General features: G+C 71.0%; 835 protein-coding genes, 12 tRNA genes, 3 rRNA genes, 1 other RNA gene, 28 pseudogenes and 3 riboswitches (2 of these 882 only partly in view). Of the genes and pseudogenes, 332 read left to right on the top strand and 547 right to left on the bottom strand.

Translation table 11 applies throughout. The features are described from left to right. Positions 1-455, top strand: partial view of a glycosyltransferase family 61 protein gene (locus C0R66_RS09490; protein WP_158647977.1) — the final stretch only. It extends 586 nt beyond the left edge of the window; the window shows 455 of its 1,041 coding nt (coding positions 587-1,041); its start codon lies off the left edge, out of view; the stop codon is at positions 453-455. Positions 456-499: 44 nt separating this feature from the next. Here C0R66_RS09490 and C0R66_RS09495 read toward each other — a convergent pair whose 3' ends face one another. Beyond that, positions 500-1,426: a universal stress protein gene (locus tag C0R66_RS09495; RefSeq protein ID WP_101524485.1), complete on the bottom strand. Its 927-nt coding sequence runs from the start codon at positions 1,424-1,426 to the stop codon at positions 500-502. A 109-nt stretch (positions 1,427-1,535) separates the two neighbouring features. On the opposite strand from C0R66_RS09495, the gene C0R66_RS09500 reads away from it, so the two are divergent. Further along, complete coding sequence (locus C0R66_RS09500) at positions 1,536-2,444, top strand: universal stress protein (RefSeq protein WP_158647979.1); 909 nt, start codon at positions 1,536-1,538, stop codon at positions 2,442-2,444. 4 nt (positions 2,445-2,448) lie between these two features. Here C0R66_RS09500 and C0R66_RS09505 read toward each other — a convergent pair whose 3' ends face one another. From C0R66_RS09505 to selD, 7 genes and pseudogenes are all read right to left on the bottom strand, one after another. Further along, entirely contained in the window at positions 2,449-3,939 is a 1,491-nt protein-coding gene (locus tag C0R66_RS09505) for a DUF4389 domain-containing protein (protein ID WP_101524487.1), read from the bottom strand. 142 nt (positions 3,940-4,081) lie between these two features. Then, positions 4,082-5,395 (bottom strand): L-lactate MFS transporter, encoded by a 1,314-nt coding sequence (locus tag C0R66_RS09510; protein ID WP_101524488.1) that lies wholly within the window; start codon positions 5,393-5,395, stop codon positions 4,082-4,084. Between the two features lie 9 nt (positions 5,396-5,404). After that, a complete protein-coding gene (gene nrfD, locus C0R66_RS09515; protein WP_206747643.1) occupies positions 5,405-6,475 on the bottom strand; it encodes an NrfD/PsrC family molybdoenzyme membrane anchor subunit in 1,071 nt (356 codons plus the stop codon). Beyond that, on the bottom strand, positions 6,472-7,449 hold the full coding sequence (locus C0R66_RS09520; RefSeq protein WP_101524489.1) for a 4Fe-4S dicluster domain-containing protein: 978 nt from the start codon (positions 7,447-7,449) through the stop codon (positions 6,472-6,474). Before C0R66_RS09520 ends, nrfD begins: the two co-directional genes overlap by 4 nt. Next, positions 7,446-10,211 (bottom strand): annotated as a pseudogene (gene fdh / locus C0R66_RS09525) (formate dehydrogenase); the annotation flags it as partial. The pseudogene fdh and the gene C0R66_RS09520, both read right to left, overlap by 4 nt. Before the next feature lie 12 nt (positions 10,212-10,223). Next, positions 10,224-10,787 carry a molybdopterin-binding domain-containing protein gene (locus tag C0R66_RS20415; RefSeq protein ID WP_101526166.1) on the bottom strand — a complete coding sequence of 188 codons (564 nt, stop codon included), beginning with the start codon at positions 10,785-10,787 and terminating at the stop codon, positions 10,224-10,226. A gap of 45 nt (positions 10,788-10,832) precedes the next feature. After that, positions 10,833-11,846 carry a selenide, water dikinase SelD gene (gene selD / locus C0R66_RS09535; RefSeq protein WP_101524491.1) on the bottom strand — a complete coding sequence of 338 codons (1,014 nt, stop codon included), beginning with the start codon at positions 11,844-11,846 and terminating at the stop codon, positions 10,833-10,835. Positions 11,847-11,904: 58 nt separating this feature from the next. Between selD and C0R66_RS18675 the strand changes: the two genes are divergently transcribed. The 3 genes from C0R66_RS18675 (at position 11,905) to selB (ending at position 15,165) form a co-directional block, all read left to right on the top strand. Continuing rightward, positions 11,905-11,999: transfer RNA gene (locus C0R66_RS18675), tRNA-Sec, on the top strand. 34 nt (positions 12,000-12,033) lie between these two features. After that, positions 12,034-13,386, top strand: a complete 1,353-nt coding sequence (gene selA / locus C0R66_RS09540; RefSeq protein ID WP_101524492.1) for an L-seryl-tRNA(Sec) selenium transferase — start codon at positions 12,034-12,036, stop codon at positions 13,384-13,386. Between the two features lie 3 nt (positions 13,387-13,389). Continuing rightward, complete coding sequence (gene selB / locus C0R66_RS09545) at positions 13,390-15,165, top strand: selenocysteine-specific translation elongation factor (RefSeq protein WP_101524493.1); 1,776 nt, start codon at positions 13,390-13,392, stop codon at positions 15,163-15,165. Positions 15,166-15,172: 7 nt separating this feature from the next. On the opposite strand, the gene C0R66_RS09550 is transcribed toward selB, so the two are convergent. Continuing rightward, the gene (locus C0R66_RS09550; RefSeq protein WP_101524494.1) at positions 15,173-16,480 is read right to left on the bottom strand and encodes a PP2C family protein-serine/threonine phosphatase; all 1,308 of its coding nucleotides are present in this window, start codon (positions 16,478-16,480) and stop codon (positions 15,173-15,175) included. Positions 16,481-16,520: 40 nt separating this feature from the next. Here C0R66_RS09550 and C0R66_RS20275 point away from each other — a divergent pair. Together C0R66_RS20275 and C0R66_RS09560 are read left to right on the top strand one after the other, a co-directional pair. Next, positions 16,521-16,670 (top strand): annotated as a pseudogene (locus C0R66_RS20275) (cold-shock protein); the annotation flags it as partial. A gap of 43 nt (positions 16,671-16,713) precedes the next feature. Continuing rightward, positions 16,714-17,001, top strand: coding sequence for a DUF1294 domain-containing protein (locus C0R66_RS09560; RefSeq protein WP_199286623.1), 288 nt, complete (start codon positions 16,714-16,716; stop codon positions 16,999-17,001). Here C0R66_RS09560 and C0R66_RS09565 read toward each other — a convergent pair. After that, positions 16,979-17,821 (bottom strand): DMT family transporter, encoded by an 843-nt coding sequence (locus C0R66_RS09565; protein ID WP_241901407.1) that lies wholly within the window; start codon positions 17,819-17,821, stop codon positions 16,979-16,981. The genes C0R66_RS09560 and C0R66_RS09565 overlap by 23 nt on opposite strands. Positions 17,822-17,879: 58 nt before the next feature. Here C0R66_RS09565 and C0R66_RS09570 point away from each other — a divergent pair, with 58 nt between their 5' ends. From C0R66_RS09570 to C0R66_RS09585, 4 genes are all read left to right on the top strand, one after another. Beyond that, entirely contained in the window at positions 17,880-19,319 is a 1,440-nt protein-coding gene (locus tag C0R66_RS09570) for an aminotransferase-like domain-containing protein (protein WP_101524497.1), read from the top strand. 89 nt (positions 19,320-19,408) lie between these two features. Then, positions 19,409-19,879, top strand: a complete 471-nt coding sequence (locus C0R66_RS09575; protein WP_101524498.1) for a PPOX class F420-dependent oxidoreductase — start codon at positions 19,409-19,411, stop codon at positions 19,877-19,879. Positions 19,880-19,919: 40 nt separating this feature from the next. After that, on the top strand, positions 19,920-20,489 hold the full coding sequence (locus tag C0R66_RS09580) for a hypothetical protein (RefSeq protein ID WP_199286624.1): 570 nt from the start codon (positions 19,920-19,922) through the stop codon (positions 20,487-20,489). Then, entirely contained in the window at positions 20,486-21,076 is a 591-nt protein-coding gene (locus C0R66_RS09585) for a class I SAM-dependent methyltransferase (RefSeq protein ID WP_101524499.1), read from the top strand. The genes C0R66_RS09580 and C0R66_RS09585 overlap by 4 nt, the downstream gene beginning before the upstream one ends. A gap of 3 nt (positions 21,077-21,079) precedes the next feature. Here C0R66_RS09585 and C0R66_RS09590 read toward each other — a convergent pair whose 3' ends face one another. Genes C0R66_RS09590 through C0R66_RS09605 form a run of 4 tightly spaced genes read right to left on the bottom strand, consistent with a single transcriptional unit; the run spans position 21,080 to position 24,579 of the window. Then, complete coding sequence (locus C0R66_RS09590) at positions 21,080-21,820, bottom strand: ABC transporter permease subunit (RefSeq protein ID WP_101524500.1); 741 nt, start codon at positions 21,818-21,820, stop codon at positions 21,080-21,082. Next, entirely contained in the window at positions 21,817-22,764 is a 948-nt protein-coding gene (locus C0R66_RS09595) for an ABC transporter ATP-binding protein (protein WP_101524501.1), read from the bottom strand. Before C0R66_RS09595 ends, C0R66_RS09590 begins: the two co-directional genes overlap by 4 nt. Further along, complete coding sequence (locus C0R66_RS09600; RefSeq protein WP_199286625.1) at positions 22,761-23,672, bottom strand: ABC transporter permease; 912 nt, start codon at positions 23,670-23,672, stop codon at positions 22,761-22,763. Before C0R66_RS09600 ends, C0R66_RS09595 begins: the two co-directional genes overlap by 4 nt. After that, positions 23,656-24,579, bottom strand: coding sequence for an ABC transporter ATP-binding protein (locus C0R66_RS09605; protein ID WP_101524502.1), 924 nt, complete (start codon positions 24,577-24,579; stop codon positions 23,656-23,658). The genes C0R66_RS09600 and C0R66_RS09605 overlap by 17 nt, the downstream gene beginning before the upstream one ends. Before the next feature lie 148 nt (positions 24,580-24,727). Between C0R66_RS09605 and C0R66_RS09610 the strand changes: the two genes are divergently transcribed. Then, positions 24,728-25,303 carry a LysR substrate-binding domain-containing protein gene (locus C0R66_RS09610; protein ID WP_101526168.1) on the top strand — a complete coding sequence of 192 codons (576 nt, stop codon included), beginning with the start codon at positions 24,728-24,730 and terminating at the stop codon, positions 25,301-25,303. Positions 25,304-25,321: 18 nt separating this feature from the next. On the opposite strand, the gene C0R66_RS09615 is transcribed toward C0R66_RS09610, so the two are convergent. The 3 genes from C0R66_RS09615 to C0R66_RS09625 are packed head-to-tail and all read right to left on the bottom strand — an operon-like array spanning position 25,322 to position 28,016. After that, complete coding sequence (locus C0R66_RS09615; protein ID WP_101524503.1) at positions 25,322-26,008, bottom strand: sulfotransferase; 687 nt, start codon at positions 26,006-26,008, stop codon at positions 25,322-25,324. An 11-nt stretch (positions 26,009-26,019) separates the two neighbouring features. Then, a complete protein-coding gene (locus C0R66_RS09620; protein ID WP_101524504.1) occupies positions 26,020-26,583 on the bottom strand; it encodes a nucleosidase in 564 nt (187 codons plus the stop codon). After that, positions 26,580-28,016, bottom strand: a complete 1,437-nt coding sequence (locus tag C0R66_RS09625; RefSeq protein ID WP_199286627.1) for a GuaB1 family IMP dehydrogenase-related protein — start codon at positions 28,014-28,016, stop codon at positions 26,580-26,582. Before C0R66_RS09625 ends, C0R66_RS09620 begins: the two co-directional genes overlap by 4 nt. Before the next feature lie 46 nt (positions 28,017-28,062). Here C0R66_RS09625 and C0R66_RS09630 point away from each other — a divergent pair, with 46 nt between their 5' ends. Beyond that, positions 28,063-29,136 (top strand): galactokinase, encoded by a 1,074-nt coding sequence (locus tag C0R66_RS09630; RefSeq protein ID WP_158647980.1) that lies wholly within the window; start codon positions 28,063-28,065, stop codon positions 29,134-29,136. Here the strand turns inward: C0R66_RS09630 and C0R66_RS09635 are convergent. Together C0R66_RS09635 and C0R66_RS09640 are read right to left on the bottom strand one after the other, a co-directional pair. Then, positions 29,105-30,562, bottom strand: a complete 1,458-nt coding sequence (locus C0R66_RS09635; RefSeq protein WP_199286628.1) for a pyridoxal phosphate-dependent decarboxylase family protein — start codon at positions 30,560-30,562, stop codon at positions 29,105-29,107. The genes C0R66_RS09630 and C0R66_RS09635 overlap by 32 nt on opposite strands. A 27-nt stretch (positions 30,563-30,589) precedes the next feature. Continuing rightward, complete coding sequence (locus C0R66_RS09640; RefSeq protein WP_101524508.1) at positions 30,590-31,207, bottom strand: hypothetical protein; 618 nt, start codon at positions 31,205-31,207, stop codon at positions 30,590-30,592. 127 nt (positions 31,208-31,334) lie between these two features. On the opposite strand from C0R66_RS09640, the gene C0R66_RS09645 reads away from it, so the two are divergent. Beyond that, the gene (locus C0R66_RS09645; protein ID WP_101524509.1) at positions 31,335-31,622 is read left to right on the top strand and encodes a YiaA/YiaB family inner membrane protein; all 288 of its coding nucleotides are present in this window, start codon (positions 31,335-31,337) and stop codon (positions 31,620-31,622) included. Between the two features lie 56 nt (positions 31,623-31,678). Here C0R66_RS09645 and C0R66_RS09650 read toward each other — a convergent pair whose 3' ends face one another. Together C0R66_RS09650 and C0R66_RS09655 are read right to left on the bottom strand one after the other, a co-directional pair. Beyond that, positions 31,679-32,890, bottom strand: a complete 1,212-nt coding sequence (locus C0R66_RS09650) for an acyl-CoA dehydrogenase family protein (RefSeq protein ID WP_101524510.1) — start codon at positions 32,888-32,890, stop codon at positions 31,679-31,681. Positions 32,891-32,906: 16 nt separating this feature from the next. Further along, complete coding sequence (locus tag C0R66_RS09655; protein WP_101524511.1) at positions 32,907-34,259, bottom strand: acyl-CoA dehydrogenase family protein; 1,353 nt, start codon at positions 34,257-34,259, stop codon at positions 32,907-32,909. 87 nt (positions 34,260-34,346) lie between these two features. Here C0R66_RS09655 and def point away from each other — a divergent pair, with 87 nt between their 5' ends. Together def and C0R66_RS09665 are read left to right on the top strand one after the other, a co-directional pair. Then, positions 34,347-34,946, top strand: a complete 600-nt coding sequence (gene def / locus C0R66_RS09660; protein WP_101524512.1) for a peptide deformylase — start codon at positions 34,347-34,349, stop codon at positions 34,944-34,946. A 62-nt stretch (positions 34,947-35,008) separates the two neighbouring features. Then, the gene (locus C0R66_RS09665) at positions 35,009-36,349 is read left to right on the top strand and encodes an HTTM domain-containing protein (protein ID WP_158647981.1); all 1,341 of its coding nucleotides are present in this window, start codon (positions 35,009-35,011) and stop codon (positions 36,347-36,349) included. A 9-nt stretch (positions 36,350-36,358) separates the two neighbouring features. On the opposite strand, the gene C0R66_RS09670 is transcribed toward C0R66_RS09665, so the two are convergent. Both C0R66_RS09670 and cobA read right to left on the bottom strand, forming a co-directional pair. Then, a complete protein-coding gene (locus tag C0R66_RS09670) occupies positions 36,359-37,177 on the bottom strand; it encodes a TrmH family RNA methyltransferase (protein WP_101524514.1) in 819 nt (272 codons plus the stop codon). Between the two features lie 5 nt (positions 37,178-37,182). Further along, complete coding sequence (gene cobA, locus C0R66_RS09675) at positions 37,183-38,409, bottom strand: uroporphyrinogen-III C-methyltransferase (RefSeq protein ID WP_101524515.1); 1,227 nt, start codon at positions 38,407-38,409, stop codon at positions 37,183-37,185. Between the two features lie 54 nt (positions 38,410-38,463). Between cobA and C0R66_RS09680 the strand changes: the two are divergent. After that, positions 38,464-38,984, top strand: a pseudogene (locus C0R66_RS09680) (YbhB/YbcL family Raf kinase inhibitor-like protein). A 19-nt stretch (positions 38,985-39,003) separates the two neighbouring features. On the opposite strand, the gene C0R66_RS09685 reads toward C0R66_RS09680, so the two are convergent. Together C0R66_RS09685 and C0R66_RS09690 are read right to left on the bottom strand one after the other, a co-directional pair. Continuing rightward, the gene (locus C0R66_RS09685; RefSeq protein ID WP_101524516.1) at positions 39,004-39,621 is read right to left on the bottom strand and encodes an FMN reductase; all 618 of its coding nucleotides are present in this window, start codon (positions 39,619-39,621) and stop codon (positions 39,004-39,006) included. Next, complete coding sequence (locus C0R66_RS09690; protein ID WP_101524517.1) at positions 39,618-40,715, bottom strand: LLM class flavin-dependent oxidoreductase; 1,098 nt, start codon at positions 40,713-40,715, stop codon at positions 39,618-39,620. The genes C0R66_RS09685 and C0R66_RS09690 overlap by 4 nt, the downstream gene beginning before the upstream one ends. A gap of 135 nt (positions 40,716-40,850) precedes the next feature. Here C0R66_RS09690 and C0R66_RS09695 point away from each other — a divergent pair, with 135 nt between their 5' ends. After that, the gene (locus C0R66_RS09695; RefSeq protein WP_101524518.1) at positions 40,851-41,810 is read left to right on the top strand and encodes an alpha/beta hydrolase; all 960 of its coding nucleotides are present in this window, start codon (positions 40,851-40,853) and stop codon (positions 41,808-41,810) included. Positions 41,811-41,837: 27 nt separating this feature from the next. On the opposite strand, the gene C0R66_RS09700 is transcribed toward C0R66_RS09695, so the two are convergent. The 4 genes from C0R66_RS09700 to C0R66_RS09715 form a co-directional block, all read right to left on the bottom strand. Beyond that, on the bottom strand, positions 41,838-42,599 hold the full coding sequence (locus tag C0R66_RS09700) for a sulfite exporter TauE/SafE family protein (RefSeq protein ID WP_101526169.1): 762 nt from the start codon (positions 42,597-42,599) through the stop codon (positions 41,838-41,840). Further along, positions 42,599-43,687, bottom strand: coding sequence for an SPFH domain-containing protein (locus C0R66_RS09705; protein ID WP_101524519.1), 1,089 nt, complete (start codon positions 43,685-43,687; stop codon positions 42,599-42,601). The genes C0R66_RS09700 and C0R66_RS09705 overlap by 1 nt, the downstream gene beginning before the upstream one ends. 31 nt (positions 43,688-43,718) lie before the next feature. Beyond that, complete coding sequence (locus C0R66_RS09710; RefSeq protein ID WP_101524520.1) at positions 43,719-44,180, bottom strand: NfeD family protein; 462 nt, start codon at positions 44,178-44,180, stop codon at positions 43,719-43,721. 82 nt (positions 44,181-44,262) lie between these two features. Further along, entirely contained in the window at positions 44,263-45,063 is an 801-nt protein-coding gene (locus tag C0R66_RS09715; protein ID WP_101524521.1) for an ABC transporter ATP-binding protein, read from the bottom strand. Between the two features lie 52 nt (positions 45,064-45,115). On the opposite strand from C0R66_RS09715, the gene C0R66_RS09720 reads away from it, so the two are divergent. Both C0R66_RS09720 and serB read left to right on the top strand, forming a co-directional pair. After that, entirely contained in the window at positions 45,116-45,859 is a 744-nt protein-coding gene (locus tag C0R66_RS09720) for a hypothetical protein (RefSeq protein ID WP_101524522.1), read from the top strand. Between the two features lie 47 nt (positions 45,860-45,906). Then, positions 45,907-47,121: a phosphoserine phosphatase SerB gene (serB, locus tag C0R66_RS09725; protein WP_101524523.1), complete on the top strand. Its 1,215-nt coding sequence runs from the start codon at positions 45,907-45,909 to the stop codon at positions 47,119-47,121. Positions 47,122-47,134: 13 nt separating this feature from the next. On the opposite strand, the gene C0R66_RS09730 is transcribed toward serB, so the two are convergent. Together C0R66_RS09730 and C0R66_RS09735 are read right to left on the bottom strand one after the other, a co-directional pair. Continuing rightward, positions 47,135-47,926 (bottom strand): putative protein N(5)-glutamine methyltransferase, encoded by a 792-nt coding sequence (locus tag C0R66_RS09730; RefSeq protein WP_101524524.1) that lies wholly within the window; start codon positions 47,924-47,926, stop codon positions 47,135-47,137. After that, on the bottom strand, positions 47,910-48,425 hold the full coding sequence (locus tag C0R66_RS09735) for a SixA phosphatase family protein (protein ID WP_240311703.1): 516 nt from the start codon (positions 48,423-48,425) through the stop codon (positions 47,910-47,912). The genes C0R66_RS09730 and C0R66_RS09735 overlap by 17 nt, the downstream gene beginning before the upstream one ends. Before the next feature lie 33 nt (positions 48,426-48,458). Here C0R66_RS09735 and C0R66_RS09740 point away from each other — a divergent pair, with 33 nt between their 5' ends. Both C0R66_RS09740 and cphA read left to right on the top strand, forming a co-directional pair. Further along, positions 48,459-49,529 (top strand): cyanophycinase, encoded by a 1,071-nt coding sequence (locus C0R66_RS09740; RefSeq protein ID WP_101524526.1) that lies wholly within the window; start codon positions 48,459-48,461, stop codon positions 49,527-49,529. Then, a complete protein-coding gene (gene cphA, locus C0R66_RS09745; RefSeq protein ID WP_101524527.1) occupies positions 49,526-52,309 on the top strand; it encodes a cyanophycin synthetase in 2,784 nt (927 codons plus the stop codon). Before C0R66_RS09740 ends, cphA begins: the two co-directional genes overlap by 4 nt. 38 nt (positions 52,310-52,347) lie before the next feature. On the opposite strand, the gene C0R66_RS09750 is transcribed toward cphA, so the two are convergent. From C0R66_RS09750 to C0R66_RS09765, 4 genes are read right to left on the bottom strand one after another with little or no spacing between them, the layout of a single operon-like run. Further along, positions 52,348-54,030, bottom strand: coding sequence for a Mur ligase family protein (locus tag C0R66_RS09750; protein WP_101524528.1), 1,683 nt, complete (start codon positions 54,028-54,030; stop codon positions 52,348-52,350). Between the two features lie 47 nt (positions 54,031-54,077). Beyond that, complete coding sequence (gene fabI / locus C0R66_RS09755) at positions 54,078-54,848, bottom strand: enoyl-ACP reductase FabI (RefSeq protein ID WP_101524529.1); 771 nt, start codon at positions 54,846-54,848, stop codon at positions 54,078-54,080. An 11-nt stretch (positions 54,849-54,859) separates the two neighbouring features. Further along, on the bottom strand, positions 54,860-55,600 hold the full coding sequence (fabG, locus tag C0R66_RS09760; protein WP_101524530.1) for a 3-oxoacyl-ACP reductase FabG: 741 nt from the start codon (positions 55,598-55,600) through the stop codon (positions 54,860-54,862). 50 nt (positions 55,601-55,650) lie between these two features. Continuing rightward, positions 55,651-55,863, bottom strand: a complete 213-nt coding sequence (locus tag C0R66_RS09765) for a dodecin (protein WP_101524531.1) — start codon at positions 55,861-55,863, stop codon at positions 55,651-55,653. Between the two features lie 43 nt (positions 55,864-55,906). On the opposite strand from C0R66_RS09765, the gene C0R66_RS09770 reads away from it, so the two are divergent. Beyond that, positions 55,907-56,233 (top strand): DUF3099 domain-containing protein, encoded by a 327-nt coding sequence (locus C0R66_RS09770; RefSeq protein ID WP_101524532.1) that lies wholly within the window; start codon positions 55,907-55,909, stop codon positions 56,231-56,233. Beyond that, complete coding sequence (locus tag C0R66_RS09775; RefSeq protein ID WP_240311702.1) at positions 56,230-56,460, top strand: acetone carboxylase; 231 nt, start codon at positions 56,230-56,232, stop codon at positions 56,458-56,460. Before C0R66_RS09770 ends, C0R66_RS09775 begins: the two co-directional genes overlap by 4 nt. Here the strand turns inward: C0R66_RS09775 and moaA are convergent. After that, positions 56,443-57,435: a GTP 3',8-cyclase MoaA gene (gene moaA, locus C0R66_RS09780; protein WP_101524533.1), complete on the bottom strand. Its 993-nt coding sequence runs from the start codon at positions 57,433-57,435 to the stop codon at positions 56,443-56,445. The genes C0R66_RS09775 and moaA overlap by 18 nt on opposite strands. A 57-nt stretch (positions 57,436-57,492) precedes the next feature. Between moaA and C0R66_RS09785 the strand changes: the two genes are divergently transcribed. After that, complete coding sequence (locus C0R66_RS09785; protein WP_101524534.1) at positions 57,493-58,341, top strand: SURF1 family cytochrome oxidase biogenesis protein; 849 nt, start codon at positions 57,493-57,495, stop codon at positions 58,339-58,341. A gap of 89 nt (positions 58,342-58,430) precedes the next feature. Here C0R66_RS09785 and C0R66_RS09790 read toward each other — a convergent pair whose 3' ends face one another. The 3 genes from C0R66_RS09790 to abc-f are packed head-to-tail and all read right to left on the bottom strand — an operon-like array spanning position 58,431 to position 62,786. Continuing rightward, on the bottom strand, positions 58,431-60,317 hold the full coding sequence (locus C0R66_RS09790; RefSeq protein ID WP_101524535.1) for an ABC transporter ATP-binding protein: 1,887 nt from the start codon (positions 60,315-60,317) through the stop codon (positions 58,431-58,433). A 34-nt stretch (positions 60,318-60,351) separates the two neighbouring features. Then, on the bottom strand, positions 60,352-61,146 hold the full coding sequence (locus C0R66_RS09795; protein WP_101524536.1) for an enoyl-CoA hydratase/isomerase family protein: 795 nt from the start codon (positions 61,144-61,146) through the stop codon (positions 60,352-60,354). A gap of 41 nt (positions 61,147-61,187) precedes the next feature. Next, positions 61,188-62,786, bottom strand: coding sequence for a ribosomal protection-like ABC-F family protein (gene abc-f / locus C0R66_RS09800; protein WP_101524537.1), 1,599 nt, complete (start codon positions 62,784-62,786; stop codon positions 61,188-61,190). A gap of 69 nt (positions 62,787-62,855) precedes the next feature. Between abc-f and ypfJ the strand changes: the two genes are divergently transcribed. Then, positions 62,856-63,803, top strand: a complete 948-nt coding sequence (gene ypfJ / locus C0R66_RS09805; RefSeq protein ID WP_101524538.1) for a KPN_02809 family neutral zinc metallopeptidase — start codon at positions 62,856-62,858, stop codon at positions 63,801-63,803. Here ypfJ and C0R66_RS09810 read toward each other — a convergent pair whose 3' ends face one another. The 11 genes and pseudogenes from C0R66_RS09810 to C0R66_RS09860 form a co-directional block, all read right to left on the bottom strand. After that, on the bottom strand, positions 63,804-64,706 hold the full coding sequence (locus C0R66_RS09810; RefSeq protein ID WP_101524539.1) for a phosphotransferase: 903 nt from the start codon (positions 64,704-64,706) through the stop codon (positions 63,804-63,806). Positions 64,707-64,735: 29 nt separating this feature from the next. After that, positions 64,736-65,338, bottom strand: coding sequence for an acVLRF1 family peptidyl-tRNA hydrolase (locus tag C0R66_RS09815; RefSeq protein WP_101524540.1), 603 nt, complete (start codon positions 65,336-65,338; stop codon positions 64,736-64,738). Positions 65,339-65,349: 11 nt separating this feature from the next. Next, positions 65,350-65,736: an ASCH domain-containing protein gene (locus C0R66_RS09820; protein ID WP_101524541.1), complete on the bottom strand. Its 387-nt coding sequence runs from the start codon at positions 65,734-65,736 to the stop codon at positions 65,350-65,352. Between the two features lie 7 nt (positions 65,737-65,743). Beyond that, positions 65,744-66,121 (bottom strand): metal-sulfur cluster assembly factor, encoded by a 378-nt coding sequence (locus C0R66_RS09825; protein ID WP_101524542.1) that lies wholly within the window; start codon positions 66,119-66,121, stop codon positions 65,744-65,746. Next, positions 66,118-66,582: a Fe-S cluster assembly sulfur transfer protein SufU gene (sufU, locus tag C0R66_RS09830; RefSeq protein WP_101524543.1), complete on the bottom strand. Its 465-nt coding sequence runs from the start codon at positions 66,580-66,582 to the stop codon at positions 66,118-66,120. The genes C0R66_RS09825 and sufU overlap by 4 nt, the downstream gene beginning before the upstream one ends. Positions 66,583-66,587: 5 nt before the next feature. Next, the gene (locus C0R66_RS09835; RefSeq protein WP_101524544.1) at positions 66,588-67,850 is read right to left on the bottom strand and encodes a cysteine desulfurase; all 1,263 of its coding nucleotides are present in this window, start codon (positions 67,848-67,850) and stop codon (positions 66,588-66,590) included. A gap of 1 nt (position 67,851) precedes the next feature. Next, positions 67,852-68,609, bottom strand: a pseudogene (sufC, locus tag C0R66_RS09840) (Fe-S cluster assembly ATPase SufC). Between the two features lie 12 nt (positions 68,610-68,621). Beyond that, the gene (locus C0R66_RS09845) at positions 68,622-68,987 is read right to left on the bottom strand and encodes a non-heme iron oxygenase ferredoxin subunit (RefSeq protein ID WP_101524545.1); all 366 of its coding nucleotides are present in this window, start codon (positions 68,985-68,987) and stop codon (positions 68,622-68,624) included. Beyond that, entirely contained in the window at positions 68,987-70,180 is a 1,194-nt protein-coding gene (gene sufD, locus C0R66_RS09850) for a Fe-S cluster assembly protein SufD (protein ID WP_241901408.1), read from the bottom strand. Before sufD ends, C0R66_RS09845 begins: the two co-directional genes overlap by 1 nt. A 46-nt stretch (positions 70,181-70,226) precedes the next feature. Beyond that, positions 70,227-71,645: a Fe-S cluster assembly protein SufB gene (gene sufB / locus C0R66_RS09855; RefSeq protein ID WP_199286629.1), complete on the bottom strand. Its 1,419-nt coding sequence runs from the start codon at positions 71,643-71,645 to the stop codon at positions 70,227-70,229. 2 nt (positions 71,646-71,647) lie between these two features. Then, on the bottom strand, positions 71,648-72,325 hold the full coding sequence (locus tag C0R66_RS09860; RefSeq protein ID WP_101524546.1) for a helix-turn-helix transcriptional regulator: 678 nt from the start codon (positions 72,323-72,325) through the stop codon (positions 71,648-71,650). Positions 72,326-72,627: 302 nt separating this feature from the next. On the opposite strand from C0R66_RS09860, the gene C0R66_RS09865 reads away from it, so the two are divergent. From C0R66_RS09865 to C0R66_RS09885, 5 genes are read left to right on the top strand one after another with little or no spacing between them, the layout of a single operon-like run. Next, complete coding sequence (locus tag C0R66_RS09865; RefSeq protein ID WP_241901409.1) at positions 72,628-73,329, top strand: phosphatase PAP2 family protein; 702 nt, start codon at positions 72,628-72,630, stop codon at positions 73,327-73,329. Continuing rightward, positions 73,326-74,006: a glycerophosphodiester phosphodiesterase gene (locus C0R66_RS09870; RefSeq protein ID WP_101524548.1), complete on the top strand. Its 681-nt coding sequence runs from the start codon at positions 73,326-73,328 to the stop codon at positions 74,004-74,006. Before C0R66_RS09865 ends, C0R66_RS09870 begins: the two co-directional genes overlap by 4 nt. A 10-nt stretch (positions 74,007-74,016) precedes the next feature. After that, complete coding sequence (locus tag C0R66_RS09875) at positions 74,017-74,952, top strand: ABC transporter ATP-binding protein (protein WP_101524549.1); 936 nt, start codon at positions 74,017-74,019, stop codon at positions 74,950-74,952. Continuing rightward, positions 74,949-75,722: an ABC transporter permease gene (locus C0R66_RS09880; protein ID WP_101524550.1), complete on the top strand. Its 774-nt coding sequence runs from the start codon at positions 74,949-74,951 to the stop codon at positions 75,720-75,722. Before C0R66_RS09875 ends, C0R66_RS09880 begins: the two co-directional genes overlap by 4 nt. A 5-nt stretch (positions 75,723-75,727) precedes the next feature. Beyond that, positions 75,728-76,660, top strand: a complete 933-nt coding sequence (locus tag C0R66_RS09885; RefSeq protein WP_101524551.1) for a COX15/CtaA family protein — start codon at positions 75,728-75,730, stop codon at positions 76,658-76,660. Here C0R66_RS09885 and C0R66_RS09890 read toward each other — a convergent pair. Next, complete coding sequence (locus tag C0R66_RS09890; RefSeq protein ID WP_101524552.1) at positions 76,609-77,580, bottom strand: heme o synthase; 972 nt, start codon at positions 77,578-77,580, stop codon at positions 76,609-76,611. The genes C0R66_RS09885 and C0R66_RS09890 overlap by 52 nt on opposite strands. A 190-nt stretch (positions 77,581-77,770) precedes the next feature. Here C0R66_RS09890 and tkt point away from each other — a divergent pair, with 190 nt between their 5' ends. From tkt to C0R66_RS09925, 8 genes are all read left to right on the top strand, one after another. Further along, positions 77,771-79,822, top strand: coding sequence for a transketolase (gene tkt / locus C0R66_RS09895; protein ID WP_241901658.1), 2,052 nt, complete (start codon positions 77,771-77,773; stop codon positions 79,820-79,822). A 68-nt stretch (positions 79,823-79,890) separates the two neighbouring features. Continuing rightward, on the top strand, positions 79,891-80,997 hold the full coding sequence (tal, locus tag C0R66_RS09900) for a transaldolase (RefSeq protein ID WP_101524554.1): 1,107 nt from the start codon (positions 79,891-79,893) through the stop codon (positions 80,995-80,997). Then, on the top strand, positions 80,994-82,628 hold the full coding sequence (locus C0R66_RS09905) for a glucose-6-phosphate isomerase (protein ID WP_101524555.1): 1,635 nt from the start codon (positions 80,994-80,996) through the stop codon (positions 82,626-82,628). Before tal ends, C0R66_RS09905 begins: the two co-directional genes overlap by 4 nt. Next, entirely contained in the window at positions 82,625-84,154 is a 1,530-nt protein-coding gene (gene zwf / locus C0R66_RS09910; RefSeq protein ID WP_101524556.1) for a glucose-6-phosphate dehydrogenase, read from the top strand. Before C0R66_RS09905 ends, zwf begins: the two co-directional genes overlap by 4 nt. Next, positions 84,151-85,080: a glucose-6-phosphate dehydrogenase assembly protein OpcA gene (locus tag C0R66_RS09915; RefSeq protein WP_101524557.1), complete on the top strand. Its 930-nt coding sequence runs from the start codon at positions 84,151-84,153 to the stop codon at positions 85,078-85,080. Before zwf ends, C0R66_RS09915 begins: the two co-directional genes overlap by 4 nt. Beyond that, positions 85,077-85,820 carry a 6-phosphogluconolactonase gene (gene pgl, locus C0R66_RS09920; RefSeq protein WP_101524558.1) on the top strand — a complete coding sequence of 248 codons (744 nt, stop codon included), beginning with the start codon at positions 85,077-85,079 and terminating at the stop codon, positions 85,818-85,820. The genes C0R66_RS09915 and pgl overlap by 4 nt, the downstream gene beginning before the upstream one ends. Before the next feature lie 223 nt (positions 85,821-86,043). Next, positions 86,044-86,361, top strand: coding sequence for a hypothetical protein (locus C0R66_RS18680; protein WP_158647982.1), 318 nt, complete (start codon positions 86,044-86,046; stop codon positions 86,359-86,361). Continuing rightward, on the top strand, positions 86,268-87,383 hold the full coding sequence (locus C0R66_RS09925) for an HNH endonuclease signature motif containing protein (protein ID WP_101524559.1): 1,116 nt from the start codon (positions 86,268-86,270) through the stop codon (positions 87,381-87,383). The genes C0R66_RS18680 and C0R66_RS09925 overlap by 94 nt, the downstream gene beginning before the upstream one ends. Here C0R66_RS09925 and C0R66_RS09930 read toward each other — a convergent pair. From C0R66_RS09930 to uvrA, 12 genes are all read right to left on the bottom strand, one after another. Next, positions 87,380-88,261 (bottom strand): oxygenase MpaB family protein, encoded by an 882-nt coding sequence (locus C0R66_RS09930; protein ID WP_101524560.1) that lies wholly within the window; start codon positions 88,259-88,261, stop codon positions 87,380-87,382. The genes C0R66_RS09925 and C0R66_RS09930 overlap by 4 nt on opposite strands. A gap of 38 nt (positions 88,262-88,299) precedes the next feature. Beyond that, a complete protein-coding gene (locus C0R66_RS09935) occupies positions 88,300-88,659 on the bottom strand; it encodes an RNA polymerase-binding protein RbpA (protein WP_101524561.1) in 360 nt (119 codons plus the stop codon). 42 nt (positions 88,660-88,701) lie between these two features. Next, the gene (gene secG / locus C0R66_RS09940) at positions 88,702-88,932 is read right to left on the bottom strand and encodes a preprotein translocase subunit SecG (protein WP_101524562.1); all 231 of its coding nucleotides are present in this window, start codon (positions 88,930-88,932) and stop codon (positions 88,702-88,704) included. A gap of 28 nt (positions 88,933-88,960) precedes the next feature. Then, the gene (gene tpiA, locus C0R66_RS09945) at positions 88,961-89,755 is read right to left on the bottom strand and encodes a triose-phosphate isomerase (RefSeq protein ID WP_101524563.1); all 795 of its coding nucleotides are present in this window, start codon (positions 89,753-89,755) and stop codon (positions 88,961-88,963) included. A gap of 24 nt (positions 89,756-89,779) precedes the next feature. Continuing rightward, entirely contained in the window at positions 89,780-90,979 is a 1,200-nt protein-coding gene (locus C0R66_RS09950) for a phosphoglycerate kinase (protein WP_101524564.1), read from the bottom strand. Between the two features lies 1 nt (position 90,980). Continuing rightward, positions 90,981-91,976 (bottom strand): type I glyceraldehyde-3-phosphate dehydrogenase, encoded by a 996-nt coding sequence (gap, locus tag C0R66_RS09955; protein ID WP_101524565.1) that lies wholly within the window; start codon positions 91,974-91,976, stop codon positions 90,981-90,983. A gap of 156 nt (positions 91,977-92,132) precedes the next feature. Then, positions 92,133-93,119, bottom strand: coding sequence for a DNA-binding protein WhiA (gene whiA, locus C0R66_RS09960; protein ID WP_101524566.1), 987 nt, complete (start codon positions 93,117-93,119; stop codon positions 92,133-92,135). Positions 93,120-93,140: 21 nt separating this feature from the next. Beyond that, complete coding sequence (locus tag C0R66_RS09965) at positions 93,141-94,094, bottom strand: gluconeogenesis factor YvcK family protein (protein ID WP_199286630.1); 954 nt, start codon at positions 94,092-94,094, stop codon at positions 93,141-93,143. A gap of 1 nt (position 94,095) precedes the next feature. Beyond that, positions 94,096-94,959, bottom strand: a complete 864-nt coding sequence (gene rapZ / locus C0R66_RS09970) for an RNase adapter RapZ (RefSeq protein WP_101524567.1) — start codon at positions 94,957-94,959, stop codon at positions 94,096-94,098. Next, on the bottom strand, positions 94,959-96,926 hold the full coding sequence (gene uvrC / locus C0R66_RS09975) for an excinuclease ABC subunit UvrC (RefSeq protein WP_101524568.1): 1,968 nt from the start codon (positions 96,924-96,926) through the stop codon (positions 94,959-94,961). The genes rapZ and uvrC overlap by 1 nt, the downstream gene beginning before the upstream one ends. Positions 96,927-96,997: 71 nt before the next feature. Then, positions 96,998-97,444 carry a Rieske (2Fe-2S) protein gene (locus tag C0R66_RS09980; protein ID WP_240311698.1) on the bottom strand — a complete coding sequence of 149 codons (447 nt, stop codon included), beginning with the start codon at positions 97,442-97,444 and terminating at the stop codon, positions 96,998-97,000. Beyond that, positions 97,441-100,323, bottom strand: coding sequence for an excinuclease ABC subunit UvrA (gene uvrA / locus C0R66_RS09985; protein ID WP_101524569.1), 2,883 nt, complete (start codon positions 100,321-100,323; stop codon positions 97,441-97,443). Before uvrA ends, C0R66_RS09980 begins: the two co-directional genes overlap by 4 nt. Before the next feature lie 76 nt (positions 100,324-100,399). Here uvrA and C0R66_RS09990 point away from each other — a divergent pair, with 76 nt between their 5' ends. Genes C0R66_RS09990 through C0R66_RS10005 form a run of 5 tightly spaced genes read left to right on the top strand, consistent with a single transcriptional unit; the run spans position 100,400 to position 103,163 of the window. Continuing rightward, positions 100,400-101,089, top strand: a complete 690-nt coding sequence (locus tag C0R66_RS09990) for a maleylpyruvate isomerase family mycothiol-dependent enzyme (protein WP_158647983.1) — start codon at positions 100,400-100,402, stop codon at positions 101,087-101,089. A gap of 33 nt (positions 101,090-101,122) precedes the next feature. Continuing rightward, positions 101,123-101,818, top strand: a complete 696-nt coding sequence (locus C0R66_RS09995) for an MBL fold metallo-hydrolase (RefSeq protein ID WP_240311697.1) — start codon at positions 101,123-101,125, stop codon at positions 101,816-101,818. Positions 101,819-101,849: 31 nt separating this feature from the next. After that, positions 101,850-102,146 carry a thioredoxin domain-containing protein gene (locus C0R66_RS18980; RefSeq protein ID WP_199286970.1) on the top strand — a complete coding sequence of 99 codons (297 nt, stop codon included), beginning with the start codon at positions 101,850-101,852 and terminating at the stop codon, positions 102,144-102,146. A gap of 23 nt (positions 102,147-102,169) precedes the next feature. Next, the gene (locus tag C0R66_RS18985) at positions 102,170-102,508 is read left to right on the top strand and encodes a rhodanese-like domain-containing protein (protein ID WP_199286920.1); all 339 of its coding nucleotides are present in this window, start codon (positions 102,170-102,172) and stop codon (positions 102,506-102,508) included. A 25-nt stretch (positions 102,509-102,533) separates the two neighbouring features. Next, a complete protein-coding gene (locus C0R66_RS10005; RefSeq protein ID WP_158647984.1) occupies positions 102,534-103,163 on the top strand; it encodes a sulfotransferase family 2 domain-containing protein in 630 nt (209 codons plus the stop codon). Here C0R66_RS10005 and C0R66_RS10010 read toward each other — a convergent pair. From C0R66_RS10010 to C0R66_RS10020, 3 genes are read right to left on the bottom strand one after another with little or no spacing between them, the layout of a single operon-like run. Beyond that, the gene (locus C0R66_RS10010; RefSeq protein WP_101524571.1) at positions 103,148-103,804 is read right to left on the bottom strand and encodes a flavin reductase family protein; all 657 of its coding nucleotides are present in this window, start codon (positions 103,802-103,804) and stop codon (positions 103,148-103,150) included. The two genes, C0R66_RS10005 and C0R66_RS10010, sit on opposite strands and share 16 nt — an antisense overlap. After that, complete coding sequence (locus C0R66_RS10015) at positions 103,740-105,350, bottom strand: potassium/proton antiporter (protein ID WP_101524572.1); 1,611 nt, start codon at positions 105,348-105,350, stop codon at positions 103,740-103,742. Before C0R66_RS10015 ends, C0R66_RS10010 begins: the two co-directional genes overlap by 65 nt. Positions 105,351-105,353: 3 nt before the next feature. After that, positions 105,354-105,779, bottom strand: a complete 426-nt coding sequence (locus C0R66_RS10020) for a hypothetical protein (RefSeq protein WP_158647985.1) — start codon at positions 105,777-105,779, stop codon at positions 105,354-105,356. Positions 105,780-105,882: 103 nt separating this feature from the next. On the opposite strand from C0R66_RS10020, the gene C0R66_RS10025 reads away from it, so the two are divergent. Genes C0R66_RS10025 through C0R66_RS10040 form a run of 4 tightly spaced genes read left to right on the top strand, consistent with a single transcriptional unit; the run spans position 105,883 to position 109,515 of the window. Then, entirely contained in the window at positions 105,883-106,848 is a 966-nt protein-coding gene (locus C0R66_RS10025) for a sensor histidine kinase (RefSeq protein WP_101524574.1), read from the top strand. Continuing rightward, positions 106,845-107,534 (top strand): response regulator, encoded by a 690-nt coding sequence (locus C0R66_RS10030; RefSeq protein ID WP_101524575.1) that lies wholly within the window; start codon positions 106,845-106,847, stop codon positions 107,532-107,534. Before C0R66_RS10025 ends, C0R66_RS10030 begins: the two co-directional genes overlap by 4 nt. Positions 107,535-107,556: 22 nt before the next feature. Further along, entirely contained in the window at positions 107,557-108,795 is a 1,239-nt protein-coding gene (locus tag C0R66_RS10035) for an alpha/beta hydrolase (RefSeq protein WP_101524576.1), read from the top strand. 33 nt (positions 108,796-108,828) lie between these two features. Then, the gene (locus C0R66_RS10040) at positions 108,829-109,515 is read left to right on the top strand and encodes a class I SAM-dependent methyltransferase (protein ID WP_240311696.1); all 687 of its coding nucleotides are present in this window, start codon (positions 108,829-108,831) and stop codon (positions 109,513-109,515) included. Here the strand turns inward: C0R66_RS10040 and C0R66_RS10045 are convergent. Genes C0R66_RS10045 through C0R66_RS10055 form a run of 3 tightly spaced genes read right to left on the bottom strand, consistent with a single transcriptional unit; the run spans position 109,480 to position 112,550 of the window. Next, a complete protein-coding gene (locus C0R66_RS10045; protein ID WP_101524577.1) occupies positions 109,480-110,583 on the bottom strand; it encodes a glucosidase family protein in 1,104 nt (367 codons plus the stop codon). The genes C0R66_RS10040 and C0R66_RS10045 overlap by 36 nt on opposite strands. Further along, a complete protein-coding gene (locus tag C0R66_RS10050) occupies positions 110,573-111,292 on the bottom strand; it encodes a class I SAM-dependent methyltransferase (RefSeq protein WP_101524578.1) in 720 nt (239 codons plus the stop codon). The genes C0R66_RS10045 and C0R66_RS10050 overlap by 11 nt, the downstream gene beginning before the upstream one ends. Continuing rightward, the gene (locus C0R66_RS10055) at positions 111,279-112,550 is read right to left on the bottom strand and encodes a glycosyltransferase family 4 protein (protein WP_240311695.1); all 1,272 of its coding nucleotides are present in this window, start codon (positions 112,548-112,550) and stop codon (positions 111,279-111,281) included. Before C0R66_RS10055 ends, C0R66_RS10050 begins: the two co-directional genes overlap by 14 nt. A gap of 174 nt (positions 112,551-112,724) precedes the next feature. Between C0R66_RS10055 and C0R66_RS10060 the strand changes: the two genes are divergently transcribed. The 3 genes and pseudogenes from C0R66_RS10060 (at position 112,725) to C0R66_RS10070 (ending at position 115,452) form a co-directional block, all read left to right on the top strand. Next, on the top strand, positions 112,725-113,318 hold the full coding sequence (locus C0R66_RS10060) for a TetR family transcriptional regulator (protein ID WP_101524579.1): 594 nt from the start codon (positions 112,725-112,727) through the stop codon (positions 113,316-113,318). A 152-nt stretch (positions 113,319-113,470) separates the two neighbouring features. Beyond that, entirely contained in the window at positions 113,471-114,469 is a 999-nt protein-coding gene (locus C0R66_RS10065) for an IS481 family transposase (RefSeq protein ID WP_101524580.1), read from the top strand. Between the two features lie 46 nt (positions 114,470-114,515). Continuing rightward, positions 114,516-115,452: pseudogene (locus C0R66_RS10070) on the top strand (IS5 family transposase). Between the two features lies 1 nt (position 115,453). Here C0R66_RS10070 and C0R66_RS10075 read toward each other — a convergent pair. After that, positions 115,454-115,984, bottom strand: a complete 531-nt coding sequence (locus C0R66_RS10075) for a hypothetical protein (protein WP_158647986.1) — start codon at positions 115,982-115,984, stop codon at positions 115,454-115,456. Positions 115,985-116,564: 580 nt separating this feature from the next. On the opposite strand from C0R66_RS10075, the gene C0R66_RS10080 reads away from it, so the two are divergent. Genes C0R66_RS10080 through C0R66_RS10090 form a run of 3 tightly spaced genes read left to right on the top strand, consistent with a single transcriptional unit; the run spans position 116,565 to position 119,295 of the window. Beyond that, positions 116,565-117,533: a peptidoglycan-binding domain-containing protein gene (locus C0R66_RS10080; RefSeq protein ID WP_158647987.1), complete on the top strand. Its 969-nt coding sequence runs from the start codon at positions 116,565-116,567 to the stop codon at positions 117,531-117,533. Further along, positions 117,530-118,171: an ABC transporter ATP-binding protein gene (locus C0R66_RS10085; RefSeq protein ID WP_101524583.1), complete on the top strand. Its 642-nt coding sequence runs from the start codon at positions 117,530-117,532 to the stop codon at positions 118,169-118,171. The genes C0R66_RS10080 and C0R66_RS10085 overlap by 4 nt, the downstream gene beginning before the upstream one ends. Then, positions 118,168-119,295, top strand: coding sequence for an FtsX-like permease family protein (locus tag C0R66_RS10090; protein WP_101524584.1), 1,128 nt, complete (start codon positions 118,168-118,170; stop codon positions 119,293-119,295). Before C0R66_RS10085 ends, C0R66_RS10090 begins: the two co-directional genes overlap by 4 nt. Before the next feature lie 50 nt (positions 119,296-119,345). Here the strand turns inward: C0R66_RS10090 and C0R66_RS10095 are convergent, their stop codons facing one another. Then, positions 119,346-120,317, bottom strand: coding sequence for an NAD(P)/FAD-dependent oxidoreductase (locus C0R66_RS10095; protein WP_240311694.1), 972 nt, complete (start codon positions 120,315-120,317; stop codon positions 119,346-119,348). Between the two features lie 132 nt (positions 120,318-120,449). Between C0R66_RS10095 and C0R66_RS10100 the strand changes: the two genes are divergently transcribed. Next, positions 120,450-121,118: an ion channel gene (locus C0R66_RS10100; protein ID WP_101524586.1), complete on the top strand. Its 669-nt coding sequence runs from the start codon at positions 120,450-120,452 to the stop codon at positions 121,116-121,118. 43 nt (positions 121,119-121,161) lie between these two features. On the opposite strand, the gene C0R66_RS10105 is transcribed toward C0R66_RS10100, so the two are convergent. Then, positions 121,162-121,527: an MmcQ/YjbR family DNA-binding protein gene (locus C0R66_RS10105; RefSeq protein ID WP_101524587.1), complete on the bottom strand. Its 366-nt coding sequence runs from the start codon at positions 121,525-121,527 to the stop codon at positions 121,162-121,164. A gap of 57 nt (positions 121,528-121,584) precedes the next feature. Continuing rightward, a complete protein-coding gene (gene uvrB, locus C0R66_RS10110; RefSeq protein ID WP_101524588.1) occupies positions 121,585-123,717 on the bottom strand; it encodes an excinuclease ABC subunit UvrB in 2,133 nt (710 codons plus the stop codon). A gap of 82 nt (positions 123,718-123,799) precedes the next feature. On the opposite strand from uvrB, the gene C0R66_RS10115 reads away from it, so the two are divergent. After that, positions 123,800-125,056 carry a phospholipase D-like domain-containing protein gene (locus C0R66_RS10115; RefSeq protein WP_101524589.1) on the top strand — a complete coding sequence of 419 codons (1,257 nt, stop codon included), beginning with the start codon at positions 123,800-123,802 and terminating at the stop codon, positions 125,054-125,056. A 5-nt stretch (positions 125,057-125,061) separates the two neighbouring features. On the opposite strand, the gene C0R66_RS10120 is transcribed toward C0R66_RS10115, so the two are convergent. Beyond that, positions 125,062-125,991: a DNA-3-methyladenine glycosylase family protein gene (locus C0R66_RS10120; RefSeq protein ID WP_240311693.1), complete on the bottom strand. Its 930-nt coding sequence runs from the start codon at positions 125,989-125,991 to the stop codon at positions 125,062-125,064. A 20-nt stretch (positions 125,992-126,011) separates the two neighbouring features. Beyond that, positions 126,012-127,664: an FAD-binding dehydrogenase gene (locus C0R66_RS10125; protein ID WP_101524590.1), complete on the bottom strand. Its 1,653-nt coding sequence runs from the start codon at positions 127,662-127,664 to the stop codon at positions 126,012-126,014. 75 nt (positions 127,665-127,739) lie between these two features. Between C0R66_RS10125 and C0R66_RS10130 the strand changes: the two genes are divergently transcribed. The 6 genes from C0R66_RS10130 to C0R66_RS10155 all read left to right on the top strand — a co-directional run bounded on the left by C0R66_RS10130 (position 127,740) and on the right by C0R66_RS10155 (position 134,220). Then, positions 127,740-128,948, top strand: coding sequence for a PucR family transcriptional regulator (locus tag C0R66_RS10130; protein WP_101524591.1), 1,209 nt, complete (start codon positions 127,740-127,742; stop codon positions 128,946-128,948). A gap of 40 nt (positions 128,949-128,988) precedes the next feature. Next, entirely contained in the window at positions 128,989-130,554 is a 1,566-nt protein-coding gene (locus C0R66_RS10135; RefSeq protein ID WP_101524592.1) for an ATP-dependent DNA ligase, read from the top strand. An 82-nt stretch (positions 130,555-130,636) separates the two neighbouring features. Then, positions 130,637-131,347: a TetR/AcrR family transcriptional regulator gene (locus C0R66_RS10140; RefSeq protein ID WP_101524593.1), complete on the top strand. Its 711-nt coding sequence runs from the start codon at positions 130,637-130,639 to the stop codon at positions 131,345-131,347. Positions 131,348-131,475: 128 nt separating this feature from the next. Beyond that, complete coding sequence (locus C0R66_RS10145) at positions 131,476-132,141, top strand: class I SAM-dependent methyltransferase (RefSeq protein ID WP_101524594.1); 666 nt, start codon at positions 131,476-131,478, stop codon at positions 132,139-132,141. Then, positions 132,096-132,524 (top strand): hypothetical protein, encoded by a 429-nt coding sequence (locus tag C0R66_RS10150; protein ID WP_101524595.1) that lies wholly within the window; start codon positions 132,096-132,098, stop codon positions 132,522-132,524. Before C0R66_RS10145 ends, C0R66_RS10150 begins: the two co-directional genes overlap by 46 nt. A gap of 7 nt (positions 132,525-132,531) precedes the next feature. Continuing rightward, positions 132,532-134,220: a glycosyltransferase family 2 protein gene (locus C0R66_RS10155; RefSeq protein ID WP_101524596.1), complete on the top strand. Its 1,689-nt coding sequence runs from the start codon at positions 132,532-132,534 to the stop codon at positions 134,218-134,220. Between the two features lie 69 nt (positions 134,221-134,289). On the opposite strand, the gene nusB is transcribed toward C0R66_RS10155, so the two are convergent. The 19 genes and pseudogenes from nusB to C0R66_RS10240 all read right to left on the bottom strand — a co-directional run bounded on the left by nusB (position 134,290) and on the right by C0R66_RS10240 (position 150,776). After that, positions 134,290-134,697 (bottom strand): transcription antitermination factor NusB, encoded by a 408-nt coding sequence (nusB, locus tag C0R66_RS10160; RefSeq protein WP_101524597.1) that lies wholly within the window; start codon positions 134,695-134,697, stop codon positions 134,290-134,292. Between the two features lie 27 nt (positions 134,698-134,724). Next, positions 134,725-135,288 (bottom strand): elongation factor P, encoded by a 564-nt coding sequence (efp, locus tag C0R66_RS10165; protein ID WP_101524598.1) that lies wholly within the window; start codon positions 135,286-135,288, stop codon positions 134,725-134,727. Between the two features lie 47 nt (positions 135,289-135,335). Then, entirely contained in the window at positions 135,336-135,803 is a 468-nt protein-coding gene (locus C0R66_RS10170) for a type II 3-dehydroquinate dehydratase (RefSeq protein WP_101524599.1), read from the bottom strand. Next, complete coding sequence (locus tag C0R66_RS19965; protein WP_422385592.1) at positions 135,800-136,357, bottom strand: 3-dehydroquinate synthase family protein; 558 nt, start codon at positions 136,355-136,357, stop codon at positions 135,800-135,802. Before C0R66_RS19965 ends, C0R66_RS10170 begins: the two co-directional genes overlap by 4 nt. A gap of 86 nt (positions 136,358-136,443) precedes the next feature. After that, positions 136,444-136,950 (bottom strand): annotated as a pseudogene (locus C0R66_RS19970) (3-dehydroquinate synthase); the annotation flags it as partial. After that, entirely contained in the window at positions 136,947-137,465 is a 519-nt protein-coding gene (locus C0R66_RS10180; protein WP_240311692.1) for a shikimate kinase, read from the bottom strand. The pseudogene C0R66_RS19970 and the gene C0R66_RS10180, both read right to left, overlap by 4 nt. Continuing rightward, entirely contained in the window at positions 137,462-138,640 is a 1,179-nt protein-coding gene (aroC, locus tag C0R66_RS10185; protein WP_101524600.1) for a chorismate synthase, read from the bottom strand. Before aroC ends, C0R66_RS10180 begins: the two co-directional genes overlap by 4 nt. Positions 138,641-138,675: 35 nt before the next feature. Then, a complete protein-coding gene (locus tag C0R66_RS10190) occupies positions 138,676-139,497 on the bottom strand; it encodes a prepilin peptidase (protein WP_101524601.1) in 822 nt (273 codons plus the stop codon). Then, complete coding sequence (locus C0R66_RS19480) at positions 139,494-139,961, bottom strand: hypothetical protein (protein WP_241901410.1); 468 nt, start codon at positions 139,959-139,961, stop codon at positions 139,494-139,496. Before C0R66_RS19480 ends, C0R66_RS10190 begins: the two co-directional genes overlap by 4 nt. Then, positions 139,925-140,326, bottom strand: coding sequence for a shikimate dehydrogenase family protein (locus C0R66_RS19485; protein WP_241901411.1), 402 nt, complete (start codon positions 140,324-140,326; stop codon positions 139,925-139,927). Before C0R66_RS19485 ends, C0R66_RS19480 begins: the two co-directional genes overlap by 37 nt. A 2-nt stretch (positions 140,327-140,328) precedes the next feature. Continuing rightward, positions 140,329-141,486: an endolytic transglycosylase MltG gene (gene mltG, locus C0R66_RS10200; protein ID WP_101524602.1), complete on the bottom strand. Its 1,158-nt coding sequence runs from the start codon at positions 141,484-141,486 to the stop codon at positions 140,329-140,331. Continuing rightward, positions 141,479-141,940, bottom strand: coding sequence for a Holliday junction resolvase RuvX (gene ruvX, locus C0R66_RS10205; protein ID WP_101526181.1), 462 nt, complete (start codon positions 141,938-141,940; stop codon positions 141,479-141,481). The genes mltG and ruvX overlap by 8 nt, the downstream gene beginning before the upstream one ends. Position 141,941: 1 nt before the next feature. Continuing rightward, positions 141,942-144,662, bottom strand: coding sequence for an alanine--tRNA ligase (alaS, locus tag C0R66_RS10210; RefSeq protein WP_101524603.1), 2,721 nt, complete (start codon positions 144,660-144,662; stop codon positions 141,942-141,944). Continuing rightward, entirely contained in the window at positions 144,662-144,958 is a 297-nt protein-coding gene (locus C0R66_RS10215; protein ID WP_101524604.1) for a DUF6167 family protein, read from the bottom strand. The genes alaS and C0R66_RS10215 overlap by 1 nt, the downstream gene beginning before the upstream one ends. Continuing rightward, positions 144,955-145,146: a hypothetical protein gene (locus C0R66_RS10220; protein WP_101524605.1), complete on the bottom strand. Its 192-nt coding sequence runs from the start codon at positions 145,144-145,146 to the stop codon at positions 144,955-144,957. The genes C0R66_RS10215 and C0R66_RS10220 overlap by 4 nt, the downstream gene beginning before the upstream one ends. Positions 145,147-145,447: 301 nt before the next feature. Continuing rightward, positions 145,448-146,818 carry a replication-associated recombination protein A gene (locus C0R66_RS10225; RefSeq protein WP_422385593.1) on the bottom strand — a complete coding sequence of 457 codons (1,371 nt, stop codon included), beginning with the start codon at positions 146,816-146,818 and terminating at the stop codon, positions 145,448-145,450. 36 nt (positions 146,819-146,854) lie between these two features. Beyond that, positions 146,855-148,648, bottom strand: coding sequence for an aspartate--tRNA ligase (gene aspS, locus C0R66_RS10230; RefSeq protein ID WP_101524606.1), 1,794 nt, complete (start codon positions 148,646-148,648; stop codon positions 146,855-146,857). Then, complete coding sequence (gene hisS, locus C0R66_RS10235; RefSeq protein ID WP_101524607.1) at positions 148,645-150,030, bottom strand: histidine--tRNA ligase; 1,386 nt, start codon at positions 150,028-150,030, stop codon at positions 148,645-148,647. Before hisS ends, aspS begins: the two co-directional genes overlap by 4 nt. 2 nt (positions 150,031-150,032) lie before the next feature. Then, positions 150,033-150,776 carry an MBL fold metallo-hydrolase gene (locus C0R66_RS10240; protein ID WP_420818782.1) on the bottom strand — a complete coding sequence of 248 codons (744 nt, stop codon included), beginning with the start codon at positions 150,774-150,776 and terminating at the stop codon, positions 150,033-150,035. Between the two features lie 70 nt (positions 150,777-150,846). On the opposite strand from C0R66_RS10240, the gene C0R66_RS20135 reads away from it, so the two are divergent. Together C0R66_RS20135 and C0R66_RS10245 are read left to right on the top strand one after the other, a co-directional pair. Beyond that, positions 150,847-151,095 (top strand): hypothetical protein, encoded by a 249-nt coding sequence (locus C0R66_RS20135; protein WP_338418185.1) that lies wholly within the window; start codon positions 150,847-150,849, stop codon positions 151,093-151,095. Beyond that, on the top strand, positions 151,092-152,093 hold the full coding sequence (locus tag C0R66_RS10245; RefSeq protein WP_338418186.1) for a DUF349 domain-containing protein: 1,002 nt from the start codon (positions 151,092-151,094) through the stop codon (positions 152,091-152,093). The genes C0R66_RS20135 and C0R66_RS10245 overlap by 4 nt, the downstream gene beginning before the upstream one ends. 41 nt (positions 152,094-152,134) lie before the next feature. Here the strand turns inward: C0R66_RS10245 and C0R66_RS10250 are convergent, their stop codons facing one another. The 16 genes from C0R66_RS10250 to C0R66_RS10325 all read right to left on the bottom strand — a co-directional run bounded on the left by C0R66_RS10250 (position 152,135) and on the right by C0R66_RS10325 (position 166,079). After that, a complete protein-coding gene (locus tag C0R66_RS10250; RefSeq protein WP_101526183.1) occupies positions 152,135-154,369 on the bottom strand; it encodes a RelA/SpoT family protein in 2,235 nt (744 codons plus the stop codon). 89 nt (positions 154,370-154,458) lie between these two features. Continuing rightward, positions 154,459-154,998, bottom strand: a complete 540-nt coding sequence (locus C0R66_RS10255; protein ID WP_199286923.1) for an adenine phosphoribosyltransferase — start codon at positions 154,996-154,998, stop codon at positions 154,459-154,461. Between the two features lie 20 nt (positions 154,999-155,018). Next, positions 155,019-155,336 carry a preprotein translocase subunit YajC gene (yajC, locus tag C0R66_RS10260; RefSeq protein WP_240311690.1) on the bottom strand — a complete coding sequence of 106 codons (318 nt, stop codon included), beginning with the start codon at positions 155,334-155,336 and terminating at the stop codon, positions 155,019-155,021. Positions 155,337-155,414: 78 nt separating this feature from the next. Next, positions 155,415-156,443 (bottom strand): Holliday junction branch migration DNA helicase RuvB, encoded by a 1,029-nt coding sequence (gene ruvB / locus C0R66_RS10265; RefSeq protein WP_420818787.1) that lies wholly within the window; start codon positions 156,441-156,443, stop codon positions 155,415-155,417. A gap of 43 nt (positions 156,444-156,486) precedes the next feature. Then, positions 156,487-157,086 (bottom strand): Holliday junction branch migration protein RuvA, encoded by a 600-nt coding sequence (ruvA, locus tag C0R66_RS10270; protein WP_101524611.1) that lies wholly within the window; start codon positions 157,084-157,086, stop codon positions 156,487-156,489. Then, entirely contained in the window at positions 157,083-157,628 is a 546-nt protein-coding gene (ruvC, locus tag C0R66_RS10275) for a crossover junction endodeoxyribonuclease RuvC (RefSeq protein ID WP_199286924.1), read from the bottom strand. The genes ruvA and ruvC overlap by 4 nt, the downstream gene beginning before the upstream one ends. Positions 157,629-157,728: 100 nt before the next feature. Further along, positions 157,729-158,493, bottom strand: coding sequence for a YebC/PmpR family DNA-binding transcriptional regulator (locus tag C0R66_RS10280; RefSeq protein ID WP_101524613.1), 765 nt, complete (start codon positions 158,491-158,493; stop codon positions 157,729-157,731). Positions 158,494-158,529: 36 nt separating this feature from the next. Then, positions 158,530-159,147 carry a pyridoxal 5'-phosphate synthase glutaminase subunit PdxT gene (gene pdxT, locus C0R66_RS10285; protein ID WP_101524614.1) on the bottom strand — a complete coding sequence of 206 codons (618 nt, stop codon included), beginning with the start codon at positions 159,145-159,147 and terminating at the stop codon, positions 158,530-158,532. Then, positions 159,144-159,695, bottom strand: a complete 552-nt coding sequence (locus C0R66_RS10290) for a DUF6891 domain-containing protein (protein WP_101524615.1) — start codon at positions 159,693-159,695, stop codon at positions 159,144-159,146. The genes pdxT and C0R66_RS10290 overlap by 4 nt, the downstream gene beginning before the upstream one ends. Next, the gene (gene pdxS, locus C0R66_RS10295) at positions 159,692-160,603 is read right to left on the bottom strand and encodes a pyridoxal 5'-phosphate synthase lyase subunit PdxS (protein ID WP_101524616.1); all 912 of its coding nucleotides are present in this window, start codon (positions 160,601-160,603) and stop codon (positions 159,692-159,694) included. The genes C0R66_RS10290 and pdxS overlap by 4 nt, the downstream gene beginning before the upstream one ends. A gap of 88 nt (positions 160,604-160,691) precedes the next feature. After that, positions 160,692-161,486, bottom strand: a complete 795-nt coding sequence (locus C0R66_RS10300; RefSeq protein ID WP_101524617.1) for a spermidine synthase — start codon at positions 161,484-161,486, stop codon at positions 160,692-160,694. A 3-nt stretch (positions 161,487-161,489) separates the two neighbouring features. Continuing rightward, positions 161,490-162,119, bottom strand: a complete 630-nt coding sequence (pgsA, locus tag C0R66_RS10305; protein WP_101524618.1) for a phosphatidylinositol phosphate synthase — start codon at positions 162,117-162,119, stop codon at positions 161,490-161,492. Between the two features lie 12 nt (positions 162,120-162,131). Next, positions 162,132-162,893 carry an inositol monophosphatase family protein gene (locus C0R66_RS10310; protein ID WP_101524619.1) on the bottom strand — a complete coding sequence of 254 codons (762 nt, stop codon included), beginning with the start codon at positions 162,891-162,893 and terminating at the stop codon, positions 162,132-162,134. Positions 162,894-162,900: 7 nt separating this feature from the next. Then, positions 162,901-163,452, bottom strand: coding sequence for an HIT family protein (locus tag C0R66_RS10315; RefSeq protein ID WP_101524620.1), 552 nt, complete (start codon positions 163,450-163,452; stop codon positions 162,901-162,903). Positions 163,453-163,457: 5 nt separating this feature from the next. Beyond that, entirely contained in the window at positions 163,458-165,449 is a 1,992-nt protein-coding gene (thrS, locus tag C0R66_RS10320) for a threonine--tRNA ligase (protein ID WP_101524621.1), read from the bottom strand. A gap of 63 nt (positions 165,450-165,512) precedes the next feature. Next, positions 165,513-166,079, bottom strand: coding sequence for a DUF2231 domain-containing protein (locus C0R66_RS10325; protein WP_101524622.1), 567 nt, complete (start codon positions 166,077-166,079; stop codon positions 165,513-165,515). Positions 166,080-166,177: 98 nt separating this feature from the next. Between C0R66_RS10325 and C0R66_RS10330 the strand changes: the two genes are divergently transcribed. Genes C0R66_RS10330 through C0R66_RS10345 form a run of 4 tightly spaced genes read left to right on the top strand, consistent with a single transcriptional unit; the run spans position 166,178 to position 169,593 of the window. Continuing rightward, on the top strand, positions 166,178-167,347 hold the full coding sequence (locus C0R66_RS10330; RefSeq protein ID WP_101526185.1) for an RtcB family protein: 1,170 nt from the start codon (positions 166,178-166,180) through the stop codon (positions 167,345-167,347). Positions 167,348-167,397: 50 nt separating this feature from the next. Then, entirely contained in the window at positions 167,398-168,123 is a 726-nt protein-coding gene (locus tag C0R66_RS10335) for a VOC family protein (protein WP_101524623.1), read from the top strand. A gap of 25 nt (positions 168,124-168,148) precedes the next feature. Beyond that, entirely contained in the window at positions 168,149-169,012 is an 864-nt protein-coding gene (locus C0R66_RS10340) for an MBL fold metallo-hydrolase (RefSeq protein WP_101524624.1), read from the top strand. Then, on the top strand, positions 169,009-169,593 hold the full coding sequence (locus tag C0R66_RS10345; protein ID WP_158647988.1) for a TetR/AcrR family transcriptional regulator: 585 nt from the start codon (positions 169,009-169,011) through the stop codon (positions 169,591-169,593). The genes C0R66_RS10340 and C0R66_RS10345 overlap by 4 nt, the downstream gene beginning before the upstream one ends. On the opposite strand, the gene C0R66_RS10350 is transcribed toward C0R66_RS10345, so the two are convergent. The 10 genes from C0R66_RS10350 to C0R66_RS10395 form a co-directional block, all read right to left on the bottom strand. Next, a complete protein-coding gene (locus C0R66_RS10350; RefSeq protein WP_158647989.1) occupies positions 169,577-170,848 on the bottom strand; it encodes an MFS transporter in 1,272 nt (423 codons plus the stop codon). The genes C0R66_RS10345 and C0R66_RS10350 overlap by 17 nt on opposite strands. Then, positions 170,845-171,426 carry a cysteine hydrolase family protein gene (locus C0R66_RS10355; RefSeq protein ID WP_101524626.1) on the bottom strand — a complete coding sequence of 194 codons (582 nt, stop codon included), beginning with the start codon at positions 171,424-171,426 and terminating at the stop codon, positions 170,845-170,847. The genes C0R66_RS10350 and C0R66_RS10355 overlap by 4 nt, the downstream gene beginning before the upstream one ends. Further along, complete coding sequence (locus C0R66_RS10360) at positions 171,423-172,109, bottom strand: cysteine hydrolase family protein (RefSeq protein WP_101524627.1); 687 nt, start codon at positions 172,107-172,109, stop codon at positions 171,423-171,425. Before C0R66_RS10360 ends, C0R66_RS10355 begins: the two co-directional genes overlap by 4 nt. Positions 172,110-172,185: 76 nt before the next feature. Beyond that, a complete protein-coding gene (locus tag C0R66_RS10365; RefSeq protein WP_101524628.1) occupies positions 172,186-173,181 on the bottom strand; it encodes an ABC transporter permease in 996 nt (331 codons plus the stop codon). 1 nt (position 173,182) lies between these two features. Further along, positions 173,183-174,064 carry an ABC transporter permease gene (locus C0R66_RS10370; RefSeq protein ID WP_114423154.1) on the bottom strand — a complete coding sequence of 294 codons (882 nt, stop codon included), beginning with the start codon at positions 174,062-174,064 and terminating at the stop codon, positions 173,183-173,185. Next, positions 174,048-175,754, bottom strand: coding sequence for an ATP-binding cassette domain-containing protein (locus C0R66_RS10375; RefSeq protein WP_158647990.1), 1,707 nt, complete (start codon positions 175,752-175,754; stop codon positions 174,048-174,050). The genes C0R66_RS10370 and C0R66_RS10375 overlap by 17 nt, the downstream gene beginning before the upstream one ends. A gap of 20 nt (positions 175,755-175,774) precedes the next feature. Then, positions 175,775-177,346: an ABC transporter substrate-binding protein gene (locus C0R66_RS10380; protein ID WP_101524631.1), complete on the bottom strand. Its 1,572-nt coding sequence runs from the start codon at positions 177,344-177,346 to the stop codon at positions 175,775-175,777. Positions 177,347-177,426: 80 nt separating this feature from the next. Next, positions 177,427-178,047: a cysteine hydrolase family protein gene (locus tag C0R66_RS10385; protein ID WP_101524632.1), complete on the bottom strand. Its 621-nt coding sequence runs from the start codon at positions 178,045-178,047 to the stop codon at positions 177,427-177,429. Continuing rightward, positions 178,044-179,540 carry a high affinity choline transporter 1 gene (locus tag C0R66_RS10390; RefSeq protein WP_101524633.1) on the bottom strand — a complete coding sequence of 499 codons (1,497 nt, stop codon included), beginning with the start codon at positions 179,538-179,540 and terminating at the stop codon, positions 178,044-178,046. The genes C0R66_RS10385 and C0R66_RS10390 overlap by 4 nt, the downstream gene beginning before the upstream one ends. Positions 179,541-179,649: 109 nt before the next feature. Beyond that, a complete protein-coding gene (locus tag C0R66_RS10395) occupies positions 179,650-180,363 on the bottom strand; it encodes a TetR/AcrR family transcriptional regulator (protein ID WP_101526187.1) in 714 nt (237 codons plus the stop codon). A 143-nt stretch (positions 180,364-180,506) separates the two neighbouring features. On the opposite strand from C0R66_RS10395, the gene C0R66_RS10400 reads away from it, so the two are divergent. The 8 genes from C0R66_RS10400 (at position 180,507) to C0R66_RS10435 (ending at position 192,039) form a co-directional block, all read left to right on the top strand. Next, positions 180,507-181,340: an urea amidolyase associated protein UAAP1 gene (locus C0R66_RS10400; RefSeq protein WP_101524634.1), complete on the top strand. Its 834-nt coding sequence runs from the start codon at positions 180,507-180,509 to the stop codon at positions 181,338-181,340. Beyond that, complete coding sequence (locus C0R66_RS10405) at positions 181,337-181,951, top strand: urea amidolyase associated protein UAAP2 (protein WP_240311689.1); 615 nt, start codon at positions 181,337-181,339, stop codon at positions 181,949-181,951. The genes C0R66_RS10400 and C0R66_RS10405 overlap by 4 nt, the downstream gene beginning before the upstream one ends. Beyond that, a complete protein-coding gene (gene uca, locus C0R66_RS10410) occupies positions 181,948-185,529 on the top strand; it encodes an urea carboxylase (RefSeq protein WP_101524635.1) in 3,582 nt (1,193 codons plus the stop codon). The genes C0R66_RS10405 and uca overlap by 4 nt, the downstream gene beginning before the upstream one ends. Then, on the top strand, positions 185,526-187,274 hold the full coding sequence (gene atzF / locus C0R66_RS10415; RefSeq protein ID WP_101524636.1) for an allophanate hydrolase: 1,749 nt from the start codon (positions 185,526-185,528) through the stop codon (positions 187,272-187,274). Before uca ends, atzF begins: the two co-directional genes overlap by 4 nt. 54 nt (positions 187,275-187,328) lie before the next feature. Continuing rightward, entirely contained in the window at positions 187,329-187,919 is a 591-nt protein-coding gene (locus C0R66_RS10420; RefSeq protein ID WP_101524637.1) for a TetR/AcrR family transcriptional regulator, read from the top strand. A gap of 180 nt (positions 187,920-188,099) precedes the next feature. Further along, positions 188,100-190,055, top strand: coding sequence for a primary-amine oxidase (locus C0R66_RS10425; RefSeq protein WP_101524638.1), 1,956 nt, complete (start codon positions 188,100-188,102; stop codon positions 190,053-190,055). 17 nt (positions 190,056-190,072) lie between these two features. Further along, positions 190,073-191,566, top strand: a complete 1,494-nt coding sequence (locus C0R66_RS10430) for an APC family permease (RefSeq protein WP_101524639.1) — start codon at positions 190,073-190,075, stop codon at positions 191,564-191,566. Beyond that, positions 191,563-192,039 (top strand): hypothetical protein, encoded by a 477-nt coding sequence (locus C0R66_RS10435; RefSeq protein ID WP_101524640.1) that lies wholly within the window; start codon positions 191,563-191,565, stop codon positions 192,037-192,039. Before C0R66_RS10430 ends, C0R66_RS10435 begins: the two co-directional genes overlap by 4 nt. Here C0R66_RS10435 and C0R66_RS10440 read toward each other — a convergent pair. From C0R66_RS10440 to C0R66_RS10465, 6 genes are all read right to left on the bottom strand, one after another. Continuing rightward, positions 191,928-192,482 (bottom strand): carboxymuconolactone decarboxylase family protein, encoded by a 555-nt coding sequence (locus tag C0R66_RS10440; protein WP_101524641.1) that lies wholly within the window; start codon positions 192,480-192,482, stop codon positions 191,928-191,930. The two genes, C0R66_RS10435 and C0R66_RS10440, sit on opposite strands and share 112 nt — an antisense overlap. Positions 192,483-192,898: 416 nt before the next feature. Next, positions 192,899-193,348 carry a nuclear transport factor 2 family protein gene (locus C0R66_RS10445; protein ID WP_101524642.1) on the bottom strand — a complete coding sequence of 150 codons (450 nt, stop codon included), beginning with the start codon at positions 193,346-193,348 and terminating at the stop codon, positions 192,899-192,901. After that, positions 193,345-194,091 (bottom strand): hypothetical protein, encoded by a 747-nt coding sequence (locus C0R66_RS10450; RefSeq protein WP_158647991.1) that lies wholly within the window; start codon positions 194,089-194,091, stop codon positions 193,345-193,347. Before C0R66_RS10450 ends, C0R66_RS10445 begins: the two co-directional genes overlap by 4 nt. 17 nt (positions 194,092-194,108) lie before the next feature. Continuing rightward, positions 194,109-196,097 (bottom strand): oxidoreductase, encoded by a 1,989-nt coding sequence (locus C0R66_RS10455; protein WP_199286633.1) that lies wholly within the window; start codon positions 196,095-196,097, stop codon positions 194,109-194,111. Positions 196,098-196,143: 46 nt separating this feature from the next. After that, a complete protein-coding gene (locus C0R66_RS10460) occupies positions 196,144-196,632 on the bottom strand; it encodes a hypothetical protein (protein ID WP_101524644.1) in 489 nt (162 codons plus the stop codon). After that, positions 196,593-196,901 carry a hypothetical protein gene (locus tag C0R66_RS10465; RefSeq protein WP_101524645.1) on the bottom strand — a complete coding sequence of 103 codons (309 nt, stop codon included), beginning with the start codon at positions 196,899-196,901 and terminating at the stop codon, positions 196,593-196,595. Before C0R66_RS10465 ends, C0R66_RS10460 begins: the two co-directional genes overlap by 40 nt. A gap of 230 nt (positions 196,902-197,131) precedes the next feature. Here C0R66_RS10465 and C0R66_RS10470 point away from each other — a divergent pair, with 230 nt between their 5' ends. The 6 genes from C0R66_RS10470 to C0R66_RS10495 are packed head-to-tail and all read left to right on the top strand — an operon-like array spanning position 197,132 to position 203,346. Beyond that, positions 197,132-197,974, top strand: coding sequence for an ABC transporter ATP-binding protein (locus C0R66_RS10470; protein ID WP_101524646.1), 843 nt, complete (start codon positions 197,132-197,134; stop codon positions 197,972-197,974). A gap of 1 nt (position 197,975) precedes the next feature. Further along, positions 197,976-198,875 (top strand): branched-chain amino acid ABC transporter permease, encoded by a 900-nt coding sequence (locus C0R66_RS10475; protein WP_158647992.1) that lies wholly within the window; start codon positions 197,976-197,978, stop codon positions 198,873-198,875. Further along, the gene (locus tag C0R66_RS10480) at positions 198,868-200,016 is read left to right on the top strand and encodes a branched-chain amino acid ABC transporter permease (protein ID WP_101524648.1); all 1,149 of its coding nucleotides are present in this window, start codon (positions 198,868-198,870) and stop codon (positions 200,014-200,016) included. The genes C0R66_RS10475 and C0R66_RS10480 overlap by 8 nt, the downstream gene beginning before the upstream one ends. 60 nt (positions 200,017-200,076) lie before the next feature. After that, positions 200,077-201,300: an ABC transporter substrate-binding protein gene (locus tag C0R66_RS10485; RefSeq protein ID WP_101524649.1), complete on the top strand. Its 1,224-nt coding sequence runs from the start codon at positions 200,077-200,079 to the stop codon at positions 201,298-201,300. 36 nt (positions 201,301-201,336) lie between these two features. Beyond that, positions 201,337-202,068, top strand: coding sequence for an ABC transporter ATP-binding protein (locus C0R66_RS10490; protein WP_101524650.1), 732 nt, complete (start codon positions 201,337-201,339; stop codon positions 202,066-202,068). Positions 202,069-202,116: 48 nt separating this feature from the next. After that, the gene (locus C0R66_RS10495) at positions 202,117-203,346 is read left to right on the top strand and encodes an ABC transporter substrate-binding protein (RefSeq protein WP_101524651.1); all 1,230 of its coding nucleotides are present in this window, start codon (positions 202,117-202,119) and stop codon (positions 203,344-203,346) included. Between the two features lie 102 nt (positions 203,347-203,448). Here C0R66_RS10495 and C0R66_RS10500 read toward each other — a convergent pair whose 3' ends face one another. The 5 genes from C0R66_RS10500 to C0R66_RS10520 form a co-directional block, all read right to left on the bottom strand. Beyond that, positions 203,449-204,051 (bottom strand): VanZ family protein, encoded by a 603-nt coding sequence (locus C0R66_RS10500; protein ID WP_101524652.1) that lies wholly within the window; start codon positions 204,049-204,051, stop codon positions 203,449-203,451. A 118-nt stretch (positions 204,052-204,169) separates the two neighbouring features. Then, positions 204,170-205,471 carry a TRAP transporter substrate-binding protein DctP gene (gene dctP / locus C0R66_RS10505; RefSeq protein ID WP_101524653.1) on the bottom strand — a complete coding sequence of 434 codons (1,302 nt, stop codon included), beginning with the start codon at positions 205,469-205,471 and terminating at the stop codon, positions 204,170-204,172. 123 nt (positions 205,472-205,594) lie between these two features. Next, positions 205,595-207,085: a TRAP transporter large permease gene (locus C0R66_RS10510; RefSeq protein WP_101524654.1), complete on the bottom strand. Its 1,491-nt coding sequence runs from the start codon at positions 207,083-207,085 to the stop codon at positions 205,595-205,597. Between the two features lies 1 nt (position 207,086). Further along, entirely contained in the window at positions 207,087-207,644 is a 558-nt protein-coding gene (locus C0R66_RS10515) for a TRAP transporter small permease (protein ID WP_101524655.1), read from the bottom strand. Beyond that, entirely contained in the window at positions 207,641-209,428 is a 1,788-nt protein-coding gene (locus tag C0R66_RS10520) for an AMP-dependent synthetase/ligase (RefSeq protein ID WP_101524656.1), read from the bottom strand. The genes C0R66_RS10515 and C0R66_RS10520 overlap by 4 nt, the downstream gene beginning before the upstream one ends. Before the next feature lie 219 nt (positions 209,429-209,647). Between C0R66_RS10520 and C0R66_RS10525 the strand changes: the two genes are divergently transcribed. Next, positions 209,648-210,679, top strand: coding sequence for an LLM class F420-dependent oxidoreductase (locus tag C0R66_RS10525; protein WP_101524657.1), 1,032 nt, complete (start codon positions 209,648-209,650; stop codon positions 210,677-210,679). Next, on the top strand, positions 210,676-211,443 hold the full coding sequence (locus C0R66_RS10530) for an enoyl-CoA hydratase/isomerase family protein (RefSeq protein WP_101524658.1): 768 nt from the start codon (positions 210,676-210,678) through the stop codon (positions 211,441-211,443). The genes C0R66_RS10525 and C0R66_RS10530 overlap by 4 nt, the downstream gene beginning before the upstream one ends. Here C0R66_RS10530 and C0R66_RS10535 read toward each other — a convergent pair. After that, positions 211,430-212,122 carry a nitroreductase gene (locus tag C0R66_RS10535; protein ID WP_101524659.1) on the bottom strand — a complete coding sequence of 231 codons (693 nt, stop codon included), beginning with the start codon at positions 212,120-212,122 and terminating at the stop codon, positions 211,430-211,432. The genes C0R66_RS10530 and C0R66_RS10535 overlap by 14 nt on opposite strands. Further along, positions 212,122-214,035 (bottom strand): AMP-binding protein, encoded by a 1,914-nt coding sequence (locus C0R66_RS10540; RefSeq protein WP_101524660.1) that lies wholly within the window; start codon positions 214,033-214,035, stop codon positions 212,122-212,124. Before C0R66_RS10540 ends, C0R66_RS10535 begins: the two co-directional genes overlap by 1 nt. Before the next feature lie 147 nt (positions 214,036-214,182). Here C0R66_RS10540 and C0R66_RS19975 point away from each other — a divergent pair. From C0R66_RS19975 to C0R66_RS20145, 4 genes and pseudogenes are all read left to right on the top strand, one after another. Then, positions 214,183-214,506: pseudogene (locus C0R66_RS19975) on the top strand (LLM class flavin-dependent oxidoreductase); the annotation flags it as partial. Positions 214,507-214,568: 62 nt separating this feature from the next. Further along, positions 214,569-215,201 carry an LLM class flavin-dependent oxidoreductase gene (locus tag C0R66_RS19980; RefSeq protein WP_277869184.1) on the top strand — a complete coding sequence of 211 codons (633 nt, stop codon included), beginning with the start codon at positions 214,569-214,571 and terminating at the stop codon, positions 215,199-215,201. After that, positions 215,198-216,312 (top strand): annotated as a pseudogene (locus C0R66_RS20140) (class I adenylate-forming enzyme family protein); the annotation flags it as partial. The gene C0R66_RS19980 and the pseudogene C0R66_RS20140, both read left to right, overlap by 4 nt. 165 nt (positions 216,313-216,477) lie before the next feature. Next, positions 216,478-216,795: an AMP-binding enzyme gene (locus C0R66_RS20145; protein WP_338418231.1), complete on the top strand. Its 318-nt coding sequence runs from the start codon at positions 216,478-216,480 to the stop codon at positions 216,793-216,795. A 42-nt stretch (positions 216,796-216,837) separates the two neighbouring features. Here the strand turns inward: C0R66_RS20145 and C0R66_RS10555 are convergent, their stop codons facing one another. Genes C0R66_RS10555 through C0R66_RS10565 form a run of 3 tightly spaced genes read right to left on the bottom strand, consistent with a single transcriptional unit; the run spans position 216,838 to position 219,801 of the window. After that, positions 216,838-217,257, bottom strand: a complete 420-nt coding sequence (locus C0R66_RS10555; protein ID WP_101524662.1) for a PaaI family thioesterase — start codon at positions 217,255-217,257, stop codon at positions 216,838-216,840. Beyond that, positions 217,247-218,071, bottom strand: a complete 825-nt coding sequence (locus C0R66_RS10560; protein WP_101524663.1) for an enoyl-CoA hydratase/isomerase family protein — start codon at positions 218,069-218,071, stop codon at positions 217,247-217,249. Before C0R66_RS10560 ends, C0R66_RS10555 begins: the two co-directional genes overlap by 11 nt. Before the next feature lie 2 nt (positions 218,072-218,073). Then, entirely contained in the window at positions 218,074-219,801 is a 1,728-nt protein-coding gene (locus C0R66_RS10565) for an AMP-binding protein (protein WP_101524664.1), read from the bottom strand. Between C0R66_RS10565 and C0R66_RS10570 the strand changes: the two genes are divergently transcribed. The 3 genes from C0R66_RS10570 (at position 219,698) to C0R66_RS10580 (ending at position 221,939) form a co-directional block, all read left to right on the top strand. Beyond that, entirely contained in the window at positions 219,698-220,564 is an 867-nt protein-coding gene (locus C0R66_RS10570; protein WP_199286634.1) for a 3-hydroxyacyl-CoA dehydrogenase family protein, read from the top strand. The two genes, C0R66_RS10565 and C0R66_RS10570, sit on opposite strands and share 104 nt — an antisense overlap. A gap of 158 nt (positions 220,565-220,722) precedes the next feature. Then, positions 220,723-221,514, top strand: coding sequence for an acyl-CoA thioesterase (locus tag C0R66_RS10575; RefSeq protein ID WP_158647994.1), 792 nt, complete (start codon positions 220,723-220,725; stop codon positions 221,512-221,514). 53 nt (positions 221,515-221,567) lie between these two features. Beyond that, positions 221,568-221,939 (top strand): nuclear transport factor 2 family protein, encoded by a 372-nt coding sequence (locus tag C0R66_RS10580; protein ID WP_101524666.1) that lies wholly within the window; start codon positions 221,568-221,570, stop codon positions 221,937-221,939. Between the two features lie 93 nt (positions 221,940-222,032). Here C0R66_RS10580 and C0R66_RS10585 read toward each other — a convergent pair whose 3' ends face one another. From C0R66_RS10585 to C0R66_RS10620, 8 genes are all read right to left on the bottom strand, one after another. Continuing rightward, positions 222,033-223,172 (bottom strand): acyl-CoA dehydrogenase family protein, encoded by a 1,140-nt coding sequence (locus C0R66_RS10585; protein WP_101524667.1) that lies wholly within the window; start codon positions 223,170-223,172, stop codon positions 222,033-222,035. Beyond that, complete coding sequence (locus C0R66_RS18990) at positions 223,169-223,519, bottom strand: beta-ketoacyl-[acyl-carrier-protein] synthase family protein (protein WP_338418232.1); 351 nt, start codon at positions 223,517-223,519, stop codon at positions 223,169-223,171. Before C0R66_RS18990 ends, C0R66_RS10585 begins: the two co-directional genes overlap by 4 nt. Then, positions 223,408-224,376, bottom strand: coding sequence for a thiolase family protein (locus C0R66_RS10595; RefSeq protein ID WP_101524669.1), 969 nt, complete (start codon positions 224,374-224,376; stop codon positions 223,408-223,410). Before C0R66_RS10595 ends, C0R66_RS18990 begins: the two co-directional genes overlap by 112 nt. Then, entirely contained in the window at positions 224,373-225,551 is a 1,179-nt protein-coding gene (locus C0R66_RS10600; protein WP_101524670.1) for a CaiB/BaiF CoA transferase family protein, read from the bottom strand. Before C0R66_RS10600 ends, C0R66_RS10595 begins: the two co-directional genes overlap by 4 nt. Before the next feature lie 2 nt (positions 225,552-225,553). Further along, positions 225,554-226,345, bottom strand: a complete 792-nt coding sequence (locus C0R66_RS10605; RefSeq protein WP_158647995.1) for an enoyl-CoA hydratase/isomerase family protein — start codon at positions 226,343-226,345, stop codon at positions 225,554-225,556. Between the two features lie 109 nt (positions 226,346-226,454). Then, a complete protein-coding gene (locus C0R66_RS10610; protein ID WP_101524672.1) occupies positions 226,455-227,033 on the bottom strand; it encodes a TetR/AcrR family transcriptional regulator in 579 nt (192 codons plus the stop codon). A 176-nt stretch (positions 227,034-227,209) separates the two neighbouring features. Next, on the bottom strand, positions 227,210-229,534 hold the full coding sequence (locus C0R66_RS10615) for an acyl-CoA dehydrogenase family protein (RefSeq protein WP_101524673.1): 2,325 nt from the start codon (positions 229,532-229,534) through the stop codon (positions 227,210-227,212). Next, on the bottom strand, positions 229,531-230,703 hold the full coding sequence (locus C0R66_RS10620) for a thiolase family protein (RefSeq protein WP_101524674.1): 1,173 nt from the start codon (positions 230,701-230,703) through the stop codon (positions 229,531-229,533). The genes C0R66_RS10615 and C0R66_RS10620 overlap by 4 nt, the downstream gene beginning before the upstream one ends. Positions 230,704-230,873: 170 nt before the next feature. Between C0R66_RS10620 and C0R66_RS18995 the strand changes: the two genes are divergently transcribed. Then, positions 230,874-231,026 carry a hypothetical protein gene (locus C0R66_RS18995; RefSeq protein WP_199286971.1) on the top strand — a complete coding sequence of 51 codons (153 nt, stop codon included), beginning with the start codon at positions 230,874-230,876 and terminating at the stop codon, positions 231,024-231,026. Here C0R66_RS18995 and C0R66_RS20280 read toward each other — a convergent pair. The 3 genes and pseudogenes from C0R66_RS20280 to C0R66_RS10635 form a co-directional block, all read right to left on the bottom strand. Next, a pseudogene (locus tag C0R66_RS20280) lies at positions 230,987-231,619 on the bottom strand (enoyl-CoA hydratase-related protein); the annotation flags it as partial. The gene C0R66_RS18995 and the pseudogene C0R66_RS20280 sit on opposite strands and share 40 nt — an antisense overlap. Further along, positions 231,616-233,391, bottom strand: a complete 1,776-nt coding sequence (locus tag C0R66_RS10630) for an AMP-dependent synthetase/ligase (protein WP_101524676.1) — start codon at positions 233,389-233,391, stop codon at positions 231,616-231,618. The gene C0R66_RS10630 and the pseudogene C0R66_RS20280, both read right to left, overlap by 4 nt. Positions 233,392-233,417: 26 nt before the next feature. After that, a complete protein-coding gene (locus tag C0R66_RS10635; RefSeq protein WP_101524677.1) occupies positions 233,418-234,350 on the bottom strand; it encodes an SDR family oxidoreductase in 933 nt (310 codons plus the stop codon). Between the two features lie 212 nt (positions 234,351-234,562). Between C0R66_RS10635 and C0R66_RS10640 the strand changes: the two genes are divergently transcribed. After that, positions 234,563-235,597: a hypothetical protein gene (locus C0R66_RS10640; RefSeq protein WP_101524678.1), complete on the top strand. Its 1,035-nt coding sequence runs from the start codon at positions 234,563-234,565 to the stop codon at positions 235,595-235,597. A 19-nt stretch (positions 235,598-235,616) separates the two neighbouring features. Here C0R66_RS10640 and C0R66_RS10645 read toward each other — a convergent pair whose 3' ends face one another. Together C0R66_RS10645 and C0R66_RS10650 are read right to left on the bottom strand one after the other, a co-directional pair. Beyond that, positions 235,617-236,495, bottom strand: coding sequence for a dioxygenase family protein (locus tag C0R66_RS10645; RefSeq protein WP_101524679.1), 879 nt, complete (start codon positions 236,493-236,495; stop codon positions 235,617-235,619). An 86-nt stretch (positions 236,496-236,581) separates the two neighbouring features. Beyond that, positions 236,582-237,529 (bottom strand): NADP-dependent oxidoreductase, encoded by a 948-nt coding sequence (locus C0R66_RS10650; protein ID WP_101524680.1) that lies wholly within the window; start codon positions 237,527-237,529, stop codon positions 236,582-236,584. An 80-nt stretch (positions 237,530-237,609) separates the two neighbouring features. On the opposite strand from C0R66_RS10650, the gene C0R66_RS10655 reads away from it, so the two are divergent. Together C0R66_RS10655 and C0R66_RS19985 are read left to right on the top strand one after the other, a co-directional pair. Further along, positions 237,610-238,107 (top strand): MarR family winged helix-turn-helix transcriptional regulator, encoded by a 498-nt coding sequence (locus tag C0R66_RS10655; RefSeq protein WP_101524681.1) that lies wholly within the window; start codon positions 237,610-237,612, stop codon positions 238,105-238,107. Positions 238,108-238,154: 47 nt separating this feature from the next. Further along, the gene (locus C0R66_RS19985) at positions 238,155-238,289 is read left to right on the top strand and encodes a hypothetical protein (RefSeq protein ID WP_277869125.1); all 135 of its coding nucleotides are present in this window, start codon (positions 238,155-238,157) and stop codon (positions 238,287-238,289) included. Between the two features lie 239 nt (positions 238,290-238,528). On the opposite strand, the gene C0R66_RS10665 is transcribed toward C0R66_RS19985, so the two are convergent. From C0R66_RS10665 to C0R66_RS10715, 11 genes are all read right to left on the bottom strand, one after another. Further along, a complete protein-coding gene (locus tag C0R66_RS10665) occupies positions 238,529-239,746 on the bottom strand; it encodes an amidohydrolase family protein (RefSeq protein ID WP_101524683.1) in 1,218 nt (405 codons plus the stop codon). A gap of 123 nt (positions 239,747-239,869) precedes the next feature. Beyond that, the gene (locus tag C0R66_RS10670; RefSeq protein WP_158647996.1) at positions 239,870-240,661 is read right to left on the bottom strand and encodes a VOC family protein; all 792 of its coding nucleotides are present in this window, start codon (positions 240,659-240,661) and stop codon (positions 239,870-239,872) included. A 65-nt stretch (positions 240,662-240,726) separates the two neighbouring features. After that, positions 240,727-241,332: a TetR family transcriptional regulator gene (locus C0R66_RS10675; protein ID WP_101524685.1), complete on the bottom strand. Its 606-nt coding sequence runs from the start codon at positions 241,330-241,332 to the stop codon at positions 240,727-240,729. Positions 241,333-241,438: 106 nt separating this feature from the next. Beyond that, entirely contained in the window at positions 241,439-243,667 is a 2,229-nt protein-coding gene (locus tag C0R66_RS10680) for an acyl-CoA dehydrogenase family protein (RefSeq protein ID WP_101524686.1), read from the bottom strand. A gap of 46 nt (positions 243,668-243,713) precedes the next feature. Further along, positions 243,714-244,541 carry an enoyl-CoA hydratase-related protein gene (locus C0R66_RS10685; protein ID WP_101524687.1) on the bottom strand — a complete coding sequence of 276 codons (828 nt, stop codon included), beginning with the start codon at positions 244,539-244,541 and terminating at the stop codon, positions 243,714-243,716. After that, complete coding sequence (locus C0R66_RS10690; RefSeq protein WP_101524688.1) at positions 244,541-244,975, bottom strand: hypothetical protein; 435 nt, start codon at positions 244,973-244,975, stop codon at positions 244,541-244,543. The genes C0R66_RS10685 and C0R66_RS10690 overlap by 1 nt, the downstream gene beginning before the upstream one ends. 43 nt (positions 244,976-245,018) lie before the next feature. Then, on the bottom strand, positions 245,019-245,774 hold the full coding sequence (locus C0R66_RS10695; protein WP_101524689.1) for an ABC transporter ATP-binding protein: 756 nt from the start codon (positions 245,772-245,774) through the stop codon (positions 245,019-245,021). Further along, on the bottom strand, positions 245,771-246,517 hold the full coding sequence (locus C0R66_RS10700) for an ABC transporter ATP-binding protein (RefSeq protein ID WP_101524690.1): 747 nt from the start codon (positions 246,515-246,517) through the stop codon (positions 245,771-245,773). Before C0R66_RS10700 ends, C0R66_RS10695 begins: the two co-directional genes overlap by 4 nt. Continuing rightward, positions 246,514-247,794 carry a branched-chain amino acid ABC transporter permease gene (locus C0R66_RS10705; RefSeq protein WP_101524691.1) on the bottom strand — a complete coding sequence of 427 codons (1,281 nt, stop codon included), beginning with the start codon at positions 247,792-247,794 and terminating at the stop codon, positions 246,514-246,516. Before C0R66_RS10705 ends, C0R66_RS10700 begins: the two co-directional genes overlap by 4 nt. Then, positions 247,761-248,732 carry a branched-chain amino acid ABC transporter permease gene (locus tag C0R66_RS10710; RefSeq protein ID WP_101524692.1) on the bottom strand — a complete coding sequence of 324 codons (972 nt, stop codon included), beginning with the start codon at positions 248,730-248,732 and terminating at the stop codon, positions 247,761-247,763. Before C0R66_RS10710 ends, C0R66_RS10705 begins: the two co-directional genes overlap by 34 nt. A 6-nt stretch (positions 248,733-248,738) precedes the next feature. Beyond that, positions 248,739-250,109, bottom strand: a complete 1,371-nt coding sequence (locus C0R66_RS10715; RefSeq protein WP_158647997.1) for an ABC transporter substrate-binding protein — start codon at positions 250,107-250,109, stop codon at positions 248,739-248,741. A 235-nt stretch (positions 250,110-250,344) separates the two neighbouring features. Here C0R66_RS10715 and C0R66_RS10720 point away from each other — a divergent pair, with 235 nt between their 5' ends. Both C0R66_RS10720 and C0R66_RS10725 read left to right on the top strand, forming a co-directional pair. Then, on the top strand, positions 250,345-251,520 hold the full coding sequence (locus C0R66_RS10720) for a thiolase family protein (protein ID WP_199286636.1): 1,176 nt from the start codon (positions 250,345-250,347) through the stop codon (positions 251,518-251,520). A 57-nt stretch (positions 251,521-251,577) separates the two neighbouring features. Continuing rightward, positions 251,578-251,964 (top strand): Zn-ribbon domain-containing OB-fold protein, encoded by a 387-nt coding sequence (locus tag C0R66_RS10725; protein WP_241901412.1) that lies wholly within the window; start codon positions 251,578-251,580, stop codon positions 251,962-251,964. A 288-nt stretch (positions 251,965-252,252) separates the two neighbouring features. Here the strand turns inward: C0R66_RS10725 and C0R66_RS20285 are convergent. Both C0R66_RS20285 and C0R66_RS10735 read right to left on the bottom strand, forming a co-directional pair. Continuing rightward, a pseudogene (locus tag C0R66_RS20285) lies at positions 252,253-252,480 on the bottom strand (DoxX family membrane protein); the annotation flags it as partial. A 104-nt stretch (positions 252,481-252,584) separates the two neighbouring features. Next, positions 252,585-253,448, bottom strand: a complete 864-nt coding sequence (locus tag C0R66_RS10735; RefSeq protein WP_101524696.1) for an amidohydrolase family protein — start codon at positions 253,446-253,448, stop codon at positions 252,585-252,587. Positions 253,449-253,623: 175 nt separating this feature from the next. Between C0R66_RS10735 and C0R66_RS10740 the strand changes: the two genes are divergently transcribed. From C0R66_RS10740 to C0R66_RS19010, 9 genes are all read left to right on the top strand, one after another. Continuing rightward, on the top strand, positions 253,624-254,451 hold the full coding sequence (locus tag C0R66_RS10740; protein ID WP_158647998.1) for a VOC family protein: 828 nt from the start codon (positions 253,624-253,626) through the stop codon (positions 254,449-254,451). A 10-nt stretch (positions 254,452-254,461) separates the two neighbouring features. After that, complete coding sequence (locus tag C0R66_RS10745) at positions 254,462-255,649, top strand: amidohydrolase family protein (protein WP_101524698.1); 1,188 nt, start codon at positions 254,462-254,464, stop codon at positions 255,647-255,649. A gap of 12 nt (positions 255,650-255,661) precedes the next feature. After that, positions 255,662-256,012 (top strand): hypothetical protein, encoded by a 351-nt coding sequence (locus C0R66_RS10750; RefSeq protein WP_101524699.1) that lies wholly within the window; start codon positions 255,662-255,664, stop codon positions 256,010-256,012. Positions 256,013-256,027: 15 nt separating this feature from the next. Further along, positions 256,028-257,743 (top strand): class I adenylate-forming enzyme family protein, encoded by a 1,716-nt coding sequence (locus C0R66_RS10755; RefSeq protein WP_101524700.1) that lies wholly within the window; start codon positions 256,028-256,030, stop codon positions 257,741-257,743. 104 nt (positions 257,744-257,847) lie between these two features. Beyond that, a complete protein-coding gene (locus C0R66_RS10760) occupies positions 257,848-258,597 on the top strand; it encodes an MFS transporter (protein WP_158647999.1) in 750 nt (249 codons plus the stop codon). After that, the gene (locus tag C0R66_RS10765; protein ID WP_241901662.1) at positions 258,504-259,181 is read left to right on the top strand and encodes an MFS transporter; all 678 of its coding nucleotides are present in this window, start codon (positions 258,504-258,506) and stop codon (positions 259,179-259,181) included. The genes C0R66_RS10760 and C0R66_RS10765 overlap by 94 nt, the downstream gene beginning before the upstream one ends. A gap of 10 nt (positions 259,182-259,191) precedes the next feature. Then, a complete protein-coding gene (locus C0R66_RS10770; protein ID WP_199286638.1) occupies positions 259,192-259,680 on the top strand; it encodes an FAS1-like dehydratase domain-containing protein in 489 nt (162 codons plus the stop codon). A gap of 8 nt (positions 259,681-259,688) precedes the next feature. Next, positions 259,689-260,102, top strand: a complete 414-nt coding sequence (locus tag C0R66_RS10775; protein WP_101524702.1) for a hotdog family protein — start codon at positions 259,689-259,691, stop codon at positions 260,100-260,102. 532 nt (positions 260,103-260,634) lie between these two features. Further along, positions 260,635-260,787 carry an IS3 family transposase gene (locus tag C0R66_RS19010; protein ID WP_101526192.1) on the top strand — a complete coding sequence of 51 codons (153 nt, stop codon included), beginning with the start codon at positions 260,635-260,637 and terminating at the stop codon, positions 260,785-260,787. A 145-nt stretch (positions 260,788-260,932) separates the two neighbouring features. On the opposite strand, the gene C0R66_RS10785 is transcribed toward C0R66_RS19010, so the two are convergent. Then, positions 260,933-261,472 (bottom strand): hypothetical protein, encoded by a 540-nt coding sequence (locus tag C0R66_RS10785; protein WP_158648000.1) that lies wholly within the window; start codon positions 261,470-261,472, stop codon positions 260,933-260,935. 773 nt (positions 261,473-262,245) lie between these two features. Then, entirely contained in the window at positions 262,246-265,569 is a 3,324-nt protein-coding gene (locus C0R66_RS10790; RefSeq protein ID WP_158648001.1) for a TM0106 family RecB-like putative nuclease, read from the bottom strand. A gap of 296 nt (positions 265,570-265,865) precedes the next feature. Between C0R66_RS10790 and C0R66_RS10795 the strand changes: the two genes are divergently transcribed. From C0R66_RS10795 to C0R66_RS10805, 3 genes are all read left to right on the top strand, one after another. Beyond that, positions 265,866-266,720: a hypothetical protein gene (locus tag C0R66_RS10795; protein WP_101524705.1), complete on the top strand. Its 855-nt coding sequence runs from the start codon at positions 265,866-265,868 to the stop codon at positions 266,718-266,720. A gap of 26 nt (positions 266,721-266,746) precedes the next feature. Next, positions 266,747-266,926, top strand: coding sequence for a hypothetical protein (locus C0R66_RS10800; RefSeq protein ID WP_101524706.1), 180 nt, complete (start codon positions 266,747-266,749; stop codon positions 266,924-266,926). A gap of 588 nt (positions 266,927-267,514) precedes the next feature. Continuing rightward, entirely contained in the window at positions 267,515-268,129 is a 615-nt protein-coding gene (locus C0R66_RS10805) for a ScaI family restriction endonuclease (RefSeq protein WP_101524707.1), read from the top strand. Between the two features lie 3 nt (positions 268,130-268,132). On the opposite strand, the gene C0R66_RS10810 is transcribed toward C0R66_RS10805, so the two are convergent. Both C0R66_RS10810 and C0R66_RS10820 read right to left on the bottom strand, forming a co-directional pair. Next, positions 268,133-269,101 carry a DNA-methyltransferase gene (locus tag C0R66_RS10810; protein WP_199286639.1) on the bottom strand — a complete coding sequence of 323 codons (969 nt, stop codon included), beginning with the start codon at positions 269,099-269,101 and terminating at the stop codon, positions 268,133-268,135. A 356-nt stretch (positions 269,102-269,457) separates the two neighbouring features. Next, positions 269,458-270,464, bottom strand: a pseudogene (locus tag C0R66_RS10820) (IS481 family transposase). Between the two features lie 288 nt (positions 270,465-270,752). Here C0R66_RS10820 and C0R66_RS10825 point away from each other — a divergent pair. From C0R66_RS10825 to C0R66_RS10840, 4 genes are all read left to right on the top strand, one after another. After that, complete coding sequence (locus C0R66_RS10825) at positions 270,753-271,079, top strand: nucleotide pyrophosphohydrolase (RefSeq protein WP_101524710.1); 327 nt, start codon at positions 270,753-270,755, stop codon at positions 271,077-271,079. Next, complete coding sequence (locus tag C0R66_RS10830) at positions 271,060-272,763, top strand: DUF2075 domain-containing protein (protein WP_101524711.1); 1,704 nt, start codon at positions 271,060-271,062, stop codon at positions 272,761-272,763. Before C0R66_RS10825 ends, C0R66_RS10830 begins: the two co-directional genes overlap by 20 nt. Positions 272,764-272,860: 97 nt before the next feature. Continuing rightward, on the top strand, positions 272,861-276,031 hold the full coding sequence (locus C0R66_RS10835) for a DUF3427 domain-containing protein (RefSeq protein ID WP_101524712.1): 3,171 nt from the start codon (positions 272,861-272,863) through the stop codon (positions 276,029-276,031). 563 nt (positions 276,032-276,594) lie between these two features. Beyond that, positions 276,595-278,742: a UvrD-helicase domain-containing protein gene (locus tag C0R66_RS10840; RefSeq protein ID WP_158648002.1), complete on the top strand. Its 2,148-nt coding sequence runs from the start codon at positions 276,595-276,597 to the stop codon at positions 278,740-278,742. A gap of 201 nt (positions 278,743-278,943) precedes the next feature. Here the strand turns inward: C0R66_RS10840 and C0R66_RS10845 are convergent. Continuing rightward, a tRNA-Val gene (locus tag C0R66_RS10845) sits at positions 278,944-279,015 on the bottom strand. Between the two features lie 42 nt (positions 279,016-279,057). Beyond that, complete coding sequence (locus C0R66_RS10850; RefSeq protein WP_101524714.1) at positions 279,058-279,540, bottom strand: PGPGW domain-containing protein; 483 nt, start codon at positions 279,538-279,540, stop codon at positions 279,058-279,060. A gap of 117 nt (positions 279,541-279,657) precedes the next feature. Between C0R66_RS10850 and C0R66_RS10855 the strand changes: the two genes are divergently transcribed. Continuing rightward, positions 279,658-280,092 carry an SsgA family sporulation/cell division regulator gene (locus C0R66_RS10855; RefSeq protein WP_101524715.1) on the top strand — a complete coding sequence of 145 codons (435 nt, stop codon included), beginning with the start codon at positions 279,658-279,660 and terminating at the stop codon, positions 280,090-280,092. Positions 280,093-280,129: 37 nt separating this feature from the next. Here C0R66_RS10855 and C0R66_RS10860 read toward each other — a convergent pair whose 3' ends face one another. Continuing rightward, on the bottom strand, positions 280,130-280,951 hold the full coding sequence (locus tag C0R66_RS10860) for an aminotransferase class IV (protein ID WP_101524716.1): 822 nt from the start codon (positions 280,949-280,951) through the stop codon (positions 280,130-280,132). A 136-nt stretch (positions 280,952-281,087) separates the two neighbouring features. Here C0R66_RS10860 and C0R66_RS10865 point away from each other — a divergent pair. From C0R66_RS10865 to C0R66_RS10875, 3 genes are all read left to right on the top strand, one after another. Beyond that, a tRNA-Gly gene (locus C0R66_RS10865) sits at positions 281,088-281,160 on the top strand. 46 nt (positions 281,161-281,206) lie between these two features. Further along, positions 281,207-281,280 (top strand) — tRNA-Cys (locus tag C0R66_RS10870). Positions 281,281-281,295: 15 nt separating this feature from the next. Next, a tRNA-Val gene (locus tag C0R66_RS10875) sits at positions 281,296-281,370 on the top strand. A gap of 97 nt (positions 281,371-281,467) precedes the next feature. Here C0R66_RS10875 and C0R66_RS19490 read toward each other — a convergent pair. Genes C0R66_RS19490 through C0R66_RS10890 form a run of 4 tightly spaced genes read right to left on the bottom strand, consistent with a single transcriptional unit; the run spans position 281,468 to position 285,580 of the window. Beyond that, positions 281,468-281,731 carry a hypothetical protein gene (locus C0R66_RS19490; RefSeq protein ID WP_241901413.1) on the bottom strand — a complete coding sequence of 88 codons (264 nt, stop codon included), beginning with the start codon at positions 281,729-281,731 and terminating at the stop codon, positions 281,468-281,470. Further along, entirely contained in the window at positions 281,707-282,318 is a 612-nt protein-coding gene (locus tag C0R66_RS10880; RefSeq protein WP_241901414.1) for an HAD family hydrolase, read from the bottom strand. Before C0R66_RS10880 ends, C0R66_RS19490 begins: the two co-directional genes overlap by 25 nt. Further along, positions 282,315-285,005: a phosphoribosyltransferase gene (locus C0R66_RS10885; protein WP_199286640.1), complete on the bottom strand. Its 2,691-nt coding sequence runs from the start codon at positions 285,003-285,005 to the stop codon at positions 282,315-282,317. The genes C0R66_RS10880 and C0R66_RS10885 overlap by 4 nt, the downstream gene beginning before the upstream one ends. Continuing rightward, positions 285,002-285,580: a TerD family protein gene (locus C0R66_RS10890; protein WP_101526194.1), complete on the bottom strand. Its 579-nt coding sequence runs from the start codon at positions 285,578-285,580 to the stop codon at positions 285,002-285,004. The genes C0R66_RS10885 and C0R66_RS10890 overlap by 4 nt, the downstream gene beginning before the upstream one ends. A 178-nt stretch (positions 285,581-285,758) precedes the next feature. On the opposite strand from C0R66_RS10890, the gene C0R66_RS10895 reads away from it, so the two are divergent. Further along, positions 285,759-287,003 carry a coiled-coil domain-containing protein gene (locus C0R66_RS10895; protein ID WP_101524717.1) on the top strand — a complete coding sequence of 415 codons (1,245 nt, stop codon included), beginning with the start codon at positions 285,759-285,761 and terminating at the stop codon, positions 287,001-287,003. On the opposite strand, the gene C0R66_RS10900 is transcribed toward C0R66_RS10895, so the two are convergent. The 4 genes from C0R66_RS10900 to C0R66_RS10915 form a co-directional block, all read right to left on the bottom strand. Continuing rightward, positions 286,994-288,172 carry an HpcH/HpaI aldolase/citrate lyase family protein gene (locus C0R66_RS10900; protein ID WP_101524718.1) on the bottom strand — a complete coding sequence of 393 codons (1,179 nt, stop codon included), beginning with the start codon at positions 288,170-288,172 and terminating at the stop codon, positions 286,994-286,996. The two genes, C0R66_RS10895 and C0R66_RS10900, sit on opposite strands and share 10 nt — an antisense overlap. Positions 288,173-288,201: 29 nt before the next feature. Then, positions 288,202-288,921: a TerD family protein gene (locus tag C0R66_RS10905; RefSeq protein ID WP_101524719.1), complete on the bottom strand. Its 720-nt coding sequence runs from the start codon at positions 288,919-288,921 to the stop codon at positions 288,202-288,204. Further along, positions 288,921-290,048: a DUF475 domain-containing protein gene (locus tag C0R66_RS10910; RefSeq protein WP_199286641.1), complete on the bottom strand. Its 1,128-nt coding sequence runs from the start codon at positions 290,046-290,048 to the stop codon at positions 288,921-288,923. Before C0R66_RS10910 ends, C0R66_RS10905 begins: the two co-directional genes overlap by 1 nt. 104 nt (positions 290,049-290,152) lie before the next feature. After that, positions 290,153-290,731, bottom strand: a complete 579-nt coding sequence (locus tag C0R66_RS10915; RefSeq protein ID WP_101524720.1) for a TerD family protein — start codon at positions 290,729-290,731, stop codon at positions 290,153-290,155. 344 nt (positions 290,732-291,075) lie between these two features. Here C0R66_RS10915 and C0R66_RS10920 point away from each other — a divergent pair, with 344 nt between their 5' ends. Beyond that, positions 291,076-293,547: a sensor domain-containing protein gene (locus C0R66_RS10920; protein WP_158648003.1), complete on the top strand. Its 2,472-nt coding sequence runs from the start codon at positions 291,076-291,078 to the stop codon at positions 293,545-293,547. Between the two features lie 30 nt (positions 293,548-293,577). Here C0R66_RS10920 and C0R66_RS10925 read toward each other — a convergent pair whose 3' ends face one another. The 7 genes from C0R66_RS10925 to C0R66_RS10955 form a co-directional block, all read right to left on the bottom strand. Beyond that, on the bottom strand, positions 293,578-293,757 hold the full coding sequence (locus tag C0R66_RS10925; protein WP_101524722.1) for a hypothetical protein: 180 nt from the start codon (positions 293,755-293,757) through the stop codon (positions 293,578-293,580). 82 nt (positions 293,758-293,839) lie between these two features. Next, positions 293,840-293,915, bottom strand: a riboswitch (cyclic di-GMP riboswitch). Between the two features lie 90 nt (positions 293,916-294,005). Next, positions 294,006-295,034 (bottom strand): cobalamin B12-binding domain-containing protein, encoded by a 1,029-nt coding sequence (locus C0R66_RS10930; protein ID WP_158648004.1) that lies wholly within the window; start codon positions 295,032-295,034, stop codon positions 294,006-294,008. Next, positions 295,031-295,798 carry a GGDEF domain-containing protein gene (locus tag C0R66_RS10935; RefSeq protein ID WP_101524724.1) on the bottom strand — a complete coding sequence of 256 codons (768 nt, stop codon included), beginning with the start codon at positions 295,796-295,798 and terminating at the stop codon, positions 295,031-295,033. The genes C0R66_RS10930 and C0R66_RS10935 overlap by 4 nt, the downstream gene beginning before the upstream one ends. A gap of 139 nt (positions 295,799-295,937) precedes the next feature. Beyond that, positions 295,938-297,179, bottom strand: a complete 1,242-nt coding sequence (locus C0R66_RS10940; protein ID WP_101524725.1) for a PAS domain-containing sensor histidine kinase — start codon at positions 297,177-297,179, stop codon at positions 295,938-295,940. Continuing rightward, complete coding sequence (locus C0R66_RS10945; RefSeq protein WP_101524726.1) at positions 297,179-297,712, bottom strand: hypothetical protein; 534 nt, start codon at positions 297,710-297,712, stop codon at positions 297,179-297,181. The genes C0R66_RS10940 and C0R66_RS10945 overlap by 1 nt, the downstream gene beginning before the upstream one ends. Positions 297,713-297,722: 10 nt before the next feature. Further along, positions 297,723-298,718: a peptidase gene (locus C0R66_RS10950; protein WP_101524727.1), complete on the bottom strand. Its 996-nt coding sequence runs from the start codon at positions 298,716-298,718 to the stop codon at positions 297,723-297,725. A 14-nt stretch (positions 298,719-298,732) separates the two neighbouring features. After that, positions 298,733-299,302 carry a hypothetical protein gene (locus C0R66_RS10955; RefSeq protein ID WP_101524728.1) on the bottom strand — a complete coding sequence of 190 codons (570 nt, stop codon included), beginning with the start codon at positions 299,300-299,302 and terminating at the stop codon, positions 298,733-298,735. A 98-nt stretch (positions 299,303-299,400) separates the two neighbouring features. Next, positions 299,401-299,476, bottom strand: a riboswitch (cyclic di-GMP riboswitch). Positions 299,477-299,725: 249 nt separating this feature from the next. On the opposite strand from C0R66_RS10955, the gene C0R66_RS10960 reads away from it, so the two are divergent. The 8 genes from C0R66_RS10960 to C0R66_RS10995 all read left to right on the top strand — a co-directional run bounded on the left by C0R66_RS10960 (position 299,726) and on the right by C0R66_RS10995 (position 307,150). Beyond that, a complete protein-coding gene (locus C0R66_RS10960; RefSeq protein ID WP_101524729.1) occupies positions 299,726-301,342 on the top strand; it encodes an ABC transporter substrate-binding protein in 1,617 nt (538 codons plus the stop codon). After that, positions 301,330-302,331 carry an ABC transporter permease gene (locus C0R66_RS10965; RefSeq protein WP_241901416.1) on the top strand — a complete coding sequence of 334 codons (1,002 nt, stop codon included), beginning with the start codon at positions 301,330-301,332 and terminating at the stop codon, positions 302,329-302,331. Before C0R66_RS10960 ends, C0R66_RS10965 begins: the two co-directional genes overlap by 13 nt. Next, a complete protein-coding gene (locus tag C0R66_RS10970) occupies positions 302,328-303,191 on the top strand; it encodes an ABC transporter permease (RefSeq protein WP_101524731.1) in 864 nt (287 codons plus the stop codon). The genes C0R66_RS10965 and C0R66_RS10970 overlap by 4 nt, the downstream gene beginning before the upstream one ends. Then, positions 303,188-304,015: an ATP-binding cassette domain-containing protein gene (locus C0R66_RS10975; RefSeq protein WP_241901417.1), complete on the top strand. Its 828-nt coding sequence runs from the start codon at positions 303,188-303,190 to the stop codon at positions 304,013-304,015. The genes C0R66_RS10970 and C0R66_RS10975 overlap by 4 nt, the downstream gene beginning before the upstream one ends. Beyond that, entirely contained in the window at positions 304,009-304,656 is a 648-nt protein-coding gene (locus C0R66_RS10980) for an ABC transporter ATP-binding protein (protein WP_101524732.1), read from the top strand. The genes C0R66_RS10975 and C0R66_RS10980 overlap by 7 nt, the downstream gene beginning before the upstream one ends. 75 nt (positions 304,657-304,731) lie before the next feature. Continuing rightward, entirely contained in the window at positions 304,732-305,325 is a 594-nt protein-coding gene (locus C0R66_RS10985) for a type 1 glutamine amidotransferase domain-containing protein (RefSeq protein ID WP_240311679.1), read from the top strand. 42 nt (positions 305,326-305,367) lie between these two features. Continuing rightward, positions 305,368-306,402 carry a nicotinate-nucleotide--dimethylbenzimidazole phosphoribosyltransferase gene (cobT, locus tag C0R66_RS10990; protein ID WP_101524734.1) on the top strand — a complete coding sequence of 345 codons (1,035 nt, stop codon included), beginning with the start codon at positions 305,368-305,370 and terminating at the stop codon, positions 306,400-306,402. Then, on the top strand, positions 306,395-307,150 hold the full coding sequence (locus C0R66_RS10995) for an adenosylcobinamide-GDP ribazoletransferase (RefSeq protein WP_101524735.1): 756 nt from the start codon (positions 306,395-306,397) through the stop codon (positions 307,148-307,150). The genes cobT and C0R66_RS10995 overlap by 8 nt, the downstream gene beginning before the upstream one ends. Before the next feature lie 28 nt (positions 307,151-307,178). Here the strand turns inward: C0R66_RS10995 and cobU are convergent, their stop codons facing one another. The 3 genes from cobU to C0R66_RS11010 are packed head-to-tail and all read right to left on the bottom strand — an operon-like array spanning position 307,179 to position 309,776. Next, positions 307,179-307,721, bottom strand: a complete 543-nt coding sequence (gene cobU / locus C0R66_RS11000; RefSeq protein ID WP_101524736.1) for a bifunctional adenosylcobinamide kinase/adenosylcobinamide-phosphate guanylyltransferase — start codon at positions 307,719-307,721, stop codon at positions 307,179-307,181. After that, complete coding sequence (locus C0R66_RS11005; protein WP_199286642.1) at positions 307,721-308,812, bottom strand: potassium channel family protein; 1,092 nt, start codon at positions 308,810-308,812, stop codon at positions 307,721-307,723. Before C0R66_RS11005 ends, cobU begins: the two co-directional genes overlap by 1 nt. Before the next feature lie 4 nt (positions 308,813-308,816). Further along, positions 308,817-309,776, bottom strand: coding sequence for a YihY/virulence factor BrkB family protein (locus tag C0R66_RS11010; RefSeq protein ID WP_101524737.1), 960 nt, complete (start codon positions 309,774-309,776; stop codon positions 308,817-308,819). Positions 309,777-309,793: 17 nt separating this feature from the next. On the opposite strand from C0R66_RS11010, the gene C0R66_RS20420 reads away from it, so the two are divergent. From C0R66_RS20420 to C0R66_RS11020, 3 genes are all read left to right on the top strand, one after another. Beyond that, on the top strand, positions 309,794-310,798 hold the full coding sequence (locus C0R66_RS20420) for an acyl-CoA dehydrogenase family protein (protein WP_338418187.1): 1,005 nt from the start codon (positions 309,794-309,796) through the stop codon (positions 310,796-310,798). Next, entirely contained in the window at positions 310,798-311,427 is a 630-nt protein-coding gene (locus tag C0R66_RS20425) for an acyl-CoA dehydrogenase family protein (RefSeq protein ID WP_338418188.1), read from the top strand. The genes C0R66_RS20420 and C0R66_RS20425 overlap by 1 nt, the downstream gene beginning before the upstream one ends. Before the next feature lie 141 nt (positions 311,428-311,568). Next, positions 311,569-311,913, top strand: a complete 345-nt coding sequence (locus C0R66_RS11020; RefSeq protein ID WP_101524738.1) for a hypothetical protein — start codon at positions 311,569-311,571, stop codon at positions 311,911-311,913. Positions 311,914-311,917: 4 nt separating this feature from the next. Here C0R66_RS11020 and C0R66_RS11025 read toward each other — a convergent pair whose 3' ends face one another. Beyond that, positions 311,918-313,363 carry a glycine hydroxymethyltransferase gene (locus tag C0R66_RS11025; RefSeq protein WP_101524739.1) on the bottom strand — a complete coding sequence of 482 codons (1,446 nt, stop codon included), beginning with the start codon at positions 313,361-313,363 and terminating at the stop codon, positions 311,918-311,920. 345 nt (positions 313,364-313,708) lie between these two features. On the opposite strand from C0R66_RS11025, the gene C0R66_RS11030 reads away from it, so the two are divergent. The 4 genes from C0R66_RS11030 (at position 313,709) to C0R66_RS11040 (ending at position 317,141) form a co-directional block, all read left to right on the top strand. Beyond that, complete coding sequence (locus tag C0R66_RS11030; protein WP_101524740.1) at positions 313,709-315,418, top strand: nitrite/sulfite reductase; 1,710 nt, start codon at positions 313,709-313,711, stop codon at positions 315,416-315,418. 1 nt (position 315,419) lies between these two features. After that, positions 315,420-315,584: a hypothetical protein gene (locus C0R66_RS19015; protein WP_199286643.1), complete on the top strand. Its 165-nt coding sequence runs from the start codon at positions 315,420-315,422 to the stop codon at positions 315,582-315,584. Beyond that, entirely contained in the window at positions 315,581-316,327 is a 747-nt protein-coding gene (locus C0R66_RS11035) for a phosphoadenylyl-sulfate reductase (protein ID WP_101524741.1), read from the top strand. The genes C0R66_RS19015 and C0R66_RS11035 overlap by 4 nt, the downstream gene beginning before the upstream one ends. A 70-nt stretch (positions 316,328-316,397) precedes the next feature. Beyond that, positions 316,398-317,141: a sirohydrochlorin chelatase gene (locus tag C0R66_RS11040; RefSeq protein WP_101524742.1), complete on the top strand. Its 744-nt coding sequence runs from the start codon at positions 316,398-316,400 to the stop codon at positions 317,139-317,141. A gap of 7 nt (positions 317,142-317,148) precedes the next feature. Here C0R66_RS11040 and C0R66_RS11045 read toward each other — a convergent pair whose 3' ends face one another. The 7 genes from C0R66_RS11045 to C0R66_RS11075 all read right to left on the bottom strand — a co-directional run bounded on the left by C0R66_RS11045 (position 317,149) and on the right by C0R66_RS11075 (position 322,180). After that, positions 317,149-317,529, bottom strand: a complete 381-nt coding sequence (locus tag C0R66_RS11045) for a DUF3037 domain-containing protein (protein ID WP_101524743.1) — start codon at positions 317,527-317,529, stop codon at positions 317,149-317,151. Then, positions 317,526-318,305 (bottom strand): HipA family kinase, encoded by a 780-nt coding sequence (locus C0R66_RS11050; protein ID WP_240311678.1) that lies wholly within the window; start codon positions 318,303-318,305, stop codon positions 317,526-317,528. Before C0R66_RS11050 ends, C0R66_RS11045 begins: the two co-directional genes overlap by 4 nt. Positions 318,306-318,323: 18 nt before the next feature. Continuing rightward, positions 318,324-318,911, bottom strand: a complete 588-nt coding sequence (locus C0R66_RS11055; protein ID WP_101524744.1) for a regulatory protein RecX — start codon at positions 318,909-318,911, stop codon at positions 318,324-318,326. A 17-nt stretch (positions 318,912-318,928) separates the two neighbouring features. Then, entirely contained in the window at positions 318,929-319,984 is a 1,056-nt protein-coding gene (recA, locus tag C0R66_RS11060; RefSeq protein ID WP_101524745.1) for a recombinase RecA, read from the bottom strand. 149 nt (positions 319,985-320,133) lie between these two features. Beyond that, positions 320,134-321,444, bottom strand: a complete 1,311-nt coding sequence (locus tag C0R66_RS11065; protein WP_101524746.1) for an MFS transporter — start codon at positions 321,442-321,444, stop codon at positions 320,134-320,136. Beyond that, on the bottom strand, positions 321,441-321,632 hold the full coding sequence (locus C0R66_RS11070; protein WP_101524747.1) for a DUF3046 domain-containing protein: 192 nt from the start codon (positions 321,630-321,632) through the stop codon (positions 321,441-321,443). The genes C0R66_RS11065 and C0R66_RS11070 overlap by 4 nt, the downstream gene beginning before the upstream one ends. Then, positions 321,629-322,180, bottom strand: coding sequence for a DinB family protein (locus C0R66_RS11075; protein WP_101524748.1), 552 nt, complete (start codon positions 322,178-322,180; stop codon positions 321,629-321,631). The genes C0R66_RS11070 and C0R66_RS11075 overlap by 4 nt, the downstream gene beginning before the upstream one ends. A 54-nt stretch (positions 322,181-322,234) precedes the next feature. On the opposite strand from C0R66_RS11075, the gene C0R66_RS11080 reads away from it, so the two are divergent. Continuing rightward, entirely contained in the window at positions 322,235-322,744 is a 510-nt protein-coding gene (locus C0R66_RS11080; RefSeq protein WP_101524749.1) for a GNAT family N-acetyltransferase, read from the top strand. Positions 322,745-322,756: 12 nt separating this feature from the next. On the opposite strand, the gene C0R66_RS11085 is transcribed toward C0R66_RS11080, so the two are convergent. Genes C0R66_RS11085 through C0R66_RS11095 form a run of 3 tightly spaced genes read right to left on the bottom strand, consistent with a single transcriptional unit; the run spans position 322,757 to position 325,285 of the window. Next, the gene (locus C0R66_RS11085; protein ID WP_101526199.1) at positions 322,757-323,554 is read right to left on the bottom strand and encodes an ABC transporter permease; all 798 of its coding nucleotides are present in this window, start codon (positions 323,552-323,554) and stop codon (positions 322,757-322,759) included. Between the two features lie 10 nt (positions 323,555-323,564). Next, the gene (locus C0R66_RS11090) at positions 323,565-324,359 is read right to left on the bottom strand and encodes an ABC transporter permease (RefSeq protein WP_101524750.1); all 795 of its coding nucleotides are present in this window, start codon (positions 324,357-324,359) and stop codon (positions 323,565-323,567) included. Then, positions 324,359-325,285: an ABC transporter ATP-binding protein gene (locus tag C0R66_RS11095; protein WP_476703554.1), complete on the bottom strand. Its 927-nt coding sequence runs from the start codon at positions 325,283-325,285 to the stop codon at positions 324,359-324,361. The genes C0R66_RS11090 and C0R66_RS11095 overlap by 1 nt, the downstream gene beginning before the upstream one ends. A 94-nt stretch (positions 325,286-325,379) precedes the next feature. On the opposite strand from C0R66_RS11095, the pseudogene C0R66_RS20295 reads away from it, so the two are divergent. Both C0R66_RS20295 and C0R66_RS11105 read left to right on the top strand, forming a co-directional pair. Further along, positions 325,380-329,896 (top strand): annotated as a pseudogene (locus tag C0R66_RS20295) (ATP-dependent helicase). Then, positions 329,889-330,671 carry a DNA-formamidopyrimidine glycosylase family protein gene (locus tag C0R66_RS11105; RefSeq protein ID WP_101524752.1) on the top strand — a complete coding sequence of 261 codons (783 nt, stop codon included), beginning with the start codon at positions 329,889-329,891 and terminating at the stop codon, positions 330,669-330,671. Before C0R66_RS20295 ends, C0R66_RS11105 begins: the two are co-directional and overlap by 8 nt. Before the next feature lie 43 nt (positions 330,672-330,714). Here C0R66_RS11105 and C0R66_RS11110 read toward each other — a convergent pair whose 3' ends face one another. From C0R66_RS11110 to C0R66_RS11155, 10 genes are all read right to left on the bottom strand, one after another. After that, positions 330,715-331,023: a helix-turn-helix domain-containing protein gene (locus C0R66_RS11110; protein ID WP_101524753.1), complete on the bottom strand. Its 309-nt coding sequence runs from the start codon at positions 331,021-331,023 to the stop codon at positions 330,715-330,717. A 64-nt stretch (positions 331,024-331,087) separates the two neighbouring features. Then, entirely contained in the window at positions 331,088-331,579 is a 492-nt protein-coding gene (locus C0R66_RS11115; RefSeq protein WP_101524754.1) for a CinA family protein, read from the bottom strand. Beyond that, the gene (locus C0R66_RS11120) at positions 331,576-334,482 is read right to left on the bottom strand and encodes an ExeM/NucH family extracellular endonuclease (protein WP_101524755.1); all 2,907 of its coding nucleotides are present in this window, start codon (positions 334,480-334,482) and stop codon (positions 331,576-331,578) included. The genes C0R66_RS11115 and C0R66_RS11120 overlap by 4 nt, the downstream gene beginning before the upstream one ends. Before the next feature lie 155 nt (positions 334,483-334,637). Beyond that, positions 334,638-336,953 (bottom strand): bifunctional metallophosphatase/5'-nucleotidase, encoded by a 2,316-nt coding sequence (locus C0R66_RS11125; protein WP_158648005.1) that lies wholly within the window; start codon positions 336,951-336,953, stop codon positions 334,638-334,640. Positions 336,954-337,037: 84 nt separating this feature from the next. Further along, positions 337,038-337,682, bottom strand: coding sequence for a CDP-diacylglycerol--glycerol-3-phosphate 3-phosphatidyltransferase (pgsA, locus tag C0R66_RS11130; protein ID WP_101524757.1), 645 nt, complete (start codon positions 337,680-337,682; stop codon positions 337,038-337,040). After that, positions 337,679-339,094 carry a 30S ribosomal protein S12 methylthiotransferase RimO gene (gene rimO / locus C0R66_RS11135; protein WP_199286928.1) on the bottom strand — a complete coding sequence of 472 codons (1,416 nt, stop codon included), beginning with the start codon at positions 339,092-339,094 and terminating at the stop codon, positions 337,679-337,681. The genes pgsA (C0R66_RS11130) and rimO overlap by 4 nt, the downstream gene beginning before the upstream one ends. Positions 339,095-339,222: 128 nt before the next feature. Then, positions 339,223-341,037 carry a helix-turn-helix domain-containing protein gene (locus C0R66_RS11140; protein WP_101524759.1) on the bottom strand — a complete coding sequence of 605 codons (1,815 nt, stop codon included), beginning with the start codon at positions 341,035-341,037 and terminating at the stop codon, positions 339,223-339,225. Continuing rightward, complete coding sequence (locus C0R66_RS11145) at positions 341,037-343,622, bottom strand: FtsK/SpoIIIE family DNA translocase (protein WP_101524760.1); 2,586 nt, start codon at positions 343,620-343,622, stop codon at positions 341,037-341,039. The genes C0R66_RS11140 and C0R66_RS11145 overlap by 1 nt, the downstream gene beginning before the upstream one ends. Before the next feature lie 81 nt (positions 343,623-343,703). Beyond that, positions 343,704-344,564, bottom strand: coding sequence for a M56 family metallopeptidase (locus C0R66_RS11150; RefSeq protein ID WP_101524761.1), 861 nt, complete (start codon positions 344,562-344,564; stop codon positions 343,704-343,706). 18 nt (positions 344,565-344,582) lie between these two features. Continuing rightward, positions 344,583-344,963 (bottom strand): BlaI/MecI/CopY family transcriptional regulator, encoded by a 381-nt coding sequence (locus C0R66_RS11155; RefSeq protein WP_101524762.1) that lies wholly within the window; start codon positions 344,961-344,963, stop codon positions 344,583-344,585. 129 nt (positions 344,964-345,092) lie between these two features. On the opposite strand from C0R66_RS11155, the gene C0R66_RS11160 reads away from it, so the two are divergent. The 4 genes from C0R66_RS11160 to cydC are packed head-to-tail and all read left to right on the top strand — an operon-like array spanning position 345,093 to position 351,021. Further along, complete coding sequence (locus C0R66_RS11160; RefSeq protein ID WP_101524763.1) at positions 345,093-346,538, top strand: cytochrome ubiquinol oxidase subunit I; 1,446 nt, start codon at positions 345,093-345,095, stop codon at positions 346,536-346,538. A 19-nt stretch (positions 346,539-346,557) separates the two neighbouring features. Next, entirely contained in the window at positions 346,558-347,571 is a 1,014-nt protein-coding gene (gene cydB, locus C0R66_RS11165; RefSeq protein ID WP_101524764.1) for a cytochrome d ubiquinol oxidase subunit II, read from the top strand. Positions 347,572-347,575: 4 nt separating this feature from the next. After that, positions 347,576-349,507: a thiol reductant ABC exporter subunit CydD gene (cydD, locus tag C0R66_RS11170; protein ID WP_101524765.1), complete on the top strand. Its 1,932-nt coding sequence runs from the start codon at positions 347,576-347,578 to the stop codon at positions 349,505-349,507. Beyond that, on the top strand, positions 349,507-351,021 hold the full coding sequence (cydC, locus tag C0R66_RS11175) for a thiol reductant ABC exporter subunit CydC (protein ID WP_241901663.1): 1,515 nt from the start codon (positions 349,507-349,509) through the stop codon (positions 351,019-351,021). The genes cydD and cydC overlap by 1 nt, the downstream gene beginning before the upstream one ends. Here the strand turns inward: cydC and C0R66_RS11180 are convergent. From C0R66_RS11180 to C0R66_RS11210, 7 genes are all read right to left on the bottom strand, one after another. Further along, on the bottom strand, positions 350,981-352,810 hold the full coding sequence (locus tag C0R66_RS11180; RefSeq protein WP_158648007.1) for a sensor histidine kinase: 1,830 nt from the start codon (positions 352,808-352,810) through the stop codon (positions 350,981-350,983). The genes cydC and C0R66_RS11180 overlap by 41 nt on opposite strands. Before the next feature lie 57 nt (positions 352,811-352,867). After that, positions 352,868-354,559 (bottom strand): ribonuclease J, encoded by a 1,692-nt coding sequence (locus tag C0R66_RS11185; protein ID WP_101524768.1) that lies wholly within the window; start codon positions 354,557-354,559, stop codon positions 352,868-352,870. Positions 354,560-354,570: 11 nt separating this feature from the next. Next, positions 354,571-355,467 carry a 4-hydroxy-tetrahydrodipicolinate synthase gene (gene dapA / locus C0R66_RS11190; RefSeq protein WP_101524769.1) on the bottom strand — a complete coding sequence of 299 codons (897 nt, stop codon included), beginning with the start codon at positions 355,465-355,467 and terminating at the stop codon, positions 354,571-354,573. 28 nt (positions 355,468-355,495) lie between these two features. Next, a complete protein-coding gene (locus C0R66_RS11195) occupies positions 355,496-356,422 on the bottom strand; it encodes an LLM class F420-dependent oxidoreductase (RefSeq protein ID WP_101526200.1) in 927 nt (308 codons plus the stop codon). A gap of 69 nt (positions 356,423-356,491) precedes the next feature. Continuing rightward, positions 356,492-356,878 carry an NUDIX hydrolase gene (locus C0R66_RS11200; protein WP_199286645.1) on the bottom strand — a complete coding sequence of 129 codons (387 nt, stop codon included), beginning with the start codon at positions 356,876-356,878 and terminating at the stop codon, positions 356,492-356,494. 4 nt (positions 356,879-356,882) lie between these two features. Then, the gene (locus C0R66_RS11205; RefSeq protein WP_101524770.1) at positions 356,883-357,395 is read right to left on the bottom strand and encodes a dihydrofolate reductase; all 513 of its coding nucleotides are present in this window, start codon (positions 357,393-357,395) and stop codon (positions 356,883-356,885) included. A 9-nt stretch (positions 357,396-357,404) separates the two neighbouring features. Beyond that, positions 357,405-358,328 (bottom strand): LysR family transcriptional regulator, encoded by a 924-nt coding sequence (locus tag C0R66_RS11210; protein WP_101524771.1) that lies wholly within the window; start codon positions 358,326-358,328, stop codon positions 357,405-357,407. 77 nt (positions 358,329-358,405) lie between these two features. On the opposite strand from C0R66_RS11210, the gene C0R66_RS11215 reads away from it, so the two are divergent. Next, complete coding sequence (locus tag C0R66_RS11215; protein WP_101524772.1) at positions 358,406-359,116, top strand: aspartate/glutamate racemase family protein; 711 nt, start codon at positions 358,406-358,408, stop codon at positions 359,114-359,116. Here the strand turns inward: C0R66_RS11215 and C0R66_RS11220 are convergent. Genes C0R66_RS11220 through gcvT form a run of 5 tightly spaced genes read right to left on the bottom strand, consistent with a single transcriptional unit; the run spans position 359,113 to position 362,728 of the window. Then, positions 359,113-359,922 carry a thymidylate synthase gene (locus C0R66_RS11220; protein WP_101524773.1) on the bottom strand — a complete coding sequence of 270 codons (810 nt, stop codon included), beginning with the start codon at positions 359,920-359,922 and terminating at the stop codon, positions 359,113-359,115. The two genes, C0R66_RS11215 and C0R66_RS11220, sit on opposite strands and share 4 nt — an antisense overlap. 36 nt (positions 359,923-359,958) lie before the next feature. Next, positions 359,959-360,789, bottom strand: a complete 831-nt coding sequence (locus C0R66_RS11225; protein WP_101524774.1) for a PhzF family phenazine biosynthesis protein — start codon at positions 360,787-360,789, stop codon at positions 359,959-359,961. A gap of 12 nt (positions 360,790-360,801) precedes the next feature. Then, entirely contained in the window at positions 360,802-361,305 is a 504-nt protein-coding gene (locus C0R66_RS11230; RefSeq protein ID WP_101524775.1) for a GNAT family N-acetyltransferase, read from the bottom strand. Between the two features lie 11 nt (positions 361,306-361,316). After that, on the bottom strand, positions 361,317-361,571 hold the full coding sequence (locus C0R66_RS11235; RefSeq protein ID WP_241901418.1) for a hypothetical protein: 255 nt from the start codon (positions 361,569-361,571) through the stop codon (positions 361,317-361,319). Beyond that, positions 361,571-362,728 carry a glycine cleavage system aminomethyltransferase GcvT gene (gcvT, locus tag C0R66_RS11240; RefSeq protein WP_101524776.1) on the bottom strand — a complete coding sequence of 386 codons (1,158 nt, stop codon included), beginning with the start codon at positions 362,726-362,728 and terminating at the stop codon, positions 361,571-361,573. Before gcvT ends, C0R66_RS11235 begins: the two co-directional genes overlap by 1 nt. On the opposite strand from gcvT, the pseudogene C0R66_RS19495 reads away from it, so the two are divergent. Next, a pseudogene (locus tag C0R66_RS19495) lies at positions 362,727-363,158 on the top strand (M17 family peptidase N-terminal domain-containing protein); the annotation flags it as partial. The gene gcvT and the pseudogene C0R66_RS19495 overlap by 2 nt on opposite strands. A gap of 332 nt (positions 363,159-363,490) precedes the next feature. Continuing rightward, positions 363,491-364,339 (top strand): leucyl aminopeptidase family protein, encoded by an 849-nt coding sequence (locus C0R66_RS19500; RefSeq protein WP_241901665.1) that lies wholly within the window; start codon positions 363,491-363,493, stop codon positions 364,337-364,339. On the opposite strand, the gene C0R66_RS11250 is transcribed toward C0R66_RS19500, so the two are convergent. Further along, a complete protein-coding gene (locus tag C0R66_RS11250; protein ID WP_241901419.1) occupies positions 364,336-364,662 on the bottom strand; it encodes a hypothetical protein in 327 nt (108 codons plus the stop codon). The genes C0R66_RS19500 and C0R66_RS11250 overlap by 4 nt on opposite strands. A 180-nt stretch (positions 364,663-364,842) precedes the next feature. Between C0R66_RS11250 and lpdA (C0R66_RS11255) the strand changes: the two genes are divergently transcribed. After that, on the top strand, positions 364,843-366,222 hold the full coding sequence (gene lpdA / locus C0R66_RS11255; protein WP_101524777.1) for a dihydrolipoyl dehydrogenase: 1,380 nt from the start codon (positions 364,843-364,845) through the stop codon (positions 366,220-366,222). A gap of 37 nt (positions 366,223-366,259) precedes the next feature. Then, a complete protein-coding gene (gene sucB, locus C0R66_RS11260) occupies positions 366,260-368,068 on the top strand; it encodes a 2-oxoglutarate dehydrogenase, E2 component, dihydrolipoamide succinyltransferase (protein ID WP_101524778.1) in 1,809 nt (602 codons plus the stop codon). A gap of 27 nt (positions 368,069-368,095) precedes the next feature. On the opposite strand, the gene C0R66_RS11265 is transcribed toward sucB, so the two are convergent. Then, entirely contained in the window at positions 368,096-369,136 is a 1,041-nt protein-coding gene (locus C0R66_RS11265; RefSeq protein WP_101524779.1) for an SGNH hydrolase domain-containing protein, read from the bottom strand. A gap of 43 nt (positions 369,137-369,179) precedes the next feature. Here C0R66_RS11265 and C0R66_RS20300 point away from each other — a divergent pair. After that, positions 369,180-369,545 (top strand): annotated as a pseudogene (locus C0R66_RS20300) (NAD-dependent epimerase/dehydratase family protein); the annotation flags it as partial. Between the two features lie 53 nt (positions 369,546-369,598). Beyond that, entirely contained in the window at positions 369,599-370,075 is a 477-nt protein-coding gene (locus tag C0R66_RS11275) for a DUF1731 domain-containing protein (RefSeq protein WP_101524780.1), read from the top strand. Here the strand turns inward: C0R66_RS11275 and C0R66_RS11280 are convergent. After that, positions 370,061-370,600 carry a hypothetical protein gene (locus C0R66_RS11280; RefSeq protein WP_158648008.1) on the bottom strand — a complete coding sequence of 180 codons (540 nt, stop codon included), beginning with the start codon at positions 370,598-370,600 and terminating at the stop codon, positions 370,061-370,063. The two genes, C0R66_RS11275 and C0R66_RS11280, sit on opposite strands and share 15 nt — an antisense overlap. A 79-nt stretch (positions 370,601-370,679) precedes the next feature. On the opposite strand from C0R66_RS11280, the gene lipB reads away from it, so the two are divergent. The 3 genes from lipB to C0R66_RS11295 all read left to right on the top strand — a co-directional run bounded on the left by lipB (position 370,680) and on the right by C0R66_RS11295 (position 373,214). Continuing rightward, positions 370,680-371,435 (top strand): lipoyl(octanoyl) transferase LipB, encoded by a 756-nt coding sequence (gene lipB / locus C0R66_RS11285; protein WP_101524782.1) that lies wholly within the window; start codon positions 370,680-370,682, stop codon positions 371,433-371,435. Between the two features lie 37 nt (positions 371,436-371,472). After that, positions 371,473-372,444: a lipoyl synthase gene (gene lipA / locus C0R66_RS11290; protein ID WP_101524783.1), complete on the top strand. Its 972-nt coding sequence runs from the start codon at positions 371,473-371,475 to the stop codon at positions 372,442-372,444. A gap of 62 nt (positions 372,445-372,506) precedes the next feature. Continuing rightward, positions 372,507-373,214: a DUF4191 domain-containing protein gene (locus C0R66_RS11295; RefSeq protein WP_101524784.1), complete on the top strand. Its 708-nt coding sequence runs from the start codon at positions 372,507-372,509 to the stop codon at positions 373,212-373,214. Positions 373,215-373,237: 23 nt separating this feature from the next. Here C0R66_RS11295 and C0R66_RS11300 read toward each other — a convergent pair whose 3' ends face one another. Continuing rightward, on the bottom strand, positions 373,238-374,056 hold the full coding sequence (locus C0R66_RS11300; protein WP_101524785.1) for an SCO4651 family lipoprotein: 819 nt from the start codon (positions 374,054-374,056) through the stop codon (positions 373,238-373,240). Positions 374,057-374,093: 37 nt separating this feature from the next. Next, complete coding sequence (locus C0R66_RS11305; protein ID WP_240311675.1) at positions 374,094-374,486, bottom strand: RDD family protein; 393 nt, start codon at positions 374,484-374,486, stop codon at positions 374,094-374,096. 190 nt (positions 374,487-374,676) lie between these two features. Between C0R66_RS11305 and glnA (C0R66_RS11310) the strand changes: the two are divergent. Both glnA (C0R66_RS11310) and C0R66_RS19505 read left to right on the top strand, forming a co-directional pair. Continuing rightward, positions 374,677-376,094: pseudogene (gene glnA, locus C0R66_RS11310) on the top strand (type I glutamate--ammonia ligase). Between the two features lie 244 nt (positions 376,095-376,338). Continuing rightward, positions 376,339-376,563 (top strand): helix-turn-helix domain-containing protein, encoded by a 225-nt coding sequence (locus C0R66_RS19505; RefSeq protein WP_240311674.1) that lies wholly within the window; start codon positions 376,339-376,341, stop codon positions 376,561-376,563. Between the two features lie 405 nt (positions 376,564-376,968). Here the strand turns inward: C0R66_RS19505 and C0R66_RS18690 are convergent, their stop codons facing one another. Next, a complete protein-coding gene (locus tag C0R66_RS18690; protein WP_158648009.1) occupies positions 376,969-377,145 on the bottom strand; it encodes a hypothetical protein in 177 nt (58 codons plus the stop codon). A 558-nt stretch (positions 377,146-377,703) separates the two neighbouring features. On the opposite strand from C0R66_RS18690, the gene C0R66_RS11320 reads away from it, so the two are divergent. Both C0R66_RS11320 and C0R66_RS19020 read left to right on the top strand, forming a co-directional pair. Beyond that, the gene (locus C0R66_RS11320) at positions 377,704-378,276 is read left to right on the top strand and encodes a carboxypeptidase-like regulatory domain-containing protein (protein WP_101524786.1); all 573 of its coding nucleotides are present in this window, start codon (positions 377,704-377,706) and stop codon (positions 378,274-378,276) included. After that, positions 378,273-379,397 carry a hypothetical protein gene (locus C0R66_RS19020; protein WP_199286646.1) on the top strand — a complete coding sequence of 375 codons (1,125 nt, stop codon included), beginning with the start codon at positions 378,273-378,275 and terminating at the stop codon, positions 379,395-379,397. Before C0R66_RS11320 ends, C0R66_RS19020 begins: the two co-directional genes overlap by 4 nt. A gap of 122 nt (positions 379,398-379,519) precedes the next feature. On the opposite strand, the gene C0R66_RS11330 is transcribed toward C0R66_RS19020, so the two are convergent. Then, on the bottom strand, positions 379,520-380,572 hold the full coding sequence (locus C0R66_RS11330) for an MsnO8 family LLM class oxidoreductase (protein ID WP_199286647.1): 1,053 nt from the start codon (positions 380,570-380,572) through the stop codon (positions 379,520-379,522). A gap of 330 nt (positions 380,573-380,902) precedes the next feature. Between C0R66_RS11330 and C0R66_RS18695 the strand changes: the two genes are divergently transcribed. Next, positions 380,903-386,179 (top strand): thrombospondin type 3 repeat-containing protein, encoded by a 5,277-nt coding sequence (locus tag C0R66_RS18695; protein WP_158648010.1) that lies wholly within the window; start codon positions 380,903-380,905, stop codon positions 386,177-386,179. An 88-nt stretch (positions 386,180-386,267) separates the two neighbouring features. Here the strand turns inward: C0R66_RS18695 and C0R66_RS11365 are convergent, their stop codons facing one another. Then, complete coding sequence (locus tag C0R66_RS11365) at positions 386,268-386,993, bottom strand: SDR family oxidoreductase (RefSeq protein WP_101524787.1); 726 nt, start codon at positions 386,991-386,993, stop codon at positions 386,268-386,270. Positions 386,994-387,166: 173 nt separating this feature from the next. Between C0R66_RS11365 and C0R66_RS11370 the strand changes: the two genes are divergently transcribed. Together C0R66_RS11370 and C0R66_RS11375 are read left to right on the top strand one after the other, a co-directional pair. Beyond that, complete coding sequence (locus tag C0R66_RS11370; protein ID WP_240311686.1) at positions 387,167-388,090, top strand: helix-turn-helix transcriptional regulator; 924 nt, start codon at positions 387,167-387,169, stop codon at positions 388,088-388,090. Between the two features lie 125 nt (positions 388,091-388,215). Continuing rightward, entirely contained in the window at positions 388,216-389,514 is a 1,299-nt protein-coding gene (locus C0R66_RS11375; RefSeq protein ID WP_101524789.1) for a zinc-dependent metalloprotease family protein, read from the top strand. A 47-nt stretch (positions 389,515-389,561) separates the two neighbouring features. Here C0R66_RS11375 and C0R66_RS11380 read toward each other — a convergent pair whose 3' ends face one another. Continuing rightward, positions 389,562-389,990, bottom strand: coding sequence for a PPOX class F420-dependent oxidoreductase (locus C0R66_RS11380; protein ID WP_101524790.1), 429 nt, complete (start codon positions 389,988-389,990; stop codon positions 389,562-389,564). A 123-nt stretch (positions 389,991-390,113) separates the two neighbouring features. Beyond that, complete coding sequence (locus tag C0R66_RS11385; RefSeq protein ID WP_199286648.1) at positions 390,114-391,184, bottom strand: hypothetical protein; 1,071 nt, start codon at positions 391,182-391,184, stop codon at positions 390,114-390,116. Between the two features lie 33 nt (positions 391,185-391,217). On the opposite strand from C0R66_RS11385, the gene C0R66_RS11390 reads away from it, so the two are divergent. Further along, the gene (locus C0R66_RS11390) at positions 391,218-391,676 is read left to right on the top strand and encodes a MarR family winged helix-turn-helix transcriptional regulator (protein WP_158648011.1); all 459 of its coding nucleotides are present in this window, start codon (positions 391,218-391,220) and stop codon (positions 391,674-391,676) included. An 82-nt stretch (positions 391,677-391,758) separates the two neighbouring features. Here the strand turns inward: C0R66_RS11390 and C0R66_RS11395 are convergent, their stop codons facing one another. From C0R66_RS11395 to C0R66_RS11405, 4 genes are all read right to left on the bottom strand, one after another. Then, on the bottom strand, positions 391,759-393,282 hold the full coding sequence (locus C0R66_RS11395; protein ID WP_101524793.1) for a SulP family inorganic anion transporter: 1,524 nt from the start codon (positions 393,280-393,282) through the stop codon (positions 391,759-391,761). Between the two features lie 101 nt (positions 393,283-393,383). Next, positions 393,384-393,530: a hypothetical protein gene (locus C0R66_RS18700; protein ID WP_158648012.1), complete on the bottom strand. Its 147-nt coding sequence runs from the start codon at positions 393,528-393,530 to the stop codon at positions 393,384-393,386. A gap of 10 nt (positions 393,531-393,540) precedes the next feature. Then, a complete protein-coding gene (locus C0R66_RS11400; RefSeq protein WP_199286649.1) occupies positions 393,541-396,405 on the bottom strand; it encodes an FAD/NAD(P)-binding protein in 2,865 nt (954 codons plus the stop codon). 243 nt (positions 396,406-396,648) lie between these two features. Continuing rightward, the gene (locus C0R66_RS11405) at positions 396,649-397,866 is read right to left on the bottom strand and encodes a lipase family protein (protein WP_101524795.1); all 1,218 of its coding nucleotides are present in this window, start codon (positions 397,864-397,866) and stop codon (positions 396,649-396,651) included. Between the two features lie 223 nt (positions 397,867-398,089). Between C0R66_RS11405 and C0R66_RS11410 the strand changes: the two genes are divergently transcribed. Together C0R66_RS11410 and C0R66_RS11415 are read left to right on the top strand one after the other, a co-directional pair. Further along, positions 398,090-399,295, top strand: a complete 1,206-nt coding sequence (locus C0R66_RS11410; RefSeq protein WP_101524796.1) for a TerC family protein — start codon at positions 398,090-398,092, stop codon at positions 399,293-399,295. Further along, positions 399,292-399,750 carry a DoxX family protein gene (locus C0R66_RS11415; protein WP_101524797.1) on the top strand — a complete coding sequence of 153 codons (459 nt, stop codon included), beginning with the start codon at positions 399,292-399,294 and terminating at the stop codon, positions 399,748-399,750. The genes C0R66_RS11410 and C0R66_RS11415 overlap by 4 nt, the downstream gene beginning before the upstream one ends. 29 nt (positions 399,751-399,779) lie before the next feature. Here the strand turns inward: C0R66_RS11415 and C0R66_RS11420 are convergent, their stop codons facing one another. From C0R66_RS11420 to C0R66_RS11435, 4 genes and pseudogenes are all read right to left on the bottom strand, one after another. Then, the gene (locus tag C0R66_RS11420; protein WP_101524798.1) at positions 399,780-402,752 is read right to left on the bottom strand and encodes a bifunctional [glutamine synthetase] adenylyltransferase/[glutamine synthetase]-adenylyl-L-tyrosine phosphorylase; all 2,973 of its coding nucleotides are present in this window, start codon (positions 402,750-402,752) and stop codon (positions 399,780-399,782) included. Beyond that, positions 402,742-403,551, bottom strand: a complete 810-nt coding sequence (locus tag C0R66_RS11425) for a hypothetical protein (protein WP_101524799.1) — start codon at positions 403,549-403,551, stop codon at positions 402,742-402,744. Before C0R66_RS11425 ends, C0R66_RS11420 begins: the two co-directional genes overlap by 11 nt. Position 403,552: 1 nt before the next feature. Continuing rightward, positions 403,553-404,889, bottom strand: a pseudogene (glnA, locus tag C0R66_RS11430) (type I glutamate--ammonia ligase). A gap of 115 nt (positions 404,890-405,004) precedes the next feature. Beyond that, the gene (locus tag C0R66_RS11435) at positions 405,005-407,056 is read right to left on the bottom strand and encodes an NAD(+) synthase (RefSeq protein WP_101524800.1); all 2,052 of its coding nucleotides are present in this window, start codon (positions 407,054-407,056) and stop codon (positions 405,005-405,007) included. 132 nt (positions 407,057-407,188) lie between these two features. Between C0R66_RS11435 and panB the strand changes: the two genes are divergently transcribed. Both panB and C0R66_RS11445 read left to right on the top strand, forming a co-directional pair. Continuing rightward, positions 407,189-408,055: a 3-methyl-2-oxobutanoate hydroxymethyltransferase gene (panB, locus tag C0R66_RS11440; protein ID WP_101524801.1), complete on the top strand. Its 867-nt coding sequence runs from the start codon at positions 407,189-407,191 to the stop codon at positions 408,053-408,055. A 32-nt stretch (positions 408,056-408,087) separates the two neighbouring features. Next, complete coding sequence (locus tag C0R66_RS11445; protein ID WP_101524802.1) at positions 408,088-409,296, top strand: PQQ-dependent sugar dehydrogenase; 1,209 nt, start codon at positions 408,088-408,090, stop codon at positions 409,294-409,296. A gap of 6 nt (positions 409,297-409,302) precedes the next feature. Here C0R66_RS11445 and C0R66_RS11450 read toward each other — a convergent pair whose 3' ends face one another. Then, positions 409,303-409,512 (bottom strand): hypothetical protein, encoded by a 210-nt coding sequence (locus C0R66_RS11450; protein ID WP_101524803.1) that lies wholly within the window; start codon positions 409,510-409,512, stop codon positions 409,303-409,305. On the opposite strand from C0R66_RS11450, the gene map reads away from it, so the two are divergent. Beyond that, a complete protein-coding gene (gene map / locus C0R66_RS11455; protein WP_101524804.1) occupies positions 409,511-410,386 on the top strand; it encodes a type I methionyl aminopeptidase in 876 nt (291 codons plus the stop codon). The two genes, C0R66_RS11450 and map, sit on opposite strands and share 2 nt — an antisense overlap. A gap of 1 nt (position 410,387) precedes the next feature. Here map and C0R66_RS11460 read toward each other — a convergent pair whose 3' ends face one another. After that, entirely contained in the window at positions 410,388-410,810 is a 423-nt protein-coding gene (locus tag C0R66_RS11460; RefSeq protein WP_199286650.1) for a tetratricopeptide repeat protein, read from the bottom strand. 53 nt (positions 410,811-410,863) lie between these two features. On the opposite strand from C0R66_RS11460, the gene rnpB reads away from it, so the two are divergent. Further along, an RNA gene (rnpB, locus tag C0R66_RS11465) (RNase P RNA component class A) lies at positions 410,864-411,251 on the top strand. Positions 411,252-411,315: 64 nt separating this feature from the next. Here the strand turns inward: rnpB and hrpB are convergent. After that, positions 411,316-413,880 carry an ATP-dependent helicase HrpB gene (gene hrpB / locus C0R66_RS11470; RefSeq protein ID WP_241901420.1) on the bottom strand — a complete coding sequence of 855 codons (2,565 nt, stop codon included), beginning with the start codon at positions 413,878-413,880 and terminating at the stop codon, positions 411,316-411,318. A 253-nt stretch (positions 413,881-414,133) separates the two neighbouring features. Here hrpB and C0R66_RS11475 point away from each other — a divergent pair, with 253 nt between their 5' ends. Further along, entirely contained in the window at positions 414,134-415,552 is a 1,419-nt protein-coding gene (locus tag C0R66_RS11475) for a choice-of-anchor J domain-containing protein (protein WP_101524805.1), read from the top strand. Between the two features lie 127 nt (positions 415,553-415,679). After that, positions 415,680-415,970, top strand: a complete 291-nt coding sequence (locus C0R66_RS11480) for a hypothetical protein (RefSeq protein ID WP_101524806.1) — start codon at positions 415,680-415,682, stop codon at positions 415,968-415,970. Here the strand turns inward: C0R66_RS11480 and C0R66_RS11485 are convergent. Beyond that, positions 415,967-416,977, bottom strand: a complete 1,011-nt coding sequence (locus tag C0R66_RS11485) for an MsnO8 family LLM class oxidoreductase (protein ID WP_101524807.1) — start codon at positions 416,975-416,977, stop codon at positions 415,967-415,969. The two genes, C0R66_RS11480 and C0R66_RS11485, sit on opposite strands and share 4 nt — an antisense overlap. A gap of 62 nt (positions 416,978-417,039) precedes the next feature. Between C0R66_RS11485 and C0R66_RS11490 the strand changes: the two genes are divergently transcribed. After that, positions 417,040-417,513, top strand: coding sequence for a hypothetical protein (locus C0R66_RS11490; protein ID WP_158648013.1), 474 nt, complete (start codon positions 417,040-417,042; stop codon positions 417,511-417,513). A 47-nt stretch (positions 417,514-417,560) separates the two neighbouring features. Further along, entirely contained in the window at positions 417,561-418,976 is a 1,416-nt protein-coding gene (locus C0R66_RS19510) for an MFS transporter (RefSeq protein ID WP_101524809.1), read from the top strand. Between the two features lie 119 nt (positions 418,977-419,095). Here C0R66_RS19510 and C0R66_RS11500 read toward each other — a convergent pair. Together C0R66_RS11500 and C0R66_RS11505 are read right to left on the bottom strand one after the other, a co-directional pair. Then, positions 419,096-420,100: pseudogene (locus C0R66_RS11500) on the bottom strand (DUF4082 domain-containing protein); the annotation flags it as partial. Between the two features lie 118 nt (positions 420,101-420,218). Next, on the bottom strand, positions 420,219-421,667 hold the full coding sequence (locus C0R66_RS11505; RefSeq protein ID WP_101526208.1) for an RNB domain-containing ribonuclease: 1,449 nt from the start codon (positions 421,665-421,667) through the stop codon (positions 420,219-420,221). A 55-nt stretch (positions 421,668-421,722) separates the two neighbouring features. Here C0R66_RS11505 and yaaA point away from each other — a divergent pair, with 55 nt between their 5' ends. After that, on the top strand, positions 421,723-422,502 hold the full coding sequence (gene yaaA / locus C0R66_RS11510) for a peroxide stress protein YaaA (RefSeq protein WP_101526209.1): 780 nt from the start codon (positions 421,723-421,725) through the stop codon (positions 422,500-422,502). A gap of 3 nt (positions 422,503-422,505) precedes the next feature. Here the strand turns inward: yaaA and C0R66_RS20305 are convergent, their stop codons facing one another. From C0R66_RS20305 to C0R66_RS11540, 7 genes and pseudogenes are all read right to left on the bottom strand, one after another. Further along, positions 422,506-422,715, bottom strand: a complete 210-nt coding sequence (locus C0R66_RS20305; RefSeq protein ID WP_199286931.1) for a zinc ribbon domain-containing protein — start codon at positions 422,713-422,715, stop codon at positions 422,506-422,508. 62 nt (positions 422,716-422,777) lie between these two features. Then, positions 422,778-423,326 (bottom strand): annotated as a pseudogene (locus tag C0R66_RS20310) (zinc ribbon domain-containing protein); the annotation flags it as partial. Next, positions 423,283-424,401 (bottom strand): Nif3-like dinuclear metal center hexameric protein, encoded by a 1,119-nt coding sequence (locus C0R66_RS11520; protein WP_101524811.1) that lies wholly within the window; start codon positions 424,399-424,401, stop codon positions 423,283-423,285. The gene C0R66_RS11520 and the pseudogene C0R66_RS20310, both read right to left, overlap by 44 nt. A gap of 31 nt (positions 424,402-424,432) precedes the next feature. Next, positions 424,433-424,504: transfer RNA gene (locus tag C0R66_RS11525), tRNA-Val, on the bottom strand. 229 nt (positions 424,505-424,733) lie between these two features. After that, positions 424,734-425,198, bottom strand: a complete 465-nt coding sequence (locus C0R66_RS11530) for a peroxiredoxin (protein ID WP_101524812.1) — start codon at positions 425,196-425,198, stop codon at positions 424,734-424,736. A 40-nt stretch (positions 425,199-425,238) separates the two neighbouring features. Beyond that, positions 425,239-426,768 carry an AMP-binding protein gene (locus C0R66_RS11535; protein ID WP_101526210.1) on the bottom strand — a complete coding sequence of 510 codons (1,530 nt, stop codon included), beginning with the start codon at positions 426,766-426,768 and terminating at the stop codon, positions 425,239-425,241. 96 nt (positions 426,769-426,864) lie between these two features. Further along, entirely contained in the window at positions 426,865-427,242 is a 378-nt protein-coding gene (locus C0R66_RS11540; RefSeq protein ID WP_240311672.1) for a DUF3052 domain-containing protein, read from the bottom strand. A 197-nt stretch (positions 427,243-427,439) separates the two neighbouring features. Here C0R66_RS11540 and aceE point away from each other — a divergent pair, with 197 nt between their 5' ends. After that, the gene (aceE, locus tag C0R66_RS11545) at positions 427,440-430,205 is read left to right on the top strand and encodes a pyruvate dehydrogenase (acetyl-transferring), homodimeric type (RefSeq protein ID WP_199286652.1); all 2,766 of its coding nucleotides are present in this window, start codon (positions 427,440-427,442) and stop codon (positions 430,203-430,205) included. Positions 430,206-430,210: 5 nt separating this feature from the next. On the opposite strand, the gene C0R66_RS11550 is transcribed toward aceE, so the two are convergent. Then, positions 430,211-431,197 carry an alpha/beta fold hydrolase gene (locus tag C0R66_RS11550; protein WP_101524815.1) on the bottom strand — a complete coding sequence of 329 codons (987 nt, stop codon included), beginning with the start codon at positions 431,195-431,197 and terminating at the stop codon, positions 430,211-430,213. A 124-nt stretch (positions 431,198-431,321) separates the two neighbouring features. Here C0R66_RS11550 and C0R66_RS11555 point away from each other — a divergent pair, with 124 nt between their 5' ends. The 7 genes and pseudogenes from C0R66_RS11555 (at position 431,322) to C0R66_RS11580 (ending at position 437,933) form a co-directional block, all read left to right on the top strand. Next, positions 431,322-432,518, top strand: coding sequence for a PucR family transcriptional regulator (locus C0R66_RS11555; RefSeq protein ID WP_240311671.1), 1,197 nt, complete (start codon positions 431,322-431,324; stop codon positions 432,516-432,518). Positions 432,519-432,614: 96 nt separating this feature from the next. Next, positions 432,615-433,412 (top strand): annotated as a pseudogene (locus C0R66_RS11560) (ACP S-malonyltransferase); the annotation flags it as partial. 161 nt (positions 433,413-433,573) lie between these two features. Further along, the gene (locus tag C0R66_RS19515; RefSeq protein ID WP_241901421.1) at positions 433,574-433,795 is read left to right on the top strand and encodes a biotin/lipoyl-binding protein; all 222 of its coding nucleotides are present in this window, start codon (positions 433,574-433,576) and stop codon (positions 433,793-433,795) included. 5 nt (positions 433,796-433,800) lie between these two features. Continuing rightward, entirely contained in the window at positions 433,801-434,805 is a 1,005-nt protein-coding gene (locus tag C0R66_RS11565) for a beta-ketoacyl-ACP synthase III (RefSeq protein ID WP_420818780.1), read from the top strand. A 77-nt stretch (positions 434,806-434,882) separates the two neighbouring features. After that, entirely contained in the window at positions 434,883-435,128 is a 246-nt protein-coding gene (locus C0R66_RS11570; RefSeq protein ID WP_101524817.1) for an acyl carrier protein, read from the top strand. 73 nt (positions 435,129-435,201) lie between these two features. Beyond that, positions 435,202-436,452 (top strand): beta-ketoacyl-ACP synthase II, encoded by a 1,251-nt coding sequence (fabF, locus tag C0R66_RS11575; protein WP_101524818.1) that lies wholly within the window; start codon positions 435,202-435,204, stop codon positions 436,450-436,452. A gap of 80 nt (positions 436,453-436,532) precedes the next feature. Continuing rightward, a complete protein-coding gene (locus C0R66_RS11580) occupies positions 436,533-437,933 on the top strand; it encodes an acyl-CoA carboxylase subunit beta (protein ID WP_199286653.1) in 1,401 nt (466 codons plus the stop codon). A 128-nt stretch (positions 437,934-438,061) separates the two neighbouring features. On the opposite strand, the gene C0R66_RS11585 is transcribed toward C0R66_RS11580, so the two are convergent. From C0R66_RS11585 to tyrS, 6 genes are all read right to left on the bottom strand, one after another. Beyond that, positions 438,062-438,604 (bottom strand): DUF3145 domain-containing protein, encoded by a 543-nt coding sequence (locus tag C0R66_RS11585; RefSeq protein WP_101524819.1) that lies wholly within the window; start codon positions 438,602-438,604, stop codon positions 438,062-438,064. Positions 438,605-438,759: 155 nt separating this feature from the next. Continuing rightward, the gene (locus C0R66_RS19520) at positions 438,760-439,419 is read right to left on the bottom strand and encodes a hypothetical protein (protein WP_240311670.1); all 660 of its coding nucleotides are present in this window, start codon (positions 439,417-439,419) and stop codon (positions 438,760-438,762) included. A gap of 510 nt (positions 439,420-439,929) precedes the next feature. Continuing rightward, a 5S ribosomal RNA gene (rrf, locus tag C0R66_RS11595) occupies positions 439,930-440,046 on the bottom strand. A gap of 196 nt (positions 440,047-440,242) precedes the next feature. Beyond that, a 23S ribosomal RNA gene (locus tag C0R66_RS11600) occupies positions 440,243-443,356 on the bottom strand. Positions 443,357-443,816: 460 nt separating this feature from the next. Next, a 16S ribosomal RNA gene (locus tag C0R66_RS11605) occupies positions 443,817-445,333 on the bottom strand. Together the 16S, 23S and 5S rRNA genes form the textbook arrangement of a ribosomal RNA operon. A gap of 661 nt (positions 445,334-445,994) precedes the next feature. Continuing rightward, entirely contained in the window at positions 445,995-447,260 is a 1,266-nt protein-coding gene (tyrS, locus tag C0R66_RS11610) for a tyrosine--tRNA ligase (protein ID WP_101524821.1), read from the bottom strand. 126 nt (positions 447,261-447,386) lie between these two features. Between tyrS and C0R66_RS11615 the strand changes: the two genes are divergently transcribed. Then, on the top strand, positions 447,387-448,811 hold the full coding sequence (locus C0R66_RS11615) for a serine/threonine-protein kinase (protein ID WP_241901668.1): 1,425 nt from the start codon (positions 447,387-447,389) through the stop codon (positions 448,809-448,811). Here C0R66_RS11615 and serA read toward each other — a convergent pair whose 3' ends face one another. Together serA and C0R66_RS11625 are read right to left on the bottom strand one after the other, a co-directional pair. Further along, positions 448,812-450,005 carry a phosphoglycerate dehydrogenase gene (gene serA / locus C0R66_RS11620; RefSeq protein WP_101524823.1) on the bottom strand — a complete coding sequence of 398 codons (1,194 nt, stop codon included), beginning with the start codon at positions 450,003-450,005 and terminating at the stop codon, positions 448,812-448,814. A gap of 76 nt (positions 450,006-450,081) precedes the next feature. After that, a tRNA-Ile gene (locus C0R66_RS11625) sits at positions 450,082-450,158 on the bottom strand. An 85-nt stretch (positions 450,159-450,243) separates the two neighbouring features. Between C0R66_RS11625 and C0R66_RS11630 the strand changes: the two genes are divergently transcribed. Continuing rightward, positions 450,244-450,984: a PIG-L deacetylase family protein gene (locus tag C0R66_RS11630; protein WP_101526213.1), complete on the top strand. Its 741-nt coding sequence runs from the start codon at positions 450,244-450,246 to the stop codon at positions 450,982-450,984. A 381-nt stretch (positions 450,985-451,365) separates the two neighbouring features. Here C0R66_RS11630 and C0R66_RS11635 read toward each other — a convergent pair whose 3' ends face one another. The 4 genes from C0R66_RS11635 to dnaG all read right to left on the bottom strand — a co-directional run bounded on the left by C0R66_RS11635 (position 451,366) and on the right by dnaG (position 456,282). Continuing rightward, on the bottom strand, positions 451,366-453,486 hold the full coding sequence (locus C0R66_RS11635) for an Ig-like domain-containing protein (RefSeq protein ID WP_158648015.1): 2,121 nt from the start codon (positions 453,484-453,486) through the stop codon (positions 451,366-451,368). Positions 453,487-453,695: 209 nt separating this feature from the next. Beyond that, a tRNA-Asn gene (locus C0R66_RS11640) sits at positions 453,696-453,768 on the bottom strand. 82 nt (positions 453,769-453,850) lie between these two features. Further along, positions 453,851-454,369: a hypothetical protein gene (locus C0R66_RS11645; protein WP_158648016.1), complete on the bottom strand. Its 519-nt coding sequence runs from the start codon at positions 454,367-454,369 to the stop codon at positions 453,851-453,853. Next, positions 454,366-456,282, bottom strand: coding sequence for a DNA primase (gene dnaG, locus C0R66_RS11650; RefSeq protein WP_101524826.1), 1,917 nt, complete (start codon positions 456,280-456,282; stop codon positions 454,366-454,368). Before dnaG ends, C0R66_RS11645 begins: the two co-directional genes overlap by 4 nt. 168 nt (positions 456,283-456,450) lie before the next feature. On the opposite strand from dnaG, the gene C0R66_RS11655 reads away from it, so the two are divergent. The 4 genes from C0R66_RS11655 to C0R66_RS11670 are packed head-to-tail and all read left to right on the top strand — an operon-like array spanning position 456,451 to position 458,411. After that, complete coding sequence (locus tag C0R66_RS11655; RefSeq protein WP_240311573.1) at positions 456,451-456,825, top strand: phage holin family protein; 375 nt, start codon at positions 456,451-456,453, stop codon at positions 456,823-456,825. Then, on the top strand, positions 456,818-457,021 hold the full coding sequence (locus tag C0R66_RS11660) for a DUF3618 domain-containing protein (RefSeq protein ID WP_101524828.1): 204 nt from the start codon (positions 456,818-456,820) through the stop codon (positions 457,019-457,021). The genes C0R66_RS11655 and C0R66_RS11660 overlap by 8 nt, the downstream gene beginning before the upstream one ends. Beyond that, positions 457,021-458,088, top strand: coding sequence for a YihY/virulence factor BrkB family protein (locus C0R66_RS11665; RefSeq protein ID WP_199286654.1), 1,068 nt, complete (start codon positions 457,021-457,023; stop codon positions 458,086-458,088). Before C0R66_RS11660 ends, C0R66_RS11665 begins: the two co-directional genes overlap by 1 nt. Beyond that, entirely contained in the window at positions 458,085-458,411 is a 327-nt protein-coding gene (locus C0R66_RS11670) for a YtxH domain-containing protein (RefSeq protein WP_158648017.1), read from the top strand. Before C0R66_RS11665 ends, C0R66_RS11670 begins: the two co-directional genes overlap by 4 nt. Positions 458,412-458,437: 26 nt before the next feature. Here the strand turns inward: C0R66_RS11670 and C0R66_RS11675 are convergent, their stop codons facing one another. The 5 genes from C0R66_RS11675 to C0R66_RS11700 all read right to left on the bottom strand — a co-directional run bounded on the left by C0R66_RS11675 (position 458,438) and on the right by C0R66_RS11700 (position 463,790). Further along, the gene (locus C0R66_RS11675) at positions 458,438-459,706 is read right to left on the bottom strand and encodes a deoxyguanosinetriphosphate triphosphohydrolase (protein WP_101524831.1); all 1,269 of its coding nucleotides are present in this window, start codon (positions 459,704-459,706) and stop codon (positions 458,438-458,440) included. A gap of 47 nt (positions 459,707-459,753) precedes the next feature. Beyond that, positions 459,754-460,695, bottom strand: coding sequence for a VldE C-terminal domain-containing protein (locus C0R66_RS18705; RefSeq protein ID WP_158648018.1), 942 nt, complete (start codon positions 460,693-460,695; stop codon positions 459,754-459,756). 133 nt (positions 460,696-460,828) lie between these two features. Continuing rightward, complete coding sequence (gene dusB, locus C0R66_RS11690) at positions 460,829-461,977, bottom strand: tRNA dihydrouridine synthase DusB (RefSeq protein ID WP_101524834.1); 1,149 nt, start codon at positions 461,975-461,977, stop codon at positions 460,829-460,831. Between the two features lie 44 nt (positions 461,978-462,021). After that, complete coding sequence (locus C0R66_RS11695; protein WP_101524835.1) at positions 462,022-463,419, bottom strand: glycine--tRNA ligase; 1,398 nt, start codon at positions 463,417-463,419, stop codon at positions 462,022-462,024. 50 nt (positions 463,420-463,469) lie between these two features. Beyond that, positions 463,470-463,790 carry an antibiotic biosynthesis monooxygenase family protein gene (locus C0R66_RS11700; protein ID WP_101524836.1) on the bottom strand — a complete coding sequence of 107 codons (321 nt, stop codon included), beginning with the start codon at positions 463,788-463,790 and terminating at the stop codon, positions 463,470-463,472. Positions 463,791-463,852: 62 nt separating this feature from the next. Here C0R66_RS11700 and C0R66_RS11705 point away from each other — a divergent pair, with 62 nt between their 5' ends. The 5 genes from C0R66_RS11705 to C0R66_RS11725 are packed head-to-tail and all read left to right on the top strand — an operon-like array spanning position 463,853 to position 467,841. Further along, positions 463,853-464,800, top strand: coding sequence for a metal ABC transporter substrate-binding protein (locus C0R66_RS11705; protein ID WP_101524837.1), 948 nt, complete (start codon positions 463,853-463,855; stop codon positions 464,798-464,800). Then, positions 464,794-465,636: a metal ABC transporter ATP-binding protein gene (locus C0R66_RS11710; RefSeq protein WP_101524838.1), complete on the top strand. Its 843-nt coding sequence runs from the start codon at positions 464,794-464,796 to the stop codon at positions 465,634-465,636. Before C0R66_RS11705 ends, C0R66_RS11710 begins: the two co-directional genes overlap by 7 nt. After that, positions 465,633-466,643 carry a metal ABC transporter permease gene (locus C0R66_RS11715; RefSeq protein ID WP_338418191.1) on the top strand — a complete coding sequence of 337 codons (1,011 nt, stop codon included), beginning with the start codon at positions 465,633-465,635 and terminating at the stop codon, positions 466,641-466,643. Before C0R66_RS11710 ends, C0R66_RS11715 begins: the two co-directional genes overlap by 4 nt. After that, complete coding sequence (locus tag C0R66_RS11720) at positions 466,630-467,049, top strand: Fur family transcriptional regulator (RefSeq protein WP_101524839.1); 420 nt, start codon at positions 466,630-466,632, stop codon at positions 467,047-467,049. The genes C0R66_RS11715 and C0R66_RS11720 overlap by 14 nt, the downstream gene beginning before the upstream one ends. 27 nt (positions 467,050-467,076) lie before the next feature. Beyond that, positions 467,077-467,841, top strand: a complete 765-nt coding sequence (locus tag C0R66_RS11725; protein WP_101526215.1) for an isoprenyl transferase — start codon at positions 467,077-467,079, stop codon at positions 467,839-467,841. A gap of 16 nt (positions 467,842-467,857) precedes the next feature. Here C0R66_RS11725 and recO read toward each other — a convergent pair whose 3' ends face one another. Further along, a complete protein-coding gene (gene recO, locus C0R66_RS11730) occupies positions 467,858-468,586 on the bottom strand; it encodes a DNA repair protein RecO (RefSeq protein ID WP_101524840.1) in 729 nt (242 codons plus the stop codon). Positions 468,587-468,604: 18 nt separating this feature from the next. Continuing rightward, positions 468,605-469,462: an alpha/beta fold hydrolase gene (locus C0R66_RS11735; protein WP_101524841.1), complete on the bottom strand. Its 858-nt coding sequence runs from the start codon at positions 469,460-469,462 to the stop codon at positions 468,605-468,607. Between the two features lie 80 nt (positions 469,463-469,542). Here C0R66_RS11735 and C0R66_RS11740 point away from each other — a divergent pair, with 80 nt between their 5' ends. Beyond that, positions 469,543-471,150, top strand: coding sequence for an MASE1 domain-containing protein (locus C0R66_RS11740; protein ID WP_158648019.1), 1,608 nt, complete (start codon positions 469,543-469,545; stop codon positions 471,148-471,150). Beyond that, positions 471,111-472,343, top strand: coding sequence for a sensor histidine kinase (locus C0R66_RS11745; protein WP_158648020.1), 1,233 nt, complete (start codon positions 471,111-471,113; stop codon positions 472,341-472,343). The genes C0R66_RS11740 and C0R66_RS11745 overlap by 40 nt, the downstream gene beginning before the upstream one ends. A 21-nt stretch (positions 472,344-472,364) precedes the next feature. Here C0R66_RS11745 and leuA read toward each other — a convergent pair whose 3' ends face one another. Continuing rightward, on the bottom strand, positions 472,365-474,134 hold the full coding sequence (gene leuA, locus C0R66_RS11750; protein WP_101524844.1) for a 2-isopropylmalate synthase: 1,770 nt from the start codon (positions 474,132-474,134) through the stop codon (positions 472,365-472,367). A gap of 240 nt (positions 474,135-474,374) precedes the next feature. On the opposite strand from leuA, the gene C0R66_RS11755 reads away from it, so the two are divergent. Next, a complete protein-coding gene (locus tag C0R66_RS11755; RefSeq protein WP_101524845.1) occupies positions 474,375-474,866 on the top strand; it encodes a flavodoxin family protein in 492 nt (163 codons plus the stop codon). Continuing rightward, entirely contained in the window at positions 474,863-475,687 is an 825-nt protein-coding gene (locus C0R66_RS11760) for a septum formation family protein (protein WP_101524846.1), read from the top strand. The genes C0R66_RS11755 and C0R66_RS11760 overlap by 4 nt, the downstream gene beginning before the upstream one ends. 33 nt (positions 475,688-475,720) lie before the next feature. Here the strand turns inward: C0R66_RS11760 and era are convergent, their stop codons facing one another. The 10 genes from era to C0R66_RS11810 all read right to left on the bottom strand — a co-directional run bounded on the left by era (position 475,721) and on the right by C0R66_RS11810 (position 484,973). Continuing rightward, positions 475,721-476,650 carry a GTPase Era gene (era, locus tag C0R66_RS11765; protein WP_101524847.1) on the bottom strand — a complete coding sequence of 310 codons (930 nt, stop codon included), beginning with the start codon at positions 476,648-476,650 and terminating at the stop codon, positions 475,721-475,723. Continuing rightward, positions 476,647-477,420, bottom strand: coding sequence for a siderophore-interacting protein (locus tag C0R66_RS11770; RefSeq protein ID WP_101524848.1), 774 nt, complete (start codon positions 477,418-477,420; stop codon positions 476,647-476,649). The genes era and C0R66_RS11770 overlap by 4 nt, the downstream gene beginning before the upstream one ends. Before the next feature lie 13 nt (positions 477,421-477,433). Then, positions 477,434-478,717 carry an SAM-dependent methyltransferase gene (locus C0R66_RS11775; protein WP_101524849.1) on the bottom strand — a complete coding sequence of 428 codons (1,284 nt, stop codon included), beginning with the start codon at positions 478,715-478,717 and terminating at the stop codon, positions 477,434-477,436. Next, positions 478,714-480,084: an FAD-binding oxidoreductase gene (locus C0R66_RS11780; RefSeq protein WP_241901422.1), complete on the bottom strand. Its 1,371-nt coding sequence runs from the start codon at positions 480,082-480,084 to the stop codon at positions 478,714-478,716. The genes C0R66_RS11775 and C0R66_RS11780 overlap by 4 nt, the downstream gene beginning before the upstream one ends. A 69-nt stretch (positions 480,085-480,153) precedes the next feature. Then, complete coding sequence (locus C0R66_RS11785) at positions 480,154-480,504, bottom strand: cytidine deaminase (protein ID WP_101524851.1); 351 nt, start codon at positions 480,502-480,504, stop codon at positions 480,154-480,156. Then, positions 480,497-481,831, bottom strand: a complete 1,335-nt coding sequence (locus C0R66_RS11790; RefSeq protein WP_101524852.1) for a hemolysin family protein — start codon at positions 481,829-481,831, stop codon at positions 480,497-480,499. Before C0R66_RS11790 ends, C0R66_RS11785 begins: the two co-directional genes overlap by 8 nt. Next, the gene (gene ybeY, locus C0R66_RS11795; protein WP_101524853.1) at positions 481,828-482,289 is read right to left on the bottom strand and encodes an rRNA maturation RNase YbeY; all 462 of its coding nucleotides are present in this window, start codon (positions 482,287-482,289) and stop codon (positions 481,828-481,830) included. Before ybeY ends, C0R66_RS11790 begins: the two co-directional genes overlap by 4 nt. Next, the gene (locus C0R66_RS11800; protein ID WP_101524854.1) at positions 482,286-483,314 is read right to left on the bottom strand and encodes a PhoH family protein; all 1,029 of its coding nucleotides are present in this window, start codon (positions 483,312-483,314) and stop codon (positions 482,286-482,288) included. The genes ybeY and C0R66_RS11800 overlap by 4 nt, the downstream gene beginning before the upstream one ends. 115 nt (positions 483,315-483,429) lie before the next feature. Next, entirely contained in the window at positions 483,430-484,605 is a 1,176-nt protein-coding gene (locus C0R66_RS11805) for a hypothetical protein (RefSeq protein ID WP_240311511.1), read from the bottom strand. Between the two features lie 8 nt (positions 484,606-484,613). Next, the gene (locus tag C0R66_RS11810; protein ID WP_101524856.1) at positions 484,614-484,973 is read right to left on the bottom strand and encodes a histidine triad nucleotide-binding protein; all 360 of its coding nucleotides are present in this window, start codon (positions 484,971-484,973) and stop codon (positions 484,614-484,616) included. Positions 484,974-485,088: 115 nt separating this feature from the next. Between C0R66_RS11810 and C0R66_RS11815 the strand changes: the two genes are divergently transcribed. Then, on the top strand, positions 485,089-486,087 hold the full coding sequence (locus C0R66_RS11815) for a Gmad2 immunoglobulin-like domain-containing protein (protein WP_101524857.1): 999 nt from the start codon (positions 485,089-485,091) through the stop codon (positions 486,085-486,087). Here C0R66_RS11815 and C0R66_RS11820 read toward each other — a convergent pair. The 3 genes from C0R66_RS11820 to hrcA are packed head-to-tail and all read right to left on the bottom strand — an operon-like array spanning position 486,074 to position 489,075. Continuing rightward, on the bottom strand, positions 486,074-486,829 hold the full coding sequence (locus C0R66_RS11820) for a 16S rRNA (uracil(1498)-N(3))-methyltransferase (RefSeq protein ID WP_101524858.1): 756 nt from the start codon (positions 486,827-486,829) through the stop codon (positions 486,074-486,076). The genes C0R66_RS11815 and C0R66_RS11820 overlap by 14 nt on opposite strands. A gap of 8 nt (positions 486,830-486,837) precedes the next feature. Beyond that, on the bottom strand, positions 486,838-488,013 hold the full coding sequence (gene dnaJ, locus C0R66_RS11825; RefSeq protein WP_101524859.1) for a molecular chaperone DnaJ: 1,176 nt from the start codon (positions 488,011-488,013) through the stop codon (positions 486,838-486,840). 36 nt (positions 488,014-488,049) lie between these two features. Further along, a complete protein-coding gene (hrcA, locus tag C0R66_RS11830) occupies positions 488,050-489,075 on the bottom strand; it encodes a heat-inducible transcriptional repressor HrcA (protein ID WP_101524860.1) in 1,026 nt (341 codons plus the stop codon). 132 nt (positions 489,076-489,207) lie between these two features. Between hrcA and C0R66_RS11835 the strand changes: the two genes are divergently transcribed. The 3 genes from C0R66_RS11835 to C0R66_RS11845 all read left to right on the top strand — a co-directional run bounded on the left by C0R66_RS11835 (position 489,208) and on the right by C0R66_RS11845 (position 491,187). After that, positions 489,208-489,957 (top strand): MBL fold metallo-hydrolase, encoded by a 750-nt coding sequence (locus tag C0R66_RS11835; RefSeq protein ID WP_101524861.1) that lies wholly within the window; start codon positions 489,208-489,210, stop codon positions 489,955-489,957. Between the two features lie 61 nt (positions 489,958-490,018). Next, positions 490,019-490,264 carry a hypothetical protein gene (locus C0R66_RS11840; protein ID WP_158648021.1) on the top strand — a complete coding sequence of 82 codons (246 nt, stop codon included), beginning with the start codon at positions 490,019-490,021 and terminating at the stop codon, positions 490,262-490,264. A gap of 56 nt (positions 490,265-490,320) precedes the next feature. Further along, a complete protein-coding gene (locus C0R66_RS11845; RefSeq protein WP_101524863.1) occupies positions 490,321-491,187 on the top strand; it encodes a DUF3097 domain-containing protein in 867 nt (288 codons plus the stop codon). 17 nt (positions 491,188-491,204) lie between these two features. Here C0R66_RS11845 and hemW read toward each other — a convergent pair whose 3' ends face one another. The 6 genes from hemW to lepA form a co-directional block, all read right to left on the bottom strand. Next, positions 491,205-492,425 (bottom strand): radical SAM family heme chaperone HemW, encoded by a 1,221-nt coding sequence (gene hemW, locus C0R66_RS11850; protein ID WP_101524864.1) that lies wholly within the window; start codon positions 492,423-492,425, stop codon positions 491,205-491,207. A 107-nt stretch (positions 492,426-492,532) separates the two neighbouring features. Continuing rightward, complete coding sequence (locus C0R66_RS11855; RefSeq protein WP_199286656.1) at positions 492,533-494,356, bottom strand: AMP-dependent synthetase/ligase; 1,824 nt, start codon at positions 494,354-494,356, stop codon at positions 492,533-492,535. 170 nt (positions 494,357-494,526) lie between these two features. Further along, the gene (locus C0R66_RS11860; protein WP_101524865.1) at positions 494,527-495,993 is read right to left on the bottom strand and encodes a peptide MFS transporter; all 1,467 of its coding nucleotides are present in this window, start codon (positions 495,991-495,993) and stop codon (positions 494,527-494,529) included. A gap of 44 nt (positions 495,994-496,037) precedes the next feature. Then, complete coding sequence (locus tag C0R66_RS11865; protein WP_199286657.1) at positions 496,038-496,685, bottom strand: MOSC domain-containing protein; 648 nt, start codon at positions 496,683-496,685, stop codon at positions 496,038-496,040. A gap of 12 nt (positions 496,686-496,697) precedes the next feature. Beyond that, positions 496,698-497,615: an aminoglycoside phosphotransferase family protein gene (locus tag C0R66_RS11870; RefSeq protein WP_240311512.1), complete on the bottom strand. Its 918-nt coding sequence runs from the start codon at positions 497,613-497,615 to the stop codon at positions 496,698-496,700. Positions 497,616-497,617: 2 nt separating this feature from the next. Then, a complete protein-coding gene (lepA, locus tag C0R66_RS11875; RefSeq protein ID WP_420818768.1) occupies positions 497,618-499,483 on the bottom strand; it encodes a translation elongation factor 4 in 1,866 nt (621 codons plus the stop codon). A 116-nt stretch (positions 499,484-499,599) separates the two neighbouring features. Between lepA and C0R66_RS11880 the strand changes: the two genes are divergently transcribed. Next, positions 499,600-500,556 carry a phosphotransferase gene (locus C0R66_RS11880; protein WP_101524867.1) on the top strand — a complete coding sequence of 319 codons (957 nt, stop codon included), beginning with the start codon at positions 499,600-499,602 and terminating at the stop codon, positions 500,554-500,556. Positions 500,557-500,685: 129 nt separating this feature from the next. Then, positions 500,686-500,946 carry a 30S ribosomal protein S20 gene (rpsT, locus tag C0R66_RS11885; RefSeq protein WP_101524868.1) on the top strand — a complete coding sequence of 87 codons (261 nt, stop codon included), beginning with the start codon at positions 500,686-500,688 and terminating at the stop codon, positions 500,944-500,946. A gap of 128 nt (positions 500,947-501,074) precedes the next feature. Here rpsT and holA read toward each other — a convergent pair whose 3' ends face one another. From holA to C0R66_RS11905, 5 genes are all read right to left on the bottom strand, one after another. Then, a complete protein-coding gene (holA, locus tag C0R66_RS11890) occupies positions 501,075-502,061 on the bottom strand; it encodes a DNA polymerase III subunit delta (RefSeq protein WP_101524869.1) in 987 nt (328 codons plus the stop codon). Between the two features lie 23 nt (positions 502,062-502,084). Then, positions 502,085-502,816 (bottom strand): ComEC/Rec2 family competence protein, encoded by a 732-nt coding sequence (locus tag C0R66_RS19525; RefSeq protein ID WP_338418192.1) that lies wholly within the window; start codon positions 502,814-502,816, stop codon positions 502,085-502,087. After that, positions 502,702-504,495 (bottom strand): ComEC/Rec2 family competence protein, encoded by a 1,794-nt coding sequence (locus C0R66_RS11895; RefSeq protein ID WP_241901424.1) that lies wholly within the window; start codon positions 504,493-504,495, stop codon positions 502,702-502,704. Before C0R66_RS11895 ends, C0R66_RS19525 begins: the two co-directional genes overlap by 115 nt. A gap of 8 nt (positions 504,496-504,503) precedes the next feature. After that, complete coding sequence (locus C0R66_RS11900) at positions 504,504-505,283, bottom strand: ComEA family DNA-binding protein (protein WP_199286658.1); 780 nt, start codon at positions 505,281-505,283, stop codon at positions 504,504-504,506. A gap of 484 nt (positions 505,284-505,767) precedes the next feature. Beyond that, a complete protein-coding gene (locus tag C0R66_RS11905) occupies positions 505,768-506,625 on the bottom strand; it encodes a DegV family protein (RefSeq protein WP_101524870.1) in 858 nt (285 codons plus the stop codon). Between the two features lie 109 nt (positions 506,626-506,734). Here C0R66_RS11905 and C0R66_RS11910 point away from each other — a divergent pair, with 109 nt between their 5' ends. Beyond that, complete coding sequence (locus tag C0R66_RS11910; protein ID WP_158648022.1) at positions 506,735-507,628, top strand: helix-turn-helix domain-containing protein; 894 nt, start codon at positions 506,735-506,737, stop codon at positions 507,626-507,628. Positions 507,629-507,716: 88 nt separating this feature from the next. After that, positions 507,717-509,294 (top strand): S8 family peptidase, encoded by a 1,578-nt coding sequence (locus tag C0R66_RS11915; RefSeq protein WP_241901425.1) that lies wholly within the window; start codon positions 507,717-507,719, stop codon positions 509,292-509,294. Positions 509,295-509,363: 69 nt separating this feature from the next. Here C0R66_RS11915 and leuS read toward each other — a convergent pair whose 3' ends face one another. The 16 genes from leuS to C0R66_RS11995 form a co-directional block, all read right to left on the bottom strand. Next, positions 509,364-511,853 (bottom strand): leucine--tRNA ligase, encoded by a 2,490-nt coding sequence (gene leuS / locus C0R66_RS11920; RefSeq protein ID WP_101524872.1) that lies wholly within the window; start codon positions 511,851-511,853, stop codon positions 509,364-509,366. 219 nt (positions 511,854-512,072) lie between these two features. After that, on the bottom strand, positions 512,073-512,456 hold the full coding sequence (locus C0R66_RS11925) for a DUF4870 domain-containing protein (RefSeq protein WP_199286659.1): 384 nt from the start codon (positions 512,454-512,456) through the stop codon (positions 512,073-512,075). Positions 512,457-512,679: 223 nt separating this feature from the next. Next, positions 512,680-512,752: transfer RNA gene (locus tag C0R66_RS11930), tRNA-Ala, on the bottom strand. Between the two features lie 70 nt (positions 512,753-512,822). Next, positions 512,823-513,449, bottom strand: a complete 627-nt coding sequence (locus tag C0R66_RS11935; RefSeq protein WP_101524874.1) for a histidine phosphatase family protein — start codon at positions 513,447-513,449, stop codon at positions 512,823-512,825. Then, positions 513,442-513,882, bottom strand: a complete 441-nt coding sequence (gene rsfS, locus C0R66_RS11940; RefSeq protein WP_101524875.1) for a ribosome silencing factor — start codon at positions 513,880-513,882, stop codon at positions 513,442-513,444. Before rsfS ends, C0R66_RS11935 begins: the two co-directional genes overlap by 8 nt. After that, positions 513,879-514,511 (bottom strand): nicotinate-nucleotide adenylyltransferase, encoded by a 633-nt coding sequence (gene nadD / locus C0R66_RS11945; RefSeq protein WP_277869126.1) that lies wholly within the window; start codon positions 514,509-514,511, stop codon positions 513,879-513,881. Before nadD ends, rsfS begins: the two co-directional genes overlap by 4 nt. 2 nt (positions 514,512-514,513) lie before the next feature. Then, positions 514,514-514,660 (bottom strand): hypothetical protein, encoded by a 147-nt coding sequence (locus C0R66_RS19035; protein WP_199286660.1) that lies wholly within the window; start codon positions 514,658-514,660, stop codon positions 514,514-514,516. Positions 514,661-514,706: 46 nt separating this feature from the next. Beyond that, positions 514,707-515,957: a glutamate-5-semialdehyde dehydrogenase gene (locus tag C0R66_RS11950; RefSeq protein ID WP_101524877.1), complete on the bottom strand. Its 1,251-nt coding sequence runs from the start codon at positions 515,955-515,957 to the stop codon at positions 514,707-514,709. Between the two features lie 33 nt (positions 515,958-515,990). After that, positions 515,991-518,846, bottom strand: coding sequence for a DEAD/DEAH box helicase family protein (locus tag C0R66_RS11955; RefSeq protein WP_241901426.1), 2,856 nt, complete (start codon positions 518,844-518,846; stop codon positions 515,991-515,993). Positions 518,847-518,998: 152 nt separating this feature from the next. Beyond that, the gene (locus C0R66_RS11960) at positions 518,999-519,952 is read right to left on the bottom strand and encodes an electron transfer flavoprotein subunit alpha/FixB family protein (RefSeq protein WP_101524879.1); all 954 of its coding nucleotides are present in this window, start codon (positions 519,950-519,952) and stop codon (positions 518,999-519,001) included. A 14-nt stretch (positions 519,953-519,966) separates the two neighbouring features. Then, complete coding sequence (locus C0R66_RS11965; protein WP_240311517.1) at positions 519,967-520,737, bottom strand: electron transfer flavoprotein subunit beta/FixA family protein; 771 nt, start codon at positions 520,735-520,737, stop codon at positions 519,967-519,969. A 185-nt stretch (positions 520,738-520,922) separates the two neighbouring features. Further along, positions 520,923-521,765, bottom strand: coding sequence for a hypothetical protein (locus C0R66_RS19530; protein ID WP_158648023.1), 843 nt, complete (start codon positions 521,763-521,765; stop codon positions 520,923-520,925). A gap of 303 nt (positions 521,766-522,068) precedes the next feature. Then, positions 522,069-523,004: a hypothetical protein gene (locus C0R66_RS18715; protein ID WP_114422141.1), complete on the bottom strand. Its 936-nt coding sequence runs from the start codon at positions 523,002-523,004 to the stop codon at positions 522,069-522,071. Positions 523,005-523,211: 207 nt separating this feature from the next. Continuing rightward, on the bottom strand, positions 523,212-524,102 hold the full coding sequence (locus C0R66_RS11985) for a hypothetical protein (RefSeq protein WP_101524882.1): 891 nt from the start codon (positions 524,100-524,102) through the stop codon (positions 523,212-523,214). Between the two features lie 187 nt (positions 524,103-524,289). Next, complete coding sequence (locus C0R66_RS11990) at positions 524,290-524,625, bottom strand: hypothetical protein (protein ID WP_158648024.1); 336 nt, start codon at positions 524,623-524,625, stop codon at positions 524,290-524,292. Positions 524,626-524,646: 21 nt separating this feature from the next. Next, complete coding sequence (locus C0R66_RS11995) at positions 524,647-525,426, bottom strand: enoyl-CoA hydratase/isomerase family protein (RefSeq protein WP_101524884.1); 780 nt, start codon at positions 525,424-525,426, stop codon at positions 524,647-524,649. A 62-nt stretch (positions 525,427-525,488) separates the two neighbouring features. On the opposite strand from C0R66_RS11995, the gene C0R66_RS19535 reads away from it, so the two are divergent. From C0R66_RS19535 to C0R66_RS12005, 3 genes are all read left to right on the top strand, one after another. Next, positions 525,489-526,313: a GlgX family protein gene (locus tag C0R66_RS19535; protein WP_241901427.1), complete on the top strand. Its 825-nt coding sequence runs from the start codon at positions 525,489-525,491 to the stop codon at positions 526,311-526,313. Positions 526,314-526,803: 490 nt separating this feature from the next. Then, entirely contained in the window at positions 526,804-527,640 is an 837-nt protein-coding gene (locus C0R66_RS20315) for a hypothetical protein (RefSeq protein WP_422385595.1), read from the top strand. 83 nt (positions 527,641-527,723) lie between these two features. Continuing rightward, entirely contained in the window at positions 527,724-528,248 is a 525-nt protein-coding gene (locus C0R66_RS12005) for a DoxX family protein (protein WP_101524885.1), read from the top strand. Between the two features lie 21 nt (positions 528,249-528,269). Here C0R66_RS12005 and glgP read toward each other — a convergent pair whose 3' ends face one another. Continuing rightward, positions 528,270-530,852: an alpha-glucan family phosphorylase gene (glgP, locus tag C0R66_RS12010; protein ID WP_101524886.1), complete on the bottom strand. Its 2,583-nt coding sequence runs from the start codon at positions 530,850-530,852 to the stop codon at positions 528,270-528,272. Between the two features lie 158 nt (positions 530,853-531,010). Between glgP and C0R66_RS12015 the strand changes: the two genes are divergently transcribed. From C0R66_RS12015 to ppdK, 6 genes are all read left to right on the top strand, one after another. Next, positions 531,011-532,960 carry an alpha-1,4-glucan--maltose-1-phosphate maltosyltransferase gene (locus C0R66_RS12015; protein ID WP_241901429.1) on the top strand — a complete coding sequence of 650 codons (1,950 nt, stop codon included), beginning with the start codon at positions 531,011-531,013 and terminating at the stop codon, positions 532,958-532,960. 14 nt (positions 532,961-532,974) lie between these two features. Next, positions 532,975-534,702 carry a maltose alpha-D-glucosyltransferase gene (gene treS, locus C0R66_RS12020; protein WP_241901669.1) on the top strand — a complete coding sequence of 576 codons (1,728 nt, stop codon included), beginning with the start codon at positions 532,975-532,977 and terminating at the stop codon, positions 534,700-534,702. Further along, the gene (locus C0R66_RS12025) at positions 534,699-536,105 is read left to right on the top strand and encodes a maltokinase N-terminal cap-like domain-containing protein (protein WP_101524889.1); all 1,407 of its coding nucleotides are present in this window, start codon (positions 534,699-534,701) and stop codon (positions 536,103-536,105) included. The genes treS and C0R66_RS12025 overlap by 4 nt, the downstream gene beginning before the upstream one ends. After that, positions 536,102-537,988, top strand: coding sequence for a 1,4-alpha-glucan branching protein GlgB (glgB, locus tag C0R66_RS12030; RefSeq protein ID WP_101524890.1), 1,887 nt, complete (start codon positions 536,102-536,104; stop codon positions 537,986-537,988). Before C0R66_RS12025 ends, glgB begins: the two co-directional genes overlap by 4 nt. A 69-nt stretch (positions 537,989-538,057) precedes the next feature. After that, a complete protein-coding gene (locus C0R66_RS12035; protein WP_101524891.1) occupies positions 538,058-538,810 on the top strand; it encodes an NUDIX hydrolase in 753 nt (250 codons plus the stop codon). 52 nt (positions 538,811-538,862) lie between these two features. Then, a complete protein-coding gene (ppdK, locus tag C0R66_RS12040) occupies positions 538,863-541,520 on the top strand; it encodes a pyruvate, phosphate dikinase (RefSeq protein WP_101524892.1) in 2,658 nt (885 codons plus the stop codon). Positions 541,521-541,532: 12 nt separating this feature from the next. Here the strand turns inward: ppdK and C0R66_RS12045 are convergent, their stop codons facing one another. Further along, entirely contained in the window at positions 541,533-542,468 is a 936-nt protein-coding gene (locus C0R66_RS12045) for a tetratricopeptide repeat protein (protein ID WP_101524893.1), read from the bottom strand. Positions 542,469-542,544: 76 nt separating this feature from the next. After that, positions 542,545-543,753, bottom strand: coding sequence for an acetyl-CoA hydrolase/transferase family protein (locus tag C0R66_RS12050; RefSeq protein ID WP_101524894.1), 1,209 nt, complete (start codon positions 543,751-543,753; stop codon positions 542,545-542,547). A gap of 154 nt (positions 543,754-543,907) precedes the next feature. Between C0R66_RS12050 and C0R66_RS12055 the strand changes: the two genes are divergently transcribed. After that, entirely contained in the window at positions 543,908-544,651 is a 744-nt protein-coding gene (locus C0R66_RS12055; protein WP_158648025.1) for an SDR family NAD(P)-dependent oxidoreductase, read from the top strand. Between the two features lie 16 nt (positions 544,652-544,667). On the opposite strand, the gene C0R66_RS12060 is transcribed toward C0R66_RS12055, so the two are convergent. The 5 genes from C0R66_RS12060 to C0R66_RS12080 form a co-directional block, all read right to left on the bottom strand. Then, complete coding sequence (locus C0R66_RS12060; RefSeq protein ID WP_101524896.1) at positions 544,668-545,156, bottom strand: MarR family winged helix-turn-helix transcriptional regulator; 489 nt, start codon at positions 545,154-545,156, stop codon at positions 544,668-544,670. Further along, positions 545,156-545,680 carry a PH domain-containing protein gene (locus C0R66_RS12065; RefSeq protein WP_101524897.1) on the bottom strand — a complete coding sequence of 175 codons (525 nt, stop codon included), beginning with the start codon at positions 545,678-545,680 and terminating at the stop codon, positions 545,156-545,158. Before C0R66_RS12065 ends, C0R66_RS12060 begins: the two co-directional genes overlap by 1 nt. Positions 545,681-545,714: 34 nt before the next feature. Continuing rightward, positions 545,715-545,885 (bottom strand): hypothetical protein, encoded by a 171-nt coding sequence (locus tag C0R66_RS12070; protein ID WP_158648026.1) that lies wholly within the window; start codon positions 545,883-545,885, stop codon positions 545,715-545,717. A 126-nt stretch (positions 545,886-546,011) separates the two neighbouring features. After that, entirely contained in the window at positions 546,012-547,001 is a 990-nt protein-coding gene (gene meaB, locus C0R66_RS12075; RefSeq protein ID WP_101524899.1) for a methylmalonyl Co-A mutase-associated GTPase MeaB, read from the bottom strand. Then, on the bottom strand, positions 546,998-548,191 hold the full coding sequence (locus tag C0R66_RS12080; protein WP_101524900.1) for an acetyl-CoA C-acetyltransferase: 1,194 nt from the start codon (positions 548,189-548,191) through the stop codon (positions 546,998-547,000). The genes meaB (C0R66_RS12075) and C0R66_RS12080 overlap by 4 nt, the downstream gene beginning before the upstream one ends. A 125-nt stretch (positions 548,192-548,316) precedes the next feature. On the opposite strand from C0R66_RS12080, the gene mce reads away from it, so the two are divergent. The 3 genes from mce (at position 548,317) to C0R66_RS12095 (ending at position 551,631) form a co-directional block, all read left to right on the top strand. Further along, entirely contained in the window at positions 548,317-548,769 is a 453-nt protein-coding gene (gene mce / locus C0R66_RS12085; protein WP_101526221.1) for a methylmalonyl-CoA epimerase, read from the top strand. 111 nt (positions 548,770-548,880) lie between these two features. Then, positions 548,881-550,218, top strand: coding sequence for a crotonyl-CoA carboxylase/reductase (gene ccrA / locus C0R66_RS12090; protein ID WP_101524901.1), 1,338 nt, complete (start codon positions 548,881-548,883; stop codon positions 550,216-550,218). Positions 550,219-550,374: 156 nt separating this feature from the next. Further along, positions 550,375-551,631, top strand: a complete 1,257-nt coding sequence (locus C0R66_RS12095) for a coiled-coil domain-containing protein (protein ID WP_101524902.1) — start codon at positions 550,375-550,377, stop codon at positions 551,629-551,631. A 128-nt stretch (positions 551,632-551,759) separates the two neighbouring features. Here the strand turns inward: C0R66_RS12095 and C0R66_RS12100 are convergent, their stop codons facing one another. Together C0R66_RS12100 and C0R66_RS12105 are read right to left on the bottom strand one after the other, a co-directional pair. Continuing rightward, entirely contained in the window at positions 551,760-552,539 is a 780-nt protein-coding gene (locus tag C0R66_RS12100) for an alpha/beta fold hydrolase (protein ID WP_199286661.1), read from the bottom strand. 8 nt (positions 552,540-552,547) lie between these two features. Further along, positions 552,548-553,309 (bottom strand): hypothetical protein, encoded by a 762-nt coding sequence (locus tag C0R66_RS12105; protein ID WP_101524903.1) that lies wholly within the window; start codon positions 553,307-553,309, stop codon positions 552,548-552,550. Positions 553,310-553,516: 207 nt separating this feature from the next. Between C0R66_RS12105 and C0R66_RS12110 the strand changes: the two genes are divergently transcribed. Beyond that, positions 553,517-555,943 (top strand): helix-turn-helix transcriptional regulator, encoded by a 2,427-nt coding sequence (locus tag C0R66_RS12110; RefSeq protein ID WP_158648027.1) that lies wholly within the window; start codon positions 553,517-553,519, stop codon positions 555,941-555,943. Between the two features lie 59 nt (positions 555,944-556,002). Here the strand turns inward: C0R66_RS12110 and C0R66_RS12115 are convergent, their stop codons facing one another. Beyond that, positions 556,003-557,184 carry a 3-hydroxyacyl-CoA dehydrogenase family protein gene (locus C0R66_RS12115; protein WP_101524905.1) on the bottom strand — a complete coding sequence of 394 codons (1,182 nt, stop codon included), beginning with the start codon at positions 557,182-557,184 and terminating at the stop codon, positions 556,003-556,005. Between the two features lie 112 nt (positions 557,185-557,296). Here C0R66_RS12115 and nucS point away from each other — a divergent pair, with 112 nt between their 5' ends. Further along, positions 557,297-557,980, top strand: a complete 684-nt coding sequence (gene nucS, locus C0R66_RS12120) for an endonuclease NucS (RefSeq protein WP_101524906.1) — start codon at positions 557,297-557,299, stop codon at positions 557,978-557,980. A 92-nt stretch (positions 557,981-558,072) separates the two neighbouring features. Beyond that, on the top strand, positions 558,073-558,486 hold the full coding sequence (locus C0R66_RS12125) for a VOC family protein (protein ID WP_101524907.1): 414 nt from the start codon (positions 558,073-558,075) through the stop codon (positions 558,484-558,486). Positions 558,487-558,514: 28 nt separating this feature from the next. Here the strand turns inward: C0R66_RS12125 and C0R66_RS12130 are convergent, their stop codons facing one another. Both C0R66_RS12130 and C0R66_RS12135 read right to left on the bottom strand, forming a co-directional pair. Next, entirely contained in the window at positions 558,515-560,536 is a 2,022-nt protein-coding gene (locus tag C0R66_RS12130; protein WP_101524908.1) for a protein meaA, read from the bottom strand. Positions 560,537-560,597: 61 nt separating this feature from the next. Then, entirely contained in the window at positions 560,598-560,906 is a 309-nt protein-coding gene (locus tag C0R66_RS12135; protein WP_101524909.1) for an STAS domain-containing protein, read from the bottom strand. A 296-nt stretch (positions 560,907-561,202) separates the two neighbouring features. Here C0R66_RS12135 and C0R66_RS12140 point away from each other — a divergent pair, with 296 nt between their 5' ends. Further along, positions 561,203-561,775 carry a cob(I)yrinic acid a,c-diamide adenosyltransferase gene (locus C0R66_RS12140; protein ID WP_101524910.1) on the top strand — a complete coding sequence of 191 codons (573 nt, stop codon included), beginning with the start codon at positions 561,203-561,205 and terminating at the stop codon, positions 561,773-561,775. A gap of 6 nt (positions 561,776-561,781) precedes the next feature. Here C0R66_RS12140 and C0R66_RS12145 read toward each other — a convergent pair whose 3' ends face one another. The 26 genes and pseudogenes from C0R66_RS12145 to argS form a co-directional block, all read right to left on the bottom strand. Beyond that, on the bottom strand, positions 561,782-562,252 hold the full coding sequence (locus C0R66_RS12145) for a DUF2550 domain-containing protein (protein WP_240311521.1): 471 nt from the start codon (positions 562,250-562,252) through the stop codon (positions 561,782-561,784). 77 nt (positions 562,253-562,329) lie between these two features. Beyond that, complete coding sequence (locus C0R66_RS12150) at positions 562,330-562,725, bottom strand: F0F1 ATP synthase subunit epsilon (RefSeq protein WP_101524912.1); 396 nt, start codon at positions 562,723-562,725, stop codon at positions 562,330-562,332. Continuing rightward, entirely contained in the window at positions 562,725-564,182 is a 1,458-nt protein-coding gene (atpD, locus tag C0R66_RS12155; RefSeq protein WP_101524913.1) for a F0F1 ATP synthase subunit beta, read from the bottom strand. Before atpD ends, C0R66_RS12150 begins: the two co-directional genes overlap by 1 nt. Positions 564,183-564,189: 7 nt before the next feature. After that, positions 564,190-565,122: a F0F1 ATP synthase subunit gamma gene (locus C0R66_RS12160; RefSeq protein WP_101524914.1), complete on the bottom strand. Its 933-nt coding sequence runs from the start codon at positions 565,120-565,122 to the stop codon at positions 564,190-564,192. A gap of 4 nt (positions 565,123-565,126) precedes the next feature. Further along, positions 565,127-566,767 carry a F0F1 ATP synthase subunit alpha gene (gene atpA, locus C0R66_RS12165; RefSeq protein ID WP_101524915.1) on the bottom strand — a complete coding sequence of 547 codons (1,641 nt, stop codon included), beginning with the start codon at positions 566,765-566,767 and terminating at the stop codon, positions 565,127-565,129. A 52-nt stretch (positions 566,768-566,819) separates the two neighbouring features. After that, on the bottom strand, positions 566,820-567,632 hold the full coding sequence (locus tag C0R66_RS12170; RefSeq protein ID WP_101524916.1) for a F0F1 ATP synthase subunit delta: 813 nt from the start codon (positions 567,630-567,632) through the stop codon (positions 566,820-566,822). Continuing rightward, positions 567,632-568,177: a F0F1 ATP synthase subunit B gene (locus tag C0R66_RS12175; RefSeq protein ID WP_101524917.1), complete on the bottom strand. Its 546-nt coding sequence runs from the start codon at positions 568,175-568,177 to the stop codon at positions 567,632-567,634. Before C0R66_RS12175 ends, C0R66_RS12170 begins: the two co-directional genes overlap by 1 nt. Before the next feature lie 35 nt (positions 568,178-568,212). Further along, entirely contained in the window at positions 568,213-568,416 is a 204-nt protein-coding gene (locus C0R66_RS12180) for an ATP synthase F0 subunit C (RefSeq protein ID WP_275887100.1), read from the bottom strand. A 66-nt stretch (positions 568,417-568,482) separates the two neighbouring features. Then, on the bottom strand, positions 568,483-569,190 hold the full coding sequence (gene atpB / locus C0R66_RS12185) for a F0F1 ATP synthase subunit A (protein ID WP_241901430.1): 708 nt from the start codon (positions 569,188-569,190) through the stop codon (positions 568,483-568,485). Between the two features lie 138 nt (positions 569,191-569,328). Then, a complete protein-coding gene (locus C0R66_RS12190) occupies positions 569,329-569,583 on the bottom strand; it encodes an AtpZ/AtpI family protein (RefSeq protein ID WP_101524919.1) in 255 nt (84 codons plus the stop codon). Between the two features lie 30 nt (positions 569,584-569,613). Beyond that, complete coding sequence (locus C0R66_RS12195; protein ID WP_158648028.1) at positions 569,614-570,039, bottom strand: hypothetical protein; 426 nt, start codon at positions 570,037-570,039, stop codon at positions 569,614-569,616. Between the two features lie 152 nt (positions 570,040-570,191). Further along, a complete protein-coding gene (locus tag C0R66_RS12200) occupies positions 570,192-571,337 on the bottom strand; it encodes a glycosyltransferase family 4 protein (protein ID WP_101524921.1) in 1,146 nt (381 codons plus the stop codon). Continuing rightward, the gene (locus C0R66_RS12205) at positions 571,337-572,026 is read right to left on the bottom strand and encodes an L-threonylcarbamoyladenylate synthase (protein ID WP_338039562.1); all 690 of its coding nucleotides are present in this window, start codon (positions 572,024-572,026) and stop codon (positions 571,337-571,339) included. The genes C0R66_RS12200 and C0R66_RS12205 overlap by 1 nt, the downstream gene beginning before the upstream one ends. Positions 572,027-572,031: 5 nt before the next feature. Further along, positions 572,032-572,889, bottom strand: a complete 858-nt coding sequence (gene prmC / locus C0R66_RS12210) for a peptide chain release factor N(5)-glutamine methyltransferase (protein WP_101524923.1) — start codon at positions 572,887-572,889, stop codon at positions 572,032-572,034. After that, positions 572,886-573,959 carry a peptide chain release factor 1 gene (gene prfA, locus C0R66_RS12215; RefSeq protein ID WP_101524924.1) on the bottom strand — a complete coding sequence of 358 codons (1,074 nt, stop codon included), beginning with the start codon at positions 573,957-573,959 and terminating at the stop codon, positions 572,886-572,888. The genes prmC and prfA overlap by 4 nt, the downstream gene beginning before the upstream one ends. 170 nt (positions 573,960-574,129) lie before the next feature. Further along, positions 574,130-574,345 (bottom strand): 50S ribosomal protein L31, encoded by a 216-nt coding sequence (rpmE, locus tag C0R66_RS12220; RefSeq protein ID WP_101524925.1) that lies wholly within the window; start codon positions 574,343-574,345, stop codon positions 574,130-574,132. A 94-nt stretch (positions 574,346-574,439) separates the two neighbouring features. Beyond that, entirely contained in the window at positions 574,440-575,954 is a 1,515-nt protein-coding gene (locus tag C0R66_RS12225) for a glycosyltransferase family 2 protein (protein WP_199286662.1), read from the bottom strand. Then, the gene (locus C0R66_RS12230; RefSeq protein WP_101524926.1) at positions 575,947-576,507 is read right to left on the bottom strand and encodes a HEAT repeat domain-containing protein; all 561 of its coding nucleotides are present in this window, start codon (positions 576,505-576,507) and stop codon (positions 575,947-575,949) included. Before C0R66_RS12230 ends, C0R66_RS12225 begins: the two co-directional genes overlap by 8 nt. A 499-nt stretch (positions 576,508-577,006) precedes the next feature. Continuing rightward, positions 577,007-577,378 (bottom strand): response regulator transcription factor, encoded by a 372-nt coding sequence (locus tag C0R66_RS12235; RefSeq protein WP_101524927.1) that lies wholly within the window; start codon positions 577,376-577,378, stop codon positions 577,007-577,009. 123 nt (positions 577,379-577,501) lie between these two features. Continuing rightward, positions 577,502-578,652: pseudogene (gene rho, locus C0R66_RS19545) on the bottom strand (transcription termination factor Rho). A gap of 461 nt (positions 578,653-579,113) precedes the next feature. After that, positions 579,114-579,623 (bottom strand): Rho termination factor N-terminal domain-containing protein, encoded by a 510-nt coding sequence (locus C0R66_RS19550; protein ID WP_241901431.1) that lies wholly within the window; start codon positions 579,621-579,623, stop codon positions 579,114-579,116. A gap of 267 nt (positions 579,624-579,890) precedes the next feature. After that, on the bottom strand, positions 579,891-580,790 hold the full coding sequence (thrB, locus tag C0R66_RS12245; RefSeq protein WP_101524928.1) for a homoserine kinase: 900 nt from the start codon (positions 580,788-580,790) through the stop codon (positions 579,891-579,893). A 2-nt stretch (positions 580,791-580,792) separates the two neighbouring features. Then, complete coding sequence (gene thrC, locus C0R66_RS12250; RefSeq protein ID WP_101524929.1) at positions 580,793-581,860, bottom strand: threonine synthase; 1,068 nt, start codon at positions 581,858-581,860, stop codon at positions 580,793-580,795. After that, on the bottom strand, positions 581,857-583,149 hold the full coding sequence (locus tag C0R66_RS12255) for a homoserine dehydrogenase (protein WP_101524930.1): 1,293 nt from the start codon (positions 583,147-583,149) through the stop codon (positions 581,857-581,859). Before C0R66_RS12255 ends, thrC begins: the two co-directional genes overlap by 4 nt. Then, positions 583,146-584,555: a diaminopimelate decarboxylase gene (gene lysA / locus C0R66_RS12260; protein ID WP_101524931.1), complete on the bottom strand. Its 1,410-nt coding sequence runs from the start codon at positions 584,553-584,555 to the stop codon at positions 583,146-583,148. Before lysA ends, C0R66_RS12255 begins: the two co-directional genes overlap by 4 nt. A 3-nt stretch (positions 584,556-584,558) precedes the next feature. After that, positions 584,559-586,214, bottom strand: a complete 1,656-nt coding sequence (argS, locus tag C0R66_RS12265) for an arginine--tRNA ligase (RefSeq protein WP_101524932.1) — start codon at positions 586,212-586,214, stop codon at positions 584,559-584,561. A 131-nt stretch (positions 586,215-586,345) separates the two neighbouring features. On the opposite strand from argS, the gene C0R66_RS12270 reads away from it, so the two are divergent. Continuing rightward, positions 586,346-586,417, top strand: a tRNA-Arg gene (locus C0R66_RS12270). Between the two features lie 97 nt (positions 586,418-586,514). Here the strand turns inward: C0R66_RS12270 and C0R66_RS12275 are convergent. Next, complete coding sequence (locus C0R66_RS12275; RefSeq protein ID WP_241901432.1) at positions 586,515-587,423, bottom strand: LCP family protein; 909 nt, start codon at positions 587,421-587,423, stop codon at positions 586,515-586,517. 56 nt (positions 587,424-587,479) lie between these two features. Then, a complete protein-coding gene (locus C0R66_RS12280) occupies positions 587,480-588,076 on the bottom strand; it encodes a hypothetical protein (RefSeq protein ID WP_101524934.1) in 597 nt (198 codons plus the stop codon). Positions 588,077-588,233: 157 nt separating this feature from the next. On the opposite strand from C0R66_RS12280, the pseudogene C0R66_RS12285 reads away from it, so the two are divergent. The 3 genes and pseudogenes from C0R66_RS12285 to C0R66_RS12290 all read left to right on the top strand — a co-directional run bounded on the left by C0R66_RS12285 (position 588,234) and on the right by C0R66_RS12290 (position 592,800). Continuing rightward, positions 588,234-592,024: pseudogene (locus C0R66_RS12285) on the top strand (multifunctional oxoglutarate decarboxylase/oxoglutarate dehydrogenase thiamine pyrophosphate-binding subunit/dihydrolipoyllysine-residue succinyltransferase subunit). Positions 592,025-592,037: 13 nt separating this feature from the next. Then, on the top strand, positions 592,038-592,214 hold the full coding sequence (locus tag C0R66_RS19045; RefSeq protein WP_199286663.1) for a DUF6104 family protein: 177 nt from the start codon (positions 592,038-592,040) through the stop codon (positions 592,212-592,214). A gap of 4 nt (positions 592,215-592,218) precedes the next feature. Further along, positions 592,219-592,800 (top strand): acetoacetate decarboxylase family protein, encoded by a 582-nt coding sequence (locus C0R66_RS12290; RefSeq protein WP_101524935.1) that lies wholly within the window; start codon positions 592,219-592,221, stop codon positions 592,798-592,800. A gap of 54 nt (positions 592,801-592,854) precedes the next feature. On the opposite strand, the gene gdhA is transcribed toward C0R66_RS12290, so the two are convergent. The 5 genes from gdhA to C0R66_RS12315 all read right to left on the bottom strand — a co-directional run bounded on the left by gdhA (position 592,855) and on the right by C0R66_RS12315 (position 597,595). Next, entirely contained in the window at positions 592,855-594,204 is a 1,350-nt protein-coding gene (gene gdhA, locus C0R66_RS12295; RefSeq protein WP_101524936.1) for an NADP-specific glutamate dehydrogenase, read from the bottom strand. A gap of 57 nt (positions 594,205-594,261) precedes the next feature. Next, positions 594,262-594,975: an SDR family oxidoreductase gene (locus C0R66_RS12300; RefSeq protein WP_101524937.1), complete on the bottom strand. Its 714-nt coding sequence runs from the start codon at positions 594,973-594,975 to the stop codon at positions 594,262-594,264. Continuing rightward, positions 594,972-595,949: a zinc-binding dehydrogenase gene (locus C0R66_RS12305; protein WP_101524938.1), complete on the bottom strand. Its 978-nt coding sequence runs from the start codon at positions 595,947-595,949 to the stop codon at positions 594,972-594,974. The genes C0R66_RS12300 and C0R66_RS12305 overlap by 4 nt, the downstream gene beginning before the upstream one ends. A 10-nt stretch (positions 595,950-595,959) precedes the next feature. Continuing rightward, positions 595,960-597,150 carry an NAD(P)-dependent malic enzyme gene (locus tag C0R66_RS12310; RefSeq protein WP_476703549.1) on the bottom strand — a complete coding sequence of 397 codons (1,191 nt, stop codon included), beginning with the start codon at positions 597,148-597,150 and terminating at the stop codon, positions 595,960-595,962. A gap of 70 nt (positions 597,151-597,220) precedes the next feature. Continuing rightward, the gene (locus tag C0R66_RS12315; protein ID WP_101524940.1) at positions 597,221-597,595 is read right to left on the bottom strand and encodes a S24/S26 family peptidase; all 375 of its coding nucleotides are present in this window, start codon (positions 597,593-597,595) and stop codon (positions 597,221-597,223) included. 61 nt (positions 597,596-597,656) lie between these two features. On the opposite strand from C0R66_RS12315, the gene sodN reads away from it, so the two are divergent. The 3 genes from sodN (at position 597,657) to C0R66_RS12330 (ending at position 599,368) form a co-directional block, all read left to right on the top strand. Continuing rightward, a complete protein-coding gene (gene sodN / locus C0R66_RS12320; protein WP_101524941.1) occupies positions 597,657-598,058 on the top strand; it encodes a superoxide dismutase, Ni in 402 nt (133 codons plus the stop codon). Between the two features lie 100 nt (positions 598,059-598,158). Next, positions 598,159-598,563, top strand: a complete 405-nt coding sequence (locus C0R66_RS12325) for an ATP-binding protein (protein ID WP_101524942.1) — start codon at positions 598,159-598,161, stop codon at positions 598,561-598,563. Position 598,564: 1 nt separating this feature from the next. Further along, positions 598,565-599,368: an RNA polymerase sigma factor SigF gene (locus C0R66_RS12330; protein ID WP_101524943.1), complete on the top strand. Its 804-nt coding sequence runs from the start codon at positions 598,565-598,567 to the stop codon at positions 599,366-599,368. A 31-nt stretch (positions 599,369-599,399) separates the two neighbouring features. On the opposite strand, the gene C0R66_RS12335 is transcribed toward C0R66_RS12330, so the two are convergent. Next, positions 599,400-599,780, bottom strand: coding sequence for a hypothetical protein (locus tag C0R66_RS12335; protein WP_158648029.1), 381 nt, complete (start codon positions 599,778-599,780; stop codon positions 599,400-599,402). A gap of 193 nt (positions 599,781-599,973) precedes the next feature. Between C0R66_RS12335 and C0R66_RS12340 the strand changes: the two genes are divergently transcribed. Then, positions 599,974-600,225 (top strand): WhiB family transcriptional regulator, encoded by a 252-nt coding sequence (locus C0R66_RS12340; protein WP_101524945.1) that lies wholly within the window; start codon positions 599,974-599,976, stop codon positions 600,223-600,225. 22 nt (positions 600,226-600,247) lie between these two features. Here the strand turns inward: C0R66_RS12340 and C0R66_RS12345 are convergent, their stop codons facing one another. Further along, complete coding sequence (locus C0R66_RS12345) at positions 600,248-601,750, bottom strand: PAS domain-containing sensor histidine kinase (protein ID WP_199286664.1); 1,503 nt, start codon at positions 601,748-601,750, stop codon at positions 600,248-600,250. Between the two features lie 99 nt (positions 601,751-601,849). Here C0R66_RS12345 and C0R66_RS12350 point away from each other — a divergent pair, with 99 nt between their 5' ends. From C0R66_RS12350 to C0R66_RS12365, 4 genes are read left to right on the top strand one after another with little or no spacing between them, the layout of a single operon-like run. Then, complete coding sequence (locus C0R66_RS12350) at positions 601,850-602,686, top strand: DUF2785 domain-containing protein (RefSeq protein WP_101524947.1); 837 nt, start codon at positions 601,850-601,852, stop codon at positions 602,684-602,686. A gap of 27 nt (positions 602,687-602,713) precedes the next feature. Further along, entirely contained in the window at positions 602,714-604,372 is a 1,659-nt protein-coding gene (locus C0R66_RS12355; RefSeq protein WP_101524948.1) for an acetolactate synthase, read from the top strand. A 2-nt stretch (positions 604,373-604,374) separates the two neighbouring features. After that, the gene (locus C0R66_RS12360; protein ID WP_101524949.1) at positions 604,375-604,908 is read left to right on the top strand and encodes a GNAT family N-acetyltransferase; all 534 of its coding nucleotides are present in this window, start codon (positions 604,375-604,377) and stop codon (positions 604,906-604,908) included. Between the two features lie 9 nt (positions 604,909-604,917). Next, on the top strand, positions 604,918-605,304 hold the full coding sequence (locus tag C0R66_RS12365) for a thioesterase family protein (protein WP_101524950.1): 387 nt from the start codon (positions 604,918-604,920) through the stop codon (positions 605,302-605,304). A 95-nt stretch (positions 605,305-605,399) separates the two neighbouring features. On the opposite strand, the gene C0R66_RS20320 is transcribed toward C0R66_RS12365, so the two are convergent. From C0R66_RS20320 to C0R66_RS12385, 5 genes are all read right to left on the bottom strand, one after another. Continuing rightward, entirely contained in the window at positions 605,400-605,474 is a 75-nt protein-coding gene (locus C0R66_RS20320) for a 50S ribosomal protein bL37 (RefSeq protein ID WP_369759046.1), read from the bottom strand. Between the two features lie 94 nt (positions 605,475-605,568). Continuing rightward, a complete protein-coding gene (gene rsrA / locus C0R66_RS12370) occupies positions 605,569-605,829 on the bottom strand; it encodes a mycothiol system anti-sigma-R factor (RefSeq protein ID WP_101524951.1) in 261 nt (86 codons plus the stop codon). Next, complete coding sequence (locus tag C0R66_RS12375) at positions 605,826-606,440, bottom strand: sigma-70 family RNA polymerase sigma factor (protein ID WP_101524952.1); 615 nt, start codon at positions 606,438-606,440, stop codon at positions 605,826-605,828. The genes rsrA and C0R66_RS12375 overlap by 4 nt, the downstream gene beginning before the upstream one ends. Positions 606,441-606,506: 66 nt before the next feature. After that, positions 606,507-607,154, bottom strand: a complete 648-nt coding sequence (locus tag C0R66_RS12380; protein ID WP_101524953.1) for an alpha/beta hydrolase family protein — start codon at positions 607,152-607,154, stop codon at positions 606,507-606,509. Continuing rightward, a complete protein-coding gene (locus tag C0R66_RS12385) occupies positions 607,151-607,921 on the bottom strand; it encodes an SOS response-associated peptidase (protein ID WP_101524954.1) in 771 nt (256 codons plus the stop codon). The genes C0R66_RS12380 and C0R66_RS12385 overlap by 4 nt, the downstream gene beginning before the upstream one ends. Before the next feature lie 48 nt (positions 607,922-607,969). Here C0R66_RS12385 and aroA point away from each other — a divergent pair, with 48 nt between their 5' ends. The 5 genes and pseudogenes from aroA (at position 607,970) to C0R66_RS12410 (ending at position 612,211) form a co-directional block, all read left to right on the top strand. Then, the gene (gene aroA / locus C0R66_RS12390) at positions 607,970-609,253 is read left to right on the top strand and encodes a 3-phosphoshikimate 1-carboxyvinyltransferase (protein WP_101524955.1); all 1,284 of its coding nucleotides are present in this window, start codon (positions 607,970-607,972) and stop codon (positions 609,251-609,253) included. Positions 609,254-609,269: 16 nt separating this feature from the next. Next, a complete protein-coding gene (gene rsgA / locus C0R66_RS12395; RefSeq protein WP_101524956.1) occupies positions 609,270-610,262 on the top strand; it encodes a ribosome small subunit-dependent GTPase A in 993 nt (330 codons plus the stop codon). Between the two features lie 62 nt (positions 610,263-610,324). Then, the gene (locus tag C0R66_RS12400; protein WP_101524957.1) at positions 610,325-611,209 is read left to right on the top strand and encodes an inositol monophosphatase family protein; all 885 of its coding nucleotides are present in this window, start codon (positions 610,325-610,327) and stop codon (positions 611,207-611,209) included. A gap of 100 nt (positions 611,210-611,309) precedes the next feature. Then, on the top strand, positions 611,310-611,741 hold the full coding sequence (locus C0R66_RS12405; RefSeq protein ID WP_101524958.1) for a CBS domain-containing protein: 432 nt from the start codon (positions 611,310-611,312) through the stop codon (positions 611,739-611,741). Positions 611,742-611,843: 102 nt separating this feature from the next. Continuing rightward, a pseudogene (locus C0R66_RS12410) lies at positions 611,844-612,211 on the top strand (FKBP-type peptidyl-prolyl cis-trans isomerase). Positions 612,212-612,259: 48 nt separating this feature from the next. Here the strand turns inward: C0R66_RS12410 and C0R66_RS12415 are convergent. Together C0R66_RS12415 and C0R66_RS12420 are read right to left on the bottom strand one after the other, a co-directional pair. Continuing rightward, the gene (locus tag C0R66_RS12415) at positions 612,260-612,517 is read right to left on the bottom strand and encodes an RNA-binding S4 domain-containing protein (RefSeq protein ID WP_101524959.1); all 258 of its coding nucleotides are present in this window, start codon (positions 612,515-612,517) and stop codon (positions 612,260-612,262) included. A 37-nt stretch (positions 612,518-612,554) separates the two neighbouring features. Next, entirely contained in the window at positions 612,555-613,850 is a 1,296-nt protein-coding gene (locus C0R66_RS12420; protein ID WP_101524960.1) for a DUF445 domain-containing protein, read from the bottom strand. Positions 613,851-613,886: 36 nt separating this feature from the next. Here C0R66_RS12420 and C0R66_RS12425 point away from each other — a divergent pair, with 36 nt between their 5' ends. Both C0R66_RS12425 and C0R66_RS12430 read left to right on the top strand, forming a co-directional pair. Then, entirely contained in the window at positions 613,887-614,282 is a 396-nt protein-coding gene (locus C0R66_RS12425; protein ID WP_101524961.1) for an FAD synthase family protein, read from the top strand. A 78-nt stretch (positions 614,283-614,360) separates the two neighbouring features. Continuing rightward, positions 614,361-615,872, top strand: coding sequence for an MXAN_6640 family putative metalloprotease (locus C0R66_RS12430; protein WP_101524962.1), 1,512 nt, complete (start codon positions 614,361-614,363; stop codon positions 615,870-615,872). 49 nt (positions 615,873-615,921) lie between these two features. Here C0R66_RS12430 and C0R66_RS12435 read toward each other — a convergent pair whose 3' ends face one another. From C0R66_RS12435 to C0R66_RS12475, 9 genes are all read right to left on the bottom strand, one after another. Next, positions 615,922-618,141, bottom strand: a complete 2,220-nt coding sequence (locus tag C0R66_RS12435) for a catalase (protein ID WP_101524963.1) — start codon at positions 618,139-618,141, stop codon at positions 615,922-615,924. A 91-nt stretch (positions 618,142-618,232) separates the two neighbouring features. Further along, a complete protein-coding gene (locus C0R66_RS12440; RefSeq protein ID WP_199286665.1) occupies positions 618,233-618,556 on the bottom strand; it encodes an STAS domain-containing protein in 324 nt (107 codons plus the stop codon). A 117-nt stretch (positions 618,557-618,673) separates the two neighbouring features. Continuing rightward, complete coding sequence (locus tag C0R66_RS12445) at positions 618,674-620,353, bottom strand: long-chain-fatty-acid--CoA ligase (protein WP_101524964.1); 1,680 nt, start codon at positions 620,351-620,353, stop codon at positions 618,674-618,676. A gap of 64 nt (positions 620,354-620,417) precedes the next feature. After that, positions 620,418-620,756 (bottom strand): hypothetical protein, encoded by a 339-nt coding sequence (locus C0R66_RS12450; RefSeq protein WP_158648030.1) that lies wholly within the window; start codon positions 620,754-620,756, stop codon positions 620,418-620,420. A gap of 103 nt (positions 620,757-620,859) precedes the next feature. Beyond that, positions 620,860-621,684, bottom strand: coding sequence for a resuscitation-promoting factor (locus C0R66_RS19555; protein ID WP_114422189.1), 825 nt, complete (start codon positions 621,682-621,684; stop codon positions 620,860-620,862). 363 nt (positions 621,685-622,047) lie between these two features. After that, complete coding sequence (locus C0R66_RS20180; RefSeq protein ID WP_338418233.1) at positions 622,048-623,271, bottom strand: SbcC/MukB-like Walker B domain-containing protein; 1,224 nt, start codon at positions 623,269-623,271, stop codon at positions 622,048-622,050. Between the two features lie 521 nt (positions 623,272-623,792). Further along, complete coding sequence (locus C0R66_RS19565; RefSeq protein WP_101524968.1) at positions 623,793-625,571, bottom strand: ATP-binding protein; 1,779 nt, start codon at positions 625,569-625,571, stop codon at positions 623,793-623,795. Continuing rightward, positions 625,568-626,338 carry a DUF4194 domain-containing protein gene (locus C0R66_RS12470; RefSeq protein WP_101524969.1) on the bottom strand — a complete coding sequence of 257 codons (771 nt, stop codon included), beginning with the start codon at positions 626,336-626,338 and terminating at the stop codon, positions 625,568-625,570. Before C0R66_RS12470 ends, C0R66_RS19565 begins: the two co-directional genes overlap by 4 nt. Next, entirely contained in the window at positions 626,335-627,825 is a 1,491-nt protein-coding gene (locus tag C0R66_RS12475; RefSeq protein WP_101524970.1) for a DUF3375 domain-containing protein, read from the bottom strand. Before C0R66_RS12475 ends, C0R66_RS12470 begins: the two co-directional genes overlap by 4 nt. A 147-nt stretch (positions 627,826-627,972) precedes the next feature. Between C0R66_RS12475 and C0R66_RS12480 the strand changes: the two genes are divergently transcribed. Next, positions 627,973-628,494, top strand: a complete 522-nt coding sequence (locus C0R66_RS12480) for a DUF2243 domain-containing protein (RefSeq protein ID WP_101524971.1) — start codon at positions 627,973-627,975, stop codon at positions 628,492-628,494. Here the strand turns inward: C0R66_RS12480 and C0R66_RS12485 are convergent. Continuing rightward, entirely contained in the window at positions 628,466-629,026 is a 561-nt protein-coding gene (locus C0R66_RS12485) for a hemerythrin domain-containing protein (protein ID WP_101524972.1), read from the bottom strand. The genes C0R66_RS12480 and C0R66_RS12485 overlap by 29 nt on opposite strands. A 270-nt stretch (positions 629,027-629,296) precedes the next feature. Here C0R66_RS12485 and C0R66_RS12490 point away from each other — a divergent pair, with 270 nt between their 5' ends. After that, positions 629,297-630,067, top strand: coding sequence for an SDR family oxidoreductase (locus C0R66_RS12490; RefSeq protein WP_101524973.1), 771 nt, complete (start codon positions 629,297-629,299; stop codon positions 630,065-630,067). A 41-nt stretch (positions 630,068-630,108) separates the two neighbouring features. Here the strand turns inward: C0R66_RS12490 and C0R66_RS12495 are convergent, their stop codons facing one another. Next, on the bottom strand, positions 630,109-632,322 hold the full coding sequence (locus C0R66_RS12495) for an ABC transporter permease (protein ID WP_199286666.1): 2,214 nt from the start codon (positions 632,320-632,322) through the stop codon (positions 630,109-630,111). Between the two features lie 140 nt (positions 632,323-632,462). Between C0R66_RS12495 and C0R66_RS12500 the strand changes: the two genes are divergently transcribed. After that, on the top strand, positions 632,463-633,068 hold the full coding sequence (locus C0R66_RS12500; RefSeq protein WP_101524974.1) for a TetR/AcrR family transcriptional regulator: 606 nt from the start codon (positions 632,463-632,465) through the stop codon (positions 633,066-633,068). Between the two features lie 263 nt (positions 633,069-633,331). On the opposite strand, the gene C0R66_RS12510 is transcribed toward C0R66_RS12500, so the two are convergent. The 3 genes from C0R66_RS12510 to C0R66_RS12520 all read right to left on the bottom strand — a co-directional run bounded on the left by C0R66_RS12510 (position 633,332) and on the right by C0R66_RS12520 (position 636,371). Continuing rightward, a complete protein-coding gene (locus C0R66_RS12510; protein ID WP_101524976.1) occupies positions 633,332-634,042 on the bottom strand; it encodes a hemerythrin domain-containing protein in 711 nt (236 codons plus the stop codon). A gap of 220 nt (positions 634,043-634,262) precedes the next feature. Further along, the gene (locus C0R66_RS12515) at positions 634,263-635,420 is read right to left on the bottom strand and encodes a putative manganese transporter (RefSeq protein WP_101524977.1); all 1,158 of its coding nucleotides are present in this window, start codon (positions 635,418-635,420) and stop codon (positions 634,263-634,265) included. Positions 635,421-635,510: 90 nt separating this feature from the next. Continuing rightward, positions 635,511-636,371 (bottom strand): manganese catalase, encoded by an 861-nt coding sequence (locus C0R66_RS12520; RefSeq protein WP_101524978.1) that lies wholly within the window; start codon positions 636,369-636,371, stop codon positions 635,511-635,513. 267 nt (positions 636,372-636,638) lie between these two features. On the opposite strand from C0R66_RS12520, the gene C0R66_RS12525 reads away from it, so the two are divergent. Both C0R66_RS12525 and C0R66_RS12530 read left to right on the top strand, forming a co-directional pair. Next, positions 636,639-637,427, top strand: coding sequence for an AfsR/SARP family transcriptional regulator (locus C0R66_RS12525; protein ID WP_101524979.1), 789 nt, complete (start codon positions 636,639-636,641; stop codon positions 637,425-637,427). Between the two features lie 144 nt (positions 637,428-637,571). Beyond that, positions 637,572-638,276 (top strand): GAF and ANTAR domain-containing protein, encoded by a 705-nt coding sequence (locus C0R66_RS12530; RefSeq protein WP_101524980.1) that lies wholly within the window; start codon positions 637,572-637,574, stop codon positions 638,274-638,276. A gap of 10 nt (positions 638,277-638,286) precedes the next feature. Here C0R66_RS12530 and C0R66_RS12535 read toward each other — a convergent pair whose 3' ends face one another. The 6 genes from C0R66_RS12535 to trxA form a co-directional block, all read right to left on the bottom strand. Continuing rightward, a complete protein-coding gene (locus tag C0R66_RS12535) occupies positions 638,287-639,477 on the bottom strand; it encodes a phytoene desaturase family protein (RefSeq protein ID WP_199286667.1) in 1,191 nt (396 codons plus the stop codon). Further along, positions 639,456-640,013 carry a phytoene desaturase family protein gene (locus C0R66_RS19055; protein WP_199286668.1) on the bottom strand — a complete coding sequence of 186 codons (558 nt, stop codon included), beginning with the start codon at positions 640,011-640,013 and terminating at the stop codon, positions 639,456-639,458. Before C0R66_RS19055 ends, C0R66_RS12535 begins: the two co-directional genes overlap by 22 nt. 81 nt (positions 640,014-640,094) lie before the next feature. Further along, entirely contained in the window at positions 640,095-640,754 is a 660-nt protein-coding gene (locus C0R66_RS12540) for a TetR/AcrR family transcriptional regulator (protein WP_158648031.1), read from the bottom strand. Positions 640,755-640,789: 35 nt separating this feature from the next. Then, complete coding sequence (locus tag C0R66_RS12545) at positions 640,790-641,053, bottom strand: metal-sensitive transcriptional regulator (RefSeq protein WP_101524982.1); 264 nt, start codon at positions 641,051-641,053, stop codon at positions 640,790-640,792. Further along, entirely contained in the window at positions 641,053-641,463 is a 411-nt protein-coding gene (locus C0R66_RS12550) for a DUF302 domain-containing protein (protein ID WP_101524983.1), read from the bottom strand. The genes C0R66_RS12545 and C0R66_RS12550 overlap by 1 nt, the downstream gene beginning before the upstream one ends. Further along, the gene (trxA, locus tag C0R66_RS12555; protein WP_101524984.1) at positions 641,463-641,822 is read right to left on the bottom strand and encodes a thioredoxin; all 360 of its coding nucleotides are present in this window, start codon (positions 641,820-641,822) and stop codon (positions 641,463-641,465) included. The genes C0R66_RS12550 and trxA overlap by 1 nt, the downstream gene beginning before the upstream one ends. Before the next feature lie 206 nt (positions 641,823-642,028). Here trxA and C0R66_RS12560 point away from each other — a divergent pair, with 206 nt between their 5' ends. From C0R66_RS12560 to C0R66_RS12595, 9 genes are all read left to right on the top strand, one after another. Beyond that, the gene (locus tag C0R66_RS12560) at positions 642,029-642,370 is read left to right on the top strand and encodes a rhodanese-like domain-containing protein (protein ID WP_101524985.1); all 342 of its coding nucleotides are present in this window, start codon (positions 642,029-642,031) and stop codon (positions 642,368-642,370) included. A gap of 45 nt (positions 642,371-642,415) precedes the next feature. Continuing rightward, entirely contained in the window at positions 642,416-643,783 is a 1,368-nt protein-coding gene (locus C0R66_RS12565; protein WP_101524986.1) for an MBL fold metallo-hydrolase, read from the top strand. Between the two features lie 4 nt (positions 643,784-643,787). Next, the gene (locus C0R66_RS12570; protein ID WP_101524987.1) at positions 643,788-644,612 is read left to right on the top strand and encodes a sulfite exporter TauE/SafE family protein; all 825 of its coding nucleotides are present in this window, start codon (positions 643,788-643,790) and stop codon (positions 644,610-644,612) included. Between the two features lie 93 nt (positions 644,613-644,705). After that, complete coding sequence (locus C0R66_RS12575; protein WP_101524988.1) at positions 644,706-646,913, top strand: MMPL family transporter; 2,208 nt, start codon at positions 644,706-644,708, stop codon at positions 646,911-646,913. 42 nt (positions 646,914-646,955) lie between these two features. Next, positions 646,956-647,123, top strand: a complete 168-nt coding sequence (locus C0R66_RS19060) for a hypothetical protein (protein WP_199286669.1) — start codon at positions 646,956-646,958, stop codon at positions 647,121-647,123. A 267-nt stretch (positions 647,124-647,390) separates the two neighbouring features. Then, on the top strand, positions 647,391-647,630 hold the full coding sequence (locus tag C0R66_RS12580) for a YgaP family membrane protein (RefSeq protein WP_101524989.1): 240 nt from the start codon (positions 647,391-647,393) through the stop codon (positions 647,628-647,630). A 236-nt stretch (positions 647,631-647,866) separates the two neighbouring features. Further along, the gene (locus C0R66_RS19065; RefSeq protein WP_199286670.1) at positions 647,867-648,088 is read left to right on the top strand and encodes an alcohol dehydrogenase catalytic domain-containing protein; all 222 of its coding nucleotides are present in this window, start codon (positions 647,867-647,869) and stop codon (positions 648,086-648,088) included. A gap of 414 nt (positions 648,089-648,502) precedes the next feature. Next, the gene (locus tag C0R66_RS18720) at positions 648,503-649,330 is read left to right on the top strand and encodes a hypothetical protein (protein ID WP_158648032.1); all 828 of its coding nucleotides are present in this window, start codon (positions 648,503-648,505) and stop codon (positions 649,328-649,330) included. A 453-nt stretch (positions 649,331-649,783) separates the two neighbouring features. Beyond that, positions 649,784-650,986 (top strand): IS481 family transposase, encoded by a 1,203-nt coding sequence (locus C0R66_RS12595; protein ID WP_101526226.1) that lies wholly within the window; start codon positions 649,784-649,786, stop codon positions 650,984-650,986. A gap of 39 nt (positions 650,987-651,025) precedes the next feature. On the opposite strand, the gene C0R66_RS12600 is transcribed toward C0R66_RS12595, so the two are convergent. Beyond that, positions 651,026-651,099 (bottom strand) — tRNA-Met (locus C0R66_RS12600). A 116-nt stretch (positions 651,100-651,215) separates the two neighbouring features. Here C0R66_RS12600 and C0R66_RS12605 point away from each other — a divergent pair. Continuing rightward, positions 651,216-652,190: a magnesium transporter CorA family protein gene (locus tag C0R66_RS12605; RefSeq protein WP_101524990.1), complete on the top strand. Its 975-nt coding sequence runs from the start codon at positions 651,216-651,218 to the stop codon at positions 652,188-652,190. A gap of 60 nt (positions 652,191-652,250) precedes the next feature. On the opposite strand, the gene C0R66_RS12610 is transcribed toward C0R66_RS12605, so the two are convergent. Further along, on the bottom strand, positions 652,251-652,604 hold the full coding sequence (locus C0R66_RS12610; RefSeq protein WP_199286672.1) for a lipopolysaccharide assembly protein LapA domain-containing protein: 354 nt from the start codon (positions 652,602-652,604) through the stop codon (positions 652,251-652,253). 1,040 nt (positions 652,605-653,644) lie between these two features. Continuing rightward, positions 653,645-655,153 (bottom strand): SulP family inorganic anion transporter, encoded by a 1,509-nt coding sequence (locus C0R66_RS12615; protein ID WP_101524992.1) that lies wholly within the window; start codon positions 655,151-655,153, stop codon positions 653,645-653,647. A gap of 183 nt (positions 655,154-655,336) precedes the next feature. On the opposite strand from C0R66_RS12615, the gene C0R66_RS12620 reads away from it, so the two are divergent. Then, on the top strand, positions 655,337-655,783 hold the full coding sequence (locus tag C0R66_RS12620) for a MerR family transcriptional regulator (RefSeq protein ID WP_199286673.1): 447 nt from the start codon (positions 655,337-655,339) through the stop codon (positions 655,781-655,783). A 162-nt stretch (positions 655,784-655,945) separates the two neighbouring features. On the opposite strand, the gene C0R66_RS18725 is transcribed toward C0R66_RS12620, so the two are convergent. Next, on the bottom strand, positions 655,946-656,182 hold the full coding sequence (locus C0R66_RS18725; RefSeq protein ID WP_158648033.1) for a hypothetical protein: 237 nt from the start codon (positions 656,180-656,182) through the stop codon (positions 655,946-655,948). Positions 656,183-656,748: 566 nt separating this feature from the next. Between C0R66_RS18725 and C0R66_RS12630 the strand changes: the two genes are divergently transcribed. Next, complete coding sequence (locus tag C0R66_RS12630; protein ID WP_158648034.1) at positions 656,749-657,252, top strand: hypothetical protein; 504 nt, start codon at positions 656,749-656,751, stop codon at positions 657,250-657,252. Between the two features lie 486 nt (positions 657,253-657,738). Here the strand turns inward: C0R66_RS12630 and C0R66_RS12635 are convergent, their stop codons facing one another. From C0R66_RS12635 to C0R66_RS12670, 8 genes are all read right to left on the bottom strand, one after another. Next, positions 657,739-657,999, bottom strand: coding sequence for a Txe/YoeB family addiction module toxin (locus C0R66_RS12635; protein WP_101524995.1), 261 nt, complete (start codon positions 657,997-657,999; stop codon positions 657,739-657,741). Positions 658,000-658,001: 2 nt separating this feature from the next. Further along, the gene (locus C0R66_RS12640; protein WP_241901434.1) at positions 658,002-658,262 is read right to left on the bottom strand and encodes a type II toxin-antitoxin system Phd/YefM family antitoxin; all 261 of its coding nucleotides are present in this window, start codon (positions 658,260-658,262) and stop codon (positions 658,002-658,004) included. 263 nt (positions 658,263-658,525) lie between these two features. Beyond that, positions 658,526-658,599 (bottom strand) — tRNA-Met (locus C0R66_RS12645). A gap of 77 nt (positions 658,600-658,676) precedes the next feature. Next, positions 658,677-661,583 carry a UPF0182 family membrane protein gene (locus C0R66_RS12650; protein WP_101524996.1) on the bottom strand — a complete coding sequence of 969 codons (2,907 nt, stop codon included), beginning with the start codon at positions 661,581-661,583 and terminating at the stop codon, positions 658,677-658,679. A gap of 5 nt (positions 661,584-661,588) precedes the next feature. Then, a complete protein-coding gene (locus C0R66_RS12655) occupies positions 661,589-662,149 on the bottom strand; it encodes a PPA1309 family protein (RefSeq protein ID WP_101524997.1) in 561 nt (186 codons plus the stop codon). Beyond that, positions 662,146-663,201 carry a YlbL family protein gene (locus tag C0R66_RS12660; RefSeq protein WP_101524998.1) on the bottom strand — a complete coding sequence of 352 codons (1,056 nt, stop codon included), beginning with the start codon at positions 663,199-663,201 and terminating at the stop codon, positions 662,146-662,148. The genes C0R66_RS12655 and C0R66_RS12660 overlap by 4 nt, the downstream gene beginning before the upstream one ends. A gap of 26 nt (positions 663,202-663,227) precedes the next feature. Beyond that, a complete protein-coding gene (locus C0R66_RS12665) occupies positions 663,228-663,485 on the bottom strand; it encodes a hypothetical protein (RefSeq protein WP_199286674.1) in 258 nt (85 codons plus the stop codon). A gap of 116 nt (positions 663,486-663,601) precedes the next feature. Beyond that, positions 663,602-664,033 carry a molybdenum cofactor biosynthesis protein MoaE gene (locus C0R66_RS12670; protein ID WP_241901435.1) on the bottom strand — a complete coding sequence of 144 codons (432 nt, stop codon included), beginning with the start codon at positions 664,031-664,033 and terminating at the stop codon, positions 663,602-663,604. Positions 664,034-664,097: 64 nt separating this feature from the next. Here C0R66_RS12670 and C0R66_RS12675 point away from each other — a divergent pair, with 64 nt between their 5' ends. Both C0R66_RS12675 and C0R66_RS12680 read left to right on the top strand, forming a co-directional pair. Continuing rightward, on the top strand, positions 664,098-665,414 hold the full coding sequence (locus C0R66_RS12675) for a zinc-dependent metalloprotease (protein ID WP_101525000.1): 1,317 nt from the start codon (positions 664,098-664,100) through the stop codon (positions 665,412-665,414). Continuing rightward, on the top strand, positions 665,411-666,040 hold the full coding sequence (locus C0R66_RS12680) for an NUDIX hydrolase (RefSeq protein WP_101525001.1): 630 nt from the start codon (positions 665,411-665,413) through the stop codon (positions 666,038-666,040). Before C0R66_RS12675 ends, C0R66_RS12680 begins: the two co-directional genes overlap by 4 nt. Here C0R66_RS12680 and C0R66_RS12685 read toward each other — a convergent pair. Together C0R66_RS12685 and C0R66_RS12690 are read right to left on the bottom strand one after the other, a co-directional pair. After that, positions 665,953-666,507: a M48 metallopeptidase family protein gene (locus C0R66_RS12685; protein ID WP_101525002.1), complete on the bottom strand. Its 555-nt coding sequence runs from the start codon at positions 666,505-666,507 to the stop codon at positions 665,953-665,955. The genes C0R66_RS12680 and C0R66_RS12685 overlap by 88 nt on opposite strands. Positions 666,508-666,517: 10 nt before the next feature. Then, positions 666,518-667,561, bottom strand: a complete 1,044-nt coding sequence (locus C0R66_RS12690; protein ID WP_240311528.1) for a PHP domain-containing protein — start codon at positions 667,559-667,561, stop codon at positions 666,518-666,520. A 460-nt stretch (positions 667,562-668,021) separates the two neighbouring features. Between C0R66_RS12690 and C0R66_RS19070 the strand changes: the two genes are divergently transcribed. Then, entirely contained in the window at positions 668,022-668,180 is a 159-nt protein-coding gene (locus tag C0R66_RS19070; RefSeq protein ID WP_091115022.1) for a DUF5679 domain-containing protein, read from the top strand. 165 nt (positions 668,181-668,345) lie between these two features. Beyond that, a complete protein-coding gene (locus C0R66_RS12700; RefSeq protein WP_158648035.1) occupies positions 668,346-669,161 on the top strand; it encodes a hypothetical protein in 816 nt (271 codons plus the stop codon). A 93-nt stretch (positions 669,162-669,254) separates the two neighbouring features. Here C0R66_RS12700 and C0R66_RS19075 read toward each other — a convergent pair whose 3' ends face one another. From C0R66_RS19075 to C0R66_RS12715, 4 genes are all read right to left on the bottom strand, one after another. Then, on the bottom strand, positions 669,255-669,419 hold the full coding sequence (locus C0R66_RS19075; protein WP_199286675.1) for a hypothetical protein: 165 nt from the start codon (positions 669,417-669,419) through the stop codon (positions 669,255-669,257). 84 nt (positions 669,420-669,503) lie between these two features. Then, entirely contained in the window at positions 669,504-669,788 is a 285-nt protein-coding gene (locus C0R66_RS12705) for a WhiB family transcriptional regulator (RefSeq protein ID WP_199286676.1), read from the bottom strand. Between the two features lie 108 nt (positions 669,789-669,896). Next, complete coding sequence (locus C0R66_RS12710) at positions 669,897-670,082, bottom strand: hypothetical protein (protein WP_158648036.1); 186 nt, start codon at positions 670,080-670,082, stop codon at positions 669,897-669,899. Positions 670,083-670,236: 154 nt separating this feature from the next. Next, positions 670,237-672,276, bottom strand: coding sequence for an ATP-dependent DNA helicase UvrD2 (locus C0R66_RS12715; protein ID WP_101525006.1), 2,040 nt, complete (start codon positions 672,274-672,276; stop codon positions 670,237-670,239). A 92-nt stretch (positions 672,277-672,368) separates the two neighbouring features. On the opposite strand from C0R66_RS12715, the gene C0R66_RS12720 reads away from it, so the two are divergent. Beyond that, positions 672,369-672,617: a mycoredoxin gene (locus tag C0R66_RS12720; protein WP_101525007.1), complete on the top strand. Its 249-nt coding sequence runs from the start codon at positions 672,369-672,371 to the stop codon at positions 672,615-672,617. Between the two features lie 6 nt (positions 672,618-672,623). Here the strand turns inward: C0R66_RS12720 and nudC are convergent, their stop codons facing one another. Then, positions 672,624-673,544, bottom strand: coding sequence for an NAD(+) diphosphatase (gene nudC / locus C0R66_RS12725; RefSeq protein ID WP_240311529.1), 921 nt, complete (start codon positions 673,542-673,544; stop codon positions 672,624-672,626). Positions 673,545-673,566: 22 nt separating this feature from the next. Between nudC and deoD the strand changes: the two genes are divergently transcribed. Then, a complete protein-coding gene (deoD, locus tag C0R66_RS12730; RefSeq protein WP_101525009.1) occupies positions 673,567-674,286 on the top strand; it encodes a purine-nucleoside phosphorylase in 720 nt (239 codons plus the stop codon). Here the strand turns inward: deoD and C0R66_RS12735 are convergent. From C0R66_RS12735 to moeZ, 6 genes are read right to left on the bottom strand one after another with little or no spacing between them, the layout of a single operon-like run. After that, positions 674,255-677,500: an ATP-dependent helicase gene (locus C0R66_RS12735; protein WP_241901436.1), complete on the bottom strand. Its 3,246-nt coding sequence runs from the start codon at positions 677,498-677,500 to the stop codon at positions 674,255-674,257. The genes deoD and C0R66_RS12735 overlap by 32 nt on opposite strands. After that, on the bottom strand, positions 677,497-680,751 hold the full coding sequence (locus C0R66_RS12740; protein WP_101526232.1) for an ATP-dependent helicase: 3,255 nt from the start codon (positions 680,749-680,751) through the stop codon (positions 677,497-677,499). Before C0R66_RS12740 ends, C0R66_RS12735 begins: the two co-directional genes overlap by 4 nt. A 58-nt stretch (positions 680,752-680,809) precedes the next feature. Further along, a complete protein-coding gene (locus C0R66_RS12745) occupies positions 680,810-681,136 on the bottom strand; it encodes a cupin domain-containing protein (protein ID WP_158648037.1) in 327 nt (108 codons plus the stop codon). A gap of 20 nt (positions 681,137-681,156) precedes the next feature. Further along, positions 681,157-681,825, bottom strand: a complete 669-nt coding sequence (locus C0R66_RS12750) for a lysophospholipid acyltransferase family protein (protein ID WP_101525011.1) — start codon at positions 681,823-681,825, stop codon at positions 681,157-681,159. Positions 681,826-681,844: 19 nt separating this feature from the next. Beyond that, positions 681,845-682,180: an MGMT family protein gene (locus C0R66_RS12755; RefSeq protein WP_101525012.1), complete on the bottom strand. Its 336-nt coding sequence runs from the start codon at positions 682,178-682,180 to the stop codon at positions 681,845-681,847. Positions 682,181-682,229: 49 nt separating this feature from the next. Continuing rightward, positions 682,230-683,429, bottom strand: a complete 1,200-nt coding sequence (gene moeZ / locus C0R66_RS12760) for an adenylyltransferase/sulfurtransferase MoeZ (protein ID WP_101525013.1) — start codon at positions 683,427-683,429, stop codon at positions 682,230-682,232. A gap of 219 nt (positions 683,430-683,648) precedes the next feature. Here moeZ and C0R66_RS12765 point away from each other — a divergent pair, with 219 nt between their 5' ends. Next, positions 683,649-684,296, top strand: coding sequence for a TetR/AcrR family transcriptional regulator (locus C0R66_RS12765; protein WP_240181918.1), 648 nt, complete (start codon positions 683,649-683,651; stop codon positions 684,294-684,296). Positions 684,297-684,348: 52 nt separating this feature from the next. Beyond that, entirely contained in the window at positions 684,349-684,564 is a 216-nt protein-coding gene (locus tag C0R66_RS12770) for a DUF3107 domain-containing protein (protein ID WP_101525015.1), read from the top strand. Positions 684,565-684,595: 31 nt separating this feature from the next. On the opposite strand, the gene C0R66_RS12775 is transcribed toward C0R66_RS12770, so the two are convergent. Continuing rightward, positions 684,596-685,297, bottom strand: coding sequence for a ferritin-like fold-containing protein (locus C0R66_RS12775; RefSeq protein ID WP_101525016.1), 702 nt, complete (start codon positions 685,295-685,297; stop codon positions 684,596-684,598). 155 nt (positions 685,298-685,452) lie between these two features. On the opposite strand from C0R66_RS12775, the gene C0R66_RS12780 reads away from it, so the two are divergent. Further along, positions 685,453-686,970, top strand: a complete 1,518-nt coding sequence (locus C0R66_RS12780) for a DEAD/DEAH box helicase (RefSeq protein ID WP_422385596.1) — start codon at positions 685,453-685,455, stop codon at positions 686,968-686,970. Between the two features lie 49 nt (positions 686,971-687,019). On the opposite strand, the gene C0R66_RS12785 is transcribed toward C0R66_RS12780, so the two are convergent. Continuing rightward, entirely contained in the window at positions 687,020-687,835 is an 816-nt protein-coding gene (locus C0R66_RS12785; protein ID WP_101525017.1) for a ParA family protein, read from the bottom strand. 61 nt (positions 687,836-687,896) lie between these two features. Here C0R66_RS12785 and C0R66_RS12790 point away from each other — a divergent pair, with 61 nt between their 5' ends. Next, positions 687,897-688,676, top strand: a complete 780-nt coding sequence (locus tag C0R66_RS12790) for an SDR family NAD(P)-dependent oxidoreductase (protein WP_101525018.1) — start codon at positions 687,897-687,899, stop codon at positions 688,674-688,676. 21 nt (positions 688,677-688,697) lie between these two features. On the opposite strand, the gene C0R66_RS12795 is transcribed toward C0R66_RS12790, so the two are convergent. The 15 genes from C0R66_RS12795 to C0R66_RS12860 form a co-directional block, all read right to left on the bottom strand. Continuing rightward, the gene (locus tag C0R66_RS12795) at positions 688,698-689,576 is read right to left on the bottom strand and encodes a PHP domain-containing protein (protein ID WP_101525019.1); all 879 of its coding nucleotides are present in this window, start codon (positions 689,574-689,576) and stop codon (positions 688,698-688,700) included. A gap of 28 nt (positions 689,577-689,604) precedes the next feature. Beyond that, entirely contained in the window at positions 689,605-690,639 is a 1,035-nt protein-coding gene (locus C0R66_RS12800) for a MaoC family dehydratase (RefSeq protein WP_101525020.1), read from the bottom strand. A gap of 66 nt (positions 690,640-690,705) precedes the next feature. After that, positions 690,706-690,876 (bottom strand): DUF5302 domain-containing protein, encoded by a 171-nt coding sequence (locus C0R66_RS18730; protein WP_158648038.1) that lies wholly within the window; start codon positions 690,874-690,876, stop codon positions 690,706-690,708. A 119-nt stretch (positions 690,877-690,995) separates the two neighbouring features. Continuing rightward, positions 690,996-692,201, bottom strand: coding sequence for an acyl-CoA dehydrogenase family protein (locus C0R66_RS12805; protein WP_101525021.1), 1,206 nt, complete (start codon positions 692,199-692,201; stop codon positions 690,996-690,998). Positions 692,202-692,224: 23 nt separating this feature from the next. Further along, complete coding sequence (locus C0R66_RS12810; protein ID WP_101525022.1) at positions 692,225-694,498, bottom strand: hypothetical protein; 2,274 nt, start codon at positions 694,496-694,498, stop codon at positions 692,225-692,227. After that, the gene (locus C0R66_RS12815) at positions 694,495-695,523 is read right to left on the bottom strand and encodes a glycosyltransferase family 2 protein (RefSeq protein ID WP_101526234.1); all 1,029 of its coding nucleotides are present in this window, start codon (positions 695,521-695,523) and stop codon (positions 694,495-694,497) included. Before C0R66_RS12815 ends, C0R66_RS12810 begins: the two co-directional genes overlap by 4 nt. Positions 695,524-695,549: 26 nt before the next feature. Beyond that, positions 695,550-695,750, bottom strand: coding sequence for a hypothetical protein (locus tag C0R66_RS12820; RefSeq protein WP_101525023.1), 201 nt, complete (start codon positions 695,748-695,750; stop codon positions 695,550-695,552). Then, positions 695,747-696,589, bottom strand: coding sequence for a DUF6752 domain-containing protein (locus C0R66_RS12825; RefSeq protein ID WP_101525024.1), 843 nt, complete (start codon positions 696,587-696,589; stop codon positions 695,747-695,749). The genes C0R66_RS12820 and C0R66_RS12825 overlap by 4 nt, the downstream gene beginning before the upstream one ends. Continuing rightward, entirely contained in the window at positions 696,526-697,062 is a 537-nt protein-coding gene (locus tag C0R66_RS12830; protein ID WP_101525025.1) for a hypothetical protein, read from the bottom strand. The genes C0R66_RS12825 and C0R66_RS12830 overlap by 64 nt, the downstream gene beginning before the upstream one ends. Then, positions 697,055-697,381 (bottom strand): hypothetical protein, encoded by a 327-nt coding sequence (locus tag C0R66_RS12835; RefSeq protein ID WP_158648039.1) that lies wholly within the window; start codon positions 697,379-697,381, stop codon positions 697,055-697,057. The genes C0R66_RS12830 and C0R66_RS12835 overlap by 8 nt, the downstream gene beginning before the upstream one ends. After that, positions 697,309-698,658 (bottom strand): LicD family protein, encoded by a 1,350-nt coding sequence (locus C0R66_RS12840; RefSeq protein WP_101525027.1) that lies wholly within the window; start codon positions 698,656-698,658, stop codon positions 697,309-697,311. The genes C0R66_RS12835 and C0R66_RS12840 overlap by 73 nt, the downstream gene beginning before the upstream one ends. 41 nt (positions 698,659-698,699) lie before the next feature. Further along, a complete protein-coding gene (locus tag C0R66_RS12845) occupies positions 698,700-701,744 on the bottom strand; it encodes a cutinase family protein (RefSeq protein ID WP_101525028.1) in 3,045 nt (1,014 codons plus the stop codon). A gap of 1 nt (position 701,745) precedes the next feature. Beyond that, the gene (locus tag C0R66_RS12850) at positions 701,746-703,065 is read right to left on the bottom strand and encodes a phospholipase D-like domain-containing protein (RefSeq protein ID WP_101525029.1); all 1,320 of its coding nucleotides are present in this window, start codon (positions 703,063-703,065) and stop codon (positions 701,746-701,748) included. A gap of 144 nt (positions 703,066-703,209) precedes the next feature. Then, positions 703,210-703,422 carry a hypothetical protein gene (locus tag C0R66_RS12855; protein ID WP_158648040.1) on the bottom strand — a complete coding sequence of 71 codons (213 nt, stop codon included), beginning with the start codon at positions 703,420-703,422 and terminating at the stop codon, positions 703,210-703,212. A gap of 238 nt (positions 703,423-703,660) precedes the next feature. After that, on the bottom strand, positions 703,661-704,974 hold the full coding sequence (locus C0R66_RS12860) for an endonuclease/exonuclease/phosphatase family protein (RefSeq protein ID WP_101525031.1): 1,314 nt from the start codon (positions 704,972-704,974) through the stop codon (positions 703,661-703,663). Between the two features lie 188 nt (positions 704,975-705,162). On the opposite strand from C0R66_RS12860, the gene C0R66_RS12865 reads away from it, so the two are divergent. The 4 genes and pseudogenes from C0R66_RS12865 (at position 705,163) to C0R66_RS12880 (ending at position 708,466) form a co-directional block, all read left to right on the top strand. Then, positions 705,163-706,407: a magnesium transporter MgtE N-terminal domain-containing protein gene (locus C0R66_RS12865; protein ID WP_101525032.1), complete on the top strand. Its 1,245-nt coding sequence runs from the start codon at positions 705,163-705,165 to the stop codon at positions 706,405-706,407. After that, the gene (locus tag C0R66_RS12870) at positions 706,404-706,937 is read left to right on the top strand and encodes a DUF1003 domain-containing protein (RefSeq protein WP_101525033.1); all 534 of its coding nucleotides are present in this window, start codon (positions 706,404-706,406) and stop codon (positions 706,935-706,937) included. The genes C0R66_RS12865 and C0R66_RS12870 overlap by 4 nt, the downstream gene beginning before the upstream one ends. Before the next feature lie 45 nt (positions 706,938-706,982). Further along, positions 706,983-708,145: pseudogene (locus C0R66_RS12875) on the top strand (Mrp/NBP35 family ATP-binding protein). A gap of 3 nt (positions 708,146-708,148) precedes the next feature. After that, positions 708,149-708,466, top strand: coding sequence for a sec-independent translocase (locus C0R66_RS12880; RefSeq protein ID WP_101525034.1), 318 nt, complete (start codon positions 708,149-708,151; stop codon positions 708,464-708,466). 67 nt (positions 708,467-708,533) lie between these two features. Here the strand turns inward: C0R66_RS12880 and C0R66_RS12885 are convergent, their stop codons facing one another. Next, positions 708,534-709,064, bottom strand: a complete 531-nt coding sequence (locus C0R66_RS12885; protein WP_101526235.1) for a hypothetical protein — start codon at positions 709,062-709,064, stop codon at positions 708,534-708,536. A gap of 124 nt (positions 709,065-709,188) precedes the next feature. Here C0R66_RS12885 and C0R66_RS12890 point away from each other — a divergent pair, with 124 nt between their 5' ends. Continuing rightward, positions 709,189-709,935, top strand: a complete 747-nt coding sequence (locus C0R66_RS12890) for a LysM peptidoglycan-binding domain-containing protein (RefSeq protein ID WP_101525035.1) — start codon at positions 709,189-709,191, stop codon at positions 709,933-709,935. Beyond that, the gene (locus C0R66_RS12895; protein WP_101525036.1) at positions 709,932-710,444 is read left to right on the top strand and encodes an Rv3235 family protein; all 513 of its coding nucleotides are present in this window, start codon (positions 709,932-709,934) and stop codon (positions 710,442-710,444) included. The genes C0R66_RS12890 and C0R66_RS12895 overlap by 4 nt, the downstream gene beginning before the upstream one ends. Before the next feature lie 6 nt (positions 710,445-710,450). Here C0R66_RS12895 and secA read toward each other — a convergent pair whose 3' ends face one another. The 15 genes from secA to C0R66_RS12970 form a co-directional block, all read right to left on the bottom strand. After that, positions 710,451-713,282, bottom strand: a complete 2,832-nt coding sequence (secA, locus tag C0R66_RS12900; protein ID WP_101525037.1) for a preprotein translocase subunit SecA — start codon at positions 713,280-713,282, stop codon at positions 710,451-710,453. Positions 713,283-713,376: 94 nt separating this feature from the next. Further along, the gene (locus tag C0R66_RS12905; RefSeq protein WP_101525038.1) at positions 713,377-714,561 is read right to left on the bottom strand and encodes a winged helix-turn-helix domain-containing protein; all 1,185 of its coding nucleotides are present in this window, start codon (positions 714,559-714,561) and stop codon (positions 713,377-713,379) included. Further along, positions 714,561-715,238 (bottom strand): response regulator, encoded by a 678-nt coding sequence (locus C0R66_RS12910; protein WP_241901437.1) that lies wholly within the window; start codon positions 715,236-715,238, stop codon positions 714,561-714,563. Before C0R66_RS12910 ends, C0R66_RS12905 begins: the two co-directional genes overlap by 1 nt. Before the next feature lie 99 nt (positions 715,239-715,337). Then, complete coding sequence (gene hpf, locus C0R66_RS12915; RefSeq protein ID WP_101525040.1) at positions 715,338-715,967, bottom strand: ribosome hibernation-promoting factor, HPF/YfiA family; 630 nt, start codon at positions 715,965-715,967, stop codon at positions 715,338-715,340. A 358-nt stretch (positions 715,968-716,325) separates the two neighbouring features. Beyond that, a complete protein-coding gene (locus C0R66_RS12920; protein ID WP_101525041.1) occupies positions 716,326-717,132 on the bottom strand; it encodes a ComF family protein in 807 nt (268 codons plus the stop codon). A 111-nt stretch (positions 717,133-717,243) separates the two neighbouring features. Beyond that, positions 717,244-717,726 (bottom strand): LpqB family beta-propeller domain-containing protein, encoded by a 483-nt coding sequence (locus C0R66_RS18735; protein ID WP_338418194.1) that lies wholly within the window; start codon positions 717,724-717,726, stop codon positions 717,244-717,246. Further along, positions 717,708-719,039: an LpqB family beta-propeller domain-containing protein gene (locus C0R66_RS12930; protein WP_101525042.1), complete on the bottom strand. Its 1,332-nt coding sequence runs from the start codon at positions 719,037-719,039 to the stop codon at positions 717,708-717,710. The genes C0R66_RS18735 and C0R66_RS12930 overlap by 19 nt, the downstream gene beginning before the upstream one ends. Further along, entirely contained in the window at positions 719,036-720,655 is a 1,620-nt protein-coding gene (mtrB, locus tag C0R66_RS12935) for an MtrAB system histidine kinase MtrB (protein ID WP_101525043.1), read from the bottom strand. Before mtrB ends, C0R66_RS12930 begins: the two co-directional genes overlap by 4 nt. Before the next feature lie 9 nt (positions 720,656-720,664). Next, positions 720,665-721,369, bottom strand: a complete 705-nt coding sequence (mtrA, locus tag C0R66_RS12940) for an MtrAB system response regulator MtrA (protein WP_101525044.1) — start codon at positions 721,367-721,369, stop codon at positions 720,665-720,667. Positions 721,370-721,465: 96 nt separating this feature from the next. Then, entirely contained in the window at positions 721,466-722,896 is a 1,431-nt protein-coding gene (ahcY, locus tag C0R66_RS12945) for an adenosylhomocysteinase (RefSeq protein WP_101525045.1), read from the bottom strand. 110 nt (positions 722,897-723,006) lie between these two features. Continuing rightward, on the bottom strand, positions 723,007-724,002 hold the full coding sequence (locus C0R66_RS12950) for a DUF808 domain-containing protein (protein WP_101525046.1): 996 nt from the start codon (positions 724,000-724,002) through the stop codon (positions 723,007-723,009). Between the two features lie 89 nt (positions 724,003-724,091). Then, positions 724,092-725,132, bottom strand: coding sequence for an SIS domain-containing protein (locus tag C0R66_RS12955; protein WP_101525047.1), 1,041 nt, complete (start codon positions 725,130-725,132; stop codon positions 724,092-724,094). 13 nt (positions 725,133-725,145) lie between these two features. Continuing rightward, on the bottom strand, positions 725,146-725,310 hold the full coding sequence (locus C0R66_RS12960; protein ID WP_101525048.1) for a Trm112 family protein: 165 nt from the start codon (positions 725,308-725,310) through the stop codon (positions 725,146-725,148). Next, the gene (locus C0R66_RS12965; protein WP_101525049.1) at positions 725,310-726,701 is read right to left on the bottom strand and encodes a phosphomannomutase/phosphoglucomutase; all 1,392 of its coding nucleotides are present in this window, start codon (positions 726,699-726,701) and stop codon (positions 725,310-725,312) included. Before C0R66_RS12965 ends, C0R66_RS12960 begins: the two co-directional genes overlap by 1 nt. Before the next feature lie 31 nt (positions 726,702-726,732). Beyond that, the gene (locus tag C0R66_RS12970) at positions 726,733-727,104 is read right to left on the bottom strand and encodes a DUF3499 domain-containing protein (protein ID WP_101525050.1); all 372 of its coding nucleotides are present in this window, start codon (positions 727,102-727,104) and stop codon (positions 726,733-726,735) included. 49 nt (positions 727,105-727,153) lie between these two features. On the opposite strand from C0R66_RS12970, the gene C0R66_RS12975 reads away from it, so the two are divergent. Next, positions 727,154-727,612: a metallopeptidase family protein gene (locus C0R66_RS12975; RefSeq protein WP_241901438.1), complete on the top strand. Its 459-nt coding sequence runs from the start codon at positions 727,154-727,156 to the stop codon at positions 727,610-727,612. 87 nt (positions 727,613-727,699) lie between these two features. Here the strand turns inward: C0R66_RS12975 and C0R66_RS12980 are convergent, their stop codons facing one another. The 4 genes from C0R66_RS12980 to C0R66_RS12995 are packed head-to-tail and all read right to left on the bottom strand — an operon-like array spanning position 727,700 to position 732,291. Next, positions 727,700-728,914, bottom strand: coding sequence for a DUF5719 family protein (locus C0R66_RS12980; protein ID WP_101525052.1), 1,215 nt, complete (start codon positions 728,912-728,914; stop codon positions 727,700-727,702). Next, positions 728,911-729,096 (bottom strand): hypothetical protein, encoded by a 186-nt coding sequence (locus C0R66_RS12985; RefSeq protein WP_101525053.1) that lies wholly within the window; start codon positions 729,094-729,096, stop codon positions 728,911-728,913. The genes C0R66_RS12980 and C0R66_RS12985 overlap by 4 nt, the downstream gene beginning before the upstream one ends. Then, on the bottom strand, positions 729,093-731,993 hold the full coding sequence (locus tag C0R66_RS12990) for a glycosyltransferase family 2 protein (protein ID WP_101525054.1): 2,901 nt from the start codon (positions 731,991-731,993) through the stop codon (positions 729,093-729,095). Before C0R66_RS12990 ends, C0R66_RS12985 begins: the two co-directional genes overlap by 4 nt. Positions 731,994-732,036: 43 nt before the next feature. Further along, a complete protein-coding gene (locus tag C0R66_RS12995) occupies positions 732,037-732,291 on the bottom strand; it encodes a WhiB family transcriptional regulator (protein WP_101525055.1) in 255 nt (84 codons plus the stop codon). 185 nt (positions 732,292-732,476) lie between these two features. Here C0R66_RS12995 and cofD point away from each other — a divergent pair, with 185 nt between their 5' ends. From cofD to C0R66_RS13010, 3 genes are all read left to right on the top strand, one after another. After that, a complete protein-coding gene (gene cofD, locus C0R66_RS13000; protein ID WP_101526237.1) occupies positions 732,477-733,475 on the top strand; it encodes a 2-phospho-L-lactate transferase in 999 nt (332 codons plus the stop codon). Further along, the gene (cofE, locus tag C0R66_RS13005; RefSeq protein ID WP_101525056.1) at positions 733,472-734,506 is read left to right on the top strand and encodes a coenzyme F420-0:L-glutamate ligase; all 1,035 of its coding nucleotides are present in this window, start codon (positions 733,472-733,474) and stop codon (positions 734,504-734,506) included. The genes cofD and cofE overlap by 4 nt, the downstream gene beginning before the upstream one ends. A gap of 63 nt (positions 734,507-734,569) precedes the next feature. Beyond that, the gene (locus tag C0R66_RS13010) at positions 734,570-735,304 is read left to right on the top strand and encodes a DUF3105 domain-containing protein (protein ID WP_101525057.1); all 735 of its coding nucleotides are present in this window, start codon (positions 734,570-734,572) and stop codon (positions 735,302-735,304) included. A 16-nt stretch (positions 735,305-735,320) separates the two neighbouring features. Here C0R66_RS13010 and C0R66_RS13015 read toward each other — a convergent pair whose 3' ends face one another. Continuing rightward, positions 735,321-736,400 (bottom strand): mannose-1-phosphate guanylyltransferase, encoded by a 1,080-nt coding sequence (locus C0R66_RS13015; protein WP_101525058.1) that lies wholly within the window; start codon positions 736,398-736,400, stop codon positions 735,321-735,323. Positions 736,401-736,439: 39 nt separating this feature from the next. On the opposite strand from C0R66_RS13015, the gene C0R66_RS13020 reads away from it, so the two are divergent. Continuing rightward, positions 736,440-737,168, top strand: a complete 729-nt coding sequence (locus C0R66_RS13020) for a TIGR03089 family protein (protein WP_101525059.1) — start codon at positions 736,440-736,442, stop codon at positions 737,166-737,168. Here C0R66_RS13020 and C0R66_RS13025 read toward each other — a convergent pair. The 10 genes from C0R66_RS13025 to C0R66_RS13070 all read right to left on the bottom strand — a co-directional run bounded on the left by C0R66_RS13025 (position 737,150) and on the right by C0R66_RS13070 (position 749,668). Beyond that, positions 737,150-739,969 carry an FG-GAP-like repeat-containing protein gene (locus C0R66_RS13025; protein ID WP_101525060.1) on the bottom strand — a complete coding sequence of 940 codons (2,820 nt, stop codon included), beginning with the start codon at positions 739,967-739,969 and terminating at the stop codon, positions 737,150-737,152. The genes C0R66_RS13020 and C0R66_RS13025 overlap by 19 nt on opposite strands. Positions 739,970-740,154: 185 nt before the next feature. Continuing rightward, positions 740,155-740,562: a hypothetical protein gene (locus C0R66_RS13030; protein ID WP_101525061.1), complete on the bottom strand. Its 408-nt coding sequence runs from the start codon at positions 740,560-740,562 to the stop codon at positions 740,155-740,157. A gap of 39 nt (positions 740,563-740,601) precedes the next feature. Continuing rightward, complete coding sequence (locus C0R66_RS13035) at positions 740,602-741,375, bottom strand: ABC transporter ATP-binding protein (protein ID WP_101525062.1); 774 nt, start codon at positions 741,373-741,375, stop codon at positions 740,602-740,604. Beyond that, on the bottom strand, positions 741,375-742,268 hold the full coding sequence (locus tag C0R66_RS13040; protein ID WP_101525063.1) for an ABC transporter permease: 894 nt from the start codon (positions 742,266-742,268) through the stop codon (positions 741,375-741,377). The genes C0R66_RS13035 and C0R66_RS13040 overlap by 1 nt, the downstream gene beginning before the upstream one ends. Next, positions 742,265-744,316, bottom strand: coding sequence for a glycosyltransferase (locus C0R66_RS13045; protein ID WP_101525064.1), 2,052 nt, complete (start codon positions 744,314-744,316; stop codon positions 742,265-742,267). Before C0R66_RS13045 ends, C0R66_RS13040 begins: the two co-directional genes overlap by 4 nt. Then, positions 744,313-745,518 carry a UDP-galactopyranose mutase gene (glf, locus tag C0R66_RS13050; RefSeq protein ID WP_240311534.1) on the bottom strand — a complete coding sequence of 402 codons (1,206 nt, stop codon included), beginning with the start codon at positions 745,516-745,518 and terminating at the stop codon, positions 744,313-744,315. Before glf ends, C0R66_RS13045 begins: the two co-directional genes overlap by 4 nt. 38 nt (positions 745,519-745,556) lie before the next feature. Then, a complete protein-coding gene (locus C0R66_RS13055; protein WP_101525066.1) occupies positions 745,557-746,465 on the bottom strand; it encodes a glycosyltransferase family 2 protein in 909 nt (302 codons plus the stop codon). Beyond that, positions 746,462-747,487: a glycosyltransferase family 2 protein gene (locus C0R66_RS13060; protein ID WP_101526238.1), complete on the bottom strand. Its 1,026-nt coding sequence runs from the start codon at positions 747,485-747,487 to the stop codon at positions 746,462-746,464. The genes C0R66_RS13055 and C0R66_RS13060 overlap by 4 nt, the downstream gene beginning before the upstream one ends. 36 nt (positions 747,488-747,523) lie before the next feature. After that, positions 747,524-749,017, bottom strand: coding sequence for an LCP family protein (locus tag C0R66_RS13065; protein WP_101525067.1), 1,494 nt, complete (start codon positions 749,015-749,017; stop codon positions 747,524-747,526). Between the two features lie 120 nt (positions 749,018-749,137). Then, positions 749,138-749,668, bottom strand: coding sequence for an acyl-CoA thioesterase (locus C0R66_RS13070; protein ID WP_101525068.1), 531 nt, complete (start codon positions 749,666-749,668; stop codon positions 749,138-749,140). Positions 749,669-750,289: 621 nt separating this feature from the next. Here C0R66_RS13070 and C0R66_RS19570 point away from each other — a divergent pair. Beyond that, positions 750,290-750,601 (top strand): annotated as a pseudogene (locus C0R66_RS19570) (LCP family protein); the annotation flags it as partial. Positions 750,602-750,696: 95 nt separating this feature from the next. Here C0R66_RS19570 and C0R66_RS19575 read toward each other — a convergent pair. Continuing rightward, on the bottom strand, positions 750,697-750,909 hold the full coding sequence (locus C0R66_RS19575) for a hypothetical protein (protein WP_241901439.1): 213 nt from the start codon (positions 750,907-750,909) through the stop codon (positions 750,697-750,699). Positions 750,910-750,944: 35 nt separating this feature from the next. Here C0R66_RS19575 and C0R66_RS13080 point away from each other — a divergent pair, with 35 nt between their 5' ends. The 5 genes from C0R66_RS13080 (at position 750,945) to C0R66_RS13100 (ending at position 755,966) form a co-directional block, all read left to right on the top strand. After that, entirely contained in the window at positions 750,945-751,856 is a 912-nt protein-coding gene (locus C0R66_RS13080) for a crotonase/enoyl-CoA hydratase family protein (protein WP_101525069.1), read from the top strand. 65 nt (positions 751,857-751,921) lie between these two features. Continuing rightward, on the top strand, positions 751,922-753,103 hold the full coding sequence (locus C0R66_RS13085) for a zinc-dependent alcohol dehydrogenase (protein WP_101525070.1): 1,182 nt from the start codon (positions 751,922-751,924) through the stop codon (positions 753,101-753,103). 122 nt (positions 753,104-753,225) lie between these two features. After that, on the top strand, positions 753,226-754,221 hold the full coding sequence (locus tag C0R66_RS13090; RefSeq protein ID WP_241901440.1) for a TIGR03557 family F420-dependent LLM class oxidoreductase: 996 nt from the start codon (positions 753,226-753,228) through the stop codon (positions 754,219-754,221). 25 nt (positions 754,222-754,246) lie between these two features. Further along, a complete protein-coding gene (locus tag C0R66_RS13095; RefSeq protein WP_101525072.1) occupies positions 754,247-755,260 on the top strand; it encodes an NAD-dependent epimerase/dehydratase family protein in 1,014 nt (337 codons plus the stop codon). Between the two features lie 25 nt (positions 755,261-755,285). Further along, the gene (locus tag C0R66_RS13100; protein ID WP_199286678.1) at positions 755,286-755,966 is read left to right on the top strand and encodes an HAD family hydrolase; all 681 of its coding nucleotides are present in this window, start codon (positions 755,286-755,288) and stop codon (positions 755,964-755,966) included. Between the two features lie 9 nt (positions 755,967-755,975). Here the strand turns inward: C0R66_RS13100 and C0R66_RS13105 are convergent, their stop codons facing one another. From C0R66_RS13105 to C0R66_RS13130, 6 genes are all read right to left on the bottom strand, one after another. Further along, positions 755,976-756,536 (bottom strand): hemerythrin domain-containing protein, encoded by a 561-nt coding sequence (locus C0R66_RS13105; protein WP_101525073.1) that lies wholly within the window; start codon positions 756,534-756,536, stop codon positions 755,976-755,978. 75 nt (positions 756,537-756,611) lie between these two features. After that, the gene (locus tag C0R66_RS13110) at positions 756,612-757,841 is read right to left on the bottom strand and encodes a Dyp-type peroxidase (RefSeq protein WP_101525074.1); all 1,230 of its coding nucleotides are present in this window, start codon (positions 757,839-757,841) and stop codon (positions 756,612-756,614) included. Continuing rightward, positions 757,841-758,452 (bottom strand): copper chaperone PCu(A)C, encoded by a 612-nt coding sequence (locus tag C0R66_RS13115; protein ID WP_101525075.1) that lies wholly within the window; start codon positions 758,450-758,452, stop codon positions 757,841-757,843. Before C0R66_RS13115 ends, C0R66_RS13110 begins: the two co-directional genes overlap by 1 nt. Before the next feature lie 79 nt (positions 758,453-758,531). Then, a complete protein-coding gene (locus C0R66_RS13120; protein WP_101525076.1) occupies positions 758,532-758,801 on the bottom strand; it encodes a hypothetical protein in 270 nt (89 codons plus the stop codon). Between the two features lie 17 nt (positions 758,802-758,818). Next, entirely contained in the window at positions 758,819-759,265 is a 447-nt protein-coding gene (locus C0R66_RS13125) for a hypothetical protein (RefSeq protein ID WP_101525077.1), read from the bottom strand. Positions 759,266-759,293: 28 nt separating this feature from the next. Further along, positions 759,294-759,851 carry a hemerythrin domain-containing protein gene (locus tag C0R66_RS13130; protein WP_101525078.1) on the bottom strand — a complete coding sequence of 186 codons (558 nt, stop codon included), beginning with the start codon at positions 759,849-759,851 and terminating at the stop codon, positions 759,294-759,296. A 78-nt stretch (positions 759,852-759,929) separates the two neighbouring features. Here C0R66_RS13130 and C0R66_RS13135 point away from each other — a divergent pair, with 78 nt between their 5' ends. Continuing rightward, positions 759,930-761,573, top strand: a complete 1,644-nt coding sequence (locus tag C0R66_RS13135) for an alpha/beta-hydrolase family protein (protein ID WP_101525079.1) — start codon at positions 759,930-759,932, stop codon at positions 761,571-761,573. An 18-nt stretch (positions 761,574-761,591) separates the two neighbouring features. Here C0R66_RS13135 and C0R66_RS13140 read toward each other — a convergent pair whose 3' ends face one another. Then, complete coding sequence (locus tag C0R66_RS13140; RefSeq protein WP_101525080.1) at positions 761,592-762,767, bottom strand: acyl-CoA dehydrogenase family protein; 1,176 nt, start codon at positions 762,765-762,767, stop codon at positions 761,592-761,594. A gap of 85 nt (positions 762,768-762,852) precedes the next feature. Here C0R66_RS13140 and C0R66_RS13145 point away from each other — a divergent pair, with 85 nt between their 5' ends. The 3 genes from C0R66_RS13145 (at position 762,853) to C0R66_RS13155 (ending at position 766,366) form a co-directional block, all read left to right on the top strand. Continuing rightward, complete coding sequence (locus C0R66_RS13145; RefSeq protein WP_199286679.1) at positions 762,853-763,530, top strand: TetR family transcriptional regulator; 678 nt, start codon at positions 762,853-762,855, stop codon at positions 763,528-763,530. Positions 763,531-763,666: 136 nt separating this feature from the next. Next, a complete protein-coding gene (locus C0R66_RS13150) occupies positions 763,667-765,838 on the top strand; it encodes a purple acid phosphatase family protein (RefSeq protein WP_101525082.1) in 2,172 nt (723 codons plus the stop codon). Between the two features lie 108 nt (positions 765,839-765,946). Then, a complete protein-coding gene (locus C0R66_RS13155) occupies positions 765,947-766,366 on the top strand; it encodes a CoA-binding protein (RefSeq protein ID WP_199286680.1) in 420 nt (139 codons plus the stop codon). Between the two features lie 4 nt (positions 766,367-766,370). Here C0R66_RS13155 and C0R66_RS13160 read toward each other — a convergent pair whose 3' ends face one another. The 8 genes from C0R66_RS13160 to C0R66_RS13195 all read right to left on the bottom strand — a co-directional run bounded on the left by C0R66_RS13160 (position 766,371) and on the right by C0R66_RS13195 (position 772,763). Continuing rightward, the gene (locus tag C0R66_RS13160) at positions 766,371-766,817 is read right to left on the bottom strand and encodes an SRPBCC family protein (protein WP_101525083.1); all 447 of its coding nucleotides are present in this window, start codon (positions 766,815-766,817) and stop codon (positions 766,371-766,373) included. 10 nt (positions 766,818-766,827) lie between these two features. Then, positions 766,828-768,270 carry a heparan-alpha-glucosaminide N-acetyltransferase domain-containing protein gene (locus C0R66_RS13165; RefSeq protein WP_101525084.1) on the bottom strand — a complete coding sequence of 481 codons (1,443 nt, stop codon included), beginning with the start codon at positions 768,268-768,270 and terminating at the stop codon, positions 766,828-766,830. A gap of 33 nt (positions 768,271-768,303) precedes the next feature. Continuing rightward, a complete protein-coding gene (gene purE, locus C0R66_RS13170; protein WP_101525085.1) occupies positions 768,304-768,819 on the bottom strand; it encodes a 5-(carboxyamino)imidazole ribonucleotide mutase in 516 nt (171 codons plus the stop codon). A 7-nt stretch (positions 768,820-768,826) separates the two neighbouring features. After that, positions 768,827-769,987, bottom strand: coding sequence for a 5-(carboxyamino)imidazole ribonucleotide synthase (locus tag C0R66_RS13175; RefSeq protein ID WP_101525086.1), 1,161 nt, complete (start codon positions 769,985-769,987; stop codon positions 768,827-768,829). Between the two features lie 22 nt (positions 769,988-770,009). After that, positions 770,010-770,336 carry a winged helix-turn-helix domain-containing protein gene (locus C0R66_RS13180; protein ID WP_101525087.1) on the bottom strand — a complete coding sequence of 109 codons (327 nt, stop codon included), beginning with the start codon at positions 770,334-770,336 and terminating at the stop codon, positions 770,010-770,012. Positions 770,337-770,463: 127 nt separating this feature from the next. Further along, positions 770,464-771,450 (bottom strand): adenylate/guanylate cyclase domain-containing protein, encoded by a 987-nt coding sequence (locus C0R66_RS13185; protein ID WP_199286681.1) that lies wholly within the window; start codon positions 771,448-771,450, stop codon positions 770,464-770,466. Continuing rightward, entirely contained in the window at positions 771,440-771,958 is a 519-nt protein-coding gene (locus tag C0R66_RS13190) for a PH domain-containing protein (RefSeq protein WP_101525089.1), read from the bottom strand. Before C0R66_RS13190 ends, C0R66_RS13185 begins: the two co-directional genes overlap by 11 nt. 7 nt (positions 771,959-771,965) lie before the next feature. Continuing rightward, entirely contained in the window at positions 771,966-772,763 is a 798-nt protein-coding gene (locus C0R66_RS13195; RefSeq protein ID WP_101525090.1) for a biotin--[acetyl-CoA-carboxylase] ligase, read from the bottom strand. Positions 772,764-772,831: 68 nt separating this feature from the next. Between C0R66_RS13195 and C0R66_RS13200 the strand changes: the two genes are divergently transcribed. From C0R66_RS13200 to C0R66_RS13210, 3 genes are read left to right on the top strand one after another with little or no spacing between them, the layout of a single operon-like run. Continuing rightward, positions 772,832-774,427 carry an acyl-CoA carboxylase subunit beta gene (locus tag C0R66_RS13200; protein ID WP_199286682.1) on the top strand — a complete coding sequence of 532 codons (1,596 nt, stop codon included), beginning with the start codon at positions 772,832-772,834 and terminating at the stop codon, positions 774,425-774,427. After that, positions 774,424-774,657: an acyl-CoA carboxylase subunit epsilon gene (locus tag C0R66_RS13205; RefSeq protein WP_101525091.1), complete on the top strand. Its 234-nt coding sequence runs from the start codon at positions 774,424-774,426 to the stop codon at positions 774,655-774,657. The genes C0R66_RS13200 and C0R66_RS13205 overlap by 4 nt, the downstream gene beginning before the upstream one ends. Next, on the top strand, positions 774,654-775,286 hold the full coding sequence (locus tag C0R66_RS13210) for a Maf family protein (protein WP_101525092.1): 633 nt from the start codon (positions 774,654-774,656) through the stop codon (positions 775,284-775,286). The genes C0R66_RS13205 and C0R66_RS13210 overlap by 4 nt, the downstream gene beginning before the upstream one ends. Before the next feature lie 21 nt (positions 775,287-775,307). Here the strand turns inward: C0R66_RS13210 and C0R66_RS13215 are convergent, their stop codons facing one another. After that, positions 775,308-775,763, bottom strand: coding sequence for a GtrA family protein (locus tag C0R66_RS13215; RefSeq protein WP_158648042.1), 456 nt, complete (start codon positions 775,761-775,763; stop codon positions 775,308-775,310). A 93-nt stretch (positions 775,764-775,856) separates the two neighbouring features. Continuing rightward, the gene (locus C0R66_RS13220; RefSeq protein WP_101525094.1) at positions 775,857-777,053 is read right to left on the bottom strand and encodes an acyl-CoA dehydrogenase family protein; all 1,197 of its coding nucleotides are present in this window, start codon (positions 777,051-777,053) and stop codon (positions 775,857-775,859) included. Between the two features lie 152 nt (positions 777,054-777,205). Here C0R66_RS13220 and C0R66_RS13225 point away from each other — a divergent pair, with 152 nt between their 5' ends. Further along, the gene (locus tag C0R66_RS13225) at positions 777,206-778,981 is read left to right on the top strand and encodes an acetyl/propionyl/methylcrotonyl-CoA carboxylase subunit alpha (protein WP_240311538.1); all 1,776 of its coding nucleotides are present in this window, start codon (positions 777,206-777,208) and stop codon (positions 778,979-778,981) included. Between the two features lie 99 nt (positions 778,982-779,080). Here the strand turns inward: C0R66_RS13225 and C0R66_RS13230 are convergent, their stop codons facing one another. After that, entirely contained in the window at positions 779,081-780,328 is a 1,248-nt protein-coding gene (locus C0R66_RS13230; protein WP_101525095.1) for a SpoIID/LytB domain-containing protein, read from the bottom strand. Between the two features lie 173 nt (positions 780,329-780,501). Here C0R66_RS13230 and C0R66_RS13235 point away from each other — a divergent pair, with 173 nt between their 5' ends. Next, a complete protein-coding gene (locus C0R66_RS13235) occupies positions 780,502-783,879 on the top strand; it encodes a pyruvate carboxylase (RefSeq protein WP_101525096.1) in 3,378 nt (1,125 codons plus the stop codon). 26 nt (positions 783,880-783,905) lie between these two features. Here C0R66_RS13235 and arfB read toward each other — a convergent pair whose 3' ends face one another. From arfB to lpdA (C0R66_RS13250), 3 genes are read right to left on the bottom strand one after another with little or no spacing between them, the layout of a single operon-like run. Beyond that, entirely contained in the window at positions 783,906-784,316 is a 411-nt protein-coding gene (gene arfB / locus C0R66_RS13240) for an alternative ribosome rescue aminoacyl-tRNA hydrolase ArfB (protein WP_101525097.1), read from the bottom strand. Between the two features lie 10 nt (positions 784,317-784,326). Beyond that, entirely contained in the window at positions 784,327-785,727 is a 1,401-nt protein-coding gene (locus tag C0R66_RS13245) for an NAD(P)H-quinone dehydrogenase (RefSeq protein ID WP_101525098.1), read from the bottom strand. Further along, positions 785,727-787,130, bottom strand: coding sequence for a dihydrolipoyl dehydrogenase (gene lpdA, locus C0R66_RS13250; protein ID WP_101525099.1), 1,404 nt, complete (start codon positions 787,128-787,130; stop codon positions 785,727-785,729). The genes C0R66_RS13245 and lpdA (C0R66_RS13250) overlap by 1 nt, the downstream gene beginning before the upstream one ends. Before the next feature lie 101 nt (positions 787,131-787,231). Between lpdA (C0R66_RS13250) and C0R66_RS13255 the strand changes: the two genes are divergently transcribed. Next, positions 787,232-787,684: a gamma-glutamylcyclotransferase gene (locus tag C0R66_RS13255; protein ID WP_199286683.1), complete on the top strand. Its 453-nt coding sequence runs from the start codon at positions 787,232-787,234 to the stop codon at positions 787,682-787,684. Between the two features lie 11 nt (positions 787,685-787,695). Here C0R66_RS13255 and C0R66_RS13260 read toward each other — a convergent pair whose 3' ends face one another. Together C0R66_RS13260 and C0R66_RS13265 are read right to left on the bottom strand one after the other, a co-directional pair. Then, a complete protein-coding gene (locus C0R66_RS13260) occupies positions 787,696-788,805 on the bottom strand; it encodes an FUSC family protein (RefSeq protein ID WP_158648043.1) in 1,110 nt (369 codons plus the stop codon). A 26-nt stretch (positions 788,806-788,831) separates the two neighbouring features. Beyond that, positions 788,832-789,200 carry a VOC family protein gene (locus C0R66_RS13265; RefSeq protein WP_101525102.1) on the bottom strand — a complete coding sequence of 123 codons (369 nt, stop codon included), beginning with the start codon at positions 789,198-789,200 and terminating at the stop codon, positions 788,832-788,834. Between the two features lie 61 nt (positions 789,201-789,261). Between C0R66_RS13265 and C0R66_RS13270 the strand changes: the two are divergent. From C0R66_RS13270 to C0R66_RS13305, 8 genes and pseudogenes are all read left to right on the top strand, one after another. Beyond that, positions 789,262-790,061 (top strand): annotated as a pseudogene (locus C0R66_RS13270) (purine-nucleoside phosphorylase). Then, positions 790,061-790,858, top strand: coding sequence for an NAD-dependent epimerase/dehydratase family protein (locus C0R66_RS13275; RefSeq protein WP_101525103.1), 798 nt, complete (start codon positions 790,061-790,063; stop codon positions 790,856-790,858). The pseudogene C0R66_RS13270 and the gene C0R66_RS13275 overlap by 1 nt, the downstream one beginning before the upstream one ends. A 174-nt stretch (positions 790,859-791,032) precedes the next feature. Continuing rightward, positions 791,033-791,698, top strand: a complete 666-nt coding sequence (locus C0R66_RS13280) for a biliverdin-producing heme oxygenase (RefSeq protein WP_101525104.1) — start codon at positions 791,033-791,035, stop codon at positions 791,696-791,698. A gap of 90 nt (positions 791,699-791,788) precedes the next feature. Next, complete coding sequence (gene tpx, locus C0R66_RS13285; RefSeq protein WP_101526243.1) at positions 791,789-792,286, top strand: thiol peroxidase; 498 nt, start codon at positions 791,789-791,791, stop codon at positions 792,284-792,286. Positions 792,287-792,417: 131 nt separating this feature from the next. Further along, positions 792,418-794,076 carry a phospho-sugar mutase gene (locus C0R66_RS13290; protein ID WP_101525105.1) on the top strand — a complete coding sequence of 553 codons (1,659 nt, stop codon included), beginning with the start codon at positions 792,418-792,420 and terminating at the stop codon, positions 794,074-794,076. Positions 794,077-794,186: 110 nt separating this feature from the next. Then, positions 794,187-795,191, top strand: a complete 1,005-nt coding sequence (gene deoC, locus C0R66_RS13295) for a deoxyribose-phosphate aldolase (RefSeq protein ID WP_241901441.1) — start codon at positions 794,187-794,189, stop codon at positions 795,189-795,191. Positions 795,192-795,213: 22 nt separating this feature from the next. Continuing rightward, positions 795,214-796,677, top strand: a complete 1,464-nt coding sequence (locus C0R66_RS13300) for an aldehyde dehydrogenase family protein (RefSeq protein ID WP_199286684.1) — start codon at positions 795,214-795,216, stop codon at positions 796,675-796,677. After that, positions 796,674-797,558 carry an aldehyde dehydrogenase family protein gene (locus tag C0R66_RS13305; RefSeq protein WP_101525106.1) on the top strand — a complete coding sequence of 295 codons (885 nt, stop codon included), beginning with the start codon at positions 796,674-796,676 and terminating at the stop codon, positions 797,556-797,558. The genes C0R66_RS13300 and C0R66_RS13305 overlap by 4 nt, the downstream gene beginning before the upstream one ends. A 46-nt stretch (positions 797,559-797,604) precedes the next feature. On the opposite strand, the gene C0R66_RS13310 is transcribed toward C0R66_RS13305, so the two are convergent. After that, entirely contained in the window at positions 797,605-799,224 is a 1,620-nt protein-coding gene (locus tag C0R66_RS13310; protein WP_101525107.1) for a substrate-binding domain-containing protein, read from the bottom strand. Between the two features lie 110 nt (positions 799,225-799,334). Between C0R66_RS13310 and C0R66_RS13315 the strand changes: the two genes are divergently transcribed. Beyond that, positions 799,335-799,952, top strand: a complete 618-nt coding sequence (locus C0R66_RS13315) for an ATP-binding protein (protein WP_101526246.1) — start codon at positions 799,335-799,337, stop codon at positions 799,950-799,952. Continuing rightward, a complete protein-coding gene (locus tag C0R66_RS13320; protein ID WP_101525108.1) occupies positions 799,949-800,524 on the top strand; it encodes a hypothetical protein in 576 nt (191 codons plus the stop codon). The genes C0R66_RS13315 and C0R66_RS13320 overlap by 4 nt, the downstream gene beginning before the upstream one ends. A 12-nt stretch (positions 800,525-800,536) precedes the next feature. Here C0R66_RS13320 and C0R66_RS13325 read toward each other — a convergent pair whose 3' ends face one another. After that, the gene (locus tag C0R66_RS13325) at positions 800,537-801,664 is read right to left on the bottom strand and encodes an adenosine deaminase (RefSeq protein WP_101525109.1); all 1,128 of its coding nucleotides are present in this window, start codon (positions 801,662-801,664) and stop codon (positions 800,537-800,539) included. Positions 801,665-801,750: 86 nt separating this feature from the next. On the opposite strand from C0R66_RS13325, the gene C0R66_RS13330 reads away from it, so the two are divergent. Further along, on the top strand, positions 801,751-802,203 hold the full coding sequence (locus C0R66_RS13330; protein WP_101525110.1) for a MaoC family dehydratase: 453 nt from the start codon (positions 801,751-801,753) through the stop codon (positions 802,201-802,203). A gap of 7 nt (positions 802,204-802,210) precedes the next feature. On the opposite strand, the gene C0R66_RS13335 is transcribed toward C0R66_RS13330, so the two are convergent. The 10 genes from C0R66_RS13335 to C0R66_RS13380 all read right to left on the bottom strand — a co-directional run bounded on the left by C0R66_RS13335 (position 802,211) and on the right by C0R66_RS13380 (position 815,609). After that, the gene (locus C0R66_RS13335; RefSeq protein ID WP_101525111.1) at positions 802,211-803,494 is read right to left on the bottom strand and encodes a thymidine phosphorylase; all 1,284 of its coding nucleotides are present in this window, start codon (positions 803,492-803,494) and stop codon (positions 802,211-802,213) included. Position 803,495: 1 nt separating this feature from the next. After that, positions 803,496-803,930 (bottom strand): cytidine deaminase, encoded by a 435-nt coding sequence (locus tag C0R66_RS13340; protein ID WP_101525112.1) that lies wholly within the window; start codon positions 803,928-803,930, stop codon positions 803,496-803,498. Between the two features lies 1 nt (position 803,931). After that, positions 803,932-805,233, bottom strand: a complete 1,302-nt coding sequence (locus C0R66_RS13345; RefSeq protein WP_101525113.1) for an ABC transporter permease — start codon at positions 805,231-805,233, stop codon at positions 803,932-803,934. Beyond that, the gene (locus C0R66_RS13350; protein WP_101525114.1) at positions 805,230-806,435 is read right to left on the bottom strand and encodes an ABC transporter permease; all 1,206 of its coding nucleotides are present in this window, start codon (positions 806,433-806,435) and stop codon (positions 805,230-805,232) included. Before C0R66_RS13350 ends, C0R66_RS13345 begins: the two co-directional genes overlap by 4 nt. Then, a complete protein-coding gene (locus C0R66_RS13355) occupies positions 806,432-807,952 on the bottom strand; it encodes an ABC transporter ATP-binding protein (RefSeq protein WP_101525115.1) in 1,521 nt (506 codons plus the stop codon). Before C0R66_RS13355 ends, C0R66_RS13350 begins: the two co-directional genes overlap by 4 nt. A gap of 195 nt (positions 807,953-808,147) precedes the next feature. Then, positions 808,148-809,218: a BMP family lipoprotein gene (locus tag C0R66_RS13360; protein WP_101525116.1), complete on the bottom strand. Its 1,071-nt coding sequence runs from the start codon at positions 809,216-809,218 to the stop codon at positions 808,148-808,150. Positions 809,219-809,385: 167 nt separating this feature from the next. Further along, the gene (locus tag C0R66_RS13365; protein ID WP_101525117.1) at positions 809,386-810,597 is read right to left on the bottom strand and encodes an amidohydrolase; all 1,212 of its coding nucleotides are present in this window, start codon (positions 810,595-810,597) and stop codon (positions 809,386-809,388) included. Between the two features lie 94 nt (positions 810,598-810,691). Then, positions 810,692-811,705, bottom strand: coding sequence for a methylmalonyl Co-A mutase-associated GTPase MeaB (meaB, locus tag C0R66_RS13370; protein WP_199286685.1), 1,014 nt, complete (start codon positions 811,703-811,705; stop codon positions 810,692-810,694). Next, complete coding sequence (gene scpA / locus C0R66_RS13375) at positions 811,702-813,888, bottom strand: methylmalonyl-CoA mutase (RefSeq protein WP_101525118.1); 2,187 nt, start codon at positions 813,886-813,888, stop codon at positions 811,702-811,704. The genes meaB (C0R66_RS13370) and scpA overlap by 4 nt, the downstream gene beginning before the upstream one ends. Further along, positions 813,885-815,609 carry a methylmalonyl-CoA mutase family protein gene (locus C0R66_RS13380; protein ID WP_101525119.1) on the bottom strand — a complete coding sequence of 575 codons (1,725 nt, stop codon included), beginning with the start codon at positions 815,607-815,609 and terminating at the stop codon, positions 813,885-813,887. Before C0R66_RS13380 ends, scpA begins: the two co-directional genes overlap by 4 nt. Positions 815,610-815,820: 211 nt before the next feature. On the opposite strand from C0R66_RS13380, the gene C0R66_RS13385 reads away from it, so the two are divergent. Genes C0R66_RS13385 through C0R66_RS13395 form a run of 3 tightly spaced genes read left to right on the top strand, consistent with a single transcriptional unit; the run spans position 815,821 to position 819,281 of the window. Then, positions 815,821-816,504, top strand: a complete 684-nt coding sequence (locus C0R66_RS13385) for a succinate dehydrogenase cytochrome b subunit (RefSeq protein WP_275888065.1) — start codon at positions 815,821-815,823, stop codon at positions 816,502-816,504. 15 nt (positions 816,505-816,519) lie between these two features. After that, positions 816,520-818,535: a fumarate reductase/succinate dehydrogenase flavoprotein subunit gene (locus C0R66_RS13390; RefSeq protein ID WP_101525121.1), complete on the top strand. Its 2,016-nt coding sequence runs from the start codon at positions 816,520-816,522 to the stop codon at positions 818,533-818,535. Between the two features lie 2 nt (positions 818,536-818,537). Continuing rightward, on the top strand, positions 818,538-819,281 hold the full coding sequence (locus tag C0R66_RS13395) for a succinate dehydrogenase/fumarate reductase iron-sulfur subunit (RefSeq protein ID WP_101525122.1): 744 nt from the start codon (positions 818,538-818,540) through the stop codon (positions 819,279-819,281). A gap of 117 nt (positions 819,282-819,398) precedes the next feature. Here C0R66_RS13395 and C0R66_RS13400 read toward each other — a convergent pair whose 3' ends face one another. The 6 genes and pseudogenes from C0R66_RS13400 to C0R66_RS13425 all read right to left on the bottom strand — a co-directional run bounded on the left by C0R66_RS13400 (position 819,399) and on the right by C0R66_RS13425 (position 825,373). Beyond that, positions 819,399-819,623, bottom strand: coding sequence for an SCO4848 family membrane protein (locus tag C0R66_RS13400; protein ID WP_101525123.1), 225 nt, complete (start codon positions 819,621-819,623; stop codon positions 819,399-819,401). Further along, the gene (locus C0R66_RS13405; RefSeq protein ID WP_240311540.1) at positions 819,620-820,156 is read right to left on the bottom strand and encodes a 2'-5' RNA ligase family protein; all 537 of its coding nucleotides are present in this window, start codon (positions 820,154-820,156) and stop codon (positions 819,620-819,622) included. Before C0R66_RS13405 ends, C0R66_RS13400 begins: the two co-directional genes overlap by 4 nt. Positions 820,157-820,167: 11 nt before the next feature. Beyond that, positions 820,168-821,202, bottom strand: coding sequence for a tryptophan--tRNA ligase (gene trpS, locus C0R66_RS13410; protein WP_199286686.1), 1,035 nt, complete (start codon positions 821,200-821,202; stop codon positions 820,168-820,170). 35 nt (positions 821,203-821,237) lie between these two features. Further along, positions 821,238-822,461, bottom strand: a complete 1,224-nt coding sequence (locus tag C0R66_RS13415; protein ID WP_101525125.1) for an MFS transporter — start codon at positions 822,459-822,461, stop codon at positions 821,238-821,240. Positions 822,462-822,466: 5 nt separating this feature from the next. Further along, positions 822,467-823,177: a DUF6498-containing protein gene (locus C0R66_RS13420; protein ID WP_101525126.1), complete on the bottom strand. Its 711-nt coding sequence runs from the start codon at positions 823,175-823,177 to the stop codon at positions 822,467-822,469. After that, positions 823,161-825,373: pseudogene (locus tag C0R66_RS13425) on the bottom strand (NADP-dependent isocitrate dehydrogenase). The gene C0R66_RS13420 and the pseudogene C0R66_RS13425 overlap by 17 nt, the downstream one beginning before the upstream one ends. Before the next feature lie 106 nt (positions 825,374-825,479). Between C0R66_RS13425 and C0R66_RS13430 the strand changes: the two are divergent. Beyond that, positions 825,480-826,601 (top strand): aquaporin, encoded by a 1,122-nt coding sequence (locus C0R66_RS13430; protein WP_101525127.1) that lies wholly within the window; start codon positions 825,480-825,482, stop codon positions 826,599-826,601. A 3-nt stretch (positions 826,602-826,604) separates the two neighbouring features. Here the strand turns inward: C0R66_RS13430 and C0R66_RS13435 are convergent, their stop codons facing one another. Beyond that, complete coding sequence (locus C0R66_RS13435; protein ID WP_158648044.1) at positions 826,605-827,354, bottom strand: hypothetical protein; 750 nt, start codon at positions 827,352-827,354, stop codon at positions 826,605-826,607. A 108-nt stretch (positions 827,355-827,462) separates the two neighbouring features. On the opposite strand from C0R66_RS13435, the gene C0R66_RS13440 reads away from it, so the two are divergent. After that, positions 827,463-828,455, top strand: coding sequence for a malate dehydrogenase (locus C0R66_RS13440; protein ID WP_101525129.1), 993 nt, complete (start codon positions 827,463-827,465; stop codon positions 828,453-828,455). A gap of 69 nt (positions 828,456-828,524) precedes the next feature. Here the strand turns inward: C0R66_RS13440 and C0R66_RS13445 are convergent, their stop codons facing one another. The 6 genes and pseudogenes from C0R66_RS13445 to C0R66_RS13470 all read right to left on the bottom strand — a co-directional run bounded on the left by C0R66_RS13445 (position 828,525) and on the right by C0R66_RS13470 (position 835,065). Then, entirely contained in the window at positions 828,525-830,018 is a 1,494-nt protein-coding gene (locus C0R66_RS13445; protein ID WP_158648045.1) for a glycerophosphodiester phosphodiesterase, read from the bottom strand. Between the two features lie 156 nt (positions 830,019-830,174). Then, positions 830,175-830,564 carry a DUF3017 domain-containing protein gene (locus C0R66_RS13450; RefSeq protein ID WP_101525131.1) on the bottom strand — a complete coding sequence of 130 codons (390 nt, stop codon included), beginning with the start codon at positions 830,562-830,564 and terminating at the stop codon, positions 830,175-830,177. Then, positions 830,461-831,432, bottom strand: coding sequence for a bifunctional methylenetetrahydrofolate dehydrogenase/methenyltetrahydrofolate cyclohydrolase (locus tag C0R66_RS13455; RefSeq protein WP_101525132.1), 972 nt, complete (start codon positions 831,430-831,432; stop codon positions 830,461-830,463). The genes C0R66_RS13450 and C0R66_RS13455 overlap by 104 nt, the downstream gene beginning before the upstream one ends. A 17-nt stretch (positions 831,433-831,449) precedes the next feature. Then, a pseudogene (gene purH, locus C0R66_RS13460) lies at positions 831,450-833,023 on the bottom strand (bifunctional phosphoribosylaminoimidazolecarboxamide formyltransferase/IMP cyclohydrolase). 46 nt (positions 833,024-833,069) lie between these two features. Continuing rightward, positions 833,070-833,147: riboswitch (ZMP/ZTP riboswitch) on the bottom strand. Between the two features lies 1 nt (position 833,148). After that, the gene (gene purN, locus C0R66_RS13465) at positions 833,149-833,781 is read right to left on the bottom strand and encodes a phosphoribosylglycinamide formyltransferase (protein ID WP_101525133.1); all 633 of its coding nucleotides are present in this window, start codon (positions 833,779-833,781) and stop codon (positions 833,149-833,151) included. Between the two features lie 9 nt (positions 833,782-833,790). Next, complete coding sequence (locus C0R66_RS13470; RefSeq protein ID WP_101525134.1) at positions 833,791-835,065, bottom strand: cell division protein PerM; 1,275 nt, start codon at positions 835,063-835,065, stop codon at positions 833,791-833,793. A gap of 160 nt (positions 835,066-835,225) precedes the next feature. On the opposite strand from C0R66_RS13470, the gene C0R66_RS13475 reads away from it, so the two are divergent. Continuing rightward, positions 835,226-837,094 (top strand): SigE family RNA polymerase sigma factor, encoded by a 1,869-nt coding sequence (locus C0R66_RS13475; RefSeq protein ID WP_101525135.1) that lies wholly within the window; start codon positions 835,226-835,228, stop codon positions 837,092-837,094. 69 nt (positions 837,095-837,163) lie between these two features. After that, complete coding sequence (locus tag C0R66_RS13480) at positions 837,164-838,234, top strand: tocopherol cyclase family protein (protein ID WP_199286687.1); 1,071 nt, start codon at positions 837,164-837,166, stop codon at positions 838,232-838,234. Between the two features lie 114 nt (positions 838,235-838,348). Here the strand turns inward: C0R66_RS13480 and sucD are convergent, their stop codons facing one another. After that, positions 838,349-839,230 (bottom strand): succinate--CoA ligase subunit alpha, encoded by an 882-nt coding sequence (sucD, locus tag C0R66_RS13485; protein WP_101525136.1) that lies wholly within the window; start codon positions 839,228-839,230, stop codon positions 838,349-838,351. 19 nt (positions 839,231-839,249) lie between these two features. Next, entirely contained in the window at positions 839,250-840,413 is a 1,164-nt protein-coding gene (gene sucC / locus C0R66_RS13490) for an ADP-forming succinate--CoA ligase subunit beta (RefSeq protein ID WP_101525137.1), read from the bottom strand. 209 nt (positions 840,414-840,622) lie between these two features. Between sucC and C0R66_RS13495 the strand changes: the two genes are divergently transcribed. After that, positions 840,623-842,044 carry a cryptochrome/photolyase family protein gene (locus C0R66_RS13495; protein ID WP_241901442.1) on the top strand — a complete coding sequence of 474 codons (1,422 nt, stop codon included), beginning with the start codon at positions 840,623-840,625 and terminating at the stop codon, positions 842,042-842,044. 334 nt (positions 842,045-842,378) lie between these two features. Beyond that, positions 842,379-843,449 (top strand): M23 family metallopeptidase, encoded by a 1,071-nt coding sequence (locus C0R66_RS13500; RefSeq protein ID WP_101525138.1) that lies wholly within the window; start codon positions 842,379-842,381, stop codon positions 843,447-843,449. Positions 843,450-843,543: 94 nt separating this feature from the next. Here C0R66_RS13500 and pcrA read toward each other — a convergent pair whose 3' ends face one another. From pcrA to C0R66_RS13530, 6 genes are all read right to left on the bottom strand, one after another. After that, a complete protein-coding gene (pcrA, locus tag C0R66_RS13505; protein ID WP_101525139.1) occupies positions 843,544-845,967 on the bottom strand; it encodes a DNA helicase PcrA in 2,424 nt (807 codons plus the stop codon). Between the two features lie 39 nt (positions 845,968-846,006). Continuing rightward, on the bottom strand, positions 846,007-846,363 hold the full coding sequence (locus tag C0R66_RS13510) for a hypothetical protein (RefSeq protein WP_101525140.1): 357 nt from the start codon (positions 846,361-846,363) through the stop codon (positions 846,007-846,009). Between the two features lie 43 nt (positions 846,364-846,406). Further along, entirely contained in the window at positions 846,407-846,871 is a 465-nt protein-coding gene (locus C0R66_RS13515) for a universal stress protein (protein WP_101525141.1), read from the bottom strand. Between the two features lie 3 nt (positions 846,872-846,874). Then, the gene (locus C0R66_RS13520; protein ID WP_199286688.1) at positions 846,875-848,254 is read right to left on the bottom strand and encodes an APC family permease; all 1,380 of its coding nucleotides are present in this window, start codon (positions 848,252-848,254) and stop codon (positions 846,875-846,877) included. Between the two features lie 63 nt (positions 848,255-848,317). Beyond that, a complete protein-coding gene (locus C0R66_RS13525; protein WP_101525143.1) occupies positions 848,318-849,028 on the bottom strand; it encodes a LuxR C-terminal-related transcriptional regulator in 711 nt (236 codons plus the stop codon). Position 849,029: 1 nt separating this feature from the next. Next, positions 849,030-850,316, bottom strand: coding sequence for an ATP-binding protein (locus tag C0R66_RS13530; protein ID WP_101526251.1), 1,287 nt, complete (start codon positions 850,314-850,316; stop codon positions 849,030-849,032). Positions 850,317-850,461: 145 nt separating this feature from the next. Here C0R66_RS13530 and C0R66_RS18740 point away from each other — a divergent pair, with 145 nt between their 5' ends. Then, positions 850,462-851,667, top strand: a complete 1,206-nt coding sequence (locus tag C0R66_RS18740) for a PspC domain-containing protein (RefSeq protein WP_158648046.1) — start codon at positions 850,462-850,464, stop codon at positions 851,665-851,667. Further along, entirely contained in the window at positions 851,664-851,921 is a 258-nt protein-coding gene (locus C0R66_RS13540) for a hypothetical protein (RefSeq protein WP_101525144.1), read from the top strand. Before C0R66_RS18740 ends, C0R66_RS13540 begins: the two co-directional genes overlap by 4 nt. A 53-nt stretch (positions 851,922-851,974) precedes the next feature. On the opposite strand, the gene C0R66_RS13545 is transcribed toward C0R66_RS13540, so the two are convergent. Beyond that, the gene (locus C0R66_RS13545; RefSeq protein ID WP_158648047.1) at positions 851,975-853,048 is read right to left on the bottom strand and encodes a glycerophosphodiester phosphodiesterase family protein; all 1,074 of its coding nucleotides are present in this window, start codon (positions 853,046-853,048) and stop codon (positions 851,975-851,977) included. 162 nt (positions 853,049-853,210) lie between these two features. Here C0R66_RS13545 and C0R66_RS13550 point away from each other — a divergent pair, with 162 nt between their 5' ends. Both C0R66_RS13550 and C0R66_RS13555 read left to right on the top strand, forming a co-directional pair. Then, positions 853,211-854,935 carry an ABC transporter ATP-binding protein gene (locus C0R66_RS13550; RefSeq protein ID WP_199286689.1) on the top strand — a complete coding sequence of 575 codons (1,725 nt, stop codon included), beginning with the start codon at positions 853,211-853,213 and terminating at the stop codon, positions 854,933-854,935. Further along, positions 854,932-856,689 (top strand): ABC transporter ATP-binding protein, encoded by a 1,758-nt coding sequence (locus C0R66_RS13555; RefSeq protein WP_101525147.1) that lies wholly within the window; start codon positions 854,932-854,934, stop codon positions 856,687-856,689. Before C0R66_RS13550 ends, C0R66_RS13555 begins: the two co-directional genes overlap by 4 nt. Before the next feature lie 17 nt (positions 856,690-856,706). On the opposite strand, the gene C0R66_RS13560 is transcribed toward C0R66_RS13555, so the two are convergent. Both C0R66_RS13560 and C0R66_RS13565 read right to left on the bottom strand, forming a co-directional pair. Next, positions 856,707-857,714 (bottom strand): aldo/keto reductase, encoded by a 1,008-nt coding sequence (locus C0R66_RS13560; RefSeq protein ID WP_101525148.1) that lies wholly within the window; start codon positions 857,712-857,714, stop codon positions 856,707-856,709. Positions 857,715-857,722: 8 nt separating this feature from the next. Continuing rightward, positions 857,723-858,142, bottom strand: coding sequence for a MerR family transcriptional regulator (locus C0R66_RS13565; protein ID WP_101525149.1), 420 nt, complete (start codon positions 858,140-858,142; stop codon positions 857,723-857,725). Between the two features lie 130 nt (positions 858,143-858,272). Here C0R66_RS13565 and C0R66_RS13570 point away from each other — a divergent pair, with 130 nt between their 5' ends. From C0R66_RS13570 to C0R66_RS13620, 12 genes and pseudogenes are all read left to right on the top strand, one after another. Beyond that, positions 858,273-859,109, top strand: coding sequence for a hypothetical protein (locus C0R66_RS13570; protein WP_101525150.1), 837 nt, complete (start codon positions 858,273-858,275; stop codon positions 859,107-859,109). A gap of 97 nt (positions 859,110-859,206) precedes the next feature. After that, complete coding sequence (locus tag C0R66_RS13575; protein WP_101525151.1) at positions 859,207-860,247, top strand: LLM class F420-dependent oxidoreductase; 1,041 nt, start codon at positions 859,207-859,209, stop codon at positions 860,245-860,247. After that, on the top strand, positions 860,244-861,386 hold the full coding sequence (locus C0R66_RS13580) for an acyl-CoA dehydrogenase family protein (protein WP_101525152.1): 1,143 nt from the start codon (positions 860,244-860,246) through the stop codon (positions 861,384-861,386). The genes C0R66_RS13575 and C0R66_RS13580 overlap by 4 nt, the downstream gene beginning before the upstream one ends. A gap of 86 nt (positions 861,387-861,472) precedes the next feature. Further along, positions 861,473-861,703, top strand: a complete 231-nt coding sequence (locus C0R66_RS13585) for a hypothetical protein (protein ID WP_101525153.1) — start codon at positions 861,473-861,475, stop codon at positions 861,701-861,703. 2 nt (positions 861,704-861,705) lie between these two features. Continuing rightward, positions 861,706-862,809, top strand: coding sequence for a cupin domain-containing protein (locus tag C0R66_RS13590; protein WP_101525154.1), 1,104 nt, complete (start codon positions 861,706-861,708; stop codon positions 862,807-862,809). A 1-nt stretch (position 862,810) separates the two neighbouring features. Then, positions 862,811-863,719 carry a sucrase ferredoxin gene (locus C0R66_RS13595; protein ID WP_101525155.1) on the top strand — a complete coding sequence of 303 codons (909 nt, stop codon included), beginning with the start codon at positions 862,811-862,813 and terminating at the stop codon, positions 863,717-863,719. Between the two features lie 146 nt (positions 863,720-863,865). Further along, a pseudogene (locus C0R66_RS13600) lies at positions 863,866-865,142 on the top strand (AMP-dependent synthetase/ligase); the annotation flags it as partial. After that, complete coding sequence (locus C0R66_RS20325; RefSeq protein WP_422385617.1) at positions 865,134-865,721, top strand: hypothetical protein; 588 nt, start codon at positions 865,134-865,136, stop codon at positions 865,719-865,721. The pseudogene C0R66_RS13600 and the gene C0R66_RS20325, both read left to right, overlap by 9 nt. Positions 865,722-865,853: 132 nt before the next feature. Next, on the top strand, positions 865,854-867,185 hold the full coding sequence (locus C0R66_RS13605) for a flavin-containing monooxygenase (RefSeq protein ID WP_101525156.1): 1,332 nt from the start codon (positions 865,854-865,856) through the stop codon (positions 867,183-867,185). Continuing rightward, positions 867,182-868,144, top strand: a complete 963-nt coding sequence (locus C0R66_RS13610) for a bile acid:sodium symporter family protein (RefSeq protein WP_101525157.1) — start codon at positions 867,182-867,184, stop codon at positions 868,142-868,144. The genes C0R66_RS13605 and C0R66_RS13610 overlap by 4 nt, the downstream gene beginning before the upstream one ends. Beyond that, the gene (locus C0R66_RS13615; protein ID WP_101525158.1) at positions 868,141-869,109 is read left to right on the top strand and encodes an NAD-dependent epimerase/dehydratase family protein; all 969 of its coding nucleotides are present in this window, start codon (positions 868,141-868,143) and stop codon (positions 869,107-869,109) included. Before C0R66_RS13610 ends, C0R66_RS13615 begins: the two co-directional genes overlap by 4 nt. 120 nt (positions 869,110-869,229) lie before the next feature. Then, positions 869,230-871,326 (top strand): MMPL family transporter, encoded by a 2,097-nt coding sequence (locus C0R66_RS13620; RefSeq protein ID WP_101525159.1) that lies wholly within the window; start codon positions 869,230-869,232, stop codon positions 871,324-871,326. An 11-nt stretch (positions 871,327-871,337) separates the two neighbouring features. On the opposite strand, the gene C0R66_RS13625 is transcribed toward C0R66_RS13620, so the two are convergent. From C0R66_RS13625 to C0R66_RS13635, 3 genes are read right to left on the bottom strand one after another with little or no spacing between them, the layout of a single operon-like run. Further along, positions 871,338-872,603, bottom strand: a complete 1,266-nt coding sequence (locus C0R66_RS13625; RefSeq protein ID WP_101525160.1) for a sugar ABC transporter permease — start codon at positions 872,601-872,603, stop codon at positions 871,338-871,340. Then, positions 872,587-873,399 (bottom strand): ATP-binding cassette domain-containing protein, encoded by an 813-nt coding sequence (locus C0R66_RS13630; protein ID WP_101525161.1) that lies wholly within the window; start codon positions 873,397-873,399, stop codon positions 872,587-872,589. The genes C0R66_RS13625 and C0R66_RS13630 overlap by 17 nt, the downstream gene beginning before the upstream one ends. Further along, positions 873,399-874,472: a substrate-binding domain-containing protein gene (locus C0R66_RS13635; protein WP_101525162.1), complete on the bottom strand. Its 1,074-nt coding sequence runs from the start codon at positions 874,470-874,472 to the stop codon at positions 873,399-873,401. Before C0R66_RS13635 ends, C0R66_RS13630 begins: the two co-directional genes overlap by 1 nt. 157 nt (positions 874,473-874,629) lie before the next feature. Here C0R66_RS13635 and C0R66_RS13640 point away from each other — a divergent pair, with 157 nt between their 5' ends. Beyond that, positions 874,630-875,805, top strand: a complete 1,176-nt coding sequence (locus C0R66_RS13640) for an ROK family transcriptional regulator (protein WP_101525163.1) — start codon at positions 874,630-874,632, stop codon at positions 875,803-875,805. Positions 875,806-875,824: 19 nt separating this feature from the next. Here C0R66_RS13640 and C0R66_RS13645 read toward each other — a convergent pair whose 3' ends face one another. From C0R66_RS13645 to guaB, 7 genes are all read right to left on the bottom strand, one after another. After that, complete coding sequence (locus tag C0R66_RS13645) at positions 875,825-876,880, bottom strand: substrate-binding domain-containing protein (RefSeq protein WP_101525164.1); 1,056 nt, start codon at positions 876,878-876,880, stop codon at positions 875,825-875,827. Continuing rightward, positions 876,871-878,439, bottom strand: a complete 1,569-nt coding sequence (gene guaA, locus C0R66_RS13650; RefSeq protein WP_101525165.1) for a glutamine-hydrolyzing GMP synthase — start codon at positions 878,437-878,439, stop codon at positions 876,871-876,873. The genes C0R66_RS13645 and guaA overlap by 10 nt, the downstream gene beginning before the upstream one ends. 299 nt (positions 878,440-878,738) lie before the next feature. Beyond that, entirely contained in the window at positions 878,739-880,457 is a 1,719-nt protein-coding gene (locus tag C0R66_RS13655; RefSeq protein WP_101525166.1) for a GMC oxidoreductase, read from the bottom strand. Continuing rightward, complete coding sequence (locus C0R66_RS13660; protein ID WP_101525167.1) at positions 880,457-882,085, bottom strand: succinic semialdehyde dehydrogenase; 1,629 nt, start codon at positions 882,083-882,085, stop codon at positions 880,457-880,459. The genes C0R66_RS13655 and C0R66_RS13660 overlap by 1 nt, the downstream gene beginning before the upstream one ends. A gap of 55 nt (positions 882,086-882,140) precedes the next feature. Then, a complete protein-coding gene (locus tag C0R66_RS13665; protein WP_101525168.1) occupies positions 882,141-883,850 on the bottom strand; it encodes a glycerol-3-phosphate dehydrogenase/oxidase in 1,710 nt (569 codons plus the stop codon). Next, complete coding sequence (locus tag C0R66_RS13670) at positions 883,850-884,956, bottom strand: GuaB3 family IMP dehydrogenase-related protein (RefSeq protein ID WP_101525169.1); 1,107 nt, start codon at positions 884,954-884,956, stop codon at positions 883,850-883,852. The genes C0R66_RS13665 and C0R66_RS13670 overlap by 1 nt, the downstream gene beginning before the upstream one ends. 12 nt (positions 884,957-884,968) lie before the next feature. Further along, positions 884,969-886,471 (bottom strand): IMP dehydrogenase, encoded by a 1,503-nt coding sequence (gene guaB, locus C0R66_RS13675; protein WP_240311542.1) that lies wholly within the window; start codon positions 886,469-886,471, stop codon positions 884,969-884,971. A 97-nt stretch (positions 886,472-886,568) separates the two neighbouring features. Here guaB and C0R66_RS13680 point away from each other — a divergent pair, with 97 nt between their 5' ends. Continuing rightward, positions 886,569-888,077 (top strand): hypothetical protein, encoded by a 1,509-nt coding sequence (locus C0R66_RS13680; protein ID WP_101525171.1) that lies wholly within the window; start codon positions 886,569-886,571, stop codon positions 888,075-888,077. Between the two features lie 96 nt (positions 888,078-888,173). On the opposite strand, the gene groL is transcribed toward C0R66_RS13680, so the two are convergent. After that, positions 888,174-889,799, bottom strand: a complete 1,626-nt coding sequence (gene groL / locus C0R66_RS13685) for a chaperonin GroEL (RefSeq protein WP_101525172.1) — start codon at positions 889,797-889,799, stop codon at positions 888,174-888,176. 85 nt (positions 889,800-889,884) lie between these two features. Continuing rightward, the gene (gene groES, locus C0R66_RS13690) at positions 889,885-890,181 is read right to left on the bottom strand and encodes a co-chaperone GroES (RefSeq protein ID WP_101526252.1); all 297 of its coding nucleotides are present in this window, start codon (positions 890,179-890,181) and stop codon (positions 889,885-889,887) included. Positions 890,182-890,430: 249 nt separating this feature from the next. Here groES and C0R66_RS13695 point away from each other — a divergent pair, with 249 nt between their 5' ends. Next, complete coding sequence (locus C0R66_RS13695) at positions 890,431-891,615, top strand: THUMP-like domain-containing protein (protein ID WP_101525173.1); 1,185 nt, start codon at positions 890,431-890,433, stop codon at positions 891,613-891,615. A 33-nt stretch (positions 891,616-891,648) separates the two neighbouring features. Here the strand turns inward: C0R66_RS13695 and C0R66_RS13700 are convergent, their stop codons facing one another. The 6 genes from C0R66_RS13700 to C0R66_RS13725 all read right to left on the bottom strand — a co-directional run bounded on the left by C0R66_RS13700 (position 891,649) and on the right by C0R66_RS13725 (position 896,513). Continuing rightward, complete coding sequence (locus tag C0R66_RS13700; RefSeq protein WP_158648049.1) at positions 891,649-893,004, bottom strand: glycoside hydrolase family 3 protein; 1,356 nt, start codon at positions 893,002-893,004, stop codon at positions 891,649-891,651. A gap of 29 nt (positions 893,005-893,033) precedes the next feature. After that, complete coding sequence (locus C0R66_RS13705; protein WP_101525175.1) at positions 893,034-893,270, bottom strand: hypothetical protein; 237 nt, start codon at positions 893,268-893,270, stop codon at positions 893,034-893,036. Positions 893,271-893,349: 79 nt separating this feature from the next. Next, entirely contained in the window at positions 893,350-893,970 is a 621-nt protein-coding gene (locus tag C0R66_RS13710) for a hypothetical protein (protein WP_101525176.1), read from the bottom strand. A 152-nt stretch (positions 893,971-894,122) separates the two neighbouring features. Further along, complete coding sequence (locus tag C0R66_RS13715) at positions 894,123-894,728, bottom strand: MBL fold metallo-hydrolase (protein ID WP_199286690.1); 606 nt, start codon at positions 894,726-894,728, stop codon at positions 894,123-894,125. Next, positions 894,725-895,810 carry an S-(hydroxymethyl)mycothiol dehydrogenase gene (locus C0R66_RS13720; protein ID WP_101525177.1) on the bottom strand — a complete coding sequence of 362 codons (1,086 nt, stop codon included), beginning with the start codon at positions 895,808-895,810 and terminating at the stop codon, positions 894,725-894,727. Before C0R66_RS13720 ends, C0R66_RS13715 begins: the two co-directional genes overlap by 4 nt. 82 nt (positions 895,811-895,892) lie before the next feature. After that, complete coding sequence (locus C0R66_RS13725; RefSeq protein WP_101525178.1) at positions 895,893-896,513, bottom strand: hypothetical protein; 621 nt, start codon at positions 896,511-896,513, stop codon at positions 895,893-895,895. A 159-nt stretch (positions 896,514-896,672) separates the two neighbouring features. Between C0R66_RS13725 and C0R66_RS13730 the strand changes: the two genes are divergently transcribed. Continuing rightward, positions 896,673-897,032 (top strand): hypothetical protein, encoded by a 360-nt coding sequence (locus C0R66_RS13730; protein WP_158648050.1) that lies wholly within the window; start codon positions 896,673-896,675, stop codon positions 897,030-897,032. Then, entirely contained in the window at positions 897,029-898,495 is a 1,467-nt protein-coding gene (locus C0R66_RS13735; protein WP_101525180.1) for a hypothetical protein, read from the top strand. Before C0R66_RS13730 ends, C0R66_RS13735 begins: the two co-directional genes overlap by 4 nt. 28 nt (positions 898,496-898,523) lie before the next feature. On the opposite strand, the gene tsaD is transcribed toward C0R66_RS13735, so the two are convergent. The 9 genes in view from tsaD to glmS are tightly spaced (at most 23 nt apart) and all read right to left on the bottom strand, a layout consistent with a single transcriptional unit that may run on beyond the window. Then, complete coding sequence (gene tsaD, locus C0R66_RS13740; protein ID WP_101525181.1) at positions 898,524-899,570, bottom strand: tRNA (adenosine(37)-N6)-threonylcarbamoyltransferase complex transferase subunit TsaD; 1,047 nt, start codon at positions 899,568-899,570, stop codon at positions 898,524-898,526. Then, positions 899,567-900,037 (bottom strand): ribosomal protein S18-alanine N-acetyltransferase, encoded by a 471-nt coding sequence (gene rimI, locus C0R66_RS13745; protein WP_101525182.1) that lies wholly within the window; start codon positions 900,035-900,037, stop codon positions 899,567-899,569. Before rimI ends, tsaD begins: the two co-directional genes overlap by 4 nt. Next, entirely contained in the window at positions 900,034-900,699 is a 666-nt protein-coding gene (gene tsaB, locus C0R66_RS13750; RefSeq protein WP_101525183.1) for a tRNA (adenosine(37)-N6)-threonylcarbamoyltransferase complex dimerization subunit type 1 TsaB, read from the bottom strand. Before tsaB ends, rimI begins: the two co-directional genes overlap by 4 nt. Positions 900,700-900,708: 9 nt before the next feature. Beyond that, on the bottom strand, positions 900,709-901,602 hold the full coding sequence (tsaE, locus tag C0R66_RS13755; RefSeq protein WP_240311543.1) for a tRNA (adenosine(37)-N6)-threonylcarbamoyltransferase complex ATPase subunit type 1 TsaE: 894 nt from the start codon (positions 901,600-901,602) through the stop codon (positions 900,709-900,711). Positions 901,603-901,625: 23 nt separating this feature from the next. Further along, entirely contained in the window at positions 901,626-902,684 is a 1,059-nt protein-coding gene (locus C0R66_RS13760; protein WP_241901443.1) for an alpha/beta fold hydrolase, read from the bottom strand. Further along, positions 902,681-903,820, bottom strand: a complete 1,140-nt coding sequence (alr, locus tag C0R66_RS13765; RefSeq protein WP_338418195.1) for an alanine racemase — start codon at positions 903,818-903,820, stop codon at positions 902,681-902,683. The genes C0R66_RS13760 and alr overlap by 4 nt, the downstream gene beginning before the upstream one ends. Before the next feature lie 5 nt (positions 903,821-903,825). Then, complete coding sequence (locus C0R66_RS13770; protein ID WP_101525186.1) at positions 903,826-905,226, bottom strand: NAD(P)H-hydrate dehydratase; 1,401 nt, start codon at positions 905,224-905,226, stop codon at positions 903,826-903,828. Between the two features lie 2 nt (positions 905,227-905,228). Beyond that, complete coding sequence (locus tag C0R66_RS13775; RefSeq protein WP_101525187.1) at positions 905,229-905,582, bottom strand: holo-ACP synthase; 354 nt, start codon at positions 905,580-905,582, stop codon at positions 905,229-905,231. A 10-nt stretch (positions 905,583-905,592) separates the two neighbouring features. Continuing rightward, positions 905,593-906,231, bottom strand: partial view of a glutamine--fructose-6-phosphate transaminase (isomerizing) gene (glmS, locus tag C0R66_RS13780; RefSeq protein WP_101525188.1) — the end only. Its footprint extends 1,206 nt past the window's final position; only the last 639 of its 1,845 coding nucleotides appear in the window; its start codon lies off the right edge, out of view; it ends in the stop codon at positions 905,593-905,595.

Raw genomic sequence — 906,231 nt, forward strand, 5'->3', positions numbered from 1 at the left:
CTCGCAGTGTGTGGGACACCATCGCCGGTTCGTTCCGCGGTGCCGGGCAGCAGCGCGTCTACGTCTCCCGGACCCTGCTCAACGAGCACCGGCGAGCCGTCCGATACCGACGCCCGGTCCGTTCCTCGGCCGAGCACGACCGGGCGCTGGACGAGGTGTTCGCCGCGCGCGGCTTCGACATCGTCCGTCCCGAGACGCTGGACATCGCTGAGCAGCTCGCCCGGGTCGCCTCTGCCGCCGTCATCGCCGGGCTCTCGGGCTCCGGGCTCCACCACTCCGCCTTCATCCCGCGTGGCGGCCGGGTCGTGGAGCTGGGCGACGGCCGGAACGCGACTCGTCCGGTGCGGATGCAGTGCGCCATCGACGCCGCCTCAGGCCACCAGCGGCGCTTCATCCGGGGCGACGCCCCGCCCGGGGAGGTGGATCACATCCTGGGGAGGTTGGGGCTCACCTGACGTCGTCTCCCTGACGTTGTCTCCGCGTCCGCGGTGGCACCTGATCAGGTCCGCTCGGTCGTCCCCGGGCCCGGTACGACGGCAACGAACCGAGGCGCGCGCTCGATCACGGTCTTGGGCACGTTGAGATCCATCATGCTCAGGACCGATCTCCGCTGGTGCGAGCCCACCACCACCATCTCGCTCCCAGCCGCAGCTTCCACCAGTGCCTCGTCGGGGATCCCGCGGCGCAGCTCGCACTGGACCTCCACGCCGGGATGACGGGTCCCGAAGCGCTCGGCGAGGCTCACCAGCCGGGCTCGCCGGTCCTCGTGCTCAGTGTCGTCCGCAGGGACGACGCCGGCCGGGTAGCCGTCGAAGACCGTGTGCACCAGGGTCAGCGGCAGCCCCCGCACCACGGCCTGGTGGAACGCCCAGTCGACGGCCACCTCGGAATGCCGACTCAGGTCGGTGCCGACCACCAGCCCGTCGCCGGTGTCCTCGGCGTCGTGCGGACGCCGTACCACCACGGGACAGTGTGCCTGTTGGCTCAGCGTGAGTCCCACCGAGCCGAGCACCAGGGTCTTGATCGCGCCCCGGCCCCGCGAGCCGATCACCGTCAGGTAGGCGACCTCCGAGGCATCCAGCAGCGCTGCCCGGGGATCTGCCAGCACCACCTGGGACCGGAGGTCGGGGATCACGTGGGCGGCCTCGACGCGGGCCCGCGCCTGGGAGACGAGCTCGTCGCCCTGGGCCTCCATCGCGGCCACCAGAGCCACGAGATCGACCTCCGGCGGAGCGCTCCACACCCCCGTGGCGTGGACCAGCGTCAAGGGCCGCCCCTCAAGGACCGCCTGTTCCGCTGCCCAGTCGATTGCTTGCTCGCTTGCCTGCGATCCGTCGACGCCGACCACTACGGCACCGTCGGCCTGCTCCAAGAGGTCCATACCGTTCTCCAAGGCGTCGTGTCGGCGGCACGGGCAGCGTGCCATGTGTCCCCACGCTTGCTTCCCGCGTCACCAGCGCGACAGGGGCAAACGTCAGCACGCACCGGGACTTGCGGCGGTGGTGACCACGACCGGGCCAGACCATCCTGGTGACATGACGCCCCAGGACATTCCCCCCGGCGCCGTGCTGGTCGCAGTCGACGGCTCCGACCATGCCGCCCGTGCCGTGACCTGGGGCGCCCGACACGCCCACCTCTCCCACCGGGCGCTCGTCCTGATGCACGCCACCGGAATCGGGGAGCCCCTGGAGTTTCCCCCGCTCGGAGTCAGCGTGACCGACTACCCACCGACGGCCGAGGACCCGGACCGCGACGACGGCCTGGTCCTCGAGGTGGCGGAGGAGAGGGCACGGACGGTGCTGGCGGACGGCGCGATCGTCCGCGTCTCGGTCCGTGACGACCCGCGCCGGGCGCTCGTGACTGCCTCCGCACGAGCTGAGCTCCTCGTCCTCGGATCCCGGGGTCGGGGCGTGTTCGGCAGTCTGGTCCTGGGCTCGGTCAGTGCGGCAGTCGCCAGGCACGCCGACTGTCCGGTCGCGGTGGTTCGGGGCTACGACGAGGTCGACTCGCTCACGCGTGTGGTCGTGGGCGTCGACGCGACCGCGGAGTCCAGGAGAGCGGTGGAGCACGCCTATCGGTTCGCCTCGCTCCACCGGGTCCCGATCCTGGTGGTGCACTGCTACTGGGACGTCGTCGGCATCCTGGCCGGGGGAAGCGGTGCGCCCGCGGACGACCCGGGCGCGACGCAGCTCGAGGTGGAGGTACGCGAGCTGATCGTCGGTCTGGGCGAGGACTACCCCGACGTCCAGGCTCGCGTGGTCCTGCGGCACGGCCTCGTGGACACCGTGCTCGCCGAGAATGCGTTGCTGGGTGACGTCATCGTCGTGGGACGGCACGAAGCGGGGTCCGCCGCCCAGTTCCTGGCGCGCTCGGTGTCGACCGCGGTGCTGGAGCGGGCCCGCTCGACGGTGATCGTGGTCCCGTTCGGCACCAAGGGGCACTGACGGGTCAGGGCCCGGCTGCCGGGTCGCGCTCAGCTGCCGGGACGTCGTCGTGCCGGTGCCGGCGCACCAGGCTCGCGGCCAGGATGGCCGCAGCCAGCAGTCCGGACACCAGGCCGCTGAGCAGCAGGATGCCGGCCAGGTCATCCACCACGGGTGCAGTGGCCCCGAGAGCGACCCTGGTCACCACGGGACTGGAAGCGTCGGCTTTCATCACCACCAGCGTCCAGTCGCCCTCACTCGGTGCACCGGTGATGCTCTGGGTGCCGCCGCCTTCGGACGAGGCCACCCAGAAACCGGCCTCCCCGGGAGCCATCCGCGGCGCTCCGCCCTCGACGAACCTGGTCTTCACCGAGCTGTCGTCATCAGCCACGTCCGTGACGACCGAGTGCGCGACCTGGTCCAGGTAGGCGCGGACGTCCGAGGTCCGTGCGATCCCGACGAAGACAGAGTCTCCTGGGGATCCGGTGGCCTCCACCTTGAGCTCGCCGAGCAGGTCCCGCAGGACGTCGATCAGGCCGTCGGAGTCATCCAGCTCTGCCTTCTCCGAGACGATCGCATAGCCCGGCGACTGCACCTCGACCCTTGGGGTCGTGAAGTAGCCGTCGTCGCGCAGATCCTCGTCGGCCGCTGCCAGCACTGCGGCGCTGACCAGGGCGCCGATCGCACCGAGGGCCAGCAGCGAACCCACCACGATGCCGATGATCCGTCCCACGCCCCACCGTGGGGACGGGTCCGGCGTCGGCGGAGACGAGGCCGTCCCGGGCGACGTCGGCTGAGCGTCGGCCACCCCCACCGTCTCCCCGCTGGAGGAGGGATGCATGGACCGGGTGCCAGGGTCGGTCCCGCCCTGGTCCAGCCGGAACGGCGGATACTCATCGGTCATCAGGCCCGTGTAGGCACCGACTCTGAGCATCCATCGGTTGAGCCCGATCACGAGATCGAACACACCGGAGGGATACCGGCCGGTGAACAGCAGCACGACGGCCGCGACGAACACCAGGAACCCCAGCAGTCCCACGCCGCCCGCGGTCTGGGCGCCAGCGGCATCGCCGTTGGCCGCCACCGTCCAGGCAGAGCCGGTGAAGATCGCCAGCACGAGGTAGTGCGGGATCGCGAGCAACCACCACTTCACCAGGGCCAGGCCCCTGGAGAGCCGAGCGGGGTACTCCACGTGCAGGTGGGCGGGGTAGTCGGCCCGTTCCCAGAGGCTGAAGGGTGGGTAGCGGTCCGTGCCGAGCGCGCTGTAGGCGTAGTAGGAGACTCGCCAGCTCCAGCGCATGACGCCCACGTTGAACTCGAAGATGCCCCGTGGATACCGACCGGTGATCACGATGGCGACCAGCGCCACGGCACTGAGGACGAGGTACGCCGCCCACAGGAACGCGAGCAGGAAGACGTGCGGAAGGACCAGCAGCCACTTCACCAGCCACAGCCAGCGGCTCGGCCCAGGATCGAGCACCGCGTCGACTCGCACTGGATACTGCCCTGAGTCCATGGCACGGACCTCCGGTCGCCTGATGCCGCTGCCTGCTCAACACGGTGGGCGGCAGCAGGCACACCGGCCAGGGACCAAGGTCACGAACTGGTCGGGACCCCCCTGCGACCCCGTGGAACCTGCTGGTGCGGGGCCGAGCCCGTCACCGCGGGATCGTCTCTGCGCTTCCGCTGCCCGCGTCCGGTCGCCCCTCGGGCATCTTGGTGATGAAAGTCAGCACCACGGCGGCCAGTGCCACCACCCCGATGGTGGTGTAGGCGGTGGTGTAGTTCAGGTCGTCCCCGATCAGCGCCGAGGCCACCAACGGCCCCACCACGCCACCGATGCTCCAGCCGATGAGCATCAGCCCATAGATGGCACCGGCGTTGCTGACCCCGAAGAAGTCCCCGGCCGTGGCCGGCATGGTCCCGAACGCACCGCCGTAGCAGAGGTAGATGACGGCGGCGAGGACGACGAACAGCGCGGCGTTCTCCGCGTGCGGGATGGCGATCAGGCAGATGCCGGAGAGCCCGAGCATGGCGGCGAACGACTTCATCCGGCCCAGCTTGTCCGACGCGGCCGCCCAGACGACCCGGCCGGCCCCGTTGAAGATGGCCAGGACCCCGACCACGCTGGCAGCCGCCGACGCCGAGTAGCCCGCGATGTCGGACGCGCTGGCCGCGGCCTGGGAGATCAGCGAGATGCCTGCCGCGACGTTCAGGGTGAGGAGCGCGGTGAGCAGGTACCACTGCGGGGTCCGCAGAGCCTCCCCCTGGGTGTAGTCATGGACAGCCGACCTCCCCGGCGCCTGTGCCGTCACGCTCTGGTCCCCCACCGTGTAGCCGGCGGGCGGGTTCTTGAACACCGACGCACCCAGCACCGACATCACCAGGTAGGCGATGCCCAGCGGGATGAAGGCCTTCGTCGGCACGTCGGGGTCCCGGTCGATGAGCCAGTTGGCCACCGGCGAGGTGAGCACCGCGCCGAACCCGAAGCCGCCCACCGCCAGACCCGTGATGAGGCCCCGCTTGTCCGGGAACCACTTCTGCAGCATCGCGATCGGCACGATGTAGGCCACCCCGAGCCCGAACCCACCGATCACCCCGTAGCCCAGGATGACCAGCCAGAACGTGTCGGCGTCTCGGGCGATCCCGGCGATCAGCACCCCGATGCCGTAGATGACCCCGCCCACCATCGCCACGGTGCGGGGCCCGCGCTTGTCCTGGATGCGCCCTCCGATGTAGGTCCCGATGAAGATCATCCCGATGGTGACCTCGAACGGGACCGCGGCCTGGACCGAGCTGAGGTCGAAGGCTGAGGACTCCTGCAGCGCCTTGGAGAAGACGCTCCACGCATAGACCGCGCCGATGGAGAACTGCAGGAGCAGTGCCGCGGCGACGAGCAGCCAGCGGTTGGTCGTGTAGCCCCCAGGCTGACCGGAGTCACCGGTCGGGCGCGTTCCGGCTGGACTGGTCATGGCGACACCTCACTGCTCGTAGCGGACGGGTCCCTCACGTTCGAGCCTCTCCCGTTGCGGAACGACCGTGTACTTGGGGTCGCGGGCAGAGGCCAGCCCCGCCTCGAACACCCCGAACCGGGTGCACGCGGAACCGGCCATCAGCGCGACCCCGGCCAGCCCGGCCAGCACGCGGCTGCGGCCGCCCAGGGCGGCACCGAGCCCACCCGCGACCGTCAGCAGCTTGGAGGCTCGCATCAGGCGTCCAGCCCTGCCCTCGTGCAGCGGCTCGACGGTGATCCCCATCGAGCGCTCCATCCGCTGCTCGGCGACGAGCTCCAGAAGAGCGCCGCCGACGGCGAGGCGGCGTACCGGGAGCGTCTCGGACACGGGCGCGCCGAGCAGTCCCAGGCCCGCCGAGGCCGCTGCTGCGGACCCGACGAAGACGAAGGGAAGCTCGCGGTAGGCCGCGTGCCAAGAAGGCGTCGCGGTGTCGGAGAGCAGGACCGCGGTGTACGCCGCCAGGGGCGGTCCGAACAGCGCCGCCCAGAGCCCCGCAGGGCGATCCACGAAGGCGGTGACGCGGGTGAGGCCGCCCAGCAGGCCCGGCCGGCGACTCTCGGGCAGCATGTCGAGAAGCTCCGCGACGCCGGCCAACCCAGCCCCGGGCGCGTACCCGGTGATGATCCAGGTGCCGACCGACATCGGGCTGGTCAGCTTGGCCACCCGCAGCATGTTGACGAAGCGCGACGGCTTGCCGAGGTCGTGGACCAGTGCCGCCCCGGAGAACGTCAGGGCCGCCAGAGCCCCCAGGCGACCGGTGCGTCGCAGGTGCCGACGGCCGGTGAGGTCGGCTCCCGCCGCGATCAGTGCGGAGCCCGCGGCCAGACCACCGGTGAAGAGGTACGCCGGGATGTCGGCCTCCCAGGGCGCGGGCTTGACGATGGGCCGCCCGTAGTAGGAGCTGAACTCAGCCTCAGGCACCACCGACTCCACGCCCGGACCGTGCCGTCGCCGGCCGCCGGGCCGCCGGGGCCGGCGGCTGCCTGCGGACCCGATCACTGCCGAGGTCTGCTGCTCGTCCCGCGGGTCCTCGTTCACCGGCGCCGCCCCACGAACGCCAGCGCCCCACCCGCCAGCAGCGTCACCGCGGCCGCGGTGGCACGGCGGAACATGTGGGGCAGGTCGGCGGTGGTGACCACCGGGTCGGGGGGGAAGCCGTAGACCTCCGGCTCGTCGAGCAGCAGGAACATCGAGCCGGCGCCACCCACCCCGTCATGTGGGTCGTTCCCGTAGAGGCGGGCGTCCATGATGCCGGCCTGGTGCAGCTGCGCCACCCGGGCGCTGGCCCGCTCCCTGAGCTCCTCAACGTCCCCGAACTGGATCGACTGGGTGGGGCAGGACTTCGCGCAAGCAGGCGTCTCACCGACGGTGAGACGGTCGTAGCACAGGGTGCACTTCTGGGCGATCCCGACGTTGCTGGCACCGTCGGGGCCCTTGCGGCGATCGATGACGCCGTACGGGCAGGCGGGTACGCAGTAGCCGCACCCGTTGCAGATGTCGTCCTGGACCACGACTGTCCCGAACTCGGTGCGGAACAGCGACCCGGTGGGGCAGACGTCCAGGCAGGCGGCGTGGGTGCAGTGCTTGCACACGTCGGAGGACATCAGCCAGCGGAAGTCCGGCTTCTCGCCGGGGTCCCCTGTCGGGTCCGCCTGGTCTGCCACCGCCTCGGCCGTGTCCGTGGGGCGCATGGTGGGCATCGGCAGGTCGGTGACCTCCGGGGGGCGCATCCCCGGATCCTGGGCGCCCAGCTGCTTGCGCTGCTCGATGAACGCGACGTGGCGCCACTGGTTGGCGTTGAGCGAGTGGCTGTTGTCGTACGACGTCGCCGTCATGTCGAAGTGGGTGGCCGGGACGTCGTTCCACTCCTTGCACGCGACCTCGCAGGCCTTGCAGCCGATGCAGATGCTGGTGTCGGTGAAGAAGCCCTTGCGCGCCGGATGGTCTGCGCTGTATCCGGCGTCGGCCGTGGGGTTGACCGGGCCGTAGAGGCTGTTCTTGCCGCCGATCATCGGTCGTCTCCGCTCGTTGGATCCTCCGGTGCCGACCCGTCGCCGCTGCCGCCGTCGGGGCGGGGTGTCGCGTCCCCGGAGTCCGCGCTCCCGGCTCCCGCCCCCGTGGTGACGATCGGTCTGGACAGGTCGTGGTCGACCCCGGCCCTGCGCTGGTAGTCGGCCACCAGGGCGCTCAGGTCGCGGCCGGTCGGCCGGCGTCCGGCCCGGACGTCGCAGGTTCCCACCTTGGTCTCCTGGATCAGCACGTTCGGGTCGAGCGAGATGCCGATGAGATCGTTGGCCGAGTCGCCGGTCACAATGCCTCCCTGGCCCCAGTGGTACGGCAGCCACACCTGATGAACCACCCTGTTCTCGACACGCAGCGGTGTCAACCGGTCGGTGACCATCACGCGTGCCTCGATCGCCGCCCGAGCCGTGACGATGGTCGCCCAGCCACCGTTGTCCAGGCCTCGCTCGGCGGCGAGCTCGGGTGAGACCTCCACGAACATCTCCGGCTGCAGCTCCGCCAGCCGCGCGACGTACCGGCTCATCCCGCCGGCTGTGTGGTGCTCGGTGAGCCTGCTGGTGGTGAAGACGAACGGGAAGACGTCCCCGTGCTCCTCGGGCGGGCTGGGGTTCATCCGGTTCTCGGCCCTGGCGTACTCCTTGCGTGCCGGATTGGCCTGCTGTCCGTAGATCGGGTTGGAGAACGGCGACTCGACCGGTTCGTAGTGTGTCGGCATCGGGCCCTCGAGCAACCCCACCGGCACGTAGAGCGCACCCTTCCCGTCGCCCTGCATGATGAACGGGTCGTCGCCGGAGATGCCGGCCACGCCTTCGTCGTCCGGGCCGGAACGGTAGGACGGAGGCTTGTTCTTCTCGAAGTCCGGGACGTCGTGGCCCGTCCACTCCCCTGCCTCCGCGTCCCACCAGACGTAGGCCTTCCGGTCGCTCCACGGCTTCCCGTCCGGGTCGGCGGAGGCACGGTTGTAGAGGGTGCGCCGGTTGGCCGGCCACGCCCACCCCCACTCCGGGGCGACCCACGACTGCTCCGCCCCGGGCTTGCGCCGAGCCGCCTGGTTGACCCCGTCCTTGAAGACCCCGGTGTAGATCCAGCAGCCACCGACGGTGGAGCCGTCCGTCTTCATCTCCGTGAACGTGGACAGCGGCCGTCCGGTGGCGACCTCGTATCCGTTGATCTCCTTGAGCACCGCCTCGGCGCTGGGCTCGGCGTGCTCGCCGTGGGTCGGGTAGTCCCAGGCCAAGTCCAGGATGGGACGGTCGCGCTCGTCCCCGGAGCTAGCCAGGCGCTCCCGGACCATCCTGCCCAGGTGGTAGAAGAACCACAGCTCCGAGCGACAGTCGCCGGGCGCCTCCACCGCCTTCTCCCGCCACTGCAGCATGCGCTGGGTCTGGGTGAAGGTCCCCTCCTTCTCCACGTGGGAGGCCGCGGGCATCAGGAAGACCTCGGTGCCGCACTCCTCCGGCACGATCTCGCCGGTCGCGACCTCCGGGGAGTCCTTCCAGAAGGTGGCGCTCTCGATCTCGAACAGGTCGCGCACCACCAGCCAGTCGAGGTTGGCCATGCCGAGGCGCTGCGCCTTGCCGTGCGCCGAGCCCACTGCCGGGTTCTGTCCCAGCAGGAAGTAGCCCTTCACCTTGCCGTCGATCATGTCCAAGACCGTGCGGTAGGTGCCGTGGTCGCCGGAGATCCTCGGCATGTGGTCGAAGCAGAAGTCGTTCTCCGGCGTGGCCGCGTCACCCCAGTAGGCCTTGAGCAGGCTGATCGCGTAGGCCGGTGCGTTGGCCCAGAAACCCTTGGCGCCGGGCTGTCGGACCGCGTCGACCCACTTGTCCAGGGAGGTGTGCTCCTGGGCGTTGGGCATCGGCAGGTAGCCGGGCAGCAGGTTGAACAGCGTGGGGATGTCCGTCGAGCCCTGGATGCTGGCGTGACCGCGCAGCGCCATGATGCCGCCCCCCGGGCGTCCGATGTTGCCCAGCAGCAGCTGCAGGATCGCCCCGGTGCGGATGTACTGGACCCCGACCGAGTGCTGGGTCCACCCCACGCTGTAGACCAGGGCCGTGGTCCGGTCCCGGCCCGAGTTCTCCACCCAGGCCCGACAGACCTCGAGGAAGGCCTCCTCGGAGACTCCGCAGGTGCTCGACACCATCTCCGGGGTGTAGCGGGAGTAGTGCCTCTTGAGGATCTGGTAGACGCAGTTGGGGTCCTGGAGCGTCTCGTCGCGCGGCGGGTGGCCTGAGACCTGGATGCCGTGGGTCTCGTGCTGCATCGCGCTCGCGGTCTCGCGCTGCATCGCCTCGTCGTCGTCCGCGGAGTCACCCTCCTGCGTCGCGTACTGCCACGACTGGGTGTCGTAGGTGCGCGTCTCGGGGTCGAAGCCGGAGAAGAGCCCGTCGAGGTCCTCGGTGTCGCGGAAGTCCTCGCTCACGATGGTGGCCGCGTTGGTGTAGGCGACCACGTAGTCCCGGAAGTCGAGTCCGTTGCTCAGCACGTAGTTGACGATCCCGCCCAGGAACGCGATGTCGCTCCCCACGCGCAGCGGCACGAAGGTGTCGGCCAGGGCGCTGGTCCGGGTGAACCGAGGGTCGACGTGGATGACCTTGGCGCCCCGCGCCTTGGCCTCGACGACCCACTGGAAGCCCACCGGGTGGGCCTCGGCCATGTTGGAACCCTGGATGATGATGCAGTCAGAGTTCGCGAGGTCCTGCAGGAACCCGGTGGCGCCGCCGCGCCCGAAGCTGGTCCCCAGACCGGGGACGGTGGCGGAGTGTCAAATGCGCGCCTGGTTCTCGATCTGGATGGCGCCCATCGCGGTGAAGAGCTTCTTGATGAGGTAGTTCTCCTCGTTGTCCAGCGTGGCTCCCCCCAGGCTGGCGATCCCCATCGTGCGGCGGACCCTCCGGTCCTGCTCGTCGAACTCCTGCCAGTAGTCGCGACGGGTCTTCACGACCCGGTCCGCGATCATCTCCATGGCGGTCTCGAGCTCCAGGTCCTCCCACTCGGTGCCGTAGGGGCGCCGGTAGCGGATCTTGGTCTGGCGCAGCGAGCTGGTCACGAGGTTCTTGCTCGCTGCCCCCTTGGGACAGAGCCTGCCGCGGGAGATGGGGCTGTCGGGATCACCCTCGATCTGGGTGACCTCGCCGTCCTTGGTGAACACCAGCTGACCACACCCGACCGCGCAGTAGGGACACACGCTCCGGGCGACGCTGTCGGCCGTGGTGGTGCGGGAGGTGATCTCCTCGGTGCGCTGCGAACGCACGGAACTGCCACGACCCAGCACGTCGTCGCCCCGCAGCTGCCTCAGCAGCGGCCAGTTCAGGAACGTCTTCGCCATCTCGTCACCTCCACTCAGGACGCCGACGTACCCAGTGTGCATGCTTCATGCGCGGACCACCAGCGTCGCCTCGCCCGCATCCCCGGCGCCGCGCGCCACGAACTCGCCCACCACCGGGTGCCCGGGCAGCTCGCCGGCGACCAGCAGACCGCCGGAGGTCTGGGCGTCGGCGAGCAGAACCAGCTCGTCCTCGGACACCTGGGCCTGGAGGTGGGGGCGCACCCACTCGAGGTTGCGGCGACTCCCCCCGGGCACGTAGCCCTCGGCGTACGAGGCGCGGACGCCGTCCAGGTAGGGAACCGCCGCGCTGTCGATGACCGCGGCGACCCCGCTGGCACGCGCCATCTTGTACAGGTGGCCCAGCAGGCCGAACCCGGTCACGTCGGTGGCGGCGCGCACGCCCGCCGCGAGCGCGGCCCGGGAGGCGTCCCGGTTCAGGGTGGTCATGGTCGCCACCGCCTCCTCGAACCGCTCCCCCGTGGCCTTGTGCCGGTTGTTGAGCACTCCGAGCCCCAGAGGCTTGGTCAGGGTGATCGGCGTCCCCGCCACGGCGGCGTCGTTGCGCAGCAGCCGGTCGGGATCCCCCAGGCCGCTGACCGCCAGGCCGTACTTGGGCTCCGGGTCGTCGATGCTGTGCCCGCCCGCGAGGTGGCACCCGGCCTCGACGCAGACGGCGGCGCCACCGCGCAGCACCTCCCGCGCCAGCTCGAACGGCACCTTGTCCCGGGGCCACGCCAGCAGGTTCACCGCGAGCACGGGCTCTCCCCCCATGGCATAGATGTCCGAGAGCGCGTTGGCCGCCGCGATCCGGCCCCAGTCGTAGGGGTCGTCCACCACCGGGGTGAAGAAGTCGGCGGTGGCGATGAGGGCCTGCCCGCCGGCGATCCGCACCGCCGCCCCGTCGTCGCCGTTCTCCAACCCGACCAGCAGGTCTCCGCCACTCGCCCGGCCGCCGGGCAGGTCTGCCAGCACCCGCTCCAGCTCACCGGGCGGGACCTTGCAGGCACAGCCACCGCCTGCGGCGAACTGGGTCAGACGGACGGTGGGAGCAGCGGTCATGGGACCGACCCTAGGGACCGCTGGGGGGCACCTGTCTAGAGTGATGACGACGTTGCGGGGAGGCGTTTCTCGTCTGGTGACGGGCACGGTCCTCAAAACCGTTGTGAGCGAGCATCTCGGTCAGGCGGGTTCGATTCCCGTCCGCCTCCGCCAACGTCGACGCTCCAGCCGAGCTCGGGAGGCCCAGATGGTGGATCCGCCAAGCAGCGACGTACGCCGGGCGGTGCCCCGCACCGACGTGGTGCTGGCCGATCCGCAGCTTGCCGAGGCTATCGAGCGTCTCGGCCCCGCGCTGGTCAAGCAGGCGGTCCAGCGGGCTCAGCAACGGTGCCGGACGGGCGAGGTGGCCCCGGAGTCGGTGGTGGCCGCGGCCTGCGAGGAGCTGCCCCGATCCGCGACCGCGCTGCGCCGCGTGCTCAACGCCACCGGGGTGGTGGTGCACACCAACCTCGGTCGGGCGCCGCTGTCCGCGGCCGCTGTCGAGGCGCTGGCGCTCGCTGCCGGCGCCACCGACGTGGAGCTGGACCTGGCCAGCGGCCGACGAGGACGCCGCGGCCGCTCCGCGCTGGACGCGCTCGCCGCCGCCGTGCCGGAGGCCGGCGGGGTGCACGTGGTCAACAACGGGGCCGCCGCACTGGCCCTGGTGGCCTGCGCGCTCGCCGGGCCGGGGCGACCCGACGCCCGCGACCCCGCGGCACAGCGGCGCACGGAGGTGGTGATCGCCCGGGGTGAGCTGGTCGAGATCGGCGACGGGTTCCGCATCCCCGAGCTCCTGGAGTCGGTGGGGGCCACGCTCCGCGAGGTCGGCACCACGAACCGGGTCCACCTGGCCGACTACGCCGGGGCAGTGGGTGAGCGGACCGCCTTCGTGCTCAAGGTCCATCCCTCCAACTTCGTGGTCTCCGGGTTCACCTCCTCCGTCGGTCTCGCCGAGCTCGCCACCCTGGACGCGCCGCTGGTGGCCGACATCGGCTCGGGGCTGCTCGCCCCGCACCCGCGGCTGCCCCAGGAGCCCAGCGCGGCAGCGGCGCTGCGGGCCGGCGCCGACCTGGTGACCGCCTCGGGCGACAAGCTGCTGGGCGGTCCCCAGTGTGGCTTGATGCTCGGGGACGCCGTGCTCGTCGAGCGGTTGCGACGTCACCCCTTCGCCCGTGCGCTGCGGGTCGACAAGCTCACCCTCGCCGCCCTGGAGGCGACGCTCACCGGCCCGGTGTCGCCCGTCGCGGCCGCGCTCGCCGCCTCGCGCGAGGAGCTGTGCCGCCGCGCGGAGCGGATCTGCCGCGCGGTGGCCGACGTGGTCGAGGCGACGGTGGTGACCAGCGAGGCCGCCGTCGGGGGCGGCGGGGCCCCCGGAGTCAGCCTCCCCAGCGCCGCCGTGGCGCTGCCGGTGCACCTGGCCGAGCCGCTGCGCGTCGACCCCGTGCTGCCGATCGTGGGCCGGGTGGAGCGGGGCGCCCTGCTGCTCGACCTGGTCGCCGTGGATCCCACCGAGGACGAGGCGCTCGTCGCGGCACTGCGACGCGTGGTCGCGGCGGACTGAGCGGTGTACGTCGTCGCCACCGCCGGGCACGTCGACCACGGCAAGTCCACCCTGGTCGACGCGTTGACCGGCATGCAGTCCGACCGGCTGGAGGAGGAGCGCCGCCGGGGGCTCTCCATCGAGCTGGGATTCGTCTGGACGCACCTGGGCGACGTCGGGGAGGTGGCCTTCGTCGACGTCCCCGGCCACGAGCGGTTCATCACCACCATGCTGGCCGGGGTCGGCCCGGTTCCGGCGGTGCTGTTCGTGGTGGCCGCGGACGACCCGTGGATGCCCCAGGCTGCCGAGCACCTCGCCGCCCTCGACGCGCTCGGCGTCCGGCATGCCCTGGTGGCGGTGACCCGGTGCGACCTGGCCGACCCTGCCGGGGCCGTGTCCCGTGCGTCCGCCGAGGTCGAGCGCACCTCGATGCGCGGCGCCCCCGTGGTCGCCGTCTCCGCGCGCACCGGGGCCGGCCTCGACCAGCTCCGGTCCCAGCTGACCGCCATGGTCGGTGCGCTCCCCCAACCCGACCCGGACGCCGGCGTGCGGTTCTGGGTGGACCGTCGCTTCACCGTGCGCGGCGCGGGCACCGTGGTCACCGGCACCCTCCCGGCCGGTCGGGTCGCCCGCGGTGACGAGCTTGAGCTGGGCGGTGTCCGGCTGCGGGTGCGGGGCGTTCAGTCGCTGGGGCAACCGGTCGAGGCGGCCACCGGGGTCTCCCGGGTAGCGCTCAACCTCGCCGGTGACGAGGTCGCACAGGTGGACCGGGGCAGCGTGCTGGTGACCCCGGACGCCTACCACCACACGAAGGTGCTGGACGTCCGGCTGACCGGCGGCCACCAGCGGGAGGACCGACTGCCCGGGCACCTGCAGCTGCACGTCGGGGCAACGGACGTGCAGGCGCAGGTCCGCCCCCTGGCGGCCGACCTCGACCCCGACCTGGTCCGCCTCAGCCTCGAGCGCCCGCTACCGCTGCGGGTCGGTGACCGGGCACTCCTGCGGGACCCCGGAAGCAGGACGGTCTGGGGTGTGCACGTGCTCGATCCCGCCCCTCCCCCGTTGGGGCGCCGTGGCGCCGGCCGCGCGCGGGCCCGGCAGCTGGCCGACGTGACCGGTGTCCCGGACGTGGTGTCGGAGATCGCCCGGCGAGGCCTGGTGGACGACCGCACGCTCCGCCGGATCGGCGTACCGGTGGACGGGCCGCCGTCCGGCGCGGTGCGCGCTGGCGGGTGGTGGCTCAGCGCGGAGCGTGCCGAACGGGCCGCCCGTGAAACGGCCCGGATGGTCGCCGAGCACGACGCGGCGCAGCCGCTGGACCCCGGGCTGCCGCTGACCGTGCTGGCCGATCGCCTGGGCCTGCCGTCGGCGGAGCTGGTGTCAGCCGTCGTCGCCGCGCCGTTGCGGGTGGCGGGCGGGCGGGTCCGGGCACAGGCCCCGGCCGCCTCTCTGCCGCCCGAGGTGGAGCGTGCCGTGACCGCCCTGGAGCAGGAGCTCGCCGTTTCCCCGTTCGCCGCGCCGACCGCGGAACGGCTGGCCGAGCTGGGCCTCGACGTACGCCGGGTCGCCGTCGCAGCCAAGGCCGGGCGGTTGCTGCGGGTCGCGCCCGGGATCCTGCTCCTGCCGGGCGCCGAGCAGCAGGCGGTGGACCTGCTGTCCGGCCTGCCTCAGCCCTTCACCACCAGCCAGGCGCGGCAGCGCCTGGCCACCACGCGCCGGGTCGCCCTGCCCCTGCTCGACGCCCTGGACCGGCGGGGGCTCACCCGCCGGCTGCCGGACGACCGGCGCGAGCTCTGCTGAGCAAGGCTCAGTCGAGGGCCTCGCTCGCACGCGTGGGGTCCGCCCCCGACACCACGTCCCGCGTCTCGTCGTGGCTTCCGTGCCAGTCCAGCACCAGCACCGTGGCGTCATCCTCCAACGCGTGCCCCGCTGCCACGAGGGCACTGTCCGCGAGCGCCCGCACGACCTCGCGCGGATGTAGGTCGCCGGTCTCCCGGATCGCCCCGGCGAGGTCGATCCCGGCGACGTTGCGTTCCAGCATGCCGTCGGTGACGAAGACGACCCGGTCTCCCGGCTCGAGGTTCACACTGGTGCTGCCGTAGGTGCTCTCGGTGAACAGGCCGAAGGGCAGGTCCACGCCGAGCTCCAGCGGCACGACCGCCGAGTCGCGCAGGAGGAAGGGCAGGACGTGACCGGCGTTGACCAGCTCCAGGACGCCCGTCCTGAGCTCGAGTCGGCCCATCACGCCGGTGACGAAGTCATCGCCGTCGTGACTGGCCGCGTGGACGGACAGTGCGACGTTGGTCGCGGCCGCCTGGTCCAGGAGCGAAAGTCCGCGCCGGCGCGCGCCCCTCATCCCCCCGAGGCAGACGCTCGCCGTGAGGGCGGCGTTGACTCCATGGCCCATGGCGTCGGTGAGCGAGAGCTGCAGGGAGTCGCGGGCCAAGCTGTAGTCGAAGGTGTCCCCGCCGATGCTTGCGGCCGGTTCGAGCCACCCCGCGAGGGTGAACGCTGCTGCCTCGCAGGTCCGAGCCTCGGGCAGCAGACGCTGCTGGATCTCGGCCGACAGGCTGAACTCGCGGCTGCGCTGTCCCCACTCGAACAGGTCGGTGTGCCGACGGTTGGCGATCACCACGAACGCCAGCAGGTGCGCCACCTGCGCGATCTCGGTGACGACGGCGTCGTCGGGCTCGACGGGCAGGAACATCTCCAGCAGCCCGATCGACTCACCGCGTTCGGTCACCGGTGCCAGCACCCGCCAGGTGTCGAGGACGAATGCGCCCACGCCGTCCGGCGGCACCACCCGGACCTGCTGGGTGCGCACGGTCTGCTCCTCCAGCCCGCCGTCGAACGGCACCACCGTGGCCGACTCCTCCTCGTCACGACGCTCACCCGTGACAGGCCCATCAGGCTGGGCGGCGGTGCTGGGCACCAGCGGCACGTGGGCCAGCCGGACCAGGGCCCGCCCCGACATGTCGGTGACGAGGAACGACACTGCGGACGCGCCGAAGGCGAGGCCGAGCTCGCGGGCCACCTGTTCCACTGCCTCGACCGGAGAGGCGGCCTCCGCGGCCTCCAGGAAACGTCTGACGTCCGTGAGCCTGTGACGTTCCATTCGCGGAGCATAACGGTAGGACGTGAGGCATCCTGTGGCGGTGGAGCACAACCGTGGCCGCCAGCGCGGCGCCCTGACGGACTGGAACGACGCACGTGGCTTCGGCTTCATCTCACCGAGTGCCGGGGGGCCGCGGGTGTTCGCCCACGTGAGCTGCTTCCCGACCGGCGGGCGACCGGTGACCGGTCGTGAGGTCACCTTTGTCGCCTCCCGGGACGACCGGGGCCGCCCGCGTGCCGACCAGGTGCGGTACGTCGGGGTCGGGCGGCTCGAGTCGCGGGCTGTACGGCGCCGACAAGGCGGCGGCTCAGCAGGGCAGGCGACGAACCCCGGAGTCCACACTGCACCTGATCGGGCTGGCGGGCGGATGGCCGGGCGCGCTCATCGCGCGGCAGCTCTTCCGGCACAAGACGGTCAAGCAGCCGTTCAGCACGATCTTCTGGGGCACGGTCGCCGTCAACTGCGGGGCACTCGCCTGCCTCTGGATGGTCCCGACCCTCAGCTCCTTGCTCGCTGCGTGACGGCGATGCACCCCAGGACCACCACGCCCGTCACCGGGACCGATGCCGGGAGGTGCTCGCCGAGCAGCAGGACGGCCCACACCACGGTGAACAGGGGCTGCGCCAGCTGCAGCTGGCTGGCCCGGGCGACCCCGATCAGGCCCATGCCTCGGTACCACACGACGAAGCCAAGGAACTGGGACACCGCTCCCACGTAGAGCATCCCGCCGAGTGCGGTCCCGGTGAGGTGCACGGGCTCGTGCTGCACGGCGAGCAGCGCGATCGCGGCGTTCACCGGCACCGCGAGGACCACAGCCCAGGCAATGACCTGCCAGCTCGGCAGGTGGCCCGCGAGACGTCCCCCTTCGGCGTAGCCGGCCGCACACAGCGCCAGCGCGGCGAACAGGAGCAGATCCGCACCACTCGGGGTCCCCTGGTTCTGGGACAGGGTGAACAGGACCACCGCCGCCGCCCCGGTGCCGGCCGCCCCCCAGAACACGGCCGAGTGTCGCTGTCCGGTGCGCCAGGAGGAGATGGCCGCGGTGGCGACGGGCAGGCATCCGATGACCACCGCGGAGTGCGCCGTGGTGGAGGTCTGGAGCGCCAGGGTGGTGAGCAGCGGGAAGCCCACGACGCATCCCAGCGCCACCACGACCAGGCCGGTCCAGTCCACGCGGCTCGGGCGGGATGCGCGCATCCCGACGAGTGCGCCACCCGCCAGCACCCCGGCCAGCAGGCCCCGCCCGCCGGTCGTCGTCCAGGGCCCGAGGCCGTCGAGCGCCCACACCGTGGCGGGGAAGCTGAAGGAGAAGGCCAGCACGCCCAGTCCGGCCAGCGTCACGCCCGAGAACGTGGATGGCGGCACGAGGTAACCGGCAATAGCGCTATTCTGATCCGTCATGAAACACGATAGCAGCGCGGCCGGCACCCTGGCGGAGGAGCTCGCGGCAGAGATCGAGATGCTGCCGGAGGGCCGACGCGTGCCGTCGCAGCGCGTGCTGGTGCGCCGGTTCGGCGCGAGCGCCACCACGGTCGCCCAGGCGCTGCGACTGCTGACCCAGCGCGGACTGGTCGAGACACATCCCGGCTCCGGGACGTTTCGCGCCCGGACCGAACGCCCGGTCGCGTCGGGTGACACCTCCTGGCAGGAGGCCGCCCTCGAGCTCACCGAGGGACTCCGGGAGGGCGAGGGCACCCGCAGGTTCGGCGGTCCCGGCCTGGCCGACGTACTCGACGCACACGGGCCCGACGTGATCGACCTCAACGGCGGCTACCTGCACCCCGAGCTCCAACCGTCCCAGCTGCTCCGCGCGGCACTGACCCGGGCCGCCAAGCGGGTCGAGTCCTGGGAGCGGCCACCGGCCGGCGGGATCCCGGAGCTGCGCGACTGGTTCGCCCGCGACATCGGCGGAGGGCTCGGACGCAGCGACGTCCTGGTGTGCGGCGCCGGTCAGGCTGCCCTGGCCACGACGATGCGGGCACTCGCCCAGCCGGGCGACCCGGTGGTCGTGGAGTCCCCCACGTATCCGGGCACCATGGCGGCCGCCCTCGCCGCGGGCCTGAGACCCGTCCCGGTCCCGCTCGATGCGGAGGGGATCCTCCCTCAGCACCTCGACGACGCGCTGGCCCGAGCGCGAGCGCGGGTCGTCGTCGTCCAACCCAGGTGGCACAACCCCACCGGCGTCTCGATGAGCCCGGGCCGGCGCGCCGAGGTACGCAGCATCGCCAAGGCGCATGACGCCTTCGTGATCGAGGACGACTTCGTGCGGCACCTGGACCACGCCGACGCGCCGGTGCCGAGCGCGCCGATGGTCGCCGACGACGCGGACGGCACCGTGGTCCACATCCGATCCCTGACCAAGGCCACCTCGCCCAACCTCCGCATCGGGGGAATCGCGGCCCGTGGCCCCGTCGTCGACAGGCTGCGCGCCGCCCTGCTGGTCGACACCATCCTCACCCCCGCTCCCCTGCAGCTCGCGGCGCTCGAGGTGGTGACCTCCTCGGGCTGGCGCCGGCACCTCACGACGCTGGGCGTGCAGCTGCACGAGCGCCGCGAGATCGCGGCACGGGCCGCCGTGGACACGTTCGGCGAGGGCTGTCTGCCCACCGCGCCGCGCGGCGGCTACCACCTCTGGGTCGCCCTGCCGCGGCACACCGACGGAGCGGCCCTGGCCCGCCGGGCGCTGACCCTGGGCGTCGCCGTCACTCCCGGGTCCAACTACTACCTGCCCGGCACCGAGCCCCGTCCCAACCTGCGGTTGAGCTACGTGGCCACGCCCAGCGGCGCGGACCTCGAGAGCGGCATCCGCCGCTTGCGCGACCTGCTCCCGCCCTCCTGAGGCTCCCCCTGCCCGCTCCCCGCCGACCCGGCTACGCTCGAGCAGACGCCGACCGGCCCCATCCAGATCGTTTGTGAACGGAGCACCCCATGGCACGCACGATCGCCACCAACAACCACGTCGACCTCGACGGGCTGCTCGAGTTCGTCCGCCCTCGGCACCGGATGCTGCTGATCACGCAGCGCGCGGACGGGACCCCGCAGGCATCGCCGGTGACCGGCGGCGTGGACGACGCCGGCCGCCTGGTGATCTCCAGCTATCCCGAGCGCGCCAAGACCCGCAACGCACGACGGCGTCCCCAGGTCGACGTCGTGGTCGTCTCGGACGAGTGGAACGGCCCGTGGGTGCAGGTCTCCGGCACCTGCGAGGTCCTCGACGCCACGGCAGGCGAGGAAGCCCTGGACGCCTTCGTCGAGTACTTCCGCAACATCGCCGGGGAGCACTCCGACTGGGCGGAGTACCGCCAGGCGATGCTGGACCAGGGCAAGTCGCTGCTGCGCATCACGCCCACCACGTGGGGTCCCGTGGCCACCGGCGGCTTCCCGGCGTCCTCGGCCTGAGCCGCACTCCGGGGCCACGACCGGACACCGGAGACCCGCGATGCGGATCGCGACGGCCACCAGCGCCGGCCGCGTGGGCCGGGAGAACGAGGACTTCGTCGGGGCGGTGCCCGGCGCCGCCGTGCTGGTCGATGGTGCCGGCATCCCGGGTTCCCAGCACCTGTGCCGGCACGGCGTGGCCTGGTACGCCCAGCTGCTCGGGGGCACCCTGCTCGCACAGCTGGCGTCGCCTGACCCCAGGCACGGCCGAGTCCCAGCGCGCCCGCCGGGCGGCGGGCGCCGGCATGCGGGAGCGGCGCAACCAGCCCGGCGGCTACTGGGTCGCCAAGGAGGATCCGCGCGCCGCGTCCGAGGCCGTCACCGGGAGCACGCCGGTGCACCAGCTGCGTGGGGCGGCCCTGCTCAGCAACGGCGCGAGCCGCCTGGTGGACCCCTACGGCCTGGCCCGATGGCCCGAGGCCGTGGCGCTGCTGCGACGCGCGGACGGCCCCAGACGTTCCTCGGATGGGTCCGGCGGGCCGAGTCCGAGCCGGGCGCCGCCGAGCAGCTCCCAGGAGCCGACTCCCCGGACGACGCGACCGCGGCGTACTGGGCGAGGATGGGGGCATGACCGACCGACCGCGCTGGTTCACCCACGCCGACGAGGGCCACTCCCAGTGGTACGTCGAACGCTTCCGCACCATGGCCGCCGAGGGCGCCGACCTCGAGGGGGAGGCCAGGCTGGTGGACGCCATGGTCCCGCGCGGCTCCCGGATCCTGGACGCCGGCTGCGGCCCTGGCCGCATCGCGGGGGCCCTGCACCGCCGGGGGCACCGCGTGGTGGGCGTGGACGTCGACCCCGTGCTCATCGAGGCCGCCAAGGCCGACCACCCCGGGCCGACGTACCACGTCGCGGACCTCGCCACGCTGGACCTGGCGGAGGAGCCGTTCGACCTGGTGGTCTCCGCGGGCAACGTGATGGTGTTCCTCACCCCCGGCACCGAGCCGGCCGTGCTCGCCCGGTTGCGGGACCACGTGCGGCCTGGTGGCCGCATCGTCCTGGGATTCCGCCGGGAGCCCGACATCTACTCCTACGACCAGCTGGACCGCGACGCGGCTGCGGCGGGACTGACCCTCGAGCACCGGTTCGCCACCTGGGACCTCGAGCCGTTCACCGCCGACTCCGGTTTTGCCGTCACGGTGCTGCGGGTGCCCTGAGCCTCACTCCCCCAGCCGGATGGTCCGCAGCCGCCGGGTGGCGTACCAGGTACCGCCCACCACCACGACGAGGAGCAGCACCACGGCGGTCGACAGGTCCACGGCCGACTCGATGCCGAGCCGGGTCGCCTCGTCGCCCAGCACGGACTCGGTGACCGCCAGCGCCCACTGCAGGATGCTCAGTGACTGGGCGCCAGGCACGATCTGCCCCACCAGGGACTCCCAGACCAGGGCGTAGACGAGTCCGAGCACCACCGCGTTGCGGGTCACCACCGAGAGCATCAGGAACAGCGCGCAGTAGGCCACGCCCCCCGCCAGGCTGCCGGCGCCGAAGGCGAGCGCGACCCGCCCCAGCTCACCGGTGACCACCACGGCTCCCACCAGCACCGGCAGCGCCCCCAGCACGGTGACCACCGCGACCGCGACCGCCAGCTTGGTGAGGATGATGGTGAAGCGGCTCAACGGCTTGGACAGCAGGTAGACGATCGAGCCGTCGTCGATCTCGGAGCCGATCGCGCCCGTGCCGGTGATCAGTCCCAGCAGCGGCAGCAGGACGGCCATCCCGAAGCCGGCCACCACGCCTTCGACGATCCCGGCGCGGGCGGAGGCGTCGTCGTCGAGCGAGGCGAAGACCCGCGCGAACACGCACAGGGCCAGCAGCACCCCCGGCAGCAGCACCAGGAGCAGGGCGCGCCGGCGCCCCAGCAGCGTGCGCGCGGTGAGCCTGGCGACGATGCGGTTCATCGCTCCACCAGGTAGGAGAAGACGCTCTCCAGGGACTCGTCGGAGGGACGGACCTCCAGCAGTCGCACGCCCCGCGCCGCGGCCAGCTCCGGCAGCGCGTGCACGAAGGCAGCGTGCTCGGTGACCTGCACCGCCAGCTGCGCCCCGCCCTGACCGGTGCCCCCGGCAGCGGCGCCGTCGCTGGACAGCTCCACCCCGGACACGCTGGGCTGCGTCATCAGCGCCGAGGCCAGCACCCGGTCGGAGTCGGAGCGGATCGTGTACTGGTGGGGCCGTTGCGTCATCAGCCGTCGGATCTCCCGGAAGTCGCCGGACGCCGCGTGCCGCCCCGAGACCATCACCTCGATGCGCCCCGCGATCTGCTCGACCTCCTCCAGGATGTGGGAGCTGAACAGCACCGTGCGCCCCTCGTCCCCCAGCCGGTCCAGCAGCTCCATGAGCTGGAGCCGCTGACGGGGGTCCATGCCGTTGAACGGCTCGTCGAGCAGCAGCACGGCCGGATCGTGCACCATGGCCGTGGCCATCTTGACCCGCTGCTTCATCCCCTTGGAGTAGGTGCGCATCTCCCGGTCCTGCGCCGGTGTCATCTCGACCGTCTCCAGCGCCCGCCGCGCCGCACCCTCGGGGTCGGGAAGCTTGTGCAGCTGGGCGTTCGCGAGCACGAACTCCCACCCCGTCAGCACGTCGTACATGTCCTCGCGCTCGGGCACCAGGCCCAGGTCGCGGTAGATCTGCTCGTTGCGCCACACGGGCACGTCCCCCAGCGTCACCGTTCCCGACGACGGCGCCAGGAACCCGCCCATCATGTGGATCAGGGTGGACTTGCCGGCGCCGTTGGGTCCCAGCAACCCGGTGACGCCGGGCCCGATCCGCATCGTGACGTCGTTGACCGCGACCACGTTGCCGAACCAGCGCGACACCTGGTCGAGCACCAGCGCGGTCATGAGGTCGGCACCCGGCGGTAGCGCAGCAGCAGCGCGAGGTAGGCGCCCAGCACCAGGGTGAGAGCCACGGCGGCGTAGACCAGCGTGCCGGTCAGGCCGATGGACCAGCTCCCGGAGCCGTCGATCACCGCGCCCGCCAGCCCGTCGACCAGCGCCGGCGGCGAGATCAGCCCGGAGTAGTCGGCCAGCGCCGGCTCGTCGTACTCGGTGGCGATGCCCCGGATGGCGGACTGCACGCCGGAGAGCACCAGCAGCACCGTGATCACCGCGGCGACCCCGAGTCCCCGCCGTGGAGTGAGCGCTGCGATGAGCAGGGCCAGCCCGGAGAGCAGCACCGCGTAGCCCAGGCAGACCACCAGGGCCACGAGGAAGTCGGGCAGCTCGTCGGCAAGCGGCTGCTTGAGCAGCAGGGCGCCGGTGAACAGGATCGTCACCGGGACGACGAGCAGCACCAGGACGGCGGCCACCATGGCGGCGACCTTCGCCTGCACGTACGCCGCGCGTCCCAGCGGTCGGGCGAAGTACAGCGGGACCACCCGGAAGCGCAGGTCGCGGGAGACCAGCACCGGTGCCTGGCCGGCCACGAAGATGGCCACCACGACCTGGAACTCGAACGGGTACTCGCGGTAGGTAACCGGCAGCTCGTCGGCCCGGATCATGCTGGTGACCACCACCATGACCACCGCCGGGAGGCACATCACCGCGAGCAGCAGCATCGGCATCACCTTGGACCGCGCGGACCTGCCGAGGCCGTAGGCGCCGCGCAGGCTGTCGAGGAAGAGGGATCGCTGCACGTAGCGCTCCCCCAGCCTCGGGCCGTCGTAGTGCCGGTAGCCGATGTCGTGGATGACGCCGGTGTGCTCACCGCCGTCCCCGGCGACCGACCCGGCATCAGCGCTCGGGACCACCGCTCACCTCCTCCGGGCCGGTGAACATCTCCGCCATCCGGTGCCGCCCGGGCTCCAGCCGCACGAGCCCGCACCCCAGCCCGACGGCGGCGTCCCTGATCCGGTCCAGCACCGCCTCGTCGTCCAGCCGCACCTGGAGCAGGCGGCCGTCGCGCCCCACCTCGGTGCCACCGGCACGCAGCAGGTCGGCCAGGGGTCCCGGGTCGCCGTCCACCTCGACCAGCAGCACGCCGGTGGTGGTGGTGATGTCAGCCGTGCTGGAGTAGCGCAGCAGATGACCGCCGTCGATGACCACCACGGTGTCGCACACGCGCTCCAGCTCGCCCAGCAGGTGGGAGGTCACCAGCACCGAGATGCCGAACTCGGTGCCCACCCGCCGGATCAGACCGAGCATCTCCTCCCGTCCCGCTGGGTCCAGCCCGTTGGTCGGCTCGTCCAACATCACCAGGTCGGGGTCGTGGACCAGCGCCTGCGCGAGCTTCACGCGCTGCCGCATCCCGGTGGAGTAGCCGCCCATCGGGCGGTAGCGCTCCTCGTAGAGGCCGACGTGACGCAGCGTGTCCGCTGCGCGCTCCCGGGCTGCGGTGGTGGGCAGCCCGGACATCCGGCCCATGTGCACGACGAACTCGGTCGCCGAGACGTCCGGTGGCAGGCAGTCGTGCTCGGGCATGTAGCCGACGCGCTCCCGGATGGCCATCGGCTCGGTCGCGACGTCGAGGCCGAGGACCGCAGCGGATCCCGAGGTCGGCTCCGCCAGGCCGAGGAGCATCTTGAGCAGCGTGGACTTGCCGGCACCGTTGGCGCCGACCAGGCCCACGATGCCGGGAACGATGTCGACGCTCAGGTCCTCGACGGCCGTGACCGCGCCGTACCGCTTGGTGAGTCGATCCGCGCTGATCAACGTCATCCGCCGCTGCCACCTCCGGAGCTCGGGCCCGCCAGGACAGTCTGACGTCCTGGTGCCGGACCCGCAACGGCGCCGCGGCAACGTCCTCCCGGCCACCCGCGCCTCGCCCTGGGGTCGGCGCCCTGGCACCTCGTGCGAGGCTTGGTCCGTGACCCTGCGTATCGCTTTCACCCCCGGCGCGACTCCCGACAAGTGGGCTCGCGCCTGGCGGGACCGCCGTTCGGAGTCCCTGGAGCTGCTCCCGATCGAGGAGTCCGAGCAGCGCTCGGTGCTCGACCAGGGACGTGCCGACATGGTGCTGGCCCGGCTGCCCGTCGAGGGCGACGACCTGCTCTGCATCCCGCTCTACGAGGAGCTGCCCGTCGTCGTGGTGGGGCTGGAGCACCCGCTGTCGGTCTACGACGAGGTCTCGGTAGCCGACCTGGCGGACGAGCAGTTCGTGCTGGGCGTCCCGGCCGAGGTCTCGGCCGCCTCCCCTCAGCTCGACTTCCCCCCGATGAGCACCCGGGACGCCATCGAGGTGGCCGCCAGCGGCACCGGCGTGGTCGTCGTGCCCCTGTCGGTGGCGCGGCTGCACCACCGCAAGGACGTGGTCCACAAGGTCGTCACCGACCTGCCCAGCACCCGGATCGGCCTGGTGTGGCTCAAGGACTCCGACGACGACCGCACCCAGGCCTTCGTGGGCGTGGTCCGAGGCCGCACCGCCCGCAGCTCGCGGGAGTGACTGAGCCTGGGAGTCGCCTCAGGAACGTGCCTTGACCGAGTGCCGCACCGCCAGGGTCTTGCGGATGCTCTCCTCGTCGAAGGGCTCCCCGAGCCACTCGAAGAGTCCTCGCAGCGCGCCCGGGTCGTCCTGGTAGTCGTCGTAGTGCACCCGGTACGCCGCCTCGCCGAGGTCGTCGGCCACCGCCAGCATCCGCTCCTCGATGACCTCCAGACGACCCAGGGCGTCGTCCTTGTGGCGCCAGAAGGCGCTGGCCGCGACGTCGGGGAGGTTGCGGGTGTTGACCACGAAGCGAGCGCCGGGGAACACCTGCCGCAGGAAGTCGACGTAGTTCGCGAGGTCGGTGTCGTACCAGCGGATCTCCTTGAACCCCGCCACCCTCGTGCGGCGCTGCGGCCGCAGCAGGGTCTCCAGCACCAGCCGACGGATGTCGCGCAGGGATGCCTCCTCGTCGAAGCCGTGGATGCCGAACCAGGGGTGTGTCGACTCCCGCGCGTTCTGCGGGTTGACCCGAGCCCGCTCCACCAGCCCGCTGCGGTGGAACTCGTAGAGGTGCCGCAGGGCGTGCCGGTTCTCCCCGCGGATGAGGTAGCCCGGGATGGAGTTGAGCAGCCCCATGAGCAGCGTGGACCCGGAGCGTCCGTAGGTCATCACGAAGACGAACTCGAGCTCGTCACCCGTGACCCCACGCCTCGTCCACCGCACGGGAGGAGATTCTAGCCTTCGTCGCGGAGCAGCTGGTCCAGCCACCGCCCGAGCTCTCGGGCGCTCGCCTCGACCATGGCCGGCCAGTCGTTCGCCGAGGAGTCGGCGTTGTCGGACACGTGCTTGACCAACCTGGCCGGGACCCCGAACTGCGCCGCCGTCCAGGCGACGGCATAGCCCTCCATGTCGACCAGGTGCGCGCGTCCGGCCAGGTCCGCGCGCACCACCGGGTCGTTGACGAAGACGTCGCCGGTGGCCAGCACCACCTCGCCCGCCCCCACGACCAGACGCTCCTGGGGGTCGTAGCCCAGCGCCCGGACCGCGGCGGCGTTGATGTCGTGGTTGAGGACCACGCCCGGCTCGAAGAGACCGGACAGGTCGTCGTGCAGGGCCCCCGCAGTGCCCACGTTGACCACCGTCAGGTCGCTGAGGTCGACCATCTGCGCGAGGGCCCGCGCCGTGGCGGCCGCCGCGGCGGTCTTGCCCATACCGGTGACGACCAGCGGCAGGCCCGCCGGCACGTACGCCGCCTCCGCGGCCGTGGCCGCGACGACCAGCAGTCGCTGCCGGCTCACCAGCTGCTCGTCAGCGGACGACCCTCGTGGAACCCTGCGGCGGACTGGATTCCCACCACGGCGCGTTCGTGCAGCTCCTCCACCGAGCGCGCGCCGGCATAGGTGCAGGCGGAGCGGACGCCGCTGCAGATCTCGTCGATCAGGTCCTCCACGCCCGGCCTGGCGGGATCGAGGTACATCCGCGAGGACGAGATCCCTTCCTCGTACAGCCCCTTGCGGGCCCGGTCGTACGCCGACTCCCCCGCGGTCCGGTTGGCCACCGCCCGCGCGGAGGCCATGCCGAACGACTGCTTGTAGGCCCGTCCCTCCGCGTCCTGCATCAGGTCCCCGGGGGACTCGTGCGTGCCGGCGAACCAGGAGCCGACCATGGCGGCGGATGCCCCGGCCGCCAGGGCCAGGGCCACGTCGCGGGGATGGCGGATGCCGCCGTCGGCCCAGACGTGCTTGCCCTTGGCGCGCGCTGCTGCGGCGCACTCGAGCACCGCGGAGAACTGGGGCCGGCCGACCCCGGTCATCATCCTGGTGGTGCACATCGCACCGGGCCCGACGCCCACCTTGACGATGTCGGCGCCGGCCTCGACGAGGTCTTCGGTGCCCGCGGCCGAGACCACGTTGCCGGCCACCAGCGGCACCCCAGGGTCGAGCGCGCGCACCGAGCGCAGCGCCTCCAGCATCCGCTCCTGGTGCCCGTGCGCGGTGTCGAGCACCAGGCAGTCGACGCCGGCCGCCAGCAGCTCCTTGGCACGGGGGACCACGTCGGCGCCGATGCCGACGGCGGCGGCGATCAGCAGTCCGCCGGCCCCGTCCTGCGCCGGGCTGTAGAGCGTGGCGCGCAGCGCGCCCTGCCGGGTGAGCACTCCGACCAGCTCGCCTGCCTCGTCCACGGCGACCGCGAGCGGGGCACGCGCGGCGTCGAGACGCTCGAACGCGGTGCGCGGGTCGGTGCTGGCCTCGATCAGCACCAGGTCCGTGCTCATCACGTCCTTGACCTGGGCGAAGCGGTCCACCTCGGCACAGTCGGCCTCCGCCACCAGGCCCACGGGGCGGCGGCCCTGGAGCACCACCGCGGCGCGGTGGGCCCGCTTGGGGATCAAGGAGAGCGCCTCACCGACGGTCTGGTGTGGGGCGAGCTCGATGGGGGTGTCGAAGACGTGGTGCCGGGCCTTGACCCAGCCGATCACCTCCGAGACCACGGGGATCGGGATGTCCTGCGGGAACACGGTCAGCCCACCGCGGCGAGCCACCGTCTCCGCCATCCGCCGGCCCGCGATGGCCGTCATGTTCGAGACCACCAGGGGCAGGGTGGCGCCCGTGCCGTCCGCGGTCGCGAGGTCCACGTCGTACCTGCTCGCGACGTCGGAGCGACTCGGGACCATGAAGACGTCGTCGTACGTCAGGTCGTGAGCAGGGCCCAGGTCGTTGAGGAATCGCACAGCCAGCAACCTACCCGGAGCTCGGGCGCCTCCTAGGCTGATGCCCGTGCAGCTGATCCCCGGCGAGGACCTCACCGCCCACGTGCGCGAGGCCTTCGTCGCCGTATTCGGCCACCAGCCAGCGGCCGTGGCCAAGGCGCCGGGCCGGGTGAACCTGATCGGCGAGCACACCGACTACCACGGCGGCCTCTGCCTGCCGATCGCGCTCCCGCACGCCACCTGGGCCGCCGTCCGTGGCCGTGACGACACGGCGGTGCGCCTGGTCAGCACCTGGGGCGGAGAGTGGCACGGCACCCTGGGCGAGCGCCCGGAGGGCTGGGCCTCCTACGTCCTGGGGGCACTGCGCGCCATCGGTCATCGCGGCGGTCTGGAGGTCCTGGTGGACAGCACCGTCCCGGTAGGGGCAGGTCTCTCCAGCTCCGCTGCCCTGATCTGCGCGGTGGCCCTCGCCACCTCCTCGGCGCCGGTGGAGGAGCTGGTGGCGCCCTGCGTCCGGGCCGAGTCCGAGGAGGTCGGTGCTCCCACGGGAGGTCTGGACCAGACCGTCGCCCTGCTCGGGGCTGCGGGCCACGCGCTGCTCCTGGACTTCGCCTCCGGCGCCAGGCAGCAGGTGCCCTGGGAGCCCGGGCGGGCCGGACTGGAGCTGCTGGTCGTCGACACCCGCACCCGGCACGAGCACGCGGCCGGGGGCTATGCCGACCGACGCCGGGAGAGTGAGAAGGCGCTGGCTGCGCGGGCCGACGAGCTCTCCCCGCTGCACCACCGCAGGCTGCGCCACGTGGTCTCGGAGAACGCCCGGGTCTCCGCCCTGGTGGCCGCCCTCCACGGCGGCGACTGGCCCCGGGTCGGCGCCCTGATGACCGCCTCGCACGAGAGCCTGCGCCACGACTTCGAGGTCTCCTGCGCCGAGCTCGACGTGGTGGTCGACACTGCCCTGGCCCACGGCGCGCTGGGCGCCCGGATGACCGGCGGCGGGTTCGGCGGTTGTGCGATCGTGCTCTGCCCCGTCAGCCTGCGGGACGCCGCGCTGGCCGGGATCTCCACGGCGTACGCCGGACATGGCTGGCCGCAGCCCGCCGCGCTGCTGGCTACGGCGTCGGCGGCGGCGACCCGGCTGTGACCTCGTCGGCCAGGGCCGCGATCGCCGCCCACGTGCGGTCGACGTCCTGCTGGGTGGTGCGCCAGCCGCCGACCGCCAGGCGCATCGCGGCGAGTCCCTCCACGCGGGTGTGGCTCAGGTAGGCGACGCCGCCCTGGTTGAGGGACTCCATCACGGCCACGGTCGCCTCGTCGCCGGCCCGCAGCCGGAACACCACCAGCCCCAGCACGGGCTCGGTGACCAGCTCGAACCGTTCGTCGGCGCTCACCCGGTCGGCGAACCGCCGGGCGAGCTCGACGCCGGAGCGGATGTGCTGCTGCAGCCCGGTGATGCCGTAGGTGCGCAGCACGGCCCAGAGCTTGACCGCGCGGAAGCGTCGGCCCAGCTGGGGGTGCCAGTCGCGCAGGTCGACCACCGCCCCGGAGTCGGTCGCGGGGTTGCGCAGGTACTCAGGAAGCAGCGACAGCGCCCCCAGCAGCTGGGTCCGGTCGCGCACCCAGAAGGCGCTGCAGTCGAAGGTGGTGAGCAGCCACTTGTGAGGGTTCGTGACGAAGGAGTCCGCATGCTCGGGCACTCCTGCAGTGGCGTCCCGGTGCTCGGGACACACCGCGGCCACGCCGGCCCAGGCGGCATCGACGTGCAGCCACAGGCCGTGCTCGCGGGCCACCGCGCCGATGGCCGCGACGTCGTCGAAGGCACCGGTCGAGGTGGTGCCGGCGGCGGCCTGCACGAGCACCGGCCGCAGCCCGGCAGCGACGTCGGACTCCACGGCCTCACGGAGCGCGGCGACGTCCATGGCCTGGGTGCGCGGATCGACGGGGACGAAGCGGAGCGACTGCTCCCCCAGCCCGCTCATGATCACCGCCTTGTCCAGGGAGGAGTGAGCCTGGCTGGAGGCATAGACGCGCAGGTCGCTCGTCACCCCCTCAGCACGGACCCGGCCGCCGGTGGCACGGTGCAGGGCACAGATCAGGGCGGTGAAGGTGGCGGTGGACGCGGTGTCCTGGATCACGCCACCTCCTGGTCCGCTCGAGCAGAACTCCTCCGGCAGTCCCAACGCGCGGGCGAGCCAGTCCAGCACCACCTGCTCGACCTCGGTCAGGGCCGGGCTGGTGGCCCAGAGCATCCCTTGGGCGCCCAGCCCCGAGGAGATGAGGTCACCGAGGACCGCCGCGGGAGAGCTGTTGGCCGGGAAGTAGGCGAAGAACCGTGGGTGCTGCCAGTGCGTGATCCCGGGCAGGACCACCTGGTCGAGGTCGGCCAGCAGCGCGCCGAAGGGCTCGGGGTCCTGCGGCGCCCGGTCCGGGAGCAGTGCGGCGATCTCGCCCGGCGCCACCTGGGATCGCACGGGCAGGTCGTCCAGCCGGTCCCAGTAGTCCGCGATCCAGTCGATCACCGCGTGGCCCTGCTGCCGGAACTCCTCGGGGGTCATGTGTGCGCCGGACATGGGTGACAACCTAGACGCAGCTCCCGATCAGGGGGCGGTGCGCTGGGGGGGACGCAGACCTGTGTCCCGCAGCTCCAGCTCGGCCAGCCGGCGTACCACCTCCGGCTCGTTGCGTCGCCAGGCGCCCGCCGGGTCGTCACTGATCCTGCCCAGCACGTGCATCGGCTGACGCGCCAGGGCCCGGAGCGCGAAGAGATCGAGGTCGTAGCCGGAGTCGATGAAGCGGGCCCCCGCGGTGGCCTCCCGGGCGAAGCGCCAGCGCAGCGGCAGGTAGAACGCTGCGACCACCAGGATGGGGATCGCGGCCAGGGACAGGCCCAGCCAGAAGGCCAGCCGCTCCACAGCGCTGACGGTGGACCTCCCCGCGCCGGCCAGGTCGTCCGAGGCCGCCGCGGCCCGGTCGAACGGGTCCGCCACCTCGTCCCCGACCAAGGGGATGTCGTCGAGCCGGCCGCCGGCGTCCCGGAGCCCCGAGGCGATCCCGGAGGCGGACTCGGCGGTCTGGCGGCCGGGCTCGGCCAGTGCCATGGTGCCGTCGTGGACGGCCATGCCGACCCATACCCAGGTGAGGAGCCATCCGATGACGAGCAGGTCCCCGACCAGCTGACGAGTACGACGTCCGGCGGTGTCGGCATAGATCTTCATGCGCCCATCCGACCAGTTCCCGCCGCGCCTGGCGAGCGGCACGCACCATCACTGGGCCTGGGTACTCACTCCGGATTGCGTAGCCGCCCGGATCCCGGGCCCGAGCCACCGGGAGAGTCTTGGCGGCATGAGCAATCCGACCACTGCCCGCAACACCAACGCCTTCTTCCTCCAGGCCGGCATCTCCTTCGGAGTCGCCCTCCTGACGATGATCGTCGGCATCCTCTACCTGCCGGTCGATCCCTGGGTCCGCGCCTTCCTCGGCATGGGCACCGTCTTCCTCACGACCTCCTGCTTCACGCTCGCCAAGTGCGTGCGGGACGCGCAGGAGACCCAGAGCGTGGTGAGTCGTCTCGACCAGGCTCGGGTGGAGAAGATCCTGGCCGACCACGACCCGTTCAACGCCGTCGCCTGAACCCAAGTCACCCGGCCGCTGGTGCAGCCCAGCGGCCGGGCGACAAGCGTGCGGAGCTACTTAAGCTCGGCGCTGGAGAGACCGAGCACGCGGCGGGCCACGATGAGCTGCTGGATCTGCTGGGTGCCCTCGAAGATGTCGAGGATCTTGGAGTCCCGTCCCCACTTCTCCAGCAGCTCGGTCTCGCTGTAGCCCAGCGTGCCGGCGAGCTCGACGCAGGAGAGAGTGATGTCGGAGCCCACTCGGCCCGCCTTGGCCTTGGCCATCGAGGCCTCGAGCGAGTTGGGCTTCTTGTTGTCCGCCATCCAGGCGGCCTGCAGCGCCAGCATCTGGGCGCCCTCGAGGTCGGCCTCCATCTGGAGGAACTTCGCCGCGGCCGCGCTCTGCACCAGCGCGGGCCGGTCGTAGTCGATGACCACTCCGGCCTGCTCCAACAGGTCCCGGGTCAGGTCCAGGGCCGCGCGGGCGCACCCGATGGCCATCGCGGCCACCAGAGGGCGAGTGTTGTCGAAGGTCGCCATGGCGCCTCCGAACCCGGCCTTCACGTCGATGTCCGGAGAGCCGAGCAGGTTCTCCGCGGGAACGCGACAGTCGGTGAAGGTGATCACGGCGGTGTCGGAGGCGCGGATGCCGAGCTTGTGCTCGAGCCGCTCCACCTTCATGCCGGGCGTGCCCTTCTCCACCACGAAGGACTTGATGGCGGCCCGGCCCAGGGACTTGTCCAGCGAGGCCCACACCACGACGGCGTCCGCTCGCTCCCCGGCGGTGACGAAGATCTTCTCGCCGTTGATGACGTAGTGGTCCCCGTCCAGGATGGCGGTGGTGGTCAGGGCTGCGGAGTCGGAGCCCATCCCGGGCTCGGTGATCGCCATCGCCGCCCAGGTCCCCCTGAACCGCTGCTGCTGCTCGGCGTCGGCGACCGAGGCGATCGCCGCGTTGCCCAGCCCCTGGCGGGGCATGCTCAGCAGCAGGGCGGTGTCGCCCCAGCACATCTCCGCCACCGAGAGGATCGAGGCGATGTTGGCGCCGTTGCGCACCGAGCCGTCGTCGGACTTCCGCTCCTTGATCACCGGGGCAGCACCGGCGCCCTCGGCAGTGCCGGACTCCGACAGGCCGTCGATCATCGCGGCCAGCATGTCGAGCTCCTTGGGGTAGGAGTGCTCGGCGCGGTCGTACTTGCGGGAGATGGGCCGCAGCATGTTCATCGCGACCTGATGTGCCTGGTCGACCAGCGTGCGGTGCTTCTTGGGCGTCTCGAGATTGATCATGTCGTGTGCCCCGTCCTCAGACGAGGACGCCTCCTTCCATCACGCCCAGGGCCCGGAGGTCGCGGTACCACCGCTCCACGGGGTGCTCCTTGACGAAGCCGTGTCCCCCGAGCAGCTGGACGCCGTCGAGGCCGATCTGCATGCCCTTGTCCGTGCAGAGACGGCGCGCCAGCGCCACCTCCCGGGCGAAGTCCTTGCCCTGCGCGGCTCGCGCCGCCGCCTTCCAGGTGACCAGACGCATCGCCTGGAGCTCGATCGCGATGTTGGCGACCATGAACGCCACCGACTGGCGGTGGGCCACCGGTTCGCCGAAGGCCTCCCGCTCCTTCACGTAGGGGGTGACGTAGTCGAGCACGGCTTGTCCGGTGCCGACCGCCAGGGCGCACCAGGCGAGCCGGGAGAGCCGCACGCACTCGGTGTACGACGACCCGTCGGCCTCGCCGAGCAGCTGGGCGGGGGTTTCGTCGAGAGTGAGCCGCGTCAGCCCAGCGGCCCGCACTCCCATCGAGGGATCCGCCTCGACACGCAGCCCTGCTGCGGTGGACTCCACCAGGAAGAGGGCGGGAGCGCCCTCGAGCATGGCGCCCACGACGAAGAGCTCGGCCTCGGCGCCGCGCACCACGGCCGACTTGCAGCCCGTCAGCGTGTACCCGTCCAGGGTCGGGGTGGCTGCGGTCGCCGGGGCGAGGGCGTCGTAGAGCACCGTCGGCTCGGCGAGGGCGAGGGCCGCCGCGGGAACGTCGTCGCCGGTGAAGGCCGGCAGGTAGGTCTGCTGCTGCTCGTCGTCGCCCCACAGCGAGATGGCGGTGGCGACCGCACCCGGCGCCAGGGTGGCGACAGCGAGGCCCATGTCTCCGTGGGCCAGCGCCTCTGCCACGAGCGCGCCCGCCACGGCGGAGCGCTCCTCGAAGATCCCACCGAGCGCCTCCGGGACACCCAGGGTCGGCAGACCGATCTCCAGGCTCGACCTCAGCACCTCCTCGGGGGCGGCACAGGTCTCGTTGGACTCGCCGGCGGCCGGTCGCAGCACCTCGGCAGCGAGCTCCCGCACCACGTCGACGAGCATCTCCTCGTCCTCGGTCGGGGTGAGGTCGAAGACCTCCCCCGGGCGCGCGGTCGCCACCCGGACGCCGTCCTGCTTCTTGCCCCGACGGGCGAAGGTCCGGCCCGCGGCGGCCGCGACCTGGAACCCGCTGCGGGTGGCGGTGTAGACCGCCTGCTCCGTCGTCCGGCGAAGGCCGACGCGGTCCAGCAGGTCGCTCTGGGCCAGCCGGTTGAGCGCTGCGACGGCGTATCCGATGGGGGCGCGGGTCTCCCAGGAGGCGAGCCCGTGCTTGCCCCGGGAGGTGAGGCTGGTGATGGTTGCCATGCGCCATAATGTAACTCGCAGTTACACAAACTGCCACGGTGTGGTGTGTGATGCAGGTCACATCATGCCTCTCCGTAGGATCGCGGCATGGCAGAGACCGTCCACGCGCCCTACGGCCCCCTCCCCGAGGGGGGCACCGTCCGCCCGATCACGCGCTGGGGCACGCCGGTGATGCACCGGCCCCAGCAGCGGGTCACCGAGTTCGACGCAGGCCTCCGGGCCCTCGCGGCCGACATGGTGGCCACCATGTACGCCGCTGACGGCGTGGGACTGGCCGCCTGCCAGATCGGGGAGGACGTCGCCATGTTCGTCTTCGACTGCCCCGACGAGCGCGGCGTGCGCACGGTCGGCGTGGTCTGCAACCCCGCCGTCACCCTGCCGGACCTCAAGGACCGGCACCTCGACGAGGACGACGAGGGCTGCCTCTCGTTCCCCGGTGCGTTCGTCGAGTGCGCACGGCCCGACTGGGCCCGGGTCGACGGGGTGGGGCTCGACGGTGAGCCGGTGTCGTTCGAGGGCGACGGACTGCTGGCCAGGTGCCTGCAGCACGAGACCGACCACACCCTGGGGATGGTCTTCGGGGACCGCCTCGCCAACCGCCAGCGCAAGAAGCTCAACAAGGCCCACCAGGCCGCCGCGTCCGACTACCCGCTGGAGTGGCCGGCCACCGGGAGCTCGGCGGTCTAGGAGTCCTCGCGGGATTCGGCAATACCCAGCGGGGGCGCCTCCTCGCCGCGAGCATGGGGCACGTGGATCTGCGACAGAGGGTGTTCGCGCGCCTGTGGGGTGTCGCCGCCCTGGCCCACATCGCGGGAAACCCCGCCTACGGGGGCCTGATCCCCTCCGCCGAGCCGGTCGGCGTGCTGCTGGCCCTCCTCGGCCTGGTGGCCACCGGGGTCATCCTGAGACCCGGACGCGCGGCCGTCCTGGTGCTGATGGTCCTGGTAGTGCTCAGCGCACTGGCGGAGGCCCCGGTGCTCGGCAACCACTGGCTCCTGGCGGCCCTCCTCGCCCTCGCCTACCTGCTCACCGGCGGCGCCTGGCACCGGTTCGAGCCCGCGGCCCGCGCGGGACTGCTGGTCTTCTACTCGTTCGCCGCGTTCGCCAAGCTCAACACCGGCTTCCTCGACCCGGTCACCAGCTGCGGGGTCTTCCACCTCGACCAGGCGATCGGCGCCGTGGGCCTGGCGCCGGTCGACCCGGGCTCGGTGCCGGCACTGCTCGCGGTCTGGGGTCCCGCCGTCATCGAGCTGTCGGTGCCGGTGCTGCTCCTGCTGCGACCGACCCGACGAGTCGGGGTGCTGGTGGCGGTCGGCTTCCACACCGCGCTCTCCTTCGACCCGGCACAGCACTTCTACGACTTCACCGCGGTGCTGCTGCCGCTCTTCCTGCTGTTCCTCGACGACGCGACCTTCGTGCGGATCGACCGGTGGGGCCGGGCCGGCGCGGGTCGGGCCCGGAGCTGGCTGCGGGCCGCGGTGCTCGTGGTGGGGGTGACCACCACCACGGCCAGCGTGCTGCCAGCGAGCCGAGGATCCGCGGCGTGGCTCGAGTCCGGCTCGTTCCTGTGGTGGACCGGCTACGTCGCACTGGTCTTCTTCGCCATGGTGGGACCGGGACGCGTGGCCCGGCTCTCCTGGCGCGTGGGCCCGGCCGGGGTGGCGCTGGCGGTCCTGGTGGCTGCCAACGGCCTCTCGCCGTACCTCGAGGTCAAGTCCGCCTACGGCTGGAACATGTACTCCAACCTGGTCGTGGTCGACGGGACCTCCAACCACCTGCTGGTGCCCGCCTGGCCGCTGCGCGCCGGGCACCAGGACCTGGTGCGGGTGCTGGCCACCGACGACCCCGGGCTGGCCAGCTACGTGCGCGAGGACTATCTCCTGCCCTGGCCGACCTTCCGGACCTACCTGACGAACCGACCCGACTCCTCGGTCAGCTATCGACGCGCCGCCGAGACCGTGGTGGTGGACCGGGTGGGCGACAGCGACCTCGGGGCTCCCGTCCCCTGGTGGTGGCGATGGCTGCCCCTGCGGTCGGTGCACCGCACCGCCCCGGCGACCTGCCAGGACGCGTTCCTCCCGGCCCTGTGACTGGGGCCTTCAGCGGTGCGCGCCCGGGCGGCGCGCGGCCACGTAGCACGCCACCGCCGTCGCGGCGGCCACGTTGAGGGAGTCGATGCCCTCACGCATCTCGATGATGGCTCTGCGGTCCGCGCTCGCCTGCCACCGCGCCGAGAGGCCCGGGCCCTCCGAGCCGAGCACGAGAGCCAGCCGGTCCACGTCGGCGACCGCCTGCTCGATCGGCGTCGCATCGGGCGCCAGGGTCAGCGCCACCGTGGTGAAGCCGGCTGTGGTCAAGGTGGGCAGGGCTTCGGCCCAGTCGGGCAGGCGGGTCCACGGCATCGTGAAGACCGCGCCCATGGCGACCTTGATCGACCTGCGGTACAGCGGGTCCGCGCAGCGCGGGGACAGCAGCACCGCGTCGAACCCCAGTGCGGCTCCGGACCGGAAGATGGCCCCGACGTTGGTGTGGTCCACCACGTCCTCGAGCACCAGCACGGACCGTGCCCCGGTCAGCACCTGCTCCAGCGGGGCCAGCGGCTGACGCTGCAGGGAGGCCAATGCGCCCCGGTGCACGTGGAAGCCGGTGACCTCCTCGGCCAGGTCCTCGCTCAGCACGTAGCAGGGGGCCTCGGTGGTCGCCAGCACCTCGGCGAGGCCGTCGAGCCACCGCGGCGCCATCAGGAACGAGCGAGGGGCGAAGCCGGCCTCGACCGCCCGGCGTACCACCTTCTCCCCCTCGGCGATGAACAGCCCGTGCTCGGCCTCCAGGCTCTTGCGCAGCTGCACGTCCCGGAGGTCGCGGTAGTCGCCCAGTCGGGGATCGTCGGGGTCGGAGATCTCGATCAGCTGGGCCACGAGGCTCAGTCTGCCAAGACCCGGTAGCGCTCCGGATGGGCGACCCGGACCACGTCTCCCACGACGATGATGGCCGGCGGACGTACCTGGTGGCTGGCCAGGTCCTGGGTCAGCTCGCCCAGCGTGGACAGGACGGTGCGCTCGCCGGGCATCGTGCCCTCCATGATCACCGCGACCGGGGTCTCGGCCCTCCGGCCACCCAGCAGCAGCTCCTCGGCGATGGCTGGCGCGTTCTCCACCGCCATCAGCAGCACCACGGTGCCGCGCATCCGCGCCACGGCCGACCACTCGACCAGGGAGTCGGGGTGTCCGGGCGGGAGGTGACCGGAGATCACCGTGAACTCGTGGGCCACGCCCCGATGGGTGACGGGGATCTGGGAGACGCCGGGGACGGAGATGGAGGAGGAGAGCCCCGGGATCACCGTGACCGGCACCCCGGCCTCGCGGCAGGCGAGCAGCTCCTCGTATCCCCGGCCGAACACGAAGTTGTCCCCGCCCTTGAAGCGCACCACCCGCTTGCCCTGGCGTGCCCGGTCGATCAGGAGCTGGTTGATCTGCTCCTGGAGAGCGCTGCGCCCGCGGGGCAGCTTGGCCACGTCGATGAGCTCGACGTCAGGTCCGAGCTGACCGAGCAGCGTGCGCGGTGCCAACCGGTCTGCGACCACCACGTCCGCCGAGGCCAGCGCGTGCCGCGCCGCGACGGTCACGAGCTCGGGGTCGCCGGGCCCACCGCCGACCAGCACCACACCAGGGGTGCGGTCCAGGGCACCGGCCGTCGTGAGCTGGCCGTCGCGCAGGGCGGTGATGATGTCGTCCCGCAGGGAGGCCGACTGGCGGGGCTCGCGGTTGCCGAGAACCGCCACCGTCACCGACCCGTGGCGCCCGACCGCCGGGGTCCAGGCCGTGGCGGCCGTGGCGTCATCACTGCGGACGCAGAAGATCCGCCGTTCCTCCGCAGCCTCGGAGATCTGCTCATTGGCCTCGGGGTCGTTGGTGGCGGCGACCACGTACCAGGCGCCGTCGAGGTCCGAGGGCCGAAAGCGCCGCAGCTCGAGCGTGATCTCGCCGGCCATCCCCTCGATCGCGGGCGTCACCTGGGGGGAGACCACCAGCACGTCGGCTCCGGCTGCGAGCAGGGAGGGGACGCGGCGCTGGGCGACGTGTCCGCCTCCCGCCACGACCACTCGTCGGCCGGCCAGGCGCAGTCCGGTGGGATACGGGGGGAAGTCCATCACCGCACCATTGTCCCTGCCCCCGCTGACCGACCCGTCGCTAGAGTCCGACCCATGAGCATCGAGCGACCGATCGCCCCCAACCCGTACGACTACCTACCTGCCGTGCCGAGCTTCACCCTCACCAGCGCCGACGTCACCGACGGCGCCCCCCTCCTCGACGACCAGGTGGCCCACCTGGGCAACACCTCTCCGCAGCTGAGCTGGGAGGGAGCGCCCGAGGGCACCCGGTCGTTCGTGGTCACCGCGTTCGATCCCGACGCGCCCACCCCGTCAGGCTTCTGGCACTGGTCGCTGGTCGACCTCCCGGCGTCGACGACCTCCCTGCAGCGCGGGCAGCCGCGGGCAAGCTCCCGGGCGACGCGTTCCACCTGCGCAACGACACCGGGGAGCAGGGGTTCACCGGCGCCGCGCCGCCGGAGGGCGACCACCCCCACCGCTACTTCTTCGTCGTGCACGCCGTCGGCGAGGAGAGCCTGGGCATCGACGACACCGCGACCCCGGCGGTGATGAGCTTCAACCTGGCCTTCAAGACCCTGGGTCGGGCCATCATCCACGGCACCTACCAGCGCTGACCCGACCCGGCCGACCCGGTCACGGGCGTGAGAGCAGCTCCGAGAACGGGGTCGGGTCGGCCAGCTCGTCCTCGACGCTGCGCAGGCGCGGTGCCGGACGAGGCAGCTCGGCGCCCAGCATCGCGACCAGCTCGGCAGCAGCCCGCTCGACTCGCGCGGACAGGGCCGGGTCGCCGCCGAAGTCCTCGGTCGCCGCGAAGACCGCCGTGGGCACCGTGATCGCCCGGAGGTAGGAGAACAGCGGACGCACGGCGTGCTCCAGCACCAGCGAGTGCCGGGCCGTTCCTGCGGTCGCTCCCATCAGGACCGGCTTGCCGAGCAGCGTCTCCGGCTCGAGGACGTCGAAGAAGGTCTTGAACAGTCCGGAGAACGAGGCCGAGAAGACCGGCGTGACCGCGATCAGCGCGTCGGCGGAGCGCACCCGCTCCACGGCGTCGGCGAGCTCCCCCGACGGGAAGCCCGTCAGCAGGTTGTCCGCCAGGGCGTGCGCCAGGGCACGCAGCTCGATCACGCTCACCCGGGGCGCCTCCCCGGCGTCGGAGAGCCGCCGTACGGTGGCGTCCCTCAGCTGGTCGGCCAGCAGCCGGGTCGAGGAGGGCACATGGAGCCCGGCGGTGACGACGACGAGGTTGCTCATGCCGTCACCTCCGTGCTCTGCGACGCGGCGGCGGACACCAGCGACGCGTGGGTGGGTGCCTCGGGGACGTGCGCGGGCCGCAGTGCGGCGAACTCCTTGCGCAGCACCGGCACCACCTCCTCGCCGAGCAGGTCCAGCTGCTCCAGCACCGTCTTGAGCGGCAGTCCCGCGTGGTCCATGAGCCACAGCTGGCGCTGGTAGTCGCCGGCGTACTCCCGGAAGCCGAGCGTCCGTTCGATCACCTGCTGCGGCGACCCGACGGTCAGCGGCGTGGCACTGCTGAACTCCTCCAGCGAGGGGCCGTGACCGTAGACCGGAGCGTTGTCGAAGTACGGCCGGAACTCGTTGACCGCGTCCTGGCTGTTGCGGCGCATGAACACCTGGCCCCCCAGGCCGACGATGGCCTGGTCCGCGGTGCCGTGACCGTAGTGCTCGAACCGGCGACGGTAGAGCCGGATCATCTGTGCGGTGTGGGACGCGGGCCAGAAGATGTGGTTGGAGAAGAACCCGTCGCCGTAGAACGCCGCCTGCTCGGCGATCTCCGGACTGCGGATCGACCCGTGCCAGACGAAGGGCGGCACACCGTCGAGCGGCCGAGGGGTGGAGGTGAACCCCTGGAGCGGGGTGCGGTGCTTGCCCTGCCAGCTCACCACGTCCTCGCGCCACAACCGGTGCAGCAGCGCGTAGTTCTCCACGGCGAGCTCGATGCCGTCGCGGATGTCCCGACCGAACCACGGATACACCGGACCGGTGTTGCCACGGCCCAGCATCAGGTCCATCCGGCCGTCCGCGAGGTGCTGCAGCTGGGCGTAGTCCTCCGCGATCCGCACCGGGTCCGTGGTGGTGATCAGGGTGGTCGAGGTGGACAGGATCAGCCGCTCGGTCTGAGCCGCCACGAAGGCCATGGTGGTGGTGGGCGACGACGCCGCGAAGGGAGGGTTGTGGTGCTGACCGAACGCCATCACGTCCAGGCCCACCTCTTCGGCCTTGCGGGCGATGGCGACGGTGGCCTTGATCCGCTCGTGCTCGGTGGGAGTGCGTCCCGTGGTGGGATCGGTGGTGACGTCTCCGACGGTGAAGATCCCGAACTGCATGACCGCTCCCCTTTGGTTGAAGACACAACTACACGCAGAACCCCGGCGTACGGCGTCCTATTCCTCGCCGGTACGTCGTCCACCGATCCCCCACACCTGAACGCGGCGGCCCTGGCGGCTGCGAGAATCAATGTCATGCCCATCGACGAGTCCTCCAGCGACGACGTGCTCGGAGCGCCGTACACGGCCGAGACCATCCAGCTCCCGGGCGACGAGGAGGGAGCGGTGGTCGCGACCCTGGTCCGGCGACCGACCCACGGGCCCACCAACTGCGCCGTGCTGCACGTCCACGGCTTCGCCGACTACTTCTTCCACACCGAGTACGCCGAGTGGTGGACGGAGCGGGGCTACACCTTCTACGCCCTCGACCTGCGCAAGTACGGCCGGTCCATCCGCCCGCACCAGACCCCGAACTACGTCACCGACCTGCACGAGTACTTCCCCGAGATCGACGAGGCGTGGCGTCGGATCACCGAGCGCGACGGCCACGAGGCGGTGGTGGGCAGCGCGCACTCCACGGGCGGGCTCACCCTGCCGCTCTGGGCCGACGAGAGACGCTCCCCGCTCTCCGGCCTGGTGCTCAACTCCCCCTGGTTCGAGCTGCAGGGACCGTGGTGGCTGCGCACGGTGGGGACCACGGTGCTGCAGCAGGTCGCCGCGATGGCCCCCCGGCAGGTCATCCCCCGCACGGTGCGTGGGTTCTACGGCGAGTCGCTGCACTCCGAGCTCGGTGGGGAGTGGGACTACGACCTTGCCTGGAAGCCCGTCGAGTCCTGGCCGATGCGCGCCGGCTGGATCTCCGCCATCCGCGCCGGCCATGCCGCTCTGCACCGCGGCCTCGACCTGAGCTGTCCGTCGCTGGTGCTCTCCTCGGCCCGCTCCGCCCAGCCCCACGAGATGAGCGAGGAGGTGACCAGCAGCGACATCGTCCTCGACGTGGAGCAGATCCGTCGCTGGGCGCCGGCGCTGGGCCGCCACGTCACGAGCGTGGCACTGGAGGGGGCCATCCACGACGTGGTGCTCTCCCGGGCCGAGGTGCGCCGGGAGGTCTACTCCACCCTGGACCGGTGGCTCGCCGCGTTCGTGGAGGCCTGAGGAGGCCGACGATCGGCGCCGATCAGCTCAGCGCGCGACGAAGAAGACCAGGGCGGTGAGCCCCACCACCACGATCGCCAGCCGGAGCGCCTTGTCGGGGAGCCGGCGCCCCACCCTGGCTCCCAGCAGCCCGCCGATCACCGAGCCGGTGGCGATCAGGAGCACCACCTGCCAGTCCACGTCGGCCACCACCACGAAGATGAGGCCGGAGACTCCGTTCACCAGGGCCGCCAGCACGTTCTTCACGCCGTTGAGCCGTTGCAGCGTCTCGGGGATGCCGATCCCCATGACCGCCATCAGCAGCACGCCCTGGGCGGCCCCGAAGTAGCCGCCGTACACCCCCGTGGCCGCCACGGCAGGCCAGACCCAGACCGCACCGTGCTCGGGTAGTCCGCCGAGATGGGCGTGACGTCGCGCCACGGCAGCCGAGACCCGAGGGCCGGCGACGACCAGGACGACCCCCAGGAGGATCAGCACCGGCACGATCGACTCGAAGGCCGAAGCGGGCAGCACCAGAAGCAGGGCGGCCCCCACGGTGCCACCCAGCAGCGAGGCGACCGCCAGCCGGGCGACCCGGCCGCGTTGTCCCGACAGCTCGGCGCGGTAGCCCAAGGCACCGGCGAGCGAGCCGGGCACCAGGCCGATGGTGTTGGAGACGTTCGCGGTCACCGGGGGCACTCCGAACGCCAGCAGGGTCGGGAACGTGATGAGCGTTCCCGACCCCACGATCGCGTTGATGGCTCCAGCGCCCACGCCCGCCAGCAAGACGACGGCCGCTTCCCAGAGCATCACGGGGCTGGCGTGTCCCCCCCGGTGCCGTCCGGCACCTGCGAGACCTGCTTCGCCTCGGCGATGGCCTCCTCGACGGCCTTGCTGGCCGAGGACTGGCCCATCTCGGCCGAGGACCGCGGCAGCTGCGGCTCGGAGGGGCCCATGTCCACCCGCTTGGTGGGGGTGGCGTCGCGCGGGATGCCGGCCATGTCGGTCATGGTCGAGCCCAGTCCCTCGAGGGCCTTGCCGATCTCGGACGGGACGATCCACACCTTGTTGGCGTCACCCTCGGCGATCTTGGGCATCATCTGGAGGTACTGGTAGGCCAGCAGCGACTGGTCGGGCCGGCCGTCGTGGATGGCCTGGAAGACCGTCTGGATGGCCTGGCCCTCACCCTGGGCGCGCAGGATCTGCGCCTCCCGGTCGGCCTGGGCTCGCAGGATCTGCGACTCCCGGTCGCCCTCGGCGGAGAGGATCGCGGCCTGCTTGGAGCCCTCGGCGGTGAGGATGGCCGACTGCCGCTGGCCCTCCGCGGTCAGGATGGCCGCACGCTTGTCGCGGTCGGCACGCATCTGCTTCTCCATGGAGTCCTTGATTGAGGGCGGCGGGTCGATGCCCTTGAGCTCGACCCGGTTCACCCGGATCCCCCAGCGTCCGGTCGCCTCGTCCAGCACCCCTCGCAGACCGGTGTTGATCGAGTCGCGGCTGGTCAGCGTCTCCTCCAGGTCCATCCCACCCACGATGTTGCGCAGCGTGGTCATGGTCAGCTGCTCGATGGCCTGGATGTAGTTGGCGATCTCGTAGGTGGCCGCCACCGGGTCGGTGACCTGGAAGTAGATGACGGTGTCGATGGAGACGACGAGGTTGTCCTCGGTGATCACCGGCTGCGGCGGGAAGCTCACCACCTGCTCCCGGAGGTCGATGAGGTAGCGGACCCGGTCGATGAACGGGACCACGATGTTGAGTCCGGCCGGGAGCGACTGCTTGTACTTGCCGAACCGTTCGACGATCCCGGCACGGGCCTGCGGGACGATGCGCAACGTCTTGGCCATCACGACGATGACGAAGATCAACAACAGCGCCAGCAGGACGAGGAATGCCTCCACTGCGCCTCCTTACTGATGGTGGATGGGTGAATCAGGGCTCGAGTCGCGCGACGGGGTACACGACGGCGGTGGCGCCGCGGATCTCCAGCACCTCGACCGTCTCGCCCGCGGGGATGGTGGCGGTGTCGTCGTAGGGCTGGGCGGTCCAGATCTCACCGGCCAGCTTGATCCGTCCGACCGTGAGCCCCGAGATCTCCTCGGTCACGAGTGCCTGCTTGCCGACCAGCTTGCCGTGGCCCAGCTGCAGCTCCGGGCCGGAGTGCAGACGCTTGACCATGGAGGGCCGGGCCAAGGTCAACGCGGCCAGGGAGGCGGCGGCGGCGGCGATCACCTGGACGGCGACGTGGAGGTCCAGCGCGGCCGCGACCATGCCGACCAGGGCGCCGGCTGCCAACATGGCCAGCACCAGGTCCAGGCTGAACATCTCGGCCACGCCCAGGACCACGGCGATGCCCAGCCAGGTCTCCCACGCGTGGTCACGGAACCATTCCATGCCCGGAGCCTATCCCGAAGGGGTGTGACGAACCCCGCAGGTCGCGCCCCTGCCGCGAGGTGAGGTGGTGCCGCGTGCGGGGTCAGAGCACGCGACGCGCCGGTCGGCGCCGCGCCGCGTAGCGCCCGTCGGCGACCGTGAGAGACAACGGCATCCCGAAAGTCTCCGAGAGCGCCTCCTCGGTCACCACGCGGTCCAGCGGTCCCTGGGCCACCACCCTGCCCTCGCGGAGCATCAGGGCGTGGGTGAACCCGGGCGGGATCTCCTCGACGTGGTGGGAGACCAGCACCGTTGCCGGGGAGTCTGGATCCATGGCCAGGCTGGAGAGGGTGGAGACCAGGTCCTCGCGGCCACCCAGGTCGAGACCCGCGGCCGGCTCGTCGAGCAGCAGCAGCTCCGGGTCCGTCATCAGGGCCCGGGCGATCTGGACCCGCTTGCGCTCACCCTCGCTGAGGGTGCCGAAGGTGCGCATCGCCAGGTGCTCGGCGCCGACCTCGGCGAGCAGTCCGGCGGCCCGGTCGTGGTCCAGCTCGTCGTAGGACTCACGCCAGCGGCCCACCACGCCGTACGACGCGGAGACCACGACGTCGCGGACCAGCTCGTCGCGGGGAATCCGGTCGGCGATCGCGGCGCTGGTCAGCCCGATCCGCGGCCGCAGCTCGAAGACGTCCACGGTGCCCAGCACCTCGTCCAGGATCCCCACCACACCTGAGGTGGGATGGATCTGGGCGGCCGCAACCTGCAGCAGGGTGGTCTTCCCGGCGCCGTTCGGGCCCAGCAGCACCCAGCGCTCGTCGTCGTCGACGGACCAGGACACCTCCTGCAGCAAGGTGGTCCGGCCTCGGCGCACGGTGACGTCGGCGAACTCCAGCACGGCGCTCATGCCCTCACCCTATCCAGGCCCTCATCCGGGTCCGTGGGTAGCCTCAACGAGCGTGAACAGTTCTCTGCCCGAGGCCGCGGCTCTCGCCTGGTGGGGCACCGCCTGGCTGCGCGGTGCCGTCGTGACCGACCTCGTCCTCGACGAGGTGGTGGGTCCGCAGGACGTCCACACCGTGCTGCTCGGCGGCACCCCGGCCCCGGAGCAGTCCCCCGCAGGCCTGCTCGACCTCCTGCTGGCCCTGCGGCGGGCCGGTGCCAGGTCTCTCGGGCTCGCCCTGCCGATCGAGGGGGACCCGCTGGGTCTGGGCGGCCCGGTGGACTTCAACGCCGAGGCGCTCGAGGCGGGCCAGGCCGTGGTCTCCCCCGACGCCGAGCTCGGGGCCGTCCCTCATCGGGTGGGACGCGGGGTGACCTGGGTGCTGGGGTCGGCGCGCCGACGCAGCATCCCCGACGTCGGGGAGGCGGACCGCGGGCTGCGGGCCGCGGTGCTGGACGCCGCGACAAGGCTGGCAGCCCTCGACGTGGCGAGCTGGCGGCCCGAGGCGGCCGACGCCCTGATGAACCTGCGGCACCTGCCGCACGTGCAGGCACCACCGGGGACGCCGCCGCGGTGCGTGGAGCTGGCCGCACGCGCCGTCCAGGCGCAGGAGATCGTGGCCCTGGCGACGCAGGACCACGGGGCGGCGGTCACCGCCGCCCAGATGGTCCAGCGGGAGGAGGCACTGCTGGGTCTGGAACGGGCCGCCCGCCGGGCGCTGGTGGCCTCCTGCTCCCCCGAGGTGTGGCCCGAGAGTTGATCCTGTGCGTCGCGGCCTCACCTCACCGCAGTAGCCTCAGCGGTGCCATGGACGAGACTGACCCCAAGACCCTGCTGATCACCCTCACCGGCAAGGACCGACCCGGGGTGACGGCCGCGGTCTTCTCCCGGCTCGCCGCGGCCGGCGTCGAGGTCCTCGACATCGAGCAGATCGTGCTGCGCGGCCGGCTGGTGCTGGGGGTCCTGGTCAACGCTCCCCGTGACTGGAAGCGGTTGCGCGACGCAGTCACCGAGACCGCGTCGGGGCTCGGCATGCAGGTCGACGTGGACCGGGGGGTGGGCGACAACAAGGTCCGCGCCGTCGGGCGCAGCCACGTCACGGTGATCGGATCGCCCTTGCGGGCCGCGGCCATGGCCGCCATCGCCGGCCGGATCGCCGACTGCGGCGCCAACATCGACCGGATCGAGCGGATGGCGCGCTACCCGGTCACCGCCATCGACCTGCACGTCTCCGGCGTCGCGCCGGTGGAGCTGCGCCGCGTGCTGGCCACCGAGGCCGCGGCACAGGCGGTGGACATCGCCGTCCAGCCGGCCAACCTGCTGCGGCGCGGCATGCGGCTCATCGTGATGGACGTCGACTCCACCCTGGTCCAGGGCGAGGTGATCGAGATGCTCGCCGCGCACGCAGGCGCGGAGGCGGAGGTCGCTCGGATCACCGAGGCCGCCATGCGCGGGGAGCTGGACTTCGAGCAGTCCCTGCGGCACCGGGTGGCGCTGCTCGAGGGTCTGCCGGCCAGCGCGCTGGACGAGGTGTACGACGCCCTGGTCCTGGCCCCGGGTGCGCGCACCATGGTCCGGACGCTGCGTCGCCTCGGGTACCGCTTCGCCCTCGTCTCGGGCGGGTTCAGCCAGATCACCGACCGTCTGGCGGCGGACCTGAGCATCGACTTCGCACGCGCCAACGAGCTGGAGATCATCGACGGCCGGCTCACCGGCGGCATCGTCGGGCCGGTCGTGGACCGCGCAGGCAAGGCGAGCGCCCTGCGCGAGTTCGCCGCCGCCGTGGGAGTGCCGCAGGCGGCCGTCATCGCGATCGGTGACGGCGCGAACGACCTCGACATGCTCGACGCCGCCGGGCTGGGCATCGCCTACAACGCCAAGCCGATGGTGCGCGACGCTGCGGACACTGCCGTCAACGTGCCCTACCTCGACGCGATCGTGTACCTGCTCGGCATCTCCCGTGAGGAGGTCGAGGCGGCGGACGCCGAGGTCGGCATCATCACTCCCGCTCCCCCGCTCTGAGACGAGCCGCAGGTCAGCGCACCGATCTGCGGCCCACGACGCAGGTTCCGGAGACCTCGTCGTCCGTGACGATCTCGGCCGCGAACCCGCGCCACAGCATCCGAGCAGCCGTGGCCTCTGCCTGGGTGCGGCTGGCCTCGACGACCACCACCCCCGCAGGCGCGAGCAGCCGGGTGGCCGCAGCCACCACCCGGTCCTGCATCCGGGTGCCGTCGGGTCCTCCGTCCAGGGCGATCAGCGGCTCGTGGTCGCGGGCGTCCACCGGCATCAGGTCGATCTGCCCCGACGGCACGTAGGGGGCGTTGGCGACCACGACATCCACCCTCCCCGCCAGGGCGGTCGGCAGGCCCGACTCCATGTCACCCTGGTGGACCTGACCCCCGCGGGGCTCCAGGTTCTCCCGAGCACAGGCCACCGCACGCTCGTCGATGTCCGAGGCATGCACGGTCGCGTCCGCGCGGCCCCCTGCGACAGCGGCCGCCAGGGCGCCGGCGCCGCAGCACAGCTCGACCAGGACGCCGTGCCGGGGCAGGTGCGCCAGGGCCTGCTCGAGCAGGAGGACCGAGCGACGGCGCGGCACGAAGACCCCCGGGCCCACCGCGATCCGGAGCCCGGCGAACTCCGCCCATCCCAGGATGTGCTCGAGGGGCTCGCCCGCCATCCGGTCGAGCACCGCGAGCTCGAGCTCGGGTCCGGTGAACTGCGCCAGCAGCAGATCGGCCTCCTCCTCCGCGAAGACGCAGCCCGCCGTCCGAAGCCGGTCGGTCACTGCGTCCCGATCGAGCCAGTCAGGGTCGACCGACATGGAACCCCTCCACGCGTGCCGTCCCGAGCTCCAGCTCGTCCCAGCCGCCGTCCAGCGCGAACAGGGTCAGCGACGCGGTCGGGAATCCCCCGGCCATCCGGGCCAACACGTCCGGGTCACCGGTGCCGTCTGAGAGCAGCTGGGCCAGGTAGGACACCGTCGGGTTGTGCCCGAGCACGAGCGCCGTCCGTGCGGCCGCGGGGAACTCCCTGATCAGGTCCATGGCCGATTCCGGCCCGGCGGCGTAGAGCGCCTCCTGCAGGTCGGGCCGTACCGTCCAACCGGCCGCGGCGCTGACCGCCTGCCAGGTGTCCCGGGTCCGCACCGCGGCGGAGACCAGGGCGTGGTCGGGCACGAACCCGCGCTCGGCGAGCCAGCGCCCTGCCTCGCCCGCATCCTCGCGTCCCCGCTCGGTCAGGGCGCGCTCGAGGTCACTGCTACCGACCGCCTCCGCCTTGGCGTGACGCATCACAACGAGGAGTCGGGTGTCCTTCTGCACTGGGTCACTCTGACAGGCACTAGCCTCCGTGTCATGCCAGATCACGCCGCAGGTCCCCTGATGATCATCGGCGGGGCGGAGGACAAGCTCCGCCGACGCACCATCCTCAAGGAGTTCGTGACCCGGTCCGGCGGTGCGCAGGCCAGGATCGTCGTCATCCCGGTCGCGTCCTCACTGGGTACCGAGATCGTCGAGCTGTACGACGCGGTGTTCACCAAGCTCGGCGCCGGCCAGGTGGTCGCGGCCCGTCCGAGCAGCCGGGACGAGGCCCATGACCCCGACCTGGTGGCGCTCCTGGAGGACGCCACGGGGATCTTCATGACCGGCGGGAACCAGCTGAAGCTGTCAGGCATCGTGTCCGGCACCCCGTTCGGGGACGCCATCGTCGCTGCGCATCGGCGCGGTGCCGTGGTCGCGGGGACCAGCGCCGGGGCCAGCATCCAGTCCTCACACATGGTCGCGTTCGGCGTCGGCGGCGCCACGCCCAAGCAGCGGATGACCCAGGTCGCCGCAGGGCTCGGCCTGGTCGGGTCCGCAGTGATCGACCAGCACTTCGAGCAGCGCAACCGCTACGGGCGGCTGCTGATGATCGTGTCCCAGTCCCCGCAGCTGCTCGGCATCGGCGTCGACGAGGACACGTGCGCCGTCGTCGACACCGTCGACGGCCGGCAGCGGCTGCGAGTGCTGGGCCGAGGCGCGGTGACCATCCTCGACCCGGCCCGGATGACCACGAACGCCCACGAGGCCGCGCGCTCGACCCCGTTGCTCAGCAGCGGGGTGATGCTGCACGTCCTCCCCGAGGGAGCGGTCTTCGACCTGGGCGATCGACGCCTGGTGCCGCAGGACCCCGTGCTCGACGAGGAGGAGGTCCAGGGGCTGGCCGAGGCCGAGCACGACCTGCGGACCATGGCTCGCGACATCGCTGCCTCAGACGCCTCGCCGAGTACTCTGCGACGCCGAATGGCACGCAAGCGTCCCGTCCCCGGGCTCGCCCCCGGCGGCCTGGACACCACGCCACGCAGCACCACCCAGGACAGCAGCCACGCCACCATCCACGACACCGACCACGACACCGACCACGACACCGAGGGAGACGCCCGATGAGCGAGCGACCGACGCCCGACCTGGCCATCCTCGAGACGCGGGTCTACCGCGGTGCCAACGTCTGGTCCTACGAGCGGGCCATCCACCTGGTGGTGGACCTCGGCGTGCTCGAGCAGTTCCCCACCAACACCCTGCACGGCTTCACCGAGGAGCTCCTCACCATGCTGCCGGGGCTGCGCGAGCACTCCTGCTCGCGCGGGCGCCGCGGCGGGTTCGTGGAGCGACTGACCGAGGGCACCTGGCTCGGCCACGTGGCCGAGCACGTCGCCCTGGCCCTCCAGCAGGTCGTGGGACACGACATCCGCCGCGGCAAGACACGCGGCGTCAAGGGGCAGACCGGTGTCTACAACGTCATCTACGCCTACGTCGACGAGCAGGTGGGTCTCGCGGCCGGCAAGCTCGCCGTACGCCTGGTCAACCACCTCGTGGACGCCGACCCCGAGTTCGACTGGGCACACGAGCTGGAGCAGTTCATCCTCCGTGCCGAGCGCACCGCCTTCGGTCCCTCGACCCAGGCGATCCTCGACGAGGCGGTCTCCCGCGACATCCCCTGGATCCGGCTCAACCAGCACTCCCTGGTCCAGCTCGGCCAGGGCGTCCACGCGAAGCGGATCCGCGCGACCATGACCTCGAGCACCTCCGCGATCGCCGTGGACATCGCCTCGGACAAGGACCTCACCACCAAGCTGCTGGCGGCCGCGGGACTCCCGGTGCCCAAGCAGGAGTCGGTGCGCACCGCCGACCAGGCGGTCCGGGTCGCGGAGCGCATCGGCTACCCGGTGGTCGTCAAGCCGCTGGACGGCAACCACGGTCGCGGCGTCTGCCTCGACCTGCGCGACGAGCAGGCAGTACGAGACGCCTTCGAGATCGCCCTGGGGCAGTCCCGCGGCGGCTGGGTCATCGTCGAGAGCCTGGTGCTGGGCAAGGACTACCGGTGCCTGATCATCGACGGCCGCCTCGCCGCCATCGCCGAGCGCGTCCCCGCCCACGTCGTCGGTGACGGCCGGTCCAGCGTGGAGCAGCTGGTGGACCTCACCAACGCGGACCCGCGCCGCGGCGTGGGCCACGAGAAGGTGCTGACCCGGATCAAGATCGACGCCGGTGCGGAGGAGGTGCTGGCCGCCCAGGGGCACTGCCTGACCTCGGTGCCCGAGGAGGGCGAGATGGTCAAGCTCGCCCTGACCGGCAACATGTCCACCGGTGGCATCTCGATCGACCGCACCTTCGAGGCCCACCCCGAGAACATCGAGATCGCGGAGGAAGCGGCCCGGATGATCGGGCTGGACATCGCCGGCATCGACTTCATCTGTCCCGACATCACCGAGCCGGTCCGCGAGACCGGCGGGGCGATCTGCGAGGTGAACGCCGCACCCGGGTTCCGCATGCACACCCACCCCACGATCGGGGAGCCCCAGTTCATCGCCAAGCCGGTGGTGGACATGCTCTTCCCGGCCGGGACGCAGAGCCGGATCCCGATCGTCGCGGTCACGGGCACCAACGGCAAGACGACCACCAGCCGCATGATCAGCCACATCTTCAAGGGCATGGGACGCAAGGTCGGGATGACCTCGACCGACGGCGTGGTGATCGACGAGCGCCTCCTCATCAAGGCCGACGCCTCCGGACCTCGCAGCGCCCGCATGGTGCTGCAGAACCCCCGCGTCGACTTCGCCGTCTTCGAGGTCGCTCGCGGCGGAATCCTGCGCGAGGGACTCGGCTACGAGCGCAACGACGTGGCCGTGGTCATCAACGTGCAGCCGGACCACCTCGGCCTGCGCGGCATCGACACCGTGGAGCAGCTGGCCGACGTCAAGGCGGTGCTGGTCGAGGCCGTCCCCCGCGACGGCCACGCCGTGCTCAACGCTGACGACCCGCTGGTGCGGGCCATGAAGCGCAAGTGCTCCGGGGAGGTCGTCTGGTTCTCCATGGAGGAGCCCGGCTCGGAGGTGCGCGAGATGATCGACTCGCACTGTCGCCGGGGCGGCAAGGCGCTGGTGCTGAACCCCTCCGAGCGTGGGGAGATGATCGTGGTGCGCCACGGGCGCCGCGAGATGCAGCTGGCCTGGACCCACCTGCTGCCGGCCACCTTCAGCGGCCGGGCGCGGATGAACGTGCAGAACTGCCTGGCCGCCGCGGCCGCCGCGTTCGCCGCGGGAGCCCCGCTGCACGACATCCGACAGGGGCTGCGCACCTTCTCCACCAGCTACTACCTGTCCCCTGGCCGGCTCAACGAGGTCGAGGTCAACGGCGTCAACGTCATCGTCGACTACTGCCACAACGCTCCCGGCATGCGGATGCTGGGCGACTTCGTCGACCGGCTCGGCGAGTCGATGGAGTCCTCCCACGACCTCGCCCGGCCTTCGCGCATCGGCATCATCGCCACCGCCGGGGACCGGCGCGACGAGGACATGCGCGAGCTCGGGCACGTGGCGGCCCAGCACTTCGACGTCCTCGTCGTCCGGGAGGACGACTCCCTGCGTGGCCGCGCGCGGGGCGAGGTCGCAGGCCTGGTGGCAGAGGGCGTGCGCACCGCGATGGAGGAGGGCGCCCGTTGCAAGCGCATCGAGACCGTGCTGGACGAGATCAGCGCGGTGAGGCGAGCGATGAGCCACGCGAACCGCGGCGACCTGGTGGTCGTGTGCGTGGACCAGCACGGCGCGGTGATGTCGGAGCTGGAGAACTGGTCCAACACCGCGCACGCCGGGGCTGGCGCCTCGGAGGAGAACCCGACCGCGGACCCGGACTACACCCCGCCGGTCACCGAGGCTCAGGGAGCCTGAGGCAGGCCGCCTGAGGCGGGCCGCCTGAGGCAGGTGTCTCAGGCGGCCGCCTGGACCTTCGCGTGCAACGCCTCGGGCGAGTCCGGGGTCCCGCCGTGCGCGGCGATCCAGTCGTAGCACTCCTGCCGTTCGGCGTGGCACATCAGGCCGACCACGTCACCGGGCCGCGCCTGGGCGACCAGCGCTGCCAGGCACTCGACCTCGGTGGGCCAGGACTCCAGCTCGGTGACGCCCACGCGGGCGGCGCCCTCCCTCAACAGGTCGTCGAGGTCCTCGCGCGTGCGGTCGCGCAGGTAGCGGTCCTTGTGGCCGATCGCCACGACGTCGCTGTCGCGCGCCCCGATCTCCCCCAGCATCGCGATGAGCTCGTCGGTGCGGTCACCCACGGCACCCAGGCCCAGCAGCAGTCGGGACCCCGGGGCCCGGACGCCGTTCATGATCTCGATCATCGCCTCGAGCCCGGCCTCGTTGTGTGCCAGGTCCATCACGACCGAGAAGCCGTCGATGCTGAAGAAGTTCATCCTGCCCGGGTTGTGCTCGGCGTCGGGCCGGAAGGTCCGCAGGCCCTGCGCCACGTCCTCGCGGGTGATGCCGATCGCCAGCGCGGCCGACGCTGCGGCCAGCACGTTCTCGACGTTGTACCGGGAGAGCCCCGCGAGCGTCATCGGGACGTCCACGACCGCGACCAGCGGCTCCGGATCCGCCCCCGGCTCCTGGGTGCACACCCAGCCGTCGATGACGGTGGTGGCCCGGCCACCCTCGTCGAGCACCGCCCGCAACGAGGGGGCATCGGGGTCCCGGGAGAACACCCAGGGCCGTGCCTTCAGCCCCGTTCGCATGGCGAAGACTCGCGGGTCGTCGCCGTTGAGGACCGCCCAACCGCCCTTGCGGGTGATCCCCGGCACCACGGCCTTGACCTCCGCGAGCTGGTCCACGGTGTCGATCCCTTGCAGCCCGAGGTGGTCGGCGGTCACGTTGGTGACCACCGAGACGTCGTTGTGGGTCAGGCCGATGCCCTTGAGCAGGATGCCGCCACGCGCGGTCTCGGTGACCGCGAGCTCGACCTCGGGGTGCGCCAGGATCCGGCCGGCGCCGCTCGGACCGGAGTAGTCCCCCGCCTCGATGAGCGCCCCGTCGATGTAGACGCCGTCGGTGTTGGACCATCCGACGAGCTGCCCCGCGCCGCGCGCGAGGTGGGCGATCATCCGGCTCGTCGTGGTCTTGCCGTTGGTCCCGGTGACGGCCACCACGGGGATCTTGGGGTTGATGGTGCGGGGCCGCTCACCGGGCACGGATGCTGCCACCTGGGCGGCCGCCGTACTGACCACGTGGTCGATGTCGGAGCTGGGCAGGGCGTCGAGGACCTCGGCCACCGCTCGGCCCAGGGCCTGGGCACGCTCCCGGCGACGCCACGGGAAGGCCACCACCACCTGACGGGGGTCGCTGGTGGGACGGACCCGCACCGCCAGCTTGCGGGTGCCGGCCTCGGCCGCCACCGCGCGCACCAGCCGTTCCACGGCGCGCAGCGCGAACCGTTGCCGGAACCCCGACTGCGCGCTGCCGGGCCGGGCGCTGCGGAGCCCGATGCGGGCGGCGAAGCGCAGCGCCCGCTCCTCGTCGGCGTCCGAGATGGCTCCGACGTCCAGGGTGAGCTTGATCGCGGCACGGGGGAAGTACAGATTGGGTCCTTCCAGGACCCTCAGCTCGACCAGTGAACTCATGGAGCGAACCGTAGCCAAGGGCTACGGCGCCGCTCTCGCCGCCCGGGTCAGAGGCCCATCGCGTGGAACCCGCCGTCCACGTGCACGATCTCCCCCGTGGTCGCGGGGAAGAAGTCCGAGAGCAGCGCCACCACCGCACGAGCCGTCGGCGTGTGGTCGGTCTCGTCCCAGCCGAGGGGGGCGCGTTCCTTCCAGGCCGACTCCAGGTCCTCGAACCCGGGGATCGCCTTGGCGGCCAATGTCTTGAGGGGACCGGCCGAGACGAGGTTGCAGCGGATGCCGTCCGGCCCCAGGTCTCGCGCGAGGTAGCGCGACGTCGACTCGAGGCCCGCCTTCGCCACCCCCATCCAGTCATACGCCGGCCAGGCGGTGGTGGCGTCGAAGGTGAGCCCGACCAGGGAGCCACCGGATCCCATCAGCGGGCGTGCCGCCACCGCCAGCGACTTGAGCGAGTACGCCGAGACCTGGACCGCCTGGGCGACGTCCTCCCAGGGCCCGGAGAGGAACTTGCCGCCGAGCAGGGTCGCCGGGTTGCCGTAGGCGATCGAGTGGACCACGCCGTCGAGGCCGTCGACGTGCTCACGCACCTGCTCGGCGAGGGAGTCCAGGTGAGACTGGTCGGTCACGTCGAGCTCGAGCACCGGCGGCTCGGTGGGCAGCCGCTTGGCGATGCGTCGGGTGATGCCCAACGCCCGCCCGAAGTTGGAGATGAGCACCTCGGCGCCCTGCTCCTGGGCCACTCGCGCCGTGGCGAACCCGATCGAGCTCTCCATCGTGACGCCCGCGACGAGGATCCGCTTGCCGTCCAGAATTCCCATGTCCCGCTCCCTCAATGTCCCATGCCGAGGCCGCCGTCGACCGGGATGACTGCCCCGGTGACGTAGGCCGCTCCGTCTGAGGCGAGCCAGGTGACCGCCGAGGCGACCTCGTCCGGCGTCGCGTATCGGCCCAGCGGTACCTGGGCCCTGATGGTCTCCCGCTGCTCGTCCCCGAGCACCGCGGTCATGTCGGTCTCCACGAAGCCCGGGGCGACCACGTTGGTGGTGATGCCCCGGCTGCCGAGCTCCCGGGCCAGGGAGCGCGCCATGCCGACGAGGCCCGCCTTCGAGGCGGCGTAGTTGACCTGGCCCGCTGATCCGAGCATCCCCACCACCGAGGAGATCAGGATGATGCGCCCGCGACGCATCCGCAGCATTCCCCTGGCGGCCCTCTTGGCCAGTCGGAACGATCCCGTCAGGTTGGTCTCGATCACCGAGGACCAGTCCTCCTCCGACATGCGCAGCAGCAGGGTGTCGGAGGTGATCCCGGCGTTGGCCACGAGCACCTCCACGGGTCCGTGCTGCTCCTCGATGATCGCGAAGGCGGCATCCACCGCGGCGGGATCGGTGACGTCGCAGCGCAGGTGCAGCGCACCTTCCGGTCCGCCCCCGGAGCGACTGGTGACGGCGACGCGGTCTCCCGCGGCCAGGAAGGCCTGGGCCACCGCGCGACCTATCCCGCGGTTGCCCCCGGTGACGAGGACGGACCGAGGGGCTCGGACTTCAGGCTGGGCGGGTGTCGGCTGGGTCACGCCACCAGACGCTAGTGATTACCCAGGGGTACGCGAAAAGGGCTGGACCGCTACTCGTCCTCGAGCCGGAAGCCGACCTTCATCGACACCTGGAAGTGCTCCACCTGCCCGTCCTTCGCCTGGCCCCGCACCTGCGTCACCTCGAACCAGTCGATGTGGCGCAGCGTCTTCCCGGCTCGCTCGATCCCGTTGCGGATGGCCTGGTCGACCCCCAACGGGGAAGTGCCGACGATCTCGGTGACTCGGTAGGTTCGATCTGACATGGCTCCGACTCTAGCGATTCCGGCGCCGACGTAGACTCCTCCCATGTCAAGCAGGCGCCCCTCCCCGGACGGCGACCCCGTCCGGATCACCACGGCGGCGACCAACCGCCAGGAGGAGATCTCGCACCGGCAGCGCCGATACGTCATCTCCATGACGATCCGCACCGTGTGCTTCCTGGCCGCCGTCGCCGTCGGGCCGGGTTGGCTGCGCTGGGTGCTGATCGCGGGGGCCGTGCTGCTGCCCTACGTCGCGGTGGTCCTGGCCAACGGCACCGACAACCGGTCCGACGCGTTCGCGCTGCGCGGCGCCCCCGCGGGTCACGAGCTCCCGGGTCGCTCCCCGGGCTCGCTGCCGGGGGGTCCGGAGTGACCGCCTCCGTGCCGCCGGTGGAGCCGGACACCTGCTCGGCGAAGGGCTGCACCGCGCCCGCCGTGTGGGCGCTGCTGTGGAACAACCCCAAGCTGCACACCCCGGAGCGTCGCAAGACCTGGCTGGCCTGCGAGACGCACCGGTCCTCGCTGGCGGACTTCCTGGGCGCACGAGCCTTCCTCAAGGACGTGGTCGCGCACCCGTCGGAGTCAGCCGCCGATCGCTGACATCGGCCGGTCCGGCTGGAGGAACGACGGGTCGTCGATGCCGTGGCCGGCGAGCTTGCCGCGCATGGCCACGATCCACCGGTCAGCGAGCTCCTGGTCGCTCGCTCCGGCGCGCATCGCGGTCCTCAGGTCGGACTCCTGCCGGGCGAACAGGCAGTTGCGCACCTGACCGTCGGCGGTGAGGCGCACCCGGTCGCAGTCGCCGCAGAACGGCCGGGTCACCGACGCGATGACTCCCACGGTCCCGGGACCACCATCGACCAGGAAGAGCTCCGCGGGATCGCTGCCGCGCGGCTCCACGGCCGGCGTCAGGGTGAACTCGCGGTCCAGGGCGGCGAAGATCTCCTCTGCCGTCACCATCGCCGTACGGTTCCAGGCGTGCTGGGCGTCCAACGGCATCTGCTCGATGAAGCGGAGCTCGTAGCCGCGCTCCAGGCACCAGCGCAGCAGCTCGGGCGCCTGGTCGTCGTTCACGCCCCGGAGCAGCACCGCGTTGACCTTCACCGGCCCCAGGCCGGCAGCCTTGGCCGCAGCGAGGCCGGCGACCACGTCGTGGAACCGGTCCCGGCGGGTGATCTGGGCGAACGTGTCGCTGCGCACCGTGTCCAGGCTGACGTTGACCCGATCCAGCCCTGCCTCGCGCAGGGCGACCGCGGTGCGCTGGAGTCCGAGCGCGTTCGTGGTGATCGACGTCTCCACGCCGCCCAGGTCATGGGTACGACGGATGATGTCGACCAGTCCGCGGCGTACCAGGGGCTCGCCCCCGGTGAACCGCACCTCTCGCACCCCCAGCATCCGGACGCCGATGGTCACCAGACGGACGACTTCGTCGTCGCTCAGCGTTGCCTCGTCCGGCAGCCACTCCAGCCCTTCCGCCGGCATGCAGTAGGAGCACCGGAGGTTGCACCGGTCGGTCAGCGACACGCGCAAGTCGGTCGCGACCCGACCGTAGAGGTCCTCCAGAGGCTGCACCATCTCTCGAGCATAGGTGCTGGCGCCACATCGCTACAGGGGCAGAGTTAACCTCGGGTTGTGCATCGTCTGGGGTTTCTGGTCAGCAAGCGGTGGGCCCTCTTCTTCGTGGCGGTGGTGGTCCTCTCGTACGTCGCGGTTCTGCTCGGACAGTGGCAGTTCCACCGCCTCGACGACAGGCGCGCGCGCAACGAGGTCGTCGAGCGCAACGAGAACCTGCCGCCCGCACCGGTCTCGGAGGTCCTGAAGGTGGGCGAGCCCGCCCAGGCCGCCGACGAGTGGCGCCTGGTCCAGGCCACCGGCACCTACGACGCCGACGACACCGTCGTGGTGCGCTACCGCACTCGGGACAGCAAGTCCGGCGTCCAGGCCGTGGTCCCCCTCGACCTTCCCGACGGCACCACCCTCCTGGTGGACCGTGGCTGGTGGCCCACCGCCAACCGCGGCGACGTGCCGGACGACCTCCCCGCTCCCCCGTCCGGCGAGGTCACCGTCACCGGCTGGATCCGGCTCGACGCCGAGGGCGACAGCACCCAGGTGGTGGACCACAGCACGCGTGCCATCGCCAGCGAGGCGATCGGGCAGGCATTGGACCGTGACGTGCTCGGCGGGTTCATCGCCGCCCGGACCGAGTCTCCCGAGCCGGCCACGCCGCTCTCCCCCACCGAGCTGCCAGAGCTGGACGAGGGCCCGCACTTCTTCTACGGGCTGCAGTGGTGGTTCTTCGGTGCGCTGGCCGTCTTCGGCTTCTTCTACCTGCTCTACGACGAGCTGCGGGACCGACGCGCGCCGACGCAGCAGGGGCACCGCCGCTCGGCCCGGCGAGGCGACAGGGAGCGCCCGGGCCAGCCGGCGGACGTCCCGTCCCGCGACTCCCGCGACGGAGCGCAGGACACCGCTCGGCTCTGACCCGCCCCAGCCGCGCACATGCACCCCCAGGGCGCCCCGCGCGGCCGACCCACCGCCCCGAAGGTGCATCTGCGCCTCGGGGGGCGCGGTCAGCTCAGCTGAGGCGCGGAGGGCTCGGAGAAGTACTGCTGGCGGTAGAGGTCGGCGTACAGGCCGCCGGAGGCGAGCAGCTCCTCGTGCGTGCCGGACTGCACCACCCGCCCTGCCTCGACCACCAGGATCTGGTCCGCCTGCCGCACGGTGGAGAGCCGGTGCGCGATGACCAGGGAGGTCCGGCCCTCCAGCGCCGTCTCGAGCGCTCGTTGCACCGCCGCCTCGGACTCGCTGTCCAGGTGGGCGGTGGCCTCGTCGAGGACGACGATCGAGGGCGCCTTGAGCAGCAGTCTGGCGATGGCCAGCCGCTGGCGCTCGCCGCCGGAGAGCCGGTAGCCCCGGTCCCCCACGACCGTGTCCAGGCCGTCGGGCAGGGTGCGGACCAGCCGAGCGATCTGCGCCGCCTCGAGGGCCTGCCAGATCTCCTGGTCGCTGGCGCCAGGGCGGGCGTAGACCAGGTTGGCGCGGATCGTGTCGTGGAACATGTGCGCGTCCTGGGTGACGTAGCCGACCACGGCCTCGAGGGACTCCAGGGTGACGTCCCGCACGTCGTGGCCACCCACCCGGACCGCGCCCGCGCCGACCTCGTAGAGGCGGGCGACGAGGTGGGTGATGGTGGTCTTCCCGGCACCTGAGGGCCCCACCAGCGCCACCATCTGGCCAGGCTCGGCGGTGAAGGTGACGTCGTGCAGGACCTCGCCGGACTCCCGGGACTCGGGTCGGGCCACCCCCTCCAGGGAGGCCAGCGAGATCTCGTCGGCGTGGGGGTAGCGGAAGGCGACGTGGTCGAACTCCAGCCGGGCAGCCGTCGGCGGCAGCGAGATCGCGTCGGGCTTCTCCTGGATGCTGGAGGGCAGGTCCAGCACCTCGAAGACCCGGTCGAAGGAGACCAGTGCGGTCATCACGTCGATCCGAACGTTGGACAGGCTCTGCAGCGGGCCCAGGAGCCGCAGCAGCAGGATGCCCAGCGCCAGCACGGTGCCCAGCGACAGCGAGCCGGAGATCACCATGTGACCGCCGACCCCGTACACCAGGGCCGTGGCCAGGGCCGGGACCAGCAGCATCGTGGCCATGAACACCCGGGTGATCAGCGAGATCCGAATCCCGAGGTCCCGGACCCGTCCGGCCTTGGACGCGAAGACCCGGTCCTCGACGTCGCTGCGGCCGAAGAGCTTGAGGAGCAGGGCGCCGCCGACGTTGAAGCGCTCGGTCATGGCGTTGCCCATGTCGGCGTTGCCGTCCATCTGCTCACGGGTGAGCCCGGCGAGCCGCCCGCTCACCCAGCGGGAGGCAGCGAACAGGATCGGGAACAGCAGCAGGCACAGCAGGGTCACCTGCCAACTGAGGAACAGCATCGTGACGCCCACGACCAGCGCCGACACGACGCTGGACACGGTGGTGGACAACGTCGAGGTGAACGCCCGCTGGGCGCCGATCACGTCGTTGTTCAAACGGGAGACCAGGGCGCCGGTCTGGGTGCGGGTGAAGAACGCCAGCGACTGTCGTTGCACGTGGGCGAAGACCTTGGTGCGGAGGTCGAAGATGAGACCCTCGCCGATGCGCGAGGACAGGTACCCGGCGGCGACCGTGAGCAGCGCTCCCAGCACCGCCACCAGGGCCATGCCGAGCGCGAGCCAGGTGACGAGTCGGGAGTCGGCCTGCCGGATGCCGTCGTCGATGAGCCGCTGGACCAGCAGCGGCGAGGCCACCACCAGCGCGGAGTCCACGACCGTCAGCACCAGGAAGGCGGCGATCACCTTCCGGTGCGGGCGGGCGAACTCCAGGACCCGGCGCAGGGTGTCGCGAGTCAGGTGCGACCCGTCCAGCCCCCGATCGGTGCGCATGTGCCGGAATGCCGGCCCCATCCCCATCTGCAAGGACATCGTCGTCCCTCCTCCGCGGCCTGCGCCGCTCTGCTCAGGTCCGGCTGGAGATCCTGGCGATCTCCCGGAACCTACGTACCTGGGCTTCCCGCTCGAGCCGTCGCTGCTCGTCCAGGTCGCGGTCTGCTGCGCCCTGCAGGAGCTTCTTGGTCTCCCGTACGGCGTCGGGCAGAGGTGCTGTCAGGGCCCCGGCGAGCTGGGCGACCGCGCCGTCCAGGTCACCGGCCGGAACCGACGCCTGGGCGAGCCCGATGCGCACTGCCTCCTCGGCACCGACCATCCGCGCCGTGGCACAGATCTCCAGCGCCCTGGCGTATCCAACAGCCTCGACCAGCGGTTTTGTTCCCGTGAGGTCCGGGACCAGGCCCAGTGCCGACTCCTTCATGCAGAACTGGGCATCGTCGGCGACCACCCGCAGGTCGCAGGAGAGCGCGAGCTGGAAGCCGGCGCCGACGGCGTAGCCGCGCACTGCCGCGATGGAGACGAAGCGCGGGTCCCGCAGGAAGGTGAACCCCTGCTGGTAGACCTCGATGGTGGCCGAGATCTCCTCGTCGGTCCCGGCCAGGAGGCCTGCCACGGTCTCGGTGTCCCCACCGGCCGCACGCGGGTCGAGCATCGCCTTGTCGAGCCCGGCGGAGAAGGTCTCCCCAGCACCGGTGACGACCACCACCCGCACCGACTCGGGGAGCTGCCCGCCCAGCGCTCGCAGTGCCCGCCACATGGCAGGCGTCTGGGCGTTGCGGACCTCGGGCCGGTCCAAGGTGATGGTGGCGACGGGGCCGGCAAGGTCGTAGCGCAGGCCGACGGTGGCGAGTTCCTCGGGAGTCATGGTGAGATCTTAGGTTACTCGCGAGTACGGTACGAAACGGCTCAGGCCAGCGACACCAGGTCGGCGTAGCTCTCGTTCCACAGGTCCTCGTCCCCGTCGGGGAGCAGCAGCACCCGGTCCGGCTCCAGCGCCCTCACGGCCCCCTCGTCGTGGGTCACCAGCACGATCGCTCCCTCGTAGGTGCGGATCGCGGCCAGCACCTCCTCGCGCGAGGCGGGGTCGAGGTTGTTGGTCGGCTCGTCGAGCAGCAGGACGTTGGCGCTGGAGACCACCAGGCTGGCCAGCGCCAGACGGGTCTTCTCACCGCCCGAGAGCACCTTGGCCGGCTTGTGGGCGTCATCGCCGGAGAACAGGAACGAGCCCAGCACCGAGCGCGCCTCGGTGTCGGTGAGCTGGGGCGCGGCACTCTGCATGTTCTGCAGCACCGTCCGCTCGGTGTCGAGCGTCTCGTGCTCCTGGGCGTAGTAGCCGATCTTGAGTCCGTGCCCGGGGATCACCTCACCGGTGTCGGGCTTGTCCACCCCGGCCAGGATCCGCAGCATCGTCGTCTTGCCCGCGCCGTTGAAGCCCAGGATCACCACGCGCGATCCCTTGTCGATGGCCAGGTCGACGTCGGTGAACACCTCCAGCGAGCCGTAGGACTTCGACAGCTCCTGGGCGGTGAGCGGGGTCTTGCCGCAGGCGGCCGGCGCGGGGAACTTGATCCGCGCCACCTTGTCGCTCTGCCGCTCTCCCTCGAGCCCCGACATCATCTTCTCGGCTCGCTTGAGCATGGACTGGGCTGCCGTGGCCTTGCTCGCCTTGGCACGCATCTTGTTGGCCTGGTCGGTCAGCGTCTTGGCCTTGGACTCGGCGTTGGCGCGCTCGCGCTTGCGGCGCCGCTCGTCGGTCTCCCGCTGGGTGAGGTAGGCCTTCCAGCCCATGTTGTAGACGTCGATCGTCTCGCGGTTGGCATCGAGGTGGAGGACCTTGTTGACGGTCGTCTCCAGCAGGTCGTTGTCGTGGCTGATCACGATCAGCCCGCCACGGTGGGCCTTGAGGAACTCGCGCAGCCAGATGATGGAGTCGGCGTCGAGGTGGTTGGTGGGCTCGTCGAGGAGCAGCGTCTCGGCGCCGGAGAACAGGATCCGGGCCAGCTCGACCCGACGACGCTGACCACCGCTGAGCGTCTTGAGCGGCTGGGTGAGCAGCCGGTCCGCGATGCCGAGGCTGCTGGCGATCTGTGCCGCCTCGGACTCCGCGGCGTAGCCGCCTCCGGCGTGCAGCTCGTTGTCGGCGCGCGAGTAGCGCTTCATGCCCCGCTCGGCCACCTGGGGGTCGTCGCTGCCCATGTCGCGCTCCGCCTCGCGCAGCCGCCGTACGACGTCGTCGAGCCCGCGGGCAGACAGGATCCGGTCGCGGGCCAGGGTCTCGGGGTCGCCGATGCGCGGGTCCTGGGGCAGGTAGCCCACCTCGCCGGTGGTCAGCACGGTGCCAGAGGCTGGCTGCGCCTCTCCGGCGAGGATCTTGGTGAGGGTCGTCTTCCCGGCGCCGTTGCGGCCGACCAGTCCGACCTTGTCCCCTGCTGCGACTCGAAAGCTGACGTCCTGCATGAGGAGTCGCGCTCCCGCGCGAACCTCGAGGTTCTGAGCTGTGATCATGAGGGTACTCAGTCTACGTATCCTCTGCCTGCCTCCCTCATCGGCGACGTCCCTCCGGAAGGACCCTTCATGCGCTTCAACCCCAAGGCCGACATCAGCCGCGGTCGTGTAGGCGACGCGGGCAGGGGCAGCGGAGGCATGGGCGGGGGCGGGATGCGCCTCCCGATGCCCGGGGGCGCCAAGACCGGAGGTGGCGTCGGCGGTCTCGTCATCATCGTGCTGTTCGTCGTGCTCACCCAGTGCCTGGGCGACGGGGGAACCACCGGTGCGGGAGGCGGCACCGGGCTGGACAGCGGCGGCCAGCAGGGCACTGCTGCGGGGCTGCAGGCCGACGGCGAGCGCTACGCCCACTGCCAGAAGGGCGCCGACGCCGCCGAGGACGTCGACTGCGCGCGCAAGGCGGTGGCCGTCTCGCTCGAGGACTACTGGACCTCGACCCTGCCCCAGCAGGGCGGCACCGACCTGACGCCGGCGCAGATCATCACCTTCAGCGGCTCCGTCGACACCGGCTGCGGCCAGGCGTCTTCCCAGGTCGGCCCGTTCTACTGCCCCTCCGACCAGCAGATCTACCTCGACACCACCTTCTTCAATGACGTCCTCGAAGGCCAGCTCGGCGGCGAGGGCGGCGACTTCGTGGAGCCCTACGTCCTGGGCCACGAGTACGGCCACCACATCCAGAACCTGCTCGGCACCATGGGACGGGTCCGCACCCAGCAGGGCCCGGAGTCCGACGCGGTGCGGCTGGAGCTGCAGGCAGACTGCTTCGCCGGCATGTGGACCCGCGACGCCAGTGACGGCGACGGCATCTTCCTCGACCTCGACGAGGGTGACATCAACGAGGCGCTGGACTCGGCCAAGACCGTCGGCGACGACCGCATCCAGCAGCAGTCGGGCGGTCGGGTGGACCCCGAGGGCTGGACCCACGGCTCCTCGGAGCAGCGGATGCGCTGGTTCATGACCGGCTACGACAAGGGCACGCTGAGGGCGTGCGACACCTTCTCCGCCAAGCAGCTCTGATCAGGTCAGCAGCGCCTCGATCTGGGTGAACTGGCGCTGCATCGCCAGCAGGTACGGCGCAACGCTGGGGTGGCGGAACTTGCCGGCCAGGGCGCCCTCTCCCCCGGCGACGCGGGCCAGCGCCCAGTCGGCCCGGGTCAGGACCGTGTAGACGGCGGTGACCCGAGCCGCCAGCATCACCTGTTCGGGCGAGGCGAGACCGTCGGGGAGCCCGGTGAAGTAGGCGATGAACAACGGCTCGAAGGCTTCCCGGGTCGACAGGGACAGGTAGCCGAGGTCTCCCCCCACGGGCCCGCGGCCGAGGGTGGACCAGTCGACGGCGACCACGTCGTCGCCCTGGTGCCCCAGCAGGTTGGCCGGGACGGGGTCGCCGTGCTGGGGGACCTGGGGCAACGCGGCGACCTGGCCGAGCAGCGCCTCACGACGCAGCCACAGGTGATGGGCCACGTCCGCGACCGGGGTGCGGTCCAGGGTCGCCCAACCGCCACGCCGCTCGACCTGGGACAGGCGCGCGCCGAGCTGGTCGCGCGCCAGCCACGGCAGGTCCGGCACCTCAGCCTGGGCGAACCGCCCCACGGAGCGCGCCAGGAACAGACCGGAGCTGCCTGCCTCGGGGACCCGGCGATGCACCAGCGTGATGCCCTCGGCGTCCTCGCGGACCCGCACCAGCTCTGCCTCGCGCAGTCCCGGGGTCCCGGCCACCACCCCGGACTCGGCCACCTCGGCGGCACGCCGCCAGTACGCCGGGTGCGTCGGCTGGAGGTATTCGGGCGGGTCGTGCGGGGTCGGTGCCAGGAGCCGTTTGACCACCACGTCGCCGTCGTCCTCGTGCGCGACCCACACCCCGAGCGTGGACGGGCCAGCGCCGGGTAACCGCTGCCAGCCCGGCTCGGGTCGCCACATGTCGACATCCTGACAGAGCCGGGAGCCGATCAGGCGTTGTTCACCTCGACGCGCGCCGCCTGGGCGTCCGCGATCGCCTTGTCCAGCACCGAGCGCCTCGGGTCCGGCACGGGGAGCCACTCCCCCACGACGCGCATGCCACGCAGCCGTGGGTCCGCGAGCACCTCGGCGATCGCCGTCCGGTCGCCCCCGGTGACCAGCAGCCCGGGGCGCAGGATCCGCACTGCGTGCTCGGTCGCAGCCTCGTACGCCTGTCGCGCCTGGTTGTCCCTGCGGCGGGCGAACCGCTGCTGACTCTGCCCGCCGGCCTTGGTGCGGCCCTGCACGTGGCGCTGTCCGATCTTGTGCTCCACCAGGTCCGCCCCCGAACAGCGGGCCACCGCGAACCCGCCCTTGCGCACCAGCAGCACTCCCCAGTCCTGCGGTGGCGCCAGCGCGGCCACGAACTCCGCGACGTCGGGGCCCGCGGCGTACACCCGGGACCAGGGCAGCCGCGCGCGGAAGGTCGAGCCGTCGGCGCCGACCCCGCTCAGCTCGCCCTGGCTCACCTCGAGCGTCACGCTCCCGTGCCGCAGCGAGAAGTTCTCCACCCACCGCGGCACCCGGCTCGCCGGTAGGAGCAGCGAGGACACCGGCTCGCGGCTCAGTGGCCGGCCGCGTAGAGCACGGAGAAGTGCTCCACGACGTCCCCCTGCACCACGTCCACCGCGGTGGTGGCCACCAGCGCCCGCGGCTGACCCCGACCATCCAGGACGATCCCCAGCGCTCCCACCTCCGGCAGCGGCTCCTGGGCTGCGACGTAGTCGGCCTGGGGGGTGCTGGTGGACGTGCGCGACCCGTCGAGCAGCGCGTCGAGGGTGCGGTCGGCCTCCTCGGTGGTCTCGCCGAAGGACCACACCGGGGGTCGCACCGACTCCAGGGCCGTGGGGCCGAAGTAGCCGGGCATGTGGTTGAGCTTGGCGTGGAACTTGGCCAGGTTCCAGAAGTCGTCGACCTCGGTCGACGACTCCTGGTGCGGCGGCAGGGTCACCGCCGGGTCAGACGTTGAAGCCGAGGGCGCGCAGCTGCTCCCGGCCGTCCGGGGTGATCTTGTCCGGGCCCCACGGCGGCATCCAGACCCAGTTGATCGCCACGTCACCGACCAGCCCCTCGAGCGCCGAGTTCGTCTGGTCCTGGATGACGTCGGTCAGCGGGCAGGCAGCCGAGGTCAGGGTCATGTCGATGACGCAGTTCGAGTCCGCGTCGAGGTGGACCCCGTAGACCAGGCCGAGATCGACGACGTTGATCCCCAGCTCGGGGTCGACGACGTCCTTCATCGCCTCGGTCACGTCCTCCAGCGAGACTGACGACGATCCGGAGGCCAGAGCCTCCACGTCGACCTCGGGAAGGTCGGAGTGGGTGGTGGTCTCGTTCATGCTTTCTCCTCCGGTGTTGTCGATCCGAGCACCTGCGTGCACGCGTCCTTGAACGCCATCCACGACAGCAGTGCGCACTTGACCCGTGCGGGGAACTTCGCGACGCCGGCGAAGGCGATCCCGTCCTCCAGGACCTCCTCGTCCGGCTCGACCTTGCCCTTGCCCTGCATGAGGGTCAGGAACTCCTGGTGGATCCCCATCGCCTCGTCCACGGGGCGACCGATCACCAGGTCGGCCATCACCGAGGTCGAGGCCTGGGAGATCGAGCAGCCCGCGGCGTCGTAGGACACGTCGGCGACGGTGTCACCCGCCAGCTGCACGCGCAGCGTGATCTCGTCGCCGCACGTCGGGTTGACGTGGTGCACCTCGGCGCCGAACGGGTCGCGCAGACCGGCGTGGTGGGGGTTCTTGTAGTGGTCCAGGATGATCTCCTGGTACAGCGAGTCGAGCTCCGCGGACATCGCCCTCACCCGACCTTGAAGTAGGAGCGGGTGTAGGCCAGGCCCTCGACGAGGGCATCGATCTCCGCGGGCGTGGTGTACAGGTAGGACGACATCCGGGTCGAGCTCTGCACCCCGAAGCGGGCGTGGGCGGGCTTGGCGCAGTGGTGCCCCGCCCGGACCGCGATCCCCCGGGTGTCCAGCACCTGGGCCACGTCGTGGGGGTGCACGCCGTCGATCTCGAAGGCGATGGCACCGCCGCGGGCGGCGGCGTCCAACGGACCCAGCACCCGCAGACCCGGGATCGTCCCCAGGCCCTGGAGCGCGTACGCCGTGATCGCCTGCTCGTGCGCGTGGATCGCCTCCATCCCCACGGCTGCGAGGTAGTCGACGGCGGCGCCGAGGCCCACGGCCTCCACGATCGGCGGCGTCCCGGCCTCGAACTTGTGCGGGATGTCGGCGTAGGTCGAGCGCTCCATGCTGACGGTCTGGATCATCTCGCCCCCACCGAGGAACGGCGGGAGCTGCTCCAGCACCTCGCGGCGGCCCCACAGCACACCGATGCCGGTCGGTCCGACGACCTTGTGCCCGGTGAAGGCCACGAAGTCGGCACCGGAGGCGACCACGTCGACCGGGAGCTGGGGCGCTGCCTGGGAGGCGTCGACCACCACCAGCGCGCCGACCTGGTGAGCCAGGGCGGCGATCTCGGCCACCGGGTTGATGGTGCCCAGCATGTTGGACACCCAGGTGAAGGAGACGACCTTGGTGTGCTCGTTGATCAGCTCGCCCAGGTTCGACCGCTCGAGCTGGCCGTCCTCGGTCAGGCCGATCCAGCGCAGCGTGGCACCGGTCCGCTGCGCGAGCAGCTGCCACGGCACGATGTTGGAGTGGTGCTCCATCTCGGTGATGAGGATCTCGTCGCCCTCACCGACCTGGAGCGGGCCACGAGCCCACGCCAGGGTGTTGGACACCAGGTTCAGCGCCTCGGAGGCGTTCTTGGTGAAGATCACCTCGTCGCGTGACGGCGCTCCGATGAAGTCGGCCACCTTGTCGCGGGCCGCCTCGAAGGCCTCCGTGGCCTCCGCCCCGAGCGCGTGCATCGCTCGGGAGATGTTGGCGTTGTGGTGCTCGAGGTGGTCGACCATCGCATCGATGACGCACTGCGGCTTCTGGGAGGTGTTGGCGCTGTCGAGATAGACCAGCGGCTGCCCACCCGCCACCGTGCGCTCGAGGATCGGGAAGTCCTTCCGGATGACCTCGAGCTCGGGGAGCAGACCTGGGAGGGTCATGTCAGGACGCTGCCTTGGTGTACTTGTCGTAGCCCTCGGCCTCCAGCTGGTCGGCCAGCTCGGGGCCGCCCTGCTCGGCGATCCGGCCGTCGACGAAGACGTGCACGAAGTCCGGCTTGATGTAGCGCAGGATGCGCGTGTAGTGGGTGATCAGCAGGACACCCTTGTCCTTGCCGGCAGCGAAGCGGTTCACGCCGTCGGAGACCACCTTGAGGGCGTCGATGTCCAGGCCGGAGTCGGTCTCGTCGAGCACGGCGACCTTCGGGGCCAGCAGCTCCAGCTGAGCGATCTCGTGGCGCTTCTTCTCGCCGCCCGAGAACCCCTCGTTGACCGAGCGGGTCGCGAAGCTGGGGTCGAGGTCCAGCGCCTTGAGGGAGGCGTTGACGTCCTTGACCCAGGTGCGGAGCTTGGGAGCCTCGCCGTCGATGGCGGTCTTGGCGGTGCGCAGGAAGTTCGACACCGAGACTCCGGGAACCTCCACGGGGTACTGCATGGCCAGGAACAGTCCGGCGCGGGCGCGGCCGTCGACCGACATCGCGAGCACGTCCTCGCCGTCCAGCGTCACGGTGCCCCGGTCACGGTGTACTTGGGGTGACCGGCGATCGAGTAGGCGAGGGTGGACTTGCCCGAGCCGTTCGGCCCCATGATCGCGTGGGTCTCGCCGTCGCGGATGGTGAGGGTGACGCCCTTCAGGATCTCCTTGGGACCGTCCTCGGTGTCGACCGAGACGTGCAGGTCGTTGATCTCCAGGGTGCTCATGTGTGTGTCTCTCTACTCTCTGGTGCTCGTCGAAAAGTTGTCGTCAGGACGGCTGGACGCCGTTGAGGGGGTGGCCACGTCGACGTAGACCTCGTCGCCGCGCAGCTCCACGCCGAAGGTCGAGATCGGCTCGGTCGCGGGCAGCACGGTCGGCTTCCCGGTACGCAGGTCGAAGGTGGAGGCGTGCAGCCAGCACTCGATCGCACAGTCCGCGACCCCGCCCTCGGAGAGCGCCACGTGGGCGTGGGAGCAGAGGTCCTGGACGGCGAAGATCTCCTCGCCGTCCCGGGCCACCGCGATGTCGACGCCGTCGACGTTCGCCGCGAACGCCTCGTCGGCGGGGACCTCCGCGAGCGTGCAGACGCGTTCGAACGCCATCAGAAGTGCTTTCCGGTGACGTTCTTGGCCAGCTCGGCCTCGACCGTGGCCACGAGGCGCTCCTCGATGGCGGGGACGTCGACCTTGCGGATGAGGTCGTTGAAGAAGCCGTGCACGACCAGGCGCCGTGCCTCCGCCTCCTCGATCCCCCGGGAGCGCAGGTAGAAGAGCTGGTTGTCGTCGAAGCGACCGGTGGCCGAGGCGTGCCCGGCTCCCTCGATCTCCCCGGTCTCGATCTCCAGGTTGGGCACCGAGTCTGCCTGGCAGCCGTCGGTCAGGACGAGGTTGCGGTTCTCCTCGTAGGTCTCGATGCCGACCGCGACCTTGCGGATCAGCACGTTGCCCACCCACACGGTGTGCGCCTTGTGGCCCTGGAGCGCGCCCTTGTAGACCACGTGGCTCTTGGTGTTGGGAGCGGTGTGGTCGGCGAACAGCCGGTGCTCGATGTGCTGCCCGGCGTCGGCGAAGTAGAGACCGAGCATCTCCGCGGAGCCACCCGGCCCGTCGTAGGTGACGTTGGCGTCCATCCGGACCAGGTCGCCGCCGAAGCTGATCGCCGCGTGCTTGTAGGACGCGTCGCGCCCCACCCGAGCCTGCGTGTGCGTCAGGTGCACGGCGTCGTCGGCCCAGTCCTGCACCGAGACCACGGTCACCTCGGCGCCGTCACCCACCTCGATCTCCACGACCTGGGCGATGGCAGCACTGCCGGTGTGGTTGAGCACCACCGTGGCCCGCGAGTGCCTGCCGAACCTGAGGGCGACGTGGCCGCCCTCGGTCTCGGCCGCGTCGGTCCCGGTCAGCTGGACCACCACGGGCTCGGAGACCTCGGTCTCGGCCGGGACGTCGACCAGCAGCGAGGTCTCGACCTCGGCCAGCACCCGGGCCGCGAAGCGACTGATCGGCACCAGCCCGGAGATGCCGCGCAGCGCGCGGGCCTCGTCGCCGGCGACGTCGGCCACCCGGACCCCGTCGGGGGTGTTCCACTCGTAGCGGGTCGCCCCGGCGCCGAGGACGGCGTCGGCGTGCAGCCCTCGCAGCCGCTTGAGCGGCGTGAAGCGCCAGATCTCCTCCCGGCCCTGGGGCACCGGGTGGTCGGCCACGTCGAACGACCCCTGCGGGTGGAGGTGGCTCTCCACCTTCTCCATCTCGAGGGCGGACGCGACGCTCTCGCGCGCGGCTTCGGTCACAGTCACTAAGAATTCCTTCTGGGGCGGGGAACGGGTGTCGGAGAGGGAGCGGTCAGCCGACCGCGCCCTCCATCTGCAGCTCGATCAGGCGGTTGAGCTCGAGGGCGTACTCCATGGGCAGCTCCTTGGCGATCGGCTCGACGAAGCCGCGCACGATCATCGCCATCGCCTCGTCCTGCTCCATGCCTCGCGACATGAGGTAGAAGAGCTGGTCGTCGGAGACCTTGGAGACGCTGGCCTCGTGACCCATCGAGACGTCGTCCTCACGGATGTCGACGTAGGGATAGGTGTCGGAGCGGCTGATCTGGTCGACCAGAAGCGCGTCGCAGAGCACGTTGGACTTCGAGCCGTGCGCGCCCTCGTTGACCTGGATCAGGCCCCGGTACGACGTGCGGCCACCGCCACGCGCCACCGACTTGCTGAGGATGGAGCTGGAAGTGTTGGGAGCAGCGTGCACCATCTTGGCGCCGGCGTCCTGGTGCTGGCCCTCGCCCGCGAACGCGATCGAGAGCGTCTCGCCCTTGGCGTGCTCGCCCATCAGGTAGATGGCCGGGTACTTCATGGTCACCTTGGAGCCGATGTTGCCGTCGACCCACTCCATGGTCGCGCCGGCGTCGCAGGTCGCACGCTTGGTCACCAGGTTGTAGACGTTGTTGGACCAGTTCTGGATCGTCGTGTAGCGGCACCGGCCGCCCTTCTTCACGATGATCTCCACGACCGCGGAGTGCAGCGAGTCCGAGCTGTAGATCGGCGCCGTGCAGCCCTCGACGTAGTGCACGTAGGCGTCCTCGTCAACGATGATCAGGGTGCGTTCGAACTGCCCCATGTTCTCGGTGTTGATCCGGAAGTAGGCCTGCAGCGGGATGTCGACGTGCACACCCTTCGGCACGTAGATGAACGAGCCGCCCGACCAGACGCTGGTGTTCAGCGCGGCGAACTTGTTGTCGCCGACCGGGATGACGGTGCCGAAGTACTCCCGGAAGAGCTCCTCGTGCTCGCGGAGCGCGGTGTCGGTGTCGACGAAGATGACGCCCTGCTCCTCGAGGTCCTCGCGGATCGAGTGGTAGACGACCTCGGACTCGTACTGGGCCGCGACGCCGGAGACCAGGCGCTGCTTCTCCGCCTCGGGGATGCCGAGCTTGTCGTAGGTGTTCTTGATGTCCTCGGGCAGCTCGTCCCAGCTGGTCGCCTGCTTCTCGCTGGACCGGACGAAGTACTTGATGTTGTCGAAGTCGATCGTCGACAGGTCCGAGCCCCACGTGGGCATGGGCTTGCGGTGGAAGAGCTTGAGGCCCTTCAGACGCAGGTCGAGCATCCACTGCGGCTCAGACTTCTTGCCGGAGATGTCGCGAACGACGTCTTCGTTGAGTCCACGCTTGGCGTTCGAGCCCGCAGCGTCGCTGTCGGCCCAACCGAACTCGTAGCGCCCGATGCCCTTCAGCTCCGGGTTGAGCTCTTCGATGGAGGTCATGGTCAGCCTTCCTTGCTCTTCGGGATGCAGGTGGTGCAGACACCGTCGCCGTGGGCGATGGTGGCCAGCCGCTGCACGTGCGTGCCGAGGACCTTGCCGATCGCCTCGGTCTCGGCCTCGCACAACTGGGGAAATTCGTGTGCCACGTGGGAGACGGGGCAGTGTTGCTGGCACAGCTGGTCAGCGGCACCGGCGAGGGGAAGCTCGCGCACGCTGGCGGCGTACCCCTGGGCGGAGAAGACCCGGGCCAGCGCCTCGGCCGGGCTCAGGTGCGGCTCGGCAGCCACGATCCGCTCGTAGTCGGGGGCCACGTAGGCCACCCGACGCCGGGCGAACTCCATCACCGCGTCGTCGCCGCCGGTCTCGGCCAGGAAGCGCAGGGCCTGGGCGGCCAGGTCGTCGTACTGCTGGTCGAACTGGTCGCGGCCGGCACCGGTGAGGGCGAACACCTTGGCCGGACGACCGCGTCCACGACTGCCGTAGACCTTCTGCTCGCGGCCCTCGACGACGCCCTCGGAGAGCATGTGGTCCAGGTGGCGGCGCACGGCCGCGGGAGTGAGCGCGAGGCGCTCGGCCAGCTCGGCCGCGGTGGAGGCGCCGTTCTCCAGGATCGACCGGGCAACGCGATCGCGCGTCGACGCGTCGCCCACAGGCGCCACGGTGCTCGGGTCGAATTCCACAACACGATTGTTACGTTATTAAAGGGCTGGTTTCAACGAAGGGCACCCTAAGTGGCGGGCGCCGGGTGACCAGCACCACATCCCGGTCCCTGGTGATGGCCCGGACGCATCTCCCACCAGCCCTGCCGTGGGGGCCCGGCACGACTAACCCCTCGCGCTTCCGCCTGCTCTTCGGTCAAGATGGACAGGCGCTACGAAGGGTATGCATGCACCTGCAACCGCACCGGCCCCTGCCGCTAATCGTCCCGCGCGCTCGCTCACGGTCGCGGGTCCGCTGGGGGCGCCCCCCTGCATGGTGGCTGGTGCGACAGGCAGCCGCTGTCGCGTTCGGCGTCTTCGGGTACTTCTTGGTCCGTGGCCACACCGAGGGCGCGCGCGACGTGGCACTGGCGCACGCCGCGGAGGTGGAGGGCCTGGAGCAACGGCTGGGCATCGCCCTCGAGCCGCAGCTGCAGGCCTGGGTGGCTCCCTCCGAGTCGCTGCGCACCATGGCGAACTGGGTCTACATCTGGGGTCACTGGCCGGTCATCACGATGACCATGATCTGGCTCGCCTGGCACCACCGCGAGGTCTTCCTCCGGCTGCGGGACGCGATGCTGGTCTCCGGAGCCCTGGGCCTGGTGGTCTTCGTGACCTACCCCCTGGCACCGCCACGCCTGGCGAGCCTGGGCATGGTGGACACCATCACCGACCACTCCCAGTCCTACCGGGTGCTGCAGCCTCCTGCCTTCACCAACCAGTACGCCGCCATGCCGAGCCTGCACTCGGGCTGGGACCTGCTGGTCGGCATGGCCATCGTCAGCGCCGCGTCCACGCTCACCCTCAGGGTGATCGGCTTCGTGCTGCCGGTGCTGATGGGCCTGGCCGTGGTCGCCACCGCCAACCACTACGTCCTCGACGTCGTCGCCGGGGTCACCCTTGCCCTGCTCGGCCACGCGGTCGCCCGGCGCGCCGAGCAGCACCGACGTCGACGGCGTCGCCCCACCGAGCAGGGCGAGCCGTGACGCTGCTCGCCATCGCCCACCGGGCCGGGAACTCCCTGGCCGGGCTGGAGGCCGCCAACCAGCTCGGTGTCGACGTCGTGGAGTGCGACATCCACCAGTACCGGGGCAACCTCGAGGTCCGCCACCTCAAGACCGCCGGGCCACTGCCCTTCCTGTGGGACCGGTGGCAGCTTGCCTCGGCATCTGCCCCCCGCCTGGGCCTGGCCGCACTGCTGGCCGCGGATCGCCACGGGACCACCTTCATGCTGGACCTCAAGGGCAGACGCACCGCCGCCGCTCGCGCGGTCGCACGGCTGCTGCGCGACCTCGGTCACGACGCCCCGATCCTGGTCTGCGGTCGGCACTGGCCCTCGGTGGAGTTGCTGGCCGAGGAGCCGCAGGTCCTCCCGGTGCTCTCGGCGCGGAACCGCGGCGAGCTTCGCCGGCTGCTCTCGCGCCTGGAGGACGGCTCCCGGGTGCACGGGGTCTCGGTGCACCGCGACCTGCTGGACGCCGGCACGGTGGCACGGCTCTCGGACCTGGTCGAGGTGGTGATGACGTGGTCGGTCAACGACCTGGAGTCCCTGGACCGGATGCGCGACCTCGGAGTCACCGGGATCATCAGCGACGAGCCGACGGTGCTGGCGCAGCTGCTCGCCGAGCGCCCCGACCCCGGCCCGCGAGGGTCGGGTTCCTAGACTTCGCCTCGTGCCCTCCTCCCCTGCCGTCGAGATCGAGGGACTGGTGATGCGGTACGGCGACAAGGTGGCGGTCGACGGTCTCTCGCTCACGGTCGAGCGCGGCACCATCACCGCGGTGCTCGGCCCCAACGGCGCCGGGAAGACCACGACCCTGGAGACCTGCGAGGGCTACCGACGTCCTCAGCAGGGCAGGGTGCGGGTGCTGGGCCTCGACCCGCACACGGACCGCCGGGCGCTCCTGCCCCGGATCGGCGTCATGCTCCAGTCCGGAGGTGCGTGGTCCGGGGTCCGGGCGATGGAGATGCTGCGTCACGTCGCCGCCCTGCACTCCCACCCGATGGACCCGGACCTGCTGGCCGAGCGGGTCGGACTCTCCGACTGCGGGCGGACGCCGTACCGAAGGCTCTCCGGAGGGCAGCAGCAGCGTCTCGGGCTCGCGATGGCCCTGGTGGGGCGGCCCGAGCTGGTGTTCGTCGACGAGCCCACGGCCGGGATGGACCCGGCCGCGCGCCGGAGCACCTGGGAGCTGCTGCAGGAGCTGCGGGCGAGTGGCGTGACCGTGGTGCTGACCACCCACTACATGGAGGAGGCCGAGCGCCTCTCCGACGTGATCCACATCGTCGACCGCGGCCGCCTGGTCACCTCCGGCACACCGCTGGAGCTGACCCGCGGCGGTGGGCACACCACCATCCGGCTCGTGGTCACCCGTCCGTTCCCCGACGGCGCTCCGGAGTCGCTCCGGGCCGGACTGGGCTCCGGCACCGAGGTGCGCCAGCTCGACCCGCTCAGCATGGTCATCTCCGGGCAGGCCGACTCCTCCACGTTGGCGGTGGTCTCGCACTGGTGCGAGACCAACGGCGTGCTGCCGGAGTCGCTGAGCCTGGGCCAGCGCACTCTCGAGGACGTCTTCCTCGACCTCACCGGACGAGGACTCGCCGAATGACCGACACCCTCGACCTGACTCCGGCCCCCGGGGCGGCCCCGCTGCACCGACAGGTCCTGGCGCAGTCGCGCATGGAGACCAGGCTCATCCTGCGCAACGGCGAGCAGATCCTGCTCGCCCTGGTGATCCCGGTGATCGTGCTGCTCGGCGGGGTGGCGGCCGCGGATCGGGTGGGGCTGGAGTTCGACCACCCGGTGGTCGACGTGCTGGCGCCGGGGATCCTGGCCCTGGCGGTGATGTCCACCTCCTTCACCTCGGTCGCGATCGCCACCGGCTTCGAGCGCCGCTACGGACTCATCAAGAGGCTCGGCACCTCGCCCCTGCCACGCTACGGCCTGCTGCTGGGCAAGGTCGGGGCCGTCGTGGCCGTCCAGGTCCTCCAGGTCGCGGTGCTCGCGTGCGTGGCGCTCGGCATCGGATGGCGACCTGAGGCCACCGGGTGGCCGGCCGCGGTGCTGATCCTGCTCCTGGGGACCGCTGCCTTCACCTCCCTGGGCCTGCTCATCGCGGGCACCTTGCGCGCCGAGGCCACCCTGGCCGCGGCCAACCTGGTCTACCTGCTGCTGATGGCCGGCGGAGCCGTGGTCATCCCGGCCGACTCCTACGGCGCCCTCGGCACGCTCGCCACCTGGCTGCCCTCGGGGGCGCTGGGCGAGGGGATGCGCGCCGCACTGCTCGACGGCCGACTCGACCTGTCGGCCGTGCTCGTCCTGGTCGTGTGGGCGGCGACAGCCGCTGCCGCGACCGCCCGTACCTTCAAGTGGGAGTGACTTCGATGAACCTCAGTCGTCTCGCGCCGTGGCTCTGGCCCCTGGCGATCGCGAACCTGCTGGCCAACATCGGCATCGTGGTGACCGGGGCGGCCGTCCGGCTGACCGGGTCCGGGCTCGGCTGCCCCACCTGGCCCCGGTGCACCGACGAGTCCTACGCCGCGCACGGCGAGCTCGGGCTGCACGGCGCCATCGAGTTCGGCAACCGGCTGCTCACCTTCGTGCTGGCGGCGGTCGCCGTCCTGACCTTCCTGGCCGCCCTGGGCTCCGGCCGCCGGCGCGCCATCTGGCTCGCCTTCGTCGTCGGCCTCTCCATCCCGCTGCAGGCCGTGGTGGGCGGCATCACGGTGCTGACCGACCTCAACCCGTGGATCGTCTCCGGGCACTTCCTGGTCTCGATGCTGATCATCATGTTCTGCGTGGCCCTCCTGGACGAGCTGCGCAGCCCGACTCGAGGCCTCGCACCGGTCCCGGTCCGCGCCCTGGCATGGGCCAACCTGGGGGTGGGCTGGGTCGTTCTCTACCTCGGCACCGTGGTGACCGGGGCGGGGCCGCACGCCGGTGACGAGGGCGCGGCGCGCAACGGGCTGGACCCCGCCACGATCTCCCAGGTGCACGCTGTCTCGGTCTACCTCCTGGTGGCGCTCACCGTCGCCCTCCTGGTGGTCTCACTGCGCAGCGGGTTGCAGTGGCTGGCCACGGTGACCGGGCTCGTGCTCGCCATCGAGCTGGCCCAGGGCGTCCTGGGCTGGACGCAGTACTGGCTGGACCTGCCGATCGTCCTGGTGGCCCTGCACATGCTCGGCGCCGGCCTGCTGGCCGCCGGCCTGGCGCGGCTGGCACTCGCGGTGCTGCCGCACCGGGACCTGACGGCCGCGGAGCTGGCTCAGAACAGCAGCGGGTCCAGGGCCACCGCGACGAAGAGCAGCGACAGGTAGAGGTTCGAGCTGTGGAACAACCTCATCGGTGAGATGTCGGTGAGGCTGTCCGAGCGCTTGGCCCGCCCCCACATCCGGTGCGCCTCCAGCAGGAAGACTCCTCCGAGCACGGCCGCGACCACCGGGTAGACGATCCCGGTGTCGGCCACCGGCCACAGCAGCAGCGAGGTCGCCACCATCACCCAGCTGTAGATCACGATCTGGCGGCCGACCTCGGCGGCCGGCTTGACCACCGGCAGCATCGGGACGTCGACGTTCGCGTAGTCCTCTCGGTAGCGCAGCGCCAGCGCCCAGGTGTGCGGCGGGGTCCAGAAGAAGACCACCATGAACAGCACGATCGGGGTCCAGGCCAGCTCGTCGGTGACCGCCGTCCAGCCGATCAGGGTCGGGAAGCAGCCGGCGAGGCCGCCCCAGACGATGTTCTGGGTGGTACGCCGCTTGAGCAGCATCGTGTAGACCAGCACGTAGAACGCGTTGGCCAGCAGGGACAGCCCGGCGGAGAGCCAGTTGACCCACAGCGCGAGCACCACGGTCGACAGCAGCGCCAGCACCGTGGCGAAGACCAGGGCGGACCGGGCCGTGACGATGTGCCGGGGAAGTGCCCGGCGTCGGGTGCGCCGCATCTGCTCGTCGATGTCCCGGTCGTAGACGCAGTTGAAGGCGCTGGCCGAGCCTGCGCTCAGCGCGCCTCCGATCACGGTGGCGACCACCAGCCCGAGGTCGGGGACGCCGCGGGCGGCGTAGAACATCACCGGCACCGTGGTCAGCAGCAGCAGCTCGATCACCCGCGGCTTGGTGAGACCGACGTACGCCCCCACCACGTCCCGGACCGTGGCACGTCCTCCACCGGGGGCGCCGGTGCCGTCGCTGGAAGAGCGGGACTGCTCAGCAGCCGAGGCCGAGGGGCCGACGTGCGTCACGGAGATGAACCTCGAAGAAGTGGGGTACAGGCGAGGTCGAGTCTAGCCCGCACCCTGGGTAGGCTCGTCCCTACCTCCTGCTGCCGCTCGAATCGAAGGGAAACCCGTGACCAAGCCGACCGAAGGTTCATCCACGCTTGACTGGACGGAGCTCGACCAGAAGGCCGTGGACACCGTCCGAGTGCTGGCGATGGACGCCGTGCAGAAGGTCGGCAACGGTCACCCCGGCACCGCCATGAGCCTGGCTCCCGTGGCCTACCTGCTCTTCCAGAAGGTCATGCGGCACGACCCCGCCGATCCCGACTGGATCGCTCGCGACCGGTTCATCCTCTCCTGCGGCCACACCAGCCTCACCCTCTACATCCAGCTCTACCTCGCCGGCTTCGGTCTCGAGCTCGACGACATCAAGGCGCTGCGCACCTGGGGCTCCAAGACCCCGGGCCACCCGGAGTTCGGCCACACCGCGGGCGTGGAGACCACCACGGGCCCCCTGGGCCAGGGCGTGGCGAACGCCGTCGGCATGGCCATGGCGGCTCGTCGCCAGCGCGGCCTCCTGGACCCCGACGCGCCGTCCGGGGAGTCGCTCTTCGACCACCACGTCTACTGCCTGGCCTCCGACGGCGACCTCCAGGAGGGTGTCTCCGCCGAGGCCTCCTCCATCGCGGGTCACCAGCAGCTGGGCAACCTCACCCTGATCTGGGACGACAACCAGGTCTCCATCGAGGACGACACCGACGTCGCCTTCACCGAGGACGTGGCCGCTCGCTACGAGGCCTACGGCTGGCACGTGCAGGTCGTGGACTGGGCGGGCGACCGCAGCAACCCGGACGCCTACGACGAGAACGTGCCCGCCCTGTACGACGCCCTGGCCGCGGCGCGCGCCGTGACCGACCGGCCGTCGTTCATCAAGCTGCGCACGATCATCGCCTGGCCCGCCCCCAACGCTCGGGGCACCGGCGCCTCGCACGGCTCCGCCCTGGGGGCCGAGGAGGTCGCTGCCGCCAAGGAGCTCATGGGCTTCGACCCGGCGAAGACCTTCGAGGTTCCCGACGACGTCATCGCCCACACCCGCCTCGCCCTGGAGCGCGGCAAGGCCGCCGGCCACCAGTGGGACGCTCAGTACGCGGAGTGGGCCGAGCGCAACCCCGGCGCCGCGGCACTGCTGCACCGGGTCAAGGGCCGGACCCTGCCCGACGGCTGGGACTCCAGCCTGCCCTCCTGGGAGGCCGACCCCAAGGGGGTGGCCACCCGCAAGGCGTCCGGTGAGGTGATCAACGCCGTCGCCGGCGTGCTGCCCGAGCTGTGGGGCGGCTCCGCCGACCTGGCCGAGTCCAACAACACCACGATCAAGGGCGCGGAGTCCTTCATCCCGACCGAGCACTCCACGCGGCAGTGGAAGGGCAACCCCTACGGCCGCGTGCTGCACTTCGGCATCCGCGAGCACGCCATGGGCGCGATCATGAACGGGATCACCCTGCACGGGGGGACCCGCGTCTTCGGCGGCACCTTCCTCCAGTTCTCCGACTACATGCGTCCCGCGGTGCGGCTCGCGGCGCTGATGCAGGCCCCGACCATCTACGTCTGGACCCACGACTCGATCGGTCTCGGCGAGGACGGCCCCACCCACCAGCCCATCGAGCACATCGCCGCGCTGCGCGCGATCCCCGGGCTCGACGTGGTACGTCCTGCGGACGCCAACGAGACCGCGGCGGCCTGGAAGGCGGTCCTGCAGCACACCGACCGGCCGGCCGGCCTGTGCCTGACCCGGCAGAACGTCCCGGTCTTCCCCCGCGGCGAGGACCCGGAGACGGGTCAGCGCTGGGCGGACACCACCGACGTGGAGAAGGGCGGGTACGTCCTGCTCGAGGCCGAGGGCGGTCAGCCGGACGTGGTGCTCATCGGCACCGGCTCGGAGGTGCAGCTCGCGGTCCGGGCGCGCGAGCTGCTGGCCGAGCAGGGGGTCCGGGCCCGCGTCGTGTCGATGCCCTGCGTGGAGTGGTTCAACGCCCAGACCCAGGCCTACCGCGACCAGGTCATCCCGCCGATCGTCAAGGCGCGAGTCAGCGTCGAGGCAGGCATCGCCCTGGGGTGGCGCGAGCTGGTCGGGGACGCGGGACGGATCGTCTCCATCGAGCAGTACGGCGCCAGCGCCGACTTCACCCGCATCTACACCGAGTACGGCATGACCGCCGAGGCGGTCGTCACCGCGGCGCTGGACAGCATCGCGACGGCCACCGCCTGAGACGAGGCCTCGCTGCGGACCACGGCACGGACCAGCACCACCGACCAGCACCACTGGAGGCACACACCATGTCCGATCGTCTGAAGTCACTGTCCGCAGCGGGGGTGTCCATCTGGCTGGACGACCTCTCCCGCGAGCGCATCGAGACCGGGAACCTCGCCGACCTGGTCAAGAGCGACTCGGTGGTCGGGGTCACCACGAACCCCTCCATCTTCGCCGCTGCCCTGGCCGACGGGGAGCGGTACGACGCCGCGGTGCGCGAGCTGGCGGCCTCGGGCGCGGACGTGGACGCCACCGTCTTCGCGCTCACCACGTCCGACGTACGGGATGCCTGCGACATCCTGCGCCCGGTCTGGGAGGCCACCGAGGGCGTGGACGGGCGGGTCTCGATCGAGGTCTCCCCCGCCCTGGCGGCCGACACCGAGGCCACCACGACCTCGGCGCGCGAGCTGTGGACCGAGATCGACCGGGAGAACCTGCTGATCAAGATCCCCGCGACCACCGAGGGAGCCCCCGCGATCACCACGGTGCTGGCCGAGGGGATCAGCGTCAACGTCACGCTGATCTTCGGCCTCGAGCGCTACCGCGGAGTCATGGAGGCCTACCTCTCGGGTCTGGAGCAGGCTCTGGAGAACGGGCACGACCTCAGCAAGATCCACTCCGTGGCGTCGTTCTTCGTCTCCCGGGTCGACACCGAGATCGACAAGCGTCTCGAGGCCTCCGGGGCGGACGCGTCCCTGCGCGGGCGCGCGGGCGTGGCGAACGCCCGCCTGGCCTACCAGGCCTTCGAGGAGGTCTTCTCCGGCGAGCGGTGGGAGAGGCTGGCCGCCGCGGGCGCCCGACCCCAGCGACCGCTGTGGGCCTCCACCGGGGTGAAGAACCCCGACTACCGGGACACGATGTACGTCACCGACCTGGTGGTGCCCGGCTCGGTCAACACCATGCCGGAGAAGACCTTGCAGGCCTTCGCCGACCACGGCGAGGTCAACGGCGACCAGGTCACCACGCAGTACGCCGACGCGCGCGAGACGATGGACGCCCTCGCGGCTGCCGGCATCGACTACGACGACGTCATCGAGATCCTCGAGCGTGAGGGGGTCGACAAGTTCGTCACCGCCTGGGAGGAGCTTCTGGACACGGTGCGGGGTCAGCTCGACAAGGCCCGCCAGGCATGACCACGTGGGAGGGGGCGTGGGGCGCCGGGTGGTCCCTGGCGCTCGACGTGGCCGACGGGGATTCCTACGACGCGGTCCTGGGTGACCTCGTCCGCGGCGGGGTGGCCGGCCGGCTGGCGGACCGGGACCCCACCCTGTGGGGTCCCGAGGCCGAGCAGGAGGCCGCCAAGCGGCTGGCCTGGGTGGACCTGCCGACGGCCTCCAGGCCGCTGGTGGACGAGATCCTCGCCCTGCGCCAGGACCTGCAGGCCCGGGGCCTGGACCGCGTCGTGCTGTGCGGCATGGGCGGCTCCTCGCTGGCCCCGGAGGTGATCTGCCAGGCCGCCGGCGTGCCGCTGGTGGTCCTGGACTCCACCGACCCCGACTTCGTGCGGGCCGCCCTCGAGGACGAGCTCGCCCGCACCGTCGTGGTGGTGTCGTCGAAGTCCGGCGGCACCGTGGAGACCGACAGTCAGAGACGAGCGTTCGAGAAGGCGTTCCAGGACGCCGGGATCGACCCGGCGGAGCGGATCGTCGTGGTCACCGACCCGGGATCCCCGCTGGACGAGCAGGCCTCCGCAGCCGGTTACCGGGTCTTCCGTGCCGACCCCGAGGTCGGTGGCAGGTTCTCCGCCCTGACCGCCTTCGGGCTGGTCCCCTCGGGACTGGCCGGCGTCGACATCTCCGGGCTGCTCGACGACGCCGATCGGGCGCGGGCCGACCTCGCCGTCGACTCCCCCGAGAACCCCGGCCTCCGGCTCGGTGCCCTGCTGGGGCTGGCCGCGAGCCGGAAGATCGACAAGCTGGTCCTGGCGGACGCCGGGTCACCGTTCCCGGGGTTCGGTGACTGGGCCGAGCAGCTCGTCGCGGAGTCGACGGGCAAGCAGGGCAAGGGCGTCCTCCCCGTCGTCGTCGAGGGCACGCAGGCGCCGAACTTCCACCCCGCCACCGCCGACTCGGTGCTCGTCACGTACGGCCCCGGCAAGGAGCCGGCCTCGGCCCCCTCGGGCTGGTCCGTGGCCGTCGACGCCCCCCTGGGGGCCATGATGCTGCTCTGGGAGCACGCGACCGCGGTCGCCGGCGGGGTGCTGGCGATCAACCCCTTCGACCAGCCGGACGTGGAGAGCGCCAAGGCGGCGGCCCGAGAGATGCTCGACGGCTCCGGGGACGCACCCGCGCCGCTGTTCGCCGACGGGCCGTTGACGGTCTTCGCCTCCCCCGGGTGGCTGCCCGAGGGCACCGGCACCGTCAAGGCGGCGGTGTCCGCCCTGCTGGCCCAGCTCGACGACGACCACGGCTACCTCGCCGTGCAGGCCTACCTGGACCGGCACCGGGACGCACAGCTCGCCGGCGTCCGCTCTCGGCTGGCGGAGGCGACGGGCCGCCCGGTGACCTTCGGTTGGGGACCCCGGTTCCTGCACTCCACGGGGCAGTACCACAAGGGAGGACCGGCGAGCGGGGTCTACCTGCAGCTCACCGGCCAGCCGTCCGCGGACCTGGCTGTCCCCGACCGGCCGTTCACCTTCCACGAGTTCCTCACCGCCCAGGCTGTCGGGGACGCCGCGGTGCTGGCCGACAAGGGCCGGCCGGTGCTCCGCGTCCATCTGTCCTCGCCTGCCGACCTGCAGGCGCTGATCCAGGCCCTGTCATGAGCCCCACCGAGCGCCCCAATCCGCTGCGCGACCCGCGGGACCGTCGGCTGCCCCGCATCGCCGGCCCGTGCAGCATGGTGATCTTCGGAGTCACCGGCGACCTGTCCCGCAAGAAGGTCATGCCCGCGATCTACGACTTGGCCAACCGTGGGCTGCTGCCTCCGGGCTTCAGCCTCGTCGGCTTCGCGCGCCGGGACTGGGAGGACCAGGACTTCGCCCAGATCGTGCACGACGCGGTCAAGGAGCACGCCCGTACCGAGTTCCGGCAGGAGGTGTGGGACCAGCTCGCCGAAGGGTTCCGCTTCGTGGCCGGGGCCTTCGACGACGACGACGCCTTCGACACGCTGCGGCGAACCCTCCTCGAGCTGGACGAGGTCCGCGGCACCGGCGGCAACCACGCCTTCTACCTCGCCATCCCCCCGGGCCTGTTCGGCACCGTGGCGAGCCAGCTGCAGGAGCACGGACTGGCAGAGGACCCGAACGCCTGGCGGCGTGTGGTGGTGGAGAAGCCCTTCGGCCACGACCTGGAGTCTGCCCGCGAGCTCAACGAGGTGCTCGGGGAGGTGTTCCCCTCCGGCTCGATCTTCCGGATCGACCACTACCTGGGCAAGGAGACGGTCCAGAACATCCTGGCGATGCGCTTCGCGAACGAGATGTTCGAGCCCCTGTGGAACAGCAACTACGTCGACCACGTCCAGATCAGCATGGCCGAGGACGTCGGGATCGGGGGCCGCGCGGGTTACTACGACGGCATCGGAGCGGCTCGGGACGTCATCCAGAACCACCTCCTCCAGCTGCTGGCCCTGGTCGCCATGGAGGAGCCCACCTCCTTCGACGCTGACTCGCTGAGGGTGGAGAAGGAGAAGGTGCTGGCCGCCGTCGTGCTGGCCAAGCCCCTGAACCGGACCACTGCCCGCGGCCAGTACGTCGAGGGCTGGGCCGGCGGCGAGAAGGTGCCGGGTTTCCTTCAGGAGGAGGGGATCGCCAAGGACTCCAGGACCGAGACCTTCGCCGCGATCACCGTGGAGGTGGAGAACCGCCGCTGGGCCGGGGTCCCGTTCTTCCTGCGCACCGGCAAACGACTGGCGCGCCGCGTCACCGAGGTCGCCGTGGTGTTCAAGCGGGCGCCGCACCTGCCGTTCAGCGAGCACTCCACCGAGGAGCTGACGCAGAACGCGCTGGTGGTGCGCGTGCAGCCGGACGAGGGGATGACCCTGCGATTCGGCTCGAAGGTGCCCGGGACCGCCCTGGAGATCCGGGACGTGTCCATGGACTTCGCCTACGGCGGCTCGTTCACCGAGAGCTCCCCGGAGGCCTACGAGCGGCTCATCCTCGACGTCCTGCTGGGCGACCCGCCGCTCTTCCCGCGGCACGAGGAGGTCGAGCTGTCCTGGAAGATCCTGGATCCGGTGCTCGAGCACTGGGCCAGGACGGGCAGCCCCGAGCCCTACGCCTCCGGCGCCTGGGGTCCCTCGTCCTCGGACGCGATGCTCTCCCGCCACGGTCGCACCTGGAGAAGGCCATGATCGAGCTCGTCGACACCAACGCCTCGGCCATCGCGGCCGAGTTCGTCCGCAACCGCACCCAGTCCGGAAGCCCCGTGATGGGCATGGTCCTGACGATGATCGTGGTGGTCCCCGAGGAGCACGCCGTCCGGGCGATGAAGGCGGCCCAGGAGGCCTCCCACGAGCACCCGGCGCGGGTCCTCGGGGTCATCCTGGGCGATGGCCGCGGCGCCGCCCAGGTGGACGCCCAGGTGGGGATCGGGTCGGGCTGGAGCGGGGAGACCGCGCTGATCAGGCTCAAGGGCGAGGTGGTCAAGCACGCGGAGTCGGTGGTCCTGCCCCTGCTGCTGCCGGACTCGCCGGTGGCGATCTGGTGGCCCATCGACCCCCCGGCGGACCCGGCGGCCGACCCGCTGGGGTCCTTGGCCCAGCGTCGGATCACCGACAGCGCCCTGGTCACCCACGGACACACCACGGCGTTGATGCGTCAGTGTGCGGCCTACACCAAGGGCAACACCGACCTCGCCTGGACCCGCACGACGCTGTGGCGTGCGCTCCTGGCCGCGGCCCTGGACCAGCACCCCACCAAGGTGAGCCAGGTCGTGGTGGAGGCCGAGAAGGTCAGTCCCTCTGCCGACCTGCTCTCCGCCTGGCTGGGTCACCGACTCCGCGCCGACGTGGAGCGTCGTACCTCCGACGGCCCGGGGATCACCGAGGTGGTGCTGACCGGCAAGGACGGGGACATCAGCATCCGGCGCACCGACGGCAAGCTGGCCACGGTCTCCTCCCCCGGCGCACCCGACCGGCCCATGGCCCTGGCCCGCCGTGCGGTGCCCGTGCTGCTCGCCGAGGAGCTGCGGCGTCTCGACGAGGACGACATCTACGCCGAGACCGCCGCCCAGCTGCTCAAGGCGAAGCCCAGGAAGAGCGGTGCGAAGGCCCGATGACCGCCTCGGTGAAGGTCCACGAGGACGCCGCCGAGCTGGCCAGCGAGGTTGCCAGCCGGTTGCTGGCCCGGCTGGAGGAGCTGCAGGCGCAGGGGCGGGTGCCCCAGGTGGTGCTCACCGGCGGAGGTGTGGCCGACGTGGTGCACCGCGAGGTGGCCCGCCGCGCGCAGGACTGCTCGGTGGACTGGTCGCGGGTCGCTCTCTGGTGGGGGGACGAGCGCTTCGTCCCAGCCGGCTCCGGGGACCGCAACTGCCGCCAGGCGGCCGAGGCCTGGCTGAACCACGTCGGGGTGGATCCCGCGCTGGTGCACGAGGTCCCGGCCCAGGACGAGGCGGAGAGCGCAGAGGCAGCCGCGGACGCCTATGACGAGCTGCTGGCCCGCACGGTCCTCGCCTCCGGCTCGACCGGGTTCGACCTCGTCCTGCTGGGGCTGGGGCCGGACGGCCACGTGGCCTCCCTCTTCCCGGGGAGACCCGAGGTCGAGGTCGACACCAGGTACGCCGTCGCCGTGCACGACTCCCCCAAACCGCCACCGGATCGCGTCTCCCTGACGCTCCCCGCCCTGTGCCGCACCAGCGAGGTGTGGTTCCTGGTCTCCGGGCACGAGAAGGCCGACGCCGTGGCCAGCGCGGTCGCCGGCCTCTCCCCCGGCTCGGCCGGGAGCCCCGCAGCGCGGGTGCACGGACGCGAGGCGACCATCTGGTTCCTTGACAGCTCTGCCGCCTCACGACTCGAGTAGGACCTCGGTCGGGGTCGCCCAGCGTGAAAGTACGCCGCGCGAGCCACGACGCCTGGACGACCATCCTGCGCGAACACCTCAATGCTCGCCGCGGCCACGCCGCCGAGCAGCGCAAGCACGTCGACTCCCGCAGTGCGAGCGTGACGTATCCGCACCAGGCGACATAGGACAACTGTTCGAATACAGTCCCAATACTGTCGGCGGTCGCCTCTAGATTTACCGTATGACCTGGTCCCCGACCCCCACCGCACACCCGGTGCTGGGCTGCGCCGCCACGATCATCACCGCCGTGCAGTCCGTCGCCCGGGTAGATCCGGCATACATGCGCCTCGGGGACAAGGAACAAGCCCTGCTCGATCTCGCCCGCGCCCGGGACCTCGTCGAAGTTCTCTGGCTCCGGGTCATCGACTCCGCCGCGATGTTGCCGAGGACACCGGCGCCAAGGACATGGCCGCATGGCTGGCCGCCAACACCAACCTCGACCGCGGTGTCGCCGCCGGGGCGCAACACCTCGCCCGATCCCTGGAACGGGACTGGTTGAGCACGGGCACCGCAGTCCACGTCGGAGCCGTGACGATCGCCCAAGCCAAAGTGATTACCCGCTGCCTGGACGACCTCACCGCCGTGGGCCGCGACCATCCCGACTGTGCAGTCACCCCCGAGATCCTGGCCCAGGCCGAGACCAGGCTGATCGACCTCGCAGCCAACCACACCCCGGGTGAGCTCCGCCGCCTTGGGGAGAAGATCCTCAGCGTCATCGCCCCCGACATCGCCGAAGAGACCGAACGCCGCCAACTCGAGGCCGCCGAACGACGCGCCTCGGCCGCGACCCGGCTGACCATGCGACGCCGCGGCGACGGGTCCACCGACCTCTCCGCCCGAATCCCCGACGCCCTCGCCCGCCGACTCAAGACCTACCTCGACGCCTTTACCTCACCCCGCACCGGGCAAGGGCCCCGCGCCGGCATCATCGACCCCGCGACCGGCACCAAGACCCCCTTCGACCGCCTCCAAGGCCAAGCGTTTTGCGCCCTCATCGAATGTCTACCCACCGACCTGATGCCCCTGCACGGCGGATCCGCCACGTCGGTGGTCATCACCATCGACTTCGACAAGCTCCGCACCGGCCTCGGCGAGGGCACCACCCTCGACGGCACGCGGATCACCGCCGAAAACGTCCGCCGACTGGCGTGCACCGCCAACCTGATCCCCGCGATCCTCGGCACCAAGTCCGAGATCCTGGACCTAGGCCGGTCCAGCCGGCTGTTCAGCAGAGCCCAACGCCTCAAAGAGGCCCTGAACCACCCCACCTGCCGCGCCCACGGCTGCTCCGTCCCTGCCACCTTCTGCGAAGCCCACCACTGGCGCACCCCCTGGTCCCAAGGCGGCACCACCAACGCCGACGAGCTCAAGCTCCTCTGCCCCTGGCATCACCACCGCACCCACGACACCACCTACCTCACCAAACACCACCCCGACGGGTCCGTGAGGTTCCACAAGAGGCGGTACGTCGACAAGACCCCCGGTGTCGCGTCACCCAGCCAGGACGGGTCCACTCACTAGGCGGCTGCCCTGTCGCGCGTAAGCTCCCGGGCCTTGGCGTGCCCCGACGTCAGCGCCCAGCGAACAACCCCCGTCGAGACGTGCCCTAGTCCTCGGGCCACGGTCCGGTCGAGCCAGGGCCTGTTCGCCAGACCCAAGGGCTCGCGGCTCCACTCGGGAAGCAGACCCACGGCCGCGGTGCGCAGCATGGCGTAGCCGGGGCGGGCGGCAGCGGGCAGAGCCGGGTTCCACAGCACGTCGTGCACCGCCTCGCGCGCGGCGGGGGTGCTCCGCAGCTCCGGGCGGTAGGCCTCGAGCACACCCCTGAGGGAGGCGACGTCGCGCGGCGGCTCCACCACTCCCAGACGGGCCGCCACCAGCCCCGCCTGGGCGACGTACTCGTCCTGCTCGTCCGGGTCCAGCGGACGGTCGCCGTAGGCCTGGTGGGCCACCAGGAAGCTGTCGATCTCGGCGGCGTGCACCCAGGCGAGCAGGTGCGGGTCGCTCGCGACGTACGGCGTGCCGTCCGGAGTGGTCCCACGGACGTGCTCGTGGATGCGTCGCACCAGTGCGACCGCGCTCTCCGCCTGGTCCACGGGCCCGAAGGTGGTGACCGCCAGGAACTCCGAGGTGCGGGCCAGCCGCCCCCACAGGTCACCCCGGAAGCCGGAGTGCTCCGAGACAGCCTGCATCGCGACCGGGTGCAGCGTCTGCAGGACGACCGCGCGGATGCCGCCCACGAACATCGAGGCATCCCCGTGCACCCGGGCGACGGGGCTCCCCGGAGGGAACCAGCGAGGCCCGGGCGTGCCATGGATTCGCTCGCGTCGCGAAGGTCCGTCTGGACCGGCGACCCGAGCGAAGACGAAGTCGCCGAACTGGTCACGGATGTGTCGCATCACCCGAACCTAGCCGAGTGGCGCAACCGCAGCGGCGCCTAGAAGATGATGTCGCCGGCCTTGCGCCGGCTCCTCAGCAGCTGGATGGCCTCGTCGAGGATGTTGGCGGCCTCCGCGTCGGAACGCCGTTCCTTCACGTAGGCCAGATGGGTCTTGTAGGGCTCGATCTTCGGCGCCGGGGGCGGGTTCTCCGAGTCCAGGTTGGCGGGCAGCCCGCACTTGGGGCAGTCCCAGGTCTCGGGGACCACCGCCTCGATCGCGAAGGTCACCACCGATCGGTGTGCGTGCGAGCAGTAGTAGGTCACCGCCTGACGCGGCGCCGCCTCTCCCCGCTCGGCCTCTCCCATTGGTCCAGCTCCGACCCGACTCCCTCGGATCGCATTCCCTCCACCAGCCACTTCTATCCCTCCCAGAAAAGAAATGCAGCAAACAATGAGCCCCTAGTAGGCCAGCAGCAATCCCAGAGCCACGATGCACGAGAACCAGACGACCCCGACGCCGACGGTGAAGCGGTCGAGGTTGCGCTCGGCGACCGAGGAGCCGCCCAGCGAGCTGGACACCCCTCCGCCGAACATGTCAGAGAGCCCGCCCCCGCGCCCCTTGTGGAGCAGCACGAGCAGGATCATGATCAGACTGGAGATCATGAGCAGGGTCTGAAAGAGCAGAATCACGGCTGCAGCCTACGTCACTTCTGCCGAGTCATAGCACTGGCATGTCGTGGAAACGGCAAATTCCGCCGAATTCCTCGGCCTTCAGGCTCGCGCCGCCCACCAGTGCGCCGTCCACGTCGGCCTTCTCCATGATCCCGGCCACGTTGGACGGCTTGACCGATCCGCCGTACAGCACCCGGCAGCCGTCCGCGGCGGCGTCGCCGTGGATCTGGCGGACCCGCTCGCGGATGGCGGCACAGACCTCCTGGGCGTCCTCGGGGGTGGCGACCTCACCCGTGCCGATGGCCCACACCGGCTCGTAGGCGACGACCAGGCCGGCCACCTGCTCGGCCGTGAAGCCGGCCAGCGAGCCGTCCAGCTGGGCCAGCGTGTAGTCCACGTGCTGGCCCGACTGCCGCACCTCGAGGCCCTCCCCCACGCACACGATGGGCGTCATGCCGGCGGCCAGGGCCTTGTGCGCCTTGGCGTTGACCACGGCGTCGGTCTCCGCGTGGTACTCCCGCCGCTCGGAGTGACCGACCACCACGTAGGAGCAGCCCAGCTTGGCGAGCATCTGAGCGGAGATCTCACCGGTGTAGGCGCCGCTGTCGTGGACCGACACGTCCTGCGCGCCGTACCTCACCGAGAGTCGGTCGCCGTCGACCAGCGTCTGCACCGAGCGCAGGTCGGTGAACGGCGGCACCACCACGACCTCGACCCGGTTGAAGTCGTGGCGCTTGTCGGCCAGGGTCCAGGCGAGCTTCTGCACCAGGACCACCGCCTCCTGGTGGTTCAGATTCATCTTCCAGTTGCCCGCCATCAGCGGCGTGCGGGTGGCACCCATCAGAGGTTCCTCTTCCTGAAGTGGTCAGCGTTCGAGAACGGCGATGCCGGGCAGTTCCTTGCCCTCGAGGTACTCCAGGCTGGCGCCGCCCCCGGTGGAGATGTGTCCGAAGGCCGACTCCTCGAAGCCCAGGGCGCGTACCGCGGCGGCGGAGTCGCCACCGCCGACCACCGAGAGGCCGTCGATCCCGGTCAGGGCCTGGGCCACCGCCCGGGTGCCCGCCGCGAAGGCCGGGACCTCGAAGACGCCCATGGGCCCGTTCCAGAAGACCGTGCGGGCTCCGGCCAGGGCCGCGGCGAAGGCCGCCGCGGAGTCCGGACCGATGTCGAGGCCGAGACAGTCCGCGGGGATCTCCGAGGCCGGCACCACCCTCGGGGCGGGCTCGCGCTCACCGGAGGGGAAGGCGGTGTCCACCACGATGTCGGTCGGCAGCACGATCTGCACGCCGCGCTGGGCGGCCTCGTCGAGGTAGCGGCGACACGTGTCGAGCTGGTCCTCCTCGAGCAGGCTCTTGCCGACCTCGTGGCCCTGAGCGGCGAGGAAGGTGAAGACCATCCCCCCGCCGATCAGCAGCTTGTCGGCCTTGTCCAGCAGGTTCTCGATCACGCCCAGCTTGTCCGAGACCTTGGACCCGCCGAGCACCACCACGTAGGGGCGCTCCGGCTCGACCGTCAGCCGGCGCAGCACGTCGATCTCCGCGGCGACCAGGTCTCCCATCGCGCTCGGCAGGCGCAGCGCCAGGTCGTAGACCGAGGCCTGCTTGCGGTGCACGACGCCGAAGCCGTCGGAGACGAAGGCATCGCCGAGCTGGGCGAGCTGGCCGGCGAAGGACGCCCGCACCTCGTCGTCCTTGCTCGTCTCACCCTCGTTGAACCGGACGTTCTCCAGCACCGCCACGTCGCCGTCGGCCAGCGCCGAGACCACCGAGGTGGCACTCTGGCCCACCGTGTCGTGGGCGAAGGCGACCTGGCGCCCCAGCAGCTCGCCCAAGCGGCGCGCCACCGGAGCCAGCGAGTACGCCGGGTCCGGGGTGCCCTTGGGGCGCCCCAGGTGCGCCATCACGACGACCTTCGCGCCTGCCTCCGAGAGGCGACGGATCGTGGGCACGCTGGCCCGGATCCGGCCGTCGTCGGCGATGCGGTCGCTGTCCAGCGGGACGTTCAGGTCCGACCGGACGAGGACCCGCTTGCCGCGGAGGTCACCCAGGGAGTCGATGCCCGACACGTCAGAGCGTGGTGCCGACGTGGCTGATCAGGTCGACGAGACGGTTGGAGTAGCCCCACTCGTTGTCGTACCAGCCGATGACCTTGACCATGTTGCCGTTGACCTTGGTCAGCGGCGCGTCGAAGATGCACGACGCCGGGTCGGTGACGATGTCGGTGGACACGATCGGGTCGGTCGAGTAGCGCAGGTAGCGACCGTCGGCGGCCTTCTCGATGGCGGCGTTCACCTCTTCGACGCTGGTCTCGCGGCCGGCCTCGAAGGTGAGGTCGGTGGCCGAGCCCGTGGGCACGGGCACGCGCAGGGCGAAGCCGTCGAGCTTGCCCTTGAGCTCGGGGAGCACCAGGCCGATGGCCTTCGCGGCACCGGTGGAGGTGGGGACGATGTTCAGCGCGGCGGCGCGGGCCCGACGCAGGTCCTTGTGGATGTTGTCCTGCAGGTTCTGGTCCGCGGTGTAGGCGTGGATCGTGGTCATCAGGCCCTTGACGATGGTGAACTCGTCGTGGAGCGCCTTGGCCATGGGGGCCAGGCAGTTCGTGGTGCACGAGGCGTTGGAGATCACGTTGTGCTTGGCGGGGTCGTACAGCTCGTGGTTGACGCCCATCACCACGGTGATGTCCTCGTTCTTGGCGGGCGCCGAGATGATGACCTTGCGGGCACCGCCGTCGAGGTGCGCGCGCGCCTGGGTGGCGTCGGTGAAGAAGCCGGTGGACTCGACGACGACGTCGACGCCCAGGTCACCCCACCGCAGGTCGGCCGGGTTGCGCTCGGCGAAGGCGGCGATCTCCTGGTCCCCGACGTGGATGGCAGTGTCGGTCGAGGAGACCTCGGCGTCCAGCCGGCCGAGGATCGAGTCGAACTTGAGCAGGTGGGCCAACGAGGCGTTGTCGGTCAGGTCGTTGACCCCGACGATCTCGATGTCGGCACCCGAGGCACGGACGGCTCGGAAGAAGTTGCGGCCGATACGGCCGAAGCCATTGATTCCAACACGGACAGTCACGATCACTCCTGGCTAGCGGTGGGCTGACGGCGGAGCTGAGCCTACCGCGCCCCGTCAGCGCGCCCGCAGGCGCAGTCGTGATTGGGACGACACCGTCACGGCGCGCGACGATCACGGGTGCACCAGGGGCCACACCCCGACGCGCGCCACGCCGGCTCAGGCCTCGTCGGCCAGCATCTCCGGGGTGAGCGAGGACTCGGTGTCCGGGATCCCGCGGTCCTCGGCCATCTTGTCGGCCATGGCCAGCAGCCGCCGGATCCGGCCGGCGATGGCGTCCTTGGTGAGGACCGGCTCGTGCAGCTGGCCCAGCTCCTCCAGCGATGCCTGCTTGTGCTCCAGCCGCAGGTGACCGGCCAGCTTGAGGTGGTCGGGCACCTCGTCCCCGAGGATCTCCAGGGCGCGCTCCACCCGGGCGCCCGCCGCCACGGCGGCGCGCGCCGAGCGGCGCAGGTTGGCGTCGTCGAAGTTGGCCAGACGGTTCGCCGTGGCGCGGACCTCACGGCGCATCCGCCGCTCCTCCCACGCCATCAGGGTCTCGTGAGCGCCCAGGCGGGTGAGCAGGGCGCCGATCGCGTCCCCGTCGCGGATGACGACGCGGTCCACGCCGCGCACCTCCCGCGCCTTGGCGGAGATGCCGAGGCGCCGGGCCACGCCGACCAGCGCCAGGGCCGCCTCCGGTCCGGGACACGTGACCTCCAGGGAGGAGGACCGGCCGGGCTCGGTGAGCGAGCCGTGCGCCAGGAAGGCGCCACGCCAGGCGGCGACGGCGTCGCAGCCGCCACCGGAGACCACGCCCGGGGGCAGACCGCGCACGGGACGACCACGGGCGTCCAGCAGCCCGGTCTGGCGGGCCAACGCCTCGCCGTCCTTGACCACCCGCACCAGGTAGCGGCTGCCCTTGCGGATCCCGTGCCCCTGCACCATGACGACGTCCGACTGGTGGCCGTAGACCTCGGCGACGTCCTTGCGCAGCCGACGTGCGGCCGCGCCGGTGTCCAGCTCGGCTTCCACCACGATCCGCCCACTGACGATGTGCAGGCCGCCGGCGAACCGGAGCATCGAGGCCACCTCCGCCTTGCGGCAGCAGGTCTTGGTGATCTGGGTGTTGGCGAGCTCCGCCTTCACCTGAGCCGTCATCGCCATGCGCGAATCCTGCCACGGACGTCAATCACCCGTGACCACTCCCGGCTTACTGCCCATCACGCTGTGCAGTACCTCACCCAGCTTGTCCGGATCATGGGCGCTGCTCCCGTCCCCACGGGCCACGTCGGCGACCACCAGGCTGCCGCCGAGCTCGGCCACGGCCCGGTCCAGCGCGGCACGGTCGCTCACCGACGTCGGGTCGGCGACGACGGCGTGCACCTTCAACCCCGGCGCCGTCGAGGCCAGGGCCGAGAGGTGGTCCGAGGGGGTGAAGCCCCCGGTCTCGCCGGCAGCCTCGAGGTTGAGCACCACGACCAGGCGACCGCCCCGGGACACCAGTGTCTCGCGAAGCTGAGGGACCAGCAGGTGCGGGATGACGGAGGTGAACCACGAGCCCGGTCCCAGCACCACCCAGTCGGCCTCCTGGACCGCGAGCACCGCCTCCTTGCACGCCGGAGGGTCCGGGGGGTCGAGGGCGACCGAGCGGATCCGCCCCTGGGCGGTGGCCACGCTCACCTGGCCGCGCAGCACCGTGGCCCCCTGGGGGCCCTCCACCTCGGCGGTGATGTCGAGGGGGACGGTGGACATCGGCAGCACCCGGCCCCTGGCGCCGAGGAGCCTCCCGACCATGTCGAGTCCGGCCACCGGGTCGTCGAGCAGCTCCCACAGCCCGACGATCAGCAGGTTGCCCAGAGCATGCCCCTTCAGCTCGCCGTCCCCGTCGAACCGGTGCTGGAGCACCCGCATCCAGGTCTGGCCCCACTCCTCGTCCTCGCAGAGCGCCGAGAGCGCCATCCGCAGGTCACCCGGCGGCAGCACCTCGAACTCCCGGCGCAACCGCCCCGAGGACCCGCCGTCGTCGGCGACCGTCACCACCGCGGTGATGTCGGTGACCACCCGCCGCAGGGCCGAGAGGCTGGCATGGAGTCCGTGCCCGCCGCCGAGCGCCACCACCGAGGCCTGGTGAGGCGTCATCTCACTCCCGTCCGAGGTCGCGGTGGGTGGCGCGCACGTCGTAGCCCTGGGCGAGCAGGCGGGCGGTGATCTCCTCGGTCATCGCGACGCTGCGGTGCTTGCCCCCGGTGCACCCGACCGCGACGGTCATGAACCGCTTGCCTTCCTTGAGGTAGCCCTTCGCGGCGATCTCCAGCAGCGGCAGGTAGCCGTCGAGGAACTCCTCGGCCCCGGACTGGCTCTTGACGTAGTCGGCGACCGAGGGGTCCCGGCCGTTGCGCGGGCGCAGCTCGGGGATCCAGTGCGGGTTCGGCAGGAAGCGCATGTCCGCGACGAAGTCGGCGTCGACCGGGATGCCGTACTTGAACCCGAAGCTGATCACCGTCACCTTGAGCCGACGCGCCTCCGGCGACCCGAAGTGCTCCGCGATGCGGTCGGTCAGCTGGTGCACGTTCATCGCGCTGGTGTCGATCACCAGGTCGGCACCGCCGCGGATCTCCTCCAGCGCCACCCGTTCGCGTCGCAGCCCGTCGATCAGCCGCCCGCTGCCCTGCAGCGGGTGCGGCCTGCGCACCGCCTCCTGACGCCGTACCAGGACGTCATCGATCGCCTCGAGGTAGAGCAGCGTGGTGGGCCGTCCGGTCGCCTGCTGGTGCCGGTTGGCCGCCAGGCTGGTGAAGAACGAGCCCGACCGCACGTCGACCACCACGGCGATCGGCTGGGTCACGCCCCGGCTGTCGTCGACCAGGCGCACGACGTCGCGCACCAGGGTCGGTGGGAGGTTGTCGACGACGAAGTAGCCCAGGTCCTCCAGCTCCTTGGCCGCCGTGCTGCGACCCGCGCCGGTCATGCCGGTGATGATCACCAGCTCTGCTGGCTGCTCCATCAGTCCTCCTCGATCTCGCCGGTGGCGGTGTTGATCCGGGTCCCAGTCTTCCCGCTGCCCTCCTGGACCGCGACCGCCCCCTTGATGGCGGCAGCCGTGGCCGGTCCGATCCCGGGGACCAGCGCGATCTCGTCGACCTCGGCCAGTCGCAGCTTCTTCAGCGAGCCGAAGTGCCGCAGCAGCGCCTTGCGCCGTACCTCCCCCAGCCCGGGCACGTCGTCCAGCACGCTCTCCACCATGGTCCGGGAGCGCCGGCCGCGGTGGTGGGTGATGGCGAAGCGGTGTGCCTCGTCGCGGATCCGCTGGAGCAGGTAGAGGCCCTCGCTGGTCCGCGGCAGGATCACCGGGTCCTCGTCGTCGGGGACCCAGACCTCCTCGAGCCGCTTGGCGAGACCGCACACCGGGATGTCGTCGATCCCGAGCTCGGCCAGGGCCTGCCTCGCCGCCGAGACCTGCGGCGGGCCGCCGTCGACGACGACCAGGCCCGGGGCGTAGGCGAACTTGCGGGGACGACCGGTGTCGGGGTCCACGAGCATCGGGCCGGAGTCGGTGGACACCTCGGTGGACCGGGCCTGCTCGTCCAGCAGCCTGCGGAAGCGCCGGGTGATGACCTCGTGCATGGAGGCGACGTCGTTCTGCCCGTCCACCCCGCGGATCACGAAGCGGCGGTACTCGCCCTTGCGCGGGAGGCCGTCCTCGAAGACGACCATGGAGGCCACCACCTCGGTGCCCTGAAGGTTGGAGACGTCGTAGCACTCGATGCGGAGCGGGACCTCGTCGAGGCCGAGGGCCAGCTGGATCTCCTCCAGCGCCTTGTTGCGGGTGGTGAGGTCGCTGGCGCGCTTGGTCTTGTGCAGCATCAGGGCCTGGGCGGCGTTCTTGGCCACCGTCTCCTGCAGGGACTTCTTGTCCCCCCGCTGGGGCACCCGGATGGCGACCTTCGCGCCCCGCATCCCCGACAGCAGCTGCTCCATCGTGCCGGTGTCGGGCGGCAGGGCCGGCACCAGCACCTCGCGCGGGATCGAGTCCGGCTCGCCGGCGTAGAGCTGGAGCAGGAAGTCCTCCACCAGCTGGGAGGTGTCCCCCTCGTCGGTGCGGTCGGCCACCCATCCCCGCTGGCCCCGGATCCGGCCGCCGCGCACGTAGAAGATCTGGACCGCCACCTCCAGCGGGTCCTCGGCCAGGGCGATGACGTCGGCGTCGGTGGCGTCGTTGAACACCACGGCCTGCTTCTCCAGGGACCGGTTCAGGGCGCCGAGGTCGTCGCGGAGCCGGGCCGCCTTCTCGAAGTCCATCGCCTCGGAGGCGGCGTACATCTCGCGCTCGACGCGCTTGAGGAAGGCGGCGGTGTTGCCGGCCATGAAGTCGCAGAAGTCGTCCACGATGCGCCGGTGCTCCTCGGCGCTCACCGCACCCACGCAGGGGGCCGAGCACTTGTCGATGTAGCCCAGCAGGCAGGGGCGGCCCACCTGCTGGGCGCGCTTGAAGACTCCGTTGCTGCACGAGCGCATCGGGAACACCCGGAGCAGCTGGTCGACGGTCTCCCGGATCGCCCAGGCATGGCTGTAGGGCCCGAAGTAGCGGACCCCCTTCTTCTTTGCTCCCCGGCCCACCATCACCCGCGGGAACTCCTCGCCGGTGGTCACCGCCAGCCACGGGTAGGACTTGTCGTCGCGGTACTTGACGTTGAAGCGCGGGTCGAACTCCTTGATCCAGGAGTACTCCAGCTGGAGCGCCTCGACCTCCGTGCGGACCACGGTCCACTCCACGCTGGCCCCGGTGGTCACCATCGAGGCGGTGCGCGGGTGCAGCCCGCGGACGTCGGCGAAGTACGACGACAGGCGTGAGCGCAGGTTCTTGGCCTTGCCGACGTAGATGACCCTGCCCCGGGAGTCGCGGAACCGGTACACCCCCGGCTGCGTCGGGATCGTCCCCGGCGCAGGACGGTAGGACGCCGGTACAGCCATGTCACAACCCTACGTTCGGGCGCCGACCGCGGTCGGCGCGTCCTGTCCGCCAGCGCGGTCCGCCAGCGCCCTCAGGCGCGGATGATCTTCGAGCCCGACACCGTGATCGGGACCTCGGTCAGCGCGCTGGTCGCCGGTCCCTCGAGCACCGAGCCGTCCTCGAGGGAGAAGGCGCTGCCGTGGCACCGGCACGGGATCTCCCCCTCGGAGCTCGAGCTCACCAGGCACCCCTGGTGCGTGCAGACCGCGCTGAAGCACTTGAACTCGCCCTCGGCAGGCTGGGCGACCACCAGCTTGAGATCCGGGTAGACGGCACAGGCGCCGACCCCGATGTCCGCGGTCGAGGCGATCGCCACCCCGCTGCGCGGCGCCTCGGCCGGCACGGCGGAGTGGTCCTCCGCGGTGTCGTCACCGTCACCGCCGCAGGCACTGAGCAGCGGGATGCCGATCCCTGTCAGGGCGGCCCCGGCGAGGGTGGCGCGTCGGCTCGGTCCGTCGATGCTGGTTCGGGGGTTCACTCGGTGCTCCTGGAGGCGGTGGGCGAGAGGTGCGTTCTCCCGGCGAGAATAGGGGCCAGGAACCTGCCGGTGTGGCTCTCGGGGACGGCCGCGACCTGCTCCGGCGTGCCCGTGGCCACCACGGTGCCTCCGCGCGAGCCCCCTTCGGGGCCCATGTCGATCAGCCAGTCCGCGGTCTTGATGACGTCGAGGTTGTGCTCGATCACCAGCACCGTGTTGCCCTGGTCCACCAGGCGACCCAGCACGCCCAGGAGCTTGCGGATGTCCTCGAAGTGCAGTCCGGTGGTCGGCTCGTCCAGCACGTAGACGGTGCGTCCGGTGGACCTCTTCTGCAGCTCGCTGGCCAGCTTGACGCGCTGCGCCTCGCCGCCGGACAGGGTGGTCGCCGGCTGTCCCAGCCGGACGTAGCCCAGCCCGACCTCCGTCAGCGTCTTCATGTGCCGCGCGATCGCGGGCACGGCGCTGAAGAACTCCGCGGCCTCCTCGATCGGCATGTCGAGCACCTCCGCGATGGTGCGGCCCTTGAAGCGGACCTCCAGCGTCTCGCGGTTGTACCGGGCCCCGTGGCAGACCTCGCAGGGCACGTAGACGTCGGGCAGGAAGTTCATCTCGATCTTGAGCGTGCCGTCGCCCTGGCATGCCTCGCAGCGACCGCCCTTGACGTTGAAGGAGAAGCGACCCTGGAGGTAGCCGCGCATCTTCGCCTCGGGCGTCTGCGCGAAGAGCTTGCGGACGTGGTCGAAGACGCCGGTGTACGTCGCCGGGTTGCTGCGCGGGGTCCGGCCGATGGGCGACTGGTCGACGTGGATGACCTTGTCGACCTGGTCCACCCCGGTGATGGTGCGGTGCCGACCCGGCACGGTCCGGGCCCGGTGGAGCTGCTTGGCCAGCGAGGTGTAGAGGATGTCGTTGACCAGGGTCGACTTGCCGGAGCCGGACACCCCGGTGACCGCGACCAGCATGCCGAGCGGGAACGCGACGTCGATGCCGTCGAGGTTGTTCTCCTTGGCTCCCTTGACGACGAGCTCGCGACCCTTGGTGCGCGGACGGCGCAGCTCGGGGACCGGGATCTCGCGCCGGCCGGACAGGTACTGGCCGGTGATGGAGTCGGGGTGGTCGTAGAGACCCTGGACGTCACCGGAGTGGATGACCTGGCCGCCGTGCTCGCCGGCACCGGGCCCGATGTCGACGACCCAGTCCGCCACCCGGATGGTGTCCTCGTCGTGCTCGACGACGATCAGGGTGTTGCCCAGGTCGCGCAGCCGCACCAGGGTCTCGATGAGGCGCTGGTTGTCGCGCTGGTGCAGCCCGATCGAGGGCTCGTCCAGCACGTAGAGCACGCCCACCAGTCCCGCCCCGATCTGGGTGGCGAGACGGATGCGCTGAGCCTCCCCGCCCGACAGCGACCCCGACGGGCGGTCCAGCGAGAGGTAGTCCAGGCCCACGTCGAGCAGGAAGTTGAGGCGCTCCAGGATCTCCTTGAGCACCCGCTCGGCGATCTGCTTCTCCCGCGGCGACAGCTCGATGTCGCGCAGGAACTCCGCGCACTCGTTGATCGGCAGCGCGCAGACCTCCGCGATCGAGCGGCCGCCCAGGGTCACCGCCATCGAGACGGGCTTGAGCCGGCTGCCGCCACAGGTGGGGCAGGCCACCTCGCGCATGAAGCCCTCGAACCGCTCCCTGCTGGTGTCGGTCTCGGCCTCGCGGTGGCGACGCTCGATGTAGCCGCGCACGCCCTCGAACTCGGCGTAGTAGGAGCGCTGACGCCCGTAGCGGTTCCGGGTGACCACGTGCACCTTGGTGGAGTGCCCCTCGAGCAGGGCCTTGCGAGCCTTGGCCGGGAGCTTCTCCCACGGCGTGTTCAGGTCGAAGCCGAGCTCGTCGCCCAGCGCCCCCATCAGCCGCAGGAAGTAGTCGGCGACGTGCGCTCCGGTCCAGGGCTGGATCGCACCCTCGCCAAGGGTGGCCTGCGGGTCGGGGACGACCAGCTCGGGGTCGATCTCCATCTTGGTGCCGATGCCGTGGCAGGCCGGGCAGGCGCCGAACGGGGAGTTGAAGGAGAAGGACCGGGGCTCCAGCTCGTCGTGGTCGATCGGGTGGTCGTTGGGGCACGACATCCGCTCGGAGAACCGCACCTCGCGTCCCGGGTCCTTCTCGTCGAGGTCGACGAAGTCCAGGATCACCTGACCGTCCGCCAGCGAGAGCGCGGTCTCGATCGAGTCGGTGAGCCGCCTCTTGGCGGACTCCTTGACCGAGAGCCGGTCGATCACCACCTCGATCGTGTGCTTCTTCTGCTTGTCGAGCTTCGGCGGGTCGTCCAGGGCGTGCGTCACGCCATCGGTCCGGGCCCGGCTGAAGCCCTGGGTCTGGAGCGAGCGGTACAGGTCGACGTACTCCCCCTTGCGGCCGCGGACCACCGGGGCCAGCACCTGGAACCGGCGCCCCTCCTCCATCTCGAGGACCTGGTCCACGATCTTCTGCGGGGTCTGGCGTTCGATCGGAGCCCCGCAGGTGGGGCAGTGCGGACGGCCGGCGCGGGCGTAGAGCAGTCGCAGGTAGTCGTAGACCTCGGTGATGGTGCCGACCGTGGAGCGCGGGTTCTTCGAGGTCGACTTCTGGTCGATCGAGACCGCGGGAGACAGGCCCTCGATGAAGTCGACGTCCGGCTTGTCCATCTGCCCCAGGAACTGCCGGGCGTAGGCGGACAGGGACTCCACGTAGCGGCGCTGCCCCTCGGCGAAGATGGTGTCGAACGCCAGGGAGGACTTGCCGGAGCCGGAGAGCCCGGTGAAGACGATGAGGGCGTCTCGCGGCAGGTCGAGCGAGACATCCTTGAGGTTGTGCTCCCGGGCTCCCCGGATGATGAGCTGGTCAGTCACAGATTTCCTCAACACGTTGTTCGAACACGTGTTCGCCATGGTAGCAAGCCGGGGCAAGTACGCTTCAATGGCGGTCATGGATCCACTTGACCTGCTGGCCGAGGCCACCAACGCCCTGGTGCGCAGCGTCGACGGCCTGGACGCCGACGCACTGGCGGCGCCGAGCGCCCTGCCCGGGTGGTCCCGGGGTCACGTGGTGGCTCACGTGGCCCTGAACGCCGAGGGGCTGACCAGGGCCCTCGCGGGCGTCGTCGAGGGCTCGGACGTCCCTCAGTACGACTCCAGCGCCGCCCGTGCGGCCGACATCGAGGAGCTTGCCGGGGCGCCCGAGGACGAGCTCCGCGCCAGGTTCCTGGCCAGCTGCACGCGGCTCGCGGACGCGACGGCGGCGCTGCCGGAGGGGCACCTGGACGCGACCGTGCGACGCACCGCGTCCGGCCGCCGTACTTTCAGCGCCCGCAGCGTCCCGGGACGGCGTCTGGTCGAGGTGGCGGTCCACCACGTGGACCTCGACGTCGGCCACCGCCGCACCGACTGGTCCGTGGCGACCGCCGAAGCCCTGGTCGACTCCCTGGCGCTGGACCTGGGGGCACTGGGACCGCTCACGCTCCAGGGGCTGGACGCGGAGCGCACCTGGCGCCTCGGCGGAACCGACGGTCCCCTCGTCCAGGGCACCACCGCCAATCTCGCCTGGTGGCTCACCGGGCGAGGCGCCGACGGCCTCGCCACCGACTCCCCGTCCCTTCCCGACGTGCCGGCTCGCTGAGACCGGCCCTCCCCCACCCTCCAGGAGCACGACGTGAACGAGCACGACACGAACGACGGCGTCTACACCGGGCAGGTCCGGCCCGGTGGTCCCGCCCAGACTCGCGAGCTGACGGCGCTGAGCATCACCAAGGTCGCGGTCGACGAGCAGATGAGCAACAACTGCTACCTGCTGCGCTGCCGCGAGACCGGCGCGCAGGTCCTGGTCGACGCGGCCGCCGAGGCGCCCCGTCTGCTCGAGCTGATCGGGCCGTCGGGACTGGACGCCGTCGTCACCACGCACCAGCACTGGGACCACCACCGGGCGCTCGCCGACGTCGTGGCGGAGCACGGTGCCACGGTGGTCGTCGGCGCCCCGGACGCGGACGCGGTCACCGAGCAGACCGGCGTGGCCGTCGACCGGCGGGTCGGCCAGGGCGACACTGTCACGGTGGGCTCCTGCACCCTGCAGGTGATCGCGGTGGCCGGCCACACGCCGGGCTCGATCTGCCTGCTCTACCAGGACCCCGCCGGGCAGCCGCACCTCTTCACCGGGGACAGCCTGTTCCCGGGCGGGGTGGGCAACACCTTCGGCGACGCGGACGCGTTCGCCCAGCTCATCGACGAGGTGGAGACCAAGATCTTCGCCGAGCTGCCCGACGAGACCTGGTTCTATCCCGGTCACGGGGACGACGGCCTGCTGGGCCAGGAGCGGCCGCAGCTGGCGCACTGGCGCGAGAGAGGCTGGTGAGCCGTGAGCGGGCCTGGGTTAGGTTCGAGGCATGACGACCGTTGAGCTGACCGCAGCGACCTTCGAGAGCACCGTGACCGCCCCGGGCATCGTGCTCGTGGACTTCTGGGCGGAGTGGTGCGGACCGTGCCGTCAGTTCGCCCCGATCTTCGACGCGGCCTCGACCGAGCACCCCGACATCGTGTTCGGCAAGGTCGACACCGAGTCTGAGCGGGACCTGGCCGCGATGGCCCAGATCACCTCGATCCCCACGCTGATGGCCTTCCGGGACGGCATCCTGGTGTTCTCCCAGCCTGGGGCCCTGCCCCCGCGACGCTGGCCCAGCTGATCTCCCAGCTCCGCGAGCTGGACATGGACGAGGTACGGCGCCAGCTGGACGAGGCCGACGACGGCGAGCTGGACCTCGACACCTTCGCCGCGCAGCACGCGGCAGGCGGGTTCGTGCTGGACGTCCGCGAGGACGAGGAGTATTCCGCCGGCCACGTTCCCGGCGCCCACCACGTCCCGATGTCCGAGGTGCCGAACCGCCTCGACGAGCTCCCCAGGGACCGACCCGTGCTGGTGATCTGCCAGAGCGGCAACCGCAGTCGGAACGTGGTGGAGTTCCTCACCTCCCAGGGGATCGAGGCGCTCAACGTGGCCGAGGGCACCGGCGGCTGGGCCCGTCGCGGCTGGCCCTTGGAGCGCTGAGCCCGGCCTGCTCTAACCTGCTCTGGTGCTCATCTCCGACGCTCACCGCCTGCTGTTCATCCACGTCCCCAAGACCGGCGGGGTGACCGTGGAGACCGTGGTGCGCGAAGGCGTCGACGACCTCCGCGACCTGGGGCCGCGGCGCCATCCCCGGCTGCGCTGGGTGCTGACCCAGGAGCCCGGTCTCGCCGACTACTGGACGTTCGGCTTCGTGCGCAACCCGTGGAGCCGGATGGTCTCCTGGTGGTCGATGATCGACCGCTGGAACCGACGCCTCGGCCCGGCCTCGGGCAAGCCCCAGGTGGAGCAGGACGGGCCTCGGGGCGGCAACCCCCTCTGGCGCGCGGTCGCGGAGTACGACGGCTTCGAGGAGTTCATCCTGCGCGGCACCGAGGAGCTCCCCCGCCTCGCCACCCCGCAGATCTCCTTCCTGCAGACCCGTGGCCGCAAGGCCGACTTCATCGGTCGCACCGAGCGTCTGGCCACCGACATCGCGGTGGTGCAGGAACGGCTGGGCCTGCCGGTGGCCGAACCCCCTCGTCGCAACAGCTGGTCCAAGGGGCCCTGGCAGGACTACTACGACGACCGGACCAGGCGGCGCGTCGCCGACGTGTACCAGCGAGACGTGAGCGAGTTCGGCTACACGTTCGACTGATCCGGCGACTGATCCGGGCAGCCGGTGGAGCCGTATCCGCCCCGGAAGAACAGCAGTCCCTCCCCGGCGTCGTCGGCAACCACGTGGTGCACCCGTCCGATGACGACGTCGTGGTCGCCCGCGTGGTGCACGTCCTCGATCGTGCAGTCCAGGTGCGCCAGCACCCCGGCCAGCACGGGCGACCCGGTCTGGAGGGACGGGGACCACCTGACGCGGGCGAACTTGTCGATGCCGCGCGTGGCCATGGTGTTGGAGACCTCCGCCTGGTCGGCGGCCAGCACGTTGACGCAGAACGCGCCGGAGCGGCGGATCAGCGGCCACGCGGTGGTGCTCCGCGAGGGACAGAACAGCACCAGCGGCGGGTCCAGCGAGACGCTCGTGAAGCTCTGGCAGGTCATGCCGACAGGCACGCCGTCGTTCAGCGACGTCACCACGGTGACTCCGGAGGCGAACCGACCCAGCACGTCTCGGAACTGCCTGGAGGAGAAGGCCGGAGGCTGCTCCCGGACCGCCGCGTGGTCCCCCACCTGCGCCGGGAGCCCGAACTCCCCCTCACCGAGCCAGCCCTCGATCAGGTCAGGGCTGGGCCGGGTCGTCGGCCCGTGCTGGTGCCCGGACGCGCCGCGCTGCTGGTCGGTCATCTGACCATTCTCCCCCGGGGCCGGTGCCGGGCCGAAGACCGGCGTCCCGCCGGGATGCCGGGCCCACCTGCGCGGGACCGGCGTACCAGACGGCGAGCCGGCCGTGCTCACTGATCGCCTGCAGCCGGTGCTCGGTGGCCGCCCGCACGTCCTCGGGCACCACCAGCAGCAGGTGGTCTCCCGGACGCAGCGACGTGTGCCTGTCCGGCACCGCGATGGAGCCGCCGCGGGAGACCAGGGCCAGCACGGCCCTGGCGGGCAGCCGCAGGTCGTCGGCGAACACCCCGGCCAGCCGGGATCGCGACGGCACCACGAACTGCACCAGGCTGGCGTCCAGGTCCTCCAGCGGGGCCGACTCGACCTCCACGTCGCGCCCGCGCTCCACCACCACTGACGTGCGTCTCGCCAGCCAGGGCAGCAACGGAGCCTGGATCAGCACGAACGCGGTGACCAGCAGGAAGACCACGTCGAAGATCATGGTGGCGGACGGCAGCCCCTCCGTGATCGGGATGGTGGCCAGCACGATGGGCACCGCGCCGCGCAGTCCCGCCCAGGAGATGAAGACCTGGTGACGCCAGGGCACCCGCCACCACACGGCGCACGCCATCACCGAGAGCGGTCGCGCCACGAAGGTCAGTCCGATCCCCACGATCGCGGCCGGCACCACCGCGTCGAGCAGGCGTCCCGGGCTGGCCAGCAGCCCGAGCAGCACGAAGAGCCCGATCTGGGCCAGCCACCCGAGCCCGTCGGCGAAGCCGGCGGTCGCCTGGCGGTGGGGCAGCTTGGCGTTGCCGAGCCACATCCCGGCCACGTAGATGGCCATCAGACCGCTGGCCCCGGCCAGCCCCGCCACGGCGAAGGCCAGGAACATGATCGCGAACGTGGCCAGCGGGTAGAGCCCCGCGGCCGGCAGCGCGCTGTGGGCGAGCAGCACCTGCCCGAGCTTGGCCACCGCCAGACCCACCAGCACCCCCACGACCAGCTGGTAGCCGATCAGCCCCGCGATCTGCAGACCGCTGGCGGTGTGCCAGGCGTCGCTGGCCACCACCGTCACCAGGATGATCACCGGCGGGTCGTTGAAGCCCGACTCCGCCTCCAGCGTGGCCCGGATGCGCGGGAGCACCGGCAGCCGCCGCATGATCGAGAAGGTCGCCGCCGCGTCGGTCGACCCCACGACGGCGCCGAGCAGCAGCGCGGTCCTGGGCTCGACGTCGAGCGCGAGGTAGGCGATCCCGGCCGTCACCGTCACGCTGAGGGCGACGCCGAGCGTGGCCAGCAGCCCGGACAGCCCGACCACGGGGCGGATCACGTCCCACCGGGTGCTGAAGCCGCCCTCGGCCAGGATCACCGCCAGCGCCAGGGTGCTGAGCACCATGGTCAGGTCGACGTCCTCGAACTGGATGCCGAGGCCCGCCTCACCCAGGGCGAGACCGATGGCCAGGTAGAGGAGCAGGCTCGGCAGGCCCGCGCGGGCCGAGACCCGCACCGCGGCGACGCCGGTCAGCAGCACCAGGCTGGCGGTGAGGATCCCCAGGTCGAGGTCCATCCGCTAGCTGGTCCCGCGGTCCTGCACCAGGCGGCGCAGCTCGGTGGTGACCTCGACCTCGGCGGTGGTGACGGTGACGTGCTCCACCCGTACGCCGGGGACGAGCTGCTCCTCCTCCCAGCCCAGGTCGTCGCCGAGCCCGGGCAGCGCGGGCACGGTCCGCGTGGTGACCAGTCGCCGCAGCCGGTCCTCGACCGCGTCGGCGACGGTGGCCGCCAGCGCCTCGGGGTTGCGGGTGCGTGGCCCCTGCCAGGAGTACTCCACCTGGACGTGCGCGGTCACGCCGTCCAGGGTGGTGGCGGTGACCACAGCCCACTGGTGCCGGGCACCGGTGTCGACCGCGATGCGTGGACGCATCATCGTCAACCAGGTGCCGACTGCCAGCGCGAGCGCCACGGGGACCAGCACGTACCAGATGTCAGGCTCCATGGTTCGAGCATGGCCGACCGTGCGGGCAGAGCCCATGGGGTCCTGCACCCATTCGCCGACCCTTGCGTCGACAGCGCCGACGACGTCTAGCAGGGTGGTGACCATGTCACCCACCCGCGGTCTCTCGCTCTCCTCCCGAGTGATCGCGAGCAACGGCGTCCTGTTCCTCCTGGGCACCGCGGTGCTCGCGTTCTCCCCTGCGACCGTCTCGCGCCAACCCGTGATCTCCGAGCTCGTCGTCCTCCTGGTGGGACTGGGCATCATGATCGTGGCCAACTCGCTCCTGGTCCGGGTCGCCCTCACACCGCTGGACCGGCTGGTGACGCAGCTGGACCAGGTCAGGTCCAACGAGCCGCTGGCCCGGGTCTCCGACCCCGGCGGTGGCCTGGCGCACCGCCTCTCGCTCGCGGTCAACGACCTGCTCGACCGCATCGAGGCCGGACAGCGGCAGAACGCGGTCTCCGCGCTGGCGGCCCAGGAGGCCGAACGGAGCCGGATCGCCCAGGAGCTGCACGACGGCGTCGGCCAGTCGCTCACCGCGGTGCTGCTGGAGCTCGGAGCGATCTCGGGTCCGGGTCGCGCCCCCGCCGAGCCTGCCCTGGCGCGCATCCGCGAAGGGGTGCGCGCCAGCCTCGACGAAGTTCGCTCGGTGGCGCGCCATCTCCGGCCGCACGTGCTGGAGGACCTCGGGCTGCGCAGCGCGCTCGCAGCCCTGACCAACGACCTGTTCACCACCGGCGACGTGCTGGTCCGGCGCGGCATCCTGCCGGGGCTGCCAGCTCTGCCCGACGACGTCGAGCTGGTGGTGTTCCGGGTGGCGCAGGAGGCGCTGACCAACGTCGCGCGGCACGCCCGGGCGCGCACCGTGGAGCTCGCCCTGAGCACCGTGGGCGAGCAGCTGGTCCTCGTGGTCGCCGATGACGGGCGCGGCATCCCGCCCGACGCCGCAGGGACCGGGCTGCGCGGCATGCACGAGCGGGCGGCCCTCATCGGCGCCCGACTCCACGTGGGCCGCCGCGACGGCGGCGGCACCGTCGTGGAGCTCCGCGTCCCCCTGGAGCGGCCATGAGCACGGCCACCAGCACCGGCACGGGCACGGGCACCAGTACCGGGGCCCGGGTGCTGCTGGCCGACGACCACGCGCTGGTGCGCCGCGGCGTGCGCCTGATCCTGGACAACGAGCCGGACCTGCAGGTGGTCGCCGAGGCCGCGGACGGCGCCGAGGCGGTCCAGCTGGTCCGGGACGTGGAGGTGGACCTCGCCATCCTGGACGTGGCGATGCCCCGGATGACGGGGCTGCAGGCCGCCCGGGAGATCTCCCGGCGAGCCGACCCGCCCAAGATCCTGATGCTCTCGATGCACGACAACGAGCAGTACTTCTTCGAGTCGCTGCGGGTGGGCGCGTGCGGCTACGTGCTGAAGTCGGTGGCCGACCGCGACCTGGTGGATGCCTGCCGCGCGGCACTGCGAGGGGAGTCGTTCCTCTACCCCGGAGCCGAGAGCGCGCTGGTCCGGGACTACCTGGAACGGCTCGCGCGTGGCGAGCGGCTGCCCCGCGCCGTGCTCACCCCACGCGAGGACGAGCTGGTCAAGCTGATCGCCGAAGGGTTCTCCTCCCGCGAGATCGCCAGGATGCTGACCATCAGCATCCGCACCGTCGAGCGGCACCGGGAGAACATCCTGGCCAAGCTGGGGATGCGCGACCGCACCGAGATCACCCGCTACGCGATCCGGGTGGGCCTGATCGAGCCCTGAGGCGCTGACTAGCATCGGGCCCATGAGCTTCTTCGGCCGTCAGGTCGTCATCGCAGCCCTCACGGCCAACGCGCTGCGTCCCCTGCGCAGCTTCCGCTCAGGGGTGGTCTCCTTCCTGCTCGGCTTCGTCAGCACCGAGGTGGCCCCGCAGCTGCTGGCGGCCACGGCGCTGGACGCCGCTGCCCACCTGCCGCCCCGTCGCCGCCACGTCCCGGGACTGGTGCTGGCGTGCTTCTCGATGCTCGGACTGGGCTGGGTGGTGACGCAGAGCCGCCGCTCGCGGGTGCTGCTGGAGGATGCCCTGGTCCAGGGACTGGGCGCGGAGAACGCCGAGCAGCTGGACTCCCCCACGCCGGCGGAGCGCGCCACCCGATGGCGCCGGTTCCTCAATCCCTTCGGCCTGCGCGACGCGCGGGTGTCGGTGGAGCGGGACGTCGCCTACGCCGAGGGCGGGCGCCGCGCTCGGCTCGACATCTACCGACCGGCCCAGGGCGAAGGGCTGGAGCACGCACCGGTCCTGATCCAGGTGCACGGCGGGGGCTGGACCGTGGGACAGAAGGAGCACCAGGCACTCCCGCTGATGCACTACCTCGCGGCCCAGGGCTGGGTCTGCGTCGCGGTCAACTACCGGCTCGCCCCACGACACCCGTTCCCGGCTCAGATCATCGACGTCAAGCGCGCCATCGCCTGGGTCAAGGAGCACATCGCCGAGTACGGCGGGGACCCCGGCCACGTCGTGATCACCGGCGGGTCGGCGGGGGGCCACCTGGCGGCGCTGGCCGCCCTCACCCCGGGCGACCCGGCGTACCAGCCGGGCTTCGAGGACAGCGACACCTCGGTGCAGGCGTGCGTGCCGGTGTACGGCGTCTACGACTTCGCCGGCGCGACGGGCCTGCGCAGCGCGACGCAGATGCGCGACCTGTTCCTGGCACCACGGGTGCTGCGGAAGCGGTGGCGCGACGCGCCGGAGGAGTTCGAGGCTGCCTCGCCGATCCTGCGCGTCACGCCGGAGGCGCCCGACTTCTTCGTCCTGCACGGCACCCACGACACCCTGGTCGACGTCAACCAGGCACGACTCTTCGTCGCCGAGCTGCGGCGCACCTCGCGCGCCTCCGTGGTCTACGCCGAGCTTCCGGGGACCCAGCACGCCTTCGACTTCTTCCACTCGATCCGCTCCGGGTACATGGTCTCCACGGTCGGCCGCTACCTCACCTGGCACTGGAACCGACATCGCGAGGGACTCGACGTCGAGGTCTCGTGAGCGAGGTCCGCGGCACGGACTAGGGTTCCGTCCGTGCCCGACAACCTCTCCCCCGGCCTCGACACCCAGCTGCCGGAGGACCTGACCGCCCTGATCCGGGCGACCAAGGGCTTCATGCCCGAGGACGAGGGCCTGCTGCTGCACCGGGTGGCCCGCGCCCAGCTGCCCCACGGACCGGCGCTGGAGATCGGCACCTACTGCGGCAAGTCCGCGCTCTACCTCGGCGCGGCGGCGCGTGAGGTGGGGGGCACCGTGTTCACCGTGGACCACCACCACGGCAGCGAGGAGAACCAGGCCGGGTGGGAGCACCACGACCGCGACCTCGTCGACCCGCGCACCGGCCGGATGGACACCCTGCCGTTCTTCCGGCACACCATCGAGCGTGCCGGCCTGGAGGACCAGGTGGTGGCGGTCGTGGGCACCTCGGTGACCGTCGCGCGGCACTGGCGGACCCCGCTGTCGCTGCTGTTCATCGACGGCGGCCACGCCGAGGAGCACGCGCAGAACGACTACACCGGCTGGGCGAACTGGGTCCAGGCCGGCGGTCTGCTGGCGATCCACGACGTGTTCCCGGACCCCGCCGACGGCGGGCAGCCGCCGTACCACGTGTTCCAGCGGGCGCTGGCCGGCGGAGCCTTCACCGAGGTTGAGGCCCTGGGCTCCATGCGGGTGCTGCGCAGGACCTCAGGTGACGCGGGCGCGCCCGAGGGAGTTGGCTGAGCCGCAACCGCACTCCAGGGCTATCTCGGAGAAGTCGGGCAGGCTCGTGCCGCGCATGATGTCGGAGCCGGGAGTGGCGCCGGAGAGCTGGTCCGCGGCCAGGATCACCGCGGCCGCGGTGTAGGTCGTGTGCTCCGCGGGCCAGTTGACCTCGTCGGGGTAGACGTAGCCGGTCCAGTAGCGGCCCTGGTCCGATCGGAGGTGCTGCATGTCGGCGAAGAGCCGGGTGGCCCGCTCGCGCTGCCCGATGGCGTCCAGGGCCATCACCAGCTCGCAGGTCTCCGCCCCGGTCACCCAGGGGTTGGTGGAGACGCACAGGATGCCGAGGTCGGGGACCACGAACGTGTCCCACCGGTCCTCCACCAGCCGGGCCGCCGCCGGTCCACGGACCGCACCGCCCAGGATCGGGTAGTACCAGTCCATGGAGTAGCGGGACTTGTCCAGGAAATCGTCACGGTGCTCACGCAGGGCGTGCGCGAGCCGGCCACCGGCCAGCTCCCAGCCGGGCTGCGGCTCCCCCATCAGGTCGGCGAGCGCAACTCCGGCGGCGAGCGCCTGGTGGATGCTGGAGGAGCCGGCTACGAGCGCGTCGGCGTTGACCCGTCCGGGCACGCCGTCGTGGTACTCCCTCGACCAGGCGATCCCGCCGAAGGGCAGCTGCAGGGACACGACCCAGTCGAGGGCACGCCGCACCGCGGGCCAGAACCGGCGTACGAACTGCAGGTCCTGGCGGACCAGCCAGTTGTGCCACACCCCCACTGCCAGGTAGGCGGACATGTTCGTCTCGCCGCTGGCGTCCTCGACCTCTCCGGCCACGATCTTCATCGGCCAGGAGCCGTCGGGGCGCTGCAGCTCCAGTGCCCACTCGTAGGCGCGGTCACTTGCCTCGGCCTGGCCGCCGACGAGCAGTGCCATCGCCGCCTCGACGTGGTTCCACACGTCGGTGTGCTCGCCAGTGGTCCACGGGATGGCGCCGCTGGGCTCCTGCATGGCCGCGATCGAGGCCGCGGTCGCGGCGATCTCGTGAGCGCTCAGCACCCCGGGAACGGCAGGAAGGTCAGGCAGCATCAGGCTTGGTGAAGTAGAGGACCATGCTCTTGCCGATCACCGGGTCCAGCACCTTGCCGGCGAGCTGCAGCACCTTGGGCTGCTTCATGATCTCCCACACCAGGAGCCGGTGGTAGGCCCGGGCCAGCGGGTGCTGGTCGTTGTCGACGCCCACCGCGCACTTGATCCACCAGTACGGCGAGTGCAGCCCGTGGGCGTAGGAGACACCGTCGTAGTGCATCCCCGCCTTGCTGATCTTGTCGACCAGCTCCTTGTCGGTGTAGATCCGGATGTGACCGCCAGGGGTGTTGTGGTAGTCGTCGGAGAGCTTCCAGTTGATGATCTCCGGCAGCCACCGGGGCACCGACACGGCCAGGGTGCCACCAGGACGCAGCACCCGGACCAGCTCCTGGATCGCCTGGATGTCGGCGGGGATGTGCTCCAGCACCTCGGCCGCCACCACGCGGTCGAACTCGCCGTCGCCGAAGGGAAGCGCCAGGGCGTCGCCCTCCTTGACGTCGGCCTCGGCACCGGCCGGCACCTCGCCGGCCTCAGCCATGGCGACGAAGAGGTCGCGGACCCCGGCGAGCTCCTCGGCGTCCTGGTCGAACGCGATCACGTCGCCACCACGGCGGTACATCTCGAAGGCGTGTCGACCGGCGCCGCACCCCATGTCCAGGACCCGGTCGCCGGGACGCAGTCCCAGCCTGTCGAAGTCAACGGTCAGCACGGGGCTCTCCCTTGTGCGCCTGCTCGGCACGGTAGTCGGCGATCACTTCTTCGTAGGCCTGTGCGGTGGCTGTCGCCACCGCACGCCAGCTGAACTTCTCCAGGACCCGTCGGCGACCGGCCTGGCCCATGCGCTCGCGGCGCTCGGGGTCGTCCAGGAGCGCTGCCAGGGCACTGGTGAGCTCTCCCACGTCCCCCGGCGTCACCAGCTGGGCACACTCACCGTCCGGCCCGACGACCTCGGGAATGGCTCCGGCGCGGGAGACCACCAAGGGGGTCGCGCAGGCCATCAGCTCGGCGGTGGGCAGTGAGAACCCCTCGTAGAGCGACGGCACGCAGGCCACCTCGGCCGAGCCCATCACCTCCACCAGCTCGGCGTCCGAGACGCCGCTGATGAATCGGACCGAGTCCTTGATGGCGAGCTTGTCGATGAGCTGCTCGGTGCGTCCGCCTGGCTCGGGGCGGGTCACCAGGAGCAGCTCGAGGTCACGCTCGGTGCGCAGCTTGGCGAACGCCTCGAGCAGGGTGGCGATGCCCTTCATGGGCGCGTCGGCACTGGCCATCGCCAGGATGCGTCCCGGCACCCTGGGCTTGGTCGGCGGGACGAAGACGTCGTCCACCCCGAGGAGGATGACCTGCATGCGGGCCGGGTCGACCCCGAAGTCGTGGGCGATGTCGCGCTTGGAGGACTCCGAGGGCGTGAGGATCTTGCGCGCCTGCCGGGCCACCTTGCCCTGCATCCTCAGGAACCCGTACCAACGGCGCAGCGACAGCTTCTTGCGGAGCGTGGGCGCCGCGGCCAGGTCGATCCGGCGGTCGAAGGTGATCGGGTGGTGCACCGTGGTGATCAGCGGCAGCCCCATCTTCTCGATGTCCAGCATCCCGTAGCCCAGCACCTGGTTGTCGTGCACCACGTCGAAGTCGTCCACGCGCTCGGCGAGCAGCCGGGCGACCCGGGTGCTGAACGTCTTGGGCTCGGGGAACCCCGCGGTGCACATGGTGAGGAACTCCTCCACGTCCACCAGGTCGCGGAACTCACGCAGCTTGGGCAGCCGGAACGGGTCGGGCTGCCGGTAGAGGTCCAGCGAGGGGACCTTGGTCAGCGTCACGCCCTCGTCCAGGATCGGGTAGGGCTGGGCGGAGAACACCTCCACCTCGTGGCCCTGGGCGACGAGCTCGCGGCTGAGGTGCCGGATGTAGATCCCCTGGCCGCCACAGTGCGGCTTGCTTCTGTAAGACAGCAGTGCAACTCGCAACACGCGGGCCTTCCTGAACTAGTGAAACGTGTTTCTATCACGGCACCCGATTGTTAACCTGTGCAGGACCAAGCAACAGCCGGCTGCCGAAGACTGTTCCACATCGGCGCAGTCGGAAGGGACACAGGACCCGGCCAGCGGCCCTGCGAGCACGGCCACAGGAGGGCACGGTTGAGCATGTCATCGTCACTGCCCCCACGCCCAGTGCCCGAGGCCCGGCGGCAGCGCGAGCAGCGGATCCTCGACGTCGCCACCTCGCTGGCCTCCCAGGGCGGCTTCGAGGCGGTGCAGATGCGCACGGTCGCCGACCAGGCCGACGTCGCTCTGGGCACGCTCTACCGCTACTTCCCCTCCAAGATCCACCTGCTGGTCTCGGCGCTGCGCCAGGAGCTCCATCGTGCCGAGGCCACCCTGGCGGAGTCCGCCCCGATCGGCGCCACCGCCGCCGACCGGGTGGTGCAGGTGCTGCGCACCGCCGGCCGGCGGATGCGCCACGACCAGCACCTCACCGAGGCACTGGTCCGCGCGTTCATGTTCGCCGACTCCTCCGCGGCCTCCGAGATCGTCGACGTGGAGGAGCTGCTGACCACCATGGTGGCCCGGGCCATGCACCCCGAGCAGGAGGCCCCCGGCGAGGACTCGCTCGCCGTCGCCAAGGTGATCATCGACGTGTGGCTCGCCGCTCTCATCGCGTGGGTGACCGGACGCAGCACGCTGGAGGAAGCCGGAGAGCACATGCGGCGCGCGGTGACGCTGGTGCTCCGCGACTGATCCGGCCCGCGCCGCGGGCTGGGTGGACCAGGCCTCGTTGTGATGTCCAGGGAGGTTGTCCCGCCACACGGCGGTGAGTCGGTCTGACAGGTGAAGGCCTCCGGTTGTGGAGTGGAGCTGTCTAGTTCACCGCTCCCAACCCGGAGGCCTTCGTGTCCCACGCTAACGCCGCCCTGACCCCCCGCGCCCGCTTACGCCTTGCCCGGCTCGTCGTCGAGGAGCACTGGACCTATGCCGAGGCGGCCAAGATGTTCATGGTCTCTCCTCGTACCGCGAAGAAGTGGGCCGACCGGTTCCGCCGAGAGGGCCCGACTGGAATGGTCGATCGCAGCTCCCGTCCGCACACCAGCCCCACCAAGGCCCCGCCGAACGTGGTGCGCGAGATCGTGCGGCTGCGGTGGCGTCACCGACTGGGCCCGGTCCAGATCGCCGGCCGACTTGGGATGCAGGCCTCGAGCGTGCACGCGGTGCTGGTCCGCTGCCGGATCAATCGGCTCTCCCACATCGACCGGATCACCGGAGAACCGCTCCGGCGCTACGAACACGCCTACGCCGGTTCGTTGATCCACGTCGACGTCACCAAGTTCGGCGACATCCCCGACGGCGGCGGACACAGGTTCTTGACCCGTCAGCAGAGCCGAGCCAATGGCATCGCCACCGCACAGCGCACTGGCGACCGTGGCAAGCACTACCGGCCACTGATCGGGACAGCTTTCGTACACACCGTCATCGATGACCGCTCCCGCGTCGCGTACGCCGAGATCCACGCCGACGAGAAGGCCGCTACCGCGATCGGGGTCCTCGAGCGAGCCGTGGCCTGGTTCGCCGACCACGGCGTCACCGTTGAACGTGTGCTGTCCGACAACGGCGCGGCCTACCGGTCCTACGCCTGGCGCGATGCCTGCTCCGAGCTCGGGATCACTCCGAAACGCACCCGTCCCTACCGCCCACAGACCAACGGCAAGATCGAACGCTTCCACCGCACCCTGGGCGACGGCTGGGCGTACGCCCGGCTCTACACCTCAACCGACCAACGCAACGAAGCCCTGCCCGACTGGCTGCACTTCTACAATCACCACCGCGTCCACTCAGCCATCGGGGCCCGACCACCGATCAGCCGACTGACCAACGTGCCTGGACATCACACCTAGGGCGTGTCTCCCTAGTCCAGGCGTGGCGGGTTGATTTGCTTCGGTCATGTCTCGTGAACGGGTCCTGACCGACGCTCAGTGGGAGCGGATCGCACCGCTGATGCCGTCTACGGACGGTGTGAAGTCACGACCGTTTCGCGAGCACCGGCAGGTCGTCGAGGGCGTGATCTACCGGTTCCGCACCGGCATCGCCTGGCGCGACCTGCCTTCCTCGTTCGGACCCTGGCAGACCGTGTGGAAGCGACACCACCGGTTCTCCACCGATGGCACCTGGGACAAGATCCACGCCCGTCTCCTCGCCGAGGCCGACGCCGCCGGCAAGCTGGACTGGATGGTCAGCGTCGACTCCACGATCAACCGCGCTCATCAACACGCCACCAACACCACCCGGGTCGAGCAACCCACCGGGGACTCCCGAGCAGCACGCGAGGCACGAGCCGCGGCCCGCACAGGGGGCTGAGTCGAGTTACAAGAACCCCTGGATCGAGCCACCCGATCACGCCATCGGTCGCTCTCGTGGGGGCTTGTCGACCAAGATCCACCAGCTCGTCGACGGCCGCGGGCGGCCCCTGGTCATCGCCCTGACCGCGGGCCAGGCCGGTGACTCCACGATGCTCAAGCCGCTCCTGGCCCAGCTCGCCGTCGCCCGACTCGGGCCAGGCCGGCCACGGACCCGACCCGACGCCGTGCTCGCGGACAAGGCCTACTCCTCCCGCGGCACCCGCACCATGCTCCGCGACCGCGGGATCACCGCGGTGATCCCTCAACCCTCCGATCAGGTCGCGCACCGCAAGCGGCGTGGTCCCGCGGGCGGACGACCGCCCGCCTTCGACGCCACGGCCTACAAGGGCCGCAACGTCGTAGAACGGTCCTTCAACGACCACAAGCAATGGCGCGGCATCGCCACCCGCTACGACAAACTCGCCACCGTCTACCGAGGAGCCGTCGTCCTACGCGCCATCACCATCTGGCAGGCAACTTAGGTCAGGGTTGCGGTTGCGGGCACTCCTGGTTCACTCGCTCCCACTCAGATGGGTCGTCAATTAGGTCGCTGACTTCTCCATGTGGCATCCAGTTGAGTGCTGTGTCCCAGGATTTCACCCAAGACTCCCGAGAGGGCGGCTCGCTGATTTCGTAGCCCAGTTCCTCCAGGCAGGTCGCGGTGGCGAGGTAGTCATCGAAATGAGCCCGCACCTGAGCATCGGTAAGTTCCTCGAACTTAGGATTACCGACCGCCTGTCCGCACTTCTCCATGTGCGAGTTCCATGCGTCGTACTGCTCAGGCGGTAGGTCGACAGAGTCGAAGTTACCCTGTTCTTCGTTGACCTTGACGGCGAAGCCGCCGTCCTCCATGCACCCTGCGTAGGCGTAGAGCCACTCTCTCTTGGTCCCGTCGAAGATCGGTCGCGTCTCTTCCTCCGACGACGACGAGGAAGAGGCGGGAGTCGGCGGAGGAAGAGCTTCGAGGTCAGTCTCGGTCTCCTCGCCCGCGCAGCCAGCCGTGAGCGCTGCCATAGCGACCAACATCGCTGCGAGCGATCGAGAACTGCGCTGCCACGCTCGGCGAGAACGAAGGATCATCCGCCCACGCAGCCGGTGCTGACGTACTGCAGGCCGACCTCGCCGTATGCCCACCATGAACCTCCCCCCGGGCTTCCCGCGAATGTCTTGTGCTCGACCCAGCCGGTCGAAGAGCCGAGCAACTTGTTTGCCCCGCCGGGAGGTCGCTGCTCCGCCGTGCCCTTGTGCTCTGCTTGGACCCAGCCGTAGCCGTTCGTGGGGTTGCAGGATCGATTGCCACTCTGGGACACCGCATTGGCTGGCACGGCTGCAACAGCCACTAGCCCGATTGTCGCTCCAGCAACGATGATCTTTCGTCGGTGCACGATTCCCCCGTGGATTTAGTGGAGTATGAGCATGCGTGCGGCGGGGGCGGCCGTCAAGGGTCGAGAACACGCACGGGCTTGGACGGAGATGACGCCATGGGCGGGGGCTACACGTGGGCCGAGTGAGGACGGTTGCGCTTTGGGCAGCCGGGGCCGCAGCGGTCGCCGCCCTGGGTTGGGGAGCGGGTCGAGCAACGCTTGCTCCGCCGGTGGTGGATCTGCCCGATGCCGAGCCGGTGACGTACACGGTTGACAAGGGCAGGGTGGAGCGGGGTTTTGACTTCGGCGCCACCGCCGAGTGGCAGGTGGTGCGGAGGGCGACCAACGCCGCCAGCGGAACCGTGACGGGCGTCCTCGTCAGGCCGGGGAGCAGCGTGCGGAGCGGGGACGCCCTCTATCGCGTTGACGAGCGGCCGGTGTTCGTGGCTTCAGGTGCTGTGCCGCAGTACCGGGACTTGTCCGCGGGGGACGTGGGTCAGGATGTCCGTCAGCTTCAGCAACTGCTCACCGATCGTGGGTACCTCAGCTCGACTCCGTCGGGGACGTTCGGCACGGCCACTGAGTCGGCGGTGCGAGCATGGCAACGAGCCAGCGGGGTCCGCGAGACGGGTGTGGTCCCCCGGGGCGATCTTCTCTTCGTCGAACGGCTGCCTGCCCGCGTGAGACTGGCAGGGTCGATCACCGTGGGCGCGCAACTCTCCCCGGGCGCCGAGGCGGTGCACGTGCTCGCCGCCTCGCCGCGCTTCACCATGACGCTGTCAGATGAGCAGCTGGACTCCGTGCCGCCGAACGCGCGGGTGCGTGTCAGCACCGGCGGCCAGACCTGGAAGGCCCAGGTTGCCTCGCTCCAAGCCGGTGAGCCGGGTGAAACCACCCTGGTGCTGCGAGGCGCCCGAGGAGGCGAGGTGTGCGGTGCCCAGTGCGACCGGTACATCGGCACCCACGGACCGCAGCGGTTGCGCGCGACCGTGGTGGTCGTGCCCCGCACGTCCGGTCCGATGGTTCCCGCGGCGGCGATCCAATCCGACGTGAACGGCGGGCTCTTCGTGACCGACACCTCCGGGGAGCAGCGACCCGTCGAGGTGCTGGCCGCGGACGGCGGTCAGGCAATCGTGGACGGCTTGGAGATTGGTACAGAGATCCTGCTGTTCGGGCAGGCCGAGGCGCAGAGCGGATGATCCGCGTCGAGGAGCTGAGCTTCGGGTACCGCGCTGGAGGCGATCGGGTGTTCGAGGGGCTGACGCACTCGTTCCCGTCCGGAGCGATCACGGCGGTGACCGGGCCCTCCGGCGGGGGGAAGTCGACGTTGCTCTACCTCATCGCGTTGATGCTGCGTGCCCGGGAGGGTGTCATCTTCTACGGCGACCGTGAGGTGACCCCCCTTTCCGATGCCGACCGCACCCAGGTCCGCAGCGCGAGCGTGGGATTCGTCTTCCAGGACGCGATGCTCGATCTGTCCCGGTCGGTGCTGGACAACGTCCTCGAGGGAGCCCTGTACGCCGGCATCACCCGCACGGACGCCGCCACACGGGCCTACGGACTCCTCGAGCGTCTGGAGGTCAGTCATCGCGCCGATCACCGGCCCGGCGAGATCTCCGGGGGCCAGGCACAGCGCGTCGCCGTCTGCCGGGCCCTGGTCAAGCAGCCGCCCGTCATCATCGGCGACGAGCCCACCGGCAACCTCGACGCGGACACCACCGAGGTCGTCTGGCAGGCGTTCATCGACGCTGCCGCGGAGGGCGCGACCGTCATCGTGGCCACGCACGATGAGGCGCTCGCGGAACGCGCCGACGCAAGACTGACGGTCGGCACATGAGGGGAGCCGACGTTGCACCTGGCCGGCCAGGCGTCCGCGCGCTGCTCGGGGAAGGGTGGCAGATCTTCCGTGCCCAACCCCTGGTCTCGGTCGTCACCGCATTTATCACAGCCGCGGTCTGCCTGTCGGTCTTCGTCACCGCCGGCCGTGCCGCTGCGGCCGAGGCCGCCGTGGTCAGTCAAGTCGACGGAGCCGGCGCCCGCACCATCCGGTTCTCCGACCCCTCCGGGGAGGCGGGCCTGACCGCCATGGGGGTGCAGCACGTTGCCGAGCTTCCCGGCGTCGACTGGATGCTGGCCATCGGGGACACCGTCGACGTGCGCAACAGCGCCATGCCCCAGGTCGGCCGACCCGTTCCCAGCGCAGCCCTCTTCAGCGAGCTTCCACCCTCGGTCCGGCTCACCGCCGGCCGCGCGCCTCGCCTCGAGGAAGCGATCGCAGGCACCGACGCCATGACCGCCCTCGGTCTGGCCGATCGGACCGGCGGCGTGCGCGGACAACTCTTCGACGGCCCCGTCGTCGGCACCTTCGACGCGGCTTCCCCGGTGACAGAGCTCCAGCAGAGCGTCCTGATCCGCACCGTCCCAAGCGACGACCGCCTGATGCGAGAGGTCTACGTCGTTGCCGAGACCGTCGCCGACGTACGCACCCTCGAACGGGCGATCCCCACCATGCTCCACATGACCGACCCAAGCCAGCTGCGCATCGACTCTCCCGCGGTGCTCGTCGACCTCCAGGAGGTGCTCCGCGGCGAGCTCGGCGACAGTGGCCGACAGCTCATGCTCCTGGCCCTGGCCAGCGGCCTGGTTCTCATCGCGGTCAGCCTCTACGGCGCGACCGCAGCGCGCAAACGCGACTTCGGCCGCCGCCGCGCGCTCGGAGCAACCCGCTCCGCTCTCGTCGTACTGGTGCTGCTCCCTACCGGGCTCGGCGCCCTCGCAGGCGTCACGCTAGGTACCGGGTTCGGGGTGGCCATGGTGAACGCCACCCAAGGCACCGTCCCAGGGATCGCGTTCATCCTCGGGGTCCCCACCCTGACGCTGCTCACCGCCCTCCTGGCCGCAGTCCCGCCTGCAACCATCGCCGCAGCACAAGACCCGGTACGCATCCTCCGAGTGCCATAGCCTCGGATCCACCGATCGGCTAGGTGGATCCGAGGCTTAGGAGACACGCCCTAGTCCTCGCTGGAGTGTCCCGGGAAGACGTGCGCTGCCGGGTCCACCACCACGGCCGCGTTGTTCACCGCGGTCGCGGCCTCCCCGAACCCCACCGCGATCAGCCGCACCTTGCCGGGATACTCGGTGATGTCCCCGGCCGCGAAGACCCGCTCCACGCTGGTCCGCATCGACGAGTCCACGACCACGTGCCGCTTGCTGGTCTCCAGACCCCACGTCTGCAGGGGACCGAGGTCGGCGACGAAGCCGAGCGCGGCCACCACCGCCTGACAGGGATGCGTCGTCGGCTCCTGTCCGTCCACGGTGATCTCGACCTCCTCCAACAGGGACTGCCCGCGCAGTGCGGTGACCTGGGCACGGGTGAGGATCCTGACGCTGGAGGCGCGCACCTGCTCCACGGTCCGGGCGTGGGCCCGGAAGGCGTCACGCCGGTGCACCAGGGTGACCGAGCTGGCGACGGGCTCGAGGTGGTGTGCCCAGTCGAAGGCGCTGTCGCCGCCGCCGACGATCACCACGTCCTTGTCCCGGTAGGGCTCGAACGAGGGGACGAAGAACTCCATGCCTCGACCGAGCCACTCCTCGCCCGCAGGCAGGGGCCGGGGACTGAACTTTCCGATGCCGGCGGTCACCAGCACAGCGCCAGCCCGCACCGTGGTGCCGTCATCGAGGCCCACCACGACCCGGTCGCCGTCCATCACCAGGTCCGTAGCAGTCCGCTCCAGCAGGTACGTCGGCTTCGCCGTCGCCGCCTGGGCCACCAGGCCGGAGACCAGGTCACGACCCTTGACGCCGGGGAACCCGGCCACGTCGAGGATCTGCTTCTCCGGATACATCGCGGTGATCTGGCCACCCAGCTCCGGGAGCGAGTCGACCACCGTGACCCGCAGGCCGCGGAACCCGGCGTAGTAGGTGGCGAAGAGCCCAGTGGGCCCGGCACCGATGACGAGGAGGTCGGTCTCGACGGCAGTCACGACGCTAGGTATAGCACCTGCCAGACGCCGGTGTGACGTCGGCCACTCCCGCACCGGGTCGGGCGGCGCGCTGCGCGGCACGCCATCGGGCGGGTGAGGGGCTAAGGTCTGGCGCATGGGAGAGCACCGCTGATGGCGGCCATGGTCCGCCTGATGCGCACCCACCCCTCGGGTGGACTCCTGTTGGCTCAGCTCGCTGCGGTGCTCGGCTACCCGTTCCTGGACCACACCACCTGGGGCCGCGCCGTGATCGGCGTGGTGAACATGCTCGTGGTGCTCGCCGCCGTCTACGCCGTACGTCGGACCCCGGCCTTCAGCTGGGTAACAGTGGTGGTCGGGGTCCCGGCGGTGATCTTCACCGTGCTCGAGGCCAACTTCCCCACCCATGACGGGATCGTGCTCACCTCGGCACTGCTCCATGCACCGTTCTACTTCTACGTCTCCTACGCCATGGTCCGCTACCTCTACGAGGACGACCAAGTCAGCCAGGACGAGCTGTTCGCCACCGGAGCCGCCTTCACCGTGGTGGCCTGGGGGTTCGCCTACGTCTTCGCCGCGGTCCAGGTGCTCTGGCCGGGATCCTTCATGGGTGCCGGCGGCGAGGACGAGCTCGCCTGGTTCGAGCTGCTCTTCCTCTCCTTCACCAACCTCACCAGTGTGGGCCTCTCGGACGTCCTGCCGGTGCTCGACCACGCCCGGTCGGTGGTGATGGTCCAGCAGGTCGTCGGCGTGCTGTACATCGCGCTCGTGGTGGCCCGCCTCGTCGGCCTCACCGCCGCGCGCGCCCGACGCACCCCCTGAGGACCCGGCACAGCCGCCTGCCCCCGCACAGCCGCGGCCGGCGTCAGTCGTCCCAGCCCGCGGGCCGGGCCCCGCGGGGCAGCCGGGAGACCACGAGACGGTAGGACTCGTCCACCGCGTCGAGCAGCTCCTCGTCGCTGATCGCGCCGGAGAAGTCGAGGTCGTTCCAGCCGGACCGTCCGATGTAGGCCATCGGCCGGGCCGCGTCCGGGAAACGCTGGAGCCACTCGTCCGCGGCCTCGCGGCTCAGACCACCCTTGATCCCGACGTTGTCGCTGCGCAGGAACACGAAGATCTTGGCCCGCTCCCCCTCCCCCACCTTGAAGACAGGGTGCTCGTGGGCCCACGGCTTGTCGGCCCAGGCCCCGGGCTTGGCGGCGCAGTGGGCGCGCATCGTCTCGACGTCCATGCCGTTCGACTCCCCGTGCTCAGCCCCGGCGGTCCGCTGCCTGCTGCGGCGCCGGGCTCACCTGGTGGCCTCCATCATCTGGCGCAGCTCCTTCTTGAGGTCCCCGATCTCGTCCCGCAGCCGCGCGGCCACCTCGAACTGCAGCTCCGCCGCCGCGCCCTTCATCTGGTCGGTGAGCTGCTGGATGAGCTCGGCCAGGTCGCTGGAGGGAATGCCGGCGGTGTCCGGGGCACGCTGGTGCAGCTCGGCCGTCTTCATCTTCGACAGGCCCGGCACCGGAGCCTTCTTCGACTTGTCCCCGCGCGCACCGGTGCCCTGCCAGGTCGCCAGCAGCTCGGCGGTGTTCTCGTCCTCGCGGGCGAGCATCTCGGTGATGTCGGCGATCTTCTTGCGCAGCGGCTGCGGGTCCAAGCCCCGCTCCTTGTTGTAGGCCACCTGCTTGGCGCGCCGCCGGTTGGTCTCGTCGATCGCCGACTCCATCGACCGGGTCACCTTGTCGGCATACATGTGCACCTGGCCCGAGACGTTGCGGGCCGCGCGGCCGATGGTCTGGATCAGCGACTTGTCCGAGCGCAGGAAGCCCTCCTTGTCGGCGTCCAGGATGGCGACCAGGGACACCTCGGGGAGGTCCAGGCCCTCGCGCAGCAGGTTGATGCCGACCAGCACGTCGTACTCACCCAGGCGCAGCTCGCGCAGCAGCTCGATGCGGCGCAGGGTGTCCACCTCGGAGTGCAGGTACCTGGTGCGGATGCCGGCGTCGAGGAGGTAGTCGGTCAGGTCCTCCGACATCTTCTTCGTCAGCGTGGTGACCAGGACGCGCTCGTTCTTCTCCGCGCGCAGCCGAATCTCGTGGATCAGGTCGTCGATCTGGCCCTTGGTGGGCTTCACGATGACCTCCGGGTCGATCAGGCCGGTGGGCCGGATGATCTGCTCGACGGCGTTCTCGGCGCCGCCGACCTTGTCCAGCTCGTAGTTGCCGGGGGTGGCGGAGAGGTAGACGGTCTGGCCGATCCGGTCCAGGAACTCCTCCCACTTCAGCGGCCGGTTGTCCATCGCGCTGGGCAGCCGGAAGCCGTGGTCGACCAGGTTGCGCTTGCGGGACATGTCGCCCTCGTACATGCCGCCGATCTGGGGCACCGCGACGTGTGACTCGTCCACCACGAGCACGAAGTCCTCGGGGAAGTAGTCGAGCAGGCAGTTGGGGGCGGACCCGGGAGCACGTCCGTCGATGTGCATCGAGTAGTTCTCGATGCCTGAGCACGAGCCCACCTGGCGCATCATCTCGACGTCGTAGGTGGTGCGCATCCGCAGCCGCTGCGCCTCGAGCAGCTTGCCCTGGCGCTCGAAGTTGGCCAGCTGGTCCTCCAGCTCGTGCTCGATGCCGGCGATGGCGCGCTCCATGCGCTCGGGTCCGGCGACGTAGTGGGTGGCCGGGAAGACGTAGGTCTCCTTGTCCTCGGTGATGACCTCGCCGGTGACCGGGTGCAGGGTCATCAGCCGCTCGATCTCGTCTCCGAAGAACTCCACGCGGACCGCGTGCTCCTCGTAGACCGGGAAGATCTCCAGGGTGTCGCCACGGACCCGGAAGGTGCCCCGGGTGAAGGACATGTCGTTGCGGGTGTACTGGATGTTGACCAGCTGGCGCAGCAGCTGGTCGCGGTCCCGCTCGTCGCCGACCTTGAGCCGCAGCATCCGGTCGACGTACTCCTGCGGGGTGCCCAGGCCGTAGATGCAGGAGACCGTGGAGACCACGATCACGTCGCGCCGCGTCAGCAGCGAGTTGGTCGCGGAGTGGCGCAGCCGCTCCACCTCCTCGTTGATGGAGGAGTCCTTCTCGATGTAGGTGTCGGTCTGGGGGACGTAGGCCTCGGGCTGGTAGTAGTCGTAGTAGGAGACGAAGTACTCCACGGCGTTGTCCGGGAAGAGCTGGCGCAGCTCGTTGGCGAACTGCGCGGCCAGGGTCTTGTTGGGCTGGAGCACGAGCAGGGGTCGCTGGACCTGCTCGGCCACCCAGGCCACCGTGGCGGTCTTGCCGGTGCCGGTGGCGCCCAGCAGCACCACGTCCGGCACCCCGGCCTTGATCCGACTGGTGATCTCGGCGATCGCGGCGGGCTGGTCCCCGGCCGGCTGGTAGTCGGAGACCACGTGGAACGGCGCCACCCGGCGCTCGAGATCGGTCACTGGACGCATACCACGAGCCTACGCGGCGCCACCGACAGTCCTGGGCGGCGTGCGTGCCGGGGTGCCGGAGATGCCTCGCTAGGGTGAGCGGGTGAGCAGCCCCACTTTCGCAGACCGAGTCCTTCGGCACGCGCGTGCAGCGGTGCTGACCCTGGTCGGCACCCCGTTCCTCGTGGCGATCGGCCTCACCCTCGTCGACTCCTACCGCAGGCGGGGCAAGAAGCCCAAGCCGTTCCCGCGGGCCGCGCCGAGCACGGTGACGGTTGGCGACGGCACGGTCACCACCTACACCTACGGCCAGGACCTGTACGACGCCATGCTGGCCGCGATCGACGGGGCCCGGCACCAGATCCTCTTCGAGACCTACATCTGGAAGTCCGACGAGGTGGGCGAGGCGTTCAAGCGCGCGCTGGCCGCCGCCGCGGACCGCGGGGTGGAGGTCTACTGCATCTACGACGCGTTCGCCAACCTGGTCGTCTCCCCCAGGTTCAAGCGGTTCCCCCGCAACCTCAAGGTGCTGCGCTACCCGGTCTACAACGCCGGCATCAAGTTCTGGGCGCTGAGCCGCTACGGGCGGGACCACCGCAAGATCCTGGTGGTGGACGAGGAGGTGGGCTTCGTCGGCGGCTACAACATCGGCTCCGCCTACGCCACCGAGTGGCGAGACACCCACATCCGGATCACCGGGCCGGCCGTGTGGGACCTGAAGCGGGCGTTCGCCGACTTCTGGAACCTGCACCGCCGGCACCGCCTGCGACCCAGCGAGCGGCCCCTGCTGCTGGGCACCAACTCCACCTGGGAGCCGCGGATCCGGCTCTCACGCAACATCCCCCGGCTCTGGATGTTCCCGATCCGCTCGATGTACCTCGAGGCAATCGACCGCGCCACCCGCAACATCTGGATGACGCACGCCTACTTCATCCCCGACCAGGACTTCGTCGACGCACTCAAGCGGGCCGCGCAGCGCGGCGTCGACGTCCGCATCCTGCTGCCCCTGAAGTCCAACCACATCGTGGCCGACTGGATCTCCCGCGGCTACTTCTCCCAGCTGCTCTCGGCCGGGGTCCGGATCCTGCGCTACCGGGACGCGATGGTGCACGCGAAGACCTCCACCATCGACGGCAACTGGACCACGGTGGGCACCGCCAACGTGGACCGGCTCAGCCTGACCGGCAACTACGAGATCAACGTGGAGCTGATCGACGAGGAGATGGCCCGGCTGATGGAGGAGCTCTTCGCCCTCGACGAGAGCAACTGTCTCGAGCTCACCAGCGGCGAGTGGGAGGCCCGGGACCTGCACCGCAAGTTCACCGAGTTCGTCCTCGGTCCCCTGCGCCCGCTGCTCTGAGCGGGTCAGCGCGTGACCCTGCGCGCCGGCAGGTGGGTCCGCGGCGCCATCCGGGGTCCGTGCCGGGGACGGTGGCCGCGCGAGGCCATCAGGGCCGCCACGACGCGACCGCGGTGCCCGCGCCAGGGCTCGAGGAACTCCGCCAGCTGCTCGTCGGTGAACGGGGTCCCGGTCACGGCCCAGCCGACGTCCTTGGCCACGTGGAAGTCTCCGAAGCTGACGGCGTCCGGGTCGCCCAGCACCCGCGCCCGGACCTCCGCGCTGGTCCAGACCCCGATGCCGGGCAGGGTGCGCAGCTTGCGGTCCACCACCTCGGCCGGGGAGCGGGTGAGCCGCTCGAGGGAGTCTGCGACCCGGGCGGCCTGGACCAGCGCGCGCGAGCGGGCCGGGTCGACGGGCAGCGCGAGCCAGTCCCAGGACGGGATCGCGCGCAGCACCTCGGCCGAGGGCTGCACCCACAGGTCCACCTCGGCCGGACCCGGTGCCGGCTCGCCGAAGCGGCGGACCAGTCGCCGGAAGCCGGCGAAGGCCTCCTGTCCGGTGACCTTCTGCTCGATGATCGAGGGCACCAGCGACTCCATCAGCAGCCCGGTGCGCGAGAGCCGCCAGTGCGGCCTGAGACGCAGCCCCTCGATCACCGCCGGGTGACGCGGCTCGAAGCCGCTCGGGTCGTCCTCGGCGCCCAGCAGCGCCGGCAACGCGTCCAGGGCCCACTCGGCTCCCGGTCCCCAGGCCCGCGCACGCACCTCGCCGCCGCCGTCCAGGGCGGACACGGCGAGCGTGGCCACACCGGTCGGCGCGCGCAGTGCCCGCCAGGTGGTGGTGCCGACCACCCGCAGGGTCGGGTCGCCGCCCCCGCGGCGGTGCTGACCGAGCACCGACTGCACGGGGCAGGGCCAGGCGGGGCGCCAGGTGCGCTCCAGAGCTGCGGTCACCCCTCGACGGTACGCCTGTCTCAGCTCACGGCCGCCGCGGCGGCGCGGCCGGCGGCCCGGCCGGAGAACAGGCAGCCACCGAGGAACGTGCCCTCGAGGGCGTTGTAGCCCATCATCCCGCCGCCACCGAAGCCGCTGACCTCGCCTGCGGCGTACAGCCCGGGAAGCGGCTCCCCCGTGCTGGTCAGGCACCTCCCCTGGAGGTCGGTCTCCAGACCGCCCAGCGTCTTGCGCGTGAGGATGTTGAGCCGGACGGCGATCAGCGGACCGTTCCTGGGGTCGAGGAACTTGTGCGGGGCGGCGGTGCGCACGATCTTGTCGCCGCGGTGCTGGCGGTGGGAGCGGAGGAAGGTGACCTGGGTGTCCTTACCGTAGGGGTTGTCCAGCTGACGGTCCCGCGCCTCCATCAGCCGGCGCAGGTCCGACTCGTCGATCGTGGCGTCGGTGCCGACCTTGTTCATCCCAGCGACCAGGTCGGTCAGGTTGTCGGCCACCACGAAGTCCTCGCCGTGGTCCACGAACGCCTGGACGGGGCCAGGCGCTCCCTTGCCGGTGACCCGGGAGAGCAGCAGCCGGACGTCCTTGCCGGTCAGGTCGGGGTTCTGCTCGGAGCCCGAGAGCGCGAACTCCTTCTCGATCACCTTCTGGGTCAGCACGAACCACGAGTAGTCGTAGCCGGTGGAGCGCAGGTGCGCCAAGGTGCCGAGCGTGTCGAAGCCGGGGAGGTACGGCGCGGGCAGGCGGCGTCCGGTGGCGTCGAGCCAGAGCGAGGAGGGCCCGGGCAGGATCCGGATCCCGTGGTTCTCCCAGATCGGGTCCCAGTTGCGGATGCCCTCCACGTAGTGCCACATCCGGTCGGGGTTGATCAGGTTGGCGCCGGCAGTGGTGGAGATCCCCACCATCCGGCCGTCGACGTGGGCCGGCACCCCGGCGACCATGGTGCGCGGCGGCTCGCCGAGCCGGGCCGGCCATGCCTTGCGGACCAGGTCGTGGTCGCCGCCGATCCCGCCCGAGGAGACGATGACGGCCTGCGCGGAGAGCTCGAAGTCGCCCACCTCGTCGCGGTTGGTGGCACGTCCCCGCTCCTCGGCACTCGGTGCCAGCACCCGGCCCCGGACCCCGGTCACCACCCCCTGGTCCAGCACGAGCTCGTCGACCCGGTGCCGGAAGGCGAAGGTGATGAGCCCGGTCTCGACGTGCTGCCGGACCCGGCGCTCGAAGGGCGCGACCACGCCGGGGCCGGTGCCCCAAGTCAGGTGGAAGCGCGGGACCGAGTTGCCGTGCCCGTCGGCGGTGCCGTCGCCGCGCTCCGCCCAGCCCACCACGGGGAAGACCCGGTGGCCCATCCCGCGCAGCCAGGAGCGCTTCTCCCCCGCGGCGAAGTCGACGTACGCCTCCGCCCAGGCCCGGGGCCACCGGTCCTCCTCGCGGTCGAACTGGGCGCTGCCCAGCCAGTCCGCGAGCGCGAGCTCGTGGGAGTCCTTGATGCCCATCAGTCGCTGCTCGGGGGTGTCGACCAGGAACAGGCCGCCGAGGCTCCAGTGCGCCTGTCCCCCCAGGGACTGCTCACCCTCCTGGTCGAGCACGATGACCTGCCTGCCGGCGTCGGCGGCCTCTGCGGCCGCCACGAGACCAGCCAGGCCGTGGCCCACGACGATGATGTCTGCATCCATGCCCGCGATGCTCCGATCCGGGCCGCGCGGACGTCAAGGCGTCGCTCACTCCCTGCGCGGCTAGGTTGTCACCCCATGAGTGTCCATCACCCGAGCGCCGACGCGGGGCGCCGCGAGATCCGGGACGAGCTGCTCGCCGACCTGGAGGGCGTCACGACGAGCATCGTCGAGGCGGTCACCGCCGAGATCCCGGCGTACACCGTGCTGGCGCCGGCACAGCTGGAGGAGGTCGGCGCGATCGCGGCCTGGGGCACCGCGCGGGTGCTGGACGCCTGGGTGGAGGGCACGAGCCTGGACGAGGCGGACCTGCAGCGGTTCCGCGGCATCGGGGCCGCCCGCGCCCTCGACGGGCGTCCGCTGCCGGTGGTGCTGCGGGCCTATCGGGTGGCGGGCAGCTCGGTGACCGACCTGGTGGCGGCCCGGGCCCTGGACCGGCTCTCCGTCGCCGACGCCCTCGCCCTGGCCCGGCTGTGGATGGCGAGCATCGACGCGCTCTCCGAGGCGCTGTACGCCGGGCACGCGGCCGCGACGGTCCGGATCAGCGACGACCGGGAGCTCGCCCTGGGCGACCTGCTGGCCGACCTCGTGGCAGGACGCCACGCGACCAGGTCCGCCATCGCCGACCGCAGCCGCCAGCTGGGCGTGCGGCTGCCGGAGCACCCCCTCGTCCTGGTCGCCACGGGAGGCTCGCTGGCCGAGGCGGGAGAGGCGGCGTGGGCCTCCTGCCTGGCACAGGCCTGCACCACGCAGCCGTCCTCGGCGCCCGCTCCCCCGTCCGGTCTGGGCCGACTGACCCGGGTCCAGGACGGCCTGGGCCTCGCCGTGCTGCCCCAGGTGCCGCGCGGGGCGCTGGCCGCAGCGCTGCGCGCACGCGGGTGGTCGGCGGTGGCCCTGGGCGGGCACGGGATCGACGACCTCCCACGCGCCTTCCGGCTGGCCGAGCACGCCCTGACCCACGCGCCGGCCCGTGCCTTCGAAGCCCGCGACCTGCTCGACGACGCCGACGCAGCGGCGCTCGCCCTCGCCTCGGGCCACCGCGACGCCGACGCCGCGCGGCTGCACCGTTTGGTCCTGGGACCCCTGGGCCGGCACCCGGTGCTGCTGCACAGCCTCGACGTCTACCTGGCCACCGGCTCCGCGTCCGACGCGGCCACCTCGGCCGGCTGCCATCCGCAGACGATGCGGCAGCGCCTCCGCAGGATCGGCGAGCTCACCGGACGCGACCCGCGCCGAGGCTGGGACCGCTTCGTGCTGGAGCTCGCCAGGCTGTCGCAGCGCGACTGAGCGGGCACGCGGCTTCCCCGGGCAGGCCAGAATGAGGACCGTGCTGCTGCAAGAGATCGTCGAGGCGTCCGGGGCCGTGGCCGCCACCCGCTCGCGCAAGGCCAAGGTCGAGGTGCTGGCGCGCACCCTCGGCCAGGCCCACCCCGAGCACGTGGAGGTGGTCGCCGCCTACCTGTCCGGGACGCTGCTGCAGCGACGCACCGGCCTGGGCTGGCGCTCGCTGGGCGCCCTCCCCTCCCCTGCGGTCGAGCCCACGCTGGACGTGGCCGAGGTGAACCGCGCCTTCCAAGAGATCGCCGACCTCTCCGGCCCTGGCTCGCAAGGCGCCCGGGCCGCCGCGGTGGCCCAGCTGTTCTCCCGGGCCACCGATCCTGAGCAGCAGTGGCTGCGCGCCGTGGCGCTCGGCGAGGTCCGTCAGGGCGCGCTGGACTCCCTGCTCCAGGAGGCGGTCGCCGCCGCCGCCGGACTGCCGGTCGCGGCGGTCCGCCGGGCCGCCATGCTCTCGGGATCCACCATCGCCGTGGTCGCCCTGGCGCTGCGCGACGGCCTGGCGGCCCTGGAGTCGGTCGGCCTCGCCGTGGGCTCGCCGATCCTGCCGATGCTCGCCTCCAGCGCCCCCGACGTCGCGGCCGCACTGGAGCGCATCGGCGGCCGCGTGGTGCCGGCTGCGGAAGAGGTGCCGGAGGGGGTGGTGGAGCCGGGGCGGACGCCGGTCGCGGTGGACGCCAAGCTCGACGGGATCCGCATCCAGGTGCACCGGGCCGAGGACGAGGTCAGGATCTTCACCCGGTCCCTGGAGGAGATCACCGCGCGCCTGCCGGAGGTGGTGGCAGCGGTTCGGGCGCTCCCGGCCAGCCGGCTGGTGCTGGACGGCGAGGCCCTGCTGGTCGACGGCGACGGACGACCCCGCGCCTTCCAGGAGACGGCCTCCAGGGTGGCTACGGCCGGTGGCGAGCTGCACGTGACGTCGTACTTCTTCGACCTGCTGCACCTGGACGGGGAGGATCTGCTGGACCGGCCCGCACACGTCCGGTGGGCGCGACTGGAGGCACTGGTGCCGGAGTCCCAGCGGGTCGCGCGGCTGGTCACCGGCGACCCGGCGGCCGCCGCCGGGTTCCTGGCGAGGGTGCTCGAGGCCGGCCACGAGGGCGTCGTGGTCAAGGACCTGGCCGCGGCGTACGACGCGGGGCGCCGCGGCGCCGCCTGGGTGAAGGTGAAGCCGGTGCACACCCTGGACCTGGTGGTGCTGGCGGTGGAGTGGGGCTCGGGCCGGCGCCAGGGACTGCTCTCCAACATCCACCTGGGCGCCCGGGACCCGGCCACCGGCGACTTCGTGATGCTCGGCAAGACGTTCAAGGGGATGACCGACGAGGTGCTCACCTGGCAGACCGAGCGCTTCCTGGAGCTCGAGACCCGCCGGGAGGGACACGTCGTGCACGTGCGGCCGGAGCAGGTGGTGGAGATCGCCCTCGACGGCCTCCAGCGCTCCTCGCGCTACCCGGGGGGCGTCGCTCTCCGCTTCGCCCGCGTGGTGCGCTACCGCGACGACAAGTCCGCGGCCGAGGCCGACACCCTGGAGACGGTGCTGGCGATCAGCGGCGGCTGAGGGGCCGCCCGAGCTCGGCTGGAACGGACCGTCAAACCGAGCCCGGCGCCCCGCCGAGACGATTCTGCCTAGACTGCGCCTCATGGACGACTCGCGTGCGGCGCGCCCGCGCCCCGACGGACGACGTACCGCTGCTGCGGCACGGCGTCGGGCGCGCACCCAGGAGATCCTGGCCGCGACCCGCGCGCTCTTCGACGAGCGTGGTGTCCGCGACGCCCAGATCGAGGACATCGCCAAGGCGGTGGGCATCAACCGCGCCATCGTCTACCGCCACTTCAGCGGCAAGGAGGAGCTCTTCGCCCTCACCCTGGTGGGCTACCTCGACGACCTCAGGGCCGCGCTGCAGCAGGCCGCGGACGGAGCCTTGTCCGCCCCCTCCCGGCTGGGTGCGCTGGTGGGCACGTTCGCCGACTACGGCATCGCGCACCCGGCGTTCGTCGACTGCGCCCAGTCGCTGATGCGGCGCACCGGTCCCGAGCTCCTCGACGAGGTGAGCGAGGACGCGGCGCTGCGTCTGGGCCGGGCCATCTCGGGCTGCCTGGTGCTCCTGACCGACGCCCTGGACGCCGGCGTGGCGGCGGGCGAGTTCGTGGTCGCCGAGCCCCGGGTGCTGGCCAACGCCCTGTACGCCAGCGGGCTCGGCGCCCTGCAGCTCGCGCGCGTCGGCATCCTGGTCAGCGAGGTCAGCCCCGGGACGCCGGCGATCACCGAGATCTCGGCCCAGCAGGTCAAGGACTATCTCGTCAGCTCAGCGCTCGCCCTGGTCACCCGCGGCGCTTCCGGCAGGCGCTGACACCCTCTGGAGCGCGCGGTACGGCGCCATGATCGGCGATGCTGCATGAGGTAAGGTGCCGAGCGCATGCAAGGCAGCGATCGGGGCGGGGCTCTGCGCTGGGGGCCGATAAGTAGGGACGTGTCGCAATGTCGTCGCAGGATGTAACGCCAGTCACCGGCGGGACCGCGCCGAGCGACTACGCCGAGTCCTACTACGCCCGCGTGCTGAACGGCGCCGAAGGCGAGTACACCTGGGACAACCCCTCCTGGCGCGAGCACAGCCGGAGCCTGGCCGACCGGCTCATCGCCCTCGCCAACCCCAAGACGACCCTCGACGTCGGCTGCGCCAAGGGCCTGCTGGTCCAGGCGCTGGCCGAGAAGGGGGTCGATGCCCGCGGCATCGACATCTCCGAGCACGCCCTTGCCGGCGCGCACCCCGAGGTGCGTCCCCGGCTCGACCTCTCCTCGGCCGCGCGCCCGCTGGAGGGTCGCTTCGACCTGATCACCTGCCTCGAGGTCGTGGAGCACCTGGATCCTCGCGCGGCCAGGGCCAGCATCGACGCCATGTGCGCGGCGACCGACCGGGTCCTGTTCTCCTCCACCCCACACCAGTCCCCGAGGCCACCCACGTCAACGTGCGTCCCACCTCGGAGTGGGCAGCCGCGTTCGCCGAGCGTGGGTTCTACCGACGCGCCGACGTCAACCTGGACTTCCTCACCCCATGGGCGGTGCTGTTCGAGCGCTCGGAGCTCCAACCGCGCGACATCGTGCACCGTTACGAGTCCAGCCTGGTCCACCTCGCCGGCGAGCTGAGCCAGAAGCGTCAGGGCCTGGTGGCCCTGCAGCGTGAGCTCGACGCGCTGCACCACCCCGACCCGCAGGCGCAGGAGCGGGAGGAGGCCACGGCCCAGCACGTCGCGAACCTCGAGCTGCACCTGGAGAGCGCCCGCCACGACGTGCTCACCACCCGCGACCACATCATCGGCCTGGAGGCAGAGGCGGTGCGCCTCCAGGCGACCGTGAACCGGCTCAACGTGCGCATCAAGGCCCAGCAGGAGCGCGTGCAGAAGCTGCGCGACCGGCTGCGCGGCCAGCAGAAGCGGCTGACCCGCACCGAGGAGAGGCTGAAGAGCCTCAAGGCCTCCCGTGCCTACCGCGTCGGCAGGCTGCTCACCGGCTCGAAGTCCGAGCTCTGAGGCAGGCATGACAGCCCCGCTCTTCTCGATCGTCACGCCCGTCTACGCCCCTCCGCTCGACGTCCTGGCCGACACGGTCGCCTCGGTGCTCGCCCAGGAGTGCCAGGACTGGGAGTGGATCCTGGTCGACGACTGCTCCCCCGACCCGGGGGTGCTGGCCCTGCTGCGCGAGCACGCCGGCCGCGACCCGCGGATCAAGGTGGTGGCGCGGGAGACCAACGGCCACATCGTCAAGGCCTCCAACGACGGCATCGACGTGGCCACGGGCGAGTTCGTGGTGCTGCTGGACCACGACGACCTGCTGACCCCGGACGCGCTGGCCCGCAACGCGGCCGCGATCGAGGCCGAGGACGACGTCGACTACCTGTACTCCGACGAGGACAAGGTCGCGGCTGACGGCACCTTCTACGACGCCTTCCTCAAGCCCGACTGGTCGCCCGAGCGGCTCCGTGGCCAGATGTACACCAGCCACCTGTCTGTCATCCGGACCGAGCTGCTGCGCCGGGTGGGCGGCTTCCGTGAGGGCTACGACGGCTCCCAGGACCACGACCTGGTGCTGCGGGTCACCGAGCAGGCCCGCTCCATCGTGCACATCCCCGAGATCCTGTACCACTGGCGGGTGGTGCCCGGCTCGGCCGCGGCGGACGCCCACGCCAAGCCGTACGCCTGGATCGCCGGTCGCCAGGCCGTGCAGGACCACATGGACCGCCTCGGCCTGGCCGCGGACGTGGACTTCGGCCCCCACCCGGGCATGTACCGCCTGGAGCGTCGGCTGGACCCCGCGCTCAAGGTCAGCCTGATCATCCCCACCATCGGCAAGGGCAGCATGATCTGGGGCCTGCACCAGGTCTTCGTGGTGGAGGCCGTGCGCACGGTGATGGCCAAGACCCGGCACCAGAACTTCGAGATCGTGGTGGTCTACGACCCGCCCACTCCGCAGGCCGTGCTCGACGAGCTGGCCGACCTCGCCGGCGACCGGCTCGTGCTGGTGGAGTTCGACGAGCCGTTCAACTACAGCCGCAAGATGAACATCGGCGCCCTGCGCGCCAGCGGCGACAGGTTCGTGCTGCTCAACGACGACGTCTCGATCCGCTCCGAGAGCTGGCTGGAGGACCTGGTCGGTCCCCTCGACGAGCCCGACGTGGGCATGACCGGGGCCAAGCTCTACTTCAGCAGCGACACCATCCAGCACGCCGGGCACGCCTACAACCGGGGCCACTACAAGCACCCGTACATGGGCGCGCCGGGGAGCTCGCCGGGGCACTTCGGCGATCTCGTGGTGAACCGCGAGACCAGCGGGGTCACTGCGGCCTGCGCCGCGATGCGTCGCGACACCTACTTCGAGGTCGGCGGGTTCACCGAGACCCTGCCGCTCAACTTCAACGACGTGGACCTGTGCTACAAGGTCCGCCACCACGGCCTGCGCATCGTCTGGGTCGCGACCTGCGAGCTGTTCCACTTCGAGTCCCGCACCCGCAAGCGGATCGTCGAGGCCTGGGAGAAGTCGCGCACCGTCTCACGCTGGGGTGTCCCGGCCAACGACCGCTACATGCGCGAGGCTCCGGGCCCGGCCAAGGACGGCGACGAGCAGCCGGGAACACGCGACCCTCGGTCCATGCCGGTGCACGCCGTGGCGCCCTCGACGGGCCGGCGGGTCCTGCGGCGGATCAAGCAAACCCTGACCGTCCAGGCCTGAGCAGCGGCCGCGGCCGCCGCTCACCTGCCCGGGCCGGGCGGGTCAGCCCAGCCGGTCAAGTCCAGCAGATCAGTCCAGGGTGTCCTTGTGCCGCATGATGTTGCCCAGGACGCCGTTGACGAACGTAGGCGAGTCATCGGTGGAGAGGTCGCGGACCAGCGCCAGCGACTCCGACACCGCGACGGCGTCCGGCACGTCGGAGACGTAGAGCATCTCGTAGAGCCCCAGCCGCAGCACGTTGCGGTCCACGGCCGGCATCCGGGCCAGCGTCCAGCCCTCGGAGTACGTCGACAGGATCTCGTCGATGCGGCTCCGGTGCTCCCACACCCCACGCACGAGCTCGCCGGTGTAGGCGTTGCTCGGGCCCTCGCCGTCAGCGAGCGCCCGGTCCAGGGCGTCCACCGGGCTCTCCGAGCGCATCTCGGAGGCGTAGAGGATGTCCAGTGCCCGCTTGCGGGCCTTGCTGCGCGCCGACACGGCCGCTCTCCTCGTCCTGCTCCGCCGTCAGCCCTTGACGCGGCCGAGGTAGGAGGAGTCGCGGGTGTCGACCTTGACCTTCTCGCCCGAGGTGATGAACAGGGGCACCGCGATGGTGTGCCCGGTCTCCAGGGTGGCCGGCTTGGTGCCACCGGTGGAGCGGTCGCCCTGCAGGCCCGGCTCCGTCTCGGCGATGAGCAGCTCCACCGAGGCCGGCAGCTCGATGTAGAGCACCCGGCCCTCGTTGGTCGCCACGATGGCGTCCTGGTTCTCCAGCATGAAGTTCTTGGCGTCGCCGACGACCTCCGGGGAGACCTCGAGCTGCTCGTAGGACTGGGTGTCCATGAACACGTAGGAGTTGCCGTCGTTGTAGAGGTACTGCATCGTCCGCTTGTCGACGTTCGCGGTCTCGACCTTGGTGCCGGCGTTGAAGGTCCGGTCGACGGTCTTGCCCGACTCGACGTTCTTCAGCTTGGTCCGCACGAAGGCGGGGCCCTTGCCGGGCTTGACGTGCTGGAACTCCACCACGGCCCAGAGCTGCCCGTCGATGTTGAGAACCATGCCGTTCTTCAGGTCATTCGTGGTTGCCATGCGCGCGTGTCAGCCTTCGTCGTCGAGGAGGGGAACAACCGGGGAGTCTATCGTCCGTGCCCGCTGGCGGCCGAAGTGGCGTGCTCGGCCAGCAGCTCCAGGGCGCGGCGGTAGCCCGCGACACCCAGGCCGACCACCGAGGCCATCGCGTGCGGCTCCACCAGCGAGGTGTGGCGGAACTGCTCGGGGCGCCGGGCCGGGTCGGAGATGTGCACCTCCACCAGCGGCGCCTCCAGCTGGGCGCAGGCGTCGAAGAGCGCGTAGGAGTAGTGGGTCCAGGCACCGGCGTTGAGCACCACCGGGACCCGCTCGTCGGCCGCGGCATTGAGCCAGTCGAGCATCTCGCCCTCGTGGTTGGTCTGCCGCACCTCGACGTCGAGCCCGAGCGCCGCGCCCCACTCGGCGCACAGTCCGACCAGTGCCTCGTGGCTGGTGTCGCCGTAGATCTCGGGCTGGCGGCGGCCCAGGCGTCCCAGGTTGGGCCCGTTGAGCACCAGCACCGGGTGTGCGCTCACGACTGCTGACCCTCGGCCGCCTGGAGCATCGCGTCGTAGGCGGCTCGGAGCTGGTCGTCGTCGGGTCCGGCGAGCACCCGCGGCACCGCCACGTCGTCGAGGACCAAGAAGCGCAGCTGCGAGCCGCGGGCCTTCTTGTCCACCGCCATCGCCTGCCGCAGCTCGGAGAACGGGGCGCCGTCCCAGGAGATCGGCAACCCCACCCGGGAGAAGTCCTCGCGGTGGCGCCGTACGACGTCGGCCGACAGGGTGCCCGCCAGGTGAGAGAGCTCGGCCGCGAAGACGCATCCGATGGCGACAGCCTCGCCGTGGCGCACCGTGTAGCCCGAGCACCGCTCGATCGCGTGGGCCAGCGTGTGACCGTAGTTGAGCACCTCCCGGCCGGGGTGTCCCCCGGAGCCGCCGGTCTCCTTGAGGTCGCCCACGACGACGTCGATCTTGACCGCGATGGCCCGCTCGACCAGCTCACGCAGCTCGGCCGAGTGCGGGTCAGGGCGTCCGGGTCGACCCGCTCGACGAGGTCGAGGATCGCGGGGTCGGCGATGAAGCCGCACTTGACCACCTCGCCCAGACCGGAGACCAGCTCGGCGCGGGGCAGCGTGGTGAGCAGCTCCAGGTCGCACAGCACCCCGGCGGGCTCGTGGAAGGAGCCGACCAGGTTCTTGCCGGCGCCGGTGTTGATGCCGGTCTTCCCGCCCACCGCCGCGTCCACCATGCCCAGCACGGTGGTGGGCACGTGCACCACCCGGACGCCGCGCAGCCAGGTGGCGGCCACGAACCCGCCCAGGTCGGTGGTCGCTCCGCCACCGAGGGTGACCACGGCGTCGGACCGGGTGAACCCGGCCTCGCCGAGCGCCTCCCAGCAGTCGGCGGCCACCGCCGCGGTCTTGGTCTGCTCACCGTCCGGGAGACCCAGGGCGAGCACGTCGTAGTGCGGGGCGAGCGCGTCGGCCACGGGCTGGGCGAGGGCGCCGAGCTCGCCGGCGTACAGCAGGGCGACGCGCTGCACGGAGTCGCCGAGGATCCCGGGCAGCCGCGAGGCCAGACCGTGGCCGACCACCACGTCGTACGGCGACGCCCCGCCGACGTGCAGCACGGTGTCCTCGGCGGAGGTGGGGCGGCCGGTGGGCTGGTCAGCGGTGGTCACGACAGGGCCTCTCGGATCTCGGCGGCGACGTCGTCGGCGCTCTTGTCGTCGGTGTCGACGCTCACCGTGGCGACCGACTCGTAGATGGGGGTGCGCTCGTCGAGGAGCGCCTTGATGCGTGAGCGCACGTTGCCCAGCAGCAGCGGGCGCCCGGTGCCGAGGCCCACCCGCTTCACGGTCTCGGTCAGTCCCACCCGCAGGTAGGCGACGCGGTGACCGGCCAGGGCCTCACGGGTGCGGGGGTCCAGGACCGCGCCGCCACCCAGCGCCAGCACTCCGGTGTGGCTGGCCAGCGCGTCGGCGACCGCGGAGACCTCCAGGGCACGGAAGTGCTCCTCCCCCGACTCCACGAAGATGTCGGAGATGCTGCGTCCCTCGGCCGCCTCGATGTCCCGGTCGGTGTCGCGCACGTCGACCTCCCAGTGCTGGGCCAGCAGCTCAGCCACCGTCGACTTGCCGGCTCCCATCGGGCCCACCAGGACCACGCGGGGGCCGGAGAACGGCGCCTGGCTCATCTGAACCTCAGGGTGTCGAGGTAGCTCTCGGCGTTGCGCCGGGTCTCGCGCACCGAGTCGCCGCCGAACTTCTCCAGCACCGCGTCGGCCAGCACCAGCGCCACCATCGCCTCGGCCACGATGCCGGCGGCCGGCACGGCGCACACGTCGGAGCGCTGGTGGTGGGCCACGGCCGCCTCGCCGGTGCGCACGTCCACGGTGCGCAGCGCGCGCGGCACGGTGGCGATCGGCTTCATCGCGGCCCGCACCCGGAGGATCTCGCCGGTGGACATGCCACCCTCGGTGCCGCCGGAGCGTCCCGAGGTGCGGCGCAGGCCCTCGGGGGTCTGCACGATCTCGTCGTGGGCCAAGGAGCCCGGCGTGGCGGCCAGGTCGAACCCGTCGCCCACCTCGACCCCCTTGATGGCCTGGATCCCCATCAGGGCGCCGGCGAGCCTGGCGTCCAGGCGACGGTCCCAGTGCACGTGCGAGCCCAGGCCCGGCGGCAGCCCGTGAACGACGACCTCGACGACGCCGCCGAGGGTGTCCCCGTCCTTGTGCGCTTGGTCGATGGCGGAGACCATGGCGACCGAGGCGTCGGGGTCCAGGCAGCGGACCGGGTCCTCGTCCAGGCGCGCCAGGTCTGAAGGCTGCGGGATCGAGCCCGCCGGGGCGGCCACACCGCCGAGCTCGACGACGTGGGAGAGGACCTCCACGTCGACGGCCTGGCGCAGGAAGTTCATCGCCACTCGGCCCAGGGCCACCCGGGCCGCGGTCTCGCGCGCCGAGGCGCGCTCCAGGATCGGCCGGGACTCGTCGAAGTCGTACTTCTGCATGCCCACGAGGTCGGCGTGGCCCGGGCGGGGCCGGGTCAGGGCGGCGTTGCGGGCGAGCACGTCGAGCTCGGCGGGGTCCACGGGGTCCGCGGACATCACCTTCTCCCACTTGGGCCACTCGCTGTTGCCCACCTCGATGGCCACCGGGCCGCCGAGCGTCTCACCGTGCCGGACGCCGCCGAGCACGCGCACCGCGTCAGCCTCGAACTTCATCCGGGCGCCCCGGCCATAGCCGAGACGACGACGGGCAAGGGAGTCGGCGATGTCCTCGGTAGTGACCCGCACGCGGGCGGGCATACCTTCGAGGATCGCGACCAGAGAGGGACCGTGGGACTCGCCCGCAGTGAGCCAACGCAGCATGGGCGCAGTCTTTCACGCCACCTGCGCGGTCTCGCTCACGCTCCGCCCCCGGCGAGATGGGACCAGGTCCAGGGACCGACCAGGACGCCCAGGAACGCCCCGATCACCAGGAACGGACCGAAGGGCACGCCCTTGCGGTCCGCCAGGCGCAGCAGCGCCAGCAGTGCACCCCCGATCCCGCCCACCAGGAAGGCCGAGTAGAGGCCCGCGACCAGCTCGCCCCAGCCGAGATAGCCCAGGGCGATGCCGAGGACTCCCGACAGGCGCACGTCGCCGAACCCCAGGCCGCGGGGATGGATGAACCACAGCACGAAGAAGCAGGCCAGGGCGACGAGGCCACCGAGCCCGGCGCGCAGCAGGGCGTCGAGGTCCCCGGAGAGCACGCCGGCGGCCACCGCGAGCACCCCCAGGACCCAGTACGTACGACGGATCACCCAGGTGGGCAGGAGCCGGGTGCGCCAGTCCACCACGGCGAGGGCGATCAGCACCGGCGTCAACGGCAGCCACAGCAGCAGGGACCAGTCCCAGCCGAGCACGGCGCCGACCAGGGCGCCGGCGGCCACCGAGGCCACCGGGACGCCGACGCGGATCCCCCGGCCGGCAGCGATGTCGACGTAGAGCGCCTTCGGCGCAGCCTCCGCGACCGGCGCAGCCTCGTCGGCGGTCGCAAGCACCTCGGTCGGCGTCGCGCCCTCGCCCGTCGTCGCAACCTCGAGCGGCGTCGGGTCCTCGAGCGGCGTCGGGTCCTCGAGCGGCGTCGGATCCGGGGCAGGCTCCGGTACCCGGCGCACCACGAGTGGCATCAGCAGGCCGCCCGCTCCGGCGGCCAGGGCACCCAGGACAGCGGAACCGATCACCGAGCGCCACGCTCGCTGAGCGCCCTCTCCCCCGCCGCACGCATCACCGCGAGCGGCGCCGGAAGCCCGGTGAACAGGGTGAACTGCAGCGCAGCCTGGTGGACGAGCAGGTCTAGACCGGAGACGACCACGCCCTCGGCCGCGGCCGCCAGCGGTGTGGGCCACGGGTCGTAGAGGACGTCGAACAGGCACGGGGCCGCGGCGAGCGCCGAGACCAGGGCCGCGCCCTGGGCCACGGCCGGGATGGTGGAGACCACGATGTCGGCGGCTCCCAGCGCCGGCTCCGCCAGGGACTCGACCAGGGACTCGACCCGCACCTCGGGCCGCGACGGGTGGGCTGCCAGGGCGGCTCGGGTCTCCGCGGCGCGGTCCGCTGAGCGCACGAGCAGCGTGAACGAGGTGACGCCCAGCTCGCACAGCGCCAGCCCTACCGAGGTGGCGGTGGCTCCGCCCCCGAGCACCACCGCCGCACCCAGGGGTCGGTCGGTGCGTTCGCCGATCGCGGCGACCGCCCCGGGAGGTCGGTGTTGTGACCGTGCAGCCCATCGTCGAGCACCAGCGTGTTCACCGCGCCGCTCACCGTGGCGTGCGGCGTCACGTCGTCGACCAGCGTCATCGCCTCGCGCTTGAGCGGCATGGTCAGCGACAGGCCGCGCCAGGTGGGGTCAAGGCCGGCCAGGAACTCGGGGAGCCCGCCGGCGGGCACCCGGTGGGCGTCGTAGGTCCAGTCCAGCCCCACCGCGGCGTACCCCGCCCGGTGCAGCACCGGAGAGAGCGAGTGCTCGATGGGGTCGCCGAGGACCCCGCACCGACGGGTGGGCTCGGCCATGCTCAGCAGGCGTCCGAGGTCTCGCAGTAGGCCTGGTACTCGGCCTTGAACTCCAGGAACTCGCTGTAGTCCTCCGCGAACTTGGTCTCCCCGGTCGCCAGGTCGACGGTGACGTAGTAGTACCAGGGCCCGTCCGCGGGGTTCGCTGCGGCCTTGATGGCGTCGTCGCCGGGCGCCTCGATGGGCGTCGGCGGCAGCCCCGGGTAGAGCCGGGTGTTGTAGGGCGTGTCCACTGCGAGCTCGTCCGCGCTGAGTGCGGTGGTCCCGGACTTGCCGATTCCGTAGGCGTTGGCGGCGTCGATCTGCAGCAGGCCGTTGGTGCCGCCCTTGTCGCCAGGACCGTCGAGGCGGTTGTAGATCACCCGCGCCACCTTGGCCATGTCGTCTCCGCGCCCCTCGGCCTCGACCAGGGAGGCGATGACCATCAGCTCGGCCGGGGTCCGGCCCAGCGCCGCAGCCCTGCTCTCCAGGCCGGCCTCGTCGGCCGCCTGCCGCCACCTGGCCACCATCGCGGCGAGGATGTCGGCGGGCTTGTCCTTGGGGCCCAGCTCGTACGTCGCGGGGAACAGGTAGCCCTCCGGGTTTCCCTCGGCGTAGTCGGGGAGCCCCAGCGCCGCGGTGTCCGCGAGAGCCTTCTCGTAGCGCCCCCGGTTGAACTTGGTCTTCTCCACCAGGATGTCCACGATGTCGACGACGCGCAGGCCCTCGGGGATCGTCACCGTGTTGCGGACCTGGTTGGCGGGGTCCATCAGGATGTCGAGCGCGTCGACGGCGCGCATCTCCTTGGCGAGCTCGTAGGTGCCCGCCTGGATGGTGCTGGAGTTCGGGTCCGCGGAGGCGGCGTCGATGAAGGCCTGCACCGAGGCGACGACCTTCTCCTTCTTCAGGCCGCGGCCCATCGCGGCCACCGTGTCGCCCTGCTCGACCTGGAAGGTCACCGTGCCGGTGCCCGGACCGGGATAGTCCTCCACGGAGCCGAACTGGTCGGAGACGAAATCCACGCCCTTGGTGACCGCCACGTAGAAGCCGCCCGCCAGCACCGCAAGGGCGAGGAGCACGGCCAGGCACCCGGCCGGGCCACGGCGTTTCTTGCGCGCTCCGCCCACCGATCGCGGGGCCTCGTCCTGGGGGGGCAGGACGGGGCTCTCGTCCTCATGCATCGTTGACCTCGACGATCTCTCCGGGCGCGATACCGGAGCTTCGCTCCGTGTCCAGCGCGTGTTGCAGGATGACGACGGCTGCGGCCTGGTCGACCACCGCTCGTCGGTTGCTGCCCTTGCGCCCCCGGTCACGGAGCATCGCCTCTGCCGTGACCGTGGTCAAGCGCTCGTCGCAGAGTCTCACGACCACCGGGGCGACCTTGCGCGCCAGGCCGGCCGCGAACTCCCGGGCCTTCGCAGCCGCCGGTCCCTCCGCACCGGACAGCGAGCGCGGCAGGCCGACGACGATCTCGACGGCCTCCTCCTCAGCCACGATCCGGGCGATCCGGCGCAGGTCTCCGCGTCCGCGGGGCACGGTCTCCACCGGGGTGGCCAGGAACCCTGACGGGTCGCTGCGTGCCACCCCGATGCGCGCGTCACCGGGGTCGATGCCGAGCCGTACGCCGTGCCGCACGTCAGCGGCCAGCCAGGGCGCTGGCCACGGCGCCCGGGACTGCGGCGACGGCCGCGTCCACACCGGAGGCGTCGGTGCCGCCGCCCTGGGCGAGGTCGGGCTTGCCGCCGCCCTTGCCGCCCACCAGGGGGCCGACGGCGCGGACCAGGTCGTTGGCCGAGAGGCCCTGGGCCCGCGCGGCCTCGTTGGTCGCCGCCACGACCGAGACCTTGCCGCCGTCGACGCCGATCAGCACCACGACACCGGCCCGGGCCGGGTCAAGCCGGCCGCGGACGTCGGTGGCCAGGGTGCGCACGTCGCCGGAACCGGCACCGGGCAGCGCCTGGGCGACCACCGCCACGCCGGACACGTCGGTAGCGCCCTCCGCGATCGCCGTACCGCCGGCGAGCAGCTGGCCCAGGCGGACCTTGTCCAGCTCCTTCTCGGTGCTGCGGAGCCGCTCCACCATGTCCTGGACCCGCGACACCAGGTCGTCGGGCTGGGTCTTGAGCACCCCGGTGAGCTGCTGCACCACGTCACGCTCGCGCGCCAGGTAGGCGAAGCCCTCGATCCCGGTGAACGCCTCGATCCGCCGGTTGCCCGACCCGACCGAGGACTCCCCGGTCACCACCAGGGTGCCGATCTGGGAGGAGTGGTCGACGTGGGTGCCGCCGCACAGCTCGCGGGACCACGGTCCGCCGATCTCCACGACGCGGACCAGCTCGGCGTCGTAGGTCTCGCCGAAGAGCGCAATGGCGCCCCACTCCTTGGCCTCGGCCAAGGTCATGTACTGCGCCGCGACCGCGAGGTCCTGGCGCAGGGCCTGGTTGGAGACGGTCTCGATGTCGCGCACCTGCTCGGGCGAGAGGCCGGAGCCCCAGCCGAAGTCGAGACGGAGATAGCCGGGACGGTTGTAGGAGCCGGACTGCAGCGCCGAGGGGCCGAGCACCTCGCGCAGCGCGGCGTGCACCACGTGGGTCCCGGAGTGCGCCTGCCGCGCGCCCAGGCGCCACTGCGGGTCCACCTGGGCGTGCAGCACCTTGGTCGCTGCGTCCACTTCGCCCTCGAGCACCCGCACCTGGTGCACCACCAGCCCGCGCACCGGGCGCTGCACGTCGAGAACCTCCAGCACGCCGCCGGCGTACTCGATCCGCCCGGCGTCGGCCGCCTGGCCCCCGGACTCGGCGTAGAACGGGGTGCGGTCCAGGACGATCTCGCCCACCTCGCCGGCCTCGAGCCGGTCCACGGCGCGTCCCTCACGCAGCAGGGCCAGTGGCGCGGACTCGGTCTCCAGCCGCTCGTAGGCCAACCACTGTGTCGGTCCGTGCTCGTCGAGGATGGCGCGGTAGGCCGAGGTGTCGGCGTGCTGGCCCTTCTTGGCGCGAGCATCCGCCTTGGCCCGCTCCCGCTGCTCGGCCATCAGGCCACGGAAGCCGGCCTCGTCGACCGCCAGCCCCTGCTCGGCGGCCATCTCCAGGGTGAGGTCGATGGGGAACCCGTAGGTGTCGTGCAGTGCGAAGGCCTGGTCGCCGGGGAGCACCGCGGCGCCGCTGGTCTTGACCTCGTGCGCGGCCAGGTCAAAGATCTGGGTGCCCGCCTGGAGGGTCTTGCGGAAGGCCTCCTCCTCGGCGAAGGCCACCCGGGAGATCCGCTGCCAGTCCGAGTGCAGGTCGGCGTAGGTCTCGCCCATCTTGTCCCGGCTGACCGGGAACAGCTCGGGCAGTGCGGGGTCCTCGTAGCCCAGCAGTCGCATGGAGCGCACCGCGCGCCGCAGCAGCCGGCGCAGCACGTAGCCCCGGGCCTCGTTGCCGGCGGTGACCCCGTCACCGATCAGCATCATCGAGCTGCGGATGTGGTCTGCCACCACCCGGAACCGCACGTCGTCGACCGGGTCCGCCCCGTAGCGGCGACCGGTGAGCTCCTCGGCCCGCTGGATCACCGGGAACATGACGTCGATCTCGTACATGTTCTCCTTGCCCTGGAGCAGGAAGGCGACACGCTCCAGGCCCATGCCGGTGTCGATGTTGCGCTTGGGCAGGCTGCCGGCGACGTCGAAGTCCTCCTTGGACCGCACGGCGCTCAGCTCGTCCTGCATGAAGACCAGGTTCCAGATCTCCAGGTAGCGGTCCTCGAGCTTGGTGGGCATCTCGGTGCGGGTGGTGGTGCCGAACTCACCGTCGGGGCCGTAGGCCGGGCCGCGGTCGTAGAGGATCTCCGAGCACGGACCACCGGGACCGGGGACGCCCATCGACCAGTAGTTCTCCTTGCGCCCCAGCTTGACGATGCGCTCCTCGGGCAGGCCGGTGACCTTCATCCACAGCGCGAGCGCCTCGTCGTCGCCCTGCAGGATCGAGGGCCACAGGCGGCTCTCCTCCAGGCCGAACCCGCCGTCGGCCTGGCTCTTGGTGACCAGCTCCCAGGCCAGGGAGATGGCGCCCTCCTTGAAGTAGTCGCCGAAGGAGAAGTTGCCGCACATCTCGAAGAACGTCCCGTGCCGGGTGGTCTTGCCGACGTCCTCGATGTCCGGGGTGCGCACGCACTTCTGGATGCTGGTCGCGCGGGAGTACGGCGGCGTCTCCTGGCCCAGGAAGTACGGCTTGAAGGGCACCATGCCAGCGTTGACGAAGAGCAGGTTGGGGTCGTCCAGCAGCAGCGACGCCGACGGCACCGCGGTGTGCGGGCCGTAGGAGGACCCGGCCTCGAAGTGCGCGAGGAAGCGGCGGCGGATCTCGGCGGTGTCCATCAGTCAGTGTCTTTCGTGTGGTCGGGCGGAAGGTGCAGGCTGGGTGGCGTCCCGGGGGCGGACGCGGTGAGCTGTGGCGTGGAGTCGGGCACCAGGCCGAAGCGCTCGCGCAGCTGCGTCTCGCGCTCCTGCTGGCCGGCACGGACCTCCTCGCGGAACAGCCGGGCACCGGCTCCCACTCCGCGCATCCGGTCCCGGAGGCCGTCGACGCTCAGGCTCTCGGCGGCGCGACGGACCCGGGTGACGGCGTAGGCCCCGGCCCCCGCGCCGGCCACGAACCACAGGCTCCGGCTCATGCCACGTCTCCCGGCTCGCGCGCGTAGTACTGACGCAGGGCCTCCTTGACGTCGGCCTTGCGGCGTCGCCCGGCGCGCCGGGTCTCGCGGCGCACCTCGAACCGGATCCGGTTGCGCTGCTCCGGTGCCAGCGCCCGGCGTACGCCGTGGGCCAAGGAGGCCACCTTGACCACGCCCTCGCGCAGCACGATGTCGGCGAAGAGCCGTCCCTCGATCCGGGTCGGGACCGGTGCGGGCTCGGGGGCCCGGGAGCGCCCCCGACCTCGGTGATCACGAACTCGCGAGGCTGCTCGCCGGTCGGCGCGGCCGGGTCCGAGCGCTCCAGCAGCTCCAGCCTGGCGCGCAGCTCCTGCTGCTCGCGGAGCGCGGCAGCGAGCGCCGTGCGGGTGCTGGTCCGCAGGCGCACCAGCGTCAGGACCAGCGCGCAGACGACCAGGGCCGCAGCGCCGATCACCGCAGGGACCATCGGTTCGCTCACAGAGGGGAACCCTACCTGCCCCTCGACTGGCCCCGGACGAGCCGCCGGACCCGCTCCCAGCGTTCCTTCAGGGTTGCCTCGGCCCCCAGGGCGGTGGGTCGGTAGTACTCGGCGTCCGCGACCACGTCGGGTGCGTACTGCTGCTGGGCGATGCCGAACGGCTCGTCGTGGGCGTACTTGTAGGTGACGCCGTGCCCGAGCTTCTTGGCGCCGCCGTAGTGGGCGTCGCGCAGGTGCGGCGGCACCGGGCCGATCTTGCCGGCGCGCACGTCGGCGCTGGCGCGGTCGATGGCCGAGATCACCGCGTTGGACTTCGGGGCGAGCGCCAGCGCGATGGTGGCCTGGGCGAGGTTGAGCCGCGCCTCGGGCATCCCGATCAGCTGCACCGCCTGCGCGGCCGCCACTGCGGTGGTCAGCGCGGTCGGGTCGGCCAGGCCGATGTCCTCGCTGGCCAGGATCACCAGGCGGCGGGCGATGAAGCGGGGGTCCTCCCCCGCCTCCACCATCCGGGCCAGGTAGTGCAGGGCCGCGTCCGCGTCGGAGCCCCGGACCGACTTGATGAAGGCGCTCGTCACGTCGTAGTGCTGGTCCCCCTGACGGTCGTAGCGCACCGCTGCCTGGTCCACCGCCGTCTCGGCCAGGGCGAGGGTGATGACGTGGGCGTCCTCGCCACCTACCGAGCTGGCCGCGCCCGCGGCAGCCTCGAGGTAGGTCAGCGCCCGTCGGGCGTCCCCGCCGGCCAGCCGGACCAGGTGGTCCCGGGCATCCTCGTCGAGGGTGAACCGTCCCGCCAGACCGCGCTCGTCCTCCAGCGCGGAGGTGATCACCTCACGGACGTCGTCGTCGGTCAGCGAGGTGAGCCGCAGCAGCAGGCTGCGCGAGAGCAGCGGCGAGATCACCGAGAAGAAGGGGTTCTCCGTGGTGGCGGCCACCAGGGTGACCCAGCGGTTCTCCACCCCCGGCAGCAGCGCGTCCTGCTGGGCCTTGGAGAACCGGTGCACCTCGTCGACGAAGAGCACCGTCTCGCGCCCGCCCCGGGACAGCTCCGAGCGGGCCGCGTCGATCGCCGCCCGGACCTCCTTGACGCCGGCGGACACCGCGGAGACCTCGACGAAGCGACGGTCTGTCTGGTTGCTGACGATGGCGGCGATCGTCGTCTTGCCCGTCCCCGGGGGGCCCCACAGCAGCAGCGACATCGACTGGTCGCCCTCGACCAGTCGGCGCAGCGGCGAGCCCTCGGCGCGCAGCTGCGGCTGCCCGACCAGCTCGTCCAGGGTGCGCGGACGCATCCGCACCGCGAGCGGCGCCGAGGAGTGGGTGTTGACCCCCAGCGACCCGGCGGAGGGACTCGGGGTGTCGAAGAGTCCCTCCACGTCAGTCACCGTCCCAGCCTAGGCCCAGGGCACGGGCGGGCCACCTCAGCGCTCCCCCGCGGTGTCCTCAGCTGTCGGCTTCGCGGCCGGCTTGGCGTCGACGCCGGCCTCCTTGCGCTGCTCGGGGGTGATCGGCGCCGGGGCCTCGGTCAGCGGGTCGTAGCCGCCGCCGGACTTGGGGAAGGCGATCACGTCGCGGATGGAGTCGCTGCCCGAGAGGATCGCGGCGATCCGGTCCATGCCGACCGCGATGCCGCCGTGCGGCGGGGCGCCGTACTTCAGCGCCTCGAGCAGGAAGCCGAACTTCTCCTCCGCCTCGGCCTCGTCGATCCCCATCACCGCGAAGACCCGCTTCTGCACGTCCTCGCGGTGGATACGGATGGACCCGCCGCCGAGCTCGTTGCCGTTGCACACGATGTCGTAGGCGTAGGCCAGCGCCTCGCCGGGCGCCTGCTCGAAGGAGTCGAGGAACTCCGGCTTCGGGCTGGTGAAGGCGTGGTGCACCGCGGTCCAGGCCCCGGCACCCACCGCGACGTCGCCGCTGGCGACCGCGTCGGAGGCCGGCTCGAACAGCGGCGCGTCGACCACCCAGGTGAACGCGAAGGCGGACTCGTCGATCAGTCCGCCGCGGCGGCCGATCTCCAGGCGGGCGGCTCCCAGCAGCGCCCGGCTCGGCTTGGCCTCGCCGGCAGCGAAGAAGACGCAGTCGCCGGGGTTGGCGCCCACGTGGGCGGCCAGCCCCTCCAGCTCGGTCGCCGACAGGTTCTTGGCGACCGGGCCGCCGAGGGTGCCGTCCTCGCCGACGAGCACGTAGGCCAGGCCCTTGGCGCCACGCTGCTTGGCCCACTCCTGCCAGGCGTCGAGCTGTTTGCGGGGCTGGCTGGCCCCGCCCGGCATCACCACGGCACCCACGTAGGGCGCCTGGAAGACCCGGAACGGCGTCTCGGCGAAGAACTCGGTGCACTCCACCAGCTCCAGGCCCATCCGCAGGTCCGGCTTGTCGGAGCCGAAGCGGCGCATCGCCTCGGCGTAGGTCAGCCGAGGGATGGGGCGCGGGATCTCGTGCCCGACCAGCGCCCACATCTCGGAGAGCACGTCCTCCATCAGCGAGATGACGTCCTCCTGGTCCACGAAGCTCATCTCGATGTCGAGCTGGGTGAACTCGGGCTGCCGGTCGGCGCGGAAGTCCTCGTCGCGGTAGCAGCGGGCGATCTGGTAGTACCGCTCCAGCCCGCCCACCATCAGCAGCTGCTTGAACAGCTGGGGGCTCTGCGGCAGGGCGTACCAGCTGCCGGGACGCAGTCGCGCCGGCACCACGAAGTCGCGGGCACCCTCCGGGGTGGACCGGGTCAGGGTCGGGGTCTCGACCTCGACGAAGTCGCGGCGGTCCAGCACGTCGCGGGCGGCCTTGTTGATCCGGCTGCGCAGCCGGATGGCGGCGGCCGGACCGCTGCGGCGCAGGTCCAGGTAGCGGTGCTTGAGCCGGATCTCCTCCCCCACGTCGACGTGGTCGTCGATGGGGAACGGCAGCGGCGCGGAGGTGCTGAGCACCTCGACGTCGGAGGCGATGACCTCGACCTCGCCGGTGGGGATCGCGTCGTTGGTGTTGCCCTCGGGGCGCGCGCTGACCTCACCGGTGATCTTGAGGCAGAACTCGTTGCGCAGGCTGTGGGCCACGGCCTCGTCGCGGATGACCACCTGGACGATGCCGCTGGCGTCGCGCAGATCCAGGAAGGCCACCCCACCGTGGTCGCGACGACGTGCCACCCACCCGGCGAGGGTGACGGTCTGGCCGACGTGCTCGGAGCGGAGCGCTCCGGCGTCATGGGTGCGGATCACGAGGTGGTCTCCTTGGGGTTGCGTGCGGTGTCTGTCTGGGTGCTGGGGCCGACGACCCGGACCTGCGGTCGCAGGTCCTCGGCGGGCGGCGTCCAGGTGTTCGGGTCGGCGGTGTGCTGGTCGCCGGTGCGGATGTCCTTCACGGTGTGCTCCGGATCGCCGGGGAACCAGACCCAGGGGATGCCGCGGCGCTCGGCGTAGCGGATCTGCTTGCCGAACTTGCTCGCGGTGGCGGCGACCTCGCACGGCACGCCGCTGCGGCGCAGCGCCGTGGCCACCGCGTCGGAGGCGCTGCGGGACTCCTCGTCCACGAGCGCCACCAGGACCGCGCTGGGCACGCTGCGGTCGGCGGTGAGCAGGCCCTTGTTGAGCAGCGGCACCAGCACCCGGCTCACGCCGAGGGAGATGCCCACCCCGGGGTACGTCGTACGGCCGTCGGCGGCGAGGGCGTCGTAGCGTCCACCGGAGCAGATCGAGCCCAACGACTCGTAGCCGTCCAGGCGGGTCTCGAACACGGTCCCGGTGTAGTAGTCCAGGCCCCGGGCGATCTTGAGGTCCGCCTCGAGGCGCACGGTGTCGGTGACCAGGTCGGCGCAGCCCCTCATCAGGGCGCCGAGCTCGCCGATGCCCTCCTCCAGCAGCGGGTGCTCCACCCCGAGGGCACGCACCTGCTCGGCGAAGGAGTCGTCGGGCGTGCAGATCCGGGCCAGGGCGAGGACCTTGTCGGCACGTTCGGCGTCCAGCAGCTGGTGCTCGGTGACCAGGAGGTCCCGCACCGCCTGCTCGGGCAGCTTGTCGAGCTTGTCGACCAGCCGCATCACCTCGTCGACGTCGCTCACGCCCAGGCCGGCGTAGAAGCCCTGGAGCAGCTTGCGGTTGTTGACCTGGAGGCGGAAGCCGGGCAGGAACGAGAGCCCCTTCAGCGCCTCCACCATCACCCGGGTGATCTCGACGTCGTGGTGGAACGGCAGCTCGCCGGCGCCCACGATGTCGATGTCGGCCTGGGTGAACTCCCGGAAGCGGCCGTCCTGGGGTCGCTCGCCCCGCCACACCTTCTGGATCTGGTAGCGCCGGAACGGGAACTCGAGCTTGCCGGAGTTCTCCAGCACGTAGCGGGCGAAGGGCACGGTGAGGTCGAAGTGCAGGCCGATGCCGGAGTCCCGTCCCCCAGCCTCCTCCTGCAGGCGGCGCAGGACGTAGACCTCCTTGGAGGTGTCGCCCTTGCGCAGCAGCTGGTCCATCGGCTCGACGGCACGCGTCTCGATGCCGGCGAACCCGTGCAGCTCGAAGGTGCGCGCCAGGGTGGATACCACCTCGACCTCGACGCTGCGCTGAGCCGGCAGCAGCTCGGGGAACCCGCTCAGCGGGCGTGGCTTGGACATGGCTAGAGACCTCGGGTCACTCGGCCTGCGGAGCCGCCCTCGAGCAGCTCGCGCAGATAGGGGTTGGTCGCGCGCTCGCGGCCGATGGACGTCTGCTCGCCGTGACCGGGCAGGACCACGATGTCGTCGGCGAGCGGGAGCACCTTGTCGGTCAGGCTGCGCAGCATCGTGGCGTGGTCGCCCCCCGGGAGGTCGGTGCGCCCGATGGAGCCGGCGAACAGCAGGTCCCCGGAGAACATCACCTCGGAGATGTCGCGCTGGCCCCCCGCCTCGCCGTACGGCGTGCGGAAGGTGACGGATCCCTGGGTGTGGCCCGGCGTGTGGTCGACGGTGAACCGCAGTCCGGCCACCTCGAGCTCCTGCAGGTCGCTCAGCTCGCGGACGTCCTCGGGCTCGGCCCACTCGTACGACCCGCCGAGCAGCATCTGCGTCGACTCGCGCGACATGCCGGCCATCGGGTCGGTGAGCAGGTGCCGGTCGCTGGGATGCACCCAGGCGGTCGCGTCGTAGGTGCCGGCGACGGGGGCCACGCACCACATGTGGTCGATGTGCCCGTGGGTGACCAGCACCGCGACCGGCTTGAGCTTGTTCTCCCGCACCACCTGGTCCACCCCGGCGGCGGAGTCCTTGCCCGGGTCGATGACCAGGCACTCGTTGCCCGGACCGGTGGACACGACGTAGCAGTTGGTTCCCCAGGGACCTGCGGGGAATCCGGCGATGAACACGGTGATGGACGCTCGATTCACGACTGGGTTTTTGTGGGCAGGTGAGTCAGCCTACCGAGGCCCGCGCGGCGATTGACTAGCATGGGCGACCATGAGCGCGCAGAAGCAGTCGGAGTGGGGCCGGGTGGCCGAGGACGGCACCGTCTATGTGAAGACCACGGCCGGCGAGAGGGCGGTGGGACAGTACCCAGCGGGCACGCCCGAAGAGGCCCTGGCGTTCTTCACCGAGCGCTTCGCCGCGCTGGAGTTCGAGGTCGGGCTGCTGGCCCAGCGCATCGCCGCGGGCAAGGTCTCCCCGAGGAGGCCGCGGCCGCCGTCAAGACGGTGCGGCAGCAGGTGAGCGAGGCCAACGCCGTGGGTGACCTGGACGGCCTGGCGGGCAAGCTGGACGCCCTCGGACCGGTGATCGCCATCCAGCGCGAGGCCCGCAAGGCGGAGCGGGCCCAGCGCGTCTCGGAGTCCAAGGACCGCAAGGAGAAGATCGTCGCGGAGGCCGAGCGGCTGGCCGAGGGCAACGACTGGCGCAACGGCGCCAACCGCCTGCGCGACCTGCTGGAGGAGTGGAAGGCCCTGCCTCGCCTGGAGAAGGGCGCCGACGACGTCCTGTGGCGCAGGTTCTCCACCGCCCGCACCACCTACACCCGTCACCGCAAGAGCCACTTCGCCGAGCAGCACGAGAAGCGCGACGCCGCCAAGACCATCAAGGAGCGCCTGGCCAAGGAGGCCGAGGCGCTCGCCGAGTCCACCGACTGGGGTCCGGCCTCGGGGCGTTTCCGGGACCTGATGCGTGACTGGAAGGCCGCCGGTCCCGCGCCTCGCGAGGTCGAGGAGAAGCTGTGGAAGAGGTTCCGGGGCGCCCAGGACACGTTCTTCGGCAACCGCGACTCCGCGAACGCGGCGCTGGACCAGGAGTTCGCCGCCAACGCGGAGGTCAAGGAGGCACTGCTGGTCGAGGCGGAGGCCCTGGTGGCCGACCTCGAGTCCGCCGACCTCGACGCGGTCAAGGCTGCGTTCCGTGACCTGGCCGACCGCTGGGACGCCGCTGGCAAGGTGCCGCGGGACCGGATCAAGGAGCTCGAGGGCCGGATGCGGGCCGTCGAGCAGGCCATCCGTGGCGTCGAGGAGGCGCAGTGGCGCCGCAGCGACCCGGAGAAGTCCGCGCGGGCCGACGACCTCGTCGGCAAGCTGGAGGCTGCGATCGCCGAGATCGAGGGCCGGCTGGAGAAGGCCCGCAGCGCCGGCGACGACAAGGCCGTTCGCGACCTGGAGGAGAACCTCGAGGGTCGTCGCGCCTTCCTGGAGATGGCTCGCAAGGCCGCCGAGGAGTTCTCCGGCTGAGGCCTCTCAGCGCGTCGTGACCGGCGACGCCTGCCGGGTCCCTACTGGGTGACCCGGTAGGCGTCGAAGACGCCCGGCACGCCTCGGACCGCACGCAGCACGCTGTCCAGGTGCGTGGAATCGGCCATCTCGAACGTGAACCGGCTCTTGGAGACCCGGTCCCGGGTGGTCTGCAGGGTGGCGCTGAGGATGTTCACGTGCGTGTCCGACAGCGCCATCGTGATGTCGGAGAGCAGGCGCGCCCGGTCCAGCGCCTCGACCTGGATGTTGACCAGGAACGTGGACTGGCCCGTCGGCGCCCACTCCACCCCGACCAGGCGCTCGGCCTGGCTCTGCAGGCTGGTGGCGTTGGTGCAGTCGCGGCGGTGGACCGAGACTCCGCCGCCCTTGGTCACGAAGCCCAGGATCGGGTCCGGCGGCACCGGCGTGCAGCACTTGGCGAGCTTGACCAACACGTCGCCGCTGCCCTCCACGACGACCCCGCTGTCGCCGGAGGTGGGCGTCTTGGCCCGGCTGCGGCGCCCGGTGATCGTGACGCCCTCGGCGAGGTCCTCGGCGGCCCCGTCGTCGCCTCCGTGCAGGTCGATCACCTTGCGCACGACGGCCTGCGCGGAGAGGTTGCCCTCCCCCACGGCGGCGTACAGGGCGGAGACGTCCTGGAGCCGGTAGTGGACCGCGGCCAGGGTCAGGGACTCGTGCGAGAGCAGCCGCTTCAGCGGCAGGCCCTCCTTGCGCATCAGGCGGGCGATCTGGTCCTTGCCCCGCTCGATGGCCTCCTCGCGCCGCTCCTTGGTGAACCACTGCCGGATCTTGGAGCGGGCCCGCGGTGACTTGACGAAGTTGAGCCAGTCCAGCGACGGTCCGGCGGTGGCGGCCTTGGAGGTGAAGACCTCGACCACGTCGCCGTTGTCCAACGTGGACTCCAGCGGCACCAGGCGTCCGTTGACCCGGGCCCCGATCGTGCGGTGGCCGACCTCGGTGTGCACCGCGTAGGCGAAGTCGACCGGGGTGGCCGCCGCGGGCAGGGCGATCACGTCCCCGCGCGGGGTGAAGACGTAGACCTCCGCGCGGTTCATCTCGAAGCGCAGCGACTCCAGGAACTCGCCCGGATCCTCGACGTCGCTCTGCCAGTCCATGAGCTGACGCAGCCAGGCCATGTCGTCCATGTCGCCGGCGCGGTCGGTGTCCACCCCGTTGCGGGTGTCCTCCTTGTACTTCCAGTGGGCCGCGACGCCGTACTCCGCGCGGCGGTGCATCGCGAAGGTGCGGATCTGCACCTCCACCGGCTTGCCGGCCGGGCCGATCACGGTGGTGTGCAGCGACTGGTACATGTTGAACTTCGGCATCGCCACGTAGTCCTTGAACCGCCCCAGCACCGGGTTCCAGCGCGAGTGCAGCACCCCGAGGACGGAGTAGCACTCGCGGTCCTCCTCCACCAGGACGCGGATGCCCACCAGGTCGTAGATGTCGGAGAACTCCCGGCCACCCACGATCATCTTCTGGTAGATCGAGTAGTAGTGCTTGGGCCGGCCGCTGACCTTGGCCTTGATCCGCGAGTCCTTCAGGTCGTCCTTGACCTGGTCGATGACCTGGGCCAGGAACTGGTCGCGGGACGGCGCCCGCTCGGCGACCATCCGCACGATCTCGTCGTAGATCTTGGGGTGCAGGGTGGCGAACGCCAGGTCCTCCAGCTCCCACTTGAGGGTGTTCATGCCCAGCCGGTGGGCCAGCGGCGCGTAGATGTCCAGGGTCTCGCGGGCGGTGCGCTCCTGGCTGGCCTGCGGGACGTAGCGCAGGGTGCGCATGTTGTGCAGCCGGTCGGCGAGCTTGATGACCAGCACGCGGATGTCGCGAGCCATCGCCACGATCATCTTGCGGATCGTCTCGGCCTGCGCGGCGTCGCCGTACTTGACCTTGTCGAGCTTGGTGACCCCGTCGACAAGCACCGCGACCTCGTCACCGAACTCGGCGCGCAGCTCGTCCAGCGTGTACGGCGTGTCCTCGACCGTGTCGTGCAGCAGGGCCGCGACCAGGGTCGGCTCGGTCATGCCGATGTCGGCCAGGATCGTGGCGACCGCCAGCGGGTGGGTGATGTAGGGATCACCGCTCTTGCGCATCTGGCTGCCGTGCTTCTGCTCGGCCACCAGGTAGGCCCGCTCCAGCAGCGCCAGGTCCGCCTTGGGGTGGTTGGCGCGCACCGCACGGAACAGCGGCTCCAGCACCGGGTTGCCGGGCTGGCTGGTGCGGGTGCCGATCCGAGCCAGGCGGGCCCGCATCGAGCGCGCCGATACCGGGACCTCCGAGGCGCGCTCCTGCTCGGGGGCCTGGGCGCTTTCCTCGGTCATCGCACCAGTCTAGTCACGGCTCAGATGGTCAGCAGGGCGGTGCAGGGAAGGTCGCTGACCAGGCCCCGTCCCTCCAGGAAGCCGATCTCCATGAGCACCGCCAACCCGGTCACGGTGCCACCGCAGGTCTCCACCAACCGGCGGGTGGCGGCCGCCGTGCCCCCGGTGGCCAGCACGTCGTCGACCAGCAGCACCCGGTCACCTGGCGCCACGGCGTCGTGGTGCAGCTCCAGGGTGGCCTCGCCGTACTCCAGGGCGAAGGACTCGGCGTGCGCCCCGCGGGGCAGCTTGCCCGCCTTGCGCACCGGCACGAACCCCGCGCCCAGGGCGAGCGCGACGGGGGCGGCGAGGATGAACCCCCGGGCCTCCATGCCCACGACCTTGTCGACGACCGGCCGGCCGTCCGCGTCCCGTCCGGCCTGCGCCAGGGCGGTCACGACCGCCTGGAAGGCGGCGTGGTCGGCCAGCACCGGGGTGATGTCCTTGAAGACCACGCCCGGCGTGGGGAAGTCCTGGACGTCGACGACCAGCTTGTCCAGGGCGCTACGGGCGCGCAGGATCTCCGGGGTCTCCACGGCGCTCACACCTCGGGGGTGGTCGGCTCAGTGCCGGTGTCGGCGCTGGTGCCGGTGTCGGCGCTGGTCGACTCGACCGCTGCCACCGCACCACGAGCCACCGAGACGACGACGCCGGGAGCGATCTCCGCCGAGACCCGGTCGTCCTGCACGGCACTGAGGGTGGCGAAGATGCCAGAGCTCAGCAGCACCCGGTCACCGGGCTTCAGCTGGGACTGCAGCCCGGCGATCGCCTTCTGCCGGCGCGACGCGGGACGCACGATCAGCAGCCAGAAGACCAAGGCGATCGCTGCCAGTGACAGCCACGAGACGTACTGCTCCAACGTGCTCAACCCTCTTCAAACTCAGTGTCAGGGAGGCCGACCTCCAGGCCGGCCACGAAGCACGAGTCTACGCAGGGGTCATTCGTCGAACAGCACCTCGTCCTGGCCCGCACCGGCCGGCGGGGTGAGACCGAGGTGCACCCAGGCGGCCGCGGTCGCGACCCGCCCGCGCGGGGTCCGGGCCAGGAAGCCGTTGCGCACCAGGAAGGGTTCGGCCACCTCCTCCACGGTCTCGCGCTCCTCCCCCACGGCCACAGCCAGGGTGGAGAGCCCCACCGGACCTCCGGCGAAGCGCCGGCAGAGCACGTCGATCACGGCGCGGTCCAGCCGGTCCAGGCCCAGCTCGTCGACCTCGTAGAGCTCCAGCGCCACCCGGGCCACCTCGCGCGAGAGCACCCCGTCGGCGCGGACCTGGGCGTAGTCGCGCACCCGGCGCAGCAGCCGGTTGGCGATCCGCGGGGTGCCACGGGAGCGGGACGCGATCTCCGCCGAGCCACCCTCGGTCAGGTTCACCCCGAGCAGCCCCGCGGAGCGGTGCACGATCAGGTCGAGCTCGTGCGGCTCGTAGAACTCCAGGTGGGCGGTGAACCCGAACCGGTCGCGCAGCGGCCCGGGCAGCAGCCCGGCCCGGGTGGTGGCTCCCACCAGGGTGAACGGCGGGATCTCCAGCGGGATCGCCGTCGCGCCGGGCCCCTTGCCGATGATCACGTCGACCCGGAAGTCCTCCATGGCCATGTAGAGCATCTCCTCGGCGGGCCGGGACATGCGGTGGATCTCGTCCACGAAGAGCACATCGCCCTCGTTCACCCCGCTCAGGATGGCGGCCAGGTCCCCGGCGTGGGTGATCGCCGGTCCGCTGGTGAGCCGCAGCGGTGTGGACATCTCCGCCGCGATGATCATCGCGAGCGTGGTCTTGCCCAAGCCGGGCGGTCCCGAGAGCAGCACGTGGTCGGGTGCCCGGCCCCGCTGCCGAGCCGCCTCCAGCACCAGGCCGAGCTGGTCCCGCACGCGGGTCTGCCCGACCACCTCGTCCAGGGTGCGGGGACGCAGCGCCGCCTCGATGGTCCGCTCGTCCCCCTCGGCCTCGGCGGCGGTCAGCGACTGCAGGTGCCGCTCCTCGCTGGCGGCCAGCAGCTCCTCGGGGTCCACCTCAGGCCTTGCTCAGCGTCTGGAGGGCGGCCCGCATGAGGCGTCCCACGTCGGGCTGGGCGCCGGCCTCGTCGGAGACCGCCTCGACGGCCTTGTCGGCCTCCTTGGCCGACCAGCCGAGACCGAGCAGGCCCTGGTGGACCTGGTCCCGCCAGGGCTGGGCCGCGCTGACGCCGCCGGCCGCGGCGCCGGAGCCCGTGGGCGCGCCGATGCGGTCCCGGAGCTCGAGGATGATCCGCTGCGCGCCCTTCTGACCGATTCCCGGCACCCGCGTCAGCGTCTTGACGTCGTCGGAGGAGATGGCGCGGCGCAGGTCGTCCGGGGTCAGCACCGCGAGCATGGCCTGGGCGACCTTGGGGCCCACGCCGGAGGCGGTCTGCACCAGCTCGAAGCAGCCCTTCTCGTCGTCGTCGAGGAAGCCGAACAACGTCATGGAGTCCTCGCGCACCACCATGGAGGTGGGCAGCGTGGACTCGTGGCCGGGGCGCAGGGTGGCCAGGGTGCCGGGGGTGCACATCAGCTCCAGGCCGACGCCCCCCACCTCGAGGACCGCGGACAGTGGCGTGACGGCGGCGACCCGGCCGCGGACGAAGGCGATCAACGCAGACTCCTGGAGCTCGTGGTGACGGACCGGACGCGGGCGGCCTGCCTGGCCACCGCCTCCTCGAGGCGGGACTGGGCGCCACCGCGCCAGATGTGGGTGATGGCCAGGGCCAGGGCGTCGGCGGCGTCCGCCGGCTTGGGCGGGGCGCTCAGCCGCAGGATGCGCGTCACCATGGCACCGACCTGGGCCTTGTCGGCGCGACCGCTGCCCGAGACCGCCGCCTTGACCTCGCTGGGAGTGTGGAGGGCCACCGGGAGACCCCGGCGCGCCGCGGCCACCAGCGCGATGCCGCTGGCCTGGGCGGTGCCCATGATGGTGCTGGAGTCGGAGCGGGCGAAGACCCGCTCGACGGCGACGGCGTCGGGGGCGTACTCGTCGAGCCAGGCGTCGATGCCCTTCTCGATGGTGACCAGGCGCAGCGCCACGGGCTGGTCGGCACTGGTGCGGATCACGTTGACGTCGATCAGGCTCAGCGGCCGGCCGACCTCGCCCTCGACCATGCCGATTCCGCACCGGGTCAGGCCGGGGTCAATCCCCAGGACACGCATGAGCCACCTTTTTCGTCGAACGTGTGTTCGCACGACACGCTATCCCCCGACGAGGGACCGATCCACCCGCGACACGCGCGGGGCGCAGGCCTCAGTCCTCGAGCTCGGCCAGCACCTCGTCGGGCACGTCCACGTTGGTGAACACGTTCTGCACGTCGTCGAGGTCCTCCAGCGCGTCGACCAGCTTGAAGACCTTGGGGGCAGCCTCGGCGTCCACCGGGATCTCCAGGCTGGCCACAAACTCCACGTCGGCGGAGTCGTAGTCGATGCCCGCGGCCTGGAGCGCCGTGCGCACCTGCACCACGTCGGTGGCCTCGGACTGCACCTGGAAGGACTCGTCCAGGTCGTTCACGTCCTCGGCCCCGGCGTCCAGCGTCGCCTCCAGGAGGTCGTCCTCGGTCACCTCACGGGACTCCTGGCTCTTGGGCACCGTCACCACGCCCTTGCGGGTGAACAGCCGCGACACCGAGCCGGGATCCGCCATCGTGCCGCCGTTGCGGGTGACCGCGGTGCGGACCTCCATCGCGGCGCGGTTGCGGTTGTCGGTCAGGCACTCGACCAGCAGGGCGACGCCCTGGGGGCCGTAGACCTCGTACATGATCGTGGAGTACTCAGCGCCGCCCGCCTCCGCACCGGAGCCGCGCTTGACGGCGCGGTCGATGTTGTCGTTGGGGACCGAGGACTTCTTCGCCTTCTGGACCGCGTCGTAGAGCGTGGGGTTGCCGGAGAGGTCGCCGCCGCCCATCTTCGCCGCGACCTCGATGTTCTTGATCAGCTTGGCGAACAGCTTGCCGCGCTTGGCATCGACGGCCGCCTTCTTGTGCTTGGTGGTCGCCCATTTGGAGTGGCCAGACATCAGTCCCTCTTCTGCTCGCTGCGATGGTCTGCGGGGTCAAGCCCGGCGCACCGCGTCCACGAACAATCCGTGGACGCGCCCGTCGCCACCCACCTCGGGGTGGAACGACGTGGCCAGCACCGAACCCTGCCGGACGGCCACGATCCTACCCACGGCGTCCCGGCTCGCGTCGGGGGCCGTTTGCACCCGCGCCAGCACCTCGACCGCGGGGCCTGCCTGCTCCACCCAGGGAGCCCGGATGAACACCGCGTGGACCGGGTCCTGGAGCCCCGCGAGGTCCAGGTCCTGCTCGAAGCTCTCGGCCTGGCGCCCGAAGGCGTTGCGCCGCACGGTGACGTCGAGCCCGCCGATGCTCACCTGGTCGCGGGTGCCTGCCTCGATCCGGTCGGCGAGCAGGATCATCCCCGCGCAGGTGCCGAGGACGGGCATCCCCTCCGCGATCCGCGCGCGCAGCGGCTCCATCAGGCCGAAGGTCACCGCGAGCTTCGCCATCGTCGTGGACTCCCCTCCCGGCAGCACCAGGCCGTGGCACGCCGCCAGCTCCTCGGGGCGGCGTACCCGCACCGCGCGGACGCCGAGGGACCCCAGGGTGGCCAGGTGCTCGCGCACGTCGCCCTGGAGGGCGAACACCCCGATCGTGGGCGCCGCGGTCACGGCCGCGCCTGCCAGGTCACCGAGAGCAGCAGCCGGCCGCGCTCGAAGGCCGCCGGCACCTGGTGGCGGGCCAGCACCCTCAGCACCCCGGACAGCAGGTCGTCGCCCGGCACCGCGTCGGTGAGGTCGGGGTGGCACAGGGTGACCTCGAGCACCCCGTGGTCCAGGGAGTGCCACACGTCGGGGTGGGTGAACCACAGGACGCCGCGCAGCTCACCGGGGTCGAGGTCTCGTCCCGCGGCGGCGCGGTCGGCCACCCCGGCCCGGACCGCCACCCCGCGGTTGCGCAGATCGGTCAGCGCGCTGACCAGCCGGTCGTGACCGGTGACCTCCGGCCACCGTGCTGCCTCGGCGCGCAGCGCGGCGGTCTCCGCGGCGATCCACGCCCGGGCCAGCACCTGGGGATCGGTCCCCGGGAGCTCGACCTCGATCGCCTCGACCAGCTCGGCGAGCACGGTCTCGGGTGGGTGCAGCCCGGTGCGCACCTGGAGCCGGGCCAGGTGGCGCAGGCCGTCCTCGGCGCGGCGTCTGGCGTCGGGTTCGGTCACCAGCCGCGCTCGGAGAGCCGGTGCGACTGGGGCAGCTCGTCGACGTTGATGCCCACCATCGCCTCGCCGAGGCCGCGGGAGACCTTCGCGACCACGCTGGGGTCGTCGTAGAACGTGGTGGCCTGGACGATCGCCTCCGCGCGCTGCTCGGGGTTGCCGGACTTGAAGATCCCCGACCCCACGAACACCCCCTCGGCACCCAGCTGCATCATCATCGCCGCGTCCGCCGGCGTGGCGATGCCCCCGGCGGTGAACAGCACGACCGGCAGCTTGCCGGCCTCGGCGACCTCCCGGACCAGCTCGTACGGCGCCTGCAGCTCCTTGGCCGCGACGTACAGCTCGTCGGGCGCCATCGCTCCCAGACGCCGGATCTCGGCCCTGATGGTGCGCATGTGGGTGACCGCGTTGGAGACGTCACCGGTGCCGGCCTCGCCCTTGGAGCGGATCATCGCCGCCCCCTCGGTGATCCGGCGCAGCGCCTCACCCAGGTTGGTGGCGCCGCACACGAACGGCACGGTGAAGTCCCACTTGTCGATGTGGTTGGCGTAGTCGGCGGGGGTGAGCACCTCGGACTCGTCGATGTAGTCCACCCCCAGGCTGGCCAGGACCTGTGCCTCGGCGAAGTGACCGATCCGTGCCTTGGCCATGACCGGGATGGAGACCGTCTCGATGATCGAGTCGATCATGTCCGGGTCGCTCATCCGGGAGACCCCGCCCTGGGCGCGGATGTCCGCGGGGACCCGCTCCAGCGCCATCACCGCCACGGCCCCGGCGTTCTCCGCGATCTTGGCCTGCTCCGCGGTGACGACGTCCATGATCACGCCGCCCTTCAGCATCTCCGCCATGCCGCGCTTGACGCGGGACGTGCCGGTGCTGGCCTGTGGAGCCTGGGGGGTGTTTTCGGTCATGTGTTGATCGTAGGCGCGCGGCCCGCGAGGACCCGCCACGCCCGCAGTGCGGGCAGCCCGGCGCGCACGGCCAGCCTGGGCGGCCGCCTCAGGGCGCGCCGGACGCCTCGGTGTCGGAGTCGGTGAAGGGCACTCCGCCACCGAAGAAGTCACCGACCCGGGTTCCCGCCAGCACCCGGAACCCGCTCTGGCGCCCACTCAGCCGCGCGTGCACCGTGTCGAGGGACCGCTGCCGCGTCGAGGCGAGGAGGAGGACGTTGCCGGCGCGCCGTCCCTTCAGGACCGCCGGCTCCACGTGCAGCGCGGTGGCGTCGAATACGCTGCGCCCCGCGGCCAGCGCCCGTCGGCTCCAGGCGAACGGCGCGCGGTCGACCAGGTTGAACAGCAGCAGTCCACCGTCGAGGAGCACGCCGCGCATCGTGGTGAAGGCCTCCACGGTGACCAGGTCGGCCGGCACCCGGCCGCGGTCGAACGCGTCGACGAGGATCACCTCGGCGCTGTCCGGGCGCAGCGCGCCCAGCCCGGTGCGCCCGTCCTGCGGCCGGACCTTGATGCCGCTGCGTGGCGGCAGCGGGAGGTGCGCGCGGACCTGCTCGGTGGTCTCGGTGTCGGGCTCGAGCACGATCTGGGCCGACCGGGGACGGGTGGCGGCGACGTAGCGCGGCAGGCTCATGGCCGCTCCCCCGACGTGCACCACCCGCAACGGCTCTCCCGGCGGGTCGACGGCGTCCAGCACGTCGCCGAGACGTCGTACGTAGTCGAAGGCGAGGTGCAGCGGGTCGGCCAGGTCGACGTAGGACTGGAGCTGACCGTCGGCGCGCAGCGCGAACGCGGTGCGCCGCTCGGTCGGGACGATCTCCGCTCCCCCGCCAGCGCTCGACACCGGTCAGCCCGCCTCGGCGGCCCTCGCCCTGGCGAGCGCCTGGTTGCGCACCGTCAGGATGCGCTGCACCACCGTCACCGTGCTCAGCGCCCCCAGCAGGCCCAGGCCGTAGGCGAGCACGGCGGGCTCGTCGGCGATCTCGGCGGCGAGCGCGAAGACGCCCAGCAGGACCAGCCGGTCCGCCCGCTCCATCAGCCCCACCCGGGCGGTGTAGCCCACGGACTCCGCGCGAGCCCGGGCGTAGGAGGTGGTGGCACCGGTGACCAGGCACCACAGCGCGGTCGCCTGGCCCAGGACCATGTCGCCGGGACCGGCGAAGTAGAGCAGCACGGAGCCGAAGACGACGGCGTCGGCGATCCGGTCCAGCGTGGAGTCCAGGAAGGCGCCGAAGTCGCTGGTACGCCCGCTCAGCCGGGCCATGGTGCCGTCCAGCAGGTCGAAGAGCGCGAAGACGGTGACCACGACCAGCGCGGTGATCAGGTGGCCGCGCGGGGCCCAGTAGAGCGCGGCGGCGCAGGTGAGCACCGTGCCGATGAGGGTGATCGCGTCCGGGGTGAGCCCCAGGCGCAGCAGGACTCGGGCGACGGGGGCGATGAGGGCCTTGGTGATGAAGCCTCTGAAGTGTTCCAGCATGTCGGGAGCAGGCTACCGGCCCTGGCCGGTGAGTGCCTGACAGACCTCCGCCACGGCGGTGGGGACGCCCGCGACGTACCACTCCACGCCCCCGGCCGACACCCGGCTGGTGGTGCCCCCCACGCCTCGGATGACGGCCGCGCCCGGGAGCTCGTCCCAGACCGGCACGGAGTGCTGCACCAGGACGTCGACCCGTCCCTGGGCCAGCGCCATCGCGTCCATGGAGCCCGAGCCCATCATCCGCAGGGTCGCCGCTCCCCGCACCGCGCGTCCGAACGCCTCACCGACCGGGCCGCCGTAGAAGGGCGGGTGCAGGTAGGTGGTCAGGCAGGCCTGCGCCAGGGGTACGTCGACCAGCGGGGCCAGCGCGACGCCGTTGCGGGTGGGTGCCAGGCCCGGTCCGCCCACGTAGGTGGCGTCCTCGTGCGGGTGGTGGACGGCGCCGAGGACGAGCTCGTCCCCGTCGGAGAGGGCGAGCGCCGAGCACCACCACTCCAGGCCACGGTGGAAGTTGTAGGTGCCGTCGACCGGGTCGATGACCCAGGTCCGGCCGCTGGAGCCGGTGTGGGCGGCCCCCTCCTCCCCCACGATCGAGTCGTCGGGCCGCTCGGCGCGCAGCCGTTCCAGGACCAGACGCTCCGCGGCCCGGTCGGCGGCGGTGACGACGTCGGAGACGCTCGTCTTGCGCTCGACGCTGAGCCCGGCGACGCGCATGCCGAGCGCGAGCGCCCCGGCCTCGCGGACGAGGTCGGAGGCCAGCGCGGCATCGGTCATGGCGTCGTCACTGCCACGCGTCGGCGAGCAGGGCGCGGGTGTCGGTGAGCAGCTGGGGCAGGGTCTTGGTGTGGCCGATGATCGGCATGAAGTTGGAGTCGCCGATCCAGCGGGGCACCACGTGCTGGTGCAGGTGGGCGGCGATTCCGGCACCGCCGGCGGTGCCGGCGTTCATCCCGATGTTGAAGCCCTCGGCCCGGGACACCGAGCGCAGCACCAGCATGGCCTTCCTGGTCAGCCGGCCGATCTCCACCGCCTCCTCGTCCGTGGTCTCCGTCCAGTCCGCGATGTGCCGGTAGGGGCAGACCATGAGGTGTCCCGAGGCGTACGGGTAGAGGTTGAGCACCACGAAGGCGGTCTCCCCGCGGTGCACCACCAGCCCGTCCACGTCGTCGAGCGAGGGGATCCTGCAGAACGGGCACTGCTCGCTGGAGGGGTCCGCGGGCTTGTTCTCGCCCCGGACGTAGGCCATCCGGTACGGCGTCCAGAGCCGCTCGAGGTCGTCGGGACGGCCGATCCCGTCCTGGTGCGCCTCCGGGTGCTCCTGCTCGGCGGCCATCGTGGTCAGACCTGCTCGCGGGTGGCCACCGCGGCGGCGACCCGCTCGATGGCCTCCTCCAGCGGCACCCCGTTGTCCTGGCGCCCGTCGCGGTAGCGGAAGGAGACGGCCCCGGCCTCGACGTCGTCGTCACCGGCGATCATCATGAACGGCACCTTCTGCAGCTGGGCGTTGCGGATCTTCTTCTGCATCCGGTCGTCGGAGTCGTCCACCTCGACCCGCAGGCCCAGGGGCTTCATCCGCTTGGCCACCTCGAAGAGGTAGTCGTTGTGCCGCTCGGCGATCGGGATCGCCTGCACCTGGACGGGGGCGAGCCACGGCGGGAACGCGCCGGCGTAGTGCTCGACCAGGACGCCGAGGAACCGCTCGATCGACCCGAACTTGGCCGAGTGGATCATCACCGGCTGCTGCCGCGAGCCGTCGGCGGCGACGTACTCCAGGTTGAAGCGGTCCGCGGACGGCTGGTTGAAGTCGTACTGGACGGTGCCCATCTGCCAGGTCCGGCCGATCGCGTCGCGCGCCTGGACGGAGATCTTGGGGCCGTAGTAGGCGGCGCCTCCGGGGTCGGGCACGAGCTCCAGGCCGGTCCGGGTGGCGACGTCCTCGAGCACCTGGGTCGCGGTCGCCCAGTCCTCGTCGGAGCCGATGAACTTGTCCTTGGCGGCGTCGCGGGTGGACAGCTCGAGGTAGAAGTCGTCGAGACCGAAGTCGCGCAGCACGCTGAGCATGAAGTTGAGCAGGTGCTCGACCTCCTCGGGAGCCTGCTCGGGGGTGCAGTAGGAGTGGGAGTCGTCCTGGGCGAAGCCGCGCACCCGGGTCAGGCCGTGCACGACTCCGGACTTCTCGTGCCGGTAGACGCTGCCGAACTCGAACAGGCGCAGCGGCAGCTCACGGTAGGAGCGCTGCCGGGAGCGGTAGATGAGGTTGTGCATCGGGCAGTTCATCGCCTTGAGCCGGTAGTCCATGCCGTCGACGTCGAGGGCGGGGAACATGCCCTCGCCGTAGTACGGCAGGTGGCCGGAGGTGTAGAACAGGCCCTCCTTGGCGATGTGCGGGGTGCCGACGTACTCGAAGCCCTCCTCGATGTGCCGCTGCCGGACGTAGTCCTCCATCGCCCGCTTGATCACGCCGCCCCTGGGGTGGAAGACCGGCAGCCCGGAGCCGATCTCGTCGGGGAAGCTGAACAGGTCGAGGTCGCGGCCGAGCTTGCGGTGGTCTCGGCGCTCGGCCTCCTCGATCCGGTGCAGGTGCTCCTCGAGCGCCTCCTTGGACTCCCAGGCGGTGCCGTAGATGCGCTGGAGCTGCTTGTTCTTCTCGTCGCCGCGCCAGTACGCCGCCGCCGAGCGCATCAGCTTGAACGCCGGGATGCGCTTGGTGGTCGGCAGGTGCGGACCGCGGCACAGGTCGGACCAGGCCACGTCGCCGTTGCGGCGCACGTTGTCGTAGATGGTCAGCTCGCCCGCGCCGACCTCGACGGCGGCCCCCTCGGCCGCGCCCTCGGCGTGCCCGGAGCCCTTGAGCCCGATCAGCTCGAGCTTGTAGGGCTCGTCCTGGAGCTCGCGGATGGCGTCGGCGTCGGTGGTGACGCGGCGGTCGAAGCGCTGACCCTCCTTGATGATCTTGCGCATCGCGGTCTCGATCTTGGCCAGGTCCTCGGGCACGAACGGGGTCTCGACGTCGAAGTCGTAGTAGAAGCCGTTCTCCACCGGCGGCCCGATGCCGAGCTTGGCCTCGGGCCAGATCTGCTGCACGGCCTGGGCCATCACGTGGGCGGTGGAGTGGCGCAGGATGTCGCGGCCGTCGGCGGAGTCGATCGCCACGCCCTCGACCTCGTCGCCGTCGGAGAGCTCGTGCGCCAGGTCGCGCAGCTGGCCCCCCACCCGCGCCGCGATCACCTCGGCGTCGTCGGCGAACAGCTGCCAGGCCTTGGTGCCACTCGTGGTGGTCTGCTCCTGACGCTCACCGGCGTGGATGCGGACGACCTTGATCTCGGGCACGGGGTAGCTCCTGGTTCGGCTGGGTGAGGACAGGTCGATGCTATCGGTCCCGCCGCCGGCCACTCAGACCTGTGTCGCGTCGAACGCCGGGTGGTGGCTGCCCACCTTGCGGGCCTCGGCGAGGTGACCGCCGAGGTAGGCGCCGGCGCCGGAGATCGCGTAGCCGAGCAGGCCGAGCTTGACCCCGGCGGCCTGGCGGCCCTGACGGCGGGCCCGCCAGGAGGCCGCGTAGGCGCCGATGGCGACGCCGTTGCTGACCGCGTGCACCAGCCCCACGCGCTTCTCCCTCGACGATGCCTCGGACCACTCGGCCCAGCCCGTCCAGGCGGTCGGGACCGCGGCGGCGAGCCCGGTGCCCACCAGGGCCTGGGCGGGGGCGGCCCAGCGGCCCCGCCCCAGCACGTCGAGCAGGCTGGCCGAGGTCCAGCTGCCCACGACCAGGTCGGTGAGCAGCGGGTGGAGGGCGTGACCGAGCCAGTCGCCGCGCAGCACCTGACCCTTCACCCCCGAGGCGAAGAGCGTCTGGACGTGTGGCTGGAGGGCAGCCACCGGGCGGTCGAGCACCGAGGCACCCTCCAGTCGCAGGGTCCAGCGCACGAGTGCCGGCGGTCGTTCGGATGTCGTCGTCATGGACCCACCGTGCCCGGCGAAGCGAGGAGCAAACGTGGCGGATCCGCGCCTCGGCCAGGTGCGAGAATTTCGTTTGACCGGTGCGGAAGGCTGCGGACATGGAACAGATCACCAAGCGCTTCCTCAACTGGGCGAGCATCCTCGAGGACGCGACCCGGGCGCAGGTTCAGATGACCAGCGAGATGCCCTTCATCTACCCCCACGTCGCCCTGATGCCGGACGCGCACCTGGGCAGGGGCTGCGCCGTGGGGGCCGTCCTGCCCGCCCGCGGCGCGATCATGCCCGCTGCGGTCGGAGTGGACATCGGGTGCGGGATGATCGCCGTCCGCACCCAGTACGTCGCAGCCGACCTGCCCGCCGATCGGCGGCCGCTCCGCGAAGCGGTCGAAGGTGCAGTGCCGCTGTCGGCGGGCCGGTACAACGCCGCGGTGACGCGTGAGCACACCCGGTCGCGGGTCGCGAACCTGGAGGCCCGCGCCGAGCGCGCCGGCTTCGATCCGGCTCGCTACGCCGCCAACTGGCGGCTGCAGCTCGGCACGCTCGGCTCGGGCAACCACTTCATCGAGGTCAGCCTCGACGAGGAGGACCGGGTGTGGCTGTTCCTGCACTCGGGGTCCCGCGGCGTGGGCAACAAGATCGCGACCCATCACATCAAGGTCGCGCAGCGCCTGTGCGCACAGCGCTACATCAAGCTCCCCCACCCCGACCTGGCCTACCTCGTCGAGGGCGATCCCGAGTTCTGGACCTACCTGGACCAGCTGCGGTGGGCCCAGCACTTCGCCCTGCTCAACCGGGAGGAGATGATGGATCGCCTCGCCCACTGCTTCGGCGAATGGGTCGGCGGTGCAGTCGTGGAGTCGCAGCGGATCAACTGCCACCACAACTACACCGAGCAGGAGGAGCACTTCGGCGAGACCGTGTGGCTCTCCCGCAAGGGCGCCATCGACGCCTCCCAGGGGACGTGGGGCCTGATCCCGGGCAGCATCGGCACGCGTTCCTACGTGGTGCAGGGCAAGGGCAACCGCCTCGCGCTCAACTCCTCCCCGCACGGGGCGGGGCGGGAGTACGGACGGCGGCACGCGCAGCGGACGTTCACCTACGACCAGCTGGTCGAGTCGATGGCGGGCATCGAGTGGTCGGGGTCGAGGGAGTTCATCGACGAGATCCCGAACGCCTACAAGGACATCGACGTGGTGATGAACGACGCCAAGGACCTGGTGGAGGTGCGCCACACGCTGCGCCAGATCGTGAACGTCAAGGGTGACTAGCGGACCAGAATCGGCGTGCGCCGCCAGCTCCCCCGCTCTACGGTGAGCGGATGTACCTGGAGAACGTCGTCTTCGACGCCATGGAGCCACGGCTGCTCGGGCGGTTCTGGGAGTCCGCGGTGGGCGGTGAGCGGCTGACCGACGAGCCCGCCGGTTTCGAGACGCGGCTCGCCGTCCCGGGGGGACCGACGCTCGACCTGTGCTTCCAGCCCGTCGCCGACCCGACGCTCGACCCGCCCCGGCTGCACGTCGACCTCGCGGGCGGGGAGCGCCAGGCCGAGGAGGTGAAGCGGCTCCTCGCGCTGGGTGCCCGCCGCCTGGACCTGGGACAGGGCGACGTGCCCTGGGCGGTGCTCGCCGACCCCGAGGGCATCCCCTGCTGCGTCGTGGAGGAGCGCCCGGAGTACGCCGGCAGCGGCCCGATCGCCGCGCTGCCCCTGCACTCCGCGGACCCGGGTCGGGACGCGGCGTTCTGGTCCTGGCTGACCGGTTGGCGCGAGGTCCCCGGCAGCGCGCCCCACGCACTGCGCCACGAGTCCGGGCTGGGTCCGCTGCTCGAGCTGTGCCAGGAGACGACCGGCAAGACAGCGGCCAAGAACCGGCTCCACCTCGACGTCCGACTGGAGTCCGGCGAGGACGCCGACGACGTGGAGGCGCACATCACCGAGCGGGGAGGCGCACGGCTGGAGGTCGACTGGGGCGCGCTGCCGTGGCGGTCCTACACCGATCCCTCTGGCAACGAGTTCTGTGTGCTCCCCGCGACGAAACACGCCTGAAACTGTCAAGCGATAGGTTGAGCCCATGCTGGGCTACGACACGGGTTTCCACGAGGTCGGCGACCGAATCTGGGTCGCGCGCTACGAGTGGCACGACGTCAACATCACGGTCATCGAGGGCGGCGCGGGCCTGCTCATGATCGACACCCATGCCTCCACCAGGGCGGCGGTCGGTGTCATCGACCACATCCGACGCGCCGGCCTGGGAGAGGTCACGGTCGTGGTCAACACCCACGAGCACTTCGACCACACCTTCGGCAACGCCGCCGTCCGGTCGGCCTACGGCCCGGTCCCCATCCACGCCACCCAGCACGCCACGGACCACACGCTGAGCTCGGCGGTCGCCTTCAAGGCTCGCTTCGCCGCCCAGGTGGCCGCCGGGGAGCTGGCCGACCCGCGGACCCCGGAGATCCTCCAGACGGACGTCGTCGCACCCGACCGCCCGTTCGTCGGACGGACCACCCTCGACCTCGGGGGCCGCACCGTGGAGCTCGTGCACCCCGGTCGTGGGCACACCGCCGGAGACCTGGTCACCTGGGTGCCGGACGCCAACCTGCTCCAGGCGGGCGACCTGCTGGAGGAGACCGGGCCACCGGTCTACACCGACCACAGCTACCCGCTCGACTGGCCCGCCACCATCGACGTCGTCCTGGACCTGATCGACGACCGCTCCACCGTCGTGCCGGGGCACGGCGTACCCGTGGACAAGGAATGGGTCCGGGGGCAGCGCGCCGAGATCGCGCAGGTGGCGGACACCATCCAGCAGCTGGGCTCCGAGGGCGTCCCGATCGAGCGGGCGATCGCGGCGGCGACCTGGCCGTGGCCGACCGACGACTGGCGGTTCGCAGGGGCGCTGCAGAGCGGGTACGCCCAGCTCGGGCTCGCATGAGCGCCGAACCCGTCCGCCGCGGCACCGGTCGCGCGCGCATCATCGAGGCCGCGACCGAGCTCTTCCTCTCCCAGGGTTACGCGGGCACCACCACGCGCGACATCGCCGCCAGGGCGGGCATCCGGCAGCCCTCGCTCTACGCCCACTTCAAGGTCAAGGCCGACATCCTGCTGGAGGTCCTGGCCCAACCGATCCGGGCCTCGGTGGAGACCTCGGCCGCCCTGATCGAGGACGCCGGGCTCAGTGCCGTCGAGCGTCTGGCACGGCTGGTCGAGTTCGACGTGAAGCTGCTCTGCGACGGACCGAACCTCGCTCACCTGGGCTACCTGCCCGACGTCCGGGCCGAGCAGATCGACGCCGAGCTCGACGCGCAGCACCGGGACCTGCGCCGCGCCTACCAGGTGCTGGTCGAGGGAGCGCTGAACGAAGCAGGACGGCCGGTCGAGGACGCCCGAGGCATCAGCGACGTCGTGCTGACGCTGGTCGAGGGCGTCATCCTCCGCCGCATCGTGGATCCCAGCGTCACCGGCGAGCAGCTCGCTCCGCTGCTGCGCGACGCCGTGCTCACGCTGGTGCGCTGAGCGGCGCCCCGGCCGGGTCCTGCTGTCCTCGGACGTCGCTGGTCCGGCCCTGCGCAGCGGCCCGCCCTGCGCGCTCACGTGCCTGGCGGTCGTGCCGGGTCGCCACCAGGACCCACATGGTCCCCAGCAGCACCACGACGCAGCTGATCCACAGACCGCGGGCGCCGAGCCCTCCCAGCGCCAGGCCACCGACGAGCGACGCCAAGGTCCGTCCCACGGTCCAGGTCATGGAGTAGAAGCCCTGGTACGTCGCGAGCAGACGCGGCGGCGCGATGTCGGCCACCACGGTGGCGGCGACCGGGAAGATGCCGAGCTCCCCCAGCGTCCACAGCACCGTGGCGGCGGCGTAGTGCCACCACGCGGCGGCGAACACCTGCACGACGTACCCCGCCGCGGTCAGGGCAACGGCGCAGCCGAGCACCGTGGACTTCGGCACCCGCTCCAGGAGCCGGACCAGCGGCAGCTGGAAGAGACACAGGATGACCCCGTTGACGGTGAGCAGCACGCCGTACTGCGGGACCGAGAAGCCGGCGTGGTCCATCACCACCGGGAGCGTGGTGGTGCCCTGGATGTAGACGACCATGTAGGCCGTCATGGTCACGGTGAAGACCAGGAAGACCCGGTCCCGCAGCAGCTCGCCGTACGCGGTGCGCACGGTGATCGGGGCTCCGCCGGGCGGAGGTGCCGAACCGCTCCGCAGGCTCGGGACCAGGACGACCAGGACCCCGAGCAGCAGCGCTGCCTCGAGGTAGAACACCGCGGCGAAGGACCAGCCCGCCAGCCAGCTGGCGAGGATCGGACCCACCGCCCAGCCGGCGTTCATCGCCCACACGTAGAGGCTGTAGGCGCGCTCGCGCTGGGCCGGCTCGACCCGCTCGGTCACCAGCGAGCTGAGTGCCGCGTTGCCGATGTGGCAGGCGATCCCGTACAGCAGCAGGACCCCCGCCAACGGGCCGGTGCCCAAGGGCTGGGCCAGCACCACCAGGAGCAGTGCCGAGGCCACCTGGCCGGCGACGATCAGGCCGAGCCGCCCGAGGCGGTCGGCGAGGTAGCCGCCAGCCAGGCTGGCGACCACCCCGCCCGCGCCGAAGGTCGCGGTGACCAACCCGATCGTCGTGGCCCCCAGGTCCCGCTCGCTGGCGAGCCAGGACGCCAGGAGCGGCGCGACGAACCGGCCGATCGAGAGCACCAGGACGGTGGTCCACAGCGCCCAGAAGCTGCGCGGCAGCCGACGCCCGTCCCCTGGACGGGTCACACCATCACGGGACGCGACGCCAGCCAGCCCATGACCTCCTCGGAGGTGACCAGGGCCTTGCGCTGCAGGTAGTTGATCATCTTCAGCGCGTCGTCGTGCGCCTGCTCGCTCGACCCGGCGACCACGTCGGTGACGACGTTGATGAAGAAGTCGCGCTGGTGGGCGTCGACGCTGGTGTAGAGGATGCAGATGTCGGTGAAGCCGCCGATGAGGATCAGGCTCTCCGCCCCGTAGGCCTTGAGCACGATGTCCAGCTCGGTGGCGAAGAAGCTGGAGTACCGGCGCTTCCTGATGTGGAACTCCTCGCCCACGGGGCCGAGCCCGTGCGCGATCTCGTTCTGCGGGTCGCCCTCGATGCAGTGCGGGCCCTCGGAGCCGTCGAGCTCGCGCCCGATGTCGGTCAGGTGCGGCTTGTGCACCTCCTGGATCCACACCACCGGGACGTCGCTCTCGCGGCACGCGGCGACGATGGCCTCGGCCTTGTCGCGCTGCTCGGCGGTGTAGGTGCAGAAGGGACCGGACAGGTCGCCCCCCTGGAAGTCGACGACGACGAGTGCGGTCTTGCCCTGGATGTTCATGCGATCTCCTCGAGGGTGGTGGCGGTCGGCGCGGGCAGCGCGGCGAGCCAGTCGGTCACGGCGCCGCTGGTGACGAGGGAGTCCCGCTGGAGGTACTTCATGGCGCGCAGCGCGGCCTCGTGCAGCTCCTCACCGGAACCGACGACGAGGTCGGTCACGGTGCGGAAGTGGTAGTCGTGCTGGTGGGCGTCCACCGCCGTGTAGTGGATGCACACGTCCGTCATGCCGCCGATCAGGACCACGGTCTCCGCGTGGTAGCCACGCAGCACCAGGTCCAGCTCGCTGCCGAAGAAGGCGGAGTAGCGGCGCTTGCGGATCAGGTACTCCTCGGGCCGCGGGTCCATCCCGGGGTGCAGCTCGGTCGCCTGCTCCCCCTCGATGCAGTGCGGCCCCTCGGCTCCGTCGAGCTCCCGCCCGATGTCGACCAGGGACGGCTTGTGCACCTCCTGGATGAATACCACCGGAACCCCCTTGTCCCGGAAGGCGGCGACCAGGTCCACGGCGCGGGCGTTGCGCTCGGCGCGCCCGGGCATGAAGGTCTGTTCGGGGCGGGTGGGGGTGAACGGGTTCTCCAACCCGCCGCCCTGGATGTCGACGACGACCAGGACGACGTTGCCGACGGGCTTCAGCTCGTCGCTCGGGGACCATTCCGTGACCTGCCACGGGCTCTGCACTTGGGGCATGGGACTTCCTCACTCATGTGGATGGGCTTGATGGGGGGATCGGGGACGGCGCTCCCGGTCAGTCGGGGCGCCCGGGTCAGCTGAGCCGGGCCCTGGGGTCCAGGGCGGCCAGGCCCAGGTCCACGAGCGTGTTGATCACGACGTACGTCGCGCCGAGGAGCAGGCTGACGGTGGCCACGGTGCTGGTGTCGGCGGTGTTGATGGCGCGCACCAGGTACTGGCCCAGGCCGTTCCAGGAGAAGATCGACTCCACGACGACGAGGCTGGAGAGCATCATCCCGACCTGGACGCCGAGCAGGCTGAGCGCCGGGCTGGCGGCGTTGCGCAGACCGTGCCGTCGCAGCACCTGGGACTCCGTCTCGCCCAGGGAACGAGCGGTCTGGGCGTGCTTGGAGGCCAGGTTCGTGGAGAGTCCGTCCGCGAGCACCCGGGCCAGCGCCACACCGGGACCGAGGCTGCCGGCGAGCGCGGGCAGCGCCAGGTGCTTCAGCGCGTCGAGGGAGTAGGCGAGGTTGCCGGTCAGGAGGCCGTCGAGGACGTACAGGCCGGTCAACCCCTCCGACGCGCCGTACGACGTGCGACCGGAGACGGGAAGCAGGTCGACCTGCACGGCGAGGAGGACCACGCCTGCCGTGGCGACCAGGAACGCCGGCGCGCTCGCCGCGCTGAAGAGCACGAACCGGAGCCAGCCGGCGCCCCGGCCGTCCAGGGCGTAGGCACGCGCCAGCCCGACACCGATCAGGATGGACAGCACCACCGTGGCGAGGGCGAGCTCGAGCGTCGCCGGGATCCGGGTGGCGAGCTCGGAGGACACCGAGCGTCGCGTCGACAGGCTCTGGCCCAGGTCGCCGGTCAGGATGCCGCTGACGTAGTTCCAGTACTGCACGACCAGCGGGTCGTCGAGCCCGAGGCGGGCCCGCGTGGCCTCGACCGCGTCCTGGGACGCGTTGGCCCCCAGGTAGGCGTGCACCGGGTCGCCACCGCCGAAGTGGCTGACCAGGAAGACCAGCACGCTCAGGGCGAGCAGCACCGGCACCAGGGAGGCGACCCGGAACAGGGTGAAGCGCAGCATGTCAGGCCTCCTTCGCGCGCAGCGTCGTACGGACGCTGTCGCCGACGTAGTTGAAGATCAGGGCCAGCACGCCGACGGCGATGCCGGGGACGACCGGGATCCACCAGGCCGACAGCACGTAGTCCATGCCGCCCGAGGCCATCAGTCCCAGCTCCGGGGAGGGTGCCGGCGAGCCGAGGCCGATGAAGGCCAGAGCCGCCAGCGTCATCACCACCGCGCCGATGTCGAGGCTGGCAGTGACCAGGACGGTGGGCAGCACCGTGGGCACGACGTGCCGGGTGAGCAGTCGCCACCCCGTGGTGCCACTGGTCCGCGCCGCCTCGACGTGCAGGCTGCGACTGGCGCGACGCACCTCGCCGCGCACGATCCGGGCGTAGAGCGGCCACCACACGACGCTGATGCCGATCATCGAGCTGGTCAGGCCCGGCCCCAGCCCGGCGACGATCGCCATCGCGACGATGGTCGCGGGGAAGGCCAGGAACAGGTCGGTGACCCGCATCAGCAGGCTGTCGACCCAGCCGCCGGCGTAGCCGGCGAGAGTGCCGACGACCAGGCCGACGACGGCCGCCACGCCGGTGACCACCACGGCGGCGAAGAGGCTGATCCGCATGCCGGACAGCACCCGGGTCGCCAGGTCGAGGCCGAGGTTGTCGGTGCCCAGCAGGTGGCCGGCGCTGAACGGCGCGAGGTAGGCCTCCCCCGACGGGACGTCGGTGCGGTACGGCGAGAGCCAGGGGCCGACCACCGCGGCCAGCACCAGCAGCCCGAGCAGGACGTAGGGCACCCGGACCCCGAGGCGCGGCACCCCGGCACCTCGACCGGGCGACCGGACCGCGCGCCGCCCGAGACGGCGCAGCACGAGGGCTTCAGGCGAGGACGGCATCGAGGAGCTTCCTTCCGTAGTCGCTGGTGACGGCCTGCAGCTCCGCCGCGGGTCGCTGCTCGACGATCCGTCCCTCGCTGATCACGTCGATCCGGTCGGCGACCACCCGGGCCGCGGCGACGTCGTGGGTGACGAAGAGCATCGAGAGCCCGAGGTCGTGACGCAGCAGGTTGAGCAGGTTGAGCACCGTGCAGGCCACGGACACGTCCAGGGCGCTGGTGGGCTCGTCGCACAGCAGCAGCGCCGGCGGCACCACGACGGCGCGCGCGATCGCGACCCGCTGGCGCTGGCCGCCCGAGAGCTGCCCCGCCTTGGCATCCAGCACGGCCTCGGGCAGCGCGACCCGCTCGAGCGCGAGCCGGACGCGGTCCTCCCGCTCGGTCGAGCCGAGCGCCCGCCCGGTGGCGGTGTTGGCCAGCCGCTCGAGCAGCAAGGAGCGCACCGTGAGCCACGGGGTGAGCGAGGCACCCGCGTCCTGGAAGATCACCTGGACCCCCTCGCCGCGGCGGCTGTCGACCACCACGTCTCCGGAGTCGGGCCGCTCCAGGCCGGCGGCGATCCGCAGGATCGTGGACTTGCCCGAGCCGGACTCCCCGAGCAGCGCGACGCTCTCCTGCTGTGCGACCCGCAGGTCGACTCCGTGCAGCACCGACGTGCGCCGCTTGCGGCCGAAGCCGCCGCTGGTGAAGGACTTGGTGACCAGCGCCAGCTCCAGTGCCGGCACACGTCCCGGCGAGGGCAGGTGGCGGCCGAACCCGTTCCAGCCCAGGTCACCGCTCTCCCAGTCCCGGGTGAGCACCTCGGGACTGCGCCCGGTCGCCTCGCTCATGGCCGCGACCACGGTCGGCTCGGGCAGGCCGGTCGGTCGGCTCCGGTCCGTCTCCAGCGTGAGCCGGGAGGCCACCAGCCGCCGGGTGTAGTCGTGGGTCGGCTCCCCCAGCACCCCGGCGGCCGCGCCCTGCTCGACGATCCGGCCGTGCCGCATCACCGCGACGTCGTCGCAGATCGCCCCGGCCACCCCGAGGTCGTGGGTGATGAACAAAAGGGCGAGTCCCAGGCGCTCCCGGTCCAGCAGTCGCAGCACCTGCGCCTGCACGCTGACGTCGAGCGCGGTGGTCGGCTCGTCCGCGACGAGCACGGCCGGTCGCCGGGCCAGGGCCATCGCGATCATGACCCGCTGGCGCATGCCGCCGGAGAGCTGGTGCGGATAGCTCTTCAGCACCGCCGCCGGGTGTCGGATCTCGACCTCCTCCAGCCAGCGCAGGCTCTCCTCCCGGCTGCCGGTGACCAGCCGCAGCATCCGGCCGATCGTCATGGTCGGATCGAGGGAGGACATCGGGTCCTGGAACACCGTGGTGACCAGGTCCCCCCGGACCGCACGGCACTGCCGCTCGTCCGACGGGTCGAGCCGGGTGCCCGCCACGACGATGGACCCTTCGGTCACCACACCGGGGGTGCGCGCCAGGAGTCCCTGGACCGCAGAGCCGATGGTCGACTTCCCCGAGCCGGACTCCCCCACCAGGCCCAGGCACTGCCCGGGCTCGATGGTGAACGACACCTGCTCGACCGCCGGCGCGACCGGTCCCGCCGGCCGGGCCGACCGGGCCGACCCCCGCGGGGCGTAGCGCACCGTGAGCTCCTCCACCCGCAGCGCCGCGTCGGTGGCCGGGCCCGTCGCCGGCTCCGTCACTGGCCCCGTCGCCTGCTCCGTCACGGGGTCGGCCTGACGAGCGAGAGGTCGAGCACGTCGGTGATCACCGGGTGCCACGCCTCGTCGACGCCGGCCACGTCGTCGGAGAAGACCGCGGTGCCCTTCTTGGTCGCCACGGAGTACCAGAGGCCGGACTCGCTGACCATGCGCGCAGCCTCGCCGTACGCCTGGAGGTCGTTGGTCTCGACCGCCTTGGCGAGCAGGTCTGCCAGGCCGGGCACCTCCGCACCGAACAGGTCGAGACCGCCGCCGGGGGTGTAGAACACGAAGCCCCAGGCGTCCGGGTGCGCAGTGTCGGGGAAGCCGGTGAAGAAGGTGACGTCCGGTGCGGAGGCGCCCTTGGCGAGCGCCTCGTAGTAGGCGCCCGGAGCGAAGCCGACGCTCTTGGTCTTGATGCCCGCCCCGTTCAGGACGGCGGCCAGGTTGTCGCAGAGCACCTGGGCGGCCGGCGTGCTCTCGGCGTAGCCGCACGAGATGGTCCGACCCGACAACGCGCCCGCGGCGAGGGTGTCCAGGGCGTCGGGGTCAGGCTCGATGACCTGCTTGTTGCCCTCGGCCGGCAGGAGGTTCTTGGGGAAGACCTCGTCGGTCGGCTCCGCGGTCTCGCCCAGCGCCTTCTCGGCCAGCGCGGGGAAGTCGATCCCGGACAACAGCTGCACGCGGGTCGCCTGGTCCCCCAGGGCGGCGCTCTTGGGGTTCACGAAGAGCGTCGGGGTCTGCATGCTGGGGAAGGCGTAAGCCTCCAGGTCCTGGTTCTTGGAGAGCTCGCGGAAGGAGGCGTCGTCGCTGTAGCCGATCAGTCCGTCGAGCTCGCCGTTGCCGAGCTTGAGCTGGATCGTGGACATGCTCGACATCACGTCGAAGCGGACCGCCTGGTAGCCGGCCGGCTCGCCCCAGTAGTCGGCGAACGCCTCGAGCTCGTAGGCGACGCCCGGCTGGAAGTCTCCGTAGGTGAAGGGGCCGGTGCCGGCGTCGTGGGTGTCGAACCAGTCGGTGTCGGCGCCGGCCTCGACCGGGTGCGCCTTCAGCGCCTGGGGGCTGATCATCTTGGGGCCGAACGGCGAGGCGAGAAGGTCCAGGAACGACGAGTTCGGTGCCTCGAGGGTGATCACCACCTCGCTGGGGCTCGGCGTCTCCACCTTGGTCACCCCCGCGACCATGTAGGCCGGTCCCTCGCCGACCGCCGTACGACGGTCGAACGACGCCTTCACCGCGGAGGAGTCGAACGGCGTGCCGTCGTGGAAGGTCACGTCCTCGCGCAGCGTGAAGGTGAAGACGGTGTTGTCGTCGTTGGCCTCCCACTCGGTGGCCAGCTTGCCGACCAGCTCCGCCTCGCTCTGCCCGGACTGGTAGCCCAGCAGGCCCTCGTAGGCGCTGTTGGCCAGGTTGAGCTCCGCGCCGTCGTACGCCGTGTCCGGGTCCGGGGGCGGGATGTCACCCAGGAACGCCAGGTTGAGGGTGGTGTCTGCGGCACTGGCGGTGCTGCCCCCCGGGGTGGACCCGCCCGAGCAGCCGGTCAGCGCCAGCGCGGAGACAGTGGCCAGGGCGGTGAGACGCAACAAGTTCTTCATGGTGGGCGCGCTTCCTCGAGGCGGGATGACCAGGTGCCTGAAAACTATCGATTGATAGTTTCAAGGAGCGACGACTTCTGTTAACGACCGGTTTCGGCTCCGGCGGGCACCCCCGCCAGCCAGTCGGCCACCTCCGACCGGGACACCAGCACGCCGTCCTGGAGACGCGACATGGCGCGCAGGGCAGCCCGGTGCAGCTCCTCCCCCGAGCCCAGGACGACGTCGGTGACGACCCGGACGCGGTAGCCGAGCTGGTGGGCGTCCACCGCGGTGTAGTGGATGCACACGTCGGTCATCCCGCCGACCAGGACCACCGTCTCCGCCCGGTAGCCGCGCAGCACCAGGTCGAGCTCGGTGCCGAAGAAGGCGGAGTAGCGGCGCTTGCGGATCAGGTACTCCTCGGGACGTGGGTCGAGCCCGGGGTGCAGCTCGGTCCCGCGAGCCCCTTCCAGGCAGTGCGGACCCTCCGCACCGTCCAGCTCTCGGCCGATGTCGACCAGCGAGGGCTTGTGCACCTCCTGGATGAACACCACCGGCACCCCCTTGTCCCGGAAGGCGGCGACCAGGTCCACGGCCCGGGCGTTGCGCTCGGGCCGCCCCGCCATGTAGCCCAGGCCGACGGAGTGGGTGTCCGGGTCGCCGCCACCTTGGATGTCGACGACCACCAGGACGACGTTGCCGACCGGTGCCAGCGCCATCATGCGGCCGGCTCGGGAAGGGGCTCCTCGGCGAAGCGGTCGGCGTGCCGCAGCCCGGTCTCCTCCGCGTCGTGGGAGCGGGTGGCCAGCGCGGTGAGCACGAACGCCCCGGCCCCGGCGCCGAAGGCAACGAAGGTGGCCCAGCCGTCGAAGCCGGTGCCGACGAGGTCGTTGTCGAGGAAGAACAGGGTGTTCGGCACGCCGTACAGCGTGGGGGTCAGCGCCAGCAGGATCACTCGGACGACCAGGCCGGCACCGCAGCCGACGAGGGCCGCCATCGAGGTCGATCCCTTCCAGAAGAGCCCCAGGATGAACGGGGCGATGAGGCACGCGAGCATCAGGTCGAAGGCCAGGGTCAGCAGGATCCCGGTCTCGCTCACCCTGATCGCGAAGTAGACCCCGAGCACCACCACCGGCACCATCGCCATCCGGGTCCAGCGCAGCAGCGGGTCCGCCTGGCCCTGGGCCACGACCCGCCGGACGCCCAGGACGTTGCGGACCGCGACTGCCGAGGTGGCCAGGATCGCACCCGAGGCGGTGGAGAAGGAGGCGGCCACGATGCCGGACAGGGAGAGCACCGCGATCAGCGCGGGAGCAGGACCGTCGAGCAGCTGGTACATCACGGGGCCGTCGTCGAGGCTGAGCCCGAGCGCGTCGGTCGTGCTGAGCGCGATCAGGGACCACACGACGCCGATCCCGGCGGTGATCGCGGCGCCGAGGTAGCAGGAGCGCTGCGCGATCTCGGGGGTGCGGGCGGCGAAGATCCGCTGCATGAAGTCGATGGCCACCAGGTCGCCGATGCCGAGCGAGACCAGGGTTGCCCAGTTGACCGCGGCGCCCTGGGAGGTGTCGGTGAGCTGGCCGAGGTCGAAGGGCCCCATGCCGACGGGCAGCGACAGCCCGTACTCCGTGGCCACCCAGACGAACAGCGCCGCCGTGGCCACCACGGTGATCACCGCCTGGATGACGGCGGTGTAGGCGTCGGAGAACAGGCCGCCGCCGATGGTGTAGGCGAGCACCAGCAGCACCGCCAGGACGACACCCAGCTCGTAGCCCAGCGGGGTGAAGTACTCCACCATGAAGCCCATCGCGACCAGGTTGCCGGCGAGCAGGATGGTGAAGGCGAAGATCATCAGCAGCGACGCCGTCACCTCCACCCGACGGTCGTAGCGCCGGGCGAAGAAGTCACCGAGGGTGTAGAGCCCCATCCGGTTCATCGGCTTGGCGAGGAACAGCCCGGACAGCGCGAGGCAGATCGCGAGGCCGAGGGCGAGCGAGGCGCCGGCCCAGAACCCGTACGCCGAGCTGAGGTCGGTGTTGCCGACCGTGGCGTTGCTGTCGACCGCGGCGGTGGTCAGCGCCACCGCGACCAGAGGCACGCCCAGCGAGCGGCCGGCGACGAGGTAGTTGGCACTGTCGCCGTCGACCTTGCGGGACACGGCGATGCCGACGACCAGCATGAGCACGACGGTGAGCATGACTCCGGTGATGATCATGAGAGGTCCTTTGACGGTGGCCTGCCGGGGCCCCGACCGACTTTCGATCGACCGACAGGTAGTGCCACCATTGAGACGCCGAGATGTTTCCGGCGGCGTCCCCGCAACCTCACATCTGTGTTACATCCTCCAGCGCGCGCAGCAGCTCCTCGGCCTCGGAGCGCACGGCCGCGATCCGCTCCTCGGCAACGCCCACCACCCGCAGCGCCGCGTCGGCGATCCGGGTCGCGGCGTCGGGCTCGCATCCCCCGGTACGGCGCCGCAGGATCACCGACTCCACCAGCCCGAAGACCAGCCAGGAGTCGTCCGCACTGTCCTGCTCCCTACTGTCCTGCTCCCCACTGTCCTGCTCCCCACGATCCTGCTCCTGGCCGGCCACCCCGGCGACCAGCGCGGCGTACACGTCGGCCAGCCGCTGGCGCTCGGCATGGAACTGCGCGAACCGCTCGTCGGAGAGCTCGGGGAGCAGGTAGAGCGAGCCGGTGTTCTGCTCCCCGGAGGCCAGCAGCCGCACGTCGAAGGCGCACAGCGCCCACAGCCGCACCTCCGCCGGCTCGTCGCGGCCCAGCAACGCCGTCGCCACCACGGTCGAGGGCTGCACGGTGCGCAGCAGCAGCGCGAGCAGGATGGAGTGCTTGCCGGCGAAGTAGTGGTACATCGTGGCCTGGGAGGTGCCGGCGGCCTCGGCGATGGCGTAGGTGCTCGTCGAGCCGTAGCCCACCTCGCAGAACAGCGTGGCCGAGGCGAGAAGGATGTCCTCTTCCGTGGAGAGGCCCGAGACCGAGGCCCGGGAGCGAGGTCGTCCGATACCGCGGCGGGCCATGACCGGCAACCTAGCAGCGCGACGCCCACGCGTCGGGCCGGCTCATGGGCGCGTTACACAGAGTTAACCGCGCCGGAACGACCCGGTCGTACGGGCGCCGTTGACTTTCGCTTGACCAACCGAAAGTCATCCCAGGAGCGTCGATGAGCAGCACCACCAGCACCACCGCGGGAGCCCGCGACCATGCCCGCGCCCAGGAGGGGACGGTCGTCGACGCCATGCCGACCGTGCCGGCGGCCGGGGCCGGAGCCCTGCCCGAGGGCGTCGTCGCGGACCAGGTGGTGTGGGCCGAGACGATCGCGGGCGGCGGCTACGGCCACCGGGTGCTGGCCGCCGGCACCACGGTGCGCCTCACCGACCCCACCGGAGACGCCTGCGCCGGGACCCTGCTGCACCACGCGGGCATGCCCTGGGAGCGGCTCAACGTCGCCGACACCGTCAAGGTCCAGTGGCAGGTCTACACCGCCGCCGGTCAGCTGCTCCTCAGCGACCAGGGCCGGGTGCTCGCCACGGTCCTGACCGACACCTCCGGCCACCATGACGCCGTCTACGGCGCCTCCACCCGGTCCCGCAACCAGGAGCGGTACGGCGACGGCTCACCCCAGGGCCGCTCCCCCGCCGGCCGCGAGCTCTTCCTCCTCGGCGCGGGCAAGCACGGGCTCGGCCGCCGTGACCTGCCGCCGTCGGTCTCCTTCTTCCAGGGCGTGCGCATCGACGAGGCCGGCCATCCCGTCTGGCGCGGCTCCGCCGGCCCCGGGGCGAGCCTCACCCTGCGCACCGAGCTCCCGGTGGTGCTGCTGCTGGCCAACGCTGCCCACCCGCTGGATCCCCGGCCGGAGTACACCGTGGGCCCCCTGGAGGTGCTGGCCTGGCGCGGTCGGCCCACCACGCCTGACGACCCGCTGTGGTGCGCGACGCCCGAGCGCCGACGCGCCTTCGAGAACACCGCCGACCTCCGGAAGGGACTGGGACTGTGAGCAGCCGCGAGGTGCACCGCGAGACCGTCGCGGCCTGCGCACCCTGGTCCTGGACGCTGGGTCGCGGGCAGGTGCTCACGATCGTCGACCTCGACGGCAACCAGGCCGTGGACTTCCTGGCCTACGACGCGCACGACACCTCTCGCGCCTACAGCGCCCAGACCACCCTGCAGGCCCAGGACTCGGTCTTCCTCACCACCGGAAGCGTGCTGCGCGACAACGAGTCCGACGCGCTGCTCACCGTGGTCGCCGACGAGGTGGGCCGGCACGACACCCTCGGGGGCGCCTGCTCACGGGAGTCCAACACGCTGCGCTACGGACACCACACCTGGGCCCAGCACGCGTGCGCGGAGAACTTCCTGGCCGAGCTCTCCCGCCACGGGATGGGCAAGCGCGACCACGTGGCCAACGTCAACTGGTACATGAACGTCCCCGTCGACCCCGACGGGGCCCTCGGCATCGTCGACGGCATCTCCGCACCCGGGCTCTCGCTCAGCCTGCGCGCGGAGAAGGACGTGCTCGTCGTCGTCTCCAACTGCCCCCAGGTCAACAACCCGTGCAACGGCTTCGACCCCAGCCGGGCCGAGATGATCGTGACGGAGCCGGCATGAGCGCCCCGGGGGTGCTCCTGGTCGCCAACCGCGGCGAGATCGCCTGCCGGGTGCTGCGCACCGCCCGGGCGCTGGGCTGGCGCACGGTCGCGGTCTTCTCCGACGCCGACCGCGGCGCCGCCCATGTGCACCTGGCCGACACCTCGGTCCGCCTCGGGCCCACCCCTGCCCGGGAGAGCTACCTCGACGCCGACGCGGTGCTGCGCGCGGCCGCCGAGACCGGGGCGACCGCGATCCACCCCGGCTACGGTTTCCTCTCCGAGGACGCCGACTTCGCCGAGCGGGTCGAGTCCGCCGGTCTGGCCTTCGTCGGCCCGACGCCGCACCAGCTGCGGGTCTTCGGCGCCAAGCACACCGCCCGCGAGGCCGCGGCCGCAGCCGGCGTCCCGATCTTCCCCGGCACCGGGCTGCTGCGCGACGCCGACGACGCGGTGGCCCAGGTCGAGGCGATCGGCTACCCGGTGATGCTCAAGGCCACCGGTGGGGGCGGCGGCATCGGGATGACGGTGTGCCGCACCCCTGAGGAGCTGCGCGCCGGCCACGCCTCGGTGACCCGGCTGGCCGGTGCCAGCTTCGGCTCCACCGGCGTCTTCGCCGAGCGCTACGTCGAGCGGGCCCGCCACGTGGAGGTCCAGGTCTTCGGCGACGGCACCGGGCGCGTGGTCTCCCTCGGGGACCGCGACTGCTCCCTGCAACGGCGCCACCAGAAGGTGGTCGAGGAGGCACCGGCCCCAGGACTCCCGGCCACGGTCCGCGAGCAGCTGCACACCTGCGCCCGCGCGCTCGCCGCCTCCCTGGGCTACCGCTCGGCGGGGACCGTGGAGTTCGTCTACGACGCCGAGCGCCAGGAGGCGTCCTTCCTGGAGGTCAACGCCCGGCTCCAGGTCGAGCACCCGGTCACCGAGGAGGTCACCGGAGTCGACCTGGTCGCCTGGATGCTCCGCCTGGCCACCGGCGACACCGCCATGCTGGCGGAGCACCCGACCGGCACGGTGCCGGTGGCCGGCCACGCCGTCGAGGCCCGGGTGTACGCCGAGGACCCGTCGCTCGACTTCCAGCCCAGCGCCGGCCTGCTCACCCGCGTGGAGCTGCCGGCCACCGGAGCCGGGGTCCGGGTGGACGGCTGGGTCGAGACCGGGACCGAGGTGACCACCGCCTACGACCCGCTGCTCGCGAAGGTGATCGGGACCGGTGCCACCCGCGAGGAGGCGGTCGCCGCCCTCGCCGGGGCGCTGGCCAGCACCCGGATGGACGGCATCGAGGTCAACCTCGGGATGCTCCGCGCCGTCCTGGAGCTGCCGGAGTTCACCTCCGCCCGCCACTCGACCCGGACCCTGGACGGCGCGGGCGACCCGGAGCCGCGGATCACCGTCGTGCGTCCCGGCCTGATGAGCACCGTGCAGGACGTCACCGGACGGCTGGGGCTCTGGCAGGTGGGGGTGCCGCCCAGCGGAGCCATGGACGGCCGGTCGCTGCGCCTGGGCAACCTGGCCCTGGGCAACGACGAGAACGCCGCCGGCATCGAGTGCACCGCCACGGGCCCGGCGCTGGTCTTCACCCACCGCACCCGGGTCTGCGTCACCGGCGCGGTCGCCGCGGTCACCGTCGACGGCTCCCCGGTGCCGATGTGGGAGCCGGTCGACGTGCCGGCCGGCGGCACCCTCGACATCGGCGACGCGACCGCCGGGCTGCGCACCTACGTCGCCCTGGCCGGAGGTCTCGACGTGCCGGCGTACCTGGGCAGCGCCGCGACGTTCACGTTGGGCCAGTTCGGCGGCCACGGGGGCCGCGCGCTGCGGCCCGGCGACGTGCTGCGCACCGCGACCGGGCCGAGCGGCGACGGGAGCGGTCCGGTAGACCCCCACCTCCGCCCCGACCTCGGCTCCCACTGGGAGCTCGCGGTCACCGAGGGACCACACGGCGCCCCGGAGTTCCTCACCCGGGCCGACATGGCGCAGCTCTTCGCCACGTCGTACGCCGTGCATTTCAACTCCTCGCGGACCGGCGTGCGGCTGGTGGGCCCGAAGCCCACCTGGGCACGCCAGGACGGCGGCGAGGCGGGCCTGCACCCCTCCAACATCCACGACACCGCCTACTCCGTCGGCGCGCTCGACTTCACCGGGGACACCCCGATCCTGCTCGGGCCCGACGGGCCCAGCCTGGGCGGCTTCGTCTGTCCCGTCACGGTGGTGCGGGCGGACCGGTGGAAGCTCGGCCAGCTGCGACCCGGGGACACGGTCTCCTTCGTCCCGGTACGCGGCGCCGACGCGCCATCGGCGAGGTCACTCGCCTTGGCGACCCACCGCCCAGGTGGCGACGGCGACGACGGCGTGCTGCGTCGCCGTGCCGGTGAGGTCCCGGTGACCTACCGGCGCAGCGGCGACGACAACGTCCTCGTGGAGTACGGCGACCTGGTCCTCGACCTCGGGCTGCGGGCGCGGGTGCACGCCCTGCACACCGCCCTGGCCGAGCGCTCGGTGCGCGGGATCCTCGACCTGACTCCGGGCATCCGCTCGCTGCAGGTCCACGTGGACCCCGACGTGCTGCCGGTCCCGGTCCTGCTGGACCTGCTCACCGAGATCGAGGACTCGCTGCCGGCCGTCTCCGAGCTGGTGGTGCCGTCCCGGCAGGTCCGGCTCCCGCTGAGCTGGGACGACCCCGCGTGCCGCGAGGCGGTGGAGCGCTACACCGCCGGCGTCCGCGACGACGCACCCTGGTGCCCCTCGAACATCGAGTTCATCCGCCGGGTCAACGGGCTCGCCTCGGTCGACGACGTCCACCGCACCGTGTTCGGGGCCGAGTACCTGGTGCTCGGGCTGGGCGACGTCTACCTCGGCGCACCGGTCGCCACCCCGCTCGACCCGCGGCACCGGCTGGTCACCACCAAGTACAACCCCGCGCGCACCTGGACGGCTGAGAACTCCGTCGGCATCGGCGGCGCCTACCTGTGCGTCTACGGCATGGAGGGGCCCGGCGGCTACCAGTTCGTCGGACGCACCACCCAGGTCTGGTCCCGGCACCGGTCCAGCGCGGCGTTCCCGCCCGGGTCGCCGTGGCTGCTGCGGTTCTTCGACCGGATCAGCTGGTACCCGGTGACGGCCGAGGAGCTGCTCGACCTGCGCGCCGACCTGGCCGCCGGACGCGGCACCGTCGACATCACCGAAGGCTCCTTCTCGCTGGCCGACTACCAGGAGTTCCTGGACCGCGAGGCCGCCTCGATCGCCGACTTCCGGGAGCAGCAGTCGGTGGCCTTCGCGGCCGAGCGCGCGGCGTGGGAGGCGGCGGGCGAGTTCGACCGCGCCGAGGCTGAGGCGACGCCCGTCGACGGCGCCGTCGACGTCGAGGTGCCTGAGGGCGGCTCACGGGTCGACGCGCCCTTCGTGGCCAACGTGTGGAAGGTCGAGGTCGCCGCCGGCGACGTCGTGGAGGAAGGTCAGAGGCTGGTGTCGCTGGAGGCGATGAAGATGGAGACCCACGTGTCCGCACCCGGACCGGGCCGAGTGGTGCACGTGCACGCCAGTCCCGGCACCCAGGTCGCCCCCGGCGACGCGCTCGTGGTGCTGGAGCCGGTCGCGTGACCCGGGTGCGCGCGGCGTACGCCGCGGTCGGGGCCGTCGACCGGCCCGAGGTCTGGATCAACCTGCGCCCCGAGGCCGAGGTGCAGGCCGAGCACGACGCGGCGCTGGCCGCCGGCGGACCGCTCGCCGGGCTGCTGCTGGCGGTCAAGGGCAACGTCGACGTCGCGGGCCTGCCCACCACGGCCGGCTGCCCGACGTACGCCGACGGGCCGGCCGCCGCCGACGCCGCGGCCGTGGCGCGGTTGCGCGCGGCCGGTGCCACGGTGCTGGGCGCGACCAACCTGGACCAGTTCGCCACCGGACTGGTCGGGCAGCGCAGCCCCTACGGCGGCGTGCGCGACGCCCGGCGTCCGACGTACGTCTCGGGAGGCTCGAGCTCCGGCTCGGCGGTCGCCGTGGCCCTGGGCCTGGCCGACATCGCGATCGGCACCGACACCGCCGGCTCCGGGCGGGTCCCCGCAGCCTTCCAGGGGCTGGTCGGGATCAAGCCGACCCTGGGCGTGGTCTCCACCGCCGGCGTGGTGCCGGCCTGCCGCTCCTGGGACGCGGTCACCATCTTCGCCCGCGACCTCGACACCGCCGAGACCGCGATGGGGATCATGGCCGGCGGGCCTGGCACCCGCCCCTGGCCGGCGGACGCCCCACTGGCCGCCCCGCCCGGCGCTCGTGTCGCGGTGCCCGACGACCTCGGAGGCCTCGCCCCGGGCTGGGCTGCGGCCTTCGATGCCTCCGCGGAGCGGCTGCGAGCTGCGGGCTGCACGGTCGAGACGGTCTCCTTCGCACCGTTCCTAGAGGCCGCCCGGCTGCTGTACGACGGCGCCCTGGTGGCGGAGCGGCACGCCGCGGTCGGTGCGTTCATCGACGCCCACCACGACGACCCCGACTCCGGGATCGATCCCACCGTCGGCGGGCTCATCGCCCGGGCCGGGACCCTCAGCGGGTCGGCCATGGTCCGCGACCTGGCGCGCCTGGCGGAGCTGGACGCGGTGTGCGCGGAGGTGATGAGCCGCTACGACGCCCTGCTCGTGCCCACCGCGCCGGGCCACCCGACGCAGGCGGCGGTCGCCGCCGACCCGATCGGGGTGAACTCCTGGCTGGGGACCTGGACCAACTTCTGCAACCTCCTCGACCTCTCCGGGGTCGCCGTCCCGGCCGGCACCGTGGACGAGGGGGCCGCCGGGGTCGCCCAGTTCGGGGTGACCGTGCTGACCCCGGCCTTCCACGACGGCGTCGCCGCGGACCTGGCGCGCCTGGTCGCCGTGGCGCCGGCTCCGGTCGCCGCTGCGGGGGCCGCCGCTCCGGTGACCGCGCGGCTCCCGTGGCCGGTGGCCGCGGGGGCCTCCTCGGTGCCGCTGATGGTCGTGGGCGCCCATCGCCGCGGCCAGCCCCTCGAAGGTGAGCTGACCTCGCGGTCCGCGCGGTGGGCGGGCACGGTGCGCACCTCCTCGACGTACCGTCTGCTGGCTCTGGACACGGTGCCGCCCAAGCCGGGGCTGGTCCGGGTCCCGCTCGGCGACGGCGGCGGGGTGTCGGTGACCGGCGAGCTGTGGCAGCTCCCGGTCGCGGCGCTGGGCGACTTCCTGGCCGCGCTCCCGGAGCCGATGGCGCTGGGGCGCGTGGAGCTCGCCGACGGGTCCTGGGTTCCCGGCTTCGCCTGTGCCGCTGACGCCGCGGCCGCGGGGCGCGACATCTCCGAGCACGGCGACTGGCTGCGCTACCTGGAGGCCACCGCGGTATCCGGCTGAGGGTCAGGCTGAGGGTCCGCCTCCCACGCCGATCCCGGGGCCTAGACTCTCGCCGTGCCCAAGATCGTCGACCACGACGAGCGTCGACGACAGGTGGTGGCGGCCGCCTGGCGGATCATCGCCGCCGAGGGCGTGGACGCCGTCACCATGCGGCGCCTCGCGGACGAGCTGGGACTCTCCAACGGGGCGCTGGCGCGATACTTCCCGGCGAAGGCTGACATCGTGGGCGCCGTCTTCAGTGCCGCGACCGACGCGACCCACGAGCGGTTCCTCGCCGCCGGCGGCGACGTCCTGACCGGCTCGAAGGCCCTGCGGGCGCTGCTGCACGAGATGTTCCCCTTCGACGACGTCACCCGGCGCGAGGCGCTGATCGTCATCCCGTTCTTCGACTACGCCCAGCACAACGAGCGGCTCCAGGGCATCTGGCAGGACTTCGTCGAGCTGGAGCGACCGCTGCTGGACCGCATCTTCGACGAGATGGTCCTCGAGGGCACCGCCCGCCCGGACCTGGACCGCACCACGGCGCTGGACTTCTTGTTCACCGTCGTGTCGGGCGCCCAGGCCAACCCCCTGCTGCTGCCCGAGACCGGCACCGAGGAACGGCTGCAGGCGCTGGTCGAGTCGGTCCTGCGCGCCCTCGCCTGACCCGCCCACCCCACTCTGGCCCGGCGCCCCGTACGGCGTCCTGCGGGCGTCCTGTGCGTTGGTGGACACGCAACGCATACAGGGTCTTCTTCCGCCCGAAACACATTAATCAACGATGTTGATTATGTTCCGAGGAACCGGCGCATGACCGGCGAGCATGCGGCCTCGAAAGGTGCTTCCATGACCCTGACCGACGTCTCCGTCACCACCGCCCACCCGCTCGACCCGCTCAGCGCGGCCGAGGTCGAGACGGCGGCCGGCATCGTGAAGGCCAGCCGGTATGCGAGCGAGACCCTCAAGTTCGTCACGATCGCCCTGGCCGAGCCGACCAAGCCGGCGGGCCTGGTGTTCACCGGCGACGAGGCGCGCCAGGCCTTCGTCGTGGCGTTCGAGACCGCCGAGCAGCTGATCTACGAAGGGGTCGTCGACCTGGGTGCAGCCCTCGTCGAGTCCTGGACGCCCGTGCCCGGTCGTTTCCCCTCCTACCTGGCCGAGCACTTCTTCCTCATCGAGGAGGGCGTCAAGGCAGATCCCCGCTGGCAGGAGGCGATGCGCAAGCGCGGCGTCACCGACTTCGACCTGTGCATGGTCGACCCGTGGCCCGCGGGCTACTACGGAGCCGAGGACGACCACGGGAACAGTCCCTGGATCTCGCGACCCCTCACCTTCGTGCGCACCGCGGAGGGCGAGAACGGCTACGCCCGCCCGGTGGAGGGACTGATCGTGAAGTTCGACCTCTCGACCAACGCGGTCCTCGAGGTGGAGGACCTCGAGGTGGTCCCGTTGCCGCCGCAGGCCGGCAACTACCTGGACCGCTTCATGTTCACCGAGGAGAACCGCCCGGCCCTGACCGAGCCGCGGGAGGGCATGAAGGAGATCGCCATCACCCAGCCCGACGGTGCCTCCTTCACCGTGGACGGCTACCAGGTGGAGTGGCTGAACTGGCACGTCCGCGTCGGCTTCAACCCCCGCGAGGGCCTCACCCTCCACGACGTCTCCTACACCGACCGCGGCACCCGGCGCCCGATCATGTGGCGGGCCTCGCTCTCGGAGATGGTGGTGCCCTACGGCGACGTCGCGCCCACCCAGCGCAACAAGAACGTCTTCGACATGGGCGAGGTCGGCATGGGCCTCTCGGCCAACTCCCTGGTGCTGGGCTGCGACTGCCTCGGGGAGATCTACTACTTCGACGGGGTGGTCAACGACTCCGCGGGCAACGCCGTCGTCATCCCCAACGCCATCTGCATGCACGAGGAGGACTTCGGCGTCGGCTGGAAGCACACCGACTTCCGCACCGGCGAGCTCGCCGTGCGCCGGTCCCGCCGATTGGTGATCTCGATGTTCTGCACCGTGGGGAACTACGAGTACGGCTTCTTCTGGTACCTCTACACCGACGGCTCGATCGAGTTCGAGACCAAGCTCACCGGCATCCTGACCACCAACTCGATCGCGGTCGGCGAGAGCTCCAAGTACGGCAACCTGGTGGCACCCGGGCTCTACGGTCCGCACCACCAGCACTTCTTCAACGTGCGCATGGACATGACCGTGGACGGCGAGAACAACACCGTCCACGAGGTCGACTCGGTGCCGGAGGAGGACGGGGAGCTCAACAGCTGGGGCAACGCCTGGTACACCCGGTCCACCCCCATCACCTCCGAGGCCGAGGGCGCGAGGGACTGGAAGTACGAGACCAACCGCTACTGGGTGGTCAAGTCCGACAAGCTCAACGAGCTCGGCGAGGCCACGGCGTACAAGATCGAGCCTCGTGGCGTGGTGGCGCCCTTCGTGATGCCGGGCAGCCACATCTACGACCGCGCCCGCTTCGTGCAGCATCCGCTCTGGGTCACCGCCTACGACCCCCGGGAGCTGTACGCCGCCGGCGACTACATGTACCAGTCGGGCGAGGTCCAGGGCCTTCCGGTCTACCTCGAGGACGACGCGCCCTTGGAGGACACCGACGTCGTCGTCTGGTACTCCCTGGGCACCCACCACGTGGTGCGTCCCGAGGACTGGCCCGTCATGCCGGTGGCCTACATCGGGTTCCACCTCAAGCCCGTCGGCTTCTTCGACGGCAACCCGGCGCTCGACCTGCCGAAGTCCGCCCCGACCGGTGGCCACTGCCACGCCGAGAACTAGCAGAACAGGACCACGACATGACGCAGACCGCGGAGGTCCTGACTCCGGGACCCGAAGGACAGCCCCAGAGGAACCGGCTCGGCGGCTCGCTCGGCGCCGGGGCCATCGTGTTCATGGTGGTCGCCGCCGCCGCACCCCTCACCGTCATCGGCGGCGGCTTCCCGCTGGCGGCGCTGCTCGGCAACGGCGCCGGCGCGCCAGCCATGTTCGCCATCGGCGGCGCCATCCTGCTGCTCTTCGCCGTCGGCCTCGCCACGATGAGCCGCTTCGTCTCCAAGCCCGGCGCGTTCTTCACCTACGTGGGCTACGGACTCGGCCGCCCCGCCGGGCTGGCGGCGGCCTGGATCGCGATCCTCACCTACGTCGCGGTGCAGCTGTGCGTCTACGGCTTCATCGGCCTGGCCCTGGGTGGCTGGGTCGCGGACAAGACCGGGCTCGACCTGCCCTGGTGGGTGTGGTCGCTGGTGCTGGTCGGCGTGGTGGGCGTGCTGGGCTACCGCCACATCGAGCTCAGCTCGAAGGTGCTCGGCGTGCTGCTGATCGCCGAGGTCGGCATCGTGGTGCTGCTGGCCCTGGTCATCCTGTTCCAAGGGGGTGCCGACGGCATCTCGGCCAGCTCGTTCGAGCCGGACACCGTCACCTCGGGCAGCCCTGGCCTGGCGCTGATGTTCTGCATGGCCGGCTTCATCGGCTTCGAGGCCACCGCCATCTTCCGGGACGAGGCCCGTGAGCCGGAGAAGACCATCCCCCGGGCGACGTACGGCGCGGTGCTGCTGATCTCGGTGTTCTACACCTTCTCCTCGTGGGCGATCGTGCAGGGCTGGGGCGAGGGCTTCGCCGTGGAGGTGGCCGAGGACCTCGACGGGTTCATCGTGACCACCGGTGACCGCTACCTGGGGGCGCCGGGTGCGGAGATCGTCAACATCCTGCTGATCACCTCGCTGTTCGCCTGCATCCTGTCCTTCCACAACGTCATCACCCGGTACGCCCACTCGATGTCCAACGCGGGCCTGCTCCCCCGCCAGCTCGGGTCGGTGCACGAGTCCCAGCGGTCCCCGCACGTGTCGTCGCTGATCACCTCGATCGTCGGGTTGGTCGCGGTCGCGCTCTTCGCCGCCTTCGGTCTCGACCCCTACCTGGAGGTGTTCACCTGGTTCAGCGGCATCGCGACCGTGGCCGTGGTGGTCCTGATGGCCCTGACCTGTGCGGCCGTCATCGTCTACTTCGCCCGCAACAAGGTCGAGGCGACGATCTGGCACACCGCTGTGGCACCGGTGCTCGGGTTCCTCGGGCTGGCGGTCGTCACGGTCATCCTGTTCTCCAACTTCTCCCTGCTGCTCGGCGACGTCGACGAGACGGGCGCTCCGCGGACGGGGTCGTTGACCATCACGTTCCTGGTTGCCATGGCGGCGTTCCCGGTCTTCGGGCTGGTGCAGGCGGTCTGGCTCAAGCGGAGTCGACCGGGGGTCTACGAGACCGTCATCGACACCATCTCGGAGCCGGCCCCGTGACCACCCGACGGGACAGCCAACGGGACCTGGGCAGGCTCGGCGCCGCGCTGGTGACCTCGGCCGTCGGTCTCCACCTGCTGATGCTGCACCACATGTCGGCGGGCCCGGCCGCGCTCATGGTGGTGATGGTGGCCCTCTGCGCACCCTGCGGAGTCGCGCTGTGGCGCGGCGGCTCACCGCGGGCCTGGGCCACCACCGGGGTGATGGCCGGGCTGATGCTCGGGGTGCACCACGCGTGGGCACTGCACGAGACGGCCGGCCACGGCGCGGTGCTGAGCGCACTGGCCACCGCTGTCGCCTCGGCCGAGATCGCGTTGGCTGTCATCGCCTTGGCAGTGCGCCACCGCCGACGTCCGTCGGCTCAGATCAAGGTGACGGGCGCCTGTCGCCACGGTGCCACCGTGGCATCGGGATCGGCGTACTCCTCGGGGAGGTCGTCGGTCATCGCGAGAGCAGAGTCCATCCGTCCGTAGCCGACGAACGTCCCGACCAGCAGGCACAGCTCCATCACCTCCGGCGAGGTGAAGTGCTGGTGCAGCCGGGCGAAGGTCGCGTCGTCGACCCGCAGGTGGTCGGTCGCCATCAGGTCGGCGAACGCGAGTGCGGCGCGCTCGGGTTCGGTGAGATCCTCGGCCTCCTCCGGCTTCTCGAGCGAGCAGACCAGCTCCTCGCTGACGTCGCCCGTGGAGTACCTGATCGCCATGCAGCTGCGGCACTGGTTGTGGAAGGCGACCCGGAGCCGGACCAGCTCCACCAGCCGCCCCGGGAGGATCCCCTTGGTTCGGAGTGCCGTCATCCAGGCGAGGTAGTCAGCGGTGAGGTGGGACGCCTGTGCGTGGATTCGTCGCCGCAGAGAGGGCTCCGAGCCGAAGATCGGCTCGTAGACCTCGGCCGGGGCGGGTGGGACTCGCGACATGGTTCTCCTCGATCGCCGGTGCGGGGCATAGACACTCTCCTGTGACCTGAGTCACAGAGTGAAACCACCAATCGGCTGGTTGTCAAGGCCGGGGTCTGACACGAGCACCGCGAGAAGTAGACCGGAGAGAGCGCCGCACCGGGTCAGGGTTTGCGCGCTGCCGGCACGCGGCCCTGACCCGGTCACTCGGCTCGGGCCACCGCGGCCGGATTGCCCGACATCCAGGTCCGCCTCAGCTCCCGGTGGGCGATCCGCCAACCGGCGGGAACGTGGGCGTACAGGTCCGGCGTCAGCACCTCGCGGACGAGCTCCTGGATGGCATCCAGCCCCTGTTGTTGTCGAGGACGCCCTCGTAGTCGTGCGCAGGGCGTGCTGGGGCAGGGCACGTTCCTCACCCCGGGTCGAGGACTCCAGCGTCATGTGAGGCTTTTGAGCGTGTGTGTCGGGTCGATCTCGATCCGCTTGTGGATGATCCGGAGCCCCGCAGGGGTCTCCACGTGGACGTCGCGATAGCGCCCGGTCTGGATCCGCACGGCCGACTCCGCGTGGAAGACGGCCTGGAAGTAGGCGCCGGTCTGGATCACGCCGTCCGCGGACCGGTTCGCGCGGACGTTGCTGATGAGGTGACGGCAAGGACCAGCCAGTCCTGCCAGCAGACGCTGGTAGGTCGCGATGAAGTCGTCGACGCCCTCGGCCTCCCAATCGTTCGCGGTCAGACGGACGTCGGGGATGAGCAGCCCGCGCAGGGCGTCGTAGTCCTGGTCGTCGACCGCCCACGCGTAGTCGTGGTAGAGCGCGGTCACCCGCTCCACCAGGCTGGGCGCCGGGTCCGCGCCCGGCGCATTCGTCGTGCCGGCGCTCGTCATGCCGGTGGCCTCCTGTCGTGGGCGACGCGTTCCGCGACCTCGTAGCCCACCAACCGGTCAGGTGCGAACGGCGAGTCCGTGAGGAGTCGTCGTACCGGCTGGGACCCCAGGTGCTCCCGACCCCACACCCGGTCGTCGAACCAGAGCTCGACGAACCCGAGGCGCCGGGTCGGGAGCGTCTCGTCGGTGGGGATCTGTCCGGGCTCGCGGCCCGGTGCGCTGCCACGCTCCGCGACGACCACGTTGGCCACGAGCCGGCGAGCCCCCTGCGCCTCCCGGAGGCCGGTGACGAGGCCGGCGAGCAGGGACTCGAACGCCGACGCGGCCTCGGTCGGGCCCAGGTCGTCGGGCCGGTCCAGCACCAGCAGGTACTTGGCCGCGGCCAGGGACCTGCTGCTCCGGTCGAACCGCACCGTCTCCTCGACGTCGAACCGGCGCAGGTCCCGCAGGAAGACCTGGTGGTCGTGCGCGAGCACCCGCCCCTGCGACGGGGTGAACATCGGGGCGTCGCCGGTCTCCCGCAGCACCGCGAACCGCCACTGGTCCGGCGGCTGGTCGAGGCCACCCAGCAGGTCCCACTGCCGTTCCACCAGGTTGGTCTCGTAGCTCACCAGCGACGGGGCGTCCCGGAGCGCCTGCATGGCCCAGACCGTGTGCACCTCGGAGTAGTAGCGCTCGCACTCCTCGGCGCTGCGCAGGGCGCTGGGCTGGAACTGCACGAACTTCTTCCTCGGTGCGCTCACTCCCCCCGCCTGGCCCGTCACAGCCGGGCGGCCAACGCGTAGGCCTGCCGGGTGGCGAACGAGATCCGGCGGGGAGCGTAGGCATCGCCCAGGACGTGCACCTCGATGTCGGTGTCCGCGAGCGCGTCGTACAGGCTGGAGTGGGCGTCGCCACCACAGGCGAGCACCACGTGGTCGAAGCCGGGGTAGGACTGCTCCACCCCGCTGTAGGCGTTCTTGGTCACCACCCGGTCCCCCACCACGGCGCTGACCTGCTCCATCACCTTGACCTCGACGCCGCCTGCCGAGAGCTTCGCCATCACCGCGCCGATCGAGTACTTCCCCACCAGGGGCGCGACGCTCGGCGTGGGATAGAAGATGGTGACCTTCTTGCCCTGCTCCACCAGGTGGCTGGCGATCGTGAGGGGCTGCATGTGGTCCTCCATCGCCACCACGGCAACCTGCTCGCCGACCTGCTCGGCGCCCAGCAGGACGTCGGTGCCCTGCACCACGTGCGGAGCATCGAACCCGGGCCGGTCGGGGCGTCGAGGCAGGGCGCCGGTGGCGACCACCACGACGTCGACCCCGGCGCCCCGCACGGCCTCCAGGGTCGCCTCGCGCCCGAGCTCGACCCGCACCCCGGAGGCGGCGAGCCGTCGCTCCTGGAAGGCCACGAAGTCGCCGTACGCGGCGTTCTCGGAGACCTGGCGCGCCGACCTGAGCTGCCCTCCGAGCTCGCCCGCGCGCTCCCACAGCGAGACCCGGTGGCCTCGTTCGGCCAGCAGCGCGGCCGTCTCCATCCCTGCCGGTCCGCCGCCCACCACGAGCATGGTCCGGGCCGGGTCGGCCGCGGGCAGCGGACCGTCGACCTCGTGACCCGTGCCGGGGTTGACGCTGCAGGAGAACGGGATGCCGTCGACGATCGTGCGGTGCAGGCAGTCGTTGGTCCCGATGCACGGACGTACGGCGTCGAAGTCGCCGGACCGCGTCTTGGACACGAATCGCGACTCCGCGAACATCGCCCGGGCCAGGCCCACCACGTCGGCCTGTCCCTGGGCGACGACGGCGGCCGCAGCCTGGGGCGTCGAGACCCGGCCGGTGTAGATCACCGGGAGCCCGATCGCCGCCTTGACCTGGCCGGCGAGATCGGCCCACCCGGCCACCGGATAGACGTGCGGCTGGATGTAGCTGGGCGCGCCCCAGTTGTTGCCCATCACGCAGTGGATGTAGTCCACGTGCCCTGTCCCCTCGAGCATCCGGGCGATCTCGATGCCGCCGGCGAGGTCGTAGCCACCCTCGAAGAGCTCGTCCATGTTCATCCGGACACCGACCGCCATGCCCTCGCCGATGACCGAGCGGACACCGGCCAGGATCTCCCGGATGAACCGGCTGCGTCCCTCGAGGTCACCGCCGTACTCGTCGGTGCGCTTGTTGGTGGCCGGGGAGAGGAACAGGTGCAGCAGGTCCTCGTGGTTGGCGTGCAGCTCGATGACGTCCAGGCCGGCGGCGGCGGACTCGGCCGCGGAGAAGGTGTACTCCTCGACGAACCAGGCGATCTCGGAGCGCGTCAGCACGTGCGGGACGACGTTGTTGGTGTAGTTGGCCAGCACCCCGGAAGGCGAGTGCGGGGTCGCGCCCTGGGCGATGAGCTGAATCCCGGCGTGGGCACCGCCCTCCTTGACCGCCCGCACGTACATTCCGACCCGCTCACGAAAGTGCGGCATCCGGAAGACGCCGCGGGTGACGGCGCCGACCCCGGTGGGGTCGAAGCCCGGGACGACGAGGCTGTTGTCGATGAACCCGTTGAGCCCGCAGACCAGTCCGACGCCGTCAGCGGCCCTGCTTCCCCAGTAGGCCGCGCCCCGCCTGGCTGCCCGTTCCGACGCCCACAGGGATCCCACGGAGAGGCCGTGCGGAGGCATCATGAACCGGCTGCGCAGCCTCAGGGGGCCGATGTCGATCGGCTCGAACATGTGGGCGACAGAGGTCACCGGGCTGGTCACCGGGCTGGTCACGGGGCTGGTCAAGGTGAGGGTCCTTCGCGGGGGGGAGGTCGGAGCCGGAGCCGCCGGCTCAGGCGGAGCGCTTGTCGTGCCCGGCTCGCTCCAGCACGTGGTAGCCGGCAACCCAGCCGGGGGCGAACGGAGAGGAGCGGACCGAGTCCTGCACGTCGGCACGGGCGAAGAACTCCTCGCCCCACTCCTGGTGGTCGAAGTAGATCTCCAGGTAGGAGACCCGCGAGGAGTCGCTGGCCGAGCGGGAGGTGATCCGCTGACCGGGTTCGCGCCCCTCGTCGTACTGGCTCTCGGCCAGCACCCGGTTGACCACCATCAGTCGGGCACCGTAGGCGTCCTCGAGGAGCTCGCGCAGTCGGTCCTGGACGACCTCGGCAGCCTCGTGGGCGGCCGCCTGGCCCAGACCGTCGGGCCGGTCCAGCACGATCACGTACTTCTCGCTGGTCAGCTGGCCGGAGCGCCGGTCCAGCCAGACGGACTCCTCGACGGCGAAGCCGCGGAGATGACTCAGGAAGCTCTCGTGGTCCTGGCTGAGGAAGCCCAGCATGGGGGCGGGAAGCCGGCGTGCCCTCCGGGTCGCGAGCGCATCGTGGCGAAGCGCCACTGGTCGGGCGCCTGGTGGAAGCCCCCCAGGAGGTCCCACTGACCCAGCATCAGGTTGGTGTGGTAGCTCACGATGTCGTCCATACGGCGGATCTCGCGGACCGCCCAGGGGCTGTGCACCCGGAGGTAGTGCCGCTCGCACTGCTCGAGCGGAACCAGCGAACTCGGCTGGAACGCAAGGATCCGCTTGTTCCACGGCTCGACGGTGGGCATGGCTCCCCCTGATGACACCTGATCGGGTCCCGGCTCGGGGACGTGCGTCCCACCGGATTGCTGCTCAGTGAATCCACCAAACGGATGGTTGTCAACGATCGACAGAAATTCGGTAACTAACCAACCGTATGGTGGATTAGGTGTTGCGTGCCTCACATCACGTGTGCATATGATGCCCATCATTCGCCCCGTTTGGGGACCTATCGACACGTGGCATGAGGGGTTGGCCCATGACCGTCCGTCCCGCCGAGCCGGCAACGCCGGGCACTCGAGCACAGGACCGACCCGGGGACGTCGTGCTCGACGTCGACGGCGTCACGCTGCGCTACGGCGCCGTGACCGCACTGGAGGACGTCAGCTTCACCGTGCGCGCGGGCGAAGTGGTGGCCCTGGTCGGCCCCAACGGCGCCGGTAAGACCTCGATGTTCAACTGCGTCAGCGCCTTCTCCCGGCCCACCGAGGGCTCGCTTCGCTACCGCGACATGGACCTGACCACGGCCAAGAGGCACACCATCGCCGCGGCCGGGGTCGGCCGGATGTTCCAGAACCTGTCGCTGTTCCCCGGTGCCACGGTGATGGAGAACGCCCTGGTCGGCCGGCACCCGCTGATGCGCTCCTCGATCGCCGGCAACCTGCTGCTGTGGCGGCGCTCGCGCCGCGAGGACCTCGAGCACCGCCAGGCCGTCGCCGAGGTGCTGCAGCTGCTCGACCTCTTCGAGCTGCGCAACACCGCTGTCGGCGACCTGCCCTACGGCACCCGCAAGCGGGTCGAGCTCGCCCGGGCGCTGGCCTCGGACCCGACCCTGCTGCTGATGGACGAGCCGGTGGCCGGCATGAACCCCACCGAGACCGCAGAGCTGACCCAGATCCTCGCCCGCATCCGTGCCGAGCGGGACCTGTCGATCCTGGTGGTCGAGCACGACATGGCCATGGTGATGGAGGTGGCGGACTGGATCACGGTCCTCGACTTCGGGCACGTCATCGCCGAGGGCCGCCCCGCAGACATCCAGAAGGACGCACGCGTGCGTGCCGCCTACCTCGGCAACTCAGCCCCAGCGACAACGGAGACATGACGTGCAAGAGCTGGTACAACTCATCGTCAGCGGGGCCTCGCTCGGCTGCGTCTACGCCTTGGTCGCCCTCGGGTTCGTCCTGATCTACAAGTCCACCGGGCACATCAACTTCGCCCAGGGCGACGTGATGGCCATGGGCGCCTTCCTCGTCTACTGGTTCGGGCCGGGACGCTTCGGACTGAACTTCGGCGTCGCCGCGCTGCTGGCCATCATCGGCACCGCCGCCTTCATGGTGCTGATCGAGCGCACCGTCGTACGGCGGCTCAGCCACTTCTCGCACGAGGCGGTCATGATGGGCACCCTCGGGCTGGGCATCCTGATCCGGGCGGTGCTCGCCGCCTCCTTCGGCACCGACAAGCTCGGAATCGGTGACCCGTGGGGCTCCGACAGCGTCACGGTCGCCGGGGTCGCGCTCACCACCTCCAGCATCTTCGCCATCGCCGTCACCGGGATGATCGTGGGTGCCATGGCGATCTGGTTCCGTCGCAGCCGGACCGGGATCTCGATCACCGCGATGTCCCAGGACCCGGTGGCTGCCGCGGCCCTCGGCGTCAACACCCGCCGGATGACGATCGCGGTCTGGGCCACGGCCGGGGTGCTCGCCGTGCTGGCCGGCATCTTCCTCGCCGGCTACCCCCGGGCCATCGATCCGCACATGGGGCTCATCGCCCTCGCGGCCTTCCCCGGCGCGGTCCTCGGCGGCTTCGACTCCATCAACGGCGCGGTCGTGGGCGGCGTGTTCATCGGCATCATCCAGACGCTGGTCGCCGGCTACGAGGCGCCGTTCGCCGGGGTCATCGGCCAGAACTTCCACGTCATCGTGCCGTGGCTGGTCCTGGTGCTGGTCCTGCTCGTCCGCCCCCAGGGGCTCTTCGGAACGAAAAGAGTGATCCGTGCCTGAGACGACCTCCGAGCTGCCGGCACGCGCCGGCACCACCACGACTCCGGTCAAGGCGCTGGCACCCTCCGAGCTCCGGGCCCAGGTCAACCTGCTGGGCACCCCGATGGCGCGGGTCGCCGCCGTGCTGACCCTCGTCCTCGCCGTCGGGCTGCTGGCCTCCGGCGACGCCAAGATGCTCTCGGTCGTCAACTTCGGCCTGATCGCCGCGGTCGCCGCCATCGGTCTCAACCTGGCCATGGGCACCACGGGCATCCTCTCCCTCGGGCACGCCGTCTTCGTCGGGTTCGGGGCGTTCACCGCCGCGGTGGCCGCGGACCACGGACTCCCCTACCCGGTGGCCGCGGTCCTGGCCATGCTGGTCGCCGCGATCGCCAGCCTGTCCATCGGGCCGCTGGCCCTGCGACTATCGGGCCTCTACCTGGCTGTGGGCACGATCGGGATCGCCTACGTCGGTGAGCACCTGTTCGTGAACCTCCGCTCCCTCACCGGTGGTGGCGCCGGACGCATGGTGGAGTCTCCGATGCTGTTCGGCACCAAGCTCTCGGAGTCGGCCGGCCTGGCCGGACGCCTGGTCACTGGCGACATGAAGTGGTTCGTCCTGCTCAGCCTCATCACCCTGGTGGTGGGGGCCTGTGTGGCGACCCTGGGCCGGCTCCGTTGGGGACGCGCCTTCCGGGCGGTCCGCGACAACGAGAACTCGGCGGCTGCTGCCGGGATCGCGGTCAACCGGGTCCGGGTCACCGCCTTCGCGCTCTCGGCGGCGCTCGGCGGCCTCTCGGGCGCCCTGCTGGCGGGCTACCTGCGCTACCTCAACCCGGAGACCTTCGGGCTGGAGCAGTCGATCCAGTACATCGCCATGATCATCGTCGGTGGCCTGGGCTCGGTGAGCGGCGCCGTCATCGGGGGCCTGCTGATCATCGCGCTGCCCACGATCCTCAACGAGGTGAGCTCCGCGCTGGGCCTGGTGGAACAGGCCAGCGGCACCTCGAGCAGCTTCAACACCGGCACCCTGGCGCTCATCGCCTACGGCCTCATCATCGTCGCGGTCATGTGCCTGGCTCCCAACGGCATCGCCGGGGGCCTTTCCCAGCTCGGGCGTCATCTCGGTGGAGGGCGCGCAAAACACGACAAGCAGCACTAGCCCCACCCCGGCAACACCAGCCGGACATCCATCCAGAACACCGTGAAGGGATCCACCCACATGCGAGACACACGCAAGCGAATCGCCGCCAGCCTGCTGGCGGTCGGCCTGCTCGGCACAGCCGGCTGCACCGCCGCTCCCGACGAGGGCAGCGACGCGGACGGCGGGCTCAAGACCGGCAACGGCGTCACCGACGACACCATCAGGATCCTGTCGCTGACCGACCTGTCCGGACCCGGCGCCGCCGGTGGCAAGCCGGTCCAGACCGGCCTCGACGCCTACGTCGAGCAGCTCAACGAGGACGGCGGCATCGACGGGCGCAAGATCGAGCTGGAGACGGCCGACACCCAGTACGACCCCCAGAAGGCCGTGCAGTTCTACCAGGGCGCCCGCGACGACGTCGCCGCCGTCGTCTCCTACGGCACCCCCACGACGGACGCGATCCGGTCCTTCAGCCTGGACGACGACCTGCTCGCCCTGGCCTTCAAGGGGCCCTTCCCCGAGGAGAACAGCGTCGCCCAGGGCACGGCGTTCGAGGTGGACACCGCCAACCTGCTGACCTACGTCTACGAGGAGGACCCGGACGCCAAGGTCGGCGTCCTCTACCAGGCGGACGCCGTCGGGGACGGCGTCAAGCGTGGGGTCGAGGCCGTGCTCGCCGAGACGGGCAACAAGACCGTCGCCGAGGCGAGCGTCGATGCCTCCAGCCAGGACCTCACCGCGCAGATCACCGCGATGCGCAAGGCCGGGGCCGACCACGTCCTCATGGGTCTGAGCCCGGGCACCACCATCGCCGCGGTCGGCGCCGTCTCGGCGCTCGACTACGACGCCACCCTGCTGTCGCCCGGAGTGGCGTACAGCAAGGCGCTCCTGGCCCTCCCGGTCGGTCCGACCATGGAGAAGCAGATGCTGATCACCTGCTCCTACCCCCAGTGGGACCAGGAGTCGGAGGGCAACAAGGCGTTCAAGGCCGCCCTCGGCGACACCGAGCCGAACGCGACCATCGTGCTGGGCTGGATCGCCGGACGGATGCTGCACGAGTTCCTCGAGACCGCGGTCGAGGACGGCGACCTGACGCCTGCCGGCATCATCAAGGCCGCCCAGCACAGCACCGTCCAGACGGACGGCCTGACGCCCGACATGACGTTCGGCAAGGAGATCAACGAGCGCACCCCCTTCCGGGAGTCCCAGGTCTGCTCCGTCAGCGATGACGGCGACGACGGCGTGACCGTGGTCAAGGACTGGTTCGAGAGCTCGGCCGCCACCAACGTCGAGCTGCAGTGACCCGGTTGCCCACCAGCGAAGATCAGGAGCTGAGACGTGCTTGAGGTCAACGACCTGTCCGTGACCTACCCGGGAGGGGCAGTCGCCCTTCACGGGGTCACGCTCGCGGCCGAGACCGGCAAGGTCACCACGGTGCTCGGCGCCAACGGCGCCGGCAAGACCACGCTCCTCCGGGCGCTCGGCGGGCTGCTTCCGCAGTACCGCGCGGAGCGCTCGGGGACCATCCTGTTCGGCGGGGAGCGCGTGGAGACCCGCGCCCCCTGGGACCTGGTCCGCCTCGGGGTGGCCCAGGTCCTGGAGGGGCGCCACATCTTCACCGACCTCACCGTGCACGACAACCTCGTGGTGGGCGGCCAGGGACTGGACAAGCAGGAGCTCGCCGCGGCGGTCGAGAAGGTGTACGCGGACTTCCCGGTGCTGGCCGACAAGTCCGACATGAGCGCGGGCTACCTGTCCGGCGGGGAGCAGCAGATGCTCGCCATCAGCCGCGCCACCCTCCGGCTGCCCAAGATGCTCATCCTCGACGAGCCGAGCCTCGGGCTCTCCCCGCTGATGATGGAGCGGATCGCCGAGGTCGTGGCCGGGATCGCGGCCCAGGGAGTCACGGTGCTGCTCGTGGAGCAGAACGCCTCCCTGGCGCTGTCGATCAGCGACCAGGCGGTCGTCCTGGCGTCGGGCCGCGTCGTCCTGAGCTGTCCGGCGAGCGAGCTCCTCGACGAGGAGCGGCTCTCCGCGGCCTACCTCGGCGGCCAGCAGCCGGTGGCCTGAGGACGCTTCACCGACCCAGCACCACCCGTCAACGAGCAGGAGCCCACCATGAGCAGAGCCCGTCCGACCCGCGCCGCCGTCCTCCTCGCCGTCGGGCTGTTCGCAGCCACGGCCTGCACGGCTGCCCCGGAGGGTGACGGGAGCTCCTCCGAAGGTGGTGTGAAGACGGGCAACGGGGTCACCGAGGACACGATCACGCTGCTCTCGCTCAACGACCTCTCCGGTCCCGCCGCCGCCGGTGGCAAGCCGATCCAGGCAGGGTTCGACGCCTACCTGGAGCAGGTCAACGCCGACGGCGGGATCGGTGGGCGACAGGTGGTCGTGAAGACCGTGGACACCCAGTACGACCCGCAGAAGGCCGTGCAGCTCTACCAGGGCAACCGCGACGAGATCGCTGCGCTGCTGAGCTACGGGACGCCGACCACGGACGCGATCCGGGCGTTCACCAGCGACGACCAGGTGCTGGCCCTGGGGCTCAAGGGCCCCTTCCCGGAGAAGAACAGCTTCTCGATGGCTACCGCGGTCGAGGTGGACACCGCCAACCTCCTGACCCACGTGCTCGAGGAGGATCCCGACGCCCGCATCGGCGCCATCCTGCAGGCCGACGCGATGGGCGAGGCGGTGAAGCGGGGCGTCGACGCCGTCAGCGACACCGTCGGCCTGGAACTGGTGGCCGAGACCTCCGCGGACTCCACCAGCCAGGAGCTCACGGCGCAGGTCACCGCCATGCGCAAGGCCGGAGCAGACCACATCCTGCTGGGCATGGGGCCCGGCGGCCTCCTGGCCACCGCCGGGGCCGTGTCGTCCCTGAAGTACGACGCGCAGATCCTCTCCCCCGGGGTCGCGTACACCAAGTCGCTCATGGAGCTTCCGATCGCCGCCACCTTGGAGAAGCAGCTGTTGTCCACCTGCTCCTACCCCTTGTGGGACCAGGAGAGCGAGGGCAACACCGAGTTCAAGGAAACACTCGACCCGTCGCTGCCCCCGCACGGGTCCTACGTCAACGGATGGCTGGCCGCCAAGGTGCTCCTGACCTTCGTCGAGAACGCGATCGAGCAGGGTGACGCCACTCCGGCCGGCATCATCGAGGCAGCCCAGGGCTCCACGGTCGACACCCTGGGTCTCACCCCGAACATGACCTTCGGTGAGAGCATCGACGAGCGCACGGCGTACCGGCAGACCCAGCTGTGCACGGTCAGCAACGACGCCGACGACGGCTTCACCCTGTCCGAGGGCTGGTTCGACAGCGAGGCAGGCAACGCCGTCAAGCTGCAGTGACCACCTGAGCGACGATCCGCAGCGGCTCGGAAAGGGCCGCTGCGGATCCGCCGGTGCTGAGGCCACCGCCCCAACTGCGCATGTGCGCGACGGCAGGGCGCGCTACACCCTGCTTCGGGAAGCGCCCGCTCTCCCGCGGGCCTCGCCCTGGTTCACCGCACGCGTTGACGGCCAGCTCATCCGATCGGCCAGGCGCGCCAGGATGGGCGTTCGCGTGGCCATCATGAAGATGCCGTAGCCCACTGGCGCCCCCACCGCGTTGAAGAAGAAGTCGTTGATGTCGGCGACGTGACCACCGTCGAGGAAGTGGTCGCTGAAGAACTGGGCAGTCTCGATCAGCAGACTGAGCAGCACCCCGAGACCCGCCACCCGCCACAGCGAGCGGGTTCCGGCGATCAGGGGCAGCAGGACGCCCAACGGGATGAAGACCACGACATTCTGGATCGCGTCGCTGAGCTCGTAGTCGTCGAACAGCGTCATGCTGATCGATGACGACCACGGTGGTGTGCCGCCTGGCTTGTCCAGGAAGATGGGAAAGATCGTGTTGGCCACCACGCCGGCGCCGTAGATGCAGACGCAGACGGCCACCACGACTCGGAGCGGGGACAGCGCGCCGCGCCGCTGCAGGCGCCAGAGCAGGACGCCGAGCGCCACTGCGGTGACAGGTGCCACCACCGGCAGCGCAGGAACCTCGCCGAACAACATCGTGCACACTCCCCTTCACCAGCGCCGGGCGGACTACCGCCGATTGTGCGGGTCCTGAGACGGCTCAGCCCCGCCCCGCGAGCGTGTCGCGGGACGGGGCTGAGGTTGAGAGCGGAGGTCAGGCGGGGCGGCGCTCCCCCATCGCCTCGTCGAAGAGCCTGGCGAGGAACTCGTCGAACACGTCGAGGTCCTTGTCGTTCTCCTCGTACCAGGTCACGAACTCCTCCGGCGTCATGTCCGGGTCGAAGCCCAGGTCGGTGGTGACCACGTCGCGCCACTGCTTCATGTTCTCCACGGAGCCGTCGACGAACGCCGCGGGGTCGTCCACGCCGGCGAGCTCCTTGCGGCTCTCCTCGAGCAGACCCTCGTTGGCGGTCTCCAGGGCGCTCACCACGTCGTCGTCGAAGAGGCCGAGCTCACCGTCGTACTTCTTGGTGGACTCCACCGTCTCGGTGATCGCGTTGAGGGTGGCCCCGATCTGCTCCTTGACGAACACGTCGAGGCGGTCGTGCAGCAGCTGCTGCGCGGCGAGCGGCAGGTCGCCCCACACGTCCTTGTTGATGACCATGGAGCCCACGCCGCCGGCGAACCCGGCCGACGGAGCGATCCTGGCGTTCGGCGCGATCTCGAAGATGCCGGTCAGCGCGGCGGTCAGCGGGTTGGCGACGGTGCAGTCCACCACGCCGCGCTGCAGCGCCTCGAACATCTCGGAGAGGTCGACGCTGGTGCCCTCCATGCCCAGGGCCTTGAACTGTGCCGCGTGCAGGCGGGCCCCCATCCGGCTGGTCACGCCCTTGAAGTCCGCCAGCGAGGAGCGCGGCTCCGCGCAGAAGAGAGCGTCCGGGCCCAGGGAGTAGACCGGCAGCAGGGGGTGCAGGCCGATGGCCTCGTACTCGTCGAGGATCTCCTCCGACGCGTTCGAGGTCTCCAGCGACCAGCCCAGCAGCTGCAGCACTCCGACCAGCGGCGTCTGGTCGGCGGAGATGCTGAGGTCGATCAGCGCGTTGGTCGCCGGCAGCTCGTCGGGCTGGTACGCCGGGATGGTGTAGGACATGTCGAGGCGGCCGTCTGCCACCGCGTCGCTGACCTCCACCGGCGGGGCGACGGAGTAGGCGTAGTTGGTCTCGAACTCGATCTTCCCGCCGGACCAGTCGCTCACCGCCTCCTGGTAGGCCTCGAAGTAGGCGCTGGTCACCGTCCCCTGGGCGCCGGCGGTCTGGGTGATGATGGTGATCGGGTCGATCTCCTCGAAGGCCGCCTGGTACTCCTCCTTGGAGGCGCCCGCGGCGACGCTCTCGCCTTCGGCGCCCTTGCTGTCGCTGTCACCGCCGCAGGCTGAGAGGGTGAGGGTGGCCGCGAGTGCGAGCACCCCGAGGGACTTGCGGTTCCACTTCGTGGAGCGGGTCAAGCTTCTGGACATGTGGCTTCCTGTTCTGGAGGTCGAGCGCACCCGGGAGGGGTACGCCGTGGCGGTGGATGGATCAGCTGTCGGGTCGACCCGAGTCGAGACGTTCCTGAGGGCGCACGTGCCGGAGCCGGTTCATCACCCCCCGGTGTGGTCCGGGATGTAGGTGGCGATCTCCGGGAAGACGATGAGGATCACGACGATGAAGATCGAGGCGGGCATCATCCAGGCGATGGCGACGAAGACGTCGCGCAGCGAGATGTCGGTCCCCCGGTTGACCGAGGGGTCCTTGGTGATGTTGTGGATGATGTAGGCCAGGATCCCGACCGGTGGGGTGAGGACGGCGAGCTCGCCCATGAAGACCACGAAGACGCCGAACCACAGCAGCGAGATGTCCAGGATCTCCAGGGTCGGGATCAGGATCGGCACCGTCAGCAGCATCATCGCCAGGGGGTCCAGGAACATCCCCATGATCAGATAGATGAGGGTCATCAGGAGCAGGAACTGCCAGGACGGCAGCTCCATCTCGATGATCCACTCACCGATCCCCCGGGTGACCCCGGACAGGGTGAGCATCCGCGAGAACATCGTGGCGCCGATGATGAGGAAGAAGATCGCGCCGGTGGACGCCACCGTGTTGACCGAGGCCTGTCCGATGGCGGCGAACGGCTTGTCGTTGCGCTTGTAGAACAGGGTGAGCAGCATCGCCACCAGCGCCGCCACCGCGCCCGCCTCGGTGACGGTGAGCGTGCCGCTGTAGATGCCCCCGATGATGATGCCGATGAGCACGGGGATCGACCAGGCGCCCCCGAGGCTGCGCCAGCGGTCGGCCCAGGTCGTGCGAGGCTTCGCTGCCACGTCCCCGGTGACGTTGGTCAGGCGCGGGAAGACCATGCTCATGCCGGCGATGACGCTGGCGAAGACCAGGGCGACCAGGACGCCCGGGCCGACGCCGGCCATCAGCTGGGGACCGACCGGGACCTCGGCGATCCCGGCGTAGATGACCAGCATGATGCTCGGCGGGATCAGCTGCCCCGGCAGCCCGGAGACCGCCACGGCGAGGATCGCGAGCCGCTTGTCGTAGCCGGCCTTGATCATCTCCGGGACCCCGACCCGGGCCAGGGCGTACGTCGTGGCGATGGACGAGCCGCTGACCGCGGCGAGCCCGGCCCCGGCGAAGTTGGTGCCGATGGCGAGCCCGCCCGGCAGCCAGCCCAACCAGTCGCGCCCGGTGTCGTAGACCCGCGTGGTGATGCCCGACTGCCACAGCAGCAGCCCCATGAGGACGAACATCGGGATGACGCTCAGGGTCCACGTGGCGGTGGAGTTGTAGGGGAGGTCGGTGAGCCCGCTCTTCATCGCCGGGAAGCCGCGCAGCGCCAGGGTGCCCAGGAGCCCGGGGACCATCAGCGCCACCGCGACCGGGGCCTTGACGAAGATCAGGCCGAGCATCATCACGATGGCCAGGAGCCCGACGATCTCGCGCTCGACGTCGGCGAACATGCCCACGACGGGGACCACGACGCTGACCAGGAGTGCGGCCAGGACGAGCCAGCCGCGCCGCCCGCTGGCTCCGGACGGAGCCTCCGAGGCCGGCTCGGCGCCGACCGGGGTGATCAGATCGGTCATCTCAGGACTCCTCGGGAGTGGTGCCGCTGGACGAGGGCTTGGACAGCCCCGCGCGCACGGACCGGAACAGGTCGACGGTGAGCCACACCGAGAACAGGGCGAACCCGACCGGCGCGGCGAAGGTGGCGGGCCAGATGGTGATGCCGCTGACGCCGGCGGTACGTCCCAGGTCCATGCTGTCCAGCGCCATCTCGGCGGTGTAGTAGGTCAGCGCCACGGCCAGGGCCAGGGTGAGCAGGTCAGTCCCGGCCTGGACGAAGGGCTGCGCCCGCGCGGGGATGTGGTCGAAGAGCAGGCGTGCCTCGATGTGCTCCTTGTTGCGTTGGGCGGTGACGATCCCGACGAACGCGACGATCGGCAGGTACCAGAACTGCGTGTACTCCAGCGTCCCGTGCACGGGACTGCTGCGGAACGTGCGGGACAGCGCGTTGACGGTGACGTGCAGCATCATCGCGATCGTGACGAACGCGGCGGCGCCGGCCAGGATCCGGCTGAACCAGTCCCCGGTGGGCGGCGGGTCCTCCAGGGCGTTGATCTCTGCCTCTGCGTTGACGCTCATGCGTACAACCTCTCGATGGTCTCGGAGTACTTGCGCGCGATCTCCCCGCGGCGCATCTTGGACGTGGGAGTGAGCTCGGCCGAGCCGGGCACCCACTCCACGGGGAGCACGTGGAACCTCTTGACCTGCTCGGGACGGTTGAGCCGGGCGTTGCCCGCGTCCACGCCCTCCTGCACCGCCTGCAGGAGCTCGGGAGCCTGGCTGAGGTCGGCCAAGCCCTCGAACCGGAGGCCTCGCTGCCGCGCCCAGGTGAGGGCGTGCTCGGAGTCCAGGACCACCAGGGCCACGTTGTAGGGCCGGGCGTCGCCCAGGCACATGACCTGGTTGATCAGCGGAGAGGCGCTGATGATGGCGGACTCGACGGTGACCGGTGAGATGTTCTTGCCGCTCGAGCTGATCAGGATCTCCTTCTTGCGGCCGATCACCTTGAGGTAGCCGTCCGCGTCGACCTCCCCCAGGTCGCCGGTGTGCAGCCAGCCGTCGCCGTCGATCGCCTGGGCGGTCTCGGCGGGTCGGTTGTGGTAGCCCACCATCAGCGTCGGGCCACGTAGCAGGATCTCGCCGTCGTCCGCGATGGCCAGCTCCATGTGCGGACCGGCGCGTCCCACGGTGCCGATGCGGATCGTGTCGGCCGTGGCGGCCGTGCCGCCGGCGCCGCTCTCGGTCAGGCCGTAGACCTCGCCCATGGGGATCCCGACGGCGTGGAAGAACTCCATCAGCGGACCCGGATTGGGCGCCGTGGCGACGATGGCGATCCTCAGGTCGTCCAGGCCCACCTCCTGGCGCCAGGGCTTGAACACCAGGGTCCGTGCCTCCCGGGAGGCCGCCAGCACGTCGTCGGGCACGATCCTGCCGGCCTGCTCCAGGCGCACCTGCTCCCGGCTGGCGTCCAGCCCTGCCCTGACCCGGGCCTGCTCTGCCTCGTCCAGCCCGAGCAGCCAGGTCTCGAAGGTCGCTCGGAGCTTCTCGAAGACGCGAGGCGGCCCGTAGAAGTAGCCGGGCCGGATGGCCGGAACGAGGTCCGCGACCTTGCGGGGGTCCGCGACGGTGACGGCTTCGAACCCTTGCACCACGGTCATGCAGTAGCCGCCGGTCCGCTCACCGATGTGGGCGGTGGGCAGCCACGACACGATGATGGTGCCCGCGGGCACCCGGACGCTGCGCAGCGTCGAGTCGGCGGCGTGCATCAGGTTGCGGTGCGAGATCAGCGCCCCCTTGGGCGTGCCCGTCGTGCCGCTGGTGTAGATCATCGTCAGCAGGTCGTCCGGCTCCGGCTTCGGTACGGCGTCGAGGTCGACGTCCGCGCCCGCGGCGTGCACCGCGGCCGGATCGAGCCAACCCTCACCGGGCTCCGCGTCCAGCAGCACGCGCACGGCCGGCAGGGCCACCCCCGACAGCGTGGCCACCAGACCGTGCTCGGCCACCACGGCCCGGGCGTCGGAGTCCTTGAGCGAGTAGGCGTTCTGCTCGGGCGAGGAGGAGGCGTAGAGGGAGAACGGGACCGCGCCGATCCGGACCAGGGCCAGGTCCACGGCGAAGAACTCCGGGCGGTTGCTCAGCAGCAGCGCCACCTTGTCGCCGCGGCGCACCCCGAGACCGGCGAAGCCCGCCGCCCACCGGTCCACCGCGGCGGCCAGCTCGGACCAGGTGTAGCTCAGGCGGCCGTCGTGCGAGCGCACGGCCGTGGCGTCGGGACGGGTCGCCACCGTGCGCGCCAGAGCGGCGGTCAGGGTCGGGGCGAGCTCCAACGGGACGTAGTCCTCGTGGTCGTTCGGTACAGGCATGGGTCTCCTCGTGCTGGTGGCGCCCGGACGGGCGGCAGACCGGCGCCCGACCCGCAGATGACAGCCACCGCGAATCGAGGAACATGACGCACGTCACATGATCAACCAACCGTTTGGTTCCGTCAAGGCCTGTCCAGACCCGAGTTCTCGCCCCGCCCGAACCCTTGCCAACCCAACAACCGATTGGTAGTTTCGCCGCACCCGACCCCAAGGATGTGCATGAAGCTCTCGACCGCCCTCGACTACGCCGGCGACCCCCGCGCCGCCGCCGATTCCGTCCGCGCCTTGGAGCAGGCAGGCCTGGACACCGTCTGGGTCGCGGAGGCCTACGGGTTCGACGCCCCCAGCCTGATGGGCTACCTGGCGGCCCGCACCGAGACGGTGGAGATCGGCTCCGCGATCATGAACATCTACTCCCGCACCGCCACCGCGCTGGGCCAGACCGCTGCCGGGCTGGACAACGTGAGCGGGGGCCGCACGATCCTGGGGCTCGGCGCCTCGGGTCCCCAGGTCGTCGAGGGCTGGCACGGGATCGCCTACGAGAAGCCCGTCGCGCGGATGCGCGAAGTCGTCGACATCATCCGGCGGGTGCTGCGCCGGGAGGTGATCGAGAACGACGGCCTGATCAAGCTTCCCCTCCCCCAGGGCGAGGGCACGGGTCTGGCCAAGCCGCTCAAGCTGCTCAACCGGCCCGGCCGCCCCGCCGTGCCGATCTACGTCGCGGCACTGGGTCCACGCAGCGTCGAGGGCACCGCGGAGTACGCGGACGGGTGGATCCCGACCATGTTCGTCCCGGAGCGGGCCGGCACGGTCTGGGGAGAGTCGCTGGCAGCCGGGACCGCCCGGCGTACCGAGGGGTTGGCGCCGCTCGAGGTCGTCGCCGGCGGGCTGGTGGCGATCGGCGACGACGTCAAGGGCTGCCTGGACCTGGCCCGGCCGATGTTCGCGCTCTACATCGGCGGGATGGGCGCTCGGGACAAGAACTTCTACAACGACCTGGTCAGCCAGCTCGGCTGGGCCGAGGAGGCCCGGGAGATCCAGGACCTGTATCTCGCCGGGCACAAGAAGGAGGCCGAGGCCCGAGTGCCGCTGGACCTGCTCGAGGCGACCAACCTGGTCGGCCCGCGGGACTACGTGCTCGACCGCATCGCGGCCTACCGCGAGGCGGGGGTGACGAACCTGATGATCAAGCCCGCGGGCGACGACCCGGTGACGACCGTGCGCGAGATGCGGGACCTCGTCGACCGATGACGGCGCACCCCGAGGCGGCACCCCTGGTGCTGCTCTCCGTGGCCGGCGGCGTGGCGACGGTGACCCTGAACCGTCCCGCCAGGCTCAACGCCCTGCTGCCGCAGACGTTCGCCGAGCTCCGTGCCCATCTGGCCGCGCTGACCAGCCGGAGCGACGTGACCTGCCTGGTGCTCACCGGGTCCGGACGGTCGTTCTGCGCCGGGCTCGACCTCGACGCGATCGACCCGGACGCCGAACCGGCAGGTCACGAGGCGGCCGAGACCATCGACCTGCTCGAGTCCTTCCCGTTTCCCACGATCGCCAAGATCACCGGGCACTGCCTGACCGGCGGCCTGGAGCTGGCGCTGGCCTGCGACCTGCTGGTCTGCGCCGACGACGCCTCCTTCGGCGACACCCACGGACGCTGGGGCCTGGTGCCGGCGTGGGGGCTGTCCGTCCGGCTGCCGGAGCGGGTCGGGCGCTCCCGAGCGCGCGAGCTGAGCTTCACCGGCCGCATCGTGGCCGGCAGCGCGGCCGCTGCGATCGGCCTGGCTGACCGCAGCGTCCCGCCGGGCCAGCTCGACGACGCCGTCGCGGAGCTCGCCGGCGAGATCGCCAGCGGCTCCCGGGACAGCAACCGGATCTACAAGTCCCTGTACGCCGAGCGCGGCAGCGCCGAGCGCACCCGCGCACTGGCCTTCGAGCGCAGCCTGCCCTACGGCCTGCCCGCCGACATGCGCGCCCGACTGGCACCCCGCACCCGCGAGCCGCCTACCGGGTCCTGAAGTCGACCGCGACCTCGACCGGGGCCCTGGTGGTCCGGAACGCGTTGGCGGGGTGCGAGGGGTCCTCGTAGCCGAACGAGACCGCGCACACCGTCATCCGGTCCTCGGTCAGACCCAGGTGCTCCCGCACGCCGTCGGAGTACATCGCGATCGCGGCCTGCGCCACCGAGGCCAGACCGAGCGACCTGGCAGCCAGCATCAGGTTGCCCACGTAGCCGCCGCAGTCCACGGCGCCGTACACCCCCTGGTCGCGGTCGGTGGTGATGACCGCGACGTGCGGGGCGCCGAAGAACGAGAAGTTCCGCCCCGCCTGCTCGGCCCGGGCAGCCCTGTCCTCGCGGGCGATGCCGAGGCTCTCGTAGAGCGCGAAGCCGCTCTCCTTGCGCCGCTCGTCGTACACCCCGGCGTACTTGGCGGGGATCTCGAAGTCCGAGCGCGGAGGGTGGCTCGCGGTGTAGTCCGACAGCGCCGCAGCGAACCGGGAGGTGGCCTCCCCGGAGGTGACCGTGACCTGCCAGGGCTGGGTGTTGCACCACGAGGCGGTGCGCTGGGCCAGCTCGAACAGCCGGTTCAGGGTGTCCTGGGGCACCAGGTCGGGCAGGTAGCCACGGCAGCTGTAGCGCTCGTCGAGCAGCTGGGCGAGGGCCTGCTGGGTCTGGCTGCCGGTGAGCGTCGTCATCAGTTCTGTCCCTTGATCATCGGCACGACGACCGCGGTGTCGTACCAGGTGGAGATGGACCTCAGCAGCCCGTCCTGCACTTCGATGAAGTCGGCCGCCGGGAAGGTCAGCCGGGTGCCGTCCAGCTTGACCACGGTGGCGGTGATGTCGACAGCGACCAGGTCACCCTGGACCAAGATGCGGGTCGGTCGGTCCTCGTGGCCGCCCTCCCGGTACTGCAGCAGGATGGCCTGGTAAAGCTTGACCACCTGCTCCACGCCGGAGGCGGACATCAGGTCGCCGTGCCGGATCGTGACCTCGGGGTGGAGCACGGAGGCCAGGGTGGTCCAGTCGCGGGTGTTGACCGCGTCGAAGTACCTCGTCACCAGGGCCCGGTGCCCTCCGGCGGAGGGGGCATCGGCCTGCGTGGCGGCACCGGGAGCATCCGCCACCTCCCGGCGCAGCTCGCGGCGCAGGATCTTGCCGTTGGCGCTGCGCGGCAGGGAGCCGGCACGCACCAGGATCTGGCTCGGCACCTTGTAGCCGGCGAGCTGGTCCCGCAGCCGCGACTCGATCAGCTCCGGGGTCAGCGTCTCGTCGGCGGTCACCACGAAGGCGATCGGCGTCTCGCCCCACTTCTCGTGCGGCGCACCCACGACCGAGCACTCCAGGACACCGGGAACGTCCTCCAGGACGCGCTCGATCTCTGCGGGGAAGACGTTGATGCCGCCGGTGATGATCATGTCCTTGAGGCGGTCCACGATGTAGAGGAAGCCGTCCTCGTCCTGGGTGGCGATGTCACCGGTGGCCAGCCACCCGTCGTGCAGGGTGGCGGGGTCGGGGGCACCGTTGCGCCAGTAGCCGGCCATCACCGCGGGACCGCGGAGCCAGAGCTCGCCGGACTCCCCCACCGGGCACTCGACTCCCATCGGGTCCACGACCTTGGCCTCCATCCGCATCATCGGACGGCCGATGGACCCGGGCTTGCGGTCGATGTCCTCGGGACGCAGCGCGGTCGCGACGCCGGAGGACTCGGTGAGCCCGTAGCCCTGGGAGAGCAGGATGCCGTGGCTCCGGAGCCGCCCCATCAGCTCGGGGGTGACCATCGCCCCGCCGGCCGAGACCGTGGACAGGGTGTCCACTCGGGTCTTGTCGATGTCGGGGTGGTTGACGATGGCCTGCCACAGTGCGGGGACCGACATGAAGACCGTGATGCCGTCCTCCTCGAACCTGCGCAGGGCGCGACCGGGGTCGAAGGCGGCGTCGACCACGGTCATGCCGCCGGCCACCATGGTGGCCATCCAGGAGGCGAGCAGGCCGGCGGAGAAGGCCAGGGGGTAGGGCACGTAGGTCCGCGTGTCCCGGGACCAGGCGTCATTGACGACCCGGTCGTGGGCCATCGCGTAGATGCTCTCGTGGGTGATGACGACGCCCTTGGGACGCCCTGTGGTGCCGGAGGAGTAGAGGATCACCGCGACGTCGGAGAAGTCCCGGACCGTGCGGGCCCGGACCGCGTCCGCGGCCGGGGGCGCCTGGACCTCGTCCGGGACGATGGTCTCCACCGAGCACCGCGTGCGTACGGCGGCGGCCTGCTCGACGTGGTGAGCGTCGTGCAGGAGCAGCTGGGCACCCGCGTCCACCAGCTGCTCTGCCATCTCGCGGGGGTGCAGGCGGAAGTTGATCGGCACCAGGACCGCACCCGCAGCCAGGACGGCCAGTGCCGAGACGCAGAACTGCCGGGAGTTGAGCATGAGCAGGCCGACCCGGTCGCCCGGCTGCACCCCGCGAGCGGCCAGGACGGCGGCGCCGGCCTCGGCACCGCGGACCAGCAGCGTCCAGCTGAGGTCCCCGTCGTCGTCGCGCACCGCGACGGCCTCGGGGGTGAACCTCGACCAGTAGGCCGGAGCGTCGAAGATGTCCACAGGTCCACCCATCTGTCGGGATTACGCGTGGCGACATCCTACGCCTACCAAACGGATGGTTGCCAAGCCCTGTGACGCCGGACATAATCACCCTGTGCGCACGGGGCGTCCGGCACGAACCCGGGGGTCGTACGACGACGTGGAACGAGGAGCGTAACGATGGGGCATGACCTGAAGCTGGGCCTGGGGCTGGGCTACTGGGCGAAGCAGCCCGACGACGCCACCGAGGCGGTGCTCGCCGCGGAGGAGGTGGGGTTCGACTCGGTGTGGGCCGGCGAGGCCTACGGCTCGGACGCGCTGACCCCCCTGACCTGGTACGCCGCTCGCACCACGCGGATCAAGATCGGCACCTCGATCATCCAGCTCGACGCTCGCACCCCGGCGAACGCGGCCATGGCCGCCATGACGCTGGATGCCCTGAGCCAGGGCCGGCTGATGCTCGGGCTGGGGGTGTCCGGGCCGCAGATCGTGGAGGGCTGGTACGGCCGCCCGTTCCCCAAGCCGCTGGCGCGGACCCGGGAGTACGTCGAGATCATGCGCCGGATCTGGGACCGCGAGGAGCCGTTGACGCACGAGGGCGAGTTCTTCCCCCTCCCCCATCCCGGTGGCGCCGGGCTCGGCAAGCCGCTGCGCCTGATCACCGAGCCCTTCCGCCCCGGGTCCCGGTCTACCTCGGCGCCCAGGGCCCCAAGAACGTGGCCCTCGCCGTGGAGATCGGCGACGGCTGGCTCCCGGCCTTCGTGCACGTCGACAAGTTCCAGGAGATGTACGGCGACGCGCTGGTCGACCGGCGCCCCGACCTCGACATCGTGGCGAGCGTCAACACGTTCGTCGACGACGACCTGAAGGCCGCGTTCCGACGCGCCAAGGAGCCGCTGGCCTGGTACGTCGGCGGCATGGGCGCCAAGGGTGCGAACTTCCACTACGACGCGGTCACCCGAGCCGGGTTCGGCCAGGAGGCCGAACGGATCCAGGAGCTCTTCCTGGCCGGCCGCCGGGACGAGGCGGTCGACGCGGTCCCCGACGAGCTGGTCGACGGCACCTCGCTCATCGGCTCCCCCAAACGGATCAAGGAGCGCCTGGAACGCTGGCAGCGCTCGGAGGTCGACACCGTGGTGATGATGGGTCTGCGCGACACCGCGGACATCCGCGCCCTGGCGAAGGAGATCGACCTGTGAGCACCGCCACGGACTCGGCGACGCCGTCCAGCGCCGGCCCCCGCACCGCTTCCGACCTCCGGTTCCGGCCCGGGGTCGCCGCGTGGATCACCCGGCACGCCGACCGGACGCCGGACAAGCCGGCCATCATCACCTCGGACCGCACGCTCTCCTACGCCGACCTCGAGCGACGCACGTGGCAGGTCGCCGACGCGCTCCGCCAGCTGGGCGTCTCGCGGGGGACCGGGTGGCGGTGCTGCACGAGAACCACGCGGAGTTCATGCCCGCCACGCTGGGGATCCTGCGCCTCGGCGCCGTCTTCGTGCCCCTCAACCTGCGGCTGGCCGCCCCCGAGATGGCCGCGCTGGTCGCGGACAGCGAACCGGTCGCCGTGATCACCACCAGCGGCTACCGCGACCAGGCGGCCCTCTTCGCCCGGGCGAACCCGACCCTGTCGACGTTCTTCACCGATGGCCCGCCCGAGGACTTCCCGGGCCGGGTCGCGGCATGGCCCCAGCCGGACCAGGTGGTGACGCCCTTCGCCGTCGAGGAGTTCGACGACGACTCCGCCGCGGGGCTCTTCTACACCTCCGGGACCACGGGACTGCCCAAGGGCGCGATCATCACCCACGGCAACATCCGGTCGGTGGCGACCTCCCTGGCCGTCGACATCGGGTTCACCGGACAGGACCGACCCCTGGTCTCGCTGCCCATCAGCGTCTCCGGGGCGATGCTGGCCGGGGTGCTGCCCTTCCTGCACCTCGGCTGCACCCTGCGGCTGCTGGAGCAGGGCACCCCGGAGGCGATCGCCGCAGCGATCCGCGACCACCGCCCCACCTACATGGCCAGCGTCCCCACGGTCTTCAAGTCGCTGCTGGACCACCCGTCCTTCGCGGACCTGGACCTGACCTGCTTCAACCGGGTCCTCTCGGCCGCGGCGCCGATGCCGGTCTCGCTGATCGAGCGCTTCCAGGCCCGCGGGCTGTCGGTCTTCGTGCAGGGCTACGGCCTGACCGAGTCGTGCGGCTTCTCCACCTACCTGATGCCCGAGGACGCGGTGCGCAAGGCCGGCTCGATCGGCAAGTCCCTGCTCTACAGCGACGTCCGGGTCTTCCGCGACGAGGTCGTGGCCGCCCCCGGTGAGATCGGCGAGATCCGGGTCTCCGGACCCTCCGTCATGGCCGGCTACTGGCGGCGCCCCGACGAGCGCGCCGTGGTCGACGGCTGGCTGTGCACCGGGGACCTGGGGTACGCCGACGAGGAGGGCTACCTCTACGTCACCGGCCGCCTCAAGGACATGATCGTGACCGGCGGGTTCAACGTCTACCCGGCTGAGGTGGAGAACGTCATCTACCAGCTGCCCGAGGTCGCGGAGGCCGCGGTGATCGGCGTACCGGACGACCACTGGGGCGAGCGGGTCGTCGCGGTGGTGCGCCCGCACCTCGGCACCGACCTGGACGAGGCGGCCGTGCTCGCCGCGTGTGCCCAGAGCCTGGCGGACTACAAGCGGCCCAAGGAGGTCCTGCTGGTCCGCTCGTCGTTCCCGATCAACGCCACGGGCAAGGTGATGAAGGCGCAGCTCCGGGAGTCGCTGGTGGCGGGCACGCTGGCCTGAGCGGCCAGCGGCTGCCGGCTGCCGGCTGCCGGCTGCCGGCGGTCAGCCGACCTCGATCGGCTGGTCGCGCAGCATCCAGGTGCCGGTCGCGGCGGCGCACAGCCTCCCGGTGCCGTCGAAGACCTTCACCTGCGGCACGCAGGTACGGCGTCCGCGCCGCAGGATCTCCACCTCGACCCGGAGCGGTCCACTCCGCGCCGGCGCCAGGAAGTGCACGCTCAGGTCACCGGTCGCCGAGTCCTGACCGGTCGCCCCGGTCACCGCGATCCCCGCGGCGACGTCCGCAGCGCCGGCGATCACCGCGCCCGAGACGTGCCCGTCCGGGTTCCGGTGGCAGTCCTGGACGTGCACCTCCACGAGGGCTCCGTCGGAGCGCACCTCCACGCACCGCAGGCCGAGCAGCTCACTGATCGGCAGGGCGTTGAACCAGCCGACCAGCTCGTCGGACACCTCAGTGGTCACGGAACGTCGGCGTACGGCGCTCGGAGAACGCGGTCGTCGCCTCGCGGAAGTCGTCGGTGGAGGTCATCATGATCTGGGTCCGGTTCTCGACCTCGATCATCTGCTCCAGCGAGACGCCGTCCCGCGAGAGGTTCAGCAGCGACTTCGTCATCCGGGTCGTGAACGGGGCGAGCTCGCACATCTCGGCGGCCAGCTCCAGGGCAGTCTCCATCCCGTCCCCGGGCGCCACGAGGCGACTGAGCAGGCCGAGGTCCAGCGCCTCCTCGGCATCGACGTCCCGCCCGGTCAGCAGCACCTCGGCGGCCTTCTCGAAGCCGATGATGCGCGGCAGCAGCCAGGAGGACCCCATGTCTCCTCCGGAGGCGCCCAGCTTGACGAACGCCGGGTTGAACCGGGCGCCGGGCTCGCCGATGCGGACGTCGGAGGCACAGGCGATCGACAGCCCGCCACCGACGGCCACGCCGTGCACCACCGAGATCACCGGTTGCGGGATCTTGCGGAGCTTGGTGACCAGCCGCCCCACGGCCTCCTGCAGGCCGTACATCGTCTGCACCCGTCCCACGTCCGGCACCCACTCCTCGCCGGCGGCGACCGCGTGCAGGTCCATGCCGGCACAGAAGGCGCGGCCCGCACCGGCGAGCACCACCACCCGGTGCTCGTAGTCGTAGAGCAGGTCGTCGAGGATCTCGTGGAACCGGCGGAGCAGGCCGTGGGACAGCGCGTTGAGCCGGTCGGGCCGGTTCAGCGTCAGCACGGTGACGGCGCCGTGGTGCTCCACGGTGATCGAGTCGGTGTCCACCTCAGGTGCGCTCACGGCTACTCGGCCACGTCGGAGCGGAGCTCGCGCTTGAGGATCTTGCCGCTCATCCCCCGCGGCAGCGGCTCGGCGCGCAGGATCAGGCGGCGCGGCTGCTTGTAGCGGGCCAGCTGGTCCTTGGCGAACGCGTTCAGCGAGGCGATGTCCAGGTCCGGGTTGGAGCTGACCACGCAGGCGACCGGGGTCTCCCCCCACTCCGCGTCCGGTACGCCGATCACGGCCACCTCGAGGACGTCGGGGTGCGCGGAGAGCACGGACTCGACCTCGGCCGGGTAGATGTTGATGCCCCCGGAGATGATCATGTCCTTGGAGCGGTCCACGATCCGGAAGTAGCCGTCCTCGTCGACGGTGGCGACATCCCCTGTGTGCAGCCAGCCGTCCTGGAGCGTCTTCTCGGTGGAGGCGGGATCCCGCCAGTACTCCTGCATCACGCAGGAGCCGGCCAGCAGCAGCTCGCCCGGCTCGCCGGGTGCCGCAGGGTCGCCGTTGAGGTCGACGACCTTGGCCTCCTGCCCCATCAGCGGGATGCCGACCGAGCCGAGGCGGTCGATGGCCTCGTGGGCCTGGAGCTCCAGGTTGAGGCCGGAGCCCTCGGTCAGGCCGTAGGCGTTCACCATGCCGACACCGCGGGACTGGTAGAGCCGGATGAGGTGCTCGGGCACGGCGCTGCCGCCGGACTTGACGATCCTCAGACCGCTGAGGTCCCGGTCGGCGAAGTCGGGCTCGGCCGCCAGCCGCTCCAGGACCAGCGGCACCACCCCGATGAAGGAGACGCCGTTGTTCTCGATGTCGTCGAGCACCAGGGACGGCACCAGCTCCTGCCGGATCACCACCGAGCCGCCGCAATACATCATCGGCACCGCGAAGGAGACCCCCGCACCGGTGAAGGCCAGCGGGACCGTGACGATGGCGCGGTCGCGGTAGGTGAGCCCGTCGATGGCGCTGGCGCTGACGGCCACCCCGGTCATGTTGCCCTGGGTGAGCACCGCACCGCGGGACCGGCCGGTGGTGCCGCTGGTGTAGCAGATCATGGCCGGGTCGGAGGCGACGATGTCGAGCTCCGCACGCTGGTAGCCGTGCTCCCGGAGCGCGTCCAGCGCCCTGCCCTGGTCCGGCGGGGTGCCGACGAAGAAGATGCGCGAGGCTCCGACGAGCTCCTCCAGCGGGCCGAGCACGTCGACGAACGACGGGTCGGTGACCACCGCGGCGAGCTCGGCGTCACCGGCCGCCTCCCGCAGCTCCCGTGCGGTGAGCAGCGGGTTGAGGGGCACGAAGATGACACCCAGTCGCGAGCAGGCGAGCAGCACCTCGAAGTGCTCCGGGGTGTTGCGGACCAGGCAGCCCAGGCGGTCGCCCTTGCGCAGCCCCTCCTGCAGCAGCCCCGCTGCGATCTGCGCACAGCTGTCCTCCAGCTGCCCCCAGGTCACGTCGCGACCCTCGAAGATCAACGCCGGTCGATCTGCACCGAACCGCGCCCAGTAACTGGCCCAACTACTCATCCCTGACATGTTGAGGAAACTACCAATCGGTTGGTATGTTGTAAAGACTTGACCCACCGACGAGGTGAGTTCCACCACACCGGTCCCCCGGTGCGGACCCGAATATCGAAGGGGCACAACACACATGACGATCAACAAGGTGATGGTGGTCGGCGGCGGCGGCCAGATGGGCAACGGCATCGGCCAGGTCGCGGCCGTGGCTGGGCTCGACGTGACGCTCGTCGACATCTCGCAGGAGGACCTCGACCGCGGCCTGCGCCGCATCGACAAGAGCCTGGAGCGCATGGTCCGCAAGGGCGAGCTGACCGACGCCGACGCCAAGGCGGCCCGCGAGCGCATCGGGACCAGCACCGACCTGGAGGCCACCGGCGCCGAGACCGACCACGCCATCGAGTCGATCATCGAGGACGTCGAGCTCAAGCAGGACGTGTTCCGCCGGCTCGACGCCGTCTGCCGCCCCGAGGTGATCCTGGCCTCCAACACCTCGCAGTTCGCGATCTCCAAGATCGCCAGCGCGACCAACCGCCCCGACCGAGTGATCGGCACCCACTGGTTCAACCCGCCGCCGGTGATGCGGCTCATCGAGATCGTGCGCGGCGTGGAGACCAGCGACGAGACGCTGGAGACGATCCAGCAGCTCGCCAAGCGCTTCGGCAAGGAGACGATCGTCTGCGAGAAGGACACCCAGGGGTTCCTCACCTCGCGCCTCATCATGATCCTGGTCGTCGAGGCCATGCGGATCGTCGAGGAGGGCGTCGCCACGCCCGAGGATGTCAACCGCGCCTGCCAGCTCGCCTTCAACCACGCGATGGGCCCGCTCGCCACCGCGGACATGGGCGGGCTCGACACCTTCGTCAAGGCGTCCGAGGCCATGACCCACCACTTCGGCGACCGCTTCCGCCCCACCCAGGGCCTGCGCGCGCTGGTCAACGCCGGCCACTACGGCTACAAGACCGGTCGCGGCTTCAGCGAGTACGGCGAGGCTCGCTAGTAGTGGCCGACCGCTCGAGCGCCGTCCCTGCGACGGCTCGACCGGCTGGCCAGGCGGGACCCGAGGCAACGGAGGGCCGCGCACGACAGGCGTACGACGCCGTCTGCGCGGCCCTCCGGCCCGTCCCGCAGGGTGCCTCCTCCTTCCTCGGCGCACCCATGCCGGTCCAGTGGGGGGTGCCCTTCGGGGGCCTGCTGGTCGCCCAGGCGCTGGCCGCCGCGACGGCCACCACCGCGTCGGACCTCTGGCCGCGCAGCCTGCACGCCTACTTCGTGGGGGTCGGCAGCGACGAGGAGCCGGTCGACCTCCGGGTCGGCGAGGTGGCCGACTCCAGGGCCACCGCCTGGCGTTCGGTGGACGTGTCCCAGGGTGGACGGCTGCTGCTGCGCGCCGAGGCGATGTTCTCCCGGGACCGTCCGGGTCCGGACCACGCACGGACGATGCCGCAGGTGCCCGCCCCCGATGACCTCACCAACGTCGGGGTGGACCTGGCGCCGTACCCGGGCACCTTCACGCCGTGGGGGCCCGACTCCGCATTCGACCTGCGCCACGTCGACGCGCCACCCCGGATCGCCGCCGAGGCGACCGGACCCGGCGAGGCCACCTCGCAGGTGTGGCTCAAGGCCGGGGGCGCCGATCCTGGGGACCCGCGGCTGGCGGCGGCCCTGCTGGCCTACGCCAGCGACATGTGCATGCTCGACGCCTGTCTCCGCCCCGCCGGACTCTGGTTCGGCGACGGATCGGCCAGCGGGCTCACCCTCGACCACAGCATGTGGTTCCACGCACCGGCACGGGTCGACGACTGGCTGCTGCTGGACCTGCACTCCCCCGCGATGCGCGGCGGCCGCGGTCTCGGCGTGGCCGACATCTACGCCCGTGACGGTGAGCTGCTGTGCTCCGTGGCGCAGCTGGGCTCCATCCGCCCGCAGCGACCCGCGACCCGCGGCTGAGCACACCCGACCATCCACCCACCCCCGACACGACACCATTCAGGAGACACGCGATGAGCACCCAGGACCTTCTCGACCAGTACTTCGACTCCGTCAACAACCACAAGTGGGACCAGCTGAGCGCGCTCTTCCACCCCGACGTCACCATCCAGCACGGCATGAGCCTGTCCACGACCGGGCGGGACCGGGCGGTCCGGCTGCTGACGGCCGTGGTCGGTCAGTTCGCCACCCACGAGGACATCCCGGTCCGCACGCTGGTCGACGGCAACGTCGCCGCCATCGAGATCAAGTTCGAGGGCACCAAGCCGGACGGGACCGCCCTGGAGTTCGACGCCGTCGACTTCATCGACACCGACGGCACCCACATCACCAAGGTGGTCTCCTGGTACGACACCGCCGTCGTGCTGCCGATGATCAAGGGCTGACCGCACCAGGCACCACTCACCAGGCACAGACAAGAGCCGCAGCCGGACCCTCGGGTCCGGCTGCGGCTCTTGGTCGTTCCGGGCTGCGCTCGGTCAGTACGAGCGGGGCAGGTTGAGCCCCGACACCGCGATCTGGTTGAGCGCCAGCTCCCGCGCCACCGGGGTGGACTTCAGGAGCCGGAGGTAGCCGAAACGGTCGTACATCATCGTCTCGTCGGTGAAGCCGCTGCCACCGAAGGTCTGGAGCGCCGCGTCGGCCGCCTTCAGCCCGGCGTCGCAGGCCTTGACCTTGGCCATGTTGCAGGCCAGTCCGGCGTTCTCCCCGGCCTCGTACGCCGCGGCTCCCCGCTCGATCAGGGCCCAGGCGGCCTCGAGGTCGACCAGCGCCTCGGCCAGCGGGTGCTGCACGGCCTGGTGCTCGCCGATCGGCACCCCGAAGACGACCCGCTGCCGGGCGTACTCCGAGGCCTTTGCCAGGCACCAGCGGCCGATGCCGACGGCCTGGGCAGCCACGATCAGCCGCTCGGGGTTGAGGCCGTCGAAGAGTGCCCGACCGCCCTCCCCCGGCTTGCCGATCAGCGCGTCCGCGGGCACCTCGACGTCGTCGAAGTACACCGTCCACTGGTTCTCCGGCACCCCGACCATCACGCCGACCTGCTGCAGCTGGAGCTGCTCGCACGGCAGCGCCAGCGTGAAGATGGAGAAGCCGCCGCTCTCGGAGTCACGCGCCACCACCAGCATCACGTCGGAGTCGTCCACCGCGGAGATGTAGGTCTTCTCCCCGTTGATCCGCCAGCCGTCCGCGGTGCGCGTCGCCTTGGTGGTCATGTTGGCGGCGTTGGAGCCGGCTCCCGGCTCGGTCAGGGCGAAGCAGAACCGCAGGGAGCCGTCCCCGATCGCCGGCAGCCACTCCCGCTTCTGCTCCTCGGTGCCGTGGCGCAGGATGACCGCACCGCCGATGGCCGTGGAGATGGTGAGCTTGCCCGCGGGGTAGCCGCCGGCGGCGAGCCGCTCGGCCACCAGCAACAGGTCGCTCATCCCCCCGGCGCCGCCGTACTCGGCGGGCAGGGAGATCGCGGGCAGCCCGGCCTGGCACACCTCGTCCCAGTGCTTGCGGGCGGCGTCCAGGTCGCTGAAGGCACGGTCCTGGTACTTCGCGCCGAGCGAGAACGCCAGGTCCGCCAGGGCCGCGCGCTCGTCGGTGCCGATGGACTCGTTGTCCACTGCGGTCACCTGTCCACGCCCACGCTCAGCGCCACGGCGTCGGCCTGGCCGAGACCGCCGCAGATCGAGGCCACGCCGCGACCGCCACCGCTCTCCGCGAGCCCGCGGGCCAGGGTGAGCAGGATGCGGGCACCGGAGGCGCCCGGCGGGTGACCCAGCGCGACCGCACCGCCGTTGAGGTTGAGCCGGTCCAGGATCCGCTTCTCGCGCGCCACGTCACCGTTGGCGAGCACCCGGGCCGAGGTCAGCGGTACCGCGGCGAAGGCCTCGTTGATCTCGAAGCGGTCCAGCGCCTCCAGGTCCCAGCCGGGCTGCTTGAGGGCCTTGTTGATGGCGTCAGCCGGGGCGACGGGGATCTCGCGGGGGCGCGGGCTGCGCTGCCGGCGCCCTCCAGGGTCGCCAGCGCCTCGAGGCCACGCTGCTCGACCCAGCTGCGGCGAGCCAGCACGAGGTAGCAGCCACCGGTGTCCTGGCCGGGCGCGTTGCCGGGGGTCACGATCGGGCCGCCGAAGATCGTCTTCAGCGACGCCAGGCGCTCCAGGGTGGTGTCGGCGCGGGGGCCCTCGTCGTGCTCCAGGCTGCCCTTCTCGCCGGCGTACGCCACGACCTCGCCGTCGAAGTAGCCGCGGGCCTTGGCCTCGAAGTAGTTCTGGTGGCTGCGCAGCGAGAACTCGTCGGACTCCTCACGGGTGATCCCGTGCTCGGCCGCGACCTCGCCGGCGTCCACGGCGACCGGCTTGCCGCCGATGTCCGCGCCAGGCTCGGCCATCGGGTCCTTCAGCTTGGGCCCGCCGCGCTTGATGCCCCAGCGGATGTTGGGGTTCATCAGGAACGCCGCGCGCCCCATGTTGTCGGCGCCGCCGACCAGGACCACGTCGCTCTGGCCGCTCTGGATCGCCCGCGAGCCGAGCTGCACCGCAGTCATGGAGGAGCAGCAGGCGCGGTCGATGGTGAGCGAGAGCCGGTCCTCGGGGATGCCGGCGCGCAGCATCGCCACGCGCGCCGGGATGGACCCGTCGAGGGCCTCCTCGGCGGGGATGGTGACCCCGTTGTAGACCTCGTCCACGTCCTCGGGACGGATCCCGGCCATCCGCATGGCCTCGACCATCGCGAAGGCCGCGAGGTCCACGCTGGCGACCTCCCTCAGGGCACCGCCGAACCGGCTGAACGGGGATCGGGCCCCGGCCACCAGCATCACGTCGTTCTCGGTCATCTCGACTCTTCTCCTCGGTCGTTGGTCGTGGTGGCCCAGGCGAGTGCGGAACGCCTCACCTCGGGCGGCAGGTCCAGGCCTGCCAGGACTGCTTCGGTGTCTCCGCCCACCAGCGCTGAGGCCGGGGACGGGGTGGGGAGCGGATCGCTGAGCTTGATCGGGTTGCCGACCTGCAGGACCTCGTCCTGGCCGGGGACGGGGACGAACATCCCCCGGGCCTGGAACTGCTCGTCGGCCGCGACCTCGGAGAAGTCCTGGACCGGCGACACGCAGGTCTCCAGCCCGTCGAGCAGCTTCGTCCAGTGCGCCAGCTCCTGGGTCGCGACCAGGGCCGCGACCTCCTCGATGGCGCTGGGGTCGTGCTGGCGCGCGATCAGGTCGGGGCGTTCCACCGCGGTGACGAACTGGGCCCAGAACTGGGGCTCGATCGCCGCCACGCTGAGGTAGCGGCCGTCGGCACAGCGGTAGACGCGGTAGGCCGGACCGGCGCCGGTGACGGCGGTGGACTCCGGACCGGCGGCGTCGCCACCGGCCATCCAGGAGCTGACGTGCAGCCCCAGGGCCCACAGCGCGGCGTCGGCCAGGGCCACCTCGACCCGGGTGCCCGGGGCGCCGGAGCGCACCGCCAGCAGGGCCGCGAGCAGGCCGATGCCGCCGGTGAGCCCACCGAGCAGGTCCGCGACCTGGATGCCGCCGGGCTGCGGTCCGTGCGCCTTGGTGCCGCCGAAGTGCATGGCGCCGGCGTACGACAGGTAGTTCATGTCGTGTCCCGGCTCCTGGTCGCGGGGACCGCCGGTGCCGTAGCCGTTGACGGAGCAGTAGACGAGGTTGGGGTTGAGGGCGCGCAGGTCGTCGTAGCCGACGCCCAGCCGCTCGGCGACGCCGGGCCGGAAGGACTCCAGCACCACGTCCGCCTGGGCGACGAGCGAGTGCACCACCGCGAGCCCGTGCGGGTGCTTGAGGTCCAGCGCGACGGACTTCTTGCCGCGGTCCAGGAAGGCGTGGGTCGCCGACGTGCCGGCCACGGGCGCACCGAAGGCGCGCCCCTCCTCGCCCACTCCGGGCCGCTCGACCTTGACGACGTCGGCGCCCAGGTCGGCCAGCAGCTGGCTGAGGACGCCGACGGGCAGCATCCGGCTGAGGTCGAGGACGCGGACGTCCTTGAGGGGACCCATGCTCAGCGGTGGCTGAACTGGGGGGCGCGCTTCTCCACGAATGCGGAGAAGCCCTCGCGGAAGTCCTCGGACTGCGCCACCTCGAGGAAGATCTCCCGCTCGGTGACCAGGGCGGCCGAGAGGTCCTCGTGGGTGGCCCGCTTCAGCGCCTGTACGGCGACCCGCGGGTGCCCGGCGATCTTGCGCGCCATGGCGCGAGCGTCCTCCACCACCGAGCCGGGCTCGCTGAGCCGGTTCACCAGGCCCAGCTGCTCGGCGCGGGCGGCGTCGATGACGCTGCCCAGGAACATCAGCTCCATGGCGACCTGGGCGCCGATGCGGCGCGGCAGCCGCTGGGTGCCGCCGCCGCCGGGGATCAGGCCGAGCTTGACCTCGGGGAGACCGAACTTGGCGGTGGGCTCGCTGAGGATGATGTCCGCGGTGAGCGCGATCTCCAGGCCCCCGCCGACGGCGCTCGCCTGCACGGCGGCGATGACCGGCTGCGGCAGGTCGGCCCAGGCGGCGAGCACGCCGCCGGCCCAGGCACTGTGCTTCTCCATGCCGCCGGGAGCGGCCCGGAGCTGCTCGAACTCGCTGATGTCGGCGCCGGCCATGAAGGCCTTGGTGCCACCACCGGTCAGCACGACCACCCGCACCGACTCGTCCTTGTGCAGGCGCGCGGCGACCTCGCCGAGCCCCTCCAGCACTGCCTTGCCCATCGCGTTGACGGGCGGGCTGTCGACGAGGACCACGGCGACGCCGTCCTCGATCGTGACGGACACCGGTCCGTGGTTCTCGGTCACGGCTTCGCTCACTGCTGCCTCCAGGTCCATGCGTGCCGGTTGCCGGCAACGACGTTCAAGCTATGGACCGAGGCTAGATCGGCAGATCCGCCCTGTCAACCAACCGTTTGATTAGTTAGGTTCAGGACGAGAGGGCGTCCTTGTTCGCCGGCTCCATCAGGCTGGCCATGGCGTAGTCGGACATCTTGGTGACCACGTCGTCGACCGAGAGGGAGCCGCCCGGGTGGTACCAGTAGTAGACCCAGTTGGTCATGCCGAACACGGCGCGAGCGGCGAACGCGGGCTCCACGCCGTCGCGCAGCGCGCCGGTCTCGATGGCTGCCGCGATGAGGCCCCGGAACTCGGCGTCGTAGGCCTCCTGGGTCTCGCGGATGATCTTGGCGCGATCCGGGCTCAGCGCCCGGAAGTCCCGCACGAAGACCTCCGAGAAGGTGGGGTTCCACAGCGACTCGCGCATGTGCCCCTCGATGAACGAGCGGATCGCAGCCACCGGGTCCCCGACCAGGTCACGCCACTGGGAGTTCTCCTGGGTGATGTGCTCGTGGTTGCGCTTGATGATCGCGAAGAGCAGGTCTTCCTTGGTGTCGATGTAGTGGTAGAGGCTGCCCTTGAGGATCCCGACGTCGTCGGCGATCTGCTGCAGGCTGGTCGCGTCGTAGCCGTTGCTGCGGAAGATCTCCGCGGCCGAGGCGATCACCATCTCGTACCGGTCGAACCGCCGAGGGTCCTGGCGCCGTCGCCCTTGTCGCCCTCGTCGCTGGGGCGCACTGCTCGCTTCGCCATCACACTTCTCCGTCTTCGATGCGCCGCGGCGCCAGTTCTGGGGTGTCGATCCGACCCATTATCCAGGCTGGACGGTCAGATCCCCGCAATTGTTCAGTCACGGGGCAGTCCGAGCGCCCGCTCGCCGACGAGGTTGCGCAGGATGTTGTCGGTGCCCCCGGCGATGGAGAACGCCTGGGCGGCGAGCACCCGCTTGAGCAGGTCGCCGGTCCCGGACCCGCGAGGCCAGAGCGCGGAGCCGCCCTCGAGCAGCTCCACGGCCAGCGTCGAGGCGCTGTGCATGGTGCCGGTCATCAGCAGCTTCGCGACCGCTCCCGCCTCTGCCGGGAGGCGGTGGCGGTGCTCCGCACCGGCCAGGTACTCCAGGTAGGTGCGGAGCGCGCGCTCGCGCAGCGTCTGCTCGGCCAGCCCCGCCCGGACCAGGGGATCGGTCCCCCGCCCGGCTGCCAGCTCCACCAGGTCGGCCAGGGTGACCCGGCGCACCGCGGTGGTGCCCATCGCCATCCGCTCGTGCTGGAGGACCAGTCGGGCCACCCGCCACCCGTCGTTCAGGCCGCCGAGCAGGGACTCCCTCGGGAGCCGCACCTCGTCCAGGAACACCTCGTTGAAGTCGGTCTCGCCGGTGATCTGGCGCAGCGGCCGCACCTCGACGCCGGGGGCGTCCATCGGCACCACGAACATGGACAGGCCTGCGTGCTTGGCCGCGGTCGGGTCGGTGCGCGCCAGCAGCAGGCCGAAGTCGCACAGGTGCCCGTTGGAGGTCCACACCTTCTGGCCGGTGACGAGGTAGCCGTCACCGTCCGGCACCGCCCGGGTCCTGGCCCCCGCCATGTCCGAGCCGGAGCCGGGTTCGGAGAAGAGCTCGCACCACACCTCCCCGCCCCGCAGCAGCGGGGGGAGGTAGCGGTCGCGTTGCTCGGGGGTCCCCATCGCCAGGATGGCCGGGCCGATCATGCCGATGCCGATGCGGAAGAGCTTGTCCTCCCCCGCCCCGGTCGCCCGGGTCTCCTCGAAGAAGGCGTCCTCGTACGGCGCCGGCAGCCCGGCGCCGCCGTACTCACGGGGGTAGGTGATGCCGGAGAACCCGGCCTCGTGCAGCGCGGCCTGGTGGCGCTTCCCGGCCGCCAGGCCCTCCGCGGTGGTGCTGACCGGGCCGGGCCGCACCTCGGGCGCCTCCCCCGCGGCGATCGCCGTCGTCAGCCAGGCGCGGGCCCGGACCCGGAACGCCGCGAGCTCGGGAGTCTCCAGGGGCGCCGCCATGGGTACGCCGTCCTCGATCGGGTCGGCGAGCGTCGTCAGGTCCAACAGCCGGGCCAGCCGCACCGAGCGCGCCCCCGCCACCCCCCGGCCCGCGGCGGCGCGGCGGTAGAAGAGGTGGGCGTCGTGCTCCCAGGTGAACCCGATCCCGCCGTGCAGCTGGATCCCCTCGTGCGCCATCCGGGCGAACGCGTCCTCGGTCACCAGGCCGGCCGTCAGCACGGCGGCCTCGGCCCCCGGTGAGCCGGGCTGCTCCGCGAGCAGCCGCACGGCCGCGTCCACCGCCGCGGTGGCCGCCTCGATCTCAACGAGGCGGTCGGCCAGGTTGTGCTTGACCGCCTGGAAGGAGGCGATGGTGCGGCCGAACTGCTCGCGAGCCAGGGCGTAGGCGGTGGTGATCTCGTGGAGCCGGCGGAGCGAGCCGAGGTTCTCCGCGGCCCGCAGCACCGTGGCGGTCGTCGCGACCTCCGTGAGCCGCTGGGCGGCACCGGCACCGGCACCGGCACCGGCACTGGTCAGCCGGGTGGCCGGGGTGTCCCGCAGCCGGGCCAGGCCGGTACGACGGGTGAGGTCCAGGTTGTCCACGTCCTGCCGGTGCAGCCCGTCGGCGTCGGGCCGGACCAGGAACAGCGCCACCTCGTCGCTCTGGGCAGGTGTGGCGTCCACGGTGTCCACCCGGGCCGCGACCACCAGCACGTCGGCGGAGTCCAGGTGCTCCAGCGGGCACTTGTCGCCCACCAGCCGCCAGCCGTCCGGACCTCGCCGGGCTCGCACCAACGTGGGATCCAGGCTCAGCGCCACCACGGTGCGACCGGCCGCGACCTCGCTCAGCAGACCGCTCGCGGCGCTCGGCCTGGGGTCCTGGTCGGAGCCGAGCAGGAGCAGTCCGGCCAGCCACTGCGAGAGGTACGGCCCGCCGTACAGCACCCGGCCGGCGGCCTCCGCGACCACGGAGGCCTCCCGGATGCCGGCGCCGAGCCCGCCGACCTCGGCCGGCAGCAGCAGCCGGCCGCCCTCGAGCTCCGTGCAGTAGCGCCGCCAGGTCTGCGCGTCGTAGCCGGGCCCGGCCTCGAGGTGCCCGCGAAGCGCGGACAGCGGCGCCTGCTGGTCGAAGAACGCCTGCGCGGCGGCCGCCATCTCCGGGTGCACGGTGCTCGTCACACGCGCTGGATCAGGGTCGCGGTCCCGAACCCGCCACCGCAGCACATGGTGACCAGCCCGATCTCCTTGTCCGCGCGCTCGAGCTCGTGCAGCAGCGTGGTGATGAGCCGGGCGCCGCTGGCACCGAGCGGGTGGCCCAGGGCCATTGCGCCACCGTTGACGTTGACCCGGTCGCGCTCGGGCTTCAGCTCCCGCTCCCAGGCGAGCACGATCGGGGCGAAGGCCTCGTTGACCTCGAAGAGGTCGATGTCGTCGATCGACATCGAGTTGCGCTCCAGGATGCGCTGCGTGGCGGGGATCGGGCCCTCGAGCATCAGCACCGGGTCGCAGCCGACGGTGATCGCGTCGAGGATGCGAGCCCGGGGACGCAGGCCCAGCTCGCGTGCCTTGCCGGCCTCGGCGACCAGGACGGCGGCGGCCCCGTCGGAGATCTGCGAGGAGCTGCCGGCGGTGATCCGGCCGTCCTCGCGGAACACCGGTCGCAAGCCGGCCAGCCCTTCGATCGTGGTGCTCTCCCGGATGCCCTGGTCGCGGGAGACCTCGCCGGCGGCGGTGCGGACGGTGGTGATCTCGGCGTCGAAGCGTCCCTCAGCGACGGCCCGGGCAGCAAGCCGGTGGGAGCGCTCCGCGAGCTCGTCCATCGCCTCGCGGGTGATCTGGTACTTGTCGGCCACCCGCTCGGCTGCCTCGCCCTGACCGACCAGCGCGTGGTGGGCCAGGAGCTGGTCGGTGAAGGGGTCGCCGAAGTCACGCTGGATGGCGGGGCCGGCCGAGAAGGGGATGCGTCCCATGTGCTCCACGCCGGCACCGAGCATGACGTCGGCCGCGCCGGAGGCGACTGCCGCGGCGGCCATGTTGACCGCCTGCTGGGAGGAGCCGCAGGCGCGGTCGACGGTGGTGGCCGGGGTCTCGACGGGCAGGTTCTCGTGCAGCCAGGCGTTGCGGGCTACGTTGGCCGACTGCACGCCGAAGGGCTGGCCGCAGCCCGCGGCCACGTCGTCCACGGCCGCGGGGTCGATCCCGGCGCGCTCCAGCACCGAGGAGTAGACGCGCCCGAGCAGCGCCACCGGGTGCACGTCGGCGAAGACCCCCTTCTCCAGGTTGCCCTTGCCGATGGGGGTGCGGGTGGCACCGACGATGACGGCCTCGCGGCCGGTCAGTCCTGTCATGGTCTCTTCTCCGGTCTGCTGGTGTGGATCGCCGCAGTGAGCGGCGGTGAGGGTGCGGGGGCGCCCTACGGGGCGGGTGGGATGAGCTCCACGGGGGATTCTCGCCGAGCCGGCCCTGCGGGATCGGCAGGTACTCAGGCCGGGCGTCGCGCGCCAGGGTGGCTCCGGTGGTGACGAAGTCCCTGCCGGCCAGCGAGCGGGTGGTGATCTCCTCGGCGTCGTCCAGCGCCTCCCACAGCGTCGACTCCTGGGCGCGCTGGGCCTGCCACTTGATGACGCCCATGGAGACCGCGGAGCTGTTCTCGACCAGGTTCCGGGCGTAGCGGATGGCCGCCGGCAGCAGGTCGGCCTCGTCGTGCAGCTGGTCGACCATGCCCAGGGCGTGGGCCTCCGCACCGGTGATCACGCGCGAGGTGAAGAGCAGGTCAAGCGCCCGGGGGTGGCCGACGAGACTGGACAGCAGCCAGGCCAGCCCCTGCTCGGCGACCAGCCCACGGCGCGCGAAGCCGGTGCCGAACTTGGCCTCGCGGGTGGAGAAGCGCAGGTCGCAGGCGAGCGCGAAGACCAGCCCGATGCCGGCGCAGGCGCCGTTGACGACGCCGATCACCGGCTTGGCGATGGTGCGGGCGACCAGGAACTCCCGGCCCGGCATCTCGACCTTGTCGCCGTCGCCGAGCCCGCTGAGGACCTCCAGGTCGGCGCCGGCGCAGAAGCCGCGCCCCGCCCCGGTGAGCAGGATGACCCGGATCTCGTCGTCGTCCGCGGCCTGGTGCAGCCTGGCCGGGAGGCCCTCCTGCATCGCCGGGTCCATGGCGTTGAGCCGGTCGGGACGGTTGAGGGTGATGATGCCGACGCCGTCCTCGACGGTGAGGGTGACCGCCTCGGCGGCGGCTGCGGAGAGTCGCGCGCCGGTCATGTGTAGAGCTCCTCGATGACGTCGTTGTAGAGCGAGGCGATCTGGCTGCGCCGCATCTTGGAGGTGGGGGTCAGCTCGCGGCCGGGCAGCCACTCCCCTGCCACGATGTGGAACTTCTTGATCTGCTCGGGCCGGTTGAGCCGGGCGTTGCCCGCCTCCACGCCGGCCGCCACCTGGGCGCGCACCCGCTCGTCGTCGGCCAGGGCGGCCAGGGAGGTGTCGACGATGCCCTGCTGCTTGGCCCACCCGGTGACGTACTCGGTGTCCAGGACGATCAGCGCGACGGTGTAGGGCCGGGCGTCGCCGAAGCAGCAGACCTGGCCGATGAACGGGCTGGCGGAGAGGATCGCCGACTCCACGGTCACCGGGGCGATGTTCTTGCCCGAGGAGCTGATCAGGATCTCCTTCTTGCGCCCCACCACCCGGAGGTAGCCGTCCTCGTCCAGGGTGCCGAGGTCACCGGTGTGCAGCCAGCCCTCGGGGTCGATGACGTCGGCGGTGGCCTGCGGGAGGTTCAGGTAGCCCACCATCACCGCGGGGCCCCGGAGCAGGATCTCGCCGTCCTCGGCGATCTTGAGCTCCATGTTGCGGCTCACCTGGCCGACGGTGCCGATCCGGATGCTCCCCGGGTACGACGCGGTCCCCGACGCCCCGCTCTCGCTGAGGCCGTAGGCCTCGCCCATCGGGATGCCGATGGAGTGGTAGAAGCTCATCAGCGGGCCCGGGTTGGGGGCCGTGGCCACCACCGCGACGGTCAGCTGGTCCAGTCCCACCGAGCGCTTCCACACCATGAAGAGCTCCTCGCGGGCCCGGACCGAGGCGTCCATCAGCTCCTGCGGGACGGGCTGCTGGGCCTGCTCCAGGTCCACGCGCTGCTGGCTGTCGGCCAGCGCCTTCTCGGCGTCCGCGCGCTCCGGGCCGTCCAGGCCGAGCAGCCAGGTGTCGAAGGAGGCGCGGAGCTTCTCGAAGATGCGGGGCGGGGCGAAGAAGTAGTGGGGGTGGATCTCCTGGAGGGCGGAGATCACCTGGCGGGGGTCGTCCACGGTGACGATCTCCCAGCCCTGGACGATGGCGATGACGTAGCCGCCGAGCCGCTCCCCGACGTGTGCGGACGGCAGCCAGGAGACGACCACGCTGCCCTCGGGGATCCGCTGGGCCTCGAGGGTGGCCTCGGCGGTCGCCAGGAAGTTGCGGTGGCTGATCATCACGCCCTTGGGCACGCCGGTGGTCCCGCTGGTGTAGATCAGGGTGAGCAGGTCGTCGGCCTGGGGTCGCGCGACCTCGGACACCTCGGTGCCGCGGCCGGCCTCGACCACGCTGTCGATCGAGGACCAGCCGGGGAGCAGGTCGCCCTCCAGCTGCACCCGACGCTCGGGCAGGTCGACCGTGGCGAGGGTGCCCATCAGGGCCGGCTCGGCCACCACGACGGTGGCGCCGGAGTCGGAGAGGGCGTGCGCCTGCTGCTCGGGCGAGGAGGTGGCGTAGAGGGAGAACGGGACCACGCCGAGCCGGACCAGGGCGAGGTCGATGGGGTAGAACTTGGGACGGTTGCGCAGCAGCAGGGCGGCCTTGTCGCCCCTGCGGAGGCCGAGGGCGTGGAAGCCGGCGGCCAGCTCGTCGACCTTCGCCGAGAGCTCGTTCCAGGTCCAGCTGACCCGGCCGTCGTGGCTCCGGACGGCCGTCTGGTCGCCCCGCATGCCGACCATCCGGTCGAAGGCGTCGGTCAGGGTCTCGGGCAGCGGCAGCAGCTCGAAGGCTTTCGTTTCCATCATGTGGGCTCCTGGGTTCCGGGATGAGGTCACGCGGTGGCGGGGGTGCCGAGGTCGCCGACGCCGAGGACGGTCTCGAACCCCTCGGCGACCTGCTGAGGGGTCCAGTCCACGTCGCTGCGCAGCACCCGCTCCGGGGACAGCGCCCAGGGCGAGATCTCCTGGATCTCCCCGCCCCGGACGGCGAAGACCCGGCCGGTGACGGTGGTGCTCTCGGCTGCGAGGTAGGCGACCAGGGGTGAGACGTTCTCGGGGCTGAACTCGTCCAGGGCGCCGGGGGCGACCGGGGCGCGCATCAGCTCCCCGATCGGGCCGGGGGTGGCCTCGGTCATCCGGGTCCGGGCACCGGGGGAAATGGCGTTGACGCGTACGCCGAGTCGTCCGAGCTCGGCGGCAGCGACGATCGAGAACGAGGCGATGGCGGCCTTGGCAGCGCCGTAGTTGGCCTGGCCGGGCAGCGCCAGGTAGGTGCCGGAGGCGGACGTGGTGTTGATGACCGAGGCGTTGACCGGAGTACCGGCCTTGGCCAAGGGCTGCCAGTAGGCAACGGCCTGCCGGACGAGCGCGAAGTGGCCCTTGAGGTGCACCGCGATCACCGCGTCCCACTCGGCCTCGGTCATCCGGTGCAGGAAGGCGTCGCGCAGGATGCCGGCGTTGTTGACCACCACGTGCAGGCCGCCGAAGGTCTCGACCGCCCGGGCGACCAGGCGACCGGCGCCCTCGAACGAGGAGACGTCCTCGTGGTCGGCGACCGCCGTACCGCCGGCGGCCAGGATCTCCTCGACCACCTGCTGGGCGGGGTCCTCATCGTGGCCCCCACCGTCGACGGAGCCGTCCAGGGAGCCGCCGAGGTCGTTGACCACCACCCGGGCGCCCTCTCGGGCCAGCAGCAGGGCGTGCGCCCTGCCGAGCCCTCGACCGGCTCCGGTCACGATCGCCACGCGTCCCTCGAGGGTTCCCACCGACTGCCTCCTCGCCCGCCAGGGCATTTGGATCTGCACCGCCGCGCACCGCGCCGGCGGTCGCTCGCTGCGACGCGCGTCACACTAACCAATCAACTGGTTGGTAGGCAAGAGCCTCGGCTCCCTTGCTCGGCGCTCTCGCCCGGGTGGGACGAGCGACAAGGCGCGGAGGAGCCGCGCACGGGCGGCGCATCTCGGGCAGACTGCGCGACATGTCCCTGCCCCCGGCCGCCTGCTTGGACCGTCCGACCACGACCGGCCGGTCCCGCCGCACGGTCGTGCGCGGGCCCGAGGACGTCTTCGTCTTCCCCGTCGACCCGCCGACCGGCCCCCCGGCCGTCTACCGCATCCACTCCCCCGTCGGCAGCGCCTCCTCGTCCGCCGGCACGCAAGACCGACCGACGACGAAGGCGCACGGCGTCGACCCGCGGGCCGAGACCCCGTTCCTCCTCGGGGCCGCGCACGGGGCCAACACCGAGCCCACGTCGCTGGAGTCCGCTGCGGGCGGCCCGCTCGCTCTGCGCCGTACCTACTTCCAGTCCACCGAGGTGGACCTCGCTGTCGCGACCGCAGCCGCGGACCTGGCCAAGAACCGGACCCCGTTCGTCTCCTTCAAGCTGCCCACCACCTGGGACCGGATGGCCGCAGGAGACGGCGACGCGTGGGCCCGGGACGCCGCTCGACGACTCGCGGCTATCGGCGAGCCCGGACGCGAGGTCTGGGTCGTGCTGCACCACGAGCCGGAGCGCGACCAGCCCGACATCCGCCAGTGGACCGCTCTCCAGCAGCGGCTGGCCCCGATGTTCGACCGGCCTGGCATCCGGTTCGGCATCTGCGTGACCGGCTGGAACCAGTTCCACGGCGAGCCCGAGTTCTCGTTCGAGTCGATGTATCCCTTCGGCGCCCCGATCGACTTCATCGCCCTGGACGTCTACCAGACGTACGGCGAGCTCAAGAACCCCACGAAGTGGTCGGACCTGTCCGACTACTGGCGCCGGATGGGCGCCTTCGCTGCCTCGGTCGGGGTGGACTGGGGCCTCGGCGAGTTCGGCATCACCGACGAGGGGTTCGCCGACCCGCGCGGTCGCACGTTCTTCACCGACACCGTCACCGAGATGAAGGCCCACGGTGGCTCGTTCGCGGCCTACTTCGACTCCCACCTGAACACGGGGGGCTCGTCGCTGGCGCTCAGCGGCTTGAAGCTGGTGGCGTGGGCCGCGGCGGCACGGGGTCTGCGGGAGTACTGACGGTCCAGGTCGCCGCGAGTCAGCCCACCTGGAGCGATCGGGTCGAGTTCCCCCAGATCATGCGATCGACCGCGCTCACTGCGCTGCCCGGGTCGGAGGCAGCACCGAGGGTCAGCAAGAGAGGCACGTAGTGCTCCGCGGTCGGGTGGGCGACAGCCACCCCAGGCGCCCTGCGGTAGTCGGTGAGTGCGTCGACGTCAGCCCGGGCGAGTGCGTCGACGGCCCACTCGTCGAAGGCCCGGGTATGCGCGGCGAGCCGGGGGTCGCGCATGACCGCGAAGCTGTGGGTCATGAAACCCGAGCCGATGACGAGGATCCCTTCGTCGCGCAACGTGCGGAGCCGCTCGCCCAGGGCGAGGAGGTCGACCGGGCGGAGGCTGGGCATCGAGAGCTGCACGACGGGTACGTCGGCGGCGGGGTACATCGCCATCAGGGGGATGAAGGCCCCGTGGTCGAGTCCACGACCTGCGAACTCGTGGACGGCGCCGCCCGGCGTCAGGAGGCTGCCCAGGCGGCGGGCGAGGTGCGTGGCGTCCGGCGTCGCATAGGTCAACGTCTTGTAGTGGGGATGGAAGCCGCTGAAGTCGTAGTAGAGCGGCGTGCCGGCCGCGGAACCCGAGATCGCAGCCGGGGCGTCCTCCCAGTGCGCCGAAACCACGACGATGGCTCTCGGCTTGGGGAGCGCCTGCGCCCACGCGAAGAGGTCGCCGATCCATCGCGGGTCGTCGAGCGTGAAGGGGGCGCCGTGGCTGACGAAGAGGCTGGGCAGGGGTCCGTCGCTCGGCGTCCACTCGCGTCGGGCCAGCGCCAGCGGCACGTTGCGGGCGAGGTGGTCGTCGTACGCCGCGGCCGGCCGGGTGGGCCTGGCGGTCGGGGTGGTGTCGGTGCTGGCGTTCATCGAACCGTTCCTTCTCCTCGGGTGCAGCTGGGGTGCGCAGCCCCGGTCCCCCGGTGGGCCGGGGCTGCGCAGACGACGGGGTCGAGTCAGCGGGCGAAGTCCACGACGAGCTTGCCCGGGGCCCGACCCTCGGCGAGCTCGGAGAGGCCTGCGATCGCCTCGTCCAGGCTGAGGACCTTGTACACGTCCACCAGCAGGTCGCCGCTGGCTGCGCCCTGGGCGAGCGGCTCGATGACCTCGCGCGTGGGGGAAGCGACGATGCCGCCGCCGGTGAGCCCCAGCTCGACGATGATCTCGTCGGTCGGCATCTGGGTGGTCGTGCGCACGACGCCGCCGCTGCGAATCGCACCGACGGGGACCTCCTCCAGGGCGTAGCCGGTGAGGTTGATGAGTGCGTCGACCCCCTGCGGGTAGACCGCCAGGACCTGCTTGGCCACGTCTCCCAGGGTGAAGTCGATGACCAGCTCGGCCCCCATCTCGCGGAGACGGTCTGCATCGGCCGCGGTCCCGGTCGCCACCACGGTGACGCCCTGCTGACTGAGGAGCTGAACGGCGTACCGGCCGACTCCCCCGGAGGCGCCGTTGATCAGCACGACCTGGCCGGCCTCGGACCCGATGGCGTCGACGAGCATCCGGGCCGCCCCTCCGGCCAGCGGCAGCGCGGCGGCGGTGACGTGGTCCAGGTCGGCCGGCTTGGGGGTCACCGTCCGGGACGGGACCAGGGCGTACTCGGCCAGGGTGCCCGCCTCGAACGGCGGCTCGAAGAGGATGTGCGCGATGACCTCGTCGCCGACGCGTACGTCCGTGACTCCTTCACCGACCGACTCCACGACGCCCGAGGCGTCCCGGCCGACCACCAGCGGGTAGCGGTGCTCGAACATCCCCTCCAGCCATCCCGCGGCGATGTGGTTGTCCAAGGGATTGAGCGAGGCAGCGCGGACGCGCAGGAGCACCTCGTTCGCCGACGGTGTCGGGATGGGCAGGTCCGCGAGCTGAAGCTGCTCGCCCGGTCCGGTGATGTGCACTGCGCGCATGGGGTTCTCCTGGGGTCGTGGATCACTTGTTGACGCTTCAACTTAACACAAGTTGAAACGTCAACAAGTACACTTGCCCCATGACGACACCCACGGCCGCGCCGCACTGGCTCAGCGATGACGAGCGGGCCGCCTGGCTGGCCACGGCCGCCATCATGATCTCGCTGCCTGCCGCCCTGGACTCGCGACTGCAGCGGGAGTGCGGTCTGTCGTTCTTCGAGTACATGGTCCTGGCGGCGCTCTCGGAGCGACCCGACCGCACCATGCAGATGAGCGAGATCGCCGCGGGCGTGTCGTCGTCTCTCTCGCGCCTATCCCACGTCGTCACGCGACTGGAGAAGCAGGGACTCGTGTGCCGGGCACGCGTTGCGGGCAGCGGCAGGAGGACCAACGTCACCCTGACCGACGACGGCTACGCCAAGGTGGTCGAGGCAGCACCGGACCACCTGGCCGCCGTGCGCGAGTACTACATCGACGTGCTGGAGCCCGGCGACCTGGCCGCGCTGACCCGGATCGGGGCCGCCGTCGCGCGGCGGATCAATCCAGATCGGCCGTTTGTCCATGGGGTGGCGGACTGAGCGGGGCGGCTTCGCACCACTAGTCCCCACACCTGACCACCCCGTGCGTGCCCGATCTGAGTAACCACAGCGCCGTCTTCGGCTCCACCGCCAGCCTGCTCGGCCCCTGGGACGTCGAGGCCAACACGCTGAACGTGCACCCCGATCCGGCACCGGCAGTGACAAGCACGGCGATGGGGTGAAAGTCCGGTCCCAGTTCGCGGCTAGCCGCGTATTGGTCAGGGAGCGTCTCCACCCGAAGCTCGACGGCCGACCGATCGTGGAAGTGCAGGCGGAGAGTCGTTGCACCATCCTCGGAGCTGACGCTCTCGATACGGCCCGTCCTCCCCCGCGGCAACCTGTGGAGTGACTCCCCGGAAAACCTCGGCACGCGTGTCACCGTTCCCATCACTTCCCCTTCAGATCGGCGACCGACCCGGCTCTAGACAAGCGCCGGCTCGTCCGTGGCTCGCAGGAGCGCCTGGTTGGCGCCCTCCGGAAGCTGGAGCAGGGGCTGCTTGATCTCCTCCACCGTCGGGCCGTACTGCTCGGCGAGAGGCGCGAGCGCGTTCAGGTCGAAGTCGTAGAGCTTTGCGGCATTCCCACCCAGAATCATGCGAAGCTCCTCCTCCGGTGTGTCGTGGAAGACCAGACGCAGGTGCTCGCGGGTAAAGGGGCCAGTGCCCTCGTCGTGGGGATAGTCGCTGCCCCACATGAATCTGTCAGGGCGCATCGACTTGCGCGCCTCCGCGTCGGCGATCGACGGGAAGCTCGAACCCACCCAGACGTTCTGGTCGAAGTAGTCGGATGCGTTGCGCGGCAGGCTTGCCTCGGAGGCGTACTTGAGCTCACCGATCGAGCCGCTGCGGATCATCTCCATGTTGGTGTCCAGCTGCCTCAGCAACGGACCGAAGGCCGCCGCGGAGCTCTCCGTCACCGCGAACTTCAGCCTGGGGAAGCGTTCGAACACCCCGGACAGGATGAGGTGCACGAAGGCCCGCATCCCGTAGAAGCCGACCTCGCTGATCATGATCGACGGCGTAGCCGGGAAGTTCCCGTAGTTCGGGGAGCCGGTGCCCGAGTGCAGGTTGACGGGGATGTCGAGGTCTTGAAGTGCCGCCCAGAGGCGGTCGTACTCAGGGTGGTAGAGCGGCTTGACCCAGGTCACGTCCGGGGCGACCGTCGGGAGAAGTACTCCGCCGCGAAGCCCTTGCTCCTTGATCCGGGTCGCGTCACCGATGGCGTCGTCGATGTCGTTGAGGAAGAACTGGCCGATTCCGGCGCGCTGGGCAGGCTTCCGCGCGCAGAAGTCGGCCATCCAGCGATTGTGCGCCTGAATGCCCGCGCGACGTCGTGCGTAATCCTCCGCCTTGGGGGGACCTGCGAACAGCACGAACCCCGGGTAGAACGGCGGGACCGTGTTGGGAAAGATCACCTCGCCCACGACGCCGTCCGCGAGCTGGTCGGCGTCGCGCCGCTCATCGTCCCAGTTCCGCACTCGGAGCTCGGTGTCGCGCAGGTCCTTCCACGGGTTCTTGTACCGCCCCCGCCAGGCGTCGAACTCGTCGCGCCACTCGGGGTCGAGGTACTCGCGGTACTGCTCATGACTACCGCCGGCGTGGGTGTCCGCCGAGATGATGGTGTAGCGGTTCGAGTTCATGTCTGAGTCCTCTCGCAGTCGCGCGCCAGGCGGTGCACTACTAGGACAGTAACAAGAATCGAAGCCCAATTCTAGTCTAGTTGCGCCGTCGTTGCTCGCTGACCGCCGTCCCTGGTCTAACGCCTATGGGACGCTGACGACCTTGACGCCGAGCACGTCGACGAGCGCGTTCTCGTCGACCAGCGCGCGACACCCGGCGTCGCTCCACTCGCCCCCGTCCAGTCGACCCATCGCCTCGACGCCGTGGACCCCGGACTGGCCGGGATGCGTGGTGAGCAGAAGGTCGGCACCTTGGTTCCAGCTGAACCGGGACGTCGACCAGCCGTCACCGCGCTCAACCTCGACCATCTCGGCGCCCAGGATGTCAACCAGCACTCGCGGGGCGCTCCCCCAAGCCGGCAACCGGCCGAACAGGAACGGGATGCCCACCGGCGCCCCGGTGGCCGCGGGCAACCACGAGAGTCCCCCCGACTTGAACGGGTCGCTGCTGGCGAGCTCCCCCGGATCCTCCGTCGCCTCCACGAACTGGACGAGGAATCCGAGCCCGGTGTCCTTGGGATGCAGGAACCCCTCACGCCAGACCTCGTTGTCCAGTCGCAGCTGAATAGGCTCGAAGCCGTTGTTGCGGACGGCCAGGATCGTCTCCTCGACGTCCTTGACCTTGAAGGTGATGTGGTGCGGCCGTGGGTGCCCCCCACCGGCGGCGAGGTAGCGACCGATGAACGACGTCTCGTCGCTCCCTGGCGCCAGGAGCTCGATCCTCATGTCCTCGGCGAAGGAGAGCTGGCACGGGTTGAACTCCGGCATCTCGAACCCGTGCTTCCACATGCCGCCGAGGTGTTCGACGAGGTACTCGGTGGGCGCCCGCCACGAAGGCACGGCGATGGCAAGGTGGTCGAGCTCGTAGGCGGTCAAGACGGCTCCTCGACAGTAGAATGAGAATGGAATCTCATTCTATCCCCCGATGGCCCTCCGCACTACTACTCCCCGCCGGCGCCCACCACGAGGTCGACGGCTCGGTCCATGACCCGCCGAGCTTCCTGCATCGTCATCCGCCCATACGCGTAGCTGGTGAGCACCGCCCCCAGAGCGGCGTTGAGCAGTAGCACCCGGTCGTCGGCGTCGGGCCGGGCGAGAGGACGGAGATCTCGGACCAGCGTGTCGTGGTTGCGCGCCGAGAACTCGTTGAACAGCAGCTCGGCACGCGAGTCGGTCGTGGTCTGGAGCATGGCCTGAACCTTGTAGAACTGAGGTCGTCGCTCGAAGGCCGTGAGTGCCCGCTGAAGACGTCGTCTCACCCGGTCGGCAGGAGTGTCCTCCGGAACTGAGTCGTCGATCTCGTACGACGTCGACCACTCCAGCAGTACTGCGGCATAGAGCTGTTCCTTAGAGGCGAAGTAGCGATAGAGCGTCCCCAGCGCGACATCCGCGCTCTCCGCCACCACCCGCATCTGCACCTGTTCGTAGTCGGTGTCCTCCAGCAGCCTGGTAGCGACGCCGATGATCCGTCGTCGCCGAGCAAGCTGGCCGGGCGGCAGGGCGGCGACGTCAAGCGACGCCGCCACCTCCCCCTTGTTCGATGCCATGCGTCCCCGAGCTCTTTCTCTCATACGGATGCGGCCACCATGGGCAGCCTGTGATTGAGATCCAGTTGCATCGTAGCGTTCGGGGTACCCACCACGTCGTTTGCTCTCAGCGTGGCAACCCAAGGATCCGCTCGGCGATGATGTTCAGCTGGATCTCGACCGTCCCGCCACCGACGAGCGAGCTGGGAAGGCTCAGGGCGTTCTGGACCAGCCCGCCCGGCGCATCATCGAGGCTTCCTTCCGCGCCGAGGAGGCCGAGCGCGGCGGTGTGCGTCTGCTGGGCGGCCAAGGCGCTGGCCACCTTGGCCACGCTCGAGCTGGCGCCCGGCTCGAGGCCCGAGAGTCGCCGGAACAGCTCGCGCCGGTTGAGGGCGAGCAGGGCGAGGTCGAGGGCGAACGCCCTGCCGAGCACCGAGAGAGCCTGGTCGCGGGCGACCGCGACCGGCTCCTTGCGCAGCAGCTCCCGCAGCGCGTCCGAGGTCTTGTGCGCTCCCAGCCCGGAACCGATGCTGAGGCGCTCGTTGGCGAGCGTCGTTGCGGTGAGCCGCCAGCCTTGCCCGGGTTCGCCGACCATCAGGTCGTCTGGCACGAACACGTCGGTGAGGAAGACCTCGTTGAACTCGGAGTGGCCCGTGGACTGCTTGAGCGGTCTGACCTCCACCCCGGGCGAGCGCATGTCGATGAGAAAGTAGGTCAGCCCACGGTGCTTGGGGACCGAGGGGTCGGTGCGGGCGAGGCAGATGCCCCAGTCGGCCTCGTGCGCCGATGAGGTCCACACCTTCTGACCGTTGATGAGCCACCCGTCGTCCTGCTTGACCGCTCGCGTGGAGAGTCCGGCCAGGTCGGAGCCGGCGCCAGGCTCGCTGAAGAGCTGGCACCAGACGATGTCGCCGCGCAGCGTCGCCCTCGCGAACCGCTCCGCCTGGGCATCGGTACCGTGGGCGAGGATCGTGGGCACCGCCCACTCCCCGATGACCGTGCTCGGTTGGGGCAGGTTGCGGGCCGCGTACTCCTCGGCGATGACGATCTGCTCGACGGGCGTCGCCCCCAGACCCCAGGGCTTGGGCCAGTGCGAGGAAACCAGGCCGTTCTCCGCCAGGAAGCTGCGGCGGGGCCCGGGCGCCACTGCCCCCGACCATCCTTCCCGGGTTCCTTCAGCCACGCTGATCGTCAGCGCCTCGTCCAGGGTGCGAGCCACCCACTCCCTGAACGCCGGCTCTTCGTCCAGCAGCTCGAACGAGACGTCCCGTTCGTGGGCCAGGGCCGCCTCCCCGAGCTGGCGGTCCCATCCCCCGACGGGGCGGCTGAGGGCCGCGATGCTCATCGCCCGCCGCATGTAGAGGTGGATGTCGTGCTCCCACGTGAAGCCGATACCGCCGAACATGGTGGTCGCGCCGATGACGGTCTCCGCAGCCGCGTCGAGGGCGACCACTCCGGCCGCCCCCACGGCAAGCGACTGCTGCTCGACCGACTGGGTCAGGCTCCGAGCGGCATCCCACGCGGCCGCAGCGGCGAGCTCGCTGCTGATGAAGAGTCGGGCGGCCTTGTGCTTGACCGCCTGGAACGAGCCGACCGGCACCCCGAACTGCTCACGAACCTTCACGTAGTCGATGGCGGCCTCGCGCACCCAACGCGCGAGACCACTGGCCTCGGCTGCGTAGAGAGCGGCCACCGTCGACCCAGCGGTCGCGCTGTCGATCCCCTCCACGAGGGCGTCACCCGGCACATCGAGGTCTCCCAGCTCCAGCCGACCCAGGTCGCGGGTCAGGTCCGTGCCCACCTCGACGACTGGGGTCAGGGTGCCGGCCTCGAGCGCGAACCAGACCGCGCTGTCAGCCTCGGCACCGGACTCGGTGACGCCGACGAGGACGATCTCGGCGGACAGCAGCCCCAGCACGGGCACGCTGCGTCCAGAGAGGAGCCACCCCTCCCCCGCGGCGCGGACAGAGAGTCCAGACCCGGGCAGCACGATCGCTGCGGGAGCACCGGCGGCGAGCCGGGCCAGCATCTCGTCTCGCCATGGGCCCGGCTGCGCGGCGCTGAGCACCGCACTGGCCGCCACGGTCGGCGTGAAGGGCCCCGGGAGCAGCGAGTGGCCGGCCTGTTCAACCACGACCGCGAGATCGAGGACCGTGCCACCCTGGCCGCCCGCGTCCTCGTCGAGGTGGATCGCGTGCAGGCCTTGGGCCACGAGCGCTTCCCAAAAAGCGGGACGGCCGCCTCCGGCGAGCGGTTCGAACGCGCTGCGCGTCCACGCTGTCGGGGCGTGCCGCTCCGCGAAGCCACGCGTGGCGGCGGCGAGCTCGTGGTGCTCATCAGTGATGGGAATGGGCATGCGTGGTCTCCGTACTAGTGGATTCGGATGCGAGGGGTCTCGCGGGTCAGATGCCGTCGTGGGTCAGCACGCGGCCGTCGCCGAAGGCACCGTCGCGTGCGGTCAGTGCCTGGGTGAGGCCCTGCCCGTGGGCGGACTCGATGAAGGCCTTGAACCCCTCGGTGTGGACAGCAAGCGCAGACAACTCGGTGCCTGCTCGCACCGCGTCACGAAAGCCCATCCGGTCCATGGCCCTGTGGACGGTACGTTTGTTGATCTGGAGCACGTCCGCCGGGATGTTGGCGACGCGCTGCGCCTTCTCCAGCACCTTCTCCTCCAGGACGTCCGCCGGGAACGACCCGGTGGCGAAGCCGAACTGGGCCGCTTCGACGCCGGAGATGGTGTCGCCGGTCAGCATCATCTCCATTCCCTTGCGCATCCCGACCAGCCAAGCGTGGTACTGCATGTCGGGAGTGCCGAACCGCACCGCTGGGTAGCCGATCTTCGCGTCGTCGGCGGTGTAGACCAGGTCGCACCCGGTCGCCAGCTCCGATCCGCCGGCCAGGCAGTGCCCGTGGATCTGGGCGATGACCGGCTTCCTGAGGTCCCAGATGCTGATCCACCCGTCCACGACCGACCGCTGGAAGGAGCCTTCGGTCGAGTCGACGCCGTACTCCTCGCCGCTTGCCATCAGGTCGTAGCCCGCACAGAAGGACGGGCCGTTCCCGCGGACGATGGTGACCCGCACGTCGGGGTCCGCGTCCGCCTCGCGCAGCGCCGCGAGGATCTCGCCGCGCAGGGTCGCGTTGAGCGCGTTGCGCTTCTCCGGCCGGTTGAGGGTGACCCGCCGGACGAACGGCGCGGGGTCGTCGGTCAGCACGTAGGTGTACGTCATCAGATCTCCCCTCGGGTGAAGGCCACGAGCTCCGGAGCCGAGTCGCTTGTGGCGCGAACCCCACCCTCATGGCTGCGTGCTGCAAGATCGCGCTGCTCGAAGATGACCCGGAGCAGCCAGAACCGCATGAAACGCTGCGCGCTCATGACGGCGTAGACGACGCCGCCGACGATCGCGAGGGCGGTTCCGAAGCCGCCGAGGATCACCATCTCCAACTGGTCGCGCACGTCCGGCATGGAGGTGGCTTGGTTGTAGGCCACCAGGATCACTACGAGACCGATGACGACCATGGCGATGCCGAAGGCGCCGACCGCCTTGTCCCTGGGGCCTGGACCCGAGTTGGCGCGGAGCTTCTCCAACTCGGAGCGAAAGCCTGCCGCGGCCTGCTGGCTCATCTGGTGAGCACCGCTGGACGGGGATGCGGTGTCGGACATGTGGACCTCCAACTGTTGGTTTGGTGCGGGATGTCTTGCGGGCTCAGGCATGCGGGCCATTCGCGAGGTAGAGACCCTCGAGCTGCTCACTGATGTCGCCAGGCAGGCCGCGTGCCACGACCACGCCGTGGTTGATCACGACGGCCTCGTCGGCGAGACCGAGGACGTCATGGATGAACTGCTCGATGATCACGACCGCAACGCCTGCGGAGGCGAGTGCGCCGAGATGCTGGTAGAGGTCCTCGACCACGCGCGGGGCCAAGCCCATGGAGAGCTCGTCGACGATGACGACGGTGCTGTCGAGCGCCACTGCCCTGGCCATGGCGACCATCTGCTGCTCGCCGCCCGACATGGTGCCGACCAGCTGGGCGCGCCGGTCCCTCAGCACCGGGAAGTGCGTGAAGAACTTCTCCTCGATCAGCTTGTGGGCTCGAGAGCTGGGTGCGATCAACCGCAGGTGTTCGTCCACGGAGAGTCTGGGGAAGATGCCGCGGCCCTCCGGCACGATGCACACTCCCGCCCGGGCCAGGCCGTCCGGCGAGGCACCGGTGACGTCGACTCCGTCGACGTACACCTGACCGTGGGTCGGCGGGACGAGCCCGCTGATCGCGCGAACGGTCGTGGTCTTGCCTGCGCCGTTGGGCCCGAGGACCGCGAGCACGCCACCCCGGCGAACGCTGAGCGAGACACCGTGCAGCGCTTCGACGATGCCGTAGCCGGCGTGCAGATCCACCACCCGCAGTGCCGGGATCCCGACGGTCTCTGCGGTGTGCGCTGGTGCAGCTGCGATTGAAGTCATGACGCGGCTCCTGCCTTGTGCTCGGAGCCGAGGTAGGCCTCGATCACCGCCGGCATGTGACTGACCTCTTCCGGTGTGCCATCAGCGACCAGGCTCCCTCGCTCGAGCATGGCGATCCGGTCGCACAGTCCCATCACGAACGACATGTCGTGCTCCACCAGGACGATGGTGAGGCCATCGTCAGCGAGCGCGCGCAGCGTGGTGGCGACCTCCTTGGTCTCGAAGGAGGTCAGCCCGGAGGATGCCTCGTCGAGGAGGAGGAGGCGGGGTCCGGTGGCGAGGGCACGCGCCATCTCCACCAGGCGTTGGGTGCCGGTGGCCAACGAGTCGGCGCGCTCGTCCGCGATGCCGTCGAGATTGAACTTCCGGCAGAGCTCCTTGGCGAGCTCCTGAGCGTGGCGACCTGCGGCACCCCGGCCCCCGCGCGCCTCGGCGCCGACCAGCACGTTCTCCTGGACGGTGAGCGTCCCGAACGTCTCCAGGCGCTGGAACGTGCGAGCGATGCCACGGTGCGCACGGACGTGTGGCGGCGCATGGGTGATGTCGCGCCCCTCGAAATGAACCGAGCCGGCGACCGAGTGCTGGATCCCGGCGATCACGTTGAACAGCGTCGTCTTGCCGGCGCCGTTGGGGCCGATCAGGCCCACGATCGTGCCGGGCTCGATCTCGAGCGACACATCGTCCACGGCGGTGTTGGCGCCGAACCTGACCGTGACGTTCCTGACCTGCAGCAGAGCGGTCATCGTGCCGCCACCTCCTTCATGCCCAGTGCCCTGTTGAGGGCCGAGATGCCTGCGGGGTCGAACGGTCGGTCGACCCCGGTCTCTGGGGCGAGTGCGGTCTGGACCTGTGCCCCCGCTTCCCCGGTGGGGAGCTGTCCCTTGCCCCACCCGGTGAGCACGAGGACGGCGAGCCATCCGAGCCCGACTCCGAGCACGGTCGGCACGACACCCGGGAGCCCGACGACCACCCCGACGCCGATGCCGACTGTCACACCGCCCAGCACGCACAGCACATGCCATGGCCGGCGCCGGCACAGGTCCACCAACAGCGGGATCTGGCCACGCGGGTACTCACCGAGGGCCAGCACCGCCAGCGCGGGACCGAGGAGCTCGACGCCGTGCGTCAGCGTCCCCGGGGCCACGTCCTTGGCCAAGGTGGTGAAGACAACCCCCATGAGGGCCGCGACGAGAGGTCCGCTGACAGTGCCCACGCCCCAGATGGTCAGGGCCAGCACCACGCCGAGCCCCGCGATCATCGAGAACTGGTCAACGCTGCCGACCCTGGCGCCCTGGACCAGCACGCCTCCGCCAACGCCCGAGATGCCGCCCGCGATCGCGAACACGTACGCCTTCTGGCGGGCCACGTTGATGCCGATGCAGGCTGCGGCCGCCTCGCTGTCACGCAGCGCCACCAAGCGCCGACCGACCGCGCTTCGACGCACCCACACCAGGCCGAGGGCGACGAGCAGGTATATGACGGCCGCGTAGAGGAGGAAGGCCGCTGGTGAGGAGAGGTCGATGCCGAGCACCGAGATCGGCGGAAGGCTCCGCATCTCGGCGAAGAGCTCGGGCTGGACCAGAATCAGTCCGGTAGCGATCAGCGCGAGTGCGATCGAGCTCAATGCCAGGTACAGCTCCCGCAGTCGTAGGGCTGGCAGCGCGAAGATCACGCCGAAGGCCGCCGTGCCGAGCGCGGCCGGGATGAGCGCCCAGGCCGCTCCCCCTGCGTAGTAGGTGATCGCAGCGCCGACTCCACCCAGCGCGTACGGCGCGAGCAGGGGGATGCCGGCCCAACCCATCAAAGGGACCAGGCCGAGCAAGATGACGCCGACCGACAAGGCGGTGACCAGCCTGGACTGGAGAGTGGTGCTCGCCACGAATCCCGCCAGCGTCGCTGACCCGAGCAGCACCAGCGACCACACGAGCACACTGCGGTTGGACGGCAGGCTCTCCATGGCGTAGGTGCGTGCTGCGCCGGCCATCTTCACAGCTGGCTGGGGCAGGAACAGCAGCACCACGAACAGCGCCAGCCCCGGGATGGCATTGGGGACGAGGTTCCACCGCCCCCGAACTCCAGGAAGGTCGCGGAGAAGGTGACCAGCAGGCCGAGCAGCAGCGCGCCCAGGTACGTCATCGAGAGACTCCGGAGCCGACCGAAGACTGCCGCAGCGAACGCGTTAACGATGAGCAGGGACAGGGTCTCCGCCCCCATGTTGCCAACCTCGGGTGCGATGAGGATTCCGGCCAGCGCCGCGCTTACGGACCCGATGATCCACGCGGTGGCCGAGACTCGGCTCGGCCGCACGCCGTACAGGGCCGCGACGTCCTCGTTGTCGACGACAGCGCGCATCGAGATGCCCAGACGTGTTCGACGGAGCAACAGCTGGACCGCGACGGCCAGGACCACAGCCGTCGAGATCGTGATCACGCGGTGCCAGGTCAGAGTGACACCGGCGATCTCGATGCCCCCAGGACCACCCAGTCCCTGAATCGGGTACGGGTTGTTGGGGTTCCAGATCAACGTCGCAATGCCCAGCAGTGCGATGAGCACGCCGACCGAGCCCACCAGCTGCGCCACCAGCGGAGCGTGCTTGAGGTGTCGCATCACGTACCGCTCCAGCAGGTAGCCGAAGAGCGGCGCGAAGCCGCCGACGACCAGGACCAGCGCGAGCGGGACGGGGACTCCCAGGTTCACACTGACCTCCCAGTACACGAAGGCGCACACCATGCCCATCGCGCCCTGGGCGAAGTTGAAGATTCCCGTGGCGCTATGCACCACGACCAGACCTGTCGCGCTGATCGCGTAGACGCCCGCCACCGGGAGAGCGAACACGAGCAGCTGCGTCACTGACTCGCCCGTCACAGGCCTTCCGGACCAGGTGGCGCGAGCGATCAGACCGAAGACGGCGACCAGGACAAGTGCGAGGGCGGCATGGCGCCACGGGATCTTCCTCATGCGTGATCAGCCCTTGAAGTCGGCAACAGGGTCGACGGTCACCGTTTCGGTGCCGGAGCAGTGGAACGTGCCGGCAGCCTCAGGGAAGACCCGCTGCCACGTGCCGTCCTCCTGGACCTCTACTGCGACGACGCACTTGGGGGGCATTGCCGCGTCATTGGGGTTGAACGGCGCGACCATCCCATCGTTGTCGAACTCCGTGATCCCCTTCATCGCCGTGAGGATCGCTTCACGGGTGACCGCGTTGGGTCCCTCCGACGCGACTATCTCCTCCACCGCCTTCTGGAAGAGACGAGCGGCGACCCAGGTCGGCTGCGAGAAGGTGTTGTGCGTCTTCACGCGGTCCACGAACGTCTGGAGCTCCTCGTTCTCCGAAGCCTCCTCGTAGGGCAGGCTGGTGAGCATCGCGACCACGCCGGTCGCGGCCGGTCCCGCGGCCTTCGGGAACGCCGGGTCGTAGCAGGTCGTCTGGCACACCCACCGAACGTCCTCCAGCCCCTGCGCTGCGGCCTCCTTCAGCGCCACGATGAAGCTCGGGAAGGTGGCCGAGGTGATGCCGAAGGTCGAGCCGGCCTCCTTCATGTCCTGGATGAGCGGGGTGTAGTGGCTCTGGGTGTCCGTGCCCTTGGAACCGATCTCGCCGTCCGAGGTGAAGCCCTGGACGGTCTGCAGCGTGCGCCAGGCCGGGATGACGGAGCCGATGGTGACCGGTGAGGTGTTGGCGACCATGTACCCGCCGCTTGCTCCCTCGCCCACGATCTCCTCCAGCGCCTCACCGAGTGCGAGCCCCTGGACGATGTCGCGCTTGCCCTGCTTCGGGGGGCACGCGTCCCCACTGCCGGGCCCGGAACGGAAGGTCGTCTCATTGCAGCCGTGCAGCGGGTTGAGGATCGCCGCCGGGATGTCGGGCAGACCCGTCTTGGCGCCGTTCTTGTCGACGCAGTCGGCGACCGCGGTGGCGTCCGCAACCGCGAGCATGAAGCTGCCGACCATGGCGACGCTGTTCTGGCAGGCGTCCAGCATGGCGCTGCGCGACTCGGTGGGGTCGATCTTCGTGTCGTAGGTCCGCACCTCGATCTGCCGGCAGGCCAAGCCGCCCTCTTCGTTGACCAAGTCGGCCCACGCTTCGATCGCCTCCAGGGACCCGTTGGCCATGCCTGGGATCGCCTGCGACCCTGTGTCCGCCCCGATGGTCACCGTGATCGTGTCCTCGGTGACTCCGATCTCGGTGGCCTCGAGGCTCACGCCCTCGCAGGCGCTCGAGGAAGTGGGCTCCTTGCCCCCTGCCTCGCCGTCCCCGAGGCCTCCGTCGGCGGTGGTCCGCTCCGCGCCTCCGCAACCAGCGAGCAACAACGCCGTCGCAAAGACGGCCGCCACGGTCCTATACCCAGCACGCATACTCTGTCTCCCTCTGGAAGTGACGGTGATCACACGTCTCCAGAAGTGAAACAGGATTCCTATCCTCTGTCTAGACCCACATCGATGTACCGCAACGTCAATCACGTTGAGAGCCTGGACATTAGGAGAACTAGAATCTAGTCTCGAACCACTGAACGGCACCTGAGGGAGACGACGCGACATGGGCCTGCGGGGCGAAGCAGCGATTGTGGGAATGTGCGAACTGCCTCCGAGTCGGCTGCCTGCCGGCCCGGCCGAGTTCACGATCGAGCAGTACGCCCGCCTCGCGGCAGCGGCAGTCGCCGATGCCGGACTGGACGGCCGGGTCGTCGATGGTCTGGTGACTGGCCAGCTCGGGGAGTCGGCCATGTTCGTGCCGTCGACGGTTGCGGAGTACCTGGGCATCCCCGCCAACTTCGCGGAGATCGTCGACCTCGGCGGTGCGAATGCAGTGGGCATGGTGTGGCGCGCCGCGGCCGCGGTGGAGCTCGGGATCTGCCAGGCGGTGCTGTGCGTCATCCCCGGCAGCTGGAACGTGCCTGCCTCACCGCTGAAGCCCATTCCCGGAATCGAGGAGCGGTCCTGGTTCGGCGCCTCCAGCAACCTCTTCGGCTCGCCGCAGGCAGAGTTCGAGGTGCCCTACGGAAACCTCGGGCAGAACGCGCCCTACGCCCAGATCGCCCGGCTCTACGGGGAGGTGTACGGCTACGACCCGCGGGCGATGGCCAAGATTGCCGTCGACCAGCGCACCAACGCCTGCGCGACCCCGGACGCGGTCTTCCACGGCCAGCCGATCACCGTCGAGGACGTGCTGGCCAGCCCCCTGATCGCCGACCCGCTGCACAAGCTGGAGATCGTGATGCCGTGCCAGGGCGGAGCCGCGGTACTGGTGACGAACTCCGAGCTGGCTGGGAGGTCCCGGAACCGGCCGGTCTGGATCAAGGGCTTTGGGGAACGGGTGCCCTACAAGACACCCACCTATGCCGAGGACCTTCTGGTCTCCCCCATCAAGCACGCTGCGGAGCAGGCGTTCGCCATGGCCGGGTTGTCCCGGGGCGACGTCGACATGGTGTCGATCTACGACTGCTACACGATCACGGTCCTGATGAGCCTGGAGGACGCCGGATTCTGCGAGAAGGGCAAAGGGATGCAGTTCGTGCGCGATCACGACCTGACCTTCCGCGGTGATTTTCCGACGAACACCGGCGGAGGGCAGCTGTCGTTCGGCCAGGCGGGCTCCGCAGGTGGGATGCACCACGTGTGCGATGCGACCCGTCAGCTCACCGGACGTGCCGGCGCGGCACAGGTGCCCGACTGCTCGGTCGCCTTCGTCTCGGGCAACGGCGGAATCATGGGCGAACAGGGCGCACTCGTCCTGAAGGGCGACTGACATGGCAATCGAGAGGGAGCAACGACGATGACAGCACGTCCGCCGAGGCCCATGCCGGTGCCCACACCGACCAGCCAGCCGTACTGGGACGCACTGGCAGCACACCGGGTGCGCATCCAGTACTCCCCCTCGCTGGGCGAGTACGTCTTCTACCCGCGGGTGATCTCGCCGCACACCCTGGTCGATGACCTCGAGTGGCGGGAGATCTCGGGCATGGGCAGGCTCTACACCTTCACCGTGGCGGAACGGCCGGTCTCCCCACACTTCGCCGACGATGTCCCGCAACTGCTGGCGGTGGTGCAGTGGGACGAGGGCCCTCGCTGCACCACCGAGATCGTGGACGCCACGGTCCACGATCTCGAGGTGGGGATGAGGATGGAGCCCGTGTTCTGCGACTACCCGCAGCACGCCATCACGATGCTGCGCTACCGGCCGGCGCGCTGACCGCCGTACGGTCGGGTCGCCAGAACATGACGAGGAGCAGTGCTCCCCCGCCCAGACCCAGTGCCGCGGTGGCGATGGTCTGCCACCAGCCGCCCCCAGGATGCCGAGCGCGTGGTCCAGCGAGAACGCCCCCGCACCCCATCCCCCGATCACCACAGCGCACACCGAGAGGACCAGGACGTACTCGTAGCCCTCACCCGGCCGGAAGATGAAGAAGCCGTTCTTCAAGTGGTTGGTGACCAGAGCCACCACCATGGTCCCGAGCAACGCGGCGCTAGCGAGCGGGGTAAGCAGCCCGAGGAGCAGCAGCGCCCCGGCCCCGAGCTCGGTGATGCTGGCCAGCCAGGCGTGCAGCCGGCCCGGGCGCATGCCCAACGACTCGAACCATCGCGCGGTCCCTGGGATCCTGCCCCCGCCGAACACGTGGTTCCACCCGTGTGCCAAGAACACCACTGCCAGGGTGAACCGCAGCAGGAGCAGCAGGAAATCGGCCGAGTGGCCGGGGTCACCGTTCATGACTCTTGATCCCTTCTGAAGATGGTGGCCACGCGCGGGCGGGTGCAGCTGCGACGCGCTGTCGCGACTGCACCCGCCCGCGCGTCACCGACGCCCGTGGACGCCTACGCGTCGAGCTTGAGGACGCGACGGGCGTTCCCACTGAGGAACTTGGGCCAGACCTCCTCCTTGAACGGCACGTGGGGCATGTCGGTGAAGATCCGCTCCAGGCTCAGACCCATGGGGAAGTAGCCGGCGTAGATGATCTTGTCGGCGCCGCGCGTGTTGGCGAAGTCGATGATCTCCTTCGGATAGTGCTTCGGCGCGAAGGCCGACGTGGAGTAGTAGAGGTTCGGCCACTTGAGCATGAGCTTCCACGCCAGCTTCTCCCACGGCTCGCACCCGTGACGGGTGATGAAGACCAGGTCGGGGAAGTCGTACATGACGGTGTCGATGCGTGACACCTCCTGGACCGCGAACTTCAGGCGGGGACCCGGAATGCCGGCGGTGCAGAAGATCGGGATGTCCAGGTCGACGCACGTCTGGTAGATCGGATACATCTGTGGGGCGTCGATGGCGACCTGCGGGAAGGTGCCAGCAGGAAAGACGCCCGTAGCCTTGATGCCGAACTCGTCGTGATCCCGGCGCAGCTGGCGCACGGATCCGGTGATGTCATTCGGGTCGCTGATGTCGCTGGACGGGATGAAGCGGTCGGGGTGCTTCTTCAGAGCAAGTCGGGAGGTCTCGTCCGAGACGCCCACAAGACCCCGTTCGATGTTGTACCTGTCCATCTCCTTCAACGTCACCGAGATCGGGTCGCCGCTCGGCAGGTCCTTCGGCACCTGCTTGAACATGTACTCGGCGGGAAACTCCATCTCCTCCGAACCCTTGTCGCGGGTCTGCTTGCGGATGAAGTCGTACTGGGCGAATCCCTCGTGAGGGAACCCGATCATCGTGTCGATAACGGGGATTCCGGCGGGCATTGCCATGCGGTGCCTCCTTGAGCGTCGGGGATGCCTCACGACATCAAGCATCGACACCGACTATGAAACCAGATTACAGTTTCGTCAATAGTCGGCGTGGTCCTCCCGTCCTCGGGAGCGACATTTCACCCTCCGGCACAACGGAACCCACCGCCTTGGAGGAACCATGACAGGACCAGGCATGCTCGACCATCTGGCGATCGGCGTCGCCGACTGGAGCGACGGGTACGACGTCTTTGCCCGCGAGCTGGGCGGCCACTGGTCGCACGGCGGCGATGCCGGCGCGTTCGCCCCGTACCAGCTCGTCTACGAACATGGATTCCGACTTGAGCTGATCGCCCCGGGCTCGCAGGAGGGCTTCATGCACCGGTTCATCGACCGCGACGGCCCAGGACCCCACCACATCACCTTCAAGGTGCCCTCCCTGGAGCGAGCGCTCGACGACGTCGGGAGACTCGGCATCGAGCCCCTGGGCGGACGCACCGACACCCCGTTCTGGCAGGAGGCATTCCTCCACCCCCGCACCAGCGCGCTCGGCACGCTGATCCAGCTGGTGGAGGCCGACGAGTCCATGCTGACCTCCCAGATCGGGGAGTCGCCGGCCCCACCGGGCTTCCCGACCGTCCAGCAGAGACAGCAGGGGATCGCGTGGGTCGGGGTCACCACGTCGGACATGCGCATCGCTCGCGCACTACTCCTGGACACCCTCGGCGGCGCGGTCGAGGCTTCCGGCACCGACTGGATGCTCGCCACATGGGGACCCGGTCGCCGGCTCCTGGTCCGGTGCGAGTCGGCCACCCCCGGAGGCGGGACCCTGTGGGCCGCAGCTCCGGCGGCGGGTGTTGCGCACATCGTCGTCGGCCCCCGACACACCAGGCCCGAGCACCTCGACGAGGACCCCACACGGACGCGACGCCTCGACCCCGATCCGCGCACCGCGGTCCCAGTCTGGATCGTGGTCGAAGATTCACTCCACCAACCTCTTGTCAGATCCGGAATTCAGTTCTAGTTTGATTGCCATGACCGAACTCTCCTTCAAGTTCTTCGACTGCGACAACCACTACTACGAGGCGCTCGACGCGTTCACCCGCCACATGGATCCGGCGCTCCGCAAGCGCGGCATCCAGTGGGCCGAGATCGACGGCAGGACCCGCCTCCTCGTGGGGGGCAAGGTCAACAAGTTCATCCCGAACCCCACCTTCAACCCGGTAGCCGCCCCCGGTGTCATGGACGAGTACTTCCGTGGTCGCAACCCCAAGAGCGCCGACCCGGGCCAGCTGTTCGGCGAGCTGGAGCCGACCCGGCCGGAGTACCGGGACCGGGACGCCCGCATCAGCCTGATGGACCAGCAGGGCATGGATGGCTGCTTGCTGCTGCCGACCCTGGGCGTCGGCATGGAGCAAGCGCTCATCCACGACCTCCCGGCACTCCAGGCAGCCGTGCGGGCCTTCAACCGCTGGATGGACGAGGACTGGGGCTTCTCCTACCAGGGCCGGATCTTCAGCGCTCCGTACATCACGCTCTCCGACCCGGCCGGTGCCGCGAAGGAGTTGGAGTGGGCGCTGGAGCGCGACGCGCGGTTCGTCGTGATGACGCCTGGACCCGTCATGACGGTCGAAGGCTGGAAGGCCCCCGCTGACGCGATGTTCGACCCCTTCTGGCAGCTGGCGAACGACTCCGGCATCACCGTCGCCTACCACAGCGGCGAGACCCCCTACACCAAGTACCTCTCCGCGTGGGGCGAGAGCGAGTTCACCGAAGCCTTCCGGGCCAGCGCCTTCCGCAGCCTGATCTCGGCGGACCCGATGCAGGACACCATCGCCAACCACCTCGCACAGGGGCTCTTCCACCGGTTCCCGAACCTGCGGATCGCCACGATCGAGGTCGGCTCCGCATGGGTCTTCCACCTCTTCGAGAAGCTGCACAAGACCTACGGACAGGTGCCCCACCTCTTCCCCGAGGACCCCCGCGAGACCTTCAAGCGCCACCTGTGGGTCGCGCCCTTCTACGAGGACGAGCTGGCAAGCCTGCTCCGGCTGCTGGGACCCGACCACATCCTGATGGGTTCGGACTACCCGCACGTCGAGGGACTTGCCGAGCCCGCCTCGTACATCAAGGACTTGAAGAACTTCAACTACACCGACGAGGAGTGCGAGAAGGTCATGAGCACCAACGGCAGATTCCTCGCGACGCGCCGCCCCGTCTGACGGAAGGCCATCATGTTGCTCACCAAGGCAAGCCTGTGCGGCCTCCTGCTCGAGGAGGGCGAGGAGGACCTGGCGGTGCTCCTCGCCCGCTCGGACCTCGCCGACCAGCTCGACACCGTGCACGACGCCCGAGCCCTGGCCGCGATCGGCCTGGGCGAGGAGGAGCTGCGCTCCCTGCTGCCGGCGATCGAAGCCGACCCTGACCACGTCGTCCTCTCGCACGAGGAGGTGGCCGCGATCAAGCACACCCTCTCGGACCGTTGGGCCTTCCTGGTTGACGTCTGGCTGGGCCGGGGAGCGGAACCCCCGCGTCCGACCAGCCAGCCTGCCCACCAGCCCACCCAGTCCGTGCACCACGCCTAGAAATGGATCGCGTCCATGTCCCAGCCCAGACCCTCGCATCTTGACTGGCAAGGAGCGGAGAGCCTCCCCGAGGACGTCCGCGCGGCACTCCTCGGGGACGATGCACCGTTCGAGCTCGTCACCGAGTCGGTGCTCGGACACGACCACACCGTGTTCAAGCAGCGTGCTCGCACCCTGCGAGAGATGCTCGAGGACCAGGTTGCGGCCTCCGCAGACCTGCCTCTCCTGATCTCTCCCGACCGCACCTGGACCTATGCCCAGACCCTGCAGGACGTCGACGCGATGGCTCTCCTGCTCCGGCAGCGGTACAGCGTTGGTGTCGGCGACCGGGTCGCGATCGTCGCGGCCAACTCCGCCGAGTACGCGATCCTCATGTGGGCGATCATCAGCTCTGGTGCCATCGTCTCCAGTCTGAACGGCTGGTGGACGACTCCTGAGCTCGAGTACGGCATCGAGCTCAGCAAGCCGGTCCTGGTCACCGGCGACGCCCGCCGCCTCGCCCGGCTGGAGCAGGGCTCGGTCCCCAGCGAGGTCCCGGTCAAGCTGCTCGATGAGCTCTTCGATGAGGCTCGGGAGTACCACGGCCCTCCCCTGTCGCCGCCGGCGCTCGACGAGGACTCACCCGCCGTCATCCTGTTCACCAGCGGCACCACCGGGCGTCCCAAGGGCGCCACGCTCTCGCACCGCAACATCATCAACTTCGCGATGATCAACCGGCTCTCTGCAGCGATGGCCGTGGCGGGGGCACCACCATCCCCGCCGGCGCCCGCCGGAACCCCGAGGCCGCAGGGGGCGACGATCCTCTCCAGTCCGATGTTCCACATCTCCGGCATGGTGGCCACGCTGATCACAGCCGCGGCGTTTCCGTCGAAGCTGATCTTTCCGTCGCCGGGCGCGTGGGAGCCCGAGACCTGGCTCGAGCTCACCAGCAAGCACCGGGTCAGCATCTGGTCCGGGGTGCCCACGCAGTTCCTGCGGCTGCTGCGTCATCCTGCCCTGGCGTCCTACGACATCTCGTCGGTGATGACCATCGGCGGCGGAGGGGCGGTGTTCTCCCCCGAACTGGTCCGTGAGATGCACGCCAAGCTTCCCGGCATCAGGCTGAGCTGCGGGTTCGGCATGAGCGAGACGGTCGGGGTCGGCACGATCACCGGGGGTGATCTGTTCCTCAACATTCCCGAGTCCGTCGGCGCGGCACAGCCCACCACGCAGGTCGAGGTGCGCGACGCGATGGGCACCGTCCTTCCTGAGGGACAGATCGGGGAGATCCACATCCACTCGCCTTCGGTGTTCCTCGGTTACTGGGACAACCCTGGCGCCACCGCGAACGTGCTGGACGAGGACCGCTGGTACAGCACCGGTGACTTCGGCCGGATCGAGAACGGCCTGCTCTTCCTGGAGAGCAGGCGCAGCGACATGATCTTGCGCGGCGGCGAGAACATCTACCCGATCGAGATCGAGAACCGGCTCGTCGAGCACCCCGACGTCGAGGATGCCGCGGTCATCGGCATCGAGCACCCTGAGCTCGGGCAGGAGCCAAAGGCGTTCGTGGTCCCGCGCGTGGGTTCCGACCTGACGTCGGGTGACGTCGTGGCCTGGTGCGCTACCGCGCTCGCACGATTCAAGGTCCCTACGGAGGTGGAGTTCCGCACCGAGCTGCCCTACACCCAGACCGGCAAAGTCATGAAGCACCAGCTGGCCCGCGAGCAGCGGGCAGGTGCCGATCTCTGATGTCCTCGGAGGCCACGGCCCGGGGCGTCGTTCCCGCCTCAGGGGCCGCTGGTCAGCTCGAGCTCGGGTCGACCCGAGGCAGGCTGGTCACGATAGTCCTCGCCATGGGTGGCCTGGTCGTGTCGCTGACGCAGACACTCGTGGTGCCGGTGCTGCCGACGCTGCCCGGAACTCTGCAGGTGAGCGCCAGCACCGCCAGCTGGCTGGTCACCATCACCGTCGTCGTGGCAGCTGCCTGCAACCCGGTCCTCGGCCGTCTGGGCGACCAGTTCGGCGTACGGCGGATGATCCTGCTCGCGCAGGCCATGTTCATCACCGGCTCGCTTGTCTGTGCGCTCACCACGAACATCTCCATCCTCATCCTGGGCCGTGGTCTGCAGGGCATCTCCACCGCAGCCATCCCGCTCTCGATCAGTCTGATCGCCCGGCTGCTCGGCCCAGAGCGACGGACCTCGGCCATCGCGCTGGTCAGCGCCATGCTGGGCATCGGCGGCGCGATCGGACTTCCGCTCGCCGGTCTGATCTCACAAGCCTGGGGCTTCCATGCCCTCTTCTGGGTCGCCGCCGCCATCGGTGTCCCGACGATCGCGGCTACTCGCCTCTTGGTGCCTGAGGTCGGCAGTGCCGAGGCACCCTCCCCGTCGATATCACCGGCGGTGCTCTGCTGCTGCTCAGCGTCACGAGCCTGCTCGTCCCCCTCAGCCGCGGAACCCAATGGGGTTGGACCGCACCGGAGACCCTCGGCCTCTTCGCGCTCGGGATTCTCACCGCTGCGTTGTTCGTGTGGCTCGAGCTGCGCCGACGCTTTCCGATGGTTGACATCAGGTTGGCCAGGCAGCGGACCATCGCGCTGACCAACACCGCCTCCGTCCTCGTTGGGTTCGGCTTGTTCGTCAGCTTCCTCGGGACGACGGCCGTCCTGCAGGCACCTCGCTCCACCGGGTACGGGTTCGACATGTCGGTGCTCGAAGCCGGCTTGTACCAACTGCCGGGCGGGCTGGCCATGGCCTTCCTGTCGCCCGTCTCGGCTCGGATCATCAGGTTTCGCGGTGCCCGGGACGCCATGCTGCTCGGCACCGGAATCCTTACCGTGGGCTTCGGTGCTCGGGTACTCCTGGACGACACCCTCTGGCAGGTCGTGGGATGCGCCATGGTGATCGCCTGCGGCACCGCGATCGCGTACGCCGCCATGCCGTCGCTGATCCTCGCCGCGACGCCGGCAGGACAGCAGGCTGCGGCGACGGGGCTGAACGCACTCGCCCGACTGCTCGGTACCAGTCTCGGCAGCGCGGCCTTCGGGGCCTTGACGGTCGGGTCCGCCGTCACCGACCTGCCCACTGGTACGGCGTACACCCTGTTCTTCGCGCTCGGCGCGATCACCTCGCTCCTGGCCCTGGTCGCCATCCGGGCCATCAACCCCACACCACCGCAGGCCTGAGAGGACGACCGTGACCACTACCCTCATCACCGACGAGATGCTCGGCCTCGTGGGACGAGAGCTGGGCAGACGGGTCAGCCACGCTGTCGCCGCCTCTGACATCCGCCGGTGGGCGATCGCTGTGTACTGGCCGGAGCCACCCCCGGCCCGCTTCGTCGCCCCGAGCAGCCCACTGATCGCCCCCGAGGACTTCAACCCGTTCGCCTGGTCGGTCGCCTGGTCCTCCCACGCTCCGACAGTCAGCCTCACCGAGGGTATGGAGAGCGCGCTCGGCATCGCCGGCCCTTCGCTCCCCCACATCCTCAACGGCGGGATGCAGACCGAGTACGGCGCACCCATTCGCGCTGGAGACACGATCACGTCGGTCAACGTCCTGGCCGAGTATCGAGAACGAGTCGGCCAGCACGGGTCCATGCTGTTCACCGTCACCGAGGACACCTGGACGAATCAGCACGACCAGCACGTCAAGACCCACCGGGTCACCACGATCCGCTACTAGGAGGACGGATGCTCCAAGATGTGAAGGTCGGACACGAGGTACCCCGGTTCGAGCGTCACAGCGGCTTCGAGACCTGGAACCGGTACGCCGCCGTCAACGACGAGTTCGTGCCCATCCACATGGACGACGCCGCTGGACGGGCAGCCGGGTACCCCGGAGCGTTCGGTATGGGGAACCTCCAATGGGCCTACCTGCACAACATGCTGCGTGACTGGCTCGATGGCGAAGGTGTGATCCGCAGCCTGTCCTGCCAGTTCCGCAACCCCAACCTCCAGGGACAGGTGGTCTCCGCGTGCGGTGTCGTCGAGACCGTCACCCCAACGGGCGATGGCACGGCCGTGACGCTGCGGGTGTGGACCGAGGACCAGGACGGAACGGTGCTCGCCCCTGGCAGTGCCGAGGTTTGGATCCCACAGAGCTGACAGACGATCGATTTTCGAGGGGCTGCATCGCGGTTACCACGTATGCAGCAGCGCTTAGTTGCACCCATCTCCTTCGACGCCGAGCCACCTCCGCCCGCGTCTTACCGACCCAACAGTCGGACCGCGTTGGATTCGGTGCAGCGGCTGCGATCTGGAGGCTTCAGGACACAGATTTCCGAGCGTCCGAACGGGCGAATGAGGCAAGCCGCTGCGACGCATCCTGAGAACGAAGCAGCCCCTGATCGCGTTTCCCGCATGGTCAGAGGCTGTGTCTCGCAAGGGGTGGGCGATTGGGTTCCTTCTGCTCGTGATTGAGGTGGTAGGGACTCCGCCGAGGAGTTGAGGCAGGACTGTGATGGGTCACCCGAAGCGACAAGCTCGTAATCAAGCAATCGAGGTCGGCGGTGCGAGTGACGGACATATCTCTTAACGAGGACACCAGCGGGTCGGGTCACGTCAACCGCCCCCACCTTGCCGCGCAGCATGCCGGGAAGTCTCACAGCCATTCTGGTCCCGCGCGCCGGTTGAGCTCCTGGACCGCCAACGTTGGTGCGCCAGGATCGAGCTGGCCGATGCGATCTTCGACTACCAAGAAATCTGGCACAACCGACAGCGACGACACTCTGCCCTGGGAATGCTCTCCCCAGTACAGTTCGAAGCACAGGCACCATCCACCGCGGCCTGAGAATCCATCCTCCGGGCTCCACAGTTCCAGGGGCATCCCAGATGCCTCCACTGAACCCGGCACGCAGGGGCGACGTGTCAGAGCGAGTCAACTGCACGAAGAGCCGGTAAGGGACGCGAGTCCCCTCCGGCTCTTCGGCTAAACGTTAGAACGCGTCGGCCACCTTGATGGTCTTGTAGCCAGTCGGGAACTCGGAGTCGAATGAGACGCAGTCCAGTTTGGAGGACTCGCCGGCCTGCAATTCATTGGACGAGCACTCGACCTCGGCCAAGTTCTCCTTCCCCTTGTAGAAGGTAAACGTGAGGAGAGCGCTGCGAGCATCCTCGTTGTCGTTGGTCACCTTCCCGCCCTCGATTGTCACGCCGCCGAGCCCGTCCTTAGTGACGGTCCACCCGGATGCAACGTTGAAGCCATCATGGGTGAAAGCCTTGCCTTCCACGACCGGCTTCGGCTTATCGTTCTCGGCCTCCGCCGCAACTGACTTGTCAATTTCCTTGGCAACCTCATTGGCAGCGCCGCCCACGAGAGCAATACACCCACCAATGAAGAGCACGAATACGAGTACAAGGAGGAGAAGCACGTTGCGAAGCGTGTGCTTTTTCTTGGGCGGCGGCTGAGGCTGGTAGCTCCCCTGCGGGTAGGACCCGCCTGGTGGCATCGCAGGCGGTTGCGTCTGTTCGGTCATGCGGTTGACTCCCCCGTGAAAGTGGTGGTGGGCTCGAAACGATAGCCCAACGACGGCGGCGTTCTGGCCCCTGCGCAGCCGCACACTTAAATGACACTTTTTTCGTCGAGATGTGTCACGTTGAAACAATCTGCTCCATGCTTGAGTAGTCCAGCAAGAGCGTGTCTTGGTCTGCAAGAACGCTCGGGTTTCCATTCCCCGATCCCGCGGGGTCCCGACGCCCCGCCGTCGTGCCTGAAGCGGTCGACTGGCCCTCGATGAGCGGTGTATTTCTACCCGTCGCCGTGCTGTGAATCGCGGTCGGAGGCGATTCCGGTGGTTCCAACGCATCCTGTTCAGCGACGACCCACCGCGGGTGCGGCTCGCGAGCGGCTTCGCCCCGATGACTCGTCGCGCCGAGTTGCCGCGGTTCTCCGATGGATGCGCATCGACGCAGGTCGTCTCGTTCCTGCTCTGGCAGCGTTATCGGGGCCGCGCGTTTGACAGCAAGCGCACTCACGTTTTGGTGCCGATCTCGCCGTCAAACGACTAAACGAAGGTGTGGTCCCGGGTGATGACGCCGATCCTGCTTTCCGGTGCCGCGCATCCCCGATGGTGTCGACTCCCGTGATGTCTCGCTGCTCAAGACCTCGCCTGCTAGTCCTGAATGCCGTTGCCTACACGGATGCGAGCGACGCATCGAATGAGATCTTGGCCCCGTGGCTGGACCCCCCTCCAAGATCATCTGCAACTGAGAATGCGTCGTTATCGACGAAGCGGGGACCGGAGTGGCTCTACTCGCAGAGCCCAGTAAAGGCGCCCAGCATTCGGAGCTCCCGCACGGTCGACGGCATGTAGCGGGTGAGGGCTGGCGAGCGCACCACCACCGCGAGCCACTGCGCGCGAGAGATTGCGACGTTCACGCGGTTGCGGTTGAGCAGGAACTCCATCCCCCGGGGCACGTCCTCCTGGGCGGAGGCGGTCATGGAGACGACCACCACGGGCGCCTCTTTTCCCTGGAACTTGTCCACCGTGCCGACGCGAATCTTCCGCAGCCCCGCTGCCGCTAGCTCCTTCTGCACGAGGATCCGCTGCGCATTGAACGGCGTCACGACCAGCACGTCCTCCTCCCCCAGGCCGCGTGGCTCGGGGGCTTCCGGGTCGTACCACTGGCGCCCCAGCAGGTCCCTCACCTCCGCGACGACCTGTCGGGCTTCCTCGGGGCTGGAGGTGCTGTTGTCCTGGTGGTCGACCAGAGAGACCCGCAGCCCGGGCGCGACCCCGTCCAGATGTCGCGCCGCGGCCTGCGGAGCAGCGTGCAACCGGCCGTCGTAGGAAAGCGTGGAGACGCGATCGCAGAGGGCGGGGTGCATCCGGTAGGTCGTCTCCAGGAAGTAGCCCAGGTGTTGCGGCATAGATGCGTGGCCGTCGATGATCCAGCTCAACGCGGACTCGTCGACCGGTTCGGCGTGCCGGCCTTGGCTCACCTGGGGCAGCTGCTGAGGATCACCCAACAGCAGCAGTCGCTGCGCTGCCACGGACACAGCAATCGTGTTGGCCAGGGAGAATTGGCCGGCCTCGTCGATAACAAGCAGGTCGAGCGAGTTCCGCTCGATCTCCTTTCCGGTGAAGGTCCACGCCGTGCCACCGATCACGCACCCCTGGTCCTCGTGCTCGCCGAGGAAGACCGACGGCTTGGTGACGCTGGTCCAGGTGGGGCTCGGCTCCCTGTTGTCCTTCTTGCCGACCCGTGCCGGGTCCAGCCCTGCCTTGACGATCGCACCCAGCATGTTCTCCACCACCGCGTGGGACTGAGCGACCACGCCGACCCGCCAGCCGTGTTGCTCCACCAGGTCCTTGATGACCCGGGCACCGGTCCAGGTCTTGCCGGTCCCGGGAGGGCCCTGGACGGCGAGGTAGGAACGGTCCAGGTGACGCAGGCTCTCCACCAGGTCAGCCCTGGTGTCCCCGGTGCGAGATAGGGCGCGGCCGCCGAGCCGTGGCGGGACCCGGCACAGGATGTCGATCGCGGGGTCGTCGGGGAGGGCGCCGGCCGAATCCGCCCGGTTCGCCACCGCCCGGATCGCGTCGCGAAGTGGCCCTGCGAAGGGTGGAGTTCCGGGCACGAGGGCGAGCGGCACCATGTCGTGACCGACGACGTTCTTCTTCAATCGTTCGACCAGGACGACCCGGGTCAGGTCGTTGCCGACCGGGTGAATCTCGTTGACGTCGGCGGGGATGCTCGCGACGGCGTACTGACCCCCCTCGGGGATCTTGCACCCTTCGGGCACTGGTGCGCCGTACAGGATCTGCATCTTGATCGGTGCCTCCACGGTGCTCCCGCCGCCCAGCCGTCCGGTGGCGGTGAGGGTGCGCGAGAAGGTGTGCTTGCCGGGTGCCTTCTCCCAATCGGTCGCCGTGAGGTCGTCGGCGTCGAAGGCGAAGCAGTCCTTGGAGTCGCACCACGACTCCAGTGGGTCGCGGAGCCGCGCGAAGTGCTCCCACCAGTACGAGCGTTCCTCGCGGCGGTGGTAGTCGAGCGCTGCCGCCAGCATCGCCCACGTCTGCTCCGCAGGACTGCGCTCGTTGCTGTGCTCAGGTCCGCTGCGTGCCATCAGGTCGGCGTAGAGCGGCTCCGGCTCGGCGTCCTCCTGCGGCGCTTCGTCATCCTCGGGCAGCGGGACCGTCTCCGCAGCGCTGCCTTCGACCAGGCCGCGTAGCCAGTCACGCAGCCCCAGCGTGGAGAGGCAGTCGTACTCGTTGTACTCCCGGAGCGACTCCCGGCTCACCGCTGCTTCGGTGAGGTCGCCGTGGGCCAGCAGCACCCGGTAGCGGTGGTACTCCGCGATGGAGGCGTCGCCGGCCTTCACGTCACTTTCCCGCGGTCGGTCCATGTACAGCGGCTCCAGGTACTTGATGCTGTACGACGGTTGCGAGACCAGGACGCCGCCCCGGACCGTCGCGTATAGGTCGACGAAGCAGCCCTTCCGCAGCAGGTCGTCCAGCCCTTCCTCGTACTCTGGGTGTTTGCCGACCAGCCGCTTCAGTGCGGTCACCTCGTACGGCGCGTAGTGGTAGACGTGCATGTCGGGGAACTTCGCCCGCCGCTCCGCGACCAGCTCCAGGAAGTCGGCCAGTGCCTGCCTCTCCGCCGCGTGGTCGTCGGCCCACAGATAGACGAACTCAGGCTCCGCTGCCTCGTGGGCAGGCGGGAAGGTCATCCCCCACAGGTACTCCAGACCCCAGTCCCGCGGATCGCCCTCGCTGTACAGGGGGTCGCCCTCGAAGTCAAAGAAGATGTCGCCGGGCGACGGCTCCGGAAGCCGCAGGATCGCCTGCTCGTCCCGGACCGTCGCCGTCACTTCGCCCGAGGCCATCTGGTCGAGCTGCAACGCAGCCTGAGCACGGTGCAGCTCGTAGGTACCGACTGCGAGACCGGGCGGAGCCGTGGTGCTCGAGGTCAGTCCCTCCAAGGTGGCAATCCCGGCGTCCATCAACTTGCGTCGTTGGTCCTTGCGCATCCGCGCCACCAGCAGAAGGTCCTGGGTTGCTTCGATCTCGAGGGTGCAGTCGGCGCAACTTCCGCAGAACGCGATGCCCGGCGTTCCCCAGATGGCCGGCTGGCCCTGGTCGACGTGTCGCAGCAGCTCTCGCAGCCGTCCCCGGCGTTCCCGGAAGACCGGGGCGACGTCGGCCAGGGGGAAGACCTCGCGGTCCCCGTTGCCGAGCAGCAGCTCGACAGTGGGGGCGACCTCCACCCCAAGGGCTGTGAGCTGGTCGGCGTACGCCGCCAGCTGGAGCAGTGCTTGGGGCTTGGCGTGCCTGGCGAGCTTGGTGTCGCACACCACCCAGCCCTCTTCGGTGCCCCGGACGAAGTCGGCGTACCCCCGGAACTCCCCGTCGAAGAAGGCAGCCTGGTAGAGCACGTCCGCACCGTCCGCCAACGCCTCGCGGGTGAGTTGCGCGGCCTGCTCCGCAGAGCCGTGCCCCGGCGAACCGGGGCCAGGAAGGATCCGCACCCCTGATCGTCGTGCCGGATCATAAGGTCCGTGCACCCCCAGCAGACGCTGCAGCTCGGTCTCCTCGTGCTTGAGCCCCAGGTCGACGACCTGCGCCATCAGCGGGTCGTCGACCTTCTCCAGACGCGGTCCCCGGCCCAGAAAGCGATCGAGGGAACGCAGTAGCCGGAACTCGCACTCCGAAGCGGACGTGAGATCGGACGCCGACCAGGTCACAGATCCTTCATCGACGCGCACGTCCATCCCCTCGTCAAGCCACGTTTCGCGTCACTCTAGGTAGCCGGAAGCCACCTGGTCCCCGGATCACTGAACCTGCCCCGACGCCTCTTCTCCGCGAATACCCTCGGACGTGGTGCCCCACGCGCAGTCGGGGTCAGTGAGAATCGGGAGGTTCGATGGGCACGGTCGTCATCCACCCCTCGGCCACTCTGCCCGATCGACAGGCCGAGTACTGCCGCACCTCCGCCGACGCCTTGGAGACCCTGGCCAGACTGCGGAGTTCCAGCGAGGGCATCGACACCCTCTGGGTCCACTGGGACCTGGGCAACGGCGACGACTCCGCACCCGTCATCGAAGCCCTGGCTCGTGAGGCCCGAGCCGGGCGTGCGTTCGCAATCGGCCGCATCATCCTCCACACGCACAACAACGAGCGGCTGAACCAGATGATGGGTCCGTTGACACCGTGGTACGACGTCGACGCAATCTCGCCGTCGATGTCGGTGCTCGGCGATTCAGTGCCTGCCGTACCGCAGGACACGAGTGGCCTCACACTCCACCAGCGTCTGCGTCGCGCCGGGGTGAGGATTGACCCCGGTCTCGGCGACAACGAGGTCGAGACGATCCAGGCGCGCCACGGGTTCGTCTTCTCCCCTACGCATCGTGAATTTCTCCAGTCCGGCCTGCCCGTCGACACGGTTCCGACCCGGCGGGGCTGGCCACACTGGCGGCACGGGGACCTCGACGAGCTCGCCGCCCGGATCGAGCGGCCCCGCCTCCACCTAGTGGAGAACGGCAGCGCAGCCGGACCGATCCCCGTCCTGCTCCCGTTGTTCGGCAACCAGTTCCTGCCCTCGGCCGAGCACCTCCGGCCCTCCCCCGTCCTCTCTGCGCACGAGATCGACGTCATCTACCACGCGCCCACCCTCGAGGAATGGATCGCTCGGACCTTCGAAGGCATCCCCTGGACTCACCAGCGCCCGGCCCCCGAGGACCGGATCCCGTACTGGTCCGACCTCGCCGAACGGATCTGACCCGTCAAACCACAGGAAGGCTGACCATGAGTAGCAGGCAGTTCATGCTCGAAGACGCCCACGCGATGGCCGTGGAGGTTCACGCCGGACAGCTCGACAAGCTCGGCGTCGACTACATGGAGCACGTCCGGGCCGTCGCGGACGGGCTGATCGACTACGACCTGGACCTCCAGATCACCGCCATGCTCCCAGTCGCATTGAGCTAGGCCTTCTGACCGGCCCCGCCTTCCAAGGCACACGACGCGGTCGAGGACGACGAGGAGACGTCGATCGTGTCACTGCGCGAGCGCGGCGTGCCAGAACGTGCCCTGGCGGTAGTCACCCTGGTCTCCAACAACCTCCATCCAGGCATGCCCTATCCCGAGGTCATCGCCAGCATCACTACGTCGTACGGCGCCGCTCGTGAAGATCGCCGACAATTCTCACAACTCCCGACCGGACCGGGTCAAAGCGCTCGCCGAACGGACCGGCGACTCTCCGAATGACAAGTACGTTCAGCACGGCCAAGTTGAGTCAGCCCGGCCACGCCGCCCGTGACAGTTCGCCGAACCTATGGACAGTGTCCAGCGATGCAATGACGCAGTTTGTCGCCTCGCCAGACTCCCCGATGACCCACACCACGTCCTGGCCATTCATCCACAGGCAGGGGGCAATTCCAACAGCGTTCGCGCACCCAAGACACAGCGTCTTGTTGTTCGTACAACTGGATGTGCGCCACCGAATCCCCCTCCGGCTAAACAGGCCGGATTCGTCATTCCGAGGACACGCCAGCCGTTTGTTGAAAGAATCCCGGGATGACGCCGAAAATCGATCCGTACGACGGGCTGAGGTCCGATCAGTGGGCAGCCAGGACCCAGAAACTCGTTGACGCACACCCTCTCGAGCCAGCCGAGATTGTGGAGGTTGTACTCGACGTGTGGGACCGAATCCTTACGACAAAGATCGCAGGTCAGCTAGAGATCGGGAGCGATGTCAGGCCGTCCCCTCAGATGATGGGAAATTTCCTAGAGACCGTCATGGTCGTCGAGTTCAGCAAGCGTTACCCCGGCATATGGCGGGAACAGCGAGTAAAGTCCGAGAAGGACCTCGTGCACGAGCCCGACGACGCGTTCTCGACGGAGATAAAGACCTCATCCTCGGCAACTGGGATGCCTGGCAACCGCAGCTACGCGCAGCCCGTCGAGGTTCAGAAGCGGGTTGGCACGAAGGTACGAGACGGCTACTACATCTCCGTCAACTTCGAGCCGTTCGATCCCACGAACGACAACTTGCCGAGGATCAGAATGATTCGGATGGGATGGCTCAGTCACTCAGACTGGGTTGGCCAGGCGCAACCAACCGGGCAGCGCGCCGATCCAACCCCCGACGCGCGCGCCGGCAAGTTGATTAAGCTTTACACAAAGTCCTGATGATCAACCGAACAGTTCATCCTGGGCCCCTTGCCGCAATGCAGCCTCGTGGCGCCTGACGGCCAACTCGCAATAGAACTCGTTCAGCTCGAAGCCGAGCGCCTTTCGACCGTTTCGGACCGCTACAACTGCCGTAGTTCCCGACCCCATGAACGGGTCCAGCACCAGATCGCCCTCGTTGCTTGACGCCTTCACCACACGATCGATGACGGTCTCGGGGAACTGCGCGGGGTGCGGCGTCCGCTCCGCCGAACTCCTATCCCTGCCGGAGGTCACCTTGGGGAACTGCCATACGTCGGAGGGGTTCTTGCCGAGTGGGTTCACCTTGAGCCGGCCATTCTTGAACTGGCGCGGGTACTTAACATCGGGATCACGCACTGCGTCAAGATTGAAGGTGTAGGTGTGCTCGTCCTTCACATACCAGAGGAACTTCTCGTTGCGCGGTGAGTAGAACTTTTTGCCGGCGACCCCAGCGCCGTAGTTCCAGACGACCTCTTGGACTAGGTAGAACGGCGACAGGTTCCAGAGCAGATACGGCAGCGGGAGCGCCTTAGCCCGTGGGTGGAGCGGCGTGTAGCCGACGTTGAGCCAGAATGTGCCCGCCAACGCGGTAACCCCGTGAACGGCGTTGATCCACTCTTTGGACCATTCGACATAGTCATCAAGGGACTTGTACTTCTCGTACGACTTCCCGATGTTGTAGGGCGGCGATGTCACAGTCAGGTCGACGCACGCGTTCTCGGCCAGCTTGTGCATCGCTCGCACACAGTCGGTGTTGTATAGGACGAAGGATTCGTCGGCGTAGTACGGCTTTCCCAGAACGTCCATTGCCAACTGAAGGTTGTCGCCGGTCATTTCTCTTCTCCCAGGTTGACGCCAAACGAAGTCTATTGGTGCGCCGACAAGCGTCGCGCCAATTGGGCCGGGCAAAGCCTCGTCAGTCTTGACATTCAAGAAGTTCATCGATGTCATGGCAGCCTACAGGTCAAGGCGATCCCCATGAGTGCTCCCATGCCTAACGGCTGGTGCTGGTGCGACTGTGGGGGCAGGACGAAGCCCAGCTCGTACTTTTTGCAGGGCCATGACAAACGGGCCGATCGCTACTTGGATGCCATCGACGGAAGCCAGTCCATCGCAGAGAAGTTGGCGACACTTGGGTACATGCCCCCTCTGGGGAGCGCGCCGCCCGTGCAGACGGCCACGCGTCCCGAGGTGGGGGTGCTGCAGTCATGAGCATGCTTCACGCCGCCGCCCCGTATCGCCGCGACGACCGCGGCTCGCTTCGTGTGCCCGTGGTCATGCCCGTCGCCGAGGCCGCGACGGGCGTTCTAGCTGTGATGCCCAGCCAGGTTGTTCAACCGGGTGATGGGTGAGTGCTTCCCGATGGCCGACTGGGGCCGGTGGTGGTTGTACTCGTGGACCCATGCTGGCAGAGCCGCGAGCCGGGCGGCTTCTGAGTTGTACAACTTCTTGAGGCCCAGCCCTCCGCGAGCGTTCGGTGGAAGCGCTCAATCTTGCCGTTGGTCTGGGGCCGGTAGGGACGGGTCTTCATCGCGTGATGCCCAACTCGAGGCAGGTCTCGCGCCACAGGGTGGACTTGTAGCAGCTGCCGTTGTCGCTGAGTACCCGCTGGACGATGACGCCACGGTCGGCGAACCAGGCCACGGCGTTCTTCAGCACCTGCGTCGCGGTCTCCTTGGGCTCGTCGTCGTGAGCTTCGACGTAGGCGACCCGGGAATGGTCGTCGATGACGGTGTGCAGGTAGCAAGTGCCATCAGCGGGTTGCCGTGCTTGCTGCGAGGTCCTGCTGTGTGCTCGGTGGTCGCTGAGCGGTTCTTCTCGCCCTACTGGCGGCCGACGCAACGCTACCCGCCACCGTCGGGGACCCTGCCTGCTTCTTGACGTCGACGTGGAGTAGGTCGCCGGGTCGCTCGTGCTCGTAGCGGCGGATCGGCTCACCGGTGGCCCGGTCGATATGGGTGAGCCGGTTGATCCGGCATCGCACCAGCACCGCGTGCACGGTCGAGGACGGCGTCCCGAGCCGGTCGCCGATCTCTACCGGCCCCAGCCGATGCTTCCATCGAAGGTGCACGATCTTGCGCACCACCGGGGCCGGGGTCCGGTTCGGCTGCCGATGAGGGGCCGAAGACCTATCGACCATCCCCGCCGGCCCCTCAGCCCTGTAGCGCTCAGCCCACTTCTGAGCGGTCTTCCATGACACGCCGTAACGCTCGGCCGCGCGAGCCGAGGGCCAGCCGTGGTCAACCAACAAGCGCGCCAGCCGGAGACGAGCGCGAGGGGTCAGGGCTGCGTTGGCATGGGCAGCGTGGGACATGAGGGCCTCCTGGTGTGAAGCGGTTCCTAGACAGCTCCACTCCGCATCGGGAGGCCTTCACCCCTCCACAACCTCAGACCGTGTCGTCGCAGGGGCTGATGCACGTTCAGGTGACAGGTTGGGTGCGACACAGCAGCGGCGACCCAGCTCCGACTGACTGACTCCTGCCACCCGCCGCGCCGCGCGAATGTCCATGGCGTCAGAATCGTTCGGGAGTATTGATCGCGATACAGGCATCCCTTCCGCGTTTCGCACAACTGTCGCAAGCTCCGCCCCTAAGGTGGTCGCGTGGTTGATGAGGCAGTGCGCACGGCGTTGCGAAGGCTCGTGGACGAGCGTGACTGGGCGCAGTTTCACACGCCGGCCAGCCTCGCGAGGTCGGTCGTGATCGAGGCCGGCGAGTTGCTCGAGTGTTTCCAGTGGTCGGACCAGGGTGATCCCGACGCTGTCCGCGATGAGCTCGCTGACGTGTTGACCTACTGCTTGCTATTGGCCGACAAGCTTGAGCTCGACCCAGACGCGATCGTCCTGTCCAAGCTGGAATCGACGCAGCGCAAGTATCCGATCGATAAGGCGCGTGGGCGGAGCACGAAGTATGACCGACTTCCGGATTGAACGACTTCGGTTCGATCACGGTGCCGTCGCGGCCTGGGGGCGGGCCACCGATCGGCATCGCGACTGGCCTGTCGTCTACACGCTGAACAACGACAGGGAGGTGTACGTCGGCGAGTCTCTCGATGGGGGCGGCCGCCTTCGCCAACATCTGGATCAGGGCAAGAAGGCGCAGTTGGTCGAGGCCAGGGTGATCATCGACGAGACCTTCAACAAGTCGGCGTGCCTTGATCTTGAGTCGTACCTGATCCAGCTGTTCCACGGCGACGGCCGACAGGTGCTGAATGGCAACGCTGGGGTCGTGGACGGGAGCTACTTCGAACGGGAGCGCTACCGAGGGAAGTTCCGCGAGATCTTCGAACGGCTGCGGGCAGACGGCCTGTTCGAGGCGACCATTGAGGAGATCGAGAACTCAGATCTCTTCAAGCTCTCCCCGTTCAAGTCGCTAACCGAGCAGCAAGGCGACGCAGTCGTCTCGATCGTCCAGGGCCTCCTGGCTGACCTCCGAGGGGAACCGGGCACTGGAACGGTGATCGAGGGAGGTCCCGGGACCGGGAAGACCGTGGTCGCAATCTTCCTGGTGAAGATGCTGCGAGACATCGGACAGTGGGACGGCGAGCCGTTCGAGTCGGAGACCTACCTCTCAGGATTGTTCACTCCGGACAATGCCGCGACCCTGAAAGGGCTACAGATCGGCCTGGTCGTCCCGCAGCAATCGCTTCGGAAGTCCATCCAGGCGGTGTTCGCGAGAACTCCAGGATTGACTGCGCAGATGGTGCTGTCTCCGTTCGACGTCGGGAAGAGTCCCCACACCTGGGACCTCCTGGTGGTCGACGAGAGCCACCGCCTCAACCAGAGGGCAAACCAGACCTCAGCGCAGAAGAATCGAGAGTTCGCGGAGATCAACGCCAAACTTTTCGGAAGTGACGACCCGAGGTACACCCAACTCGACTGGGTCACGCAACAGAGCCACCAGCAGGTGCTCCTGGTAGACGCGCGGCAACGCGTCCGTCCGGCCGATCTCGATGCCTCGTTGCTCGCCGAGCTGTGCACGGCGTCGCTGGCTCAGGGACGCCTGCATCGACTCACCGCGCAGATGCGTGTCCGAGCAGGCGAGGACTACGTCGAGCACGTCCGCCGGGTACTGAGCTCGACTCCGCCTACGCAGACCATCGACTTCGGCGAGTACGACTTCCGCTTCTTTGAAGATGTCGGGCAGATGGTCGACGCCATCAAGACCCGTGACGCGGAGCAAGGGCTTGCCCGCCTCCTGGCCGGTTACGCGTGGTCCTGGGAGAGCAAGAAAGACAAGCTGCGAGCCGACATCGTCTTCCCCGGAATCGAGCTCCAGTGGAACAGCCGAGTCGTGGACTGGGTCGACTCCCCCAAGTCCATCGACGAGGTCGGATCGATCCACACAATCCAGGGGTACGACCTCAACTACGCGGGAGTGATCATCGGTCGGGACCTCACCTACGACCCGGCCACCCGCAGCCTGAAGTTCAACCGCGAGAGCTACTACGACAAGAAGGGCAGGCAGAACAACCCAGGACAGAAGCTGAGCGATGGTGACCTGCTTGAGTACGTTCAGAACATCTACAGCGTGCTGCTGACTCGTGGCATCCGCGGCACCTACGTCTACGTGGTCGACCCGCACTTGCGCGAGTACATGCGCCCGTTCTTCTAGGTCCCGGAGATCCGGCTGTTCTGCTGGACGGACGCCGGAAACCTTCTAAGCTCGCCGCGACTCGCGCACGAGCATCACTGGACTTGGGAGGCGGCGGATGGCTCACGACCCGCTTCAGCACGGATTGCGCGATGAGCTCGTGACGAGCGAGCTCGCCGACCTCCTGGCGACCCTCGATCCGGAACGGGTGATCGGCGATCCGCTCCGAGCGAGTGAGGCCGTGGAGCGGTTGGGCAAGCACCTGCTGCGAGTGGCGCGCAGGCTGCGCAATCCGAACGACGCGGCAGCAGTCGAGGCCAGCGCGGCTGTCGTGAACTCCGCGATCGAGGCACTCGGCATCGACTTCGTCGGAGATCGAGTCAGCCTGCCACCACGACTGCTGAAGGGAGTGCGAACCGTCGGTGGCCTGGCGGGCGGCCCGCTGCCGGCCCACCCCACGATTCCTCTAACGTCCAGCGAGCTGCTCGTCAACGGCACGGGCGAGCCGGCATTTGGCAAGGTGTTGAAGGAGGAGATCCGCTGCGCCGACGAAGTCGACCTGATCTGTGCTTTCGTCGGGTACACCGGCTTCCAACCCCTCAAGGAGGAGTTCCGCAAGCTGCTCGAGCGTGGAGGTCGAGTCCGCGTCATCACCTCGACCTACCTCGGATCTACCAGCGCCAAGGCGCTGGATGAGCTCGTCCAGCTCGGCGCCGAGGTCCGAGTCAACTACCAGGGCCAAGCAACGAAGCTCCACGCGAAGGCGTGGCTGTTCCGCCGGCCAGGCGAGCTCGATACTGCGTGCGTGGGTTCTTCGAACCTCTCGGATGCCGCGCTTTACTCGGGCCTCGAGTGGAACGTCCGACTGGCTCGGGCTGACGCACCTGGCGTCTTCGGTCGAATCCAACAGACCTTCGACAGCTACTGGCACACCCCCGTCTACGAGCGATACACGACCGCCGACCGCGGGCGACTCGATGCAGCGCTTCTTGCGGGCAAGGGTTATGCCACTCAGGCGCACAGCAGAACTTCCCAGCGGACGATCGATCAGCTCCAGCGTCAGCTGACCGACGCCTACTCCGAACTAGTCCTGCAGCCGAAGCCCCACCAACGTTTGGTGCTCGATACCTTGAATCTCCGTCGCAAATCATTCGACGAGCACCGGCACCTCGTTGTTGCCGCTACAGGGACTGGCAAGACGGTCATTGCCGCACTGGACTATGCCCGACTGTGCTTGCCGGGGGCGGCGCGCCCGCGCCTTCTCTTCGTGGCTCACCGCGAGCAGATCCTCGAGCAAGCACGAAGCACATTCCGCACGGCACTGAAGGATCCGGGGTTCGGCGAGATGCTCGCCGGCGGCGGAGGGCTGCCCCACGACCCACATGTCTTCGCGATGGTTCAGACCTTGCACAACCGTCTGGCAACTGTGCCGCCGGATGCCTACGACGTCATCTACATCGACGAAGCCCATCACGGCTCCGCCGATTCCTGGCGCGGGGTCATCGAGCACTTCTCACCGCGGGAGATCGTTGGCCTCACGGCCACCCCCGAGCGGACCGACGGGATCAGCGTCGCTGACTTGTTCGGCGGCCAGTACACGACGGAGTTGCGGTTGTGGGAGGCCGTCGACGATCAATTGCTGGCGCCCTTCAGCTACGTCGGAGTCGACGATGGCACCGATCTTCGGCAGCTCAATTGGCGGCGAGGTGACTACGCGATCGGCGAGCTCGAAGCGCTGTACACGGGTGATCACGAGCGGGTAAAGCTCGTCGTTCAGGCCCTTGAGCGCTGGGTCGACGATCCGCGAACCATGCGCGCTTTGGGGTTCTGCGTGTCCATCAGTCACGCGCGGTTCATGGCCGAACAGTTCGTGCAGCTCGGCATCAACGCCGAGTACCTCGACGGCACCCACGACCAGGCGTACCGCGACGTGGTGCTGAACAAGTTGAAGTCGGGCGAGCTGCAGGTCGTCTTCAGCGTCGACGTACTCGGCGAGGGCATCGACCTGCCGGACGTCGACACATTGCTCCTGCTGCGACCGACCCAGAGTCCGGTGCTGTTTGCCCAGCAACTTGGTCGCGGGCTGCGTCATGCACCGGGCAAACAAGGCTGCCTGGTGTTGGACTTCATCGGCCAGCATCGAGTCGAATACCGCTACGAGACTCGCTATCAGGCACTGATCAACCCGGCTCGCGGCAGCCTGAGGAAACAGGCAGAGAGTGAGTTCCCCTTCCTGCCGGCCGGTTGCGCCATCAATCTCGAACGTGTCGCGCGAGAGCGCGTCCTCGAGCGCCTCAAGGCGCTGGCACCCAAGTCAGGGTTCGTCGGACTCAAGCACGATCTCCGAGCAACGAGTGCGTCGTCACTCAGGGACTTCCTGCGTGACACAGAGCGCAGTGTCGAGCAGTTCTACGCGGCAGATGCCCGCAAGATGTCGTGGACGCGACTCCAACGAGCTGTCGGTGTCGCTGCCCAGAGAGATGAGCCGAACGACTCTGCGACGAAGGAGGCCGAGGCAGCCCTCCTCAAGCGTGTTGGGTTTGTGCAACATGCGACGGACCGGCTGCGGGCGAGCACCTGGTCCAGGTGGCTCGCAGCCGACGATGCCCCTCGTGCCGACGACGCGTCGCTGACCGAGAGCCGGCTTGCGATGCAGCTCATGCACCTGCTCGGGATGAAGCCGTCGACGCTGCAAGAAGGCTTCGACCAGTTGTGGCGTCACCCTGCCGTCCTCGCCGAGCTCGCCGAGCTGGTGCCGCTCATCCACGCGCAGCGCGACGCGGACGTGACGCCACTTCCTGGTCTCGATGATGTCCCGCTGATGGCTCACGCGCGCTACACACGGGCCGAGGTCTTCGCCGCGATGGGGATCAGTGCGATCAACAAGCCCAAGGAACACCGGGAAGGCGTCTACTTCGTACCGCAGAGCCGCACCCAACTGATGTTCGTGACGCTCAACAAGGATGAGGCGAAGTTTGCCTCGAACATCCAGTACAAGGATCACGCGGTCTCGGCCGACTTGTTCCACTGGGAGTCGCCGAACAACTGGAGACAGAACACCAACGCAATGCTGCGCTGCGTCGGGCGTGGCCCCGACGCCTCTCAGCACCGGCTGCTCTTCGTTCGTGAGAGAAGCAGCGGAGGCATCGAAGGCACGTTCCGGTGTTTTGGCCAGGTCGACCTCTATGGAGACCTCGAAGGAGATCGACCAGTCGCCCTCACGTGGCGTCTGCGCCAGCCGCTCCCAGAACTCATTTTCGAGTCCACCAGTCTCATAGCTACCGGCTGACGAGGCGCCGATCGACCCGAACTCCTGCGAGTCATCGCATAGTCGTCGACGATGTACGCATGAACCGGCGCCAGGCACTCGAGCGCTCGTTACGCGCACGCGAAATCGCTGGTGACGGGCGATCGGACTCAGGCGCCAGAGCCAAAGCGCGACAACCGACCCCAGCCCCTAGTCACTTCTAGGGCGACGCCGCGATGTTCTCCACGGTTTGGTTCACCGGTCTCGCTGCCTTGGCCGCAGTCTGCTTGATCATCGCGATCCGCCGCTCCCAGACATCGAAGCTTGCCCAGCTCGTGGCCTTGGCTGAGGTCGAGGGTGCGCCGTGTCGGACGTGGCGTGAGCGAGTCGAAGCGGAGATTCGTCGCTCGGTCGACGACGGTCATTGGATATCGCGAGACACGGTGGGCGACTGGCTGATCTCCCGCCCGAAGTCACTCAGCGCGCTTCGAATGTTGAGTATCAGGGGTGACGCTGGGTCCGAGGCACGCGAGCTCCTCGCCTTTTTGGAACAGGACTTGGCCGCGGTGGCAGCGGCGACGAATCGACGGGTCCTAGCACGGGAGATGGTCACTCGTCGGCAGTTCCTCGGCACCATCGAGCGACAGGCGTTGACGGCCGAGCAGTCGGAAGCTGTGATCACGTTCGACAACCGCGTACAGGTCGTCGCCGCCGCCGGTTCCGGCAAGACGTCCATCATGGTGGCACGCGCAGCCTACGCAGTCCTACGCGGCATTGTGCCGCCGGACCGCATCCTGCTCCTGGCCTTCAACAAGGCTGCTGCCGAGGAGTTGCGGCAGCGCGTTGAGGAGCGATTGACGGCCGCGGGCATCGACGCAGCTGGGATCACGGCAACGACGTTCCATGCCTTTGGCGGCAACGTCATCGGTCGCGCGACCGGACGCAAGAAGCGTCCCGCCGAATGGTTAGACAGTGGCAAGGACGTCGCGATGGTCGGCAGGATCGTCGACGAGCTCAGAGACAGCTCCTTCGACTTCCGGTTTAAGTGGGATCTCTACCGGTTGTTGTTCGCCCGCATGGCAGACGACCCGGGTGGCGGCGATCCTGACGGCTACGACTACGACACCAAGCAGACGGGCTTCCAAACGTTCCAGGCCACGACAGTCAAGAGCCAGGGTGAGCGGCTCGTCGCCGACTTCTTATTCCTCAACGGCGTGACATTCGAGTACGAGCGGCCCTACGCCCACGACGTCGCGGACGCGACGCACTCGCAGTACAGACCCGATTTCTACTATCCCGACGTCGACGTCTGGCACGAGCACTGGGCTCTCGACGGCCAAGGCAAGCCCCCGGAGTCCTTCCGTGGGTACGCGGAGAGCATGGCGTGGAAGAAGTCGTTGCACCATCGACTCGGCACAACGCTCATCGAGACCACCTGGGCTGACATCCTCGATGGCAGGGGGTTTCATCCCTTCGCCAACGACCTCAAGGCCCACGGCATCACGCTCGACTGGAACCCGGACCGCCCGATTCCCGGCGAGCAGCCCATCCGTCACGAGGACCTCGCAAGACTGATGCGCTCGTTCATGACGCACGTGAAATCGAACTCACTCACCGCCCACGACCTTGAGTCGCGCCTAAAGGCAGCGAAGGGTCGCGTGCAGCGCTACCGCGCGCGGGTCTTCCTCGACCTCTACCGGGCGATCGCCGAGCAGTGGGAACAGCGGCTGCGGACCGACGACTCAATCGACTTCGAGGACATGCTTGTCCAGGCGGCCGATCTGCTCGAATCCGGCTCAATCGACATGGGCTATGACCTCGTGCTGGTCGACGAGTTCCAGGACGCGAGCCATGCCCGGGCCCGACTCACCCGGGCACTCGTGACGAAGCCGCACCGCTATCTCCTCGCGGTCGGCGACGACTGGCAGTCGATCAACCGATTCGCAGGCGCCGACCTGTCCGTGATGACGTCGTTCAACGACTGGTTCGGCGAGGGACCGACCCTGCGTCTGCAGAAGACGTTCCGCTCCCCCCAGTCGATCTGCGACACGGCCGCCGGGTTCGTGTCGAAGAACCCCCGCCAGCTCGCCAAGCAGGTGCAGTCCGTCCAGCCTGCCTATGGCCCAGCCGCCTGCCTGGTGCGGGTCGCGAGCCGGGACGAGGTCGGCGCGGCCCTGGCCTCCGTCCTGAGTGAACTGGCGGAGGGGGTCGACTCCGGTGAGATCTCGGCCGGCCCTTCGGGGAGGGTCTCGGTCGACGTGCTCGGGCGCTACAACTTCGACCGAGATCTCATGCCGTCGCGGTGTCCGCGGCAGCTCGACGTCACGTTCCGGACCGTGCATTCGTCCAAGGGCCTTGAAGCCGACTACATCGTGCTGCCCAACGTGTCGTCGGGCACCTACGGCTTCCCGAGCGAGGTGGTCGACGACCCGATCATGGCTCTCGCCATGGCCGAGGCAGACGACTACCCGCACGCAGAGGAGCGGCGTCTCTTCTACGTCGCGCTCACTCGTGCTCGCCGCCAGGTGACGCTCATCGGCGTCGAGGGGATGGAGTCTCCGTTCGTCGCCGAGCTGCTGGCCGAGAACCGCCTCGAGCTTTCGCCGCTCAGCACGGTCGACGCATCCGAGCCATGTCCGACGTGCGGCAAGGGCGTGCTCGTCGTACGCCGCCGCCGAAGCGACGGCGTCGAGTTCCTGGGCTGCAGCGCGTTCCCGAGGTGCAAACACACCCGTGCGATCGCAGCCTGGTAACCGACGATCCGGTGGTAAAACGCGTACCTAAAGAGAGCTCGAGTCGTCGCTTGCCCGCCAGCCGAAGAGTGCGGTTCAGGTCGGGGCGACCGACCCGGTCGGTGACGGCAACGGCCAGAAGGGGGGCATCCCTTGTTCCTCGTATGTTCCTTGCCGGCCAGTCTGCTCCGAGAAAAGTACCTCTGACCTGCAATAACGGGGTGGGCGATACTGGGTTCGAACCAGTGACCTCTTCGGTGTGAACGAAGCGCGCTACCACTGCGCCAATCGCCCCTGCGGTGCGTTGCGAAACATTAGCGCATGCCCCGGCAGGACTCACATCCCGGGCAGCTCCGGCACCACTCCGGACAGTCCCTGGACCCAGTTCCAGCCGGCGATCGCGAGCTTCGGCCAGCCGTACAGCACGACGTACGTCGTCACCGCGGCGAAGACCAGCACGACCCCGAAACCCGACGCCACCAGCCGGCGCTGGCGGACCTTGGGGTCCATGTTGCGGGCCTTCTCGGCCGCGTTGTGGGCAGCCTCCTTGGCCCGGTCCAGCGCTCGCTCGGCCCAGCTCCACTCGGTGGACAGGATCGCCAGGCCGAGGATGATCGCCACGATGCCGGGACCGGGAGCCACCATCATCACCAGGCCGGCCAGGATCACCGCGATCCCGACGACCGTGACGACCACCTTGGTCGCCAGACCGGTGACCGGGTTGGCATGCATCCGAGTGTGCAGCCGGCGGAAGAAGTGGGGCTCTGGGCTCGTCTCTTCGGGCCTGGTGGGGGCCTGGGGCAGCGGCTTCTCCGTCACGCCTTGACCCTAACGGGACCCACCTAGGAAACTTCCCCAAAATTAATCTTGACGTTTCCCCGTCACGTGGGGGCCAGAGGTGCGTTACTACTCCATAAGAGGGTCTACGGAGGAAACATGACGAATCGTAGCGACCGGCGCGTGGCCGGTGTTGTCGAACAGGACATCACGATGCAGTGCATCGACTCGCTGGGTCGTGGGCACGACCTCGAGACGGTGTTCTCGTATCAGCGCAGCGACCCCTTCGCCGTGACGATCACCTTCGTCACCCACGAGGGCGACCTCCCGTGGACCTTCAGCCGGGACCTGCTGGCGCACGGCATGAGCGAGCCCACCGGCGACGGCGACGTGCACGTGTGCCCGAGCCTCGACTCGAAGGGCCGGGCCGTGGTGATCGTCGAGCTCAGCTCGCCCGACGGCCACCTCATCACCCAGGCGCACATCAAGGACGTCCGTCAGTTCATCACTCGTTCGTTCGCACTGGTGCCCGAGGGCGAGGAGTCCCAGCACATGCCGATCGACGACATGATCCTGCAGCTCCTGACCGCCTGAGCCTTTCCCCCCGTCCTGCTCGGACGGCCGACCGGCCTCACGGGTCGATGCCGGCCCGCTCCCCCGACTGCCATGCCGCCATCGCCTCGGTGGTGATCGGCCCCGGTGCCGGCAGCGCTCTCCCGTCCCAGGAGTGCACGCCCTGCACGTCCCGGGTCGTCGAGACCAGGAACACCTCGCTCGCCTCAGCGACCTCCTCGATCGGCGCGTCGACCTCCCGGCCGCCGTACCACTCCAGGACCAGGGCCCGGGTGACCCCGGCCAGGCAGCCGCTGGCCAGCGTCGGCGTACGCAGCTCGCCGTCGAGGACGTAGAAGACGTTCGATCCCGTGCCCTCGCACAGGTCCCCCACCGTGTTGGGCAGGACCGCCTCCGTGGCGCCGCGCTCCGCCGCGTGCGCCAACGCCACCACGTTCTCCGCGTACGACGTGGTCTTCAGCCCTGCCACCGCTCCCCGCTCGTTGCGGGGCCACGGCACGGTGCAGACCGCAGTCGTGGGCGCCAGCGGCTCCATGGGCGAGACCGCGACCACCACGGTCGGTCCGTGATCGCCCCTGCCGCTGCCCATCGGGGACACGCCGCCGGTGTAGGTGATCCGGAGCCGGCCCAGGGCCAGCGGATCCCCCGCGAGCACCTCCGCGACGCCCCGACGCACCAGCGCGTCGTCCACCGCGGGCAGCCCCAGCCCGATCGCGGAGTGCGCCAACCGGGCCAGGTGGCGGGTGAGGGCGAAGGGCTGGCCGGCCACGACCTTGATCGACTCGAAGACGCCGTCCCCGACAGTGAACCCGTGGTCGGAGATGGTGATCGCCGGCGCTGCCGGATCGGTGAGCAGTTGTCCGTCGACCCAGGCGCGCATGTCCCTCACTCTAGGCCGGAGGCCGCGGTGACCAGCCGCCCGAACACGCCAGGGGACCCCTGGTTTTGTCGCCCCTGCAGCCATCGGCTACTGTTCTGCTCGCACCAACGGCCAGTAAAACGGCCGGGAAGCGCAAGCGGACGTAGCTCAGTTGGTAGAGCGCAACCTTGCCAAGGTTGAGGTCGCGAGTTCGAGTCTCGTCGTCCGCTCGGAAAAAGGTCTTTCCACTTGGTCCTTCCATGGAGGGACCAGCATGGTGGGTTGGCCGAGAGGCGAGGCAACGGACTGCAAATCCGTGTACACGGGTTCAAATCCCGTACCCACCTCCATAAAATTTAAGACTTGGGCGATTGGCGCAGCGGTAGCGCGCTTCCCTGACACGGAAGAGGTCACTGGTTCAAACCCAGTATCGCCCACCACAGAAACCGCAGATCAGGCCCCGTCTCCCCCGCCAGGGAGTCGGGGCCTTCTGTCATTTCTCCGGCATTCAGTGCGCCCGTCGTGGGCCCGGGCCGATCAGCCGAGGACCCGGCCTGCCAGCCAACCCGCGATCTCCTCGCCCGCCATCACGCCCACCGCCGAGGTGACCCGCACGTGCTCGCTGGTCCACCCCACGTCGGCCAGCTCGCCGTGCGCCGGCCGGATCGCCTCGTCCGCCGCCTCCAGCAGGTCCTGGTCCAGCAGGGAGTCACCGGCGGCCAGCAGGTGCCGACAGCCCAGCATGTCGGCCACCTCGCGTGCCGCCGCAGCCTTCGTCAGCGCCGCCGGTACGACGTACACCTTGCGGCCCTGCACCGAGACCCCCAGGCCCGCTCCCGGGCGAACCCGATGAGCTCCTCGACCCAGCCCGCCGGCATGGCGTCCCGCTCCACCACGGCGTAGCAGAACAGGCCCTCGGCGTCGCGGACGCTCCTGAGGAACCCGTCGGCACCAGCGGCCCGCGCCGCGGCCTGCAGCCACTGCGACACCTCCTGCAGCGGGCCACTGGTCTCTGCCAGTCGCCGGGTGACCGCGGCGGTGAAGTCGAGGTCCTCGACCCCGTCGCGGAGCAACCGGCCGCCGTTGGCGCACAGCGCGAACTTGGCCGGCGGACCGGGCAGGCTGATCCGCTGGAACTGGGCGGTGCTGCGGGTGGTGACCGGGACGAGCTTCCCGGCCTCGTTGAGCGCCGCGACGTGACCCGCGGCGGTCTCGGTCAGGAACGACAGGGGCCGGCCCTGGTAGACCTCGACACACAGCAGCCGGGGGGCGTCCTGGTCGGGCACCGAGAGCATCAGCGCGGCGGGCGAGTAGAGCAGGGTGCGGTCCAGGTCGCTGGCCACCACCATCTCGCCCGGCGTCACACCCGAACGCTGCGGAGCGCTCATCCCCCGGCTCCCGCGGTCGCCGCGGTGCCGTCCGTGCCGGTGGCACCGCGGGTGAACCTGGGGTGGATCAGTCCGATGGCCGAGTACGGCAGATCGGGGACCTCGACCACCTCGACGCCGCGCTGGTCGGCCAGCAGCCTGATGTGGCCCAGCTCGTCCGCCGCGTCCGCCCGGACCAGGACCTTCCAGGGGACCCGGCGCAGCAGCACCCGGGTGGTCTCCCCCACCCCCGGCTTGACCAGGTTGACGTCGCCGATGCCGTACTCCCGGCTCACGGCCTCGACCGCGGCCCAGCCGGACCAGGTCGGGGTGCGGTCGGAGGCCAGGTGGCCAGGCAACGCCGCCAGAACCTCGTCCCGGACCCCGGCGAACTGCGCGGCGACCGCGTCGACGAAGGCCGCGGAGACGTCCGAGTCCGCCAGGTCGGCGTAGAACTTCGCCCCGTGGAAGTCACCGGGCCCGATGAGAGCGTCGTTCAGCACGGTGCGCGAGACCAGGCCGGAGACAGTTGAGTTCAGGCACGCCGAGGGGATCAGGTAGTCCTCCCGGGTGCCGAAGAGCTCCACGCACCGACCGGTGTCGGCGAGCACGGCCAGGTCGGCCGCGAAGTCCGCCCCCAGCGCGGCGTTCGCCGCCTGCACGGAGGCGGCCAGCTCGCGGGTGATCGCTCCCTTGCCGGTCCAGCCGTCCACGAACATCACCGTGGCCGGGTCGTGGTGCGCAGCCAGGTAGGCCAGGGCCACCTCGTCGATGCCCTTGCCGCGGACGATGGACACCGCGTAGTGCGGCAACTCCAGGCCGTGCACCAGCTGGGCCCAGCGGCGCATCAGCACCCCCACAGGCGTACCGGCGCGAGCCAGGGAGACCAGCACCGCCTCGGACCCGCGCAGGGCCAGCACCTGCTCGGTGACCAGGCCGACCGCTCGCGCCATGCGGGTCGCGGACGACGCCAAGGTGGCGGTGAACAGCGCCTGGTAGGCGGCGTCGGGCTGGAACTCCACCGGCAGCGACTCCGCGTAATGCGCACCACCGGACTGGATGGCCTCCTCGCGCTCCTCGGTCGGTGCCTCCAGGTCGACGGGGGACAGGTCGGTGAGCAGCCAGGCCACGTCGTCGGGCCGGTAGGAGCCGAACCGCGGACCACGCAGGGGCTCGGGGAGGGGACGGGGCCGGTGCGCCGGCACCGTGACCACCAGCACCCGGGGGGCGATCTCGGCGAGCCGGCTCACCAACCCGGACGCGGACCAGAGCTCGTCGGTGTCGCCGGCGTCGTCGACCACCAGGACCACGGTGTCGAAGCGGGACTCCCCCGCCGCCGAGGTGAGGTTGTAGGCGAACCGCGGGCCGGGGCCGTCGCTGGGGTCGTCGTGTGCGGGAAAGGTCAGGGCAGACCTGATCGCGTAGCCCGCCTCGGGCACCGCCAGCACCGGGGACCGGGTGGTGCCCGAGCAGGCCACCGTGATCTCGTCACCGCCGGAGCGCGTGGCCAGCACGGCGCCCAGCTCGCCCGCGAGGCGGAACGGGGCCTGCATCAGCTCCTCGAAGCCGAGCACGTGCACCCGCCGGGCCCCAGGCCCGGCCGCGTCGGCCAGCCGCTCGGCCAGCACCGGCAGCGCCGCGGCGAACCGGCCACGGTCGGCCCGGGTGAACCCGTGGCGGCCCCCCTCGCGCAGCCCCGACGGCCAGCCCAGGTCCACCCGGGTGACCTCGCCCCGGGCTCGCTGGGCGTCGGCCGCAGGGGCGGCGCTCAGTTCTGCCTCGATCTCGCGGACCAGGGCGGCACCGCGCTCCAACACGTCGGAGGGGGTGTCCACGGCTCCGGCGGCGAGTGCGACCAGGTCGATGCGGGCCCCCAGCTCACCGGCCACCCGCGCCATCCGCTCCCGATCGGCGGCGCTGCGCAGGTCGACCAGCGCGGCGATCACGTAGTGGCTGCGGGGAGTCGCCCGGTGCAGGGCCGTGATGGTGTTGAGCGCCGTGCGGCCGGTGGAGAGCTCGTCGTCGACGAGGACCAGCGGACCCGGCCGGGTGAACGCAGCCGGATGCTCGGGGAGCAGCAGGTGGCTGGTGGCGTGGGAGTGCTCCTCCTGGAACGAACCCAGCTGGCGCATCCCGGGCACCGCACGGCGCGTGGAGTGCAGGTAGGGCACGTCGAGGGCGTCCGCCACCGCGTGGCCCAGTGCCGTGGCGGTCTCGGCGTACCCCAGCACCACGACGCCGTCGGGCACGGCGCCGGCGGGCGTCCGGGCGTGCTCGACCAGCCGGGCGGCACTGCCCTGGACGCCGTGCAGCGCCTGGCGCAGCAGCTCGCCCCCGGGCAGGTCCACCGGGTGCGGCGCGCCGGCCGGGGATGCCAGGCGCGCGGCCGCCAGCCGCCCCAGCAGCAGACCGGAGCCGTGCACCAGGACCGGGTCCGTGGGGACGTGCTTGCCCAGCACCAGGGAGACCAGCAGGTGGGCGCGCCGGGGGTTGCGTCGGACGGCGAGCCCCACCAGCTCGTCGAGCTGCACCCCCAGCGGCGCCTCGCTGGTGCGCAGCGCGATGTCGAGCCGCTCCTGGACCCAGGCGCCGGTCCACGGCGCGGTTCCGGGCTCTCCCGGAGTGCTCGAGGGCGTGCTCGAGGGCGTGCTTGACGGCGGTGGGGGCGGCTCGGCCGCGCTCTGCGGCGCGGCCGAGCGGGCGCTCACAGGTGCTGGGCCGCCGCCGGTGCGATGGCGGCCACGGTGCGGCCACTGGCGGTGCCACCGATCGCGGTCATCGACCAACCGGCGCCGTCCCTGGACACCTTGGCCATGATCTGAGCGGTGTGGCTGCCGGTGGCCGACAGGTCGTAGCGCGCGATCTCGTCCTCGTTGGCCTCGTCGACCAGGCGGCAGAAGGCGTTCTCGACCTGGGCGAACCCCTGTCCGGTGAACGAGTTGACGGTGAACACGACCGTCTGGACGTTCGAGGGCAACGCCGACAGGTCCACCTTGATGGACTCGTCGTCCCCGTCACCGGCGCCGGTGCGGTTGTCCCCGGTGTGCACGATCGAGCCGTCCTTGGAGACGAGCTGGTTGTACCAGATGGTGTCGACGACGTTGCCCGAGGCGTCGAAGAGCAGCGCGGAGGCATCGAGGTCGATCGACTGCTCCGACATCCGGCCCAGGAAGCCCTTCTTCTTGGCCGCGTCCCAGCCCAGTCCCATCCGGACCTTGGACAGCGCGCCGCCGCTCTTCTTGGTCAGGGACACGGTCTGGCCCTTGTTCAGGCTGATGCTCATCGGGTGGGTCTCCCTCGTGGTGGACGGATCGTTCGGGCTCACCCTCTCATCCGTCGCCAAGAGCGTCGGTGAGGTTCGACGTGGGATTCGCCGACGTGCTCGGTAACCTAGCCCCAGCGCACCCGCCTGCACCCCTGGTCCGGCGGTGGCTCCCGAGCGACGACGAGAGGACCGGCCCGTGGTGTTCACCTCGAACGCGCGTCAGGTCGCCGCGCGCAACGAGGCCCTGGCCGCCAAGCACGAGGCCGGCGACGCGTTCATCGCCCTGGACCTCGTCCAGAAGGACGTCGCGATGCTGGTCACCGCCTTCGCCGGCCTGGATGCCGGCCCGGACGGGCTCCGCGTGCAACGCAGCTTCGAGCCGCTGGAGCGTGCCGGGAACCAGGCCGCCCAGGCGTGGATCGACGCCCTCGACGCCCACGACGCGTCCCTGGAGGACGATCGGGCCGAGGTGCGTGCCCTGCGTGAGGCCCAGACCGCCTTCCGCGCGGCGTACGCCGCTCTCAGCGCCGCGCAGCGGGATCTCCAGCAGTTCGCCGAGAAGCACCGCGACGTCGAGGCGCAGGTCAGGAAGGTCTGGGGGCAGGTGGCTCCCAGGACCGCCGCCGCCCGGCAGGCGCTGACCGAGGCCCGGGACGCGGTGGCGCGGGTGCGGGCCGCCGGCCTCAGCTCCCCCGCCCTGGACCAGCGGCTCGCCGGCGCCGAGCAGGCCGCCCGTCCCGTGCTCGACGGCGGCGCCCACAAGCACGGGGCCACCGCCACGATCGAGGCCGCCGCCCGGGCCGTCGACGCCGCCCAGGAGGTCGTCCGGGCCGCCGACGAGCTGGCCGGCCTGGCCACCGACACCCCCCGGCGCCTGAGCACGACTCGCACCCGGCTGGACGCCGTCTCGGTCCGGCTCGACGCCGCCGAGCCCCTGCTCTCGGTGCTGCGGCGCGAGTTCTCCCTGGCCTGCTCCGCGGACCTCGATGACGTCCCGGCCCGCGGCCGGGCCCTGGTGGCCGAGGCCGCGGACCTGCTCGCCTCGGCGAACCGGCACGCCGCCGCCCAGCACTGGGAGGCGGCGGCCGCGGACCTGGCCGCGTGCCGGGAGCGGCTGGCCGAGGCCGAGACCGGCCTCACCGCGGTACGCCGACGCGTCGACGACCTCAAGGACGTGGCCGAGGACCCGGCGCGTGCCAAGGCCCGGACCCGGTTCGCGGTGCGGGACGCCCAGCGGCTGGTCGTCGCCTCCGGGTCCCGGGTCCCGGCACGGGAGGCTGGCATCCTCGACAACCTCGCCGCCCGGCTCGACGCCGCCGACCAGCTCCTGGACGCCACCAAGCCGGACTACTGGGGGTACCTCAAGGAGCTCCGCGCCATCGACCAGCTCACCGACGACGTGGTGCGCCGGTGCCGAGAGGCGATCAGCTCTCAGGCCTGAGTCGCCGCCGCGGCCAGGAAGTCCACGAACGTCACGTCCTCGTGCGCGACCCCGAAGGCGTCCGCCCGTCGCAGTGTCCTCTGCGCCCACGCCAGGTGCGGCTTCGCCTCGTTCATCTTGTTGCGGTAGCTCGACGCCCGCACTCCCCCACCCGCCTGAGCCTGACCGGTGATGTCGCAGGCGTCGGAGTACTCCTCGCTGGAGACGACCGACAGCGCGTGCACGGCGACGACGTGGGTGGGGTGGATGACGGTCTTGCCGATCAGTCCGTTCGCCTTGTCGAGCACGACCTCGCGGATCAGCGCGTCCAGGTCGCGGGTGATCAGCTGGCGCCGCAGCCGCCCGGCATCGTGCTCGAGGAACGGGGACTCCCGCAACAGGGGCTTGAAGATGCGGTCGGCGCCGGCGAAGTACTCCCACACCGGGCCGGTCACCACGTGTCCGGTACCGTCGGCCCGGCCGAGGACGTTGACCACGTCGGTGATCACCTCGGCCACCAGGCGTACGTCGTACACGGTGAGCGAGCGGTCGCGCCGCAGGCCGTAGGCCGAGGAGAGGTCGGTGGCACCCAGCCGCACCGCCAGGACCACGTCGCGGTGCTTGGCCAGCAGGCTCGCGACCCCTGCGAGGACCGAGTCCCGGGTCTCGCGGTGGATCACCTCGGGCGACTCGATGACCGGCATCGCCCGCAGGTCCACCCCTGTCGCGGCCCGGGCCGTCAGCAGTGCCTCGAGGAAGTCCCCACCCGAGACGTCGGTGAACTTGGGCAGCACGAAGCCCGACAGCATCGAGGCCTGCTCCCCCAGCCCCTGCGTGACCGCCGCGATCTGCTCGGGATGGCGCACCCGCACGAACGTCAGCGGCAGCGTGTCGGAGGCGCCGGGCCCGTCCTGACCGACCTGCGTGAGCTGCCGGATCAGGTTGGCCTGCGCCGCCGGGAGCTCGTCGTCGGCGATGGCGTCCTCCAGGCACACCACGCTGGACAGCACACCCCGGGCGCCCTGTCGTCGCAGGTCGCCGGCGAGGTCGGGCCTGGTCGCCGGCATGTAGAGCGTGGCGCCGAGGGCCGCCGCCATGGTGTCGATGTCGGCGGTGCGGGAGAACTCTCGCGGGGCCCGGAGGAAGAGCTGCTCGACCTGGGCAGCGCTGAACTGGTGGAAGTGCCGCACTGTCTTCCCCTGTCCGAGGTGGCTTCGGGCTACTTGCTACCGGCGGTCCAGCGCAGGCCCCACCCGAAGGCTCGGTCCAGGTCGGCGTGCCCCTTCACGTAGCTGACCTCGCGGCGCACCTGGAGGTCGCCACCGATGTTCTCCAGCATCGCGATGCCGCACATGCCGTTGCCGGGCCGGGTCTCGTCCAGCCGGACCTCGACCTCGGGTCCGGAGGCAGGGAACAGGGTCACCACGCCGTCGGCCGCGCCCCAGTTCGGGACGCCCTGGTAGATGAAGGCGAAGACGATGATCCGCTTGATGGCCGCCACGTGGGCCAGGTTCACGAACAGGTTCTCCCCGGCCGTGTTGGTCCCGGACCGGTCGTCCCCGTCGAGCCAGCAGATCGGGTCGGGGCCGAAGGTGTGCTGGTCGCGGAAGGCGTTGCCGAGCGCCTGTACGACGCCCTTGGAGCCGTCCGCGTACTCGTAGAGGCACCCCAGGTCGAGGTCGATCCCGCTGCTGCTCGCCGGCGACATCATCCGCTTGAGGAACCCGCCGGCTGCCGGGGCGGGCGCGGAGGGGGGACGAGCGTTCCAGTTGAGGTTCACCCGCAGGGTGCCACCGGCCGATCCGGCCTTCGTCAGGGACACCGACGGTGCGGACTTGGTGAGCGTCACCTTGCTCAACGAGACCGGGTTGGCGGGACCGGCGGGGCCGGGCGACGTCCCCGCGGCCGGCTTCGGCTTCTTGGTGTAGTCGATGGCCATCAGGACGTCCTCACGTTGTCGGTTGTGGGCAGCGCCGGTTCCAGGTTGCCGTCCCCGTCGCCGCCGGACCTGCGGTTGCGCAGCAGGGACGACGTGAGCGCCGCGCCGATGAACCCGACGCCGATGAGTCCGGTGACGACCTCGTGAACCTCGTACTTGATGGTCACCAGCAGGATGGTGGCCAGCGCGCCGATCGCCCAGTGAGCGCCGTGCTCGAGGTAGACGTAGTCGTCCAACGTGCCCTGGCGGACGAGGTAGACGGTGATGGACCGGATGTACATGGCACCTACGCCGAGGCCGACCGCCACGATGAAGATGTTCTGGGTGATGGCGAACGCCCCGATCACCCCGTCGAAGGAGAAGGACGCGTCCAGGACCTCGAGGTAGAGGAACAGGAAGAAGGCAGCCTTCCCGCCCACGCCGACGATGCTCGCGCCGCCGGACTTCTCCTGCTCCGCGTGCAGGTTCTCGTCGGTTGCGGCGACCACGGCCTCCGCCTCGAACAAGGACCCCAGGCCGTTGACCAGGAGGTAGGTGACGATGCCGAGCGCACCGGAGATCATGACGGTCCCCGGGTCTTCGGCGAGCCAGTACGCCGCCGCGGTGAGCGCCAGGGTGGCGACGACCACGGAGAGCTGGTCGAGCTTGCCGATGCGCGCCAGCGGACGCTCCAGCCACGACAGCCAGGTGTGCTCGCGGGTCTCGAAGATGAAGTCCAGGAACAGCAGCATCAAGAACATGCCGCCGTACGCCGCGATGGCCGGGTGCGCCTCGTGCAGCAGGTAGGCGTAGGTGCCGGGCTCGTCGATGCTCCCGCCCTCGATGGCCAGCTGGATGGCCTCGATGGGCCCGAGGCTGGCGGTGATCCCGACGAGCAGCAGGGGGAAGACCAGCCGCATGCCGAACACGGCGATCAGGATGCCGACGGTGAGGAACATCTTCTGCCAGAACGGGTTCATCCGCTCCAGGATGGTGGCGTTCACGACCGCGTTGTCGAAGGAGAGCGAGATCTCCAGCACGCACAGGATCAGGACCAGCGCGAAGACGGTCGGGCCGCCCAGCAGGAAGGCACCTCCCAGCGCGATCACAGTGACCGCGAATGACCAGCCGAACGTTCTTAGGATCACAGTTCCCTCAGGGAGGATTCGAGGACGGCTCGATCGGCCGTCGGGAGGCGCAGCAGCGCCTGCCGATGCACGGCGCTGCCTTGAGGATAGGGCCGCGGAGCGGCTCAGCCGACGTTGACGCCGTAGTCCTTGGCGATGCCGGCCAGGCCCGAGGCGTAGCCCTGCCCGATGGCCCGGAACTTCCACTCCCCGTTGTGACGGTAGAGCTCGCCGAAGATCATCGCGGTCTCGGTCGAGGCGTCCTCGGTGAGGTCGTAGCGCGCGAGCTCGGTGCCGTTGGAGCTGTCCACGACCCGGATGAAGGCGTTGATGACCTGGCCGAAGGACTGCTGGCGAGCGTCGGCGTCGTAGATCGAGACGGGGAAGACGATCCGCTCGATGTCTGCCGGCACGGTGGAGAGCTGGACCTTGACGACCTCGTCGTCCCCCTCCCCCTCGCCGGTCAGGTTGTCGCCGAGGTGCTCCACGGAGCCGTCGGGCGACTTGAGGTTGTTGAAGAAGACGAAGTGGCCGTCGTCCTTCACCTTGCCGTCGGCGCGGCACATCAGGACGCTCGAGTCGAGGTCGAAGTCGGCACCGGTGGTGGTGCGGATGTCCCAGCCGAGCCCGACCGCGACCGCGGTCAGGCTGGGGGCCATCTTGGTCAGGCTGACATTGCCACCCTTGGAGAGGGAGACCGACATGTGTTCCTCCAGGTTGCTCACGTGCGCGGTTGCGCGGGCTGGTTCGTTCAGGTCTGTCCGTCACGCTATCCCGCACCGCCCAGGCACCGTGGGGATGCGAGCCGGTCGGGCAGGACAGTCGGCCACAGGGCGCGAACGGTAGCAGCCGGAGCCCACTGCGAGGGGTGAGGCGGAGAACCAGCGGGGGGAACACCGAGGGTGGTCCGGATGGATGCACGTGAGACGACTACCTAAATTAAGGTACGAAGTTGGTACCGTCCTGCCGCGGCCGACTGCCGGCCGCCATCATCGGAGGTGGCACGTTGTCCGCTGACCCCGACAGTCCGCAAGCATCCTCCCCTGCAGTGGACGCGACTGCCGGACCGGACGAGCCGCGGATCCTCGAGGCGCTCGACTCCTCCCCCGACGCGCTCATCGTCCTCGACCCGCGCGGCTGCGTGACGTGGGCCAGCTCGGCGACGCTCCCCGTTCTCGGCTGGCGCCCCGACGAGCTCGTGGGGCAGCCGATCACCGTCGTCGCCCTGGACGAGGACGTCGAACAACAGCAGCACCTCCTCGCGGAGGCGGCGCGCACCGGCAGGCCGACCAGCTACTCGGCTCGCCGGCGCCGCCGCGACGGCGGAGTGGTCGAGGTCTCGGTGTCGCTGGCACCGGTACGAGCAGCCCGGTCCACCAGCTTCGCGGGCATCTGCGCCACGGTCCGTCCCGCGGGTCAGCGGTCGGAACGGCTGCAGGCCCGGCTGGCAGAGCAGGAGCACCTCAACCTGACACTGAGCCGGCGTTCCTCCGACGTCGCACTGATCACCAAGCCGGACACCGAGATCACCTACGTCTCACCGCCGGTCTACGACGTGCTGGGGTTCAGCCCCGATCAGCTCCTCGGCTCCAAGAGCATGGGCCTGGTCCATCGGGACGACCGGGTCGAGGTGCAGGCGTTCGTGACCCGGGTGGCCTCGTCACCGGACTCCGTGGAGCGCAAGACCTTCAGGATCCACAACGCTCGGGGCGAGTGGCGCTGGATCGAGCTGACGCTGACCAACTGCATCGATCTCCCCGGTGTCGAAGGGCTGGTCGCCAACCTCCGGGACGTGTCGAACGAGTTCGCGGCACGCGCGGCGCTCGTCGCCTCCGAGCAGCGGTACCGCGCCACCGTGCACCGGTATCGGGCCATCGTGGAGACCGCCCAGGAGGGCGTGCTCGTGCTGGACCAGGAGACCCGGGTCCTCTTCGCCAACAAGAAGGCGTCCGAGCTGCTCGGCCACCCCCCGGGCGACATAGACCGCCGCAAGCTCACGGGACTGCTCGACGGCACGACGGCCGAGCACCTGCGAGGCAGGACCGCCTCTCACTCCGCGCGTGGGCACGAACGCTACGAGATCAGTTACGCCCATCCCGACGGCCGCAGTCGCGTCTTCGAAATCTCCTCCTCGCCCATCTCACTGGGCGTGGATGCCGGCACCGGATCCCTGGCCATGATCTCCGACGTCACTGAGGCGCGGCGCGTCCAGGCGGAGCTGCAGCACCGCGCCCTGCACGATCCGCTCACCGGGCTGCCGAACCGCGCCCTGTTCCACGACCGTCTCTCGATGGCGCTGTGTCGACAGGGTCGGGACCCGGACCGCCCGGGGGTCGCCCTGCTCTCCATCGATCTGGACGGCTTCCGCCTCGTCAACCACGTCCACGGGCACGAGGTCAGCGACGCGATCCTGGTCGAGGTGGCGGAGCGCTTGCGCGGCGTCGCCGAGGAGGCCGACACGGTCGCTCGGCTCGAGGGTGACCACTTCGTCGTCGTGGTGGAGGGGGCAGGCACGGAGGCGGCTGCGGCGCTCGGGGACCGCATGCGCCGGGTCCTGCTCGAACCGGTACGGACCGCGGACTCGGTGGTCTACGTGGACGCCAGCGTGGGGGTCGCTGTGACCCCTCCTCAGTCCCCCGCCTCCCTGCTCAGGTCCGCGAACACCGCTCTGCACCGAGCCAAGACGCAGGGCCGCGGCCGAGTGCTGCTCTACGACGCGTCCTGGGACGACGAGCTCGACCCAGCGCGCGAGCTGCAGGTGGCGAACGCGCTGCGTGAGGCGCTCAACTCCGGGGAGATCGGACTGGGCTACCAGCCCGTCGTCGACCTGGCCGACGGCCGAGTAGTGGCCGTCGAGGCCCTGCTGCGGTGGGAGCACCCCGACCTGGGCGCCGTGCCGCCGACCGAGGTGGTCGCCACCGCTCACTCCATCGGCTGGGCCGAACGTCTCAACCGGTACGTGCTGCGTCGCGCGTGCACGGAGATGGCACAGCTGCGCGAACGTGGCGTGGCGGCCGACCTCACCCTGGCGGTGAACCTAAGTCCCCAGAGCTTCGACAGCGGTCTGCCGCGAGCGGTGGAGGAGGCGAGCCGGCTCAGCGGGTGGCCGCTCAATCGGCTGAGCCTGGAGATCACCGAGGGCGTCCTGATGCGGGATCCCGGCGCGGCTGCGGTGGTCCTCGCGCGGTTGCGCGAGCTGGACGTCTCGGTGGCCATCGACGACTTCGGGACCGGCTTCAGCTCCCTGGCCTACCTCCAGCGGCTACCCGTGGGCGCCCTCAAGGTGGACCGCCGTTTCGTGGAGCACGTGCCCGCCGATCCGGACGCCTGCGCCATCGCCCGGGCGATCATCGACCTGGCCCGCGCCCTGTCGCTGGACACGGTGGCCGAAGGCATCGAGACCCAGGACCAGGCCGACTACATGCGGGCGCTGGGGTGCCGGTGGGGCCAGGGGTACCTGTGGAGCCCGGCCGTGCCGCCGACGCAGCTCGCGGCGCTGTTGCTGGCCAGGCCCACCTGACCCTCACCGGGAGTCACTGAGTGCTGGAGCTCAGCCCTGCTGCGGGAATCGGCCCTGCCGCACGCCCGAGTGCCCCTTGCCGTCGTGGCTGCCCCGCCCGGCACCGTACGTCGTCTCGTCGGCGTCGGTGTGCGCGTTCATCTTCATGTTCGTGGGGAAGGTCGCGAGGCCGCCAGAGGCAAGGATCGCGGTGATGCGCAAGGTCTCCATGAGTGGACCAACTCTCTGTGGTGGGTCCCCACCCACAGCTGCGTACACGTGTGAACACCTGCACCGCCTCGACGAGGACCAATTCGGTAACCCGGCTGACCCTGGTGGGCCCCGTGGCTTTGCGTCCCCGACTCACATCGGGTTTGCCTTTTCGCTCTGACCGCAGGCACCGCCTGAGGTCAGGATCTGAGGGCGGCCTACCGCCTCCTCGTCTCGATCGTCAGGTTGCCACACCCGGCCGGGCGGTGTCAGGCGAATTCGGACGATTTTGCCAAGCCGTGCCGGAGCAGCTCAGCGGCGTTGGCGTCGACCGGCACCAGCGCCGCGCAGAGCTCTTCCAGGCCCGCGACCAGCGCGGCCCGAGGAACCCTGCGGTGCCCCAGCAGCTCTCCCAGCCACACCACGAGGTCGACCAGCACGTTGTCGTCCTCCACCAGTCCGGCTGCGGCGACGAACCTGACAATGAACTCCAGGTCCTCCAGGGTCCGGGCCCGCTGCTCCCCGTCGTAGCGGGCCACCTCCGGCAGGGACCGCTCCAGGCTCTCGGTGGCGACCCGGGCCAGCTCGGCTGCCCGGGACTGGAGCAGGGAGTACGCCGGGGGAACGGGAGCCGCCACGGCCTGCTCGACGGGAGGGGCCATCGTCCAGGCCTCGAGGGTCTTGGCCGCCGCGGCGGCGTCGGGTGCCCACGCGTCAGCACCGAGCATGGCAGCCCGTCGTCCGTCCGTGCCGAGGGCGCGTCCCCCGGCGAGGACCGGGATGCGCCGCTCGTGGGCGACTTCTGCGATTCGTCGTACTCCCATGAAGAACAGCGGCAGGCTGCAGGAGACGGCCACCGCGGTCGCAGGTCGCCGGTCGAGGTAGGCGGCGACGTGGGCGGCGGGGGTCGAGGCGCCCAGGCAGCTGACGTCCCAGCCCCGGCCACGCAGCACCTCGGCGACGACCTGCGCCGGCAGCGAGTGCCAGTCGCCCTCGGCACACACCACCAGGACGTGTCCGCGGTCTCCCGGGACGGGGGGCCCGCCGGCGAACATGGCGTCGAGGGCTCGCTGGGTCTGGCCGCTGACCAGGTGCTCGTCGGCCACCGACCACTCGTTGCGATGCCATCGCTCCCCCAGCTCGCGCTGGGCGGCGCACAACAGGTCGACGATCACCGACTCCGGGGGTACCCCCTGTCCGAGCAGCCGGGTGACGACTGCGCGGGCACCAGCGATCTCGCCGTTGCGCGCCAGCTCCAGATAGCGGCTGATCTCCTCGTGGGCGACGGCCGCCGTCACGGGTAGTCCCCCGGCTCCGCCGGGCACCAGCGGTCTCGGCCGGCGCCCTTCGCGCGGTACAGCGCCCGGTCTGCTGCGATCACCGCGTCCTCTGCCCGGTCGAGCACGAGAGCGGTCCCGGCCGAGAACGTGACCAGGTCCTGCCGCGTCGCCTCCCACGTCTTCCGCAGCCGCTCCAGGAACGGGTCGGGCTCCGGACCGCGGAGCACCACGAGGAACTCCTCGCCTCCGGTGCGCGCGACGTAGTCGGCGGTTCGCGCGGTCTCGGACAGCGCGCGCGCGAAGTCCCTCAGCACCCGGTCACCGGCGTGGTGACCCGAGGAGTCGTTGACCAGCTTGAAGTGGTCCAGGTCCACCACGACCACCGAGCCCTCGTGGACACGGGGCAGCAGGCGGGTCACCATGCGTCGGTTCCACAGACCGGTGAGCGGGTCGCGCGTGGCCTCGTCGGCGAACCGCTGCGAGCGGTCGAGCAGCTCCAGGGCACGGTGGGCATCCCTGACGAACAGTGGGAGCTGCCGCTCCAGCGCCTCCCGGGCACTGCTGCCGGGGGCCGCCGTCGGCAGCACGGGAGTTCCGGTGCCGAGTGCCAGGTCCACCGGGATCGCGTCGACCGGCGTCGCGCCGGCCGGCAGCAGGGAGCCGCCGAGGTCTCGGACCAGGTCGCGAGCGGTGGCCAGCACCGCCTCGACGTCCGCCGCCCACAGCAGGCGTCGAGTCGCCTCCAGGAGCAACGATGAGTCGCTCGCGTCCGGGTCCACCACGTGTCCGTCCTGCTTTCCGCGGGCAGATCGCCGCGGGATCCTGTGCGATTGGGATGCTCCAGGTTCGCTTTCGATGCTGGATCATCCCACGAGTACGTCGATCTCGCAGTGGTTGGCGAGAACCGAGCCGACCGTGCTGTCACGGCGCCAGGGGCAGGCGGACGGTGAACACTGCGCCCTGGGGATCGTTCTCGGACACCAGGATCCGTCCACCGTGCTCCGTCACCACCGCGGCCACGATGCTGAGCCCCAGACCCGGTCCCGGGACGGCCGCCTCGTGGACGGCGGCGCCTCGGAAGAACGGCGTGAACAGATGAGGCACCTCGGAATGCGGCACGCCCGGCCCGGTGTCGGAGACCTCGATCGTCGCCTCTTCCTCCGACTGCGCGACGCGACAGCAGACGCGACCACCGGGAGGAGTGAACTTCACGGCGTTGTCCACCAGCTGGTGCACGAGCAGCTCCAGCTGGGATGCCTCACCACGCACCAGGGTGGGCTGCTCCGGCCAGCTGAACTCCGGGACCACCGTGGGCTGCCCCTGTCCTGCGTCAAGGTCGAGGGTGGTGGCACGCACCGCCGCCACCACGTCACGCAGGTCGAGCGGATCGGCAGAGTGCGGGTGCACGGAGCTGCTGTCCGAGAGGGTGACCAGGCTCTCCGCCAGCTGTTGGAGGCGGGCCACGTTGCGCCTGATGGCAGTGGCGAACCTGCCCCTGCGCTCCGCGTCGTCGATGCCGGTCTCGAGCAGCTCGACGTAGCCGAGGATGCTCGTCAGCGGGGTCCTCAGCTCGTGGCTGGCGGTGGTCACGAAGTCGTTCCGCAGCCGGTCCAGCTCCGCCTGCCGACGTGCCGCCTCCTGCTCGCTGTGCAGCGCCTGAGCCAGCAGGCTGCTGGTCCGGCGCTCCTCTGTCACGTCGACACCCTGCGCCCAGTAGCCGCGGACCTCCCCGGCGGTGCCCAGCATGGGCTGGACGTCCACCGCCATCACCCGGGGGACGCCGTCGACGCCGGTCATGTTCCACTCGCAGCTCGTGCCACTTGGTCTCTGGGAAGCCTCGCCCTCGCCGTCGCTGGCCTGCTCAGTCCCGTCTGAACGCCCCGGCCGCCGACGGTCCAGAGCACCGAGCCGCAGCTCGGGCCCGCGCCGGCGCTCGAACCGGGCGGGGTCGACGAGGAACAGCTCCGGACCGCAGGGGACCCCCGCAGCGGCGGAGCGCTGCTCGAGCTGGTCCCGGTCGAGGATCTCCCTGGGAAAGGCCCGTCCCTCCAGAGCAGACGTGGGACGTCCGACCAGCGCCTCGACCGCGGCGTTGCACCACGTCACCAGCCCCTGGGCGTCGGTGGAGACGGCCAGGACGCTGGCTGGTCCAAGCGGCGTCATCACAGCACCGAGTGAGTGATGGTGCCGCGGTAGACCCCCGCGGGCATGTTCGCGCTCACGGCAACATGGATGGTCGGGTTCCAGGTGGCGGTGTTGTTGCCCGTGATAGCCGTCGCCGTGACCACAGGGGACACCCCGGTCAGGTCCACCGGGTCGTTGGCCGTGTACGTGGCGGTCCCGGACCGGTCGATCGGTCCGACCGAGTAGCCGATGCTGCCCGCCCCGATCGACGGTCCGGCGGTCTGGGTGAAGGCCGTGGAGATGGCGGTGGCGGCCCAGCCCGAGCCTTCCGGCGCGCTCCGGGTGTCGATGACCTGCACCTGTCCTAGCTGGCCCGAGATGGTCACCGGTCCCACCAGGCTGGAGGCGGTGCCCAGGTTCTCCACCTCGCTCGGGGCACTGATGGAGAGCCCACCGCCCTCCAGGGTCACGCCCACGCTGCTTTCCGCGGTCTCGTCGGCAGCCGCCGGGTCGGCGACGCCGAGAGCTGTGACCAGGCAGGTCAGTGGGAGTAGCAGGTGGCGGCGTGGCATGCCGTGCCTTTCATCGATGGGAGTGCAACCGGCGCGTGCGGACGAACCGCACGCCCAGCCCGAAGGCCGCAAGGACTACCAGGCCGCCGCCCAGCCACCACCACCCGGGGACACCGTCGTCGGAGAGCGGCACGGTCTCACCGGCCCCCGACACCGGGAAGGTGATGCTGGCCTGCTCGGTCTTGGTGAGCAGTCCGCTGGTCACCGAGAGCTCGGCCGCCCAGGGTCCGTTGGGCAGCTGCTCGTCGAGCTCGACCGCGATGGGCGCGGTCTGGCCCAGGCCCAGCGTGGTGCCCAGACGCACCGGGAACGGCCCGGCGGACAGGCCACCGGGGCCGTCGCTGAGCGTGAGCGTGCCGCGCAGGTCCAGGGCCCGGCCGCCGGTGTTGCGGACCACCGCGGTGACTGTGGGCAGCCCGGCGTCGGTGCGCTGCGCGGTCAGGGACTCCAGGTCGAAGTCCGCGGCGGGCTCGCCCCCCTCGCCCACCGAGAGGTAGACGCGGATCCCGACTCGGCTGACCTGGGTGATGCCTTCGGCCTCTCCCGCGGCGGTCTGCGCCCAGAGCACGGCGTACTGCTCCCCCGGGGCCGCATCGGAGGGGACGGCGATCGTCACGTCGACCACCTCCTTCTGCGCCTCGGCGAGCGTGAGGCGAGGAGCGCTGACCGAGGTCCAGGTGGTGAGCTCGTTCGGGGTGTCGGCCTCGAGCCCGACGAAGGAGCCGTCCTTGATGACCGCTGCGCCGGGGTAGACGGCGATGTCCGTGGGCGCGCCGGTGTTGTTGGAGACCTCGATGCGCCGCTCGATGGTGGTGCCCGGACTCACGTGGTCGATGACGTAGACCAGCGCTCGTGGGTTGTCGCGGAGCTCGACGGGGGCGTCGACCAGGCGGATGCCGATCCCGCTCGGGTCGTTGGGGGCCGCGTTCGCGGGGATGCCGAAGGCACCGGCGGCCGGGAGCAGGGTCCCGGCCACCAGTGCCATCAGGGTGAGCAGTCGATGCATGTGGTGTCGAGGTCTCAGGAGACCGAGGTGGTGACGGTGCCGGTGTAGGTGTCCGCCAGCGCGTGGGGCGGAAGCTCAACGGTCAGCGTCGGGGTGAACCTGGCGGTGTTATTGCCTACCACGTTCGTGCCGGTGACCACGGGGGCCCCGGTCATGATGCTGGGCCCCGGGGCAGCGACAGAGGTCGGTGCGAGGTCGACCCTGCCCGTCTTCTTTACGTCTTCTGGGTAGTAGAAGACGTTGGTGGAGTTCGTGTCTTCGGCGTCGTTGCCGTCGTCGAACGTCGAGGAGGCGGCCGTGACAACCCAAGTCCCCGTCGCGCCTCGCTCGTCGGAGATCAAGACCTCGCCGAGCGAGCCGGAGACCGACCCAACGCCCGACAGCCAGGTCCCAGGCTCACCATCCTCTTTGTCAGGAGCTGCCAGAGTCGCCGCAGGGTCCACGTCAACGGTGAGCGAGCCGCCTGCGAGGGCGAAAGTGACAGCGGTCGTCCCTTCGTCTTCGGCCATGGCCGGGCTTGCGGGCAGCGCCGCGAGCGTCAACCCTGCAATGGCGAGGGTCCCTGTGATGCGCAGAGTCTTCATGAGATGTGCTGACCAGCTTCCTGTGGTTGCGGTCCTCGCGTCCACAGCAGCTGCTTCGTGCAGGTGAGAACCACCCGCACGGGATCGACGAGGACCAGTTCGGTAACCCGGCTGACCCTGGTGGGCCCCGTGGCTTTGCGTCCCCGACTCACATCGGGTTTGCCGTTTCGCTCTGACACCGGCCGCAGCCGGTGCTCAGGATCTGGATCGCGGTGACCGCTTCCCGTCTCGAGCGCTAGGGTGCCACACCCTGCCCCGGGCTGTCCGGCGTTTCGGCAATTCGCCCGCCCGCCAGGACTCGGCCCTGTGGCGGCCCCTCGCGGACAGCCGCCCGCTGCTGGCGCACCCCGACTCCAGAAGGCTCGGAGCCGGTCACCTAGGCTTCTTGTTGCACACTATTCGCAATAAGGCGCTGGAGGACTCATGCGACGCAGCAGGCTCGCGCACCGGTTCACGGACACGGGCGGGGCGCTGCTGCTGGTGACCGCGCTCGCCGCGTGCGGCGGCACGAGCACCGACGCGGACGCACACTCCGCCCCCAGCGAGCTGCGGCTGGCGGTGGGCGGTGAGTCCGACGAGGGCTACGACCCGACGCTGGGCTGGGGCCGCTACGGCTCGCCCCTGTTCCAGTCCACGCTGCTGGTGCGAGAGCCCGACCTCGGGGTCGGCACGGACCTGGCCACCTCTTACCAGGTCAGCGACGACGGACTGACCTGGACCGTGGACCTCCGGACCGACGCGGTGTTCAGCGACGGCGAGCCGGTCACGCCCGCCGACGTGGCCTACACGTTCAACACCGCCGCCACCCGCGGCGGGCTCACCGACGTGACCGCCCTCGAGCAGGCCGTCGCGATCGACGAGGACACCGTGGAGCTGCGCCTGTCCGAGCCTCGCAGCACCTTCGTGAACCGCCTGATCAGCCTGGGCATCGTCCCTGAGCACGCGCACGGCGACGGCTACGCCCGCCGCCCTGTCGGCTCCGGGCCGTTCAAGCTGGTGGACTGGCAGCAGGGCCAGCAGCTGGTCGTGGAGCGCAACGAGGACTACTACGGCGAGAAGCCCGAGTTCGAGCGGATCGTGTTCGTCTTCACCGACGAGGACGCCAGCCTCGCCGCCGCCCGCGCCGGAGAGGTCGAGATGGCCGCCGTCCCCTCGGCCCTGGCCACCCAGGACATCGCCGGGATGAGGCTGCACGCCATCACCTCCCTGGACAACCGCGGCATCTCCTTCCCCACCGTCCCCGCGGCCGGTGGCACCAGCCCGGTCGGCGCTCCGATCGGCAACGACGTGACCGCCGACCGGGCGATCAGGCGCGCGGTGAACACCGCCGTGGACCGGCAGCGACTGGTCGACGGTGTGCTCGAGGGCTTCGGCTCCCCCGCCGCCGGCCCGGTGGACGCCGCTCCCTGGTTCGAGCCGGGCAGCCGGGTCGCCGACGCCGACACCGACGCCGCGGCCCAGCTCCTCGAGCGAGCCGGATGGAGCGACACCGATGACGACGGAGTCCGCGAGAAGGCCGGCATGGATGCCTCGTTCACCCTGCTCTACCCCGCCGACGACTCGCTGCGTCAGGGCTTGGCCCTGAGCGTTGTCGACATGGTCGCGCCTGCTGGCATCGAGATCCGCACCGAGGGGGTCGGCTGGGACGAGATCTACCAGCGCCAGCACACCGACGCGGTGCTCTTCGGGTGGGGAAGTCACGACCCGACCGAGATGTTCAACCTCTACCACTCCTCCCTGGCCGGGACGGAGTCGTTCAACCCCGGCTACTACTCCGGCCCCACGGTCGATCGGCACCTGGACGCCGCGATGGCGGCCACCGACCCGGACGAGGCCACCCGACAGTGGCGGGCCGCCCAGCTCGACGAGGACGACCGCGGCTTCAGCGCTCCCGGCGACGCCGCCTGGGCCTGGCTGGTCAACCTGGAGCACACCTACTTCGTCGACCAGTGCCTGGACCTCGGTCCGGCGTACGTCGAGCCGCACGGCCACGGATGGCCGGTCACGGCCGGCATCACGTCCTGGCGGTGGGACTGCTGACCAGGACCCGACGACACCTCCCCCGGCTGGCAGCCCGGGCGCTGCGGCTGGGCAGCCTGCTGGCCGCGGTCGCGGTCGGCTCCTTCCTGCTGGTCGCCAACTCCCCCGTCGACCCGGTCCAGGCGTACGTCGGTGCCGACACCGCGGCGATCGGGAGCGAGCAGCGCGCCCAGATTGCCGAGCGCTGGGGGCTCGACGACCCGCCGCTGGAACGGTTCACAGCCTGGGCCGGCAACATCCTCACCGGGGACCTCGGCACCTCGCAGGCCTTCGGGCAGCCGGTGACCACCGTGATCGCCGACCGGTTCGCCGCCAGTCTCTCCCTGATGGCGCTGGCCTGGCTGTTCTCCGGGATCCTCGGTTTCGCCCTGGGGCTGGTCGCCGCGGCGATGCGGGGCCGGCTCGTGGACCGGGTCCTGACGTGGTTCGCCTACACCCTGGCCTCGGCGCCCACCTTCTGGGTGGGGCTGCTGCTGCTCTACGTCTTCTCGGTCTCCTTGCAGTGGACACCGGTCTGCTGCGCGGCCCCCCTGGGGAGCCTGCCCGGTGAGGCCTCGCTCCTGGATCGGCTGCACCATCTGGCACTGCCCGCCCTGACCCTCAGCGTGGTCGCGATCTCTCCCGTGCTGCTGCACACCCGGCAGGCGGCCGTCGAGGTGCTGGACAGCGACCACGTGGCCTTCGCCCGCTCACAGGGCGAGCGGATGCCGGGGCTGGTGCTGCACCGGGTGGCGCGCAATGCGGCCGGTCCGGCCCTGATGCTCCAGTTCGCCTCCGTGGGCGAGCTCTTCGGCGGCTCGGTGCTGGCCGAGCAGGTCTTCACCTATCCGGGCCTGGGCGAGGCCACCACCACCGCGGCACTGCGTCAGGACGTGCCGCTGCTGCTGGGCATCGCGCTCTTCACGGCCCTGGTGGTGTTCGCCGGCAACGCGCTGGGCGACGTCGCGCATCGCCTCGCCGTACCGCATGTCCGCGAGGTCCCCGCATGAGCCTGGCCGACCCCGCCCTCCCCGTGCGCCGCAGGCCCTCGTGGCGGGACCGGCGTACCCGGACCCTGGCCACCCTGGCGCTCGCCGTGCTGCTGGCCGTGGCCCTGGTGGTGGCCGGAACCCTGGCCGCGGCGCCTGCGCAGGTCACCGACCTGGACCAGCGCAACCTCGCCCCCGGCGTGGACCATCCCTTCGGCACCGACCGCTACGGCCGTGACCTGCTCCTGCGCACCCTGGTGGGGCTGCGCCTGAGCCTCCTCGTCGGCGCCGTGGCGGCACTGATGTCGGGCGGCATCGCCCTGGCCCTGGCCTTGTTCGCTGCCGTCGGCGGCCGGTCGGCCACCGCCGTGGTCAACTGGCTGGTCGACCTGTTCCTCGCCCTGCCCCACCTGGTGCTGCTCATCCTGCTGGCCTTCTCCCTGGGCGGAGGCACCAGCGCGGTGGTCCTGGCCATCGGCCTGACGCACTGGCCCCGTCTGACCCGGGTGCTCGTCTCGGTCGGGCGCGAGACCACCTCGGCCGAGTACGTCGCGATCTCCCGCGCGCTGGGCCACGGCCCGGTGCACATTGCCCGGCGGCACCTCGCCCCGCACCTGGTCCCGCACCTGAGCGTGGGGGTGGTCTTGATGTTCCCGCACGCGATCCTGCACGAGGCGGCCCTCTCCTTCCTCGGTCTCGGCGTGGACCCCGGCCTGCCGGCCGTTGGCGTGCTGCTGGCCGAGTCCATGCGCTACCTCTCCGTCGGCCACTGGTGGCTTGCTGTCCTCCCCGGGCTCGGCCTCCTGCTGCTCGTGCGACTGGTCGACCGGATCGGCGAGAACCTCCGTCTCCTGCTCGACCCGAGGAGTGCCCAGCTGTGACCAGCTCACTGCCGCACCAGCTGCTCGAGGTGCACGACCTCTCGGTGCACTTCGAGCAGTACGACCGGGGACTGCGCCGACGCACGGTGCCGGCCGTGGAGCAGATGTCGCTGTCGGTGCGCGAGCGCGAGGTGGTCGCCCTGGTCGGGGCGAGCGGCGCCGGCAAGAGCATCCTGGGGCACGCGGTCCTGGGCCTGCTCCCGGCCAACGCCCGGGAGCGCGGGGAGATCAGGTGGCGCGGGGCCCCGGTCGGGGCCGCGCAACGCCGCCGGCTGGCCGGCACCCAGACCGCACTGCTTCCGCAGTCGGTGTCCCACCTCGACCCCACGGCCACGGTCGGGGCACAGGCCCGCCGCGCCGCCCGGCTGGCGGGCCACGGACGACGCACGGCTCGGGCCCGGGCTGCGGAGGCGTTGCGCGCACAGGGACTGGCGGAGTCGGTGCTGCGACTGCACCCGTACGAGCTGTCCGGCGGGATGGCGCGCCGGGTCCTGACCGCCCTGGCACTCATGGGGGACCCAGCACTGGTCATCGCCGACGAGCCCACCCCCGGACTGGCACCCGAGAGCGTGGTCGCGGTGCTCGACCGGCTCCGGCGCATCGCGGACGCGGGCAGCGGCGTGCTGCTGATCACCCACGAGCTCGGCCCGGCCCTGCACGTCGCCGACCGGGTGGTCGTGGCCCGCCGGGGCCGGACCCTGGAGGAGGCGCCCGTCGGCGCCTTCGCCGGCAGCGGTCAGGCGCTGGAGCACGCCTACAGCCGAGCCCTGTGGCGGGCGCTCCCCCAGAACGGGTTCCAGCTGCCGAGGGCTGACGAGTGCTGAGCGGAGAGGGGCTGTGGGCGCGTCACGGACGCACCCATCCGTGGGTCCTGGAGGACGTGACCATCTCCGTCGCGCCGGGCGAGGTGGTCGGCCTCTGGGGCGCCTCCGGTCGCGGCAAGACCACTCTGGCCATGGTGCTCGCCGGGTTCCGTGCACCGAACCGGGGCCGGGTCGTCCTGGACGGCGTGCCGCTGCGTCCCACGCGTGGGCCACGACCGGTGCAGCTGCTGCTCCAGCATCCCGAGCGCGCCATGAACCCGAGGTGGCGGGTGCGCGACATCCTCGCCGAGGCGTGCCCCGGCGCACCCGACGCCGTGCCCGAGGCAGACGGCCTCGTCGACCCGGCGTGGCTGGACCGCCGGCCGCACGAGATCAGCGGCGGGGAGCTGCAACGGGTCAACTTGGCGCGCGCCCTGGCGGCGGACCCCGCCTACCTGCTGGCCGACGAGGTCTCCAGCAGCCTCGATGCCATCACCCAGGCGCTGCTGTGGCGCCGCCTGGCCGACCGGGTGCACACCCACGGAGTCGGGGTGCTGGCGATCTCGCACGACCAGAACCTGCTCGGCCGGGTCGCGGACCGGGTGGTGGTGCTCGAGGACGCTACCGCCGAGTCTGACGGCCGGCCCCCGGATCGCACGTGAGGCACGTCCCGCATGCCGCCGCCGCCGCTGGGTACCGATGGTGGGACAGCGAAGAACGTAGACGAGAGGAACACTGTGTCCGAGCTCCTTGACGAGACCGCGAAGTCGACCAAGCGCGTCGCCTTCCTGATGGCCCCTGAGGGGATCGAGCGGGTCGAGCTGACAGAGCCGTGGGACGCCGTCCGCGACGCCGGCCACACGCCGGTGCTGATCTCCACCAAGAGCGGCGAGGTGCAGACCTTCGACCACCTGGACAAGGCCGAGACCCGTCCGGTGGACGAGGTGGTGGCCGACGCCGACATCTCGACGTACGACGCCCTGGTGCTGCCGGGCGGGGTCGCCAACCCCGACGCCCTCCGGATGGACGAGCAGGCCGTGGCCTTCGTGCGCGAGTTCGTGGCGTCCGGCAAGCCGGTCGCCGCGATCTGCCACGCCCCCTGGACCCTGATCGAGGCGGACGTGGTGCGCGGACGCACCCTGACGTCCTGGCCCAGCCTGGCCACCGACATCCGCAACGCGGGCGGGGACTGGGTCGACGACAAGGCCGTGATCGACGGCAACCTGATCACCAGCCGCAACCCCGACGACATCCCGGCCTTCATCGGCGCCCTGATGGAGGCCCTGGAGCACGGCGTCGCGCAGCAGCAGACGACCGACTCCGCCAGCTGACCTGCAGCCCCAGGCACCGGTCCGGCCACCTAGGCTGGGCCGGTGCCTGCCATTTCACCTCCTGACCGCGCCGTCCACGACCAGGCCAGCCAGCGCCTCTCCGCCCTGGCCACTCCCCCCGGGGCCCTGGGCCGTCTCGGGGAGCTGGCCGTCTGGTACGCCGCCGCGCACGGCCAGGTGCCCCCGCCCGAGCTGGACAACCCCCGGCTGGTGATCTTCGCCGGGGACCACGGCGTCGCCGGGCACGGCGTCTCGGCGTTCCCGCCCGCCATCACCCCCGCGATGGTGCGCACCTTCCTGGCTGGCGGTGCAGGGGTGAACGCGCTCGCAGCGGCTCACGGTGTCGCCGTACGGGTGCTGGACCTCGGGGTCGACGACGACCTGGTCGGAGTGCCCGCCGCGGTGCTGGCGCACAAGGTCCGGCGCGGCAGCGGCGCGATCCACCTGGAGGACGCGCTCACCCCCGCGGAGACCGAGCGCGCCATGGCCGCCGGCCGCCAGGTGGCGGCGGAGGAGATCGCCGACGGCGCGCAGCTGCTGATGACCGGGGACATGGGCATCGGCAACACCACCCCCGCGTCCGCCATGGTCGCGGCCGGCCTCGGCCTGCCGGCATCCGAGGTGACCGGTCGCGGCACCGGCCTCGTCGGCGACGCACTGACCCGCAAGCAGGAGCTCATCCAGCAGGCCCTGGACCGCACCCGCGACCGGCTGGACGACCCGATCCAGACCCTGACCGCCCTGAGCAGCGCCGACCTCGCCGCCACCACCGGCTTCCTGCTGGCCGCAGCCGAGGCGGGCGTCCCGGTGCTCCTGGACGGCCTCATGTCGGTGGCGTGCGCGCTCACCGCCGAGCGGCTGGCTCCCGGCGCGACTGCCTGGTTCGCGGCGGGTCACCGCTCGACCGAGCCCGCCCAGACCCTGGCCCTGGACAAGCTCGGCCTGGAGCCGGTGCTGGACCTGGGGATGCGGCTCGGCGAGGGCAGCGGCGCCGTGGCGGCGGTGCCGGTGCTGCGCAGCGCCATCGCGGTGCTCCGCGACGTCGCCCTGCTCTCCGACCTCCAGCCCGGTGGGTGACGCCTGGCGGCTGGCCGTCGGCACCCTCACCGCCCTGAAGGTCCGTCCGCCGTCGTCGGTGGCCGACCCGGTGCCCGGTCGAGCCGTCCTGCTCGCCCCGCTGGCGGTGCTGCCCCTGGGCGCCGCGGTGGTCCTGATAGGGCTCCTGGGACAGGCACTCGACCTGCCGCACCTCGCCACCGCGTTCGCCGCCCTCGGCGTCCTTGCCCTGGGCACCAGGGTGCTGCACTGGGACGGCCTCTCCGACACCGTCGACGGGCTGACTGCCTCCTACGACCCGGAGCGGTCCCTGGCGGTGATGCGCTCGGGCACCTCGGGGCCCGCGGGCGTGGTGGCGACCGTGGTGGTGGCAGGCCTTCAGGTCTCCGGCCTGGCAGCGCTGCTGGACACCCCCGGTGGCGCCTGCCTCGCGGGGCTCGCGGTCTGCGCGTCGCGGGCCTCGCTGGCCGTGGCGTGCCTGCACGGTGTCCCGGCCGCACGCCGCGAAGGGCTGGGCAACCCGCTTGCCGGCCGGGTCCCGCTCCGGTGGGCCGTGCTGACCTGGGCCGCGATGGCGGTGGTGCTCACCCTCGCCGTGATCGTCGTCGACGTCTCCTGGTGGCGCGGCCTGCTGGCCGCCCTGGCAGCCCTGGCTGTCGTCTCGGCGCTGGTGCGGCACGCGGTACGCCGCCTCGGCGGGGTCACCGGCGACGTCTTCGGCGCCTGCGTCGAGCTGTCGCTGGCGGCCCTGCTGGTTTTCCTCGCCTGACTCCGCCCCTCGACCCAGCCCGACCCGATCAGAGCCGCAGGACCCGCCCGGCGACCACCAGGTGCACCTCGTCGCACGAGCGAGCCACCGCCTGGTTCACCACGCCCAGCAGGTCGCGGAAGATCCGCCCGGAGCGGTGCGCCGGCACCACGCCCATGCCGACCTCGTTGGTGACCAGCACGACCGGACCGGGGTGGTCCGCCAAGACCGGGAGCAGCCGGTCCAGGTCCGCCTCCACCAGCCGTCGTACGTCGTCGGTGGGCAGGTCCCAGGCCCGGTGCTGGTCGACGACTGCGGTCAGCCAGGTGCCGAGACAGTCCACCAGCACGGCTCCCTCGGCCGCCGCCAGGGCGCCGGCCAGGTCGGGTCCCTCGACCGTGTGCCAGTGAGCTGGTCGGCGGCGCCGGTGCTGGTCCACCCGCGCGGCCCAGTCGGGATCGCGCTCGGCGTCGGGGAGCGGACCGGGCGCCAGGTAGGCCACCTGCTCGGCGTGGGCCAGCAGGCTCTCGGCGTGCGTGGACTTCCCCGACCGCACTCCCCCGGTGACCAGCACCTTGCCGGGCCCGTCCATCAGTCGCTCTCGGCCGATTCCTCGCCGTGCGTCCCGGGGCGGGGAGCCCACGGCAGCTCCTTGGCCGGGCGGACCACGATCAGCCGGTCGCCGCGCGCTAGCTGGGTGACCACGGGGTCGAAGTAGCGGTAGACCTTCTCGTCGCGAACCACGGAGATGACCTGGTCCGGCAGGGTCTGCGGCGGCTTGCCGACCTCGCTGACCAGCAGGTCCCGCTCGGCCACCTCGAGCCCCTCGCCGTAGGTGAGCAGGTCCTCCATCACCGAGCCGAGCAGCGGGGAGAGCGACGACAGACCCAGGAGCCGGCCCACCGCCTCGGAGGAGGTGATCACGGAGTTGGCGCCCGACTGCTTCATCAGCGGCACGTTCTCCTGCTCCCGGACCGCGGCCACGATGAAGGCGTCCGGGTTGAGCTGGCGCACGGTCAGGGTGGCCAGCACGTTGGACGCGTCCTGGTCGGTGGTGATGATGATCTGGCCGGCCTGCTGCACGTCGGCCTGGCGCAGCACCTGCCGGCGGGTGGCGTCCCCGGTGACGACCGCGAACCCGTCGTTGTGCGCGTCGGCCAGGGCCGTCGGGCTGGGGTCGACCACCACGATGGAGCCGCGTTCCAGGCCGTTGTTGAGCAGGGTCTCGGCTGCGCTGCGTCCCTTGGTCCCGTAGCCGATGATGACGACGTGCTGTCCCATGTTCTTCCTCCACCGGGCGACCCGGAACATCTCGCGGCCCTGTGAGGCGAGCACCTCGAGGGTGGTACCGATCAGCAGGACCAGGAACGCGATTCGCAACGGGGTGATCACCAGCGCGTTGATCAGCCGAGCATGGGTCGTGTACGGCGCGATGTCGCCGTAGCCGGTCGTGCTGAGGGTGACGGTCGTGTAGTAGAACGCGTCGACGAGGTCCACGCGACCCGTGGGGTCGTTGTTGTCGCGGTAGCCGCCGCGGTCGAAGTACACCAGCAGTGCGGTGCCGACCAGGATCGCCACCGCCAGCAGCACCCGCCGACCCAGCTCCCACCAGGGAGACCTCACCTGGTCGGGGAGCTTGATCGAGCTGAGCGCCGGAGACGGCTGCTCCGACGGGTTGCTCACCCGATCAGTCTTTCACGCCGATCCGCTGCTTGAGGCGATGCACGAGCTCGTGGCGGGCTCGCGTCGTGCTCAGCTGCGGAAAGATGGTGTCGAAGGCGGCGTTGACGGCGGCCCCGATGAGCACCGCGATCGCCAGGATGTAGAGCCAGAGCAGGACCGCGATGGGTGCCGCCAGCGGCCCGAAGATGGAGCGCGAGTCGGCCGCGGTCACGGTGAGCACCCAGCGCAGCAGGTAGGAGCCCAGGATCCAGCTGACCAGCGAGAAGACCGAGCCCGGGAGGTTGAAGCTCCAGTTCGTGCGCACCGGCACCGAGACGTGGTAGAGCGTGGCGAGGAAGCAGATGCAGACCACGACCACGATGGGCCAGTAGAACGACATCAGGAAGTCGAACCGCTGCGGCAGCCAGTCCGAGATCAGCTCGGGGCCGACCACCACCAGCGGAATGGTCACCGCCCCGGTGAGCAGCGCGAGCAGGTACAGCGCGAACGACAGGGCCCGGGTGCGCACGATGCCTCGGTGGCCGCCGAGGCCGTGCATGATCGTGATGGTGTCGACGAAGACGTTGAGCGCGCGCGATCCCGACCACAGGGCCAGCACGAACCCGACCGAGATGACGTCGAAGCGACCGCCCTTGAGCACCTCGTCGATCGTCTTGGTGATGACCTCGTCCACCGCCTGGTCGGTCAGGGCACGCGACGCGAGCTCGATGATCGCCTGCCGCACGTCCTCCACCTGGGCGGTGGTGTAGCGCGAGGAGATGAAGCCGATCGCGCCCGCGAAGGCGAAGATCAACGGGGGCACCGAGAGCAGGGCGAAGAAGGCGGCCTCGGCGGCCAGCCCGGTCACCCGGTAGCGCATGCAGGCACCGACCGTGGTGACCACCAGCCGCCACAGCAGCTCTGCGACCCGCGATGCCCGGAGCCGGGCCCCAGCCAGGAGTTCCTGCTGGCTGGTGGACGTCATGCGCCTACGGTAGCCACATGCGCAGCGATCTCCGGGCAAGCACGAACCAGGCGCCGCTTCTGGCGGGTCACAACGTGGTGCGCTCGGACGCCGCGCTCAGCGAGGCGGTGCTGCGGCACGGCAGCGAGGAGGTCCTCGACGACCTCACCGCGCTGGGCGCCGAGGCCGGCACCGAGCAGGCCCGGGAGCACGGCATGCTGGCCAACGAGCACCACCCCAGGCTGGTGAACTACGACCGCTACGGCAACCGGGTCGACGAGGTGGAGTTCCACCCGTCCTGGCACTGGCTGATGGAGCGAGCGGTGAGCCATGGGCTGCAGGCGGCGCCGTGGGAGTCGACCTCGCCGCACGCCCACGTACGCCGCGCGGCAGGCTTCTTCGCCTGGTCGCAGACCGAGCCCGGGCACGGCTGCCCCATCTCCATGACCTACGCCGCGGTCCCGGCGCTGAGGGCCGACGACGCCCTCGCCAAGGAGTGGACCCCGTTGCTGGCCTCGACCCGCTACGACCCCGGGACCCGGCCGGCCGCGGCCAAGCTGGGTGCCCTGGCCGGGATGGGGATGACGGAGAAGCAGGGCGGGTCCGACGTCCGCGCCAACGTCACCCAGGCCCGGCGTACCTCCGAGGAGGGTCTCTACACGCTGCACGGGCACAAGTGGTTCACCTCCGCGCCCATGAACGACGTCTTCCTGGTCCTGGCCCAGGCCGAGGCCGGCCTGACCTGCTTCCTGCTCCCCCGGGTGCTGCCGGACGGGAGCCGCAACCCGATGGACGTGGTGCGGCTGAAGGACAAGCTGGGCAACCGCTCCAACGCCTCCTCCGAGCTGGAGTTCGACGGCACGCTGGTGCGCCGGCTCGGCGACGAGGGCCGGGGCGTGCGCACCATCATCGAGATGGTGGCCGCCACCCGGCTGGACTGCGTCCTGGGCTCGGCGGCGCTGATGCGGCACGCGCTGGCGGAGGCGTCCTGGCACGCCGCGCACCGCTCGGCCTTCGGGGGACGCTGGCCGACAAGCCGCTGATGCGCAACGTGCTCGCCGACCTCGCGGTGGAGTCCGAGGCAGCCACCGCCCTCGCCGTGCGCCTGGCGGCGGCTGTCGACAACGCCGACGACCCGCACGAGGCCGCTCTGCGACGCCTCGCCCTGCCCCTGGCCAAGTACTGGGTGTGCAAGCGCACCCCGGCGATGGTCGCCGAGGCGCTGGAGTGCCTGGGCGGCAACGGGTACGTCGAGGAGTCGGGGCTGCCCCTGATGTATCGCGAGGCCCCGCTCAACTCGGTGTGGGAGGGGTCGGGCAACGTGAACGCCCTCGACGTGCTGCGGGCCCTCTCGCGGGAACCGGCGGCCCTGGAGGCCTGGATGCTCGAGGTCGGCGCCGCCCGTGGCGCCAACGCGGCGCTGGACCGGGCGGTCGACGACACCCTGCGGCTGCTGGGCGACTCGGCGGGCCGGGAGTCGGGGGCCCGTCGGCTCGCCGGGGCGATGGCGGCCTGCCTGCAGGGCTCGCTCCTGGTCCGCTTCGCGCCCCCGGAGGTCTCCGACGTCTTCTGCGCCTCGCGTCTGGGTGCGTCCTTCGACGGGACCTTCGGCATGCTCCAGGGTGGCGACCTCGAGGCGATCGTGACCCGCGCCACACCGACGCTGGCGTGAGCCGAGCAGATCGCCGGTGAAGTCGGGACCATCGGCCCGTCGTCGATGCCGATGACTAGACACCAGGTGACCATTCGGCGGCCCGCACGCTCATCAGTGGCACGCTTACGCTTGCGATCCATCCCCTGAGGAGTGATTTTCGTGGCCACCCATGGCAGCACCATCTTCACCGTCGGCACCCTGCTCAACCGGGCCCAGGACCAAGGCATGGCGGTGCGCACCCTGGTCCAGGGCAACTGGCTGGAGGGAGTCCCGGTGGCCAGTGACAGCCACGGCGTGGTGCTGGACAACCCCGACGAGGGGCAGTACCTGATCCGCCTGGACGCGATCACCGCGGTGGTCTACCTGCGCGACCCCCGCACCGAGGACGAGCCCGCGCCGGCCGCGCCGACGGCGCACGCCGCCGCTCAGCACGACGAGCGGGACGTGCGCACCGGCTACGCCCCCAGCGCCCGCCCCGCGGTGGAGGCCGGCGCCGGGGGCTGACGCCTCAGGAGAGCTCGAGGCCCGGGTAGAGCGGGTGCTTGTCGAGCATCTCCGCACTCGCTGCCCGGACCTTGTCGGCGATCCCGTCGCCCAGCACGTACGACGCCTTCGACACGCCGCCGGCCTTGGTGAGGCCCTGCTCGGTGTTGGAGAGCACCTCCACGATGAGCTCCGCGACCCGGTCGAACTCGTCGTGCCCGAAGCCGCGGGTGGTCAGCGCGGGGGTGCCGAGCCGGACGCCGGAGGTGTACCAGGCGCCGTTGGGGTCCGCGGGCACCGAGTTCCGGTTGGTCACCACTCCGGCGTCGAGCAGCGCCGACTCGGCCTGCCGACCGGTCAGCCCGAACGAGGTCACGTCGAGCAGCACCAGGTGGTTGTCGGTGCCGCCGGTGACCAGCTTGGCGCCGCGGGTCAGGAAGCCCTCGGCGAGCGACTGGGCGTTGTCGGCCACCTGCTGCGCGTAGGTGCCGAACTCCGGCGTCCTCGCCTCGGCCAGCGCCACGGCCTTGGCGGCCATCACGTGGGACAGCGGACCGCCCAGCACCATGGGGCAGCCACGGTCGACGTCGGCGGCGAACTCCTCCTGGGCCAGCACCATGCCGCCGCGGGGGCCGCGGAGCGACTTGTGGGTGGTGGTGGTGGTGACGTGGGCGTAGGTCACCGGGTTCTCCTCACCGGTGAACACCTTGCCGGCGACGAGCCCCGCGAAGTGGGCCATGTCGACCATCAGCACGGCGCCGACCTCGTCGGCGATCTCGCGCATCTTCGCGAAGTTCACCCGGCGCGGGTAGGCGCTGTAGCCGGCCACCAGCACCAGCGGCTTGAACTCGCGTGCCTTGGCCGCGACCGCGGCGTAGTCCAGCAGGCCGGTCTCCGGGTCGGTGCCGTACTGCTGCTGGTGGAACATCTTGCCGCTGATGTTGGGGCGGAACCCGTGCGTCAGGTGACCGCCCGCGTCCAGGCTCATGCCCAGCAGCCGCTGGTTGCCCAGGTCGTGACGCAGCGACTCCCAGTCGGCCTCGGTCAGCTCGTTGACGTTCTTGGCGCCCAGCTTCGCCAGCGCCGGCGTCTCCACCCGGTTGGCCAGGATCGACCAGAAGGCGACGAGGTTGGCGTCGATGCCCGAGTGCGGCTGCACGTAGGCGTACGGCGCGCCGAACAGCTCGCGTGCGTGCTCGGCCGCCAGCGACTCGACGGTGTCCACGTTCTGGCAGCCGGCGTAGAAGCGGTGGCCGACCGTGCCCTCGGCGTACTTGTCGCTGAGCCAGGTGCCCATGGTGAGCAGCACCGCCGGCGAGGCGTAGTTCTCCGAGGCGATGAGCTTCAGCGAGCTCCGCTGGTCCGCCAGCTCCTGACGGGTGGCTTCGGCGATGCGCGGCTCGACAGAGGCGATGACCCGCAGCGCTGCGGAGTAGGCGTCACTGGCGGTCGCGGCGAGGGAGTCAGTCATGGGGTCAGCCTAGTGAAGCGTCCCGGGTCGTCCGCCCGGGGCTGGTCCCCCACGGCCGGACGGAATGTGACCTGGGCCTCACCCAGGCGTGGAGGCAGGCTGGACCGCCTGGAGACCGTCTTGATATTTGGACATCGTGTCCACAACATGAGATTTGATCTTGTGGGGATCGCGTCCGCCCCGTGAGACTGCTTGACATGGTCAGCTCCGCAACGCACACCTACCTCGTGGTCCGTCGCCACGTGGACTTCGGTCGCCTGCGCAGCATGATCTGTTGGCCCCGCTGACTGACGCCCCCACCTCCGCGCCCAACGATGCGCGCGACCCTCAGCGTGAAGGACCACCATGACCTCCAGCTCCGCCGCACCTGCTCGTCCCGCCCGCCCCCGCCCCAAGCGCGGTGAGGGCCAGTGGGCGCTCGGCTACTCCGAGCCGCTGAACAAGAACGAGCAGACCAAGAAGGACGACAACCCGCTCAACGTGCGGGCTCGGATCCTCAACATCTACTCCAAGCGCGGCTTCGCCTCCATCGACCCGGCCGACCTGCGCGGCCGGTTCCGCTGGATGGGGCTCTACACCCAGCGGGCGCCCGGCTTCGACGGCGGCAAGACCGCCTCGCTGCCGGAGGAGGAGCTCGACGACAGCTACTTCATGATGCGGGTGCGCACCGACGGCCAGATCCTCGACGCCGGGGCGCTGCGCGCCCTGGGCAGCGTCTCGCAGGAGTTCGCCCGCGGCACCGCGGACATCACCGACCGCAACAACATCCAGTACCACTGGATCGAGGTGGAGAGCGTCCCCGCCATCTGGGAGCGGCTCGAGGCCGCCGGGCTCACCACCATCGAGGCCTGCGGCGACTCCCCTCGCCCCTTCCTCGGCTCGCCGGTCGCCGGGATCGCCAAGGACGAGATCATCGACGGCTCCGAGGCGCTCGCCGAGATCAAGCGCCGGGCGCTGAACAACCCCGAGTTCTCCAACCTGCCGCGCAAGTTCAAGACCGCCCTCACCGGCCACCCCAGCCACGACGTCGCCCCCGAGGTCAACGACATCTCGTTCGTCGGCACCGTGCACCCCGAGCACGGCCCCGGGTTCGACGTGTGGGTCGGCGGTGGTCTCTCGACCAACCCGATGCTCGCCCAGAAGCTCGGCGTCTGGGTCCCGCTGGACCAGGTCGCCGACGTCTGGGAAGCCGTCTGCGGCATCTTCCGCGACTACGGCTACCGGCGGCTCCGCTCGCGTGCCCGCCTGAAGTTCCTGGTCGCGGACTGGGGCAAGGAGAAGTTCCGCGAGGTGCTGGAGACCGAGTACCTGAAGCGGTCCCTGATCGACAACCCCTCCCCCGCGGTCCCGGTGACCCAGGGCGACCACATCGGCGTGCACGAGCAGAAGGACGGCAAGTTCTACGTCGGCGTCGCGCCGGTGGTGGGCCGCGTCAACGGCGCGATCCTGCTCGGGCTGGCTGATCTCGTCGAGCAGTACGGCGCACGCGGCATCCGCCTCACGGCGTACCAGAAGCTCGTGGTCATCGGCATCGACGCCGCCGACACCGACGCCTTCCTCGACGACCTGGAGAAGATCGGGCTCACCGCCCGTCCCTCGAACTGGCGCCGCAACACCATGGCGTGCACCGGCATCGAGTTCTGCAAGCTCGCCATCGTGGACACCAAGCAGCGCGCCACCGACCTGATCGCCGAGCTCGAGCGTCGGTTCCCTCAGCTCGACGTCCCGATCACCGTCAACGTCAACGGATGCCCCAACGCCTGCGCCCGCACCCAGGTGGCGGACATCGGGCTGAAGGGACAGCTGGTGATGGACGCCGACGGCCAGCAGGTCGAGGGCTTCCAGGTCCACCTGGGCGGCGCGCTGGGCCTGGGTGCGAACTTCGGCCGCAAGCTGCGGGCCCACAAGGTCACCAGCACCGGCTTGGACGACTACATCGCCGCCGTGGTGCAGGCGTTCCTGGCGGACCGGGAGGACGGCGAGTCGTTCGCCGACTGGGCGGCACGGGCCGACGAGGTCCACCTGCGCGGCGACCGCAGTCTGGAGTCGGTCTGAGATGAGCGAGCGCGCCCAGCCCTTCCACTGCCCCTACTGCGGTGACGAGAACCTCTGGCCCCACGAGGCCGAGGGGGCGCCGGGCGCCTGGGAGTGCCGTGCCTGCCTGCGGGCGTTCACGGTCAAGATGCTGGGGATGGTCCGACCGGGAGGAGGGCAGGCATGACGACGGCGACGACCCGTGCCGCCCGGGACTTCCGCGGCACCCACACCGAGGGGCGCAGCCCTGAGGAGCTTCGCGAGCTCGTCTCCCACGTCGGTGCCGAGCTGGAGCTGGCGCCCGCGGAGCACATCATCGAGTGGGCCGCGGCCACCTTCGGCAAGCGGTTCTGCGTCACCTCCTCGATGGGGGACGCGGTGCTGTCGCACCTGGCCTCCCAGGTGGTGCCCGGGATCGACGTGGTCTTCCTCGACACCGGCTACCACTTCGCCGAGACCATCGGCACGAGGGACGCGGTGGAGGCCACCCTCCCGGTCAACCTGATCACCATCACCCCGGTGCAGAGCGTGGCCGACCAGGACCTCGCGCACGGGGCGGACCTCTACAAGACCGACCCGGACCGCTGCTGCCAGCTGCGCAAGGTCGAGCCCCTGGCCAGGTCTCTCGCCGGGTACGACGCGTGGGCCACCGGTCTGCGCCGCGCCGAGACCCACAACCGAGTGATCGCGCCGGTCGTGGGCTGGGACGCCCGCAAGGGCAAGGTCAAGGTCTCTCCCCTGGCCCGGTGGAGCGACGAGCAGATGGAGCGCTACATCGCCGAGAACTCGGTGCTCGTCAACCCCTTGGCCTACGACGGCTACCCCTCGATCGGCTGCTGGCCGTGCACCCGACGGGTGGCGCCGGGCGACGACCCGCGCAGCGGCCGCTGGGCCGGCACCGGCAAGACCGAGTGCGGGATCCACTCATGAAGTCTCACCGCAACACCAAGATCGACAGCGTCGTCGATGCACACCTCACAGGAGATGGGAGGCAGTTCTGATGGCTGCTCCTGCATTGGTTGCACTCGCCCACGGAAGCCGTGACCCCCGGTCCGCGGCCACGATCAAGAACCTGATCGGGGAGGTACGGCGCCTGCGTCCGGACCTGCGCATCGAGCAGGCGTTCCTGGAGCTGGCGAAGCCGGGCTTCCAGCAGACCGTGGACAAGCTCGTCAAGGCCGGCTTCGACGAGATCGTCGTCGTGCCGTTGCTGCTCACCGAGGCCTATCACGCCAAGGTGGACGTCCCGGCTGCCGTGGAGGCGGCGATGGAGCGGCACCCGGGTCTGAAGGTCCGCTCCACCGGTGTCCTCGGTCTGGAGACGGCGTTCCTGGATGTCCTCGACATCCGCATGCGCGAGGCCCTCAAGGCGGCCCGGGTGCGCGAGCTGGACGCGCTGGTCCTGGCCGCGGCCGGCTCGTCCGACGCGCTGGCCAACCAGTCGGTGGCCCGCCTGGCGCGGACCTGGGGCAGCCGGCACAAGCTGCCGGTCACGGCCGCCTTCGCCTCCGCGACCCCGCCTGCCACCGGTGAGGCGGTCCGGGCGTTCCGGGCCCAGGGCAAGCGGCACATCGCCGTCGCCTCGCTCTTCCTGGCACCCGGCTTCCTGCCGGACCGGGCGGCCGAGCTGGCCGTCGAGGCCGGCGCGGTGGCGGTCTCGGATCCCCTGGGGGCACACCCCGAGGTGGCCCGCACGATCCTCGCTCGGTACGCCGTGGGCGCGGTCGAGCTCGTGCCCGTCTGAGCCGGGCTCAGCCCACCAGGCGCTCGACCAGGTGCTCCAACGCCCGGGCCGGCTCGGCGGTGATGCCGCCATGGACCGGTCCGGGCTGGAGCACCGTGGACTTCGGCGCGCGGAGGAACCCGAAGCGCTGACCCATGGGCTTCGTCGCTGCGGTCCCTCCGCGGGAGTCCCCTGCGCAGACGCCCTCCACGAAGTCCAGGGCCGCGCAGACCTGGTCCACGTCCAGGGACGGTGCGAACGAGCTCAGCCGGTCGCGGTCGCACCGCCAGGCCACGTCGAGGAACTCCGTGCTCTGGCAGTACAGCACCACACCGACGTTGAGGAACTCCTCGCGATCGGGTCGCGGGACGCAGCGCAGCACGACGTACTGGTAGGACAGCCGCGTCATGCCGCACCTCCGGGCAACCACTGCCGGCTCCCCAGCCGAGCCGTCAGGAACTCCACGTAGGCAGTCCTGAGCTCGGCCGGGCTGGTCCCCGGCACCCAGGTCAGCCACTCCTCGGGCACCATCGCCACGATCTCCGCAAAGACTCCGGTCGAGAGGACCGCACGCGCCGCGGCGTCGGCCGCTCCCAGGTCGCCCAGGAACTCGCCCAGCACGTGGTCACTGCTGTCCCACGGCTGCGCCGCGAACCGCTGCGGGTCCGTCACCTGGGTCGTCCAGGCGTGGTGGAAGTAGAGCGCCGCTCCGTGGTCTATGACCCAGACGTCGCCGTGCCAGACCAGGAGGTTGGGGTTGCGCCAGCTGCGGTCGACGTTCGCGGTGAACGCGTCCAGCCACAGGATGCGCTCTGCCACGCCCGGCTCGATCGTCTGGGCTCCGTCGAACCCGAAGGCGCCCGGCAGGAAGTCCACCCCGAGGTTCAGGCCCAGGCTCGCGGTGAGCAGGTCCTGCACCTCCTCGTCGGCCTCGTACCGGGCGATCTCGCCGTCCAGCTCCAGGGCGACCAGGCGCGGGGTCCGCAGCCCGATGCGACGGGCGATCTCGCTGACCAGCACCTCGGCCACCAGGACCCGGACGCCCTGGCCCGCGCCGGAGAACTTGCAGACGTAGATGCCCAGGTCCTCGGCCTCGACCAGACCGGGCAGACTCCCACCCTCGCGCAGCGGAGTGACGTACCGGCTGACCCCGACCCGGGGGATCACGCCGGACCTGGCGCGCACGTGTGCTTCATGAGCACATCATGACTGATCCGGTTCCAGGTCCGAGCCCAGCTCCTCTCGGACCACCGCGAAAGCCATGCCGCTGGAGTAGCCCTTGCGGGCCAGCATCCCCACCAGTCTCCTGGTAGCGGTCACCGTGTCGAGCGCGCGCATGCTCCGCATCTTCTTGCGGACCAGGACCCGTGCCGCTGCCTCCTCGTCGGCGGGGTCGATCTCCGACACCGCCTCGCGAACCAGCTCCTCGTCGATCCCCTTGCGGCGGAGCTCCTGGGCCAGCGCGCGCCCGGCCAGCCCCTTGCCCGGCTGCCGGCTCGCGATCCACGCTCTGGCAAACGCCTCGTCATCGACGAGGCCCACCTCCTCGAACCGGTCCAGGAGCGCCTCGGCGATCTCGACGGGAACGTCCTTGGCGGCCATCTTGTCGGCCAGCTGCTTGCGGCTGCGAGCCTGCCCGGTCAGCTGGTCGAGCAGGATCTTGCGTGCCACCGCCTCGGGGTCCGCCTCGGGCCCCGCCTGGACCGGATCCTCAGGTACGGATCCGGTCCACGCGGCGACGCCGTCGTGCACGTCGCCCTGCCACCGGGACCTCGGGCGTCTCTGCGACATCACAGGTCAGCTCGGACTCAGAAGTCCTTGACGCCGATGGGCTCGTCCGAGAGGTCGTCCACCACCGGGGTGTTCACCTGGGGGCCGACGCCGAGCTTCTCCAGGATCTTCTTCTCCAGCTCGTTGGCCAGGTCGGGGTTGTCCTTGAGGAAGGACCGAGCGTTCTCCTTGCCCTGACCCAGCTGGTCGCCCTCGTAGGTGTACCAAGCGCCGGCCTTGCGCACCAGGCCCGCCTCCACGCCCACGTCGATGAGGCCACCCTCGCGGCTGATGCCCTTGCCGTACATGATGTCGAACTCGGCCTGCTTGAACGGCGGCGCGACCTTGTTCTTGACGACCTTGACCCGGGTCCGGTTGCCGACCATCTCCTGGCCGTCCTTCAGGGTCTCGATCCGACGCACGTCCAGACGCACCGAGGAGTAGAACTTCAGCGCCCGACCACCGGTCGTGGTCTCCGGGGAGCCGAACATGACCCCGATCTTCTCGCGCAGCTGGTTGATGAAGATCGCGGTGGTCTGGGAGTTGTTCAGGGCACCGGTCATCTTGCGCAGCGCCTGGCTCATCAGCCGGGCCTGGAGCCCCACGTGGCTGTCCCCCATCTCGCCCTCGATCTCGGCACGGGGCACGAGGGCCGCCACCGAGTCGATCACGATCAGGTCGAGGGCCCCGGAACGGATCAGCATGTCGGCGATCTCGAGCGCCTGCTCGCCGGAGTCCGGCTGGGAGACCAGCAGGGCGTCGGTGTCGACGCCGAGGTTCTTGGCGTAGTCGGGGTCGAGCGCGTGCTCGGCGTCGATGAACGCCACGATGCCGCCCGCTGCCTGGGCGCTGGCCACCGCGTGCAGGGCGACCGTCGTCTTTCCCGACGACTCCGGACCGTAGATCTCCACCACCCGGCCGCGCGGCAGACCGCCGAGGCCCAGCGCCACGTCGAGCGCGATGGAGCCCGTCGGGATCACCTCGAGCGGCGCCCGGGTCTCGTCGCCCAGTCGCATGACCGAGCCCTTGCCGAACGACTTCTCGATATTGGCGAGGGCGGCATCCAATGCCTTCTCGCGGTCTCCACCAGCCATGTCTAGCCCCATTCATCTCGTCGGTGTGCCAGGTACGCCTTCGACGCTAGGCGTCACCGCCGACAGCGCTGGTCGGACTGACCCGGGCTGTGGAGAAACCGCTCACACGTCGTACCTGTGCACCCAGCGTAGCCCGAACAGGTGTTCGATCAAGACTTCCCGCGCCCGCGTGTCGCGCTGGGGTCCAGCGGCGCCCCGGTCGGTACGGCGGGCGGACCCGTGACGCGTCGCGCGACCAGGCCGGCGCCGACCACCCCGGCGGTGAGGAACGCCGCGAAGACGTTCAGGGCCGGGTAGCCCCAAGCCCCCACCACCACCCCGGCGAGCGCGCCCGCGGCCGCGGCCATCAGACCCATCGCCATGTCGGCCGCGCCCTGGACGTCGGTGCGAGCGTCCAGCGGGGTGAGCTCGGCAATCATCGTGGAGGCGGCCACGGTGACCAGGGACCAGCCGAGGCCGAGCAGGAAGAGGCCCACGGTGATCCCGGCGGAGTGTCCCTCCGGGGCCCGCCCACACAGCAGCAGCGCCAGCAGCAGCACCACTGCCCCCGCCATCAGCACCGCGGGACGGCCCGCGCGGTCCGCGGCGATGCCGGCCAGCGGCGAGAAGGCGTACATGCCCAGCACGTGCACCGAGATCACGAAGCCCACCAGGTCCATCGCGGCTCCGCCGTGCTCCATGTGCAGCGGCGTCATGATCATCACCGCCACCATCACCGCGTGCGCGGAGGCGAGCGCCCCGATCGCGGCGGCGAGCGCCGGCGTGGCCCGCACCACCTGCCACGCCCGCTGCCACGAGCGCCCTGCGGGGACCCGCGGCTGCTCCGCCGCCAGGTCGCGCGCGATCAGCAGCGGGTCCGGGCGGAGGAAGACCCCCAGGAACGCCGCGGCGAGCAGCATGCTGAGCGCCCCCAGGGCGAACGGCCCGGTGAGCTCGGGGATGTCGAGCCGACGCGACAGCGCCGCGGCGGGACCGGTCAGGTTGGGCCCCAGCACGGCGCCCACCGTGGTGGCCCACACCACCGTCCCCAGCGCCTTCGCGCGCGTGGCGTCGGGCGCCAGGTCGGTCGCGGCGTACCTCGCCCCGGAGTTCGCTGCCGTGGTGGCCCCGAGGAGGGCAGCGCCGACGAGGAGCAGCACCATCGAGTCCAGCACGCCGGCGACCACCGCGAGCAGCGCCCCGGACGCGCCGATCAGCAGCCCGGTCACCTGGCCGAGTCGCCTGCCGCGAGCGGCCATCAGGCGGGCCAGCAAGTAGGAGGCGAACGCGGCCCCGAGCACCTGGGCCGTCTGCGCCAGGCCGGCCTGGCCCTCGGAGCCGGAGATGTCACGGGCGAGCAAGGAGGCCGTGGCGATGCCGATGGTGATGCCGACCGCCCCCAGCGCCTGGCCCACCACGAGGACCCGGACGGTCCGGCGCTGGATCCGCCGTACCTGCTCGGACTCGAGCCGACTGGTCACCTCGCGGACTCGGGGAGCTCCAGGACCCGCCACACCGCCGCCCACACCTGCTTGGGCGGGACCCCGTCCTCCAGGGCCTCCTCGACGGTGCGGGAGCCGAGCTCGGTGATCACGAAGAGCTTGGACCAGGAGCTGGCCTCACGACCCAGCACCGCCTCGAGGCGGGCCCGGAGCTCGGTGTGCCTCATGCGCGGCCCACGTCGTCGCAGCCGATGTCGTGCAGGTGGTGCAGCACGTCGTGGAGGTGGTACTGCCCCAGGGTGCGGACGGTGAACTCGCTGCCGTTGCTGCGCAGCCCGCTCCGCTCCTGCTGCTCCGCGGTCACGCCGGCGTACAGGGCGGCCACCTCCGCGGCGGCCTCGAGCAGCTCGACCTCCACCTCCACCGGGTCCTGGGTGGCGTACGCGGACTCCACGGCGGTGGCGTCCTGGTCCCAGTTGGCGAAGGTGGGCCGGTCGGCGGCGAGCATGGCGCGCAACCGCTCGGCGAAGACGCGGTGCACGTCGCGGACGTGGCACGCGTACTCCAGCACCGACCAGGTCCGGGGATCGGGACGCAGTCGCACGTCGCCGACGTGCCGCATCGCGTCGCCGAAGCGCAACGCACTCTCCTTGAGCAGGCCGGGCAGCGAGGCGAACTCAAGGTCGCTCGACACCAGTCCGCACTCCGGGCAGCGACGATCCAGGACCCAGGTCCAGTCCTTGGTCTCCGGCACGATCTCCTCGGCAGCTGGCACGGGCACATTCAACCAGCCGCAGTGCACCAGTGCCGCACCTGCAACGATGCACTCATGTCATCCTTCGCCACGCGATCCGCAGAAGAGCGCGACCTAGCGGTGATCTCCTCGATCTACACCCAGGCCGTGGAGCACTCGACCTCCACGTTCGACCTGGAACCGCCCGATCTCGACTACTGGCGGGCCCGCCTGGACGGCCAGCACCCCGGCGACCACCTGCTCGTGGCCGTGGACTCCGACGACGTGGCCGTGGGCTACGCCTACTCCTGGTCCTACCGGCCCCGCCCGGCGTACCAGCTGACCCGGGAGACCTCGATCTACCTGGACCGCAAGGTCCGTGGCCTGGGAGTGGGCAAGCTGCTCTACCCCGCCCTGCTGGAGACCATGGCCGTCTCCGGGGTGCACACCGCGATCGCCCTGGTCGCCCTGCCCAACCCCGCCAGCGAGCGGCTGCACCTGGCGACGGGCTTCGAGAAGGTCGGACAGATGCGCGAGGTCGGCTACAAGTTCGACCAGTGGATCGATGTCGCCTGGTACCAGAAGCTGCTCGTCACCCTGCCCTGATCCAGACGCCCCTCACTTCAGCAGCAGCAGGTCCAGCCGCCGCCGGACGATCGCGAGACCGAGCAGCCCCATCAGCAGCAGGTAGACCACGCTCACCCCGGACGCCCAGGAGAGCTCGCCCGTGGTGAGCTCGCGGCACAGCACCACGCCGCGGTACAGCGGCGTCGCCTCCACCAGCCAGCGCAGTGCCCCGTCACCGAACTCGGTCACCGGGAAGAAGGTGGCCGAGAACAGGAACAGCGGCAGCTGGGCCAGCGTGATCTTGTCGAAGTCCTGGAAGGACTTCATGTAGGTCGTCAGCCCCATGCACACGGCCGAGAACGCGAAGGCGATCAGGATCGCGGCGGGCAAGGCCAGGACCGCCCACCAGGAGCTGATCAGCCCCATCGCCGCCATCACCAGCAGGAACGCCGCCGAGTACGTCGACCCGCGGATCAGGCCCCAGGCGATCTCGCCGCGCGCGACGTCCCTGGTGGTCAGCGGCGTAGCCAGCATCTGGTCGTAGAGCTTGTCGTACTTGAGCTTGAAGAAGACGTTGTAGGTGGAGTCCATCAACGCGCCGTTGAACGCCGATGCCGCGAGCATCCCGGGAGCCACGAACGCGGCGTACGAGATCGGCTCTCCGTTCAGCTCGAAGCCCTCCACCAGCTGGCCCACGCCGACCCCGATGGAGAACAGGTAGAACACCGGCTCCAGGAAGCCGGTGAGGAAGAGCTTCCACGCCGACCGGTAGGTGATGTAGTTGCGCAGCACCAGCAGCCTGGCGGCCTGCACCGGGGTGAGCGGGGACGGGATCACCGTCTGGCCCATGATCGCCACCTCAGACCTCCAGCCGCTTCTCGAGACCGGTCACCGCGAGGCGCCACCCCACGACGGTGAGCACCGCCAGCACCGCCACGTGCACCAGCGCCGCACCCGCGTCCACGTGGTCCAGGCAGAGCATGCGGGACAGGTCGACCCCGTGCCACAGAGGAGTCACCACAGCCACCCACTTCAGCGCCGGCCCCAGGTTGTCGATCGGGAAGAAGGCGCCGGAGAAGAGCGTCAGCGGCACCACTCCGAGGCGGAACAGCACGCCGAACCCCTCCTCGGAGCGGAGCCGGACGCTGAAGGCCATCACCAGGCAGCCGAAGCAGATCCCCACCAGCACCTGGGCCAGCCAGGCCAGGACCGCGCCCCACCAGGTCGCGAACACACCGAAGGGCGCCAGCACCAGCATGAACACCGCGCACGCGGAGGCCACCCGGAAGAGCACGAACCCCAGGTGCGCGTTGACGATGTCACGGACCGACAGGGGCGTGGCCATCTGAGCCAGGTAGGTCTTGTGCCACTTGATGCCGCCCATCACCGGATACGTCGTCTCGCCCACCGCGATCTGCATGGCGTGGCTGGCCACCAGGCCGGGGACGACGAAGTCCAGGTAGGACGTCGCGCCCTCCAGCCGGCTCGGGTCGCCCTCGATGAACCCGCCCAGGAGCACGCCCATGGCCACGACGTAGAAGAGCGGGGCCACGAAGCTGGAGATGGCACCCCCGCGCCAGGTGCGCTTGAACACCGTCCACCAGTAGTCGACCTGGCGGGCCGCCCCCTCGACCGGGGAGAGCTTGGTCGCCATCAGTCGACCAGCGTCCGGCCGGTCAGCGCGAGGAAGACGTCCTCCAGGGTGGAGCGGCGCACGAGGACCGCCGCCGGGCGCAGCCCTCGCTCGTGCACCTTGGCCACGACCTCCTCGCCGTTGTCGGAGTAGACCAGGAGACGGTCCGGCAGCACCTCGATCCGCTCGCCGAGGTCGCTCACCTTCTCCGCCGCCCGCTCGTTCTCGCCGGCGCCGAAGCGCAGCTCGGTCACCTCTCGGGTGGCGTTCTGCCGGATCAGCTCGAGCGGACTCCCCTCGGCCACGATCAGCCCCTTGTCCATCACCACCAGGCGGTCGCACAGCTGCTCCGCCTCGTCCATGTAGTGGGTGGTGAGCACCAGCGTCACCCCCGCGTGCTTGAGCCGGAAGAGCTGGTCCCAGAGCACATGTCGGGCCTGCGGGTCCAGACCCGTGGTCGGCTCGTCCAGGAGCAGCAGGTCGGGTGAGTTGATCAGGCTCCGCGCGATGGTGAGACGGCGCTTCATGCCGCCGGAGAGGTCCTCGACCCGCGCCTTGCGCTTATCGGTGAGCTGCACGAACTCCAGCAGCTCCTCGGCCCGGGACCGGACGTCGGCCTTGGGGATGCCGAAGTAGCGGCCGTAGATGTAGAGGTTGTCGAAGACGTTGAGCTCGTTGTCGAGGGTGTCCTCCTGCGGGCACACCCCGAGCCGACCCCGGATCGTGGGCCCGTCGACGGCCGGGTCCAGGCCCAGGATGCGCAGCTCACCGGAGGTCACCGGGCTGACCGCGGCGATCATCCGCATGGTGCTGGACTTGCCGGCGCCGTTGGGGCCGAGGAACCCGAAGGCCTCGCCACGCCGTACGTCGACGTCGATCCCCTTGACCGCCTCGAAGGTCCCGAACGACTTGCGCAGTGCTGTGGCGCGGATCATGGACTCTGTCACGGCGCCGACCTTACGCACCGGCGCCGACAGGTCGCAGCCGGGTTTCCCGTTCACCGGCCCGGGGTCGTGGGGTGCCCGGTGACAAGATGACACGGTGCCCGCGCTCGACGACTTCAGTGCTCCCACCCGTGAGTGGTTCCGCGCTGCCTTCGAGAGCCCCACTCCCGCCCAGGAGGGTGCGTGGACGGCGATCCGCCAGGGCCGCCACGCCTTGGTGGTGGCGCCCACCGGCTCGGGCAAGACACTGAGCGCCTTCCTGGCCGGCATCGACTCCCTGCTGACGACACCCCCCTCCGACCCCAAGCACCGCTGCCGGGTGCTCTACATCTCCCCGCTGAAGGCGCTCGCCGTGGACGTCGAGCGCAACCTGCGCGCCCCGCTCACCGGCATCCGCCACACCGCGGCCCGGCTCGGCACCGAGCTCCCCGAGGTCCGGGTGGGCATCCGCTCCGGGGACACGCCGCCGGCCGAGCGACGCAAGCTGGCGACCAGTCCGCCCGACATCCTGATCACCACCCCCGAGTCGCTGTTCCTGATGCTGACCAGCCAGGCACGCGAGTCCCTGCGCGGGGTCGAGACGGTGATCCTCGACGAGGTGCACGCCGTCGCCGGCACCAAGCGGGGCGCGCACCTGGCCCTGACCCTGGAGCGGCTCGACGCGCTGCTGCCCAGCCCAGCCCAGCGCATCGGCCTGAGCGCCACCGTCCGTCCGCTGGAGGAGGTGGCGCGCTTCCTGGGCGGGACCGCGCCGGTGGAGATCGTGGCGCCGCCCAGCGAGAAGCAGTGGGACCTCAAGGTGGTCGTCCCCGTGGAGGACATGACCGCCCCCGAGGAGTACGACGAGGAGGCCGGCGATCCCCGGCGGAGCCAGTCGATGTGGCCGCACGTGGAGGAGCGGGTGGTCGACCTCGTGGAGCAGCACCGCTCCACGATCGTCTTCGCCAACTCCCGCCGGCTCGCGGAACGGCTCACCGCCCGCCTCAACGAGATCGCCGGCGAACGGGCCGCCGCCACCCAGGAGGAGCAGTCCTCGACCGTGCCGGCGCGGCCACCGCTGGCCGTGCCGGCCCAGGTGATGGCCCAGTCCGGCACCGCACAGAGCTCGACCACGGTGATCGCGAAGGCGCACCACGGGTCGGTCTCCAAGGAGCAGCGGGCCCTGATCGAGGACGACCTGAAGCAGGGTCGTCTGCCGTGCGTGGTGGCCACCAGCAGCCTCGAGCTCGGCATCGACATGGGCGCGGTCGACCTGGTGATCCAGGTCGAGTCGCCGCCCAGCGTGGCGAGCGCCCTGCAACGCGTCGGGCGGGCCGGCCACCAGGTCGGTGAGACCAGTCGCGGCGTGCTGTTCCCCAAGCACCGAGGTGACCTCGCGCAGACCGCGGTGGCGGTCCGACGCATGCTCAGTGGCGACATCGAGAGCCTGCGGGTCCCCACCAACCCGCTGGACGTGCTGGCCCAGCAGGTGGTCGCCGCCACCGCGCTGGAGGAGTGGGACGTCGAGGAGCTCTTCGACCTGGTCCGCCGCGCGGCCTCGTACTCCGCCCTCCCCCGCAGCGCCTTCGACGCCACCCTCGACCTGCTCAGCGGCCGCTACCCGAGCGAGGAGTTCGCCGAGCTGCGACCGCGCATCGTCTGGGACCGGGTGACCGGCGCGCTCACCTCGCGGCCCGGCGCCCAGCGGCTCGCGGTGACCAGCGGCGGCACCATCCCCGACCGCGGCCTCTTCGGCGTCTACCTGGTCGGCGAGGGCACCGGTCGCCGGGTCGGGGAGCTGGACGAGGAGATGGTCTACGAGTCCCGGGTGGGAGACGTGTTCGCCCTCGGCGCCACGAGCTGGCGCATCGAGGACATCACCCACGACCGCGTGCTGGTCACCCCCGCGCCCGGGGTGCCGGGCCGGCTGCCCTTCTGGAAGGGCGACACGCTGGGTCGGCCCGCGGAGCTGGGTGCCGCGATCGGTCGGTTCTGCCGTGAGCTGGCCGCGATGGGAGCCAGTCAGGCGGTGGCGACCGCGCGCGCCCAGGGTCTCGACGAGTACGCCGCGACCAACCTGGTGCACTACCTCACCGAGCAGCTCGAGGCCACGAACGTGCTGCCCAGCGACCGCCAGGTGCTCGTCGAGCGGTTCCGCGACGAGCTGGGTGACTGGCGCCTGGTCGTCCACTCCCCCTACGGCACGCCGGTGCACGCGCCGTGGGCGCTGGCCATCAACGCCCGCTTGCGGGAGCGGTACGGCATCGACGGCCAGGCGATGGCCTCCGACGACGGCATCGTCATCCGCATCCCCGACGCCGACGACGAGCCGCCCGGCGCGGACCTGGTGGTCTTCGACCCCGAGGAGATCGAGCAGCTCGTCACCACCGAGGTCGGAGGCTCGGCCCTGTTCGCGAGCCGGTTCCGCGAGTGCGCCGCGCGCGCCCTGCTGCTCCCACGGCGCGATCCCGGGCGACGCAGCCCCCTGTGGCAGCAGCGTCAGCGCAGCGCCCAGCTGCTCGAGGTCGCCTCCCAGTACCCCTCCTTCCCCATCGTCCTGGAGGCGGTGCGCGAGTGCCTCCAGGACGTCTACGACCTGCCGGCCCTGGTCTCGCTGCTCAAGGCGGTGCAGCGGCGCGAGGTGACCGTGGTCGACGTGGCCACCACGCAGCCCTCGCCCTACGCCCGGACCCTGCTTTTCGGCTACGTCGCGCAGTTCATGTACGAGGGCGACTCCCCATCGCCGAGCGACGTGCCGCCGCCCTGAGTCTCGACCAGGGCCTGCTGGCCGAGCTGCTGGGCCGCGCCGAGCTGCGCGAGCTGCTCGATCCCGAGGTGCTCGGCGAGGTGGAGGCGGAGCTGCAGTGGCTGGTGCCCGAACGCCGGGCCCGGGACGTCGAGGCCATCGCCGACCTGCTGCGGCTGCTCGGACCGCAGAGCGCGGAGGAGATCACCCGGCGCACCGTGGAGGGCGTCGACGTCCCGGCTGCCCTGGAGCAGCTGCGCCTGGCCCGGCGGGTCGCGGAGGTGCGGATGGCGGGCCGGCCCGTGTGGTGCACCATCGAGGAGATCGCCCGGCTGCGCGACGGCCTCGGGGTCCCGGTGCCGGCCGGCACCCCGGTGGTGTTCACCGAGCCCCAGGAGGACCCCGTGGGCGACCTGGTCGCGCGGTACGCCCGCACCCACGGGCCGTTCACCTCCGCCGACGTGGCCGACCGCTTTGGGATCGGCGAGGCGGTGGCCCGCCACGCGCTGCAGCGGCTCTCGGCCCGGGGCCGCGTGCTGGACGGCGAGTTCCGCCCCTCCGGCGCCGGTCCGGAGTGGTGCGACACGGAGGTGCTGCGAAAGCTGCGCCGGCGGTCCCTGGCCCGGCTGCGCAAGGAGGTCGAGCCCGTCACCCAGACCACGCTGGCGCGCTTCCTGCCCGCCTGGCAGAAGGTGGTGACGCAGCGTGGCGGGCTGCGGGGCGTCGACGGGGTGCTGAGCGCCATCGACCAGCTGGCCGGGTGCGCCGTCCCGGCCAGTGCGTTGGAGCCCCTCGTGCTGGCCGCCCGGGTGCGCGACTACCAACCGGCCTTCCTCGACGAGCTGACCGCCTCCGGCGAGGTGGTCTGGGCCGGGCACGCCCCGCTGCCGGGCAGCGACGGCTGGGTCAGCCTGCACCTGGCCGACCAGGCTCCGCTCACCCTGCCCGACGCGGACGACACCGAGCTGGACGAGCTCCAGCTGCGTCTGCTCGCGACCCTGGAGCCCGGAGGCGCCTGGTTCTACCGCCAGCTCGCCGACCAGGTCGGCTCAATGTCCGACGCTCAGCTCAGCGCCGCCCTGTGGGGCTTGGTCTGGTCGGGCCGGGTCACCAACGACACCCTGGTGCCCTTGCGCGCCCTGGTCCGATCGGGCACCGCCAGCCACCGCACCCGGCGGCCACCGCCCCGCACCGGGCGCATGCCGAGCCGGGGCGGCCCGCCGGAGACCGCCGGTCGCTGGTCCCTGCTCCCCCTTCGCGACACGGACCCGACGCGGCGCGCGCACGCCGGCGCCGAGCACCTGCTCGAGCGGCACGGCGTCGTGACCCGCGGCGCCGTGGTGAGCGAGCGAGTGGTCGGAGGGTTCGCGGCCGTCTACAAGGTGCTGTCCGCCTTCGAGGACTCCGGACGCTGTCGTCGCGGCTACTTCGTCGAGGGCCTCGGCGCCGCCCAGTTCGGGACCGCCGGCGCCGTCGACCGGCTGCGCACCTACAGCGAACCCGACGAACGGGATGACCCGGTGTCCCTGGCCCTGGCCGCGACCGACCCCGCCAACCCCTACGGGGCGGCGCTGGGCTGGCCGGAGTCGACGGGTGGGCACCGTCCCGGCCGCAAGGCGGGCGCCGTCGTCGTCCTGGTCGACGGCCAGCTGGTGATGTACGTCGAGCGTGGTGGGCGCACGCTGTTGACCTGGTCCGACGAGCCGGAGATGCTCATCCCGGCCGCCGCCACGCTGGCAGATGCCGCCCGCCGTGGTGCACTGGGACGACTGACCGTTGAGAAGGCCGACGGCGAGCAGCTGCTCGGCGCCGGTGGCACCCCGCTGCGCCTGGCGCTGCAGGAGGCCGGATTCGTCGCCACACCGAAGGGGCTGAGGATGCGTGCCTGAAGGAGACACCGTCTGGCGGACCGCCCGGCTGCTGGATCGGGCCCTGGCGGGCCACCAGCTGGTCTCGACCGACTTCCGCGTGCCGCAGCTGGCCACCCACGACCTCGCGGGAGGCAGGGTCCGCAACACCGCGAGTCGCGGCAAGCACCTGCTGACCCGCATCGACGCCGATCGGCAGTGGACCCTGCACACCCACCTCAAGATGGAGGGAGCGTGGCAGGCCTACACCCGCGGCAGCACCTGGCGCCGACCCACGCACAGCGCCCGCGTGGTGCTGGAGACCGCCGACCGCGTCGCGGTGGGGTTCTCCCTGGGGATCGTGGAGCTGCTCGCCCGCGAGGACGAGCACCTGGCGGTCGGGCACCTCGGGCCGGACCTGCTCGGGCAGAGCTGGGACGAGGATGAGGCGCTACGACGCATCACCGCCGACCCGTCCCGGCCGGTCATCCAGGCCCTCCTGGACCAGACCTGCATGGCCGGGGTCGGCAACATGTACGCCGCCGAGCTCTGCTTCACCAGCGGCGTCGCCCCCACGTCGCCCGTCGGGGACGTGCCCGACATGCGACGCATGGTGCGGCGGGCCAAGCTGATGCTGGAGGCCAACAAGGAGCGCGCCGAGCAGTCCACCACCGGCGACCTGCGGCGCAACCGACGTACCTGGGTCTATCGCCAGGAGAGCTGCCTGCGCTGCGGCACCGCGGTGAGCGTCGACATGGTCGGTCCGGTGGGCCGCGAGCGGGCGGCGTACTGGTGCGCCAACTGCCAGCCGGGCTGAGCGCTCCTCCACGACTCGCCAGGAGCAGCGGCGGGCACAGGCCTCAGGCGGCGGAGGCGACGACGTCGTTGGTCGGCAGCGGGCGGGCCACCTCGAGGCGGGTGGCCGCGGTGAGCGCCTCCTCCTGGGCTACGACCTCACTGACCTCGCGCAGCACCAGCGAGAGCGGCATGTCCAGGGCGGCGCACAACGAGGCCAGCAGCTCCGAGGAAGCCTCCTTCTGACCACGTTCGATCTCGGAGATGTAGCCGAGGCTGACACGGGCTTGCGCGGAGACCTCGCGCAGCGTCATGCCCAGCTCCATCCGCTTGTGGCGGAGGACTTCGCCGAGAGACCGACGAAACAGCACCATGCGGACGTCCTTCCGGGGATCGAGTCGTAGAGCCCACGCTACCGGAAGGAAGAAAGCACGCCGGCTATTCCCCCACCCTCGTGTCCCCGAGCCGGTCCCGGAGCAGGTCGACGGCTCGTCGGCAGGTCTCCTCCTGGATCTCCCAGCGGTTGCCCGAGAGCGCCAGCCGCACCGCGGTGACGCCGTCCGGCCCGGCGATCCCGACGAAGACCGTGCCAGCCTTGCCCTCCTGGATCCCGGGACCGGCGACGCCGGTGGTGCTGAGCGCCCAGGTGCTCCCCAGCAGCGCACGCACCCCCACGGCCATCGCCTCGGCACAGCTGGCCGAGACCACCCCGTCGGTGGCGACCACCTCGGCAGGGACGCCGAGCACCTCGGACTTCACCCGCGTCGCGTAGGCGACGACCCCACCCACGAAGGCCGCGGAGGCTCCCGGTACCTCGGTGACCGCTGCGGCGAGCAGCCCACCGGTCAGGGACTCCGCCACCGACAGGGTCGCGTCGGAGTCGCCGAGCAGCCTCAGCAGCTCATGCACGTCGCCCTGCTCCCCGCTCACCGTCGCCCCCTCACCCGCACGGACACCGTGGTGCGCCCGGGTCTCGTGGTGGCGTCACCGAGGTACTCCACGACGATCCGCCGCACCCCGGCGCGGCAGAACGGTCCCGCCGACAGCACCGCCCGGCCCCGGGCGAGCTCCGCCCGACCCACGGTCCGGCCGCCGAGGAGCACCCGCACGATGCCCGTCGGGGCACCGCGCGAGGAGCGCACCACCGCCGTCAGCCGAGCGCGACCGCGGCCGACCTGGACCACGCGCGGGGCCACCCGGGCACGGACCGAGGCTGGGACTGTCCGGCGGGTCGCCAGGCCGACCAGCTCGGGGTCGTGGTCGGAGGTGGCGAAGGGGTCGGCAGCGCTGAAGAGCTGTCGCACGTTGTAGTTGAAGCGGCTGTACTGGTACGCCGGGGACTCGCCGGAGTTGATGCTCCAGATGTCGGCGCCGGTCACCATGGCCAGGGCGGCCGGGTTGCCGAGCACGTGGTCCAGGGAACCCGACAGGCCGCCGTAGGAGTAGGTCTCCTCCCCCGGCGACTCGATCGGGGCGTAGCCCCGGTCGTAGAGCACGTGCATGGGGTCCTCCTGGCTGTAGGAGTTGAAGTCTCCGACCAGGAAGACGGCCCTGGCGCGGCGGGCCGCGGCGAACTGGGTCGCGAACTCGCCGAGCCGGATGGCCTGCCGCACCCGGTCGCCGTTGAACGCCCCGGTGTCGGGGCTCTGGGCGTTGTCGCCGGTGGCCGGCGGAGTGCTGTCACCCTTGGACTTGAAGTGGTTGGCGATCACGGCGAACGTCTCGGGCCTGCCGGCGCCGCGGGGACGGAAGGCCTGGGCGAGCGGCTCCCGGGCGTTGGCGAACTCCGTGGTGTCCAGCAGGAGGTCGGACCTCCCGACCGGACGGACGGCGCGGTGCTGGTAGATGAACGCGGAGCGGATGACGTCCTGCTGACTCACCGCCGCCGGAGCGACAGCCTCCCGGGGCGAGGGCACCAAGCGCCACCGCCGCGACCCGACGTCGGCGTTGAGCGCCGCGACGAGCGAGGCCAGGGCGTCGTCGCGGTCGGCCTCCCCCACCAGCTTGATCGAGTTCTCGACCTCCTCGAGCGCCACCACGTCGGCGTCGAGGGTGTTGATGGCGCGCACCAGCTTGGCCTGCTGCCGGCCGAAGCTCGCAGCGGTCGCGGCACCTCGCGGCCCCCTGCCGTCGTTGCCGGAGCCGGTGCCGACGCCGCAGGACCGGTTGCCGATCCGGTTGCCGTCCCGGTCCTCGAACCAGGTGCAGGCGGTCTCGACCGGCGGCGACTGGGCCGCGCCCGCTGCGACGTACTGCTCTCCGGTGGTGTTGAAGTAGTTGAGCACGTTGAAGGTCGCCAGTCGCAGGTCTCCGCCCACCGGCGCCGGGGCGGCGTTGGTGGCGCGGGTGTCCTGGAACGTCGCGGTGTCGGTGCCCTCGTCGGTCACCGGCCGCCTCGGCTGGAGCTTCCAGGTGCTGTTGCGGTAGTCCAGGATGACGGGGGCGGTCAGCGTGGCTCGCGCTCCGACGCGCACCGGGTTCGTGGCGCTCAGCCACGGCAGTGGCAGGTCCTGCTGCGGGGAGTCGTTGGTCAGGTAGTTGATCCCGGTGCCGTCGTCCAGGGTCACGGCTCGCGCCGCGTTGTCGGCCTTCACCCGGGCCAGCCCGGCCGCGTCGTCGTCGCGCACGGCCTCGGTGGGCTGGACCAGCGGCGTGCCGCCGGTGGCGAGACCGATCTCGCCGTACTGGTTGGTGGCGAAGCTGTTGGTCACGGTCAGCTCGTCGGTCAGGGTGAGCAGCTCGCCCTCGTGGGCCTCCCGGCCGGCGTCCGTCGTCGGGTACGCCGTCTCCAGCGCGGTCACCGGCGCCAGCGGGGTGGCCAGCTCGACCACGCCGGCGCCGTCGGCGACGACCTGGGTCAACCCGAAGAACTCCGCCACCTCCCCGGTGACCTGGACCGAGTCGCCGACGCTGACGCCCGTGAGCGGGGACGAGCCGACGTAGACGAAGACCGCGTCCGAGGCCGACGGGGTCGGGTCGGTCCCGCCGCCCGTGCCCGAGGTCTGCAGGTAGAAGCCGTCGAAGCCGCCGTACGTGCCGAGCTTGGCCGGATAGGGGTCCCCGAGCACCGCGGTCACCACCCCGCTGGTGGAGACCCTGGTCCCCAGCAGCGGGGAGGTGTCCCCGGGGCCCTGGATCTCCGCGATGCTGCGCGCCGACGGCGCGGCCGGGTCCGCCGGTCCGGGACCCGTGGGGGCCTGGGTCTGCCCGGCGGCGTTGGTCGGGGTGGGGGCGCCAGTGGTGAAGTCCGCGGCGTTGTCGTCGGTGTCCCCCGCCGGGCGTGCCGCCGACGTGGTGCTGGTCAGGGCGACGCCCGTGGGGGCAGTCTCGAACACGCTCGGCGTGGTGCCGAAGCCCACCAGGTCAAGCACCCGCTCCTGCGCCACCGAGCTGCCGGGCCTGAGCGTGACCGGGGTGGTGCCCTCGGCGAGGAAGGCGATCCCGTTGCTGCCGGACAGGTTGAGCTGACCGGAGGCATCGACCGCCGGCAGGGCGGTGCCCTCGGTCCCTCCCGCCTGGCCCACCAGGTAGTGGCCACCGGCGGGGACGCTCCCGGTGAGCGCGGTGACGCCGGTGCCGCCGTTGCCTGCGGAGCGGTACTGGACCGACATCCCGGCGACGCTGATCGCGGCGGAGGTGGGGTTGAACAGCTCGACGAAGTCCTGGTCGCGGACCGCACCGCTGTTGCCCCCGGCGCCGTACACCTCGCTGATCACCAGACCGGTGCCTGCGGGGTTCGCGGTGGCGCTCAGGGGCACCAGCGCGGTGACAGCAACCAGCAGGCCGAGAGCGGCGGGGAATGCGTGGTGGCGACGAGGCGGGGCAGTGCCCATGGGTGACTCCCGAGAGATGAGATGAGGTCCTGGTTGGCATCCTCTACGACAAACGTCGGGGACGACAGAGGGCCAGGTGAAGTCCTGCCGAACACCCCGGGACGCGAAGGAGGGACCCGGGGCAGCCCCGGGTCCCTCCTCTTCGTGCGGTGCGGTCAGCGGCGACGTACGCGGATCTTGTACGTCTCCTTGACTGCCTTGTACTTGTCGTTGCCCGCGTAGCGGACCTCGATCGTGTGCATGCCGGTCTTGCGCAGCGCCTTCAGCCTGATCTTGGCCCGGCTCTTGGGCTTGCCCTGAACCTTGGTGAGGGTGGTGAAGTACTTGCGCCCGTCGACCTTGATCCGGACCTTGCCCGCGACCTTGCCCTTGTTGTCAGCCTTGACGAAGACCCGGAGGCGGGGCTTGGTCTTGTTGACCTTGACGACCTTGGGGAAGACCCGGAACGCCTTGAGGGCGGGCTTGGTGCGGGTCACCTTGCGGGTCACGGTGGTCCCCGACGGCTGGGCCACCAGCTCGATGCTGTCGGCGGCCGGGACGGTGAACTTGACTCGGACCCTGCCCACGTTGTTCATCTTGACGGACTTCATGATCTTCCGCTTGCCGTCACGAATGCGCACCACGTCGACCGAGGTGTTGCGAACGGCTCCGACCGAGCTCATGTCCAGGTCGGCCAGCTTGACCTTCATCTGGGCCCCGGCGGTCAGCTTGTCCGGGAGGTTCTCGGTCCGGACCTGCTGGAGCGCGAAGTCCGGGGCGATCGGCTGGGCCTGGGACTGCTGGAGGTACTTCAGCCACACGTCCCGGTCCACCAGACCGGTGTCCTTGGCCGCGCCGTCCTTGAAGGCGGTGAAGTTGTCACCGCCGGTGGCGAGGAAGGAGAACGTGGAGACCTTGTAGACCTTGCTGTCCTGCAGCCACTTGTCGTCGACCCGCACCGAGGTGATCCGCGATCCCGCGGGGCGCGAGAGGTCCTGGGTGACCTCGACGTTGTCGGAGAGGCCCAGGTGCAGGTAGGACCGCTGGGAGCCCGCGGGCTGCCACTGCTGCTCCAGCACCTTCTTCAGCTGGGCGCCCGTCAGGTCGACGGTCCAGACGTTGTTCACGAACGGCAGCACGTTGTTGGCCTCGGCGTAGGTGATCACGCCGTCGGTGTCGGCCGGGTTCGTCGCCGGGGAGCCGGCGTACAGCAGGTCGGCCCGCAGACCGCCCGGGTTGACGATCCCCAGGTCCGGAGCGGCGACCTCGGCCGGGACTCCGTCGCGCAGGGCGTTGGCGACCAGGTCGCCCAGTGCGGACTCCGCGCCGCGGTCCTCGGCCGGCTTGCCGGACGCGTCGACCCCGTTGTAGGCCCGGGTGATGTCGGCGCTCTGCCGGCCCACGGGCTGGTTGCCGATCTCGCCGGCCTTGGCCAGCGCGGCCTTGACGATGTCGTCCACGGACTTGACCGTCGGGTTGCTCAGGTCCGCGCTCTCGGCACGCTTGATGTTGGCGGCTCCGACACCGGTGACGGCCGGGCCACCGGCGGCACCGACGTCCACCGTGAGCTTGACCTGGCCGACGTTGGCGGCGTACTCACCGGTCTGGAGGTAGGCACGTGTGCCACCGCCCGGCTTGGCACCGGTCCAGGCGTAGGTCTGGTGGGTGTGGCCGTTGAGGATGGCGTCGACGCTGCCGGTCATGGCGGCCATCCGGGAGAAGGCACCGCCCTTGGCGACCTCGGCCTCGAAGCTCGAGCCGGCGCCGACCTCGGCACCGGAGTGGAAGCTGGCCACCACGATGTCGGCCTCGCCGTTGGCGGGGTTGCCGTCCTTGAGGGCGTCGGCGTACTTCCCGGCGGCGGCGACCTCTTCGCTGAACGCGAGGTCGGCCACCCCGGCGGGGCTGACCAGTGAGGGCGTCTCGTCGGTGACGCCGCCGACCACACCCACGGTGAGGTCGTCGCTGGTGTCACCCGGGGTCCCGCTGTCCAGGGTGAACGTCCAGTACGGCGGCAGGGCCGTCTCGCCGTTCGCCTTCAGGGTGACGTTGGAGGCCAGGTAGGCCCAGTCCGCGTTGCGGCTGGCGTCGCCGGGCGCGCCGGGGCCGATGACGCGGTCGCGCAGGTCGGCCCAGCCCTTGTCGAACTCGTGGTTGCCGACGGCTGAGGCGTCCAGCCCCACCGCGTTCAACACGTCGATGGTCGGCTGGTCGTCCTGCACGGACGAGGCGAACTCGGAGGCGCCGATCAGGTCACCGGCCCCGACCATGAGGGTGTTCGCCGGCGTGGTGGTGTCCGCGGAGACGGCCGCCACGGTGCTGGCCCACTTCGCGGTGTTGGAGTTGATCCGGCCGTGGAAGTCGTTGACGGCAACGATGTTGACCTCGACCGACGGCGCTGCGTACGCAGCGCCGCCCGTTGCGGCTACCAGCGCCAGTGGCGCGGCTACCAGGCCCGAGATGGTGGCCGACGCCGCAAGGCGTCGTGGCAAGAAATTGTGTGCTGACACAGTGAGAATCCCCGTTCGAATGGATTGGTGATCCGAGTCACCATAACCGAACTGGAGATTCTGCTGTTACTGGTGTGACTTGGCCGCCGCGTCCGGAGAGGCCGCACGCCGGGCCCGGACCACGTCCCGGAAGAATTCGTAGCCCGACCACATCGTCATCGCCACGGCTCCCGCCAGAGCCACCTGGCCGAGGTAGAACAGCACCTCCCCGGGCGTCCCGAAGGCGTCGAAGGCGCCCCCGTGCGCCTGCCCGTGGGGCAGCGGCAGCAGCAGCACGCCGAGGGCGAGCGCCTGGAGGGTGGTCTTGATCTTGCCGCTCTGGGACGCGGCCAGCACGACGTCCTTGAGCACCGAGAGGCGCAGCAGCGTGACGCTCCACTCACGCAGCAGCACCACGATCGTCACCCACCACCAGATCTCGCCCACCAGGGAGAGCCCGACGAACGCCATGCCGGTGATGGCCTTGTCGGCGATCGGGTCTGCGATCTTGCCGAAGTCGGTGACCAGGTTGTGCTTGCGCGCCAGGTCGCCGTCGATCTTGTCGGTGATCATGGCGACCGCGAAGATCGCGAACGCCACCCACCGCCACACCGAGGAGTCTCCCCCGTCGTGCAGCAGCGCCCAGCCGAAGACCGGCACGAGCAGGATGCGCAGCACCGTGAGCGCGTTGGGCACGTTGAGGTTGCTGGGCCTCACGCTCTCGGTGGTCACGCTGGGAGCTCCGCTACCAGGTCGACGCCCTCGGTGCCGACGACCACCGCGTCGAGCAGGTCGCCGATCTTGACGCTCGCGGGGGCGTCGAGCAGGCGGGTGGTGCCGTCCACCTCCGGGCCCTGGTGCCGTGCGCGGCCCTCGACACCGTCCTCGAGGGACTCCACGAGCACCTCCACGCGCTCGCCGACCCGCTCCTCGGCCCGCTGGGCGTTGAGCTCCTCCACCAGTGCGGTGACGTGGGCGGTCCGCTCCGCGACCTCGTCGGGGTCGAGCTTGCCCTCGTAGCCGGCTGCCTCGGTGCCGTCCTCGTCGGAGTAGCCGAACACTCCCGTCACGTCCAGGCGCGCGGCCTCGAGGAAGTCGCAGAGCACCTGCAGGTCGTCCTCGGTCTCCCCGGGGAAGCCCACGATGACGTTCGACCGGACGCCCGCCTCCGGCGCCTGCGCCCGGACCCGCTCCAGCAGGTCGAGGAAGCTGTCGGGGTCGCCGAAGCGCCGCATCCGGCGCAGCAGGGTGGCGCTGGCGTGCTGGAAGGAGAGGTCGAAGTACGGGACCACGCCGGGGGTGCCGGCGATCGCCTCGATGAGCCCGGGACGGGTCTCCGCGGGCTGCAGGTAGGAGACCCGGACCCAGTCGATGCCGTCGATGGCCGCGAGCTCGGGCAGCATCGTCTCCAGCAGCCTCAGGTCGCCCAGGTCCTTGCCGTAGGACGTGGAGTTCTCGCTCACCAGGAAGAGCTCCTTGACGCCCTGCTCGGCCAGCCACCGGCCCTCGGCGATGACGTCGCTGGGCCGACGGCTCACGAACGACCCGCGGAAGCTCGGGATCGCGCAGAACGCGCAGCGTCGGTCGCAACCGCTGGCAAGCTTGAGCGGGGCCATCGGGCCGCCGTCCAGGCGGCGGCGCATCGCGCGGGGCCCGGTGGCGGGCGACTGCTCGGCCTCCAGGTCCGGGACCGCGTGCCCGGGCACGCTGACTCCGGTGGCGTCACGCGCCACCGGGGAGATCGGCAGCAGCCGACGGCGGTCCGAGGGCACGTGCGGCACGTGCTTCTCACCGGCCACGATGGAGCGCAGCCGGGCCGCGATGTCGGGGTAGTCGTCGAACCCCAGCACCGCGTCGGCCTCCGGCAGGGACTCGGCGAGGTCCTGGCCGTAGCGCTCGGCCATGCAGCCCACGGCCACCACGGCCTTGGGGCGGCCGTGCTCCTTGAGGTCGGCCGCGTCGAGCAGGGTGTCGACGGAGTCCTTCTTCGCGGCCTCCACGAAGCCGCAGGTGTTCACCAGGACGGTGTCGGCGTCCTCCGGGTCGGCGACGAGCACGAAGCCATCGGCCTCGAGCCGTCCGGCCAGCTCCTCGGAGTCGACCTCGTTGCGGGCGCATCCGAGCGTCACCACGGCCACGCTCATCGGGGTCGGTGCGGACGGTGCGGTCTCGGGGCGGATCTCGGTGGTCATAGGGGTACGAGTATGCCGCGCCCGGAGCGGTTGAGCGGATTCGGCAGGCCGGTCGGCCCCGGTGAGGCCGGACACGTCACTCAGCCTCCGGCGTAGGTGCCCTGTCCGGCCTGTCCGGGCTCACCGACGGGGCCGCGCTCCCGCCCGTCCACGACGACCGTGACGGCCCCGTCGCTGGTCTGCACCCGCAGCGGCGGAGAGGCGTTGACCTCCGTGCTCTCGCCGATGGCCAGGTTGCCTCGGAACACCTCGGCGCCGGAGCTGTCCCGGACCACCACGCGGGCGCCGCCGGTGGGAGCGGAGATGACCACCGGCACGGGGTCTGCGACCACCGCGCTGCCGCCGTGCGGGCCGCCGGAGCCGTTGAGCACCGGAGTGCCCGTCACCTCGGGCGAGGAGTCCATCACCAGCCGCGCCACGGACCAGGCCAGCACCAGCGCCATCACCGCGGCGACCAGGATGGACCAGTTGGGACCACCGCGGGTGGCACGGATCGACCCGTTGGACCCCGTCGCCAGCTCGGCCTCGAAGACGCGTCGCGGGTCGATGGGGGCGTGCGCGTACCGCTCGTCGTACGCCGTGAGCAGCGGAGCGACGTCGATCCCCAGCACCCGGGCCAGGGTCCGCAGGTGCCCCCTGGCGTAGAAGTCCCCACCGCAGGGCACGAAGTCGTCGACCTCGATGGCCTCGATCACGTGGGGACGGATCCGGGTGCGCTCGGCAAGCTGGTCGACGCTCAGCGACAACCTGGTCCGGGCCGCGCGCAGCTCCGGCCCCACCACGGGGTCGGCGGCGGGCTCCACCACGAAGTCGTGGAAGACCAGCGGTGCGACCGGCTGGCCCTCGCGGGCGATCGGACGGACCCGGTCGCCCCAGGTCTGGTCGTCCTCCACCAGCTCCACCCGGGCACGGGGAAGCACCTGGGTCTCGTCCTCCGCGGAGCGGTGCAGCACCTCGGCGCGCGACGCCGGGACACCCTCGCGGGCCGCCGCGGGCGTGCTGCTGGCCTCGGGCTCGTCCACCCGGTCCGGCTCGCCCGGGCCATCCCCGGTGGCCCCGGTGGTCCCGTCGGCCTCGCTGGCCTCGTCGGTCCCCCGGGACGGAAGCCGCGCGGAGACGCGCGACAAGGCGCCGGCGAGCAGCGGCCGCGGGTCCCGGACCCGGGGACGGACGACAGTCTCGTCCGCCACGTCCGCGCCCGGACGCTCCTCGGAGCCGCCGTCGAAGTCCTCGACGAGATCGGCGCCCGGCTCTGCGACCAGCGCGGCGGCCTGCTGGTCCTCGTCGGGGCGCTCCGGCCCCTCGTCCAGGACGACGACCTCGGCACCCCGGTCGACGAGTCGGGCCAGGGCGGCCGCGACGTCGTCACCGGCGCCGTGCACGCGGGTCGTCAGGCCCAGCGGCAGCGCCAGGGGGCCGCCGTACAGCTTGGTCGACAGGGTCGCCTGACGGGAGCCGCTGCGGTCCAGCTCGGCGAGCAGCAGGTCCGGGTTGCGGGGCACCACGCGAAGGCGGCCGTCGCGCAGCAGCCCGCGGCGGGGCAGGTGCTCCACGCGCTCCACCGCCGACCAGGGCAGACCTCGCCAGGTGCGCCCAAGACGCAGCCGCACCCCTTGGGCGTCGGCCACCAGCAGGGGCGTGCGTGCGTCGACGAACGAGGCCAGCCAACCGGTCCCGATCGCGCCCAGGACCGCGAACAGGACCCAGTCCAGCACCGCGGCGGTCTCCACGGCGCGCGCCAGGAAGGCGATCGCCAGCGCGGAGGCCAGCACGCCCACGGCCGCGGCGACGCCGGCGTTGCGGCGCACCTCGACGACGTCCGCGGCCAGGCTCAGGGACGGTCCGTCGACCGCCTCCTCGCCCGTGTGCTCCAGGTGCTTCTCGACTGCGCCCATCACTCTCCCTCCAGCGTCGCGATCACAGAGTCGATCTCGTCCGGCTTGACCAGCACGTCGCGGGCCTTGGAGCCCTCGCTGGGACCGACCACGCCGCGACTCTCCAGGATGTCCATCAGGCGCCCGGCCTTGGCGAAGCCCACGCGCAGCTTGCGCTGGAGCATCGAGGTCGAGCCGAACTGGGTGGAGACGACGAGCTCGATGGCCTGGACCACCAGGTCCATGTCGTCCCCGATGTCGTCGTCGAGGTCGCGCTTGGCCGCCGCGGGCGCGGTGACCTCCTCGATGTACGTCGGCTCCAGCTGCTGCTTGCAGGCCTCGACCACCGTGTGGATCTCGGCCTCGGTGACCCAGGAGCCCTGGACGCGGATCGGCTTGGACATGCCCATCGGCAGGAACAGGCCGTCACCCTGCCCGACGAGCTTCTCGGCGCCCGGCTGGTCCAGGATGACTCGGCTGTCGCCGAGGCTGGAGGTGGCGAACGCCAGTCGGGAGGGCACGTTGGCCTTGATCAGACCGGTGACGACGTCGACCGAGGGGCGCTGGGTCGCCAGCACCAGGTGGATGCCGGCGGCTCGCGCCAGCTGGGTGATCCGGACGATGGCGTCCTCGACGTCGCGCGGCGCCACCATCATCAGGTCGGCGAGCTCGTCGACGATCACCAGCAGGTAGGGGTACGGCGAGAGCTTGCGCTCGCTGCCCAGCGGCACCTCCACCTTGCCCGCGCGCACGGCCTTGTTGAAGTCGTCCACGTGACGGAACCCGAAGTTGGCGAGGTCGTCGTAGCGCATGTCCATCTCGCGCACGACCCACTGCAGCGCCTCGGCCGCCTTCTTGGGGCTGGTGATGATCGGCGTGATCAGGTGCGGGATGCCCTCGTAGGCGTTGAGCTCGACCCGCTTGGGGTCGACCATGATCATCCGCACCTCGTCGGGGGTGGACCGCATCAGGATCGAGGTGATCATCGAGTTGATGAACGACGACTTTCCCGAGCCGGTGGCGCCGGCCACCAGCAGGTGCGGCATCTTGGCCAGGTTGGCCACCACGAAGCCGCCCTCGACGTCCTTGCCGAGGCCCGCGATCAGCGGGTGGTGGTCCGAGCGGGCGGTGTTGGAGCGGAGCACGTCGCCGAGGGAGACGATCTCCTTGTCCACGTTCGGGATCTCGATGCCGATCGCGGACTTGCCGGGGATCGGGCTGAGGATCCGGACGTCGGCGGAGGCGACCGCGTAGGCGATGTTCTTCGACAGCGCCGTGACCTTCTCCACCTTGACCGCGGAGCCCAGCTCCACGATGTACCTGGTGACCGTGGGGCCCCGGGTGTAGCCGGTGACCTGGGCGTCGATGCCGAACTCCTCCAGCACCTGGGTGAGGCGGTCCACCACGGCGTCGCTGGCCTTCGACTTCGGCTTGTGCAGCGAACCGGGCTTCAGCAGGTCGCTGACGGGCAGCGAGTAGGTGATGTCGCCGGACAGGGCGAGCTGCTCCACCCGAGGCGGCAGCGGGGTGTGCGGCGGCGGCTCCACCTCGCCGGTGGGCTCGTCGGGGGTGCCGCCGGGCTGCAGGATGTCCAGCCCCTCGTCGCCCTCAGCCAGGGCGACGTCGACCGGGTCCGGCTTGCGACGGCGCTTGCGGACCTCGCGGTCCTCCAGCACCGGGGTGTCGTACGCCGGGTCGCCCATGTCCTCGTCCAACGGCTCGGAGGACTTGCGCTGACGGATCGGCCGGGTCGGCTCCTCGTCGGCCAGGTCGTCGTGGTGGCGACCCAACAGCCGGTCGCGCAGCTCGGCAAGGCGGTCGGGGATCAGGTAGACCGGAGTGGCGGTGATGACCAGGAGGCCGAACACGCCCAGCAGGCCCAGGATCGGGATGACCACCCAGGCGGTGCGGAACAGGTCCAGCAGCAGGCTGGACACCACGAAGCCGACCGCTCCCCCGGCCTGCTGGAGGGCGTAGGCGTCGCCGACCTCGGGCTGCGGGTTGCCGTTGGCGATGTGGACCAGGCCGAGCACCCCGAGGACGAGGGCCGTCCAGCCGATCACCTGACGGCCGGCGGGCCCGTTGTGCCGGGGGTCGCGCAGCGTGCGCCAGCCGATCCAGGCCAGCCACAGCGGCACCGCCCAGGCAACCTTGCCGACCGAGCCCGCGGTGACCGAGCGGACCAGGTCCATGGCACCGCCCGGCGGCTGCCACCAGACGGCTCCGGCGACCACCAGGGCCATGCCCAGCAGCGCGAGCCCTACGCCGTCGCGGCGGTGCTCGGGCTCGAGGTCGCGCGCACTGTGCCCCACGCTGCGAGCGGTGGCACCGACGCCGTGCGCCAGGCCGAGCCAGAGCGCGACCGTGCCACGTCCGAGGACGCCGAAGCCGCGGGCCACCGGCCCGGGGCCGCTGCGCACGGCTCGGGGCGCGGGGCGGCGTGCCGCAGTCGATCCGCGCGCTGTCCCTTTGTTGCCCGTCTTCGGGGCAGGACGCTTTGCGCTGGAGGCTCTGGTGGAGCCTGTACTCCGTGATCGGGTGCTCGAACCCTTCTTCGACGTGCTCGAGCTCCGCGACCCCGGCGGGGAAGACGTACGGGTCGCCATGGTCGTGACAGTAGTTGATCAGTCACACCAGTCACACGCACCACAGGTGCGTGTCGCCCCGCGGTCCGGGTGCGCCTCAGGTCACAACGAGCCCAGCCAGGGCGCCACCACCAGCGCGGTCGGCAGGGCCAGCACCGCCCACGCCGTGGCCAGCAGCGCGACGCCCTGGGCGGGCCGGGGGCGGCGGTCGGCCAGCACCCGGACCCGCTCGATCAGGTCCGAGCCCGAGGCACCCATCGCACCCTCGGGCGCCCGGCCCTGGGCCATGGCGAGCAGCGCCCCGCCGAGGTCCTGGGCCCGCCCGACCCGGAGTGCGGCACGGTCGGCCAGGATCTCGACCAGGAGTCGGACCTCGCGGAGAGCGTGATCGCTGGAGACCCAGGTGGGGAACGCCCGGTGCAGCACGGTGAACGCCTCCAGCACCAGGTCGTGACGGGCGGCCAGGTGGGCCCGCTCGTGGGCCAGCACCGCGGCCAGCTGAGGAGGCTGGAGAGTCGTCATGGCGGCGGCGGAGACGATCACCCGTGCCCGCGACCGGCCTGGCAGGCAGTACGCCACCGGTACGGCGTGGTCCAGCACGTGCACACCGGAGTCCCGGTCGGCGAGCAGGTCGACCTGCTCACGGTGGTGGCGACGCAGGGCTCGCAGCGAGGTGCCGACCTGGTGGCCGCTGAGCAGCAGCCGGCCGGCGACCAGCGCTGTGACGGCCAGCGCCACACCGGCCACCAGCAGCGAGGGCAGCTCGGCGGCCCGGCGCCAGGCGTGGTCGGTGACCAGGGAGAGTCCGGAGCCCAGGGCCGCCAGCACCGCCGCCAGGGCGACCGCCTGCCACAGCACCATGGCGGAGAACGGCGTGTGGTGCAGCCGGCGGGAACGCGCCATCAGGGCCGGGACGGGGCCCGCCAGCAGCACGGCGAGCGCGCCGAGGAGAAGGGGGGTCATCGCGCCGTCGCCGACGCCTCAGCTGTCCAGCGCAGCCAGGGCCGCACGCAGGGCGGCGACCTCGTCCGCACTGGCGTCCTCCACGAAGGCCACCAGGGCTGGGGCACGCTCGGCCTGCCCCAGCTCCGCGAGCGTCCCCCGCATCAGCTCGGCGGTCATCTCGGCTCGACTGGCTCGCGCTCGGTAGCGGTAGGCGCGCCCCGCCTTCTCCTGCACGACCATGCCCTTGCGGGCGAGACGATCCATCACGGTCATGACCGTCGTGTAGGCGACACCGCGGTCGTCGGCGAGCAGCGCGTGGACTTCGCGCACCGTGGTGTCGACTCCTTCGGGCAGGTCCCACATGACATCCATGACGGCCCGCTCGAGGTCTCCGAGTCCTGCTTTGGTGTGTGGCACCCCCGAGCATACCTACGGTTCGCAACGTACTACCCTCCGACGTACTACATTGCGTCGTACGTTGTCGTGTAGTTGGTCGTGCGGCGTGGAGATCGGATCGCGAGTCGGTCCCGGAAAGCTGGAGGAAAAGTGGAAGTCCTCGATATCGCTCGGTGGCAGTTCGGCATCATCACCGTCTACCACTTCCTCTTCGTCCCCCTGACGATCGGCCTCACCGCCATCGTCGCGGGCCTGGAGACCGCCTGGGTGCGGACCCGCAAGGAGGAGTACCTGCGGCTGACGAAGTTCTTCGGCAAGCTCTTCCTGATCAACTTCGCCCTCGGCGTGGTGACCGGGATCGTCCAGGAGTTCCAGTTCGGGATGAACTGGTCGGACTACTCCCGCTTCGTCGGTGACGTCTTCGGCGCTCCCCTGGCCATCGAGGGACTGCTCGCCTTCTTCCTGGAGTCCACCTTCCTGGGGCTGTGGATCTTCGGCTGGGACAAGCTGCCCCGTGCCCTGCACGCCGCCTGCATGTGGCTGGTCCACCTCGGCACGCTGGCCTCGGCGTACTTCATCCTGGCCGCGAACAGCTGGATGCAGCACCCGGTCGGGCACACCTACAACCCCGAGACCGGCCGCGCCGAGCTCGTCGACTTCGCCGCGGTGATGTTCAACAAGGTGCAGCTGGTGACGTTCCCGCACGTGGTGCTGGCCGCCTACATGACCGCCGGCGCCTTCATGGCGGGCGTCGCGGCCTACCTCTACGTGAGCGCCAAGCACCGCGACGACCGTCCGCTGTACCGCAAGGCGATCCGGATCGGAGCGGTCATCGCCCTGGTCGGCGGTCTCGGGGTCACCGTCTCCGGCGACATCCAGGGCAAGATCATGACCGAGGTCCAGCCGATGAAGATGGCCGCGGCCGAGGCGCTGTACGACACCACCAGCCACGCGCCGTTCTCGGTCCTGACCTGGGGCGACCTCGACGGCTCCGACCCGCAGCACATCATCGAGGTGCCGGGCCTGCTCTCCTGGCTGGGCACCGGCGACATCAACGGCGAGGTCAAGGGCATCAACGACCTGCGCGACCAGTACGCGGCGGAGTACGGGCAGGACCCCGGCGCGGCGTACTACCACCCGGGCGACTACGTCCCGGTCGTCCCCGTCACCTACTGGTCCTTCCGGTTCATGATGGGCCTGGGCATGGCCGTCGCAGCCGGCGCCCTGGCCCTGCTGCTGGTCACCCGCAAGTCGGGCCGCGGGAGCACCGGCCGATGGGTGGCCTGGCTCGGCCTGGCGCTCCCGGTGGGCGCGGTCGCCGCCAACTCGTTCGGCTGGATCTTCACCGAGATGGGGCGCCAGCCCTGGGCGGTCTTCGGGCTGATGACCACCCAGTCCGCGGTCTCCCCCGGCGTCAGCGTCTTCGAGGCGGCCACCTCGCTGATCGTGCTGACGCTGCTCTACGCGGCGCTCGCGGTGGTCGAGCTGGGGCTGCTGGTCAAGTACATCCGCATCGGCGCCGAGCCGTTCTCCGAGCCGCCGGAGGCACCGCTCGGCGGTCACGACGACGACCGGCCGCTGGCCTTCGCCTACTGAGGGAAGAGACAACACGATCATGGAACTCACCACCGTCTGGTTCGCCCTCATCGCGATCCTGTGGATCGGCTACTTCACCCTGGAGGGCTTCGACTTCGGCGTCGGCATGCTGCTCCCGGTCCTGGCCCGCGACGAGAAGGAACGTCGCGTCATGTACAACACCATCGGGCCCGTCTGGGACGGCAACGAGGTCTGGGTGCTGGTGGCCGGCGGGGCCACCTTCGCCGCCTTCCCCGAGTGGTACGCGACGCTCTTCAGCGGCTTCTACCTCCCCCTGCTGCTCATCCTGGTCGCCCTGATCCTCCGCAACCTGGCCTTCGAGTACCGCGGCAAGCGGGACGACGACCGCTGGCGGGCGCGGTGGGACGTGGCGGCCATCGTCGGGTCCTGGCTGCCCGCCGTGCTGTGGGGCGTCGCCTTCGCCAACATCGCCGCCGGGGTGCCGATCGACGCCGACAAGGAGTTCACCGGCAACCTGTTCACCCTCCTCAACCCCCTGGGCCTGCTGGGCGGGCTGGTGACGGCGGCGCTGTTCGCCACCCACGGCGCCCTCTTCGTGGCGCTCAAGACCGACGGCGAGATCCGGCACCGGGCCCGCGCGCTGGCAGAGCGTCTGGGCCTCGTGGCTGCCGTCCTGGCGGTCGTGTTCATGGTCTGGATGCAGCTCAGGACCGGTTCGGTCGGCTCCGCGATCGCCTTCGCCGCGGCCGCCCTGGCCCTGGTGGCGGGGCTGGTGGCCAACCGCGCCGGACGCGAGGGCTGGGCCTTCGTCGGCACCTTCGTCACCATCGCGCTGGCGGTGGCCGGGCTCTTCCTCGCGCTCTTCCCCGACGTCATGCCCTCGACCACGGACCCGGCCTTCTCGCTCACCACCACCAACGCCGCGGCCACGGCGTACACGCTCAAGATCATGACGTGGGTGGCGGTGATCTTCACCCCGATCGTGCTGGGCTACCAGGCGTGGAGCTACTGGGTGTTCCGCCGGCGCATCTCGGTCGAGCACATCCCCGAGGCGACCGCGGTGGGGCGCTGACGCCATGAAGCCGGTGGATCCCGCCCTCCTGCCCCACCTGCTGCCGGCCCGGCGCCCCCTGGCGCTGGGCCTGGCCGCCAGCATCACGGTGGGACTGCTCGCCGTCGCCCAGGCCGTGGCGGCCGGCCTGCTGGTGGTGCGCCTGGTCACCGAGCCGGGCGCGGGCCAGTGGCACGGCCCGGCCCTGGCGCTGGCCGTGGTGGTGGCGCTGCGGGCCGGCGCCGGCTACGTGGTGGACGTCAGCGGTGCTCGGGCCGCGACCCTGGTCTCGACCACATTGCGCCGTCGCCTGCTGGCGGCCGCGGCTGCGATGGACCCGTGGGAGCTGAGCCGGCACCGCACCGGTGAGCTCGCTGCCCTGGCCACCCGCGGCACGGCTGCGGTCGAGCCCTACCTCACCCGCTACCTGCCGTCGCTGGTCCTGGCGGCGGTGCTGCCGGTGACCACGGTGGCGGCGATCTTCGCCCTCGACTGGCTCGCGGGCCTGATCGTGGTGGCCACCCTGCCCCTGGTGCCGGTGTTCGCGATCCTGATCGGCTTGAGCACCCGCGACCGGGCCGCCCGCCAGTGGCGAGAGCTGGCCACGCTCTCGGGCCACTTCCTCGACGTGGTCCGCGGGCTGCCGACCCTGGTCGCGCACCGCCGGGCAGCCGCCCAGTCCGCCTCGATCCGCGGCATCACCGACCGGTACCGCCGGGCCACCCTGGATACCCTGCGGATCGCCTTCGCCTCCTCGGCCGCCCTGGAGCTCCTCGCGACCATCTCGGTCGCCCTGGTCGCGGTGACCGTGGGCCTGCGGCTGGCCAGCGGAGGCATCGACTTCGAGACCGCCCTGATCGTGCTGCTGCTCGCGCCCGAGGCCTACTGGCCCTGGCGGCGGGTCGGGGCGGAGTTCCACTCCGCCGCCGAGGGCACCGCCACCTTCGAGGCAGCTAACGAGCTGCTGCGCTCCGGTACGGCGCCGTCCTCGGTCGCCGGGTCCGAGGCCTCCACCGCTGCAGGGCCCCACGGGAGATCGCTCGGCACGCCCGTCCACCTGGAGCTGGACCGCGTCGGCTTCACCTACCCGGACCGCCGCCAGAGGGCGCTGGACCCCGTCTCCGCCCGGTTGCCGGCCACCGGCCTCGTTGCGGTGACCGGTGCCTCCGGCGCCGGCAAGTCGACCCTGCTCGCGGTGCTCTCGGGCGAGCTCGCGCCGACCCTCGGCACCGTCCGGGTCAACGGCCAGGACCTCGCCGACCTCTCCCGGGAGGTCTGGCGATCCACCCTGGCCACCGCTCCCCAGCGCCCCTGGCTGAGCGCCGGGACGGTGGCCGAGAACCTCCGGGTGGCGCGCCCCGGAGCCGACGACGCCCAGCTGTGGCGCGCCCTGGAGGCCGTGGACCTGGGCGAGGTCGTCGCTGGGCTTGAGGCGGGGCTCAGCACGCCGCTGGGCGAGGACGGGGCCGGTCTCTCCGCAGGCCAGCGGGCTCGCCTCGCCCTGGCGCGGGTGGTGCTCGCGGACCGTCCCGTGATGCTGCTGGACGAGCCCAGCGCCCACCTGGACGCCGCCACGGAGGCGGTCCTGCTGGACACGCTGCGGTCCCTGGCACGCACGGCCCTGGTGATCGTGGTGGCACACCGCGACCAGGTTGCCGCCGCCGCGGACCTGGTGCTCACCCTGCGCGCTCCCGATGGCCTGCCGGCTGCGGACCCCGGGCCCGCGACCGTCGTGGCCGAGCCCCGGGCTGTCGTGGCGGAGCCCGAGATTGTCGTGGCTGAGCCCGGGGCGACGGCCGCCGGGAAGGCGCCGATCGACGTCGCCCCCGGCCGTCACGCCCGGTTCGGCTCCCGGACCGCGACCGCGCTGGGGGCGCTCTCGGTCACCTCCGGCGTCGCCCTGACCGCGACCGCCGCCTGGCTGATCACTCGCGCGTCCGAGCATCCCCCGTGCTGATGCTGATGGTCGCGATCGTCGGGGTCCGGACCTTCGGGCTCGCCCGGCCGGTGCTGCGGTACGCCGAACGGCTGGTCTCCCACGACGCAGCACTGCGGATGCTGGCCCAGCGACGGGCGAGTGTGTACGACGCCCTGGTCCCCCTGGTGCCAGGGCGACTCGGCGTACGCCGTGGCGATCTCCTGACCAGGGTGGTGGACGACGTCGACGCCCTCGTCGACGAGGAGCTCCGGGTCCGCCAGCCGCGGCAGACCTCAGCGCTGGTCGGGGCGACCGCGATCGTGCTGGCCGCACTCGTGGCGCCACTGGCGGGTCTGGTCACCGGGGCGATCTGCGCCGTCGCCTGGCTCGCGCACCTGGTGACCGGGCGTCGCGTCGCGGTGGCCGAGCCGGCCTTCGTGACGGCCAGAGCCGAGGTCTCGACGCGGGTGGAGCACATCCTGGCCAGCCTCCGTCAGCTCGAGCTGTGGCAGGCCACCGCCTCGGAGCTGGACGGGCTGGCCGCCGCGGGTCGGCGCCTCGGCGCGGCAGCCCAGCGCTCGGTCCGGGCCACCGCCGCGGCGCGGGCGGTCACCACGCTGGCCTGTGGGGCGGGACTGGTGCTGATGGCCACCGGGCTGTCGGGCGCGCTGGGCCGGGGCGAGCTGTCGCCCGCGATGACGGCGCTGCTGGTGATGCTGCCACTGGCTCTGGAGGACGCCCTCTCACCGCTGGCCGACGCCGCAGCGGTGGCGGTGCGCACCCGCGCCGCCCGTGCCAGGCTGGACGCGCTGACCGCCCAGCCGCCCGCGGTGGCGCCCGACGTGCCCGGCGCTGCCCGGGACCTGGGCCATCCCCGCCTCGAGCTCCGCGAGGTCCGCGCCGGATGGGGAGAGCGTCCGGTGGTGGAGGTGGCACAGCTGGACCTGCCTGTCGGAGGACGGGTCGGGCTGGTCGGTCCCTCGGGCAGCGGGAAGTCCACGGTGGCCGCCCTGCTGCTGCGGTTCCTTGATCCCGCCTCCGGCGCCGTGCTGGTCGACGGCACCGACGCCCGCGCCCTCCGGGGCGACGACGTCCGAGCCCGGGTCGGCCTGGTCGACGACGACCCGCACGTCTTCGGCTCCACGGTCGCCGAGAACGTGCGCCTGGCGCGCCCCGACGCCGGGGACGCGGAGGTGACCGACGCCCTGGTGCGAGCCCACCTGGGCGCCTGGCTCGCGGAGCTGCCGCACGGTCTGGACACCATGGTCGGCGACGGGCACGCCCACGTCTCCGGGGGTGAGCGGGCCAGGCTGGCCGTGGCCCGGAGCCTGCTCGCCGACCAGCCGGTCCTGATCCTCGACGAACCGACCGCGCACCTGGACGCCGAGACGGCGCAGGCGGTCACCGATGAGCTGCTCGGCCAGCCCGGCCGTTCGATCCTGTGGATCACCCACGGCGTCGTGGGTCTGGACGCCATGGACCAGGTCGTGCGGCTGGGCCCCCGCGAGCCCGTCAGCCCAGGCGCGGGGAATCGGGTCGCCGCGGCAGTCTGACCGTGAAGGTGCTGCCCTGGCCCAGGGTGGAGTCCACCGTGACGGTGCCCTCGTGCAGCTCGACGATGCGCCGTGAGATCGCCAGTCCCAGTCCCGTGCCGGGGATGGACAGCGCTTCCGGGTTGGACGAGCGGTGGAAGGCCGAGAACAGGTGGACCTGGTCCTGTCGCGAGATGCCCAGCCCCTGGTCGGACACGGAGAGCCACGCCCCGTCGGCGTCGCCGCCGACCTGCACGCTCACCCGTCCGCCCGGTCGGGAGTACTTCACCGCGTTGCCCAGGAGGTTGTCGCACACCCGACGCAGCTCCTCCGGGTCGCCGACGACGCTCACGGGTCCGTGCGGTGCGTCCAGGGAGACGGAGAGGGCCTGGCGGTCCAGCTGGACCGCGAGGGTCTCGATGCTGCCCCGGACCAGGCCCGCCAGGTCAACTTCCTGCCGGGCCGGGGAGCGCTTCTCCTGCAGGCGGGAGTAGCTCAGGAGGTTGTCGATGAGCCCCTGGAGCCGGTGGGCGTTGCGGGTGATCGCCGGCAGGGAGACGTCGAGACTGGCTCCGTCCTCGAGCAGCTCGGTGTGACCCATGATGGAGGTCAGCGGGGTCTTCAGCTCGTGGGAGATGGTGGCGATCAGCTCGCCCTTGTAGCGGTCCAGCTCCTGGAGCTCGGCCAGCAGCCGCTGCTCGGTGCTGCGCAGCCGGGCGTTGAGCACCAGCGGGCCCAGCGTCCGGCCCACCTCCGCCAGGCCGGCTCGCTGGGGCGGGGTCAGGGCCGGCTGGTCGGCGGACCGCATCACCACGAGGTAGCCGAGCACGTCCCGGCCCACCAGCATCGGGCAGACGGCGGCCTGGGTGGCGTCGTGCAGACGCATCTTGTGCTGCAGTGCCTGCCCGCTCATCGGCAGCAGGTCGCTGGGGTCCGGTTCCAGCCCGACCTCGATCGGGAACCCGTGGTCGGCCTCGCTCAGCCGGACCAGGTCGCCGAGCAGGGTCTGGATGCCCGCGGTGACCGCGTTGGGCGCGGGGTAGCCAGCGGCGTGCTCCCAGGAGCCGTTCAGGGTCTCGGGGAAGCACCGCAGCCACGTCTGACAGCTGTCCAGCCCTTCCGCCACCGCCCGAACCGCCGCCTCGAGCACCAGGTCGAGGTCGACGAGGCTGCCGGCCAGGGCGACCTTGGTGAGCATCTCCCCCACCACCAGCTGCTCGGCCAGCCGGGCCCGGTGCTGGGCGTGGGAGAGGGCCAGCCCGGCCTGCACCACGAACATCTCGAGCAGCTCACGCTGCTGCTGGTCCGGGACCCGGCCACCGGGCGGGCGGTCCACGGACATGATGCCGAGCAGCTCGCCCGTGGGGGCGTACAACGGCCCGAAGAGGGCGTCTCCGGGATGCCAGGCGTCGGCGCCCTCCACCGGGTCGCAGTCGGGGACCCACATTCCCTCGAGGAACTCACCGGCGACCCGCCCGCGGGGGACGTAGCGGATGATCCCCCACTCGTCAGCCTGGTCGAACGCGTCCAGGATGAGCTGGACAGGGCGCCGCCTGCCGAGCACCTGCGCGCGGTAGTGCTCCGGTCCGGAGAAGGTGGACACCACCAGGGTGTCGCCCTGGATACGGGAGATGGCCGCCACACCGTAGCCCAGCCCATCGGTGACGCCGGCGACGATCTCCTCCAGCACCCCGGCGGTGTCGGTGGAGGAGTTGACCCGCCGCATCAGCTCGTAGAGGCGCCCCAGGCGTGGGTCCTGAAGGAGATGGATCCCCTTGGACACTGCTCCCCCACTCCGGGCCGGGCCCATGACGATGTGCTCGGAGTCTAGGGAGACCCAGGTACGCCATGCAGGGGAAACGCCGTCTCAGGCCTCGACGACCACCGGGATGATCATCGGACGGCGTCGGTGCGCCTTGCTGACCCACCGCCCGACCACACGCCGGATCGTCTGCTGGAGCTGGTAGGAGTCGGTCACCCCGTCCGCGATCACCCGGTCCAGGGCGTCCACGATCACCGGCTTCACCTCGGCGAAGGTGGCGTCGTCCTCGGCGAACCCGCGAGCATGGATCTCCGGACCTCCGGACACCTTGCCGGTGACCGAGTCCACGACCACGATCACCGAGATGAAGCCCTCCTCGCCGAGGATCCGACGGTCCTTCAGCGAGGCCTCGGTGATCCCGCCGACGGAGGTGCCGTCCACGAAGACGTAGCCGCAGGCGACCTTGCCGGCGATGCTGGCCACGCCGTCGACCAGGTCGACCACCACGCCGTCCTCGGCGATCACCACGTTGGCGGCCGGCACCCCGGTGGCACGGGCGAGCGCCGCGTTGGCGTGCATGTGCCGGATCTCCCCGTGCACCGGCATCACGTTGCGTGGCTTGACGATGTTGTAGCAGTAGAGGAGCTCCCCGGCGCTGGCGTGCCCGGAGACGTGCACCAGGGCGTTGCCCTTGTGGACCACGTTGGCGCCCAGGCGCGAGAGCCCGTTGATCACCCGGAACACCGCGTTCTCGTTGCCGGGGATGAGCGAGCTGGCGAGGACGACAGTGTCGCCCTCCTCGAGGTGCACGAAGCTGTGGTTGCGCTGGGCGATGCGGCTCAGCGCCGACATCGGCTCACCCTGGGAGCCGGTCGAGATCAGCACCTGACGCTCCGGCGCCAGCTCGGCGAGCTCCTTGGCGTCGACCAGCACGCCGGCCGGCACCCGGAGGTAGCCGAGCTCCTTGGCGATCTGCATGTTGCGCACCATCGAGCGGCCGACGTACGCCACCTTGCGCTTGTGGGCCACCGCCGCGTCGAGCGCCTGCTGGACCCGGTGCACGTGCGAGGCGAAGCAGGCCACGATGACCCGCTTCTCGCTCTTGTGGAACACCCGGTCCAGCACCGGCCCGATGTCCTTCTCGTGGGTGGTGAAGCCGGGCACCTCGGCGTTGGTGGAGTCGGTGAGGAACAGGTCGACCCCCTCCTCCCCGAGCCGGGAGAAGGCGCGCAGGTCCGTGATGCGCCCGTCGAGCGGGAGCTGGTCCATCTTGAAGTCACCGGTGTGCAGGACCATCCCGGCCCCGGTGCGGATGGCGACGGCCAGGGCGTCGGGGATGGAGTGGTTGACCGCCACGAACTCCAGGTCGAAGGGCCCGAACGAGATCCGGTCGCCCTCGCGGACCTTGTGGTGCACGGTCTCGCGCAGGCGGTGCTCGCGCAGCTTCGGGTCCAGCAGCGCCAGCGTCAGCTCCGAGCCCACGAGCGGGATGTCTCCCCGCTCCCGCAGGAGGTACGGCGTGGCGCCGATGTGGTCCTCGTGACCGTGGGTCAGCACCAGCGCCTCCACCGCGTCGAGCCGGTCCCGGATCGCCTCGAAGTCGGGCAGGATCAGGTCCACCCCGGGGTGGTGCTCCTCGGGGAAGAGCACCCCGCAGTCGACGATGAGCAGCCGGCCGTCGTACTCGAAGACGGTCATGTTGCGCCCGACCTCGCCGAGACCGCCCAGCGCGACGATCCGCAGGCCGCCGTCGGGCAGGGGTCCGGGCGCGGTCAGCTCGGGATGGGGGTGGGACACAGGCGGGTTCCTCAGATCAGGCCGGCGGCGAGGAGACCCTCGCGCAGGGCGGCGTATTCGGTCTCGTCCAGGGGAACCAGCGGTCCCCTGACGTGGCGGTTCTCGAGCACGCCTTGGAGCTGCAACGCCGCCTTGGCCGTGGTGGCTCCGTAGTTCGGGACGCCCATCACCGCCTCGAAGGCGGGGATCAGACGGTTGAAGGTCGCCAGCGCCGGGGCGTGGTCGCCGGAGAGGAAGGTCTCGATCATCGAGGCGAGCTCTCGGCCCGCGACGTGCCCGACGACCGAGACGAGTCCGCAGCCCCCGTGGGCCAGGAACCCCAGGGTGGCGACGTCGTCGCCGGAGTAGACCGCGTAGCCCATCTGGGCCAGCTTGCTGGCGCGCACCAGGTCTCCCAGGGCGTCCTTGACCGCGATCACGTTGCTCCAGGTGAACGCCTCGGCCAGGGTCTCGGTGGTCAGCGACATGCCGACCCGCCCGGGCACGTCGTAGAGCATGACCGGCAGGTCGGTGGCCTCGGTGACGGTACGGAAGTGGTGCAGCACCCCGCGCTGGGAGGGCTTGTTGTAGTACGGGGTGACCAGCAGGACGCCGTCCGCGCCGATCTTGGCGGCGTTGAGGGCCAGCTCGACGGAGTGCGAGGTCGCGTTGGTGCCCACCCCGGCGATCACGGTGGCCCGGTCGCCGACGGCGTCCTTGACGGCGCGCAGCAGCTGGGCGTCCTCCTCGACGGTGGTGGTCGGCGCCTCCCCGGTGGTCCCCGACACGACGACCCCGTCGTTGCCGTGGTCCACCAGGTGCGAGGCGATCCGCGCGGTGCCCTCGAGGTCGATCGAGCCGTCGTCGTGGAAGGCCGTCGCCATCGCGGTGAGCATGCGGCCGAACGGTGCGGCTGGAGCGGTCGTCATGGGAGCAAGGCTACTGCCCCGGGCCGGCTCACAGGTGGGGCGCCACCTGCTCGGCCACCAGGCGCAGGTGGTCCAGGTCGGCGAGGTCGAGCACCTGCAGGTAGACCCGCTGCGCACCCAGGGCCGCGAACGTGCCGATCCGGTCCACGACCTCCTCGGGCGTGCCGGCCAGTCCGTTCTCGCGCAGCTCGGCGGGCTCGCGCCCGATCGCGGCGGCTCGACGCTCCACCTCCGCCTCGTCGCTGCCGACGCAGAGCACCAGGGCGTTGGACCACGTCATCGACTCCGGGTCCCGCCCGATCGACTCGCACGCGTCCCGCACCCGGCCGAACTGCTCCCGGGTCTCCTCCAGCCCCACGAACGGCACGTTGAACTCGTCGGCGTACCGGGCCGCCAGCGCCGGGGTACGGCGCTTGCCCCGGCCGCCGATCAGCACCGGCGGGCCGGGCTGCTGCACGGGCTTGGGCAGCGCGGGACTGTCGCGCAGGGCGTAGTGCTCCCCCTCGTGGGTGAAGGTCTCACCCAGCGGGGTGCGCCACAGGCCGGTGACGACCGCGAGCTGCTCGGCGAAGCGGTCGAACCGCTCGCGGGTGTCGGGGAAGGGGATCCCGTAGGCGGTGTGCTCTTCCTCGAACCAGCCGGCGCCCAGCCCCAGCTCGACCCGGCCGCCACTCATCTGGTCGACACCGGCGACCTGGACGGCGAGCACGCCGGGGTGGCGGAAGGTGGCCGACGTCATCAGGGTCCCGAGCCGGATGGTGCTGGTGTCCCGGGCCAGTCCGGCCAGAGTGGTCCAGGCGTCGGTGGGGCCGGGAAGCCCGTCGGTGCCCATCGGCAGGTAGTGGTCGGAGCGGAAGAAGGCTCCGAAGCCGAGTCGCTCGGCCTCCAGTGCGACGGCGAGCAGGTCGTCGTAGGTCGCGCCCTGCTGGGGTTCGGTGAAGATTCGCAGCTCCATGACCCCCACTGTTTCACGCAGGGTGTTGCCACCGGCCCAGCGAGGGCTCAAGGAGCGCTCAGCGAGCGCTCAGCGAGGGCTCCGGATCGCCGGGATGACGTGCTGCTCCAGCATCGGCGCGAGGTCGTCGTAGGACCGGTCCAGGCGGGTCCAGCGCAGCTCGGCGATCTCGCCCCCGATCACCGGCTCGCCGGGCAGGGCAGCGGTGTAGACCGTGGAGTGCAGGGTGTGGCCGGGTTCGTTGGCCGCCGCGGAGGTGAACTCCCCCAGCAGCTCCAGGTCGGTGACGACCAGCCCCACCTCCTCGGCGGTCTCCCGGATCGCGCAGTCCTCGGGGTCCTCGCCGGGCTCGGGCTTGCCGCCCACCAGCATGAACCTGCCGGTGCCCTGCTTGCGCACCGTCAGCACCGCGCCGTCGCGCACGAACGCGACAGCGGAGACCACGATGTCAGCCACGCGCTCAGCCACGGGCGTCCAGGCGGTTGCGCTCCCACCAGACCCAGTCCAGGTCCTCGCGCGAGACCCTGCGCACCTCGCGCCACTGGCTGAGGTCGACCTCGGGGAAGAACGCGTCGCCCTCGGGTGACAGGTGCACCTCGGTGAGCACCATGTGGGTGGCCTGGTCCCGCGTCTCGGCATAGATCTGTCCGCCGCCGGCGATCACCGTGTCACCGGGCAGGCAGTCCGCGAGCGCCAGCGCCGCGGGCACGCTGTGGGCGACCTGGACCTGGTCGCCGTACTGGCCGGGCGACCACTCGGGGTCCCGAGTGACCACCACGGTGCTGCGTCCCGGCAACGGACGCCCGATGGAGTCCCAGGTGGCGCGTCCCATCACCAGGGTGTGACCGAGCGTCTCGGCCTTGAAGTGGGCGAAGTCCTCGGGGAGGTGCCACGGGATCTCACCGCCGCGGCCGATCACCCGGTTCCGGGCGTGAGCCGCCACGATGACCACTCGCCTGTCCGCCTCGTGCACGCGCCGACCCTACGCGGAGCCCGAGCCGGACCGCTCGGCTCCCACCGCGACAGGACCAGCGACCGGACCCGCGACCTGCAGCGCGGCCAGCAGCGCGGCGACGGCGGGGACCCGCTCGATCCCGCGTCGGTGCAGCACGTCGATGCGGCGCGAGCCGAGCTCCGGCAGCTCCTCGGTGCGCACCCCGGGGTGTCGGAACGCGGTCAGCGCGGTCTCGGGCAGCACCGCGACGGCGAGCCCGCGCGCGACGAGCGCCTGCACGACCACGTAGTCGTCGGTGACGTGCCGGATGCGGGGCACGAACCCGGCCCGGGCGGCGCAGGCGACCAGGTGACCCCGGCACCGCTCGCAGCCGGCGACCCACGGCCGGTCCTCGAGCTCGGCCAACCGTCGTGGCACGGCCGCGACGTCGGCCGGCAGCACCAGGCGGATCGGGTCCTCGGCCAGGGGTGCGGCCACCAGCGCCTCCTCGGCGCGGTCCTCCTGGTAGCCGAAGACCAGGGCCAGGTCGACCGCGCCGCTGCGCACCAGCGCGGCGGCCTCCGGGGGCTCCGCCTCCACCAGGCTGACCTCGATCTCGGGGGCGGCGACCGCCAGCGCCGCCAACGCCGTCGGGACGATGACCGCCGACCCCGAGGGGAAGGAGGCCATCCGCGCTGAGCCGGACCGCAGCTGGGCCAGGTCGTCGAGCTCGGCAGCGGCGGCCTCGAGGTGGGCGGCCACCGCGTCGGCGTGGGCCAGCAGGCGGCGACCGGCTTCGGTGAGGTCGACGCCGCCGGCGCCGCGCACCAGCAGCGGTCCCCCCACCTCGCGCTCCAGCGCCCGCAGGTGCTGGCTCACCGCCGGCTGGGTCCAGCCCAGCTCGCGGGCGCCAGCGCTGATCGAGCCCGCACGGGCCACAGTCCGGAAGATGAGCACACGACGGGAGTCCACGCCTCATAGCATTGCTTATGGGTCGTCGAAGAAGAAGCAGAGTTCCTTGGATCCCCTCAACCGGCCAGGATGGACGCATGACGACTCTGGGCATCCTCGGCGGGATGAGCTGGCACTCGACCGTCGACTACTACACCCACATCAACGAGGCCGTGGCCCGCGAGCGCGGTGGACACCACAGCGCCGAGCTGCTGCTGGCCTCGATGGACTTCGGGACGGTGCGCGCACTGCAGGTCGCCGGCGACTGGGACGGCGCCGGCCGGCTGCTGGGCGACGCCGCCCGCAGGCTCCAGGGTGCGGGGGCCGAGGCCGTACTGATCGCCACCAACCTGATGCACAAGGTGGCGCCGGCGGTGGAAGCCGCCGTTGACGTCCCGCTGCTCCACATCGGCGACGCGGTCGGCCACGCGGCGACCGCTGCCGGCTACGGCACGCTCGGGGTCGTGGGCACGCGCTGGGTGATGGAGGAGCCGTTCTACGGCGACCGACTGGGCGCCCACGGACTCGCCTGCGTGGTGCCCGGCGCGGAGGACCGGCAGGTGCTGGACGAGGTGATCTTCTCCGAGCTGACCCTGGGCGTGGTCCGGGAGGAGTCCCGGGCGACCTTCGCCCGGGTGCTGCAGGACCTCGCGTCCCGCGGCGCGGAGGCGGTGGTGCTGGCCTGCACCGAGATCCAGCTGCTGGTGCGGCCCGAGGACAGCCCGGTCCCGCTGATCGACTCGATGGCCGTGCACGCGGCGTACGCGGCGCAGGTCGCCCTCGGCGAGCCCGCCCGCCCAGCCGGCTAGACCGCGATCGGCGCCTTGATGCCCGGGTGCGGGTCGTACCCGTGCACCGAGATGTGCTCCAGGTCGAAGGCGTCCAGCTCGGTCACCGCGCGGTCCAGCTCGAGGCGCGGCAGCGGTCGGGGCTCGCGGGTCAGCTGCAGGCGCGCCTGGTCCAGGTGGTTGAGGTAGAGGTGAGCGTCACCGAGGGTGTGCACGAAGTCGCCGACCTCCAGGCCGGTGACCTGCGCGACCATGTGGGTCAGCAGCGCGTAGGAGGCGATGTTGAACGGCACGCCGAGGAAGACGTCCCCACTGCGCTGGTAGAGCTGGCAGCTGAGCCGGCCGGGACCGGTGGCGGACGGGGCGACGTAGAACTGGAACATGGTGTGGCACGGCGCGAGCGCCATGTCGCCGATGTCGGCGACGTTCCAGGCGCTCACGATGTGGCGGCGGCTGTCCGGGTTGTCCCGGATCTGCTGGACCACCTGGGCGATCTGGTCGATGTGCTGCCCGCCCGGGGTGGGCCAGGACCGCCACTGGGCGCCGTACACCGGCCCGAGGTCGCCGTTCTGGTCCGCCCACTCGTCCCAGATGGAGATGCCGCGGTCCTGGAGCCACTTGACGTTGGTGTCCCCGCGCAGGAACCACAGCAGCTCGCCGAAGATGCTGCGGGTGTGCACCTTCTTCGTGGTCACCAGCGGGAACCCCTGGGAGAGGTCGAAGCGCATCTGGTGCCCGAAGACGCTGAGCGTGCCGGTGCCGGTGCGGTCGGACTTCTCGACGCCGTCGTCGAGGATCCGCTGGAGGAGGTCGAGGTACTGCTGCACGGGGCGACTGTACGCCGTCCGGTCAGGCCAGGGGACTCACCTGAGACGGAGGGTTCCCGAGATCGTGGTGCTGGTGTCCCCGCCCACCCAGGTGGTGTCCCCCACCTGGTCCACGTGGACGCGTCCCGCCCGGCCCAGCGCGGTGCCCTGGGCCGCGACGTAGGACGGGGGCAGCACGCCGCTGCCGATCAGCCACTGGGCCACGCCGGCGTTCAGCGACCCGGTGACCGGGTCCTCGGGGACGGCGAGCTCGGGGGCGAACCCGCGGACCTCGATGGAGACCTCTCCGCCCGGCGGGTACAGCCCGACCACGCCCAGGTCGAGGTCGGCCATCGCGACGTAGTCGGGGTCCAGGGCCAGCACGGCGTCGGCGTCGCGGAGCCGGGCCGCCACCCAGCCGGGACCGTTGTCGACCCACTGGGCCGCCACGACCTCCGAGGGCTCGATGCGCAGCGCGCGGGCGATCGCGCGCACGGTCTCCGCGTCGGCGGGCCCGCTGCGCAGCAGCGGCGGAGCCGCGAAGGCGAGCCGTTCCCCGCGCCGGATGGTGACCAGGCCGGCGCCGCACTCCTGCACCACACGCTCGGCGTGCTGAGCCTGGCCCCCCGCCTCGAGCCACGCGTGCGCCGAGCCCAGCGTCGGGTGCCCGGCGAACGGCAGCTCCCCGCCGGGGGTGAAGATACGCAGCCGGTAGTCGGCCTCAGCGGTGGTGGGAGCCAGCAGGAAGGTGGTCTCGCTCAGGTTGGTCCAGCGCGCGAACGCCCGCATCTGCTCCTCGGTGAGGTCGTCCGCCGCGTGTACCACCGCCACCGGGTTGCCCCTCAGCGGCTCGGCGGAGAAGACGTCGACCTGTCGGAAGTCATGCATGACGCGAGCCTGTCACGACGGCCGGGGAGCCCGCCCCGGGCTCCCTCCCAGGACCGACAGCGCCTCGCCGTCGAGGCGGTAGGTCGTCCACTCGTCCTGGGCGACCGCCCCCAGTGCCTGGTAGAAGGCGATGGAGGGGGCGTTCCAGTCCAGCACCCACCACTCCAGCCTGGTGTAGCCCCGGGCCAGGCAGATCTCGGCCAGGGTGCGCAGCAGCTCCTTGCCCAGGCCACGACCCCGGTGCGCGGGGCTGACGAAGAGGTCCTCGAGCCAGATGCCGTGCCGACCGGTCCAGGTCGAGAAGCTCAGGAACCACACCGCGATGCCCACCACGACCTCGCCGTCCAGGGCGACGTGGCAGAACGCTGCGGCGGGTCCGTCGGCGGGGAACAGCGCCCGCCCCAGGTCCGCCTCGGTCGTCCGCACCGCGTCCGGCTCGCGCTCGTAGACCGCGAGCTCGTGGATCAGCGCGAGGATCGCCGGTACGTCGTCGGGGGTCGCGGCGCGCACGGTCATGGCGTGCCCGCTCAGGCGTGCAGGGACATCGGGCCGTAGACCACGCGGTCGACCTCGTGCAGGGTCACCGCGTCCACCCCCTGCTCGGCCAGCTCGGCCCAGATCTCCCCCACCCAGGACTCCGCGTCGCCCTGGCTGGCGAAACGCTGGTCGGCGTACTCGGCCGAGACCTCGACCGGCGCGCCGGCGGAGTCGAGCAGCGCCCAGTGCCAGGGCAGGTCACCTGCGCCGGGGGCGGCGAAGCGGGAGGGTTCCTCGGGCATCATCAGGACTCCTTGACGGACGTGTCGACGAACGGGGGCTTGACCAGCTGGAAGATCTCACGGCGACCGCGAACGTCCACACCCACCTGGGCGTCGGGGGCCACCAGGGTCGGCACCAGGGCCAGGCCGATGCCCTTCCTCAGGGTCGGGCTGAAGGTGCCCGAGGTGACCTCGCACAGCGGGACGTCCCGGGTCAGCGAGACCGACATGCCCGGACGGGGAATGCCCCGCCCGGTGGCCACCAGGCCACGGAGCAGGCGCTTGGGCCCGGCCTCCTTCTCGGCCACGAGCGCGTCCCGGCCCCAGAAGCGCTCCTTCTTCCAGCCGACCGCCCAACCCAGCCCCGCCTGGACGGGGGTCACCTCGACGGTGATGTCCTGCCCGTGCAGCGGGTAGCCCATCTCGGTGCGCAGGGTGTCGCGCGAGCCCAGGCCGCAGGGCAGCATGCCGTGCTCCTGCCCGGCGGCGAGGATCGCGTCCCAGACCTCGCCAGCGACCTCGTTGCGCATCAGCAGCTCATAGCCGCGCTCACCGGTGTAGCCGGTGCGGCAGACCACCACCGCGGGGCCGTCGGGGTCCCTCCAGGGAGCCTCGACGAAGGACATGTACTCGTGGCCCGCCGGAAGGCCGATCGCCTCCAGCACCTCGTCGGAGCGGGTGCCCTGGACCGCGAGCACCGCGTAGTCGTCGTGGTGGTCCACCACCGTGACGCCCTCCGGCGCCGAGGCCTGCAGCCGGCGCACCACCTCGGCGGCGTTGGCGGCGTTGGGCACCAGCAGCACGTGCTCGTCGTCGACGTAGTAGGCGATGAGGTCGTCGACGATGCCGCCGGTCGCCTCGTCGCAGCACAGGGTGTACTGCGCCTTGCCCGGGCGGATCTTGGCGAGGTCGTTGGAGAGCGTGGCGTTGACGTGCGCGGCGGCACCGGGGCCGCTCACCATCGCCTTGCCCAGGTGGGAGACGTCGAAGACGCCCACGGACTCCCGTACGGCCGTGTGCTCCTTGATGACCCCCGCGGCGTACTCCAGCGGCATCGACCAGCCGCCGAACTCGGCCAGCTTGGCGCCCAGCGCCAGGTGCCGGTCGTGCAGCGGCGACTGCTTGAGCTGCGGGCCGGATCCGGAGGCTTCGGGCTTCGACGAGTCGGGGGTCGAGGACATGGTTGCCGAACCTACCGCAGGGCGCACCACGGGCGCCCCGTCCCAGAGGGGTGACTATCCTGCTGGGGTGACCTCGACCTACACGCTGCGCAGCGCCAGCCCGGCCAAGACCCGAACCGACGCCGTGGTGGTCGGTGTCCTGAAGACCGACAAGGGTCCGGTGCTGGCCGACGGCGGCGAGGACGTCGCGGCCGCCTTCGGACGCAAGCTGCGTCCGATGCTGGCAAGTCTCGGGGTCAGCGGCAAGAGCGGCGAGAGCGTCAAGATCCCCACCGCCGGCACGCTGAACGCTCCGCTGCTGGTGCTGGTCGGTCTCGGCACCGAGACCGACGTGGTCTCGGTGCGCCGGGCGGCCGGCGTCGCGGCCCGGAGCGTGCCGAACGCCTCCTCGCTGGCGCTGGCCCTGCCCGCCGGGGACGCCTCTCTGGTCGCCGCCGCGCTGCAGGGATACCTGCTGGGTGGCTACACCTTCACCCGCTACAAGAAGGACGCCAAGGACGACCGTCCCGCCGAGGTGGTCCTGCTCTCGCCGGTCGCGCGCGACACGGCCGCGATCACGGCCTTCGAGGAGGCTCAGGTGGTCGCCGCCGCCGTCGCCGCCACCCGCGACTGGGTCAACGAGCCTCCGGGCAACCTGACCCCGCCCCTGTTCGCCGACGCCGTCACGGCCGCCCACAAGGCCGCGACCAAGGGCCGCGGTGCCCCAAGATCGCCCTGCAGGTCTTCGAGGAGGACCAGCTCGCGGAGCTGGGCTGCGGCGGGATCCTCGGCGTGGGCCGCGGCTCGGACGCGCCGCCGCGGCTGGTCAGGCTGGAGTACGCCCCCGAGGCCGCCAGCACCCACCTGGCCCTGGTCGGCAAGGGCATCACCTTCGACTCCGGCGGGCTGACCATCAAGCCCGGCAGCTCGATGACCACCATGAAGTCCGACATGGCCGGCGCCGCCGCCGTGCTCCAGGCCACGTTCGCGATCGCGGCGCTGGGTCTGCCGATCAAGGTCACGGCCTGGGCCCCGATGGCCGAGAACATGGTCTCCGGTGACGCGGCGCGACCCGGCGACGTCCTGACGATCAGGGGCGGCACGACCGTCGAGGTCCTCAACACCGACGCTGAGGGACGGCTGGTGCTCGCCGACGCCCTCGCCATGGCGGTCGAGGAGCAGCCCGACCTCGTCGTCGACGTCGCAACCCTCACCGGCGCGATGGTGATGGCGCTGGGCGAGAAGGTCTGCGGCGTCGTCGGCACCGACGACGTCGTCGCCCAGGTCATCGCCGCCGGCACCCGCGCTGGGGAGGCGCACTGGGCCATGCCGATCCCGGAGGAGATGAGCGAGCGGATCCGGAGCAGCAAGGTCGCCGACCTCGCCCAGCACGACTGGGTCCGCTGGGGCGGGGGGCTGTACGCCGCCGCTTTCCTGCGCGAGTTCACCGCGGGCCTGCCCTGGGCGCACCTCGACATCGCCGGACCGTCCTTCAACTCCGGCGGTCCGTTCGGGGACTGGACCTCGGGAGGCACCGGGTTCGCGGTGACCACCCTGGTGGACCTGGCCCGCGACCTCGCGGCCACGGCTGGTTCCGGGGTCCAGGACTCCTCGACCGTCTCGGGCGACTAGCCCCGGCCCCGCTGCTTCTCCCGCGCGATGTAGTCCCTCATCCGCTGGGGGATCCCGACCACCGCGGCGTCGTAGGACGGCACCCGGTGGTGGTTGCAGAACGAGTGCGCCCACTTGACCGAGGGGACTCGTCGCCGGGTCCACTCCCCGTCGTGCGCGACGAGCAGCAGGGTCACGTCGCTGACCGCGGTGCGCGGCTCCACGAATCCCTCCACGCCGCGCCTCGCGGCCACCCACTCGTTGAGGTGACGGGTGTCGGTGCTGTCCGAGGAGCGCACCGTCGTGGAGCCGGTGCGGCCGGTGGCCTTGCCAGGCCGACGCACCCCGGCACCTCCACCACGTCGAAGACGATCGAACAATCCCATGCCGCCATTGTGACGGGTGACGCGTCACTTGTGGCGCGTATCCGGTGATGGACACCGAGGGCAGAAGTGCAAAGATGGGGCGGGACCAGCAGTGACGGCGTCCCGACGCCGACGCCTAGCACCGGAGGTAGGGATTACGTGGCCGCGGCCGAATTCGACGTTCTCGTCCTCGGGGCGGGATCCGGCGGATACTCCTGCGCGCTGCGCGCGGCCCAGCTCGGGTTGAGCGTCGGCCTGGTCGAGAAGGACCTGCTCGGCGGCACCTGCCTGCACGTGGGCTGCATCCCCACCAAGGCCCTGCTGCACTCCGCCGAGGTCGCCGACTCCGCCCGGGACGGCGCCCGGTTCGGGGTGAGGACCACGTTCGAGGGCATCGACATGACGGCGGTGAACGCCTACAAGGACGGCGTCGTGCGCCGGCTGCACAAGGGCCTCACCGGACTGGTCGCCAGCCGCGACATCACGGTGATCCAGGGCGAGGGCCGGATGACCGGACCGCGCGAGGTCACCGTCGACGGCACCGCGTACTCCGGGCGACACCTCGTCCTGGCCTCCGGGTCGTACTCGCGGTCGCTGCCCGGCCTCGACGTCGACGGGGACCGGGTCATCAGCTCCGAGCACGCGCTGGCACTGGACCGGGTCCCGGCCTCGGTCATCGTGCTGGGCGGCGGCGTCATCGGGTGCGAGTTCGCCAGCGTCTGGCGCAGCTTCGGCGCCGAGGTGACCATCCTGGAGGCTCTCCCCCGACTCCTGGCCGCCGAGGACGCCTCGTCGTCCGCGGCGCTGGAGCGGGCCTTCCGCAAGCGCGGCATCGGCTTCCGCACCGGCACCCCGTTCCAGAGCGTCAAGACCACCGACCAGGGGGTCGCCGTCACCGTGGAGGGTGGGGAGGTCCTGGAGGCCGACCTGCTGCTGGTCGCCGTGGGACGCGGTCCTGCCACCGAGGGGCTGGGCTGTGCCGAGCAGGGCGTGGCCATGGACCGCGGCTTCGTGACCACCGACGACCGGTGCCGCACCAGCCTCGAGGGCGTGTTCGCGGTCGGCGACATCGTGCCCGGCCTGCAGCTGGCGCACCGGGGCTTCGCCCAGGGCATCTTCGTCGCCGAGGAGATCGCCGGGCTGGACCCGGCCCCCATCGACGAGACCGGGATCCCGCGCGTCACCTACAGCCACCCCGAGGTCGCCTCGTGCGGTCTCGACGAGGACGCGGCGAACGAGAGGTTCGGCGTCGACCAGATCACCACGGTGACCTACGACCTGGGGGGCAACGGCAAGAGCCAGATCCTGGGCACCCAGGGCTTCGTGAAGCTCGTGGCCCGCAAGGACGGCCCCGTGGTGGGCATCCACCTGGTCGGGGACCGCGTGGGCGAGCTCATCGGCGAGGCGCAGCTGATCTACAACTGGGAGGGCCACGCCGCCGACCTGGCGCCCCTCCTGCATGCCCACCCCACCCAGAACGAGGCGATCGGCGAGGCTCACCTGGCTCTCGCCGGCAAGCCCCTGCACGCCCACTCCTGACCCAACTACCCGCTCACCACGAGACGACAGGAATCCCATGGCCTCCGAAGTCACCCTCCCCGCACTCGGCGAATCCGTCACCGAAGGCACCGTCACCCGCTGGCTCAAGCAGGTCGGCGACGCCGTCGCCGTCGACGAGCCCCTCCTCGAGGTCTCCACCGACAAGGTCGACACCGAGATCCCCTCCCCCGTGGCCGGCACGCTGCTGGAGATCCGGGCAGCCGAGGACGACACCGTCGAGGTGGGTGCCGTGCTCGCCGTCGTGGGCGAGGAGGGCGAGGGCGCAGGTGGCCAGGAGGAGTCGGCGCCTGCCGAGGAGCCCGCAGCAGAGCAGGCCCCCGCTCAGCAGGAAGAGCCCAAGCAGGAGGAGGCCCCTGCTCAGCAGGAGGAGGCCCAGCAGGAGGAGGCCGCTCCCGCCGAGCAGGCCCCGGCCGCGCAGGAGTCCTCGTCCCAGGGCGGAGACAGCACCGCAGTGGTCCTGCCCGCGCTGGGTGAGTCCGTCACCGAGGGCACCGTGACGCGCTGGCTCAAGCAGGTCGGCGACACCGTCGCCGTCGACGAGCCCCTGCTCGAGGTCTCCACCGACAAGGTCGACACCGAGATCCCCTCCCCCGTGGCCGGAACCCTGCTGGAGGTCAAGGTCGCCGAGGACGAGACCGTCGAGGTGGGCGCCGAGCTCGCGATCATCGGCTCGGGCGCTCCGACGCAGTCCGCTCCCGCCGAGTCCGCTCCCGCCGAGTCCGCTCCCGCCGAGGAGCCTGCGGCCCCGGCCGAGCAGCAGCCCGTCGCCGAGCAGGAGGCCCCGGCGGCCCAGCAGACCGAGGCACCGGCTCGCCAGGAGCAGCCCGCGCAGCAGGCCGCACCGGCACAGACCGAGCAGGCGCCGAGCCAGCCCGACTCTGCCCCGGCACCGGCGGGCCGCAACGACGACCAGAGCACCTACGTGACGCCCCTGGTCCGCAAGATGGCGGCCGAGCACGGCGTGGACCTGTCGACGGTGACCGGCACCGGGGTGGGCGGTCGGATCCGCAAGCAGGACGTCCTCGACGCCGCCGCACCGAAGGCCGCCCCGGCCGCCGCCCCGGCGCCGGAGTCCGCCCCGGCGGCCTCCCAGCCGGCGCCGGCCGCCTCGCCGCTGCGTGGCCGCACCGAGCCGCTCACCCGGCTGCGCAAGGTGATCGCCCAGCGGATGGTCGAGTCGCTGCAGGTCAGCGCCCAGCTGACCACGGTGGTGGAGGTCGACGTCACGGCGATCTCGCGGCTGCGCGACTCGGTCAAGGCCGACTTCGCCGCCCGCGAGGGGGTCAAGCTCTCCTTCCTCCCGTTCTTCGCCAAGGCGGCCATCGACGCGCTCAAGGCGCACCCGAGCCTCAATGCCACGATCGACACCGAGAAGGGTGAGGTGACCTACTTCGACAAGGAGAACCTCGCGATCGCGGTGGACACCGAGAAGGGCCTGCTCACTCCGGTGATCAAGGATGCCGGCGACCTGTCGATCGCCGGACTGGCCCGCAAGATCGGCGACGTGGCGGACCGGACCCGCAACAACAAGATCACCCCGGACGAGCTGTCGGGCGGCACGTTCACGCTGACGAACACCGGCAGCCGGGGCGCGCTCTTCGACACCCCGATCATCAACCAGCCGCAGGTGGCGATCCTCGGCACCGGGACCGTCGTCAAGCGGCCCGTGGTGATCGACGACGCCAACCTGGGCGAGACGATCGCGGTGCGCCAGATGATGTTCCTGGCGCTGACCTACGACCACCGCCTGGTCGACGGTGCCGACGCCGCGCGCTTCCTCACCGAGGTCAAGGAGCGGTTGGAGTCCGGCCACTTCGACGTCTGAGCAGGACCCGGGTCGCTGGGTCTCCTCTCACTCGAGGAGATCCAGCGACTCGCCCAGCGCCCGGCTGAGGCCCAGGACATAGCTGCGTCCCAGGTGGAAGCTGTCCCAGTAGACGACCCGGCCGGCAACCACAGCAGGACACGTCTGCTCCGTGCAGACCCAGCTCGTCGGGTCGACGTGCTCGGCGCCGTGCTCGGTGGCGGTGGCGGCCTCGGCCTCGTTGTGCTCGGAGATGACCGCCCGGCTCCGAGGCACCGCACATCGCCCCAGCCGCTCGCTGTTGGCCGGCAGGCAGACGCCTGCGTCCACCCCGGGGTACGGCGTGTCCCCCAGGACCACCACCCGGCTCTCGTCGCCGATCTCGTCCAGGGAGGAGGCGAGTCCCTGCTGCCAGATCTCGTCCCGGTCCGCATCCAGTCGCCAGCCGTTGCCCGGGGCTGCGCGGCCGAGCTCCACCTGCTCGCCGTCCACCACGAACGACGAGCCGCGCACCGCCCCGCTGAGCACCACCAGCTCCGGGTCCACCTCGCGGATCATCTCCACCGCTGCGCCGTTGAACTCGGTGCACTCGGTGTAGGGGCGGTCCTCCGCGGGCAGCCACGGGGTCAGTCCGAGCAGCGGCGGGCACCCGTACTTCACCATCACCCGCAGGCTTCGGCCGGTCTGTGCCGCGATCTGGGTCAGTGCCGGCATCCACTGGGCCGCGTGGGAGTCACCCCACAGCACGATCTCCTTGGTCGCCTCCGGGTCGCCCACCACGCAGGGAGACTCGAGCTGCGTCGCGGCGTAGGGCGCGACACACCGCTGCTCGGCAGGCTGCAGGGTGCCGAGCGTGGCGATCCAGGGCAGCGGGGGATCGAGGCCGGCCGGGACCTGCGACGTCTCGGCGGCGGCGGCGACGTCCTCGACCACCCGCTCCCCCGTGGGCAGGTCGCTCAGCGACACGGGGGTCTCCACCGCGGTGATCGGCGTGGGCTCGTCCCTGTCGTCCTTGTCGTCCGCCGTGCACGCCTGCAGCGTCCCCAGCAACGCCAGTGCGATCAGGGCAGCGCCGACCCGATTCCTCATGTTCGGACCCTACCCATGCCCAGCCACCTGCAAGGCTGTGTCCATGCGCATCGTCATCGCCGGGGCGTCCGGGTTCCTCGGCACGAACCTGGTGCGGCACCTGCGCGGCCACGGCCACCACGTGACCACCCTGGTACGCCGCGAGCCCGGCACGGGCGAGCTCCGCTGGGACCCCTACGGTGGTGCCCTCGACCCCGCCACGCTCGAGGGCGCGCACGTGGTGGTGAACCTCGCCGGTTCCCCCACCGCGGGCAACCCGCACTCGGCCACCTGGCGCCGGGAGCTGCGGGAGAGCCGGGTACGGACCACGCAGGTGCTGGCGGAGGCCATCGCCTGCGTGGAGCGCCCCCCTGCCTTCCTGGCCGGCAACGGCATCTCGATCTACGGCGACCACGGTGCCGACCCGGTCACCGAGTCCAGCGACTCCCGTGGCGATGCCCTGCTGACCCACGTGACCCGGGTGTGGGAGGAGGCAGCGGCCCCGGCGTCCGCCGCCGGCGCGCGGGTCTGCATCCTGCGGACCGCCCCGGTGATGGACCGGCACTCCCCCCGCTCAAGCAGCTGCTGCCGCTCTTCCGGGCGGGGCTCGGGGCTCGCCTGGGACGGGGCGACCAGTACTTCCCGCTGGTCTCGCTGCGCGACTGGCTCGGCTCGGTGTCCTTCCTCGCCGAGTCCCGCGACGTCTCCGGTGCCTTCAACATCTGCTGCCCCAGCACGCCCACCAACCGCGCGTTCACCCGGGCGCTGGCCGACTCCGTCAATCGGCCCGCCTTCCTCGCCGTGCCGGCTCGGCTCATCTCGATCGCCGCCGGAGCCATGGCCCCGGAGGTGCTGGGCTCGGTCAACGCCAAGCCCGAGGCCCTGGAGCGGGCCGGCTACGACTTCGAGGACCTCGACGTCGCCGACGTGCTCGCAGCCGGGCTCTCAGCCCGGCCCTGACGTGCTCACCCCCGAGTCGCTGGACGGCAGGTCTCGCACCTCGACGACCAGCCAGCGTTCCCCGAGCCGACGCAGCTCGACGCGACGGCGAGACGGCCGGTCACGCGGGAGATCGGTACGGATCTCCTCTCCCACCGCCTGTGCTGCGGCGACCCGGTCCACCACGTCCAGCACCAGCCGGTCGGTTCCCTGACGCACCGGTCCCAGCTCGAGCACCTGGGTCGTCAGGCCGGTCACCACGAGTCCCCGGTCGACGTACCGCTCGAGCATGCGCGCGTCCCTGCGTCCGGTGCGGGAGCCGGGGACGTAGAGCTTGCGTAGTCCCGGCACGTCGCCGTGCGCCCAGGCCCGAGCCCGCTGGGCGTCCCAGGCAGCCAGTACCTCCAGTGGCGCGCCCGTGCCGGGGCCGGCCGCGAGGTGCACCGGGTCGGCGCCGCGGCCCGCGCCGACCCACACCAGGAGGGCGGCCAGGACGCTCGCCGCGGCCAGGGCGGCCATGGCGGTGGCGATTCGCTGCACAGTCACGGGTGACACTCTGGCGGTTCCCGGGCCTGGCCGTCGTACGTCGTCCACAGCCCCGGCGCCCCGGGGTTAGGGTCGGGCCATGAGCTTCGAACTCCAGGTGGCCGGATTCGGGGAGGACGCGGTCGAGTACCTGGCGGCCTGGGACCTCCAGCGTGAGGTGCACGCTGCCGTGGCGGACGGAGAGCGGGCCGACACCGTGCTGCTGCTGGAGCACCCGCCGGTCTTCACGGCCGGCAAGCGCACCGACCCGCACGAACGCCCGGCGGACCCCGGCGGCGCCGCGGTCATCGACGTCGACCGCGGCGGCAAGATCACCTTCCACGGCCCCGGCCAGCTGGTGGGCTACCCCATCGTCCGGCTGCCCGACCACGTCAAGGTGGTCGACTACGTGCGCCGGGTCGAGGAGGCCCTCATCCAGGTGTGCGCCGACCTCGGCGTCGCCACCGCCCGCATCCCCGGGCGCAGCGGGGTCTGGCTGCGGGCCGACCCGCCCGGTCCTGCTTCCCAGGGGCGTCCCGAGCGCAAGATCGCGGCCCTCGGGATCCGCGTCAGCCGGGGGGTGACGATGCACGGCTTCTCGCTCAACTGCGACGTCGACCTGGGGTGGTACGGCCGGTTCGTGCCGTGCGGGATCGCCGACGCCGGGGTGACCTCGCTGAGCGCCGAGCTGGGCCGTCCGGTGAGCGTCACCGACGTGGTCCCGCTGGTCGAGCGCCACCTGCGGACCTATCTCGACTGGACCGACTACGCCCCCACTCCCGACTACGATCCGCGTCCGGAGCCCGGACGCACCCCCCGGATCCAGCTGGTGGTCCCGAGCGCCGCTCGCCCGTGAGGCGACCACTGTGCGTCCCGGCGTACAGTTGGGCCGCGTGACCACCACCGCCGCCGGAAGCGCCTCGTCGAGCAATGTCGCACCCGATGGGCGCAAGCTCCTGCGCCTGGAGATCCGCAACGCCGAGACCCCCATCGAACGCAAGCCGGAGTGGATCAAGACCCGCGCCCGGATGGGCCCGGAGTACACCGCGCTGCAGTCCCTGGTGAAGTCCGAGGGGCTGCACACGGTCTGCCAGGAGGCAGCCTGCCCCAACATCTTCGAGTGCTGGGAGGACCGCGAGGCCACGTTCCTCATCGGCGGTGACCAGTGCACGCGACGCTGCGACTTCTGCCAGATCGACACCGGCAAGCCGCAGCCGCTGGACCGCGACGAGCCCCGACGGGTCGCGGAGTCGGTGCAGAAGATGGAGCTGCGCTACGCCACCATCACCGGCGTCGCCCGCGATGACCTCCCCGACGGGGGCGCCTGGCTCTACGCCGAGACCGTGCGCGCGATCCACGACCTCAACCCCGGCACGGGCGTGGAGAACCTCATCCCGGACTTCAACGGCAAGCCCGACCTGCTCACCGAGGTCTTCGAGTCCCGGCCCGAGGTGCTCGCCCACAACGTGGAGACCGTGCCGCGGATCTTCAAGCGGATCCGCCCGGCGTTCCGCTACGACCGCTCCCTCGATGTGATCACCCAGGCCCGTGACTTCGGCCTGGTGACCAAGTCCAACCTGATCCTGGGCATGGGCGAGACCCGCGAGGAGGTCTCCCAGGCGCTGCGCGACCTGCACGAGGCGGGGTGCGAGCTGATCACCATCACCCAGTACCTCCGCCCGTCCGCACGCCACCACCCGGTCGAGCGCTGGGTCAAGCCCGAGGAGTTCGTGGAGCTCAAGGACGAGGCCGACGAGATCGGCTTCTCCGGCGTGCTGTCCGGGCCCCTGGTGCGTTCGTCCTACCGCGCCGGCCGCCTGTACCGTCAGGCCATGGACGCCCGTGCGTCCGTCCAGACTGCATAAGCCTCTCCCCGACCGACCCACAGCAGCCGGCTGTTCGCCGGCCCAGGCAGCAAAGGCATCACATGTCCACCCCCGCCCCGGAGAACCTCAGCCGTCGTCAGCAGTTCGTGCGGTCCTACCAGATGGCCAAGCGCACCGACCCGCGCCTCGGCCTCTACATCCTCGGCGCCGCGCTGCTCGCAGGAGTGCTCGGCTTCGTCCTGATCTCCCTGCTGCCCGGTGACGGCCTGATCTCGACCATCTTCGCGGTGGTCGGGGCGCTGCTGCTCGCCGTGCTGGCCGGACTGATCGTCTTCGGCCGACGCGCACAGAACGCGGCGTACGCGCAGATGGAGGGCCAGCCGGGCGCGGCGGCCGCCGCCCTAGGCATGCTGCGCCGCGGCTGGAAGGTCGACCCGGTGGTGGCGTTCACCAAGCAGCAGGAAGTGGTGCACCGGGTGGTGGGTCCTCCCGGCATCGTCCTCGTCGGCGAGGGTCCCAGCCCGGCCCGGCTCAAGGCCCTGATGGCCAGCGAGCGGCGCAAGCACGAGCGCGTCGTCTCCGAGGCTCCCATCCACGAGGTCGTCTGCGGACGGGGTGAGGGTCAGGTCCCTCTGACCAAGCTGGTCAAGCACGTCACCAAGCTGGGCCGCCAGGTCAAGCCTGCCGAGATCACCGACATCCTGAACCGCCTCAAGGCGCTGGACGCCAACAGGTCGAACGTGCCGCTTCCCAAGGGCCCCGTGCCCTCCAGCATGAAGGGCATGCGAGGCAACCTGCGCGGCCGCTGAGACGCGACCGCGCAGGGCCCAGGTCAGCTCTGCGGGCTGGGCGTCTCGGGCATCGTGGGCATCTCGGTGACCTCGTCAGCCGGCGGCGCCTCGATCTCGACGTCCTTGCCCCAGTCGCTCAGCGTCATCGTCATCGTGCCCGCGGTCTCCCCCATGTCCATGGTGGTGCGGGTGAAGCGGCCCTCGTCGTCGAACCAGATGTCGTACTCGATCTCCTCGGGCAGCCCGGTGTTCTCGGGGACGTCCTCGGCGCCGGAGAGGGTCTCGTCGAGCAGCGCGGCTGAGTCGATGACGACCGTGTAGCGGTCGAGCTCCTCGCCGTCGACATCCTCCTCACCGACGTAGGTGACGGACGTGATGGACTTCTCCATCGTGCGCAGGGCCGCAGTGGGGTCGAGCTGCTCGGACATGTCCTGGCCGAGGATGCTGTTGTCCTCGCCCTTCAGGTCCATCTTGAAGTACTTGCCGCCGGAGAGCTCGCCCATCTGCATGTACATGACGCCGTCGACCATGACGACCTTGATCTCCTCGTCGCCGGCCATCTCGTTGGTCATGGTGAGCGTGCTCGAGGGCGGCTCGCTGGCGTAGTCCACGTCACCCTCCATGCTCGTGGCCATCTGACCCTCGCTGGTCATGGTCACGTGCGCGGTGGTCGCGTTCTCCAGGGACTCACTCAAGGTGTCCATGAACTCGCTGGTCTCCACCTGCTCGCCCGCCTTCACCCCGGGGTCGGCCGCCTTGTCGGAGCCGGATGAGTCACTGCCGCACGCAGCCACCGAGGTCAGGGCCACGGGGAGCACGAGTGCCGCTGCGGCACGGCGCAGAGTGGTCTTTCGACGCATGGGTCAACCTTTCGAGAGGAGAGCAGATCCCCTGAGCCTACTGGCCGCCCTTGCGCAGGGAGTTGAGCGTGAGGACCGCGGACCCCACCGCCATGTCGTGCAGCCCGCGCCCGTCCGGCCGAAAGACCAGGGGCGGGATCACCAGCGCGACCAGCACCTGGCGGTAGAACGCGCGCGGCAGGCTCAGCGGCCGGTATCCGCCCTCCACCCGCAGGACCCGCAGCCGGGTGGCGAGCTGCCCGAAGGAGCCGCCGGCGAAGGCGACGAGCAGTGACGACTCGATGACGAAGACCCCCAGCGTGTACCACCCGGCCGCCGGGTCCTCGGCCCATCCGCGATAGCCCAGGAAGAGCATCACGACCAGGATGGAGGCGAACCAGTCGACGAGCAGAGCCACGATGCGCTGTCCCCAGGAGGCGGTCTCGATCACGCCCGTCAGGCTATCCGGGGCTGCCTCGGCGCCCACAGGCCGACCCAAGTGTTACGTGCCCGAAACAATCGGGATACCGTCTAGAAATCGGGCGTGCATAGTTTGCACCCTGCCGGTGCAGCGCCGCACCGGCAAGCTCCAACCCCTGACTTTGTCGGTCCCGCCCGCGTGGTGCGACCAAGGAGGACGAATGTTCGCAAACAGCGACGAACTGCTGAAGTACCTCAAGGACGAGCGCGTCGAGATGGTCGACGTCAGGTTCTGTGACCTGCCGGGCGTGATGCAGCACTTCACTGTGCCCGTGTCCTCCTTCGACCAGTCGGTGTTCGACGACGGGCTCGGCTTCGACGGGTCCTCGATCCGCGGGTTCCAGGCCATCCACGAGTCCGACATGCAGCTCTTCCCGGACCCGACCACGGCCTACATCGACCCCTTCCGGGTCGCCAAGACCCTGGTCGTCAACTTCTTCATCCACGACCCGCTCACCGGGGAGGCCTACTCGCGCGACCCGCGCAACATCGCCCGCAAGGCGATGGCCTACCTGGCCAGCACCGGCATCGGCGACACGGCGTACTTCGCCCCGAGGCCGAGTTCTACGTCTTCGACAACGTGCGCTTCGAGACCTCCGCGAACGCCGGTTTCTACCACATCGACTCCGCGGCGGGCGCCTGGAACAGCGGCTCCGAGGACAACAACCGGGGCTACAAGGTCAAGTACAAGGGCGGGTACTTCCCGGTCGCGCCGTACGACCACTTCGGCGAGCTGCGCGACGAGATGGTCATCGAGATGGAGCGCGCCGGGCTGCACGTCGAGCGCGCCCACCACGAGGTCGGCACCGCCGGTCAGGCCGAGATCAACTACAAGTTCGACGAGCTGCTCAAGGCCGCCGACGACGTGATGAAGTTCAAGTACATCGTCAAGAACGTGGCCTGGCGCAACAACAAGACCGCGACCTTCATGCCGAAGCCGATCTTCGGCGACAACGGCTCCGGCATGCACGTCCACCAGTCCATCTGGAACGAGGGCGAGCCGCTCTTCTACGACGAGACCGGCTACGGCGGGCTCTCGGACATGGCCCGCTACTACATCGGCGGCATCCTGAAGCACGCGCCGTCGCTGCTGGCCTTCACCAACCCGACGGTGAACTCCTACCACCGTCTGGTGCCCGGCTTCGAGGCTCCGATCAGCCTGGTCTACAGCCAGCGGAACCGCTCGGCCTGCGTGCGGATCCCGATCACCGGGTCCAACCCGAAGGCCAAGCGCATCGAGTTCCGGTGCCCCGACCCGTCGGCCAACCCGTACCTGGCCTTCTCCGGTCTGCTCCTGGCCGGGCTCGACGGCATCAAGAACAAGATCGAGCCGCCGGCCCCGGTCGACAAGGACATCTACGAGCTGCCGCCGGACGAGATGGCCGAGATCTCCCAGGTCCCCACCTCGCTGGACGCCGTCCTCAACAACCTTGAGGCCGACCACGAGTTCCTGACGGTCGGCAACGTCTTCACGCCCGACCTGATCGAGACCTGGATCGACTACAAGCGCAAGAACGAGATCCTGCCCGTGCAGCTGCGGCCGCACCCGCACGAGTTCGAGCTGTACTACGACATCTAATCCGGACCCCCCAGGGACACCGGAACAGCGGAAACGCCGTCCGCCGACCTTTCGGTCGGTGGGCGGCGTTTGCCGTTGTTAGCCATTCGGCTGTTACCAAGTTTGCTACACATCTGGGATCAGACGCGGTCCCGACCGGCCGGGCCGAGCATGTGGCAACGACCCGAGGCCGTCGCGGTCTCCTCGCGTCGCCCGCAACTTCGGGCAGGTCGGGTGATCGCTCACCGGGTGACGATGGACCTAGGTGCTCACACAGACCGTGACCACCCGCGCCACCGGGAGGGCCCAGATGCCCGCGAACCCCACCCGATCCGGGACAGCACCGAATCCCTTCGACTCGCGTCGCCACGCGTCTCCGGGCAACTCCCCCGCGTGGGTCGACGCACAAGAGCTGTGGGACATCGACGACGTGGCGCACTACCTAGGTGTCACCAAGCAGACCATCTACTCCTGGCGCACCACCGGCTAGGGGCCCGCCGGTTTCCGCGTCGGCAAGCACCTACGCTGGCGGGCGGCCATGGTCGTCCAGTGGACGCTGTCCCTCGAAGCAACCCAATGACCCATCGCCGAGCACCGTGGCCGACACAACCACCGGCTCGGCGCCCCCGGGCCGTCATCGCCGACACCCACGCGTCCCTGTACCCGGCGCGGCACACGAGGGGCGACGATGGCCAGCATTAGTACCGGCAAACCGGCCGCCGACGGCACCCCGCGGTACGTCGTCAACTACCGCGACACCGCCGACCGACAACGACGCAAGACCTTCGCCCGCAAAGCCGAGGCAGTCGCTTTCGCCAACACCGTCGAAGCAGACAAGCTGCACGGCACCTACCTCGACGTCGACGATGATGGGCTCGATGGACCTGGCGGAGACCTACCGCCGCGTCATCTTCTCCAACGTCTCCGCGATCCCGTCCGCCGCAGTTGACGACGAGCTGATCGCGAAGAGGTTGGTGTTGGCCCACACCCGGTCCTGGCGCGTCACCTGCTGCTTCTCGCCCAACTCCAACAGGAACCCGGCCCGGGTGTCCGCCAGGATGTTCGCCGCCACCTTGCGGCGACGTCGTCAGCCCCGTCGGGGGCAGCGAGCATCGCCAGGGCCAGGAGCACCCCGTCCGCATCGACCGGGCGCGTCCACAGCCAGTCACGCAGTCCGGCCAACCCGGCCAGCCCCCCCCCCGAGATCGACTCGGATTCCATCCAGTCGGGCCATTTCCCGGCTGCCTCAGACAGCAGCCCGTCCGAGTCTGTATCGAGACCCAGCAGGTCAGGCGACACCCATCACAAGGTCCTCTCGTCGTGGTGAATCCACGAGAAGGAACCAGCCAGGCATCCCCTGTCACGTACCCCGTACAAGGAGGAACCCCGGGGAAACACGGTTCCCCAGTGCCCCGTTTCTGCAGTCAGGCCGCGTTCCCCCGAAACCACACGAAAGGGCGGAGTGAACCCGAAAGGCGCACGCGTCCCACCCCGGGCCACCCATCACCGCGCGTGTGACCCGGCCCACACGTCCCCGATTATGGGCTACCGAACCGTAGGTTCTGCGCTCTAGCCTGGACCAGGCGTCCATCCGGAGGGGCTGGCGCGTCGAGCCTCGGGAGGGCTGTCTATGTCGTCACGCATCCGCGCGCCCTGGGGGCGGACCACCGTTGGACCCACCGCGCTCATCGTTGTACTGCCGATCCTGGTGGTCTCCAGCCTGCTGACTACCACTGCAGTTGCGCAGGTCGAGGAGCCGCCGCTGCAATCGGTGAGCGGGACCATCATCGACTCGGACGGCCGACCCCTCGCGGACGCGGAGGTCACCTTCTCCGGCGAGCGAGTGAGCCAGGGCTACCACCAGCTGACGACGGACCGGCAGGGCAGGTTCTCCCTTGACCTGCCCGCCGGGACCTACAACGGGACGTTCGCGAAGGGCGGGTACGCCACGAAGTACCTCCTCCCGGGCGGCCCTCTCGGGCCCGTCGTAGTCGGGTCGGACCCGGTCGCCCTGGACGTGATCCTCCTCCGGCTGGCCGTCCTCGCGGGACGCGTGGAAGGGCCCGACGGTCCGGTCGCCGGGGCGCAGGTGACGGCGTACCGGAAGTACCCGGACGGGTCATGGGGCTCCGATGCCTCGTCGACGTCAGACCAGGAGGGCGGCTACCGGATGATCGCCCTCCCCCGGGCACCTATCGTGTGAAGACCACCGCCACCGGGTTCTTGCCGGAGTACCACCCCGACGCTCCCGAGGTGTCGCTCGCCCGCGACGTCGTCATCACGGAGGACGACAACCGGCTGGACCTCAGCCTGATCCGGGGATCCGTGCGCATCGGTGGGCGGGTCACGTTCCAAGGGAAGGCTCTGCGCCACGTCCCGATAGTCGTCGAGCGCCTGACTTCGACAGGTGAGCTGGACTATTACGCGACGCTGTTCACCGACCCCGACGGTGCGTGGTCGGTGCCGACCTGGGCCGGGGAGTACCGCGTGAGCAGTACGTACAGCGGGCCGGCCTCCGCGCCGGTGGACCTGGCACCCCGGGGGCCAAACGGGGAAGGGGTCACGGTCTCCACCACCGATGTCCTGGGACTCGATAGGAACCTGACGTCCGGCGTCATCCGCGGCCGAGTCACGGGGGCGGGTGAACCGATCCCTGCGGCTGTGAGGCTCTTCGCCGCCGTCCCGGCGCCAAAGGCTCCCTACACAGAACTTTGCCTCAACGTAGCCTCCGCCCCAGTCGACGCAGACGGCTACTACGCCGCGGTCGGCCTCACCCCGCGGGGCTACTACGTCGTGGCGGAGCCGGCGGAGGAAACGTCCGGGCTGTATATCCCCGAGGCGTATCCGGACGCACCGGTCGGCTGCGGGGCACCTTCGGTCGCCGTCGGGGGGGCCGAGGCAGCGCCGATCGATCTCGATCTGGCGCGCGTCCGTTCCAGCCCCCCATCCAGCGAGTCGCCCAGCTCGTCACCGAGTCCGACCACCTCGCCGAGCGAGTCGCCTTCCCAGTCCCCGAGCCAGTCGCCAAGTCCGAGCCCGTCGGTTTCCCCGAGCGTGTCACCGGCGCCGGACACGGGTGTGCGGCCGTGGCTGATCGGCGTCCCGAGGGTCGGCGGGGTGCTCGCCGTCCTAACTTGGCCGCGCCCCGGCACCATCGTGGGTCGGCAGTGGCTGCGCGACGGTACGCCGATCCCCGGCGCCACCGGCCTGCTGTACCGGGTGCGCGCCGTGGACCGCCACACGCACCTCTCGGCGCGGCTGACCTACTCGCGCGCGGACGGGTCAACTACCACCGTGACTAGGCGCACGCTGCTGGTTCGGTGAGCGAGGGACGCCGCCGTCAGGCTCTGACCTGCACAAACGCCCCACGGCCGTCGTGGTCTCTTCGGGGCCAACTTCGGGCGGGTCCACTCCACATCGGGAGGCCCTCACCCCTCCCTCGAACTTCACCGACCGGAGACCGTGCGGGCAGCGCCGCGGGGTGTGAGGGCGAAGATCTCAGCGAGCAGCTCGTGGGAGCGCATGCGATCGGCTGGATCGGCGATGAGGTTCTGGATCATCAGCTCGTCTGCACCGCTCTTCTCGACCATCTGCTCCAGGGTCGCGCGGACGTCGTCGGGGCCACCGGCGACGAACCGCGGCCACTGACCGTCGGTGATGCTGGTCGGCTCCGCTTGCTGGGTCGGGGTGAGCTCGCGAGCGGCCTCGTCGGCCGAGGGGATCGTGGCCCCGCCGCCCATCCGGCCCAACCGGGCGTAGAAGCCCTTGGCCGAGCCCGCCAGTCGCTGACCGTCGGCCGCGGTGTCTCCGACGGTGACGTTGACCGCGAGGATCGCGCGCGGCGACTCCAGGCCGAAGCCCTGTGGGCGGAACGACTCGCGATAGTGGCGCAGGGCCGGGGCAGCCCCGGGCGGGTTGATGAATCCGGCGAACGTGTAACCGATACCGAGCCCGGCCGCCAGGTTGGAACCGTTGGGGCTCGATCCCAGTAACCACGTCTGCGGGACGTGAGGCACCGTCGGCATGAGGGGCTTCCCGGCGAACGCGTGGTCCTCGGGGAACGTCCCATACAGCCACGAAAGCGTCTCCAGCACCTGCTGCTGGTGGTCCAGCTGCAGTCGCTTCTGCCGGTCCTGCTGAAGCGCGAGGTCGATCACCGGGCCGGCTGTGGCACGTCCCATCCCCAGGTCGACGCGGCCCGGGGCCATCGCCTCAAGCTGCTGGAACAGCTCGGCGACCTTGAACGGGCTGTAGTGGTTCATCAGCACCGCCCCGGAGCCCAACCTGATGCTCGAGGTCTGCACGGCCGCTGCCGCGATCAGCAACTCGGGGTGGTGCGAGGCACCGGAGCGACTCAAGTGGTGCTCGGCGAACCAGACCCGGTGGAATCCAAGCCGCTCCGCATGGCGAGTGGCCTCCAGCGAGTCAGCCAAGGCGTCGCTCTCGGAGGTACCGGGCGCGACGGTCCCGAGGTCGACGATCGACAGCTTCAAGGTCATGCTCCTTGCAGGTGGGTGGTTGACCATGGGGTCGGGACAGCGGCGCTGCTGCGGCGACACTACGGACACTCACGGCTCCGACGCCGCTGCTTCGCGTTACCTCCCCGGTCGCCCATCGCACGACCGCGAGGAACCAGATGATTCGTGCCACGACCCATGCCCTCTAGACCACCCATCCGAGGTTCCGGATTCGGGCACATCGTCCACGCCACCCGGACTATCGTGCTCGCGATCGCCTCCTCCTGATCAGCGCCCGCTCGCAGCAGCGTCGGCTACGTGGCTGGGTTGGTGCGGCCGCCTCCCTGTCGCTGCGCCCCTGGAGAGTCCTTGATGTCTGCTCGACGTGTCATGTCCCGCAACGCAACCGTCCGTCGACCGGGCCGTCGGGCACTGGGGGCTGTCGTGATCGGTGCGATGACCCTGGTGACGGCTGGCTTCGTGGGGACGACGGCGCTCGCCGGACCCGCGACCGCCGCCGTGGGGTCACCCACTCGCGTGTGTGGAGACCTCGCCAACGTCTGCACCGACACGTTCGCGAAGACCGGTGCGCTCCAGCGGTGGACCGCACCCGCCGGCGTCCGGCAGGTCAAGGTGACGGTGACCGGCGCGCAGGGCGGAACGCCCCCGTCCGGGGCGCCCGGCGGCGCCGGCGCCCGCGTACTCGCGACCGTGCCCGTCGTGCCCGGGCAGAGCTACGACGTGCAGGTCGGCGGGACGACCACCAGCCAAGCCGGCGGCTACTTCGGGGGCGGCGCGTCCCGCGACTGCGAACCCGACAGCGACCGGGCATCCGGCGGCGGTGGGGCATCCCAGTTCGGCACCACCGGCGACGCCTCCGTCGTCATCGCAGGCGGCGGGGGCGGGGGCGGCGGAAAGGCTTACGGCTCCAACGGCGGTAGCGGCGGCGCAGGCGGTGTAGGCGGTACCACCGGGACGGCCGGCGCCCGCGGCGGCACCGGGGAAAAGGGCAACGCCGGCGGCTACGGCGGTGACTCCGGTGCGACCGGCGCAGGTGGGGACAGTGCGGGCGGTGGACATGCCGGCGCCAAGGGCACCCCGGGCACCGGCGGCGCTGGGAGCGACGCTCAGGGGGTATGCGACAACCTGCACCAGGGCAACGGCGGAGGCGGGGGCGGTGGACACCTCGGCGGCGGCGGCGGCGGTCAGGGCACCCACGGCTTCACCGACTGGATCTTCGTCGCCCAGCGGGGCGGCGGCGGCGGTGGCGGTGGCGGTGGGTCCAGCTTCGCCGGGAGCGCCACGACCGGTGTCAACGTCGCCGACGGCGTCGGCACCGGCGACGGCAGCGTCTCCGTCTCCTACCAGTTGCCGGTAACCGTACGCAGCGGCGACGTCCTGGTCGCGGAGTACGGCGCCGACCGCGTCGTCGGCCTTCCCTCAGGCGGCGGAGCAGCCCACGCGGTCGGGACCGGACTCCTCGCCCCGGCCTCGGTCGCGATCGACAGCGTTGGCAACGTCTACGTCGCCGACGTGTCCAGCAACCGCGTGACGCGATTCCCGGCCGACGGCAGCGCCCCTGTCACGATCGGCTCCGGACTGCGCAGCCCGCACGGGGTCGCGGTCGACAGCGCCGACAACGTCTACATCGCAGACACGGGCAACAACCGGATCGTCAAGGTGCTCGCCGGCCGATCCACCGGGTCCGACCTTTGGCGCTCCGACCTGGCCGCACCCACTGCGGTAGCCGTCGACCTCCTCGGCACGATCTACATCGCCGACACCGACCACGACCGGATCGTCAAGCTGCCCGCGGGCAGTGGACCTCTCAAGACGGTCGGTTCCGGCTTCCGGGGCCCGCTCGGCGTCGCCACGAACGCCGTGGGCGACGTGCTGGTGGCCGACACCGACAACGACCGGGTGGTCCTGCTCCCCGTCGGCGGGACGCCGAGTCCGGTCGGCAGCGGGCTGTCCCGCCCCAGTTCCGCGGCGTTCGACGCCGCGGGCAACGTGCTCGTCGCTGACACCGGCAACGGCCGGGTCCTGCGTGTCCCCGCGGGCGGCGGATCGCCGACCACCGTGCGCTCCGGGATGGCCATGCCCGTCGCCGTCGTGACGTTCGCCCCGTCGCCGAGGTTCACCGCGTCGACCCCGCCGAGGAGTGCGTCGGTCGGTTCGCGCTACTCCTACACGTTCGCCGCCACGGTGCCGGCCGGGCAGCCCGCGGCCCGGTTCCGCGTGGTCATCGGCACGCTCCCGGCCGGTCTCTCCCTCGACCCGGCGAGCGGGGTGCTCTCGGGCGTCCCGACCCGGGACGGGTCCGTCTCGACGTTCGTGGTTGCGGCCGTCAACGGCCTCACCGGTTCGCTGTCCGCCTACGCCACGGTGGCTGTCGGGTCCCCGGCCGCCGACCACCTCGTCGTGGGGCCGCCACGCGGCACGATCCGCGCGGGCCAGTCCCAGACATTCGCCGCGCTGCTCGCCGATGCCTCGGGCACCCAACAGTATGTGGTGACCGACAAGGCGACCTTCACCATCGCCGGGGGTGGCACGTGCAGCGGTGCGGTCTGCACCTCGACGCAGCCCGGGGAGCACGAGGTCACCGCCACCTACACCGACCCGGGCTCCGGCACCTTCTCCGCCACCGCAGTCCTCTCGGTGGCACCCAAGGCGTTTGCCGTGACCGCGACGGACCCGCTGGGCACCGGCCGTGCTCCGAACGCCGTCGCGGTGGACCACAGGGCGGGCACGACCGCCGTGGTGGAGAGCGGCACCGGGACCCTGGCTCTCCTCGACGCGGCCGGGGACGTCACCCGCGTCGCGGTCGGGACCGACCCGACCGCCGTCGCGGTCGATACCTCCTCCCGACGCGCCTTCGTCGCCGTCCGGAGCACCTCGCAGCTCGTGGTGGTCGACATGGCGCACGGCCGCGTCACCGACTCGGTGGACCTGCCGACCGGCGCGCTGCCGGTCGGGCTCGCGTTCGACCCCACGACCAATCGGGTCTACGTCGCCGACGCCGGCAACGGAGCCGTAGCGGTGGTCGACGCGGCGACCATGACGTCGACCGGGAGCGTGGAGGTCGGCGCCACCCCGAGCGCGATCGCGCTCGACGCCTCCACTCACACCGCGTACGTGACGCGGACCGTGGACGACAGCGTGACCGTCGTCGACACCACGACCCTCACTGTGGGCCGGACGGCAGGCATACGGCGTGGCCTGTTGGCCGCCGCGCTTGACCCGACGACACATGCGGTCTCCGTGACCAGCCGCGACGACGACATCGTGACCGTGCTGCGGGGCTCCGACCTCGGCGAGCTCGACACGATCCGCGTCGGCGACGCCCCCAGCGGGATCGCGATCGACCCTTCCACCCACACGGCCTACGTGACAAACCGCGGGGACGACACCGTGAGCGTCATCGACTCCTCCACCGGCGACGTCGTCGCCACGGTGCCCGTCGGGACGCAGCCCGTGGCCGTCGCGGTCGATCCCGTCACCCACACCGCCTTCGTGACGAACCAGGGCTCCGACTCGGTCTCGGAGATCGGCTACGGGAGTCCCGCCTCGGCGATCGGCGGCCCCTCGTCGGTGCCGGTGGTGTCCGGGGTGTCGCCCGCGGTGGGTCGCACCACGGGTGGCGAATCGGTGGTGATAACCGGGACCGGCTTCGCCGACGTCACCGACGTGGTCTTCGGTGCCACCTCCGCGACGACGTACACCGTGGACTCCCCCACCCAGATCACCGCGATCACCCCGGCCCGCAGACCCAGTGACGTCGCAGTCACGGTGACCACCCCGGACGGGACCAGCTCGGTGGTGACCGCCGGGACGTACACCTACCAGCTCGACACCGATTCCGACGGCATCGAAGACGCCCACGACAACTGCCCCACCACCCCCAACCCCGGCCAAGCAGACACCGACGGCGACGGCATCGGCAACGCCTGCGACACCAACAACAACGACGGACCCACCGGCGACCTCGACGGCGACGGCATCCCCAACAACACCGACACCGACCACACCGACGGACCCACCGCAGACCTCGACTCCGACGGCACCGACAACGCCCACGACAACTGCCCCACCACCCCCAACCCCGGCCAGACAGACACCGACGGCGACGGCATCGGCAACGCCTGCGACACCAACAACAACGACGGACCCACCGGCGACCTCGACGGCGACGGCATCCCCAACAACACCGACACCGACCACACCGACGGACCCACCGCAGACCTCGACTCCGACGGCACCGACAACGCCCACGACAACTGCCCCACCACCCCCAACCCCGGCCAGACAGACACCGACGGCGACGGCATCGGCAACGCCTGCGACACCAACAACAACGACGGACCCACCGGCGACCTCGACGGCGACGGCATCCCCAACAACACCGACACCGACCACACCGACGGACCCACCGCAGACCTCGACTCCGACGGCACCGACAACGCCCACGACAACTGCCCCACCACCCCCAACCCCGGCCAGACAGACACCGACGGCGACGGCATCGGCAACGCCTGCGACACCAACAACAACGACGGACCCACCGGCGACCTCGACGGCGACGGCATCCCCAACAACACCGACACCGACCACACCGACGGACCCACCGCAGACCTCGACTCCGACGGCACCGACAACGCCCACGACAACTGCCCCACCACCCCCAACCCCGGCCAAGCAGACACCGACGGCGACGGCATCGGCAACGCCTGCGACACCAACAACAACGACGGACCCACCGGCGACCTCGACGGCGACGGCATCCCCAACAACACCGACACCGACCACACCGACGGACCCACCGCAGACCTCGACTCCGACGGCACCGACAACGCCCACGACAACTGCCCCACCACCCCCAACCCCGGCCAGACAGACACCGACGGCGACGGCATCGGCAACGCCTGCGACACCAACAACAACGACGGACCCACCGGCGACCTCGACGGCGACGGCATCCCCAACAACACCGACACCGACCACACCGACGGACCCACCGCAGACCTCGACTCCGACGGCACCGACAACGCCCACGACAACTGCCCCACCACCCCCAACCCCGGCCAGACAGACACCGACGGCGACGGCATCGGCAACGCCTGCGACACCAACAACAACGACGGACCCACCGGCGACCTCGACGGCGACGGCATCCCCAACAACACCGACACCGACCACACCGACGGACCCACCGCAGACCTCGACTCCGACGGCACCGACAACGCCCACGACAACTGCCCCACCACCCCCAACCCCGGCCAGACAGACACCGACGGCGACGGCATCGGCGACGCCTGCGAGGCCACCCACGCCCGGTCAATCAAGCTGAGGGCCACGCACGTCAAGGTCGCACGCACCACGAAGCTCAAGCTCGCCGGCAGACTCGGCGTCGCCGACACCACCACCGGATGCGTCGGCGGCCGCAAGGTCGTCCTCACCCGCTACAACACCAAGACCCGTAACTGGAAGCGGGTCGCCACAGCGGTCACCAACACCAAGGGCAACTACTCGATACGGGTCACCCACCGTCCAGGCACTTACCGTGCCCGGGTCGTGCGGGACCAGGTGTCGCACGGCGGGTTCACCAGCTCGTGCCTGGCGGCCTCCAAGACCATCAAGCACCGCCACTGACCGTGGACTCAGGCGGTGACTTGTCGTCCGGCGCCCTGGTAGATGCCTAGAACGATCCGGACTGCTGGACCGGGACGGGCCCGGAGGATCACCAGGGAACCTCCCCGCCGTCGTCGAAGAAGCCGCCCCGGGGCCCGTCGTCCGCGAGCGTCGCGAGACGGACAGCGATGGCCGCGCCCTCTTCAGGTGTGCGGTCCGGCAGGTGCCCGGTGAAGTCGGTGGCGACGTAGCCCGGGCAACAGGCGTTGATGATGATGTTCGTCCCCTCGAACCGACGGGCGTACTGCACGGTGAGGCTGTTGAGCAGGGTCTTGGAGGGCGCGTACGCCGCCAAGATCGGGCCGGTGTGGAGCGCGAGAGACCCCATGTTGCTCGACACGTTCACGATGCGCGGGGACGGCGCACGGGCGAGCAGGGGAAGCACGGCGTTCGTCACGCGCACCGCGCCCAGGACGTTGGTGTCCAGGACAGTGCGCAGGACGTCGAGGTCGAGCGTCGTTGGATCCTGCGCACCGTGGTCGCTGCGGCCGGCCAGCCCGGCGTTGTTCACCAGTACGTCCAGCCGGCCCGTGCGCTGGGCGATGATGTCGGCGGCCTGCGCCGCGCTGGAGTCCGACGTGACGTCCAGGGCAACGCCGAACGCCTCGATGCCGGCAGCTTCGAGGCGCCCGACGGCCTCACCGCGCCGGGCACTGTCGCGCGCGCCTACGGCGACGACGAACCCGAGCGCACCCAGACCTGAGGCGATGGCGAAGCCGATGCCCTTGTTCGCCCCGGTCACCAGAGCGACCTGTGGCTCACGCTCTTGAGTCATGACGTTTCCTCCCGGAGTCGAAGCATCGCCCGGTGGGCTGCTGACGTATCTGTTGAAGTGGGCATGGGAGAAGTGTGTGCAGCCTTGCTTCCTCGAAGAAGGACTGCGTCTTCCTAGGACGCAGCGACCCACCCAGGATCTCCTGCACCGCGCCTACCCTTGGGTCCATGGCCATGAATCGGGACCTGCAAGAGTTCCTTCGCTCCCGGCGGGGGCGCGTGCAACCGGCGGACGTGGGGGTCCCCGCCAGTGGCCAGCGTCGCGTTCCTGGGCTGCGTCGCGAGGAGGTTGCGATGCTGGCTGGCGTCAGCCCCGACTACTACGCCCGCCTCGAGCAGGGCCGGCATTTCCAACCCTCCGACCAGGTGCTCGACGCGATCGCCCGGGCGCTCCGGTTGACCGAGGTCGAGCGGCAACATCTCCACAACCTGGTCAGGTCCACGATCACCGCACGGGAGCCGGACCAGGTGCAGGTGCCGCCACTCGACGCGGGCATGCGGCTGGTCCTCGACAGCCTCCAGACCCCGGCGATCGTGGTTGATCTGCGGGGCGATGTGCAGGCCATGAACCGTTTGGGACGCGCGCTGTTCCCGGGACTCGAGCCGGTCCCGTCGCCGTCGGCCAGCCACCCGCGCTGGCTCTTCCTGGACCCGGCGTCGCGCGAGCTGCTCGTCGAGTGGGAGATGGTGGCCCGACTGAGCGTCGGGGTACTTCGCCAGGCAGCCGGCCGATATCCGCGGGACAAGCAGTTGCATGCGCTGGTCGGCGAGCTGTCCGTGGCCAGCTCGGAGTTCCGCACCTGGTGGGCCGAGCACGACGTGGACACGCGCTGCCGCGGGCCCAAGCGCTTCCACCATCCCATCGTCGGCGACATCGTCACGTGGGTCGAGGCGTTGCAGATCGGCGAGGGCCAGAGCTGGCTCTACGCCTACGCCGTCGAGCCCGGCTCCCCCTCCGCCGACGCTCTCGACCTCCTCGGCACATGGGCCGCGACGGACGCCGGCGAGACGACTCAGCGAGTCACAGATCGCGACGAGTCCAGCTCCGCGACGTCTGTCACGTCGGCCGTACGGGCGGTAGCCGACACCCGCCGATGACGCCCACGGCGGCCCACGCGAGTCCAATGACGGCACGTAAGCGTCCCAGTCCTGTGGGGCTCTCGGTCTGGTCCACCCGGCACATCCGCCGTTTGGCGTCGACGGGGCTGGGGTAGGGAGGGCCCATGCGAATCTCCCAGACGCGCCACCGTCCACCGTTGCGCCTCGGGTTCGCCGCCCTGGGCGCCCTCGCCCTCAGCGGGGCGGCCCTGGCCCCCCTGCCGTCGACCGCCCAGAGCCCATCGGCGTACGCCGACCAGGCCCCGGCGCTCTTCTCGGCGGCGGCCCCGGTCTCGGCCCGGTCTGCCGGTCCGGCGGCGGTGGAGGGCCGCTCCCGCCTCGTCACGCTCGACCCCACGGCGCTCCCGGCCGCGGCGGGTCGGCGGGTCGGGCTGCCCCTGGCCGACGGTGCCGCCACGGCCCGGGTCGAGGCAGTCGACCACGAGCCGACGTACACCGCTTGGCGGGGCACTCTCGAGGGAGTGCCGATGAGCTCGTTCACGGTCGTCCAGGTGGGTGACGTCTACCGCGGTTCCGTCATCTCGCCCGAGGGGGTGCACACCCTCACCCACGCCGACGGGGGCAACTACTGGTTGACCGACGTCGCCGAGCGCAAGATGCCCGCGACCGACGACGCCCGTCCCGCGGACGGGGCAGACGCGCTCCTGGCTGAGCCCGCGGCGGACGCTGCCCGGCAGGCTGGCGGAAAGAAGCGCGGCAAGGTCAAGATCGGCGTGATGTTCGGCTACACCAAGGCCGCCAGACTCGCGGCCGGCGGGAAGGCCGGCATCAAGTCCGCGGCCGCGCTCGTGGTCTCCCAGACCAACGATGCCTTCGCCAACTCCGGGCTGAAGGTCAAGATCAAGCTCCGGGGCGTGGTGAAGGCCAAGGGCAAGGAGAGCGCCAACCCCATCAAGGACGCCTTCCGCGTGAGTCGGGCGCGGGACGGTCGCTTCGACAACCTTCAGCGGGTGCGCCGACGCCACCACGCCGACATCGTGCACCTCTTCACCTCGGGCGACTCGATCGGCCTGTGCGGCGGCGGCTTGATTCCCTACACCCCCCGCAGCGCCAACCCGGCGGCCGGTGCGTCGGTCTCCACGATCCAGTGCCTGCCCTACCTGGTGGCGACCCACGAGATCGGGCACAACCTCGGCGCCGACCACAACAAGTACCCCGGGGTCTCGCACGCGTCGAAGCTGCCCTACTCCTACGGCTTCGCCAACCCGGCCGGCAACTACATCTCCGTGATGTCGTACTACAACCCCTGCGAGGCCGCGGGGATCTACACCTGCGTGCGGGTGCCGTTCTTCTCCAGCCCGAAGAACACCTACTACGGCCAGCCGCTAGCGGACAGCAAGCGCAACAACAACACCAAGGTGATCAGGCTGACCGCACCGAAGGTGGCACGCTACGTGCGCTGACCACGACGGGCCGAGGTGAGCGACCTCGGCCCGTCCTCCCCCAGCCGCTACCGGCTGCCGTCGGGCTGGTCGTTGTTCTTCTGCGCCCCCCAGCCGTGGACGCGCTCGATCTCGATCAAGGCGCTCACTCGTGCGCGGTCACGCTGGGCGTAGGGCTCACCCGTGTAGTGCGCGGACAAGGCGTCGATGTCCGCGAGTCCCTCGTCGTCGTAGATCTCCACGACGCGACCGATGAGCGTGACGTGCGTGTACCACGAGGACTCGTCGAGGACCGTGAGCGAGACGCGGGGCTCCTTCCTGAGGTGGGCGAGCCGCTTGCGACCCTCGTCCATGTTGACGAGGATGCGATCCTCGCGCAGGAGGTACCAGGTAGCCGCCGAGACCGGCTGGCCGTCCGAGCGGACGGTCGCGATCACGGCTGGGTTGGCCTTCTGCAGCATCTGCCGGGCCTTGTCGGTCAGGGACGTGGGGGGCATCTGAGTATCCGTTCGTCGAGGGAGTGGGCTGGTCGCGGGGTCGTCGGGCCCCGGGGGTGAGGTATGTACCCGGGACCGGGCAGGGACTACCGTCTTAAGGCCCGAGGCGGACGTGTCAGTCGGTCAGCCGACGGCCACGACCTCTTCGAGCTCCTCCTCGACCGGATCCGGCGACGAGGTGGCCGCATGGGCGGCGTCCCGGCGGCGGCGCTCCGCCAGGCCGGAGGCACCCACGAGCATCGCGCCCGCCACGAGCCACAACGCCAGCGTGAGGATCTCGCGTCCTACACCCAGCTGCGGGAAGTAGACGAGGTTGCGCCCGATCTCGTTGAGCGCAGCACCGTTCCAGAAGGAGTGCAGGACGCCGAAGAAGCCGGGCTGCAGCTCGGGAGCGTAGACGCCACCGGCCGAGGTGAAGTTCAGCATCACGAACAGACCGACCATCGCCGGGGTGGTGAGCCGACCGAGGAACGGATGCAGACCGACGCCGAAGAGGACGATGCCGGCGGTGTAGAGCCAGGCCAGGAGCCCGATCTGGGCCACGTGGCTCGGCAGCGCGCCGTAGACGGGTCCGGCCACGACGGTGACCAGGGCCGTGAGCACCGCCGAAGCGGCGATCGCCAGGGCAACGCGGACCCGGATCCGCAGGCCCGCCCCCGCTGCCCCGATGGCGATGCCCGCCGCGTACGCGCCCACGGTCAGGCCGACGACGTAGAAGAACATGCTCTGCCCACTGGGATCGCCCTGGGCCGCGACGGGGACGACGTTCTCGGTCTGCAGCCGCACCCCCTCCTTCTCGGTGACGGCCTGGAAGACCGTGAGCACCGAGCTGGAGGTGGTCGCGGACGCGGCGTCGCTGTAGAGCAGGGTCGCGGTCTCGTCGCCCGGGACCAGCGCGGCCGCGATCTCACGGTGCTCGATCCGGTCGCGCGCGTCCTCGGCGTTGGCGACGGTACGCACGTCCAGGGCATCACCCACGCCCTCCTGCAGGGACTGGGCCAGGACCTGCGCCTCCGCGCTCGACCCGACCACGTCGACGCGTACGTCGTGCGGGCTCGGCTGGTGGAACCCACCCAGGTAGGCCAGGGCCATGCCGGTTCCCAGGAAGAGCGGGATCAGCAGATGGACGGCGACGTGCTTGAGCACGTGGCGCTCGTCGTGGGAGTCGAACATCAGGACCTTTCGAGGTTGCATAGTGAAACTCTGTGTTGTTGTAGAGTACAACGCATGGCTGCAGAAGCGAATTCCGATGCGACCCAGGTCAACGAAGATCTGCTCGACCAGCTGTCCCTGTACGGACGCCGGGCCAGGGGTGCGGTCGAGCGGGTCGCCCCCGAGCTGTCGTTCGCGGAGTACAGCCTGCTCGGGTACGTCCGGACCACGGACGGGGCGCGCGCCCACGACCTGGCACAGGTCTTCGGCCTCGACAAGTCGACGGTGAGCCGCCAGCTCGCTGGGCTGACGCGACGCGGTCTGGTCGAGCGCGACGAGACTCGATGCCTACGAGTCACCCCGGAAGGCGAGCGACTGCTGCGTTCCGCCCGGGCAGCACTCCTGGACCTGCTCGGTGAACGGGTGACCGACTGGACGCTCGAGGAACGACGGACTCTGGCCGACCTGATGCGGCGGTACAACACCGCCGACGCCAAGCACGACGCCGAGGCCATCGGTCGCACGATCAGCTAGGGGGATGCTCGCACGGGCCGATCGGGGTCGACGGTCCCGCCACCACCCCGCGCGTGCCCGGCGTCGGCGCCACCTTGAACCCTCAGCTCAGCTCGCCGCTGAGTCGTTCGTGCCGTTCGGCACTGGCCTCGTCGAGGCCCACGATGCGCACCGACTTGCCCTTGCGCTCGTACTTGGTGGTGATCGCATCCAGGGCAGCGACCGTGGAGGCGTCCCAGATGTGGGACCGGCTGAGGTCGATCACCACGCGCTCGGGATCGCTGACGTAGTCGAACTGCTCGTAGAGGTCGTTGCTGGAGGCGAAGAACAGCGCGCCGGTCACGGTGTAGACCGCAGTGGGGGTGCCGTCCTCGTCCTGGACGAGCTCGCGTCGGGTCTCGGTCACGTGCGCCACCCGACGCGCGAACAGGGTCACGGCCACCAGCACGCCCACCCCCACGCCGATGGCGAGGTTGTGGGTGAGGACGGTGACCACCACGGTCGCGAGCATCACCGTGGTCTCGGACTTCGGCATCCGGGCCAAGGTGGCGGGACGGATGCTGTGCCAGTCGAAGGTCGCCACCGAGACCATCACCATGACGGCGACCAGCGCCGCCATGGGGATCACCGCCACGGCGTCCCCGAACCCGACGACGAGGACGAGCAGGAAGACCCCGGCCAGGAAGGTGGAGATCCGGGTCCGGGCACCTGATGCCTTCACGTTGATCATCGTCTGGCCGATCATGGCGCACCCGCCCATGCCGCCGAAGAAGCCGGTGATCACGTTCGAGACGCCCTGCCCCATGGCCTCCCGGGTCTTGTTGGACCCGGTATCGGTGATGTCGTCGACCAGCTTGGCCGTCAGCAGCGACTCCAGCAGCCCCACCAGGGCCATCGCCAGCGCGTACGGGGCGATGATCTCCAAGGTGGTCAGGTTCCACGGCACGTCCGGCAGCAACAGCGACGGAAGGCTCTGGGGCAGCTCCCCCTCGTCTCCGACCGTCGGCACGTCCAGCCCCCCGAGGACGGTGAACACCGTCAGGACCACGATCGCCACCAGCGGCGCGGGCACAACCTTGGTGATCCTGGGCAGCGCGACGATGACGGCGATGGCCGCGACGGTCAGCGGATAGACCAGCCAGGGCACGTCGACCAGGTACGGGACCTGGGCGACGACGACCAGGATCGCCAGGGCGTTGACGAACCCGACCATCACCGAGCGTGGGACGAACCGCATCAACCGGGCCACCCCGGCGAGGCCGAGCGCGACCTGGAGGATCCCCGCCAGGATCACCGTGGCGATGAGGTAGTCCAGACCGTGTTCGCGGACGACGGGCGCGATCACCAGGGCAACGGCGCCGGTGGCGGCCGAGATCATCGCGGGCCGACCGCCGAGGAAGGCGATGGAGACCGCCATCGTGAACGAGGCGAACAGACCCACGCGCGGGTCGACCCCGGCGATGATCGAGAACGAGATCGACTCGGGGATCAGGGCCAGCGCCACCACGAGGCCGCCGAGGACCTCGGTGCGCAGCAGCCGGGGTGAGCGCAGAGCAGCACGGACGGTGGGTTCGGTGCTGAGCGCGGAATCCTGGACGGCTGCACGTGGCAGGGCAGGTGTGCTCAAGACGCGGGGCTCCTTCAGGCTTGCGGGCGGCTCCCGGCAACGAGGTCCGGATCCAGGGTACTGACCTGGCCGGAGGCAGCTCCGCACCCGCCCTGGCGGACCTACCCGGGATCCGCCCAGCCCAGGATCGTCCGGGCGGCCAGGAAGGCTACCGCCGCGCCCGGCACGGCCTGGAACTGCTCGTAGAGCACCAGCAGGATCACAGTGCCGGCCCCGGCGACCGTGAGCAGCAGGGTCGCGGAGTCCACCGGTGCCTGCTCAGGCTCCACTGCCCGCTGGCACCCGAGCGGCGTCGGCCCCCTGCGCTCCCCCCAGCACGTCGAGCCGACGCTGGTCCAGGGGCGACGGGCGACGATCCAGGCGCCGCTCCAGCAGCGTCGCGGCAGGCTCAGCCTGCCCGGCGTGCACGAGGCAGAAGAGCAGCGTCTCCTCCATCACCTCGCGCTGCGCCGCCGACCCGCCGACGCTCCCGAGCACCGGCATCAGGTCTGTGAGCAGCTGGGCGGCCTCGGCCCAGCGCTGCTCCAGCACCGCTGCCAGCGCGTCGCAGCACGCCGTCACCACCCCGGCCACGACGGTGTCCGACGAGCGCGCGCAGTGCTCGCGCAGCGAGGCGAGCCGAGCGGCGTCACCGGCACCCGCCAGGGCCACCGCGGCGTGCATCGCCACGAAGGGCGTCTGCGGCCTCAGCAACAGCTCCTCGTCGGGACCGGACAGGGAGTCCAGGATGGACCGCATCGGCGGCGCACTCCCCTCGCCCGCGAACGCCGCCGGCACGCCCAGCGCGTCAGCCGCCGCGGTGTCCCACTCCGCGGTGGTGACGCCCCAGCGCCACAGCAGGGACGCGGAGTCCACCAGGGAGCGGACGCCACAGACCCCGGGCGGGGCGAGCTGGGAGTAGTAGCGCCGACGTACCGCCTCGGTGTCGCCCAGCGCGAGCTCGTGCAACGCGGCGTGCCAGGAGAAGTGCGCCCGGTGACTGGCGGACCGGCCACTCTCGGCGACCCAGTGGTCCAGCCACACCCGGCCCGCCTCGTGCTGCCCGGTCTCGTACATCACGTGGGTCAGGGCGTGCACCGCGTGCCCGGACGAGGGCTCGCACGACAGGGCGCTCTCCGCGAGGAGCCCCGCCTCCTCGAAACGGCTCTGGTCCTGCCGGGTGAAGGCGAGCAGCGAGATGTACCACCAGTGGTCGCCGTACGCCGGGGCGAGACCCTCGACCAGCTCCCAGGACTCGCGCTGCACGTCGGTGACCCCGGAGAAGGCGATGGTCGGCACGGCCGCGGAGACGGCCAGCACGTCCCGCGGATAGTTCGCGATGTGCGACATCAGGGCCTGGGCCCCGGAGCGGCGCACGTCGTCGACGCGGCGCGTCACCACGTCGACGAAGCTGCGCTCGCGGGCATCGCCCCGTCGGCCCACGGCCAGCTGAGCCGCCTCCAGCGAGGCGCGCACGTCCGCCTCGGCGCCGGCCTCGTGGCCCAGCATCGCCAGGGCCGCGTGCGCCATCGCGAAGTCGGGATCGAGCCTGGCCGCCTCGCGGATCAGCTCGTCCCCACCGGACTGCAGGCGCATCACGCGCTCCAGTCCGGCGTTGTACGCCGCCGCTGCCTCGGCGGTCGAGGACAGCGGCAGGCCGAGCGGGTCCCGCGGGCGAGCGATCGGGTGGTGCCCGCCCACCAGCCGGCCGTCCTCCAGGCGGCGCGGCAGCGGAGCCACCGCATCGAGCACCGAGGAGGCCAGGGCCAGCGCCTGGGTGCGGATCTCCGGCACCGCGGTCGACTCCCAGAGCTCGCCGCGGCGCAGCGCTCCCAGGGTCCACACGGGCGCGTCGGCGGTGCCCGCCGAGTCGACCAGGCGACCGGCGTCTGTGCGGAAGCCCATCCCGGCAGTGGCGATGGTGGCCAGGGCGGTGCCGGCGCGAGGCCGCAGCAGGTCGTCGAGCAGCTCGTTGCCAAGGAGCCGGATGTCGGACTGCGGACCGGTGCAGTTCACCACCCAGCCGACGTCGCGACGGCGACCGTCCGACAGGGTCACCGACAGACCACCACGGGGCAGGGGCTCGGCCGCGACGACCTCCGCCGCCTCGATCGAGAGCCGACCGGTCTCCCACATCTCGCGCATGGTCACCGCGCTGGACGGGGCCATCCGGTGACGGACGACGTTCCACTCCCCCGCGTCACGCGCCATGAACTCCAGGCGGTCCTCCTCGCTGAACCGCTCCCACAAGGCGGCCACGCGGAACCGCAGCCCGTCCACCGCGGGGCGCCAGTCGCCGCTCGCCTCCTGCACCTGCTCGATGTGCTGGGCGGTGGCCTTGCGCACCTCTTCCAGCGTGGTGCCCCAGTCGGAGATGTCGGGGATGGCTGCCAGCTTCGGAGTGGACAGGTGCGCCTTGGGCAGGCGCGCGCGCCGGGACACGGCGAACAGGCGGCGGTCGGGCCGGGCCCCGGGGCCGGCCACCGACAGCGCGACGTCGACCATGGTCAGCCCCGAGCCCACGACCAGCACGTCGGCGGGACCGGACTGGTCCCGGCGTACGACGTCGAGCGCGCCGGGCTGCCAGGGGTCGGCCACGAAGAACGCCGACTGCCGCAGCTCCTCCGGCGCCCAGCCGTGGCCCACCTGGGGCAGGCCGGTGGCGACCACCACGGCGTCGGCCTCGATCTCGCCGCGGTCGGTCAGGACCGAGCAGCCGGTCGACGTACGCCGGAGGCCGACGGCGCGGGCGCGGACGTGCTCGATCCCCACCGTCCCCGCGGTCGCCGCGATCGCGTCGGCGAGCGTGTCGTCGAGGTAGAGCGCGAAGTGGCGCCGGGGCACGAAGGCGGCGGGGTCCGGGTCGCAACCGGCCACGTGCCGGGCCCGCCAGGAGACGAAGTGCGCGGGATCCTCGGGCAGGGCGCTCATCCCGGCCACGGTGACGTTGAGCAGGTGGCCTTCGTCCGGGGTGCCGAAGGCGACGCCACGGGCCCATCGGTCCGCGGGATCGAGGAGCACCACGTCGAGGGCGGTGGAGCGTCGACCCGCCTCGCGCAGCAGGTGGATGGCGGTCAGGGTGCCGCTCGCGCCGGCACCGACGACGACCACCTTCGCTCGTGCGGCTCTCGGTGATGTCGACATGCTGACTCCTTGCTCGGTCCGTCTCAGCGGCTGACACAAGCACGTCAGCACAGCATCCAGGATCACTTGACCTGTATGTCACTAAGATTGATTAACTTTGACAAGGAATGCAAGCCAGCCACGGGTTCACCAGGACACGAACTGGACACGAAGGGCCGAGTCGCCTCGGGGCGCGACCAAGGTCACGCCCCGAGGTGGAGACCCACGCCGCCCACGCCGCCCACTCCGCGCGAGTCGCGCGACCTAGAGCCTCCAGCAGGAGCTGGCGGCCGGCAGCCCGGCGAACCGGGCCTCCATGAAGCCGTAGACCTCCGTGGCGTTGTTGAGCATGCCGCCCACGTGCAGCGGGGTGGCGTTGGTGCTGAGTCGCACGTTGGCCTGGCGATCGCACCAGTCGACGGCCAGCTGTCGACCGACCCGGTAGGGAACGACGTCGTCGAGCAGGCTCTGGGTGAGGAGCACGGGGGCGCTCGGCTTGCGCAGACCGATGCGCTGTTCGGCGATCATCGTCTTGAAGGGCTCGCGCTCGATCAGCTGGCCGAGGCTGGAGCCGTCCGCGGTGTAGTCGGAGGACTTGGTGAAGGCGGATCCCAGAAGGTCGAAGACGCAGTTGTCGGAGATCCGGGCGAACATCTTCTTGCCGGCGTCGTTGAGGTAGTCGTTGATGTTCAGCCCGTAGCTGGCCGAGAGGCCGGCGATCGCGTACCAGGTGAACTCGGAGTAGAGCGTGCCGTCGATGGCGCCCGGCAGCGCCCGCAGGTCCGCCGGGACCGCGCCCGCGACCGTCCCCTTGATCTTCAGCTCCGGTGCGTAGGTAGCGGCGAGCTCCGCCGCGGACGCGGCGCCGGCCCCACCTTGCGAGTAGCCGTAGAGACCCACCGGGCTGGTGCCGGACAGCCCGGTGCCAGAAAGCCGCTGCGCGGCGCGCACAGCGTCCAGCACCGCGTGACCCTGCGACTCGCGGTCCATGTAGGTGTGCAGCCCCGCGGTGCCGAGGCCCTCGTAGTCGGTCATCGCGATCGCGTAGCCGCGAGCCAGGAGACCGGCCATGAAGATCGACTCGTACTCGAAGCCCTCGCTGAACTGGCGGGATGGGGCGCAGGTGTCACCGACCCCCTGCGTGCCGACCGCGTAGCCGATGACCGGGCGCGTGCCCTTGCCCACCCACGGCGCCTTCGGCACGATGACGGACCCCGAGACCGCGATGGCCCTGCCGGTGCGGTTGGTGGACCGGTAGAGCACCCGGGTCGAGGTGTAGGCCAGGTCCTTCACCGCTGCGGGATCCAGCAGATAGCCCAGTCGCTCGCTGCGGATCACGTCGCCATTGTTGGCCGGGAGCGTCGCGGGGGCTTGGTAGAAGGGCGGCAGGTCCTCCGCGGCCTGCGCGGCCGGTGCGGAGAACGGGATGAGCAGCATGGCCGCCGCGGCGGCGAGTCCTGCGGTGAGACGAGAAGGTGACATCGACAGCTCCTTTGATTACCCCCGAGTAGGAAGGTCAGCAGAACATGTGACGGGCGTCACAGGCAACCCTCGCTGCCGGGCCAGCACGGGACGTTCCAGCGCTCGACGCCGGGTCGACGTCAGGGGTCACATGGCAGAATGAGGGCGCGCTCCGGGACTCCGTGAGCGCGTACTCAGCCGGCTCCCCGTCGGCGTCCGCGCGGGCTTCGAGGAGCGAACTGCCATGGAGGTAACCCCACTCGTCTGGGGACTGACGATCGTCGGGATCCTGGGCCTGCTGGCCTTCGACTTCATCTTCCACGTGCGCAAGGCGCACGTGCCGACCCTGCGCGAGGCGGCCATCTGGTCGGCCCTCTACGTCGGCTTCGCGATCCTCTTCGGTCTCGGGATGCTGCTGTTCGCCGGTGGCGGCCCCGGCTCTGAGTACTTCGCCGGCTACGTCACCGAGAAGGCACTCTCGGTCGACAACCTGTTCGTCTTCCTGATCATCATGGCGAGCTTCCGCGTGCCCCGTGAGGACCAGCAGAAGGTGCTGCTGTTCGGCATCGTGTTCGCCCTCATCGCCCGCACCGGCTTCATCCTCCTCGGCGCCGCGCTGATCAACCAGTTCGCCTGGATCTTCTACCTCTTCGGCCTGATCCTCCTGCTCACCGCCGGCAACCTGCTCAAGCCGGAGGACGAGGAAGAGCACGGCGCGGACAACTTCATCATCCGGATCGCCAAGAAGTTCATGCACACCAGCGACCATTACGACGGCGACAGGCTCTTCACCGTCGAGAACGGCAAGCGCGTCATGACGCCGATGCTGCTGGTGATGGTGGCGATCGGTGGCACCGACATCCTGTTCGCCCTCGACTCCATCCCGGCCATCTTCGGGCTGACCCAGAACACCTACATCGTGTTCACCGCGACGGCGTTCTCGCTGCTCGGCCTGAGGCAGCTGTTCTTCCTCATCGACGGTCTGCTCGACCGGTTGATCTACCTCTCCTACGGCCTGGCCGCGATCCTGGCGTTCATCGGCGTCAAGCTGATCCTGCACGCGCTGCACGAGAACAACCTGCCCTTCATCAACGACGGCGAGCACGTCCCGGTCGTCGAGGTCGGCATCGGCCTTTCCCTCGCGGTGATCATCGGCGTGCTGGCCGTCACCGTGGTCGCCTCCCTGGTCAGCCCCGCGGGCAAGGCGCAGACGGCGATCGCGAACGCCCGCCGCCACGCCACGGCGTACCTCGACTCCGAGTACACCCACGACCCGGCCGAGCGGGAGCGGATCTACAACGCGCTGCTCGCCGAGCGCGAGCAGATCATCGCGCTGGGCCCGAAGTACCGCGAGAAGGCACGCGCGGAGGCCGACCTGATGGACCTTCTCGAGCGGGCACGCTCCAGCCGCGACGAGGCCGTGGCCCGGGGCGAGGCCAAGCCCCGATGAGGGCCGCGGCGCTGCTTCCGCCGACCCCGGCGACGTCCCGGCTCCAGGACGTCGCACGCTGGCTGCTCGGCGCCGCACTGCTCTTCGCCGGCACCACCCACCTCACCACCGCCCGCCAGGAGTTCCAGGCGCAGGTCCCTTCCTGGTTCCCCGTCGACAGCGACGTGGTGGTCGTGGTCTCGGGCGTGGCGGAGATCGGCCTCGGCCTCGGGCTGCTCCTGCTGGCCCGCCCGAAGGTGCTCGTGGGCATCGTGACGGCCGGCTTCTTCGTCGCGGTGTTCCCGGGCAACATCGCCCAGTACGTCGAAGGAACCGACGCCTTCGGCCTGGACAGTGACCGGGCCCGACTGGTCCGGCTCTTCTTCCAGCCGCTGCTGGTGCTGTGGGCGCTGTGGTCGACCGGGGCGCTGCGCGCCCTGCGCGAGGCCGCCACGGGACGCCGCCCGTCAGCCTGATCCGGCCGCGCTCCCCCCGTCAGACCTCGTCAGCCCCAGAAGATCCGCTCGACCACCGCGTGGGCTCGCCGGGTGGTGCGCAGGTAGTCGTTGACCATGCGGTCGGAGTCCCCCGGCTCGTAGCCGAGCACGATGGCGACCGCCGCCTTCTCCTTCGCGTCCTGGGGCAGCTGGTCCACCGCCTTGCCGCGCACCTGGGTGGCGGCGTTGCGGACGTGGCTCACCAGCCGCCAGGCCGACTCCAACGTCCCTGCGTCCTGGTCTGAGATGAGTCCGGCCTCGGCCGCCGCAGCGAGGGCCTCCAGGGTCATCGGTGTCCGGAGCCCGGGCACCGCACCGGCGTGCCGCAGCTGCAGCAGCTGCACGGTCCACTCGATGTCGGCCAGCCCGCCCCGGCCCAGCTTGAGGTGCGTGTGGGGATCGGCCCCCCGGGGCAGGCGCTCGTGGTCCACCCGGGCCTTGATCCGACGGATCTCGACCACGTCGTCCACACTGATGCCGCCCTCGGGGAACCGCAGCGGGTCGATCAGCTCGGTGAAGCGCCTGCGGAGGTCCGGGTCGCCGACGGTGGCGTCAGCCCGCAGCAGCGCCTGTGCCTCCCAGACCTGGGACCATTTCGCGTAGTACGACGCGTAGGACTCCACCGTCCTCACCAAGGGCCCCTGCTTGCCTTCCGGGCGCAGGCCGGCATCGACCTCCAGTGCAGGATCGCTGCCGGGCATGGCGAGCAGGCGCCGCAGCTCGTGGGCGACCGCTTGCGCGAAGGAGGCGGCGCGGTGGCTGTCGGCTCCGGGCACCGGCTCGTAGACGAACATGACGTCCGCGTCGCTGCCGTAGGACAGCTCGAAGCCGCCGTACCGGCCCATGGCGACGATCGCCAGGCGGGCGGGGGGCTCGGCGACCCCACGCTGGCGGCAGATCTCGCCCGAGGCCACGTCCAGGGTGGCCTCCAAGGTGGCGTCGGTGAGCCGGGCCAACGCCCGACCCACGTCCGCCACGTCCGTCTCGCCGAACAGGTCGCCCGCCGAGATCCGGAACAGCTCACGTCGTCGTACCGCCCGCACCGCTCGTACGGCGTCCTCCGCGGAGGGCTGCCGGCCGGCGGTGGCCCGCATCTCGGCGGTGAGTGCCTCCGCGCTCAGCGGTGTCAGGTCCTCCCCCAGCATCCGCACCCCCTGAGGCTCACGCTCCAGCAGGTCGGTGGCGTAGCGAGAGGTGGAGAGCACTCGCGCCAGCCGCTGAGCCACCTGCCCCTCGTCGCGCAGCTGACGCAGGTACCAGTGGCTCTTCCCCAGTGCCTCACTGATCCGGCGGAACCCGAAGAGCCCGGCGTCAGGGTCGGGTGAGCTCGCGAACCAGCCGAGCATGACCGGCAGCAGCGTCCGCTGGATGGCCGCGGATCGGGACACGCCGCTGGTCATCGCCTCCAGGTGGCGCAGCGCCGCCCGGGGGTCTGCGTAGCCCAGGGCCATCAGCCGGGTCTCGGCCTGCTCGGGCGTGAGCCGGGCGTCCGGGCCTGGGATCCGCGCCACGGATTCGAGGAGCGGACGGTAGAAGAGCTTCTCGTGCAGCCGCCGCACCTCGCGGCGGTGGTAGTGCCAGGTCTTCTCAAGCAGCTGGACCGGCTCCCGGAAGAAGCCCATCGAGCGTCCTAGGCGGCGCAGGTCGCCCTCGTCCTCGGGCACCACGTGGATCCGGCGCAGCTGGTAGAGCTGGATCCGGTGCTCCAGCGACCGCAGGAAGGAGTAGGCCTCGTGCAGCGCCTCCCCGTCCTCGCGCCCGACGTACCCACCCCGGGTGAGCTCCGCCAGCGCGCTGAGCGTGGTCGGCGTGCGCAGGCGCTCGTCCGCGCGTCCATGCACCAGCTGCAGCAGCTGGACGGCGAACTCGACGTCGCGCAGTCCCCCTGAGCCCAGCTTGAGCTGACGGGCGGCCTCCTTGCTCGGGATGTGGTCGATCACCCGACGCCGCATCGCCTGCACGTCGAGGACGAACCCTTCCCGCTCCGCGACCCGCCACACCATCGGCTGCACCATCTCCACGAATGCCCGCCCCAGGACCAGGTCGCCGGCCACGGGCCGGGCCTTGAGCAGCGCCTGGAACTCCCAGGTCTTGGCCCACCGCTCGTAGTAGCCCTGGTGGCTCGCGAGCGTGCGCACCAGGGGTCCGGCCTTGCCCTCGGGACGCAGGGCGGCGTCGACCGGCCAGATCGTGCCCTCCCCGGTGTGCTCGGAGCAGATCTGGATCAGGTGGCTCGCCAGCTGCGCGGCCGCTCGGGTGCCGGCGTTCTCGTCGACCCCCTCGGCCACCTCGTGCACGAAGATGACGTCCACGTCGGAGACGTAGTTGAGCTCGTGGCCGCCGCACTTGCCCATCGCCACCACCGCCAGCTTGCACTTCCTCCAGTCCTCCCCGAGGCGGGCGCGTGCCACCGCCAAGGCAGCGTCGAGGGTGCCCGCGGCGAGGTCGGCGAGCTCCGCGGCGGTGTCGTCCAGACTCTGGTGGTGCGCCAGGTCGCGTGCCGCCAGCCGTAGCAGGATCCTGCGGTACTCCACCCGCAGCGCGTCCACCGCCGCTCCGTCGGGGAGCGATGCCACCGGACAGTCCGATCGCGCGTCCGCGCCCACGGCTTCGAGCAGCTGAGCACGGACGGCCCAGGCTGCCGGACGGCTGCACCCCAGGTGGGGGTCGGTGAGCTCGCGCCACTGCTCCGGCCGGCGGACCAGGTGGTCCCCGAGAGCCTCGCTGGCGCCGAGGACCGAGAGCAGCCGCATCGCAGTGCCCTCGTCGTCCACGAGCTCGGCCAGCATCTCGGGGTCGGCCCCTGGGCTGGCGGTCATCCTCACCAGGCTGGACAGCGCCAGGTCCGGGTCGGCGGTCCGGGAGAACGTCGAGAGCAGGGGGGCAGCGTGCTCGCCCAGCTCCGACAGCTCCTGCCGGACTCGGTCCGGCTCCTGGAAGCCGGCTCGGATCAGCGCGGTGTTGCTCGGCTCAGCCGGCATTGGTCCACTGGGGGCGGTGCAGCACGAAGCGGGCTACGGCCAGCAGCAGGGCGAGCATGATCAGGAACGGCAGCACCAGGTCCCAGGCCTGCTCCACGTCCGAGGAGCCGACCAGGCCGGTGCGCGAGGCCTCCCACGCCAGCATGGACACGATGACGCCACCGGCGAGCAGCACCGCAAGCACCATCCAGGTGCCCGTGGTCGGACGCCTCGGGACCCGGGCAGCGCTGGTGGGCCACGGCACCGAGCACATGGCGACCAGCAGCACCCCGACCCCGATGCTGGTCCAGGACCGCCAGACGAAGTCGCCGTTGTCCACGGGGTGCACCTTGGCGAAGAGCCAGCCCGAGGCGAGCATCCCCAAGCCGGCGAACGAGCTCCTGGCCCGGGTGGCCGACGTCGAGGAGGACAGCCACATCAGGGCGCTGATGGTGGAGATCAGCAGCAGTGCGCCCACCAGGATCGACAGGGGCTGCGTGTACTCGTAGACCACGACTCCCGGGTCAGGGTCGGTCACGCCCGGGTCCATGGCCACCAGCAGCCACACCACGCCGCTGACGAACGCCAGCCACAGCATCGGCTCGAGCACCGCGCGGATCGGGCCACTGACCCGCGTCGGGTCGGTCCTGGGGGTCGCCCCGGCCGACCTGGGCCGCTTGCGAGGGATCGGTCGGAGGCGGTCGTGCTTCTGCGCGTGGTCGCGAGCCACGGGGGTCGGGTCCAGCACCGACCGGGCCGGAGGCAGGGCCCTGCGCGCGCCCGATCGGCGCGCGGAGCCAGGCACCCGGTGCGAGGTCATGTCAGATCACCGGCAGCATCTGGTCGCGCTCGAAGGCGGACACCTGGCCGCGATAGGCCTCCCACTCCGCCCGCTTGTTGCGCAGGAAGAAGTCGAAGACGTGCTCGCCGAGCGTCTCGGCCAGCAGCTCGCTGCTCTCGGCCACGTTGATGGCCTCGAAGAGGGTCCTGGGGAGCGGCTCGATGCCCAGGCTGCGGCGCTCGCGCTCGGTTAGCGACCAGACGTCGTCCTCCGCCTCGCGCGGGAGCTCGTAGCCCTCCTCGATGCCCTTCATGCCGGCCGCCAGGGTGACGGCGAAGGCGAGGTAGGGGTTGCAGGCGGCGTCCAGCGAACGGAGCTCGACCCGGGTGGACTGCCCCTTGCTGGGCTTGTACATCGGCACCCGGATCATCGCCGAGCGGTTGTTGTGCCCCAGGAGATGAACGAGGGAGCCTCACCGCCGCCGATCAGGCGCTTGTAGCTGTTGACCCACTGGTTGGTGACCGCGGTGATCTCGGCAGCGTGCCGGACGATCCCGGCGATGAACTGCCGCCCGGTCCGGGAGAGCTGGTACTGGGCGCCGGCCTCGAAGAACGCGTTGCGGTCGCCCTCGAACAGCGACACGTGGGTGTGCATCCCGGAACCGGGGTGGGTGGTGAAGGGCTTGGGCATGAAGCTCGCCCAGATCCCCTGGCTCAGCGCCACCTCGCGCACCACGGTGCGGAAGGTCATGATGTTGTCGGCGGTGCTCAGCGCGTCCGCGTAGCGCAGGTCGATCTCCTGCTGCCCGGGCCCGCCCTCGTGGTGGCTGAACTCGACGGAGATGCCCATCGACTCCAGCATCGTGATGGCCTCGCGCCGGAAGTCGGCGCCCATCGACTGGGCGGTGTGGTCGAAGTAGCCGCTGCGGTCCACCGGCACCGGCTCGACCCCGCTCTGGGGGGTGTCCTTGAAGAGGTAGAACTCGATCTCGGGGTGGGTGTAGAAGGTGAACCCCTTGTCGGCCGCCTGGCCCAGGGTCCGCTTCAGCACGTGCCGCGGGTCGGCGTACGACGGGCTGCCGTCCGGCATCAGGATGTCGCAGAACATCCGCGCGGTTGAGGGACCCTCGCCGCGCCACGGCAGGATCTGGAACGTGGACGGGTCGGGCTTGGCGAGCATGTCGCTCTCCTGCACCCGGGCGAAGCCCTCGATGGCCGAACCGTCGAAGCCGATGCCCTCACCGAAGGCGCTCTCCAGCTCCGCAGGAGCAACCGCGACGGACTTGAGGAAGCCCAGAACGTCGGTGAACCACAGTCTCACGAACCGTACGTCGCGCTCCTCGAGTGCGCGCAGCACGAAGTCCTCTTGCTTACCCATGCGCGCAACGATAGGGCAAGGCATCTTTCGGATTTCGCGGAACTGCTGAGGTGGGGCGGATCACGCCTGCTGGGACCCGTGGTGCCGTGGGTTGCGCGGGGCGTGCCCCGCCGCCTCAGCGCTGCGGAACGCGCTCGAGGTCTCGGAGCCAGGCCGTGGCCCGGGCGTCCGAGGGCATCCGCCAGTCCCCCCGTGGAGACATCGTCCCGCCCGGGCTGACCTTGGGACCGTTGGGCAGGGCGCTGCGCTTGAACTGGTTGGCGAAGAACCGACGGACGAAGACCTCGAGCCATCCCTTGATGGTGGCCAGGTCGTAGGACGGGCGGTCCTGGACCGGGTAGCCGGGGGGCCACTCCCCCGCCTCGGCGTCCCGCCAGGCGTGCATGGCCAGGAAGGCGATCTTCGAGGGGCTCCGACCGTGGCGCACCACGTGGAAGAGGGTGAAGTCCTGCAGCGCGTAGGGCCCCACGGAGTCCTCGGTCGCCTGCGGCTTCACCCCCTCCTGCGACGGGATCAGCTCGGGGGTGATCTCCTGCTCCAGGATCTCGGCCAGCACCTCGTTGGTGGAGGTGTCGAACTCGCCGTGCCCGATCACCCACCGGATCAGGTGCTGGACCAGCGTCTTGGGCACCCCGGAGTTCACGTTGTAGTGCGACATCTGGTCGCCGACGCCGTACGTGCACCAGCCGAGCGCGAGCTCGGAGAGATCCCCCGTGCCGACCACGATGCCGCCGCGCTGGTTGGCCAGCCGGAACAGGAAGTCGTAGCGCAGCCCGGCCTGGACGTTCTCGAACGTGACGTCGTACACCTTCTCCCCCCGGGCGTAGGGGTGGCCCAGGTCGGTCAGCATCTGGTCCGCCGCCGGCCGGATGTCGATCTCCTCGAAGGTCACCCCGAGCGACTCGCAGAGGCGGATCGCGTATGACTTGCTGGCCGAGCCGGTGGCGTAGCCGGGCATGGTGAAGGCCAGGACGTCACTGCGGGGACGGCCCAGCCGGTCCATGGCCTTCGCCGCCACGATCAGCGCATGGGTCGAGTCGAGCCCGCCGCTGACCCCGATGACCGGCTTGGGGCTGCCGATGGACACCAGCCGCTGCTCGAGCCCGGACACCTGGATGTTGTAGGCCTCGTAGCAGTCCAGCGCCAGCCGCTCGGGGTCGTCGGGCACGAACGGGAACCGGTCCAGCTTGCGGCGCAGGCCGATGTCTCCGCCGGGAGGGCCGATCTCGAGGTCGACCACGCGGAACGCCGGGTCGGAAGGGCCGCCGGACCCGCCGGCGGTACGGCGGTTGTCGTCGAAGGCCCCTTGGCGCATCCGCTCCTGACGCAGCCGGGCGAGATCGACGTCCACAACCGTGCGCTGCGGGCCGTCGGGGAACCTCGCGGTCTCGCCCAGCAGGTCCCCCACCTCGTAGACCATGGTCTGCCCGTCCCAGCTCAGGTCGGTGGTCGACTCGCCCTGTCCCGCGGCGGCGAACACGTAGGCCGCCGAGCAGCGCGCGCTCGCGCTGCGCACCAGGAGGCGTCGCTCCTCCGAGCGCCCCACGGTGATGGGGCTCCCGCTGAGGTTGAGCAGCACCGTGGCACCGGCCAGAGCGGCCCGGGCGCTCGGGGGGACCGGCACCCACATGTCCTCGCACACCTCCACGTGCACGACGAGGTCGGGGACGTCGACGGCGCGGAAGAGCAGGTCCGGACCCAGCGGGACCTCGGTCCCGGCCACGGTCACCCACTCGTCCCGGCGGTCGTCGCCCGGCGCGAACCACCGGCGCTCGTAGAACTCGCGGTAGTTGGGCAGGTAGGACTTCGGCGCCACCCCCAGCACCTCGCCCCGGTGGATGACGACGGCGCAGTTCAGGACCCGGGTGCCGTGCACCAGGGGAGCACCCACGACGAGCACCGTCATCAGGTCGCGGCTGGCCTCGGCGATCTCGGCGACTCCCGCGTGCACGCCCTCGAGCAGCACGTCCTGGAGGAACAGGTCGTCCACCGAGTAGCCGGTGAGGCAGAGCTCGGGGAATACCGCGACGGCGACCGAGTCGGCGTCGCAGGCGCGCGCCTGCTCGATCACGGCCTGCGCGTTGGCGGCGGGGTCTGCCAGCGCCACCGGCAGCGTGCACGCGGCGACCCTGGCGAACCCGTGGGCGTAGGCGGAGAAGAAGTCCACGCGCTGAGTCTAGGGATCCGACCGGCCGCTCGGGTGAGCGGCGCCACACGTGGCGGTTCGCGCCTGCGACTAGCCTGTCTGGCGTCCGTGGACTCCACCAGGGAGCCGCGAGATGCCTGCGAGGAGACGACGATGAGCGAGCAGCAGCCAGCCGGCGAGGTGACCGCCCCCTACGGGACGGGCACCGCCAGCACCGCCACGCCGACGCGGAAGGTGCGCACGCACCACCTGCGCGAGATGAAGGAGCGGGGCGAGCGCATCACCATGCTCACCGCCTACGACATGTACACCGCGGCCACCTTCGACGAGGCCGGCATCGACCTGCTGCTGGTCGGCGACTCCGCCTCCAACAACGTGCTCGGCAACGAGACCTCCTTGCCGATCACCGTGGACGAGCTGCTCCCGCTGACCCGCGCCGTGGCCCGCTCCGTGCGCCGCGCCATGGTGGTCGGGGACCTGCCGTTCGGCTCCTACCAGGCCTCGCCCGAGCAGGGGTATCTCACCGCCGCCCGATTCATGAAGGAGGGGGGCGCACACTGCGTCAAGCTCGAGGGCGGGGTCGAGATGGCGCCGGTGATCGAACGGTGCACGCGCGGCGGCATCCCGGTGATGGCCCACATCGGCTTCACCCCGCAGAGCGAGCACACCCTCGGCGGCTACCGGGTCCAGGGGCGCGGCGAGGCCAGCCAGCGGCTCCTGGCCGACGCCTTGGCCGTCCAGGAGGCCGGCGCCTTCGCCGTCGTGATGGAGATGGTGCCCGAGGTGGTGGCCACCGAGGTCACCGCGATGCTCACCATTCCGACGATCGGCATCGGTGCCGGCCCCGGCTGCGACGGACAGGTGCTGGTGTGGCAGGACGCCTTCGGGCTGCGCACCGGACGCATGGCGAAGTTCGTCAAGCAGTACGCCGACGTGCACGGCGTGCTGCTGGACGCCGCCCGCTCCTACGCCGAGGACGTGAAGGGCGGGACCTTCCCCGGCCCTGAGCACTCCTTCTAGTCAACGAGCCGCCCCGCGACTAGCGTCGCTCCATGCGCCTGCACCTCACTGCCCGCTCCACCCCCGCGCTGGCGGGGCTGACCGGTCTGCTGGCCGCGGGGCTGCTCAGCGTCCCGGCCGGCGCCGTACCTGCGGCCGCCGGGGCCGACGCCGCCGGGTCGAGCACGGCCCTGGTCGCGGAGCGTGCCGCCGCACCCCGGCTCAAGGTACGTCGGCTCGTCGGGCAGCTGGACATCCCCTGGGACGTCCAGCCCGTGGCCGCCCGGACGTTCCTGCTCACCGAGCGGGACCGACGGCGGCTCAGCCTGGTGCAGCACGGCACGCGACGTACCGTGAGGTTCCCCCGCAGCGCCGTGTGGAGCTCCGGTGAGACCGGCCTGATGTCCCTGGCGGTCTCGCCCGACTTCGCGACGTCGCGCCGCTTCTACGCCTGTCACGGGGGCTTCGCGGGCAACGGCCACGACGTGCGCGTCACCTCGTGGCGCTTGAGCCCCAGCGGCCACCGCGCCCGCGGCGGCAAGGTGCTGCTGCGTGGCATCCCAGCCTCCAGCGGCCGCCACGGCGGGTGCCGCCTGCTGCTGGACCGCAGGACCGGCGCCCTGCTGGTGGGCACCGGCGACGCCGCGGTGGGCACCAACCCTCGCGACCTGGAATCGCTGGGGGGCAAGGTGCTGCGGCTGGACCCCAGCACCGGCGCGCCCTGGCCGGACAACCCCTTCATCGGCTCCGCCGATGCCCGGACCCGCTACGTGCTCACCTACGGCCACCGCAACGTCCAAGGGCTGGCGCAACGCTCGGACGGGTCGCTGTGGTCGGTGGAGCAGGGCAGCGACCGGGACGACGAGGTCAACCTGCTGGTCCCGGGAGGCGACTACGGGTGGAACCCGGTGCCGGGCTACAACGAGGCCGTGCCCATGACCGACCCGTCGTTGCCCGGCAAGCAGGTCCCCGCCCGGTGGAGCTCGGGAAAGCCCACCCTGGCCACCTCGGGGGCAGCGTGGGTGCGGGGGAAGCAGTGGGGAGCGCTCGAGGGCACGCTCGCGGTGGCCGCCCTCAAGGCCAGCAGGCTGCTGTTCCTGAGGTTCGACGACTCCGGGGTGCTCCAGCGGGTGCACGCGCCGAGACGCCTGAGGTCCTTCGGCCGCCTGCGCAGCGTCACGTCCCTGCCCTCGGGGCGCCTGCTGGTCACCACCAGCAACGGCGGCGGTGCCGACGAGGTGCTGGAGATCCGGCCCCGCTGAGGGGGGTCAGTCCTCCTTCTTGTCCTCGGCCTCGGCGTCGTCGTTCCACGTCGGGTCGTTGTCCCAGGCCTCGTTGTTAGCCTGCACGTGCTCCAGGGCAGCGGCAGCCTCGGCCTCGGTGGCGTAGGGACCGAGGCGGTCGGCGTTCTTGCAGCCGTCCCGGCCCTCGACCGTGCGGTGGATCAGGCAGAACCAGTACTGCGGCGCTTTGCTCATGCCTGCAGAAACTACACTCGCAGGCGTGAGTCCAGTAGCTGCCGCCACCATCTCTCCACGTCGCCCGGTCCCCGCCGACATCCCGCGTCCGGAGTACGTCGACCGCCCCTCGCCCGCGCGGTTCGAGGGGTCGGAGGTCAAGGACGCCGAGACCATCGAGAAGATGCGCGTCGCCGGCCGGCTCGCGGCCCAGGCCCGGGAGCTGGTGGGCTCGCACGTGGCGCCCGGTGTCACCACCGACGAGCTCGATCGCATCGGTCACGAGTTCCTCTGCGACCACGGCGCCTACCCCTCGACCCTGGGCTACCGGGGCTTCCCCAAGTCGCTGTGCTCCAGCGTCAACGAGGTCATCTGCCACGGCATCCCCGACGGGCGGGTCATCGAGGACGGCGACATCGTCAACATCGACATCACCGCCTACCTCGACGGCGTGCACGGGGACACCAACGCGACCTTCCTGGCCGGTGAGGTCGACGAGGAGACGCGACTGCTGGTGGAGCGCACCAGCGAGGCGCTGGAGCGCGGCATCCGCGCCGTGCGCCCCGGTCGCCGGATCAACGTGATCGGCCGGGTGATCGAGTCCTACGCCAAGCGCTACAGCTACGGCGTGGTGCGGGAGTTCACCGGCCACGGCATCGGCACGGCGTTCCACAGCGGGCTGGTGGTCCCCCACTACGACACCGACCATTACGACGACCTGATCGAGGTCGGCATGACGTTCACCATCGAGCCGATGCTCAACCTCGGCACCCACGAGTGGGAGATGTGGGACGACGGCTGGACTGTGGTCACCAAGGACCGGCGCCGCAGCGCCCAGTTCGAGCACACCCTGCTGGTCACCCCCACCGGCGCCGAGGTGCTGACCAACCCCTGACCTACGTGTCCTTCCCCGCCCGGTGCGCGAGGGCGCGCTCCACGCGCAGCACAGCCGCCTGATGGTCGTAGTCCTCCGACATCACTGCCGCCAGCTTGAGGTGCGGCAAGGCCTCGGCCGGACGCCCCTGCCGCTCAAGCGCCCGTCCCAGGGCGTGCTGCACCCACGCGTCACTGGGCGACTGCGCAGCGAGCTCTCGCAGCTCCGCCTCCGCACGGCCCAGCTGGGCCCGGATCAGCCAGGCCCAGACCCGCAGGATCCGCAGTCCGGTGTTGTCCGGCTCGGCCTCCAGCGCGGGCTCGAGCAGCCGGAGCGCCTCGTCCGGGGCTCGCCTGCACAACAGGTCGTAGGCCACGCCGTACGCGTGCTCGGGACCCCCCTGACCCGGGAAGACCATCGGCGGAGCGGTGTACTCGTTCTCCATGCCGGGTCAACGGTGCACCGGCTCCGTCGATTCCCCTAGACTCGGGGCGCGAATGGGTCAGCTGGGCGATCGCGTCGTCGGGGTCATCCCGGCGCCGAGGAAAGTCCGGGCTCCACAGGGCAAGGTGGTGGGTAACACCCACCCGGGGCAACCCGCGGGAAAGTGCCACAGAGAACAGACCGCCGCTCCTCACGGGGCGGTAAGGGTGAAACGGCGGTGCAAGAGACCACCAGCGCTCCGGGCGACCGGAGCGGCTAGGCAAACCCCACCTGGAGCAAGGTCAAGAAGCCATCCGTCCGCGGGTGGTGCGTGCACGTTCGAGGGCGGCCCGCCCGAGTGCACGGGTAGACCGCAGGAGACGGCCGGCAACGGCCGTCGTAGATGGATGATCGCCCCCGCCTCGCGGCGGGACAGAACCCGGCTTACAGGCTGACCCATTCGCTTCACCCCTTCTGGCCCGCCGTGCTCGGCGAGTCGATGGCCTCCCCGGGATCGACTCCGCCACTCACCGTCGGGGGCTGGTGCTCTTCGTACGTCGCGTGGCCGGTGCGCTGCGGGGATCCTCGGGCCAGGCGTGCTTGGGGTAGCGCCCGCGCAGATCAGCACGCACACCCGGATAGCCGTTGTCCCAGAAGGACTCCAGGTCCGCGGTGATGGCGGCCGGGCGCCGGGCGGGCGACAGCAGGTGCAGCAGCAGCGGGACGCGACCGTCCGCAAGGACCGGCACTGCGTTCCAGCCGAAGACCTCCTGCAGCCGCACCGCGAGCACCGGTTGCTCGCCCGTGTAGTCGATCCGCACGCTCGACCCGCTGGGCACCTCCACCCGCTCCGGTGCCAGCTCGTCGAGCCTGCCCGCCTGGGGCCAGGGCAGCAGCGCCCGAAGCGCGGCACCGACGTCGATCCGGCGCAGGTCCTGGGCCGAGCGGACCCGCGCCAGCTGCGGCCCCAACCACGACTCGAGGTTCCGGGTCAGTGCCGCGTCGCTCACGTCCGGCCATGGGTCACCGAGAGCGCGGTGCAGGAAGTCGAGGCGGGCGCGCAGCGCGGTGGCCGGCTCCGACCAGGCGAGGAGACCGATCCCCTCGCTCGCCACCGCCTCCCGGATCGCCTCGGTCACGGCCTGCGCCGGTGGATCGCTGAGCCGGACCGAACCGAGCTCGATCGCGCCCAGCAGGGTTCGGCGCCGAGCCAGCACCCGCCCTCCGGTCCAGGTGACCTCGTCCACCTCGGTCCACCGAGACCCCGCCGCCTCCAGCGCCAGGTCCTCGGTGAGCGGGGCGGCCGCCCGGATCCGGGCATCGCGTTGCCCGGGCCGCCGCTCCGCGTCGCCGACCGCGAGCCACTCCAGGCCGGCCAAGGGCCCCGGGTCACGCGGATCGAGTGCCGCGCCGGTCCCGGACGTCATCAGGTAGCTGGAGGCACCGGAGCGCTTGCGCGCGATCCGGTCCGGATGCGCCAAGGCGACCACCAGCCCGACCGCCACGTCATCGGTGAGTGCTCGGGCGTGGTCCGCGGAGGCCCTCGGGGCGCCGGCGTTGCCCTGCTCCTCGACCCCCTGGTCCTTCACGATCGCCTCCAGCCGCCTGACCTGACTGCGCCACGGGCCAGCCCGCTGGTCGGCGCGCAGCGACCGGAGCGCGGCGACGAGGTCTCCGCCGGGAGCACGCACGTCCTCGCTGAGCATCGCGACCACCTCTGCGGCCCGCTTGGCCCCGACGAGACCAGCCCCGTCGATGAGGGCCCGCGCCAGCCTGGGGTCGGTCGGCACGCCGGCGATCACCCGCCCCCGCGGGGTGGCTCTACCGTCGTCGGTGATCGCCCCCAGGTCGACGAGCACCTCCTTGGCTGCCGCCAGGGCGTGCGCCGGCGGCTGGTCGAGCAGCGCCAGGTCTTGCACGTCGTCACTCCCCCAGCACGCCACCTCCAGGGCGAAGGCCGTCAGGTCGGCGGTGGCGATCTCGGGCTGCGGATGGGCGGCCAGATGCGCGTGCTCGGCCTCGGACCAGCAACGCAGCACGGCGCCCGCCCCCAGACGCCCGGCCCGGCCCGCTCGTTGCTCGGCCGCGGCCCGGCTCACCGCGACGGTGACCAGGGACGCCAGTCCGCGACGGTGGTCGGTGCGGGGCTCGCGGGAGAATCCGGCGTCCACCACCACGCGCACGCCGGGCACCGTCAGGGACGACTCCGCGACCGCGGTCGAGACGATGACCCGGCGACGCGGGCCCTCGGTGAGCGCACGGTCCTGTTCCGCGCCGGACAGACGTCCGTGCAGGGCGTGCACGTCCGCGTCCACGCCGGCCAGGCGACGTACGGTCGCCTCGATCTCCGCGACACCCGGCACGAAGACCAGGACGTCTCCCTCGTGCTCGGCGAGCGCACGACGTACGGTCGCGGCGACGTGGTCGTGGAAGGCCGGGGTGATCCCCCGGTCGTCGGTACGCCGCAACCCCGCCGGCAGCGGGCACCAGACCGCTTGGACAGGGTGCAGGGCACCCGGGACATGGATCACCGGAGCGCCTCGGGAATCGTCGCCTCCGCCGAGCAGGGCGGCCGTCCGTTCGGCCTCGATGGTGGCCGACATCGCCACCAGGGACAGGTCCTCGCGCAGGTTTGCCCGGATGTCGATCAAGAGCGCCAGGGTGAGGTCGGCGTCGAGGTGGCGCTCGTGCACCTCGTCGAGCACGACGGCGCCGACGCCGGCCAGCTCGGGATCGTGCTGGATCCGCCGTAGCAGCAGGCCGGTCGTGACGACCTCGACCCGGGTACGTCGACTGGTGCGCCGGTCTCCGCGTACGGAGTACCCGACCGTCTCCCCCACCGGTTCGCCCAGCAGGTGCGCCAGCCGACGGGCAGCAGCGCGGGCTGCAATGCGGCTGGGCTGCGTGACGACGACCCGTCCGGGAACCACCTCGGCCACCGCGGGTGGCACCAAGGTCGTCTTGCCGGTGCCGGGCGGTGCCTGGACCACCGCGACTCCGCGGGTGCGGAGCGCCTCGTCGAGAGCGGCCAGGCCCGCGGTGACCGGGAGGTCGGGCGGTGCGGCCAGCAGGCTGCGCAGCGGGTCGGACACTCCTGCAGTGTGCCTGACGTGCCTCGGCAGACGAGATTGGGACGGTCCGGGCCTGTCTCCTAGGGCTTCGGAGATTTGTCCATCGAAATTGGCGACTTCAGGTCCGCGCGAGCCCCCTCGCGGCTACCGTCGGCCGCGCTCGTTTCCCTAGCCACTGGAGTCATCCCGCGTGAAAAAGGCCCTTAGCTCAGCCCTTGTCGGTGCGATCGCCGCGACCCTGCTCGTGACCGCCGCAAGTCCCTCATCAGCAGCAGTGCAGACCGAGGGTTTCGACAGCGTGGTCCCCGACGGCTGGACGGCGACGAACAGCAGCGAACCCGAAGGGCTCCTGTCGGTGTTCCAGGGGAACTCCGACATCTTCCCCGCCCATCAGGGGGCCGACAACGCGTATGCGGCCATGAACTACAACGCCACCGGCGGCCCGTCCGGCACCATCAGTGTGTGGTTGATCGCCCCTGCGGCCAGCACGCTCAGCAACGGGGACAGATGGTCGTTCTTCACCCGGACGGAGTCGTGGGGTGGGTTCGCGGACCGCCTTGAGCTGCGCCTGTCGACCGAGGGCACCTGCGACGCGGGCAGCGACGCCACCAGTGTCGGTGATTTCACGACCCTGCTCACCACGGTCAACCCGAACCTCAGCAACGACTACCCCGAGACGTGGACGGAGTTCAGCGGCGCGTTGTCCGGGATCCGTGGCACCAAGACCGGCTGCCTCGCGTTCCGGTACTTCGTTCCCGATGCCGGCGACAGCGGCGTCAACGGCAACTACATCGGCATCGACACCTACACCTACGACGACCAGCCGAGCGACCTCACCGCCCCGGAGACCACCATCGAAGCCGGCCCCACCGGCGACACCCAGGACACCACCCCGACCTTCGCGTTCTCCTCCTCCGAACCCGACTCGACGTTCGAGTGCTCCCTGGACGCCGCGACCTTCGGCCCCTGCACCGGACCCGGCGCCACCCACACCACCGACACACTCACGGACGGACCACACACCTTCGCCGTCCGCGCCACCGACGCTGCCGGCAACCTGGACCCGTCCCCGGCGACGAGCTCTTTCGCCGTCGACGCCACCGCCCCGGAGACCACCATCGAGGCCGGCCCCACCGGCGACACCCAGGACACCACCCCGACCTTCGCGTTCTCCTCCTCCGAACCCGACTCGACGTTCGAGTGCTCCCTGGACGCCGCGACCTTCGGCCCCTGCACCGGACCCGGCGCCACCCACACCACCGACACACTCACGGACGGACCACACACCTTCGCCGTCCGCGCCACCGACGCTGCCGGCAACCTGGACCCATCCCCGGCGACGAGCTCTTTCACCGTGGTCGTCCCGCCCGTCGTCAGCCCGACCCCACCCACCGCCGGTCCGCCTACCTCGGCGCCCTCTGACTGCTCGGCCCAGCAGGCCGCCGTGACCGCCGCGCAGGGGGTGGCGGCCAAGGCGATCACGAGGCTGAAGAGAGCCCAGAAGGCGGTCACGGCCGCCAAGCTGACCCTCAGGAAGGCCAAGAGGGACGCCAGGGTCACCGCCATCAAGAAGGCGAAGAAGAAGGTGTCCGCCGCCAAGGAGAAGCTCAAGACGACGAAGCACCAGCTCAAGGAGGCCCAGCAGCCTCTCGCCAGCTCCACGGGTCAGCTGACTGCCTGCCAGGGCGGCTGATTCGCAGCTAGGTTCGCCGTGGCGGGATCCCAGAGCACCGATCTGATCGGGCGGATGGTGCTCTGGGTTCCCCTCGCCCAAGAAGGTCGAGACCGAGCGCCGGGCCCTGCTCGACGCGATCGCAGGGATGCCGGGGGACGAGCAGGCCATCGCGAACCGCGTGCACGAGATCGTCTCCGACCTGGCGCCGGACCTGCTGCCCAAGACCTGGTACGGCATGCCGGCCTGGGCCCGGGACGGCAAGGTCGTCGTCTTCGTGAAGCACGCCTCGAAGTTCAAGATGCGCTACACCGAGGTTGGCTTCACCGAGGAAGCGCATCTCGACGAGGGCGACATCTGGCCGACGGTGTACGTCGTCACCACGATGAACGACGCCGTCAGCGAGCAGCTGACCGAGCTGGTCAAGCGGGTCCGCTAGAGCGATCCGCGTCCAGCCTGCTGACACGAGTCGAGCAGCAGTGCGGCCAGAGCAGCGTCCGAGGCGACGAGTGCCTGGCGGTCGTAGGTGGAGCCGGACGCGAGCAGCTCGTCGGCGCCGGTGAGATCGGCGATCCGCTCCAGCCGTCGGCGTACCGTCGCCGGGGCGCCGGCGGCCACCCCGTCCAAGCCCCGCTCCACGAGCTCCTGCACCCGCCCGGCGAGGCGACGCTCGCGGATCGCGGAGACCGGCTCGAGCGCCTCGAAGACCCCGGTCCGCCTGGACTGCACCATCGCCCAGACCTCCGGGAGGGCCAGCTCGCGCGCCTCGGCATCGGTCTCCGCGACCAGGACGTCGAGCGAGACGGTGACGTGCGGACGACTCCCCCGGTGCGGCCGGAAGTCGCGCCGGTACGCCGTCAGCAGGTCCGGCAGGTCGGGCAGGTCGGGGCTGCCTAGCACCGGTCCACCGAGCACCACGGGCAGCCCCATAGCCGCAGCGACCCTGATCCCGGAACCGGTGGCGAGCACGAAGACCGGGATCTCCTCCTCGAGGACCGGCCGCGCGGTGACCGGGGCAGTCCGCTCCAGGTAGCTCCGCAGCTCGGCGATGTCGTCGACGAAGAGGTCAGGCTCATCGCCGGGGCGGCGGAGGGCCCGCCGCACGGGGGCGGTGAAGCCCAGCGACCGACCCACGCCCAGGTCGACGCGCCCCGGGTGCAGGGCCGCGAGCATCAAGAACTGCTCGGCCACGACCACCGGTTGGTGGTTCGGCAGCATCACCCCGCCCGAACCGAGGCGGATGGTGGCGGTCCGGGCACCGACCGCGGCGAGCAGCACCGCGGGCGCGCCCGATGCGATGCCGGGCACGCCGTGGTGCTCGGCCACCCAGAACCGGCCGTATCCCAGCTGCTCCGCGGCGACGGCCCGTTCGACGGTGTGGCTCAGGGCTAGTCGTTCGGGCTCGCCGGCGCGGGTGCGGGAGCGGTCGAGCAGGGAGAGCTTCACTCGGGGTCAACGTGGAGAGCCCCGCTGGGCTTCCCGCGGAGCATCGGAGGGAGAATGGGCACGTGAGCTGGGGAGACGTGTGGGTGTGCGGGGCCAAGGTTCGACCGACGATCGACGCTGACGGCCCTCAGCCGCCGTGGGTCCTGGCGGGGTCGATCGCCCGCGAGGAGAAGGACTTCATCCAGGCGATCCATCGGCTCCAGAACACCCGCGACAGCCACGCGCGGGCGGTCGACTTCCAGCTCCGGGTGCACACGCCCGACGTCGCCCTGAAACCCGCCGGCGCGAAGCCGGACGCCCTCACGTTCGAGCCGGACGGGCTCTGGGTCGCCGTGGACCTCACGCCCGCCGGGCGTGACGATGCTCCGCGCTTCGTCCTGTTCACCCAGCGCGTCCGCGCGGTCACGCAGTCCCGGCGTGCTCCCCAGGCGCAGGCGGCTGGCACTCCGCGCCCCCTCGCGGTGATCGCGCTGCGCGGACGCGCGCGCTCTGGTGCGAGCGCGCTCGAGTGGGCGCCACGCCCGTCCCGCGACTGACGGTCCGTGGCACGCGTGTCGTCCCTGAGCGGGTCGGAACCCACCCCATGAGGGGTTCCCAGCGCACCCTGGTGCCGGCTCTGGTGTACGCGGCTCTGTCCACCGCCGTCGTCTCCTCGCTCGGCATGCTGCTGGTGCCCTCCATCGCGGTGGAGATGGATGTGGCGGTGAGCACCGCGCAGTGGATGCTGACGGTGAACCTGCTCGCCGGAGCGGTCGCGACGCCGGTGATGGGGCGGCTCAGCGACGGGCCCCGCAAGAAGCGTCTGCTGCTGGTGTCCCTGGCGATCGTGCTGCTGGGGTGCGCGGTGGCGGCGACGGCACCCAGCTTCGAGGTCTTTCTCCTCGGACGGGCGCTGCAGGGCCTGACCTACGGGATCGTCCCGGTCACCATCGCCCTGGTCAGACAGCACTCGGCACCGGACCGCTCGCAGTCGGCCATCTCCAGCCTCTCGGTGACGGTAGCCACCGGGATCGGCGTCGGCTATCCGCTCACCGGCATCCTGGCCGGGACGTTCGACTACCGGGCCGCCTTCTGGTTCGCCACCGTGTTCGTGGTCAGCGCGATCGTGGTGGTGGTCAGGGCGATCCCCGACGACGTGCCGGCGAGCGCTCCGGCACCCCCCTTCGACTTCCCCGGCGCAGCCCTGCTCGGAACCGGCCTCGGCAGCCTGCTGCTCGGCATCAGCGAAGGTGCCCGCTGGGGCTGGTCCTCGCCGGCCACCATCTGCGTCCTCGTGGCCGCCGTGCTGGTGATGACGACCTGGGTGCTCGTCGAGCTGCGGACCTCCCATCCCCTGATCAACCTGAGGACCTTCGCGCGGCCCGACGTGGTGCTCGCCAACGCGACCGCGATCGGGCTGGGGGGCGCGCTCTACATCGGTCTCTCGCTCGGCAGCCTGGTGGCCCAGGCGCCCGAGTCGACCGGCTACGGCCTGGCGCTGCCCGTGTTCTGGGCCGGGTTCGTGATGTTCCCCCTCTCCGTGGGCAGCTTCCTGGCCAACCGGGTGGTGCGTCGAGTGTCCCGGCGCATCGATCTCGCGGTGCTGCTGCCGACCGGCGCCGGTTTGATGACCAGCGCCGCGGTCCTTCTCTGGCTGGCCCATTCCGAGCTGTGGGAGCTGGTGTGCGGGATGTTCCTCTTCGGAGTCGGGATGGGCGCCAGCTATGCCGCGATGCCGGCCCTGATCGCCCGCAGCGTGGCCGTGGCCGAGCTCGGCAGCTCGGTGAGCTTCAACCAGGTGCTCAGGACGGTGGGGAGCTCGTTCGGCACCGCGATCTCCGCTGCGGTGATAGCGGCTCACACCACGGCTGGCGGTGGGGCCACGAACGCCGGGATCAGCGCGACCTTCGCGGTGAGCGCGATGGTGTGTCTCACGGTGTTCGCGGCGCTGACGATGCACACCCTGGCCACGCACCGCAGTCGCAGCCAGTCCCGGCGGAGCACCGGAACCCTGGGCTGACGGTCCCCGGGCGCAGACCAGTCCGGTTGCCGGCAGCGCGGCTCAGCGGGTGCGGAAGTGCCAGGTTGCGGGCTGTCGGCCCGCCTTGTCGGGGTTCTGGTCCAGACGGCCCCCGCGAGGGCCCGCACCCCGGCAGTGACGACCACCCGGTACGTCGTCCGCCCCCGCAGCGCGGACCGCGGCCGGATCACGACCTCGCGTCGCTTCGCGTTGTAGACCAGCCGCGCGGCGACCCGCGCCCCGCCCTTGCGGACGAGCTTGACGTTCGCCCGGTTGAGGGAGCTCTTGCGGACGGCGCGCGAGAACGTCACCCGCACCTTCGCCTTGCCTCGGACGCGCTTGGCACCGGCCCGTGGAGTCATCTTCACAACCCGAAGGTCCGCCGCGCTCGTCCCGCCGGTCGGCTTGGTGGTGGGTTTGGGGGTGCTCGGACCGGTCGGCTTGACGGTGGGCGTGGCGGTCGGTTTGACGGTGGGGTTCGAAGGATCGCCGGCGGCCGCCTCCCACAGGGGAGTCACCCAGTAGGTCGAGTTCCGGAAGGCGCGCACGGGGAAGGAGACACACGCGGCGTCGTCGTAGCAGTGGACGCCGTTCGGCTCTGCGTCCGTGGCCTGCAGAGCGGTGATCGGACCCACCGTGTGCGAGGAGTCCGCGAAGAACCCGTAGCGGAAGGCGTACTTCGTCCTGGGCGTGAAGTACGAGGCCACGTAGGTACGGCCGGGCTGGATCGCCACCGGCTGGTCGAACCGCATGTCCTGCCAGCCGTTGCCGCTCTGGGGTGGGAACAGTCCGCTGCGCAGGCGGTTGCCGTCGCTGTCCCACAGCGATCCCCGCAGCTCGGCGGAGTCGGCCCGGTAGATCCGCAGACCGGTGATCTCCAGCGAGCGAGCAGTGCGGAACTTGACCCCCACCTCGAGCCCGTTGCGGGCGTCGTCCGCCACGCAGAAGCTGTTGGCGTCCAGTGCCCACTTGCCGCAGTCTGACGCCGTCTGCTGGGCCTGGAAACCGGTGGGCCACAGCCCCACCGACTCTCGCTGCCCGTTCGCCGAAGCCAGTGGAATCACGGCGACGGCCGCGAGCACCAGCCCCCCGATTCCCGCCACCACAGTGCTACGAATCCCCATGTCACGTCCCCCGTTGCCAGCGCACGCCGTCAGCAGGGAGGCTCCACCCCATCGGTTCGGGACCGGACCCACCGAGCTCGCGGCTTCAGTAGCGCGGCACTATACGCAGGCAGTGGATTTAGTCCAGGGTGAATCCGACGCGCCGGGTCGCCGGGTCCGCCTCCGTGAGACGCACCGAGACCTTGGCGCCCAGGGGCAGCTCCCGCTCGCTGCTCACCTTCGCCTCGATCGCCAGGTCCACCAGGTTCACCTCTCCCCGACGCGGGTCCTTCTCGTCCACCTCCACCACCACCGCGTCGAAGGAGTTCCCGACCCGGTCCGCCAGGACCTCGGCCTCCATCAGGTTGAGGATGGCGTTCTGGTACTGGTTGGCGCGACGACCGGACTCCCGCATCGTGTCGGGGACCTCCTCGAGCTTCGACAGCACCCATGACGGCACCTCCTCGCCCGCACACAGCGCCAGGCAGATCTCGGAGGCGTAGCGATCGACCAGGCGGCGCAGCGGAGCGGTGACGTGGGCGTAGTCCGCGGCGATCGCGGCGTGCCCGGGCTGGGCGGGGACCTCGCCGTGGAACCCGGCGTACCCGCTGCCCCGGAAGAGGCGGGTGCAGGCGACCACCATCGCGGCATGCCGGGGCTCGGCCGGGTCCAGGGTGCGGACGAAGTCGGAGTAGGCCACCTCGGAGGGCCACTCCAGCCCCAGTCCCTGGGCGGTACGCCGTAGCCGCGCCACGTCGCGCGGGTCCGCGGGCGGCAGCGTTCGCAGCAGTCCGACCTGCCCCTGGACCATCAGCGAGGCTGCCGCGATCCCGGTCAGCAGGGAGAGCTGGGCGTTCCAGCTCTCCACCGGCAGCAGCTGCCGGAACTCCAACTTCCAGCTCGTGCCCGACATGTCGATCTGCTGGTCGGGCAGGGGCAGGCTGACCCCGCCCCGCGCGGCCTCCCGGGCCAGCCGCAGGGGCCCGACCTCGGCCAGCAGCGCCAGGCTCTCCTGAGCCTGACCGGAGTCGATCAGCTCCTGCGCCTGGTCGTAGTCGTAGCGGGCGCGGGACCGCACCCGGGCTCGCTCCACGGTGACGTCAGTGCCCTCTCCGGTCTCGTCGAGCGTGAGCGTCCACAGCAGCGCGGGGCGCACCTGGTCGGGCAGCAGCGAGCCTGCGCCCTCGGAGATGACCGGAGGATGCAGCGGGATCTTGGAGTCGGCACCGTAGAGGGTCTCCCCGCGGCGGTTGGCCTCGCGGTCGACTGCATCGCCCGGGGTGATGAAGGCCGCGAGGTCGGCGATCGCGTAGTGGACCCGGTAGCCGGACCCTCGACGCTCGATGTGCAGCACCTGGTCGAGGTCCATCGCGCCCGGGGGGTCGATGCTGAGGAACGGGATGTCCGTGCGGTCCAGCGCCGGCAGCCGCGGCGCTGCCGCAGCCGCCTCCGCGACCCGGAGGACCTCCTCGTCGAACTCCGGCGAGACGCCGAGCTCGGCCTGGATCGCGGCGATGCCCTCGCGCAGCTCTCGCGCCGCGACCTCGTCCTCGGGTCGACGGAACCGGACAACACGTGGCGTGGGCATGCGCAGCACCCTAGCCACAGGCAGGCCGGGACAGCAGGCGTCCTAGGGTTTGCAGGTGCTCATCCTGCTACCGCCGAGTGAGGGGAAGACCGCGCCCCGTCGCGGCCGCCCCCTCGACCTCGACGCTCTGTCCTCCCCCGGTCTCGGGGCCGCGCGCCGCAGCGTGCTCGACGCCCTGGTCGAGCTGTGCTCGGACAACCCGGTGAAGGCCATGGAGGTCCTGGGCCTGGGGCCCACCCAGGCCGGCCTGGTCGCGAGCAACGCCGCACTCGCATCGCTCCCCACCGCACGAGCCGATGCGCTCTACACCGGCGTGCTGTACGAGGCGCTGGACTTCGCCGCCCTCTCACCCGCGGCCAAGCGTCGCGCCACCGCCGGGGTGCGGACCACCTCGGCGCTCTTCGGCCTGGTCGCCCCCGGTGACCGCATCCCCGCCTACCGGCTCTCCGGCGACGCCACGCTGCCCGGCCTCGGGTCGGTGGCAGGGGTGTGGCGCGACGCCCTGGGCCCTGCGGTGGAGGAGACGCTCGGTGCAGGCCTGCTCGTGGACCTGCGCTCCGGGACCTACGCCGCCTTCTGGCGTCCGACGCCCGACCTGGCCCCCCGCGTCGTGGGGGTCCGAGTGCTGCACGAGCACCAGGGCCGACGCAAGGTCGTGAGCCACTTCAACAAGGCGACCAAGGGCCGCATCGTGCGGGCCCTCCTGGAGGACGGGGCCAAGCCCCGGACCCCTACCCAGCTGGCCGAGGCCCTGCGCAGGCTGGGCTGGGACGTCGAGCAGGGCTCCCCCGGCCCGCGAGGGACCCAGCTCGACGTCGTGGTCAGCGAGCTCTGAGCCTCAGCTGGAGGGCAGCCCCGACTCCGCGGTCCGGACCAGGATCCGGTTGCACTCCTCGCACCGGACCACCTGGTCGGTCGGGGTGTTGTTGATGACCGCGAGCTCGGCGTGGTCCAGGGTGAGACGGCAGCCGCTGCACTGGCGGGCGCGCAGCAGTGCGGCACCGACGCCGTCCTTCGTCTGGCGCAGCTTGTCGTAGAGGGACAGCAGGTCCTCGGGATCTCGGCCGCGACGGGCGCCCGCTGCCCGATGGCCGCGTGCAGCTCGGCGTCGATCTCGGCCGACTTGCGCTCGCGGCCGGCCTCCAGCTCGGCGAGACGCTCCTCGTGACCCGCGAGCTCCTCGCGCAGCCTCTCCAGGCTCGCCTCGGCCCGCTCGGCCTGCTCCATGATGTCGAGCTCGGAGTCCTCCAGGCTGCTCACCCGGCGCTCCAGCGACTCCAGCTCGTAGGTCATCCGCTGCAGGTCCTTGGGGTTGGTGATCAGCCCACGGTCCATGCGGTCCCGGTCGCGGGCGCGCCGCGCCCGCGCCTGCTCCACGTCCGCCTCGGCCTTGGCCTGCTCGACGCTGAGGTCGTCGACCACGATCTGGGCGTCGCGGACCTTGTCGAGGATGGCGTCGCGGCTGACGCGGAGGGCGTCGATCTCAGCGGTCTCGGGCAGGTGGGCGCGCCGGTGACGGAGCTGGTCCACTCGTGCGTCGATCTCCTGGAGGTCCAGAAGTCGGCTTTGGGTGGCGGGGTCGGCTTTCAGCGGGTGCTCCTTCAGAGGTGGGTCGTCAGACCCGGAATGTCCAGGGGTCCGTGCAGATGGTGCTGACACGGGTCTCCACCGTATCGCTCCACTGCCGCGCGACCATCGCCTCCACCACCGGGAGCCAGGTCCACTCCGCCGCCCAGTGAGCGATGTCGAGGAGCGCCGGGCCGTTCTTCTCTATGAACTCCGAGGCCGGGTGGTGCCTGAGGTCGCTGGTGACGTAGACATCGACCTCCTCGCCGGCCACCCGGTCGAGCAGGAAGTCGCCGGCTCCCCCGACCACGGCCACCCGGCGTACCGGACGTCGCGGGTCGCCCGCGACGCGCACCCCGTGGGCGGTCGCCGGGAGGGCGTCCGCGACGGCCTTGGCGAACTCCCCCAGGGTGGTCGGTGCCACCTCGCCCACCCGACCGGTGCCGGTGGTCCGCGATCCCGGGTCGGCCATCTCGGTGACGTGGTACGACGGCTCCTCGTAGGGGTGGGCCGCCAGCAGGGCGCGGAGCACCTGCGCCCGGCGCTCCCGCGGGACCACCACCTCGATGCGCTCCTCCACCACCTCCTCCAGCCTGCCCGGGCTCCCGACCGCCGGTCGAGCCCCCTCCAGGGGCCGGAACCGGCCCTGTCCCGGCACGGAGAAGCTGCACTGGTCGTAGTCCCCCAGTGCTCCGGCACCCGCCGCGGCCAGGACCTCTCGCACGGTCTCGGCAGCACTGGTGGGCACGTGCACCGCCAGCACGTCGAGCTGCATCCCGGCACCGGGGACCAACGGCGACAGGTCGTGCAGTCCCAGCGCCGTGGCCAGCGACTCCGAGACACCGCCCACCGCCTGGTCGGCGTTGGTGTGCGCCGTCAGCAGGGCGCAGCCGGCCGTCGCGAGGACGTGCGCGGTGCGCCCCTTGGCCGTGGTGGCCGGGAACCCGTGCACGGGCTTGAGGAAGAGCGGGTGGTGCACCACCAGGAGGTCCGCACCCCACTCCGCGGCCTCGCGCGCGACCTGGAGGGTGGGGTCGACCGCGAACAGCACCTTGTCCACCCTCGATTCGGGGTCCCCCAGCACCAGGCCGACGGCGTCCCAGGAGTCTGCGGTGGCGGGTGGGTACCACGCGTGGACCTGGCTGACGACCTCACGGAGCAGGGGCATGCGGCCGAGGATATCGAGACGAGGAACGAGGTGCGTCGGGACGGTTTCGAACCGCCGACCGCTCGGGTGTAAACCGAGTGCTCTACCGCTGAGCTACCGACGCAGGGGGCGGGCACAGACTACGCGACGAGCAGCCCGGAGGTCACAGCACGGCCGGGCCCTGAAATGCGTCGAGCCGCTGGCGTCTCGGGTCACCAGCGGCTCAACACGACAGAGTCTAGGTCCGCTCGAGAACCGCTGTCCCGGGTTTCAGGTAAAACTTCGGGACAAGTTCCTCGGCTCCTCAGGCATGCCGGAGGCACGAGCGCGCCGGGGGTCGCTGCGAGCTCGGGTCAGACTGCGGCGCGCAGCTGCTCCAGGTGCTGGTCCAGGTCGCGTCCCTTGGCTGCCGCGTTGTGCACCGACCAGCGGAGCAGCCCGTCCCGGTCGATCACGTACGACGACCGGTGCGGCGCCCCCTTCGCCTCGTCGAACACCTCGTACTCCCGCGAGACCCGGCCGTGCGGCCAGAAGTCCGAGAGCAGGGGAAAGTTGAGGCCGTCCGAGTCGGCGAAGGCCCGCAGCGAGTAGGTCGGGTCGCAGGAGATGGCGAGCACCTCGGTGTCGAAGGTCATGAACTCCGACAACCGGTCGCGGATCCCGGCCATCTCGCCGGTGCAGACCCCGGAGAAGGCGAAGGGGTAGAACAGGATGACCACGGCCTTGGAACCGCGGAAGCCGGACAGCGAGACGTCCTGGCCGAACTGGTCGCGCAGGGTGAAGTCGGGGGCCGGTGCGCCCAGGGTGAGTCCACTCATGATGGCGTCATCCTCGCACCGGCCCCCGCCCTCGGCGCACTCAGGGGCGGCGGGCCAGCTCCCGCTTGAGGATCTTGCCGGTGGCGTTCCTCGGCAGCTCGTTGACGAAGACGATCTCCCGCGGCACCTTGTAGCGGGCCAGGTTGCCCCGGACCCAGTCCTTGAGGATCGTCTCGTCCGCAGCGGCGGGGTCGGAGACCACCACGAAGGCCCGCAGCCGCTTGCCGAACTCGTCGTCCTCGACCCCGACCGCGGCGGCCTCGACGACGGCGTCATGACGGCACAGGCAGTCCTCGACCTCCTTGGGAAAGACGTTCTCCCCACCGCTGACGATCATCTCGTCGTCGCGGCCCTCGACGTAGAGGCGACCGTCCGGTCCGAACCGCCCCACGTCCCCGGTCGACATCAGGTCCCCGACCATCTCCTTGCCACCGCCTCCGGTGTAGCCCTCGAACAGCATCGAGTTGCTCACGAAGATGCGACCCGACTCTCCGTCCGGCACGGGCTGCCCGTCCGGGTCCAGCACCTTCACCACCGTCGCGTACGGCGGCTTGCCCGCCGACGTCGGCGCCTGCCGCAGGTCCTCGGGTGTCGCGATGGAGGCGTAGGCGACCTCGGTGGACCCGTAGATGTTGTAGAGGTTGTCGCCGAACCGGTCCATCCACGCCAGGGCGAAGTCACCGGGCAGCGCCGACCCGGACGACGCCACCATCTTCAGCGACGGCAGCTCGACACTGTCGAGCACCTCGGGCGGCAGCTGCAGGATGCGCTGGAGCATCACCGGGATCACGATGAAGGAGTCGCACTCGTACTCGCGGATGGTCTTCAGCGCGTCCTCGGGATCGAACTTGCGCCGCAGCACCACCGTCGAGCCGAGCAGCATGCCGAGGAACAGGTGGGCGAATCCCCAGGTGTGGAACAGCGGAGCCGCGATGTGCGTGCGCCACCGCGCCTTGAGCGGGAGCCGCGACATGAGCGCCACGGCATTGCTGATCCCGGCCTCCTTGCGGGGCGCCCCCTTCGGGGTGCCGGTCGTTCCGGAGGTCAGGATCACCAGCCGCGCGTGGTGCTCCGGCGGGGTCAGGTCGGTGGTGGGGTACTTCGCGATCAGCGACTCCATCGAGTCGGGGTGGCCCTCGGTGTCGGTCCAGGCCAGCAGCCGGTGCTGGACCTCGGCGGCCGAGAGGAGGTCGATGAACTCCTCGTCATGGATCACCAGCACCGGCTTCTCGCGGGCGATGACGTCGATGAGCTGCGGTGCCGCGAAGGCGGTGTTGAGGTAGAGCAGGTCGGCGCCGAGCTTCGCCGCCCCGATCGTGGCGTCGACGAAGCCGCGGTGGTTGCGGCACATGATGGCGACCTGGTCGCCCTCGCCCACTCCACGCTCGGCCAGGGCGTGCGCCAGGGCGTTGGAACGGGTGTGGATCTGGGCGAAGGTCAGCGATCCGAGCTCGTCGATCAGCCCGACCTGGTCGGGGCTGGTGACGGCGAGCTGGGCGAAGCCGCCGGCCGGGCCGGTCCCCCAGGCCGTGACCGTCTTGACGATCTTGGAAAGCACGATGGGCGACATGGGCCGCACGACACCGGCACGCGTGAGTACGGACAGGGTCTTGGCGATGCTCAATGGGGTCCTCGGGGCTCGGCCGACCCCACTCGGAGGCCGGCGTCAGGCGGGCGTCTTGGGCGTGACCAGGCGAGTGGCTTGCCAGTCCTTGCTGACTGCGGCCGTCGTGGTCTGGGCCAGGCCCGCGATCGGCGCGGCCTCGGCGATGTCGGTGGCGGCGACACTGTTGGGTCGTCCCACCTTGGGGGTGAGGAGCCAGATCGCGCCTCCGCCGACGAGGTCGGTCTTGGCGTCCACGAGGCCGTCGACGAGGTCTCCGTCCTCCGAGCGCCACCACAGCAGCACGGCGTCCACGACGTTGCCGTAGTCCCCGTCGACCATGTCGGCATCGATGCAGTCCTCGATGGCGATCCGCAGGTCGTCGTCGGTGTCGTTGTCCCAGCCGAGCTCCTGCACCACCAGGCCGGACGTGAGTCCCAACCGTGTTGCAGGGCTGCCGCCCGTTCCTTGGGTGGACTGTCCGCCCACGCTCGCACTCAACGAACTCTCCTTCGTCACCCGGTTCACCCCGCCAGTGTGCGGAGTGGGGAGTAGTCCAGCGGAGTATGGGCTCGAGCGCAACCCCACGTACCGGTGGGTAGATTTTCCGGCGCCTTCACGCGTGCAACGATGCTGTTGTGAGCGACCAGAAGAGCACCGAACGTCAGCACCTGCCGTCCGTGATCCACGAGGGGCTTCCCACCCAGCTGCCGGACATCGATCCCGACGAGACGGCGGAGTGGTTGGCCAGCTTCGACGCCATGCTGGACGAGAAGGGGCGAGAGCGCGCCCGTTACCTGATGCTGAGGCTGCTGGAGCGGTCCCGGGAGAAGCAGGTGGGGGTCCCGGCCCTGCGCTCGACCGACTACATCAACACGATTCCGCCCGAGCGCGAGCCCTGGTTCCCCGGTGACGAGGAGACCGAGCGCCGGATCCGGGCGTTCATCCGCTGGAACGCCGCGGTCATGGTCTCCAGCGCCAACCGCAAGGGGCTCGAGGTCGGCGGACACATCGCCACATACCAGTCCGCGGCCAGCCTCTACGAGGTCGGCTTCAACCACTTCTTCCGCGGCAAGGACCACCCCGGTGGCGGCGACCAGGTGTACATCCAGGGTCACGCCTCCCCCGGCATCTACGCGCGCGCCTTCCTCGAGGGCCGGTTGACCCAGGAACAGCTCTACCGCTTCCGCCAGGAGGTCCAGCACGGTCCCGGCGCCGGCCTGCCGTCGTACCCGCACCCGCGGCTGATGTCGGACTTCTGGGAGTTCCCGACGGTGTCCATGGGGCTCACGGGCATCAACTCGATCTACCAGGCCCGCTTCAACCGCTACCTGCAGAACCGCGGCATCAAGGACACCGAGCAGCAGCACGTCTGGGCCTTCCTGGGCGACGGCGAGATGGCCGAGCCGGAGTCGCTGGGCGCCATCCGGGTCGCGGCCCGCGAGGAGCTCGACAACCTCACCTGGGTCATCAACTGCAACCTCCAGCAGCTCGACGGACCCGTCACCGGCAACGGCAAGATCATCCAGGAGCTGGAGGCCAACTTCCGCGGCGCCGGGTGGAACGTCATCAAGGTCATCTGGGGTCGGGACTGGGACCCGCTGCTGGCGCGCGACGTCGACGGCGTGCTGGTCAACCGGATGAACACCATCCCGGACGGCCAGTTCCAGACCTACCACTCCGAGGGCGGCGCCTACGTCCGCGACCACTTCTTCGGAGTGGATCCCAGGCTGCGCAAGCTGGTGGAGCACATGAGCGACCAGCAGATCGAGAAGCTGTCCCGCGGCGGTCACGACTACCGCAAGGTGTACGCCGCCTTCGACGCGGCCAGCAAGCACGTCGGGCAGCCCACCGTGATCCTGGCCCACACCATCAAGGGCTGGACGATCGACGCGCTGGAGGGCAAGAACGCCACGCACCAGATGAAGAAGCTCACCCCCGCGGACCTGAAGAAGTACCGCGACCGGCTCTACCTGCCGATCAGCGACCGCGACCTCGAGGAGTCCTACGACCGCACGGGGGGCGCACCGTTCTTCCACCCCGGCAAGGACTCGCCGGAGATCGAGTACATGCTCGAGCGCCGCAAGGCCCTCGGTGGGGCCATCCCCCGCCGGGTGGACCGGGCCAAGCCGCTCGCCCTGCCCGGCAAGGAGGCCTACGCCGATCTGAAGCAGGGCTCGGGGAAGAACCAGGTCGCCACCACGATGGCCGTGGTGCGCCAGCTGCGCGACTGGATGAAGCACCCCGACATCGGCAACCGGATCGTCCCGATCGCCCCCGACGAGTACCGGACCTTCGGGATGGACTCGATGTTCCCGAGCGCCAAGGTCTACAACCCCGGCGGTCAGCAGTACGACTCAGTGGACCGCAAGCTGCTGCTGGCCTACAAGGAGTCCCAGTCCGGTCAGATGCTGCACGAGGGCATCTCCGAGGCCGGTGCCATGGCCTCGGCCACCGCCGCCGGCTCGGCGTACTCCACGCACGGCGAGCACATGATCCCGTTCTACATCTTCTACTCGATGTTCGGCTTCCAGCGCACCGGCGACTCGATCTGGGCGATGGCCGACCAGCTGGCCCGCGGCTTCCTGATCGGCGCCACGGCGGGTCGCACGACGCTGACGGGCGAGGGCCTGCAGCACGCCGACGGGCACTCGCCGCTGCTGGCCGCGAGCAACCCCGCGGTCGTGCACTACGACCCCGCGCTGGCCTACGAGGTCGCCCACATCATGGAGTCGGGGCTGCACCGGATGTACGGCGCCGAGGCAGAGAACGTGATCTTCTACCTGACCGTCTACAACGAGCCGATCTCCCAGCCCGCGGAGCCCGAGGACGTCGACACCGAGGGGATCCTGCGCGGCATCCACCGGGTCGGGGTCGCCGAGGGCGACGGCCCGCGGGTACAGCTGCTGGCCTCCGGCGTCGGCTGGCCCTGGATCGACAAGGCCGCTGCGCTGCTGCGCGAGGACTGGGGAGTCGCCGCGGACACCTGGTCGGTCACCTCGTGGAACGAGCTGGCCCGCGACGGCGTCTCGGCCGAGCAGTGGAACCTGTTGAACCCCGGCGAGCCGCGCCGTACGGCGTACGTCACCGACAAGCTGCAGGGCGCCCGCGGCCCGGTGGTCGCGGTGTCGGACTACATGAGCGCGGTCCCGCTGCAGATCGCCCGCTGGGTGCCTGCCGACTACCGGGTGCTGGGGACCGACGGCTTCGGGTTCGCCGACACCCGTCCGGCGGCTCGACGGTTCTTCCAGGTCGACGCGGAGTCGGTGGTGGTCCAGGCCCTGCAGGCCCTGGCCGACGCCGGCGAGATCGGTGTGGACAAGGTGGTCGAGGCGGCCCGGCAGTACCGGATCGACGACCCGACGGCCGTCGCCGACGTGCCCCAGGAGGGCGGGGACGCCTGACCCGCTCAGGCCCCGGTGTCCCGCACGTGGGGCACCGGGGCGACCGGGTTGATCGGGGCCCGGCCCGCCTCCACCTGCAGAGGCGGCCGGGCGGCACCTGCCTTCAGCACCCGTCGCCACTGGCTGCGGGAGTGCGGGCGCGCGGGGGTGGTGCGCATGAAGTCGTCCACGATCTGCACGAACCGCTCGGGATGGTCCTTGTGCGGGAAGTGCCCGCAGTCGTCCAGCACCTCGACCCGGGCGCTGGGCGCCAGGACTCCGGCGTTGGCCGCGTGCCTCACCGGGATCACGTGGTCGTCCCGTCCCCAGACCACGCACATCGGCACCTGGCTGGTCAGGTAGGCCCGGTCCGCCATGGTCACCACCTGCCCCTTCAGGTCCACGACCGCCCGCACCACGTGCCGGGTGGCCGTGCGCGCCCGGCTGTCGGCGAAGGACTCGTAGACCGCGGCCACCTCGTCGAGGTCCCGGGTCCGCGGCAGCCCCGTGCTCGACAGCAGCCGCAGGAAGGTCCCCGAGGCGTGTCGGACCCCGGGGAGGGTGAGCGCCCCCATCACCTGGTGGAACCCCGGGAGAGTGATGGCGCGGATCACCGGCGTGACCTCGGGGCCGAGACCGCCCGAGGCGACCAGCACGATCCGCTCGGTCCGCTCGGGGTACTGGTAGGCGAACTGCATCGCGACGCCGCCGCCGAAGCTGTGCCCGACGACGGTCACCTTCTCCACCCCCAGCACGGTGAGCAGGTCCCGCATCCCGTTGGCGTAGCCGCCCAGGCTGTAGTCCGCGCGCGGCTTGTCCGAGGCCCCGTGTCCCAGCAGGTCGGGTGCTATCACCGTGTACGACGTGGCGAGGGACTCCAGGACAGGCAGCCACGTCCGGTGGTCGCAGCCCAGGCCGTGCAGCAGCAGGAGCGCGGGACCGGAGCCCATCATCACGTAGGCACGCCGGTGCCCGTGGAGCTCGACGTAGGAGACTTCGTACGCGCTGGTCATGGTGCGGCACCTTCCGATGGCGACTTGTGATCGGATTCAACCAGGCAACGACGCCGCCCTCGTAGCCTCACCAGGCCTCGTAACCCGCTCGAAACGTGGCCGGAGCGTCGACTAGCCTCCACGTGTGACCCACGGCGCAGGCTCGGACCCTCTCGCGGACCGCGAGCGCGTGGTGACCTCGCTGTCCCGCGCCTCCGGAGCCCTGAGCACCGGTGCCATGGCGCGCATGGAGTCGGAGATGCCCTGGTTCCGCGAGCTCAGTGCGGCTGACCGGTCGTGGGTGGGCCTGATCGTCCAGGCCGGCATCAAGGGCTTCGTCGACTGGCTGGGCGCCGCGCCCGCTCCGCACGAGCAGGGCCCGGCAGGGCACGCGCTGGCCACGATCGTCTTCGGGGCCGCGCCTCGGGAGCTGGCGGGTGTCATCAACCTGCAGCAGACGGTCGAGCTGATCCGGCTCAGCATCGACGTCGTGGAGTCGAACATCGACGCGCTGCTGTCCCCCGCCGACTCCCCCGCCGTCCACCAGGCCGTCATGCGCTACGCCCGCGAGGTCGCGTTCGCCACCGCCGAGGTCTACGCGCGGGCGGCGGAGTCGCGCGGAGCCTGGGACGCTCGCCTGGAGGCCCTGGTGGTGGACGCGGTGATCCGCGCCGAGCCCGACGAGGCGCTGCTCTCGCGGGCCAGTGCCCTCGGCTGGGGGATCCACGGCGACGTCGCGGTGGTGCTGGGTCCCGTCCCGCTCGCGCGCACCGACAACGACGCTTTCGAGGAGGTACGCCGACTGGCCCGGGCCGCCGGCATGGACGCACTGTGCGCCACCCAGGGCGACCGCCTGGTGGTCGTGCTGGGCGGGGTCCGGGACGCGCGTGCGGCGGCGACCCGCATCGTCTCCATGTTCGGTGCCGGACCCGTCGTCGTGGGTCCGGTGACCGCCGGACTGGAGTTCGCCCACATCTCCGCCCGCGCCGCCCTCTCGGCCCAGCGCGCTGCCTCGGGGTGGCCGAGCGCCCCCCGTCCGGTGACGAGCGAGGAGCTGTTGCCCGAACGGGCGCTGGCCGGGGACGGCCATGCCCGCCGACACCTGGTGGAGGAGGTCTACCTCCCGCTGTGCGCCGCCAAGGGCCTGGCCGAGACGCTGGCGGTCTACCTGGACCAGGGCTCCTCGACCGAGGGGGCCGCGCGGGTGCTGTTCGTGCACCCCAACACCGTGCGGTACCGGCTGCGCCAGATCGCCGACCTCACCGGGTTGAGCCCCACGGCGCCGCGGGAGGCGTTCACTCTGCAGATCGCCCTCGTGCTGGGACGCCAGTCAGGGCGTTGAGGGGCGCGACTTTGTGGGAACCCCACAAAATTGTCCGCTGATCTTTCGTGCTAGCCCGAGCAGAGATGCTCGCCGCGAACGGGCACAGTGGTTGGCGTGCTCGTCATCGTCGCCCCCGGCCAAGGGGCCCAGTCCCCCGGATTCCTCGCTCCCTGGATCGAGGACCCGGTCTTCCGCGCCCGCTTCGAGTGGCTCTCCACCGTGGCGGGACTTGACCTCGTGCGTCACGGGACGCTCTCGGACGCCGAGACGATCCGGGACACCCAGATCGCTCAGCCGTTGCTCGTGGCCACCGGCCTGGTCGCCGCCCTGGAGCTCTTCCCCCACCCGTCCGACGCGTTCCGGCGCATCGGCGCGGTCGCGGGCCACAGCGTCGGGGAGCTGACCGCGGCGGCGGGCGCCCGCGTCATGACCGCAGAGCAGGCCATGGTGCTGGTGCGGGAGCGGGGCCGGGCGATGGCGGACGCGGCCGCGGTGCGCCCGACCGGGATGACCGCAGTCCTCGGTGGCGACCGCGAGGAGGTGCTGGCGACGCTGCAGTCCCTCGGCCTGACCGCGGCCAACGACAACGGTCCGGGCCAGCTCGTGGCCGCGGGCACCACGGAGCAGCTCGCCGCGCTGGCGCAGGCACCGCCGGCGAAGGCACGTCTGATGCCGCTCAGCGTCGCGGGCGCCTTCCACACCTCGCACATGGCGCCTGCGGTGAGCCACCTCGCAGGACTGGCCCGTTCGGTGTCCACCCACGACCCGCGCACCCGGGTGATCTCCAACCGGGACGGCAACGTGGTCCACGACGGCCGCGAGGTGCTGGCCCGCATCGTGGGCCAGATCGCCCACCCCGTCCGGTGGGACCTGTGCCTGGACACCATGACCGACCTGGGTGTCACCGGCATCTTGGAGATGCCTCCCGCGGGCACCCTGACCGGCATCGCCAAGCGAGCCCTGAAGGGCGTCGAGACGTTCGCCCTCAAGACCCCCGAGCAGCTGGACGAGGCCCGGGCCTTCGTGGAGCGGCACGGGGAGCCTTCCCCATCGATCTCTCCCCCACGTGGCGGATGGTGGTGGCCCCCGTCAAGGGCACCTTCCACCAGTCCCGGGAGGCCGCCGGCGCGACCGCCCTGGCCGCGGGCAGCATCATCGGTGACGTGGCCAGCCTGCGGGACCGGCTGCCCGTGGCGGCGGCGCACGGCGGTCAGGTCGTCGAGTGGCTCGTCGAGGACGGCGACCTGGTGTCACCGGGCCAGCCGCTGCTGCGCCTGCACCCGGAGTCCTCCTGATGCCCCTGACCGCGCTCACCGGCGCACCGCATGCCCGGATCCTCGGTCTGGGTGCCTACCGTCCGGCTCGGGTGGTGTCGAACTCCGAGCTGGTGGCGGCAATCGACTCCAGCGACGAGTGGATCCAGCAGCGCTCCGGCATCCGGCAGCGTCGGTTCGCCTCGCCCGAGGAGACGGTCCAGGCGATGGGGGTGGCGGCCTCGCGACAGGCACTGGAGAGGGCCGGGATCGCACCGGAGCAGATCGACTGCGTCGTCGTCGCGACCATCAGCCACCTGCTGCAGACCCCGGCCGTGGCCACCGCCATCGCGCACGAGATCGGCACCCAGCAGGCCGCGGCCTTCGACATCTCCGCCGCCTGCGCCGGCTTCTGCCACGGCATCGCCCTCGCCTCCGACCTGGTCCGCGGAGGGACCGCCTCCCACGTGCTGGTGGTCGGCGTGGAACGGCTCAGCGACCTCACCGACCTGGAGGACCGCGGAACCGCCTTCATCTTCGCCGACGGCGCGGGTGCGGCGGTGGTCGGACCCAGCAACACCCCCGGCATCGGGCCCGTGGTCTGGGGCTCGGACGGCGAGCAGTTCGACCTGATCCGCCAGCGTGAGGACTGGCGCGACGTCGTCGGCACCGCGCTCACCCCGGGCAGTGGCGTCATGCCGCACCTGACGATGCAGGGCAGCGCCGTGTTCCGGTGGGCCTCCTTCACGATGGCCAAGATGGCGCAGCAGGCCATCGACCGCGCGGGGATCAGCATCGACGACCTGGATGTCTTCGTGCCTCACCAGGCCAACATGCGCATCATCGACGCCATGGCGCGCGCGATGAAGCTCCCCGAACGGGTCCGGATCGCCCGGGACGTCGCCGAGCAGGGCAACACCTCGGCCGCGTCGGTCCCCATGGCCCTGGCCCGGATGATCGAGGAGGGGGAGGCTCGCTCCGGCGACCTGGCCCTGCTCATCGCCTTCGGCGCCGGTCTCACCTACGCCGCACAGGTCGTCGTCGTGCCCTGACCTCGCGTCGGCACCAAGAGCTCCAGCCCTCACCACCCACAGTTCGACCCAGCAAACCCACCAAGAGAAGGAAGCACATGGCCACCACCGAAGAGATCCGCTCCGACCTCGCCGAGATCGTCAACGAGGTCGCAGGCATCGAGAACGACGACGTCCAGCTCGACAAGTCGTTCGTCGACGACCTCGACGTCGACTCACTTTCCATGGTGGAGGTGGTCGTCGCCGCGGAGGAGAAGTTCGGGGTCTCGATCCCCGACGACGAGGTCAAGAACCTCAAGACGGTCGGCGACGCCGTCGCGTTCATCGAGCGCGCGCTGGTCTGACCCACCTGGGCCGGTGGTGCACCACACCACCGGCCCACCCCCACCTCCCCTCTACCGAACGGAACGCTGAACCATGACCTTGCGTCGCGTCGTCGTCACCGGCCTGGGCACCACCAGCCCCCTGGGCGGTGACGTGCCCACCACCTGGCAGGCCATGCTGGCCGGTCAGTCCGGCATCCGCCCGCTCGAGGACGACTGGGCCCAGGAGATGCCGGTCAAGATCGCCGGTCGGGTAGCCGTCGAGCCCTCCGAGGTGCTGGACCGGGTCAAGGCACGACGCCTGGACCGATCCGCCCAGTTCGCGATGATCGCGGCGCGGGAGGCCTGGGCGGACTCCGGCCTCGACGCCGCTCCCCCGGAGCCCGAGCGGCTGGGCGTGGCGATCGCGTCCGGCATCGGCGGTGTCACGACCCTGCTGGACAACTACGACGCACTGCGCGACCGGGGCCCCCGGCGGGTCTCGCCACTGGCGGTCCCGATGCTGATGCCCAACGCTCCGGCAGCCAACGTCTCCCTGGCGTTCGGCGCCCGGGCAGCAGTGCACGCGCCCACCTCCGCGTGTGCCTCGGGCAACGAGGCGATCTCCATGGCGATCGACCTGATCCGGCTCGGCCGCGCCGACGTAGTCCTGGCCGGCGGCACCGAGGCGGCCATCCACCCGCTGCCGATGGCGGCCTTCGCCAACATGATGGCGCTCTCCAAGAGCACTGCCGATCCCACGAAGGTGTCCCGTCCCTGGGACAACGGACGTGACGGCTTCGTGCTCGGCGAGGGCTCCGGCGTACTGGTCCTGGAGTCCGAGGAGCACGCCAGAGCGCGCGGCGCCCGCGTCTATGCCTACGCCCTGGGAGCCGGCATCAGCAACGACGCCCACGACATCGCACAGCCCGACCCTGAGGGACGGGGCGGCACTCGCGCCATCCGCCAGGCCATCGAGGCCGCGGAGATCTCCCCCTCCGACGTCAAGCACGTGAACGCCCACGCCACGTCCACCCCGCTCGGCGACGTTGCCGAGGGGCTGATGCTGCACACCGTGCTGGGCTCGGCGGTCACCGAGTGCGTCGTGACCAGCACCAAGTCCATGACCGGCCACCTGCTCGGCGGCGCCGGAGCCCTGGAGGCGGTGGCGACCGTGCTGGCCCTGCACGAGCGCATGAGCCCGCCGACGATCAACCTGGACGACAAGGACGAACGCGTGGACCTCGACATCCCCACCGCCCCTCGAGCGCTGCCGACCGGCCAGATCGCGGCGCTGAACAACTCCTTCGGCTTCGGCGGCGCCAACGTGGCCGTGGCCTTCGGCACCGCTGGAGGCGACCAGTGACCCCGGTGCCCGGAGAGGCACCCCCGGCCACTGCGGAGCAAGGCACCGCTGGGCAGGGAACGGCCAGGAACGCCACCAAGGTGCCGCGCGCGCAGGACCCGCGCCATCCGGGCCACCGGCTCACCGCCCTGTTCGACGAGGGCACCACCACGTTCATCAGCGCCGACGACGACTCCGGCATGCTGGCCGCCGTCGGTCGGGTCCACGGATCCCCGGCTGTGGCGTTCTGCTCCGACGCCACCGTGATGGGTGGCGCCATGGGGGACGTCGGGTGCCGGGTCGTCGTCGACGCGTATCACCGCGCCCTCGCCGACGGGGTGCCGATCATTGGCCTGTGGCACTCGGGCGGGGCGAGACTGGCCGAGGGCGTCCTGTCCCTGCACGCGGTCGGGCGCATCTTCCACGCCATGACCCAGGCCTCCGGCAAGATCCCGCAGGTCTCGGTGGTGCTGGGCCCGGCCGCCGGGGGCGCGGCCTACGGACCCGCGCTGACCGACGTGGTGATCCTCGGACCCGAGGGACGGATCTTCGTGACCGGGCCGGACGTGGTCCGCTCGGTCACCGGGGAGGACGTCGACATGCTGCGCCTCGGCGGGCCCGAGCCGCACGGGCGCCGCTCGGGCGTCGTGCACATCCTCACCGACTCCGAGACCGAGGCCCTGGAGCGCGCTCGGGGCATGACCCACCTCCTCGGCACCCAGGGCATGCTGGAGAAGCACGCCGTGGCCGACGTGGACCTGGCTGCCCTGCTGCCGGAGTCGCGCAAGCGCGCCTACGACGTTCACCCCTTGGTGGAGGCGGTCCTGGACGAGGGCACTGCCCAGGAGCTCCACGCGCGCTGGGCGCCCAACATCGTCACGACCCTGGGGCGCTTCGGCGGTCGCACGGTGGGCGTGGTGGCCAACAACCCGCTGCGGCTCGGAGGCTGCCTGGACTCCCTCTCCGCGGAGAAGGCGTCGCGGTTCGTCCGGATGTGCGACGCGTTCGGTGTGCCTCTGATCGTGCTGGTGGACGTCCCGGGATACCTGCCGGGCGTGGGCCAGGAGTGGGACGGCGTGGTACGCCGGGGCGCCAAGCTGCTGCACGCGTTCGCCGAGTGCGTGGTCCCCCGGGTGACCCTGGTGACGCGGAAGAGCTACGGCGGCGCCTACATCGCCATGAACGCCCGCTCGCTGGGCGCCACCCGGGTCCTGGCCTGGCCGGGGGCGGAGGTGGCTGTCATGGGCTCCGTGGCCGCCGTGCGCGTCCTGCACCGACGCAAGCTGGCAGAGGTGTCGGTGGAGATCCGACCGCGCGTGGAGGCCGAGCTGGCAGCCGAGCACGAGACGATCGCCGGCGGCGTGGAGCGGGCCGTGGAGATCGGGGTGGTCGACGAGGTGGTCGAGCCGTCCCGGACCCGCACCGCCATCGCGGAGGCCCTGGAGCGCGAGGTCTCAGCGGCCGGCGTCCGACGCGGGAACCACGGCAACATCCCGCTCTGACGGCCGGCGGTCACCGTGCTGCACGACGGTGACGGCACCGGCCAGGAACGACGTCAAGCCCGCCTCCCGGGACTCGGGAGGCGGGCTTTCGACGTCGGGGGTGCTCTGCCCCTACGCGGTGGTCCAGGTCAGACGACTTGGTGCAGCCACCGGACCGGAGCGCCGTCGCCGGCGTGCCGGAATGACTCCAGCTCGTCGTCCCAGGGCTTGCCCAGCAGCTTGTCGATCTCCAGCAGCATGGTGGTCTCACCCAGAGCGGCCTTGACGACGGCAGCCTTGAGCCGATCCTCGGGAATCATGATGTCCCCGTGCAGACCGGTCACGGCGTGGAAGACGCCGAGCTCGGGGGTGAACGAGTAGCGCGCTCCCTCCGTGGAGGCAGTCGGCTCCTCGGTGATCTCGAAGCGCAGGTGGTTCCAGCCACGCAGGGCAGACGCCACTGCGGCAGCCGACCCCGCAGCGCCGGACCACGACAGCTCGGCACGGTACGTGCCGGGCTGAGCGGGCTGTGGGATCCAGTCCAGGTTCACGACAACGCCAAGCACGCCCCCGACGGCCCACTCGATGTGTGGGCACAACGCGGACGGCGTTGAGTGCACGAACAGAATCCCCCGGGTCCCAGGTCCGTTCGGGCGGGGTGCAGTGCGTGTGGTCACCGTGACCTCCTTCATTCCCGGCGCGAGCTACGCCTTCCCCAGCGGTCTCGAACAATAGGAACGATGGTGCAAGTGACACGTATGTGGTTTGTGAAGCAATTGTGACTGATGAATGGTCACTTTGCCAGCGTTGGTCGTGGCGACACGCCGATCGCCACGACCAACTGCGCCTAGCCCAAGCGACGCTCGAGCGCATCGGCACGCTCGGCGGCGTCGGTGATCTCGTCGGAGTCGATGGCATGCGCCCGGTGGAACCACGCCAGCGCGTCACTCTCCCGGCCGGCGAACTCCAGCGTGTCCGCGTAGGCGTAGCGCAGCCGCACCACCCAGTGCGCTCGGCTCTTCGACAGCAGGGGGGCGAGCTCGAGCGTGCGCAGGGCCGCGTCGAGCTGACCCATGTCACGCCGGGCCCCGGACTCGACCAGGGTCATCTCGGCCTTGGCCTCGGGGGCGAAGTTCGCCACCGAGGGCGACTTGGCGAGCTTGAGTGCCTGCTCGGGCTGACCCAGGGCACGGTGGCAGTCCGCCATGATCGGCAGGTACTCCGTGGCACCGTTCATCCGCTTGGCGGCACGCAGCTCGGCCAGCGCCTCGGCGTAGTGCCCCGCGGCGTACGCCGTCTCCCCCGTCGCCTCGCGTACGACGGCCAGGCGAGACGCCCGGGCGCGAGCCGCGAGACAGTGCTGGTAGGCGGTCTCGGGGTCCTCGTCGATCAGTGATCCGGCGGCCGCGAGGTGTCGGGCCACACGTGCTGCGAGCTTCTCCGGCAGCCCCTTGAGCTGGGCGGTGACGGAACGGTCGAGCTCGGCCCCGGTGATGTCCTCGGGCAACGGCGGACCGTCGTACTCGGCCTGGTCGGTGGTGCGGGGAGCACGCTCCTCACGGTCACGGCGAAACTCCGGGCGCGAGTCGGACCCACGCCCGTCCCGACCGCCACGAGGGGCCGAACGGCCTCCGCGAGAGTCCGGCTTGCCGCCACGGGAGTCAGGCCTGGAGCTGCGGCTCTCAGGCTTCCCGCCACGCGAGTCGGGCTTGCCACCGCGACTCTCGGGCTTGCCGCCACGGGAGTCCGGCCTGGCACCGCCGCGAGCGGGAGGCTTGCTGCCTGAGCGCTCGTCAGACCTGCCACCGGATGAGGGAGTGCCGCCACGACCGGCGGGCTTGCCTCCACGGGCCGGCGGCTTGCCGCCGGTACTCGAACCGCGCGCGGGGCGCTGGCTACGACGTTCCTCGGCCACGAGATCCACCTTCTTGTTCTTCGTCGTTCGCAGGTCAGATGCAGTGAGCATCGACCAAATGGCGCAGAGGCCACCCTAATGGGTGGCCTCTGCGGAGTGTATGTCCGGCGGCGTCCTACTCTCCCACAGCCTCTCGGTTGCAGTACCATCGGCGCTGAAAGGCTTAACTTCCGGGTTCGGGATGGGACCGGGTGTTTCCCTTTCGCTATGGCCGCCGTAACTCTTGTGGTCGACACACCCGAGTTGTTGCAGGGGTGTGGACCAAGTCTTGGTTGGTGTTCGTTGTTCAGTTGTCACAACCTGTTCAAACCCTTGGATGGGTTTGTTGGTTGGGAACTGGTTAGTGGACGCGGGCATTACGTGTGCGCATGAATGGTCTTGTTCAACTCGTAGTGTGAGTGGTTATGTACGATGTTGGGACAAGCCCTCGGCCTATTAGTACCGGTCGGCTAGGCATTACTGCTGTACACCTCCGGCCTATCAACCCAGTGTTCTGCTGGGGGCCTTACCCACTTACGTGGTGGGAAACCTCATCTTGAAACGTGCTTCCCGCTTAGATGCATTCAGCGGTTATCACTTCCGAACGTAGCTAACCAGCCGTGCCCCTGGCGGGACAACTGGCACACCAGAGGTTCGTCCATCCCGGTCCTCTCGTACTAGGGACAGCCTTTCTCAAGTTTCCTGCGCGCGCGGCGGATAGGGACCGAACTGTCTCACGACGTTCTAAACCCAGCTCGCGTGCCGCTTTAATGGGCGAACAGCCCAACCCTTGGGACCTACTCCAGCCCCAGGATGCGACGAGCCGACATCGAGGTGCCAAACCATCCCGTCGATATGGACTCTTGGGGAAGATCAGCCTGTTATCCCCGGGGTACCTTTTATCCGTTGAGCGACGCCGCTTCCACATGCTGGCGCCGGATCACTAGTTCCGACTTTCGTCCCTGCTCGACATGTCTGTCTCACAGTCAAGCTCCCTTGTGCACTTACACTCGCCACCTGATTGCCAACCAGGCTGAGGGAACCTTTGAGCGCCTCCGTTACTCTTTAGGAGGCAACCGCCCCAGTTAAACTACCCATCAGGCACTGTCCCTGATCCGGATTACGGACCTAGGTTAGACATCTAGTACGACCAGAGTGGTATTTCAACGATGACTCCCCAACCACTGGCGTGATCGGTTCACAGTCTCCCACCTATCCTACACAAGCCGAACCAAACACCAATACCAAACTATAGTAAAGGTCCCGGGGTCTTTCCGTCCTGCCGCGCGTAACGAGCATCTTTACTCGTAGTGCAATTTCGCCGAGTCCACGGTTGAGACAGCGCCCAAGTCGTTACTCCATTCGTGCAGGTCGGAACTTACCCGACAAGGAATTTCGCTACCTTAGGATGGTTATAGTTACCACCGCCGTTTACTGGGGCTTAAGTTCTCAGCTTCGAGGAACAAGTTCCTCTAACCGGTCCCCTTAACCTTCCAGCACCGGGCAGGAGTCAGTCCGTATACATCGTCTTACAACTTCGCACGGACCTGTGTTTTTAGTAAACAGTCGCTTGGGCCTGGTCTCTGCGGCCATCACCGCTTCATCACGCAAGGTGAATCACGGATCCGGCCCCCCTTCTCCCGAAGTTACGGGGGCATTTTGCCGAGTTCCTTAACCATGGTTATCTCGATCGCCTTAGTATTCTCTACCTGATCACCTGAGTCGGTTTGGGGTACGGGCGGCGCATAGCTCGCTAGAGGTTTTTCTCGACAGCATAGGATCATCCACTTCCCCCATACGGGGTCCCCATCAGGTCTCAGACATACAGGTGGCGGATTTGCCTACCACCAGTCCTACACCCTTAGCCGTGGACTACCATCGCCACGGTTGGACTGCCTTCCTGCGTCACCCCATCGCTTGACTACTACCAGTTCGGGTCCCACGCTCTGCCACATCGCCTCGCCCCGAAGGGTCCGGTCAACATGGTTTCGGATGGTTAGCATCACCGGGTTCGTCATGGGCGCTATTTTGCCGGTACGGGAATATCAACCCGTTGTCCATCGACTACGCCTGTCGGCCTCGCCTTAGGTCCCGACTTACCCAGGGCAGATTAGCTTGACCCTGGAACCCTTGATCATTCGGCGGAAGAGTTTCTCGCTCTTCATTCGCTACTCATGCCTGCATTCTCACTCGTGTCGCGTCCACAACTGGATCACTCCGCTGCTTCACTCGCGACACGACGCTCCCCTACCCATCCACACACCTGAACCACGAAGGCTGAGTTATATATGTGAATGCCATAGCTTCGGCGGATGACTTGAGCCCCGCTACATTGTCGGCGCGGAATCACTTGACCAGTGAGCTATTACGCACTCTTTCAAGGGTGGCTGCTTCCAAGCCAACCTCCTGGTTGTCAATGCGACTCCACATCCTTTTCCACTTAGTCACCGCTTAGGGGCCTTAGCTGATGGTCTGGGCTGTTTCCCTCTCGACTACGGAGCTTATCCCCCGCAGTCTCACTGCCGCGCTCTCACTTACCGGCATTCGGAGTTTGGCTAACGTCAGTAACCTTGTAGGGCCCATTAGCTATCCAGTGCTCTACCTCCGGCAAGAAACACGCGACGCTGCACCTAAATGCATTTCGGGGAGAACCAGCTATCACGGAGTTTGATTGGCCTTTCACCCCTATCCACAGGTCATCCCCTCAGTTTTCAACCTAAGTGGGTTCGGTCCTCCACGCGGTCTTACCCGCGCTTCAACCTGCCCATGGATAGATCACTCCGCTTCGGGTCTTGATCGTGCTACTAAGTAGCCCTATTCGGACTCGCTTTCGCTACGGCTACCCCACACGGGTTAACCTCGCAACACAACGCAAACTCGCAGGCTCATTCTTCAAAAGGCACGCCGTCACAACCCACAAGGGATCGCTCCGACGGATTGTAGGCACACGGTTTCAGGTACTATTTCACTCCCCGCCAGGGGTACTTTTCACCTTTCCCTCACGGTACTTGTCCGCTATCGGTCACCAAGGAGTATTTAGGCTTAACGGGTGGTCCCGCCAGATTCACACGGAATTTCAGGGGTTCCGTGTTACTTGGGGTCACGCTCCAGAGCTCATCGCTTACGTCTACGGGGCTATCACCCTCTACGGCCCCACTTTCCAATGGGCTTCGACTTCACCATGAGTTTCTTACTCTGTACCTCACCGGCAGATAAGGTTGAACGGCCCCACAACCCCATGACTGCAACCCCTGCCGGGTATCACACAGCCATGGTTTGGCCTCATCCGATTTCGCTCGCCACTACTCTCGGAATCACTGTTGTTTTCTCTTCCTGTGGGTACTGAGATGTTTCACTTCCCCACGTTCCCTCCACTCACCCTATGTGTTCAGGTGAGGGTAACTGGACATGACTCCAGCTGGGTTTCCCCATTCGGACACCCCCGGATCACAGCTCGGTTGCCAACTCCCCGGGGCTTATCGCAGGCTCCTACGTCCTTCATCGGCTCTTGGTGCCAAGGCATCCACCGTGTGCCCTTCATAGCTTGTCTCAACAACGTCAAAACAACTCAACTACAAAGACCACAACCACCCGCGCACCCAATCAAAGCGCACGAGCAGTCATTCTCATAAAAATCACACAAGACACCCACCAATAAGTTCTCAAAAGAACCAGGCGGGCATCAGATGCTCGCGTCCACTATCCAGATCTCAAACAACAACCCCACCAACCCCCACACCCCGACTCACGTCCGGGCACGGGCAAAGGGAGGAACACCAAGGAAACCAGACTCTCATCTGATCCCTCAGGACCCAACAGTGTGTCAAACCCACCCACCAACACCAGCCACCCACGTTCCACGCCCCCACCAAGCACCCCGAAAGGCACCCAGCAGGAACAGTACTGAGGACGACCAGCCCCAACGGGCAGACCTTCATCGACGATTCCACTAGTGAACACCACCATGCGCCCCCACACGAACGGTGAGGGTCGGGGCGTGTGCTCCTTAGAAAGGAGGTGATCCAGCCGCACCTTCCGGTACGGCTACCTTGTTACGACTTCGTCCCAATCGCCAGCCCCACCTTCGACGGCTCCCTCCACAAGGGTTGGGCCACCGGCTTCGGGTGTTGCCGACTTTCGTGACGTGACGGGCGGTGTGTACAAGGCCCGGGAACGTATTCACCGCAGCGTTGCTGATCTGCGATTACTAGCGACTCCGACTTCATGGGGTCGAGTTGCAGACCCCAATCCGAACTGAGACCGGCTTTTTGGGATTCGCTCCGCCTTACAGCATCGCAGCCCTTTGTACCGGCCATTGTAGCATGCGTGAAGCCCTGGACATAAGGGGCATGATGACTTGACGTCATCCCCACCTTCCTCCGAGTTGACCCCGGCAGTCTCCTATGAGTCCCCACCATTACGTGCTGGCAACATAGAACGAGGGTTGCGCTCGTTGCGGGACTTAACCCAACATCTCACGACACGAGCTGACGACAGCCATGCACCACCTGTATACCGACTAAAAGGGGCTCTATCTCTAGAGCTTTCCGGCATATGTCAAACCCAGGTAAGGTTCTTCGCGTTGCATCGAATTAATCCGCATGCTCCGCCGCTTGTGCGGGCCCCCGTCAATTCCTTTGAGTTTTAGCCTTGCGGCCGTACTCCCCAGGCGGGGCGCTTAATGCGTTAGCTGCGGCACGGAACCCATGGAATAGGCCCCACACCTAGCGCCCAACGTTTACGGTGTGGACTACCAGGGTATCTAATCCTGTTCGCTCCCCACACTTTCGCTCCTCAGCGTCAGGTAATGCCCAGAGAACCGCCTTCGCCACCGGTGTTCCTCCTGATATCTGCGCATTTCACCGCTACACCAGGAATTCCGTTCTCCCCTGCATACCTCTAGTCTGCCCGTATCGGAAGCCAGCTCAGAGTTAAGCCCTGAGTTTTCACTCCCGACGCGACAAACCGCCTACGAGCCCTTTACGCCCAATAATTCCGGACAACGCTCGCACCCTACGTATTACCGCGGCTGCTGGCACGTAGTTGGCCGGTGCTTCTTCTGTACCTACCGTCACTCTCGCTTCGTCGGTACTGAAAGAGGTTTACAACCCGAAGGCAGTCATCCCTCACGCGGCGTTGCTGGATCAGGCTTTCGCCCATTGTCCAATATTCCCCACTGCTGCCTCCCGTAGGAGTCTGGGCCGTGTCTCAGTCCCAGTGTGGCCGGTCACCCTCTCAGGCCGGCTACCCGTCGAAGCCTTGGTGAGCCATTACCTCACCAACAAGCTGATAGGCCGCGAGCACATCCTTCACCGCCAGAACTTTCCACCGAACCACATGCATGATCCGGTCATATCCGGTATTAGCCACCGTTTCCGGTAGTTATCCCAAAGTGAAGGGCAGATTACTCACGTGTTACTCACCCGTTCGCCGCTCGTGTACCCCCGAAAGGGCCTTACCGCTCGACTTGCATGTGTTAAGCACGCCGCCAGCGTTCGTCCTGAGCCAGGATCAAACTCTCCATTGAAAAACAAACCCCACAACCACACAAGTGCAGCCACGGGAAAAGAAGAGCCAAATCTCTGACAACAACAAACCCTGACAAAAATGTCAGAAATTATCGTCATACAAAGAAACCACCAACAAAACATCCCGAAAGATCAATGTTGACGGGGCATAACAAACTAATTCGTCGACTATGACACACTGTTGAGTTCTCAAGGATCAAACGCGTCCCGGGCTCTTCCCTCTCGGGTCAAGCTGCGGGGCTTGTGTTCTTATCTTAGCGGACTTTCTTTCCCGAAGCAATTCGGGGCTTTTCCGCTAATGGCTTTCCGAGATATTCGCTTTCGCGTTTCTCTCTTCGACCCGGCGAAACTTAGCGGGCGTTTGAGCCAGACGCAAATCCGGCCTTTTCCCGCATTCCTGCGCACAATTTCCGTCCGATTCCTACGAGGCCGCTAGCGCGCGCACTCGCCAACCTCGGACCGAGGTGTGTGAGGAGGTGGTCTGCCCAGGGCCGGGAGCCCGACCTGATGGTCTTGCTCCCCGCCGCTCCCTGGCGACGAGGTGAAACATTAGGTGACCACCCGGGGCTGCGCAAATCCATCCGGTGTGAGTGCGGCCACAAGTGTGTTTGCGCAGGTCAGAGGTGGGTAGAGCGCTGATCCGTCGTTTGTCCGGGGCGCTCAGGTCGCGCGCACGCCCGCGATCTTCTTCTTGCCCCGGCGCAGCACCAGCCAGGCGCCGCCCAGCAGGTCGGCCTCACTCGGGATCAGGTCTGGGTCCTCGACCCTCACGTTGTTCACGTAGGCGCCGCCCTCGGCGATGGTGCGGCGTGCCTCCCCCTTGCTCTTGGCCAGCCCCGACCCGACCAGCAGGTCCACCACCGACGGCATCTGAGCAGCCTCGACCTCGAGAACCCCGACCTCCGCCAGCGCGCCAGCCAGGCTTCCAGCGTTCAACGTCGTCAGCTCCCCGCCTCCGAACAGCGCGGCGGCCGCAGCCTTGGCACCCGCCGTCTCGCCCGCCCCGTGCACCAGCGTGGTGACCTCGTCGGCCAGGGCCTTCTGAGCTGCACGGAGGAACGGCTTCTCCGCCGTCTGCGCCGCCAGGTCCTCGATCTCCCCGTGCTCGAGGAAGGTGAACAGCTTCAGCAGCTCCACCACCTTCTCGTCCTCCACGTTCAGCCAGAACTGGTGGAACGCGTAGGGCGACATCATGTCCGGGTCGAGCCAGAGGGCACCTCCCTCCGTCTTGCCGTACTTGGTGCCGTCGGCCTTCGTCACCAACGGCGTGACGAACGCGTGCACCCGATCGCCGTCCGCACGGCGGATCAGCTCCACTCCCCCGGTGATGTTGCCCCACTGGTCCGAGCCCCCGATCTGCAGCTCGACCCCGTGGGCACGATGCAGGTGGAGGTAGTCCATGGACTGCAGGAGGACGTAGCTGAACTCGGTGTAGCTGATGCCGTCCTCGAGGCGGTTGCGCACCACGTCGCGCGCCAGCATCCGGTTGACCGGGAAGTGCTTGCCGATGTCTCGCAGGAACTCGATCGCCGACACCCCGGCGGTCCAGTCGAGGTTGTTGACCATGGTGGCGGCGTTGTCCCCCTCGAAGGAGACGAACGGCTCGACCTGACCGCGCACCCGCTCGGTCCAGGCCTGCACGGTCTCCTCAGGATTCAGGGTCCGCTCTCCGGAGTCGCGGGGATCACCGATCATCCCGGTCGCGCCGCCCACGAGCACGAAGGGAGTGTGCCCCGCGCGCTGCAGGCGCAGCAGTGTCACGATCTGCAGCAGGTTGCCCATGTGCAGGCTCGGAGCGGTCGGGTCGAACCCCACGTAGAACCTGACACTGCGCTCCCCGAGCGCCGACCGCAGCGCGTCGAGGTCCGTCGAGTGCGCGACCAGGCCGCGCCACTCGAGATCGTCCAGGATGTTGGCGCTCGCCACGGTGAGTCCCTTTCAGTGCATCGTTCAGTGCTTGCTTCAGTGCGTGGTCCGGAGCCGTCCGGGACGGCGTACCCAGCCTGCCAGATGTGCCCCGTCTCCTGGCACCTGCCTAGGGTGGCGGTTGTGATGGCAGGCAGGTACGTCCTCGAGCGCGAGATCGCCCGCGGTGGCATGGGCGCGGTCTGGTTGGGTCGCGACACGGTCCTGGACCGGGTGGTCGCTCTCAAGCGGGTCGGCATGGTCCCCGGAGGCTCGACCCCCGATCTGGCCCGGGCGGAGCGCGAAGCCAGGCTTGCCGCCGCACTGAGCCACCCGCACGTCGTCGCCGTGTTCGACCTGGTGGCCGACGGCCCCGAGCACTGGCTGGTGATGGAGTACGTCCCGGGGGCCAGTCTCGCCGAGGTGATCCGGCGGGACGGACCGCTGCCTGCGGAACGGGCCGCGGCCCTGCTGGCCCAGACCGCCGACGCGCTCACTGCTGCCCACGGGGTGGGGATCGTGCACCGGGACGTGAAGCCGTCGAACATCCTGGTCACCGCGCAGGACGAGGCGAAGCTGACCGACTTCGGGATTGCCCGTGCCGAGGCGGACGCCTCTCTGACACAGACCGGACTGGTCACGGGCTCACCTGCCTATCTCTCCCCGGAGGTCGCCTCGGGGAGCTCGGCCACGCCGGCCAGTGACGTGTGGGCCCTGGGCGCGACCCTGTTCCACGCCCTCGCCGGCCGGCCGCCGTACGACGCGAGCGACAACGTGCTGGGGGCGATGTACCAGATCGTCCACGAGACGCCCCCGAGGCTCCCCGACGCTGGGTGGCTGGGACCCCTGCTGGAGCACACGATGGCGACCGACCCGGCTGACCGTTGGTCCATGACCCAGGTGCGCGACTTCCTGCACGACGGGGAGCAGCGTGCGGTACCCGGCCCGACGAGGACGCTTCCCGCAGTCGCGCCCCAGCCCGCGCCGAGCCCGGGCTCGGGGTCGGGGTACACCACGGCCGTCCCGCCGGTCACGTCCGGTACCACGGCGCCGCGCGCGCGGTCGAGGTGGCCGGTGCTCGCCGCTTTCGTCGCGCTGCTCGCCGTGGGCGTCCTGGCGTTCTCGGTGGGCCTGCTCTCCTCGGCCGAGGAGGACCAGGATCCGCCGTCGGCGCAGACCACGGGCGCCCCGGAGGCCTCGCCGGTCACGGGGTCGCCGTCGGCGTCCACCTCGCCGTCCGCCTCGGCAACGCCCGCGTCCTCCGCGGAGGTGGCGCAGGAGATGGAGTCGTTCGTGGCCGACTACCTCAGCACCGTCACCCAGGACCCCAAGACCAGCTGGCAGCAGCTGACCCCGGAGTTCCAGAAGGCGAGCGGGGGCTTCGGCCAGTACAAGAACTTCTGGCGCACCGTCGCCGCCGCGACCGTGTCCCAGGTGCAGGCCGACCCGGAGAGCTCCACGGTGACCTACACCGTGACCTACGACATGGTCGACGGCGGACAGCGCACGGACAACCCCACCCTCAAGCTGCTGCGTGAGGGGTCCGGCTACAAGATCCTGAGCGAGGCCTGACTACCAGGTACGGACCCAGACACAGTGCTTCTGGGCACGCAGGCGCTCCAGTGATGCCTCGGAGAGCTGGCTCGCCGCGTCGGTGACGACGTAGCCGAGGTCGCCACGCGTGGCCAGCTGCTGTCCGGTGACGTTGTCACCCTCGGAGGCAAGCATGGAGTTGAACTCCGCCAGCACTCCCGGGACGTTGGCGTGCAGGATGCCGATCCGGTGCTCGGAGACCTCGGGCGTCACGTTGACCACGGGCAGGTTGACCGAGAGCGCGGTGCTGCCGGCTTGGGCGAAGCTCACCAGCTTGCCCGCGACGAACCAGCCGATCTCCTCCTGGGCCTCCTGGGTCGACCCACCCACGTGCGGGGTCAGGATCACGTTGTCCAGCCCCCGCAGCACTGACTCGAAGGGCTCCCCCTGGGCCTTGGGCTCGACGGGGAAGACATCGATCGCGGCACCCGCGATGTGTCCGGACAGCAGGTTGTCGCGCAGCGCCAGGTCGTCGACGACCATGCCCCGTGAGGCGTTGATGAACAGGGCGCGCGGCTTCATGGCCGCGAACTGCTCGGCCCCGAAGAAGCCCTCGTTGCCGAGCCGGCCGTCCACGTGCAGGCTGACCACGTCGGCCACGGACAGCAGCTCCTTCAGGGAACGCATCCGCTGGGCGTTGCCGTGGGCGGGTCGGTCAGCGGTGTCGAAGAAGACCACGCGCATCCCCATGGCCTCGGCGAGGTTGGACAGCTGGGTGCCGATGTTGCCGTAGCCCACGATGCCCAGGGTCCGACCCCGCACCTCGTGGCTGCCACGGGCCGACTTGTCCCAGACGCCGTCGTGCATGCGCTGGATCTTCTCCGGGAGGCGCCGGGCCAGGGCGATGATCTCCCCGATCACCAGCTCCACCACGCTGCGGGTGTTGGAGTACGGCGCGTTGAAGACCGCGACGCCACGCTCCGAGGCCGTGCGCAGGTCGACCTGGTTGGTGCCGATGCAGAAGCAGCCGATGGCCATCAGCTCGGGCGCGGCCGCCAGCACCTGGGCCGTCACCTTGGTGTTCGAACGGATGCCGAGCAGGGCCACGCCCTCCAGGGCGTCGATCAGCTCCGCCTCCGAGAGGGACTCGGACCGCAGCTCGACCTCCAGACCTCGACTCTCGAGCACGTCGACGGCGGCAGGGTGGATGTTCTCCAGGAGCAGGGCCTTCATACGGCCACACTATGCGTTGTCCCTGGGCGACTCGCGCCGAGTCCGCAGTAAGGCCACACAGGTGACCTGCACTGCGTGGTGGGGCGGGTGGGGCTCGAACCCACGACCCAAGGATTATGAGTCCTCTGCTCTAACCGACTGAGCTACCGCCCCCGTGACATCGCAGACCCTATCGAGCAGCACCGCGCCGGCGTCGAAGCGGTGGGCAGCGTCGCCGTGACGTGCCATGCTCCACAGCATGGAGCCTGACAAGCTGGTGCCGCTGGCCGAGGACTGGAACCGGGCGCTGTGCGTCGTCGCCCACCCGGACGACATGGAGTTCGGAGCCGCGGCCGCCGTCGCCCGCTGGACAGCGCAGGGCAAGGAGGTCGTCTACTGCATGGTGACCAGCGGAGAAGCCGGCATCGACGGGCTGGCACCGGAGGACTGCCGCCTCGTCCGCGAGCGCGAGCAGGTCGAGTCGGCGCGGATCGTCGGCGTCGACAAGGTCGACTTCCTCGGCCTTCCCGACGGTGTCCTGGAGTACGGCGTCGCGCTGAGGCGCGCCATCGCCGCACCGGTGCGTCAGCACCAGCCGGACATCGTGATCACCGGCAATTTCCGCGACACCTGGGGTGGGCGCAACCTCAACCAGGCCGATCACATCGCCGTGGGCCGCGCCGTGCTGGACGCCGTACGCGACGCGGGCAACCGGTGGGTCTTCCACGACCAGATCGAGCAAGGCCTGCTGCCGTGGGGCGGTGTCCGCGACGTGTGGGCGTTCGGCTCCCCGCAGGCCGGTCACGGCGTGGACACCACCGACCACTTCGATGCCGGCGTCGCCTCGCTCGAGGCCCACGCGGCGTACATCGACGGGCTGGGGTGGGAGAACTGGGACGCCAGGGAGTTCCTCGAGGGCATGGCGCGCGGAGCCGGCACCCGGCTGGGAGCCTCGTTCGCGGCGCCGTTCGAGGTCTTCCCCATGGGCTGGGGCGAGTAGCACCGACCTGCCTACGGGGCGCTGGCCAGCAGCTCCGCCGGAATCCACTCCTCCACCAGCGCCCATCGTCCGGGCCGAAGCTGAGCGGAGTAGACCACCCGCCCCTCCCACCGTCCGCGGGCACCCTGGCGCCATTCCAGCAGGAGTCCGGGGCGGGCACGCGGACCGTCCACCGGCACCGTGACCCAGCAGTGCCGCCCCGGGCGCCCGGCCGTGTCCTCACCTTCGCCGTCGCCTCGGGAGCGCTCGGGGGAGCCGTCGGCGAGGGGGCCGCCGGGTCCGAGCGCACCCGGTCGCTCAGCGGGACTCCGCTGCCCGTTCCGTATCCGCCTCTTGCCACCAATCCATTAGAACATGTGTTCGAACGTGAGTGGCGGGCGGTCAGGAGGCCGAGGCGTACCTGGCGGCGTACTCCCCCGTGGTCGCGTCGAAGAACGCGTACTTCACGCCCTTGACGCTGCGGATCGTGGTCTCGACGCGCTCCCCGTCCCGGGCGAGCTCCAACAGCTCACCACCCAGCGCTCGGACCGGCAGCATGCCGCGCAGCATCTCCTCGGCACGAGGGTCGGCCACCACCGAGAAGGTCATCTCGTCCTTGCTCCAGCGCAGGTCTGAGAACCGGGAGGCATAGCGTCCGTCGACCCAGTCCAGGAGCTGCTGCCCGGAGACCATCGGAACCCCACGTTCCAGGGCTACGGCGATGACCTCGGACTGGAACGAGGTGGAGAAGTCGATGTGCGTGCCGAAGGCGCCGTAGTACTCCTCGGGACCTTGGGCCCGGTCGATCAGCTCCTCCACCGCTGTCGGGTCGCCGGCGAAGACCTCGTCGACCAGGTGGGTGGGCTGCTGGAAGACGTTGAGGAGACCTCCGTCGAGGTCGCTGAACCTCATCGGCAACCCGGAGCCGGTCATGAAGCCCGGCCGTCCGGCGACCCAGTCTCCGGGCCAGTAGTAGTAGTTCATGTCCAGCCGCACCCCCCAGGCCCGCTCCACGGTCGGTTGGGTGAGGTAGTCGGTCCACACGATGCAGTGCAACCGGCTCCCGTGCTGTGCTGGCAGGGACGGGTACGCCGCCCGGAAGGCCCGCAGGCTGGCCCCGAACGCTTGGTCCAGCGAGCTGGCAGACCAGTTCTCGCAGTGCGTCGTGACGTGGGCGCCGAGGTCGAACCCCTCGTCGACGTAGGCGCTCGCCTCGGCCGGGGAGAGCCCGGCGTCGGGATAGAGCCACGACGTGGCGCGCGGACACTCCCAGCGGTCGGTGTCGCAGCCCTCGGGCGCCGCGTCCCGGAGCGCCTTGAAGAAGTCCGCGGTGCCGGTGGGTGTTCCGTGGTCGTCCGCGGCCATCACCAGCACCGCCTCGGCGTCGTCGGGGAAGTACCACAGACGGGGCAGGGGCGCGTCTTGGGCGGTGAGGCCGCCCATCACGTTGGTGAGCAGCCGCATCAGCTCGTCCGCGTGCGGGACCTCGGCGTGGTCCAGGTCGACGAAGTCGGTACCGGTGTCGTCCTCCGCGGGGCCGAAGAACAGGTCGTTGGTCCGCACCGGGGCGCGATCGTCCCGGTCCTGGCCGACCCACTCGGGATTCCCCTGACGGGTGAGCACCACCGACCGCGCCAGGTCGAACGCGAAGCCCGCCACCCTGCCCCTGCCTGCGTCCCGCAGGGTGAGCGCGGGGCTGCCGCCGCTGTCGGGGACCAGCGAGGCCTCGACCTCGACGTCCGGTGCCACGTCGATCCCGTCGACGGCGCCGTGCACCCGCAGCGGGACCGCGCCCCACGCCGGGTCGTCGACCTCGAGCAGGGCCCCGTCCCGGACGGGGCCCGCGCGCCGCTGCCCCGCCAGCTCGGCCAGCTCCCCCCGCGGGCGTACGACGACCAGCCGGCCGCCCGCCTCGACCCAGGCCCGGACCATGCTCGAACGCGACCGCCCGGGGTCTCCGGAGAGCACCAGGAGCTCGTGGTCCGCCAGCAGGGCCGGGGTGATCCGGGAGCGGTCGACCGTGGTGAAGCTCGTGAAGCCCTCGGCGCGCAGCATCTCGGCGTAGAAGTCGTCGGTCGTGTCCGACTCCGAGAGCGCCAGCAGGATCGGGCCCGCGCCACCGTCGGTCAACGGCTTCCTGCGTGGCACCGTGAAGCTCCACTCCTCGCGCTCCAGCACCCCTGGCAGTGCCAGGACCGCGGTGTAGGAGCCGGGCCCGAGCTCCTCCAGCGGCCGCAGCTCCGCGGAGGTGGCCGCCTCGGAGACGCGCAGCGCCGAGGCCACGGACGCGCCCGAGTCGTCGCGGAGGGAGAAGTCCAGGTCCCGGGCGTCCTCGTCGAGCGGCTTGTCGAACACGACGAAGACCGGGGACGAGGCGGGCACCGTCTCCGCGCCGTCGGCGGGGAAGTGGCTGACTGCCCGCGGCGGCCGTGACCGAGCACCGGCCAGGGCGAAGACGAGCATCGCCACGACGAGGGCGCCGACGCAGGCCAGCACCAGCCAGCGACGTGCCCCTGGTGCCAAGACGTTCCTCCGTGATCGCGCCACCCGCCAGCGGCCGTGCCCCGAAGGGCAGCCTAGCGACGCGACAGGGGCCCGGCCGGGCGTCTCGCAACGGGTGCCCGATGGACCAGACCGCTCGTCGCGCGCCTTCCAGCGGACCCAGTGGACTCAGTGCCACCGAAAGGAAGAGGGCCTGACCCGCGTTTCCGCAGGTCAGGCCCTCTCTCTTGCTCCCCCGGTTGGACTCGAACCAACAACCCTCCGGTTAACAGCCGAATGCTCTGCCAGTTGAGCTACAGGGGATCAGCCGCCCTTGCGGGCAGCGGAGAGAAGATTAGCAACTGTCGCGCTGGGCGGGCTAATCGGGCCTGCTCAGCGGGGCGGCTCAGCTGTGCCCGACCTCGTTGCGGGCCGCGGCGATGGCCGTCCGGGCTGCCTCCTGGACCGCCGGGTCGCTGGGGTCGGTGCCCTCGTCGTACTCCACGAACCACGACAGCTCCCTCGCGCCGGTGGCGGCGCGGCGCGCGATCACCCTGACCCCCCGGCCCCGCCCGAGCGGCACGTGGCGCTGCAGCACGATGCTCGCCGTCACGCGCTCCCGCACCAGCTCGAGCACTCGACGGGGGTCTGGCAGGACCAGCACGTGCACCGGCCGCGGCTGGCCCCACTGGCCCACCTCGCTGAGCCGGAACGTGGAGGTCTCCAGGTCCCAGTCGGCGGCCTCCACCTGCTCCCACGGCACCCGGACCGTGTCCCGGGCCGGCTCGGGGGCCACCAGGTAGACGGCGTCCCGGGTGCCTGCCAGCACCGTGCCGTCCTCGGCCTCGCACCAGGCCAGCACCCGCTCGCCCGGTGCCACGACCAGGTCTACGGGCGGCCGCTCGCGGCGCGCTGTCATCCTCATGCCCCCACCGCCTTGTCCCTCAGGTCGCGGCGGTGCTGCTCCAGCGCCACCAGCTCCCCGAACATCTTGTTGTAGTCACTGGCCTGGTCGACCGGGTTGGTGCGCTGGAGCCGCGACTTGAGCTCGGCGATCCGGCGCAGCGCCGTGAGCTCGCGCAACCGGTAGACGTGGGCGTTGACGTAGCTCTCCCCCGGCTCGCCCGAGGACCTCACCGGCTCCACGCCGAGCTCGCTGATCGCCGAGGAGATGATCGGGTTCGACACCCCGTTGCGCACCCGCGCGGCCCAGCCGGGGTCGGCGGCCCCCTGAGCCACTCCCCCGGCGGCGACGATCGCCTCCCACACGTGCCGGTACGTCGGGTGGCTGAAGTCCTCCGACGCCAGGCCCGACGCGCTGCGCCCGACCGTCTCGGGATGCTGGATCACCAGCTTGAGCGTCTCCCGCTCGATGGAGAAGCGGGGGTCCCTCAGGTCCGGCAGCTCGCGTCGGGGCGGACCGGCGGGGGCGCCGCCCTGCTCACCCCGGTGGTCCCGTCCGTCCGACCGACCTCGCTGCGGCCGAGCCGACCTGTCGTCGGGTCGGCCCCGCGCGGCGGCGCGGCGCACCTCGGTGCGGGCCTCGTCGACGTCGACGCCGATCATGGCCGAGAGCTCGCGCGCGAACGCGTCGACCTTGGACTTGTCCCGGACGCTGGCCACCAGCTTGGCCGCCTCGCGCAGGGCGTCGATCCGGCCGTCGGCCCGGTCCAGGTCGTACTTGCTGGCCACGTTGCCCAGGACGAAGCGGTACAGCGGCTGACGCCGCGCGATCAGCTCCCGCACGGCCGCGTCGCCCTGCTGGATGCGCAGGTCGCACGGGTCGAGGCCGGACGGCTCCACCGCGACGTAGGTCTGGGAGACGAAGTTCTGGTCCCCGCCGAACGCCCGCAGGGCCGCCTTCTGCCCGGCCTCGTCGCCGTCGAAGGTGAAGATGACCTCGCCACGGAACTCCTCGTGGTCGTGCAGGAACCGGCGGAGCACCCGGGCGTGGTCGTCGCCGAAGGCCGTGCCGCAGGTGGCGACGGCGGTGCCGACGCCGGCCAGGTGGGCGGCCATCACGTCGGTGTAACCCTCCACCACGACCGCCTGGGAGCTGCGCGCGATCTCGCGGCGGGCCAGGTCGAGGCCGTAGAGCACGTGGCTCTTCTTGTAGATCGGGGTCTCGGAGGTGTTGAGGTACTTGGCGTCGATCCGGTCGTCGTCGAAGATCCGACGCGCCCCGAACCCGATGGTGTCCCCGTTCGCCTCGCGGATCGGCCACAGCAGCCTGCCGCGGAAGCGGTCGTAGGCCGACCGCCCGACGGCCACCAGGCCGGCGGTGGTCATCTCCTCCTCGGTGAACCCGCGCTGGCGCAGCAGCCGGGTCAGGGCCTCGCCGTCGCGGGGGGCGAAGCCGACGCCGAACGTCTCAGCCGCGGACTGGTCGAAGCCGCGGGTGGACAGGAACTGGCGGGCCACGATGGCGTCGGGGTGGGAGAGCTGGTCGGCGTAGAACTCCTGGGCCACCTTGTGCGCCTCGATCAACCGGCTCCGCTGAGGCCCTCTGGGGCGCTGCAGCGGGGCGTCACCCTCCTCGCGCCGCAGCTGTACGCCGTACTTGTCGGCGAGCTGCTCCACCACCTCGGAGAAGCCGAGGCCGTCGATCTTCATCAGGAAGCTGATGACGTCGCCGCCCTCCTGGCAGCCGAAGCAGTGGAAGAACCCCCGTGAGGGCGTGACGTGGAAGGAGGGGGACTTCTCGTCGTGGAAGGGGCAGAGCCCCTTCAGCGCGCCGCCGCCGGCCTTGCGCAGGGTGACGTAGGAGGAGATGACCTCGTCGATGCGAGCCTTCTCGCGCACCGCTGCGATGTCGTCCTCACGGATGCGGCCTGCCACGTGCGAAGTCTACGGTGCCACCGGCAGGATCGTGCCCGCACCGATCCCGGTACCCGGAGCGGCGCGGGTTTGCCTCGCGGGGGTGCAGGGCACAGGGAGGCCATGAGCGCTTCGCAGACACCTCCCCCGGCCGGTCCCGGCCCGGGCGGGACCCACGTCGAACCCACGGTGGGGGGCTTGGTCCACGACCTCACCCAGCAGGTACCGGACCTGATCCGTTCCGAGCTGCGGCTCGCACAGGCCGAGATGACGGAGAAGGGCAAACGGGCCGGCCTCGGCATCGGCATGTTCAGCGCCGCCGGGCTGCTCGCGTTCTTCGGCCTCGCGGCCGTGATCACCGCCTGCATCGCGGCGCTCGCCCTGGTCCTGCCCACCTGGGCCTCCGCCCTGATCGTGGCGGTCGTCCTCTTCGCCGCCGCGGCGGGAGTCGGCCTGGCCGGCAAGTCCAAGGTGAGCGCGGCCACCCCGGTCAAGCCGGAGAAGGCCATGGAAGGCATCAAGGAAGACATCGACACCGTCAAGGGAGGCCACCACCGTGTCTGACCACAAGGACCCGGCCGACATCGAGGCCGATATCGAGCGACAGCGACAGGCCCTGGCCCAGACCCTCGACGAGCTGGGGACCAAGCTGGACGTGAAGCGGCAGCTCAAGGAGCGGGTGCAGCCCGTCCAGCTGGCCGCCGTGGGCGCCGTCGTGGTGGCTGTCGTGGCCATCGCATGGTGGCGGAGCCGGCGCTGATGAGCATGGAACGGCTCGACAAGCGCTCCCTGAAGTACGTCGTGAAGCGGGCGGTGCGGGAGTTCTCCCAGGACCAGTGCACCGATCTGGCCGCGGCTCTGACCTACTACGCCGTGCTCTCCATCCTGCCCGCCGCGGTCGCGCTGACCGCGATGCTTGGCGTCGTCGGCCAGGCCGAGGAATCGGTCGACACCCTGCTTGAGGTGCTGGCTCCCCTGGTCTCCGACGACATGCTGGGCAACATCGAGCCCACCCTGCGGGACCTCGCCAACTCCCAGGGCGCCGGGATCGCCCTGATCGTGGGTCTGGCCGGAGCCCTGTGGACAGCGTCCGCCTATGTCGGCGCCTTCTCCCGGGCGATGAACCGGATCTACGAGGTCGAAGAGGGTCGACCCATCTGGAAGCTCCGCCCCCAGATGCTCCTGCTGACCCTGGTGCTGCTCGTCCTGATGGCCCTGGTGCTCGTCATGCTGGTGGTCTCCGGTGGCCTGGCACGTTCGATCGGGGACGTCATCGGACTGGGCAGCACCGCGGTCACCGTGTGGAACATCGCCAAGTGGCCGGTGCTGGCGGTCGTGGTGATGGTCATCGTGGCGATGCTCTACTACTTCACCCCCAACGTGAAGCACCCCAAGATCAAATGGCTCTCGCCGGGCGCCATCGTCGCGCTGGTGACGGGAGTGATCGCCTCGGTGGGCTTCACGTTCTACGTCGCCAACTTCGCCAGCTACAACAAGACCTACGGCTCGCTCGCCGGCGTCATCGTGGCCCTGCTCTTCCTGTGGATCACCAACCTGGCGCTGCTCCTGGGCGCCGAGATCGACGCCGAGCTCGAGCGTGGGCGCGAGCTCGAGGCAGGGGTCCCTGCCGAGGTCGAGCTGCAGCTGCCGCTGCGCGACAGCCGTAACGTGGACAAGTCCGCGGACAAGGAGCAGAAGCAGATCGACGAGGGCCGCAAGATCCGTCTCGAGTCCGGCCAGGACCCGGCCCAGGACGAGGCCACCGAGACACCGACCACACAGATCTCAGACCACGACAAGGCACGGACGAAAGGTGATGTCAGATGAGGAAGTCAACTCTGCTACTGGCGATGGGGGCCGGATACGTGCTGGGCGCCAAGGCTGGTCGTGAGCGCTACGAGCAGATCCGCAGTGGGTTCAACAAGGTCCGTCAGAACCCCAAGGTCCAGGCGACCGCCCAGCAGGCGGCCGACGCGGCCAAGGACAAGGCCCCGGTGGTCAAGGAGAAGCTGACCGGCGCGGCCGGCGCGGCAGCCGAGAAGGTCAAGCCCGGGGGCCACAAGGACGAGAAGGACGGACTGGAGACCCAGCTCAACCCGGAGAACGTCGCTCTCCAGGACAACCCGTACCCCCAGGGCACGTTGCCCTGAGCGGGCAGAGGTGAGTGGCTGGCCCCTCAGCGGGCCGTGACCACTGCGGCATGACGGGAGACGGCGCTGGCGTCGGTCAGGGAAGCAACCTGGTCGATGACCACGCGCCGTCTCCCGTTGTCGTCCTCCGCCTCCTCCCAGTCCTGCGCGAAGGGCGGGTCGAGAGATTCTGGGCCGCGCTGCCACATCGCCTCGACGAGCTCGGCGAGCAGCTCGCGCTGGCGGGCCATCATCGCGACGCGGTCGTCGGCGCTCATCACGTAGTGCGCGGCGATGCCCTTGAGGACCGCGATCTCCAGCCGGGTCTGCTCCGGCACCACCAGGGTTCCTCGGTAGCGGACGAACGGGCCCGGACCCGAGTCGAAGGTCGCCTGCTGCACGCTGCCGCAGAATCGACCGATCAGGTCACTGGTGAGGTTCTTCAGAGCCGCCAGGTCACGACGCCCGTGGGCGTACGGCGTCCGGGGCCAGCTGTCCTGCGCCTGCAGGTCGTCGAGCACCCGGTCGAGCCGGTCGTCGGGCATGCCGGGCAGGTACCACTCCCGGACCGTCTCCCACAGCGCCGAGCGGTCCAGGCGCGTGAGGTCCACCCGGTCCGCCACCACGCCGTCCTCCACGTCGTGCACCGAGTACGCCACGTCGTCGGCGAGGTCCATCACCTGAGCCTCCAGGCACTGCGCGGTGCCCCGGGCCCCGGCGCGCATCCAGTCGAAGACCTCGCGGTCGTCGTCGTAGACCCCGAACTTCACCACCACCCGCGGGGTCCCGTCGCCGTGCACCCCGTGAGGTGGCTGGGCCGACGCCCGGGGCCACGGGTACTTGGTGCAGGCGTCCAGGGTGGCCCGGGTCAGGTTGAGCCCGACGCTGCGCCCCGTCGCGTCGAAGGTCTTCGCCTCGAGCCGGGTGAGCAGGCGCAGGGTCTGGGCGTTGCCCTCGAACCCCCCGCACTCCTGGCTCTGCTCGGCCAGCACCCGTTCGCCGTTGTGGCCGAACGGCGGGTGGCCGAGGTCGTGGGCCAGCGCGGCGGTCTCCACGATGTCGGGGTGACAGCCCAGGGCCCGGGCCAGGTCGCGTGCGACCTGGGCGACCTCGAGGCTGTGGGTGAGCCGGTTGCGCACGAAGTCGTCGGCCTGCGGCCCCATCACCTGCGTCTTGGCCGCCAGCCGGCGGGAGGAGGCGGCGTGCACCACGCGCGCCCGATCGCGTTCGAAGGCCATCCGCACGGGAGCGTCGACCCGCTTGGGTGGCTCGGGGACGAGGCGCTCACGCGCGGAGTCGTCGTAAAGGTGCTCCATCGTCATCGGAGGCTACCGGGTGCCCCCGACACGGGGCCCGGACAGGCTCAGTAGACCGTGACGTGCACGTGGTCGTAGTGGTTGGCCGTGGTGGAGCCGCGGTCCGACATCCCACGCCAGCCCTCGCCGCCGCGCTCGACCGACCAGATCTTCTGCGAGTAGATGAGGTACTCCACACCGAGCGCGACGTAGTTCGCCCGCACGAACTCCGCGATCTCCCACCCGCGCTCACCGCTGATCATGATGTCCACCGCCCGGCCCTGGCCGTGCTCGCCGTCGTTGCGGAAGGTGCCGTACGAGGTGACGTCCGGGAAGGCCGCGCAGACCGCCTGGTGCACCTTCGTCACGTTGGGGTCCACGCCGCTGGGCACCGAGCTGCCGTTGGTGCAGGCGCCGCCGATGCCGGCGACCGGCTTCTCGTCGTCGAGGTAGCCCGCGGTGACCCACCGGGACCTGCCGTCGAGCACGATCTCCTGGCGCTCGGCGCTCTTGCGTCCTGTCACCAGCACGCGCTCGCCTGCCTCCAGCACACCGACCTGGTCGGCGTCGGCGCTCGGCCCGGTCCAGATGTTGAGGTCCTCGGTGGCCCAGAGCCGGGTGTCGGCCTGCCGCAGTGCGATCCGAGTCGCCTTCGCCTCCTGCTCGACCTCGGTCTGCCGAGCGGCCTGACGGGCCAGGCCGGCCTTGCGGACCTCGCTCGCCTTGCGTGCGAGCCGGGCCTTGTCGGCCTTGCGGTCCTTGACCTTCTCCTTCTTCGCCGCAGCCACCCGGGCCTTGGACCGGCTGACCGACGGCGCACGCACGGGAGTGGCGTCCGCCTTCTCGACCACGGACTGGGCGAGCAGCTCGCGGTTGGGTTCCGGACTCTGGGAGATGACACCGAACGAGACCGCTGAGACGGTCGCCAGGACGGCGACCGGTGCCGCGATGAGGGCGGCTCGGGGCATGGTGCGGGCTCTGGCGTCCCGCTTGTGGCGATGATTTGCCACAGCGCTGATCCTTCGCTGATTGCTGACAGGTCGCACCCTTGCGGCAGATCGTGCTTCGGGGTGAGGTCGACGAGTCAAGCACATCCCGCGCTAGGCCGAGCCATCCGTGCCCGCTTTCTCATGGTGGGTCTCATCACCCGCCCGTGACCTCGAGGGCGTCCTCGCGCACGTGCATCCCTCGACCGTCCGCGTCGTCCAGCCACCCCTCGGGGATGACCACCCGGCTCCGCGGTGATCCCTGGCGTCCTCGCGGGGTGCCCAGGGCCGACTCCGGGAACGGCTCAGCGCCGTCGAGCTCGTCCAGCAGCCGGTCCAGCGCCGCCAAGGAGTCCACCAGGGCCAGCGAGTGGCGTAGCGAGCCGCCGGCCCGGAAGCCCTTGAGGTACCAGGTGACGTGCTTGCGGAACTCCTTGCAGCCCCGCTCCTCGCCCATGTGCCCGCAGAGCAGCTCGGCGTGGCGCCGCATCATGGTGCGCACCTCCCCCAGGCTCGGCAGCGCCGGCGACGACGGTCCGCCCGAGAAGGCAGCCGCCAGGTCGCGGAACAGCCAGGGGCGCCCCAGGCAGCCACGGCCCACCACCACGCCCGCGGCACCGGTCTCGGTGACCATGCGCACCGCGTCGCCGGCCTCCCAGATGTCGCCGTTGCCCAGCACCGGGATCGACACGTGGTCGACGAGCTCGGCGATCGAGTCCCAGTCCGCCTCACCGGAGTAGGCCTGCGCCACGGTGCGCCCGTGCAGGGCGATGGCTGCGACGCCGGTCTCCTGGGCGATGCGGCCGGCGTCGAGGTAGGTCAGGTGGTCATCGTCCAGGCCCTTGCGGGTCTTGATCGTCACGGGCACGCCGTACGGCGCGGTGGCCGCCACCGCGGCCTCGAGGATCTCCGCGAGCAGCCCACGCTTCCAGGGCAGCGCGCCGCCGCCCCCCTTGCGTGTCACCTTGGGCACGGGGCAGCCGAAGTTCAGGTCGACGTGGGCCACGCCGTACTCGGCGCACAGGATCTCCGCGGCCTTCGCCACGTACATCGGGTCGGTGCCGTAGAGCTGGACCGAGCGGACGGTCTCCCGCTCGTCGAAGACCAGCATCTTCAGGGTGGTCTCGTCGCGCTCCACCAGGCCGCGGGAGGTGATCATCTCGCAGACGTAGAGACCCGCCCCCTGCTCGGCACAGAGTCGGCGGTAGGCGGCATTGGTGATGCCCGCCATCGGGGCGAGGACCACCGGCGTGGCGACCGTGAGGCCGCCGAGCTCCAACGCTGTGGGCAGCTGCGGGACAGACATGCCCTCATTGTCGCCGGAGCTCGGCGGCCGTCGCGAATCCGGCCTCAGCAGCCCACCAGGCGCTCGGCGAACCAGCGGGTGATCCCGTCGAGGCTGATCCGCTCCTGGTGCATGGAGTCCCGCTCGCGCACCGTGACGGCGTCATCCTCGAGGGTGTCGAAGTCGATCGTCACGCAGTACGGCGTGCCGATCTCGTCCTGTCGGCGGTAGCGGCGGCCGATCGCACCGGAGTCGTCGAAGTCGACGTTCCAGTTGCGGCGCAGCTCGGCCGAGAGCGCCTTCGCCTTGGGGCTGAGGTCGCTGTTGCGGCTGAGCGGCAGGACCGCGACCTTGATCGGGGCCAGGCGCGGGTCGAGCCTGAGCACGGTGCGCTTGTCCACCCCGCCCTTGGTGTTGGGGGCCTCGTCCTCGGCGTACCCGTCGACGAGGAAGGTCATCAGGCTGCGGGAGAGCCCGGCGGCCGGCTCGATCACGTACGGCATGTAGCGCTCGCCCGCGGCCTGGTCGAAGTAGCTCAGGTCATGGCCGGAGTGCTTGGAGTGGGTGGAGAGGTCGAAGTCGGTCCGGTTGGCGATCCCCTCGAGCTCACCCCACTCGGAGCCGGCGAACCGGAACCTGTACTCGATGTCGACGGTGCGCTTGGAGTAGTGGCTCAGCTTCTCCTGCGCGTGCTCGTAGTGACGCAGGTTGTCGGGGTTGATGCCCAGGTCGGTGTACCAGCGGGTGCGCTCGTCGATCCAGTACTGGTGCCACTCCTCGTCCTCACCGGGCTTGACGAAGAACTCCATCTCCATCTGCTCGAACTCCCGGGTGCGGAAGATGAAGTTGCCAGGAGTGATCTCGTTGCGGAAGCTCTTGCCGATCTGCGCGATGCCGAACGGGGGCTTCATGCGGCTGGAGGTGACCACGTTGGCGAAGTTGAGGAAGATGCCCTGGGCGGTCTCGGGCCGCAGGTAGTGCATGCCCGACTCGTCCTCGGTGACGCCGAGGTAGGTCTTCAGCATCCCGGAGAACTGGCGCGGCTCGGTCCAGGCGCCGCGGGTGCCGCAGTTGGCACAGGCGACCTCCTTGAGGTCCACCTCGTCCGGGTCGGCGATCCCCTTCTTCTCCGCGTACGCCTCCTGCAGGTGGTCCGCGCGATAGCGCTTGTGGCAGGACTGGCACTCGGTCAGCGGGTCGTTGAAGGTGTCGACGTGACCGCTGGCCTCCCAGGTCTGGCGCGGCAGGATCACGCTGGAGTCGATGCCGACCATGTCGTCGCGGCTCTGGACCATGGACTTCCACCACTGGCGCTTGATGTTGTCCTTCAGCTCGACGCCCAGCGGTCCGTAGTCCCACGCTGACCGGGTCCCGCCGTAGATCTCCCCGCAGGGAAAGACAAAACCCCTTCGCTTGGCGAGGGAGACGACGTTGTCGACGGTTGATGCGGGCGGCTTGGCCACGGTGTTGGCTCCTGGTGCAGCACGGCCGGCTGGCTGCCGGCCTGGAACACTCAGCCTATCGACCGGCTCCGCTGCTCGTTGAGGGCGGCACCCGGGACCACGCGCTCGTAGGCACTGGGCTCGTCGATCGCACGGCTCAGCACCGGCACGGCGGTGACCTTGACGTCGTAGGACGACAGGGCCCGCCGGTAGGAGCCCACGTCCTTCCACTCCGTCGACAGCACCCACAGAGTGGGGTCGTCCACGTTGCACCCGATCGCCCCGTGCAGGTGGCCCCGCTGGCCGGCCAGGGCCTCCAGGGCAGCCTGGAGCTCGACCCGGAAGAGCTCGGCGTCGGACTGCTCGACTCGGAACCTGCTGACCACGATCACGGTCCGAGCCTAGGGCAGCCGCCGTTTTGACAATGATTCTCACTCGCTTGAGAATCATTCTCATGATTTCCACGCTGCGTACCGCCCCGGCCATCGGACTGCTGACCGCCACCGTGGCGCTCACCGGCTGCGGCGCCCTGGGGGACGACTCCGAGGGGATCACCGTGGCTGCCGGCTTTTACCCGCTGGCCTACGTCGCCGAGCAGGTGGCCGGCGACCACGCCGAGGTCGTCAACCTCACCAAGCCCGGTCAGGAGCCCCACGACAGCGAGCTGACCATCGCCAAGACCGCCGCGATCGCCGGCGCCGACCTCGTCATCGTGTCCGGGGGGTTCCAGCCTCCCGTGGAGGCCGGGATCGAGCAGAACGCGACCGGGACGGTGCTCGACGTGGCCGAGGTCCTCGACCTCGAGCCCGCAGCCGGGGCCGACGGGGCCGGACACGAGCACGGCTCGCAGGAGGGGCACGAGGGCCATGACCACGGCGACCTCGGGGACCTGGACCCGCACTTCTGGCACGACCCGCTGCTGATGGCAGACCTGGGGGACGAGGTCGCCGACGAGCTCGCCGACCTCGATCCCGAGCACGCGAGGGACTACCAGCAGAACGCCGCCGTACTGCGGGAGCGGCTCACCGAGCTGGACCAGGAGTTCGCCGACGGGCTCGCGCACTGCGAGCGGGACATCGTGGTGGTCAGCCACGACGCGTTCGGCTACCTGCGCCGGTACGGGCTGGAGTTCGAGCCCATCGCCGGGCTCTCCCCCGGCGCCGAGCCGACCCCGGCCGACCTGCAGCGCCTGCAGCGCCTGGTCCGCGACAACGGGATCACCACCGTCTTCTCGGAACGACTCGCCAGCTCGGCCATGGCCGACTCGCTGGCCGACGACCTGGGGGTGAGGACCGAGGTGCTCGACCCGATCGAGGGCCTGACCGAGGACACCGCCGACGAGGACTACGTCTCGCTCATGGAGGCCAACCTCCAGGCCCTGCGCAAGGCCAACGGATGTTGACCCCTCACCCCGACCCCTCGCCGGGCATCGCCCCCGTCGAGGCCCGCAACGTGGCGGTCAGCATCGAGGGCCGCCCAGTGATCCGCGGGGTCGACCTGCGGGTGGAGCCCGGGGAGTTCGTGGCCCTGATGGGCGCCAACGGCTCGGGCAAGTCCACCCTGGTGCGCGCACTGACCGGTCTCCGTCCGCTCGCCAGCGGGTCGGTCGCCCTGTTCGGCGAGCCGCTGGACTCGTTCTCCGCCTGGCACCGGATCGGGTTCGTGCCCCAGCGCTCGGGAGCCACCTCGGGCGTGCCGGCGTCGGTGTGGGAGCTGGTGGCCTCGGGCCGGCTCACCCGCCGCAAGCTCTTCAGGCCGCTGTCCTCGCAGGACCGACGGATCGTCTCCGACGCCCTCGAGGTCGTGGGCCTGGAGCAGCTCGCCGGAGCCGGGATCGCGACCCTGTCGGGGGGACAGCAGCAGCGGGCCCTGATCGCCCGTGCCCTGGCGGGCCAGCCGGAGCTGTTCTTCCTCGACGAGCCGACCGCCGGGGTCGACCTGCCCAACCAGGAGGCGCTCGCCGACGCTCTGCGCGTCCTCTCCGAGCGCGGCGCCACCATCATCCTGGTGGCCCACGAGCTCGGTCCGCTGGCGGAGCTGATCGACCGCAGCGTGGTGATGCGCGACGGTCGCGTCTCCTACGACGGCCCCCCGCTGGACGACCACGAGGTGCACGAGGTGCACGCCCAGCTCGGCGCGCACGGCCACCACCACCAGCCGGCCCGGCAGCACGACCACGCGCCGCACGTCGCCTCCCCCCTGGACACCGGGTCCTTCGACCGCGAGGAGCGCACGTGACCAGCGACCTGGCAGCACTCTTCTCGCTGCCCTTCATGCAACGGGCCCTCCTGGCGGCCTTCTTCACCGGGCTCGCGGCGCCGGCCGTGGGCACCTACCTGGTGCAGCGCCGCATGGCACTGATGGGCGACGGCCTGGGCCACGTCGCAGTGACCGGGGTGGCCATCGGCCTGGTCACCGGGTTCGCACCGACCTGGACCGCCGTGGCGGCCGCGGTGGTGGGAGCCGTCGCGATCGAGGTGATCCGCGAGCGCGGCAACACCAACGGCGACCTCGCCCTGGCGCTGCTCTTCTACGGCGGGCTCGCGGGCGGGATCTTCGTGGCGGGGCTCGGCGGCGAGACCACCGCGGGGCTCCAGCAGTACCTGTTCGGGTCGATCACCACGACCTCGGTCTCCGACGTCCTGGTCACCGTCGCGCTGGCCGTGGCGGTCATCGTGCTGTGCGTGGGGCTGGGCCCACAGCTGTTCGCGATCACCCAGGATCAGGAGTTCGCCCAGGTGGCGGGCCTCAACGTCCGGGCCTACAACCTGATGATCGCGGTCCTCGCAGCCGTCTCGGTGACCGTGGCGATGCGCACCGTGGGACTGCTGCTGGTCTCGGCGCTGATGGTGATCCCGGTCGCCACCGCCCAGCAGCTGACCCGGTCCTTCCGATCCACGCTGCTGATCAGCATGGGCCTGGGGGTGACGGCCTCCCTCGGCGGCCTCGTCGTGGCCGCCGTGGCGTCGTACCAGGCCGACGTTGCCCCGGGCGCGACCATCGTGCTGCTCAGCCTGCTGTGCTTCGCGCTCGCCTGGCCGGTCGGCGCGGCCCTGCGCCGGCGGGAGCGGGACCGTGTCCCCTTCCCCGAGGACCAGCCGTCCGACCACGTGCCCAGCAGCACCCACCCGCACGTCCACGGCGGGGAGTGCGGCCACCGGGCGATCGCCCACGGCGACCACGTCGACTACGTCCACGACGGGCACCGTCACGCACCCCACGGGAGTCACTATGACGAGCACTGAGCCCCCGAGCGAGGTCGGGGCGGGCCTTCGGCCCACCAGGCAGCGGACCGCGGTGACCGAGGCCCTGGCCAGCTATCGCGACTTCCGCTCCGCCCAGGAGATCCACGACCTGCTGGCGGTCAAGGGGGAGCGCGTCGGGCTGGCCACCGTCTACCGCACGCTGGCCGCGCTGGCCGAGGCGGGCGTGGTCGACATCCTGCGCAACGAGGACGGCGAGGCGATCTACCGGCGGTGCTCCACCACGCACCACCACCACCTGGTGTGCCGCTCGTGCGGCGCCACCGTCGAGGTGGAGGGGCCCGCCGTGGAGCGGTGGACCCAGTCCATCGCCGCGGCGCACGGGTACGCCGACATCAGCCACGACCTGGAGATCTTCGGCACCTGCCCCGGTTGCCGCACCACCTAGAGCGGCCTCGCACTAGGCTCGGTGCTCGTGAAGCGCGAGGTTCGACCCCCCACCCCCCACCCCTCCGGCGCCCAGCCCCCACGCCTGCCGTCGGAGCTGGTGCCCCGGCACGTCGCGATCGTGATGGACGGCAACGGACGGTGGGCCAAGGAGCGAGGGCTGCCCCGCACCCGGGGTCACGAGCAGGGCGAGTCGAGCCTGTTCGACGTGGTGGAGGGAGCGATCGAGATCGGCGTCAAGGCGATCTCGGCCTATGCCTTCTCCACCGAGAACTGGTCGCGCTCGCCCGAGGAGGTCCGCTTCCTGATGGGCTTCAACCGCGACGTGATCCGACGGCGCCGCGACGAGATGCACGAGCTGGGCGTCCGGGTCCGGTGGGGCGGCCGGGCTCCCCGCCTGTGGTCCTCGGTGATCAAGGAGCTGAAGATCGCCGAGGAGCTGACCCGGGACAACGACGTGCTGACCCTGACGATGTGCGTCAACTACGGCGGTCGCGCCGAGATCGCCGACGCGGTGCGGGCCATCGCCCGCGAGGTCGCGGAGGGCCGGATCAAGCCGGACCGCATCACCGAGAAGGTGATCGCCAAGCACCTCTACGTCCCCGAGTGGTCCGAGGCCGACCTCATCTGGCGCACCTCGGGCGAGCAGCGGTTGTCCAACTACATGACGTGGCAGTCGGCCTACAGCGAGCTCGTCTTCTCCGACGTGCTGTGGCCCGATGTCGACCGCACCCACCTGTGGGCCGCGGTCGAGGAGTACGCCCGACGCGACCGCCGCTACGGCTCGGCCTGAGGCGTGCTCTAGCGGCTCAGCGCTCGACGTACTCCAGGGAGCGGAGCCCGCGCTCCAGGTGCCAGGCCAGGTAGGCCGAGACCAGCGTGCTGGCCTCCTTGAGGTGCCGGGGGTCGGCGGTGTCGACCACCGCCCAGTCCCCCGACAGCAGCGCCCCGAGCAGCAGCAGCGTCTCTGCCGCCGGCGCCGCCGATCCCGGGACCCGGCACAGCGTGCACAGCACCCCGCCGGCGGCGGGGTTGAAGAAGCGGTGCGGGCCACCGGTGCCACACCGCACGCAGTGGTCGAACGAGGGCGCGTACCCGGCCACCGACAGCGACCGCAGCAGGTAGGAGTCGAGCACCTGGCTCGCCCTGTGCTCCCCGGCCACCATGGCGCGCAGGCCGCCCACGAGCAGCAGGAACTGCTGCACCGCCGGCTCCTTCTCCTCCATCACCAGCCGCTCCGCGGTCTCGAGCATCACGGTCCCGGCGGTGTAGCGGTCGTAGTCCAGCCCCAGCCCGGACCGGAAGGGAGAGAGGGTCTCGGCCTGGGTGATCGTGTCCAGGGAGCGCCCCTGCGCCAGCTGCAGGTCGACATGGGTGAACGGCTCCAGCCGGGAGCCCCAGCGCGAGGTGGTACGCCGTACGCCCTTGGCGACCGCGCGGACCCGGCCGTGGTGGCGGGTCAGGAGGGTGATGATGCGGTCGGCCTCACCCAGCTTGTGGGTGCGCAGCACGACCGCCTCGTCGCGGTAGAGGGACACCGCACCATTGTGCCTCGCTCAGTGGGCAGTTCCACGTCGCCGGGGGCGTGTCCGGCGCGCGTCCCAGGCGTCGAGCACGAACCTCACGGCCTCCGCGTCCAGCCGTTCCGGCGCCAGGCGCCACTCCATGATGCTGCGCGCCCGGACGAACCGGCTGCGGGGCAGCTCGCCGGCCAGCATCTCCGCGTCGGCCGCGGGATGCAGCGGATCCGCGTCGTGTCCCACGACCAGCACCGGGACCCGGATGCTGCGCCGCTGCTCGGCCGAGGGGGCGAGGCTCCCGAAGAGGACCCCGTGCAGGACCGCGGCGAGCGGTCCGGAGCGCTGGTTGCACGAGTCCAGCCACACCCCGACCCAGAACGGTACGACCCCGCGGGGAACCGCCCTGGTCGCGCGGCGGACCGCGGCGACGGTGAAGGGCGCGAAGCGCGCAGCGAGCAGGAGCGGGGTGCCGGCCAGGAGCCCGGCGGTCAGTGCGTTGTCCAGCAGCGGCATCTCCACGACCAGCCCGCGCACCCGGTCAGGTGCCGACACCGCCACCTGGAGCGCCACGTTGGCCCCCAGGGACGTGCCGCCGACCACGGCCCGCTCGGCGCCCAGGTGGTCGAGCAGCGCCAGCACCTGGGCGGCGAAGGCGGGCACCGAGTAGGCCAGCGGATCCGCCGGCCGGTCGGACCGACCGTGGCCCAGGAGGTCAAGGGTGACCACGTGCAGGCCCTGCGACGCCAAGGTCCGGGCGAGGGGCTGCTGGACCCTGCGGGTCATCAGCTGCGGGTGGAGCAGCACCACGAGGCGCTCGCCGGCCCCGAACTCCGTGTACTCCAGTCGGTCGCCGGTGTCGAGGAAGAACTGCCCGATGCGCTCCGAGACCAACATGGTCGCTCAATCTAGCGAGCCGCCGGGACACGTTGTCCATTCTCGCCATGATCGGCGTCCGGCCTGAGACACTTCGACCCATGTCGACTCGGGTGCGCGAGGTCGAGGACGCCCGGGCCGTGCTGCTCCTGGTCGTTCTCGTCTTTGCCGCAGGTTGCTTCGCTCTTGGAGTGGCCTCCCCCGGCACGACGGCGCTCGTGACGTGGTGGCCCGCCGCGGGGGTCGCCACCATGCTGGCCACCGTCTCGCGCCCCTCGTGGTGGTGGTGGGTGCTGCCGGCCATCGGGGTGGCCAACGCCGGCGCCAACCTGCTCTTCGACCGGCCGTGGGGCATCGCGCTGGTCCTCTCCCTGGTCGTCATGGTCGAGGCGGTGGTGTTCAGCCTCGTCCTGCGACTGCGGCAGGGCGGGCTCGCGGTGATGGCGACCCAGCGCGACGTGCTGCGGCTGACCGTGGCCGCGACCGTCTCGGCCTGCGCCGGCGGCCTGCTGGGAGCCGTGGTGCTGCCCTGGGTGGGGAGCACCGCGACGTTCAGCGACCTGCTGCTGACCATCACCCCCTCCCACGTGGCGGCGATGCTGGTCGTGGCCCCGGTGGTGATGAGCCTGCGCCGCCCTCTGCTGCCGATCCTGACCTGGGAGCTGGTGCTCCAGGCCACCTCCCTCAACCTCGCGGTGCTGGCCACGTTCTGGCTGGGCCAGCAGGTGGCTCTGACCTTCGTCCCACTCCCCTTCGTCGTGTGGGCGGCGTTCCGCTTCGGACTGCGGGTCGTCGCCTGGCAGCTGATGATCGTGGCGGTGGTCGCCACGTCCTCGACCGCCCTGAAGCACGGCCCCTTCGCGGTCGGCTTCTCGGACGACGTCTCGGGGCGACTGGAGGCGGCGTCCCTGGTGCAGATCTTCCTGGTCTGCATGGTGCTCATCTGCGTCCCCCTGGCGGTCAACGTCGAGCAGAGCGTCCGGCTCACCGACCGGCTGCGCGCCAGCAGCAACCTGTTCCGGACGAACTTCGCCGAGTCCCTGGTCGCGATGCTGGTGCTCAGGGACGGCGACGCCGGGCTGGAGGTCTTCGATGCCAACCACCGGGCCGCCGAGCTGCTGGACCGCGACGTCGCCGACCTGGTGGGCTCCGCGCTGGCCGATCTCGTGCTCACCGACCTTCCTCTGGGCCTGGCCTCGGACCGGATGAAGCGCGGCGAGCTCGACACCTGGCGCGACGAGGCCCGCCTGACCCACCGCCCCACGAGCCGGGTGGCCCTGAGCATCGCCCGGCTCTCCGGCGGCGACGGCGAGTCGATGTACAGCGCCCAGCTGCTGGACCTGACCGCCGAGCGGGACGCGATGGCCGGGCTCCAGGCGGAGCGGCAGCTCAGCGAGATGATGCTGGCCACCACCGCCTGCATGATCCTGGTGACCGACATGGACGGGTCGGTGCTGCGCGCCAATCCGGCGGTGACCCAGATCCTGGGCCACCGCAACGAGGCCCTGGTCGGGCATCCCCTGTGGGAGGTGATGGTCCCGCCGGCGGTGCGCGAGGGGGTCAGGAGGATGTTCCAGGACCCCGAGGGGCCGGCATCCCCCGTTCGAGCGAGAGCACCGCCACGGACACCAGCGGCGTCGAGCACCGGATCGCGTGGACCGCCGGGGTGGTGCGCGACCAGGCAGGCCGGGCCAGCCACCTGGTGCTGACCGGTCTGGACATCACCGCGGAGCGGCACGCCTCCGGCCTGATGAGGCACCTGCTGCAGGCGGCGCTGACCACGGCCCTGATCGGGGTCGACCTGCACGGCTGCATCACGCTGTTCAACTCGGGCGCTCAGACCCTGCTCGGCCAGGAGCCGGAGGAGGCCGTGGGCACGGCCTTCCTCGACCTGCTGGCCCGCGAGGACCTGGCCCGCTGGGCGGACGGGCACGCCGCGGCGCCCACCTTCGACCTGGTGGTGGAGCACCTGGTCGACCAGCCCGCCCGGGAGTGGCGTTGGGCCCACGCCGACGGCCGGCACAGCCTGGTCTCCATGACCCTGACGTCGGTCCGGGACCACGCGGGCGCGTTGATCGGCTACCTGTGCGTGGGCAGCGACGTCACCGAGATGGTGCAGATGCAGGAGATGCTCATGAAGGCCCTGGACAAGGAGCGCCAGGTGGTCGATCGGCTCAAGGAGCTCGACTCGGCCAAGGACGACTTCGTCTCCACCGTCAGTCACGAGCTGCGGACCCCGGTGAGCAGCATCGTGGGCTACACCGAGCTGCTCCAGGACGGGGACTTCGGGGACCTGACCCAGCAGCAGGTGCCGGTCCTGGACGCGATCAGCCGCAACGGCGAGCGGCTGATCACCCTGGTGGACAACCTGCTCGCCCTCAGCGGCCTCTCCAGCGACGCGCTGACCTGGGACCACGCCAGCACCGACCTGGCCGAGGTCGTCCTCGGCATCCAGCGCCGGTTCGCCGGGTACGTCGGTCGACGCCGGCTGGAGGTCACCTTCACCGTGCCCGAGGTGCCCGTGCTGGTCGAGGGGGACTCCGGACAGCTGGACCGCGCCCTGCTCAACCTGCTCAGCAACGCGGTCAAGTTCACCGAGGACGGTGGTCGGATCAGCTGCTGCCTGACCACCGAGGACGATCAGGCGGTCCTGGTCGTCCGCGACGACGGCCTCGGCATCCCCCGGGAGGAGCAGGCCAACCTGTTCGGTCGCTTCTGGCGCAGCTCGACCTCCCAGGCCCGGCACATCCAGGGCACCGGCCTCGGTCTCTCGCTGGTGCACGCCGTGGTGACCGCGCACCGGGGATCCATCGAGATCGAGTCCGAGCACCTCCAGGGCACCACGGTCCGGGTCCGGATCCCGCTGCAGCGGGTGCCCAGCAAGGATGTGTCCACCGTCTAGCGGTGGACACATCCCGCGGGCTCAGGCGCGGTTGACGGCGCTGACCACGGCCTTGAGGGACGCCGTGACGATGTTCGGATCCAGTGCCACGCCCCACAGGACCTGGTCACCGACGGCGCACTCGACGTAGGCCGCCGCGATGGCGTCGCCGCCGGAGGAGAGCGCGTGCTCGTGGTAGTCCAGGACCCGCACGTCGCCCCGGTCCAGGTAGGCCGGGTTGCCCGCCTCCTGCTCGGCTGCGACGAGCTCGTTGATCGCTGCCACGAACGCCGCGATCGGGCCGTTGCCCTCCCCGGTCAGGGTGCGCGACGTGCCGTCGACGAAGACGTTGACGCTGAGCCGGTCCTTCTCCCCCGCCGACGAGGAGGTGTGCACCGAGTCCAGGCGCAGCGGCTCCTCGCGGTGCAGGTACTCGGCCTGGAAGACCGACCAGATGGCCTCGGGGGTGACCTCGCCGCCCTCGGCGTCGGTCCGCTCCTGGATGACCCGGCTGAACTCGATCTGCGCCCGGCGCGGCAGGTCGAGCTTGTGCTCGGACTTGAGGATGTAGGCCACCCCGCCCTTGCCGGACTGGCTGTTGACCCGGATGACCGCCTCGTAGGTCCGACCCACGTCCTTGGGGTCGATCGGCAGGTACGGCGCCTCCCACGGCATCTCGCCGACCGGTACGCCGCGCTCGGTGGCCCGGCGCTCCAGGTCCTCCAGCCCCTTCTTGATGGCGTCCTGGTGCGAGCCGGAGAACGCCGTGTAGACCAGGTCGCCGGCGTAGGGGTGACGGGGGTGGACCGGCAGGTTCGTGCAGTACTCGACCGTCCGGCGTACCTCGTCGATGTCGGCGAAGCTGACCTGCGGGTCGATCCCCTGGCTGAACAGGTTCATGCCGAGGGTGACCAGGCAGACGTTGCCGGTGCGCTCCCCGTGGCCGAACAGGCATCCCTCGACCCGGTCGGCGCCAGCCATCAGGCCCAGCTCGGTCGCGGCCACCGCCGTGCCCCGGTCGTTGTGCGGGTGCAGGCTGATGGCGCTGTGCTCGCGCCGGGTCAGACCCCGGCCGAAGTACTCGATCTGGTCGGCGTAGGTGTTGGGGGTGGACATCTCCACCGTGGCGGGCAGGTTGAGGATGATCTCGCGGCCGGCCTCCGGCTGCCAGACGTCGGAGACGGCCTCGCACACGTCGAGGGCGAAGTCGGTGTCGGACTGGGTGAAGATCTCGGGGCTGTACTGGTAGCCGAAGTCGCCGGTGCCGACCAGGTCGCCGAGGAACTCCTCGGCGTACTTCATCACCATCTCGGTGCCCCGCACGGCGATGTTGCGGCACTCGTCGGGGGTCACGCCGAAGACGACCCGCTGGAACAGCGGAGCGGTCGCGTTGTAGAGGTGCACCGTGGCCCGGTCCGCGCCGACCAGCGACTGCACGGTGCGCTGGATCAGGTCATCGCGCGCCTGGGTGAGCACCGAGATCTGCACGTCGTCGGGGATCCGGTCGGTCTCGATGAGCTGGCGCACGAAGTCGAAGTCGGTCTGGCTGGCGCTGGGGAAGCCGACCTCGATCTCCTTGTAGCCCATGGCGACGAGCAGCTCGAACATCGCCATCTTGCGCGGCGGCGTCATCGGGTCGATCAGCGCCTGGTTGCCGTCACGCAGGTCGGTGGAGAGCCAGCGGGGAGCGGCGGTGATCTTCTTCGTCGGCCAGGTCCGGTCCGGCAGGTCGACGGGCACGAACGGCTGGTAGCGCGCGAACGGCATCGCGCTGGGAGACTGACGGTTGCTGCTGTTGCTCAGGTGGGTCATGGCGGCTTCCTCGCAGGGGGCTGACGGGCGACCGGCGCGCGGCACACTCCGCAACGAGGGGGCCGGCGGGTTCAGGCCTCGTTGCGGCAGCGAAGGAGCAGTCGTCGCATCATGACGTCCTCACCCTACGCCGCGGCGTCCCCCGGCGCAGCCGTCGGGTCCGGATGCTGACTCGCTCGCCGGCGCCGCGGCCCGCCACGCCACCGCCGGGGCCGTGCGGGGCCGCCGTAGGCTCGACCCATGCCTCGCCTGCTCGTGGTCCACCACTCGCCCAGCGCCAACGCCGCCCGGTTGAGCGAGGCCGTCGCCGCGGGGACGGTCGATCCGGCGGTCGGCGACGTCGAGGTCGTCGTGCGCAGCGCGCTGAGCGCCACCGCCCAGGACGTGCTGTCCGCCGACGGCTACCTCCTCGGGACCACCGCGAACTTCGGCTACATGAGCGGCGCCCTGAAGCACTTCTTCGACACCGTCTTCCTCGAGGCCGGCGGGGCGCTCGGCGAGGACGGCTCGGCCGGCCCGGGGGCCGGCGGACGGAAGCCGTTCGGTCTGTGGGTGCACGGCCGCTACGACACCACGGGGGCGACCAGGTCGGTGCTCGCCATCGCCGGCGCGCTGCCCTGGCGGCAGGCCGCCGGCGTGCTGGAGGTCCTGGGCGAGGTCGGGGAGCCCGAGGTGGAGTCCGGCTACGAGCTCGGCGCCACGCTGGCCGCACTCGTGCAGGAGCCCTCATGAGGAGGGTCCTGGTGGCACTGGCGCTGGCGCTGGCACTCTCCGCCTGCACGGGCGAGGACCCGGGTGACGACGACGCGCCCGGGGGTCCCTCAGCCAGCAGCTCCGAGACAGCGCCCACGGTGAAGCGGCCCCGAGCACCCCGGCAGGGCGCCTGCTACCGGTTGCGCCTCGACGACGCCCTGTCCCCCACCACCACGCGCAAGCCAGTGCCCTGCCGCCGCCGCCACACCGCCCAGACCTTCCACGTCGGCCGTCTCGACCTCAAGCTGGGCGGCCGGAAGCGTCGCGTGGACGCGCCCGCGGTCCAGCGGCAGCCCGCGCGCCGCTGCCCCGGCCGACTCCCGGGGTTCCTCTCCGGATCGCGCGACCAGCTGCGGCGCAGCATGTTCACCGCGGTGTGGTTCACCCCCACCCTGGAGGACGCCGAGGCCGGCGCCCGGTGGTTCCGCTGCGACGTGGTGGTGCTCGGGGGCGGCGGCAAGCTGGTGCCGCTGCGGACCGGTCTGAAGGGGGCACTGGCGGACCCGCAGCTGCGCGAGCGGTTCGCGATGTGCGCCACGGCCGCACCCGGCACCAAGGGGTTCCGCCGAGTGCCCTGCGGGCAGCGGCACTCGTGGCGCGCCGTCCAGACCGTCGACCTGCCCGGCACGAAGTACCCCCCGGGTCCGCGGATGACCGCCCGGATGGACGGCCCCTGCACCGCCGCGGCGCAGGAGTACGCCGACGACCCGCTGGACTACACCTGGGCGGAGGAGCGCCCCACCCGCAAGCAGTGGCGCGCCGGTCAGCACTACGGGACATGCTGGGTGCCCCAGCGCTGAGGCCCGGCGTACCCGCCCTGGCGGGAGGGCGGCCTAGAAGCCGAGCTTGCGCAGCTGACGCGGGTCGCGCTGCCAGTCCTTGGCGATCTTGACCTGCAGGTCCAGGTAGACCGGAGTGCCCAGCAGTGCCTCGATCTGGAGACGGGCCGCCTTGCCCACGTCGCGCAGCCGGGACCCCTTGTGGCCGATCATGATGCCCTTCTGGGAGTCCCGCTCGACATAGAGGTTGGCGTAGATGTCGAGCAGCGGCTTGTCCTCGTCCCGGCCCTCGCGCAGGTTCATCTCGTCGACGACCACCGCGATGGAGTGCGGCAGCTCGTCGCGCACGCCTTCCAGCGCTGCCTCCCGGATGAGCTCGGCCACCAGGACCTGCTCCGGGGCATCCGTCAGGTCACCGTCCGGGTAGAGCTGCGGGCCCTCCGGCAGCAGGCCGACCAGCAGGTCCGCCAGCAGCCCCACCTGACTGCCGTCCACGGCAGAGACCGGGACGATCTCGGCCCACTCGGTGTCCGTCTCCACACCGAGCGCGGCGATGTCGAGCAGGTGCTGCCCGATCTGCTCGGGGGTCGCCAGGTCGGTCTTGGTGGCGATGGCGACCTTGATGGTGCGCCGCACCTTGCCGAGCTCACGCACGATGAACCGGTCACCGGGCCCGATCTTCTCGTTGGCCGGGAAGCAGACGGCGACGACGTCCACCTCCGCCCAGGTGGTCTTCACCAGGTCGTTGAGCCGCTCCCCCAGCAGGGTGCGCGGGCGGTGCAGGCCGGGGGTGTCGACCAGGATCAGCTGGGCGTCGGGGCGGTGCACGATGCCCCGCACCACGGTGCGGGTGGTCTGCGGCTTGGAGGACGTGATGACGACCTTGCTGCCCACCATCGCGTTGGTCAGCGTGGACTTGCCGGCGTTGGGACGACCGACGAACGACACGAAGCCGCTGCGGTGGGTCGGGGTGGTCTCGGTCATCGGTCCTCCCGGGCGAAGTCGTAGTCCGCCCAGATCTGCTCGTCGGTCCGGTCGGCAGCCTTGCCGGCCCGGTAGATCGGGCCCGGGTCCACGGCGCGGGGCTGCCGCACCGCGTTCCCGCGCCAGTAGCCCATCACGTCGTACGCCGTGCTGGGGAGGTTGCGGACCCGCATCAGGTGCTTGCGGATCGCCCGCATCTGCCCCGACTCCCCCGCCATCCAGAAGTAGCCCGGCCCCGGTGGCCAGTCGATGCCCTCGACCACCTCGGCCAGGGACGAGTCGCCGCCCGCCGGGGGCCGTAGCCAGGTCGTGTCCCGGCCTGCGGGCAGGTAGTCGGCCAGGTCGTCGGGGACCTCGGCCCAGATCCGGGTCGGCAGCGGCACGGACTCGGTGATCCGGACCATCGCGGGCAGTGCGGTCAGGTCGCCGACCAGGATCAGCCACTCCGCGTCCGGCGGCAGGGCGAACGAGCCCTTGGGCTCGCTGACGGTGACCGTGCTCCCGGCGCACTCTCCGGCGGCCCACTCGGTGACCAGGCCGACGTCGTGCACCACCACGTCCAGCGTCAGGCTCACCCCGTCCCAGTCCCGCACCGTGTAGTAGCGGCTCTGGAACTGTCCCGGGACCACCAGCCCCACCCACTCGTCGGGCACCCCGGTGCTGGTGAACTCCGCCAGGCCCGGCCCGCCCAGGACGAGCCGCACCAGGTGCGGGGAGAGCTGCTCACGCCGCAGCACCTGCGCGGTGTACTGCCTAGCCCGGGTGCTCACCGGGCAAATCTAGTCACCAGTGCGGCTGCAGCCCGAATCCGTTGCTCCCTGAAGCGTCGGTGCGCAACGCCAGCACCTGGTGCAGCTGGATGTTGTTGCGCTCGAAGGCCAGCCGCGACCCGGCCATGTAGAGGCCCCAGACCCGGGCCGTGGCCTCCCCCACCTCGGCGACGCACGCGTCCCAGTTGGCCTGCAGGTTCGCGCACCAGTCCCGCAGGGTGAGCGCGTAGTGCGGCCGCAGGTTCTCGCTGTGCACCACCTCCAGCCCGGCGTCCTGGGCGTCGGTGATGATCCGCCCGGATCCGGTCAGCTCTCCGTCGGGGAAGACGTAGCGGTCGATGAAGGCGCCGGTGTCCACCCGCCGGTTGTGCGGCCGGGTGATCGAGTGGTTGAGCAGACGGCCGCCCGGACGCAGCCGGCTGGACAGGAACTCGAAGTACGCCGGGTAGTGGCTGACCCCGATGTGCTCGGTGAGCCCGATCGAGCTCACCGCGTCGAAGTCGGACTCGGTGACCTCCCGGTAGTCGGCGTGCCGGATCTCCACCAGATCCTCCACCCCGGCGCGGACGACCTCCTCCTGCGCCCAGGCCGCCTGCGCCTCCGAGAGGGTCACGCCGAGCCCACGCACGCCGTGCTCACGCGCCGCGTGGATCACCATGCCGCCCCACCCGCAACCCACGTCGAGCAGCCGTTGTCCCGGGGCCAGCCCCAGCTTGTCCGCGACCAGCGCGAACTTGGCCCGCTGCGCCTCCTCCAGCGTCGCCTGGGGGCTGGGGTACACAGCGCAGGTGTAGGCCATCGAAGGTCCGAGCACCATCTCGTAGAAGCGGTTGGACACGTCGTAGTGGTGCTCGATCACCGCCGCGTCACGCGACAGGGAGTGCCGCAGCCCCTCGATGCTGCGGCGCCAGCGGGGCAGGTGCTCCTGGGGCGGCGGCGGCGGCGGCACCAGGTGCGAGAGCCCCAGAGCGCGCAGCAGCGAGATCAGCTCGGTCGGGCTGGGGGCGCGGAACCGGGTGTGGTCCTGCAGGATGCTCAACAAGGCGTAGGGGTCGCCGGGTGGCACCCCGACCATCTCGAGGTCGCCGGAGACGTAGGCACGGGCCAGGCCCAGGTCCCCCGGTGCGGTCATCATGTAGCTGAGACCACGCTCGTTGCGCAGCTCCAGCTGGAACGGGGCGTCCGCCGGACCGGCCGAGCTGCCGTCGTAGGCCGTGAAGCGCACCGGCAGTCCGTCGCGCAGCAGCGAGTCCAGCGCCTCGGAGATGGTCATGGTCCGGGTCAACGTCAGGCTCATGGGCGTCGCACCACCTTGTCGTAGAGGTCGGTCAGTCGGTCGTCAGGATCGAACCGTCGCTTGACGGCCGCCAGTTGCTCACCGCCGTACAGGCGGTCGAAGGTCTCGCGGTCGTAGAACGCCTCGGAGTACAGGGACTTGTGGCCCGAGAGCTCTCCGACGCACCTCTCCACGGCCCGGTTGAGCGGGGCCAGCGGCGCGGTCGGGCCCACTGGCACGGTGCCCCAGAAGCCGACGTTGACGTACGTCGTCCCGGGCCGCATCGGGTAGGTGGGCCAGGCCTTGGCGCCGCGCAGACGCACCGGGCACAGCCACACCGGACGCATCCCGACCTCGGAGTCGAACCACGCCAGGAACTCCGCCAGCCGGTCCAGCGGCACCTCCACGTCCTGGATCACCCGCTCCCGGGCCGGTCGCCCGGCGCGCCGGTCCAGCCGGTCGACGACGCCGTAGCGGCGGTCCAGGCCCACCAGCCGCTGGTAGACGTCGGAGCGGCGCCAGCGGCGCGGCCAGAGCCTCCTGACCAGCGGGTACTCCAGCCCGAAGGCTCGGCTGCACCAGAACCAGTCGGTGTCCCAGCGCCACAGGTAGTCGTGGCTGGTGAGCAGGTCGTGGCCGCGCTCGGCCACCGACCGGTAGTAGATGTGCTGCCCGGTGTAGTCCGAGACCCGGCCTCCGGGCGCCTCGAACCGTGCCAGGGTGAGCCGCAGGTCGGAGGGTGAGAACCCCACCCCGTCGATGGCGTCCACCCGATGCCCCTGCCAGGCCCGCGTGGCGACCACCTCCTCCACCGCCCCGGCCAGCGCGGCGGCGTCGGAGAACCGCAGGTGCCGCAGCGCGACGTGGCCGCCGATCGGCTCGAGCTCGATCTTGAGCCGGGTGGCGTAGCCCAGGGACCCGAGCGAGTTGGGGAAGGCGTCGAACAGCTCGTCGCCCGGACGACAGGTCACCACCTCCCCGGAACCCACGAAGACGTCCATCTCCAGCACCGACTCGTGCGGCAGTCCGTTGCGGAAGCTGGTCGCCTCGATGCCGAGGCCGCTGACCGCCCCGCCCAGGGTGATGGTGCGCAGCTGGGGCACGACCAGGGGCATCAGCCCGTGCCGCAGGGTCGCCTGGACCAGGTCCTCGTAGGTGCACATCCCCTGCACCTGGGCGGTGCGGGAGACGGGGTCCACCTCCAGCACCCCGGCCAGTCCGCTGACGTCGAGGCCGTGGGCGGCCCGCTCGCGCGGGCGGAACAGGTTGCTGGTGCTCTTGGCCAGCCGCACCGGGGCGTCGGGCGGAAGGGCCGCGTACGAGGACCGGAGCCGGGCAACGGCGGCCCTGTGGCGCTGTCCCTCCTCGGGAGCTACGTCGAGGCTCACCCTCAACACCATAGGGGCGCAGAGCGCCCGCGGCGACCCCTGATGCGCGAGATGGACCAGCCCGCAGGCTCAGCCCGCGGAGGTGGTGCTGGCCACGATCGTGCCCCGTGGGTCGCCCAGATGCACCACGACCTCCGGTCCCGCGAGCTCGGAGAGGGGCGCGCGGTCGGCCGGCGCGAGGTCGGTCGTCTCGGCGCCCAGCACCACCGCGGCCTCCAGGCCGCCGGCCCCGGAGGCGACTGCCATCGCCAGGCACACCTGGAGCGCGCTGAGCTGCAGGGAGGGCAGGTCCACGGTCGCCGCGGCGTAGGTCCGGCCGTCGCTGTCGCGCACCGCCGCGCCCTGGGCCGCGCCCACACGGGCCCGGGTCGCACGGGCCAGCGTCACCAGCTTGGCGTCCTCGGCAGACAGGTCAGACATCGCTCTCCTCCGGGTGCTCGTTCCTGCGCCCATCGGGGGCGTCGTCCTCGTCGGCGGGGTGGGGCGCTCCCGAGGCCAGGCTGATCAGCACCGTGGCCACCTTGTTGCGTCGGCCCGAGGGCCGCTCGGCCTCGAACCGCAGCCCGTGCACCTCGACCGAGGACCCCGGGATCGGCACCTTGCCCAGGTGCTTGGCCATCAGTCCCCCCACGGTGTCGACGTCGTCGTCGATGACGTTGATGCCGAAGAGCTCGTCCAGGTCGTCGACCGGGTAGCGGGCCGAGACCCGGGTGCCGTCCTCGGTGACCACGATCTCGTCCTCCGCCTCGTCGTACTCGTCGGTGATCTCGCCGACGATCTCCTCGAGCACGTCCTCGATCGTCACCAGCCCGGCGACGCCGCCGTACTCGTCGACGACCACGGCGATGTGCTGGCGCGAGGCCTGCATCTCGGCCAGCAGCGCGTCCACCGGCTTCGAGTCCGGCACGTGGTGCACCGGCCGCATCACCTCCTCGATGCGCTGCACGGTCTCCGCCTCGGGGTCCTCGAAGTCGCGCCGCACGATGTCCTTGAGGTAGGCCATGCCGACGATGTCGTCGAGGTTCTCCCCGATCACGGGCACCCGGGAGTATCCGCTGCGCAGGAAGAGCGACATCGTCTGGCGCAGGTTCTTGTGCCGCTCCACGTAGACGATGTCGGGACGCGGCACCATCACCTCGCGGGCGATCGTGTCCCCGAGCTCGAAGACCGAGTGGATCATCTTGCGCTCGCCCTCCTCGATCACCGCGGAGGCCTCGGCCAGGTCGACCAGCTCACGCAGTTCCGTCTCGGTGGAGAACGGGCCTCGGCGGAAGCCCCGACCCGGTGTGATCGCGTTGCCCACCAGGATCAGCAGCTGCGGGACCGGACCCAGGATCCGGGTCACGGCGACCAGCGGCGGGGCCAGCAGCAGGGCCACGTTGGCGTCGTGCTGGCGTCCCAGCGTGCGAGGCGCCACCCCGATGAAGACGAACGAGACCAGGAGCATCACCGCCAGGGACGACCCCAGGGTCCGCCACCAGGCCCCGTCGAAGAGGTCGTGGAGCCACAGGGAGACGATGACGGTGGCGGCGATCTCGAAGAGCAGCCGCAGCATCAGCACCGTGTTGAGGTACCGCGGAGCGTTGTCGAGGATCTGCAGGACCCGGCGGGCACCGCTGCGTCCCTCGACCAACAGCTCCTCGGCACGCGCTCGCGAGAACCCCGCCAGTGCTGCGTCGGCGGCGGAGAAGAGTCCGGCGAACACCACCAGCACGGCAGCGATGGCGGGAGGCCAGACCTCGTTCACTGCGCTGGGGTCTGGGCGCGCCAACGGGCCAGGAGCTGGTCCTGGAGCGCGAACATCGTCTTGTGCTCCTCGGGCTCGGCATGGTCGTAGCCGAGCAGGTGCAGGATCCCGTGCACGGTGAGCAGCTCGAGCTCCGCCTCGGTGCCGTGGCCTGCGGCCTCGCCCTGGCGCCGGGCCACCTCAGGACACAGGACGAGGTCGCCCAGGACGCCCTCCTCGGGCTCCTCGTTGACCAGGCCGGGACGCAGCTCGTCCATCGGGAAGGCGAGCACGTCGGTGGGGCCCTCCTTCTCCATCCACTGCTCGTTGAGCTGCGCGATGGTCTCCTCGTCCACGGCCTTGATGCACAGCTCGGCGAGGGGATGGACCCGCATGGCGTCCATCACGAACCGGCTCAGCCCGGCGAGCGCCTTGACGTCCAGCTCGTGCCCGGACTCGTTGAGGACCTCGATGCTCAACTGTGGTGCTCCCTCGACTTGGCAACCCGACGCTGGGCCTGCTGCACGCCGTTCTCGCTGCGCGCGTCGAACTCGTCGTACGCCGCCACGATCTTGCCGACGAGCCGGTGGCGGACGACGTCGTGGCTGGTGAGCCGGTTGAACGAGACGTCCTCGACGCCCTCCAGGATGCCCTCGACCACCTTGAGCCCGGACTTGGTGCCACCGGGCAGGTCGACCTGGGTGACGTCTCCGGTCACCACGATCTTGGAGCCGAAGCCGAGCCGGGTCAGGAACATCTTCATCTGCTCGGGAGAGGTGTTCTGGGCCTCGTCGAGGATGATGAACGCGTCGTTGAGCGTCCGGCCGCGCATGTAGGCCAGCGGCGCCACCTCGATGGTCCCGGCGGCCAGCAGCTTGGGGATCGTCTCGGGATCGATCATGTCGTGCAGCGCGTCGTAGAGCGGCCGCAGGTAGGGGTCGATCTTCTCGCTCAGCGTGCCGGGCAGGTAGCCCAGCCGCTCCCCCGCCTCCACCGCGGGACGGGTGAGGATGATGCGGGTGGCCTGCTTGCTGGTCAGCGCCTGCACGGCCTTGGCCATCGCCAGATAGGTCTTGCCCGTGCCGGCCGGCCCGATCCCGAACGTGATGGTGTGCTTGTCGATCGAGTCGACGTAGCGCTTCTGGTTCAGCGTCTTGGGGCGGATGGTGCGGCCCCGGTTGGACAGGATGTTGAGCGACAGCACGTCGGCCGGACGCTCGGTGGTCTCCTGCCGCAGCATCGCGATGATCCGCTCCACGGTCTCGGTGGTGATGCCCTGGCCGGTGCGCAGCATCGCCACGATCTCGTCGACGAGGCGCTCGGCCAGCGCGATCTCGCCCGCGTCCCCGTGGAAGGTGATGCGGTTGCCACGCACGTGCACCTCGGCGTCGAAAGAGTCCTCGATCAGCGAGAGGTGCTCGTCACCGGGTCCCAGCAGGCTGACCATGTTGATGCTGGCGGGTACGACAACGGTGTGCTTGGTCGTGAGTGGCGTCTCAGTCATGGATGCCCCGGGCGGGCGGCCTTTCGCGTCGGCAGGTCGAGATGGTCAATCCTACGCCGAGGCCATGACCCGCGCGCAGTCGGTTTACGCCCACCAGGGTCTGCCGCCCCACCAGTCATGGCCGGCTGTACTGGAGCATCCCCAGGCACATCTCGTCGGTGGTGCCCTCGCCCCACACGACGTAGCGGTCGGGCTGTCCCTCGAAGGAGGGCAGCTGGTCCCGCAGCCACTGCACATGGCGACAGCTCACCGTCACCGTGTCCTGGGGTTTCAGGGCCACCGGCTTGATGGGGATGCCGCCCTGCTGGTCGAAGTCCCACACCGGGATGTCCAGGACCGTGCGGGCCCGATCGGTGCCGGCGTTCACCTCGATCTTCAGCTGTCGACCGAGCAGGTGCATGTGCCCGGCGACCCCGTGGATGGTCATGGGCTCCTTGACGGTCCGCTTGCAGGACTGCCACGCGCCGGGATCGATCTCGCCGCAGAGCAGGTGCAGGATGTCCGCGGTGCTGCCCTCCTTCTCACCGAAGCGCTCCTTGACGTCGGCCAGGGCCACGTCGCGGTCGCACAGCTCGCCGTCGGCGTGCTCGGGGCGGCACGGCAGCTCCACCGGAGCCGGGAGCAGCATGGTCGTCAGCGGCGTCATCTTCTTGCTCACCGGCGCCAGGCGCAGCTGGGTGGCGCTCACGTCGGCGCGGGTGCCGGCCAGCAGGTTGTAGTGCACCTGCATGACGATGCGCGAGCCCTTCTCCAGCCGCTTGCCGTAGCCGGGCTTCGTCACCGTCTCCTTGCCTCCGGGGGCCCAGGCCGCCAGCCACGGCGCGTCGTCGATCTGCGCGGACGGGGTGAGACCGGTCCCTCCGAAGCAGGTCCAACCGGGGCCGTCCTCGACACCGTCGAAGATCTCCGCCTTGCGCACCAGGTCCGGTGGCACCTCGAACAGGATCACGTGGTGTACGACGTCCGGGTTCCCGGGCAGCACCTGCGTGCCGGTGAGGTACTTGTCCTCATCCAGACCCGGATCGAGGAGGAAGCACCGGTAGTCGTCGGTGCCGACCCCGGTCGGCGCCGAGGCGGTGTAGGGCTCCTGCATCGCCACCGTCACCCGCTCCTCGCCGGCGCGCAGCTTCTTGCCTCCGACCACCGGTGCGTCGGTGTGCGGGTGCGAGGCGTCCTCGGCCGAGCTCCCCGCCGCCGGCGTGTCGCTCCGCGCGGGCGCTGCCTCGTCGTCGCCGCCACAGGCGGTGAGCAGCGCCAGGGGCAGCACGGCCGACAGCAGTGCGGCACGCACCCGGGGGCTCATCCGGGCGGCCAGTTCATGGGACGCCCACCCAGGACGTGGAGGTGGGTGTGGAACACCGACTGCCCGGCCCCGGCACCGGTGTTGAACACCAGTCGGTAGTCGCCCGCCAGCCCCTCGGACTCCGCAACCTTGTCGGCGACCTCCACCAGCTCGGCCAGTCCCGAGGGGTCGTGGCGGGCGAGCTCCACCGCGTTGGCGTGGTGGCTCCGGGGGACGACCAGCACGTGGGTCGGCGCCTGTGGCATGGTGTCGCGGAAGCAGACGGCGGTGTCGGTGCTGAGCACCACCTCGGCTGGCACGTCACCCCTGACGATGCCGCAGAACAGGCAGTCGGCGGTGTGGCTCGGATCACTCATGGGGGTCACTTTGACACGTCGCCAGCCCGCTGTCTCCCCCCTCTCCGCCCGATGACTGCCGCGGGCCCGGCGTGGCAGGGGCGCCGAGCCCGCGCCTGCTGGCAGATTCGTGGCCATGACCGGACTCCCCCGACGAACGTCCCCGGCCCAGACCCTGGCCCGCCCCCTCAGGCGGACCCTGACGCGGACCCTGGCCGCGACGGCTCTGCTGGCGGCGGCCACCGGATGCGGGGCCCAGCCCGCCGATCCCGAGACCCTGCCCGCCGCGGACAGCGCCTCGTCCCCGACCCAGGATCCGTCGGTCTCCGCCAGCCCGACGCCCGCCCCTGCCGAGACCGTGGAGCCCGAGGCCGAGGGGCCTGCGGCGTCGGTGCCGGCCGAGCGGACCACGGTCGGGGTGTACTTCGTCGGGGACGCACCCTCGGGACCGCGCCTCTTCCGCGAGTTCCGCTCGGTGTCCGCGCAGGACCCGCTGACGGAGGCTGCGGCGCTGCTCACCTCCGGTGACGTGCTGGACCCCGACTACCGCACCTTGTTCCCCCGAGGGTCGTTCGGCTCGGTGCGGGCGAGCGACGGCATGCTGGTCGTCGAGCTCGCCGACGGCGCGTGGGTCCAGCGTCCCCGGGGGATGACCCGGGAGCACGCCGAGCTGGCGGTCCAGCAGCTGCTGCACACGCTGCAGGCCGTGATCCAGGCGCGCGCGCCGATGACGGTGCTGCTCGACGGCGTGCCGAGCACCCTGCTGGGGGTGCCGACCGCCGGTGGGGTGACCAACGCGGACCCGCTGGAGGTGCTGGCCCTGGTCAACGTCACCAGTCCCGAGCAGGGCTCACGGCCGAGCGGGTCGTTGCGCGCCACTGGCGTGGCCAGCTCCCCCGAGGCCAACGTGCCCTGGGAGATCCGCCGGGGCCAGGAGGTGGTGATGACCGGTTTCGCCACCGCGGAGGGCTGGATGGACAAGCTGTATCCCTGGCAGACCGAGGAGATCGACGTCTCCGGCCTGGCGAAGGGCAGCTACACCTTCGTGGCCTCGACCGACGACCCCTCCGACGGCGAGGGCCGCAACGAGGGCGGCGGCCCCACCACGGACTCCAAGGACTTCACCCTGCGGTAGTGGTCCCGGCGCCCCAGCGTGAGGTCCGCGACATGAGCGCACCGAGGGCCACCACGCCCGCGGTGGAGGTGCGCAGCACCTCGGACCCCAGTCGCACCGGCACCACGCCGGCGAACGTCTCGAGCTCCTCGGGAGCGATCCCGCCCTCGGGGCCGACCACCACCACGACGCGACCCTCGACGGGCAGCTCCAGGGCCGCAACGGTGGCCGCTGCGTCCTCGTGGAGCACCACCGCGAGGTCGGCCTCGGCCAGCAGCGCGGCCACCTCCGGGGTGGAGGCGAGCGGATCGACCTCCGGGAACCAGGTTCGCCGCGCCTGCTTGGCGGCCTCCCGAGCTGTGGCGACCCACTTGGCGTGGGACTTCGTTGCCCGCTCACCGCGCCAGACGGCGACGCTGCGGGCGGCGGCCCAGGGCACGATGCGGTCGGCACCGACCTCGGTCAGCACCTCCACCGCGAGCTCCCCGCGCTCTCCCTTGGGCAGCGCCTGGACCACGGTGAACCACGGCCCGGTCCGGGCCACGCTCTGCCGGTCCTCGACCCGCACCGCCAGGGAGCGCTTGCCGGTCGCGGTGACCTCGCCGGTGACCCGGAGCCCGGCCCCGTCGGTGAGGACGAGCCGCTCCCCGGCTCGCAGCCGACGTACGGCGACGGCGTGGTGGGCCTCGTCCCCGGTCACCTCGACGGTGTCGCCGGGTCGGACGTCGACCAGGGTCGGCACCCAGTGGACCGGCAGGGACACGACAACCCTCAGTGCGCGTTGAAGGCGTCGCGGAGCCGCCCGAAGACGGACTTCTGCGAGTCCTTGACGGTGCCCTCGGGGGACTCCTCGCCACGGATCGCGGCCAGCTCGCGCAGCAGCTCCTCCTGGCGGGCGTCCAGCCGACTGGGCGTCTCGACGACCGTGGTGACGATCAGGTCGCCGCGGCCACCGCGCAGCCCCGGGACGCCGAACCCGCGGATCACCTGCTCGGCACCGGACTGAGTGCCGGCCGGCACCTCGAGGTCGAAGGTGGTGCGCAGGTCGGGGTCCTCGGAGGCCAGGTCCGCCTCCAGCAGCGGCAGGGTCAGGCTCGTGCCGAGCGCTGCGGCCGTCATCGGCACCGAGACGGTGCAGTGCAGGTCGTTCCCGTTCCGGATGAAGGTGGCGTGCTCGGCCACCCTGATCTCCACGTAGAGGTCGCCGGCGGGCCCACCACCGGGGCCGACCTCGCCCTGTCCGGCGAGCTGCACCCGCGTGCCGTCGTCGACGCCCGGCGGGATCTTCACGTTGAGGGTGCGGCGCGACCGGACCCGGCCGTCGCCACCGCACTCGCGGCAGGGGTCGGGGATGATCGTGCCGAAGCCGCGGCAGGCCGCGCACGGGCGCAGGGTCCTGATCTCGCCGAGGAACGAGCGCTGCACGTGGGCCACCTCGCCGGCTCCGCGGCAGGTCTCGCAGGGCACCGGTGTACTGCCGGGCGCGGCGCCCGCCCCGTGACACGCGGTGCAGACCACGGCCGTGTCCACCTTGATCTCGCGCGTGACGCCGAAGGCCGCCTCCGCCAGCTCGACCTCGAGGGCGATGAGGGCGTCCTGCCCGCGTCGGGTGCGGGGTCGCGGACCGCGGCCACCGGCCTGGGCGCCGGGTGCGCCGCCGCCGAAGAACGCGTCCATGATGTCGGTGAACGAGAAGCCCGCACCCTGGCTGAACCCGCCGGCGCCGCCAGCCCCGAAGGGGTCGCCGCCGCGGTCGTAGTAGGCGCGCTTCTGGGGGTCCGACAGCACCTCGTAGGCGGCCGAGACCTCCTTGAACTTCTCCTGCGTCTCCGGATCGGGGTTGACGTCCGGGTGCAGCTGCCTGGCCAGCCGGCGGTAGGCCTTCTTGATGGCGTCGCCGTCGGCGTCGCGGGCGACACCGAGCAGCTCGTACAGGTCCTGGCTCACACTTCGTCCTTCTCGTCTGTCATCTGCATGGGGGGCTCAGGCCTCGTCGAGGATGCGCGACACGTAGCGCGCGACAGCCCTGACGGCCGCCATCGTCCCGGGATAGTCCATCCGCGTGGGCCCTACGATGCCCAGGCTCGCGAGCGCGTCGGGGCCGGCACCGTAGCCGGTCGCGACCACGCTGGTCGCCGCCAGCTCGCTGTAGGGACCTTCTGCTCCGATGCGCACCGTGACGGCGCCGCCACTGGTGGCCTCGCCGAGCAGCTTCAGCAGCACCACGTGCTCCTCCAGGGCCTCCAGCAGGGGACGCACGGCGGTCTCGAAGCTGTCGCCGTAGCGCGCCAGGTTGGCCGCACCGCCCACCGCCACCCGCTGGTCGCTGCGGTGGTCCGACATGGCCTCGGCCAGGGCGTCGACGACGGCGGCGACCAGGGGCCGCTCGGGCTCCGCGACCTCGTCGGGCAGGGCGGCCAGCGCGGTTCCGGCATCGGCGATCCGCTGGCCGCCGGCGGCCCCGTTGACCCGGGTGCGCAGCTCCGCGAGCAGCTCGTCGTCCAGCGTCAGCCCCTCGGTGTCCACCAGCCGCTGCTCCACCCGGCCGGTGGACAGGATCAGCACCACGAGCAGCCGGGTGGGCGCCAGCGCGACCACCTCGACGTGGCGGACGGTGCTGCGCGAGAGCGTGGGGTACTGCACCACTGCCACCTGGCGGGTGAGCTGGGACAGCGTCCGTACCGAGCGCTGCACCACGTCGTCCAGGTCGACTGCGCCGTCGAGGAAGCTTGAGATCGCGCGCCGCTCCGCGGCACTCATCGGCTTCACCGTGGTGAGCCGGTCCACGAACAGGCGGTAGCCCTTGTCGGTGGGCACCCGGCCAGCGCTGGTGTGAGGCTGGTGGATGAAGCCCTCGTCCTCCAGTGCCGCCATGTCGTTGCGCACCGTCGCCGGAGACACGCCGAGACCGTGACGTTCCACCAGCGCCTTGGAACCCACCGGCTCCTCGGTCGCCACGTAGTCCTCCACGATGGCACGCAGGACGGCGAGCTTGCGGTCCTCCGACACTGGGTCACTCCTCGTCGAGATGATGGGGTTCGAGCTGATGGGCAGGCAGGGCACGGGACCGGTACGACTGGCACTCCGGGCCCGCGAGTGCCAAGTCTACTAGGCGCGCCACGCGGGACTAGGCTCGCCGCCATGGCTGAGTTCACAGAGGTGGCACACCGCGTGTGGGTGGCACGGTACGCCCAGCACGACGTCAACGTCGTCGTGGTGGCCGGTGCGGACGGCGTGCTGCTGGTCGACACCGGTGAGTCCGAGGCGGTGGGACGCGAGATCGCCCGTGACGTGCGGGGCCTCGGAGCGGGCGAGGTCACCGCGGTGGTCAACACCCACGACCACTTCGACCACGTCGGCGGCAACCCGGCCTTCGCCGGTGTCCCGGTCCATGCCCACGAGTCCGCCGCGGTGGTCGACGTCACCCACCCCTTCTCCTCGGTCCGGGTCCTGGACCTCGGGGGCCGCACGGTCGAGCTGGTGCACCCGGGTCGGGGCCACACGTCCGGCGACACCGTGGTGCGCGTGCCGGACGTCGACGTGCTGCTCGCCGGCGACCTGGTCGAGGAGTCGGCGCCGCCCTCCTACGGTGAGGACTCCTGGCCGTTCGAGTGGCCGCTAGCCCTGGACGTGGTGCTGAGCCTGACCACCTCCGCCTCGGTCGTCGTGCCCGGACACGGAGCCACGGTGGACCGCGACTTCGTGGAGCAGCAGCGGGCCGAGATCGGCATCGTGGCCGAGACCATCCGTGACCTCGCCGGTCGCGGGGTCCCGGTGGTCCAGGCTCTGGGCGCCGGCTCCTGGCCGTTCCCCGCGGAGGCGCTGGGTGAGGCGGTCGCACGTGGCTTCGAGCAGCTGCCACGCAGCCAGAAGCGCCTGCCCCTGGTGTGACTGCCCTGCTCCGACTGCCCGGGTGTGACTGCCCCGGGGCCGCGCTGGGTACTCGCCTGACATGAGCCAGCCCCCCGAGATGCCCGACGCCCCCTCGAGCAGCGGTGACGCCACCGCCGACGACGAGAACGGCACCGCCCCCGAGCAGCCCAACCTGGCCGGGGTCGACGACGACCAGCTGCCGGAGGACCTGCGGCCGGAGGAGAACCCGCTGGCCCGGCCCCTGGACCCGGACGACCCGACCACCCGCAGTCCCGAGGAGCTGGACCTGCTCGGGGACGAGGATCAGGAGCCCGGGCAGTCCTGAGCCGCTCCCCGGCGCGTCGGCGTCGCCCGGGGTGACCGGGTGCCTAGCGTTGGCTGGTGCCTTCCTCCACTGATCGCCCCACTGACCGATACGGCTCCGACGTCCTCGCCACCGACTGGCGCAAGCCCGCACGCGGTCGTGCCACCGAGCACGCCGCGGAGCTGGGTCTGGTGGTGGAGGAGGTGACGACCCAGTGGTGCGGGGAGATCGTGGCGATCGACCGCGACCTGCGCACGCTGACCCTGGAGGACCGGCGCGCCAAGCGGCGCACGTTCCCGATGGGGCCGGGCTTCCTGCTCGAGGGTGCACCGGTCGTGCTGACCCCGCCCGTGCAGGTGGCGACCCCGGCCAAGCCGACCCGGACCGCGTCCGGCTCCGTCGCGGTGCACGGGGTGAAGGCCCGGGTGGCCCGGCAGAGCCGGATCTTCGTGGAGGGCCGGCACGACGCCGAGCTGGTGGAGAAGGTCTGGGGCGACGACCTGCGGATCGAGGGGGTCGTCGTGGAGTTCCTGGGAGGCGTCGACGACCTCGCCGACCACCTGCTCGACTTCAAGCCGGGACCGGACCGTCGGGTGGGGGTGCTGGTGGACCACCTGGTGCCGGGCTCCAAGGAGAGCCGCATCGCCCAGGGCATCATGCGCTCGCAGGTGGGCAAGCACGTGCTGATCGTGGGCCACCCGTTCATCGACATCTGGCAGGCGGTGAAGCCCAGCAGGCTCGGCTTCTCGCGCTGGCCCGACGTTCCCCGGTCGATCGACTGGAAGAAGGGCACCTGCCAGCAGCTCGGATGGCCGCACCGCGACCAGGCGGACATCGCCCGGGCCTGGAAGCACGTCCTCGGCGCCGTACGCGGCTTCCAGGACCTCGACCCCTCGCTGCTCGGCCGGGTCGAGGAGCTCATCGACTTCGTCACCGCGCCCTGAGGGGCGGCTGGTCCTGGTCAGTCGGGCAGCAGCTCGCGCACGACGCCGTCAGCCAGCAGCCTGCCCTCACGGGTGAGCACCAACCGCTCCCCCTCCAGGACCGCCAGGCCCCGGTCCAGCACGGTCGGGATCCTGGCACGGCCCGCCGGATCGAGCACTGCGCGGTCCAGTCCCTCGCGCAGCCTCAGCTCCAGCAGGACCCGTTCGGTGTGGCGGTCCTCGGCGGTCAGCACCTCCCGGCCCTGCCCCGGGCTGCTGCCCTGGGCCAGCCGCTGACCGTAGGCCGCGGGGTGCTTGACGTTCCACCACCGGACTCCGCCGACGTGGGAGTGCGCGCCGGGACCGACGCCCCACCAGTCCCCGCCGGTCCAGTACAGCCAGTTGTGCCGGCAGCGGCTGCGCTCGCGCCGCGCCCAGTTGGAGACCTCGTACCAGTCGAACCCGGCCGCGGAGAGTCGCTCGTCGGCAAGCAGGTACTTGTCGGCCAGGTCGTCGTCGTCGGGCATCGGCAGCTCGCCGCGACGGACCCGTCGCGCCAGCGCGGTCCCCTGCTCGACGATGAGGGAGTACGCCGAGACGTGGTCGGGGTCGCTGGCCAGTGCCGCCTCCAGCGAGGTCGCCCAGTCCGCCATCGACTCCCCCGGCGTGCCGTAGATGAGGTCGAGGCTGAGCTCCTCGAAGCCTGCCGCACGCGCCCACTGCACCGCCAGCGGCACTCGCAGCGGGTCGTGCGTCCGGTCCAGCGTCGCCAGCACCGCGGGCACGGCCGACTGCATGCCGAACGAGAGCCGGGTGAACCCCGACTCGCGCAGCAGCGCCAGGTCCGCTGCGCTCACGCTGTCGGGGTTGGCCTCGGTCGTCACCTCGGCGTCGTCGGCCAGGCCGAACTCCGAGCGCACGGCGGCGAGGATCCGGCCCAGGTCGCCCGGCGGCAGCAGCGTGGGGGTCCCTCCGCCGAAGAACACGGTGGAGACCGGCCGGTCGACGGACCCGAGGACCCGGCGGGCCAGCCGTAGCTCGGCGATGGCCGCATCGGCGTAGGAGGAGACCGATGCGCCGGTCACGTCACCGAGCTCGGTGGCGGTGTAGGTGTTGAAGTCGCAGTAGCCGCAGCGAACCCGGCAGAACGGAACATGCACGTAAAGGCCGAAGGGCCGGTCGGCGGCACCGAGCAGGGCTGCCTCCGGGAGGGCGCCGTCGGCGGGGACCGGCTCGGCGGAGAGTTGGACGGATGGCACGCCTCCATCCCACCACGGCGTGGGAAAGAGGGCCCAATGGCGACATGACGAACGGGTGCCGGCAGCTCAGCCGGCACCCGTCGTCACAGGTGGTGAAGGGTGCTGGGTCAGGCGTACATCTTGTCGATGACGTCGGTGTAGTTCTTCTGCACCACGTTCCGCTTGACCTTCATCGAGGGAGTCAGCTCACCGGACTCCACGGTGAGGTCGTGGTCGAGGAGCTCCCACTTCTTCACGGTCTCCCAGCGGTTGAGCTGGCCGTTCATCTCCTCGACGTAGTCGTGGACCATCGACTTGACCTTGTCGCTGCGCACGATGTCGGTGTACGACGACCCGGCCATCCCGTTCTCCTCCGCCCAGACGGCCATGGCGTCCGGGTCGAGGGTGACCAGCGCCACGCAGTACGGCCGCTCGTCGCCGAAGACCATGAACTGGCTCGCGTAGGGGCAGACGGCCTTGAACTTGGACTCGATGGCCGGCGGGGCGACGTACTTGCCGTTGGAGGTCTTGAAGAGCTCCTTGATCCGACCGGTGATGGTCAGGAAGCCGTTCTCGTCCAGCGACCCCTTGTCGCCGGTGTGCAGCCACCCGTCGGGGGTCAGCGCCTTGGCGGTCTCCTCGGGCAGGTTGTGGTAGCCGTCCATGACACCCGGACCCTTGATCAGGACCTCGTCGCCGTCTCCGAGCTTGACCTCGGAGCCGGGGAACACGGTGCCGACGGTGCCGAACTTGAAGTCGTCGGGGTGCCCGACGAAGGAGCCGGCGGAGGACTCGGTCAGACCGTAGCCCTCGAGAATCGTGATGCCCGCGGCGTGGAACCACTCCGCGATGTCCTGGTTGAGCGCTGCCGCCCCGGAGATGAAGAACCGGACGCGACCGCCGAAACGGGCCCGGATCTTGGAGAACACGAGCTTGTCCAGGACCCCGTGCTGGAGGTTGAGGCCGAATGGGATCGACTCGCCGTCCCGCTTGAGCTCCTCGACCTTCAGCCCGACCTCGAAGGCCTTGAGGAAGAGCTTCTCCTTGATGCCGCCCTCGGCGGCCTGCATCGTGATGATCTTGCCGTGCGCCTTCTCGAAGATGCGGGGAGCGGCACCCATGAAGGTGGGCTTGACGATGGAGAGGTTCTCCACGATCTTGTCCACCCGCCCGTCGATCGCGGTGGGGAACCCACAGGCGAGCTGCGTGGAGAGCAGCACCTTGCCGAAGGAGTGGGCCATCGGGAGCCACAGGAACTGCAGGTCGTCCTCGCTGAGGATGTCCTGGGAGTAGATGGCCGCACCCTCGTAGACCCACGACTCGTGGCGCAGCCGGACGCCCTTGGGGCGGCCCGTGGTCCCGGAGGTGTAGATCAGGGTCGCGAGCTGGTCGGGACGGATCCCGGCTGCCTTCTCGGCGATGATGCCGGGGTTGGCGGCCAGGTACTGCTCGCCGAGCTCGGCGAGGTCCTCCAGTCCGATGATCCAGTCCCCGTCGCTCCGACCGTCGAAGGTCACGACCTTGTTGACGTAGGGCAGCTCGGACTTGCGGTTGACCAGCTTGGCGATCTGCTCGTCGTCCTCGGCGAACACGACACGGCTCTCGGAGTCGCTGAGGATGTAGGCGGTGTCATCCTCGTTGGTGCTCGGGTAGACCGTCGTGGTCGCGCCGGCGGCACACATGATCGCCAGGTCGGCCAGGATCCACTCGTAGCGCGTACCGGAGGCGATGCCCACCCGCATCTCGGGCTGCAGCCCCAGGGCCAGCAGGCCCCCTGCCAGCTTGTCGACGACCTCGCCGGCCTGCGCCCAGGTGACCGACTCCCAGCTCTCGGACTTGGTGGGGTAGCGGAACGCCTCGCGCTCGGGCGACTTGGCCACGCGGTCGTGGAACTGGACGGCCACGTTGGGGAGCAGATTCGCCATGAAGCTGCTGTCGTGGTTGATGGGCATGCGACTCCCTGTACTTGCGGTTAGTGGCGCATCTAACGCCGCCCGGTCTGCTTGGAAGTAACCTAGATCACTGTCCAACTGGCCGGTAGCAATTCACCGCTTTGCACCGTGATTCGAGACGCCTCCCCCGGACGGCCCTCAGCCGGTCCGCAGGCGCGCGCCGGTCCGTCTCAGCGCACCCCGGCCATCAACCGCTGGATCGGGGTCTTGGCGACCAGCACGAGCAGCCCGACCGCCACCGAGACCGCGCCGATGATGAGGAAGAAGCCGGTCTCGTCGTCGGGGTGGTAGTAGCCGGCCAGCTTGCCCGAGACCGCGGAGCCCAGGGCGACGGAGAGGAAGAACAGGGCCACCATCTGGGTGTGGTACTTGGCCGGAGCCAGCTTCGTGGAGACCGAGAGCCCCACCGGGGAGATGAGGAGCTCGGCGATGGTGAAGAGCAGCAGGATCGCGGTCAGCCCCACCAGGGGCACCGAGTTCTCGCCCGCCGGCATGAGCAGGAAGGCCAGGAAGGCCAGCCCCATGACCACGGCGGCGAGACCGAACTTGGCCGGCGTCCGCGGCGCACGGTCGCCCAGCCGGGTCCACAGGGCCGCGAAGACGCCGGCGAACACGATGATGAAGACGGGATTGATCGACTGGACCCAGGAGATCGGCATCTCCCAGCCGAACAGGTCACGGTTGAGCCTGTCGTCGGCGTAGATGGTGACCACGGTGAACTGCTGCTGGTAGAGCGACCAGAAGACCGCGCTGCAGACGAAGAGCGGGATCATCGCCAGCACTCGACTCCGCTCCTGGCCGACGACCGCACGGTCGGCGAGCATCAGGGCGAACAGCCCGACGGACGCCAGCACGCTGACCCAGATGACGATGTCGGCGAGCCGGCCCGCGGTGATCACCCCGACGAGGACCAGGACGACGATCAGGGCCAGCACCGCCACCGCGCCCACGCCGTACCGGGGCAGGGCGCCCGCGGGCAGCGGGTCGGGGACGTGATGGGTCTCCTCCGGCAGCCGGCTGCGCCCGCGGGCGTACTGCGCCAGGCCGAACGCCATGCCGATCGCGGCCAGACCGAAGCCGAAGTGGAAGCCCCACTCCTTCTGGAGCACTCCGGTGAGCAGGGGGCCGACGAGGGCACCGATGTTGATCCCCATGTAGAAGATCGAGAAGCCGGCGTCCCGGCGGTCGTCGTGCTCGCCGTAGAGGGACCCCACGAGCGAGGTCGCGTTCGCCTTGACCCCGCCGCTGCCGAGGGCGACCAGCACCAGTCCGACCCCCACCCCCGCGAGGCCAGGAAGGACGGCGAGCGCCACGTGGCCGATCATCACCAGGACGGCTGAGTAGAACAGCGTGCGCTCGGGCCCGAGGACCCGGTCGGCGAACCAGGCGCCCAGGATGGTGCTCAGGTAGACCGATCCGCCGTAGGCCCCCACGATCCCGGCCGCGACCGCCCGGTCCATCCCCAGGCCACCGTCGGAGACGCTGAAGTACAGGTAGATCAGCAGGATCCCCTGCATGCCGTAGAAGCTGAACCGCTCCCACAGCTCGACCCCGAACAAGTTGGCCAGGACCGGCGGTTGGCCGAAGAAGGACCGGTCGGTGGGTTGCGGTGTGCTTTCGGTGTGCGAGCTTCTCACCCTTCGAACGTACCCCTGGCCCGAGCACCCGCATCCTTCGCCCTTCAGCGGGCGAGGCGCGGTGTGATCTTCCTCCTGAGGTCCTCGGCGAGGTCGTCGACCGCCAGCAGCTCCGGCAGCAGTGCTCGCTCGGTGGTGAGCGCACGGAAGGCCAGCTGCATCGTCACGCCGTGGTCCGGTCGGTGCACCACCTCCAGCTCGTCGCCGCGCTCGACCGCCCCCTCCTCCAGCACCCGCAGGTAGGCGCCGGGGCGCCCGTGGGCGGTGAACCGCTTGATCCACGCGGTGTCGTCGTAGCCGCGCAGACCCATCCAGTTGGCGAAGACCCGGCAGGCGGTCCGCACCGTGGCCACCTCCACCAGGGCGGCGCCCACCCGCCACCGCTCCCCCAGGAGGGCGGCGCCCAGGTCGATCCCGGAGGTGGTCAGGTTCTCGCCGAACTGCCCGTCCGGCACTGGGCGACCCAGGGCCGTCTGCCAGTGGTCCAGGTCCTCGCGAGCGAACGCGTAGACCGCCCTGTCGGGTCCCCCGTGGAACTTCAGGTCGCACACCGAGTCCCCGTCCAGGCCCGTACGGCGAACCATCACCGGTCCGTGGACCGGCCGCTTCCGGATGGCGGTACGCCCCACCCGCCCGGTCCACGGCCCGGTCTCGGGCCGCCCCACGTTGACGGCCAGCACCTGCGCGCCCACCGGCGTCCCCTCTCAGTCCTGCACGGCCTTGGCGACCGCCACACAGATGGTGAGGAAGCGCCGAGTCTCCGCCCACGCCAGGTCCCGATCGTCGGACAGGCACCACATGGCATTGTGCAGCATCCGGACCACCACCCAGTCCCGAGCGCGCTCCTCGTCGAGGGCGGCTGCGTCGACCACGGCGTGGAAGCGGCGTCGGACGCCGGCCCGGACGTCTCCGGCGAGCTCGTCCCAGCGGTTCCACAGCAACGGAGCCACCTCGTAGTGCGGGTCCCCGCCCAACGGCTTGGGATCGATCGCCAGCCAGGGCTCCCGGACCCCGGCGAGCACGTTGTCGTAGTGCAGGTCGGTGTGGAGCAACCGGGGCGCCGAGGTGTCGGCGCCCAGGTCCCGCCCCAGCGACACCGCCTGGTCGACGAGCCGCCGAGGCAGCGGCGCCCCTGCGGCCAGCTCGCCCAGGGAGGCGGTCCACCTCTCCAGGCAGGAGGTGAGCAGGCGCACCTGCGCGGGGGCGGGTCGGTGCAGGCGGCGGTAGAGATCGCCGACGATCTCGCAGGCCTGCACGTCCCACACGTCGGCGAGGCTCTCGGGCGCCAACCGCTCCAGCAGCATCACCCGACGGGCCGGGTCTGCCCGTAGCAGTCGGACCGCACCGTCGCCGGCCCAGCGCTGCAGCGCGAGCGCCTCGTGCTCGGACTCCTCGTCGGGGAGCGCGAGCTTGAGCACGCCCCCGTTGCCCTCACGGTCCGTGACGGGAAGCACCAGGGAGCAGTGGCCGTGCATGGCTGCACCGTCCAGCGCCAGCTGCCACTCCCCGAGCATCTCGCGGGCCAGGGCGGGGAGGCGGTCCAGCCAGGAGACCCACGGCTCACCGAGCACGCGACGGGCCTCCAGCCCGTCGGGCACCCGCACCGCCGTGTGCTCCGGCACGGCTACTTCTTGGACTTCTCCGTGGGCTGCGTGGTGGAGAGTGCAGCGACGAACGCCTCCTGGGGGACCTCGACGCGGCCCACCATCTTCATCCGCTTCTTGCCCTCCTTCTGCTTCTCCAGCAGCTTGCGCTTGCGGCTGATGTCGCCGCCGTAGCACTTGGCGAGCACGTCCTTGCGGATCGCGCGGATGTTCTCCCGGGCGATCACCCGGGCACCGATGGCGGCCTGGATCGGCACCTCGAACTGCTGGCGCGGGATCAGCTCCTTGAGCTTGCCCGCCAGCATCACTCCGTAGCCGTACGCCGCGTCGCGGTGCACGATCGCGGAGAACGCGTCCACCGGCTCGCCCTGCAGCAGGATGTCGACCTTGACCAGGTCGGCGGCCTGGTCGCCGGAGCGCTCGTAGTCCAGCGAGGCGTAGCCCTTGGTGCGGGACTTGAGCTGGTCGAAGAAGTCGAAGACGATCTCACCCATCGGGAGCGTGTAGCGCATCTCCACCCGGTCCTCGGAGAGGTAGTCCATCCCCTGGAGGTTGCCGCGCTTGGTCTGGCACAGCTCCATGATCGTGCCGATGTAGTCCGAGGGCGACAGGATCGTGGCCTTGACCACCGGCTCGCGGACCTCGGCGATCTTGCCGTCCGGGTACTCGCTCGGGTTGGTCACCTGGACGACCGAGCCGTCCTCCATCACCACCTCGTAGACCACGTTCGGTGCGGTGGAGATGAGGTCGAGGTTGAACTCCCGCTCGAGCCGCTCGCGGACGATCTCCATGTGGAGCAGACCCAGGAACCCGCACCGGAACCCGAACCCCAGGGCCCCCGAGGTCTCCGGCTCGTAGGCCAGGGCCGCGTCGTTGAGCTGCAGGCGCTCCAGGGCGTCGCGCAGCGTCGGGTAGTCGTCGCCGTCGATCGGGTAGAGCCCGGAGTAGACCATCGGGTTGGGGTGCTTGTAGCCGCTCAGCGCCTGGGTCGCGCCGTGGTGCTGGCTGGTGACGGTGTCACCGACCCGGGACTGGCGCACGTCCTTGACCCCGGTGATCAGGTACCCGACCTCGCCGACACCGATCTCGCCGGCCTTGACCGGCTCCGGGCTGATCACGCCCACCTCGAGCATCTCGTGCACGACGCCGTTGGACATCATCTTGATCCGGTCGCGGTGGCTCAGCTTGCCGTCGACCACCCGGACGTAGGTCACCACGCCGCGGTAGGTGTCGTAGACCGAGTCGAAGATCAGGGCTCGCGGCGGAGCGTCCGCGTCGCCGACCGGGGCCGGAGTCTGCTTGACGATCTCGTTGAGCAGCGCCTCGACGCCCATGCCCGTCTTCGCGCTCGTGCGCAGCACGTCCGAGGGGTCGCAGCCGATCAGGCCCGCCAGCTCCGCGGCGTACTTCTCGGGGTTGGCGTTCGGCAGGTCGATCTTGTTGAGCACGGGGATGATGTGCAGGTCGGCGTTCATCGCCAGGTAGAGGTTGGCCAGCGTCTGGGCCTCGATCCCCTGGGCGGCGTCGACCAGCAGGACCGCTGCCTCGCAGGCCTCCAGGGACCGGGAGACCTCGTAGGTGAAGTCGACGTGGCCGGGGGTGTCGATCATGTTGAGCACGTAGGTGCCGGGCTCGGCCCCCTCGTCGTTGTCGGCCGGCACGGTCCAGGGCATCCGGACGGCCTGGCTCTTGATGGTGATGCCGCGCTCGCGCTCGATGTCCATCCGGTCGAGGTACTGTGCCCGCGCTGCACGCGCGTCCACCACACCGGTCAGCTGCAGCATGCGATCGGCCAGGGTCGACTTGCCGTGGTCGATGTGCGCGATGATGCAGAAGTTCCGGATGATCGACGGGTCGGTCTTGCCGGGCTGCGGCGCGTTCTTCAGGGACACGGATGACTTTCGGTACGGCGTACGTGCGGGTCCCCTCCATTCTTCCATGCCGCAAACCCCGTGTCCGAACCCGCGACGACCCGAACGAGCCACCAGCAGGATGGAGCACCATGACGACCTACCCCGTGCCCGGTGGCGCGAGTGCGATACGCCTGGACTGGCCGTTCCTGCCGCCGCGGCTGCGCACGTTCATCGAGCGCAAGTGCGGCTCTGCGGTGGTGGCGTCGCACTCCCGCGACGCCGGCTTCACTCCGGGCTTCGCCTCGGTGCTGGTGTGCGAGGACGGGACGCGGCACTTCGTCAAGGCAGCCTCCGCGGTCGCGCAGCGGATGTCCGCCTCCTCCTACCGGACCGAGGGCCGCACCCTGGCGGCGCTCCCGCACTCCGTGCCGGCGCCGCGGCTGCAGTGGATGCTGGACGACGACTGGGTGGCCCTCGGCATCCAGTACGCCGAGGGCCCAGCCCCGCGGCGCCCCTGGTCGCCAGTCGACCTCTCGGCCACGCTCGACGCTCTGCAAACCGTGGCCGAGGACCTCAGCAGCGCTCCGGCCGGTCTGCAGCTCGGCTCCTTCGCGGACGACTTCGCGGGCGACCACTGGGCCTCCCTCCGGGCCACGCGACCTCGCCTCGCCCACGCCGACGAGGCGTCCGCGCTGGCCGCCGAGGCCCTGGAGGTGGTCCGGGGCACAGCGGTGGTCCACACCGACGTCCGCGACGACAACCTGCTGGTCACCGACGCCGGGGTCCTGGTCTGCGACTGGGGCTCCGCGGTGCTGGGGGCACCGTGGCTGGACTCCCTCATCGCGCTGATCGGCCCACGAGGCGACGGTCTGGACGTGCAGGACGCCTTGCGCCGCCCGATGCTCCGGGACGTGCCCGCCGAGGACGTCGACCGCGTGCTGGCGCTGCTCGCCGGCTACTTCCTCGCCCAGGGCGCACTACCGGTGCCCGCCGCCTCCCCCTACCTGCGGGCGCACCAGGCATGGCAGGGTGAGGCCTGCTGGCAATGGCTCTGCGAGCGCCGCGAGTGGTCCCCCACCGTCGCCGTGCGTGGTGCCGCAACCTGATTTGGGCGGCTCGGCGGGGGCGGGGTACTCTCTTCTCTGCATGTCCGGCGCCCGACCCTGCGGGGTCTGCCAGGCAGCCGACAAGCCAGACTTCCATTTTCCGAGCACAACGAGACCGAAGGTTCTTCCGTGGCGAACATCAAGTCCCAGATCAAGCGCAACAAGCAGAACGAGAAGGCGCACGAGCGCAACAAGGCCGTGAAGACCGGCCTGAAGAGCGCCGTCCGCAAGTTCCGCGAGGCCGCCGAGTCCGGCGACAAGGACGTGGCTGTGGCCGCTGGCCGCGAGGCCGCGCGCAAGCTGGACAAGGCTGCCTCCAAGGGCGTCATCCACAAGAACCAGGCCGCCAACCGCAAGTCGGCCATCGCGAAGAAGTCCGCCGCTCTCTGAGGCCCCTCATCGCCGAAGGCGCCGTACTCCGATGGAGTACGGCGCTTTTGTCATGCCTGCTCTGACAGGCCCAGGGCTGGGCGGCTGCGCCCCGGTGGTCGCTCCCCGCGGGTCGCGGAGCGCGGGACTCAGCGGGCCCTGAGCCCGACCAGGGTGAGCACCAGCCGCTCCAGGGTGTAGCTGGCATCGTGCGCCGCGCCCTTGATGTCGGCGTCCGCCTGAGCGACCGCACGCAGCGCACCGGCGATCCCGACGTCGTCCCAGCTGCGGGACTGGGCACGGATCGTCTTGACCTTCCACGGCGGCACTCCCAGCTCCCGGGCCAGGTCGTTCTCCCGGGACCGGTCCACCGACCCCAGGAAGCGCGCCACGCCCCGCACCGAGCCGGCCATCGCGGAGGTCACCAGGACAGCGGGCGTGCCGCCGTCCAGGGCCCAGCGCAGCTCCTCCAGGGCCTGGTCGGCGTCGCCGGCCATGGTGGCGTCGGCGACCGCGAAGGACTTGGCCTCGGCCCGGCCGCCGAAGTAGCGCTTGACCAGCTCCAAGGTGACCTGCTGGCCCGGGAAGTCACTGGTCAGCTGCTGGGCCGCAGCGGCGAGGGACCGCAGGTCGTGGCCGACGGCCACCACCAGGAACTCCGCGGCGTCGGGGGCCACGCGGGCCCCGAGCTGGGCGAACTCGCCCTTGACGAAGTCCTGGTAGCCGGAGGCGTACTTGACCTCGGCTGCCTTGACCTCGGTGACGGAGGCCTGCTTGCGCAGCTTGGTGAGCAGCCCGCTGCCCTTGGACCCGCCTCCGTGCATCAGCACCAGCGCGACGTCCTCGACCGGTGCCGCGGCGTAGGCCAGCACGCGGTCGTAGAGGTCGTCCGGAAGGTCCTCCAGCGACCGGACCACGGCGCACCGGGTGGCGGAGAAGAGGGACGGGGCCGACATCTCCTCCAGCGAGGAGGCGGTCAGGTCCGAGGCCAGGGACTCGCTGAGCTCGGCGTCCGCGTCGTGCGCACTGACCGCCCGGCGCACCGCGTGCACCGTGCGCTCGTTGAGGAACTCCTCCTTGCCCGTCACCAGGGTGACGCGGCCGAGGACCTGGGACGAACTGGGAGCCGGGGCCATGGTGCGCCCAAGCCTGCCACACGTCACCGACGCTCCGGGCCCCGAGTGAGGGTGCTGACCCGGCCACCGTCCTCGAGCACCCACACGTCACCTGCCAGGTCGGTGCGCAGCACCTGCATCCCGCTCATCTCGAGCAGCCGCACCAGTCCGGGCGCCGGATGCCCGTAGTCGTTGTCGGCGCCCACGCTGACCAGGGCGATCTCCGCGCCCAGCCCGGTCAGGAAGTGCTCGTCCTGGTGCCGGCTCCCGTGGTGCGGCACCTTGAGCACGTCGACCTGCAGTCCCCCCACGACGTCGGCAAGACCGGCCTGGGCGGTCGGCTCCACGTCGCCGGTGAGCAGCACCCGCACGCCGCGTACCTCGGCCACCAGCACCACGCTGGCGTCGTTCGCCCCGTCGCCGGTGACCGGGTCGGCCGGCTGCCCCGGCGGGGGCCACACCTGCTGGAGCCGCACCTCCCCCACCCTCCGGGGTTGCAGGTGGGGCGCCAGGACCGGGCGCGCGCCCACCGCCTCCAGCTGCCGTCGTACGTCGAGCGCCGCCGAGGCCGGTGCCGCCAGTGGTGAGACGTCCACCTCTCCCACCGTCCGCCCCGACAGCACCCCCGCGAGCCCGTCGACGTGGTCGGCGTGGAAGTGGGTCAGCACCAGCAGCGGCACCTGCTCGACACCGAGGCGGCGCAGGCAGGCGTCGACCGGGCGCGGGTCCGGCCCCACGTCCACCACCACGGCCGAGCCCGGACCGGCGCGGAGCACCAGGGCATCACCCTGGCCCACGTCGCAGGCCGCCAGCACCCACCCGTCGGGGGCGCCCCGCCGAGCGGGCGCAGCAGGACCACCACGAGCACGAGTCCCAGCACCGAGGAGCTGAGCCAGGGGCGGGCGAGCAGGCGAGGCGCCAGGCACGCCGTCGCGACCACCAGGGCGGTGAGCACCACCAGTCCCGACGGTCGCGAGCTCCAGGGGATCGCCGGGGTCCGCAGCGAGGCGCCCCACCGGGCGACGGCGATGATCCAGCCCACCGACCACGCGGCGGGCAGCGCCACCAGCCGGCCCAGAGCCGGTGAGACCACGGCGCAGAGACCACCGGCCAGCCCCAGCACCGTGGCGGGAGCCACCGCGGGTGCCACCAGCAGGTTGGCGAGCACCGCGACCAGGCTCACCTCTCCGGAGAGCGCCGCCACGACCGGGGTGCAGGCCAGCTGGGCGGCCGCGGGAACGGCGATCGCATCGCAGGCCCACCGGGGCAGCCACCGGGACATCGCGGCACTCCACTCCGGGGCCAGCACGAGGATCCCGGCGGTGGCCAGCACCGAGAGGGCGAAGCCTGCGGAGACGGCGAACCGCGGGTCCGCCAGGAGCAGCGCCACCACCGCCACTCCCAGGGTCCGAAGCCCCCGGTCGGTGCCGTTACGGGTGAGGGCGAACAGGGCCACCGAGCCCATGGTCGCGGCGCGGACCACGCTGGGCTCGGTCCGGGCCAGCAGCACGAACCCCACGATGCCGAGGGCTCCGACCGCGTACCTCCCCCGGCCCCGCACGCCGACCAGCCGGGCGATCGCCAGCAGGAAGCCCACCATCAGCGTGAGGTTGGTGCCGCTGACGGCCAGCAGGTGGGTCAGGCCGGTGGTCCGGAAGTCCTCGGCCAGTGCGGGGTCCAGGCCCGCGTCGTCGCCGACCACCAGGGACGGCACCAGGGCCCGCTGTCCCTCCGGCCGGTCGGCCACCGCCGTCCTGATGCCCGCACGCACCACCGCGGCACCACGCCACCACACGTCGGGCTCGGCGAGCACCTCCGGCCCGCCCCGGACCCGCAGGAGCCCCGCGACGTCCCCGTCCGCGGCCAGGAGCCGCCCCGAGGCACGCACCGTCGCTCCCAGAGGGACCTCCAACCACTCCTCGTCCCCGAGCAGCACCACGGGAGTGCGGACCCGCCAGACCCGGCCTCGCCCGGCCACCTCGGTGACCAGCGCGCGCACCACCACCACGTCGGAGAACTCCCCCTCCCGCAGGCTGGGATCGGCCAGCACCGTGAGCCGGGCCTGGACCGAGGCACCCGCCCGAGCGAGCGCAGCCACCTCTCCCTGCTGGGTGTGCAGGTCCCGGGCACCGGCCGACATGGTCACGGCCAGGCCGAGCAGCAGGGCGGCGCACCCCACCGTCGCGCCACCCGTACGTCGCGTCGGTGCACCGACCCGTGCAGCCGGCTCCCCCGGCTCCCCCGGCTCCCCCGGCCCCGGTCGGTCGCGCAGGCTGGCCGCCAGGACCAGCAGCACCCCGAGCATGACCCCCAGCACCAGCAGGAGCCGGAGTCCGGACCAGGCAACCGTCATGCCGACCAGGCCGCCGCCCCAGGCCGCCACTGCCAACAGTGGCATCCGGAGGTCGCGCTGGCGCGGCACCTCGGACCCCCCGGTCTCCACGGGTCGACGCACCAGGGACGTCAGAGCGTCACGAGGGGACTCAGCTGGTCCAGCGTGACCTCGCCGATGCCGTCGACCTCGAGCAGCTCGGCGACCGACGAGAAGCCCCCGTTCTCCGAGCGCCACCCGATGATGGCGCCCGCGGTCACCGGACCCACGCCGGGCAGCGTCTCCAGGGTCGTCTGGTCCGCGGTGTTGATGTTGACCAGTGCCGCCGGCCCGCCGGTGGCACCAGCGGTGGGTGGGGGCGTGACCGGTGGACCGCCCGGGACGCTCGGCATCCCGACCAGGACCTGCTCGCCGTCGACCAGGAGCCGGGCCAGGTTGAGTCCGGTCAGGTCGACCCCGGGACGGGCGCCTCCGGCCGACTCCAGGGCGTCGACCACGCGGGAACCCGCGGGCAGGACGGCGATGCCGGGGCGGCGTACCTTGCCGGCGACGTCGACCGTGACGGTCGAGGTCGCCCGCTCGGCTGCCGGTTGCGCGGCGCCCTCCTCGCTGCCTGGCACCGGGCTCTGCTCCGCGCCTTCCACCGGGCTCTCCACCGGGCTCTCCATCGGACCTCCCGCCGGACCTCGAGGGGTCGAAGCCGTCGGGTCCACGCTCACCACCGGCGTGAGCACCGGCTCGGTCTCTCCGCGGACCAGCCACCAGCAGCACCAGCCCATGGCCAGCGCCACCGCGACGGCCACGACTGAGAGATGAGCGGGGTGCAGTGCGACCCGGCCCCGGAGCCCCTCCGGCACCAGGCCGGCGGTCCCGCGGCGAGCGGCATGCCTGCCGGGCACGGAGATCGGCACGGAGCTCGGCGCAGAGATCGGCGCGGGATCGTCGTGCCGGGCCACGGGCGCCGGCACGGGGGCGGGCGACTGGGGCGCTACGGAGACCGGCTCCGCGACGAGACCGGGAGCCGGACGGACCCTGGTGTGCTCCCCCCACTCCCAGCCCCCCGACCCCAGCCGTTGAGAACCGGACGGGAATGCAGCGGACTGCGCACTGCCGACCGGCTCGTCGGAGGCCGCGACCGGACCGGCGTCCGGGCCAGCGTCTGGGCCGGCGGCGGGGCCAGGGTGCGGGTCAGCGTGGGGGTCAGCGTGGGGGTCAGCGTGGGGGACGGTGGCGGCCGGCCGCACGGTGGCCAGCTCCGCGGAGAGCATCGCCAGCCTGCGGGCCACGGCCTGCTCGTGCTCGGGCGAGGGTCGACGGGAGCGCATAGGACGACGCTAGGGACTTCGCGCCCGGCGCCGCTCGGTGTGGAGCCTCCGCTGTGGATAACCCTCGCGCTCAGGCGCGTGGGGAGATCGCGGCGGCCACCATCCCGGGACCGACGTGGGCTCCCAGGACGGCACCCAGCTCTGTGCACCAGACCTCGCGGCCTTCGAGGTTCGCCGCGAGTCGCTCCGTGAGCCGCGCGGTGAGGTCGCCGGCCCGCTCGGGGTTGGCCAGGTGGGCCACGCAGACGTCCAGCTGCTGCTCGCCCGCAGCCTGCACGATCAGGTCCTCCAGCCGGCTCAGCGCGCGACCGGCGGTGCGCACCTTCTCCAGGCTCTCCACCTTGCCGTCCCGGATCTCCAGGAGTGGCTTGACCGACAGGGCGCCGCCCAGCAGGGCTGCGGCAGAGCCGATGCGGCCCCCGCGCCGCAGGTACTCCAGCGTGTCGACGTAGAAGAGCGAGTGCGACGCCGCGGCGCGGCTGGCCGCGGCCGCGGCCGCTTGCCGGGCGTCCCCGCCTGCGTCCCGCACGTCGGCGGCTGCCAGCGCGGCATAGCCGGTCGCCGCGCCCACCTGCCGGCTGTCCACTGCCAGCACCTCGACCGAAGCCTCGCGCGCCGCCAGCTGGGCGGACTCGAAGGTGCCGCTCATGTCGCCGGAGATGTGGACCGAGACGATCTGCTCGGCCCCGCGGGCGGCCAGCTCCTGGTAGACGGCCAGCAGCGCGGCCGGGGCCGGTCGCGAGGTCGAGACGGGCACGAAGTCGCGCAGCGCCCTGGCGACCAGCTCGGGGGTGGCCCCCTCGGAGCCCTCGTCGTGGACCTTGGCCCCGATCACCACCTGGAGCGGCACCACGACGATGTCGCGGTCCTGGGCGACCTCGGGCGGCAGGCAGGCGGTGGAGTCGGTGACGATGAAGATCCGGGGCACGGACGAAGGCTAGCGAAGGACCGGGCTCCGGATCGTCAGGTCGCGTTCGGCGGGACACGGTCGCCGGCCGCGGTTGCGCCCACGGTTGGGGAGGTCTTGAATGTGGTGGGTGCCGGACCCACCAGTCGGCTTCGCCGAGGTCCTCCGCCAGGCCATAGACAGGCGAGGGCTGCCGTTGGAGCGCGTCCGCGACCACTTGGACCTGCGCGGTGCGTCGGTCAGCGTCGCCACCCTGAGCTACTGGCAGTCCGGCCGGAGCCGTCCCGAGCGCAAGAGCTCGTTGGCGGCGCTGGCGCATCTCGAGACGGTGCTGGACCTGCCCCCGGGGACCCTGCGCTCGGCCTTGGCGACACCTCAGCCGCGTCGACGGCGCCTGGTGGTGACCCAGCTGGACTCGCTGTGGCCGGAGGGGCGGGTCGCGCGCGTGCTGGGAGGGCTCGACACACGTTGGGACGCCGAGCTGGACCGGGTCAGCGTCCACGACCTGGTCGAGATCGGCCCGGATCGGCGCCAGCGGATGCTCAACGTCCGCCAGGTGATGAGAGCCCGGGCCGACGGACCCGACCGGCGGGTGGTGCTCCACTCCCAGGAGGACTGCCACGCACCCCTGCCCGAGATCCGAGCACTGCGCGGCTGTCGGTTGGGCCGTACGGCGAGCGACGAGGAAGGCGGGATCATCGGCGCCGAGCTGCTGTTCCTGCGACCGCTGCGCCGCGGGCAGACCGTGCTCGCGGAGTACGAGGCGGTCTCCGACGGGATGGGACCCCTGGAGGACTCCTACGGTCGCCGGCTCAGGCTCCCGGCCGGCGAGCACGTGCTCTCGGTGAGCTTCCACCCGGCCGCCCTGCCGGCCTCGTGCACCGCGACCAGCAGCGGCGGGAGGGAGACCAGGCTGGTCCTCGATCCGGCGCACTGCGTGCACGTGGTCGCCACTCCGGCCGCCGCCGGCACCACGACCATCCGCTGGACCTGGCCCTCGCGGCCGACGCCGAGCGGCGCCTGAGTTAACTGTTAACCCGCGCCGCGCCTTGTGGCCGGCTGCGGAAACGGATCACTCTTCGAGGACTCACCTCTTCTCGGGAAGGATCCTCATGTCCACACACTCCCCCCGCCCGGCGGTGCTGGCCCTGGCCGCACTGGCAGGCGCAGCGCTGACCCTGAACCCCCTCATGGCCGGAGCCTCCGAACAGGCCACGACGACCGTCGTACCCGTCGACGACGGTCCCGCCCCGGTGCTGGGCACCGCCGCGAACGACCGCTACATCGTGGTGTTCGACGACGGCGTGTCCCACGCCCGGGTGGACACCGCCCGGCGCGACGCCCGCGGCCACGGCGCACAGGTGACCGCCACCTACCGCACCGTGCTCGACGGCTTCGCCGCCCGCCTGCCGGAGGAGGCGTTGGAGTCCCTGCGCAACGACCCGCGCGTGGCCTACATCGAGCCCGACCGTCAGGTCACCATCACCGAGACGCAGACCCCGGCAACCTGGGGACTGGACCGCATCGACCAGCGCAACCTGCCGCTCAACAACGCCTACACCTACACCCCCTCGGGGGCCGGCGTGACCGCCTACGTGATCGACACCGGCATCCGCACCACCCACTCGGAGTTCAGCGGCCGAGCGGTCTCGGGCTACTCCGCAATCAACGACGGCCGGGGAACCGAGGACTGCAACGGGCACGGCACCCACGTCGCGGGCACCGTGGGCGGGGAGACCTACGGCGTCGCCCAGGACGTGCGCCTGGTCGCCGTCCGGGTCCTCGACTGCAGCGGCAGCGGCAGCAACTCCGGGGTCATCGCCGGGGTGGACTGGGTGACCAGCAACCACGCCGCGGGTGCACCCGCAGTGGCCAACATGAGCCTGGGAGGAAGCGCCTCGACCGCGGTGGACTCCGCGGTCTCCCGGTCGATCGCCGACGGCGTCACCTATGCGCTGGCGGCGGGCAACGACTCGGGGGCCAACGCCTGCAACGGCTCCCCCGCCCGGGTGGGCCCGGCGCTGACGGTGGGCTCCTCCACCCGCACCGACGCGCGGTCCAGCTTCAGCAACATCGGGAGCTGCCTGGACCTGTTCGCGCCGGGCTCGGAGATCACCTCTGCCTGGTACACCAGCAACACCGCGACCAACACGATCAGCGGCACCTCGATGGCGTCCCCGCACGTCGCCGGCGCCGCCGCGCTGTACCTGCAGATCAATCCGAGCGCCTCGCCGGCCACCGTCGCCTCCGCGCTGGTGTCTGCGGCCACCCCCGGCGTGCTCTCAAACGTCGGCACCGGCTCCCCCAACCGGCTGCTCTACACCGGCACCGGCGGCAGCACCCCGACCCCGACGCCCACCCCGACCCCGACCCCGGGCGTGTGCGCCCTGCCTGAGACAGCGACCGGCTCGCTCAGCGGCACCGGTGACTCCGACCGCTTCCCCGGGACCAGCGGTTCCTTCACGGCGGTCGCCGGCACCCACGTCGGCTGCCTGAGCGGCCCGTCCGGCACCGACTTCGACCTCTACCTGGACCGGTGGAACGGCTCGTCCTGGACCACGGTGGCCCGAGGGATCACCTCCACCTCCAGGGAGTCGGTGACCTACACCGGAACGGCCGGCACCTACTCCTGGCGAGTGGTGTCCTACGCGGGCAGCGGCTCCTACACCCTGGGCTTCGACCGCCCCTGACCCCCATGCACGAGGGCCCCGCGGATGATCCGTGGGGCCCTCGTGGTCGCTCGTCCTCGAAGGGACGACTCAGACGACGATGTTGACCAGCTTCGGTGCCCGCACGACCACCTTGCGCACCGGGCGACCGTCGATGGCCCGCTGCACGGCCTCGTCGGCCAGGGCCGCGGCCTCCAGGTCGGCCTCGGAGATGTCCGGCGCGACCTCGAGCCGGCCCTTCACCTTGCCCTGCACCTGGACCACGGCGGTGACGGAGTCCTCCACCAGCAGAGCCTGGTCGACCTCGGGCCAGCCCGACTGGCTCACCGAGGGCTCGTGGCCCAGCCGCTCCCACATCTCCTCGGCGGTGTAGGGAGCGACCAGGGACAGCAGCACCGCCACTACCTCAGCTGCCTCGCGCACCGCGGGGTCCGCCGGTCCGCACCCGGAGTCGATGGCCTTGCGGGTGGCGTTGACCAGCTCCATGGTGCGGGCCACCACCACGTTGAAGCGGTGGCCGGCCACCAGCTGGTCGGCGTCCGCGACCGTGCGGTGGGTGACCCGGCGCAGCGCCAGGTCGCCGCCGTCGGGCGAGGTGCCGGGCTGGCTGGTGACGTCGCCGGAGAGACGCCAGGCACGGGTGAGGAAGCGCAGCGAGCCGGCCGGGGAGACGTCGGCCCAGTCGATGTTGTCCTCGGGCGGGCTGGCGAAGACCAGCGTCAGCCGGACGGCGTCCACGCCGAACGCGTCCAGCTGCTCGCCCAGGTTCACCCCGTTGCCCAGCGACTTGCTCATCTTGCGCCCCTGGTTGAGCACCTTTCCCTGGCTCAGGTAGGCCGAGAACGGCTCGTCCCAGCCGACCAGGCCCATGTCGCGCAGCGCCTTGGTGAAGAAGCGGGCGTACAGCAGGTGCAGCACGGCGTGCTCGTCGCCACCGACGTACAGGTCGACAGGGCCCCACGCGTTCGCCAGTGCCTGGTCGAACGGCTGGGTCTCGTCGTGCGGGGAGACGTAGCGCAGGAAGTACCACGAGGAGTCCACGAAGGTGTCCATCGTGTCGGTGTCCCGGCGGGCCGGACCCCCGCACGTCGGACAGGTCGTCTCCACCCACTCCGTCGCCCCGCCCAGCGGGGAGGTGCCCTTGGGCTTGAGGTCGGCGCCCTTCAGCTCGGGCAGCAGCACCGGCAGCTGGTCGTCGGGGACGGCCACCTCACCGTGCTCGGCACAGTGCACGATCGGGATCGGGGCGCCCCAGTAGCGCTGGCGGCTGAGCAGCCAGTCCCGCAGCCGGAAGTTGACCGTCCCGGTGCCCCGGTCGTCGGCCTCCAGCAGCTCGATGGCCCGGTGGATGCCTTCGGTCTTGTCGGTGAGGCCGTCCAGCGGGCCGGAGTTGACGTAGGCGCCGTTCCCGGTAGTGGCCACTCCGGTCTCCTCCGGGTTCTCCTCCCCGGTGTCGACGACGCGGCGTACCGGCAGGCCCATCGCCCGGGCGAAGTCGAGGTCGCGCTGGTCGTGGGCTGGCACCGCCATGATCGCGCCCGTGCCGTAGTCGGCCAGCACGTAGTCGCTGGCCCAGACCGGCATCTGCTCACCGGTCACCGGGTTGGTCGCGCTCACGCCCAGGTCGACCCCGCTCTTGGGCCGGTCGGTGGCCAGCCGGTCGATGTCGCTGGCCTTGCGCACCTCGACCAGGTAGTCCTCCAGTGCCTGCCGCCGGTCCTCGGCCACCAGGCGCTGAGCCAGCTCCGCGTCGGCCGCGACCACCATGAAGGTAGCCCCCCAAAGGGTGTCGGGGCGGGTGGTGAAGACGGTGACCGGCTCGCGGCCCTCGATGTCGAAGGTCACGTGCGCACCCTCGGAGCGACCGATCCAGTTGCGCTGGGCGTTGATCACCTTGCTCGGCCAGGTCGGCGCCAGGTCGTCCAGGCTGTCCAGCAGCTCCTGGGCGTACTGGGTGGTGCGGAAGAACCACTGGGTCAGCTCGCGCTTGGTCACCTCCGCGCCGCAACGCTCGCAGGCGCCGTCGACGACCTGCTCGTTGGCCAGCACCGTCTGGTCGACCGGGCACCAGTTGACCGGCGACTTCTTGCGGTAGGCCAGGCCCTTCTCGTGGAAGCGCAGGAACAGCCACTGGGTCCAGCGGTAGTACTCCGGGTCGGAGGTGTTGAACCGACGGGTCCAGTCGAAGCTGGTGCCGTAGCGCTGGAACGATCGGAACTGGGTGTCGATGTTGTCGTAGGTGTACGCCGCCGGGTGGGCGTCGTTCTTGATCGCGGCGTTCTCGGCGGGCAGACCGAACGAGTCCCAGCCCATGGGGTTGAGGACCTCGTAGCCCTTGAGCCACCAGTAGCGGGCGACGACGTCGTGCAGCGCCATCACCTCGGCGTGACCCATGTGCAGGTCGCCGCTGGGGTAGGGGAACATCGTCAGCGCGTAGCGCTTCTCCCGGGGACTGTCGTCGTCGGCCCGGAACTGCTGGAGCCGCTCCCACACCGGAAGCCACTTGGCCTCCACTGCCGCGACGTCGTACGCCGACTCGCGGTCGGTCTCGCTCGGTGCGGGGGTGGTCTGCTGGCTCATGTCCGTCTCCTCGTCGTCTGCGTCTGCTCTGGCCCTGGTGCCTGCGCGGTGGGGCACAAAAAAACCCTCCGGGCAGGGAGGGTGGCCGCGGTGATCGTGCTGATCAGCGCGGCTGGCCAAGAAGGAGCGTCGTACGCATGGAGCCATGGTAACCCCGTCCGGTGCGGCGCGTCATGGCGAGGCGCGCGAGCCGGACGGGGCCCAAGGACCCGAAGGACGTCAGGAGACGAAGCGCGGGGTCAGCGGCGGGCTCCACCACTCCCCCTTGTTGGCCTTCAGTGCCCCGATCACGTGCAGGACGAAGGCCACCAGCAGAGCCAGCGGGTAGGTCACGAACCCGATCAGCACCAGCATCAGCGGGAACGAGATCAGCAGGATGATGCCCGTCATGATCTGGACGTTGAGCGAGTTGGCCGCGTGGGTCCGGACGAAGTCTCCGCGGTCGCGGTAGACCAGGTAGATCACCAGGGAGCCCACGAAACCGAGCAGTCCGGCCGAGGCGACCATGGCCACCAGCGGCACGAGGTGGGCCAGCATGCCGAACGTGCGCTCGTCACCGGTGGCAACCGGCGCCTGGGGCGAGCCGTAGTAGGGCTGACTCATCTTCATCACTCCTCGAGGGTGGACGGTCGCCGCCCTCACCACTACTCAACCACCTCGGAGCCGCCATCGTTCCCAGCTCCGGGGTCGAGTCAGGGGCAAGCCGGCTTATCCCCTCACCGCCCCGACCGCGCACGTGCGCCCCTCGAGGACGCATAAAAGCACCAGAGGCCGTGTCGCGTCCTGTTGCTAGGACTGCTTCACGGCCTCTGACTTGCTACTTCGGTGGAGCTGAGGGGACTCGAACCCCTGACCCTCTGCATGCCATGCAGATGCGCTACCAGCTGCGCCACAGCCCCATCATTCCCACCTGTTCGGTGGCAACTCGCAGAATGTTAGCCAATGGCCGATCGGGATGCGAATCGGGGGTCAGCCACGGCGGTTGTAGGCGACCAGACGGCGTCCGTCCACGGGGCCGGTGGGGTCGCCGGAGTCGTCGACCAACGCCCAGTGGCAGTTGCCGAGCGCGCCCAGGACGGCGGAGGCGGCGGGCGCTAGCGCCAGCCACTCCAGCAGCGAGACCTTGGTCGCAGCGCCGTGCCCCACCACGATCCCCAGCTCCCCGGGCATCAGCGCGGCCAGGGCGTCATCCAGGGCGCCGGTGACCCGGGCGGTCACGGTCGCCCGCGACTCCCCGCCCGGCGCGACGTCGTACTCGCCGGCCCGGAAGCGCCGGAACTCCTCGGGGTGCGTCGCGGCGTACTCGTCCATCGTCTGCCCGGTCCGGGCTCCGAGGTCGAACTCACGCAGCCGGGCGTCGGTGGCGACCGTCAGGCCGGCCGCAGCCGCGACGACCTCGGCCGTCACCCGGGCCCGGGCCAGGTCGGAGGAGCGCACGAAGGCGGGCTCCATCGCGGCCAGCACCGGCGCCACGCTCTTGGCCTGGAGCAGGCCGGTCTCGTCCAGCGGAACGTCACGCTGTCCCTGCGCCCGGTGCTCGGCGTTCCAGGCCGTCTGGCCGTGCCGGAGCAGCAGCAGCCGCCGGGGCTCAGTCACCCGAGGGGGCGGCCGGGTCCGTCACGGTCTCGTCCTCGTCCTGCGCCCGGTCCGGGGCGGCCGTGGGCGCCTCGACACCCTCGGGCAGGGAGATGGACGGGCAGTCGCGCCAGAGTCGCTCGAGAGCGTAGAAGGCGCGCTCCTCCTCGTGCTGCACGTGGATCACCACGTCGCCGTAGTCGATGAGGACCCACCGTCCGTCCCGGCCACCCTCGCGCCGGATCGGCTTGACGCCGTGCTCGCGCAGCTTGTCCTCGACCTCGTCGACGATGGCCTTGACCTGACGGTCGTTGGACCCTGAGGCGATGAGGAAGGCGTCGGTGATGGCCAGCTGCTCGCTGACGTCGAAGGCGACGATCTGCTTGGCGAGCTTGTCGGAGGCCGCGAGCGCGGCCGTCCTCACGAGCTCGATGGCGTGGTCTGTGGCGGTCACTGGGTGTCCTTCTGCCCTGCGGGAACCACAGGGACGGAGTAGAGGTGGTGCTTGGCGATGTACTGCACGACACCGTCCGGCACGAGGTACCAGACGGGCTCGCCGCGCTTCTTGCGCTCACGGACGTCGGAGGAGGAGATGGCCAGCGCCGGGATCTCGACCAGGGAGACGCGGTCCGCCGGGATGGCGTCGAGCGCCTGGGCGTCCATCTCGTAGCCGGGCCGCGTGCAGCCCACGAAGTTGGCGAGCTCGAAGAGCTCGTCGGCGTCACGCCAGGTGAAGATGTCTGCCAGCGCGTCCAGCCCGGTGATGAAGTACAGCTCAGCGTCGGGCAGCTCGACGTGCAGGTCGCGCAGCGTGTCGATGGTGTACGTCGGTCCGCTGCGGTCGATGTCGACCCTGCTGACCCGGAAACGTGGGTTCGCGGCGGTCGCGATCACCGTCATCAGGTAGCGGTGCTCGGCTCCCGAGACATCGCGGTCCGCCTTCTGCCACGGCGCCCCGGTCGGCACGAAGACGACCTCGTCGAGGTCGAACCAGGCCTGCACCTCGGAGGCGGCCACCAGGTGGCCGTGGTGGATGGGATCGAAGGTGCCGCCCATCACCCCGACTCGGCGCGGAGTGTCCACGCTCAGCTGTGCTCGCGCCCGCCGCCGAAGGCCACCAGAGCACCGAGGAGGGCAAGGAGGATGATCAACGTGCCACCGCCCACGGCGTAGGGGTGGATGGCGGGCTCACCGTGCTCGGACGCGGCCAGGATCAGGTCGTTCAGCGACATGTCCGCGATCCTACCGGCACGCTCCCCCGTTGGACGCGGCGGCGCCTCAGCGGACGTGCCCGTCGCCGGTGACGACGTACTTGGTGGAGGTCATCTCGGGCAGGCCCATCGGCCCCCGGGCGTGGAGCTTCTGGGTGCTGATGCCGATCTCGGCACCGAAGCCGAACTCCCCGCCGTCGGTGAACCGGGTCGAGGCGTTCACCAGGACCGCGGCCGAGTCCACGGCCCCGGTGAAGCGCTGAGCGGCGGCGAGGTCCTCGGTCACGATCGCGTCGGAGTGGGCGCTGGAGTATCGGCGGATGTGGGCGATCGCCTCGTCCAGCGACTCCACCACCCTGGCCGAGATGTCCAGCGAGAGGTACTCGGTGCCGTGGTCCTCCTCGGTCGCGGCCAGCACGCCGTCGAAGTCGAGGAAGGAGTCGTCCCCGTGGATGGTCACGCCCTCAGCCTGCAGCGCCTCGACCACCCGCGGCAGGAAGTGGGAGGAGATGTCCTCGTGGACCAGCAGCGACTCGGCCGCGTTGCAGACGCTGGTGCGGTGGGTCTTGGAGTTCACGACGATGGCCAGCGCCTTGTCCAGGTCGGCCGCCCGGTCCACGTAGACGTGGCAGTTGCCCACGCCCGTCTCGATCACGGGCACGGTCGACTCCTGCACCACCGAGCGGATCAGCCCCGCCCCGCCGCGCGGGATGAGCACGTCGACCAGCCCGCGGGCCCGCATCAGGTCCTTGACGCTGTCGTGGCTCTCCCCCGGCACCTGCTGCACCACGTCCGCCGGCAGACCCGCAGCGGCCACCGCCTCGCGCAGCGCTGCCACGATGGCGGCGTTGGAGGACCGGGCGCTCGAGGAGCCGCGCAGCAGCACCGCGTTGCCGGACTTCAAGCAGATCCCTGCGGCGTCGGCGGTGACGTTGGGCCGCGCCTCGTAGATCATGCCGACGACCCCGAAGGGCACCCGCACCTGGCGCAGCTCCAGGCCGTTGGCCAGCCGTGAGCCCCGGACCACCTCGCCGACCGGGTCCGGCAGCCCGGCCACGTCGCGCAGCCCCTGGGCCATCGCCTCCAGGCGCTCAGCGGTGAGGCGCAGCCGGTCGATGATGTTGGCCGGCGAACCGCCGGCCTCGGCCCGCTCGACGTCCTCGGCGTTGGCACGCAGGATCTCCGGCGAGCGCGCCACCAGCCCCTCGGCCATGGCGCGCAGCGCGTGGTCCTTCTGGGCACGGGTGGCCAGTGCGAGCTCGTAGCTGGCTTCGCGGGCCCGGAGCGCCACGGCGCGCAGGTCCTCGGTGGTCGTCATGGGGCCGAGCCTATCCGCGGAGCACGCCGCGTCTCACGTCCAGTGACGACGTATCACGGTGGTGACCTCGAACGGGTCGGCCCCCGCCTGGGCAGCGAGCACGCCGGCGCCCTCCGGGGACCCGGTGTAGAGCAGCCGCTCACCACCCACCCAGCGGTCCCAGGCCCGGGAGAAGCACCCGGCGCGGGTGGCGTTGACGCCCAGCACCGTGGGGACGCTGTGCCAGACCACCCCCGTCGCCCCGCGGGCCCGCACGGCTGCAGCGGCCTGGGCCAGGTTGCGGGCCTGCCCTACCGGTGACGCCGGGACGTCCCCCACGTGCCGGGCCACCACGTAGCGCGGTGCCGCCATCGGCGCGAGCACCTCGTCCAGCGCCTCGGTGAAGACCTCGGAGTCAGCCAGCGGGGCGCCCGCCATGCGGCAGCGGTACTCCCCGCCCTCGTGCACCTCGACCACCACGTCGTGCGGCCCGGCCCCCACCAGGCCGGCCTCGTTGAGGCCTTGGGCCACCGCGCACGCCACCGCGTGCACCGATGGAGGCGCCGATGCCTCGAGCAGCAGGGTGCGAGCCCAGGAGTTGAGGGCCTGACTGCGCAGCCGCCAGGAGAGGCCGGCGAGCGCGACCCCGCCCGCGCTGACCAGCGCCAGGGCGGTCGCGACGGCCGCGCCGACGGTGCCCGGAACCGCCCCCGCAGCCGGCACCAGCGCCGCGCCGCCGCCGGCCAGCAGCACGCCCGCGCCGAAGGGCTCGCCGGCGGCGACGCCGGTGAGCTCCGGTCCCTCCGGGAGCTCGCGCAGCGCCACCGCATCAGGGCCCTGGACGACTCTCGCGGGCTGCGGGGTGGGCAGTCGCACCGGCTGCCCCGCCAGGACGGTGCGCGCGGGTCCACCGACAACCCGCAAGGTGGCGACGATCCGGTCGTCGTACGGCTGTCCCACCCGCCAGCGCCGAGCGATCTCCGCCCGCTGCGCGCAGCGCCCGCGCATCCGGGCGTTGACGCTCGCGATCTCGGTGGTGGGAGGCGGTCCGAACTCCGAGAACGCCGAGTCCAGGTGGGCGACCCCGTCGACCACGTCGCCGTCCTCGTCGACGCAGTGGAACCCGTGGTGCTTGCGGACCAGGCGGTCCCAGTCGTTGCCGCCCTTGGGGTGGGCGTCGGAGACACAGACCACCGACCAGTTGATCGCGACCTTGTCGGGCCATCCCGGGTCGGTCCGCAGCGCGCGACCCCGGGTCTGGACCACCGCGGTCAGGGTGGTCGCGGTGGTCAGGTCCACCAGGCCGGTGACCCCGCGGGCGTCCCATCCCTCGCCGAGCAGTCCTCGAGTCCCGACCAGGACGCCGCACCCGCCCGACTCGAAGAACCTCGTGACGTGACCCACCCAGCGCCGGCTGGTCCAGGGCCCGGCGAGCTGGCACACCGAGGTGCCCGGAAGCGGTACGACGGCGAGCCGGGCCGCGACCGCGGGCTCGGTCTCGGCGACGTGCTCGACGAGGGCCAGCAGCGGCCCGCGCTCCCCCGCCACCGTGGAACCGGTGACCATCAGGGGCGACAGCGTGCGGGTGGTGGGATCGGCCACGAGCGTCTCCAGGACCGCCACCGCCGAGCCGGACTGCTGGTCGAGGACGCCGTCGAGTCCCGTCGGCAGCGTCGCGGACGCGCGTTCGTGGTCGCAGAGGACCAGCATCCGCAACCTCGGTCCCAGGACCGCCAGCTCGCAGGCCACGATGTCGACCGTGGCGTTGGCCTTCGCGCGCGAGCGGGCCAGCACCCGGTCGACCGAGGACCGGGTATGCCTGATCCCGTGGCGGCTCCACGAGAAGCCCACGGAGCTCAGCGCTCGGCGCACCACCTGCACGACCTCGTCGTCGCGGGGGTCCCCAGTGACCGTGACGTGCCGCAGCAGCCAGTCCTCGACCAGCTCCAGCCAGTCCTCCACGGCCGGGGGACGGCGGTGCTCCTCGCCGGGACGAGCGCCGTGCGGCAGCGCGACCAGGCCCTGGTGGTGGAGCCGGAGCACTGCTCGCGCGGCTGCAGGGCTCTGCCCGGCCAGGGTGGTCCAGGTGAGCGTGCGCGGCACCGGGAGGACGAAGCGGCGGTCGATCCACTCCAGGAACGGCACAGATCCGAAGCCGGGATCCGTCAGGTGCGTGGTGAGCTCGGCGAAGCGGGTCCCCTCCTCGGCCAGCCACTGCTCCTCGTCGGCGGTGGGGGTGGTCAGCCAGGCCAGCTCGGCGAACGGAGCCAGGTCCCCCTCCCGCACCACCGCGGGCACCCCGGCGGCGAACGTCACCTCCCCGAAGAGGTCGTCGACGAGCTGGGCCTGGTCGGGGCGCAGCGTCTCGGGCGGCGTGGCGGTCAGTCCCAGCACGCGGGCTCCGGGGAGCTGTTCCAGGAGCTCTCCCAGCAGCCGTCCCCAGACCTCCAGGAGGTGGTGGCACTCGTCGAGCACCAGCAGCAGTCCCTCTTCCCGGCGCATCCGCTCCACCAGCGCCAGACCTCGGGGATGGAGCCGGTCCAGCAGTGCCGACGGCGCCTGGGGCTCGGCCGCCTCGGACCCCTCGGACTCCGGGTCGAACACCGCCAGCGACTGGTAGGTCAAGGAGGTCATCGTGTGGGCGAGCTCGCGCGTCTCGCTCACCTCCAGACCCTGCGACGCGCCGGCGCGTGTCCACTGAGCCTGGATGGCGGTGTTGGGGCTCAGCACCACCGCGTGGGTGACCTCGCCTGCTGCCAGGTGTGCACCGATGGTCTCGATCCCGACCCGGGTCTTGCCGGCACCAGGCGGTAGCACCACCCAGGCACGGGTGCGCCCGGTCGTCCAGGTCGCGTGCAAGGCGTCCAGCGCCCGCCGCTGGTGGACTCGCAGCGCAGGGGGTGGAATCACCGCGTCACGATAAGCCGTCGACGAGCACGGCACCGCCAGGTGTCGCGGCGGCGGTGGGCGCATGGCCGCCGAAATGGTCGGGAACCGGTCGGCAAATGGCCGGCGCCCCGCCCCAACGGGGACGGGGCGCCGGCGTGCGCGGGGGGAGCGACTCAGCCCTTGCGGGCCTTGACGAGCTCCGTGGCGGCGGGCAGCACCGAGTGCAGGTCGCCGACCACACCGAAGTCGACGAGCTCGAAGAGCGGCGCCTCCTCGTCCTTGTTGATGGCGACGATGGTCTTCGAGGTCTGCATGCCGGCCCGGTGCTGGATGGCACCCGAGATCCCGGCGGCGACGTACAGCTGCGGCGAGACGGTCTTGCCGGTCTGGCCGACCTGGAAGGTGTGGGGCTTCCAGCCGGAGTCGACCGCAGCGCGCGAGGCACCGACGGCTGCACCGAGCGAGTCGGCGAAGTCCTCCACCGGCTCGAAGTTGCCGCCCGTGCCACGGCCACCCGAGACCACGATCGCGGCCTCGGTCAGCTCGGGACGACCGGTGGCCTGACGCGGCTGGGAGGCCACGATCTGGGCGGTCTTGGCGCCGTCGGAGATCGTCGCGGCGAACTCCTCGACGGTGCCGGCACCGGCCTTCTCCTCCGGTGCGGCGGAGTTGGGCTTGACGGTGATGATCGGGGTGCCCTTGGTGACCTTGGCCGTGACGGTGTAGTTGCCGGCGAAGACCGACTGGGTGGTCACCGGACCCTCCTGCACGTCCACCGCGTCGGTGATCAGGCCGGAGGAGGTCTTGATGGCCAGACGCGCGGCCACCTCCTTGCCCTCCACCGAGGAGGGGATGAGCACAGCGGCAGGCGAGGTCTTCTCCACCAGCTGCTGCAGGGCCTCGGCCTTGGGGGCCACCAGGTAGCCCTTGATCTGCGCGTCATCGACGACGTAGACCTTCTCCGCGCCGTACTTCTTCACGGCCTCGGCCACCTCGGCGCCCTTGGCCGCCGGGCCGATGAACACCGCGGACGGCTCACCGAGGCGCGCGGCGATGGTGAGCAGCTCGTACGTCGGCTTCTTGACGGCACCGTCGACGTGGTCGACCACAACGAGAACTTCAGACATGGGTCACACGCTCCTCAGATGAACTTCTTCGAGGCGAGGAAGTCCGCGAGCGCCTTGGCACCCGTGCCGTCCTCGTCCTTGACGATCTCGCCGGCGGTGCGCGGCGGGCGGGCAGTGGTGTCCTCGACGGCGCTCCAGGCGACGGAGAGGCCGACCTCGTCGGCGTCCACACCCAGGTCTGCGAGCGAGAAGGTCTCCAACGGCTTCTTCTTGGCCGCCATGATCCCCTTGAAGGAGGGGTAGCGAGCCTCGCCGGACTGGTCGGTGACCGAGAGCACGAGCGGCATGGTGGCGCCGATCACCTCGGTGGCGGCGTCGCCGTCGCGCTTGATCCGGACCTGGTCGCCCTGCGTCTCCACGACGGAGGCCTGGGTGACCTGCGGGAGGCCGAGACGCTCGGCGAGCATCGCGGGCACCACGCTCATGCCGGCGTCGGTCGAGGCCATGCCGCACATGACGAGGTCGACGGAGCCGAGCTTCTCGACGGCCTTGGCGAGCACCAGGGAGGTGGCGATGGAGTCCGAGCCTGCGATGGCCTCGTCGACCACGTGCACGCCCTTGTCGGCGCCCATCTGCAGCGCCTTCCGCACCGCGTCGACTGCCTTCTCAGGTCCCACGCACAGCGCAGTCACCTCGACACCGTCGCCGGCCTTCTCCTTGATCTGGAGGGCCTGCTCGACGGCGTACTCGTCCAGCTCGGAAAGGAGACCGTCGACGCCAACGCGATCGACGGTGTTGTCCGACTCGAACTGCCGATCGGCAGTGGCGTCGGGGACGTGCTTCACGCAGACAACAATGTTCATGGTGGTGTGCCCGAAGGCTCCTCCTGTGCGCTGGGAATGTGTTCGCGAGGTTACAACGCAAGACCCCACCGCGGCACATGCGTCCACGGTGGGGTCTCTCACACCGGCGGGCCGGTGCTGCGAGCCGGTCGTCCTGGTCAGGACGACCGGCCCTGCTGCTCAGCTGTTCAGCACTTGAAGATGATGCAGGCGAGCTTCTTCAGGGCGGCCAAGATCTTGGCGAAGAAGTCGTTCGGACCAGGCGTCGGCGTCACGGTCGGCGTCGGCGTCGGCTTCACGGTCGGGGTCGGCGTGGGCGTCACGGTCGGCGTGGGCGTCGGCGTGGGCGTCACGGTCGGGGTGGGGGTCGGCGTCGGGGTCGGCGTCGGCGTCGGCGTCGGCGTGGGGGTCGGCGTCGGAGTCGGCGTCGGAGTCGGCGTGGGGGTCGGCGTGGGCTTGGCCACGACCTCGAAGGTGTCGACCGTGGTGTCCGCGCCGGCGGCGGCCGTGCACTGCACGTCGACGGCGGTGGTGCCGCCGGTCGCAGAGGTGAAGACCAGGTCCGCGGTGTAGCTGGGCACCCGGACGGTCTTGACGCCGGGGGTGTCGGCGACGTAGTTGGCAGTGGCCGCTCCCGAGATGTTCAGGACCAGGGGGGTGCCGGCGGCACCCAGCGGCGTGCTCGGGATGTTGGCCGTCGCGGGGGCGGCGACCCCGTTGACCGTGGTCGCAATGTTGGCCGTGCCGGAGACCGTGACGCCGAGGTTGCGGGAGACGTCCGCGGTGGCAGCAGGGACGGTGATCGTCGAGGTGAAGTTCACGGCCCTGGAGTCGCCCACGGTCAGGGTGGCGGGCAGGTTGGTGTCGGAGACGGTTCCGAAGTCGGACGACAGGAAGCCGCCCAGCAGCTTGCAGTTGTAGGTGACGTTGCCGCTGGCAGCCGTGGCGGACGGCGCGAACGCGGCGAGACCGGCGGCCGCCATCGCGGCGGTTGCGGTCAGCGCGAGGCTGCGCTTGAGAACATTGAGCATGGGTTTCCCTCCCCTAGAAAAGTGAGCCTTACGGACAGGTAGGTTACTGATCCGTAACTCGAATGTGACCCTAGCCACTTATGGCCTGGCAACGGGAGGTCCTTCTCAGGTTCTGGACACTTTGTTTCGAGCAGATGTCGCGACGCTCTCACTCCGGAACAGTCCATCCCCAATAGTGGTGATCCCGAGCCCGGGGTGGCCCTCAGCGGCCCCGACCGAGCGCCGGCCGGGACGAAATGGGACGAACCCCGCACCGGTCAGACCGGGGCGGGGTTCGTCGATGGTGCAGGGTTCAGGCAGGAATCACTTGATCTTGATGGTGTACGTGGTCTTCGAGCGCTTGGACAGGTCAGCACCCTTGTAGTTCGCCTTCAGGGTGTACTTGCCCTTCTTGGAGATCTTGGTGAAGACGTGCTTCGCCTTGCCCTTCTTGTTCAGGGTGACGGTGACCGTCTTGCCGACCTTCTTGTTGCCCTTCTTCAGCACGAGCTTGACGTCACCGGCAGCCGCGGTCTTGTCCTCGTTGCGGACCTGGACCCGGGTGACGAGCTTCTTGGCCTTCTTCTTGTAGTTGGCCTTCAGCACCTTCGTGGTGCTCGCCTGGACCGCCGGAGCCGGCGTCGGGGTCGGCGTCGGGGTCGGGGTCGGGGCCGGGGCGTTCGGGTCGGTCACCGTGAAGGTGTCGACCGTGGTGTCCGCGCCGGTGGCGGCGGTGCAGTTCACGTCCACCGGGGTGGTGCCACCGGTGGAGGAGTTCGTGAAGACCAGGTCTGCGGTGTAGCTGGGCGCCTTGATCGTCTTGACGCCGGCGGTGTCGGCCACGTAGTTCGCCGTGCCGGAGCCCGAGATGGTGAGGACCAGGTCGCCCGCGGTACCGAGGGGGGTGCTGGGAATGGTCGCGGACGCGGGAGCGGCAACGCCATTGATCGTGGTGGCGATGGAGGCGGTGCCCGCGACCTTGTCACCAAGGGCGCGTGCGGTGCCCGCCGTGGCGGCCGGAACGGTGATCGTCGCGCTGAATCCGATGGGAGTGGAGCTGCCCAGGGCCACGGTCGCCGGCACGTTCGTGTCGGAGACGGTGGTGAAGTTGGACGTCAGGAAGCCGCCCAGCAGCGTGCAGTTGTAGGTGACGCTCGCGCTGGCGGCCGAGGCCGACGGGGCGAAGGCTGCGAAGCCGGCGGCGGCGACGGCGATCGAGGCGCCCGCGGCCAGGGAACGACGGAGTGAAGAGTTGCGCATGAAGTATTGCCCTCCAGGTAAGTGCGTGGAGGGGCAGTTCTTGTTACCCCCCCGTAACTGAACGTGACTCTAGCCACAATTGGGGAGAACGCCTACCCGGGCTCGGCATTTGACGCGGGACGCACGCTTCGATCGCTCTCCCCGGGGCAAATGCAGCGTTCCCCGCACCGGCGAGCCGGTGCGGGGAACGACGAACTGCTGCTCAGGTCACTTGATGACGAGCTTGACCTTCGCGTTGGACTTCTTCGAGGCGTCGCTGCCCTTGAAGTTGACCTTCAGGGTGTACTTGCCCTTCTTGGTGACCTTGGTGAAGACGTTCTTGGCCTTCCCCTTCTTGTTCAGGGAGACGGTGACGGCCTTGCCGACCTTCTTGTTGCCCTTCTTCAGCACGAGCTTGACGTCGCCGGTGGCGGCGGTGTCGTCGGCGTTGAGGACCTCGACCTTGGCGACGACCTTCTTGGCCTTCTTCTTGTAGACCGCCGTGGCGTCGGTGGTGGTCTTCTGGACCGGCGCGTTGGGGTCGACGACGTTGAACGTGTCGACCGTGGTGTTGGCGTCGGCCGCGGCGTTGCACACCACGTCGACCTTGGTCTGGGTGCCGGTGGCGGCCTTCACGAAGACCAGGTCGGCGGTGTAGCTGGCGAGCTTCACGGTCTTCTTGCCGGCCTTGTCGGCGACGTACGGCGCCGAGGAGGAGCCGGTGACCTTCAGGGCCAGCGCGCCGGTGGTGCCGGCGATGTTCGTGGAGGGCAGGGTGGCCGTGGCGGCCGCGGCCTGGCCGTCGACGGTGGTGGCGATGGCAGCCGAGCCCTGCACGGTCTCGCCGAAGGTGCGAGCGGTGTTGGCGGTGCTCTCCGGCACGGTGATGGTCGCGGAGAAGTCGATCTGCGTGGAGCTGCCCAGCGACACGGAGGCCGGCAGGGTGGTGTCGGCCACGGTGGTGAAGTCGGCCGCGACGAGGCCACCGAGCAGCTTGCAGTTGAACGTCATCTTGGCGCTCTCGGCCTGGGCGGCGGGCGCGAAGCTGGCCATCCCGACGGCGGCGACGGCGACCGAGGCGCCGGCGGCGATGGAGCGGCGAAGTGCAGAAGTACGCATGAAGATATTTCCTCCGAAGTGATTCTTCACGAGAAGATCGAAGTCTTCCGTGGCTGAGATCGTGACTGTAGTCACTCGATGTGCCCATCGGCGGGAAGAGCCAAACCCTCGACGTTTCGTTGCACCGCGTGCGCTCAGGGCGTGCAGGTTCTGGGGGCATCCGGCGGGCGGCACCGGGCTCCGCTGATCAGGGACGAGCCAGGCGGTCCAGCACCCGGCCGATGGCCAGCCACGCCACCGCCGCGAGTCCCCAGTTCAGCAGCGTGCTCCGGATCAGGGCCCGCTCCCCGGAGAACTGCCCCAACCCCGTATGCCGGTCGAAGATGTGCAGATCCGCGCTGTCGGCTCCGGAGAGCACCAGGGAGACGAGGTAGTGGTCCTCGCTGGCCCGCAGCGCCACCAGCAGGGCACCGCACGCCATCAGGTTCGCGGCCAGCGCGCACGCGACCCACAGCAGCTGGGCGACCCGCCCCCGCGTCGCCGTCACCGCCGGTCGGGCCCTGACCTGCTGCTGAGTTGTCACGCGTCGGCCCCTCTCCTCGGATCAGCGGCCGACGAACTCGGCCTTGCCAGGTCCCCGTTCAACGAACGACCCCATGCCGAGGGCACGGTCCTCGGTGGCGAAAAGCGCCGCGAACTGTTGGCGCTCGATCTCCAGACCCGTCTCGAGGTCGACCTCGAGACCGCGGTCGATGCTCTCCTTGGCGGCCCTCAGCGCGAACGGGGCCCCCTTGACGAACTGGCTGGCCCAGGCGACCGCTTCGTCGTACACCCGGTCGGCGGGCACCACCCGGTCCACCAGGCCGATCGCCAGTGCCTCGTCCGCCTTGACGAACCGTCCGGTGAAGATCAGGTCCTTGGCCTTCGACGGCCCGACCAGCCGGGCGAGCCGCTGCGTGCCGCCGGCGCCGGGGATGATCCCCAGGAGCACCTCGGGCTGACCGAGGACGGCGTCCTCAGCAGCGATCCGCACGTCCGCGCAGAGCGCCAGCTCGCAACCGCCACCCAGGGCATAGCCGGTGACGGCGGCCACGACGGGCTTGGGGATCTTGGCCACCGCGGTGATGGCGGACTGGAGACCTCCGGAGCGCTTGACCATGTCGGTGTGCGACATCTGGGCCATCTCCTTGACGTCCGCACCCGCGGCGAAGACCCGCTCCCCGCCGTAGACGACGACGGCGCGCACGTCGTCGCGGTCGGTGGCCTCGGACGCAGCGGCCCGGATCTCCTCCTGGACCTGCTGGTTCAGGGCGTTCATCTTGGGGCGGTCGAGCCGGATCGTGCCGACGCCGTCAGCCACCTCGAGGTTCACGAACTCGCCCATCACCACTCCTTGGTTCCTCGGTTGCACGGTCCCTGTGACCCTAATCGGCGACAATGGGGACCGTGACACCGGGAATGTGGGACCACGAGCACGAGACCACCGACGTCTGGCCCGGCCGAAACTGGCCGCTGGGCTCGAGCTGGACCCCCGAGGCCACGAACTTCGCCGTCTACGCGCCCCGGGCCACCCGGGTCTGGGTGTGCCTGTTCGACGACGACGGCATCGAGCACCGGGTCGAGCTGCTCGAGCAGTCGCTGGGGGTGTGGCACAGCGCGATCCCGGCGGTCCCGGTGGGCACGGCGTACGGCTACCGTGCGGACGGGCCCTGGCGACCCTCCGAGGGCCTGCGCTTCAACGCCGCCAAGCTGCTGCTCGATCCCTACGGCCAGGCTGTGTGCGGTCAGCTCGCGAGCCACCCGGCGGTCTTCGGCTACCTGACGGACGCGCCCACCCAGCGCAGCGAGCTGGACTCAGCGCCGTACGTGCCGCGCAGCGTGGTGGTCCACGACTCCTTCGACTGGGGCGGGGAGGTCCCGCTGCGTCGCCGGTGGCGCGACACGGTGATCTACGAGCTGCACGTCAAGGGCATGACCGCGCTGCACGACCGAGTGCCCGAGGAGCTCCGCGGCACGTACGCCGGCCTGGCGACGCCCGCGGTCACCGACTACCTGCGGGACCTCGGCATCACGGCCGTGGAGCTGCTGCCTGTGCACCAGTTCGTCTCCGAGCCGGCTCTGGCCGCACGCGGCCTGGTGAACTACTGGGGCTACAACTCCATCAACTTCTTCTCCCCCACAACGCCTACTCCGCCAGCGGCGACCGCGGGCAGCAGGTCACCGAGTTCAAGCAGATGGTCAAGGCCCTCCACGACGCCGGGCTCGAGGTGATCCTGGACGTGGTCTACAACCACACCGCCGAGGCCGGCCCCCTGGGCCCGACCCTGAGCTTCCGGGGGCTCGACGACCTGGGCTACTACCAGCGCGTGGTCGACGCGGACGGCCGGCCGCAGCGACCCGACACCTACTGGGACGTCACCGGGTGCGGCAACACCGTGGACGCCACCCACACCCAGTCGCTGCGGATGATCCTGGACTCGCTGCGCTACTGGGTCGACGAGATGCACGTCGACGGCTTCCGCTTCGACCTGATGTCCGCCCTGACCCGCACCCACCAGACCGTCGACATGGGCAGCCACCTGCTGACCGCCATCGGCCAGGACCCGGTGCTGCGCCACGTCAAGCTCATCGCCGAGCCCTGGGACGCCTCCATGGACGGCTACCGGGTGGGTGAGTTCCCGCCGCCCTGGGTCGAGTGGAACGACCAGTTCCGCGACACGATGCGCGACTTCTGGCGCGGAGAGAGCAGGGGATCCGCACCGTGGCGACGCGGCTCGCCGGCTCCAGCGACCTCTACGCCGACGACGGACGGTCGCCGTACGCCTCGGTCAACTTCGTCACCGCCCACGACGGCTTCACGTTGCGCGACCTGGTCTCCTACGAGCGCAAGCACAACGAGGACAACGGCGAGCACAACGCCGACGGCACCGACCACAACCGGTCCTGGAACTGCGGCGTCGAGGGGGAGACCGACGACCGGGACGTGGTCGCGCTGCGCCGCCGCCAGGCGCGGAACCTGATGACCACGCTCTGCTTGAGTGCCGGGGTGCCGATGCTCACCGCGGGCGACGAGCGCGGGCGGACCCAGCGCGGCAACAACAACCCCTACGGCCAGGACAACGAGACGTCCTGGATCGACTGGCGTCCCGACGACGCGTGGCTCGACGTCTACGAGCACACCAAGACCGCCCTGCGCCTGCGCCGTGAGCACCCGGCCCTGCGCCAGCGGCACTGGTTCGAGGGGCGGCCGGCGATCCGCGGTGGCGCCAAGGACCTCGCGTGGCTGCACCCGCAGGGTCGGGAGATGTCGACCGAGGACTGGTACGACGAGTCGATCAGGGTGGTGGGGATGTTCGTCTCCGGCAACCCGCTGCGCTCTCCTGGCCCGCACGGCGAGCAGCTGCACGACAAGTCGTTCGTGGTGTGGCTCAACAGCCAGCCCGAGCCGGTCGACGTCACCTTCCCCGAGAACCAGTGGGTCCAGGAGGGCGAGATCGTGCTCTCCACCGACACCGACAACCCGCCCGGGACCCTGGTCACCGCGGGGCAGACGGTGCGGCTGCAGGGGTGCTCCGGCGTGGTGGCGCGCCAGACCTGAGCAACAGGCCGGGGTGCCGACGCTGGCCGGGCACGCCACCGGTGACAGGTGTGCTGGACAGCCGGACGGGGTAGGCATGGGTCATGGCCATCTCACGACTCATCGCCCGTCCCCTGCTCAGCACCCTGTTCGTCTACGGCGGCTACCACGCGGTCAAGAGCCCCGACGCCCTGGTCGCCAAGGCGAAGCGCGTCACCGACCGTCTGGTGCCGCTCGCCAAGGCGCAGGGCATCCCGATCCCGGAGGACCCGGCGACCCTGGTCCGGATCAACGGGGCGGTCCAGGTGGCCGCCGCCGCCATGCTCGCCACGGGCCGCGCGCCCCGGACCTCGGCCTCCGTGCTGGCCGCCTCCCTGGTGCCCACCACCGTGGCCGGTCACCCCTTCTGGGAGGACAGCGACCGCGCCGCACGGGCCCAGAACAAGATGCAGGTCGCCAAGAACCTGAGCCTGCTCGGCGGGCTGCTGCTCGCCGCGGTCGACACCGAGGGCAAGCCGGGAGTCGCCTGGCGTGCCCGTCGGGTCGCCCGAGACGCACGTCGTCAGGCCGGGCACCTCGCCCACGACGCGAAGCTCGAGGCGAGGCTGGTCGCCAAGTCGATCCGCTGACCCGCCAGCGCAGCTGCGCAGTTAGGGCAGCGCCACGAGTCCCAGCTCCGCAACCGAGGCGAGTACGTCGTTGCGGGGCACCACGCGGACCGTGTAGCCGAAGGACCCGGAGTGGTCCAGGGGCAGCTCGGCGTCGAACCGGTGCCGCCCGTCCTGGTAGGACTCGGTCACCGACATGGGCAGCACCGAGGTCTGGGCGATCACGTCCTCGGCTCCGGTGCGGCCGTGCACGACCTGCACCTCCACGTCCTGCGGCGAGAGGCCGTCCAGGGCCACGAAGGCACGCACGGTGAGGGTGTCCCCCACCTCCGGGGTGTCGCCCTGGCCGTGGGACTCCACGTGCTCCACGTGCACGCCACCCCAGGCGGCGGTCACCCGCTGCTTCCACGCGGCCAGGTCGCGGGCCCCGGAGTAGTCCGCGTTGAGCCGGCGCGCGGTCCGGGCCGCGGGGGCGTAGAGCTCGACGACGTAGTCACGCACCTGGCGGGTGGCCAGCACCTTGGGCCCCAGCGACTTGAGGGTGTGCCGCACCATCTCCACCCACCGGGTCGGCACGCCTTCCTCGTCGAGGTCGTAGAAGCGGGGCGCGACCTCGTGCTCGATCAGGTCGTAGAGGGCGGCGGCCTCCAGGTCGTCACGCCGGTCGCCGTTCTCGATGCCGTCGGCAGAGGGGATCGCCCAGCCGTTGTTGCCGTCGTACCACTCGTCCCACCAGCCGTCGAGGATGGAGAGGTTGAGGCCGCCGTTGAGGGCGGCCTTCATGCCCGAGGTGCCGCACGCCTCGTAGGGCCGCAGCGGGTTGTTCAGCCACACGTCGCAGCCGGGGTAGAGCGGCTGCGCCATCGCGATGTCGTAGTTGGGCAGGAAGGCGATGCGGTGCCGCACCTCGGGGTCGTCGGCGAAGCGCACCATCTCCTGGATCAGCCGCTTGCCGCCGTCGTCCGCCGGGTGCGACTTGCCGGCGATCACCAGCTGGATCGGACGCTCGGGGTCCAGCAGCAGCCGCTTGAGCCGGGCGGGGTCGCGCAGCATCAGCGTCAGCCTCTTGTACGACGGGACGCGGCGGGCGAAGCCGATGGTCAGCACGTCCGGGTCGAGGGCGTCGTCGATCCATCCGAGCTCGGCGCGGGTGAAGCCGCGCTTGACGCTGGAACGGACCAGCCGGGCCCGGGCGTCATCGACCAGTCGGGCACGCAGCGTGCGCTTGAGGTCCCAGATCTCGCGGCCGCTGACCTGATCGACCATCGGCCACAGCGCGTCGGTGTCGTCGCCGTCGACGTCCGCGCCCCGTGCGGCCACCAGCTCGAAGATCTCCCGCGCGATCCAGGTGGGGCCGTGCACCCCGTTGGTGATCGAGCCGATCGGCACCTCGGCCTCGTCGAAGGCGGGCCACAGACCGTTGAACATCCCCCGTGAGACCTGCCCGTGCAGCTGGGAGACGCCGTTGGCCCGCTGGGCCAGCCGGAAGCCCATGACGGCCATGTTGAACACGGCGGCGTCGCCGCCCTCGTAGTCCTCGGCCCCGAGACCGAGGACCCGGTCGACGGGGACCCCCGGCGCCGGGGAGGAGCCGCCGCCGAAGTACTGGTCGATCAGGGTCCGCTCGAACCTGTCGATCCCCGCGGGCACCGGCGTGTGCGTGGTGAACACGGTGCCGGCGCGGCAGACCTCCAGCGCGGTGTCGAAGTCGAGCCGAGGTCCTTCCGGTGCAGCAGTGAGCTCGCGGATCCGCTCGATCCCCAGGAACCCGGCGTGGCCCTCGTTGGTGTGGAAGACCTCCGGCTCGGGGGCGCCGGTCAGCCGCGACCAGGTGCGCAGCGCACGGACCCCGCCGATGCCCAGCAGCAGCTCCTGCCGCAGGCGGTGCTCGGAGTTGCCGCCGTAGAGCCGGTCGGTGACGTCGCGGTAGTGCTGGGGGTTCTCCTCGATGTCGGAGTCCAGGAGCAGCAGCGGCACCCGGCCCACCGAGGCCACGAAGATCCGGGCCAGCAGGTCGGGCCCGTCCGGCAGTGCGATCGAGACCATGGCCCGCGAGCCGTCCGCCTCGCGCAGCATCCGCAGCGGAAGCTCGTCGGGGTCGAGCACCGGATAGGTCTCCTGCTGCCAGCCGTCACGGGAGAGCGACTGCTTGAAGTAGCCGTGGCGGTAGAGCAGTCCCACCCCGGTCAGCGGGATGCCGAGGTCCGAGGCGGCCTTGAGGTGGTCCCCGGCCAGGATGCCGAGACCACCGGAGTACTGCGGGAGCACGGCGGTGATGCCGTACTCGGGTGAGAAGTAGGCGATGGAGCGGGGCGCCTCGGCACCGGCCCGGCGGGCGTACCACCGCTCGCCGGAGAGGTACTCCTCCAGCGAACGGCGAGCCTCGGCGACCGAGGTCCGGAAGGCGTCGTCGGCGGCCAGCTCGGCCAGCCGCTCCCGGCTGACCGCGCTGAGCAGCCGCACCGGGTCGTGGTCGACCTGCTGCCACAGGGCGGGATCCACGGCCCGGAACACGTCCTGGGTCGGCGGATGCCAGGACCAGCGCAGGTTGCCGGCCAGCACCCCCAGGTCGGAGATCGCTTCCGGAAGGACAGGACGGACGTTGAATCGTCGGATCGCTCGCACCCACGTGACCGTAGGGCATTTCCTTTGATCGATCCAACAAACGCCGTGCTCGGCCAGTGGTACCCACTCGGACGGGTGCTGAATCCTGGGGGTACCCCCGCTTGCGCAGCGCCGGAACGGTCAGCAAGGGTTGCCCCATGGTCGGACGAATTCCAGTGATGTCGGTACACCCTGTGGTGGACCTCGGCAGGCTCCCCGCGAAGGCAACTGTGGGCGAGCCGCTGCCGGTGCGCGCCGTCGTGTTCCGAGAGGGGCACGACAAGCTGGGCGCAGAGGTCGTGCTGATCGACCCCGACGGCGTACGCCGTCCCCCGAGCCGGATGACGGCGCACCCGGAGATCCCGGACCGCTACGACGCCGAGGTCGTGCCGGACGCCGTGGGCGCCTGGTCGTTCGAGATCCAGGCCTGGTCCGACCCGTGGGCCACCTGGCGCCACAACGCCGGCGTCAAGGTCCCGGCCGGCGTCGACGTGGAGCTGATGTTCACCGAGGGCCGTCTCCTGCTGGAGCGGGCCGCCGAGCTCGCCGGTCTGGACCGGGCCTCGAAGACCGCCCTCAAGGGCGCCCTGCAGGCTGCGACCGACACCGAGCGGCCCGTCGAGGCGCGTCTGGCGGCGCTGGAGTCCGACGAGCTGGACGCGGTCCTGCAGGCGCACCCGCTGCGCGACCTGGTCACCGTCGAGGGCCCCTACCCCCTCTTCGTCGACCGGGTCCGCGCCCTGTGCGGCAGCTGGTACGAGTTCTTCCCGCGCTCCGAGGGCGCCACCCTCGACGAGGCCACCGGCAAGGTCCGCAGCGGCACGTTCCGCACCGCCGCGCAGCGCCTGGACGCGGTGGCCCAGATGGGGTTCGACGTCATCTACCTGCCCCCGATCCACCCCATCGGCGAGGTCAACCGCAAGGGACCGAACAACACCCTCACCCCCGGCCCCGACGACCCCGGCTCACCCTGGGCGATCGGCAGCAAGGACGGCGGCCACGACGCGATCCACCCCGAGCTGGGAACGCTGGAGGACTTCGACGCCTTCGTCGCCCGGGCTCGCGAGCTCGACCTGGAGGTGGCCCTGGACCTGGCCCTGCAGGCGGCACCGGACCACCCCTGGGTGACCTCCCACCCCGAGTGGTTCACCACCCAGGCCGACGGCACCATCGCCTACGCGGAGAACCCGCCCAAGAAGTACCAGGACATCTACCCGATCAACTTCGACAACGACTCGGTCGGCATCTGCCGGGAGGTGCTGCGCATCGTGCGGCACTGGATGTCGCACGGGGTGCGCATCTTCCGGGTCGACAACCCCCACACCAAGCCGCTCGCGTTCTGGGAGTGGCTGCTGCGCGAGGTGCGTCGTACCGACCCTGACGTGGTGTTCCTGTCCGAGGCGTTCACCCGCCCGGCGATGATGCACGGCCTGGGTGCGGTGGGCTTCCAGCAGTCCTACACCTACTTCACCTGGCGCACCGCGAAGTGGGAGATCGAGGAGTACCTGCGCGAGGTCTCGCACGAGAGCGACCACGTGATGCGGCCGAACTTCTTCGTCAACACCCCCGACATCCTGCCGGCGTTCCTGCAGTACGGCGGTCCCGCGGCGTTCAAGATCCGCGCCGCGCTGGCGGCCACGGGGTCCCCCTCCTGGGGGGTGTACGCCGGGTACGAGCTGTACGAGCACGTCGCGGTCAAGCCCGGCAGCGAGGAGTACCTGGACTCGGAGAAGTACCAGATCCGGATCCGCGACTGGGAGGGTGCCGAGCGTGAGGGCCGCACCCTGGCGCCGTACCTGCGGCAGCTGAACGAGATCCGGCGGGCGCACCCGGCGCTGCAGCTGCTGCGCAACATCAGCATCCACTCCTCCGACGACGAGAACGTGCTGGTCTTCAGCAAGCGCCGCGACGACGACGTGGTCCTGGTCGTGATCAACCTGGACCCGCACGCCACCCGGGAGACCATGGTCCACCTGGACATGCCGGCCCTGGGCCTGGGCTGGCACGACTCCTTCATCGCCTCCGACGACCTCACCGGCGACGAGTGGAGCTGGAGCCAGCACAATTACGTCCGCCTCGACCCGGGGCACCAGCCAGCACACATCATCACCGTGAGGAGTCCCCGTTGAGCGAGACCAGTTCCATCGAGGAGCGAGGTGCGACCAACGACTTCGAGGACACCAGCTCGACGGCCGAGCAGCCGGACTGGTTCAAGACCGCGGTCTTCTACGAGGTGCTCGTCCGCTCGTTCCGTGACTCCAACGGCGACGGCATCGGCGACTTCCGGGGCCTGATCGAGAAGCTGGACTACCTGGCGTGGCTGGGCGTGGACTGCCTGTGGGTGCCGCCGTTCTTCACCTCGCCGCTGCGCGACGGTGGCTACGACGTCGCCGACTACACCAACATCCTGCCCGAGTGCGGCACCGTGGAGGACTTCCACGACTTCCTCGACGAGTGCCACCAGCGCGGCATCCGGGTGATCATCGACTTCGTCATGAACCACACCAGTGACGCCCACCCGTGGTTCCAGGCCAGCCGCAGCGACCCCGACGGGCCGTACGGCGACTTCTACGTGTGGTCGGACACCGACGAGCTCTACGAGGACGCGCGCATCATCTTCGTCGACACCGAGCCCTCGAACTGGACCTTCGACCCCGTCCGCGGCCAGTACTACTGGCACCGGTTCTTCCACCACCAGCCCGACCTCAACTTCGACAACCCCGCGGTGCAGCAGGCCATGCTCGACGCCATGGGCTTCTGGCTCGACATGGGCCTGGACGGGTTCCGGCTCGACGCCGTCCCCTACCTCTACGAGCGGCCCGGCACCAACGGCGAGAACCTCCCCGAGACCCACGACTTCCTCAAGGTGTGCCGTCGCTTCGTCGACGAGAACTACCCCGGCCGAGTGCTGCTGTGCGAGGCCAACCAGTGGCCCAGCGACGTGGTCGAGTACTTCGGCGACCCCGAGGTCGGCGGCGACGAGTGCCACATGGCGTTCCACTTCCCCGTCATGCCGCGCATCTTCATGGCCGTGCGCCGGGAGTCGCGGTTCCCGATCTCGGAGATCCTCGAGCAGACGCCCGCGATCCCCGAGAACTGCCAGTGGGGCATCTTCCTGCGCAACCACGACGAGCTGACCCTGGAGATGGTCACCGACGAGGACCGCGACTACATGTGGGACGAGTACGCCAAGGACCCCCGCATGAAGGCCAACATCGGCATCCGCCGCCGACTGGCGCCGCTGCTGGAGAACGACATCAACCAGATCGAGCTGTTCACCGCGCTGCTGCTGTCGCTGCCCGGCTCCCCGGTCCTCTACTACGGCGACGAGATCGGGATGGGCGACAACATCTGGCTCGGCGACCGCGACGGCGTCCGCACGCCGATGCAGTGGACCCCGGACCGCAACGCCGGCTTCTCGGCGGCCAACCCCGGCAAGCTGCACCTGCCGACGGTCCAGGACCCGGTCTACGGCTACCAGTCGGTCAACGTGGAGGCCCAGCTGGCCAACTCCTCCTCGCTGCTGCAGTGGACGCGCCGGATGATCCACGCCCGCCGCCAGCACCCGTCGTTCGGGCTCGGGGACTTCACCGACCTGGGGGGCTCCAACCCCACCGTCCTCTCCTACGCCCGCTCCCACACCGACGCCCAGGGGAACCGCGAGGTCATCCTGTGCGTCAACAACCTCTCCCGCTTCCCCCAGCCGGTCGAGCTCGACCTGCGGCAGTACGAGGGCATGGTCCCGGTCGAGATGCTGGGCGGCGTGCCGTTCCCGGCCATCGGCGAGATGCCCTACCTGCTGACCGCCGGTGGGTACGGCTTCTACTGGTTCCAGCTCACCGAGCCGATGCACGAGGAGGGGCACGCATGAGCGCACACGAGGACCTCATGTCACTGCTGAGCGGCGCACGCTGGTTCGGTGGGAAGGGACGCCAGGCATCCGTGACGGGCACCCGCCGCCTGGGCGTGGTGCCCGGCGACGGGCCCTCGGTGGTGATCGACCTGGTGCAGGTGGAGTACGCCGACGGCGGGGAGCCGGACCTCTACCAGGTGCCCCTCTCCCTCTACGAGCACCCTCAGGAGCGTCTGGAGCACGCCCTGGTGGGCGTCTGGGAGGAGCCGGACTTCGGTCGGGTGCACGCCTACGACGCGCTGCACGACCGGGAGGCGATGGCGCTCTGGCTCCACTCGTTCGCCGCGGAGCCGGCCCCCCAGGGCGACCTGCTGTTCCACCGGGTGCCCGGTCACGAGCTGGACCTGGAGGCGCACTCCACGCTGTTCACCGGCGAGCAGTCCAACTCCTCGGTCCGCTTCGGCGAGGACGCGGTGCTCAAGGTGTTCCGCAAGGTCACCCCGGGGGTGAACCCCGACATCTCCATCCACGAGGTGCTCACCCGGGCCGGCTCCGACCACGTGGCGGCCCTCTACGGCTGGCTCGACGTGGTCGACGCGGAGTCCGACGCCGTGATCCAGCTGGCGATGCTCCAGCAGTTCCTGCGCACCGCCAGCGACGGCTGGGAGCTGGCGCTGGCCAGCGTCCGCAACCTCTTCGCCGAGGGCGACCTGCACCCCGACGAGGTCGGTGGCGACTTCGCCGCGGAGGCCGCCCGTCTGGGGGTCGCCCTGCGCGAGACCCACGAGGTGCTCGCCGAGAACTTCCCCCGGCTCGAGCGGACCCCCGAGGAGATGGCCGAGCTGTCCGCCACGATGCACCGCCGGCTGGACGAGGCCCTGGCGGTCGTGCCGGAGCTCGAGGCCTACGTCGACCTGTTGCGCCAGACCTACGACGAGGTCGCGGGCCTGCGCGACGTGACGGTCCAGCAGATCCACGGAGACCTCCACCTCGGACAGACCCTGCGCACCGTCAAGGGCTGGAAGATCGTGGACTTCGAGGGCGAGCCCGCGCGGCCGCTGGCCCAGCGGATGCTGCCGGACTCGGTCTGGCGCGACGTGGCCGGAATGCTGCGCTCCTTCGACTACGCACCCCGCGCCACCGCCATGACCTACCCGGCCGGCGAGGGTGCCGAGCAACGCGCGTACCGGGCCCGGGAGTGGTCGGCGCGCAACCGCGCCGCCTTCCTCGAGGCCTACCACGAGGGCCCGGTGACCGGTGAGGACCACGTGCTGCTGACGGCGTACACGGCCGACAAGGCGGTCTACGAGGTGCTCTACGAAGCCAGGAACCGTCCGAGCTGGCAGGGCATCCCGCTGGCCGGGCTGGAGCAGCTGGCCGCCCACGACCTGAAACCCGCGTCGAACGGAGAGACCTCATGACCGGCCCCGGAGAGCTCGACATCCACCTGATCAACGAAGGCCGCCACGAGGACCTGTGGCAGGTGCTGGGAGCCCACGTCGTCGACGACGGCACCACCTTCTCGGTGTGGGCGCCGAACGCCCGCGAGGTGCAGGTGGCCGGCAGCTTCAACGACTGGGACGGGACCCGGACGCCCCTCGCGGCGATCGGCTCCTCCGGCGTGTGGCACGCCATGGCACCCGGGGTCGGCAACGGCGCCCAGTACAAGTTCCGCATCCTCAGCGCGGACGGCGTCTGGCGGGACAAGGCCGACCCGATGGCCTTCCACACCCAGGTGCCCCCGGAGACCGCCTCGGTGGTCTTCGAGTCCGACTACACCTGGAACGACCAGGAGTGGATGCGCCAGCGCGCCGAGCGGCGCCACGTGGACGAGCCGATGTCGATCTACGAGATGCACCTGGCCTCCTGGCGGCGACACCCCGACGGCCGGATCTACACCTGGTCCGAGATCGCCGACCAGCTCGTGGACTACGTGCGCGACCTCGGTTTCACCCACGTGGAGCTGATGCCGGTGATGGAGCACCCCTTCGGCGGCTCCTGGGGCTACCAGGTGACCTCCTACTTCGCGCCGACCTCGCGGATGGGCGACCCCGACGGCTTCCGGCTCCTGGTCGACCGGCTGCACCGGGCCGGGATCGGCGTCATCGTGGACTGGGTCCCGGCCCACTTCCCCAAGGACGAATTCGCCCTCGCCAGGTTCGACGGCACCCCGCTCTACGAGGACCCGAACCCCTCCCGCGGCGAGCACCCCGACTGGGGCACCTACGTGTTCAACTTCGGCCGTCGTGAGGTGCGCAACTTCCTGGTCGCCAACGCCCTGTACTGGCTGGAGGAGTTCCACGTGGACGGCCTCCGGGTGGACGCGGTGGCCTCGATGCTCTACCTGGACTACTCCCGCGAGGCGGGGCAGTGGACGCCCAACGTGCACGGCGGCCGCGAGAACCTGGAGGCGGTGCAGTTCCTGCAGGAGATGAACGCCACCGTCTACGCCCGGGTGCCGGGTGCCATCACCATCGCGGAGGAGTCCACCTCCTGGCCCGGCGTCACGCGGCCGACGTCCGAGGACGGCCTGGGCTTCGGCTTCAAGTGGAACATGGGCTGGATGCACGACTCGCTGTCCTACGTGGAGAAGGACCCGCTGTACCGCAGCCACCACCACGGCCAGCTCACGTTCTCCCTGGTCTACGCCTGGTCGGAGAACTTCGTGCTGCCGATCAGCCACGACGAGGTCGTGCACGGCAAGGGATCCCTGCTGCGCAAGATGCCCGGGGACCGCTGGAAGCAACTGGCGAACCTGCGGGCCTACCTGGCGTTCATGTGGGCGCACCCCGGCAAGCAGCTGATCTTCATGGGCACCGAGTTCGCCCAGGAGGCCGAGTGGGCCGAGGCACGCGAGCTCGACTGGTGGCTGCTGGAGCACCCCGAGCACCGCGGCGTGCACGACCTGGTGCGGGACATGAACCAGGTCTACCGCGAGTCCCCGGCGCTGTACGGCCGGGACAACTCGCCGGAGGGCTTCGCCTGGATCGACGCGCACGACGCCAACCGCAACGTCTTCAGCTTCGTACGCCGCTCCCCCGACGCCGAGGACCTCGTCTGCGTCGCCAACTTCTCCGCGGTGCCCCACGAGGGCTACCGGCTCGCGCTGCCCTCGGCCGGCACCTGGGACGAGGTGCTCAACACCGACGCCGAGGGCTACACCGGGTCCGGGGTGGGCAACCTGGGCCGGGTCGAGGCCGCGGCGGAGCCGTTCGGCGGACAGCCCGCCAGCGCCACGATCGTGGTGCCTCCCCTGGCCACCCTCTGGCTACGGCGCCAGCCGGCGGCGGCGGCCCGGGCCTAGGACGCGCGGGGCAGTGCAGGCAGTTGCGGCTCGGCGGCCGGCTGGTGCGTCGTCGGTAGGGTTGGCGCCGTGACCGATCCGATCAGCGTGACCATCGTCGCGCCCGGCGTGGCACGCCTGGCGTGGACGCCCGACCACACGGTCGACGAGGTACGCCGCGAGGTGGCGTCCGCGCTGCTCGCGCACTCCCGGGTGGAGGTGCTGGTCGACCCCGAGGACCAGTCCGCGCAGCGCACCGCGACCTGGTCGGGGATGCACCGCGAGGGAGTCCGGCGCGGCGTGGAGGCCGACGGGCGGTCCGGTGACCGCATCGTCTACGCCCGTCTCGCCACCGACCAGCCGGTCGGTGAGCCGGGCGGGTTCCGGGCCCTGCTCAACTCCTTCCTGCCCCGCAAGCGGGCGATCAGCCAGATGCTCATCCGGGACGAGTCCGACCGGGTCCTGCTCTGCCAGCTCACCTACAAGAGCGACTGGGACCTGCCCGGAGGCGTGGTCGAGGTCGGGGAGTCCCCCCAGGTCGCGGTGTGCCGGGAGGTCGAGGAGGAGCTCTCCCTCGACCTGCCCGCGGGCCCGCTGCTGCTCACCGACTGGCTGCCGCCGTGGGGCGGCTGGGACGACGCGCTGTGCCTGGTCTTCGACGGCGGCGTGCTGCCCGCCGACGCGCTGGCCCGGGTGGTCCGCCAGGAGCGCGAGATCGCCGCCGTCCGGTTCTGCACCGTCGAGGAGGTCCGCGCGCGCGCCGCCGACTTCACCGCTCGTCGCGTCGAGGCCGCACTCGCCAACCTCGGCGGCGGGCCGGCGTACACCGAGTCGGGACGCTAGAGGCGGCCGCGCCCTCCCTGCGCCGGGGGGCGGATGGGTGTTGGATGGACCCATGGCATGGGTGACGAACTTCGGTCAGGGCAGCAAGGAGCAGAAGGACCTGCTGGGGGGCAAGGGCGCCAACCTCGCGGAGATGACGAACCTGGGGCTGCCGGTGCCGCCGGGGTTCACCATCTCCACCCAGGCCTGCCGGGCCTACCTGGGTGAGGGCGGCGACCCCGAGGGGCTGGTCGAGGAGGTGACCCAGCACCTGCGGGTCCTGGAGCGCACCATGGGCCGCACCCTGGGCGACGCCGACGACCCGCTCCTGGTGAGCGTGCGGTCGGGGGCGAAGTTCTCGATGCCCGGGATGATGGAGACCGTCCTCAACATCGGTCTCAACGACGACTCGGTGCGTGGCCTGGCCGAGCGCAGCGGCAACGAGCGGTTCGCGCAGGACTCCTACCGCCGGCTGCTGCAGATGTTCGGGTCCACGGTGCTGCACGTGGACTCCAAGCACTTCGCCCGTGCCCTGGACGAGGCGAAGTCGGCCAAGGGCACCACCGCGGACCTCGACCTCGACGCCGCGGACATGACCGACCTGGTGGCGAGGTTCAAGGCGATCATCACCGAGCAGACCGGGTCCGACTTCCCCCAGGACCCCCGCGAGCAGCTGGACCTGGCCATCCACGCCGTCTTCGACTCCTGGAACACCGACCGGGCGCGCCTCTACCGTCGCCAGGAGCGGATCCCCGAGGACCTCGGCACGGCCGTCAACGTGCAGACCATGGTCTTCGGCAACTTCGGCATGGACTCCGGGTCGGGGGTGGCGTTCACCCGCGATCCCGCCTCCGGCAACCAGGGCGTGTACGGCGACTACCTGCAGAACGCCCAGGGCGAGGACGTGGTGGCCGGCATCCGGAACACCGTCTCGCTGGCCGACTTCGCCGAGATCGACCGTCGCTCGCACGACGAGCTGCTGGAGATCATGGCCACCCTGGAGCGCCACTACCGCGACATGTGCGACATCGAGTTCACCGTGGAGGAGGGCAAGCTCTGGATGCTGCAGACCCGGGTCGGCAAGCGCACCCCGGAGGCGGCGTTCCGCATCTCCCAGCACATGGTGGACGAGGGCATGATCGACGCCGACGAGCAGCTGCGCCGGGTCACCGGCGACCAGCTCGCCAGCCTGATGTTCCCCCGGTTCGACGCCTCCGCCGAGCGTGAGCTGATCGCTCGCGGGATGAACGCCTCCCCCGGCGCGGCCGTCGGCCGGGTCGTCTTCGACTCGGCCGCCGCCGTGGAGTGGGCCGGGCGGGGCGAGCCGGTGATCCTGGTGCGCAAGGAGACCAACCCCGACGACCTGTCCGGGATGGTGGTCGCCGAGGGCATCCTCACCAGTCGCGGCGGCAAGACCAGCCACGCGGCCGTGGTGGCCCGGGGCATGGGCCGCACCTGCGTGTGCGGAGCGGAGAGCCTCGACGTGGACGTCGAGGCGAAGCAGGCGCGCATCCGCGACGGCGGGGTCATCAGCGAGGGCGACACCATCTCGATCGACGGCGCGACCGGTGAGGTCTTCCTCGGGGCGGTCCCGGTCTCGCCCTCCCACGTGGTGCGGCACTTCGAGGGTGAGGAGGTCGCCGAGCACGTGGTGGCCGCCGTCGCCAACGTGATGAAGCAGGCGGACTCCCGGCGCCGGCTGCGGGTCCGCGCCAACGCGGACACTCCCGAGGACGCCGCACGCGCGCGCAGGTTCGGCGCCGAGGGCATCGGGCTGTGCCGCACCGAGCACATGTTCCTGGGCGAGCGACGCACCCTGGTCGAGCGCCTGATCGTGGCCGAGGACCGGGCCACCCAGCTGGAGGCGCTCGACGCCCTGCTCCCGCTCCAGCGCGAGGACTTCAACGGCATCCTGGAGGCGATGGACGGGCTGCCGGTGACGATCCGGCTGATCGACCCACCGCTGCACGAGTTCCTGCCCGACTACACCGAGCTGTCGGTGAAGGTCGCGCTGGCCGAGTCCCGCGGCGAGGTAGACGAGCACGACCGGGTGCTGCTCGACCACGTCCGCAGGCTGCACGAGCAGAACCCCATGCTGGGCCTGCGGGGCGTCCGGCTGGGCATCCAGATCCCCGACCTGTTCCTGATGCAGGCTCGCGCGATCCTCCACGCTGCTGCGGACCGGGTCGAGGCCGGCGGTCACCCGCTCCCGGAGATCATGGTGCCGCTGGTGGCCAGCGTGCGGGAGTTCGACGTGGTCAAGCGCGACATCCTCGCGGTCGCCGAGGAGGTCCAGGCCGAGCGCGGAGTGCGGGTGGAGTTCAAGCTGGGCACGATGATCGAGCTGCCACGGGCTGCGTTCCTGGCCGACCGGATCGCGAAGTCGGCAGACTTCTTCTCCTTCGGCACCAACGACCTGACCCAGATGGCCTGGGGCTTCTCCCGCGACGACGTGGAGTCGGCGTTCTTCTCCAAGTACTTCGACCACGGGATCTTCGACGTCTCCCCGTTCGAGTCCCTGGACCAGCTCGGCGTGGGCGGCATGGTCGCGATGGGCACCGAGAAGGGTCGCCAGACCAAGCCCGACCTCAAGGTGGGCGTCTGCGGGGAGCACGGTGGGGACCCGGTCTCGATCCACTTCTTCGACCGCACCGGCCTGGACTACGTCTCCTGCTCGCCGTTCCGGGTGCCGGTGGCCCGCCTCGAGGCCGGTCGCTCCGCGCTGGGCTGAACGCCCGGGGGCTCAGAACAGGGCAGAGGCGAGGTTCTGCCGACCCCGCAGCACCCGGGGGTCGTCGTTGCCCACAGCAGCGAAGAGCCCGAGCAGGTGGTCGCGGGCGCGGGTGCGATCGTCCCCGGCCGTACGGCGGACCAGCTCGACCAGCCGGGTGAACGCGTCCTCGACGTGACCGCCGAGCATGTCGAGGTCCGCGACCAGGGTCTGGGCGTCGACGTCGTCCGGCGCCTGCGCAGCCGCAGCCCGCGCCGAGTTGAGGTCGACCCCGGCCGTGCGCTGCAGGACCCTGGCCATCGCCAGGCCGGCGGCGGCCTCGAGGTCCGCGGGGTTGGCGTCGATCAGCTTCTGGTACTCCGCGACCGCCCGGTCCACGTCCCCCTCCCCCAGTGCGTCCTGCGCCGCGGCGTACCGGGGGTCCACCTCGTCGAGGTCGACACCCTGCACGGCGGCGGCGTCCCGCGGCTGGTGCCGTTCGACGATGCCCTGGGTGGTGAGCTGCTGGACCACCTGGGTGAGGGCGGCGCGCAGCTCCTCCCGGGGCAGCACGTCCTGGAAGAGCGGCATCGGGCGACCCTCGATCACCGCGACCACGAGCGGGATCGAGGGGATCTGCATGGCCTGGGCGATCTGCGGCGCGGCGTCGATGTCCACCAGACCCACCAGGAACCTGCCCTCGAACTCGCCCGACAGCGCGCGGAGGTCGTCGGCGAGCTGCCCGCTCTCGGGCATCCGGGTGTGGGAGTAGAAGACCAGCAGCACCGGGGCCGTCATGGAGGACTCCAGCACCTGCTGGAAGTTCTGCTCCGTCACGTCGACCGCGTAGGCACTGGAGCCGGCGTCGGGCTGAGGCGTCGAGCCGGCCCCGGCGGCGGTGGTCGGGGCGGGTCGCTTGAGGGCGGAGAGGTCGATGGCTCCGGGACGGGAGAACGGACGCTGCGTCATGGGCACATTGTCGCGGATCGCTCCACACCACGCATCCCGGCCCCTGGCGGGCGGACCACGTCGGACCCGTCTCGCCTCAGGCCAGGCCGAGTCCCGCCGCCTCCTCCCACAGCTCTTCGCGCACCGAGGGGTGGGCCGCCTGCTCGATCAGGGCGCGCGCCTGCTCGCGCTGGTCGTGGCCGAAGACCTGGGCCACCCCGTGCTCGGTCACCACCGCGCTCATCTGGAACGAGGTGACCGGCTCGTCGACGAGCGGGACGATCGTGGAGCAGTCCGCCTTCGGGTGCCAGGACTTGAGGGCGATCAGCGCCTGTCCGCCCTGGCTGTGCAGCGCGCCGACGATGAAGTCGGTCTGGCCCCCGAAGCCGGAGTGGATGCGGGCGCTGATCCGAGACGCGTTCGCCTGGCCGAACAGGTCGACCTGCAGTGCCGTGTTGATGCTGGTCATCTGCGGGTTGGCGGCGATCCGGGCAGGGTCGTTGGACACCTCGGTCCGCAGCATCTCGATCCGCTCGTTGCCGTCCACCCACTCCAGCAGCTCGGCCGAGCCGAAGAGGAAGGACGAGCGGATCGGGACTGCCTGGTCCAACGCCCCGGCCAGCTCCAGGGCCAGCACGCTGTCGGAGAACATCTCGGTCCAGATCTGCAGCCCTCTGCGCCCCACCAGGCCCCTCATGCTGGCGTCCGGAACCGCGCCGATGCCGGCCTGGAGGCACGAGCCGTCCGAGACCCGGTCCGCCACTCGGGCACCGATGAGCGCGTAGTCGTCGTCGATCCCGCCCGGAGGAGCGGTAGGCAGCGGACCGTCGGCCGGGATCATCAGGTCGATCTGGTCCACCCGGACGAGCGCCGCCCCCCCGGTCCACGGCATCTGCCGGTTAACCTGGGCCACCACCTGTCCCCCACGGGCCCGTGCGGCCTCGATGGCCGCCGGGATCACGTTGACCTCGACCCCCAGGGAGACGTAGCCGTTGCGCGGCTCGGTGGTGTGCACCAGGACCAGGTCCGGCGGCTGGGTGCTGTGGAACAGGCTCGGGACCATGGAGAGCCGGCACGGGACGTACCGCAGCCGGGCGCTGCGGCGCTGCCCTGGCCCCACGAAGGAGGTCTCCAGCTCCACTCCGGGCCGGTCGGGCAGACCGTGCTGGCCGTTGAGCGCCCACAGCCGGTAGGAGTCCAGCTCGGTATCGACCAGCCCCAGCACGTGCCAGGGCGTCGCATGGTTCCCGCTCACCACGATGCGGGGGTCGGCGGGCAGGGTGGAGAGCACGTTCGTCAGGGTCACGAGACCATTGCACCAGGTCTGTACCACACCTTCACAGCGACTCGGATTCCTGATAGAAACCTCTCACCCACATTCGCTGCCGCGCACGTGGGTCACCCGTTTTCCGCGCAGGCCTGAGCAACCGGCGCGAGGGACTTCCTGGAGGGGATGTCGTGTGATCGACGTCGGATTCGACTTCACCGGCCGGCACGTGCTGGTCACCGGAGGGACGCGTGGCCTCGGCCTGGCCGTGGCGCAGGCCTTCCTGGACGCAGGGGCCCGGGTGTCCATCACCGGGACCAAGATCCTGCCGTCCCTCTACGACGCCGATCTCAGCCGCTTCGAGTACCACCAGCTGCGCCTGGCAAGCAGTGACGCGATCGAGTCGTTCGTGGAGCGCATCGGTGCCCTCGACGTGCTCGTCAACACCGCCGGCGCGCGCCTCTCCACCGACCTTGCCGAGCACGAGCGGGAGTTCCTCTGCCACTCCGCCCGCCTCGGGTTCGTCGGCCCCCTGCGGCTGACCCAGCAGCTGAGACCGCGACTGTGCGCCTCGCGCGCGCCGGGCGGCGGTGCCGTCATCCACGCCGGCTCCACCGCCAAGTGGCTGGAGCTGACCCAGACCCCGGCTGACGCCGAGGCGGAGCTGGTGGCCCAGACGTCGCGCACCGGACGCGCCTGGCAGCGCCTCGGCTCCCGGGTCAACATGGTGCTGCCTCCCCCGCGGTTCAGCGTGCCGCACCAGCAGCGGGGGCACTTCTCCTCCTACGCCACCACCGGGGACAGTGCTCTCCTCACCCGCCCGCGGACCGCCTCCGGTGTCACGGCGGAGCAGATCGCCTCGGTCATCCTGTTCCTGTCCAGCGGCGGAGCCGCGGCAGTCACCGGCCAGACGATCCGCACCGACGCCACGCGCTGAGGCGCAGGCGAGCGGCTCAGAAGTCGCCGGCGTCCTCGCGGACCGGGCGCAGCAGCGCGCTGACCTCGCGGAGCTGGTCCCGGCTGAGCACCCCAAGCCCGAAGTCGGCTGAGACCAGGTCGTCCGTCGCGGCCACCACGAGCTGGCGTCCGGCGTCGGTGATCTCCGCCAGCACCGTCCGGCCGTCCTCAGGATGGGGCCGGCGCGCCACCAGCCCGGCCACCTCGAGGCGCCGCACGATCGAGGTGACGGAGGTGGGGTGCACCTGGAGACGCTCCCCCATCTTGCCCAGCGGCAGCGAGCCGCGTGAGGAGAAGACCAGCAGCACCAGTGCCTCGTAGCGGGCGAACGTGAGCCCGTGCGGGCGCAGCAGCCCGTCGAGACGGGACAGCACGATCTGCTGGGCGCGCATCAACGAGGTGACCGCGTGCATCGCGGTGACACCCTCCCAACGGGCCTCCCACTGCCGGGCCGCCTCATCGATGGGGTCGAAGGGCAGGGACATCAGTTGACGACTCTCGGTCCCCGGAGGCCGGCCCGCTGGACGACCCGCTGGATGGAGTGGTCGCGCTCGTTGGGCCGCCCGACGAACTTGATGTCGCGAAGCCCCTGCTCCTGGGCTGCGGACTCGAAGCAGAAGTGCCCGTACCCCAGCACCCGCCCCAGGAACGGCTTGCTCACCGTGATGTCGAGGATCCGCGACAGCGGCATGGTCGCCTGCTGCCGGGAGAACACCCCGTGCACGCGGAAGACCCGCATGTTGGTGATGACGAAGCGGTCCATGTGCTCGCGCATCGCCAACCAGGTGCCGTGCAGCCCCAGGGCGGCCCCGAGCACGAACGGCAGCCAGGCGATGTCGGGATCGGAGAACAGCATGCCCACCAGCAGCGCGCCGGCGCCCGCGAGCTCCAGCGAGGCCCGGACGTACGCCGCCCAGTGGTGCCGGACCTCGTCGACGACGACCTCGCCCTCCTCGCGCAGCAGGTGCTGCCCGATGTCAGGGTCGGTGAACCACGAGGTCAGGCCCATGCCCGGTCCGTCGCAGCGCCAGCGCGAGGCTGGGTCACCTGAGCGCCCCGAAGAAGTTGATCAGGGCCCGGAAGAGCTCGGTGGTCAGTTCCCACGCCTGGCCGGCGCCCGACTTCGCAGCCTCGGCGAGTCCACTGGGGTCGGTGAACATCCAGAAGCCGAGGAACACCACGACCAGCACCAGGATCAGTTTCTTGGCTTTCACGTCCGAGAACTCCATCCACGTCAGGCCACAGGACGCCTATTACTAGCAGGTTCTCAAGCCCCTGCTCCGCAGGCGCGCCACGATGCGGTCAGTCGCTGCAGGTGGCGGCCCTGACGACAGCGGCGGTCACTGAGCAGCCGCGACCGCGGCGACCAGCCGGTCGGCTGCGGCATAGGGGTCGACGTGGCCAGCGACCACGTCGGCCGCCAGCGCGTCCAGCGAGGCGTGCCCGTGCACGGCTGCCCACCGGGCGCGCAGCGTGGCCACGGCGATCGCCTCGATCTCGTCCCGGGCCCGCCGGGTCCGGCGCACCGCCAGCGCCTCGCTGGAGGCGAGCCACTGGTGGTGACGGGCGATCTCCGTGGCGACCTCGTCGAGCCCTTGCCCCATGCGGGCCACCGTCTTGACGATGGGCGGCTTCCAGGCCCCCGCCGGGCGGTCGCCCAGGGTGAGCATGGTGCGCAGGTCCCGGCGTACCTGGTCGGCGCCGTCGCGATCAGCCTTGTTGATGACGTAGATGTCGCCGATCTCCAGGATCCCGGCCTTGGCGGCCTGGATCCCGTCGCCCATCCCGGGGGCGAGCAGCACCAGCGTGGTGTCGGCCAGCCCCGCGACCTCGACCTCGCTCTGGCCGACGCCGACCGTCTCGACGAGCACGATGTCGTAGCCGGCGGCGTCCAGCACGCGCAGCGCCTGGGGCGTCGTCCAGGCGAGGCCACCCAGATGTCCGCGTGAGGCCATGGACCGGATGAAGACCCCGGGGTCGAGAGCATGGTCCGACATACGCACCCGGTCCCCCAGCAGCGCTCCGCCGGAGAAGGGCGAGGACGGGTCCACGGCCAGCACGCCGACCCGCTTGCCCGCCTTGCGCAGCTGTGTCACCAAGGCGCTGGTCGAGGTGGACTTGCCCACCCCCGGGGACCCGGTGATGCCCACCACGTGCGCCTGGCCGGCATGGGGGGCCAGCGCGGCCATCACCTCGCGCAGCTGCGGCGACTCGTCCTCCACCAGCGAGATGAGGCGCGCCACGGCTCGCGGGTCGCCCTCGCGGGCCCGGGAGACGAGTTCGGGGACCGACGCCGCTAAACGGCGCCGGTCCCCGGACTGCGGGGTCACGCCTGCGGGACCCGGATGATCAGTGCGTCACCCTGACCGCCGCCACCACACAGGGCGGCAGCGCCCACGCCGCCCCCGCGACGCTTGAGCTCCAGCGCCAGGTGCAGCACGATGCGGGCCCCCGACATCCCGACCGGGTGCCCCAGTGCGATGGCACCGCCGTTGACGTTCACCTTGTCCTCGTCCAACCCGAGCTCGCGCGCCGAGGAGATGCCGACCGCGGCGAAGGCCTCGTTGATCTCGAAGAGGTCGATGTCGGTGACCGCGATGCCCTCCTTCTCGACCGCCTTGGCGATGGCCGCCGCGGGCTGCAGCTGCAGCGTGGAGTCGGGGCCCGCCACCTGGCCGCTGGCACCGATCTCGGCCAGCCAGGTCAGGCCCAGCTCCTCGGCCTTGGCCTTGCTCATGACCACCACGGCGCAGGCGCCGTCGGAGATCTGGGAGGCGGTGCCGGCGGTGATCGTGCCCTCCTTGGAGAAGGCGGGGCGCAGCTTGGCCAGGGTCTCGGCCGTGGTCTCGGCACGGACCCCCTCGTCCACCGACACCACGGTGTCACCGCGGCGCGAGCTGATGGTGACCGGGACGATCTCCTCGTCGAAGGCGCCGTTCTTCTGGGCCTCCACCGCCAGGCGGTGGCTGCGCGCGGCGAAGATGTCCTGCTCCTCGCGGGTGAGGTTCGCGGCCGCCGCGTTGCACTCCTCGGTCAGCAGCCCCATCGCCTGCTTGGTGAACTGGTCGTAGAGCGCGTCGTAGGCCATCGAGTCCACCAGCGCGGTGTCGCCGTACTTGAAGCCCTCACGGGACTTCGGGAGCAGGTGCGGCGCCTGGGTCATCGACTCCATGCCGCCGGCCACCACGATCTCGTGCTCGCCGGCGCGGATCAGCTGGTCGGCCAGCGCGATGGCGTTGATGCCGGAGAGGCAGACCTTGTTGATGGTCAGGGCCGGCACGTTCATCGGCACCCCGCCGTTGACGGCCGCCTGGCGGGCGGTGATCTGGCCGGCGCCGGCCTGGATCACGTGGCCCATGATGACGTACTCGACCTGGTCGCCCGAGACGCCGGCCTTGTCGAGAGCGCCCTTGATGGCGACCCCGCCCAGGTCGGCCGCGGACTGGTCCTTGAGTCCGCCGAGGAGACGGCCGATCGGGGTGCGAGCCCCAGCGACGATGACGGAAGTGGTGCCTGACATGCGGGTGCCTCCTGTGCTGGCATGGTGGATGCCGCCGAGCCTAGCCCGAGGAGCGGGACACCCCCCTCCTGTCCCTGATGTGGACCGGTGCACACGGAGCCGGGCGCACCAGCCACCATGTGGCCATGAGCGCACCGCTGGAAATCCCCGACCACCTGTTCACCGCGATCGACCACGTCGGCATCGCCGTCCCCGACCTCGACGAGGCCATCGCGTTCTACCGCGACACCTTCGGCATGAAGGTGGCCCACCAGGAGACCAACGAGGAGCAGGGCGTGCGCGAGGCGATGATCGCCGTCGGCGACTCCGGCTCGATGATCCAGCTGCTGGCTCCTCTCAACGAGGAGTCCACGATCGCGAAGTTCCTCACCCGCTCCGGTCCCGGACTGCAGCAGCTGGCCTACCGGGTCACCGACGTCGACGCGGTCTGCGAGATCCTGCGCAGCCGCGGCGTCCGCCTGCTCTACGACGCCCCCAAGCGCGGCACCGCCAGCTCGCGGATCAACTTCGTGCACCCCAAGGATGCCGGCGGCGTGCTGGTCGAGCTGGTCGAGCCGGCCGCCTCGGGCGGCCACTGAGCCACCCGGCGACGCGCCGCTGTGACTATGACCTCACGCACATTCGGTTCGCATAGTGTTACCCGTGGGTAATCTTCGCCTCAGCACCCTGACCCCCTAGGAGACGATCCAGTGCAGAACATCCTCGATGCCATCCTCGCCGGTGACACGGCGGCGGAGGACTTCGCCAACCTCCCGCTGCCCGAGTCCTACCGCGCCGCGACGGTGCACAAGGACGAGGTCGACATGTTCGAGGGCATCGCGACCCGCGACAAGGACCCCCGCAAGTCGCTCCACGTCGAGGACGTGGCCCTGCCCGAGCTCGGCCCGGGCGAGGCCCTCGTGGCGGTGATGGCCTCCGCGATCAACTACAACACCGTGTGGACCTCGATCTTCGAGCCGGTCTCCACCTTCGGCTTCCTGGAGCGCTACGGGCGCCTCTCGGAGCTGACCAAGCGCCACGACCTGCCCTACCACGTGGTCGGCTCCGACCTGTCCGGCGTCGTCCTCCGGACGGGCCCGGGCGTGACGAAGTGGAAGCCGGGCACCGAGGTCGTGGCGCACTGCCTCTCGGTGGAGCTGGAGGGTCCCGAGGGTCACGACGACACGATGATGGACCCCGAGCAGCGGATCTGGGGCTTCGAGACGAACTTCGGTGGGCTCGCCCACGTCGCCCTGGTCAAGGCCAACCAGCTGATGCCGAAGCCGAAGCACCTCACCTGGGAGGAGGCCGCCTCGCCGGGCCTGGTCAACTCCACCGCCTACCGCCAGCTGGTCTCCAAGAACGGTGGCGCCATGAAGCAGGGCGACAACGTCCTGGTCTGGGGCGCCTCCGGCGGTCTCGGCGGGTTCGCCACCCAGTACGCCCTCAACGGTGGCGCCACCCCGATCTGCGTGGTCTCCAACGAGGAGAAGGCGAACATCGCGCGCTCCATGGGTGCGGAGCTGATCATCAACCGCTCCGAGGAGGACTTCAAGTTCTGGAAGGACGAGCACACCCAGGACCCCAAGGAGTGGAAGCGCCTCGGCGCCAAGATCCGCGAGCTCACCGGTGGTGAGGACATCGACATCGTCTTCGAGCACCCCGGTCGGGAGACCTTCGGGGCTTCGGTCTACGTCACCCGCAAGGGGGGCACCATCACCACCTGCGCCTCGACCTCGGGCTACATGCACGAGTACGACAACCGGTACCTGTGGATGAACCTCAAGCGCATCGTCTCCTCGCACTTCGCCAACTACCGCGAGTCGTGGGAGGCCAACCGCCTCATCGCCCAAGGCAAGATCCACCCCACGGTCTCGCGGACCTACACCCTCGACGAGGTCGGCCAGGCCGCTCTGGACGTCCACAACAACGCCCACCAGGGCAAGGTGGGCGTGCTCTGCCTGGCACCCCAGGAGGGCCTGGGCGTGCGCAACGACGAGATGCGCGCCCAGCACGTGGACAAGATCAACCGCTTCCGCGGCGTCTGAGCCACCGCGCTGCCTCACCCCGCTCACCGACACGCCCCGGTTCGCGTGACTTCCATCCCGGAGTCCGCGAGCCGGGGTGTGTTAGTTGCCGGGCATCAGTAACACTGGAGGGCACCGCACACCGCACCGAGATCCCAGAAGGGGTGCCCCACCACCATGAGCCGCGACGAGGGCCTTTCCATCTTCGACGAGCAGAGCGATCTGACCGACGACCAGCCGACCCAGCGTCTCGAGGTCGACCCGGCGCGTGAGAGGCCCAAGAGCGTCGCCCCTGCCGCGGATCGGACCCAGGTGCAGCCGGCGGTGCCGCCCAGACGCGTCAACGCCGCCGCCGCCGCCGCCCCGCGGTCGGCAGGCTCCACGACCAGCGCTGCCAGCTCCGCTGCGCGGACGCCGGTGTCGGCGCCGGTGGGCCAGCCCGCCGAGTCGCTGCCCCTGGTGCGTCGTGGGGGGTACGACAAGGAGGCCGTGGACCGCAGGCTGGCGCAGCTGGCCGAGGAGAGCGCCAGGCTCACCAGCCGCCTGGCCGAGGCGGAGGCGCGCAGCAAGGCGCTGGAGACCGAGATCGACCAGCTGCGCGCCCAGGCCTCCGAGGCGGAGAACCCGACGTACGCCGGCCTCGGCGGACGGGCGGCCTCCATGCTGCGGCTCGCCGAGGACGAGGCGGCGGACGTGCGTGCCGAGGCTCAGCGGGACGCCCAGGAGATCCGGGACCAGGCCCACCGGGACGGCAAGGCGATCCGGGCCGAGGCGGCCCGCGAGGCCGAGGACATGCGGATCGTGCAGCTCAAGGAGCTCGAGGACAGCCGCGAGCGGGTGCTGGCGGATGCCGAGCAGGAGCGCACCCTGGCGCTCAGCGAGGCCGAGGACCTGCGCGCCTCGGCGCGTCGGGAGTCCGAGCAGCTCCGCCTGGCGGCCCAGCAGGAGACCAACGACCTGAGGGTGACGGCCACCCGCGAGGCCGAGCAGATGCGCGCCGCTGCGGACCGCGAGGTGCAGGAGGCCCGTCGCACGCTGGCGGTGGAGAAGGAGCGGCTCGCTCGCGAGGCGACCGACCACCACACCAACGCCACGGCCGAGACCGCACGGCTGGTCACCGAGGCGGAGCAGCGGGCCAACGCCGCCGAGCAGCGCGCCCGCGAGGCCACGACCCAGGCCAACACGATGCGCCAGCAGGCCAAGAAGGAGGCCGACGCCCTGCTGTCCAGGGCCCGTCGAGAGGCGCAGCAGATCGTCACCTCCGCCAAGACCCAGGCCGAGTCCGTCGCGACCAGCGGCCACGCCGAGTCCGAGCGCCAGCTGGCGACCATCAGGTCCGAGGTGGAGCGGATGGCCAAGCGGCGCGACGCGATCACCGCGCAGCTGGGTGCCCTGCGCGACGTGGTGGCCAGCTTCACCGAGGACGAGGACTGATCCCACACCCCCGTGTCCGGGTGCAACGACCCGGCAGCCCCGCGCGGGCTGCCGGGTCGTTGCGCGTGCACGTCGGGGCGATCGGCCGGCGCCCCGGCCTTGCCTGCGGCTGACCGCAGGAGGCTCGCCTAGGTGAGGAACCGCTTCAGCACGGCGATGAACGTCTCCGGCTGCTCGGAGTGGACCCAGTGCCCGGCGTTCTTGATCGTCACCCGTCGTACCCGGGGGAAGAGGCTCTCCATGGCCGGGGCGTACTCGTCGAGCACGTAGGCGGAGTCGGCACCGGCGATCCACAGCACGGGCCCGTCGTACGGGGCGACGCCGGCCAGCCCCTCCTCGGGCCAGCCGCCGATCTCGGCGAGCTGCTCCCCCAGGGTCGCGAGGTTGATCTGCCACCGCCACCCGTCGTCCTCACGGCGCAGGTTCTGCAGCAGGAAGCCGCGCACCGTCGGGTTGGGCACCGCCTCGCGCAGCTGGCGGTCCGCATCGTCACGCCGCTCGAGCAGCGTGAGGTCGATGGCCTGCATCGCCGCGATGTAGGCGGCGAACTCGCTGGTGTGGCGGTAGCTGACCGGAGACACGTCGACCACGCACAGGCGGCTCACCCGCTCGGGGTGGAGCAGGGCCGTGAGCATCGCGACCTTGCCGCCCATGGAGTGCCCCACCAGGGTCACCGGCTCCGGTCCCAGCACGTCCGCGAGCCGGTGTGCGTCCTCGATCAGGTCCAGGTCCTCGGTCCAGGCCGAGCGCCCGTGGTTGGGCAGGTCGACCAGCAGGACGCGGTGGTCTGGCAGCGCCTTGGCGATTTGCGTCCAGTTGCGGCCCTGGCCGAAGAGACCGTGGCAGAACACCACGGGCGAGCCGTGGTCACCGAACGACGTGGTGTGCAGCGTGGTGTCGTCCGGCACCAGCGCGCTCAGAAGTCGAACCCGTCGAACATGTCCCCGAGACCTTCCCCGATGCCGCCGAGCATGTCCCCGACCCCTTCGCCCACCGCGCCGAGGCCCTCGCCCAGGCCGTCCAGGCCACCGCTGAACATCATCCCCATGAACATCCACTGCATCGGACCGAAGGCGCCGTAGTAGCCCTGGGCGTAGGGCTCGTAGGCCCGTCCACCCTGCCAGTAGGGCACGCGCTGCGAACCCACCATCACCTTGCGCACGTCAGGCTCGGCACCGACCCGCACCCGCTCGGCGTCCAGCGCGCAGGCGGGCACGTCGCGCTGGACACCGCCGGGCGGGACGTAGGCGACGTCGGTCACCGAGAGGCCGTGCCGGGGATCGAAGAAGCAGGGCGGACGGCGGGTGGGCAGCGGCTGACCGGCGACCCGGGCGCGGACGCACGACATGGCATACCTGCCGTCATCCAGGATCTCGGTCACGTGACGCACCTGGTCGGGGGCGGTGAGCGCGTCCGCAGCGGTCTTCGCTGCCTCGTAGGCGTCGAGAGCACGCTGGTAGTCGGCGTTCTCCCCGGCTCCCAGCGGCTGTCCGGCGAGGTCCGTGTCGAGCTCCTGAAGCTCCACCCCCAGGGCGGTGACGTCCTCCTCGACCAGCCGGCGTACCGGCGCGAGCTCCGCCTCCGCCTGCGCCGCCCGGCGGCGCTGACCGGCGCGCGAGCCGACCACCACGGCGCCCAGCGCCGCGACGAGGACCAGCACCAGCAGGACGAGCTCCATGACGCCACTGTACAAAGCGGCACGAAACGAGGCGGCCACGAGCAACCCCCCGGTGCTCGCGGCCACCTGACCGCTCCGTCCTGCTCGCCGGCCCGTCCCCCGATCGGGCCGCCGCGAGGAGCGTGCTGCTCACTCTCTCCCGGCCAGGCAGCGCTCGGCATCGGTAGTCCTACGTAATTGCCCCGGCGCTCGCGATAGATTGCCGCTGTGCTGACTCCTTGCGTGGGACGCGAGCAGGTGCAGGACCTGCTCGCCGTCGCCATGTCCACCTCCCGGTGGGTCACCGTGGTGGGTCCCCCGGGATGTGGCAAGACGCTGCTGGTCCGCCACGCCACCGAGCACCTGCCCGACCGGGTCTGGGTCAACGCGACCGGCCTGCGCTGCACCCAGGAGGTGCTGTCGGCCTGCCTGGACGCGCTCAACACCCAGCCGGCCCCCGGGGACAGTGCCGAAGGCGTGCTGCGCCGGGCCCTGGACGGGACCGACACCATCCTGGTGATCGACGGCCTGGAGACGCTCGAGGAGGATCTGGGCACCACGCTCCAGCAGGTGCTCGACGCCACCTCGGGCGCCCGCCTGACGATCACCACCCGTGAGATGGCAGGACAGCCTGGCGAGCACGTCGTCCGGGTCGGCCCCCTGCCGGTCCCCGGCTCCCTCGATCCGCTCACCGGCCCCGCCGTGGAGCTGTTCGCGCGGCGGGCACAGGCCGCCGGCGGGTTCCCGCTGGACCTCACCGCCCACGACGCAGACGTACGGCGGCTGCTGCGAGCCACGGGCGGGCTCCCCCTGCTGATCGAGCAGCTGGCGGTGCAGAGCGCGCTCACCGGGGTGGCGAACGTGGAGCCCGCCGCCAGCCTGGCGATGGCTGTGCAGGCCTCCTACGACCTGCTGGACGAGAACCACCAGCGGTGCTTCCGCCGGCTGGCGCAGATGCAGACCCCGGTGAGCATCGCGGTGCTGGCCGCCATCACCGAGGTGGACCGCGCCGAGGCCAGCCGGCTCGGCATCGGCCTGGCGCGCCGTAGCCTGGTCGAGGTGCTGCCCGACGGTCGGTTCGACATGCTCTCCCCCATCCGCCGGCACGGCGCCTTCCTGACCGCGTCCACCCAGGACTCCGCACGCACGCGCGCAGCGCTCATCGCCTGGGCCGACTCGGTGGCGCCGGACCACGACAACGTCGGGGCGGGAGACGCCGCGTGGCTGCCTGACCTGCCGGTGATGCGCGCGGCCATCTCGGCGGCCTGTGCCGACCCCACCACCCGGGACCTGGGCTACGCGCTGGCCAACCGCATCTTCTCCGCCCTGTACACCTCCATGAGGGCGCGTGAGGCCGTGGAGATCCTCGAGGGTGTCCTGGTCAGCGGCGACGGCCCCGGGGTGATCGGGGCCCAGGTCGCCCGCCGGGCCGGCATCGCCGCCTCGGAGGTCCGCGGCACCTACGAGGGACTGTGGCTGCTGGACCGGGCCGACGAGCACGCCGCGCTCGCCAGGGAGCCGGGACTGGAGATGGCCAGGACGGCTTCCATCAGGGCCGAGATGCACCTGGACGCCGGGGCGTTCGACCTGGCCGAGCAGGAGGCCAACCGCGCGATGTCGCTGGACCCGACCGGACGCTCGATCGCCCGGCAGGCGACCAGGACCCTGGTCGACGTCCGGGTCGCCCGGGGTGACTTCATGGCCGCCGTCTCCTGCGCGGAGCGCATCATCCCCACCCACGACGCCAACGACGAGCGCTGGATCAGCCTGTCGGCGCGCACCCTGCTGGGTCGCGTCGCCCTGGAGCAGGGCCGCCTGGCCGAGGCCGAGGCTGCGGCCCGGGCGACCGTGGCGGAGTCACGCCGCCTCGCCGAGGACCGGGTCCGGCTGCTCGCCGAGACGCTGCTGCGCCAGGTCGACCCGTCGGGGCCGGTCACCACCAGCGAGCGGGACGGGCTGCCCTGGGCGGTCCGGCTGCCCGTGCTCGCCCAGGACGCCCGGGACCTGCTCGAGAGCGGGCACCCCGACGAGGGCGCCGGGCTGGCGGCCGACGTGGTGGTGCTGGCGGACAGCAGCCGGCTGGGGCGGGACGCGGTCGAGGCGCGGCTGGTGCTGGCTCACGCCCTGCTGTCCCTGGGCGAGACCGACCAGGCCGCCAGCACCTTCCTCGCCGCTCTGGACCGGGCCGCCTCGATGCCGATGCCGCTGCGGGCCGCGGACGCCCTGGACGGCCTCGCGCTCGTCGCGCAGGCCCGCGAGCAGCGCGACGCCCGGCTCCTCTCCGGCGCCGCCGCCGAGATCCGCCGGCGTCGTCAGGCGCTGCCCTGGGGACTCGCCGCTCGACGTCGGCCGGTTGCTGGACGTGCGTGCCCCGCGGGCTGGGTGCGCCGCGGCAACCTCAGCGACGACGGCCTGCGGGAGGTGAGCAGGATCTTCGCCCCGTGGTCCCCGCCGACCGACTCCCCCCTGGACGCCCTCACCAGGGCCGAGCGGGAGGTCGCCGAGCGGGTCGCGGACGGCCTCACCAGCCGGCAGATCGCCGAGGAGCTGTTCGTCTCCCCCCGCACCGTCGACACGCACCTGAGCCACATCTACCGCAAGCTCGACATCAACACGCGCGCCCGGCTGGCCGCCATGGTGGTCGACCTGCGCTGAGCGGGCACCGCTCGTCCTAGTCACCTGGGACAGGACGAGCGGCGACTCCGCACACCGGCTCAGTAGCTGTGGAAGCCCTGCTTGGTCTTGCGACCCAGGTGGCCCTGGTCCACGAGCTGCGCCAGCAGCGGCGCGGGCGCGAAGCCGGCGTGCTTGAACTCCGCGAACAGCTCCTGCTGGATGGCCAGCGAGACGTCGTTGCCCACCACGTCGAGCAGCTCGAAGGGGCCCATCGGGAAGCCGGCGTGCTCCTTGACGGCCGCGTCGATCTCGCTGGTCTCCGCGACCCCGGTCTCCAGCATCTTCACCGCGTCGTTGAGGTAGGGGAAGAGCAGCGCGTTGACGATGAAGCCGGCCCGGTCACCGCAGGAGACGGCCACCTTCCCGACCTTCGCGCACAACGCGCGCACCGTCTCGTCGACAGCGGCGTCGGTGAGCTCGGTGGTGACCACCTCGACGAGCTTCATCACCGGGGCGGGGTTGAAGAAGTGCATGCCGATGACCGACTCAGGACGCGCGGTGGCCGCGGCGCACTGCGAGATCGGCAGGGAGGAGGTGGTGGTGGCCAGGATCGCGCCCGGCTTGCAGATGCGGTCCAGGTCGGAGAACAGCTGGGTCTTGACCGCCAGGTCCTCGGCGATGGCCTCGACCACCAGGTCCACGGACGCCAGGTCCTCGCGTGAGGTGCCGCCGGTGAGCCGACCCAGGACCTCGCTCTTGGTCGCCTCGTCGAGCTTGCCCCGCGAGATCGCCTTGTCCAGCGACCTGGTGATGGCCGCGGTCACGCCGTCCAGCTTCTCCTGGCTGCGACCCACGAACACCACGTCGTAGCCGCTCTTGGCGAAGACCTCCACGATGCCCGAGGCCATGGTGCCGGTGCCGACCACGCCCACCGAGGCGATGTCGTGGCGCAGCTGCGGCTCGACGGAACCGCCCGCCGCGCCCTCGGCACCCTCGATCGTCCGGGCGCCTGAGCTGACCAGGCGCTGGAGCAGGTCGGCCGGGTCGTGGAGCTCGTCGCCGGTCTCGGCGAACATCGCGGCCAGCTCGTCGCGCACCGGCTCCAGCCCGTCCTGCTCGACGGTGGTCAGCGGACCGACGGGGTAGCCGCAGCCGAAGCGCATGGCGGCGTCGATGTCGGCGCGCGAGGCGTAGCCCTCGGCGTACATGCCGATCGCGTGGTTGAGGTAGGGCAGGACGAGGGTGCGGCTGATCTGTGCCGGGGAGGGGGTCTGCGTCATGGCCGCATGATGACACGTCCCTACCGGTCAGTAGCGTCCGTTCAGCCGCTGGACCACGAGATCCGGACCACAATGGCCGACCAACCGCCCCCAGGAGGTAGATTCCCTGCCCGTGAGACTCGTCGTTGCCACCTGCCAGGTCGACTACGCCGGACGACTGACGGCCCACCTGCCGATGGCTACCCGGGTGCTGATGATCAAGGCCGACGGATCGGTCCTGGTGCACAGCGACGGCGGCTCCTACAAGCCGCTGAACTGGATGTCGCCCCCGTGCACGGTCCGCGAGGGGGTCGTCGAGGTCGACGGCACCGAACGGGTCGAGTGGACGGTCACCAGCAAGGGCGACGACACCCTGCGAATCCTCATCGAGGAGATCCACCACGACTCCTCCCACGAGCTAGGCGTCGACCCCGGTCTGCGCAAGGACGGGGTGGAGAAGCACCTGCAGGAGCTGCTCGCCGAGCACCCCGCCACCCTGTCCGACGGACTGACCCTGGTGCGGCGCGAGTACCCGACCGCCATCGGCCCGGTGGACCTGATGTGCCGCGACGCCAACGGCGCCAGCGTGGCCGTGGAGATCAAGCGGCGCGGCGAGATCGACGGCGTGGAGCAGCTCACCCGCTACCTGGAGCTGCTCAACCGCGATCCCCTGCTGCGGCCGGTGCGCGGCATCTTCGCGGCCCAGGAGATCAAGCCCCAGGCACGCGTGCTCGCCACCGACCGCGGCATCGCCTGTGCGGTGGTGGACTACGACTCCCTGCGGGGGATGGACGACAGCGAGCACCGGCTCTTCTGAGCCCCCTGCCGGGTCTTCCCCGCGCCCCTGGCAGGGCGCCGTCGAGAGGGCTAGCGTCGTGACCCCCACTCGGCGCACCCACGGGAGACGCGATGACCTCCAGGCTCAACCCCTACCTCAACTTCGACGGCCGGGCCCGCGAGGCACTGGACTTCTACCGGGGCGTGCTGGGCGGCGAGCTGCACCTGAGCACCTTCGGGGAGTACGGCGACCCCGCGGCACCGGGGGCGGACCTGGTCATGCACGGCCAGCTCGAGACGCCCGACGGCTTCACCCTGATGGTGGCCGACCTGCCGCCGGGAGAGACCCACTCGGTGGGCACCAACATCCAGATCAGTCTCAGTGGGGACGACGCCGAGGCGCTGCGCGGCTACTTCGCGGCGCTCGGGGACGGCGGCACCGTCACGGTGCCGCTGGAGAAGCAGATGTGGGGCGACGAGTTCGGCATGCTCACCGACCGGTTCGGGATCGGCTGGATGGTCAACGTCGCCGGCGACGCCGCCTGAGGCTCAGCGGCGCGCCGGCGACGCAAGCTCAGTCCTGCGTCTCGTCCAGGTCGTTGGCCCGACGGATCACGTCGACGATCCCGTCCATGATCTCGGTCAGGCCGAAGTCCTTGGGGGTGTAGACCGCGGCCACTCCCTGCTCGATCAGCGCGCGGCCGTCGGAGTCGGGGATGATGCCGCCGACGATCACCGGCACGTCGTCCAGGCCGGCCTCGCGCAGGCCGGTCAGGACCGAGGGCACCAGCTCCATGTGGGAGCCGGAGAGGATCGAGAGCCCGACACAGTGCACGTCCTCGGCCACCGCCGCCGCCACGATCTGCTCCGGGGTCAGCCGGATCCCCTGGTAGATGACCTCGAAGCCGGCGTCCCGAGCGCGGACCGCGACCTGCTCGGCACCGTTGCTGTGACCGTCCAGGCCCGGCTTGCCCACCAGCAGCCTGAGCCGGCCGCCCAGCTGCTCGCCGGTCTCCTTGACGCGGTCCCGGACCGCCGTCAGCTCGGCGCCGGCCTCGGCCGCGCCCACGGCGCCGGAGACACCGGTGGGGGCGCGGAACTCGCCGAAGACCTCGCGCAGCGTGCCGGCCCACTCCCCGGTGGTCGCGCCGGCTCGGACGGCGGCCAGCGTGGCGTCCATCAGGTTGACCTCGGTCTTGGCGTCCGCGGCCAACCGCTCCAGGGCCGACTTCACCTCGTCCTCGTCACGCTCGGCCTTCCAGGCGCTGAGGCTGTCCAGGGCGGACCGTTCGGCCTGCGGGTCGGCCGCCATGATGGCACCGTCCAGGTCGGCGGTGAGCGGGGACGGCTCGGTGGTCTCGAACTTGTTGACCCCGACGATGATCTCCTCGCCGGCCTCGATCCGGCCCCGGCGTGCGGCGTGGGCCGAGACGAGCGCGGACTTCATGTAGCCCGACTCCACGGCCGCGATCGCCCCGCCCATGGACTGGACGCGGTCCATCTCCTCCTTGGCGCCCGCCACCAGCTCGGCCACCTTGGCCTCGATGACGTGGCTGCCCTCGAAGATGTCCTCGTACTCGAGCAGGTCGGACTCGAAGGCCAGCACCTGCTGCAGCCGCAGGGACCACTGCTGGTCCCACGGGCGGGGCAGACCCAGCGCCTCGTTCCACGCGGGGAGCTGCACGGCGCGCGCCCGGGCGTTCTTCGACAGCGTCACGCCGAGCATCTCCAGCACGATGCGCTGCACGTTGTTCTCCGGCTGCGCCTCGGTCAGGCCCAGTGAGTTCACCTGCACGCCGTAGCGGAACCGTCGCATCTTGGGGTCCGTCACGCCGTACCGGACCCGGGTGATCTCCTCCCACAGCTGCACGAACGCGCGCATCTTGCAGGTCTCCTCGACGAAGCGCACCCCGGCGTTGACGAAGAAGGAGATCCGGCCCACGACGCGCTCGAAGTCCTCCTCGGAGACCTGCCCCGACGCCTTGACCTGGTCGAGCACGGCGATGGCCGTGCAGAGGGCGTAGGCGAGCTCCTGCGCGGGCGTGGCACCGGCCTCCTGCAGGTGGTAGCTGCAGATGTTGATCGGGTTCCAGCGAGGGATCTGGTTGACCGTGTACGCGATCGTGTCCGCGGTCAGCCGCAGCGAGTGCTCCGGGCCGAACACGTAGGTGCCCCGGGAGAGGTACTCCTTGATGATGTCGTTCTGGGTGGTGCCGGCCAGCTGCGCGGCGACCTCGGTGGGGTCGAGCTCGGGGTTCTGCTCCTCGGCGACCACCTGGTACATCGCCAGCAGCCACATCGCGGTGGCGTTGATCGTCATCGAGGTGTTCATCGCGGTGAGCGGGATGTCCTCGAACAGCCGCCGCATCTCGCCCAGGTGCGGGACCGGGACACCCACCTTGCCGACCTCGCCACGACTCAGCGGGGAGTCGGGGTCGTAGCCGGTCTGGGTGGGCAGGTCGAACGCGACCGACAGTCCCGTCTGGCCCTTGGCCAGGTTCTTGCGGTAGAGCGCGTTGGACGCGGCGGCGGTGGAGTGGCCGGCGTACGTGCGCATCACCCAGGGACGGTCCTTGGAGTGCTGGGGGTCAGTCATAGGGGTGATGTTAGGCCCCGCTCGTCCTGCGCACGCGTGGTCTCGCTGTGGGAAACAGCACTCATGCGGTCGCGGCGTGCCGCTCCACCTCGACGACCCGGACGAGCCGCGAGATGTGCAGCATCCGGCGGACCGCGGGACTGCAGCCGCGCAGGGTCAGGTGATGGCCTTGGCGCGCCGCACGACGGGTCGCGACGGCGAGCAGCCTGAGGGCGGTCACGTCGACGGCGCCGACGTCGCTCAGGTCGACCACGACGTCCTCGGGGTGCTGCCCGAGGTGCTGGTAGAGGGCCTCGCGCACCTGCCACGTGCTGCGGACGTCGAAGTCCCCGCTGAGCTCGAGGGTCGATCCCTTCGTGACGATCTCCATGTCCCGCTCCCCTCCGACGCCCGGACGCCGGTGTGTTGGAGGCCTCCCCCGAGGCCTCCACCGATCGGTCACCTCGCCCCGATGCGAGGTGGACTCGATCGCTATGACGTTGTTCGTACCCGAAAAGGTTGCGCCGCCGCCAGCGCTTTTCCTGGCGGGTCGACGCCGGCGACGATAATCGGACACGCAGTTACACGACCATTCGGTAATGTGACTCATGTTACATCTGTGACTTGCCTGTTCGACGGAGGCTGGCGGCGATTCCGGACCCTGCGTACGGCGATAGGCTCGCGATCATGGTCAACCTCACCCGCATCTACACCCGCACCGGCGATGCCGGCACCACCCGACTCGGCGACATGAGCGAGACGTCGAAGACCGACTCCCGTCTCGCCGCGTACGCCGACGTGGACGAGGCCAACGCCAGTCTGGGCGTGGCACTGGCCCTCGGCGGGCTCGCCGACGACGTGCAGCGGGTGCTCACCCGCGTCCAGAACGACCTGTTCGACGTGGGCGCCGACTTCTGCACCCCGGTGGTCGCCGTCCCGGAGTATCCCCCGCTGCGCATCGAGCAGGACTACATCGACCGCCTCGAGGACTGGTGCGACCAGTACAACGCCGAGCTCCCCAACCTCCGCTCCTTCATCCTCAACGGAGGGACCCCAGGCGCCGCGCACCTGCACGTCGCGCGCACGGTCGTACGACGGGCCGAGCGGTCCGCGTGGGCGGCGTGGGCGGAGCACGAGGAGACGATGAACGTCCTGGCCATCAAGTACCTCAACCGGCTCTCGGACCTGCTCTTCATCCTGGCCCGGCACGCCAACGCCGAGCGCGGCGACGTGCTCTGGGTCCCTGGCGGCGAACGCTGAGGCGGCTCAGCGCAGTGGCTTCAGGTCCCAGTTGGTCCCGGGCGGCCCGGCCTCGAGCCACGCCTGGAACCCGGTGAGCGACGAGGAGCTCATCGCCAGCTCGACGCTGCCGCCGGTGGTGCTGCAGGCCACCACGACGTGATCGGCGTACAACGCGGTCCGCTCGGGTCCCGAGGGCGTCCGCTTGCCCGAGAAGCTGATGTCGTCCCGCCGCCACACGTACTTCGGGGACGGCGAGAGGGAGAAGACCCGGAACCACTCCAGGGAGTCGCCGCTGTAGCGGCCGACCCCGAGCAGCCAGCCGCGTCCGGGCTTGCCGGTCCGCGCCCGAACGCTCAGCTCGAACGTGCCGCCGTTGCGGGCCAGGACGCGCCGGCGCACGATCAGCGCGACCCCGTAGAGGAGCACAGAGACCAGGAGCGCGCCCAGCACGTCGAGCAGGACGATCCAGAACTCCAACCAAACCTCCTCGGTCACGACCCCGTGCGGTAAATGCAGCAAGGTGAGCACACGGCATGCGTGTGCTCACCCTACTGGTGCGTCTCAGCAGCCGATCAGGACGCCAGCTCCACCGCGCGGATCCGGGCCTCGGCCCGGCGCACGGCCTCGGCGGCCTGGTCGTCGAACTCTCCAGCGGCATGGGCCCGCTCGAGGTCCTTGCGTGCCTTCTCCAGGTCGATCTCGTGCGACATCTCCGCCCGCTCGGACAGGATGGACACCCGGTTCTCGGCCACCGACAGGAAGCCGGCGTCCACCGCGGCCACCCAGGTCTCGCCATCCGCGGTCTGGACGTCCACGACACCCTCGATGACCACCGACAGCATCGGCGCGTGGTTCGGCAGGATGCCGACGTCGCCACCGATGGTCCGAGCGATCACCAGCTTCGCCTCCCCCGACCACACCAGGCGGTCGGCGGCGACGAGCTCCACGTGAAGCAGCGCGTCAGACATCACAGGGACTTCTGGATCGCTGCCCACTGGCGCTCGACGTCGTCGAGCCCACCGCACATGAAGAAGGCCTGCTCGGCCACGTGGTCGTACTCACCGTTGGCGATCTTGTTGAACGCCTCGATGGTGTCGGCCACGGGGACCGTCGAGCCCTCGATGCCGGTGAACTGCTTGGCCACGTAGGTGTTCTGCGACAGGAACCGCTGGATGCGGCGCGCGCGGGACACGATGACCTTGTCCTCCTCGGACAGCTCGTCCACACCGAGGATCGCGATGATGTCCTGCAGCTCCTTGTTGCGCTGCAGGATCGCCTTCACCCGGATGGCCGCGTTGTAGTGGTCCTGACCGATGTACTGCGGGTCCAGGATCCGCGAGGTCGAGGTCAGCGGGTCCACGGCCGGGTAGATACCCAGCGAGGCGATCTCCCGGGAGAGCTCGGTGGTGGCGTCCAGGTGCGCGAAGGTTGTCGCCGGTGCCGGGTCGGTGTAGTCGTCGGCCGGCACGTAGATCGCCTGCATCGAGGTGATCGAGTGACCACGCGTGGAGGTGATGCGCTCCTGCAGCTGACCCATCTCGTCGGCCAGGTTGGGCTGGTAGCCCACCGCGGAGGGCATGCGGCCCAGCAGCGTGGAGACCTCGGAGCCGGCCTGGGTGAACCGGAAAATGTTGTCGATGAAGAGCAGCACGTCCTGCTTCTGCACGTCGCGGAAGTACTCCGCCATGGTCAGCGCCGACAGCGCGACCCGCAGGCGGGTGCCCGGCGGCTCGTCCATCTGGCCGAAGACGAGGGCGGTCTGGCCGATGACGCCGGCCTCCTCCATCTCCACGATCAGGTCGTTGCCCTCACGGGTGCGCTCGCCGACGCCGGCGAACACCGAGACACCACCGTGGTCCTTGGCGACCCGGGCGATCATCTCCTGGATCAGCACCGTCTTGCCCACCCCGGCACCACCGAACAGGCCGATCTTGCCGCCCTGCACGTAGGGGGTGAGCAGGTCGATGACCTTGATGCCGGTCTCGAACATCTGGGTCTTGGACTCCAGCTGGTCGAACGCCGGCGCCTTGCGGTGGATGCCCCAGCGCTCGTTGATCTCGAGCTTCTCGCCCTCGGCGAGGTTGAGGCAGTCGCCGGTGGTGTTGAACACCCGGCCCAGGGTCACGTCACCCACGGGCACGGTGATCGGCCCGCCGGTGTCGATGACCTGGCCCCCGCGGACCAGCCCGTCGGTCGGCTTCATGGAGATCGCGCGCACCATGCCGTCACCGATGTGCTGAGCAACCTCGGCGGTGATCGTCTGGGTCTCGCCGTTGAGCTCGAAGGTGATCTTCAGGGCGTTGTAGATCTCGGGCATCTGGTCGGTCGGGAACTCGATGTCCACGACAGGACCGATGACGCGGGAGATCCGGCCGGTGCCGGCCTGGCCACCCGCCGTGTTCGTCTCTTCAACAGTGGCAGTCATGTCTCTCTCACTCATTCCCGGCGTTGGCGTCGGCAAGGGCGTTGACGCCACCGACGATCTCGCTGATTTCCTGGGTAATGCCGGCCTGGCGGGCCTGGTTGGCAATTCGCTTGTACTTCTTGATCAGCTCGTCGGCGTTGTCGGTCGCCGCCTTCATCGCCTTCTGGCGGGCTGCGAGCTCGGAAGCGGCAGCCTGCAGAAGACAGAAGAAGATCCGGCTCTGGACGTACTTGGGGAGCAGTGCGTCGAGCACCTCCTCGGCGGAGGGCTCGAACTCGTACAGCGGCAGCAGGTCGTGCTTCTCGGGCACGTCGGTGCCCTCGATGACCTCCAGCGGCAGCATGCGCGTGGCCGTCGGCTCCTGGACCAGCATCGACCGGAAGCGGGTGAAGACCACGTGCACCTCGTCGACGGCGGGCGGGCGGCCCTCCTCGGCCTCCTCGTCGACGTCCCCGAGGAACGCGTCGATGAGGGTCCGGCCGATCTCGGCCGCCGCGTCGTACGTCGGCTGGTCGGAGAAGCCCGTCCAAGCCTGCGCGACCGGGCGCTGGCGGAACTTGTAGTACGCCTCCGCCTTGCGCCCCGTGACGTAGAGGTCGACCTCCTTGCCGTCCTGCTTGAGTCGCTGGACCAGCCGCTCGGCCTCCTTGAGCACGCTCGAGGAGTACGCACCGGCCAGACCACGGTCGCTGGTCACGACCAGGACCGCCGCACGACGCGGGTTCTCCGGGTCGGTCGTCAACGGGTGGTTGACCCGCGAGTGCGTCGCGAGCGCCGACACTGCGCGGGTCAGCTCCCGGGCGTAGGGCGCTGCGCCCTGCGCCCGCTGCTGGGCCTTGACGATGCGGGACGCGGCAATGAGCTCCATGGCGCGCGTGATCTTCTTCATCGACTCCGTCGACTTGATCCTCGCGCGGTACTCACGTACCGAGAGAGCCATCTCCTCAGCCCCGCTTCTGCTTGACGATCTGCTCCTGGTCGACGTCGGCGTCCTCGAGTGCCTCGTGCACCTCACGACCAGCCTTGATGGAGTGCCCGTCCGAGGTCTCGAACTGGTCCAGGAAGGTCTCGTAGGCCACGGCGAGCTGGTCGGCCGTCGAGTCCTCGAACTTACCGGACTCGCGGATACCCGCAAGGATGCCCTCGTGCGAGAGACGCAGGTAGTCCAGGAACTCCTGCTCGAAGCGGAGCACGTCGTCGGTGGGCACCTTGTCGAGGCGGCCCGACGTTCCGGTCCACAGCGACACGGTCATCTCCTCGACCGGGTACGGCGAGTAGGCCGGCTGCTTCAGCAGAGCCATCAGGCGCTGCCCGCGGTCGAGCTGCTGACGCGAGGCCGCGTCCAGGTCCGAGGCGAACATCGCGAACGCCTCCATGGCACGGAACTGCGCCAGGTCGACCTTGAGCGAGCCCGTGACCGTCTTCATCGCCTTGGTCATGGCCGAGCCACCCACCCGCGAGACCGAGACACCCACGTCGATGGCGGGGCGCTGGTTGGCTGCGAACAGGTCCGACTGCAGGAAGATCTGGCCGTCGGTGATGGAGATGACGTTGGTCGGGATGAAGGCCGAGACGTCGTTGGCCTTGGTCTCGATGATGGGCAGGCCCGTCATCGACCCCTTGCCCATCTCGTCGGAGAGCTTGGCGCAGCGCTCGAGCAGACGGGAGTGCAGGTAGAAGACATCACCCGGGTAGGCCTCACGGCCCGGCGGGCGACGCAGCAACAGCGACACCGCGCGGTAGGCCTCGGCCTGCTTGGTGAGGTCGTCGAACACGATGAGGACGTGCTTGCCCTCGTACATCCAGTGCTGGCCGATGGCCGAGCCGGTGTAGGGAGCCAGGTACTTGAAGCCCGCGGAGTCGGAGGCCGGGGAGGCCACGATGGTGGTGTACTCCAGCGCACCCGCCTCCTCCAGCGCGCCCCGGACCGACGCGATGGTCGAGCCCTTCTGGCCGATGGCGACGTAGATGCAGCGAACCTGCTTGTCGGGGTCGCCCGACTCCCAGTTCTTCTTCTGGTTGATGATCGTGTCGATCGCGATCGTGGTCTTGCCGGTCGCGCGGTCACCGATGATCAGCTGACGCTGACCGCGGCCGACCGGGGTCAGGGCGTCGATCGCCTTGATGCCGGTGGCGAGCGGCTCGTGCACCGACTTGCGCACCATCACGCCCGGAGCCTGGAGCTCCAGGGCACGACGCCCGGTGGTCTCCAGCTCGCCGAGCCCGTCGATCGGGGTGCCGAGCGGGTCCACGACCCGGCCCAGGTAGCCGTCACCGACAGCGACCGAGAGGACCTCGCCCGTGCGGCGCACGGTCTGGCCCTCCTCGATGCCCGCGAAGTCACCCAGGATGACGACACCGATCTCGCGGGTGTCGAGGTTCTGGGCCAGGCCCTTGGTGCCGTCCTCGAACTCGAGCAGCTCGTTGGCCATGCACGAGGGCAGACCCGAGACGCGCGCGATGCCGTCTCCGGCCTCGGCCACGCGGCCGACCTCTTCACGACTGGCGGTCTCGGGCTTGTAGTCCGACACGAAGCGCTGCAGCGCGTTACGGATCTCGTCCGGACGGATGTTGAGCTCCGTCATTTGTCTTCCTTACTGTTCGTCTGCTCGAAAGGGGAGTTGGTGACCGACCGGCTCATCCGGCGAGCCTGCGTCGTACGTCGTCCAGCCTGCTGACCACGGTGCCGTCGATGACCTCGTCACCGATCTCGACGCGGATCCCGCCGATCAGCGACGGTTCCACGACCACGTTGACCGAGACCGGTCGGCCGTAGCGGCGGGTCAGGGCTGCCGCGAGTCGCTGCCGGGCGCTGTCCGTGAGCGGCTGGGCCACCCGCGCCGTGGCGACGTACTGGCCGTGGACCTCGGCGGCGATCTTCTGGTACTCCGCGAGGGCGACCGCGACGGTGCGGTGAGTGCCGGCCAGTGCCTGGTCGGCGAGCACGACGGTCTCGGGCAGGGCCCGACCCTCCAGGAGGGAGGAGACCAGCGTGCGCTTGTCGGCCTGGGAACGCGCCGGATCCGACAGGGCGTCGCGGAGCTCGGAGGAGTCCTTGACCGTCTGCGCGAACGAGAAGAGCTCGTCGGTCAGCTGCCCCGACGCCCCCTTCTGCCCAGCGGAGTGCACCACGGCGATGACGCCGAGGCGCTCGAGCGCGTCAGGGAGGTGGCGCGTGGCTGCCCAGCGCATGGTCACCGCCCGTTCGAGGAGCCGGACCGCGAGCTCGGAGGCCTTGCCGCCGAAGAGCTGGCGGACCAGCCCGGACTTCGCCTCGGGGGCGAGGGAGACGTCCGTGGCCACCCGACGCAGACCGGCCTCGCTGCTCAGCACGGATGCCAAGGAGAAGAGGTCGCTGCCGACCAGCACGCCGTCGGAGCCCGGGAGCTCCCCCTGCAGGTAGTCCGACAGGGAGGCGACAGCGTCGACGGATGCTCCACGGAAGGCCATCAGTTGACCCCGCCCTGAACCTGACCGGACTCGATGTCAGCCAGGAAGCGCTCGACGACCCGGCTCTGCCGGACCTCGTCGTCGAGGCTCTCGCCCACGATCCTCCCAGCCAGGCCGGTCGCGAGTGCGCCCACCTCTGCTCGCAGCGAGGTGACCGCCTGCTGGCGCTCGGCCTCGATCTGCGTCTTGCCGTGCTCGACGATGCGGGCGGACTCGGTCTGAGCCTGGTCCCTCATCTCGGCCACGATCTGGGCACCCTGCTCACGCGCTTCCTCTCGGATGCGCGCGGCCTCGTGCCGTGCGTCGGCGAGCTGCTTCTCCAGCTCCGCCAGCTTGGCGTCGGCCTCGGCCTGCTTGGTCTCGGCTGCAGCCAGCCCGCCCTCGATCGCCTTGGTGCGCTCGGCGAACGTTGTCTCGAAGTTGGGGACGACCCACTTCTTGACGGCGAGGAAGAGCAGCCCGAAGACGACCAGGGAAAGGACGATCTCCACCGGGTGCGGGATGAGGGGATTGAGCTCCTCAGCCGCGAGGGTGATCGAGTTCATGGACTTCGGTCCTTCGTCAGTGCTTGGTCAGGGGGTCAGAGCACGAACGCGAGGGCGATGCCGATGATGGCAAGCGCCTCAGCCAGGGCGAAGCCCAGGATGGCGATCGGCTGCAGGCGGCCCTGCGCCTCGGGCTGGCGGGCGACACCGTTGATGTACGCGGCGAAGATCAGACCGACGGCGAGACCCGGACCCACGGTCGCGAGGCCGTACCCGAGCATGTTGAGAGAGCCATCCACGGCTTCTTCCTTTCGTTGTTCCTGCTAGGAGTGTTGGTTGGGCGCAGGAGGGTGTTGGGGGTGAACTCAGTGCTCTTCGGCGACGGCGCCGGAGATGTACATCGACGTCAGCAGGACGAAGACGTAGGCCTGGAGCACCTGGACCAGGAGCTCGAGGAGGCTGATGAGGCCGAACATCAGGAACGCGACGGGACCGGCGAGCTTGGTGAAGCCCTCACCGTGCAGCAGGAGGTACTCACCGCCGAGCGCGAACAGGATGAGCAGCAGGTGGCCGGCGAACATGTTGGCGAACAGACGCAGCGCCAGCGTGACCGGGCGGACCAGGATGTTGGAGAAGAACTCCAGCGGCACCAGGAGCAGGAGCACCGGTCCCTTGATGCCCGCGGGCACCGTCTGGTGCTTGAAGTAGCCGAAGAACCCGTGGCGCTTGATCCCGACGGCGTTGTAGACCACCCAGCTGAGCAGCGCCAGCGCGTAGGCGGTGCCGGCGCGGCCGAAGGTCGGGAACTGGATGAACGGGATGGCCGCCATCACGTTGTTGACCAGGAGGAAGAAGAAGAGGGTCACCAGGTATGGGATGAACGGGGTGAAGTCCCGGCTACCGATGATGTCGCGACCCAGGGAGTTGCGGACGAACCCGTAGCCGGCCTCGCCGACGTACTGGAGCTTGCCCGGCACCATGGCGCGCTTGCGGCTGGCGTAGTAGAGGAAGGCGAAGACCACTCCGGCCGCCACGACCAGCTGGATCATCGGCTTGGTGACGCCGAGGTACATCGTCTCGCCGAGGAACTCGAACGTCTTGTCCGGCCCGATCGGGGCAGGTTGAAGTCGGCCGGGCCCGGGGGGGTGAATCCCTCAGCCCGGATCGCGGTCATCCCGATCGCACTCACGCTGTCTCCTGTGTCTGCCGCACTACTGATTCGAGTTCTTGTTCGTTCCGGAGGCCGGGGGCGTGCCGAACGCCCGCCAGGTCAGGTAGAGACCCAGGACTGCGCCGAACACGATGCCGATGCCCACCAGGAACGTCGTTCCCAGCCAGCGGTCGAGTCCCCAGCCGCCCAGTCCGTAGACCAGGACACCGGTGATCACGTAGCTGAACGCACGCCAAGGGTCCTGCTGTCCGCGGGGTTCCTCGGCGTGGCTTGACCGTGAGTTCTTCAGAGCCATCGCGAACCGGACAATAGCAGTCGTGAAAGGTCATCGCGCGCCCGCCTCCTCCCGCTCGGACGCAGCCGGGTCGGCCAGGTCGTAGAGCGGGATGCGCGCCTTGGTGCTGAGCCAGGTCTGCGCAGCGATCCAGACACCCGTGCCGACGATGACGCCGGCTGCCAGCCAGCCCCGGGACACGACCGTGCCCAGGTCCCCGGAGCGGTCCAGCGCCGCGAAGACGGCGATCAGGACCGCGAGCTGGAGACCGTAGGTCAGCAACGCGACGAGGAGGGAGGCCGAGGGCATCGCGGCCGCCACGACGTGGACCACGAAGGAGCCCAGCGCCAGGACGGTGATCACCAGACCGGCCCCGATCGCCGCGCCCAGGGCGCTCGGGCGCCCACCGGTCAGGGCCGCCAGAGCGACCACTGCGATGCCCGCTCCGACGGCGGCCAGCACGGCTCCCAGAAGCACACCGAGGCCCGGATCACCGGGCTGGCGTTGCGACGTACGGGGCATGTCTGGAGGCCGTCCTGTGGGGGTCTCGGGCATGGTCTCAGGTGGCGCCCGGGTGTCTCGGAGCGCTCGTGAAAACTATCACAAGCCTCCCGGGCCGCCGAATCGGCTCACGCCTCCTCGGTCTCCCCCGCATCGAGCAGCAGGGGGCTGTGCACCCGTGGCAGCACGAAGGTGACCACCAGGGTCAGCAGGCTGCCGAGCGCCAGGGCGGCCCAGACCATGGGGCCGGAGTAGAGACTCACCACCACGGCCCCGAAGCCCACCAGCCCGGCCCAGGTCCACATGATGAAGACCGCGCGCCGCTGGGAGTGGCCGATCTCCAAGAGCCGGTGGTGCAGGTGCTGCTTGTCGGGAGCGAACGGCGACCGGCCCGCGCGGGTCCGCCGGACCACGGCCAGCACCAGGTCCGCCATCGGCACCAGCAGCAGGGAGACCGGGAGCAGCAGCGGGAGGAGCACCAGGATGCCGGCCCCCGAGCCGTCCCGGCCGAAGGAGGTCTGGGCACCGTCGAACTGGCCGGTCACGGTCAGCGCGCTGGCGGAGAGCACGAGCCCGATCAGCATCGACCCGGAGTCGCCCATGAACAGGCGCGCGGGATGGAAGTTGTGTGGCAGGAAGCCCGCGCACGCCCCCGCGAGCGCGGCGCTGAGCAGCGCCCCCGTGGTCGCGAGGGTGACGTGGTTGAGGTTGGAGAGCTGATAGCAGAAGAGGAAGAGGGCCAGGGCGCCGATCCCCACGACTCCCGAGGCGAGGCCGTCCAGGCCGTCCACGAAGTTGACCGCGTTGACCGTCGCGACCACCACCACCACGGTCAGCAGCGTCCCCTGTGTGGGATCCAGTGCCAGCTGGACCCCCTCGCTGTTGGGGAAGAAGTAGAACTTGACGCCGTAGTAGGCCAGCAGCCCCGCGGCCAGCACCTGGCCGCCGAGCTTGGTGAGGGCATCGATGTCGAAGATGTCGTCGAGCACTCCCACCGCGCAGATCAGTGCGCCCGCGGCCAGCACCACCCCGGCGTCCCGGAAGACCCAGGTGCCGCTGGTGGAGAGGAAGGGCAGCTCCCGAGCCACCAGGTAGGCCGCGACGAGCCCACCCAGCATCGCCAGTCCCCCGAGGTAGGGGATCGGCTTGGCGTGCACGTCGCGGTCCCGAACCGCCGCCACCGCCCCCGTGCGCAGCGCGATCTCCCGCGCGATGACCGTGAGGAGGTACGTCGTCGCGGCGGCGACCAGGAAGACCAGCAGGTACTCGCGCATCAGCCCTGACCCGGGGTGTCGGTGGGGCCGGCACCGCCTGACTCGTCGGTGAGCTCGATCCCCAACGGGGTGAGCACCTCGGCCAGCTGGTCCAGGTCGATCGCGCCCAGCCGCAGCACGCGGCACCCCGGCCCGGTCACGTCCACGATGGTCGACGCCACGGCGCCGGCGCTGGGACCGCCGTCGACGATCACCTCCACCCGGTCCCCCAGCATCCGCTCGGCCTCGTCGGCATCGGTGGCCGCGGGCTGGCCGGTGAGGTTGGCCGAGCTGACCGCGAGTGGGCCGGTGCGCTCCAGCACGGACAGGATGATCGGCTCGTCGGGCATCCGGACCGCCACGGTGCCATGGGTCTCCCCCAGGTCCCACTGCAGAGAGTCCTGCTGGTGGCAGACCAGCGTCAGCGGGCCGGGCCAGAAGCGCTCGACCAGGGCGCGGGCGAATCCCGGGACCCGGGTCGCCAGGGCGTCCAGGGTGGTCGCGCTGCTGACCAGCACGGGAGGCGGCATGTCTCGGCCCCGGCCCTTGGCCTCCAGCAGCGCGCGGACCGCGACGGCGTCGAACGCGTCGGCCGCGATCCCGTAGACGGTGTCGGTGGGCAGCACGGCCAGCTCCCCGCGGCGCAGAGCCAGACTGGCTGCCTCGACGGCTTCCTCGCGTTCGTGCTCCGTGGCGGTCGCGTGTCGCATGAAGGTCATCGTGCCAGTCGCGCCGTCAGGAATCTCGCGCGCCCGGCCAGGTCAGCGTGGTCGCGGACCTCCGCCCAGCGCCCGGAGGTGGCGAACACCGCCGGCGCGCTCTCCCCCTGGGCGTCGGCGTGCTCGGCACCCACGACACCCCCGCGGCGCAGCAGGAGCGCTGCCCGCTCCTCCAGGACCCGGATCGCGTCGAGGCCGTCGTCGCCGGAGAACAGCGCCAGGTGCGGGTCGTGGTCACGGGCCTCCGCGGCCACCGACTCCCACGCCTCCAGAGGGATGTACGGCGGGTTGCACACCACCACGTCCACCGTGCCGGCCAGCTCCGGGAAGGCCGTGGCCATGTCCCCCTGGCGCAGGTCCACCCCCGTCCCGGTGAGGTTGCGCAAGGCCCAGCCGTGGGCGGCCTCGTCCAGCTCGACGGCATGCACCTGCGCGGAGGGCGCCTCGTGGGCCACTGACGCGGCGATCGCCCCCGACCCGGTGCACAGGTCGACGACCACGGCACCACGGCCGGTGGCGCGCTCGACCTCGAGCGCGGCCTCGACGGCCCACCCGGCCAGCAGCTCGGTCTCCGGCCGCGGCACGAACACGCCCGGCCCCACCTCTAGCTCGAGGTAGCGGAAGGCCGCGGAGCCCAGGATGTGCTGGAGCGGCTCGCGGGTGGCGCGCCGCGCCACCAGGGCGTCGTAGGCCTGCGCGTCACCCAGCGACAGCTCCTCGACCTGTACCAGGCCCCCCAGGGACACCCCGAGCACGTGCGCGAGCAGCTCGTCCGCATCCCGGTCCGGACTGGCCACCCCCGCCTCGCGCAGCCGCTGGGCGGCGAGGCGACGAGCAGCCCGAGCGTGGCTCACTGCTCGAGGGACTGCAGACGGGCAGCCAGGTCCATGGCCACACAGCTGTCGATGATCGGCCCGAGGTCACCGTCCAGCACCTGGTCGAGGTTGTGCGACTTGTAGCCGGTCCGGTGGTCGCTGATCCGGTTCTCGGGATAGTTGTAGGTGCGGATGCGCTCCGACCTGTCCACCGTCCGCACCTGTGAGCGCCGGGCCTGGCTGGCCTCGGCGTTCGCCTCTTCCTGGGCCGCGGCCAGCAGCCGGGCACGCAGGATCCGCATCGCCTGCTCCTTGTTCTGCAGCTGCGACTTCTCGTTCTGGCAGCTCACCACGATCCCCGACGGCAGGTGGGTGATCCGCACCGCGGAGTCGGTCGTGTTCACGCTCTGGCCACCCGGCCCGGAGCTGCGGAAGACGTCGATGCGCAGGTCGTTGTCGTCGACGACCACGTCGACCTGCTCGGCCTCGGGGAGCACCAGCACGCCGGCGGCAGAGGTGTGCACCCGGCCTTGCGACTCGGTGACCGGGACTCGCTGCACCCGGTGCACGCCGGCCTCGAACCGGAGCAGCCCGTAGGGCGCCTCCCCGGGCTGGGGCGTGCCCTTGGCCTTGACCGCCACCGTGACGGACTTGTAGCCCCCCAGGTCCGACTCGGTGGCGTCCAGCACCTCGGTGCTCCAGCCCTTGGTCTCGGCGAAGCGGGTGTACATCCGCAGCAGGTCGGCGGCGAACAGCGCCGACTCCTCGCCGCCCTCGCCTGACTTGACCTCGAGGATGGCGTCCTTGGCCTCGGTCGGGTCCCGCGGCACCAGGAGGTGCCGCAGCCGCTCCTCGGCACCGGCGTGCCGCTTGACCAGGCTCTCGACCTCCGTCGCGAAGTCAGGGTCCTCGGCGGCCAGCTCGCGGGCGGCCTCGATGTCCTCGGCCAGCTCCTGCCACTCGCGCCAGGTGGCGATCACCGCGGAGAGCTCGGCGTAACGCTGGTTGAGCTGCTTGGCCAGCCGCTGGTCCGCGTGGGTCTCCGGCTCGGCCAGCCGCTGCTCGAGCATGGCGTGCTCGTCGACCATTCCCTCGACGGCCTCGAACACGGGCGGTCACCTCCACAAACTGCTTGCACGGACCTGCAGGACACGCCACCTCCGCGGCGCGGGCGCCTGGGCGCAGCGCCTGGCGACAGGCGCACGAACGACAGGCGCACGGACGAAATGCCGAACGCCGGTCACCCACATGGAGGTGGGGACCGGCGTCCGGGTCGGAGCTACTTCTGGGCAGCCTTGGCGTAGCGGGCCTCGAAGCGGGCCACGCGGCCACCGGTGTCGAGGATCTTCTGCTTGCCGGTGTAGAACGGGTGGCACTGCGAGCAGACGTCGGCGTGAAGCTTGCCGGACGGGGCAGTGCTGTGGGTGGTGAACGACGCGCCACAGGTGCAGGTCACCTGGGTCTCGACGTAGTCGGGGTGGATGTCCTTCTTCATGTCAGTCCTTTCGGGGCCGCCGGGTCGCTCCGCCTGCTGCGGAGACGTGAACCGGAACCGACGCACAAGTGTGCCACCGTGCCCAACAAGCGTGCTAATCGGTAGATTCCCCGATGACCAGGCGAGCTTCGGCCCGGCGGGCATGGTCCAGGTCACTGAACCCCTGCCGTTCCATGGTGCCCCAGTCGCGGGTGGTCCCCCGGAGTGCCTCGACGATGCCCTGCAGCCGCCAGAACGCGTTCATCTGGCGGTAGCCCACGTTCTCCTCCACGGCCGCGCCGATCGCCCGGAGCAGGTCGGGGACCCCTCGGTAGCGCCGGAAGCTCACCTCCTCGGCCAGCAGCGCGATCAGGGTGACGAGCACGGCGAACAGCACCGAGGCAGTGAGCAGGATGATCACCAGTGGCGGGTTCACCACGTCCCACCCCGGGATCAGCCACGTCTCCACCGCCAGGGAGCACAGCAGGAAGACCATCAGCACCAGCCCAGCGACCTCGACCACCGGCGCCAGCAGCTCGAAGGCGACGAACCAGGGCATCGCCACCATGCCGGCCACGCCGTACCGGGGGCGGAACAGCATCCGCTTGTGTCGCCACAGGATCTCGGCCAGGCCCCGGTGCCAGCGCCGCCGCTGCATGCGCAGCACCGCGCGGCTGTTGGGCACCTCGGTCCAGGCCACCGGCTCCGGCACGAAGACCACGCCCGCCTTGCGGTCGGTCTCGCCGAGGTGGCGGTGCAGACGCACCACCAGCTCCGCGTCCTCGCCGATGCAGTCGGTCGCCAGCCCGTCGACCTCGAACAGCACGTCCTTGCGGAACACCCCGAAGGCGCCCGAGATGACCAGCAGCCCGCCCGCCCGGCTCCACCCCGAACGGCCCACCAGGAAGGCGCGCAGATACTCCACCACCTGGATCCGGGCGATCCATCGTCGCGGCATCTTGACGTCCACCACCCGTCCCCGGTCGACCTTGGAGCCGTTGGCGACGCGCACCACTCCCCCGGCCGCGACGACGTTGCCGGGGTCGTCGGCGAACGGCCTGGCGACGTTGAGCAGGGCGTCGGGATCCAGCAGCGAGTCCGCGTCGACCATGCACACCAGCTCCTTGCGGGAGTAGTTGATGCCGGCGTTGAGGGAGTCCGCCTTGCCGCCGTTGGTCTTCACCACCAGCGCCAGGTTGCGGGCTCCCCGCCTGCTCACCCAGGTGGAGACGATCTCGCCCTGAGTCGGGATCGAGCCCGCAGCCACCAGCGGGACCTCCTGCATGTCGAACTCCGCGATCAGCAGCGCCGAGGTGTCGTCGGTGGAGCCGTCGTCGATCACCACCACCTCGAAGTCGGGGTAGCGCAGCGACGTCATCGCCTGGACCGAGGTGAGGATCGTCGCGGCCTCGTTGAACGCGGGCATCAGCACCGAGACCCCGCGCGCGTGGGGGTCCAGGAACCACTCGTCGTAGCCCGCGAAGGCGAGTCGACGCCGGTAGGAGGCGAGATCGGCGACCGCCAGCAGGGTGAGCAGCGCGAAGCTGGCGTTGATCAGCACCGAGTAGACGGCGAAGACGATGGTCGTCCAGTGCACCAGCGGACCCAGGGCGTGGATCAGCTCAGGCACTGGGCACCGCCAGTCGCGCCAGCGCGAGGGCCTCGCGCACCACCGGGTGCGCGGCGCTGGCCTCCAGGGTCCGTCTCCCGGCGAGGCCGCAACGCTCCAGTGCCTGGGCCGCCGCGCGGGCGACCTCGATGTTCTCGTCCCTCAGGGCGGCGGCGAGGAACGCGACCGACCCGGGGCCGCCGATCTTGCCCAGCGCGACCGCAGACGTGCGTCGCACCTCCATGGAGGCGTGGTCCAGCAGCCCGGCCAGCGACATCACCGAGGTGGGTGCCCCCAGGTCGCCCAGGGCGTTGACGCAGGCGATGACCAGCTCCGTCGCGTCGGACTCGAGCGCGGCCTCCAGGGTCGGCACGGACCTGTGACCTCCGACGAGGCCCAGTACCTCGGCAGCCAGGAACTGGCGCCGCAGTGCGACGGGCGAGGCGTCCTGCGGGGCCGCCAGGGCGCGCGCGAGCACCGGCACGGCCGAGGGGCCGATCCGGTCGACGGTGGCCAGGAAGTCGTGCCGCAGCCGCACCTCGTTGGCAGCGGCGTCGAGGACGGCCTGGACCACCTCGTCGCCCGAGTACGACGCCAGCGCGAGCGTGGCGGTCCGCCGTACGGCGAACTCGCGGTCGACCAGCCCCTCGAGCAGCCGGTCGAGGCTCTCGGGGCGGCGAGGATCCCCAGCTGGTGCATGCCGCGGCAGCGGCGCACCACCGAACGGCTCCGGGCCAGGCGCCGGGACTCGTGGAGCGAGCCCCAGTCGCGCATCAGCGCCTGCAGGCGCTCGCGGGCCCCGCCGCGCAGCTTGGGCACCAGGGCGAACGCGTCGTCGTACACCGCGCGCCGCTCCTTGCGACCGGTGCGCAGCAGCGCCAGGGTGGCGAGCTCGACCTCCTCGTCGTCACCGGCGGTGAGGAGCAGGACCTGCTGCCAGATCGGCGCACGCACGTTGCGCCGCCTTCCCTCCGAGTGGTCCCGCAGGACCCTGATCACCACCAGGGCGAGCACGACGACGAGACAGGCCAGACCACAAGCAACGGCCGCGTACCACGCGAACCGCTCTACGGTCATCGTGCTCGGGTCAGCAGCGCCTGGACTCGGGAGGCAAGCTCACGGGGGCTGAACGGCTTGGTGATGTAGTCGTCGGCGCCGGAGTCGAAGCCGGTCTCCACGTCGGACTCCTGCGCCCGGGCGGTCAGCAGGATGACAGGGAGGTCTGCGAGGGCGGGATCGTTGCGGATGACCCGCACCGCGTCCAGCCCAGACATCCCCGGCATCATCACGTCGAGCACCGCGAGGTCGGGGCGCTGGCGCTGCACCTCGTCCACCGCGGAGGCGCCGTCAGCAACAGCCACCACGTCGTGCCCGAGGGTGGAGAGCTTGAACTCGACGAGCTCCCTGATGTCGACGTCGTCGTCCGCGACCAGAATCCTTGCCATTGTCCTGAAGGACCTTCCGTTCGATGTGACCCACAGACTAGGTCAACTCCATGGTGGCCGCGGCCGAACGCTCCGGCGCGTGATCTCTTGTGTTTACCCCAACAGGGGTAGGTGCGGTGCGCGCTAGGCGAGCTCGGCCACCGACGGCGTGCTGCGCTGCACCTGGGTGAGGAAGTCGATGTTGCTGTGCGAGCCGCGCAACCGCGCCAGCAGCAGCTCCAGGGCCTGCTCGATCTCCAGGTCGCCCAGCGCCTTGCGGAGCTTCCAGACGATCGCGACCTCCTCCGGGCTCAGCAGCAGCTCCTCGCGGCGGGTGCCCGAGGCGACCGCGTCGATCGCGGGAACAAGCGCCTGTCCGCGAGCTCGGACCGCAGTCGCAGCTCCATGTTCGCGGTGCCGGTGAAGTCCTCGAAGATCACCTCGTCCATCTTCGATCCGGTCTCCACCAGCGCGGTGGCCAGGATCGTCAGCGATCCGCCGTCCTCGACGTTGCGCGCGGCGCCGAAGAACTGCTTCGGCGGGTGCAGCGCGCTGGAGTCCACTCCCCCGGACAGGATCCGGCCGCTGGCCGGGGCGGCCAGGTTGTAGGCGCGGGCCAGCCGGGTGATGGAGTCGAGGAGGACCACCACGTCGTGGCCCAGCTCGACGAGCCGCTGCGCGCGCTCGATGGCCAGCTCGGCCAGCATCGTGTGGTCCGTGGCGGGCCTGTCGAACGTGGAGGCGATGACCTCTCCCTTGATGGTCCGCTGGAAGTCGGTCACCTCCTCGGGGCGCTCGTCGATCAGCACGACCATCAGGTGGCACTCGGGGTTGTTGGTGCTGATCGAGTTCGCGATGGACTGCAGCACCCTCGTCTTGCCGGCCTTGGGCGGGGACACGATGAGGCCCCGCTGCCCCTTGCCGATCGGCGCCGCGACGTCGATGATCCGACCGATCAGGTCCTGGCCACCGGTCTCCAGGCGCAGCCGCTCGCTCGGGTGCACCGGCGTGAACGAGGCGAACTCCGGCCGGTCCTTGGCCGCCTCGGGGTCGCCGCCGTTGACCGAGTCGATGCGCACCATGGGGTTGAACTTCTCGCGCCGCTCGCCCTCGCGGGGCTGGCGGACCTGGCCGACGATGGCGTCGCCGCGCCGCAGCCCGTACTTGCGCACCATCGACAGCGAGACGTAGACGTCGTCGGCGCCGGGCAGGTAGCCGGTCGTCCGGACGAACGCGTAGTTGTCGAGAACGTCCAGGATGCCGGCGGCCGGCACCAGGATGTCGTCCTCGAGGATCGAGGTGTCGGGCTCGTTGCGGCCGCCGGCGCGCGGCGTGGTCCGCTCGCGTCCCCGGCGACGGCGGTTCCGCCTGCTGCCGGCGTCGTCGTCCAGGTCGTCCTGGTCCCGGTTGCCCTGCTGGTCCCGGTTGCCCTGCTGGTCCCGGTTGCCCTGCTGGTCCCGGTTGCCCTGCTGGTCCCGGTTGCCCTGCTGGTCCCGGTTGCCCTGCTGGTCCCGGTTGCCCTGCTGGTCCCGGTTGCCCTGCTGGTCCCGGTTGCCCTGCTGGTCCCGGTTGCCCTGCTGATCGCGGTTGCCCTGCTGATCGCGGTTGCCCTGCTGATCGCGGTTGCCCTGCTGGCGGCGCTGCCGCTTCGGGGTGTTGGCCTCGTTCTCGCGCTGGGCGTCCTGCTCGTTGTCCCGGGCGCGCTCCTCGCGAAGCTCCGTCGACGCCTCGCGCCGCGCCTCCCGGGTCTGGCTGGTCACGGTGTGCCCACCCTGGGCCTCGATCGCGGGCTCGCTCGAGCCAGCCGCAGCAGCCTCGCCCCGACTACGACGGCGGGTGGCGCGGGCCGGCGCGTCCGGCGTCCTGGACTCATCGGCGGGCCCGCTCGGGGTGCCGGCGGCGTCCTGGCTGCCGGACTCGCCTGCCCCGGTCCCGGACTGGACGGGCGCGCCGCCGGCCCTCTTGCCAGCCGATCGCGCCGCGACCCGCTCGGTGGACCGGGCAACGGCAGGCTGGCCCTCGGGGCCGTGCTGGGGGCCGCGTCGGCGGCTGCGGCTCGGGGCGGGGACTGCACGCCGCGGATCGCCTCGACGAGCTGCGCCTTCTTCATCGAGCCGGCACCGGGGATGGCCAGCGCGCCCGCCATCGCCTTGAGATCCGCGAGCAGCATGGTGTTGAGGCTGGTGGCGCGCTTGCGCTGCGTCGGCGCAGTCGTGTCGGGCGCCTGCGTCGCCTCGGAACCGGTCGAGCCGGGGGTTTCGGTCACGTGAAGTCCTTGCCACGTCCAGTGCGGGGCGGTGAGAACCGCCGGGCATCCGTTGATGAGTCTCCCCGACCTCGTCGCTCGCGGATGCGAGGCGCCGGTGCGGACACGTCGGAAGGGGGATGAGGCACACCGGGGGGTGCTCTTCGCAGTCACCGGTGGTCGCGCGCGGGTGGCGCGCCGGTCACGCTACCACTCCCGGCGCCCCCGGATCGGGAGCGGGCGGCGGGCGGCGGTGCGGCCTCCCCCGCGTCGTCAGTGCCCGCGTCGTCAGTGCACCGTGGCGCCGTCCTGGTCGACCTCGAGGTGCCGGGCCTGCCAGCCCGACGGGCAGCGGCTCAGCAGCCCGCCCACCGAGGCGTGGTCGGTGAGGGCCAGGACGGTGGGACCGGCTCCGGAGACCACCGTCGGCACCCCCGACTCGCGCAGCCGGCGCACCAGGGCCAGGGAGTCGGGCATCACCGGCTCCCGGTAGTCCTGGTGCAGGAAGTCCTCGGTGGCCGCCATCAGGCACTCGGGCCGGTCCGCCAGCGCGGCGACCAGCAGGGCCGCGCGACCGGCGTTCGCCGCTGCCCGGGCGTGCGGCACCGTATCGGGGAGCAGGCCCCGTGCGAGCGACGTCGCCACGGGTACGTCGGGCACGAACGCGACCGCCGTGACCCGGGGGTCCACGGCACTCTTGACGGCGTACCAGTGCTCGTCCGCCCGCCCGGCGATCGTGAAGCCGCCCAGCAGGGCCGGAGCGACGTTGTCCGGATGCCCCTCCAGGTCCGAGGCCAGGGCCAGCAGGGCGTCGTCATCCAGGAGCAGCGCTCCCCCGGCCACCAGCGCTCGGGCCAGCACCAGGCCTCCGACGATCGCCGCGGAGGACGACCCCAGGCCCCGGGCGTGCGGGATCCGGTTGTCGCAGACCAATCGCAGCCCCGGCGGCTGGGCGCACATCGCCTGGAACGCGCTCCGCATGGCGCGCACCACGAGGTGGCTCTCGTCCTGGGGGACGTCGGCGGCGCCCTCGCCCCGCACCGAGATCTCCAGTCCCGATTCCACGACCTGCGCGACCAGGGAGTCGCGCCAGGCCAGCGCGAGGCCGAGACTGTCGAATCCGGGCCCGAGGTTGGCGGACGTGGCCGGGACGGTGACCCGGACCTCGCCCTGCACGAAGGTCGGCACGGTCAGGTCAGCCCGGCGGCCGCGGCCGCGGCGTCGACCTGGGCGTCGACCACGGTGTCCACGATGGAGCCCACGCCCTCCAGTGCGGTGTCGGTGTCCTTGAGCCCGTGGCCGGTCACGGTGATGACCACCGTCTTGCCCGCGTAGGACTCGCCCTGCGCCAGCTCCTGCAGCATCCCCGCGACCCCGGCCGCCGAGGCCGGCTCCACGAAGACCCCGTCCCGGCGGGCGAGCTCGCGCTGGGCCGAGAGGATCTGGTCGTCGGTGACCGAGGCGAAGCGGCCACCGGACTGGTCGGCCGCGTCCACCGCGAGCTTCCAGGAGGCCGGGTTGCCGATCCGGATCGCGGTGGCCTTGGTCTCCGGGTTCGGGAAGGGCGAGCCGGTGACGAGCGGCGACGCGCCCTCGGCCTGGAAGGCACGCATGACCGGCTTGCGGGTCGCCCGGCCCAGGTCGGCGTACTGCTGGTAGCCCAGCCAGTACGCCGAGATGTTGCCCGCGTTGCCCACCGGCAGCAGGTGGTGGTCGGGGGCGTCCCCGAGGCGGTCGACGATCTCGAAGGCGGCCGTCTTCTGCCCCTCCAGACGCACCGGGTTGACTGAGTTCACCAGGGCCACCGGGTAGTTGTCGGCCAGGCCCCGGGAGAGTCGGAGGCAGTCGTCGAAGTTGCCGCGCACCATGATCACCTGCGCGCCGTGCATGATCGCCTGGGCCATCTTGCCGGCCGAGATCTTGCCCTCCGGCACCAGCACCAGGGGCTTGAGGCGGGCCTTGGCCGCGTAGGCGGCCATCGAGGCCGAGGTGTTGCCGGTGGACGCACAGACCACCGCCTCCGCGCCCTCGTGCTTGGCCACCGAGATCGCGGCGGTCATGCCGCGGTCCTTGAAGGAGCCGGTGGGGTTGTCGCCCTCGACCTTCAGCCAGACCTGGCCGCCGGTGAGCTCGGAGAGCCACTCGGAGGTGACGAGGGGGGTGCCGCCCTCCCCGAGCGTGACCGCGGGAGTCCCCTCGGGGAGCCGCATCAGCTCGCGGTACTCCTCGATGACTCCACGCCACTGGTGAGAACTCACTCCGACTCTCCTTCAACGCGCATCACCGAGGTGACCTCGCGCACGATCTCCATGGTCCTGAGCTGCTCGACGGTGGCAGCCAGCTGGGCGTCCGTGGCCCGGTGCGAGACCACGACGAGCTGGGCGTCCGCGCCCCGACCCTCCTGGCGCACCGTCTGGATCGACACCTCGTGCTCGGCGAAGGCCTGCGCCACCGCGGAGAGCACTCCGGCGCGGTCCTCGACGTCGATGGCCACGTGGTAGCGGGTGTGCGTCTCACCCATCGGCTGGACGGCGCGGTCGGCATAGGCCGACTCCCCCGCGCCGGTGGTGTTCGAGAGCCGGTTGCGGGCGACGGTGACCAGGTCCCCGAGGATCGCGGACGCGGTCGGCGACCCGCCGGCGCCGGGGCCGTAGAACATCAGCTGCCCGGCCGCCTGGGACTCCACGAACACCGCGTTGTAGGCACCGCGGACGCTGGCCAGCGGGTGGCTGCGCGGGATCATGGCCGGGTGCACGCGGACCGCGACGCGGTCCTCGCGCAGCTCCGCGATCGCGAGCAGCTTGACCACCGCCCCCATCTCCCGGGCCGAGGCGACGTCCGCCGCGGTCACCTCGGAGATGCCCTCGCGGTGCACGTCGGCGGCAGTGACGCGGGAGTGGAAGGCCAGGCTGGCCAGGATGGCGGCCTTCGCGGCGGCGTCGAAGCCCTCGACGTCGGCGGTCGGGTCGGCCTCGGCGTAGCCCAGCTCCTGGGCCTCCTCCAGCGCCTCGGAGAAGCCGGCGCCGGAGCTGTCCATCTTGTCGAGGATGAAGTTCGTGGTGCCGTTGACGATGCCCATGACGCGGGTGACCCGGTCGCCGGCCAGGGACTCGCGCAACGGCCGCACGATCGGGATGGCTCCCGCGACGGCCGCCTCGTAGTAGAGGTCGCGCTCTGCCTTGGCGGCCGCCTCGAAGAGCCGGGGTCCGTCCTCGGCCAGCAGCGCCTTGTTGGCGGTGACGACCGAGGCGCCGTTCTCCAGCGCCGACAGGATCAGCGACCGAGCGGGCTCGAGGCCGCCGATCACCTCGATCACCAGGTCGATGTCACCGCGTGCCACCAGGCCGGCGGCATCGGTGGTGAGCAGCCCGGCAGGCACCTCGACCTCCCGCGCCGCGTCGAGCCGGCGTACGGCGACGCCGGCCAGCTCGATGCGGGCACCCACCCGGGCCTCGAGGTCGGCCGCCTGCTCGGTCAGCAGCCTGACCACCTGGGACCCCACCGAGCCGCAGCCCAGCAGGACCACCTTCAGCGACTTGTCGCTCATGCTCCACCTACGTCGGTTGCCAACAGATCGTCCTCAGTCTCACGCCGCACGATCACTCGTGAGGCACCGTCCCGCACCGCGACCACGGGCGGCCGCAGGGCATGGTTGTAGTTCGACGCCATCGACCGGCAGTAGGCGCCGGTGCCCGGCACCGCCAGCAGGTCCCCGGGCGCGACGTCGGCCGGGAGGAACTCGTCCTTGACCACGACGTCCCCCGCCTCGCAGTGCTTGCCCACGACCCGGGAGAGCCGGGGAGCTGCCGTCGAAGCGCGACCGGCGAGCGTGCAGGAGTAGTCGGCGTCGTACAGCGCGGTGCGGATGTTGTCGCTCATGCCCCCGTCGACACTGACGTAGGAGCGGCGAGCGCCGCCGTCGAGCGCGACCTCCTTGACCGTGCCGACGCTGTAGACCGTGCACATCGAGGGGCCCGCGATCGCGCGCCCGGGCTCGATGGAGAGCCGCGGCGCCGCGATGCCCAGGGCCCGGCACTCGCGCGCCACGATCTCCCGCATCTCGTCCGCGAGCTGACCGGGCTCGGACGGGTCGTCCTGCGTGGTGTACGCGATGCCGAACCCTCCCCCGAGGTCCATCTCCGGCAGCACCACGTCCAGCTCGCTGGCCACCCGGGCGTGCAGGGCCAGGACCCGGCGGGCGGCGACCTCGAAGCCGGAGGAGTCGAAGATCTGGCTGCCGATGTGGGAGTGCAGACCGAGCAGCTCCAGACCCGGCGCCGCGAGGATCCGCCGGACCGCCTCGAAGGCGTCACCGGAGGTGATCGAGAAGCCGAACTTCTGGTCCTCGTGCGCGGTCGCGATGTACTCGTGCGTGTGCGCCTCGACCCCGGCGGTCACCCGCACCATCACCCGGATCCGGGCATCGGCGCCCCCACGAGCCGCAGCCAGCGCCTCCAGGCGCTCGACCTCGTGGAAGGAGTCGACGACGATGCGGCCGACCCCCAGCTCGACGGCACGCGCCAGCTCGGCGGCGGTCTTGTTGTTGCCGTGGTAGCCCACCCGGGCCATGTCGAAGCCTGCGCGCTGGGCCACCAGCAGCTCCCCGGCGCTGCACACGTCCAGGCACAGCCCCTCCTCGGCGACCCACCGGGCCACCTCGGTGCACAGGAACGCCTTGCCGGCGTAGAACACGTCGTAGTCGTCGAAGGCGTCGCGGAAGGCGCGGGCACGGGCACGGAAGTCCGCCTCGTCCAGGACGTACGCCGGGGAGCCGTGCTCGGTGACCAGGTCGGTCACGCGCACGCCCCCGATCTCCAGCACCCCGTCGCTCTTGCGGGCGGTCTGCGACCACAGGTGCGGGACCAGGGCGTTGGGGTCAGCGGGCTCGCGCAGCCAGGACGGGCCCTTCAGGGCACCGTCGGCGTGCGCCCATCCGGCTTCGTGTGAGGGCACAGGTCACATCCGCTCGGGTGCCGAGACACCCAGCATGGCCAGGCCGTTGGCCAGCACCGTGCGGGTCGCCGCGACCAGCATCAACCGGGCCGCGTGCAGGTCGCCCGGCTCCTCGTCGCCCATCGGCAGCACCCGGCAGTTGTCGTAGAACCGGTGGTAGCTGGCCGCGGTCTCCTCGAGGTAGCGGGCGACCCGGTGCGGCTCGCGCAGCTGGGCTGCGGAGGCGACGACTCGCGGCAGCTCGGCGAGCGCCCGGAGCAGCTCGCCCTCCTTCTCGTGGGTGAGCAGCTCGGGGTGCGAGGCGGGCTCAAGACCGAGATCCGCGGCGTTGCGCAGGATCGAGCAGACCCGGGCGTGGGCGTACTGGACGTAGTACACCGGGTTGTCGCTGGACTGCCTGGTGATCTGCTCCACGTCGAGGGTCAGCGGCGAGTCAGCCGGGTAGCGGGCCAGGGAGTAGCGCAGGGCGTCGACGCCGATGAGGTCCACCAGCTCGCCCAGGGTGACGATCTCGCCGGCACGCTTGGAGAGCCTGACCTCCTCGCCGCCCCGCATGATCTTGACCAGCTGGCCGATCGGGATCTCGATGTTCTTCTCGGGGTCGTCGCCGGCGCAGGCGGCCATCGCCTTGAGCCGGCCCACGTAGCCGTGGTGGTCCGCGCCGAGCAGGTAGATGCAGATGTCGAAGCCCCGCTCGCGCTTGTCGACGTAGTAGGCGGTGTCGGAGGCGAAGTAGGTCAGCTCACCGTTGGTGCGGCGCAGGACGCGGTCCTTGTCGTCACCGAAGTCGGTGGTGCGCATCCACAGCGCGCCGTCCCGCTCCACCAGGTGTCCGTTTCGCTGCAGCACGTCCATGGCGTGCTCGACCTTGCCGCCGTCGTGCAGGGACCGCTCGGAGAACCACACGTCGAAGTGGGTGTTGAAGGAGTCGAGCTGGTCCTGCTGCTCCTTGAGCTGCAGGGCGTAGCCGGCTTCACGGAAGGCCACCAGACGCTCCTGCTCGGGCAGGTGCACGATGCCCGGGTCGGCCGCGACGATCTCCGCAGCCAGGTCCGCGATGTAGGCGCCCTGGTAGCCGTCCTCGGGCACCGGGCGGCCCAGCGCCGTGGCCTCGATGGACGCGCCGAACTTGTCCATCTGGTTGCCGCGGTCGTTGATGTAGAACTCGCGCTCGGCCGTGGCCCCGGCAGCTGAGAGCACCCGGGCGATGGCGTCCCCGACGACCGCCCACCGGGTGTGGCCCAGGTGCAGCGGACCGGTGGGGTTGGCGGAGATGAACTCGACGTTGATCCGCTGGCCCGCGAGGGCCTGGTTGGTGCCGTAGCTCTCGCCGGCCGCCACGACGTCCGCGGCGACCTGGCCCTGAGCCTGTGCGTCGACGCTGATGTTGAGGAAGCCGGGCCCGGCGATCTCGACCCTGGAGATGCCCTCCGCGGCCTCGAGGCGAGCCTTGACCTGCTCGGCCAGGGCGCGCGGGTTGGTGCCGGCCTTCTTGGCCAGCTGCAGGGCGACGTTGGTCGCGTAGTCGCCGTGCTCCTTCTGTCGGGGTCGCTCCACCGTCACGCTCGTCGGGGCACCGTCTGGCAGGTCCAGCGTGCCTTCGGTCACCAGGGCGCTCAGCGCGTCGACGATCAGGGAGGACAGTTGTTCAGGAGTCACCCCACCAGCCTAAGTGAGGAAGGTGGCCGCACCTGCACCGGTTTCACCGTGCGAGGCCCGGAGGAGACGGTGAACAGCGAGGCGGTTTCGCACCCGGCACCCACGAGCGGTAGTCTTTCGGCGCGTACTGAGCCCCCGTAGCTCAGGGGATAGAGCACCGCCCTCCGGAGGCGGGGGCCTAGGTTCGAATCCTAGCGGGGGCACAGAGCACGAGCAGGACGCAAGCAGCACGGCCCCGGTCGCCCAGCGACCGGGGCCGTTCTGGTGTCCGGACCACCCGACGCCCGCGTCGTACGCCGGCTAGCAGCGCTTGATCGTGGCGTCCCTACGGGCGTCCTCGCCCCACCTTCGGGCCCGCGCCACGTCGGGGAAGACCACGCTCGCGGCACCGGCGAAGCCGACCCGGCCAGGCACCACGCAGGTGGTGATCCTGCGCGGGTCCACCTGCGCCACGGCCTGGGCCAGCCGGAACAGCTCGGCCGGCGAGGCGTTGGTGTCGGTGTGGCGCAGCACCGACATCACCCCGCGCTCGATGAAGCCCGGCTCGTCGGCCTGGCCGGCGATCCTGGCCTGGATGCCCCGCAGCGTCCGCTGCTGGTTCGCCGACCGGCCGAAGTCCCCGTCGGGCAGCCCCTTGCGGATGCGGCTGAACGCCATGGCGTCGTAGCCACCGAGGTGGATGCGGCCGGTGCCGAAGCCCTCGCGCTTGAGGTTGGGGTCGCCGAAGCGGCGCGGGTTGCGCACCGTGATCCCGCCGATGTCGTCGACCATGTCCTCGAAGAACGGGAACCTCGTCACCATGACGTAGTCGGGCTCGATGCCGGTCAGGTCGCGCATCGCCGCCGCCATCAGCTGCGGCCCGCCGAAGACCAGGGCGGAGTTGATGCGCTCGCGCCCGTAGCCGGGGATGGAGACCCACGAGTCCCGCGGCACCCCGATGGCCGTGGCGGCGCCGGAGGCGGTGTCGAGTCCCACCAGCTGCAGGGCGTCACCGCGGCTGCGCGTCATCGGCTGGCCGGGACGGGCGTCGGACCCCACCGCCAGGATCCACACCACCCGGGGGCTCAGGTCGACCGCCTGGGCCCGGCGGACCTTGACCAGCGAGACCTCCGTCGGCGCCACCGACGCGTCGGGCACGACCAGCGCCAGCACCGCCAACGCCACGGCCACCCCGCAGGCGCGCAGCAGGCCGGGCCCCCGTCGTGGCACCCGTGGTGGCGCCGGTCGTGGCACGCGTCGTCGATCTGCTCGTCGGGGGAACACGCTCATCGCCTGCCCTTGGTCAGGTCGTAGGCGAAGACCTTCCAGTCGTCGCCGACCTTGGTCAGGCTCACCCGGCCTCGCAGCAGCACCTTGGTCCGCACCTCGCCGTCGGTCCGGTAGTCCAGCGTGATGCGCGCCGTCACCCCCACGGGACGGCGGCCGACCGCCAGCACGTCGTAGCGCACGGCACGCTTGGTGACCTGCACCGAGTCGATCCTGGCCGCGAGGTCGGCACCGGAGACCAGCCGCCGGTCCCGGCGCGCCGCCCTGGCCGCGGCGGGGGTGAAGCCGGCGAAGGCGCCGGTGACGGTGCGCGGCCACTCGCCCCCGACGAACGCGGTGTCCAGCCACTCGTCGATGACCGGGGTCACCTGGTGCCGCAGCGCCCGGAGCCGGGCGCCGGGGATCGGGCCCACGACCTGTCCCATCAGCACCTTGGTGGCACGGGCCGGCGCCGCCACGCTGGGCTCGGTGGTGGCCTCGGAGGCCGCCGGGGCCCCGGCGTCACCGTCGGTCCCCGAGCCGGTGCACCCGGCGGCCGCGCCCATCAGGGCGAGGCAGAGCAGCAACGGGATCGTGGCCCGGAGCGGATGGATCATGACGTGCGACTTCCCTCGCCTCGGTTTTGCTCCTGCGTCCGGCTCCACCATGCCCCAAAGGTGACCCTTGAGCCTGCATTTGTGGAGCGGGGGGTCTAGCCTTGTGGCCGACTCACGTCCGTACCCACGCGCTTACCCGGAAGAGGCGAACCAAGCCGTGCCGCAGTCCCCCAGCTCTGATCAGTCCTCCCCCACTCCCGGCGCCGACTTCGGCGCCAACGAGTGGCTGGTGGAGGAGATGTTCGAGCAGTACCAGAAGGACCCTTCGACAGTCGGCTCCGCGTGGTCCGACTTCTTCGCCGATCGTGCGGCGGCGCCGAACGGCGACCAGCGGTCCGCCAGCATCGCGAGCAAGCCCGCGGCGTCGAGCAGCTCGGGGTCGGCCGCCAAGCCCGCCGTCGCCGCCCCGAAGCCGGCTCCTCAGGCTGCGGCCCCCAAGGCGGGTGCCGCCGCGTCCACCGGCCCCGTCCCGGTCGCCAAGCCGCGCCCCTCCGCGCCTGCCGCGGAGCCCGCGAAGGGCACGGACAAGCCCGTCGCCAAGGACCCCAAGCCCGCGCCGCCCGCCGAGGCGAGCGCCGAGACGACCTTCACCGTGCTGCGCGGCGCCCCGGCCCGCACGGCGCAGAACATGGACGCCTCCCTGACCGTGCCCACCGCGACCTCCGTGCGCTCCCTGCCGGTGAAGCTGCTGTGGGACAACCGGACCGTCATCAACAACCACCTCGCCCGCGCGCGCGGCGGCAAGGTCTCCTTCACCCACCTGATCGGCTACGCGCTGGTGCAGGCCGTGAAGTCGATGCCGGAGATGAACGTCGGCTTCGACGTCGTGGACGGCAAGCCCAACCTGATCACGCCGGCCCACATCAACCTCGGCCTGGCGATCGACGTACCCAAGAAGGACGGCAGCCGCCAGCTGCTCGTGCCCGCCATCAAGGCGGCCGAGACCATGGACTTCGCCGGCTTCTGGACCGCCTACGAGGAGATCGTCTCCAAGGCGCGTGACAACAAGCTGACCGTGGCCGACTTCCAGGGCACCAGCATCTCCCTGACCAACCCGGGCGGCATCGGCACCAGCCACTCGGTGCCCCGCCTGATGAAGGGCCAGGGCGCCATCATCGGCGTCGGCGCGATGGAGTACCCGCCGGAGTGGCAGGGCGCCTCCGCCGAGACGATCGCCCGCAACGCCATCAGCAAGGTGATGACCCTCACCTCCACCTACGACCACCGGGTCATCCAGGGCGCCCAGTCGGGTGAGTTCCTCAAGCGGATGCACTCGCTGCTGCTGGGTGCCGACGGCTTCTACGACGAGATCTTCCGCTCGCTGCGGATCCCGTACGAGCCCATTCGCTGGGGCGCCGACATCGCCACCAACCACGACGAGGACATCAGCAAGCAGGCGCGCATCCTGGAGCTGATCCACGCCTACCGGGTGCGGGGCCACATGATGGCCGACACCGACCCCCTGGAGTACCGCCAGCGCAGTCACCCCGACCTCGAGATCGAGACGCACGGGCTGACCCTGTGGGACCTGGACCGCGAGTTCGCCACCGGCTCCTTCGGTGGCGAGGGCCGCCGGTTCATGAAGCTGCGCGACATCCTGGGGATCCTGCGCGACTCCTACTGCCGCACCACCGGCATCGAGTACATGCACATCATGGACCCCGAGCAGCGCCAGTGGATCCAGGAGCGGGTGGAGCGTCCCCACACCAAGACCCCCGCGAGGAGCAGCTGCGAATCCTGCTCAAGCTCAACCAGGCCGAGGCCTTCGAGACGTTCCTGCAGACCAAGTTCGTGGGCCAGAAGCGCTTCTCGCTCGAGGGCGGGGAGACCACGGTCCCGCTGATCGACGAGCTCTGCGAGGCCGCCGCCGAGGCGGACCTGGACGAGGTCACCATCGGGATGGCCCACCGTGGCCGCCTCAACGTGCTGGCCAACATCGTCGGCAAGAGCTACTCCCAGATCTTCCGCGAGTTCGAGGGCAACATCGACCCGCGGACCGTCCAGGGCTCGGGCGACGTCAAGTACCACCTCGGCGCCGAGGGCGAGTTCGTCTCCGGCAAGGGCGACACCATCAAGGTCTCCGTGGCGGCCAACCCCTCCCACCTCGAGGCAGTCGACCCGGTGCTCGAGGGCATCGCCCGGGCCAAGCAGGACATGCTCGACCGCGGCTCGGACTTCCCCGTGCTTCCGCTCCTGGTGCACGGCGACGCGGCATTCGCCGGGCAGGGAGTGGTGGCGGAGACGCTCAACCTGTCCCAGCTGCGCGGCTACCGCACCGGCGGGACCATCCACGTCGTGGTGAACAACCAGGTCGGCTTCACCACCTCCCCCGGGGCCTCGCGCTCCTCGCTCTACTGCACCGACGTGGCCCGGATGGTCCAGGCCCCGATCTTCCACGTCAACGGTGACGACCCGGAGGCGTGCATCCACGTCGCCCGCCTGGCCTTCGAGTACCGCCAGGCGTTCAAGAAGGACGTCGTGATCGACCTGGTGTGCTACCGCCGTCGCGGACACAACGAGGGCGACGACCCGTCGTACACCCAGCCGCTGATGTACGACCTGATCGAGCAGAAGCGCTCGGTGCGCAAGCTCTACACCGAGTCGCTGATCGGTCGTGGCGACATCACGATCGAGGAGGCCGAGCAGGTGCTGCGCGACTACCAGCAGCAGCTGGAGCGCGTCTTCACCGAGGTGCGCGAGGCCTCCTCCACGCCGTCCTCGTGGACCACCGTGCCCGACTACCCCGAGAAGTCGGCCGGCGCCACCACCACCGCGGTCTCGCCCGAGGTGCTCAAGCGGATCTCGGACGCCTACATCACACCGCCGGAGGGCTTCACGGTCCACCAGAAGGTGATGCCGCAGCTGCAGCGCCGCGCCGCGGCCATCACCGACGGTCCCATCGACTGGGGCACGGGCGAGATCCTGGCCTTCGGCTCCCTGCTGATGGACGGCCGACCGGTGCGCCTGGCGGGCCAGGACTCCCGCCGCGGCACGTTCGTGCAGCGCTTCGCCACCATCATCGACCGCAAGAACGCCGACGAGTGGACCCCGCTGACCAACCTGAGCGAGGACCAGGCGAAGTTCTACGTCTACGACTCCCTGCTCTCCGAGTACGCCGCCCTCGGCTTCGAGTACGGCTACTCCGTGGCCCGTCCGGACGCCCTGGTGCTGTGGGAGGCCCAGTTCGGGGACTTCGTGAACGGCGCCCAGACCGTCATCGACGAGTTCATCTCCGCGGGCGAGCCCAAGTGGCGCCAGCAGTCCGGCGTGGTGCTGCTGCTGCCGCACGGCTACGAGGGTCAGGGACCCGACCACTCCTCCGCCCGCATCGAGCGCTTCCTGACGATGTGCGCCGAGGACGCGATGGTCGTCGCCCAGCCCTCGACGCCGGCTTCGCACTTCCACCTGCTGCGCAGCCACTCGCTCGGCGAGGAGCACCGACCGCTGGTGGTGTTCACGCCGAAGTCGATGCTCAAGCGCAAGGAGGCGGCCTCCCAGCCCTCCGACTTCACCCAGGGCACCTTCCGCCCGTTCATCGGGGACGACGCGGCCGACCCGGCCGCGGTCGAGACCCTGCTGCTGTGCTCGGGACGCATCACCTGGGACCTCATGGTGGAGCGCAAGAAGCGCGAGGACGGCTCCAGCTTCGCGATCGGCCGGGTCGAGCAGCTCTACCCCCGTCCCGTGGACGACATCAAGGCGGAGATCGCCAAGTACCCGAACCTCAAGGCGATCCGCTGGGTCCAGGACGAGCCGGGCAACATGGGCCCGTGGCCGCACTACGCGCTCAACGTGTGGTCCGAGCTCGACCTCCCCGTCGAGCAGGTCACCCGTCCGCAGTCCGCGTCGCCGTCGGTGGGCACCCTGAAGCGCCACGTGGAGGAGCAGAAGAACCTCCTCGACAGGGCGTTCGCCCCCGTCGAGCCGACGCCCGGGACCGACTACTAGGCCGAGGGCTCGGATGTACTTCACCGATCGTGGCATCGAGGAGCTCGAGAAGCGCCGGGGTGACGAAGAGGTCACCCTGGCGTGGCTCGCGGAGCGGCTCCGGGAGTTCGTCGACCTGAACCCCGAGTTCGAGGTGCCGGTCGAACGGCTCGCGACCTGGCTGGCACGCGAAGACGACCCCGAGGACTAGGACCGTGCCCTTCCCGTCCCCGCCGTGGCAGCTGCGGGGCCAGCTCTGGGGGTCCCTGTTCCGTGCTGCCCCGCCCGACCAGCCCCGCGGGCTCTTCGTGGTCGCCTTCGTCAGCTATGAGGCCGGCAGCACCTGCGAGTACTCCGAGCTGCTGGTGGCCCGTCGCGCCGAGGGCACGTCGAGCGCCCTGACGGTCCGCGACATGTGGGTGGACTCCGAGACCTCCCGTGAGGCGGGCCGGGCCCTGTGGGCGCTGCCGAAGGAGCTCGCTGCGTTCCACCACGACCAGGGCACGGTGGGCCCGGTGGCGCGGCACTCCTGGCGGGCCTCGACGGCAGGACGGACCCTGGCCAGCGCCGAGTTCGTGGACGTCTCGGCGCTCTCCGCGCGGGTGCCGGTGCGAGCCAGCACCAGGCAGCCGGTCGCCGACGGGGGCCCGCGCGTCGCCACGATCACCGGCAGCACCCGCGGGCTCCCCTGCCTCGGACACTGGTCGTTCGCGCCGGACGGCGCGCTGGGCTGGCTGGCGGACCGGCACCCGGTGCTGTCGTTCCGGCTGCGCCGGTTCTCGGCGACCATCCTCTGAGCCCCCGCCGCCGGCCCGGGGCGCCGGAGCGCCACCGGAGCCGGGACGTCGCGGCTAGATGACTCCCATGGCCAGCATCGCGTCCGCCACCTGGCAGAACCCGGCGATGTTGGCGCCGGCGACGTAGTCGCCGGGCACGTCGTACTCGTCGGCGGTGGCGACGCACCGCCGGTGGATCCCGGTCATGATCTCGTCCAGGCGCTCCTGCGTGTGGTCGAAGCTCCAGCGGTCACGAGAGGCGTTCTGCTGCATCTCCAGCGCGCTGGTGGCCACACCGCCGGCGTTGGCCGCCTTGCCGGGAGCGAACAGCACCCCCGCCTGCGTCAGCACCGACACGGCGGCCGGCGTGGTGGGCATGTTGGCGCCCTCCGCCACCACCTGCACCCCGTTGGCGACCAGCACCCGCGCCGCCTCCTCCGGCAGCTCGTTCTCGGTGGCACACGGCAGCGCCACGTCGCACGGCACGTCCCAGATGGAGCCGCCCTCCACGTGCGCGGCGCCGCCACCGCGCAGCTCGGCGTACTCCTTCACGCGCCCGCGGCGCACCTCCTTGACCTCGCGCAGCAGGGCCAGGTCGATGCCCCGCTCGTCGACGACGTATCCCGCCGAGTCCGAGACGGCGACCACGGTGCCGCCGAGCTGGTGCACCTTCTCGATCGCGTAGATGGCCACGTTCCCGGAACCGGAGACCACCACCCGCTTGCCGTCGAAGGAGCTGCCCCGGGTGGCCAGCATCTCGCGGACGAAGAACACAGTGCCGTAGCCGGTCGCCTCGGTGCGCGCCTGCGAGCCGCCCCAGGTGAGGCCCTTGCCGGTGAGCACCCCGGACTCGTAGCGGTTGGTGATCCGCTTGTACTGGCCGAACAGGTAGCCGATCTCGCGGCCACCGACCCCGATGTCTCCCGCCGGCACGTCGGTGTACTCCCCGAGGTGCCGGTAGAGCTCGGTCATGAAGGACTGGCAGAACCGCATGATCTCGCCCTCGGAGCGTCCCTTGGGGTCGAAGTCCGATCCGCCCTTTCCGCCGCCGATGGGCATGCCGGTCAGCGCGTTCTTGAAGATCTGCTCGAAGCCCAGGAACTTCACGATCCCGAGGTAGACGCTGGGGTGGAAGCGGAGCCCGCCCTTGTAGGGGCCGAGGGCGGAGTTGAACTCCACCCGGAAGCCCCGGTTGATCTGGACGGTGCCGCGGTCGTCGACCCACGGGACCCGGAAGATGATCTGGCGCTCGGGCTCGCAGATCCGCTCGATGATGGAGGCCTCGACGTACTCCGGGCGCTTGACCACCACGGGGCTCAGGCTCTCGAGCACCTCGTTCACGGCCTGGTGGAACTCGAGCTCACCCTGGTTGCGGCGCAGGACGTCGGCGAACACGGGCTGGAGGGCGGGGTGCAGCGAGCTCATGGTGGAACCTCGATTCGTGGTGCGTCGTGCCGCACCATCTCTATTGCGTTTGGACGGTCAGCGAACCGGCGGCCGTGGGGCCGTGCGGAGGGTGACCTCGGGTATGACGGCGTCCGCGGGCAGGTCGAGGACGTGGCAGATCGTGCCCGCCACCGTCTCCGGCTGCATCCAGTCGGCGGGGTCGTAGGCGCGCCCCTCCTGGACGTGGACCTGCGCCTGCATGGGCGTCGCGGTACGGCTCGGGTAGACGGTGGTGACCCGCACACCGTGCTCGGCCTCCTCGGCGCGCAGCGCGTCGGCAAGGGCGCGCAGCCCGAACTTCGACGCCGCGTACGCCGACCACCCGGGCGAGGCGGCCAGACCGGACGTCGAGTTCACGAACACCACGGTGCCACGCGCCGCCCGGAGCCCCGGCAGCAGCGCCTGGGTGAGCAGCGCCGGAGTGGTCAGGTTCACGTCCAGCTGGCGCTGCCAGTCGGCCAGGGCCAGTGCCTCCACCGGCGCCAGGGCGACGGCGCCGGCGCAGTGCACCAGCGAGTCCACGGCCTCGAGCTCGGCTGCGAGCCGGCGAGCCGCCCGCTCGACCTCGGCCGGCGCGGACAGGTCGACCACGTGCACCGAGTGCCGCGCCCCCAGCGAGGCCGCGACCTCGCTGGCGCGCTCGGGCGTGCGCACCAGGAGCACCAGCCGGTCGCCACGCTCGGACAGGCGCTGCGCGAGGCGCAGCCCGATGCCCGAGGCGGCACCGGTCAGCACGTGGGTGCGAGTCACCGGGTGAGCACGACCTTGCCGAAGATGTCTCCACCGGCCATGGCCGCGAAGCCGTCGCGAGCCTGGTCCATGGGCAGGGTCCGGTCGATGAGCGGCCGGGCCCCCGTGGCCTCGAGCATGGTGACCAGCGAGGCGAGCTCGCTGCTGGTGCCCATGGTGGAGCCGATCACCTGCAGCTGCAGGAAGAAGATCCGGGTCAGCTCGGCGTCGTCGAGCGCCGGGCCGCTGGTGGTGCCGCTGATCACGATCTTGCCGCCGGGCCTCAGCGACCTGACCGAGTGCGACCACGTGGCTCGGCCCACGGTCTCCATCACCGCGTCGACCTTGACCGGGAGCCGGGCACCGGACTCGAAGACCTCGTGGGCCCCGATCTCCAGGGCGCGGGCGCGCTTGGCCTCACCCCGGGAGGTGGCCAGGACGCGCAGCCCGCCGGCCCGGGCCAGGGTGATCAGGGCGGTGGCCACACCGCCGCCGGCACCTTGCACCAGGACGGTGTCGCCTGCCTTGAGACCGCCCCGGGTGAACAGCATCCGGTAGGCCGTGAGCCAGGCGGTCGGCAGGCAGGCGGCCTCCTCGAACGACAGGGAGGCCGGCTTGGGGACCACGTTGCCCCGGGGCACGACCACCTTGTCGGCGAAGGTCCCCTGGTGCCGCTCGGAGAGCAGGGACCGCTTGGGGTCCAGCGTCTCGTCCCCCCGCCAGGCCGGGTCGCTGATCACCGCGTGGACCACGACCTCGTTGCCGTCCTCGTCGTACCCCGCGGCGTCGCACCCCAGGATCATCGGCAGCGCCTCGGCACGCAGGCCCACTCCCTGCAGGGACCACAGGTCGTGGTGGTTGAGCGAGGCGGCCTTGACGGTGACGGTCGCCCACCCGTCCGGGGCCACCGGGTCGGGACGCTCCCCCACGACTAGCCCCGCCAACGGGTCGGCGGCGTCACGAGGGGCGAAGGAGTCTGCGTAGACGGCGAACATGGGACGAAGGCTAGCGCCGGGCCACTCCGTCGCGACGAGCAGCCTCGGCCACCGCGGCGGTGACTGCGGGACCGACGCGCGGGTCGAACGGGGAGGGGATGATCAGGTCGGGTCGCAGGTCGTCGCCCACCAGAGCGGCCAGCGCGTCCGCCGCGGCGAGCTTCATGCCCTCGGTGATCGCGGTGGCGTGCACGTCGAACGCGCCCCGGAAGATCCCGGGGAAGGCGAGCACGTTGTTGATCTGGTTGGGGAAGTCCGAGCGCCCGGTGGCCACCACGCGTGCGTGCCGGTGCGCCACGTCGGGGTGGACCTCCGGCGTGGGGTTGGCGAGGCCGAAGATGATCGGGTCGTCGGCCATCGTGGCCACCACCTCCTCAGGCACGGTTCCGCCGGAGACCCCGACGTACACGTCGGCCCCGGCCATCGCGTCGGCCAGGGAGCCGCTGCGGCCGAACTTGTCCGCGGTGTCACGGGCCAGCGCGGCCTTGACCGGCGTCAGGTCCGCGCGCTCGGAGTTGAGCACGCCCTGGCGGTCCACGACGGCGAGGTCGGTGATGCCGGCCTCGAGCAGGATCCGCGCCACGGCCACGCCGGCCGCCCCGGCCCCGGAGATCACCACCCGGGTGCCTGCGGCGGTGCGGCCGGTCAGGCGCAGCGCGTTCTTGAGCGCAGCCAGCACCACCACCGCGGTGCCGTGCTGGTCGTCGTGGAAGACGGGGATGTCGAGCAACTCCTTGAGCCGGTCCTCGATCTCGAAGCACCGAGGGGCGGAGATGTCCTCGAGGTTGATGCCGCCGAAGCTGGGAGCCAGCCGCGCGACGGTGGCGATGATCTCCTCCACGTCGGTGGTGGCCAGGCAGATCGGCACCGCGTCCACACCGCCGAACTGCTTGAACAGCACGGCCTTGCCCTCCATCACCGGCATGGCTGCCGCCGGGCCGATGTCACCGAGACCGAGCACCGCGGTGCCGTCGGAGACGATCGCCACGGTGTTGGGCACCCAGGTGTAGTGCTGGGTCATGGTCGGGTCCGCCGCGATCGCCTCGCACACCCGTGCCACACCGGGCGTGTAGGCCAGGGAGAGCTCGTCGGGTCCGGTGAGCGCCACCGTCGACACCGTCTCGAGCTTGCCGCCTACGTGAAGGTCGAAAACCGGATCGCCTTGATGGGGGTGTGCGGGCAGATCGGGCATGGCAACCATGGCCTGATCTTCCCACGAGGTCCTGCGATGCCTGCGCAGGCGTCCATCTAGACGCCGAAGGAGGCTTCTGCTATATCGGCTCAGGACCGCTGCCGGCGACCCTGCCGGGACGCGGCCAGACCCGGAGCAGCACCACGGCCAGCACAGCCTCGGCGGGCACCGGCCCACGGTGGCGCGAGTCGACCCCCACATCGGGGTTGTCGCTGAGCAGCCACCAGCCGGCGGCCCCCGAGCGGGTCGCGCGAGGGCCAGCGGCGCGCTTGACCGCCAGCGTCCCGTCCGGGAAGCGGGCCAGCACCACCGAACCGGGCCGCGGCGGCACGCCGTAGCGGACCAGCAGCCGGTCGCCGCCCCTCAGGGTCGGCTCCATGGAGGCACCCTGCACCCGGGCCAGACCCAGGCGGGTGCCCACGGGCGAGACACCCGACCTCTCCCGGCTCACCATGCGGAGTAGTGTCGCAGTCCAGTCAGATCACCGTTTCGTGCACGACCGAGAGGAATCCTCGATGTTCTCCCGTTTCATCGCCCCGACCGTCGACGTCTCTGCCCACTGCGACCTCCCCTGCGGCGTGTACGACCCGGCCCAGGCCCGGATCGAGGCCGAGTCGATCAAGCAGATCATCGCCAAGGTCGCCGACAACAACGACCCCGACTTCCGTACCCGCGCGGTGCTCATCAAGGAGCAGCGCTCCGACCTGGTCAAGCACCACCTCTGGGTGCTGTGGACCGACTACTTCAAGGCGCCGCACTTCGAGAAGTACCCGCAGCTGCACACCCTGTTCAACGAGGCGACCAAGCTTGCCGGCGCCTCGGGCACCAAGGGCACGCTGGACGCCGATGCCGCCGACCAGCTGCTGGCCAAGATCGACGAGATCGCCGAGATCTTCTGGGAGACCAAGAAGGCCTGAGACCCGGTGAAGATGGGCGGGCCTCCCGATGAGGGGGGCCCGCTCCATTAGGGTCTGCCCCACGGGTCCACAGAATCGATCGAGGACGGTTGGAATCACGATGAGCGAGGGCAGCACCCCCCGCAAGGCCGACGTGGAGCTTCGCCTCCCCGCTGACGGCGCCTACGCCTCCGTGCTCCGCACGACGACAGCCGGGCTGGCGGCACGCTTGGACTTCACCCTGGACGACATCGAGGATCTCCGCATCGCCATCGGCGAGGCGAGTGCGCTGGTGCTTCCCGATGCCGATCCCGAGGCCGACCTCACCTGCCGGTACTTCCTGGCTCCCCACGCGATGACCATCGAGGTCTCGGTGGAGTCCAGCAGCTCGGGCCCGGACGACCCTGCCTCCTTTGCCTGGCAGGTGCTGAGCACCCTGGCCGCCGACACCGAGATGGACCATGCCGACGGCAGGATCACCGTCCGACTCACGATGGCGTCCAGCATCGGTGAGACCGACCGCTGAGATGAGTCGGGAGCTGGGGGACTCCCTCGAGGTGCCGCTGACCGCGATCGAAGCGACCCGCCTTCGCAGCGCGGAGCTGTTCCTGGTCCTGCGCGACGAGACCGGTCCCGACCACGCGCGTGCGTGGGCGCGCGACGAGCTCGTCCACCTGCACCTGGCCCTGGTCGAGCACTGCGCCCGGCGCTTCCGCAACCGCGGCGAGCCCTACGAGGACCTGGTCCAGGTCGGCACGATCGGCCTGATCAAGGCGGTGGACCGGTTCGAGACCGACCGTGGGGTCGAGTTCTCGACCTACGCGACGCCGACCATCATCGGTGAGATCAAGCGCCACTTCCGCGACAAGGGATGGGCGATCCGGGTGCCCCGCCGGCTCCAGGAGCTGCGCATGCAGATCAGCGGCGCCTCCGGCGAGCTCACCCAGCGGCTGGGCCGCTCCCCCACGCCTCGCGAGCTGGCCGAGGAGATCGGCTGCACGGTCGAGGAGATCATCGAGGGGATCGAGTCCAGCAACGCCTACGCCACCTTGTCCCTGGACGCGGGGGACGACAGCGACGACGGTCCCCCGAGCATGATGGACACCTTGGGCATCGACGACGTGAACCTGGAGCACGTCGAGATCCGCGAGTCGATCAAGCCGCTGCTCGAAGGGCTGGATCCCCGGGAGAAGAAGATCCTGCTGCTCCGGTTCTTCAAGAACATGACCCAGTCCCAGATCGCGGAGGAGATCGGGGTCTCCCAGATGCACGTCTCGCGGCTGCTCACCCGCACCCTGGACCAGATGCGTGCGTCGCTGGAGTCGGACTGAGAGTCGTACTGAGAGTCGGACCAGCGGTCGACTACGGCTGCTCGCCCAGCGCGGCGAGACTGCGGGGGTGGAAGATCCCCACCAGGACGACGACTGCGACGACGGCCAGTCCGGCCGACAGCCACGGCACCGCGCCGCGATAGCTCCAGGCCACGCCGAGCTGGATGAGCTGGGCCAGCACCACCGGGCTGCGGGCCCAGGAGCTCCGGCGCAGCAGGCTCTGGGCGCCGAGCACCAGGCCGGCGCCGTAGCAGGCGAAGAAGAGCGCGGTCGTGACTCCCATGGCGAGGCGACCGCCGTCCAGCGCGGCGATCTCCGCGAGTGCGAGCAGCACCAGCACGACCCCTTCGGCACCCACCACGGAGGCCACGATCGCCAACGGCACTGGAATTCTCCTGCTGCGCTCACTCATCACAGGCATTCTAGTTGTGACGGATGTGACGTTCCGAAGGGGTTGTGCAGACGCCCATCTCTTGGCACGCTGGTGATCGCGCTTGTGTTGGGCGTTAGCAGTCATGCGCCACACGATTTTCGCATGTTTGCGACCGGGTCCACCGACCTGACGTCGCCCTCCCCCAAACCCCAGGAATGAGGAACCCTCAGCCATGGATTGGCGCCATCGTTCTGCCTGCCTCGACGAGGACCCGGAGCTGTTCTTCCCCATCGGCAACACCGGGCCGGCCATCCTCCAGATCGAGGAGGCCAAGCAGGTGTGCCGACGATGCGAGGTTCGCGAGCAGTGCCTCGCGTGGGCCCTGGAGGCGGGACAGGACCACGGGGTCTGGGGTGGCTTGAGCGAGGACGAGCGCCGGGCCCTGAAGCGTCGCAACGCCCGCGCGCGCATCCGCACCGCCTGACGCGGTCCGGCGCAGGGCAGCGCTACTCGTAGGGGACGTCGAGCACGACCCGGGTGCCTCGGCCGCCCGGGGCGGGAGCCACCTCGATCTGGCCCCCCAGCTCTGACTCCACCAGGGTCTTGACGATGGAGAGCCCCAGGCTCGTGGAGCGCTCCAGGTCGAAGCCGGCCGGCAGGCCGGCGCCGTCGTCCTCGACGGTGACCTGGAGACGGCCCAGGCTCCGCGCCACCGTCACCACGACGCGTCCCCGGGGCAGCTCCCGCTCGGAGCCGAGCGTCTCCCCGAGGTCGTCCTCGACGTAGCCGTGCTCGACCGCGTTCTGCAGCACCTCGGTCAGGACCATCGCCCAGGCGGTGGCCGCCTCCGAGGTGAGGTCGCCGAAGCTGCCGCGGCGCACCACCAGCACCCGGTCCCCCGCGACACTGACGTCGGTGACCATCCGTCCCAGCCGGTCCGCGATCTCGTCGAAGCTGACGTGCTCCTCCACGGCGTGGCTCAGGGTCTCGTGCACGATGGCGATGGATCCCACTCGCCGTACCGCCTCGTCGAGGGCCGCCTTGGCGGCGGGCGCCTCGATCCTGCGGGCCTGCAGCCGGAGCAGCGCCGCAACGGTCTGCAGGTTGTTCTTCACCCGGTGGTGGATCTCCCGGATGGTGGCGTCCTTGGTGACCAGCTCGCGTTCGCGCCGACGCAGGTCGGTGACGTCGCGCAGCAGCACCAGGGCGCCGATGTGCTCTCCCGTGGGGCGCAGCGGCACGGCGCGGACGATGACCGAGACCTCGTCCGTCCCGATCTCGGTGTCCCGGTTGCCCCGGCCACCCAGGACGGCGCTCAGCGTCTCCTCGTCGGGACGGCGGCGCGGCGGCACCAGCTCGCGGGTGATGTCGGTGAGCGTCAGGCCGCTGAGGTCCCCGTTGAGCCCGAGCCGACGGTAGACCGACTGGGCGTTCGGGCTCGCGTAGGTGACCCGTCCCGCCGCGTCCACGCGCAGCAGGCCGTCTCCGACCCGGGGAGTGTCCGTGTCGTCGCTGCGCTGCCCCTCGGGCGGGAAGAACCCGTGCGCGATCATCTGGGTCAGGTCCGCGGCCGTCTGCAGGTAGGCCAGCTCGAGCCTGCTGGGCGTGCGTACGCCGAGCAGGTTGGTGTTGCGGGCGATCACGGCGATGACCCGCTCACCGCGGCGCACCGGGATGGTCTCCACCCGCACCGGCACGTCGTCGCGCCACTCCGGGTCCCCCTCCCGGACCAGTCGCTCGTGCTCCCAGGCCATGTCCAGCATCCGTCGGCGGCCGGCCGGGACGAACGTCCCCACCACGTCGTCGAGCAGCGCGGTGGGACCGGTGGTCGGCCGCATCTGCGCCACCGCCCAGAACCCCAGCTCCTCGGCATCGCGCAGCCAGAGCACCAGGTCGGCGAAGGCGAGGTCGGCGATGATCTGCCAGTCCGCCATCAGCAGCATCAGCCACTCGACGTCGGACTCGTCGAGGTCGGTGTGGGCGCGCACCAGATCGCCGAGGGAGGGCACGCCCGCAACCATAGGACACCCCCGCCGGTGGCCCCCGTGCCGACCGGAGCCTGGCGCACGACGTCCCGGCACGGTCCCGGGACTGGCAGGATGTGCGCCATGGCAGTGGGGTACTGGCGCGAGGTTCTCTCCGACGGCCTCGCCGTGCCCCGGGACCGACCGCTCGACGAGCTGACCGCCGAGCTGACCGGCATGCTGGGGTCCCCCGACCCCGAGCAGCGCGACGGCATCGCCTACCCGGCGCTCTCCACCTGGGTGGAGCGGGGGGTCTACGACGACCTGCTGCCCGGGCTCGGTGACGGGATGGCCACCGGGCTGCGCGTCGGCCTGGGCGAGACGGGGACCGACACGGTCTTCCGGCGCAGCTGGTCGGTGCTGGTCCTGGCCGCGGTGCTGGCCCGGGACACCCAGCACCGGCTGCTGACCGGCGACCAGGTGCTGCGCTGGGGGGACGAGATCGCCACCTGGTTCCTGCGCGAGCGCGACCTCAGGGGCTGGGTGCCCGGACACGGCTGGGCGCACGCCCTGGCCCACGGCGCCGACGCGATCGGTGCCGTGGCCGGCTCCCCGCACCTGCAGGCGCCGGAGCTGACGGTCCTGCTCGACGTCCTGGCCGACCGGCTCGTGACCACCGAGCAGCTGCTCACCAGCGGCGAGCCAGACCGGATGGCGCAGGCCACCCTGACGCTGCTGCGCCGGGACCTGGTGCCGCTGAAGGTGCTCGAGCCCTGGATCGCCCGCCTCGCCGCGCACGCCCATCCCTTCGGCTCCCCCGACGCCGGGGACCCCTACCTGCGCTCGGGCAACTGCCAGGCCTACCTCCGCGCCCTCCACCTCCAGCTGGTGCTGGCACCGCACCCTCCGCACACCCGAGCCGACCTGCTCCTGGTCGTGGTGCAGGCCCTGCGCGCGACCAACGCGTCATACCTGCGCTGACGTGGAAGGGGTGAGTAACCTCACGCCATGACCATCGAAGAGATCTCCGGCCACGCCGGTGAGCTGGCTGTCGCCGCCGCACGCGCCCACGGCGTGGAGACCATGTTCACCCTCTCCGGCGCCCACGTGTTCCCGATGTACGACGGGGCCGTGAAGGCCGATCCGCCGATGCGCCTGCTCGATGTGCGGCACGAGCAGACCGCGGCCTTCGCCGCCGAGGCGACCGGCAAGCTCACCCGCGTCCCGGGTCTGGCAGTCCTCACCGCGGGGCCGGGGGTGACCAACGGGATCAGCGCGATCGCGCAGGCCCAGTTCGCCGGCTCCCCGATGGTCGTGGTGGGCGGACGCGCACCCGCCAACCGCTGGGGCACCGGGAGCCTGCAGGAGCTGGACCAGCCGCCCATCGTGGCGACGGTGGCCAAGCAGGCCCGGACCCTGCACACCGCCGGCGACGTGCTCGGCGGCATCGACGACGCCTTCCGGACGGCGGGCAGCTCCCACCGGGGACCGGTCTTCGTCGACATCCCGATGGACGAGTTCTTCAACTCGGCCACCGGCCCGGCCCCCACCGGCACCAAGCCTGCGCCCCTGGAGCCCGACGGGGACGTGGTGACCGAGATCGCCGAGCTGCTGGCCGCTGCCAGCCGGCCGGTGCTGATCCTGGGCACGGACGTGTGGGCCGACGGCGCCGAGGAGGCGGCCCTGCGCCTGGTCGAGCAGGCCTCGATCCCGACGATCACCAACGGCATGGGCCGGGGTGTCGTCCCCGGCGGGCACAGGATGCTGGTCACGAAGGCTCGCGGCAAGGCGCTGGGCTCGGCCGACCTGGTGGTGGTCGTCGGCACCCCGCTGGACTTCCGCCTGGGGTACGGCGCCTTCGGCGGCAAGGAGGGCGGGCCCGCCGCCCGCGTCGTGCACGTGGCCGACTCCCCCGCACAGGTCTCCCGGCACACCGACCTGGCCGCCTCGGTCAGCGGTGACCTGACGTTGGTGCTCGACGGGCTCACCAAGGCGCTGGAGCAGGTCGTGAGACGGCCCGACTGGTCCTCGTGGGTGACCGAGCTGCAGGACACCGTGGCGGCCGCCGCCGAGCGGGACCGCGCCCTGCTCACCGCCGAGGCCGACCCCATCCACCCAGCCCGGATCTACGGCGAGCTCGTGCCCCGGCTCGCCGACGACTCGGTCGTCATCGGCGACGGCGGGGACTTCGTGAGCTTCGCCGGCAAGTTCGTCGAGCCCAAGCGTCCTGGCGGCTGGCTGGACCCGGGCCCCTACGGCTGCCTCGGCGCCGGCCTGGGGTCCGCGATCGCGGCTCGGCTCGCCCGCCCCTCGGCCCAGGTCACCCTGCTGCTGGGCGACGGCGCCGCGGGCTTCTCCCTGATGGACGTGGACACCCTGGTGCGCCACGACCTGCCCGTGGTCATGGTGATGGGCAACAACTCCGCCTGGGGCCTGGAGAAGGGGCCGATGCAGATGCTCTACGGCTACGACGTGGTGGCCGACCTGGGTCAGCGCACGGCGTACGACGAGGTGGTGAAGGCGCTCGGCGGTGCCGGGGAGACGGTCACCGATCCCCGGCAGATCGGTCCCGCGCTGGACCGGGCCTACGCCTCGGGGGTGCCCTACCTGGTCAACGTCATCACCGACGTGGAGGCGACGTACCCACGGAACACGTTCGGCATCTAGGCGTGACGCCATCGCCTGTCCGGGTGCGGGTCGCCCGGTCCGAGGAGCTCGGGGCGCTCGGGGACCTCACCCTGGCTGCCTACGAGCCGTTCACCCTGGGACCGGACGACCCGTACGTCGCGCGCCTGCGCGACACCGCCGCCCGAGCCCGCGAAGGCGTCCTGCTGGTCGCCGAGGACCAGGAGGGCTCCCTCCTGGGATGCGTGACCTGGTGCCCGGCGGGCTCCCCGCTCCGGGAGCTGGCCCAGGACCACGAGGGGGAGTTCCGGATGCTGGCGGTCGCACCACGCTGCCAGGGCCGGGGCGCGGGCGCCGCCCTGGTGCACCGCTGCCACGAGCTCGCCGCGGGCCTGGGCGCCACCAGCATGGTGATCTCCTCCCTGGCGGAGATGACCACGGCACACCGGCTCTACGGCCGCCTCGGGTACGAGCGCGAGCCCACCCGGGACTGGTCGCCCGCCACCGGTGTGGACCTGGTGGCGTTCGTCAGGCCGCTCGACGTAGGGCACCGGATCGGGCACGCCCGTCCTCGCTAGGCTGCCCGGATGAGCCTTCCCTCCGCAGCCCTCCGCTTCACGGTCACCGCCGACGACACCGCCCTGGCCGTGGGCAGCGGGTCGCTGCCGGTGCTGGGGACGCCCCGGCTGCTGGCCTGGCTGGAGGCGGCCACCTGCACCGCCATCGCCCCCGCGCTGCCCGAGGGCAGCACCTCCGTGGGCACCCGGGTGGAGGTCGAGCACCTCGGGGCCAGCGCCGTGGGGCAGGAGGTCGAGGTGACGGCCTCGTCCGCCTACGTCGACGGCCGGCTGCACCGGTTCACGGTCGCGGCCCGCCACGTGGCCGACGGTGTGCCGGGGGCGGTGGTCGGCTCCGGTGAGGTGACCCGCGTCGTCGTCGACGCCGAGCGGTTCATGCAGCGCCTGAGCCGCTGACCCGCTCCGGGCGGCCTCGTCCGCAGCACGGCCCGTCCGGACAAAGCAATGGACCCCCGGCCAGAGGCTCAGGGGTCCAGGGCTTGTGTCTGCGCTCAGGCGTTGGGGCGCTTGCCGTGGTTCGCGCCCTTCTTCTTGCGAGCGCGGCGCTTGCGGCCGGTCTTGCCCATGGTGTCCTCCTGGATGTCAGTGGTGGCCATCCTCTCAAACGATGACCACCCGAAGCCAATCAGGGTCGGGGCCGGCCCCGACCCTGAGGCGCTGCTACTGCTCGGAGATGCGGACCTGCACCTGGCGGATGCGCACCAGCACCCGCGCGCGCAGGTCCGAGGGGGCGGACTCGCTGCACGCCCGGGCGACGACCGACTTCACGGTGCGCTGGAGGTCGTACTTCTGCAAGCACGGACCGCACTCGTCCAGGTGCTCCTGGACCGCACTGCAGTCGGCGTCGTCAAGCTCGTTGTCGAGGAAGTAGACGATCCTCTCGAGGTAGTCCGCACAGTCGTCGGCGTGCTCGTGGCTCATCGGACGGTCCCCTTCTCCACAGTGCTGGCCGGCAGGAGGTCGTTGTCACGCACGTAGTCGCTCAGCATGTCCCGCAGCTGGCGACGTCCCCGGTGCAGTCGCGACATGACCGTCCCGATCGGGGTGTCCATGATCTCGGCGATCTCCTTGTAGGGGAAGCCCTCGACGTCGGCGAGATAGACCGCCAGCCTGAACTCCTCGGGGAGCCGTTGCAGGGCGTCCTTGACCTGCGAGTCAGGCAGGTGTCCCAGCGCCTCGGTCTCGGCCGACCGGAGGCCGGTCGAGGTGTGGGACTCCGCGCGCGCCAGCTGCCAGTCCTCGACGTCCTCGGACATCGACTGCTGCGGCTGGCGCTGCTTCTTGCGGTAGGTGTTGATGAACGTGTTGGTGAGGATCCGGTAGAGCCACGCCTTCAGGTTCGTCCCGGGACGGTACTGGTGGAAGGCCGCGAACGCCTTGGCGTAGGTCTCCTGGACCAGGTCCTCGGCGTCCGTGGGGTTGCGCGTCATGCGCATCGCGGCGGAGTAGAGCTGGTCCAGGTACTGCATGGCCTCGCGCTCGAAGCGCTCGGTGCGTTCGGCGTCGGTCTCTTCGGAGAGGGATTCAGTCATCGCGTCCCAGACTAGCGTCGTGGGGGCTTCGGGCAGAGTTGCGAGCACACAATCGCCAACGTCGACTCACCCGAGTTGATTCCCCGCGACCTCGCGGACGATCCACTCCAGGGTGCACTGCACCACGATGCCCAGGGCCTCCTCCTGGCTGATCCCGGCACGCCTGGGCACCTTGAGCCCGTGGTCCGCCGAGGGCACCACGCACAGGTCGACGCCCTCGGGGAACTCCTCCGGCGTCCCGAAGGCGTCCCGCTCGCCCTGGACCACCAGCGTGGCCAGTCCGACGCCGAGGAGCTCCGCCACCCGGCTCTTCTCGGGCCGCCCCGGCGGGTGCAGCGGGAAGGACAGCGCCAGGCAGCCGTTCGCACCCAGTCGGCGCGCCGTGCGGGCAGCGGACCGGGCCCCGGCGGACCTCCCGCCCACCACGAGCGGCGTACGCACCCGGAGCTGGTTGGCGGCGGCCTCCAAGGCGATGTCCAGGGTCGGCGGCGCCGTGGCCACCTTGCGCCCGGCTCGGCGCCAGGGCTGCTCGAAGAGCACCACCGTGACCCCCTCGCGCGGCAGCTCGGCGGCGAGTGCCGCGAGGTCCTCGGACTCGATCCCCCCGCCCGCCCCGTGGCTGAGCAGCAGGGTCGCCACCGGCCGCCGGGACCGGTGGGTGACCAGTCGCCCCTCCCCCTGCGGCGTCGCGACCAGTCGCTCCACGGCGCTCATGGCGTTCCCGGCGCGGGCAGGTCCAGGACCTCGGGATCCAGCCCCTCGACGTCGCTGAGCGGGAGGGGCTCGAGCAGCTCCGGTCCGTTGTTGCGCACGTTGCCGACCAGCGGGCGCACCGGGTAGGCCTCCAGCAGCCCGGGGGCGGCCGGGGCCAGCGCCCGGCGGAGCTGCTCAGCCCCCGAGACCGCCCGGTCCAGCCACAGGTCGCGGTGCTCGGGCGACACCATCAGGGGCATCCGGTCGTGGATGTGCCCCAGGGAGTCCTCGGCCCGGGTGGTCAGCACCGTGCACGTCCAGCGGAACCGCTCGGGGTCGTCCTCGGCGCGGGCCGGGTCGCGCCAGATCTCGTAGAGCCCGGCCATCGCCAGGATCCCGTGGTCGCGCGGCCGGATGAAGAACGGCTGCTTGCGAGGCTTGCCCGCCGGGGTCAGCACCGAGGTCGGGTACCACTCGTAGTAGCCGTCGGCGGGCAGCAGGCACCGACGCGCGGCGAACGCCTTGCGGAACGCCGGCTTCTCGGCCACCGTCTCCACCCGGGCGTTGATCATCCGGTTGCCGATCGAGGGGTCCTTGGCCCACGAGGGCACCAGGCCCCAGGTCAGCGTCCTGAGCTGCCGCTCGTCGCGTTGCAGCACGGCGTAGACCTCCTTGGTGGGCGCGACGTTGTAGTCCGCGTCCAACGGCTGCGCCGTCCTGTTCGCCACCACCTCGAACTCCTCGAGCAGGTCTTCGGGACGCCGACTGGAGGCGTAACGGCCGCACATGTGCCTCAGCCTAGACGTCGCGGGGAGCCGCCTCAGTAGGCTTGCCCGATGACTTCCCTGCGAGAGCGGACCGCCGAGCCGTGGCAGGCGCCGCGCGCCACCGACCCCGTGGACCTCACCGTCTCGCTCCCGGGCAGCAAGTCGATCACCAACCGGGCCCTGGTGCTGGCCGCCCTGGCGGAGGGACCCAGCACCGTCCGCCGCGCGCTGCGCTCCCGGGACACCACACTGATGGCGGACGCACTGCGCGCGCTGGGCGCCGAGATCGACACCACGGGCGAGGACTGGACGGTGGCGCCCGGACCCCTGCTCGGCGCCGGCCGGATCGACTGCGGACTTGCCGGCACCGTGATGCGTTTCGTCCCGCCGGTCGCGGTCCTCGCGCACGGCAGCACTCACTTCGACGGGGACCCGCACATGCGGACCCGCCCGGTGGGCGAGGTGCTGCGCGCGCTGCGCGCCCTCGGCGCCGAGGTCGACGACGGCGGACGTGGCGCCCTCCCCTTCTCGGTGCGCGGCACCGGGCGGATGCCGGGTGGCCAGGTGGAGCTCGACGCCTCCGCATCGTCCCAGTTCATCTCCGCGCTGCTGCTCGCCGGTGCTCGCTACGAGGCGGGCGTCGACATCCTGCACACCGGCAAGCCCGTCCCCTCGCTGCCGCACATCGAGATGACCCTGACCATGCTGCGTGCCCGCGGCGTGGACGTCGACGACTCCGACACCGACCGCTGGCAGGTGCGCCCCGGACCGGTGCACGCGGTGGACCAGGTCGTGGAGCCCGACCTCTCCAACGCCGCGCCGTTCCTGGCGCTGGCAGCCGTCTCGGGCGGCCGCGTGGTGGTGCGCGACTGGCCGCGCGAGACCGACCAGGCGGGCGACGCGCTGCGGGAGATCCTCTCCCGGATGGGCTGCCGCGTCACGCACACCGACGACGGCCTCGAGGTGGTGGGCACCGGCGGCCTGCACGGCGTGGACCTGGACCTGCACGACGTCGGTGAGCTCGCCCCCGCGGTGGCCGCCCTCTGCGCGCTGGCCGACTCCCCCTCGCACCTGCGGGGCATCGAGCACATCCGGGCCCACGAGACCGACCGCCTGGCCGCCCTGGCCACCGAGCTCGGTGCGCTCGGCGCCGACGTCGTGGAGCACCGGGACGGGCTCTCGCTGCGTCCCGCGGTCCTGCACGGCGGGCTGTTCCACACCTATGCCGACCACCGGATGGCCCACGCGGGGGTGATCCTCGGCGCCGCCGTCGACGGTGTCCTGGTCGAGGACATCGCCACCACCGGCAAGACCTTTCCGGGTTTCGCCGAGACCTGGTCCGGCCTCCTGTGACGCGGAGCTGGGCCGCATGAGCCGGCGCTACGACGAGACGGACCAGGAGCACTACGAGCGCCCCCGGCGCCGTACCCGGCCCAGGACCAAGGAGCGCCCGTCCTACGACGACGCCGTCGACGCCGTGGTGGTCACCGTGGACCGGGGCCGCTTCACCCTGCTGCTGGACGGGCGGCGGGTGATGGCGATGAAGTCGCGACCCCTGGGCCGCAAGGGGGTGGTCGTCGGGGACCGGGTCCGCGTGGTCGGTGACGTCTCGGGCGCCGACGGCTCCCTGGCCCGCATCGTGGAGGTCCATCCCCGCACCACGACCCTGCGGCGCACCGCCGACGACGACGACCCGGTCGAGCGGGTGATCGTGTCCAACGCCGACCAGCTGGTGGTGGTCGCGGCGCTGGCGGACCCCGAGCCCCGGCCCCGACTCATCGACCGTGCCCTGGTCGCGGCCTACGCGGCCGGGATGTCCCCGCTGCTGTGCCTGACCAAGGCGGACCTGGCGGACCCCGAGACACTGCTGTCGACCTACCGATCGCTGGGCGTGCCGTGGGTGGTCACCGAGCGGGGCGGAGACCTGAGCGTGGTCCGCGAGCGCCTCGAGGGCCGGACCAGCGTCCTGGTCGGTCACAGCGGGGTGGGCAAGTCCACCCTCGTCAACGCACTGGTGCCGCTGGCCCGTCGCGAGGTCGGACACGTGAACGCCGTGACCGGACGAGGGCGACACACCTCGACCTCCGCCTACCTGCTGGAGCTGCCCGGCGGGGCCGGCTGGATCATCGACACCCCGGGCATCCGTTCCTTCGGGCTGGCCCACGTGCGGCCCGAGCAGCTGATCGAGGCCTTCCCCGACCTCGACGAGATGACCGAGGACTGTCCCCGCGGGTGCACCCACGGACGCGGTGAGCCCGAGTGCGGCCTGGACGTCGCCCTGGCGGCGCACCACGCCGACCCCGACCGGGTGGACTCGTTCCGCCGGCTGCTCGCCGCCCGGGAGCGCTCCAGCGACGAGTGAGGCCGTCCGCCGAAACCACTCGACCCTCCGCAGCGGGGCCTACGGGGAATAGCCTGTCCCCCATGCCCATCACCGGTCCCGGCTCGCAGGACTACACAGACGACCTCCGGCTGGCGCACGTGCTCGCCGACGATGCCGACTCCCTCACCGCGGCCAGGTTCAAGGCGCTGGACCTGCACGTCATGAGCAAGCCGGACCTCACCCCGGTGACCGACGCCGACGCCGGCGTCGAGGACGGCATCCGGCGCACCCTGTCGCGCGCTCGCTCGCGCGACGCGGTGCTGGGCGAGGAACGTGGTTCCAGCGGGCACAGCCAGCGTCAGTGGATCGTGGACCCCATCGACGGCACCAAGAACTTCGTGCGCGGCGTCCCCGTCTGGGCCACCCTGATCGCCCTGTCGGTGGACGAGGAGGTGGTGCTGGGGGTCGTCTCGGCTCCCCAGCTCCAGCGGCGCTGGTGGGCCTCGAAGGGCAACGGAGCCTGGACCGGGCGCTCGCTGCTCAAGGCCACTCGCTGCGAGGTCTCCGACGTACGCCGGCTCGAGGACGCCTCGCTCTCCTACAGCTCCCTGTCGGGCTGGGACGAGCGTGGCCGCCTCGAGGACTTCGTCTCGCTCTCCCGGCGCTGCTGGCGCACCCGGGCCTACGGCGACTTCTGGTCCTACATGCTGCTGGCCGAGGGTGCCGTCGACCTGGCCGCGGAACCGGAGCTGGAGCTCTACGACATGGCGGCGCTGGACATCATCGTGCGGGAGGCGGGCGGCAGGTTCACCTCGCTCGCCGGGACCGACGGACCCTGGGGCGGCAACGCCCTGGCCTCAAACGGCCACCTGCACGAGGCCGCGCTCTCCTTCCTCGGCACCTCCCCCGACGACGCGTCCGACCCCGACTCGGCTCGACCGGGCCCCGGGTCGGTGCACACGCTGCGCCGACGTCCGCGGGAGTGAGGGGGCGACCCGCCCAGGATCCACCGACGGCCGGCGGGGCTGTTCACGGGCACTCCCGGCGCACTAGCGTGTGGGCCCGGGCCCTTCATCGGAGGTATTGATGCGCATCAGCGACGTACTCAGGCAGAAGCCGACCCAGGACATCATCAGCGTCCAGCCCCAGGCGTCGGTCCGCGACCTGGTCGCCCTGCTGGCCGAGCACAACGTGGGGGCCCTGGTGGTCAGCGCGGACGGCAGCTCCCTGGACGGCATCGTCAGCGAGCGCGACGTGGTGCGCCAGCTCGGCCGCGACCCCGGGGTGCTCGACCGGGACGTGGCCTCCATCATGACCCGCGACGTCCACACCTGTGAGGGCGACCACCCGGTCGACGAGCTGATGGAACTGATGACCCGCCAGCGCGTGCGCCACGTGCCGGTCCTCAGCAACGGCGCGCTGGTCGGGATCATCAGCATCGGCGACGTGGTGAAGTCCCGCATCGGCGAGCTCGAGTTCGAGCGCGACCAGCTCGACAGCTACGTCCACGGCAGCTGAGGCTCCCGGCACCCCGACGTCCTGCGCCCTCCGCCTAGGATTCAGGCCCACACCGCCGACCGCCCGACCCCGGGCGCCGCGCACGAGAGGCAGGCACCACATATGCAGAAGCCCGAAGTCGACCCGCACCTGGGCGACGCGCCCACCGACCTCGAGGTCACCGACCTGGTCGAGGGCGACGGCACCGAGGCCAAGACCGGCAGCACCGTCTCGGTGCACTACGTCGGCGTGGCCCACTCCACCGGCGAGGAGTTCGACGCCTCCTACAACCGGGGCGCCCCGCTGCAGTTCCGGCTCGGCATCGGCCAGGTCATCGCCGGCTGGGACCAGGGCGTGTCGGGCATGAAGGTCGGCGGTCGTCGCCGCCTGGTCATTCCCCGCACCTGGCCTACGGCGACCGCGGGGCCCCCGGCGCGATCGCGCCCGGCGAGACCCTGATCTTCGTGGTGGACCTGATCGACGTCAACTGACCCCGAGGCCCGTGGCCCGGAGTCTCACCAGCGCTGTCACTCGCGCTGTCACCAGGGCAGGTTGTCGGGGACGTCGCCCGTGGCGACCCTGACGACCTGCCCGCCGACGGCGACCTCGTCACCGGGCACGAGCTGACGTCCCCGGCGGGTCTCCAGCTCACCGTTGACCCGCACCGCGCCGCTGGCCAGCAGCGGCCTGGCCTCGGAGCCGTGGTCCACCATGTTGGCCAGCTTGAGGAACTGCCCGAGCCGGATCGACTCGTCGCGGATCGAGACATCCATCGGCTCCGGTGCTTGCGAGGTCATGCCTCCATGCTCCCAGACGACTCCCCTGCGGCCACCCTCAGTGGCCGCTGAGCACCGCCACCGTGTGGATCAGCACCCCGACCAGGCCGCCGACGATCGTCCCGTTGATCCGGATGAACTGCAGGTCCCGCCCCACGTGCAGCTCGATCTTGCGGGCGGCCTCGTGTCCGTCCCAGCGCTCGATCGTGTGGGTGATCACCGCGGTGATCTCCGTGCCGTACCTGTCCACGACGAAGACGGCGACGTCCGCCGCGGTGTGGTCCAGCCGCTCCCGCAGCTCGACGTCCTCACCGAGTCGGTCGGCGAACGCGGAGAGCTCGGCGAGCAGCCGTTCCCGCACCGCGCCGTTGGGGTCGCGCATCGAGGTGAGCAGCGCCCGACGCAGTGCGTTCCACAGTGACACCGAGGTGGCGCTGACCTGCTGGTGGTCCAGCAGCCGCTCCTTGAACCGTTCCGCCCGCTCCTGGGTGGCGGGGTCGAGCAGCAGGTCCTGGGCCAGCTGGGCCAGCATCGAGTCCAGCGCCTCGCGCGCCTGGTGCTGCGGGTCCTCCCGGACGTCCTCCAACCAACGGATCGCCTCCAGGTGCACCCTGGTCGTGACCACCTCGGTGAGCCGCGACGGGGTCCACCACGGAGCACGGGCCGAGAGCACCTCGGTGAAGGTCTCGGGGTTCTTGACCAGCCACCGGTGCAGCTCCTCCAGCCCCAGGTCGACCAGCCCGTGGTGCAGGTCGTCTCGCACCACCTCGGTGAGCAGCGTCCCCGCCAGCGGCGCGATCGGCTCCTCCCGGAAGCGCGGGACCAACGCCTGGGTCACGAAGTCGGACACGTGCTCGTCGCGCACCTTCGCCAGCCCGATGGCCGCGACGTCGACGAACTCGTCCACCACCCGGCGCGCGTTGGCCGGCTCGCCGAGCCAGGTCCCGACCCTGGCCGAGATCGAGGCGTGCGCGACCCGCTCCCGGATGATGTCCTCCTGGAGGAAGTTCTCCCCCACGAACTCCTCCAGGCCCCGTCCGAGCTCGTCCTTGCGCTTGGGGATCAGCGCCGTGTGAGGCACCGGGATGCCGAGCGGGTGCTTGAAGAGCGCGGTGACGGCGAACCAGTCGGCGATGGCACCGACCATGGACGCCTCAGCACCAGCGTTGACGAAGCCCCAGAAGCCGTCCTGTCCCAAGGTGAGGACGTAGACGACCGCGGCGAGCGCGAGCAGCGAGACCGCGAGCGTGCGCATCCGGCGCAGCCCGCGCCGGCGCGCCTCGTCGGCTTCCGGTGCGGGTGTGAGAATCGCGATGGCGGGCGCGGGTGCGGGGGTGGGGGCGTCGGTGTTCATCGTGGTCATCCTCCCAGTGCGTGCCAGAATGCCGCCATGTCTCGCACCGTCATCACCTTCGGCACCTTCGACGTCTTCCACGTCGGTCACCTCCGGGTGCTCGAGAGAGCCGCCGAGCTCGGCGACCGTCTGGTCGTCGGAGTCTCCGCAGACGCCCTGAACGAGCGCAAGAAGGGCAGGGTCCCGGTCTTCAGCCAGGCCGAGCGCCTGGCCATCGTCGGGGCGCTGAAGGTCGTGGACCAGGTCTTCGTGGAGGAGAGCCTGGAGCAGAAGCGGGACTACATCCTCGAGCACGCTGCCGACGTCCTGGTCATGGGCGACGACTGGGCCGGCAAGTTCGACGAGTTCTCCGACGTGTGCAAGGTGGTCTATCTCACTCGTACGCCGGCGATCTCCACCACTGCCATCATCGAGCACATCGCCGATCTCTAGGGTCTCCACGTAGCCTGTTCACGCATCACTGCTGAGTCCCTCGCCCGAGGACTGCCCACCACGGAGGGAACGAATGTCTTGCCGCGTCTTGCTGCCGTCGCTCTTGCGACCGGTCTGACCCTGGCGCTGCTGTCGCCCGGCACAGCGTTCGCCGACGAGGCCGAACCAGCGCCACCCGCACCCGCCGCTCCTGAGCTCCAGCTGGCTCAGGACGTCCTGGGTGGAGAGACCACGGAGGCGGTCGACGGGGACGAGCGCGACGCCACGATGGTGCTGCGCGACCTGTGGCTGGCCCGGCCGACCATGTCGGCGGCCGAGCGCAGGTCCGCCGACGCCCTGCTGGCGCGGCCCACCATCCCGGGCAAGGACGCCTACGTCTCCTACCAGCCCGACACCCCCACCAGCACCGAGTGCAGCCAGCGCATCTGCGTCACCTACGTGACCACCACGCAGGACCGGTCGACCCCCGGGTGGGCCGCCCAGGTCCTGTCCACCATGGAGTCGGCCTGGACCCGCGAGGTCGACGAGCTCGGCTACCGCGCTCCCGCCCCGGACGGCGACGCCGGTGGCGACTCCCGCTTCGACGTCTACCTCGCCGACGTCTCCAACCAGGGGCTCTACGGCTACTGCGCGCCCGAGTCGGCCGTGCCGGGCGAGCCGGCCCGAGCCCAGGCCTACTGCGTCCTGGACAACGACATGGCCGGCTTCGCCAAGGGTCCTCTCGCGAGCCTGCGCGTCACCGCCGCGCACGAGTTCTTCCACGCCATCCAGTTCAACATCGACTCTCGCGAGGACCAGTGGTTCATGGAGGCGAGCGCCACCTGGATGGAGGAGCAGGTCGCGGGCGAGATCAACGACAACCGCCAGTTCCTGAAGTCGGGCCAGCTCGGCACGCCCTCGCAGCCGCTGGACACCTACTCCACCGACCTGTCGATGTACGGCAACTGGATCTTCGTCCAGCGCCTGGCGCAGTCCTTCGGGGTCGACGCGGTCCGCTCGGTGTGGCAACGCCTCGATGCCAGCGTCGGCAAGCGCAACCTCTGGTCGCTGCGCGGGGTCCGCAGCTACCTGCGCTCCCAAGGTGCGGCGTGGCCCAAGTTCTACTCGCAGTTCGCGGAGTCGAACCTCACGCCCCGCCGCTCCTACGAGGAGGGGAAGACCTACCGGGCCACGAAGGTCGCCCGCCGCCTCTTCCTCTCGGCCAAACGGCCTCGAGCCTCCCTCAACCCCGGCCTGCGTCACCTGACCTCGCACACCGTGCGGATCAAGGCGGCCCGGTCGCTGCCCCGCAGGACCCGCCTGGTCGTCAACGTCAAGGCCAAGCGCGGTGGCGCGGCCGACCCGGTGGCGCGACTGCTGGTCTACAAGAAGTCGGGCAAGCTGTCCCGGGTCAACATCAAGCTGGACCGCAAGGGCCGGGGCCAGCAGCGGGTCAGCCTGGACCGCAGGAAGGTCCGCAAGGTCGAGCTGGTGCTGAGCAACGCATCGCTGCGCTACCGCGACTGCGGCTCAGGCACTGCCTGGGCCTGCGGCGGCCGGCCGCGCGACGACGACCAGCGCTTCCACGTCGTGGTGCGCGCCGTACGTTGAGCGAGAGCGTTGGGACCGGGGCGCCAGCCCCGGTCCCAACGCTCTTTACTCAGGAGACCGCAGGGCTGGTGCCGAAGCGCTCCCAGACCCGGTGGGTCTTCATCAGCTCCAGCAGACCGGCCACCACGGTCTCGGCGTCGTCCCCGGAGACCACGCCCGCCGATCCGGCGACGCCGGCCGCGTCGAGCAGCTGGGCACCCGTGCCCCAGGCGCCGATCGCCTTGGAGTGCCGGAAGCACTCCTGGACCATCATGATCGCGCGCGCATCCGCGGCGACCCCGGGTGCGCCGGCCTTCTCGTCCCGCGCGGTGAGCGCGTCCGGCGCGGGCACCGGGGTGCGCGCCACGAGCACGGCGTCGAGCTCGACCGAGCGTCCGGTGGCGAGGGTGCGCTGCACCGGCAGCCCACCGATCATCCCGCCGTGCGGGCCGACCAGGAACGGGACCATTCCGGCGGCCCGGATCGCGGTCTGCACCCCGGCGACGTCGGCGAGGTCGTCGTCGTCACCCACCAGGATCCCGATGATGCGGCCGTCCAGCGGCCACGTCTCCCCCACCTGCGAGAGCGCCGGGCTGGGCTCGACTGCGGCCAGCTCCTCGGTGGGCGCCGGTGCCGGGAGACCCAGTGCGGTCGCGACCTCCTGGCAGAGCACCGGGTCGATGTTGGCCAGGCACTGCAGCTGGCGCTCCTTGACCGCCTGCTCGTAGCACTTGCCGAGCTCGAAGGAGTAGGCCCGGATGATGTGCTCCTTCTCCACCGGGGTCATGGACTGCCAGAACAGCCGCACCTGGCTGTAGTGGTCGTCGAAGGTCACCGGGTTGGCACGCACCTTGGTGGCCGCTGCGATCGTCGCGGCCGCGTCCACGAACGCACGCGTCTGCTCCTCGGTCAGGTCCGCGCCCGCCTGGAACGGGCAGCCGCCGTCCAGCGAGTTCGGCTTGTACGGCGCCACGCCCGAGTGCACGGCCTGCTGGTGGAAGCCGTCACGCAGCATGTCGTTGACCGGGGCGTGGGCCCGGTTGATCGGGATCTGGTTGAAGTTCGGCCCGCCCAGCCGGGTGAGCTGGGTGTCGACGTAGGAGAAGAGCCTCGTCTGCAGCAGCGGGTCGTCGGTGAAGTCGATGCCGGGCACCACGTGACCGACGTGGAACGCGACCTGCTCGGTCTCGGCGAAGAAGTTCGTGGGGTTGCCGTTGAGCACCAGCCGGCCCAGCGGCTGCACCGGCGCCAGCTCCTCCGGCACGATCTTGGTCGGGTCCAGCAGGTCGATACCCGCAAACATCTGGTCGGGCTCGTCCGGGAAGACCTGCACGCCCAGCTCCCACTCGGGGAAGGCACCGGACTCGATGGCGTCGTACAGGTCGCGACGGTGGAAGTCGGGGTCGATGCCGTTGATCATCTGCGCCTCCTCCCAGGTCAGGGAGTGCACGCCGAGCTTGGGCTTCCAGTGGAACTTGACCAGCGTCGTCTCACCGGCGGCGTTGATCAGGCGGAAGGTGTTGACACCGAAGCCCTCCATCATCCGGTAGGAACGCGGGATCCCGCGGTCGGACATGTTCCACATGGTGTGGTGCTGCGCCTCGGTGTGGAGCGAGACGAAGTCCCAGAAGGTGTCGTGGGCGCTCTGCGCCTGCGGGATCTCCCGGTCCGGGTGCGGCTTGGCGGCGTGGATGACGTCGGGGAACTTGATGCCGTCCTGGATGAAGAAGACCGGCATGTTGTTCGCCACCAGGTCCCACACGCCTTCGTCGGTGTAGAACTTCGTGGCGAAGCCCCGGGTGTCGCGCACGGTGTCGGAAGATCCGCGCGAACCCAGCACGGTGGAGAAGCGCACGAAGACCGGGGTCTCCTTGCCCTTGGCGAAGACCCCTGCCATCGAGATGCCCTCTGCCGAGCCGTAGCCCTCGAAGACCCCGTGGGCGCCGGCCCCGCGGGCGTGCACCACCCGCTCCGGGATGCGCTCGTGGTCGAAGTGGGTGATCTTCTCCCGCATGTGGTGGTCCTGGAGCAGCGTCGGCCCACGCTCCCCCGCCTTCAGGGAGTGGTCGGTGTCGCGCAGCCGGGTGCCGGTCGAGGTGGTCAGGTAGGCACCCTGCTGGGTGCGGTCGGCCGGCTTGCCGACGCGGCGACCCGTGGCGGTGCCGGTCTCGGGAGCGCTCTGGTCGGGCTTGGGCGGCAAGGGCTCCCGAGGAGCGGTGGGCTCCTCCAAGGACGGGGGCTCGACACCGGGCGCGCCGGGGATCTTGGGTGCTTCGTTCTTGTCCAACACGAGTACGTGTCCTCCTGGGGGTGGGCTGGAACGGCGTTCGTACCCATTCGCCCCGCAGAACTCACCTCGTCGGCACCAGCGGGCTGTGCCGCTAGGCCGAGCGGATGATCGTGAACACCCGGTCGAGGCTGGTGACGCGGAAGACCTGGAGCAGGCGCTCGTCGTCGCACCGGATGGCGAACGAGCCCTTCAGGGCGTGCGTCCGGCGCCGGGCACTGATCAGCGTGCCGAGCGCGGTGGAGTCCAGGAAGGTGGTGTGGTTGAGGTCGACCACGATGTGCACCTTGCCCGCGAGCACCAGCTCATGGATGGACTCGCGAAGATGACGGTGGGTCGCGACGTCCAGCTCGCCACGGGGAGTGACCACGTGCAGACCCTCCGCGTCCGACGCGGTGTCGACCGTGAATTCCGGCACCTTGGCTCCTTGACGACCGTTCACCCAGAGATTTTCGGGCACGATATCAAGCAGGTGTTCGATTACTGAGACGCACGCGCCCGGCGTGCGAGGGCGGGCTCGAGCCAGGGCCGCGAACTAGGAGGAGCCGAGCGACTCCGCGACCTCGCGGCGCAGCACCTTGCCCATGGGGTTGGTCGCCAGCTCCTCCACGAACACCACGCGCCGGGGCACCTTGTAGCCGGTCAGGGCCTGCCGTGCGTGTGCGCGCAGGTCCTCCGGCTGCAGGTCGACGCCGTGCTCCAGCACCACCGCGGCGACCACCTGCTCGGTCCCCTCGTCGTCGCGGACCCCCACCACCGCTACGTCGAGGACCCCGTCGTGCGTCCGGATCGCGGCCTCGACCTCGGACGGGTAGACGTTGAAGCCACCGGTGATGATGACCTCCTTGATGCGGTCCACGATCGTCAGGAAGCCGTCGGGCGACATGGTGACCACGTCCCCGGTGCGGAACCAGCCGTCGTGGAAGGCTGCCTCGGTCTCGTCCGGCAGCCCGCGGTAGCCGGAGAACACCTGGGGTCCCCTGACCAGCAGCTCGCCCCGCTCCCCCGGCGCCACGACGCGGTCCAGGTCCTCGGGGTCGGCCAGCCTGATCTCCACGTCCGGGAAGGGGACGCCGATCGACCCGGGCCGCCGCGAGGAGGTCATCGGGTTGCCCACGATGACGGGCGAGGTCTCGGTGAGTCCGTAGCCCTCGACCAGCAGCCCTCCGGTCGCCGTCTCCCACCGCTCGACGAGCGCGGACGGCAGCGGCATCGCGCCGGAGAGGCCGTAACGGATCCCCTTGATCGAGGTCCCCCGGCGCTCCGCCTCGTCCACGATCCGCTGGTAGAGCGGCGGGACCGCCGGCACGAAGCTGGGCACGCCGCGCTTGATCGCGTCCATGATCAGATCGATGTCGGGCTTGGGCAGCAGCACCAGCTTGGCCGCCAGGGAGATGCCGAGCAGCACACTCACCGTGACGCCGTAGGCGTGGAACAGCGGGAGCGGCACCAGAAAGGTCTCCGTCCCCTCCGCCAGCCCCGGCACCCAGGCCTGGCCCTGCAGCACGTTCGCGACCAGGTTGCGGTGGCGCAGCGGCACCCCCTTCGGCCGGCCGGTGGTGCCCGAGGTGTACAGCAGCAGGGCGACGTCGTCGGCGCTCGGCCGCGGGTGCGCCGGGTCCACGGGCGGCGAGGACAGCAGCTCGTGCCACGGCAGCGCGCCGGGCGCCGGGCTCGTCAGCTGCTCGCGGGCGGCCCTCGCCTTGGCGATGGGCAGCCGCAGGGCGAGCCGCTTCAGCGGCGGCAGCTCGCGGGTCAGGTCGACCGCGACGACGTGCTCCAGCGCGGAGCCGTCCCGCAGCTCCTCCACCACGGGCACGACCTTGTCCCAGACCACCGCGACCCGAGCACCGTGGTCGGCGAAGGCCGGCCGGAGCTCGCCGGCGGTGTAGAGCGGGTTGTGCTCCACGACGGTGGCCCCCAGGCGCAGCACGGCGAAGAACGCGACGACGTTCTGCGGGCAGTTCGGCATCACCAGCGCCACGTTGTCGCCGGGGCCGACGCCGAGCCTGCTGAGTCCGCCGGCAACCCGGCGTACCGCCTCGTCAAGCTCGCGGTAGGAGGTGGTGGCCCCCAGGAAGTCGAGGGCGGGTCGGTCGGCGTGCCGCTCGACGGAGCGCTCGAGCAGGTCGAGCACGGTGGTGTCGCCGTAGTCGAGGTGGAGCGGGACCCCTGGGCCGTACGAGTCAGCCCACGCGGGCTCCTGAGCCGACATCGGTGGCCTGTCCTCCTTCTGCGCTGCGTGGCCGGGCAGCCGACGCTGCCACCACGCTACAGAGTCAGGTCAGGTTCTGAGCGAGCCGGGCCACCCCCCAGTAGAGGGGGAACCCCAGGACCTCCGCCAGCTCGTCGTCCCCCGCCTCGGCGGCCCCGACGGCACTGCGGTAGGCCGCCGCCAGGGCGACGGCGTCGGCGTGGCCCCGGAGTCCGAAGGGATCCACCAGGCGCTGCAGCGTCACCCACAGCTCATCGGGCAGCGACAGCTCCACTGCCCGCCGCTCGCGCTCGGAGAGCTGCTCCCAGGCGTGGACCACCGCCCGGACCGCCGAGACGTGGCGCGGCCGGTTCGTGCCGGGCGGGGCCGGACGTCGTACGGCGAGCTGCTGGGGGGGATGCACGCGCCACACGCTAGGCCGACCTCACGCCCGGCACGGGCGGAACCGGGCAACTCCTGGCCGTCGGTCTGGACCAGCGAGGCGGGAGCGAATCAGAGCAGGTGCCTCAGAGGAACCGGCCGCAGTACGGCCAGGGCGAGCGGCCCCGCGACTTGTGCAGGATCTTGGCGCGCGTGGTCTGCTCCGCCGCAGACGCCTGGGTCGGCGTGCCGCGGCCCCCGACGCTGCGCCAGGTGCCGATGTCGAACTGGTAGAGGCCGTAGTAGCCGGCGGCATTCACGGCCCGCGGGTTCCCGCCGGACTCGCACTTGGCCAGCGCGGTCCAGTTGAGGCCGTCGGAGGCCGCTACCGGGGCGGCCTTGCGGCCCACCAGGACGCGGCGGGGCTTGGCGGCCCGCACCGTGGTGCGCGAGACGACCCGCCTCTTGACCACGTCCCCGTTGTGCCGGGTGCGGGCGATCTTGACCCGTCGTACGCCGGGGCGGCCGGTCGAGACGACCTTGCGGCGACCCGGCTTCAGCGAGGTGACCGACACGGTCACCGTGCCCGGGGCGATCCTGACCCGGCGGATCACCGAGTCCTTCTTGACCCGGATGACCTTGACGGTGTCGCCCTGGCGCAGGCGACGCCGGTCGCCCTTGACGTGCCGGCCCTTGCGGACGACGTCGATCAGGTCGTCGCGGTCCACCTTCACGCCGTGGCTGGACAGCATCGTGGCAGGCCAGACCTGCTTCGGGGTGGCCACCTTCTCGGCGGCGCGGTCGGCGACCTTGAGCCGGACCGGGACCTCCACCGCGGCGTCGGCCGCGGTCGGGGTGGCAGCGATGGCGCTGCCCGGGACCAGGCTGACGGCGACGGCCGCAGCGGTGGCTACCACCGTGGTCCGGGTGAGCTGGCGCAGGGCGCCGTGATGACGAATGGGTGCACGCACGTGCAATACCTCGTTTGCTTCTCTTCGCCCACGTACGGGCGATCGGACGCAACGCCGCAGGAATGGGGCGCTGAGGCCACGGCGACCCAGTCCTCGGTCAGGCATTCAGGTGGCCCGCGCGGCTACGACGAACGCTCCCTCCGGACCCCGGAGTGGACCCGGGCTGGGGCTACGAACGCGCCGTGCCGCGGCCACCGCGGCTCTTCGAGTTGAACGCCCCGGGCGGCCAGAAGTCGAATCGGGGTCCCGGCCCCAGGCGTGGGGGGTGAGGGGGTTCACATCCTGCGGCCCTATCACGACCGCCCGGCGCCCGGGGCCCCGGGTCGGCTCCGGGGACGACGGGGCGCCGCACTCCCCGGCTGGTCAACCGGCGTTCTCGACCTCGGTGATGGCGTGGATCGCGGAGAGATGGGTCGAGGTGTGCTTGGTGATCACCAGCAGCTGGTCCATGTGCGGCTCCAGGCCGGTCACCTTGTCCAGGGGCACCCCGATCACCAGCTGGAAGCCCAGCCCGCGCCAGGCGCGGACGGCTCGCCCGGCGAACTCCGAGTCCGCCTTGACGAAGCCCTCGTCGAGGAAGACCGGTGCGAAGCGGGGCCGCGAACGCATCTCGTCGCCGAGCCGGAACCTCAGGGCGGAGCCGATGATGAAGGCGACCAGCTCCTGGCTCTCACCACCGCTCTTCTCCCCCAGCGTCCGGTAGGTGGCGCGCAGCTCCCCGGTCAGGCGGTCGTAGCGCTCGGCACTCACCTCCACGTGCCGGCGTACGTCGAGCAGCCGGTCGCGGTCGGCGCCGCCCTCGGGGCCCGATCCCGGCTCGGGTCGACGCAGCTGGTCCATGAACCGGCTCAGGGAGCGGAAGCGGGCTGTCATCTGCTCCTCGTCCAGCTCCCCGGACGGAGGGCGGGAGAGGTCCCGCAGGTCGCGCAGGAAGGCCTGCACGTGCGCCGGGGCGAGACGACGGAGCCGGATCCGCAGCCGGTCCTTCTCGGCACCGAACTCGAGCTTGCGCAGGATGGCGTTGATCGGTTCCAGCCGGTCCTCGATCTCCTCCACCGACGACGACATGGCGCCCGCCAGCGGGACCAGGTCCTGGCCGCTCCACTCGGTGAGGCGACGGCGCCACTCCCCGCGCCGCTGCGCCAGCCCGGTCTCGGCGATGCCGGTCAGGATGCGGGCATAGTCGGAGTAGGACTCCGGGCCGGTACCGAGGTTGGGGTCCTCCCACTGCAGCTGGTAGGCCCGGAAGATGGCGGTGAGCTCCCGCTCGGCGTGCTCCGCCTCGACCTGGGCGCTGGCGACCGCACCGGTGAGCCGGGCCTGGAGTCGCGCGGAGTTCTCGTGGAAGCGCGCCAGGTCGCTCGGGTCGTCGGGGGCGCAGGCCGCCGCGAACTCCTCGTCCAGCCGGGTCGCCTGCTCCGGCGTGAGGACGGGGTCCCCACGCCGCACGACGCGTTCCAGCTCGTCGCTGACCTGGTCCTCGGACTCCACCAGGTCGCCGTGCTCCCGCTCCAGGACACGGGTCCGCTCCTCCAGCCGGAAGCGGTGAGTCCGTGCCTCCTCCAGGGCGGACTCCACCTCGGCCATCTGCTGCTCGGCGGTGCTCAGCTGGTCGTCGGCGCCCAGGATCTCGGCTCGACGTCGCTCCAGGTCGGCGATCCGGGCGTCGCAGGAGAGCACGTCGAGGTCGTGGTACCCGTGCCCGCCCACCGCGGCGTACGCCGTCCGGTGCAGGTCCAGCACCCGCGCCCGGGACTCCACCTCCCGCAGCTCCTCGTCCAGCGCGGCCAGGGCGGCCTCGAGGGAGGCCAGCTCGCGGTCCACCTCGGCCAGCGCCTCGGCGTTGCTGAAGCCGATGATGTTGCGCCGCTCCCCCCGGCCGTGCGAGCCACGTCGCCCCGAACGGGTCTGACCCGCCAGGGTGACCCGGAGACCGTCGCCGACCAGCCCGTCCGCGGACTCCACGCACAGCGCGTTGCGCGACGGGTCGGCCACGTGGCGCTGCACCCAGCCCAGGAACGGGGAGTCCCGGAAGACCAGCTTGCCCGCGACGTGAGCGCCGTCGGTGGGTGCCGCCGGCTCCAGGTGCTGCTCGGCGCCGACGAAGGTCAGCCGGCCGCGCAGGTGCACGTCGTCGATGGCGGCGGAGAACTCCTCCAGCCGGTCCAGCGGCACCAGCAGCTGGCGCGCGGCCCCGCCCAGCACCGTCTCGACGGCCAGCCGCCACCGGGACTCCGCGGGTGCCAGGTCGACCAGCTCGGCGACGAAGGGCAGCTCCTCGGTGCTGAGGCCGCTGGCCCGGGCCACCTCCGCGCGCAGTGCGTGCAGCTGCTCCGGGACCCGCCCGAGCGTCCCTCCATGGAGGCCCGCTCCGCCTGCAGCTCGGTACGGCGAGCCATCAGCGGGTAGCGCGAGGCCATGACCTCGTCACGCCGGTCCCGCAACGACGCGGCAGCGGCGGGGTGCTCGGCGAGCCAGCGCTCGGCGCGGGCGATCAGCTGACCGAACCCGGCACGTGACTCCAGTGCGTCGGCGACCGGCTCCGGGCCGGTCGCCGGCCCCGGCACCAGCAGGGGGGCCAGCCGCTCCAGCAGCGCACCGCGCCGGGCCACCCGCTCGGCCCGACGCGCCTGCTCCCGCTCGATCTCGCCGGCCAGCCGCTCCAGCGTGGCGCCGCCCGCGGCCCGGTGCCCCTGCTTGGCGGCCTCCAGCTCCTCCTCCAGCGCGCCCACCGTGCGCACGCTGGCCCGCAGCTCGTCGGCAGCCTGCGCCCGACCGATCCGGTTGGCCTGGACGGCTGCCTCGAGCAGCGCCGAGTGGGTGCGCAGCAGCCACAGCCGCACCGGGCTGTCCCCCGGGGCCGTGACGCCGAACGCGTCGAGCTCCTCGGCCCGGGCGCGCGCGGCCGACCGGCGCTGGTGCAGCTCGGGGATCGGGGCGAGCAGCTCCTGCTTCTGCTCCTCGGTGCGCATCGCGCGGTACGCCGACTCCAGGTCGTCGAAGTGCTCGACGGCGCGGTCCGCGGCCGCGAAGGTCGCGGGCCGCTCCAGCACCATGTCCTTGTACAGCTCGTCCACGCTGCGCACCTGGTTGCCGGCCTGGATCCGGGCCAGGAGTCGGAGCGCCTTCGCGCCGTCACCGTTAGCGCCGATGCCCAGCCGGGCGTGGAGCAGCGCGGCGAACTCGGCGTAGGTCCGGTGCACCCGAACGCCCGGGTAGAGCTTCTTCAGCGTGTTGGCGTGGAAGCGGTCGGGCACGGCGGCCTCGAGGGTGCCCAGGTCGACGGGGGCGTCGATCGTCGCCAGCTGCATCGCCACGTCCGCGGACCGGGTCGCCCGGCGCGGGACGTAGTAGGTGCGCAGGACGGTGAAGCGGCGCTCCTCGTCGTTGACGAAGGTCATGGCGATCGCGCCCCAGGTGTCGCCGCTGCGTCCGCGCAGCAGCGACTCCACCGGGCGCCCGGTGCGGGGATCGTCCACGACGTCCACGGCACCGCGCAGGTAGGACAGCAGGTTGCGCTGTCCCACTCCTCGGGCCCGGCCGGCCACCGCGTCGTTCGAGGCACCGTTGAACTTCGCGTCCGAGGGCATCATCAGTGCGGTGTAGGCGTCGAGCACGGTGCTCTTGCCGACGCCGGAGGCGCCGGAGATCATCGTGGAGTCGGCGCGGAGGTCCACGGCGGCGCGGCCGGAGAAGCCGCCCCAGTTGACCAGCTGGAAGAGCTCGGCCCGCCACTGCAGGGTGTCGTCGGTGGGGTTCGCGACCAGCTCGTGCGCGAAGAGCCCCGGCGCCCAGCCGTCGTCGCCACCGTCCAGGTGGGCGCCGGCGTGGGCCAGCCCGTCGGACTCCGCATCGACGACGGTCACGGGCTCGCTCGGCACGCTCATTCGTCTTCGTCCCTGTCCTCGTCGTCGTCCAGATCCAGGTCGTCGGCCTCGGCCGGCGGCCCGTCGAAGAGTCCCTCGTCCGGCCGGGGCGGCTCGGGCTCGTTACCGCGCCGCAGCTCCTCCAGCAGCACGGTGAGCAGCTCCAGGGGCAGCAGGGACTCCACGGCCTCGCTGATCTCGAAGCGGTCGTCGTTGGGAGCGCCGATCAGCAGACCGGACTTCGCGACGCTGGCCACGGCGCTCCGCGCCCGCCTCTCGACGCCCGCAAGGTCGGTCGCGTGGGCGGGTGCGAATCCGGCGACATGCTCCACGACGTCCTCGCGGTCGACGTACGCCCGCCCCTCGCCGGCTGCTGCTGCCGCCCGGTAGCGGTCCCGGAGATGGACCAGGACCACTGTCTCCTCCCGGCTCCACGCGGTGTCGTGGAGCAGGGTCGGGAAGCGGTCGCCCGCCTCGGGGACGGCCTGGCGCTTCCACGCGACCTCACGCACCCGGTCGACCCGCAGGTCCAGGAACAGGTCGTTGAGCCGGGACCTCAGGATCCGCTCGTTCTCCATCAGCACCTGCCACACCCGGGGGTGGGTGCGAGCACTGATGAACCTCTGCTTGAGCAGCGTGACGAGAGCCCGTCGCACGGAGTGCTCCAGTCCCCCCTCGTCGCCTTCGAAGAGGGAGACCGAGTCGGCGTCCCCGATCTCCTCGTCCAGGTCCTCGTCCAGGTCCTCGTCCAGGTCCTCGTCCAGGCCCTGGGTGTCGACGGTGCTCATGAGTCCTCCAGCGGGGCGGCGAGGTCGGGGGCGGGCAACGGCACCCGCGGCACCGCGAAGGTGCGCTGCGAGCCGTCAGGTCGGAAGGTGCGGTAGTGCTCGCGGTCCGCGTCGGGTGTCAGGTCGAGCTCGGCGGCCAGGTGCAGCAGGCCGAGGATCTCCACGGGACGCCGCAGCGCCTCGTCCAGGGAGCCGAAGACCTCGCCCAGGGAGGTCGCCGGGTCCGGCGACCCCATGGCCGCCTCGAGCCGCTCCCTCAGCAGCGGCAACGACGGGCCGCCCTGGGCGATCAGCTCGCCGTAGGAGGGGGGCTGGGCTGTCTCGCTGGCCACCTCCGCGAGCCGGGCGGGGGCCACGTCGTCGGCCGGGTCGTAGAACCGCTCGCGGAAGTGCTCGACCTCCACCCGGGCCGGGAGCAGCGGCAGCTCGAGGGTGGCGCGCGGACCGGTGCCGGACAGCCACCCCATCAGCTCGGACTCGATCTGTCGCAGCGTCTGTTCCAGCTCACGGTCGCGGGCGGCGTCGTGCGAGACGATGTAGTCCTTGAGCGTGGAGGTGACCCGGGACCGCTGGGAGAGCACCCGGTCCAGCCCGTCGCGGATCAACCGCACCGTCCCTCGCAGCTCCGCGCGGTCGGACTCGGCGAGCAGCCCTCCGGCGAGCGGGTGGTCCAGCAGGGCGTTGATGTCCTCGCGCAGGCGGGCCACCATCGCGTCGTCGCGCAACAGGGCGAAGGCCCCTTCGAAGGCACGCCCCTCGGGCGTGGCGGTCATCAGTGCGTCCGCCCGGGCGAGATAGGCGTCGACGACCTCACCGGCGGGCCTGTTCTCCGCGCGGAACGAAGCCAGGATCTCTCCGCGGATCTCGGCGAACCGCTCCTCCACCCGGGCGAAGTCGCTGGGCAGCGCGGAGATGAGCAGCTGCAGCTCGGTGAAGCCCTCGACGAGGTAGTCCGTCGAGGGTGGCTCCAGCTCCTCGCCGTCGACGAGACGGTCACGTTCGGCGCTCATCCGGGCGATCTCGGCGTTGAGGATCTCGACCCGGGTCGTGCGGTCCGGGTTGACCTCGCCGTTGAAGCGGCGAACCGCGGTCAGGATGGTGGCGACCCGGTGCTCACTGAGGGTGGCCCGATCCCGGGAGAGCGTCTTGACCAGCTCGAGCGCCTGCTGGGCGTGAGAGGTCAGGCTGTAGACCTCCTGGCCGGACTCGTCCAGCGCCCGCACCAGCCACTGGCCACGCATCCACCGCTGGCACACCTCGCGTCCGCTGCCCGCCGGGAGCTCGGTCTGCCCGGCACGACGCAGCTCGGAGAAGTGGCTCTCCACCTGCGTGTGCAGCCTGCTGGTGGGAACCGGCCGGTTGTCCCGGCCGAAGGCGGTCCGGAAGACCGCGATCACCACGGGCGCCTGGCGCTGGTGCAGCAGGGTCAGGGTCGGCTGCTCGAAGGCGGCACGCGCCCGCACCAGCTCGCCCACCACCTCGCTCATCGACGATCCCTCTCAGCTCTACCGGTCCGCACCACGCCGTCCGGGTCGGAAGGCGCGGCCAGACAGCATCCCACCGGCGCGCGACTCGTCCGCGCACGGGGCACCGCCCGCCCGTCTGATCGTCGACGGATTGGGTACCGACGAGCCATGGAGCACTCCACCGACAGCGACCTCGCCCCCGCTCGACCACCGTCGAAGGTCTCGGGCCTGCTCTACGGCCTGGGCCTGGGCGGATTCGTCGACGGCATCGTGCTGCACCAGATCCTGCAGTGGCACCACATGATCAGCCACGAGGAGCCGACCGACACCGTGGCCGGGCTGGAGCTGAACACCCTGGCGGACGGGTTCTTCCACGTCGCCGCCTGGTTCCTGGTGCTGGCCGCCTCGATCGCCGCGATCGTCGCCTGGCGGCAGGGGCGTCTTGCGCCCAGCTGGAGCTTCCACTTCGGGCTGGTGCTGGCGGGATGGGGCATCTTCAACGTCGTGGAGGGCCTCGTCGACCACCAGATCCTCGGGGTCCACCACGTCCGGGACGATCTGGGTGCCCCGCTCTCCTGGGACCTGGGCTTCCTCGCCTTCGGTGTCCTGCTCACGGTGGGCGGGTGGCTCCTGCACCGCCATGGCGTCCGGGCGATGGAGGTCAGCAGTCCGGGCAGAGTGCCATCGTGAGGGTCGCGCCGTCCGCCGAGCGAGGCGAGCGCTGCAGCACGGGAAGTCGAAGCCGGGCCTGGTTGCGCTCGAGCAGGCCGGCCGCCAGCGTCACCAGACCGAGCCCGCTCAGGAGACGGGCGCCGAGGTGCTTCCCAAGAGCCGGCAGCAGCACGTCCTGCTCGTCCCGCTCGAGCGCCTGACACAGCTCCACCAGACGGTCGCGGACCCGATCCCACTGCGTGGCCGTCACCGATCCGGCCTCGAGCCGCGCGAGCAGCTCAGCCAGCTCCGCGTGCTCCTGGTGCGCCTGGAGGACCAGGGCCTCCCCGAAGGGCACCGTCCTGCGGGCCACCGGCCACAGGATCTGATCGGCCAGGAGCAGCTTCCACGACAGCGCACGGCGGAACGCTCCCAGCGCCTCGTCCTGGTCGTGACCAGGTGCGCGGGGCAGCCGGGCGAGCAGCGTGCTCAGCTCGACGTCGAGTCCGGGTCGGTGCTCGACGACCGAACGGTTCAGGTGCAGGTGCTCCGGATCTGACAGCGTCGTCATGGCTTTCCTTCTCCGTCCCAGGTCGCCGGACGGCGGGGCGTAGGTCGAGCGGTTCGGGCGGCACGGGCACGACCACCGAGGAGTCGCTCACAGGTACCCCGGCTTTCAGCGGCCCATGCGGGCGCGAAGCGGCCGCCCGTGTGCCCTGCAACACATGCCGGCTCTTTGGGCAGAGCCTGAGGGCCCGGGACGTGGCAACCTCTTGCCCCTGCCCGGAGACCGTGCCCCGACCTACGGTCGTGGCACGCCGCGTCTGCGCAGGAGGACCTCATGCACGTGCTCGTCGTGGGAGCCACTGGCACCGTCGGGCGCCATGTGGCGGCACAGGCGGTCGACTCCGGCCACACCGCCCGCGCCCTGGTCAGGGACCTGCCACGCGCGCAGCTGCTGCTGCCCCCGTCCACCGAGCTGGTCCTGGGGGACGGGTCCGACCCCACGACGCTGCCCAGAGCGGTGGACGGCGTCGACGCGGTGGTCTTCACGCACGGGTCCCACGGGGCCCCGGGGGACGCCGAACGCGTCGACTACGGCGTCGTCCACCACGTGCTCAAGACCCTCGGCCCCCGGCGGACTCGCATCGCCCTGATGACGTCGATCGGCGTGACCGTCCACGACGGGGGCTACAACCGGAGCACCCACGCCCATGACTGGAAGCGCCGGGCCGAGCGGCTGGTCCGGCGCAGCGGTCACGCGTACACGATCGTGCGTCCCGGCTGGTTCGACTACAACCGGGAGGACGAGCGACGACTGGTCTTCCTGCAAGGCGACAAGCGACGCAGCGGCGGCCCGTCGGACGGCGCCGTGGCTCGCGACCAGATCGCCCGCGTTCTCCTGGCGGCCCTCACGTGCCCCGCGGCGGAGCGCAAGACCTTGGAGCTGATCGCGGAGGCCGGGTCCGAGCAGGAGGATCTCGACCCGCTGTTCGGCGCGCTCGTGGCCGACCCGCCGGACGGCTACGACGGGCCGTTGGATCCCGACACCCTGCCCTTGGCCGCGGAGCCGGACCGAGTCAGGGCCGAGCTCGACGCGCTCACCCGCTGACCTCGTCCCCAGGATCTGCTGCGTCGGGCCCGGCCCGTGCTCTACGGAGTCTTCGCGCCCCCTGCCGGCACGAGGTCGTTCGCATCAGGGTCGACGACCGGCTCCTGAGGCTTCTTCTTGCCCCGCTCCGGGACATGCCGGGGGCCCATGGGCGCCGGGGAGGGGGCTCCGTCCCGGTTGAGCCAGCGGTCCACCACCAGGACGTTGAGCAACAGGGCGACCGCTCCCCACGCCGCCAGCACCCAGAGGTTCCTGCCGATGCCCACCCCGTCGAAGTAGACGAGCGAGCGCGCGATGTCCACGGCCGCCGGCAGTGGCAGCACGTCCGCGAGGGGGCGGAAGAGCTCGGGCACCATGTAGATCGACAGTCCTCCGCCGGAAGCGGGCACACCGGCGAGCATGACCACGACCATCACGGGGACGAGTGCCCCAAGGCCCAGCAGCCGGATCAGCACCGCACTCGCCCAGGCGACGGCGAAGACCGTCAGGCTTCCGTAGCCGATGAGCTCCAGCGCGTGCCCGTTCACGGCTCCGATCAACACGTCGTAGAGGAACCACAGCCAGACCGAGATGCCCACGGACCAGCCGGCCACCAGCGGGAGCAGCTGACGGGTGCGGGTCAGGTCGGGCGCTCCGCCTCGCATCACGGCGAAGAACAGGAACCCGGCCATGATCCAGCCCATGCCGACGTAGAGGCTGTTGGCGCCGTTGATGTCGTCCGCGGTCAACGGCGCGACGTCCTGCACGGTGAGCTCAGCGCCGCTCCCGGCTGCGACGGCGCCGAACATCTGCGTCACCGCTGACTGCTGGCTGACGCCGGCCCCTCCTGCTGTCAGCAGGGTCGGTCCCTCCGTGCGTGAGGTGGGCAGCACGTAGGCGGCCACCAGGTCCTGGCTGCGGAGGAGCTCCGCGGCCTCCTCGGTGGAGTCCACGTGCCGCAGGTCGACGTACTGCCCCAGGTCTGGCTCGAGCGCCGCGATCGCCTTCTCGGCCTGCTCGCCTGACGCTACGACCGCGACCGGCATGTCGTGGACGTCGGGCTGGTGCATGGACAGGCTCATCAGCGTCACCACGGTGATCATGATGCTGAGCGGGAAGAGCCCCACCGCGACCAGGCGCCGACGGTACGGTGCCACGGGCCCGCCCGACAGCGCTGGCAACGGAGCGTCTGGGGCGGTGTAGAGCGGGCCGCCGACCACGAGGTGGCCCGAGCGCCGTTCCTTCAGCACGGCCAGCACCAGCGCGCCGACGGCCCAGGCCGCGAGCGTGGCGATGTGCTTGCCCACCCCCACGCCGTCGAAGTAGATCATCGCTCGCAGGGACTCCCCCGCCGCCGGCAGGGGCAGCACCCCGTGCAGCCACTGGAAGAAGCCCGGCATCGAGTGCACCGACATGGCCAGGTTGGACGACGGGACCCCGAAGATGACCCACAGCAGCATCCCCAGCAGGACGGCGAACGGGCCCATCACCTTGGTGAAGAGCAGCTGTGAGAGACCGACGGCGGCGACGGCGAGAGTTCCCACGCCGAGGAAGAGCGGGTAGTGACCCTCCACCGCACCCACGACGGGGCCGAGGATGAGCCAGACCAGGGAGCTGGTCAGCACGCCCCAGCCCAGCGCGATGGGCAGGAACCTGCGCACTCGGAGCAGGTTCGGCGTGCCCATGAGCAGACCGCTCAACGGCACATAGCCGGCAAGCATCATGCCCATGGCCGCGAACAGCACCATCGTCCCCGAGCCGTCGCCCGCGGGCAGCGGAGCGATGTCCACGGTCTCGATCCGCCAGCCCTGCTCCAGCGCGGCAGGCCGCAGCAGCTGGTCGACCAGCGTGGCCTGCGAGGCGCCGGCGGCCATCGCCTGGTAGACGGTGGCCGTCGCCTGGCCGGCGCTGCCCCGACTGCGCACCGGCGGCTCGATGGCTCCGGCGAGCCGCTGCTCCGCGACCAGCCGGTCGACCTCCCCGCGATCCTCGACCGTGCGCACCTCCAGGGCACCGTCGGCCTCCCGCTCGAGCTCGGCCGCGAACCGCTCCACCTCAGCGCCCTGGCCGACGACGGCCACAGGCAGGTCCTGTGCCTGCGGGCTGTGCATGGTGCCCATGTACGTGGCGTACATCATCGTCACGATCAGGAACGGCATCACGAAGAGCGCGGCCATGCGGCCCTTGCGCTCGGCCGGCGTCTCCGGCGGTGGCGGCGGATACGTGCCGGCGGCGCGCCCGGCGCTCCGCTGGGGCTGGTCGGTCGATGCGGTCACGCGTGTCTCCTCCGGGCCGCTGGGTATGGCGGCAGCTGTGTGTTGCGCCCGTGCGGGGCCTGCCGAGTCTAAGTCAGATGACTTAAAATCAAGGGGCTCGCTAGAGTGCGCTGCATCACCGCCGCGTCGAGAGGACGAGAATGGCCCGGCCCGACACCCGGCAGGGTCTGCTCGACGCCGCCGAACGCCTCTTCGCCGAGCGCGGCATCCCGACGGTCTCCGACCGTCAGGTCGCGGAGGCGGCCGGCAACAGCAACCACTCGGCGGTGCACTACTACTTCGGGGGTCGCGACGGACTGCTGCTGGCCCTCGTCGCCCGCCACCGCGAAGGGCTCGAGCCGGAGCACCAGCGCCTGTTCGAGCAGTCGGACTCGCTGCTGGGCGACATCCGGGCGCTGGTGATCCCGCTCACCGAGCGCTTCGCCTCGCTGCCCAGCCCGTCCTGGCGAGCCAGGTTCCTGGACCAGGCGCTGCACGACCCGCCCACCACCGCACTCCTCCGTGCCCACGGAGGCTCGGTCGCAGCGAACGTCGTCCGCTCCCTGGTCGGGCGGCTGGCGCACCTGGACCCCCGTGTGGTCGAAGCGCGGGCGAAGCTCACCACCCACATCGTGGCCACGGCGTGCGCCGAGGTCGAGGAGCGCGCGGCGCGGTCCGGAGAGACCGCCCCCTGGCGCGACACCGGCGACTTCCTGTGTGACGCGCTCGCGGGGCTCTTGCAGGCGCCGATCACCCGCCGCGACTGACGGCGCTCGCCGCTACATCAGCCGCCGGGCCAGGATGAGACGGAGCCTCCTCGGCTGGTACCAGGGCGCGGCGGGAGCCGTCTGGACGTACCCCTGTCGTTCCTCTGCCGTCGGTGGACGGCCCATCTGTCGGATGAAGTGATGGACCCATGCCTGGTCGTGAAGTTCTGCGGAGGAATCTGAGGTAGCCATCATGAGGCCTCCTGGGACGCAACCTGGGACGCCGAGGTCTGGACGCCAGACCAACCAAGATATGCCGTCGGTCAAGGGGTGACCCGGGTGACGGGCGACTCGCCGCGCCGGAACACCCGCCGCCGTTCCACGACACCGGCTGCCCGTCCCAGGCCGCGACTGGCCGCCTCCAGCCTGGCGCGCCCCAATGCCGGCGCCCGCCGAGCACCCAGGTCGACCAGGTCGCGCGAGCGGTCCAGGACCGTCAGGGGAAGCGCCGCCAGCGCGTTGCCGGGCGGCCGACGCGAGACCACGGGGTGCGGGCGGGTCGGCGCGGTACGCCGCACGAGCTCCCACGCCACACCGAGCCGGCGCAGCCGCCGTACATCCAGGCGCTGCTGCAGCGCCGGTAGCAGGGCGTCCTCCTCGTCCCGGACGTCCTCGCGCAGCACCTGCACCAGCCGTTCCAGGACTGCGGCGCGCTCCTCGGCCCCCAGCCGGCCCCCGTCGAGGCTGGTCACCAGATCGTTGACCTCCTGGTGCTCCTGCTCCACCTGACGCGTCAGCGCCTCGCCGTCCGGCAGCACCCTGCGGACCACCGGCCACAGCACCGACTCCTCGGCGAAGGCGTGGGGGAAGACCAGCCGGTAGATCTCGTGCAGCACCTGGTCCTGCTCGGGGCCGGGGGCCCGAGGCAGTCTCTCGAGCAGGGCGTCCAGCCGGACATGGTCCCGCTTCTGCCGGACCAGGACGCTCCACGGACCGCCCAGCTGGTCCTCATCCTGTTGCGCCAGTGATGCCACGGTGGCTCCTTCCCGGTGCGGGTTCGGCCCTGGACGGGGAGGCCGCCAGGTGGTTTCGCGCTACCTGGCGGGTGACCAGGACGGCGGCCACGGCCAGGGCGACGACGAGTCCGTACGTACCCGTGGTGAGCGCGAGCATTCCGGCCAGCGCCAGGTGGAGCCTTGCGGTGGAGAGTGCGAGGAGGTGCATGAGCATGCCTTTCGACGAGGTCGAGGGGTGTCAGCCGAGCAGGAGGATGCCGGCGCCCACTGCCAGGGCCGGGATCGTGGTGAGGACGGTGGCGAGCAGCGCCGAGCGGTGCTCCAGCGCGAGCAACGGGATGAGCGCATCCCCGTCCTGGCTCACCGTGTTGGCGACCAGGGTGGACAACGGCATCCCGCCCGCCAGGAAGATCCCGGCGAAGACGATCTGGATGGCGCAACCCGGGATCAGGCCCACGCAGGCACCCACGACCACGCCGGTCAGGCCGAAGAGCGGGAGCTGGGAGCCGTCGAACCCGGTGCCGGCCTGGACGAGCGACCAGGCGAGATACGCCGCCGCGACCCAGACCGTCACGAAGGCGACCTCACGCCCGCTGTGCCGCAGCATCGCTGTCACCGAGGCCGGGCTCGCCGTGCTGGTGTCGTCGTCGGCGACCTTGAAGCCGTCGCGGACGAAGGCCACCAGGCACAGGGTCGTGCCCACGGCACCCAGGCTCAGGTAGGGGTCGACGCCGCCGAACAGCGCCGCGCCCAGCGCCGCGGGATCCGCGAGCTGGAACGTGACCGGGAGGCTGACCAGCAGGCCGCCCCCCAGGAAGAGCCAGAGAGCGGCCGGCAGCGGACCGAGATCCTGTACCCCTGCCAGGACCGAGGTGCCCTGGGGCGTGGCCCCGACCGCCGTGGGCGCCTCGCGCTGCAGGACTCCAGGCCCCGGGCCGTCCGCTGCGGCGATCCGCCCCCCGCACGCCGCGACCGGGGCGGCTGCGGGACCGTCGTCACGCAACCGGGGCGCCATGCCGAGCAGGTCCACCGCGTACCCGGTCGCGGTGCCCGTGACCACGAGCAGCACCTTCAGCTGCAGCGTCAGGACCGGGTCGGCGGCGAGCAGCACCCAGGATGCGTCCCCCATGGTGGCGACCAGCGCGGAGACCGCCGCCCCGTAGGAGACCGCCCCCCGGGAGTAGACCGCCATCACGATGATGGCGCCGCCACATCCCGGGGGGACCGTGAGCAGGGCCGCCACCAGGGGGCCCCACCCACGTCGTCGCTCCAGGGCTGCGTCCAGCCGGTCCCCCCACCGATAGCGTGCCCACCCGAAAGGGGCCGCGAGCAGGGCCACGAAGACGCCGACCTGCATGAAGGCGTCGGCCATCGGACGGATGACGAGCTCGAGCACGAGAGCCTCCTTGGAGCTGACGGGTCGTCTCGGGTCACTCGCCGGTGAGCTTCTCCTTGGCCTTGTGCATCAGGTTCTCCGCGCCCTGCTTCAGCGACCCGGCCGCGTTGCCGGGGTGCCGGGCCCCATGCTGCCGTCGTAGGTGGCGAACAGCAGCGGGTCCGGCGCCGGGACCTGGTTGATGTCGTCGGCCAGCGGCACGCCCTCGGTGAAGATCAGCTCCTTGTCGCCGATGAGGGTGTTGCCCTGGGCCCAGCGGCCCTCGCCGGCGCGGCTGCCCTCGGTGAACGAGTAGAACGTGCGGCCGGGCTCGTCGTCCTCGACCTCCTTGAGGGAGTCCTCGAGGCCGTCGGTGAAGCCGTCCTCGATGAGCTGCTCGATGCCCAGCAGCCACTGCTGCTGGTGGTAGGTGTCGCGCGCCAGGTTGAACTGCAGCGTCTCCTTGACGCCCGGGTCGTCGGTCATCTGGTAGACGCGTGCCGTCTGCAGCCGGCTCTGCGCCTCGGCCGCCACGTTGCTGCGGAAGTCGGCCAGCAGGTTGCCGCTCGCGACGATGTAGCCGCCGTTCCACGGGACACCCTGGCTGTTGGTCGGCATGGCGGCGCCGCCCGTGACGATCGCGTGCTGCACGTTCTGCCCACCGAGCACCGCGGCGAGAGCGGGGTTGGCGGCGGCCGCCTGGGCCTGGGTCTCGGACGGCGCGCCCTCGAGGAGCCGAGCCATCATCGTCACGAGCATCTCGACGTGACCGATCTCCTCGGTGCCGATGTCGAGGATCATGTCCTTGTACTTGCCGGGGACGCGGCAGTTCCAGCCCTGCCAGAGGTACTGCATCATCACCGTCATCTCGCCGAACTGACCTCCGACGAGCTCTTGGAGCTTCGCTGCGAAGAGCGCATCGGGACGCTCGGGCTTGACCTGGTTCTGAAGCTGCTTGGTGTGCCGGTACATGGCTGCCCCTCACATCGTCACCGGTGCGCCTCTCGCACCGCGTGCCCTCCACCTTGGCGACGCCGCGTCCCGGAACCATGACACCGCCATGCCCCCTCACGTGCTCCGGGCCGCGTGCTCCGCCGTCACGCGCACGTCACGACGGCGTCCCACCTACCCCCGGGGATGGATCAATGATTGGACTCACCCGGGCCGGGTACCGTCCTAGATCTGACCGGTCAAGACAGCGCCGGAGGCCTGCTGGCTCACGACCTGCGAGGTCGCACCATGGCACCACCCCAACCCGCCCGACTCTCGCTCCTAGGTGGATTCGCACTCGTCTTCGACGACGAGCCGGTGGCGCTGCCTGCGCCCGCGGAGCGGCTGCTGGCCCAGCTGGCGATCAACCATCGTCACCGCCCCGCGCGGCGGGCCGTGCTGGCCGAACGCATGTGGGCCGATGCGTCCCCGGCTCAGGCCGCCTCCAACCTGCGCTCGGTGCTGTGGCGACTCCCCCGACCCCGCGGACGTCAGCTGGTGCGGTCGGAGACCACGACCCTCCGTCTCCCCGCCGACCTCGAGGTGGACCTCTGGCAGGGCGAGGCGATGGCCGAGCTCCTCTGCACGGCGCAGGATCCTCTCCGGCCGCTCACCGACGAGGACCTCCTCCTCCTTCTCGGTCAGGACCTGCTGCCCGACTGGTACGACGAGTGGCTGAGCGTGGAACGGGAGAACTTTCGGCAGAAGCGGCTCCACGCCCTGGAGCGCTACGCCGCCCGGCTGCGCGAGCAGCAGCGGTTCGTCGACGCGTTGTCGGCCGGTCTCACGGCGGTGCGGGCAGAGCCGTTGCGCGAGTCGGCCCACCGCACCGTCATCGAGGTGCACCTGGCCGAGGGGAACCACGCCGAGGCGTTGCGCCAGTTCCACGACTACCGCCGGTTGCTGGCCGATCAGCTGGGACTTCCGCCCTCACCCGTCATCCGGGAGCTGGTCGCTCCGCTGCTCGGACGACCAGTCGAACGGCGCCGCCGCCCGGTCTCTCGCCGGCATGCCCCAGGGCGGACTGCGGAACGCTGAGGGTCCATCCGGGCGCCGGCGACCTCTCGCGTGAGCGCCGGCTCGGGGCTATCCTGAGACGGTGCCTGACGCGAAGGTCAGGCCGTTACAGCCGTAGCCGCGCGTCACCACGAGCGCCCCGCCTGCCCCGGTCTCGGAGGATCCATGGCGAACGCTTCTGACAACGTCGCCAGCGCACTGTCGGGTGCTGCCCAGGCGATCAACGTCTCCAGCTCCTTGGAGGACACCCTGGACGGCATCGTCCACGCCGTACTGGTGGCACTGCCCGAGTTCGACCACGCCGGCATCTCGATCATCCACAGGGACGGCAGGATCGAGACCCTGTGCGGCACGGACCAGTTCGTCTGGGACCTCGACGAGCTCCAGTACTCGCTGGCAGAGGGGCCGTGCGTCGACGCGATGCGCGAAGAGCGGGTCGTCATCGTCGAGGGGGCCCGGCACGACCAGCGCTGGCCGAACTACATGCCCCAGGCCGCCCGACGGGGGCTGCGCGCCCAGCTGGCCCTGCAGGTCTACACCGGGGCCGAGACCATCGGCGGGCTCAACCTGTACTCGACCGAGTCGGAGGCGGTTCCGCCCGAGTCCTTGCAGGTCGCCGACCTGTTCGCCACGCATGCCGCGATCGCGCTGGGCCAGGCACGCACCGAGGACCAGCTGCACCAGGCGGCATCCGGGCGCAAGGTGATCGGCCAGGCCATGGGCATCGTCTCCGAGCGCTACCAGATCCCCGAGGAACGGGCCTTCCAGTTCCTGGTCCGCGCCTCCCAGACCAGCAACGTGAAGCTGCGCCTGGTCGCCGCGGAGATCGTCGCAGCCACGAACGAGAAGTACGCGGCTTCACCGGGGTGACCGACGCCCGTCAGGCGGTGGCCCGGGGGCGGCGGCGCGCCGGTCGCCGGATGGCGGAGCCTGGCTTCGACGCCAGCAGGGGGTCGAAGTCGTCGGTGACCGGCGTCAGGCGCGCCTCGTCCACGAAGACGGCCCCGTCGCGCACCTCGGCGAACAGGTCACGGCCGAGCACGGCACCGGCGGTGCCCATCCCGCCGTAGATGGTGGCGTTGATGCCGAACATGTGCTCGGTGCTGCCGCCGGCCAGGAACAGGCCCGGGATGTGGGTGGTGACCCGGGGCCGGAACGGGCCGAGGTTCCTCAGCAGCGGCGCGATCCCGTAGCAGGAGCCGCCGGTGGTGAGCGTGAAGCGCTCCTGGGTGATCGGGGTGGACGCCTCGCAGAAGACCATCCGCTCCCGGAGGTCGGGGATCATCAGCTCGGCGGTGTCGAGCACCCGCTGGGTGAGCTCCTCCTTGAGCTGGAGGTAGCGCTCGTCCCGGCCGTATCCGCCGCCGTCCGCGGGGCTGGTGCTGACGTTCCAGAACGCGTGCTCCTTCGGCGCCCAGCTGACGAGCTCGAGGGTCGAGAACCCGGGTGGTGCCGAGTGCGTCCCCTCGGGGTCCTTGGCGGTGGGGCAGCTGATGCCCACGGGCATCCGATCCGGGCAGCGGCCCGCGGCGACCTCTCGGTAGTAGCCGTCCACGTCGTTGGTGGGCCACACCCAGGCCAGCGGCGGGGTTCCCCGCTCGCGCAGGTCAACGTCGAGGGCGACGTACACCGCGAACATCGGCAGCGTCATCTCCAGGCTGTCCAGGCGGCGCCGCAACCGTCGGGTCAGGTGCTCCTCCCCCACGAGCTCGGACCAGGTCTTGTGGAAGTCGGCGGCTGAGACCACGACCCCGGCTCGGATCTCCTCGCCGCCGCGGAGCCGGACGCCCACGGCCCGTCCGTCCTCGACCAGGATGTGCTCGACCCGCGCCTTGGTGCGGACCCGGCCGCCGTGCGTCTGGACGACGTCGGTCAGGTGGGCGCCGATCACCTGTCCGCCCCCTCGCGGGTAGTACGCCCCCGCCTGGAGGTAGTGGTGGAGGAAGCCCGCGTGCATCGCGGTGGGTGTGCGGTGCGGAGGCCAGGTGTAGTCGCCGTTCTCGGCGAGGATCACCGCCTGGGCGTCGGCGCTGAGACCGCACGCGGCCATCAGCTTGGTGATCGGTCGCACCCCCAGCGCAGCAGCGCGAAGGGGCGCATGCGCGGCCGTTCGCCGGCGGCGATGGTGCGCATCACCTTGACGCACCGTCGCAGGCCGGGCTCCTCGTCGGGGAAGGCCTCGATCAGGCGGTCCAGGTAGGTGTCCCAGCCGGTCGGCGTCTGGAACGTGGTACCGGGGATCATGATCTGGCAGTGGCCCTCGGGGCGCTGGCGGAGCCACTTGATGCGCTCGGTCAGGGCCAGTCCGGACAGCGCCGTCTGCATTCTCCCCCCGGGTCCGCACTCGCCGACGTAGTGGGTGCCGACGTCGAACTCGAACTTGTTGCCGGCGCGGCGGAAGACCTGGGTGCTGCCGCCGACCACCTGGTTGGCCTCCAGAACCAGCACCCGCTTGCCGTTGGCCGCCAGGTACGCCGCGCAGGTGAGGCCGCCCGGTCCGGCGCCGACCACCACCGCGTCCCAGACCTCCGGGTCACCGTCCTGACCGGCCCCCGGGCGCACGTGCAGGCTCACATCCGGGCTGGGGACGGGCGTGGTCTGCGTCATCGCGAATCGCTTTCCGGGAAGTTATCTGGAGTAAGACTCCAGTTAACTCGTTTCCGACCCCCGTGCCAAGTGCGCAGCACCTCAGGCCGACGACGAGTTCAGGATGAGTCCGTCGAGCAGCACCAGTCCAGCCTCGATCACCGCCGACTCCACCCGCTCCGGCGACAGCACGAGGGCGTCCCTGCGCAGCGCGAGCGCGGCGACCCCGTTCCAGGCGCCGAACAGGAAGTACGAGGTCAGCTCCGGATCGACCTGCCGGATCGCCCCGGTCTCCACGGCGTCGCGGATGCTCTGCTCAAACTCTCCGCGCAGCTGGCTGAACCTGGCGACCACCTCGCCCTCGACCTCGGTGCGTGGACCGCGCTCACCGGTGACGATGAGGTACCTCAGCACCGCCGGGTGGTCCAGGAGGAGTCGCCGGTAGGCGGAGCCGACGCCGGCGAAACGCTCCAGCGGGGAGACCTGGGCGGCGTACGCCGAGCGCAGCGCCTCGGTGGCCACGGCCAGCACGCGCTCGGTGACGGCGGCCAGCAGCCCGTCCTTGGTTCCGAAGTGCACGTAGACCGAGGCGGGCGAGATGCCCGCCTGCGCGGCGACGTCCTCGATCCGGATCTCCTCGGGCGCGCGCTGGGAGAGCAGCAGCTCGGCCGCATCCAGGAGGAGCGCCCGAGTGCGTTCCCGTCGGCGCGACCCGCGCGCTGCCGCGGCGCGGGCGGCCTCGGGAGTCTCGTCGCTGGTCACGTCGCACATCCTAGGGCCGACTCGCCGGGGCCGACTCAGGCCAGGGAGAGGAAGAGCTTCTCCATCTTCTTCACGTCCAGGCTGTCGACGTCGTCGCCGTTGGTCAGGCACTGCTGGAGCCCCGTGGCGACGATCGCGAAGCCGGCGCGGTCCAGCGCCTTGGAGACCGCTGCGAGCTGGGTGACGACGTCCTCGCAGTCGCGGCCCTCCTCGAGCATCCGCAGGACGCCGTCGAGCTGACCTCGGGCACGCTTGAGGCGGTTGACGACCGGGGTCATCTCGGTGGGGTCAAGCTTCATCAGTCGTCTTCCTCGGGTAGGTCCAGGGATGCCAGCGCTGCGGTGATCCGCTGCTTGGCATCGTCTGCGATGGTCCGCAGGGCCGGGCTGTCGGCCAGCCCCATCATCGCCTCAGGGTCGAAGGCCTCGACCAGGGTGGTCGCATCGTCCAACGCGCGGACCACGACGTTGCACGGCAGGACCGCGGCGATGGACGGCTCGGCGCGCAGGGCTTCATGGGCCAGCGCCGGGCGGCACGCCCCGAGGATGACCTGGGGCGCGACGTCGACTCCGAGCTTGGTCTTGAACGTAGCCTGGAGGTCGATCTCAGTGAGGATGCCGAACCCCTGCTCCGCCAGGGCGGAACGGACCGCCTCCACGGCGTGCTCGTACCGCTGGCTGAGCTTCACGGCGATGGTGTAGCTGCCCATCAGGCGCTCCGCTCCCGCTCGGCGAGGGCCGCCTGGACGTCGAGGTCGCGAACCGCGCTGATGAGCTGCTCCAGGGCGGCGGCCGGCAGGGCACCCGGCTGGGAGAAGACCAGGTTCCCGCCCTTGAACGCCATCAGCGTCGGAATGGAGGTGATCTGTGCGGCGGCCGCCAGGGCTTGCTCTGCTTCGGTGTCCACCTTGCCGAACACGATGTCCGGGTGGGCAGCCGCAGCCTTCTCGTAGACCGGGGCGAACATCCGGCACGGACCGCACCAGGACGCCCAGAAGTCCACGAGGACGAGCTCGTTGCCGTTCACGGTGCTCTCGAAGTTCTCTGCACCCAGGTCGATCGTGGCCATGCCGTTCTCCTCACGTGTCGCGTCGGCCCCGCAGCGGGGTCCGCCAGCACAACGAGCATACCCCCCGCCGTATTCCCCCCAGGGAGTCCCGGAGCGGATCTCCTCGACTTGAGGAATACCCCCCAGGGTGTCTATGTTCTCCCTACCGCATACCCCGTCCCGTATTCGAACGGGTCACCACCGACGTACTCCCAGGAAGGCATCCCATGAGCCGCACCACCCCAGAGATCGACGTCCAGCAGCTTGCAGACGCCGCGGACCGCGGCACCGTCATCGACGTCCGCGAGCCCGCGGAGTACGTCGCAGGCCACGTGCCCGGCGCCCTGCTGGTGCCGATGGGACAGCTGTCCTCGCAGCTCGGCGACCTCGACCGGGAGCGACCGGTCTACGTGGTGTGCGCCTCGGGCAACCGCAGCGCCGCGATGACCGACCTGCTGGTCGTCGCGGGGTACGACGCGTACTCCGTGGCCGGTGGCACCAGCGCCTGGGCGCAGTCCGGACGTCAGCTCGCCACCGGCCTGGACGCCGGCCCTGCCGCCTCCGCCTGAGACCTCCCCCGCCGCACCGATGAGAACACCGACCTGGAGACACAGATGAGCAGCCTCACCATCCTCGCGATCGAGACCCCTTCCCTCGGCGACCGCAGCTACCTCGTGCACGACGGCGAGGTCGCCTTCGTGATCGATCCGCAGCGTGACATCGGCCGGGTCCTGGCTCTGCTCGAGGAGCACCACCTGAGGCTGACCGACGTCTTCGAGACCCACATCCACAACGACTACGTCACCGGCGGCCTCGCCCTGGCCCAGCGCACCGGCGCGGCCTACCACGTCAACGCCGCGGACGAGGTGTCCTTCGAGCGGACCCCGATCACCGACGGCGAGACTGTCGCCGCGGGGTCGCGGATGAAGATCCGGGCGATCGCCACCCCCGGGCACACCTTCACCCACCTCTCCTACGCCCTGCTCGACGGCGACGAGCCGTATGCGGTGTTCACCGGCGGCTCCCTGCTCTACGGGGCGACCGGACGACCGGACCTGCTCGGCGAGGAGCACACCGACGCCCTGGTGCGCCACCAGCACGCGTCGGCGCACAAGCTCGCCGAACAGCTCCCCGACGAGGCCGAGGTGTTCCCGACCCACGGCTTCGGATCCTTCTGCGCTGCCACCCAGTCCGAGTCCACCCAGTCCACGATCGGCCAGGAGAAGCGGTCCAACCCCGCCCTCACCCAGGACGAGGAGACCTACGCCCGTGAGCTCCTTGAGGGGCTGGCGTCGTGGCCGGCGTACTACGCGCACATGGGCCCGGCCAACGCCGCTGGTCCGGGAGCGCCCGACCTGTCCCCGGTCCAGCCGGCCGACGCCCACGAGCTGCGTCGGCGCATCGAGGCCGGGGAGTGGGTCGTCGACCTGCGCAACCGCACCGCCTTCGCCGCCGGCCACGCCCCGGGCACCCTCAACTTCGGCCTCGACGGCCCCTTCGCCACCTACCTGGGCTGGCTCATCGAGTGGGGCACTCCGGTGACGCTGCTCGGCGAGACCGCCGACGATGTCGCCGAGGCCCAGCGCGAGCTCGTCCGGATCGGGATCGACCGGCCCGCCGCCCAGGCCACCGGCGGCCCGGAGTACTGGACCGACGGCACGCTGGCGTCGTTCGCCACGGGCACGTTCGCCGACCTCGAGCAGGTCCGCCGCCACCGGCCGGTCCTGGTCCTCGACGTCCGCCGCGCCGACGAGCACGAGAAGACCCGCATCAGCGGCGCGATGAACATCCCGCTCCACGAGCTGCCGCAGCGCGTCGCCGAGCTGCCGGACGCAGAGGTGTGGGTGCACTGTGCCGGCGGCTACCGTGCCGGCGTCGCCGCCTCGATCCTCGACGCCGCGGGCCTGAGGCCGGTCGCCGTCGACGACAGCTTCGCGAACGCCGAGGACGTCGGTCTGCCCGTGGTCGGCTCCGAGGTCTGACCTGGTGAGCGTCACACTCCTCGTCGCGCTCCTCGCGGGCGCGCTCATCGGGCTCAGCCTGGGCGCCCTCGGCGGCGGCGGGTCCATCCTCGCCGTCCCGGTCTTGGTCTACCTGCTCGACCAGAGCGCCACCCAGGCAACCACCGGCTCCCTGGTGGTGGTGGGCGTGACCTCGCTGATCGGGGCCAGCACCGCCCACCGCGCGGGCAACGTGCTGCTCGGTCGCGGCGTCATCTTCGGCGCCGTGGCGATCGGCGGAGCCGCGCTCGGAGCGAAGGCCGCGGCCCACGTGGCCGACGACGTCCTGCTGGCGGCGTTCGCCCTGGTGATGCTCGTCGTGGGTGGGGTGATGGCGTGGCGCCAGTTCCGGCACACCAGGGGTGGCACCACCGACCCGCGGCCGGCGCTGGACGACCCGATCATCACCTTCAGCCCCACCTTCGCCTGCAACTGCCCACGCGCCATCAAGGTGGTCCTGACCGCCACGACCGTGGGACTGCTCACCGGCTTCCTCGGGGTCGGCGGAGGCTTCCTGGTCGTCCCCGCACTGCTGCTCGCCCTGGCCCTGCCGATGCGGTACGCCGCGGGCACGTCACTGGTGGTCATCACGATCACCAGTGCCGCGGCACTGGCCGTCCGGGCCGGCGCCGGTGCCAGCCCCGACTGGGCGCTGGTGCTGACGCTCACCGCCACGTCCGGCGTGGCCGCGGTCGTGGGCGCCCGCCTCGCGAACCGGCTGGAGACCGCCCGGCTGCAGGCCGCCTTCACCGTCCTCGTGCTTGCGGTCGCGCTGTACACCGCCGCCCGAGCGATACCTGTCCTGCTCTGACGCCTGTCCCCTTCCTGACCCTCCCCCACTGACCATTCCCCACCTGACCACCGCAAGCGGCCCCGGCCGCCTGCTCACGAGAACGGACCTCACATGAGCACCAGCTATGTCCGCGGCTCCGCCGCGCCAACCCACCCCGCACAAGCACCGGATCCACACCGGGCGTCGCGGCCCGGCCCCCTGGGCCGCCTCGGCGTCTGGGTGACCAACCACGTCAAGCTGGTCACCATCGTCTGGATCCTGGCCATCGTGGGCCTCGGTGCGTTCGCCCCCCAGGTCGAGAAGAACCTCTCGGGCGCCGGCTGGCAGGCCAACGGCTCCGAGTCCGTCGAGGTTCGTGAGCTCGCCCAGGAGCACTTCGGTGGCAACGCCAGCTCCGCGATCCAGGTCGTCGTGCACTCCGAGGACGGTCCCGTCACCGAGGGCGACGGCTCGAAGGTCCTCGCCGAGGTGACCCGGATGCTCGAGAGCGAGCCGCGGATCGCCGAGGTCGTCGCGCCCATGCCGGGAGCCACGCTGAGCCCCGACGGCAGCACCGCGATCGTGCTGGCCGGGGCGGGCGCCGACACCAACGAGATGGTGCGCGTCGCGACCGACCTCAAGGAGCCGCTCCAGGACCTCTCGGCCTCAGGGGTGACCGTCAACCCGACCGGGTCCTCGCTGCTGTGGAGCGACTTCAACGAGGCCAACCTGGACGCGATGCTCAAGTCCGAGTTCATGTCCTGGCCCGTCACCCTGGCCATCCTGGTCCTCGCCTTCGGCGCCCTCGTGGCAGCCGGCCTCCCCCTGATCCTGACGCTTGCCGGCCTGGTTGCCTCCGCCGGCTCGCTGGTGCTCATCAACGAGCTCGTCCCGGTCTCCATCTGGGCGATGAACTTCGCCATGATGTTCGCCCTGGCCCTCGGCATCGACTACGCGCTCTTCCTCGTGGTGCGCTACCGCGCCGCCCGGGCCGCCCGCAGGTCCAGCGACCCCGCACGCGCCGTCACCGACCGGCAGGAGGCGATCGCCCAGACCATGGACACCGCCGGCAAGGCCGTCCTCCTTTCCGGGCTGACCGTGCTGATCTCGCTCTCCGCGGTCATGCTCGTCCCCTCCCCGTCCTTCCGCTCCATGGCCGGCGGGATCATGCTCTCGGTGGTCTTCGTGCTCGCTGCGACCCTGACGCTGCTGCCGCTGGTGCTGTTCAAGCTCGACGACCGGATCAACAAGTTCTCGCTCCCCTGGGCCCGCTCAGGCGAGCACCGCTCCGCGAAGTTCGCCGCCTGGGGCGAGCGGCTCTGGAAGCGACCTGTCGCCTGGGGTCTCGCGTCGCTGGTGCTGCTGCTGGCCCTGGCCGCTCCGCTCCTCGGTCTCCAGACCGCCATGCCCTCGATCAAGGTGCTTCCCGAGGACGCCTCCGCGCGCGTCGGCTACAACCTGGTCCAGGAGGCCTTCGGCGAAGGCGCTCCCGGCACCCTGCAGGTCCTCGCCCAGCGCGATGACGCTGAGGCGACCACCGCGGTGCTGAACGAGGACGAGGGCATCGCCGCCGTCATGCAGCCGATGCCGGCAGCTGACGAGTCGGACCAGGTGCTGATCCAGGCGGTGCCGACCGTCGATCCCTCCGACCCGGTCCTGGGCGACACCGTGGACCGGCTGCGGGTGGACCTGCCCGAATCGGTCATGGTCGGCGGAGCCCCGGTCGAGAACCTCGACCTCAAGACACAGCTCGACGAGTCCACACCGCTGGTCATCGGCGTCGTCCTGGTGCTGGGCTTCCTGCTCCTGCTCGTGGCGTTGCAGGCGCCGCTGATCTCCTTGCTCGGGACCCTGGCCAGCCTGCTGTCCACCGCCGCCGCCTTCGGCGTAGCCCGCCTGATCTTCCAGGAGGGGTACGGCGCCGACCTCCTCGGCTTCGAGTCCCAAGGGTTCCTCGACGCCTGGGCGCCGGTGTTCTTCTTCGCGATGATCTTCGCCATCGCCATGGACTACACCGTGTTCCTGCTGGCCTCGGCCAAGGAGCACTACGAACGCACCGGCGACGCGAAGGACGCCATGGTGGGGTCGCTGGCCCACTCCGGCCGCGTCATCTTCGCCGCCGGCGCCGTGATGGTCGCGGTCTTCTTCACCTTCGCCCTGTCCGGGCCCATCCCGCCCAAGGAGATGGGCGTGGTGCTGGGCATCGCGGTCCTGCTCGACGCCTTCCTGGTCCGGCTGGTGCTGCTGCCGGTGCTGCTGCGCCTGACCGGCAACGCCGCTTGGTACTGCCCGGCCTGGCTGCGCCGCATCCTGCCAAACATCACCTTCGCCCACGACTGAACCCAACGATTCCAACCCACTCGAGAAGAGAAGGAGCACACCATGTGCCGAGCAGTGAAGTGCAAGACCTGTGGCAAGACCACCTGGACCGGCTGCGGCCAGCACATCGACCAGGTCAAGCGGAGCGTGCCGGCCGGTCAGTGGTGCAAGGGCCACCCCAAGGCCGAGCGCACCGAGGGCGGCTTCCTGTCCAGGCTGTTCCGAGGCTGACCGCGACCAGGTAGAGGCGGGGCGGGCCGTCGGCCTCGCCGCAGCTGCACGGTGCTCCCGGAGCACGGTGCAGCGCACGGCCCGCGCCCGTCGGAAGAAACCGCCTCGGGTATTCGCGTACTCATCAGCACCACCAGAAGAAGGAGAGTGCTCACCCATGTGTCGAGCAGTCACGTGCAAGACCTGCAGCAAGCCGACCTGGTCGGGCTACGACCACGCGAAGGGCACCAGCCCCAGCCTGCTCGGCCGGATCTTCGGAGGTCGGCCGTGAACCTCGACCGCGCCGTCCTCGCCGTGGCCGGGACCGTCACCCTCCTCAGCGTGCTCCTGACCTTGACCGTGTCGACCTGGTGGCTGTTGCTGACCGCGTTCGTCGGACTCAACCTCCTCCAGTCCAGCCTCACCGGCTTCTGCCCCGCTGCTGTCCTGCTGCGTCGCGTCGGCGTGCCGAGCGGCTGCGCATTCGCTCCGCCCGCCCAGTCGCCCCACGCCGAGTCACGCTCATGACCTCGACGAACCCCAGCACGCGCGGCAACCACGCACTCGGCGCAGTCGGTCCCAGGTGCTGGTGAACGGGTAGTAGGTCTGCCTGCGGCGCTGACCTGATGCCCAACCGTGGCCGCAGGCCACCTCGTCGGCGTACGTTGTCAGACCATGACGGCACTGCGACGGAGCAGCCCTCATGGCCAGGTACGGCGCCGGGCACCCGCAGGCGACGCGACGGCGGAGGCTCACGACCGCGCATGGCTGGTTCGGCAGCGGTGGCACCGACAGTTCTGGCGTCACAGTTCCTGGGTCCCGGCGACGTCCTGGTCGACGTACGCGCGGCCGGCGTCAACCCGCTCGACGTGATGATCCGCAACGGGGAGTTCAAGCAGGTCCTGAACTACCCGCGACCGTTCACCCTGGGCCATGACGTCTCAGGCACCGTCACCGAGCTCGGCGCCGACGTGGGTGGCTTCTAGGTCGGTGACGCGATCTGGGCCCGGCCCCGAGACCACCGCATCGGGACCTTCGCCGAGTCCATCGCCATCGACGCCACGGACATCGGGCTCAAGCCCGCCTCCCTGTCGTTCGCCGAGGCCGCGGCCGTCCCCCTGGTGGCGCTCGCGGCCTGGCAGGCGGTACGAGATGACGAGGTCGACGAACTGTTGGGCCGGGATGTCGAACGCCGTATGCCGGTCCTGAACAAAGAGTCTTCAGGTCGCCCCGCGGTTTGCCCGACAGTGGCGGCAAGCGACCACTCGCCCCACTCCGAGCAGCCAGCGCTCACGCCGCGGCTGCGACGAGGGCAAGCTCGAATCTTCGGCCCGGCAACTTTCAACGCGGTGACGCCATCTCACCGATAGCATCCGCCGCACGCCAGGAGAAGGACCACCATGGAGCCAGAGCGGAGCACGGCCACCCGTCCCGACCACGTCAACCGACTACGCCGCCCGCTGATCGTGGGGGCCGCGGTGGTGCTCGCGATCGCCGCCGTCACGTTCGCACTGCGTGCGGGGATCCAGGAGGACCCCGACCCCCGACCGTCCACCGCCGCAGAGAGCACGGAGCCCGCTCCCCGGGCCGGCGCCGCGGAGGAGACGCCGGCGAGCGAGGTGACCGAGGTGACCGAGGGCGGAAGCACCCTCCGGTTCGCAGAGTTCCCGCTCGACCTTGGGTGGGCCGAGACCTACGGCAGCAACATGGTCAACGGCCCCAGCAAGGGCGTCATCCTCATGCCGGAGGGCCACTGCGACGAAGGGATCCTCTACCACTCCGACGCTCAGGACAGGCTCTGGACCTACATCTCCGACGATGAGGTCAGCCGCAACCGCGCAATCCTGGGCTTCGCGGACGCAAGCGCCGCACGAGCCACCTTCCGGGCGCTGCGCGCCGCGGTGGCCGACTGCGACACCTACAGCAGCCCCTACACAAGCGACGAGGCCAATTCAGCCGAGCTCTACGACGCGATCGACGAAGCCAACGCTCGCGCCGGGACGACGACGTTCACCTTCGCGTACACGTTCAGGGGATCGGATCGGGTGCCGATGTCGGATCGGCATCATAAATTCGGTGTGCTGTACCAGTTCGCCGTCGTGGACCGGGTCCTCTACGGCAGCAACCAGTACGCCGGATGGACGAGACGGTCCGCGCGGGAGGGCGCGCTCACCCTGGACGAGGAGAACGCCCCGCTGGTCGCGCTCCTGCCAGGGCTCGAGCGATAGGAGTACGTCTGTCGGAAGCCGGCCGCCGTCCGATCCATCGGTAGCGACGATCCGTCGAGTCGCCTCGAGGCCGTCGGTAGATCCTGATCTCCATCAAGACGACGTCGGGGCGCAGGTTCAGGGTCAGAGTCACCGCATCGCTGCCGGTGCCGGCCTCGCATCACGACGGCACCCGCCAGGAATCCGGGTCGCTCAGGCACAAACGTCGCCACTGGGTGTCTCGGCCGCAGAACGCAACCAGCGCGAGCGGCTTACCTCATGGGTCTGCCGAGAGTCACGACGCGACTCCGCGCCGTTCAATGGGATTTCTAGGAGCCGCCAATAGCAACAAGGCCGGATCTGCATCTCTGCAGATCCGGCCTTGTCCTTTGTAGCGGGGGCAGTGTGCTGGTTCAGGACATAGGAAACACATCTCTCAAGACATAGGAAACACCGGACCGAGACCCTCCGGTGGTGTCGAAAGCCAGACTGATCATCACCGCGGTCGTCCTCGAGGGACGCCCACAAGCCGACGTCGCCCGCAGCTACGACGTCTCACCCAGCTGGGTCAGCAAACTCGTGGCCCGCTACCGAACCGAGGGCGATGCCGCCTTCGAACCCCGCTCCCGGCGCCCGCACACCAACCCGACCGCGATCCCCACCCAGACCGCGGACCTGATCCTCGAGCTACGCGACAAGCTCACCACAGCCGGCCACGACGCCGGACCCGACACCATCGCCTGGCACCTGACCCAGCACCACCACACAACCGTGTCCGTGGCCACGATCAGCCGCTACCTGACCCGTGCCGGCCTCGTCACCCCCGAACCCAAGAAGAAACCGAAGGCCTCCTACATCCGGTTCCAGGCCGCCATGCCCAACGAGACCTGGCAGTCCGACTTCACCCACTACCCGTTGACCGACACCACGACCTTCCCCAAGGGCATCGAGATCATCACCTGGCTCGACGACTGCACCCGCTACGCCCTCCACGTGTCCGCGCACCGGGCGATCACCACCCCGATCGTCCTCAACACGTTCCGCAAAGCCGCAGGTCAGCACGGCATACCCGGATCCACCCTGACCGACAACGGGATGGTCTACACCGTCCGCCTGGCCGGCCACGGCCGCCAAGGCGGCCGCAACGGCTTCGAGCAGCAACTACGCGACTGGCACGTGGTCCAGAAGAACTCCCGGCCCAACCATCCCACCACCTGCGGCAAGGTCGAGCGGTTCCAGCAGACCATGAAGAAGTGGCTCCGCGCCCAACCCGACCAACCCGCCACCATCGACCAGCTCCAGACCCTGCTCGACCGATTCGCCGCCGAATACAACCAGCACCGGCCGCACCGATCCCTGCCCCACCGCGCCACCCCAGCAGCGCTCTACGACACCATGCCCAAAGCCGTCCCAGGCCCCAGCCGCGACGCACAGACCCACGACCGGATCCGGCACGACCGCGTCGACAAGTCCGGCACCGTCACCCTGCGCGTGGCCGGCCAACTCAGACACATCGGCGTCGGCCGAACCCACAACCGAACCCACGTCATCCTGCTCGTCCAGGACCTCGACGTCCGCGTCATCAACGCCATCACCGGCGAACTCCTACGCGAGCTCACCATCGACACCAGCAAGGACTACCAACCCCGAAACGCGAAAGATCCGAACCCCCAGTGAGGGTTCGGATCTTTCCTATCTCTTGCGAGATCACATTTGTAGCGGGGGCAGGATTTGAACCTGCGACCTCTGGGTTATGAGCCCAGCGAGCTACCGAGCTGCTCCACCCCGCGTCGCTGAGACCAGGGTACCCGGCCGCCCGGGAGGCTCACACTCAGGGACCGCCGGGCGGCGAAGACGGTGCATCCACCTACGCCGAATCGCACGACCCGCGCGTGATACTGATGCCATGCCACCACGTACTCGCTGCTACCGCGGGGGCGTTCTCACCGATGAAGACTTCCCCCTGGAGCAGCTGTCCGATCACGTGAAAGACAAGTTGGCCGTTCTCTGGGTCGATCTGTGTGCCACGGATCTCGCAGAGCTGCAGTTGGTGGCGAGCGAGCTCGGACTGCACGAGCTGGCCGTCCAGGACGTCGCCCAAGGTCGTCAACGCCCTAAGTTCGACCGCTACGACGGACATGATTTCCTCAGCGCCTACACGGTGCAGCTCGACATGGACAGTGGTCAGCTGGTCACCGCCGAGATGCACGCGTTCGTCACCCCGGCCGTCCTCGTCACCGTACGGCCCGAGGAGAACTTCTCCCTCGATGCGTTGCTGGCCCGGTGGGACGACGAGGCTGGGCTCACCCGATTCGGAGTCGGCGCCCTGCTCCTCGGCCTGCTGAACTTCGTGGTCGACGGGCACTTCGCAGCAGTGGAGTCGCTCGACGACCAGATCGAGCAGCTGGAGGACCTCCTGTTCGATGACAGACCGCACGAGCAGAGCGTCCAACGGCGCAGCTTCGAGCTGCGCAAGAGTCTCGTGCGGCTCCGTCGCGTGGTCCTGCCCATGCGAGAAGTGGTCAACACCTTGATGCGACGGGACGTCGGGTTGGTCCCCGACGAGCTCATGCCCTACTACCAGGACGTCTACGACCACGTGCTGCGCGTGACCGAGTGGGCCGAGAGCCTGCGCGACCTCGTGAACACCATCCTGGAGACGAACCTGACGATCCAGGGCAACCGGCTCAACATCATCACCAAGAAGATCACCAGCTGGGCGGCCATCATCGCGGTGCCGACGGCGATCACCGGCTTCTACGGCCAGAACCTGCCGTATCCCGGGTTCGCCCAACACTCGGGCTTCGTCACGTCCTCACTCCTCATCGTTGCGCTCTCCGGTGCTCTCTTCATCACCTTCAGACGCAAGGACTGGCTCTGACCCCGTGCTGACCTGCGGCACCGTCTCGCGGTGAGTCCCAGGCACGCGTGGCCAGCTTCGTCAGGGGCGCGCTGGACTTCGTCTGGTGCGTCGGGCGATCCTGCGCAGCTGCGTGACCCGGGCGACGCCGGCGATGCCTACCATCACGCCGCCGCCCACTGCGGCGATCAACAGGGCCATCCCGAGAGGGATCGTCCCGTCAAGACCGAGGAAGTGGACCGCGACCTTCGTCGAGTTCTGGAGGACGAACACGATGAGGAGGATCAGCAGCAGCAGCGCGACCCCGGTGGCCACCCAGGCGGCGCTTGCTCGAGTGAACCCAGGGGCGGGGTCCGTGGCTGAGGTGCCGGCCTCGGGTGTGCCCGCTCCGACCCGTTCTTCGTCGGGTCCCGGGATGGAGGAGTCGGTCGTCATGATCACAGTCCTTCGTGGAGTCTGGAAGAAGTTGTCGACGACAGGATCGCGGTCCTCGGGTTCGTCACGCCGTTTGAAGGTACCCATCGCAGTGATGGTCCATCCCTCAAGCCACGCCCGGCACCCGCTCTTGTCGAGGGGCCCCTTGCCTCTGGGCGCACCACCAACCCAGGAAATGACAAAGGCCCGAAACCACTTCCGTGGTTCGGGCCTTGCCGATGTCCGGAGACATCATATTTGTAGCGGGGACAGGATTTGAACCTGCGACCTCTGGGCCTGCGGCGTGTGAGCTCGGTCCATCTGGATTTTTAGACGGTTCTTGACGATGTGTGCTCTGACCTGCGCAAAGACCCGGAAAGTTGCGTCCAGCCCGGCCGATCCTTCTGCTCCCTCTTGTTCCGGTACGGCTGCCTGTGCCCCCTCTGCGATTGAGGTGCGATAGCGAGCGCGCGGATCGCGGCAGATACGGACGTCGACGTGTCCGCCATGAGTGTGCTCAGTCATCTCGCAGGGCGCGATGCTGGTCGACGTTCCGCCCTGCATATGGGTCGGGCACAGGGTCAGGCTCGACGCTCGTGATGGTCTCCTCCAACCGCACTCCCGGTGGGAGGTTGCGGTAGTCACGCTCGGTCGTCGCCCCGCCGGAGCGATTTTCGTTTGCGGTCATTGTCCGACCCTAGTCCTGGAATCGAGATCAACGGGCGCCGCGCGGCCGGTTAGTCCTGGCGCGAATGCACGCATCTCGGGAGATCCGGACGTCTCTACGCGGCGGGCGTTATCACACCTCACTCGCAGAGGGGGGCCGGTGCTGGCGTTTACGGGACTAAGTGCGGCACGACTCAAATCGATCTCGAGTCCCCCAGAAGAGCCGACCTCGCAGCGCGGGAGACCGTCCCGAGATCAAGCTATTGAGTTTGCCGCCGCAGGATCCCTGCCCCCCTCCGCCCCGACGGGAACCGAGGGCTACCCGCTCGGTCATGCCGCGATCCCCGCGGTCCTGCCGAGACGCGGACGGTCGGACAGCGCAGCAGCGGACGGTCTCAGTGAGTGGCGAGCTGTCCGGTGAGTCGTTCGTGGCGGTCGGCGCTGGAGGGGTTGAGGCCGACGATGGTGGCGGTCTTGCCCTTGCGGGCGTACTTGGTGGTGATGGCGTCGAGTGAGGCGACGGTGGAGGCGTCCCAGATGTGGGAGTCGGTGAGGTCGATGACGACCTGGTCGGGGTCTTCGGCGTACTCGAACTGGGTGTACAGGTCGTTGGAGGAGGCGAAGAAGAGCTCGCCGGTGACGCGGTAGATGGCCGTGGCGTTCCCCTCGCGGTCCTCGACGAGCTCGCGGCGGGTCTCGGTGAGGTGGGCAACACGGCGGGCGAAGAGGGTCATGGCGACCAGGACGCCCACAACGACGCCGATGGCGAGGTTGTGGGTGGCGACGGTGACCGCGACGGTGGCGACCATGACGGTGGTCTCTGACTTCGGCATCCGGCGCAGGGTGGCGGGTTGGATGGAGTGCCAGTCGAAGGTTCCGACCGAGACCATGATCATGACCGCGACCAGCGCGGCCATCGGGATGATGGCTACGGCGTCGCCGAAGCCGACGACCAGGATGAGCAAGAACACCCCGGCCAGGAAGGTCGAGATGCGGGTGCGGGCCCCGGAGGCCTTCACGTTGATCATCGTCTGACCGATCATGGCGCAGCCGCCCATGCCGCCGAAGAACCCGGTGATGACGTTTGCGGCGCCCTGGCCCCACGACTCCCGGGTCTTGTCGGAGTGGGTGTCGGTGATGTCGTCGACGAGCTTGGCGGTCATCAGCGACTCCAGCAGCCCGACCAGCGCCATCGCCACCGCGTAGGGGGCGATGATCTGGAGCGTGTCGAGGTTGAACGGCACATCGGGGAAGAACAGGCTCGGCAGCGAGCTGGGCAGCTCGCCCTCGTCCCCCACGTCGGGGACGGTGACGGCTGCCAGGACGGTGAACCCGGTCAGCGCGACGATGGCGACCAGCGGAGCCGGGATCACCTTGGTGACCCGCGGGAGGCCGACCATCACCGCGATGCCGATGGCGATCATCGGGTAGACCAGCCAGGGCACGTCGACCATGTAGGGCACCTGGGCCATGAAGATGAGGATGGCCAGGGCGTTGACGAACCCGACCATGACCGAGCGCGGGATGAACCGCATGAGCTTGCCGAAGCCGCCGAGGCCGAGCGCGACCTGGATGAGACCACCGAGCAGGACGGTGGCGATCAGGTAGTCCAGGCCGTGCTCGCGCATGACGGGAGCGATGACCAACGCGATGGCGCCGGTAGCGGCCGAGATCATCGCCGGGCGCCCGCCGAGGAACGAGATGGCGACGGCCATGGTGAAGGACGCGAACAGCCCGACCTGCGGGTCGACGCCTGCGATGATCGAGAACGAGATCGCCTCGGGGATGAGCGCGAGCGCGACGACGAGGCCGGCGAGGACCTCGGTGCGCAGCAGCTTCGGCGAACGCAGCGCGGTCCAGACGCTGTTGTCGGGTGCGGGCTGCGCAACGGTGGGCGCGGACATGGTCAAGACAAGGTGCTCCAATCGAGCTTGGGGGTGGCGGTCGGCGGCCGTGGTGCGTGGCACTAGCTGTGAGTGCGAGACCATGGGGCCGGGTGCTGGCGTCATCGCCAGCGGAAGTCTGAACGCAACTCTACCCTTACGGAAGGGTAGAGTTGAAGTTGACGCGACGTGAGGGTGGCTACGGTGACCAGCAAGGTGGATTTGTCGGACACGGGGCGCGACGAGGCCGGGCTTCGGTCGTCGGCCGTCATGCACATCGGCGAGGTCGCCGCCCGAACGGAGCTGTCGCTGCGCAGCCTGCGGCACTGGGAGGAGGTGGGCCTGCTCGCACCCTCGGGTCGCACCGAGGGCGGGTTCCGGCTCTATACCGAGGACGACGTCGAGAAGATCTTGGTCATCCGCCGCATGAAGCCGCTCGGCTTCACCCTGGACGAGATGAAGGCCGTCCTCGACGACATCGAGGCCCTACGAGACCCCGCAACCTCGGACACCGCCCAGGTCGAGGCACGAGACCGTCTGGCCTCGGTCCAGGCAGAAGCCGCCGACCGACGCCACAAGTTGGTCCGACAGCTCGAGATGGCAGACGAGTTCATCGGCCTCCTCGCCCGGGAGACCACGACCCGCCGGTAGCCCGCCCTCGGGCGAAGAGCAGTGCCAGGCCAGCCAGGGACGCGGCGAGCCGACGAGCACGCCCACCCTTGATGTCGAGTTCCAGCGCGCTCCCCGTCGCCGCCGTCAGTCGTTGATGGCCTCGGACCGCTGCTCGTCGTCCGCGTCCTGGGGTGTCCTCTACTACGCGTTCGCTGCTGTCCAGTCCTCCATCGCCACCGACACCGGCTGGTCGAGCGTCGCCGTCACCGGCGCGTTCTCCCTGTCCCTGATCCTCTCCGGCGGCGTCGGGATCCGGGTCGGTCGGCACATCGACGCGTTCGGCCCACGCCGAGTGATGACCGCGGCGTCCGTGGTCGCCATCCCGGGGGTCGCCAGCGTGGCGCTGGCCCCGAACCTGCACGAAATCGGCGTCGACATCACCGGACGCAAGCCGAAGCCCGTCACCCCGCCCTGGTCGGCGCAGCAGACCTCGTCGTCATCCCGGGACGCGAGGCCAAAGTCGAACCCGTCGACGGCACCCGGTTCGAGGTCTGGGAGACCGACGAGCCCTCGGAACGAGGCATCGACGGTGCAGACCGCATGCGGCTGGGTCGCGACGACATCGCGGCACGAGTCCGCCGACTCGCGCAGGACCTGGGACTGGCCAAGATCCAAAAGTCACCGGCCACTTCCATCGTGATACCCACGAAGTAGTCCCCCTCCGCAGTCAATATTCGGACCTACCCGATCGCACTCACCTGCCGCGTAGGGGTGGCCCTACAACTCCTTGTCATGGACCCGCGGCCAAGTCTGCGAGCCACCGCTCGACCGCATGGGGCTCCACTCAGTAGAACGGCGATGCTGGAGGGCACCTTTCTGTCACCGCCGAGGTCCAGCAGACGGGTTGAGTGTCACGACCAGCAGTTCGCCAAGTCGCCGAAGTGTTGCCCGCACGTCATCGTGTCTGCGACATCTTGTTCAGCAAAACGGGTACCTCCTTCTCCATGAGCAACTACGAAAGCCGAACCGGCAACAACCGTCATGACGAAACGCACCGTGCCAACCCAATGGGCGCCTACGTCGCCACGGCAGGTGTGGTCGTATTTCTGATCGCCACTTTCCTTGAGTGGGTCCAGGCCGACGACAAGGGCTTCAGCGGCTATGAGACCGACACCGTCATCCCGTTCACGGCGTACCTCGGCGTCGGCCTGGCCGCTGCGCTGCTCTACGCCGCAAAGCGGGCGACCCGGCGTCAGCACCGGGGCCTGTCCTTGACTTCGATGGCGGCTGGAATCGCCGCCACCGGCCTGGCGCTGTCCTACCTCCTCGAGGTTCCCGGAAACGCCGAGCGGAGGTCCGGTTACGACACCGAGATTGGCGTCTACGTCGGCCTCATCGGAGCCATCGTCTGGGCAGTCGGCTCGTTCCTGCTGGCCAAGGAGCCGGAGGGCGACATCGAGCATCATGAGCATGACAACAACCGCTCCACTGGCCCCGCTGGCAACTGATTCGATACCGACCAGACCTCCGCTCCCGAACGTCGCAGAGAGTCGCGGTGAATGTCGTGGAACCCGCTGTGGGTTCCACGACGTTCTCGTCTTGCCACCGGATGAACCTGCGAGGCCGTACGGCTGGCCGGGCTGGCGAGTGCCCGCAATCGAGGGGTCCGACCTCTGGAGCGCATAGCGCGCTCAACAAGCATGAGCGTGCACTTCGGATCAGGCGTTTGCTGGCGCTCCCCCCGCTGCCGCTCGCCGGTGCGGACGACACACCTGCGTGGGGGCGAGCATCGTCTGGGTCTAACAATCATCACCCGCGGGGTTCGAGAGCTTCGGGTGTTGGTGCGGCTCGGGTTCGCGGTCGTGCTGACGGGTCGCACGCGGCACCGGGCCGGCGCCCCACCGCACCCTTGGAGAGTCCGCCGACTGGGCCTGGGACGGCGGTCGGGTCCCGACGCGTCAGCCACGGGAAGTCTGACGGGCGGTTGTGGTGGGTCAGCGGCCGTAGTGGTAGCGGCAGGCGGCGATGCGGACTTCAGTGTTGGTGACCTTGTAGACCAGCCGGTGTTCGTCGGTGATCCGCCGTGACCAGTAGCCGGCGAAGTCATGCTTGAGCGGCTCGGGCTTGCCGATGCCTTCGTTGCCGTTGGGCACGACGTCGTGGATGAGCAGGTTGATGCGCTTCAGCACCTTGCGGTCCTGGGTCTGCCACCACAGGTAGTCCTCCCAGGCATTGGCGTCCCAGACCAGCCGCATCCTCAGTCGGCGTCGAGGAGGTCGTGGCTCTGCCCTGCATCGGCCTCCAGACGCTCCATGGCGTCGAGCAGGCGACGAGCGTTGGCAGGCGATCGCAACAGGTAGGCGGTTTCTCGCAGGGACTCGAAGTCCTCCAACGAGACGATCACCACCGACGGATGACCGGCTCGTGTGATCACAACTTCCTCTCGGTCGTTGACCACGTCATCGAGCACCTGGGCATAGCGTGCTCGGGACTCGGTGTAGCTCAGCGTCTTCACCATCCCACCTCCTCAGTACAGAAAACTGTACAGCCCGGGTCAAGGGTGCGGGGCGGGGCGCGCGCCGTGCGCCAATGGGTTGGAAAACGCGCCCGTCGAGGGGTCGTAGCCATCGATGATGCGAGCCTGAGCGACCACCCCGAGCCCCATTGCGAACGGATGTGACGGGGGGTTTCTGGGACCCAATCCGCGACATAAGTGGAATCGGTTCAAAACACACAGTGGCCCCCGATCTGCGTTTCCGCAGGTCAGGGGCCACCTTCTTGTAGCGGGGGCAGGATTTGAACCTGCGACCTCTGGGTTATGAGCCCAGCGAGCTACCGAGCTGCTCCACCCCGCGCCGCTGAACAGAACATTACGTGATCGGCTTGGGCAGACCAAATCCGGGGTGGGGCGAGGACTCGCCCCACCCCGGAGTCACTCGTCGGTCAGCTCCACGGCCTCGTCGATCAGCGCCTCGGCGTCGGCGATCGCCTCGGCCCAACCGACGGTGTCCCCCTCGCGCTGGGCAGCCCCGGCCTCCTCGAACTTGGCCGCGGCCTGGTCGAGCAGCTTGCGCACCTGGGCGTTCACCGACTCCGCGGGCTCCGACGGGGTCTCCTCCCCACCTTCGGGCTCGGTGGGAGTGGCGGTCTCGGAGTCCTCCACACCCAGCACGTCGGCGATCGCGCCGCGCAGCGTGGTGTCGATGCCGACCCGTCCGCCGTAGGAGACGAGCACGAAGCTCAGGATCGGGTAGGAGGACTCCGAGGAGTCACGAGCGGCGTACAGCGGCTGCACGTACATCAGCCCGTCGCCCACCGGCATGGTCAGCAGGTTGCCGTAGCGCGGGTTGATGCCACCCTGGTCGAACGAGAACAGCTCGTCACGCACGTCCTCGTCCGAGGCGATCTCGTTGGCCACCAGCGCTGGCCCGTTGGTCCGCTCGTCGGCCAGCTCCAGGGCCTCGATCTTGCCGTAGTCCGGACTGTTGGCGTCGGAGTTGACCGAGACGAAAGCAGCCAGGTTGGCCTTGTCGCGAGGCACGTACACCGAGGTGAGGGACCAGACCTGACCCTCCGCCGGCTCCTCCTCGCCCTCGGCCTGCCGGTTCAGGAACAGGCGGTACGGCGGCTGCTGGTTGTCCTTGTCGTTCGGGTCCTCCGGGACCTCCCAGCGGTTGTTGTTCTGGTACCAGTCCTTGGGGTCCTGGACGTGGTAGCGGGCGAACTGGAACCGCTGGGCCTTGAACAGGTCCTCGGGGTAGCGCAGGTGCGACATCAGGGACTCGGGGATCTCGTCCTTGTCCTGGACCACGTCGGGGAAGGCGCCGCGCCAGGCCTGGAGGATCGGGTCCTCCTCGTCCCAGGCGTAGAGCTTCACGGTGCCGTCGTAGGCGTCGACCGTCGCCTTGACCGCGTTGCGCACGTAGTTGACCTCGTCGGTGGGCAGGGTCTGGAAGCCAGGCGCCTGCTGCAGCGAGTCGTCGGTCATGTCCTCGAAGGACTCCCGCTCGGACTGCGGGTACTGGTCGGTGACGGTGTAGCCGTCGAGGATCCACTGGATGCGGCCGTCGACGACGACCGGGTAGGGGTCTGCATCCACGGTGAGCCAGGGGGCGACCTTCTCGACCATCCGGCGGGGGTTGCGGTCGTAGAGGATCTTGCTGTTCTCGTTGACCCGCGAGGAGAGCAGCATGTTCGGCTCGCCGAACTTCACCGCGTACAGCAGCTTGTTGAACAGTCCGCCCACCGGCACGCCGGCGTCGCCGTCGTAGGTGGTGGCGGCGCTGGTGTCGTCCTCCTCGCCCTGGGGCAGGTCGAGCTCGACGTCGGGCCCGTCGGAGGCCTTGCCGACGATCGAGTAGCTCGGGCTCAGCTCACCGAAGTAGACGCGCGGCTCGTAGGGCTCGCCCTCCATCTCGGCCAGGGCGCTCTGTCCGTCCTCCTGACCCTCGGCCCACTGGATCCCGGCGGCCTGGCTCCGGTTGTCCCCGGGACGCTGGTTGGCGTACGCCGCGATCATCCCGGTGCCGTGTGTGTAGACGGTGTGCAGGTTGGACCAGTTGCGGTCCCCCGGGGCCAGACCCTCCTGGTCGAGCTCGCGGACCCCGAGCACCATGGCGCGCTCCTGGCCGCCGAGGGTGTAGCGGTCGACGTCGAGCACGTCGGCCACGGTGTAGTAGGCGCGGACCTGCTGCTGCTGCTCGAAGGTCTGCTTCACCAGCTGGGGGTCGACCAGGGGGACCGACGAGGTGTCGGCGTCCAGGGCCGCCAGCTGGGCGTCGAGCTCGGGGGCGCTGGTGTAGCGCTTCACGTCGACGTCGTCGATGCCGTACGCCGCTCTGGTCGCGGCGATGTTCTTCTCGATGTACGGCGCCTCCTTGTCCGGCTCGCTCGGCGAGACCTGGAACCGCTGCACGACGCCCGGCCAGATCAGGCCGAGCAGGATCGCCGAGAGCGCCAGCAGAGCGACGCCCACCGAGGGCAGCACCCAGGTCTTGCGCCAGATGTTGAGGAAGAAGAGCACGGCGCAGATGATCGAGATCCCCAGCAGGATGTTCTTGGCCGGCAGCACCGCCTTGTCGTCGGTGAAGTTCATCCCCGTGATCAGGCTGCCCTCCTCGTTGAGGAGGTCGAAGCGGTCGAGCCAGTAGTCGACGCCCTTCGCGAGGACGAAGAGACCCAGGAGCGCGGAGAACTGCGCCTGCGCGGCCGGGCTGAGCCGGTCCCGGCTCACCTGCAGCCGGATGCCGCCGTACAGGTAGTGCACGACCGCGGCGGCCAGCAGCCCGATGACGGCGACCGCCATCGTGAAGTCCACGACGTAGTGCCACCACGGCAGCTCGAAGACGTAGTAGCTCACGTCGCGGTCGAAGAACGGGTCCTTGGTGCCGAACGGCACCGAGTTGCGCCACAGGGTGAACTCGCGCCACTGTCCGGCACCGGAGGCTCCGGCGAACAGCCCCAGCACGACCGAGACGCCGGCGAGCAGCCATCCCCGCAGCGGGGTGACCGCTCCGCGGTAGCGATCGAGGTTGTCCTGCTCGCTGGACGCGGGGCGGAAGTAGGGACGGAACCGGTAGGCCAGGTACATGTTGAGCGCGACGAAGGCGCCCATCACGACTCCGGAGGTGACGAACAGTCCGACGCGGGTCCACAGCAGGGTGCTGAACACCCCGCCGAAGCCGAAGGAGTCGAACCACTGCCGCTCGGTCCAGAAGGACGCGAACGCGGTGAGCAGCAGGAAGCCCACCAGGAGCACCGCGGCCGTGATCACCAGCGCCCGTGACCGCCTGGGCACCGCGGGCGGCTCCGCCGCCGGCCGGGCCGGCTGGCCGAACATTCCACTCACTGGGTCTCCTCGTCGTCGAACGTGCTGGAAAGCAGGGCGATCAGGCCGGGCACCAGGTCGGTGCCGTCCACGACCGACTGCTGGTCGTCGTGGGCGCGCAGCCGCAACGCGCAGTACGTCGAGCCGGTGCGGGTGACGCCCGCAACCAGGCGCACCTCCTGCCGCAACGGGTGGTTCCGTGCGAACTCACCGGCCTCCGTCGGGTCCTCGGGGAGCTCGGCGTCCGAGCCGGGTGGCAGCACCAGCCGCTCCAGGGCGACCGCGCACCCGTCGACGCGCTCCGGCCAGACGATGGACTCCAGCACCTGCTCCAGCGGCTGGTCCACCGGGAGGCGTTCCTGCTCGACCGGGGTCAGCGACCCCATCGCCGCGGACTGGTCCAGACCCATGCTGGCGGCCAGTTCCGGCTCGGACTCGACGAGCCGCTGGGTGCCGACCAGGGCATACATCCGGGCCGGCTGGTCCCAGCCCAGGCTCGCGACGTGCGTCTCGATCTCGAGCACCGCCGCAGCCAGGGCAGGATCGGGAAGAGTCACCTGGATCTGTGGGTCCGTCATGACGTGGAGTTCCTTTCACACGACGGCAGTTCGACCTGTTGGTCTGCCGCCCAGTCCTGGACCGCCTCGAGGGCGGACTTCATGGTCTCGACGCGCACCAGGCGCATGTCGCCGTTCTCGGCGTGCACCGCCTCGTCGCAGTTGTCCGCCGGCACGAGGAACAGGCCGGCGTCGGCCTCCCTGGCGGCGGCGATCTTCTGGGCCACTCCCCCGATGGGCCCCACCTTGCCCTCGGCGTCCAGGGTGCCGGTGCCGGCCACGATGTTGCCGCCGGTCAGCGAGCCCGGAGTGAGGGTGTCGTAGACCGACAGCGCGAAGAGCAGGCCCGCGCTCGGTCCGCCGATGCTGGAGTCCAGGCTCACCGAGACGTCGAAGGGGAAGTCGTAGCCGGCGCCCGGGGTGATCCCGACCCGTTTGTCGCCGTCCACCAGGGTCGGGGTGACCTGGGTGGTGAGCCGCTTCCCGTCGCGCTGGATGACGAACTCCAACGGCTTGCCCGCGGGCGCTGCGTCGACCGCTGCGACCACGTCGTCGGCGTCGGCGATGGGCCGCCCGCCTACCTCCACGAGCTGGTCCCTGACCTCGAGCTTGCCGTCCGCGGGCAGGCCCTCGCTGACCGAGAGCACCTCGACCACCGGACTGACCTCGTAGCCGAGCTCGGTCAAGGCCGTCGCGATGGCGGTGTCCTGGGAGGAGACCATCTGCACCGCGCCCTCGATCTTGCTCTCCTCACGCGTCTGGTCCGGGCTGTAGACCGAGTCGTAGGGCAGCACGGCGTCGTCGGGGTCCGCCCAGGCGGCGAGGACCTCGAAGAGGTTGACCGTGGCCTGGGGGCGGGACACGTAGACGGTGGTCAGACGCAGCTGCCCGTCGTCGCGGTAGGTCTTGGCCCCGGAGACCTGGACGATCTCGTGGCCGTCGGACTCGCCGAGCACGTTGACGGTCAGTCCTGGCTCGTAGGTGACGTACGGAAGGGGGGTGAAAACGGCCGCCAGCCACAGCGCGACGATCAACGGCACCGCGAGAACACCCGCCAAGGTCCGTTGACTCATGGCGCCAGCCTCTCAAACGGCTGCAACTACGACACGCGTCGGGTGGACGGCGGGACCTCGGAGGCGTCGCGGGTCGGTCGCACCGCGATGCCGGTGCTCCGGTCCCGCATCCGCGCCTCCGGCTTGGCCGGGGTCGGCCGGTCCTTGCTCAGCGCGCGGGCGAGCCGCTCGACCGCCACCTCGCGGTCGATCTCGCCCCGCCCCTCGCGGCCCAGCCAGCCGACCCAGCACATGGCAGCGGACGTCACCGCCAGCGAGGGCACCAGCCACCACAGGATCTCCACCCCTGGAGCCTAGGCACCCACGTGGTCCGGGCGCTCGTGCCACGCCGCGGCGGAGCGGCCCGCGTGCAGTCTCACCTCGGGCGTCCTCACCCCGGGCGTCGATCCGGACCGTGCCCTCAGGGGGTGCCGACCCACTCCTCGTCGCCGTCGTCGAAGCGCTGGTGCTTCCAGACCGGCACCTCGGCCTTGAGGGTGTCGATCAGGGCCCGGCAGGCCCGGAAGGCGCCGTCCCGGTGCGCGGCGGTGGCCGCGACCACCACGGCGATGTCCCCGACCCGCAGCGTCCCGGTCCGGTGCACGGCCGCCACCCCCAGCACGTCGTGCTCCTGCACGATCCGACCGGCCACCTCGCGCAGCTTGTCCAGGGCGCTGGGATGGGCGGAGTAGTCGAGCCCGTCCACACCTCGCCCGCCGTCGTGGTCGCGGACCCGACCGACGAAGAGCGTCAGTCCGCCGGCGGCAGGATCGTCCAGGGCTGCCAGCACCTCGGCGACGTCCAGGTCGGACTCGCGCAGGTCCACCAGCCGTACGGCGTCACGAGAGCTCACGCCGTCGAGTCTAGGAGGCGCCCGCCCCGCTGTCCGGCAACCGGTCGGCGAGTAATCTCGTGACATGACCGACAACCCCCCTCAGCCCGGCCAGGGAGACGACAACCCGTTCAAGGGCACTCCCTTCGAGCAGCTTTTCGGCGGCGGCGGACTGCCAGCCGGCATGCCGGACCTCGCTTCGCTGATGGGGCAGGTGCAGCGGCTGATGCAGCCCTACGAGGGACCCATCAACTGGGACTACGCGATCGACATGGCCCGCAAGAGCGCCGCCCAGCAGCCGGACCCCTCCCCGACCCAGGCCCAGAAGGACGCGGTGGCGGACGCGGTCCGCCTGGCCGACCACTGGCTCGACGCCGCCACGGACTTCAGCTCCGGGGTCACCCAGGCGACGGCCTGGAGCCGGGCCGAGTGGATCGTGGGCACCACCGAGGTGTGGAAGAAGCTCGTGGAGCCGATCGCGACCTCCGCGGTGGAGTCCCTGGGCCAGGCCCTCCCCGAGGAGGCACGGGCCCTGGCCGGCCCGCTGATCGGGATGTTGGGCAAGGCCACGGGCGCGATGGTCGCCACCCAGGTCGGGTCCGGGCTCGGCACCCTCGCCGGGGAGGTGTGGGGCGTCACCGACGTCGGGCTCCCCCTGTCCACCCCCGGCCAGGCCGCCCTGGTCCCGGCCAACATCCGGGCCTTCGGCGAGGGACTCGACGTCACCGACGACGACGTGCTGCTCTACGTGGCGCTGCGGGAGGCTGCGCACCACCGGCTGTTCGCCAACGTGCCGTGGCTCTCCGAGCACCTGCTCGCAGCGGTGACCGACTACGCCCGTGGCATCGAGATCAACACCTCCGACATGGAGGAGAAGCTGCGCGGCATGGACATGACCAACCCGATGGCCATGCAGGATGCCTTCGAGGGTGGGCTCTTCGACCTCTCGGACTCCCCCAAGCAGCGCGCCGCCCTGGAGCGGCTCGAGGTCACCCTGGCACTGGTCGAGGGCTGGGTCGACCAGGTCGTGGGCCAGGCGACGGCCGAGCGCATGCCGGCCGCGGCCAAGCTCCAGGAGGCAGTGCGCCGCCGCCGTGCCGCGGGCGGCCCGGCCGAGCAGGCCTTCGCCTCGCTGGTGGGTCTGGAGCTGCGCCCCCGCAGGCTGCGTGAGGCCTCCACGCTGTGGGGCTCGCTGCAGAGCCGACAGGGCACCGAGGCCCGGGACGGCGTGTGGATGCACCCGGACCTGCTGCCCACCGCCGCTGACCTCGACGATCCCCTCGGCTTCCGCGAGGGGGCAGAGGCGACCGGGGACCTCTCGGAGGAGGAGTTCGACGCCGGGCTCCGCGACCTGCTGGACGGCCCGCGCGGCGACGCTCCCGAGGACCGGCCCCAGGAGTGAGCCTGCACGCGGACGCCCTCGCCCGCCTGCAGCACTGGCAACCGTCGGTGGGGCGGCAGGCCGAGCTGCGCCAGCGCTTCCTCGCCCACCTGCTCGCGCGACCCGACGGGCTGGACCGCGGATGCTTCCCCGACCACGTGACCGCCGGAGTCCTGGTGCTCTCCCCGGACCTGGACCAGGTGCTGCTCAACCTGCACCGCAAGGCACGGCGCTGGTTCGCCTTCGGCGGGCACTGCGAGCCCGGGGACCGGTCCCTGTCCGGCGTCGCCCTGCGAGAGGGCCTGGAGGAGTCCGGAGTCGCATCCCTGGAGCTGGATCCGGTGCCCGTGCACCTGGACGAGCACGCGGTCGACTTCTGCGACCCCTCGGGGACGGTCCACCATCTCGACGTGCGCTTCACCGCGCTCGCCGAGCGCGGGGTGGCGCACGGCGCGAGCGAGGAGTCGCTCGACGTGCGCTGGTGGCCCGTCGATGCCCTGCCACCCGGCCTGGAGGCGGAGATGCACGAGCTGATCTCGGCGTCCCGGGACCGGTGGCGTCAGTCGATCACCTCGTCCTCACGACCCGGTGGGCCCTCACTGTCCGGCGGATCCACCTGGGCGGCCGCGGACCAGCCGAGCAGGTAGCCGCGCGCCCGCTCGGCGCGCGGGTAGCGGTTGACCCAGCCCCAGAAGCGCTCGTCGTGGCTGGGCTCGAGAAGGTGCGCCAGCTCGTGCACGATCACGTAGTCGATGACCCAGGTGGGCAGACCCTGGAGCCGGGCCGAGAGCCTGATGGACCGGTCGCCGGGCGTGCAGGAACCCCAGCGGCTGCGCTGGTTGCCGACCCAGCGCACCGATGCCGGCTGGGCCAGCCCACCGAAGATGTCGTTGTTGAGCTGGCTCGCGCGGGCCAGGAGCTGGTCGTCGCTGGGACGCTTGCGCGCCTCCGAGCGCTCCAGCCGGGCCACCATGTCGCGCACCCAGCGCCCTTCCTCGCGCTTGCTCATCGCCGCGGGGATGAGCACCACGATCCTGTCGCCCTCCCGATAGGCCGACACGGTACGACGGCGCCGCTTGCTGCGCCGTACCTCGACCTCCGCCCCCGGATCCATAAGCGTGACGCTACTGGTTGGCCCACGCCAGCAGTCGATCCTGCGACCACGTGTTGACAATGCGGTCCGGATCGATGCCGGCCGCCTCCGCCCGCTCGCACCCGTAGTCGAGCATGTCGAGCTGCCCGGGCGCGTGGGCGTCGCTGTCGATGGAGAACAGGCACCCCACGTCCCGCGCCAGCTCCAGCAGGGCGGTGGGCGGGTCCCGCCGCTCCGGCCTGCTGTTGATCTCGACCGCGACGTCGCCGGCCAGGCACGCCTCGAAGACGGCTCGGGCGTCGAACTGGCTCTGCGCCCGCACCCCCCGGTTGCCGGTGACCAGGCGCCCGGTGCAGTGCCCCAGGACGTTCATCAACGGGTGGGTGGTGGCGGCCACCATGCGGCGGGTCATCGCGTCGGCGTCCATGGCCAGCTTGGAGTGCACGCTGGCGACGCGTACGTCGAGCCGCGCCAGCATCTCGTCGGTCTGGTCGAGGCTCCCGTCGTCGAGGATGTCGACCTCGATGCCCTTGAGCAGCGTGAAGCCCCCTCCCCCCAGATGGGTGTTGACCGCGTCGATGACGTCGAGCTGACGGGCCAACCGTCCCGCGGAGAGCCCGTGCGCCACCTTCAGGCGCGGCGAGTGGTCGGTGAGCACGAGGTACTCGTGCCCCAGCTCCATGGCCGTGAAGGCCATCTCCTCCAGCGGCGAGCCGCCGTCGGACCAGTCCGAGTGGGAGTGCAGGTCCCCGCGCAGCGCCTCCCGCAGCTCCCGGCCGCCGGTGGCCAGCGGTCCGGCGTACCGCTCCTCGAGCTCGGCCAGGCGCTCGGGCACCCTGCCCTGCGCCGCGGCCGCGATCACCGCGGCGGTGCTGCGCCCGACCCCGGGCAGGGCGGTCAGCGTCTCCTCGTCGAGGTGGCGCGCCAGCTCGGAGGGGGCCAGCGGCAGGATGGCGGCGGCCGCCGCCCGGTAGGCCTTCACCTTGTAGGTGTCCTCCCGGGCGCGCTCCAGCAGGAACGCGATTCTGCGCAGCGCTGCCACGGGCCCCAGCTCGGACCGGCTCTCCTCAGGCACGAATCTTTCCTCCACAACCGCCGCTGCGGCATCGGTGCTGCTCAGCCGGGTGCCGCATGGCGTTCCCGGGCGCGTCCTCCACAGGCGAATCCTGCCATCAAGCGGGTCATCCACAGTTCTGAGCAGTTTTGCACAGCTTCTCCACAGGCTGTTCACCCTCCGAACAGGTCAAATACCTGCATTCCGGTTGACCCACCGGTGCGGACTCCCTAGCGTTCGGCACTGACGAGGCCCCGGCCGGGTCGCGGACGTTCGCAAGGGGAAGGCACGCGTTCGCGCTCGGCGGGGGCCTCTTCTGCGCCCGGACGATTTCACGCTCACCGGTGTGCCGTTCACGCCTGCGACCGCCGGTGGCGTAGTGTTTCGAGCGGTCTGGGACCCATTCGTCCCTGGACTCCGACGGGCTTCCCCGATCCCCCCGTCGCGACGACCAAGCAATACCAATCACAAGGAGGCCGTCATGGCGGAGACCTGGAGCGGCGAGTTCTACTGCGTCAAGTGCAAGGAGAAGCGCGAGGCGGAGGGTGAGGTCAAGGTCAATGACAAGGGCACCCGGATGGCCAAGGCTGTCTGCCCTGTCTGCAGCACCAACCTGAACCGCATCCTCGGCAAGGCGTGACTCACGCCCCCACGCGGTAGTTCCTGACGACGGCGTCACCCGATCGGGTGACGCCGTCGTCGTTTTCTCGACCCGAGCCCGCAGTCTGCGGACCCGCACGGTTCACCCGGCGCCCCTGTGGACGAGCTCGGCGGCGGAGCCTGCGGTCCTGCGAGGCTGGCCGGCATGACCTCCACCTCCGAGACGCTGAGACTGCGCCGCGGAGTCGGCGTGCTGCCGCGCGGCAACGGCCTGCTGCAGGTCGGCCACGACCCCAGCCGGCGGGTGCTGCTCCCCGACACTCCCTCCATCGCCGGGTTCCTCCACGACCTCGCGGCCGGGGTCGACCCGCCTCAGGCTCCGGAGCTGGAGCAGGTCGTGGCCACCTTGAGGAGCAACGGCCTGGTGGTGGACGCGGGCGACCGGCGCCGTCGTCATCGCGCTCGCTCGAGGACCTCGGTGGAGGTCCTGGGACCCGACCCCTGGCGACGAGAGCTGACCCTGCTGCTCGTGGAGGCGGGCCTGGGCCCCCCGGGGCTGTCGCCGCCCTCCCAGGACGGGACGACGGCCGACGGCGTCACGGTGCTGCTCAGTGCCGGCGAGCCGGACCGGGAGTACGTCGACGCTCTCACCCATGCCGGCGACCCGGTGCTCTTCCTCAGCGTGGTCGACGCCCGGGTCCGGCTGGGACCGTTCGTGCTCCCCGGAGTCACCGCGTGCCTGCGCTGCGTCGATGCCCACCTCGCCGCCGTCGACCCGTGGCACACCGGGGCGCTACCGGCCGCCGCCCGCGGTGAGTTCCCCCTGGACCTGCCGCCGTTGCTGATGCGGCTGGCGCTGGTCCGCGCCGCCGGGGACATTGCGGTGTGGGCCGAGGGCCGGCGCCCCCAGACCTGGTCGGCGACCACCTGGCTCGGGGAGGACCTGGACGCCGAGCACGAGACCTGGACCCGGCATCCGCACTGCGGCTGCAGCTGGGGAGACTCCCTGCTGACCCGATGACCCGATGACCCGGTTCGACACCTCGAGCCGAGCCCAGGACTTCGGGCTCGGCTCGAGGTGGTCGGCGATGCGATGTGCCGGGCTTGGCCTGGCTCAGATCGCCCGGGCCAGGGCCAGTCGCGCCTGCTGGGCAGCGCGCTCGGCCTTGCGGCTCATCCGCCGGGCGGCTGCCACATGACGCCCGCGCCGCAGCTCTTGCGCCTCTCCCAGGCGCACGGAATGCTGACTGCGAGCCAGCTCCTCATACATCAGGTTCATCTCAGTGCTTCCGTTCTGTGTGGTGTTCACTTCTGGTGGTCTTCACTTCGCGTGGTGTTCGAGTCCCTGGCCGAGGCCGCCGGGTCAGGCAGCGAAGCCGTCCGGGCTCTTGCGGGGCCGGCCCCGGGGCCGCTTGCGTGGGATCACCGCTCCCTGGAGGAAAAGCTCCCCACCCCAGACGCCCCATGGCTCGCGGCGCTCCAGGGCCTCGGCGAGGCACTGGGTCCGGACCGGGCAGCCCTGGCACAGACTCTTGGCGTGCTCCACGTCGTCGGGACGCTCGGCGAACCAGAGCTCCGGGTCGTTGACGCGGCACGGAGCCGACGACGGGTCCGAGGTCTTGGTGCGGTCGAGAACGCTGGTGGTCATATGTGTCACCTCCTTGGGTGCTGACCTGGTCATGGGCGGATGAGGAAAAAGAAAAGGCCGCGAATCCCGGTGAGGGATCCGCGGCCTGGAGATGCCGTCTGTCAGCTGTCAACAGAGCGGTGGTCTCCAGGCAGAGTTCTCCCAGATAACGGGCTTGTTCGGCGCCACGAGGCGGCAGGGAACCTCGGCGAACGAACCTGCGCGGTGGCCGGCGTAGGTCCCGTTGGCAGCACCGGTCACGCGCGCGCCAAAGGACGGCAGCTGGGCCGTCACGGTGTTGGTGATGCTGTCCATGTGGTCCACCTCCTCGACTCCTCTGGCGCCGACCGTGCCTCGGTCGTTGCGCGACGTGATTGCGTTCACAGAAAACTATCGTGGCCCCGCAGTCAGGGGCAAACGAATTAATCGGGTAATTCGCGCCAGCTCGCTTCCAGCGGGTGCGCAGCCCTCAGGCGAGCAGCGCGCGGAGCTCCTCGCCGTACCGTTCGAGCTTCTTCGACCCCACCCCGGCGATGCTCAGCAGGTCGGCGTCGTTGGTCGGCCGCTTCTCCGCGATCAGCTGCAGGGTGGCGTCGGTGAAGATCACGTAGGCCGGCACCTCGTCGGCGCCGGCGCGCTCCCGCCGCCACTCGCGCAGCGCCTCGTAGAGCGTCTCGTCGTAGGACGCCGGGCAGTCCGCGCACCGCCCCACCTTCTTCTCGGCGGCGTGGGCGAGTGGGCGCCCGCACTCCCGACAGTGCAGTGCCTTCCGCGACCGCCTGGTGGGACGCTGGCCGCCGGGGGCGGTGAGCTCGGCGGATCCCGAGATCGACTCCAGGAAGCGCGAGGGCTTGCGGCTGGCGCGGCCCCCCGGGTTGCGGGCCTGGGCCCAGCTCAGCGACAGGACCCGACGAGCGCGCGTCATGCCCACGTACAGCAGCCGCCGCTCCTCCTCGACCTCGGCCGGCGACTGCGCGTAGATGATGGGCAGCGTCCCCTCGCCCAGTCCCACGAGGAAGACCGCGTCCCACTCGAGCCCCTTGGCCGTGTGCAGCGTGGCCAGGGTGACCCCCTCGGCAACTGGGGCGTGCTGCTCGGCGGCGCGCCGGTCCAGGTCGTCGACGAAGGCCCCGAGGTCTCCCCCGTCGCGGGCGAACTCCACAGCCTGGTCGACCAGTGCCTGCAGCGACTCCCACCGGTCCCGGGTCTGGCCGCGCGCGGTGGGGGCCTCAGCAGACCAGCCCATGCCGGAGAGCGTGTCGCGGACAACCTCCACCACGTCGGCGGCGGCTTCTCCGGAGCGGGCCGTGCCACGCAGCAGGGTGACTGCCTGCCGCACCTCGGCACGGTCGAAGAAGCGCGCCGCACCGCGCACGACGTACGGGACGCCGCGTGCCGCCAGGGCGTCCTCGAACGCCTCGGACTGGGCGTTGATCCGGAGCAGCACGGCGACCTCGCTCGCCGGGGTGCCGCTCTGGAGCAGCCGCGCCACCCGCTCCGCGACCGCGGTGGCCTCCGCCACCTCGTCGGGGTGGGTGAACGACTCGACCTTCGGCCCGCTGGGTCGCTGGGCCACCAGCGCGACGCCCATGCTGGGGGTGCCGGCCAGCAGGGTGTTCGCGGCCTCCACGATCTCGGGGGTGGAGCGGTAGTTGCGCACCAGCTCCAGCGAGATGGCGTTGGGGAACCGGCTCGGGAAGTCCTTGAGGTAGCCGGCGTCGGCCCCGGCGAAGGAGTAGATGGTCTGGGACGGGTCGCCCACGACACACAGCTCGTCGCGGCCGCCGAGCCACAGGTCCAGCAGCGCCGACTGCAGCGGCGAGGCGTCCTGGAACTCGTCCACCACGAACCACTTGTACTGGCGTCGGACCTCCGCCGCGACGCGGGCGTCGTCGGCCAGCATGCCGGCGGTGTAGAGGAGCACGTCCTCCATGTCCATCCGGTTCTGGGAGCGCTTGAGCTCCTCGTACGCCTCGTAGACGTGCGCCACCGTCTCCGGGGGCAGCTCGCCGACCTGCCGGCCCCGGGCGGGGGCAGCCCGGGGATAGTCGTCGGGAGAGATGTTGCTGACCTTGGACCACTCGACCTCCGAGGCCAGGTCGCGCAGCACGGCCTGGTCCGGGCTCAGCCGCTGGCGGCGCGCGGCGGTGGCCATCAGGCCGAGCTTGGACTCCACCAGCACGGGCAGGTCCTGGCCGTGCACGCGCGGCCAGAAGTAGCGCAGCTGCCTCAGGGCAGCGGAGTGGAACGTCCGTGCCTGGACGCCGGCGGCGCCCAGGGTGCGCAGACGTCCGCGCATCTCGCCCGCGGCCCGGGTCGTGAAGGTGACCGCCAGCACCTCGGAGGGAACGTAGATGCCGGTGGCCACGCCGAGCGCGATGCGGTGGGTGATCGCCCGGGTCTTGCCGGTGCCGGCGCCGGCCAGCACGCGCACCGGGCCGCGCAGCGCCTCCGCGACCCGTCGCTGCTCGGGGTCGAGGGCCGAGAGCAGGTCATCGGGGGTCGGCACGCGGGAACATCTCCTGAGGTGGCACGGTTGGTGTGGAAGGACGAGCCTAGACGTCCGCGACGACAGCTGCGGACACGACGAAAGAGATTCAGATGAGCACCTTCACGATGTACAGCACCCCCTGGTGCGGCTACTGCCACCGGCTGAAGGGTCAGCTGGAGCGCGAGGGAATCGCGTTCGACGTCGTGGACATCGAGCAGCACCCCGAGGCCGTCGAGATCGTGGAGAAGGCCAACAACGGCAACCAGACGGTGCCCACGCTGCTCTACGCCGACGGCTCCACCCAGACCAACCCGTCACTGAAGCAGGTCAAGGACAAGCTGGCCGAGCTGGCCGGCTGACCCGGCTCACCATCCTCCCTGCAGCGGTGACCCGTACCAGTCCTCCAGCAGGGAGGATGAGATCGAGACCGAGCCCGGCACCACGATCTCTCCGGACGCGAGCCTGGACCGCAGGTCCTCGCGGGTGAACCACCGGGCCTCGGCGATCTCGGCCCCGTCGACGTCGATCTCGGTGGTCACGGCCTCGGCCACGAACCCGACCATCAGGCTCGCCGGCAGCGGCCAGGGCTGGCTGCCGAAGTAGGTCACGGCACCCACGGTGATCCCCACCTCCTCGGCGACCTCGCGACGCACGGCGTCCTCCAGGGTCTCCCCCGGCTCGCAGAACCCCGCGAGGGTGGACCAGCGGTCAGCCGGCCAGGTGGCCTGCCGTCCGAGCAGGATCTGCTCCTGCGCGGTGCCGCGCTCCCCGTGGGTCACCGCCATGATCACCGCCGGGTCGAGCCGCGGGAACTGCGACTTGCCGCAACCGGTGCACAGCAGCTCGTGCCCTGCCGCGCGCGGCCGCAGGGTGCTTCCGCACCGCGGGCAGTGCCGGGTGCTCCAGTGCCACTCGGCGAGACCCACCGCGTGGAAGAGCCAGGGGGCCTCGCGCGGCCCGGCCTCCTGGTCCGACAGCGCGCCGAAGAGCCCGCGCAGCGGCAGCCATCCCTCCTCCTCGGTCGAGGCCGGCAGCAGGACCGCGAACCGGGTGACCTGGTCGCTGCGCCCCAGCAGCACGCGCAGCCCTTCCTGCGGAGCCTGGTCCGGCGCCAGCCAGTGCACCCGCCCCTGGGCGGCTCGCACCCGGGTGCCGGACACCACCAGGACCCGGGTGCTGGGGTCCGCCCACTGCTCGGCGAGCCACCGGTCGTCGGTCCGGTGCAGCCCTTCGCGGTTGTGGGCGTGGGCCGACAGGGCGACGTGGGGCAGTTCGCGGATGGGCACGTTGCGAGGATAGTTTCCCCCCATGAGCACCCACATCGGCGCAGCCGCCGGCCAGATCGCTCCGGTGGTCCTGATGCCCGGAGACCCGCTGCGCGCGAAGTGGATCGCCGAGACCTTCCTCACCGACGCCACCTGCTACAGCGAGGTCCGGGGGATGCTCGGCTACACCGGCACCTGGGGCGGCCAGCCGGTCTCGGTCCAGGGCTCCGGAATGGGGCAGGCGTCACTGGCGATCTACTCCCACGAGCTCTTCGCCGAGTACGACGTGGCCACGATCATCCGCGTCGGCTCCTGCGGCGCGCTGACCGAGAACCTCGCGGTGCGTGACGTGGTCATCGCCTCCGGCGCCTGCACCGACTCCTCCATGAACACCCACCGGTTCGGCGGCTACCACTACGCACCGGTGGCCGACTTCGGCCTGCTCCGCGCCGCCCACGACGCCGCGCAGGCCAGGGACGACGTACGCAGCCACGTGGGCCTGATCTTCTCCAGCGACTCGTTCTACTCCTCCCGCCCCGAGCTGATGAAGCCGATGGTCGACCACGGGGTGCTGGCGGTGGAGATGGAGGCCAGCGCGCTCTACACCGCGGCGGCCGCGCACGGGCGCCGGGCACTGGCCATCTGCACCGTCTCGGACCACATGATCACCGGCGAGGAGACCACGGCGGCCGAGCGTGAGCAGACGTTCGGCGCGATGGTCGACATCGCCCTCACCGCGGCTCTGGCGGTCGGCCCGGCCTGACGAGCGCCTTCAGGTCCGCGCGATCCGGGAGTCCCTCGGGCTCCACGGTCCGACCGCTGCGGACGTGGTGGAACACCGCCCGCACCCGCTCCAGTGGCAGGCCGTGCAGCTCCGCCCAGGCGATGCGGTAGACGGCCAGCTGCAGCGGGTCGGCGCCCTCGTGACGCCCGGTCTTCCAGTCGACCAGGAGGTGGCTCCCGTCCGGCTCGCGGTAGATCGCGTCGATCCGTCCCCGGACGACCTGGCCGGCCAGCAGCAGCGCGAACGGCGCCTCGACCGCGTGCGGCACCCGATCCGCGAACGGGCCCTTCTCGAAGCGGGTGATGACCTCCTGGAGATCGAACCCGTCGTCGATGTCGCTGTCGAATCGCCCGGGCAGCTCGTCGGGGTCGATGAGCCCCTGCTGACCGAACCGTGACTCCACCCAGGCGTGGAAGCGCGTCCCGAAACGGGCCGCCGGAGACGGCGCTCGGGGCATCGGCCGCGCCAGGTCAGCGGCGAAGGCGTCCGGGTCGTCGCGCAGCCGCGACAGCGACGTGGCGCTGAGGCTGGAGGGCAGCGCCACCTCCAGGGCGGTGGAGCCGTCTCGACGCGCCTCCACCAGCAGTCGCTCGAGCTCCTCGTCCCAGGTAGAGATCCGGGCCTGCTCCAGCAGGTCCAGCTCAGCGCTCTCCGGAGCGCTCGGGGCGGCCCGGCGATCCATCGCCTCGCGCACCAGCTCCGCTGCGGCGATCCGGTGCATCGCCTCGGTGGTGCGCTCGGTGACCGGCCACGGGCGCTCGGTGACCCCGGCCAGCAGCGGGTTGCGGGTCTCGGGGTCGGGCTTGGCCGACCAGGACTCGGGCTCGGCTCCCCACTGGGACATCGTGGCCCGGATGCTGTCCTGGTAGGGCGAGGGCCCCAAGGGGGTCTTGCGCGACTCCGTCCACAGGTGGGACGAGACCACGAGCTCATGCCGGGGCCGGGTGAAGGCGACGTAGCCCAGTCTGAGCTCCTCGGTCGCGGCATGCTTGCGCGAGGCCTCGCGGAAGTCCTCCAGGTCCTTCTTGGTGTGTCCCTTGAGAGTGGGGAGGTCACGTGCGTCGCCGCGCAGCGGGGAGGGCAGGACCGCCGGTCCCCCGGTCCACAGGGTGCGTCCGCGGGTGTTGGGGAACTTCTCCTCGCACACCCCGACGCAGAAGACCACGTCCCACTCCAGTCCCTTGGCCCGGTGCACCGTGAGGAGCTTGACCGAGTCGGCCTCGGTGGGGGTCGCCACGTCGAGGCCGTTGCCGAGCTCGTCCTCCGCGGTGAGGTAGGCCAGCAGCGCCCCGAGCCCCACGTGCCCGTCGACGCCCTGGAAGTCCGCGACCGCCTTCACGAACAGGTCCAGGTTGTCGCGGCGGGCCCGCGCCGCCTTGCTCACGGCGGAGGCGAGCTCGATGTCGATTCCGGTGGTGTCGATGATGCGCCGCACCAGGTCGAGCAGCGGCTCGCCGGTGTGCTGACGCAGCTGACGCAGCTCCGCGGAGAGGGCGGAGAATCGCTCCCGCGCCTCCGCGGAGTAGGGCCCGTGCCCGGGGTCGTCGAGGGCGTCGGCCAGGGAGACGATCTCCATGGGGTCGGCCCCCGCGACCGCGTCGGCGAGCTGCTCGGCCACGTCGGCCCGCGACCCGCCGCGGGCCGTCCCCGGGCCCACCAGCTCCTCGGCACGCCTGCCGAGCAGAGCCAGGTCGCGCGGTCCCACGGCCCAACGAGGACCGTTGAGCAGGGTGAGCAGCGCCGCGTTGGCGGTCAGGTCCTGCAGCAGGCTCAGCGTGGCCACCACCTCGGCGACCTCCGGCAGCCGGAGCAGGCCCTGGAGCCCCACGATCTCCACCGGGACGTCGGCTGCGGAGAGCGCGTCGAAGACGTCGGCGGCATGGGCGTTGTCACGCACCAGCACCCCGATCTCCCGCCAGGCCGGCGTGCCGGGGCGCTCGGCCACGAGCCGGTTCCGCGACTCCTGGACCTCCGCCGCGAGCCAGGCGAGCTCGTCGGCGTAGGTCTCGTGCACCGCTAGGCGCACCCCACCGTCCGCGGCGTCACCGGGCGCCCGCAGCGGCTCCACCGAGTCCAGCGACTCGTAGAGCGGGCGGGCCAGCTCGTTGGCCGCCGCCAGGATGCGCCGGTCCGAGCGCCGGTTGACGGTCAGCGGGAAGGTCGGCACCGGCGCCCCGTCGGCTCGTGGGAAGTCCAGACCGAAGCCGAGGATGTTGGAGACCGAGGCCCCGCGCCAGCCGTAGATCGCCTGGTTGGGGTCGCCCACCGCCATCACGGGGTGGCCGCGCCCGGACTCCGCGTCCGGACCGGAGAAGAGGCGGCTCAGCATGGTCGCCTGCGCCACCGAGGTGTCCTGGTACTCGTCGAGCAGGACCATCTTGAACTTGCGACGTTCTTCCACCCCGACCTCGGACCGCTCGGTCGCCAGGCGGGCGGCGAGCGAGATCTGGTCGGAGAAGTCCATGACCTGGTGGTCGGCCTTGAGCCGGCGATAGGTCTGCACCAGCGAGAGCAGCTCCTCGCGTCGGTCGATCACGTTCATCGCGTCCAGGGCCGGCTTCCTGGCCCGCTCGGTCACCGAGACGTGCTCGAAGGCAGCCCGGGTCCGGGCGTCGAACTCGCGCACCTGGGCCACGTCGACCAGGTGCTCGCTCATCGCGCCGTCCAGGCCGAGGATGTAGTTGACGACCGTGGGCGGGTGGTCGCTGAGCAGCGCCACCGGGCCGACGTGCCGCTGGATCGCCCGGACGGCGAGCTGGTAGCGGGTGGCGTCGGCCAGCACCCGAGTGTCGGGCTCGTGCCCGATGCGCAGACCGTGCTCGGTCAGCAGCGCGGAGGCGTAGGCGTTGTAGGTGGCGACCGTGGGCTCCAGCACCTCCTCGCCTTCCTCGGCCGAGGTGCTGCCGCCGGCCAGGCCGGCCTCGCGCAGGGCGTCGGCGACCCGTCGGCGCAGCTCGCTGGCGGCCTTCGTGGTGAAGGTCAACCCCAGGATCTCGTGTGGAGCGACCCGGCCGGTGGCGACCAGGTGCACCACCCGAGCGGCCATCAGGGAGGTCTTGCCGGAGCCGGCGCCCGCGATCACCACCGCGGGTGCCAGAGGAGCGTCGATCGCCGCCCACTGCTGGTCCGAGACCTGGAAGTCGGTCCCCATCACCCGTTGCAGGTCCGCGGGGCCGGAGATGTCCACGATCACGACAGCACCGTCCCGCTCCCCTTGATCGGGCACAGGGTGATGAAGTCGCAGCGGTCGCAGTGGGCACCGGACCGGGCGGGGAACCGCTCGGCACGCAGGGCGCCCACGGCGGCCGAGAGCTGCTCCTCGATCAGGAGGGGCCCCTCGGCTGCCGGGTCGGGCGGCGACTGGAACTGGGTCACCACCTCCCCCCGTGACTCGTGCCGCAGCTGCACCAGCTCGGCGCCTCCGACCTGCACCGGACCGGGCACGTGCGGCGCCAGGGCCTCGTCGAGGGCACCGTGGGCCACGGCGTACTGGTAGAGCGCGAGCTGGGGGTGATTGGCCACCTCGTCCTTGGTGGGCCTGTGCTTGCCGGTCTTGAGGTCCACCACCACGACCCGGCCGTCGTCGTCGATCTCGATGCGGTCGGCGAAGCCGTACAGCGTGACGTGCTGCCCGTCCGGCAGCACCACGCTCACCTGGAGGCGCTGCTCGACCTCCACCAGCGTCCTGGCCCCGGGGGCGCGGTGCCAGGCCAGGAACCGGCGCAGTGCCGACTCCACCTGGTCGCGCTCGCGGCTGGCCGACCACGGGGTTCGGAACGGGATCTGGTCCCAGACCTGGTCCACCATGGCCATCAGCTCGCCGATCAGCTCGGCCGGCGACGCCTGTGGGTCGCCCAGCTCGCCCCGTGCCACCCGCTCGGCCAGGGCATGGACGACGAGACCGAACCCCTGGGACGAGGTGGTCGAGGTCGCTCCCCCGGCCTCCCGCTCGAGGAACCAGTGCGCGGGGCACTCCAGCAGGGCGCTCAGGGTGCTGGCCGACATGGTCACCGGGCGCTCCAGCTCGCGCAGCGGCTGGTCGGAGCGGGAGAGGCCACGCGTCCCCCACCACGAGTCGGGATCGGCCTGGGGCACCAGCGGGGACTGGCCCCGACGCTCCGCGGCGAGCGCCGCCAGCCGCTCGGCCGCCGCCCGGCGCAGGCCCTCGCTGCTCTCCGGGTCCGCGGTCACCCGGCGCAGCTCGGCCACCAGCCCGGCCAGGCTCAGCGGCCGGGAGGGCCGTCCGCTGAGGTGGGTCGTGGAGACCTCGAGCTCGGCCAGGAACCGGCTGGGCTGCTCGCCCTCGTCCTCGGCGGACCGGACGGCCGTGACCACCAGCCGGCGCCGGGCCCGAGTGCACGCGACGTAGAAGAGGCGGCGCTCCTCCTGCAGCGACTCCCTGGCCGAGGTCGGCTCCTGGAGCTGGTCCCGGCCGATCCGGTCGGCGCGGAGCAGGGTCGCCCGACGCCGCAGGTCGGGCCAGCCCTCCTCCTGCACGTGCGCCACCACCACCAGCTCCCACTCCAGGCCCTTGGAGCGGTGGGCGGTCAGCAGCCTCACGGCCTCGCCGCGCACGCCGCGCTCGGAGAGGGTGTCGGCCGGCAGGTCCTGCGCGGTGAGGGAGGCGAGGAAGGCCCCGACCCCGAGATGTCCCTGCTGCTCCTCCGCACGCGCCGCAGTGTCGAAGAGCGCGCAGATGGCGTCCAGGTCCCGGTGCGCCAACCGGGCCGAGGACCCGCTCTGCTCGACCGCCGTCCGGAGTCGTCGAGGCCAGGAGGTCCCCGACCACAGGTGCCACAGCACCTCCTCGGCGGTGGCGCCCGTCAGCAGGAGGTCACGGGCACCGTGCAGCAGCGAGCCCAGGGCTCGCGCCCGGGTCCCGGCGCGGCCGTCCACGTCCTCCAGCAGGGCGGGGTCCAGCACCGCGGCCCGCACCAGGTCCGCGGAGGGGCGCGGGCTGCGGCCCTCGGCCTCGGCGCGGGCGCGGTCGGCGGTCCGGAGTGCCCGGGCGAGGCTGCGCACGTCGGTGGCGTCCATCCCGGCCAGCGGCGACATCAGCAGGTCCTGGACCGCGACCCCGTCGACGTACGTCGGGGCGGCCGGGTCCTCGACGTCGAGGTGGAGCACCGTGCGCAGGGCGTCCAGCAACGGTCGCACCGCCGTCTCGTGGACCAGCGGAGTGTCGTCGGCGGCGACCTCGATCGGCACCCCGGCCGCGGTGAGCGACCTGCGCAGCGCCGGGATGCTCTGCTGGCCCGAGCGGACCACGACCGCCATGTCGGACCAGGCGACGTCATCCTCCAGGTGGGCACGGCGCAGCAGGTCGGCGAGGTGCTCGGCCTCGGCCCGCTCGGTGTCGAACGTCAGGACCTCGATCTTGCCGGGATCCGAGCGCGAGGAGACCGGCGAGAGGAACGCCTCCTTGGCGGCATCCGGGATGGTGCCGGGCAGTGCCAGCCGACGGGCGACGCGCTGTGCGCCGAGCAGCACGTGCGGGCCGAAGCGCCGGGTGGTCTGCAGCGCCACCACGTCGGCCGGGGCCCCGTCGGCACGGGGAAAGGCGGTCGGGAACTCCAGGATGCCGCGCACCTCGGCGCCGCGGAAGCCGTAGATGGACTGGTGGGGATCGCCCACCACGGTCAGGTTGCGGCCGTCGCCGCCGAGGGCGCGCAGCAGGTCGACCTGCCCCGGATCGGTGTCCTGGTACTCGTCGACGAAGACGTGGGAGAACTCCGCGCGCAGCTCGTCGCGATGCGTCTGCGCCACCAGCGCCGCGCGACGGATCAGGTCTCCGTAGTCGATGGCACCGAGGCTGTCGAGGACGTCGAGGTAGTGGTCCATGAAGTAGCCCGCGGCCTCGAACTCCGGCAGCTCGTGCGCCACGCCCAACGTGCGCAGGCCGAGCCCGTCGAGCCCCTTCTCCCGGGCACGCGCCAGGACGTCGTGGACCTCGCGGGCGAAGCCCCGGGTGCCCAGGGCCCGCCGCAACGACTCGGGCCACCGGACGCTCTCGGCAGAGTGGGCCAGCAGCTCGGCCAGGACCACGTCCTGCTCGGGGGCCGAGAGCAGTCGCAGCGGCGTCGCGTACAGCTCGGCCGGCGCGTAGCGGCGCACCAGCGCGTAGGCGAAGGAGTGGAAGGTGGAGGAGGCGGTGGCGGCCGTGGTGCGTCCCAGCCGCGCGGTGATCCGGTCCCGCAGCTGCTCGGCGGCCTTGCGGGAGAAGGTGAGCGTGAGCACGCCGTCGGGACGGGCGCCGTGCTCCACCCGGTCCACCACGGCCTCCACCAGGGTGGTGGTCTTGCCCGTGCCAGGGCCGGCCAGCACCAGCAGCGGCCCCGTCCGGTGCTCCACCACCCGGCGCTGGTGCGCGTCGAGCACCGGCACGTCGACGTCGGCCGCTGGCGGAACCAGGGTGTACGTCGTCCGTGGCGCTGCGCTGCTCATGTCCACGACCCAACCATCAGCCGCCGACATCCCTGGGACCGGCCGGTGCGGGTGCCGCTCAACGCTCGCCGGCCACCAGCATGGTCACGGTCATCGTGGAGTCGTCGAGGGCGTGCACCGCGTGCGGCAGCTTCGGCGGCAGGTGGATCAGGTCTCCGGGGCGCAGGTCGTGCTCGGCCCCAGCGACCTCGAACCGCAGGTGTCCGGCCAGGCACTGGACGATCACCGCGTGGTGCGCCTGGTGCTCGTGGAGCGTCTGGCCGGCGGCGAACTCGAAGAGCACCACGTGGGCGTCCTGCGCGACGAGCACGTTCTGCGCCCGCGGCTTGTCCTCGAACGGCTCCAGCATGCCGATGAGGCCGGGCAGGTAGGTGGGCTCTTCCATGGCCGCCACCCTACGACTCCTCAGCCGAGGGCGGGGCGCTCGTTGTACACCCCGGCCTCGTCCTGGCCGCTCAGCGCGGCGATCCTGGCCATCACCGCGTCTGTCACCTCGCGGCGGGCGCGACCCGCCGGGACGCCCGCGTCGGCGCCGGTGAAGTCCATCGGCTCCCCGAAGCTGACCCGGACCTTGACCAGCCGCGGGAGCCGGGCCCCGACCGGCTGCAGCTCCTGGGTGCCGCTGAGCCCGACCGGAACCACCGGCACACCGGCGCTCAGCGCCAGGTGGGCCATCCCGGTGCGGCCGCGGTAGAGCCGGCCGTCGCGGCTGCGGGTGCCCTCGGGATAGATCCCGAAGGCCTCCCCGCGGGCCAGCACCTCCAGCGCCACGTCCAGGCTGCTCAGGGCGGCGCGGGAGTCGTCGCGGTCCACCGGCAGCATCCCCATCCCCTGGAACCACCCGCGGACCAGCGCCCCGCGCACCCCCGGGCCGTCGAAGTAGTCGGACTTGGCCAGGAACACCACGCGTCGAGGCACGACCACCGGGATGACCATGCTGTCGGCGAAGCTGAGGTGGTTGCTGGCCAGGATCACCCCGCCGGTCCTGGGCACGTGCTCCAGCCCGGAGACCTCGGGTCGCCACACCGCCCGGGCGAGCGGAGGCACCACCCGGTGCACGGCGTCGAAGAACATGGGCTCATTGTGCCCGCCGTCAGGCCGGCCACGAGCCACCAGGGGCGGTCGCCGCGACGAACGCTCGAGGCAGGTCCACCCGGCCCGAGGGGCGCATCGGGGTGCCCTCGGCCAGGTGCCGGGACCGCGCCCGGTCGACGTGGCCGGACGGCAGGGTGCCGTCTGCCCGGACGACCCGCCACCAGGGCACGGCACCGCCGTCGGTGGCCAGCACCGAGCCGACCTGCCGGGGGCCGCCCCCACCCGCGACCGACCCGAGAGCCTCGGCGATCGAGCCGTACGTCGTCACGTGCCCAGGGGGCACGCGCTCCACGCACTCCAGGACGAGCTCGGCGTACTCCCCGCGACCGATCACCGGCTCGCCCCTGCCTGCCGACCCGGCTCCCCCGGCGTCCCGGCCCGGCTCAGTACGTCGGCTGGCTGGGGTCGATCTGGTTGACCCAGGCCACCACGCCACCGCCGACGTGCACGGCGTCGGCCAGGCCGGCGCCCTGCACGATCGCCAGGCACTCCGCGGAGCGGACGCCGGACTTGCAGTGCAGCACGACCTGCTTGTCCGAGGGCAGCTGGCCCAGCGCGTTGCCGTTGAGGAACTCGCCCTTGGGGATCAGCACCGACCCGGGGATCCGGTTGATCTCGTACTCGCCCGGCTCGCGGACGTCGACCAGCACGAAGTCACGAGTGCCCTCCTCGCGCTCCTTGAGCATGGAGTCCAGCTGGGTCACCGAGATGGTGGAGCCGGCGGCGGCGGCGGCGGCCTCGTCGGAGATCGCACCGCAGAAGGTGTCGTAGTCGATGAGCCCCTCGACGGTCGGGTTCTCCCCGCACAGGGCGCAGTCGGGGTCCTTGCGGACCCGGAGCTTGCGGTACTCCATCTCCAGGGCGTCGTAGATCATCAGCTTGCCGACCAGCGGCTCGCCGATCCCGGTGAGCAGCTTGATGGCCTCGTTGACCTGGATCGAGCCGATGGAGGCGCAGAGCACGCCCAGCACGCCGCCCTCGGCGCACGAGGGCACCATGCCCGGCGGCGGCGGCTCGGGGTAGAGGCACCGGTAGCAGGGCGCGTCGGGAGCCATGGACGGCGCGAAGACCGAGGCCTGGCCGTCGAAGCGGTAGATCGAGCCCCACACGTAGGGGATCTTGAGGAAGTACGCCGCGTCGTTGACCATGTAGCGGGTGGCGAAGTTGTCGGTGCCGTCGACGATCAGGTCATAGCCCTCGAAGACCTCGAAGACGTTGTCGTTGTCCAGGCGCTCGGGGTGCAGCACCACCTCCACCAGGGGGTTGACCTCCTTGACCGAGTCGCGGGCCGACTCGCCCTTGGGGCGTCCGACGTCGGACTGGCCGTGGATGACCTGGCGCTGCAGGTTGGACTCGTCCACCTCGTCGAACTCGGCGATCCCCAGGGTGCCGACGCCGGCGGCAGCCAGGTACAGCAGGGCCGGAGAGCCCAGACCGCCCGCACCGATCACCAGCACTCGGGCGTTCTTGAGGCGCTTCTGGCCGGCCATCCCGACGTCGGGAATGATCAGGTGCCGGCTGTAGCGGCGCACCTCGTCGATGGTGAGCTCTGCGGCAGGCTCCACGAGCGGGGGGAAGGACACGGGGATGCTCCTCGGGGAAAGGGTGCGGGTTCGTCGGCTGCTGAACGCCGGACCGGCCTGCAATGTTCCCCCGCGGTCCCGCGGCGTGGGACGCACGTCCCGCGATTCGGACTTGACGAGGGACGTGGCGAGGGATGTTCCGGCGGCGCCTTCGAGGCGTCGTCGTCGTGCGGCAGTTGCCGACCGATAGCATCGACTCCTCACGAAGAGGAGAACAGCTTGAGTGCAGAGAAGTATGACGCTGAGCCCCGCCCGCGCGGCAGCCGGATGCCCCGCCGGGAGCGCCGGGCCCAGCTGCTCGACTCCGCGCTCGAGGTGTTCGTGGCGCACGGCTACCACTCGGCGGCCATGGACGACATCGCCGAGCGTGCCGGCGTCTCCAAGCCCGTCCTCTACCAGCACTTCCCCGGCAAGCTCGAGCTCTACCTGGCGCTGCTGGACGAGTCGTGCGAGTCGATCACCGACAAGATCCGCGAGGCGCTCGCGAGCACCTCGGACAACAAGCAGCGGGTGGCCGCGGCCATCGCCGCGTTCTACGCCTACGTCGCCAATGACACCGGCGCCTTCCGGCTGGTCTTCGAGTCGGACCTGACCAACGAGCCCGCCGTGCGGGAGCGGGTCGACCGGGTCACCGAGGACTCCGCGGCCAGCATCGCCATCGTCATCCAGCAGGACACCGGGCTCCCCATGCAGGCATGCCGGCTGCTGGCCGTCTCCCTGGTGGGGATGGGCCAGGTCAGCGCCCGTTTCTGGCTGGCTGGCAATGTTGACTCCGAAGAGGGCGAGCGGATCACCCAGTCCGACGCCGCCGCGCTGGTCGCCGCCCTGGCCTGGCGAGGCATCGGCGGCTACCCCAAGGAACAGTAAGGCCCCGCGCTCCGCGCGGACCCACCCCAGCGACCACCTAAGGAGGCCTCACATGGAGGTCAAGATCGGCATTCAGCACGCACCCCGCGAGATCGTCATCGAGGTGGACCTCACCCACGACCAGGTCGAGAGCCTGGTCGAGGACGCGGTCAAGGGCGGCACCCTGTCACTGGTCGACGCCAAGGGTCGCCGCGCCCTGGTGCCCGGCGACCAGATCGCCTACGTGGAGCTCGGCGGCGGCGTCGCCGGCACCGTCGGCTTCCGGTAGGCCCCCCGACGTACGACGTCCGCCGTCCGGCTCAGGAGTCGAGCCCCAGCTCGGCCATCCGGGCGGCGTGACGCTCCGTCAGCCGGGTGAACATGCGCCCGATGGCCGCAAGGTCCAGGCCCGGCCGGTCCACTCCCCCCGCCAGCAGCGCCGACATCGCGTCCCGCTCCGCCGCTACCCGCTGGCCCTGGGTGAGCGCCTCTCCCATCAGCCGCCGTCCCCACAGCGCCAGACGGCCCCCGAGCCGGTGGTCGTGGGCGATCGCCGCCCGCACCCGGTCGATGACGAACTGCGAGTGCCCGGCGTCGGCCAGGGAGTCGGTGATCAGGTCCCGGGTCTCGGGGTCCAGGTAGGCGGCGATCTCGCGGTAGAAGTCGGCGGCCAGACCGTCCCCCACGTAGGCCTTGATCAACCCCTCGTACCAGTCCGAGGGCCGGGTGTGGGCGTGGAAGTCGTCGATGGGCCGCCGGAAGGGCTCCATCGCGACGTACGGGTCGGTGCCCAGCTCCGCCACCCGTTCCTGCAGCCGCGCCAGGTGGCCGAACTCCACCGCGGCCATCGACGAGAGCGCGACCTTGTCCACCAGGCTCGGGGCCATCCGGGCGTCCTCCGCCAGGCGCTCGAACGCCGACAGCTCGCCGTACGCGATGGCTCCCAGCAGGTCGACGACGGCCTCACGGTAGTCCGGGTCCGCGAAAGCACCCTGCGAGGCGCCGGGCTGGGATTCAGTCATGGCGGAACCCTACCGATAGACTTGAGCCATCCGCGCGCGCCCAGCGCGCGACAGCGAACGGCCAACGAGTGCCGCTCGCCGGCATGTGCGCGGCAGACCGCATCGTCGAGTCCGCCGCAAGTGCAAGGACGTCCCCGACGAAAGCGAAACCCCCTGTGACCACCACCTTCCGCGACCTGGGCGTGCTGCCCGGGATCTGCGACGCGCTCGAGCGCGCCGGCATCACCACCCCCTTCGCCATCCAGGAGATGACCCTCTCGGTCGCCCTGATGGGCACCGACCTCATCGGCCAGGCCCGCACGGGCACCGGCAAGACCCTCGCCTTCGGCATCCCGGTGCTGCAGCGCAGCGTGTCGCCCCTCGACCCCGCCTACGAGGACATGCCCCAGGGCAAGCCGCAGGCCCTGATCGTGGCCCCCACCCGTGAGCTCGCCCTGCAGGTCTCCAACGACCTCCACCTGGCCAGCAAGGACGTCGGCCTGCGGGTGCTGACGGTCTACGGCGGGGTCGGCTACGACACCCAGCTGGAGGCGCTCGAGTCCGGGGTCGACATCGTCGTCGGCACCCCGGGCCGCCTCATCGACCTCGCCAACCGCCGGGCCCTCGACCTCTCCAGGGTGCACGCGCTGGTGCTGGACGAGGCCGACGAGATGCTGGACCTGGGCTTCCTGCCCGACGTGGAGCGGCTGCTGTCGATGACGCCGGAGACCCGCCAGACGATGCTGTTCTCGGCAACCATGCCGGCTGCCATCGTCTCCCTGGCGCGCACCCACATGCGGCACCCGATGAACATCCGCGCCGAGTCCTCCTACGACACCACCATGGTGCCGGCGACCGCGCAGTTCATCTACCAGGCCCACGACCTCGACAAGCCCGAGATCATCGGGCGGGTGCTGCAGGCCGAGGACGCGGACAAGATCATCGTCTTCACCCGCACCAAGCGCCAGGCCCAGCGGGTCGCCGACGACCTCGCCGAGCGTGGCTTCGCAGCCAGCCCGCTGCACGGCGACATGGCCCAGATCGCCCGCGAGAAGGCGCTGACCAAGTTCCGCGAGAACAAGATCCGGGTGCTGGTCGCCACCGACGTGGCCGCCCGCGGGATCGACGTGGCCGGCGTCTCCCACGTCATCAACTACACCTGCCCCGAGGACGACAAGACCTACGTGCACCGGATCGGCCGCACCGGCCGGGCCGGCGCCACGGGCACCGCGATCACCTTCGTCGACTGGGCGGACCTGCACCGCTGGAAGATGATCAACAAGGCGCTCGACCTGCCGTTCGACTCCCCGCAGGAGACCTACTCCACCTCCGAGCATCTGTTCCACGACCAGGGCATCGCCCCGGGCACGAAGGGCCGCATCGTGGACCCCGCGCCCGTGGAGCGTCCGGCGCGGTCGAGCCGCGACGGGGGCCGCGACGGGGCCCGCGAGGAGCGCCGCGAGCGGGCACCCCGCAACCGGGACCGCAGTCGCTCCCGCACCCGGAACGGTGCTCCGGTCGCCGAGGGCGCCGACGCCGCGCCCGGTGCCGACAAGACCGAGGCGTCCACCTCGGCTGCCACCACGTCCGAGGAGACCGCCAAGGCGCCGCGCAGCCGCAGCCGCAACCGGCGTCGGGGACGCTCGAGCGGCGAGGGCTCCGGCGACGCCGTGAGCACCGAGAGCGCTTCCTGACTCCGACCTCCACCCCGGTCGTCGGTCTCGGCCGAAGACCGGGGGCAGGTCAGCTGCCGCTGCTCTCGGGGGCTGCTGCTTCGGGGGCGCCGTTCCGCGCCGCCCGCGCCACCAGGTTGGCCGCCACCTGACGGTAGGCGATGGCCCCCTTGCTGGTCCGTGACGTCGCCAGGATCGAGCGGCCGGCCGCGGGCGCCTCGGCGAACTTGATCGTCTTCGGGATCGGCGGCTCGATCACGTCGAGGTCGTAGGTCGCCGAGATGGTCTCCAGCACCGTCCGGGCGTGGTTGGTGCGACCGTCGTACATGGTGGGCAGCACCCCCCAGACCGACAGCGTGCGGTTGGTGAACCGGCGTACGTCGTGCACTGTGTCGAGCAGCTGTCCCACACCGCGGTGCGAGAGCGTCTCGCACTGCAGCGGTACGACGACGCCGTCTGCCGCGGTCAGCGCGGCGACGGTCAGCACGCCCAACGACGGCGGGCAGTCCAGCAGCACCCAGTCGTAGTCCGCCCCCGACTCCGCCAGGTCCTGGAGCATCGAGGTGATCACGTGCTCACGCCCGGTGCGGGTGAGCAGGTCGGCCTCGGCGCGCGCGAGCTCGATCGTGGCGGGCATCAGGTCGGGGCCGTCCGGCGTCTGCAGCACGACCTCGCCGGCCACCGCCCGCTGGGTCAGGACGTGGTGCACCGAGACCTGCAGGTCCTCGGGGTCGATGCCCAGCGAGAACGTGAGACACGCCTGGGGGTCGAGATCGACGAGCAGGACCCGGTGGCCCAGCTCGACGAGCGCGGCGCCGATGGAGGCCACCGAAGTGGTCTTGGCCACGCCGCCCTTCTGGTTCGCAACCGCAAGTGTCGTCGTCATGGCAGCACCATCATGCCCGAATCGTTTGCGCAGCGGGGTGCGACACCGCGATGCTGCCCCCATGGACAATCGCCCCACGACGACCCGCACCGCACTGGTCACGGGTCCCACCGCCGGAATCGGCCGCTCCTTCGCCCACCAGCTCGCCGCCCGCGGCCACGACCTGGTGCTGGTCGCGCGCGACGTCGCGCGACTGGAGGAGGAGGCTGCCACGCTGCGCGAGCGCCACGGTGTCCAGGTCGAGGTGCTCGTGGCCGACCTCGCGGACCGCGCACAGCTGGCCCGGGTCGAGGCCCGCGTCGCGGACCGGGACCGTCCGGTGGACCTGCTGGTCAACAACGCCGGCTTCGGGCTCAAGGGCCGGTTCGCCGACAACGACGTGGAGTCCGAGCAGGCGATGATCGACGTGATGGTCACTGCGGTGATGCGGCTGACCCACGCCGCCGTCGGCGCCATGGCCGAGCGGGGTCGTGGCGGGATCATCAACGTCTCCAGCGTGGCCGCGTTCCTGCCGCGCGGGACCTACTCCGCGGCCAAGGCCTGGGTGAACTCCTTCGGGGAGTGGGCGGCCAACGAGTACCGCCCGCAAGGAGTGCGCGTGACGACCCTGTGCCCCGGGTTCACCAAGACCGAGTTCCACCAGCGGATGGACGTCAGCCGGGGCTCCGCGCCGCAGTTCCTGTGGCTCGAGGCCGACGACCTGGTGCGCAAGGCGCTGGCGGACCACGACAAGGGGCGGATCTTCTCCATCCCGGGCGCCCAGTACAAGGTGATCACCACGATGACCAAGCTGGTGCCGACCCGGGCGCTGCAGAGCCTGCAGTCCCTGGGCCGCAAGTAGCCCCGGGCAGCACCGCGCCCCTCAGGCGACCACCAGGTCGGGGACGGCCCGCCCGGAGCGCGCGGCAGCCTCCTGCGCTGCCGCCAGCAGCCGCTCGTACTCGAGCGGGTCGGTGGTGTTGCAGCCCAGCTCGTGGCCGACCTTGCCCCGCCCGTGGTGGTCGCTGGAGCCGGTGACCACCAGGTCGTGGTGGCGTGCGACGGCTCGCAGCTCGTCCCGGACCGGCCTTGGGTGGTCCTCGTGGTCGACCTCGATCCCGGTCAGGCCGAGTGCTCGAAGCTCACCGAGGGTCGCCGGGTCCAGCACCTGGCGGGCACTGCGGCCCCACGGGTGCGCCAGGACGCTGACTCCGCCGGCGTCGGCCACCACCGTGATCATGTCCACCAGGTCCGCCGCCGTGCGGTCCACGTAGGCCGGCCGGCCGGGGTTCAGGAACCGGTCGAAGGCCTCCCGTCGGTCGCGCACCACCCCCTTGGTCACCAGGGCGTCGGCCAGGTGCGGCCGGCCGGTGGCCGCGGTGCGGCCGGACGCGCTGGCCACCTCCTCCTCGGTGAGGTCGACGCCGAGAGCCGAGAGCCGTTCCAGGATCGCCGGCACTCGGGAGGCTCGTCCCGCCAGGATCGCGCGCAGCCGACTGCGCAGGACGGGGTGGGTGGGGTCGGGGAGGTAGGCCAGAAGGTGCACCCCACGTCCTCGGTGCACGGTGCTGATCTCGATCCCGCGCACCAGAGTCAGGCCGACCTCTCGGGCCGCCTGCGCGGCCTCGTCCCAGCTGGCGGTCGTGTCGTGGTCGGTGATGGCCAGCACGTCCAGACCCGAGGCCGCAGCGGCGCGGACGAGCTCGCCGGGGCGCTGGGTGCCGTCACTGACGCTCGAGTGGGCGTGGAGGTCGATGCGCACAGACAGAGGCTAGTTCCCCGGCTCCGGCTCAGCGAGGCACGAGGGCCCAGTAGTCCAGGTCGAGCAGCACGCCGGGGGCGTACTTGCCGTCCTCGCCGCGCAGCACCATCGCCTCGTCCCGGTCCTTGGTCGCCACCAGGCGCAGCCGCAGGGCGCCCACACCGGGGGCGGAGGTCTCGCCCTTGTCGAGCACCTCGGACCAGGCGTAGACGGTGTCACCGCCGAACGCCGGCGCCACGTGGGAGCCGGCGTTGATCGCGGCCACCAGCTGGGCGTTGGCGAGACCGTTGAAGGACAGGGCGCGAGCCATCGAGATCACGTGGCCGCCATAGACCAGGCGCCTTCCGTCGGGCCGGGCCTGGGTGTTGAAGTGCACCTTCGCGGTGTTCTGCCACAGCCGCGTGGCCATCATGTGCTCGGCATCGCTGAGCGTGACGCCGTCGACGTGGTCGATCTTCTCCCCCACCGCGTAGTCGTCGTAGCGGTGCGGCTCACCGGCCGCGGCGAAGTCGTAGCCGGAGAAGTCCAGGCCGTCCGGCACCACCAGCTCCTCGACCCTCAGGTGCCTGGCCAGCTCGGGCACCACCGTCGTCGGCGCCGGAGCCTCGTGGTCGCGCTTGTGGACCATCACCCACCGAGCCCAGTCGATGGCGACCTCGCCACGCTGGTTGACCGCGGTGGAGCGGACCCACACCACGCCGGTGCGCCCGTTGGAGTTCTCCTTCAGGCCGATGACCTCCGACCGGGTGCTGAGCGTGTCACCGGGCACCACCGGGGTGTGGAACCGGCACTCGGAGTAGCCGAGGTTGGCGACCGCGTTGAGGGAGACGTCGGGGACCGTCTTGCCGAAGGCGATGTGGAAGCCCACCAGCTCCTCCACGGGCGCCGGGTCGAGGCCGCAGGACGCGGCGAACCGGGCCGAGGACGGCAGCGCGAACCGCGTGGGGTAGAGCGACCCGTACAGGGCGCGGTCGCCCTCGGTGACCGTGCGGGGCGTCGCGTGCTCGATGACCTGCCCGAGGGTGAAGTCCTCGAAGAAGTTGCCGGGGTTCGTCTTCGTCATGGCGACACATGATGCCCTGTCCGCCCCCGGGGTTCTCACGGCACCCCTGGGGGCGGACAGCGGGGATCAGGCGCCGCCGCCGCCAGCCTTGCGACGGTGCATCTTCGGGCCGGTGCCGGTGACCTCCGAGCCGTGGGCCTTCTCCTTGACGGGGCCGTCCTGGTGGACCCCCCGCTCCACGCCGTTCTTCTTGTCCAGCGCCTCGCGCATCTTGGCCTTCAGGTCGTCGTTGTTCATCTCAGCTCCGTCTCCGCTCGCGCTGCGTCCATCGCTCGCTGTGTGGCATCCACTGTGTCACGGACGACGAACGCCCGTCACCGGAGTATCGGTGACGGGCGTCCGCGAGGCGGGCTGGATCAGCGCAGCTTGTACTCCTTGAGCATGCTGCGGCCGATGATCATCTTCTGGATGTCGGAGGTGCCCTCACCGATGAGCATGAAGGCGGCCTCGCGGTAGAGGCGCTCGATCTCGTACTCCTTGGAGTAGCCGTAGCCACCGTGGATCCGGAACGAGTCCTGGACGACCTCGTTGCAGTACTCCGAGGCGACCATCTTGGCCATACCGGCCTCGACGTCGTTGCGCTGGCCCGAGTCCTTCTTGCGGGCGGCCTTGACCATCATCGCGTGGGCGGTGTCGACCTTGGTCGCCATCTCCGCGATGCGGAACAGGATCGCCTGGTGCTCCGCGATCGGCTTGCCGAAGGTCTCGCGCTGCTGGGCGTAGGCGACGCCGAGCTCGAAGGCGCGGTTGGCGATGCCGCAGGCGCGGGCCGCGACGTTGACCCGGCCCACCTCGACCCCGTCCATCATCTGGTAGAAACCCTTGCCCGGCTCGCCACCCAGGATCTGGTCCGCGGAGATCTTGTGGCCCTCGAACACCATCTCGGTGGTGTCGATCCCCTTGTAGCCCATCTTGTCGATCTTGCCGGGGACGGTGACGCCCTGGGCGGTCTCGCCGAAGCCCGGCTCCTTCTCGACCAGGAACGTGGTCATGTTCTTGTAGACCGAGTCGGCGCCCTCGTCGGTCTTGACCAGCACCGCCACCAGGGTCGAGGACCCACCGTTGGTCAGCCACATCTTCTGGCCGGTGATCTCGTAGCCTCCCCCTTCGACGGAGTCGGTCTTCGTGGCCTTGGTCGAGATGGCCGCCACGTCGGAGCCCAGGGACGGCTCGGACATCGAGAAAGCACCGCGCACCTCGCCGGTCGCCATCCGCGGGAGGTACTTGCGCTTCTGCTCCTCGGTGCCGTGCTTCATCAGCATGTAGGCCACGATGAAGTGGGTGTTGATGACACCGGAGACGCTCATCCAGCCGCGCGCGATCTCCTCCACGCACAGCGCGTAGGTGAGCAGCGACTCGCCCAGGCCGTCGTACTCCTCGGGGATCATCAGCCCGAAGATCCCGAGCTCCTTGAGTCCCTCCACGATCTCGGTGGGGTACTCGTCGGCGTGCTCGAGCTCGGTGGCGACCGGGAGGATCTTGTCCTCCACGAACGTGCGCACCGCCTTGAGGATCTCGGCCTGGTCCTCGGTGAGGTCGTCGGTCTGACACAGGCGGGGCATGGGGAACTCCTAGGTCGGTGCGGTCAGTGGGAAGCGGGGGTGTCGACCTGCCGGTCGTCGCGCAGATCGTACCCAGCGCCCCCGGGCCGCCGGCGCCCCAGCCACGGCACGAGACCGAGGAGCAGGGCCAGTAAGGTGCCCCCCGCCGCCGAGGCGACGCCCACCGTCAGGCCCGGCGGACGGTAGGAGAGCTCCACCTTGCCGACCGAGCCCGGCGGCAGCGTGACGGTCAGCAGACCGGTGCGGCCGTGTCCCACCGGCAGCGTGCGGCCGTCCAGCTCGGCCTCCCACCCCGGCCAGCCGAGCATCGCGAAGACCAGCCTGCCGCCGTCCTCGGCGTCGACCTCCACCCGCTGGTGCAGGGCGTCCACGGTGGTGGCGTCGCGCACCCGCACCCCGTTCGAGGCCCAGCTGAGCTCGGAGTCCGGCCACGGCGGCTCCCCCTCGCGGTGCAGCACGATGCGGTCCTTGGTCCGCGACTCCTCCACCCACCCCGGCGTGGGCTGCACGCCCTTGGCGATCCGCGGCTGGACCACCACGGTCTCCAGCTTCATCAGGTCGGCCATGGACGGCATCCCGCCACCCTGGGCGCGCCACAGGTTGCGGTAGCCGCAGGGCTGGGTCAGGCCGTCGTACTCCATGCAGAAGTACTTGGTGAAGGGCAGGAAGCCCATTCCGGTGTAGTTGTTCACCGCCTCCACCCCGGCCGGGTGGTACATGCTGCCGGGCAGGTAGTCGGCCCACGCGTCCTCTAGGGCGTCGAGCCTGCCCTGGCGCTGCAGCGGCTTGAGGTCCGCGAACTGCATGGTGCGGCCCTCCAGCTCACCGAAGTCGTCCTGGAGCGCCGCGACGTCGCTGGGAACGTGCCACACCCGGGAGCTGGCGTTCTCCCCGAAGACGCCCACCTGGAGCACCAGCACGGCGCCCACCCCGGCGACGGCCACCGCGGCCACCGCCAGGTTGCGGCGCACCAGCAGGTGGGCGGCGAGCAGCAGCGCGGTGAGGACCAGCAGTGCCGCGGCTCCCAGGGCGGTCCGGCGCAGGGTCGCGGGGTCCTGGGCCCAGGTGAGGTACGACGTCATCAGCACCAGGGCGGCGGATCCGGCGACCCGGGCCTTGCGGTGCGAGGTCGCCAGGCCCTGCGACATGGCGACGGCGAGCGCCACCAGCACCGCGAGGTAGAAGTACTCCACCACCCGCAGCGGCCAGCGGAACAGCCACAGCTTGCTCGGACCCAGCGCCATCGCCAGGTAGAGACCGGCCACCAGGCCGAGCCCGGTGAACTCCCGCCAGCGTCCTGCGAGTGCCCGATAGCGCAGCCAGGGCAGCAGCGGCAGGACGAACCAGGCCAGGTAGGTGGCAGGCACCTGCATGGGACCGGTGATGGCCCGGATCGGCGGGACCAGGGTGGGCGAGCTCAGGCCCAGGAGGTCACCGGCCGCGGGGCGGAGCTTGCCGCTGTTCTCGAACAGGGCTCCCGTGGACCGGACCGCCAGGTCCGCCGAGGCGAGCAGCGGCAGGTAGACCAGCGGGAGGAAGGCGGCGATGCACAGGCCCACCCCGAGCACCCGGGCCAGGCCGCGCCAGGCCCGGGACACCGCGGCCTCGCAGACCAGGGCCGCGCCGATGACCACCACCGCGAGCGTCCCGTAGGGGTTGCCGTGGGTCACGGCCAGCACCCCGACCACGAAGGCCAGCAGCGGGTTGCCCGCTCCGCGCAGGGTGCGGCGCAGCGTCACCCAGACCCACGGCGCGTAGGCGAACGCCATCAGCCCCGAGGGCCAGGACCCGGCGTCCCAGAACAGGGTGAAGCCCGAGAAGGGCAGGGCGACCGCCACGGTCGCCGCGGCCCAGGGAGCGGCCTCGTACTCGCGAGCCAGCAGGTAGCTGCCCAGCGCCAGCGCCACCATCACCGTGGCCTTGACCACCAGGGTCGAGACGGCGAGGTCCGGGCCCAGGCTCACCCCCAGCCAGACCAGGACGTTGAGCGGGTTGTAGGTGCCGAAGAGCCCCTCGGCGACGTAGTTGCCGCCGGCCCAGGACGTCGGGTCCAGCCAGACCGGCCACTGGCCCTCACGCACCAGCTCGCCGAGGCGGAACCAGGTGGGCGCGAACTGCGCGGCGGTGTCCCCGCGCTGGTAGAACCGCGGCTCCAGCAGGTACGGGACCACGCTGTAGGCCGCAGTCACCACGCAGACCGCCAGCGCCCACCAGCGCCCCCCGCGGGCGCGCTGGGATGCGCGTTCGGGTGCGGATTCGGGCGCGCTGTCGGTCGTGAGGTCCTGCTGGGTGCTCACGCCTGCCCGCTCCGGCCGTGGGCAGCCAGGTCCTGCTGCTCGAGCTCGTGCGCCGCGCCGAGCACCGCGGTGACCGGGGTGTCGTCGGGACCGTTGCTGCTCTCCTTGAGCAGGAACAGCGGGCGTCTCTTGGTCTCGGCGTAGATCCTGCCCAGGTACTCGCCAATGACACCGAGGATGATCAGCTGCACGCCGCCGAACCCGGTGACCACGCAGATGGTGGTGACGTAGCCGGGCACCGCGTTGCCGTGCCACACCGCGTCGAGCAGCACCCAGGCGGCGTAGCCGGCCGCGACCACGGTCACCAGCAGGCCCAACCAGATCGACATCCGCAGCGGGCGGTAGTTGAACGAGACGACCCCGTCGATGCCGTAGTTGAACAGGTCCCGGAGCCGCCACTTCGTCGCGCCGGCCTCCCGCGAGACGTTCTCGTAGTCCACCACGGCGGTGGGGAACCCGATCCAGGCGAAGAGGCCCTTGGAGAACCGGTTGGTCTCCCCCAGGGCCAGCAGCGCCCGGACGGCCATCCGGTCCAGCACCCGGAAGTCGCCCACCCCGTCCTGGAGCTCGACGTCGACGAGCCGGTTCATCAGCTTGTAGTAGATCCGCGAGAGCCACGTGCGGACGGCGGGGTCGTTGGTCCGTGTCCGGCGCGCCACCACCTGGGAGTACTCCCCGTCCAGCAGGGGGAGCATCTGCGCGAGCAGGTGCGGCGGGTGCTGCAGGTCGGCGTCCATGATGGCCACCCGGTCGCCGCGGGCCTGGCTCAGCCCCGCGAGCATCGCGGACTCCTTGCCGAAGTTGCGGCTCAGCGCGAGGTAGCGGAACCGGGGCCGGGTGGCTGCCACCTCCCGGAGCAGCGCCAGGGTGGTGTCCCGGCTGCCGTCGTCGACGAGGATGACCTCGTAGCTGTCGGTGATCTCACCGAGCTCGGCCTCGAGGACCTCCACCAGCCTGGGGAGGGAGTCCTCCTCGTTGTAGCAGGGGATGACCACGGACAGGTCAAGGCGTGTTGGGGCCACCATGGCGGTCATGCTCCCACATCGAGGGCTCAGGACTGGTCGCGGCGGTGCTGCTCCTCCAGCAGATCGATCACCGCACGCTCGACCCGGTCCACCTGTTCAGCCAGCAGCGTCTCCAGGTGGCGGTTCTCCGCCATGGCGACCTCGAGCCGACCGAGCTGCTCCTCGACGCCCTCGAACTCACGAACCCCGGCCACGTCGGCCAGGCGCTCCCGCGGCGAGCCGCTCACAGCGACCTCTGGCGGAACTCTCGCACCGCGCTCATCGTCAGCTCCCCGTCACGCAGGTCGGCAGGCAGCAGCAGCTCCTCCACCAGGTCCGTCAGGGTGGCCACCCGCAGGTGCAGGGCGCGAGAGGCATGGACCTGCTCCTCGAGCTCCGCGATCCGCGCCTCCAGCTCCGCGACCCGTCGGTCCCGCACCGGCGCCGCAGCCCGGCGTAGCGTGGCGCCGACCATGCCCCGGGCGGCCGCGAGTCCGCGTGGTCGCGCGACGGGCCGGACACCCGGCTCCTTGGCGCCGCGCGGATCGGAGCCGGCGTCCCGCGCCCAGACCAGGAGGTCGGCCAGAGCCAGCACGGCGGCCTCGAGCAGCTCCTCCTCCGTCACGTCCTTCGGGAGGCGGGCGGGAGGGGCTTGGGGACGGAGGTCCTCGAGGTCACCGTGCACCAGGTAGCCCGCGGCCCGGATGGCGGTGATCGCCTCCTCGGCCTGCTCCCTCGCCAGCTCCAGGTGCTCAGGGGTGAGCCCGATGGGCTCGTGGCCGATCCCGGCCAGCACCTGGTGCGCCAGCACGTCCCTGATCCACAACGAGCGTTGACGACCCGCCTGGACGCGACCGTCGAGGGCCTTGTTGACCCGACGCAGCAGCTCGGCCTCCACCAGGCCGAGCGACTCGTTGACCCGGGTCACCGCGAGGTCGAGACCGCTCGTCTCGGACAGCCCGCACGCCTGGGCGAAGCGCCGCCACAGCTCGCTGCTGTCCCGGCTGTGGCTGGGCACGGTGATCACGTGCACCTGGTCGGCGGGCAGGTCCGCGCCCCAGCGGGCCGCGACGTTGGCCGGCTGCATGGTGCGCCAGCCCCACTCGCTCTCCGGGGCGCTCTCAGCGGGGGCTGCCAACGCTCGAGCGGTCGGATGAGCCCGAACTTCAGCTGCTCCTGCCACGCCGAGGGGATGGACTTGCCCAGGTCACGCGCGGTGACCAGGACGTGCACCTGCAGCCCTTCCAGGGCACCGAGCGCGACGCGGACCTGCTCGATCGAGGCCCCCGCGAAAAGCTCGTAGCTGAGGACCGCGGCGGGTCCGCGCCAAGCCCGGATCTGGGCCACCAACCGGTCCCAGGAGCCGCGCGCCAACTCGGGGAGCCGGTCCAGCCGCGGGTCCTCACGGACCACCATCGAGGCATGGATCGCCTCCAGGCGCGGACCCACCACCAGGGTCCCGGCCTCGGCGAGACGGGCGGAGTTGGTCTCCAGCACCTGCTGCAAGAAGGTCGTCCCCGACTTGGGGCCTCCCACGTGGAGGTACACAACCTCAGTCATCGTTCGCCTGTCCTGTCGTGGGGATCTGTTCGCCAGCGGAGGCGGGAGTGGGCCACTCCACCACCATGCGCCACCTGGTCGGGGACCCCGACCGCACCGAGCGTGCGGCCGCGGTGAAGTTCTCGCGCAGCACCACGGTGCCGCCGGCCGCCCGGGCGGCCACCTCGACGTCCGCGGGGTCCAGGGGCAGCACCCGAGGGATGCCCCGCTCACTGTGGAGCCTGCGGCACTCGGCCCGGGAGCGGCTCATGCCCTCCAGGTAGACCCGACCGCCGGGACGCAGCGCCATGGAGGTGAAGCGCCAGAACGCCTCGCGCACCGGTTCCTCCACAGACTCCAGCAGCCGACGAGCGCAGACCACCCGGGGGCCCGAGGCGCGCGCCGCCACGGCCCCGGAGGTGAGGACGTCGCGCAGGTCCAGCAGGTTGAGGTTGCGCCGGGACGCACCCTCGGGCAGCCCCTCGATCGGGCGGCCTCCGGCAGCGCCTCGTCCCGGGTGCGCGAAGTCGTAGGCCAGGGCCCGGTATCCCTCCGCGGCATAGTGCCGGGTGTCGGCCAGCGACCCCGATCCGATGTCCAGCACGCGGGCCGGCCCTCGAGCTGCCCCGTCACCCAACGGGCGAAGGACGACCCCGAGGAGTCCTGCTTCGCGGCGGCCGCGGTGTTGACCGAGACCCAGTCCCGACGGTGGGTCATCAGGGACCCGAACCAGTCGTGGAAGCGCTCGGTCGTCTCCCTGTCGGGCTGGTGCCGGAACGAGGGATCGGGCACCTTCCAACCGGGACCGTAGGAGACCGTCAGCATCCGGTCGGGTTCCGCCGGCGCCGGCATCAGCCTGCCTTCGAACTCAAGCTGGCGAAGCGGCATGATCGCGGACCGCGGCACCGGCGCCCGCACCGTGGCGGTCTCGTACAGCAGGTCGCCGACGTAGAAGCAGGTGTAGATGTCGATCCCGTCCATGCCGCCGTCCGGCGCCTCGTAGACGACGGTGATGAAGCTGGCCGACTTGTGCTTGACCTGGATCCCGGCATCGGTGAGCGCGCGGGCGATCGACCACAGCTCGGCGATCATCTCCGCGGGCGTCGCGCGCTCGGACAGGAAGCACAGGTCGATGTCGCTGTCGTGGCCGATGACGGCGCCGGAGCGAGCCGCACCCAGCAGCGTGCCGAAGGAGATCCAGCCGTCGATGCCGCAGTCACGGCGCATCACCTCGAGGACCTGCTCGGCCATCTGGGTCATCATCTCGACGGCGCCACCGGCCCGACGCACCTCGAAGGGCCGCTGCTGCAGGCCCCACTTGTCGATGATGATCTGCGTGCCGTGCCGGTCCACCAGCTCGACCCGCCCCGTCCCGGAGCCGAAGCTGACCTCGCCTTCGAAGAGCTGCTCGCCCTCGTGGGTCACCGACACCTGGGAGACGCCGTCGAGCCAGGGGCGCAGCCGCTTGGGCCAGGGCACCACGAAGGGCTCCTCGGAGACCCGGTCGATGGCAGCGGACCAGCCGCGCCAACCGTCGAAGTGCACGTCGACCGATCCTGGGAACGCGCCGACCACCTCGAGGCCGTCGTCATCGACCCTGCACACCCGCGGCTTCATTCAAGCCTCCTAGTGCCGAGTCGCGTGGAACTCGGCAGACCCTACTGCACGGAGAACTTGCTGGAGATCACCGCATGGTCGGTCGCCCGGCGAACCCGGTTGGACTGGTCGATGGCGGTCCCGCTGAAGGTCCCCCGAGAGCCGAACACCCAGTCGACACGCATGTTCTTGGGCGGCTTGCACGACCCGTTGTGGGTGCCTCCCTGGGCAGCCTCGAGGTTGGTGCTCCCCACCACCTTGCAGAACGCGTCACGGTGCTCGTTGAAGTCACCGGTCAGCATGATCGGCAGGCCGTCGGCGTCGAGCTGCTTGATCGCAGCCACGATGATGTTCAGCGCCTTCTTGCGGTCGTCCTCCATCTTTCCCGGGGACAGGTGCACGTTCATCATGTAGACCTCCGCGCCACTGGCGCGGTTGCGGAGGCGGACCAGCGCCTGCGGCCGCGACTGGTGCATGAACGGCATCGAGATCGTGCTGCCCCAGACGAACTCCCAGTCCGCCTCGCGCCACATGATCGACTGCGTGGCGCCGGCGTAGCCCATGGTGTTGCCGGGGTAGAACGAGTAGGCGCCCTGGGTGGCGACGTCGAAGGAGGTCACCTGGTCGGGCTGGATCTCCTGGGTCCCGATCAGGGACGCGTCGCGCGCCGAGATCACCTGCTTGGCCCACTCGGTCCGCACCCGGCCGGGCGCGAACGCGGGGCGTCCCCCGGTGGGCGCGGTGTGCTGGCTGCCCAGCACGTTGAAGGACATGATATTGAAGGACGCGGCCTTGCGGCTGGCCAGCCGCGCCGAGACGGCGGGACGGCCGGCGATCCCGGCGGTGGCGATGCGCTTGGCACCCCACTGCTTGACCTGCTGGTTGGTCAGCGGGGTCGGAGCGACCCAGGTGGGCCTGGGCGCGGTCGGCATCGCGGCCACCGACTGGACGCCGTTGCCCAGCTGACCCTGGTCGTTGGCGCCCCAGCAGGTCGGGCCGGCGGTCGACAGGGCGCACGCGTGCATCCATCCGGCGGCCACGGCACCGCCGACCGAGGTCACGCCTGCGGGGACAGGAACCGTGGAGGACGTCGACGTCGCCGGGCCCAGCTGGCCGTAGCGGTTGTCGCCCCAGCACCACACCGCGCCGCTGCGCTCGGTGGCGCACGCGCCGGCGAGGCTCGTGGCGACCTGCGCCCAGCTGCCGTTCCCGCCCGCGACCGAGACCGGGTTGGACCGGTCGGCGTAGGTCCCGTCGCCGATGCCGCCCGAGGCGTTGTCGCCCCAGCAGCGCAGCCCGCCGTCCACCAGCACGCCGCAGGTCCGCCCCCAGGTGGCACTCAGCTGGGTGAAGGACCCCTCGCCCTTGACCCGCTGCGGCCGCACCCGCAGGGTCGTGGTCCCGTCCCCGACCTCACCGAAGGTGTTCTCCCCCCAGCACCACGCAGAGCCGTCACCGGCGGTGCCGCAGGTGTGCCAGCCCCCCGCCGTCACGCCGGTCCACTGCTGGTCGCCGAGCACCCGGAGCGGGGTGCTGCGCGAGGAGGTCTTGCCGTTGCCGAGCTGGCCCCGACTGTTCTGGCCCCAGCACCACATGCTGCCGTCAGCCTGGGTCGCGCAGGCGTGCCCCCAGGAGGCGGAGACCTCGCGCCACGTCGCACCGGTGCCGACCTGGCGGGGCAGGTTGGAGCTGGTCTTGTCGGTGCCCCCGAGCTGGCCGAAGTTGTTCAGCCCCCAGCACCACAGCGTCCCGTCGGTCTTCACCCCGCAGGTGAAGCTGCCCCCGGTGGCCACCCGGGCCCAGCCGGAGCCCGCGACCTGCGCGGGCGAGACGCGCAACGTGTTGGTGCCGTCGCCGAGCTGGCCGAAGTCGTTGCGGCCCCAGCACCAGGCGGACCCGTCAACGCGCACCTCGCACGTGCTCTGGCCCCCCGCACTGAGCGCGCCGGACGCGGCACGGGCGTTGAGCAGCACCTTGCCGGAGCGCGCCGTGGTGGCGGGCGACGTGCCCGCCACGGTGAAGGAGACCTCGTAGATCCCCGAGGACGGGAGCTCACCGCTGAGCAGTCCGGTCTCTGACAGGGTGAGACCGGTCGGGACGGACACCGGAGCCCACCGGACCGCGGGAGCCACCGGCGATCCACCCGTGGCCTGCAGCTGCACCGAGATCGGCTCGCCGGCGGCCACCATCAGCTGCTGCTCGACCGGGTCCGGCCAGAGCGAGAGCTGCTTCCAGGCGGCGTCGGCGGCCTGACGGAGCACCGCCTTGGAGGCGCCCTTGTGGTAGGAGCCGGAGACCTTCAGCGCCTTGCCGACCTTGGTCCGACGGGGGTTGCACACGAGGTCGGCACGGTGGCAGACCGAGATGGCGCGGAACGTCGGCACCGAGCCCGGCACGTCGCCCACCGACTTGCCGAACCGGGCGATCACACCCTTGGACCCGTTGCCGGCGGACGGCTTGCCCAGCGGGCGGCCCGCTGAGGACTTCGGGACCCGGTAGGGGTCGGAGACGAGCACGACTCCGGCGACGTTGCCGAGCTTGCCCGCCTTGTCCAGCTTCTGGGAGACCAGGTGCGCCACGGCAGCACCCTGGGCGTAGCCCACCAGCAGCACCTGCTGCTCCGGACAGCTCGCCATCCGCTTGGCCAGCAGGGTGCGGGTCTTCTTCACGCCCGCGCTCACCGGCGCCTTCCAGCGCCGCAGCTGCTTCTTGGAGACCGCCTTGGTGGCGGGGGTCCCGGCCTTCCGGCCGCCCTTGAGCACCGTGTTGGCCGGGGTGCCGACGCGGATCCGGGACGTGGTCACCGACCGGTTCTGCGCCGTCGCGCGGGCGGTGACCTTGTTCGCGACCTTGGCGACCACCGCGCCGTACTTGGCCTTGCGTCCCTGGCCGTTGCCGTCGATGCCGACCACGAGCACGTCGGTGCAGGTCGACGCGGCCGACCGCTCCACCTCCGGCAGCGGCGCGACCTCGGCGCCCTGCTGGTCGGCGACCACCAGGAGCACGGAGCCGAGCACGCAGGCCGTCACCGCCCTGGCCACCGTGGCACGAGTCGCGGTCCGTGAGACGGAAGCGAGGCTGCGGAGTGACCAGGGCGCACGCGTCATGTCAGTTCTCCTCCTTGATGAGGGCGTACGGGTCGACACCCTCGATCAACGTGGTGTCGTTGCCAGGCAAAGCCCGGCGCCCGGCCGCCTTGCCGGGGGTGTTCGGATCCGCACCCCATGCCTTCGGCCGGTGGGTGAACATGTAGTCGATCCACTTCATGTACTTGGTGGTGACGCCGCCCTTGTAGACCTGACCCAGGACCTCGTCGCTGGCCAGGGCCACCGGAGTCCAGTTGGCCGAGCCGTTGAGCGTGAACTTCGCGGCCGGGTTGCCCCCGTAGTTGCCGCTGATCGCCATCGCCTTCATGTGCACGTAGCGGTCGTAGACGCCGTCCTTGTTCGAGTCGTAGGCGAGGTGGGTCAGCGGGACCCCGGCCTGGCGCAGGATCTTGAGGACGTTGTTGCCGAACATGGCGTAGACGATCCGGATGTTGCAACCCTGCTTGCGCAGCGAGGCGAGCTTCTTGGCGATCTTGATGCCGCGGTCGCCGTACATGGCGGTCTGGGCGATCCGGATCCGGGTGCGACCGTTCTTGGTCGCGGCACCGGTGCAGGAGACCTGCTTGAGGATGTCGATGACGGGGTCGCCCACCGCGCCCTCACCGCGGAACGGGTAGAAGCCGTTGGCGATGACGCCGTCGGTGTAGCCCACCAGCCCCTGCTTGACCGTCTTCTGCCGCGCCATCTGCTTGAACACCTTCTCGAAGGTGGCGTAGCGCGCGGTGTCCCGCTTGATCGTGTAGAGGTCGTTCCACTGGATCGTGGCACCCAGCTCGGTGGCGTTGTAGGAGCCGTACATGATCACGTCCGGGACCTTCACGACCTTGCTGAACAGGAAGAACTTGGTGTGCGCGATGCCGCTCTTGCCACGGCAGGCGCTGATGCACTTGCGCACCCAGCTGCGCATCTCCTTGGGCCGCTGCTTGTTGCCCTTCTTCAGCCCCTCGATCAACCGGCGCGCGTCCGCGTTGGGGTTGTTGGGGTTGTAGTTGTGGCGGTCCATCACGACCTGGACGCTGATCTTGCGCTCCTGGTGCGCACGGATCAGCGAGGTGACGATGCTCGAGCTGCGCACGTTCCACGAGGCGATCCGGATCTTCTGCTTCTTCGGGACGCTGTCGATCGTGCGGTTCACCTGGCGGATCAGCCGCCGCACCTCCTGCGGCTTGCCGTAGGGGTCGTTGAACGCCGGCCCCGACTTGGGGACGAAGTTGTCGGGCGCCGGCTTGGCCGGCTTGGCCAGGGCCGGGCTGCCGAGCCCGAGGGTGGCCGACACCATCAGGGCGACGGAGAGGAGTGCGACGACGAATGACTTGCGCAAGGCTGGTCCCAGAATCTCGAAAAGTTGCCCGGGCGCCAGCTCTACTGGAACCCATGTGCCGGGCTGGAATACGGACAGTGTAGGCGAAAGTTGACTGTGGTCACTTCTTCACCACTGGTCACAGAGGTGAGGAAGGGCTGCCGTTCAGGCCCCGCAGGCCGAGAGAGCGCTCTGGAACTGGGGGTTCTTGGCCAGGGGGGTGGCCGACTCGACGACCCTCTCGCCCTTGGCCGCGTAGAAGGTGCGTCCGAAGGTCACCAGGTTCTGGCCCGAGGAGCAGGGGTACACGAAGGCCTCGCGCCACTTCGTCCCGTCCAGGCATCCCTGGTAGCGGCGCGGCAGGACCTGTCCGTCCACCCACACCTCCTCGCACAGGGGCCCCTCGGGGGTCGCCTCCTCCTCGGTCGACTCCGTGGGGTCCCCTCCGGGCTGGGCGAGGAGGAGACGGACGTCCCCGGGGTGCTCGCGGAGTCGTCGGAGGCGGTGTCGGAGGAGTCCTCCCCACACCCGGTGAGCAGCACCGTGAGCACGGCCGCGAGCAGGATCGACGCCGCGGGGTACCGACGCTTGGGTGCAGAGTTGGGGAGCGAGGTCCTCATTGTTCTCCTGGGTCGGTGACTTGGACTGCTGCATGGATGAAGTAGTGATCGCTGGCGCGGGCCAGGGACGCCCCGTCCTGCACGTAGCCGGAGAAGCTGACCCCGCCGCCGCCGCCGCCCATGATCCAGTCGACGCGCAACGGCCGCGGCGGGAGCGAGCAGCCCACTCCCCCGCCGTTGGCAGCCAGGAACCCCGTGGCGCCGCAGACCGAGTAGAAGAACTCCTCGTGCTCGTTGACGTCGCCCATGATGAGCACCGGCTTGCCGTTGCGTGCCTGGAGCTCCTTGATCAGCGAGATCTGGCGAGCGGTGGCCGCGTCCCGCTGGCCCTCCAGGTCCCGGGCGGAGTTGTGGGTGGTGATGACCCAGAACTGCGCCTGGGTCTCCCGGTCGCGCAGCAGGACGAAGGGCAGCGGGATCGTCTGGCTGTCGAAGACATAGCTGACCGAACCGGTGTCGAGCAGCTCGAACCGCGAGTCGCGCCACGCGATCTGCAGGCGCTGGCCGTTGCTGCCCAGCTGGTGCTGCGGCCACACGGTGTAGCCGGGAAGCCGGTTCAGGAGCACCGGGAGCTGGTCGTCCTGCACCTCCTGCAGGCCCACCACGTCGACGCCGCGGGAGGTGACCAGCCCGGCGGAGATGCCGGCCCGCTCGGGTCCGGGACCGTAGCCACCGGCACCGCGGGTGTGCTGGCTGCCCAGGATGTTGAGGCTGCCGACCCGGAAGGTGGAGGTCTTGGCCATCTGTGCGCGCCGGGCCATCGCCTTGCGGCGCTGCTGCTGCTTCTTCTTGCGAGCAGCGGCCTGACGGGCGGCGATGCGCTCGACCTGCCGCTTCTTGGCCCGGGTCGCGGCGACCTTGGTGCGCTGGTGCAGGTCGGCGGCGAACGCCCAGGTGCTGGCTGTGCCGGGGCGGTCGCGCAGCAGGGCCCGGGACACCTGGCCGGCGCGGTCCTCCTGGCCCTCCCCTGCGGCTCCGGTCCCCTGCTCGGCCTGTCCCTCGGTCCGCCCTGCGCCCCGCTCCTGCCCAGCGGCCTGGTCGGTGGCCTGCTCGGTGGGCCCCGCAGCGGCGGGCCCACCCGTGGGGGATCCGGATCCCTGCGGACCGAGGGGGGCAGAGGCCCCGTCGGGCACCGTGTCCTGGCCGCCCCAGAGAGCTCGCCCGGGGACGACCATCAGCCCGAGCACCAGCACGAGCCCGAGGACGGTCGCCAGGACCCGCCACGACGGCAGGGAGACCTGTCTGGGTCCACCGGGCGCTGGGCGCTGGGCCGGGCGCGGGTCTCGGTGGTTGGCTCGATGGTTGGACATCGAGACACCCTTCTGCCGTGGGACTAGAACCGCTCTGCACACACCGACCCTGCGCCGGGTGGCCTGGACGGTCCAACAGGGTAACGCATCTCGAGGGGGCCGGTCTGCGTTGCCGAACGCCCCCCGACAGGCCCGGGCCTCACGTCGGTGCCACGCCAGCGCCGCATCGCACAGGTAACCTTGCGCGCGTGAGCAACACCCCCTCGCGCGTCTACGTGGCCCGCCTCGTCGGCCTGCCGATCTTCGACCCCCAGGGGGATCAGGTCGGCAAGGTGCGCGACCTCGTGGTCACGGTGCGGGGCGAGGCCAGCCAGCCGCGGGTGCTCGGGCTGGTCGCCGAGGTGTTCGGCCGACGGCGGATCTTCGTGCCCATGACCAGGGTGACCCACATCGACAGCGGGCAGGTCTACACCACGGGGCTGCTCAACATGCGACGGTTCGAGCAGCGCCCCACCGAGACCCTGGTGATGGCGCAGATGCTCGACCGGTCGGTCCGCATCGTGCCCACCGATGTCCGGGGCACCGTGTACGACGTGGCGATGGAGCAGGCGCGCACCCGTGACTGGGTGCTCAGCCGGGTCGCGGTCCAGGAGCCGGCGAAGGGGTTCCGCCGACGTGGCCAGACCTACATCGTGGACTGGCGCGACCTCGAGGGCCTCACCCGGCACGAGCCCTCCCAGGGCGCCACGCACCTGATCGCGGCGATCAGCGACATGCGCCCGGCGGACGCGGCCCACATGATCCACGACCTCCCGGCCGAGCGGCGTACCGCCGTGGTGGCTGCGATGGACGACGAGCGGCTGGCCGACGTCCTCGAGGAGCTGCCCGAGGAGGACCAGGTCCAGATCATGGAGCGCCTGGACTCCGAGCGTGCCGCGGACGTGCTGGAGGAGATGTCGGCCGACGACGCCGCGGACCTGATCGCCGACCTCGCGCCCGAGACCGCGGCCACGCTGCTCGCCCTGATGGAGCCCGGGGAGGCTGAGGACGTCCGGCGCCTGATGTCCTACGCGGAGCGGACCGCCGGCGCCATGATGACTCCGGAGCCGGTGATCCTGGGACCCGACGCCACCATCGCCGACGCCCTCGCGCACGTGCGCAACCCCGACCTCACACCGGCTCTGGCCGCCCTGGTCTACATCTGCCGCCAGCCGTTGGAGACCCCCACCGGTCGGCTCCTGGGCGCGGCCCACATCCAGCGCCTGCTGCGCGAGCCCCCGTCCACCCTGGTCGCCGCGGCCCTGGACAGCTCCCTGGACCCGTTGCACCCCGAGGCGCGCATCGACGAGGTCGCCGCCCACCTCGCGACGTACAACCTGGTCGCCGCGCCCGTGGTGGACGAGGAGGGCCGCCTGCTGGGCGCGGTCACCGTGGACGACCTCCTCGACCACATGCTGCCGGAGAACTGGCGGGACCAGGCGGTGCGCCGATGAGCGAGTCCCGGCCCACCCGCAGCCGGCTGGACACGCCGCGCGACACCCGCCGCAGCCTGCGACCCCGGCGCTCCTACGACGCCGACGCGTTCGGGGTGTTCGCCGAGCAGTTCGCCCGATTCATGGGGACGGCGCGCTTCCTGGCCTACATGACGATCTTCGTGGCCGTGTGGATGGCCTGGAACATCCTGGCCCCGACCCAGTGGCGGTTCGACGAGTTCCCCTTCATCTTCCTCACCCTGATGCTCAGCCTCCAGGCGTCGTACGCCGCCCCGCTGATCCTGCTGGCCCAGAACCGGCAGGAGGTCCGCGACAAGGTGGTGGCCGAGCAGGACCGTCAGGTCAACGCCCGCGCCCACGCGGACATGGAGTTCCTGGCGCGTGAGGTCGCCTCGCTGCGGATGTCGGTGGGCGAGGTGGTCACCCGCGACTTCCTCCGCTCGGAGTTCCGGGGCCTGCTCAACGACCTCGACGAGCGCTCCCGGCCGCTCGATCCCGACGAGGACGGGGCCGAGGTCACCGACCGCTGACTCCGCCGGAGGCCGCGCTGGGAGGGGCAACTACGCTTGGGCCCCATGAGCACCCCCACCGTCGAGCAGGTCACCGCTGCACTCGCGACCGTCCACGACCCGGAGATCAAGCGGCCCATCACCGACCTCGGCATGGTCGAGAGCGTCGGGATCTCCCCTGACGGCCGCGTGGCCGTCACCGTCCTGCTGACCGTGGCCGGGTGCCCCCTCAAGGACACCATCACCCGGGACGTCACCGGCGCCGTCTCGGCCGTGGCCGGCGTCACCGACGTCATCCTCACCCTGGGCGTCATGTCGCCGGAGCAGCGCAGCCAGCTCGGCGAGAACCTGCGCGGCGGCCAGGCCCAGCGCGAGATCCCGTTCGCCCAGCCCGGCTCGCTGACCAAGGTCTACGCCATCGCCAGCGGCAAGGGCGGGGTCGGCAAGTCGTCGGTCACGGTGAACCTCGCCCTGGCGCTCGCCGACGAGGGGCTCAAGGTCGGCATCGTCGACGCCGACATCTACGGGCACTCCGTCCCGGCGATGCTGGGCGTGGCGGACCACCGCCCGACCCAGGTCGACGACCTGATCATGCCCGTCCCGACGCCCTCGGGCGTCTCGGTCATCTCCATCGGCATGCTCAAGCCGCGCCGCGACCAGGTGGTCGCCTGGCGCGGCCCGATGCTGGACCGGGCGCTGGTGCAGATGCTGGCCGACGTCTACTGGGGCGACCTGGACGTGCTGCTCCTGGACCTCCCGCCGGGCACCGGCGACGTGGCCATCTCGCTGGGGCAGCACCTGCCCAACGCCGAGGTCGTCGTGGTCACCACGCCGCAGGAGGCCGCCGCCGAGGTCGCCGAGCGCGCCGGCACCATGGCCTCGATGATGCACCAGCGGGTGGTGGGGGTCGTGGAGAACATGTCCTACCTGCCCTGCCCGCACTGCACCCCGAGGGCAAGGAGCACAAGCTGGAGATCTTCGGCGCCGGCGGTGGCGAGCGAGTCGCCAAGACGCTGTCGGAGCGCTTCGGCTACGACGTGCCGGTGCTGGGCTCGGTGCCGTTGGAGCTCTCGCTGCGCGCGGGCGGCGACGCCGGGCGGCCGATCGTGGAGTCCGATCCCACCGCGCCGGCGGCGATCGTGCTGCGCGACATCGCCAAGGCGCTGCACGGACGTGGCCGCGGACTGGCCGGCATGCAGCTGGGGCTCACCCCGTCCAGTAAGTTCTGACCCATGCTGGGAGTCGGTCTGCCGGAGATGGCGGTGATCGCGTTCGTCGCGGTGCTCGTCTTCGGTCCCGACCGGCTCCCCGAGCTCGCCAAGCAGGCAGCACAGATGGTCCGCAAGGTCCGCACCTTGGCGAACTCGGCCCGGGACGAGCTGCGCACCGAGCTCGGCCCGGAGTATGCCGACCTCGAGCTGCGGGACCTGGACCCGCGCAACGTGGTCCGCAAGCACATCATGGAGGCCATGGAGGACGAGCCGTCACGTCCCGTCCCGGTGCGACTGGCTGCCGGGGCGCTGCCGCCGTACGACGTCGAGGCCACCTGAGCCTGGGCACGGCTGACGCCGCCCGCTCGATCGGCTGCGGAGGCCGGCTGCTGGGCCCAGCCGGCGTTCACTGCTCGCTGCGCACCGCGCTGAGCTGCTCCAGGGAGAGCAGCCGCACCGCTCCCCCGGCGCCGAGCTCGAGGAAGTCGCTGCCCACCCGACGCAGCGCGCCCTCGTGCCTGGACCCCTCGCTGGTCCACAGCACGCAGGGCACCGCCTCGTCAGCCAGCTTCCTGAGCGCCGAGGCGACGGTCAGCCGCTGCACGGCGGTCCAGGCGACCTCCGGCACCGAGCGCGCCGAGGCGCCGTGGACGGCCACGACCTGCCGGGTCCACACCGTCCAGCGGGCGTTGTCGCGAACCACCTGACACCACCCCGGCCCCACCCGCTCGAGGGTGCCGCGGATCCGACCGACCCCGCGCACCTCGACCTCGAGACCTCGCTCGAGCGAGGCCATCAGCCGACTGTCCAGCGTCACCGACTGGTACTCGGCGCGAGCTCGGTCCGCCACCTCCGCCGACCGCTCGAGGTGGTGCAGCGACTCCGCCTGCGCCTCCAGGTCCTCAAAGAGCTCGAAGAGCTCCTCCTCGCCAGCCATGAGGGCAGTGTGCCGCAGCCGCCGCAGGCGTGCCGCGCGGCTTCGCACCTGTGGACATCCACCTTGACGAAGCGCTGTAAACCTCAGTTGAATGAAGCAAACGCACGCAAACGAAGGGATCGACATGGTCGGGGGACGTGGAACGGACCGAGCACCCTGGTGGCGGTGCCTGCTGGTGTGGCTGACCACGACGAGCGCCTGCGGGGCCGGGGCCTGGCTGTGCACGCGGACGCTGATCGAGCCCGGCGACGGCGCGCCGGGCTCCAGCTTCGACTCGCTCCTGCTGGCTGCGGCGGCGCTCGCAGGCGCCGCCAGCCTGGGGTGGATCTGGCTGGTCGCGACCCTGACCATCTGCGAGGCGGCGCGCGGGCGGACCAGCGCCCGGCACGGCGGCGCGCTGCGGCGGGTCGTGCTCGCGGCCTGCGGTGGCGCACTCCTGCTCAGCAGCACCGGACCGGCGCTGGCCCACGCGGGAGACCCGGACGCCGCACGGTCCGGCCGGCACGGGGCCCGCGGCTCGGTGGCAGGACTGCCGTTCCCCGACCGGGCCACCGACCCGAGGGACGGCCTGGAGGTCGAGCCGCGGCACACAGCGCAGAGCCGCCGCGTGAGCGCTCCGCTCGCCTCCCGGGACCCGGGTCCGCCACCGACTGACGGCCCCGGTGAGGTCCGGGTGGTGCGGCAGGGGGACACCCTGTGGGCCCTGGCGTCCGAGCGCCTGCCCGGATCCGCCACGCCCGACCAGGTCGACCGGGCCTGGCGCGCGATCCACCGCCGCAACCGGGCGGTGGTCGGACCGGATCCCGACCTCATCGTCCCCGGTCAGTCCCTGGTCCTGCCGGCCGCGGGCGCCGAGGACGGCCGGTCATGAGCGCCCAGCAGGCCACCGTGCACCCGCTGCGGCTCGCCGTGCCGGTGGCCACCGTCCAGGGCACGCTCGCGCTGGACCTGATGCCCCTGCTCGATCCGCCGGTCACCAATGCCGAGCCAGGGCGCCCCGGGTGCGACGTGGTGCCGGTCGACGTCCGCCTGCGGGAGCGGCTCGAGCACTGGGTCGGACGCTACGTGCAGGCCAGCGTCGAGATCGTGGCGGGCGACCGCCCCGCTGCCCAGCTCGCTCGCTGGACCCGCCGCGACGTGCAGCAGGACCTGGCGCGGCGAGCCGAGCTGGTCGCCCGGGCCGGCGGCCACCGCCCGGGTCAGGGCCGGCGGCGCGAGCTCACCAGGTCCCAGGTGGTCGCGGTGCGGATCACCTTCCCGGCCCACGGGGTCGTCGAGGCGTCCGCCCACGTGCGCCACGGCGAGAGGTCACGCGCCGTGGCTGCACGCTTCGAGACGTTTCGGGACCGCTGGGTCTGCACGGCCCTGGAGTTCTGCTGACCGGGCCTAGCCGCTGACCCGGGTGGTGTAGCCCGAAGCCCCGCCGGGAGCACCGTGGCACTTCTTGAACTTCTTGCCCGACCCGCAGGGGCAGTCCGCGTTGCGACCGGTCCCGGCGAACGGGTCCTCGGGCTTGTTCTCCTCCGCCTTGACCTCGACGTCACCGTCCTCCGCGGGGGCGGAGTAGGTCAGCTGCGTCGGACGGCTGGGCTTGTCCAGACCCTTGGCCCGCACCTGGGGGGCGTGGGCGGCCGCGGCGGCCAGGTCGATCCCCGAGGCCGGGTCCTCGACCTCGTCGACGGTGTCCCCGGCAGCGACCTCGGCCGGCTGCTCGTCCTCCTCCTCGACCTCGACGGTGAGGTTGAACAGGAACCCGACCGACTCCTCCTTGATGCCCTCCATCATGGCGGCGAACATGTCGAACCCCTCGCGCTGGTACTCCACTAGGGGGTCGCGCTGGGAGTAGGCGCGCAGGTAGATGCCCTCGCGCAGGTAGTCCATCTCGTAGAGGTGCTCGCGCCACTTGCGGTCCAGCACCGAGAGGACGACCCGGCGCTCGAGCTCGCGCATCGCCTCGGCACCGATCTCGTCCTCGCGCCGGTCGTAGGCGGCCTGCGCGTCCTTCTGCAAGGAGGTGACCAGGGACTCGCGCGTCAGGTTGCCCCGACCTCCCGCCTCAGCCTCCAGCGACTCCAGCGTGAACGACATCGGGTAGAGCTGCTTGAGCGCGGTCTCCAGGGCGTCGAGGTCCCAGCCCTCGGCGTAGTCGGCGGTCGCACCGGTGACGTAGCCGGCGATCACGTCGTCGACGAAGGTGCGGATCTGCTCCTCGAGGTCAGCACCCTCGAGCACCCGACGACGCTCGCCGTAGATGACCTCGCGCTGACGGCTCATCACGTCGTCGTACTTGAGGACGTTCTTGCGAGACTCGAAGTTCTGCGACTCCAGGTTGGCCTGGGCGCTGGCGATGGAGCTGGAGACCCGCTTGTTCTCGATCGGGACGTCGTCGGGCACCTTGAGCACCTGCAGCACCCGGTCCACCCACTCGGACTTGAACAGGCGCATCATCTCGTCCTGCAGGGACAGGTAGAACCGGCTCTCCCCCGGGTCACCCTGGCGACCCGAGCGACCACGCAGCTGGTTGTCGATGCGCCGCGACTCGTGGCGCTCCGTGCCGATCACGTAGAGGCCGCCGGCGGCCTTGACCTCCTCGTGCTCGCTGGCGACCTGCGCCTTGATGCGCTCCAGCGTGTCGGGCCACCGCGCCTCGTACTCGGCCGCGGTCTCCCCGGCCGGCTCGAGGCCCTCCTTGCGCAGCTCCTGGTCGGCCAGGAACTCCACCGAGCCGCCGAGCATGATGTCGGTGCCTCGCCCGGCCATGTTCGTGGCCACCGTGACCGCGCCCTTGTGACCGGCGAGGGCGACGATCTTGGCCTCGTCCGCGTGCACCTTGGCGTTGAGCACCGAGTGCGGGACGCCGCGCTTGCGCAGCAGCCCCGAGAGCAGCTCGGACTTCTCCACCGAGACGGTGCCGACCAGGATGGGCTGACCCTTCTTGTGGCGCTCCTCGATGTCGGTGACGACCGCGTCGTACTTGGCCTCCTCGGTGCGGTAGACCAGGTCGGGCTGGTCCACCCGCAGCATCGGCTTGTTGGTGCGGATCGGCACCACGCCGAGCTTGTAGGTCTTGTCGAACTCCGCCGCCTCGGTCATGGCCGTGCCGGTCATGCCCGAGAGCTTGTCGTAGAGGCGGAAGTAGTTCTGCAGGGTGACCGTGGCCAGCGTCTGGTACTCCTCGCGGACGGTCACCCCCTCCTTGGCCTCGATGGCCTGGTGCAGGCCGTCGTTGTAGCGGCGGCCCGCGAGCATGCGGCCGGTGTGCTCGTCGACGATGAGCACCTCGCCGTCCATGACGACGTACTCCTTGTCGTTGCGGAACAGCTCCTTGGCCTTGATGGAGTTGTTCATGAAGGAGATCAGCGGGGTGTTGACCGAGTCGTACAGGTTGTCGATGCCCAGGTGGTCCTCGACCTTGGTGATGCCCGGCTCGAGCACCGAGATGGTGCGCTTCTTCTCGTCGACCTCGTAGTCCACGTCCCGGGTCATGTTGCGGGCGATCACCGCGAACTCGGCGTACCAGTGCACCTCGTCCTGGGTGGGACCGCTGATGATCAGCGGGGTCCGCGCCTCGTCGATGAGGATGGAGTCCACCTCGTCCACGATCGCGAAGTTGTGCCCGCGCTGGACGCACTCCTCGATCGAGTCCGCCATGTTGTCGCGCAGGTAGTCGAAGCCGAGCTCGTTGTTGGTGCCGTAGGTGATGTCGCAGGCGTAGGCCTCGCGCCGCTCCGCGGGACGCATCGAGGGCAGGATGACGCCCGTGGTCAGGCCCAGGAAGTGGTGGATGCGCCCCATCCACTCCGCGTGGTACTTGGCGAGGTAGTCGTTGACCGTGACCACGTGCACGCCCTGGCCGGACAGCGCGTTGAGGTACGACGGCAGGGTGGCGACCAGGGTCTTGCCCTCACCGGTCTTCATCTCCGCGATGTTGCCCAGGTGCAGGGCTGCGCCGCCCATGATCTGGACGTCGTAGTGCCGCTGGCCGATCACCCGTCGCGAAGCCTCGCGGACGGTGGCGAACGCCTCAGGCATCAGGTCGTCGAGGGACTCCCCGGCCGCGTAGCGCTCCTTGAACTCCGTGGTCATGTCGCGCAGCTCTTCGTCGCTCATCGCGACGAAGTCGTCCTCGATGGCGTTGACGGCTTGTGAGATGGTCTCCAGCTGGCGGAGGATCTTGCCCTCGCCGATGCGGAGGAGCTTGTCGATGATGGCAGGCACGAACGCAGACTCCCTGATTGGTCATTAGCGGCACCGGCGGATGGCTGCACGGGACCAAGCGCCATCGTAACCGGCAGACCACAACCCTTCCCGCTCAGACCCGCAGCTGCGCCGCCAGGTCCCCGGGGGCGACGATGCTCACGTCCCTCATCCCGAGCCATCCCGCCAGCCTGCGCAGCTCGACGGCTAGCTCGGCCGCGGTCTCCTCGGGAGCCCCGGGCTCGGCGTGGGCGGCCTGGACCACCAGCACCGAGGAGGACCGGTCGGCCTTGAGATCCACCCGTGCCACCAGCCGGTCCCCCAGCAGGAAGGGCAGGACGTAGTAGCCGTGCACCCGCTTGTGCGCAGGCGTGTAGATCTCGAGCCGGTAGTGGAAGTCGAACAGGGCCTCGGTGCGGCTCCGCTCCCAGACCAGGGGGTCGAACGGGCTGAGCAGAGCGCGCGCGTGCACCTGCCGGGGCAGCCGGGCGGCATGGTGCAGGTACGCCGGCCGGGACCAGCCCGAGACCGTCACCGGCTCCAGCTCGCCGGTCTCGACCAGCGTGCCGACCGCGACGCGGGCCTGGGCCAGCGGCATCCGGTAGTAGTCGGCGAGGCAGCGGAGGCTGGCGACCCCGTGGGAGCGGGCCGCCCGCCGCACCAGCTCCAGCTGCGCCTGGGCCGGGTCGGGCACCGGCGCCTGGAGCACGTGCGCCGGAAGCACCCGTTCTGGGAGGTCGTAGATGACCTCGAACGAGGGTGAGCGTCCGGCGATGGCCACGTCCCCGACGAGGAAGAGGTAGTCCAGCACCTTGCGTGCCTCGGACCAGTTCCACCCCCAGTGCTGGGAGGTGCGGGGGCCGCTGAACTCGCCGTCCAGCTGGCGGGCGGTCACCGGTCCCCGTTCGGCGACCGCCGCCAGGATCCGGGGCTCGAGGGTGGGGTCCGCGGTGAAGCCCCACTTGCCGCGCTGGGCGCGGTAGTGGTCCATGCGGTGGCGCATCAGCGGCCAGAGCTCGACCGGCATCAGGGCCTGCACGTGCGCCCAGTACTCCACCAGCCGGCGGGGTCTGGCGGCCGAGGCGCGCCGCAGCAGGTCCACGTCGTAGGGGCCCAGCCGTGAGTACAGCGGCAGGTAGTGCGCCCGTTGCAGCACGTTGACCGAGTCGACCTGGAGCACCCCGGTGCGCGACACCGTGCGCTGCAGGGAGCGCATGGTCGCGACCGCGTGCGGCCGGTCGGCGAAGCCCTGCGCGGCGAGGGCCACCCGGCGCGCGGATGCCGGCGACAGGACCCTCATCAGGGCAGGTCGAGCAGCTTTTCCCTGACCGCGTACATCACGGCCTCCATCCGGGAGTGCAGCTGGAGCTTCTCCAGCATGTTGCGCACGTGGTTCTTCACGGTGTTCTCGGAGATGAAGAGCTGCTTGGCGATCTCACGGTTGTTCATCCCCGTCGCCACCAGGCGCAGCACCTCCAGCTCACGCTCGGTCAGCCGGAGTCCGGGCACCTGGCTGCGCTCGGGCTTGGACATCTGCTTGAACTCGTCGATCAGCTTCACCGCCATCGACGGGGAGATCAGGGACTGCCCGTCGGCGACCACCCGGATGCCCTGGGCGACCTCCTCGATCGAGGAGTCCTTGAGCAGGTATCCGGCCGCTCCGCCCTTGACCGCCTCGTAGAGGTCGGCCTCCTCGTCAGAGACGGTCAGCATGATGACCTTGGCCGACGGGTTGGCCTCCTTGATGGCGCGGCAGGCCTCGATCCCGCTGCGCCGCGGCATCCGCACGTCGAGCAGGACCACGTCGGGCGCCATGGAGGTGGCCAGGTCGGTGGCGGCGATGCCGTCGCCCGCCTCGGCGACGACCTCGATGTCCGGCTCCTGGCTCAGCAGCATGGTGAGCCCGCGGCGGAACAGCTCCTGGTCGTCGGCGAGGATGACCCTGATGGGCTCATCCGCGAGTGTCGGCTCTGTCACACGGCGCATCATGTCACGTCGGCACAGCAGTGCGCCGACGCCCCGCAGGACGTCGGCGCACCAGGATGCGGCGGGCGGCCCAGCCGCCCCGTGGAGTCGTCAGTCGACGAGGTCGAGGCTGATGACTCCGTAGTCGTAGCCCTTGCGGCGGTAGACCACCGAGGGCTTCTCACTCTCCATGTCGACGAAGAGGTAGAAGTCGTGCCCCACCAGCTCCATCTCGTAGAGGGCCTGGTCCAGCGTCATCGGCGAGCCGCTGTGCGACTTCTCGCGCACCACCAGCGGGCCCTCACCGGTGACGGTGAGCGGTCCCACCTTGCGCTCCGCCACGGCGTCGCCGTCCTCGGCGCCGTCCTGGGTGGGCTCGACGGGCTCCGCGACGTCCGCCAGGGCCTCGCCGACCGAGACCGGGGTACGTCGACCACGGTGGACGCGCCGACGGTCCGAGGCCTTGCGCATCTGCGTGGCCATCTTGTCCAGCGCCAGGTCCAGGGCACCCATCTTGTCGTCCGCAGCAGCCTCCGCACGGATGACCGGGCCCTTGGAGAACGCGGTCAGCTCGACCTTCACACCCCGCTCCTGCTGGCGCGGGTTGCGCTCGGCCGACACCTCCACCTGAACGCGGATGATCCTCTGGTCGTGCTTCTCCAACCGGGAGAGCTTCTCCTCCGCATGGGCTCGGAACCTGTCCGATACCTCGAAGTGCCTTCCGGTGACAACTACGTCCATGTGAACCTCCGATTCAACGTTGGCTACCCGTGCAGGTCGCACCCCGGCACCATCTCACGGTGCTCGGGGTGGTTGAGATGGAGCCCGTCCGGCCGACCTGGTCTTCGACCCCACAATCGCCTGCTGAGGCCTTCGCAGCTTCTCTGCCACTGTCGGCCTTCTCCCGGGGACCGCCGCATCTGACGGCGGGACCGGGGCAGGACTTACTTCTAAGCCGCACCGTGATCAGCTCTCCGGCAGGGCCGGTGAGAGCCTTACGTGGACCGTTTCGCCTGCGACTGGCATCGGCTAGCCACCTGGACGCGACTCGCGCCCGGACGACGCAACCACGGACCCGGACGGACTCCATGCACCGACGCTATCCCGTGGTGGGTCGCGCCGGTTCACGAACCCCCCCATCCACGAGCATCGGGGCCGCGGTGCGACGCCGCACCGCGGCCACCACGGCGATCGCGGCAACCTCCAGCCCCACCGCCTCCAGGGCCCGCTGGGCCTCGCGCGCGGTCGCGCCGGTGGTGAGCACGTCGTCGCACAGGACCACCCGGCACGGGCCCAGGCCCGCGGCCAGCCGGCGTACCCCGGCGCTGGGACAGTGCATGGACAGGGCGAGGTTGGCCGCCCGCTCCCGGGCGTCGAGCAGCGACTGGTCACGGACGCCGCGGTGGGAGCGGAGCAGCCCCGCCACCCGGGTACGTCGACCGCCCGCCCGCAGCGTCCGCGCGGCGATCCGCACCATCCGCCCGGTCGGGTCGTCCCCTCGCGCCCGGGCCACGCCGGGCCGCGACGGCACCGGGACCAGCACCACCTGCTCGGCGGTGGGCCAGGAGCGCGAGGCCGTGCGGACCGCGGCGGCCAGCGCCTCCCCCAGCGGCCTGCCCAGGGAGAACCGTCCGTCCTCCTTGTGCCCGACCACCAGGGCGCGCAGCAGTCCGGCGTACTCCCCCGCGGCCCACGGCGTGGCCAACCCCGGCGGCGTCGGCGTCGGCCAGCTCACCCTGCCTCCCACGGGCAGCCTCAGCGCACAGTCGGGGCACACCATCCGCCCCGGGCGCGCACACCCCAGGCAGCTGCTGCCGAGCACGAGGTCGAGCACGGCATCGCGCACCCCGCTCGGGGCCAGCTGGGCGCCGGCGGCCAGCTCGAGGTGCTCCCGGGGTGTGACCATGGCCGTCATCACAGCCCACCCGGCGGCTGGACGGTCGCGACCAGGGCGGGAGCTGTGGAGCACCGCGACCGGGCGAGGGCCACCCTGGCCCCTGTGGACGTGCCGGGGCGCTCAGCCCACGTAGCCGATCGAGGTGACGCCCGCCTCGAGGGCCGGCAGCCGTCGTCCTGGGTCGAGGAGGTCGGTGACCCCCGCCTTGCCCACCACGTAGGGGCTGGCTCCCTCCTCGGGTGAGCTGACCAGCGCCGAGGCCCTCCCCGGGATCCGCAGGGCCCCCGCGTCGGCGAGCTCGCCGGGGGCCCCGTCGACCGCGACGGTCCGGACCTGGGACACGTCGCCCGCCAGTGCGCTGAGCACCGAGACCGAGGTCGCCGAGCGCCAGGCGATGTCGGTGATCCGAAACCCGGGCTCGACGTCCAGCTCGATCTCCCGAGCGGGGGTCGCGCGCAGCACCCGTCCGGCGCTGCCGTGCAGCACCCGGCTCACCACCAGCCGGTCCCGACGAGCACCGCGGACCACGGCGACCAGCCTGCTGCCGTCGCGGGAGACCTGGAAGGCCTTCACCCGGGTGCCCGTCAGACCGGGAACCACCACCGTTCGCACCTTGGTGCCGACGGCCACCGAGACCCGGGCGCCGGCGGCGGGGCGGTCCACCACCCACAGGCGGTCGGCGAAGTCCCAGGCGGGGGCAGCAGGTCCGTCGCCCCCGCCACCACCTCGGTCACCGCTCCGCCCGGGTCCGAGAGCGGCGCGACGGAGACCGATCCGCTGCGCGACACCCCGGCTGCGACGGTGCCGCGCAGGTTGACCGCGGCGCTGACCAGTCCGGCTCCCTCGACCCCGAGCGGTCCGGCGGTGGCCTCGAGCTCGTCCATCCGACCACGCACCAGCAACCCGTCGCGGAGCGCGAAGATCTCTTCGCTGGCACCCAGGGCGTCGGGGTCGAACCTCGCCCCGGCCTCCCGGGGGATCTCGCTGACCCCTCCGGGCAGCGGCAGGCGCCTGCCGTCCAGGGTGACCTGGACCGCACGCACCCGCGGCTCCTGACGCAGGGTCCAGGCGAGCTGGGCGGCCATCTCCTCGCTGACGGCCTCGAACTCCTCGCCCGCCCCGGCCAGGGCGACCTCGGCCAGCCCGTCGGCAGTGATCGGCACCGAGGAGGTCGCCAGCCGGAGCCCCGGGGGCACCGCGCTGCGGGTGACCTGACCCAGCTCCTCGGGCGGACCGAGGAGCAGGCCGCTGACCAGGGCGGTCGCGAACTGGTCCCCCGCGGGCACGAACACCGGCTCCGGGACCAACATCGAACCGGTCGGGTCGAGGAACTGCAGGGAGGCGCGGACGAACCGCTCCTCGAACCAGGACGCGGGGACCAGCAGGGCGTCGGGGGCCTCGTCGATGCGCCACTCGTCACCCTCGCGGACCATCGGGAAGCTCAGCCGCGACTCCTGCTCGTCCAGCTTGCGCTCCCACGCCCCGCGCGAGTCGTAGCGCTGGGCCCCGAGCACGCCCAGGCTCACCGACCGCTCCCCCACGGGGGCCTCGAGATCGGTGTAGGTGACCGTGGCCCGCTCGGGTCGCCACCTGGCCCGCGCCCTGGAGCTGAGGAACTGCTTGGCCACGCTGGTCCTGATCGGGGTGGCCTTCATCGCCTCGAGGAAGCCATTGACGATCTCCCGGGACGACGACCCGACCGCGGGCGGGCGGGGGTCGTAGAAGGTCCCGGCCCGAGAGCCGTCCTGGGCCCGCGGATCGATGTCGACCACGGGTCCGGTGTCGGGCATGCCGACGCAGGCGCTCAGGCTGGCCGTCAGCAGGAGCGGGGCCAGCAGGACCGGCAGGCCTCGTCGCAGCAGGAGCAGCAGTCGCGGGAAGCCCCGGGCCGCACTGGGGACGCGGGTGCGGATCACGCGCTCACCTCGGAGTCCACGGGGACCAGGGGCAGCGGGCTGTGGCGCAGCGACTGGTTGAGCCGGCGCGGGAGCGTGAGCCGGAACTGGGCGCCCTCGCCGGGGCGACCCCAGGCCTGTAGCCAGCCGCCGTGCAGGTGGGTGTCCTCCATCGAGATGGACAGGCCGAGACCGGTGCCGCCGCTGGTGCGCGCCCGGGCGGGGTCGGCGCGCCAGAACCTGTTGAAGACCATGGCCGACTCCCCCGCGGCCAGGCCCACGCCGTAGTCGCGCACCGAGATCGCGGCCGTCTCGTCGTCGGCGGCCACCCGGATCACGATGTCGCGGGTCTCGGCGTGGTCGATGGCGTTGGTGACCAGGTTGCGCACGATGCGCTCGACCCGGCGTACGTCGGCCTCGGCGAGGCAGGGCTTCCCGGGGTCGATCACCACCACCCGAGTGTGCCGTTGCTCGGCCAGGGCCTTGGTGTTGTCGGCAACGCGGCGCACCACGTCGACCAGGTTGACGTCGTCGGCCTCGAGAACCGCAGCCCCGGCGTCGAAGCGGCTGATCTCCAGCAGGTCGGCGAGCAGGGTCTCGAAGCGGTCGAGCTCGGTCTGCAGCAGCTCCGCCGCCCGCGCGGTCGCAGGGTCGAAGTCCTCGCGGGCGTCGTGCAGCACGTCGCCCGCCATCCGCACCGTGGTCAGCGGGGTGCGCAGCTCGTGGGAGACGTCGCTGACGAACCGACGCTGCAGGCGGCTCAGCTCCTCGAGCTGACGGATCTGGCGCTGCAGGTTGGACGCCATCTGGTTGAACGACGTCGCCAGCCGGGCGAGGTCGTCCTCACCGGTCACCCGCAGCCGCTCCTGCAGCTGCCCGGCAGCCAGCCGCTCGGCGACCTCGCGGGCCAGCCGGATCGGGGCCACCACCTGACGGGTCACCAGCCAGGCCACCCCGGCCACCAGGACCACCAGCAGCACCGCGGCCGCCAGCAGGGCACGGGTCACCAGCGCCAGGGTCTCGGCCTGCTCGGTGAGCGGATAGAGGTAGTACAGGGTGTAGGTCTCGCCGTTGGCCGGGAGGGTCACCTGGGAGGCGACCACGATGCCCGGCCCCTCCTCCACCCCGGCCACCGGCCCGGTGGTGCGGATCTTGGTGTAGGTCCAGGCAGTGCCGCGAGGCTTGGAGAACCGCTCCTCCAGGGCCGCCGGGACGCTGGCCTTGTCCAGGTTCTGGGTGAACTTCGCGCCGCCGCCGGCCAAGGTGCCGCCGGTGGTGACGGGCGGGGAGAGGATGACCGCGAACCCGCGGGTGGAGCCGCGCGCGATGATGGGGTCGATCAGGTCCTGCTGCTGGCCGGACGCGTTGACGTCGGTGCCGGCCGCGAAGGAGAGGCGGCTGCGCGCCTCGGCCGTCTCGTCGTCCGCCTCGGCCACCACCCGCTGGACCCGCTGCTCCAGCAGGCCGTCCCGGGTCTGCTGCAGCAGGAACCAGCCGACGCCGCTGACCACGACGGTGGAGAGCAGCACGGTCCCGGCCACCACCCGCGCCTGGATCGAGCGTCGCCAGATCGTCAGGGCGCGCCGCAGCGCGGTGGAGACACGGGCGAGGGGGCGCGGGGCGCGCGAGGAGGACATCGTGGGCTGCTAGGACTTGCCGGCTTTGTAGCCCACTCCACGCACCGTCAGCACGATCTCAGGGTTCTCGGGGTCGTGCTCGACCTTGGAGCGCAGTCGCTGCACGTGCACGTTGACCAGTCGGGTGTCGGCGGCGTGGCGATAGCCCCAGACCTCCTCCAGGAGCACCTCGCGGGTGTAGACCTGCCACGGCTTGCGCGCCAGGCAGACCAGCAGGTCGAACTCCAGGGGGGTGAGGTTGATCGGCCGGCCGTCCCGGGTGACGTCGTGGCCCGCCACGTCGATGACCAGGTCGCCCACGGTCAGCGTCTCGGAGGTGGGCACGTCGTAGCGCCGCATCCGGGCCCGGATGCGCGCCACCAGCTCCTTGGGCTTGAAGGGCTTGACCACGTAGTCGTCGGCACCGGACTCCAGCCCGACCACCACGTCGATGGTGTCGCTCTTGGCGGTGAGCATCACGATGGGGACCCCGGACTCGGCGCGGATCTCCTTGCACACGTCGATGCCGTCCTTGCCCGGCAGCATCAGGTCGAGCAGCACCAGGTCGGGGCGGTAGTCGTGGAAGGCGGCCAGCGCGGCGTCGCCCCGGGTCACCATCTGGCTGTCGAAGCCCTCCTGGCGGAGCACGATGGTGAGCATCTCGGCCAGCGATGCGTCATCGTCGACGACCAGGACCCGTCCCCGGGTCGGCGGATCGACCGCAGGTTGACTCATAACCGCCATTGTGCCAGCCAACGGGTCGCGGGGACGAAGCAAGGGCGCCCCCTCCGGGGACGCCCTTGCGTGCCGTCCGTCCGGACGGCGGGGTGCTCAGTAGCGGTACTGGTCGGACTTGTAGGGCCCCTCGACGGGGATCCCGAGGTAGTCGGCCTGACTCTGGCTGAGCTCGGTCAGGCGTACACCGAGGCTGTCCAGGTGCAACCGGGCGACCTCCTCGTCGAGATGCTTGGGCAGCACGTAGACGCCGACCGGGTAGTCCTCGGGCTTGGTGAAGATCTCGATCTGCGCCAGCACCTGGTTGGTGAATGAGTTCGACATCACGAACGACGGGTGCCCCGTGGCGTTGCCCAGGTTCATCAGGCGACCCTCGGAGAGCACGATGATCGCGTTGCCGGCCGGGAAGGTCCAGACGTCCACCTGCGGCTTGACGTTCTTGCGGACCGCCACGCCGTCGGCCTCGAGGCCGGCCATGTCGATCTCGTTGTCGAAGTGGCCGATGTTGCCCAGGATCGCGTTGTGCTTCATCCGGCTCATCTGGTCCACCGTGACGACGTCCTTGTTGCCCGTCGCGGTGATGATGATGTCGGCCACGCCCAGGACGTTGTCCAGGGTGTCGACCTGGTAGCCGTCCATCGCCGCCTGCAGGGCGCAGATGGGGTCGATCTCGGTGACGATGACGCGGGCACCCTGGCCGCGCAGCGACTCCGCACAGCCCTTGCCGACGTCGCCGTAGCCACAGACCACCGCGACCTTGCCGCCGATGAGCACGTCGGTGGCCCGGTTGATGCCGTCGATGAGGGAGTGCCGGCAGCCGTACTTGTTGTCGAACTTGGACTTGGTGACCGAGTCGTTGACGTTGATCGCCGGGAACAGCAGCGAGCCGTCCCGCATCATGTCGTAGAGGCGGAGCACACCGGTGGTGGTCTCCTCGGTGACGCCCTTGATCTCGGCGGCGATCTTGGTCCAGCGGTCGGAGGAGTTCTTCAGCGACTCGGTGAGCGCCTCGAAGATGATCTTCTGCTCACCGGACGCGGCCGTGGCGGGGTCGGGCGCGACACCGGACTTCTCCATCTCCAGGCCGAGGTGCACCAGGAGCGTGGCGTCACCGCCGTCGTCGAGGATCATGTTGGCGAACGAGTCGCCCGGCCAGTCGAGGATCTGCTGGGTGCACCACCAGTACTCCTCCAGCGACTCGCCCTTCCAGGCGAAGACCGGCACGCCGGCCGGGGCCTCGGGCGTCCCCGTCGGACCCACGGCGATCGCCGCGGCGGCGTGGTCCTGGGTCGAGAAGATGTTGCACGACGCCCAGCGCACCTCGGCCCCGAGCGCCACCAGGGTCTCGATCAGCACCGCGGTCTGGATCGTCATGTGCAGCGACCCGGCGATCCGGGCTCCCGCCAGCGGCTTGGAGTCGCCGTAGCGCTCCCGCATGGCCATGAGGCCGGGCATCTCGTGCTCAGCGAGCTCGATCTCCGTGCGGCCATACTCGGCCAGGCTCAGATCGGCGACCTTGAAGTCCATGAACTACCCCTCCGTAGTGCGTGCGCACGTGGGTTCGTGCGTGCCGACGAGCGTAGGACCGGGCGCGGAAAAAGGCCGAATCCACGATCGCGGCGCGGATACGCCCCTGGTCAGGGCGCCGGGTCGGGGGAAGGACCCGGCGCGGCGCCGGTGTCGTGGCCGTCCTCGTCCGAGCCGTGCCCGAAGGGCAGCAGGTGCATCACGAGCACCACCAGAGCACCCCAGACGATGCCGATCAGGGCGGAGAAGGCGGTGTTCACCAGCCAGCCGACCGCTCCCCCGGCGAAGGTCACCGCGTCGTGAGCGGCCTCCTCCAGGTGGTGCACGAACTCGTACGGCGAGTGCCAGCCGAGGTCGTCGGCGCCCACCAGGAGGATGTGCCCCCCGACCCAGAGCATCGCCACGGTGCCCACCACGGAGATGGTGCCGAGCAGCTTGGGCATGGCCTTGACCAGCCCGAGGCCGAACTTGCCCACCAGTCCGGTGCTACGCCCGGCGAGGTGGAGCCCCACGTCATCCATCTTCACGATCAGCGCCACGACGCCGTACACCAGGAGCGTGATGACCAGGGCGACGACGACCAGGATCGCGGCACGGGCCAGGAACGGCTCGTCGGCGACCTCGTTGAGGGCGATCACCATGATCTCGCCCGACAGGATGAGGTCGGTGCGCACCGCACCCGCGACCATCGTCTTCTCCTGCTCGGGACCGATCTCGGTGGCCAGCACCTTCTCTTCGTGCTTGTCGTGGCCGGCCAGCTTGGCCCACACCTTCTCGGCGCCCTCGTAGCACAGGTACGTCCCGCCGAGCATCAGGATCGGGGTCAGCAGCCAGGGCGCGAACTGGCTCAGCAGCAGGATGGCCGGCAGGATCAGCACCAGCTTGTTGCGCACCGAGCCGATCGCGATCTGCTTGATGATGGGGAGCTCGCGCTTCGCCGCCAGCCCGTGCACGTACTGGGGGGTGACGGCGGTGTCGTCAACCACCACACCCGCGGCCTTGGCGCTGGCCCGGCCGGCGGCGGCAGCCACGTCGTCCACCGACGCGGCGGCCATCCGGGCCAGGACCGCGACGTCGTCCAGGAGCGCGAAGAGACCGCCGCTCATCGCAGCACCGCAGCAGGTCGGGTCGCACCAGCGGGCTGGCGGGGCACACGGAGGCTCGTCACGCGCAGAAGGGTACCCGCGCGGGCCACTCAGTCGGTGACGAGCCCGATCCGCAGGTACGCCGCGGCGTAGCGTCCGTGCAGCACCAGGGACGCGTAGCGCGCCAGCTCGGTGGAGGTCGCCGCGTCGTCGCAGGTGACGGTCTCCACGCGAACCCCGCGCGAGGCAGCCACTGCCTGCAGCCGGGACCGCTGCTCGCGGACGTAGGGCTCCTCGGTGCCGTCGTCGAGCACGAGCAGCAACGGACGTCGCTCCGCGGTGCCGTCGGCCACCGGGTCGTCGAAGACGTTGCGCGGCCGGGCCGCCTCGAGCACCGGCAGCAGGTGCTCGGCGTCCCCCGCGATCGCGGAGGTCCCGGAGGCACGACGGATGGACTCCGCCACCCGGCGGGCCGCCCGGGCGGCGAGCACCGACCCGCCCCAGAGGACCGGTGTGGTGTCGGCCAGGGCGATGGAGAGCATCTTCGCGGGGTTGACCGCCAGGTCCCGGTGCGGGGAGCACGCCGCCGCGACGCCGTCGAGGGCGTCCGCGACCTCCTCGGTGTCCACCCGCGGCCCCAGGTGCACCCGGTCCAGGTAGTCCAGCACCACCACGGCAGCGGCCAGCTGGTCGGTGGTGTGCACCGGCAGCACGGTGCTCCACCGTCCGGCGGCGTGCTCGGCGACCGAGGACCGCGGCGGGCAGGCCACCACCACCTGGGCGCCTCGGCGCACGGCCTCGGCGACCGCGAACGAGGCTCCCTCCCCCGAGCCGTCCGGGGCCAGCATCACCACCAGGTCCAGGCTGCCCACCCAGCCGGGGAGCCCGGGCCCCGCCCAGGCGACGAACGGCACCGGGCACCACGGCTCGAGCACCGCCCGCAGCAGCCGCGAGTCGGGTCCGGCCGCCACCACCGCACGGGGGCGGTTGGTGTCGGCGGCCCGGTGCGCGGCCTGGGTCAACGGCACCTCCACGTCCGCGACCTCGCGGCGCACCCGGGCGCCGGACTCCGCAAGGCCTCGTAGCAGCGGGTCCGCGGCGGTGAGCACCGAGGGGTCGTCGAGGCGGGACTCCTCGAACCAGGTGGTCATGTGCCGGTGGTCCTCAGGCCGGCTTCCGGGCCTCGTCGACGAGCAGCACGGGGATGTCGTTGCGCACGGGGTAGGCGTTGCCGCACCCCGAGCACACCAGCTCCTCGCCCTGTGCCGCGAGGGCTCCGTGGCAGGCGGGGCACACGATGATCTCGAGCAGTGCCGGGTCCAGGTTCATCACTTGCTCCTGATGGTGGTGAGTACGTCGTCGCGGACGCCTGCCATGGTGGCCTCGTCCTTGCCCTCGGCGTTGAGGCGCAGCAGCGGCTCGGTGTTGGAGGCCCGGACGTTGAACCACCAGTCGGCGTGGGTGACGGTGAGTCCGTCGAGGTGGTCGACGGTGACACCGTCGCGGGCCGCGTACTGGGTCTCGAGCCTGGCCAGCACTGCCGTCTGGTCGTGCACGGTGGAGTTGATCTCGCCGCTGGCCGGGTAGCGCTCGTAGCGGGCCAGCAGCTCCGAGAGAGTCCCCTCGGTCTCGGCCAGGGCGGCCAGCGCGTGCAGCGCGGCCAGCATCCCCGAGTCCGCCCGCCAGAAGTCGCGGAAGTAGAAGTGGCCGCTGTGCTCGCCGCCGAAGATGGCGTCGGTCTCGGCCATGGTCGCCTTGATGAAGGAGTGGCCCACCCGGGTCCGCACCGGGGTGCCCCCGAGCTCGGTGACGATCTCCGGCACCGAGCGCGAGGTGATCAGGTTGTGGATGATCATCGCGCCGGGCTGCTTGACCAGCTCGCGTGCCGCGATCAGGCCGGTGAGCACCGACGGGGAGACCCCGCGACCACGCTCGTCGACCAGGAAGCAGCGGTCGGCGTCGCCGTCGAACGCCAGTCCGAGGTCCGCCCCCTCCGCCACCACGCGCTCGGCCAGGTCCACCAGGTTCTCCGCCTCGATCGGGTTGGCCTCGTGGTTGGGGAAGGTCCCGTCGAGCTCGAAGTAGAGCGGCACCATCTCGACCTGCTCGGACCCGATCCGGTCGAAGACCACCGGCGCGGTCAGCCCCGCCATCCCGTTGCCCGCGTCCACCACGACCTTGAGCCGGCGGCCCTTGACCGGGGCCAGGCGCAGCAGGTGGTCGGCGTAGTCGGCGAGCACGTCGCGCTCGGTGATGGTCCCGGGGGCGGGACGCTCACCGGAGACCGCTCCCGTGGTGGCGCGCAGCGCGACGAGGTCCCGGATCTCGGCCAGCCCGGTCTCCATCCCCACCGGCGTGGCCCCGGCCCGGCACATCTTCATGCCGTTGTACTGGGCCGGGTTGTGGCTCGCGGTGAACATCACCCCGGCATGACCCAGGTGGCCCGAGGCGAAGTAGAGCTGGTCGGTGCTGGCCAGGCCGATCATCACCACGTCGGCGCCCGCGCCGGCGGCGCCCTGGGCGAAAGCGGCGGCCATCCCGGGCGAGCTGGGGCGCATGTCGTGGCCCACGACGACGGTGTCGGTGCCGGTCACCTCGACGAAGGCCTCGCCGGTGGCCCGGGCCAGGGTGTCGTCGAGCTGGTCGGGAACGGTGCCGCGGACGTCGTAGGCCTTGAAGATGGCGTCGAGGTTGGCGGGGTCGAGGGTGCCGGCAGACATGGGGGGAGCCTAACGGCACCGGGGCCGACCCTCAGTCCGTGGTCAGGATCCTGAGGTGACCGCGGCGTACGCCTCGCGTGGGATCGTCGCCCTCCTGCTCGGCCGGACGCAGCCGCGGAGCCGGCTCCGGCGGTCGCGCGGCCTCGCGCACCGCGTCGGCCAGGGCCAGCAGGTCGTCTCCGCTGGGACCGTGCGCCGACGGGTCCGGCGCCAGTCGCAGGACCTCCCAGCCACGGGGGGCCGAGAGGCGCTCGCTGTGCTGCTCGCACAGGTCGTAGGCGTGAGGTTCGGCATAGGTCGCCAACGGGCCGAGCACCGCCGTCTGGTCGGCGTACACGTAGGTCAGGGTGGCGATCGCAGCACGGCTGCACGCTGTGCGCGAACAACGACGGGCGGAGCTCACGGGGCTGACGTTACCCGGCCCGCGGTCGCAGCCGGACTAGGCTCGCGGCATGGACCCCACCGCTCCCGACGCGCCCGCCGCTCCCCCGGCGCGCAGGCGCACCCGGGACCGACGCGGCCGAGGCATGCGCGGACCGGGTGTGCTGCCCCGCACCCTGGGGACGCCCGCGCTGCGCACCGACCGGGAGCGCTTCGACGCCCTGGTGCTCGACGTGGTCACCATCCTCGACGACCGGTGGCGCGCCGAGCTCGGTCTCGTCGAGTACGCCGTCGAGGACGCCCCGCTGGTGCCCGACGACTGGAGCACCGAGACCGTGCCGCTGTCGTCGCTGATCCGCGGCTCGGGGACCACCCCGAGCCGCCTGGTCGTCTTCCGGCGGCCTCTGGAGCACCGCTGCGAGACCCGCGAGGAGCTGCGGGCCATGGTGCTCACCGTCGTCGTGGAGCAGGTGGCCGAGCTGCTCGGGCTGCCCTCCGAGGTCGTCGACCCCCGGTTCGGCAGCGACTGAGGCGCCGCGCCCCGGCACCCGACCCGTCTCGGCCCCCACCCGCCCCCACCTGCCCACTGCCTGCCCCGTACTGCGTCAGTACCTGCGTCAGTACAGGGCGGGCCGCACGTGCGGCACGTCGCTGTCCAGCACCAGCTCGCTCAACGGCTGCACCGAGCCGCCCGAGCCGCCGGTCACCAGCGCGGCCTGCACCGTCGCCCCCTCGGTGACCAGCTCGACGTAGCGCGCGGCCTCGGGAAGCGCGGCGCTGAGCCCCATGCCCGGGCGCAGGCTGACCCGGACCGGCTCGAGCTGCCGGCCCCGGGCGTCGCGGGTGAGCACCGTCAGCTCGCTCACCCGCGCCACGCCCGCGAGCACGACGCGCTTGGGCCCGGGGCCCACCACAGCGGCCGCTCGCGAGGAGACGGGTTCGGAGACCACCCCGTGCGAGAGACCCTGCGGGGTGACGGCGCGCAGGGTGCCGCTGACCGGGTGGTCGGAGTCGAGCCGGATGCCCAGCGCCCCCTCGCCCTCGGCGCCTGCCAGCACCCGGGAGAGGTCGAGCAGCGCGGTGGAGCCGGGCGCCACCACCAGCTCCTCGAGACCCGAGGGCGCGAACTCGCTGCGCGAGGTCACCAGCCGTACCGCGACCCGTGCCTCGTCCGCGCCGTCGTTGGCCACCACCAAGGTGCGCTCCCCGGTCCCGGCGCCGACGCCGAGCAGGTAGCCGGTGCGCGTCGGGGCCGTCTGTGCCGCGAGCCAGTCCTGGGTCACCGCGCCACCGGCGAGGTCCTCGGAGCGGTCGACGACCCAGGCGCCGAGCCGACCCCGTGAGACCTGCACCCGCAGGGTGAGCTCCTCGCGCTGCGGCACCAGCCGGGCCAGGTCCAGGCGCACCAGCCGCTGGCCCCGCACGGTCAGGCCGCGCAGCCGCGGGACCTCGATCTCGCCGGTGGGGCCGAGCACGGTGATGTCCGCGACCGCGGGCCCACCGTCGGGGTTGACCAGCTCGAGCACCGACGAGTGCTCGGCACCGGCCCCGACCCCGGTGAACCAGGTCTGCGCCTGGGGCGTGACGCAGGACGTCGCCGCGTCGCGCGCCGTGCGGCCGGCGACCAGGCCGGGCGCGGTCGTGTCCTCGCCGATCAGCACGGCCTGAGCGGGCTCGTCGATCTCCAGCGTCCGACCTGCCTCGAGCTCGAGCTCGTCGGTCTCCTCGTGCCGCAGCCGCACCACTCCGGCGGCCTCGGGGTCCGCGAGCGCCGCCGAGATGACTCGACCGCCCGGCAGCGCCGGAGGGCACACCAGAGTGCTGCGGGTCAACGGTGCCGAGGAGGGGGCCGGCCCGGCTCCTCGGTCGGTGTCGGGTGCACGGTGGCCAGGGCGGCCACGGTCAGCGCCGGGACCAGGAAGGCCAGCAGCGTGGTGGAGCTGATGGTGCGCTCCCGGGGCACCGCGACGCGTCGCCGGCTGCCACCAGCGGGCCGGGGATCCTGCTGGCTCATGAGCGCTCCCTGCGTCGGGTCACGGTGGGCGCCGACTGCACCAGGGCGAGCACGATCACCGCGGCCTGCAGCACCAGCAGCACGAGGCGCCCGGGACCGACCCGGCTCTCCACGGCGCCGGCCTGCAACGGCCGGTCCACCCGCCAGGCGCGGGTGGCCCGGTCCTCGGCGCTGGCCTGCACCAGTCCGCTGGCGGCGTCCAGGCCCGCGGCCACGCGGCCGTCGGCGGGTGCGGCCAGCACGACGTACTCGATGCCGAGCTCGCCGAGGGCGGCCACGTCGGCCGGGGTCGGGCGGGAGGTCAGGCTGGTCACGGTCCTGGTCAGGGCAGCGTCCTCGGGGGCCAGGGAGAGCACCTCGTCCTCACCCACGGTGATCCCGTCGTCGCGGCGTACCCGGTAGGTGAGCCCGTCCTCCACGGACCCGCGCACCACGAGCACCCCGCGCTCGGCGCCGGTCAGCGAGCTCTGGGCCATGTAGGCGGGCACCGCCTCCACCACGTCCTCGTCGAAGGAGTCGTCGGCGTCGACCAGCCACCACGCCAGACCTCCCAGGGGCACGAGGGCGGCGACCACCGCGAGCAGCCCGGCGGCCGCGCGCTGCCACCAGGGGTGGGTGGCCGCGTCGGTGAGGCGCCGCACCCAGGCGTCGGCACCCAGCACGGTGGCCACCACCGCGACTCCCTGCAGCACGACCACGAAGAACCCCAGGCTGGGGGGCGTGCTGGTCGCCGGCAGGTGCAGGGTCACCAGCCCCAGCGCCGCGGCCACGACCGCGGCCGCCAGCGCGATGATCCAGCAGATGGTGACCGGCACCCGGGTCAGCCGGGGCCAGATGGCCACCACGGCGAGGACACCGACGATGCCGCCCAGCCACCACGGCGCCCCCAGCTCGCCCAGGCGCCCGGTGAGCAGCTGGACGGCGTCGGCCTCGGCCACCGGGAGCCGGCCAGACTCCAGGAGCAGGCCGCTGGCCGAGCCGGTGGTGAGCAGCGGCACGAACCAGGGCGCCATGAGCAGCGGCACCACGCCCAGCGCCAGCGCGGGCGGTCCCCAGGCGGACCTGTCGGCCAGGAGCCTGGGACTGATCGCGAACCCGGCGGCCACCACGATGGCCGCCGCCAGCAGGGCGAACAGCCAGACCCCGGGCACAAAGGCCGCGGAGAGCGCCAGCAGCAGGCCGGTGCGCCAGGCGGCGCGCCAGCGACGGTCCGGCTCCGGGTCGGCGAACCCCAGGGCGGCATGGGCCACCCACGGCAGCAGCATCGCCAGCGCGACGGTGCCGAAGCGACCCTCGCCCCAGGCACCCGAGGTCACCGGGACCAGCGCGTACGTCGTGGCTCCCCAGGCGAGCACCCACCGGGGCAGGCCGCGGGGGTCGACCAGGCGACCCACGACCCGCAGCAGGCGCCAGGCGCCCCACAGGGTCAGCGGCACCGCGAGGACCATCAGCGCCCCGACCACCGCGCCGGGACTGCCGCCCAGCACCGTGCCGAGCAGCGCGAAGACCAGCACGTACGCCGGCGCGGGCACGTCGGTCCCGCTGCCGAGCGGGTGGTGGCTCTCCAGGTGCAGGCGCCACCAGTCCGAGACCGACTGCGGGACCGGGGACAGGGCCCCGCCCTGGATCTCGCCGAACCCCGCCCGGGCCGCCACCAGGGCCAGCACCACGAAGAGGGTCAGGGCGATGGCGAGCGGGTTGGTGAGGAAGCGCGTGACCAGGCCGGTGTCGGCGTAGAGCTCCTCCTCGTCCTCCTCAGCCGCGGTTGCCGGCCGGCGCGCGCCCGGCCGGATGGTCGCGGTGGCTGCCGGCTCGTCGGCCACCCGGGCCGCCCGTCGGCGCTCGGCCACGTCCTGGGCCTGGCCCAGCACCGCGGAGGCCAGGTCGCTGAGGAAGTCCAGCCCGTGCCGGTAGGGCACCCACCACGGGGCCAGCAGGCCGCGCACGTCCCGCGGTGGCCCGGACCGACGCCTGGCCCGTGCGGCGCGGGCGGCCCGCACCTGGCCGGGATGCCCGTAGACGTTGAGCAGCGCGGCCAGCTCGTCCAGTGCCTCGGGGACCGAACGGACCAGCAGGAACCCGAGCATGCGCAGCACGCTGCCCAGGGCGAGCCTGATCGTCAGGCCCAGCAGGCGGCGCGACTCGACATTGGCCAGCAGGGTGAACAGGGCGGCCCGGCGCTCCTGGTAGTGGGTGTGCCGGCCGGTCAGCGGCGTGCGCCGGACGCCGCGATGAGCGGCCTCGGCGTGGAAGACCACGGCCTGGGGCACGACCAGGGTGGTGTGGCCGGCGCGGGCGGCGCGCCAGCCGAAGTCGATGTCGTTGCCGAAGACAGCCAGCCGCTCGTCGAAGCCGTCCAACTCCTCCAGCACCCGGCGCCGCACGAGCATGCCCGCGGTGTTGACCGCCAGCACCGGACGGACCTCGTCGTGCTGTCCCTGGTCGTACTCACCGCGCTCCAGACCGGTCTCGCGGCGACCGGTGGGAGAGATGGTGACCCCCACCTCCAGCATCCGGCGCAACGAGGGCCACTCGCGCAGCTTGGGCCCCAGCACGTCTGCCTCGGGATGCGCCTCGGCGGCGGCCAGGAGGGCGGCGAGCGCCCCGGGGTCAGGGTTGGCGTCGTCGTGCAGCAGCCAGATCCACTCGTCGTCACCGGTCGGCTCGAGGTGGGCGAGGGCGAGTCGCACGGCGGCCGGGAAGGTGGTCGAGGAGGGGGCCTGGAGCACCGCTTCGGTCCCGAAGGCCTCGCGGATCAGCTCTGCGGAGGAGTCCTTGCTGCCAGTGTCGACGGCGACGCCGCGGTCGATGCTGCGCTGCTGTCGGCGGACGCCGGCCAGGACCGCGGGGAGCCACCTCGCCCCGTCATGGCTGACGAGAATGGCGGAGACGATCACGCGGGGCAGCCTAACGACCGCCCCCGCGGTTGGCGGAAACGCCTCAGACGGCTCGCTTCTTCAGCTTGCGGCGCTCCCGCTCGGAGAGACCGCCCCAGATGCCGAACCGCTCGTCGTTCATCAGCGCGTACTCGAGACAGTCGCCCCGCACGTCGCAGGTCAGGCAGACCTTCTTGGCCTCACGCGTGGAGCCGCCCTTCTCTGGGAAGAACGCCTCGGGGTCGGTCTGCGCGCACAGCGCACGGTCCTGCCACCCCATTTCCTCGGCGTCGGAATCAAGGAGAAACAGTTCTCGCATCGGCCCTCGCCCTTTCGACCCTGTGTTTCGTATACGACCCGTGTCCAACGTCACACACCCAGGGAAGCGGCGAGCGAAGAACACTGAGGGAATTACATGCCTGTCGTACCGACAAGTCAAGCCCCGGCCGTGCTATATCCAGACCACTGGTCAGGGACCGGGACCGTTCGCGCGAAGATATGTCCATGCGTGACATCACAGTGCTCTCCGGTGGTATGGGCGGCGCCCGGTTCATCCAGGGCCTGCTCCACGGAATCGCCGCCGGCACCATCCCCGGCCTTGCCCCCGACGCCCGGGTCACGGTGATCGGCAACACCGCCGACGACCTGTGGATCCACGGCCTCAAGGTGTGCCCCGACCTCGACACGGTGATGTACACGCTGGGGGACGGCATCGACCCGGAGCGTGGCTGGGGCCGGCGGGAGGAGACCTGGAGCGTCAAGGAGGAGCTGGCCGCCTACGGCGTGGAGCCGACCTGGTTCGGGCTCGGTGACCGCGACATCGCCACTCACCTGGTCCGGACCCAGATGCTCGAGGCGGGCTACGGCCTCTCCGCGATCACCGAGGCTCTGTGCCGCCGCTGGCAGCCGGGCGTCCGGCTGCTGCCGATGACCGAGGACCGGGTCGAGACCCACGTCGCGGTCACCGATCCCGAGCAGCCCAGCGGACGCCGCGTGGTCCACTTCCAGGAGTACTGGGTCCGGCTGCGGGCCGCGCCGCCGGCCGAGGCGGTGATCGTGGTCGGCCTGGAGGAGGCCACTGCGGGGCCGGGCGTGCTGGAGGCGATCGGGGAGGCGGACCTGGTGGTGCTGCCGCCGTCTAACCCGGTGGTCTCGGTCGGCACGATCCTGGGGGTGCCCGGGATCCGCGAGGCCGTGCGCACCACGACCGCCCCCGTGGTGGGCCTCTCCCCCATCGTCGGCGACACGCACGTGCGCGGCATGGCCCACCAGATGCTCGACTGCATCGGCGTCGAGGTGAGCGCCGAGGGTGTCGGGCGGCACTACGGCGCCCGCTCGGCGGGCGGGGTGCTCGACGGGTGGCTGGTCGACGAGCACGACGCCGACCAGCTGGCCGGGTTGCGCGCGGCCGGCCTCGCCGCAGCCGCCGTACCGCTGATGATGACCTCGCCGGAGGCCACCGCGACCATGGCCGCGGCCGCCGTCTCGCTGGTGCAGCGATGACCGGCACGACGCTGGTCGTCCTCGCCCCCGACGCCATCCCCGAGGTGGCCCGGGGCACCGACCTCGCGACGCTGGTGGCGGACGCCGTCGAGCTGCTGCCCGGCGACGTGGTCGTGGTCACCAGCAAGGTGGTCAGCAAGGCCGAGGGCCGGGTCGTGGCGGGTGGAGCCGACTCCTACGCCCGAGCGCTGGCCTCGGAGACCCTGCGGGTGGTGGCCAGCCGGGGGCCCGTGCAGATCGTGCGGCAGCGACTGGGGCTGGTGATGGCCGCGGCGGGCATCGACCGGTCCAACGTCAGCACCGGCAACCTGGTGCTGCTGCCCGAGGACCCCGACTCCTCGGCCCGGGAGCTCCGCAGCCGGCTGCGGGCGCTGACCGGGGTCAACGTCGGGGTGGTGATCACCGACACCTCCGGTCGCGCCTGGCGCGAGGGCCAGACCGACATCGCGATCGGGGTGGCGGGACTGGTCCCCCTGGAGCAGTTCGCCGGTCGCCACGACTCCTACGGCAACGAGCTGTCGGTGACGATGCCGGCGGTGGCCGACGAGATCGCCGGCGCCGCCGAGCTGGCCCAGGGCAAGCTCGGCGGGCGCCCGGTGGCGGTGGTGCGCGGTCGGCAGGACCTGGTGCTGGCGCCCGAGGAGGACGGTCCCGGCGCCGTCGCCCTGGTGCGGCCCGAGGGCGGCGACCTGTTCGGCTACGGATCCCGGGAGGCCGTGCTGGCGGCCCTGGCGCAGGCGCCGGGGACCGCCTCGGTGTTCGGGTCCCCGGTCTCCGCCGAGGAGCTGCTGCACGCCGTACGCCGGGTGCTCCCCGGCGTCACGGCCGAGCGCACGGCCGAGCGCACGGTGGAGCGACAGGCTCCCGGCGCCGACGCCTGCACCGGGCTGGACCTCGCCCTGCCCCCCGGGGCCGCGCGCGAGGTCCTCGCCGCCCTGTGCTTCAGCCACGGCTGGCGCATCGCCCTCTGGCAGGCGGACGTGGCCCACCCCGACGCGGTCGTCGCTCGCGTGTCACCAGATATTCCGTAGACTCAGCGATCGACCGCCGACGAGCGCACCGCCGTCGCCGACCCAGAGGCAGGACTCACCCACGTGGCAAAGCAGGACAAGACCGACCGCCGAGCTGTCATCGACGACCTCCGCAACAAGCAGCGCTCGGCCGAGCGGCGCAAGAACGGGATGATCGTCGGCGTCGCCGTCACCATGGGTGTGCTCATCATCGGCGCGGCCGCCTACAAGCCGATCACCGACGCCATGGATCTGCGCGAGTACAAGGACAAGAACCTGTCCGCCATCGGCGCGAAGGCCTCGGTCTGCCAGGAGGTCGAGACCAAGTCCGCCACCGGCGAGCAGGACCACGTCGAGCCCGGCACCCCCATCGACTACCCGGACGCACCGCCGGCGTTCGGCCAGCACTACAACGTCTGGGACAGCATCGACCGCAAGTTCTACACCGACGACCGCCCCGACGTCGGCGAGCTCGTGCACAACCTGGAGCACGGCTACACCCTGATGTGGTACGACGAGACGGTCGCGGCCGACGAGGAGCAGATGGACGCGCTGCGCGGCCTGGCCAGCAAGTTCGACAACGACAGCAACCTGCGCAACAAGTTCAAGGCCGTGCCGTGGACCTCCGAGGACGGAGCGGCGTTCCCCAAGGGCCAGCACATCGCCCTGACCCACTGGTCGATCGGCGGTGCCGGCAACACCGACGCGTCCAAGCACGTCGGCGTGTGGCAGTACTGCTCCGAGCCCAGTGGCGAGGCGCTGGAGAAGTTCATGCTGGACTACCCCTACATGGACTCCCCCGAGCCCAACGCGGTCTGAGCACCGCCGGCAGGGTTCAGATCAGCTCGTCGTGGCCGTCCTCGGAGAGGGCGGCCACGATCTGCTTCACCTCCTGGGCGCGATCCAGGGTGGTGACGAGCAGGGCGTCGCCGGTGTCGACCACCACCACGTCCTCGAGGCCGATCACCGCCACCGTGCGGCCCCCGGCTGGGATCACCAGGCCGCTGGCGTCGATGCTGCGCACCAGGGTCGGCTCCCCCAGCACCTTCAGGCCTGATCCCGTGAGGAGGTCGGCCAGGGAGGCGAAGTCGCCGACGTCGTCCCAGCCGAACCGGCCGGCGACGACGGCCACCCGGCCTGCGGCCGCGGCCGGCTCCGCCACCGCGTGGTCGATGGCGATCTTGGGCAGGTGCGGCCAGACCTCCTCCAAGGTGTCCGGGGCCGCGGCGACGGCTCGGAGCGAGGCGGCGAACTCGGGGTCGGTCTCGGCGAGCAGGTCCAGCAGCACCCCGGGGCGCACCACGAACATGCCGGCGTTCCACCGGTAGCCGGCCTCGACATAGCCGGCAGCCACCTCGGCGGTCGGCTTCTCCACGAACTCCTGCACGCGGCTGACCTGGCTGAGCCCGGGGACCGGGTCGCCCGCGCGGATGTAGCCGAATCCCGTGGCAGGGTGGGTGGGCTCGATGCCGATGGTGACCAGCCACCCCTGCTGGGCGGCGCGATAGGCCGCCTGGACGGCCGAGGCGAACTGCTCGGACTCCGGGATCACGTGGTCCGCGGCGAACGAGCCCATCACCGCCTCGGGGTCGCGGCGCTCGAGCATCGCCGCGGCCAGGCCGATCGCCGCCATCGAGTCCCGGGCCGAGGGCTCGGCGACCACGTCGTCGGGGCCGAGCTCGGGCAGCTGCGCCAGCACGGCCTCGCGGTGCGCTCGTCCGGTCACCACCAGGCAGCGTCGCCCGGCCATCGGGGCCAGCCGGTCCACGGTGGCCTGCAGCAGGGTGCGACCCGATCCGGTGAGGTCGAGCAGGAACTTCGGGGCCGAGGAGCGGGACACCGGCCAGAGCCTGGTGCCGGCGCCCCCGGCGGGGATGACGGCCCAGAAGTGGTCGAGCGGGGCGTGAGGCGACATGGCCGCGAGGGTAGACGACGCCGCGCCTAGGCTGGCCCGGTGCCCACCTTTCCCGCGGTCCTCGACAGCCTCCTGCGACGCGATGCCGGACGTCCCCTGATCACCTTCTACGACCACGCGAGCGGTGAGCGGGTCGAGCTGTCGGTGACGACGTACGCCAACTGGGTGGCCAAGGTCGCGAGCCTCCTGGTCGAGGAGTGCGACCTCGAGCGCGGGCAGCGGCTGCTGGTCGACCTGCCGCCGCACTGGCTGGGCCCGGTGTTCCTGGGCGCGGCCTGGACGGTGGGGCTCACCGTCGTGGCCACCGAGCCGGCCGACGCCGTGGTGTGCGGTCCGGCGACCCTGGCCGACCACGCGGGGTCAGCCGCCCAGCGGCCCGTGCTGGCCTGCAGCCTGCGGCCGCTCGGGGTCCGGTTCGCCGAGGGGGTCCCCGACCACGTGCGAGACGTGGGGGTGGAGGTCTGGTCGCAGCCCGACTCCTTCATCTCCTACGACCCGCCGTCCGAGGCGGACCCGGCGATCGAGGCCGCCGGCGTCTCCCTCACCCAGGGTGAGCTGATGGCTACGGCCGCCGCCGGGAGTCTCCTCACCGACGGCGGCCGTCTCCTCACGGTGGCGAACCCGACTTCCCCATCAGCTGTCGCCACCTTCACCGAGCCGCTGGCACGCGGCGGCTCGATGGTGCTCGTGGCCCACGCCGACCCCGATCGCCTGGAGGCGATCGCGGCCGCCGAGCGGGCCTCGGCGGTCTATCCCGCCAGGTCGTAGGCTCCCATTCCCTCGCCCAGGTAGCGCCGGTTGCGCAAGCCCTTGTCGTTGCCGTTGATCAGGTAGAGCCGGCCGGTGCTGGCCTCGCGCACCACCAGGTCGATGCGCGGACCCAGCTGGGCGTCGCTGATCGGGATCCGCCAGTCGTAGGGGCGCAGGTTGTACGTCGGCTTCGTGCGGGCCGCGAGCCGGGTCGCGGCGCCACTGAGGCCGGTCGCCGGGAGCGAGTCGAGGAAGCCCGCCGCGCCGTGTCCCCGGTAGACCTGGGAGGCACCGCCGAAGGTTCCGATGAGGTCGGGGAACCCGTCGCCGGAGACGTCGCCGACGGCCTCGACGCTGGTCAGGGGGCCCCACCCGGTGCCCAGCACCTGGGGTGCGGCCAGCTGGCCCTGCCCGTTGCCCCGACGCAGCACCATCGAGCCGTCCGCCTCGCGGGTCAGGACGTCGCCGTAGCCGTCGCGGTCCCAGTCACCGGCGTTGAGCACCAGGTTGGAGCCCGACAGGTCCGCGCCGGTGTCGATTGGGGCGCCGAGGTCGAAGGTGCCCCGGTTGGGGATGACGACCAGGGCGCCGCCACGGCGACCCAGCAGGTCCGGTGCCGCCGAGCCGGTGATCTGGACGGTGGTCAGCCCGGCGACCTTGGGCAGGTTCGCCACCGGGCCCTGGGGGGACCCGAACGTCTTGTCGCCGTTGCCGGCCAGCACGTAGACGCTGCCCGAACGGGCGCGGACCACCAGGTCGGGGCGGCCGTCGCCGGTGTAGTCCTGGCCACCGGCGATCTGGTTGTACGACGACCAGGTGCCGGCGGTCGGGCGGGCCTTCCGGAACATCGTGGCTCCCTTGCCGCCGGCCCTGCCGAGCCGGGTCCAGACCCGGCCCGTCTTGTCCCGGCCCAGCAGGTCGGGGCGGCCGTCGGTGTTGATGTCGCCGACGCCGATCAGCTTGACGTAGCGGCCCCAGTCCTTGCCCAGCCCCACCTTTTTGAAGCCGTGCTTGGGCGTGCCGAGGTAGGCGACGGCCGAGCGGGAGCCCCGGGCCAGGGAGACGAGGTCGTTGCGGCCGTCGCCGTTGATGTCACCGACGGCGGTCATGGAGCGACTGCCCTTCATCGACTTCACGGTGCGGGTGGCCCGGGCGAAGGTGCCGGTGCCCGTGCCGGGGCGGATCTTGCCCACCCCCGAACGCGAGGTGACCACGAGGTCCGGGACGCCGTCGCCGGTCAGGTCGGGTGAGCCCAGGGCGTCGGCCTTGCGGTCCCACCCGGAGCCGAAGAGCGTGAGGGTCCGCTGGAACGAGAGCAGGCCGCCGGTGGGGATGATCAGCCCGCGACCGTCCGAGGCCCGTCTCACGATCAGGTCGGGGTGCGGGGTACCGGCCAGGTTGGAGCTGAGCTGTGCCTCGGTCCACTCCGGCGTCGCGGGCTGGCTGGTGATCGGGGTGCCGGAGGCCTGGGCGGCCGCCGCCGCGGTCCTGATCGCCGGCAGCTGCGCGTAGAGGTACTTGCCCGGACAGGCGGTGCTGCCCGCGTCCCGGTGACCGCTGATGGCCTTGAACACCGAGCGCCCCACCTTCTGCGAGGTGGAGGCCGGGTTCACCCCGTGCAGTCCCAGCTTCCAGCCGAACAGCTGGCCGTAGGCCTGCAGCATCTCCGCCGACGGCTGGACCAGGTCGAAGTTGCCGATGGCCGACATGGCGAACGAGTAGTCGTTGTAGTTCAGCGTGTGGGCGCCCACCACGGCCTTGTCGATGCCGCCGTACCTGCCCTCCCAGATGCGGCCGAAGCGGTCGACCAGGAAGTTGTAGCCGATGTCGCTCCAGCCGCGGGACTTCACGTGGTAGGCGTAGATGCTGCGCAGGATGCCCGGCACCTGGTCGGCGGTGTAGTCGTTGGCGTTGACCGTGTGGTGGACGAACCCGCCCGTGATCGTGCCGTAGCGCAGCGAGCTCTTGTCGCGGATGCTCTCGTCGGCTCCCCACTGGGCCCGCGAGAAGATGGTGGGCTGGGCGGCCTTGCGGGAGGCCTGCAGCGTGATGGCGTCCGGGGACGCCTCGGCGGCCGGGTCGGTGACAGCCGGGTCGGTGACAGCCGGGTCGGTGACAGCCGGGTTGGCGCCGCTGCCGTCGGTCGGTCCGGTCTCGAGCTCCGGGGCCTCCTGGCGCGTCTGCGTCGCCTGACCGGGGTCGACGACGGAGAGGGACAGGTCGGCCGGAAGCTCGCCGGAGGCGTCGGCGCGGACCTGGACCTCGTCCACGTCGCCGATGATCAGCGGCTCGGTCCCGGGACGGGCGTTCTTCGCGTCCGGGCTGCCCGGGTCCGGGGCGTGGTCGTCGTGGTACTCGAGCTCGCTCCACTCGCTCCACCCGTCCTCGACCCGGGTCCGCACCTGCAGCGTCAGCGCGTCCTCGGCCACGCTCTCGCCGGCCGCCCAGGTGACGCCCACCGCGCCGTACCCCTCGACGGGCGCGGTGACCGTCGCCTCGGCGGCCGGCTCGGCGGAGCCGGTCTCCCCCTCGGCGTCGGCCGGAGAGTCGGCCAGGGAGTCGGCCTGCGGCGCCTCGGGGACCACGGGGACCTCGGGGACCTCGGGGACCAGCGCGTACTCGTCGACCTCCGGGTCCACCGGTGTGGTGGGCACCAGGGCCGAGGCGAGGACGGCCGTGCCGGAGGCACTGCCCGACGGCGGCTGCGAGACCACGTCGAGGGAGAGCACTGCGGCAGCGGGCGTCAGGACGGCCAGCACCACGCCGAGGGCCAGCAGCTGCTGGGTGGCGGTGATGAAGCGAGAGTGAGAACTAGGCATTTTTTGGCTACTCCAGTGCGGGGGAAGAGTCACACGGGTAGCAAGTTTCACATCAGTCCCACCAGTTACTCCACTGTTTCTGAGGAACTACAACGGTGTAATTTCCAGTCGACACGCCGGTCAACGCTCAGTTTGTCAACTTCTCACGCCGTTGCACAGCACTTCCTGCGGGCCGCCGGCTCCGGTCAGGGGGCGTACCCGGGGTCCATCAACGGGTCCACACCCTCGTCCCAGCAGCGCCACGGGGCCACCTCGTCGGTCTCCACGCTGCGCGCGCGGACGCAGAAGCCGCTGTCCGTCGGCTTCACCGAGACCTGGCTGTCCGGCGCCGCGGTAAAGGTGCCCGTGCCGTCCTCGGTGGGGAACACCACCACCGCCTCGTCCGGCTCCACGGTCATCGGGGAAACCTCCCCCAGCTGGGCGAGGTGCCGGTGCTGCACGGAGGCCATCTCCGAGCGGTTCTCGTACAGCGGGCGTCGATCGTCCAGGCTGTCGTCGAGGCGGTGGGCCAACGGCAGGACCAGCAGGATCACCGCGATCAGCCCGACCGCACCCAGGATGAACTGCTTGTTCAGCTCGAAGGCCTCACGCATCGTGCCGCTCGCTCTCTGTCTGCGCTGGTGACCGGGTCATCAGATGTCCGCGCCCAGGCCGTCGTCGGCGTCGACCTCGCCCGGCTCCTCGTCGTCGTACTTGAGGAAGCGGATGCCCTCGTTCACGCCGCCGTCGAACGTCAGCCTGCCCTTGTCCAGGACCAGGACCCGGGTGCACAGCTGGCGCACGGCGCCCGGGGCGTGGCTGACGTAGAAGATGGTCGTGCCGGAGTCCCGGATCTCGTCCATCTTGATCTTGCACTTGCGCTTGAACGGCCGGTCGCCGACCGCCAGCGCCTCGTCGGCGATGAAGATGTCGGAGTCCACGTGGATGGCCACCGCGAACCCGAGGCGGGCCTTCATGCCCGAGCTGTAGTAGGTGACCGCGGTGTCCAGGAACTTGCCGAGCTCGGCGAACTCCACGATCTCGTCGAACTTGCGCTGGGTCTCGGCCCGGGTCATCCCGAGGATGGCCGCGTTGAGCCACAGGTTCTCGCGTCCGGTCAGCTGCATGTCGAAGCCGGCGCCGGTGGCGATCAGCCCGGCGATGCGGCCCCGGGTCAGGACCGTGCCGGAGTCGGGGCGCATGACTCCGCTGATCAGCTTGAGCAGGGTGGACTTGCCGGAGCCGTTGAGCCCCATCAGCCCGATCGACTCCCCCTGGGCGACGGTGAAGCTGACGTCGTCCACGGCGTTGAACTCGTCGTGGGTCGGGAGACCCTTCGCCTTCGCGAGCGCGATCTGCTTCAACGAGCGGTGGTACTGCATGGTGAAGGACTTGGTGGCGTGGTTCACCTCGATGAAGTTCGTCATCACAGCCGCTCCGGGACGCGCTTCTCGAGCCTGGTGAAGGTCATCTGCGCGATGATCAGCAGGACGAACGAGAGCGCCAGCATGATCAGCCCGCGCGACCACAGGTCGGGCGGCATGTGGATCACCGTGGTGGCTCCCGGCTCCTCGGTGGTGCCGCTCCAGAAGCAGCGCTGGATCAGCAGCACGGCCTCGGCCATCGGGTTGTAGAGGTAGATCTCCGCGCCCGTGGCTCCGAACCTGTCCTGGACCATGGTGAACGGGTACATCATCGGCACGCTGAAGGTGACGAACTGGTTCAGGGTCTGCACGACCTTGCTGAAGTCCCGGAAGAAGACGTTGGCGACGCTGAAGATCAGCGCCAGCGCCAGGCCCAGGACGAGCACGATGCCGAAGCCCAGCAGTCCGGCGAGCAGCCCGACGGGGTCCGGTCGCCAGCCGGTGAGCACACAGGCGACGAGCAGGATCACCAGCATCGGGCCGGTGTGCCACAGCGAGACCAGCATCCGGGCCACCGGGAAGAGCTCCTTGGGCATGGCCAGCTTGGTGATCAGGCTCCGGTTCTGCACCAGCGACTGGGTGCCGCCCCCGAAGGTCTCGGTGAAGAAGTGCACGATCACCATCCCCGCGAACAGGTGGATGGCGAAGTTCTCCACACCCGCGCCGCGGCCGATCATGATCTGGAAGACGAAGTAGAACATCAGGAAGCGCACGGCGGGCTGGAGGTAGCTCCAGGCCCAGCCCAGGGCGGTGCCCTGGTAGCGCGACTGAATCGTGTTGTGCACCAGCATCCGCAGCAGGTAGCGCTTGCGGAACACCTCCAGCAGCCCGGAGGTGGCTGCCGGGGGCGCCAGCGGCGGCAGCTGCTGGCGCTCCGTCTCCAGCCCGGTCGTCATGGGCGACCCGCGGCGCTCTCGTCGTCGCCCTCGGTCCAGGGCCGGAAGGTCTCGGTCCAGGCCTCGGGCGAGGTGACCTCCGACAGCGCGGCCTGGTACTCGGCCGCGAGACGCGGCCACTCCCGGTGCAGCCGCTGGTGGATCTCGATCGTCTTGCGCAGCAGCTCCCGATACTTCTCCGGGTCCCGCTTGTACAGCGCCGCGGACGTGCCGTCGTTCATCGACACGATGGCGGAGTCGTAGCGCGCCAGGCGGTACCAGCTGGCGTCCATCGCGGTGAGCTCCGCCTCGGGATACTCCTTGGCCATCGCGCGCGGGGGACGCAGCTGCCGGATGGGAGCGAGCCCGGCGGTGATCAGCAGGGAGAGCCGGCCGGGGATCTCGATGCCGTCCTTGCCCTTGCGCGGCGGCTTCTCGCGTCGTACCGGGGGGAACGCGTCGGGGTCGGTCTTGAGCTGGGCGTCGGTGAACTGCTTGCGCAGTGCGTTGATCTCGCCCAGCTTGCCCGGCAGGTCGGCGTGCAGCTGACCCGGCCCGGCCAGCACGTCGAGGAGGGCCTGGTGCCGGATCTGGGCGGTGGAGTACTGCAGCGAGACCAGGTGCTTGATCTGGTGGTTGAGGCTCTCACGCACCATCCGCCCGCCCCGCTCGTACGGCGAGTGCAGCAGCGCCGCGACGAACCGGTTGCGCTGGTGGAAGTAGGCCTGCCAGTCGACGCCGTCGTTCTTGTCCGACCACGGCACGTGCCAGACCGCGGCACCGGGGAAGCTGACGGTGGGGAAACCTGCGGCCTTGGCGCGCAGCCCGTACTCGGAGTCGTCCCACTTGATGAACAGCGGCAGCGAGAGCCCGATCTCCTCCAGCACCCGACGCGGGATCAGGCACATGAACCAGCCGTTGAAGTCGACGTCCGCGCGCTTGTGCAGCCAGCGCGCCGAGCGCAGGTTGCGGGCCCCGAAGTCCCAGTCGCTGTAGCCGTCGAGCCGCGTCTGCCACCAGAAGCGCCACGGCTGGATGATCTCGCCGAAGCTGTGCAGCCGGGAGCGCGAGTAGATGCTGAACATGTGGCCACCCACGATGGTGGGGCGGCGGGCCAGGTCACCGAAGGTGATGGCACGGATGACGCCCTCGGGCTCGCACACCACGTCGTCGTCCATCATCAGCGCGTAGGTGGCGGTGCCCTTGCGCACCGACTCCAGCTGACCGCGCGCGTAGCCCCCGGAGCCACCCAGGTTGCCCTGCACGATGACTCGCAGCCGCTCCCCCAGCGTCTTCTGCGCGGCCGGGAAGAACTCCGACTCGGTGACCGGGTCAGAGCCCTGCTCCATCACCAGGACCTCGTCCAGGTAGGGGCGCAGGTCCTCGTCGTCGGCGAGCTGCCCGATCAGCTTGGCGCAGAAGTCGGGACGGTTCATGGTGGTGATGCAGATGTCGGCGGTGCCGTGCTCGGCCCGCTCGGCCGGCACCTGCGCGCTCCACTCGGCCGACTCGACCACGGCGTCCTCGTCGCCGGCGACCACGTCGTACCAGTACCAGCCGCCGTCGACGAACGGCGTCAGCGACAGCTCGAAGGAGAAGGTCGCCACGCCGTTCTCGTCCAACGCCGCACCGTTGGTGCTGCCGGTGTCGACCCGCTGGGAGCGACCGTTGGCCATCGACTTGTAGACCGTCACCGAGGAGTCCGCTCCGCGCAGCCGGACCGTCAGGGTGACGTTCTCCACGATCGTGTACCGGCGCCAGTAGGAGGCCGGGAAGGCGTTGAAGTAGGTGCCGAAGGAGAGCTTGGCACCGTGCGGGACCCGCAGCGCGGTCCGGGAGAGGATCTGGTCGGGGCGGACGCTGGCACCCGTGGAGGTGGACTGCCGGATCGCGGCGTTGTTGAGGTCCTTGGCAGCCCGGTTGCCGCCGATCTCGTAGCGGTCCGCGTCCAGGCGCGGCTCCTCCGGGTCGACGTACAGGGCGAACACGTCGGTGTCCTTGTCGATGGGCAGGATCTGCCGCTGCAGGAGCCTGGTCACGAGACCGTCCTGCGTCGTGGAGACACTCACTCGTCCACTCCTCCGCTCTTGAGCTCGGCACCGTCAGCGAAGTGCGGCCGGAGCTTGTTGTCGTACATGGAGAGGGCCGAGCCGATCGCCATGTGCATGTCGAGGTACTTGTAGGTGCCCAGGCGGCCACCGAAGAGCACCATGGGCTCGGCCTTGGCCAGCTCCCGGTACTTCAACAGCTTGGCACGGTCCTCGGCGGTGTTGATCGGGTAGTACGGCTCGTCGCCCTCCTCGGCGAAGCGGCTGTACTCGTGCACCACGACGGTCTTGCCCGCGAGGTACTTGCGCTCGGGGTGCAGGTGCTTGAACTCCAGCACCCGGGTGAAGGGCACGTCGGCGTCGTTGGCGTTGACCACCCCGGTGCCCTGGAAGTCGTCGACGTCCAGGGTCTCCTGCTCCAGGTCGATCGTGCGCCAGGAGAGCCGGCCCTCGGAGTTGTCGAAGTAGGCGTCCACCGGGCCGGTGTAGACGATCGGGACCTTGCCCCGGTAGTCCTCGGCGACGTCGAAGAAGTCGGTCTCCAGCCGCACCTCGATGTTGGGGTGCTCGGCCATCCGGGTCAGCCAGGCGGTGTAGCCGTCGACGGGCAGGCCCTCGTAGGTGTCGTTGAAGTAGCGGTTGTCGAAGGTGTAGCGGACCGGGAGGCGGGTGATGATGTCCGCGCTCAGCTCCTTGGGGTCGGTCTGCCACTGCTTGGCGGTGTAGCCCTTGACGAACGCCTCGTAAAGCGGGCGGCCGATGAGGCTGATCGCCTTCTCCTCGAGGTTCTTGGCGTCCTCGGTGGCGATCTCGCTGGCCTGCTCGGCGATCAGCGCCCGGGCCTCGTCGGGGGTGTGGGAGCGGCCGAAGAACTGGTTGATCAGGCCCAGGTTCATCGGGAAGGAGTAGACCTGTCCCTGGAACTTCGCGAAGACCCGGTGCTGGTAGTTGGTGAACGCGGTGAACCGGTTCACGTAGTCCCACACCCGCTGGTTGGAGGTGTGGAAGAGGTGGGTGCCGTACTTGTGCACCTCGATCCCGGTCTCGGGGTCGAACTCGGAGTAGGCGTTGCCACCGAGGTGGCTGCGCCGCTCCAGGATCAGCACCTTCAGCCCGAGATCGCTGGCGCAGCGCTCGGCGACGGTGAGACCGAAGAAGCCGGAGCCCACGATCACCAGGTCTGGCAGCTCACCCTGGGAGGTCGGGAGGGCGGAGTCGGTCAAGGGGGTGCTCCTCACATCGGTCATAAGCGGCCACGAGTCTAGCCGCGCGGGGCAGGACGACCCGGCACCCCACGCATGCCCCAGGCGTCCCTGATGGCGCGGATCACGTTGCGCGCCTCCGCCCGGCCGCCCCGCAGGGGACTGAGCAGGACCACCGCCGCGGCGACCGCGAAGGGCTTGAGGCGGACCGCGAGGTTGTTTCCGTAGCGCAGGTGCACCACGAACAGGTTGCGGTACATGAAGTACCCCTTCCAGCCGGCCAGGTCGTGCTGCTGGTTGAAGTCCAGCTGGCGCACCAGCACCGCGTCCCGGACCGCGACGATGCCGAAGCCCGCGCGCCGGGCCCGGATCGCGTAGTCGACGTCGTCGTAGAAGATGAAGAACGAGGGGTCGGGCAGGCCGATGGCGTCGACCACCTCGCGGGCCACCATGAACCCCTCGAACGCGACGTTCTCCACCGGCACCAGGGGCGGCATCTGGGCGCGGGCGGCGTACGTCGAGTCGACGCTGGCCGTCTTCGGCCGGATCGCCAGCGGGTTGTCCAGGTCGAACCGCACCGCGGCCTTCTCGACCAGGACGCCGTCCAGGTCCTCGCGGACCGCCATCAGGCAGGGCCCGTCCTGGGCCATCAGCACGGCCAGGCAGTCCGGTGCCGGCACCACGTCGTCGTCCATCAGCCAGATCCGGTCGTGCCCGGCGGCGTGGGCGAGCTCGGTGCCGCGGTGGAAGCCACCGGCCCCGCCCAGGTTCTCGCTCATGTGCACCACCCGCAGCGGCAGGTCTTCCCGGGCCTCCAGCACCGCGCGGGTGTGGTCGGTGCTGGCGTTGTCCACCACGACCACCTCGTCGGGCCGGCGGGTCTGGGCGGCCAGACCGTCCAGCATCCGCGAGAGCAGGTCGGCCCGGTTGAAGGTGACCACCACCACCGCGACGCTCGCGGCGCTCATGCCAGGAACCGTCGGTGCCCGGTGAAGTCCCCGCGCAGCCCGTCCCGCATCGCGGCCAGGCTCAGCCCCACCCGCCGCGGCTGCGGCCGGGTGAACAGGTAGAACCACAGCGTCTTGACCACGAACGCGAGCGCGTGAGGGTTGCCGCGGTAGGCACGGAGGTTGACCAGGTTGTTGCGCGCCATGCAGTAGTGCTTGAGGTCGCTCGGGCTGTGGTTGTACGTCGTCCGGCCGAACATCATGGGCGTGCCCAGGTCGTCGGTGGCCGGGTGGGCGAACCGGGCGGCGACGACCGTGGCGCAGCGGGCATCCGCGGCGAGCGCCCGCCACAGGTACTCCACGTCGTCGCCCCAGATGAAGAACTCCTCCCGGGGCAGGCCGATCCGGGCCACCAGCTCAGCGGTCACCAGCACCCCGTTGAACGGGATCACCACGTCGGCGATGAGCCCGTCGCGGGCAGCGGCCTGGACCGAGGCCATGTCGTGCACCACCCGGCTGCTGCCGGGCAGCCGGATCGGGAAGCACAGCCGCGAGGGGTCCTGCTCGGCCACCACCGCGGGGCCCCAGAAGTCGAGCTCTGGGTCGTGGGCGAGCAGCAGCTCCAGACAGTCCGGCTCGGGCAGGCCGTCGTCATCCATCAGCCAGACCAGGTCGGCCCCGAGCTCGGTCGCCCAGGCCAGGCCGTCGTGGAACCCTCCGGCGCCACCGCGGTTGGTCGTCGCGGTCCGGCCCAGCACCTGCGGGCCGGGCCCCAGCCCCGCGACCTCGGTCGCCGGCTCGGCCGCGGGGTCACCCGCGGGGGCCTCCAGCGCCGGCTCCAGCGGGATCGCCTGGTGGCTCGGCAGCGACGCCAGCCACTCCCCCGTGCCGTCGGTCGAGGCGTTGTCCAGGACCAGCACGGCCTCCAGCCGCGGGAGGCTGCGCAGCCGCTCGACCAGGCGCTGGAGCAGCTCGAGGCGGTTGTAGGTCACCACCACCGCGACCACGCGTCGCGGGCTCGGCGCCGGTTGCTCGGGAGTCACGGCGTACACCCTAGGGGGCGGGACCCCTGGGCCCGGTCAGCAGGCGCTGCCGAGGTCCTCGGCCTGGTTGGCGGCGTAGCCGGAGCTCAACGTGCCCACCGATCCGCCGGTGACCGGAGCCGGGGCGGAGGGTGTGCTCTGCGGCGCGGCTGGCGGGGCGTCGGTGGTGGGCGCGGCCGGGGCGGCCGCCTCGACCGGCGCGGGCGGCTGGGACGGCTTGACGCCCTCGGCCCGGTCGATCGCGGTGCTGATGGTGCTGTGCACCACGGCCATGTCCGGATCGGCGGTGGTGATCAGCGGCGGGACCAGCGAGACGGTCGACATCTTCTGCGACTTGGCCTTCAGCGCCAGCTGGAGGAAGCGGTCGACCTCGCTGCCGGGGACGTTGGTGGAGATCATCGCGCTGCTGGCCTTGGCGATCTTCTCGAAGTTGCGCAGCGCCTGGTCGGGGCTGACCTGCTGCAGCATCGCGTTCATCACGCACTTCTGGCGGGCCATCCGCGAGTAGTCGTCGGAGCCGTGGCGGGCGCGGGCGAACCACAGCGTGTCCTGGCCGTTGAGCTTCTTCACGCCCGGCTCGATGTAGTGGAAGTAGGACTCGTGCGGCAGGCCCACCGGGATCCGGTCGCGCACGTTGAGCTCGACCCCGCCGAAGGCGTCCACCAGGTCCTTGAAGCCCTGGAGGTTGACCATCGCCCAGTAGTTGATCTTGAGGTCGGTGATCCCCTCCACCGCCGAGATGGTGGCGTCGATGCCGGGGTTGTCGGAGTCGCCGAACAGGTCGGTGTGGTCCTGCGCCCAGGTGCTGACCCCGTTGAGGTAGCAGGCGTCGCAGTCGAAGCCCTGCGGGAACTCGGCTGCCATCGCCGAGCCCTCGGCGAAGGGGAAGCTGGCCATGTTGCGCGGCAGCCCGATGAGCACCGTGCGACCGGTCTCGGCGTCGATGCTGGCCACGGTGAGGGAGTCCGGGCGCAGGCCCCAGCGGCCCGCCCCCGAGTCACCGCCCAGGAGCAGCACGTTGAAGCGTCCCTCGTGGGCTCCGACCACCTTGTTGTCGCCGAACATCGTGACCATGAAGTCACGTTGCACCCCGACCAGGTGGGCGCCGAAGAGCAGCGAGCCCGCGACGGAGAAGCAGAGCATCCCGTTGACGCCGACCGCCGCCAGCCGGTGGTTCTGCAGCAGGCTGAGCGGCTGGCCGATGCGCCAGGCGTCGATGAACAGCGCCGCCCAGCCGACCGCCAGCGCCATCAGGAGCAGGCGCACCAGTCCCAGGAGCAGCGTGTTGGAGACCGCCCAGAAGACCAGCGGGTGCCACAGGACGGAGACGAGGAGCGTGATGGCGACCACGGCGACCAGACCCAGCCAGATCCGCACGGCGATCCGACCCAGGCGGCGGTTGCCCCCCACCAGCTGCGCCGATCCGGGGACCAGCAGCGTCATCACCATCAGGGCGAGCGCTCGGCGGAACCGCACCCGGGCGGCGCGTTCGGGGACCGCGAGGGGGCGGTGCGGGGCGGGGGAAGACATCGGGCCTCACTGCGTGGGGGAAGAGAACAGCTGCGACGTTCAGTATCACCAGTCACACCCGTCACGCCCGTGCAGGCGCCTCGGCGTGTCAGCCCTCGGCTGAGCTACCCCGCGCCGGCCTCAGGCGCGTCCGCGCTCGATCTCGGTCCGTCTCGCCAGCCGGTGCTGGCGCCGGATGCCGGCCTCCCGGTGGCGGCGTACGTCGGCGGCGCTCTCCAGCAGCAGCTCCGGCACCGGGCGGGCCTGCCCGGAGGCGTCGACCGCGACGAACACGAAGTACGCCGAGGCGACGTGCCGAGGCTCGTTCGCGGCGCTGTTCCACGGCTGCGCCTCGACCCGCACCCCGATCTCCATCGAGGAGCGTCCCGCCCAGTTGACCTGTCCCGAGGCCCGCACGATGTCGCCCACGTACACCGGGTGCAGGAACGCCATCTGGTCCATCGCCGCCGTCACCGCAGGCCCTCCGCTGTGGCGCTGGGCCACCGCGCCCGCGGTGGAGTCGGCGAGCTTCATGATCTCCCCGCCATGGATGTTGCCGAGCAGGTTGGCGTGCACCGAGCCGGTCATCAGCGACAGCGAGACCCGCGAGTAGGAGGTGGGGCGGGCCTCAGCGGGCTGGTCCGGGTGGTCGGAGTCCCTCTCAGAGTGCATGGTGCGCAGGCTATCCGGCGCCCCTGGGGGTAGTTTCGTGCCATGGCTGATCGACCTCGGGGAAAGGGCGGCCCCGAGGAGGGGACCCCTGAGTACCAATGGCTCTACGGCAGCGGCAAGGGCTCCGGCTCCCCGTCCCCCGCCGAGCCCACGCGTCCCGTCTCCCGGCCGTCCCGGCCCGACGAGACCCGGATGATGCCCACCACCCCGCGGCCCTCCGGCGCTCGCGCCGAGCCCCGGCGCGCCAGTGCGCCGGCGGCCCCGCCCCGGCAGCCCCCCTCTCCGCCGCGCCCCGCGCCCGCCGGCTCGGGACGCTCGCGCGGCCGGTTCCGTCCCCGGCTGCGCCTCGGGCTGCTGCGCTGGGTCTTCCTGCTGTGGCTGGTGTTCCTGGTCGCGGTGCCGTTCTGGGCCTGGGGCAAGGTCGACAAGGTCGACGCCGACCCCGGTGGTGAGCGTCCCGCAGAGCAGCCCGGTACGACGTACCTGATGGTGGGCAGCGACTCCCGCGGCGACCTCACCGAGGAGCAGCGCAAGGACCTCGGGACCGGCGGCGACGTGGGCCAGCGCACGGACACGATCATGGTGCTGCACACCGGCAGCGGGCCCAACGTGCTGATGTCGATCCCCCGCGACTCCATCGTCCCGATCCCGGGCAAGGGCACCAGCAAGATCAACGCGGCGTACGCGTGGGGCGGCCCCAAGCTGCTGGTGGAGACCATCGAGCAGAACACCGGCATCCGCATCGACCACTACGTGGAGGTCGGGTTCGGCGGCTTCGTCGACATGGTCGACGCCGTGGGCGGCGTGGAGATCTGTCCCAAGCAGGACATGAAGGACCCCCAGGCCAAGCTCGACATCGCCAAGGGGTGCCAGGAGGCCGACGGCCGCACCGCGCTCGGCTACGCCCGGTCCCGCAAGACCTACACCCAGCTCGGTGACATCGACCGGGCGCGGGCCCAGCGCGAGGTGGTCTCCGCCGTGGGCAGCACCGCCGCCTCGCCGTGGACCGTGGTCAACCCGGTGCGCTACTACCGGCTGGCGATGGCCACCGCCAAGTCCTTCACCGTCAGCGAGGGCACCAGTCCGCTGGCCTTCGCCAGGTTCGGCTGGGCGATGACCCGGGTCGACGGGGACAAGGGGCTGACCTGCGGGATCCCGATCCGTGACACCGCGGTCAACTGGGACGCCGAGCGTTCGAAGCAGTTCTTCACCCACCTCATCGAGGACGACACCGAGTCCATCCCGAAGGACCTCTGCACCCCTCGGGCCTGCCCCGATGAGCGCCGCCGCGCCCGACGGCGGCTACCAGACGATCAGCGTGAGCGTGGACGACGACGGCGTCGCGCTGCTCACCCTGGACCGGCCCGAGCAGCTCAACTCCTTCACCGTCACCATGGCTGCCGAGCTCGAGCAGTTCTTCCTCGCCGCCGCCGGCGACGACACGGTCCGGGCCGTGGTGGTGACCGGAGCCGGCCGTGCCTTCTGCGCCGGGATGGACCTCTCGGCACCGGGCAACGTGTTCGGGCTCGACGAGTCCCTGGACCCCACGCCCGCCGAGCTGGCCGCCAACCTCGACCAGCCGCCGTACGCCGACGGGGTGCGGGACACCGGCGGCAGGGTCACCCTCGCCATCCACGCCTGCCCCAAGCCGGTGATCGCCGCGATCAACGGCCCGGCGGTGGGGATCGGGGCCACGATGACCTGTGCGATGGACCTGCGGCTGGCCTCCACCAAGGCCCGGATCGGCTTCGTCTTCGGCCGGCTGGGCATCGTGCCCGAGGCGTGCTCGACCTGGTTCCTGCCGCGGATCGTGGGCGTCCAGCAGGCCCTGGAGTGGATCTACTCCGCCGACGTGCTCGACGCCGAGCAGGCGTTGGCCGGGCGGCTGGTCCGCTCGGTGCACGAGCCTGAGGACCTGGTGCCCGCCGCGCTGGCGCTGGCACGGTCGTTCGTCGTCGGCAGGTCGCCGGTCGCCCTGGCGCTGGCCAAGCAGCTGGTGTACGCCGGCACCGCGGCGCCGCACCCGCTCACCACCCACCTCGCCGACAGCCTGGCGATGTTCCACACCAGCGTGGGCGACGGCAAGGAAGGGGTCGCGGCCTTCCGGGAGAAGCGGGCGCCCGATTTCACCTCACGGGCCTCGCAGCTGCCGCGGATCTTCGCGGACCCCCCGGTCCCCCCGGGCTGAGGGTGTCGCCCTCTGCGATCAGGGGTACCGAGCGGTTCCCCCCCCTTTTCGACGAGGAGCTACACATGAAGGCAGTGACATGGCACGGCACCCGGGACATCCGCGTGGAGGAGGTGCCGGACCCGGTCATCGAGCAGCCGACTGACGCGATCATCAAGGTCACGTCCTCGGGCCTGTGCGGCTCCGACCTGCACCTCTACGAGCCGTTGAGTCCCTTCATGACGCCCGGCGACGTCGTGGGCCACGAGCCGATGGGCATCGTGGAGGAGGTGGGCTCGGAAGTCTCGAACCTCGCCGTCGGCGACCGCGTGGTGATCCCTTTCCAGATCGCGTGCGGCCACTGCTTCATGTGCGAGCGCCAGCTCTACACCCAGTGCGAGACCACCCAGGTCCGCGAGTACGGCTCGGGCGCCGCCCTCTTCGGCTACAGCAAGCTCTACGGCAGCGTGCCGGGCGGGCAGGCGGAGTACCTGCGCGTCCCGCAGGCGCAGTTCGGTCCGATCAAGGTGCCCCAGGGGCCCGCGGACGACCGCTTCCTCTTCCTCTCCGACGTTGCCCCCACCGCGTGGCAGGCCGTCGCCTACGCCGACGTGCCCGAGGGCGGCACGCTGGCGGTGATGGGCCTGGGCCCGATCGGCCTGATGTCGGTGCGCATCGCGCGCCACCTGGGCCTGCGGGTGATCGCGGTCGACCAGGTGCCCGAGCGGCTCGCCCGCGGCCAGGCCGCGGGCGCCGAGACCATCGACCTGTCGGCCGTGGACGACGTCGCCGAGGAGATCCGCTCGCTGACCGCCGGCCGGGGCGCCGACTCCGTGGTCGACGCCGTCGGCATGGAGGCCCACGGGTCCCCGGTCGCCGAGCTGAGCCAGAAGGCCCTGGGCCTGCTGCCCCGCAAGGTCTCCGCAGCCCTGATGCAGCGCGTCGGCGTGGACCGCGCCGCTGCCCTGCTCACCTCCCTGGACGCCGTACGCCGGGGCGGCACCGTCTCCCTCAGCGGCGTCTACGGCGGCATGACCCAGCCGCTGCCGCTGATGGAGATGTTCGACAAGCAGCTGCAGCTGCGCATGGGCCAGGCCAACGTCAAGCGCTGGATCGACGACCTGATGCCGCTCGCCGTCGACGACGCCGACCCCCTCGGCCTGGAGTCCTTCGCCAGCCACCACGTCTCCCTCGACGACGCCCCCAAGGCGTACGCCGACTTCCAGGGGAAGGTCGACGGCACCTTCAAGGTGGTCTTCCGCCCCTGATCCCCCGGTGCAGGGATACCCGCCTAGGCGGGTGTCCCTGCACTTAGAGGGGCATGCATGCCCCCCTAAGGTCCAGGTTCCCCGCTCAGGCGGGGTTTCCTGCAGCCCCGGCTCCGCGCTGCATGACTCCCCCAGCACCGGGGTACGGCTCGCACATGCGCATCGGCTACACACTCATGACGGAGCAGGTCAGCCCACCAGCCCTCGTGCGGCACGCCGCCCGGGCCGAGGAGGTGGGCTTCGACTTCGAGGTGATGAGCGACCACTACTTCCCCTGGCTCGACGAGCAGGGGCATGCCGGCTATGCCTGGAGCATGCTCGGCGCGGTCACCCAGGTGACCCGGCGGGTGGAGCTGATGACCTACGTGACGTGCCCGACCAAGCGGTACCACCCCGCGGTGGTGGCGCAGAAGGCCGCGACCGTGCAGCTGCTCTCCGACGGGAGGTTCACCCTCGGCGTGGGCTCCGGGGAGAACCTCAACGAGCACGTCGTGGGAGGCGGCTGGCCCTCGGTCGACGTGCGGCACGAGATGCTGGTCGAGGCGCTGGAGATCATCAACGGCCTCTTCGACGGCGGCTACGTCAACCACCGCGGCCAGCACTTCTCTGTGGAGTCCGCCAAGCTCTGGGACCTGCCCGAGGTGCGGGTGCCGATCGCCGCGGCCGTCTCGGGCCCGTCCTCCATCGCCAAGCTGGCGCCCCTGGTGGACCACATGGTCGCGGTCGAGCCGAACGCCGACCTGGTGCAGGGATGGTCCGGAGCGGGCTCGCGCGGGGAGCGCAAGATCGGGCAGATGCCGATCAGCTTCGACCGCGACCGGGAGGCCGCCGTACGTCGGGCGCATGAGCAGTTCCGCTGGTTCGGCGGCGGCTGGAAGGTCAACTCCGAGCTGCCGGGCACCGCGGGGTTCGCCGCGGCGAGCCAGTTCGTCCGCCCCGAGGACGTGGCGGAGTCCATCCCCTGCGGGGACGACGTGGCCGCGATCGTCGAGGCGGCCGCCGAGTGGCGCGAGGCCGGCTTCACCGACCTGGCGCTGATCCAGATCGGCGGCGACACCCAGGAGGAGTTCCTCAGCTGGGCCGCCGACGAGCTGCTGCCCACCCTGTCCGAGTCGTGAGCACCCCAGTCATCAGGAGGTCGGCATGAAGGTCGTGGTGATCGGCGCCACCGGCAACATCGGCACCGCGGTGGTTGACAGGCTGCTCGCCGAGCCGGAGGTCACCGGGATCACCGGGATTGCGCGGCGCACCCCGCTCGACGCCGAGGCCGCCCGGTCCGGGCGCGTGGAGTGGGTGAGCGCCGACGTACGCCGGGACCCGCTCACCGACCTGCTGCGCGGCGCTGACTGCGTGGTGCACCTGGCCTGGATGTTCCAGCCCAGCCACCGTCCCGAGGTGACTTGGGAGACGAACGCGGTCGGCACCGCGCGGGTCCTGGAGGCCGTGGCCGCCGCCGGGGTGCCGCACGTGGTGGCGGCGTCCTCCATCGCGGCCTACTCCCCACGCACCGACCTCGCTCCGGTCGACGAGACCTGGCCCACCCACGGCACCTCCGCCGCGCCGTACGCCCGGGAGAAGGCGTACGTCGAGCGGCTGCTGGACGCCGTCGAGGCGGGCGCGCAGGCACCGGTGGTGAGCCGGCTGCGCCCGGCGTTCGTCTTCCAGCGCCGAGCCGCCTCGGAGCAGAAGCGGATCTTCCTCGGTCGGCTGGTCCCCCAAACACTGATCCGGCCCGCCCTGGTGCCGGTGCTGCCGTTCCCGGACGACGTGCCCTTCCAGGCCGTGCACGCCAGCGACCTGGCTGACGCGGTGGTGCGGATCGTGGTCCGCCGCGCTGGCGGGCCGTTCAACCTCGCCGGCTCGGGCGTGGTGGAGCCGGACGACCTGGCAGAGCTGCTGCACGCTCGCCGCGTGGGCGTCCCCGCCGGCGTGCTGCGCAACGGCCTGGCCGCGGCCTGGAAGGCCAGGCTGGTGCCGGCGGACCCCAAGCTCTTCGACGCCCTGACCAGGCTCCCGATCATGTCGATCGGCCGCGCCACCCGCGAGCTCGGCTGGGTGCCCGAGCACACCGCCCAGGAAGCCCTGGCGGAGCTGCTCCTTGCCCTGCCCGACAAGGCCGGGCACGGCACCGCTCCGCTGCACCCGACCGGCTCCTGACCCTGACGAAAGCGAGAACGTCCCCGTGACCCCTGCCCTGCCCCTGGTGGTCGACACCGTCCTGCTGGACATCGACGGCACGCTGCTGGACTCCAACTACCACCACACGGTGGCGTGGCTGCGCGCGTTCGCCCGCCACGGGCACGACGTGGCCGGCTGGGTCGTGCACCGGCACGTCGGCATGGGCGGCGACAAGCTGGTCGCCGCGGTGGCCGGGGACGCGGTCGAGGAGAGCGACGGCGACGCGATCCGCGAGGCGTGGGAGAAGGAGTACGAGGAGATGATCGAGCAGACCACCCTGTTCCCGGGCGCTCGCGACCTGCTGGACTCCTTGGGCGAGCGTGGCCTCGGCGTGGTGCTGGCCAGCTCCTCGATCCCCGAGCACGCCGAGCACGCGCTGCGGCTGCTGGACGCCGAGGAGAAGGTCGACGCCTCGACCACGGCCGAGGACGCCGAGGAGACCAAGCCGGACCCGGAGCTGCTCGACGTCGCCCTGTCGAAGGTCTCGGGCAGCCGGGCCCTGCTCGTCGGCGACACCGTGTGGGACGTCAAGGCCGCCAACGCCCGGGGCATCCCGACCGTCGCCGTGCTCAGCGGGGGCTTCGGCAAGGACGAGCTGGAGGAGGCCGGTGCCGCGTGCGTGCTGCGCGACGTGGCCGAGCTGCTCGCGCGGCTCGACGAGGTCGTCGCGCCGCGCGAGAGCTGAGCCTGGAGCTCACTCCTCGGCGGCCTGCTCCTGCAGGGTCTCCTTGAGCTGCTCCTTGGACAGCGATGAGGCACCCTCGACGTTCATGTTCTCGGCCTGCTGCTGGAGCTGGGCCTTGGTGACGTCCTCGACCTGGTCCCCGAGGAGCTCCTTGCGCACGGCGAGGAACTCCTCCCCGAGCTCGAGCAGCCGGTCGGCCGACATCTTCTCGCGCATGCCGGGCAGCACCGTCTCCTCCTCCTCCTCGAGGTGGTGGGTGACGGCCTCGATCACCTGCTCCAGGATGTCCCCGAACTCGCTGGACTCCGGGTCCTTGCCCGCGAGCTTCTCCATCAGCTCGTCTGCCTCGACGTGCTCCTCCTGGCTGTGCTCGACCTCGTCGGCCTCGTCCGCCTCGTTGATGGCCGCCGGGTAGATCACCGCTTCCTCGGCGCGCCCGTGGGCGAAGAGCAGGGTGGTCAGCACCGGGGTGACGGTGGCTCGCTTGGTCGGGTCGGTGCGCAGGACGGCGAAGAGCCGCTCGAACTCGCGGTGGTCGTCCATGATGAGGTCAACGACGTCACGGGGCATGGGGTGTCCTTCCGGGTGGGGGACGGGTTGGGTACCCCGCGGCCCGCCTCTGGATGCGCCTGCGGTGCTGAGTGCTCACCCATCGAGCACGCGCTGCCCCAGCCACTCCCCCTCGGTGAAGCCCGGAAGCACCGCGAACTCCGCGGACCCGACGGCGGTGGTCCACTCGTTCAGCTCGTCGGCCTCGTCCAGGGTCCTCTGGATCCGGACGAACTGCCGCGTGAGATCGGCCTGGAAGCTGGAGAAGAGCAGGCCCGCCTCCGACCGGCCCGGATCCGTCACCTCGTAGTTCGCGCCCTTGCGGAAGATCCGTGCCCCGCCGTTGGACGAGGGGTGCGAGCGTCGCGCGTGCGCCTGGACGGCCACCACCGGGCGACCGTCCCGGCGAGCGGCCAGATCGACGTCGTCCAGCTCTGCTCCCCCGGTCAGCGGTGCTCCCGTGGCCAGGTCCCGGCCCACGGAGCGCTCCTGCTCCTGGCGGGTCAGCTCGTCCCAGGTCGGCAGGTCCATCCGGATCCGCCGCAGCACCATGGTGGTGCCGCCCGCCCAGGGGCCGTCGTCGATCCACACCGTCGTGTCGAACAGCGGTGTGCCGGGACGCGGGTTGGCGGAGCCGTCCACCTGGCCGAAGAGGTTGCGCCCGGTGGCCGGACGGCCGTCGGGACCGACGGGGTTCCACGATCCCTGCTGGCGCCAGCGCAGCTCGGCGAAGGGCCCGGCGTCGGCGACCAGCCGTCGTACCGCGTGGCCCACGGTGGTGCCGTCGCGACCGGCGACCACCAGCACCAGGTCCCCGCCGGACCAGTCCGGCTCGAGGCGGTCGTGCCGCATCGCGGGGACCGGCGCGAAGCCCCTGGGCACCGGCAGGTCCCAGGTGCCGTCCAGCAGGGGCGCGCCGAGCCCTACGGTGACCGTGAGGTCGGCGACCGGGCTGGCGAGCCACGGAGTGGTGTCCCCGGGCGTCCCACGTCCGGTGGTCAGCGCCTCCACGTCGCCGGTCCACACGCGCAGCAGCCGTCCCAGGGCCGCCACGTCGGCCTCGCGCCGCACCCCCGGCAGCAGGTCCAGCGCCACGATCTCGGTAACGGCGCTCGACCCCGCGGCCACGCCGGGCTGGTGAACCCCGTACGGCGACACCGTGCGGCCCGAGGACGGTCCCGGGACGGGTTCGGCGCCGGGGACGGCCGAGTGCCCGCGCAGCGCGGCGGTCCCCGTCGCGCCCGCCGCGGTGCCGACGGCCGCCGATCCGAGATAGCCCAGGAACCGGCGCCGACCGAGTCCGGGACCGCTTGTCGAGGCGGACATCAGTGGGAGTGGTTCTCGTCCGTGCCGGGCGCGTGGTAGTGCCCCTCCTCCTCGGTGAACGCCTTCACCGGGGCCGTCACCTCGACCTGTGTGCCGTCGTCGAGCTCCAGCGTGAGCTCGACCTCGTCGCCGGGGGCCAGCTCTGTGGTCAGGTCCATCAGCATCACGTGCATGCCGCCGGGCTGCAGCAGCTGGCCGCGTCCCGGCTCGAGGGCGATGCCGTCGGCGATCTGCCGCATCGCGGCCTTGCCGTCGACCTCTGCCATCTCGTGCAGCTGCACGGTCCCGGCGACCTCCGAGCTGGCGCCGACCACGCGCAGCGCGACGTCGCCGGTGTTGTCCAGCGTCATGAAGGCGGCACTCATCGTCGGATCCTCGGTCCCGGTGGTGGCCCGCACCCACGGGTCCTCGACCTCGAGCACCGGGTTGGCACCGGTACTGGCCGAGGTGCTGGCCGAGCTGGGTCGATCGCCGGCCGAGGAGCTGGAGGCCTCATCGCCGCAGGCCGTCAGGGCGGAGCCCAGCAGCAGCGCCGCGGCGGCGCCGGACAGTGCCCGGGACAGGGCACGGGACAGGTGGGTGGACGGTCGGGGCAGGGTGGTGCGGTTCATCAGCGTTCTCCTCGCGAGAAGTCAGGGCGACGGCCCCGCACACGGCCGTGGCGGGGCTGGGGAGGGCCCGACCAGAAGGTCAGGCGAGGAGGACGGGCGGGCCGCGCCGTCTCAGGACGGCACGGTCTCGGCGCTGCGAGGTGCGCACCGCGACGTCGGGCCAGCGGAGCCGGCCGGCACAGCGGGCGATGCCCAGACGCATCTGGGCGGCCGCCAACCGCCGGCGTCCGGACGCCCGGGCGACGTCACCACGCGCGGTGACGAGCAGCAGCAGGGCCCACAGGGCGGACTCCCCCACCGAGAGGAACAGTCCCAACACGACCGCCCCGGCCAGGTGGGCCACCACCATCGCGAGACCCTGGTCACTCAGGTGCTGCAGCTGGTGCGCCCACCAGCCGCCGTGGCCGGAGCCGGCACCGGTCGGCGTCGGGACGGAGGCCGCGTAGAGGTCGTACAGGCTGCCGCTCCGTCGCCCGCTGCCCTCCGGCAGCGTCGCCGGGGCAGGACGACGGGTCCTGTGGCGGTGGCGTCGCCGCGGTGGCCGGCGAGCGCGGCCAGCAGGCCGTGCGTCAGGGTCTGGCCCGTCGCCACAAGCAGCACCAGCGCGGTGCGGCCGACCCGGCGACGCAGGAACAGCGTCGCCAGCGGCACGCCGGCGGCCAGCAGCAGCATCATCGCCGCTGGCCCCGGAAGCCTGCCGCCACCGGCGAGGTGGGAGACGGTCCCAGTGCCCAGCCCCACCGTCGCGAGCACCACCGCACGCCCCCAGAGCAGGTTTGCGCTGAGGGCGGGAAGGGGTGGGCGGCGGTCCATCGCCGCCGACCCTACCCAGGTGCTCGGCTCAACCCTTGCGGAGCACGGCGGTGACGGCGTCGCGGGTGCGGTCCACCACCGAGGCCAGCGGCCCCGCCATCAGGTTGGTGGTCATCGAGCTGCCCACCGACGGGTGCGGATGAGTGGGGGCGATGGCCTCCACCGCCTGCAGGGCCAGCGCCATCACCCGCAGCTGCCGGTCATCGGCGGCCTCACGCAGCAGCGGGAACTCCTCGCGCTCCTCGGCGTCGGCGTGGGCGAGGACCGCGATGCGCAGCGTGCGGAGCCGGGGGTCGAAGTCCGTCTCGGAGACGTCCATGCCGTCCATCGCGGCCAGCAGCTTCTTGGACTCCGTCTCCTCCTCCAGCCGGGCGTCGACCACGTCGTTGGCCCCGCTCATCCGGACCCGCGGGTGGGTGATCAGCTCCTCGGCGGTCTCGTGCACCGCCAGGAAGCGCCGCAGCTCCTCGAACTTTGCCTGCTTGGCCGCACCCGAGGCACTCTCGACGTCCGCGAAGAGATCACGGATGTGTTGGTGCTGGGCGACCAGCAGCTCGATCACGTCTGACTTCTCGGCTGTCGTCATGGTGCCGACGTACCCACGGGTGCTCGCGGCCGAACGCCGGCGGGAGTAGTTTCTCGGTGAGGCGAGGAGGTACGCCCGGTGACCTTCGACACACTCCTGCGCCGTCCGAGCCTGGTGGGCACGCTGCTGGCCGCATGGTTCTTCGCCCAGTCCCTGGCACCGTCGCTGCTGGCCCGCTCGTGGCTCTTCCAGGGTGTGCTCAGCGGGGCCTCGGTGGCCCTGGGCTACGGGCTCGGGCTGGGCCTCACCCGGCTCGGCAAGCTCCTGCGGGTCCGCCGGGGCTGGGGAACCGCCCCGTTCGGGGCCGCCCTGGATCGGCGGGTCCGGCTGCTCGTCGCCGGGGGCGTCCTGGGGTACGTCGTCTGGGCGGTCTCACGCGCCGTGGACCAGCACCGGTGGACCTGGGAGCGGCTGGGCTACGAACGATCGTCGTTCTGGTACGTCTACGGCGGCACGCTGCTCCTGGCTGCGGGGGTCGCGCTGGCGTTCCTCGCCATCGGGACTCTGTTGAAGCTCCTCTGGCTCCGGACCACGCGGCTGGGCGCGCGGATGCTGCCGACCTGGATCGCGGCGGCGCTGTCCCTGGTCCTGGTCGCGTGGGTGGTCCTGGCAGCGCTGAACACCTTCGTGCTGCAGCGCACCCTGGACGGCCTCAACTCCGGCTTCGCGCTCAGCGACCTGGACACCGCCGGGGACCCTGAGCCACCCGCCTCGCTGCTCCGATCGGGGGGCCCGGACTCCGCAGTGGCATGGGACGAGGCCGGCCACGAGGGACGGCGCTTCCTCACCCGGGGGCCGAGCACCGACGAGCTCGCCGACTTCGCCACCGGCGCGGTCACCGAGCCGATCCGGGTCTACGTCGGTCGCGCCTGCGCCGAGACGGTCGCGGGGCGGGTGGAGCTGGCGATGGCCGAGCTGGACCGGTTCGGCGCCTTCGAGCGCGCGGCGCTGCTGGTGGTGCTGCCCACCGGAACCGGGTGGATCAACGAGCAGCTCGTGCAACCGGTGGAGTACTTCCACGACGGCGACGTCGCCGTCGTCACGGTGCAGTACTCCCACCTGCCCAGCCCGCTGGCGTTCCTCTCGGAGTCCGCGGCCGCGGGCGACACCGCAGTCGCGCTGATGGCGGCCGTCGAGGACCGGCTCGCCGGGTTGGACGGCGTACGGCCGGACCTCTACATCGCCGGGGAGAGCCTGGGCTCCTTCGGCGGCGCACAGGCCTTCGACTCCCTCGCCGACAGCGCCGCGCGGGTCGACGGCGCGGTCTGGGTGGGCCCGCCGGAGACCATGCACCTGCGCCGGGAGGCCGAGCGGGTGCGGCGCCCGGGGTCGCTCCAGATCCGTCCCGTGGTGGGGGACGGCCGGACCTTCCGCTTCGTCAACCGGGAGAGCGACATCACTGCGGACCCCGCCCACTCCGTCTTCCTGCAGCAGGCCGACGACCCCATCGTGTGGTGGGACTGGGAGACCGCGCTGGAGCGGCCGGACTGGCTGGAGGAGCCGCTGGACGCGGCCGTCAACCCCGCCATCAGCTGGACGCCGGTGACGACGTTCCTGCAGCTCGCAGTCGACATGGCGGTGAGCAACGACTTCGACGAGGACCACGGCCACCGCTACGGCACCCAGCCGCTGAGCGCCTGGTACGCCGTGGTCCAGCCTGTGGAGTGGACCCAGCCCGAGGTGGAGCGACTGCGTGCTCGTCTGGCAGCCGTCTCCCGGTAGCCCGCCGTCGCCTCCGGGTCAGAGCTGGCTCTGCACCCCGGCCAGGAGCTGGCGAGCCATCACGATCCGCTGCACCTGATTGGTGCCCTCGTAGATCTGGGTGATCTTGGCGTCGCGCATCATCCGCTCCACCGGGTAGTCGCTGGTGTAGCCGTAGCCACCGAGGACCTGGACGGCGTTGGTGGTGACATCCATCGCCACGTCGGAGGCGAAGCACTTGGCCGCGGCGCCGAAGAAGGTCAGGTCGGAGTCGCCCCGCTCGGAGCGACCGGCTGCGGCGTAGGTCATCTGGCGAGCCGCCTCCACCTTCATCCCCATGTCGGCGAGCATGAACTGCAGCCCCTGGAACTCGGCGATGGACTTGCCGAACTGCTGGCGCTCCTTCGCGTACTCCAGTGCGTAGTCCAGCGCGCCCTGGGCCACGCCGACCGCCTGGGCGGCGATGGTGACCCGGGTGTGGTCGAGGGTCTTCATGGCGGTCTCGAAACCGGTGCCCTCGGCGCCGATCATCCGGTCCGCCGGGATCCGCACGTTGTCGAAGTAGACCTCGCGAGTCGGGCTGCCCTTGATGCCCAGCTTCTTCTCCTTGGCACCGAAGGAGACGCCGGCGTCGGACTTCTCCACCACGAACGCCGAGATGCCGCGCGAGCGCTTCTCGGGATCGGTCACGGCCATGACGGTGTAGTACTCGGACTCGCCGGCGTTGGTGATCCAGCGCTTCACGCCGTTGAGCACCCAGGAGTCGCCGTCGCGCACCGCACGCGTCTTCATGCCGAGCGCGTCCGAGCCGGCGTCGGGCTCGGAGAGGCAGTAGGAGAAGCCGCCCTCGCCGCGGGCCAGCCTGCCCAGGTACTTGGCCTTGAGCTCCTCGGAACCGGCGATCTGCACCGGGAGGGAGCCGAGCTTGTTGACCGCGGGGATCAGCGATGAGGAGACGCACGCCCGGGCGACCTCCTCGATGACCAGGACGGTGGCCAGCGCGTCGGCGCCGGCGCCGCCGTACTGCTCGGGCACGTGCGGGGCGTGGAAGTCCGCGGCGCGCAGCGCGTCGGCGGCTTCCTGGGGGTACCGCGCCTGCTCGTCGACCTCTGCGGCGTACGGCGCGACCTTGGCGTCACAGACCGCGCGGACGGCCTCGCGGATCGCCTTGTGCTCCTCGGAGAGCTGGTACAGGTCGAAGTCAGGGTTGCTCATGGTCTCTTCTCTTGCTCTGGTCTCATCACACGTCGGGACTCAATCCCGCTGCTACGGTACTCAGTACCGTATCCGAGGAGGCATCGTGGTCAGCAGCCGGCAGCGTCTGATCGAGGCGGCCTTCGCGCTCTTCGACGAGCGCGGGTTCGAGGAGACCACCGTCGAGGACGTCGCCGAGCGCGCCGGAGTCGGCCGCACGACGTTCTTCCGGGTCTTCAAGTCCAAGGAGGACGTGATCTTCCCCGATCACGCGGTCCTGCTCGCCGCAGTTCGCGACCGGCTCGCCACCGCCACTGACGCGACCGCGTCGGTGGCCGTCACCGAGGCGGCGCGACTGGTGCTGAAGCACCATCTCGCAGAGGGCGACCGAGCCAGGATCCGCTACCGCCTCACCCGCACCGTTCCCACCCTGCGCGCCCGCGAGATCGCCAGTCAGCAGCAGTACCAGCGCACGTTCCGCGAGTTCGTGCACGACTGGCTGGGGTCCGCACCCCACACGGCGCTCCGGGCTGAGCTGCTGGCCAACGCCGTGATCACCGCGCACAACCACGTGCTGCGGCGGTGGCTGCGCGACCAGATCGACGCCCAGGCCGCCAACGCCGAGTTCGACGTGGCGATGGCGCACGTGGTGTCCCTGCACGGCACCCGGCCGGACGCCCCAGGTGAACGCGAGGCCAGCCTGGTGGTGCTCCGCACCACGCGCCCCCTGGCCCAGATGCTGCCGGCGCTGCGCGAGATCGCCGGGCATCCGCTCCAGGACTGATCGCGGTCCGCCTCTCGCAGCCCGCCGTTCGCCTGATGCGGTCCCGGCGTTCGCCTCCCGGTCACCTGCACCTGACTGACTCCGCCTGACGCCCCGCTCCGCGGGACGCCCGAACGAGAGGAATCAGGAAACCCCGATGAGAACGACCTCCCCCCGCAGCGGACCCGGCCGCAGGCTTGCGCTCGCCGGACTGGCCACCCTGGCGATCGCCGGCGCGCTCGCCGTACCCGCCACGGCCGTCGAGACCGGCACCGCCACCGCCACCGCTGCGAGCGCCTCCCCAGCGCCGACCCGAGTGATCCTGACGCCCACCGAGACGCCCGAGACCTCGCAGAGCTTCACCTGGCTCGCCACCACGCCCACCGAGACCAACGGCGTCGTGCAGCTCCGTCTCGCCGCCGGCGGCCCGGTCCGCGCCGTCCGAGCGACCAGCCAGGGCACGGCGATCAACCAGGCCAACCCGCACTTCTCCGCCACCGTCAAGGGCCTGGAGCCGGCGACGGCGTACTCCTATCGCGTCGGCAGCGCCGACGGCTGGAGCGAGTGGCAGATCTTCTCCACCGCCGACCCCACGCAGACGGAGTTCAACTACGTCTACTACGGCGACGCCCAGATCGGCCTGGACACCACCTGGCCCAAGGTCGTCAAGATGGCCGAGCGGACCGCTCCGGACTCCATCGGCTCGGTGCACGCCGGTGACCTGATCGACACCTCCAGCAACGACACGCAGTGGACCAACTGGTTCAAGGGCATGGAGCACTCGGCGGCCACCACCAACATCTTCGCCGCACCCGGCAACCACGAGTACAACGGCGACAAGCTGATGCGGTCGTGGAAGGCCCATTTCGAGTACCCCGACAACAACCCGAACGCCAGCACGATCGGCGACCTGGCCCAGCGCTCGGTCGGCGATGACGACGTGGCACGCCAGTACCAGGCGTACTTCGACCACTGGTCGGACTTCGCACGCGAGACGGTCTACTTCGCCGACTACCAGGGCGTCCGGTTCATCACGGTCAACGCGACCCGAGACAGCGCGTTCCTGACCCCGTCGTACGTGCCGCCGTGCACCGGCACGGACTGCCCCTCGACCAAGGTCACCGACGTGTGGACCGAGTACCAGGCCGCCTGGCTCGACCACGTCCTGGACAACAGCGACTCCAAGTGGAACGTCGTGACGTTCCACCAGCCGGTCTACTCCGCCAGCTCGGGCCGTGACGAGCCGGTGCTGCGCAAGTACTGGGTCCCGGTCTTCGAGGAGCACAACGTCGACCTGGTCCAGATGGGCCACGACCACACCTATGCCCGCGGCTACAACAACGACGACCTGACCGCCGAGCCCGGCGTGACCGACGGCCCGGTCTACGTCGTCAGCAACTCCGGGGCCAAGCACTACGACCTGGAGACCGACGCGCGGAACGTGTGGACCAACAACGGGGCCACCCAGGTGATCAAGGGCGAGAAGATCACCACCTACCAGGTGATCTCGGTGTCGCAGGACAAGCTGGTCTACAAGTCCTACCTCGCCGAGACGGTCCCCGGGGCCTACACGGTGCCGGCCAAGGAGCTCGAGGTCGGCGACGTGATCGACGAGTTCACCGTCCACAAGTCCGACGACGGCCGCAAGAGGGTCGTGGAGGCTGGGGCTCCCGCTCCGGTGTTCGAGGACCTCACCCCCCACCCGGTGATCACCGCCGCTCCGGCGGCGGAGGTCTCCGCGACCGTCGGCGACACCGTCACCCTGCAGGTCGCCGTCGACTCGAGCGTCCCGGTCGGCTACCAGTGGCAGCGCCGGGCCCAGGGCGACTGGAGCGACATCGTCAACCAGGACGAGTCCTCGCTGGTGCTCGAGGACGTCACCGCCCGCGCCGGCTCCTTCGAGTACCGGGTCAAGGTGACCGCGGGCTCGCGCACCGTCTTCTCCACCCCCACCAGGCTCATCATCACGGGTCCAGCAGCCGGCACCCCGACGGCCCAGACCCCGCACGGTGCCATCGGGACCAAGCAGGCCACGCAGGTGGGCATCCGCAAGGCCCGCCTGCAGGTCGGGAAGAAGGGGATGGCCTGGGTGCGGTCCACGGCGGACGGCACCGTCAAGGTCACCCTGCGGATCGGGAAGAAGAACGTGGTCCGCACCGCCCCGGTGCGCGCCGGCGACCAGGCCAAGGTGGCCCTCGGCAAGATCGCGCGCAAGGTCATCCGGAAGACCGGCAGGAAGGCCAGCGTCATCGTGGCCTTCACGCCCACCGAGCGGAGTGTCTATGACTCCGCCCGGGCCGTGAGGAAGTTCCGGGTCGCTCGGAGGTAGTCGACATCTCTGCGTGGCTCAGGCCCGCCGTCGGGTGACATGCCCGGCGGCGGGCCCGAGCAGTCGGGGCGAGGACGACGTTGCCACGTGCCGCGCTAGGTTTCGCCCATGACCAAGACCCCGCCGTGGCTCGACCCCGCCAACATCGACTTCATGCTCGACGAGTGCGAGACCTGGGCTGTGGTGGGCCTGTCCGGGGACCGCTCCCGCACGGCGTACTCGATCGCCTCCCTGCTGGTCGAGCGCGGGAAGAGGATCGTGCCGATCCACCCCGACGCGCCCACGGTGCTGGGCCAGCAGGGCTATGCCTCGCTGAGCGAGGTGCCCTTCGACATCGACGTGGTCGACGTGTTCCGCCGCTCCGAGGCTGCCGGCCAGTTCGCCGACGAGGCCGTGGCGGTGGGCGCGAGAGCCGTGTGGTTCCAGCTCGGGGTCATCGACCAGGCAGCCTTCGAGCGCACCACAGCGGCCGGCGTGCCGATGGTGATGGACACCTGCCCGGCCATCGAGTGGCGGCGGCGGCACTGACCGCTCAGCCGCGCTGACGCCGCTCGACGAGGAAGGCCAGACGCCGCAGCGTCTCGGTGTTGCGCCACGCCAGCGTCGGCTGCCGCAGGGGCGAGGGCAGCAGCAGCGCCGGTCCGGAGGTGGCGTCCTCACGGATCACCACCTCCGTAGTGCCGGCGTCCGCGTGCGGGTGCATCTCGATCTCGACCCGGGCATCGCCCATCGGCCAGGCCCGGGCGCGCAGCACCAGCCGACTGCCGGGCTCCGACTCCAGCACCTCGGTGCTGTCGTCGATCAGGAGCGGCCAGGCCCCGACCGAGTGGTGCAGCTGGGACCCGACCGCCGGCCAGGTGTCGTCCACGTCGCGCATCCGGGAGGCGCCGACCACCCACAGCGGGTAGAGCCAGCCGTCCGCGAGCACCTTCCACACGTCCTCGGCGCTCCCCTTGAGGGTGCGGGTGTTGACACTCATCGTCGCGGCTTCAGCGCGAGGACTCGTTGGACTCTTCGGGGACGCCGTGCCGGGGCGGCGCGTCGGGACCTTGCGTCCCCTCGTCGGCCCGGTCCCCGCCCGAGGAGTGGTCCGGCGCGCCCGCGACGGCGTCGCTGGGGTCGATCTCCTCTCCGGCGTTCGCCATGCTGGCGACCTCGGAGACCTGGCCCTGGGAATCGTCGTTCTTGCCTGTGTCCATAGCCGGGACGTACCCCCGCTCCCCCACCTCATGCGCCCGTCTCGCCGATCGGGCGGGCAGGGCCCGCACGGCCGCGGCCGTGGCGCCGGCCACCGCACCGGCGACGGACTCCAGTGGACCTCGGGTGCCGCGGGCGGCGTACAGGGCTCCCACCGCCCCCAGCACCAGCACGTGGCTGCGGAAGCTCCCGGGCTCCTCGGCGGGCCACAGCAGGTCCGACCGCATCGCCACGTGCAGCGAGTACAGCGTCAGGGACATGGCGCCCGCGCCGCAGAGGATCGCCAGCGCCCGCCGCGCGACTGCGGGCAGGGACGCCGCGAGCACCAGGCAGCAACCGAGCACGAGCATCGCGCTCCCGGCGGTCTGCACGAGGTCGAACGGGGTGGCGCTGTGCGGGGCACGGACCAGCAGCCAGGCCCAGCTCGTGTCGGGCGTGGTGCCGTACATGCCGCCCCGGACGAGCTCCAGCAGCTCGGCACCGCTGCCGGCGGGGCCCAGCGGCGGCGGATCCAGCAGCAGCGCCCGCGCCACGTCCTCGCGGCTCGTCAGCACGTCGGAGACGGCGCTGGCAACCACCGCAAGCACCGCGCCGCCGACGGCCAGTGCGACCGGCACGACCCGCCGACGCAGGTCGAGGCGACCGATCGCCAGGCCCAGCAGCAGGTAGGCCAGCCACGGCAGCGCCGGGTAGTAGCCGGTGAGCAGGAGCTCGGAGAGCAGCCCTCCAGGATCCCGGAGCTGCTCGAAGGAGGGGCTGGCGTAGCCACGCTCGGGAAGCCTCGGCCGCAGCCACTGGGAGGCCACCGGCACCAGCAGTGCCCAGCCGGCAGCCAGGAGGAACAGCCTGCGGGCACCCAGGCCCAGGAACGGCAGCGCGAGCACGAACAGCACGGCGTAGTAGGTGAGGATGATCGCCAGCCCGCTGTCCAGGGCAGCAAGCATCAGTCCGAGCAGTCCCACCAGCAGCGCCCGTGCCACCAGTCCGGCCGACCGGGCCGCCCGCTCGCGGCCTCTGACCGGGTCGCCCGCGCCGGTCAGCAGCGCGATGCTCACCCCCGCCAGGACCGCGAAGAGCGCGGACGCCCGCCCGCCGGCCAGGGAGTGGGACACGGCGAGGTCCCCGTCGGCGTCGCGGGTCAGCAGCACATGGGTCGCCACCATCCCGAGCAGGGCGAGACACCGCGCGACGTCGACCCCGACGAGGCGGCCCTGCGCAGGTCCGGACGGGTTCACCTGCCAGACGGTACGCAGGGTGGGGACGTGTGCCTAGAAGCCGATCCGCGGACGGCGGGTCGCCGACTCCCGGACGCTGCGTCCCTTGGCGTGGGCGCTCTCGGCCAGCGCAGCCTGGAACTCGACCAGCTGCTGCTGCAGCGCCGCGTCCGAGACCGCGAGGATCCGGGCGGCCAGGATGCCGGCGTTGCGCGCGTTGCCGATGGCCACGGTGGCGACCGGGATGCCGGCGGGCATCTGCACGATCGACAGCAGCGAGTCCATGCCGTCCAGGTACTTCAACGGCACCGGTACGCCGATCACGGGCAGCGGCGTGACCGAGGCGATCATTCCCGGAAGCGCGGCGGCGCCACCGGCCCCGGCGATCACCACCTTGATCCCGCGTCCCGCCGCGTCGCGCCCGTAGTCCAGCATCTCCTGCGGCATCCGGTGCGCGGAGACCACGTCGGCCTCGAACGAGACCCCGAGCTCCTCCAGCACCTCCGCGGCGGCCTGCATCACCGGCCAGTCGGAGTCCGACCCCATCACGATGCCCACGTCCGCGCTCATGCTCGCCTCACTCGCTCTCGTCTCCCAGGTCCCCGCGGAGCCAGGCAGCGGCGTGACGCGCGCGCTCCAGGCAGTCCTCGAGGTCGTCGCCGTATGCGTTGACGTGCCCGACCTTGCGACCGGGGCGCCAGTCCTTGCCGTACAGGTGCACCCGCAGGTGCGGGTCGCGGGCCATCACGTGCGGAAGCCCGTCGTAGAGCCGGCCGGCGTCGTGCGGACCGCCGAGGACGTTGACCATCACCGTCCAGCGGGCCCGCGGAGCCGGGGACCCCAGCGGCAGGTCCATCACCGCGCGCAGGTGGTTCTCGAACTGCGAGGTGACGGCGCCGTCCTGGGTCCAGTGCCCGGTGTTGTGCGGTCGCATCGCCAGCTCGTTGACGAGCACCCGGCCGTCGGAGGTCTCGAACAGCTCCACGGCCAGGATCCCGGTCACGTCCAGGGCGCCCGCGATGGTCAGAGCGATCCGCTGGGCCTGGCCCGCCAGCTCGGGGTCCAGGTCCGGCGCCGGGGCGACCACCTCGCTGCACACCCCGTCGACCTGGGTCGAGGCCACCACCGGGTAGGCGGCGGCCTGGCCGCTCGGCGATCGTGCCACCAGCGCCGAGAGCTCGCGGCGGAAGTCCACCAGCTCCTCGGCCAGCACCTGGACGCCCGCGGCGCTCGCTGCCTCGAAGGCGTCACGGGCCCCGGCGGCGTCGCGCACCACCCACACGCCCTTGCCGTCGTAGCCGCCGCGGGTGGTCTTGAGCACGCACGGGAAGCCGAACGCCGCCGCGTCGGCCACCGACTCCACCACCGCGTGGCGCGGGGAGGGCACTCCCAGCTCGTCGAGCCGGCGGCGCATCACCGCCTTGTCCTGGGCGTGCACCAGGGCCTCGGGCCCGGGTCGCACCGCGAGACCGCCCTCGGCCAGCGCGTGCAGGTGCTCGGTGGGCACGTGCTCGTGGTCGAAGGTGACCACGGAGCAGCCCTGGGTGACGGAGCGGAGGGTGTCCAGGTCGCGGTGGTCCCCGACCTGCTGGTCCACGATGACCTGGGCCGCCGAGACGCCCTCGGCCTCGGCGAGCAGCCGCAGCGGCAGCCCCAGGGCGATGGCGGGCTGGGCCATCATGCGGGCGAGCTGGCCACCACCGATGACGGCCAGGACGGGAGCGAGCGGCGCGGGCACGGAACAGACCCTAGCCAGCCGGTCATCCGTGGCTGGCGGCAGACCCCTCTGCGTCCGGCTCGAACCGCAGACCGCGGCCCCTGACCGTGCGGATCAGGGTGGGGTCGCGACTGTCGTCCCCCAGCTTGCGACGCACCCAGCCAAGGTGGACGTCGATGGTCTTGGAGGAGGTGTAGAAGGTGGCGCCCCAGACCTGACGCATCAGCTCGTCCCGGCTGACGATCTCACCGGCACGGGAGATCAGCGCGTGCATGAGGTCGAACTCCATGCGCGAGAGCACGATCTCCTCACCGGCGCGCCACACGCGACGCGCGACAGGGTCAACGAGCACGTCCTGGACCGCGATCACCCCCAGACGTTAAGGAGGATGCGGCGATCCCGCCGCCGAACGGCTCAGCTGGGGGGTCGTGGTCCAGACCACCTGTGCCCGGCCCACGTCGTCGCATGGCGACCTGGGTCCGGAGCTGGGGGACGGCTCAGCGGCGGCTGACCGCGACCGGCTCGACCAGGCCGAACCCGCGGACCGGGCGAGCCGGCAGCCTCCGGGTGACGAACTCGCCGTCGGGGAGCAGCGCGGCGGTCGCCGCGTCGACGATGATCCGGTTGCGCCTGGCCACCGCAGTCAGGCGCGCCGCCATGTTGACCGGGGGCCCGAAGACGTCACCCATCCGGGTCACCACCGACCCGGACGCCAGACCCAGCCGCACGTCCGGCATCCGCGGGTCGCGGCCGATCACCCGGATGATGCCCTCGGAGATCTCCACGGCGCGCTCGGCGGTGTCGGTCACGAACAGGATCGAGTCGCCGATGGACTTGATCGCCCGGCCTCCTGCGGTGGAGACCACGTCGTGGCAGCGCGCCTCGAAGACCTCCACGAGGTCACCGATGCGTCCCTCGTCGATCTTGTTGGACAGGGCGGTGAAGTGCACGATGTCGGCGAACCCGACGGTCACGTGCGTGGTGTGCAGGTCCTCCTCGTTGGCGCCGAGTGCCTCCATCCGGGAGGCCGCCGCGGCCAGGTGCCGACGCCACGCGTAGAGCAGCAGCTCCTCGAACGCCGGGTTGACCTCGTCGACCAGACGCAGCGCGGAGCCCATCCGGCTGCCGGTGGCGTCCTCGCTCTTCTCCATCTCCTCGACCCGTCCCACCAGGGTCGCGACCTCCCAGTCGGCCAGCCTGGACATGGTCTGCCCCAGCGCCCGGGTCAGGGTGACGGCCATGTCGAAGTCGAGGTTGCCCCGCTCGACCAGGGTGGAGACGTGGGCGACCGCCTCGATGTCGGCGGCGGTGAAGAACGCCTCACCGGCCATCTCGGGGAACCCCAGGGCGCGCCACAGCCGACGTACCTCGTCGATCGACATGCCGGCACTGGCCGCGACCTCCAGAGCCGTGTAGCCCGGGCTCTCCCCCAGGATCGACTGCTCGAGCTCCTCGCGGCTCGGCCGGGGCGGGTCAGGCGCCATCATCCGACCGTACCGAGCCCTGGTGCAGCTCCTCGGCAACCTTCAGCTGGACCTGCTCGACCCGGGGGATGTCGTTGACGCGCACCCGACCGTCGGCGCTGGCGTCGGTGACGATCAGGGTGCCGCAGCCGAAGAGCCGGTCGACCACGCCGATCTCGAAGTCGACGCCGCTGATCCGGTTGAGCGGGATGGTGCGTCCCTCCTTGGCGATGATCCCCGAGCGTGCGATGAAGCGCCGGTTGGTGAAGGTGTACGTCGTGGTGAGCCAGCGCAGCAGCGGCAGGAGCGTGAACCAGGCGACCAGGAGCGACGCAACGACGCCCCCCACGACCCCGAGCATGGTCGCGACGTCGTCCTGAACGGCGTCGCGCGCCCAGTTGCCCGCGAGCACGACGGCAGCGACGACGACCACCAGCACGAGCACCGGACCGATCAGGGCCTTCGGGTGGGTGCGGGTGGAGACGACGACGTGCTCGCCCTCGTTGAGGAGCTTGCTTGAGATGGCCATCCGGCGATCATTCCATCTCGGTCGTCGGGCGTACGTGAATGACGTCACCGGCGTTGACGGTGAGCGCGCCGGTGCCGGTGCTCACCACCAGGGCCCCGTGGGCGTCCAGGTCCAGCGCCTCACCCCGAGTGACCTCGCCGCCGGGCAGGTGGACGTCGACCTCCCGGCCCAGGGTGGAGCAGACGTCGCAGTACGCCGTACGCAGCTGGTCGGTGTGCAGCAGCAGAGGCTCGAGCGCGCGCAGGGAGCCGAGCACCTGCACCAGCAGGTCGGTCCGGTCGAAGGTCTCCCCCAGCTCCAGGCGCAGCGAGGTGGCGTTCGCCGAGGGCAGGTCGGCCAGGTCCTGGTTGACGTTCAGGCCCACTCCCACCACGGCCGTCGGCCCGTCGGGCGTCTCCACCCGCTCCACCAGGATGCCGGCGATCTTGCGGTCCTCCACCAGCACGTCGTTGGGCCACTTCAGCGCGACCTCGGGGAGCCGGTCGGCGAGCCCGGCGTGCACGGCGTACCCGACCAGCAGCGGCAGCCAGGTCCAGTCGGCGGGCTCCACCTGCGGGCGCAGCAGCACCGAGAAGGTGAGCGCCACCCGGGGCGGGGTCTCCCAGACCCGGTCCAGGCGCCCACGGCCCGCGGTCTGGTGCTCGGTGACGACGACCAGACCGGCGGGCTCCCCCTCGCGGGCCCGGGCCGCGACGACGGCGTTGGTGGACGGGGTGGCTGGGAGCACCTCGACGCGCAGCGGAGCCGGAAGACCGGCGAGGCGAACGGGATCGAGTGCTGGGCGCGGTACGGGAAGGTCAGACATGGGGACTAGATTGGCCCACGCTCGAGCCAGAGCACACCCCCACCAGCAGAGCCCGAGGAGATGTAGCGGTGAGCGCCGAGACTTCCGAACAGCCCGAGATCGACATCCACACCACGGCGGGCAAGCTCGCTGACCTCGAGCGCCGACTCGACGAGGCCATCCACGTCTCCAGCAGCAAGGCGATCGAGAAGCAGCACGCGAAGGGTCGCCAGACCGCCCGCGAGCGGATCGAGATGCTGTTCGACGAGGGCTCCTTCGTCGAGCTCGACGAGCTGGTGCGGCACCGCTCGACCAACTTCGGCATGCAGAAGAACCGTCCCTACGGCGATGGCGTGATCACGGGCTACGGCACCGTGAACGGCCGCCAGGTCTGCGTGTTCTCCCAGGACTTCACCGTCTTCGGCGGCTCCCTCGGCCAGGTCTACGGCGAGAAGATCACCAAGATCATGGACCTCGCCGTCAAGACCGGCAGCCCCATCGTGGGCATCAACGAGGGCGCCGGCGCCCGCATCCAGGAGGGCGTCGTCTCCCTCGGCCTGTACGGCGAGATCTTCAAGCGCAACGTGCACGCCTCGGGCGTCATCCCCCAGATCTCGCTGATCATGGGCAACTGCGCCGGCGGCCACGTCTACTCCCCGGCCGTCACCGACTTCACGATCATGGTCGACAAGACCTCCGCCATGTTCATCACCGGGCCCGACGTGATCAAGACCGTCACCGGCGAGGACGTCACGATGGAGGAGATCGGTGGGGCGCGCACGCACAACACCATCTCCGGCAACTCCCACTACATGGCCTCCGACGAGGAGGACGCCATCGAGTACACCAAGGCGCTGCTGAGCTACCTGCCGCAGAACAACCTGGACGAGGCGCCGTCGTACGACGAGGCGGCGGACCTGGAGATCAGCGACCTGGACCGCACCCTGGACACCCTGGTGCCGGACTCTCCCAACCAGCCCTACGACATGCACGACGTGATCTCGGCGGTCCTGGACGACGAGGAGTTCCTCGAGGTCCAGCCCCTCTTCGCGCCCAACATCATCGTCGGCTTCGGCCGGGTCGAGGGACGCCCCGTCGGCGTGGTGGCCAACCAGCCCATGCAGTTCGCGGGCACGCTCAACATCGACGCCTCGGAGAAGGCCGCACGCTTCGTGCGCACCTGCGACGCGTTCAACATCCCCGTGGTCACCTTCGTCGACGTCCCCGGCTTCCTGCCGGGCACCGACCAGGAGTACAACGGCATCATCCGCCGCGGCGCCAAGCTGATCTACGCCTACGCGGAGGCGACCGTCCCGCTGGTCACGATCATCACCCGCAAGGCGTACGGCGGCGCCTACGTGGTGATGGGGTCCAAGCACCTCGGCGCCGACATCAACCTGGCCTGGCCCACCGCCCAGGTCGCGGTGGTGGGAGCCCAGGGCGCGGTCAACATCCTCTACCGCAAGGAGCTCGCGGTCGCCGAGGACGCCGACGCCCGTCGCGCCGAGCTGATCGAGGAGTACGAGGAGGCGCTGGCCAACCCCTACCAGGCAGCCGAGCGCGGCTACGTCGACGCCGTCATCCCGCCGCACGAGACCCGCGCCGAGATCGTCCGGGCGCTGCGCCTGCTGCGCTCCAAGCGCGAGTCGCTGCCGGCCAAGAAGCACGGGAACATCCCGCTGTGAGTGAGCAGGAGACCACGCCGGAGCAGCCGAAGACCCCGCTGCTCCGGGTGGTCAACCCCGACGCGACGCCGGAGGAGATCGCCGCACTGGTGGCGGTCTTCGCCAGCCTCGGTGGCGCGGAGGAGCTCGCTCCTCGGCGCACCCCCGAGTGGTCGGCGCCGCACCGGCAGGTCCGTCGTACGTCCCCGTACGGTCCGGGCGGCTGGCGCGCCAGCAGCCTGCCTCGATGACCGCACAGCCGTCCCCCGCCGGGGCGAGCACGCCGTTGGTGCTCGCCTCGGCGTCCCCGGCACGGCTGGCGACCCTGCGCAGCGCCGGGATCGAGCCGCGGGTCATCGTCTCCGGCGTCGACGAGGACCAGCTGGTGGGCCTGTCCCCGACCGACCTGGCCCAGCGCCTGGCCGAGCTCAAGTGCGCGGCCGTGGCGAACCGTGCCGACCTGCCCGCCGGGGCCCTGGTGCTCGGCTGTGACTCGGTCCTGCAGCTGGACGGGGAGGCCCTGGGCAAGCCCGGCACCCCGGAGGAGGCCACGCGCCGCTGGCAGCGGATGCGGGGGCGCAGCGGGGTGCTGGTGACCGGGCACTTCCTCACCGACACCGCCACCGGTCGCTCCGCCGCCGCGACCGCGAGCACCGTGGTGCACTTCGCCGATGTCACCGACGACGAGATCGTTGCCTACGTCGCGACCGGCGAACCGCTGTGGGTGGCGGGCGCGTTCACCGTGGACGGGCTCGGGGGCGCCTTCGTCACCGGCATCGAGGGCGACCACCACAACGTGGTCGGAGTCAGCCTGCCGCTGCTGCGCGAGCTCGTGGGCACCCTCGGCCACAGCTGGCCGAGCCTGTGGACGTCTCGCTGAAGCCCGCACAGGGCCGAGTGCTCAGCGCTTGACCTTGACGGTCCTGGGGAAGACGTACTGACGGAACAGCGCGAACCTGGTCGCGGTGGCGACCGCCAGGCCCAGGACGTTGGCAGCGATGTTGTCCGAGACCGGGTCGTCCAGTCCGAGCACGTTGCGGCTGAACGCCAGGAACGCCAGCGGGATCAGCATGGTGCCGAGGTTGATCAGCACGAAAGCGGTCCTGCCACCGTCGTTGTGCCGCACGTCGCGGGTGCGGAAGGCCCAGTCGCGGGTGCCCCGGAAGCTGACGACCATCCCGGCCAGGTTGGCCAGCACGTAGGCGAGCTCCGGCTGGTTGTTCAGCGGAGGGGTGCCACCCTTGGTGAAGCCGTGCACGAGGCCGTTGAACAGCACCAGGGCTACAAGTGTGGCCAGCGCCCCGACGAGCAAGAACTTGCTCACCTCGACAGCGAACCGGCCGCCGATCGGACGCATGAGCACAGGTTAAGCGCACACCTGCCGGATCCCCGCAGCCAGGGCGCTGATCACTTGATCACATGCTTCCCGGCTTGACCGCGACCACCGGGTTCACTCCACCGGCAGGCCGAGGCCCCGGGCGATGAGCATCCGCTGCACCTCGGAGGTGCCCTCGCCGATCTCGAGCACCTTGGCGTCGCGGTAGAGCCGCGCCACCGGGTACTCCTCCATGAAGCCGTAGCCGCCGAAGACCTGGGTGGCGATCCGGGTGGCCGAGACCGCGGACTCGGTGGCGTAGAGCTTCGCGACGGCGGCGGCCTGCTTGAACGCCGCGGTGGTGACCGAGTGGCCCGCCTCCATCGCGTCCTTCATGGCCGCGGCCCGGTAGGTGAGCATCCGGGAGGCGTCGAGCATCACCTGCAGGTCCGCGACCTGGAAGGCGACGCCCTGCTTGCGCCCGATCGGGCCGCCGAAGGTCTGGCGCTCGCCGGCGTAGGCCAGGCTCAGGTCCAGGCAGGCCTGGATGCAGCCCACCGCGAGGGCGGCGATGGCGACCCGGCCGTCGTCGAGGGTGGCCAGGAACTGGGCGTAGCCGCGGCCGCGCTCCCCGAGCAGGTGGTCCGCCGGGACGCGAGCGTCGGTGAACGAGAGCGGGTGGGTGTCCGAGGCGTGCCAGCCGAGCTTGTCGTAGGCCTTCTCGGCGGTGAAGCCAGGAGTGCCGCTGGGCAGCATGATGGTCGAGATCTCCGGGCGTCCGTCCGGCCGGTCGCCGGTGCGCGCGGTGACGGTGACCAGGCTGGTGATCGCGGACCCGGAGTTGGTGATGAACTGCTTCGCCCCGTTGACCACCCACTCGCCGTCCACGAGCTCGGCGCGGGTCCGGGTGGCCCCCGCGTCCGATCCGGCGCCGGGCTCGGTGAGGCCGAAGCCGGCCAGGCTCCGCCCCGCCACCAGGTCGGGCAGCCACTGCTGCTTCTGCTCCTCGGTGCCGAAGGTCAGGATCGGGTTGATGCCCAGGCCGACCGCAGCCTCCAGCGTGATGCCCATCGACTGGTCGACGCGGCCGATCTCCTCGATGGCCAGGCAGAGGCTGGTGAAGCCGCCGTCCTCGCCGGCCAGGCCGGCGCCGCCGAACTCCTCGGGCGCGGTCAGGCCCATCAGCCCCAGCTGTCCCATCCGCTGGACCACGTCGGTGGGGAAGTGGTGATCGCGGTCCCACTGCGCGGCGTACGGCGCTATCTCGGCGTCGGCGAAGTCGCGGACGCTGCGGCGGAACTCCTCGTGCTCACGGGACAGCTCGAAAGTCATGAGGTCATGGTAGCCATCTGTGGTTAACGATCGCTAACCATTGGCCCTTTCTCCTCCCCCGACTGTCCGCCACCGGGACCGCGGCGTTCGTCGGGTCCACCGCGGGGTAGCCTGCTGCGGTTCGACGTACCCCCAAGGTCCCAGGAGTCCGAGTGAGCTTGCAGAAGGTCCTCATCGCCAATCGTGGCGAGATCGCTGTCCGCGTGATCCGTGCCTGCAAGGACGCCGGCATCGGCAGCGTGGCGGTGTATGCCGACCCCGACCGCGACGCGCTCTTCGTCCGGCTGGCCGACGAGGCCCACTCCCTCGGTGGCGCCACCCCGGCGGAGTCCTACCTCGACATCGAGAAGATCATCGCGGTCGCCAAGAAGTCCGGGGCCGACTCGGTCCACCCCGGTTACGGCTTCCTCGCCGAGAACGCCCAGTTCGCCCAGGCTGTCATCGACGCCGGCCTGATCTGGATCGGTCCCCCGCCCGCGGCCATCGAGAGCCTCGGTGACAAGGCCAAGGCCAAGCACATCGCGGAGAAGGCCAACGCGCCGCTTGCCCCCGGCACCAAGGACCCGGTCAAGGACGCCGACGAGATCGTCGCCTTCGCCAAGGCCAACGGCCTGCCGGTGGCCATCAAGGCCGTCTTCGGTGGCGGCGGCCGAGGCCTCAAGGTGGCCCGCACCCTCGAGGAGATCCCCGAGCTGTTCGAGTCCGCGGTCCGCGAGGCCGTGGGCGCCTTCGGCCGGGGCGAGTGCCTGGTGGAGAAGTTCCTGGACCGGCCCCGCCACGTCGAGACCCAGTGCCTGGCCGACTCCCACGGCAACGTCGTGGTGGTCTCCACCCGCGACTGCTCGCTGCAGCGCCGGCACCAGAAGCTCGTCGAGGAGGCGCCCGCGCCGTTCCTCACCGAGGACCAGGTCAGCCGCCTCTACGAGTCCTCCAAGGCCATCCTCAAGGAGGCCGGCTACGTCGGCGCCGGGACCTGCGAGTTCCTGGTGGCCGCCGACGGCACCATCTCGTTCCTCGAGGTCAACACCCGTCTCCAGGTGGAGCACTGCGTCTCCGAGGAGGTCACCGGGATCGACCTGGTCCGCGAGATGTTCCGCATCGCCGCGGGCGAGGAGCTCGGCTACGGCGACCCGGAGATTCGCGGGCACTCCATCGAGTTCCGGATCAACGCCGAGGACGGCGGCCGCAACTTCATGCCGGCGCCGGGCACGTTGACCGAGTGGTCGCCGCCGAGCGGCCCGGGCATCCGCCTGGACGGTGGCTACGAGAAGGGCGAGACCATTCCGGGCGCGTTCGACTCGCTCATCGCCAAGCTGATCGTGAGTGGCCGGGACCGCACCCAGGCGCTCGAGCGCTCGCGCCGCGCGCTGTCGGAGTTCCAGGTCGACGGCATGCCCACGGTCATCCCGTTCCACGCCGCCGTGGTCTCCGACCCGGCGTACGTCGGTGCGTCCACCCCGTCCGGCGAAGGCTCCTTCGAGGTCTACACGACCTGGATCGAGACCGACTTCGACAACCAGATCGCGCCGTACGCCGGCGACTCGCCCGAGGCCGAAGAGGCCGGTGAGCGCCAGAAGGTGACCGTCGAGGTCGGCGGCCGTCGTCTCGAGGTCGTCCTGCCCGCCGGGCTCGGTGGCCTCGCCGCCTCCGGGAGCGCCGGGGCCAAGAAGCCCAAGCGCGCCGCGGGCAAGAAGGCCGGCGCCGCCGCGTCCGGCGACTCGGTGACCAGCCCCATGCAGGGCACCGTGGTCAAGGTCGCCGTCGAGGAGGGTCAGGAGCTCGCCGAGGGCGACGTCGTGGTCGTCATCGAGGCGATGAAGATGGAGCAGCCCATCAAGGCCCACAAGGCCGGCACCGTCACCGGCCTGGCGGCCGAGGTCGGCGCCACGGTGACCAACGGCGCGGTCATCTGCGAGCTCAAGGACTAGTCACCCAGCACCTCTGCACACGAACGGCGCGGCCCCTCGGGTCCGCGCCGTTCGTCGTCTCCTGGGCGCGCACCTCTCCGCCTCAGGCGTGGCGAGGGGCTACCGGGCCCGGGCGCCGACCGGCGGGGCGACCTCGAAGGTGAACCAGGTGGAGCGCAGCCCCAGAGCCGATCGCACCTGGTCCCCCGAGACGGTGACCTGGCCCTGGCTGCCGACGAAGGTCATCTTGGAGACCCGGCCACCCCAGTCGCCGTTACCGTCGCGGGCCTCCACCACCAAGGTGGTGAGGTCCCCGATCCGAGGCCAGGCGCTCTCGATCCGGTCGGCCGGGACGTCGGTCTGCCACTGGTGCACGGGGTTGCCGGCCCACCCGTCGTACGGGTCCGGGCGCGCGGCCAGGTAGGGCACCGACCCCGCGGAGCTCCATCCCCCGTTGCTGGAGGCGAACTGGGTGAAGGCCGGTGCTCCGTCGACGGTCAGCACCTGCCCGGCGGTCGCCGCCACCGCGGCGTTGGAGAGGGGATGCTCGGCGGAGTACCCGCCGTACACCTGGCACGAGGTGGTGTCGCAGATCTGGAAGTGGCCCGCCAGCGGGTGCGCCCGCTCGTACGCCGCGTAGGTCCGGGCGGCGACCGCCTGGGCGCGCACCGCCTCCGGGCTCCAGGACGCCGGGATCTCCAGGGGCACGACGCCCTTGAGGTAGTTCTCCAGGCTGAGCACGTTGACGGTGTCCCGGGCGGTGCTGCCCGCGCTGGGCGAGGCTGACCGCAGCTTGCCCCGGTAGGTCACGCTCTTGGCGGGGGTCACCAGCGTGACCGGACCCCGGGCGGAGAACTCGGCATCGCCCCGGACGACCCGCCACTGCTTCCAGGCGCCGCGGGCGCGCCACTGCACGGCCGTGCGTGCCGCGCCGCGGGCCACCAGGCGCCACTGGGTGGCGCTCTTGGCGGGCAGGGTCCAGCGCCGGCCGCTGCCCAGGCTGCGGACCATCAGGGTGGGGCGTGCCTTGACCACCACGTCGTCGGTGGTGTCCCCGGTCAGGTTCACCGCGACCGGTCCCTCAGCGGTGCCCCACTGGGTCCCGGCGTAGTAGAACTCCGCGATCTGGGCGTAGGTCAGCCCGGCCCGGGCGGCCCCCTCGGCCCCGTACTGCGACATCCCGTGACCGTGGCCGTAGCCGTGGCCCAGGATCCTCACCGTCGCCACCCCCGGCACGTCCCAGCGGGCGGAGGGTACGGCGGACGGGCCCGCCTCGGCCTGGGCTCCCAGGGGGAGCAGCAGGGCCACGACCGCCAGGACGGTCGGTAGCCGGGAGGCGGTTCGGGCCCGGTGCGGGCGCAGCAGCATGGTGTTCTCTCCGAGGATGGTGGGTCGCCTGAGGCTGGCGTGACTAACGAGGTAAACACACCGCTAGGGACGTCACAACCGGATCCCGGGAACTACCGATCTGTAGTTCTCGTCCCCGCCCACGCGTCGGGCTCACAGGCCGATCACGAGCCCCGCGCGACTACCGTTTGTCCATGTTCTCCAAGGTGCTGGTGGCCAACCGGGGCGAGATCGCCATCCGGGCGTTCCGTGCCGCCTACGAGGTCGGCGCCCGGACCGTGGCCGTCTTCCCGTACGAGGACCGCGGCTCCGAGCACCGGCTGCGGGCGGACGAGGCCTACGAGATCGGCGAGCGCGGCCACCCGGTCCGCGCCTACCTCGACCCGCGCGCCATCGTCGAGGTGGCCCTGCGCTCGGGCGCCGACGCGGTCTACCCCGGCTACGGCTTCCTCTCGGAGAACCCGGCGCTGGCCGAGGCGTGCGTCGACGCCGGGATCGCCTTCATCGGGCCCGGGGCAGACGTGCTGACCCTGACCGGCGACAAGTCGCGCGCCATCGCCGCGGCCCGCGCCGCCGGCGTCCCGACGCTGGCCAGCGTGCCGCCCTCCAAGGACGTGACGACCCTGGTGGAGAGCGCCGCCCACCTGACCTACCCGCTCTTCGTCAAGGCCGTGGCCGGCGGCGGCGGGCGCGGCATGCGCCGGGTCGACCGACCCGGGGACCTGCCGGCTGCCATCGCGGTCTGCATGCGCGAGGCCGAGGGCGCCTTCGGGGACGGGACCGTCTTCATCGAGCAGGCCGTGGCGGACCCGCGGCACATCGAGGTCCAGGTCCTCGCGGACGCGCGGGGCGAGGTCATGCACCTGTTCGAGCGGGACTGCTCGGTGCAGCGGCGGCACCAGAAGGTGGTGGAGATCGCGCCCGCCCCGCACCTGGACCCGGCGCTGCGCGAGCGGATGTGTGCCGATGCCGTGCGGTTCGCCCGCTCGATCGGCTACCGCAACGCCGGCACCGTGGAGTTCCTCCTCGACCGCGCCGGCAACTACGTCTTCATCGAGATGAACCCCCGCATCCAGGTCGAGCACACCGTCACCGAGGAGGTCACCGACGTCGACCTCGTGCAGTCCCAGATGCGCATCGCCGCCGGCGAGAGCCTCGCCGACCTCGGGCTGAGCCAGGAGACGCTGACGCTGCGCGGCGCGGCGCTCCAGTGCCGCATCACCACCGAGGACCCCGCCAACGACTTCCGTCCCGACACCGGGATGATCACCACCTACCGCTCCCCCGGCGGCGCCGGGGTCCGGCTCGACGGCGGCACCACCTACACCGGCGCCGAGGTGAGCGCCCACTTCGACTCGATGCTGGCCAAGCTCACCTGCCGCGGCCGCACCCACGAGCTGGCGGTGCAGAAGGCGCGGCGGGCGCTGGCGGAGTTCCGGATCCGGGGCGTGACCACCAACCTCGCCTTCCTCCAGGCCGTGCTCGCCGACCCCGACTTCGTCGCCGGGAACGTGACCACCTCCTTCATCGCCGACCACCCCGCGCTGCTCACCACCCGGGCCAACGCGGACGTGAGCACCAAGCTGCTCTCCCACCTCGCCGAGGTGACGGTGAACCAGCCGTTCGGGCCCTCGCCGGTCCAGGTCGACCCCGCCGCCAAGCTGCCGGCCACCGACCTGGGCGTGCCGGCACCAGAGGGGACCCGGCAGCAGCTGCTCACCCTGGGCCCGGAGGCCTTCGCCGCCGAGCTGCGCAGCCGGTCCGGGGTGGCGGTCACCGACACCACGTTCCGCGACGCCCACCAGTCCCTGCTCGCCACCCGGGTCCGCACCCGCGACCTGGTGCAGGCCGCGGGCCACGTCGCCCGCCTCACCCCCGGCCTGTGGTCGGTGGAGGCCTGGGGCGGCGCGACGTACGACGTGGCCCTGCGGTTCCTGGGCGAGGACCCGTGGGAGCGGCTCGACGCCCTGCGCCAGGCTGTGCCCAACGTCTGCCTGCAGATGCTGCTGCGCGGCCGCAACACCGTCGGCTACACGCCGTACCCGAGCGAGGTCACCGACGCCTTCGTCCAGGAGGCGGCGACCGGCGGGATCGACGTCTTCCGGATCTTCGACGCCCTCAACGACGTGGACCAGATGCGGCCCGCGATCGAGGCCGTCCGGGCCACCGGCAGCACGGTCGCCGAGGTGGCGCTGTGCTACACCGGCGACCTCTCCTCGCCCCAGGAGCGGCTCTACACCCTGGACTACTACCTGCGCCTCGCCGAGCGGATCGTCGAGGCGGGCGCGCACGTGCTGGCGATCAAGGACATGGCGGGGCTGCTGCGGGCCCCGGCCGCACGGACCCTGGTGACCGCGCTGCGGGACCGGTTCGAGCTTCCCATGCACCTGCACACCCACGACACCACCGGCGGCCAGCTGGGGACGCTGCTCGCCGCCATCGACGCGGGCGTGGACGCCGTCGACGTGGCGTGCGCCGCGATGGCCGGCACCACCTCCCAGCCGTCCCTGTCGGCGCTGGTCGCGGCGACCGACCACTCCGACCGGGAGACCGGGCTCTCGCTGGCCGCGGCGTGCGCGCTCGAGCCCTACTGGGAGGCCACCCGCCGCGTCTACGCCCCCTTCGAGTCGGGCCTGCCCGCCCCGACCGGGCGGGTCTACACCCACGAGATCCCGGGCGGGCAGCTGTCGAACCTGCGGCAGCAGGCCATCGCCCTGGGCCTCGGGGAGAAGTTCGAACAGATCGAGGACATGTACGCCGCGGCCAACGCGATCCTGGGCGACATCGTCAAGGTGACTCCCTCCTCGAAGGTGGTCGGCGACCTCGCCCTGCACCTGGTGGCGGTCGGCGCCGACCCGGCGGAGTTCGCCGAGGACCCGGCCCGCTTCGACATCCCCGACTCGGTGGTCGGGTTCCTCAACGGCGAGCTCGGCGACCCGCCCGGTGGCTGGCCCGAGCCCTTCCGCACCCGCGCGCTGGCCGGGCGCACCTGGCGCAAGCCCACCGAGAGTCTCACCAAGGAGCAGCGGGGCAACCTGGCACGGCGTCCGCGACAGACGCTCAACGAGCTGCTCTTCCCCGGCCCCGTCGCCGAGTTCACGCGGGCCCGGGAGACCTACGGCGACCTCTCGGTGCTGCCCACCATCAGCTATCTCTACGGGCTGCGGCAGGGCGAGGAGACGGAGGTGGAGCTGGCCGAGGGCAAGAGCGTGCTCTTCGGCCTGCAGGCGGTCGGCGAGCCGGACGAGCGCGGCTACCGCACGGTGATGGCGACCCTGGACGGGCAGCTGCGCCCGGTGGCGGTCCGGGACACCAGCGTCGCCGCCGACGTCACCGCCGCCGAGAAGGCCGACGCCGGCACCCCCGGCCAGGTCGCCGCACCCTTCCAGGGAGCCGCCACCGTGCTGGTCGCCGTCGGCGACGAGGTGGCCGCCGGTGATCCGGTCGCCACCATCGAGGCGATGAAGATGGAGGCCGCCATCACCGCCCCGCTGGCCGGCCGGGTGACGCGCGTCGTGGTGGACCAGACCCGACAGGTGCAGGGCGGGGACCTGCTCCTGGTGCTCGGTTAGCAACCGCCAGGATCAGCGGGTGCGGCTCACTCCCAGGAGCCGCTGCGGCCCTGCTTGGTGTCGCCGCGCCGCTTCTTGGCCGTGAGCCGCCGCTCCACCGAGCCCCTGGTCCGGCGGGTGGGGCGGCGCTTCTTCTCCGGGACCAGCGCCTGGGCGACGAGCTCGGTCAACCGTGCCTTGGCCGCCTCCCGGTTGCGGTGCTGGGAGCGGTACTGCGAGGAGCTGACGGTGAGCGTGCCGTCGACCAGCCGCCCTCGGAGCCGCTGCGCGACCAGTTCCTTCTGCTCCGGGCTCAGCACCTCGGTCTCGGTCAGGGACCAGCTGAGCTCGACCCGGGTGTCGGTGGTGTTGACGTGCTGCCCGCCGGGCCCCGAGGAGCGGGAGAAGCGCCACGACAGCTCACGCTCCGGCAGGTCCAGATGGGGCCCCGAGCTCATCGCCGAGAGCTCACACGCGGTGCAACCGGCGGGCGGCCTCGGCGATGGAGCCGCTCATCGAGGGATAGACGGTGAACGCGGCCGCGAGCTGGTCGGCGGTCAACGACTGCGCCACCGCCAGCGAGACCGGGTGGATCAACTCACTGGCCCGCGGCCCGACGACCACGCCACCCACCACGATGCCCGTGCCGGGACGGCAGAAGAGCTTCACGAACCCGTCCTTGACCCCCTGCATCTTGGCGCGGGCGTTGCCGGCCAGCGGCAGCATCACCACCTCCGCCTCGATCTCCTGGTTGTCCACCGCCTGCTGCGACCAGCCCACGGTGGCGATCTCCGGTGCGGTGAAGACGTTGGAGGAGACCTGCTTGAGGTCCAGCGGCGCGACCGCGTCCCCCAAGAAGTGCCACATCGCGATCCGACCCTGCATCGCGGCCACCGAGGCGAGCATCAGCACGCCGGTGCAGTCGCCCGCGGCGTACACGCCCCGGGCGGAGGTGCGCGAGACCCGGTCCACCCGGATGAAGCCGCCCTCGTCGACCAGGACGCCCGCCTCGGCGAGCCCCAGGTCCTCGGTCTTGGGCACCGAGCCCAGGGCGAGCACGCAGTGCGAGGCCTGCACGGTGCGCCCGTCGGTGAGGGTCACCGTGACCACGTCGCCGTCCCGGGTGACCGACTCCATCCGCGACTTCGACAGCACGTTCATGCCCCGGCGTACCGCCACCTGCTCGAGCACCGCCGAGGCGTCCGCGTCCTCGCCGGGCAGGACCCGGTCGCGGGAGGAGACCAGGGTGACGGGGATGCCGAGGGCCAGGTAGGCGGAGGCGAACTCCGCGCCGGTGACCCCCGAGCCCACCACCACCAGGCTGGTCGGGACCTCGGTGAGGTCGTAGACCTGCTCCCAGGTCAGGATCCGCTCGCCGTCGGGCTGCGCGGTGGGCAACGTGCGCGGCGCCGCACCGGTGGCCACCAGGACGGCGTCGGCATCCAGGATCTCGGCGCCCCCGCCCGCCAGCTGTACGACGACCTGCTGCGGGCCGGCGAGCCGCCCGCGGCCGTGCACCACCCGCACCCCGTCCCGCTCCAGGCGGCGCTGGATGTCGGCCGACTGCTCGGCGGCCAAGGCCTTGACCCGGGCGTTGACCCGGGCCAGGTCGACCACCACGGTGGCTGCGGAGTCGCCCTCGGCGTCGCGGAAGCTGACACCGAGCTCGGCGGCGTCGGTGACCTCGGTCATCACCTCGGCGGTGGCGATCAGCGTCTTCGACGGCACGCAGTCGGTGATGACGGCCGAGCCGCCGATCCCGTCGCTGTCCACGACGGTGACCTGGGCACCCAGCTGCGCGGCGACGTGGGCGGCCTCGTAGCCGCCGGGGCCTCCGCCGACGATGACGACCCGGTTCGTGGGCACCATCAGAAGTTGATCATGTGACCGGCGATGCCGTGCACGGCTTCCTTGACGGCCTCCGACAGCGTCGGGTGGGCGAAGATGTTGCGCGCGACCTCGTCGGCGGTCAGGTCCCACTGCTGGGCCAGGGTCAGCGCCGGCAGCTGCTCGGTGACGTCGGGGCCGATCATGTGCGCGCCCAGGATCTCGTTGTACTTGGCGTCCGCGACCACCTTGACGAACCCGGCGGTCTCACCCAGCCCCTGGGCCTTGCCGTTGGCACTGAACGGGAAGGTGGCGGTCTTGACGTCGTAGCCGAGCTCCTTCGCCTGGGCCTCGGAGTAGCCGAACGAGCCGATCTGCGGCTGGCAGTAGGTCGCCCGCGGGATCATGTCGAAGTTGATCTCCTGGGTCTCCGCGCCGGCGATCGTCTCGGCGGCGACGATGCCCATCGCCTCGGCCACGTGGGCCAGCATCATCTTGCCGGTCACGTCACCGATGGCATAGACGCCCTCGACGTTGGTACGGCCCCGCCCGTCGATGGCGATGGCGCCGCGGTCGGTGGTCTCCACGCCGATCTTGTCCAGGCCGTAGCCCTCGAGCCGGGGCGCGAAGCCGAAGGCGGCCAGCATCTTGTCGGCCTCGAGCACCTGGGAGTCGCCGCCCTGGGCGGGGCTCACGGTGACCCGGACGCCGTTCCCGGTGTCCTCGACGTTCTCGACCCTGGTGGAGAGCATCACCTTGACGCCGAGCTTCTTGTAGTGCTTGAGCAGCTCCTTGGAGACGTCGGCGTCCTCGGTGGGCACCATCCGGTCCAGGAACTCCACGATGGTGACGTCCACGCCGAAGTTCTTCATCACGTAGGCGAACTCGACGCCGATCGCGCCGGAGCCGCCGATGATGATGGAGGAGGGCAGGTTCTCGTCGAGGATCTGCTCCTCGTAGGTCACCACGTTCTTGCTGACGCTCATGCCCGGCAGCATCCGGACCTCGGCGCCGGTCGCGATGATCAGGCTGTCGAAGGTCACCGAGGACGTGGCGCCGTCGTTGCCCGCGACGTCGATCGAGGTGGGCGAGGTGATCGTGCCCCAGCCGTCGATCTCGGTGATCTTGTTCTTCTTCATCAGGAAGTGGACACCCTTGACGATGCCGGCACTGACCTGGCGCGAGCGCTTGTGGGTGGGCCCGAAGGACATGGTGGCGTCGCCCTCGATGCCGTACTTGGCCTTGTCGTGGGCCAGCAGGTGCGCGAGCTCGGCGTTCTTGAGCAGCGCCTTGGACGGGATGCATCCGACGTTGAGGCACACGCCGCCCCAGTACTGCTTCTCCACCACCGCCACGGACTTGCCGAGCTGGGCGGCGCGGATCGCGGCGACATACCCACCGGGGCCGGCACCGAGGACAACAACGTCGAAGTGGGAGTCAGTCACAGGCTCAGACTATGCCTGTGAGGCACGTCACCCGACAAGGGCTCCCGCCCTGGCCGGAGGCGGAGCGCGCAGGGCCCGGATCGCCCGATACGCTGCCTCGCGTGACGCTGTACGCCGCCTACGGCACCAACCTCGATCCCGCACGCATGGGTGAGCGCTGTCCGCACTCCCCGCTGCGCAGCACCGGGTGGCTCGCGGGGTGGCGCCTCACCTTCGGGGGCGAGGAGCACGGCTGGGACGGTGCTCTGGCCACCATCGTGCAGGACCCCGTCGAGCAGGTCTTCGTGGCCGTCTACGACGTCACCGACGAGGACGAGGTGGCGCTGGACGGCTGGGAGTCCGCAGACACCGGCCTCTACCGCAAGACCCGGGTCCGCGTCTCCACGATGAACGGCGAGCTCGTGGTGTGGGCCTACGTGCTCGACGCCTACGAGGGCGGCCTCCCGAGTGCGTCGTACCTCGGCGTGCTCGCGGACGCCGCCGACGCGGCCGGGGCACCGGACGACTACACCAGCGCGCTGCGGATGCGCCCCTGCCGCTCGACCGGCCTCTGACCCGGCCGGACCTAGAAGTTCAGCCGGACGTCCAGCTCGTCGCGGGTCATGCCGCCGGCGAACAGCAGGTCCGCGGCCAACGACCTGATCTGGGCCGCGACCGCCGCGCGGTTGAGGGTCATCTGACCGGTCAACGACGTCACCGCCAGGCGCGCTGACTTCACCAGCTCGTCCTGGGCCTCCTGAGGCATCCCGGGACCCGACAGGTCGGACTGGAAGATCCGGACCCCCCGGGCCAGGGCCTCGACCGAGGCGGTCATCAGCTCCGAGCACTCCTCCCCCATCCGCAGCATGGAGGTCAGCCGGCGGGCCAGCACCCGGGCGTCGCGGATGGCGTTGTCGACGTCGGCCAGCACGTCGGCGTACCGGGCGACCGCGGTGCGCTGACGCCAGCGCACCGGGGACAGCGCCGCCACCTCGGCGACGTTCGCCGCCGTGTTCTGCGCCGTGCTGACCTGGCTCTGGAGACCTCGGGCCTGCGCCAGGGTCGCCTCGGCTAGCCCCGGGTCACCGGTGCGCATCGCCTCGGCCGTGCCGTCCAGGACACGCACCAGCTCCTCCAGCAGCGGGCGCACCTCCTGGGCCAGGTCGCGGGTGGGGTTGCGGGGCAGCAGCAGCACCATCGCGAGCCCGCACAGCCCGCCGACCAGGGCGTCGAGGAAGCGGGTCACGGCCGGGTTGGCGGCGCCGGCCGCCGGGACCACCGCCGCCATCAGCGCCCCGGAGTTGGCCGACTGGGTGATCGCCACGCCCTTGAGGCCGACGAAGATCGCCACCGCGGTGGCCAGCACCACCACCAGCGCCAGCTGCCAGACCCCGCGCCCGATCGCCAGGATCAGCATCTCGCCCACCAGCACCCCGACCGCGACGCCGAGGACCAGCTCCAGCAGCATGCGTCGCCGCAGTCCCATCCCGGCGGCCAGCACGATGACGGCGGCGATCGGTGCGAAGAACGCCTGCTGGTGATGGAGCACGTAGGTGGAGATCGCGAAGGCCGCCGCCGAGGCGGCGCCCATGCGCAGCAGCTGCCGCCACCGCCGCGCGACTGCCAGGCACCGGTCGCGCAGCGTCATCCGCGGCACGAGAGCGGCCATGCGCTGGACTCGGGGGTGGAGCGACACGCCTCCATCCTCGTCCATGCCAGGGCCTACTCGCCGCCGTGGCAGCACGCCTCGATGTTGTTGCCCTCGGTGTCGCGGACGAAAGCGGCGTAGTAGCCCGGGTGGTACTCCGGCCACAGGCGCGGCTCGTGCAGCACCTCGGCCCCAGCCGCGACCGCCTCGGCGAACCAGACGCGGACGGCGGCGGCGTCCGGCGCGACGAACGCCACGTGCACCTCGCGGTTGGCGCCGACGCCCTCGAAGGTGCCGATCCAGAAGGTCGGATGCTCGGTCCCGTAGCCGATCGCGACACCCTCCTCCATCAACCGCCGGTGTCCCAGCGCCCCCAGGACGCGGTCGTAGAAGGCGCTGGCGCGCGCCAGGTCGGTGACGTTGATGCCCAGGTGATCGATCACCCTCCCAGCCTGCACCCTCAGGACTGGCCCCACCAGTGGGCCGCTGCCTAGGATCACGCGAGTGACCGAGACCGATCCCCTCGCCCTGGCCGACAAGGCCGCCTCGACCCTGCGTGAGCTCACCGGCGTGCAGAGCCACGACGTCGCCCTGGTGCTCGGCTCCGGCTGGCTGCCGGCAGTCGAGGCGCTCGGACCGGCCACGGCCGAGATCGCCACCACCGACCTCCCCGGCTTCCACGCCGCCGGCGTGGTGGGGCACTCGGGCAAGGTGCGCAGCGTCAAGGTCGGGGACTCCAACGTCCTGGTCTTCCTCTCCCGCACCCACTTCTACGAGGGCAAGGGCGTGCGCGCGGTCGTCCACCCGGTCCGTACGGCGGCCGCCGCGGGATGCCGCGCCATCGTGCTGACCAACGGCTGCGGCGGACTGAAGGAGTCCTTCACCCCGGACAGCCGGTGCTGATCAGCGACCACATCAACCTGACCGCCACCTCCCCCATCGAGGGTGCGAACTTCGTCGACCTCACCGACCTCTACTCGGCCCGGCTGCGGGCCCTGTGCCGCGAGGTCGACCCGACGCTGGACGAGGGTGTCTACGTCCAGTTCCCCGGCCCCCACTACGAGACGCCCGCCGAGATCGGCATGGTCCGCGCCATCGGCGGGCACCTGGTCGGCATGAGCACCACGCTGGAGGCGATCGCGGCCCGCGAGGCAGGGATGGAGGTGCTGGGCATCAGCCTGGTCACCAACCTGGCGGCGGGCATCAGCGGCGAGCCGCTCAACCACGCCGAGGTCCTGGAGACCGGACGGGCCGCGGCCAGCCGGATGGGCGAGCTCCTGACCAGCGTCGTCCCCCGCATCTGATGCGCGTCCTGGTGACCGGCGCCGCCGGGTCGATCGGACAGGTGGTGACGGCCGGGCTGGAGGCCCTGGGCCACGAGGTCGTCGGCCTCGACCTGGCGCCCGCGCCGGAGGGCGTCGACCTGGCCTGGCACGTCGTCGACTGCACCGACCCCGACGCCGTCGACGAGGCCTTCGAGGCCCAGCCGCTCGACGCCGTCGTACACCTGGCGGGATATCCCGACGAGCTGGACCTGCCCGGCTCCCTGGCCTCGCACGTGATCACCACCGCTGCCCTGCTCGACGCGATGGTGGCCCACCGGGTGGGGCGGATCGTCTACGCCTCCAGCAACCACGCCGTGGGCCGCACCCCGCGCCGCGACCTGGTCGGCACCGACGCCAGGCCCCGGCCCGACACGTTCTACGGCGTCGGCAAGGTCGCCGCCGAGGCGGTGCTGAGCCTGTACGCCGACCGCTACGGCATCGACGCGGTCGCCTGCCGCATCGGCTCCTTCCTCCCGCGCCCGGAGGCGGTCCGCAACCTGTCGACGTGGCTCTCCCACGACGACTGCGTGCGGATGGTGGAGGCCGCACTGACCACCCCGGCCCCCGGCTTCGCGGTGCTCTACGGCATCTCCGCCAACACCGACGCCTGGTGGGACCTGGAGCCGGGTCGGGCGCTTGGGTACCAGCCCCAGGACGACGCCGCGTCGTACGCCGACGACATCGCACCCCGTCCCGAGGACGAGGCGGAGGCGGCGCACGTCGGAGGCCCGTTCGCGGGCGAGGCCTTCTACCGGCCCGCGCTGCCCCGGGCCTGATCTGCCGGCCGGTGCCAGGAACCCCGCCTAGGCGGGGTTCCCTGCGGTTATGGGGGCATGCATGCCCCCATAACCCGATGAAGCCCCGCCCAGGCGGGGGTCCGTGCGACCAGAGTGACTCGGCCGCACCGCGGGACCGAGTGGCCGCGAACTCGAACACGACCGGAGACACCCATGACCGTCCTCGACAACGCCCCAGCGGCACCCCTGTCGGTCGCGATGCGCGAGGGATCGCAGGCCCAGCACAGCGCCGCGGAGAGCTCGACCTTCATCTCCGACCTGATGGGCGGGCGGATCAACGAGGCGGGGTACGTCAACTACCTCCGGTCGCTGCGCGCTGTCTACGCCGCGCTGGAGGAGACCGGACGCGCCCTGGCCGCCGACCCCCTCGTCAGCAGGCTCCACGACCCGGTGCTGGACCGGCTGAGTGCCATCGACGCCGACCTCGCCGCATGGTCCACCGGAGCCGAGGCAGAGCAGGCCTGCGAGGGCCGGGCGGCCGTCGAGTACGCCGAGCGCATCCGCTGGACGCTCGACCACCCGGTGCGCTACGTGGCCCACCACTACACCCGCTACCTGGGCGACCTCTCCGGCGGACAGGCCATCGGGCGCATCCTGGACCGGGACTTCGCCCGGGACGGCCACGGCCTGGCTCTGTACCGGTTCGAGTCGATCCCCAAGATCAAGACCTACAAGGACGTCTACCGCGCCCGTCTGGACGGGCTCGACCTGGCTCCCGCTCAGCAGGCCGAGGCGGTCGCGGAGGTGCAGCAGGCGTTCAGCCACAACCAGTCCGTGTTCGCCGAGCTCGCGACGCACCTGGACCGCTTCGCCCGCTGAGACCGCCGCGCCGCCGCCGTTGCCGGTGCCGGTGCCCGAGCGTGACCCGACCGTGACCCGGACGTGACACCGGATGTGACAATGGGCCGCATGGCAACCACAGCACTCAAGGGATCCCCCGTCCACACCGTCGGCGAGCTGCCGGCCGTCGGCACCTCAGCACCTGGCTGGGAGCTGGTCGGCGCCGGCCTGTCCCAGCTGACCCCGGCCGATGTCGAGGGCACCCGCGTCGTCCTCAACATCTTCCCCAGCGTCGACACCGGCGTCTGCGCCGCCAGCGTGCGCAAGTTCAACGAGCTGGCCGCCAGCCTGGACAACACCACCGTGGTCAACGTCTCCAAGGACCTGCCGTTCGCCCAGGCGCGCTTCTGCGGCGCCGAGGGCATCGACCAGGTCAAGATGGGCTCGGCGTTCCGCTCCAGCTTCGGCGAGGACTACGGCATCACCCTGGCCGACGGGCCGATGGCCGGCCTGCTGGCCCGCGCGGTCGTCGTGGTGAACCCCGACGGGACCGTGGCCTACACCCAGCTCGTGGACGAGATCACCACCGAGCCGGACTACGACGCCGCCCTCGCCGCCCTGTCCTGAAGCCCTGTCCTGAAGCCCTGTACTGAAGACCTGTCCTGACAGGTCCTCGACCCGACGTCGTCCGGGCGGCCCGCGCCGCCCGGACGAAGTCGGGGCTCACACCCCTCACCGGGCCGCGCTAACGTGCGGCCATGACGTCTGACGCCGAGACCGCCCCCCTCCTGGACCGAGCCCGCACCTGGGCGGCGCAGGATCCCGACCAGCAGACCCGGGCCGAGCTCGAGGCGATCATCGCCGAGGTCGAGGCGGGCAGCGACCCCGCCGAGCTGGCGGACCGGTTCCGCGGCACCCTGGAGTTCGGCACCGCGGGGCTCCGCGGCGCGCTGGGCGCCGGACCCAACCGGATGAACCGGGTCGTGGTGATCCGCGCCGCGGCCGGGCTGGCCTCCTACCTGCGTGATCAGGGTGCGCCCAGCGGCGCGCCGGTGGTGATCGGCTACGACGCACGGCACAACTCCGACGTCTTCGCCCGCGACACCGCCGAGGTGATGAGCGGCGCCGGCTTCAAGGCCCTGGTCCTGCCGCGCCCTCTGCCCACTCCCCTGCTGGCCTACGTGATCCGTGAGCTCGGCTGTGTGGCCGGGGTCATGGTCACCGCCAGCCACAACCCGCCGCAGGACAACGGCTACAAGGTCTACCTCGGCGACGGCAGCCAGATCGTGCCGCCCGCCGACAGCGACATCGCGGAGCGGATCGCCGCCGTCGGCGCCGTCTCCGACGTACCGCGCGGCAACGGCGGGACGGTCGTCGGCGAGGAGCTCGTCGACCGGTACCTCGACACCGTCGCCGACCTGCTGGACGACGGCCCCCGGGAGCTGGAGATCGTCTACACCCCGCTGCACGGCGTCGGCGGCACCTCGGTGGTGCAGGTGCTGGAGACCGCGGGCTTCTCCGAGACCCACGTGGTGCCCGAGCAGGAGCAGCCCGACCCCGACTTCCCCACCGTGGCCTTCCCCAACCCCGAGGAGCCCGGCGCCATGGACCTCGCCATCGCCCTCGCCGGCCGGCTGCACGCCGACATCGTGGTGGCCAACGACCCGGACGCCGACCGCTGTGCCGCGGCGATCGAGGGCCCGCACGGCTGGCGGATGCTGCGTGGTGACGAGGTCGGGGCGCTGCTGGCCCAGCGACTGCTCGCCGGCGGCAAGCAAGGGGTCTACGCGACCTCGATCGTCTCCTCCTCGCTGCTGGGCAAGATGGCGGCGAAGGCGGGCCAGCCCTACCAGGAGACCCTCACCGGCTTCAAGTGGATCGGACGGCTGGAGGGCCTCGCCTACGGCTACGAGGAGGCGCTGGGCTACTGCGTGGACCCCGAGCACGTGCGCGACAAGGACGGCGTCTCGGCGCTGCTGCTGCTGTGCGCGGTGGCCGCGGCCGCCAAGGCCGAGGGACGCACCCTGGCCGACCTGCTCGACGACATCGCCGTGGAGCACGGCCTGCACGCCACCGACCAGCTCTCGGTGCGCTTCGCCGAGCTGGAGCAGATCGCCGCCACGATGGACCGGTTGCGCACCTCGCCGCCGACCACCCTGGGCGGCCTCGCCGTGGAGCGCGTCGAGGACCTCGCCCTGGGGTCGGCCGAGCTGCCGCCCACCGACGGACTGCGCTACACCCTCGCCGAGGGTGCCCGCGTCATCGTCCGTCCCAGCGGCACCGAGCCCAAGCTGAAGTGCTACCTCGAGGTGGTCATCGAGGTCTCCCCCGAGGATGGCGTGGACGCGGCCAGGATCGCGGCCGCGGGCCGCCTGGACGCCCTCAAGAACGACGTGAAGCTCGCCGCCGGCCTCTGAGGCGGCAGCACACCTGCGGCCCGGTGCCGGACCAGCCGCGCGGCCTCCGTCGTGGCGGCCCGGGGCGTCAGGGTTCTCGTCCTGAGCACGGCCAACTCTATGCTGGGTGCGTGACAGCCACTTCTGCCTCAACGACGAGCGCGGGCCAGGCAGGACCAGACATCGGCGCATCGTTCGCCGACGTCACCGGGTCCGAGGCCTCGCTGCGCCGCTTCCTCCACGGCCTCCCGGGCGTCGACCAGGTCGGTTGTGAGGCGCGAGCCGCCACCCTGGGCACCCGGTCGATCAAGACCACTGCCAAGGCCCAGGCCCTCGACCTCGCGATCCGGATGGTCGACCTGACCACCCTGGAGGGCATGGACACCCCCGGCAAGGTGCGCGCGCTGTCGTCCAAGGCGATGCGCCCGGACCCCGCGGACCCGACCTGCCCCGCGGCCGCCGCGGTCTGCGTCTACCCCGACATGGTCGCGGTGGCCAAGGAGACCCTGGGCGACTCGGGCGTGCACGTCGCCTCCGTCGCGACCGCCTTCCCCAGTGGGCGGGCCGCGCTGGAGGTCAAGCTGGCCGACACCCGGACCGCCGTCGCCGCCGGCGCCGACGAGATCGACATGGTGATCGACCGGGGCGCGTTCCTCTCCGGGCGCTACCTGTCGGTCTTCGAGGAGATCGTGGCCACCCGTGAGGCCTGCGTGCGCCCCGACGGCACCGAGGCCCACCTGAAGGTCATCTTCGAGACCGGCGAGCTGCAGACCTACGACAACGTCCGTCGGGTCAGCTGGCTGGCGATGATGGCCGGCGCCCACTTCATCAAGACCTCCACCGGCAAGGTCCAGCCCGCTGCCACCCTGCCGGTCACGCTGATCATGGCCGAGGCGGTGCGGGACTTCCGTGAGCAGACCGGGCAGATGGTCGGGGTGAAGCCCGCCGGCGGCATCCGGACCAGCAAGGACGCCATCAAGTACCTGGTGATGGTCAACGAGACCTGCGGCCCGGACTGGCTCGACCCGGCCTGGTTCCGCTTCGGGGCCTCCACGCTGCTCAACGACCTGCTGATGCAGCGCACCAAGATGACGACGGGCCGCTACTCCGGCCCCGACTACTTCACCCTCGACTGAGTCACTGAGGAAGCACACACCCATGGTCAAGGTTCCCGAAGCCACCACGCCCGCGGCGTTGTTCGACTACGCCCCCGCTCCCGAGTCCCGAGCGATCCTCGACATCCGGCCCTCCTACGGCCTGTTCGTCGACGGGGAGTTCGTCGACGGTCACGGAGCCTCGTTCAAGACGGTCAACCCGGCCACCGAGGAGGTGCTCGCCGAGGTCTCAGCCGCCGACGCGTCCGACGTGGACGCCGCGGTGCGGGCCGCCCGCCGCGCCTACACCCGCGTCTGGTCGCGGATGAGCGGCCGGGAGCGGGCCAAGTACCTCTACCGGATCGCCCGGATCATCCAGGAGCGGGCCCGCGAGCTGGCCGTCCTGGAGTCGATCGACAACGGCAAGCCGATCCGGGAGAGCCGCGACGTCGACGTCCCCACCGCGGCCGCGCACTTCTTCTACTACGCCGGCTGGGCCGACAAGCTCGAGTACGCCGTCCCGGGCAACCGGGACCCGCGCCCGCTGGGGGTCGCCGGGCAGGTCATCCCCTGGAACTTCCCGCTGCTGATGCTGGCCTGGAAGATCGCTCCGGCGCTGGCGGCCGGCAACACGGTGGTGCTCAAGCCCGCCGAGACGACGCCCCTGAGCGCGCTGCTCTTCGCCGAGATCTGCCAGCAGGCCGACCTTCCGCCCGGGGTGGTCAACATCGTGACCGGCGCCGGCGAGACCGGCCGACTGCTGGTCGCGCACCCCGACGTCGACAAGGTGGCCTTCACCGGATCCACCGCGGTCGGTCGGGACATCGCCCGGACGATCGCCGGCACCGACAAGCGGGCCACCCTGGAGCTGGGCGGCAAGGCCGCCAACATCGTCTTCGACGACGCTCCGATCGACCAGGCCGTCGAGGGCATCGTCAACGGCATCTTCTTCAACCAGGGCCACGTCTGCTGCGCCGGCTCCCGCCTGCTGGTGCAGGAGAGCATCGCCGAGGACCTGCTCGCCCGCCTCAAGCGCCGCATGGCGACGCTGCGCATGGGCGACCCCCTGGACAAGAACACCGACGTGGGCGCCATCAACTCCAGCGAGCAGCTCTCGCGGATCCGCGAGCTGGCCGAGGTCGGCGACAGCGAGGGCGCCGAGCGCTGGCAGGTCTCCAGCGACCTGCCGAGCAAGGGCTTCTGGTTCCCGCCGACCATCTTCACCGGCGTCTCCCAGGCACACCGCATCGCGCGGGAGGAGATCTTCGGCCCGGTGCTGTCGGTCCTGACGTTCCGCACGCCCACCGAGGCGATCGAGAAGGCCAACAACACCCCCTTCGGCCTCTCGGCCGGGGTGTGGAGCGACAAGGGCTCGCGCATCCTGTGGGCCGCCAACCAGCTGCGCGCCGGTGTGGTGTGGGCCAACACGTTCAACAAGTTCGACCCCACGTCGCCGTTCGGCGGCTACAAGGAGTCGGGCTACGGCCGCGAGGGCGGCCGCCACGGACTGGAGGGGTACCTCAAGTGAGCACGACCAACAACGGCCGCGCCGCGGTGCGCAAGACCTGGAAGCTCTACATCGGCGGGGCGTTCCCCCGGTCCGAGTCGGGCTACTCCTACGTCGTCAACGACTCGAAGGGGACCTTCGTGGCCAACGCAGCCCTGGCCTCGCGCAAGGACGCCCGCGACGCGGTGACCCACGCGCGCAAGGCGTTCGCCGGATGGTCGTCGCGGACGGCGTACAACCGCGCACAGATCGTCTACCGGATCGCGGAGGTGATGGAGGACCGACGTCCGCAGTTCGTCGAGACGGTCCGTCAGTCCGAGGGCCTCAGTGCCAAGCAGGCCGACCAGGTCGTCGACGAGTCCATCGACCGCCTGGTCTGGTACGCCGGCTGGGCGGACAAGATCACCCAGGTCGTGGGCAGCGCCAACCCGGTCGCCGGCCCTTACTTCAACCTCTCCTCCCCCGAGCCCACCGGCGTGGTCGCGGTGGTGGCACCGCAGCAGTCCTCGCTGCTGGGGCTGGTCTCGGTGATCGCCCCGGTCATCGTCACCGGCAACACTGCGGTGGTGCTCAGCTCCGAGGCGCGGCCGCTCCCGGCGGTGACGTTCGCCGAGGTGCTGGCCACCTCGGACGTGCCCGGCGGCGTGGTCAACATCCTCACCGGCCCGTACGCCGGCACCGCGCCCTGGCTGGCTGAGCACATGGACGTCAACGCCGTCGACCTGACCGGCGTCGCGGGCGACCCCGAGGCCGCGACGGCCTACGAGGTCGCGGCGGCGGAGAACCTCAAGCGGGTGCTGCGCGCGCCCGCTGCCGAGCCCGACTGGTACGCCGACCAGGGCATCGACCGGATGACGACGTTCCTGGAGACCAAGACCGTCTGGCACCCGATCGGCATCTGAACGTGGGGCCGCCTGAACCGCGGCTCCACCCGCCCGGGACGGCTCCCTAGCGGGACAGCAGTGCCTTGGCGAACACGTCGAGCATGTCGCGGGGGTCCTCGGCGAGGAACGCCTGGCCCCCGGTGGCCTCGGAGATCCGACGCAGTGACGGCATGTCGGCGTCTGTGCCGATCCCCACCGAGATGATGCGCACCGGCCGGGACGGGTCGGCCGACTCCTTCAGCTCCTGCAGCAGCTTGGGCAGGCTGATCGAACCGGGGTCGTCGTTCGCGCCGTCGCTGAGCAGGATCACGGCGTTGAAGTAGTTCTTGTCGTAGTCCTTCACCGCCGCCCGATAGGCGTCGATCGTGGTGTCGTAGAGCCCCGTCCCGCCCTGGGTGATCGAGAGCAGGGTGGGGATGCGGTCCCTGAGGTAGTCGTAGTGCGACTGTCCCTGGCTCTGCTCGTTGAGTCGCTTGGTGGGCGCCAGCTGCCGCCAGTCCTGGCCGTTCCCACCCTGGTTGATGGAGAACGCCCACATGCCGACCTTGGCGTGCCGGGGGAACAGGTCCAGTGCCGTGACCGCGGCCTCCGAGGCCAGCTGCATCCGGGTCTCGCCCCCGCCCGCCGGGAAGTCCATCGACCCCGAGGCGTCGAAGACGGCCAGGATCGAGGACGGCACGCTCAGCACCTGCCACCCGCCGAGGGTGCGCAGCACCAGGTCCTCCGACGGCGGCTCGTCCGCGGTGACCTCACCGAGTCCGCTCGCCTGGGTCAGGGGGGCCAGGTCCGGCCCGCGCAGGCCGAGCCCGTCCAGGGTCCGCAGCCCGTCCTCGCTGGTGAACCAGTCGGCCAGGACCTGGCCGTACTCCTTGAGCGTGCTGTTGCTGTCCCAGGCGCCGGCCAGGGGGAAGTCGAGCACCGGGGCGGAGGTGCCGGCCGAGACCAGGGTCAGCGAGGCATTGGTCTTGCGCGCCTCCAGGAAGGTCTGCTCCGAGACCGGCACCAGCTGGGTCTCGTCCACGTCGATGTCGGCCAGGTCCACGGACTTGACCGGCCCGTCGACCAGGCGGGCGCCGAACTTCTGCGCCTGCGGGATCATCGAGAGCTGCGCCTCGACGGGGTCGGAGCCCTTCTCGAGCGCCTCGGCCATCGCGGAGGTGAGCGCCAGCGCGGACGCGGCGTCCACGGTCGGGTCGTTGAGCAGCAGCCGTCCCGAGGTCAGCGCGGCGCGCCAGGACGCCGGGCCCTGGGCGGTGGGCCCGGTGGCGAGCCCCACCGGGGAGCTGGCCAGGGACTCCTGGAGCAGGGCGGTGCTCACCCCGGAGGTGGCCAGCCGGCTGAGGCGCACGCTGGAGTCGGCGAACCACAGGTCGGGGCCCTCGTTCTTCGCGAACGAGCTCGACGTTGCTGCCGGGCTCTCCTCGACCACCTCCACCTGCGCGCAGGTGTTCTCCGGGGAGATGGCCTCGAGCGCCTGGTCCAGGGCGGGCCGCAAGGCGGGCACCACGCTGATCTTGACGTCGAAGGGCTCCTGACAGCTGCCGGCGGAGGCCTCCTCGCCCTTGAGCGGGCCGCCCATGGTCAGCCAGCCGACCGCCGCGATGACCGCCAGAAGGGCTCCGACGAGGAGGACCGGCGACGCGCCCTTCTCCTCGACGTCTTGCACATGGCGTCCAGCACGCATGGCAGTGGCCCCTTCAAATTACCGACAAGTAAGTGCTCTCGACCCGAGGATACGTGCGGGGAGGCACCGGCGACATCCTTTGCTGGCACACCGTCGGGCAGACTGTCGGGGTGCATGCTCGAGCCATCGTCCTCGCCGGCCCCTCCGGTGCCGGCAAGTCCCGACTCGCAGAGCGCCTCGGACTCCCTGTCCTGCGCCTCGACGACTTCTACAAGTCCGGAGAGGACCACACCCTCCCACGCATCCAGGGTGGCGCCAATGCTGGGCTCATCGACTGGGACGACCCCGCGTCATGGCACCTGCAGGCGGCCCTGGACGCCGTCGAGGCGCTGTGCCAAGCGGGGGTGGCCGAGGTGCCGGTCTACTCCATCCCCCACAACGCCTCGATCGGCACCCGCACGCTGCGCCTGGAAGGCCACCGGCTGTTCGTCGCCGAGGGCATCTTCGCCGCCGAGGTGGTCCCCTCCTGCCGCGACCAGGACCTCCTCGCCGCCGCGTTCTGCGTGCGCCAGCATCCGGTGCTGACCTTCTGGCGTCGGCTGACCCGGGACCTGCGCGAGCACCGCAAGCCGCCACTGGTGCTGCTGCGCCGAGGTACGGCGCTGCTGCGCGACCAGCGCCGCGTGGTCGAGCACGCCGTCTCCCGCGGCTGCCGCCCGGTCCGTCCCGACGAGGCCTTCGACGAGGTCTCCCAGATGGTCGTGGGAACCCAGCTGGAGCCACGGTGACCGGACGCTGGGGCGGCGAGCTCGCCCGGCTGGACCTGCGGCAGCCCGATCAGCGCTCCTGCGGCGCGGCGGTCCTCGTGCTCGCGGAGGCGCTCGGCAACGAGCGGTACGCCCGTCGGCTGGTGGCCGGTGGTCGTCCCCGCTTCGCCGCCGAGGTGCTGGCCATGCATCGACGCGTCACCTCGGCCGTCGACGTGGCGGGACGCCCCCAGCTGCCGTGGTGGCGTGCGGTGGGCACCCCTCCCTGGGCGGTGGCCCGACAGCTGTCCGGGCGGACCGGGGTGCCGCACGTGGTACGGGCGCTCTGGCCCCACCGTCGCCGCCGTCTCCTGGCCGCGGTCCGCGCCGCGGTGCTTGCCGGCCACCCCGTCCCGCTGTACGTCGGCACCTCGAGGCTGCCGCGCCACGTGCTGCTGGTGACCGGGGCCGGCCCCCAGCCCGGGGACCCGCTGTCGGTCTACGACCCGGCCCTGGGCCGGGCCCGACGGCTCCGCGCCCAGGAGCTGGTCACGGGGTCCCTGACCCAGGGTTGGGCGGTCCCGTGGTTCGTGGTGCTGCCTGCGTCGACCTGAGCTCAGCCCTGCTCAGCTCAGGAGGGCGTCGTACCCGGGCTTTATCACCCGGTCGATGATCTCCAGCCTCTGGTCGAACGGCAGGAACGCCGACTTCATCGCGTTGAGCGTGAACCAGCGCAGGTCGCTCAGGGAGTAGTCGAACGCCTCCACCAGGTCGAACATCTCCGCGGTCATCGAGGTGCCGCTCATCAGCCGGTTGTCGGTGTTGACCGTCACCCGGAACCGGAGCCGGGTGAGCAGGCCGATCGGGTGCTCGGCGATGGAGGCCACCGCGCCGGTCTGCACGTTGGAGGCGGGGCACATCTCGAGCGGGATCCGCTTGTCCCGGACGTAGGCGGCGAGCGGTCCGAGGCGGACCGATCCGTCGTCCGCGACGCGGATGTCGTCGATGATGCGCACGCCGTGACCCAACCGGTCCGCCCCGCACCACTGGATCGCCTCCCAGATCGACGGCAGCCCGAAGCCCTCACCGGCGTGGATGGTGAAGTGGCTGTTCTCCCGCTGCAGGTACTCGAAGGCGTCGAGGTGCCGGGTGGGCGGGAACCCCGCCTCCGCGCCGGCGATGTCGAAGCCCGCGACCCCGCGGTCGCGCCAGGCCACGGCCAGCTCGGCGATCTCCATCGAGCGTGCCTGGTGCCGCATCGCGGTCAGCAGCTGGCGGACCACGATGCGCCCGTCCGCGGCGGCCACCCCGGCGTCGAAGCCGGCCTGCACCGCGGCCACCACCTCGTCCAGGGTCAGACCTGCCTCGCCGTGCTGCTCGGGGGCGTAGCGCACCTCGGCGTAGACGATCCCGTCCGCCGCCAGGTCCTCCACGCACTCGCGCGCCACCCGGGTCAGCGACGCGGCGGTCTGCATGACCGCCACGGTGTGGTCGAAGGTCTCCAGGTAGCGCTCCAGGCTGCCGGAGTCCGCGGACTGGGTGAACCAGGCGCCGAGGGCCTCGGCTTCCGCGGCCGGCAGCTCGTGGCCCACCTCGGCGGCGAGCTCGACCACGGTCTGCGGCCGCAGCCCACCGTCGAGGTGGTCGTGCAGGAGGACCTTGGGAGCGCGGCGTACCTCTTCGCGCGACGGCAGGCGGGGCGCCGGCGCGGGGGCCGACGAGTGGTCTGGGGAGGGGGGAGGTGTGATGGACATCCCGGACATCCTGCCCCACGGCAGGTTGATAGGTTCAGCCCAACCCGACCGCCCCGCGGTCACCAGGCTTGGGCGAAGGGACACACGTGCGCACTTTCAACACTCTCCAGGAAGTCGTCGCAGCTGCCGGCGAGGAGCTCGGCACCGGCGACTGGCTCCAGATCGACCAGGAGCGGGTCAACCAGTTCGCCGAGGCGACCGGGGACCACCAGTGGATCCACGTCGACGTCGAGCGGTCGGCGCAGGGTCCGTTCGGCGGCACCATCGCCCACGGCTACCTCACCCTCTCCCTGATCCCGGCGCTGGGCATGGGCGTCTTCGAGCTGGAGACCCCGGGCGCCAAGCTCAACTACGGGGTCAACAAGGTGCGGTTCCCGATGCCGCTGCGCGTCGGCAAGCGGGTGCGCTCGCACATCTCGATGGGCGAGGTCACCGAGCTGCCGACCGGCGTGCAGATGGTGCTCAAGCACACCGTGGAGATCGAGGGCGAGGCCAAGCCGGCCTGCGTCGCCGAGACGGTCGTGCTGCTGCTGCCCTGAGGGCCGCTCAGCTGATCCGGTCGATCACCAGGGCCTGCGGGGTGTACGACGCGGCGTCGCCGACGTCGTAGCCGCCCTCCAGGGAGGCCAGCGCCCGCTCGAAGCGCTCCGGCTCGTCGGTCAGCAGGGTGAACAGGGGTGCTCCCTGGGTGACCTGGTCACCGGGCCGGGCGTGCCAGACCACACCGGCCCCGGCCTGCACCGGGTCCTCCTTGCGGGCCCGGCCGGCCCCGAGCCGCCAGGCCGCCATCCCGACGGCCATCGCGTCCAGCCGGGTCAGCACCCCGGTCGTCGGCGCGGTGACCACGTGGGACTCCCGTGCCGTGGGCAGCGCGGCGTCGGGGTCCCCGCCCTGGGACCGGATCATCTGCTTCCAGGCGTCCATCGCGGAGCCGTCGGCGAGCTTGTCGGCCGGGTCGACGTCGGTGACCCCCGCCCCGGCGAGCATCTCTCGCGCCAGTGCCAGGGTCAGCTCGACCACGTCGGCGGGCCCGCCCCCGGCCAGCACGTCGACGGACTCCGCGACCTCGATGGCGTTGCCGGCCGTCAGCCCCAGCGGGGTGGACATGTCGGTCAGCAGTGCGACGGTGTGCACCCCGGCGTCCTTGCCCAGCGCCACCATGGTGGTCGCGAGCTCGCGCGCCCGGTCCAGGTCCTTCATGAACGCTCCGGTGCCGACCTTCACGTCGAGGACCAGGGCGCTGGTGCCCTCCGCGATCTTCTTGCTCATGATGGAGGAGGCGATCAGCGGCATCGCCTCCACCGTGCCGGTGACGTCGCGCAGGGCGTAGAGCTTCTTGTCGGCCGGCGCCAGACCGTCGCCGGCGGCGCAGATCACGGCGCCCACGGACTCCAGCTGCGCCAGCAGCTCGTCGTTGCTCAGTGCGGCGCGCCATCCCGGCACCGCCTCGAGCTTGTCCAGCGTGCCGCCGGTGTGACCGAGCCCGCGGCCCGAGAGCTGCGGCACCGCCACGCCGCAGGCGGCGACCAGCGGCGCCAGCGGCAGGGTGATCTTGTCGCCCACGCCGCCGGTGGAGTGCTTGTCGGCGGTGGGTCGGCTCAAGGAGGAGAAGTCCATCCGCTCGCCCGAGGCGATCATCGCGGCGGTCCAGCGCGCGATCTCACGCTGGTCCATCCCGTTGAGCAGGATCGCCATCGCCAGGGCCGACATCTGCTCGTCTGCCACCTGCCCGCGGGTGTAGGCGTCGATCACCCAGTCGATCTGGCTGTCGCTGAGCTGGCCACGCTCGCGCTTGGTGCTGATCACCTCGACGGCGTCGTGTGATGCCACGTCAGGTCTCCTTGAAGTCGGTGGGGAGGTCGTTGGGCCCGAACGCGTCGGGAAGTACTTGGTCCATGGTTCTGATGCCGGACACCGTCCACAGCAGCAGCTCCGCTCCCCCGTGCTCGAACAGCAGCTGGCGGCACCGGCCGCACGGCATGATGATCTGCGCCTGACCGTTGACGCAGACGAAGTGCGTCAGCCGGCCTCCCCCGCTGGCGTGCAGCTGGGAGACCAGCCCGCACTCGGCGCACAGCCCCACGCCGTACGAGGCGTTCTCCACGTTGCAGCCCACCAGCACCGTCGCGGTGCCGTCGGGCCGCTGCACCCGGGCGGCGGCACCCACCTGGTAGCGGCTGTACGGCGCGTACGCGTGGGCGGCAATCTCCACCGCCCGCTCGCGCAGGGCGTCCCAGTCGTCGAGGGACCACGAGGGAGCAGCCACGTCAGCTCTTCACGTAGGGCTCGCCATCGGCCGCCGGTGGACGGACCCGTCCCACGAATCCGGCGACGGCGATGACCGTGGCCAGGTAGGGCGAGGCGCGCAGCAGCTCGCCGGGGATCCGGTCCAGGAACGCCAGCTGGGACTGCAGCGTCCACATGAAGCCGAAGAAGAGCGCCGCCAGGGAGGCGAAGACCGGGTGCCAGCGGCCCATGATGACCGCCGCCAGGGCGATGAAGCCGTTGCCGGCCGAGGCCCCGTTGTCGAAGCTGCCCGTCGACCCCACGGTGAAGAACGCCCCGCCGAGGCCGGCGAACACGCCGCCGAGGAGCACCGCCTGCCAGCGCACCCGGTTGACCTTGATGCCCACGGTGTCGGCGGCCTTGGGGTGCTCGCCCACGGCGCGCACCCGCAGCCCCCACTTGGTCTGGAACAGCAGCCAGGTGACCAGCACGACGGAGAGGTACATCAGGTAGACCAGCAGGGTCTGGCTGAAGAGGGTGGGACCGATGACCGGGATGTCGGAGAGCACCGGGATGTCGATCCGCGGCAGGATCAACGGCTCGTTGAGGTAGCCCTTGATCTCGGGGTCGTTGGGGATCTGGCTGAGCAGGAAGCTGGTCAGTCCGGTGGCCAGCGCGATGAGCACCACGCCCAGCACCACCTGGTTGACGAGGTAGCGCATCGCGAAGACGGCGAGCAGGGCGCTCATCGCGACGCCGGCGAGCACGCCCCCGAGCAGGCCGACCTCGGCGTTGTAGGCCAAGGAGGAGGCCACCGCGGCGAAGAACGCGCCCATCAGGAACTGGCCCTCGATGGCGATGTTGATCACCCCGGCCCGCTCGCACAGCACCCCGGCCAGCGCGCCGAACACCAGCGGCGTGGCGAGGCGGATGGTGCCGGGCAGCGGGTTGGTCATCACGATGGAGCCGGCAACCTCCTGGTCGGCGTAGGCCCAGACCAGGAATCCGGCGAAGAACGCCAGACCCACCGCCAGGTGGACCACGAGCCCGACCCAGGTGCGCGGCACCCGGTTGAGCGCGGCGAGCGCCAGCGCCAGCACCGAGACCACGAGGGCGGGCCAGAGCACGAGGAAGCCGTCGAGCTCCCCCGGCGGGTGCTCCTTGCGGTTCACCGTCGGCTCGAGGGTGTAGGAGACGGTGGCGTCGTTGGTGGTCAGCGCGAAGACGACCAGCGCCAGCACCGCCAGCGCGTAGACGACCACCAGCCTCACCTGCCGCCGTACGTCGGCTCGGTCGCGCACCTGGACGTCGCCGGTGGTGCTCACAGCAGTCGCGGCGCTCATCCGCCCCATCCCTTCGCCATCACGGTGGATCCGGCGCTGCGCGTCCGGAGCCGGGTCATGCCACGTACCAGGGCCGGTGCGGCCACGAAGAGCACGATCAGGGCCGACAGCACTTGCGCGAGCTCCTTGGGGGTGCCAGCCGAGGCCTGCATCGCCACTCCGCCCACGCTGAGCGCCCCGAAGAGCAGGCCGGCCAGCACGGTGCCCAGCGGCGTGGCGCGGCCCAGCAGCGCCACCGTGATCGCGTCGAAGCCGACGCTGCCGGCCAGCGTCGGGCTCAGCGAGGACTGGTCGCCCAGCACCTGCATGGTGGCGCCCAGGCCCGCCAGGGCGCCGGCGAGCAGCATCGCCACGGTGAACACCTTGGAGACGTTCATCCCCGCGGTGCGCGAGGCCTCGGCGTTGGCGCCCACGGCGCGCAGCTCGAAGCCCAGGGTGCTGCGCTCGAGCAGCCACCACACCACGACGGCCGCGAGCAGGGCGAGGCCCACCCCGAGGTGGATGTCGAACACGCTGCCGAAAGTGGCCGAGTCCGCCACCGGGGGTGACTGGGTGTTGTCGCTGCCGGGGCGCTGGAAGGCGTCCTTGCTCAGGGCGTACAGCAGGATCGAGGCGGCCACGTAGTTGAGCATGATGGTGGTGATCACCTCGTGCGCACCGGTGCGGGCCTTGAGGAAGCCCACGAGACCACCCCACAGCGCGCCCCCGGCGATGCCGGCGACCAGCGCGACGAGCATGTGGATGCCCGCGGGCAGGTCCCAGGAGAAGCCGACGTAGCCCGCGGCGAGGAACCCGAAGACCATCTGTCCGGTGGCGCCGATGTTGAACAGGCCGGCCCGGAAGGCCAGCGAGACACCGAGCCCGGAGCAGATCAACGGGGCCGAGCGCTCCAGGGTGGTGCTGATCCGGTCCCAGCTGCCGACCGACCCACGTACCAGAGCGGAGTAGGAGGAGGAGATCGCGTCCCACGAGGCGGAGAAGAAGTCCGCGGGATAGCTGAACAGATAGGGCAGCGCCTCGATCGCGTCCTGGTCGCTCAGCACCACCAGCACGGCGCCGATCACCAGGGCGATCACGATGGCGGCCAGCGTCTCCACCATCGTGGGCAGCCAGGTGACCGGGCTGGTCGGCTCGGCCTTCTCCACGGTCGCGGGGTCGGGCTTGGGATCCGTGCCGCTGGCCACGGGGGTCTCGGGACTCATGCGCTCACCTCGGTGGGCTCGTCCGCGACGCCGGCCATCAGCAGGCCGATCTTCTCGCGGGGGATGTCGGGGGTGACCGTGCCGACGATGCGGCCGTCGTACATGACCGCGATGCGGTCGGACAGGGCATAGATCTCGTCCAGCTCGGTGGAGACGATGACGACTGCGGTGCCGCGGTCCCGCTCGGCGATGATCCGCTTGTGGATGAACTCGATGGAGCCCACGTCCACGCCACGGGTCGGCTGGGAGGCGACGAGCACCTTCAGCGGCCGGGAGAACTCCCGGGCCACGACGACCTTCTGCTGGTTGCCGCCGGAGAGGGAGCTCACCGGCGTCTCCCGGCTCTCGGTCCGGATGTCGAACTCCTCGATCCGGGCGTCGGCGTTCTGGGAGATCGCGTCCAGTCGCAGCGCGGGGCCGCGTGAGAACTCCGGAGAGCGGTACAGGTCCAGGATGAGGTTCTCCCGCACGCTGAACGTCCCGACGTAGCCGTCGTGCGAGCGGTCCTCGGGGATGTAGCCGATGCCGGCGTCCAGGCTCTCCTTCGGGCCGTACCGGGAGATGTCCTCCCCGGCCAGCCGCACCACGCCCGCGTCTGGGCGGACCAGGCCGAGCAGAGCCTTGATGAGCTCGGTCTGGCCGTTGCCCTGGACCCCGGCGATGCCGAGCACCTCACCGGCCCGGGCAGTCAGGGACACGTCCTTGACCACCTGGTGTCCCCGGGGATCCACCACGGTCAGGTTCTCCACGCTCAGCACGTCCGCACCGGTCTGGGGCGCGTCCTTGTCCACTACGAGCTTTACCTCGCGACCCACCATCATCTCGGCAAGCTCGGCCTCGGGGGCACCGGGGTCCGCGGTGCCCACCACCCGACCACGACGGATCACGCTGATCCGGTCACCGACGGCCTTGACCTCGCGCAGCTTGTGGGTGATGAAGATGATGGAGGTGCCCTGGGCCTTGAGCGAGCGCATGATCTCCATCAGCTCGTCGATCTCCTGCGGCGTCAGCACCGCGGTGGGCTCGTCGAGAATCAGCACCTTGGCGTCGTGGGAGAGGGCCTTGATGATCTCCACACGCTGCTGCACCCCGACGGGCAGGTCCTCCACCAGACGGTCCGGATCGACTGCCAGGCCGTAGCGCGAGGACAGCTCGCGGACTGTCTGCGCAGCCTTCGCGCGGTTCAGCAGTCCGGGTCCGCGGGTGTGCTCACGTCCCAGCATGACGTTCTCGGCCACCGTGAAGACCGGGACCAGCATGAAGTGCTGGTGCACCATCCCGATGCCCGCCGTGATGGCGTCGCTCGGCGAGGAGAAGGTGACGGGCTCGCCGTCGACGAGGATGCGTCCCTCGGACGGGTCCAGCAGCCCGTAGAGCATGTTCATCAACGTCGACTTGCCGGCGCCGTTCTCCCCCAGCAGGCAGTGGATCTCCCCGGGCTCGATCGTCAGATCGATGCTGTCGTTGGCCGTGAAGGAGCCGAACCGCTTGGTCAACCCCTGGATCTCGAGCCTCAAAGAAGTCCCTCTCGACTTGCCGATGACAGTTGGAACGGCAGTGAATCAGCAGTGAATCAGCAGCACAGCCCAGCGCCCGCGCGAGGACGGGCCTGGCAATGACAGTAGAACGAAAGACAGCCGAACGCCGACGCCGGGGCAGGGAAACGGGTCCCCACCCCGGCGTCGTGCGTGTCCAGGCGACTGGACCGGTGATCAGCCGATCTTGATGTCGCCCGAGATGATCTGCTCGCGGAGCTCGGCGATCTTGTCGGCGACCTCGGAGTCGACCTCGTCGGAGAGGTCGGCCAGGCTGACGCCGCCGTTCTCCAGCGTGCCGACGTACAGCTCGTTGCTGAACTCCTCGTCCATGGAGGCCTTGATGGACTCCTCAACGGCGACGTCCATCGCCTTGACGACCGAGGTCAGCAGGATGTCGCAGTACTCGGCGGCCGAGACGCAGCCGTCGGTGTCGACCCAGATGGCGTTGACGTCGGCGTCCTTGGCGGCCTGCAGGCCACCGAGGCCGGCGGGACCGGCGACCGGGAAGATGATGTCAGCGCCCTGGCCGATCATCTGCTCGGCGATCGCCTGGCCCTTGGTCTTGTCGTCGAAGTCATCGGTGAACGAGCCGGACTTGCCGTCCCAGCCGAGGAGCTTGACGTCGGCGTCCTCGTCCTCGTTGTACTTCTCCACGCCCTGGCGGAAGCCCTCCATGAAGATCGTCACGGTGGGGATGTTCATGCCGCCCAGGGTGCCGACGGTGCCGGACTCGGTGGTGGCGGCGGCCAGGTAGCCGGCCAGGAAGGAGTTCTCGTCGGTGTTGAAGATGATGCCCTTGACGTTCTTGGGAGCCTTGTCGTAGGCGAAGTCGACGATGGAGAAGTCGACGTCCTTGTGCTTCTTCGCGGCAGCCAGGGTGGCGTCGCCCAGCAGGAACCCGACGGTGGTGATGGAGTCGCAACCCTGGGAGACGAGCGCCTCGATGTTGTCGCCGTACTCGCTGTCGGAGTGGGACTCGACCTCACCGGTCTGCACACCCAGGTTCTTCGCGGCGTTCTCCATGCCGTCGTGCGAGGTCTGGTTGAACGACTTGTCGTCGAAGCCGCCCGAGTCCGAGACCATGCAGGCCTTGAAGTCGACCTGCTCGGCCGGCGCGGAGGCGCTCGCCGAGGCGGACGGGGTCTTGGTGTCGTCGTCGGCCTCGTCAGCCGGACGGTCGCCACAAGCGGCGAGGGTGAGGGCAGCGATGCTGACCACTGCGGCGATACGGGCCGTCTTGAACACGGCGCCTCCTGATCTTTGGTTGCTCGCGCCAGACGGCGCACATCGGGGTCACAGTAATACCCGGCAAACCTCCGCGAGCGCCGGGAGCCACTTCGTTATCGGAGGGTGACCAACGTGTGTCCGACCCGACTCAGACGGGGCTCGGGCGGGGCTCGGGCGGAGTGCTGCTAGGAGGCGAGTGCGACGACAGCGGCCTCGGCCAGCACCCGGGCTCCGATCGTGACCGCGCCCTCGTCCACCCGCAGGTTCCCCTGGTGCAGGTCGTACGTCGGCCCGCCCGGAGTGCGGGTCCCGAGCCGCCCCATGGCGCCGGGCACCCGGTCCAGGTACCAGCCGAAGTCCTCCCCGCCCAGGCTCTGGCGGGTGGGCACGCGGCCCTGGCTGCCGAGCACCTCCTCGACCGCGCGCCCCAGCACGTCGGTGGCGCGCGCAGCGTTGACCACCGGCGGCACCCCTCGCTGGTAGGAGATCTCGGCGGTAACCCCGTAGGGGGCGATGATCTCCCCGATCAGGCTGCGCACCACTTGCTCGGCCTCCGCCCAGGCGCCCGCGTCGAGCATCCGCACGGTGCCCGCGACCTCACCGGCCCCGGGGATGACGTTGTGTGCCGACCCGGCGTGGATGCGTCCCCACACCACGCTCGCTCCCGCCCTCGGGTCGAGCCTGCGGGAGAGGATGGCGGGGAGCTCGGTGACCAGCTTGGCCAGGGCGAAGGTGAGGTCCTCGGTGAGGTGCGGGCGCGAGGTGTGCCCGCCCTTGCCGTACAGCCGGACGCTGAGTGCGTCGGCCGCGCCCGTCAAGGGGCCCACCCGGAGCCCCACCATGCCGACGTCGAGGCTGGGGTCGCAGTGCAGCCCGAAGATCTCGTCCACGTCGTCCAGGGCCCCGTGGGCGAGCAGGTGCAGCGCCCCGCCGGGCATGACCTCCTCGGCAGGCTGGAAGATCAGCCGCACCCGGCCGTGCAGGAGACCGCGGTGCTGCACCTCCGAGAGGGCCAGCCCGGCACCGATCAGCGAGGTCACGTGGACGTCGTGCCCGCACGCGTGCGCCACACCGGGGACCGTGCTGACCCAGGGGTCCTCGATCAGGTCCTCCACCGGCAGCGCGTCGAGGTCGGCGCGCAGCGCCACGGTGCGACCGGGGGCGCCGAGGTCGGCGACCAGTCCGCCGCCCTCGACGCGATGCACCTGCCATCCGGTGTCCTCGAGATGGGACATCACCACGCCACTGGTGCGGGACTCGGCCCAGGACAGCTCGGGGTGGGCGTGCAGGTCCCGGCGCAGATCGACCAGTTGGTCGGCGTACTTGGTCACCACCTCGTCGATCACCCCCGAGGCGGAATCGGTCGGGGGCGCGGGTTCGGAGGACAGAGGAGGCATCGGACCTAGGTTACGTTGCCCGGCTCCCAGGGGCGCGTACCCGCGCACCCCACGGACACCCGGCTCGCCGGTGCCCGTCTGGGGTGATCCAGGCTCAGCCCTGGTCGCCCAGGTAGGCACCCAGGATCCGGTCGGCCGCCTCGGGCGCCCCCATCCGGCCGCCCAGCACCTCGGCACGCACCTCGTCGCGGATCCGCGCCACTCCCGAGGAGCGCCGCAGCCGCTGCTCCAGCTCGTCGCGCACCAGGGCCCAGGTGAACTCCAGCTGCTGCTCGGCGCGCTTGGCCGCCAGGCCCTCGGCGGCCAGGTGCTCGCGGTGGCCGAGGACCCGCTGCCAGACGTCCTGGACTCCGGCGCCGGTCAGGCCCGAGCAGGTCACCACGGGCGGAGCCCACTCCTTGGCGCCGCGCACCAGGCGCAGCGCCCCTGCCAGCTCGCGAGCCGCCACCCGCGCCTGTGCCTCGTGCTCTCCCCCGTCGGAGGAGTCGGCCTTGTTCACCGCCACCACGTCGGCGATCTCCAGGATGCCCTTCTTGATGCCCTGCAGCTGGTCGCCGGTGCGGGCGATGGTGAGGAACAGGAAGGTGTCGACCATCCGCGACACGGTGATCTCGGACTGCCCCACCCCCACGGTCTCGACCAGCACCACGTCGTAGCCGGCGGCCTCCAGCACGGTCATCGCCTGGCTGGTCGCGCGGGCGACGCCGCCCAGGGTGCCGGCCGACGGCGAGGGCCGGATGTAGGCGTTCGGGTCGACGGTGAGCCGCGACATCCGGGTCTTGTCGCCCAGCACCGACCCGCCGGTGCGCACGCTCGAGGGGTCGACCGCCAGCACGCCGACCCGCCTGCCCTGCTCGGTGAGCAGCGTGCCGAGCGACTCGATGAAGGTGGACTTGCCGACGCCGGGCACCCCGGAGATGCCCACCCGCACCGCCAGCGGCGCGGCCCCGGGCGCCGGCGCGAGCTCGGTGAGCAGCTCACGCGCCAGCGCCCGGTGGTCGGGCCGCGAGGACTCCACCAGGGTGATGGCCCGCGAGATCGCGGCGCGCCTGCCCTCACCGATCCCGGCGGCGAGCTCGGCGACGTCCACCCCGGGGCGCACCGTCACCGGGAGGGGGACTCGTCGTCACGTCCGCGGAGCCGCGTCAGCAGCCCCAGCGCACTCTCGGCGATGACCGTCCCGGGCAGGAACACCTCCGCCGCCCCCATCTCCCGCAGCGTCGCCACGTCGTCGGGCGGGATCACGCCGCCGATGACGATCATGATGTCGGGGCGGCCCTGCTCGGCCAGCGCCTGCTTCAGCGCGGGCAGGAGCGTGAGGTGGCCGGCGGCCAGGGACGAGACGCCGACGATGTGCACGTCGGCGTCCACCGCCTGCTGGGCGACCTCCTCGGGGGTGGAGAACAGCGGGCCCACGTCGACGTCGAAGCCGAGGTCGGCGAACGCGGTGACCACCACCTTCTGGCCGCGGTCGTGACCGTCCTGGCCCATCTTGGCCACCAGGATCCGGGGGCGGCGCCCCTCCTCCTCCTCGAAGTCGGCCGTCGCCGCGAGCACCTGCGCGACCTTGCTCTCGCCTTCCTCGCCCATCCTGGCCTCGTCCCGGTAGACACCGCTGATCGTGCGGATCACCGCCTGGTGGCGGCCGTAGACCTTCTCCAGCGCATCCGAGATCTCGCCGACCGTCGCCTTGGCCCGGGCCGCGTCGACGGCGAGGGAGAGCAGGTTGCCGTCCAGGCTCCCGCCGTCGTGGCCCCGCTCGGCGGAGGCGGTGAGGGCGTCGAGCGTGCGGCGCACCTCGTCGTCGTCCCGCTCCGCGCGCAGCCGCTCCAGCTTGGCGATCTGCTGCTTGTAGACCTCGTTGTTGTCGACCCGCAGCACCTCCAGCGGGTCCTCGTCGGCCAGCCGGTAGGTGTTGATCCCGATCACGGCCTGGGTCCCGGCGTCGATGCGGGCCTGGGTCCGGGCCGCCGCCTCCTCGATCCGCATCTTGGGGATGCCCTGCTCGATGGCCTTGGCCATCCCGCCGGCGGCCTCGGCCTCCATGATGTGCGCCCAGGCCTTCTCGGCCAGGTCGTGGGTGAGCTTCTCCACGTAGTAGGAGCCGGCCCAGGGGTCGATGACCTCGCCGGTGCGCGACTCCTGCTGGAGCAGCAGCTGGGTGTTGCGCGCGATGCGGGCCGAGAAGTCGGTCGGCAGCGCGATCGCCTCGTCCAGGGCGTTGGTGTGCAGCGACTGGGTGTGGCCCTGGGTCGCGGCCATCGCCTCGATGCAGGTGCGCTGGACGTTGTTGAACACGTCCTGCGCGGTGAGGCTCCAGCCGCTGGTCTGGCTGTGCGTGCGCAGGCTCAGCGACTTGGGGTTCTTCGGCTCGAACTCGGCGACCAGCCGGGCCCACAGGGCCCGGGCGGCCCGCATCTTGGCGACCTCCATGAAGAAGTTCATCCCGACCGCCCAGAAGAAGCTGAGCCGCGGCGCGAAGTGGTCGATGTCGAGCCCGGCCGCGAGCCCGGCACGGATGTACTCCACGCCGTCGGCCAGCGTGTAGGCCAGCTCCAGGTCGGCCGTCGCCCCGGCCTCCTGCATGTGGTAGCCGGAGATCGAGATGGAGTTGAAGCGCGGCATCCGCTGGCTGGTGTAGGCGAAGATGTCGCTGATGATCCGCATGCTCGGCAGCGGCGGGTAGATGTAGGTGTTGCGGACCATGAACTCCTTGAGGATGTCGTTCTGGATCGTCCCCGCGAGCTGCTCCGGCTTCACCCCCTGCTCCTCCGCCGCGACGATGTAGAGCGCGAGCACCGGAAGGACGGCGCCGTTCATGGTCATCGAGACCGACATCTGGTCCAGCGGGATGCCGTCGAACAGGGTCCGGGTGTCGTAGATGGAGTCGATGGCCACCCCGGCCATCCCGACGTCGCCGCGCACCCGCGGGTGGTCGGAGTCGTAGCCGCGGTGGGTGGCCAGGTCGAAGGCCACGCTGAGCCCCTTCTGACCTGCCGCCAGGTTGCGGCGGTAGAAGGCGTTGGACTCCTCCGCGGTGGAGAACCCGGCGTACTGGCGGATCGTCCACGGCTGGGTGGTGTACATCGTCGGGTAGGGACCGCGCAGGAACGGGCTCAGGCCGGGCCAGGTGTCCAGCGCGTCCAGGCCCTCGAGGTCCTCGGGCCCGTAGACCGGCGCGATGTCGATGCCCTCGGGAGAGAGCCAGGGCTCGCGGTCCCCGGCCGGCTGGGTGCCGTGGCCGGCGCCGCCGTCGAGCGGCAGTCCGGCGAAGCTGTCGGGAATGGTCATGACAGGGCCTCTCGGGTTCGGGTCAGGAAGTCGAGGGCGTCCACGCCCATGGCGCAGGAGTCGTCCACCCCGAGGTCACCGGGCTTGCCGGCCACGATCACCCGGGTGGCGCCGGCCTCGCGCAGCGCGGCGACCAGGGGCTGTCCCCACTCGGCGTACGTCGGGTCGGTGCCGGCGAGCACCACCACGGGCTGCCCGGCGTACGCGGCCAGCACGGCGTCGACGCCGCTGGTGGGACCCGCGACGTCCACCGCGATGCCCCCCGCGGCGAGCAGGTTGGTGGCGAAGGTGGCCCGAGCGGTGTGCTGGGCGACCGGACCGAGGGTGGCCAGGAAGACGGTCCGCTCGGCCGGGGAGTCACGCAGCGCCTCGAACGGCGCGCCGTAGCGGCGTACGGCGTCGCTGGAGGGATGAGGGGTGCGCGGGGGCAGCGTCTCGGCGAGGTTGGGGAACTCGCTGAGCCCGGTCAGGGGACGCTTGCGGCGGGCGATCTCGGCGTCGCGCACGGCCACGACGGCCTCGATCCGGCTCTGCAACGAACCGTCGGCGGACGCGGCGGCCAGGCCGCCGGCCTCCTCGATCCTGGTCAGCTCCTGCCAGGCGGCATGGGCCAGGTCGTCGGTGAGCCTCTCCACCGCGTAGGAGCCGCCGGCGGGGTCGGTGACCGCCGCCACGTGGCTCTCGGCGAGCAGCAGCGCGGAGGTGTTGCGTGCGTTGCGGCGGCCCAGTGCGTCCGGCAGCCCCAGGGGCGCGTCGAACGGCAGCACGGTGAGCGAGTCGGCGCCGGCGACACCGGCGGCGAAGGCGGCGACGGTGGTGCGCAGCATGTTGACCCAGGGGTCGTACTTGCTCATCATCGGTCGGCTGGTGACCACGTGCTGACGCATCACGCCGGCTTCGGTCGAGCCGCCGCTGAGCTCCACCACGCGGCTCCACACCCGGCGAGCGGCGCGCAGCTTGGCGATGGTGGGGAACTGCTCGTCGGTCGCGGCGTACCGGAACTCCAGCAGGCCCAGGGCCTGCTCCAGCTCCAGGCCGGCCGCGGTGAGGGTGCGCAGCGCCGCGATGCCCGCGGCCAGCGACCAGCCCAGCTCCTGGGCGTCGCTGGCGCCGAGGTCGTGGATCCGTGTCGCGTCGACCACCACGCCCAGGGTGCCGGCCTCCAGGGCCAGCCGGGCGACCTCGACCAGGTGGTCGTCGTCCCAGGCGGCACCGAGGTTGGTGCCCGCGGCGGGGGCGGTCTCCCCCAGCAGGTCCAGCAGCGCGCGAGCGGCGCCCAGCCGGTCCGCCGGCGCGTCCAGCACCACCGGCGCCAGGTCCAGCAGCACCCCGGACAGCAGCGCCGGGAGGTCGTCGACCTCCACGCCCTGGCCCAGCTCGAGCCACAGGGAGCTGACGCCCCCGTTGAGGTCCACCAGCGCGGCCTCGTTGGCGGCCTTGGCGTCCGGCCCGACGAAGTGGGCGCGGACGTCCCAGTCGCCGGCGCGCACGGGGCGCCCCTGCGTGGTCACCGACGCGGCGTCGGCGGCCGTCCCGATGGGCGCCACCTCGATCCCGTCGAGGGTGGTGCGGGCGAGCTTGCGCCAGACGAGGGCGTCCGGGTCCTCATCGCTCATCCGGCCGGACTTGCGGAGCACCGCGGCAGTGGCGCGCTCCCAGTCCGCAGCCGTCGCGGCCTCGTCCGGGGACGCCAGCGCGAGTCTGTCGTGGGGTGGGGTCATGAGCGGCAGGATAGGCCGGGCCGCGCCGGGCCCGGTGCGGTGGTCTACATGCCAGACCCCTCGGAGAGGCCCCGGCAGCAGGGCTCCGCCGTCCCGGCAAATGGTGACCGGCCGGTAACCGGGCGTATGTCACACAGCCGCCTTCACACCTTCGGCAGGACGCGCGGTACCGTGCCCTCTTGTGGCAACCCAACTCACCTCCCGAACCCTCGTGAAGGGTTCCCGGTCGACGCGTTCGACGATTGCACTCAAGATCACCATGGCCGTGAGCGGACTGGTATTCATCGGATACCTGCTCCTGCACATGTACGGCAACCTCAAGGTCTTCGCGGGCCACGACGCGTTCAACGAGTACGCGCACCACCTGCGGACCCTCGGCGAGCCGATGCTGCCCGAGAACGGCCTGCTGTGGGTGCTGAGGGTGGTGCTCCTGGTCTCGCTGGTGGCCCACGTGTACGCCGCGGTCGTGCTGACGCTCCGGGCCCAGAAGGCGCGACCGACCAAGTACGCGGTCAAGAAGAACATCCACTCCTCGCTCTCCTCGCGCACCATGCGCTGGGGCGGGCTGACCCTGCTGCTCTTCCTGATCTGGCACCTGCTGCACTTCACGGTGGGCAAGGTCAACCCCGCGGGCGGCGAGACCAACGACCCGTTCAACCTCGTCTACGAGTCCTTCGAGCTGTGGTGGATGTCGCTGATCTACGTCCTGGCCATGCTCGCCCTCGGCATGCACCTGCGCCACGGCACGTGGAGCGCCGCCCAGACGCTGGGCCTGACCAACACCGCCAGGTCCCGGGCCCGCGCCAAGGCCGCGGGCTGGGTGGTCGCCGTCGTGATCGCCGGCGGCTTCATCCTCGTCCCGCTCTCCATCCTCCTCGGCATCGTCTCCAAGTAAGGAACCCCCGACCCCATGGCTCTCCTGGACGGAACCACCCAGCTCAACAAGCCACCGGTGCAGGTCTCCGACGACGCCCGCGGCTACTACACCCTCGGTGAGCCCCTGGTCGACCCGGTCACCCCGACCGGCCCGATCAAGGACCGCTGGACCACCCGCAAGTTCGACAACCGCCTGGTCAACCCGGCCAACCGCCGCAAGATGAGCGTGATCATCGTCGGCACCGGCCTGGCCGGTGGCGCCGCCGCCGCCACGCTCGGCGAGGCCGGCTACCTGGTGAAGTCCTTCTGCTTCCAGGACTCCCCGCGCCGGGCCCACTCGATCGCCGCCCAGGGCGGCATCAACGCCGCCAAGAACTACAAGGAGGACGGCGACTCCACCCACCGCCTGTTCTACGACACGGTCAAGGGCGGCGACTACCGCTCGCGCGAGTCCAACGTCTACCGCCTCGCCGAGGTCAGCGCCAACATCATCGACCAGTGCGTGGCCCAGGGCGTCCCGTTCGCCCGGGAGTACGGCGGCCTGCTCGACAACCGCTCCTTCGGCGGCGTCCAGGTCTCCCGCACCTTCTACGCCCGCGGCCAGACGGGTCAGCAGCTGCTGATCGGCGCCTACCAGGCCATGGAGCGCCAGGTGGCGGCCGGCACCGTGCAGCAGTTCACCCGGCACGAGATGCTCGAGATCATCCTGATCGACGGCAAGGCCCGCGGGATCATCGCCCGCGACCTGGTCACCGGTGAGATCCAGACGCACCTCGCGGACGCCGTCGTGCTGGCCTCCGGCGGCTACGGCAACGTCTTCTACCTCTCCACCAACGCGATGGGCTCCAACGTCACCGCGGGCTGGCGGGCACACCGCAAGGGCGCCTACATGGCGAACCCCTGCTACACCCAGATCCACCCCACCTGCATCCCGGTCTCCGGGGAGCACCAGTCCAAGCTGACGCTGATGTCGGAGTCGCTGCGCAACGACGGTCGCATCTGGGTGCCCAAGAAGGCCGAGGACTGCGAGAAGGACCCGCGCGACATTCCCGAGGGGGACCGCGACTACTACCTGGAGCGGATCTACCCGGCGTTCGGCAACCTGGTCCCCCGCGACATCGCCTCCCGCCAGGCCAAGAACATGTGCGACGAGGGCCGCGGCGTCGGCCCCAAGGTCGGCGACTTCCGGCGCGGGGTCTACCTCGACTTCGCCGACGCGATCGCCCGCCTGGGCGAGGACGGCATCCGGGAGAAGTACGACAACCTGTTCGACATGTACGCCCGGATCACCGGTGAGAACCCGTACGAGACGCCGATGCGGATCTACCCCGCCGTGCACTACGTGATGGGCGGTCTGTGGGTGGACTACCACCTCCAGTCCAACATCCCGGGGCTGTTCGTGGCCGGCGAGGCCAACTTCTCCGACCACGGTGCCAACCGTCTCGGCGCCTCGGCGCTGATGCAGGGCCTGGCTGACGGCTACTTCGTGCTGCCGAACACGATCCGCGACTACCTCGCGGACGCCCCCTTCGAGCGGATCGACGAGTCCCACCCCGACGTGGTCGCGGCGCGCACCGACGTCGAGAGCCGGATCTCCACCTTCCTCTCCATCAACGGCACCCGCAGCGCCGACAGCTTCCACAAGGAGCTCGGCACGATCATGTGGGAGTACTGCGGCATGGAGCGCAGCGAGGAGGGCCTGCGCAAGGCGATCGACCTGATCCGTGAGCTCAAGGCCAGCTTCTGGACCGACCTGAAGGTCCTGGGCACCGCCGACACGCTCAACCAGAGCCTGGAGAAGGCCGGCCGAGTGGCCGACTTCATCGAGCTCGGTGAGCTCATGTGCATCGACGCCCTGAACCGCCGCGAGTCCTGCGGCGGCCATTTCCGTGCCGAGTCCCAGACCGAGGACGGCGAGGCGCTGCGTCACGACGAGGAGTTCGCCTACGTCGCCGCGTGGGAGTGGGGCGGCGACAACGGCCAGCCCGTGCTGCACAAGGAAGACCTGATCTACACGGCCATCGAGATGAAGCAGCGGAGCTACAAGTGAGCATGAACCTGACCCTGAAGATCTGGCGCCAGCCGGACGCGACGACCGACGGTGCCATGCACACCTACCAGGTGTCCGACATCTCCGACGACATGAGCTTCCTGGAGATGCTGGACGTCCTCAACGAGCAGCTGAACGAGAAGGGCGAGGAGCCGATCGCGTTCGACTCCGACTGCCGCGAGGGCATCTGCGGCATGTGCGGCCTGATGATCAACGGCCAGGCGCACGGCCCCGAGGTCACCACGACCTGCCAGCTGCACATGCGCTCGTTCTCCGACGGCGACGTCATCACGATCGAGCCGTGGCGCGCGGAGTCGTTCCCGGTGATCAAGGACCTCGTGGTGGACCGTGGGGCCTTCGACCGGATCATCCAGTCCGGCGGCTACATCTCCGCCAACACCGGCTCGGCCCCGGAGGCCAACTCCGTTCCCGTCCCGCGGGACAAGGCGATGCGGTCGTTCAACATGGCCACCTGCATCAGCTGCGGCGCCTGCGTGGCGGCCTGCCCCAACGGCTCGGCCTCGCTGTTCCTCGGCGCCAAGATCACCCACCTCGGGGAGCTGCCCCAGGGCCAGCCCGAGCGCGACGCCCGTGTCGTGGAGATGGTCGGCCAGCACGACCACGAGGGCTTCGGAGGCTGCACCAACATCGGTGAGTGCACCGCTGCCTGCCCCAAGGAGATCCCGCTCGACGTGATCTCCCAGCTCAACAAGGACCTGCGCACCGCCATGAAGCACGGCCACTGACGCAGCGCCAGCACACCTGCACGACACCAAGACCCGGTCCCTTCCCAGGGACCGGGTCTTCGTCGTCCGCACGGGCCCGAGGCCCGACTCAGCAGCGCTCGCAGCTCTCGGCAGCGCTCAGGAGCGGGTCGCCCGCCAGGCCTTCCAGCCCAGGGAGCCCAGGACCGCCGCGATCGCGAAGTTGACCACGATCAGGATCGTGTGGGCCACCCAGTAGCCCGTCGCACGGTCCTCCCCCGCGTCGTACGCCGTCCAGAGGTTTCGGGCGAAGTTGCCGAAGGAGAAGACGTTCCAGGCGGCGACGGTCAGCAGCAGGACCGCGTGGCGACGCTCGAACCTCATGACCCCTCCCCTCCGAGCCGGAAGGCCCTGGTGGGGACCCAGCCCTGGTCGCCGGAGTGGTGGTAGAGGTGGAACTCAGAGGCCTCGAAGAGGCAGTCGAAGCTCGCCAGCTCCTCGAAGGCGCGGTCGAGCAGCGGGTCCTCGAGGTGGTGGGCGACGGTGACGTGCGGGTGGTAGGGGAACTCCAGCTCGACGCGCAACGGCCCCTGGCGCACGGCCTGGGCCAGGCGCTCGCAGCCGGAGATGCCCTGGACCACGGTCACGAAGACCACCGGCGAGATCGGCCGGAACGTCCCGGTGCCGCGCAGGTGGATCCGGAAGGCCTCGTGATCACGGGCCACACCTTCCAGGTGCCGCTCCACCCGGTCGAGCTCGGAGTGCGGCACCGTCAGCGGCGGGATCAGCGTGATGTGGGTGGGGATGCTCGATGCGGTCTCGTCCCCGAGCGAGGTGCGGTAGTCCTGGAGCTGGGTCGCCCAGGGCTCGGGGATCGCGATCGCGACGCCGATCGTCTGCACGTCGTTGGTCTGCACGAGGCTGGACACTACTTGCCACCCGGCAGCACGAAGCCCACCCGGTCGTAAACGTCGCGCAGCGTCGCCTCGGCGACCACGGACGCCTTGGCCGCGCCCTCGGCCAGGACCGAGTCGAGGTGGGCCCGGTCCTCGAGCAGCTCGAAGGTGCGGTCGCGGAAGGGGGTCACGAACTCCACCACGACCTCGGCCAGCTCCTTCTTGAGGTCGCCGTACCCGCGCCCGGCGAAGCGCTCCTCCAGCTCGGCGACGGTGGCGCCCGACAGGGCGGAGTGGATCGTGAGCAGGTTGGAGACTCCCGGCTTCTCGGCCACGTCGAAGCGGATCTCGGCCTCGGAGTCGGTCACCGCCGACCGGATCTTCTTCGCACTGACCGCCGGCTCGTCCAGCATCTCGATGATCCCGTTGGGCGAGGAGGCGGACTTCGACATCTTGGCCGTCGGCTCCTGGAGATCGGTGATCTTGGCCGTCTCCTTGAGGATGAACGGCTCGGGCAGCCGGAAGGTCTTCTTGTAGCGGTGGTTGAAGCGCTGCGCCAGGTCACGGGTGAGCTCGAGGTGCTGGCGCTGGTCCTCGCCCACCGGGACGTACTGCGGGCGGTAGAGCAGGATGTCACCGGCCATCAGGATCGGGTAGGTGAACAGCCCGACGCTGGCTGCTCCCTCCCCCGCCTTGGCTGACTTGTCCTTGAACTGCGTCATCCGCCGCGCCTCGCCGAAGCCGGTCAGGCACTGCAGCACCCATCCGAGCTGGGCGTGGGCCGGGACCTGGCTCTGCACGAAGATCGCCGAGCGCGCCGGGTCGATGCCCATCGCCAGCAGCTGGGCGGCGGCCCGACGGGTGCGCTCGCGCAGCACCTTGGGCTCCTGCTCCACGGTGATGGCGTGCTGGTCGGCGATGAAGAAGAACGGCTCGTACTCGTCCTGCAGGTCCACCCACTGCCGCAGGGCGCCCAGGTAGTTGCCGAAGTGGAACGAGTCGGCCGTCGGCTGGATGCCGGACAGGACTCGGGGGCGGGCGGTCGAGGCGGTGGACATGTCAACCATTCTCTCAGGCCGCGGCCAGCCCCGCTCGCCGAGGTTCACCTCGACGCGGTGCGGCGCCGCTCCCCCACGTGCAGCCGGGCCGAGAGCCCCAGCACCACCAGTCCGAGCATCGACAGCCCGAAGCCGACCACCGCCGGTGCCCGGTAGCCCCAGCCCGCCGCGATGACCAGGCCGCCGAGCCAGGCACCCAGCGCGTTGGCGAGGTTGAGCGAGGCGTGGTTCATCGCCGCCCCGATGGTCTGCGCGTCCCCCGCGACGTCCATCAGGCGCAGCTGGAGGTTGACCACCAGCACCGACCCGGTCGCGGTGATGCCGAAGACCACGGGCAGTGTCCACCAGCCTGCCGGAGCCGCCAGCGCGAAGACCAGCAGCAGCAGCCCCTGCCCGCCGCCGCCGATGAAGAGCGAGCGGAAGACCGACCAGGCCGCCAGCTCGCCGGCCAACCAGGTCCCCGCCACCATGCCCAGGCCGAAGGCCAGCAGGAAGACCGGCGCGGCCGACTCCGGGAGGCCGCCCACCTCGGTCAGCGTCGGCACGACGTAGGTGTAGACCGCGAACATGCCGCCGAACCCGATGGCTCCGGCCACCAGGGTGAGCAGCACCTGGGGATCCCCGAGGGCACGCAGCTCGCGACGCCAGGAGGCCGTGGCATCACCGGGCCGGGTGGGCACGAAGGCCGTCACCAGCGCCAGCGTGACCAGGGCCAGCGCCGCCACCAGCCAGTACGCCGAGCGCCAACCCAGATTCTGTCCCAGCCAGGTGGCCGCGGGGACCCCGGCCACGTTGGCGAACGACAGCCCGAGCATGACCTTGGCCACCGCCCGGCCCTGCCTGCCTGGTCTGGCCAGGCTCGCCGCCAGCAGGGAGGCCACTCCGAAGAAGGCACCGTGCGGCAGGCCGGAGACGAAGCGAGCCGCCAGCAGCCCCGGGTAGGAGGTGACCAGGGCGGTGGCGGCGTTGCCGAGCGCGAAGAGCGTCATCAGGCCGATCAGCACCGCGCGCCGGGGCCAGCCGGAGCCGAGGAACGCGATCGCCGGTGCCCCGACGACCACGCCCACGGCGTAGGCGGAGATGGCGTGCCCTGCGGAGGGGATGGAGACGTCGACGCCGCGGGCCACCTGGGGCAGCAGGCCCATCGAGACGAACTCGGTGGTGCCGATGGCGAACCCGCCCATCGCCAGGGCAGCGATGGCCAGCCCCACGTGCGCACCCCGGGGCCCGGGGGCCCGCTCGTCGGTGGAGTCGGAGAGGCGCGTCATGGCAGTCACGAGGATGCAGCGCCAGGGACCGGGTCCACTATTCCTCGGGCCCGCTGTCGCTCCCGCAGGTGGAACCAGAGGTCGACGGCCGTCTTGAGCCCGCAGAGCAGCAGCACCGGTCCGATCGCGGAGCCCTGGTCCAGGCCACCGGCGCTCGAGGCCAGCAGGAAGAAGCCCCCGATGATGGCCACGTGCAGCACCAGCATCCGCGGGTAGGGCTGTCCCATGGCTGCCTGCGGGGACACCTGGGACCGCTCGTCCTGGCCGAACCAGTTCAGCAGGAGCGAGACGAGGTGGCTCAGCAGGAACGCGACCCCGCTTAGCAGCCAGTTCCGGACGCCGGACCCACCCCCCGCTCCGGCCGCCAGGACGAAGGCGAAGGCTCCGTGGACCAGGGTGAAGATCCCGTAGTGGAAGCTGAAGAAGAGGGCCAGCGCCACCGCCGGCACCTGCTCGGCCGGACGGCCGTTGATGCGCACCCGCGTCGAGGCGGGGACCGGTCCGCGCGCCGTGGCCACCTTGACGGCGGTGACCAGCCAGACCGCCACGTTCTCCAGCCAGTAGACGACGAACACGTCGCCGGTCGACATCCACCCGGCCAGCACGGCGAGGACCGGCACGAGGTTGACGACGACGAGGGCGTACGCGGACAGCGGCGCCGCCGACCAGAGGCCGGCGGCGCCGCGTGGGTGCTTCAGCTCAGGCGAGCGAGTCAAGCGCTGCGTTGAAGGTCGTCGAGGGGCGCATCACGGCCTCGGTCTTCTTCGCGTCGGGGCGGTAGTAGCCCCCGATGTCCGCCGGGGAGCCCTGCACGGCGAGCAGCTCGTCCACGATCGTCTTCTCGTCGCGGCGCAACCGCGTGGCGAGGTCGTCGAAGGCCGCCGCCAGCTCGGAGTCCTCGGTCTGCTTCGCCAGCTCCTCGGCCCAGTAGAGCGCGAGGTAGAAGTGCGAGCCCCGGTTGTCGATCGTGCCCAGCTTGCGTCCCGGCGAGCGGTCCTCGTTGAGGAAGGTTCCGGTGGCGCGGTCGAGGGTGTCGGCCAGGATCTGGGCGCGGGCGTTGTCCGAGGTCTGCGCGAGGTGCTCGAAGCTGGCGGCCAGGGCGAAGAACTCACCCAGGCTGTCCCAGCGCAGGTAGTTCTCCTTGACCAGCTGCTGCACGTGCTTGGGGCCGACCCGCCGGCACCGGTCTCGAAGAGGCCGCCACCGTTCATCAGCGGCACGATCGAGAGCATCTTGGCGCTGGTGCCCAGCTCCAGGATCGGGAACAGGTCGGTGTTGTAGTCGCGCAGCACGTTGCCGGTCACCGAGATGGTGTCCAGCCCCTGACGGATCCGCTCCAGTGAGAACGCGGTCGCCTCGGCCGGCGCCATCACCCGGATGTCCAGCCCCTCGATGTCGTGCTCTGGGAGGTACTGGTCGACCTTGGCGATCAGGTTAGCGTCGTGCGCCCGACGCTCGTCCAGCCAGAAGATGGCGGGCACGCCCGTGGCGCGGGCCCGGGTCACGGCCAGCTTGACCCAGTCGCGGATCGGCTCGTCCTTGGTCTGGCAGGCACGCCAGATGTCGCCGGCCTCGACGGCGTGCTCGATCAGCACGTCGCCGGCGGCGTTGAGGACCCGCACGGTGCCGGCGGAGGCGAGCTCGAAGGTCTTGTCGTGGGAGCCGTACTCCTCCGCCGCCTTGGCCATCAGGCCCACGTTGGGCACCGAGCCCATGGTGGAGGGGTCGAAGGCGCCGTGGGCGCGGCAGTCGTCGATGACCGTCTGGTAGACACCGGCGTAGGAGGAGTCCGGGATCACCGCGAGCGTGTCCTGCTGCTTGCCCTCGGCGTTCCACATCTGGCCCGAGGTGCGGATCATCGCCGGCATGGAGGCGTCCACGATCACGTCGGAGGGCACGTGCAGGTTGGTGATGCCCTTGTCGGAGTCCACCATCGCCAGGGCCGGGCCATCGGCGATGCCCTGCTCGATCGCGGCCCGGATGGCCGGACCGTCGGGCAGCTTGTCCACTGCCGCCATCACGGCACCGAGTCCGTCGTTGGGGCTGATCCCCGCGGCTGCCAGCTGCTCGCCGTACTGCTCGAAGACGGCGGGGAAGAACACGCGCACCACGTGGCCGAAGATGATCGGGTCGGAGACCTTCATCATGGTGGCCTTGAGGTGCACCGAGAACAGCACGCCCTCCTCCTTGGCGCGGGCGACCTGCTCGGCCAGGAAGGCGTCCAGGGCGCGAGCGCTCATGAAGGTGCCGTCGACGACCTCGCCGGGGAGCACCGCGAGGCCGTCCTTGAGGACGGTGGTGGTGCCGTCGGCGGCGACGTGCTCGATACGCAGGGTGTCCGCGGCGTCCAGCACCACCGACTTCTCGTTGGAGGCGAAGTCGTCGTGGCCCATGGTCGCCACGTTCGTCTTGGAGTCGCTGCTCCAGGCGCCCATCGAGTGCGGGTGCGCCTTCGCGTAGTTCTTCACCGAGGCCGGCGCACGGCGGTCGGAGTTGCCCTCGCGCAGCACGGGGTTGACCGCGGAGCCCTTGATGCGGTCGTAGCGGGCTCGGGTCTCGCGCTCCTCGTCGGTGGAGGGCGCCTCGGGGTAGTCGGGGATGTCGAAGCCCTGGGACTGCAGCTCGGCGACCGCGGCCTTGAGCTGCGGGATCGAGGCGCTGATGTTGGGCAGCTTGATGATGTTGGCCTCGGGCTTGGTGGCCAGCTGGCCCAGCTCGGCGAGTGCGTCGTCCAGGCGCTGCTCGGCGGTCAGGTTCTCGCCGAAGGCCGCGATGATCCGCCCAGCCAGGGAGATGTCGCGGGTCTCCACGTCCACACCAGCAGTCCGCGCGAAAGCCGAGATGATGGGGAGGAAGGAGTACGTCGCGAGCAGCGGCGCCTCGTCGGTGTGGGTGTAGATGATCTTGGCCATGATGGCAGCGACTCCTGTGTCGGAAGGTCCGGATGGATTGCTTGACGTCAAGATACCTGACTGGGCATTCCTAGCCTCGCATCCGATGTCGTGGGAGGCTAGGTCCATGACAGGGGAGAACATCGGGCCAGCGCCCGCCACGACCGACCAGCCCACCGACGGCCAGCCCACACCCGGCCAGAAGGTCGCCGCCGAGCTCATCGGCACCTACGTCCTGGTCTTCTTCGGCTGTGGTGCGGCGATGATGAGCCAGGGCAACTACGTGGCCACCGCTCTCGCGTTCGGGTTGGCGCTCCTGGTGATGGCCGCGGCCGTGGGGCGCATCTCCGGCGGGCACTTCAACCCGGCCGTGACCCTGGCCGCCGCGCTCGGTGGCCGCCTCGCCTGGCGCGAGACCCCCGTCTACATGTGCGCTCAGCTCGTCGGCGGTCTGCTGGCCGGCGCCAGCCTGCTCGGGATCATGATGGGCTTCCCGAACTACGACTTCGGTGACGGTCTGGGCCAGAACTTCTTCGGAGACCAGAGCCCCGGCGGGTTCGAGTGGTGGGCGGCACTGCTGCTGGAGGCGCTGCTCACGATGATCTTCGTCTGGGTGATCCTCGGCGTCACCGACGCCCGCAACTCCGCACTCGCCGGCCTCGCCCCGCTCGCCATCGGCTTCGCCCTCGCGATGATCCACCTGACCTCGATCGGCGCCACCGGCACCTCGGTCAACCCGGCTCGCTCCATCGGGGTCGGAGTCTTCGCCGGCGGCGACGCCGCCATGCAGCTGTGGCTCTTCGTAGTGGCTCCGCTGCTGGGCGGGGCGATCGGTGGCGCCACCTATGCGCTGCTCTTCGGCCAGGGCGGGCAGCCCGTCCCCGGCTCCGGCCTCAAGCGCTCCCCGCGCCCGCAGCAGCCGGCGTACCCCGGTTACGGCCAGTCCGGTCCGGGGTCGTCCTGGGGTGGCGTCGCAGGTCAGCCCCACCCGGGCCAGGCCTACCCGCCCCAGCAGCCCGGTCAGCCCGGTCAGCCCGGTCAGTCCGGTCAGTCCGCCCAGTGGGGCACTCCCGGAGCGCCGCAGTGGGGCGCTCCCGGTGACCAGGGCCAGCCCCCGGCCGCCCCGACGCAGACCCGCCAGCCCCAGCCCGGTGCCGGCGCGCCGCCCCAGTGGGGTCAGCCGGCCCAGCCGGGGTGGGGCCTGCCGGACGACGACGACGGCCGGACGCAGATCCGTCCCGGCGGCTGATCCTCATCGGCGGCGGGCGACCAGCTCCTGGCGCCCGTCGCCGCCGACCTCGGCGCGCAGCACCTCCCCCACACCGCGGGCGTAGTCGACCTCCCACTCGCCCTCCCCGTCAGGTCCCGTCTCCAGGGTCTGCACCAGGTCGGTGTAGCGGCCCGCCGGCACCGACACCGCTGTCGGGGAGAACTGGACGCGCACCCGGTACTCGCCGGTCCCGGGCACCCGGGCACGCACGAAGCCGTCCCCGACCCGAGGGGTCGCCGGCATGGCCAGCCCGGCCTCGGCACCCAGGGTCCCGGCCTGCCAGGCCCCCGGTTCGCCGAACGCCCAGACGTTGCCCTCCCGGTCCTGGGCATAGAGCTCCACCCGGGTCTCCAGCGCCTCGCCGCGGCGGTCCAGCAGCGTGGTGCGGACCGGCGTCGTCTCCACCCCGGCCACCACGCGGGTCTCCCGGAGCACCTCCACCAGCACCTCTGCCGGTGCCGGCACCGACTCCCGGGACCCTCCGCCCGGACGCTGCGGGACGGCGCCGGTGCCCGTCAGCTCCCGGGTCCAGCTGCCGCCGGGGACGAGCGGGAACCAGGGGTTGTCGACGCCGGGGACGAAGTCGCCGGGGTCCGGCGAGGGGGTGGGGATCACCAGCTGGTCCACGCCCGACGGCGGGCTGGTCCCAGGCGCGGAACCGCAGCCGGCCACGACGAGCAGCCCGGCCAACGAGGCCACGACCCGGTGACGATGCCTGCGCGTGCTGCTCACGTCGCTCAGCATGCCAGCGCGCGAACCCCGGCGGCGGCGCGGGTCGATCGGCGACTAGAGTCGAGGCGCAAACCACATTTCCAGTGAGTCACCCGTCGAGGAGTCCTCGTGTCAACCACTGCCCCGCTCAAGGTGGCCGTCACCGGTGCCGCCGGTCAGATCGGCTACAGCCTGCTCTTCCGCCTCGCCAGCGGCTCGCTGCTCGGCGCCGACCGCCCGATCCAGCTGCAGCTGCTCGAGATCGAGCCCGCCCTGAAGGCCCTCGAGGGCGTCGTCATGGAGCTCGACGACTGCGCGTTCCCGACGCTGGCCGGCGTCGAGATCGGCTCCGACCCGGAGAAGATCTTCGACGGCGTCAACCTCGCCCTGCTCGTCGGCGCCCGCCCGCGCGGCCCCGGCATGGAGCGCGGCGACCTGCTCTCGGCCAACGGCGCCATCTTCACCGCCCAGGGCAAGGCCCTGAACGCGGTGGCCGCGGACGACGTACGCATCGGCGTGACCGGCAACCCGGCCAACACCAACGCGCTCATCGCGATGACGAACGCCCCCGACATCCCCAACGAGCGTTTCAGTGCGCTCACCCGTCTGGACCACAACCGGGCCATCTCCCAGCTGGCGGCCAAGACCGGCGCCAAGGTCACCGACATCAAGAAGATGACCATCTGGGGCAACCACTCCGCCACCCAGTACCCCGACCTCTTCAACGCCGAGGTCAACGGCAGCAACGCCGCCGAGGCAGTGGGCGACCAGGACTGGCTGGAGAACACCTTCATCCCGACCGTGGCCAAGCGTGGCGCGGCGATCATCGAGGCCCGCGGCTCGTCCTCGGCCGCCTCCGCGGCGTCCGCGACCATCGACGCCGCCCGCGACTGGCTGCTCGGCTCCGCCAAGGACGACTGGGTCTCCATGGCTGTCGCCTCGGACGGCTCCTACGGCGTGCCGGAGGGCCTGATCTCCTCGTTCCCGGTCACCACCTCCGGTGGCGACTGGTCGATCGTCCAGGGCCTGGAGGTCAACGACTTCTCGCGCTCCCGCATCGACGCCTCCGTCGCCGAGCTCGAGGACGAGCGCAAGGCCGTCACGGAGCTCGGCCTCATCTGAGCCACACTCCACCCACGACACGACGACCCGGCGGAGCTCTCCGCCGGGTCGTCGTGCGTCTGACCCTGCCTAGGAGGGACGCGGCGGGTCGAGCACCTCGGCGAGCAGGGCCGGGAAGTCGGTGATGATCCGGTCCGCCCCCACGGTGAGCGCGGCGCGGAACTGCGCCGGGCTGTTGACCGTCCACACGCTGCTGGTCAACCCGCGGCGGCGTACCTCCGCGAGGTCGGCCCGGGTGCTGAGCGCGACGTTGGGGTGGATCTCCTCGGCCCACGTCTGCCAGGCGTCCAGCTGGGCAGCCGAGGGAGCCACGAAGTTGAGCACGCCGACCGGTACGTCGGGGTGCGCGGTGGCGAACGCCTGGAGCCACGCGTGGTCGAAGGATGAGAGGGTCAGCTTCCTGGCCGCGGCGACCGCACCCAGCGACCCGGTGGCCAGCTCCTCGGCCAGCACCTCGTCGACCTGCTCGTTGCTCGGCAATCCCGGATCCTTGACCTCCAGGACCAGGTGCGCGCGACCGGCGATCTCGGCGAGCACCTCGTCCAGCGTCGGGATCCGCTCGCCGGCGAAGGCCGGACCGAACCAGGACCCGGCGTCCAGGGTCTGCACCTCGGCCAGCGTGAAGTCGGCCAGGTTGTAGGGCGCCCGATCCGGAAAGAGCTCCTCCACGTTGGTGGTCCGGGCCAGGGACGTGTCGTGCAGGATGACCGGCTCGCGGTCCTTGGTCAGCTGGACATCGACCTCCATCGAGGCCACCCCCGAGGCCACGGACTGTCGGACCGCGGCCAGCGTCTGCTCGGGCGCGCTGCCGGCACCGGCCCGGTGGGCAACCAGGCCGGGGACCTTGTCCAGCGTGGTGCGGACCGGCTCGGTGGTCAGCGCGGGGACCCCGTTCCACTCCCCGGCGCTGACCCGGTACCAGGCCGGGTAGCCGGCCGCATCGACGCCCAGGGAGGCCGCGCCGGCCCTGTCCGCGGACCCGGGCGTCCCGAGCGGCGCCCAGACGCCGTCCTGGTAGATCTGCACGCTCAGCTCACGCCCGGCCCGGGCCGGCGTCAGCGAGGCGGCGTAGGTGAGCGGTGCACTGGTCACCAGCGAGGCGGGGGTGGCGCTCAGCTGCTGGGCGACCACCGGCAGCCGGAGCCTGGCGACCTTGAGCTGACGCTTGCCGACCTTGACGACTGTGCGGAGCCTGACCGTGCCCGAGGCGTTGGCCCGAGCACTGTAGGAGAAGGCGGCCTTGCCCTTCAGCGCCCGCTTGAGGCTGGTGGTGTCCACGGCGCGCCACCTCGAGCCGGCGCGGCGTTGCAGAACCAGCCGGGCCTTGCGACGCTCCTTGGCCGTGAGGCGCTTGACGGTCTTCGGCTTCGCCTTGGCGGTCAGCGTGATCGTCTCGCCCGCGATGAGGTTGCGCTGCGAGGCGCGCAGCAGGGCCGAACCGGCCCCGGCGGCCTGGATCCCCTCAGCGCTGACGGATGCGGCGACTGGCGGGGCTTGCGGCGCGGCGACGGCGGGGACGCCGTACGCGACCGGGGCCAGCACCAGGACGGAGAGAGCACCCACGAGTGACGTACGACGCGACAACAGAACCTCCAGGCAGGGAACGGGACCGGCGCGGGACTCCGCCGCCGGTCCCGCGATTGTGTCAGCGGATATCGCTCGTCGCGCGGGGTTCGCACGACCTTCTTGGCGGGATCGCCGCCGAGACGGCCCGATGCCTCAGGGCTGGTCGGGGATCGAGCTGGCCAGCGCCACGAACGCCACGCCCACCACGGTGAGCAGGGCCGCGTCCATGCCCTTGTTGCGCACCGCCAGCATGCCGGCGTCCCGGGGGCCGAGCATCAGCCGGACGGCTGCGGCCACCACGAGCACGCCTCCGAAGATCCGGATCCCGGTGCGCCACGACCCGAGGGCCACCACCGTCAGCGCCACCGCCACCACGGCCAGGACGCCGAGGTAGAACGCGCCGCCGATGGTGGAGGGGTAGGTGCGCTCCTCGATCGGCTCAGGTACGGCGACCCCGTCGACCAGCGCCTCCGCCGAGACCGGCGGGATGCCCTCGGGGGGCGTGACGATGCCCTCGGGGGGCGTGGGCTCCTCGGGACTCACCCTCGCCGCTCCCCAGCTGCTGCTCGGCCATGGTGACCAGGTTCGACAGCAGCATGGCGCGGGTCATCGGGCCGACCCCTCCGGGATTCGGCGAGACCCAGTCGGCCACCTCCCAGACGCCCTCGGCCACGTCGCCGGCGATCTTCCCCTCGACCCTGGACACCCCCACGTCGAGCACCGCGGCGCCCGGCTTGACCATGTCGGCGGTGATGATGCCCGGGACCCCGGCCGCGGCGACCACGATGTCGGCTCCCCGCACGTGGGCCGCCAGGTCCACCGTGCCGGTGTGGCACAGGGTGACCGTGGCGTTCTCCGAGCGGCGGGTGAGCAGCAGGCCCAGGGGGCGTCCGACCGTTACTCCCCGACCCACCACGACGACCTCGGCGCCGGCGATGGCCACGTCGTGCCGGCGCAGCAGCTCCACGATGCCGTGCGGGGTGCAGGGCAACGGCGCCTCGTGCCCGAGCACCAGCCACCCCAGGTTGGTCGGGTGCAGTCCGTCGGCGTCCTTCGCGGGGTCGATCAGTCCGAGGACCCGGTTCTCGTCACGCCCCCGCGGGAGCGGCAGCTGCACGATGTAGCCGGTGCACGCGGGGTCGGCGTTGAGCCGCAGGACCGCGTCCTCGATCTCCTGCTGGGAGGCGACCTCGGGCAGGTCGATGCGGATCGACTCGATGCCGACCTCCGCGCAGTCCTTGTGCTTGCCGTTGACGTACCACCGGGAGCCGGGGTCGTCCCCGACCAGGATCGTGCCGAGGCCGGGCTGGAGTCCCCGCTCGCGCAGTGCGGCGACGCGGACCTTGAGCTCGTCCTTGATCGCCGCCGCGGTGGCGGAGCCGTCGAGCTTGCGTGCGGTGCGTGTGGTCACGATGCTCAATCCTAGGATCAGTGGAAGAAGTGCCGGGTGCCGGTGAAGTACGTCGTGACCCCGGCCGCTGCCAGGGCCTCGATGACCTCCGGGTCGCGCACCGAGCCGCCCGGGGCGACCAGGGCGCGCACGCCGGCGTCGATGAGGATCTGCGGGCCGTCGGCGAACGGGAAGAAGGCGTCCGAGGCGGCCACCGAGCCGGCCGCCCGCTCGCCGGCGCGCTCCACGGCGAGCCGGCAGGAGTCGACGCGGTTCACCTGGCCCATGCCGACGCCGACCGAGGCGCCGCCGGAGGCGAGCAGGATCGCGTTGGACTTGACCGCCCGGCAGGCGCGCCACGCGAAGGCGAGGTCGGCCAGCACGTCGGCGTCCGCCGGCTCGCCGGCGACCAGGCGCCACGCCGTGGGGTCGTCCCCGCCGTCGTCGACCACGGCGTCCAGCACGTCGCGCTGCTGCACCAGCAGGCCGCCGGAGATGGGGCGCATCTCGACGCCGCCACGCGCCGGGGGCGCGCACTCCAGCAGCCGGATGTTCTTCTTCGCGCTCAGCACCTCCACGGCACCGTCCTCGTAGCCCGGGGCCACGACGACCTCGGTGAAGATCTCCGCGACCTGACGGGCCATCTCCACCGAGACCGGCACGTTGGTGGCGATCACCCGCCGAACGCGGAGACCGGGTCGCAGTCGTGGGCCCGACGGTGCGCCTGGGCGATGTCGTCGCCGACCGCGATCCCGCACGGGTTGGCGTGCTTGATGATCGCCACGGCGGGGCGGTCGAAGTCGTACGCCGCCCGGCGGGCAGCGTCGGCGTCCACGTAGTTGTTGTAGGACATCTCCTTGCCGTGCAGCTGGCTGGCCTGGGCCAGGCCCGGTGCGGGCACGGAGCCGGCGGTGTACAGGGCAGCCGCCTGGTGCGGGTTCTCGCCGTAGCGGAGCACCGACTGCTTCTCCCAGGTGGCACCGAGCCAGGCGGGGAAGCCGGTCCCGGCGCCGGAGTCGGTGAGCACGTTGCCCATCCAGCTCGCCACGGCCACGTCGTACGTCGCGGTGTGGACGAAGGCCTCCGCCGCGAGGCGCTGCCGCTGGGCCAGGGTGAAGCCGCCCTCGGCGACGGCGCTCAGCACGTCGGCGTACCGCTCGGGTGCGGTGACGATCGCTACCGACGGGTGGTTCTTGGCCGCGGCCCGCACCATCGAGGGCCCGCCGATGTCGATCTGCTCCACGCACTCATCCGGTCCGGCCCCGGACGCGACGGTCTGGCTGAACGGGTAGAGGTTGCAGACCACCAGGTCGAACGGCTCCACGCCCAGCTCCGCGAGCTGGGCGACGTGGGAGTCCAGGCGTCGGTCGGCCAGGATGCCGGCGTGCACCTTGGGGTGCAGCGTCTTGACCCGGCCGTCCAGGCACTCGGGGAACCCGGTCAGGTCCTCGACCTTGGTGACCGGCAGGCCGAGGCCCTCGATCAGCGCCGCCGAGCCGCCGGTGGAGACCAGCGCGACCCCGGCGTCGACGAGGCCGCGGACGAGCTCCTCGAGCCCGGACTTGTCGTAGACGGAGACGAGCGCTCGGCGGAGCGGGATGCGGTCGGACACGGTGGGGCTCACGGTGGGGACTCCTCGTGGGATGGCGGATACGAAGGAGGGGCACCCAGGCGTTCGATGCCACTCGACGTCACTCCCTGGTGGTTGCCCACCTGCGCCAGTCGTGTGGCCCCAGCCTACTTCCCGGCAGATCCGTAGCGCACCTTGCGTCCGGTCACGACCAGACCCTCGCGGGCGATCCGCCCCACGGCCTCCACGAGCATCTCGCGCTCGGCAACCTTGATCCGCTCGTGCAGGCTCTCCACGTCGTCCTCGGGCTCGACCGGCACCGCACGCTGGGCGATGATCGGGCCGGTGTCCACGCCCGGGTCCACCACGAACAACGTGGCCCCGGCGACCTTGACCCCGTGCTCCAGCGCGTCGGCCGCGCCGTGCATGCCCGGGAACGCGGGCAGCAGCGCCGGATGGGTGTTGACGTAGCGCCCCGGGAAGCGGGCCAGGAACTCGGCTCCCGCCAGCTTCATGAAGCCGGCCGAGACCACCAGATCGGGATCGAACGCCGCCACGGTGTCGGCCATCGCCCGGTCCCAGTCCTCGCGGGAGGTGAACTGGCTGACCTTGCGCACGAACGTCGGCACGCCGGCCCGCTCGGCCCGGGCCAGGCCCTCGATGTCGTCCCGGTCCGCACCGACCGCCACCACGCGGGCGCCGTACGACGGGTCGGCGCAGGCGTCGAGCAGCGCCTGCAGGTTGGTGCCGGCACCCGAGACGAGGACGACGAGTCGGGCTGGGCTGCTGGTCACGGACACCCGCGGAGTCTAGGACTCCGGCGCGGCATCCTCGTCCGCCGGGACCGAGGTGCGGCGCTGCCACCAGGTGATCACCAGACCGCCGAGCAGGCCGCCCAGCCCGAGCGCGGTGACCGAGTGCACCAGGAGGTCCCCGCTGAAGACGCCCACCTCTCGCATCCGGCCGGGGCCGGCCGCGCCGCCGGCCAGGGAGGCCAGCACGGTGAGGACCGCCCCCGCCACGATCCCGCCGCCGCAGCCGCGCAGGGCGCCCTCGTCCCAGCGCAGGGTCGGGCGACGACGTTGCAGCCGGACCACCGCCGCCGCGGCGACCAGGACCGGAACCCCCACGGTCAGGCCCCACCAGGAGCTGGGCGTGCCCGGGTCGGGCAGCGCCGCGAGCAGCGGCAGGACCGGCAGCGGCCCGAGCACGACTGCCGACGGCGAGACCAGCGTGCCGACACCCACGGCGAACCCGGGGCCGACCAGGAAGGACCCTGCCAGCAGCACCGCGTTGGGCAGCAGGGCCAGGTTCACCAGACCCAGCAGGGTGGTCTCACCCCCCGTGGTCCCGAGCTGCTCGACCATGTTGGCGGCCTCGCCGAAGCTGAGCGCGAACGCGACGACCAGCAGGGCGGCTGAGACGCCGAGCACCGAGAGCAGGATCGTCACCGCGGTGGCAGCGCCGTGCCGTACCGCCGGGGGCAGCGCGGCCGCCCACACCGCGCCGCGGCCCGAGCCGGCCGCGATGGCAGGCGCCGCCAGGCAGACGGTGAGCAGCAGGGACCAGGTGAGCAGCGCACTGCGGTCCGGCTGCACCAGCGAACCCGCGACGAGGCTCGCCGTGACCAGCGCGACCGTCGCGTAGCCGACCCCGAAGCCGCCGGTGGCGACCGGCACGGTCCAGTCGCGCTCCCCGTCGGAGAGGCGGTGCACGTCCGGCCCGTGGCCCCACACCGACTCCCCCAGCCGCTGGGCGACCCGCCAGGTGGTCCAGCCCGCGAGGACGGTGAGCCCCAGGGGCACCACCGTGACAGCCGCGCCCTGCACCGTCAGCCCGGAGCCGTGGGCCATCAGCCACGCCGTGGCACCGGCCCGCATGGCCTCGCGCGGCGGTCCGTGCACGCCGGCGTCGCTCAGGAACCACCCGACGAGCCCCAGCAACAGGCACGCGAGCAGGGTGGCGCCTGCTGCCACGATCCCGGCGAGGAGGGCCAGCAGGAGCACCGGTCGGCGCGGCGGCGTCGGCGAGCCGTCGGCGGTTCCCGAGGCCCGCTGCAGGGTGGAGGTCAACAGCGAGGACATGACTCCACCATCATGGCCCGCGGCACAGCCGTGCCGGCGCTGCCACGCCGCACCCACGCAGCGCCCGGGCGCCTGGGCCCCGAGCCCGCGGTCACACGCCGTGTGTAGATCGCCACTTTGCCGTGTGCCACGGTGGCGCCCCACGTACGGTGGAACGGCGATGAGAAGCCCCGAAGAGTTCGACAACCTGTACAAGGACGTCCGCGACCGACTGCTGGTCGAGGCCTACGTCCTCACTGGCGACCAGCACGTCTCCCGTACCGCGGTCCGCGACGCCTTCACCGTCGCCTGGCATCACTGGGACAAGGTCCGCGGGGCCAGCGACCGGGAGGCCTGGTTGCGGCCCCTGGTCTGGAAGCGCGCCAAGCACCGGCACGCGGCCCGACCCTGGCACCGGGAGAAGGACCTCGACGAGGAGTCGAGCGCCACCCTGGAGGCGCTCAGCACCCTGTCCATGAACCAGCGCAAGGCGCTGGTGCTGACCCACTACTCCCCCGTCCCGCTCGCCGAGATGGCCCGGGAGATCGGCCTTCCGCCCCAGCAGGCCCAGGCGGAGTCCCAGGCGGCCGGCGCGACTTTCGCGCTGGCCCGGCACACCACGCCCGAGTCGATCCCCGCACACCTGGCGGCGCTGGGCTCGGCGATCGGCGACAACCGCTGGCCGCGCAGCTCCATCCTGCGCCGCGCGGGGACCGCGCGGCGCCGGGGCCACACCGTGGTCGGGGTGCTGGCGACCACCGCGGCGGTGGTGCTCAGCGGCATGGTCGTGGCCCAGGGCGAGACTCCCGGCGCCACCCTCAGCGACCAGGGCTTCGAGCGCCGGGCCACCAAGGTGGAGGCCACCGCGGACGAGCCCGTGCTCACCGAGGAGATGCTGCTCACCCCCCGGCAGGTACGGCGGGTGGATCCGGGTCTGGCCTGGAGCGAGTCGACCACCAGCACCAACACCGAGGGCAACGGCCTGGTGATGCCCTGCCAGGGCAACCGCTTCGCCGACGCCGAGGGCCTGGGAGCCGTCGTCCGCACCTTCGAGGGCACCCAGAAGGCCTCGGGCAACAAGAAGAAGCAGCGCCGGCAGCCGCCCGCACGCACCGCGTCCGCGACCGAGTTCGTCGAGCTCTCCGCCAGCGAGGAGCAGGCCGCCGACGCGTACGCCGTGGCCCGCAGCTGGTTCGCCGGCTGCTCGACCGACCGGGTCCAGCTGATGAGCGTGCACGACCTCAAGGGGGTCGGGGACGAGGCCAGCCTCTTCACCCTCCGGTCCTGGCGCGGCCCGACCCGCACCATCCAGGTCGGCGTGGCCCGGTCCGGGCAGATGGTCACCACCGCGGTGGGCGACGTCGCCGGCATGCGCCACAAGCCCCGGCCCGTCGCCTCGCTGCTGGCCGCCTCGGTCAACGCCCGGTGCGGCGCCACCGGTGCCGGCGCCTGCGCCTCGCCGCCGAAGGCCCGGCCCACCAGCGTGCCGGTCGCGGGCAGCGTCCCCGGCATGCTCAGCGAGTTCGACCTGCCCCCCGTCACCCGCGCCAAGGGGCCCTGGGTGGGCACCGACCCGGCCAAGCCGCGGGTCAACGTGGCCTCGACCCGGTGCGACCGCACGGTGTTCATGGGCAAGGGCATCAAGAACAACCTGACCCGCACCTTCCTCTTCCCCCAGGCGCGTCGCGCCGGCGAGTTCGGGCTGACCCAGACCGTGGCGACGATGCGCGGTGCACCGGCCGCGAGGAAGTTCGTCGGCGGCGTCCGGGACCGGGTCGACCGGTGCGCCAAGGAGGGCTTCGGCACCGACGTCACCCGGCTCGCCGGAAGCTCCTCGAAGAACCGGGACCTGACGGTGTGGCGCCTGGAGCTGGAGGTCTCCGAGAACGAGTCCCTGGAGTTCCTGATGGCGATCATGCGTCAGGGCAGCACCGTGGCGCAGGTCGGCTTCGTGCCCGCCAGCGGGCTGAGCATGAGCCGCTCGGACTTCGTCTGGCTGGCTCGGCGCGCCCTGCAGCGGCTGCCCCGGCTGCAGCTGGAGACCCGGTAGTCCACCGCCGCCTCGACGCACGAGGAGACGCGGGCCGGGGGCGGGCGACGGGCTGCCATGATGGCGCCCGTGCCCCGCTCCCGCCGCCTCCTCCCGTCCTCGCCCGCCTCCGCCCTGCACCGGGCCTACCGTCGTAGCGGCGCCACCCTGCCCTTCGGGGACCCGCTCTCGGCCCACGGGGTGGCCATGGAGGGCTACTTCTGGCGTCTCACCGACCCCGGCACCGGCCGGGTGGTGATCGCCCTGAACGGGGTCAACCGCGACGCCGCCGGCGAGCACTGGGCCACGCTGGGCCTCGCGGGCCACCCGGGCGGGCACCTGCGGACCGTGGTGCATCCCCACGGGCACGCCAGCGAGCACGGCCTCGGGGCGAGCGCCGGGGACGCCTTCCGCGGCGGTCCGGACTCGCTGAGCGTCGACCTGGGCGCCGACTCGCGCCTGCAGGTGGACATCTCCCAGCCCCGCCCCTGGCCCCGGCGAGCCGTCGGCGGCTCCAGCGTCTTCGGCTCCGTGCCGGCGCTCAACCAGTACTGGCACCCGTGGCTGCTCGGAGGCAAGGCGCACGGCACGGCGGTGCTCGGCGCCGAGTCGGTGGAGATCGAGGGCTGGGACGTGTACGGGGAGAAGAACTGGGGCAAGGGCGGCTTCCCCGACTCCTGGTGGTGGGGCCAGGCGCAGGGCTTCGAGGAGGAGTCCGTGTGCGTGGCCTTCGCCGGCGGCGAGGTGAGCGCCGGCCCGCTGCGCACCACCGTGACCGCGCTGGTGGTGCTGCTGCCCGACGGCCGGCTGGTCCGGCTCGGCGACCCCGTGGTCTCTCCGGTCCGCGCCGAGGTCGCCGACGAGCACTGGTCCCTGCGGGGCCGCAGCGCTGCGTGGCAGATCGAGGTGGAGGGTCATGGCGCCCTCGGCAGCGCCCACGTGCTCCCGGTGCCGCTGCCGTTCGAGCGACGCAACGTACCCGGAGCCATCGAGCACCTGGGGGCCACGATGACCGTGCGGGTGCGGCACCGTGGGCGCCTGGTGTGGAGTGGCGAGTCCCGCTCGGCGGCGCTGGAGCACGGCGGCATCGACCGGGCCCGCGCGGAGGTGCTGCGCCGCGGCGGGGCCGCGCACGACACCGAGGCCGCTCCCCTCCGCTGAACCCGCCCTGAACCTGCGCCGGCCTGCGCCCGGCGCTGGACTCCCGGGACGACGTACGCCCCGGCCGCTGGGCGGCCGGGGCGTACGTCGAGGTGCTGGGAGTGCTGGGATGCCTCAGAGGCTGGCGAGGATCTCCCGCATCAGGGCTGCGGTCTCCGACGGCGTCTTGCCGACCTTGACCCCGGCGGCCTCGAGGGCCTCCTTCTTCGCCTGGGCGGTGCCCGAGGAGCCCGACACGATGGCGCCGGCGTGGCCCATGGTCTTGCCCTCCGGAGCGGTGAAGCCGGCGACGTAGCCGACGACCGGCTTGGTCACGTGCTCCTTGATGTAGGCCGCGGCGCGCTCCTCGGCGTCTCCACCGATCTCGCCGATCATCACGATCGCCTTGGTCTCGGGGTCGTTCTCGAACGCCTCGAGCGCGTCGATGTGCGTGGTGCCGATGACCGGGTCTCCGCCGATGCCGATGGCGGTGGTGAAGCCGTAGTCCTTCAGCTCGTACATCATCTGGTAGGTCAGGGTGCCGGACTTCGACACCAGGCCGACCGGGCCCTTGCCCGCGATGGTGTGCGGGGTGATGCCGGCCAGCGACTCGCCGGGGGTGATGATGCCCGGGCAGTTGGGGCCGATCATCCGGGTGCCCTTGCCCTCGAGGTAGGCGAAGACCTCGGCGGTGTCCTGCACCGGGACGCCTTCGGTGATGACCACGAGCAGCTCGATCCCGGCGTCGATGGCCTCGATGCAGGCGTCCTTGGTGAACGCCGGCGGCACGAAGACGACCGAGACGTTGGCGCCGGTCTTGGCCATCGCCTCCTCGACGTTGCCGAAGACCGGGAGGTCCTGGCCGCCGAGCTCGACCGACGTGCCGGCCTTGCGGGCGTTGACCCCGCCGACGATGTTGGAGCCGGCCTGGACCATCAGGGTGGTGTGCTTGGAGCCCATACCGCCCGTCATGCCCTGGACGATGATCTTGGAGTCCTTGTTCAGGTAGATAGACATTGTTGTTCCGTGCTCCGTATCAGGCGTTCGCCAGCTCGGCGGCCTTGTCGGCCGCGCCGTCCATGGTGTCGACGAGGGTCACCAGCGGGTGGTTGGCCTCGTTCAGGATGCGTCGGCCCTCGTCGACGTTGTTGCCGTCGAGACGCACGACCAGCGGCTTGGAGGCCTCGGCACCGAGGATGTCCAGGGCGCCGACGATGCCGTTGGCGACCTCGTCGCACGCGGTGATTCCGCCGAAGACGTTGACGAAGACGCTCTTGACCTGGGGGTCGTTGAGGATGACGTCGAGACCGTCGGCCATCACCTGGGCGTTGGCGCCGCCCCCGATGTCGAGGAAGTTGGCCGGGGTGACCCCGCCGTGCTTCTCACCGGCGTAGGCGACCACGTCGAGGGTGGACATGACCAGGCCCGCGCCGTTGCCGATGATGCCCACGGCACCGTCGAGCTTGACGTAGTTCAGGCCCTTGTCCTTGGCCTTCGCCTCGAGCGGGTCCTCCTCGTCGCGGATCACGAACGTCTGGTGGTCCTCGTGACGGAACTCGGCGTTCTCGTCGAGGGAGACCTTGCCGTCGAGAGCCTCGAGCTTGTCGCCCTCCAGGCGCGCCAGCGGGTTGACCTCGACCAGGGTCGCGTCCTCGGTGACGTAGACCTGCCACAGCGCCTGGACCATCTCGATGGCCTGGTCACGCAGCTCGGCGGGGAACTTGGCCTCGTCCACGATGGCCGCGGCCTTCTCGGGCGTGACGCCCTCGATCGCGTCGATCCGGATCTGGCGCACGGCCTCGGGGTTGGTCTTGGCGACCTCCTCGATCTCCACACCGCCCTCGACGCTGGCGATGCACAGGTGCGAGCGGTTGGCCCGGTCCAGCAGGAAGGAGAAGTAGTACTCCTCCACCGGCGGGGTCGCGGGGGTGACCAGGACCCGGTTGACGGTCAGTCCCTTGATCTCCATGCCCAAGATGTTCTTGGCGTACTCGAAGGCCTCGTCCGGCGTCTTGGCCAGCTTGACACCGCCGGCCTTGCCACGACCTCCGGCCTTGACCTGCGCCTTGACGACGGTCACGCCGCCGAGCTGCTCGGCTGCGGCCTTGGCCTCTTCAGCGGTCTCGACAACGACGCCGAGCGTCGTGGTCACACCGTGCTTGGCGAAGAGTTCCTTCGCCTGGTATTCCATCAGGTCCACGATCCACCCAATCCTTTATGAGGTTCGCGAGCGCGCGGGGCAGCCCCGAGCGTTCGCCGGGGGGCGCGTTCCGGTCAGTCAGCCTAAACCCGCTGACACGGTGCCGAGCAGCCCGGGGTCTCCGCGTGGACACGGAGCCCTCCACGACGAGCGGCTCCAGGACGCCGTCGCCGCAGCGACCCTGCCCAGGACAGTGCTTGGCTGGGCAGGTGCCGACCGTCATGTGGTTCCGCCGGGACCTGAGACTCAGCGACCATCCCGCCCTCCTCGCGGCCCTGGAGCAGAGCGGTTCCACCGTCGCCCTGTTCGTGCTGGATCCCCGGCTGATGAGGCGCGCTGGGCCGGTACGCCGGGCCTGGCTGGCCGCCAACCTGCTGGCGCTCGACGAGCGGACCGGGGGGCGGCTCGTCGTCCGCCGGGGCGATCCGGCCAAGGTGGTGCCCGAGGTCGTCGCCGAGGTGGAGGCCGACCAGGTGCACGTCTCGGCGGAGACCACGCCGTACGGCGCGGCGCGCGACGCCGCCGTCGCGAGCGCCCTGGCCGAGCTGGGGCATCGGACCGGCCGGCCGGCTGCGCTGCGCGCCACCGGGTCGCCGTACGCCGTGGGCCCGGGGCTGGTGCGCAAGGGCGACGACGAGCCCTACCGGGTGTTCACCCCCTTCGCCCGAGCCTGGCGCGAGCACGGCTGGGCGGCTCCTGCGGCGAGTCCCGAGACTCCCGGCTTCGTGGCGCTGGCGAGCGCGTCCGGGGCTCGGGACGCGCTGGTCCAGGCCGCCGATGGCGCCGCGGACCTGCCCGAGGCCGGCGAGGAGGCCGCCTGGCGCCGGTGGCACACGTTCCGCGACGGCGCGCTGGGCGACTACCGGTCGGGGCGGGACCGCCCGGACCTCGACGGCACCTCGCGCCTCTCTCCCTACCTGAGCCTGGGGGTGCTGCACCCCCGCTCCCTGCTCGCCGACCTGCCGGGCGGGGGCGCCGACGACGGGACCACTGGCCCTGCCGCCGAGGCGTTCGTCTCCGAGCTGGCGTGGCGGGAGTTCTACGCCGACGTCCTGCACCACCGTCCGGACTCCGCCTGGGCGGACCTGCGACCCGGCCTGGGGGGCCTGCGCTACTCCGAGGAGGCCGACGCGGTGGCGGCCTGGCGCACCGGCACCACGGGCTACCCGGTCGTCGATGCGGGGATGCGCCAGCTCCTGGGCCAGGGGTGGATGCACAACCGGCTGCGGATGATCACCGCGAGCTTCCTGACCAAGGACCTGCACGTGTGGTGGCCGGTGGGCGCGCGGCACTTCCTGCGGCACCTCGCGGACGCCGACCTGGCCTCGAACAACCACGGCTGGCAGTGGGTGGCCGGCACCGGGACCGACGCCTCCCCCTACTTCCGGGTCTTCAACCCCGTCTCCCAGGGCATGAAGTTCGACCCCGCCGGCGACTACGTACGCCGTTGGGTCCCCGAGCTCCGGCACCTGCCGGGGCGTGCCGCCCACGAGCCGTGGGAGCACGAGGAGGGCTATGCCCACGGCTACCCCGCCCGCATCGTCGATCACGCCGACGAGCGGCGCGAGGCGCTGGCTCGCTACGCGGCGGTGCGGGGCGCCTCGGGACGCGGCTCCCGACCCGGGCGCTGAGCCCGGCGAGCCGGGGACGAGAACGGGTGGATCGGGCGCCGTTGTCGGGTGGCGGGGAGGGGTGAATTGAGCCACAGCCGGGGCCGGGGCTCGAGCCGGGCTAGCCCGCCTCAGGCGGGGATCCTCCCTACGGCCGGAGCGAGGGTGAAACTCGTTCCACAAAAGCGCGTGAAGGGATTACGGCCAGCCCAGGCCTTCCGCTACAGTCAACCGGGTTGTCCAGAGACGTTTCGTCTTACCCCCAATTCGCAAGAGGTAAACCTGTATGGGAAACCACCGAGCAGAACGCGGCCCCCGCCGCGCATCCTCGGAGGACCGAGCGTCCCGGAAGTTCTTGATCTCCCGCCAGTCCGCGTCGAGCAGCCGCACCAGTGCCGCTCCGCAGGTAGTCGTTCCCTCCCCCGTTCCGCTGAGCACCGTCGCCGAGACCCCGGTCGCCCCCGCGCCCACCACCGGTGGCAAGCGTGCCGCCCGCCCCGCTCCCAAGTCCCGCGCCGCGTCGACGGCCAAGTCCCCGAGGTCCGCGCGTCCCGTGCGGCCCACCCGGCCCGTGAAGCCGGTCCGGCCGTCCTCGCCCGACCCGGCCTCCGCCACCATCTCCCGCACGCCCGCCGTCGAGGCCCTGGCCGCCGGCGGCCGACGCCGTGCGGACAAGCACACCGGGCGCGGCGCCCTGCTCAAGAGCCTGCCCTCAGCCCCGATCCTGGCCGGCGTCGCAGCACTGGCCATCTCCGCCGGCGGCGCCATCACGGCGACGCCCACCCTCGCCGACGCCGACGACGCCTCCCCCCAGCTGACCTCGGCCACCGCACTGTCGACGGCCGCTGACACCGGCCTCCTCGCGGACCGCACCGCAGTGGTCACCCGTGACTCCCGCCGCGTCGCGAAGTCCGAGCGGTCCGAGGCCAAGCTCCAGGCCAAGGCCGAGGCGATGACGCAGCAGCGCACCGAGGCCCTGCAGACGATGACCGCCAAGATGGAGCAGCGCGCCGCCAAGATCAAGGCCGACCAGTGGGTCCTGCCGGTCGCGGGCTACCGCCTCACGGCCTCCTTCGGGATGTCCAGCAGCCTCTGGTCCACCTCGCACACCGGGCTGGACTTCGCCGCTCCCTCGGGCACTCCGCTGCGGGCCGTGGCCAACGGCGTCGTGACCGGGGTCGGCTATGACGGCTCCTACGGCAACAAGACCACGCTCCTGCTCGAGGACGGCACCGAGATCTGGTACTGCCACCAGACGTCGACCAGCGTGAGCGTCGGAGACCGGGTCGTCGGCGGCCAGACCATCGGCACGGTCGGCTCCACCGGCAACTCCACCGGCCCCCACCTGCACCTCGAGGTCCGCCCCGGCAGCGGCGGTCCGGTCGACCCCTACTCGGCCCTGCAGGCTCACGGCCTCCAGCCCTGAGCAGGGACGGCGTCTCCGGGCGCCGAAGGCAGGGTCCGGGCTCACCCGGGCCCGGCTCCGGCGCTGAACCTCTTCGCCTCTGAGCCTCTCTGGCTCAGAGCTTCTCGAGCGGGGCGTAGCGCAGCAGCAGGCGCTTGACTCCCTCGGACCCGAAGTCGACCGAGGCCACCGACTTCTCCGCCGCGCCCTCCAGCGAGACCACGGTCCCCATGCCGAACGAGTCGTGCAGCACCCGGTCCCCGGGCTCCAGCGACGGGATCTCCCGGGCCGGCTTGGCCTTGACGGCCGCGTCTGCGCGGAGCGCTGCGGAGGAGAAGTTGCGCCGTCCGGCCGCCGTCGGCGAGCCCAGTCGGGCTGGTGACGACGAGGCCAGGTCGGGGCGTCCCCAGCGGGTCTGGGAGCCCTCCGTGCGCCGCCAGTCGACCAGGTCGACCGGCAGCTCGTCGAGGAAGCGCGAGGCGGGGTTGTGCGAAGGCGCGCCCCAGGCGGACCGGACCACGGCGCGGGAGATGTAGAGCCGCTCGCGCGCCCGGGTGATGCCCACGTAGGCCAGGCGTCGCTCCTCCTCCAGCTCCTTCTGGTCGCCCAGGGACCTCAGGTGCGGGAAGACGCCGTCCTCCAGACCGGTCAGGAACACCACCGGGAACTCCAGGCCCTTCGCGGTGTGCAGCGTCATCAGGGTGACGACCCCGAGGTCCTCGCCATCGGGCACGTCGGGGATCTGGTCGCTGTCCGCCACCAGGGCGACGCGCTCGAGGAAGTCGGTGAGGCCGGGAGTGACGGTGCCCGCGTCCACGTCGGCGGGATCTGCCGAGGGCCCGGCCACCGGGTCCTCGGAGAACTCTCGCGCGACCGCGACCAGCTCCGCCAGGTTCTCGACCCGGGTGCCGTCCTGCGGGTCGTCCGAGGCCTCCAGCTCGGCCAGGTAGCCGGACCGCTCCAGCACCGACTCCAGGATGACGTCGGCGCGCTCCCCGGCCTCGACCATCGAGCGCAGCTCGTCGACCATCGCCACGAACGCCTCGACGTTCTTCAGGGACCGGGTGGCGATCCCCGGGGCTTGCGAAGCCCGGGTGAGGGCCTCCCAGAAGGTGGTCTGGTCACGTTGCGCGAGTGCGGAGATGCAGGCCTCGGCCCGATCCCCGATCCCACGCTTGGGGGTGTTCAGCACCCGCCGCAGCGAGATCTCGTCGGCGGGGTTGGCGAGCATCCGTAGGTAGGCCAACGCGTCACGGACCTCCTTGCGCTCGTAGAAGCGGACACCGCCGACCACCTTGTAGGGCTGGCCGGTGCGGATGAACACCTCCTCGAACACCCGGGACTGGGCATTGGTCCGGTAGAAGACCGCGATGTCGGCGGCGCGCTGGCCGCCGTCGACGAGCCGGTCGATCTCGTCGGAGACGAAGCGCGCCTCGTCGTGCTCGTCGTCGGCGACGTAGCCCACCACGCGCTCGCCGTCGCCGGCCTCGGACCACAGCCGCTTGGGCTTGCGCCCCTTGTTGTGCCCGATCACCGCGTTGGCGGTGGTGAGGATGGTCTGGGTGGAGCGGTAGTTCTGCTCGAGCAGGATGGAGCTGGCGTTGGGGAAGTCCTGCTCGAAGTCCAGGATGTTGCGGATGTTGGCGCCGCGGAACGCGTAGATGGACTGGTCTGCGTCACCCACCACCATCAGCTCCGCCGGCGGCACCCGCTGCTCGCCGGTCTCCTCGGGGTTGTCGGCGCACAGCTGGTGGATCAGGGCGTACTGGGCGTGGTTGGTGTCCTGGTACTCGTCGACGAGCACGTGCCGGAAGCGGCGACGATAGGTCTCGCGCACCTCGGGGAAGGCCTGGAAGAGGTGGACGGTGGACATGATCAGGTCGTCGAAGTCCATCGCGTTGGCCTCACGCAACCGCCGCTGGTAGCTCTTGTACGCCGCCGCGTACGCCTCCTCAAACCCGTTGTGGGTGTCCTTGGCGGCCTCGTCGGGATCGCGGAGCTCGTTCTTCTGGTCCGAGATCCAGTTGAGCACCGCACCGGGCTGGTAGCGCTTCGGGTCGAGCTCGAGGTCCTTGAGCACCAGGGTGATCAACCGCTTGGAGTCGGCCGCGTCGTAGATGGAGAAGCTGGACTTCAGGCCGAGTCGCTCGCTCTCCTTGCGCAGGATCCGGACGCAGGAGGAGTGGAAGGTCGAGACCCACATCAGGCGGGCTCTCTTGCCCACCAGCTCCTCCACCCTCTCCTTCATCTCCGCCGCGGCCTTGTTGGTGAAGGTGATGGCCAGGATCGATCCGGGGTGGGCGCCCCGCTCCGCGACCAGCCAGGCGATCCGACGGGTGAGCACGCGGGTCTTGCCCGAGCCGGCGCCGGCGACGACCAGGAGCGGCGCCCCGGAGTGGACGACCGCCTGGCGCTGGGGCTCGTTGAGCCCCTCCAGCAGGTCCTCCGCACTCGGGCCGCGGCGCTCTCGCGGGGCCCGCGGCTCCTGGTCGGGGGGCTGGACGTGCTCGAGGCCGGGAAGGATGAAAGGACTGCTCATGTCGGTGCCAACCCTACGCGGCGGCGCCGACGCCTCACCTCAGGCGTGCGCGGGCGACCAGAAGACGGCGACACCGATGTTGAGCACGGTCAGCGCGAGCAGCCCGAGGTACAGCCCCTGGGGGATGCTGGGCTTGCGCAGGTTGATCATGACCAGGGCCAGGATGACCAGCGCGATGGCGAACTTGACCGCGATCTTCACGTGGTTGACGTCGCCGTCCCCGGCCTCCAGGACACCCACCAGCGCGACGCCGGCGACGAACGCCGTGCCGGCGCCGTCGCGCATCAGGGCGTTGACCGACTTCTCCGATGCCGAGAGCTGGACGAGCAGCCCGCCGAGCAGGGCCGCGAAGCCCAGGATGTGGATGAAGAGCAGGATGAGGCGAAGGAGGTCCATGCCCTGAGGGTAGCGATCTCGCGGGCCCTCGCGGACCTTCGGGTCAGGTCTTGACGCCCCGCCTGCGCGGACTCGGGCGCACCACCAGCACCGGGCACGGCGCGTACTGCTGGACCCGCTGTGCCGTGCTGCCCAGCATCACGGTGTCACTGATCCCGCGGCTGCCGCTGGCCACCACCACCAGGCCCGCCTCGAGCTGCTTGGCCAGCTTGAGGATCTCGTTGGCCGGCGAGCCGCTCCGGATCTTGCGCTGGACCTTGGGCCCCCAGCCGTCGAACGTGCTGGCGATCTCGGCGAGCGCACCCTCGGCCGCGGCCCGGAACGAGCTGGTGCTCCCCGGACCCTGCTCCTGCCCCGCCAGGTCGTTGGCGAACGGCACGGCCGCCAGCGGGCGGATCACCGCGACCACCGTGACGGAGTCGACCTTGGTCGGGTCGACGAAGGACTTGAGGTATTTCGCTGCCGCCAGCGACTGCTTCGACCCGTCGGTCGCGATGAGCACGTGCATGGTTCAGACCGCCTTTCTGCTGTTGACCGCGAGCTGTGCCAGGTAGAGCACGAGACCCACCGCCACCAGGCCACCGCACCAGAGGAGGGACGACGGGTCGTCCCACACCACGTAGACCAGCAGCACCAGGTTGCCGACCAGCCCGAAGCCGAGCAAGGGCCGGTTGGCCCGGAACGTCTGCTCGCCGTCGTCGCTCCCGGTCAGCTTGAGGCAGGCGATGATCACCAGGGCGTAGATGAACAGCAGGAACACCACCGTCACGGTGGCCAGGCGCGCCACCAGGTCCACGGAGCCGTCGGTGGCCTCGGTGACCCAGGTGCCGATCACCAGCAGCAGCACCAGGATCACCGCGGAGAAGATCAGTCCCACCCAGGGACTGCGACGGCCCTGGTGGATCTTGCCGAAGACCCGGGGCACGACGTTCTCACGCGCCATGCCGTAGAGGATGCGGGGCTGGGTGACGACGGCGACCAGGGTGGTGTTGGTGATGGCGATCAGGGCGATGATCGTGAACACCGTGGTCATCACCCCGACCGGGATGGGGATCAGGTCGGCCTTGATGACCTCCAGGAGCGCCACGTCGGACTCGGTCAGCGTGGAGATGTTCACCGTCAGCGCCGCGGCGATCGAGACCAGCACGTAGATGATGCCGGCTGCCACCATGCCGCCGATGAGCGCTCGGGGGATGGATCGTTCCGGGTTGATCGTCTCCTCGGCCACGTTCACGGCGTTCTCGAAGCCGGTCATCGAGAAGAACGCCAGGGCCACACCGCCCACGATCGCGAAGATCACGTTGCTGCCCTGCGGCACCTCGAACTCGGTCAGCACGCCGAAGTCGGCGTCGCCCTGCGCGGCGTACCAGAATCCGATGCCGATGATGATCACCAGGCCGGCGATCTCCACCCACGTCATGATCATGTTGGCGACCACCGACTCGGTGATGCCCAGGTAGTTGATCACGGTGAGCACCACCAGGAAGAGCAACGCCACCAGCAGCGTGGGTGGGAGCGTCCACAGCTCGGCGAAGTACTGCGCGAAGCCGGTCGCCAGGGAGCCGGCTGCGGCGAAGCTGGCCGAGAGGAAGCTGATGGTGACCAGGAAGGTGAGCGCCTGGTTGCCGAAGGCCTTGTTGACGTAGAGGGAGGCCCCGGCCGCCTGCGGATACTTGGTGGCGAGCTCGGCGTAGGCCAGCCCGGTGATGGCGGCGATGGAGACGCCCACCGCGAAGGCGATCCAGAAGGCTCCGCCCACCTCGCCGGCGACGGCGCCGATGAGCACGTAGACCCCGGAGCCGAGCACGTCCCCCAGGACGTAGAAGAAGAGGAGCCGCCCGGTGATGGACCGCTTCAGCTCCGCGGAGCCCTGGTCCTTGGTCTCAGTCACCCCGATCGGGTGCCCGTTGCGGGTGCCCCCGAAACCTGGCGGAGCACCGCGATGCCGGCGCCCTCAGAGCAGACGACGGTCCGAGGCCCACTTGGTCAGCTGGTGGCGCGAGGACAGCTGCAGCTTGCGCAGCACCGAGGACATGTGGGTCTCGACGGTCTTGATGGAGATGAACAGCTCACGCGCCACCTCCTTGTAGGCGTAGCCGCGAGCGATCAGGCGCATCACCTCGCGCTCCCGCTCGGTCAGCCGGTCCAGGTCCTCGTCCACCGCGGTCACCTGGATGGAGCCGGCGAACGCGTCGAGCACGAAGCCGGCGAGCCGGGGTGAGAAGACCGCGTCGCCCTCGGCGACCCGCCGGATCGCCTCCACCAGCTCGGGACCGGTGATGGTCTTGGTGACGTAGCCCCGGGCACCGCCTCGGATCGTGCCGATCACGTCCTCGGCGGCGTCGCTCACGCTCAGCGCCAGGAACCGGGGGCCGGGCGCGTCTGCGGCTCGCGTGACTGAGCCCTGCAGCCGGGACATCACCTCCACGCCTCCACCACCGGGGAGGTGGACGTCGAGCAGCACCACGTCGGGACGGTGCCGGGCGATCGCGGTCACCGCCTCGTCGACGTCCGCGGCCTCGGCGACGACGTGCACCAGGCCCGGGCCGAGTGCGCCGAGCTCGGCGCGCACTCCGGCGCGGAACATCGCATGGTCGTCGACCAGCACCACGCGGACCTCGGTGCCGCCCGGCGTACCGGGCGCCGTCGGTGTCGTGCTCTCCACGTCAGTCCTCCTCCACGGGCATCCGCAGCCGCACCTCGGTCCCCTCGCGGGGCGAGGACCGGACCGAGGCGGTGCCGCCGTGCCGTTCCATGCGGTCGACGATGCTCGCCCGCACCCCCAGCCTGTCACCCGGCACGGCGGCCAGGTCGAACCCGGCCCCCCGGTCGCGCACGAAGAGCTCCACCGCGTCGGGCCCGGCCTCGGCATAGACGTCGACCCTGTCCGTCCCCGCGTGCTTGGCGGCGTTGACCATCGCTTCGCGGGAGGCGTGGACCAGGGGCCTCAGCACCTCGGTCAGGGCCGGATCCTCACCGACCGTCACCACGTCCACCGAGACGCCGTGCTCGTCCTCCACCCGGGCCGCGGCCTCCCGCACCGCGCCGAAGGTCGTCTCCGGTCCGGTCGACTCCCCGACGTAGAGCCACGAGCGCAGCTCGCGCTCCTGGGCACGCGCCAGCCTGGCCACGGTGGCTCCGTCCTGGGCGTTCTTCTGGATCAGCGCCAGGGTCTGCAGCACCGAGTCGTGGAGATGGGCTGCCACGTCCGCGCGCTCCTGGGTCCGGATGCGCTCGGCGCGCTCCGCCCCGAGGTCGGAGGCCAGCCGCAGCACCCAGGGCCCGAGGACGACGCCCAGCCCCAGGATGCCCAGCACGGCGGTCAGCGCGACGTCCCAGGTCAGCGACTGGTCGGCGTTGCTGAGCACGAACGCGGTGATGGCGCCGGCGACCAGGCACGCCCCGGCGACCATCCTCAGGTAGGAGGCCCAGGTCCCGGTGCCGAAGATCGCCCGCAGCGGGCCCATCCGACCGGTGGTGTCGAGCCAGCGTTCCCGCTGTGCCTCGTCGGCCTGGCGCCACAGCAGCGCGACGCCGACGCCGGCCAGCACCAGGGGCCAGAGGAAGCCTCCGGCCCCCACGAACGCCTGGAAGGCCAGCACCAGACCGAGGGCGAGCGCGCCCAGAGCGATGGCCGGCCCGACGTCGGTGAGCCGGGAGACCGGTCCGGGACGCTTCCCGGTGCGGGTGGCCCCCTCCAGGCCCGGCGCCGCGGTCTCGAACCGGGCGTCCGAGGGCAGGAAGAGCCACATCGCCGCGTACATGGCCACGCCCAGGCCACCGAGTGCGGTCGCGGCGACGAAGGCCACGCGCACCCACAGCACCGGCAGTGCCAGGTGCTGCGCCAGGCCCGAGGCCACCCCACCCAGGACGGGGTGCTCGGAGTCCCGGGCCGCGCGCCGGGGCTGCGGCCAGGCGTCGGGCGAGGGTGGGAGGATGTCGGCGGTCGTCATGACCCACCCATCGTCGCAGGCGAGGGCCGTACCGACCATGAGGTACACCCCCGAGGCGACCCCGAGATCCGGCAGCCACGCACCAGGCCGGGACCAGGGTCTCCCCCGATGGTGCACAGGCGCACTCGGCGACAGGCTGGGAGACATGGAAGAGACCTCAATGCCCGGGGCAGCCGGGCTGAACCCGCCACCGGGTGACGCACCCACCGACGGCCCCCGGGTGACCGGCGAGCAGGCACGCGACATCGGCCGGCTGCGCCGCCCCTACGACCGCAAGATCGCCGGCGTCGCCGCCGGGCTCGCCCGACAGTTCGACGTCGACCCCCTGGTCCTGCGCATCGCCTTCGTGGTGCTGGCGTTCTTCGGCGGCGCCGGGCTCGTGCTGTACGGCGCCCTGTGGCTGCTGCTTCCCGAGGACGGCGCCACCGCGGCCCCGCTCCCCCTGGACGAGCGGAGCCGCGGCATCGCGGTGATCGGTGCCGGCGTCCTGGCCGCGCTGCTGCTGCTCGGCGACTCCTGGAACCTCTACTGGTTCCCGTGGCCGCTCGCCCTGCTCGCCCTCCTGGTCTGGGCGTTGTTCTTCCGCGACGGCTCCCGGTCCTCCCGCGGGCCGGCGCCCGCCGACCCCATGGCCGGCACGCCGTACGGCGCCCCCGTCGCGCCACCCGAGGCCCCGAGCCCGCCGGCGTACCAACCCGTCTACCAACCGCCGACCCGGCCTCGGGACCCGCGCAAGCGCGGGCCGCTGCTCTTCTGGTTCACCTGCGCCCTGGTCGCCCTGGCTGTCGGCGTGCTGGGCATCGTCGACCTGGCCGGGGCGCCGGTGGTGGACAGCGCCTACTCCGCCCTGGCCCTGGCGGTGATCGCGGTGATGCTCCTGGTCGGGGCGTTCTACGGAAGGGCCGGCGGGCTGATCCTGCTCGGCCTGGTCGCCGCCAGCGTGATGGCCGGCAGCATGGCGACCGAGGAGTTCCGCGGTGAGCGGCTCGAGGCCGTCCCGTTCTCCCCCGAGCAGGTGCAGGACGACTACGAGATGAACACCGGCGAGCTGGTCCTGGACCTGCGGGAGGTGGCGGACCTCGAGGCGCTCGACGGGCGCAACGTGACCCTGTCCGGCGGAGTCGGGAGGATCGAGGTGCTGCTGCCCGAAGGACTCGACGCCGACGTGACCGCGGAGGTCGGGGGGCCGGGGCACGTGGAGCTCTTCGAGACCGTCGACCGTGGCGGGATCGGCACCAGCGCCACCGCCTCGAGTGCCGGCAGAGACGACCAGCCCCTGATCGAGCTCGCCGTCGAACTCGGCGTGGGCGAGATCGTCGTGAAGACCAAGATGGTGGGAGAGCGACCGTGACCGAGCACGAGAACACCGATCCGTACGCCGCCGACGAGTCCGCCCAGCGGGCCGACGGACGGCACCCGCTCAACGTCACCCACCTGGTGATGGGGATCGCCTTCCTCAGCTTCGTCGGGGTCTGGGCCCTGATCTCCAGCGACCTGGTGCGCATCGACGACCTGCGGTGGCTGCTCCCGGTGCCCTGGGTGCTGGCGGGGCTGGGCGGGCTGCTCGCGACCGCGTTCGGAACTCGCCGCTCCAGCTCGGGCTGAGGCAGACGAAGTGGTGGATCGATGTCGCGGGCGGCCCCGCCAGCTGCATCAAGTCACCACTTCGCCCGGCGGCCCAGGCCCTGCACCGCCGGCACGGCGAGGTCGGGGTGGTCGGTGATCACCCCGTCCACCCCGGCCGCCAGGAACGCCCGCACCTCGGCGGCCAGGCCACCGTGCGCCTCGGGTCCCCCGGGGCCGCGGAGGTCGCTGGGCAGGTAGCGGTTCTCCGCCCGCAGCGTCCACACGTGCACGGTGAGCCAGTGCCGGTGAGCGCGGCGCACCAGGTCGGTGGGAGCACCCAGCCTCCCCTCGGGGTCCCGCGGCAGCACCAGCGAGCGCGCCACCCCCAGCCCGTCGGCGTACTCGGAGATCCAGGCGAGGCCCTCGGGGGAGACCAGGTCGGCCCAGGTACGAGGGTCGCCAGCGAGCTCCAGGTCCCGGGGGCTCCCCTCCCCCTCCTCGAGGAGCTGCACCAGCGGGAGCCGGCAGAGCCCCGCGAGCTCGCGCAGGACGCCCGTCTCGAAGGACATCACGCTGACCCGCGAGCGCGGGTCGGCCAGTCCGTGCCGCGCCAGGTCCGCCAGCAGCGGGGGCACCAGGGGCAGACCCCGGGCCGCGAAGTGGCTCGGGTGCTTGAGCTCCACCATCAGTCCCACGGTGCGTCCCCGACGACTGGCCTCCGCGCCCACCGCCGCCAGCACCTCGTTGAAGGTGGGCACGCCTTCCACCCCGTCGTGGGAGGCGCTGTGGGCGCGCAGCTCGGGGTGGCGCTCCCGGGCAGCCAGCCGCTTGACCTCCGCCAGGGTCAGGTCCTCGGTGAACCAGCCGGTCACCGGTTGTCCGTCGACGACCCTGGTGGTGCGGTGGGGGGCGAGCTCGGGGTGCTCGGCGACGTCGGTGGTCAGCGAGAGCTCGTTCTCGTGGCGTGCCACCAGCACCCCGTCGGCGGTGATGACCAGGTCGAGCTCGATGTCGTCGACGCCCATCCGGATCGCGGTCCGGTAGGCGTCGAGGGTGTGCTCGGGCCGGTGCCCGCTGGCGCCCCGGTGCGCCACCACCGCCGGGGTGACGACGAGGCTGCGGGTGGTGCTCCGAGTGGGAGCCGGGGCCTGCTTCTGGGCGACCATGGGACAACCGTCGTGCCCCCCGGCAGCGCCGGGCCGACGGGTGCCGGTCGGTGAGGTGGCCAGCAGGTGAACTCTGGTCGCCACCGCAGGGTGTCCCCCGCCACCCCCTCCGCGCCGTAATTGATTCGCCGCCGCGCCGGGTCGGACCGTAACCTTGGGCGAGTGCGCCAACTGCCCCTGACCGATCCCGGCACCGCCGACCATCGGTCCCCGGGCCGCTTCCTGTGGTGGCTGGCCAAGGGCCAGTGGCAGACCCTGGCGGGCGGCATGGCCTTCGGGATCGTGTGGATGGGCGCCCAGGCCGTGATGCCCGCGGTCCTGGGTCGAGCCATCGACCACGGCGTCGCGGACCGCGACTTCGACCAGCTGCTCGTCTGGGCCTCGGTGATGCTGGCGATCGGGCTGGTCCAGGCCTTCTGCGGGATCATGCGGCACCGCTTCGCGGTCACCAACTGGCTCATCGCCGCATACCGCACGGTGCAGCTGGTCGGCCGGCACACCGTCCACCTGGGCGGCACGCTGCCGCGGAAGGTCTCCACCGGTGAGGTGATCGCGATCGGCACCAGCGACCTCTCGCACCTGGGCCAGGTGATGGACGTGACCGCGCGCTTCGTCGGGGCGGTCGTCTCGTTCGTCCTCGTCTCGGTGATCCTGCTCAGCACCTCGGTGACCCTGGGCCTGGTGGTCCTGATCGGCGTCCCGCTGCTGATGCTGCTCATCGGCCCGATCCTGAGCCCGCTGCAGCACCGCAGCGCCCACCAGCGACACCTGATGGGTCGGCTCTCCAACACCGCCACCGACATCGTGAGCGGGCTGCGGGTGCTGCGCGGCATCGGCGGCGAGCAGGTCTTCCTGGGCCGCTACCGCCGCCAGTCCCAGGAGACCCGGCGGGCCGGGGTGGAGGTGGCGCGGCTGCAGTCGGTCCTGGAGGCGCTCCAGGTCTTCCTGCCCGGCTTCTTCGTGGTCCTGGTGGTCTGGCTGGGCGCCCGCTCCGCCGTCGCCGGGGAGATCAGCGTCGGCGAGCTGGTGGCCTTCTACGGCTACGCGGCGTTCCTGATGATCCCACTGCGCACGGTCACCGAGTACGCCAACAAGTTCATCCGGGCCCGTGTCTCGGCCCGGCGCGTGTGCACGGTCCTGGCGCTGACCCCCGACCACACCGATCCCGAGACTCCCGCACCATCGCCCCCGCCCGGCTCGGAGCTGTACGACGCCCGGACGGGGCTGCGCGTCGGTCCCGGTCGCCTGGTGGCCGTGGTCTGCGAGCGCCCCGACGAGTCGGCGCTGCTGGCGGACCGGCTGGGGATGACCGCTGCCGAGATCGACCACGACGTCACGCTGGGCGGCACGCCGCTGCCCGCGCTGCGGCGCCGCGAGGTGCGCGAGCGGATCGTGGTCTCCGACACCGGCGCCACCCTGTTCTCGGGTCGCCTCGGCGACCGGCTCGACGTGACCGGCAGGGGCGGGGCCGAGGCCGTGCACGCCGCCCTGGCCACGGCCAGCGCGCAGGACGTGCTCGAGGCACTGCCGGAGGGCCTGGACAGCCTGGTCTCCGAGCGGGGCCGCAGCTTCTCCGGTGGACAGCGCCAGCGCCTGGTGCTGGCGCGCGCCCTCACCGGCGACCCGGAGATCCTCGTCCTGGTCGAGCCCACCTCTGCGGTGGACGCCCACACGGAGGCACGGATCGCGGCGCGCCTGCGCCAGCACCGTGCCGGCCGGACCACGGTCGTCACCACCACCAGCCCGCTGATGCTCGACGCCGCCGACGAGGTGGTCCTGCTCGAGGAGGGCAAGATCGTGGCCACGGGCACCCACACCGAGCTGCTGGACTCCTGTCCCGCCTACCGCGCCGTGGTCACGCGCGAGACCGAGGAGGTCCTGCAATGAGCGTCGGGACCTCGCTGCCGGTCGCGCAGGGCCGGGACGTCGGCCGCTACGCCCTGTCCGTCGGGCGACGCCATCCCCGGCTCCTGGTCACCGCCCTGACCCTGCACGTGCTGGCCGCCGTCACCGCGCTGGCGGCCCCCCGCCTGCTCGGCGAGCTCGTCGAGGCCGTCGAGACCGGCACCACCGTGGGTCACGTCGACAAGGTGATCATGGTGCTCGCGGGCTTCCTGGTGGCCCAGACGGTGATCACCCGTTATGCCCGGCTGGTCAGCCAGGTGCTCGGTGAGCAGGTGCTGGCCGAGCTGCGCGAGGACTTCGTGGACAACGCGCTGGCGCTGCCGATCAGCACCGTGGAGTCGGCCGGCTCGGGCGACCTGATGACCCGCACCAGCCGCGACGTGGAGCAGCTCGGCTGGTCGGTGCGGATGGCCCTGCCGGAGTGGACCATCGCGATGGTCACCGCCGTGCTGACGCTGGGGGCCGCGATCAGCGTCGGCTGGTGGGTGGCGCTGCCCTGCCTGCTCGCACTTCCGCCGCTCGTGGTGGGCCTGCGCTGGTACCTGGCGCGGGCGAAGGACGGCTACCTGCGCGAGTCGGCGACGTACTCCCAGATCAACGCCACGCTCAGCGAGACCGTGGAGGGTGCCCGCACGGTCGAGGCGCTCGGTCTCTCCGAGGAGCGGGTCCGGCAGATCGACGCGGACTGCAAGGCCTCCTTCGACGCCGAGCGCTACACCCTGTCCCTGCGCACCCGCTTCTTCCCCAGCATGGAGATCTCCTACCTGCTGCCGACCGTGGCCACGCTGCTGTTCGGCGGCTGGCTCTACACCCGGGGCAGCGTCAGCCTGGGAGAGGTCACCGCGGCCACGCTCTACGTGCAGATGCTGATCGACCCGGTGGACCGGATCGTCTCCATCCTCGACGAGCTGCAGATGGGCGCCGCCTCCCTGGCGCGGCTGCTCGGTGTGGCCCAGGTCCCCGACGACCGCGAGGCCACCGACGCCCAGCCCCTGGACGAGCGGCTCGAGGCCTCCGACGTCCGGTTCTCCTACGTGGAGGGCCGCGACGTGCTGCACGGGGTGTCGATCGACATCGGTGCGGGCGAGCGGATCGCCATGGTCGGTCCCTCCGGGGCGGGGAAGTCGACGCTCGGACGCCTGCTGGCCGGCATCCACCCGCCCCGCACCGGGTCGGTGACCGTGGGCGGTGTGGGCCTGACCGAGCTGCCGCTGGCAGACCTGCGCGGCCACGTCGCCCTGGTCACCCAGGAGCACCACGTCTTCGTCGGCTCGGTGCGGGAGAACCTCGCCCTGGCGGTGCCCGAGGGACGGGTCGCGACCGACGACGACGTGCTGGCAGCCCTGGAGGCGGTCGACGCCCAGGACTGGGTCCAGGCACTCCCCCAGGGCCTGGACACCGAGGTGGGATCCGGCGGAGTCGCGCTGTCCGCACCGCAGGCCCAGCAGATCGCGCTGGCCCGGCTGGTGCTGGCCGACCCGCACACCCTGGTCCTCGACGAGGCGACCTCGTTGATCGACCCGCGCGCCGCTCGCCACCTGGAGCGCTCGCTGGCCGCCGTCCTGCACGGACGCACGGTGGTGGCGATCGCGCACCGGCTCTTCAGCGCCCACGACGCCGACCGCGTCGCGGTGGTCGAGGACGGGGTGATCTCCGAGCTCGGCTCGCACGACGAGCTGGTCGCCGCCGGCGGGTCGTACGCCGCGCTCTGGGACTCCTGGCACGGCCGCGACTGACGGCTCCGGCGCCTGCGTCAGGAGTCGATGGAGGCCATGTCCCCGTACCTGTCGCCGGCCACGGCGCCGCGCGGCACGGCCTCGGTGAGCGCGTCCAGGTCGGCGGGGCTGAGGGTCAGGGCCGCGGCACCGACGTTCTCCTCCAGGTACTTCACGCGCTTGGTCCCGGGGATCGGCACGACGCCGATGCCCGCGCGCTCCTGCTGGGCGAGCACCCACGCCAGCGCGAGCTGGCCCGGGGTGCAGCCCAGGCCGTCGGCGATCTCCCGGACCCGCTCCACCAGCCGCAGGTTGGCCGCGAGGTTCTCCCCGCTGAAGCGGGGGAAGTACCCCGACCGGCGGGAGTCGGTCTCCGGGAGCGAGTCGTCGGCGGTGATCTTCCCGGTGAGGATCCCCCGCCCCAGCGGGGAGTAGGGCACCAGGCCGATCCCGAGCTCGGCGAGCGTGGGCAGGATGGTCTCCTCCAGGTCGCGGGTGAACAGCGAGTACTCGGTCTGCAGGGCCGTGATCGGGTGCACCTGGTGCGCCCGGCGGATGGTCTGGGCCGAGGCCTCGGAGAGACCGAGGTGGCGCACCTTGCCGGCGGCGACCAGCTCGGCCATCGCACCGACGGTCTCCTCGATGGGGACCGCGGGGTCGACCCGGTGCTGGTAGTAGAGGTCGACGTGGTCGACCCCGAGGCGCTGCAGCGAGGCGTCGCAGGCCCGGCGCACGTAGTCCGGGCTCCCGTTGATCCCGACCATGGTGCCGTCGGGGGTGCGCTCGTTGCCGAACTTTGTCGCCAGCTGCACCTCGTCGCGGCGGCCCGCGATGGCCTTGCCGACCAGCTGCTCGTTGGTGAACGGGCCGTACATGTCGGCGGTGTCGAGGAAGGTGACGCCGAGGTCCAGGGCGCGGTGGATGGTCTCGATCCCGCCCTTCTCGTCGGGGGTCCCGTAGAACTCCGACATGCCCATGCAGCCGAGGCCCAAGGTCGAGACGGTGAGGGCGGAGGTGGTCCCGAGGGTGCGTGTGGTGAGGGTCATGGCTCCACTCAAGCCCCTGGAGCGCGCTCCACGTCAAGGCCGGCGACGGCCTCGTAGTTCCCGATCTTGGCCTCGATCGCGCCCAGGTGCTCGGTAACCTCGCTGAGCCGGGCAAGCACCGCCTGGCGGTGGGCGCGCAGCAGGTCCAGCCGGGCGTCCTCGTTGCCGCTGCCCTCGCGCACCATGGCGGCGTACCGGCGTACGTCGCGGATCGGCATGCCGGTGGCCCGGAGCCGGGTCACCATCTCGATCCACCGCAGGTCGGCCTCCTCGTAGCGCCGGTGCCCGGTCGTGGAGCGCCCGACCGGGCGCAGCAGCAGGCCGTCGCGCTCGTAGTAGCGCAGCGTGTCGATGCTGAGTCCCGCGCGGTCCGCGGCCTCGGCGATGGTCAGGCCGGCGCTGGTCCCGCTGGTCGTCACCGTGGTCATCGTCCCAGTCTCCGCCCTGGAGCCCGCCCCAGGTCAACCCCGCATCCAGCGCCGCGAAGTTCGCCGATTCGCCAGCGGCCAGGGCTGAGGCGCGTGGAGAATCGCCGCAGTCGGCGGGGAGGGGAGCACAGTGAGCGATCGCCGGGAGCAGCGCCGCCGCGCGCACTGGTTGGAGGCTCAGCTCCGAGAGCTCGACCGGCTGGACGCCCGGCACGGACTGGGCGCTAGCCCCTTCACCGTCGAGCAGCGCCGGCCTCGGCGCACCTACGGCCCCGCACTGCTCGGCCTCACGGTGGCGATGGTGCTCCTGGTCGCGGCCTTCCTCACCTCCGCCGACCCGCAGGTGGCGCGCGTGCGGGAGCTGTTCGGCATCGAGGTCGCCCCGACCGGCGACGTGCCCGGCGCCCACTACACGTTCATGCAGCACCAGCAGGGGTCACCGGAGCCGATCGGCTACGACCCGTGCACGCCGATCCGCTACGAGATCAACGCGACCGGCGCGCCAGAGGACTACCTGGAGTACGTCGAGACCTCGGTGGAGCGGGTCAGCGAGGCCAGCGGCCTGGTGTTCGAGTACGTGGGGCTCACCGACTCCCGCAACTTCGACCTCGACGGCGACGCGGCGGGCCGGCCCCCGGTGCTGGTCGGCTGGGCCACCGAGGACGAGTACGAGCCCCTGGCCGGCAACGTGGCCGGGGTCGCCGGGAGCGCGTCGCTGCCGGTCTTCCCCGGCCACGCGCAGTACGTCACCGGCCGGGTCGTGCTCGACACCGAGGTCTTCGGCTCCTCCGACTTCACCGGCCACCAGCTGCAGCCGATCGTGGACCACGAGTTCGCCCACCTGGTCGGGCTCGACCACGTGGAGGACCCGGGCGAGCTGATGGACACCGACGGCACCGCGGTGACCAGGTTCGGCGAGGGCGACCTCGCCGGCCTCGCCCGCCTGGGCGGACTGCCCTGTCTGTAGCCCGGCCCGAGGGGTCTCTTGCTACTGTGACACCGGTTACTGTGACAGTGGTTCTGTCACAGTCCGACGCGCCGCGCCCTACCCGAAGAGGATCCGAATGAAGCTCTCCACGACGCTGATGTACGACGGCAACCCGCGACAGGCGGCCGACACCGTCGCGTCGTACGAGCAGGCCGGGCTGGACACCGTGTGGGTGGCCGAGGCCTACGGCTTCGACTCCCCCACCCTGATGGGCTACCTGGCCGCCAAGACCGAGACGGTCGAGATCGGATCCGCGATCCTCAACATCTACTCCCGCACCCCGGGTGCGCTGCTGCAGACGGTGGCGGGGCTGGACAACGTCTCGGGCGGACGCGCCATCCTCGGTCTCGGGGCCTCGGGCCCGCAGGTGATCGAGGGCTTCCACGGCGTCCCCTACGCCAAGCCGCTGGGCCGTACCGCCGAGGTCATCGACCTGGTCCGCCGCGGCCTCAAGCGCGAGAAGCTGACCTCCGACGGCATCTTCCACCTGCCGCTGGACCGCGAGGACGGGGCGGTCACCGGCCTGGGCAAGCCGCTGAAGATCCTGACCCACCCGGAGCGGGACACGGTGCCGATCTTCATCGCCGCGCTGGGCCCCAAGAGCGTGGAACAGGCCGCGAGCATCGCCGACGGCTGGATCCCGCACCTGTTCCACCCCGAGAAGGCGCACCTGGTGTGGGGCGACGCGCTCCAGGCAGGCCGGGCCCAGCGCGCGGCCGACCTGGGGCCGCTGCAGATCACCGCCGGCGGGATGCTCGCCATCGGCGAGGGACCCGAGACCAAGGCGCTGCTCGACTTCGCCCGCCCGCTCTTCGCGCTCTACGTCGGCGGCATGGGCGCCAAGGGCAAGAACTTCTACAACGACGTCGCGAAGTCCTACGGCTACGAGCGCGAGGCCGAGGAGATCCAGGACCTCTACCTCTCGGGCAAGAAGAAGGAGGCCGAGGCCCTGATCCCCACCGACTGGCTCGAGGCGGCCAACCTGGTCGGGCCGGAGTCCTACGTCAAGGAGCGGATCGCGGCCTTCGCCGAGGCCGGGGTCACCAGCCTCAACATCGTCCCGGTCACCGAGGACCCGCTGGACGCCATCGCCAAGGTGAAGGAGTGGGTCTCGTGACCTCGCCCGTCTTCGAGTCCGAGCACGAGGACTTCCGTCAGAGCGTCCGCACGTTCCTGGACAAGGAGGTCGTGCCGCACCACGCCCAGTGGGAGGCCGACGGGATCGTGCCCCGGGAGCTCTGGCGCAAGGCCGGGGCCGCGGGGCTGCTGTGCTTCGACGTGCCTGAGGAGTACGGCGGTCCGGGCATCGACGACTTCCGGTTCAACGTGATCGTCTCCGAGGAGGCGACCCGGGTCGGTGCGAGCGGCCCGGGCTTCTCCGTGCACACCGACATCATCGTGCCGTACCTGATCAGCCTGGGCACCGAGGAGCAGAAGCAGCGCTGGCTGCCCGGGTGCGTGTCGGGCGAGATCATCACCGCGATCGCGATGACCGAGCCGGGTGCGGGGTCGGACCTGCAGGGCATCCGGACCACGGCCGTGGACGCCGGCGACCACTACGTGCTCAACGGCTCCAAGACCTTCATCTCCAACGGCATCAACGCCGACGTGGTGATCGTGGTGGCGCGCACCGACCCCGACGCCGGGCACCAGGGCATCAGCCTGCTGGTGGTGGAGCGCGGCATGGCGGGCTTCGAGCGAGGACGCAACCTGGACAAGATCGGCATGCACGCCCAGGACACCGCGGAGCTGTCGTTCAGCGACGTCCGGGTGCCCAAGGAGAACCTCCTCGGCGAGGCCGGGCAGGGCTTCATCTACCTGATGATGAACCTCCCCCAGGAGCGCCTGATCATCGGCGCCCAGGCGGTCGCGGCAGCCGAGTACGTCGTCGGGCTCTGCATCGACTACGCCCGTGAGCGCGAGGCCTTCGGTCGACCGATCGGCAAGTTCCAGCACAACCGCTTCCTGCTGGCCGAGATGGCCACCGAGGCGCGAGTGGCTCGCGCCTTCCTCGACGACTGCCTGCGCAAGCACCTCGACAAGGAGCTGACGGCGGTGGACGCGGCGATGATCAAGTGGTGGGCCACCGAGCTCCAGAACAAGCTGGTCAACCAGGGCGTGCAGCTGCACGGCGGCTACGGCTACATGCGGGAGTACCCCATCGCCCGGGCCTACGTGGACAGCCGCATCTCCACGATCTACGGAGGCACCACCGAGATCCAGAAGGAGATCATCGGCCGGTCGCTCGGCATCTGAGTCGTCGGGGCCACAACTGGGTACCTACCGCACACGAAAGCCTTGACGGGCCCGCCGCCGAGGCAGTGCATCGAGGAGATGGCCACATGACGACGACTCCGGACGAGCCGCTGAGCGACGACCAGATGAGCACCGAGCAGGGCGACCTGACCGGCACGACCCCCGGCCTCGGCGACGCCGACGGAACCGACGCCGACGGGACGGACGGCACCGACGGCGACTCCGGCGACGCCGACGGCACCGACTCGCACGACGCGGACGGGACCGACTCCGGTGACGCCGACGGGACCGACGGCACGGACGGCGCCGCGCTCTGAGCATGCTCGACCTGCTGACCGGTGATGCCCAGGCCTTCCTCACCAAGACCTGGGCGTCACGGGTGCACGTGCACCACACCGAGCCGGCGGCGCTGACCGGTCTGCTGGGGCTGGCCGACGTCGACCGACTGCTCACCTCCAGCGCCATCCGGACGCCCGCCGTCCGGGTCGCCCGGGACGGCGCGGTGCTGCCCGAGTCGGGCTACACCCGCGGCGGCAGCCTCGCCGGCCGTCCCCTGACCGGGCTGGTGGACCCGGCCAAGCTGCTGGGCCTGCTGGACGACGGCGCCACCGTGGTGCTGCAGGGCCTGCAGCGCTACTGGCCTCCGCTGGCGGACCTGGTGGCACAGCTCGAGCTGGAGCTCGGGCACCCGTGCCAGGCGAACGCCTACCTGACTCCTCCCGGCGCGCAGGGCTTCGCGGTGCACAGCGACAGCCACGACGTGTTCGTGTTCCAGACCCACGGCACCAAGCTGTGGGAGATCGACGGCGCCGAGCTGCTGCTGGAGCCCGGAGTCGTGGCCTACCTCCCGACCGGGACTCCGCACGCCGCCCGCGCCCAGGAGTCGATGTCGCTGCACGTGACCCTGGGGATCAACCAGCTCACCTGGCGGGCCCTGGTCGAGCGGGCCGTGGCGGAGGCCGTGGACCAGGTGCCCGACACCCATCTGCCCGCTGGCTACCTCCAGGACCCGTCGGTGCTGGCCGAGGGCCTCGCGCCGCACCTGGCGGCCGTCGCGGACGCCGTACGCGCGGAGGCGCCCGGAGCCGTCGCGGAGCGGCAGGTACGCCGATTCCTCACCGGCCGACCGTCCCGGCTGGCCGGGTCGCTGGTGGACCGGGTCGGGCTGGCAGCGCTGGATCGCGGCACGCCGCTGGAGCGCCGGCCGGGGGTGCCGTGCGTCCTCGAGGATGCCGAGGACCGGCTCCGGGTGCTGCTGGGCGACCGGGTGCTCGTGGTGCCAGCCCGACTGCGACCCGCCCTGGAGGAGGTGGCGCGCCGCGACACCCTCGTCCCCGGCGATCTCGAGGGGGTCCTGGACCTCCCCAGCGCCGTGGTGCTGTGCCGCCGACTCGTCCGGGAGGGGCTGCTCCGGATTGCCTGAGATGTTCCGCTGCTCCGTGGCCAGCCGGATCCGCGACGACGACCTGGCCGGCACCGCCTCCACGGTGCGCAGCTTCCTGCTGCTCCAGCACCCCGGGCCCTGGGGCGTGGACGCGCTGCGCGACGCCCGGCTCCCCGACGGGCTCGGTGATCGGCTGCGCGCCGAGGCCCATCGCGCCCGTACCCGGGTGCTGCTCATCCGCCGGGCCGGGCGCAGCGCCGACCGGGCGGTGCGGGTCTTCGCGGCACGAGTGGCCGGAGCAGACTCCTGGCTGGGCACGGCCACGCTCGACAGCATCGCCGAGGTGGCCGACCTCGACCTGGTGGCACTGGCCCGCGGCGAGCACGCGGGTCTGGAGACCCACGAGGAACCGGTGCTGGCGGTGTGCACCCACGGGCGCCACGACGTGTGCTGCGCCGAGCGCGGTCGGCCCATCGCGCGGGCACTCTCGGCCGACCCTGCCCTGGCGGACCAGGTGTGGGAGTGCTCCCACATCGGCGGCGACCGGTTCGCCGGCAACGTGCTGGTGCTGCCCCGAGGGCTCTACTACGGCGGCCTGGACCCCGACACCGCGCTCGAGGTCGGCCGCGCCCACCGCCGGGGCAGGCTGGTGCTGGAGAACCTGCGCGGTCGGTCGGACCTGCCGATGGTCGTGCAGTCGGCCGAGATCGCCCTGCGCCACCACCTCGGGCTCACCGGCCTGGACGACGTGGTGCCGCTGGCACGCACCACCCAGGGCGACCGGACCACCGCCCGGTTCGCGGTCACTGCCGTGGGCCACCACCGGACCGAGGAGGCCGAGGTGGTGATGCGGCGGAGCTTCTCCGCAGAGCCCCATCGGCTCACCTGTGCCGCGGTGCGGCCCGACCCGGTGCCCCAGCACGAGGTCGTCACCATCTCGCTCGGCTGACCTCCCGTCGTACGCCGCGCCACCGGCGACGAGGCACCTAGGCACGACGCCCAAGAAATTTAGAACTTGTTACAAGTGTTTTGCTTGCGCCGACCGCGCACAGTGGTGAGACTCACGTCACAACCACTGATGGAGGTCCACCACCCATGAACGCCGCCAACGACCAGGTCCTCGCCGAGCGCGCCCGGATCCAGGCGCTCGTCGAGGGACGAACGCTCATCGACTCCCTGGCCGAGACCGCCCAGCGGTACGCCGACGAGCCGGCGTACTCGGACCGCAACCAGGTGGACGAGGGGTGGCGGACGCTGACCTGGGGGCAGACCCGGGAGGCGGCGCTCGACGTGGCGGAGGGCCTGGCCGCCCTCGGCGTCGAGCCGGGCGACCCGGTGGCGGTGATGGCCACGAACCGGATCGAGCACGTCCTGGCGGACATGGGCTCGGTGCACGCGGCCGCGGTCCCGATGTCGATCTACAACACCCTCTCCCCGAGCAGGTCTCCTACATCGCCGAGCACTCCGGCGCGAAGGTGGCGATCCTGGAGCGCGAGGACCACCTCGCCCGTTGGAAGACGGCGCTGGACCGCGACCCCGGCATCAAGGTCGTGGTCATCGAGGCCGACGCGCCGGCCGGCGAGCGCTACACCACCTGGGACCAGCTCATCGAGGCCGGACGGGCCCGCCGGTCCGAGAATCCCGGGGAGCTCGAGGAGCGGCACGCCGCGGTCACCCCCGAGACCACGGCCACCATCCTCTACACCTCCGGCACCACCGGGAACCCCAAGGGCGTGGTGCTGACCCACCACAACGTGCAGTACGAGGCGGTGAGCACGCTGGAGGCCGCCGGCCTGGCCGAGGAGCGTCAGACCCAGATCAGCTATCTGCCGCTGGCCCACATCGCCGAGCGCATCCTGGGCGTCTACGGCCCCCAGATGCAGGGCAGCCACCAGTACTGCATCGCGGACCCCTCCGAGCTGCTGGCCACCCTGGGCGAGGTGCACCCCACCGCCTTCTTCGGCGTGCCCCGGGTGTGGGAGAAGATCCAGACCGGGATCGCGGCCAAGCTGGCCGCGGACCCCAACCCCGACAACGTCAAGATGGTGCAGGACTCGATGGCGGCCGGTCTCGCCTGGGTCGAGGCCCAGGAGGTCGGCGGCACCATGACGCCCGCGGTAGAGGAGGCCTACCAGCAGGCGGAGGCGGCGATCCTGGGCTTCCTGAAGCTGCTGCTGGGCCTGGACCAGGTGCGCTGGGCGGGTTCGGCCTCCGCGCCCATGCCGGTGGAGACCACCCGCTTCATGGCCGGCCTGGGCCTGAAGGTGTACGACGTCTACGGCATGACCGAGACCTGCGGCGCCGTCACCGCCAACGGGCCCGGCGACTTCCGGATGGGCACGGTGGGGCGGGCCACGCCGGGCATGGAGGTGGTGCTGGGCGAGGACGGCGAGGTGCTGGTGCGCGGCCCGGTCAACACCCCGGGATACCACCGCCAGTCCGACGCCACCCGCGCCCTGGTCGACGCCGACGGCTGGCTGCACACCGGCGACATCGGCACCATCGACTCCGACGGCTTCGTCTCGATCGTGGACCGCAAGAAGGAGCTGATCATCACCTCCGCGGGCAAGAACATCGCGCCCTCCAACATCGAGAGCTACCTCAAGGAGTCCCCGATCGTCGGGCACGCGATGGCCATCGGCGACGGCCGGCCCTACGTCGTCGCCGTGCTCACCCTCGACGGCGAGGTGGCCCCGATCGTGGCCCAGCAGATGGGGCTGGAGTTCACCGACCTCGCCGACCTCGCGAGCCGACCGGAGATCCGCAAGATGGCCCAGGACGCCGTCGACAAGGCCAACGAGCGACTCTCCCGCCCCGAGCAGGTCAAGGCCTTCGAGCTGCTCGGCAACGAGTGGACGGCCGAGTCCGAGGAGCTGACTCCCACGCTCAAGCTGAAGCGCCGAGTGGTGAACCGAAAGTACTCCGACATCGTGGACGCGCTCTACGCCTGATCCCCCCGCCAGCACGACTCTAGTAATTCGACCTGATTACTAGGGTCGCGCTCGCGGCGGATCTCCGGCGGGGTTACCTTTCTCCCCACCACCGGGGGACGCCTCCCCCGCCGATCACCAGGAGTCACCCCCGTGAGCGCCCCGTCCGGCACGTCCCCGCACACCCATGCCGTCATCGGCGCCGGGCCCACCGGCTTGGCCGCCGCCCGCAACCTCGCCAAGCGGGGTCTCCCCTGGACCGGCTACGAGCTGGCCCCCGGCGTGGGCGGGCTGTGGGACATCAGCGGGCCGCGCAGCACCGTCTACGACTCCGCACACCTGATCTCCTCGCGCACCACCACCGAGTTCACCGAGTTCCCGATGGCCCCCGGAGTCGCGGACTACCCCAGCCACCGCGAGCTGCTGCGCTACTTCAACGACTTCGCCGACCACTTCGGCCTCCGCGACGGCTTCCGGTTCGGCACCCTGGTCACCGCGGTCGTGCCCGAGGGCGAGGACTGGCTGGTGACCAGCACCGGACCCGACGGCACCAGCCGCACCGAGCGGCACGCCAGCGTCCTGGTCGCCAACGGCACGCTGAGCGAGCCCGCGGTCCCGGACCTGCCCGGCTCCTTCGACGGCGAGCTCTTCCACACCAGCGCCTACAAGCGGGCCGAGGTCTTCGCGGGCAAGCGGGTGCTGATCATCGGCGCCGGCAACTCCGGCTGCGACATCGCCGTCGACGCGGTGCACCACGCCGCCTCGGTCGACATCAGCGTCCGCCGTGGCTACTACTTCGTCCCCAAGTACCTCTTCGGTCGACCCTCCGACACCCTCAACCAGGGCAAGCCGCTGCCCGCGCGGATCAAGCAGGCGATCGACACCCGGGTGCTCAAGCTCTTCACCGGCGACCCGGTCCGCTTCGGCTTCCCCAAGCCCGACTACAAGATCTATGAGTCCCACCCGGTGGTGAACTCGCTGGTGCTGCACCACGTCGGCCACGGCGACATCCGGGTCCGGCCCGACATCGGCCGCCTGGACGGCGACGGGGTGGTCTTCGCCGACGGCGAGCGGGCGGGGTACGACGTGGTGGTGCTGGCCACCGGCTACCACCTGCACTATCCGTTCCTGGACCCTGCGCTGATCGACTGGGCCGGCCCGGGCACCGGGACGGCGCCCGACCTCTACCTCAACATCTTGCCCAGCAGCGCCCCCGGCCTCTTCGTGCTCGGCATGATCGAGGCCAGCGGGATCGGCTGGCAGGGGCGCTACGAGCAGGCCGAACTGGTGGCCGGCTACCTCGCGGCGCGCGCCGACCGACCGGAACGGGCCCGAGCGTTCGAGGAGCAGGTCCGCGGCCCGCGGCCTGACCTGAGCGGTGGCTACCACTACCTGGGACTGGAGCGGATGAGCTACTACGTCAACAAGGACGCCTACCGCGGCGCCGTGCGCGCCGCGACCGAGAGCCTGGAGGCACCCCAGTGATCGCACCGCTGATCGCCGACCTGACGGTGCTGGTCGACGACGTCGACAGCGTCAAGATCGCGTTCGAGGAGGGCTCGCTGACCACCCTCAAGATCGTCATCGGCGCCATCCTCTTCGGCATCGCGCTCGACACCAGGCTCGAGGACTTCGCCCTCGCCCTGCGGCGCCCGGGCACCATCGCCATCGGCGTCATCGCTCAGTTCCTGCTGCTGCCCGCCCTCACCTTCGGGCTGACCCTGCTGCTCGACGTGCGCGGCTCCGTCGCGCTGGGCATGATCCTGGTGGCGTGCTGCCCCCCGGGCAACGTGTCCAACATCCTGACCCACCGGGCCCGTGGCGACGTGGCGCTCTCGGTCTCCATGACCGCGGTCGGCAACGTGCTGGCGATCTTCCTGATGCCCCTCAACGTGGCCTTCTGGGGCGCCCTGCACCCGACCGGCAAGGAGGTGCTGGAGGACATCGAGCTCTCCGCGGTGGACATGCTGGTCGAGATCGGCCTGGTCATCGGGATCCCGTTCGCGGCCGGCATCGCCATCGCCCGGCTCTGGCCCGCGATCGCCTCGCGCGCCGGGAAGGTCGTCGGCCCGGTGGCCTTCCTCGGGCTAGGTGCGGTGATCGTGGTCGGCGTGGCCAACAACTGGTCCATCTTCGTCGACCACATCGGCGTCGTGGTGCTGGCGGTCTTCGCGCACGACGCTCTCGCCCTGCTGCTGGGCTACGGGATCGCCAGGGCCACCAGGCTGCCCCCGGCCAGCACGAAGGCGATGACCTTCGAAGTCGGCATCCGCAACGCCGGACTGGGGCTGCTGCTCGTCTTCACCTACTTCGACGGCCTCGGCGGCATGGCCCTGGTCGCCGCCTGGTGGGGCATCTGGGACATCATCGCCGGCCTCGCGGTGGCGCAGTGGTGGCGCCACCGGTCCCGCTCCGACTCCCCGGCCGAAAGGGCTCTGGCATGACGCGCATCCTGGTCACCGGCGGCAACGGCTTTCTCGGCAGCTCTGTGGTGCGGGGTCTCGCCGCCTCGGGCCACGAGGTCCTCAGCGGCGACCTCGCCGCACCCCGGACGTCCGTGCCGGGTGTCGAGCACCTGCTGATGGACGTCACCGACGCGGCAGCCGTGGACGCCGCCTTCGCCGACCGGGCCGTCGAGGTGGTGGTGCACCTGGCCTCCATCGTCACCCCCGGCAAGGACAGCTCGCGGGAGAAGGAGTACGCGGTCGACGTCACCGGCACCCGCCACGTGCTGGACGCCTGCCTGGCGCACGGCGTACGCCGGGTGGTGGTCTCCTCCTCCGGCGCCGCCTACGGCTACCACCGGGACAACGGCGCGACCCGGGGCGGCTGGCTCACCGAGGACGACCCGGTCCGCGGCAACGTCGAGTTCGCCTACAGCGACCACAAGCGGCTGGTGGAGGAGATGCTCGCCGACCTGCGCGTGAGCCACCCCGAGCTGGAGCAGGTGGTGCTGCGGATCGGCACGATCCTGGGGGCCCGGGTGGACAACCAGATCACCGCCCTGTTCGAGAAGAAGCGGCTGCTCAAGATCGCCGGAGCAGCCTCCCCGTTCGTGTTCATCTGGGACACCGACGTGGTGGCGGCGATCGAGCTGGCCGCCACCGGCGAGGTGACCGGCATCTTCAACGTCGCCGGCGACGGCGCCCTGACCGTCGACCAGATCGCCGCCGCGATGGGCAAGGCCACCATGGCGATCCCGGAGCCGGTGCTGCGCGCGGTGCTGGCGGTGGGCAAGCGGCTCGGGCTGACGGCGTACGGTCCGGAGCAGACGGTCTTCCTGGCCTTCCGGCCGGTGCTGGACAACACCCGGCTCAAGACGGTGCTGGGCCTGGTGCCCTCGCGCACCAGCGCGGAGGCGTTCGGTGCCTGGCAGCAGGCCCGGGGGCTGACCGGCCCCGAGGCCTGACCCCGGGGCCGCGGCGGGTCCGGAGTCCGCTACCTCAGGGCTACGCCCGATGGGGTAAAAGCCCGGCGCCTAGGGGGAAACCCTGATGCGTCGAGCCAGGAGTCCTGCTCCACTGGACCGATGCACAGACAGATCGCCGGAATGCTCACGGGTCGCGCCACCAAGTGGCTGGTGCTGGGCCTGTGGCTGGTCGTCACGGTGGTCGCGAGCACGTTCGCGGCCAAGCTCGTCGACGTGCAGAACAACGAGGCCTCCTCGTGGCTGCCGGAGAGCGCCGAGTCCACGCGCGCCCTGGAGAAGCTGACCTCCTTCCAGGACCCGAACTCCATCCCCACGGTCGTGGTCTACGAGAAGAGCTCGGGACTCACCGAGCAGGACCTGGCGGCGGCCACCGAGGACGCCAAGAGGTTCGCCGAGGTCGAGGGCGTCGAGGGTGAGGTCGTCGGACCGCTGCCCTCGCAGGACGGCGAGGCGCTGCAGACCATCGTCACCTTCAACTTCGGCTCGGACGGCTGGAACAGCCTGCCCGACGCCGCGGACGAGCTGAAGGAGATCGCGGGGATCAGCGGCGGCGACGTCTACATCGCGGGCGCCGGTGGCCAGGCCGCGGACTCCGCCGAGGCATTCGGCGGCATCGACACCACGCTGCTGTTCTCCACCCTGTCGGTCGTCATCGTCATCCTGCTCCTCACCTACCGCAGCCCGGTGCTGTGGATCCTGCCGATCCTGTGTGCCGGAGTGGCACTGTTCTCCTCCCAGGCGCTGATCTACTTCCTCGCCAAGTACGCCGACCTGACGGTGAACGGGCAGAGCTACGCCATCCTGACGATCCTGGTGATCGGAGCCGGGACCGACTACGCGCTGCTGCTGGTGGCCCGCTACCGAGAGGAGCTGCGCCGGCACGAGGACCGGCACGAGGCGATGGCGTTCGCGCTGCACCGCGCCGCTCCGGCCATCCTGGCCAGTGCCGCGACCGTGGTGCTGGGGATGCTGTGCCTGATGCTGGCGGAGATGAACTCCACCGCGGGCCTGGGCCCGGTCGCGGCGATCGGCATCAGCGTCACCTTCCTGGTCATGGTGACCCTGCTCCCGGCGCTGCTGGTGATCTGCGGTCGCTGGGTCTTCTGGCCCCGCGTGCCGTCCTTCCACTCCCCCGAGCCGACCCAGTCCGGCATCTGGGCGCGGGTCGGCCGCCGGATCGCGGTCCGGCCGCGCACGGTCTGGGTGGCGACGTCGTTGCTGCTCGCCGTCGCCTGCCTGGGCCTGCTCCGCCTGGACACCAGCGGCCTGTCGACCGAGGACTCCTACACCCGCGAGTTCCAGTCGATCACCGGCCAGCAGGCCCTGGAGGAGCACGGTCTGGTGGACCGGTCCAACACGGTGCAGGTGGTCGCCGACGCCGCGCAGGGCGACGCGGTGCGCCAGGCCATGGCCGGGGTCGAGGGCATCGCGTCGCCCAGCGACCCGGTCGTGATCGGGGACGTCGCCTACGTCGAGGCGGTGCTCGACCAGGACGTCTCCTCGCCGGCTGCCTTCGACGCGGTGGAGGCCATCCGGGAGGCGACCCACGCCGTGCCGGGTGCCGACGCGCTGGTGGGCGGCGGCTCGGCGTTCTACCTCGACACCAAGGAGGCGTCCAGCCGCGACAACCAGGTGATCATCCCGACCATCCTGGTGCTGGTGTTCCTGATCCTCACCGTGCTGCTCCGGGCCATCGTCTCGCCCCTGATCCTGGTGGCCACCGTGGTGCTCTCCTTCGGTGCCGCGATGGGCATCTCGGCGCTGTTCTTCGAGTACGTCTTCGGGTTCGCCGGCTCCGACCCGTCGTTCCCGCTGTTCGCGTTCGTCTTCCTGGTCGCCCTGGGGATCGACTACAACATCTTCCTGATGACCCGGGTCCGCGAGGAGACGCAGACCCGGGGCACCCGGGCCGGGTCCCTGGTGGCCCTGACCTCGACGGGTGGCGTGATCACCTCGGCCGGCCTGGTCCTGGCAGCGACGTTCGCGGTCCTGGGCACCATCCCGGTGGTCTTCCTCGCCGAGCTCGGGTTCGCGGTCGCGCTGGGCGTCATCCTGGACACCATGGTCGTCCGCTCGGTGCTGGTCACCGCCATCAACCTCGACCTGGGAGGCCGGATCTGGTGGCCCAGCAGACTGGACCGCGCCGACCGCACGGTCCAGCCGGTGGCGGCTCCCGACCTGGAGTCCGTGCCCTGACCGCGCCCTTGCTAGCCCCGACCGCTGGAGGAGCGCACCCGGCGCGAGATCGAGTCGATGGTCACGGCCAGCAGCAGCACGCCCCCGGTCACCATGAAGCGCACCGACGAGTCCACCCCGACCAGGTTCAGGCCCGTCTGGATGGCCTGCAGCACGATGATCCCCAGCAACGCCGAGTACGCCGACCCGCGGCCGCCGAACAGCGACGTACCGCCGATCACTGCCGCCGCGATCGCGGTCAGGTTGGTGTCGGTGGTGCCGCTGGCCTGGGAGACCGAGGTCTGGAGCCCCGCGGCGAGCAGGCCACCGACCGCAGCCAGGGTCGAGCCCAGGACGAAGACGGAGACGTAGATCCGGTCCACCTTGATGCCGGCACGGCGAGCCGCCTCCTCGTTGCCACCCACGGCGTACACGTGTCGTCCCCACCGGGTGCGCCTCAGCGCCAGGTCCATCAGCACCACCAGTGCGACGAAGAACAGCCACAGGTAGCTCCACCCGCGGTCGATGTTGACGTACCAGGTCAGCACCAGCAGCAGCACCAGCAGCGCTGCTGCCTTGACCAGCAGCACCGGCAGCCACGGGGTGCTGAGCTCGGCCCGGCGCCGTTGGGCGATGGTGAGCAGGCCGGAGCCGAGGTAGAGACCGGTGACCAGCACGACCAGGACGTAGGAGGCCACCGGGCTCAGGAACTCGAACCGGGTGAACTGGACCAGGAAGTTGTCCGAGGGCAGGTTGATCGTGCCGTTCTTGCCCAGCACGTAGAGCAGGGCTCCCTGGAAGCCCAGCAGCCCCGCCAGGGAGAAGACGAACGACGGCACTCCCAGCTTGTTGAACAGCCAGGCGTAGCAGAGCCCGATCACCACCCCGACGCCGATGCCGGCCGCGACGGCGAGCACGGTGCCGGAGCCCTGCTCCACCAGCAGCACCGCCATGGTCGCCGCGGCGAACCCGCTGACCGATCCCACCGACAGGTCGATCTCCCCCAGCAGCAGGACCAGCACGATGCCGAGGGCGATGATGCCCACCGGCGCGGCGAACTGGCTGATCGAGACCAGGCTGCGCGAGGAGAGGAACCGGGGCTCCTGGAGGTAGAAGCCGAGGCAGATCACGAGCAGCCCCACCACCACCGGCAGGTTGCCGAGCTCCCCGGACCGGAGCCGAGTCCCGAGCAGTCGGGCGTACCCGGCGACCCCCTGGGTCTTGATCAGACGCTCGTCCGCGAGGTCGGCAGCCATCGCCGCCTGCGCCGTCTGGATCTCCTCACCCGTCTGCGTCATCGTGTCCCCCTCCCCGGTTCGCGCGCTCGGCGACCACGTTGTCCGAGGCGCCGGTGATCGCGGCCACCAGCTCCTCGGTGGTGGCCTCCTCGACCCGGAACTCGGCCGCGTTGCGACCCAGGCGCAGCACCACGATCCGGTCAGCCACCGCCTGGACGTCCGCCATGTTGTGACTGACCAGGATGACGGCCAGGCCGGTGGCGCGCAGGCGCTCGATCAGGTTGAGCACCTCTGCGGTCTGGGCCACGCCCAGGGCCGCCGTGGGCTCGTCCAGCATGACCACCTTGGGGCTGCCCACCAGGCTGCGGGCGATGGCGACGGTCTGCCGTTGCCCTCCCGAGAGCGAGGCGATCGGGATGCGGACCGACGGGATCTTGGCCGACAGCGTCCTGAGCAGGCGCCACGCCTCCTTCTCCATCGCCACCTCGTCGATGAAGGGCCCGGCCAGCCGCTCCTGACCCAGGAACAGGTTGGCCACCACGTCGAGGTTGTCGCACAGGGCCAGGTCCTGGAACACCGTGGCGATGCCCAGGGCCTGGGCCTCCGACGGTCCGCCGACGTGGATCTGCCGACCGGAGAAGGTGATGTCCCCCGAGTCGGGCGCGTAGACCCCGGAGATGACCTTGACGAGAGTGGACTTGCCGGCGCCGTTGTCGCCCACCAGGGCCACCACCTCGCCGGCGCGCACCTCGAGCTGGACCTCGGTGAGGGCCTGCACGGCGCCGAACCGCTTGGAGACCCCGGTCAGGGAGAGCACGCTCTCCCCGACCGGAGCTCGGTCGAGGGAGGTCGTCATCAGCTCAGGCCGGCGTCCGCACAGGCGTCGGCGTACTCGTCGGTGCAGATGTCGGAGACGCTGTAGAACTCGTCCTCCACCACGGTGTCCCCCACGTTGTCGCTGGTGACCACGATCGGGTCGAAGATGAACGACGGCACGCCCTCGAAGTCCACGGTCTCGCCGACGTCGTCACCGTTGACCAGTGCCACCACAAGCTCGGCGGCCTTCTCGGCCTCGACCGCGATCGGCTTGTAGATGGTCATCTCCTGCTCACCGGCGAGGATCCGTTGGATCGCCGCGAGCTCCGCGTCCTGGCCGGTGATCGGCGGCAGCTGGTCCACCGCCACGCCACCGCCGGTGAGCGCGGCCACGACGCCGCCGGCCTGACCGTCGTTGGCCGCGTAGACGCCGTTGATCTGGTCGGCGTCGTACTTGCTGAGCTGGTCGGTGACGAACTCCTGGGCGTTGTTGGGGCTCCAGTCGGGGTTGTCGTACTCCTCGAGGATCTTCACCCCGGAGTCGTCGATGGCGCTGTGGGCGCCGGCCTTGAACTGGGCCGCGTTGGGGTCCGTGGGAGCGCCGTTGAGCATCAGGATGCCGCCCTTGTCGCCCATGGCCTCCACCAGGGCCTCGCCCTGCATGCGGCCGACAGTCTCGTTGTCGAAGGAGATGTAGTAGTCGGCGTCCTCGATGAACCGGTCGTAGGCGATCACCTGGGCTCCGGAGTCCTGGGCGGTCTGGACCATGCCTCCCGCCCCGGCTCCGTTGACCGGGTCGAGCACGATCACGCTGGCGCCCTCGGAGATGGCGGTGTCGACCTGCTGGGTCTGCTTCGCCTCGTCCTGGTCGGCGTTGTAGTAGACGACCTCGCACTCGCCGCAGAGCTCGGCGACCTTGCCCTCGAACAGCGGGCGGTCGAACGTCTCGTAACGGGTGGTCTTCGACTCCGGGAGCAGCAGGGCGATGACCTGGTCACCGCCGTCGCCGCCGTCGCCGTCCTGGGAGTCGTTGGCCCCACAGGCCGACAGGCCGGCGGCGCCGATGAGCAGTGCAGCACCCCAGGCTGCGTAGCGGTGCAGGGTTGCGGACATGTTTCCTCCTCGTCGAGCGGCGCGCCGCCGCTGATCGAGTGTCCTGAGTCACATCCCTAGTAGTCAAGAGGTGAACGAAATAGTTCGCTCTGAGAACACGCCCCGGCTTTAGCTCCTGAGTCTTGACGACTAATGGCCTGCCCCGCACAGTGTTCGCATGTCTCCCCGCGACCGCGCTCCCGGCTCCCCCGCCTCGCTGCGCACGGCCAACCTGCACCGGGTGCTCGCGGTGCTGCGCCGCGGTGCGCCGCACGGCGAGGCCGCGACCCCCGTGACCCAGGCGACCTTGGCCCGGCTGACCGGGCTGGCCCCGGCCACGGTCTCCAGCATCGTGCGCGATCTCGCCGCCCGGGAGCTCGTGGAGACCGAGCCGGGAAGCGGGCGACGAGGCACCACGGTGCAGCTGGCCCGGGGGGCCGGGGTCGTCGCCGGGATCGACTTCGGTCACAGCCACGTCGCCGTCGCCTTCGGCGACCTGACCGGAGCCGTGGTCTCGGAGCACCGGGTCCCGCTGGGCTCGGGTCACGACTGGGAGGACGGCGTGGCTCTCGCCCGCACGCTGCTGGAGGAGCTGCTGACCCGGCACGGTCTCGACCTCACCCGGCTCCGCGGGATCACCATGGCGCTGCCGGCTCCGGTCACCGACGGGGTGGTCCGGTCCTCGGCGATCCTCCCCGGCTGGGTGGGGGTGCGCGCCACGGACGTGGCCAGCAAGCACTTCGGGCTGCCCGTTCACGTGGAGAACGACGCCAACCTGGGGGCCCTGGCCGAGCACCGGCTCGGCGTGGCACGCGGCGAGACCAGCTCGGTGTTCATCAAGATCAGCTCGGGCATCGGCGCCGGCATCGTCATCGAGGACTCGCTGCACCGCGGCAGCACCGGAGCCGCCGGGGAGATCGGGCACCTCACGCTCGACGACCAGGGCCCGATGTGCCGCTGCGGCAGCCGGGGATGCCTGGAGGCGTACGCGTCGGTGCCGGCCGTCGTGGCCATGATGGCCCCGCAGCTCCCCGGGGCCGGGATCGACGACCTCGTCACCGCTGCCGGGGAGGGCAACGTCGCCGCCATCCGCACGTTCGAGGACGCCGGGCTGCACCTGGGGTGGGGCCTGGCGAGCATCGTCAACCTGCTCAACCCAGCCCTGGTGGTGGTGGGTGGTGACATGGCGCGCGCCGGCGAGCTGCTGCTGGAACCTGCACGGATCGGTCTGCGGCGCCACGCTCTGGACGCCGTCGCCGCCACCCCGGTGCTGGCCAGCCACCTGGGCGAGCGAGCGTCGTTGGCCGGTGCCGTGCTGCAGGCGGCCGAGCGCATCGAGCTGGCGCTGGACTAGCCGTGACGCCCGGGCCCAACTAGCGAAGGGCGAGCGCCTCGCACTCCTGCAGCAGCTCGGCCGGGCAGATCTCGTCGAGGTCGTAGACCCGGTCGCGCAGCACGGTGCGGGCGATGCTGCCAGGGCCGACCGCGGCGGGGGCGAACAGGAACGTCGGCACGCCCTCGTAGTCACTGGCCCCTTGGGTCTCGTCGCCCGCGAGCACGTCGACGGCGAGGTCGGCCGCCCGCTCGGCCAGGGCGGGCAGCGGCTTGTAGACCGTCATCCCCTGCTCCCGTCCCACGATCCGGTGCACGGCGGACAGCTCGGCGTCCTGGCCTGTGACGAACGGATAGTCGGACTTCGCGACCCCCGCCTCCTGCAGTGCCTGGACCACGCCACCGGCCTGGGTGTCGTTCGAGGCCACGATCGCCTTGACGCGAGGCAGCAGGCGTGCGTTCTCGGCCACGAACGCCTCCGCCTCCTGGGCGTCCCAGGACGACGGGTCGAGCTCGGCGAGCACGCGCACGTCGTTCCGCTCCAGCACCCGGCTCACGGCGCTGCGGATGGTGCGCGCGTTGGCGTCGCTCGTCGGCCCGTTGACCAGGAGCACGCCGGCTCGCTTGCCAACCCGGTCGACGACCGACTCCCCGATGAGCTGGCCGATCTCCTCGGGGTCCACCGAGACGAACCAGTCCGCCCCGGCCACGTAGCGGTCGTAGGCGATCACGGGCACGTCGCCTGCGGTGAGGACCAGGTCCTCGGCGGCCTCAGAGTCCACCGCGTTCAGCACCACCACGTCGGCGCCGGACTCGAGCGCCTCGTCGAGCTGCTGCGCCTGGCGGCCCGCGTCCTGCTGGGCGTTGTAGGTCAGGTAGTCGCAGCCCTGGCAGGTCTGCTCGAACCGCGCCCGGAAGAACGGCTCGTCGACCTGCGCCCACCGGTCGGCCCGGTCGGAGGCGAGCAGGAACGCCACCACGGCCCGGTCGGGCTTGACGCAACCGGACAGCCCCGCCGCGGTGAGCAGGACGCTGACCACGAGCGCGAGCAGACCTCGCCTGGTGCGGCGGGCGGCGCCGCCGCCCCCTACTCCCACTCGATGGTGCCCGGCGGCTTGGAGGTGATGTCGAGGGTGACCCGGTTGATCTCAGCCACCTCGTTGGTGATCCGAGTGGAGATCTTCTCCAGGACGTCGTAGGGCAGGCGCGCCCAGTCGGCGGTCATCGCGTCCTCCGAGGTCACCGGACGCAGCACCACGGGGTGGCCGTAGGTGCGGCCGTCGCCCTGCACCCCCACCGAGCGCACGTCGCCCAGCAGCACCACCGGGAACTGCCAGATGTCGCGGTCCAGCCCGGCCCGCGTCAGCTCCTCGCGGGCGATGGCGTCGGCCTCCCGCAGGATCTCCAGCCGCTCCCGGGTGACCTCGCCGATGATCCGGATCGCCAGGCCCGGCCCGGGGAAGGGGTGGCGCCACACGATCTCGGCGGGCAGACCGAGCTGCTCGCCGACCAGGCGGACCTCGTCCTTGAACAGGGTGCGCAGCGGCTCGACCAGCTCGAACTCCAGGTCGTCGGGCAGCCCACCCACGTTGTGGTGGGACTTGATGTTGGAGGTGCCGGCACCGCCGCCGGACTCCACCACGTCCGGGTAGAGCGTGCCTTGGACCAGGAAGGCCACCTTGGCGCCCGAGGACGCCGCGTCGCCCAGCACGTCGGCCTCGGCCGCCTCGAAGACCCGGATGAACTCCCGGCCGATGATCTTGCGCTTCTCCTCGGGGTCCGACACCCCGGCGAGGGCCTCGGCGAAGCGCTGCTCGGCGTCCACGACGTGCAGCTTGACGCCGGTGGCGGCGACGAAGTCACGCTCGACCTGCTCGGCCTCGCCCTTGCGCAGCAGCCCGTGGTCCACGAAGACGCAGTCCAGTCGGTCGCCGATGGCGCGCTGCACCATGGCGGCCGCGACGGCGGAGTCGACCCCGCCGGAGAGCCCGCAGATGGCGCGGCCGTCCTCGCCGATCTGCTCCCGGATCCGCTCGATCTGCTCCTCGACGATGTTGACCATGGTCCAGGTGGGCCGGCAGCCGGCGATGTCGAGGAGGAAGTGCTCCAGGACCTGCTGCCCGTGCTCGGTGTGCAGCACCTCCGGGTGCCACTGCACGCCAGCCATCCGGCGTGCGGTGTCCTCGAAGGCCGCGACCGGCGTGACGTCGGTGGAGGCGAGCACGGTGAAGCCGTCGGGCGCGGCCTGCACCGAGTCTCCGTGGGACATCCACACGTTGTGCGCTCCGGGCAGCTCCCCCAGCAGGGTGCCGGGCTCCAGGACCGTCACCGGCGTCCGGCCGTACTCCCGTGCCCCGGTGTGCGCGACCTCGCCGCCGAGGCCCTGGGCCATCAGCTGGAACCCGTAGCACATCCCGAAGACCGGGGTCTGGGAGGTGAAGATCGTGGTGTCGATGCCCGGGGCGCCGTCGGCGTACACGCTCGAGGGACCGCCGGAGAGGATGATCGCGGCGGGCTTGCGCGCCAGCATCTCCGCCACCGGCATGGTGTGCGGCACGATCTCGGAGTAGACGCGTGCCTCGCGGACCCGGCGGGCGATCAGCTGCGCGTACTGCGCTCCGAAGTCGACCACCAGGACCAGATCGTGCTCCGACATGTGCTGCCTCTCCGTGGCCGTCTTGACGGGGACGAGTCTACCGAGAGCGCCGCACGCCCAAATGCATCAGGGCCCGACCGGGGAGGGAGGATGGTCGGGCCCTGATCACCCAATGCTGACCAGCAGCACGGGGCAACGGCCCGGTTCATGGGAGGGAGAGCTGGTCACCGGGCCTTGCACTAGTCCCAACGATCCCCCATCGAACAAGTTACGCCCAAAGCGACATGCCCTATTTGGGGGAAACCGAGTCCCAATCGTGATCAAAATCAGGCGGCGTTCAGCCAGTCCTCAGTTGCGACTCAGGTGACTGCCACAATCGGCAGCCGCAGGGCCGCCGGAGCGGACGCGGGGACAGCGGGCCGACGCGGCGCGATCGGGGCGAGCGGCCGGTAGGTCTCCCCCAGCGGCGGCCGCGGGTCCGGGTCGCCCTTGTTGGGCCAGAAGGCCATCGCCCGCTCCGCCTGCGCCGTGATCGTCAGCGACGGGTTGACTCCCAGGTTCGCCGAGATCGCCGAGCCGTCCACGACGTGCACGCCTGCGTGACCGAACGCCCGCTGGTAGGCGTCCACCACCCCGGTCTCCGGAGAGTCCCCGATGGTGCAGCCGCCGATGAAGTGCGCGGTCAGCGGCCGGTTCAACGGCTCCCCCACGTTGCCCCCGGGCGTGCCCTTGATGGCCTCGGCCATCCTGCGGGCGGCCTCGTAGGCGACCGGGATGTAGGTCGGGTTGGGCTCGCCGTGGCCCTGCTTGCTCGACATCCGCCACCCGAAGGGCGTGCGCACCCGGATCGTGGTGATGGAGTTGTCCAGGGTCTGCATCACCAGGGCGATCACGGTCCGCTCGGACCAGTGCTTGACGTCGTACAGGTCCAGGGCGTTGCGGCGCTCCTTCCACATCTCCCTGACCCAGCTGCGCAGCCGGCTCTCGCCCTCGACCGGGTCCACCAGCACCGTCTGGAGCAGGGACATCACGTTGCTCCCCCGGCCGTAACGCACCGGCTCGATGTGGGTGTGCTCGTCGGGATGGAAGGAGGAGGTGATCGCCACGCCCTGGCTGTAGTCGGTGGCCAGGTCCGGCGCGAGTGCCCCCAGGATCGCCTCGGAGTTGGTGCGCGCCAGGCTGCCGAGCCGCTCGGAGATGTGCGGCAGGTCGCCGTCGCCCTTGAGCTTGTGCAGCAGCTTCTGGGTGCCGAGCGCCGCAGCGGAGAAGACGACCTCGTCGCAGGTGAAGGTCCGCACCGCCGTACGCCGGGACAGCTTGGCCTTGGTCCACCGTGCCTGGACCTCGTAGCCGCCGCCGGGACGCGGCCGGACCCGGGTCACCGTGGTCAGGGGGTGGACCACCGCCCCCTGCTCCTCGGCCAGGTAGAGATAGTTCTTGACCAGGGTGTTCTTGGCGTTGTGCCGACAGCCGGTCATGCACTCCCCGCAGTTGAGGCAGGCACTGCGGGCGGGCCCCGAGCCGCCGAAGTAGGGGTCGGGGACCGTCTCGCCCGGCGCCTGTCCCGGGCCGCCGAAGAACACCCCGACCGGGGTGGGGTGGAACGTCTCGCCGACGCCCATCTCCTGGGCGACCTGCTCCATCACCTCGTCCGAGGGGGTGCGCACCGGGTTCTCCACCACCCCCAGCATCCGCTTGGCCTGGTCGTAGTAGGGGGCGAGCTCCCTCTTCCAGTCGGTGATGTGGGCCCACGAGGGATCGCGGTAGAAGGCCTCCAGGGGCTCGTAGAGGGTGTTGGCGTAGACCAACGACCCTCCACCCACCCCGGCACCCGCCAGGATCATGCAGTCGCGCAGCAGGTCGATGCGCTGGATCCCGTACATCCCGGCCTGCGGCAGGAAGAGGTAGCGCTTGAGGTCGAACGAGGTCGAGGCGAAGGAGTCCTCTTCGAACCTGGCCCCGGCCTCCAGGACGCCCACGCGGTACCCCTTCTCGGTCAGCCGCAGGGCGCTGACCGAGCCGCCGAAGCCGGACCCGATCACCAGCACGTCGTAGTGCACCGGGGACGAGGCACCCATCAGGCGCGGCCCAGCTTGTTGAGCAGCCGGAGGCTGGTGGTCATCAGCTTGGCGTAGGTCTCCTCCGACATCCCCCGCGGCGGTCCGATGGGAAGGCCGCGCTGGGTGCCCACCGACTGGGTCTCGGTGTAGCGCAGGATGCCCTCAGCGCCCTGGCGACGGCCCAGCCCCGACTCGCGCATCCCGCCCATGGGCGCGCCCAGCGTGCCGAACGCCGCACCGTAGGGCTCGTTGACGTTGACGGTGCCGCAGCGGATGTGCCGGGCGATCTCCCGGCCGCGACGGCCGTCGCCGGTGTAGACCGAGGCGTTGAGGCCGTAGCTGCCCTGGTTGGCGCGGGCGATCGCGTCGGCCTCGTCGTGGAACCGGTAGAGCGAGACGACCGGCCCGAAGGTCTCGGTGCCGAAGCACGTCATCTCCGGCGTGACGCCCTCGAGGATGGTCGGCTCGTAGTAGTACGGCCCCAGGTCCGGGCGGGCCCTGCCACCGGTCAGCACCCGGGCGCCCTTGGCGACCGCGTCCTCGACGTGGGCGGTGACCGTCTCCAGCTGCTGGGCGCTGATCAGCGTGCCCATGTCCACCTCCCAGTCCAGCGAGGCGCCCATGGCCATGGACTGGGTGCGCGCCACCAGCCGCTCCACGAAGCGGTCGTAGATCTGGTCCGCGACGTAGATGCGCTCCATCGAGATGCACAGCTGCCCGGAGTTGGAGAACGCACCGCGCATGGCACCCTCGGCCGCCCGCTCCAGCGGGGCGTCCCGCAGCACCAGCATCGGGTTCTTGCCGCCGAGCTCCAGCGAGCACCCGATCAGCCGCTCCGCGCACTCGCTGGCGATCCGCTTGCCGGTCGCGGTGGACCCGGTGAAGCAGAGGTAGTCGACCCCGGCGATCAGGGGCGTGCCCACCTCGGCGCCCTGTCCGGCCACCACCTGCCACAAGTCAGTGGGGAAGCCCGCCTCCTGGAGCAGCGACGCCCCGAGCAGCGCGGTCAGCGTGGTCTGCGAGTCCGGCTTGGCGACGACCGCGTTGCCGGCCAGGAGCGCCGGCAGCCCGTCGGACATCGACAGGGTGAACGGGTAGTTCCAGGGCGAGATGATGCCGACCACACCCTTGGGGACCCGGTTCACCTCCACCCGGGTGAGGACGGGGAACATGCCCGGCACGCGCGTGGTGGCCAGCTGCGAGGCCCCGACCCGGCCGTAGTAGCGCGCGGTCATCGCGACGTGGGCCACCTCCAGGAAGGCGTCCTTGCGGGCCTTCCCGGACTCCAGGCAGATCAGGTCGCAGATCTCCTCCTGACGGTCCAGCACCAGGTCGTGGAAGCGCAGCAACATCTTCGCGCGCTCCGCCACCGGGGTCCGCGACCAGGTCGCCTGCACCTCGCGGGCGCGGGCCACCGCCCGCTCCACGTCCGCCGGCGAGCTCTGGGGCAGGTGCGCCAGCGGGGCGTCGTCGATCGGGGAGCGGACCTCGTGCGTCTCGGTCCCCGACGCACGGATGCGCGCGGTCAGGACCGCGACGTAGTCGGGCTCTAGGGCGTAGCTCGCGCTGGGGTCGTGCTCGGGATCCCGGGGGCCGTCGCTGAGGGGCCCGCGTCCGGAGCCGCCGTGAAAGGGGCTGGCAGTCATGTACCGAGAGTATGTGACGCCCGTCTCCCAGGCTACCCCTCGGTAGTCACAGCGCTCACACGATCTCGGGGGCCTGCACCCGCGCCTCGTCCGCCTCCTGGTCGGTGAGCTTGCGCTGGCTCTGCCGCTCGGCCTCCACCCGCCGCAGGTAGTGGTCGACCTCGGAGTCGGCGACGCCCGCGTCCCAGCCCAGCTCCTGGGCCATCAGCGAGGCCACCTCCCGAGCGGCGAGCACCCCGCGGTCGAAGGTCTCGATCGAGATCCGGGTACGCCGGGTCAGCACGTCGTCGAGGTGCCGGGCGCCCTCGTGGGTCACCGCGTAGACCACCTCGGCCGCCAGGTACTCCTCGGCCTGCGCCAGCGGCCGGGCGAGCTCCGGCCGCTCCTGGATCAGCGAGAGGACCTCGTCGACCAGACCGCCGAACCTGCCCAGCAGGTGATCGATCCGGCCGATCTCCAGCCCCGCCGCCCGGGCCAGTGCCACGCGCTGGTTGGTCCGGGTCTCGAACCCGTAGGCGCCCACCAGCGGCACCCGGTCGGTGATGCTGCCGCGGACCTGGTCCCGCTCACGCACGGCCATGTCGACGGCGTCGCGGCCCATCACCCGGTACGTGGTGAGCTTTCCGCCCGCGATCAGCACCAGGCCCGGGACCGGCGACACCGTGGTGTGCTCCCGCGACAGCTTGGTGGTCTCCCCGCCCGCCTCCTTGCGCATCGGCTTGAGCAGCGGGCGCAGCCCGGCGTAGACCCCCTCGACGTCCTCGTGGTCGAGCGGGACCTTGAGCAGCCTGTTGACGTGGCCCAGCAGGTAGTCGATGTCGGCACGGCTGGCCGCGGGGTGCGCCCGGTCCAGGTCCCAGGGGGTGTCGGTGGTGCCGATGATCCAGTGGCGTCCCCACGGGATGACGAAGAGCACCGACTTCTCGGTCTTGGTGATGAAGCCGCACTCGGAGCGGATGCGGTCGCGCGGCACCACCAGGTGGACGCCCTTGCTCGCGTCGACGTCCAGCGCCCCCTCGCCACCCATCATCTCCTGGATCTGGTCCGTCCAGACCCCGGCGGCGTTGATCACCGAGCGAGCGCGCACCTCGAAGTCGACGCCGTTCTCCAGGTCGCGGGCCCGTACGCCGACCACCCGGCCGCCCTCGCGCAGGAAGCCGGTCACCTTGGTCCGGGTGGCGATGTGGGCCCCGTTGTTGGCCGCGGTGCGGGCGATCGTCATCACCAGGCGGGCGTCGTCGACCTGGCAGTCGTAGTAGCGGATGGCTCCGTGCAGCTCATCGGTCCTGATGTCGGGGGCCATCCGGGCCAGCTGCTTGCGGAACAGGTGCTTGTGCTTGGGCACGCCCATGTCGTACTTGCCGGCCATCGCCAGGCCGTCGTACAGCGCCAGGCCGGCGCCGACGTAGGGCCTCTCGTAGGCCTTGGCCAGGGGGTAGAGGAAGGGCACCGGGCGGACCAGGTGCGGCGCGAGCCTGGTGAGCAGCAGCCCGCGCTCCTCCAGGGCCTCCTTGACCAGGGCGAAGTCGAACATCTCCAGGTACCGCAGCCCGCCGTGCACCAGCTTGGAGCTGCGGCTGCTGGTGCCGCTGCCCAGGTCGCGCTGCTCCACCAGGGCGGTGGACAGCCCGCGGGTGACGGCGTCGAGCGCGGCACCCACGCCGACGATCCCGCCGCCCACCACCAGCACGTCCAGCTCGCCCGCCGACATCGAGGAGATGGCGGCGGCACGCGACGCGGGGTTCAGGGCGATGGGGGTCGTCATCAGCCGACGACGACCTCGACCCGCTGGAACTCCTTGAGCTCGGTGTAGCCGGTGGTCGCCATGGAGCGCTTGAGCGCCCCGATCAGGTTCATCGTGCCGTCGGCCACCCGGGAGGGACCGAACAGGATCTCCTCCAGCGTGCCCACCGGCTCGAACTCCACCCGCTGACCGCGCGGGAGCTCGGCGTGGTGCGCCTCGGTGCCCCAGTGGAAGCCCCGGCCGGGGGCGTCGCTGGCCCGGGCCAGGGGCGAGCCGACCATCACGGCGTCGGCGCCGCACGCGATCGCCTTGGAGATGTCTCCGGACCGGCCGATGGACCCGTCGGCGATGACGTGCACGTAGCGGCCCCCGGACTCGTCGAGGTAGTCCCGGCGCGCGGCCGCCACGTCGGCCACCGCACTGGCCATCGGCACCGCGATCCCGAGCACGGTGCGGGTGGTGTGCGCCGCTCCCCCGCCGAAGCCGACCAGCACGCCGGCGGCGCCGGTGCGCATCAGGTGCAGCGCCGCCTGGTAGGTCGCACAGCCGCCGACGATGACGGGGACGTCGAGCTCGTAGATGAACTCCTTGAGGTTCAGCGGCTCGGCCTGGCTGGAGACGTGCTCGGCCGAGACCGTGGTGCCGCGGATGACGAACATGTCGACACCGGCGTCCACGACGGCCTTGGCGAACTCCTTGGTCCGCTGCGGGGAGAGCGAGCCCGCGACCGTGACGCCGGCCGCGCGCACCTCCTCCAGCCGGGCGGTGATCAGCTCCGCCTTCACCGGCTCGGTGTAGATCTCCTGCATCCGCCGGGTGGCGTCGGCGCCGCGCAGCGAGGCGACCTCCTCCAGCAGCACCGACGGGTCGTCGTACCGGGTCCAGAGCCCCTCGAGGTTGAGCACTCCGAGGCCGCCGAGGCGGCCCAGCTCGATGGCCGTGCGCGGCGACATCACCGAGTCCATCGGCGCGGCCAGGACGGGGAGGTCGAAGCGGTAGGCGTCGATCTGCCAGGCGACGCTGACCTCTTCGGGGTCACGGGTGCGACGCGAGGGCACGATCGCCACGTCGTCGAAGGCGTAGGCCCGTCGGGCTCGCTTGTTCTTGCCGATCTCGATCTCGGTCACGGGCGAAGCCTCTCAGATGCCGGTGTAGTTGGGTGCCTCGACGGTCATCTGCACGCCGTGCGGGTGGCTCTCCTTGAGCGAGGCGGCGGTGATCCGGACGAAGCGGCCCTTGTCCTGGAGCTCCGGGACGGTCCGCGCCCCGACGTAGAACATCGACTGCGTCAGGCCGCCGATGAGCTGGTGGGCGACAGCGCCCAGCGGGCCGCGGAAGGCCACCTGGCCCTCGACGCCCTCGGGGACGATCTTGTCGTCGCTGGCCACCTCGGCCTGGAAGTAGCGGTCCTTGGAGTAGGACTTCTTGCCGCGGCTCGACATGGCGCCCAGGGAGCCCATGCCCCGGTAGGACTTGAACTGCTTGCCGTTGACGAAGACCAGCTCGCCCGGCGACTCCTCGCAGCCGGCCAGCAGCGAGCCCAGCATCACCGAGTCCGCGCCGGCCACCAACGCCTTGGCGATCTCGCCGGAGTGCTTCATGCCGCCGTCGGCGATCACCGGCACGCCCGCGGGCTTGCACGCCAGGGACGCCTCGTAGACCGCGCTCACCTGCGGCACCCCCACGCCGGTCACCACCCGCGTGGTGCAGATGGAGCCGGGGCCGACACCCACCTTGACCGCGTCCGCTCCGGCGTCCACGAAAGCCTGGGCGCCGGCCCGGGTCGCCACGTTGCCGCCGATCACCTGCACGTGCCGGGTGGCGGGATCGTTCTTGAGCCGGCGGACCATGTCCAGCAGCAGGTGCACGTGACCGTGGGCGGTGTCGGCCACGAGCACGTCCACCCCGGCCTCGACCAACGTGGTCGCGCGCTGCCAGGCGTCACCGAAGTAGCCGATCGCGGCGCCCACCAGGAGACGTCCGTCGGCGTCGGAGGAGGCGTGCGGGAACTGCTCGGACTTCACGAAGTCCTTGACCGTGATCAGCCCGCCCAGGCGCCCCTGCTCGTCCACCAGCGGCAGGCGCTCGCGCTTGTGCTGGCGCAGCAGGGCGGTGGCGTCCTCGCGAGCGATGCCCACCGGTCCGGTGATCAGCGGCATCGGGGTCATCACCTCGTCGACCTTGGTGGTGGCCCACTCCGCGACCGGGGTGAAGCGCAGGTCGCGGTTGGTGATGATGCCCAGCAGGCGCTCGTCGCCGTCCACCACCGGCAGTCCGGAGACCCGGTACTCCCCGCAGATCCGGTCGAGATCGGCCAAGGTGGCGTCGGGCCCGATGGTCACGGGGTTGGAGATGATGCCGGTCTGGGTCCGCTTGACCAGGTCCACCTGGTAGGCCTGGTCCTCGATCGACAGGTTGCGGTGCAGCACGCCGAGGCCACCCTCACGCGCCATCGCGATGGCCATCCGGGACTCGGTGACGGTGTCCATCGCGGCGCTGACCAGCGGCACCTTGAGCGAGATCTCCCGGGTCAGCCGCGAGGTGGTGTCGATCTCCGACGGGGCCAGATCCGACTCCCCGGGGAGCAGCAGGACGTCGTCATAGGTCAGGCCGAGGCTGGCGAACTTCTCAGGGATCTCCACGCTCACCAGTCTACGTCGGCCCGCCGCGCCGATGCCCCCCGCGCCCGCGGCGGTCGCTAGCATCAGGCGTTCCAGCTGGACCGGAAACGGGAGACGAATGACCTTGGCCACGCCCGCCCTGACGCGTTGGTCGGTCCCCCTGACAGCGCTCGTGGCCTTCCTGCTCCGGCTGCCGGGGCTCGGGACCGCCCTGTCCCCGGACGAGGCGGGGTTCCTCATGGTGGCCCGCACGTGGGTCCCGGAGCCGGGCAGGGTGTACGGCCACTACTTCGTGGACCGGCCGCCCCAGATCATCGCCACGTTCAAGGTGGCCGACGCGATCGGCGGACCGTACGCCCTGCGCCTGGTCGGCGCCCTGGTGTGCGCCCTGCTGGTGCTGCTCGCGGCCAGGATCGCCCTGGTGATCGCCGACGAGCGGGCCGCCCGGTGGACCGCGGTGGTCGTCGCGGCACTGACCAGCAGCACCATGATCAACGCGGACGGGGTCAAGGGTGAGCTGCTCAGCCTCCCGTTCGTGCTGGGAGCGTGCCTGCTGGCGATCCTGGCCCTGCAGCGCCAGTCGATGCCGCTGGCCGCACTGGCCGGGCTCAGCGCCGGAATCGCACCGGGCTTCAAGCAGAACATGCTCGGCGGACTGGTCTTCGCCGCGGCCCTGCTGCTGCTCTCCCTGGCGACCAAGCAGATCAGCGCCCGCACCTTCGCCCGGCTCTCCGTGGCCGGGCTCGCCGGGGCGGCGGTGCCCGCAGTGCTGATGATCGGGTGGGCGCTGCAGAGCGGGGTGCAGCTGGACACCCTGTGGTACGCCATCTACGGCTTCCGCTCCGACGCCGGGGCCGAGCTCGCCTCCACCAGCTCGGAGGCCAACACCGAGCGCGCGTTCATCCTGCTCCTGGCCGCGGTGGGGACCGGGATCCTGCTGGTGATGGGCGTCTTCGTGGTGCTGCTGCGCAAGGTCTGGCGCACCCAGCAGGTGCTCGTCGGGGCGACCCTGGCGCTGTTCCTCTTCGACGCCGTCGCGCTGGTGCTGGGCGGCAGCTTCTGGCTCGACTACCTGTTCGGCCTGCTGCCTGCCACGGTGCTCGCCACCGCCATGCTCGCCGGCCTGCCCGGTCGCAGCGGTCGCGCGATGCGCGTGGTGGTGTGCCTCGCTGCCATCTCCTCCGTCGCCTCCATCGCCACGGTCGGGATCATCACCGCCACCGGGACGGCCTCACGTGGCCAGGCCGACACCGGAGAGGCGATCGCTGCCGTGGCCGAGCCGAGCGACACCGTCACGGTCCTCGGCGGCCGGGCCGACCTGCAGCTGGCCACGGGACGCGAGTCCCCGTACCGACACCTGTGGAGCCTGCCCATGCGGACGCTGGACCCGGAGTACGCCGAGCTCCGCGACCTCTTGGCGAGCCCTGAGGCCCCCACCTGGTTCGTGCAGCTGGTCCCGACCGGGCTGTGGAGCGAGGACGGCGGGGCCAGGCTGCTCGAGGTGCTGCGCGAGCGGTACGACGCTCACGGCTACGGCTGCCACGGCGGGATCATCTGGCTCCGGGACGGGGTGGAGCGGGGACTGCCCCAGGACCACTGTCCGGACGGCACGGCCCCTCACGCCTGAGCGCGCCTGAGCGCCCGGTCGGCCCAGGAACGGCCGAAGGGCCGGACCGCCTGCGAGGCGATCCGACCCTTCGTGGTGGTGCGTGGTGCCGACTGCTCAGTGGCCGTGGCCGTGGCCGTGGCCCGCAGCTGCGGGGGCCTCGTCCTCGTCCTCGGGCTTCTCCACGATGAGCACCTCGGTGGTGAGCAGCATGGCTGCGATGGAGGTGGCGTTGACCAGCGCCGAGCGGGTGACCTTGACCGGGTCCAGGACACCCTGGGCGACCAGGTCGCCGTACTCGTCGGTGGCGGCGTTGTAGCCGTTGCCCACTCCGAGCTCGCGGACCTTGGTGGTGACGACGTAGCCGTTGACCCCACCGTTCTCGGCGATCCAGCGCAGCGGCTCGTCGGCGGAGTTGCGAACGATCCGCACGCCCATCGCCTCGTCACCGGTGAGACCGAGGTTGTCCTCGAGCACCGACACCGCGTGGACGAGGGCGGAGCCGCCGCCGGCGACGATGCCCTCCTCGATCGCGGCACGCGTCGCGGACACGGCGTCCTCGATGCGGTGCTTCTTCTCCTTCAGCTCCACCTCGGTGTGTGCACCGACCTTGATCACGCACACGCCGCCGGCGAGCTTGGCCAGACGCTCCTGGAGCTTCTCGCGGTCCCAGTCGGAGTCGCTGGACTCGATCTCGGCCTTGATCTGGTTGACGCGGCCCTCGACCTCGGTCGCGTCACCGGCACCGTCGATGATCGTGGTGTTGTCCTTGGTGACCACGACGCGACGGGCCTGGCCCAGCACCTCGAGGCCGACCTGGTCGAGCTTGAGCCCGACCTCGGGAGCGACGACCTGACCACCGGTGAGGGTGGCGATGTCCTGCATCATGGCCTTGCGGCGGTCGCCGAACGCGGGGCTCTTGACCGCGACCGCGTTGAAGGTGCCGCGGATCTTGTTGACCACCAGGGTGGAGAGCGCCTCGCCCTCCACGTCCTCGGCCAGGATGAACAGCTGCTTGCCGGCAGCGATCACCTTCTCCAGCAGCGGGAGCAGCTCGGAGACCGAGGAGATCTTGCCCTGGACGAGCAGGATGTAGGGGTCGTCCAGGACGGCCTCCATCCGCTCGGGGTCGCTGACGAAGTAGGCCGAGATGTAGCCCTTGTCGAACTGCATCCCCTCGGTGAACTCCAGCTCGGTGCCCATGGTGTTGGACTCCTCGACCGTGATCACGCCGTCCTTGCCGACCTTGTCGAAGGCCTGGGCCAGGAGGTCGCCGATGTGGGCGTCGCGGCTGGAGATCGTGGCCACCGAGGCCATGTCCTCACGGGTCTCGACCTCACGGGCCGCCTCACGCAGGGCGTCGCCGACGGCCTCGGCCGCGGCGTCCATGCCCCGCTTGAGGCTCATCGGGTTGGCTCCGGCGGCCACGGCGCGCAGGCCCTCGTGGACCATCGCCTGGGCCAGCACGGTGGCGGTCGTGGTGCCGTCACCGGCGACGTCGTTGGTCTTGGTGGCGACCTCCTTGGTGAGCTGGGCACCAAGGTTCTCGAACGGGTCGTCGAGCTCGACCTCACGGGCGACGGTGACACCGTCGTTGGTGATGGTCGGCGCGCCCCACTTCTTGTCCAGGACGACGTAGCGGCCCTTGGGGCCGAGCGTCACCTTGACGGTGTTGGCAAGCTTGTCGACTCCGCGCTCGAGGGCGCGACGAGCGTTCTCGTCGAACTCAAGGATCTTGGGCATGTGGCTCCTTAGGAAGGGGAATGCCCGGACGCCGCGCAGCGGGTGCCATCACTGGCACGCCTGCGCGCGGCGCCCGGGCAGAAGATCAGGAAACGATGGCCAGCACGTCGCGGCCCGACAGGATGAGGAACTCCTGGCCGGAGTACTTCACCTCGGTGCCGCCGTACTTGCTGTAGATGACCTTGTCGCCCACGGAGATGTCCATGGGGATGCGCTCGTCGCCGTCCTCGTTGAAGCGACCGGGGCCCACGGCCACGACCTCGCCCTCCTGGGGCTTCTCCTTGGCGGTGTCCGGGATGACCAGGCCAGAAGCCGTGGTCTGCTCGGCGTCGAGGGGCTTGACGACGATGCGGTCCTCGAGGGGCTTGATGTTGACCGACACAGTGTCGACCTCCACTTTCTCCACGTTGTTCGGGTGCACCCGTGCGTCTGCACGGTGCTGTGATGCGATGTCTGGTTCCACTGTCGTGCGATGTCGTGCAATGTCTGCTTCGCCGGTCAGGACCCGTGCCGTCGCGGGGGTCGCGGGTCGGTCCCGGCGCTGGCACACTCACTGGGAGAGTGCCAGTGCTCACGTTAGCACTCCCCCCGATCGAGTGCCAGCGGCCCCCGACGCTGACAGGATGGGCAGGTGGACCTAGACACCTTCCGCTGGCTGCTCACCGACGCCGGCCAGCGACTGCTCGACCGGGCCACCCATGCCTACGCCGACGTGGACGGCGATCCGCTGCGTGCCGCGGCCGCGGTGCGCAAGATCGAGCCGGACCCCGAGCGGTCCAGCGCCGCTCTCACCCAGGTGCAGCTCCGGGTCCGGGCGGTGCCCAAGTTCGGCGACGAGGCCGTCCGCCTCTACTTCACCCCGGACGCCCTGGAGCAGTCCACCCGACGCCGCGTCGCCGACCACCGCGCCGCCCGGCTGGCCGCCGCCCAGCCCAGCTCGGTGGTGGACCTGGGCTGCGGCATCGGCGGCGACCTGCTCGCCTTCGCCAGGGCCGGGCTGACGGCTGCCGGCGTGGACTCCGACCCGGTGCGCGTGGCCATGGCGGAGGCGAACCTGGCCGCGCTCGGCCTCGCCGGGGCGGTGATGGCGGTGGACGCCACCACCTTGGAGCTCGACGGCTTCGGCGCGGTCTTCGCCGACCCGGCGCGCCGCGGAGCACGTGGCCGCGTCTTCGACGAGCACGGCTGGACCCCGCCGTGGCCCTTCGTCGAGGACCTGCTGCGCAGGACCGCGGTGGTCAAGGTGGCACCCGGGATCCCGCACACCCTGGTGCCCGAGGGCGTCGAGGCCGAGTGGGTCAGCGACCACGGGGAGGTCAAGGAGGCCGCGCTCTGGTCGCCGGGGCTGGCCACCACCCGACACCGGGCGACGGTGATCACCGGCGGCGGGCTGGCGTCGCTGACCTCCGAGGACGACCCCTACGCCGGCCGGGAGCGACCGGTCCGCGAGCTCGGCGCCCACCTCTACGAGCCGGACGGCGCGGTGATCCGGGCCGGGCTCGTCACCGCGGTCGCCGCCGGCGTCGACGGCGGGCTGCTGGACGAGCACATCGCCTACGTCACCTCCGACAAGTCCTTCCGCAGCCCCTTCATGCGCAGCTACTACGTGCTCGACGAGCTGCCCTTCAAGGAGAAGCTGCTGCGCCAGGCGCTGGTGGAGCGCAACATCGGCCCGATCACCATCAAGAAGCGCGGGGTCGACATCATCCCCGAGCAGCTGCGCAAGCGACTGGCCCTGACGGGCGACGAGGAGGCGACCGTGGTGCTGACCCGGGTCGCGGGCGCCGGCAAGGCCCTGCTGGTGCGCCCCTTCTGATCCTCTCCCGGGTCTCGGCTCAGCAGCCGCGGCTCAGCAGCCACGAGCAGGGACGTCGGCGACCTCCACCGGCACCCGTCCCGGGGCGGGACGCCGGCCCAGGAGCACCTCCACCAGCGCGCGCATGGCGCCCGGAGTGGTGCCGTAGGTGGCGACCAGGTGACGCGCGCTCGACCCGGCCAGGACCCAGGGCGCCCCGACCGCCACGGCGACGTCCGCCCGCACGGACCTCGAGGCGCTCCGGAGCAGCGCGACCCGGGTGCCGCGGGGACCGACCCGCAGCCCTGCCGACCGCGCCGCCGCGGTGAAGGCGGCGACCACGTCCCGGTCTCCGACCGGCTGCACCCGCCTGCCCACCAGCCGGCCCTGGCACGTGCGGGACAGCACCGTCACCGCGGCCCGGGACCAGGCCAGCGCCTGGGGGCGGGCACTCCCGGGCGGGGCCCCGCGGGCGTCGCGGTGGTGCAGCAGCAGGGCCACCTGCCGGGCCGCGGCCTGCTCGAGGCGGCGCCGTGTCAGGTCGCCCCGTCGTACGGCGGCCACGATGCCGTTCCGGGCCACGACCGGGTCGGCCGGCATCAGCAGCACGTCGGCGCCCGCACGCAGGGCACGCACCGCGGCACGCGCCGGTCCGTAGGACCGGGTGACCGCCGTCATCGCGAGGGAGTCGGTGACCACCAGGCCGTCGAAGCCGAGATCGGTGCGCAGCAGCCCGGTCACCACGTCCCGCGACAGCGAGGCGGGCACGCCCGGGTCCACCGCGCGCACGTCCAGGTGGCCCACCATCACCGAGGAGCTGCCGGCCGCGACGGCGTCCCGGAACGGGACCAGGTCACGCCCTTGCAGCTGCGCCAGGCTGCGCGGCTGCACCGGGAGCGTGACGTGACTGTCCTCCCGCACCGAGCCGTGGCCCGGGAAGTGCTTCAGGGTGCTGACGAGTCCGGCGTCGGCATAGCCCCGGGCCGCCGCCAGCACCTGCTCGGCCACCAGCGCCGGATCGGACGAGGCGGCGCGGGTACCGATCGTGGGATCGGCCGCACCCACGGTGACGTCGGCCACCGGTGCGAAGTTCGCGGTGAACCCCAGGCCCCTCAGCTCCCGACCCGTGGCAGCCGTCGCGGCCCGGGTGAGTTCCGGGCGACGCGCGGCACCTCCGGTCATGAAGCTGGGCAGGCCGGTCACCACGCCGCCGGCCCGCTCCACCAGGCCGCCCTCCTGGTCGACCCCGACGAGCAGGGGCCAGGGCCGGTCGTCGGCCCGGCGCAGTGCCCGGTTGGCCCGACGCACCTGGTCGGCGGAGGTGATGTTGCCCGAGAACCAGATCACCCCCCCGAGGTGCAGGTCGCGGACCATCTCCACCGGAGGGCGGGTGCCGGACCAGTCGGCCACCAGCACCTGGCCGGCCAGCTGTGTCAGCGTCAGGTCACCGACCAGGGTCGCGGCCTCGTCCAGCTCGTCCGCGGTGGGCCCCCACCCCTCGGCCAGGCCGAGCCGGGCCCGGGGGCGGTGGGCTCGGGATCGCCCCGGGTCACGGCGGAGACGTGGGTCACCAGCGCGGACCCGGAGCGCATCTGGGCCTCGGTCGAGCAGCCGGCGGCACCGACGCAGACCAGGACCTGGGCGGCGACGACCGCGATCGCCCCCCGAGTCCTCATGGGGGGCGAGTCTAGGGGCCTGCAGACGCAGATCGACCCACCCGCCGTGGCGGGTGAGTCGATCCTCACTGAGCCCCTCTCAGAGCTCCGCGCGGGCAACCCTGCGCGAGTGGACGAGCCCCAGCAGGCCCAGGATCAGGAAGAGCGCCGCGCCGACGTAGGCGGCGACGGCCGCGATTCCTGCGATGGTGCCCATGGTGGCGAAGGCGTATCCGTAGAGGAGCAGACCGCGGAGGGTGTTCCCCATGAAGAGCGACTCGCGCAGGTCCATCCAGGCCTGGGCCTCGGCGACCTGCTCCTCGCTGGCGTCCTTGGTCTCGGCGAGCGCCGCGGAGAGCTCACGACCCTTGTTGCTGGCCTCCTCGTAGGTGACCGGCTCGCCGGCGAGCGCAGCACCCTGGCCGTTCATGTGCGCCTGGATGTAGTGGTCGGCGTACGCCTTGGCGGCGGGGCCGTTGTCCAGGGTCTCCCCCGCGAACTCCTCCAGGGCCTCGCCGTCCTCGGCGGAGATGCCCTTGGCGGCCACCTGCCCGTCGATCGCCTCCTGGGTCGGCATGGTGATGTCCTGGGCCGTGAACTGCTCCTTGACCTGGTCTCCGATGAACACGGTGGCCCAGGTCATGAGGCCGCCTGCCACCAGGAGCACGAGGGCGAGGAGCAGGCCGATGCCGGAGAGGAGCTTGTCGAGAGTTGCGCGCATGATGATGGGTCCTTTCCCATCGGTGACGGCCAGTCCACCCCGGCCATCGATCTACTACGAATCGTAGTACCTATCTACGACAATATGTAGTAATTGCCGTAGATCCGGGTGTGACCTGCGTGACAACCGAGGAGGTCGGGGGCGACGCAGCCTCAGCCCAGGAGTGCGCGCTCGGCCCCGATCGTGGTGTCGCTCCCGTGCCCGGTGTGCACCACCGTCTCGTCGGGCAGCTCCCACAGTCGCGAGCGGATCGAGGCCTCCAGGGTGGCGCGATCGCTGAAGCTGCGACCGGTCGCGCCCGGACCACCCTGGAACAGGGTGTCGCCGGTGAAGACGCAGCCGAGCTCGGGCACCCAGAAGCAGACGGCTCCCGGAGCGTGCCCCGGGGTGTGTAGCACCGTCAGGGCCGTGCCGGCCACCTCGATCACCTGGCCGTCGCTCAGGTCCACGTCCCACAGCTCGTCGGGGTGGACCAGCTCCCACAGCGGACGGTCGTCGGGGTGGAGCAGGATCGGCGCGACGACGCGCTGCCGCAGCTCGGCGGCGGCTCGGACGTGGTCGTCGTGGGCATGGGTGCACAGGATCGCCTTGACCTTGCGCTCACCCACCAGCGCCATGATCGCCTCCACGTCGTGCGGTGCGTCGATCACCACGCACTCGGCGTCGTCGCCGAGCACCCAGAGGTTGTTGTCGACCTGGTGGGTCTCCCCGTCCAGGGAGAAGGTGCCGCTGGCCACCGCGTGGTCGATCCGGGTCACAGGACCACCACCGAGCGCAGCACGTCGCCGCCGTGCATCTTCTCGAAGGCGGCCTCCACCTGGTCGAGCGCGATCTCCTCGGTCACGAACGCGTCCAGGTCGAGCCGCCCCTGGAGATACAGGTCGACGAGCATCGGGAAGTCACGCGAGGGCAGGCAGTCGCCGTACCAGCTGGACTTGAGCGCTCCTCCGCGTCCGAAGACGTCGCCCAAGGCGATGTCGGGGATCCGCATCTCAGGCGTGGGCACCCCCACCAGCACGACGGTGCCGGCCAGGTCGCGCGCGTAGAACGCCTGCTTCCAGGTCTCCGGACGCCCGACCGCGTCGATCACCACGTCCGCGCCGTGGCCGTCGGTCAGCCGCTGGATCTCGGCCACCGGGTCGCTGCTGGAGCTGTCGACGACGTGCGTGGCACCCATGGTGGTGGCCCGCTCGAGCTTGCGCGGGTCGATGTCCACGGCGATCACCTTGGCGGCCCCGGCGAGCACCGATCCGGCGATGGCCGCCACCCCGACCCCGCCGCAGCCGATGACCGCCACGGACTTGCCCCGGGTCACGTTGCCGGTGTTGATGGCCGCGCCCAGACCCGCCATCACGCCGCAGCCCAGCAGCCCCACCGCCGCCGGACGGGCACTGGCATCCACCTTGGTGCACTGCCCGGCGGCGACCAGGGTCTTCTCCGCGAAGGCTCCGATGCCCAGCGCCGGGGTGAGCTCGGTGCCGTCCTCGAGCGTCATCTTCTGGGTCGCGTTGTGGGTGTCGAAGCAGTACTGCGGCTCACCGCGGCGGCAGGCACGGCACTGACCGCAGACCGCACGCCAGTTGAGGACCACGAAGTCCCCGGGTGCCACCTCCGTGACACCCTCGCCGACCTGCTCCACGATGCCGGCCGCCTCGTGGCCGAGCAGGAACGGGTAGTCGTCGTTGATGCCGCCCTCGCGGTAGTGCAGGTCGGTGTGGCACACCCCGCACGCCTGCACCGCGACCAGGGCCTCTCCCGGACCGGGGTCGGGGACGTTGATCGTCTCCAGCGAGACCGGCTCACCCTTGGCCCTCGCCACCACTGCCTTGACCTGCTGCATCTCGCGCCTCCACGTGCTCGACTCCGAAGGTCAAAGCCTGTCACAGGCGCCGAAGCGCCTCCTCAGTCCACTGCTGCCGGGCTCACTTCCACTCGAAGGTCGGCAGCACCGAGTCGATGATCTGCTGGCGCTCCACCGCAGGCGTGCGCAGCGTCAGCGTGAAGGTCAGCCGGAAGAACTGCCCGTTGTGCACCACGCCGTACCGCTCGATCCAGAAGTAGTCGTCGACCGGGCCGGCGGTGCGGAAGACCTCCACCCCGTCCAGCTCGACGGGCTTGCGCAGCGTCACCTCCGGCTCGCCGTCGTCCAGGGACTGGCGACCCAGCGTGTCGATGTCCGTCGGCTCGGTGCTGTCGGCCAGCTCGACCATGGTGAGCCCGGACACGGCGTCGTAGGGTGCCTTGAGCGCCACCGCACCGTCACCGGGATCGTTGGACTCCCCCGACCATCCCTTGGGCCCACGGATCCGCGCCACCGAGACCTCGGCCCACTCCCCCTGCGCCAGCGCCGCCGCCGGAGGCTCGGTGGCCGACTCCGCGGGCGAGGGGGAAGCCTCCGGGTCCACCGCCGGGGCCTCGCTCACCGTCCCCCCGGCACCGGACCCGCTCGGCGGGTTCTCTTCCGCGCTCTCCCCACACCCGGCCAGGAACAGCGCGGCGGCCACCAGGGCGCCGAGCGGCGCGACACTGGACTTGTTGAGCATGGGCACCTCCGAGTAGGGGGTTGGAGAGTACCGACCCGATCGACCACCGGCTCCCGCGTGGCTAGTGTCGACCCGCAAAGATGTCGCCAGCACAGGTTTAGCCCTCGGACCAGGTGGGCAGACGGCCAGCGCAAGGAACTTTCACGAGGGGGATCACAGATGCTAGTGGTGGACGCACTTGTTGCCGCCAACCTCACGGGGCAGGCGGCCGTAGCCGCTGCTGAGCTCGTGGACCAGGTTGTGAAGGAGCTGAACGCCCGGGCCAACGAGCTCCGCGACAACGATCCGACCCGCTTCGAGCAGCCCGACTTCGGCGCGTCCTGGGCCGGCCAGAACCTCGGCACCCACGGCACCAAGGCTCAGAACGTGGTGATGGAGGACCTCATCAAGTTCGCGGACGAGCTCGAGGCCTACCGTCTGGGCATCCTGGAGAGCCGCAAGGACGAGGGCGAGACCGACCAGTACGTCGTCGACACGTTCCGTGCCTTCGTCGTCGAGGGCGACGGGGGCCAGGGATGAGCGGCCCGCAGCGCGCCCGGCTGGACGAGGCCCTCACCGGCGCCCGACCCACGCTCATCGGCTCCTCCGGCGGGGACTGGATGACGACCAAGGACGTGCTGGACTCGGTGGCGGACTACCTGAAGAACATGGGTCCCAAGATGCGGGACGCGGTCGATCAGGGGATCAACACCGAGACCGGCGCCGCCATCGAGGCCGCCTTCCTGGCGACCGCCGAGGTGATGTCCCAGAAGGGGGGCGACTTCCAGTCCGGTGGTCAGGCGCTGGACCGGGCGTCCGCCGCCCTCGCCGCCGCGGTCCAGGTCAAGAAGGAGCTCGACGCCGACCCGCTGTCGCCTCCTGCTGCGTTCGTGCCCAACCCCGAGTGGGACGAGGCCAAGAAGGGTCTGGAGAAGGGCAAGCACGACGCCCTGGTGACCGCTCATTCCGACGCCGTCGCCGCCCAGGAGGAGAAGGCCAGGGCCGCGGTCGACAACATCTTCGACGAGTTCGAGGTGGCCGCCGCGACGATGAAGAAGATCCACGGCGAGCCCGACCTGCCCCCCGTCCAGCCGCCGGGACCGCAGGCCCCCGCCAACCGCCCCCCGCTCTCCAACGGAGGTGGGGGCGGTGGTCCCCAGGACGGCGCCGTCATCGGCACGCTGCCGCCGCACGAGCCGCTTCCGCCCAGGGGCCCGCACATCCCGCAGGCCCCGGGCGACCCGTCGGTCCCCCCGCCGCTCACCCCGCCCCTCGACCCGCCTGACCTGTACGACCCGCCCGGCCCGCAGCCCCCGCACGGACCGAACCCGACGCCCACCCCGCACCCGACCCCGAGCCCCACGCCTCCCGGCTCCGAGCCCGGCGTGATCGGCCGGGAGAGCAGCGGCAACCCGTACAACCCGGTCCCGGGCGGATCCGGAGCCCAGGTCTCCGGCTCCCCCGCCGTCGCGGGACCCTCGGGTGGCTCGGCCGGTGCCTTCGGCGGTGCTGTCGCCGGCGGCGCCATGGGCGCGAGTGTCCGGGGCGCCAGTGTGGGCGCCAGTGGCTCGGTGCGCCCCGGGGCCACCGGCAACGTCAAGCCCATCGGGTCCACCTCCAAGGCGGCCGGCAGCAGCACCCTGGGCAAGAGCGGTGCCGTCGGCTCCCCGAGCCGGGGCGGTGCCGCAACCGGTGCCAGCAGTCGGGCCGGCACCGGGTCAGCCAGTCGAGGCGCAGCCGCCGGAGGCGGCAGCCGAGCCGCCGCCGCGGGCGGTCGGGGCGCCACAGGCTCCGCCTCGGGCCGTGGCTCCTCCGGAGGTCGCTCCGGGGCTGCGGGCGCGGGAGGCGGCGCCAGGGCAGCGGGCCGCTCGGGCGCCGGTGCCGCCGCCGGTGGTGCGGCGCGCGGAGGCAGCAAGAAGCAGGACGCCCAGGATCGTGACCACCTGATCTACGACCAGGACTGGCTCGACGACGAGGGCACCGCCCCCGGCGTCCTGGACTAGCCGGCGCGACGGAGCCGAGCGAGCGCCCTCAGGCCACGACCACGGTGATCGGCTGACTGGAGTCAGCCGGCAGGTCGAGGCTCGAGGGCGTTCGTCCGCGCGCCACGAGCTCGGACCCCAGGGCCGCGACCATCGCACCGTTGTCCGTGCACAGTCCGGGTCGCGGCACCCGCACCCGGATGCCCTTGGCGGCCGCGCGCTCCACCGCCATCGCCCGCAGGCGCGAGTTGGCGGCGACCCCGCCGCCGATGAGGATGTCCTCGATCCCGTGGGTCACCGCGGCGTCCAGCGCCTTGCGGGTCAGCACGTCGCACACGGCTTCCTGGAACGAGGCGGCGACGTCGTTGACGTCGACGGACTCGCCGGCGCGCTGCTTGGCCTCCACCCACCGGGCCACCGCCGTCTTGAGCCCGGAGAAGGAGAAGTCGTAGCGGTGCCGTTCCAGGTCCCGACGGGCGGTCAGGCCACGGGGGAAGTCGATGGCGACGCTGTTGCCGCTGCGGGCCGCCCGGTCGATGTGGGGACCGCCGGGGAACGGCAGCCCCAACAGCCGCGCGACCTTGTCGAAGGCCTCGCCCGCCGCGTCGTCGATGGTGGCGCCCAACGGCTCCACCCCCGTGGTGACGTCCTCCACCATCAGCAGGCTGGAGTGGCCCCCGGAGACGAGCATCGCCAGGCACGGCTCGGGAAGGGCGCCGTGCTCGAGCTGGTCGACCGCGACGTGCGCGGCCAGGTGGTTGACGCCGTACAGCGGCTTGCCCAGGCCCAGGGCCAGGGCCTTGGCGGCGGCGACGCCGACCAGCAGCGCGCCCGCGAGGCCGGGCCCGCTGGTCACCGCGATGGCATCGACGTCGCGCAGCTTGACGCCCGCGGTCTCGCAGGCGCGTTCGATGGTGGGCACCATGGCCTCGAGGTGGGCACGGCTGGCGACCTCGGGGACCACCCCGCCGAAGCGGGCATGCTCCTCGACGCTGGAGGCCACCGTGTCGGCCAGCAGCGTGTGACCGCGAACGATGCCCACGCCGGTCTCGTCGCACGAGGTCTCGATGCCCAGGATCAGTGGTTCCTCGCTCATGGGGCCATTCTCTCTGATCGGTGTGCGGCAGGCTGCAGCTGCAGCTGCAGCACCAGGGCGTCGGAGCCGTCGGCGTAGTAGCGCGGTCGGCGGTCGATCTGCTCGAACCCCGAGCGGGCGTAGAGCGCCCGCGCGGAGTCGTTGCCGGTGCTGACCTCGAGCAGCATCCGCTCCGCCCCGTCGGCGGCCGCCGCGTCCACCGCCGTGGCCAGCAGCGCGGTGGCGGTCCCCCGACGCTGCGCCCCCGCCCGTACGCCGATGCGCAGGAGCTCGGCGAAGTCGCCGACGTGGCCGGTCAGCACGTAGCCCAGGACGGTGCCGTCCTCGGTGCGCGCGACCCAGGCGCGCCGGCCGGGACCGGCGGAGAGCTCTGCGAACGCCTGTGCCGACCACGCCTGCTCGCCGAAGAGCTGGTCCTCCAGGTCACCCACCTGGTCCAGGTCGTGCTCACCGACGGGGACGATCACGAGCCGTCAGCCCCGGTGCGGGCCTGGGTCAGCACCGACTTCGGGGCGGCGCTCGCGACCGCGTCGGGCCGCCGCAGGTACAGCGGGTCGGGGTCCAGCAGCTCGGCGCGCTCCTCGGTCACCACCCGGGCGAGCCAGCCGGCGCTGGGCCGACCGGGACCCACCGGGTGCGGGAACGCCTCGGGGTAGAGCACCGCACCCTCCCCCACCACCGGCAGCCCGGTGGCCGCATCGGCGGGCTTGCGCACCTCGGGACCGTCGACCCGCACCCCGTCGACGTACCGGGCGAGGTAGACCTCCTTGCGCCGGGCGTCGGTGGCCACCAGGAACTCCCCGGCCGCGGCGCCGGAGTCGTAGGCCTCCACGGCCAGCACGTCCAGGGAGCACACGGCGTACACCGGGATCTCCAGGGCGAGCCCCAGGGTGCGGGCGGTCACCAGTCCGACGCGCAGCCCGGTGAACGGTCCGGGGCCGGCGCCGACCGCGATCGCGGTGAGGTCCTGGCGCACGATCCCCGCGTCGACCAGCACGCCGGCGATGAGCGGCGCGAGCTGCTCGCCGTGCTTCATGGCCCTGGTGGCGAGGCGCTCGGCCACCACGTCGGAGCCGTCGTGGAGGGCCACGGTGACGAGCGGGGTGGCGGTGTCGAAGGCAAGCAGCACGGTTCGAGGCTACTGCTGCGCCGGCCGGGCGCTGCCGTGCACCCAGCTCAGCTCCACGATCCGAGGGTCGAGGTCGCCGATCTCCTCGCCCCCCTCGGCGCGGCTGATCCGCACCTCCAGCCGGCGCTCGGCGAGCCCTTCGGCCAGCCCCTCCCCCCACTCCACGACGGTCACCGCCTCGTCCAGGGAGGTGTCCAGGTCGAGGTCGTCGAGCTCGGCCATGCCGCCCAGCCGGTAGGCGTCGACGTGCACCAGGTCGGGGCCGCCGACCAGGGAGGGATGGACCCGGGCGATCACGAACGTCGGGGAGGTGACGTCCCCACGCACCCCGAGCCCGGCGCCGAGCCCCTGGGTGAAGGTGGTCTTGCCCGCACCCAGTCCCCCGCTGAGCACCAGCAGGTCGCCGGGCTCCAGCAGCAGGCCCACCCGGCGGCCCAGGTCGCGCATCTGGTCGCCGTCGAGGATCGTGTGCCGCCTCGGGAGCTCCAGGCTGAGCTCCACGTACGGCGGGTGGCCGCCACGCTGCCGGAACCCCTGGGACTCCCAGAACCCCACGGTCGCGGGCAGCTCCTGGCGCGCCAGCACGGTGACGACCTGCTGCGCGGGTGCCGCCTGCACCGCTGCCTCGAGCAGCGCCCCGGCGACCCCCATGCCCTGGGCCGCGGGCAGCACGCCGAAGCGCCGCACGAACATGGTGCCGTCCGCAGGGTCCAGCAGCAGCGCGCCGACAGGGGCACCGTCCAGCCGGGCCAGGACCCCGTTGGCCCGCCCCAGGGCCCGCGAGATGCTCTGCGGGGTCTCCTCCAGGGCGGCCGCGGGCGGGTCGAGCCGAGGACGTGCGGCGAAGGCGGCGTGCACGACCGCGTGCACCTCCTCGGCCGCCTGGGCCCCGACGCGTTCCACGCTGAGGCCATCGGGCGCCGGGCTCACGTCGCGCGCTCCGCCACGAGCGCGCCGGCGCGGGAGATGAGCTCGTCGAGCTCGGCGTTGACGTCGTCGTGGCGCTCCAGGATCACCATGTGCCCGGCCCCCTGGGCCTCGAACAGGTCGGAGCCGTGGATCCGGGCGTGCAGCTTGCGGCTGTGCCCGATGCGCGTCACCTTGTCCTCGGTGCCGCAGATGATGGTGCACGGCGCGGCGGCCAGCGCCCCGAGATGCTCGAAGTGGTCCAGCGTCGCGAAGGCCGGGTAGAAGTCGGCGACCACCTCGAAGGGGGTGTCGTCGATCATGCCGAAGACGAAGTCCACGTAGCTGCGGGGCACGTCGTCCCCGAACGAGTAGAGGTCGGTGATCACCTGCGCCATGCGGTGCCCGGCCGCCCGGAAGCGGTCGACCATCAGGTGCCCGCGGTTCAGCAGCCGCACCGCCCGGGCCACCGCGCGCGCTCCCAGCCCCAGGGGCACCATGGGGAAGATGATGCGCCCCGGGTCCAGTCCTCCGGCGGTGCTGCCGATCAGGGCGGTCCCGACGATCTTGTCGCCGAACAGCTCGGGGAACTCCGAGGCGAGGGCGATCAGCGCCATGCCGCCCATGGAGTGGCTCACCACCACCACCGGCCCGGGGGCGCAGGTCTCGATCACCCGGCGGAGGTCCCGGCCGAGCTGCTCGAGGGTGCAGTTCTGCTGCGGGGACCGGGCGGACCTGCCGTGCGAGCGCTGGTCGTAGAAGACGGTGCGCACCTGTCCGCGGTAGGCCGCCCGCTGGAAGTGCCAGCAGTCGAGGTTCAGGGCGTAGCCGTGCACGAAGACGACGGTGAGGTCGTGGTTGCCGTCCGGTCCGGGCTCGTCGATCTCGACGTGCAGGTCGACGCCGTCGTCGGTGACGACCTTGAGACCGGGCGAGCGGAGCGTCCCGAACGGGGTGGCGTCGCCGGCGCCGCTGCGGGCGATCACCCGTTGCTGCTGCACCATCCGGGCCGCCGTGCCCGCGGCCGCGACCCCGAGGGCGCCGGCGGCCAGGCCCCACTTCTTGCCGCTGCTCCTCACCGGGGCTGCCCGCCCACGTGGCGACGCGCCAGCCTGCCGCCCAGTCGCGTCACGATCTCGTAGCTGATGGTGTCGCAGGCCTCGGCCCACTCCTGAGCGGTCGGCTCGCCCTGGTTGCCGGGGCCCAGCAGCACGAACTCGGTGCCCTCCTCGGGCAGGTCCCCCTCGAGGTCGACGAGCAGCTGGTCCATGCAGACCCGTCCCCGCAGCGGGCGTCGGCGGCCGGCGACCTGCACCTCCGCCCCGGGGCTGGCGGCCCGGGGAATGCCCTCGCCGTAGCCCACCGGGATCAGCGCCAGCGTGGTGTCGTGCTCCGCGGTCCAGGCGTGCCCGTAGGAGACGCCCGCCCCCGCGGGCACCGGCTTGACCATCGCCACCCGGCCCCGGACCGTCATCGCCGGCACCAGGCCCAGCTCGGGCAGGTGCCCGGGTGCGGGGTCGAGCCCGTAGAGCGCGATCCCGCAGCGCACCAGGTCGAACCGGACCGAGGGCCGCAGCACGGCGGCGGCGGAGTTGGCCAGGTGCCGCACCTCCGGCGCCAGGCCGGCCGCCTCGGCGACGGCGACGGCTTCCAGGAAGGCCACCTCCTGCACCTCGTTGACCGGTGAGTCCGGGTCGTCGGAGGAGACCAGGTGGCTCCAGATCCCGGTGACCCGGATCCGGCCCTCGCGCTCCAGCCGCCGGGCGTGCTCGGTCAGGGCGGGCCAGTCGGTCCGGAGGGCTCCGCCGCGGGAGAGGCCGGTGTCGATCTTCAGCTGCACCCGCGCGACCCGGCCGACCCGGTCGGCGGCCCGGGCGATCTCGTCGAGCGCGCGCGTGGAGTATGCCGAGAGGTCGACCTCCGCGCGCACCGCGTCGTCGTACCGCTCGCCGGGGACAGTCAGCCAGCACATCAGCCGACCGGTGTCCCCGTCGCGGCGCAGGGTCATCGCCTCGTCCAGCGTCGCGACGCCCAGCCAGTCGGCGCCGCCGCGGCGGGCCGCGCGGGCCACCTCGCACATCCCGTGTCCGTAGCCGTCGGCCTTGACCACCGCCATCAGCGCTGCGGGGGCGACCACGGCGCGGAGCACCTCGGCGTTGTGGGTGATGGCGTCCAGGTCGACGACGATCTCCGCTCGGGCCACCGGATCGGTCATGACTCTCATTCTCCCACCAGGGCGAGCACCTCGTTCACGGCAGGTCCCACGGCACCGGCCACGTCGCCGGCTCGCAGCGGTCCGCCGGCACCGGCGAGCTCGGCCGCCCTCCCGTGCAGCCAGGCCCCCACCGACGCCGCGTCGAGACCGGAGAGCCCGGACGCCAGCAGCGCGCCCACCACCCCGGCCAGCACGTCACCGGCGCCCGCGGTGGCCAGCCAGGGGGTGCCGGTGGTGTTGACCCGGACCGCACCCGAGGGGTCGGCCACCAGCGTGCGACGGCCCTTGAGCAGGACCGTGGCGTGCAGCGTCCGAGCGGCCTCGCGCGCGTGCCGCAGGGGCGCCGCCTCGACCTCGGGGCGCGCGACGCCGAGCAGCGTCGCCAGCTCCCCGGCGTGCGGGGTCAGCACCAGCCGGGCGCCGGAGGCCGACGGGGTCAGATGAGCCAGGGCGTCCGCGTCGACCACCACGGGCACCTGGTCGGCCAGGGCCGCGGCCAGGGCCGGGCCCGCCTGGTCGTCGCTGCCGGGCCCGACCACCCAGGCCTGCACGCGACCGTCCCCCACCACCTCGGGGCAGGTCGACCTGACCTGGCGCCCGACGGCCTCGGGACCGACGTAGCGGACCATGCCGGCGAGCCCGGACAGCGCGCCACGGACGCAGAGCACCGCGGCGCCGGCGTAGGTGGCAGAGCCGGCCCGGACGCCGACGACGCCGCGGCTGTACTTGTGCGCCGCGGCGTCGGGGCGGGGCAGCAGGCGCGCCACGTCCTCCGCCTCCAGGGCGCACACCTCCGGCTCGGGGAGCGCCAACCCCAGGTCGACGAGCCGGACGCGTCCTGCCGCGGCGGCCGCCGGGTCGACCAGGTGGGCGACCTTGTGGGTCCCGAAGGTCCACGTCTCCTCGGCCCGCACGTGGGGCCCGTCCAGCTCGCCGGAGTCGACGTCGACCCCGGAGGGGACGTCCACCGCGACCACCGGGATCCCCGCCAGGGCCTCGAGCGCGGCGGCGGCGTCCGGACGCAGCCCGGGACGGCCCCCGATGCCCACGATCCCGTCGACCACCAGGTCGGCGCCCAGGGCGACGGCCTCGTCGAGCTCGACCAGGCGCCCGCCCGCGGCGTGCAGCGCCGCCAGGCCCGCGGGATGCACCGCCGGCGCCAGCGCCAGCCCCCACACCTGGGCCCCGCGCCGCGCGAGCAGGGCACCGGCGTGCAGCGCGTCGCCGCCGTTGTCCCCGGGCCCGAGCAGCAGCAGCACCCGGGCGCCGTAGGTGCGGCCCAGGCGCTCCGCGAGCCCGGTGGCGAGCCCCGCGGCCGCCCGCGCCATCAGGGCGCCGTCGGGCAGCACGGCCAGGAGCTCGGCCTCCGCAGCCCGGACCTGGGCGACCGTGTGTGCCCGGAGCATCCCTAGCCCTCCAGCACCACGACGGCCGAGGCGATGCCCGCGTCGTGCGAGAGCGAGACGTGCACGTGGCCCACTCCGAGCGCGGCCGCCTGCGCGGCGACGGAGCCGCACAGCTCGAAGCGGGGACGCCCGGTGTCCTCCGAGACGATCTCCGCGTCGTGCCACGCCATCCCCACCGGGGCTCCCAGCGCCTTGGCGAGCGCCTCCTTGGCGGCGAACCGGGCGGCCAGGGAGGCCAGCGGCCGGGTCGCCTCCGCGGGCGTGAACAGCCGCTCCCGCAGTCCCGGGGTGCGCTCCAGGGAGGCGCCGAACCGAGCGATGTCGGCGACGTCGATGCCCACGCCCAGGACTGCCATCGGCCGCGTCCTACTCGACCGTGACGGACTTGGCCAGGTTGCGGGGCTGGTCGACGTCGTGACCCATCGCGGTGGCCAGCTCGCAGGCGAAGAGCTGCAGCGGCACCACCGCCACCAGGGGCTGGAGCAGCACCGGCACCCGGGGCAGCTCGATCAGCTCGTGCGCGTAGGGGCGGATCGACTCGTCCCCCTCCTCGGCGAGGCAGATGGTGTGGGCCCCCCGGGCGCGCACCTCCTGGATCCCGCTGAGCATCTTGTCGTGCAGCTGGTCCCGACCCCGCGGCGGCACGATGCACAGCACCGGCAGCCCTTCCTCGACCAGCGCGATGGGGCCGTGCTTGAGCTCGCCGGCGGCGAAGCCCTCGGCGTGGATGTAGGCCAGCTCCTTCAGCTTCAGCGCCCCCTCCAGGGCCACCGGGTAGCCGGCGTGGCGACCCAGGAAGAGCACCGACCGGGTGGCGACGTGGTGCCGGGCCAGGGCGTAGACCTGCTGGTCGTTGTCGAGCACGGTCTGGATGTGCGCCGGCATCTGGTCCAGCTGGTCGAGCACCTCGCCGATCTCGTCGCCGTAGCGGGTGCCCTTGACCTGCGCCAGGTAGAGGGCCAGCAGGTAGCAGGCCACGAGCTGGGTCACGTAGCCCTTGGTCGA

It is taken from the genome of Nocardioides houyundeii, assembly GCF_002865585.1.
GTDB classification, from domain to species: domain Bacteria; phylum Actinomycetota; class Actinomycetes; order Propionibacteriales; family Nocardioidaceae; genus Nocardioides; species Nocardioides houyundeii.

What these genes read in the sequence shown, in the direction of transcription:
- C0R66_RS09495 (WP_101524485.1), bottom strand. Translation starts at nt 1,426, where the DNA reads ATGGCACGCTGCCCGTGCCGCCGACACGACGCCTTGGAGAACGGTATG.
- C0R66_RS09500 (WP_158647979.1), top strand. Translation starts at nt 1,536, where the DNA reads ATGACGCCCCAGGACATTCCCCCCGGCGCCGTGCTGGTCGCAGTCGAC.
- C0R66_RS09505 (WP_101524487.1), bottom strand. Translation starts at nt 3,939, where the DNA reads ATGGACTCAGGGCAGTATCCAGTGCGAGTCGACGCGGTGCTCGATCCT.
- C0R66_RS09510 (WP_101524488.1), bottom strand. Translation starts at nt 5,395, where the DNA reads ATGACCAGTCCAGCCGGAACGCGCCCGACCGGTGACTCCGGTCAGCCT.
- C0R66_RS09520 (WP_101524489.1), bottom strand. Translation starts at nt 7,449, where the DNA reads ATGATCGGCGGCAAGAACAGCCTCTACGGCCCGGTCAACCCCACGGCC.
- C0R66_RS20415 (WP_101526166.1), bottom strand. Translation starts at nt 10,787, where the DNA reads ATGGCGAAGACGTTCCTGAACTGGCCGCTGCTGAGGCAGCTGCGGGGC.
- selD (WP_101524491.1), bottom strand. Translation starts at nt 11,846, where the DNA reads ATGACCGCTGCTCCCACCGTCCGTCTGACCCAGTTCGCCGCAGGCGGT.
- selA (WP_101524492.1), top strand. Translation starts at nt 12,034, where the DNA reads ATGGTGGATCCGCCAAGCAGCGACGTACGCCGGGCGGTGCCCCGCACC.
- C0R66_RS09550 (WP_101524494.1), bottom strand. Translation starts at nt 16,480, where the DNA reads ATGGAACGTCACAGGCTCACGGACGTCAGACGTTTCCTGGAGGCCGCG.
- C0R66_RS09570 (WP_101524497.1), top strand. Translation starts at nt 17,880, where the DNA reads ATGAAACACGATAGCAGCGCGGCCGGCACCCTGGCGGAGGAGCTCGCG.
- C0R66_RS09575 (WP_101524498.1), top strand. Translation starts at nt 19,409, where the DNA reads ATGGCACGCACGATCGCCACCAACAACCACGTCGACCTCGACGGGCTG.
- C0R66_RS09580 (WP_199286624.1), top strand. Translation starts at nt 19,920, where the DNA reads ATGCGGATCGCGACGGCCACCAGCGCCGGCCGCGTGGGCCGGGAGAAC.
- C0R66_RS09585 (WP_101524499.1), top strand. Translation starts at nt 20,486, where the DNA reads ATGACCGACCGACCGCGCTGGTTCACCCACGCCGACGAGGGCCACTCC.
- C0R66_RS09590 (WP_101524500.1), bottom strand. Translation starts at nt 21,820, where the DNA reads ATGAACCGCATCGTCGCCAGGCTCACCGCGCGCACGCTGCTGGGGCGC.
- C0R66_RS09595 (WP_101524501.1), bottom strand. Translation starts at nt 22,764, where the DNA reads ATGACCGCGCTGGTGCTCGACCAGGTGTCGCGCTGGTTCGGCAACGTG.
- C0R66_RS09605 (WP_101524502.1), bottom strand. Translation starts at nt 24,579, where the DNA reads ATGACGTTGATCAGCGCGGATCGACTCACCAAGCGGTACGGCGCGGTC.
- C0R66_RS09635 (WP_199286628.1), bottom strand. Translation starts at nt 30,562, where the DNA reads ATGTCCGGCGCACACATGACCCCCGAGGAGTTCCGGCAGCAGGGCCAC.
- C0R66_RS09640 (WP_101524508.1), bottom strand. Translation starts at nt 31,207, where the DNA reads ATGAAGATCTATGCCGACACCGCCGGACGTCGTACTCGTCAGCTGGTC.
- C0R66_RS09645 (WP_101524509.1), top strand. Translation starts at nt 31,335, where the DNA reads ATGAGCAATCCGACCACTGCCCGCAACACCAACGCCTTCTTCCTCCAG.
- C0R66_RS09650 (WP_101524510.1), bottom strand. Translation starts at nt 32,890, where the DNA reads ATGATCAATCTCGAGACGCCCAAGAAGCACCGCACGCTGGTCGACCAG.
- C0R66_RS09655 (WP_101524511.1), bottom strand. Translation starts at nt 34,259, where the DNA reads ATGGCAACCATCACCAGCCTCACCTCCCGGGGCAAGCACGGGCTCGCC.
- def (WP_101524512.1), top strand. Translation starts at nt 34,347, where the DNA reads ATGGCAGAGACCGTCCACGCGCCCTACGGCCCCCTCCCCGAGGGGGGC.
- cobA (WP_101524515.1), bottom strand. Translation starts at nt 38,409, where the DNA reads ATGGACTTCCCCCCGTATCCCACCGGACTGCGCCTGGCCGGCCGACGA.
- C0R66_RS09685 (WP_101524516.1), bottom strand. Translation starts at nt 39,621, where the DNA reads ATGAGCAACCTCGTCGTCGTCACCGCCGGGCTCCATGTGCCCTCCTCG.
- C0R66_RS09690 (WP_101524517.1), bottom strand. Translation starts at nt 40,715, where the DNA reads ATGCAGTTCGGGATCTTCACCGTCGGAGACGTCACCACCGATCCCACC.
- C0R66_RS09695 (WP_101524518.1), top strand. Translation starts at nt 40,851, where the DNA reads ATGCCCATCGACGAGTCCTCCAGCGACGACGTGCTCGGAGCGCCGTAC.
- C0R66_RS09700 (WP_101526169.1), bottom strand. Translation starts at nt 42,599, where the DNA reads ATGCTCTGGGAAGCGGCCGTCGTCTTGCTGGCGGGCGTGGGCGCTGGA.
- C0R66_RS09710 (WP_101524520.1), bottom strand. Translation starts at nt 44,180, where the DNA reads ATGGAATGGTTCCGTGACCACGCGTGGGAGACCTGGCTGGGCATCGCC.
- C0R66_RS09715 (WP_101524521.1), bottom strand. Translation starts at nt 45,063, where the DNA reads ATGAGCGCCGTGCTGGAGTTCGCCGACGTCACCGTGCGCCGAGGCCGG.
- serB (WP_101524523.1), top strand. Translation starts at nt 45,907, where the DNA reads ATGGACGAGACTGACCCCAAGACCCTGCTGATCACCCTCACCGGCAAG.
- C0R66_RS09730 (WP_101524524.1), bottom strand. Translation starts at nt 47,926, where the DNA reads ATGTCGGTCGACCCTGACTGGCTCGATCGGGACGCAGTGACCGACCGG.
- C0R66_RS09740 (WP_101524526.1), top strand. Translation starts at nt 48,459, where the DNA reads ATGCCAGATCACGCCGCAGGTCCCCTGATGATCATCGGCGGGGCGGAG.
- cphA (WP_101524527.1), top strand. Translation starts at nt 49,526, where the DNA reads ATGAGCGAGCGACCGACGCCCGACCTGGCCATCCTCGAGACGCGGGTC.
- C0R66_RS09750 (WP_101524528.1), bottom strand. Translation starts at nt 54,030, where the DNA reads ATGAGTTCACTGGTCGAGCTGAGGGTCCTGGAAGGACCCAATCTGTAC.
- fabI (WP_101524529.1), bottom strand. Translation starts at nt 54,848, where the DNA reads ATGGGAATTCTGGACGGCAAGCGGATCCTCGTCGCGGGCGTCACGATG.
- C0R66_RS09765 (WP_101524531.1), bottom strand. Translation starts at nt 55,863, where the DNA reads ATGTCAGATCGAACCTACCGAGTCACCGAGATCGTCGGCACTTCCCCG.
- C0R66_RS09770 (WP_101524532.1), top strand. Translation starts at nt 55,907, where the DNA reads ATGTCAAGCAGGCGCCCCTCCCCGGACGGCGACCCCGTCCGGATCACC.
- moaA (WP_101524533.1), bottom strand. Translation starts at nt 57,435, where the DNA reads ATGGTGCAGCCTCTGGAGGACCTCTACGGTCGGGTCGCGACCGACTTG.
- C0R66_RS09790 (WP_101524535.1), bottom strand. Translation starts at nt 60,317, where the DNA reads ATGTCCTTGCAGATGGGGATGGGGCCGGCATTCCGGCACATGCGCACC.
- C0R66_RS09795 (WP_101524536.1), bottom strand. Translation starts at nt 61,146, where the DNA reads ATGACTCCCGAGGAACTCGCCACCGTCGGCCTGCGCTACGACCTTGCC.
- abc-f (WP_101524537.1), bottom strand. Translation starts at nt 62,786, where the DNA reads ATGATCACAGCTCAGAACCTCGAGGTTCGCGCGGGAGCGCGACTCCTC.
- ypfJ (WP_101524538.1), top strand. Translation starts at nt 62,856, where the DNA reads ATGCGCTTCAACCCCAAGGCCGACATCAGCCGCGGTCGTGTAGGCGAC.
- C0R66_RS09810 (WP_101524539.1), bottom strand. Translation starts at nt 64,706, where the DNA reads ATGTGGCGACCCGAGCCGGGCTGGCAGCGGTTACCCGGCGCTGGCCCG.
- C0R66_RS09825 (WP_101524542.1), bottom strand. Translation starts at nt 66,121, where the DNA reads ATGAACGAGACCACCACCCACTCCGACCTTCCCGAGGTCGACGTGGAG.
- sufU (WP_101524543.1), bottom strand. Translation starts at nt 66,582, where the DNA reads ATGTCCGCGGAGCTCGACTCGCTGTACCAGGAGATCATCCTGGACCAC.
- C0R66_RS09835 (WP_101524544.1), bottom strand. Translation starts at nt 67,850, where the DNA reads ATGACCCTCCCAGGTCTGCTCCCCGAGCTCGAGGTCATCCGGAAGGAC.
- C0R66_RS09845 (WP_101524545.1), bottom strand. Translation starts at nt 68,987, where the DNA reads ATGGCGTTCGAACGCGTCTGCACGCTCGCGGAGGTCCCCGCCGACGAG.
- sufB (WP_199286629.1), bottom strand. Translation starts at nt 71,645, where the DNA reads ATGACCTCCATCGAAGAGCTCAACCCGGAGCTGAAGGGCATCGGGCGC.
- C0R66_RS09880 (WP_101524550.1), top strand. Translation starts at nt 74,949, where the DNA reads ATGACCGACACCCTCGACCTGACTCCGGCCCCCGGGGCGGCCCCGCTG.
- C0R66_RS09885 (WP_101524551.1), top strand. Translation starts at nt 75,728, where the DNA reads ATGAACCTCAGTCGTCTCGCGCCGTGGCTCTGGCCCCTGGCGATCGCG.
- tkt (WP_241901658.1), top strand. Translation starts at nt 77,771, where the DNA reads ATGGACGCCGTGCAGAAGGTCGGCAACGGTCACCCCGGCACCGCCATG.
- tal (WP_101524554.1), top strand. Translation starts at nt 79,891, where the DNA reads ATGTCCGATCGTCTGAAGTCACTGTCCGCAGCGGGGGTGTCCATCTGG.
- C0R66_RS09905 (WP_101524555.1), top strand. Translation starts at nt 80,994, where the DNA reads ATGACCACGTGGGAGGGGGCGTGGGGCGCCGGGTGGTCCCTGGCGCTC.
- zwf (WP_101524556.1), top strand. Translation starts at nt 82,625, where the DNA reads ATGAGCCCCACCGAGCGCCCCAATCCGCTGCGCGACCCGCGGGACCGT.
- C0R66_RS09915 (WP_101524557.1), top strand. Translation starts at nt 84,151, where the DNA reads ATGATCGAGCTCGTCGACACCAACGCCTCGGCCATCGCGGCCGAGTTC.
- pgl (WP_101524558.1), top strand. Translation starts at nt 85,077, where the DNA reads ATGACCGCCTCGGTGAAGGTCCACGAGGACGCCGCCGAGCTGGCCAGC.
- C0R66_RS18680 (WP_158647982.1), top strand. Translation starts at nt 86,044, where the DNA reads ATGACCTGGTCCCCGACCCCCACCGCACACCCGGTGCTGGGCTGCGCC.
- C0R66_RS09925 (WP_101524559.1), top strand. Translation starts at nt 86,268, where the DNA reads ATGGCCGCATGGCTGGCCGCCAACACCAACCTCGACCGCGGTGTCGCC.
- C0R66_RS09930 (WP_101524560.1), bottom strand. Translation starts at nt 88,261, where the DNA reads ATGCGACACATCCGTGACCAGTTCGGCGACTTCGTCTTCGCTCGGGTC.
- tpiA (WP_101524563.1), bottom strand. Translation starts at nt 89,755, where the DNA reads ATGGGTGCCACCCGCACGCCGCTGATGGCGGGCAACTGGAAGATGAAT.
- whiA (WP_101524566.1), bottom strand. Translation starts at nt 93,119, where the DNA reads ATGGCGATGACGGCTCAGGTGAAGGCGGAGCTCGCCAACACCCAGATC.
- C0R66_RS09965 (WP_199286630.1), bottom strand. Translation starts at nt 94,094, where the DNA reads ATGACGCCTCACCAGGCCTCGGTGGTGGCGCTCGGCGGCGGGCACGGA.
- rapZ (WP_101524567.1), bottom strand. Translation starts at nt 94,959, where the DNA reads ATGGAGCAGCCAGCAGAGCTGGTGATCATCACCGGCATGACCGGCGCG.
- uvrC (WP_101524568.1), bottom strand. Translation starts at nt 96,926, where the DNA reads ATGGCTGTACCGGCGTCCTACCGTCCTGCGCCGGGGACGATCCCGACG.
- C0R66_RS09990 (WP_158647983.1), top strand. Translation starts at nt 100,400, where the DNA reads ATGGATCCACTTGACCTGCTGGCCGAGGCCACCAACGCCCTGGTGCGC.
- C0R66_RS18980 (WP_199286970.1), top strand. Translation starts at nt 101,850, where the DNA reads ATGACGACCGTTGAGCTGACCGCAGCGACCTTCGAGAGCACCGTGACC.
- C0R66_RS18985 (WP_199286920.1), top strand. Translation starts at nt 102,170, where the DNA reads ATGGACGAGGTACGGCGCCAGCTGGACGAGGCCGACGACGGCGAGCTG.
- C0R66_RS10010 (WP_101524571.1), bottom strand. Translation starts at nt 103,804, where the DNA reads ATGACCGACCAGCAGCGCGGCGCGTCCGGGCACCAGCACGGGCCGACG.
- C0R66_RS10015 (WP_101524572.1), bottom strand. Translation starts at nt 105,350, where the DNA reads ATGGACCTCGACCTGGGGATCCTCACCGCCAGCCTGGTGCTGCTGACC.
- C0R66_RS10020 (WP_158647985.1), bottom strand. Translation starts at nt 105,779, where the DNA reads ATGGAGCCTGACATCTGGTACGTGCTGGTCCCCGTGGCGCTCGCGCTG.
- C0R66_RS10025 (WP_101524574.1), top strand. Translation starts at nt 105,883, where the DNA reads ATGTCACCCACCCGCGGTCTCTCGCTCTCCTCCCGAGTGATCGCGAGC.
- C0R66_RS10030 (WP_101524575.1), top strand. Translation starts at nt 106,845, where the DNA reads ATGAGCACGGCCACCAGCACCGGCACGGGCACGGGCACCAGTACCGGG.
- C0R66_RS10035 (WP_101524576.1), top strand. Translation starts at nt 107,557, where the DNA reads ATGAGCTTCTTCGGCCGTCAGGTCGTCATCGCAGCCCTCACGGCCAAC.
- C0R66_RS10045 (WP_101524577.1), bottom strand. Translation starts at nt 110,583, where the DNA reads ATGCTGCCTGACCTTCCTGCCGTTCCCGGGGTGCTGAGCGCTCACGAG.
- C0R66_RS10060 (WP_101524579.1), top strand. Translation starts at nt 112,725, where the DNA reads ATGTCATCGTCACTGCCCCCACGCCCAGTGCCCGAGGCCCGGCGGCAG.
- C0R66_RS10075 (WP_158647986.1), bottom strand. Translation starts at nt 115,984, where the DNA reads ATGGCAGCGCTCACGGCTGGCTGCGCGGGCGAGGAGACCGAGACTGAC.
- C0R66_RS10085 (WP_101524583.1), top strand. Translation starts at nt 117,530, where the DNA reads ATGATCCGCGTCGAGGAGCTGAGCTTCGGGTACCGCGCTGGAGGCGAT.
- C0R66_RS10090 (WP_101524584.1), top strand. Translation starts at nt 118,168, where the DNA reads ATGAGGGGAGCCGACGTTGCACCTGGCCGGCCAGGCGTCCGCGCGCTG.
- C0R66_RS10100 (WP_101524586.1), top strand. Translation starts at nt 120,450, where the DNA reads ATGGCGGCCATGGTCCGCCTGATGCGCACCCACCCCTCGGGTGGACTC.
- C0R66_RS10105 (WP_101524587.1), bottom strand. Translation starts at nt 121,527, where the DNA reads ATGGACGTCGAGACGATGCGCGCCCACTGCGCCGCCAAGCCCGGGGCC.
- uvrB (WP_101524588.1), bottom strand. Translation starts at nt 123,717, where the DNA reads ATGCGTCCAGTGACCGATCTCGAGCGCCGGGTGGCGCCGTTCCACGTG.
- C0R66_RS10125 (WP_101524590.1), bottom strand. Translation starts at nt 127,664, where the DNA reads ATGGATGCAGACATCATCGTCGTGGGCCACGGCCTGGCTGGTCTCGTG.
- C0R66_RS10130 (WP_101524591.1), top strand. Translation starts at nt 127,740, where the DNA reads ATGAGTGTCCATCACCCGAGCGCCGACGCGGGGCGCCGCGAGATCCGG.
- C0R66_RS10140 (WP_101524593.1), top strand. Translation starts at nt 130,637, where the DNA reads ATGGACGACTCGCGTGCGGCGCGCCCGCGCCCCGACGGACGACGTACC.
- C0R66_RS10145 (WP_101524594.1), top strand. Translation starts at nt 131,476, where the DNA reads ATGTCGTCGCAGGATGTAACGCCAGTCACCGGCGGGACCGCGCCGAGC.
- C0R66_RS10155 (WP_101524596.1), top strand. Translation starts at nt 132,532, where the DNA reads ATGACAGCCCCGCTCTTCTCGATCGTCACGCCCGTCTACGCCCCTCCG.
- efp (WP_101524598.1), bottom strand. Translation starts at nt 135,288, where the DNA reads ATGGCAACCACGAATGACCTGAAGAACGGCATGGTTCTCAACATCGAC.
- C0R66_RS10180 (WP_240311692.1), bottom strand. Translation starts at nt 137,465, where the DNA reads ATGAGCCAGGCGCCGTTCTCCGGCCCCCGCGTGGTCCTGGTGGGCCCG.
- aroC (WP_101524600.1), bottom strand. Translation starts at nt 138,640, where the DNA reads ATGCTGCGTTGGCTCACTGCGGGCGAGTCCCACGGTCCCTCTCTGGTC.
- C0R66_RS19485 (WP_241901411.1), bottom strand. Translation starts at nt 140,326, where the DNA reads ATGGCCGAGCCCACCCGTCGGTGCGGGGTCCTCGGCGACCCCATCGAG.
- mltG (WP_101524602.1), bottom strand. Translation starts at nt 141,486, where the DNA reads ATGCATGAGGACGAGAGCCCCGTCCTGCCCCCCCAGGACGAGGCCCCG.
- alaS (WP_101524603.1), bottom strand. Translation starts at nt 144,662, where the DNA reads ATGGACACCGCCGAGATCCGCCGCCGCTTCCTCGCGCACTTCGAGGCC.
- C0R66_RS10215 (WP_101524604.1), bottom strand. Translation starts at nt 144,958, where the DNA reads ATGAGCCGGAGCCTGTGGTTCGTGGCCGGCGCGGGGGCCGGGGCCTAC.
- hisS (WP_101524607.1), bottom strand. Translation starts at nt 150,030, where the DNA reads ATGTCCAAGCCACGCCCGCTGAGCGGGTTCCCCGAGCTGCTGCCGGCT.
- C0R66_RS20135 (WP_338418185.1), top strand. Translation starts at nt 150,847, where the DNA reads ATGAGCGCGCAGAAGCAGTCGGAGTGGGGCCGGGTGGCCGAGGACGGC.
- C0R66_RS10250 (WP_101526183.1), bottom strand. Translation starts at nt 154,369, where the DNA reads ATGCGGGCCCGCCTGGCTCGGATCGGCACCCGCACCAGCCAGCCCGGC.
- C0R66_RS10280 (WP_101524613.1), bottom strand. Translation starts at nt 158,493, where the DNA reads ATGTCTGGCCACTCCAAATGGGCGACCACCAAGCACAAGAAGGCGGCC.
- pdxS (WP_101524616.1), bottom strand. Translation starts at nt 160,603, where the DNA reads ATGACCGAAAACACCCCCCAGGCTCCACAGGCCAGCACCGGCACGTCC.
- pgsA (WP_101524618.1), bottom strand. Translation starts at nt 162,119, where the DNA reads ATGCTGGAACACTTCAGAGGCTTCATCACCAAGGCCCTCATCGCCCCC.
- C0R66_RS10310 (WP_101524619.1), bottom strand. Translation starts at nt 162,893, where the DNA reads ATGACCGATGCCGCGCTGGCCTCCGACCTCGTCCGCGAGGCCGGGGCG.
- C0R66_RS10315 (WP_101524620.1), bottom strand. Translation starts at nt 163,452, where the DNA reads ATGGCCGCCGAGCAGGAGCACCCGGAGGCGCACCAGGACGGGATCGGC.
- C0R66_RS10325 (WP_101524622.1), bottom strand. Translation starts at nt 166,079, where the DNA reads ATGACGACGACATCCGAACGACCGCCGGCACTCGTGCGCTGGACCCTG.
- C0R66_RS10330 (WP_101526185.1), top strand. Translation starts at nt 166,178, where the DNA reads ATGGAACAGATCACCAAGCGCTTCCTCAACTGGGCGAGCATCCTCGAG.
- C0R66_RS10335 (WP_101524623.1), top strand. Translation starts at nt 167,398, where the DNA reads ATGTACCTGGAGAACGTCGTCTTCGACGCCATGGAGCCACGGCTGCTC.
- C0R66_RS10340 (WP_101524624.1), top strand. Translation starts at nt 168,149, where the DNA reads ATGCTGGGCTACGACACGGGTTTCCACGAGGTCGGCGACCGAATCTGG.
- C0R66_RS10345 (WP_158647988.1), top strand. Translation starts at nt 169,009, where the DNA reads ATGAGCGCCGAACCCGTCCGCCGCGGCACCGGTCGCGCGCGCATCATC.
- C0R66_RS10355 (WP_101524626.1), bottom strand. Translation starts at nt 171,426, where the DNA reads ATGAACATCCAGGGCAAGACCGCACTCGTCGTCGTCGACTTCCAGGGG.
- C0R66_RS10360 (WP_101524627.1), bottom strand. Translation starts at nt 172,109, where the DNA reads ATGCCCCAAGTGCAGAGCCCGTGGCAGGTCACGGAATGGTCCCCGAGC.
- C0R66_RS10365 (WP_101524628.1), bottom strand. Translation starts at nt 173,181, where the DNA reads ATGCTGCGCTTCACCCTGTTCCGGGTCGCCTCCCTGGTGCCGGTGCTG.
- C0R66_RS10370 (WP_114423154.1), bottom strand. Translation starts at nt 174,064, where the DNA reads ATGCCGTCCTCGCCTGAAGCCCTCGTGCTGCGCCGTCTCGGGCGGCGC.
- C0R66_RS10380 (WP_101524631.1), bottom strand. Translation starts at nt 177,346, where the DNA reads ATGAAGAACTTGTTGCGTCTCACCGCCCTGGCCACTGTCTCCGCGCTG.
- C0R66_RS10385 (WP_101524632.1), bottom strand. Translation starts at nt 178,047, where the DNA reads ATGATGGCGCTGGCACCGGTCGGCAACGTCGTCCTGGTGGTCGTCGAC.
- C0R66_RS10390 (WP_101524633.1), bottom strand. Translation starts at nt 179,540, where the DNA reads ATGATCATCACCGGAGTCATGCTCACCGTCGTGCTCATGCTGGTCGTC.
- C0R66_RS10395 (WP_101526187.1), bottom strand. Translation starts at nt 180,363, where the DNA reads ATGGCCCGCCGCGGTATCGGACGACCTCGCTCCCGGGCCTCGGTCTCG.
- C0R66_RS10400 (WP_101524634.1), top strand. Translation starts at nt 180,507, where the DNA reads ATGAGCAGCACCACCAGCACCACCGCGGGAGCCCGCGACCATGCCCGC.
- uca (WP_101524635.1), top strand. Translation starts at nt 181,948, where the DNA reads ATGAGCGCCCCGGGGGTGCTCCTGGTCGCCAACCGCGGCGAGATCGCC.
- C0R66_RS10425 (WP_101524638.1), top strand. Translation starts at nt 188,100, where the DNA reads ATGACCCTGACCGACGTCTCCGTCACCACCGCCCACCCGCTCGACCCG.
- C0R66_RS10430 (WP_101524639.1), top strand. Translation starts at nt 190,073, where the DNA reads ATGACGCAGACCGCGGAGGTCCTGACTCCGGGACCCGAAGGACAGCCC.
- C0R66_RS10440 (WP_101524641.1), bottom strand. Translation starts at nt 192,482, where the DNA reads ATGTCGCGAGTCCCACCCGCCCCGGCCGAGGTCTACGAGCCGATCTTC.
- C0R66_RS10445 (WP_101524642.1), bottom strand. Translation starts at nt 193,348, where the DNA reads ATGACGAGCGCCGGCACGACGAATGCGCCGGGCGCGGACCCGGCGCCC.
- C0R66_RS10460 (WP_101524644.1), bottom strand. Translation starts at nt 196,632, where the DNA reads ATGCTGGGCTTCCTCAGCCAGGACCACGAGAGCTTCCTGAGTCATCTC.
- C0R66_RS10465 (WP_101524645.1), bottom strand. Translation starts at nt 196,901, where the DNA reads ATGCCCACCGTCGAGCCGTGGAACAAGCGGATCCTTGCGTTCCAGCCG.
- C0R66_RS10470 (WP_101524646.1), top strand. Translation starts at nt 197,132, where the DNA reads ATGACCGTCCGTCCCGCCGAGCCGGCAACGCCGGGCACTCGAGCACAG.
- C0R66_RS10485 (WP_101524649.1), top strand. Translation starts at nt 200,077, where the DNA reads ATGCGAGACACACGCAAGCGAATCGCCGCCAGCCTGCTGGCGGTCGGC.
- C0R66_RS10495 (WP_101524651.1), top strand. Translation starts at nt 202,117, where the DNA reads ATGAGCAGAGCCCGTCCGACCCGCGCCGCCGTCCTCCTCGCCGTCGGG.
- C0R66_RS10500 (WP_101524652.1), bottom strand. Translation starts at nt 204,051, where the DNA reads ATGTTGTTCGGCGAGGTTCCTGCGCTGCCGGTGGTGGCACCTGTCACC.
- dctP (WP_101524653.1), bottom strand. Translation starts at nt 205,471, where the DNA reads ATGTCCAGAAGCTTGACCCGCTCCACGAAGTGGAACCGCAAGTCCCTC.
- C0R66_RS10510 (WP_101524654.1), bottom strand. Translation starts at nt 207,085, where the DNA reads ATGACCGATCTGATCACCCCGGTCGGCGCCGAGCCGGCCTCGGAGGCT.
- C0R66_RS10515 (WP_101524655.1), bottom strand. Translation starts at nt 207,644, where the DNA reads ATGAGCGTCAACGCAGAGGCAGAGATCAACGCCCTGGAGGACCCGCCG.
- C0R66_RS10520 (WP_101524656.1), bottom strand. Translation starts at nt 209,428, where the DNA reads ATGCCTGTACCGAACGACCACGAGGACTACGTCCCGTTGGAGCTCGCC.
- C0R66_RS10525 (WP_101524657.1), top strand. Translation starts at nt 209,648, where the DNA reads ATGAAGCTCTCGACCGCCCTCGACTACGCCGGCGACCCCCGCGCCGCC.
- C0R66_RS10530 (WP_101524658.1), top strand. Translation starts at nt 210,676, where the DNA reads ATGACGGCGCACCCCGAGGCGGCACCCCTGGTGCTGCTCTCCGTGGCC.
- C0R66_RS10535 (WP_101524659.1), bottom strand. Translation starts at nt 212,122, where the DNA reads ATGACGACGCTCACCGGCAGCCAGACCCAGCAGGCCCTCGCCCAGCTG.
- C0R66_RS10540 (WP_101524660.1), bottom strand. Translation starts at nt 214,035, where the DNA reads ATGGGTGGACCTGTGGACATCTTCGACGCTCCGGCCTACTGGTCGAGG.
- C0R66_RS20145 (WP_338418231.1), top strand. Translation starts at nt 216,478, where the DNA reads ATGATCGTGACCGGCGGGTTCAACGTCTACCCGGCTGAGGTGGAGAAC.
- C0R66_RS10570 (WP_199286634.1), top strand. Translation starts at nt 219,698, where the DNA reads ATGACGATCAACAAGGTGATGGTGGTCGGCGGCGGCGGCCAGATGGGC.
- C0R66_RS10565 (WP_101524664.1), bottom strand. Translation starts at nt 219,801, where the DNA reads ATGTCGACGAGCGTCACGTCGAGCCCAGCCACGGCCGCGACCTGGCCG.
- C0R66_RS10575 (WP_158647994.1), top strand. Translation starts at nt 220,723, where the DNA reads ATGCCGGTCCAGTGGGGGGTGCCCTTCGGGGGCCTGCTGGTCGCCCAG.
- C0R66_RS10580 (WP_101524666.1), top strand. Translation starts at nt 221,568, where the DNA reads ATGAGCACCCAGGACCTTCTCGACCAGTACTTCGACTCCGTCAACAAC.
- C0R66_RS10595 (WP_101524669.1), bottom strand. Translation starts at nt 224,376, where the DNA reads ATGACCGAGAACGACGTGATGCTGGTGGCCGGGGCCCGATCCCCGTTC.
- C0R66_RS10600 (WP_101524670.1), bottom strand. Translation starts at nt 225,551, where the DNA reads ATGGGTCCCCTCAAGGACGTCCGCGTCCTCGACCTCAGCCGGATGCTG.
- C0R66_RS10610 (WP_101524672.1), bottom strand. Translation starts at nt 227,033, where the DNA reads ATGGTGATCGCCTCGGCCGCGGAGATCTTCCGCAGCAACGGCTACGAC.
- C0R66_RS10620 (WP_101524674.1), bottom strand. Translation starts at nt 230,703, where the DNA reads ATGACAGGACTGACCGGCCGCGAGGCCGTCATCGTCGGTGCCACCCGC.
- C0R66_RS10630 (WP_101524676.1), bottom strand. Translation starts at nt 233,391, where the DNA reads ATGATGGAAACGAAAGCCTTCGAGCTGCTGCCGCTGCCCGAGACCCTG.
- C0R66_RS10640 (WP_101524678.1), top strand. Translation starts at nt 234,563, where the DNA reads ATGTCCCTGCCCCCGGCCGCCTGCTTGGACCGTCCGACCACGACCGGC.
- C0R66_RS10645 (WP_101524679.1), bottom strand. Translation starts at nt 236,495, where the DNA reads ATGAACGCCAGCACCGACACCACCCCGACCGCCAGGCCCACCCGGCCG.
- C0R66_RS10650 (WP_101524680.1), bottom strand. Translation starts at nt 237,529, where the DNA reads ATGCGCGCAGTGCACATCACCGGACCGGGCGAGCAGCTTCAGCTCGCG.
- C0R66_RS10655 (WP_101524681.1), top strand. Translation starts at nt 237,610, where the DNA reads ATGACGACACCCACGGCCGCGCCGCACTGGCTCAGCGATGACGAGCGG.
- C0R66_RS10665 (WP_101524683.1), bottom strand. Translation starts at nt 239,746, where the DNA reads ATGAACTCGAACCGCTACACCATCATCTCGGCGGACACCCACGCCGGC.
- C0R66_RS10675 (WP_101524685.1), bottom strand. Translation starts at nt 241,332, where the DNA reads ATGGCATCGAACAAGGGGGAGGTGGCGGCGTCGCTTGACGTCGCCGCC.
- C0R66_RS10680 (WP_101524686.1), bottom strand. Translation starts at nt 243,667, where the DNA reads ATGCCCATTCCCATCACTGATGAGCACCACGAGCTCGCCGCCGCCACG.
- C0R66_RS10685 (WP_101524687.1), bottom strand. Translation starts at nt 244,541, where the DNA reads ATGACGTACACCTACGTGCTGACCGACGACCCCGCGCCGTTCGTCCGG.
- C0R66_RS10690 (WP_101524688.1), bottom strand. Translation starts at nt 244,975, where the DNA reads ATGTCCGACACCGCATCCCCGTCCAGCGGTGCTCACCAGATGAGCCAG.
- C0R66_RS10695 (WP_101524689.1), bottom strand. Translation starts at nt 245,774, where the DNA reads ATGACTTCAATCGCAGCTGCACCAGCGCACACCGCAGAGACCGTCGGG.
- C0R66_RS10700 (WP_101524690.1), bottom strand. Translation starts at nt 246,517, where the DNA reads ATGACCGCTCTGCTGCAGGTCAGGAACGTCACGGTCAGGTTCGGCGCC.
- C0R66_RS10710 (WP_101524692.1), bottom strand. Translation starts at nt 248,732, where the DNA reads ATGAGGAAGATCCCGTGGCGCCATGCCGCCCTCGCACTTGTCCTGGTC.
- C0R66_RS10720 (WP_199286636.1), top strand. Translation starts at nt 250,345, where the DNA reads ATGTGCGAACTGCCTCCGAGTCGGCTGCCTGCCGGCCCGGCCGAGTTC.
- C0R66_RS10735 (WP_101524696.1), bottom strand. Translation starts at nt 253,448, where the DNA reads ATGGCAATGCCCGCCGGAATCCCCGTTATCGACACGATGATCGGGTTC.
- C0R66_RS10740 (WP_158647998.1), top strand. Translation starts at nt 253,624, where the DNA reads ATGCTCGACCATCTGGCGATCGGCGTCGCCGACTGGAGCGACGGGTAC.
- C0R66_RS10745 (WP_101524698.1), top strand. Translation starts at nt 254,462, where the DNA reads ATGACCGAACTCTCCTTCAAGTTCTTCGACTGCGACAACCACTACTAC.
- C0R66_RS10750 (WP_101524699.1), top strand. Translation starts at nt 255,662, where the DNA reads ATGTTGCTCACCAAGGCAAGCCTGTGCGGCCTCCTGCTCGAGGAGGGC.
- C0R66_RS10755 (WP_101524700.1), top strand. Translation starts at nt 256,028, where the DNA reads ATGTCCCAGCCCAGACCCTCGCATCTTGACTGGCAAGGAGCGGAGAGC.
- C0R66_RS10760 (WP_158647999.1), top strand. Translation starts at nt 257,848, where the DNA reads ATGGGTGGCCTGGTCGTGTCGCTGACGCAGACACTCGTGGTGCCGGTG.
- C0R66_RS10775 (WP_101524702.1), top strand. Translation starts at nt 259,689, where the DNA reads ATGCTCCAAGATGTGAAGGTCGGACACGAGGTACCCCGGTTCGAGCGT.
- C0R66_RS10785 (WP_158648000.1), bottom strand. Translation starts at nt 261,472, where the DNA reads ATGACCGAACAGACGCAACCGCCTGCGATGCCACCAGGCGGGTCCTAC.
- C0R66_RS10790 (WP_158648001.1), bottom strand. Translation starts at nt 265,569, where the DNA reads ATGGCGCAGGTCGTCGACCTGGGGCTCAAGCACGAGGAGACCGAGCTG.
- C0R66_RS10795 (WP_101524705.1), top strand. Translation starts at nt 265,866, where the DNA reads ATGGGCACGGTCGTCATCCACCCCTCGGCCACTCTGCCCGATCGACAG.
- C0R66_RS10800 (WP_101524706.1), top strand. Translation starts at nt 266,747, where the DNA reads ATGAGTAGCAGGCAGTTCATGCTCGAAGACGCCCACGCGATGGCCGTG.
- C0R66_RS10805 (WP_101524707.1), top strand. Translation starts at nt 267,515, where the DNA reads ATGACGCCGAAAATCGATCCGTACGACGGGCTGAGGTCCGATCAGTGG.
- C0R66_RS10810 (WP_199286639.1), bottom strand. Translation starts at nt 269,101, where the DNA reads ATGACATCGATGAACTTCTTGAATGTCAAGACTGACGAGGCTTTGCCC.
- C0R66_RS10830 (WP_101524711.1), top strand. Translation starts at nt 271,060, where the DNA reads ATGACCGACTTCCGGATTGAACGACTTCGGTTCGATCACGGTGCCGTC.
- C0R66_RS10835 (WP_101524712.1), top strand. Translation starts at nt 272,861, where the DNA reads ATGGCTCACGACCCGCTTCAGCACGGATTGCGCGATGAGCTCGTGACG.
- C0R66_RS10840 (WP_158648002.1), top strand. Translation starts at nt 276,595, where the DNA reads ATGGTCACTCGTCGGCAGTTCCTCGGCACCATCGAGCGACAGGCGTTG.
- C0R66_RS10855 (WP_101524715.1), top strand. Translation starts at nt 279,658, where the DNA reads ATGACGAATCGTAGCGACCGGCGCGTGGCCGGTGTTGTCGAACAGGAC.
- C0R66_RS10860 (WP_101524716.1), bottom strand. Translation starts at nt 280,951, where the DNA reads ATGCGCGCCTGGGTCGACGGACAACTGCTCACCGATCCGGCAGCGCCG.
- C0R66_RS10880 (WP_241901414.1), bottom strand. Translation starts at nt 282,318, where the DNA reads ATGAGCGCTCCGCAGCGTTCGGGTGTGACGCCGGGCGAGATGGTGGTG.
- C0R66_RS10890 (WP_101526194.1), bottom strand. Translation starts at nt 285,580, where the DNA reads ATGAGCATCAGCCTGAACAAGGGCCAGACCGTGTCCCTGACCAAGAAG.
- C0R66_RS10905 (WP_101524719.1), bottom strand. Translation starts at nt 288,921, where the DNA reads ATGGCCATCGACTACACCAAGAAGCCGAAGCCGGCCGCGGGGACGTCG.
- C0R66_RS10915 (WP_101524720.1), bottom strand. Translation starts at nt 290,731, where the DNA reads ATGTCGGTCTCCCTCTCCAAGGGTGGCAATGTCAGCCTGACCAAGATG.
- C0R66_RS10925 (WP_101524722.1), bottom strand. Translation starts at nt 293,757, where the DNA reads ATGGAGACCTTGCGCATCACCGCGATCCTTGCCTCTGGCGGCCTCGCG.
- C0R66_RS10940 (WP_101524725.1), bottom strand. Translation starts at nt 297,179, where the DNA reads ATGACGCCGCTTGGACCAGCCAGCGTCCTGGCCGTCTCCACCGACGCC.
- C0R66_RS10945 (WP_101524726.1), bottom strand. Translation starts at nt 297,712, where the DNA reads ATGCCACGCCGCCACCTGCTACTCCCACTGACCTGCCTGGTCACAGCT.
- C0R66_RS10950 (WP_101524727.1), bottom strand. Translation starts at nt 298,718, where the DNA reads ATGCATCGACTGCTCACCCTGATGGCACTGGTGGCCGGGACCCTGCTC.
- C0R66_RS10955 (WP_101524728.1), bottom strand. Translation starts at nt 299,302, where the DNA reads ATGAAGACTCTGCGCATCACAGGGACCCTCGCCATTGCAGGGTTGACG.
- C0R66_RS10960 (WP_101524729.1), top strand. Translation starts at nt 299,726, where the DNA reads ATGCGACGCAGCAGGCTCGCGCACCGGTTCACGGACACGGGCGGGGCG.
- C0R66_RS10970 (WP_101524731.1), top strand. Translation starts at nt 302,328, where the DNA reads ATGAGCCTGGCCGACCCCGCCCTCCCCGTGCGCCGCAGGCCCTCGTGG.
- cobU (WP_101524736.1), bottom strand. Translation starts at nt 307,721, where the DNA reads ATGGACGGGCCCGGCAAGGTGCTGGTCACCGGGGGAGTGCGGTCGGGG.
- C0R66_RS11010 (WP_101524737.1), bottom strand. Translation starts at nt 309,776, where the DNA reads ATGACGTCCACCAGCCAGCAGGAACTCCTGGCTGGGGCCCGGCTCCGG.
- C0R66_RS20420 (WP_338418187.1), top strand. Translation starts at nt 309,794, where the DNA reads ATGCGCAGCGATCTCCGGGCAAGCACGAACCAGGCGCCGCTTCTGGCG.
- C0R66_RS20425 (WP_338418188.1), top strand. Translation starts at nt 310,798, where the DNA reads ATGCGCAACGTGCTCGCCGACCTCGCGGTGGAGTCCGAGGCAGCCACC.
- C0R66_RS11025 (WP_101524739.1), bottom strand. Translation starts at nt 313,363, where the DNA reads ATGACTGACTCCCTCGCCGCGACCGCCAGTGACGCCTACTCCGCAGCG.
- C0R66_RS11030 (WP_101524740.1), top strand. Translation starts at nt 313,709, where the DNA reads ATGACCTCCAGCTCCGCCGCACCTGCTCGTCCCGCCCGCCCCCGCCCC.
- C0R66_RS19015 (WP_199286643.1), top strand. Translation starts at nt 315,420, where the DNA reads ATGAGCGAGCGCGCCCAGCCCTTCCACTGCCCCTACTGCGGTGACGAG.
- C0R66_RS11035 (WP_101524741.1), top strand. Translation starts at nt 315,581, where the DNA reads ATGACGACGGCGACGACCCGTGCCGCCCGGGACTTCCGCGGCACCCAC.
- C0R66_RS11040 (WP_101524742.1), top strand. Translation starts at nt 316,398, where the DNA reads ATGGCTGCTCCTGCATTGGTTGCACTCGCCCACGGAAGCCGTGACCCC.
- C0R66_RS11045 (WP_101524743.1), bottom strand. Translation starts at nt 317,529, where the DNA reads ATGACGCGGCTGTCCTACCAGTACGTCGTGCTGCGCTGCGTCCCGCGA.
- C0R66_RS11055 (WP_101524744.1), bottom strand. Translation starts at nt 318,911, where the DNA reads ATGTCGCAGAGACGCCCGAGGTCCCGGTGGCAGGGCGACGTGCACGAC.
- recA (WP_101524745.1), bottom strand. Translation starts at nt 319,984, where the DNA reads ATGGCTGGTGGAGACCGCGAGAAGGCATTGGATGCCGCCCTCGCCAAT.
- C0R66_RS11070 (WP_101524747.1), bottom strand. Translation starts at nt 321,632, where the DNA reads ATGAGGCACACCGAGCTCCGGGCCCGCCTCGAGGCGGTGCTGGGTCGT.
- C0R66_RS11080 (WP_101524749.1), top strand. Translation starts at nt 322,235, where the DNA reads ATGTCATCCTTCGCCACGCGATCCGCAGAAGAGCGCGACCTAGCGGTG.
- C0R66_RS11085 (WP_101526199.1), bottom strand. Translation starts at nt 323,554, where the DNA reads ATGGGCCAGACGGTGATCCCGTCCCCGCTCACCCCGGTGCAGGCCGCC.
- C0R66_RS11090 (WP_101524750.1), bottom strand. Translation starts at nt 324,359, where the DNA reads ATGGCGACCAAGCTCTCCCCGGTCGAGGGGGCGGCCCGCCAGGTCGAC.
- C0R66_RS11110 (WP_101524753.1), bottom strand. Translation starts at nt 331,023, where the DNA reads ATGGTGCTGTTTCGTCGGTCTCTCGGCGAAGTCCTCCGCCACAAGCGG.
- C0R66_RS11120 (WP_101524755.1), bottom strand. Translation starts at nt 334,482, where the DNA reads ATGGGCACTGCCCCGCCTCGTCGCCACCACGCATTCCCCGCCGCTCTC.
- rimO (WP_199286928.1), bottom strand. Translation starts at nt 339,094, where the DNA reads ATGAGCGTGGCCGTGGTGACGCTCGGATGCGCCCGCAACGAGGTCGAC.
- C0R66_RS11140 (WP_101524759.1), bottom strand. Translation starts at nt 341,037, where the DNA reads ATGGGCGCAGTCGAGAAGCACCTGGAGCACACGGGCGAGGAGGCGGTC.
- C0R66_RS11145 (WP_101524760.1), bottom strand. Translation starts at nt 343,622, where the DNA reads ATGGCGACCCGTACGTCTTCCCCGCCGGGGTCGCGGAGCTCGAGCACG.
- C0R66_RS11150 (WP_101524761.1), bottom strand. Translation starts at nt 344,564, where the DNA reads ATGACCCCCCTTCTCCTCGGCGCGCTCGCCGTGCTGCTGGCGGGCCCC.
- cydB (WP_101524764.1), top strand. Translation starts at nt 346,558, where the DNA reads ATGGAACTCACCACCGTCTGGTTCGCCCTCATCGCGATCCTGTGGATC.
- cydD (WP_101524765.1), top strand. Translation starts at nt 347,576, where the DNA reads ATGAAGCCGGTGGATCCCGCCCTCCTGCCCCACCTGCTGCCGGCCCGG.
- cydC (WP_241901663.1), top strand. Translation starts at nt 349,507, where the DNA reads ATGCTGATGGTCGCGATCGTCGGGGTCCGGACCTTCGGGCTCGCCCGG.
- C0R66_RS11180 (WP_158648007.1), bottom strand. Translation starts at nt 352,810, where the DNA reads ATGGGCCCGGCCCGGAGTGGGGGAGCAGTGTCCAAGGGGATCCATCTC.
- dapA (WP_101524769.1), bottom strand. Translation starts at nt 355,467, where the DNA reads ATGACGACCGCTCCAGCCGCACCGTTCGGCCGCATGCTCACCGCGATG.
- C0R66_RS11195 (WP_101526200.1), bottom strand. Translation starts at nt 356,422, where the DNA reads ATGGAGCTGCGAATCTTCACCGAACCCCAGCAGGGCGCGACCTACGAC.
- C0R66_RS11215 (WP_101524772.1), top strand. Translation starts at nt 358,406, where the DNA reads ATGACGACTCTGGGCATCCTCGGCGGGATGAGCTGGCACTCGACCGTC.
- C0R66_RS11225 (WP_101524774.1), bottom strand. Translation starts at nt 360,789, where the DNA reads ATGCATGACTTCCGACAGGTCGACGTCTTCTCCGCCGAGCCGCTGAGG.
- C0R66_RS11230 (WP_101524775.1), bottom strand. Translation starts at nt 361,305, where the DNA reads ATGACCGTGCGCGCCGCGACCCCCGACGACGTACCGGCGATCCTCGCG.
- C0R66_RS11235 (WP_241901418.1), bottom strand. Translation starts at nt 361,571, where the DNA reads ATGATGCCCGAGGAACCCTCCCGCTTCGCCGCCCCCGGCGCAGGTGAC.
- gcvT (WP_101524776.1), bottom strand. Translation starts at nt 362,728, where the DNA reads ATGTCCTCGACCCCCGACTCGTCGAAGCCCGAAGCCTCCGGATCCGGC.
- sucB (WP_101524778.1), top strand. Translation starts at nt 366,260, where the DNA reads ATGGCCTCCGAAGTCACCCTCCCCGCACTCGGCGAATCCGTCACCGAA.
- C0R66_RS11265 (WP_101524779.1), bottom strand. Translation starts at nt 369,136, where the DNA reads ATGAGGAATCGGGTCGGCGCTGCCCTGATCGCACTGGCGTTGCTGGGG.
- lipB (WP_101524782.1), top strand. Translation starts at nt 370,680, where the DNA reads ATGAGCTTCGAACTCCAGGTGGCCGGATTCGGGGAGGACGCGGTCGAG.
- C0R66_RS11295 (WP_101524784.1), top strand. Translation starts at nt 372,507, where the DNA reads ATGTCCACCCCCGCCCCGGAGAACCTCAGCCGTCGTCAGCAGTTCGTG.
- C0R66_RS11300 (WP_101524785.1), bottom strand. Translation starts at nt 374,056, where the DNA reads ATGCGTCGAAAGACCACTCTGCGCCGTGCCGCAGCGGCACTCGTGCTC.
- C0R66_RS11320 (WP_101524786.1), top strand. Translation starts at nt 377,704, where the DNA reads ATGTCGTCACGCATCCGCGCGCCCTGGGGGCGGACCACCGTTGGACCC.
- C0R66_RS11330 (WP_199286647.1), bottom strand. Translation starts at nt 380,572, where the DNA reads ATGACCTTGAAGCTGTCGATCGTCGACCTCGGGACCGTCGCGCCCGGT.
- C0R66_RS18695 (WP_158648010.1), top strand. Translation starts at nt 380,903, where the DNA reads ATGTCTGCTCGACGTGTCATGTCCCGCAACGCAACCGTCCGTCGACCG.
- C0R66_RS11365 (WP_101524787.1), bottom strand. Translation starts at nt 386,993, where the DNA reads ATGACTCAAGAGCGTGAGCCACAGGTCGCTCTGGTGACCGGGGCGAAC.
- C0R66_RS11370 (WP_240311686.1), top strand. Translation starts at nt 387,167, where the DNA reads ATGAATCGGGACCTGCAAGAGTTCCTTCGCTCCCGGCGGGGGCGCGTG.
- C0R66_RS11375 (WP_101524789.1), top strand. Translation starts at nt 388,216, where the DNA reads ATGCGAATCTCCCAGACGCGCCACCGTCCACCGTTGCGCCTCGGGTTC.
- C0R66_RS11380 (WP_101524790.1), bottom strand. Translation starts at nt 389,990, where the DNA reads ATGCCCCCCACGTCCCTGACCGACAAGGCCCGGCAGATGCTGCAGAAG.
- C0R66_RS11385 (WP_199286648.1), bottom strand. Translation starts at nt 391,184, where the DNA reads ATGCAACCTCGAAAGGTCCTGATGTTCGACTCCCACGACGAGCGCCAC.
- C0R66_RS11390 (WP_158648011.1), top strand. Translation starts at nt 391,218, where the DNA reads ATGGCTGCAGAAGCGAATTCCGATGCGACCCAGGTCAACGAAGATCTG.
- C0R66_RS11400 (WP_199286649.1), bottom strand. Translation starts at nt 396,405, where the DNA reads ATGTCGACATCACCGAGAGCCGCACGAGCGAAGGTGGTCGTCGTCGGT.
- C0R66_RS11405 (WP_101524795.1), bottom strand. Translation starts at nt 397,866, where the DNA reads ATGTCACCTTCTCGTCTCACCGCAGGACTCGCCGCCGCGGCGGCCATG.
- C0R66_RS11410 (WP_101524796.1), top strand. Translation starts at nt 398,090, where the DNA reads ATGGAGGTAACCCCACTCGTCTGGGGACTGACGATCGTCGGGATCCTG.
- C0R66_RS11415 (WP_101524797.1), top strand. Translation starts at nt 399,292, where the DNA reads ATGAGGGCCGCGGCGCTGCTTCCGCCGACCCCGGCGACGTCCCGGCTC.
- C0R66_RS11420 (WP_101524798.1), bottom strand. Translation starts at nt 402,752, where the DNA reads ATGCCGGCTGAGCCGAGCAACACCGCGCTGATCCGAGCCGGCTTCCAG.
- C0R66_RS11425 (WP_101524799.1), bottom strand. Translation starts at nt 403,551, where the DNA reads ATGACCTCGCACCGGGTGCCTGGCTCCGCGCGCCGATCGGGCGCGCGC.
- panB (WP_101524801.1), top strand. Translation starts at nt 407,189, where the DNA reads ATGAGCGAGCAGCAGCCAGCCGGCGAGGTGACCGCCCCCTACGGGACG.
- C0R66_RS11445 (WP_101524802.1), top strand. Translation starts at nt 408,088, where the DNA reads ATGCGCCTGCACCTCACTGCCCGCTCCACCCCCGCGCTGGCGGGGCTG.
- map (WP_101524804.1), top strand. Translation starts at nt 409,511, where the DNA reads ATGCCTGCAGAAACTACACTCGCAGGCGTGAGTCCAGTAGCTGCCGCC.
- C0R66_RS11450 (WP_101524803.1), bottom strand. Translation starts at nt 409,512, where the DNA reads ATGAGCAAAGCGCCGCAGTACTGGTTCTGCCTGATCCACCGCACGGTC.
- C0R66_RS11460 (WP_199286650.1), bottom strand. Translation starts at nt 410,810, where the DNA reads ATGGAGAACGAGTACACCGCTCCGCCGATGGTCTTCCCGGGTCAGGGG.
- C0R66_RS11480 (WP_101524806.1), top strand. Translation starts at nt 415,680, where the DNA reads ATGCCGGGGGACGAGCAGGCCATCGCGAACCGCGTGCACGAGATCGTC.
- C0R66_RS19510 (WP_101524809.1), top strand. Translation starts at nt 417,561, where the DNA reads ATGAGGGGTTCCCAGCGCACCCTGGTGCCGGCTCTGGTGTACGCGGCT.
- C0R66_RS11505 (WP_101526208.1), bottom strand. Translation starts at nt 421,667, where the DNA reads ATGCCCACGCCACGTGTTGTCCGGTTCCGTCGACCCGAGGACGAGGTC.
- C0R66_RS11520 (WP_101524811.1), bottom strand. Translation starts at nt 424,401, where the DNA reads ATGCCCCTGCTCCGTGAGGTCGTCAGCCAGGTCCACGCGTGGTACCCA.
- C0R66_RS11530 (WP_101524812.1), bottom strand. Translation starts at nt 425,198, where the DNA reads ATGAGTGGACTCACCCTGGGCGCACCGGCCCCCGACTTCACCCTGCGC.
- C0R66_RS11535 (WP_101526210.1), bottom strand. Translation starts at nt 426,768, where the DNA reads ATGTCGCCCATCGTGCTTTCCAAGATCGTCAAGACGGTCACGGCCTGG.
- C0R66_RS11550 (WP_101524815.1), bottom strand. Translation starts at nt 431,197, where the DNA reads ATGACCAGCGCGTACGAAGTCTCCTACGTCGAGCTCCACGGGCACCGG.
- C0R66_RS19515 (WP_241901421.1), top strand. Translation starts at nt 433,574, where the DNA reads ATGGTGGTGGCCCCCGTCAAGGGCACCTTCCACCAGTCCCGGGAGGCC.
- C0R66_RS11570 (WP_101524817.1), top strand. Translation starts at nt 434,883, where the DNA reads ATGGCCACCACCGAAGAGATCCGCTCCGACCTCGCCGAGATCGTCAAC.
- fabF (WP_101524818.1), top strand. Translation starts at nt 435,202, where the DNA reads ATGACCTTGCGTCGCGTCGTCGTCACCGGCCTGGGCACCACCAGCCCC.
- C0R66_RS11585 (WP_101524819.1), bottom strand. Translation starts at nt 438,604, where the DNA reads ATGAAGGAGGTCACGGTGACCACACGCACTGCACCCCGCCCGAACGGA.
- C0R66_RS11615 (WP_241901668.1), top strand. Translation starts at nt 447,387, where the DNA reads ATGGCAGGCAGGTACGTCCTCGAGCGCGAGATCGCCCGCGGTGGCATG.
- serA (WP_101524823.1), bottom strand. Translation starts at nt 450,005, where the DNA reads ATGAAGGCCCTGCTCCTGGAGAACATCCACCCTGCCGCCGTCGACGTG.
- C0R66_RS11630 (WP_101526213.1), top strand. Translation starts at nt 450,244, where the DNA reads ATGGAGCCTGACAAGCTGGTGCCGCTGGCCGAGGACTGGAACCGGGCG.
- C0R66_RS11645 (WP_158648016.1), bottom strand. Translation starts at nt 454,369, where the DNA reads ATGAGGATGACAGCGCGCCGCGAGCGGCCGCCCGTAGACCTGGTCGTG.
- C0R66_RS11665 (WP_199286654.1), top strand. Translation starts at nt 457,021, where the DNA reads ATGAGCATGGAACGGCTCGACAAGCGCTCCCTGAAGTACGTCGTGAAG.
- C0R66_RS11670 (WP_158648017.1), top strand. Translation starts at nt 458,085, where the DNA reads ATGAGGAAGTCAACTCTGCTACTGGCGATGGGGGCCGGATACGTGCTG.
- C0R66_RS11675 (WP_101524831.1), bottom strand. Translation starts at nt 459,706, where the DNA reads ATGGAGCACCTTTACGACGACTCCGCGCGTGAGCGCCTCGTCCCCGAG.
- dusB (WP_101524834.1), bottom strand. Translation starts at nt 461,977, where the DNA reads ATGTCTGTCCCGCAGCTGCCCACAGCGTTGGAGCTCGGCGGCCTCACG.
- C0R66_RS11705 (WP_101524837.1), top strand. Translation starts at nt 463,853, where the DNA reads ATGATTTCCACGCTGCGTACCGCCCCGGCCATCGGACTGCTGACCGCC.
- C0R66_RS11710 (WP_101524838.1), top strand. Translation starts at nt 464,794, where the DNA reads ATGTTGACCCCTCACCCCGACCCCTCGCCGGGCATCGCCCCCGTCGAG.
- C0R66_RS11720 (WP_101524839.1), top strand. Translation starts at nt 466,630, where the DNA reads ATGACGAGCACTGAGCCCCCGAGCGAGGTCGGGGCGGGCCTTCGGCCC.
- C0R66_RS11735 (WP_101524841.1), bottom strand. Translation starts at nt 469,462, where the DNA reads ATGTTGGTCTCGGAGCGCATCGGGCAGTTCTTCCTCGACACCGGCGAC.
- C0R66_RS11740 (WP_158648019.1), top strand. Translation starts at nt 469,543, where the DNA reads ATGTCGACTCGGGTGCGCGAGGTCGAGGACGCCCGGGCCGTGCTGCTC.
- leuA (WP_101524844.1), bottom strand. Translation starts at nt 474,134, where the DNA reads ATGACCCACCTGAGCAACAGCAGCAACCGTCAGTCTCCCAGCGCGATG.
- C0R66_RS11755 (WP_101524845.1), top strand. Translation starts at nt 474,375, where the DNA reads ATGCCTCGCCTGCTCGTGGTCCACCACTCGCCCAGCGCCAACGCCGCC.
- C0R66_RS11760 (WP_101524846.1), top strand. Translation starts at nt 474,863, where the DNA reads ATGAGGAGGGTCCTGGTGGCACTGGCGCTGGCGCTGGCACTCTCCGCC.
- era (WP_101524847.1), bottom strand. Translation starts at nt 476,650, where the DNA reads ATGACCGAGACCACCCCGACCCACCGCAGCGGCTTCGTGTCGTTCGTC.
- C0R66_RS11775 (WP_101524849.1), bottom strand. Translation starts at nt 478,717, where the DNA reads ATGAGCCTGACGTTGACCCGGACCATGACCATCTCCGAGGCGCTGGAC.
- C0R66_RS11785 (WP_101524851.1), bottom strand. Translation starts at nt 480,504, where the DNA reads ATGTCTGACCTGTCTGCCGAGGACGCCAAGCTGGTGACGCTGGCCCGT.
- C0R66_RS11800 (WP_101524854.1), bottom strand. Translation starts at nt 483,314, where the DNA reads ATGACTGAGACGCCACTCACGACCAAGCACACCGTTGTCGTACCCGCC.
- C0R66_RS11810 (WP_101524856.1), bottom strand. Translation starts at nt 484,973, where the DNA reads ATGAGTGATCCGAGCCACACCGCCGACTGCCTGTTCTGCGGCATCGTC.
- C0R66_RS11815 (WP_101524857.1), top strand. Translation starts at nt 485,089, where the DNA reads ATGACCGGACTCCCCCGACGAACGTCCCCGGCCCAGACCCTGGCCCGC.
- C0R66_RS11835 (WP_101524861.1), top strand. Translation starts at nt 489,208, where the DNA reads ATGGCTGAGTTCACAGAGGTGGCACACCGCGTGTGGGTGGCACGGTAC.
- C0R66_RS11840 (WP_158648021.1), top strand. Translation starts at nt 490,019, where the DNA reads ATGAGCCAGCCCCCCGAGATGCCCGACGCCCCCTCGAGCAGCGGTGAC.
- C0R66_RS11855 (WP_199286656.1), bottom strand. Translation starts at nt 494,356, where the DNA reads ATGCCCATCAACCACGACAGCAGCTTCATGGCGAATCTGCTCCCCAAC.
- C0R66_RS11880 (WP_101524867.1), top strand. Translation starts at nt 499,600, where the DNA reads ATGACGACCTACCCCGTGCCCGGTGGCGCGAGTGCGATACGCCTGGAC.
- holA (WP_101524869.1), bottom strand. Translation starts at nt 502,061, where the DNA reads ATGGCCCCGGCTCCCAGTTCGTCCCAGGTCCTCGGCCGCGTCACCCTG.
- C0R66_RS11915 (WP_241901425.1), top strand. Translation starts at nt 507,717, where the DNA reads ATGTCCACACACTCCCCCCGCCCGGCGGTGCTGGCCCTGGCCGCACTG.
- leuS (WP_101524872.1), bottom strand. Translation starts at nt 511,853, where the DNA reads ATGAGCCAGCAGACCACCCCCGCACCGAGCGAGACCGACCGCGAGTCG.
- C0R66_RS11925 (WP_199286659.1), bottom strand. Translation starts at nt 512,456, where the DNA reads ATGAGTCAGCCCTACTACGGCTCGCCCCAGGCGCCGGTTGCCACCGGT.
- C0R66_RS19035 (WP_199286660.1), bottom strand. Translation starts at nt 514,660, where the DNA reads ATGTCGCTGAACGACCTGATCCTGGCCGCGTCCGAGCACGGTGAGCCC.
- C0R66_RS11950 (WP_101524877.1), bottom strand. Translation starts at nt 515,957, where the DNA reads ATGACGACCACCGAGGACCTGCGCGCCGTGGCGCTCCGGGCCCGCGAA.
- C0R66_RS11960 (WP_101524879.1), bottom strand. Translation starts at nt 519,952, where the DNA reads ATGTCTGAAGTTCTCGTTGTGGTCGACCACGTCGACGGTGCCGTCAAG.
- C0R66_RS19530 (WP_158648023.1), bottom strand. Translation starts at nt 521,765, where the DNA reads ATGCTCAATGTTCTCAAGCGCAGCCTCGCGCTGACCGCAACCGCCGCG.
- C0R66_RS18715 (WP_114422141.1), bottom strand. Translation starts at nt 523,004, where the DNA reads ATGCGCAACTCTTCACTCCGTCGTTCCCTGGCCGCGGGCGCCTCGATC.
- C0R66_RS11985 (WP_101524882.1), bottom strand. Translation starts at nt 524,102, where the DNA reads ATGCGTACTTCTGCACTTCGCCGCTCCATCGCCGCCGGCGCCTCGGTC.
- C0R66_RS11995 (WP_101524884.1), bottom strand. Translation starts at nt 525,426, where the DNA reads ATGGGCGAGTTCGTGAACCTCGAGGTGGCTGACGGCGTCGGCACGATC.
- C0R66_RS12005 (WP_101524885.1), top strand. Translation starts at nt 527,724, where the DNA reads ATGGCCATCTCACGACTCATCGCCCGTCCCCTGCTCAGCACCCTGTTC.
- C0R66_RS12015 (WP_241901429.1), top strand. Translation starts at nt 531,011, where the DNA reads ATGTCGGTACACCCTGTGGTGGACCTCGGCAGGCTCCCCGCGAAGGCA.
- C0R66_RS12025 (WP_101524889.1), top strand. Translation starts at nt 534,699, where the DNA reads ATGAGCGCACACGAGGACCTCATGTCACTGCTGAGCGGCGCACGCTGG.
- glgB (WP_101524890.1), top strand. Translation starts at nt 536,102, where the DNA reads ATGACCGGCCCCGGAGAGCTCGACATCCACCTGATCAACGAAGGCCGC.
- ppdK (WP_101524892.1), top strand. Translation starts at nt 538,863, where the DNA reads ATGGCATGGGTGACGAACTTCGGTCAGGGCAGCAAGGAGCAGAAGGAC.
- C0R66_RS12045 (WP_101524893.1), bottom strand. Translation starts at nt 542,468, where the DNA reads ATGACGCAGCGTCCGTTCTCCCGTCCCGGAGCCATCGACCTCTCCGCC.
- C0R66_RS12060 (WP_101524896.1), bottom strand. Translation starts at nt 545,156, where the DNA reads ATGTCCCTGCCCTTCGACCCCATCGATGAGGCGGCCCGGCAGTGGGAG.
- C0R66_RS12065 (WP_101524897.1), bottom strand. Translation starts at nt 545,680, where the DNA reads ATGGGCCTGACCTCGTGGTTCACCGACCCTGACATCGGGCAGCACCTG.
- C0R66_RS12080 (WP_101524900.1), bottom strand. Translation starts at nt 548,191, where the DNA reads ATGTCAGGCACCACTTCCGTCATCGTCGCTGGGGCTCGCACCCCGATC.
- mce (WP_101526221.1), top strand. Translation starts at nt 548,317, where the DNA reads ATGAGCGCACCGCTGGAAATCCCCGACCACCTGTTCACCGCGATCGAC.
- C0R66_RS12095 (WP_101524902.1), top strand. Translation starts at nt 550,375, where the DNA reads ATGAGCCGCGACGAGGGCCTTTCCATCTTCGACGAGCAGAGCGATCTG.
- C0R66_RS12105 (WP_101524903.1), bottom strand. Translation starts at nt 553,309, where the DNA reads ATGGAGCTCGTCCTGCTGGTGCTGGTCCTCGTCGCGGCGCTGGGCGCC.
- C0R66_RS12115 (WP_101524905.1), bottom strand. Translation starts at nt 557,184, where the DNA reads ATGACGCAGACCCCCTCCCCGGCACAGATCAGCCGCACCCTCGTCCTG.
- C0R66_RS12125 (WP_101524907.1), top strand. Translation starts at nt 558,073, where the DNA reads ATGACCTCCAGGCTCAACCCCTACCTCAACTTCGACGGCCGGGCCCGC.
- C0R66_RS12130 (WP_101524908.1), bottom strand. Translation starts at nt 560,536, where the DNA reads ATGACTGACCCCCAGCACTCCAAGGACCGTCCCTGGGTGATGCGCACG.
- C0R66_RS12135 (WP_101524909.1), bottom strand. Translation starts at nt 560,906, where the DNA reads ATGGAGATCGTCACGAAGGGATCGACCCTCGAGCTCAGCGGGGACTTC.
- C0R66_RS12140 (WP_101524910.1), top strand. Translation starts at nt 561,203, where the DNA reads ATGGTCAACCTCACCCGCATCTACACCCGCACCGGCGATGCCGGCACC.
- C0R66_RS12150 (WP_101524912.1), bottom strand. Translation starts at nt 562,725, where the DNA reads ATGTCTGACGCGCTGCTTCACGTGGAGCTCGTCGCCGCCGACCGCCTG.
- atpD (WP_101524913.1), bottom strand. Translation starts at nt 564,182, where the DNA reads ATGACTGCCACTGTTGAAGAGACGAACACGGCGGGTGGCCAGGCCGGC.
- C0R66_RS12160 (WP_101524914.1), bottom strand. Translation starts at nt 565,122, where the DNA reads ATGGCTCTCTCGGTACGTGAGTACCGCGCGAGGATCAAGTCGACGGAG.
- atpA (WP_101524915.1), bottom strand. Translation starts at nt 566,767, where the DNA reads ATGACGGAGCTCAACATCCGTCCGGACGAGATCCGTAACGCGCTGCAG.
- C0R66_RS12170 (WP_101524916.1), bottom strand. Translation starts at nt 567,632, where the DNA reads ATGGCCTTCCGTGGAGCATCCGTCGACGCTGTCGCCTCCCTGTCGGAC.
- C0R66_RS12175 (WP_101524917.1), bottom strand. Translation starts at nt 568,177, where the DNA reads ATGAACTCGATCACCCTCGCGGCTGAGGAGCTCAATCCCCTCATCCCG.
- atpB (WP_241901430.1), bottom strand. Translation starts at nt 569,190, where the DNA reads ATGTACCTCGGCGTCACCAAGCCGATGATCCAGCTGGTCGTGGCGGCC.
- C0R66_RS12190 (WP_101524919.1), bottom strand. Translation starts at nt 569,583, where the DNA reads ATGGCTCTGAAGAACTCACGGTCAAGCCACGCCGAGGAACCCCGCGGA.
- C0R66_RS12200 (WP_101524921.1), bottom strand. Translation starts at nt 571,337, where the DNA reads ATGCGCGAGTACCTGCTGGTCTTCCTGGTCGCCGCCGCGACGACGTAC.
- C0R66_RS12205 (WP_338039562.1), bottom strand. Translation starts at nt 572,026, where the DNA reads ATGCGACACGCGACCGCCACGGAGCACGAACGCGAGGAAGCCGTCGAG.
- rpmE (WP_101524925.1), bottom strand. Translation starts at nt 574,345, where the DNA reads ATGAAGAAGGACATCCACCCCGACTACGTCGAGACCCAGGTGACCTGC.
- C0R66_RS12235 (WP_101524927.1), bottom strand. Translation starts at nt 577,378, where the DNA reads ATGGCAAGGATTCTGGTCGCGGACGACGACGTCGACATCAGGGAGCTC.
- C0R66_RS12255 (WP_101524930.1), bottom strand. Translation starts at nt 583,149, where the DNA reads ATGAGCGACAAGTCGCTGAAGGTGGTCCTGCTGGGCTGCGGCTCGGTG.
- C0R66_RS12280 (WP_101524934.1), bottom strand. Translation starts at nt 588,076, where the DNA reads ATGATCCATCCGCTCCGGGCCACGATCCCGTTGCTGCTCTGCCTCGCC.
- C0R66_RS19045 (WP_199286663.1), top strand. Translation starts at nt 592,038, where the DNA reads ATGTACTTCACCGATCGTGGCATCGAGGAGCTCGAGAAGCGCCGGGGT.
- gdhA (WP_101524936.1), bottom strand. Translation starts at nt 594,204, where the DNA reads ATGAGCTCGCTGCACCCCGCCCTCCAGCCCGTGTTCGCCGACGTCCTG.
- C0R66_RS12305 (WP_101524938.1), bottom strand. Translation starts at nt 595,949, where the DNA reads ATGTTCGCCGTCTACGCAGACTCCTTCGCCCCTCGTGACGCCGCCGAC.
- C0R66_RS12310 (WP_476703549.1), bottom strand. Translation starts at nt 597,150, where the DNA reads ATGGTTGCCATGCCCGATCTGCCCGCACACCCCCATCAAGGCGATCCG.
- C0R66_RS12315 (WP_101524940.1), bottom strand. Translation starts at nt 597,595, where the DNA reads ATGGTGAGCCGGGAGAGGTCGGGTGTCTCGCCCGTGGGCACCCGCCTG.
- sodN (WP_101524941.1), top strand. Translation starts at nt 597,657, where the DNA reads ATGTTCTCCCGTTTCATCGCCCCGACCGTCGACGTCTCTGCCCACTGC.
- C0R66_RS12325 (WP_101524942.1), top strand. Translation starts at nt 598,159, where the DNA reads ATGAGCGAGGGCAGCACCCCCCGCAAGGCCGACGTGGAGCTTCGCCTC.
- C0R66_RS12330 (WP_101524943.1), top strand. Translation starts at nt 598,565, where the DNA reads ATGAGTCGGGAGCTGGGGGACTCCCTCGAGGTGCCGCTGACCGCGATC.
- C0R66_RS12335 (WP_158648029.1), bottom strand. Translation starts at nt 599,780, where the DNA reads ATGAGTGAGCGCAGCAGGAGAATTCCAGTGCCGTTGGCGATCGTGGCC.
- C0R66_RS12340 (WP_101524945.1), top strand. Translation starts at nt 599,974, where the DNA reads ATGGATTGGCGCCATCGTTCTGCCTGCCTCGACGAGGACCCGGAGCTG.
- C0R66_RS12350 (WP_101524947.1), top strand. Translation starts at nt 601,850, where the DNA reads ATGGCAGTGGGGTACTGGCGCGAGGTTCTCTCCGACGGCCTCGCCGTG.
- C0R66_RS12355 (WP_101524948.1), top strand. Translation starts at nt 602,714, where the DNA reads ATGACCATCGAAGAGATCTCCGGCCACGCCGGTGAGCTGGCTGTCGCC.
- C0R66_RS12365 (WP_101524950.1), top strand. Translation starts at nt 604,918, where the DNA reads ATGAGCCTTCCCTCCGCAGCCCTCCGCTTCACGGTCACCGCCGACGAC.
- rsrA (WP_101524951.1), bottom strand. Translation starts at nt 605,829, where the DNA reads ATGAGCCACGAGCACGCCGACGACTGTGCGGACTACCTCGAGAGGATC.
- C0R66_RS12375 (WP_101524952.1), bottom strand. Translation starts at nt 606,440, where the DNA reads ATGACTGAATCCCTCTCCGAAGAGACCGACGCCGAACGCACCGAGCGC.
- C0R66_RS12380 (WP_101524953.1), bottom strand. Translation starts at nt 607,154, where the DNA reads ATGAGCGCCGTGGAGCGACTGGTCGCGACGCCGCAGGGGGAGGGGCGA.
- C0R66_RS12385 (WP_101524954.1), bottom strand. Translation starts at nt 607,921, where the DNA reads ATGTGCGGCCGTTACGCCTCCAGTCGGCGTCCCGAAGACCTGCTCGAG.
- aroA (WP_101524955.1), top strand. Translation starts at nt 607,970, where the DNA reads ATGACTTCCCTGCGAGAGCGGACCGCCGAGCCGTGGCAGGCGCCGCGC.
- rsgA (WP_101524956.1), top strand. Translation starts at nt 609,270, where the DNA reads ATGAGCCGGCGCTACGACGAGACGGACCAGGAGCACTACGAGCGCCCC.
- C0R66_RS12400 (WP_101524957.1), top strand. Translation starts at nt 610,325, where the DNA reads ATGCCCATCACCGGTCCCGGCTCGCAGGACTACACAGACGACCTCCGG.
- C0R66_RS12405 (WP_101524958.1), top strand. Translation starts at nt 611,310, where the DNA reads ATGCGCATCAGCGACGTACTCAGGCAGAAGCCGACCCAGGACATCATC.
- C0R66_RS12415 (WP_101524959.1), bottom strand. Translation starts at nt 612,517, where the DNA reads ATGACCTCGCAAGCACCGGAGCCGATGGATGTCTCGATCCGCGACGAG.
- C0R66_RS12420 (WP_101524960.1), bottom strand. Translation starts at nt 613,850, where the DNA reads ATGAACACCGACGCCCCCACCCCCGCACCCGCGCCCGCCATCGCGATT.
- C0R66_RS12425 (WP_101524961.1), top strand. Translation starts at nt 613,887, where the DNA reads ATGTCTCGCACCGTCATCACCTTCGGCACCTTCGACGTCTTCCACGTC.
- C0R66_RS12445 (WP_101524964.1), bottom strand. Translation starts at nt 620,353, where the DNA reads ATGTCGGCTCAGGAGCCCGCGTGGGCTGACTCGTACGGCCCAGGGGTC.
- C0R66_RS20180 (WP_338418233.1), bottom strand. Translation starts at nt 623,271, where the DNA reads ATGGCCGAGGTGGAGTCCGCCCTGGAGGAGGCACGGACTCACCGCTTC.
- C0R66_RS19565 (WP_101524968.1), bottom strand. Translation starts at nt 625,571, where the DNA reads ATGAGCGTGCCGAGCGAGCCCGTGACCGTCGTCGATGCGGAGTCCGAC.
- C0R66_RS12470 (WP_101524969.1), bottom strand. Translation starts at nt 626,338, where the DNA reads ATGAGCACCGTCGACACCCAGGGCCTGGACGAGGACCTGGACGAGGAC.
- C0R66_RS12475 (WP_101524970.1), bottom strand. Translation starts at nt 627,825, where the DNA reads ATGAGCGAGGTGGTGGGCGAGCTGGTGCGGGCGCGTGCCGCCTTCGAG.
- C0R66_RS12480 (WP_101524971.1), top strand. Translation starts at nt 627,973, where the DNA reads ATGGAGCACTCCACCGACAGCGACCTCGCCCCCGCTCGACCACCGTCG.
- C0R66_RS12485 (WP_101524972.1), bottom strand. Translation starts at nt 629,026, where the DNA reads ATGACGACGCTGTCAGATCCGGAGCACCTGCACCTGAACCGTTCGGTC.
- C0R66_RS12490 (WP_101524973.1), top strand. Translation starts at nt 629,297, where the DNA reads ATGCACGTGCTCGTCGTGGGAGCCACTGGCACCGTCGGGCGCCATGTG.
- C0R66_RS12500 (WP_101524974.1), top strand. Translation starts at nt 632,463, where the DNA reads ATGGCCCGGCCCGACACCCGGCAGGGTCTGCTCGACGCCGCCGAACGC.
- C0R66_RS12520 (WP_101524978.1), bottom strand. Translation starts at nt 636,371, where the DNA reads ATGTACCGGCACACCAAGCAGCTTCAGAACCAGGTCAAGCCCGAGCGT.
- C0R66_RS12525 (WP_101524979.1), top strand. Translation starts at nt 636,639, where the DNA reads ATGGCACCACCCCAACCCGCCCGACTCTCGCTCCTAGGTGGATTCGCA.
- C0R66_RS12530 (WP_101524980.1), top strand. Translation starts at nt 637,572, where the DNA reads ATGGCGAACGCTTCTGACAACGTCGCCAGCGCACTGTCGGGTGCTGCC.
- C0R66_RS19055 (WP_199286668.1), bottom strand. Translation starts at nt 640,013, where the DNA reads ATGACGCAGACCACGCCCGTCCCCAGCCCGGATGTGAGCCTGCACGTG.
- C0R66_RS12545 (WP_101524982.1), bottom strand. Translation starts at nt 641,053, where the DNA reads ATGAAGCTTGACCCCACCGAGATGACCCCGGTCGTCAACCGCCTCAAG.
- C0R66_RS12550 (WP_101524983.1), bottom strand. Translation starts at nt 641,463, where the DNA reads ATGGGCAGCTACACCATCGCCGTGAAGCTCAGCCAGCGGTACGAGCAC.
- trxA (WP_101524984.1), bottom strand. Translation starts at nt 641,822, where the DNA reads ATGGCCACGATCGACCTGGGTGCAGAGAACTTCGAGAGCACCGTGAAC.
- C0R66_RS12560 (WP_101524985.1), top strand. Translation starts at nt 642,029, where the DNA reads ATGAGCCGCACCACCCCAGAGATCGACGTCCAGCAGCTTGCAGACGCC.
- C0R66_RS12565 (WP_101524986.1), top strand. Translation starts at nt 642,416, where the DNA reads ATGAGCAGCCTCACCATCCTCGCGATCGAGACCCCTTCCCTCGGCGAC.
- C0R66_RS12575 (WP_101524988.1), top strand. Translation starts at nt 644,706, where the DNA reads ATGAGCACCAGCTATGTCCGCGGCTCCGCCGCGCCAACCCACCCCGCA.
- C0R66_RS19060 (WP_199286669.1), top strand. Translation starts at nt 646,956, where the DNA reads ATGTGCCGAGCAGTGAAGTGCAAGACCTGTGGCAAGACCACCTGGACC.
- C0R66_RS19065 (WP_199286670.1), top strand. Translation starts at nt 647,867, where the DNA reads ATGGCTGGTTCGGCAGCGGTGGCACCGACAGTTCTGGCGTCACAGTTC.
- C0R66_RS18720 (WP_158648032.1), top strand. Translation starts at nt 648,503, where the DNA reads ATGGAGCCAGAGCGGAGCACGGCCACCCGTCCCGACCACGTCAACCGA.
- C0R66_RS12605 (WP_101524990.1), top strand. Translation starts at nt 651,216, where the DNA reads ATGCCACCACGTACTCGCTGCTACCGCGGGGGCGTTCTCACCGATGAA.
- C0R66_RS12610 (WP_199286672.1), bottom strand. Translation starts at nt 652,604, where the DNA reads ATGACGACCGACTCCTCCATCCCGGGACCCGACGAAGAACGGGTCGGA.
- C0R66_RS12615 (WP_101524992.1), bottom strand. Translation starts at nt 655,153, where the DNA reads ATGTCCGCGCCCACCGTTGCGCAGCCCGCACCCGACAACAGCGTCTGG.
- C0R66_RS18725 (WP_158648033.1), bottom strand. Translation starts at nt 656,182, where the DNA reads ATGTCGACGCCGATTTCGTGCAGGTTCGGGGCCAGCGCCACGCTGGCG.
- C0R66_RS12630 (WP_158648034.1), top strand. Translation starts at nt 656,749, where the DNA reads ATGAGCAACTACGAAAGCCGAACCGGCAACAACCGTCATGACGAAACG.
- C0R66_RS12635 (WP_101524995.1), bottom strand. Translation starts at nt 657,999, where the DNA reads ATGCGGCTGGTCTGGGACGCCAATGCCTGGGAGGACTACCTGTGGTGG.
- C0R66_RS12640 (WP_241901434.1), bottom strand. Translation starts at nt 658,262, where the DNA reads ATGGTGAAGACGCTGAGCTACACCGAGTCCCGAGCACGCTATGCCCAG.
- C0R66_RS12650 (WP_101524996.1), bottom strand. Translation starts at nt 661,583, where the DNA reads ATGTTCGGCCAGCCGGCCCGGCCGGCGGCGGAGCCGCCCGCGGTGCCC.
- C0R66_RS12655 (WP_101524997.1), bottom strand. Translation starts at nt 662,149, where the DNA reads ATGACGGACCCACAGATCCAGGTGACTCTTCCCGATCCTGCCCTGGCT.
- C0R66_RS12660 (WP_101524998.1), bottom strand. Translation starts at nt 663,201, where the DNA reads ATGAGTCAACGGACCTTGGCGGGTGTTCTCGCGGTGCCGTTGATCGTC.
- C0R66_RS12675 (WP_101525000.1), top strand. Translation starts at nt 664,098, where the DNA reads ATGACCGACAACCCCCCTCAGCCCGGCCAGGGAGACGACAACCCGTTC.
- C0R66_RS12685 (WP_101525002.1), bottom strand. Translation starts at nt 666,507, where the DNA reads ATGGATCCGGGGGCGGAGGTCGAGGTACGGCGCAGCAAGCGGCGCCGT.
- C0R66_RS19070 (WP_091115022.1), top strand. Translation starts at nt 668,022, where the DNA reads ATGGCGGAGACCTGGAGCGGCGAGTTCTACTGCGTCAAGTGCAAGGAG.
- C0R66_RS12700 (WP_158648035.1), top strand. Translation starts at nt 668,346, where the DNA reads ATGACCTCCACCTCCGAGACGCTGAGACTGCGCCGCGGAGTCGGCGTG.
- C0R66_RS19075 (WP_199286675.1), bottom strand. Translation starts at nt 669,419, where the DNA reads ATGAACCTGATGTATGAGGAGCTGGCTCGCAGTCAGCATTCCGTGCGC.
- C0R66_RS12705 (WP_199286676.1), bottom strand. Translation starts at nt 669,788, where the DNA reads ATGACCACCAGCGTTCTCGACCGCACCAAGACCTCGGACCCGTCGTCG.
- C0R66_RS12710 (WP_158648036.1), bottom strand. Translation starts at nt 670,082, where the DNA reads ATGGACAGCATCACCAACACCGTGACGGCCCAGCTGCCGTCCTTTGGC.
- C0R66_RS12720 (WP_101525007.1), top strand. Translation starts at nt 672,369, where the DNA reads ATGAGCACCTTCACGATGTACAGCACCCCCTGGTGCGGCTACTGCCAC.
- deoD (WP_101525009.1), top strand. Translation starts at nt 673,567, where the DNA reads ATGAGCACCCACATCGGCGCAGCCGCCGGCCAGATCGCTCCGGTGGTC.
- C0R66_RS12740 (WP_101526232.1), bottom strand. Translation starts at nt 680,751, where the DNA reads ATGAGCAGCGCAGCGCCACGGACGACGTACACCCTGGTTCCGCCAGCG.
- C0R66_RS12745 (WP_158648037.1), bottom strand. Translation starts at nt 681,136, where the DNA reads ATGGAAGAGCCCACCTACCTGCCCGGCCTCATCGGCATGCTGGAGCCG.
- C0R66_RS12750 (WP_101525011.1), bottom strand. Translation starts at nt 681,825, where the DNA reads ATGTTCTTCGACGCCGTGCACCGGGTGGTGCCTCCGCTCGCCCGGGCG.
- C0R66_RS12770 (WP_101525015.1), top strand. Translation starts at nt 684,349, where the DNA reads ATGGAGGTCAAGATCGGCATTCAGCACGCACCCCGCGAGATCGTCATC.
- C0R66_RS12775 (WP_101525016.1), bottom strand. Translation starts at nt 685,297, where the DNA reads ATGACTGAATCCCAGCCCGGCGCCTCGCAGGGTGCTTTCGCGGACCCG.
- C0R66_RS12785 (WP_101525017.1), bottom strand. Translation starts at nt 687,835, where the DNA reads ATGACGACGACACTTGCGGTTGCGAACCAGAAGGGCGGCGTGGCCAAG.
- C0R66_RS12790 (WP_101525018.1), top strand. Translation starts at nt 687,897, where the DNA reads ATGGACAATCGCCCCACGACGACCCGCACCGCACTGGTCACGGGTCCC.
- C0R66_RS12800 (WP_101525020.1), bottom strand. Translation starts at nt 690,639, where the DNA reads ATGACGAAGACGAACCCCGGCAACTTCTTCGAGGACTTCACCCTCGGG.
- C0R66_RS18730 (WP_158648038.1), bottom strand. Translation starts at nt 690,876, where the DNA reads ATGAACAACGACGACCTGAAGGCCAAGATGCGCGAGGCGCTGGACAAG.
- C0R66_RS12805 (WP_101525021.1), bottom strand. Translation starts at nt 692,201, where the DNA reads ATGCCCCGCCTGTGTCAGACCGACGACCTCACCGAGGACCAGGCCGAG.
- C0R66_RS12815 (WP_101526234.1), bottom strand. Translation starts at nt 695,523, where the DNA reads ATGGTGGCCCCAACACGCCTTGACCTGTCCGTGGTCATCCCCTGCTAC.
- C0R66_RS12825 (WP_101525024.1), bottom strand. Translation starts at nt 696,589, where the DNA reads ATGCAGCCGGCCAACGTCGCGGCCCGCTGGGGCGCGGACCTGCCCGCC.
- C0R66_RS12830 (WP_101525025.1), bottom strand. Translation starts at nt 697,062, where the DNA reads ATGACTGAGGTTGTGTACCTCCACGTGGGAGGCCCCAAGTCGGGGACG.
- C0R66_RS12840 (WP_101525027.1), bottom strand. Translation starts at nt 698,658, where the DNA reads ATGAAGCCGCGGGTGTGCAGGGTCGATGACGACGGCCTCGAGGTGGTC.
- C0R66_RS12845 (WP_101525028.1), bottom strand. Translation starts at nt 701,744, where the DNA reads ATGACGCGTGCGCCCTGGTCACTCCGCAGCCTCGCTTCCGTCTCACGG.
- C0R66_RS12860 (WP_101525031.1), bottom strand. Translation starts at nt 704,974, where the DNA reads ATGTCCAACCATCGAGCCAACCACCGAGACCCGCGCCCGGCCCAGCGC.
- C0R66_RS12870 (WP_101525033.1), top strand. Translation starts at nt 706,404, where the DNA reads ATGAGCGAGTCCCGGCCCACCCGCAGCCGGCTGGACACGCCGCGCGAC.
- C0R66_RS12880 (WP_101525034.1), top strand. Translation starts at nt 708,149, where the DNA reads ATGCTGGGAGTCGGTCTGCCGGAGATGGCGGTGATCGCGTTCGTCGCG.
- C0R66_RS12885 (WP_101526235.1), bottom strand. Translation starts at nt 709,064, where the DNA reads ATGGCTGGCGAGGAGGAGCTCTTCGAGCTCTTTGAGGACCTGGAGGCG.
- C0R66_RS12890 (WP_101525035.1), top strand. Translation starts at nt 709,189, where the DNA reads ATGGTCGGGGGACGTGGAACGGACCGAGCACCCTGGTGGCGGTGCCTG.
- C0R66_RS12895 (WP_101525036.1), top strand. Translation starts at nt 709,932, where the DNA reads ATGAGCGCCCAGCAGGCCACCGTGCACCCGCTGCGGCTCGCCGTGCCG.
- C0R66_RS12905 (WP_101525038.1), bottom strand. Translation starts at nt 714,561, where the DNA reads ATGAGGGTCCTGTCGCCGGCATCCGCGCGCCGGGTGGCCCTCGCCGCG.
- hpf (WP_101525040.1), bottom strand. Translation starts at nt 715,967, where the DNA reads ATGGACGTAGTTGTCACCGGAAGGCACTTCGAGGTATCGGACAGGTTC.
- C0R66_RS12920 (WP_101525041.1), bottom strand. Translation starts at nt 717,132, where the DNA reads ATGGTCACACCCCGGGAGCACCTCGAGCTGGCCGCCGGCGCCCAGCTG.
- mtrB (WP_101525043.1), bottom strand. Translation starts at nt 720,655, where the DNA reads ATGTCCTCCTCGCGCGCCCCGCGCCCCCTCGCCCGTGTCTCCACCGCG.
- mtrA (WP_101525044.1), bottom strand. Translation starts at nt 721,369, where the DNA reads ATGAGTCAACCTGCGGTCGATCCGCCGACCCGGGGACGGGTCCTGGTC.
- ahcY (WP_101525045.1), bottom strand. Translation starts at nt 722,896, where the DNA reads ATGGACTTCAAGGTCGCCGATCTGAGCCTGGCCGAGTATGGCCGCACG.
- C0R66_RS12950 (WP_101525046.1), bottom strand. Translation starts at nt 724,002, where the DNA reads ATGAGCGGCGGTCTCTTCGCGCTCCTGGACGACGTCGCGGTCCTGGCC.
- C0R66_RS12955 (WP_101525047.1), bottom strand. Translation starts at nt 725,132, where the DNA reads ATGACCACCTGGTTCGAGGAGTCCCGCCTCGACGACCCCTCGGTGCTC.
- C0R66_RS12960 (WP_101525048.1), bottom strand. Translation starts at nt 725,310, where the DNA reads ATGAACCTGGACCCGGCACTGCTCGAGATCATCGTGTGCCCCGCCTGC.
- C0R66_RS12965 (WP_101525049.1), bottom strand. Translation starts at nt 726,701, where the DNA reads ATGTCTGCCGGCACCCTCGACCCCGCCAACCTCGACGCCATCTTCAAG.
- C0R66_RS12975 (WP_241901438.1), top strand. Translation starts at nt 727,154, where the DNA reads ATGGACCCCACCGCTCCCGACGCGCCCGCCGCTCCCCCGGCGCGCAGG.
- C0R66_RS12985 (WP_101525053.1), bottom strand. Translation starts at nt 729,096, where the DNA reads ATGAGCCAGCAGGATCCCCGGCCCGCTGGTGGCAGCCGGCGACGCGTC.
- C0R66_RS12995 (WP_101525055.1), bottom strand. Translation starts at nt 732,291, where the DNA reads ATGCGAGAACTGTTTCTCCTTGATTCCGACGCCGAGGAAATGGGGTGG.
- cofD (WP_101526237.1), top strand. Translation starts at nt 732,477, where the DNA reads ATGCGTGACATCACAGTGCTCTCCGGTGGTATGGGCGGCGCCCGGTTC.
- cofE (WP_101525056.1), top strand. Translation starts at nt 733,472, where the DNA reads ATGACCGGCACGACGCTGGTCGTCCTCGCCCCCGACGCCATCCCCGAG.
- C0R66_RS13015 (WP_101525058.1), bottom strand. Translation starts at nt 736,400, where the DNA reads ATGTCGCCTCACGCCCCGCTCGACCACTTCTGGGCCGTCATCCCCGCC.
- C0R66_RS13025 (WP_101525060.1), bottom strand. Translation starts at nt 739,969, where the DNA reads ATGCCTAGTTCTCACTCTCGCTTCATCACCGCCACCCAGCAGCTGCTG.
- C0R66_RS13030 (WP_101525061.1), bottom strand. Translation starts at nt 740,562, where the DNA reads ATGCGTGAGGCCTTCGAGCTGAACAAGCAGTTCATCCTGGGTGCGGTC.
- C0R66_RS13035 (WP_101525062.1), bottom strand. Translation starts at nt 741,375, where the DNA reads ATGACGAACTTCATCGAGGTGAACCACGCCACCAAGTCCTTCACCATG.
- C0R66_RS13040 (WP_101525063.1), bottom strand. Translation starts at nt 742,268, where the DNA reads ATGACGACCGGGCTGGAGACGGAGCGCCAGCAGCTGCCGCCGCTGGCG.
- C0R66_RS13055 (WP_101525066.1), bottom strand. Translation starts at nt 746,465, where the DNA reads ATGAGCGCCGCGAGCGTCGCGGTGGTGGTGGTCACCTTCAACCGGGCC.
- C0R66_RS13065 (WP_101525067.1), bottom strand. Translation starts at nt 749,017, where the DNA reads ATGTCTTCCCCCGCCCCGCACCGCCCCCTCGCGGTCCCCGAACGCGCC.
- C0R66_RS13070 (WP_101525068.1), bottom strand. Translation starts at nt 749,668, where the DNA reads ATGCACTCTGAGAGGGACTCCGACCACCCGGACCAGCCCGCTGAGGCC.
- C0R66_RS19575 (WP_241901439.1), bottom strand. Translation starts at nt 750,909, where the DNA reads ATGGACTCGGTGTCGTCCTCGATGAGGTGGGTGAAGAACTGCTTCGAA.
- C0R66_RS13080 (WP_101525069.1), top strand. Translation starts at nt 750,945, where the DNA reads ATGAGCGCCGCCGCGCCCGACGGCGGCTACCAGACGATCAGCGTGAGC.
- C0R66_RS13085 (WP_101525070.1), top strand. Translation starts at nt 751,922, where the DNA reads ATGAAGGCAGTGACATGGCACGGCACCCGGGACATCCGCGTGGAGGAG.
- C0R66_RS13090 (WP_241901440.1), top strand. Translation starts at nt 753,226, where the DNA reads ATGACTCCCCCAGCACCGGGGTACGGCTCGCACATGCGCATCGGCTAC.
- C0R66_RS13095 (WP_101525072.1), top strand. Translation starts at nt 754,247, where the DNA reads ATGAAGGTCGTGGTGATCGGCGCCACCGGCAACATCGGCACCGCGGTG.
- C0R66_RS13105 (WP_101525073.1), bottom strand. Translation starts at nt 756,536, where the DNA reads ATGCCCCGTGACGTCGTTGACCTCATCATGGACGACCACCGCGAGTTC.
- C0R66_RS13110 (WP_101525074.1), bottom strand. Translation starts at nt 757,841, where the DNA reads ATGTCCGCCTCGACAAGCGGTCCCGGACTCGGTCGGCGCCGGTTCCTG.
- C0R66_RS13115 (WP_101525075.1), bottom strand. Translation starts at nt 758,452, where the DNA reads ATGAACCGCACCACCCTGCCCCGACCGTCCACCCACCTGTCCCGTGCC.
- C0R66_RS13120 (WP_101525076.1), bottom strand. Translation starts at nt 758,801, where the DNA reads ATGGTGGTGGCCCACCTGGCCGGGGCGGTCGTGTTGGGACTGTTCCTC.
- C0R66_RS13125 (WP_101525077.1), bottom strand. Translation starts at nt 759,265, where the DNA reads ATGGACCGCCGCCCACCCCTTCCCGCCCTCAGCGCAAACCTGCTCTGG.
- C0R66_RS13130 (WP_101525078.1), bottom strand. Translation starts at nt 759,851, where the DNA reads ATGACGACAGCCGAGAAGTCAGACGTGATCGAGCTGCTGGTCGCCCAG.
- C0R66_RS13140 (WP_101525080.1), bottom strand. Translation starts at nt 762,767, where the DNA reads ATGAGCAACCCTGACTTCGACCTGTACCAGCTCTCCGAGGAGCACAAG.
- C0R66_RS13150 (WP_101525082.1), top strand. Translation starts at nt 763,667, where the DNA reads ATGAGAACGACCTCCCCCCGCAGCGGACCCGGCCGCAGGCTTGCGCTC.
- C0R66_RS13155 (WP_199286680.1), top strand. Translation starts at nt 765,947, where the DNA reads ATGACCAAGACCCCGCCGTGGCTCGACCCCGCCAACATCGACTTCATG.
- C0R66_RS13160 (WP_101525083.1), bottom strand. Translation starts at nt 766,817, where the DNA reads ATGAGTGTCAACACCCGCACCCTCAAGGGGAGCGCCGAGGACGTGTGG.
- purE (WP_101525085.1), bottom strand. Translation starts at nt 768,819, where the DNA reads ATGAGCGCGGACGTGGGCATCGTGATGGGGTCGGACTCCGACTGGCCG.
- C0R66_RS13185 (WP_199286681.1), bottom strand. Translation starts at nt 771,450, where the DNA reads ATGGCGCCTGACCCGCCCCGGCCGAGCCGCGAGGAGCTCGAGCAGTCG.
- C0R66_RS13190 (WP_101525089.1), bottom strand. Translation starts at nt 771,958, where the DNA reads ATGGCCATCTCAAGCAAGCTCCTCAACGAGGGCGAGCACGTCGTCGTC.
- C0R66_RS13195 (WP_101525090.1), bottom strand. Translation starts at nt 772,763, where the DNA reads ATGTCTGACCTTCCCGTACCGCGCCCAGCACTCGATCCCGTTCGCCTC.
- C0R66_RS13210 (WP_101525092.1), top strand. Translation starts at nt 774,654, where the DNA reads ATGACCGCACAGCCGTCCCCCGCCGGGGCGAGCACGCCGTTGGTGCTC.
- C0R66_RS13215 (WP_158648042.1), bottom strand. Translation starts at nt 775,763, where the DNA reads ATGCGTCCGATCGGCGGCCGGTTCGCTGTCGAGGTGAGCAAGTTCTTG.
- C0R66_RS13220 (WP_101525094.1), bottom strand. Translation starts at nt 777,053, where the DNA reads ATGACTTTCGAGCTGTCCCGTGAGCACGAGGAGTTCCGCCGCAGCGTC.
- C0R66_RS13230 (WP_101525095.1), bottom strand. Translation starts at nt 780,328, where the DNA reads ATGCTGCTGCGCCCGCACCGGGCCCGAACCGCCTCCCGGCTACCGACC.
- C0R66_RS13235 (WP_101525096.1), top strand. Translation starts at nt 780,502, where the DNA reads ATGTTCTCCAAGGTGCTGGTGGCCAACCGGGGCGAGATCGCCATCCGG.
- arfB (WP_101525097.1), bottom strand. Translation starts at nt 784,316, where the DNA reads ATGAGCTCGGGGCCCCATCTGGACCTGCCGGAGCGTGAGCTGTCGTGG.
- C0R66_RS13245 (WP_101525098.1), bottom strand. Translation starts at nt 785,727, where the DNA reads ATGGTGCCCACGAACCGGGTCGTCATCGTCGGCGGAGGCCCCGGCGGC.
- C0R66_RS13275 (WP_101525103.1), top strand. Translation starts at nt 790,061, where the DNA reads ATGCGCGTCCTGGTGACCGGCGCCGCCGGGTCGATCGGACAGGTGGTG.
- C0R66_RS13280 (WP_101525104.1), top strand. Translation starts at nt 791,033, where the DNA reads ATGACCGTCCTCGACAACGCCCCAGCGGCACCCCTGTCGGTCGCGATG.
- tpx (WP_101526243.1), top strand. Translation starts at nt 791,789, where the DNA reads ATGGCAACCACAGCACTCAAGGGATCCCCCGTCCACACCGTCGGCGAG.
- C0R66_RS13290 (WP_101525105.1), top strand. Translation starts at nt 792,418, where the DNA reads ATGACGTCTGACGCCGAGACCGCCCCCCTCCTGGACCGAGCCCGCACC.
- C0R66_RS13300 (WP_199286684.1), top strand. Translation starts at nt 795,214, where the DNA reads ATGGTCAAGGTTCCCGAAGCCACCACGCCCGCGGCGTTGTTCGACTAC.
- C0R66_RS13310 (WP_101525107.1), bottom strand. Translation starts at nt 799,224, where the DNA reads ATGCGTGCTGGACGCCATGTGCAAGACGTCGAGGAGAAGGGCGCGTCG.
- C0R66_RS13325 (WP_101525109.1), bottom strand. Translation starts at nt 801,664, where the DNA reads ATGTCCATCACACCTCCCCCCTCCCCAGACCACTCGTCGGCCCCCGCG.
- C0R66_RS13345 (WP_101525113.1), bottom strand. Translation starts at nt 805,233, where the DNA reads ATGAGCGCCGCGACTGCTGTGAGCACCACCGGCGACGTCCAGGTGCGC.
- C0R66_RS13350 (WP_101525114.1), bottom strand. Translation starts at nt 806,435, where the DNA reads ATGAGTCCCGAGACCCCCGTGGCCAGCGGCACGGATCCCAAGCCCGAC.
- C0R66_RS13365 (WP_101525117.1), bottom strand. Translation starts at nt 810,597, where the DNA reads ATGCCTCCTCTGTCCTCCGAACCCGCGCCCCCGACCGATTCCGCCTCG.
- scpA (WP_101525118.1), bottom strand. Translation starts at nt 813,888, where the DNA reads ATGACCATTCCCGACAGCTTCGCCGGACTGCCGCTCGACGGCGGCGCC.
- C0R66_RS13380 (WP_101525119.1), bottom strand. Translation starts at nt 815,609, where the DNA reads ATGACCCCACCCCACGACAGACTCGCGCTGGCGTCCCCGGACGAGGCC.
- C0R66_RS13390 (WP_101525121.1), top strand. Translation starts at nt 816,520, where the DNA reads ATGGCTCTCCTGGACGGAACCACCCAGCTCAACAAGCCACCGGTGCAG.
- C0R66_RS13395 (WP_101525122.1), top strand. Translation starts at nt 818,538, where the DNA reads ATGAACCTGACCCTGAAGATCTGGCGCCAGCCGGACGCGACGACCGAC.
- C0R66_RS13400 (WP_101525123.1), bottom strand. Translation starts at nt 819,623, where the DNA reads ATGAGGTTCGAGCGTCGCCACGCGGTCCTGCTGCTGACCGTCGCCGCC.
- trpS (WP_199286686.1), bottom strand. Translation starts at nt 821,202, where the DNA reads ATGGTTGACATGTCCACCGCCTCGACCGCCCGCCCCCGAGTCCTGTCC.
- C0R66_RS13415 (WP_101525125.1), bottom strand. Translation starts at nt 822,461, where the DNA reads ATGACGCGCCTCTCCGACTCCACCGACGAGCGGGCCCCCGGGCCCCGG.
- C0R66_RS13430 (WP_101525127.1), top strand. Translation starts at nt 825,480, where the DNA reads ATGACAGGGGAGAACATCGGGCCAGCGCCCGCCACGACCGACCAGCCC.
- C0R66_RS13470 (WP_101525134.1), bottom strand. Translation starts at nt 835,065, where the DNA reads ATGTCCTCGCTGTTGACCTCCACCCTGCAGCGGGCCTCGGGAACCGCC.
- C0R66_RS13475 (WP_101525135.1), top strand. Translation starts at nt 835,226, where the DNA reads ATGAGAAGCCCCGAAGAGTTCGACAACCTGTACAAGGACGTCCGCGAC.
- sucD (WP_101525136.1), bottom strand. Translation starts at nt 839,230, where the DNA reads ATGTCTATCTACCTGAACAAGGACTCCAAGATCATCGTCCAGGGCATG.
- pcrA (WP_101525139.1), bottom strand. Translation starts at nt 845,967, where the DNA reads ATGAGCAGTCCTTTCATCCTTCCCGGCCTCGAGCACGTCCAGCCCCCC.
- C0R66_RS13510 (WP_101525140.1), bottom strand. Translation starts at nt 846,363, where the DNA reads ATGGACCTCCTTCGCCTCATCCTGCTCTTCATCCACATCCTGGGCTTC.
- C0R66_RS13515 (WP_101525141.1), bottom strand. Translation starts at nt 846,871, where the DNA reads ATGCACGTGCTCATCGCGACCGACGGGTCGAAGCAGTCGCTGGCGGCA.
- C0R66_RS13530 (WP_101526251.1), bottom strand. Translation starts at nt 850,316, where the DNA reads ATGACGACCGCCGACATCCTCCCACCCTCGCCCGACGCCTGGCCGCAG.
- C0R66_RS18740 (WP_158648046.1), top strand. Translation starts at nt 850,462, where the DNA reads ATGGAAGAGACCTCAATGCCCGGGGCAGCCGGGCTGAACCCGCCACCG.
- C0R66_RS13545 (WP_158648047.1), bottom strand. Translation starts at nt 853,048, where the DNA reads ATGGTCGCCCAGAAGCAGGCCCCGGCTCCCACTCGGAGCACCACCCGC.
- C0R66_RS13555 (WP_101525147.1), top strand. Translation starts at nt 854,932, where the DNA reads ATGAGCGTCGGGACCTCGCTGCCGGTCGCGCAGGGCCGGGACGTCGGC.
- C0R66_RS13560 (WP_101525148.1), bottom strand. Translation starts at nt 857,714, where the DNA reads ATGACCCTCACCACACGCACCCTCGGGACCACCTCCGCCCTCACCGTC.
- C0R66_RS13565 (WP_101525149.1), bottom strand. Translation starts at nt 858,142, where the DNA reads ATGACCACGGTGACGACCAGCGGGACCAGCGCCGGCCTGACCATCGCC.
- C0R66_RS13575 (WP_101525151.1), top strand. Translation starts at nt 859,207, where the DNA reads ATGAAGCTCTCCACGACGCTGATGTACGACGGCAACCCGCGACAGGCG.
- C0R66_RS13585 (WP_101525153.1), top strand. Translation starts at nt 861,473, where the DNA reads ATGACGACGACTCCGGACGAGCCGCTGAGCGACGACCAGATGAGCACC.
- C0R66_RS13590 (WP_101525154.1), top strand. Translation starts at nt 861,706, where the DNA reads ATGCTCGACCTGCTGACCGGTGATGCCCAGGCCTTCCTCACCAAGACC.
- C0R66_RS13595 (WP_101525155.1), top strand. Translation starts at nt 862,811, where the DNA reads ATGTTCCGCTGCTCCGTGGCCAGCCGGATCCGCGACGACGACCTGGCC.
- C0R66_RS20325 (WP_422385617.1), top strand. Translation starts at nt 865,134, where the DNA reads ATGGAGGTGGTGCTGGGCGAGGACGGCGAGGTGCTGGTGCGCGGCCCG.
- C0R66_RS13615 (WP_101525158.1), top strand. Translation starts at nt 868,141, where the DNA reads ATGACGCGCATCCTGGTCACCGGCGGCAACGGCTTTCTCGGCAGCTCT.
- C0R66_RS13620 (WP_101525159.1), top strand. Translation starts at nt 869,230, where the DNA reads ATGCACAGACAGATCGCCGGAATGCTCACGGGTCGCGCCACCAAGTGG.
- C0R66_RS13625 (WP_101525160.1), bottom strand. Translation starts at nt 872,603, where the DNA reads ATGACGCAGACGGGTGAGGAGATCCAGACGGCGCAGGCGGCGATGGCT.
- C0R66_RS13630 (WP_101525161.1), bottom strand. Translation starts at nt 873,399, where the DNA reads ATGACGACCTCCCTCGACCGAGCTCCGGTCGGGGAGAGCGTGCTCTCC.
- C0R66_RS13635 (WP_101525162.1), bottom strand. Translation starts at nt 874,472, where the DNA reads ATGTCCGCAACCCTGCACCGCTACGCAGCCTGGGGTGCTGCACTGCTC.
- C0R66_RS13640 (WP_101525163.1), top strand. Translation starts at nt 874,630, where the DNA reads ATGTCTCCCCGCGACCGCGCTCCCGGCTCCCCCGCCTCGCTGCGCACG.
- guaA (WP_101525165.1), bottom strand. Translation starts at nt 878,439, where the DNA reads ATGTCGGAGCACGATCTGGTCCTGGTGGTCGACTTCGGAGCGCAGTAC.
- C0R66_RS13655 (WP_101525166.1), bottom strand. Translation starts at nt 880,457, where the DNA reads ATGGGTGCCTCGTCCCCGGTGCACTACGACGTGCTGGTGATCGGGTCC.
- C0R66_RS13660 (WP_101525167.1), bottom strand. Translation starts at nt 882,085, where the DNA reads ATGACTGCCAGCCCCTTTCACGGCGGCTCCGGACGCGGGCCCCTCAGC.
- C0R66_RS13665 (WP_101525168.1), bottom strand. Translation starts at nt 883,850, where the DNA reads ATGACGACCCCCATCGCCCTGAACCCCGCGTCGCGTGCCGCCGCCATC.
- C0R66_RS13680 (WP_101525171.1), top strand. Translation starts at nt 886,569, where the DNA reads ATGACCTTGGCCACGCCCGCCCTGACGCGTTGGTCGGTCCCCCTGACA.
- groL (WP_101525172.1), bottom strand. Translation starts at nt 889,799, where the DNA reads ATGCCCAAGATCCTTGAGTTCGACGAGAACGCTCGTCGCGCCCTCGAG.
- C0R66_RS13705 (WP_101525175.1), bottom strand. Translation starts at nt 893,270, where the DNA reads ATGAGGACTCGGGGGGCGATCGCGGTCGTCGCCGCCCAGGTCCTGGTC.
- C0R66_RS13710 (WP_101525176.1), bottom strand. Translation starts at nt 893,970, where the DNA reads ATGCGCGCAACTCTCGACAAGCTCCTCTCCGGCATCGGCCTGCTCCTC.
- C0R66_RS13720 (WP_101525177.1), bottom strand. Translation starts at nt 895,810, where the DNA reads ATGCAGCAGGTCAAGGCAGTGGTGGCGAGGGCCAAGGGTGAGCCGGTC.
- C0R66_RS13725 (WP_101525178.1), bottom strand. Translation starts at nt 896,513, where the DNA reads ATGCTCAACAAGTCCAGTGTCGCGCCGCTCGGCGCCCTGGTGGCCGCC.
- C0R66_RS13730 (WP_158648050.1), top strand. Translation starts at nt 896,673, where the DNA reads ATGCTAGTGGTGGACGCACTTGTTGCCGCCAACCTCACGGGGCAGGCG.
- C0R66_RS13735 (WP_101525180.1), top strand. Translation starts at nt 897,029, where the DNA reads ATGAGCGGCCCGCAGCGCGCCCGGCTGGACGAGGCCCTCACCGGCGCC.
- tsaD (WP_101525181.1), bottom strand. Translation starts at nt 899,570, where the DNA reads ATGAGCGAGGAACCACTGATCCTGGGCATCGAGACCTCGTGCGACGAG.
- alr (WP_338418195.1), bottom strand. Translation starts at nt 903,820, where the DNA reads ATGACCGATCCGGTGGCCCGAGCGGAGATCGTCGTCGACCTGGACGCC.
- C0R66_RS13770 (WP_101525186.1), bottom strand. Translation starts at nt 905,226, where the DNA reads ATGCTCCGGGCACACACGGTCGCCCAGGTCCGGGCTGCGGAGGCCGAG.
- C0R66_RS13775 (WP_101525187.1), bottom strand. Translation starts at nt 905,582, where the DNA reads ATGGCAGTCCTGGGCGTGGGCATCGACGTCGCCGACATCGCTCGGTTC.